This window comes from Micromonospora sp. NBC_01740 (assembly GCF_035920365.1).
Lineage (GTDB): Bacteria > Actinomycetota > Actinomycetes > Mycobacteriales > Micromonosporaceae > Micromonospora > Micromonospora reichwaldensis.
Map to the genome: position 1 here is coordinate 5129423 of NZ_CP109150.1, position 922746 is coordinate 6052168.

The following is a 922746-nucleotide window of genomic DNA, read 5'->3' on the forward strand; positions in this document are numbered from 1 at the left end:
GCACGTACGCCGAGGAGGCGGGCATCACGCTCGCCGACCGGCCCGCCCCGCTCTACCAGCTGCTGGTGCTCGCCACGCTGCTGAGCACCCGGATCCGGGCCCGGGTGGCCGTGGCGGCCGCCCGGGAACTCTTCGCCGCCGGCTACCGGACCCCGCAGGCGATGGAGGCGGCGAGCTGGCAGGACCGGGTCGACGCGCTGGGCCGGGGCCACTACCGCCGCTACGACGAGCGGACCTCGACGATGCTCGGCACCGGCGCCCGGCTGTGCCTGGACCGCTGGCGGGGCGACCTGCGCCGGCTGCACCGCGACGGCGGCGGTGAACCGGCCGGGCTGCGCCGGCTGCTGACCGAGTTCCCCGGCATCGGCCCCACCGGCGCCGACATCTTTTTGCGCGAGGCGCAGGTGGCCTGGGCCGACCTGCGCCCGTACGCCGACCGGCGGGCCCTGGCCGGCGCGAAACGCCTCGGCCTGCCCGGCTCGGCGGACCGGCTGGCCGGGCTGGTCGACCCGGGCGACTTCGGCCGGCTCGCCTCGGCGCTGGTCCGGGTGGCCCTCGGCGAGGAGTCCGCCGGTGAGGTCACCCGCGCCGCCGCCACCTGACCGGGCTACTTGGCCGTCTTGTCGCCCGGCTTCGTCAGGTGCCACACCAGCAGCGCCGCCAGCAGCGCGAGCACGACGAGGCCGCCGGAGACGCCTCGGCCGTCCTCCTCGCTGCGGCCGGTGGTGCCGAAGTAGATCACCGCGAGCCCGGCCAGCACGGTGACGAACGTCCGCATCCCTCGGTCCTTCACGTACCGGACGGTACGTCCTGATCCACGCCATTCGTGGCGGTTCCCGCCGCCGTCACCCGACCGGGTCGGGGCCCGCGGAGAAGCCGCGCAGCCGGACCCGGCGGATCGTGCGGCCGGCCACCTCCACCACCTCGACGGTCAGCCCCGGCAGGTGCACGGTCTCCCCCGGCCCGCTCGGCAGGTGCCCCAGCCCGGCCAGCACCAGCCCGGCCACCGTCGTGTACTCCCGCGACGGCCGGAAATGCAGGCGCACCCCGACGTCGGCCAGGTCGTGCAGCGGGAAGTCGCCGGGCATCAGCAGCGAGCCGTCCGGTTCCCGGGTCACCCCGGTCACGTCCCGGTCGGTCTCGTCGTACAGCTCCCCGACGACCTCCGCCAGCAGGTCCTCCATGGTGATGATGCCGTCGACCCCGCCGTGCTCGTCGACGACGAGGGCGAGCTGCTGGTGGCACAGCCGCAGTTCACGCAGCGCGTCGGAGACCGGCAGGGTGCCGGGCAGCAGCAGCGGCGGACGGGCCCGGTCGGCGACCGTCGCCGCGTCCGCCCCGACGAGTTCGCGGATGTGCACCACGCCCCGCACCGCGTCGAGCCCACCCGGCCCCACGACCGGGGCGCGGGAGCGGCCGGCTGCGGCGAGCCGGCGCAGCCCGTCGGCCGCGGGCATCGTCTCGGGGAGCACCGTCACGTCCAGCCGGGGCACCAGGATGTCCCGCAGCGTCCGGCCGGCGATGTCGAACGCGCCGGTGAGGATCTCCCGCTGCTGTGCCGACAGGCCCCGCTGGCTGACCAGGATCTCCCGCAGCTCGTCCTCGGTCATCTCCGTACGGCTGGCGCGGGGGTCCCCGCCGGCGAGCCGCACCACCACGTCGGTGGCCTTGCTGAGCAGCCAGACCGCCGGCCGCGACAGCCGGGCCAGCAGGTCCAGCGGCCCGGCGCTGACCAGCCCCCAGCGTTCCGCGCGCTGCATCGCCAGCCGCTTGGGGGCCAGTTCGCCGACGACCAGGGTGACGAACGTCAGCAGCACGGTGACCAGGACGACCGCCGCCCCGCGCGCGGCCCCGCCCAGGAAGCCCAGCGGCCCGACCAGTGGCTCGGACAGGGACACCGCGGCGGCGGCGGAGGCGAGGAACCCGGCCAGGGTGATGCCGAGCTGGATGGTCGCCAGGTACCGGTTGGGGTCGCGGACCAGCCGGGCCAGCCGCTCCCCCGACCGGCTGCGCCGGCCCAACTGCCGCACCTGCCCCTCGCGCAGCGTCACCAGCGCCATCTCGCTGCCCGACAGGGCCGCGTTGACCAGCACCAGCACCGCCACCAGCGCGAGCTGACCGAGCTGCGCCCCCATGTCAGTCGACCTCCAGGTCGTCGAGGGAGATCTTGTGCGTCATCAGCCACCGGGCCAGCGCCGACATCCCGAACAGCCACAGCGGCGCGGACTCGGTGGTGCCGTTGGTGGCGAAGATCGCGAAACGCAGGTCCGGCGCCCGGTACGCCTCGATCCGCCACTTGTGCTGCCTGTCCCGCCAGACCGCGGAAGGGTCCATGGCGCCACGCTAGGCGACCGCCGACCTCGCCGGGGCGGCTTCAGGACCGGGCCGTCACCACGACCCGCGCGTCGTCGGGCAGCCGGCGGGTGGCGCCGCGACGGTCCAGCAGCTCCAGCAGCGGCACCGCGACCCGGCGGGTGGTGTCCAGCGCCCGCCGCGCGGCGCTGAGCGTGAACGGCTGGGGCAGCCCGGCCAGCACCCGCACGGCGTCGTCGGCCGCGCCGGGCAGCAGCACCACGTTCTCGGCGAGGCGCAGCAGCGCCCCCGCGCGTACGGCCGCGCCGATCTCCCGGGGACCCAGCCCCAGGTCGGCGAGGTGCTCGACCTCGGGGGCGCGGAACGGGCGGTCGGCGTACTCGGCGCGGACCCGGGCCACGGCCCGGGCCACCGGTTCCGGCAGCGCGTCGACCGCCGACGCGGTGACCCGGCCGGCGCGCAGCCGCAGCGGCGGCCGGACCAGCGCCTCGACCAGCGCCCGCTCGGGCAGGTCCAGGCGCTGGCGCAGCAGCTCGACCGGCGCGCCCGCCTCCAGCGGGTGCTCCCGGGCGTGCCGGGCGACCTCCTCGACCAGCCGGGTGCCGAGGCCCCGCCAGTGCTCCGGGTCGGCCAGCCAGTCGCCGGCGACCGGCCGGCCGGTGGCCTCGACGCCCATGCGGATCAGGTCGGCGGCCCGGGCCAGCCGCCGCCGGCGCAGCTCGCCGGCCAGCTCGGGGCGGCCGTCCACCGTCGCCAGCACCGCCGCGCGGGCGACGGCCGCGCCCCGACGGGTCAGCGGCGGCGGAGCCACGTCCAGCACGGTCACCCCGCCCGCGACGTGGTGCCGGCCCGGGTCGCGCAGCAGCGCCCGGTCCCCGACCAGCAGCGGCAGCGGCCGGGCCAGCCGCAGCCGGGCCGTGTCCGGGCCGAGCGGCCGGACCCGGGCCGGCACCGCCGCCGCGCCGATGTGCAGGGTCAGGGTGGCCGGCAGCTCCCCGGCCGGGTCGCCGGCCAGCCGCACGTCCAGCAGGTCCGTGCGGTGGAACCGGCCGGGGGTGAGCAGCGCGTCGCCGCGCCCCAGGCGGTCCCGGGGCGTGCCGCGCAGGTTCACCGCCACCCGGGCGACCGGGGCGACCTCGGGCCGGGCCACGCCGAGGGAGTGCAGGCCGCGTACCCGCACCGTCTCCGCGCTGCCGGCCAGCTCCAACTCGTCGCCCACCCGGAGCCGACCGGCGCCGAGCGTGCCGGTCACCACCGTGCCGGCGCCGCGGACGGTGAAGGCGCGGTCCACCCACAGCCGCACCGGGGCGTCGGCCCGCGGGGCGGGCAGCCGGGCGGCGAGCCGGTCCAGCGCCGCGCGCAGCTGCGGCAGCCCGGCGCCGGTCACCGCGCTCACCGCCACCGCGTCCACCGCGCCGAGGGAGGTGGCGGCCAGCTCCGCCCGGGCCCGGGTCGTCGCCGGCCCCGGATCCGCCAGGTCCGCGCGGGTCACCACCAGCAGGCCGTACGCCACCCCGAGCGCGTCCAGTGCCGCCAGGTGCTCGGCCGACTGCGGCATCCAGCCCTCGTCGGCGGCGACGACGACCAGCGCGGCGGGCACCGGGCCGACGCCGGCGAGCATGTTCGGCACGAACCGCTCGTGCCCCGGCACGTCGACGAACGCCACCGTCGCGCCCGAGGGCAGGGTGCTCCAGGCGAAGCCGAGGTCGATGGTCATGCCCCGGCGGCGTTCCTCGGCCCACCGGTCGGGTTCCATCCCGGTCAGCGCCCGGACCAGTGTCGACTTGCCGTGGTCGACGTGCCCGGCGGTGGCCACCACGAACACGCCCTCAGCCCTCCCCGGGCACGCGCAGCACGGCGGCGCGCAGCGCCGCGTCGGCGTCGGCGGGCACGCAGCGCAGGTCCAGCAGCAGCCGCCCGCGTACCACCCGGCCCAGCACCGGCGGGTCGCCGAGGCGCAGCGGAGACGCGTACCGCTCGGGCAGGGCGAGCGCCCAGGAGGGCAGCTCGACGCCGGGGGCGCCACCGCCGCCGACGACCGCCCCGGCGGGCACCACCCGTGCTTCGCACCCGTCGGCGGCGAGCGCGGCGCACAGCCGCTCGGTGCGCGCCCGCAACGCGCCCGGGTCGGCGTGCAGCGCGGCCCGGGTGGGGGTCGCCGGATCGGCGAGGGTGGCGGCGAGCGCGGCGAGGGTCAGCTTGTCGACCCGCAACGCCCGGGCGAGGGGGTGCCGGCGCAGCCGTTCGACGAGGTCGGCGGCACCGAGCAGCAGCCCGGCCTGCGGCCCGCCGAGCAGCTTGTCGCCGCTGGCGGTGACCAGCGCCGCCCCGGCCCGCAGGGTGCTGGCGGCGTCCGGCTCGGCGGGCAGCAGCGGATCGGGCGCCAGCAGCCCGGAGCCGATGTCGGCGACCACGGGGACGCCGAGGGTGGCCAGCGCCCGTACGGGCACCGCGGAGGTGAAGCCGGTGACCTGGAAGTTCGACGGGTGCACCTTGAGCACGAAGCCGGTCCGGGGACCGATGGCGGCGGCGTAGTCGTCCAGCGTGCTGCGGTTGGTGGTGCCGACCTCGCGCAGCCGGGCGCCGGTGCTCTCCAGCAGGTCGGGCAGGCGGAACCCGTCGCCGATCTCCACCAGCTCGCCCCGGCTGACGACGATCTCGGCGTCGGCGGCCAGCGCGGTCGCGGCGAGCACCAGCGCGGCGGCGCCGTTGTTGACCACGTGCACCGCGCCCGCGTCGGGCACCGCCGCCGCGAGGGCGTCGAGGGCGTCGCGTCCGCGCCGGGCCCGCCGCCCGGTGCGCAGGTCCAACTCGACGTCGGTGTGCCCGCCGGCGGCGGCGACCGCCGCGACGGCGGCGGGCGACAGCGCGGCGCGACCCAGGTTGGTGTGCAGCACCACGCCGGTGGCGTTGAGCACCGCCCGGGGGGCCGGCGCGGGCAGGGCGGCCAGCGCGGCGTCGCGTACCGCCTCGGGGGTGATCTCGCCCCGGCGGGCGCGCTCCTGGGCGCGGTGGACGGCGGCCTTGACCCGCTCCCGGCCCAGGGTGCCCGCCGCGGCGGCCAGCCGGGGGTCGGCGAGCAGCGCGTCGGTGCGCGGCACCCGCCGGCGCGGATCGGCCGCGACGTCCCCCATGATCCCCACTTCCGCAGCATGGCGGAGACGGACGGGAATCGAACCCGCCTGGCCCGGATCCCGGACCACACCGGTTTTGAAGACCGGGAGGGGCACCAGCCGCCTGAACGCCTCCACGCAGCAGTGAACCACAGGCCCGGCGGGCGTGTGCGGGAGGGCGTCAGCCCTCGGCGGCGCGCCGCCGCTCGAGGCGCTCCCGCTGCGGCACCACCGTGTACTTCGGATCCTTCGCCGAGGCCACGCCGCCCTCGAAGATGCCGAACCGGGTCGCCACCGAGGCGCCCAGCAGCGCGACCCCGGACAGCGCGGAGAGCGTGCGGCTGCGCCGACCCAGCAACGCGCCGGCCACCCCCACGGCGGTCAGGGCCCTCCCCGCGCGCAGCAGGCGACCGGGCCGGCCGGTGCGGTAGGGCTCGCTGAGCAGCCCGAGCCGGGTCTCCACCCGGTGCGCGCCGTACAGCTCCAGGGCCGCGCCCGCCACCGCCATCCGCCGGGCGGGCCCGGCCTGCGCGCAGGGCGCGGCGATCAGCCCGACGCCGGCGCCGCTGGCCAGGGCGCTGCCCGCGAAGATGACCGGCAGTTCCGGGTACGCCTCGTGCCAGGACGGCACGGCCGTGTCGGCCAGCAGCACCCCCGTGTACGTCGCCAGCGCCGGCGCGGTCGCCGCGGCGGCCAGCCCGGCGGCGTGCCCGACCGGCGGCAGCGCCCGGCGGACGAGCCCCGGCAGGCCGCGCCCGGGCAGCCATGCCGCGCCCTCGGCGACCGCCGCGAGCCCGGCGGCCGGGCCGAAGGCGCCGAGGATCCAGGTGCCCACGGACATGGGCGAGGTGGGCTTGGCCACCCGGAGCATGTGGTGGAACCGGGCGGGCCGCCCCAGGTCCTTGATCAGGAAGACGGTGCTGGCCGTGACCGCCGCCAGCGAGGCGACCCGGCCGGCGCGGCGCAACGCGGGCCGGCCGGTGAGCTGCCCGCCCGCCGCGAGCAGCGACGAACCGGCTGCCAGCCCGCCGGTGAACAGGTACGCGGCGATGTCCCACTTCCAGACCGGCGCCTTGAGGATCGGCCGGCCGTAGTAGGAGGTGAACTCGGCCTCCGGGACCCTCAGCTCCTCGCCGCCGCGCCGCCTGCGCCCACCGCGCTCCGGACTCATGAGGAACCTCCCACGAACGCGGCCACAGCCGCCGCCGCCATCGCCAGCGCGGCCAGGCCGGCGCGCTTCCACATCTTCGGCAGGTCCCGGGTGGTGACCACCGGGTCCGGCGGCAGCCCGTACACCTCGGGCTCGTCGAGCAACAGGAAGAACGCGCCGTCACCGCCGACCCCGTCGCCCGGGTCGTGCCCGTAGAGCCGCGCCTCGGGCACGCCCCGCTCGTGCAGCGTCGCCACCCGGGCCGCGGCCCGCTCCCGCAGCTCGTCGAGGGGGCCGTACTGGATGGACTCGGTCGGGCACGCCTGGGCGCAGGCCGGAGTGTTGCCCGCGCCGATCCGGTCATAGCACAGCGTGCACTTCCACGCCCGGCCGTCGCCCTTGCGCTGGTCGATGACGCCGTAGGGGCAGGCGGAGATGCAGTAGCCGCAGCCGTTGCAGATGTCCTCCTGCACCACCACCGTGCCGAACTCGGTGCGGAACAGCGAGCCGGTGGGGCAGACGTCGAGGCAGGCCGCGTGGGTGCAGTGCTTGCAGACGTCGGACATCATCAGCCAGCGGAAGTCGGTGCGCCCCTCCGCGCCCCCCGCGCGCCCCGGCGGCTGCGCCCCGGGCATCCCCAGGAACTCCGGCCCGCCGGCGGGGCCCGTGCTCGTGCCGGTGCTGGTCGCGCCGGCGTCGGTCCCCGGGCCGGCACCGGTGCCGGCGGCCATCCGCGCGGCCGCGTCCGCCGCGCCCGGCGGCACCCCCGGCTCGGTGCCGGTCGGGTTGCCGACGCCGGCGGCCACGGCCGCCGACGAGGCGCTGACCGAGCCGCCCGTCGGCGTGCCGGCGAACGGCGGGCTGCGGTGCCCCGCCGGGCGGGGCTGCTCGACGAACGCGACGTGCCGCCACGAGTTCGCGGTCAGCGCGCCGGTGTTGTCGTACGACATGCCGAGCAGGTCCAGCCCCGAGCCGGGGACGTCGTTCCACTCCTTGCACGCCACCTCGCACGCCTTGCAGCCGATGCAGACGCTCGTGTCGGTGAAGAAGCCCATCCGGGGCGGGGCGTCGGTCCAGCCGGCCTCCGGAGCCGGGTCCAGCGGCCCGGACAGGCTGTGCGGGTCAGGAAGCATCGCGGCCCTCCCCGGCGCCGTCGGCGTCCGGCGGGGCGAGCGCCCCCGGGGTGAGCGTCGGGGCCGGCTGGCCGGGGACGATGCCCGCCCGCCGCTGGTAGTCGGCCACCAGGTCCAGCAGGGCCGGGCCGGTGGGCCGCCGACCGGGCCGTACGTCACAGGTACCGATCTTGCTCTCCTGGATCAGCACGTTCGGGTCCAGGGTGATCCCGAACAGGTCGTTGGCCGAGTCGCCCGTCACCAGGCCCTCGAACCCGAAGTGGTACGGCAGCCACACCTGGTGGATCACCCGGCCGTCCACGCGCAGTGGGCTGAGCCGGTCGGTGACCAGCACCTTCGCCTCGATGACCGCCCGCCCGCTGACCAGGTGCGCCCAGCCCAGGTGCGCCAGGCCCACCTCCGCGGCCAACTCCGGGGACACCTCGACGAACATCTCCGGTTGCAGCTCCGCCAGGGGCCGCACCGTACGGCTCATCCCGCCTGCCGTGTGGTGCTCGGTGAGCCGGCTGACCGTGAACACGTACGGGAAGACCTGGCTGTACTCCTGCGGCGGGCTCGGGTTCACCGAGTTCACCGGGTGCGCGTACACCTTGCGGGTGGGGTTGGCCTGCTGCCGGTAGAACGGGTTGCGCACCGGCGACTCGGCCGGCTCGTAGTGCGTCGGCAGCGGGCCGTCCAGCACGCCGCTGGGCGCGTACAGCCAGCCCTTGCCGTCGCCCTGCATGACGAACGGGTCGTCGCCGGCGATCCCCTCCGGGCCGGACGCGCCCTCCGGCGGCCGGTACGTCGGCGGCTTGGTCCGCTCGAAGTCCGGCACGTCGTAGCCGGTCCACTCCCCGGCGTCCGGGTCCCACCACACGTAGCGCTTGCGCTCGCTCCACGGCCGGCCCTGCGGGTCCGCCGAGGCCCGGTTGTAGAGGGTGCGCCGGTTCGCCGGCCACGCCCAGCCCCACTCGGCGGCCACCCAGTCCTGCTCGTGACGGGACCGGCGCCGCGCCGCCTGGTTGACGCCGTCGGCGTACACCCCGGAGTAGATCCAGCAGCCCACGGCGGTGGAACCGTCGTCGCGGGCCTCGGCGAACGCGGACAGCGGGCGGCCGGTCGCCACCTCGTACCCGTTGATCTCGCGCAGCACCGTCTCGGCGTTCGGCTCGGCGTGCGGACCGTGCGTGGGATAGTCCCAGGCCAGGTCGAGCAGCGCCCGGTCGCGCGGCAGGTCGGAGCCGGCCAGCTTCTCCCGCAGCCGACGCCCGAGGTGGTAGAAGAACCACAGCTCGGAGCGGGCGTCGCCCGGCGGGTCGACGGCCTTCTCCCGCCACTGCAGCAGCCGCTGGGTCTGGGTGAAGGTGCCCTCCTTCTCCACGTGCGAGGCGGCCGGCAGGAAGAACACCTCCGTCTTGCACTGCTCCGGCACGATCTCGCCAGTGGCGACCTCGGGACTGTTGCGCCAGAACGTGGCGCTCTCGATCATGAACAGGTCGCGGACCACCAGCCAGTCCAGGTTCGCCATGCCGAGGCGCTGCGCCCGGCCGTGCGCCGAGCCGACCGCCGGGTTCTGACCGAGCAGGAAGTAGCCCCGCACCTTCCCGTCGATCATGTTCAGCACCTGCTGGTACGTCCCGTGGTCGCCGGTCATCCGGGGCATGTACCCGTAGCAGAAGTCGTTCTCGGGCGTCGCCGCGTCGCCCCAGTACGCCTTGAGCAGGCTCGCCGCGTAGGCGCGGGCGTTGCCCCAGAAGCCCTTCTGGCCCGGATGGCGGATGCTGTCCACCCACTCGTCGAAGGTGGGGTGGTCGGCGTGGTGCGGCATCGGCAGATAGCCGGGGAGCAGGTTGAACAGCGTCGGGATGTCGGTGGAGCCCTGGATGCTGGCGTGCCCGCGCAGGGCCAGGATGCCCCCGCCGGGGCGGCCCATGTTGCCCAGCAACAGCTGGATGATCGCGCCGGTACGGATGTACTGCACGCCGACGCTGTGCTGCGTCCACCCCACCGAGTAGATCAGCACGCCGGTGCGCTCCCGGCCCGAGTTGGCCGTCCACGCCTCGGCCAACTCCAGGAACTTCTCGCGCGGGATGCCGCAGACCCGCTCCACCATCTCCGGGGTGTAGCGGGCGAAGTGCCGCCTGAGGATCTGGTAGACGCAGCGCGGGTGCTGCAACGTCTCGTCCCGCTCCACCTGCCCGCCCACGTCGGCGCCGTGCGACTCGTGGCGCAGCCCGGCGGCGGTGTCCCGCTCCTTCGCGGTGTGCCCGCTGCCGGAGTCGGACTCGTGGCCCGCGTACTGCCAGGAGTCCTGCACGTAGCTGCCCGTCTCCGGATCGAACCCCGAGAAGAAGCCGTCGCCGTCCTCGGTGTCGACGAAGCGCTCGCTGACGATCGTCGCGGCGTTGGTGTAGGCCAGCACGTACTCCCGGAAGTCCAGCCCGTTCTCCAGGATGTGGCGCACCACGCCACCGAGCAGCGCGATGTCGGAGCCCGCGCGGATCGGCAGGTACGTGTCAGCCACCGCGCTGGTGCGGGTGAACCGCGGATCGACGTGGAACACCTTGGCGCCGCGCCGCTTGGCCTCCATCACCCACTGGAAGCCCACCGGATGGGCCTCGGCCATGTTCGAGCCCTGGATGACGATGACGTCAGCGTTGGCGACGTCCTGCTGGAAGTCCGTCGCGCCGCCGCGACCGAAGCTGGCCCCCAGACCGGGGACGGTGGCGGAGTGTCAAATGCGCGCCTGGTTCTCGATCTGGAGCGCCCCCATCGCCGTGAAAAGCTTCTTGATGAGGTAATTTTCCTCGTTGTCCAGCGTCGCCCCACCCAGACTGGAGATGCCCAGCGTGCGGTTGAGCGGCCGGCCCTGCGCGTCGACGTCCTCCCAGGTCTCCGCCCGCGCGGCGAGGATCCGGTCGGCGATCATGTCGAGCGCGACGTCGAGCTCCAGATCCTCCCACTCGGTGGCGTATGGCCGCCGGTAGCGAACCTTCGTCTGCCGCAGGGGGCTGGTGACGAGGCTCTTGCTGGCCGACCCCTTCGGGCACAGCCGCCCCCGGGAGATCGGGCTGTCCGGGTCGCCCTCGATCTGGGTGACCGCTCCGTCGGTGACGAAGACGCGCTGGCCGCAGCCGACCGCGCAGTAGGGGCAGACCGACCGCGCCACGCTGTCGGCGGTCTCGGTGCGGGCGGTCAGCTCCGCCGAGCGGCCCGACTGCGCCGCGGCGCCCCGGCCCAACGGGTCGGTCCCGGTGAGCTGCCGGTACACCGGCCAGCCCTGGATGAAAGTCCGCAGGCCCACGCGCGACACCCCCTCCCGGCCCGTCCGACACAGCCACCATGAACATAGGCCAGGCCGTCCGGGACCGCGACCCGTGCCGCGGGATCACCCCCCGACGGTCACCGCCCGCTTCCCACGGCGTCGCCCATGGCCGTACGCGACCGGTGTCCCGGCGGCGGTCCGCTCGATGTCGGCTGCGGGGCCGGCGAAGACAGCGCCGCCCCCGGGCCCGGAGGCTCGGGGGCGGCGCCGGTGTCGGTGTGCAGGTCGCCTCTCGGCGAGTGGCGCGACGCGGCTCCAGCCGGACGGTATTCCGCGAAGGCAATTTAGGTGAGGCCCGGGGACACTGGACACACCGACACCTCATTCAACCAGCCGACGGGCTGCGATGTTCCACCGGCGGTGGATGTGCCGCTGGCCGGCACCCCGTGTTCGGGTGCCGGCCAGCGATCCCCCTTGTGGTGGAAAGTCTGCGTGTCAGCTGTTCCAGTGCTCGGTGACGAGGTCGGCGGCCTGCTGCTCCCACTGGGCGTAGTGGTCCGGGTACGCCGACACCTGCACCGTCTGCGCGGCCTTGGTCAGGGGCTTGTCCTGCCACCCGTCGACCTGCTTCAGACCCTTCAGGAACGCCGTCGTCGAGTACTCCGGGTCGGTGATCTGCTCGATCGTGCCCCACCCACTGGACGGGCGCTGCTGGAACAGGCCCTGCGAGTCATGGTCGTTGCGGTCACCCAGATGACCCAGGTTCTCCAGCTTCGACTCCTGCAACGCCGTCGCGATCGACACCACCGCGGCGCGCTCGTCCATGCCGGCCTTCTTCGTCGCGGCGATGATCGCCTTCACGTTCGCGACCTGCTCGTCGGACAGGTCGATACGCGACTGCGCGCCCTGCACACCGTGCGGGATCAGCGTGGCCTTGTCGACCGACGGCTTGTCGGCCTGCACGACAACTGCCACCGGCGTCGACTCCACCGACGGGACCGCCTGCGCGGTCGCGGGACCGGCGAACACGCCACCGGCGAACGCGAGACCAGCAACACCAAGAACGCTCTTACGAATGATCGTGTTCATCAGAAACGCTCCATTCGGGGGTTGGCACCCACACACCGAAAGGGGGATCGGCTTCACGCGGGTGCAAGCACCGTCGGCGCTCATACGAACTCAAGAAGGCTCATGCGAACTCAAGGGGGCTCATGCGAACTCAAGGGGGCTCCGGCGAAACCTGGAGGGAATCTCCGACGATCAAGCGATCAAGCCGAAGGAAAGACCAGACGAAAGATCAGATCGGCCGTGCCGGCCGGATGTCCAACCCTGTGCGGGCCGGGGGGCCGGGGGGCCGGGCTGTCGTGCGGGGCCGGGCTGTCGTGCGGGGCGGGGGACGCCCTCACCTCGGCCGGACCATGTGTAACCACCGCCGGCCCGCGATCATTCCGGGGCCCCGGGCCCGCCAACCCATCGGGCGGCGAGACCTCAGCAGCGTGGGTCTTCCTCGGTCGTACGCAGGGTGTAACGACCCCGCCCCCGCCACGATTCCGCCCCCACGATGCCCCCGGTCACACCCACAAACCGCACACCCGCGCACCGTCACGCCACCCCTGACGACTTCACCGGCTCAACCCGCCCCGGACAGCCACCACGAAACCGACACCCGGTCACACCCGGGTCCACGGGTTACCCACTCCCGGCTCACCCGGCTCACTTGGCTCACTCTGGCTCACCCCGGCTCACTCTGGCTCACCAGGCTCACCAGGCTCACCGGGCTCATCCGGCTCATCCGAGTGAACCCGGGTGAGCCGGGTCCTCGGGTCACTTGAGTCACCCGGGTCCCTGAGGTCACCGGGGTCGCCCGGGACACCCGGGTCACGAGGCGCCGGTGGAGATCTTGGTACGAGAGTGCCCCTGGAGGGGCCGTTTCTTGCCAAGATCTCCGGGAGGAGCCCGGCGGACGGACGCGAGAGTAGCCACCGACGGGGTGTGGCCCGCCGTGCCCGGCGCAGGGATCAAGCCTGACCGCCCGGAGCCGGGCACGGCGGGCCACACCCCCACCACGACGCACCGCACCCCACGAAACCATCCGGCGCCGACAGTAACCACCACGCCAAGAATGCAGAACCCAGCCCCGGTGACCCGCGCTCACCGCCGGCCAGGAGCACGAAAAACCATCCCGACCACGCCCCGCCAGCCGCGACACCGGCGAAACCGCGATCCCCAGCGGCCCGACCTGGGGTTACCCTGACAGCATGCAGGCCCTCTCCCCCGCTCCGACCCGCACGGCCCATCTGGCCCGTCCGGGGCGGCCCGCCGTGGTGGCCCGCACCCTCACAGAGCTGACCGGCCCCACCCGTGGCGTGGTGGAGCTGCCGGTGCGGCTGATGTGGAACTCCGACCGCACCTTCGACCTGGGCGATCCGGACGAGTTGCTCTGGATGTACGAGAACGTGCTGCGCGAGACCACCCGCGCGGAGGATCTCCGGCTGCTCATCAACGGGCGCACGCTGCGCCGGGTGTGGCGGCTGCTCAACCTGCCTCGGGGCGTACGCCAGGCGTGGGAGAGCCGGCACCGGGGGCTGCGTACGGCGTGAGCACGCCCCATCCGCACGAGTTCTACCGCGAGGTGGCCCGGGTGGCCCTGTCCGCCGCCGGGCCGTACCGGTTCGTGCTCGGCGGCGGGGTGGCCTGGGCCGCACACGGGCTGGTGACCCGCCCGACGGAGGACGTGGACCTGTTCGCGGACGTGGAGGGGGCCGCCGCCGCGGCGGCGGACGGGGTACGGACGGCACTGGAGCGGGCCGGGTTCGAGGTGACCGACGCCGACCCCGACAGCGAGCTGGCCGAGCTGTTCGACGGCTTCGACCGGGACCTGAGGGACTTCGTGGTGAGCCGGGACGGGCGGCTCATCCGGCTCAGCCTGGCCCGCCTCGACCGGCACCGGAGCCCGGTGGTGATGGACCTCGGCCCGGTGATGGACGTACGGGACCTGATGGCGAACAAGACCGCCGCCCTGGTCAACCGGCGGGAGGTCCGGGACTACATCGACGTCGCGGCGGCCCTGGAGCACCACGACGTGGCGGAGTTGCTGGAACTGGCCCGCCAGCTGGACCCGGCCCTGGACGAGAACGACGTCCGGGCCGCCGGCCGCTACCTGGACCGGCTGCCCGACCGCCGGTTCGCCCGCTACGGCCTGGACCCCGCCGCCGTCGCCCAGGTCCGTACCCGCCTGACCTCCTGGCCCCGCTGACCACCCACCCGCCACCCCCGTCTCTTCGCGCGCCCCGCGCCCCGCACCTCTCGCGCCGATCATGCACTTCTGGTGGGCGGGAAGTACTGATCCTTCCCTTTTGCGGGGCACCACAACTGCATGATCGACGCGGGCCAGCGAGGGGGCGGGGCAGCGAGGGGGCGGGGCAGCGAGGGGCGGGGTTACTTCGTGGGGCGGCCGCCCGTTACGCCGAGGATCTCGCCGGTGACGTAGCTGGATTCCTGGGAGGCGAAGAAGACGTACGCCGGGGCCAGCTCGGCCGGTTGGCCGGGGCGTTCCTCCGGGGTGTCCTGGCCGAACTTCTCGACCTTCTCGTTCGGCATCGTCGCCGGGATCAGCGGCGTCCAGATCGGGCCCGGCGCCACCGCGTTCACCCGGATCCCCCGCTCGGCCAGGTCGGCGGCGAGCGCCTTGGTGAAGTTGGCGATCCCCGCCTTGGTGGTGGCGTAGTCCAGCAGCTGCGGCGAGGGGTCGAACGCCTGGATCGACGAGGTGTTGATGATCGCCGAGCCCTCGGGCATGTGCGGCACGGCCGCCCGGCAGAGCCAGAACATCGCGTACAGGTTGGTCTTCAGCACCCGGTCGAACTGCTCGCCGCTGATGCCGAGGATGCCCTTGTCCTGCGCCATCTGGTAGGCCGCGTTGTTGACCAGGATGTCGATCCCGCCGAGGTCGCGCAGGGCCCGTTCGACCAACTCCTGGCAGTGCCCCTCGTCGGTGATGTCGCCGCGCACCGCGATGCCCTTGCGGCCGGCCTCCTCGACCAGCCGGACGGTCTCCCGGGCGTCGGCGTCCTCCTCCTCGCTGAGGTAGGAGATGAGCACGTCGGCGCCCTCCCGGGCGTACGCGATGGCGATCGCGCGGCCGATGCCGGAGTCGCCACCGGTGATCAACGCCCGCCGGCCGTCGAGCTTGCCGCTGCCGCGGTACGACTCCTCGCCGTGGTCCGGCTTCGGGGTCATCTCCTCCGTCGAGCCGGGCGGCGTCTGCTGCTGCTTCGGTTGTCCCTCCTGCTGGCCGTACTGGCTGGTGGGGTCCTGCTGGGTGTGCTGGTCCTCGCTCACCGACGTCTCCTCGCGCACCGGTCGGGTCTGGGGTCTCCCACGCCCTACCCTGCGGCGGCAAGCGGAAACGGCCGTCGCCGTGTTACATGACCATGCCCCCGCGCGCCGGTGTGATGAAACACCTCGGGCGGCTGTGGCAGGAGTGACCGCCGCTCGTTTATGGTGCGCTCGGCGCTCACCGGGCGTCCCGAACCCCCATGGAAGGGCACCTCATGACCTCTCCCTCCGGCCCGTCGCGTCGGACGGTGCTCGCCGCCGCGGCCGCGGCGGCGAGCGTCCCGCTGATCGCCGCCGCCCCCGCCCAGGCGGCCGGCCCGGCCCGGTCGCGGACCTGGGATCTGACGATCCTCGGCACGTCGGACACCCACGGCAACGTCTACAACTGGGACTACTACTCCGACGCCGAGTACGACGACAGCAAGCACAACGACGTGGGCGTCGCCAAGCTGGCCGCCCTCGTCAAGCAGATCCGCGCCGAGCGGCGCGGCAAGGCGACGCTGGTGCTCGACGCCGGCGACACCATCCAGGGCACCCCGCTGGCCACCTTCTACGCCAAGCAGGAGCCGATCACCACCACCGGTGCGACGCACCCGATGGCCAACGCCATGAACGTGCTCGGCTACGACGCCGTGACGCTGGGCAACCACGAGTTCAACTACGGCCTGCCGCTGCTGGCGAAGTGGATCTCGCAGCTGGGCTTCCCGGCGCTGGCCGCCAACGCCGTCAACGTCGCCACCGGCAAGCCGGCCTTCCTGCCGTACATCATCAAGAAGGTCGACGTCGGCTTCGCCGCACCGCCGCTGCGCGTCGGCATCCTCGGCCTGACCAACCCGGGCAGCGCGATCTGGGACCGGGCCAACGTCGAGGGCAAGCTGCGGTTCGACGACATGATCGCCACCGCCGCGAAGTACGTGCCGATCATGCGGGCGCGCGGCGCCGACATCGTGCTGATCTCCGCCCACGGCGGCGACAGCGGCACCTCCAGCTACGGCCCGGAGCTGCCGATCGAGAACCCGACGGCGCTGATCGCCCAGCAGGTCCCCGGCATCGACGCGATCCTGTTCGGCCACGCCCACGCCGAGGTCGCCGAGAAGTTCGTGGCCAACGAGCGGACCGGCGAGCAGGTGCTGCTCACCGAGCCGTCGAAGTGGGGCCAGCGGCTGAGCCGGATGGACTTCACCCTGGCCCGGGAGCGGGGCCGCTGGAAGATCACCAAGAAGTCCGCCGCCCTGCTGAACACCAACACCGTGGTCGAGGACCCGAAGGTCCTCGCCGCCGTACGGGCGCAGCACCAGAAGACCGTCGCGTACGTCAACCAGGTCGTGGCCCGCTCCACCGTGGAGCTGTCGGCGGCGGAGAGCCGCTACAGGGACACCCCCATCCTGGACTTCATCAACCACGTGCAGACCCAGGTCGTCGGTGAGGCGCTGGCCGGCACGGCGTACGCGGACCTGCCCGTGCTGTCGATCGCGGCACCGTTCAGCCGCACTGCGGTCTTCCCCGCCGGCGACGTGAAGATCCGCGACGTGGCCGGGCTGTACGTCTTCGACAACACCCTCGAGGCGGTCGTGCTCAGCGGCGCCGAGGTGCGCGCCTACCTGGAGTACTCGGCGAAGTACTTCCGGACCCTCGCCCCCGGCGCCCCGGTCGACCCGGCGACGATCAGCGACCCGGCCGTGCCGGACTACAACTACGACGTCTTCTCCGGCCTGGACTACGACATCGACATCTCCAAGCCGGTGGGGCAACGCGTCACCCGCCTGGTGCTGCCCGGCACCGACACGCCGGTGGCGGACAACGCGCAGTTCGTGGTGGCGGTCAACAACTACCGGCGCAGCGGCGGCGGCAACTTCCCCGGCATCGTGAAGACCCAGGTCTACAACGAGCAGCAGGAGATCCGGCAGCTGCTGATCGACTGGGCGCAGGCCAAGGGCACCATCGACCCGGCGGACTTCTACCAGCCGAACTGGCGGCTGGTGCGCGAGGGTGTGCCGGTCTTCTGATCCCCGCATCACCGGGCGGGCCGTGGGCTGATCGCCTGCGGCCCGTCCGGCGCCCGGCGGCACGACCGGCCCGGTGCCACGTACGCGACGTGACACCGGGCCGGGCCGGCGCCGCGAGCCGGGTCAGCGTCGTTCGCGGCCCGTGACGCGACCGCCGAGCTCCAGGCGCGGCCAGTCGGCGAGGTCCCGCAGCAACTGCCGGTCGTGCGTGGCGACCACGACGGCGGCGCTCGTGTCGCGGATCGCCTCGGTCAGCTCGTCGACCAGCGCCGACGACAGGTGGTTGGTCGGCTCGTCGAGCAGGATCAGCCCGGGCCGCCCGGCCAGCGCCAACGCCAGGTCGAGGCGCCGCTGCTGCCCCTGCGACATCCGCCCGACCGGGGTGCGCATCGCGTCGGAGTCCAGCAGCCCGAGCGCCCCGAGCGGGACGGCCTCGGCGTCAGGGAGCGCCCCGCGGGCCACCAGCCGCCCCACGTGGCGGGCGTGGACCTCGCGGGCGGTGAGGCCGGGGTCGTGCGCGGCGGTCTCCTGGTCGATCAGGGCGATCCGTGCCTCCTTCGCCGTCCAGACGCGTCCGTCCGTGGGCTGGAGCGCGCCGGCCAGCACCGCGAGCAGCGTGGACTTCCCGGCGCCGTTCGCCCCGGTGACCAGCAGCCGGTCGCCGCCGTCGAGGGTGAGGTCGACCGGGTCGGCCAGGCGCCCGTCGACGGCGACCCCGTACGCCCGCAACTGTGGCGCACCCCGCCGGACGCTCAGGTCGGCCCACCGCAGGGTCGGCGGCGGCTCCGGCACGTCGATCCGGTGCGCCTGGAGGGCATCCTGCTGCCGGTGCAGAGCCTGCACGACGCCCGGCGCGCGGGACTGACGCTGGTGCTTACCGGTCCCCTTGTCCGGCCGCCAGCCGGTGGAAAGCCGGTCGCGGGCCTTGGACACCGCGTTCTGCAGCCGCTGGTGCTCGGCCTGCTGCTCCTCGTAGTCCTGCTCCCAGGACTCACGTTCGCGGCGCCGGGCGTCCTGCCAGGCGTCGTAGCCGCCGGCGTACAGGCGCGGCGTCCCGTCGCGCGTCGGGTCGAGGTCGAGGAACCGGTCCGCGACGTCGCGCAGCAGCGCCCGGTCGTGGCTGACGACGGCGAGTCCGCCCTCGTGCTCGCGCAGCCTGCGGGTCAGGAAGTCCAGCCCGTCGGCGTCGAGGTGGTTGGTCGGCTCGTCGAGCAGCAGCACGTCGTGCCGCGCGCCGAGCAGGCACGCCAGCCGTACCCGGTAGCGCTGCCCGACGGAGAGCTCCGACAACGCGCGGTCGCGGTCCGTGCACGCACCCAGGGCCTCCAGGGCGACATCGATGCGGCGCTCGGCGTCCCACGCGTCGAGCCCCGTGGCGGCCTCCAGCGCGACGGCATAGCGGTCCCCGGCGCCGGGATCGCCCGCGGCCACGGCGAGCGACGCCTCGTCCAGCGCGGCGAGGGCCGCCAACGACGCGGCCAGCGCCTCGGACGTCAGGGTGCCGACGGTCTCACCGTCACGCGCGGACAGCTCCTGTCGGGCCAGGCCGATCGTGCCCGCCCGGTGCACGGTGCCCTCGTCGGGCGGGATGAGGCCGGCGAGAACGTGCAGCAGCGTCGTCTTGCCGCGGCCGTTCTCGCCGACGACGGCGATCCGGGACCGGGCGGAGACAGTCACCGACACGTCGGCGAGGACCCGTCGGGAGCCGCGGACGACGGCGACGCCGTTGGCGCGGACGTGCGCGGCGCCGCCCGCCGCGACGGGCAGGGACAGGGTTTCGGTGGTCGGGGTGAGGTTCAAGGGTGCTCCGCAGCTCGTGGTGGAGCCGGGCAGCAGCAAGCGGCCGCCCGGCGGGAACCGGGACGGCGAGCGCGGATCAGCAGAGAGCAGGCGCCGCCGTCAGCGGGCGGAGCGGATCTTCTGCGACCAGATACCTCGTGCCATGGCGACCAGGCTAGCAGCGCGGGCGCTCCCGCTCGTCCGGATTTCGCTCCGTCGGGCAGGCCCTACGAAGAACCGGCAGGAACGGTGATCGAGCTGTGCCCCCGTTCCCCGGGCAGGGCGTCAGGCCCCGTGCCGCAGGTCCCACCGGTCGCGCTCGTCGCCCGGATCCGGCTGGTCCCGCCGCGGATCGGTCTCGGTCAGCGCCGTCCGCTCCTCCGGGCGAACCGCGGGCGGCAGCTCGCCGAAGCGCACGTGCCGCAGGAAGCTGTACTCCTCGTCGGTGAACGACGGTCCGGAGTGGTCTTCTGCCATGACTTCTCCCTCGACGTCATCATTGTGTGCGGTGGTGACGTCGGACACCACCGCTAAGGCATCCTAGGATCCTGGGCAAAAGGCGAGGGCCGGCTTGCCGTGTGGCGCGTGTCCGGCGCGCCCGATCGGCGTGCTGGTCAGGCGCGCGCCGACGACGTGCGGCCAGGCCTGCGCGCCAGAAGGTGCGGCCAGGACGTGCGCGGCCAGGACGTGTGGGCCTCCGCGGCCGGGTTCAGCCGCTCGGCGGCCGGTCCAGCAGCGCCAGCGCCGCCCGGACCGGGGCGCGACGCAACGTCTCGTCGAAGCTCGCCCGGCCCTGGCAGAACCGCACGAACATCCGCCAGCCCGGCGGCGTGGCCAACAGCGCGTGGAAGACCCCCGGCCGCCGGGCGAACACGTCGAGCAGCCGGTGCCCGGCGCGCATCGACGGCACCAGGTCCCGGGTGACCCTGCGGTCGTAACCCGCCAGGTCACCGGCGGCGACCGCCGCGCCGGCCAGTTCGCCGGAACGCAGCGCGTAGCTGATCCCCTCCCGGCTCCACGGCTCCAGCAGCCCCGCAGCGTCGCCCGCGACCAGCACCCGGCCCCGACGCAGGGGCGAGTCCTCGGCCCGGCAGCGGGTCAGGTGGCCGGAGTCGTGCGCCGGCTCCACCCCGGACAGACCCAGCCGGTCCACGAACCCGCGCAGGTAGGCCCTGGTCCGCTCCCCCTCGCCCCGGGCGGCGATCACCCCGACCGTCAGCCGGTCGCCCTTAGGAAAGACCCAGGCGTACGAGCCGGGCAGCGGACCCCAGTCCAGCAGGAGGCGGCCCCGCCAGCGGGCCTGCTCCTCCGGCGGCACGGGCAGCTCCAGCTCCAGCCCCAGGTCCACCTGCCGGTGGGTGACCCCCACGTGCCGGGCGGTCACCCCCGAGGAGCCGTCCGCCCCGACCACCGTCCGCGCGTGGACCGTGTCCCCGTCGGCCAGCCTGAGGCGTACGACGTCGGGGTCCTGCTCGACCGCGCGGACCGCGACGCGCTCGCGCACCTCGGCACCGGCGGCGACCGCGGCGGCCCGCAGTCGGTCGTCGAACTCCTCCCGGCGGACCATGCTCACCAGCGGCCCGCCGGGATGGCGGCGGGTGAACCGGCGACGCCCGTCCCGGGTGAACGTCACCCGGTCGACCCGGTCGTGCGCGGGCACCTCGATCCGGTCGGCCACGGCCGCGAGCGAGGTGCCGATCAGACCGCCCCCGCAGGTCTTGTAACGCGGGTGCGCGGCGCGCTCCACCACCAGTGTGCGCACGCCCGCTCGGGCGGCGGCGTGGGCGGCGGAGAGCCCGGCGGGGCCGGCGCCGACGACGGCGAGATCCCAGACGATCACTGGTGCAGCCTAGGGCAAACCGCAGCCCGCGGCGCCGACGGCGCGGCCACCGGCACCGCCCGATCGGGTGGGCATCTTCGCCCGTCCACCGGGTAACCGCAGCGGCGTAACCGCCCGCGCAGGGGCGGGACAGGCGAAGGAGGAAAGGCCATGCGGCAGGTGCAACTGTCGGATGTCGAGGAGCGGGTGTACGACGCGGTCGCGGCGCTGGAGGCCCGGGGACAGGTGCCGTACCCGGACCTGATCGCCGAGGAGGCCGGTCTCACCGAGGAGCAGCTGCGGGCGCCGCTGCACCAGCTCACCGAGAAGAACCTGTTGCACCGGGAGGACTCGCCGATGGCCGGGCTGGACTTCGGTCCCCGGTTCTGCGCCCGCCAGATGGCGTGAGCCCCCGAGCACCTCGCGATGGTTCGCCTCCCGGGGACCGGGGTAGCGCTCGACGATGCCCGATCACTGGTCCACGGGAGGCACGATGAGCCCGGCCGACACGACCGCGCCGCCGGACGACCGGCGCCGCTGGCAGGCCCTCGGGGTCGGGCTGGTCGCCGCGTTCATGACGCTGCTCGACGTGAGCATCGTCAACGTCGCCGTCCCGTCCATCGACCGCGCCCTCGGGGCCTCCCCCAGCGACCTGCAGTGGGTGCTCTCCGGGTACGCCCTGACGTTCGGGCTGGTGCTGGTCTCCGCCGGCCGCTTCGGCGACGCACGCGGCCGGCGAAGCGCGTTCGTCTTCGGGATCGCCCTTTTCACCCTGGCCAGCGCGCTGGCCGGGCTGGCCGCCTCGCCCGGATGGCTGATCGCGGCCCGGCTGATCCAGGGCGCCGCCGCCGGGGTGGTGAACCCGCAGGTCACCGGGCTCATCCAGGAGCTCTTCCAGGGGCCGGAGCGGGGTCGCCCGTTCGGGCTGCTCGGCGCCACCATCGGCATCTCCACGGCCGTCGGCCCGCTGCTCGGCGGCCTGCTGATCGCCGTCGGCGGCGAGGCGCACGGCTGGCGGTGGGTGTTCTTCGTCAACGTGCCCGTCGGCATCCTCGCGGTGGTCCTCGGCTGGCGGCTGCTCCCCGGCCGACCCGCCGGCCCACGCGACCACCGGCGGCTGGACCCCGTCGGGGTGCTGCTGCTCGGCGTGGGAGTGCTGGCCGTGCTGTTGCCGCTGGTGCAGCAGGAATGGCGGAGCCCGGCGAAGTGGCTGCTCGTTCCGGCGGGGCTGCTCGCCCTGGCCGTCTTCGGGGCGTGGGAACGGTGGTACGGCCGCCGCCAGGAACCGCTGTTCGACCTGGGGCTGTTCGGCTTCCGGTCGTACGCCCTGGGATCGCTCATCGCGCTGCTCTACTTCGGCGGGTTCACGGCGATCTTCTTCATCTTCACGCTCTACCTGCAGAACGGCCTCGGCTACAGCGCACTGGTCGCCGGCCTGGCCATCACCCCGTTCGCGCTGGGCTCGGCCGCAGCGTCCGCGCTCGGCGGCCGGATCGTCAACCGCTTCGGGCGTCCCCTGGTCGCGGTCGGGCTGCTCACCGTGGTGGTGGGACTCGTCGCGGTGGTCGTCGTGCTGAACCTGGCCCCGAGGGGCGCCGCCGTGCCGTGGCTGACCGCGGCCCCCCTGCTGGTGGCCGGGCTCGGCAGCGGTCTGGTGATCGCGCCGAACCAGACGCTGACCCTGTCCCAGGTACCGGTGCGGCAGGCGGGCAGCGGGGCCGGCATGCTCCAGACCGGCCAGCGGATCGGGTCCGCCGCCGGGATCGCCGCCGTCGGCTCGGTCTTCTTCTCCTCGCTGGCCGCCAGCGGCGGGGACTTCTCGCTCGCGTTCCGGCACTCGCTGCTGCTGGCCGCCGGGGTGATCGCACTCGCGCTGGTGGCGGCCCTGGTCGACGTCGCCTTCGGCCACCGCCGGTGACTACGGTCTCCAGCAGTTCCAGCCGGGCGTCGAGCCAGGCCTGGGCCAGCCGCCACGACGGCCGACGCCCCCGGCCAGCACCCGCCGGTGGGACGCCAGGTCGCCGCGCTCGCCCTGCTCTGCCACCGGTCATCGTGGCCCGACATGCGTCTGGCCGGCACCCCGGTTGGGGTGCGTCTGGCCGGCACCCCGGTTGGGGTGCCGGCCAGCGGCGATTCGGCTACTGCTGTCAGCTGTTCCAGTGCTCGGCCACGAGGTCGGCGGCCTGCTGCTCCCACTGGGCGTAATGGTCCGGGTACGCCGACACCTGCACCGTCTGGGCGGCCTTCGTCAGGGGCATGTCCTGCCACCCGTCGACCTGCTTCAGACCCTTCAGAAACGCCATCGTCGAGTACTCCGGATCGGTGATCTGCTCGACCGTGCCCCAACCACTGGACGGACGCTGCTGGAACAGGCCCTGCGAGTCATGGTCGTTGCGGTCACCCAGATGACCCAGGTTCTCCAACTTCGACTCCTGCAACGCCGTCGCGATGGAGACCACGGCGGCGCGCTCGTCCATGCCGGCCTTCTTCGTCGCCGCGATGATGGCCTTGACGTTGGCGACCTGCTCGTCGGACAGGTCGACGTGCGACTGGGCGCCCTGCACACCGTGCGGGATCAGCGTGGCCTTGTCGACCGACGGCTTGTCGGCCTGCACGACAACTGCCACCGGCGTCGACTCCACCGACGGGACCGCCTGCGCGGTCGCGGGACCGGCGAACACGCCACCGGCGAACGCGAGACCAGCAACACCAAGAACGCTCTTACGAATGATCGTGTTCATCAGAAACGCTCCATTCGGGGGTCGGCACCCACACACCGAAAGGGGGATCGGCTTCACGCGGATGCAAGCACCGTCGGCGCTCATGCGAACTCAAGGAGGCTCATGCGAACTCAAGGGGGCTCTCCAGCGAAACCTGGAGAGAATCTCCGACGATCAAGCGATCAAGCCGAAGGAAAGACCAGACGAAAGATCAGATCGGCCGTGCCGGCCGGAAGTCCAACCCTGTGCGGGCCGAAGAGCGGGGCCGGGCTGTCGTGCGGGGCGGGGGAAGCCCTCACCTCGGCCGAACCATGTGTAACCACCGCCGGCCCGCCAACATTCCGGGGGCCCCGGGCCCGCCAACCCATCGGGCGGCGTGACCTCGGCGGCGTGGGTCTTGCTCGGTCGTACGCAGGGTGTAACGACCCCGCCCCCGCCACGATTCCGCCCCCACGATGCCCCCCGGTCACACCCCCGAACCGGACATCTCATCACTGGGCGACCCCGACGACCACAGACCGCGGCCGCAGCAAACGTGCCGACGGGCACGCAGCCTGCAACGAAGCCCATCCGGGACGCCGGGGCCTGAACCGGACGCCGCGCACGGACGCCTCATCGGCGGCTCTCCGGCGGGCCGGACGCCACGCACGGGACCCTCATCGGCAAGCTGCGGGGAGACCTTGGCAGATACGGGCCCCTGGCGGGGCCTGTTGCTTCCAAGATCGGCGAGTGGCCGGCCGAGGCGCGGCGGACGTAGCAGGGACGACCGCCACCGGTGGAACACCATGGGTGTCTCCCGGCACCGGTGACACCCGTGGTGTTCCACCGGTGACCTCGGACGGCGGCGCGAGCCAGGGGGCTGGGAGGTGGTCTCGTGAACGGGGCAGCTCGACAGGGCCCGGCTGATCCACCACGACGAGATGCTGCGCCGGCTGCGGCCGGACAGCGGTTCAGATGCGGGCGTCGTCGGCATGGACGCGACCGGCCGGCCCCCGAGGCGGGGGCCGGCCGGTGTCACGCGGGTGTCACCAGAGCTGGGAAACGACGTCCGCCGCCTGCTCCTCCCACTGCGCGTACGCGAAGGGGTAGGCCGAGACCTGCACCGTCTGCGCGGCGGAGGTCAGCGGCAGGTCCTGCCAGCCGCCCACGTTCTTGAGCGCGCTGAAGAACGCCTGCGAGGCGTACTCGGGGTCGGTGATCTGGTCGGGCGAACCCCAACCCGACGACGGACGCTGCTGGAACAGGCCCTGCGAGTCATGGTCGTTGTACGCGCCCAGGTGGCCGAGGTTGTAGAGCTTCGACTCCTGCAGCGAGGTGGCGATCCCGATGACGGCGCCCCGCTCCCCCACGCCGGTCTCCTTGGCCTCCTCGATGATGGCCCGGGCGTTGGCGAGCTGCGCGTCGTCGAGCGGGATGCGCGACTGGGCGCCCTGCACGCCGTGCGGGACCAGCTCCTCGCGGCTGGGCTTGTCGGCGGACGGCTTGGTGGTGGTACCGCCCGTGGTCAGGGCCGACTCGTCGGCCGCGCCCGGCCTGCCCTTGCCGGTGGCCTGCTCGATGGCCGCCACGGCGCCCTCGTGGGGTGCGGTGGTGACCGGGGCGGCCACGGCCGTCGGCCCGAGGGCCAGGCCGCCGAGGGCGGCGACACCCACCACGCTCAGCGCGATCCTGCGGTTCGAGTCCTTCGAGTCCTTCGCGATGGCCGGGAGCCATCGAGTGAAGTCGTACTTCACGATGGTTGCCCTTTCGGTCAGGCGAAGCGCTCCCTGGATGAGCACTCCTTCGGGGGAAACTTCCGCGCCGGACGGGGTTTCGGTTCCGGCGGTACGGGGGACACAACCAGCCCGACCCTGTCGGTCATTCCGGATATGAGCGGGTGCCGGTCGGCTGTGACCCGGGTCACTCGACACTCGTGACAGGCAGGCACGGGCGGTGATGTCCCGGAGGCTCGCGGCGCAACCGGACGGCTGGGACGATCCACCCGGTCGAGGCGGCGGCTCACCCGACGACAGGCGCGCAGGATCTGGGGGCCGGTCGTCCTAGGTGGCGCGGGGGGCGCCGAAGCGCACGAGGACGTGCCAGAGCTGCTTGAGGTGTTGGAGGGTGACCTCCGTCGGCCCGCGGTCGGCCCAGCGGGACGGTTCCGTGACCACCGAGACCGCCGCGCGGCCGATCAGGGCGGCGTCGATGAGTTCGCCCGGGCGAGCGAACTCGGCGTGCACCCGGGCGGCCAGCGGCGGGATGGCCGGTCCCCGGAACTCCGCGTCGATCCGGTCGACGGGCAGCGCGAACCCGGCGTGCCAGCGCAGGGCGAAGCCGTGCCGCCGGGCGAGCGCGGCGAGCGTCGCCCCGGTCTCGGTGCCCCGGAAGGACGGGTCGACGACCATCGCCGCGACGTCCCGGGCGAGGCTCAGCTCGCCGTGGACCTGCGCCTCGATGTAGTCGTCGAGCGCGCGGCCCGCCGCGCCGGGGGCCCACGCGGCGTCCTCGCGCCGGCGCAGCAGCGCCCGGGTCAGGGTCACCACGTCGCCCGGCACGCCGAGGCTGACTCCCGTTCCGTCGGTCGCGGCCAGCAGTGCCGCCAGCACCGGTTCGAAGACGTCCACGGTGCCCAGGTCGCGGGGCCCGAGGTGGCTGTCGCCGAAGCAGAACGTGGCCCGCGCCAGCACCTGCGGACGCAGCCGCAGGTGGCAGGAGCCGAACCGGGGGCACGCGCCGTCCGGATGGTCGAGCAGGTTCAGGCCGCCGTACTTCGGCCGGTCGGCGGGGCGTACGCCGGCCGTCTGGTAGGCGCCGCCGAAGAGCGTCTCCTCCCAGCGGTCCCGGTCGCCGCCGGGGAAGGCCGTCAGGCCGCCGTTGGAGATGCCGGTCTCGAACTGGCTGCGGTAGACGCCCTCGGCGGTGAGGGCGTCGGCGACCGTACGCCCGTCGGCGAGCAGCCGGTCCGGGTGGAAGTTCAGGGTGAGCCGCCCGTTCGCGCCGACCGCCGCGATCAGGTGCTCCGGCCCGTGTGCGACACCCGAGCCGGCGAGCGCCCGGGCGATGGCGGCCAGGGCGGCGGGACGCTCGCGCAGCGCCGTCTCGCGTACGTGCGCGAGGGCGGCGCGTTGGGCGGGGGTGAGTGCCGGCGCCGCATGCGTGGCGGCCGGTTCGGTGGTGGGTCGCACGGCGACGAATCTCCCTTATCAGCGGGCCGGGACGCACCCCGTTTTCGGTTCCGGAGGGCGAGGCGTCGCGGCTGTCGTCCACCCTCCAGGGCCACCCGGAGGTCGCCACCAGACGAGCGATCGTGACCCCTGGTCACGGCCGTGGGCGGGCGGTGCCCGGCCCGTGCCGGGCCGGATGGGCGGCGTCGTTTCACCCGGTGGGCCGGCACCGGGACCGGCGATTACAGTGGGGCCCGAAGCGGAAGGTGACGAATGACTGGTGGTGCGGTGGTCGAGCAGGTGCCCCACCGGATGGTCGCGCGGTGCCGCCACCGGCGGCTGCGCGAGACCGGGTTCGCCACCGCCCTGGGACAGCCGGCGTGACCGGGGCGCGGCACGCGCAGGCGGCGGGCGCCTTCGTACACGAGGGGCTCTTCTACCACGATCGGGACGGTCTGCTCGCGGGCACGGTGCCGTTCATCACCGACGGTCTCGCCGCCGGGGAGCCGGTGCTGGTCGCGATGCCCGGCGCGAACCTGCGGCTGGTCCGCGCCGCCGTCGGCCCCACGGACGCGGTGCGCTGGGCGGACATGTCGGAGGCCGGCCGGAACCCGGGCCGGATCATCCCCTGGGTGTTGCAGGCGTTCATCGAGCAGCACGCCGGCCGCCGCGCACGGATCATCGGCGAGCCGATCTGGGCCGGGCGCAGCGACACGGAGTATCCGGCGTGCGCCCAGCACGAGGCGCTGATCAACATGGCGTTCGCCGGCCGCGAGGCGACCATCCTCTGCCCGTACGACACCGTTGGGCTCGACGCCGACGTGCTGGCCGACGCGTACGCCACGCACCCGATCCTCGTCGACGACGCCGGACGACGGCCGAGTGCCCGGTACGCCCCGGCGGACGTGGTCGCCCGCTACAACAAGCCCCTGCCGAGCCCGACGGAGCCCGTTTCGGCGCTGGTCTACGAGGTCGACACGCTGTCCGCGGTGCGCCGGTTCGTGGCCGGGCACGGCGCGGCCGTGGGGCTGGACGAGGACCGGCTGGCCGATCTCCAGATCGCGGTGACCGAGCTGGCGACGAACAGCGTCGCGCACGCCGGCGGCACCGGCGTGCTGCGCGTATGGCGTACCGCCGAGCACCTGGTCTGCGAGATCCGCGACGACGGCTGGCTGGCCGACCCGCTGGCCGGGCGGCTGACCCCGGCCGCGAACGGCATCGGCGGCCGGGGGCTGGTGATCGTGCAGGCGCTGTGCGACCTGGTCCGCGTGCACACCACCGCCGCCGGGACGACCATCCGGATGTACGTGCGGCACCCGGCGTGACCTTGCGCTCGACGCCGTCACCTCGGACGGCGACCGGGAGAGCGCCGGCGTGACCGCACGCGGCGGCGGCGGACGCGGAGCGGCCCCGGACAGTCGCTGAGCGGCTGCCGGGACCGCTGGTGGCTGGGTGCGGAGTCAGTGCCCGCGGGCCAGCCACTCGTCGAGGTGGGGAGCCTCCGCGCCGACGGTGGTGCTCTCCCCGTGCCCGGTGTGCACGACCGTCTCCGGCGGGAGGGTGAGCAGCCGGTCCCGGATCGAGGCGACGATCGTGCCGAAGTCGCTGTACGAGCGTCCCGTCGCCCCCGGCCCGCCGGCGAAGAGCGTGTCGCCGGTGAACACGACGCCGAGCTGCGGCGCGTGGAAGCTGCACGCGCCGGGGCTGTGGCCGGGCGTGTGCAGCACGGTCAGCGCGGTCCCGGCCACCTCGACGGTCTGCCCGTCGCGCAGCTCCCCGCCCGGCGCCTCGTCGGGGTGCACCATGTCCCACAGCACCCGGTCGGCGGGGTGCAGCAGCACCGGAGCGCCGGTGGCCCGGGCCAGCGCCGGGGCCACCCGGACGTGGTCGTCGTGCGCGTGGGTGGCGAGGATCGCCCGGACCCGTCGGTCGCCGACGGCGGCCAGGATCGCGTCGACGTCGTGCGGGGCGTCGACGACGACGCACTCGGCGTCGTCGCCGGCCACCCACACGTTGTTGTCCACGTCGAAGGTCTGGCCGTCGAGGGAGAACGTTCCGGAGGTGACGGCGTGGTCGACGCGGGCCGCCATCAGAGGACCACCACCGAGCGCAGCACGTCGCCCCGGTGCATCCGGGCGAACGCCTCCTCGACCTGGTCCAGGGCGATCTCCTCGGTGACGAAGGCGTCCAGGTCGAGCCGGCCCTGCAGGTAGAGCTCGGTGAGCATGGGGAAGTCGCGGCTGGGCAGGCAGTCGCCGTACCAGCTCGACTTGAGCGCGCCGCCGCGGCCGAAGACGTCGAGCAGCGGCAGGTCGACGGTCATCTCCGGGGTCGGCACGCCGACCAGTACGACGGTGCCGGCCAGGTCGCGGGCGTAGAAGGCCTGCTTCCAGGTCTCGGGGCGGCCTACCGCGTCGATCACCACGTCGGCGCCGAAGCCGCCGGTGGCGGCGCGGATCGCCTCGACCGGGTCGTCGTCTCGGGCGTTGACGGTGTGCGTGGCCCCGAACTTGCGGGCCCAGTCGAGCTTGCGGGGGTCGGTGTCCACCGCGACGATCGTCGTCGCGCCGGCCAGCACGGCGCCGGCGACCGCCGCGTCGCCGACGCCGCCGCAGCCGATCACGGCCACCGAGTCGCCCCGGGTGACCCCGCCGGTGTTCATGGCGGCACCGAGACCGGCCATCACGCCGCAGCCGAGCAGTCCGACGGCGGCGGGCCGGGCCGCCGGGTCGACCTTGGTGCACTGCCCGGCGTGGACCAGGGTCTTCTCCGCGAAGGCGCCGATGCCCAGCGCGGGCGTGAGCTCGGTGCCGTCGGTGAGGGTCATCTTCTGCGCCGCGTTGTGGGTGGCGAAGCAGTACCACGGGCGGCCCCGGCGGCAGGCGCGGCACACGCCGCAGACGGCCCGCCAGTTGAGCACCACGAAGTCGCCCGGCGCGACGCCGTCGACGCCCTGCCCGACCTGCTCGACGACGCCGGCGGCCTCGTGGCCGAGCAGGAACGGGTAGTCGTCGTTGATGCCGCCCTCCCGGTAGTGCAGGTCGGTGTGGCAGACCCCGCAGGACTGGATCCGTACGATCGCCTCGCCCGGCCCCGGGTCGGGCAGCACGATCGTGGTCACCTCGACCGGCGCGCCCTTGCTGCGGGAGATGACTCCCCTGACCTCCTGGCTCACGCTTCCTCCTGCTCCACGCCGACGCGCCGCGCCGCCGTCCGTCGGTGCCCTGACGCGGCACCCGATCACGTTCCTCGGGCCGAACCTACTCCCGATCGTCGCGGACGACCGGGGCCGTCGGGCGGTTATCGCGGGCGGCGAGGGGTAGGCGGGGGCACGGTTCGACGCTCGGACGGGAGTGCGCCATGAGGATCAGCCATCTGCCGCTGCGGGTCAGCATCGGCGCGTTCGTCCTCAACTCGGGGATGGGCAAGCGGTCGCTGGAGGGGGAGGCCGCGCAGGGCATGCACGGGATGGCCGTCGGCGCCGTCCCGCAGCTCGGCAAGCTCGATCCGGACCGGTTCGCCCGGCTGCTCTCCCGGGCCGAGATCGCCCTGGGCGCCGCGCTGCTCGCGCCGTTCGTACCGTCGGCGCTGGCCGGTCTGGGGCTGGCGGCGTTCGGCGCGGGCCTGGTGCAGCTCTACCTGCGGACGCCGGGGATGCGCGAGGCGGGCAGCCTGCGGCCCACCCAGCAGGGCATCGGCCTGGCCAAGGACGTCTGGCTGCTCGGGGCCGGCCTGACCCTGGTGCTGGACGACCTCACCCACGGCCGCCGACGGCGCTGAGGTCCCGCGCCGGCGGCGCGCGACCATGCCCGCGCCGCGTCACGCGCCGCGCCCCGGGAGGGCGGTGGGCGTGACACGGCCGGTGCGACGGTCAGGTCGGCGTCGCGGCGGGTGTCCGCGCGGCGAGCTCGCGGCGGGCCGCGTTGCGGTAGCGCAGCACCTGGACCGCGCCGAGCGCCCAGAGGACGTACTGCACGGCGAAGGCCCACCGGAAGGCGGTCAGGTCCGGGGTGGCCCGACCGGCCGGGGTGGCCAGGTCCAGCACCACGCCGACGGCCAGCACCAGCACGATCGAGGCGACGAAGCCGCCGACGTTGACGACCCCGGTGGCGCTGCCGATCCGGTTGACCGGGTTGAAGCTGCGCGCGTAGTCGAAGCCGATGAGGGAGGCCGGGCCGTTGACCGCGAGCACCAGCACCAGCGTGACCAGCAGCCAACCCGGCGCGCGTCCCGGCCAGGCGAGCACGACGGCCCAGACCACGGCGGTGGCGCCGGTGATCGCGAAGACCAGCACCGAACGGTGGAACGGGTGCCGGGCGCAGAGGTGCGCCACCACCGGCCCGGTCAGCAGCATGGCGGCGGTCATCAGGGTGAGCAGCGACGCCGCCCTGGTCGGGCTGAGCCCCTGCCCCTGCACCAGGAACGGGTACCCCCAGAGCAGGGCGAACACCGCGCCGGAGAACTGGGTGACGAAGTGCGTCCAGAGCCCCAGCCGGGTGCCCGGCTGGGCCCACGCGGCGGCGAGTTCCCGGCGGACGTCGGTGAGGGTGGGCGCCGCGCCAGCCGGGACCGGCCCGCCCGGGGTGTCCCGGACGGCGACGACGACCATCAGCAGCACGGTCGCCCCGACCGCCCCGGCGGTGAGGAAGGCGGGCGTCCAGCCCGCCGAGTGCAGCAGGGCCACCAGCGGTACGGCGCCGAGGATCGCCCCGAGCTGGCCGAGCGTGCCGGTGAGCTGGGTCATCATCGCGTAGCGCCGCCCCGGGAACCACAGCGCCACGATGCGCAGCACGCTGATGAACGTCATGGCGTCGCCGAGCCCGATCAACACGCGGGCGGCGATCGCCAGGGGCACGTCGGTGGCCAGGGCGAAGCAGAGCTGGCCGGCGACCATCAGCGCGCCGCCGGCGATGAGCAGCCGGCGGGACCCGAACCGGTCGAGCAGCACGCCGACCGGCACCTGCATCGCCGCGTACACGGCGAGCTGGGCGACGGAGAAGGTGGCCAGCGCCGAGGCGTTGACCTCGAAGCGGTGTGCCGCGTCGACGCCGGTGACGCCGAGCGAGCTGCGGTGGAACACGGCGGCCACGTACGCGGACACGGCCACGCCCCAGACGAGGCCGCCCGCCGAGCGGAGCGGGGCGAGCGGCGCGGTCAGCACCCTCACCGCAGGGACCGCAGCACGGCCGCGGCGTTGTCGATGTGCGCGGCGACGGCGGCGAGCCAGCGCCCGGGGTCGTCGGAGTCGAGTGCGGCGAGCTGGTCGGCGTGCTCGGTGAGCGCCGTCTCGGCCCAGCCGGGCGAGAGCCGGAAGCTAGCCTCCCCCATCCGCAGCTGCCGGTCGCGCAGCCGCTGGTACAGCTCGGCGAGGATCTCGTTGCCGGCGGCGTCCACGACGGTGGCGTGGAACGCCCGGTCGGCCTGCATCAACGCGGCCAGGTCACCGGCGGCGTGCGCGTCCCGCATCTCGGCCAGCCGGGCGGCGAGGTCGCCCCGCAGCGCCGCGCGCCGGGGCCAGACCCGCTCGGCGGCGTGCAGCTCGACCAGCCGCCGCGCCTCGATCACGTCGGTGATCTCGCGGGCGGAGACCGGGCGGATCAGGGCGCCCCGCTTGGGGTAGAGGCGGACCAGTCCCTCCGCCTCCAGGCGGAGCAGCGCCTCCCGGACCGGGGTGCGGGAGACCCCGGTGGCCTCGGCGATCTCCCCCTCGCTGACCAGCGACCCGCCCGGGTGGATCTGCTCCAGGATCTCGCGCTTGAGGTGCCGGTAGGCGCGTTCGGCGGCCGAGGGCGCGGCCGTCCGGCCCGACGGGGAGGGATGCGTCATGTATCTATGGTGGGACCCGCCCTCCTCGCCGCGCCCCGCGCCCCCGCCGGGGGTGGCGCGGGCCACCGTCAGCGGGGATGGAGCGTCAGCAGCCCGTCGCCGTCGACGGCGAACCCGCGCGCGAACGGTGGGCCGAAGCCGCCGAGCAGCCCCGCCAGCCAGCCGGCCTCGTCGGGCGCGGCCCGCTCCAGCCGCATCCGGCGCATCCGTACCGGGGCCGCCCGCAGGCGCCGCAGCGCCCCGGTGTCCGCGTCGAGGGTCGGCAGCCAGAGCAGCCGCAGCTCCGGGCGGTACGCCTCCCGCCCGCCGATGCCCTCGTAGTCGTCGACGAGGTCGCCGCAGCCGTAGAGGATGAGCCGGTCGCGGTACACCTCGACGGGGCGGGGATGGTGCGACGAGTGGCCGTGCACCACGTCCACGCCGGCGTCCACCAGCCGGTGGGCGAAGTCGACGTGCGCGGGCGGCACCTCGTACCCCCAGTTGGTGCCCCAGTGCACGGAGACCAGCACCCGGTCCCCCGGCCCGGCCACGGCGGCGATCCGTCCGGCCAACGCGTCCGCCGAGGCGACCGAGACCTCCGGCAGGTACGCCACCCCGGCCGACCCGGCGGTGGCCGCCCAGGGCGGGGGCACCCCGCTGGACGGTACGGCCACCGACCAGACGAGCAGCCGGCCGCCACGGCCGAGCGAAACCCGGGCGGGCCGCCAGGCCGACGCCGCGTCCCGGCCGGCGCCGGCGGTGGCGATGCCGGCGTCGGCCAGCGCGTCGAGGGTGTCGGTGAGCCCGACCGGGCCGAAGTCGAGGCTGTGGTTGTTGGCCAGGGCGCAGACGTCGAGCCGGGCCGCGGCGAGGCAGGACAGGTTTCCCGGGTGCATCCGGTAGTGGATCGCCTTGGCCGGTGCGTGCTCGCCCCGGCCGGTCACCGCGGTCTCCAGGTTGACCACGCGGGCGGCGGGCCGCAGCTCGTCGAGCAGGTGCAGCGCCTCGCCCCACGGCCAGGCCGGCGGCGCCGGGCGCGGGACCGGCCCGTTGGCGTCCCGGGCGAGGTCGACGTAGTCACGGGCGTCGCGTACCGCCGGTTCGCGCAGCTCGGGCGGGCCGGGCGTGGGCAGGATCGCGTCCACGCCCCGGCCGGTCATCACGTCGCCGCCGAGGAAGAGGGTCAGCTCGGGCATCCGGCCCGCTTTCCCCGTCGCGCCGCCGGCTCACCTGCCGGCGGCGTCCGCGCCGGCCTCGGCCCAGAAGTCGACGAGCAGGCGGTGGAACTCCTCGGCGCACTCGATCTGTGGCATGTGCCCGCAGTCGGCGAACAGGTGGGTGCGGGCGCGCGGCAGCCGGGACCGGGCGGCGTCGAGGTGCGCCGCCGGCAGGATCAGGTCCCGGTCGCCCCAGACGATTAGGGTGGGCACGTCGAGCCGTTCCACCTCGGCCAGCAGTTCCTCGCGCCACTGCGGGCTGACGCCCCGGAAGGTGCCGAGGCTGCGCGCGGTCTCCAGCATCACCCGGGCGGCGTACGGCTGGCGGGCGACCGCCAGGGCGTGGGCGACGCGTTCGGCGGTGGCGAGGGCCGGGTCGTGGAAGAGCGACAGCTCGGCGCGGCGGGCGGCCCACCGGGTGGGCCGCAGCAGCAGCCGGCCCAGCGGGCGCAGCGCCAGCAGCCGCAGCGCGATGGTCACCTCCCGGCCGAAGCCGGCGCTGTTGACCAGCGTCAGGCTGGCCACCCGGGCCGGCGCGGACGCCGCGAGGCGCATGGCGACGGCGCCGCCGAGGGAGTTGCCGACCACGTGCGCCGGCTCCTCGACGCCGACGGCGTCGAGGTAGTGGGCGGCGAACTCGCCCAGCGCCGGCAGGGTGCAGGGGCGGGCCATCGGCAGCGAACCGCCGTAGCCGGGCAGGTCGACGCTGTGTACCCGGAACCGCCCGGCGAGCAGCTCGTGGAGCTCGGTGAAGTCGCGCAGGGTGCGGCCGATGCCGTGCAGCAGCAGCACCGGCGGCCCGTCGCCGTCGACGCGGTGGCACACCCGGCGGCCGTCCACGCTCACGTGCCGGCGTCCGGCCGGGGCGCTCACGCCGGCTCCCCGGCCGGGTCGGCCGCCGGGGCCGCCTCGGGCTGCCGCTGCGCCGGGACGGACGACCCGGTGGTGAGCCGGCGCGTGGACTCGCCCCCGACGCGGTCGAGCGCGAAGGCCACGACCCGCTGGTACGACACCGGCGCCACCCGGGCCAGCAGGTCGGGCAGCTTCGCCGACCAGCCGATCAGCACCCGGCCCCGGCGGCGGTGCACGCCGCGCAGGATCACCTCGGCGGCCCTCGCGGGGTCGATGGTCAGCAGCTTCTCGAACTGCCGGCGGCCGGTCTCGAACTCCTCGGCGGGCACGCCGGCGCCCACCCGGGCGTTCTGCGCGATCCGGGTGCGGATGCCCCCCGGGTGCACGCAGGTCACCCCGATCCCCTCGCCGGCCAGCTCCTGGCGCAGCGCCTCGGTGAAGCCGCGGACGGCGAACTTGCTGGCCGCGTAGGCGGTCTGCCCGGCCGGGGCGATGATCCCGAAGAGGCTGGAGACGTTGACCAGGTGCGCGCCCGGCTCGACCCGCAGGGTGGGCAGCAGCGCGTGGGTCAGCTGCGCCACGGCCCGGAAGTTGACGTCGACGACCCAGCTGAACTCGTCCAGGCTCACCTGGTCGAACCGGCCGCCCAGCGCCACCCCCGCGTTGTTGACCAGCAGCCGCAGCGCCGGGTGCCGCCGGCGGATCTCCTCGGCCACCCGCGCGGTGGCGGCGGCGTCGGCCAGGTCGACCACGTAGGCGGTGAGCTGCCGGTCGGGGTGCGCGGCGCGGACCGCCGCGACGACGGCGTCGAGGCGCCCGGCGTCGCGGTCGACCAGCACCAGGTCGCTGCCCCGGCGGGCCAGCCCGTGCACGAGGGCCTCGCCGATCCCGCTGGCGGCGCCGGTCACCACAGCCGTGCCGCCGATGAAGACGAACCTACGCACGGGCGGTCCTCCGTTCCGGTGTGCCGGCGCGGGAGAACCGCACGCCGGGGTCGGTGAGCCGGCCGTGCCGCATCAGCAGGACGTCCCGGGGATAGTTCTGGTGCAGCCGCCACGGCGCCCGGGCGCCCTGCTTGGGCAGGGCGTCGACGCTGCGCAGCACGTAGCCGGCCGTCAAATCGATGATCGGCTCCAGCTCGCCGTCGGGCGGCGGCAGCGGGGTGACGACCTGCTGGCCGGTGCGGTCCAGGTGCCGCAGCAGCCGGCAGACGTAGGTGGCCACCAGGTCGGCCTTCAGCGTCCACGAGGCGTTGGTGTAGCCGAGGGTCATCGCGAAGTTCGGCACCCCGGAGAGCATCATCCCCTTGTAGGCGACGGTGTCGGGCAGCTCCACCTCGGCGCCGTCCACGGTCAGCGTCATGCCGCCGAGGGCGAGCAGGTTGAGCCCGGTGGCGGTGACGACGACGTCCGCGGCCAGCTCCTCGCCGGAGCCGAGCCGGACGCCCCGCTCGGTGAAGGTGTCGACGGTGTCGGTGACCACCGACGCCCTCCCCCGCGCCACCGCGGTGAACAGGTCGCCGTCGGGCACCACGCACAGCCGCTGGTCCCAGGGGTCGTAGCGGGGCGAGAAGTGCCGGTCGACGTCGTAGCCGGCCGGCAGCCGGCCCCGGGCGGCGCGCAGCAGCAGCCGCCGGACCAACGCGGGGGCGCGCCGGCTGAGCTGGAAGTTGGCGGTGGAGAGCAGGACGTTCTTCCAGCGCACCACCGGATACGCGGCCTTCGCCGGCAGCCAGCGCCGCAGCGCGTCGGCCAGCACGTCGCGCGACGGCAGCGCCAGGACGTACGTGGGTGAGCGCTGGAGCATGGTGACGTGGGCGGCCCGCTCGGCCATCGCGGGCACCAGGGTCACTGCGGTGGCGCCGCTGCCGATCACCACCACCCGCTTGCCGGTGTGGTCGAGGTCGGCGGGCCAGTGCTGCGGGTGCACGATCCGCCCCGCGAACCGCTCGGTGCCGGGGAACCTCGGGGCGTACCCGGCGTCGTAGCGGTAGTAGCCGGCGCAGGTGAACAGGAAGGAACAGGTCAGCGCGACCGTCTCGCCGGTGTCGTCGCGCTGGGCGTGCACCGTCCAGCGGGCGCTCGCGCTGTCCCAGTCGGCCCGCAGCACCCGGTGCCGGAAGCGGATGTGGTCGGTGACGCCGTACTCGTCGGCGGTGCGGCGGACGTAGTCGCGGATCGAGTCGCCCTCGGCGATGGCCTTCGGGTCGGTCCACGGCTTGAAGGAGTAGCCGAGGGTGAACATGTCGGAGTCCGACCGGACGCCGGGATAACGGAACAGGTCCCAGGTGCCGCCGATCGCGTCGCGGGACTCCAGCACCGCGTACGTCTTCTCCGGGCAGTTGCGGCGCAGGTGGCAGGCGGCACCCACGCCGGACAGGCCGGCGCCGACGATGAGCACGTCGACGTGTTCGGTGGCCATCTCGTCTCCGTCCGCGGGTGTGACCGGACACTAGCCACGGCTGTCGAGGCTCGTCAACACCCTGTCGAGTCGGATCGACACGGTGTTGATCCGGTGTAGAGTCCCCGGGCATGACACCCGCCCGTACGGCCACCGGCAGCGCGACCGGGCGCGGACGGCGCGCGGCGCGCTCCGTCGGCGACGAGCGGGAGCTGGCCATCCTGGCGACCGCCGAGCGGCTGCTGGGGCAGCGGGCCTTCGCCGACATCTCGATCGACGACCTGGCGCGCGGGGCCGGCATCTCCCGGCCCACCTTCTACTTCTACTTCCCGTCCAAGGACGCGGTGCTGCTGACGCTGCTGGACCGGGTCATCGAGGAGGCCGACGCCGCCGCCGGGAACGTGCTGGAGCGGCTGGCCGAGGACCCACCGGCGCGCTGGCGGGAGCTGATCGACCGGTTCCACGAGACGTTCGGCGCGCACCGCGCGGTGGTGCTGGCCTGCGCCCAGGTGCGCGGCACCAACGCCGAGGTGCGCCGGCTCTGGGCGAGGGTGCTGGAGCGCTGGGTGCACGCGATCGAGACCGCGATCGTGGCCGAACGGCGGCGCGGGGCCGCCCCCGACGGCGTGCCGGCCCGCGACCTCGCCATCGCGCTCAACTCGATGAACGAGCGCGTCTGGTACGCCACCTTCGCCGGCGACGGGCCGGCGGTGGCGGAGCGCGACGTGGTCGACGTGCTGCGCGACGTGTGGCTGGCCGCGATCTACCGCGGCACCGCTCCCCCGCCGGCCTGACCACGCCGGACGGCGGGGTGTGCCGGCACGACCTCGAGGTCGTGCCCCCACCCACGTGCCCGGTTACCGTTGATCTCTCCCGGTCGGCGACCCGCCCCGGCCTTTCGTCCCCCTGGAGGAGACTTGCGCCCGACCAGCACCCCGTTCTCCGCCGAGCTGCGGGCCGCCAGCGCCGAGGCCCACCAGGGCGCGGAGTCCCAGCGGTACGTCTCCGCCCTGGTGGCCGGCGAGCTGGACCGCGCCGGCTACGCCGCGCTGGTGGGGCAGCACCACGTGATCTACGAGGCGCTGGAGGGCGCCGCCGAGGCGATGCGCCACGACCCGCTCGCCGGCCCGTTCGTCGACGACGCGCTGACCCGGCTGCCCGCCCTCGCCGCGGACCTGGAGTTCCTGCTCGGGCCCGACTGGCGCCGACGGATCGACCCGACCCCGGCGACGGTCGCCTACGCCGGGCGCCTCGGCGCGGTCTGCGCCAGCTCACCGGAGCGGTTCGTCGCCCACCACTACACCCGCTACCTCGGCGACCTCTCCGGCGGCCTGCACATCGGACGGTCCCTCGCCCGGCACTACGGGCTGACCGGGGACGCCGGGGCGGCGTTCTACCGGTTCGACCGGATCCCCAGCCCGAAGGCGTACAAGGACGCCTACCGGGCAAGGCTGGACGCCCTCCCGCTCGACGAGGTGGGTCGGGCCGCGCTGCGGGCCGAGGTGCTCGTGGCGTACCGGCACAACACCGAGGTCCTCGCCGCCCTGTCCCACCTCGTGCCGGCCACGGACGCGGAGGTGGCCGCGTGACCGCCCCGTTCGGCGCCGACGTGGTCGCCGCCGTCTGCCGGCACATGAACGACGACCACGCCGGGGACTCGCTGCTCATCTGCCGCACGCTCGGCGGGCAGCCGGCGGCCACCCGGGCCCGGGCCACCGGCCTGGACGCCGAGGGGATGGAGTTCGCCGTGACCGTGGACGACATCGAGGTCCCGGTGCGGGTGCCGTTCGCCCACCGGCTGAGCGAACGCGCCCAGATCCGGCAGGAGGTGGTGCGGATGTACCGGGAGGCGTGCCAGCGGTCCGGCCTCCCACCGCGCCCGGCCGGCTGACCGACCGGCGGTCGCAACGCCACGTCCGATCGCCGCCAGCGCCGGCCGGCCGGCTCCCGGATAGTCGGCTCCGGTGGCGCGACGCACGGTCGCGCACTCGGTGGAAGGTGGACGGATGCACGCGCCTTCCAGGTCGAGGTGCTGCGCGCGTACGTCGAGCAGGACCTCGTCATCCCCGGGACGAGCCACGTCGACCCGCTGCGCTGAGATCCGTTGATCATGAAGTTCTGCGAGTTCTTCGGCGGCGGGCACCACGTGCACCCGTCCCGACTCGCGGAGGGCTGGCAGATGCCCCACCGGCTCGGCGCGGCGTCGCGCTGACCGGTGGGCGGCGCGGCCGGTCCCACGCGGCACTCCACAGGGGACGGTGGCGGGGCGCCGGTCGTCGCCGGATTGTGCGACCCTGGGATCGACTGCCCGGGTCACCGGAGGTGATGGCCACGTTACGACTGTGCGAGCTCGTCGCCGTGCCCGGCGCCGCCGCGGTGACCCTCGACGTCGCCGCCGGTGCCACGGCCGCCCTGGCCGCCGCCCCGCCGATCGGCACCGCCGTCGCCCGGGTGGTGAGCGGGCTGGCCCCGCCGGTCGCCGGCCGGGTCCTGGTCGGCAACCGGGAGGTGACCACCCTGGCACCGCCGCAGCGCCGCATCGCCTACGTGCCGGCCGGCGGCGCGCTGCTGCCCCACCTGAGCGTGCGCCGCAACATCGCCTACGGCCAGCGCCGACGGGAACGGGTGCGGGACATGGCCGACGCGTGGACGGCGACGGTGGTCGACCGGCTGGAGCTGGCTCCGACGCTGGAGCTGCGACCGCACCTGCTGTCGGAGGCGCAGCGGTTCCGGGTGGCGCTCGCCCGGGCGGTGGCCTGCCTGCCCGAGGTGCTGGTGATCGACCTGCCGACCGGACCGGCCGGCGGTGGGCGGCTGACCGACCTGGTCGGCAGGCTCTCCCCGACGAACACCCCGGGGGTGGCGGTGCTGGTGTGCACGGCCGACCCGGGCTCGCTGGCCGACGTGCCGGTCGTCGCCGAGGTGGGCGGGTGACGCCGGTGGGCCGGGCCGCGCCGGCGGCGCGGCTGAGCCGCCGCACCCTGCTGCGGGCCACCGCCGCGCTCACCGCGACGGCCGGCGCGGGCTGTGCCGCCACGCCGCCGGCGGTCCAGGTCGCGGTCGTGTGGAGCGGCGGCGAGCTGGCCCGTTTCCGCGAGGTCGTGGGCAACTACGGCGCCGACGTGCAGGTGATCAGCGCCGGCAACGACATCGACGCGTTCCTGCGCGCCCGCCAACTGGCCGGCACCAGCCCCGACGTGGCGATCCTGCCCCGGTCCGGGCTGGTCGTCGAGTACGCCCGGCGCGGCTGGCTGCGCGAGCTGACCCCCGCCACCAGCTACGCCCTCCCGCCCGGCATGGCCGACCTGCTCTCCGCCGACGGGCGCCGCTACGGCGTCTGGGTCAAGGCGGCCCACAAGTCGCTGTTCTGGTACTTCCCGTCGATGCTCCCCGCGCCGCCGCGCACCTGGGACCAGCTCGTGACGCTCACCCGGCGGCTCGGCGCGCGGGCCCGCTCGGGCGACGGCCCGGCGCCGCTGGCCGTCGGCGCGGCCGACGGGTGGGTGCTCACCGACTGGTTCGAGAACGTGCTCGCCGACGTGGCCCCGCCCGGCCACTACGAGGCGCTGGCGCGCGGCGAGGCCGACTGGCGGAGCCCGTCGGTGCACACGGCGCTGGACCGGCTCGCCGAGCTGTGGGGCGTCGACGGCGCGTTCCCCGGCGGCGGTCGCCGGGCCCTGCTCACCCAGTACGAGGAGTCGGTGATCCAGGTGGTGCACCACCGGCGGGCCACGATGCTCTTCGAGGCCGACTTCGTCGACGACGTCAGCCGCCGGTTCCGCCGGGGCCCGGAGCAGCCGGAGACCTTCCGCTTCCCGGGCGCCCGGGTGGCCGACGGCCCGCTGATCGTCGGCGGTGACGCCGCCGTGGCGTTCGCCGGTTCGGCCCGTGGGGCGGAGCTGGTGCGCTGGCTCAGCGGCGGCTCCGCCTTCCAGCCGTGGCTGCGCGCCGGCGGCTACCTCTCCCCCAACGTGTCCGTGCCGCTGGGCGACTACCGCGATCCCGTCCGCCGCCGCCTCGCCGCCGAGCTACGCACGGCCGAGGCGGTGCGCTTCGACCTGTCCGACCGGCTGCCGGGCCCGTTCACCGGCTCCGACGGGGTGGGCATCTGGCGGATCATGCAGGACTTCTTCGCCGACGTCACCGACGGGGTCCCCGCCGGCAGGGCGACCCGGCGGGCCGTCGGGCAACTGGCGGCGGCGGCCCGGTCGGCGGGCGGCGGCCGATGAGCCGGGTCCTGGGCGAGCTGGCGGTCCTCGACGACGTCGGGCCGCCCCGGCGCGGGCGGGCCTACCCGGCGGCGGGGGCCACCTCGGCGCTGCTGCTGCCCGCCCTGCTGCTGCTCGGCGGGCTGGTGGCGTGGCCGGTGCTACGTACGCTGCACGCCAGCGTCACCACCGACGGCCGGTGGGTGGGCGCGGAGCACTTCCGCACCGCGCTGGCCGCGCCCGGCACCGGCGCCGTGGTGGGACGCACGCTGCTCTGGGCGCTGCTGGTGCCGGCGGTGGTCACCGTCCTGGGCTACCTGCTCGCCGCCGCCTCGCGCCGCTCGCAGGAGGGCGGGCTGGTCCGCCTCATCCTGGTGGTGCCCACCGCGCTGCCGCTGGTGGTCACCGGGGTCACCTTCCGGCTGATGTACGACCCGGACCCGGAACGCGGGCTGGCCACGCTGGTCGCCGCGACGCTGACCGGCCGGTCGGCGGCCGACGCCCCGCAACTGCTCGGCCCCCGCCTGGTCACGGTGGCGCTGATGTCGGCGTTCGTGTGGGCGTGGGTCGGGCTGGCCGTGCTGGTGTTCCGGGCCGCCCTCGACGCGGTGCCGCCCAGCCTCGCCGACGCGGTGCGCGCCTACGGCGGCAACCGCCGCGACGTGCTCTGGGACGCGCAGTGGCGGCCACTGCTGCTGCGCACCGTGGCGGTGGTGTTCACCCTGGCGGCGCTCGGCACCGCCCGGACGTTCGACCTGATCCTGGTGATGACGCCCGGCTCGGTGCGCGACGAGGCGTCGGTGCTCGCCCTGCGGGTCTGGCAGACCTCCAACGGCGCCACCACCGGCGAGGGCGCCGCGCTCGGCGTGGTGTGGCTGGTGGCGGTGGCCGCCGGCATGCTGGTAGCCGCGCTGTTCGTGCGGCAGGCGTGGCCGCCGCCCCGGGACCCGGTGCCCGTCGCGCCCGAACCGGTGGCGCCCGCGCCACGCCGGACGATCCGGCTGCTGGTGGCGGGCGCGGCGGTCGCCTGGCTGGTGCCGCTCGGGGTGCTGCTCGCCACCTCGCTGCACGGGACGGTGGACGCGGCGGCCCGGGGCTGGTGGTGGAGCCCGCCCGGCCTCGACTCCTACCGGGACCTGCTGACCGGCGCGGAGCTGTGGCGCACGCTGGGCTTCACGCTGGTGCTGGCGACCGTGGTCACCGCCCTGGTGCTGGGCGTCGCGCTGCTCGCCGCGTACCCGCTGGCCTGGCTGACCGGGCCACCCGCCCAGGCCACCGGGCTGCTGCTGATGGCCGCCAGCATCGTGCCGGTGCAGGTCATCGCCGGGCCGGTCAACGAGGTGCTCGGCGTGGTGCTCTCCTCCGGCACGGCGCGTGGCCTGGCGCTGGTGCACGTCGCGCTGGGCGTGCCGTTCGCCGTGCTGGTGCTGCGCAACGCGTTCGCGGACCTGCCCGCCGAGCAGGTACGCGCGGCCCGGGTGGGCGGGCGGCACTGGTGGGGCACCCTGCGGCTGCTCGCCCGGCACAACCGCCCGGCCGTGGTGGCGGTCGCGGTGCTGGAGTTCGTCCAGGTGTGGAACGACCTGGTGGTGGGTCTGCTGTTCAGCGGTCCCGGCGCGCTGCCGCTGGGGCTGTTCCTCGCCGGCCAGACCCGGGGCTTCGCGGCCAACAGCGGGGCGCTCGCCGCCGGCTCGGTCATCGCCTCCGTCCTGCCGGTGCTGCTGGTGGTGCTGGCCCGCCGCCAGCTCGTCGCCGGCCTGGTCGCCGGGGGCGTGCGGTGACGGGGCCGGCTCGCCGCTCGCGGCGGCCCCGGCGGCTGAGCCTGCTGCTCGCGATCGGCGGCGTGGTCGGCGGCACGGTCAGCGCGGTCCTCGGCAACGTCACCGGCAACCTGCTCTCCGAGCTGTCCGTAGCCCAGCTCGGCTCGGCGAGCGCCGGGGTGATCGTGCTCGGCCTCGCCGCCGCGATGATCGTGGAATGGCGCCGCCAGCGGCAGCAGGCCGCGACGCCGGACGACACCGAACCGCCGCCCGTCGCCGGCGCGCCCACCCTGCCGTGGCCGGCCGGGTTCACCGGGCGGGCCGGGCACGTCGACGCGATCATCGACCTGTTGGAGAAGGAGCATGCGGTCGCGGTGGTCGGCCGGCGGGCCGTCGGCACGTCGGCCTGCGCCATCCAGGCCGCCAACCTGTGCCGGGACGACTTCCCGGACGGCCAGTACTACCTGGACCTGCGCCGGGGCGGGCGGCGGCACGACGCCCGGCAGGTGCTGACCGCGCTGGCCCGGATCCTCGGCACCCGGCCGCCGGCGTCGGGGCGCGCCGACGACCTCGCCGACGCCGTCGACGAGCTGAGCGGCCAGCTCGACGGCCGGGCGACCCTCGTGGTGCTGGACAACGTGGACGACCCGGCCCAGGTCCGGCCGCTGCTGCCGCCGACCGCGCGGACGTGCCGCCTGCTGCTGGCCGGCACGGGAGCGTTGGCCGCGGTGGACGGGGTGGTGGCGCACGGGATCGCCGAGCCGGACGCCGACGACGCCGTCGAGCTGTTCGCCGCCGCCGGTGCCGCCGCGCCCGTCGCCCGGCCGCACCGCCCGGACCCGCGAACCGACCCGGCGGTACGCGACCTCGTCGAACTCTGCGGGCGGCAGCCCCGCACGGTCGCGGAGCTCGGCCGGCGTACGGCGCAGCACGGGTGGCGGCACACCGACGTGCTCGACGCGCTGCGCCGCGCCGTCGACACGCCCCCGCACCAGCACGTCGCCGCCTCCCCGGCGACCCTGCTGGTGACCGCGCGGGACACCGCGTACCACGCGCTGGGCGGCGAGGCAGGGCGGTTGTGGCGGCTGATGTCGCTCAGCCCGGTGCCGCTGGACCGGCCGACGATCGGGGCGCTGGCCGGCCGCCGCCCGGACCGGGTGGCCGCCCTGCTGCACGAGCTGGCCGCCGGCGGGTTCGTCACCGGCGCGCCCGGGGACCGCTACGAGGTGCGCCCGCTGCTGGCCCCGTACGCCCGGATGCACCTGCGCGACGCGGAGCCGGCGCGGCGGCGGGTCGCCGCGCAGGCCCGGCTCACCCGACACCTGGCCCGGCGGGCCGAGCGGCACGCCGCGAGCCTCGCCGTGGTCGGCTCGCCGCCGGACCGGGAGCCGACGCTGGCGCTGGACGACGACCCGTACGGCTGGTTCGACCTGCACCAGGAGCTGCTGCTGGCCGTGGTCAGGGTGCCGGCGGGCGCGGCGGAGACCCTGCCGCGCCGGGTCCGCCGCTGGTGGTTCCGCCTGGCGGTGGCGCTGTGCGGCTGGCTCGCCCACGCCGAGCGCCTCGACGAGTGGGCGGAGGTGTGCCGCACGGTGCTCGCCACGCCCACCGCCGACGACCGGCCGGAGATCGCCGGCTGGGCGCACAACGAACTGGGGGTGCTGCGCCGCCGCCGGGGCGACCCGCAGGCGGCGGCGACGGCGCTCAGCCTCGCGGTGGCGGAGCGGGGCCGGCGCGGCACCGCGCAGGCGCGGATGAACCTGGGCCTGGTGCTGCTGGACCTGGGGCAGTTCGACGACGCGGTGGAGCACCTGGAGCTGTCGCGGCGGCACCGCTCGGCGGCGGACCGGGCCGGGCACGCGCTGACCGATCTGGGCCTGGGCGCCGCCCGGCTGTCCCGGGGGGAGCTGGAGGTCGCACACCGCCACCTGGTCCGCGCGGCGAACGCCTTCCGCGCGCTCGGCGACGCCCGGGGCTACGCGGCGGCGCTGACCAATCTGGTGCTGGTGCACGCCGGGCTCGGCGAGCACCTCGACGCGGCGCAGTCGTGGCGGGCGGCGCTGCGGGAGTACGAGTCCGTGGCCGATCCGACCAACCGGGCCGCCGCGCTACTCAACGCGGGTGCCGCGCTGTTGTCCACCACGCCGGCCCAGGCCCGGCAGGCGTACGAGCTGCTGGCCGAGAGCCTGCGGCTGCGCGACGGGCGGCCGACGGCCGGCCTGGGGCGGACCCTGCTGCACCTGGGCGACGCGGCGGCGGCCCTCGACGACGCCGACGAGGCCCGGCGGCACTGGGCGGACGCGGCGGGCGTGTGCGAGGAGGCGGGGGACGCCGACGGTCAGGCGGCGGCCGACGCCCGCCTGGTGGGCAGCGACGCGCCGGCCTGAGCGGGGTCGACGGCGGGGGCCCCACGCGGGGCGGTCACTCGGCACGCCAGACGGCCTCGCGGGGCGGCCCGGGCTCGGCCCAGCACAGCCCGCCCTTCGCCACCACGCCGGGCACCCCGTCGACCATCCGGCTGATGTCCACCACGGACGCCAGCGACATCACGACGTCGTTGCGTAGGTCCGCCACCGCCGTGTCGAGGTCGTCCTCCTCCGCCGACCAGTCGATGTCCGCGGCCCGCAGGTCGGCGACCGCGTGGTCGGTGAGCGCCTGCGGGTCGGTCACGGCCACCGTGAGCCGGCAGTACAGGTTGAGGATGAGCGGTTCGGGGGCGTCGACGTCAGTCACCGCACCAGCATGACCCACGCGCCACCGATGAGAAACGCCAGCGGCCGCGCGGCCGGCACCGGGTCGTTTCCGGGGGGCAGGACGCGTTGCTGCGAAAAAGCCGTCGGATGCCTACCGCTCGGCACCGCGAGCTGCTACACCTTGGCTCACTGCCCTCGGCGCCCCTGGCACCGCCGACGCACGGAGGTCACATGACCACGCTGATCCTCAAGGTTCCGGTCGCCGACGGCGGCGACGAGTACGTCGAGGTCGAGGCGGAGCGTCGGGACCTCGGGAACATCGAGTTGGTGGCGACGGGCGACGGAGGCGCCCCGTGGGCCGGCGTCACGCTGACCAACTCGCTGGAGCGGGTGCTGCCCGCCGTGCGCGCCGTGGTCGCCGGGCTGCGGGCGGCGGCGTCCACCCCCGACGAGATCTCCGTCGAGCTGGGGCTGACGGTGGGCGGGGAGACGGGTCTGATCTTCACGAAGGGGACCGCCGAGGCGACCTTCAAGGTCAGCCTGACCTGGCGCCGTCCCGATGCTCCTGCGCCCGCCAGGTCAGCCGCCGCGGAGGCGCCAGCGGTGTGAAGCGGTCGCTGTCGCGCAGTTGCCGGTACTGGCGCACGCCGATCGGGGCCTCGTCACTCGGCATCCGGTCGGCGTCGGTGTAGAGCTTGCCGCCGAGGTGGTCGATCTCGTGGGCCACGCTGCGGGCCAGGGCCCCGGTCAGGACCACGTCCCGGTCGGCTCCCTGCGCGGTGCGGTGCCGCACACGCAGGCCGTAGGGCCGCCGGACCCGGCCCCGCACGTCAAAGAAGCTGAGGCAGCCCTCGAAGTCCAGCACCTCCTCGTCGGTCCGCTCGACGACGCTCGGATTGACCAGCTCAAGGTAGTCGTTCGACCCCGGCTGGCGGACGATCGCGATGGCGTACGCCATGCCGAGCTGCGGCGCCGCTATCCCCATGCTGACCTGCGGCTTGAAGGCGTGGTAGCGGTTGACCCAGCCGGCCACCCGGCGCAGATGAGCAAGGACCCGCACCGCCAACTGCCGGTCGTGGGGCGAGTCGAAGTCGATGAGCCGCGTCCTCGTCGGCAGGTTCGACGACTCGCGCCCACGGGCCGGCTCGCGCAGCTGCCGGATGCCGAACTGCCGCAGCACGCGTGCCGCGTCGTCGCACTCGCTGCTGTCGGGGATGCGGCGCCAGAAGAACCAGTCCAGTCGGACGCGGCGTTCCTCGGCGAGGTTCTCCTCCTCGGCGCTGCGGTCCCAGGAGTAGACGATCCGGTCACCCTCCACCCGTGTCTCGACGTCGGAGAGCGGTTCGAGGTCCGTCTCCGACGGCAGCGAGGTCATGCCCCAGCACTCCGGCTCCAGCTCGGCCGGCAGGTACGCCTCGATGGAGAGCCGGTCGGTGTTGGGCTTGACGTTGCGCTTGTACCACTGCCCCCAGATCTCGTCGCTGACCCGGTATCGGTACTCGATGACCGCCTGCTGGCCGGGCGTCAGCAGCCCCGATCCGGGAAAGCAGAGGTCGAAGTTGATCTCCTCATGGCGCACCTTCGTCGCCTTGACGTCCATCGGCCTGGTCCGGTCGTCGACCGTGCACCAGGCCTGGAGCCCGATGTCCCGGACCGGGTCGCCGACGCTGAGCGGATGCCGGGCGTGGTGGCGCAGGTTGCGGGACGCCTCGTCGTTGAGGAAGCGTGCCACCGACACCTTCATCTCGTACTTGGCGCGGGGACTACCCCCGCCGTGGCGCAGCAGCCGGCGCTGTCGCAGCGCGTAGTGGCTGCCGTCGTAGTGCACCTCACCGTGGTCGTGCAGCAGCGCCAGACCGGGGCGGGCGGTCGCGACCGCCGCCAGTGCCCGTTCCAGCAGCGCGCCGTCGAGCACGAGCACCTCGGCGGAACCGTCCGTGGTGATGGCCTGGAGCATGCCGAACACCAGCGAGGTGGCCGGGTCCCAGACCGGCCCCCCGCTGAACCCGGACTGCACCCGGAAGACCCGGAGCACCGTCTCGTCGACCTGGAGCCGGTGCTTGCCGACCGCGCCGAGCAGGCTGCCCCGCACGTGCCGTCCGAGGTCACGGCCGTGACCCGGCCCCCACATCTGCACGGCGGCGTTGTAGCGGTCGTTCAGGTCAGCCCTGATGCGCAGCGGCTCCGCGCCGCTGCCGCCCAGCCCTTCGCCGAGCCGGAGCACCGCCACGTCCCCGACGTCGAAGCTTTCGCCGGTGGGCAACCACGCCACCACCTCGGCACTGCGCTCGATCCAACTGTTCGGCGGCCCGAGCAGCGCGAAGTGGAGGGAGACGCGGATGTTCCTCGGCACGGGCTCCGCGTGCCGCGCCGGCCGACCGAGGGCCGCGTTGACCACGTGGGCACAGGTGATCATCAAACGCTCCCCGACCAGGAATGCCAGCCCGACGCGCTCGGCATCGCGTCGACCGAGCACGAAAGCGATGGCGCGCTCGACCCGGTACATCACCGGGACCTCCGTTCCGCTGCGGATTACCGATCCTATCGGCAATCACCGTTCCCGCCATGTCCGAATGTTGACCGGGAACGTCGAGGAATGGAGCATGGCAGTGGTGAAGAAGTGGGCCGTACTCTTCGATCTCGACGGCACCCTGGTCGACACGGCACCGCTGTGGCGGGCCGCGTTCACCGCGCTGATCGGTCGACGGCAGGCCGTGCCGGCAGGGGCGCTCGACGGGCTGCGCGGACTCACGGCGCTGGAGGCCGTCCGCACCGTGCATCGCCGCCTGGGCTGGTCGGAGGCGGATCCCACCAACGACACGGCCTGGGTGGAGCGGTTCGTACGACGGCGCCACCTCGACGGCATGGCGCGATGGGACGGTTTCGGGCTCTGCCTCGTCGCGGACCTGCGACGGCACGGCGTGCCGGTCGGGCTCGTCACGTCGAGCAGCCGGGAGATCGTGAACGTGCTGCTGACTCACAATGACGTTCCCCAATTCGACACCATCGTCTGCGGCGACGACGTGATTCGGGCGAAACCCGCGCCCGATCCCTATTTGCTCGGCGCGCACCGGCTGCAATTTCCACCGTCTCGATGCGTTGTCGTGGAAGATTCACCAACGGGAGTCTCCAGCGCGATTGCCGCCGGCTGCCCGGTGGTGATGGTCGGCGACGGATCGCCGGTCGCGCCCGGCCGACGGCTGGCCGACCTCACCGTGGCGCTGCTGTCCGCCGCGGCGCCACCCGGCAGCCCCGACCGGGAACCACGATGACGACCGTCCGGGGCGGCCGACGACTTCGCTTAGGGCTTGACCTAAGTGTTCGGCGCGGGCATACTTAGGTGCATGCCTAAGCAATCGGGCGGCGGAGCCGGAAGCGACGACGGGACCCTGGACGGCGTGTTCCACGCGCTGTCGGACCCGACCCGCCGCCGGGTCGTCGAGCTGCTCGGCCGGGGGCCCGCGACAACCAGCGAGCTCGCTCGTCCGTTTGACATGGCACTGCCGTCGTTCACCCAGCACCTGGGCGTCCTCGAGCGCTCCGGCCTGGTGACGTCGGAGAAGAAGGGGCGCGTGCGGACCTACCGGCTCGCCCCCCAGCCGCTCGAGCACGTCGACACCTGGCTCGCCGGTCAGCGCGCGACATGGTCCCGGCGCCTCGACCAGCTCGACTCGTTTCTCCACGACCTGAAGGAGCAGCAGACATGACCGCCTACCCGAGCGTGAACCCGAATCTCGACCTCGTCCTGGAGCGCACCGTCGACGTCGCGCCCGAGCTGGTCTGGAAGGCCTGGACCACGCCCGAGCTGATCGTGCAGTGGTTCGCCCCGCGGCCCTGGTCGACCTCGTCCTGCGAGATCGACCTCCAGCCCGGCGGCAGGTTCAACACGGTGATGCGCTCGCCCGAGGGCGAGGAGTACCCGAGCACCGGCTGCATCCTGGTCGTCGAGGAGGGCTCGACGCTGATCTTCACCTCGGGGCTGGGCCCCGGCTTCCGCCCCCAGGTGGTCAGCGACGACCTCCCGTTCACCGCGATCATCAAGCTCGAGCCCACCGGCACCGGCACGAAGTACACGGCCACCGCGATCCACGCCGACGCCGCGGCGAAGAAGTCGCACGAGGAGATGGGCTTCGCCGAGGGCTGGAGCGCCGCGCTGGACCAGCTGATCGAGGTCGTCAAGGGCCTCTGACGGACGCGGCGACGGGATGCGGGCCCCGCCGTACGGACCGGCCGCCGAGCCGGGGGCACGACCGGCTGGTCCCGCATCCCGTCGCCCCGCCGGGGCCGGTCGCGCAAGCCGCCAGGCAGCGGCCCACAGCGACGGCGGCCGTCAGATGTTGGCGGAGTCCGCCGGCACGTCGGTCGGCAGGGCGGGTGCGCCGGCCAGCGGGGCCTCCGTGCGGCAGGACGACCCCACGGTGTAGGCGGTCATCGACAGCGACCCGTACGCGTACCCGTCCACCAGCACCTCCGCGCCGTTGCCGGCGGCGCCGGCCAGGCCGGCGAGGTAGAGCAGCGGAATGAAGTGGTCCGGCGTCGGTACGGCCCGGCCGAAGTCACGGTGGGCGTCCAGCGCGGCCGCCTCGGTCGGCTCGCCGAGCATGACGTCCTTCGCCGCCTCGTCGAACCGCCGCGCCCAGTCGAAGCCCTCGTCGACCATGCGCGGGTCCACCCCCCGCAGGTTGTGCACCACGTTGCCGCTGGTCACGACGAGCACCCCGCGCTCGCGCAACGGGGCGAGCCGCGCGCCCAGGTCCAGGTGGTAGTCCAGGCCCTTGAACGCGTTGATGCTCAACTGGACGACCGGGATGTCCGCGTCGGGAAACGCGTGGGTGAGCACCGACCAGGTGCCGTGGTCGATCCCCCACGAGTCGACGTCCGCCCCGACCCAGGTGGGGTGGACCACGTCGGCGATCTCCTCCGCCAGCTCCGGCAGGCCGGGCGCCGGGTAGCGGACGTCGAACAGCTCCGGCGGGAAGCCGTAGAAGTCGTGGATCGTCCGCGGCCGGGGCATCGCGGTGACGGCGGTGGCGCCGATGTACCAGTGGGCCGACACGACGAGGATCGCCCGGGGCCGCGGGACCGCCCGCCCGAAGGCGCGCCACGCCTGCGTGTAGCGGTTGAGTTCCAGCGCGTTCATCGGGCTTCCGTGACCGATGAACGCGGCCGGCATCACCGCCGGGACGGTCTCGCTGCTCATGCTGCTCCCCCAGGCTCACGGTGAGGCGAGCGTAACCGCTGTCGCGGGGAGCCGCCGGTCATCGCCGTCAGTCGGACACCTCGCGCCAGGCGGGGTGGTTGCCGCGCCACGCGCCGGCCAGAATGACCGCCGACGTCCGACCGGGGCACTCCTGCACCCGGGAGCGGCCTGACTCGCCGCCGATCCGTACCTGTACGTCCCATCGCTGCCCGTCGGTACGGATGTACACGTCCCGACGCCCACGCTGCGACGTGTCGCCGTTCCACCAGTGTTCTTCGACCCTCACCCCGCGACCGTATAGCAGTTCGTCCGTGGACGACACGGCCGGTGTCGGTCAAGACCACCCCTGGGTGGGGTCACCGGTCAGGCGGACTCCCCCGGCGCCAGGTGGCGGTAGCCGGGCACGGTCTCGGCGAACCAGCCGTTCACGCTGGTCAGGCCGCGCTCGTTGAGCTGCGCGTCGTGGATCGGGAACACCCGCTCGGCCCCGACGGCGGTGGCGAAGTCGATCGCCTCGGTGAGCTTCAGCCAGGAGGCCTGCGCCGGGACCAGCAGCGTCTCGACCGGCCGGTCCGGCCGGTGCAGCGAGTCGCCCGGGTGGTAGACCGCGTCGCCGACGAGGTAGCCCAGGTTGGCGCAGTCGGGCTGGCCGCCGTGGATGGCGGCGTGCCGACCGCCGAGCGCGGTCACGGTGAGGCCGGCGGCGGTGAACCGCTCGCCGGCGCCGACCCTGGTCACGGACAGCGGCGCCAGGTCGGGCAGGACGGCGCCCTGCGGGGCGAAGACCGGCACGCCGAGACCCGCCAACCGGAGCACGTCGACGTGGTCGGTGTGCTCGTGGGTGACGAGGACGGCGTCCGCGCCGGCCAGGGCCCGCGGCTCGCTCCAGGTGCCGGGGTCGATGACCAGCACGCCGCCGTCGTGCTCCAGCCGGACGCAGGAGTGGGTGAACTTGGTCAGCCGCATCCGGCGACCGTACGCCGGTGGCAGCGCCCCGTGTGCCCGGCGGCGGGCGGCACGGGCCGTGCCGGAGGGTGGCGGCGGCCCGCCTTCCCGGCCGGTTTCGCCGGACGGCCCGGAGACCGTCCCGGGCCACGTGAGAGGCTGCGGGGCGGAAGGGAGTACCGAGATGGGCGACTACGGCCACCCACTGGCCTTCGGGGCGTTCCTGACGCCCGGCAACGCCGAGCCCGGGCGGGTGGTGGGCCTCGCCGTGCTGGCCGAGCAGGTCGGGTTCGACCTGGTCACCTTCCAGGACCACCCGTACCAGCCCGCGTTCCTCGACACGTGGACGCTGATGAGCTTCGTGGCGGCCCGGACCGGCACGGTGCGGCTGGCCGCCAACGTGACGAACCTGCCGCTGCGCCCGCCGGCCGTCCTGGCCCGCAGCGTGGCGAGTCTCGATCTGCTCAGCGGTGGCCGGGTGGAGCTCGGCCTGGGCGCCGGCGCGTTCTGGGAGGCCATCGAGGCGATGGGCGGGCGCCGGCTCTCCCCCGGGCAGGGCGTGCGGGCCCTGACCGAGGCGATCGACGTCATCCGCCAGGTCTGGGACGTCGGGGCGCGCGGCGGCGTCCGGGTCGACGGCGAGTTCCACCGGGTGGTGGGCGCGAAGCGGGGCCCCGCGCCCGCCCACGACGTGGGCATCTGGCTCGGCGCGTACAAGCCGCGGATGCTGGCGTTGACCGGGAGCCGGGCCGACGGGTGGCTGCCGTCGCTGGGCTACCTGCAACCAGGCGACCTGGGCAGGGGCAACACGATCATCGACGACGCCGCGCGGGAGGCCGGCCGCGATCCGGCCGACGTGCGCCGCCTGCTCAACGTCACCGGTCGCTTCGCCCCCGTCGGCCGGGGACCACTGGACGGCCCCGCCGAGCAGTGGGCCGAGGAACTGGCCGACCTCGCGCTCAGCGACGGGATCAGCACCTTCATCCTGGGCAGCGACGACCCGGAGGACCTGCGGCGCTTCGCCGCCGAGGTCGCCCCCGCCGTACGCGAACTCGTGGCCGGCGAGCGCGCGGCCGGCGCCGCTGCCGCCGTGACCCCGGCGACGCCCGAAGCCGGCGGGGCGCGGGCGACACCCGGGAGCGCCGGGGCGCAGCCGCCGCCCGCTCCCCGTCCGCCCGCCGGCGCGGGGTCCTTCGCCGTCGTCCCGACGCCCGACGACGGCGTGCGCCGCAGCGCGATCCGGGTCTGGGACGAGGCCACGCGCCCCACCGGCCCCGCGCCCGACCCGGCACGCACCTACAGCCCGCACGACCAGGCCGGCGCCCAGCACCTGATCGACGTGCACGACGGGCTACGCGCCGAGCTGACCCGGCTGTACGACCTGGTGGAGCAGGTGGGCGCCGGGCTGGTCGACGCGGGCACGGCCCGCTCCCACATCAACACCATGACCATCCGGCAGAACAAGTGGACCCTGGGCACGTACTGCGAGTCGTACTGCCGGGTCGTCACCACCCACCACACGCTGGAGGACCGGGGGATCTTCCCGCACCTGCGCCGGGGCGACGACCGCCTCGGCCCGGTGCTGGACCGGCTGGAGCAGGAGCACCACGCCATCCACGACGTGCTGGAACGCGTCGACCGGGCGCTGGTCGCGTTCGTCTCCGTCGCCGACGGGATGGCCGAGCTGCGCGCGGCGGTCGACCTGCTCAGCGACACGCTGCTGTCCCACCTCGCCTACGAGGAACGCGAGCTCGTCGAGCCGATCGCCCGGCTCGGCCTGAACTGAACCCGCCGCCCCACGGCGTGCCGGCGGATCGGAACCGAGCCCGCCGTCGCGCGGCGTGGCGGAGGATCGGGGCATGCCGCGACCACCCGGGCGGGGGCACCGCCGCCTGCCGCACACCGCCGACGTCCGCATCGAGGCGTGGGCGCCGAGCCGGGAGGAGTGCGTCGCCGAGGCGGTCGCCGCGCTGGTCGGGACGTTCGTCGACCCCGCCGGGGCGCCACCGGGCCCGCAGCGGGAGTTCCGTGCGCCGGCCGGTGACGACGACGCGGACCTGCTGGTGGGCGTACTCGACGAGGTGATCTTCCGGATGGAGACGGCGGGTGAGCTGCCGCTGCGCACCGACGTGGCCGACGACGGCACCGGCGGCCTGGTGGTGCGCTGGCGCACGGCGGACACCGACGCCGTCGAGCTGGTCGGCGCGGTGCCGAAGGCCGTCTCCCTGCACGGGCTGCGCTTCGGCCCCGACGACGAGGGCTGGTGCTGCGCGGTGACGCTGGACGTGTGAGCCGCCGCGCCCCGCCCCGCGCCGCCCCTCAGCCCTTGACCACGCCGAGCGGGACCAGGCGGGCCACCTTGCGGCACAGTCCGGCGCCCTCGGCGGCGGCCACCACCGCCGAGACGTCCTTGTACGCCGCCGGCATCTCCTCGGCCAGGCCGCGCCGGGACGCCCCGCGAACCGCGATGTCCCGCGCCTCCAACTGGGCACGCGGGTCCAGCCCGCGCTCCGACCGCACGGCCTGCTTGCGGCTCTGCACCCGGCCGGCCCCGTGGCAGGTGGACGCGAAGGCCGGCGCCCCCGGCACGCCGGTGAGCACGTACGAGCCGGTGCCCATGGAGCCGGGGATCAGCACCGGCTGGCCCACGTCCCGCAGGTCGTCGGGCAGGTCGTCGTGGCCGGGCGGCAGCGCGCGGGTGGCCCCCTTGCGGTGCACGCACAGCGCGCGGCGCGCGCCGTCGACGCCGTGCGTCTCGATCTTCGCGAGGTTGTGCGAGATGTCGTAGACCAGGTCGAGCCGGCTGCCGGTGACCCGGGCGAAGACCTTCCGGGCGGCGTCGGTCAGCAGTTGCCGGTTCGCCCGGGCGTAGTTGGCGGCGGCGGCCATCGCGCCCAGGTAGGCGCGGCCCTCGGCGGAGGAGACCGGGGCGCAGGCGAGCTGGCGGTCCGGCACCTCGATGCCGTGGCGGGCCATCACCTTCTCCATCTGCCGCACGTAGTCGGTGCAGATCTGGTGACCCAGCCCCCGGGAGCCGCAGTGGATCATCACGCAGACCTGGCCGGGGCGCAGCCCGAAGGCGGTGGCGGCGGTGTCGTCGTACACCTCCTCGACGGCCTGGACCTCCAGGAAGTGGTTGCCGGAGCCGAGGCTGCCGACCTGGCGCGCGCCGCGCTCGATCGCCCGCTCGCTGACCCGCGCCGGATCGGCGTCGCCGACGGCCCCGGCGTCCTCGCAGCGGTGCAGGTCCCGCTCGACGCCGAAGCCGCGCTCCACGGCGTAGCGGGAGCCGCCGCGCAGCACCGCGTCGAGTTCCGCGCGATTCGACAGGTGCCACACCGCGCCCCGGCCCATGCCGCGTGGGGTCGCCTCGCCCAGCCCGTCCATCAGCGCGTCGAGGCGGGGCCGCAGCCCGTCGCGGTCGAGGTCGGCGGCGAGCAGCCGGACGCCACAGGAGATGTCGAAGCCCACCCCGCCGGGCGAGACCACGCCGCCGTTCGCGACGTCGGTGGCGGCCACCCCGCCGATCGGAAACCCGTAGCCCCAGTGCACGTCGGGCATGGCGTACGAGGCGTCGACGATGCCGGGCAGCGTGGCGACGTTCGCGACCTGCTCCAGCGACCTGTCCTCCCCGGCGTCGGGCAGCAGGGACCGGGACGCGAACACCACCCCCGGCACCCGCATCGGGTCGTGCCGGTCGATCCGGAAGCGGTACGGCGACTCCTCGACCAGCTCCATTCCCGGCGGCTACCCGAGCGGACGGCCCTTACACCCGCTCGCCGGCCGCCGGCCGCCGCATCGCCCAGACGTCGGGCCCGCCGGCGGGCACCCGGGCCTGGCCGGTCACCGAGAAGCCCAGCCGCCGGTAGAACCGCACGTTCGGCTCCGACGAGGTCTCCAACACGGCGGGCAGGCCGGCCCGGTCGGCCTCAACCAGGCCGGGCCGCAGCACCCGGGCCCCCAGCCCTCGGCCCTGGGCGGTCCGGCGCACGCCGACGGTGGCGAGCAGGAACGCCGGCTCGGCCGACCGCAGGGAGGCGCAGGCGGCGTCGGCGGCGTGCAGCGCCGGCTGCCGGTCGCCGGCAAGTTCGGCGTTGCGGGCCGCGACGGCGGCCCAGACCTCGTCCGGCACCGGCCGGTCCGGGCGCAGCCAGACCGCCACCGCCGCCAGCCGGCCGTCGGCGTCCATCGCCGCCCAGACGTCGCCATAGGGCAGTCCGACGGCGGCGACGGTGCCGGCGAACATCGCCCCCAGCCGCTCCCGGTGCCGGTCGGCGGCGACCGTCCAGGCCATCCAGGGGTACCCGTCGAAGGCGTCGGCGAGCACGTCGGCCGCCTCGGCTGTCGACTCCGGCCCGATCCGGCGTACGTCGAACTCCATGCCGTCCTCCCGGGGATGCTCGGCGCAGCGCGCGATCATCGCACGGTGCGCCGACTTGCGCGCGGAAATATCGGATCAGTTCCGCTCGACGGCCACGGCCACGGCCACGGCCACGGGCAGGGGCAGGGGCAGGTCTGGGCCGCCGTAGCGCGGGGCCGGTGGGCCCTGCCGCTCATGGCCGGTCCTCGCCATGCCTCCTCCCCGTCCCGTCCTCGCCTGGCCCCTCCGCAGGCGTGGGCTGGCCGGCGGCCGCCTGGTCGGCACGTCGCGAAGGCGGGACCGTCGACCGCCGAGCCCGCCGGATCCGGTGCAGCACCCCGTGCCAGGCCGGCGCCTCGCGGGCGTCGTCGAACGCCCGGGCGACCACGACGTCGGTCGAGGAGTGCGCCAGGATCGAGATGACGATCGTCAGGGCGACCAGGTGGAACACCTCGTCGCCGGCGGCGATACCGGACTCCAGCACCAGCAGCCCGTAGACCACCGAGGCGAAGCCCTTCGGCCCGAACCACATGGCGGCGGCCTGTTCCCGCAGGCCCAGTCCCGAGCCGAGGAACGAGACCCACAACGCGACCGGTCGGGCGACCACGATCGCCAGCACGGCGAACGCCCAGCCGGTCCAGGAGATCTCCCCGAGAAACTCCACCGAGATCAGCGCCCCGAACACCAGCAGTGCGGCCAGCTTCAACAGTTCGGCGACGTTCTCCCCGAAGTGCTCGAACGCCGCCCGCTGCCGCGGCCCGAAGGTGGCCACGGTGATCCCGGCGGCGAACGCGGCCAGGAACAGGTTGCCGTGGGTGGCCTTACCCAGCGCCAGCACCAGCAGGCCGATCGCCATCCCGTTCAACGGGGCGTACGCCGTCGACGCGGCGAACCAGCGCGTCCGTTCCAACGCGATCGCCAGCAGCGGTACCAGCACCCCGATCAGCAGTCCGATCGCCAGCTCACCAACCAACTCCCCCAGGTGCAGGTCGTCCGAGCCGGCCGCCACCGCCAGGAGCACCACCACGAACGGCAGGGCCAGGCCGTCGTTGACGCCGGACTCCACGTTGAGCAGGTGCCGCAACCGCGCCGGCACCTTCTCGTTGCCGACCAGCGCAGCGGCGAACACCGGATCGGTCGGGGCGAGGACGGCCCCGACCAGCAGCGCCTCCGGCCAGTCCAGACCGGCCACGTAGTGGGCCAGCACTGCCGTCACCAACAGGGTCAGCGGCAGGCCCCAGCCCAACGCCCGTCCGGGCAACCGCCACGCCGAGCGCAGGTCGGCCCAGCCCACCCGCATGCCGTCGGTGAACAGCACGGCGAACAGGGCCAGCTCCGCCAGCTCGGCCACGATCGGCGAGTCGGCCCGCAGGTGCAGCACGCCGCCGGTGTCTTCACCCAACAGGAAACCGGCGGCCAGGAACAGCACCGCCGTGGACAGGATGGTGCGGTGGGCCAGCGCCGACACGAGCACGGCAGCCAGCAGGACGGCGGCGAAAGACAGCAGCAGCACGGGGAGGCCTTCCGAGGGCACGGGTCATCACGGTGCCGACCAGACTTCCCGGCGCTCCACAGATCCCGGCGATCATACCGGCGGTCCGCACGCCGACGCACCGGATGTACCCGCGCCTCCCGGGCCGGCCGTCCCCTGCTGCTGATCCTGCTGATGTCGCCGGGCGGATCGGCCCGCTGACGCTGGCGGCGCCGGCGCTGCGGGAACGGACCCACCGTTTCAAAATGCCCGGGGAGAGGACGATCGTTGGCTGAGCCGCAGACCGAACCGGTGGTGGTCATCGGGTTGGGCCGCTTCGGAAGCGCCCTGGCCCTCGAACCGACGAGCCGGACACCGAGGTGCTGGGCATCGGCAGCCGACCCAGGGGACGTCCGGTCCATGTCCGGCCGGCTGTCCCACGTCACCACCGCCGACTCCACGGACATCGAGGCGCTACGGCAGCTCGGCTCGCCGACTCCCACCGCGCGGTCGTGGCCATCGGAACCGACGTCGACAACGTGGATCGCTTCGCCGGCGCCGGATAAACCGCACCGTTCCCACGCGTGACGCGGCGCAGTACGCTGAGGACGGTGCGCCGGGAAGCCTGGTCGGCAGTCGTGACACGTCGTCGACCGGAGGCATCCCATGGCCACACCCGCCGTTCGCACGCAAGACCTGACCAAGCGCTACGGAAAGGTGCTCGCCCTCGACGGGCTGGAGCTGACCGTGCCGGCCGGGGAGGTGTTCGGGTTCCTCGGCCCGAACGGCGCCGGGAAGTCCACCACCATCCGGCTGCTGCTGGGCCTCGCCCGGCCCACCGCCGGTCGGGCTTGGGTCTTCGACGCCGACGCCGGTGACGTCGCCGCCCATCGCCTGCTGGCGTACGTGCCGGCCGACGTGGCGCTGTGGCCGCAGCTCACCGGCGCGGAGACCCTCGAACTGCTCGCCGCCACCGGACCCGGCATCGACCGCGCCTACCGCGACGACCTCGTGGAGAGGTTCGCCCTCGACCTGTCCAAACCGGCCCGCACCTACTCGACCGGCAACCGGCAGAAGATCGCGCTCGTCGCCGCGTTCGCCACCCGTGCGCCGCTGCTGGTCCTCGACGAGCCGACCAGCGGGCTGGACCCGTTGATGGAGCGGGAGTTCCGCCGTGCCGTCTCGGTCGCCCGGGACCGCGGCCAGACCACATTCCTCTGCTCCCACCAACTGGCGGAGGTGGAGGCGGTCTGCGACCGGGTGGCGATCCTGCGCGCCGGCCGCCTCGTCGAGGTCGCTACCGTCGGCGACCTGCGTCGCCTGCACCGCACCGAGGTGACGGCCCGCTTCACCGGCCCCGTACCCGACCTGTCCGGTGTGATGGGAGTCGACATCGTCGCTCAGGACGGCGGGACGCTCAGCTTCTCCCTCACCGGGCCGCCCGCGCCAGCACTACGCGCCCTCGCCGCCGCCGACGTCACCGCCCTCACCGTCCGGGAGCCGAGCCTCGAGGAGATCTTCCTCGACTACTACGGCGAGACCGCCCGATGACCGCCGCCGCCCTGAGAGTGGCCGGCCGCACCGCGGGCACCGCCGCTGGGCGGGCCGTCACCCGCCTGGCCGTACGCCAGGTACGCCGCGGCGCACTGGTCGTGCTCGCCGTGACGGTCGGCATGTCGACGCTGGTCGCCGCGACCTACGCCACGACCGTCGGAGACGGTCTCGACGCGGACGCGCTCGCCGCCCTGGCCCGCAATCCCGCGATCCGCACGCTGTTCGGCGAACCGGTCGCCCTCGACACCGCAGGAGGCTTCACCGTCTGGCGGACCGGCACCGTACTTGCCGTCGTGCTGTCGGTCTGGGGTCTGCTCGCGACCACCCGCGTCACCCGCGGCGAGGAGGCGGCAGGCCGGTGGGACCTCCTGCTCGCCGGTCGGCTGGGGCCGGCGGCGGTGCTCGGCCGGCACCTCGCGGTGCTGGCGGCCGCGACGACCCTGACCGGGGCCACGCTCGCCGTGGCGCTCGTCGCGATCGGCACCCCGGCCCGCGGAGCGGCCCTGCACGCCGCCGGTCTGGCGCTGGCCGCCACGGTGGCCGTCGCGGCGTCGGCCCTCGCCGCGCAGGTCTTCCCCACGCGGGCCGCCGCGAGCGGGGCCACGCTGGTGTTCCTCGGCCTCGGGCTGCTCGCCCGCATGGTCGGTGACGGCGTCGCCCCGCTCGGCTGGCTGCGCTGGCTGCCGCCGTACGGGCCGCTGGCGCTGACCCGCCCCTATCAGGACGATCGGACGTCGCCCCTGATCGTGCTCGCACTCGCCACGGTCGTCCTGTCCGCCGGTGCGCTCACCCTGGCCGGCCGGCGGGACGTCCGCGACGGACTGCTCTCCCCCGCCGCCGGCCGGCCGCCCCGGCTGCGGCTGCTCAGCTCGGTGGAGACCTTCGCCGTCCGGCGGATCCTGCGGACACTCGTCGGCTGGTCGTCCGGCGTCGGCGCGTACTTCCTGCTGATCGGCGTGCTCACGGTCTCCCTGACCGACTTTCTCGCCGACAACCCCCACTTCGCCGACCTTGCCGCGCAGGCGGGCTTCGCCGGCCTCGGCACCGTCCGTGGATGCGCCGCCACCCTGTTCGCACTGCTCGCCGTACCGGTCGGCGCCTTCACCGCCGTCCGGGTCGCCGCGTTCGCCGCCGCGGAGACCGACGGGCGCCTGGCCCTCCTCCACGCCGGGACGGTCCCGCGCGCCCGGCTGCTCACCGCCGAGGTGGGCACCACCGCGGTCGGCGCTGCGGTGCTCGTCACCGTCGCCGGAGTGGCGACGTGGCTCGGCGCGATCCTGGTCGGCGCGGATCTGCCGCTGCGCGCCGCGGTCGCCGGGACCTGGAACGTCCTGCCGGTGGCGCTGCTCAGCCTCGGAGCCGCGGTCCTCGTCCTGGGCCGGGCGCCCCACGGCGTGGCGGTACTGGGCATGGTGCCGGCCGCCGGCGGGTTCCTCCTCAAGGTCATCGCGGACAGCACCGGGGCGGCGGGCTGGGTGAGCTGGCTCTCACCGTACGCCCATCTCGCGGCCGTGCCCCAGGCGACGCCGGACTGGCCCGCCACGGCCGTCATGATCGTGCTCGCTGGTGCGGCCGTGGCGGTCGGCGTGGCGGACTACCGGCGTCGGGACATGGTGGTCTAGCCGGATGGCCGGACGTGGCCCTGCTGACCGACGGCCTGCGGCGGGACGCGCAGCCGCCGAACATCGCGAGGTCATACCCGGTAGAACGCGCGGTAGCGGCGGATCAGCCGCCACTGCACCAGCACCGCCGCCACGGTCAGCAGGATCATCACCAGGGTCGCGGCGGCGGCGTAGCCGTAGCGCAGGTACTCGAAGCCGGTGCGGTAGACGAAGAGCGACAGGTAGGTGGTGGCGTACGGGGGTGGGCCGCCGTCGGTCACCACGAAGGCCGGCACGAAGGAGAAGTGCAGGCTCTGGATGGCGTCGCGCACCGCCAGCAGCCCCAGCACGGGTGCCATCAGCGGCAGCGTGACCCGGCGGAACACGTCCCAGCCGGTGGCGTCCTCGATCGCCGCCATCTCGTAGACGTCGCGGGGCAGCGCGCGGCGGGCGGCCAGCAGCACCACGAAGGTCTCGCCGATGGTGAACAGGCTCATTCCGACGATCGCCGCGCGGGCGTCGGTGGGGTCGGTGAGCCACTGCGGCGGGGTGCGTCCCAGCGCGGTCAGGCCGTTCTCCCCGCCCGTGCGCAGCAGCTGGTTGATCGGCCCGTAGACGGGGTTGAGCAGCCAGAGCCAGAGCAGCCCGTAGGCGATCTCCGGCACCGCGGTCGGCAGCACCGCCGCGGTGCGGGCGCCGCCGACGCCGACCGCGCGGCGGTGCAGCAGCAGCGCCAGGCCGAGGGCGAAGAGCACCCGCAGCGGTACGGCCACCAGCGCGAAGACCAGCGAGTTCGTCAGCGACACCCGGAACACCGGGTCGTCCAGCAGCGCGACGAAGTTGTCCAGTCCCACCCAGCGGGGCGGGCGCAGCAGGTCGTACTCGGTGAAGGCCAGCGCCAGGGTGACCGCGGCGGGCAGCAGCACCAGTCCGACCAGCCCCACCAGGTACGGCGCCAGCATCAGCGCCAACTGCCGGCGCGAGCGGCGGTCCGTCGTCGTCACGGGGCGTACCGGCGGCCGGAGCCGGCGTGGAAGACGTGCACGTCGGCCCAGCGCACGCCGACGCGTACCGGCGCGCCCCTGCCGGGCCGGCGGGCGGCGGGCACCCGGGCGACGACGGGGTGCCCGCCGGCGAGCCTCAGGTACGCGTACGCGTCCTCGCCCACCACCTCGACCCGGTCGACGGTGGCCGGCGCGCCGTCGGTCGCGCCCAGGACGACCGCCTCGGGCCGGAAGCCGAGCTCCATCCCGTCGTGGTCCGCCCCCGGGGCGGGGGCGCCGTCGGGGCGCAGCGGACCGTCGGCCGGGAGCAGGTTCATCGCCGGGGAACCGACGAAGCGGGCGACGAAGGTGGTGGCCGGGGTGCGCCAGATCTCGTCGGGGGTGCCGACCTGCTCGATGCGCCCGTCGCGCAGCACGGCGATCCGGTCGGCGAGCACCAGCGCCTCGGTCTGGTCGTGGGTGACGTGCACCATCGTCGCGCCCAGCCGGTCGTGCAGGGCCCGCAGCTCGGCGCGCATCTGCACCCGCAGCGCCTGGTCGAGGTTGGACAGCGGCTCGTCGAGCAGGAACACGTCCGGCTCGCGCACCAGCGCCCGGGCCAGCGCCACCCGCTGCCGTTCGCCGCCGGAGAGCTGCCCGGGCCGCCGGTCCAGCAGCCCGGCGCAACCGACGGTCTCCGCCGCCGCCCGCGCGCGTTCGCGGGCCGCCGCGCGGGGCGTGTCGCGTACCTCCAGGCCGAAGGCGATGTTCTCCGCGACGCTCAGGTGCGGGAAGAGCGCGTACGACTGGAAGACCATCGACACGTTGCGCCGGCCCGGGCGCTCGGCGGTGACGTCCCGGCCGGCGATGCGGACCCGCCCGGCGGTGACCGGCTCCAGGCCGGCGACGACCCGCAGCACCGTCGACTTACCGGCCCCCGACGGGCCGAGCACCACCAGCAGCTCGCCCCGGGCGGCGGCCAGGTCCACCTCGTGCAGCACGGTCGCCCCCCGGTACGCGGCCGAGACGCCGGCCAGGGCGAGACCCGGATCGCTCACCCGTGCTCCCCGCGGGCGAAGATCGGCCGGGTCTGCCGGTCGAGGTCGCGGATCACGTCGTCGAGCCGGTCGCCCCGGTGCATGGCGTTCTCCAGGATGCCGTAGGTGACGTCCTCGATCTCCGGCCAGGTGGAGACGGTCGGCAACGCCCGGACGGTGGGGATCGCGTCGAGGAAGACCTTGGCGCTGCGCGGCGGCTGGGAGGGGCCGAGGAACGCCGGGGACTGCGACACCCCGATGTGCGACGGGACGGTACGGCCGGTGGCCGCGATGATCCGCTGCCCCTCCTCGGCGATGGCGAACTCCAGGAACCGCCACGCGGCGTCCTTGTGCTTCGCGCCCCGGGTCATGCAGTACGCGTCGGAGTGCAGCACCCCGACCTGCTCCTTGTAGACGGGCAGCGGCGCGACGTCCCACTCGAAGCCGGTGATCGAGCGGAACGTGGTGGTGGAGCGGCGGGAGCTCATCAGCATGGCGAGCCGGCCGTTGGCGAAGCGCGACTCGTCGTCCTCGGCCTCCACCTCCTCGTCGGTGGGCACCACCCCGTACGCCAGCCGCAGGTCCACGAGGTTCTTCAGCGCCTCCCGGGCGGCCGGGGTGTCCAGGGTCAGCCGGGTCGGTTTCGCCGGGTCGTCGACGATCTCGCCGCCGCCGGACCAGACGAACGGGGCGAGCCGGATGATCGACGGCTCGACGCCGAGGCCGTGCACGGCCGGGCGCAGCGCCGCGCCCTCGCTCTCGGTGGCCCTGACCACCACGCCCCGCGAGTCGCGGGTCATCGCGGTCGCGGTGGCGACCAGGTCGTTCCAGGTCCAGCCGACCCTCGGCTCCGGCACGCCGTGCTTCGCGAACAGGGTGCGGTTGTAGTAGACGGCCAGGCTGGAGACGTTCTGCGGCAGGCAGAGCTGCCGGCCCTGCCACCGGAAGGCGTTCCAGGCCACCGGGTAGTAGTCGGCCGGGTCGACGGCTGCGGAGGCAGCCAGCCGGTCGTCCAGCGGCTCGATGACGTCCTTGGCGGCGAACTGGCCGTAGAAGCGGTAGTTCATCAGGAACAGATCGGGCGGGGCGCCGCCGGCCACCGAGGTGGCGAGCCGGGCCAGCAGGTCCTTGCGGTCGCTGGCCTCGACGAGCTGCACGTCGGAGCCGGGGCGTGCCTTCTCGTACGCCTCGACGAGGGTGCGGTAGGCGGCGAGTTCCTCGGGGGCGCCGAAGACCAGCAGCCGCACCGGCCCGTCGGCGGACGACCCGGCGCCGGAGCCGCACCCGGTGGCGGCCAGCACAGCGGTGAGCAGCAGCGCGAGCAGCGCCTTCGGTCGCGTCGTCGGTCGCATCGTCAGTCTTGTCCCGTCGGGTCGTCGTGGTGGAGGAAGCGCCGCTGGGCGAGCACGAAGACGGCCAGTGCCGGCACCGTGGCCAGCACCGCGCCCGCCAGGAACACCGGGAAGTTCGTCGGGTCCAGCACCGACAGGGAGCGCAGCGCCAGCGGCAGGGTGAACAGGTCGCGGTCGTAGACGTAGACCAGCGGGTCGAGGAAGTTCGACCAGGTGAGCACGAAGGTCAGCGCGGTGAGGCCGGCGGTGACCGGGCGCACCAGCGGCAGGGCGACCCGCCACCACGTGCGCAGCGGCGACAGGTCCGCCACCAGGCAGGCGTCGTAGAGATCGGTCGGCAGCGCCCGGAACGCCAGGTGATAGACCAGGACGTAGAGCGGCGAGGTGCCCAGCAGCGCCGGGGCGACCAGCGGCACCAGGGTGTCGGTCAGGCCGAGCATCCGGAAGATCGCGAAGCGGGGCACGAGCAGCGCCGTGGCCGGCACCATCAGCGCCACCAGGGAGGCCGCCACGACGACGCCGGTGACGCGCGGGGCGATCCGGGTCAGCGCGAAGCCCGCCAGGGAGGCGACGAGCACACTCAGCGGCACGGCGACGACCGCGACCAGGACCGAGTTGAGCGAGGCGCGCAGCAGCCCGCCCAGTTCGACGGCCTGCCGGTAGCCGGTGGTGGAGACCGGCTCCGGCACGAACTGCGGGGTGGGCGGCGGCGGCAGGCCCGGCTCGGTGAGCGAACCGGAGACCAGCAGCAGCAACGGTGGGACGAAGACGAGCAGGACGAAGGCCGCGCCGAGGGTCCGCCAGGCACGCCCGGCCGCCCCGGGCAGCGGTGCGGGGCCGCGCACGCGGCCCCGCACCGGGTCGTCGCCGATGGTCTCCTGCCTCAGAGCGTGAGCTGCCAGGCGCCGAGGCCGTGCGAGGCGGCGTAGAGCACCCGCTTGCCCGGCACGACGGTCAGCCCGGCGACCTCCACGTTCGGCATGCCCCGGGCCGCCTTCACCCAGGTCGTGGCGCCCTTGGCCAGCCGCAGCACACCGAAGTCGGTGGCAGCGTAGAGGGTGCCGGTCACGTCGTCGCGGACCAGGTCGGTGATCGGCTGGTCGCCGAAGTCGTACGACCGGTCGGTCCAGGTCGCGCCCGCGCCCGCCAGCCGCACCTCGAACGCGTGCCCGAGGGTGGCCGGGGTGTTCGAGTTGAAGCCGCTGTAGGAGACCCACGCCCGCGCCGGGTCGGCCGGGTCGACGTGGACGCTCGTGACGAAGCGGTTCGGCGTGGCGGCGGTGTCGATGCGCGTCCAGGTGACCGCCGACGCCGGCTCGGCGTCGACGTTGCGGGACACGAACACCCGGCCGGTGCTGGTGGCCGCGTACGCCGTGGACGAGTCGGAGGCGACGCGCTCGACGACCGAGACGGCCCCGCCGGCCCGGTCGCCCCACGCGGCGTCGGTCAGGTTGACCGTGCCCAGCGGCGCGAAGTCGCCGCACTGCGCCTCGAAGGTGCCGGTCCAGGTGTTGCAGATCCGGTCGGCCTCGGCCAGGCTCCGGTCGCCCAGCCCGAACGTCTTCGTCCGGTAGACGGTGCGCGAGGTGCCGGCGAAGATCGTCCCGCTGACCTTCGGGTCGGTGGTCACCGGGGCGTAGAACAGGGTGCCCGGGTGCCCGAAGACCGGGTCGGAGATCGAGATCCAGCTGCCCACGTCACCGTTGTTGAAGTTCACCTCGGGCGAGGCGTCGTAGAAGGTGTGGAAGCGGAACTCCGGCCTGCCGACGTCGAAGCCGGACGCGCCACCGTCACCGATCATCGTGTTGACCCAGCGCCGGCGCTCGCCCTTGTTCTCCCAGGTGCCGTTGTCCTGGGTGCCACCCTGGAGCAGCCGATGGTCGTGCGGGCTGGCCGAGAGGCTGATGAACTGCAACGTGTTCATGCCCTTGTTGATGCCGTCCAGCTTCGACGGGATCTTCGACAGCATCTGCCGGCAGCGGTCCTTCTGCGCCTGCGTGGTCAGGTTGCGGTCCGGGTTGTCGCACCAGGCCGACCGGTCCACGAACTGGCCGCTGGAGCGCATCACGCCGCCGTCGTTGGCCTCTAAGAACTGGTACGGGTTGCGCGGGTTGGTGACCAGGGCGTGCTGGTCGGGGTGCAGGCCGTTGGGGTGCAGCTCGTCGGTGCCGTCGAAGGTCATGTCGGTGCCGCTGACGCCGGCGTCGGTGGAGAGCACCACGGCCCGCTTGTGGGCGACGGTCTCGCCGTAGACGTACGAACCGCCGGTGTAGACGATGTCCGGGTGCCCGGCCGGAGTGTGCACGAACACGTCGTACCAGCACTGGCCGGTGCACTGGTTGTAGGTGGCGTAGCCCGGGTCGGCCGGGTTGGCGCTGCTCAGGTCCGCGAACGCAGGGACGCCGCCGGCCACGTCGTCGCTGCGGAACAGCCGCGAGTACGGGTTGCCGAGGTTGCCCTCGTAGACGTACATGCGGGTCTTTCCGTTCGGCAGGGCGGTCACGTCGATCGCGGCCCGGGTCTGGAAGACCGCCGGGTTGAGCGAGGGCTTGATCTGCGTCCAGGTGGCGCCGGCGTCCGTCGAGCGCCAGACCCCCCGGGCGTACGAGGAGGCGTAGACGGTGTTCGCGTCGCGCGGGTCGAGCTTGACGTAGCGCACGCCGCGCGGCGAGCAGGTGGCGGTGTTGCCGTATTCGGCGGCGCTGCCGGTGCACTGGGTGGCGACGGCCGAGCCGTTGTGGATGAACTTCCAGTTCGCGCCGCCGTCGGTGGACTTGTAGAGGCCCCACTTCGCGGCGTCGGGCACGGGCCGGGTGACGCCCGTGCAGCAGGAGCCTGACATGCCGCGCAGGGCGGTGGTGGTGGCGACGTAGAGCGTCTTCGGGTCGCCGGGCTTGACGGTGATCTCGCCGATGCCCTTGCCGGCGAGAGCGTCCTTGCCCAGCGGGCCCTTCCAGGTGACGCCGCCGTTGGTGGACTTGTAGAGCCCGACGCCGGCGACGCAGCCGGAGGCGCAGGTGTTGGCCTCGCCGGTGCCGACGTAGATGGTCAGCCCCGTCTTGTCGTTGCGGTCAATCTTGACCGAGCCGGCCGCGTTGATGCCGAGCGGCCCGCCCAGGTAGAACCACTTCGGCTCGGCGGCGAGGACGTTCAGGGTGCCCCAGACGCCGCCGCCAGCCGGCGTGACGTACGCCCGGCAGAGCAGGGCGTTGCAGTCCGGGGCGATGTCGATGGAGGTGACCCGGCCGCCCGCGACGTACGCGTTCGGCACGTAGTTGCCGGCGTTGCGGAACTCGGTGAACGGGTAGAGGGCCTCGCTGGGGCCGATGTTCGTCCAGCCTCGGGTGCCGCCGGCGCGCCGCTCGGCGGCGGCGTACGCCGACTTGGAGCGGTCGACCTGGGCGATGCTGATCGTGTCGGTCGGGTACGCGCGCTCCAGGAACTCCTGCTGCGCGGCGTTGCCGGGCCCGTCCGGCGACATGCCGTCGCTGCCCGGCACGGCCTGGCGCAGCCGCTCCATGTGGGCGCCGAGCGCGCCCGGCATCTCCCCGTCGCCGGCGGCCGCGACGGGGGTCGGCACCTCGGCGCCGGCGAAGTGGATTCCGATGAGACCGGTCGACGCCACCAGGGCACCGACCGCCAGTCCTGCGAGCAGATGACGACGTCTGCGCTTCACGAGGTCCCTCCGGCAGATGACGGCGCCACCTCAGCGCGAACCCACGGATAGGCGACCGTCGCTGGCAGCGTCCACGCTGGAGGATGACAGAGCGCATCGACGCAGACAACCCCCGGTAGCGACGGGATCGAGTGCGGGGTTGCATCCGCGCGGAGTGGGTAGTGCGCCGGCATGCCATCGCGTTACGAGAACTACCCGAGGATCGCCATCGTCACCGGCGCGGACTCCGGCATCGGCCGGGCCTGCGCCGTCGCCCTCGCGGAGGCCGGCTTCGACGTCGGCGTCACCTGGCACCGCGACGCCGACGGCGCCGAGCGGACCGCCGCCGAGGTACGCGCCGCCGGCCGGCGCTGCGAGGTCGCCGAGCTGGACCTGACCCGGCTGCCGGGCGCCGACGCGGTCGTCGACGAGCTGGCCGACCGGCTCGGCGGTCTCGGTGTGCTCGTCAACAACGCCGGCACCGGGGCGTCCACGCCCTTCGTCGACACCGGCTGGGAGCAGTGGCGCGAGGTGCTCTCCGTCGACCTCGACGGGCCGTTCCTGTGCGGGCAGCGGGCGGCGCGGCGGATGCGGGCCGCGGGGCTGGGCGGACGGATCGTCAACATCACCAGCGTGCACGAGCACGCGCCCCGGGTCGGCTCGGCCGCGTACTGCGCCGCCAAGGGCGGGCTCGGCCTGCTGACGAAGGTGATGGCGCAGGAGCTCGCGGCGGACGGGATCACCGTCAACGCGGTCGCCCCGGGCGAGATCGCCACCCCGATGACCGGCCAGGAGGACGTCGACCCGTTCACCGAGGAGCGGCCCGGGGTGCCGGTCGGGCGGCCCGGCGACGCGCGGGAGGTGGCCGCCGTGGTCGCGCTGCTCGCCTCGCCCGCCGCCGCGTACGTCACCGGCGCGTCCTGGCCGGTGGACGGCGGCATGCTGATGATGGGCCCGCAGGCCAACTCGTTGGAGTCGCACGACTGGCGCTCGGTGCGGGGGTGAGGCGCCGCCGTGCCGGGACGCCCCGGCACGGCCCCGCCCGCCGGGCGCGCACAGCTCGGCACCCCGGCGCGGCACCGCCCGCCGGGCGCACAGCTCGGCACCCCGGGGCCCGGTGACCGTCGCGGCGGCGGGACAATGGGGGCCTCCGCCCGCGAGGCCGCCGGCGGGATCCCCCGATCGGCAGGAGAACGGTCAGCGTGTCGGAAACTCCCGGGGCGACGTCGCCGGCGGACGGGCTGCGCGGCGACTGCGCCCGGTGCTTCGGGCTCTGCTGCGTCGCGCCGGCCTTCGCCGCGTCCGCCGACTTCGCCATCGACAAGCCCGCCGGGCAGCCCTGCCCCAACCTGCGGGCCGACTCGCGGTGCGGCATCCACGCCGACCTGCGCGACCGGGGTTTCCCCGGCTGCACCGTCTTCGACTGCTTCGGCGCCGGGCAGCGGGTGGCCCAGGTCACCTTCGGCGGGCGGGACTGGCGCGACGCGCCGGAGACCGCAGCGCGCATGTTCGACACGTTCGCGGTGATGCGGCCCCTGCACGAGCTGCTCTGGTACCTGACCGAGGCGCTCGCGACGCGCCCGCCGCAGCCGCTGCGCGACGAGTTGTCCGTCGCGCTCGACGAGACCGGGCGGCTGACCCGGGAGCCCGCCGACACGCTGCTGGGTCTCGACGTGGACGCGTACCGGGGGCGGGTCAACCCGCTGCTGTCCCGCGCCGGGGACGCGGCCCGGGCCCGGGGCGGCCGGCCCGGCGTGGACCGGCGGGGCGCCCACCTGTTCGGCGTCGACCTGCGCCGGACCGACCTGCGCCGGGCGAACCTGCGCGGGGCGCTGCTGATCGGCGCCGACCTGCGCGGCGTCGACCTCGGCCTGGCCGACCTCACCGGCGCCGACCTGCGCGGGGCCGACCTGCGCGGCGCGGACCTCTCCGGCGCCCTGTTCCTGCACCAGTCCCAGCTCGACGCGGCCCGGGGCGACCGGCACACCGCCCTGCCGCCCGCCCGGACGCGCCCCGGGCACTGGTCACCACTGTCGCTCACCCCGCTGCCCCGCGCACCCCGCTCCCCCGCCCGCACCACCCGCCCATCACGCCCCCGCTGACCCCACCCCCGCCTCCCCTCCCACCCCGCTCTTCCCCTGCATCCTCACCCCTCCGGCTCCCTGGTCCGACACCTCCCGCCCGCACTCCCACCCCACCTCTCGCTCTTCGCGATCATGCAGTTGTGATGCTGCGCATACCGGCGGCAACCCGGCCATAACGGGCACCACGACTGCATGATCGCCCCGCCGGGCGGGCAGCGCGGGACGGGGCAGACGAGGCGCGGCGCGGGGGTCGGAGGCGGGCGGGTTTTGGGTGGAGGGCTTCGGGTAGCCGGGGGCGGACACGGCATCGGCGGAACGCGGCGGTGCGACGGCACGGGGAGGCAGTGGTGGGGTATCGGGCGCGCGACGGGGAGCTGCCGGTCGATCCGGCGCACGCCGAGGACGAGGCCGGCCAGGCCCGGCTGGTGCAGGTCGAGGCAGACACCGACGTCCCGGCGCCGGACGACACGACGACGAAGCCCGACATCGTCACCGAGGACGACGGGTCGGGCATGGCGGGCGGCGCGTCGGGCAGTTCCAGCGGCGGCTCCGGCATGCCGGGCCACCCGGACGCGGCTCGCTGAGCACCGGCGCGGGTCACGTTTGCGGGCAGGCCACCCGGACGCGGCTCGCTGAGCGCCGGCGCGGGGCACGTTTGCGGGCAGGCCACGGGGGCAGGAGAGCGGCATGACCGATCAGAACCGTACCGACCGGGCCGCCACCGACGAGCCGGACGGCGCCACCGCCATGCAGGCGTCGCTGCGTCCGCCGGGCGAGTCCCTGCGCAGCACCGACGACACCGGCGACGACTTCGCCGACCTGCCCGCCGAGGACCGGCGGTCGGCCCGGGAGGTCAGCCGCGCCGGCTACGACGTGGACGCCGTCTCCGGCACCACCGACCCGAGCCGCACCGAGTGACCTGAGCGCCGGCCCGCCCGCCGGTCCGATCAGCGGCCGGCGGGCACCGCCGACGCGCGGGCCTCGGTCATGCCCCGGTTGGCCAGCGCGTCGGCGCGCTCGTTCTCCGGGTGGCCGTTGTGCCCCTTCACCCACAGCCAGGTGACCTCGTGCCGGGCGCACGCGGCCTCCAACCGCTGCCACAGGTCGGCGTTCTTGACCGGCTGCTTCGCGGCGGTCCGCCAGCCGTTACGCTTCCACGAGGCCAGCCAGCTGGTGATGCCGTTGCGCACGTACGTGCTGTCGGTGTGCAGCTCGACGGTGACCGACCGGGTCAGGCTCTCCAGGGCCTGGATGGCCGCCATCAGCTCCATCCGGTTGTTGGTGGTCGGGGTCGCCTCGCCGCCGCACAGTTCCCGCTCGTGCGCGCCGTAGCGCAGCACCACGCCCCACCCGCCGGGGCCGGGGTTGCCGCTGCACGCCCCGTCGGTCCAGATCTGCACGACCCTGCCGGCCGTCTCGTCCACCATGCCGGCAACCTACCGAATCCGCACGGCCTCCCCCGCCGTCGGGCGGCGGCGCGGCGTGGACGACCTTCCCGACCTTCCACTGCGCCGCCTGAGGCGGCTCAGCCGTCGGCGTCGGCCCGGTCGCCGACCACCGGTCGCGGGACCGTCCAGGTCGCCGCCCGCCGGGTCGGGTCGACGCGGTCGCGGAGCCGGGCCACGGCGTCCTTGGCGGTGGCGGCGACCATCGGCCGCAGCCGGGTGGTGCCCATCAGCGCCACCTCCTCCGCCGGGGTGGTCGCGCCGTCGAGGAACCGCAGCACCCGCTCGGCGGGATTGCGGTCGAAGAGCCGGCCGAAGAAGTCGGGCCCGCCGACGCCGCCGGCGTCCAGCGCCCGGAGCGCGACCGCGTCCATCCAGCGGTGCCGACGGGGGTACGCGGCAGCGGGCACCGGCGGGCGGCCGGCCGCGAGGGCCCGGGCGACCTGCTCGGCCTGGCGGTGCATGGCGGAGAACGTGAAGCCGGTGGAGGGTCGGGTGGCCCCGCCGGCCGTGCCGAGTCGGACCACCCGGGGCGAGGGCCGGGCCTCGAACGGGCCGTCGGTCATCGGGATCACCCCGTTCTCCACCTCCCGGACCCGCAGCCGGGCCGGGTCGAGGCCGAGCAGGTCCCGGTAGCCGGCCAGCGCCGCGTCGTAACCGGCGTCGGTGAGCAGGTCGGGGCCGAACTCGGTGTACTCCACCAGGGCGTACCGGTCGCTGACCGGCAGGACGTACCCGAACGACACGCCCCGGGCGGGCTGCGGGGTGCGGAAGTCCATCAGGACGGCGCGGGCCGGGTCGAAGACCGGCACGGCGGACTCCAGCCACCAGCCCCGGAAGTGCTGGAGCCAGTTGGTGCGCCCGGGTCGCCGGGGCGGCCGGGGCCGGGAGTCCAGCACCCAGGTCGCGCGGACGGCCGGCCCGTCGCCGCCGCCGGCGCATACCGTGACGTGCTCCCCGTCGTCGTGCAGGGCGTCGACGGGCGCGACGATCCGCCGCACGCCCAGCCGCCGCTCGGCCTCGGCAGCCCGGGCGTAGACCGGGCCGGAGCGCAGCATGGCGTACCGCAGGGGGGCCAGGTCGAGCACGCGGCGGCCGTCGGGCATCGCCACCTCGACCTGGTCCCAGCTCGCGGCCAGCATCGGGTCCAGGTCGCTGCCGGGGCGGTCCCAGAAGGCCCAGGTCCGGTCCTGGCCGCGACGGTGGACGGGGTCGACGACGGCGACCCGGAGGTCCCGCACGCCGTGCCGGTCCAGGGCCGCGAGGACCAGCGACGCGGCGCCGCCGCCGCCGACCAGCGCCAGGTCGACGTCCAGCGGCGCGGAGGTGTTCACGCCGCCCACGCTGCCACACCGGCCCGGACGCCCGGGCACCGACCGGCCCGGGTCGGGGGCATCGGGCGGTCGCCGGGCGGCGGTAGGGTGCCAGCGGTCGCCCCCGGGCGACGGCCACCGTGCAACCGGGAGGACGCCCGCCGATGAGCATCACCGCCGCCAACGCGCTCACCGCCCGTTGGGCGTCCACGGTGGACGCCGGGCAGACGGTCGTCTCCGGCGCCGGCGTCTATCCGCTGCTGGCGCTGCTCGCCCGCTACGCGACCGGTCCGGTCCGCGACGAACTGCTCGCGGTCGCGCCGGAACCGGCCCGGTTCGACCTGGACCGCTCCCCCACCACCCGGCTCGCGCTCGCCGCCTGGGCGCGGCGGGACCTGCCGCTGGCCGACCGGTGGGTGCGGGAGGTGCCGGCGGCCATGCGCGGGGAGCTGACCGGCGATCCGGCGCACGACCAGCAGGCCCTCGACGGGTGGGCCGCGACCCACACCGACGGCCTGGTCCCCCGGATGCCGGTGCGGGTCACCCCGGCGACCGCGATGGTGCTGGCCAGCGCGCTGTCGCTGCGCACCGAGTGGGCCGCGCCGTTCCGCGACGCCTGGTGCCAGCCGTCCGCCGGGCCGTGGCACGGTCGCCGGCTCGCCGGGCTGAGCCGGACGAGCTACGACCTCGACGCGCTGCGGGCCGCCGACACCCCCGCCGGCCCGCTCAGCCTGCTGACCGTGCGGGGCGCCGAGGACGTCGACGTGGTGCTCGCCCTGGGCGCGCCGCAGCACGGGGCGGCGGAGGTGCTGCCGGCCGCCGTCGGCGCGCTCGAGGCGCCGGCCGCGCTGCCGATCGCCGCCGGCCCCGGCGTCGACGAGCAGGTCGTCGACGCCCTCGACGACCGGCCGGAACTGCTCGTCCGCACCGTGGCCTTCACCGCCTCCGCCGACCACGACCTGCTGGAGCGGGCCGCGCTGTTCGGCCTGTCCACCGCGGCCGGCGACGGCGACCACTTCCCCGGCATCTCCCGGCTCCTGGCGGTCTCGCAGGCGCGGCAGAGCGCCACGGCCACCTTCAGCGCGACGGGTTTCCGCGCCGCCGTGGTCACCGCCGTCGCCACGCGGGCGGGTTCCGCCCGCCCGCGGCTCACCGCCCGCAGGCGGCGGGTACGTTTCGACGTCGACCGGCCCTTCGGCTTCCTCGCCGTGCACCGGCCCACCGGGCTGGTGCTGCTCGCCGGCTGGGTGACCGATCCCGACCCTCGCGGCTGAGCACCGGGCGCGCCGCCGATTCCGCCGGCCTCGGCTACCGTTCGGCCATGATCCTCACCGACCCGGAACTGGCCGTCGTCGCGGCGGAGGCGGGCGCGGCTGTCGTCCGGGCCCGGTTCGGCGGGCCGCTGGAACGGTTCGACAAGTCGCCCGGTGACTTCGCCACCGCCGCCGACCTCGAGTCGGAGCGGGCCGTCCTCGACGTGCTGCGCCGCGCCCGGCCGCACGACGCCGTGCTGGGCGAGGAGAGCGGGCACACCGGTTCCCGGTCGGCCGACCGGACCTGGCTGGTCGACCCGCTGTGCGGCACGCTGAACTACGCGGCGCGCACCCCGCTGGTCGCGGTGAACGTGGCGCTGCGTACCGGTCCGGAGGTCACCGCCGCCGCGGTCGCCGACCCGTTCGCCGGGGAGGTGTTCTGGTTCGGGGACGGCAGGGCGGCCCAGATCCGTCGCGACGGCGTCGACGAGCCCCTCGCGCCGTCGGCCAGCTCCCGGCTGGTGGACGTCAACCTCGACCCGCCGTTCCCGAACGCCCCCGCGTTCCGGGCGACCGGGATGCTCGCGGACGCGGAGTTCGCCGCGCGGTTCGGGCCACGGGTGCTCTCCACCACGCTGGCCGTCGCGTGGGTCGCCGCCGGTCGACGGGCCGCGTACGTCACCGACGGGGACCTCCGCGACAGCGTGCACTTCGCCGGCGGTATCGCCCTGTGTCAGGCGGCCGGGTGCGTGGTGACCGGGCTGCGGGGGCAGCCCCCGCACACCGGCGTGGGCGGTCTCATCGTGGCGGCGGACGCGGAGACGCACGCCGCCCTGCTGGCCGTCGTCGACCGGCAGTTCCGGGGGCGCCGGAGCGAACGGCGGCCCGGCCCTGAGCGGCGCCGCCGGCCAGCGACGCGCTGGTGATCAGCGGCCGGCCGACCGGGGCCTGCCGCCCGACGCTGAGCGCTCCCCGGCCCGCTTGCGGTAGACGACCTGCCGGCGCAGCGGACCGGAGTCGACCTCCGGGTCGTCGAAGTCGTCGGCCGGATCGGTGGTCATGCCCAGGCGACGCATCACCGCCTGCGAGCGCAGGTTGGTCGCGGTGGTGATGGCCAGGATCTCCGGCAGCCCGACGGTGTCGAAGCCGTACCGCAGGACGGCCCGGGCCGCCTCGGTGGCGTAGCCGTGACCCCAGGCGGAGCGGGCGAGCCGCCAGCCCGCCTCCACGCCGGTGACCGGCACACCCTCGTCGACCCGGTCCAGGCCGGCGAAGCCGACGAACGCGCCGCCGGCGCGGACCTCGACGGCCCAGAAGCCGTAGCCGAGCCGGTCGAGGTCGGCCTGGAACGAGCGCGCCGAGGCGGCGGCCTGCTCGGCGGTGAGCAGCGGGCCGAGGTGCTCGCGCACCTCCGGATCGGCGTTCATCGCGGCCCACGGCGAGAGGTCGGACTCCCGCCAGTCGCGCAGCAGCAGCCGTTCGGTCCTGATCTCCGTCACCGCGCGACCCTATGCGCCGGGCAGCCGCCGGGGCACGCGGATTCGCGCCGGCCGGTCAGTCCCGGGGGATGGCCCCGATGGTCGCCATGTTCCGTTCGCCCCAGTCGCCGAGTGGCATCAGCGCCTCGTTGAGGGACCGGCCGAAGTCGGTCAGCGAGTATTCCACCTTGGGCGGGACCTGCCGGTAGACCTCACGGTGCACGAGGCCGTACGCCTCCATCTCGCGCAGTTGCTGGATCAGCATCTTCTCGCTGATCCCGGTGATCCCCCGGCGCACCTCGGCGAAGCGGCGGGGGCCCCCGTCCAGCTCCCACAGGATCAGCGCCTTCCACTTGCCGCCCACGACGTCGATCGCGGGGTGCCAGGTACGTCGACGGCGCCATCATGGCCGTTCCGTTCATGATCGGCCAGCCCGGCGCGTTCGTGCTCTACAGCGGCGCGGAGGACGCCTTCCTCGACTGGCGGGACACCCTCGCGGTGTTCGGCGACGTCCACTGGCTCGGCGCCGACCCCGGTCGGGCGGCCGTGCACGACCTGGCCCTGCTCGCCGCCATGTACGGCATGTTCGGTGGATTCCTGCACGCCACGGCGATGATCCGCGCGGCCGGCACGCCGGCGGGCCAGTTCGCGCCGATGGTGACCGGGGTGGCTGACCGCCATGCTCGGGGAGCTGCCCGCCATGGCGGCGGCCGTCGACTCGGGCGAGCACGACGCCGACGGGTCCTCCCTGGGGATGCAGGCCGCCAGCTTCGGCAACCTGCTGGCAGCCTGCCGGGACCTGGGGGTCGACGCCGGGCTGATGCGCCCGGTACGTGACCTGCTGGACGAGGCGGTCGCCCGGGGCCACGGCAAGGAGGGCCTCTCCGCGCTGGTGGGGCTGCTGCACGACGACGCCGGTCGCCCGGCCTGACCGCCCCCGCCGCCCCCTGACGGGTGGATGCGGCGACATGCTGGACATGCAGTCGTCCGGTTGCCTAATCTGACAGGCAGCCGGACGGCTGCGTGTGCGAGGTGGGCAGGGTGGACGACGTGTTCCGGGCGCTGGCCGACGCGAGTCGGCGCCGGCTCCTCGACGACCTCAACCGGCGCGACGGGCAGAGCCTGCGCGAGCTGTGCGCCGGGCTCGACATGACCCGGCAGTCGGTCAGCAAGCACCTGGCGGTGCTTTCGGCGGCCAACCTGGTGACCACCGTGCGACGCGGCCGGGAGAAGCTGCACTACCTCAACCCCGTCCCGATCAACGCCGTCGCCGAACGATGGATCGACCGTTACGACCGCGAGCGGGTGCGCGCACTCGCCGACCTACGGACAGCGCTGGAGCGGGAGCCGATGGACAGTCCCACCTTCGTCTACACCACCTACGTCAACACCACCCCCGAGAGGCTCTGGGCCGCGCTGACCGAGCCGGCGTTCACCCGCCGCTACTGGGGCGGCGTCGCGCTGCGCTCCGACTGGCGGGTCGGCTCCCCCGTGCTGTGGCAGGACGAGCCGGGCGGCGAGTTCCGCGACCTCGGCCAGCGCGTCCTGGTCGCCGAGCCGTTCCGCCGGCTCTCCTACAGCTGGCACGGCTTCCAACCGGAGCACGCCGCGCACTTCGGCTGGTCCGACGAGGAGTTGGCGGCCCGGCTCGGCGAGCGGAGGTCCCGGGTCACCTTCGACATCGCCCCGTACGGCGAGTTCGTCAAGTTGACCGTCACCCACGAGGACTTCTCCCCGGGCAGCGAGATGTACCGGGCCGTCAGCGGTCAACTCGACGGCGGTGGCGGCTGGCCGGAGCTGCTGGCCAGCCTCAAGTCGCTGCTGGAGACCGGGGAGCCGCTGCCCGAGCCGCGCCCCGAGAGCGCCACCGCGCAGGGCTGAGCACCTCGTCGCGGCACGCGGCCGGCACCGGCGGACCCGCTGCCGGGCGACCGGAACGGCGGCGCGTCCTGCCCGGAGCAAACCGGCCAGGACCGGACCACCGCGGCGGGCCGGGCGCGTACGCGCCCGCCGCGGGGCACCGTTCACGAGAGGGGCCGGGACGGCCCAGCCGCGACAGCACGACCCCCGGTGACATCGGCACGGCCAACCCTCGCGGGTGGGCCGTGCCGGCATTTCCGCTGCTCCCTCCGCCTCCCGGGTGGACACGTGACGGCAACGAGGATTTCTCATTTTCACCGGATCGGGGTCCCAACCCTCCTAGGGTTGGTCACACCGGTGCTAGTCACGGAGTTGGCCACCCGAACGACGTCCCACGCAGTCAGCGGACGAAAAGTGAGGGAAGACGCGTATGAAGGCAAAGACAGTTCTCGTATCGGCGGCGCTCGGCGTGGGTCTCGGCACGCTCCTGCTCCCCGGCGCGGCGCTGGCCGACACCGTCGTGTCACCGGCCACCACGCCGGTCGGCGGGACGGTCGTGCTCACCGCGACGACCTGCAACCCGAAGTCCGGCGACGCGATCTTCCGCGTCACCGGCCCCGACCGCGACCAGAACGTCCGGTCCACCACCGCGGCGGCCGGCGGCGGGCTGAGCGCCGAACTCTTCACCGCCGGCTTCACCCTGGGCACCTACACCGTGACCGCGACCTGCGGCGACGGCAGCGCGGCCGGCAGCGCCACGTTCACCGTCACCCCGATCGGCGGGGCCCAGGCCGGCGGGCGCGGCGGCACCGACGGGACCGGCGCGTTGGCGGCCGGCGGCGCCCTGCTCGGCTCCGCCGCGGGCGGTGCCCTGGTCCTGGCCCGCCGCCGGCGCCACATGGCGGCGGCCACGCTCTGACCGACGGCCCCGTGCCGTCCACTTCCTGGAAGTCGTCCATCCCTGCAACGGGTGCCCGCACCGGTGAACCCACCGGAGCGGGCACCCGGGCGCACGCGTACGGAGGTGGGATCGTGTCCTGGCGCAGGCCCGGCTGGGCGGCCACGGTCGTCGTCCTGCTCGCCACGACCGGGCTCGGCCTGGTCGCCGCCGGGCTGGCGACGACCCCGCCCCGCCCGCCCCGGCCGGAGGCCGCCCACGCCCCCGCACCGGCCCGCTCCGCGTCGTCGGTGCCGCCGCTGCACCGGGCCGCGCCGGTCGACGTGCGGATCCCGGCCATCGACGTACGGGCACGGATCGTCCCGGTGGGCGCCGACGCCGACGGGCACCTGGAGGTGCCGCCGCTGGACCGGCCCACCCTGGCCGGCTGGTACCGGCACGGTGTCAGCCCAGGCGAGACCGGCAACGCCGTGCTCGTCGGGCACGTCGACTCCGCCGCCGGCCCCGCCGTCTTCTTCGACCTCGGTCGGCTGCGGCCCGGCGACACCGTGCGGATCACCCGCGCCGACGCCAGCGTCGCCACCTTCGCCGTCGACGGCGTCGGGTCGTACCCGAAGGACCACTTCCCCACCGACCTGGTCTACGGGCCCAGCGACGCGACCGGCCTGCGGCTGATCACCTGCGGCGGCCGGTTCGACCGGGACACCGGCAACTACGTCGACAACGTCATCGTGTTCGCCACCCGGGTGCCGTGACCCCCGGACCCGCCCGGCCCGAGTACGGTGTCCGCGCGGATGCCGGTGCGGCGGAGGGGGACGGGTGGTTCGGCGGGCGAGGGAACGGGTCAGGCTGTCGGCCGTGTTCGACCGGCTGCTCGGCCGACCGCTGCCCGGGCAGCGCGCGCCGGAGCCCCGTCGCTCCAATCCCGACGCCGTGGTCGACTGTGCCGTCTACGTCGGCGGGCGGCGCGAGCCGGGCCGCCTGCACTACGCCGACGCGTACGCCCGCAGCCGTCGCGGCCGCGACGCCTTCGTCTGGCTGGGTCTGCACGAGCCCGATCCGGCGGTGATGGCGGCCGTCGGCCGCACCTTCGGGCTCGACGACCTCACCGTCGAGCAGGCCCTCGCCGACGGCCACCGCCCCACGGTGCGCCGCGAGGGCGACGTCACCCTGCTGGTCCTGCGCACCGCCCGTTACGTCGAGCACGCCGAGCTGACCGACACCTCGGAGGTGGTCGACACCGGCGACGTGATGGTGCTGGTCGGCGACCGCTTCGCCGTCACGGTGCGGCACGGCGCCGCGGGCGCGCTCACCTGCGTACGCGCCGACGTCGAGCAGCGCCCCGCGGTGCTCGCGCAGGGCCCGTGGGCGGTCGCCTACGCGGTCTGCGACCGGATGGTCGACCTCTACCTGGAGGTCGCCGGGCACGTCGAGCGGGACCTGGAACGCGTCGAGGAGGCGGTGTTCGCCCGCGACCGCTCGGCCGACATCCAGCACATCTACCAGCTCAAGCGGGAGGTGGTCGAGTTCAAGCGGGCGGTGCAGCCCCTCCAGGCGCCGCTGCGCTCCCTGCTCGACCAGCGGCCCGACAACCCGCCGCGCAACCTGCACCGATGGTTCGTCGACGTGGACGCCCGGCTGACCCGGGCGGTGGACCGGGTCGCCGCCTACGACGACCTGCTGACCTCGATCGTGCAGTCCCGGTTGGCGCAGCTCGCGGTGGAGCAGAACAACGACATGCGCAAGATCGCCGCGTGGGCCGCCATCGCCGCCACCCAGACCGGCATCGCCGGCATCTACGGCATGAACTTCGCCAACATGCCGGAGCTGCACTGGCGCTACGGCTACCCCACCGCGCTCGGCCTGATGGCGCTGACCGCGTTCGCCCTGCACCGCCTCTTCCGCCGCTCGGGTTGGCTCTGAGCGCCGCTACTCCATCGTGGACGGCTCCGGGATCGCGGGCGCGGGGCTGGTGCGCGGCATCGGGACCTCGGTGGCCCGGACCGCCGGGGCCGACGCCAGCATCCGGTCGAAGACGTTGCGCAACAGGGTCGACATCGCCGGATCGTCCGCCAGGGCGCCGACGAACGAGATCGAGGACGCGCTGAAGACCAGGGCGCCGTTGGGCCGCTCCAGGAAGACCATCGCGGCGCCCTGGCCCCCGGGGTTCTCGCCCCGGGCGATGACCTGCGCCGGGGACGCCTCGCCGGCCAGCCCGCGCAGCCCGTCGGTCTCCCAGCCGCTGGCGGCGCCGTTGTAACCCGTGCGGCCGAACCTGCTGCCGACCACCAGGCCGGTGCCGGCCAGCAGCGGGTGGTCACGCAGCACCTGGTACGGCGCGTACGTGCCGGCGTCGACGTAGTTGGTGCCGAGCAGTTGCGAGGCGGGCAGGCCCAGCTCCGTGTAGATGTCCCGCCTGCCGTCCGACCGGCGGTAGGTGACCACCGTACGACCGGAGTTGACCTGCACCCGCTCGTACAGGCCGTTGCCGCCCGGGTAGATCAGCCGGCCGCCGCCGGCCTGGAAGTTGACCAGCCGCTGCCGCATCGTGTCGGACCAGTACTCGGGATGGCTGCCCAGCACGAGCACCCGGTAGTTGGTGAGCCAGCCGTTGGAGCCGTGCAGGTCGGCGTCCTCGTAGACGTCGAAGGCGAGCCCCTGCCGGGACATCCAGCGGGTCAGCAGGAGATCCGAGTAGAGGGTGTGGTCCCGGATCCCGGGGTCGTCGACGTTCAGCTCCGTCGACGGCCGACGTACGGAGAGGGGCCGGCGGCCCGTCATGTCCGGGCAGTACTGGCTGTGCCCGCCCCAGCTGTTGTAGGCGTTGTAGGTGAAGGTGGGCAGCAGCACCGCGATCCTGTTGGTGGGGCGGGTCGGCCGCACGAGGAACGGCACGTACCGGTGCAGCCCGTTCGGGCCCTCCAGCCGGGCGGCGTAGAGGCCGGGCTGCCAGTCGGCGGGGACCCGGAACTGCAACCGGTCCGACCAGCCGCAGCCGACGCCGAGGAACCCCACCGGCAGCGACTGCACCCCGCCGGTGACGGGCAGCGGCGGCGAGACGACCACGGGGGCGCCGGGGTTGGGTGCCAGCCGGACCATCGACGCGGTGAGCGACGGGAACCCGGTGGACACCGCGAAACGCGCCACCTCGCCCTGCGCCACGCTCGGCGTGTTGGCGTAGCCCTGGAGGGCGGCCTGCGTCTGCACCGTCCAGCCGGAGCCGACCCGCTTGCCGGTGCCGCTGTTCATCCAGGCGGCCCGCCCGTCGGGGCCGGCGGTGGTGTGGTTCGTCAACCGGTACTGCGTGAGCGCGCCGCTCTGCCGGGCGGTGGCCGCGTCCGGCGGGATCGCGTACAGCGCCCCCTGGCCGGTGCACCACACCCCGTCGTTGAGGAAGAAGTTGCGGAAGCCGGAGCCGATCCGCAGGCCCGAGCCCGACGCCCAGGCGCCGCCGCCGAGGTGCCGGTGCCAGCGGATGTCGCCGTAGTGGTAGGCGTAGAGGACCCCGGAGGTGTCCGCCTGCAACACGGCGCCGGTGAAGCCGCCACCGATACGCGCCCCCTGGACCGTCCACGTCTTGCTGACCAGGTCGTACTGGTGCAGGAAGAGGTCGCCCGCGGCGTTCTGTCCGTAGAACGCGCCGTGAAACCCGCACAGCCGGGGATAGCGCTCGAATCCGGCGCCGATCTGCCCGCCGCTGATCCAGGTGCCGGCGCCGGTCGTCGAGTTGGTCAGCCGGTAGCGGTAGTAGTGGACGGTGCCGTCGCCGCGTACGGCGTAGAGCGAGCCGTCGAGCCCGCCGAAGACCGCCCGGAACTGGTGCCAGCCGGAGCCGATCCGGCGGCCCGAACCGCTCGCCCACGTGAACGCGCCGGTCTGCCAGCCCGTGTGCCGGTACCAGTACAGCGCGCCGTCGGCCTGGATCGCGAAGATGACGCCGTACCCGCCGCCTACCAGGCGGATGAACCGTTGCTGCGGGTCGTACTGGGGCACGGCGGCCGACGCGCCGGACGAGCCCGCCAGCAGCAGCGGCGGCACGGAGGCGGCGATGACGGCGCCGTCGCGGAGCAGCCGTCGGCGCGGTACGCCCCCCAGGCCCGGCACGTTTCCCATGGCGACCCCTCTCCGGCGAGGCGGATGTGCTGGGCAACCTACGAAACCGACGGCGCCGGCGTGGCCCCGCCAAGCGCCCTGAGCGGGGAAATCGGATGATCCGCGAACACCTCCGACCGGCCGGCCCGCGCCGATCCCGCCGATCAAGCGATTGACGGAAGGCGATTGACTGTTGTCGATCGAGGCGACGGGCCCGGCGCGGCCCGGCGGCGACCTGATCAGCGTCGGCCGGCTTGACGCGTCGGTCCGGGCACGCCGGGCAGCGCGTTGGTCAGAGCGCGTTGGTCAGAGCGCGCCGGGCGGCGCGGCGGTCAGGGCGTGTCGGGCAGCGCGTCGCCGACCGCGAGGGCGCGCAGGGGGACGGGCTTGACCGGCGCCTGCGCGGTGAACGCCCCGACCTCCTCCGGCCCCCGGCCGGTCAGCGTGCAGATGAACTGGCAGAGGCCCGGCTGGCAGGACCGGCCCTGGCACAGGCCCATCCCGGCGCGGGTCACCAGCTTGACCGCGTTCGCGGTGCCCAGGTGCGGGTTGGCCGCCAGCGCCCGGCGCACGTCACCGGCCCGCACCTCCTCGCAGCGGCAGAGCACGGTGTCGTCGGTGACCAGGCTGCCCAGGGCCGCCCGGTCCGGCGCGAAGCGGTCGAGCACCCGGGTGACGAAACGTCGCCGGCGGCGTAGCTCCCGGCGCACCGGGTCGGCCAGCGCGGCGGCCCGACGCTCATCGAGCAGCCCCAGGTCGCGCAGCACGCCCAGGGCGGCCAGCCGGCCCTCGACCGCCGCCTGCTCGGCACCCGCGACGCCGGTCAGCTCGCCGGCCACCGCGATCCCGGGCACCGAGGTACGCAACCACTCGTCGTGCCCGACCACCCAACCGCCCCCGGGCGAGTCCCAGGTCACCGCACAGCCGGCCTGCCGGGCCAGCTCGACGGAGGGGACGAAGCCGTAGCCCAGCGCCAGCACGTCGCAGGGCACCTCCCGGTCGGTCCCGGGCACCGGCTGCCCCGTGGGGCCGACCTCGGCGAGGGTCACCGCGCTCAGGTCCGGGTCGCCGTCGGCGCGGCGGACGACCGTGGCGAACCGGACCGGCACCCCCGCCCGGCGCAGCACGCGCAGCGCCCCCACGCCCTCGGCGATCTTGCCGCCCGCGCCCGCCACGGCGGCCAGCCCGGCCGGACCGGGCAGCAGGTCGCGGCGGCGTTGGACCAGCGCGACCTCGACCACCCGGGCACCGGCGCGCACCAGTTGGGCGGCCACCACCAGCAGCAGCGGGTGGCCCCCGGCCAGCACGAACCGGCCACCCGGCAGCAGGCCCTGCGCCTTGACGAACGTCTGCACACCGCCCGCCGTGAGCACGCCGGGCAGCGTCCAGCCGGGAAACGGCACCGGCAGGTCGTACGCGCCGGCGGTGAGCAGCACCGCCCGGGGTTCGAGCAGGCGGACCCCGGCCGGGCTGTGCGTGGCGACCCGGTAGCGCCCCGGCGCGGGCTGGTCGCCGGCGTACCCGTCGAGGCCGGCGCGGGTGCCGAGGACGCCCCACACCGTGGTGTCGGCGAGCCACCGGACGCCGGGCGCGGCGGTGGCCTCGGCGAGCAGGGCCCGACCGGCGGAGGACGGCGCGGTCGGCGGGGTGAACCCGGCCGGCGGCCGGCGGTAGATCTGCCCGCCCGGCTGCTCCTGCTCGTCGACGACGGTGACGGCGGCGCCGTGCCGGCCGAGGGTGGCGGCGGCGGCCAGCCCGGCCGGGCCGGCGCCGACCACCACCACGTCGGGCGCGCTCACCGGGGCACCGCCGTGCGGACCCGCATGTCGGCCCGTACCCGGATCAGGCAGGAACGCTGGCAGGGCACGTCGTCCACCGTGACGACGCACTCGAAGCAGATCCCCATGTTGCAGTAGGGCCCCCGGCGGGCGCCGCCGCGCGTGGCGCCGACGGCCCGCTCCCCGGCGGCCAGCAGCGCGGTGGCCAGGGACTCGCCCGGGTGGGCGAGCACCGGCCGCCCGTCCACCTCGATGGTGACCGGCGCGGGCCGGCCCATCGCGGTGCGCCTCGGCGCCTCGGCGGGCTGCGGCGGGCGGTGTTCAGACAAAGTTCAGCGCTCCGAAGCGGGCGGGTGAATAGTCCTCGATCGCACGGTCGGGCTCGCCGGTGACGACCATGGCGGCGAGGAGCCGGGCGTAGGTGAGGCCGAGGGTGAAGGCCGAGCCGCCGGTGGCGACGTACAGCCCCGGCCGGCGCGGCACCGCGCCGAGCAGCGGCAGGTGGTCCGGGGTGAGCGTGGTCATGCCCGTCCACGTCCGGATCACCGGCAGGTCCCACACCGCCGGGACCACCCGGGCGGCGTCGGCGTTGCCGACCAGCGACTCGTAGCGCAGCTCCGGGTTGGTCTCCAGGTCGACCTGTCCGGCGCGGCTGACCAGCTTGGCCGGCCAGCCGCCGCCGATCAGCACGTTGCCGTCCTCAGTCTGCTTCATCGACAGCCGCCGGCCGACGTGCTGGATCAGGTGCGGCAGGAACGGCCGGCTGCGGGCGGTCGCGCTCATCGTCAGCCCGACCGGGAAGACCGGCAGCCGGACGTCGGCCATCGCGGCCAGCTCGGCGGTCCACACGCCGCCGGCGAGCACGACCGTGTCGGCCAGGTGGGTCTCCCCGGCGGTGTCTCCCGGGCCGGCCCCGGTGCGCAGTTCCCAGTGCCGGCCGCGCCGGTGCAGCCCGGTGACCCGGCAGCCGGTGCGCAGCACGGCACCGTGGCGGCCGGCGGCCCGGGCCAGCGCCGGGGTGACCAGCCGCGGGTTGGCCTTGCCCTCGCCGGGCACGTGGCCGGCGGCGAGCACGGTGTCGGCCAGGTACGGCGCGAACCGGCGCAGCTCCGGGCCGGAGAGCACGGCGACGTCGAGGCCGTACTCGCGTTCGAGGGCCGCCTTGCGGTCCAGCACGGCGATCTCCGCCGGGGTCTCGGCGAGCATCAATCCGCCGGTGCGGGACACCCCGCACCGCTCGCCGAGCTCGTCCTCGATGGTCGCCCAGGCCCGCACGGCGTCCAGGTGCAGCGGGAGCGCGCGGGCCGCCGCGCGGGCCGCGTCGTCGCCGTGCTCGACCATCCGGAACTCCAGCTGGAAGTGCAGGCTGCCCGCGTTCTGCCCGGAGGCGTGCCGGTTGACCTGGTCCTTCTCGACGAGCAGGACGCGGTTGCCGGCGCGGGCCAGGTGCCAGGCGGTCGCGCAGCCGAGCAGGCCGCCGCCGATGACCGCCGTGTCGTACGCAGTCATGGGAGCAGGTCGAGCTGGCTCATGGTGGCCCGGACGCGGTCCTGTTCGGCGGGGGTCAGCGGGAGCAGCGGCGCACGGACGTGCCCGGCCGGCACGCCGCGCAGGGTGAGCGCGTACTTCATGATCGCCTGCGCGTTGCCGAACCGGGCGCCGTAGTCGGGCCCGAACCAGTCCTCCATGATCACGCGGTCGCGGGCGCCGAGGACCCGGGCCCGGTCGAGGTCCCCGGCGCGCAGCGCGCGGAAGAAGTCGGGGTGGTCGGCGCCGAGCACGGCGCCGGCGCCCATCAGCCCGTCGCCGCCGATCGTGGTCATCAGCTCGATGCCCACCTCGTTGGTGGGGATGCCGAAGTAGCGCACCCGGTGCCGCAGGGCCACCAGGCTCCGGACGAAGCCGCCGAAGTCGGGGGTGGAGTTCTTGACCGCCACCACGGTGTCCAGCGCGCTCAGCTCCAGCAGCAGGTCGGCGTCCAGGTCGACGCCGGTGCCGCGGGGCCAGTTGTAGACGCAGAGCGGGATGTCGACGGCCTCGGAGACGGCCCGGTAGAACGCCACGACCTCGGCGCGGGTGGGCACCACGTACGGCGGCGGGGTGAGCAGGATGCCGTGCAGGCCGGCGGCCCGGGCGGCCTCGGCGTGCCGGATGGCCTCCGCCGGCGTGTACGCGTTGCAGCCGCCGAGCACGGTGAGCCGGTCGCCGACCCGCTCGGCGGCCGTCCGGAACAGCTCGGCCCGCTCCTGTTCACTGAGACTGAACCACTCGCCCGTGGTGCCGCCGACGATCACCCCGTGCAGCCGCTCGGCGGCGAGCCAGTCCAGTTGCCCGCGCCAGGCGGCGAGGTCCAGCTCGCCCGTGGCGGTGAACGGGGTGGTGACGGCCGGGAGGTAGCCGAACCAGTCGACGCTGTCACGGTCCACTGCGGGTCCTTTCGACGGGCGGCGTCGTACCGCCCACGTGCGCGTACGCGGGCCGGGTGACGTGCCGGGTGGGTCAGGGGGTCGGCGGGGTGACCGCGATGATGAGCCGGGCCCGCTGGTCGCTGGCGTTGCGGTAGAGGTGGGGCAGCCGGGAGTCGAAGGTGATCGCCTCGCCGGTCTTCAGCACGTAGTTCTCGCCGCCGATCTCCGCGACGACCTCACCGGTGACGGCGATCGCGCACTCCGTGGAGGGGTGCGCCCACGGCTCGGTGGAGCTGGCGTCGCCGGGCGCCAGCTCGGCTTCCAGCACCTCCAGGTCGCCCCGCCCCGGCGTGAGCCGGTCGTAGGCGATCTGCCCGGGAGGCGCGGCGAGCCGGGACCGCGAGCCGGGCCGGCTGATGTGCACCAGCGGGGCGTCCGGCTCGGAGAACAGCGCCGCGATGGAGGTGTCGAAGACCTTGGCGAGCTTACGCAGGGTGGCCAGGCTGGGGTCCGTGGCGCCGTTCTCGATCTGGCTGAGCAGGGCGGGCGACACGTCGGCCGCCGCCGCGAGCTGGCGCAGCGTGAGGGAGTGCTGCTGGCGCAGGTCGCGGAGCTGGTCACCGAGCATGCGTCTTTCCTCGTTCCGAAAACAGTGTGGCTAGAAATGTTTGACGTGACTATACGCCGCTGTCTAGGGTGGTCAAACATAAGGTGAACGCGTTTGGCGCTACTAGACAAGCGGCGTTGAGACATGAACCGGACACGAGTCCCGTCCGGGTACATCCAACCCCATGACGGCACAACGGCGCAGACCCGCGAAGCCGCCACGGTTGCACCAACGGCCCCGGCCGCGGCGTCACCGACGTCACCGGGTGTGACAGCCCCCAGAGCCCGTCCCGCGCGGGCCGGCCCATACGAAGGTAGGAACAGCATGTCGGTGTCCCCTCGCCGGCTCCGCGTCGGAGCGATCGCTCTGGCGGCGCTGGCCATAGCCTCCAGCACCGCGTGCAGCGCGGGCGGCAGCGGAGGAAACGGTGACGGCGGTTCGGCCAAGACCCTCACCGTCAACACCTCGTTCGTCCTCAAGACCCTCGATCCCGGCCGGATCTACGAGGCGACCGGCCTCACCGCCGTGCACTCGCTCTACGACACCCTGCTGACCTTCGAGGGCTCGGACGTGAGCAAGCCGGTCCCGGCCCTGGCCGAGTCGTTCGAGGCGTCGCCCGACGCCAAGACCTTCACCTTCAAGCTGCGCGAGGGCGTGAAGTTCTCCGACGGCACCGCGCTGACCGCCGACGACGTGGTCTTCTCCCTCAACCGGCTGAAGAACGTCAAGGCCAGCCCGGCCGTCATGGTCAGCGGCCTCACGTTCGCCAAGACCGACGAGCGGACCGTGGTGGTCACCTCGGCGACCGCCGACCCGAACATCCCGGTGGTGCTCGCGATGCCCTCCACCGGCGTGGTGAACTCCAAGGTCGCCAAGGAGCACGGCGCGACCGACGCCGCCGACGCCGCCAAGAGCGACACCGCGCAGCAGTACCTCGACACGAACTCCGTCGGCAGCGGCCCGTACGTGCTCAAGTCGTACGACCCGTCGGCGCAGGTGGTGCTGGAGACCAACCCCAACTACTGGGGCGACAAGCCCGAGTTCAGCCGCGTCGTGCTGCGCAACATGGACGTGCAGACCCAGAAGCTGACCATGCAGCGGGCCGGCGGCTCCGAGATCGCGCTGGACATCTCCGGCAAGCTGCTGGAGGGGCTGCCGGGCAGCCTGAAGACCTCCGCCATGCAGGACACCGTCTACTTCCTCTTCCTCAACGCCGACCCGGCCGTCTCGCCGGTGAGCTCGAACGCGAAGTTCAACCAGGCGCTGCGGGCCGCCATCGACTACGAGGGCATCGCCGGGCTGTACGGCAAGGGCGCCGCCCCCGGCGCCGGCCTGGTGGCCCCGGCCTACCCGGGCGCGCTGCCCGCCGAGGAGCAGTCGAAGCGTGACGTGGCGAAGGCCAAGGCGTTGCTCACCGAGGCAGGGCTGACCAACCCCACGGTCAAGTTCAACTACCCGGCCATCACCTACAAGGGGGTCGACCTGGGCACGGTCGCGACGAAGGTGCAGGGCGACGCCGCCGAGGCCGGCATCAAGCTGGAGCTCACCCCGCAGCCGCTGACCACCTTCCTCGACGAGATGCGTACGGGCAAGATGGCCCTCGGGTTCACCCCGCAGAGCCTGAACTACCCGGTCGCCGACTCGCTGATCAACAACATGTCTCCCGGCCAGGCCACCGCGCTGCGCTCGGGCTGGACGGTGGAGCGGGCCGACCCGGCCGTCGTGGCCGCCGGCAAGAAGGTCACCGAGACCCTCGACCTGGCCGCCCGGGCCGCCGCCATGCAGGAGTGGCAGCGGGCGATGAACGCCGCCTCGCCGTACGTCGTCCTGGCCAGCAACTCCTCCACCGTGGTGGCGAGCGGCGACCTGACCGGCACGGACTACACCGCCGCCGGTTGGCAGGTCGACCTCGCCGCGGTGGGCCGGGGGTAGTCACTCCATGACGACGACAGTCGACGACGCCGAGCCGGGCGCGGTCACCACGACCGTGTCCCGGCCCCGGCCGCGCCGGGCACTGCTGGTCTTCCTGCTCAAGCGGGTGGCCATCACCGCCGGCCTGCTGCTGGGCGTCACGATCGTGACGTTCGGCCTGGTCACCGTGGTGCCCGGCGACCCGGTCACGGCCAACCTCTCCGACCAGGCGCTCAACGACCCGGCCGCGGTAGCCGCGTTTCAGGAGAAGTGGGGCCTGGACCAGCCGCTGTACGTGCAGTACTTCCAGTACCTGGGCAACCTGCTGACGGGTGACCTCGGCATCTCGCAGCAGACCGGCCGCACGGTGGCCGACGACCTGTTCCAGTACGTGCCGGCGACCATGGAACTGGCCATCCCCACCATGGTGCTGGCGCTGCTCATCGGCACCGGGATCGGCATGCTCGCCGCCGTGCGCAACGGTCGGGTCACCGACCAGCTGATCCGCGTCGGCGCGCTGCTCGGCCTCTCCACCCCGCCGTTCTGGCTGTCGCTCGTCGTGCTCTACGTCTTCTTCTACCAGCTCGGCCTGGCGCCCAGCGGCGGACGGCTCTCGACCGACTTCAGCCCGCCGCCGACGAAGACCGGCATGTACACGGTCGACGCCGCCCTCGCCGGCCAGTGGGACGTCGCCTGGGACGCCGCCCAGCACCTGATCCTGCCGGTGCTCGTGCTGACCAGCCTGACCGTGGCGATGCTCGTCCGGTTCGTCCGCTCGTCCATGCTGGAGGTGCTCCAGCAGGACTACATCCGGGCCGCGTACGCCAAGGGCCTGCCCGCCCGGGTGGTGTTCCGCCGGCACCTGCTGCGGGCCGGCCTGGTCCCGGTGATCACCGTCTCCGGGCTCGCCTTCGCCTCGCTGCTCTCCGGCACGGTGCTGGTGGAGAACATCTTCGGCTGGCCGGGCCTCGGCCAGTACGCGTACCGCAGCGCGACGGCGCTGGACCTGCCCGCGATCCTCGGCGTCAGCCTGTTCGTGGCGCTGGTCTACACGCTGGTCAACCTCACCGTCGACCTGCTGTACGGGCTCATCGACCCGAGGATCCGCCTGTCATGACCGCACTCGCACCCGATCCCGTGGCGCCCGACCCCAAGGCGACCGCCGCGCTGACCCGGCGCCGATTCCTGGGCGGCCGGCTGCGGGGACGTTCGACGGCGCGGCCCATCTGGCGCCAGCCGATCGCCGTGGTGGCCCTGGTCATCCTCGGCGGGTGGCTGCTGGCGGCGCTCCTCGCCCCGCTCGTGGCGCCGTTCGACCCGCTGGCGCAGAGCCCCGACGCCTACGCGCCGCCGTCCGGCACGCACTGGTTCGGCACCGACTCCCTCGGCCGGGACGTGTTCAGCCGGGTGATCCACGGCTCCCGCCTGTCGATCCCCCTCGCGCTCGCCATCGTCTCGCTCGCCCTGCTGATCGGCGGCCTCCTCGGCCTGGTCGCCGGCTACGTGGGCCGGTTCGTCGACGAGGCGCTGATGCGCCTGACGGACCTGGTCTTCGCGTTCCCGCAGATCATCCTGGCGATGGCCGTCACGGCCGCGTTCGGCCCCAGCACCCGCAACGCCGTCCTCGCGCTGGTCATCGTCTCCTGGCCGGTCTACGCCCGGGTCATCCGCAGCGCCGTGCTGACCATGCGCGGCGAGGACTACCTCAGCGCCGCCCGGCTGCTCGGCATCGGGCCGATGCGGGCGCTGCGCCGCGACGTTCTGCCCAACAGCGTGGGGCCGGCGATCGTGCTGGCCACCCTCGAACTGGGCAACGCCGTGCTGCTGCTCTCCGCGCTCTCCTTCCTCGGCCTCGGCCCCCGCCCGCCGGCCGCCGAGTGGGGCTCGATGGTGGCGCTCGGCTCGCAGGACCTCTCCATGTGGTGGGTCAGCGTCTTCCCCGGTCTGGCCATCCTCACCGTGGTGATGGCCTTCAACGTGCTCGGCGACGCGCTGCGCGACCGGATCGACCCCCGCTACGCGAAGGGACGTTGAGAAATGGCACCCCTGCTCGAGGTCGACTCCCTGGCCGTCACCCTGCCCGGTCCCACCGGGCCGCTGCCGATCCTGCACGACGTGTCGTTCACCGTCGACGAGGGCGAGATGGTCGGCATCGCCGGGGAGAGCGGGTGCGGCAAGAGCCTCACCGCGCAGACCCTGCTCGGGCTGCTGCCCGCCGGCGCCAAGGTCACCGGATCGGCCCGGTTCGCCGGCACCGAACTACTCGGCCTGGACACGAAGCGCTGGCAGAAGGTACGCGGTGCCGGCATCGCGATGGTCTTCCAGGACCCCACGGCGGCGCTGCACCCGATGCTCACGATCGGCCGGCAGCTCACCGAACACATGCAGGTCCACCTGGGCCTGGACCGGCGGGCGGCCGACCGGCGGGCGGTGGAACTGCTCGAGCAGGTCCGCATCCCCGACCCGCAGCGGGCGGTGCGGGCGTACCCGCACCAGTTCTCCGGCGGCATGCGGCAGCGGGCGGCCATCGCGATCGCCCTCGCCGCCCGCCCCCGCCTGCTGATCGCCGACGAGCCCACCACCGCGCTCGACGTGACGGTGCAGGCCGGCATCCTGGCGCTGCTGGACCAGTTGCGCGCCGAGACCGGGCTGGCCGTCGCGTTCATCACCCACGACCTCGGGGTGCTCAGCGCGCTCACCACCCGCGGGTACGTCTTCTACGCCGGGCGGGTGGTGGAGACCGGTCCCACCGGGGCGCTGCTCACCGCGCCGCGGCACCCGTACACGGCGGCGCTGCTCGGCGCCCGCCCGCACGGCACCCAGGCCGTCGGCACGCTGCGCCCCATCCCGGGCGGGCCGCCGGCGCCGGGGCAGGCGCCGCCCGGGTGCCCGTTCCAGCCCCGGTGCGGGTACGCCGAGCCGTCCTGCGGCAGCGCGCCGCCCCCGCTCGCCCCCGCCGGCGCCGACCGGTCGGTGGCCTGCGTGGTCCGTCCGCACCTGGAGGTGGCGGCATGAACGAGCCCGTCGGCTCGGGCAACCTGCTCGAGATCAGCGACGTCGAGGTCGAGTACAAGGCGCGCGGCCGGGGGCCGGTGCGGGCCGTGGCCGGGGTGAGCCTCGAGGTGGCGCCCGGCCAGATCGTCGGCCTGGTCGGCGAGTCCGGCTGCGGCAAGTCGTCGCTGGCCCGGGTGGCGGTCGGGCTGGCCGCGCCGAGCGCCGGGGCGATCCGGTTCGCCGGCCGCCCGGTCACCCCGCTCGGCTGGCGGCGCCGGCCGGAGCCGCAGGTCGGGCTCCAGATGGTCTTCCAGAACCCGTACGCGTCGCTGAACCCCCGGCGCACCATCGGCGCCCAGCTCCTCGACGGGGTGCCGGACACGGTGACCGGCGCCGCCCGCCGGGCGAGGGTCGCCGACCTGCTGGACCGGGTCGGCATGCCGGCCGGGGCCGCGGAGCGGTACCCGCACCAGTTCTCCGGCGGCCAGCGGCAGCGGCTCGCCATCGCGCGGGCGCTCGCGCCGGAGCCCCGGATGATCATCGCGGATGAGCCGGTCACCGCGCTGGACGCCTCGTCCCAGGCGCAGGTGGTCAACCTGCTCGTCGGGCTGGTCCGGGACCTGGACATGGGCATGCTGTTCATCTCGCACGACCTGTCCCTGGTGCACGAGATCGCCGACGTCACGGCGGTGATGTACCTGGGCCGGATCGTGGAGACCGCGCCCACCCGTCAGCTGTGGCGCTCGCCCCGGCACCCGTACAGCCAGGCGTTGATCGACGCGGTGCCGCAGATCGGCCCGCACCCGCAGCTGCCCAGGACGCTCGCCGGGGAGGTGCCCGACCCGGCGCACGCGCCGACCGGGTGCCGGTTCCGGCCGCGCTGCCCGCACGCGTTCGCGCCGTGCGGCGAGCAGCCGCCCACGCTCGACCTCGGCGGCCGCAGCGCCGCCTGCTGGCTCAACGACCCGACGGTGGCGCCGACCACCGCGCCCGCCGCGTAGAGGACTCCGCATGCACATCCCCACCGAACAGGTCCTGGTCAACCTCGCGCTCTACGACGGCGTGCGGGACGACCTCCAGCGCGACCAGGGCATCTGGGTCGGCGCCGACGGCACGATCCGCGCGGTCGGTCCGGTCGACGACGTCCTCGCCGAGGCCGGCGGCGCCCGGGTGGTCGACCTGCACGGCGACCACGTCATGCCCGGCCTGACCAACATGCACGTGCACCTCTCGCTCGGCCTGCCCGGCCACTTCGGCGACGAGGTGCACCGCTCGAACCTCGCCGAGCTGGTGCTGCTGATGGCCGACTCGGCGCGGCGGACCCTGCACTCCGGGGTCACCACCGCCCGGCTCGTCGGCGAGAGCCGGTACGCCGACTTCGCCCTGCGCAAGGGCATCGAGCGCGGCGCGGTGGACGGCCCACGGATCTTCACCGCCGGGCACGCCCTCTGCTGCACCGGGGGGCACGGCTGGGAGGCCGACGCCCTGGAGGCCGACGGGGCGGACGGGTTCCGCCGGCTCACCCGGCAGCAGATCCGGGCCGGCGCCGACCTGATCAAGGTGTGCATCTCCGGCGGCATCGCCGGCGAGTTCGAGTCGATCGACACCCCGCAGCTGCTCGACGACGAGCTGGCGGCGGTGATCCGGGTGGCGCACGACTGGGGCCGCAAGGTCACCGCGCACGCCGGCCCCGCCGAGTCGGTGCGCCGCGCCGTGGAACTCGGGCTGGACTGCGTCGAGCACGGCTACGAGCTGACCGACGAGGTGACCCGGCTGATGGCCGACCGGGGTGTCTGGTACGTCCCGACCATCGTGGTCAGCCGCTGCGAGCAGTTCTTCCGCGACGCCGGCGTGCCGGGCTGGCTGATGGACCGCGCCCTGGGCGCCGGGCCCCGGCACTGGGAGAGCCTCCAGCACGCCATCCGCAACGGAGTGCCGATCGCACTGGGCAGCGACATGCCGCCGCACGCCGGCTACGACGAGACGACCGCGACCGTGCGTGAGCTGGAGTTCATGGTGGACGCCGGGATGCCCGTGGCCGACGCGCTGAAGTCCGCCACCATCCGCCCCGCGCAGTGGCTGGGCCAGGCCGACACGCTCGGCAGCGTCGAGGTGGGCAAGCACGCCGACCTGCTGGTCCTGCGCGACGATCCCACCCGGTCGGTGTCCGCGCTGCGCACCCTGCACGCGGTGCTCAAGGGCGGCGTCGGATACCGCGACGACCACGGCCGCCTGGGCGTCGCCCGATGACGACCATCACCGAGGTCGCCGACGGGTACCTCGACGCGCTCGCCGAGCTGGCCCCGGAGGCCGCCGAGGCGGCGGGTCGTACCCCCGGATCGCACTTCGCGGACCTCTCCCCCGACGGCTTCGCGGCCCGCGCGGAGCTGGCGCGCGGCACCGCCACGGCGGCGGCCGGCGCCGACGCCGACGGCACGGCGCAGCGGGCCCTCGCGGGCGCGCTGCGCGACCGGCTGGCCAGCGAGGTCGACCTCTACGACGCGGGCTTCACCACCCGGCTGCTCGCCCCGCTGGCGACGCCGGTGCACCTGGTCCGGCAGGTGTTCGACAACCTGCCGCGCGCCACCGACGAGGACTGGGCGGTCGTCGCCGCGCACCTGCGCCGGGTGCCCACGGCCCTCGGCCAGTACGCCGAGACGCTGCGCTGGTCGGCGAAGCGGGGACACCTGGTGGCCCGCCGGCAGGTGCTGGCGGTTGCCGACCAGTGCACCGCATGGGTCACCGCCGACGACTTCTACGGCCGGCTGGTGGCCGGCCACCCGGGCGGGCCGCTCGCCGGGGAGCTGGCTGCCGGGGCGCGGTCGGCCGCCGCCGCGACGGCGGACTTCGCCGCGTTCCTGCGCACCGAGCTGGCGCCCCGGGCCACCGACGTCGACGGCGTCGGCCGCGACCTGTACGCCGTCACCGCGCGCAGCTTCCTCGGGGCGACCGTCGACCTGGACGAGCTGTACGCGTACGGCTGGGCGGAGCTGGCCCGCACCGCCGCCGAGCAGCGGGCGGTCGCCGCCGAGCTGGGCCACCCCGACGTGGCGTCGGCGCGGGCCGCGCTGGACGCCGACCCCGCCGGCCGGGTGCCGGTCGGGCCCGACCTGGAGCGGTGGCTGCGCGAGCGCACCGAACAGCTCACCGACGCCCTCGACGGACCGCACTTCGACATCCCGGCCGCCACCCGCCACGTGGTGTGCCGGCTCAGCCCCGCCGCCTCCGGCGTCATGTACTACACCCCGCCCGACGCCGGGCTGACGCGGCCGGGCGGAATCTGGTGGTCGACGCCCCCCGGCGAGTCGACGGTGCCGGTGTGGCGGCACGTCGGGACGCTCTGCCACGAGGGGCTGCCCGGGCACCACCTCCAGCACGCGATCACCCTCACCACCGCCGAGCTGCACCCGTGGCAGCGGTCGCTGTGCCAGGTGCACGGGTACGCCGAGGGCTGGGCGCACTACGCCGAACGCCTCGCCGACGAACTGGGCCTCTACGCCGGTCCCGCCGAGCGGCTCGGGATGCTCGACGGGCAGATGTGGCGCGCGGCCCGGGTGGTCATCGACCTCGGCCTGCACCTGGACGTGCCGATCCCGCCCGGGAACGGCGTCACCGACGCGCGCCGGTGGACCCCCGAGCTGGCCGTGGACTTCCTGGTCCGCGTCGCCGGGCTGGACCCGGCGACCGCGCGGTTCGAGGTCGACCGCTACCTGGGCTGGCCGGCGCAGGCGTTGGCCTTCAAGGTCGGGGCGCGGCTCTGGCAGCAGGCCCGCCGGGAGGTCGAACGGCGCGAGGGCGCGGGATTCGACCGCAAGCGGTTCCACCACCGCGCCCTGCGGCTCGGCCCGATGGGGCTGGATCCGCTGCGCGCCCGCCTCGCCGAACTCTCCTGATCCACCGTCACCCCCGTCACCCCCGTCCGCCCCGACCGGAAGCGAGCCCCGATGACCGTTGACGATCTCACCGCCGCCATCACCGACATGTACCGGTCGTTGGGCGACCGGTCGGCGTTCGACGCCCGCCTGCACCCCGAACTGACGATCTGGGAGTCCGACGCGCCCGAGCTGCTGGACGGGCTGGCCGCCCTGGACGACCTGCGGGACCGCCGGGCGGCGGACCGGGGCCCGGCCGCGCCCCCCACCTCGGTCGCGCCCGAGCAGTTCCGGGTCGAGTCGTGGGACGACACCGGCCTGGTCCGCTACGTCCTGCGGGCCCGGTACGCGGGCGGGCAGCCGGACGACTGTTTCCGGGTGACCGACGTGCTGCGCCGCGACGAGCGGGGCTGGCGCATCGTGCACCACCACGCGGAGGCGGTCCGATGAGCGCCGAGGAACCGGTCACCGACCTCTACGACCTGCGGGTCGTGGTGGAGCGGATCGAGGGCCGGTCCGTCTGCGGCCTACGGCCGGGTGACTACATCGACCTGACCGAGTCGAACCGGCTCAGCATCCCGACGGGCAAGCACTTCTGCCTCTACGCCCTCGCCGCGTGCCTGCCGCTGCTGCCGGCCAAGCAGCGGCCGCTGCCGCCGGAGGACTGGCTGGCCCGGGACAGTCACGTGGCCTGCCCGGACCCGGACGAGCGGGTCATCATGCGCATCGAACGGACCGCCCGGCGGCAGATTCCCACTGGAGACCTGACGTGAGCACCGACGACGGACGCCGACTCGTCGGCATCGGACTGCAGTCCGACAAGAGCGCCGACGAGTACGCGGCACTGGCCGAACTCGCCGAACGGCACGGCTTCGACGTGCTGTCGGTCTTCGGCGACCTGATGTACCAGCCGCCGATCTTCCCGCTGCTGGTGGCCGCCCGGCACACCCGGCGGATCCGGCTCGGGTCGGCCTGCCTGAACCCGTTCACCATGCACCCGGTGGAGATCGCCGGGCAGGTCGCTGCCCTGGATCTGGCGTCGAACGGGCGGGCCTACCTCGGGCTGGCCCGGGGCACCTGGCTCGACCAGATCGGGGTGCCGCAGGCCCGGCCGCTGCGCCGGATCACCGAGACGGTCGACGTGGTGCGGCTGCTGCTCTCCCGCGACGAGGGCGGCTTCGCGGGCCGGGAGTTCACCGTGGCGCCCGGCACGGCGCTGCGCTACGCCCCGGTCCGCGCCGACGTGCCCGTCCTGGTGGGGACGTGGGGTCAGCAGACCGCCCGGACGGCTGCCGCCTTCGCCTCGGAGATCAAGGTCGGCGGGTCGGCCAACCCGGCGATGGCCAAGACGATGCGCGCCTGGCTGGACGAGGCCACGCCCGCCGGCCGGGACCAGGTGGGTGTGGTGATCGGTGCGGTCACCGTGGTGGACGAGGACGGCGCCCTGGCCCGCCGGGTGGCCCGCACCGAGGTCGCCATGTACCTCGCCGTGGTCGCCGCCCTCGACCCCAACGTGGACATCGACCCGGAGCTGCTGGCGCGGATCCAGCAGCACGTCGCCCGCCAGGAGCACGATCTCGCCGGCGCGCTGATCGGCGGGGACCTGCTCGACCTGTTCGCCTTCTCCGGCACGCCCGAACATGTCGCGGCGCAGGCCGCGGCGGTGTTCGACGCCGGGGCCACCCGGGTGGAGTTCGGCACCCCGCACGGGCTGACCCCGGCCGGTGGCGTCGACCTGCTCGGCCGCCGGGTGCTGCCGCTGCTCAGGGAGTGACGCCCCGGTGGGGGCGGGCCGGAAGGGGTTCACGACCCGCCCCCATCTGACAAATTTCCACGCCCGGTCGTGTTCTTTCATTCCTGGGTCTCGCTCTTGCATTGTGGAGTCGCCTACTGCACCATGGCCATCGATACCTTTCCGCTACCGGAAGGAAGACGGCCATGGCGGTGTCCCGTCGCAGACTCATCGGATCCCTCGCCGCCGGTTCGGCGCTCGCCGCCGTCTCACCCACCGACCTGGTCTCCGCCCTGCGCGGCACGGCGTACGCGGCCAGCCCGCCGGGCGACGTCGTCGGCAAGGTCTCGGTCGGCTACCAGGGCTGGTTCAGCTGCCCCGGTGACGGCGCGCCCATCGGCGGCTGGTGGCACTGGAGCCGCGACCGGTTCCAGTCGCCCTCCCCGGCCAACACCACGATCGTCTCCTGGCCCGACATGCGGGAGTACACCCGCAGCTACACCACCGCGTACCCGCCGCTCGGCAACGGCCAGCCGGCGCAGCTCTTCTCCTCCTACGACCAGCAGACCGTCGACACCCACTTCCGCTGGATGCAGGAGCACGGCTGCGACACCGCCGCCCTGCAACGGTTCAACCCGTTCGGCGACGAGGGGCCGACCCGCGACGCCATGACGGTCAAGGTCCGTGGCGCGGCGGAACGCCACGGCCGCAAGTTCTACGTCATGTACGACGTCACCGGCTGGACGGCGATGCAGTCCCAGATCAAGCAGGACTGGCTCGACCGGATGTCCGCGCACACCGCCTCACCGGCGTACGCGCGGCAGAACGGCCGGCCGGTGGTCTGCGTCTGGGGCTTCGGTTTCAACGACGACGGCCGCCCGTTCGCGCCGGCCGCCTGCCTCGACGTCGTCAACTGGTTCAAGGCCCAGGGCTGCTACGTCATCGGCGGCGTGCCGACCTACTGGCGGCAGGGCGTCAACGACTCCCGGCCGGGCTTCTCCGAGGTCTACCACGCGTTCCACATGCTCTCGCCGTGGATGGTCGGCCGCACCGGCACCCTCGACGGGCTCGACTGGTTCCATACCAACGTCAACCTCCCCGACCTGGCCGACTGCGCGGCGCACGGCATCGACTACCAGCCCTGCGTGATGCCCGGCGACCTGTCGGCCGGGCACCGCCGCCACGGCGACTTCTACTGGCGGCACCTCTACAACATGACCCGGCTGGGCGCGCATGGCCTCTACGTCTCCATGTTCGACGAGTACAACGAGGGCAACCAGATCGCCAAGACCAGCGAGACGCAGGCGACGACGCCGGCCGGGGCGGGCATCCGGGCGCTGGACGAGGACGGCACCGTTTGCTCCGCCGACTACTACCTGCGGATCACCGCCGACGGCGGCCGGATGTTCAAGGGGCAGCTCGCCCTGACCCCCGTACGACCGACGCCGCCCGTCCTCGGCGGCGGCCCACAGCCCGGGGGCGACCTGGCCGCTGGCCGGCCGGCGTCGGCGAGCAGCCAGAACGGCGCGTTCGCCGCCGGCAACGCCGTCGACGCCGACCCGAACAGCTACTGGGAGTCCGCCAACGGCGCCTTCCCCCAGTGGTGGCGGGTCGACCTGGGCGCGAGCCACCCGGTGGCCCGGGTCGTCCTTGCCGTGCCCGCCGGCTGGGAGGCGCGCACCCAGACGGTGACGGTGCAGGGCAGCACCGACGGCACGAATTTCACGACGCTCACCGGGCCCGTCGGGGTCCGGTTCGACCCGGCGACCGGCAACACCGCGACCCTCACCGTGCCGTCCACCGCCGCCCGCCACGTCCGGGTCACCGTCGCGGGCAACACCGCCTGGCCGGCGGCCCAACTCGCTCAGGTCAAGGTGTACGCGGCGACCGGCACGCCCACCACGCCCACCACGCCGGGCGGCCTCACGGTGACCGGCCGGACCTCGACCAGCGTGTCGCTGGCCTGGACGGCGTCGACCGACCCCGACGGCATCACCGGCTACCAGGTGCGCCGCGACGGGCAGACCGTCGCGTCCGTCCCGGGCACCTCCGCCACCGTCGGCGGGCTGACGCCCCAGACCACGTACACCTTCACGGTCGTCGCAGTGGACGGCGCCAGCACGCTGTCGGCGCCCTCCGCCGCCGTGTCGGCGACCACCGCGCCGGCGCCCGGGGCCGACCTCGCCCGGGGCAGGTCGGTGACGGAGAGCAGCCACGTGCAGGCCTACGGCTGTGCCAACACCGTCGACGGCGACGCGGACACCTACTGGGAGAGCGCCGGCAACGCCTTCCCGCAGTGGGTGCGGGTGGACCTCGGCGCGATCGTCCCCGTCGGACAGGTCGTGCTCCGGCTCCCGCCCGCCGCCGCCTGGCAACGACGCACCCAGACCCTCTCCGTCGAGGTGAGCCCGGACGGCACCGCGTGGAGCACACCCGTCGCCCCGGCCGGCCGGGTCTTCGATCCGGCCACCGGCAACCGGGTGACGATCGCCGTCCCGGCGGCGCCCGGCCGGTACGTGCGGATCCGCGTCACCGGCAACACCGGCTGGCCCGCGGCGCAGCTGTCCCAGCTTGAGGTGTACGCCGCGTAGCGGCGGTCACTGCCGGCCGCGCGGCCGGACCCGTCCCACCACGAGAAGAGTCACGCCATGCCCCTGAGCAGATCTGCGCTGCCCGGACCGTCGTCGCGGCGACGGCCCCGGGCGGCGGTCGCCGCCACCGTCGCGCTCGCGACCGCCCTCGGCGTCCTGGCCGGCGCGCCCGGCCCGGCCACCGCCACCCCGCCCGCCGGCATCGCACCGGTGGTGACCAGGGCCGGCCTCGACCCGCACCTGGTCGCGGGGCGCGGCGCCGACGTCGACTTCGTCGAGCAGGAGGCGGAGAACGCGACCACGGACGGCGAGGTCATCGGCCCCGACCGCACCGCCTACACGCTGCCCGCCGAGGCCTCCGGCCGCCGCGCCGTCCGGCTGACCCCCGGCCGGTACGTCGAGTTCGTCCTGCCCCGCGCGGCCAACGCGATCACCGTGCGCTACAGCATCCCCGACGCCCCGCAGGGCGGCGGCATCACCGCCCCGCTGGACGTGGCGGTCAACGACCGGCGGGTCCGGACGATGACCCTCACCTCGCAGTACGCCTGGCTCTACAACCAGTACCCGTTCTCCAACGACCCGACCGCCGGCCTGCTGCACCCGGACTGGTGGATCACCGAGTGCTCGTGCGTGCCGGCGGCCACCACCCCGTACCCGAGCATCCCCACCCCGTTCCGCCCCAGCCACTTCTACGACGAGCAGCGGCTGCTGCTCGGCCGGACGTACCGGGCGGGCGACCGGATCCGGCTCACCGCCCCGGCCGGCAGCAACGCGGCGTGGACGGTGATCGACCTGCTCGACTCCGAACTCGTCGGCCCGCCGCGCGTCCGGCTGCGCGCCGCGAACGTGCTGGCCTTCGGCGCCGACCCGACCGGCCGCCGCGACTCCGCCGCCGCCCTGGAGCGGGCCATCGCCTTCGCCCGGCGGGCGGACGTACCGGTCTACCTGCCACCCGGCACGTACCAGGTCAACCGGCACATCATCGTCGACGACGTGACGATCGAGGGCGCCGGCAGCTGGTACACGATCATCAAGGGACGCGAGGTCGCCCTGCCCACGCCCGCGCCGGACGGCTCGGTGCACACCGGCGTCGGCTTCTACGGCAGGAGCGCCGCCGACGGCGGCAGCCGCAACGTGCACCTCTCCGGCTTCGCCATCGAGGGCGACGTGCGCGAGCGCATCGACACCGACCAGGTCAACGCGATCGGCGGCGCGATGAGCGACTCCACCATCGACGGGCTGCACCTGCGCCACACGAAGGTGGGCATCTGGTTCGACGGGCCGATGAGCAACGTGCGGGTCACCAACACGATCATCGTCGACCAGATCGCGGACGGGCTCAACTTCCACACCGGCGTCACCGACTCGCTGGTCGCCCACACCTTCGTCCGCAACAGCGGCGACGACGGGCTCGCGATGTGGTCGGAGAAGGTCGGCAACGCCCGCAACCGCTTCGACCACAACACCGTGCAGTCCCCGGTGCTGGCCAACGGCATCGCCCTCTACGGCGGCACCGACCTCACCGTGTCGCACAACCTGGTCGCCGACCCGGTGCGGGAGGGCAGCGCGATCCAGGTCGGCTCCCGCTTCGGCGCGCAGCCCTTCACCGGGCGGCTGCTGATCACCGGCAACACCACCGCCCGCGCCGGCACGTACGAGCTGAACTGGAAGATCGGGCTGGGGGCCATCTGGTTCTACGCGCTGGACCGGGACATCGACGCGCGGATCGAGGTGATCGGGGACAGCTACCTCGACAACACGTACAACGCCATCATGCTGGTCAGCGACTGGCCCGTGAAGGACCTCCACTCCATCACCGGCGTCCGGTTCCAGGACATCCGGGTCGACGGCACGGGCACCTCCGTGCTGAGCGCCCGGGCGGCGGGGTCGGCCTCGTTGCGCAACGTCGACGCCCGCAACGTCGGCGCCGTCGGCGTCAACAACTGCGGGTCGTTCAACTTCCCGGCGACCGGCTCGGAGTTCGCCCTCACCGACCTGGGCGGCAACGACGGCGGTTGGCTGGCCCCGTGGCAGCTGCCGAACACCATCACCTGCGACGACCGGCCGCCGGTCGTGCCGCCACCGCCACCGTCGGCCTGGTGAGCCCCTCGCGGTGGGCGGTGGACTCCGCCGCCCACCGCACCGGCCAGTCCTGTCCGGCGGGTGCCCAGCGCCAGGTCGGAGGGGCGATCGTAGGCTCGGCCGACTCCGCCGCGCCACCGCCAGCCGCCGCCGTACCGGGACACCCCGGCACGGCGGCGGCTTTCTCGTGCCCCGCCCGACGGGAACCGTCGGCCCAACCCCGCACCCACCCGCCGGCCGTGTGACGGGTCAGCCGTTCACCACGATTGACGAATATCGACCAAATGTGCTAACAAACCGCCTTGTGAATGTCGCCGAAAATGGCGGAAACCCTCCCCTTTCCGAAAACGGACACGGTGTGCGACAGGGGCGTGACACATTACCTTTCGTCGTTGCATAATGGCCGCCGCACGCGCTGTCGCACCGTCGGTTTCCGATGCGGCGACGCCGACCGAAGGGGACACAATTCCGTGAAGCGGGACCACTCACCTGTGCTGCCTGGCGACGGCGCCACGGACTATGCGCGCTACATGCGGCTGGACGCGCTGCTCGACCTGCAACGGCGTCCGGAGGAGATGCTCCACCGCGACGAGTTGCTCTTCCAGGTGGTGCACCAGTCCACCGAGTTGTGGCTGAAACTCGCCGCCGCCGAGCTGGCCGAGGCGGTCACCCGGCTGCGCGCCGGCGAGCTGGCGGTGACCGAGTCGCTGCTGGCCCGGGCGACGCTCGGAATCCAGCTGGTCACCGACCAGCTGGAGATGTTCCGGCACCTGTCCCCGGCCGACTTCCAGGCCATGCAACCGGCGCTGGGCAAGGGATCCGGCGCGGAGTCGCCCGGCTGGCGGCAGGTCCAGGCCACGAGCCGACAGCTCGGCCGGGCATTCGCCGAGCAGCTGGAGGCCCAGGGAATCGACCCGGCCACACTGGGCCGGCCGGATCCGGCGAACCCCGTCCAGCGGCTCGCCGAGGCGCTCGTCGAGTGGGACGAGCGGGTGTCGCTGTGGCGGACGCGGCACTACCAGATCGCCCTGCGCGTCGGGGGCCACGCCCCGGACGGCGCCGAGGCGACGATGCTCGCCAAGCTCGTCGGGTACCGGTTCTTCCCCGAACTGTGGCGGGCCCGCCTGAAGCCCACCGGCGAATCCGGTAACGAATCACAGGTCGGTCGTCCCTGACAATCGTCGTCCACCAGAAATTGTCAATCCCTCCCCACCTGTCTGCGTGGCGACCGAAATGTCGAGGTGCGGTTCGTGCGTGAACTGACGAGTTGGCTGTCCGGTGCCGGTGAGCCCGACAGTTTCCCATACTCCGCCGTGCTGGCGGAGTATCACCGGGTCGGCAAACACTTCGTCGAGAAGGAACTGCTGGCCCTGCTCGACCAGGCCCGTGCGCAGTCGACGGTGCCGGCGGCCGCGCGGGATGCCCACGCCCGGTTGCTGGGTGCCTTCCTCGACGCCGCGCTCGACAAGTGGGACGGCCGGTACGACTACCGCAGTTACCTGGCGCTGCGGCTGCTCCGGCTGCCCTGCGGGGACGAGGTCGACGACGGGCCGGCCGCCGACCCGGTCGGTGCCCGGCGGGACCGGGACCGGCTCCTCGTCCGCCTGGTCGCCGACGCGCTGGCCTTCGAGCTGACCGCCGCCTCCGGCGCCACCGACCTGCTGCCCGAGCGGCGCCCGAGCCGGGACGTGGTGGCCAAGCGCTACCGGCTCGGCGTACGGGCCGCGTCCCCCGCTCTCGTCCGGCTGGGCCTGGCCGGCACGGTCCCCCACCGGGAGGCGGTGGCGACCCCGGACGAGCTGCGGGCCCTCGCCGCCGACCCGGATCCCACCGGGGAGCTGGTGCTGCGGCTGAGCATGCTGCCGGTCCACGTGACACACGACGAGTACCTGTTCATCCGGGTGCTCCAGGCGTACGAGTGCCTCTTCGCGGGAATCGCCGACGAGCTGCGCGCCACCGTCGCCGCCCTGACCGCCGGCCACGCAGGACCGGCGGTCGAGCGGCTGGCGTACGCCCGCGAGCAGCTCACCGCCGCCGGACCGCTGTTCTCGCTGCTGGCCACCATGCAGGCGGAGGCGTTCCGGACCTTCCGGGAGTTCACCGAGGGGGCGAGCGCCATCCAGTCGCGCTCCTACAAGCTGGTGGAGTCGCTGTGCCGTACCCCGGAGGGGTCGCGGTTGGACTCGGCCGCCTACCACCAGGTGCCGGAGGTCCGCGACCGGGTGCACGCCGGGCGGCCGTCGGTCGACGACGCGTTCCGGGCCGCCGTACGCGACGGACTGCTCGCCGCGCCCGGCGGCGAGCGGGTCGAGGAGGAGATGCGGTCGTTCGCCGCTGCGGTCGTCCAGTGGCGGCGTACGCACCACCGGCTGGCGACCCGGATGCTCGGCCCCCGCCCCGGCACCGGCTACACGGAGGGCACGCCCTACCTGGCCGCCGTCCGGTCCATCCCGGTCTTCACCTCCGTCGCCGACGACTCCCGATCCCCGTCCCCGACCGCACCGACCGGAGGCAGCCCCGAGTGAGCCCGCCCGAACCGCACCCCGACGCGCACCTGCCCGAGTGCCTCGACGCCACCGCGCACGCCGCCCTGCGCGCCGAGTTCCCCCTGCTCCAGAGCGCCGTCTATCTCAACAACAACTCCACCGGCGCGGTGCCCAGAGGGGCGGAACACGTCCTCACCGGCTACTGGGAGACGCTGCGGAGCTGGCGCGACGAGGTCTGGCAGGGCTGGCACGTCGGCCTCGACCGGTACGCCGACTCGGTCGCCGCCCTCATCGGCGCGCCGGCGGGCAGCGTCGTCACGGACGCGAACCTGAGCACGCTGCTCGCCCGGGTGGCGTCCTGTTTCGACTACCGCCCGCCGCGCGACCGGATCGTCACCACCGACCTCGAGTACCCGACCGTGCCGTTCATCTGGAACGCGTTCCGCCGCTACGGCGCCCGACTCGACGTGGTCGGCTCGGGCGGCCCGCGGTTCGACGAGGACGCCCTCGATGCGCGCGTCGACGAACGCACGCTGCTGGTGTGCGTCCCGCACGCCAGCTTCTCCTCCGGCGCCACCATCGACCTGCACCGGCTGGTGCGGCGCGCCCACGACGTCGGCGCCCTGGTGGTGGTCGACGCCTTCCAGAGCGTCGGGGTGATGCCGCTGGACGTGACGGCGCTCGGCGTCGACGTGGTCCTCGGCGGCGCGCACAAGTGGCTGTGCGGGGTCGGCACCGCCTTCCTCTACGTCCGCCCGGGCCTGGTCCCGAAGCTGGAACCGGCGGCGACCGGCTGGCAGGCCGGCGACCGGGCGTTCACGTTCCAGCCGTCGACCGGCTGGGCCGACGGGGCCCGGCGGTTCGCCGGCGGCACCCCGTTCCCCCTCACCTCGCTGGTCTCCCAGGTCGGCCTGGACCTGCTGGCCGGGGTGGGCATCGACGCGATCCGCCGGCACTCGCTCGCCTGCACCCAACGGGTCCTGGACCGGGCCGCGGCGGCCGGCATCGACGTGGTCAGCCCGACGGACCCGCACCGGCGCGGCGGCGTCGTCTGCCTGGACGTCGCCGACGGCGAGGCCGTCAAGCGGCGGCTGGTCGCGCGCGACATGGTCTGCAGCTGGCGGGGCCACCTGCGGGTCGGCCCGCACGTCTACAACACCCTCGACGAGATCGACACGTTCATGGACGCCCTGGAAGAGGAGCTGAAACGGTGAAGGTCACGCTGTCCCCCCGGGCGCTGATGAGTCTGCTCGCCAACGGGCCCAAGGCCATGGACGTGCTGGAGACCGCGCTCGGCATGGGACTGCTCGACGCGCTGGAGCCCGGGCCGGCGAGCCTCGGCGAGCTGGCCGCCCGGTTCGGCGTACGGCCCCTGCGGCTCTACAAGTTCCTCGACTGCCTGGAGAGCCTCGGCATCGTCGAGCGCAGTGAGCCAGGCGACGACATCACGACGGCCACGTACCGCGCGGTGCCCGGCCTCCGGGACGCCGTCACGGCGGTCGTCGGCCCCGGCGCCGTCGAACGCGACCGGGACCGCTACCCCTGGCGGCGGCTGCACGGACGGCTGGCCGAGAGCCTGCGGGGCGAGGTGAGCATGAGCGACGACGACTTCGCCTGGCCCCCGAAGACCGACGAGCAGACCGCCGACTTCGAGCGCAGCATGGCCGTCGGTCTCGGCCCGGTGATCGAGACGGTGCACCGCAACGCCGACCGGCTGTGGCCGGACCGGCGTCGCCTGCTGGACGTCGGCGGGGGCGACGGCACGCTCGCCGCGCACGTCCTCGACGACGCCCCGGGGCTGCGGGCCGACGTGTACAACCTGCCGGCCGTGGCGCCGCTGGTGGCGGCCACCGCGGCCCGCGGGGGGCATGCCGACCGGCTGGGTTTCGTCGGCGGCGACTTCTTCGCCGAGCCGCTGCCCACGGGCTACGACGCCATGGCGTTCGTCCGGGTGCTGCACGACTGGCCGAACGACGTCGCCCGCCGGCTGGTCGAGAAGGCGTACGCGGCCCTCGAACCGGGCGGGCTGCTGGTGATCTGCGAGGAGTTCCGCACCCCGGACCGGCTGGCGATGCAGTTCTTCTGGAGCTACTTCCTCATCGGGGTCGACAGCTGCGTCAGCCGGCTGCGGGAGGTCGAGTTCTACACCGGCCTGCTCAAGGAGGTCGGCTTCGACCGGGTGGCCGTGCTGCCCGGCGGCTGGGAGCTGGTCTGCGCGTACAAGCCGGTGGCCGGGGTGTGATCCGCCGGGCCGGCGTGGCGGGGCCGCTTCCCCGCCACGCCGGCTCGGCGGCGTTTGACCGCCGGGGCCGGGGGAAGACCGTGCGCCCAGGGCCGATTCCGGAGGAGCGACGATGGCGGACGCAGGACGGGCCAGGAAGGCCACCGGGGCGCGCAAGGCCCCGATGAAGCGGGCGGCGGCGGCGAAGAAGGTGGCGACGGCCACGAAGCGGGCCACCGGGGCGACCGCGGCCAGGTCCCCGGGCGGGAAGCCCACCCCGACGACCGCCCGCGCGGCCCGGAAGAAGGACACCTCGGCCACGGCGGCCCCGGCCCGCGCCCGCAAGGCGCCCGCCACCGCCGCGCCCGCGAAGAAGGCGCCCGCGAAGAAGGCGGCGAAGGCCGCGGCGACCCGCGCCGGCGCGGCCTCGAAGGCCCCGGCCCGCAAGGCGACGACCATGGAGTCGTTCGGCACCCGACGGGCGCCCCGGACGAGCGCCGGCTGAGCCGGCACCACGACGCGCGGCGGGGTCCGGACGCCGGCGGCGCCGGGGCGTCGGCCAGAATGGGCCGGTGGCGAAGCGATCCCGCCGGCGGGCGGCCGACGACCGTGACCGGCCCTGCCCCTGCGGCGCCGGCCAGCCGTACGCCGGATGTTGCGGGCGGCTGCACCGGGGCGAGGCGGACGCGGCGACCGCCGAGGCGCTGATGCGCTCGCGGTACAGCGCCTTCGCCGTCGGCGACACCGCGTACCTGCTGCGCAGCTGGCACTCCTCGACCCGGCCGGGCGCCCTCGACCTCGACCCCGGCCAGCGCTGGACGGGCCTGGAGATCGTCGACACCGACCGGGGCGGGCTGTTCGACGCCACCGGCACCGTCGAGTTCCGGGCCCACCACCGCGCCGGCGGCCAGCCGGGTACGCAGAGCGAGCGCAGCCGGTTCGTCCGCGAGGACGGCCGTTGGGTCTACCTCGACGCGCTGCCCGACTGACGCCCGGTCGCGGCGCCTGGGCACCGCGACCGGGACGCGCTCAGCCGTTGGCGGCGACGCCGTGCGTCAGGCCGAGCCGGTCGACCGCCGCCGAGACGAGTTCGTCAGGCGTCAGCGACAGGTCGAGCACCAGCACCGACTCGTCGGGGTGGTGCTGTTCCAGGGTGGCCAGCTGCGACTCCAGCAGGCTCGGCGGCATGAAGTGCCCGGCACGCCGGGCCATCCGCTCCCGGATCACCTCGGCGGCGCCGTCCAGGTGGACGAACTCGACGCTCGGCGGCCCCTGCCGCAGCGTGTCGCGGTAGGACCGCCGCAGCGCCGAGCAGGCCAGCACCGTCGACACGCCCTCGGCGGCGCGGGCGGCCATCCAGCCCGCCAGCTCGCGCAGCCAGGGCAGTCGGGCGGCGTCGTCCAGCGGCACGCCGGCGCGCATCTGCGCCACGTGCTCCGGCGTGTGGAACTCGTCGGCCTCGGCGAAGACCAGTCCGGTACGGGCGGCGATGCCCCGGGCCACGGTCGTCTTGCCGGCGCCGGACACCCCCATCACGACCACGTGCCGCGTCGGGGACGCGCCCTCACCAGTCATGGACGGTGCCGTCCTGGAGCCGGTTGAACGGCAGGTACGCCGGCACGTACGGGAACTTCGCGGCGGCCTCCTCGTCCAGTTCGACGCCGAGCCCGGGCTGCTCCCCCGGGTGCAGGTAGCCGTCGACGAAGGTGAACGACTGCCGGAACACCTCGTTGGTGAGCGCCCCGTGCCGCATGTACTCCTGGATGCCGAAGTTGTGGATGGCCAGGTCCAGGTGCAGGGCGGCGGCCATGCCGACGGGCGAGATGTCGGTCGGGCCGTGGATGCCGGACTTGATCTGGTACTGGGCGGCGAAGTCGAGCAGCTTGCGCATGGCCGTGATGCCGCCGGTGTGGGTGACGGCGGAGCGGACGTAGTCGATGAGCTGCTCGCGGATGAGCGTCTGGTAGTCCCAGACGGTGTTGAAGACCTCGCCGATCGCCAGCGGCGTGGTGGTGTGCTGGCGGACCAGCCGCAGCGCCTCCTGGTTCTCCGCCGGGGTGCAGTCCTCCAGCCAGAACAGGTCGTACGGCTCGAGGGCCTTGCCCAGCTTGGCGGCCTGGATGGGGGTCATCCGGTGGTGGCCGTCGTGCAGCAGCGGCAGCTCCGGGCCGAACTCGTTGCGGACCGCCTCGAACACGCCGGGCAGGTGGCGCAGGTAGGAGCGGGTGTCCCAGTCCTCCTCGGCCGGCAGCGGGATGCGCTGCGCCGGCTCGTAGTCGTACCGCTTGCCGTCGGCGCTGGGCTGGGCGGCGACCCCGTACACGGCGTTGATGCCCGGCACCGAGGTCTGCACCCGGATCGAGCGGTAGCCCTCGTCGAGGTGCCGGCGGATCGAGTCGAACAGCTCCGGCAGGTCCCGGCCGGAGGCGTGGCCGTAGGCCATGATCCCGGTGCGCGACGCCCCGCCCAGCAGCTGGTACAGCGGCATGCCGGCGGCCTTGGCCTTGATGTCCCACAGGGCCACGTCGACCGCCGCGATGGCGGCCATGGTGACCGGCCCGCGACGCCAGTACGCCGAGCGGTAGAGGAACTGCCAGGCGTCCTCGATGCGGTGCGCGTCCCGGCCGATCAGCAGCGGGACGACGTGGTCGCGCAGGTACGAGGCGACCGAGAGTTCCCGTCCGTTGAGGGTGCCGTCGCCCAGGCCGGTGACGCCGTCCTCCGTGGTGATCTTCAGGGTGACGAAGTTGCGGTCGGGGCTGGAGACGATGACGTCAGCGGCGACGATCTTCACGGGGTGCCTTTCTTCTTCGGGGTGCTCGGTGGTCAGCGGAGGACGTCGCCGGCCTCGTGGCCGTCGAGGAGGGACAGTTCGGCGCGGCGCGGCAGCCCTTCCCAGTCGCCGGGGCTGGAGACCGCGAAGGCGCCGAGGGTGGCCGCGCGGCGCAGCCGACCGGCCAGGTCGAGCCCGTCGAACCAGCCGGACAGGTAGCCTGCGGTGAACGCGTCCCCGGCGCCGACGGCATCGACGGCGGTCACGGTCAGCGCCTCGGCCTGCCGGACCCCGTCGCGGGTGTGCGCGCGGGCGCCGTCGGAGCCCAGCTTGACCAGGACCGTGTCCACGCCGCGGCGCAGCAGGTCCGCTACGACGGTGGACTCGTCGGCCCCGGGGTCGCCGACGAGGTCCAGCTCGTCGGCGGAGGCGACGACGGTCGAGGCATACCCGGCCAGCGGGGTGAGCACCTCGCGGGCGGTGTCGCGCGACCAGAGGCGTTCGCGGTGGTTGACGTCGAGGCAGACCGGGATGCCGGCGGCGACGGCTGCCTCGGCCGCCCACCGGGTGGCCGCGCGGGCGGTGTCGGACAGCGCCGGGGTGATGCCGCTCAGGTGCAGCATCCGCGCGCCGGCGGCCAGCGGCGCCCGCAGGTCGTCGACGCCGAGGGCGGAGCCGGCCGATCCGGCCCGGTGGTACTGCACCCGGGTCAGGTCGGCGGTGCGCCGCTCCAGGAACATCAGGCCGGTCGGCCGGTCCGGGTCGCGGGTCACGCCGTCGACGGCGACGCCCTCGGCGCGCAGCTGGCGCAGCACGTACTCGCCGAACTCGTCGGCGCCGACCCGGCCGACCCACGCGGCCCGGTGGCCCAGCCGGGCCACCGCGACGGCTACGTTGGACTCGGCGCCGGCCAGGTGCATGGTCAGCGGCCCTCCGGCGGCGAGCGGGCCGGCCGAGCGCAGCGACACCAGGGCCTCGCCGACGGTGAGCAGGTCGGGTGCGGTCATGACGGCGTCGACTCCCGCACGGCGGCGAGGTAGCTGCGCGCCCGCGCCCGCAGGGCGTCCAGGTCGCCGCCGGAGGCGGCGTCGCCGACCAGGGGGCCGCCGAGGCCGACCGCGATCGCGCCGGCCCGGAAGTAGCCGGGCACGTCGTCGCGGCCGACGCCGCCGACCGCGACGAACGGGATGTCCGGGAAGGGGTCGCGCACCGCCCTGAGGTACGCCGGGCCGCCGACCGACGCCGGGAAGAGCTTGACCGCCGACGCCCCCATCCGCACCGCGGTGTAGGCCTCGGTCGGGGTGAGCGCCCCGGCGGCCACCGGGAGGCCGCGGCGCGCCGCCTCGGCGATCGACTCGACCACGGCCGGCGTCACCACGAACTGCGCGCCCGCGGCGGCCACGTCGGCGACGTCGGCGGTGGTGAGCACCGTGCCGGCCCCGACCAGCGACCCGGCGGGGGCCGCCGCGCGCAGCGCCTCGATCGCCCCGAGGGCGTCCGGCGTGGTCAGGGCCACCTCGACGACGCGTACGCCCTCCTGGAGCAGCGCGGTGCCGGCGGCGATCGCGGCGGCGGTGTCGGTGCCGCGGATGATCGCGAGGATGCGCGCCGCGGTCAGTTCGGCGGTCAGGTTGACGGTCATGTGATCACCATTCCGCGTAGGAGCCGTCGCGGTGCCGCCACGTGGGGCTGCGCCACGCGTGTCCGCGCTTGTCCGCCGCCCGTACGGCGTGCTCGTCGATCTCGATGCCGAGGCCGGGTGCCGTGAGCCGCTCGACGTACCCGTCGACGAACGTCAGCGGGGTCTTGTCGAGGCAGTAGTCGAGCACCTCGGCGCCGAGGTTGTAGTGGATGCCGATGCTCTGTTCCTGGATCAGGTAGTTCGGCGTGGCGAAGCCGACCTGGAGGCAGGCGGCGAGCGCGATCGGCCCGAGCGGGCAGTGCGGGGCGAGCTGCACGTCGTACACCTCGGCCAGCGCGGCGATCTTGCGCACCTCGGTGATGCCGCCGGCGTGCGAGAGGTCCGGCTGGGCGACCGCGATGCCGGCCTGGAGCACCGGCAGGAACTCCTGCCGGTTGTAGAGCCGCTCCCCCGTCGACACCGGCGTGGTGGTGGAACGGACGAACTCGCCGATGAGGTGCGAGTTCTCCGGCACCACCGGCTCCTCCAGGAAGAACGGCCGGTACGGCTCGAGCAGCGGGGCGACCCGGCGGGCGGTGGCGAGGGTGAACCGGCCGTGGAAGTCGACCGCCACGTCCCGCTCGTCGCCGAGCACCTCGCGGGCGGCGGCCACCCGCTGCACCACGCCGTCGATCTCGGCGACGGACGCCACGCTGCTCATCCGGCCGGAGGCGTTCATCTTCACCGCGGTCAGGCCGGTGGCGACGGCGGCGGCGATCTGGTCGCGTACCTCGCTCGGCTCGTCGCCGCCGACCCAGCCGTAGACCCGGATCCGGTCCCGGACCGGGCCGCCGAGCAGCTGGTGCACCGGCGCGCCGAAGTGCTTGCCGGCGATGTCCCACAGCGCCTGGTCGAGCCCGGCCACGGCGCTGGCCAAAATCGGCCCGCCCCGGTAGAACGAGCCCTTGGTCATGACCTGCCAGTGGTCCTCGATGCGCAGCGCGTCCCGGCCGACCAGCAGCTCGCTGAGCTGCTCGACGGCGGTGCGGACGGTCTCGGACCGGCCCTCGCAGGTCGCCTCGCCCCAGCCGACGATCCCGGAGGACGTCTCGACCCGGACGAACAGCCAGCGCGGCGCGACGAGGAAGGTCTCCACCCGTTCGATCGTGGTCATGGCGTCCTCAGCCCTTCGTGGCGCCGGCGGTGAGGCCGGAGACGACGTACTTCTGCACGAACAGGGCGATCAGCATGATCGGCAGGGTGACCACCGTGGCCGCCGCCATCAGGCCGCCCCAGTCGATGCTGGCGTAGCCGACGAAGTCGAAGATCGCCACCGGGAGCGTCTTGGTGTCGGCCCCGGACAGCACGAGGGCGAACATGAAGTTGTTCCAGGAGAAGATGAACGACAGGATGCCCGCGGTGGCGATGCCGGGCACCGACAGCGGCAGGGTGATCCGCCGGAACGCGCCGATGTGGGTGAGCCCGTCGACGAGCGCCGCCTCCTCGAGCTCGGTCGGCAGGCCGTCGAAGTAGCCCATCATGATGTAGACGATCAGCGGCAGCGACACGAACATGTGGCTGAGGATCAGCACGGTGAACCCGCCGACCATCTGCAGGTTCGAGAAGACGTAGTACCAGGGCACCAGCAGCGAGACGCCGGGGATGACCCGCGCCATGAGCACGACGAGCGCGGACTTCTTCATGTTGAAGCGGCTCATCGAGTACGCGGCGGGCACGCCGAGCAGCAGCGACAGCACGGTGGCCGCGAGCGCCACCCAGAGGCTGTTGCCGATGAACTGGATGTAGTTCGCCTGCTGGAGCACGTTGGAGTAGTTGTCCATCGTCGGGGAGAAGACGAAGGCCTTGTCGGTGTCGTAGATGTCGACGTTCGTCTTCAACGACGCGGCGACCATCCACACCAGCGGCGCGATCAGCGCCAGCACGACGAGGACGAGGGCCACCGTGCGGAAGATCTTGTACGGCCTGCGCAGCTTCATCGGTCCAGCCCCTTCTTGCGGTAGGTCAGGGCCCACATCACCCCGATGATGATCAGGAAGAAGATGATGAGGACGGTCGATGAGACGCCGTAGTCGTTGTAGTCGAAGCTGAGCCCGTAGGCGTACACGTTCAGGGTCTCCACCTCGTGGAACGACCCGCCGCCGCGCCCCTTGGTGGCGTAGAGGATGTCGAAGGTCTTCAGGGCGTCGATGCCGCGCAGCAGGATCGCGACGATCACGGTGGGCATCAGCAGCGGCAGGGTGACGTGCCGGAACCGCTGCCAGGTGCTGGCGCCGTCGATCAGCGCCGCCTCCTGCGGCTCGTCGGACAGCGACGTCAGGCCGGCGAGCAGGATCAGCACGACCATCGGGGTCCACTGCCAGATGTCGATGAACATCGTCGTCGGCAGGGCCGAGTTCTGCCCGGAGAGCCAGGGCTGGGGATCGATGCCGACCCAGCCGAGCACCTGGTTGGCCATGCCGATGTTGGGGTCGAAGATCAGCCGCCACATCATGCCGACCGCGACCGGGGTGGCCACCAGCGGCAGGAGGATCGCGACCCGGACCCACTTCTCACCGCGGAACGGCCGCCACAGCAGCAGGGCGATGGCCATGCCGAGGACGACCTCGAAGAAGAGCACGACGCCGGTGAAGAGGGCGGTGCGCCACACGGCCGGCCAGAACCGGTCGGTGTCGCCGAGCACGTCGAGGTAGTTCTGGAAGCCGATGAACGAGCTCTCGGCACGGACCGAGCCCTCGGCGTCGGTCAGGCTGAGGTACCCGGTCCACGCCACCGGAAAGATGATCAGCACGGCGACGAACAACATGGCGGGTGCCGCGAAGAGCCACTTGCGGTGCGCGTTGGCCCAGCGCGACCAGGCCGAGGTCTCCGGGGACGCCGGACGCGCCTCGGGCGATCTTTTGACTGGTGTGGTGACGGCTGACATGAGGTCTCCGGGTGGGTCAGGGCAGCGGCCCGACGCGGGGTGGCGGAGCCGGTCGGCTCCGCCACCTGCGCTTCGGGCTACTTCGCCTCGTCGTCGAGGAACTTCTGGAACGCCTCGTTGGCCGCGTCCGCCGAGGCGGCCGCGTCCTTGCCGGTGATCGCGTCGACGATCGGCTGGCCGACGATCTCCCGCGCCTGGGCGACCTTCTCGACCAGCGGTCGGTCGTGGCCCACGCCGTTGGCGGTGCTGACCGTGGTGGCCTCGGCGAGGTCCTTCGGGTAGGTCGCCGCGCCCTCCGGGTTCTCCCAGACGGAGGTACGGGCGCTGGGCACGCCGGCCTTCTGCTGCGCCAGCGCCTGCTCCTTGCCGGCCGCCCACTGGATGAACTTCCAGGCGTTGTCCTGGTTCTTGGACGCCTCGTTGACGCCGAGCGCCCAGGACGGGATGTTGTACGGCTTCGAGCCGGCCGGGCCGGCCGGGAAGGCCGCGAACCCGACGGTCTCGGAGACCTTCGACTTGGCCGGGTCGGTGGCGTTCTTGTAGAGCGAGTTGGCCTCGGTGTAGAAGGCCGCCTTGCCCTGGGTGAAGATCGCCATCGCCTCGGACCAGCTCATGTCGGTGCTGATGTTCTCCGGGCCGTGCTCACGCAGCATCCCGCCGTAGTAGGCGTACGCCTGCTTGGCCTGCTCCGTGTTGATCGAGGCCTTGCCGCTGGCGTCGACGAAGTCGCCGCCGAAGCTGTAGAGGAAGCTGGAGAACTGGGTGACGGCGGCGGCCTTGCCGGTGCGGGACACGAAGCCCGCCACGCCCGGGTTGTCCGCCTCGACCTTCGCCGCCTGCGCCTTGAGCTCGTCGAGGGTCTTCGGCGGGGCGGTGAAGCCGGACTTCTCCAGCAGGTCCTTGCGGTAGTAGAGGACCTCCTGCTCGGTGATGATCGGCACGCCGACCACCTTGTCCTCGTACGTGGTGGCCTGCACCGGTCCGGACTGGAAGTCGGCGATCTCGAACGCGCTGTCCGACTTGCTCTTCTCCGTCAGGTCGGCGAGGTACTTGTTCTTGGCGAACAGCTTCCCCTCCTGCAGCGGCCGGTACATCATCACGTCCAGGTCGGTGGACCCGGCGTTCAGCTTGACGTTGTACTGGTCGGAGAGCTGGTCCTCACCGAGCTGGGTGACCTCCACCTTCAGGCCCGACTGCTTCTCGAACTCCGGCAGGGCCTTCTTGATGTTCTCCGTCCAGACGTGGTTCACCAGCGTCACGCGAACGGTGTTCGAGCCGCCGGCGTCGTCCCCGCCGCCACCGCAGGCGGACAGGCCGAGGGCGACGACCATCGCCAGGGAAGTCCCAATAACTGATCGACGTCTCACGTCCATCTCTCCTTATGCCGTGGCCGTGGCCGCCGCCCTGACGGGTGGGCCGCCACCTCGCGGTTTACATCCGCTTAACAACCGGATGCTAGGCCGAAAAAACAGATTTATACAAGGGGTAGGCCCAACTGATATGCTCCATGACGTGAAATCGTCCTCCTCGGGGGCTGTGGCCGCCCAGCTCGCCCCTGTCGAGGCTGGCCTGCACGCACGCGTCCTCGATCGCCTCGGCACGGCCATCTGTGACGGCGAGCTGACACCGGGGTCGGTGCTCAACATCGACGACCTGGTCGACCGCTACGCCGTGTCCCGCTCGGTCGTCCGCGAGGTGCTGCGGGTGCTCGCCTCGATCGGGTTCATCGAGACCCGGCGCCGCGTCGGGGTCATGATCCGCCCGTCGGAGGACTGGAACGTCTTCGATCCGCAGGTGATCCGCTGGCGGCTCGCCTCGGCCGGCCGCATCGTCCAGCTACGCTCGATCACCGAGCTGCGGACCGCCATCGAGCCGCACGCCGCCTGGCTGGCCGCCAACCGGGTCGGCCACGACGAGGCGAGCGACCTGGTCGGGCTCGCGGCGAAGATGTGGGCCGCCGGCAAGGCCGGGGACGAGGAGCGCTTCCTCCAGCTCGACATAGAATTCCACCGCCGGATCCTGGTCGCCTCCGGCAACGAGATGTTCGTCCGGTTGCAGGACCTGATCGCGGAGGTGCTCACCGGCCGGCACCAGCACCACCTGATGCCGCACCACCCGCACGAGCAGGCCCTCCAACTGCACGCCGAGGTGGCCCAGGCGATCCAGCGGCGCGACGGCGAGCGCGCCCGGCGGGCCATGGTGCAGCTCATGGAGCAGGCCTTCGACGAGATGAGCTCGATCTGGGAGCAGACCGGCGAGACCGCCGGCGCCTGAGCGCGACCCGCCGAGCTGGCAGCGTACCGGCGCGGGCGGCTCGGCGCCGGCAGCCCTGCGCGGGCGCGGACTCCGGGACCTCGACGGCCACCGGTGGTCGTTCCAACTGACGGCGGCGGGCCCGGCGGCGGTCGCACGGACCGCCGCCGGGCCGTGGTCAGCCGGGGTGCCCGGCGGTCGTCCGCGCCGGCCCGCGGCGGGCCGAGCGGCCCACGCGGGTCACCAGCAGCAGCGCCACGATCAGGTACGGCACCGCCGCCACCGCGAACGCGACCCCGTTGCCGGCCCCGGTGGCGAGCAGGCCGTAGCCGCCGTAGACCGCGATGACCGTCACGTCGGTGGCCATTCCGGCCAGCGAGGTGACGGTGGCGCGGCTGCCCCCGCTGATCCGGGCCTGCAACCGGGCGTCGGCGAGCACGGTGGCGAGCTGGAAGCCGCAGAACGCGGCCGCGACCAGCGCGAAGCCGGCCGGCCGGGCGGACAGCGCCCCCGCGACCAGGGCCAGGGCCGACAGCGCCAGCAGGCCGGCGTACCCCCGGGCGGTCAGCCGCTCCCCCGCCGGGGCCAGCAGGCCGCCCACGGCCACCCCGAGCCAGGTGAGCAGGAGCAGCAGCGGCACGGTCGCCTCGCCGACGCCGGTGTCCCGGGCCAGCAGCGGGGTGTACTCGTCGAGGGCGCCCCAGACCGCCGCGACGACCGCGACCAGCAGCACCGCCGCGCGCACGGTCCGGTCGGCGCGGACCTCGGCGAGCCCCGCGCGCAGGCTCGCCCACCAGCCGAGGTCCTCGTCGTCGTCCGCCCCGCCGTCGTGCCCGGTCCGCTCCGGCCCCCCGCCGCCCAAGACGAGGGCGGGCGCGGCGTCGACATCGGCGGACTCGGCGTCGGCCCGGACAGGCGCGGCGTCGACATCAGCGGACGCGGCGTCGGCCCTGACGGACTCGGCGTCGACAGCGGCGGTCTCGGGTCGGCGGTGTTCGGGGAAGCGGGTGGCGACGGCGGCGGCGAGCAGGCAGGCGAGCACGCTCGCCACGCCGACGGCCGGGTAGCCTCCGACGGCGAACACGGGGCCGGCCAGCAGGATCGAGGCGAGCACGCCGATCGTCCCGGCCGTCTTCGCCCGGCCGATGACGCGGGCGTAGCGGCCGGCGGCGCCCAGGCGGTCGAGTTCGGTGAAGACCAACGCCTCCAGCGCGCCCGAGGCGAGCGCCCCGCCGGCGCCCCAGAGCACGAACCCGACGGCGAAGGCCGGGTACGAGGGCACGAGCACCCAGAGGGCGAAGCCGGCGGCGGTGACCACCGGCGCGAGGCTGAGCAGCAGCCGCCGGGAGACCGCGTCGGCGAACGCGCCGGAGGGCACCTCCAGCAGGATGCTGGCGGCCGACCAGATCACGAACAGCGACGAGATCTGCCACACCGACAGGCCGGTGTCGCTGAACAGCAGCGCGTACAGCGGATAGAGCAGGACGAGTTCGCTGAGGAACGCGTACCCGTAGAGGGTGGCCGCCAGCCGGCGGACGCGCGCGTCGGACGCGCGCGGAGGGTGGACAGTCATGGGACCTTCCCGTGAGGACGAAGCGGACGCCGGACGTACGGCGACCGCGGCGGCCCACGGCAGTGGCCCCTAGCAGTGCATCAACATCGCCACGTCATGCCGCGATGGTAGCCGCGCCGGCCCGGGCCGTCACGCCCTTCGCCGGACACACGCCGGGGTGGGATCCGATGTGGATCCCACCCCGGTGGTGTGGTCAGCGGCGGCGTTGCTCGCCCTCCAGCGGCGGGATCACCATGGTGGCCTCGCTGTCCTCGCCGGCCGGGCGGGCCGGGACGGTGGTGCCGCCCGAGGTGACCCGGCTGGCGTCCGGGTCGCCCTGTCGCGGCACGGGCACGGTCGGGTCGGTGTCGACGCGGGGACCGGAGACCACCTGCGTGGCGTCCGGGTCCGCCCCGACGCGCGGGGCGGAAACCACCTGGGTGGCCTCCGGGTCGGTGTCGACGCGCGGACCGGAGACCACCTGCGTGGCGTCCGGGTCGCCGCCGTGCGTCGCCGCCGCGGCGAGGTGGGCCTCGCTGTCGCGGCGTCCGGCCTGGTAGGCGCGCGCGTGCGTGGCGATCAGCCGCGACTCCTGCTCGGCCCGGCTCAGCCACGACTCCCAGCGGCTCTGCATGGGACGGACCAGCCCGCCGCCCACCCCGACGACGAGGATGCCACCCACGGTGGCCAGCACCGCGATCAGCACCGGAGTGGTGACCGCAGTGGCCACGCCGATCTGGTTGAGCGCGGCGATGACGCCCAGGCCGAGGATGAACACGGAGGCGATGGTGGCCAGGAGCCGGCCGTACGACAGCCCGCCGAGGGCGCCGCTGATGATGTCCTTCACCGCGTTGGCGATGGCGGCGGCCACCACGACGATGACGATCGCGACGAAGGCGCGGGGCAGCCAGGCGATCACACCCGCGATCAGGTCGGAGATGGGGTTCGGCCCCCAGATGCCGAAGGCCAGCTGGAGGGTCACCAGCAGCACCCCGTAGTAGGCCAGCTTGGCGACGATGTCACTGGCGTCGTACCGGGAGCGGGCCAGGGCCCGGCGGACCCCACCGCGTTCCACGGCCCGGTCGAAGCCCACCCGCTCCAGCACCTTGTCCACGATCTTCAGCACGGCCTTGGCGATCAGCCAACCGGCCACCAGGATCGCCACGAAGGCGACGGCCTTGGGCAGGAACAGCATCACCGACCGGAGGGCGTCCCCCACCGCGTCGCCGAAGTTGTCTCTCATCGGAATTCCTCCACACGGCATCCGGGTTCGTCCGGCCCGACCTACCCCCGGGGGCGACCGGGGAAACGCCCGGTCACCGGCGCCGGCAGCCGTAGGACACCGGGGTCTGGGCCTGCACCGGAGCCGGTGAGGTGATGTTGACCGTGGCCGTCTCGGTCGTGCTGCCCACGCCGCTGAAGGCCCAGCGCAGCGTCAACTCGACGGTGCGCTGGCCGCGCCCGACCCGCTCGGTCAGCAGGCTGCCGGGCGCGCTGCCGGTGCGCAGCCACTGGTAGCGGATCTCCCCCGCCCTGCCGTTTGTCGACACGGTGGCGACCACGTCGACGGTGACGTCGCACCGGTCGCCGGCCGGCTGCGGAACCGCCACCGTCACCCCGGTCACCTCGAGCGGGCTGATCCGCTGCCAGAGGTGGAGGCCCACGGCGGCGAGCAGCGCGACGGTCAGCAGGGTCGACAGCACCGAGGCCACCGTCCGCCACGGCGACCGCCGTCGCGGCGGCGCCGGCCACGCGGGTGCCGGTGGCGGGGTCGTCGGCACGCCCGGCCCGAACCGCACCTCCCCGCCGGGCGGGGCGGCGGGCCCGCCGGGCGGCGTCCCCGGACCGGGCCCGGTGGTACGCCCGGCACCGGCCACGTGCCCGACCTCCGTGGCCGTCGCCCGGGCGGTCCACTCCCCCGGCGCGTGCCGCGCCGCCGGCCACGGCCCGGGCCCCCCGCCCGGTGCGTGCCGCGGCATCGTCGCCTCACCGGGTTCCGGGCGCACGGTCGCCGCACCGTGGGCCAGGGACGCCGTGGGCTCCCCCGCCACCAGGCGCACGGTCGCCTCACCCGAGGCAGGGGATGGTGCCGTCCCCGCCAGGTACATGGTCGCGTCGCGCGAGGGCAGGTGCGTCGTCGGCTCCCCCGCCGCCACGTGCACGGTCGCCTCATCGGAGGCAAGGCGCGCGGTCGGCTGCCCACCGGCCAGGTTCCCGGTCGCGTCGTGGGAAGGCAGGTGCGCGGTGGGCTCCGCCCGTGGCTGCGGCTGGTGGACGCCGAGGCGGGCGGTCGCCGCGCCGTCGTCCGGCTGACGGCGGGCGGGCAGCGCCTCGGTCGGGTCGTTCGGCTGGGTCACGGCGGCCCGCCCTCCGTCGTCGTGGTCGGCATCGAAGTGTCGGGCTTCAGCCCGGCGTGCAGAACGAGCGCAGCGTCACGTACACCGGCGGGCCCTCGGGCGAGGCGTTGCCGGCCTCGTCCACGGCGACGACCCGGACCGGGATCCGGGTGCTGGTCTTCGGTTGGGGCAGCTCGCCCAGGACGCCCCGGAACACCCCGCGCCCGCCCGACGTCATGGGCACCTCGGTGGTGCGGCCGTCCAGCGTGTACCGCAGGCTCACCCTCAGCTCCCCGGTGGCCGTACTGTCGTCGGCGACGACCGCGGAGATCGTGCTGGACGTCGGCCCGTACGGGCAGCCGCGGGGGTCGAGTTCGCCCGGGCTGGCCGCGACCCGGCCGACGGAGGGCGCGACGGTGTCCGCCGGCGCGGCGCTGGCGCTGGCCGACGCGGTCGGCGGGGCGGGGGCCGACGTCGTCGGCGTGCCGGTCCCGGCCGGCTCCGGTGCGGCCGTCGTCGCCGTCGGTGCGACGGAAGGGGTCGGGCTGGGCGTCGTCCCGGCCGTCGGGCTCGGCGCGGGGGCCGACGCGGAGGGCGCACCCGTCGGCTCCGCCGGCGCCTCGGGTGCGGGCGTCCCGGCGGCGGGCAGCGGCTCGTCGCGGCCGGCGTAGCTGAACCCGGCGCCGCCGAGCAGCAGCGCCGCCGCCAGCCCGCCGCCGACCAGCGCCGCGCGGGCCCGGCCGGATCGCAGCCACGTCCACCGGTCCGTCGCCTCGCCGAACGCGGTGCTGGCCAGGCTGGTGGCCCCGCCGGTGCCGTCCGGGAACGGCAGGAGGGCGGCGAGCAGGGCCGCCCGCCGGGCCAGCTCGCGCAGGCCACGCTCCTCCCACCGCCGCCCGTACGACTCGGCCGCCACCCGCTCCAGCACGGCGAGGAAGACCTGGGCGGGTTGCGGCCGCTCGGCCGGTTGCTTGGCCATGCCGTGCCGCAGCAGTTCGTGCACCGGCTCGGGGGCCGGTGCGGTGGGGATCGGCGCGTGGGCGTGCTGCTGACGCAGGGTGAGCAGGTCCCGCCCGTCGAAGGGCGGGCGGCCGGTGAGGCACTCGTAGAAGGTGGCGGTGGCCGCGTAGATGTCGCAGGCCGGGCTCGCCGGGGCGCCCGTCCACTGCTCGGGGGCCATGTAGCGGGGAGTGCCGGTGACGCTGGCCCCGGAGCCCTCACCCACCGGCATGGCGATGCCGAAATCGGCCAGTTTGCTGGCGCCCTCGGCCGTGACCAGGACGTTCTCCGGTTTGTAGTCGCGGTGCACGACGCCCCGGGCGTGCGCCGCGCCGAGCCCCGCCAGCGAGCCCTTGAGGACGCAGAGCGCCGACTCCGGCGTCGTCGCTCCGTGCGCGCGCAGCAGCTGCCGCAGCGACACGCCGTTGACCAGTTCCATGACGATCGCCGCGCCGCCGGGCGACTCGACGTACTCGTAGAGGCGGGAGACGTGCGGGTCGTCGATGCCGGCCAGCAGCCGGGCCTCGGCGCGGAACGCGGTGCGGAACGCCGGGTCGTCACCGATGCCGCCGGTGAGGTACTTGATCGCCACCGGGGTGCCGGTCGCCTCGTGCACGGCGAGGTCCACCCGGCCGGACGCGCCGGCGCCGAGCTGCCGCACCGGGCGGTAGCCGGAGACCTGCCAGCCGGTCACGCGTCCACCTCCCCGCTCCGGGGACGGTGGGGCCGCCCCCCGGTCGCCATTGTGGTCGCGGGAGCCGGCGCGGCCATCGGCGCAACGGCTGCTTCCGGCCCCCGGACGTCCGGGGCGTCCCGGCGGGTGGCGGCATGGTCGGTTACGGACACACGTCACTGGTACCACCCGCCGGCAACCGCACCGCGCCACGGCGCTCCCGGCCGGGCCGGCTGGACTAGGGTGCAGGCCGTGGGCAGCGAGGCGACTCCCGAGGCAGCGACCCGTCGGCCGATGACGACCCGGCGGTGGCTCACTGTCCTGTTGCTGACGATGACCGCCCTGGTCCTGCTCGGCGGGGGCGCCGGCGCCGCCGCGCTGAGGCACACCGCCGCGGTCTCCAACCACCTCGCCGACCAGGTCGCCCCGGCCAGTACGGCGGTCGGCCAGCTCGACAGCGGCCTGCTCGCCCAGGCGGCGGCCGTACGCGGCCACGTCGTCACCGCCGACCCGCGCTTCCTCGACGCGTACCGGCGGGGCGTCGAGAGCGAACGCGCGACCATGTCCCGGCTGCACGAGCTGCTCGCCGGCGAGCCGGAGGCGCTGGCCGACCTGGACCGGGCGCGGCGGCTGGCCGACCGCTGGCGCACCGAGTACGCCGAACGCCTGGTCGCCTCCCGGCAGGCCGGCGGGACGCCGGAGGAGCTGGCGCCGCTGGTGACCGGGGACGCGGAGACCTTCGCGGCGGTACGCGCCGAGCTGACCGGGCTGGTCGGCCGCCTCGACGGGATCCGGGACGCCGGCCGGGACGACCTCGACCGGGCCCGGGCGTTGCGGGACCTGACCTTCGTGGCGATCCTGGCGGCCCTGCTGCTGTGCGGGATCGTCGGATCCGTGCTGGTGCGCACGAGGGTGCTGCGCCCGCTGGACCGGCTGGGCGCCTCGGTGCGGCAGGTGGCCGGCGGCGACTTCCGGCACCGGCTGCGGCCCGACGGCCCCGCCGACATCGCCCGGCTGACCAGTGACGTGGAGACGATGCGCCGCACCGTGGTGGAGGCGTGGGAGCGCAGCCAGCACGACCGGGACGCCCTGGAACAGCAGGCGGACGAGCTGCGCCGCTCCAACGAGGACCTGGAGCAGTTCGCGTACGTGGCGTCGCACGATTTGCAGGAGCCGCTGCGCAAGGTGGCGTCGTTCTGCCAGATGCTGGAGCGCCGCTACACCGACCAGCTCGACGACCGCGCCCGGCAGTACATCGGCTTCGCCGTCGACGGGGCCAGCCGGATGCAGGAGCTGATAAACGACCTGCTGGCGTTCTCCCGGATCGGCCGGGTCTACGGCGAGCTGCGGGAGGTCGACCTGGCCGAGGTGTTCGCGCAGGCCGAGTCGAACCTGTCCCGGGCGGTGGACGAGTCCGGCGCGACGATCACCCGCGACCCGCTGCCCACGGTGCGGGGCGAGCCGACCCTGCTGACCATGCTCTGGCAGAACCTGCTGGGCAACGCGGTCAAGTTCCGCAGCCCCGACCGGGCGCCGCTGATCCGGGTGACGGTGACGGACACCCCGCAGGACTGGTCCTTCGCCGTCGAGGACAACGGCATCGGCATCGACCCCCGGTACGCCGAGAAGATCTTCGTCATCTTCCAGCGCCTGCATCCCCGTGGCACGTACCCGGGCACCGGCATCGGGCTCGCGGTGTGCAAGAAGGTCGTCGAGTTCCACGGCGGCACGCTGAGCCTGGACGAGGCGTACCGCGACGGGACCCGCTTCGTGTTCACGATGCCGCGGCTGCCGACGGCGGTCGTACCCGCGCAGCCCAGCGAGCCGGCCGCGGAGTCGGCGGCCGGAGTCTGAGGGCCTGCCCGCCGCCCCGGGTCAGGCCTGCGGGCGCCGGTGGCCGTCACCGGGCACCGGCGCGGCGGGTTCCGGCCGCCCGGCCGGCGGGCGCTCCGCCGCCGGTGGCTCCGCGCCCCGGGTGAACTTGTCGAAGAAGCGCAGCAGCTCCACCGGGAACGGCATCACCAGCGTGCTGTTCTTCTCGGCTGCCACGTCCACCACCGTCTGCAACAGCCGTAACTGGTAGGCGCCCGGCGTGTTCGCCATCGCCCGGGACGCGTCGGCGAGCCGGCGGGACGCCTGGTACTCGCCGTCGGCGGCGATCACCCGGGCGCGGCGTTCGCGTTCCGCCTCGGCCTGGCGGGACATCGACCGTTTCATCCCCTCGGGCAGCGCGACGTCCTTGACCTCGACCCGCTCGATCAGCAGCCCCCACGGCCCCTCCGTCGGCGCGTCGATGACCGCCTTCAGCTCGGCGTTGACCCGGTCCCGGTCGCCGAGCACGGTGTCCAGGTCGGCCTTGCCGATCACCGAACGCAGGGCGGTCTGTGCCACCTGGAGCACGGCCGAGGGGTAGTCGCGGACGTTGACCAGAGCCTTCACCGGGTCGACGACCCGGTAGTAGACCACCGCGTCGACGGTGAGGGTGACGTTGTCCCGGGTGATCGCCCCCTGCGGAGGCACACCGATGACGGTCGTCTGCATGCTGACCCGGACCATCCGGTCGGCGACCGGGACGATCAGGCGCAGGCCGGGCTCCCGGACCGGCGTCAGCACCCGGCCGAAGCGGAAGACGACGCCGCGCTGGTACTGCTGCACCAGCCGGACGCTCAGCGCGCCGACGAGTGCCAGGAGCGCGGCCACGATCACCACGCCGATCACGACCGCTTCCACGGCACCCCCGATCCGAACGGCTCCCCGGGCCGCCCCTTTCCCGCTGCGCCGGGAAGTAGTCCCGGCGCAACGGGTGGCCGGCCGGCCCGTCGGATCAGCCGGCCGACCTGCCGCTGCCGGACGGGCGGGCGGCCACCAACGCGATCCCGCACGCCGCGACGGCGCTCAGCGGGGCGATCAGGAAGCCGACGGTCACCTCGCCCGCCGCGTCCAGCACCACGCCGGCCACCGCCGCGCCGCCCGCGCTGCCCACCGAGAACGCCGTCGCCGCCCAGGCGAACGCCTCGGCCACCGTGCCGGTGGGCGCCACGTCGTCGATCGCGACGAAGGCGATGGTCAGCAGCGCCGGCAGCGCGAGCCCGCTGACCGCCATCAGCGCCAGCATCGCGGGCGGGGCCGGGGTGAGCAGCAACGGCAGGTAGCCGGCGGCGAAGACGCCGACCACGCGCGGCAGCGTGGCGTGCCGGCGCAGTCCGCCGAAGCGCACGTAGAGCAGGCCGCCGACCAGCGCCCCGGTGGCCTGCGCGGCGAGCAGCCAGCCGGCCCAGGACCGGGCCCCGGCCGCCTCGGCGTATCCGGTCGCGGCGACGGTCACGCTCCCCACCGCCGCCCCGACCAGCAGCAGCGCCCCGAGGATCAGTCGGAGCCGGCCGGCGCGCAGCGGCCCGGCCCAGTGGCGTACCGCCGGCTCGCCCCGCCAGCGCCGGACCGCGTCGGTCGTGGCGAACCACGCGGTGCCGGCGGCCTGGAAGCCCGCGGCGGCGGCGAGGCCGCCGGTCGGGCCGGCCAGGCCCACGGCGGCGAGCGTGACCACCGGGCCGAGGATGAAGATCAGCTCCTGGACGGCGATGTCCAGGGTGTACGCGGTCTGCACCCGGTGTGCGGGGAGCAGGTCGCGCCAGAGCACCCGCAGGCACGACTCGAACGGCGGCGCGCCAGCCCCGGCCAGGGCGGCGGCGAACACGGTGACCGGCAGGTTGACGTGCGCGGCGGTGAGGGCGAAGCCGATCGTCGACGCCGCCACGGAGAGCCACAGCACCGGCGGCTGCCGCCAGCGCTGCGCCATCCGGGCGAGCATCGGCTGGCCCACGGCGGTGCCGGCGGTGAACGCGCCGACCAGCAGGCCGGCGACGGTCAGCGTCATCGTCTCGCGGGCGAAGACGAGCAGGGCCAGCGGTGCCGCGCCGAGCGGGAGCCGGCCGAGCAGGCTGGCCGCCAGGACCCGGGCGGTCTGCGGCGCCCGGAGCACGGCGAGGGCGGAGGTGTCGGCGGGGTCGACGGGCGGGTGGTCGGCGGGCGGTACGAGTTGGCGGTGATCGGATCCGGGCATGACTGAGCGCTCCCAAGCGTGGCGGAGATGGACCGGTGGGCGGCGGAGTGCCGGGCCGGTCAGGGAACGTAGTCGGAGCGATCGTGGCCGTCGCCGTAGAGCGGGAGGTCCGGGGTGATCCAGAGACCGTGCGCGGCGGCGACGGCGTGCGACGGGATCACGCTGGACAGTCTAGACCCGAACGCCGCCACCGGTGGGGGCCAGCCGCGCCGGATTGGCCCTGGCCACCGCGCCGACCGGCCCCCCTACGATGACGGCCCACGACTCGCCGCACCGCCGGGAGGACGTCATGCGGGAGCGCTTCGCCGACCTGTCCACGCCGCTGATCGCCGACGCCTGCGTACGCCTCGGCGTGCCCCCGCGCGCGGCGCCGGCCGGGATCCGGGCGGTCGTGCCCGGTCACCGCCTCGTGGGCCGGGCACTGCCGGTGCGCCACCACGGCAGCGTGGACGTCTTCCTGGAGGCGTACGAGAACGCGATCCCGGGCGACGTGCTCGTGATCGACAACGGCGGCCGGAGCGACGAGGCGTGCGTCGGGGACCTGGCGGTGCTGGAGGGCGTCGCGGCCGGCATCGCCGGGCTCGTCGTCTGGGGCCTGCACCGGGACACGCCCGAGCTGGTGGAGATCGACCTGCCCGTCTTCAGCTACGGCAGCCTCCCGGCGGGCCCGGCCCGCCTCGACGCGCGGGAGCCGGAGACGCTCACCAGCGCCCGGGTCGGGCCGCACGTGGTGACCGCCGACGACCTCGTCGTCGCCGACGACGACGGGGTGCTGTTCGTGCCCGCCGCACGGGCCGCGGAGCTGTTCGCGGCGGCGGAGCGCATCGGGACCGTCGAGCGGGTCCAGGCGCGGCGGATCCGCGCCGGGGAGACGCTGCGGGAGCAGACCGCCTTCGCCGACTACCTGGCCCGCCGCGCCGCCGACCCCGCCCACACCTTCCGGCAGCACCTGCGGCAGGTCGGCGGGGCGATCGAGGAGTGACCACCCGAAGGCGCGCGTGAGGGTGGTCATAGCGGCTGGACGCCCCACCGTGGCGGGCTGCTAGCCTCGTCGGCAGGTCATGAGCGCCAGCGTCAAGCCCCGGCTCGCTGGCCGGCAACCCTCGTCCGCGCAGGGGTGCCCCGGGTGAGGACCAGGCACCGGAGCAGCTCCGGTGCAAGCGCGGCCTGGTTCCCAGGTCGTCCCGACCGAGGAGAGCCATGCCCGTCCGCATCTGCGCCCCACCGGCGGTCCCCGCCGTGGCCCCGGCGTCGCCGGCGCTGATCCGGCGCCGCCACATCGACATGATGCGGGTCTGCGCCACCTCCTGTCGCCCCGGCGACGCGCGCTAGCCGCGCCACCCCTTCTTTCCCGCACCATTCCAGCGGTACGCCCATCGGGCGCACCGTCGGCGACGCGCGCCCCGTGCCCGTCGCCGCAGACACCTCATCGGAGACACCTGTGCGATTCCTTTCCTCCCTCACCCGGGCCGCCGCCCTCGGCGTGGCCGCCGTCCTCGCCGCCACCACCCTGACCGCCTGCGGCGACGACGCGGCCGGCGCGGCCGACAACCCGTACGGCCTGCTCCAGCCGGGCGTGCTGCGCACCGGCACGCTCACCGACGCCCCGCCGAACGTCTACCTCAAGGACGGCAAGTTCACCGGCTTCGACAACGACCTGCTCGTCGCGGTCGCCGGGAAGGTCGGCCTGAAGGTGGAGTTCGTCGGCACCGACTTCTCCGCGCTGCTCTCCCAGGTCAACAACCGCAAGTTCGACGTCGGCAGCTCCTCGATCACGATCACGGAGGCGCGCAGGAAGACCGTCGACTTCGGCAACGGCTACGACTTCGGCCACTTCGGACTCGACGTGCCGGCCGGCTCGTCGATCAGCGGCTTCGACCAGCTCGCCGGCAAGCGGGTCGTGGTCGTGCAGGGCACCGTCCAGGACGACTACGCCACCGGCGAGGGGCTCGACCCGGTCCGGGTGCCCGACTACAACGGCGCGATCAACCAGCTCAAGGCCGGCACGGCCGACGCCTGGATCGCCCCCGCCGAGATCGGCGACAAGTCGGCCGCCGACAGCGCCGGCAAGATCACCGTGGCGGCCAAGCTGCTCAGCCCGGCCCCGACGGCGTACGCGTTCGCCAAGGGCAACGACAAGCTGCGCGAGGCGCTCGACAAGGGCCTCGACGAGGTGATCGCGGACGGCACGTGGAGCCGCCTGCAGGCCCAGTACTACCCGGGCCGCCCGATCCCGGCCGACTTCAAGCCGGGCAGCGGCACGGTCGCGGTGCCGTCGGCGTCGGCCACCTCCTGAGACGTACGGACGACGAGCGAGCGGGGCGGTAGGAGCGACGATGGATCCGTTGAGCACCCTGTGGGAGACCTTCTTCGACTGGGACTCCATGCGCGAGGCGCTGCCCGAGATGCTGACGGTGGGGCTGCCCAACACGCTGATCCTGGCGATCTCCGCCGCCCTACTCGGCTCGGTGCTGGGCATGGCGCTGGCCGTCGCGGGCATCTCGCGTACCCGATGGTTGCGGTGGCCGGCGCGGGTCTACACCGACGTGTTCCGCGGATTACCCGCCGCGGCGACGATCCTGCTCATCGGCGTCGGCCTGGCGCCGCTGGGCATGCAGGTGTGGGGGCCCAACCCGTATCCCCTGGGCATCCTGGCGCTGTCGCTGATCGCGGCGGCCTACATCGGCGAGATCTTCCGCTCCGGCATCCAGTCGGTGGAGGCCGCCCAGTTGGAGGGGGCCCGGGCGCTGGGCCTGTCCTGGGGCGAGGCGATGCGCCTGGTGATCGTGCCGCAGGGGATCCGGCGGGTGCTGCCGGCCTGGGTGAACCAGCTGATCGCGCTCATCAAGGACTCCAGCCTGGTCTACTTCCTCGGCCTGCTGGCCAGCCAGCGGGAGCTGTTCCGGATCGGGCAGGACTACGCGGCTAACACCGGCAACCAGTCGGCGCTGCTGCTGGCCGGGCTGTTCTACCTGACGCTGACGGTTCCGCTGACGCACGCCGTCAACTGGATCGACCGGCGACTGCGGCACGGCCGGCAGGCCACCGCGCCCGCTGACGGCGACGACGACCTCGACCTGGCGCTGCCGGGCGCGGCGGGAGGGAACCAGCGATGAGCATCGACACGACGACCTCGGTGAGCCTGAGCGTCCGCGACGTGCACCTGGCCTTCGGGTCGCACCGGGTGCTGCGCGGGGTGGACCTGGACGTGGCGCGCGGGGCGACAGCCTGCGTGATCGGCCCGTCCGGGTCGGGCAAGTCCACCCTGCTGCGCACGATCAACCGGCTGATCGAGCCCGACCGCGGCGACGTGCTGCTGGACGGGCGCAGCGTGCTGGCCGACGACCCGGACGCCCTGCGGCAGCGGATCGGCATGGTCTTCCAGCAGTTCAACCTCTTCCCGCACATGAGCGTGCTGCGCAACGTCACCCTCGCGCTGCGCCGCATCCGCAAGCTCGGCGAGGACGAGGCGGTGGCCGTCGCCCGCGAGCACCTCGAGCTGGTGGGGCTGGCGGCCAAGGCCGACGCCCGCCCGGCGCACCTGTCGGGCGGGCAGCAGCAGCGGGTCGCGATCGCCCGTGCGCTGGCGTTGCGCCCGCAGGTGATGCTCTTCGACGAGGCGACCTCCGCCCTGGACCCGGAGCTGGTCAAGGGCGTGCTCGGGCTGATGGCCGAACTGTCCGCCGGGGGCATGACGATGGTGGTGGTCACCCACGAGATGGGGTTCGCCCGCGAGGTCGCCGACACCGTGGCGTTCATGGACCGCGGCGTGGTGCTGGAGGCCGGCGAGCCGGCCGCGATCTTCGAGCGGGCCGAGCACCCCCGGCTGCGCCGATTCCTCTCCCAGGTGCTCTAGCGCCGAGCCGGTCACGTCGGTGGACCGACCCGTCCGGTGCCGTGGGTCTCGTCCTCAACGCGTGGGAAGGCTCCGCAGTTCCTCGGTGAGCTGTTCGAGGTACTCGGGCGGCCCGGCCTCGGCGAACCACAGCCAGAGTTCGGCGGCGTGGATCGGCAACCAGGCCCGGACCATGGCCGGGTCAGCTCCGTAGCCCTCGACGAGGACGTCGAACGACCGTGGGTCCTTGCGCGCGGCGCCCCAGGCCGCACGCGACAGTTCTCGGAGCGGGTCGCCGAGGTGGGCCGCCTCCCAGTCGACGACCGCCGTGATGTCGCCGTTCGCGGCGAGGAGGTTTCCGTCGGTCCAGTCGCCGTGACAGAACACCGGGCGACTGGCCGGTGGAACGGCGAACGGCAGCGGGGGGCCGCCGGCTTCGCGGTAGCGACGGACGATCAGCGCATCGTCCGGCGCGGCCGGCAGCCCGTCGGGTGGCGGCAGCTCGTGGAGCCGACGGAGCAGTGCCGCCGAGGCACGCAGCCCGTCGAGTCGCACGTCGGCGTTCTCGCTGTCCAGTCGTTCACCCGGCATGAGCGTCATGAGGATCGAGCCCGGCCCCACCTCGACGAGTTCGGGAACCGGCATGCCCGTGTCGGCGAGCGCCCGCAGGGCGAGCACCTCCGTGTCGTGGCGGGAGGGTTGCGTCATCCGCTTCTCGACCAGCCGGCGCCCCTCGCGCTCCACCAGCCGGACGTGACCGACCGCTCCCTGCCGCATCCCGCCATCCTGCCAGGCGCGGAAGGCTGGCGTACCGCCGAGTCTTGGCAATATCCTCCACTGCACACGCGATGCCTGGAGTTCCTTTTCACGGGGCCGCCCCCGCCCCCACCTCCGGCCGCAGAGGAGAGACGCCATGCACGTCGAGAATTCCGCACTGGACCGCCGAACCCTGCTGCGGGCCGGCCTCGGCGCCGCCACGGTCGCGGTCGTCGGCAGCCAACTCGCCCTCCCCGGCGCCGCGCAGGCGGACCCCGGCACCGGCCTGGACTGGATCTACAGCTGCGACGAGTGGGGCGCGCGCCCGCCGGCGAACCCACTGGCCGTCAGCGCCATCCCCACCAACAAGATCATCGTGCACCACATGGCGTTCCCGAACGTCACCGACTACTCCGAGGCGCAGGCGGTCAAGCTGGCCCGCGACTGCCAGAACCTGCACATGGACGGCAACGGCTGGTCCGACACCGGCCAGCACTTCACGGTCAGCCGCGGCGGGTACGTCATGGAGGGACGCCGGGGCAGCCTGGAGCGGTTGCACGCCGGCGACCGGCAGATGATCTCGGCGCACTGCCCGGGCGAGAACGGCCGGGCCATCGGCATCGAGAACGAGGGCACGTACGTCACCGAGACCCCGCCGGAGGCCCTGCTGGACTCGCTGGTCACGCTCTGCGCGACCATCTGCCGGCAGTACGGGCTGCACGCCCACGACATCTTCGGCCACTGGGACTTCCGCACCACCCTGTGCCCGGGCGCCACCTTCTACCGGCAGTTCCCCGCCCTGCGCCGCCGGGTCTTCGAGGCCCTCGGCACCGACCTCGCCGACGTGCCGGCCCGCCGCTGGCCGGACCTGTGGCGCTTCGTCGGCTCCCCCAGCGTCCGGGTGGTGCAGTACCTGCTGGCCCACCGCGGCTACACCGTGCCGGTCAACAGCGTCTTCGACGCCGCCACCGTCGCCGCGGTGCAGGACTGGCAGCACCGCAACGGCATCGCGGTCGACGTCGACGCCACCCTCACCGCCCCCACCTGGGAGACCCTGGTGCCGGAGCTGGGCGCCCACGCCAGCGGCGCGCCGGTCACCGCCGCGCAGTTCCTGCTCAACTACCGGGGCTACCCCGAGGTTGCCGTCACCGGCGAGTACGACCACGCGACCAGGACGGCCGTCAAGGACGTCCAGCGCCTGCACCGCCTGCCCGCGCACGGCAAGCTCGACCTCGACACCTGGTGCGCGGTCGTCGGCGGCGTCGTACGCCGGTCGTTCCGGGACTGAACACCGTCCGCCGGCCCGTCGGAGCGACCCGCCCCGCGGGCCGGCGAAACGCGGTCGCACCTGACCCGCTCCAGCCTCCTGATCTGCGACGATGAGGCAGTCACGACCGGAGGAGGGTGCTGTGGCGTCTCGACTCAACCCGTACCTCAGCTTCCCGGGCAACGCGCGGGAGGCAATGGAGTTCTACCAGCGCGTGTTCGGCGGTTCCCTGTCGACGAACACGTTCGGTGCGATGGGCACCGACGATCCCGCGCTGGTCGACAAGATCATGCACGCGATGCTGGAGACCGACCGGGGCTTCACCCTGATGGGCTCGGACACCGCGCCGGGAATGGAGCACGACCCCGGCAACAACGTCTCCGTGAGCCTCAGCGGCGACGACGCCGACGACCTGCGCGGCTACTGGGGCAAGCTCACCGAGGGTGGCACGGTGACCGTGCCGCTGGAGAAGCAGATGTGGGGCGACGAGTTCGGCATGTGCGTCGACCGCTACGGCATCGGCTGGATGGTGAACATCGGCCAGCCGCAGGGCTGACGAGGTGTAGCGGCAGCGCGAGCGGGTAGGGACCGCTGTCCGGCGGGCCCGGGCGACACCGCACCGGTGCGCCCCGGCCCGCAGCCGCCGGCCGGAGGGGTGCACCCGATGCTGTCGCCGCCCGCGCACCCGCAGCCCGCTCGCCCCGCCCGGCGCGCCCGCCCCCGCCCGGGCGCGCCCCGGCCGCGATGACCCGGGTCCGGAACCTGCGCGTCCGCCCGGACCTGCTCTACGTGGCGAGCGGCTGGAGCACCCTGGTGACCGACGTCCGCGGCCGGATCACCGGCGCCGACCCGCAGGGCTTCTTCGCCCGCAACACCCGGGTCCTCAGCACCGAACGCCTCAGCGTGGACGGCCACGAGCCGGTCCCGTTCAGCACAGCCAACGTGGCGGGGCACGCCCAGCTCTCGTACGCCGCCCTCGGCGACGGCGACACGCTGCCCTCCCGCGCGGCCTACCTGCTGGTGGAGCGCTTCGTCGGCGCGGGCCTGCGGACCCGGCTGACCGTGGTCAGCTACGCGGCCGTGCCCCTGGACCTGCGGCTGCGGATCCACCTCGCCGCCGACTTCGCCGACACCAGCGAGGCCGAGACCGGCCGCCGGGTGCAGTCCGGCACAGTCGACGCGAGCTGGAACGACCAGGACCGGGAGCTCCGCCTGACCTACCGGTGCGACGGCCTCGACCGGGCGGTGGCGATCGGCGTACGGGCCGACACGCCCGTCCGGTACGCCGACGCCACCCTGACGGTCGACCTCGCGGTGCCGCCCCGGGGGTCCCGCCGGGTGGAACTCCTCGTCGAACCCGTCTTCGACGGGCAGCGCCTCGCCGCACCGCCGCCGACCTTCGCCGAGCCGGACGACGCGGCCGCGCGCGCCCGCGGCACCCTGGCCCGCGAACTCGCCCGGCTCGCCAGCAGCAACTTCGACGTCACCGCCGCCTGGCGGTGCGCGGTCGACGACCTGGCCGTGCTGCCGCTGGGAGAACCGGACGGGCCGACGGCGCCCATGGCCGGCCTGCCCATCTACCAGGAGATCTTCGGCCGCGACACGATGACCGCCTCGTGGCAGTCCCTGCTCGCCGGGCCGACGATGCTGGCGGACAGCCTGCGGCTCAACGCCCACCACCTCGGGCGGCGCATCGACGACTGGCGCGACGAGGAGCCCGGCAAGCCGTTGCACGAGGCCCGGCGGGGCCCGGTGTCCACGCTCGGTATCGACCCGTTCGACAGCTACTACGGCGACTGGTCGACCGCGCCGGACTTCCTGGTCTTCCTCGGCCAGTACCTGGCCTGGACCGGGGACCTCGACACGGTACGGGACCTGCTGCCGACCGCGCGGCGCGTGCTGGGCTGGATCGACCGGTTCGGCGACCTCGACCGGGACGGCTTCCTCGAATACCACCGCCGGTCCCCCGCCGGCCTGAAGAACCAGGGGTGGAAGGACTCGGACACCGCCATCGTCGACGAGCACGGCGAGGTGGTGCCGAACCCGATCGCGACCAGCGAGTTGCAGGCGTACTGGTACGCCGCCCTGCGGCACGCCGGGGTGGTGTTCGCCGCGACCGGTCACCCCGCGTACGGCGCCGGGCTGGTCCGCCGGGCCGCCGCCCTGCGGCGCCGCTTCCACCGGGCCTACTGGATGCCGGACCGGGGCTACCACGCGTTGGCGCTGGGGCCGGACAAGCGGCAGGTGCGCTCGGTCAACTCCAACGACGGCCACCTGCTGGCCACGGGGATCGTGCCCGCCCGCATCGCGCCCCTCGTCGCCGACCGGCTGCTCGCCCCCGACATGTTCAGCGGCTGGGGGGTGCGCACCCTGTCCTCGGCACACCCGGCGTACGACCCGTTCAGCTACCACCGGGGCAGCGTCTGGCCGGTCGAGGCGGGCACGATCGGCCTGGGGCTGGCCCGGTACGGCTGCTGGGAACACCTGCACCGGCTCGCGGAGGGGATGTTCTCCGCGGCGGCGCTCTTCACGGAGCATCGCCTGCCGGAGGTGCTCAGCGGACTGCCCCGCGACGACGCCCATCCGCACCCGGGCGTCTACCCGGACTCCTGCTCCCCGCAGGCCTGGTCCGCCAGCGCGGTCGTCGCGCTGGTCCAGGCGCTGTTGGCGCTGCGCCCGGCCGCGCCGCTGCGGACGATATTCGTCGACCCGCACCTGCCGGAGTGGCTGCCGGACCTCACGCTGGAGGGCGTGCGCGTGGGCGGGCGCACCGTCGACCTGACCGTACGCCGCGGGCGCGGCGGGCGCACGTCGCTGCGCGCCCGGGGCGACCGGATCGCGGTGGTCCGCCGGCCCACGCTCCAGGCCTCGGCGACCCACCGCCGGTCCTGACCGGCCGATGCCCGGACCAGGTCCGTGGAGACGCCGCGCCCGGGCCGGCCGGCACAACGCGGAATCGGCGTCCGCAGCCGTCAGGGCTAGGATCCGGTGGTGGCCGATCAGGGGCTCATCCAGGACGACGAACGGTTGCGCCGCATCGAGGCCGTGACCGACGCGACGCTGTCCCGTCTCGACGCGGCCGACCTCTTCGACGAACTCCTCGACCGCGTCCGGGACCTGCTCGACGTCGACACGGCGGCCATCCTCATGCTGGACACGCACTCCCAGCAGCTCGTGGCCACCGCGGCCAAGGGGCTGGAGGAGGAGGTCCGGCAGGGGTTCCGCGTCTCCGTGGGCCGCGGGTTCGCCGGCCGGATCGCCCTGACCGGACGGCCGGTGATCATCGAGGAGGTCACCCCCGACGTCGTGGTCAACCCGGTCCTGCTGTCGATGGGGCTGCGGTCGCTGCTCGGCGTGCCGATGTTCGCCAGGGGCGAGCTGATCGGCGTGTTGCACGTGGGCACGCTGGGCCACCGCCGGTTCACCACCGACGACGTACGCCTGCTGGAGCTGGTCGCCGACCGGGCCAGCCTGGCCAACCTCGCCCGGTCCCACAACCTCGACCACAACGCCGCCCTCGCCCTGCAACGCAGCCTGCTGCCCGCCCGACTGCCCCGCCTGCCGGGCCTGGACATGGCCGCCCGGTACGTGCCCGGGCACGTCGCCGGAATCGGCGGCGACTGGTACGACGTGTTCGTCCTGCCCTCGGGCTGGCTGGGCCTGGTCATCGGCGACGTGTCGGGCCACGGCCTGCAGTCGGCCGTGGTCATGGGGCGCGTCCGCAGCGCGCTGCGCGCCTACGCGCTGGTCTGCGACGACCCGGCGGAGGCGTTGACGCTCCTCGACCGCAAGGTCAGCCACTTCGAGGCCGGAAACCTCACCACGGCGCTCTACGCCATGGTCTCCCCCGACCGGACCCGCATCCGGCTCTCCGCCGCCGGGCACCTGCGCCCCGTCCTCGCCGTGCCGGGCCAGCGGGGCGCGCCCGTCCCGGTCCACGCCGATCCCCCGCTCGGCACGGGTCGCCGGCCGCCGCCCCGGCAGCAGGCGGAGGTGGACTTCCCGCCGGGCGCGGTGCTCGTCTGCTTCACCGACGGCCTCGTCGAACGCCGCCACGAGGTCATCGACGTCGGTCTCGACCAGCTCGCCCATGTGGTCCGGCCGGCACCGGCCGAGCAGGTGTGCGCCGAGGTCATGGACGCCCTCGGCGCCGAGCAGCCGACCGACGACATCGCCATGCTCGTCGTCCACCGGCTCCTGACCCCGCACTGATCCGTCAGGCCGCCCGCGCCCAGGTGCGCCGTCCGGACGGACGACGCCACCCGCGTGGTCGCCGGCCCGTTTGGCGGGACGCGATCGCGGAAAGAGTGGCGGGCATGAAGTGGGCAAGCCGAGCCGTACCCGCCGCCGTCGCCGCCGTCGCGGCCCTCGCCGCGCGTGACCTGATCCAGCGCGACCACGCGTTGCTGCGTACCTTCCCGGTCCTCGGCCGGGCCCGGTACCTGCTGGAGTCCATCGGGCCGGAGCTGCGCCAGTACATCGTCGCGGGCAACAACGAGGAACGGCCGTTCACCCGCGACCAGCGCCGCTGGGTGTACGCGTCGGCGAAGCAGCAGAACAACTACTTCGGCTTCGGCACCGACAACGACATCGAATTCACGCCCGGATATCCGATCATCAAGCACCGCACCTTCGGCCGGGCCGTCCCGCCGTCGACACCGGGCGCCGGACACGACGTGCGACTGCCGTGCGCCAAGGTGCTCGGCGCCGCGCGGGGCCGCGCCCACGCGTTCCGGCCCGAGTCGGTGGTGAACATCTCCGGGATGAGCTTCGGCTCGTTGTCCGGCAACGCCGTCGAGGCGCTCAACCGGGGCGCCGCCCTGGCCGGCTGTTTCCAGAACACCGGCGAGGGCGGGCTGTCGCCGTACCACCGCAAGGGCGGTGACCTGGTCTTCCAGATCGGCACCGCGTACTTCGGCTGCCGCGACGAACGCGGCCGGTTCAGCCTGGACCGGCTCAGGGACCTGGTCGCCGGCGCGCCGGTGCGGGCGCTGGAGATCAAGCTCAGCCAGGGCGCGAAGCCCAGCCTCGGCGGCCTGCTGCCGGCGGCCAAGGTCTCCGCGGAGATCGCGGCGACCCGGGGCATCCCGCAGGGGCGCGACTGCGTCAGCCCGTCGCGGCACGCCGAGTTCTCCGACTGCGACAGCCTGCTCGACTGGGTGGAGCTGCTCGCCGCCGAGACGGGCCTGCCGGTAGGCATCAAGTCCGCGGTGGGCGACCTCGGCTTCTGGGAGGAGCTGACCACCCTGATGCGCGACACCGGGCGTGGGGTCGACTTCGTCACCATCGACGGCGGCGAGGGCGGCACCGGCGCCGCGCCACTGATCTTCACGGACTCGGTGTCGCTGCCGTTCCAGCAGGGCTTCACCCGGGTCTACAAGGTCTTCGCCGAGCGCGACCTGCACGAGCAGGTGGTGTTCGTCGGCGCCGGCAAGCTCGGCCTGCCCGACAACGCGGTGGTGGCGTTCGCGCTCGGCTGCGACATGGTCAACGTCGGCCGGGAGGCGATGCTGGCGATCGGCTGCATCCAGGCCCAGAAGTGCCACACCGACACCTGCCCCACCGGCGTCGCCACCCAGAACCAGTGGCTCGCCCGGGGCGTGGACCCGGGCTCGAAGTCGGTCCGCGCGGCCAACTACATCCGGACGCTGCGCCGCGACCTGGTCAAGGTCGCCGAGGCGTGCGGCGTCGAGCACCCGGGCCTCATCGACACCGACGCGATCGAGATCCTCGACGGCCGGACCGCCTCGCACCCCCTGCACGAGGTGTACGGCTACCGCCCCGGGTGGGGCCTGCCGTCCGCCGCCGACCGGGCGCAGATCGCCCGGCTGATGACGGCGGAGGCCCCGCAGGGCGGCACCGCCCCGCCGTCGCCGACCGCGATGTCCTGACCCGCCGCGACGCGCCGCACGAGTACGCGCGGAGTTCCTGGCCGCCGCGGGAGGACGCCTAGCATCGCCGGAATGTCGATCACCCCTCGGCGGTGCCGGATCCTGATGCTCGCCGCGGCCGTCCTCTTCGTGCTCGTCGCCCTCGTCGTGCGCGCGGCGGCCGGCGGCGGCCTCGAACAGCACTCCGGCACCGCGCTGTACGCCTGCGTGGTCTGGGCCGGCGTGTTGTTCCTCCGGCCGCGGCTGTCGCCGCCGGTGGCCGGCGCGGTCGCGGTCGCCTTCTGCTGGGCGGTCGAGTTGTCGCAGTTGACCGGGGTACCGGCGGCGCTGTCGGCGCGCAGCCCGCTGGCACGGCTCGCGCTCGGGGCGCAGTTCGACCCGGTCGATCTCGCCTGGTACCCGGTCGGGGTGCTCCCGCTGGTGGCGGTGCACCGGATCGTCGCCGCCCGCGCCCGGCGTCGGCGGACCACGGTGTGAGCGGGCGACGCCGTTAATGGCGCGCGTCGGGTGCACGACCGCACCTATCGTGGCCCGGTGCTGATCAGACGCGAGACCCCCGCCGACGTCGACGCGATCCGGGCGGTGCACCTGGCCGCCTTCGCCGACCCGGAGAAGCCGGACGCCGTACCCGTCGAGGCGGGGTTGGTGGACGCGCTGCGGGCGGACGACGGGTGGCTGCCGGCCCTCTCCCTCGTCGCGGCCGACGACGCCGGGCGGGTGGTCGGGCACGTGGTGTGCACCCGTGGCCGGGTCGCCGGCGAGCCGGTCGCGCTGGGGTTGGGCCCGCTCGGCGTGCTGCCGGACTGGCAGCGGCGCGGGGTCGGCTCCGCGCTGATGCACGCCGTGCTCGGCGCGGCCGACGCGCGCGAGGAGGCCCTGGTGGTGCTGCTCGGACACCCCGACTACTACCCGCGCTTCGGGTTCCGCCCGGCGGTCGACCTCGGCGTCACCCCGCCGCAGCCGTGGGGGCCGCGATACTTCATGGCCCGCCCGCTGAGCGCGTGGCGGTCGTCGATCCGCGGCGGGTTCAGCTACGCCCGCCCGTTCGACGAGCTGTAGGCCGTCGGTCGCGCGGTCACGGGCACACCTCCGAGGACGCTCGCCCGACGCTGTTCGGGCAGGTCAGTACCACCTTCGCGAGTCTGCGTGCGAACATGTGTTCGTGTCGCGAGAGGCCAGGATCCTGCACGCCGACCTGGACGCGTTCTACGCGTCGGTCGAGCAGCGGGACGATCCGCGCCTGCGCGGCCGGCCGGTGATCGTCGGCGGGGGCGTGGTCCTCGCGTGCAGCTACGAGGCGAAGGCCCGCGGCGTCCGCAGCGCGATGGGCGGCCGGCAGGCCCGGCGGCTCTGCCCCGAGGCGATCGTCGTGCCGCCGAGGATGGCGGCCTACACGGCGGCAAGCCGCGCGGTGTTCGAGATCTTCCGGCGGACCACCCCGATCGTCGAGGGGCTCTCCATCGACGAGGCGTTCCTCGACGTGGGCGGGCTGCGCCGGCTGGTCGGCCCGCCCGCCGACATCGCCGCCCGGCTGCGCCGGGACGTACGCGAGGAGGTCCGCCTGCCGATCACGGTGGGCGTGGCCCGCACGAAGTTCCTCGCCAAGGTGGCCAGCGGCGTCGCGAAGCCCGACGGACTGCTGGTCGTCCCGCCGGACGGGGAGCTGGCGTTCCTGCATCCGCTGCCGGTGGAGCGGCTGTGGGGCGTCGGGCCGGTGACCGCGACGAAGCTGCGCGAGCGGCGCATCCGTACGGTCGGGCAGGTCGCCCGCCTCGGCGAGGCGACGCTGGTCTCGCTGCTCGGCGCGGGCGCCGGTCGGCACCTGCACGCCCTGGCGCACAACCGCGACCCCCGGCCGGTGCAGGTCGGCCGCCGGCGCGGGTCGATGGGGGCGCAGCACGCCCTCGCCGCCGTTCCGCACTCCCCCGCCGAGTTGGAGGCGGTCCTCGCCGGCCTGGTCGACCGGGTGACCCGGCGGATGCGGGCGGCGACGCGGGCCGGCCGGACGGTGACGCTGCGCCTGCGGTTCGGCGACTACACCCGCGCGACCCGCTCCCACACGGTGGCCAAGGCGACCGCCCACACGGCCCCGCTGCTCGCCGCGGCGCGGGCGCTGCTGCGGGCCGCACTGCCCGAGATCGAACGGCGGGGCGTGACCCTGCTCGGCGTGTCGGTCGGGAACCTGGACGACTCCCCCGTCCAGCCGCCGCTGCCGTTCGACCGCGATCCGGGGGCGGACCTGGACGCGGCCGTGGACGCGGTCCGCGACCGGTTCGGGTCGGGGGCGCTCACCCGGGCGGTGCTGCTCGGCCGGGACCCCAGCCTGGAGATGCCGCTGCTGCCGGACTGAGCCCGGGGCGGCGAGTCAGGACGGGGGCAACGGCGGCAGGACGCTCTCCTCGTGGTCCAGCTCCCGCTCCAGGATGCGCATGTCGGCGTCGGCGAGGCGACCCGCGTCCCGCCAGGCGAGCAGTTCGTCCCGCTCGGCGGCGATCATCTCCCGGCGGGCCAGCAGGGCCGCCCGGTAGCGGTCGTCCACCGGCAGCACCTGGTCCTCGACGTGGGAGAGCAGTGCGACCCGTTCGGTGTAGCGCTTGTGCCGGCCCTCGGCGGCCCGGCGCAGCGGGGCGGCGACGTCGCGTACGCCCGGGTCGGCCTCGGCCAGGGCGGTCAGCCGGTCGAGGGCGGCCTGCACCGCCGCGGCGCGCGCCTCGTTGCGGGTCAACGCCCGGCTGACGGCGGTGCCCGGCAGCCGCAGCCGGCGCAGCAGCGGCGCGAAGGTCAGGCCCTGACCGACGAGCGTGACCAGCACGACCAGGTACGCGCAGAACAGCAGCAGGTCCCGGGCGGGCGTGCTCGCGGGCAGCGTGAACGCCGCTGCGAGGGTGATGACGCCCCGGGTGCCCGCCCAGCTCAGCGCGAGCAGTTCCCGACCGGACAACGGCGGGTTGTCGGGACGGGGGTCGCCGCCGAGGCGGGCGTGCATCCGGGCGGGCAGGTGCGCGGCGGCCAGCAGCCACAACGGACGCACCAGCAGCACGATGCCGACGGTGACGGCCCCCGCCGCGACGACGGTGCCGAGGTCGTAGGCGGCCAGCCCGCGTACGACGGCGGGCAACTGCTGGCCGATGAGCAGGAACACGTAGCCCTCGAGGAGGTACTCCACCAGGTGCCAGACCGAACGGGTCTGCAACCGCGCGCCGCTGGACTGCAGGGACGCGCTGCGGTGGCCCAGCCAGAGGCCGGCCACGACGACCGCCAGCACGCCGGAGACGTGCAGGCTCTCGGCCGCCACGTAGGCGGCGAACGGGGTGCCCAGGGACAGGGCGTTGTCGGTCAGCGGATCGGAGGCCATCTTCCGCAGGTACGCGATGACCCACGCGACGGCCATGCCGACGGCCAGCCCACCGGCGGCGACGAACAGGAAGTCGCCCACGGCGTGCCCGACGGAGAACCTGCCGCCGATCGCCGTCGCCACGGCGACCTGCAGGATCGTCAGGGCGGTCGCGTCGTTGAGCAGCCCCTCCCCCTCGACCAGCGTGGTCAGTCGGGGCGACATGCCGGCACGTCGGCCGATCGACAGCGCCGCCACCGGGTCCGGCGGGGAGACCGCCGCGCCGACCGCGATGGCGAAGCTCAGCGGGACGGCGGCCACCACCGCGTTGAGCCCGAAACCCACGGCGAGCGCCGTGACCAGGACGAGCGCCACCGACAGGCCGATCACGGTCCGGGCGTTGCGGCGCAGCGCGGTCAGGCTCGACTGCAGGGCGGCGCCGTAGAGCAGCGGGGGGATGACGAGGTAGAGCACGACCTCGGGATCGAGTTCCAGGTTCGGGCCGGGCAGGTAGCCGTAGCCGACCCCGGCGAGCACCAGCAGCACCGACGCCGGCAGGTGGGTGCGGCGCGCCACGGCGTTGGTCAGGACTACCACGACCAGGCCGCCGAGGGCCAACGCCACCAGCTCGCCCATCCCGCCGGTCCCTCCCGCTGTCGGCCTCCGCCCCGGCCATCACCGTAACCGATCATGCGGCGGTCGCCGGCGGGGCGCGCCTCCCCCCGCCCGGGGCGGGACGGCGGGCCCGCCACGCCCCGGGTGGGGGGCGGCAGGCGGCGGGGGTGCACCGGGTGGACCCCGACGCACCCCCCGTCAGTGACCCGGTCGTCAGCGCCTCGGCGGTACGGCGGTGCCCTTGCGGTAGTTGCGGCCGTTGCCGTCGGGGCGGTAGTTGTTCTCGACGTTGCCCGCCGAGTCCACCGAGAACCAGTGGATCCGCGTTCCCGCCGGGACGGTCAGCGTCTCGCCGCCCTCCCGGATGCCGGCCGAGCCGTAGAGCTTCGACGCGTACGTGGGGGCGGCGCGGTCGAGGGTGTAGAAGACGGCGGCCGGCTCGCTGGTGGAGAAGGTCACCTCCACCATGCCCGGCGTCGCGCTGGGCGCCACCGCGAGCGTGCTGCTCGGCCTGGTCCGGTCCCTGGCGAAGTCCCGGGCCACCCGCATCAGCTCGACCAGGCCGTTGGCGAACTCCAGCGCCTCGGCGTGCGCCTCGTCCCACTCGGGCTGGAAGGAGGTGCCGACCTCGAAGTTCCAGGCGTAGATGCCGTATTTGTACCAGAGCATGTCGCCGGAGTTGCCGGCCGCCGAGTAGAGCACGTCGGAGATCGGGCCGGTGCGCGCCGGGGTCACCGCCATGTTGCGGTGCCGCTTGATGGCGGCGAGGATCCGCGACGACGCGCCCCAGAACGCCGACTCCTCGGCGAGCGTCGGGCGGGGCGCCGAGACGCGGTCGGGCAGCGCGTACGCCCCCGGCGACCACATGAAGTAGTTGCCCGAGGAGTGCAGGTTCATCGAGAAGCGGATGTTGGGGCGGGAGGCCAGCCAGTCGAGGTTGCGGTTCTCGGGCTCGGAGAGCTCGCCCGGTCCGGCGTACGTGCCGCTGGTGCAGCTCGTCGACGCCCCCGAGTAGCCGTCGAAGAGGCTGTACTCGGTGTAGTTGCGGTTGTTGTCCACGCCCCAGGAGTTGCGGGCCAGGAAGTCGGCCGCACCGGTCGTCGGGCAGTGGTTGGTCATGTTCTTGCGCTGGGAGTTGAAGTCGTAGAAGGAGTAGTGGCCGCCGTCGGGGTTGATCGAGGGGGCGATCCAGATGTCGAGGCTGTCCAGCAACTGCCGGGTCCGCCCGTCGTGGGCGTAGTTGCGCAGCAGCCGCTCGGCGGTCTCGACGGTGACCAGCGGGGGGACCCACTCGCGGGCGTGTTCCTGCGCGTAGGCGAGCACGCCGAGCTTCGAGCCGTCGCGGTGCTTGCCGATGCGGATGGCGTACACCGGATGCGGGTCGCGGGAGACGCTCGCCGGCGCGCTCAGGCCGTCGCTGAGCGGGGTCCGCGCGGCCGGCGCGACCACGCCGCCGCCCGGGCTGCCCCGATAGGTGTACGCCCGCACGAGCGTCCCGGCCCCGGCGTTGAGCGCCGCGACGACCTGGGTGGCCGTGCTGGTCACCGCGCCCTCGCCGTCGGTGCCGAGCGTGACCCGTACGGCCGCGCCGGCAACGGTCACCGACAGCGGCGTGTCCCCCGCGCCCGGGTCGGCCAGTTCCACGGAGACGTCGTTGCCGCCCTCGTGCCCCCAGGCCAGCGAGTCCACCGCGACCCGGCTGTCGGTGGCGGTGCCCAGTACCGCCTGGGCGTGCCGCCGGTAGCCGTTGGTCCGGTGCGGCAGTTCGACGACCTCGGCCAGCCGGGGGAACTCGGCGGCCAGCTGGTGGATGCGCGCGTACAGCTCGGTCGGCGTCAGGTAGCTGGTGACGAAGTCCTTCTGGTATCCCGGGCCCTCGGGGCCGTCGCCGGAGGTGGGCAGCCACTCCCGGACCTCGGCCACGGCCACGTCGCCGGTCGGGCTGGTGATCCGGATCCGGTCGGGCCGGCTGGTCACGGGCGCGGCGCCACGGTGGTAGAGGTAGACCCCGGCGTCGACGAAGCGGGAGATCGTCTGCGTACCCCCGGAGCCGATCTCGGTGCCCGGGCCGCTGTCCCGCTCGACGGTGAGGGCGTCGGGGGCGGTCTGGCCCTGCGCCCACTTCGCCTCGACGGAGAGGATCTGGCTCGTGCCGGAGGTGTAGTAGTCCGCCCGGATGATCTTGACGTCGGAGGCGGCGGACGCGCTCGGGCCGCCCGTCGCGGCGGCGAACCGACGGTTCTGGGCGACGTGCCCGGCGATGGTCGCCTCGCGTTCGGCCACCCGGGCGCGGGCGTCGGCGGGACGGTGCAGCACCTTGCCGAGGGTGAAACCGGCCCTGGTCAGCGACGCGGCCTCGCTGGCGGTGACGACCGCGTGCGCGACGACCCCGTTCCCGGTGCGGGTGACGTGGTGGTCGAGGTCGACGCCGGTGGCGACGAGGGCGTCCAGTTGGGCGGTGCCGGCGAGCAGCACCTCGACGACGTCCGCCTCCTCGTCGGCGACGCGGACCAGCTCGACGGCGGGTACTGCGGCGGGCACGACGGCCGAGGCGGGGCTGACCAGCAGCACCACCGCCGTGGCGGCGGCGAGCGCGGCCGGGACGGGAAGGCGGCGTCGCCACCGGGGAGCTAGGGGATCACGCATGGGTCCGCCCTTCTGGTGTCGGCAGGGTGACCGGACGGGATGGCCGAGGGGGTCGCCCGGGTGCGCGGCTGCGCCCCGCCGGGCGCGCGCCGCGACTGCGGTGGCGCGACCCGGCGGAGCAGAGATGGCAGTGTCCGGTGGCGACGGACCGACGCCGCCGGACGCGGAAGCGTCGTCAGGCTGGTGGACGAGAGCCGTTCCGGTCGAGGTCGGTGGATTGAGTCATCCTCAGCGCACACAAAGTGATCTGTCAATCCCCGTCGATGTCCCGTCCGCACCGCCGGTCGACCCGCGGGGCCGCCCTGAGTAGGTGTGCTCACGCCCCACCCGGAGGCCACCCACATACTTACCCGAGCTGGTACGACAAGATCGCCGGGAGAAGGCCACAGGCATGACGAAGCAGCACCGACCGACGTCTCCGATCACCGCGCTCATCCTGGTCCTGTGCACCCCGGTGGCCGCCTGGTGGCTCATCGGGGACCTGACCGGCGACGAGGCCCGACGGCTCGCCGCCGAGGGCGTCGAGTTGGACTACGCGATCCGGCCGGTGAGCCTCGGTGCGGTGGGAGACCGGATCGTCGGCGTCCTGGCGTGCGTCGGCGTCGCCCTCGCGCTCGCCTGGTTGATCCGGGCCGCCGCACGCCGCCGGCTCGATCGCGGGTGGTGGTGGGTGCTGGCGCCGCTCGTCGCGGCCGGCGTCCTCCTCGGCCTCGCCTGGCGGGTGCTGACCGCCGGCGGGATCGGCGCCAACATCGGAGCGGGGCTCATGGTCATCGCGGGTGGACCGGCCCTGGCGGTCCTGCTGATCGTCGCCGCAGTCGCGGCGCTGCGGATGCGCCGGAACCGGCCGCCGCGAACCCCGCACCGCGCCGAGTGACGACCGGGCCGCCGGGGAGAACGGCCAAGAGCCTGCACCGGCGATCGGAGACGACCCTGTGACCCTCCCGCCCCCACCGCCGGGTGTCGATCCCCACGTCCGTCCGGAACGTCAGCCCGGGGCGTCACCCGGCCCCATGATCGCCGCAGCTGTCGCCGTGGTGGCCTCGTGCCTGTGCCTGCTGGGCCTGTTCGTCCACACGTACGGCGGCCACGACCGTCCAGGGCTGATCGACAGCCCCGAGGTGGCCGAGGTCGCGGAGCGCGCCTGCACCACCATGCGGGCCGCCGTGGCGGTACGGGCCGCACCACCACAAGCCGCGACGGAGGCCGAGGTACGCGCGATCCGGCAGCAGAACGACGCGGTGGTCGCCATGGTGGCAGAGGTACGACGCCTGGGAAAAGCCAGGCTGCGCGACGACCATCCGACCGCCGACTGGCTGTCGGACTGGGAGACCCTGGTCGACAGCCGGGAGCGCCATGCCGCAGCGCTGTCCGCCGGTCGCGAGCCCCGCTTCGTCGTTCCGGTCGTCGACGGGGTCGCGATCACCGACCGCATGAACTCGACCGGCCTGGTCTGCCAGGTGCCACCGCAACTGTTGGACCTGCCTTAGCCGCCGGCCCGTCTCGGCACGGCTGCTCCGTGATCTGGCTCACCCGGCCCCGGCCTGCGCGCCGTCCGGCGCCCTGTTGCGCAGCCTGGAAGGGGTGCCGAGGTTTCGCCGGCAGGCAAACTGGAGAAGGTGAAGATCGCACCTGCGCTCAAGGGGGATCAACTCGTGTCCGACACCACCGCCCGGTCCGACCGTCAGGCAGACCGTCCCGCCGAGGTGACCGACCCGCTGCTGTGGAAGCTCGCCCTCGACGTGGCCGACGCCCACGAGCCGGACGGGGACGGTGGTTGCCGCAACCTGCTCTGCGCGGGCCAGGCCTGGCCCTGCCCGGCCTGGAACAACGCTCAGCGCGCCCTGCGCATGGCCCGCACCGACTCCGGGCAGCCGTCGCCGCACGCGACACGGCCGGCTGGCGGCCAGGGCCGCTCCGACCTCTCGGTGCCCGGGTTGACGCAGCGCATCCGGCCGAACGACCCGCGGGCGGCGTCGGCAGCCTAGGCAGTGTGTCGTAGTGGTCGTGGTGACGCCGCAGGCCCTGGGGCACCCGCGTCGCGCGTCCCAGGTCGGTCGGTGCGACGGCCGGAGCAGGCAGTCCTGGCGGTGACGCCGGTCAGCCGTCCACGCGGTAACGCGCGAAGATCGTGCCCTGCGAGAAGGTGTGCTGGTCGAGCAGGGTCAGGTTGCGGCGGACGCGGTCGGGGAGGGCGCGCGTGCCACCGCCGACGAGCACCGGGCAGATGATGAGGCAGATCTCGTCGACCAGGCCGGCCCGGTGGGCCTGGGCGGCCAGGTTGGCTCCGCCGATCGCCAGGTCGCGCGTGGCGGACTCCTTGAGCGCGCGGACCGCCTCCGGGTCGAACGTGCGCTCGATGCGGGTGCGGGCGCTGCGCGGCTCCTCCAGCGTGGACGAATACACGATCTTGTCGGCGGAGCGCCAGATCTCGCTGTAGTCGAGGATGTAGTCGGGGTGGCCGGGCTGCTCGTGCGCGGTCTCCCAATAGGACATCACGTCGTAGAGCCGGCGGCCGTACAGGTGGGTGCCGATGCCCCGGTCCAGGTCGTTGAGGAAGCGGTGCACCTCCTCGACCGGCTCGCTCCAGCCGAACTTGCCGTTCTCGTCGTTGACGTAGCCGTCGAGGGACACGATGTCGGTGTTGATCAGCTTGGCCATCTCTCCGCCTAGGTGTCGGGTCGTCTCGTGCGACCGGGGGCAGCCTGGTGGCCAGTATGAGACGAGGGCCCGACAATCCGGCGGCCCGTCCGGGCCACCTGTCGGGCGGCTTCAGTCGTCGCGTCCGGCACCGCGATCGGGCGCGCTCATGTCCCCCGTCGCGGGCGTGCCGTCCGCGAGCCCGTAGCGCAGGTAGACGGTGCCCTTCGGGCCGGCCACCGGCGGTTCGAGCAGGGTGACGTTCGTGGGCACCGCGCCACCGTCGAACACCTTCTTCCCGACGCCGAGCACGATCGGGTGCACCCAGAGGTCGAGACGGTCGAAGAGCTTCTCGCGCAGGAGGGTCTGCACCAGGTCCAGGCTCCCGACGACCTTCACGTGTTCGTGCCGGTCGCGGATCTCGCGTACCGCGGCGGCCAGATCCGGGCCGAGCTGCGTGGACCCGGCCCACGAGAGGTCGGGCCTGCCGCGGGAGGCCACGTACTTCGGGACCCGGTTGAAGAGCGTGGCGATCTCGTCGTCCTCGCCGCCCTCCTGGTGCGGCCAGTAGGCGGCGAAGATGTCGTACGTCCGCCGGCCGAGCAGGAGGGCGTCGGTGCCCTCGTAGGCGGCACCGACCTGCGCCCCGGAGACCGCGTCCAGCAGGGGCGCCTGCCAGCCGCCGAACGGGAACCCCACCGGGTCCTCGTCGGGGCCACCGGGCGCCTGCCCGACGAGGTCGAGGGTCGCGAACAGTTCGATGTGGATCAGGCCCACGTCCCACCCCCGGTGAGTTGGTGTTGGATCCGGCACTCGGCACTCACGATAGGTCACGGACCGGGTCTGGACGGGTGACCGCGCGCCCTGCGGCGTGCCGAGCGAAGATCTCGCGGACGGCGGGCAGCTCGTCGCCCTCGTCGGCGTCGACGTACCAGCCGTGCTCCGTGTCCGCGACGACGGCCTCCGGGGTGAGGAAGTCCCGGCCGAAGCGGTAGACGCCCAGGCAGTAGGCGAACTCGGATCCGATCATCGGGTCGATGCCGGTCTCGTCGCAGTGGTCCAGCAGGCCTTCGGCGACCCGCCACTGCTCGCCGTCGAACCAGAACACGCCGCAGGCCCAGTGGATCGTGCGGCCGGTCGGCACGTCGACGACGGCGCCGAACCGCTTGTTCGCCGGACGGTCGCGCACCAGGCGGACCAGGTCCTCGGGGACGTCGCCGTAGAGCGCCTCCTGCGCGGCGTACTCGTCCCAGCCCACGCTGAGATCCGCCTCGGGGCCGAAAGTCAGCAGCAGCGCGCGCCCGTCCGGGACGAAGTGCCACACGGTCGACTGCCCACCGCCGTCGTCCCAGGCGAACCGTTCCGCCCCGTCGACAGTGGTCGGCGCGTGGAAGGTGAGCTTGCTGACGATCGCCGCGCGCCGGCGCACCTCGTCGATCGGGGTGGCGCACAGCGCGTGCCAGGTCTCGTCCATGGGCAGCCATGGTAGCCACCGCGGGGGCGACGCCCGACCCGCGAGCGGCGACGCGCGGGCCGGTCGGCCGGGTGGCCGGCCCCGTCGGGGCCGGCCACCGGTGGCGTCAGCGCCAGGTGTCGGTGCGGGTGTGGGTGCCGCCCGCCGGGGTGGTGAAGCTCCGGTTGCCGCCGGACTCCCAGGTGACGGAGCCGTCGGCGTTCTTCTTCAGGTACTTGTACTCGACGGCGGTGTTCGGCGGCAGGCTGACGGTGGCCCGCCAGATCGGGTAGTCGGCCGGGGAGAGCGCGACGGCGTTCGCGGGGTTCCAGCCGCCGAGGGCGGGCAGGTTGCCGACGACGTACACGTTCTGGCCGAATGAGGTGGTGGCGGTGGCGTGGAAGGCGGTGGCGACCGGCCCGGCGGTGTCGCCGCGGAAGGTCTCGGTGACGGTGTGGATGCCGCCCGCCGGGGTGGTGAGGCTCCGGTTCGCGCCGGACTCCCAGGTGACGACCCCGGCCGCGGTCTTCTTGATGAACTTGTACTCGACGGTGGCGGACCGGGGCAGGTCGACCACGCCGCGGAACACCCCACCGGCGGCGGGTAGCCGCACCGCGTTCGCCGGCGCCCAGTTGCCCAGCGCCGGGACGCCGCCGACGACGTAGACCTCCTGGCCGGCGGCCACGGTGGCGGTGACGGTGAAGGTCGTGGCGACGGTGTCCCCCACGGGCCCCGGCACGTAGGCGTCGGTCCGGGTCGTCGTACCGCCGGCGGGGGTGGTGAAGGTGCGGCTGGCGGCCTCCTGCTCGACCACCGTGGTTCCGCTCTTGACCAGGTACCGGTAGGAGACGGCGGTGGCCGCCGGCAGGTCGACGGTAGTGGTCCAGGAGCCGGTGGCGGTGCGGGTGAGCGGCACGGAGCTGGCCGGGTTGCCGTTGCCGAGCGCGGGGGTGTCGCCCACGAGGTGCAGCGTGCGGTCGGCGGGCAGCGCGGCGGTGGCGGTGAACGTGGTGGCCACCTTCGCGGCAGGGCCGCCCCGGGCGTTGGCGTGGATGGCGACCGCGCCGTTGGCGGGGATGGTGACGGTGGCCCGGCCGCCGGTCACGGTGACCGTGGCGCCGGTGCACCCGGCGGCGGTGGCGGCGCCGGAGATGACGTCGCAGTACGCGCCGTCGGCGAGGCCGGTGACGAACTGGGCGGTGCTGGCGGCGGCGGAGTCGTTGATGCCGATCCACCCGCGGTCGCCCCGATGGAAGCCGATGACGTTGCTGTTGACGACCGTGAAGTCCGAGATGGTCTTGACGTTGCGGGCGGTGTTGGCCCAGCCGACCATGCCCTTGATCCCGGTGGACCGGGTCAGGCAGGTCCAGGCGCCGCCGCAGACGGTGTCGGTCACGTGGCCGCTGCCGGTGGCCGGCGGCGACTCGTTGCGGTTCGACCAGGTGAAGCTGTCGTAGACCGAGGGCTTGCCGTGCGGGTACGCCAGCGCGAAGTAGTTGGCCAGGGTGTAGTCGCTGCCGTTCTTGTAGGACAGCACCACCCCGTCGCGTTCGAGGTCGTGGTTGGTGACCATGGCGAAGACGTTGGCGCTGGGCGCGTCGAGGTTCCAGTTGGGAACGTTGGCGAGGTTCGCGATGGAGCCCTGGAAGCTGGAGCGCAGGCCCTTGGCGTACCCGAAGTCGAGCACGTCGCCGTTGCCGATGAACGCCCGCGCCTTGAGCGCGTCGTTGGAGGCGCCGTCGAAGATCTCCTGGGCGACGTACGGGCGCTTGTTCTCCGCGACGGTGTTGTTCAGCTTGCCGAGGATGGCCGCGAAGTCGGCCTTCTTGACGTGCTTGACCGCGTCGACGCGGAACCCGTCCACGCCCAGTCCGATGAGGTCGTTGAGGTACGCGGCGATCTTGTTGCGGACCTGTTCCTTCTCGGTGTACAGGTCGGACAGCGAGAGCAGCTCGCAGCTGGTCACCTGGGACTCGTTGTTCCAGTCGGTGATGCCGCCGGAGGTCGGGCAGTTGTCGCCGGGGTGGTGGAAGTCGCCGTGGCCGTACGGCACCGCCGGGTAGTCGTAGCCGGTGAAGGTGGTGCCGGCGTAGCCGACGGTGCCGGCCGCGTTGTTGACGCCGGCCATGTGGTTGACGACCGCGTCGACGTAGACGCGCACGCCGGCGGCGTGGCACGCCGTGACCATGGCGGCGAACTGCTGGCGGTTGCCGAACCGGCTGTCCAGCTTGTAGGACACGGGCTGGTACACCTCGTACCAGGGGTGCGCCCCGTCGGCGCTGTTGGGCAGGCTCACCGACTCCTGGGGCGGCGCGACCTGGACGGCGCCGTAGCCCGCGGGGCCGAGGTGGTCGGTGCAGGCCGCGGCGACCGAGTTCCAGTTCCACTCCCACAGGTTGGCCGTCACCTCGCTGTCGTTGAGGGCGACGGCGGCGTGGGCGGGCGCGGCGGCGGTCGCCACGAGCGGGGTGGCGCCGGACGCGACGACGACGGCGGCGAGGAGCAGGCGGGAGATGCGGGCGCGTAGGGGCGGTGTCGATCGTGCCATGACAGAAGGACCTACTTCCGGGGACGAAGAGGCACTGACGAGAGGACGGCCGTCCGGGTAGCAAAGACAATGCTCGATCGACAGCAGGCCCTGCAATACCTTGCAGCAAACTTCTCGAAATTTCATGGCAACATTGCCGATGGGCCCCGACAGGTCTCGTCCATAGCCCCCAAAAGCCACGGAGCCGACGATCCATGGTGGATCGTCGGCTCCGCGCTCTGCAAGTCCTTGCAAGGGCCGCCGGGCCCGACGGCGGCACCGGCCGGGCCGGTCAGCGGGGGGTCGGCACCGCCTCGCGGGCGAGGATGACCGCGCCGAGCAACGCGGCGTCGTCGGCGAACCGCGACAGCACCACCTCCGGCGGGTACGGAAGGACCGCCGCCATCCGCTCCCCCAGCAGGCCGCGGATCAACGCGTTGCCGGCCACCCCGCCGACCAGCACCACCCGCTGCGGGTCGAGCAGCAGGCAGCAGGTGACCAGGTGCCGGGCCAGCTCGTCGGCGCGGGCGGTCAGCGCGTCCCGGGACGGGCCGGGCCGCTCGGCGGCGGCGGCCAGCCCCCGCGCTCCGCCCGGCACGCCGAGCGACTCGGCGAGCCGGTCCAGCGCCCGGCCGGAGAAGCCCAGCTCCAGCATCGTGCCCGGCCACGGGCCACCGGCCACGGCGTACCCGATCTCGCCGGCCGCCCCGTGGTGGCCGGCCAGCACCGACCCGCGGACCGTGACCGCCGCCGCCACGCCGGTGCCCAGGCCCACCACCAGGCCGGGGTCGGCGTCGCGGAGCGCGCCGAGCCGCAGCTCGGCCAGGGCGGCGGCGTTCAGGTCGTTGTCGACCGCCACCGCCGGCACCGCCAGGCGGTCCCGGACCGCGTCGGCCAGGCGCAGCCCGTCCCAGCCGGGCACGTTCGGCGCCAGGTCGATGCCGTCGGAGCGGACCACGCCGGGCGAGGCGATCCCGGCCGCCGCGACCGGCGCGCCGACCTCCCCCACCAGCTTCGCGGCCAGCGCCAGGGCGCGGTCCAGGGCCTGCGGGGCACCCCGCTCGGCGTACGTCGGCACCCGCTCGCGGGCCAGCAGCCGGCCCTCGCCGTCGGCCACCCCGACCGCCATCTTGGTGCCGCCGAAGTCGATGCCGAGCAGCACGCCCGCGTCGCCGGCCGGCGACGCGGACTGGGCGGCCCGGCCGGCGAGTCGCACGCTCACCGGACCACCTCCACGCCCCCGGCCGCCGCGTCCCGCGCGCTCATCGGGCCGCCCCCTGCGCGGCGACCGCGTCCAGCGCCTCGTCGGCGGCGGCGAGGCGGTCGCGGACGGCGGCCAGCCGGCCGGCGACGGCGTCGAACGTGCCGCGCAGCACCGCCACCTGGGCCCGCACCGCGTCCGCGCCGGGGCCGTCCACCTGGGCGCGGTCGAGCACCAGTTCCGGGCGTACGGCGGCGGCGATCAGGTCGGCGACGGCGTCGTCGTCGAGCCCGTCGGCGATCCCCTCCGCCGCCGCCCGGACGGTCTGCGCGGTCCAGGTGGCCGGGGACCCGCCCCGGACCAGTCGGCCGACGACCGAGTGAGCGGCCCGGAACGGCACCCCGTGCCGGGTCAGCGCGTCGGCCGCGGCGGTGGTGGTGGCGCCGGAGGCGACGATCTCCTCGGCCGACGGCGGCTCCAGCGGCTCGATCTCGGCGAGGAAGCCGCCGAGCAGGGCGAAGAACCGGTCGGTGCGGTCGTTGCTCTCCCAGAGCCGCACCTGCACGTCGGTGGTGGCGTTGTTGGAGTCCTCCCACCAGGCGGCGCCGACGTTGTTGAGCACGCTGGCGGCGTCGGCGGCGGTGGCGCCGGCCATCGAGACGAGGTGCTCCAGCACCACCGGGTTGCGCTTCTGCGGCATGATGCTGCTGCCCTGGGTGAAGTCGCCGGGCGTGCTCACCCAGCGCCAGCTCAGCCAGTCCATGAGGGTGCGGGCCAGCCGGGCGCCGGTCGCGAGGGCCTGGGCGTTGAGGGTGCCGACCCGCACGAGGTGGTCGGCGCCGGCCACCGCCTCGTACGAGTTGGTGACCAGGCCGTCGAAGCCGAGCAGCTCGGCCACCCGGGCGGGGGCGATGTCCAGGTCGGTGCCCGCGAAGGCGCAGGAGCCCAGCGGCGAGACGTTGAGCTGGTCGATCAGCTCGGCGTAGGCGACGGCCTCCCCGGCGAGGGCCTCGGCGTAGCCGGCGAGGGCGTGCCCGATGGTGGTGGGCTGCGCCGGCCGGCGGTGGGTGTAGCCGGTGATCACCACGTCGGCGTACCGGTGCGCGGAGTCCAGTGCGGTCGCGCCGGCGGCGAGCACCCGGTCGAGCACGCCGAGGAGCTGCTCGCGCAGCAGCATCCGGAACACCCCGGCGTCGAGGTCGTTGCGGCTGCGGGCCATCTGCACGTCGAGCTCGGAGGTGGGGATGCCGCACGCCTGCGCCAGCCGCTTCTCCATCAGGTAGTAGGTGTCCTCGAAGGTGCCGTCGAACTCCGGCGCGCCGGAGGTGTCGGCGCGCAGCTCGGCCAGCCCGCGCAGCAGCCGGGCGCCCCGCTCGGCGGGCACCAGCCCCTGCTCGACCAGCATCACCACGTGGGCCTGGCTGGCCCGCACCATCGCCGGGAAGAGGTACCCGACGTGGTGGTCGTAGGTCGGCCGGAGGTGGTGCCGCTGATAGGTGGTCAGCGCGGGTGTGCTCATGACGGTCTCTACTTCCTTCCGTGCCGGGCTCGGCGTCGCGCGCCGCTCCCGGGCGTCAGCCGGTCAGTCGTCCAGGCCGAGCAGGCGCTCGGCGTTCCCGGCGAAGATCGCGCGTAGGTGGTCGTCGGGCAGCCCCAGCTCGCGGCAGATCCGCAGCTGGTCGTCGAGGTAGCGGGTGACGTACCCGCGCGGGAACCACGACGAGTCGCTGCCGAACACGATCCGGTGCGGGCCGATGGTCTCGTAGCAACGCCGGAACAGCTCGTCCAGCGTCAGCTTGTACGGCATCCAGCGCACCCACTGGTTCGACCCCGAGGTGTCGACGTGGATGTTCGGGCAGCCCCACGCGGCGAAGAGCAGGTCCTGCACGTGCTGGACGCCGAAGTGCGGCACCACCACGGCCAGCTCGGGGAAGCGGCGGGCCATCCGGGCCAGCTCGTCCGGGCCCCCGTACCGGCCGTGGGAGAGGCCGCCGGCGCTGCCGTAGTGTCCGATGTGGATCAGCACGGGCACGCCGAGGCGCTGGGCGGCGCCCCAGAGCGGGTCGAGGGACTCGTCGTCGAGCGGGCCGGGCAGCAGCGGGGCGAAGAGCTTCAGCCCGCGCAGGCCGCGCTCGGTGACGGCGCGTTCCAGCTCGGCGGCGGCGCCCGCGCCGTACGGGTCGTGGTGGGCGAAGCCGAGCAGCAGGTCGGGGTGGCGGTCCACCACGTCGGCGACGGTGTCGTTGCCGCCGCCGGTGACGAAGACCGCCCGGCGCACGTTCACCGCGCGCAGCTCCTCGGCCCAGCGGTCCGCCTCGTCCTGCCAGCGCTCGGCGGGCGGCTCCGGGTCGGGGAAGCCCCACGCCTGCCGCCACTGCCGCGCGTACGGGGCGGAAGCGGCGGCGCGGACCGCCCGCTCGTGCTCGCCGCCGGGGTGCATGTCGGCGGCGTGCTCGCAGGCCCGGATCGTCTCGTCGGCGCCGATGCGGAAGTGCAGGTGGAAGTCGACGACGTCCAGTCCACGGTCGACGGTCACGGTGCCTCCTCGGGCTCGGGCCCGCCGGCCGACGGCGCGTCCGCGGCCGGTGCCACTTCGGCGGGCAGCGGGGCGTCGGTGGGCGGGGCGGGCGGCGGGGCGGCCACCCAGGCGGCGACGACCTCGCGCAGCCGCGTCCCGGCGAGTTGCCGGACGCGGCGGCCCGCCTCCTCGCCGGCCAGCGAGATGTGCCCGGACCAGCCCTGCCACGGGTCGGGCCGGGACTCCACCAGCACGTACGGGTGGGTCACCGGCAGCTTCGGCTTCGGCGGCAGGTCGGCGACCGCGTCGAGGCGGACCGCGTCGGGGTCGAAGCCGAGCACCCCGGAGGTCTCGTACGCCCCGCCGTGGCCGCGCGACGGCAGCGGCCCGTACAGCTCGGCGGTCTCGGCCGGGGTGACCAGCTGGAACCAGTTGACCAGCAGCAGGCTCGCCGTGCGCCGCCCGGAGACCCACTCCATGGCGGCGCGGACGGTCGACATGTTCGCGTCGTGTCCGTTGACGATCAGCAGGCGGGGGAAGCCGGCGGCCACGATCCCCTCGATCACGTCGGCGAGGTAGCCGACCGCGATCTCGGGCCGGATCGACACCGTGCCGGGCCACGGCCGGGTCTGGCCGGGGCAGGCGGCGTACGGCACGGCGGGAAAGAGCACCCCGCGCGGGCCCGCCGCCGTGGCCCGATCGCCGGCCGGAGTCGCGCCGCCGTCGCCGGGCGCCGCCGCGCCGTCGCCGCCGGAGATCGCGCTCTCGGCGGCGAAGCCCTCGGCGAGGATCAGGTCGGTGCCGAGCGGCAGGTGCGGGCCGTGCCACTCGACCGCGCCGACCGGGAGCACCGCGAAGTCCGCCGCTTCGGCGACCGCCGCGAGTTCCCCGCCGGGGATCCGGGCGGCGGGGACCAGCCCGCCGCCCGTCGGCCAGGCCGCGCTCACGCCGTCCACTTGGCCGCCTCCCGACTGGAGCGCCGGCCGCCCTCCAGGCGACCGGAGACCACCATCACCACGAAGATCAGGACAACCTGGAGCATGCCGTACGCGGCGGCGGTGCCGACCTCGAACGAGTACATCCGGTTGTTGATCTCGACGGAGATCGGCGCGGTCTCGGAGGTGTAGATCAGCACGGAGGCGACGAACTCGCCGACGCCGTGCACGAAGGCGAGCAGCGCGCCGGCCACCACGCCGGGCAGCATCAGCCGCAGGGTGACCGTGCCGAACGCCCGCCACCAGGACGCGCCCAGGTTGCGCGCGGCCTCCTCCAGCGACGGGTCGATCTGCGCCAGGGTGGCCGAGCTGGACCGGAACACCAGCGGCAGGAACCGCACGAAGTACGCCAGCGGCATGATCCAGAAGGTGCCGATCAGCACCTGTCCGAAGCTGAACGCGTTGCCCGTGCTGAACGCCGAGATCAGGTTGATCGCCACCACCGTGCCGGGCAGCGCCCAGGCCAGCATGACCGCCACGTCCAGCAGTCCCCGGCCGCGGAAGTCCAGCCGGCGCACCGCGTACGCGATGAGCACGCCGACGACGACGCAGGCGACGGTGGCGATGAGGCTCATCTGCAACGAGTTGAGGATCGGCTGGAACGCCGCCGGGTCGGAGAAGATCGTGACGAAGTTCTGTGTGGTGTACGCCGCCGGGATGACCTCGGTGGTCCAGGAGCCGTCCTCGGAGAACGCGACCAGGGCGATGGTCGCCACCGGCGCGAGCAGGACCGCGGTGGCCAGGACCGAGGCGGCCAGGGCGAGCCACTTGCCCAGCGGGTTGGTGATCTCGCGCCGGTGCGCGGCGACGCCCTTGGACTGGGAGCGGTAGCTGCGCCGCCCCTCGTACCAGCGCATGCCGAGCAGGAACAGCACCGAGACCACGCCGAGCACCGAGGCGTACGTGGAGGCCATCGGCAGGTCGCCGTTGGTGCGGTTGATGTAGATCTGCATGGTCATCGTCTGGTCCACCCCGAACAGCAGCGGGGCGGTGTACGACGCCAGCGAGGTCATGAAGACCAGCAGCGAGGCGGAGACCAGCGCCGGGGTAAGCATCGGCAGCAGCACCGTGCGCCACACGCGGACCCGGCCGGCGCCCAGGTTGTACGCCGCCTCCTCCACCGACGGGTCCATGCCCGACAGCGCGGCCGAGGCGGACAGGTAGAAGTACGGGTACATGGTGAACGTGTGCACGACCAGCACGCCCGCGATGCCGCTGAACGGCAGCACCGGGTTCTCGGCGCCGAAGAGCTGCTGGAGGCCGCGCGGCAGGATCCCGGTCTCGCTGTAGAGCAGCTGGAACGAGATCGCCCCGATCAGCGGCGGCAGCGCCGCCGGCACCAGGATGATCGCCTCGATCAGCTTGCGGCCGGGGAACGAGAAGCGCTTGAGCAGGAAGGCCATCGCCACGCCGACGACGCCGCAGAGCAGCACGCTGGCCGCGGAGATGATCAGCGAGGTGACCAGGGAGGACCGGGCGACCCCGCCGCCGGTGACGAAGCTGCCGTAGTTCTCCACGCCGTCCACGCCGACGCTCTCGGCGAAGGTGGCGAACATCGGCTGCACCACGTACCCGAAGAGGATCAGGGCGAGCGGGAAGACCAGGACGTACGGGAACCAGCGCGAGCCGGTGCCCCCGGCGAACCGCTCGGCGAGCCGGCGGCGCGGGCCGCGCGGCGGCGTCGGCTCGCCGGTGATCGGCGCGACGGTCGCCGGGCTGGGGGTGGCGGGGAGGGTGCTCACGGGCGCACCACCCACATCCGCTCCCGGTTCAGCCGCAGCCCGACCTGGTCGCCGGCGGCGATCCCGGCCGGCACGTCGATCGCGGCGACCTGCACGGGCTCGCCGGCCACGTCGACCACGAGGTTGGTCGCCATGCCGGTGAACTCCACCTCCGTGACGCGGCCGGGCAGCGCGCCCGCCTCGGTGGCCGAGGTCAGCCCGATGTGCTCGGGCCGGACGGACACCGACGCGGTGTCGCCCTGGCGCAGGCCGTGGTCGGTCGGGGCGGGCGCGGTGATCTCGCCGCCGGCGGGCAGCCCCACGGTGACGCTCTGCGCGTCGGCGGCGACCACCGGCAGGGTGAGCACGTTGCTGCGGCCGATGAAGCGGGCCACGAAGCTGGTCGCCGGGCGGTGGTAGATCTCCTGCGGGGCGCCGATCTGCTGTACCCGGCCGGACTGCATGACCGCGATCCGGTCCGACATGGCCATCGCCTCGGCCTGGTCGTGGGTGACGTAGATGGAGGTGGTGCCGGCCTCGCGCTGGATGCGGCGGATCTCGACCCGGGTCTCCTCGCGCAGCTTGGCGTCGAGGTTCGACAGCGGCTCGTCGAGCAGCAGGGTGCGGGGCCGGATCACCAGCGCCCGGGCCAGGGCGACGCGCTGCTGCTGGCCGCCGGAGAGTTCGTCGATGCGCCGGTCGCCGTAGCCGGCGAGGTGCACCTGGCCGAGCGCCTCCTCGACCCGCCGCCGCGCCTCGACCCGCCCGACCTTGCGGATCTTCAGGCCGTACGCGACGTTCTGCGCCACGCTCATGTGCGGGAAGAGGGCGTAGTTCTGGAACACCATGCCGGTGTCGCGCTTGTTCGGCGGCCGGCGGGTGACGTCCTCGGTGCCGAACCGGATCCGGCCGGAGGTGGGGAAGTAGAACCCGGCCACCATGCGCAGGGTGGTGGTCTTGCCGCAGCCGCTCGGGCCGAGCAGCGTGAAGAACTCCCCGGCGGCGATGGTGATGTCGACGTCGTCCACGGCCGCGGTGTCGCCGCCGCGCGCGAAGCGCTTGCTCACCGACTCGAGCGTGACATCGATCATGAGGTCCTCTCCTTCGTGCGGTACCGGACCTGGACGGTCGTCAGGATGGGGGGGCGCGGGGGCGGGACGGGCCCGCCCCCGGGACGCCCGGGCGGTCAGCCCTTGTTCTTGATCTGGCCGTTCCAGTGGTTGATCCACTCGGTCTCGTTCTTGCCGATCACGTCCCAGTTGACGTCCAGCGGCTTGAGGCCGAGCTGGGCCAGCCACTCCGGCTTCTCGGCGATGTCCACGGCCGGGATCTGGTAGTAGTCCTTGGCCAGGTCGGCGCGGAGCTTGTCGTCGAAGAGGAACTCCATGAACTTCTGGGCGCCGGTGGTGTTGCCGCCCTTGACCGCGGCGATGCCGTCGACCAGCACCGGGGCGCCGGAGGCGGGCATCACGTAGCCGAACGGCATGTTCGACTGGTTGGCCTGGAGCAGGACGTCCTGGAGGTTCCAGGCGCTGAGCACGCCCTGCTGGCGGGAGAGCTTCAGGTAGAGGTCGGTCGGGTTGGCCGCGTACGCGCCGGTGTTGGCGTCGAGCTTCTTGAGCCAGTCGTAGCCGGGCTGCGGGTTGCTGCCGTCCGGGGACTGCCGCATGATCATGGCGGCGTAGATCGACCGCATCGTGCCGGACGCGGCCACGTCCCGGATGATGATCTTGTCCTTCCACTCCGGCTTCAGCAGGTCGTCCCAGTCCTTCGGGGCCTGCTCCGGGGTGAGCGCCTTGTTGTTGTACATGATGACCTCGGGGAGCAGGATCTCCCCGAACCAGCGGCCCTCGGCGTCCTTGTACTTCGGGTCCATCTTCGCGGCGAACGCCGGCTGCCAGGAGGTCAGCAGGTCCTCGCCGGCGCCGGCGGAGAGCCCCTGCTGGGTGCCGCCCCACCAGACGTCGGCCTGCGGGTTGGCCTTCTCCGCCCGGACCCGCTCCAGGATCTCCTGGGCGCCCAGGTTGAGGATCTCGACCTTGCCCTTGTACTCGGGGTACTTGGCGGTGAACTGGTCCACCACGTAGGTGGAGACCTTCTTGTCGCGGGCCGTGTAGATGGTCAGCTTCTCGGCGCTCGCGCCGCCGGCCGTGTCGTCACCACCGCCGCCGCCGCAGGCGGTGCCGGCGGCGAGCACGGTGGCGAGCGCACCGGCGAGGAGAAGTCGACGTCTCATGGGGTACCTCCGAGGGGTGTGGGGGGAACTGCGGTGTGCGTGGTGTGTGGTCAAGGAGTCGGCAGCAGTGTCGGCATGCCGGCGGCAGCCGCGGAGAGGGCGTAGCTGACCGCCCCGTGCAGCACCGCCCGGTCGCCGAGCACGGCCCGGCGCACCTCGGTGCTGCTCGGCGCGGCGGCGGTGACCAGCGTTTGGAGCCGGTCGACGGCGGCGTCGTCGAGGTGGGCGGCGGCCCCGCTGAGCAGCACCCGCCCGGGGTCGACGACGCAGACGCAGGAGACGATGAGCCGCGACCAGGCCGCGAGCACGTCGTCCAGGTAGGCGGCGGCCCGGTCGTCGATGGCCGCCAGCGCCACCAGGTCGGCCACCGGCGAGTCCGGCCGCCGCCCGGGGGCCAGGGCCACCATCCGCTCGGCGATGGCGTTCTCCGACCAGCGGGCCTCGAACGGACCGATCCCGTCGTGACCCCGGTCGGTCGGGTCCAGTGGCAGGAAGCCGACCTCGCCGGCGGCCCCGCCGGCGCCCCGGCGGACCTGCCCGTCAAGCACCAGGCCGGCGCCGATGCCGTCGGCCACGTGCAGCAGCAGCAGGTCGGCGACGTCGCTGCCCGCGCCGACGGCGTGCTCGCCGGCCGCCATCAGGTTCACGTCGTTGTCCACCACCACCGGCACCCCGAGCCGCCGCTGCACCGACTCCCCCACCGGCCGGCCCTCGACGAGGCCGACCGAGGGGGCGAGGCGCACGGCGCCGCCGGTGGAGATGCCGGGCGCGGCGATGGCCACCCCGCGCAGCGCCGGCAGTCCGTCGCCGGCGAGTTCGGGCACCGAGCGACAGATGGTGTCGACGATGTCGCCGGCGAGCCGGACCGCCCGGTGGGCGATGACGGCGCCGTCGCTGTCGGCGATCTCGCAGCTGATCCGGGACGGCTCCAGGGAGACGGCGGCGACCAGCTCGGCCCGCGGGTTGAACTCCAGCATCGCCCGTGGCCGGCCGGTGCGGGAGGTCCCCGGGCCGCGCTCGATGAGGTACCCCTCGGCGATCAGCTCGCGCACGAGCGGGGTGAGCGTGGCGGGGCTCAGCCCGGTGAGCTCGGTCAGCTCGGCGCGGGAGAGCACCCGCACCTGGCGGGCGGTGGAGATCACGGACAACCGCTTGATCTCCTTCGACCGCTCCCGGCTCACCGGGCTCGTTGGTGGCGTCACCACGTCAGTCACACTTCCTTCCTACGGCGAACGAACTATCGAGTCAAGTAACGAAACCGTCTCGTTACCTTGCGGCCTCCTTCTTGAGCAGCAGAAACGCCCTTCCTTGGGCCTCGGGGAGGCCGCCGGACGGGCGCACTCACCGCCCGCAACACCTCGGATGGCGGGGGGTTAGTTTCTTTCGCAAATAAAGAAAGACCTTGCAAAGCATTGACGGGCCGCCGCGCCGGTCCCTAGCGTCACCGGGCGAAGGCCTTCCAGTGTGTACGGACCCCCGTGCCGCTGCGTACCTGAGGTGACGCCGGCGCTCCCTCGTGCCCCGGCGCCCCTGCCCGCCCTCTCACCGTCCGACCGCGACCCCCACGTCGACGCCCCGCGTCCGACGTCGCCGGCCGCTGCCCGGACCTCGCGTCACGCGAAAGGATCCGCATGCGTCTCAAGGCGTTCCTGCTACCCACGGCGCTCGCCCTGGCCCTGTCCGGGACACCGGCCGTGGCCCTCGCCGCACCCCCCGACGCCCGGCCGACCGACGCCGTCGACCTGGACGTCCTCTTCGTCAGCGCGCACCCCGACGACGAGGCCGGCAGCCTCGCCACCCTCGGCCAGTGGAAGGAGAAGCACGGCGCCAAGGCCGGCGTCGTCACCATCACCCGCGGTGAGGGCGGCGGCAACGCCGTCGGCCTGGAGGAGGGCCCGCCGCTGGGCATCATCCGCGAGCGCGAGGAACGCACCGCGATCGGCCGCGCCGGGGTGGAGAACCTCTACAACCTCGACCGCGTCGACTTCTGGTACACCGCGTCCGCGCCCCTGTCCGAGCAGATCTGGGGGCACGACGACACCCTCGCCCAGATCGTCCGGGTGATCCGGCAGACCCGGCCCGAGATCGTCATGACGATGAACCCGTCGCCCACGCCCGGCAACCACGGCAACCACCAGCAGGCCGCCCGCTTCGCCGCCGAGGCGTTCCACGCCGCCGCCGACCCGAAGGCGTTCCCGGAGCAGGTCACCAAGGAGGGGCTCAAGCCGTTCCGGGCGGCAAAGTTCCTGCGTACGGGCGGCAGCGGCAGCTCGACGACCGGGCCGCAGTGCGCCACCGGCTTCGTGCCGGCCGTCCCGACCGACCAGGTGTTCGGCGTCTGGGAGGGCGCCCGCAGCGCCGGCGGCAAGACCTGGGCCGAGGTCGAGGTCGACGCCCGCCGGGACTACGTGACCCAGGGCTGGGCCAACACCGCCGCCGCCCCCACCGATCCTGCCAAGATCCGCTGCGACTTCTACACCCTGGTCGACAGCCGTGTCCCGTACGACCCGGCGGACACCTCGCCCGAGGCGATCCTGCGCGGCTCGGTCCTGCCCCCGGCCGCCGGCGGGCTGCCCAAGGGCACCGAGCTCTACCTGACCGCCGACCGGTTCGACCTCGCCCCCGGGCAGAGCGTCGAGGTCACCGCGCACGTGCGGGCGCCGGGCAACCGGGCCCTCACCTCGCCCCGGGTCTCCCTGCGGCTGCCGCAGGGCTGGACCGCCAGCGGCTCCGGCGCGGTGCGCGGCGCCGTACCGGCTGGCAAGGAACGGACCGTCACCTTCACCGTGACCGTCCCCGCCGGCGCCGACACCAACGAGCAGCACCTCGTCGGCGCGTCCCTGAGCACCGGGCAGGGCACCGGCCGTACGGACCGCGCGGTCCGGGTGGTCGCCGACGTGCGCGGCACCCTGGAGCCGCTGCCCGAGGTGGGGCTGTTCCGCACCTGGGCCGGCGACAGCGGCTATCCGCAGCTGGACACCCTGATCAAGCCGGTGCTGACCCTCGGCTCCGGGAAGAGCCGGACGGTCCGGGTCGACCTGCGCAACCACGGCGAAACCGCCCAGAGCGGCACCGTCGCCCTCGGCCTGCCGGCCGGCTTCACCGCCGACGCGCCGACCAAGAGCTACGCGGCCCTGGCGCCGGGCGCGACCGGGGCGGTCACCTTCACCGTCACCAACAGCGACGCCAGCCTGCCGACCGCCAACGAGGGCGGCGACGGCGGCGACTACGGGATCACCATCACCACCACCAGCGCCGCCGGCAGCACCGTGGAGACCGGCGCCCTGGAGATCGTGCCGACCAGCGAGGTGCCGCACGCCGGGCACGACCACGCCGTCGACGGGGTGGCCTCCCCCGGCGAGTACCCCGGCGAGGAGCTGGACCTGTCCCGCATCTGGGAGGGACAGGCCACCACGCCACAGGACGCCTCGGCCACCGGCCGGATCGCCTTCACCGAGGACGCGCTCGTCGTGTTCGTACAGGTCACCGACGACGTGCTCGGCAAGAAGGTGGTGCCACAGGACTGCAAGCGGCAGCGGCGCACCGACAGCGTGGAGATCATCGTCGACCCGAAGGGGAACTCGACGGACACCTCCACCGTGTTCAAGGCGGGCATCTTCCCGGTCACCGACGACCCCGCCAACGGCGACCCGCCGTGCTGGCAGCGCGACGCCGACAACCGGCAGGGACCGGGCGCCACGACCGCCCCGGGGATGACCGTCGTCAGCAAGGTCACCGCGCCGTACACCGGCTACACCATCGAGGCGCGCATCCCATTCGCGGTGCTGCCCGACGCCATCGACCCGGCGCGGATGGGCTTCAACGTGCTGGTGTACGACTCGGACACCCAGGACCTCAGCTCCCAGTCCCGGCTGGGCTGGTCCACCTTCACCGGCGTCCGGGCCGACCCGTACCGCTACGGCCTGGTCACCCTGCCCGGTCTCACCCCGGCCCAGCGGCAGCCCAGTGCCCCGGTCTTCCCGGACACGGCGGCCCGTAGCGTGCACAGCCCGCAGACCATCGCGCAGTCGGCGGTGGACGGCGTGGCTCCGGCCGCCGTCACCCGGCTGCCCGAGCGGGCGCTGCGGCTGACCGGCCAGCGGCAGGTGGCCGGCGGCGTGCAGGTGACCGTCCGGGCCGACCGCGCCGGCACGGTGTACCTGCACACCTGGGACGGCGACCGGTCGCTCGGTGAGCGTTCGGTGCAGGTGCCCTCCGGCCGCCCGGTGACCGTCGTGGTCCCGGCGACCGGTGGCACGCCCACCTCGGTCCTGGCGGCCTTCGAGGCCGGCGGCGCCGCGCTCGCCCGCCAGGTCCCGCTGACCTGACCGGTGCGGGAAGGGCCCCTGTCATCCGCGTGGATGGCGGGGGCCCGTCCCGTCGTCTGGGCCGAGTCCCCCTGCGGTCGGTCGGGCACGGCGGCGCGGTCTACAGGACGTTACGCCCCAGCAGGATCAGCCCGAAGACCACTCCGAACGCGACGACCACCGCCCTGAGCGGGCCGCCGGGAAGTCTGCGCAGCAGCCGGGCACCGACGTAGCCGCCGACGACGGTGGCCGGGGCGAGGATCGCCACCCCCGCCCAGTTGACGGTGCCGAAGAGGACGAAGAGCACCACCGCCGTCAACGAGATGACGGCCGACAGCAGGTTCTTGAAGGCGACCGTCCGGGTGAGCGGTTCGCGCTGCAGGAGCGCCAGGCCGGCGATCAGAACGATGCCGAACCCCGCGCCGATGTAGCCGCCGTAGACGCCGCTCAGGGCGACGGACACCTGAAGGGCCGCCGGGTGTTTCCGCCCGTGCCGCAGGATGGAGCGCCGGGCCAGGCCGTCCAGCCGGCCCCGCAGACCGAGGACGGCCGACGCAGCGATCACCAGGAACGGCACGATCGCGTCGAAGACGCGGCTCGGCGTCACCAGCAGCAGCACCGAGCCGACGACGCCACCGACGACCGCTGCGGGCAGGACGCGGCGGACTTCGCCGCGGGGCGGCAGGTCCCGGTACCCTCCGGCGACGCTCGCCACGTTGCCGGGAAAGACGGCGACGGTGCTGGTCAGCTTGGCGGTGAGCGGCGGTATGCCGGCGGCGATCAGCGCCGAGAAGGCGATCAGGGAGCCGCCGCCCGCGACCGCGTTGAAGGCACCCGTGGCGACACCGGCGGCGACGAGCAGCGTCGCCTGGATGGGATCCATCGGGTCTCAGGCTAGTGGCGATGCCGGGCGGCGGGGCGGGTGTCGGCCGGGCCGCCCCACGCGGCCACGGCGGGGCGGTGCGGGGCCGGCGGGCGGCGGGCGCGGCCCGGCGAGGCCGCTTCGGCGAAGTTCACCCTCTCCGGGTGAGGCGGTGGCGGCGTCTGCGGGGAATGGTGGCCGGTGAGGAGGGATCGCGATGGCGGATGCCACCCAGGATTTCTTCCACGGCCTGGCACGCCGTGGGCACGACCGCCGGCTGAGGAGCATCGACGAGGGCAGCGTGCGCTTCGACATCAGCCGCGACGGCCGGACCGCCCACTGGCTGGTCTCCATCGAGAAGGGCGACATCCGGGTCACCGAGGAGGCGACCGGCGGAGACGCGGTCGTCGAGGCGGACCGGGCGGTGTTCGACCGGATCGCCAGCGGGGAGGCGTACTTCCTGACCACCGTGCTGCGCGGTGAGGCGGCCGTGGCAGGCAGCCCCCGGCTCTTCGCGACCGTCCGGAAGCTGTTTCCGCCGCCGCCCACGTCCCGGCCGGCGCGTCACGGCGGAGGCGGCCGTGGGTGACGACCAGGTGGGCATCCTGGACGGCACGACCTTCGTGGTCTGTGACCGGGCGGGCGACATGGTCCCGTCGCCCGACACCCCGCTCGGCCTCTTCGCCCACGACACGCGCCTGCTGTCGAAGTGGGTGCTGACGATCGACGGGGAGCGGTTGAGCACCCTCGCCATCGACGACATCCACTACTTCGAGAACCGGTTCTACCTGGTCCCCGGCCACCAGGACGTCTATGTCAACAGCACGCTCTCCGTGCGGCGGGTACACACGCTCGACGCCGGCCTGCACGAGGAACTCAGCATCACCAACCATGCCGGCCAGCCGGTCGACCTGACCGTCCGGGTCGAGGTGGACGCCGACTTCGCGGACGTCTTCGAGGTCAAGGACGCGACGGCGCGGAAGAAGGGCCGGCACTACCGGCGCGTCGACGACGGGCGCCTCGTCCTCGGCTACGAGCGGGAGCGGTTCAGGCGGGAGACGATCGTCTCCGCGACGACGCCGGTGGAACTGGACGAGGACGGGCTGACGTTCACGGTCCACCTCGAACCGCACGGCAGGTGGCGGACCAGGCTGACCGCGGAGCCGGACCTCCCGATGCCGCGGGGGCTGGAACGGCTCACGATTCCGGGGCGGACGCGCGGCCGGGACAAGGAGCGTCGGCTCAAGGACTGGCTGGCGGAGGCGCCCCGGCTGGAATCCGGATTCGAGCCCCTGCGCGGCGCGTACCGGCGCAGCCTCATCGACCTGGCCGCGCTGCGGTTCAGCCCCTTCCTCGCCGAGGACCGGAGCGTGCCGGCCGCCGGCCTGCCCTGGTTCATGAGCCTGTTCGGCCGGGACAGCATCCTCACCAGCCTGCAGGCGCTGCCGTTCGCGCCCGATCTCGCCGCCACCACCCTCAGGGTGCTCGCGCTCCGGCAGGGCAGCCGGGTCGACGACTTCCGGGAGGAGGAGCCCGGCCGGATCCTGCACGAGATGCGGTACGGGGAGATGAGCGTGTTCGAGGAGACGCCGCACACGCCCTACTTCGGCAGTGCCGACGCCACTCCCCTGTTCCTGGTGCTGCTCGACGAGTACGAACGCTGGACCGGCGACGCCGCGCTCGTCCGCTCGGTCGAACAGGAGGCGCGGGCGGCGATCGACTGGATCGACCACTATGCCGACCTGACGGGCAGCGGCTACATCTCCTACGAGCGGCGCAACACCCGCAACGGCCTGGAGAACCAGTGCTGGAAGGACTCCTGGGACGGCATCTCGTACCAGGACGGGCGGCTGCCCGGCTTCCCCAGGGCGACCTGCGAGTTGCAGGGGTACGCGTACGACGCGAAGATGCGCACCGCCCGGCTCGCCCGGACGATCTGGGACGACCCGGCGTACGCGGACCGGCTGGAACGGGACGCCGCCGAGCTCAGGCAGCGCTTCAACCGCGACTTCTGGGTCGCCGACGGCGAGTACATGGCCCTCGCGCTCGACGGTGACGGCCGTCAGGTGGACGCGCTGTCGTCCAACATCGGCCACCTGCTGTGGAGCGGCATCGTCGACGAGTCGAAGGCCGCCGCCCTGGCGCGACACCTGATGTCGCCCGCGCTGTTCAGCGGCTGGGGGGTGCGCACGCTGGCCGAGAGCGCGGGCCGCTACAACCCGATCGGGTACCACGTCGGGACGATCTGGCCGTTCGACAACTCGTTCATCGCCTGGGGCCTGCGCCGTTACGGGTACGGCGACGAGGCAGCCCGGATCGCCGCCGGGATCCTGGACGCGGCGGTCTTCTACGACGGCCGGCTGCCCGAGGCGTTCGCCGGCTACAGCCGGGCCGAGACCAAGTACCCGGTCAACTATCCCACCGCGTGCAGCCCGCAGGCGTGGTCCGCCGGGGCCACCCTGCTGCTGTTGCGCACGATGCTCGGGCTGCAACCGGTCGGCGAAGACCTCGTGATCAGGCCCGCTCTGCCCGCTAGTCTCGACTTTGTGGCGCTGCTCGACATTCCGGGGCGGTGGGGGCGCCTCGACGCGTACGGCAGAGGGCCGGCCAGCGCGGGCGGCCAGGGCTACCAGCCGGCGCCGCAGCAGCTCTCCGCCCCGTGACGGGAGGGACGATGCGAGAACTCGACCCGATGCGGACCGCCGTCGTCGGCGTCCACTGGCAGCACGAGGTCGTCAGTCCCGACGGGGTGTTCGGTCCGTTCTTCGCCGAGCAGGTCTCCCGGCACCGCGTCGCCTCGTACGCGGCGCAGGTCGCCGCGGCGGTGCGCGCGAGTGGCGGCCTCGTCGTCTACACGCGGGTCGCGTACCGGCCCGGATACCCGGACCTCATCCCCAACACGCCCAGCTTCGCCATGGTCCGGGAGCGGCAGGCCTACCTCGAGGGCGCGCCGAAGGCCCGGATCGTCGATGAACTCGCGCCGGAGGCCGGTGACGTCGTCATCACCCTCGTCCGGCTCACCGGCTTCTTCGGCAGCGAACTCGACACCGTGCTGCGGCGCCGGGGCGTGGACACCGTCCTGTTCACCGGTGTCGCCACCAACCTCTCCGTCACCGGCACCGTGTTCGAGGCGGTCAACCACGGCTACCGGCCGGTGGTGGTCTCCGACGCGTGCACCGCCGCGACCGACGAGGCGCATCGGGCGAGCCTGGAGACACTGGGGCAACTCGGCGAGGTGGTCACCACCGCCGAGGCCGTCGACCGCCTGTCGAGGTGAGCCGTCGGGCCGGGCGGCCCGTCGCCCGGCGGCCGCCCCGGCCGGGCCGTTCCGGCGGGCGGCCGGCCAGCCCCGACAACGGCCCGGACAGCCCCTAGCCCGGCCCGTTTGCATTGACGACGGGCGTGCCGCGCTGGCAGCATCCGGCGCATCATGATCAAGGAAAGCGGTTGGTCAGCGCCCCCCGTCCCCGCCCGGCCGTCCGGCCAGCCCGCCGGGGGCGAGCCACACCACGCGGACCTCGTCCATGAGGCGATCGTCCGGCATCCCGCCGACGCGTTGGCGCTGGGCACGGACGACGCCCTCGTCACCTACGGGGAGTTGCGCGCACGCAGCAACCGGCTGGCCCGGCACCTGCGGGCCACCGGGGTACGCCGAGGTGACCTCGTCGCCGTCCTGCTGCCCCGCGGTGTCGACGGGATCGTCAGCGTACTGGCGGCGCTCACCGCCGGCGCCGCGTACCTGCCCATCGACGCCGGCTACCCTCCGCAGCGGGTCCGGCACATGCTCACCGACTCCCGGGCGCGGGTGCTCGTCACCGTACGGTCGCTGGTCCGGGCCGACCTGGTGGTTCCGGGCACCCCGGTCGTCCTGCTCGACGACGACCGGGCCACGCTCGCCGCGTACCCCGACCGGCCGCCGGCCGTGCCGGTCGGCCCGGGTGACCTCGCGTACGTGATCTACACCTCCGGGTCCACCGGCCTGCCGAAGGGGGTCATGGTCGAGCACGGCTCGCTGCGCGGGCTGGCCCGGTGGCGGGCCGACGCGGAGCGCCTCGGCCCCGACGACCGCTGCCTGCACCTGTTCTCCCCCGGCTTCGACGCCTCGGTGTGGGACATCTGGGCGCCGCTGGTGGCCGGCGCCAGCCTCTGGATGCCCGACGACGCGACCCGGGTCGACCCCGACCGGCTGGTGGACTGGCTCGCCGCGCACGCGATCACCTCGGCGACGCTGCCCACCCCGCTCGCCGAGGCCGTGCTGACCCGGCCGGCGCCGCCCGACGGGGCACTGCGCATCCTCGGCGCGGGGGGCCAGCAGCTGCTGGCCCGCCCCCGCCCCGAGCACGCGTTCACCACCGTCAACCTGTACGGACCCACCGAGGCCACCGTGCTGGCGATGGCCGGGGAGGTGGCGGTCGAGGGCGACGGGCCGCCGTCGCTCGGGCATCCGGCCGCGGGCGCCGCCATCCGGCTGCTCACCGACGACCTGCGTCCGGTGCCCGCCGGCAGCCTGGGCGAGGTGTTCATCGGTGGGCCGGGGGTGGCCCGGGGGTACCACGATCGCCCCGCCCTGACCGCCGAGCGCTTCCCGCCCGACCCGTATGGGCCGCCGGGCAGCCGCCTGTACCGCACCGGCGACCTGGCGCGTCAGCTACCGGACGGCACCTACCACTTCGCCGGCCGGGTCGACGACCAGGTGAAGCTGCACGGCCACCGGATCGAGCTCGGTGAGATCGAGAGCGTGCTGCTGCGTCATCCGGGCGTACGGGCCGCCGCGGTCCGTGTGCACGAGGGCACGGCCGGCCCCCGGCTCGTCGGCTACGTCGTGCCCGAGGTCGGTCCGGACGACGCGACGCTGGCCGAGCACGCGGCCCGGTACCTGCCGGCGACCATGGTTCCCGCCGCGTGGGTCCGTCTCGCCGCCCTGCCGCTCACCCCGCACGGCAAGCTGGACCGGGCCGCGCTGCCCGCGCCGGCGGAGCAGGTCAGCGAGGCGCCCCGCGACGACCTGGAACGGCGGGTGGCGCAGGTGTGGGCGGAGGTGCTCGGCAAGTCACCGGGCCGCGACGACAACTTCTTCTCCCTGGGCGGGCACTCGCTGCGGGCCACGATGGTCGCCGTCCGGTTGCGCGAGCGGTTCGGGCTGCCGATTCCCGCCGCGATCGTGTTCGAGGCGCAGACCGTGGCCGCGATGGCCGACCGCCTACGGGCCGAGGTGACGGCCGACCCGTCGACCGGCGGCGAGGACGATCCGGTCGTGTCCGGCACCGGGCAACCGAGCGAGCCGGATCCGGCCCTCGTCCCGCCGGGCGGCAAGACCTCGTCGCCGGGTCGGGTCCTGTCGTTCGCGCAGCAACGCCTGTGGTTCCTGCACACCCTCGACCCGAAGTCCACCGCCTACAACACCCAGACCGCCTGGCACATCGACGGCGAACTCGACCTCGACCACCTCGACACCGCCATCGACGAGATCATCCGCCGGCACGAAGTCCTACGCACCACCTTCGCCGAGCACGACGGCATCCCCGTCCAGATCGTCCACCCCCCGACCACCCACCACAGCACCCGCCACGACCTCACCCACATCCACCCTGACCACCACGACCACCACGTCCGCGACATCCTGCGCGCCGAACTCGACCAACCATTCGACCTCACCACCGGCCCGTTACTGCGCAGCCACGTCCTCCAACTCGCCCCCACCAGCCACGTGCTCTGCCTCACCTGGCACCACATCGTCCTCGACGGCTGGTCCGTCAGCGTGTTCCACACCGAACTCGACCACCTCTACACCGACCTGGCCCACGGTCGCGCCCCTTCGCTGCCACCCCTCACCACCCAGTACGCCGACATCGCCCAACGCCAGCGTCACCACTGGCAGAGCGCCGACGCCCGACAACAGCTCGAACAATTCGCCGCACGACTACGCGACGCCCCACCCGTCTGCCACCCACCCACCGACCGGCCCCGCCCCGACACCGAACCCGGCCCCACCGCCGTCCACCACAGCCAACTGAACCCCGACACCCTCACCACGCTGACCGCCCTCGCCGCCCAAACGGGCTCCACCCCCTTCGGCGTCCTCCTCGCCGCCTTCCAACTCCTCATCCACCGCTACACCCACCAGAACCCCATCGTCATCGGCACCCCACTCACCGGACGCACCGACCCCGACGCCGAAAAACTCATCGGCTTCTTCGTCAACACCCTCCCCCTCGCCGTCGACATCAACCCCCACCACACCTTCCGCCAACTCCTGCACCACTCCCGCACCGTCCTCATGCACGCCATCACCCACCAGGACATCCCCTTCGACAAACTCGTCGAACACACCCGACCCACCCGCGACCGCCACACCCCACCCCTCATCCAAACCGTCTTCACCACCATGGAAGGCACCGATCCGGCGCCGCTGCACACCGCCACGATGCGGCCACTGCCGATCGACGAGGGGGTCGCGAAGTTCGACCTGACCGTCCAGGTGCAGGTGGAGCCGGACGCCGTCCGGGTGCTCTTCGACTACGCCTGCGACCTGTACGAGCCCGCGACGATGGCCGAGCTGGCCGACAGCTACCGGGCCCTGGTCGCCGCCGTACTGGCCGAGCCGGACCGGCCGCTGTCCACCGTGGTCGCGGTCACGGCCGCCCAGCGGGAGCGGCTCGCCGACGCGTTGATCGCCAGCCCGGTTCCGGTCCCGCCCGGTGATCTGGGATGCGTGCCCCGGCTGGTGGCGGAAACGGCCCGACGCCAACCCGACGCGCTCGCCGTCGTCGACGGGGCAGGCGCGATCACCTACCGCGAACTCGACGAGCGGTCCAACCACCTCGCCCACCAACTCCTGCACCACGGCGCCCGACCCGACCACCCCATCGCCGTCAGCCTCCCACCCGGCACACCCGCCATCACCGCCATGCTCGCCGTCCTCAAAACCGGCGCCGCCTACCTCCCCATCGACCCCACCGCACCCACCACACGCCGACACCACCTCATCACCAACTCCGCCGTCACCATCCTCATCACCGAAGACCCCCACGACACCGACACACCCCCCGGCGTCGTCGCCCTCGCCCCGCAGGCCACGGCCACGGCCACGCCGCCCCCGCTCGACATCCACCCCGAGCAGGTCGCGTACGTCATCCACACCTCCGGCTCGACGGGCACCCCCAAGGGCGTCATGGTCCCCCACCGGGCGCTGACCAACCTGGTCCACTGGCACCTGGACACGCACCCCACCGGCCCCGGCCAACGCCACGGCCAGGTGGCCAGCCTCGGCTTCGACGCCGCGATCTGGGAGATCTGGCCCGCGCTGGTCAGCGGCGCCACCCTGCACATCGCCGACCCCGCCGACCGCCTCGACCCCGCTGCGCTGCACGACTGGCTGGTCCGGGAGGACGTCACGAGGACGTTCCTGCCGACCCCGATCGCGGAGGCCGTCCTCCGGCTGCCCACCCCGTCCACCAGCCGGCTGCGGACGATCTTCACCGGCGGGGACGCCCTCACCACCCGGCCGTCCGCGCACGCGCCGTACACCCTGTTCAACATCTACGGGCCGACCGAGACCACCGTCGCCGTCACCGTCGGGCCCGTCCGCCCGGACGGGGTCCACCGGCCCGACCTCGGCGTCCCGATCGCCGGCGCCCGCATCCACCTGCTGGACGCCGACCTCCAACTGGTCCCGCCCGGGGCACCCGGCGAGGTCTGCGTCGCCGGCGACGTGGTCAGCCGCGGCTACCTGAACAAGCCCGGGCAGACGGCGGAGCGGTTCCTGCCCGACCCGCACGGACCACCCGGCAGCCGCCTCTACCGCACCGGCGACCTCTGCCGCCTCCGCACCGACGGCACCCTCGAATTCCTCGGCCGCACCGACGAACAAATCGCCATCAACGGCTACCGCATCGAACCCGGCGAAATCGAAACCGCCCTACGCGCACAACCCCACATCGAAGCCGCCCTCGTCACCACCCGCACACTCCCCACCGGCCGCCACCTCATCGCCTACGTCACCGGCACCCACATCGACACCCACCAACTCCGCGACACCCTCCACCACACCCTCCCCCGCCACCTCGTACCCCACGCCATCATCGCCCTGCCCCACTTCCCCCTCACCCGCAACGGCAAGATCGACCGCAACGCACTCCCCGCACCGGACCTGTCCGCGCGCGGTGAGCCGCCCCGCGACGACCTGGAGCGGCGGGTGGCGCAGGTGTGGGCCGACGTCATCGGCCGGCTGCCCGGCCGCGACGACAACTTCTTCGCCTTCGGCGGGCACTCCATGCAGGCCACCATGATCGCCGCCCGGCTACGCGAAACCCTCGGCGTGCCGGTCTCGGCGGCGATCGTGTTCGAGGCGCAGACCGTGGCCGCGATGGCCGACCGCCTACGGGCCGAGGTGACGGCCGGTCCGTCGACCGTCGGCGGCGAGGACGATCCGGTGGTGACCGGCGCCGGGCAACCGAGCGAGCCGGAGCCGGTCCTCGTCCCGCCGGGCGGCAAGACCTCGTCGCCGGGTCGGGTCCTGTCGTTCGCGCAGCAACGCCTGTGGTTCCTGCACACCCTCGACCCGAAGTCCACCGCCTACAACACCCAGACCGCCTGGCACATCGACGGCGAACTCGACCTCGACCACCTCGACACCGCCATCGACGAGATCGCCCGCCGGCACGAGATCCTGCGCACCACCTTCGCCGAGCACGACGGCGTCCCCGTCCAGATCGTCCACCCCGAGCCCACGCATCACCGCACCCGCCACGACCTCAGCCACATCCACCCGGACCACCACGACCGCCACGTCCGCGACATCCTGCGCGCCGAACTCGACCAACCATTCGACCTCACCACCGGCCCGCTCCTACGCTGTCGAGCCCTGAGACTCTCCGACACCGCACACGTGCTCTGCCTCACCTGGCACCACATCGTCCTCGACGGCTGGTCCGTCGGCGTGTTCCACACCGAACTCGACCACCTCTACACCGACCTGGCCCACGGTCGCGCGCCCTCGCTGCCACCCCTCACCACCCAGTACGCCGACATCGCCCAACGCCAGCGTCACCACTGGCAGAGCGCCGACGCCCGACAACAGCTCGAACAATTCGCCGCACGACTACGCGACGCCCCACCCGTCTGCCACCCACCCACTGACCGGCCCCGCCCCGACACCGAATCCGGGCCCACGGCCATCCACCACACCCACCTACCCGCCGGCACCCTCACCACCCTCGCCACCCAGACCGGCTCCACCCCCTTCGGCGTCCTCCTCGCCGCCTTCCAACTCCTCATCCACCGCTACACCCACCAGAACCCCATCGTCATCGGCACCCCACTCACCGGACGCACCGACCCCGACGCCGAAAAACTCATCGGCTTCTTCGTCAACACCCTCCCCCTCGCCGTCGACATCAACCCCCACCACACCTTCCGCCAACTCCTGCACCACTCCCGCACCGTCCTCATGCACGCCATCACCCACCAGGACATCCCCTTCGACAAACTCGTCGAACACACCCGACCCACCCGCGACCGCCACACCCCACCCCTCATCCAGACCGTCTTCACCGGCGGGAACGCCACGGGCATCGCCGACGAGCCCATGCCGTTGCACACCGCCACGATGCGGCCGGTGTCGATCGAGCCGGGAACCGCGAAGTTCGACCTCACGGTCCACGCGGAGGTGGGCACCGACACCGTCGACGTGTACTTCAGCTACGCCCGCGACCTGTACGAGCCCGGCACGATGGCCGACCTGGCCGACAGCTACCGCGCCCTCGTCGCCGCCGTGCTGGCCGATCCCGACCGGCGCCTGTCCAGCGTGGAGGTTGTCACCGACGACCAGCGCCGGCGGCTCGCGGCGGTGTCCACGGGGCGGCGGAGCGGGTCGGACCCGGCTCGTGTGACGCGGCCGGTCGGGGCCGACCCCGCTGACGGTACGGACGTCCAGGACACCGGGCCGGGCGGCATGGCCGGATGGTCGGACGGCGCTCCGGGGTGCGTGCCCCGGCTGGTGGCGGAAACGGCCCGACGCCAACCCGACGCGCTCGCCGTCGTCGACGCGGCAGGCCCGATCACCTACCGCGAACTCGACGAGCGGTCCAACCACCTCGCCCACCAACTCCTGCACCACGGCGCCCGACCCGACCACCCCATCGCCGTCAGCCTCCCACCCGGCACACCCGCCATCACCGCCATGCTCGCCGTCCTCAAAACCGGCGCCGCCTACCTCCCCATCGACCCCACCGCACCCACCACACGCCGACACCACCTCATCACCAACTCCGCCGTCACCATCCTCATCACCCAAGACCCCCACGACACCGACACACCCCCCGGCGTCGTCACCCTCGCCCCGCACCGCTCCGCCTCCCCGGCGGCACCCCGGGTCGACATCCACCCCGAGCAGTTGGCGTACGTCATCCACACCTCCGGCTCGACGGGTGTCCCCAAGGGCGTCATGGTCGCCCACCACGCGCTGGCCAACCTCGTCCGGTGGCACCTCGACACCTATCCCAGCGGGCCCGGCGAGCACCACGGGCAGATCGCCAGCCTCGGCTTCGACGCGGCGGTCTGGGAGATCTGGCCCGCGCTGGTCAGCGGCGCCACCCTGCACATCGCCGACCCCGCCGACCGCCTCGACCCCGCCGCGCTGCACGACTGGATGCACCGGCAGGGTCTCACCGAGGCCTTCGTGCCCACCCCGATCGCCGAGGCCGTCCTGCGGCTGCCGACGCCGCCCACCACCACGCTGCGCACGCTGCTCACGGGTGGGGACGCCCTCACCACCCGGCCCTCCGCGCGCACCCCCTACGCCCTGGTCAACCACTACGGGCCCACCGAGGCCGCGGTCGTCGCCACCGCCGGGCCGGTGCGCCCGGACGGGACCCACCGGCCGGACCTCGGCACCCCGATCGACGGCGCCCGCGTCCACCTCCTCGACGCCGAGCTGCGCCTGGTGCCGCCCGGAGCGCCCGGCGAGCTCTGCATCGCCGGCGACGGGCTGGCCCGGGGATACCTCGGCCGCCCGGGGCAGACGGCGGAGCGGTTCCTGCCCGACCCGCACGGACCACCCGGCAGCCGCCTCTACCGCACCGGCGACCTCTGCCGCCTCCGCACCGACGGCACCCTCGAATTCCTCGGCCGCACCGACGAACAAATCGCCATCAACGGCTACCGCATCGAACCCGGCGAAATCGAAACCGCCCTACGCGCACAACCCCACATCGAAGCCGCCCTCGTCACCACCCGCACACTCCCCACCGGCCGCCACCTCATCGCCTACGTCACCAGCACCAGCACCATCGACACCCACCAACTCCGCGACACCCTCCACCACACCCTCCCCCGCCACCTCGTACCCCACGCCATCATCGCCCTGCCCCACTTCCCCCTCACCCGCAACGGCAAGATCGACCGCAACGCACTCCCCGCACCGGATCCCACGACCATCCGCTCCGCGCCGCCCGGCGACGCCGTGCAGCGGCAGCTCGCCGGGATCTGGGCGACGGTGCTGGGCACCCCCGTCGCGGGCATCGGAGTCCGCGACGACTTCTTCGCCGTCGGCGGGCACTCCCTGCTGGCCACCCAGGTCACCGCGCAGGCCGGCGCCGCGTTCGAGGTCGACCTGCCGGTCGCGGCGCTGTTCCGGGACCCGACGATCGCGGGGCTGGCCGACGAGCTGCGCCGCGTCGAGCGCCGGCCCGGCTGGGTGGACACCGTGGCCGGCCTGCGCGAGGCCGTCGCCGCGCTCACCGAGGACCAGGCCCGACGAGCGCTGGCCGCCGCCACCCGGCCCGGCCCGCCGTACGACGAGACAGGAGCGCCCCGATGAGCGGCCCGTCGCCCGACCCGGTCACCGCGCTGCTGCGACCGCCGCCCGGCTGGCCGGCGGAGGAGCACCGGCACCTGTTGGTACGGCTGCTGCGCGAGCGGCTGCCCGCCGCGCCGACCGGTCCCGCCACCGTGGCCCAGCGGCAGCTCTGGTTCCTGCAACAGCTGGAGCCGACGAGCACGGCGTACCACATCCTGACCGTGGTGCGGATGACCGGCGAGCTGGACCTGCCGGCCCTGCGCGGCGCGCTCGCCGCCGTCACGGACCGGCACGACCTGCTCCGGGCCACCTTCGCGATGGTCGACGACGAGGTGCTCGTGCGGATCGGTCCCTGCGCGCCGGTGCCGGTGCCGGTCGTCGACCTCGGCACGACGGACGCCGCGACCCGAGAGCAGCGGGTCCGGCAGGAGCTGGAGAGGGCCCACGACGAGCTGTTCGACCTGGCTGACGGCCCGCTGCTGCGGGCGGTGCTGATCCGTTGCGGGGCCGACGAGCACCTGCTCGCGGTCACCGTGCACCACATCGTCTTCGACGGCGGGTCCCGCCCGGTCTTCTGGAGCCACCTCGCCACGGCCTACGACGCGCTGCGGGCGGGGAAGACGCCGGACCTCGATCCGCCGGTGCCCGACGACGAGGACGACGAGGACGACTTCGCCGACGACCCGGAGGACCCGGACGCGGCACTGGCCTACTGGCGCGAGCGGCTGGCCGGCCTGCCCGACCTGGACCTGCCCGGCGTACGCGACCGGGTGCCCGGGGCGTTGGCCTCCGGCCGGCGGCTGGACGTCCCGCTGGACCGCGGCGTGACGACCGCCCTCACCCGGCTGGGTCGGTCCCGGCGGGCCACCTCGTTCATGACGCTGCTGGCCGCGTACCTGGTGCTGCTGTCCGTACGCACCGGCAGCAGCGACGTCGCCGTGCTGTCGCCGACGACGGGCAGGACGAGCGAGGCGGACGAGAGCCGGATCGGGTACTTCGTCAACACCGTGGTGCTGCGCGGGGACCTGGCGGGCAACCCGACCTTCGCCGAGGTGGTCGACCGGGTCCGGGAGCTGACCCTCGGGGCGTACGCCCACATGGCGGTGCCGTTCGAACGGATCGTGGACGAGGTGCGCCCGGCGCGGGTGCCGGGCCGGATGCCGTTCTCACAGTTCGCGTTCAGCGTGGAGGGCCGGCCCGCGCCCCCGCCCCGGCTCGCCGGCCTGAGCACCGCCTGGGTCGACGTCGACACCGGCACGGCGAAGTTCGACGTGCAGTTGGACGTCCTGACCGACGCCTCGGGCGGGCTCGTGGCGGCCTGGACCTGGCGCGACGGGCTGTTCGACCCGGCGGACATGGCCACCGTCGCCGACGACTTCGTGGCGCTGCTGGACGCGGTCGTCGCCGACCCGCACGCCACCGTCGACGCGCTGCCGGTGCGCCGGCCCGTGCCAGGCGTCCGGGCGGCGACCCCGCCGCCCGCGGCGCGTACCCGGCCGGGCGGGACGGGGTCCGGCACGCTGGTGCACCTCGGCGGGCCGACCGACCGCCCGCCGCTGATCCTGCCGCACCCCGTCAGCGGCACGGTCGGCGCGTACGCCGAACTCGCCCGGCTGCTGCCCGCGTACCACCTGGTCGGCATCGAGTCGGCCGCCGACGCCACCGGCGACTCCATCGACGCGCTCGCCGAGGCGTACCTGGACGACGTCGTCGCCCGCTGGCCGGCCGGCCCGTACCGGCTGTGCGGCTGGTCGATGGGCGGCCTGCTCGCGTACGAGATGTCCCGCCGGCTGGTGCGGGCCGGACGCGCCGTCGACCTGCTGGTGGTGCTGGACACCGCGCCCGGGCAGGCGCGCCCGGCCGGCGAGGGGACCGACGACGCCGCGACGGCGGCCCGGTTCGCCGCGGACCTCGCCGCGTCCCTCGGCCGGGACCACCCGGCGCCGACGGCGGCGACGCTCGCCGCGCTGCCGGTCGAGGAACAGACGATGCTGCTGCGCCGCTGGCTGGTGGACGCCGGGGTGACCCCGGTGGCGCTGCCGGTGCGCGAGGTGCGCCGCCGGGTGGAGACCTTCGCCCGGCACGTCACCGCCGTGGCCGGGTACCGGCCGGAGGGCGCGGAGCTGCCGCTGACCGTCGTGCAGGCCGCCGCGTCGCCGCGCTGGCAGCCGCGCTGGGAGCGCTACGTCGGCGCCCGGACCACCGTCCACGAGTACGAGGGCGACCACTACTCGCTGCTGCGCCGGCCCACGGTGCAACGGATCGCGGGTTGGCTGGCCCGGGCGCTGGACGACCGGTGAGCGACGTCGCCCGGCCCTCGGCGGGAATTCCGGGCGGCCCTGCGGAGGGTGGGCGCCGTCAGGCGGTGGGGGTGCCGGCCGCGAGGGGCTGGTCCGGTGACGCCAGCCCGATCTCCAGGCAACGGCGGGTCTCCGCGAGCAGTTCGTCGGTGCGTCCGGCGCTGTAGGAGGAGGCAGCGGCGTACAGCTTGATGCGTAGCTGCTCCTGGCCGTCGAGCTGGTCGAAGTAGCCGCCCAGACCGGCGGTGTCGTCCAGCGCCGAGGTGCTGTCCAGCTCGATCGCCTCGGCGGTGGCGCCGGGCCAGTCGATCGCCCGCAGCAGGGAGTAGTTGACCGAGACCGGGGCCAGCAGGTGCACCGGCACCCCGCGCCGCTTCAGCTCCACGACGACCCGCTCGAAGGGGACGGCCTGGTGGCCGAGCGACTCGGCGGCCTGGTGGGCGACCCGGCGGCTGAGGTCGGCGAAGCCGATCCCCGGCGGTACGTCGACCCGCAGGACCGCGGCCTGGCTCAGCTGGCCGACGACGCGTTCGCAGTCGAGGAACGACCGCATGTCCACGACGAAGGCCACCCGGAACGACCGGGTGGCGGCGGGCCCGCCCAGCGCGCCCAGCAGGGCCGCGGTGTACGCGGCGAACGGGGAGACCCGCAGGCGGCGCACGGCCGGCACGATCCCGCCGGAGGGGACGTGCGCCTGCGCGAGGTGGCCACCGGGGGCCGGGGGTGGCCCGTCCGGTGCCGCGTCGAACGGGTCGGTCAGGTCGGCCCCGGTCTCCACCGGGCCGAGCCGGCCGAACGTGTCGAGCCACCAGTCGAGGTCCTCCTCCGCCTGTTCCTCGCCCAGCTCGAAGAGCCGGTCGAGGACGTCGTCGATCGGCTCGGCGGCGGGTGGCTGGCCCGTGCCGGCGCCCAGCTCGGCCCCGTAGAGGACGGCCAGGTCGTCGACCAGCAGGTCGAGGGAGTGGTGGTCGAGAAGCGCCATGTGCGCGCACAGCAGCAGGTAGGAACTCCCCGTGCCGGTCCGGGCCAGCGACACCGTCCAGCACGGTCCGGCCCACAGGTCCACCGGCCGCCGCAGGGCGGCCTGGCACCAGTCGAGGGCGGCCCGGTCGTCGGGCACCTCGACGACCTCCAGGTCGGCCCGATCGCGGCCGTCGCGCAGGACCACGTAGCCGTCGTGCTCGGCGAACGCCCGGCGCAGCAACGGATGCGCCTCGGCCAGCCGCCCGACGGCGCGACGCAACGCCTCGACGTCGACGTCGCCGTTCAGGCGGTGGCACACCTGGGTCATCAGGGTCGCGGGACCGACCCGGCCGTCGAGACGGCACAGGTATTCCTGGTGTTCGCTCGTCTCGAAATGGTCCCGCACCCTGAATCCCCCGGAATAATAGATGGCCCCGGCGGACCAAATATCAACTGATCTGCGAACTGACGAGATCGCCTACCGACGTTCCGGAAGACGCATTTCAGAGGGTCGTACCAGAATTGCCTCGGAGACCGTGGTCTCCTGTTTTCCAGCTGTCAGGCGAGCCGGCTCTTGCGGGGCCGAACCACGAGGTCGATGTCCACCAGAGTCGTTGCCGTGTAGCAGTGAGCACGCATCTTGACTCCCATCCGGAACCGCCGGGGTCCACTGTGGATAGACGTTAATATTTCTGTCCCGGCTCCGCAACCCGAAGTTTTTCCTGCGATAAGCGGGACCCGCGCGCGCAATTACCGCCCGTCGCTCTCCACTCGCGGGAAGTAATCGTGGTACGGGCGGGAGGCGGGCCCGACCGGACGACACGCGCCGCGCGGCCGGGACCCTGACGTCTCCTACCCCGCCTCGCCCGCCATCGCCCGGCGCAGGCTCAGCGGGCGCATGTCCGTCCACACCGAGTCGATGTGCTCCAGGCACCGGGCGCGCGGCCCGACGAAGCCCTCCTCCCGCCAGCCCGCCGGGATCTCCCGCCCGTCCGGCCAGATCGAGTACTGCTCCTCGTCGTTGACCACGACCCGGCAGATGTCGGCCGTCTCCGTCTGCTCCACCGTCATCTTCTTCTCCTCACAGCTCGGACACCTCGGTCAGGGCCCGGTCGATCCCGGCGATCCCGGCGGTCAACTCCTCCGCCGTGATGGTCAACGGAGGGAACAGGTGCAGCCGGTTGCCCGCCGCCAGCGGCCAGACGCCGTGGCGCTTGCACGCCGCCAGGACGGCGGCCATCTCGGGCGCCAGCGTCCCCGGGGCCGCGTACGGCGCCAGCGGCTCGCGGGTCGCGCGGTCCCGGACCAGCTCGACCGCCCAGGCCAGGCCGACGCCGCGGACGTCGCCGACGATCGGGTGGCGCTCGGCCAGCTCGGCCAGCGCCGGTCCCACCACGTCGCGGCCGAGTGCGGCCGCCCGGTCGACCAGGTTCTCCTCCCGCAGCACCCGCAGCGCCGCCACGATGGAGGCGCAGGCCAGCGGGTGCCCGGAGTAGGTGAGCCCGCCGGGGTAGCGGCGGTGCGCGAAGTGGGCCGCCACCGCGCGGGACAGCAGCACCCCGCCCACCGGCACGTAGCCGGAGTTGACCCCCTTGGCGAAGGTCATCAGGTCGGGCACCACGTCCCAGAGGTCGCCGGCGAACCACCTGCCGCACCGGCCGAAGCCGGTCATCACCTCGTCGGCGATCAGCAGGATGCCGTGCTCATCGCAGAGCCGGCGGACGCCGGCCAGGTAGCCGTCCGGCGGCACCAGCACGCCGTTGCTGCCGACCACCGGCTCGACGAGGATCGCGGCGATCGTGTCCGGGCCCTCGTACCCGACGAGCCGGCGCAGGTGCTCCAGCGCCCGTTCGCCCTCCTGCGCGGCGTTCTCGGCGTGGAACTCGCTGCGGTACGGGTACGGGCCCGTGAAGTGCACGGCGCCGCCGCTGGCCGTGTCCACCGGCCAGCGGCGGGGGTCACCCGTCAACGCCAGCGCCCCGGCCGTGGCCCCGTGGTAGGACCGGTAGGCGGCGAGCACCTTCGGCCGCCCCGTCACCACCCGCGCCATCCGCACGGCATGCTCCACGGCCTCCGCGCCGCCGGTGGTGAACAGGACCGTCTCCAGGTCCCCCGGTGCCACCTCGACGATCGCCCGGGCCGCCTCGTCGCGGACGTCGACGGCGAACGACGGCGCGATCGTGCACATCCGTCCGGCCTGCTCGCGCAGCGCCGCCACCAGGGCCGGGTGCTGGTGGCCCAGGTGCAGGTTGCCCATCTGGGCGTGCAGGTCGAGCCACCGGTTGCCCTGCTCGTCCCAGAACCAGCTGCCCGCGCCGCCGGCCACGCGGACCGGATCGATCTCCTCCTGCGCGGACCAGGGGTAGAAGACCGGCCCGGTCACGACGCCTGCCGTTCGCGGACCAGGTCGACCTGCTCGGCCAGCGTCGGCGCCGCGAACACGTCCTGCAGGGAGAGCCGGACCTGGTACGCCTTGCGGATCCGGCTGATCAGTCGGATCGCGAAGAGCGAGTCGCCGCCCAGGTCGAAGAAGTCGTCCCCGGGCTCGACGCCGTCGACCTTGAGCAGGGCGGCCCAGATCTGCCCGAGCTGGTCCAGCACCTCGGAGCGGCCGTCGTCGGACGGCACGGCGGTCGGCTGTGCCGGGTCCGGGGCGGCCTCCGGCGGGGCGGTCGGCCGCCCGGGGGCGGCGGGCACCAGTTCCAGCCGTCCCGCCGTGGTCCACCGCACGGTGGCCCCGGTGTCCCGCATCCGCGCGCCCGGCGTGCCGGCGTACGGGTCGTCGACCTCGCCGGCGCCGCTGACCCACAGCCGCCCCGGGGTGTTCACCGGCACGGTCCGCGCGCGGTCGTCGAGGACGTAGCAGCGGGCCACGGCCGGCAGGTCGTCCTGGCCGACCAGCGCGTCCGGCAGCCGCGCCGGGTTCCAGCCGTCGAGCACGGCCCGCAGCTCCCGGCGGGGCATGGCGGAGAGCTCCCCCACCGGCCGCTCCTGGTCGGAGACGAGCTGGTCGAGCACGGTCAGCATCGAGTCGAGGATCCGCTGGACGGTGGCCCGGTCGAACAGGGCGAGCCGGAAGTCGAGGCTGCCCACCATCCGGTCCTCGCCGACCTGGTTCACGGCCAGCGCCAGGTCGTACTTCGCCGAGGTCCACTCCGGCGGTTCCAGCCGCAGCGCCTCGACCGCGCCGAGCCGGAACCGGTCCGGCACCGCCCGGCCGTACCGGACGCAGACCTGCACCAGCGCGGAGACCGCCGGGTCCCGGCGCGGGCGCAGCTCGCCGACCAGCGTGTCGAAGGGCACCCGGCGCAGCTCCAGCGCGGTCAGCACGCTGCCGCGTACGTCGTGCAGGAACTGGGCCACGGTGGCGTCCCGGTCGACCCGGATCCGCAGCGGCAGCAGGTTGACCAGGCAGCCGATCAGGTCGCGGGTCGACTCGTCGTCGCGTTGCAGGCTCGGCGTGCCGATGAGCAGGTCGTCGCCCGCGCCGTACGCGTTCAGGGTGCGGGCGAACGCGGCGGTGAGCAGGGTGAACGGGCTGGTCCGCGCGGCGGCGGCCGCCGCCACCAGCCGGGCGGCGAGGTCGTCGTCGATCGTGAAGCGCACCGACCCGCCCCGGTGGTCCAGGACCGGCGGTCGGGGCCGGTCCGTCGGCAGGGTGATCACCTGCGGAGCGCCGTCCAGGTAGCGCCGCCACCGGGCGAGCTGGTCGGCCGCGCCCGGCCCGGCGAGTTCGGCCTGCTGGCGGCGGGCCACGTCCGCGTACCGGCACGGCACGTCCGGCAGCCGGAGCGGCTCCCCCCGCGCGTACGAGGGGTAGAGCCGGGCCAGCTCCGCGAAGAAGATCTCCGCCGCCGTCGGGTCGGCGGCGACGTGGTGCACCACCAGCAGCAACGCCGTCCGGCCGGCGGGCAGCTGCACGGTCGCGACCCGGATCGGCCACTCCCGGGCGAGGTCCCACCGGCGGTCGCGGAACCCGGTCACCCGCTCGTCGCCCGCCCAGCCGTCGGCCGGCGCGTCGCTGAGGTCGAGGCGGGCGATCGTGAGCGGCGCCGCCGGGTGGATGCGCTGGACCGGTTCCTCGTCGACCTCGACGATGGTGGTCCGCAGCGCCTCGTGCCGGCGGACGATCTCGTCGACCGCCGCGTGCAGCGCGGCGGCGTCCACCGGCCCGGTCAGCTCGACCGCCGCGTCGAGGTGGTACGCCGCTCCGCTCGTGCCGGCCTGCTCGGCCAGCCAGATCGCCCGCTGCGCCACGGAGAGCGGAGCGGTGTCGTCGTCGGCGTCGCGCCGTTCGAGGGTTGCCGCGCGGGGCAGTTCCAGCGTCGGGGCGGCGTCGGCGTCGTGGCGCACCGTCAGCACCGGCGCGACGTCCCGGGGCACGGTCAGCGCGTTGTCCGCGTCCGCCCCGGTGACCGCCAGCCGGATCCGGTCGCCCGCCGCGAACCGGTACGCGATCGGGTGCAGCTCGATCTCCAGGCGGGAGTCGCCGGGAGCGCCGTCGACCTGGCCGCAGCCCTCGGTGACGTACAGGGAGGTGCCGTCGGGGGCGACCGACTCCAGGTAGGCGAAGACGTCCGCCGGGCCGTCGGTGACCCGGGCCGCCAGGCGCAGCACCGGGGCGCCGACCAGCTCGACCGCCTCGGTCAGCGCGTCGGAGGTCCAGCACAGCGCCCGGGTGTCGTTGTCGGTCAGGTCCGGCCGCTGGAAGGGCGAGCCGTAGCCGCTGGCCCACCGGCTGGTCTTGCCGGACGTGGTGGCGTAGTCGACCTCGTACCGCCGGGCCTCGCCGGCCCGGGGTTCCGGTCCCAGCTCGCCGGCCGAGCCAAGGTGCCAGGTGCCGGTCGTCGCCGGCTCCGGCGGCCAGGACCGGGCGGTACGCCACGCGTCGGCGCCCAGCACGTGGTACCGGACGGCCGGGCCGTCCATGATCCCGGTGTCCCGGCCCCGCAGCCAGTGGTCGAACCATCGCACGTGCTCGTCGGCCAGGTTGTAGCCGGCGCCGCCCAGCACCCCGCCGGTGTGCGGCCACGGGCCGATGACGACCCGGTGCGGCACGGTCAGCCGGCGGGCCCACTCGGTCGCGTCGCGCGCCCAGACGTCGTGCCAGCCGCCCAGGTGGTAGACGGCGACCCCGGAGGCGTTGATCGCCTCCAGCAGCGCCGACGGGCTGCGGGTCAGGTACGCCGCCTCGCCGGTGTCGGCCAACCGCGACTCGCGCCCGGGCAGGCCGGCGAACATCGTCCGGACGTCCCGGTTCGCCACGTGCTGCTCGCGGGCGGCGGTCAGCAGGAGGCCGTCGGGGTCGTCGTCGAGGGGCGCGACGGGGCCACGCAGGTCGAGTTCGCGCACGTCCTCGCCCCAGGCGCGGGCGAAGTCGTCCCGGAACACCCCGCCGTCCCAGGCGAAGCGGTGCAGGTCGAACAGCGCCATCTGCGGGAAGATCGCCGCCAGGTGCGGCGGGGCGGTGCTCGCCGCGAGGTACTGCGAGACCCCGAGGTAGGAGCGGCCGAACATGCCCACCCGGCCGTCGCACCAGGGCTGGGCGGCGATCCACTCGGTGACGTCGTACGTGTCGGTCGCCTCGGCCGTGGAGAACGGGCCGTCGCTGGTGCCGAACGACGCGCCGCTGCCCCGGCTGTCCACCACCACCACGACGTAGCCGCGGGCCAGCAGGCGCTGCGCGACCGGGAAGGCCCGCAGCGTCACCTCCCCGGGGGCCACCTCGGCCACGCCGAGGTCGTCGATGTCGGTGAGGTCGACGTCCGCCAGTTCGGCGCGTACCACCGCCAGGAAGTCGTCGCGCCCGGGGCGCGGCGACACCTGGTGGTAGCGGTCGTGGGCCCAGACGGCGGGCGCGGGGTCGCGCTGGCCGACCGGCCGGAAGACGTACGCCGCCAGCCGGGTCCCGTCGCGGGTGGCCACGTACTGCGAACGGCAGGTCCAGGTGCGGCTCATGCCAGGTCGGCCCGTCCGTAGAGTTCCCGCGCCGGCACCCCGACGTCGGCGCAGCGCTGGAAGAACTCCGCCATCTGCTTGAGCTGGTAGGACTCGTCGGTGTAGTTCGTCGCCATGACGAACACCAGCCACGGCTCGCGGCCCATCGCGTACACGTACGCCTGCCGGGCCCGCAGCCGCCGGACGATGCCCATCGCCTCGACGGCGTCGGAGCCGTTGAGCTTGCGGCTGCGGCTCATCTTCTGGTCGATGCGGCGGGAGAAGAGCGGACCGTACATCCAGGACAGCGGGGCGCCGTCGCACTCCATGCCGAGGAACGCCATGTCGACGTCGCCGATCATGTCGTGGATGTGGCCGAACAGGGCCGGGTCGACGCAGCGGTTGTCCGCGCCGAAGTAGAGGTTCTTCCCGCCGGTACGCACCGAGTAGGTGACCTTCGCGGCGATGTCGAGGTCGCAGTGCTCGCCGACGAACGGGCACACCACGATCTGCCCGTCGGGCAGCTCGATGGTCTCGCCCGGCTCCACGTCGACCACGTTGGGGAAGCCGAGCGCCTCCAGGCACAGCCGCAGCGACGGGTCCTGCAACGCCCCGGCGGCGGTCTTCGGCACCACCACCGTGCCGATGCGGTGCCGCAGCTTCAGCAGGGAGGCCAGTTCGAGGTGGTCCTGGTGCCCGTGCGTGATCAGCACGTAGTCGATGACGTCGGGCAGGTCGGCGTAGGCGTACCGGTCGCCGTCGCCGAGGGCGTCGGACAGGAACGGGTCGGTCATCACGGTGACCGGGCCGGACTGCACCACCACGCAGGCGTGCCCGAAGTAGCGCACCCGCAGCCCAGGGCCGTCCAGGTTGCGGTCCGGGCTCCCGCCCGGCTCGGCGGAGAACAACCCGCTGAAGGTCGCCAGGTCGGCGTCGGAGACGTCGAACGCCTCCCGCAGCTCGCCGAAGGGCCGGGCCGTGGTCATGGTGGAGAAGAGCAGGTCGATGCGGGGGTCCCGCAGCGGCATGGTGGCCTGCACGTGCCCGTTGCCGGGGAACCGCGGGGTGGTCATCGCGAACGGCCGCTCGTCGCCGGTGGCCAGCGACAGGTCCACCGAGTGGGCGGTCTCGTCGAAGTGCCGCGACCGGTAGAGCATCCGCTCGGCGAGCCGGATCCGGGCGTGGTCGTTGAGGTCGTAGACCAGCTCGACGTAGCCGCGCAGGGCCGGCGGGATCTCGCCGTAGCGGGGCGTCAGGTCGAACCCGTCGGCGAGCTTCTCCAGGTTGACCGTCAGCTCGTCCATCGCCGCCGACAGCTCCGGCATGGGTCCGTCGGCGAGCCGGGCCGCCAGGTCGGACACCCCGTCGAGCTGGTCGTCCTCGAGGTCGACGAACATGCCGCCGCGCAGCTTCGGGTCCCGGGCGGAGCGGCGGTGCAGCGCGGGCGCGTCGAGGAACGAGCGCAGCAGCGGCACGTGCAGCTTGGCGAAGTTCATCGCCGCCGGCACCGGCGACACCAGGTTCAGCCAGGCGTAGTACCGGTGGATGAGCGGTTCCAGCGCCAGGTTGGGGCGGGCGTGCACCAGGTCGTGGCTGGCGAAGGGCTGGTTCATCGCGCTCCCTCGGTGGAGTCCGTACGCAGTCGGTCCCGGACGGTCCGGACGACCTGTGCGAGGTGGTGGAAGTCTTCGTCGTCGGTGGGGGTGTCCAGCACGAAGGTGCGTACGCCGGCCCGGATCATCGCCAGCAGTCGCTCGACGGCGCCGGCGTGGTCGGCCACCAGGTACGGCCCGTCCGCCTGGCCGGAGCGGAACGGCGCGAGCCGGTACGCCGGGTCGACGGTGACGGCGCCGTGGCCGGCCTCCGCCTCGGCGAAGAGCCGCTGCTTCCAGACGGAGTCGGTGTTGGCCATGGTGACCGCGGTGATCTTCGCGCCGTCCGGATCCTCCGGGAAACGGGCCTCGGCGACCCGCTCGGTCTCCTCCGCCGTCGCCCGGGTCAGCAGCCCGAAGTTCAGCGCGCCCGGTGCCCCGTCGGCGTCGGGCCGGGCCGCCGTGAGCATCTGGATGCTGGTGGCGCCCACCCGCTCGGCCACCTGCCGGGCGGCCGGGGACTGCCCCGCGACGAACAGCCGCGGCAGCAGGTGCGCGGGAAGGCCGGGGGTGAGCTGCAACCGGGACACCTGGTAGAACCGCCCGTCGAAGCTGAACGGACGGCGGCTGCCCAGCACCCCCATCATGATCTCGACGTACTCGGCGAGGCGCGCGTACCGGTCGTCGTGGTCCAGCCGGTCGCCGAGCGCGTCCAGGTCGCTCACGGCGGTGCCGGTGATCAGGTTGAGGTCGATCCGCCGCTGGTAGAGCAGGCCGAGCGAGGCGACCATCCGGGCCGCGGCGAACGGGTGCTGGTAGACGGGGTTCACCGCGACCAGCGGGCTGAGCCGGGTGGTGCCGGCCGCCGCGGCGGTCGCCAGGACCCAGGGGTCGAGCACCGCGCCGCTGCCGGTGAAGATGAGCACCCCGTCGAGGTCCGCCGCGTCGGTGCGGCGGATGACGGACATCGCCGTGTCCGCGTACGCGGTCAGGTCCCGGACCCGGGGCACCACGGTGATGAAGCTGACGTCGGGCACGGCCTCACGCTCCCTCTTCGGAGACCGCGGCGAGCGCGGCCCGGATCTCCTGCGCCTCGCGCAGCTTGCCGTCGATCACCTCGGCGAGCGCGGCGACGGTGGGGGTCTGCAGGAACACGCCGAGTTGCAGGTCGACGTGGAAGGCCTGGGCGAGGTCCCGCAGCGTCCGGGCGGCGCTGAGCGAGTCCGCGCCGAGCATCAGCAGCGAGTCGTGCAACCCGATCCGGTCCACCCCGAGCCGGCGGCGCCACACGGCGGCAACCGCCTCCTCCAGGACCGAGCCGGCGGCCGGCTGGGCGTCGGCGGCGGGCTGGGCGTCGGCGGCGGGCTGGGCGTCGGCGGCCGGGGCCGTCGGCGTCGGGCCGGTCACGGGCGCCACGGCCACCGGGTCGACCCAGTGCCGCGTCCGCTGGAACGGGTACGTCGGCAGGCCGACGCGACGCCGCGACGCGCCCTCGTGCAGGGCGGCCCAGTCCACCTCGACGCCCCGGCGCCACAGCTCGCCGAGCGCGCCCAGCAGCCCACGGAGGCTCCCGGCGTCGTCGGTCAGGGCCAGCGTCGACGCCTCGGCCGGGCCGACGGCCAGCGTCAGGTCGGCCTCGGCCGGCGTCCCGGCCGGCGCCGGCGGGTGGCTGCCGGCGCGCAGGGCGCGCCCGGCCTCCGCCACCGTCCAGCGGCCGTCGACGACGGCGGCCGTCACGGCGCCCGGACCCTCGCCGTGGGCGGCGACCGGGGACACGCCGCAGGCGCCCAGCAGCCGGGCGAGCGCGAGCTGCCCGGTGACGGTGGCCGCGTCGGAGCCCGGCCCGCCGGCAGCCGGGTCGACGCCCAGCTCACCGGCCACCCGGTCGACCTCCGCCCGCAGCCGGGGCAGGGCGTCGCACAGCGCGGCCAGGTCGGGGCAGGTGGCGGGGAACGCGTACGCCACCGTGGCGGTCTCCGGCGACGCCTCGCCCGCGCCGACGGCGGACAGCGCGCGGGCCGCCTCCCCGGCGTCGGTCGCCACCACGAAGGCCCGGTGGCGCAACGCGCGACGGCCGACCTGGCTGGTGTAGGCGACGTCGGCGAGGGCCTGCTCCGGGTGACGCCCGAGGTGCTCGGCGAGCCGGTTGGCGGCGGCGGCCAGCGCCTCGCCGCCGGCCGCGGAGACGGCGAGCAGCACGGCCGGCGGGTTCGGCCCCGGCGGCGCGGGCGGCGGCGCCTGTTCGAGGATGACGTGCGCGTTGGTGCCGCCGACGCCGAACGAGCTGACCGCCGCCCGACGCGGCCCGGTGACCTCGGGCCAGTCCCGCAGCATGTCGTTGACGCGGAACGGCCCTCGGTCGAGCGAGGTCTGCGGGTTGGGCTTGCGGAAGTGGATCGACGGCGGCAGCTCACCGTGGTGGACGGCGAGGACCGCCTTGATCAGCGACGTCACGCCGGAGGCGGTGTCGAGGTTGCCGACGTTCGGCTTGACCGAGCCGATCGCCCAACCGGCGCCCGAAGCGCCGGCGGCGCCGTACGCCTCCTCCAGGGCGGACACCTCGATCGAGTCGCCCATCAGGGTGCCGCTGCCGTTGGCCTCGACGTACTGGATGGAGTCCGCCTCGACGTCGGCGACCCGCAGCGCCCGGCGGATCACCCGCACCTGGCCCGACCGGCCGGGCGCCACGAAGCTGACCTTGCCGGCGCCGTCGTTGTTCACCGCCGAGCCCTTGACCAGGGCGTAGATCCGGTCGCCGGCGTCCTCGGCGTCCTCCCGGCGGCGCAGCACCACCACGCCGGCGCCGTCGCCCAGGTGGTAGCCGGCGGCCTCGGCGTCGAAGGCCCGGCAGCGGCCGTCGGGCGAGTTGATGCCGTCGGCCTCGTGCCGGTAGCCGCGGGGCACCGGGTTCTTGACGCTGACCGCGCCCACGATGGCCATGTCGCACTGGTAGTCGAGCAGGCTGCTGATGGCATGGTGCAGCCCGACCAGGGCCGAGGAGCAGTTGGTCTGCACCGTCATGCTGGGCCCGGTCAGGTCGAGCTTGTACGAGATGCGGGTGGCCAGGTTGTCCTTGTCGCTGGCGACGGCCATGCCCAGCCGGCCGGCGGAGTCGACCAGCTCCTGCTGGGGCAGCAGGTGGTAGAGCAGGTACTGGTTCAGGCCGCAGCCGGCGTACACGGCGATGTCGCCGGGGAAGCGGCGGCTGTCGTAGCCAGCGTCCTCCAGCGCCTCCCAGGCGCACTCCAGCAGGATCCGGTGCTGCGGGTCGATCAGCGTCGCGTCCGTCGGCGAGTAGCCGAAGAACTGGGCGTCGAACCGGTCGGCGCCCTCGATGCCCGACCACACCGGCACGTACGCCGGGTCGGCGCGTTCCTCGGCCGGGACGGCGTCCAGCTCGGCGGCGGTCAGCTCGCGGCCGGCGTCGACGCCGTCGCGGAGCAGCTCCCAGAACTCGGCGACGTTCGTCGCGCCCGGAAACCGTCCGCTCATCCCCACGACGGCGATGTCCATCTCGCTGCTCATCGACTTCCCACTTCCTGAATACGCTGGCGCATCAACCGGCGGCGGTTCGCCACCTGCTCGTTGCGGTCGGGCCCCGGGTCGACGGGCGGGTCCGTCGCCGGGCGCGCGGGCTCGCCGAGGTGCTCGGCGAGCTTGCGCACGGTGGTGTGCTCGTACAGGTCGACAAGCGGGAACTGCCGGCCGAGGAGTTCCTGGATCCGGATGTGCACCTGGACCAGGCTCAGCGAGTTGCCGCCGACGTCGAAGAAGTTGTCGTCGAGCCCGACGGCGCCGACGCCGAGGACGTCCAGCCAGATCTCGGTGACCTGGGCCTGGAGCCCGCCGGCCGCCGGGGCGAGCGGCCGGGCCGTGGCGCCCGCGCCCAGCCGGGCCAGCGCCTCGGTGGCCTCGGCCGCGACGGCGCGCCGGCTCACCTTGCCGGTCGCCGTGGTGGGCAGCTCGTCGACCAGGTGCAGCAGCGGCACCATGAACTCCGGCAGCCGCTGCCGCAGGTGGGTGCGCAGGTCGTGCAGCAGGTCCCGCCGCGCGGTGGCGCCCAGCGGGTCGTTGGCCAGCTCCGGCCAGTCGGCGCGCCGGGCCCGCGGCGGGGTCCAGCCGACCGTGTCGTCCGGTCGGGCGGCGGGCCAGAACCGCAGGTCCATCGTGTACGGGTCGCGCGCGGTCGACGGCACCACGGCGGTCCGTCGGCCCAGCGCCTCGCCGATGCTCCAGCAGTCCTCCGGGTCGACCCCGGGCGGCAGCTCGCCGGTCGGGCGGGTCACCGGGTCGGCGTCGGCGAGACCGGCCAGCCGGCGTACGGGCCCGGCGACCGTGACGAGCCGCGCGTTCGGCACGTCGCGCACCTCCACCGGCCGGTTGCGGTTGCCGCGCAGCAGGCTCCGCAGCCGGGCGACGTCCAGCCCGTCGCGCGTCCAGTCCAGCCGCACCGGCTCGACCGGCTCGGCGGCGTCGCCGTCGGGGGCGGCGCCCACGTGCAGGACGACGTCGTAGCGGAACGCGCTCAGCTCGTTGGCCTGCCGGCCGCGCTTGAGGTGCAGCTCCACCCCGGTCACTCCGGGCAGCCAGTCCGGCGCGGTGAGGAACAGGTCGGGGGCCAGCACCAGCTCGTCGTCGGCGAGCACCCGGGCGGCGACGCGGCGGCGCAGCTCGGCGACGGTCAGGCCGGCTTCCGGCTCGGCGCCCAGCTCCACCGAGGCGTGGAACACCTCCAGCAGGTCGAGGTCGCGTACGTCGCCGAGGTAGATCCGCCCACCGGGTGAGGCCGCGGTGACCGCCGCGCGCAGCACCCCGCGCAGGTAGTCGTGGTGGGGGAAGTACTGGGTCACCGAGTGCAGCACCACGGTGTCGAAGCTGCCGGCCTCGATGCCGGTGACGTCGTCGGCCTCCCGCAGCAGCAGCGTGACCGTGTCCCGGTCCACCCCCTCGGCGTCGAGCCGCTGTTCGAGCACCTTCAGGCCGGCGGCGGAGAAGTCGGTGCCGACGTACGCCTCGCAGTCCGGCGCCAACGCCAGGGTCAGGTTGCCCGTGCCGCAGCCGAGTTCCAGCAGCCGGCGGGGACGCAGCTCCCGGATCCGCCGGACCGCCTGGTCGATCCACTCGCCCATCTCGACGTCGGTGAACGGCGCGCCCGTGTAGCTGCTGGTCCAGATCGCCTGCTGGGCCTCCTCGGCGGGACCGGCCTCGGTGTACATCCGGTCGTAGAGCAGCCGCCAGTCCGACACCCGGGTGGTGGCCGGCGCCCCGCCCGGGTCGGCTCCGGCCGGCGCGGACGACCCGCTGCGCTGCCGGGGCACGACCGCCGCGACGATCCGCTGCTCGCCGCCGCCCGGCGCCTGGGCGAGCGCGGCCACGGCGGCGGCGACCCCGGGGTGGGCCCGCAGCGTCGCCTCGATCTCGCCCAGCTCGATCCGGAAGCCGCGGACCTTCACCTGGTGGTCGGCCCGGCCCAGGAACTCCAGCCGCCCGTCGTGGCTGAACCGGCCCCGGTCACCGGTGCGGAACAGCCGCCCGCCGTCGCCGTACGGGTCGGGAACGAACCGCGTCGCGGTCAACGCCGGTTGGTCGAGGTAGCCACGGGCCAGGCCGGCCCCGCCGACGTAGACCTCACCGGCGAAGCGGGGCGGCACCGGCCGCATGGCCTCGTCCAGGACGTAGATCCGGGTGTTGCCGACGGGCCGCCCGACGCTGCCGACCCGCTCCGGTCCGGTGACCACGTCCAGGGTCACGTCGGCGGAGATCTCCGACGAGCCGTAGAGGTCGACCAGGACGCAGCCGGGCAGGGCCGCCAGCCACCGCGCGGCCAGGTCGGCGGTGAGCGCCTCCCCGCTGGAGTGGCAGTAGCGCAGCGCCGACAGGCGTCCGCCGACGTCGGCGACGCCGTCGAGGATGGCCCGCAGCAACGACGGTACGGCCACCAGGCGGGTGACCCGGTGCCGGGCGAGCAGGTCGACCAGGCGTACCGGGTCGCGTCCGACGTCCTCGGGCACCACGACGACCGGGGCGCCGGCGAAGAGCGGCAGGAACATTTCGCCGCCGGAGTCGAAGAAGCTCAGCGAGGTCTTGTGGCTGCCCACCTCGTCCGGCCCCATCGGGAAGCGGTCCATGATCCACCGTTGCCGGTTGACGATGCCCCGGTGCAGGCCGAGTACGCCCTGCGGGGTGCCGGTGGAGCCGGAGGTGTAGACGACGTAGGCCACGTCGTCGGGGTGGGCCGTCGGCCGCGGATCGCGGTCGTCCTCGGCCGCGAGCGACTCCTCGGCCGGGTCGACCACCTCGACGTCCGGGAGGCCGACGGCCGCGCCGGGGGCGGCGACGAGCAGCCGGGCCCCGGAGTCGGCGAGCATGAACCGCAGCCGCTCCACCGGGTACGACGGGTCGAGCGGCACGTAGGCGGCGCCGGTCTTGAGGATCGCCAGCACGGCGGTGAGGCTGACCGTGGAGCGGGGCACCAGCAGGCCGACCCGGGTGCCCCGGCCGGCGCCCAGCCCGATCAGCCGGTGGGCCAGCCGGTTCGCCGCCGCGTTGAGCTCGGCGTAGGTGAGCCGGGTGGTGCCGTCGATGGCGGCCGGCGCGTCCGGGGTCCGGCGGGCCTGCTCGGCCACGATCTCCGGCGCGCACCGGTCGGTGTCGTAGTCGGCCGTGGTGTCGTTCCACTCCACCAGCACCTGCCGGTGCCGCTCGGCGCCGAGCAGCGGCAGGGCGCCGACGGGGGTCGCCGGCGCCGCGACGGCCGCGGACAGCAGCGCGGTCAGCGCCTCGGCCAGCACGTCCATGGTGTCGGCGTCGAACAGGTCGGTGCTGTAGTCGAAGGTGCCCAGCAGTTCGCCGTCGTGCTCGCCCAGGTAGAGGGAGAGGTCGTAGTAGGTGGCCCGCTGCCGTACCGGCCGGCTGCGCACCCGCAGCCCGGCCCAGTCACCCAGTGCCCCCTCGTGGTTCAGCACCATCGGCGTGAGGCCGAGCCGGTCGGTGCCGCGCCCGTGCTGGTAGGCGAAGGCCGCGCTGAGCAGCGCGCCGCGGCTGGCGTCGGCGGCCTGCCCGAGCCCCTCGACGATCCGCCCGAACGGCACCTCGGCGCGATCGGAGGCGGCCAGCACCGCGTCGTGGGCCGCCCGGGCCAGGGCGCCGAACTCCGGGTCGGCGGACAGGTCCACCGACACCGGCAGCGGGTTGACCAGGTAGGCGACCAGGTCGGCGAAGCGGCCGCGGACCCGGCCGGCGTGCACGAAGCCGAGCGGGAACGTCGCCTGGCCGGCGTAGCGCGACAGCACCGCCGCGTAGCCGGCGAACAGCACGGCGGTGCGGCTGATCCCCTGCGCGGCGGCGAGCGCGTCGATCCCGGCGCACAGGTCGGCGTCGAGCCGGAACGCGTGGGCGGCGCCCCGGAAGGTGCGCACCGACGGGCGGGGCCGGTCGGTCGGCAGGTCCAACGGCACGAGGTCGGCGACCTGGGCCTGGCACGTCGCGGTCAGCTCCCGGCCGGCCGGGCCGTCCAGGAAGGACCGCTGCCAGGCCACGAACTCGGCCGGGTGGGCGGCGGGTGCGGGCGGCGCCGCGTCGTCCCCGGCGGCGCGCCGGCCGTAGCCGGTCGCCAGGTCCTCGACCAGCACCGCCAGCGACCACACGTCCATGACGCTGTGGTGGGTGCAGAGCAGCAGCGTGTGGCGGTCCGCCGCGTGCCGGAACAACACGGCGCGCAGCAGGGGCGGGCCGGCGAAGCCGACCCCGAGTTCCGCCTCGATCTCCTCGTCGAGCCGGCCCGCCGGCCAGCCCGCCGCGTCGCGCACCTCCAGCGTGACCTCGGCGTCGTCGGCCACCCGCTGGGTCACCTCGGCGCCGGCGTCGTCGTAGCGGGTGAGCAGGGCCGGGTGCCGCACGCCGAGGTCGCGCACGGCGCGGGCCAGCGCCGCGGCGTCCAGTTCGCCGTCGACGGTCACCGCGCGGCACAGGTTGAGGTTGGCCGGGTCCTCGGCGAGGGCGCCCTGGAACCAGATCGCCCGCTGGCCGTACGACAGCGGGTAGGGCCCGTCGGCGGCGGCCGGGGTGGCCGGCGGGTCGGCCGGGGCGGGCGCGGACGGCAGCGCGGCGGCCAGTTCGGCCACCGTGCTGTCGCCCAGCAGGTCGGTCAGGGCCGGGCGGACGCCCCACTCCCCCTCGATCAGGTGTTGCAGCTCCACGGCCCGCAGCGAGTCGAACCCGAGCTCCGGCAGGGAACGGTCCGGGTCGATCCGCTCCGGGTCGACGTCGAGCAGCCCGCCGGCCAGGGCGCGCAGTCGCTGCGCCTGCGCCGGCGCGGCGGCCGGGGCGGGGCGCGCCGCCGGGCGCAGGGGGTCGTCCGCGACGATCGTGGCGCTGCCCGCCGCGTACGCCCGCGCGCAGTCGCCGCGACGGGTCTTGCCGCTGGTGGTGACGGGGATGGTGCCGGGCGGTACGGCCAGTACCCGGTGCAGGTCCAGGCCGTGGACGGTCACCACGGCCCGGCGGGCCGCCTCGGCGATGGCCGGTGCCTCGTCCGACGCCCGGTCGGAGCGGGTCTCGTACCACAGGACCACGGCCTCGCCGACGCCGTGGCCGTCGTCGGCGACGTCCACACCGAACGCGGCGATCCGCCCGCCGAGGCGGGGGCAGGCGGCGCGGACGGTCTGCTCGATGTCGTCCGGATAGTGGTTCTGGCCGCGGATGACCACGGTCTCCTTGATCCGGCCGCGGACGTACAGGTGGCCGTCCTGGCGGAAGCCGAGGTCGCCGGTGCGCAGGTAGGGGCCGTCGTCGGGGTCGCCGCCGAGGGTGGCGTGCAGGGTCCGCGCGGACTCCTCCGGCCGGTTCCAGTACCCGTCGACGACGCTGCCGCCCCGGACCCAGATCTCGCCGGCGGTGCCGTCGGGGACGGGGTGGCCGGTCGGGTCGACGATCCGGACCTCCGCCTCGGGCAGGATCTCGCAGCCGACCACCTCCGTGCCGGGGCGGTGGGCGGCGGGTCCGGCGGGGTCGGGGTCGGCCACCGTGGTCACGACGGGCCGCTGCGCCCGCGCCCGCCCGGCGACCAGCAGCGTCGCCTCGGCCAGTCCGTAGCAGGGCAGGAAGGCCCGCTCGTCGAAACCGTGCGGGGCGAACGCCGCGGCGAAGGCGCGCAGGGTCGCCGCGCGTACGGGCTCGGCGCCGTTGAACGCCACCCGCCAGGAGCTGAGGTCCAGGGCGGCACGGTCGGCCTCGGCGACCTTGCGCACGCACAGGTCGTAGGCGAAGTTGGGCCCGCCGCTGATGGTGGCCCGGTACCGGCTGATCGCCTGGAGCCACCGCACCGGGGTGCGGATGAACGTCGCCGGGTCCATCAGCACCGTCGGCACCCCGAGGTAGACGGGGGTGAGCAGGGTGCCGATCAGCCCCATGTCGTGGTGCGGCGGCAGCCAGGAGGCCATCACCGTCGCGTCGTCGAAGGCGAAGGAGCGGCGGATGGCCCGCAGGTTCTCCAGCAGGTTCGCGTGGCTGACCATCACGCCCTTGGGGGTGCTGGTGGTGCCCGAGGTGTACTGGAGGAACGCCAGCCCGCCCTCGGCCACCGCCGGCTGCCAGCCGGCGGGCGCGGCGTCGAGGGACTCCAGCTCCAGCACCGGCAGCCGGCGACCGGGCATGAGCGTGGTCAGGTCCACGGCGCTCGTGACCGCGCGGGCCGCCAGCACCGCGGTGGCCTGCGCGTCGTCGAGGATCCGCCCGACGACCGGGGCGCTGGCCCGGTTGAGCCGGGCGGCCAGCGGCACCGGCACGGTGCCGGCGTAGAGGCAGCCGAAGAAGCCGGCGAGGAAGTCGACACCCGCCCCGACGAGCATCAGCACCCGGTCACCGGGACGGCAGTGCCCGGCCAGGGCCGCGCCGACCCGGCGGGCCCGGGCGTCGAGCGTCGCGTAGTCCACCGTCTCGGTGGAGCCGTCCTCCGCCACCAGGTGCAGGGCGGGGCTGTCGGGCTGGACCCGCGCCTGGTGCGACAGGGCGGCGCCCAGGTTGACGACGTCGGTCGCCTCGTGGATCAGGGCGCCGGTGTGCTCGGTCATCTGGCTCTCCACTCGATGCACAGGGGTCGGACCGGGGGTCACGGCTGCCCGGGGGCGAGCCGGGCGGCCAGCTCCGCGACCGTCGGCGCGTCGAAGATGACCGCCACCTCGACGTCCGCCCCCAGCTTCGCGCTGGCCAGGGCCACGATCCGGGTGGCCGTGAGGGAGTCCCCGCCGAGGTCGAAGAAGTCGTCGTGGATGCCGATGCCCTCGCGTCCGAGCACGTCGCACCAGATCTCCAGGAGCACCCGCTCGCGCTCGTCACGCGGCCCGTCGGCCCCGGCGGCACCGGGCTCGTCCTGCCCCGGCGGTGGCAGCGCCGCGACGTCGAGCTTCCCGTGGTTGGTCAGCGGCAGCCGGGGCAGGCTGACGAAGGCGGCCGGCACCAGGTAGTCCGGCAGCCGCCGGCGCAGGTGGGCGCGCAGGTCCGCGTTGCCCGGCAGGTCGTCGCCGACGACGTAGCCGACCAGCCGGGCGTCCCTGCCGGGCGGGTCCCGGCGTACGACGACGGCGGCCTCGCGCACCGCCGGGTGGCGGCGCAGCGCGGACTCCACCTCGCCCGGCTCGATGCGGTAGCCGCGCAGGTTCAGCTGCCCGTCGCCCCGGCCGAGGAACTCCAGGACGCCGTCCGGCCCGAACCGGGCCAGGTCGCCGGTGCGGTAGACGCGGGCGCCGGGCGCGTCGGCGAACGGGTCGGGCAGGAACCGCTCCGCGGTCAGGGCGGAGTTGTCGAGGTAGCCCCGGGCCAGGCCGGCGCCGCCGACGTACACCTCCCCCGCCACGCCCGGCGGTACGGGCTGCATCGCCTCGTCCAGCACGTACACCCGCACGTTGGCCATCGGCCGGCCGATCGGGACGAAGGGCCGCTCGTCGTCGGGGTCGCACGGCCAGGCGGTGCAGGAGACCGACACCTCGGTCGGGCCGTACAGGTTGAACATGGTGACGTCGAGCCGGTCGAAGACCAGCCGTTGCGTCTCGGGGGTGAGTTCCTCCACGCCCGACACGATCCGCCGCAGCGACTTCAGGTCCGCGGCGTCGGCGGTGAGCAGCACCTCGCGCAGGGCGGTCGGCGCGAAGTCGGCGTCGGTCACCCCGTGCTGGGCGATCACCGCCGCCAGCCGGCGCGGGTCGAAGGTCGCCGTCTCGGGCATCAGCACGCTGGCCGCGCCGTTGAACAGGGCCCGGAACAGCTCGTCCAGGGAGACGTCGAAGGTGCAGGCCGCCTTGCGCAGCACCCGGTCGTGCGGGCCGAGCGGGAAGTTGCGCTGTGCCCACAGCATCCGGTTGGCGAACCCGCGGTGGGTGACCTGCACGCCCTTGGGCTGCCCGGTGGAGCCGGAGGTGAACAGCGTGTAGGCCAGGTTGTCCGGGTGCAGCGGCACGGCGGGGTCGGTGGCGGGACACGTGGCGGTCAGCGACGACTCCCCGTCCAGGTCGATGATCCGCCGGCCGGGGCTCCACACCTCGTCGCACAGGTCGCCGGCGGAGATCGCGACCGCCGGGCGGACCTGCCCGAGCAGCGCGTCCCGGCGGGCCTGCGGGTCGCGCGGGTTGACCGGCAGGTGGTAGCCGCCGGCCTTCAGCACCGCCAGGATCGCCACCACCTCGGCGGCGCAGCGGGGCAGGCACACCGCCACCGGGTCCTCCACGCCGACGCCGAGGTCGCGCAGGTGGTGCGCCAGGCGGTTGGCCCGTTCGTCGAGTTCGCGGTACGTCGTGCGGACGTTGCCCTCGACGACCGCCACCGCGTCCGGCGTACGCCGCGCCTGCGCCTCGACAAGGCGGTGGACGAGCGCCTCGGGGCCGAGGTCGACGGCGGTGTCGTTCCACTCGTGCAGGATCCGGTGGCGCTGCCCGGCGTCGAGCATCGGCAGCCGCCACACGCTCGTGTCGGGCTCCCGCGCCGCCTCGACGAGCAGCAGCTCGAACTGCCGGGCCATGTCGCGTACGGACTCGCCGGTGAAGAGGCTGGTGTCGTACTCGAACTCGCCCACCAGTCCGTCAGCCGTCTCGGTGATCTTCACCGTCAGGTCCATCCGGGACCGGCCGGTCTCCATCTGGTGCACGTCGACCCGCAGCTCGGGCAGGTCCAGCCGGCTGGTGGGCACGTTCTGGAGCACGAAGGCGACCTGCGCGAGCGGCTGGTGGCTGCGGCTGCGCTCCGGCTGCAACGCGGCGACGAGCCGCTCGAACGGCACGTCGCGGTGCCGGAACGCGTTCAGCGAGGCCGCCTTGACCCGGCCCACCAGCTCGGCGAAGGTCGGTTCGCCGGACAGGTCGGCGCGTACCACGATCATGTTCAGGAAGCAGCCGATGAGGTGCTCCAGCTCGTGCTGTTCCCGCGTCGCGATGGGGCTGGCGACGACCATGTCCCGCTGCCCGCTGTGCCGGGCGAGCAGCACGGTGAAGGCGGCGAGCAGGGTCATGTAGGTGGTGGCCCCCTGACGCTGTCCGAGGGCGCGGATCCGGTCCGCGTCGGCGGCGCCGAGCCGGAACCACTCGGACGCGCCGACGAACTGCTGGACCGCCGGCCGCGGGCCCTTGGTGGGCAGGGCGAGCAGGGGCGGCACGCCGGCCAGCTCGTTGACGCGCTCGCGCAGGTGGGCCGCCATCCGCTCCTCGCCGACCGCGGTGCGCTGCCAGGCGGCGTAGTCGGCGTACTGGATCGGCAGCTCGGGCAGGTCCGGCGTCGCGTCGGCGGCGAACGCGGCGTACGTGGCGGCCAGCTCGCGGCAGAAGATGGTGAACGACCACAGGTCGCAGACGAGGTGGTGCACGGTGACCCCGAGCACGTGCACGTCGGGGGCGATCCGGTAGAGCACCGTCCGCATGCTCTGGCCGGCGGCCAGGTCGAGCGGGACCCGCATCTCCCGCTCGACGGCGGCCCGCAGCACGGCGTCGTCGGGGTGCGCGGTGGCGCCGGGCAGGTCGACCACGTCGATGCTCAGCGGGGCGGGCGGCGTGACGGCCTGTACGACCCGCTCGCCGAGCTGGCGGAAGGCGGTACGCAGGATCTCGTGCCGGCGGACGACCTCCTCGATGCTCCGGCGCAGCGCGACCTGGTCGAGCGAGCCGGTCAGGATCAGCAGCGTGGCGTCGTTGTGGTGGACGGCGTCGTCCTCCAGCCGTTCGATGAACCAGAGCCGCTCCTGTGCGAAGGACAGGGGTGCCTCGGCGGCGTCCAGGCGGGGGATGGCGGCGCTGGCGGGTGCCGGATCGGAGCGGCTGGCGCGCAGCCGCTCGTCGAGCAGCGCCCGCGCCGAACTGGACAGCCGCGCCACGCGTTGCGTGACGTCACTCGCGACCGGATGCTCCTGCCGTCCCACTGGTCCTCCGTTGTCCGTCGGTGATCCGGTCCGCGGTCCGGGGCCTCCACCGGATGCGAGCGTCGCACCGATGCGGGTGCCGATCCTCGATCTCTACCAGGCTCACTGAGCGCTTAGTCAGCAGGAGGAACGGTTATAGGGGTTTGACCTCACAATTCACGACATCTGTTCCGAGTCCTAGGGGTTGGGCAACCCGTTTCCCTGCCACATGATGGGCACGCTTGTGACGCCGCCGGCGCGCCAGCACGCAGCCCGTCCGACAGCCCGACCGGAGGTGATGCCAGGTGCGCGACGACCTCCGGATCCTGGCCGACCGGTCGTACCGGATGCTGTTCCTGGCCCGCACGCTGTCGCTGCTGGGCAGCGCCGTGATCCCGGTGGCGCTCGCCTTCGCCGTCCTCGACGCGCCGGGCGGCTCCGCCACCGACCTCGGCCTCGTGCTCGCCGCCCGGTCGCTGGCGCAGGTCGCGCTGCTGCTGTTCGGCGGCGTCCTCGCCGACCGGATGAACCGCTTCCGCCTGATGGTGGGCTCCGACCTGCTGGCCTTCGCCGCGCAGGCGGTCCTGACCGTGGTGTTCGTCAGCGGCCGGCCCTCGCTGCCGGTCGTGATCGCCCTGTCCGCCGTCAACGGCGCCGCCGCCGCGCTCTTCCTGCCGGCCTCCCGCGGCGTCGTGCCGCAGGTGGTGGCCCAGGAGCAGCTCCAGTCGGCCAACGCGCTGCTGCGGCTGTCGCGCAACAGCACCACCATCGGCGGCGCGGCCCTGGCCGGAGTGCTCGTGGCCGCGCTCGGCGCCGGCTGGGCGCTGGCGGTCCCTGCGGCCACCTTCCTCGGCTCCGCACTGCTGCTGGCCGGTGTCCGGGTGTCGCACCCCGCCCGGGCCGCCGCCAGCACCATCCTCGCCGACCTGCGGGAGGGCTGGCGGGAGTTCAGCTCCCGGTCCTGGGTCTGGCTGGTGGTCGTGCAGTTCGCGTTCGTCAACGGCTGCTTCTCGGCGATCTACGTGCTCGGCCCGCTGACCGCGAAGGAGCAGCTGGGCGGCGTCACCGCCTGGTCGGTGATCGTCACCGCGCAGGCCGTGGGCCTGGTCGGCGGCAGCCTCGTGGCGATGCGGATCCGCCCCCGCCGGCCGATGCGGGTGGCGGTACTGGCGACCTTCGGCTTCCTCCCGCCGTTCGCGCTGATCGCGGCCGGCGCGCCGGTGTGGCTGATCGCGGCCTCGATGCTCGTCAACGGCGTCTGCGTCGACATCTTCGAGGTCCTGTGGGACACCGCCCTGCAGAACCACGTGCCCAACGAGGCGCTGTCGCGGATCAGCTCGTACGACGCCATGGGCTCGTTCGTGCTCGGCCCGCTCTGCCTGGCCGTCGTCGGCCCGGTCGCCGAGCGGATCGGCGTCGCCCAGACGCTGCTCATCGCGGGCGGGGTGCTCGGTCTGGTGACCGTCGCGACCTTCTCCGCGCGGTCGGTGCGTCAGCTGCCCGCAAAAGTCCCCGCCGCACAACCCGCCACGGTGTGAATCCGGCGACCTCGCCGGCCACGGATCAGGGTGGAGATCGGAGCAGGATGGAGCACCGGATAAGTCGGCAGATGACCGACGCGACCGACGCGTACGGGCGGCGCTTGGGGGCCTACCTCGAGCAGTCCTCCTACTCGCGGCTGCGCGGCGGCCCGGGCGTGATCGACCTCGCCTTCGGCGATCCGCACGAGTTTCCCGCGCCGGCCCTGGTCGAGGTCCTGCAACGGCACCTGAGCCCGCAGCACACCGACTGGTTCGCCTACACCCGGGACCACCCGCCGGCCCAGGAGTCGGTGGCGGCCACCCTCAGCCGGGAACTCGCCCTGCCGTTCACCGCCGACGACGTCGCCCTGACCAACGGGGCGTTCGCGGGCCTGACCATCTGCCTGCGCAGCGTCTGCGACCCGGGCGACGAGGTGGTCTACCTCGACCCCGCCTGGTTCTACTACGAGCCGATCATCGCCTCGGTCGGCGCGGTCCCCCGGCCGGTGGCGTTGACCCCCGGTTCCTGGCGACTCGACGCGGAACTCGTCGCGGCGGCGATCACGCCCCGGACCAGTGCCGTCATCGTCAACAGCCCGAACAACCCGACCGGCGCCGTCTACACCGACGAGGAGTACGCCGCCCTCGCCGAGGTGCTGCGGGAAGCCTCCGCCCGCAACGGTCGGCCCGTGTACCTGCTGTCCGACGAGGCGTACCGGCGCATCGTGTTCGACGGCCGGTCGTGTCCCAGCCCGGCGACGCACTACCCGTTCACGTTCCTGGTGCACACCTACACCAAGACGCTGCTGCTGCCCGGGGAGCGCGTCGGCTACGTGGCGATCCCGCCGACCATGCCCGACCCGGCGGTGCTCCGCCGGGCCCTGACCGTGGCCCGCCTCACCACCGGCTGGGCGTTCCCCAACAACTCGCTGCTGTTCGCCCTGCCCGAGCTGGAACAGCACGCGCTACAGGTCAAGCCGATCGAGCAGCGCCGCGACCTGCTGGTCGACGCCCTGCGCGAGGCCGGGTACGAGGTCCAGCCGAGCGAGGGAACGTTCTACCTGCTGGCCCGGGTGCCGGACGCGGACGACTGGGCACACGCGGCCGTGCTCGAGGAGCGCGGCCTCCTGGTGCTGCCGGCCTCGGTGATGGGCGCGCCGGGCTACCTGCGGCTCTCCCTCACCGTCACCGACGACATGCTGGAGGAGACCATCGGCCGGCTGCGATCGGCGCGGCCCTCGACCCGGGAGCACGCCAGTGTCCAGCGGTGACCTCCGCGAGGCCGACGCGGCCGTGACGCTCACCGCGGCGCCGGACGCGCCGGCCCCGGGACGCCGGGACGCGACGGTGTCCACCGAGGAGGCCCGGCCCGACGTCGAGGCCACCATGGCCCGCGCCCGCCGGGCCCAGGCGGAGGTCGAGTTCTGGCCGCAGGAGCGCGTCGACGACCTGGTCGCGGCCCTCGGCTGGGCGGCCTACCAGGAGGACACCGCCCGGTCGCTGGCCGACCTCGCCTACCGGGAGACCGGCCTCGGCGACCCCGAGCACCTGTTCACGCTCTACCGGCGCCGGGTCCTCGGCACGCTGCGTGACCTGCACGGCGTCGTCACCAGCGGGATCATCGAGGAGCTGCCGGAGCGTGGCCTGCGCAAGCTGGCCAAGCCCATCGGGGTGATCGCGGTGGCCAGCCCCGCCACCGCGCCCTGCTCCGGGGTGGTCGGCAACGCCCTGCCGATGCTGAAGACCCGCAACGCGGTGGTCATCACCCCCAACCCCCGGGCCCGGCACTCCGCGGCCCGCACCGTCGAGCTGCTGCGTCGGGCCCTGGAGACGGTCGGCGCCCCGCCGGACCTCATCCAGTGCCTGCCGGTCACCGACCGGCAGACCACCGAGGCCCTGATGGCCGCCGCCGACCTGGTGATCGCCGCCGGCGGACCCGGCACGGTACGCCGGGCGTACCGCAGCGGCACCCCGGCGATCAGCGCGGGCGTCGGCAACCCGGCGGTGATCGTGGACGACTCGGCCGACGTGGCCGCCGCGGCGGAGCTGATCGTGCTGGGCGGCAGCTTCAACAACGGCACCTCCTGCTCGTCGGAGAGCAACGTGCTGGTGGACGCCGAGATCGCGGCCGCCTTCCTCGACCAGCTGGCCCGGCAGGGCGCCCACCTGTGCGACCCGGCCGAGACGGCACGGCTGCGTACGCTGCTCTGGCCGGACGGGCGGGTGCTCAACCGCGACGCGGTCGGTCGACCCGCCGCGGCGCTCGCCGCCGCCGCCGGGATCGACCTGGCCGAGCCGACCAAGACCACCGCCCTGGTGGCCCAGCTGCCTCCCCTGGCGCCCGGCGGTGTCCCGGCGCTCGACGACCCGATGCTCGGCGAGAAGCTGGCGCCGGTCTTCACCGTGTCGACGTTCAGCGCCTTCGACGACGCGCTGGCCGCGGTGGAGACGCTGCTGGGCCGGATCGGGCAGGGCCACAGCTGCGGCATCCACACCGACCGGCCCGACCGGGTGGTCAGGTTGGCCGAGCGGGCCCGCGCCGGACGGGTGATGGTCAACCAGTCGACCGCCGTGGGCAACAGCGGCAGCTTCGACAACGGGATGCCGTTCACCCAGGTCATCGCCAGCGGCAGCTGGGGCGGTTGCTCCCGGTCGGAGAACGTGACCTGGCGCGACTTCCTCAACTACACCTACGTCTCACATCCCCTGCCGGTCAGCCTGCCGGACGAGGAGACCCTCTTCGGCGCCCACTGGCGACGCCTTCCCTGACGGAGACCCCGCACATGGACATCAGCCCTCCCGAGGCGCCACCGCGCGACCTGACCCAGGCCGAGATCGACGCGTTCCACACCGACGGCGTGGTCCGGCTCTCCGGCATGATCGACGACAAGTGGCTCGGCCGGATCGCCGAAGGCGTCGAGTATCTGCTCGCCAACCCGACCGTGCTGGCGCAGGCGACCGCGTTGCTGGGTGGCGGCGGGTTCGCCGGGGACGCCTTCATGTGGAAGACCCACGACGGCTTCCGCGACTTCATGTTCTTCTCCCCCGCGGCGCGCATCGCCCAGCAGCTGTTCGGTTCCACCGCGATCACCGCCTTCTACGACCAGATCTTCGCCAAGCCGGCCGGATCGGGTGCCCCGACGCCGTTCCACGAGGACGTCAGCTCCTGGCCGATCGCGGGCGAGCAGGTGTGCGCGATGTGGATCCCCCTCGACCCGTGCACCCCCGACACCGCCGCGCTCCAGGTGGTGCGCGGTTCGCACCGCTGGGGACGGCGCTACGTGCCGATCACCCCGGGGGCCACCCACCTCGGCCGGCGCGAGGAACTCGAGGCGGTGCCGGACGTGTCCGACCACGAGATCCTGAGTTGGGACCTCACGCCCGGCGACATCGTGCTGTTCCACCCGGCCGCGTTGCACGGCGCCACCGGCACCGGCCCCGAGCGGCAGCGTCGGGCGTTCGTCTCCCGGTGGGTGGGCGACGGCGTCACCTTCCAGCCGCAGCACGCCGTCCTGCCGCTGCTGTGGGAACACGGCCTGCGGCCCGGTGATCCCATCGGGGGTCCGCTGTTCCCGAGGGTGCTGCCGACGCCGGTGCCGACGGAGACCGGCGCCCGCTTCGACGGCCCGCAGCAACCCCACGCCGAGCGGGCGGAGGAGTTCCTCACCATCCTGAGGATGCTGTAGGTGTTCGGAGAACTCACCGCCACGACCGCCGCCGGCCAGGAGCTGGTCTCCCTCGCCGAGGGCCACGTCGACACCCTCGCCGAACGGGCCGGCCGGCACGACCGGGACAACACGTTCGTCGCCGACAACTTCGCCGACCTGCGCGACAGCGGGGTGCTCGCCGCGTGCGCCCCGACCCGGCACGGCGGCCTGGGGGTCCGCTCCCTGCACGACATGCTGGTGGCCGTCTCCCGGCTGGCCCGGGGCTGCGGGTCGACGGCCATCTGCGCGAACATGCACATGGCCTCGGTGTGGGGGCAGGTCCGCCGGTGGGAGGGGGCCGAGGCGGACGGCGACCGGGTCCGGGCGGCGCAGCTGGACGCGATCCTGGAGGCGTTGGGCGGCTCCGACCTGATCATGGCCGGGGCCTCCACCGAACCGGGCGCGACGTGGAACGGCGCGCTCACCGAGGCCGTCCGCAAGGACGACGAGTACGTCATCACCGGGCGCAAGACCTTCGTCACCAACTCGGCGGTCGCGGACTCGTTCAACGTCGCGGTCCGGGTCGCCGATCCCGACGGCGGGTGGCGGCACGCCGAGGCCGTCGTCCTGGCCGGCACGCCCGGGCTGACCGTGCTCGGCGACTGGGACGCGTTGGGCATGCGGGGCTCCGGCAGCCACGGGCTCCTGCTGGAGGACTGCGTCGTGCCCGCCGACCGGGTCACGGTCGGGGAGCCGTTCGGCCCGCCGACGCCGGAGGACCTGGCACGTTCCTGCGCGATCAACTTCCCCCTGCTGGGCGCCTCACTGGGGATCGCCGAGGCGGCCTTCCAGATCGCCGTGGAACACGCCACCAGGGTGCCCCGGCAGCCCGGGCGGGCGGCGCCGGCACACCACCCGTCCGTGCAGCGGGAGGTCGCCACCATGGAGCTCGACCTGGCGGCCACCCGGGGGGTGCTGGAGCGCTCCGGACGCCTGGTGGACGCCCTGTTCGCCGCCGACGACCCGGCGCAGCGGTCCGAGGCCGCCGTCCGCGACGTCGTACGGGGGTGGCAGGCCGCGAAGCTGCTGGCGAACCGTACGGCGGTGAGCACGGTCGACCGGGCCATGACGATCTGCGGCGGGGCGTCCTTCAGCAGCCGGCACCCCCTGTCCCGGCTGTACCGCGACGCCCGCGCGGGCGGCTTCATGCAGCCGTTCGGATCGCTCGACGGCTACCCGTACATCGGCCGGGTCGCGCTCGGACTCGACCCGCACGCCGACTGAGGCAGCGGACAGCCGGCCGCCACGCGCGGTGGCGTGCGCCACGGAACCATCCTGCCGACCCGGGGCTGCCGGGTCGGGAGCTACCGTCGCGCGGCGGGCCTGCCGGGTGCCGGCAAGGCGCGCACGTCCAGCTTGCCGCTCGGCGTCCGGGGCAGCTCGTCGAGGCACACCACGGCGCCGGGCAGCAGGTAGTCGGGCAGCGTCTCGCGGAGCTGGTCGCGCAGCTCGCGGGCGGTCGGTCCGGGCGGCTCGCTCGGCACGACGTACGCGACGAGGCGCGGGACGGAGCCGGTCCCGGCGACCGGCACCACCGCCGCCCGGCGCACCCCGGCGCACCGGCGTACCGCCTGCTCCACCTCGCCCAGCTCGACGCGGTGGCCCCGGATCTTGACCTGGCCGTCGCGGCGGCCGTGGAACTCCACCAGTCCGTCGGAGTGGCGGGTCACCAGGTCACCCGTGCGGTAGCACCGGCCTTCGGGATGGTCGGTCGGGAACATCTCGCCGGTCGTTGCGGGGTCGTCGCGGTAGCCGCGGGCGAGCCCCGCGCCGAAGATGAGCAGCTCCCCCTCGACGCCCGCCGCGACCGGGCGCAGGTCGGCGTCGACGACGGCGACCCGCGCGTTGTCGATCGGGCGGCCGATCGGCACGGTGGCGGTGCCCGGGCGCGCCGCCGGGTCGGTCGGCACCTCGAAGGTGAGCGCGCCGACGGTGGTCTCGGTCGGGCCGTAGTGGTTGACCATCCGCACGTCCGACAGCTCGCGGACCTGGTCCACCAGCTCCCACCGGCACACCTCGCCACCGACGATGAGCAGGCGGCGGGGCAGGGCCCGCTCCGCCGCCTCGTCCAGCAGCGCCGCCAGGTGCGACGGGGTGATCTTCAGGACGTCGACGCGGTGCTCGTCCTGGTAGTCGGCGAAGTCGTCGGGGTCCGTCGCGGTCTCGGTGGGCACCAGGTGGACCGTGTCTCCCCCGGTGAGCGCCGGGAAGACCGCGGTGTGCCCGAGGTCCGTCGCGAGGCTGGTCACCGACGCGAAGCGCAGCCGTTCGTCGTCGACCCGTTCCGGGTCGACGAGCCGGGCGACGAAGGCCGCGTAGTTGGCCAGGGCCGCGTGGGGGATCTCGACGACCTTGGGTACGCCGGTGGAGCCGGACGTGAACACGGTGTAGGCGAGCTGGTCCCCCGCGACCGGCGGCGGACCGCCCAGCGCCCCGGCGCGCTCCGCCGCCGCCCCCGCGCCGATCCAGCCGGCCAGGTCGACGGCGAGCACCACCTGCCCGGACACCGGCGGGTCGTCGCGATCCGTCACCACGACGGCCGCCCCGCAGCCGCGCAGCTGGCTCTCGACGCGGGCCCGGGGCTGGTTGGCGTCCACACAGGCGTAGCCGGCCCCGTTGTGCAGCGCGGCCAGGCACGCCACCAGCTGGGCGGCGCCGCGGTGGGCCAGGACGGCCACCGGGGCGGCTGTCGCACCGTGGCGCCGCAACACGTCGGCGAGACCCGCGACGGCGTGGCGCAGCTCGGCGTAGCTCAGTGTCGCGTCCGCGCCGACGACGGCCGTACGGTGGCCGTGCCGTTGCGCGGCCGCCCAGATCAGCGCGGGCACCGCCCGGTCGGGGTGCCACCCGGTCGGCGGTCCGGTCACCTCGGGATCGGCAGGCATGGCAGGTCCCTTCGGTTCGACGGCGGCGGGCCGACAGGTCGCCGGTCGACCGTGGGGTCGCGCGGCACGGGCTTGCGGTGGCAGCGATCGTGACACGGGGGCCGCACCGCGACAACACCTCATTCGTGCCGCGGACCCCCTATCGTCGGGGCCGCTCGGCGGACGACGACGCGTCCGGTGTGGTCAGACGGCCACCATGCAGTTGTCGGAGCCGCTGTCGCGCCCCCGGGCGCTGACGATCCCGGCGGAGCCGTCGCCGTAGTAGCGGCAGAACAGGCCCGCCGCGCGGCCGCCGAACAACAGCGGCCCGATCACCGGGGCGACCTCGACGTCGTGTGGTTCGTCGGCGCCGTCGGCGACGAGCGAGACCCGGCACGTGCGTGGCGCCACGAAGTCCTGCACCACGCTGGTGCCGTCGGCGGCGGCCTCGGCGACGGCGGACTCCCACGTCGCCTGGTCGACCTCGCCGCCGATGACCACCTGCTTGCCGCTCTCCCCCAGGCCCGCCTTGAGCACCAGCAGGTCCCGGTTCGCCAGGACGAACGGGAGCAGTTCGACCTCGCGGCCCGCGCGGCTGGTGCGGCGGTCCGCGAGGATCCGCGTCCACGGCACGTACCTGTCGACGAGGCTCCGGTCGGCCGCGCTCATCCACGGCCGGCCCTCCGAGAGCAGGCCCATGGTCAGCTTGCTGTGCATGAAGGTCGACGTCTGGGTGCCCACGAGCAGGCAGCCGTTGTCGAGCGCGTCCTGCACGTAGCTGGTGTCGAGACCGGCGTCGAGCCAGTCCGGGATGGTGAAGTTGCGCAGCCCGATCGGGTAACGCAGGTGGGGCGGGCAGTCCCACGCCTCCGGCAGCTCCTCGGGCTCGAAGAAGCGGGCGGTGAGGCCGTGGTTGTTGAGGTAGTCGGCCTCCAGCTGGAAGTAGCGGCTCTGCACGCCGTAGACCCGGGCGCTGCCGACGATGGCCACCCTGGGCGCCAGCCCCAGCTCGGCGCAGAGCGAGCGGTACATCTCGGCGCGCACGGCGAACGGGTCCGGAGAGCTGAACGGGGTCCTGCCCGTCGCGTCGGCGTGCAGCCTGCGCCACACCTCGAGGCGGCAGCGCGTCTCCACCACGCCGCCGAGCGCGCCGCTGACGTTGAACTCCAGGAACTGGGGCCCGTCCGGCCCGATGACGACGTCCGGCCGCACGACGCAGTCCGGATAGCGCTCCTCGACGAACGGGTCCCGCACGAACAGCTGGTCCTCGCTCTGCGGCATGCGGTAGGCCGCCAGCCGGCCCTGCGTGGTGGGGGCCGTCTCGAGGGCGGTGCGGCGGAGCAGGTCGACCAGCGCGGCGGCCGCCCGGAAGATCTCGGCGTAGGACGCGCGCGGGATGGCGATCGGTGCCGCGGGCAGCAGCCGCTGGTAGGGCCAGCCCGTGTCCCGCAGCTCGTGGCGGAGCATCGCGCGGATCGTCTCCGCCGGCGCGGCCGGCGCCACGCGGTGGGTGCCGAACCACGGATGCCCGGCCGGCCCCGCACTGCCGACATGCTCGCGCACGGTCATCTGACGCTCCCCGGAATCGCACGTCGGGCCGGCGCCGGTGCGTGCTCGCGCGGGGCCGGTGTCTCCGAAACGATGATCGACATAGACTAACATTCACGTCCGACGGGGACCGCGTCGGTTCGTCCACCTCCGACACGGGAGAACCGCCGATGACCTTGCGTCATGTCCAGGGCAACGAGTACCGCGAAGAGCACGGCGGGGACTACGAGGACTTCGAGCCCGGCATGGTGATCCGGCACTGGCCGGGCCGCACCATCTCCGAGACCGACAACACCTGGCTGACCCTGCTCACCATGAACCAGCACCCGCTGCACTTCGACGAGCACTACGGCGCGGGCAGCGAGTACGGGCGGGTGCTCGTCAACAGCGGGATCACCCTGTGCCTGATCGGCGGCATGACCGTGCAGGCCCTGTCGGCGCGGGCGGTGGCGAACCTCGGCTGGGACAAGGTCCGCCTGCGGGAGCCGGTGTTCGTCGGGGACACGTTGTACGCCACCAGCCGCATCCTCGACAAGCGCCTGAGCCGGTCCCGGCCCGGCCAGGGCATCGTCACGGTGGAGACGACGGGCACGAAGTCCACCGGTGAGACGGTCATCGTCTTCGAGCGTTCCTTCATGGTCCGCTGCCGGGAGAGCGCCGCCTGACCTACGCCACGGACGCCGCCCCCTCGTGCAGCGCCACGGCGGCGGCGGTGTCCTCGATGGCCATCCCGACCGTACGCAGGACGGACGTCCGCCCGCCGACGCGCACCTCGCCGGTGACCAGCCTGCCCAGCTCGTGCAGGTCGTCCACGCCGACCAGGCCGGCGGCCAGGGCGGCGCGCACCTCACCGGCGCCGTCCAGCGCGGCGGTGCGGTCCTCGACGACCGCCACGGCGTCGGCCAGCAGTGCGGGGTCGAGTTCGATCGCGTCCGGGTGGGTGCCGCCGATGACGTTGACGTGCGCCCCGGGCGCCACCCAGTCCGCCTCCACCAGCGGCGTGTTGTCGCTGGTGGAGGTCGCCGTGCAGATGATCGCCGCGTCGGCGACGGCGGCCTTGGCGCTGTCGCAGACGCTCGCGTGCACGGGGTGGGGCACGGCGTCGCGCACCCAGTCGGCGAACTGCTCCGCCCGGTCCCGGGTCCGCGAGAACACCCGTACGCTGCGGATCCGGCGCACCGCCGCGACTGCCCGCACCAGCGACCGCGCCTGCACGCCCGCCCCGATGACCGCGAGGTCCTCGGCGTCCTCGGCGGCGCACCAGCGGGTCGCCAGGGCGGCGACCGCACCGGTGCGCACGGCGGTCAGCTCCGCGCCGTCGAGCAGGGCCGTGATCTGCCCGGTGGTCAGGTCCGTCAGCGCGACGACCCCGTGGATCAGCGGCAGGCCGCGCCCGGGGTTGTCGGGGGTGAGCGTGGTGATCTTGACGCTGCCCACCCCGCGCCGCCCCCAGACCGCGGGGCTGACCAGCAGGACCCGCTGGGGGCCGTGCTCGATGACGGTGCGCGCCGGGGAGTCGGTCCGGCCGGCGACCAGGTCCGCGAACATCTCGCCCAGCGCGTCGATCACCCGCACCAGCTGGGGAGTGCCCGCCATCTGGGCGGCGTCGACCGTCACCGGCCCGGTCATCCGGCAGCTCCGTCGGTGCCGAACCGGGCGGCCCAGGCGTCCTCGCGCGACACGGTGGCGCGGGCCATCCGGGCGAACGGCGGGCCGACCATGTTGCCGTCCAGCACGGCGATCCCGCCGTTGGCCGCCCGTACGGCGTCGGCCACCCTGCGCGCCAGGCGCAGGTCGTCGGCCTGGGGGCGCAGCACCCGGTTGATCTCGTCGAGCTCGCCCGGGTGCACCGTCGCCTTGCCGTGGAAGCCGAGCGCCCGCACCCGGGCGGTCTCCTGCGCCAGGACGGCCGGCTCGGCGAGCCGGAAGTTGGCGGTGTCGATGCAGGCGGTGCCGTGCCGGGCGCAGGCCAGCGCCATCGCCTGCCGGGCGGCGAGCATGGCCTCCCAGGTGATCTCGACCCCGAGCGTGGCGGCCAGATCGGCCGAGCCGAGGACCAGCCCGTCACTCGCCCCGGCGATCGCGTCGATCTCCGTGACCGCCTCCACGGTCTCCACCGTCACGTAGATCTCCGGGTGCGCGTCCGCGCTGGCCAGGATCTGCCGCAGCAGGGCCACCTCGGCCGCCGACGTCACCATCGTCATCATGACGATGCCGGGCCGCACCGAACACTCCGTGAGGGCCACCAGGTCCTGCACCGCCGCGACGCTGCCCAGCTGGTTGATGCGCACCGCGACGTTCTCCGGCCGGGGCGCCTTCTCCAGCGCGGCCCGGCACACGGTGCGCGCGGCCGGCTTCTCGGCCGCCGGTACGGAGTCCTCCAGGTCGATCAGGTGCACGTCCGCGTCGTAGGACCACGCCTTCACGACCCGGTCCAGCGACAGCGCCGGGGTGTAGAGGATGCTGCGCGGGATCGCCCGCGCGGCGCCGGTCATCGGGTCACCGGCTCAGGTCGCGCGTCGGCCGTGCGGGCGCCCGCCTCGACGAGCACGGAGCACAGCCTGGTGATCTGCTCCTCGGTCTGGCCCGCGCGCAGCATGACCCGCAGGCCGGCGGTGCCGCGGGCGACGATCGGGAAGAACACCGGCGAGGTGTAGAACCCGGCCGCGAAGACCCGCTGGGCCGCCTCGACGACGGTCTCGTCGCTCATCGGCACCACCCGGATCGGGTACGTGCTGCCGGACTGCTCGGTGGCCAGCAGCGAGTCGAACAGCGCGATGTTGGCCCGCAGCCGCCCCTGCAACCGGGTCAGCTCCTCGGTGCGGTGGATCTCCGCCGAGGCGAGCGCGGCGCCCACGGCGGCGGCGTTCATCTTCTGCGAGTAGCCCAGGGGCCCCGCGAAGCGTTCGACGATCCGCCGCGTCTCCTTGGGGAAGCCGTCGAGCAGGATCGCCGTGCCGCCCGCCCCGAAGCCCTTGCTCAGGGTCGCGACGGTGATGGTGCGGTCGTCGCGCACCGGGCAGTGCGAGCGGACGTAGCCGATGCCGCGCTCGCCGTACGCCGACAGCGAGTGCGAGTCGTCGTAGAAGACCATCATGTTGTACTTGTCCTGCAGCACGGCCAGTTCCTCGACGGGCGCGTAGCCGCCGAGGCTGTCCGAGCCGTCCACGACGTAGCAGACGCGTTCGTAGGTGCGGCACATGTCCTCGAGGTAGTCGAGGTCGTGGTGGCGGCAGGTGACGACCTCGGTCTCGTCGGCGCAGTTCGGCTTGGCGTTGGCCATCGACACGTGGGCGTTCTTGTCGAAGACCATCAGCGGCCGGGTGCCGTTGCCGAGGTGCCCCGACGCGATCAGCGGCAGCAGGCCGGTGCTGGCCGCCGCCGTGGAGATCGCGCTGATCACCATCGCGTCGAACAGCTCGCCCAGCGACTCCTCCAGCTCCAGCAGCACCGACGTCTGGACGCGGGTGCGCGGGATGCAGTGGTCCAGCACGCCGAAGCGGCGCAGCGCGGCGACGGCCCCGTCGATCACCTTGGGGTGGGTGTCGAGGTCCAGGTAGGAGCAGACGGTGAAGTTGACGAACTCGTGGCCGTCGGCCATCCGGAACACGCCGTCGGAGAGGTCGCCGACGATGCCGGCGACCCCGTGTTCCTCGGACATGTTCCAGAAGGTGTTTCCCACACCGATGAGCTTGTCGTTGTTGCGGTAGCGGTGGGTGGGGGTGATGGACTTGCGCTCGCTCATCAGGAGTTCACCTCGGTGGGCTTGTAGCTGTAGACACCCTTGACCCTCCGGTAGGCGTACGTGTACAGCGCGACGCCGAGCGCGTGCGGCCTGCGGAGGATCTTCTTCGACTTCAGCCAGAAATTGACGTTGATGTTCATCTCGTCCAGCGACTCGGCCTGGTGCCACCAGCCGAGCGGCAGGTAGAGCATGTGGCCCGGTTCGAGGACGAAGTCACGGCGCTGGGCCAGCTTGGGCGCCACCCTCGGGAAGCGCGCCAGGTCGACGTTGTCCAGGTCGAAGACCTGGGACTTGTCCCCGAACCCGCGCAGCACCGAGCGCGGATAATACTCGCGGGAACCGGGCGGGGCGATGATGAACCGCTTGCGGCCCTCCAGCGCGATGTTGAAGTTCTCGAACTCGTCGAAGTGGTTCTTGGTGAACACGCCGCGGTGGCTGATCCACAGGTTCGCCGCGTACAGCGTGTCGCCGTAGCCGAAGAACCTGTCCGCGTCGAAGCCGATGACGGCGTTCACGTCGGCCGGGCTGTTGCGGATGTTCGACACCACCCGGTGCCACGTGCCCGGGGTCGTCAGGTGGCGCTCGTCGGCGAAGAAGTCGCGGAGCTTGATGTCGCGGGTCTCCCAGCGCCCCGGGTGGTTCTTGTCGCCCGGCTCGGTGAACAGGGTGACGGTCATGTCGGCCAGCCGGCTCGCCACGCCGTCGCGGCCGAGCCCCTGCACGTCGGGCGGCAGCGCGATCACCACGGGCACGTCGGCCTTGAAGAGGCCGCCGGGGCCGACGGCCATGAACTCGTCGAAGGTCATGCGGGCCACGGGGACACCCGTCGACCCGTTCGCGTTGGACACTGCGTCCGAAACTCCCATGTCGCCTTTCCTCACTGCTGAGGGCCGCGGTGCGCGGCCGGTCACGCGTTGGCCCTGCGGGCGCTCAACTCCGCCACCACGTCCACGATCAGGTCCTCCTGGCCGGCGATGGCCTGCCGCCTGCCGAGCTCGAAGAACACGTCGCGCGCGTCGACGCCGGCGCGGCCGGACAGCTCGACCACCCGGTGCTTGAACCCGGAGAACACCCCGGCCAGGCCGCTCACGATGGACATCGAGGCGGTGACGGGAGGGGCGGGCATGAGCTCGCGTTCCGCGAGGTCGGCGGCGTCGAGGAGCGCGTACAGGTCGATGCCGGTCGCGAAGCCGCTGCGCTCCAGCACGGGGACGAGCACCTCGAGCTGGGTGTTGCCCGCCCCGGCGCCGAAGCCCCGCGCGCAGCCGTCGATGATCAGGGCGCCGGCCTGCGCCGCGGCCACCGAGTTGGCGACGGCCATGCCGAGGTTGTCGTGGCCGTGGAAGATCACCGGCGTGTCGACCGCCGCGGCGATCGCACCGATCCGCGCGGTGACGTCGTCAGGCAGGAAGTGACCCGCCGAGTCCATGATCCCGACCGCCTGCGCGCCGTACGCGACGGCCTGCGCGGCGTGCTCGGCCAGCTCGGAGGGGGACGCCATGTGGCTCATCATCAGCACGCAGTGTGCCTCGGCGCCGGCCTCGCGCAGGACGTCGAGGTGGCGCTCGGCCAGCGACGTCTCGGTGGCGTGCACACCGATGCGGACGACGTCGGCGCCGTGGCCGATCGCGCGCCGCAGGTCGTCGGAGGTGCCCCAGCCCGGCAGCATGAACACGCCCATCCGGCTGTGCCGCAGCGCCTCCCGGACCGTCGACAGCATCTCGTCGTCGCTGACCGCGGCCTGACCGACCTGTAGGGACGACGCGCCGAGGCCGTTGCCGTGGCCGACCTCGACCACCGGGATCCGCGCCGCGTCCGCCGCCTCCGCGTACCGCCGCAGGGCGACGGCCCCGAGCTGGTGGCGGACCGCGTGCTGGCCGTCGCGCAGCGTCGGGTCGTGGATCACGACGTTCCTCATCGGGCCGCCTCCGTCCGGGCGCTCCGGCCCAGCCGGGCCGCGTGCTGCTCGGCGACCAGGATGGCGGCCGAGTTGATGATGTCGAGGTTGCCGGCGTACCGGGGCAGCACGTCGCTGTGGGCGGTGACCTGGAGGGTGACCGTCACCCGGTCGTCGACCACGGTGCAGGCGGTCACCGCGTAGCCGGGGGCGAACGACCGTACCTGCTCGGCCACCGGGTCGACTGCCGCGCGCACCGCGGCGACGTCGGCGCCCGGGATCCGCGCGTGCACGGCCGTCCGGAACGTCGCCGGCGGCACCGCCGGGCTGATGTTGAGGATGGCCTTGACGTCGCGTACGCCGGAGAACGTCGTGACGGCGTGCCGGGTCGTCGCCACGTACTCGTCGAGGTTCAGCCGGGTGCCACGGCCCGCGACGTCGCTGGCCACCGTCGAGACGACCTCGATGTAGCTCACCGGGAAGCGGGCGGCGAGCGCGTGCGCGACCGGAATGGACGCCTGGCCGCCGCAGCTGATCAGGTTGATGTTGCGCCCGGTCGTCGCCTCCACCCCGGTCACGGTCGGCACCACCATCCGGCCCACCCTGCTGGGCGTCATGTCGACCACCAGCGGGCCGAGCGGCTCCAACAGCGACCAGTGGCGCAGGTGCGACGCCGCGTTGGTGGCGTCGAACACGACGTCGAACGCGTCCCCCGCCGCCAGCACGGCGTCGATCCCTGCGGCGCTGACGGGGTAGCCGAACCGCTCGGCGTGCCGCAGGCCCGCCGAGTCCGGATTGCGCCCGGCCACCAGGCGGCAGTCCAGCAGGGCGGATCGGTGGATCTTGCTGATCAGGTCCTGGCCGATCGCCCCGGTGCCGATGACGGCGACGGTGGCGGTGGCGGGTTCGACGACGCGGACCTCGGCGTCGGTCACGTCCGCGGTGAGACTCAAGGCGTGCCTCCAGGGCGCCGGTGCCGGCCGGTCCACGACCGCCGGGCGAGGGATCGGCGGGTACGGGTCGCGCGGCTCACGGATTCCGGGTCGTAGGTTCTCAAGTACGTCGTCCTCACCATTCGAAGTGCGCGGCGCCCCGGGCGGAACCTCGGGCGACACGACAGGGGTCGGTCGCGCGGGGTCGGCGTGCCGGGCGTCGCCGCCCCGCGGTGCCGCTCCAGGCTGCGGGTGCCCGGACGGCCCGCGCGACGCCCACGGCGGCGCGGCCGCCCTCGGGCGTCGCGGTCGGTGGACAGTCGGGAGACGGGTGCGCCGGGCGGATGTCGGGACACGTCGTGACCGGAAGTCGTTCGGCGGAATCCGTTCGGCCGGAATTGCCGAGTCGAACAACAATCGGACATATACCTTGATCTCAGAAGTCTCGACGTATTAACCGAAGAAGCCCCCGTTTACCTGCACGACAACCAATGCGGCCGTTGCGCTCCGTCAGCCGCAGCGTTCCGTCGGCATCGAAGCTATCAGATGGCCACGCCGAGTGGACCCGGCTGTTACGTCACTCTCGCGACAGTCCAGGCTGGAGTGTGAACCGTCACAGAGCCCGCGAACGGGCGACGTGCGGTGGCAGCCACCCGCCCCGCTCGCGGCGCTTCGGAGGGCCTCCGGGCAGGCCGTACGCCCGAGCTGCCCGCGCGGTCCTCCGGCGGGTCACCGATCCGTCGCGCGGCGCCGACGACACTTCACCCTCGACGCCGCCACGACCATTTGCGACTATCCTCGTCAGCTCCACCGTGCCGGCATTTTCGGACGGTCCGGCCGAATTGTCGAAGGCGGTGTATCGGCAGATCGAAAGGGGGAGGGAATGGAACGTCCGCCCACCCGCCGGCGAAGCCCGACCGGCGCCGGACGACGACCGCCGCCGCACCCCCTACCGGCCCCGCCCGCCCCGAACCGGACGCGCCACCCGCCCCGAGAGGACACACCATGACGACCACCCGGCCGCCCGCAGTGAGCAGGTCGCCACTGGGCCGCGCGTACGCCGAGCACGTCGCCCGGAGCGCGTCGACGGACGACCCGACGGCCGCCGCCCTCGACTCGGTCATCCTCGAGCCGTACCGGGACCGGTTCATGAGCGCCCCCGCCTTCCTGGCGGAGAGCGAGTGCCGGGCCGTCGCCCGGGACCTCCGCACGGTCTACGACCTGCTGCGCGCCCTGCCGGAGCGGGTGTTCGACGGGGACCTCACCGCACTGGCCGAGGCCGTCGGCATGGATCCCCGGCAGACGGCGCTGATCACGCGCGGCGCCCGCGTCGGATCGCTCGTCCCGCTTGGCCGCGCCGACCTCTACCACGACGGCGCGGGGTTCCGGCTGCTCGAGTTCAACCTCACCAGCGCCCTCGGCGGCTTCGAGTCCGCCGACATCAACCGGGCGATGCTCGCGTACCCGCCGCTGCGGGAGTTCGTGGACCGGCACGGGCTCCGGTACCCGGACACGCTGGGCTGCATCGTGCGGATGATGTACGCCGAGTGCGCCGCGATGATCCCCACGGACCGGCCGCCCGTCGTCGCCGTGGTGGACACGACGGAGAACTACCCCATCGTGGGCGGCCGGCTCGAGGTGTTCGCCGAGCTGCTCGCCGGGTACGGGATCGAGGGGATCGGCTGCCACCTCGGCCAGTTCACGTACCCGCAGGGCCGGCCGACCGTGGCGGGCCGCGCCGTCGACGTCGTCGTGCGCTACTTCCTGCCCGAGGACCTGGCCGACCCGGTGGCGGCGGCCCAGGTGGAGCCGCTGCTGGTCGCCGCGGAACAGGAGAAGGTCGGCCTGTTCAGCCGCCTGGACGCCGAGCTCTACGGCAACAAGGGCACCCTGGCCATGCTCTCCGACGACCGGCACCGGGGCCTGTTCGCCGCCGACGAGCTGGCCTGCGTCGACCGGCTCCTGCCGTGGACCCGGCACGTACGCCCGCGCGGCACCGATCCCGAGGGGGCCGAGGTCGACCTGCTCGCCTACGCCCGCGCCCGGCAGGACGAGCTGATCCTGAAGCCGACGCTGCTGCACGGGGGCAACGGCGTACTCGCCGGGTGGACGGTGGGCGGCGACGAGTGGCAGGCCCGGCTCGACTCCGCACTGGACGGCCCGTACGTGCTGCAACGCCGGGTCCGGCCCGCCGCCGAGCCGTTCGCCGACGGCGCGGGCGGCGTGCGGGACCTCTACCTCAACTGGGGGGTCTACCTGGCCGACCGCGACGTCGTCGACGAGGACGGCTACGCCGGCTGCCTCGTCCGTGGCAGCACCGACCCGGGGGTCGGGGTGGTCAGCATGGCCGGCGGCGCGAAGATCGGCTGCACCTTCCACGGCGGCTGAGCGCCCGTCGCCGGCCGGGTCAGGTTGTCGCGCCCGTACCGCCGCCCGCCGGGCACCGGATCACGGTGCCCGGCGGGCTCAGCGGTGTGCGACGGTCGGTGGGGCCGGCACGACCGGGCGCTGAGCGCCCGCACGTGCCGGCCGGTCGGTCGCGGGGCGCTCAGGCACCCGCGCCGGAGCGCACCCGGTCGATCCAGGCCTCGACGTCGTCGGCGGTACGCGGCATGGCCGACGACAGGTTCTCGTGACCGTCCTCGGTGACCAGCACGTTGTCCTCGATCCGGACGCCGATGCCGCGGAACTCCGCCGGCGCCAGCAGGTCGTCGGCCTTGAAGTACAGGCCGGGCTCGACGGTCAGGATCATCCCGGGCTTCAGCTCGCCGTCCATGTACTCCTGGCGCAGCAGCATCTGGCAGTCGTGCACGTCCATGCCGAGGTGGTGGGACGTGCCGTGGACCATCCACCGCCGGTGCCAGCCGCCGCTCTCCCGGTCCAGGGTCTGCTCGAGGGTCACGCCCTCGGGCAGCAGTCCCCACTCGTGCAGCCGGCGGGCGATGACCACGTTCGCGGCGGCGTGGATGTCGCTGAACTTGTTGCCCGGCTTCACCGCCGCCAGGCCGGCCTCCTGCGCCTCCAGGACCGCCTCGTAGATCTTGCGCTGCACGTCTGTGAAGCGACCGGTCACCGGGAGGGTGCGCGTGATGTCGGCGGTGTAGAGGGAGTCGACCTCGACACCGGCGTCCACCAGGATGAGGTCGCCCTCGCGGACCGGACCGGTGTTCTTCGTCCAGTGGATGGTGTTGGCGTGGTCGCCGGACGCGCAGATGGTCTCGTAGCCGATGCCGTTGCCGTCGTGGCGGGCGTACAGGCCGAAGAGACCCTCGACCCACCGCTCGCCGCGCTCCTTGCCGACGGCCTCGGGCAGCCCGGCGATGATGGCATCGAAGCCCCGGTGGGTGGCGGCGATCGCCTTGCGCATCTCGCCCACCTCCCACTCGTCCTTGCACAGTCGCATGCCCGACAGGTGGCGGGCCAGCTCCTCGTCCGCCTCGTGCTGCTGCGTGACCGACGCGGGCGTCTCCGCCTGGGCCCGGGTCTCGTCGACGAGCCGGGCGAGCTCGCCGTCGGCCCCCCGCACCACGCGCACCACGGTCGCGCCGGCGTCCTTGGCCAGGACGTCCGGGAGCGAGTCGATGTGCCGGGTGCCGATGCCCAGCCGCTGCTCGATGTCGCGCATCGTCGGGCGGGGTCCGACCCAGAACTCGCCGAACCGGGAGTCCGCGAAGAACTCCTCGCTGTCGCGCGGCGCGAGCGGCCGGAAGAACAGGATCGCCTCGTGGCCGTCGGGCCTGGGGTCCAGCACCAGGACGCTGTCGGGCTCGGTGTCGAACCCGAGACCGGTCAGCCAGGCGAAGGCCGTGTGCGGGCGGAAGGTGTAGTCGGTGTCGTTGCTGCGCACCTTGAGGCCGCCAGCGGGGATGATGAGGCGCTCGCCCGGGAACCGGCGTGACAAGGCCGCCCGGCGGCGGGCCGCGTGCTCGGCGACCTCCGCGCGCGGGACAGGTGCCGCATCCGTACTGGCCCAGCCGGAGGCGATGAAAGCGCGGAATGCGTCGCTCGTCGGGGTGTTACGGTGGCTGGCTTTCACCTGCTCGTCGCTTGTCATGGCCGATATCCTGCCACGCGCCGCGGAGCCACGGCAAAGCTGCCGCGACCCTCGACTGTGGCTGCTGGAGCGCCCCGGCTGCAGGCGTGGTCGCGGTCGTCACCGCCGGGCGTCCGGCGCGTAAGCGGGTATCGACGTTTGTGTCCACGGCACGGGCCGGAGAGTTTTGCCGAAACGCCACAATCGATCGACGTCTTGACATCCGTTGTAACATTTTCGAAGCCGCTCGATCGGCATCCGTGGCGCGCTTGTGAACGCCGCCGTTTCCGCTTTGTTTGATCCGACCGTCCGATGCGGTCGCCAACTCACGGAAAGCGAAGTGTCCATGCAATTGTCTGCGTTGAGTTCTGCGGTGAAGACAGCTTTCGGCAGTGATTCGCGTCGTCGGGGCAGGCGGATCGCCGTCGCGGCCGCGCTCGGGGTGGCGCTCGTGGGCGGGGCGGGCGCGGGTGCCGCGGCCGTGGCCCCCGCGCCGCCGCCGGAGCCGGCCGCGGCGCCCGTCGGCGGCCACGCCGTACGCCAGGGCAACGTCACGGTCGACGGCGCGACCCTGCGTTACACCACCAGCGGGAGCGGCTCGCCGCTGGTGCTGCTGCACGGCTGGCCGCAGACGTCGTGGGTGTGGCACAAGGTGCTGCCCAGCCTCGCCCAGCAGCACACCGTGATCACGTTCGACCTGCCCGGCCTGGGCGCCTCCACGGCCCCGGCCGGCGGCTACGACAAGGCCACCACGGCGCGCCGGATCCGGCAGGCGGTCAACCAGCTCGGCTTCACCCAGGTGGCCCTGATCGGCCACGACCTCGGCGCCATGGTCGCCTACAACTACGCCCGCGACTTCCCCACCGAGGTCACCCGGATCGGCGTCGTCGAAAGCCCGCTGTCGGGATTCGGACTGGAGAACTTCTACGGGATCAGCTGGCACTTCCTCTTCAACGCCTCACCCGCGCCCATCCCGGAACGCATCATGGACAACGAGGACGTCCCCACCTATCTGGGAATGCTCTTCGACCGCGCGCAACATCCGGCGGCGATCGACCGCAACGTCTACTACCGCGCGTATTCCGACCCGGCGAAGCGGACGGCGGGATACGAGTACTACCGGGCGTTCAAGGCCGACGCCGCCGACAACCAGGCCCACGCGCAGTCGAAGCGCCTGACCATTCCCGTGATGGCCATGGGCGCCCAGTCCGTGTTCGGACCCGCCGTCGCCGCCTCCTACCAGCAGGTGGCCGACGACGTCCGCACCGTCGTGGCCCCCGACACCGGCCACTGGATCGCCGAGGAGAACCCGACCTTCTTCAGCGCCTGCGCGTTGCTCTTCTTCGGACCCTCCACCGGCACCCCGTCCAGCCCTGAACTCACCGGCTGCGCCCCCTGACGGGAGCCCCTCCCGCACGCACCGCGCCACGGCGAGGGCGACCTGCGTCGACCCGGGCCGGCGGTGGCGACGCCACCGCCCCTTCCGGTCGACCCGGCTGCCCTCGCCGTGGCGTCGGCGTACCTCACCGGCCCTGACCCTGGAACTGGTCGCGGACGAGTGGGAGCGGCGGGGTCCGACGCCCCCGGGCACGGTCGGCGGCCCGCGGGCCTAGCTGTCCGCGTAGACGAGGTCCAGCACGTCGGTGCGCCCGGACCAGCGCAGTTCGAGGTGCCAGCAGCCGGCCTGCGGCAGGTCGACGATCGACGGCCCCGGACCGCCGGCGACCTCCCGCGTCACCCGGGTTCCGGTGCCGTCCAGGGTCGCGGTGATCCGCAGGGCGTCCGGGGTGGTCGCGGCGGAGGGCGTCGCGGCGGGACGGGCGACCCAGAGGATCTTGTTGTTCGTCCCGTGCTTCCTGGACCGGCTCAGCGGGTGTCCGAACAGCACCGCGACGATCTCGCCGCGCGCGCCGAGGACGTGCGGCGTCCGGGTGCTCCCGCTGAACCCGGCGTCCGCCCAGTCGGGCAGCGGTCCCGTCTCGACCCGGGAACCGCAGCCGGTGGCGGCGCCCGAAGCCGCGCCCGTCGACGCCGTCACGGCCGGAGAGGCGGCCTGCGGGGCGGGTCGTCCCGCTGTCGTACACCCCGCCAACAGGACCACTGCCCCCAGCAACACCCTGCGCGCTGAACCCATCTCACGCCTCCCGACGACCTGCTCGTGCTTCCTCACTGTCGGGACACCGGCCGGCTCTCCCGGGTTCCCGACCCGGGCCCCGGGGTGGTGGGCCCGGGTCGGCACGACCGCCTAACCCAGCGACCTGGCGATCTCGATCGCCTCGTACCTGGTGAGGTCGCCCTCGATGCGGTAGCTGACGTCGGCCCCCTGCCAGATCAGGGTGGCGGCGGCGAGCCGCGCGGTCTCCACCCGAACGGTGCCGGCGCGATCCACGTAGGAGACCGGGTGCGGGGCGCCGATCCAGACGGCGAAGTCGCCGTCGACCTGGACCCAGCTGGCACCCGCCGCGCTGCTCTGCTTGTGGAAGGCCAGGTCGAGACGGCCGTCGAAGGCGTCGATGCGCAGCGCTCCCCCGCGGTAGAGCAGCGTCGCCACCCGGCAGAAGCCCGCGCCGTCGGGGTCGGCGACCAGCACCTGCTCGGGCGGGCCCAGCTTCGTCGGGGTGCGGACGGGGAAGCGCACCTTCCGCTGCGCCTCGGCCACGGTGGCGGGCCGCTGCGTCGGCAGTGGCGAGGCGACGCCGGTGGGACGCGCCGGGTCGGGCGTCGTGGCGACCGTGATGCCGGCGAAGCGCAGCAGCCCGGCGGCGGCGTCGGCGAGGGCCGCGCGACCCGGCGGCAGCGCCGCCACGACCAGGGCGGCGAGTGCCGCGGCCACGAGGTGGCGCCACCGGCGTCGCCTCGACGGGGGCGCGGCGAGGCGTGCGCGTACCCGGGCGGTCACGTCGGGCGGGTCGGGCGTCTCCAGCGAGGCGGCGAGGTCGCGCAGTTCGCGTTCGAGGTCATCCACGGCGCACCTCCGCGACGTCGAGCAGGCCGCGGAGCTTCGCCAGTGCCCGGGAGGTCCGCGACTTCACCGTGCCGCGCGGCCAGCCCAGCATGGTCACGGTCTCGTCCTCGCTGAGGTCGAGGAAGAACCGGCACACGATCACCTCACGGTCCTTCACCGGCAGCGAGCGCAGGGCCCGCACCAGGGTGGCCCGGCGTTCCCCGGCGAGGACGGCCTCGACGGCGGCGTCCTCGCCGATCTCCGCGGGCGGGTTCGCCACGGCCGCGCGCAGGGCGAGCCCGTCGCGCCGGCCGCGCGACCGGTGCAGGTTGCGGGTCTCGTTGGCCACGATCGCCAGCAGCCACGACCGGAACGACGACTCTCCCCGGTAGCGGGAGATCTTGCGATGTCCCTTCACGAACGCCTCCTGGATGACGTCCTCCGCGTCCGGACCCGCGCCGAGCAGCACCGCCGTCCGGTACGCGGACGCGGTGTGCCGGGCGACCAGGAGTTCGTACGCCTCCAGGTCGCCCGCCCGGACGCGGGTGACCAGGTCTTCGTCGTTCAGGGGTACCTCCGATGGGGACACGTTGATGACACCACCGGCGCCCTGCAGGTTCCGCCGCAGCGCGAAAAGGTGTCCGGTCGCATCCTTCGCCGTCCCGCCGGCCACGCCGGAGTTCGGCCCGGCCTGTAGCAATCCTTCTTGACGATTAATCGATGCGTAGCTAAGTTTCAGCCATCCGGACTGAGAGGTCGTCGTCGATGAAGGCCCGACTCGTTACCGCGACCGTCCTGGTGGTCACCCTGTCGACCACCCTCGCACCGCTGCCCGTCCAGGCCTCCGCCGCGCCCGCACGCCCACCGGGCGGCGAGCACGGCTGGGTCACCTCGACGCTGCGGCACATGAGCCTGGCGCAGAAGGTCGGCCAGCTCTTCGCCACCTACGTCTACGGCGCCGACGCCACCGAACCCTCGGCCGCCGACCGCGCCGCCAACCGCGCGGCGTTCGGCGTCGAGACGCCGGCCGAGGTCGTCGACGAGTTCCACCTCGGCGGCGTCTGCTACTTCTCGTGGTCGCACAACCTGGACAGCCCGCGCCAGATCGCCACCCTCTCCAACGGGTTGCAGCGGGCCGCCGTCGGCGACGGCACGAAGGGGCGGGTGCCCCTGCTCGTCTCCACCGACCAGGAGCAGGGCGTGGTGCTGCGCATGCCCGCCCCCGCGGCGCAGTTCCCCGGGTCGATGGCCCTGGGCGCCGGGCGGTCGCCCGGGGCCGCCCACGAGGCCGCGAAGATCACCGGACGCGAGCTGCGCGCGGTCGGCATCCACCAGCCGTACGCGCCGATCGCCGACGTCAACGTCGACCCCGGCAACCCGGTGATCGGCGTACGGTCCTTCGGCGCCGACCCCCACCTGGTGTCCGAGCTGACCGCCGCCCAGGTCGCCGGGTTCCAGGACGGCGCCGGCGTGACCGCGGTGGCGAAGCACTTCCCCGGCCACGGCGACACGGCCACGGACAGCCACACCGACCTGCCCGTCATCGACCACACCCGACAGGAGTGGGACCGGATCGACGCGCCGCCGTTCCGGCGGGCGATCAGCGCGGGCGTCGAATCGATCATGACGGCGCACATCGTGGTACCCGCGCTCGACCCCTCCGGCGACCCGGCCACGCTGTCGCCGACGATCCTCACCGGCGTGCTGCGCGGCGAGCTCGGTTTCCGGGGCGTCATCGTCACCGACGCGCTGAACATGGCCGCCGTGCGGCGCAAGTACGGCGACGACCGGGTGCCCGTGCTGGCGCTCAAGGCCGGCGCCGACCAGCTCCTGATGCCGCCGGACCTGCGGCTGGCCCGGGACGCGGTGCTGCGGGCCGTCGCCAGCGGCGAGCTGACCGAGCGGCGCGTCGACGAGTCGGTCCGGCGCATCCTCGCCATGAAGTACCGGCAGGGCCTCGCCCGGTCGCCGCTGGTCGACGTCGAGCAGGCCGTACGGACGGTCGGGGCGCCCGAGCACCTCGCCGCCGTGGCTCGGGTCACCGACCCGACCCTCACCGCCGTCCGCAACGACGCGGGGCTGCTGCCGCTGGGCCCCGGGCAGCGCTCGGTGCTGGTCACCGGCTGGAACAGCGCCGCCTTCGCGCCGGTCGAGACCGTCGCCGACGGGTTCACCGCCCGCGGCGCCCGGGCCACCGCCCGGCCCGCGACCCTGCCCTCGGATCAGACGATCACCGCGACGGCCGCGCTGGCGGCCGAGCACGACCTCACCGTCGTGCTGACCAACAAGGCGTGGGACACGACCGTCACCGATCCGCGCGGCACCCAGCGGCGTCTCGTCGCCGCGCTGCTCGGCACGGGGAAGCCCGTGGTGGTGGTGGCGGTCCGGGACCCCTACGACGTCGCGTACCTGCCGGGCGTGACCACCTACCTGGCGACCTACTCGTACACGCGGGCGGCGATGGACGCCCTCGTCCGCGCGCTGCACGGCGAGTTGTCCCCCCGTGGGCGGCTTCCCGTCACGATCCCCACGGCCGAGGGCGCGGGCACCGTGCTCTACCCCTACGGCCACGGCATGAGCTGGTAGGAGGCAACCCACCATGTCGTCGCTCCGCCCACCCGCGCTCCGACCACTCGCGATCGGCCTGACCGTGGCCGTCCTGGGCGCGGCCCTGCCGGCCACGGCGGCCGGGGCCACGCCGCCGCCGGCCGGCTCGGCGTCGCCGGTCGTCACGCCCGCCGACATCCACTTCCGGCACGACACGCTGCGGCCCGGCCACGCCCGCCAGGTCGGTCTGCTCCCCGAGCACGTGGACCGCATGCCCGCCGACCTGGCGGCGTATCTCGAGCCGACGCCGGACCACCCCGGCCATCCCGCGTACGCGGGCGCCGTGGTCCTGGCGGCCAAGGACGGCGTGGTCGTGCAGCACGCCGCGGTGGGCGCCGCGGTGAAGTACGCCGCCGTCGGCCCGCCGCCCGGGCTGGCAGGGGTGGAACTCCCCGCCGACGAGCAGATCCCGATGCGGCCCGACACCATCTTCGACCTGGCGTCGGTGTCGAAGTTGTTCACCACCATCGTGGTCATGCAGCAGGTCGAGCGGGGACGGGTGGACCTCGACGCGCCGGTCGCCCGCTACGTCCCGGAGTTCGCCGCCGGCGGCAAGGCGACGGTCACCGTACGGATGCTGCTCACCCACACCTCGGGCCTGCCCGCCTTCGTCCCCCTGTGGAGCAGGTACCCGACGCCGGCGGAGCGGTTCGCCGCCGCGCTCGCCACGCCGCTCGCGCCCGGTGCGGAGCCCGGTACCCGGTACGTGTACTCCGACCTGGGGCTGATCGCGCTGGGCGTGCTGGTGGAACGGGTGACCGGCCGCCCGCTGGCCGCGCTCGTCGCCGACGGCGTCACCGCCCCGCTGGGCATGACCGACACCGGCTACAACCCGGGGCCGCAGCGGCGGTCGCGGATCGCCGCCACCGAGTACCAGCCGTACGCCGGACGGGGCATGGTCTGGGGTGAGGTGCACGACGAGAACGCGTGGTCGCTCGGCGGCGTCGCCGGGCACGCGGGGGTGTTCTCCACCGCGGCGGACCTGGCCGTGCTCTGCCAGTCCCTGCTCAACGGCGGCGAGTACCGGGGGCGACGCATCCTGCGCGCGGACACGGTGCGCGCGATGCTGGTCAACTACAACGCCCCGCTGGAGCAGGCCTACCCCGAGAGCGATCGCGGGCTGGGCTTCGAGCTCGACAAGCACTGGTACATGATGGGGCTCTCCTCCCCGGTGGCGTTCGGGCACACCGGCTTCACCGGGACGTCGATCGTCGTCGACCCGCTCTCCCACTCGTTCGTCATCCTGCTCAGCAACCGCGTGCACCCCGACCGCGGCTGGGGCAGCAACAACGTCGCCCGGCGCGCCGTCGCGCGCGATCTCGCCGAGGCGATGCCGGTGCGACCCCGGTCCCGCGAGGCGTGGCGGGCCGACCCGCGCGACCTCGCGACGGTCACCCTCACGGCCCCGCTGCGCCGGCCGGCGCGGGGCGGCACGGCGAGCTTCCTGCTCTGGTACGACACCGAGCCCCGCTTCGACAGCGCCCGCTTCGAGGTCTCCACCGACGGTGGAGCGACGTGGGCCCCGGGACGACTGCTGCTGCGCCACGCCGACCGGCGGTGGAGCAGTGACGGCACGGTCACCGGTCACGGCGGCCGGGTCTGGTGGCAGGTCTCGGTCGAGTTGCCCGACCGGGCGACCCACCTGCGCTTCAGCAGCACCACCGACGCCTCCAGCCAGGGTCGGGGCGTCTACGTCGACCGGATCGTGGTGGCGGACCGGGACGGGTTGCTCTTCCAGGGCGAGGGCGCTGACGCCGCCCGGCTCGTTCCCGTCGGCTGGTCGCCTGCCCGCACCTGACCGGACCACGGCGCGCGCCGGCCCGCGTCGCCCGTGCCACCACCGCTCGGCCGGGCGCCGCAGCGTGACAGGAGTTTCGAAAACGCCGGCGGCGCCGGCCGAGGTGTGACGATTCGCCGGACCCGACGCGGGGTTTCCGGTCGCACCTGCCAAGCCATTGTCGGTCGCCGAAACCGTGCGTCCGGAGAACACATCGCGTCGAACAGGGTCAAGCCGCCATGAAGGGCCACGACCCGACTCGGCCCGCCGAATGCAGTCAATTTATCGACGCCTACGCGTCACCGTTTTTAACCGAAGCGAGACGAGCCACCACTAGGGTCAGTGAACCGATTGATCGGCGTCGTGGCTGGATCTGTCCCCGGGGTGGGTGGGGAACCGGAAGGGGTGGGAATGAGGGGGGTGGCTCCGCTGGTCATCGGCATTGCCTCCTCGCCGGCCGAACGCAGGCAGCTCGCGCGTCTGCTCGGTGGGACCGAGGCGCTTCTGATCGTCTCGAGCGTCGACCAGGCGCGCACGTTCCTCGGCGTGCCCGGCACACCGGTGCTTCCGCCCGGGCCCGTCGTGACGGCCCAACGCGTCGTGACGGCCGGACCTGTCGTGACAGCCGAGCCCGTCGTGACAGCCGGACCCGTCGTGGCAGCGGAACCTGTCGTGGCGGCCGAACCTGTCGTGGCAGCCGAACCCGTCGTGGCAGCCGAACCCGTCGTGGCAGCCGAACCTGTCGGGACGGCCGAAACCGTCGCGACGGCCGAAACCGCCGCGACGGCCGAGCCCGGGCAGGGCGTCGGGACACCGCCGCCGCCCGACCTGTGCGTCGACTCCGACCGACGGGTGCTGCGCTGGCTGGACCGCGAGGTCGAGTTGACCCGCCTGGAGCACGACTTCCTGCGGTGCCTGGTCGGCGCGCCCGGGCAGGTCTGGACCTACGAGCGGCTGCACCTCGAGGTCTGGGGCAACGTGCACCTCGGGCGGGGCTCCGACATGCACTCGGTGGTGCGCAGGGTGCGGCACAAGCTCGCCCGGCTGGACGCCTCGGCGTCGATCCATGCGGTCCGCGGGGTCGGCTTCCGTCTCGCGTCGCTCTGACCCGTTCGGCCTCTTCGAGGTCCTCCGACGCGGTCCGGCCCGCCTGGTCGGAACCAGGCGGGCCGGATCTGTCAGCTGACGGTCGGTGTCAGCAGCGGACGGGTGACAACGCGAAGTCCTCCACCGTGGGGGTGGTGGTGTTGATCCTCGTCTGCCGGGTCTGGGGCTTCCAGTTGTCCTTGGCGACGATCATCGTCAACGGGTTGTTCCGACGGTCCAGCCAGTAGGCGTACTTGCCCTCGGCGTCCGTGGCGAACGTCCAGGACATCGCCCACGAGTCGACCTGGACGGTGGCACCGGGGAGCGGCGAGCTGGCACCCTGGCAGCTCGTCCCGGTGACCGTGCCCGTCAGCTTGCCCCAGGTGGTCGGCTGCAGCACGTTCATCGTGACCGCCACCGGCTCCACCGTGTACGGGGTGTTCTCCTTGATGGCGACCGAGGCGGTGTAGGTGCCGGGCTGGTCCACGTTCGCCGTCATGCCGACGTTGACCGTGACGGCCTCGCCCGGCGCCAGGGTGGCCGCCGTCTTGTCGATCGTCATCCAGCTGACGTCGGCGGTGCTGACGGCGCACTCCTCGAACCCGGGCAGCGCCTCGCTGTCCCGCGTCGCGGTGAAGCCGCCGGAAGAGCCACCGACCTTGTAGAAGCCGCACGCCGCGCCGCCGCGGTAGCGCGCCGTGTTGGCGTTCGGCAGGCTCGACCACGAGGAGGTGGCCGGGTCGTACGCGAAGCCCACGTTGGTGATGGCGCCACCCTGCGAGCCGCCGACGACCAGGAACTTCCCGTTGGCCACGGCGAACGAGCTGGCCCAGTTGTCGGCCGGCGCGTCGGCGATGGCCGTCCAGGTGTTGGCGCCCGGGTCGAAGGCGTAGCTCGCCTTCTGCGCCACGGAGCCGTCGTTGCCTCCGGTGCAGTAGACGATGCCGTCGATCCCGCCGCAGGAGAGGAAGGCCACCGACTTCGGGTAGTCCGCCAGGGTCTCCCAGCTGTCGCTGGCCGCGTCGTACCGCACGACGTCGTTCGACATCGGCGTGCAGGACGCCGTGGTGCAGCCACCGATGGCGTACAGCTTGCCGCCTGCGACCGCCTGGCCCGCGGCGGAGCGCGGCGCCGGGTTGTCGGCCTTCTCCGTCCAGGTGTTGGCCGCCGGGTCGTACGACCAGGTGGTGCCGTCCGGGCCGGCCGCCGCCCAGCCGCCGGTCGCGATGATCTTGCCGTCCAGGACGCCCACCGTCATGGCGGTACGCGCGCCGGGCAGATCGGCGATCGCGGTCCAGGTCTGCGCGACCGGGTCGTAGGCGTAGTTCTTCGCCGAGGACGCCGAGCCGGTGCCGCCGGCGATGGAGTACACCTTGCCGCCCAGGTTGACCACCCGGTTGTCCATCACCACGGCCGGGTAGTTGGCGATGTCGGTCCAGGGCGCGGCCTGCGGGCCGGCCTCGGGCGACGCCGCCGCCGTCGACTTGCCGGACGTCTTCGCCGCGAACGAGGTCGGGACCTCGAGCCGCTGCACCGGCGCGCCCTGGGAGCCGAGCACCTCCTGCTTGCTCATCCGGGAACCGTCGGCCCGCAGCAGCTCGAACCCGCCGGCGCGCTCACTGAACTCGACGGAGACCGGGGCCCCACCGGTGTTCGTCACCGTGAACGCCTTGGTGACCTTGCCGCTGGGCATCCTGGCCGTGCCGGTGACCTGGGCCGGCTTGACCGACAGGCGGCCGGCCGCGAGCTGGAAGTTCGCCGCCGTGGCCCAGTCGGCCTGGACGTCGACCTGCTTGCTCTGGCTGACGTAGTTGCCGGCCCGGGCGGTGAACTTGTGGGTGTCCGTCAGCGTCGAGAACAGCCAGTAGAAGCCGTCCGCCAGCCCGGTGTCGTCCGGGGTCGCCACGGTGGTGGCCTTCTCCGCCGGCCGGTCGTCGCTGGTGACGGTGGCGCCGTTGACGTAGCCGTTGTCGTTCTTGTCGCGGACGTGGCCGAGCACCAGGCCGCCGTCGACCGGCGTGCAGGTGAGCTGGCTGCCGATCAGGACGTTGTCGATCGACCACCACCACTCGTACGAGGCGTCGTAGTAGCGGAACCGGACCCGCGCCTGGGCCTGGCCCGCGGCCTGCGGGATGGCGACCTCGGTCACCTTCGGGCCACGGACGTCGGCCGCCTGCCGGAGCACGTTGGTCCAGGTGGTCCCGCCGTCGAGGCTGAGGTCGACGTCGGCGCGGTCGCTGCCCAGCCAGTTGTAGTCCTGGTTGAACCGGATGACCGGTGCGGTGACGCCGGTCAGGTCGACGACCGGGCTGACGAGCGAGGTGTCCTGCTTGCCGCCGGAGCCGTACTCGTCGCTGTCGACGATCGCGAAGTTGCCGGTGCCGCCGGTCAGGTTGCCCCGGGCACCGTCGTCCGTGAACTTCCAGACCTGGCCGCTGGCGGCGTGGTCCACCACGGACCAGCCGGCCGGCACGGCGCTGCCGTCGAAGGTCTCGTACTCGCCGTCGGAGCCGAAGCGGTAGCCGGGTGCGGTCGTGCAGGCGTTGGTCTGCACCGGCACCGCCACGTTGGCCGTGGCGTTACCCGTGCCGACCACGACCTGCTTGGTCACCGTCTGGTAGCCCGGGTACTGCGACTCGACCTTCAGGTCGTAGGTGGCGCCGGCCGGCAGCTTGAGGCTGTAGCGGCCGTTGACGGGGGTGGTGTAGTCGGACACGCCCGACTGACCCTGCACGGTCACCTTCGCGTAGAGCGGCCAGCCGTGCCCGGAGCCGTCGGTGACGGTTCCGCTGACGGTGACGCTCGGCACCGCCGTCAGCGCCACGTCGACGGTCGTGGTCGCGTTGCGGGCGACCGTGGCCGGCGTGGTCTTCGCCTGGTAGCCGAACGCCGCCACGGCGACCTGGTAGTCGCCGGCCGGGAGCAGGGACGAGTACGTCCCGTCGGCCCCGGTGGTCAGCTCGCGGTCCGCCGCGCCGGTCAGGGTCACCGTGGCGCCGGCGATCGGGGCGCCGGTGGTCGCGTCCGTGACCTTGCCGGCCAGGGTGCCGGTGTCGCCGATCGGGGCGGCGCTGAGCAGCGCCAGCGCGTCCAGGCGGCCCTCGCCGAACACGTTGTTGTCGTCGGTGGTGCCACCGCACTGGGTGTCGGCCTTGTCGGTCGCCGAGTTGTCCAGCAGCGCGCGGGTGGCGTTGACGTCGCCGACGAGCGCCGGTGCGGCGGACCACAGCAGCGCGATCGCGCCCGCGAGGTGCGGGGCGGCCATCGAGGTGCCGTTGTAGCTGGCGTACCCGCCGCCCGGAATGCTCGACCGGACGTTCACGCCGGGCGCCGCGATGTTGGGCTTGATCTCGCCGTTCTGGCCGGCGCCGCGGGAGGAGAAGCTGGCGATGTTGTTGTTGACGTCGTAGGCGCCGGCGGAGTAGTTGCTGACCAGGCTGCCCGGTGAGCCGCTGGTCTGGCAGGCCGATCCGCTGTTGCCGTTGGACCAGACGCCGAAGATGCCCGACGCGGTCCAGGCCAGCGTCACGTCCTCCATGAACGGGTCGTTGGAGGGCAGCGTGGTTCCCCACGAGTTGTTGATGATGTTCGGGCGCTTGCTCGCGTCCGGGTTCTGGCCGTTGAGGTCCGTGGGCTCGAGCATCCACTGGCCGGAGGTGACCAGCGCCGCGTCGCTCGGGCAGCAGCCGTTGGCCGCGATCCACTTCACGTCGGGCGCGACGCCGATCTGGTTCGCACCGGCGGAGCCGGCCATCGTGCCCATCGTGTGCGTGCCGTGGCCGTTGGTGTCACAGGGCGCGGCGCAGGAGCCGGTGGCGCGGTACCAGTTGTAGTTGTGGTCGAACGTGCCGTCGCCGTTGTTGCCCCGGTAGGAGTTCACCAGCGCGGGGTGGTCGAACTGGACCCCGGTGTCGATGTTCGCCACCGTGATGCCGGCGCCCTTGGCACCGTACTGGGACCAGACGTCGTCGGCGTTGATGTTCGCGATGCCCCACTCGAGGGCGTTCACCGTCTTCTCGTCGGTGCCCTCGGAGACCTCCGGCACCTTGTAGGCGACCGGGGCGTACAGGCCCTCGACCTCGGCGTGCGCGGCGAAGCTCTGCGCCATCGTCAGGGAGCCGCCGCTGACCTTGATCGCGTTGGTCGCCCAGAAGGTCTCGTACTTCGTGCCCGTGCCGTCGAGCTCGGCCCGGATCTTGGACTGGCTGCCGGCGGCGGTCTTCTTCAGGGCGTCGGCGACGGCGGTACCGCGCTTGGCCCAGTCCTTGATGGCGGCGGCCTGGCTGAGGTCCGCCTTGTCCTTGAAGCGGATCCAGAAGTCGCCCTCCGTCTTGCCCTGGAGTGCCTTCGTGAGCTCCGGCCGGATCTTGTCGGACGGGGAGGCCTGTGCGCCTGACCCTGTCGCGGCCAGGCTTGTCGCGGCGAGGATCATCGCCGCACCGGCGCTGACCAGTGATCTGGCCCAGCGCCTGGTGGGTGGACGTGTGAACATTCGGTGGTGCCTCCTCCAGAACGACCCAGAGTGGAACGAGCCATGGTGGAGGGTGCAGGGGCTCGTCTCCGTTCGGATGAGCGGGATCCGACCCCTCCATGCCCCCCAGGGCACCGCGCGGGTCACGCCGGCTGCCCGTCTGGACACTATGATCGACAAGAATGGGCGATCAAGAACTTGCCGTAAGCAATTTGTCACTAGCCGTTGGCCGGCAAATGGGGAGCTTGCCAATGATTGTCACGGTCATGACGAAGATGGGCAGAGGCTGCCCGTAGTTTCCGGGTGGGTGCTGTGGGGGCACGCGACGAAAGCACTGCGTCGGGCGGACCAGATCCGGCCGACGAACCATTTCCGCTGGTGATCGCGGTGACGCCGTCGGCGGCCGAGCGGATACGACTCGCGGAGCGGCTCGACGGGGTCGCGCCGCTGCTGCTGGTCGCCGACCTCGACGAGCTGCGCCGGCTGATCGCGGCGCCGCCGGGACCCGCCCCGGCGGTGTCCGCGCGCCCGCCGACCGCCGACGACGACGCGCTGCTGATCGACTCGGCCCGGTCGACGGCCCGCAGCCGGGGCCGCGAGATCGGCCTGACGCGCCTCGAGCACGACCTGCTGGCCTGCCTGACCACCGAGCCGATCCGGGTGTGGAGCTACGCCGAGCTGCACCGCTCGGTCTGGCGTGACGAGGGCCGGGAACGCAGGGCGGACGTGCAGTCCCTCGTGAAGCGGCTGCGTCGCAAGCTCCACGAACTCGGCACCGGGGTGGCCATCGACGCGGTGCGCGGCGTCGGGTTCCGGCTGACCGACCATCAGCAGCCGAAGGTCAGCGGTTCAGGATGACTGCCTGACTTGGGCAGCCCGGGTCCGGCCCCGCGCGACCGGCGGGCCGAACCGGACCGGGACGCCGGGGGAATACAGCACGCTCACCGGCGCCCCGGCGGGCGGCGGCAGCCCGGCGGCGGCGACCAGTTCGTCGTCCAGGTGCAACAGCTCCGCCCGGTGCAGCGGCCAGCGGGGATGCCAGTTCGGCAGGTGCAGCGTCCGCCCGTACGCCCGGGTGTGCAGCCCCCAGCGGGCGGTGACGAAGTGCTCCAGCGGGGTCGGGTCAACGACCGGCTCCCCCACCCGCACCACCATGCGGCTCGTCGCGCCCACCGGGCCGGGCCAGCGGCGCCGGCACCGGTAGGTGCGGCGGTCGCCGTCCCGGACGAGCCGCATCGCCGACCACATGTACGGCAGCCCCAGGGTCACCCGGGCGACCAGCACCGGGACCAGCCGCGACGCGTCGAGCGAACGGAACACCACGGCGCGCCGGCCGGCGTCGTCCACCGAGTAGAGCCGGACGTTGGTCTCCCAGAAGCTGCCGAAGTACGGGACCCCCGGCCCTCGGCCGAGGCCCAGCCCCACCATCCGGAAGCCGATCAGACCGACGTGGCTGACCCCGTCGAGGGTGTCGGGGCGGGTTCCCTCGGGCAGCAGCGGCGCGACGAGTTCCGGCGCGACCGCCCAGTGCAGGAACGTCAGGTCTTCCCAGCGCTGCCGCAGGATCCCGCGCCGGAACGCCTGCTCGGGCGCGGCGTCGACCGGCTCGATGTGCACGTACCCCATCCTGCCCCGCCGGGGCGGGCGACGTCACCCCGGCAGCGTCCGGTCTGCCGCCTTGGGCGTCGCCGGCGACGCGCGCCGGCGCGCGGCCGGTCAACGACGAGCGGCGGCCTCCTCGCCCTCGCGCCCCCTGGGGAGGACCGGATCGGGCGTGCTCCAGGACCGCCACAGACGGCTGTACCCGCCCCCGGCCGCCAGCAACTGCTCGTGCGTGCCGTGCTCGACGACGCGCCCGTGCTCCAGGACGACGACGCGGTCCGCGGTGGCCGCCTGGCTGAGGCGGTGGGCGACGATCAGCGTGGTACGGCCCTCGGTGGCCGCCGTGGCGGCGCGGTCGAGGTCGCGCGCGCCCGCGCTGCCGGCCTCCGCGGTGGCCTCGTCGAGGACCGCGACGGCGGGGTCGGCGAGGACGAGGCGAGCGAGGGCGAGCTGCTGGGCCTGGGCGGCGGTGACGTGCCGACCGCCCTCCCCCACGCACGTGTCGAGACCGTCGGGCAGGGTACGGAGCCAGTCGGCGACGCCCACGAGGTCGAGCGCGGCGGTGATCTCGGCGTCGGTGGCGTCCGGGTCGGCGAGGCGCAGGTCGTCGCCGAGTGTCCCGGCGAAGACGTGCACCTCCTGGCTGATCAGCGCGATCTCGCGTCGGACGCGGTGCTCGTCCAGGTGGGTCAGCGGCACGCCGCGCAAGCGGACCGAGCCGCTGGTGGGCGCGATGATTCCGGCGGCGACACCGGCGAGCGTGCTCTTGCCCGCGCCACTCGCGCCGACGAGGGCGACGCGTTCCCCCGGTGCGAGACGGAGGGCGACGTCCCGCAGCACGACGGGTCCGTCGTCGTAGCAGTGCCGGTCGACGACCACCTCCAGCGCCGCGGGTTCGAGCGCGCCCGTCCCGGGCCGTTCCGCACGGGCGGGCCCGGAGCCGTCGGGCGCGGCGGTGTCGGGCAGTGTGGTGACGCCGACGAGCCGGGCGAGGCTCGCCCCGGCCTGGAGCACGGAGTCGGACTGGAGCAGCAGCAGGCCGATCGGGTTGAAGAGGCGGTGGAAGTAGAGGGCGGCGGTGGTCGCCGCCCCCACGGTCGCCAGGTCGTCGCGGACCAGCAGGAAACCGGCGAGCAGTACGGCGGCGAGCCCCACGAACTCGGACCGGTTGATCCGCAGCCCGAACCGGGTGTGCAGGCCGAAGATCTCCAACGACAGGTCGCGGGCCGTGGCGGAGCGATCGGCGATCCGACCGACGTGTGCGTCCTCCATCCGGTACGCGCGCACGGTCGCCGCGCCGCGCAGCGCCCCCGCCATGGCCTGTGCCCGCTCGCCGGTCGCCACCCGCTCGCGCGCGTAGTACGGGACGGACCGCTTCAGGTACCAGTACAGCGCCAACGCGTAGGCGGGGGCGGCGGCCAGCCCGGCGAGGCCGAGCCGCCAGTCGAGGGCGAAGAGCCCCGCCGCGGTCAGCACGATGGACAGCAGCGCGCCGAGGAAGGCGGGTCCGCTGGTGGCGATCACGTTCGTCACCACGGCCACGTCGTCGCCGGCGCGGGCCACCAGGTCCCCGGTGCCGGCGCGCTCCAGCGTGGCCGACGGCAGGTGCAGGGCGCGGTCGAGGACCCGTTCCCGCAGCCGCGCCAGCACGGTCTCGCCGAGGCGTGCGGTGAGCGCGGCGCCGATCGCGGTGAGGAGGCCGGCGAGCACCGCGGCGCCCGCGATCACCCCCGCCCAGGCCACGATGCGGGGCGTGTCGGCACCGGCGATGACGTCGTCGACGAGGCGGCCGAGTACCCAGGGCGCGACCAGCCCGGTCGCCGCCGCGGCGACCAGCAACGTGCCGGCGGCGGCGCTGAGCCCGGGCAGCCGGGCGAACTCGACCCGGAGGGCGGCCCAGGTCTGCCGCGCGGTGGCCGTGGGCAGCAGCCGCCTGGTCCGCAGGCCGGGCGTGCTCGACTCGTCGGTCATCGCAGGACCTCCTCCCGGTAGCGGGCGTCGCTGGCGAGCAGGTGCTCGTGCGGGCCCTCGGCGACGACCCGCCCGCGGTCGAGCACGACGACCCGGTGCGTGCTGCGCAGCAGGACCGGGCTGTTGGTGATCAGCAGCGTGCCGCGGGCCGCCGCCGCGCGGGCCGAGGTCAGCCCCTCGGCGAGCAGCGCCTCGGTCACCGCGTCGACCGCCGTGGTGGGGTTGTGCAGCACCAGCACCGGCGGGTCGGCGACGAGCGCCCTGGCCAGCCCGATCCGCTGCCGTTGCCCGCCGGAGAGGTTGGCGCCCCGCTCGGTGAGCAGCCGGTCGAGGCCGTGCGGGTGGGCGGCGAGCACGTCCTCGGCCGCCGCGGCGCGTACGGCGGCGCGCAGGACCGCCTCGTCGGCGTCGGTGCCGGCGGCGAGGTTGGCGCGCAGCGTCCCCTCGAACAACGCCACGTCGTGCTGCTCGACCAGGAGGATGACGCGTACGGCGTCGACGTGCAGGTCCTCGGCGGGCACGCCGTCGACGTACAGCGTGCCCCGGTAGTCTTCCCGGGGCACCCGGCCGGACAGCAGCGTCACCAGCGCCTCGGCCTCGCTCGGCTCGTGGGCGAGCACACCCAGGACCTCACCGGCGCCGACCCGCAGGCACAGCCCGTCGAGTCCGGCGTACCCGACCGCGTCGAGGGTGAGCCGCGCCGGGTCCGGGGCGGGTGGCCCGGCGGTACCCGGCCGGGTGAGCGGCTCGGCGCCGAGCACCCGGGCGACCCGCCCGGCGCTGGCGCGGGCCATGGCGAACAGCTGCACGGACCAGCCCAGCGTCTGCACGGGTTCGGCGACGAACTGGGCCAGCCCGACGACGGCGACGAGTTCGCCGACGGTGAGCCGGCCCTGGATCGCGAGCCAGCCGGCGACCCCGGCGACCGCCGCGAGGAAGAGGCCGTTGACGGTGGTGGTGAGCCCGAGGTGCAGGCCCTTGGTGGTGGCGGCGCGCAGGGTGACGTCGAGGGCGTGGCGGCTGGCGGCCGCGTAGCGGCGGGCGGCGTGGTCCTGCGCGCCGATGCCGCGCAGCACGCGCAGGCCGGTGACGAGGTCGACGGCGAGCGAGGTCGTGGCGGCGAGGGCCTCCTGCTGTGCGGCGCTGCGCCGGCTGAGCAGCGGCGCCATCCGTTGCAGGGCGACGACCACCAGCGGCACGCCGACGAGCACGCCCAGCCCGAGGGGGACGTCGACGACGAGCAGCGCGACGGCGGAGACCGCGATGGCGGTGAGCGCGGCGGCGCAGAGCCCCGCGACCCGTACGACGAGCGCGGTCAACTCGGCGTCGGAGGCGGTGACGGACAGCAGCTCGCCGTCGCGCATGCCGGAGCGGTTGCCGCGCGGGTCGAGGGCGCTGCGGGCGATCTCGACGCGCAGGAGGTGGGCCTCCTGCTCCAGGGCGGCGTAGCCGAGGCGGGCGCCGGTGCGGTAGGCGAAGGCGAGGACGGTGAACAGGACGGCGAGACCGGCGAGGGAGAGCAGCAGCGCCCGTACGTCCCCGGTGGCGACCGCCCGGTCGATGATCACGCCGATCGCGACCGGGACGAGGGCCTCGGTGGCCTGGTGGGTGCAGAGCAGTGCGGTGCCGGCCACCACGCGGCCGCGCTGGCGGCGCAGGGCGCGGCGCAGGACCGTCCCGCCGCTGATCTTCTCGGCTGCCATGTGCGTCAGGCCCTGACGGGCGCGACGGGGACGCCCGGCCGGCCGGCGGACGGGGCGCCGCAGCCGGCTGGCACGGTGACGTCGGCCCAGGTGGTGACGTCGGCCCAGGTGGGCTTCGGGGTCCGCACCCCGGGGTCGCACGCGACCCGGAGAAACGACGATGTGTGCACGAGCTGCGCCCTCCCAGCGATCGAGGGCCAGGTTAGCCTCACCTAATGGCTCCGATGAACGGGGGCTCGGCGACCCGTCAGCCGCCCACGCGCGCGCCGGGGCCCGGGCTGGTCGTCACGTGGTGGCGGCCGATCGGCAGCATCAGCGGCTTCTGCGACGTCGGATCGACGATCACCTGGCTTTCGAGGCCGAACACCGCGCGGACGCACTCCTGCGTCAGGACCCGCGCCGGCTCCCCCGCGGCGTGCAGCCTGCCGGCGGCCAGCGCGATGAGGTGGTCCGCGTACCGGGCGGCGAGGTTGAGGTCGTGCAGCACCATGACGATGGTCGTGCCGCGCGTCAGGTTGAGGTCCGTGAGCAGGTCGAGTACCTCGACCTGATGGCTTACGTCGAGGAACGTCGTCGGCTCGTCGAGCAGCAACAGGTCCGTCTGCTGGGCCAGGGCCATCGCGATCCAGACCCGTTGCCGCTGGCCGCCGGAGAGCTCGTCGACCGGGCGGTCGGCGAGGTCCGCCGTCTGCGTCGCGTCCAGGGCCGCCGCCACGGCGGCGTCGTCCTCCCGGCTCCAGCGCGAGAACACGCGCTGGTGCGGGTTGCGGCCACGACCGACGAGGTCGGCCACGGTGATCCCCTCGGGCGCCGTCGGCGACTGGGGAAGCAGGCCGAGGGTACGGGCCAGTTGCCTGGCCGGCAGCCGGTGCACCTGCTCACCGTCGAGCAGGACGTGGCCGGCGCGGGGCGCCAGCAGGCGCGACATCGACCGCAGCAGGGTCGACTTGCCGCACGCGTTCGCGCCGACGATCGCCGTGATCTTCCCGGGCGGCACGAGGAGGTCGAGCGAGTCGATGACGACGCGGTCGGCGTAGCCGAGCGTCAGGCTCTCGACCGCGAGCGTGTGGGTGGTGGTCACAGCGTGCCTCCCGCGCGGTTCGTACGGATGAGCAGGTAGATGAGGTAGGGGGCGCCGAGCACGCCGGTGACGACGCCCACGGGGAAGCGTGTGTCGAAGGCGAACTGACCGGCGAAGTCCGCGACGAGCACCAGCAGGGCGCCGACGAGGGCGGAGGGCAGCAGCAGCGAGCCGGCCGCGCCGACGATCCGGGCGGCGATCGGCCCGGAGAGGAAGGCGACGAATGCGATCGGCCCGGTCGCCGCCGTGGCGAAGGCGATGAGACCGACGGCCGCGACGATGACCAGGATCCGGGTGCGCTCCAGGCGTACGCCGAGCGCCGCCGCGGTGTCGTCGCCCAACTGCATCATGGAGAGGTTGCGGGCCTGACCCAGCAGCACCGGTGCCAGGACGGCCACAGCGACCGCCACCGGGACGGTCTCCGCCCAGGTGGCGCCGTTGAGGCTGCCGGTCAGCCAGCGCATCGCCTCCTGCAGGTCCCATTCGGCGGCCTGGGTCAGGACGTACGCGGTGATGCTGTCGAGCATCGCGGCGATGCCGATGCCGATCAGGACGAGGCGGGTTCCCGCGACGCCGTCCCTGAACGACAGCGTGTAGACGACCAGCGCCACCGCCAAGCCGACGACGATCGCGAAGGCGGACACCCCCGCCTCCCCGAGGTGCAGCGTCACGATCGCGAAGGCGGCCGCGGCGCTCGCTCCGGAACTGATGCCGATGATGTCGGGGCTGGCCAGCGGGTTGCGCAGCATCGTCTGGAAGGTGACGCCGCCGAGCCCGAAGCAGGCCCCGGCCAGGATCGCGAGGACCGCCCGGGGCAGGCGGAGCGTGCCCACCGTGAAGGAGGCCCCGGGGACGTCCTCGCCGGCGATCACCGCCAGCACGTCCGCTGGCGGGTAGAAGGTGCGCCCCACCATCAGCGAGACGGCGAACGCGGCGACGACGAGGGCAGCCAGCACGACGAGCACGCCGCGTCGCCGGAGCGTACGGCGAACCCGGCCGTGGGTGACCGCCTCGAGAGTCGTGGTGCTCACAGCTCGCGCACTTTCTGCCGGCGGACGATGTAGATGAAGAAGGGGGCGCCGATCAGCGCCGTCACGATGCCCACGTCGATCTCCGCCGGGCGCGCCACCACCCGGCCGACGACGTCCGCGGCGGTCAGCAACGACGCGCCGAGGAGCGCGGAGTACGGCAGCAGCCACCGGTGGTCGAGCCCGACCAGCAGGCGGCACACGTGCGGGACGACCAGGCCGACGAACCCGATGGGTCCGGCGACCGCCGTGGCGGCGCCGCAGAGCAGCACGGCACCGATCGCCGCGACGGCCCGCACGACGGCCACCCGTTCGCCGAGTCCCGCCGCGAGTTCGTCGCCGAGCGCGAGCGAGTTCAGGGCCCGGGCCGACAGGAGGCAGATCGCGAAACCCACGGCGAGGAACGGCAGTGCCTGCCGGATGCTGTCGTAGGTCGCACCGCCGACCCCGCCGATCTGCCACGAACGGAAGCCGCCGGCCACGTCGTTGCGGGGCAGCACGAAGGCGCTGATCAGCGACGCGAGCGCGGCGGACGTGGCGGCACCGGCGAGGGCGAGCTTGAGTGGCGTCGGGCCACCGCGCCCCAGGGAGCCGACGGCGTACACGAAGACGGCCGCGAGGCCGGCGCCGAGGATCGCCGCCCAGAGGTAGCCGGTCGCCGAGGAGAGGCCGAAGGTGACCATCGCGGTGACCACGGCGAGCGACGCCCCCATGTTCACGCCCAGGATGCCGGGGTCGGCCAGCGGGTTGCGGGTCACGCCCTGCATGACCGCCCCGGACAGGCCGAGGGCCGCGCCGACGACCACGGCGAGCAGGGTCCGCGGGATCCGCTTGGTGACGGCGGCCTGCTCCATGGTGCCGTCCGCGCCCTGCAACGCGGCGAGGATGTCGGACCATCCGACGGTGCGGGAGCCCAGCGCGACCGACGCCACCATGACCGCCAGCAGCACCGCGGCCGCGACGAGGAACCACAGCAGCCGTACCCGGGCCGGACGCCGCACCACGGCGACGTCCGGCAGGGCGCGCGAGTCGAGCGTGGTCATGACACCTTGTCGGCGGCCTTGGCGAGCATCGCGACGTAGTCGTTCAGCACGAACGGGATGGCCAGCGGGGTCGGGTTCGCCGCGGTGCCCAGCGGCGTGCTGCCGGAGAGCATCACGACCGAGCCGCGCTTGATGGCGGGGATCTTCGACAGCAGCGGGTCGGCCTGCGCGGCGGCGAGCAGCTTCTCGTCTCCGTAGGCGACGATGACGTCCACGTCGTCGAAGACCTGGATCTGCTCGGCACTCTGGTCGAGCGTGAACTTGTCGGTGCCGGCGGAGAGCCCGGCGATGCTTGCCGGCGCCTTCATCCCGAGGTCCGCGAAGAACTGGGCCCGGGTGTCGTGCGTCGTGTAGAAGCCGATCTTGCTGAGGTCGGTCGGGTCGACGTGCGTCATGAACATCGCCGACTTCCCTGCCAGTTGCGGGTGCTTCCCGGCGGCGTCGGCCATCTGCTTCTCGATGTCGGCGATCAGCGCGTCGCCCTCCTTGGTCAGGCCGAGGGCCTGGCTCTCCAGCTTGATCGTGTCGCGCCACGCCGTGGCCCAGGGCGCCTTCGGGTACGCGACCACCGGGGCGATCTTGCTCAGGGTGTCGTAGTCCTGCTGGGTCAGACCCGAGTACGCGGCGAGGATGACGTCGGGCTTGGTGTCCGCGACCGCCTCGAAGTTGATGCCGTCGTTCTCGTCGAAGAGCACCGGGGCTGTCCCGCCCAGCGACTTGAGCTTTTCGGCGACCCACGGCAGGACGCCGTCGTTGTCGTCGTCGCCGAAGTTGGCCTTCGCCATTCCCACGGGAACGATGCCGAGGGCCAGCGGAACCTCGTGGTTCGCCCAGGCCACTGTCGCGACCCGCGTCGGCTTCTCCTTGATCGTCGTCGTGCCGAGCGCGTGCGTGATCGTGACGGGGAACGCCGCGGAGCTGCCGTCGGTCGAGGCGTCGTCGGCCTTCGACGAACCGCCGCACGCGGTGAGCGCCAACGTGGCGGCCAGGGCGACGACCCCGGTGAGGAGGCGGTTTGAGCGCATGAAAGTACACCTCAATGCTGGTAAGGGGAGGCTAACCTAACACACGCTCCAAGGCTGTCCTGATCTACGGCGGGGTCGCCATGAAGGGCCCCCGCATGCCGTTCCACCTGCGGTTACGGAGGCGGCACAGTCCGCGCCGCGCCGCGCCGCGCGACCGACCGGGGGCGGGATTTCGGCCAACCCAGGACAGGCTAACCTAACTTCAGAGTCAGGAGATGGCTCGCGATCCACGAAGGAGCGACGTCATGACCGTCGGCACCATTGCGGTCGAAGCCGGGGTGATCAGGCGCCCGATGCTCGCCGAGGTCGTCGCCAACCGGCCGCTCACACCTCACCTGCGGCGCATCACCCTGACCGGCGCCGAGCTCGATCGCTTCGGCTACGACGGGCCCGACCAGCTGGCACGGATCTTCCTCGCCCCCGCACCCGGCGCCGAACTGCACCTGCCGGGCTCGCCGCAGTGGTGGCCCGCCCTGCAGGCCATGCCGGCGGAGCAGCGACCGGTGGTCCGCAACTACACCGTCCGGCGCCTGGACGCCGGGCGGCGCGAGCTGGACATCGACTTCGTGCTGCACGGCGACGGCGGGCCGGCCTCCGCCTGGGCGCGCAGAGCCGCGCCCGGCGACCGGATCGGCGTGCTCAGTGACGGCGCCGCGTACGCCCCGCCCGCCGACACCGACTGGCAGCTGCTCGTCGGCGACGAGACGGCCATGCCGGCGATCACCGCGGCTGTCGAGGCGCTGCCGCCGGACGCGCGGGCGATCGCGCTGATCGAGGTGGGTTCCGCGGAACACGAGATCGGGGTGCGCACGCCGGCCGGGGTCACGCTGACCTGGCTGCACCGGGGCGGCACACCGGCGGGCGGCAGCGACGTGGTGATCCGCACGCTGCGGGACCTGGCGTTCCCGGCCGGCACGCCGTACGCCTTCGTCGCGGGCGAGTCCGCCATGGTCACGACCGTCCGTCGGCACCTGTGCACCGAACGCGGCATCGCCAAGGAGCGCGTCTACTTCGGCGGCTACTGGAAGCTCGCCCCGCACTGAGCGCCCGCCGGCCGGTGTGCCCGCCGGGGCACCCGGAGCCGCCGCGCGCGGGGCAGCCTCCTGCGTACGCGCCCGGGGCCCGCCCCACGGTCAGGGCGGGCCGGGGTCCGCTGGCCGCGACCGGGTTGACGCGTCGGTGCGGTGGTGCTCGCGCCGCGCGGGTCGCAGCAGGCCGCGGGCGACCAGTTCGACGGTGAGGACGACGGCGACGGCCTCGACCGCGAGGAGCCCGACGAGCACGACCAGCTGCGTCACCCCGGCGGCCAGGGGGCTCGCTCCACCGAGCAGCACCCCGACGAACGCGCCCGGCAGGGTCACCAGGCCCACCGTCCGGGTCTGGTCCAGTGCGGGGACCAGCGCCTGCCCGGCCGCCGGGCGGCACACCAGCAACACCGCCTCGCGTGGCAGCAGGCCCAGGGCCAGGGCGGCCTCCACCTCGCCGCGCCGGCCGGTCAGCTCGTCCAGTGCCCGACGGCCGGCCAGCGAGGTGGCGGTCATCGCCCCGCCGATCAGGATCCCCGCCACCGGAACGATCGCGATGCCCCGCAGCGGCACCAGGCCCGACAGCAGCAGCCCCAGCACCACCAGCATGCTTCCCGCGACGATCGGAGCGCCGGCCCACCACCCCCGCCTGCCGCCCGTGACGCGCCGGCCGGAGGTGGCCGCCGCCACGGCGCACATCAGGGCCACGAACGCGGCCGTGGCCCAGAGCGACGCCACGATGGCCGCGATCAGCAACGACACCGCACCCAACTGGACCGCGGCACGGACGGCGGCGACCATCACCTGCCGACCGTGGCCCAACTTCCCCACGGTCACGACGGCCGCCGCCACGAGGGTCAACACCACCAACGCGGCGCCGAGCTTCGGGCCGACCACCAACATCGTCGAGGGCATGCGGTCAGTCTCCCGCCACCCCGACGGCCAGCGCGCACGACGCCGGGCCGCGTGCGCCGACCGCCCAGGGGATCAGTTCCAGAACATGTCCATGGCGCGCTCGACGTTGACGTAGCCGGCCCTGACGAAGGCGTCCGCCATGGGCAGGTCGCCCAGGTCGGTGGCCGCACGGAGGCGCGGGACGGCCTCGTCGGCCGGGATGCGGGTGCCCTCGGTGGCCGTACCGGGGGCGGTCACGCGTCCGCCCGACCGGTGCGGTCGTAGGTCAGGAAGAGCGCGCCGCTGCCGAGGACGACATGGTCCGTCAGCTCCCAGGTGCGCGGCTCGAAGACGGCGCCGCGGCCGAACAGCGGGATGCCGGCGCCGATGGTCAACGGGGCCAGCTTGACCACGAGGCGGTCGATCTCGGGATAGAGGGCGCCGGCCAGGGCGCCGCCGCCGATCACCCAGACATCCCGGCCGTCGTGCCGCTTGAGCTCGCGTACGGTGGCGACCGGGTCCGCGGACAGGACCTCGACGGCCGGGTCCGGGCTCTGCCCCATCGTGCGAGAGAACACCAGGTGGCGCAGGTGCGGGTAGGCGTCGGTGAGGCCGGCCTTCAGCCCCAGCTCGTAGGAGTGACGCCCCTCCAGGACGGTGTCGAACCGGGCGCCCTCGCCGGTGATGCCGAACGCCTCCCGGGCCGGGCCCGGCAGCGTCTCCGGATACTCGGCGACGAGGTGTTGCAGGTAGTCGTCCGGGATCGGCCAGAATCCGCCGGGGCCGGTGGGGTCCGCGCCGTCGGGGCCGGCGATGAAGCCGTCCAGGGTGACGGCGATGTAGTACACGAGCTTGCGCACGGTTGTTTCCTTCTGTTCGGGAAGCTCAGGCGGTGGACGACGGCGTACCGCCCGTGCCGGGTGGGCGGACGGCGCCGTTCTGATGATCACCATCATGCGCAGGCGCGGCCCGGGCTTCAACGCCCGGTTCGGCACGGCTGACAAGCCGGTGACCTAGGCGTTGGCGGGGTCCTCGCCGGCCGCAGGCCGGTAGCAGTCGCTCGCCAGGATCAGGGCGACGCGGTCCCGGCTCGCGGTGGTGGTGAGGCTGATCGTGATTCCGGTGTCGGGGTCACGCATCGACACGGCGCCCCGGGTGCCGTCGGCGAAGGTGCGGTCCTCGGTGATCTCGTAGCCCTGCTGCCGCCACATGTCGCGGATGCGCCCCAGCGTGGCGATCTGGTCGGCGGGCGGGACCGGGAGTCCGGCGAAGCCGCTCAACGTCCACCGTCCGTCGTCGGCGATCTCGCCCCGCTGGCCCTGGCAGGGCGAGGTGTTGGTCCGCCAGGCGTCGAGCGCGACGCCGGCGGTGGTGGCGACGGCCCGGGCGCGAGCCTCGGCCAGGGTGCTCACCTCGGCGGCGGCCTTGGTCTGCAACGAATCGTCCTTTCCTGACGACGAGCCGGGTTCCCCGCCCGCGCAGGCGGTGGCGGGCACCAGCACGGCCGCCACCGCCACGGCGCGCCACCGGGGCGGGCGGTGACGCGAGGTCATGGGGCCTTGCCGTGGTCGAGGGCGGCTGCCTCGTAGTCGCCCACGATGACGGCCGCCTGGGAGCGCAGCATCTGACTGTTCTGCGCCCAGTATCCGCTGTGGCCGGAGGTGTCGACGTGCAGGACGTTGCCGCCGAACTCCGGGTCGTGCGGGGCGGGGCCGTGGATGCCGACGAGACCGTCGACCAACCATTCCCCGACGACGGGTACGCCGTCGAGCCAGCCGATCGTCTCCTCCGGTCGCGCGACGACGGTGTCGTCGGCGGCGGCACCGGCCCACACGTGTCTCGGGTCGATGTTGAACTCGCCGGCGTTCTCGACGCGCATGCCGGGACTGCCGACGGCGATCAGGTCGTCCGCGGCGAGGCCGTCGCCGGTGCTGGCCGCCTCGCCGAGGACGGTCGACCCGTAGCTGTGACCGATGGCGGTGAGGTGGGAGGGACTGTCGTCGTGGGAGGCGCGCAGTCCGTCGACGAAGCCGTCGAGCGCGCGGGCCCCGGCCTCGGACTTGGCCCCGAACACGGCGCTGACGATGTCGAGGTTCACCGACGGGGTGTCGTAGCCGAGCCAGGCCACGACGGAGACGTCGGCGCCGGCGGGGGCAAGCTCGACCGAGGCCTCCCGCAGGTCGTCGGCCCGCCCGATCAGGCCACGGATGTCGTCGAGTTCGGTGCCGACGCCGGGTACGAGGACCGCGGTGTGGGCGGCGGTGTCCGGGTTGCCGATCGCGACCGCCGCCTTCCCGTCGCCCGCCGGATCGAACGAGAGCAGGTAGAGCCGTTCGTGCGGAGCCGCGTTCTCCGCGCCTTCCAGCTTGTCCAGCAGCATGAGCGCGGCGGCGTGCCGCGGGTCGTCCCGGTCGCGGTGCTGGCCCACGTCGTCACCGACGAACGTACGCAGCGCCAGTTGGTTCGCCGCGTCGCGGTCCGTGGCGGGCAGCCCGTCGAGTGCGCCGATCCGCTCCGGGTAGGCGGTGAGGTAGACCTGCCGCTCGTCGTCGGACAGGCCGCTCCACCAGGCGTGCACGTCGGCGGGGCTGCTGCCCGGCGCCGGGATGCTCTCCTCGCTGAGCTGAAGCGCCACGGCGGCGGCGAGGGCGCCGTCGTTGGCCCGGTTGTACTCCCAGGCGAACTGCCCCGGCGCGCCGGCCTTCAGCTGGGTCAGGGCGCGGGCGATCCGGCTGTCGGCCTCGGTGGCCTCGGTGACGATGCGCGTGATGAGCTCGGTGTGGATCGCGGCGTTCTGGACATGCCGACGGTGGATCGTCTCCGCGTCCGGGTCGTGCCTGTCCCCTGCCGCCATCGCCGGCGCGGACACCCGCCCGGCCTCGTCCACGGTCAGTCCGAGGGATCGGGCGGCGCCGACGGCCGACTCCAACCGCCGCTGCAGGTCGCCGAACTCCTCCGCCGCTTCCCGCAACACGCTCGCGGCGGTCCGCGTCTGCAGGCTCGCGACCTCGAACTCGTCGTCGAGCTCGCTGAGCCGGCCCATCGCGGCGCTGGCGGCCGGTCCCTGCCAGCCCGAGGAGCGCAGCGGCCCGGTCAGCTCGGCCCCACACCGCGCCTCCAGCTCCGCGCAGGCCCGCGACAGGTCCGTCCAGGCCTGCGCGACGTCCCGCAGCGGGGCGACGCGCGCCTCGCGCAGGTCCGCGTACGTCACCACCGTGCGGTCACCGCTCGGGGATGTCGAAACGGGCGGCGCTGGCCTCGTCGCTGTAGCGGTAGTCCATCGCGCAGCCCTGCAGAGCGTCGCCGACCTGGGACAGGTAGCGGTCCAACCCGGCCAGGTCGTCCGACCACGACCAGCGCAGCTGCTCCAGCGCCGCCCGGGTCTGCCAGCCGGGCAGCCCGGCGACCGCGGCCCGCGTCTCGTCTCCGACGTCGGACACACCGCGCCGCAGGTCGTCCCGCAGGTCGTCGCACACCCGCGACGCCTTCTCCAGCAACTCCGGCTCGACGTTAAGTTCGATCACTGACTGGCCTCCCGCGAAGATCGATGCGAGCCTACCTACCCGCCCCACGCGCCGCGCGGATCGGTCGACTCAGCCGGTGCCCAGCCCGGCGAGCACGTCGCCGGCGCGCAGCACCGTCCACGGGCGACCGGGCGTGCCGGTCACCGTCACCACCGTCGAGCCCGGCGCGACCGGGGCGGGCGCGGGAACCAGGCGGTCGAGGGCGTCGGGGTCGGCGGCGCCGGCTAGGACCGTGCGGCCGGCCAGGTCGGGCGGTACGCGGATCCCGCCGGTGTCCATCAACGCCGCCGCGCGGACGGCGGACACGTCGGCCGGCACCTCGGTGTAGGTGCGGTCCGCGTGGCCGACCAGGATCCGGTCGGCGCGCCCGACCGCGTGCCACGCCAGCAGGTCGAGGACCGTGGTGTGGTGGCCGCCCAGGAAGTGCTCCCACTGGTCGGCGGCCGCCCGGGCGAGCTGGTCACCGTGGCGGTCGACGCTGTGGCCGTAGCCACGGCCGGTCAGGGTCAGGTCGGTCCAGAGCAACCGCCGGGAACGCAGGTCCACGACCATCGGCAGCAGCATCCGGGCGTTGCCGCGCAGGTCGAACCGCTGCGCGACGCGGGCCCCGTCGAACTGCTCGCCCCTGTTGAGGGGCAGCATGACGCCGGCGAGCGCCTCCGTGAGGGCCTCGAACGGCACGGCGTTGTAACTGAGGACGGTCGGCACCGCGTACTGCACGCCGCGCTCGGCGAGACGGGCCAGGTGGAGGTCGAGGAACTCGGTGGCCCCGAGCGGAGCCGGGGCGGAGGTGAGGTCGCCGGAGTGGATCGCGCCGTCGCCAGCGAAACGCAACCGGGTGAAGTCGCAGTGGCCCACCCGCTGCCAGTCCCGGTCGAAGAACACGCAGGACAGGTCGAGGTCGACCCGCGTGGCGCCCGGGTCCTCCCAGTGCAGGAAGAACCGCAACACCTGCGCGCCGGGCAGGGCCCGCACACTGCCCCGGGGCCACCCCGCCAGCTGCGCCGAGGCGGCCCGCTCCCGCGTCGGCGCGGGCACCTCGGCCAGGGCGGCGTCGAGGACGGCCACGTCGAACCGGCCGAGCCGGGCGGCGCGGGCGGTCAACTCGGCGTCGACCAGTTCGCGTACCGCGGTGATCGCCGGCACCGGCACCGGCGGGCGGCGCTCGGGCTCGGTCCAGGTGGTCACGACGCTGCCGCGGGGATGGAACACCCGCCGGGGCATACCGGGACCGGGACGGCCACCGACGATCCCGGACTCCTCGACGGTGTCGGGCTCCTCGACGGTGCCGCCTCCGGGCGGCGCCTCGGCGGGAGGGGATGCCTCGCCGCCCGGCCGGAGCGCCCCCCGCAGGAAGGCGGGGCCGGCACCGCGCACGCCCCGCGCGACGGCGCGCAGGACGTCGCCCAGGCCGACGGTGAGCACCGGGGCGGCACCCGCCTGCTCGGAGCGGCGGGACCGCGCCCGCGCGGTCGCCGCCAGCTCGACGGCCGTCGCCCGTACCGTCTTGTCGCGGCCGGTCAGTTGAGCCGCCGCCGCGGCGAGCACGCCGGGTGCCACCCGGGCCACGGTCCGGCGCATGGCTGCCTCGACGGCCGCGTACGCCGTCGGATCGTCGCCGGCGACCCGCAGCAGGTGGTCGAGCCGGCGCCACAGCTCGCCCGGACGTTCGGTGAGCAGGCGGGCGGCCTCCGCCGCGTCGTCGCCGGTCAGGGTCTCCTCCACCAGGGACGCGTGGGTCTTGACGCGGACCGTGACCGTGCCGTCGGGGTGCCCGGTCGGCACGAGCCGCCGGGGGTCGCGGGCGCAGGCCGCCACGATGGCCGCGCCGAGGACACCGGCGCGGGCCGCGCGGGTGCCGCGCAACGCGGCGAAGGCGACGGCCGCCGCCGGGTGCGCGGCCACGTTCTCGTACGGGTGCAGCCGCTCGCCCAGGCGCTTCCAGACGGCCGGATGCCGCCGCAGATCCTCCGCCGCGCCCCCGGCGCCGCAGGCGTCGAGATGAGCGAGAGCCGCACGCCGCAGCGGCCGGGGCAGGGCCCGCACCCGGGTGACCGGCACGACGACGGCGGGCTCGTGGACCGGACGCCAGGCCACGCCCGGAGCCGCGGACTCGTCGTCGCGCCGCGGCAGGACCAGCCCCGGGTCCCCACCCGAGTACGCCCACAGGGTTCGCGCCACGTCCGTCGCGGTCGACCACCGCCGCCGGGCCGCGGCGACCACGTCGCGGTAGCCGGGGGTGCCCGTCGCGGCGTGCAGCGCCCGGGCGACGACCAGCGCGAGGGTCTCCCGCGCGGGCACCACCTCGGGCAACCAGTCGAGGCGGCCCGACGCGGTGGCGTCCACCAGCACCCCGAGGTCGGCCCGGTCGGACTCGCTCAGCGCGGCGGGCCGGGCGACCAGCTCGTCCCGGAGCCGGACCGCGGCGCCGACCGGGTCGGTCTCGAGCCCGGCGAGGCGCATCGGCAGCGGCGGCGCGGCCGGGACGGGGTGCTCGCCGGCGTCCCCGGCCGACGCACCGGCTCGTCGCGGCGGGCGGCGCACCGGGGCAGACGGCGCGACGATGGGGAGGTAGGTGTCGCCCGCCGCCAGCCGGCGGCCGCAGATCGGGCACGCGGTGACCTGCTCCGGCGGGAAGCACGCCGGGCAGACGGGATGGCCGCACGGGTCCAGCGGCGCGCCACCGTCCTCGCGGCCGCACAGCACGCAGGGCGCGCCAGGCATGGCGAACAGATGGGTCAGCAGCCGCCGTACGTAGACCGCCTCGACGTCGCGCGGGGTGTCGGGGAACGAACGGTGGAGCGGCAGCATCGGGCGGTCCGCGCCGACCATCTCGTCGATGGTCGCCAGCAGCCAGTCGGCCCACCGGACCCGCACCGCCGCCGGCAGCCGGGTCGCCGCCGTGCGCAGGTCGTCCCGGAGCAGCCAGCCACGACCGGCCAGATCGGCCTCGAGCGCGGCCACCCAGGCGACACCGTCCGCAGGGGCGGCGCCCGTGCCCACCCCCGCGACCCGGCCGGCGCGTCGCAGCAGCACCCCAGCCAGCGGATCCATGCTCGCGCCTCCCCGTGCGAAGCGGTGGGCGGAGAGTCGCGACGCTAGTTGCCAGGACAGGGTGAGAAGGAAGCACCGCGGGGAGCCGCCCACCGCGGGGAGGATCATACGGCGCGGCCACGGCCGACCTCACCCTGATTCCCGGCCGGCACACGCCCGGCTGGCTCGCCAGGGACAACGCTCGCAGGACGGTTCGGATTACCCTCGCCGGTATGAGCCGACGCACCGATCCGGTTCGGCGTCCCCTGTGGCGCGATCGCAACTTCGGCGCCTACTGGGCTGCGCAGTCGCTCTCCGCCGCCGGCGACTCGTTCGCCTACATCGCGGTGCCGCTGCTCGTGCTCCACGCGACCGGGTCGGTCGCCCAGATGGGCCTGCTCACGGCCGCGGCCGGTGCCGCGGCCGTCGGCGCGGGGATCTTCGGCGGCGTCCTGGTCGACCGGTACGACAGGCGCAAACTGATGATCACCGCCGACCTGGTCCGGCTGGTGCTCTACGGCCTCATCCCCCTGGCCTGGCTCGGTGGCCCGCAGGTCTGGCTGCTCTTCGTCGTGCTGCCGATCTGCGAGGCCGCGGGCATGGTGTTCCAGGTCGCCGCGGTGACGGCGGTGCGCAACCTCGTCGACCGGCCCAGGATCACCGAGGCCAACGGTCGCCTTCAGGCGACGTACGCGGCGGCGGCCGTGCTCGGGCCGCTGCTCGCCGGCGTGGTGTCGGCCCGCTTCGGCGCCACGGCGGCCATCGCCATCAACGCGGCCAGCTTCGCCCTGTCGGCCTTCGGCCTCTGGCTGGTGCGGCTGCGGCGGTCCGACGAGGGTGCGACGGCCGGCGGCGCGGCGGGGCGCGAGGGCCGGCTGGCCGAGTTCCTCGCCGGTGCGCGGTTCCTCTGGCGGCAGCCCGTGCTCCGCTCGCTGACCATCCTGCTGTCGGTCTTCATCTTCCTGACGTACGGCTTCACCGACGTCCTCGTCTACCACGTCAAGCACGACCTCGGCGGCTCCGACGGCACGGTCGGCACGGTGCTGGGGTTGGCGGCCCTGGGCACGGTCGTCGGGGCGCTGCTGGTGGCGCCGCTGCGCCGCAGGCGTGGCTTCGGCATCACCTGGATCGGCGCGCACGCGGTGTGCGGCCTCGCCATCGTGGGCATCGGCGTCGTGGGGAGCGTACGGGGTGTCACCGTGCTGACCGCGGTCTACCTGTGCGGCGTCAGCGTGGGCGGGATCTGCTCGATGTCGCTGCGCCAGGAGATCACGCCGGACCACCTGCTCGGGCGGGTCACCTCGGCGTTCTGGAGCACGCACTACGCGCTCGGCCCGGCCGGCGCCGCCGTGCTGACCTGGGCGGCGGGCCGCTACGGCGTCACCGCGGTCACCGTCGTCGCGGGAGCGGGGTGCCTCCTGGTCGCGGTCGGCGGGCTGTTCACCCCGATCCGCCGCGCCGGCTCGGAGCCGATGGCCCGCCCGTCGGCGACCCCGCGGCCCGCGACCAGCCAGGCGTCGTGACCTCGGGACGTACCACCCGCACGCCGGCCTTCCGCGCGGCACCGACGCAGCCGTGCCGCCACCCTCGCCGGGGGTCAACGGTAGCCCTGCCCGGAGCCGCCGAGCCGGCGCGCCGAGGGTGCCGCCGGGCCCACCGGCCGGCCGACGCGGGCCACGTGCAGCAGGCGCTCCGGCGCCACGCCCAGCAGCGAGCCGAGGGCGTCGCGGGTCGCGGCGGTGTCGATCAGCTGGCTCAGCGGGTGCGCCGCCAGCCCGGCCGCGTGCAGGGTCAGCCACACGCGCGCGAGCACCCGACCGAATTCGACATGTGTCGCGTCGTCCGTCCCGGGCGGTCCGATCAGGACGATCACGGCGCCACCGCGTGCGAGCGGGTTGCCGGACGCCGCCGCGAGGAGCCGGGGCAGGCCCAGCGGGCGCAGGAACGGGTACGCCGCCAGCGCCGCCCGCAACGCGGTCGCCTCGCGCCCGGACAGACCCAGGCACCGGTCGGTGAGCCCGTCGGCGTGGTAGTCCGGGTGCGCCGGCGTGAGCCGCAGCCACGACCGCAGCTCGGCGACCACCGCGGGTTCCGCGTACGTCTGCCGGTCGGCGGTCCTCAGCAGGCGGGCCAGCCGGCCGGCGTCCGGTACGGCCCGGACCGTCCCGCCCGACGCCCGCGCGACGGCGTCGGCGGCGGCCAGCACCTCGGCGTCCGGGCCGGCCGAGAACCGGCCCCGGTGGGTGCGGCGGGTGAGCACCTGCGCCGCGTCGAACGGGGTGTCGTAGCGGTGCGGGGACGCCCGCAGCCAGCCTGCCCGACGGTCGGCGGCACAGTGGTCGGCGACGAAGCGCAGCCGGAGCCCGGCGTCGGCCGCGACGACCAGACAGGTCTCGACGAAGGCGCCCAGGGACAGCCGCAGGTCCCGGCCGGACGGATCGGCCGCCGGCAGGGTGTGCGCCGGTTCCCAGCCGACCCGGACCGCATCGGGCTGGTGGTCGAGGCGCCACGGCTGGGTGTTGTGCGCGCTCGGCGCCCGCCAGCAGAGCGGCGCCAGGGCGCGGAACGCCGCGAGGTCCATGTCTACAGCGCCTTCTCGTAGAAGGTGTACCCGTGCAGCGGCCGGCCGCCCGACGCCCGGTACTGCGCGGCCGAGGCCGGGTTGTCGCGGCCGACGTAGGTGCTGCGCAGCGTGGTGTACCCGCCGGCGTGCAGGTTGCGGCGCAGCGCGGCGGAGAGCAGCCGCTGGTATCCGCGCCCCTGGTACTCGGGCAGCACGCCCTTGACGATCAGCACCGCCTCCCGCCGGTACCGGCGGCGGACCGCCAGCAGCCGGAGCTGGTGGAGCAGGTTGAGGTCGCCCCGGACCCGGACGACGAACTCGCTGATGTCCGGCGCGCAGAGCACGAACGCCACGGGCCGCCCGGCCCTGGTCAGGTAGAGCAGCAGCGACTCGTCCAGCAGGTACGCGAGCCCGTCGGTCTGCCGGCGCAGCTGCGCGGCGGAGATCTCGGTGTAGTAGCCGAGCTGGGCGAAGGACGCGTTGAGCATCCCGCGCAGCAGTTCGAGCTGCTCGGCGAGGCGCCGGACGTCGCCCCGGTGCACCCGCAGCTCCGCGCCGTCGGGGTCGGTGCCGGGCTGGTCGGTGCCAGGTTCGTCGGCGCCGGGCTCGTCGTCGCCGGCGGGGACCGGGCAGATCCAGGTGTCCGACTCGAACCGCCGCCGGAACCCGTACGACTCGTAGGCGGTCACGTACCGGGGCGGGTTCCAGGCGCTGTCGATGAAGCCCCGGTCGGCGTACCCGGAGGTGATGACGCCGCCCGCCTGGTTGGGCAGCAACGCCACCGGCCCGAAGAGCGCGTCCCGGTCGCCGGCGGCGCGGGCGGCCGCGACGATCGCCTCGAACAGCGGTCGCGCCGCCGCCTCGGTGAACTCGGTGAGCCCGAAGAGCTGACACCGCCGGCCGAGCTTGGCGTCGAGGGCGGCGTCGGTGTGCAGGGTGGTGCGCCCGACGACCGCACCGGTTCCGCCGTCGCGCAGCACGTACATCGGCACGCCGTCGCGCCACCACCGCCGTACCTGCTGGCGCGAGGGCGGCACGAAGCGCGGCTCACCGGCGTACACCCGGTCGGTGAGCGCCAGGAACTCGCGCAGGCCGCGCCGGTCGACGACCCGCTCCAGGCCGCGCGGGGCGGTCATCGCCGCACCGCCGGCCCCACCGTCTCCGAGCCCAGCGGAGTGAACGTCTCGATGTGCCCCAACTCGGTGGACTCGGCCCGCCACAGGCCGTTGGAGTAGCCGTCGGGTTCGGCGGTGAAGAGCCGGATGAAGCCCGCGGTGGCGTTGCGGTCGCCGTCGGTGAGCCAGACCATCAGCTTGCGGTGGTGGCGGGAGCGGGCGAAGCGCATCAGTGCCTCGCGGTCGGTGAAGAACGCGACGGTGCCGAGGGTGAACGGGAACTCCCAGTACACCCGGTGCCAGCGGTATCCGGACATGCGGCGCATGTCGCGGACCATCCGGCGCCAGGCCGGAAAGAGCCGCAGGATCGCCAGCGGCCCGCGGTAGCGGGTGGCGCCGAAGAACATGGCGCCGGCCTGGGCCCGCGCGGGGGCGCGGGAGAAGTCACGGGTACGCATCGCTCAGCCCTTCAGGTAGACGTTCTTGATCTTCTGCTGTCCGGCGAACGGGCCGGCGTCCGGTTCGTGCAGCTCGATGCGGAGATCACCGGCCGTCGGGTCCTCGGTCAGCGACTGCGCGAAGTCGCGGGAGACGGCCGCCAGGTGTCCGCGTACCCCGCTGCGGCAGGCGGCGGCGAGAGCCTCGCGGTCCGACCCGGACAGTGGGCGGCGCAGTTCCAGGTGGACCACGGGCCGGGTCTCCAGCGCGGCGTCCTCGGCCAGCGACAGGCAGAACCGGCTGATCTCGGCGGCGTACGGGTTGTCGGCGTAGAGGCCGTACTCCACGTCCTGGGGGTAGAGGTTGGCGCCCAGGTACGACACCGTCGAGTCGCGCCGGCCGAACAGCAGCAGCACCGGCAGGGTCATCCGCTCGCTGGCCAGCGCCGCGCGGCACTCGGCCCAGCGCCGCGGGTCGCCGCGGACCAGGTCGAGGATCCGTCGGTACCCGACGAGCAGCGCCTCGTCGCCGACGTTGTACCGCAGCCGTGGTTGCAGGACGTCGGGTCCGGTGATCGTGCAGAGCAGTTCCCGGCGCTCGTTGGTCTCCAGGTAGGTGGCCAGCGGGTTGTACTGGAACGCCATCGGCAACCGCTGCTCGTCGGCGCCGAGCAGTGCCGCCCGCAGCTCGGGGTCGTCACGCAGGCGCCGCCGCAGCCACACGGTGAACCGGGTCTCCGCGCCGATGCCGATGGTCAGGTCCGAAGCGCCGTACGCCGACCGGACCCGCAGGAACCGTTCCTCCAGGTAGGCGCGCAACGCCTCCGTCATCGCCTCTCCCCCGCAGCTGGCGAAGATGCGGTGGCGCGACCAGTCGAAGCCCTCGGCGTCGAGCCGGTCGCGCAGGTGCTTGAGGAACGGCGGGTACGCGGTCACCAGGTAGTCGAAGTCCGGGCCGAACTCGCGAAGCGTGTCGACGATCTTGCCGAGGTCCGGGCCGGTGTTCTTGACCACCGCGATCCGGGCCATCGCGGCGCCGGTCGTCGTCCCGGTCGCCCACGCGCCCATCGAGTAGGCGTTGATGACGAACGGACGACGCATCGGGAAGACCAGGCTGGTGTAGCCGACGATGTCGCGGTGCACCGCGCGCAGCTCGCGCTCGCCCCGGGGCCAGTTGAAGGGCCGGCCCGACGAGCCGGCCGACTCGTCGACCACCACGCCCCGCTCCGGCAGTCGTCCGCCCCGGCAGCGCCGGGCCGCGTCGAAGGGGACGACGTAGCTCACCTTGTCGGTCTCCGGGAAGTCCCGCAGCCGGCGGCGGGCCCCGGCCGGCCGGGCGCGCAGGAAGGCGCGGTACGCCGGGACGTCCAGCGCGGCGAGCGCACAACCGGCGCGCGCGTTCGCCGCCGCGAGCACGTCCAGCGCCCGGTGGTGCCGCCGGGCCGACCACCGCCACGAGGCGGGATGGCTGCCGGCGAGCCGCACCGCCGCCCCGATCAACCGACCGGAGATCGTCAGACGTACCCGGCGCCAGCGCTCGCCGGCCGTCAGACGTGGTGCCGTGAGAAAGGACGGATCAGCGTATCGATGCAGCGTCTCGGCCATGTCAGAATCCTCGGCGCCGCCGACCGAGGATGCCTGAGCTGTCGCACCGGTCGGCGCTGAGTACCCGCACCCAGCTCGATCCGGGTGCCGGCCCCTACCCGAGGTGGGTGCAGTGGGCGACCGTGGCGTCGTCCGGGACCGGCGCATCGGGGCCACCGCGGGCGCGGTCCTCGGCCTGCCGGACGCGGCGGATGATCTCGGCCGGGCCGTGCGCGCCGAGCAGGTCCGCCACGCCGGACCAGTCGGTCAGGCCGTACGGGCTGACGATGCGGCTCGCGCCGTTGCTGAGCAGCGCGACGCCGTTGAGGTCGTCGAGGGGCCGGCTGCCGGTCACCGCCTCCTCCGCCGCGCGCGGATCGTCCTTGGCGATCCAGTAGCCGCCCGGCTGGTTCCGACGCGCCCGCAGCGCCTCCACGCAGGAGTCCCGGATGCGGTCGTACTCCCGGGTTCCCCTGGGGACGCCGTCCAGGGGCGCCGAGCAGACCCGCCTGGCGGTGACCTCGCGCTCGTCGGTGCGGACCTGCGGGCCGCCGCGGACCTGGTCGAGGACGAGGAAGGAGTCCGCGAGCAGGAGGTGGTCCAGGCGACCCCGGTGCGCGCGGACGATCACCACGGTCGCCTGCGGGCTGCCGGGGTTCGTGAGGTCGCAGGTGTCGCGGTGCTCGGCGGCTGTCTCGTCGATCGCGCTGGCGAGGATCGCCGCGAGGTGCCGCCCGTCGTCGCGCGACAGCCGGCCGAGCAGCGCGCCGCCGAGGCGGTGCGTGTACCAGGCGACACCGTGGGAGCAGATCGACTCCGTGCCCGGGATGCCGGCGCCGTCCAGCAGCACGGCGGCGCCGGGGACCGCGCCGACGAAGTCCTCGTTCGGCCTGCCGGCCCTACCGGCGCTGGTCGCCATGCTGACGTGCACTCGCGGGCTCCTCCCGGTCGCGCGGCCCGCCGTCGCGCCGCTGAGCGTCGCCGGTCAGGGACGGGAAAGAGAACCGGTCACCGGGCCAGTCGCTGCGAGATCCAGTCGGCCGCCTGCTCGACCGCCCGCCGGGACTCGTCGGTGTGGTCCAGCATGTCGAACCCGTGCTGCCCGCCCGGTACGTCGATCACCTCCACCCGTACGCCGGCGTCGCCCGCCGCGTCGAGGAACGCCGCGACCGTCTCGGCCATCTCCTCCCCTTCCCGGCCGACCCGGGTGATCAGCAGCGGAGGTACGGGCCCACCCGCCGCGCCGATCGCCGCGCCCGGCGCGAAGCGCGGGTCGACGCCCCAACCCGGCAGCGGCGCGAGGACGGGGTACGTCAGTGCCACCGCTCGCAGCCAGGAAGGCCGGTCCCGCAGCCAGTCCGTGCTCAGCAGTCCCCCGCCGGAGAAGAACCACAGGGCGATCCGCCCGCCGTCGACGCGCGGGTCGGCGCGGACCCGCTCCACGGCCGAGGCGACGTCGAGGGCGGCGGTCGGGCAGTCGGTGACGGGGCCCTGCGGACCGACGACGACGCGCATCCGGTGCTCGACGGTGACGGCCAGGAGACCGAGGTCGGCGAGAAGGCAGCCGTAGCCGCGGAAGACCGGCCAGTCGCGGGGACCCTGGTGCGGGCCGGGTGGCAGCGGTCCACCGTGGACGAGGACCACGGCGGGGTGCGGACCGCCGCCCTCCGGCACGTACCAGTCGAGATTCGCCTCCCGCTCGGGCTGGCGTGCCGTCGGCGTCAGCACGAAGGGGCGAAGGAAGCTCGGCGTCTCGTCCATGATCACAGTCTGGCACGGCTCGGCCACTCTGTGGTGCCCCTGCCGAGCGTCGCACCGTCGACCGCCCGCTGGCACCCACGCGCCGAGGCGGTCCCCGCGAGGCGTACGGCGGCCGTTGCCGTCCGGCTCAGGCCCCGGTGCCGGGCGGCGGCAGCGGCAGCTCGACGGCGTCCACCGTCGCGACCCGCACGGCCGAATGCGCCGGCGGCAGCTTGTCGGCTCGCGGCGAACGACTGTGCACCCGGCCCCGGCCGGTCGGATCCGGCCGCCCGCTCACCTCGCAGGCCACCATCAGGATCGGCGCGGGCGGGGCGGTGAACCGGCCGGCACCCCAGCGCACCCAGAGCGGGATCCGCCCCGCGTCGGCCTCGGCGAGCAACTTCTCCCAGGTGCGGCGGCGCGTACCGTGATCGACCTCGACGACGACCGGCGGTCCGTGCGGGCGGGCACAGGCCACGTCGAGCACCGACTGCTGCGCGGACATCGGCGGCGGCAGCGGCAACACGCTGGACGCCCGCCGGTAGACCCGCCAGCCCTGCTCCCCCGCCCAGCCGACCACCGCGTCGATCAGCCGGGCGGTGACCTGGTCCGTGGTCAGGTCGGTGAAGGTGACCGCGTCGAGCCGCTCGGCCAGCGACGCCGCCAGCCGCTCCCCGTCCTCGCCGACCGCCACCGCCGCAGGGTAACCGGCGCGGCGGGGCGTTCCCGCAACCGGGGCGACCCCTCCGTCGCCTACCGGGTTCTGCCTGCGGCAGATCCGGCCACCGAGGCAGACCCGTGGGCAGCCCTTCCGGCGCGGGTGGTGCTACAAGGGAGCGATGGAGCTGACCAAGTACGGCCACGCCTGCGTCCGACTGGAGAAGGCGGGGCGTGCGCTCGTCATCGACCCCGGCGCGATGACGCCCGAGCCCGAGGCGTTGGCGGACGTGGAGGCGGTGCTCATCACCCACGAACACTTCGATCACTTCGAGCCCGACCGGCTGCACGCGGCCGTCGCGGTCGATCCCGCTCTGGCCGTCTACACCTGTCCGGGTGTCGCCCGGCACCTGACGGGCCTGGAGGATCGGGTCCACGTGGTCCGCGAGGGCGACGTGCTGCACGTGGCGGGCTTCCGGGTACGGGTGGTCGGGGAGAAACACCACCGCAGCCACCCCGACGTCCCGCCCGTGGACAACGTCGGCTTCCTGATCGACGAGGAGGTCTTCCATCCCGGTGACGCGCTGACCGTCGTGGACGTGCCCACGCTGCTCGTGCCCGGCCAGGCGCCGTGGATGACCGTCCCCGACCTGATCGAGCACCTACGCCGGACGGCACCCCGGCGCGCCTACGCCATCCACGACGGCCTCCTCAACGACTGGGGCCTGCGGGTGCTCGACGGCGTTCTGCGGAGCGAGGCCGACCGCCTGGGCGCCGACATCCGCCGCCTGCGACCCGGGGAGCGTGTCCACCTCGTCGGTTGACCGTACGCTCGTCGGCCGAGCCGGGTCGTCCGTCCTCATGCGGTGGCGAAGCGGACGACCTGGGCGACCTCCCGCATCCGCAGCCCTTCGTAGAGCCGGCGTGGCACCGGGTATCCGCCGTCGCCGCGCGGGCCGACCACCGCCTGGGTGGCGCCGAGGTCACGTGCCGCCCGCAGGATCTCGGCGCACACGGCGCGCCCCAGTCCACGCCCGGCGTGGTGCGGCCCGGTCCCGACCGGCTCGAACAAGACCGACCCCGACTCCGCGTCGAGCCATCCCAGACCGAAGGCGGCCAGCGATCCGTCAGCTGCCACGGCGACCATGTCCAGCTCCCCGCGGTAGACCGGAGTGGCCGTCACCGCCAGGTGTCTGTCGATCGAGTAGCTCGAGCTGCCCTCATCGCCGGTCACCGGAAGGCCGAGCATGCGCCTGATGCGTGCCGGGTCCCAGCAGCGACGGTGCACCTCGACCCGAGCCGCCAGCTCGTCGGGACGGACGGCGCGAATCGAGTAGCCGTCGGGGACGGTGTGCGCCTCGAGGTCGGACAGGTCCGCGAGACTGCGCCACAGCTGCGCGAACCACGGCCCACCGGACTCGACGAAACCCCGCGCCGACAGCGCGTCGATGAGCTCGGTCTGCTGTAGGGGCACCTCCAGGCTGACGCGGGGAGCGACCTGTCGTAGCTCGTCGAGCGCGTCCACCAGTTGGCGGGGGGTCATGGTTCGCGGCGACAGGTGGAGCGACGCGTTCGCCGGCTCCTCGGCCGACGCCGGTAGCCAGATGTCGGCGAAACCCAGCAGGGGGCGGCACCAGGCGAGGGTGCGGTCAGGGGCCGCGCTGCCGTCCCCGTGGGCGTGGGACCAGGCGACGTTGCCGACGTGCAGCCGCTGCTGCGGGGTCCAGGTTCGCCGGACGCAGGCCAGGCGCGCGGCGAGATCGGCAGTGTCCACCGGCAAAGTCCGCCAGAGACGCCCCGTCCGGTCAACACGATTACTGCCGGCCACCCCGTCGCGGTCCGTCCGGGCCGGGCGCCGCGGGCGAGCCTGGAAACCCCTCCTACCGCGCCGCGACGGCCACCGGTGCGCTGAGGCGGCCCTCGTTGCCGCTGCGGTCCAGGCCGGAGACGCAGTAGGACAGCGGACGGTCGGCCGGGGCGGTGCGGTCGATCCAGCCGGTGCCCCGGGCGATGCCGACGAGCCGGGCCGTGTCGCCGTCGACGCGGTAGACGGCGAAGCTCGCGGCGCCGTCCCCGCGCCAGGTCAGCGTCACCCCGCCAACGCCCGCACGCCGCGCCCCGGTGACCGTGGGGGCGGCCGGCGGCGTCGCCGGTAGCTGTGCCATCACGGGCACCAGCGCCGGCCCGGCGTAGTGGGCCGCGCGGTACCGGCTGACCGCGCCGAGCTTGTCGGCGCGTACCTGCCTGGCGCTGAAGTGCACGCTTCCGCTCGCGCCGTGCCGGCGGTTGAGGGCGAGTTGACGGTCCAACTCGGCCGGATCGCGCCAGGCGCCGCGCTCGCCCACCCGGTAGTCGGCCTGGCCGATGTAGAGCTGCACCCGGGTGCCCCGCACCGTGGCCGCCCACCACGGCAGCAGCTTGGCGTAGTCGGCCTTGTCGAAACCGATGTGCCAGTACAGCTGCGGCACGACGTAGTCCAGCCACTGCCGCCGTACCCAGAGTCGGGTGTCGGCGTAGATGTCGTCGTAGCTCTGCAACCCCGCGGTCGCCGAGCCGGCCGGGTCGGTGCGCTCGTTGCGCCAGATGCCGAACGGGCTGATACCGAACTTGACCCAGGGCTTGATCGCCTTGATCCGCTCGCTCATCTCGCGGACCAGCGTGTTCACGTTGTCCCGGCGCCAGGCGTGCTTGTCGGCGAACCCCCGGCCGTAACGGGCGAACGTCGCGTCGTCCGGGAAGTCCTGCCCGGCCTCCGGGTACGGGTAGAAGAAGTCGTCGAAGTGCACCCCGTCGACGTCGTACCGCTGGACCGCCTCCAGCATCGAGTCCTCGACGAACGTTCGCGCCTCGGGGATGCCGGGGTTGAAGTAGAGGCGGCTGCCGGGCCGGTCGGCGCTGGGGTAGGTCACCACCCAGTCGCGGTGCCGCCGCAGCGGGTGCGTCGGCGCGAGCCGGTCCAGCCTCGGGCCGGGCCCGCCCACCGTGGCCGGCTGCCCGCCCCGGTACGGGTTGAACCAGGCGTGGAACTCCAGGTTGCGGGCGTGCGCCTCGGCGACCATGAACTCCATCGGGTCCCAGCCCGGGTCGCGGCCGTCGCGGCGCCCGGTCAGCCACTCCGACCACGGCGCGTACGCCGACGGCCAGAGTGCGTCCCCGCTCGGCCGCACGTGCACGAAGACCGCGTTGTGGTGGTGCCGCACCGCCAGGTCCAGCCAGCCCCGGAACTCGGCCCGCGCCGCCTCGGGCGACAGCCCCCGCCGGCTCGGCCAGTCGATGTTGTTGACCGTCGTGATCCACATGCCCCGCAGCTCGCGGGGCGCCTCGGCCGGTCGACCGGCGCAGGCGGGGGTGCGATCCGCCGGGGCGGCCCCGAAGGGGGTCACGGCGCCCCGCTCCGACAGGCCGGGTCCACCGGCGACCCCGTCCCGCAGCGACCAGGCGCCGAGGGCGACCGCCACGGCGAGCGCGGCGACCACCGCGACGAATGCCTGGGTACGACGGCGGCGGGCGGGCGAGTCGGCGGCGCGCATCGCTTCAGTCTGCACAGTCGAACCTCCGGGCGCACCAGGCCGACCGCTACTTAACGGTCGGATAAGGCTGGCCGCCGACCCGGAGGACTGCGACGCGTCCGGCAGCGGGAGCGCTCCCCGGAGAGCGGCCACCAGAGCGGATCTGCCGTGACCGACCCGGTGATCTTCAGGCGTCACGGGACGCGGGACACCTGTGGCTACTGTCGGTCGGTTTTGTCAGCGGTGCTGCGGTCGGTGTCCCGGGAGACGAACGGGGTGCGCATGCGGGTCATCGCGTCCGCGCTCACGTCCACCGCCTGCCCGTGTTCGCGGTCGGTGTCCCGGTCGCTCCCTGAAGCGAAGGGATTCAGGACGGGCGGCGTCATATCTGCCAAAACGGACTCCAAGATGTCACAGGGCAGCGCACAACAGATCAGCTGGCAGCTGCAAGCCGGGAAGAAGGCGGGTGGTTGGGGCGCGTCATCGGCCGCCACATACCCGCCTTCGACAGCCTACCGCTTTCACGCCCTTTGCAGACGGTGAGGTGCGACCGGGGCAATCGCCCATCGCGCCGAACCGGGACCGGCGGTCATGATCTGCGCCGAGCTGACCGCAGAGATCGAGCTGACCGCAGAGATGGGGACGCGGCAGGTTCGCGGAGACCGTCTACGCTGAGCCGGCGCAGGTGTTGCCGTGTCTGGGCGTCGGGGTCAGCCGGCGTCCACCGCCGACCGGCCCGGAGCCGAGGTACTTGGCGCCCGCGTAGAAGTCGACCGTGCCGGACGGTGCGCGGTTGCTGATGGTCACCGGGTCCACCTCGGCGGTCGCGGTGACGTGGGTGCGGTGCGGGTTGCCAGCCGAGGTGGTGTCGACCTCCAGGCTGGTGGTGGTACGGAACGCCACGGCGCGGAGATAGTCGTCGAGCATCTGCCGCCAGACATCCCAGACATGGACACCGTTGATGTTGTGCTCGGTGACGTCGACGCCGGCCGGACGCCAGTTCTCGGTTCGAGCGAGCGAGTTCGGGGCGATGCCGATCAGCCAGTCCTGGAGTCCGGTGCCGACGTGGATGCCACCGGTCACGGTCTTCATCCGGTTGATCTGCTCCTGCGTCGGCGTCACCGCACCGCCGGCCGCGCCCCAGACGACGTGGTAGCCGACCAGGTCGGCGTTGTCGTAGAGGAGCGTGATAGCGCAGGCGCCCTCGGCGGACAGCCCGCCGCGCGTGCCTCAACGAGATGTTCACCGCGCTGACCGGCGTGATCGCCGAGGTGCTCGCCGGACGGACCGAGCATGGCCTGATGCCGAAATGTTCCCAGCCGGTGGCGCTCGACCTGCACGACCGGGTCGCGAACTGCGTTGCGGCCGGCGACGCCCGAGGCGCCGAGGCCGCGATGCGTGAGCTACTCGGTGATGCCCGACACGCGTCCGGGAGCGGATCGAACAGGTGACACCGACGGTGTGGGACGAGCCCACGGCGCACCAGCGCCGTTGCACCACCACTTGGCTCTGCCCGCATAATGCCATGATGACTGGCGAACGCGTCATGTTGGACGGCTCGCGGCCTATCCGGGAACGCGTCCAGCACCTCCACGACGCCTGGGCCCGGGACGGACGAGGTCGCGCCTTCCTGGTCACCGGCACGGCGTTCTTCGCGGTCTACTGCTGGAGCTTGAACTACAAGATCGGCGACTCGACGGCTCCGGCCCACGATGCCGAACTGGCCGAGTTCGTCGCCGCCTCGTACGAACTCAATGGCGGGTCCGTCGGCTGGAACGCCATGCTCAACAGCCGCGAGATCTGTTCCACCTGCCATGACCGGTACCGACTGGAGAACCTCGGGATCTGCACCGGCTGCATGCGATACACCTGCTACGGCTGCGGCGAGCATGAATGCTGCGCCGGCGAGTTGCTTTGATCGCGAGGCTGCCGGTCGAGCGACGCACTCTCACCGGCTGTTCGTCAACTGGCGCTACGACCGCAGGCCGGCCAGATGAGGGCAACGAGACAGCCCTGCCGACACCACGTTGGCTGGCAGCAACACCGCCGCCGATCCACTCCCCCACCTTCGCCCAGGAGCAGTTGCGACCCTCGCCCGATCCCGAGACCGGGCGCAGCCGGTGGTCAACGCCGGCCTGTTGCGATGGCGGGCCGTCGGTGTTGTGCTCGGCGCAACCCGAGCTTGGCACGAACTTCAGTACCAGTAGTAGCTCCAGTTTCCCTGGCAGTCGGACTCGAATGATTCCCGGCTCTCGAGAGCAATATCTACCGGGATGATGCTGGTCGACCCGAACTCGTCCTCTTCGGCGATGAGAGCGCGAAGTTGTCGTTCCCACTCATGCCATCGCGGTGTCTGCTGCAGTTGCGCGATCTGAGCCGCAGTGTGGACGAACACGGAGACGCGGTGAAGATCCGCGTTCACCGCGACGGTCCAGACGCTGTCTCCCCAGTCGTCGCGGGACTGGTCCCACCGCTCCTGCGGTATCGCTGCCATGACGCGTGCCGTGGCCTCCTCATCGAAGTACCCCAGCCCGCCCATGACCGGACCAGTTACGAACTCGACGCCGGCAAGTGCTGCGATACGCCGGGCCCGCGAACTTGGAAGCTTCCCGATCCGCAACGCCCGTGCCGTGAACTGCCGCCACCGCCACGGACCGAGGTCGGCGACGATCTGATCGAGGACCGCGTCCGCCGGCAGGCGGCGATCATGGTCGGGTGCCGCGCCGCGTACCCAGGCGGTGATGGTCGGAACCTCCACACCCGGGACTCCGTGGCCGGCCACAAAGTTCATGGACCCGCAGGTAAGGGCAATGAGGGGCTGACCGAGCCGAGCCTCAAGCGCCTCAAGTGCCGGGCGAAGTTCCGCGTCAACGGTCGCCCGCCCTCGAAGGACATCGGCGACTTCCTCGAACTCGTCGTCTTCCTCCGCGCTCACACCAGCATCCTGCCGCACCGGCAGAGCGGGCCCAGCGCAAGCTCCGGCGCCCCCGCCAGGCCCACGACAGGAGGCGGTGGCGGGATCGGGTGCCGACGAGAGCGAGTGCACCGCAAGACCCCTGAAGACACCGCCTAAGCCCCAACCCGATCCGTTCCAGGCTGCTTCGCCCGGTGCATACACTCGGCGGATGAGCTCACCTGGATACCCCGCCCCGGCCCGACCGCCGGTGGTCCGCCCGCTCTGGTCGCTTGCCGGTCCGGCGTTTGGTGCAATGGTCGCCGCCGGACTGCTCACCGCGCCGATCGGCCCGCTGGGTGGCGCGATCGGGCGTGATCTTGGGCTTTCCACCGCAGCCATGGCAGCGACTGTGGTTGCGCCGGGCGTGGTGGCGACGGCGGCCTTGGTCGTGCCCGGATATCTGCTCGGGCGGCGGTGGCCCACTGCAGCCGGGGTGCCGGCGCTTGTGCTCCTGGTCGTTGGGTGCATGGTGAGTGCGCTCGCGTCGGGGGCGGCGCTGATGACGGTTGGGCGGGTGATTGTCGGGCTGGGTGCCGGAACCGTAGTTGGTGTCGCCCTCGCCCTGTCCGGTCAGCTGGGCCGTTGGCGTTCCCGGGCGCGACTGGTGCTCGGCGTCGCGCTCGGTGCTGCACTCCTGTTCGGACCTGTCGCGAGCGGCGTGGTGGCGCAAGCGCTGAGTTGGCGGCCGGTGTTCCTGTTCGACGTGCTGGTGGTCGTGCTCGCGTTGGCCGGCACCATAGCGGGCGGCATCGCAATGCGGGTCGTGCGTCTGTCCCGGCCGAGCCCGCCGGCCGCGCCTGCCCGGGCGACGCGGCTTCCCGACGAGACCCGGTTCGGCGGCCAGCACGCTGACAATCCGTCAACTTGACCTGAACAACTTAGAGGCGTCTGAATTGCGAATTTCGTGAGTGATGCTGCCTTCAATCGTCTCGCCCGGCTGGGATGGTTTCGTCGGTGACGCGTTTGGTGAAGTTGTCGATCATGGCGATGCGGCTCATGCTGGCGGAGTTGTCGGGTAGGGCTTCGTAGTCGCGGGCCAGGCGTCGGTGGTGCATGATCCAGCCGATGTGCATTCGACGACCCCGGCTCATTTGGGCGTCGGATGCGCTGCGGGGCCACCCACGACCTCAGCGCCGCCCGCGTTCACTGCATCATCGACGCGCTGAGCAGCGCCGACGTGATGACCTTCGTCGACAAGGGCTACCAGGGAGCCGGCGGGAGCCCGCAGGTCCACCTGACGGTCGCCCCGATGTACCCGCGCAAGATGCAGCAGCTCGCCGTTCACTTCGCTGGTCCGTCTGCCGGAGCTGAGGCATGCCTGGTGGCTGGGGTTCGACACTATTGCTCACCGCATCGAGCACACCCACACCTGCGGTTCTCAGGTTGGCCGCGGGGTGCAGTTCGATCGACCTGCACCCCGCCACCCCGGTCAGGCGGTGCCGCGCCGCCACGCATGGAACCCGTCGGCATTGCCGGCCGGCGGCCGGCTCAGAGCCCCGTCAGCGGAGAAAGAGGGTTCCTTGCCATCCTGGGCCGTGTGCTGCCGTCGTCGGGAACATCAATCCGCTAGCGAAGCGGCCTGCATTGATGTTCGTGATGAGCCTGCCCTCACCGTTGATCGAGACCAGGTCGGCGCGACCGTCCCCGCTCAGGTCGGTCGGGTTGGGCAGCATGTTGGCGTTCCAACCCTGACCCACAGAAACTCGGGGTCCCAGGCTGGCACGTCCGTTCGTCATGCCCTGATTGCGGAAGGCGGCAAGCGTCCCGTCCACCAGTACACCGAGCACATCCGCAGGTCCGTCGCCGTCGAGGTCGACGACGTGCACGGCCAGGTAACCGGCCCAGCCCTCACCGATCCGTTGACCGGTGGCGAACATTCCGCCGGTGAAGCTACCGGTGTTCAGGTGGTGCCACAGCGATCCATCGGACTTGATGGACACCAGGTCGGCTCTTCCATCACCCGTGAGATCACCGACGATGGGACGCTCGGCGGTGCTCCACCCCTGGCCGACCTGGACGGCCAGACCCCAGGTGACAGCACCGTTGTTCATGCCGGTGTTACGGAACGCCTTGAGCGTGCCGTCCGGGAACACTCCCAGCAGGTCAGCGCGCCCGTCGTCATCGAGGTCAGTCAGGTGCACCGCCAGCATCCCCTGCCAGCCGCTGCCGACCTGGACACCTGCCGCGAACATGCCACCCGTGAAGGACCCGGTGTTTCTGAACTGCACGAGGGCCCCGGTGCTGGTCACTGTCAGCAGGTCCGCGAGCCGGTCACCGTCGAGATCACCGACGATAGGCAGCTGCGTGGCCGACCAACCCTGCCCGACCGTCTGGGTAGCGCCCAGCTCCGGCCAGTTCATTGTGGTACGCAGGTTCTCGTACGCGTTCAGCGTGCCGTTTGCCCTGACTGCCAGCACATCGGAGCGCCCGTCTCCGCTCAGATCCACGCTGTCGACGCCCCGGCGCAACGCAAAGGTCACCAGCGGGTGGAGCACGCCGTGCGCCACCGACTCGGGATGGGCGGCGATGGCGGGAAGGAGGTTACGAATCTCCTGGCGAAGGTTGTTCGCCACGGTGGTCTGTCCGGCGCGCTCGGCGGTCAGGAGATCCACGGCGCGAGTCGCCACGTCCACGAGGCGCACCGTCTGCTGCAACCATGGTCCCGCCTCGGTCGTCAGGCTGGTGTTCATGGTCTGCAGGGCCGTACTGGCCGTCTTGAGGCCAGAGAGCCTCTGTTTGAGTGCGGCGGCGGCGTTGTCCACCCCGCTTCCGGTACGGAGGGCGTTGCGGAAGTTCCTGATGGCATCGGCCAGCGCCACCGAGTCGGTGTGGTCGATGACGGACGAACGGTTGATCTCGGCGAAGGTTCGCAGCTGGCTGGCCATCGATCCACCCAGGGTGTTGATGGCGCGGGACCAGGAGTCCTCTGGCCGGTAGTGGCCCGGATTCCAGGCGAAGTCGGCGGCAGTGAGCAGGGGCAGCTGGGAGGGGCCCTGCTGGGTCATCTCGTTGAACAGGATTCCCGGAGCAGCGGAAAGCGCAGCCTCGCGCCCGACCAGCGGGCCCATCTGGAGTCGGTCCCAGACCTGGTCGTTGACCGGGAAGTTGTCCCAGATGGCGAGGCGGTGCCTGGGGAACGCCAACTGTGCGTCGTCGAGGTTCTTCCGGGTGATACTCGGCGACAGCACCTCGGGACCGGTCCAGTACACGCCCACGGCGGTGTCGAGCCGAGTGTCGAACTCGGTCCGGTAGCTGCTCACCGCCATCCCGGCGTACTCGCTGCTGACCGTGTACAGCTGGCCCATGTCGGCGTGGGCTCGGACGAACTTCGTCTGGACGAAATTCGTGACGTCGGCCTGTGCCCGGGCCCACGCCGTTTCCCCGGTTCCGTACGTCTGGCCGTCGCTGACGCAGGAGAACGGCCGCGTCGGGAAGACGTCGTCCCAGGCGATGACGAAGTGCCTGACCCCGATCTGGTACATCTGGTCGAGCCGGGAGAGGAGGGTGTTGCGCTCCGTGGCGGAGGAGTGGCAGATGCCGCTAGCCTGGTCCAGCGGCATCTCGGGTGAGATCCGGTAGACGAACGCGACATGCAGGCTGTTGGCCTTGGTGACGACTTCTCGCAGGTCGCCAAGTTCCGCGTTCGTGTACGGGGTGCGCCAGTTGTTGCTTCCGCTACCCCCCGTGCGCGGGTCAGCCGCGGGCCCGTAGAAGAAGCGGTTCATCTTGTTCCGAGCGAGGACCTCCACCTGTTCCAGCCGGTCAGCCTTCGTCCACCGGGCCACCCCTGCGGGTGGGGGGTTGGCCGAGTCCATCCCACCGCGGAATGTGAAGGCTGGCCAGTCCTTGATCGTGACCCGCGCGATCTCCGCGCCAGAAGAGTCCGACGTCAGGAGCTGTTTCAGGGTCTGTGCGGCGTAGAAGGTGCCCACCTTCTGGCCGCCGGAGAGCACGATTCGCTGCCTGCCGGCAGAGTCCGTACCGGTGGCCAGCAGATAGCCCTGATCCGGCAAGGTGCTCGGCGCTGTGACACCGATTGCATTCAGGGCCGCCGCGCTGGCGGGCGTCTCCTGCTCTCCCCCGACGTAGACGGTTGTTCCGGCGCCCGGATCGGTGCCGGTGATGGTGACGCTCGTGTTGTGCGCGGTGAAAGCAGCCACCACGGCGTCAACGGCCGGCTGGTCCGCAGCCGTGCCACGAACAACTGTCAAAGCGGCCGGCAGGTCAAGTGCGGTTCCGGTAACGGACAATTCCCGTGGCTTGGGACTGAGAGATGGGGTGGCTGCAGCGCCACTGGCCGTGGGCGGTGAGCCGATCAGCGTGACCGCAACGAGGAGCGAGGCGAACGCGTAGGCGGCCACTGGGTTTGAAAAGCGCCAGCGTCCCTGACGGTAGCTGCTTCGCATGGGCGTACTCCTGGGCACTTGAGAATCATGACTGGAGCCGATGGCACCTAGCGACTCAAGGAGATACTGGGCTAGACCAGATGGCCTCGTCAATGGATGCGGTCAGCCAAGCAGCCATGATCTTGAATCAGCCTGGATCCGCGGGTCCGCTGGGTGGCGGACCCCGCACGCAGCGGGCGCCCCGGGGCCCTGCGGGTGCCGAAAACCTCGTCCGCGCTGGTCAGATGGCGTCTTGCGTATTCGTGCAGGAGTCCGCCGAGTCGAAGCGTGTCCCTGGCGGCGGGGCCCAAGCCGGTCGCGGCGACCAGGTACAACATCGCCACGGTCCAGAGCAGGAAGGCGGCGCCGGTCGCCCATACCGCCGCGAGAAGCGCGCCGACCGTCGCCCCAACGATCTGTCCACGGCGATCATGATGTCTCATCGATGCACGAAGCCACCGGGCCGAGAGGCAGCGGCACGCTCATCGCCCCACACCGCACGTGCTGTTCGCGGGGACGTGCCGTCCACCACCGCCCGGGCCCAGTGGACCTCGGGTCGCCGGGCGCCGGGGCGGGTCGTACGCGATGATGTCGCCGCCGCCCTGGCCGACGCGGTCCGCTTCCTCGCAAGCGACGCCGGCAGATGCATCACGGGCCAGACCATCGACGCCACCGGCGGAACCCACCTGTGAGTCTCGGCGAAGCGGCTGACGATCTCCGCGAGCCGACGGCACGCGAAGGTGGGTCGGCACTGGGCCGACCGCCGACACCGCGGTCCTCCCCCGACCGGGCTACCGGGCGTCAGGTGTTGACCGGACGCGGGCGACCAGGCGCACGTGGGTGACCAGCCAGTCCAACGGCTCGCCGGCCGGGGTGCTGAGGGCGGCCACCGGGACGAGACGGTTGGTGACGATCCAGTCGTTGCGGGACGTTCCGCTCGCGGGGGGGCGATCTCGAAGCCGACGTCGGTGGGCAACGACTTCCAGTCGGCGTACTCCATGCCGCAAGATCGCGACCTGAATCACCGACTTCTACAACCGGCGCCGCCGGCACTCCGTCTGCGACCGGCGATCACCCATCGACTGAGAACGGTCAGAGACCCGCGCACCGGAGGCCTGGGCCGCATAACGACGCACTCCACGATTCCAGGGGATTGACACCCGTGGGCGAGGCCAGGGAAAGTATTTGCCTAGGCACTGATCACCGCTGTGAGCCCATGCAGTTAGCGAAGCTTGAGTAGGAGGTGCACACAGCTGCCAATTGCGGAATCGCGAACCGATCAGGTGTCGGTAGTTTGCGACTGTTCATGAACAGGACAGGCAATGCGCGCTCCTGGTCGACCCCGGCAAGGGTCCAGGAGGGCGCAGTTCCTGTTACGCCAACACCTAGAGGATGACAAGGAGCAGGTGGTCAGAGTTGTGCGCAGAACAACGAGCAATTCGGAACTGATTTTTGGCTCTAACAGCATCACGTCTCGCCAGGTTATCGAAATGCTCTCGTCGCCGGACATGGCAAGCAGGTGTCGCAAGCTTGGAATCTTCCGATCATATCCGGTCATTGGCGATGAATACTGCGTCATGGCAAGGGAGTTTGTCGCCGCGCATGGCGAGTTGATGACGCGACTCCTCTCTGGCGAAGCCGTCGAGGAGGAGGTGATCCACGTACTCATTCGAAACTATCTCAACTATCCGTCACAAGTGTCGGCCAAGACCTTTTTTGAGATAACGGCCGCCCGCGACCGCGCCCTCAACGCCACTATGATGCGACACCTCTCAGCTCTGCCCCCTCGAGATTCGATCAATATTCTCGGCTATGGAGCTGACTCGTGTGCGGATGAACGCCGGATCGCCGAGAGACTCATCAGGCGGGGGATCTGCAAGGAGGCCACCATTTTTCGCTACAATCCTTTCAGCAGCCTCCAGCATCCCGACATCAATGATCTGCAATCAACCGAGTTGGAAGGGATGGGCGGCACGAAATTCGATGTAATTCTAGCCTTCTGGACACTGCACCACGTCTTTCCTGAATATCGGTGGTCCGAGATAGGCGCTTTCCTGAGACGTGTCGCCCCCGAAGGAACTGTGGTGATACTGGAGGAAGGGGATCTTCAGTCGCCCCCCTCCGCGTCGCCAGCCGAGCGCGCATATCACTTCATGGTCCTTTGCCAAGACATCATCGTCAATCGCGCCCTTCGGCCAGAATGGCTCGGCACTCCAGAGAACTTCTATGCGAAATATTTGAGCAGCCAAGACATGCAGTTGATGGAGGCCTATTTTGCTCGCCCCTTCCAGCGCCATGACCCTTCCATCAACCGTGGAGGCGTCATTGACGAGACGATACTATTCTACGACTGCCCGTAGCCGCGATGGACGTCGATGCCAAGGGCGATAGTACTGTTCTGATGACGCACCTCGGTAGAACGGCTGCCGAGCAGGCGCAGCTTGGCGCTGCGCCACTTCCACCCGTAGGATCTGCGCCCTGCTCGGCGTGCCAATCGCTAACCTGGACCTGTTCGCAGCCACCACTCAGACGCTGGATTCACCACGGCCGAAAATGAGGACATGATGGTGGCCGCTCTGCTGTCGTGCCTCGACCAGTTCATGTAGTACACCAACGTCACTTGATCTTTCGGCTGGCTTGGTGACTGAGTCTGCGCTGGTAGTGGGACCGTCGGACTCGGGCTTGGGATGTTCGATCGTGGGCCGATACCGGGCCCGGACGCGGGTGGTGGACGGTCGGCACCGGCGGCGGGTGCGGCAGGCCCAGCACGAGGCCGCCCGCACCGTCGTCGCCTGGGCCGTACCGCGATGTCGGCGCGGCGGCCAGCATCGCCATCCGTACCTCAGGCGGCAGATCCACAGGTCGTGGATCTTCGTTTCGGTCTGTTCGCGGGCGGAACTACGCCGGCGTGGCATCCCGATCAAGACCGACCAGGCCGCTGGCCCGCTGGCCCGACGTCGCGGCGGACACGGCCGTCACAGCTTCCCGCAGTTGTGGACCGCGACGACCCTCGTCGAGCCGAACCCGGACACCGTGCTGGTACCGCTGGTCGCCGCGTGGCCGGCCGGCCTGGCCGGCACCACGGTCAGATGCAGGCCGCGCTCCGCAGGGCCGGTGCGCTCGTTCCGCTGGCCACCGGCGAGGATCTCCGAAGGTGCGCCTCTGCTCGTCGCTTCGCGCTTGCTAGGTTCCGCACATGATCGACACTGCTGCGGCGGTCGAGTGGGTGATCGCGCACGGCGACGAGCCCGACAGGCACCGACTGGCGACGGTGCTGACAGGGGTGTGGCCGGCGCCGCTGGATGTGGCGGACGCCCTGTTCGCCGACCAGTCTCCCGAGGGTGGTTTCCCGGCGCCCTGGTCACCCGGCGCCCCCTCGGTGGCGGCGACGTGCGAACGGCTTGACCGGATCATCGAGTTGGACCTGCGGTACAGCTCACGGGTGGATCGTTGCGCCGACTGGCTCGCCGCGCTGGTCGCGCCGGACGGCGCGGTGCGCTCCGCCGTGGACACCGGGCACCTGCCGTCGCGGGACCCGCTCTACCTGACCGCCAAGGTCGGCTGGTGCCTGGCGGTCCTGGACCGGCCCGAGGCGGCCAGACCGGCCGCCCGGGCGGTGCGCGACGCCGTCGAGGCCTCAGGGGTCTGGCCGTCGTGCCTCACCACCACCTGGCTCGCCGCCGCCCTGCTGTGGGCGGCGGGGCTGCGCGAGGAGGCAGACCGAGGGCTGGACATCCTGGCGCGACGGCTGCTCGACGCCCCGCCGGCCGACATCGCCCGCGCCGGATGCGCGCTACGGGCGACGTTGCTGCCTCCGGAGCATCCAGTGTTCCGCGTCGTGGTCCGGCGGCTCACCGCCACCCAGCGCCCGGACGGCTCGTGGCCGGTCGACGGCGCCCTTACCGAGCAGGTCGCAGTCGCCATCACCGCGATAGGCGCCGTCGCCGGCCTGGTCTGAAACGCCTCCACCGCAAGGGCGAAAGACCGGGTCAGGAGCAGGGGAGGTCGGCGCAGCCACCCGTGAATCAGCCGCACGGTCGTGGGCACCCCGACCACACGGGGACCACGCAAGCACCGCACGGTGGCCGCGGGGTCAGCGCTGGCGGCGGTTCCAGGGGCCGGTGACGGCGTACGTGATGCCCGGGTTGTAGACGTTGAAGAACATGGTCCGGCCGTCGGCGGAGAACGTCGCGCCGGCCAACTCGCCGAACTCCGGGTCACCGGCGGTGCCGACGTCGACCCGGTTACGTGCGAAGACGAACACCTCCCCGGCGGCAGTCGTACCAAGGATGTGCTGGTCCCCGATCCCGTCCTCGCACATCATGAGGCCCCCGTACGGCGACATACAGATGTTGTCCGGGGCGTCGAACTCCGGGTTCTCCGGTGCCGGGGTGGAGCGGGTGAAGATGGTCTCCAGGCGCAACGTGTTGGCTCGCGGGTCGTACCGCCAGACCTGACCGTCGTGGTCGCGGGCCGAGCCCTGCGCGCGCCGGGCGAACGACGAGACGAAGTAGGCGCAGCCGTCGTTCTCCCCCCACCAGGCGCCCTCGATCTTGTACCCACCGGTGATCGGCTTGCCGTAGTCCTGGGCACGGACCGACTCCGTCGTCGCCAGCGGGTCAGGCACGTCAAGCCACTCGACGCCGGAGAAGGACGTGCCCGCCGTCGTCACCACCGACAGGTCCGGCAGATCCGGGACGTGCAGGGCCTGCAGCACGCCGCCTGCCCGCAGGCTCCCGTGACCGCCGAGCGGCCGGTTCGGCAGGAAACGGTAGAAGCTGCCCAGCGGCGCCACGAACGCGTCCTCGGTCTCGTAGACGATGCCGGTCTGCGGGTCGACCGCGACCGCCTCGTGCTGGAACCGACCCATCGCGGTCAGCGGTGTCGGATCGATGTTGCGAGCATCGTCGTACGGGTCAACCTCGAAGATGAACCCGTGGTCCTTCGCGTACCCGCGGGCACCCGCCTTGTCTTCGGTCTCCTCACAGGTCAGCCACGTGCGCCACGGCGTCCGGCCGCCGGAACAGTTGATGGCCGTGCCGCCAAGGCTGACGTGCTCGGCGACGGCGCGGTTCGACGCGTCGACGGCGAGGGTGCTGGTCCCGCCCCCGGCGGCCGGGTCGTACGTGCGTTCCGGCGGAGCCACAACCGTGATCCTCGCGGTCGGGGAGCACTCATGGTTACGGACCAGGCGGGTGCCGCGCGCCTTGTCGGCGAAGGAACCCATACCGTCGAACCGGCTCGGCACGATGCCACCGTCGGGCCGGACGGTGCCTTCGCGCGACAGCACCGTGTAGCGAAAGCCCACCGGCAGGTCGAGCATGCCGGCCGGGTCAGGCACGAGCGGACCGTACCCGGCCTCCGGGCCGGACACCCCCAGCGCGGGTGCCGCGGTGAACAGGGCGTCGGCCGAACCGGCCACGGCCACGGCGAGACCGACTCCGGCCGAGCGGGACAGGAACTGGCGGCGAGACAAAGACACGGACAAGCCTCCTGGACGTCACGGACCGTCGCGTCCGGCCGACATCGACCCGAATCGCTCGATCCACTACGTCACATCCCGACCCACCCGTCAAGTAGATGACGGTTAGACAGTGGGACCGGGCAGGATGACATCGGCAGTCACCCGAGGCAGTGGCATCGACAGTGGACTCGATCGAGCGCGGCGTGCTGCTCGCGCCGGAGATGCGCACCCGGATGTTCCGGTCGCAGGCCACTGGCGACGGTGACGCTCGCTCGGCCGTCCCCCGGGCTCCACGCCGCGCCCGGTGAGCACGTACAATTGCGAACCTCCGTCGTCGACTACCGTCGTCAACGATGACGCTTGAGCAACCACCACTTCTGGCCAACAAATGGCCACGCTTGGCGGCGGAGCTTGCGACCGCGCTTCACGAGGCGGACGAGGGCGACCTGGTCGACCAGGTCGACAGTCTCCGAGTGCTCCAGGAGCATGTTCGTCGAGGTCCTCGACCGTCCGCCGGTCAACTGACTGGGAGAACTCGGTCCGGTCCGCCCGCCACAGCAGCACCGCGGCGACGGGTTCCCTCCACTTCGGGCCGTACCCATCCTGCGCCAGCACCGTAGCAATGCGGGTCAACGGCCCGATGCTTCGTTGACGCCGTACCGCACCATGACGTGCAAGTCCTCGGCGAGTAGATCCCTTGCGAGGCCACGATCCACGAATGCTGCCAACGATCGGCCGATCTCGTCTCCCGCCACATCAGATAGGTCCTCATCGTGTGCGGCACGCCGCAACGCGTCCAACGCGCGCGGGTCGTCCCAGTTATATCTACCCGGGAAAAACGGCCTACGGCAGCTTTCCTGCGGCCACCGTCACGGTCCCGGAGCAGCCCGGGCCGCCGGGGCTCCCCGCCGGACACGGCGGCACGGTGGCCCCCGCTCATGTGCCCTCTTCGGAGGACCCCGTGGTCCGCCCCGGTCAGGCAACGTCCCTACGTTGGGGCAGGACGATGGCCAGTAGCGCGGCGGCAAGCGCGTAGGCGATCAGCAGCCCGGCCCCGGCCGGCGGGGAGAGGAGCTGCGGTGCGGCCCCGGCCGCGCCCTGGGCCGCCTGGGTGAGCGCGGTGAAATTGGTCAGCGCGGCGGTGGCGCCGCCAGGCAGGAACGGGTAAGCCGTGTTCACCTCGGGAATGAAGAGCAGCAGGTTTTCCCCCATGTAGAGGTACGCGCCCAGGCCGGCCAACGCGATCACCTGGTTGCGGACCAGTGCGCCGATGCCCACGCCCAGTACCGTGTAGGCGGCCATCGCCACGACCAGGCGCAGCAGCAAACCGACGACGACATCGAGTGTTGCGCCGGCGGGGATGTCCCGGACAGCCATCCCGGCGTAGAGCGCGATGCCGGCCGTGGTCGTGGTGATCAGCCCATAGGCCACTCCGGCGACGAGGTAGACGAGGAGTTTCGCGGCCAGCACGCTCCAGCGTCGAGGTGCGAACAGGAACGCGGTCGATATGGTGCGGTGCCGGTACTCGGAGGTGACCGCCGTTGCGCCGAACAGCGCAGGGACGATCACTCCGAGCCCGGCGAGGCCGAGTACCGCCCGGATGCCGGCCTCAGTGTCCATCCCGGGCAGTGGCGGGTTGACGTTCTCCGGGCCGATTACGGTGAGCAGCCCGACCAGGCCGCCTCCGAAGACGACCGCGGCGACCACCGCCCAAATCCAGAGGCGGGTGGCGACCAGCCGACGGAACTCGGCTCGGACGAGGTGGCTCATCTGGTGGTCCTCTTTTCCCCGGTCAACTGCAGAAATGCCTGTTCCAGGTCGGTGCGGTACGGAGTCAGTCCGTACACCCGCAGGCCCGCGCCCGCCGCGGTGTCAGCCACCCGTTCGGCGTTGAGGCCATGGACTCGGAGGGTGCCCGGACCGGTGTTCTCGATCTGGGGCGGGCGACCGTCGGTCGTCCCGACGTCGCCCAATAGCACGGCGAGGAGGTCAGCGTCCGGAGACTGGACCACGACGGCGGGAACGGTTACCGCAGCGAGTTCGTCGAGGGTGCCTTCGGCCATCAGGCGCCCACTGTCGAGCACAACCACGCGATCCACCATCTGCTCCACCTCGCTGAGCACATGACTGGAGACCAGGACGGTGCGCCCCTCGTTGGCGAACTGGCGCAGGAACCGGCGTAGCCAGGCGATCCCCCCGGGATCGAGCCCGTTGGTCGGCTCGTCCAGGAGTAGCACGGGAGCATCGCCGAGCAGGGCCGTGGCGAGGGCGAGCCGCTGGCGCATACCCGTGGAGAACTCGCCGGTCCTCCGGCCCGCGAATCCGGACATGCCCAGGGCCTCGATGACCTCGTCCGCGCGCCGTACCGGCAGCCCGGCCATGTCGCAGTAGATCCGCAGGTGGTCCCGGGCGCTGATTCCTGGGTGACAGCTCGATGCGTCCAGAGCCGCGCCGACGGTACGAGCCGGCTGCGGCAGATCGACGTAGTGTCGGCCACCGATGAGGGCGTCGCCAGAGGTGGGCCGGATCAATCCCAGGATCATCCGCAGGGTGGTCGACTTCCCGGCGCCGTTCGGTCCGAGGAAACCAGTCACCCGCCCAGGCTCCACGGTGAAGCTCAGGTCGGTGACGGCCGGGACGGCACCGAACCGCTTGGTGAGGTTGCGCACCTGCACCCTTACGCCGTCGGACGTCTTCGTGATGCCGGTGAGCGGCTCGTCGTGGTCATCGGGAATCAGTTTCCGGATCGCGGGCATGAGGCATCGCCATTCGTGGTGGGTCGGCAGGGGCCGGTGTGGCCACCGGCCGGGGAAGGACGGACGAACCGGTCAGGACTTCCGGGTGGCCTCTTCGATGAGCCGGACCGTCGCGCGGGGGTCGCTGACCTGGATGACGAGGCGGTTGTAGCGTTCGTCGGTCAGTTCGATGACGACGGCCTGGGCCGGGTCGCGAACGTCCCAGAACACCCGCTCGCCGTCGAGGTGGAAGGTGCCCGCGACGATGACCCCGGGAAGGTGCGCTCCCGGCGCTCGCAGCCCCTTCGACTCCTTGACGATTCCCGGGTCGGCGGTCGCGCCCCTGACGTTGACCAGCGGAATCGTGAGTCGGCTCTTCAATGCCCAGAGCTTGTCGAGGCCTTCGATCTCCACGACGAGGGCCTCGCCGTCGATGTGCACACGTGCCATGTCTCTCTCCTCAGATCTCGTGCCGGCTGAGCTGGTCGGCCACAGCGCCGCCGGCTTCGGTGGTGTGCGTTCCGGACGCGCCGGCCCTGGCTCGCAGGCGCAGACCCAGCACAGCGGCGGTCAGCTCGGTGGCCGGCGCCGCGACGCGAGCGGTCTCGTCAGCGCCCTGATACGTGGCGATCAGAACCCGGCCGAGGGCCTCGTCGAACTCCTGCAAGCAACTGGCGACAATTTCGGCGACCTCGGCGTCGATGGGCGCGCGTTCAACCGCGGCCCTCAGGAGCAGGTCGAAGCCGGGTTGCGCCGCGTCGGCGGCAAGTGCGCGATGCAGGGCCTCGGTGATGTCGTGGGCCGCCGAGACGGCCAGGACGAGTGGTCGCACCTGGTGCTCCACGTGCCAGCGCAGCGCCCTTGTGTAGAGCCCACGCTTGCTGCCGAAAGTCTTGTACAGGCTGTTGCGATGGACGCCGAGTTTGGCCACCAGGTCATCGACGGACGTGCCGTCGTAGCCCTGGTCGGCAAACACCTCCACAGCCGCCTGAACAGCCTGTTCCTCGTCGAACCCGCGTGGTCTTCCCATGTCAACCACGGTAGCGGGTTTAGGAACGACCAGTCAAGAACAGTCGTTCCTAAATTCCGTCGAGAGATGTCCGGTGACTAACCGCAAGCGGTAGGTGACCGTGGGCAACCCGCGCCCGCGTCCCGAACGACCGTCGCCCCAACGATGCGGCTACTCGAAGCAGCCCGGGTCTCCGGCCCCGTAGCGCAGGATCTCGGGCTCAGGTTGCGACAGGTCGACCACGGTGGTCGGTTCCTTTCCACAGTCGCCAGCGTCGATCACCGCGTCGAGGAGATGGTCCAGCCGTTCCTTGATCTCCCACCCCTGGGTCATCGGCTCGTCCTCGCCAGGCAGCATCAGGGTGCTCGACACCAACGGCTCGCCGAGCTCGGCCAGCAGCGCCTGGACGACCGTGTGCCTGGGGACCCGTACGCCCACGGTGCGCTTCCTGGGGTGCAGCAGCCGGCGCGGCACCTCGCGGGTCGCCGGCAGGATAAAGGTGTAGCTGCCCGGGGTGCACGCCTTCACCATCCGGAAAACCGAGTTGCTGACCTGCACGAACTGGCCGAGTTGGGCGAAGTCACGGCACACCAAAGTGAAGTGATGCCGTTCGTCCAGCCGACGGATCTCCCGGATCCGATCCAGACCGGACCGGTTGCCCGGCTGACAACCGAACGCGAAGCACGAGTCCGTCGGGTAGGCGATCAAGCCGCCGCTGCGGATCAGGTCGACGACCTGCCGGAGGACCCGGGGCTGCGGGTTGTCCGGGTGCACGTCGTAGTACCTCGCCATACGCCCGAGACTAGGTGTTGCCCGGACGACGCGCCTCCCCCAGTTCTGGTACGGCCACCTCGACGCGGTCGCCGCAGTTCGCACGGTCAGGGGGTCGACGGCGGCGTCGTGGCGGTCAGCACGGTCGCCGCCGCGGCGAGGCCGAGGAGGCAGGTCAGGGCCGCGACGCCGGCCATCCGGCCCGCCCCCGGGGTGACGACCGTCGGACCCGGTGGCATCGACTTCCCGCGCGCCGTCGTGGCCGGTCGCCGCCCAGTAGGGCGGCGCGGTGGGACGCACCTGGCGAGGGCGAGCGCGCCCACGCACAGCGCCGGTGCCGCCACGGCCGGATAGGCCCAGCCGCCGAGCAGCGGGGTGAGCAGTCGCGCGCCGACGGCACCGGCCACCAGGAACGCCGCCGCCGTGCGCCGCCAGGCCAGCATGGTCCGCTCCAGTTGCAGGCCGGGGTCGCCGTCCAGGCGAGGGGGTGTCCCGGGTGGACCCGCCGACGCCGGGCGGTCCCCGTCGCGGGGTGCGGCGGCACGGCTCACCGGACGAGGCCGACCAGGATCAGTCCGGCCGCCAGGACCAGGCCCAGGCCGAGCGGCATCGCCAGCGCGGGTGGCGGCAGGCTCCGACCGAGGCGCAGCGCCGCCTCCGTACGCAGCCAGCCGATCCACGCCTGCACCGGGGCCGCGGCGCCGAGCACGATCAGCACGACGGCCGCGGCGCGGCGCAGCCCGGGCGCGATGGGCAGGGCCAGCGCCTCCAGGGCGATCCCGGCCGCGAAGAGCGCCAGCGACGTACGGATCCAGGCCAGGAAGGTGCGCTCGTTGGCGAGGCTGAACCGGGGGTCGGGATCGACGCCCCGGTCGAAGACCCGGCCGGGCCACCGGCGTCGCCCCGGCGTCCGCGAGGAGGTCTCGTCGTCCGTTTCGACTACCACAGGGCGGTCACTCCCTTTCCGACGGCGATGACGCTGCCGACCAAGGCCAGCCCGATGACCGATCCTCGGGCCCGCTCCTCCGGCAGCCAGCGGGACAGCACCTGACCTCCGGCGATGCCGACGGTCATCGCCACGCCGCAGGCCAGCAGCAGGGGCCAGGACAGCGCCGGCGTGCCCTTGGCTGCCAGCGACAGCACGTTGGTGACCAGGCCGACGACCTGCACGGTCGGCACGAAGCTGCGCTGGCCCCAGTCGGTGCTCACCGCGTAGACGGCCAGGGGCGGCCCGCCGGTGCCCGCGGTGGTGTTGAAGAACCCCGACGTGAAGCCCGACAACACCGGCCCGGCCCGGCCGCGGAGGAAGCGCAGCGGGTTGCCCCGGGCCACCCAGGCGACGGAGATCGCCGTGATCGAGCCGACGCCGATGAGCAGCAGCGGACCGGGCAGGGACGCCACCACCCAGGCGCCGAGGGGGACGGCGACCACGACGCCGACGATCATCTCCACGGCCAACCTGCGGTGCAGCGCCCGGAAGGTCGAGGCCAGGACGACGAGGTTGATCGCGGCGGAGAGCAGGTTCGCCAGCACGACACCGGTGAACGGGCCGAGGATGATGACCAGGAACGGCGCCGCGACCAGCGCGAAGCCGAGCCCGGTGACCCGCTGCATGGCCGCCCCGAGGGCGACCGCCACCACCGCGAGGGCGGCGCCGAGGAGGGCCACCGTCAGCGGGACACGGCGTCGTCAACCACGTCGCAGAGGCGGCGCAGCCGATCCACGGAGATGGTCCGCAGGTCGTCGGCCATCGTCGGGCTGCCGACGACCGACGCCCAGATCGCCCGGCCCGCCAGGAAGCCCGACGCCCCGGCCTGGCAGGCGAGGCGGACGGCGTCGGGGAAGAGTTCGGCGGGTACACCCGACGACAGCACCACCCAGGGCCCGGCGATGGACTCGCTCAGCCGGGAGCAGCCGGCGACGATCTCCGCCGGGGTGCCCTGCCCGGCGGTGGGGACCTCGGCCTTGTAGAGGTCGGCGCCGAGCGAGCCGAGTTCCCTGGCGGCGGCGAGGATGCCGGCGTCGTGGTCGAAGGCGCCGCCCTGGCGGGGGGCGCGGGACACCGGCTCGATGATGCTGACGAGTCCGTTGTCGCGGCACCGCCGCACGAAGTCCGTCACCAGGGCGATCCGGGGGGCGGGGTCCTCGTCGGGGCGCCAGAGCACGAGCAGCTTGAGCGCCTTGGCGCCCTGGGCGCGTACGGCGGCGGGGTCGACGTCGTCGTCGATGGCGACGTCGGCGACGAACTCGGTGGCGCTGGCGGTGAAGCGGTCGGCGGCGGCGATCAGGGCGCACTCGGCGGCGACGGCCTCCTCGGCGATGACGGCGTCCCAGCCGAACTGCTTGTCGACGAGGATCGCCGAGGCGTGGGGGCTCAGCGCGCGGGCCGCCGCGACCTTGAAGGCGGTGATCTGCTCGTCGGTCACCGGCTGGCTCTGGTGGGCGGCGAACATCGCCCGCAGGGCCTCCCGCTGGTCGACGGCGAGCATGGCGTAGCCGCCGGAGGGGCGGGCCAGAACGGTGGGCGACACGGTGGCGACGGTCATGGGGTACCTCCCGGGATTACCAAAGGACGTTGGCAACGTACCATCGGATGGTAGAAAAATAACATCCCTCGGTTGCTCTAAACTCTCCACCGAGCCCCGTGGGGTGACATCCGGCAGGAGGGCCCGGCGTGAGCGTGCAGACGTCCCGTTACGAGAGCGCCCCCCGGCGCCGCACGCAGATCATGGCCGCGCTGCGGCGGGCGGGCTTCCTCTCCGTGGCGGAGCTCAGCGCCCAGCTCGGCGTCTCGCAGATGACCGTCCGCCGCGACCTGCGCCAGCTCGCCGAGTCCCACGAGGTGACCCTCGTGCACGGCGGTGTCAGCCTGCCGCCCGGCGGTGTGGCCGGCCCCGGCTTCGCCTCCCGGGCGCAGACCCACACGCAGGCCAAACTCGCGATCGGGGCGGCCGCCGCCGCCCTGGTGCAGCCCGGCGACACCATCGGCATCGACAGCGGGACCACGGCCGCCGAGGTGGCCCACGCCCTGCCCGCCGAGTTCGAGGGATGCGTGGTCACCCACTCGGTGCCGGTGCTGGGGCACATGCTGTCGCGTCCGCGCGCCCGCGTCATCGGGATCGGCGGCGAGCTGCTGCACGACAACCAGGCGCTGGTCGGCTTCGCGGCCCTGGACCTGACCCGCCGCCTGCGGATCCGGATGCTCTTCCTCGGCGCCGGCGCCGTCGACGAGCGCGGGGTCTACGTGCGCTCGGAGATCGAGCTCAGCGCCAAGCACGCCCTGATGGAGATCGCCGACGAGATCGTCCTGGTGGTCGACGCGAGCAAGCTGACCGCCACCGCCCCGGTGCAGGTCTGCGGGCTCGACCGGATCGACAGCGTGGTCGTCGACGCGCCCCTGCCCGAGCCGGTCGCGACGACGGTGCGGCGCAACGGCATCCGCGTCATCACCGCCTGACTTTTCCGGCCCACTCCGCCACCGGCCGCCGGTCCGGCGGGCGGCACCGGGTGTCACGACGCCCTGCGGCGGGCCCTGCCGTCCCGGTAGCCCAGCGGCATGCCCGGCCGTCCAGCTAGCCCAGCGGCGGGCCCTGCCGTCCGCGTAGCCCTGCGGCGGGCCCGGCGGTCCGGGTAGCCCACCAGCACCACCGCGGCGACACGTCCCGTTGCGGGGCGCGTCGTCCTTTTTCGCCCGCCACCGCCGGTCACCGGGACGACCCAGTTTGTTTCCAGCCCTTGACGGGCGGATGAACGCCGGCTAGAACTGCATGCAGTTCTTCACAAGTGTGAGAGAGGCCTCATGGGACTCAGCGGAGATCTGCAGCACGCCCCGGACGTGGTCGACCAGGCCGCCCCCGCGGCCGGAAAGGCCGGCCCCTCGGTGGGCGCCGTGCGGCTGCCCGACGTCCCCGTCGCCGACGTGCGGTGCCGGGTGTTCCGCGCCCGGCCCGCCGAGCAGATCGCGATGTCCTTCGCCCCCCTGACCCACCGGGTGATGGTGCTGGTCGAGGTCGAGCTGGCCGACGGTTCGATCGGCGTCGGCGAGAGCTGGGCCAACTACCCGTCCTGGGCCTGGCGCGAGCGCATCGCCACGATCAGGGAGGGCGTGACGCCACTGCTGCTCGGCACGCGGCCGGCCGACCCCGCCGACGCGCAGCGGGCGCTGATGGCGAAGCTGGGTCCGCTGGGCCGCCAGTGGGGTGCGCCCGGCCCGATCCACCAGGCGGTGAGCGCGGTCGACATCGCGCTGTGGGACCTGGCCGCCCGGCACGCGGGGCGGAGCCTGGCGTCGCTGCTCACCACGCACCCCCGCACCGAACTGCCCGTCTACGGCTCCAGCCTCGGCCCCGCCGGGGTCGCCGAGACCGCGGCGCACTGCGGGGCGCTCGGGCTGACCGCCGTGAAGGTCAAGGTCGGCTTCGGCCGGGACCGGGACCTGGACAACGTCCGCACCACGCGGCGCGTCCTCGGCGACGGGGCGCAGATCTTCGCCGACGCCAACCAGGCGTGGTCGTTGCCCGAGGCGCTGCGGATGCTGCCGGCGCTGGCCGACCTGGGTGTCGCCTGGGTCGAGGAGCCGCTCGCCGGCGACCGGCCGGAGGAACTCGACGAACTCGGCACCCGCACCGGCATGCCCCTGGCCACCGGCGAGAACCTCTACGGCGCCGCGGCCTTCACCCCGTACCTGCGGGGCAGCGGGGTCACCATCGTGCAACCGGACCTCACCAAGGTCGGTGGGATCAGCGAGTACCTGACGGTGCTCCGGGCCGCCGAGGCCGCCGGCAAGACCGTCAACCCGCATCTGTACAACGGCGCGATCGCGACCGCCGCGACCGTGCAGGTGGCCGCCAGCAGCCCGGCGACGTCCCTCGTCGAGTGGGACGTCCGGTCCAACCCGCTGCGCCGGGCCGCCGACGAGTTCCTGACCGCCCACGGCACGGTCACCGTGCCCAACCGCCCCGGTCTCGGTATCGACCTCGATCCGGACCAGCTCGAGCCGTACGAGGAGCAGCTGTCGTGACCGATTCCCCGATCGTCGACGAGGTCCTGGCAACCCGGAGCGCGGTGCGCATCGGCGGCCGGGCGCTCCCGGGCGCCGTCACGGGGGCGCCCACCCTGCCCGTCGTCGACCCGTCCACCGGGACGGCCTTCGCCGAGGTCAGCACCGGCGGCTCGGCCGACGCCGCCCGCGCGCTCGCCGCCGCCACCGCCGCGCTGCCGGCCTGGGCGGCCACCCCGGTGGCGGAGCGCGCCGCGGCCCTGCGGGCCATCGCCGACGACATCGAGGCCCTGGCGACCCGCCCGGACTGGGCCGGGCTGATCACCCGGGAGACCGGCAAGCGGCTCGCCGAGTCCACCGCCGAGCTGGGGCTGACCGTGACCTACTTCCGGGTCATGGCCGACCTCGTCGAGCGGCAGGAGGAGCAACGGCTGACGGTGGTGCCGCAGCACGAGCACCGGGTCGCCGCCCGGCCGGTCGGGGTCGCGGCCGTACTCACCCCGTGGAACTTCCCGGTCTCCATCCCCGCCCGGAAGATCGCACCGGCACTCGCCGCGGGCTGCCCGGTGCTGTTCAAGCCCTCGGAGCTGGCTCCGCTGTCGTCGATGGTGCTCGCCGCGGTGTGCGAGCGGCACCTGCCCGACGGGGCGCTCGGCACCGTCCTCGGCACCCCGGCCGACGTCGTCTCCCCGTGGCTCGCGGCGCCGGCGGTGCGGGCGGTCTCGTTCACCGGTTCGACCCGGGTCGGTCGCCTGGTGGCCACCGAGGCGGCGCCGCGGTTCCTGCGTACGGTGATGGAGTTGGGCGGCTGCGCGCCGTTCGTCGTCCTCCCGGACGCCGACCCGCAGGCCGCGGCGCAGACCCTGATGGTCGCCAAGTACCGCAACAACGGCCAGTCCTGCATCGCGGCCAACCAGATCCTGGTCGCCCGGGAGGTGGCCGGGGAGTTCGTCGAGGCGTTCGTCGAGGCCACCCGCGCCCTGCGCGTCGGCGATCCCCGGGACCCCGGCACCGACATCGGCCCGCTCGCCCCGGCGGGCGACCCGGCGCGCATGGCCGCTCTGGTCGACGAGGCCGTCGCCCGGGGCGCCCGTGCCGTCGCGCCGCACGGCGCGGCGCCGTCCGCCGGGCACTACGCCGCCCCGACGGTGCTGCTCGACGCGCCCGTGGACAGCCGCGCCATGACCGGTGAGATCTTCGGACCGGTCGCGCCGGTGCACGTCTACGACGACCTCGACGCGGCGTTGGCGGTGCACCACGCCACGGGCTACGGGCTCGCCGGCTACGTGTGCGGCACCGACCTGGACGCCGCGCGGGCGGTCGCCGACCGGCTGCGCGCCGGCATCGTCGGGATCAACACGGGCACGCCGAACACGCCGTGGGTGCCGTTCGGCGGGCTCGGTGACTCGGGCGTCGGCTACGAGGGCGGCCGGCCGGGCCTGGAGGCGTTCCAGACCCACCTCAGTGTCGCCTCCCGCCCGGTGGGGGCCTGAGCGTCATGCGCCTGCTCATCGGCCAGACCGGCGCGCCGACCGCCGTCGTCAACGCGAGCCTGCGCGGCTTCCTGGAGGGCGCCGAGGGACACGAGGTCCTCGCCCTGCGCGGGGGCCCCGACGGTCTCGTCGACGGCCGGCTCACCCCGGTCACCCTCGCCGACGTCCCGCCAGCCTGGACCCACCGCGGCGGGTCCTGGCTCGGCGCCGGTCGCCGGGCGGTCACCGGCGACGACCTCGACGCGGCGGTCGCGACGCTCGCCGAGCACCGCGTCGAGGGGGTCGCGCTGATCGGCGGCAACGGCACGATGGCGCTGCTGCGGGCCCTCACCGAACGCGCCGAGCAGGCCGGGTTGCCCCTGTGCACCGCGGGCATCCCCAAGACCGTCGACAACGACCTGGTCGGCGTCGACCACTGCCCGGGATTCGGCTCCGCCGCGCGCTACCTGACCCGGGTCGTGCCCGACCTCGCCCGCGACCACGCGGCCATGCGGGCGATCGAGCCGGTACGCATCGTGGAGACCCTGGGCCGGTCGGTGGGCTGGCTGGCGCTGGCCGCGACGTGGCACCGGGAGGACCCGGCACACGCACCGCACCTCGTCCTGCTGCCGGAGGTGCCGTTCGACCGGGCGGACTTCCTGCGCCAGGTCGACGACGCCCTGCACGCGCACGGCCGCGCGTTCGTGGTGACCAGCGAGGGCGCCGCCCGCGAGCTGACCGACGAGCCCTTCGAGGCGGCCAACCACACCAGGATCCTGCTGGGCGGGGTGTCCCGCCGGCTCGCCGCGCTGGTCACCGCCGAACTCGGGGTCGCCGCCCGCGGCGAGGTCCTCGGCATGGTGCAGCGCTCGGCCGGCGCCCTGGCCGGCGACGTCGACCGCCGGGAGGCGACCGAGGCCGGACGGCACGCCGCGCGGCTGCTCGCGGACGGGCGCAGCGGACTCATGGTCGGCCTGCACCGCGTCGGCACCGACCCCTACGCCGCCGGGTACGACCCGGTGCCACTGGCCCAGGTGGCCGGCCACACCCGACCGGTACCCGCGCCGTGGCGCACGACCGACCCCGCCGACCTCGGCGACTTCCACGACTGGCTCACCCCTCTCATCGCCTGAGTGACCCCTCCATCGAAAGGCAGGCACATGCGGCACAGGTACCTGAGCGCGGCGCTCGCCCTGGCCCTGGTCGGCGGACTCACCGCCGGCTGCGGCTCGGACTCCGCCGGCTCCGCCAACGAGATCAACCTGATCATGTCGAACCACCCCTGGCAGCGGGCGATCGAGCCGTTGATCGACGACTTCGAGAAGGAGTCGGGCGTCACGGTGAAGGTCCAGACGTTCGCCGAGCAGCAGATGCGCGACAAGGTGCAGCTCAACCTCCAGTCGCGCAGTGCCTCGATGGACGTGTTCATGACGCTGCCCTCCCGTGAGGGCCCCCAGTTCGCCAAGTCCAACTACTACGAGCCGCTGGACGACCACGTCGGCAAGGCGGGGGCGGACTACGACGTCGACGACTTCCCGGCCGCCGTACGGGCCGGCATGACCGTGGACGACAAGCTGATCGCCGCGCCGATCAACGTCGAGGGCGTGGTGCTGTACTACCGCACCGACCTGTTCGACAAGTACGGCGTCACGCCGCCGAAGACGCTCGACGAGCTGACCACCGCCGCCGAGACGATCAAGCAGAAGTCCGGCGGCAGCGTCACCCCGATCGCGTTGCGCGGGCAGTCCGCGGCGCTGCCGTTCACCTTCGGCCCGTTCCTGCACTCGCAGGGCGTGAGCTGGACCAAGCCCGACGGCACGCCCAACTTCGACGACCCCAAGGCGATCGAGGCGATCGACCGCTACGCCACCCTGGCCCGCGAGTACGGCCCGCCCGGCGTCGTGAACAACACCTTCACCCAGTCCTCGGCCCTGTTCGCCGCCGGCAACGCCGCCATGGAGCTGGAGTCGAGCAACGAGGTCAGCAGCATCGTCGACCCCAAGACCTCCAAGATCGCGGACAAGATCGGCGTCCTCGACTTCCCGGCCGGCGCCGCCGGTTCCAAGACCACCGTGCTGTCCTGGGGCCTGTCGGTCTCCTCGTTCTCGAAGAACAAGGACGCGGCGTGGAAGTTCGTGCAGTGGGCCACCAGCGCGAAGACGCAGCTGGAGCTCACCAAGTCCGGCATCGCCCCGCCGCGCACCTCGGTCAGCCAGGACCCCGCCTACACCGCCACGCTCAACACCGAGACGCTCAAGCAGTGGAACGCGGCGCTGACGAAGGCGCAGACCGACGGTGACACCGAGGTCGGGCCGGTGGGTGTCGCGGCCCCCGAGATGCGCAAGGTCATCGGCGACGCGGTGGGCACCGTGATCCTCGGCCGGGCGAGCGCCGCGGACGCGGCCAAGCAGATCCAGGACGGCCTCACCCCGCTGCTGGCGAAGAACAGCGAGTAGGAGCCTCATGAGCACCGACACGACGACGAAACGCCCGACCGGCCCCCGCCCCGCCAGCACGGCGGGGCGGGGGGCGGGGCGCCGGCCGAGAAGGACGGTGCATCCGACCGCCCGGGGGATCTGGCCCTTCGTGGTGCCGGCCGCCGTGGTCACCGCCCTGCTGGTCCTGCTGCCGATCGCGTACACCGTCTGGTTGTCGGTGACCGACCGGCAGTCCGACGGCACGAACACGGGCTTCCTCGGGTTCGACAACTACGCCCAGATGTTCGCCAACCCGGCGTTCTACAACTCCCTGAAGGTCACGCTCTTCCTCTTCGTGGTGTGCCTCGCCGTGGAGACCGTGCTGGGACTCGCGCTCGGCTACGTGATGAGCCTGGACGTGCCCGGCCGGCGCGTCTTCCAGGGCATGATGCTCATCCCGGCGATCACCGCGTCGGTGGCGGTCGGCCTGCTCTGGCTGCTGATCATGGATCCGTCGCTGGGGGCGGCCAACGAACTGCTGGCCGTCATCGGGATCGACCCCGTGGTCTGGCTCGGTGACCCGTCCATCGCGCCCTGGTCCATCGCGCTCGTGGACATCTGGCAGTGGACGCCGTTCATGGCGCTGATCATCTCCGCCGGCATCCGGTCGTTGCCGGAGGAGCCGTTCGAGGCGGCGGCCATCGACGGGGCGAGCGGCTGGCGTACCGCGTGGAACATCGGTCTGCCCCTGCTGCGGCCGGTGCTGATCGTCGCGATGCTGCTGCGCACCGTCGACCTGGTCCGCTTCTTCGACACCATCTACATCATGACCCAGGGCGGGCCGGTCGACTCGACGAACACCCTCAACGTGTACGGCTACAACGAGGCGTTCATCAACCAGGCGCCCAGCTACGCCGCCGCCCTGCAGATCGCCCTGCTGGTGCTCGTCGTACTGATCGCCACCGTCTTCACCCTGGTCCGAAGGAGGGCCGCGAAATGAGCGCGGGCAAGCGGCTGGTCGGCGTCTACACCGCGTACTTCCTGTTCGCCGTGGTCTTCTTCGGCCCGGTGCTGTTCATGCTCTGGTCGTCGCTGCGGCGCAACGTCGACATCACCGGCTCCCTGTTCGACGTGGCCTCGCCACTGACGCTGGAGAACTTCACCAACCTGTTCGAGCGGTTCGAGTTCGGCCGCTACATCGTCAACAGCTTCATCGTGGCCGGCGGCTCCACCCTGCTCGGCCTGGTGCTTGGCGCACCGGCCGCGTACGTGATCGTCCGGCGGCAACTGAACACGTTGGGCTTCGTGACGTTGCTCGCCCGGATGGCACCCGGCGTGCTGTTCGTGCTGCCGCTGTTCGTGCTCTCCATCCGGATCGACGCCCCGTCGAACACGGGGCTCAACTACGCCCTGCTCATCGTGGCGCATTTGATCGTCACGCTGCCGCTGTGCATCTGGCTGCTGATCCCGTTCTTCGAGGAGATCCCGATCAGCATCGAGGAGTCGACGCTCATCGACGGCGCCTCCACCTGGCAGCGGTTCCGCATGGTGGTGCTGCCGCTCGCCATGCCCGGCGTCTCGGTGGCACTCACGCTCAGCTTCGTCTTCTCCTGGAACTACTTCCTGTTCGCCCTGGCGCTCGCCAACGACCAGACGCTGCCGCTGACGGTCATCGCCTTCAACTTCATCGGCCAGGGATCGAACGACTTCGGCGGTCTGATGGCCGCCAGCACGCTCATCTCAGCGCCGGCCCTACTGCTGACGATCTTCGCGCAGCGGTGGCTGGTGCGTGGAATCACCGGAGGTGCCGTCAAGTGACGACCACCAGTGTCCGTGCCCGCTTCCTGGGCGACGGACGGATCGACTTCGAGCGGGCCACGCTCGGCCCGGTCGCGAACGGGCAGGTACGCGTACGCGTCGACGTCTGCGCCCTCTGCGGCTCGGACAAGCGGCTGCTGCGGTCGGGCTCACCCGTGGTGCCGGGGCACGAGATCGCCGGCACCGTGGTCGACGTCGGCGCGGACGTCACCGTGCCCGTCGGGACCCGCGGCATCGTCTACATCCCGGTCTTCTGCGGTACGTGCCGGCGCTGCGCCGCCGGCCGCACCAACCAGTGCCTGCACCTGCGGGAGCTGATCGGCTGGCAGCGCGACGGCGGGTTCGCCGAGCACGTCGACGTGCCGGCCCGCTGCCTGCTGCCGGTGCCCGACGACGTGCCGCTGGACACGGCGGTGCTGGGTCTGGACACCGTGGGCACCGCCGCGCACGCCCTGCGCCTGTGGCAGCGCACCCAGCCCGACGGCGTCGACCGGGCGCTGGTCATCGGCGCCGGCCCGTTGGGCCTCGGGGTCGTCGCCGTGGCGGGCGCCTTCGGCGTCGGCGAGGTGGACGCCTTCGACCCGCACGAGGGTCGCCTCGCCACGGCCGTCGAGCTGGGCGCCCGGGCCGCCGGCGACCTGGCGGCGGAGAACCAGTACGACCTCGTGGTCGAGGTCAGCGGCGCCGCGGCGGCCCGGGAGACCGCGCAGCGGGTGGTCGCGCCCGGCGGCGCGGTGATCGCCCTCGGCGAGTCCGACGAGCCCTACACGATGCCCGCGACGCCCCGCTGGCGGCGCACCGACTGCTACACGGTGCGTTCCTTCTACTTCCCCACCAGCGAGGTCGAGGCGAACTGGGACCTGCTGCGCGGCCACGGCGCCGCGCTGCGGGACCGGCTGACGGTGCCGGTGACCCTCGCCGAGCTGCCGGACGCCTTCGCCCGCTTCGTCGCCGGCGACTACTTCAAACCCTGCATCGTGTCGGAGGACGCCTCATGAACCAGCCGCAGCACCTGCTCATCCTCGCGGTCGACCAGCGTCCCTGGCTCACCCAGGCGCTCTACGGCCACACCGGCACCGCCACGCGCGGCCAACGCGCGGCGATCGCCGACGGCAAGCACATGGTGGTGGAGGGTCTCCTCGCGGCGCTCGCGGACGAGCCGAGGCTCGCCGCGCACGCCGGCATCCTCGTCGACGCGACGCTCGGCCCCGGTGTGGCCGAGCGGGCCCACGCCAACGGGGTGACCGTGAGCATGCCGCTCGAACGCGGTGGTTGCGAGATCTACGAGACCGAGCCGGCCGACCTCAGGTCCCACCTGGAGCACCACGGACCGGAGCTGCCCAAGGTCCTGGTCCGCTACAACGTCGAGGGCGACGTCGACGGCAACCGCGTCCAACGTGCCCGGCTGGCCGAGGTGTCCACGACGGTCCGCGACACCGGTGGCCGTTTCCTGTTCGAGCTGCTCGTGCCGCCCACGCCCGCGCAGCTCGACGCCGTCGGCGGCGACCCGGGACGGTTCGAGCGGGAACTGCGTCCCGCGCTGGTGCACCGCGCGATGACCGAGCTGCTCGAGGAGGTGCCGGTGGACGTCTGGAAGCTGGAGCACCTCGACCGGCAGGAGCACTACCGCACCGCGGCCCGGATCGCGGCCGAGGCCGGCGGCGAGTGCATCCTGCTCGGCGCCAACGCGCCGGCGGCGCGGGTCGAGGGGTGGCTCGCCGACGCCGCCGCCGCCGGATTCACCGGCTTCGCTATCGGGCGTAGCATCTGGTGGGACGCGCTGCGCGGGCTGCTCGCCGGGGACCTGGCCCGCCCTCAGGCGGTGGCGGCGGTCGCCGCGAACTATCGCGGATTCGCCGCCGCGTTCCTCGCCGCGGTGCCGGTCGGGCCCGAGCCGCACGAGTGAGGACACCAGTGACGCCACCTTCCCCGCCCCGGCCCCCCGCCGCGACGCTGCCGGCGCCCGCCACCGCGCCCGCGCAGGAGGCGGACCCGCACACCGGTGAGCGGGTCGGCGAGCTGCTCTACCGGACGCTGCGCGACCGGATCATCTCCGGCGAGCTGCGGCCCGGCACCCGGCTGAGCGTCCCGGCGTTGGCCGAGGAGTTCCGGGTGAGCCGCAGCCCCGTGCGCGACGCGGTGATCCGCCTGGTGCAGGACGAACTGGCGCGCGAGACCCTCAACCGCGGCGCGGTCGTCGCCCGCATTGAGGGCGAGGAGCTGGTCAGCCTCTACGAGGCCCGCGAGGCTCTGGAGTGGGCGGTGGCCCGGCTGGCGGCGCAGCGGTACAGCCCGGCGCTGCGCCGCCGCCTGCTCGCCCTGATCACCGAGCACCGGCAGGTCGCGGCGGACGGCGACTTCGCCCGCCACATCGAGCTCGACGCCGCGTTCCACCGGGAGATCCGGCAGGCCGCGCAGAGCCCGGTGCTGACCCGGATGCTCGACGGCGTCCAGAGTCGGGTCCTGATCGCGATGCGCTCGACCAGCCTCACCGGCGGCATGGCCCAGGCCGTCGCCGACCACCAGGCCATCTTCGAGGCGCTCTGCTCGGGTGACCCCGACGCCGCGGGTGAGGCCGCCCGGGCGCACATCCGCCGACTCAAGGAGCTGCTTCGTGCCGCTTACTGAAGCCCGCACGATCGCCGCCGTCCGGTGCCACGGTCCGGGCGACGTACGCGTCGAGCAGCTGCCCGAGCGCGCCCCGGGCCCCGGCGAGGTGGCCATCGAGCCCCTGGCCGTCGGGGTCTGCGGCACGGACGGCCACATCGTCGGCGGCAGCTTCCCGGCGGCCCGCCCGGTCGTGCTGGGCCACGAGGTCTGCGGACGGGTGCGGGAGGTCGGCCCCGGGGTCGACCGGCTCGCGCCCGGCGACCTCGTGACCGTCGAGCCCCACGACTACTGCACCGCCTGCGCGTACTGCCGGCTGGGGCAGGAACACCTCTGCGACGCCAAGCGGGGCTACGGCGTACGGCTCGACGGCGGGATGACCGAACGCATGGTCGTGCCGGCACGGATCGCCTACCGGCTGCCCCCGGACACCCCACCGTGGATCGGCGCCCTCACCGAGCCGCTCGCGTGCTGCATCCACGGCATGGACCAGCTCGCGCCCCGCTCCGGCCTGCCCGTGCTCGTCTACGGCGCGGGCCCGGCGGGGGCGATGATGGTGGCGCTGGCCCGCTCCCGGGGGCTCGCCCCCGTCGTCGTCATGGATCCCCGCCCGGACCGCCGCGACCTCGCGCTGCGCATGGGAGCCGACGCCGCCCTCGATCCGACCGACCCGGCCAGCGAGGCGGCGGCCCGGGCCCTGACCGACGGCCTGGGCTTCCCGTACGTCGTCGACGCCGTCGGCTCGGCGCGCCTGCTGGAGTCCGCGATCGGCATGGCCAGCCGCGGCGGCCGGATCCTGGTCTTCGGTGTCGCCCGGCCGGACGAGGAGGCCCGGGTACGCCCCAACGAGGTCTTCGCGCGTGAGCTGACCATCGTGGGGGCGGTCATCAACCCGTACACCCACCACCGCGCCGTGGGCATGCTTCCGACGCTCGGTCTGGACCGGCTGCGGCCGGCGTTCTTCCCGTTGGAGAAGGTCTCGCAGGCGCTCGAGGCCCAGGCCGTCGGACAGGCCGACAAGGTCTTCGTCGCCCCGCACGGCGTCGAGGCCGCCCGCCGGTAGCCAGGCGGAAGCGGGCGGGTCCACCCGTGCGACGCCACCGGGGCCGGGCCCCGGTGGCGTCGCACGGCGTTGCCGACTTTTGACCGTCCGGACGAAAGTTCAGACGATCTCGCACAAACATCTAGACATTTAGATTTAAGAATCATAGTGTTGCCCTCACCAGGCAGCGGCGTGCCAGGCCAACCATCAGGACATGACAACGATGTCCGTTCGATGTCCGGGCCCGCCGCTGAGCCCGAGCGCCGCGCGACGACGTACGTCGTTGTCCCGCTCCCCTGGAGGAGAAGAATGCTCGGATCGTCCCGACGAGCACGCGTACCCCTCGCAAGCGCCTTCACCGTTGTCGTCGCCCTCGCCGGCCTGTGGCTGTCCCCGCCGAGCGCGGGTGCGGCTCCGCCGCCGCAGGAACCCGGTGTCACCCTGCGCGTCTTCGACCTGCAGGTGCCGCTCAACAACCTCTGCACCCTGAAGGCCGGCCAGACACCGAACGTCGACAAGCTCATGCCGACGGTCGACTGGACGAGCGCGGCCGACTTCGGCATCGAGGACCACTTCCTGGTCCACGTCCTCGGCAACGTCAACATCACCCAGGCCGGCAGCTACACCTTCCGGCTCATCAGCGACGACGGCTCCCGCCTGCTGATCGACGACACGCTGATCGTCGACCACGACGGCGCGCACGGCCCGGAACCGAAGGACGGCGCCGTCGACCTGACCACCGGATACCACTCCCTGCGCATCGAGCACTTCGAGCGTACGGGCGGCCAGCAGCTCACGTTGCAGTGGCGTACGCCAGGCTCCAGCACGTTCGTGACCGTCCCCAACTCGGCACTGAGCACCGACGCCGGCGTCGTCCGGGTGACCGCGCCCGGCCGCAAGGAGTGCGAGGCCAGTGGCGACTCCCCCGGCGACGGGCTGCCGCTCACGTCGGTGCACCCGAACTACACCCTGACCGACCTGCGCCCGAGTGGTTTCCAGCCGCAGGTCACCGGGTTCGACTGGTTCCCCGACGGCCGGCTGGCCGTGGCCACCTGGGGCGGTTCCCTAACCACCGTGGGCGAGGTCTGGATCCTCGGCAACGTCACCGGCAGCACCAGCCCCGGCCAGGTGACCCGGCAACGGGTGGCCACAGGGCTCCAGGAGCCGATGGGGCTCAAGATCGTCGACGGGAAGATCTACGTCTCGGAGAAGGCGAAGCTCACCGAACTCAACGACACCAACGGCGACGGGGTGACCGACCAGTACCGCACCGTGGCCACCTGGCCGTTCGGCAGCAACTTCCACGAGTTCGGGTTCGGCCTGCTGTACCGGGACGGCTACTTCTACCTGAACCTCTCGGTCTCCATCAACTACGGCGGCGCCACGACCGACCCGCAGCCGGCCCCGAACCGGGGCACGACCATCAGGGTGAACCGGAGCACCGGCGCGATCGACTACGTGGCCGGCGGCCTGCGCACCCCGCACGGCATCGGCTGGGGCCCGGAGGGCGACATCTTCGTCACCGACAACCAGGGCGGCTGGCTGCCGTCGTCGAAGCTCGTGCACGTCAAGCAGGGCCGCTTCTTCAACCACTACATGAACCCGGCCGGCCCGTTCGACAACAACCCGGTCACCCCGCCGGTCCTCTGGCTGCCGCAGAACGAGATCGGCAACTCGCCGAGCACCCCCGTCATGCTCAACCAGGGCCCGTTCGCCGGGCAGATGCTCATCGGCGACGTCACCTACGGCGGGCTCCAGCGCGCGTACCTGGAGAAGGTCAACGGCGAGTACCAGGGCGCGCTGTTCCGGATGACCCAGGGCCTGGAGGCGGGGGTGTCCGAGGTGTCCGTCGGGCCCGACGGCGCCATCTACACCGGCGGCCTGCACGGCGGCGGCAACTGGGGGCAGGAGGGCAAGCTCAGCTACGGCCTGCAGAAGATCAGCCCCAACGGCGGCAACAACTTCGACATGCGGGCGATGCGGGCCCTGCCCAACGGCTTCGAGATCGAGTACACCCAGCCCCTGTCGGCGACGACCGCCGCCGCGCTGGCCAGCAAGTACCGGGTCAAGCAGTGGCGCTACGTGGCGACGGCCGCGTACGGCGGGCCGAAGATCGACGAGGAGACGCTGTCGGTCTCCTCGGCCACCCTGTCGGCCGACGGGAAGACCGTCACGTTGGCGATCAACGGCCTAAAGGCCGGCCGGGTGGTGCACGTCCGCTCGCCCCGGCCCTTCTCGGCGAGCAACGGCCAGTCGCTCTGGAGCACCGAGGTGTGGTACACGCTCAACGCCATCCCGGGTCAGCAGCCGCCCGTCAACCTCGCGCTCGGCAGGGCGGCGACCGCCGACAGCTCGTGCTCGCCCACCGAGGGCCCGGCCAGGGCCGTCAACGGGACGACCACCAGCGGCAACCTCGACAAGTGGTGTTCGACGGGCGCGACCAAGTGGATGCAGGTCGACCTGGGTGCCAACCAGAGCCTGAACCGCTTCGTCGTACGGCACGCGGGCGCCGGCGGCGAGAACACCGCCTGGAACACCCGCGACTTCACCATCCAGACCAGCACCAACGGCACCTCCTGGACGACCACGACGAACATCACCGCCAACACCGCCAACACCACCACCCACGACATCTCCCCCACCCAGGCCAGATACGTCCGACTCAACGTCACCAAGGCCACCAACACCTCCGACAACGCGGCCCGGATCTACGAGTTCGAGGCCTACGGCGGGCAGACCGCGACCGGGAACCTCGCGCTGGGCAGGGCGGCGACGGCCGACAGTTCCTGCTCGGCCACCGAGGGCCCGGCCAGGGCCGTGAACGGCAGCGTGTCCGGCGGGAACAGTGACAAATGGTGTTCGACGGGCACCACCAAATGGCTGCAGGTCGACCTGGGCACCACCCGCAGCGTGAACCGGTTCGTCGTACGCCACGCCGGCGCCGGCGGCGAGAACACCGCCTGGAACACCCGCGACTTCACCATCCAGACCAGCACCAACGGCACCTCCTGGACGACCACGACGAACATCACCGCCAACACGGCCAACACCACCACCCACGACATCTCCCCCACCCAGGCCAGATACGTCCGACTCAACGTCACCAAGGCCACCAGCACCTCCGACAACGCGGCCCGGATCTACGAGTTCGAGGTCCACGGCCCCGCAGGCGACACCGGCCGCGTCACGCTCCTCGACGGGTCCCACCTCGACAACTTCGAGAGCACCAACGGCACCCCGGCCACGTGGCCGCTGGCCAAGGGCGGCGTGGAGGTCCTCGGCGGCGACATCCGCAGCCGGCGCGCGTTCGGTGACTTCCGGCTGCACGTCGAGTTCTGGCTGCCCAACCTCCCGCCGGACGTCACCGGTCAGGCCCGCGCCAACAGCGGGATCTACCTCCAGGACCGCTACGAGCTCCAGGTCCTGGACTCCTTCGGCGACACCACCCCGGCCAACGACGAGGGCGGCGCCATCTACGGAAAGATCGCGCCATCGGTCAACGCGGCCAGCGCGCCGGAGACGTGGCAGACCTACGACGTCACCTTCCGGGCGGCCCGCTTCGACAGCGCCGGGGTGAAGACGGAGAACGCCCGGGTCACGGTCGTGTGGAACGGCGTCACCGTCCACGACAACGCGGTGATCAACGGGCCCACGGGCAACGGCGCCCCGGAGGGACCCTCGGTGGGGCCGATCCGGCTGCAGGACCACGGCGACCCGGGCCTCAACGTCCACTACCGCAACATCTGGGTCGAGCCGACGAGCTGACCGTACGCCCGGGGCGGGGCGACCGCGCGGGTCGCCCTGCCCCCGGCCCGCATCCCGCGCAGGCCTGAAGAATCCCCGTCCGTCGCACGGGCCCCGCGCCCGCGCCGACCCGTCCACATCGGAGACGGCATGACACGTCGCGCCCGCATCCGCACCCTGCCGCTGGCGGCCGCCCTCACCCTGCTGGCCGCCCTGCTCACGCCGGTGTCCCCGGCCCGGGCGGCGCCCGCGAAGACGCCCCCGCTGACCACGCCGTGGACCAGCCAGGCCCTCACGGGCACGCCCCTGCCGGAGTACCCCCGGCCGCAGATGACCCGGCCCGACTGGCTGAACCTCAACGGCGAGTGGCAACTGCGCCAGTCCGCCACCGACGACGCCCCGCAGTTCGGCACGGACCTCCCCGAGCGGGTGAACGTGCCGTTCCCGGTGGAGAGCGCCCTGTCCGGCGTGCGGCGCGCCGCGAACGACAACCGCCACTACCTGTTCTACCGACGCACCTTCACCGTGCCGGCCGACTGGTCCGGCCGCCGGACCCTGCTGCACTTCGGGGCGGTCGACTGGCAGAGCACCGTGTGGGTCAACGGCGCGCAGGTCGGCGGGCACACCGGGGGCTACGACGCCTTCACGTTCGACGTCACGCCGCATCTCAACGGCGGCACGAACGAGATCGTGGTGAAGGTGTGGGATCCGACGGACAGCCGGCAGAACGGCAGCCTCCCCCCGATCGGCAAGCAGACCAGGACCCCGGGTGGGATCTTCTACACCCCCAGCTCCGGCATCTGGCAGACCGTCTGGTTGGAGCCGGTGCCGACCGCGTCGATCAGCGGCGTCGACGTGTATCCGAACCTGTCCACCAACACGCTACGGGTGCGGGTGTCCACCCGGGGCAACGTCACCGGACACAGCGTGCTGGCCGAGGCGTTGAACGGGAGCACGCTGGTCGGCTCGGCCACCGGTGGCTTCACCGACTTCAGCGTGCCGGTGCCGAACGCCCGCCGGTGGTCCCCGGACGATCCGTTCCTCTACGGCCTACGGGTGACGCTGCGCAACGCGGGCGGCGCCCAGGCGGACCGGACGACGCACTACTTCGGCATGCGGGAGATCACCACCGGGATGGTCGGCGGGGTGCTGCGCCCGAAGCTCAACGGCCAGTTCGTGTTCCAGGCCGGCACCCTCGACCAGGGGTACTGGCCGGACGGGCTCCACACCGCCCCCACCGACGCGGCACTCGCCTTCGACCTGCAAAAACACAAGGACCTCGGGTTCAACATGGTCCGCAAGCACATCAAGGTCGAACCGCAGCGGTGGTTCTACCACGCCGACCGCCTCGGCCTGCTGGTGTGGCAGGACGTCCCGTCCCTCACCGCGCAGGACGTCAACGCCGACAACGCCCAGCAGGCACAGTTCGAGGCCGAGGCGAGGGAGATCGTCGACGAACACCGCAGCTCCCCCTCGGTGGTCGCCTACACGGTCTACAACGAGGGGTGGGGCGAACGCGCGCTCGCCGACACCCGGCGGGTCGGCCAGAACGTGAAGAACCAGGACCCGACCCGGCTGGTGAACGTGCACAGCGGCCACAACTGCTGCCAGTCCCTCGGCGACCCGGGTAACGGGGACATCGACGACTGGCACATGTACCTCGGGCCCGCCTCGCCGAGCCCGTCGGCCACCCGGGTCGCGGTGCTCGGCGAGTTCGGCGGCCTGGGCCTGCGTACGCCGGGGCACGAGTACAGCCCCAACGGCAGTTTCTTCGCCTACGAGTGGCAGCCGAACTCCACCGCCCTCACCGACCGGTACGTCGGGCTGGTGCAGGGCACCCGGAACCTGATGCTCGGCAAGGGCCTCAGCGCCTCGGTCTACACCGAGATCACCGACGTCGAAGGCGAGCTGAACGGCTTCCTCACCTACGACCGCCGGATCGTCAAGATGGTCGAGTCCCGGGTCCGGGCGGCCAACCAGGCGCTCATCGACGCGTCCAGGTCGCTCGGCGACAACCAGCCGGTCGCCCTGCCGCTGAACACGCGACGGTCGTTGCAGGTGACCACGCCCGGACACACGCAGAGGTACCTGCGGCACCAGGACAGCCTCGCCTACACCGAGATCGTCGACCCGGGCAGCACGGCGCTGCTCAAGAACGACGCCACCTACACGATCCGGGCGGGGCTGGCCGACGCCAACTGCTACTCCTTCGAGTCGGTCAACTTCCCGGGGCAGTACCTCCGGCACGCCGCGTCCCGGGTCCGCAACTCGCCGAACGACGGCTCGGCGCTGATGCGCGCCGACGCCACCTGGTGCGCCCGCACCGGGCTGACCGGCGGCGGGGTCTCCCTGGAGTCGTACAACTTCCGGGGCTCGTTCCTGCGCCACTTCAACTCGGAGGTGTGGCTCAGCAACGGCGCCGGCGGCGCCGGCGTACGACACGCCCACCCTCTGGAGCGCGGACAGCACCTGGAACGTCGCCGCGCCCTGGGCACCGTGAGGACCGGACCGCGAGCTGGCGCACCGCCGCCCAGGTCGGTCAGCCGCTCAGTCCCGCCACCGCGGCCCCGACCGCCGTGTCGAGCAGCCGCTCGTCCAAGGGTTCCGCGATGGCGCTGGCGTAGACGGTCACCAGGTTGTGCCCCGCCCGGACGATCACGAAGGCCGACCGCCCGGTGATCCGGGCCCGCCCGCTGCCCGCGCTGAGCCGGTAGTCCACCCGCCAGGACTGCTCGCCCAGCGCGGGTGGCGGCTGCGCGTCGACCGCGAACCGCACCGCCGAGCCGCCCGCACCCCCAAGGGTGAAGCGGGGGCAGGCCCGGCGCGCCGACTCCGCCTCGGCGAGCACCGCGGCGGGCACCGGATCGGCATGCGACCTGACCTCGATCACCAGCTCGGTCGACGCGGTGGCGGTGGGCCCGCGCACCGTGGCGTAGCGGGCCCGCTCCCGGACCCGTTCGACCTCGCCGAGCCGGTCCAGGTAGGAGTCCTCGGCCAGGGGCCGGCAGGCCGGCGGGTCGATCCGGGAGCCGCCGCCCGCAGCCCGGTCGGGCCGGACCTGCCAGCCCCGCGGCAGCACCGCCCGGACCGCGCCCGCCGCCCGGCGGGCCTCCGCGCGGGTGAGCGGCCGACCGGGGTCGCGCCCCGCGACGGACCGCGTGGGCCCCGGGGTGGCGTCGGGCACCGGCGGGACGCCCGCAGGGGGCGACGTCGCCGTGGCGCGGGACGGCTCCGCCACCGGAAGCGGGGCGTACGCCCCGGGGATCCCCGGACCGAGTACCGCCACCGCGAGCAGGGCCGCCAGCGCCGCGACCGCCGCGACGGGCGCCCTGGCACGGGCCGGCCAGGACGGGGTCGGTCCGACCACCGCCGGCCGGGACAGCAGGAACGGCAGGGTGAACGCGACGAGGTAGCCCAGCCACACCAGCGGAGCCAGCAGGTGCGCCTCGACGGTGTCCCACCCGTCCGCCCGTCCGGTCGCCAGGGCGTGCAGGTACTGCAACAGCGCCGCCGCCGTGCCGGCCACCCAACCCGCGGTCAGCGCCCGGCCGACACCGGCACGACGGCCCACCGCGAGCACCACCAGGACCGCCCAGCCGGTGAGCGCGCAGAGCAGCCAGCGCTGTTGTGCCTGCCGGCCCGCCTCGGCCAGGGTGCCCGGCGGGAACAGCTCGGTCCGCCACACGGCGGCTCCCGCACCGATCAGCACGGCGGTCAGGACCGCCGCCACGACCCCCCGGTCCCACCGGCGCGGCGGGCGTGGGTGCCCCTCCCCGGCCCCGCGCAGCAGCAGGCCGACCAGCACCGGGACCAGCAGCGCGAGCAGCGGCCAACCACTACGGGGCAGCGCGAAGACCAGCCAGGCGCGGGCCACGTGGCCGTCGGTCGTCACGGACGCCACCGCCGGCAACGGCCAGAGGACCGCGACACCGGCGGCCGCCGCGACCAGGTACGTGGCCGAACGCCAACCGACCGACCCGGGCCGGCGGGCGACGACCAGTCGCGCCAACAGCACGCAGAGCCCGGCCACCGACGCGGCCAGGAGCCCCGCCAGCGCGGCGACGATCATCGCGACCGGCACCTCCGCCCGGACCGGCACGCCCGAACTGCCCGGAACCGGCAGCACGGTGGCGACGAACGCCGTCGCCGCGAACCCGACGGCCACGCCGACGACGGACCGCCACCAGCCGCCCGCCCCAGCGGCCGCCCGGCGGACCAGCACGGGCAGCAGCCCGAGGTTCAGCAGGACGGCGCCGACACAGACCGCGACGGGCGGGCCGACGGTCGCGTGCGCGGTCAGGAAGAGGTCACGTACGAGGGCGTCGGCGGAGCCCATCGCCAGCATCGCGACCGCGCCGACCGCCAGCCCATGGGTCAGGCCCCCCGGCGGGTCCGCCGGCCGGGCCAGCGCCGCCGCCCGGGCCGCCGGATCCGGATGCCGGGCGAGCAGCCGGCGCCGCCGCGTGGGGCCCACGGCCCCGGCGCGGAGCAACGCGGCCAGGTGCCCGGCGTGGCCGGCGCCGGCGGCGTACCGGTCGGCTTCCCGCTCACGCCGCCGCAACAGCCCGGCCGCCAGCAGCGCGGTCGACACCGCGACGACCGTCGCCCGGCCGAGCGCCGTCAGGTAGGTCGCGTTCAGCCCGAAGAGGGCCACCTCGAGCAGGCCGGCGGCGAGCACCGCGGGCACCGGCAGCCAGATCAGGCCACGGACGGCCGACGCCCAGGCCACGTCCCGGGCGAGGACGTGCGCGAGTTCGTGCGCCACCACGGGGTCGAACCGCGCCGGGTCGGCGTGGGCCACCGCGACGGCCGCCGGGAGCACCACCGTCGGCCGGCCGACCACACCACCGGTGGTGTACGCCTGCCGTACGGGCGGGGCGGCCACGACCAGCCTGGGCCGGTGACGCGCGGCCAGCCCGCTGCGGTCGCAGAGGTCGACGAAGCGCTCCTGCGCGCCCGGCACGGTGAGCCGGCGGCGGAGCCGACGCCGGTCGGCCAGCGGCAGCACCACAACGAGCGCCGCCGCCGCGCCCAGCGCCATCCCCGCCCCGGCGAGCATGACCAGTCCACGTCGGCCGAACTGCCCGGCCAGGCAGCGGTCGCGGGCCGCCGACTGTGCCGCGGCCTCCATCGGATGGGCCCGGGTGCAGATGTCGACGGTGGCCGCCCAGGGTCGGGAGAGCGAGCGGTCGGCGAGGAAGTAGAGGCCGCCGGCGCTGATCCCGACGCTGATCAGGGACGCCAGCACGAGTGCGTAGAGCCAGCCGAGCCGGTCCGGCGGGAGGGGCGGGCCGGCTCCGGGGCCACGGTCGCCGCCGGTCGTGCCGTCCGGAGCCGTACCACCGTCATGGTCGGCCCCGCCGGCACCGGGCCCCGTCATGCGTCCGGCGGATCGACCATCGCGCCGACCGCGGCGTCGGCGAGCAGTTCCGCCCGGCCGGCGTCCAGGCCCAGCGCCACCGCGTGCCGGTGGCACGCCTCACGCAGTCGACGCGCCTGTTCGGGGTCCAGCCCCGGTGGGGCGTCGGGCGGGGCGGGCAGCTCGCGGCGGCGACGCAGCAGGCCGGCCCGGACGGTGGCGGCACCTATCACCAGCACCTCGCCCACGGCGGCGGCCACCACCTGGAGCGCGAGTTCGGTGACCAGGGTGACGTCGATGCCGAAGCCGACCCCGCCCTGCGGGACGGACCAGCTCACGCGGCCCTTCGACAGCTGCCGTCGCCAGTCGGCGGCCACCTCGTCGAAGACCGGTAGTTCCTCGGGGGCGATGCGGCGGACCGCCGCGTGGGCAGCGCCCACGACCAGATCGGCGGCGGCGTTCTGGGGCTCGGTCACGATGCCATCGTGCCGCCACGGCGCCAGCCCGCAGACCCGACAGTAAGGTTTCCGGCACCAGGATCCGTTGACCCGACACGGTGTGCGGGGCCGGGCCGAGGGCGCCGTCGCGTCGGCGGGAGGCAGGATGGGCGGGTGACTGCCCCCACCCGCCCGCCGTCGGCCGTCCTGGACGCGGTGCTCGAACGGTTGACCTACGTCAACGAGGAGACCGGCTACACCGTCGCACGGGTGGCCACCGACCACGGCAGCGACCTGCTCACGGTGGTCGGCGCGCTGCTGGGAGCCCAGCCGGGGGAAAGCCTGCGCCTGTCCGGTCGGTGGTCGTCGCACCCGCAGTACGGCCGGCAGTTCGAGGTGCACTCGTACACCACCGTCCTGCCGGCCACGATCCAGGGCATCCGCCGTTACCTCGGTTCCGGGCTGGTCAAGGGCATCGGGCCGGTGTTCGCCGAGCGGATCGTCGCCCACTTCGGCCTCGACACCCTCCGCGTGATCGAGGAGGAGCCCGCCCGGCTGGTCGAGGTGCCCGGCCTGGGGCCGAAGCGCACCGCGAAGATCACCGCGGCGTGGGAGGAGCAGAAGGCCATCAAGGAGGTGATGGTCTTCCTCCAGGGCGTCGGCGTGTCCACCTCGCTGGCCGTGCGGATCTTCAAGCAGTACGGCGACGCCTCCATCACGGTGGTCAGGAACGAACCGTACCGGCTGGCGGCCGACGTGTGGGGCATCGGCTTCAAGACCGCTGACACCATCGCCCAGGCCGTCGGGATCCCGCACGACAGCCCCCAACGGGTCAAGGCCGGCCTCCAGTACACGCTCTCCGAGGCCACCGACAACGGGCACTGCTACCTGCCCGACGGTCAGTTGGTCGCCGACGCCACCAAGATCCTCAACGTGCCCGCCGACCTCGTCACCACCTGCCTGGACGGGCTCGTCGACGAGGAGGGGGTGGTCCGCGAGACGCTGCCCGGGCCGGACGGCGAGCCGACGGCGGCGGTGTACCTGGTGCCGTTCCACCGTGCCGAGCAGGCCCTAGCCGGATCCCTGCTGCGGCTGCTGCGCGACCGCGTCGACCGGCTGCCCCACTTCGCCGACGTCGACTGGGGCAGGGCGCTGGCCTGGTTGAAGGCCCGCACCGGCACCGACCTCGCCCCCGAGCAGGAACAGGCCGTCCGCCTCGCCCTCACCTCCAGGGTCGCCGTGCTGACCGGTGGCCCCGGCTGCGGCAAGAGCTTCACCGTACGCTCGATCGTCGAACTCGCCGCCGCGAAGCGGGCCAAGGTCACCCTCGTCGCGCCGACGGGCCGCGCCGCGAAGCGGCTGTCGGAGCTGACCGGGCACCCGGCGGCCACCGTGCACCGGCTGTTGCAGCTGCGCCCCGGCGGGGAGGCCAGTCACGACCGGGACAATCCCCTCGACGTCGACCTCCTCGTCGTCGACGAGGCCTCCATGCTCGACCTGATCCTGGCCAACAAGCTCGTCAAGGCCGTCCCGCCCGGCGCGCACCTGCTGCTCGTCGGCGACGTCGACCAGCTCCCCTCCGTCGGCGCCGGCGAGGTCCTGCGGGACCTGCTCGCCGCCCCGGCCGTCCCCCGGGTCCGGCTGACGCAGGTCTTCCGCCAGGCCGCGGAGTCCGGGGTCGTCACCAACGCCCACCGCATCAACGCCGGCAAGCCGCCGCTGCTCCAGGGCCTCAGCGACTTCTTCCTGTTCGCCAGCGACGACACCGACGCCACCGCCGCCCTGACCGTCGACGTCGCCTGCGCCCGGGTCCCCGCCCGCTTCGGCCTCGACCCGCGCCGCGACGTCCAGGTCCTCACCCCCATGCACCGCGGCCCGGCCGGCGCGGCGGCCCTGAACACGCTGCTCCAGCAGCGGCTCACCCCGGCACGCGAGGGGCAACCTGAGCGCCGCCTGGGCGGACGGGTGTTCCGCGTCGGCGACAAGGTCACCCAGATCCGCAACAACTACGACAAGGGCCAGGCCGGCGTCTTCAACGGCACCGTCGGCATCGTCACCGCTCTCAGCACCGACGAGCAGACCCTGACGGTACGCACCGACGAGGACGAGAGCATCGACTACGACTTCGACGAACTCGACGAGCTGGCCCACGCGTACGCCATGACGATCCACCGCTCGCAGGGCTCCGAATATCCCGCCGTGGTCATCCCGCTGACCACCAGCGCCTGGATGATGCTGCAACGCAACCTGCTCTACACCGCCGTCACCCGCGCCAAGAAGCTCGTCGTCCTGGTCGGTTCCCGCCGTGCCCTCGCCGCCGCCGTCCGTACCGTCGGGGCCGGGCGTCGCCACACCGCCCTCGACCACCGCCTCGCCTGAGCGCCTCGCTGCTGCCGCACGCCGGCCCGGGCCGCCGGTCCCCGCCGGGGGCCCTACGCCACCGGACGGGGCGCGGTCGGTGTGGGGCGCAGCGCCGCGAGCTGGATCTGCAACGCCAGCCGCGTGCGCGGCGAGTCGAGATCCACGGCGACGACCTCGGTGAGGCGACGCAACCGGTACCGGAGCGTGTTGGGGTGCACGTGCAGCTGCCGGGCGGCCCGCTGCGGGTCGCCCTGCTGGTCGAGCCAGGCGGCGACGGTGGCGACGTAGTCGGTGCCGTGCTCCCGGTCGTGGGCCACGAGACCGGGCAGGGGGCCACCCAGCAGCAGGTCGACGCTCGGCACGGCGCCGACCACCCGGTGCACGACCAGCTCCGCCCAGTGGTCCTCGAACCGCAGCACCGGGCTCCGCTGCCCGGCCGGGCCGCGCAACGCGAGCAGCTCCGCCGCCTCGGCGCGCGAGCGCGGCAAATCCGCCATGTTCCGGGCGACGCCGCCGGACGCGGCGTACAGACCCGGGTCCTGCACGGCGACGTCGTGGATCAGCTTCTCCATCCACCGCCGCGAACCGGGCGAGGTGCCCTCGTCCACCAGGACGGCGAACAGGACGTCCCCGACGTCCGCGAGCAGCGGCTGGCGCCAGCCGTGCCGGCGGGTGATCGACTCCCACAGCGCGAGGTTGTCGACCATCTCCCCCGTCCCTCCGAGGGCGACGACCCGCCACGGTCCCTCGGGCAGGGCCAGCTCCTCCCGGCCCATCCCGCCGGGGGCCCGCAGGACCGCCCGCAGGCGGTCGGCCGACACCCGGCGCGCGACGTCGGCCTGCACGCGCAGGCGGAGCAGGTGCAGGGCCAGTACGGACGCCGTGCCCTGGAGGTCACGCAGCCGCCCCTCCGGCACCGGGCCCTCGACGACGGCCCAGATCGAGCCGAGCAGCTCGCCGCCGGCGCGGATCGGGACGACGAGGCGGGGCAACGTCCCGTCCGGGCCCTGCGGTACGAAGATCAGCTCGCTGCCCGTCGCGAGCTTGCGGAAGACGCCACGGGAACGGAAGTGGGCGATCACGTTGCCGGGGGCGCGACGGCCGACGATCGTCGACACGCGCGCCGGGTCGGTGCGGTCCTGGCGCGACGAGTAGGCGAGCACCCGGGACTGGGCGTCCTCGATCGTCACCGGCGCGTCGACGACGGCGGCGGTCGCGTCGGCGAGGGCGAACAGCTCGTCGTAGACGCCGGGCTCCCCGGTCTCCGGCGAGCCGGGCGCGACGGCCCGGTCGATCATCCCGCGGAGCAACCAGACGAGCTGGGCCCAGGAGCCGTGACGTTGAAGCTCGACCAGGGTGAGGCGCCGGTCGGCGGCGGCCGACGTCACGTCGGGGTGCGCGGCCAGCGGAGGCTTGAGCACCAGGCCGGCCGCCCCGGTCTCCTGGCAGCGCGCGACGACGGCGAGGGCCTGTGCCGGGGTCGCGACGCCCGCGCCGAGGACGAGGTCACCGCTCTGGCCGGTCGTGGCGTCGTCGGCGAGGGTGACGTCGCGTACCTCCGCCTCGTCGGCGGGGACGACGACCTTGAGCAACGCGGCGCCGGCCGCGTCCACCACGCCAGCCACGGTGAGCATGCCGCGATTGTGCCCCGATCTTGTCCGGCAGGGCCAATGACCTGGGCGATCGTTGGCCGGAACGGACAATGACCTCCCGGCCCGGTGGGGACAGGATTGGCCGCGATCCCTGTCGCGCCCGAAGGAGAAGACGCCATGTCCCCCGTCGAGTCAGTGCCCGCCCCCCAGCACGTCGCCGTCGTCGGCGCGGGGATGGTCGGGCTGGCCACCGCCTGGTTCCTGCAGGAGCGGGGGGTCCGGGTCACCGTGCTCGACCGTACGGGGGTCGCGGCGGGCGCGTCGTGGGGCAACGCGGGCTGGCTCACCCCCGGCATCACCACTCCCCTGCCGGAGCCGGCGGTGCTGCGGTACGGGGTGCGCGCCGTGCTGAGCCCGTCCTCGCCGGTCTACGTGCCGCCGCGCGCGGACGCCCGGTTGCTGCGGTTCCTGGCCGGCTTCGCGCGGCACAGCACGGCGTCGAAGTGGCAGAGCGCGATGCGGGCCCTCATCCCGATGAACCGGCGGGCGCTGGAGGCGTTCGACGCGCTGACCGCCGGTGGGGTCGCGGCGCCGACGCACGAGGCGAAGTCGTTCCTCGCCGCGTACCGGACCGAGGCCGAGCGGTCGGTCCTGCTCGACGAACTGGCGCACATCCACTCCGCGGGCCAGGGGATCGAGTTCGACGTCCTCACCGGGGCCGAGGCACGGGAGGTGGAGCCCTCGCTGTCGGACACGATCGGCGCCGCCATCCGCCTGCACGACCAGCGCTACGTCAACCCGGGCCAGTACGTGCACGCCCTGGCCGACTCGGTCCGCGCGCGGGGCGGAGTGGTCGAGGCCGGCGTGGACGTCCTGGACGTCCGCGACGAGGCGGCCGGTGTCCGGGTGGTGACCTCCGCCGGCACCGACGAGCGCTACGACGCGGTGGTGCTGGCGACCGGCACCTGGCTCGGCCAGTTGGCCCGGCGCTTCGGCGTCCGCACCGTCGTGCAGGCCGGCCGCGGCTACAGCTTCAGCGTCGCCATCGAGCACCTGCCGGCCGGCCCGGTCTACTTCCCCGCGCAGCGCGTGGCCTGCACGCCGCTGGGCGACCGGCTGCGCGTCGCCGGGATGATGGAGTTCCGCAGCGCCGAGGCGCCGCTGGACCGGCGCCGCGTCTCGGCCATCGCCGAGGCCGCCCGCCCGCTGCTGCGGGGCGCCGACCTGGACACCCGCACCGACGAGTGGGTCGGCTCGCGGCCCTGCACCCCGGACGGCCTTCCCCTGATCGGCCGGACCAGGTCACCGCGCGTCTTCGCCGCCGGCGGTCACGGCATGTGGGGCATCACCCTCGGCCCGCTCACCGGCGAGCTGCTCGCCGAGCAGATCACCGGCGGTGGGCAGCCCGTCGAGCTGCGCCCGTTCGACCCGCTGCGCTGACGGGCGCCCGCCCGGGGTCGAGGAGCGGCGGGCTCGGCGTGCGTCGGATGACGCCGATGACGTTTCGTACCCAGCTCCATGACAGTTGTGTGAAGAAGCTGTGGAAGTGACCGGGAGTGGTTTCGCCGCCCTTCCGGCGGGGGCAACACCGCAGCTCGACGACAACTCTCCCGGAAGGACGGCTCCACGTGGAAGTCACCGGTTTCTTCACTGCCATCATCATCGGCCTGATCATCGGGGCGTTGGGCCGCCTGGTCGTCCCGGGCAAGCAGAACATCCCGATCTGGCTCACGCTGCTCATCGGTGTGGTGGCGGCGATCCTCGGCACTCTCGTCGCCGGGGCCCTGGGCGTCGACGACACCAGGGGGATCGACTGGATCGAGCTTGCCCTCCAGGTCGTCTTCGCCGCGATCGGTGTCGCCGTCGCCGCCGGCGCCTACGGTCGCCGACGCATCCGCTGACCTGCACGTCCCACGGCGCCGGCCCACCCTCGCGGCGGGGCCGGCGCCGTCCTGTCCGCCGAGGTGCCGGAACCCGCCGCGCCGCCCGTGTCCTTCGACGGAGCGCCGACGACAGGTGCCGGCCCTACCGGCGGCAGTCGCAACCGTTGCGGCCGCTGTCCGCACGCCGACGGGGCTCCGGCTCGCAGGTGGCGCAGAGCCGGGTCGACGGGCGATGCGCCAGCTCCTCGATCGGGATGTCGCGGTCGCACCCTCCGCAGGTGCCGTAGCGGCCCTGTTCCAGGTAGTGCAGTGCGCGGGCGATGTCACCCAGGGCCCGTCGCGTGGCGGCGGTCAACGCGGCGGCCGCCTCGAGATCGGCGCCGTCGGAGCGCGTCCGTCGGGCCTGCCGGTCCAGCAGCGCCAGCTGGATGCTGTGCCGCTCGTACTGCTCCTCCAGGACGATCCGGAGCACCCCCAGCTCGGCCTGCCTGTTCACGACGTACACGATCGGTCCTTCTCCCTGCTCGGAACGAAAAGAAAGGGCGGAGCGCTGATGCGCTCCGCCCGCCGGTGCCGGTCCTGTGGATCTCGGACGGGTGGCGGCGGGCGGCGCTGACGAGGCGCCCGCCGGGTCGGCGGCGCGACGATCGGCGCGACGGTGCCCCGGCGAACGCGGGCGACCGACGGCACGACGAGGCGACGGGTGATCGCACCCGCGACGAGGTGGGCCTGCGGCCCGGTGGTCGCAGTCGTCCGCGACGGGGCGGGAAACTCCTGGTACGCCGCGGTGCGGGGCTGCCGGGAGGGGCCGGGGGCGGTCACGGCGCCACCATAGACCGAACGCCCGCGTACCGGCCAGCGCCCGGCGCCCCGGGGCCCCGTCGTGGGGTTGCCGGGTCGGTCCGGGCGGCCGTGGCCCGCCGCACAGGCCCCGAAATCGAGGTGCGCGTGACGACCCGGCGCTCTAGGTTTCCGCCGTGACCCTCGACATCGTGCGCCTGGCGGACCGCCCCGACCTCGGCCGTTCGCTCGACGAGGACTTCGACGGGGCGTGGCCGCCGTTCATGCTGTGGGACCCGATGGGCACGGTGTACTACGGCGTCGCCCACGACCTGTATCCCGAGTTCGTGTTCGCCGCGGTCGACCCCGCCGACCCCGCCCGCGCGGTCGCCCGGGCGTACGCGGTGCCGTGGCGCTGGACGGAGTCCGAGCTTCCCGACGGCGGCTGGGACCGGGTGATCCAGCGGGCCACCGTCAACCGCCTGACCGGCGCCGACACGAACATGGTCTCGGCGTTGGAGATCTGCATCCGGCCCGACCGCCGCGGCACCGGGTTGTCCGCCGTGATGCTCGCCGCCATGCGGAAGGCCGTCGCGAAGCTGGGCTACGACACGCTCGTCGCGCCGGTCCGACCGAGCGGCAAGCACACCCGGCCCGAGCTGCCGATGACGCAGTACGCGGCGCAGGTCCGCGAGGACGGCCTGCCGGTCGACCCCTGGCTGCGGGTGCACGTCCGCGCGGGCGGACGCATCGAGCGCGTCGCCACCCGGTCGATGACGATCGCCGGGACCCTCGCCGACTGGCGTCGCTGGACGGGCCTGCCGTTTGACGCCAGCGGGCCGGTCCACGTGCCGGGGGCCCTCGTGCCGGTGCACTGCGACGTGGCGCACGACCACGCCGTCTACGTCGAGCCCAACGTCTGGGTCAGGCACCGACTCTAGGTCGTCGCGCCGGGATCAGGGCGCGGGCCAGTTGTGCAGCAGGGCGTCGAGGGCGTCCAGGACCCGTGACCACGTCTCCTGCGTGTCGGGGGCGCTGTGGCTGAACCCGCCGCCCATCTCCAGGCTGACGTAGCCGTGGAAGACGCTGCCCAGCAGCCGGACCGCGTGCGTCTGGTCCGACTCCGTCAGGTCGTAGCCGCGCAGCAGCGCCCGCGTCATCTGCGCGTGCCTGCCGCCGGCGCTCGCCGCCGCCGTCTTCGGGTCGAGCCTGAGCTGGGCTGCGGCGTAGCGGCCGGGATGTTCCCGGGCGTAGTCGCGGTAGACGTTCGCGAGGGCGGTCAGGGCGTCCTTGCCGGCGCGCCCGGCCAGGGCGTCGGCGGCCCGGTCGGCGAGTTCCTCCAGGGCGAGCAGGGCGATCCTGGTCCTCAGGTCCTGGGAGTTCTTCAGGTGCGAGTACAGGCTCGCGACCTTGACGTCGAACCGCCTGGCGACCGCCGAGACGGTCACCTGGTCGAAGCCGACCTCGTCGGCCAGTTCCGCTCCCGCCAGGGTCAGGCGTTCCGGGGTCAGTCCTGCGCGTGCCATGCTCCTCCGCTCGCTCGGCATAACCCATTATGCATTTGCCTAATACCTTTAGGGAAATTAGCCTGCCGCGTATGAAGCCGCTGACCGAGCAAGAGATCCGCACCGCCTTCGTGAACTGCACCAAGGGCGAGGCGAAGCGTCTGTCCGTCCCGCGCGACCTGGCCGACCGGCCCTGGGACGACCTGGACTACCTCGGCTGGCGAGATCCGCAGGCCCCCCACCGCGCCTACCTCGTCACGGAGCTGGACGGCCGGCCGAGGGCCCTCGCGCTGCGCTGCCCCAACCCCGCCCCCTCGCAGCCACGGCACGGCATGTGCTCGATGTGTCTGACCGCCCCCACAGGCGGCATCTCCCTGATGGTTGCGCCGAAGGCGGGCAAGGCCGGGCAGCAGGGCAACACGGTCGGCACCTACATGTGCAGCGACCTCGCCTGCTCGCTGTACGTGCGGGGCAAGAAGGACCCGGGCGCCGGCGCACGGCTGCAGGAGTCACTCACCCTGGAGGAGAAGATCCAGCGGACCATGGCGAACGTCGCCGCGTTCATCGCCACCGTGACCGCCTGATCTCCAGGCTTCGCAAATTCGCACGTCGGCGATGACGAGCGGGCTCACCTGCCCACCGGAACCCGCCGACGCGATCCGCGCCCTCGAAGGCCACTGCCGGCGCGCCACCTGACCACCCACCGCGAGGAGAGGCCGCGGCGGGGTTCACGGCGAGACGGGAGGCGGCCCGGTGTAGCCGCTGGTCCAGCGGAACCGATTGCTGGGCTGGGCGTACTCCTCGTTGACGTGCGCGATCCAACCCGCCGTCCGGGCGACCGCGAAGATCACCTCGGCGGCGCCCGGCCCCATGCCGGCCGCGTGCGACAGCACGGCGACCGCGAAGTCGACGTTGGGCAGGGCCCCCCGCCGCGCCGCCGTGGCCGTCAGGTCGTCCACCGCCCGCCGCAGATCACCCTCGAACGGCAGGTCCGCGACGAGATCGAGCAGGGTCGTGCCACGCGGGTCGCCCGCCGGATACAGCGGATGCCCGAACCCTGGCAGGTTGCCGGCCCGCAGCCACTCGGCGATCGCGGCCGACGCCCCGTCCCGCCGGGCGGCCTCGATCATGCGGTGGACGCCGCTGCCGACGGCTCCGTGCATTGGCCCGTCCAGCGCCCCGAGGCCCGCCAGCACCGCCGCGTAGGGGTTCGCCCGGGTGGAGGCCGCAACGCGTACCGCGATGGTCGACGCGGCCAGGTCGTGGTCGGCGAGCAGGACGAGGGCGGCGTTGAGCGCCCGGAGACCAGCTGCGGACGGTGGCGTGCCCGTCAGCCGCGGCCACAGGCGGGCAGCGAGGCGCTCATCGGAGGGAGCCTGTCCGGCGAGGGGCAGGGCGTCGACCATGGTGGACAGCAACCCCGGCGCGAGGGCCGTCACGGTCGCGGGCGCCAGGTCGAAGCGCAGCGGGTCCATCGCGGCCGCGACGGCGACGATCACCGGCAACCGGTCGAACAGCCGTGCCCGGGCGGGGAGGTGGCTGCTCGCCAGCCTGGCCCTGTCGAGGGTCTCGGCGGACGCCGCGAAGGTCTCCCCGCGCCGCTCCCCCGTCCACAGCCAGTGCGCGATCTCCTCGAACGCCGACGCCGGCGCGAGCCTGCCGACATCCAGCCCCCGGTAGTGCAGCCGCCCGTACGCGATCAACGTGGTGGCCGTCCGCATCGCCGGGGCGCCGTCGCGGACCGGCCGGGTCGCCTGCGTGCGGGAGGCCAGCCGTTCGACGTCGGCCAGCCGGAACCGGCTGATCCGCTCGCCGGGGACCTTGACCCGGGCAAGCAGTCCGCGACTGACGTACGCGTAGATCGTCTCCGGCTTGACGCGCAGGCGAAGCGCTACCTCGGCAGTCGTCAACAGCTGTTCCCCGGACATGTGGGCATGGTCTCACATTGACTGGATCAACGTTGACTACGCCCGTCCGGGGGCGTGACGCTGCCCGCATGCCTGACACCATCACCGTTCCGCGCGGGCTCGCCGGCGTCGTGGTCACCGACACCACCATCGGCCGCGTCCGCGGCGCCGAGGGCTTCTACCACTACCGGCAGTACTCAGCGATCGACCTGGCCGAGCAGCGCACGTTGGAGGACGTCTGGGCGCTGCTCATCGACGGTTGCCTGCCCACCGATCCCACGGCGCTGCGCCGCGAGATCGCGCCGCTGCGCCACATCCCGCCCGCCGTCGCCGCCGCGCTGCCCGACATCGCCGCGGCGTCGACGTCGCCGGACCCGATGGGCGGACTGCGCGCCGCCCTGGCCGTCGCCGGCCTCGCCGCCGGGGCCCGCCCGTTGTACGACACCCCAGCGGCAGAACGGCGGGCGCAGGCCATGGCACTCTGCGCCCTCACGCCCAGCCTGCTGGCCGCGCTGTTCCGGCTGCGGGCGGGGCTGGAGCCGATCGAGTCGCGCGACGACCTGTCGCACGCGGCGAACCACCTGTACATGATCACCGGCAAGGAGCCGTCCGCTGCGCACGCCCGCGCCATCGAACGCTACCTGATCGCGACTGTCGATCACGGCTTCAACGCGTCCACCTTCACCGCCCGCGTCGTCGCCTCCACCGGCGCAGACATCTACGCCTGCGTCGGCGGCGCCCTCGGCGCGCTCTCCGGCCCGCTGCACGGCGGCGCGCCCAGCCGGGCCCTCGACACCCTCGACGCCATCGGCTCCCCCGACCGGGCCGACGCGTGGCTGCGCGACCGCATCCTCAGCGGCGAGCGGATCATGGGATTCGGGCACCCCGTCTACCGCACCGAGGACCCCCGCTCACGCATGCTCAAGGCGATCGCCCTGTCCCTCGGTGGCGATCTGGTGGACCTCGCCGTGGCCGTCGAGGAGCGGGTCCTGTCGCTGCTGGCGGAACTGAAGCCGGGCCGGGAACTGCACACGAACGTGGAGTACTACGCCGGCGTGGTCATGCACCTGTGCGGGCTGCCCCGCGAGATGTTCACGCCGACGTTCGCCACCAGCCGGGTGATCGGATGGTGCGCGAACGTGCTGGAACAGGCCGAGGACTCGAAGATCATCCGGCCAGACTCGCGCTACGTGGGCCCCAGCGCGCCCCGACCGCTGCCGACCGGGACCGCACCACCCCTGGGCTAGGCGCCATCGCCCACCGCGATCCGTCATCCGCGATGGCGCCTCGCGCGTACGCCGGAGGCCGGTGCCCAAACGTCACCCAGGACGGGGCGGAGCACTGGCACCGGAATCGCCCTGCGGGCAGGCGAGCCACCGCAGTAAGGGAGCCCCCGGCGCGACGGCATCGCCGATCCGCACCACTTCCGGCGCCCTGACCGGCGCGCGTCCGCGTGTCACACCGCCCCTGGTGGCGGCCGCCAGCGCACCGGCCTCCGACGTCGCCGCGCCCGGGTTGCGCGCCGCCGGCTCGCCTCGGGCGGTCGGTGCGGCGCCCTCGACGGGGTTCGGCGTCGCGGCGGCGGAGGCGCCCCGCGCGCTCTCGTCCGCCCGGTACGGCGGGTCGGCCCCCTCCGGCGAGGCCGGGCCTGCGGCGGTCAGCGCCACGAACGCCACCGCGACGATGGCAGCGGCCAGGGCCGCGCGACGCTCGGCACGCAGCCCGGTCGACGGGGCCTGATCCGGGTGGACCGGCAGCGGTGGCACCGGCCGCGCGTGCCGGTGGGCGGCCAGCAGGGCCTCGAGCTGCGCGGTGACGGCGGCCCGTTCGCCAATGGCGGCGGCGAAGGCGAGGGTGAGATAGAAGCGGAAGTTCACGGTCGCGGCGGCCGGCACCCGCAGCCCGGCGAGCCGGCGACCGTCGGTGGCGTGCAGCAGGGTGAACGGCACCTCGGGATGGTGCGCGGGCCCCACCAGGTCCGCGTACCTCCACTCGTGCCGCCACCCGCGCCCCGAGGAGAAGGCGACACGGTGGTTGGTCACGACGGCCATTCCCGTGTCCAGGGCCCGCACGCCCCTCGGCAGCGCGCGGCCGGCGGCGTCGTCCGTGGCGACGGTCAGGCCCGGGGCGGGCAGCCCGGTGCCGTGCCGCGCGTCCGCCTCGACCAGGTCAGCGACCGGCAGCACCCGGTAGACGACCTCGTCGGCGTCGAGGTCCACCGGCAGGCCGGCACGCGGCTGCGTGCACCCGAGGAACCCGGCCGCCTCGATCCGCAGCCGGGCCAGGTGGTCCTGGTGCCGCTGCCAGGCCGCCACCTGCGCGTCGTACGCGCACCGCCGTCGGTCGTTCTCGCGCTCGGCCCACCTGATCCGCCACGCGGGCTGCGCCGACGCCGGGATCGCCATGCGGGAGTGTGAGGCTGCCGTCACGTCTCGTACAACCATCGGCCGCTCGATGAGGAAACTGGCGCAGGTCGATACTTCCCATTGGTGCCGGTAGGGGCGGTTCGGCCTTGCGTCCCGAGCTGCCGGCGTCGACAGATCTAGTCATGCCTGTCGATGTCTGGTAGAAATCCTGCAAGGTCGGCCTTCTCATCGCAGGAATCCCCCCACGCGAACGGGAGAGTCATGTCGTCCACCCGATCCACCCTGCGCCGCCGCCTGCTCACGCTCCTGGTTGCCATCGCCGCCGCGACCGGGGCCACGCTCGGACTCGCCAGCCCGGCCTTCGCCATCAGCCACTCCGACGCCACGTCGCAGCTACGCGCCGCCGGCATCTCCTGGACCTCCAGCGGCAACTGCAGCGACCGCTACGTCTCGACCTGCACCTCGTTCGACGGCGTCCGGCAGGCCACCATCAGCGGAATCATCACCTTCAAGCGCGCCAGCGGCTGCGCCGTGACGATCACCGCCGGCACCGAGGTCGGGCACGCCGGCGGCACCTACAGCCACTGGAACGGCTACAAGCTCGACATCGCCCTGAGCACCTGCATCCAGAACTACATCTCGGCGAACTACACCTACGTCGGCTACATCGCCGGCTTCGGCTACCAGTACCGGGCGGCCTCCGGCAACCTGTACACCAAGGAAGGCAGCCACTGGGACATCCTCTTCTACACCTGCGGCGGCTGCTGACGGGGGAACCGGGTGCCGCCACCGTCAGGTGACGGCACCACCCCGGTCCCCGGCAGGAACATCGGCGCGGCACCCGCGACGAAGGGTGCCCACCCGGCGGTGGACGCCCTTCCCGGTCCGGCGCCCCTGGGCTCAGGCCCCGCCGAGGGTCCGGGCGAACCGGCGGATGTCGTCGACCAGGAGCCCGGGCTGCTCCAGCCCCGGGAAGTGCCCCCCGCGGTCGTGCTCGGTCCACTGCACGATGTTGGGGAAGGCCTGGTCGGCCCAGGCCCGGACGGGTTGCGAGGGGTCGTGCGGGAAGACCGCCACCCCGAGCGGCACCGGCACCGGGGGCTGCTGCCGCGGCGCGGCGCTGACCGGGAGCATGTCCGCCGTCTCGTGGTAGAGCTGGGCGGAGGAGCCCGCGGTACGGGTGAACCAGTAGAGCGACACGTTGGTCAGCAGGCGGTCCCGGTCCACGGCGTCCTCCGGGCTCTTGCCGGAGTCGGTCCACTCCTTGAACTTCTCCACGATCCACGCGAGCTGCCCGACCGGGGAGTCGGTCAGGGCGTACGAGAGCGTCACCGGGCGGGTGGCCTGGATCTTCATGTAGCCGGACTCGTCGTCGACGAAGCGGGCCAGCCGGGCGAGCCGCCGGCCGGTGTCCTCGTCGAGCGCGCCCAGCTCGCGCGGGTCGCCGGGGGGCGGCGTGATGAGGAAGTTGACGTGCGCCCCGATCGCGTGCCCGGCGTCCGCCGCCGCGAGCGCGACCGTCACCCAGGAGCCGAAGTCGGTGCCCTGCGCCAGGTAGCGGCCGTAACCGAGCCGGTCCATCAGTTCGGCCCACGCCCCGGCGATACGCGGCACGCCCCAGCCGGTCCCGGTGAGCGGGCCGGAGAAGCCGTACCCGGGCAGGGACGGGATGACCACGTGGAAGGCGTCCGCCGGGTCACCCCCGTGGGCGCGCGGATCGGTCAGCGGCCCGACGAGGTCGACGTACTCCAGGAAGCTGCCCGGCCAGCCGTGGGTGAGGACGAGCGGCGTCGCGTCCGGCTCCGGGGACCGTACGTGCAGGAAGTGCACCGTGGCGCCGTCGATCTCCGTGACGAACTGGGGGTACTCGTTGAGCCGCGCCTCGGCCGCCCGCCAGTCGTACCCGCTGCCCCAGTAGTCGGCCAGCTCCCGCAGGTAGGACTGCGGCACGCCGCGTTCCCAGCCGTCCGCGCCCGGCTCGTGCGGCCACCGGGTGTCGGCCAGTCGTCGGCGCAGGTCGTCGATGTCGGCCTGCGGTATCTCGATGCGGAACGGCTTCATCCCAGCGCCCTCCAGGGTCACGGCTCGCGCGAGATTCACATCCTTGACGGCGTACGCGGGGGCGCGCACCTTCCGCCGTGCGGTCTGCCGCGCGGGCACCCGGCAGGCTCAGTCGGGGTGGGCCGCAGCGTCGAAGCTCTCCGGGGTCACGCCGGCCCACGCAGTATCGTCGTCCGATGCGTAGGAGGGCGGAGCATGCGGCGAACCCCCACGGAGGAATCCCTCGGACCGTCGGGGAGGAAGACCTCGCCGGCTTCACCGCCGGCCAGTTCCTGGACGTGCTGAAGGCCCTCACGGCGATCCTGACGCTGCCGCCGTCGGCCGCCGACCGCGTCGACGCCCTCGTCGTGGCCACCGGCCAGGGCGAACAGTGGCGGCTCAGCCACGCGATCCGCACCTGGGAGGCGAACCCCGGCCTGCGTCACCTCCTGGTGACGAACGGGAACCCGGCCGAGGAGACCTACGTCGAACTCACGCTCGACCACCTGCGCGGCCTGGGCCTCCGTCGCTGCGAGGGGGTCCGCCTCCAGGCCGGACCCGCCCCCCACACCGGCCGGCAGGCCGCCTGGATCGCCGAGCAGGCGCAGGGCCTCGGCATCGCGAGCCTCGCGCTCGCCGTCTCCCCCTACCATCTGCCCCGCGCCTACCTCACGGTCCTCAAGGCACTGGACAGGAGGAACCTCCGCCTGCCCGTCATCCCCGTCCCTGTGGCCGTCTCCCCCGACACGCCCGTCCCGGAGACCGGGGCCACCGCCTACGACCTCGTGCCGGGAGAAGTGAAACGGATCCTCACCTACATGGACGAGGACCAGGTCGCCACCCTCGGGGAACTCCAGCAGTACCTCCGGTGGCTGTGGGGTCGCCACGAGTCCCTCCTCGTCGGCATCCCGGGCTGACCCCGGCCGCCCACGAGGCAGGGGCCCCGCCAAGATGGCGGGGCCCCTGCGTCGACGCTCGGATCGGATGCCGGTCAGCACCAGCCGTTGATCGGACCGTTCACCCCGCTCGCCAGGTAGGCGTCGGACACCCAGGTGCCGTCGCTCAGCCGGTTCCACAGCGCGGTGGTGCCGTACCGCCCGGCGTGGGAGGTGCCGTTGGCGGAGCAGGAGACGGTGACCGTGGTGCCGTCGCCTACCGATCCCCGCACGGCGTAGCCGGTGCCGGGGCCGGACCGCTTGTTCACCGAGCCACCACCGTTGGCGTCGACCACCGCCTGGTTGAAGCCCAGCGCCCCGTAGTTGTAGAGGCCGGCGCCGGCGCCGGCCCAGACCGAGCCGTGCCGCGCCCCGCCCTGGTAGGCGGCAGCGCCGTTGGCGAACTCCCACTTGCCGATGCTGTGGCCGGCGATGCCGACATAGGCGCTGTTCTGCCGCAGCCCGAAGTGGACGTGCCGGCCGTACGCCGCCCCGCCGCAGGTGACGTCGGTGCCCGTGTAGCCCAGGTACGCGCCCTGGCCGACGGCGGCGCCGTTGACCGAGATGCTGCTCCACAGGTGGTAGTAGTCGGTCGAGTAGCCCCGGTCGTGGATCACCCGGATCCACCCCGTGCACATCGTGTACGCCGTGCCGGCCCGCGCCGCGCGGACCACCTGGTCACCGCCGGCCAGGTCGATCGAGCTGTACGGCGCCTCGTAGCCGCCCCAGCCGTGCGGGCCGCTGGTCAGCGTCCACGTCTGACCCACCGCGAAGGGCAGGGCCATCCCGGTCCGATAGTCGCCGCCCGCCTGCATGGTGCTCGGGGTACGGGCGAAAACCGCCTTCTCCTGCTTGTTGACCAGGGGCGACTCGGCGGCCAGCTCGCTGAACCCGGCCTCGCCGTCGAAGTTCACCCGCCACGTGCCGGCCTCGGCACGGGCGATGAAGATCGCGCCGGTCGGATGGACGTCCTTCTCGTGGGTGGTGACGGCGACGGCGGTGCCGAAGGCCCACGGGCCGTTCCTGCGGGTGACGTTCACCCGGGTCTCGGAGCTCTCCGGGTGCGCCACCGCGGAAGTCTCGGCGTGCTCCGCCTCCGAGGCCTGGACCTGCGCGCGCAGCTTGGCGGTGACGGCGTCCTCGACGCTCACCCGCACCGGCTCCGGCTTGGGCACGGCGGCGTGCGCGGCGGTGCCGCTGACCAGGAGCTCCGTCGCCAGCAGGGCTGTGGCGACGCCGGCCCATCGTCTCATGTGCACCATTGACGACCTCTTTCAAATCGAAGGACATCGCTAAGTGGTGCTGACGATAGACAGAACGAGGAAGATTGTCTACATGTTGACCCGCCGGCAATGAAGGTATGTTTCGGCGCGGGGCCGAAGATCCACCGTCGGCGGCGGAGGTCCCGGCCGGATCGGGGACGCCCCGCCGCGCGAATCTGCTGGTAGACGCCCCGTGGCGCGGGTCGGGTGCGAGACTGGAGCTGTCGCCGAGGGGGATCCCGTATGTCTGCTGGTCGCTATCTCGCGGTCGCCGGTCCGCGCGAACTCCGTGCGGGAGAGGTGTCCGCGACCGAGCCCGGGCCCGGCCGCGTGACCGTCGACATCACGTACACGGGGATCTGCGGCACCGACGTCCACGGCTACACCGACGGGCACATGCTGCCGCCGGCGGTCTTCGGGCACGAGTGGACCGGTTCGGTCTCGGCGGTGGGCGCCGGCGTGGACGGGCTGCGGGTCGGCCAGCGCGTGGTGGGCGCGGTGGGGCCGGCGTGCGGCCGTTGCCGCCAGTGCGTCGCCGGGCACGCCCGCCACTGCGACACCGTGTTCGCCGAGGCTAACGGGGTCGACGCCGACGCACCGCCGCACGGCGCCTTCGCCACCCGGGTGCAGGTGACGGCGCGGCGGGTCATCCCCGTTCCGGAGAGCCTCTCGGCGGTGGAGGCGGCGCTCGTGGAGCCGGCCACGGTCACCTTTCACGCCGTGCGGCGGGTGGCGGCGGAGTACGGCAGCACCACGCTGGTCCAGGGCGCCGGCCCGATCGGGCTGCTCACCGCCCAGCACGCGCGCAACGCCGGGGCGGGGCCGATGATCATCTCGGAGCCTTCCGCGGCGCGCCGTACGCTGGCCGGCAGGCTCGGCTTCGCCCACGTGGTCGAGCCCGCCGACCTGCCGGCCGCGCTGAACGAACTCACCGCGGGCATGGGCGCCGACGTCGTGTACGAGTGCAGCGGTGTTCCGTCGCTGTTCCAGCCGTCGGCGGAGCTGGTGCGCCGGGGCGGGACGCTCGCGTTGCTCGGCTACCCGCTGGAGAACTCGAGCGTCAGCTACGGCGACTGGCAGAGTCGGGAGCTGACGGTGATCGGGTCACTGGCCTACCAGCACGAGGACTTCGTGGGCGCGATGCACGCGATCGCCGCACGTCGCATCGACGTGGCGGCACTGCACACGGGCACCTTCGGGCTGTCGTCGCTGAAGGACGTCCTCGACGAGCTCGACTCGGGCCGCAGCGAGCACACCAAGGTGCTGATCGACCCGAACCAGCCGGACCGGGCCTGAGCCGGCGGGCGGCGCGGCGGCGAGGGGTCAGTGCGGGAAGACCCGGGGCGTGCGCCGCTCGACCTCGTCACGGAAGTCCTCGATCCGGGAGGCCACCTGTCGCATGCCGACGGTGTGCTCCAGCCGGTCGAGATAGAGCGAACGGCGGGCCAGGCCGTCGAGGTCGAAGCTGAAGTAGATCGCCATCAGCGGGTTGACGAACAAGGTGCTGCCCCGGGTGCGGCGGGTCATGTGCACGTCCCCGTCGGCGCCACGGATGGCGGCGGCGATCTGCCCGTGCACGATGCTGGGCCGCAGCGGCGTGGCCGCCTGCCCGTACGCGACCGCGTCCCGGTACAGCCGCGCCTCCCTGCTGCTGCCCGGAATGGACAGCGCCCCGAGGTACGCGCCGTCGCGGTCGAGGGCGGCGATGTTCTCCAGCACCTGGGTGTGGTTGACCCCGTGGTACGCGTCGATGCCGAACCCGAGGCACACCACCAGCTTCACCGGCACGTCCAGGCCGGCCACCGCCGCGAGGCTCGTCATGTCCTCGACGGGGGTGCCGAGGCCGGCCTCGTCGCCGCGCATGAGGATGTCGGTGCCCCCGTCGACCAGCACCACCGCGTCCACCCCTAGCGCGTCGACCAGATGCCGGTACGCGTCGCGCAGCGGCTCCACGCCCACCCGTGGGAAGGCGTACACGGTGCTCGGCTGGTCGTTGGCGGCGAGCCAGCGGGCCAGCGCCCGTTCCGGGAAGTACTCGTCGGGGCCGGCGGTGTCCGGGGTGACGGCGGCGACGTCCTGCGCCGCCCAGGCGTCCAGGTCGAGCAGTTCGAGCCGCGTGAAGGAGAGGTTGGCCAGGTGCACCGTCCGACCGGCGTCGCGTAACGCGACAGCCAGCGGAATCGCGGCGTACACGTCGAAGCCGCCGCCCGCGCCCGCGATCAGCACGGTGCGCGCCGGCTCCAGCGCGGCGAACAACGGCGGTACGGCCAGCGACCGCATCGAGCCTCCTCAGGCGACCGGCACAGGGGTTCCCTGGCAGGCGGGGCGGTTCCGTTCAGAACAGCGTCGACGGCCCGACCGGCTCCGGCTCGGGCAGCGGCTCGACCTCGGGCAGGCGCGCCCGCACCTCGTCGTGGAACCGGCGGGCGAGCTCGGGCGCGTCGGCGTTGTCCGGGGTGTGCACGAAGATCGTCGGCGATCGGCCCTCGCGCAGCCACCCGGTCACCACGTCGAGCCACGGCTGCCAGCCCTCGACCGTACGTGCGGGGTCGTCGCGGCCGAGGTAGCGGACGATCGGCCGGTCGGTCAGCGCGTGGGTGCGCAGCGGGGTGCGCGGCTTCCTGGTCCACGCCTCGCGTTCCGCGTCGCTGGTCGGCGGGGTGCGGAAGAACGCGGTCGTGTCGAAGGGCACCCACTCGGCGCCGACGGTGGCGAGCGCCTCCTCCAGCGTCCGCGCCGCCCGGGGGTCGTCGAAGAACGCGGGGTGCCGGACCTCCACGGCGTACCGGTGGGCGGTGGGCAGCCCGCGCAGGAAACGGGCCAGCGCGGGTACGTCGGCCGGGCCGAACGAGCCCGGCAGCTGGATCCAGAGGGCGTGGGCCCGTGGGCCGAGGGGTTCGACGGCGTGCAGGAAGGCGCGGAGTTCCTCGTCGGCACCGGTGAGCCGACGCTCGTGCGTGACGACCTTCGGCAGCTTGGGCACGAACCGGAAGTCGGGGTCGGTCTGCTCCGCCCAGGAGGCGACCGTCTCCCGGGCCGGGGTGGCGTAGAAGGTGGTGTTCCCCTCGACCGCCGTGCACCAGCCGGCGTACGCGCGCAGCCGCTCGTGGGCCGGCAGCGGATGCGCCAGGAAGCGCCCCTGCCACGACTTGTGCGTCCACATCGCGCACCCCACGTGCAGGCGCATCGGATCCTCCCACCGCTCGACGGCCCGACGCGGGGTGACCCGCGCCGCGGGTACGGTATCCGGCCGCGCCGGCGGCGGCGAGCCCAGGCGCGGGCGCCGGCCGTGCCCGTGCGGCACGGCCGGCGCCCAGCGGTCCCTGCTCCGTCAGTCGCGGCCCTGGTCGTGCGGCACGGTGACCGTCACGGTGCAGCCGACCGGGCGACCGATCTCGTCGTGGCCCGCGTAGGTCAGGGAGTAGACCCTGTCCCCGCCGGCGCCGTCGCGTTCGGCCCGCAGCCGGCCGCTGGTGTCCGGGGTGCCGACGGTGAAGCCGCTGACGTCCGCGGCGTCGCCGCCGGTCACCGCCGTCAGGTTGAGCGCGTACGGGCCGAGCACCCCGTCGCGCAGGTCTGCCGTCACGGTGACGTCGACCATCTGGTGGTTCGGCGGCCACAGCACCGGCCGGTCCACCACGCAGTCCACCTCGCGGGTGGGCACCGGCCGGTCCAGGGTGGCGACGGCATGGCCGATGGTCGCGGTGAGCCGCCCGCCGGCCTCGTAGTACATGTGCGCGGTGCGCCCCTCGAAGTAGAACGTCGGCGCGGCCGAGCGCCCCAGGTCGGGCGCGGCGACCATCGAGTCGTGCACGACGCCGAGGTGGACCTCCCGGTCGAGGTCGTCGCCGACGTCCACGGCGTGCATGTTGCCGTCGGCCGCGTGGAAGATCACCAGGTTGCGGCCGTTCCAGCGCAGGAAGAACGGGCCGGAGGCGTTCGGGCCCTGGATGCCCTGCGGGGTGACGATCGGGTCGGGCTGGATCGTCCAGGTGCGCGCGTCCGGGGAGACCGCCCAGCGGATCCGCCGGGACACCGGCCCGGTCGGCCCGGGCGGCGCGGCGGTCGGGTTGTCCATGAAGAGCATCAGGTACCGGCTGCCCAGCCGCGGCACGGCGTGCTCGAACACCCGGGCGTAGGAGGTCTCCCCGCCGGTGCTGTCGTCGCGGCTGATCGCCGTCCCGCCGTAGTCGAAGTGGATGCCGTCCTCGGAGGTGGCGTACCGGGTGATCGAGTTCTCGCCGTGGAAGTAGAGGAACAGCTTGCGCTCCCCCTCCACCCAGATGGCGTGCGGGGAGGAGATGTGGCTGACCGTGGAGTAGTGGGGCAGCCAGGTGTTGCCGATCAACGGGTTGGCCCGGTACTCGGTCCACGGACCGTTGATCGAGTCCGCGTACGCCAGGGCGATCCCGCCGGGCCGCTCGTGGGGGGCGTAGTACAGGTAGTAGGTGCCCAGCGGGTTGGGGAAGTAGTCGGCGGCCCGGATGACGCTCGGGAAGATGAACTCGTTGGTCGGGTTGTAGGTCAGGGCGCTCTTGTCGAACGCGGTGCCCGCGTAGGTGAAGCGCGGGAAGTCGAGGGCCGGATCGGCGGCGGCCGGAGCCGCACCGGCCAGCGCGGTCACCAACATGCCCGCGCCGGCTGCCGCCACGGCGGCGCGACCGGGCACTCGGACGGGTGCTTTCGTCATCGCTGTTCCTGCTCTGTCGGGGGATGGTGGGGCTCCCCCACCGCCCGGGCGGGCCGTCGGCGTACGGGGCCGTCGACGGAGGAGCCCAGGAGGTGGGGACGGGTACGCCGGTGACGACTGTGGACGCCGCGCAGCACGCCGCGGGGCGGCACGAAGTCACGCTGCGTGAGACGGTCGGCCACCGCGAGGGTGAGCAGGCCGCCCGGGTCAGGTGCTAATACGTATTACCATCAATCCTTCTCGAATGCTGCTCGACCCGGGCGGGTCTTGTCAAGAGGCCGGCCGCCGGCCTCGGCGGGACGGCCCGCCGGCTCCGTCGGGAGCCAGCGAGCCGCGAACGCGGGGTGGACCGCTCGGAGCTAATCCGCATTACTCCAGGGACTTCATCTCCAAGAAATCTCTCCGTCCCCCTCTTGACACAAACCCGGTCGGCCCGCCAGGCTCCTCCCCAACGCCGAGCGCTAATACGCATTAGCCGCACCGGAAGGACCTGTGGTGCCCTCTACACCCCGACGCGTCACGCAGCGTGACATCGCGCGGCTGGCTGGCGTCAGTCAGGCGACCGTGTCGCTGGTGCTCAACAACCGGGCCGACGCCGACGTCCGCATCGCGCCCGAGACCCGCGACCGCGTGCTGCGGACCATCGCCGAGACCGGGTACGCCGCCGACCCCGTGGCCCGCCGGCTCGCCGCACGGTTCAACCGGATCATCGGCGTCTTCACCTACGAGCCCGCCTTCCCCAGCGGCAGCCGCGACTTCTTCCACCCCTTCCTGCTGGGCATCGAGGAGTACGCGGAACGGGCCGGCTGCGACCTGCTGCTGTTCACCAGCGCCCCGGTGGTCGACGGTCGGCGCCGCATCTTCCACCAGGACAACCGGCTCCGCCTCGCCGACGGCTGCATCCTGCTCGGCCGGGAGATCGACGCCGCGGAGCTGCACCGGCTCAACCGCGACGGCTTCCCGTACGTCGCCGTCGGCCGTCGCGACGACGCCGGCGGCCCGGTGCCGTACGTCGGCGCCGACTACGCGACGGCGGTGGGCGAGCTGGTCGCCCTGGCCCTCGCCCGCGGTCACCGGCGCCTGGCCTACCTGAACACGGACCTGACCGCGGAGTCCTCGGCGGACCGGCGGCGCGGGTTCGTCGCGGCCGCGACGGCCGCGGAGAGCGCCCGCCACCTGACGACCGTCGCCCGGGACGCCGAGGTCATCCTCGACGACCTGCTGGCCGACGGGACCACGGTGGCCTTCATCGAGGACTTCGCCACCGCCGTGGCGCTGGAGCTGGCCAGCCGGCGGCGCGGCCTGGGCGTGCCCGGCGACCTGTCGATCCTGACGCTCGGCGACCCGACGGTCCCGGTTCCCACCGACCTCGCGTTCACCGGATTCCGCATCCCCCGCGAGGAGATGGGCCGGCAGTCGGTCGAGGTGCTCGCCAGCGTCATCGACGGCAGCGCCGTCGGCGTCCAGCAGCGGCTCCTGCCCTGCGAACTCGTCGAGGGCGACACCCTCGGCACCCCTGATCGGCGGTCCACCGCAGCTGAGCGGTGACCGTGCAACCCGGAAGGAAGCAAGTGGTACAGATGCGTGCGGACGTCCTCGTCGTCGGGGGCGGGCTGGGCGGGGTGGCGGCGGCGCTCGCCGCGGCCCGGGCCGGCCGGTCGGTCATCCTGACCGAGGAGTTCGACTGGCTCGGCGGGCAGCTCACCAGCCAGGCCGTCCCGCCGGACGAGCACTCCTGGATCGAACAGTTCGGAGCCACCGCGAGCTACCGGGCCCTGCGCACCGGGATCCGTGACTACTACCGCCGGCACTACCCGCTCACCGAGCGGTCGCGGGCCTGGACCGACCTCAACCCGGGAGCCGGCTGGGTGAGCCGGGTCTGCCACGAGCCCCGGGTGGCCGTCGCCGTCATCGAGCAGATGCTGGCGCCGTTCCTCGGCTCCGGCCGGCTGACGGTGCTCCAGCCGTACCGGCCGGTCGCCGCGGAGACCGACGGGGACCGGGTGGTCGGGGTGACCGTCGCGCACCGCGACCGGGACGAGCGGATCGACCTCGTCGCGCCGTACATCCTGGACGCGACGGAGACCGGCGAGCTGCTGCCGCTGACCGGCACCGAGTACGTCACCGGCTTCGAGTCGCAGGCCGACACCGGCGAGCCCAGCGCGCCGGCCGAGGCGCAGCCGATGAACATGCAGGCCGTCTCCGTCTGCTTCGCGCTCGACCACGTCGACGGCGACCACACCATCGAGCGGCCGGCGAACTACGACTTCTGGCGCGACTACAAGCCCGACTTCTGGGGCGACCGGCTGCTGTCCTGGCGGTCGCCGCACCCGCGCACCCTGGAGATCGTCGAGCGCAGCTTCACGCCCAACCCGGACGACGACCCGCTGGCCGTCAACGCCGACCAACGGCTCAACCCCGGCGACGGCAACCTCTGGACGTTCCGGCGCATCGCCGCCCGGCGCAACTTCACCGACGGCGCGTACGACAGCGACATCACGCTGGTGAACTGGCCGATGATCGACTACTTCGAGAGTCCGGTCATCGACGTGCCGAACGCGTCGTGGCACCTGAGCAAGGCCCGCGAGCTGTCGTACTCGGTGCTCTACTGGATGCAGACCGAGGCGCCCCGGCCGGACGGCGGGACCGGCTTCCCCGGCCTGCGCCTGCGCGGCGACGTGACCGGCAGCCGCGACGGCCTGGCGCAGGCGCCCTACATCCGGGAGTCGCGCCGCATCCGGGCCGAGTACACGGTCGTCGAGCAGGACCTGTCGCTGGCCGTACGCGGCGAGCACGGCGCGGTCGCCTACCCGGACTCGATCGGCGTCGGGATGTACCGCATCGACCTGCACCCCTCCACCGGTGGCGACAACTACATCGACGTCGGGTCGTGCCCGTTCGAGATCCCGTTGGGCGCGCTGATCCCGCAGCGGGTCGAGAACCTGCTCCCGGCCGGCAAGAACATCGGCACCACCCACATCACCAACGGCAGCTACCGGCTGCACCCGGTCGAGTGGAACGTCGGCGAGGTCGCCGGCCTGCTCGCCGACTTCTGTCTGGCCCGGGGCGAGTCCCCGCGCGCGGTCCGCGGCACCCCCCGCCTGCTGGCCGACTTCCAGGACCGCCTCTCGGCGGCCGGCGTGGAGATGCGCTGGCCCCAGGTCGCGGGCTACTGAACACCCCCGAAGAGGAGAAGATCATGAGATTGGGAAAGGCTGTGCGCGGTGTCGCGGCGACACTGGCCGGCGTCCTCGCGCTGTCCGCCTGCGGCGGCGGTGACGAAGCTGCGGACAAGGGTCCCGCCAACCTGCGGATGACCGTCTGGTCCGCCAACGAGGCGCACCTCAAGCTGTTCAACGAGATCGCCGACGAGTACCGCAAGAGCCACCCGGACGTCGCGTCCATCAAGTTCGACCCGCTGCCGTTCGAGAACTACACCACGACGCTGACCACCCAGATCGCCGGCGGCAACGCGCCCGATCTGGCCTGGGTGTTCGAGAACTCGGCCCCCGACTTCGTCGCCTCCGGCGCGCTGCTGCCGCTGGACGAGAAGCTCAAGAAGGCCGAGGGCTACCAGTACGACGACATCTCCCCCGCCACCCTCAAGCTCTGGCAGGACGGGGGCAAGCTGTACGCGTACCCGTTCTCCACCTCGCCGTTCGGCGTCTTCGTCAACACCGACATGCTCAAGAAGGCCGGGCAGAAGACCCCGGCCGAGCTGATCGCCGCCGGGCAGTGGAACTGGGACAACGCGCTGGCCGCGGCCGGTGCCACCGCCGCGTCGAGCGGCAAGGCCGGCCTGGTGATCCGCGACTTCGACTACAAGGGCTGGGACAACCTGTCGACCCTCTGGACCGGTTGGGGCGCCCAGGCGTGGAGCGAGGACGGCAAGTCCTGCGGCTTCGCCGCCCCGGAGATGGTCGAGGCGATGACCACCCTGCACAAGGCGATCTTCACCGGCAAGGCGCTGCCCGGCCCGGGTACGACCGCCGACTTCTTCGCCGGTGACGCCGCCATGACGGTCACCCAGATCTCCCGCGCCTCGCTGCTGAAGTCGGACGGCTTCGGCTGGGACCTGGTGCCGCTGCCGGCCGGGCCGAAGGGCAACTACTCGGTGGTCGGCCAGGCCGGCGTCGGCGTGATGAAGAAGAGCAAGAACGCGGACGCGGCGGCGGACTTCCTCGCCTTCCTGACGAACCCCACCAACTCGGCCAAGCTGGCCCAGTTCTTCCCGCCGCCGCGCCAGTCGCAGCTCACCGCGGAGACGCTGGCCAAGACGAACCCGACGCTCAAGCCCGAGCAGTTGCAGAAGGTCGTCATCGACGGCATCACCAACGGCGTGGTCAAGCCCAGTCACGCCGGGCAGGCCGAGCTGAGCCAGCAGGTGCGCGCCGGGCTCGACCCGCTCTGGAAGGCCGACGCGGACGTCAAGGCCGTCCTCGAGGGTGTCTGCACCAAGATCCAGCCGCTGCTGGCGAAGTAGGGCAGCCTGACCATGTCCCAGACGGACACGACGGTGGGCGGGGTCGAGGCCCCGCCCACCCGGGACCGGTCGCGGCCGTACTGGACCAGCCGCCGCCGCGACCAACTCACCGGTTACCTGTTCATCGCTCCCCAACTGCTCGGCAGCCTCGTCTTCGTGATCCTGCCGCTGATCCTGGTGGTCTGGTACAGCCTGCACGAGTGGAACGTGCTGGCCGGCACGTTCGAGTTCGTCGGCACCGAGAACTACGCGAACCTCGCCGACGACACCAACCTCGGCTCGGTGCTGCGGGCCACCGGTCTGTTCTCGGTCGGGCTGGTGGTGTTCAACCTCGGCCTGGCCCTGCTGCTCGCCGTACTGCTCAACCAGAAGCTGCGCGGAACGATCGTGTTCCGCACCCTGTTCTTCTCCCCCGTGGTCGTCTCGCTGGTCGCCTGGACCATCGTGTGGGGGTTCCTGCTGCAGGACAACGGCGGCGTGAACGGCCTGCTCGACACGGTCGGCGTGGACGGGCCGAACTGGCTGCGCGGTGAGGGCACCGCCATGTTCTCGGTCGTCGTGGTGCAGGTGTTCAAGAACGTCGGCCTGAACATGGTGCTCTTCCTGGCCGCCCTCCAGGGCGTGCCGGCCGAGCTGTACGAGGCCGCCGAGGTGGACGGGGCCAGTCGGCTGCGCCAGTTCTGGCGGATCACCGTGCCGATGATCAGCCCGACCATCCTGCTCACGTCGATCATCACGGTGGTCGGCTCGTTGCAGGTCTTCGCGCAGATCGCGGTGCTCACCCAGGGCGGCCCCGGCACCTCGACCACGGTGCTCGTCTACTACCTGTACCAGCAGGCGTTCCAGTTCCACCACTTCGGCTACGGCGCCACGCTGTCGATCGTGCTGTTCGTCATCGTGCTCGCGCTCACCGTGCTGCAGTGGCAGATGCGTAAGAGGTGGGTCCACCATGAATCGTGACCTGTCGCCCCGGACCAAGCTGGTGCTCTACGGGGTGCTGCTGGTCCTGGCGATCCCGTTCGTCTTCCCGACCTGGTGGATGGTCACCTCCTCGCTGAAGCCGATCGCCGACATCTTCAGCTTCCCGCCGCAGCTCCTGCCGACGAGCCCGAAGCTGGACGCCTACCAGCGGGTGTTCGAGTTGCAGCCGTTCGGCCAGCAGTACCTGAACAGCCTCTACATCGCGCTGGTGGTCACCGTCGGCACCCTGGCGGTGGCGGCGCTGTCCGGGTACGCCTTCGCCCGGATCCGCTTCCGTGGCCAGAACGTGCTCTTCCTGGTGATCCTCGCCGGCCTGCTCATCCCGAGCGAGGTGACGATCGTGCCGCTGTTCCAGATGTTCTTCAAGCTGGGCCTGGTCGACACCCACTGGCCGCTGATCCTGGTGCCGATCCTCGGCGCGCCGAGCGTGCTGGCGACCTTCATCATGCGGCAGTTCTTCATCAGCCTCCCCGGCGAGTTGGAGGAGGCGGCCCGGGTGGACGGGCTGGGGCGGTTCGCCACCTTCTCGAAGATCGCCCTGCCGCTGTCCCGGCCCGCGCTGGGCGCGGTCGCCATCTTCACCTTCCTGCACAGCTGGAACCTCTACCTGGAACCGATCGTGTTCCTCTCCTCGCCGGAGAAGTTCACCCTGCCGCAGGCGCTCACCCAGTTCGTCGACGCCTACGGCGGCCCGATGTGGAACGTCCAGCTCGCCGCGGCGTCGATGACCGCGCTGCCGGTCCTGGTGGTCTTCGTCATCGCGCAGAAGCAGTTCGTCGAGGGCCTGGCGCACACCGGGCTCAAGGGATGACGGTGCCGGCGGCCCTGGTGGGCCTCGACATCGGCGGCACCAAGACGGCGGCGGCGCTGGTCGGACCCGACGGGCAGGTGCTCGGGCGTCGCCTGGCGCCCACCCCTGCCGGGTCGGGGCCGGCGGCCGTGCTGGACACCGCCGCGCGGCTCGTCCGGGAGCTGCTCGACGCGGGCGGCGCCGGCCCGGTCGGCGTGGGCACGGCCGGCACGGTCGATCCGGCCACCGGCACCATCCGGTACGCCACCGACAGCCTGCCCGGCTGGGCCGGCACGCCGGTCGCCGACGAGTTGGCCGCGCGGCTGGCCCGGCCGGTCCGGGTCACCAACGACGTGAACGCCGCCGCGCTCGGCGAGAGCTGGGTCGGCGCGGGCCGGGACCGGCGGGACCTGGTGCTGGTCGCGGTCGGCACGGGCCTGGGCGGCGCGATGCTCCAGCACGGTCGGATCTCCACCGGCGCCCGGGGCGGCGCCGGCGAGGTGGGGCACCTCCCGGCTCCCGGCGCCGAGCGGCTGCGCTGCGGGTGCGGCCGGTACGGGCACCTGGAGGGCATCGCCTCGGGCACGGGACTGTCCGGCGCGTACGCCCTCGAGACCGGTGTGCGGATCACCGGGCGGGCCGTGGCCGAGCGGGCGGCGGCCGGTGAACCGGTCGCCCGGGAGGTGGTGGACCGCGCCGCCACGGCCCTCGGCCGGGCGCTCGCGGGGCTGGTCGCCCTGCTCGATCCGCAGGCGGTGGTGCTCGCGGGCGGGGCGGCCGACGCCCTGTTCCCCGGCGCCCGCGCCGCCTTCACCGCCGAACTTCCCGCGGCCTGGGCGGACGTGTCCCTGCTACCGGCGGCGCTCGGCGCGGACGCGGTCGTCGTGGGCGCCGCCCGACTGGCGGGCCTCCCGGGCCCCGGCCGGCAGGCGGCCGGCAGCTCCGCCGTGGTCACCGACGAGAGGACGAGAACGTGAGTGTGTTCGACGAGCTGGCCGGCGGCCTCGTGGTCTCCTGCCAGCCGGTGCTCGACGATCCCGACGACCCGATGCGCGACCCGTACGTGCAGGCCCGGGTGGCCGCGGCGGTGGTACGGGGCGGCGCGGTCGCCGTCCGGGCCAACGGCACCGCCGACGTCCGGGCCATCCGCGCCGCCGTCGACGTGCCGGTCATCGGGCTGCACAAGCAGGGCGTCGAAGGGGTCTTCATCACCCCGACGGCGGCGCACGCGCTCGACGTGGCCGCGGCCGGGGCGCACATCGTCGCCGTCGACGCCACCGACCGTCCCCGTCCGGACGGGCGCAGCTTCGCCGACACGGTCCGGGCGGTCCGGGAGCGGAGCGACGCGCTGGTCCTCGCCGACGTCTCCACCGTCGAGGAGGGCGTGGCCGCCGTGCGGGCCGGTGCGGACGCCGTCGCGACCACCCTCTCCGGCTACACCCCGGCCAGCCCGCCGACCGACGGACCGGACCTGACGCTGGTGGCCCGGCTCGCCGACCTGCTGGCGGTGCCGGTGATCGCCGAGGGCCGCTACCGCAGCGCCGAGCAGATCGGGCAGGCGTTCGCGGCGGGCGCCCACTCGGTGGTGATGGGCAACGCGGTCACCTCGCCGCTGTGGCTCACCCGTCGCCTGGTGCCGGCCACCCCGGCGGGCGCCCGACTCACCTGACGGCGCGGGGGCGGGTGCGCCGCGGCGCCGCGGCGGTGGTCCCGGGCACGACGGCGCAGGGCAGGCTGCGTTGCAGGGCGTCGGCGCCCGGCGCGGGACCGACCAGCTGTTCGAAGAGCAGTCGCACCGCCCCCGCGCCCATCTGCTCGCGGGGGATCCGGAAACCGGTCCAGTCGATGTCGCCGGGACTGCCGTCCTCGGCGTCGCCGAGCTGGGCCAGTGACAGGTCGCCGGGAACGGACATCCCCCGGGCCAGCGCCGCCGCCCGGATCTGCGGGGCCAACCCGGACGGCCAGACGACCGCCGCGGTGAGCCCGTTGTCGTCGAGCAGGTCGAGTGCCTCGCCGCCGGTCAACCTGGCGCCGTCCAGCACGACCGGGCGGCTGCGGGCGGCGCGTACCGCCTGCTGGTAGCCCTGCGCACGGTCGGCCGACGGCTCGTCCCGGCGGAGGTCGCCGAGGAAGCCGACCCGTTCGTGGCCGAGGGCGAACAGCCGCTCGACCACCTCGCGGGTGGCGGTCACGTAGTCGGCGCCGACGTACGGCACGATGCCGGCGTCGGACTCCCGTCGGCCGATGAAGGCGAACGGGAAGTCGCGGCCGAGCAGGTCCGCCAGGTCACGCTTGTCGTCGTGGCGGCCGAGCAGGACGCAGCCGTCGGCGACGCCGAGCCGGCGGGAACCGTCGCCGAGCAGGCGCCGCCCCTGCCGGGACGGGGTGCTGGTGAAGAAGAGCAGGTCGCAGTCGAGCTCCTCGGCCTGCGCCTCGACCCCCACCAGGAACGGGTGGTAGAAGTCCCGGCTGTCGCGCGGGAAGACCGGCTCGTAGGTGAAGACGCCGATGATCCGGGTGCGTCCCCCGGCCAGGCGTTGGGCGGCCGGGTTCGCGACGTACCCGGTCATCCGGATGGCGTCGAGCACGCGTTGACGGGTCTGCTCACCGACGCGTCGGCGACCCGTGTCGCCCTCCTTGAGGATCAGTGACACGGTCGCCTGGCTGACCCCGGCGAGCCGGGCGACGTCGGCCTGGGTGGCCCGGCCGTTGGTGCCTGGCATCGTCGTCACCTCCGTGTCCCGGCCGCTCGCCGGGGGCCCGCTCCCGCGCCGTCGCCCCGGCTGGTCATGCGCATGACCACACGATCGCACACGGCGACGTCTCGGGAGCGGGCTGCCGTGAATGATCAGCCCACCGGTCGCCGTAAGTCAATGTTACGCGGGGGTTTCATATTCTGGCGGCCCGGCTCTTGACAGCTCGGGCCAGCGGAAACATTCTGGTTATGCGCATGACCACATGGTCGCCGACCGGTCCCGACAGGGGCAGGAAAGGCGTCCCGATGATCCAAGCTCCACCCCGGCGGGCAGCCGGCCGCCGACCCCCAGCGGGCCGGGCACGGGTCGGCATGCTGGCCGGTTCCCTCCTCCTGGCCGCCACGGCCGTGGCGCCGGCCGTCGCCGCCCCGCCGGCGGCAGCCCCCACCCCACCGGCCGCCTCGGCCTCCGTCTACCGGAGCATGCCGACCGACCCGACCGCGGTCGTCCTCGGCAGCGCACGGTTCCCGGTGCACGGCGACGGCGTCGGTGACGACACGGCCTCGGTGCAGGCCGCCATCGACGAGGCCTCCCGCCGGGGCGGCGAGAACTGGCTGGGCAACATCGTCGGCGGGGCACGCAACGTCACCGTCGGCGACGGCGGCGGCGTGGTCTTCGTGCCGGAAGGGCGTTACCGCCTCTCCCGGCAGGTGGACCTGCACGCCTCGGTGCGCCTGATCGGGTTCGGCGCCGCGCGGCCCGAGTTCGTCCTCGCCGAGTCCACCCCCGGCTTCCAGGACGGCAACCAGTCCTTCCTCTTCGCCGCGCTGCGCCGGCCCTTCCAGCCCGGCGCGGCCCGCAGCTTCGGCAACAACGACACCTTCGGCACCGGCCTGGTCAACCTGGACATCCGGATCGAGCCCGGCAACCCCGCCGCGGTGGCCGTACGCTTCAGCGGCGCCCAGATGTTCGTCCTCCAGGACCTCGACATCCACGTGGGTACGGGATACGCCGGGATCGACCACAACGCCAACCTGATCCAACGGGTCAACGTCTACGGCGGCACGGTCGGCATGCTGGCCTTCGCCGCCTCGCCCGGCTGGCAGACCACGCTGCTGGACACCACCTTCACCGGTCAACGCGAGGCGGCCGTCAAGCTGCACACGGACAGCAAGCTCAGCCTGATCCGCAACCGCTTCGCCGACTCGCCGGCCGGCATCGTCGCCACCCCGAACCAGACCCAGCGCCTCTACGTGCAGGACTCGGTCTTCGAGAACATCAGCGGGGCGGCGATCACCCTCAACGACAGCGAGTCCGTCGCGGGCGGCGGCGAGCCGGAACTCATCCGCGCCCAGAACCAGCTCAACGTGGTCGACACCGGGGTCACCGGCACCGGTGCGCTGCTGGCCACCGTGCCCAGCGGACGCACCTGGGTCGGCCCCGGCCCGTCGTACCTGGTGCGCGACGCCACGCTCGGACTCCGGGTCGACGACGCGCTGAGCGACACCGAACGGCGTACCGACGGCGTCCTGGTCTCCGCGACACCGGCCGCGCCGCCGAGCTTCGCCCGGCTGCTGCGCACCGACGCGCCCCTGCCACCGGCCACCGGCGGCTGGGTCAACGTGGTCGAGTACGCCGCCGCCAGGGGCGTCACGGTCGGCAGCGGCACCAGCGACGACCACGCCATCTTCCAGCGGGCCCTCGACGAGCACGACACCGTCTACGTGCCGATGGGGCAGTACCTGATCGGGAACACCCTGCGGCTGCGGCCGCAGAACAACCTGATCGGCCTGCATCCCCGCCAGACCTGGCTGAAGCTGCCGGAGCGGGCCGCCGGATTCACCGACCCGCAGCGGCCGAAGGCGATGGTCCAGACCCCGCTCGGCGGGCGGAACCAGGTGACCGGCCTCGGCCTGGACTCCGCGCAGCAGACCGCGGGCTCGGTGCACGTGCACTGGCGCTCCGGTGAGCGCAGCTACCTCGCCGACATCGCCACCCAGTTCGTGAAGTGGCACCCGGAGCAGACCGCGCCCGGCGACCCCGGCGCCGGTGATCCCGGATACCAGTACCGGGGCCGGCACAGGTACAGCTTCTGGGTGCAGGGCGGCGGCGGGACCTTCGCCAACATCTGGAGCGTCGCCGGCTGGGCCGACAACGGGTTCCTCGTCGAGGACACCTCGGTGCGCGGCCGGATGTACGAGGTCTCCGTCGAGCACCACGAGCACCGCGAGGTCGTGCTGCGCCGCGTCCGCAACTGGCAGTTGCACGCGCTGCAGACCGAGGACCACATCTACGGCTGGCGGTCCCAGGCCGTCGAGCTGGACGACGTGCACGACGTCCTGTTCGGCAACACGGTCTTCTTCCGGGTGGCCACCGTGCAGGGCCCGTACCCGTACGCGGTGGGACTGCGCGACAGCAGCGGCATCGTGATCCGGGGCACCCGTGGCTACCGGCCGGACAACGTGGCCAACACCCGGTGGGGCGCCACCGTCGCCGACGTGGCGACCGGCCGGACCGTGCCCGAGATCGAGGTGGCGTACCTGGGGGTCAGGGTGACCGGCAGGAAGGCCGACCCGGCCGGCGCCCACGTCGCGCTGGACACGCCGGAGATCCGGGTGCTGCCCGGTCGGGCCGGGAGCGCCGTGCTGCGGGTACGCAACGACGGCCCCGGCCCGCTCACCGCCCTGACGGTCGGCGTCGACGCGCCGCCCGGCTGGCAGGTGCGGGCGCGGCCGGAGACCACCCGGCTGCCCGCGGGCGCCACCACGCCGGTCGCGGTGAGCGTGCAGGTCCCCGCCGACGCGGTGACCGACGGCACGGTCCGGCTGACCGTCGCGTTCACCCGGGCCAACCACCGGCAGGAGATCACGCAGACCCTGCGGGTGGGCGTGGCCGGGGAGAACCTCGCCCGGGGCGCCGTGGTGCAGGCGAGTTCGGTGCTCTCCGGCAACGTCGCCGCCCACGCGGTGGACGGTGACCGGACGGGTGCCCGCTGGATCTCCGGCTCGGCCGACCCGGCACCCGCGCTCACCCTGGATCTCGGTGGGCCGGCGGAGCTCCAGCGGCTCGACCTCTACAGCGGGGTGGCCGGCTCGGAGAGCCTGCGGGTGCGGGCGTTCCGGGTGGAGGCCCTGGTCGACGGGGCCTGGACGACCATCGGTTCGGCCGGGGCGAACACCGCAAACCCGGCCCGGGTCGACCTCGCCGGCGCGCCGACCGGCATCCGACAGGTCCGGCTCGTGTTCACCGAACCCAGCCCGACCGACGGGCTGGCCCGGGTCTTCGAGGTGGAGATCCACGGCCTCCGCTGACGCTCAGGGAACGGGCCCGGGGCAGCAGACCGTCAGCGCCCCGGGCACCACCCGCACCTTGAGCTTCGTGACCTCCCCCCGGGCGCCGCCGTCCAGCTCGTACGTGCGGGGCGCGGCCAGCCGGACCTTGATCTTGCGGCCCCGGGTGATCCGCACGAACGGCGACTCCTCCGAGCGGCCGGCGGCCATCCGGCCGAGGGTGCGCGCCCAGTCCACCGCGCCGTCGGCGGTCGACACGCCGATCTCCAGGCAGCCGTCGTCGGGGCGGGCGTCGTCGAACGCCGGGATGCCGCCGGTGATCGTGCCGACGTTGCCGAACAGCACGCAGCTCGCGTCGCCGTCGAACCACTCCGTGCCGTCGACGGTGATCCGCGTGCCGACGAGTTCGCCCCGGACGTGCCGCAGCCCCGTCCACATGTAGGCGAGGCGACCGAGCTTGCCCTTCAGCGTGCGGTCCGCCTCGCGGATCAGGTCGCCGTCGAAGCCGGCACCGGCCATCACGGCGAAGTGCTCGCCGTTGAGCCGGCCCAGGTCGAGGGAGCGGCGCCGGCCGTGCAGGCCGATGCGGACGGCCTCGGGGAGGTCCTCCGGTACGCCCAGGTTGGCGGCGAAGAGGTTGGCGGTGCCGGCGGGCAGGATCGCCATCGGGACGCCGGAGCCGGCGAGGGTGTCGGCGCAGCGCTGCACCATGCCGTCGCCGCCCCACACGAAGACCAGCTCGGCGCCCTTCTTCAGCGCCTTGCGGACCTTCTTCGGCGCCTTGCGGCTCTTCGGCACCTCGTACCAGACGAGGTCCTCGACGCCCGCGCCCGCCAGCTCCGCGCGCAGTTCGTCGAGGCCGCCGCCGAGGGTCTTCTTGCGGTGGGCGACGACCGCGACCGTGCCCACCCGGACGGCGGTCGCCGGCTCGTCGCCCACCGTGCTGCTGGTGCCCATGACCGCCGTGGTACCCGGCCGGCGCGGTTTCCACGCCCCGACCGGCGGGGAGGGGCCGACGGTGCGGCGAGCTCCGTTCGACCACCGGCGCGGGTGTGGCCGGTCGGCGCGGCGCCTCGGCGTGCGCCCCGCCGACCGGCCCGCCGGCGCGGCGGCGGTACGGGCGAGGGGAACCGCCTCACCGCCGGGCCGGACGCCGCCCCCGGGTCGACACGAACTGGTACGACATCACGACGAACCCGGGGTCGCGCAGGAGCCGACGGAACGCCTCCAGCTGACCGGGCGACACACCCGCCTCGATCAGCTCCGGCTCCAACTGCCGGGAGTTCGTCGCGTAGAGCGACGCGCCGAGCGAGCCACCGGGCCAGCTCTCGGAGTGGGTGACCGTGTCGACCTCGACCAGTCCCGCCGACGCGAGGTGGGCGTGCACGTCCTGCGCCCAGGCCAGGTCCGCGCCGTGGCTCTGCAGGACGCCGAGCATCGTGTCCGTCACGTGGGTGAAGAGCTTCGCCGCGTCGTCGCTCGGCGCGGTCAGCACGCGCAGCGGGGCCGTGCAGTCGAACTCCTCGACCACCAGCCACCCGCCCGGGGCCAGCGCGCCGGCCAGCGAGGCCAGTACGCGCCGCCGCTCCGGCAGGTGGAGCAGCACCAGCCGGGCGTGGATGAGGTCGAAGGCGTCGCCGGGCGGCGGCTCGCTGCGCACGTCGTGCCGACGGACGTCGAGGTTGGCCGCGGGGGCGAGGTGGGCGACGTCGATGTCGGTCGCCAGCACGCGCCCCGTCGGGCCGACCGCCTCGGCCATGCTCCGGGCGACCGAGCCCCCGCCGGCGCCGATCTCCCAGCACACGCCGCCCGGGGCGAGCACCGGAGCGCCGATCCGGGCCGCCGTGATCGGGTCCAGGAAGGACTCCAGCGCCCGCAGCTGGGGCACCGCCTCCGGTGAACCGTTGTCGAAGGTGTACTCGGTGTCACGGATGTCTGTCGGCATCGTCGCTCGTTCCTGTCGAAGTCGGTCGGGTCAGGTGCGCGGGATCGGCCCGGAACCGGGCACCGGTCGGGTAGCCGGCAGCTCCGCGACGGCGGCGACGCTGAGCATCGCCGCCAGGCGGCCCGGCTCGGCCCGGGCCTCGTCCGCCGGGCGGTCGTAGACCACCCGGCCGTACTCGAGCACCGCGATCCGGTCCGCGATCTCGACGGCGTGCTGGAGCTGCTGCTCGACGAGGAGCACAGCCAGCCCGGTCCTGGCCAGGGTGCCGACGAGGTCGCGTACCCGGGCGGCCAGGCCGGGCGCCAGCCCTTCGCACGGCTCGTCCAGCAGCAGCACCCGGGGCTGGCCGAGCAGCGCCCGGGCGATCGCCAGCATCTGCTGCTCGCCGCCGGAGAGCTGGTCGCCGCGATGGCGCAGCCGGGCCGCCAGCCGGGGCAGCAGCTCCAGGACCCGCGCGACGGTCCACCCCTCGCCCGCCGGCGTCGCGGCACGCCACGGCACCGCCGCCAGGGCGAGGTGCTCGGCCACGGTCAACCGGGAGAAGACCCGCCGGCCCTGCGGGACGAGGCCCACCCCGCACCGGGCGATCCGGTGCGGCTGCCGGCCGGCGACCGGCACGCCGTCGACCTCGATCCGCCCCCCGCAGGGCCGCACCAGCCCGGCGACGGCGTGCACGAGGGTGCTCTTGCCGGCGCCGTTGCGGCCCACCACCGCCTGCACGGCGCCGGCCGCCACGTCGAGGGTGACCTCGTGCAGCACGATCCCGCCGGCGTAGCCGGCGCAGAGCCGCTCCGTCCGCAGCATCACGACACCCCCTCCGCGTAGGCCTGCCGGACCGGACCCGACGCGCGGATCTCGGCCGGCGTCCCGGTGGCGACCGTCCGGCCGTCCCGGAGCACGGTCACCTGGTCGCAGAGCGCGTACACCAGGTCCAGCCGGTGCTCGACCAGCAGCACCGCGACGGCGCGCGGCAGGGCCCGCAGGAACTCCACCAGCCGACCGACCTCGACGACGGACAGGCCGGCGGCCGGCTCGTCGAGCAGCAGCAGCCGCGGGCGACCGGCCAGGGCCATGGCGATCTCGAGTTGCCGCCGCTGCCCGTGGGCGAGCTGACCGGCGGGAGTCGCGCCCACGTCGCGCAGGCCCAGCCGTTCCAGCCACGCACCCGCCGTACGCTCGGCGGCGCACCGCCGCGCGCCGGGCCGCCACCGGCCGGGCCGCACCGCGTGGGGCAGCGCGGCGACCACCACGTTCTCGGCGGCGGTCAGGCTCGACCACACGGCGGGACGCTGGTGGATCCGGCCGATGCCCCGCCGGGCCCGGGCGGCGGGGCCGAGCCGGGTGACGTCGCGGCCGGCGAGCAGCACCCGGCCGCCGCCCGCCGGGGTCGCCCCGCCGAGCACGTCGAGCAGCGTGCTCTTGCCGGCGCCGTTGGGCCCGATCAGGGCGTGCCGCTGGCCGTGGTCGATCCGCAGGTCGACCCCGTCCAGCGCGGCCAGCGAGCCGTAGCGGACCGTGACGCCCCGGGCGGACAGCAGCGGCGTCATGCGCGTGCCCCCGTCGGCGCCGGCCGTTCCTCGGCCGCAGGGCCCGCCGGCAGTCCCGGCAGGAGCCGGCCCCGCACGCCCGTCGGCCGGCGCCCGTCGCCGGGCAGCAGGTGGACGGTGACGACGAACGCCACCCCCAGCACCAGGGGCGCGTGCCCGGGGAGCACACCGAAGAGCCAGTCCCGGCCGGCGATCACGATCGCGGCGCCGACCAGGGCGCCGCCCACGGACGCGACGCCGCCGACCACCACCCCGAGCAGCAGCAGGGCGGAGGTGTCGAAGCCGAAGTCGGCCGGCGAGATGAACTGCTGGGCGACCACCAGCAGGGAGCCCGCGGCGCCCGCGACCGCCCCCGCGGCCACGTGCACGGCCGCCACGTGGGCCGCCACCCGGTGGCCGCTGGCCCGCAGCCGCGCCTCGTCGTCCCGGCCGGCCCGCAGCAGCAGGCCGGCCCGGGTGCGCAGGACCAGCAGCACCGCGCCGACCAGCACGGCGACGACCACCAGGGCGTACAGGTAGCGCGCCCGGTCGGTGGCCAGCACCGGCAGCCCCCACAGGGGACGCACCGGCGGCACCCCGGCGAGCCCGTCGGTGCCGCCGGTCACCGACCGCCAGCGCCCGACGACGGTCACCACGAGCTCGCCGATCGCCAGGGTGATCATCAGGACGATCACGCCGCGCGCGTACACCACGAGCGGGACGGTCGCCGCGGCCAGCGCCGCCCCGGCCGCCGCCGCGACGACCAGGTGCACCACCGCCACGTCGGAGAGCCGGCTGCCGACCACCGCGCTGGCGTACGCGCCCGCCGCGTACGGCGCGGTCTGTCCCAGGGTGGGCAGCCCCGCGACGCCGGTGAGCAGGGCGACGCTCACCCCCACCAGGCCCAGCGCGAGGGTACGGGCCAGCAGCGCCACGGTGTAGTCGTCGACCGCCCACGGCGCCAGCACCAGGCCGGCCAGGACGAGCACGGCGACGCCGCGCCGCAACGCGCGCACCGCCTCGTCCCTCACGATGTCCTCCGGCTCGTGGCCAGGCCCCGCGCCCGCACCGCGAGCACGGCGGCCATGGCGGCGAAGAGCAGGAACGGGGCGGCCGACGGGGCGAGCGCCACCCCGAGGGTCTGGATCTGCCCGACCGCCAGGGCCGCGAGCAGCGTGCCGGTCATCGACCCGAGCCCGCCGAGGACGACGACCACCAGCGACAGCAGCAGCACCGCGTCGGCGGTGTCCGGCCCCGGACCGATGATCGGCGCGCCGAGCACGCCCGCGGCGCCGGCCAGCGCCCCGGCGGCGGCGAGCACGCCGACGCGGATCCACGCCGGGTTCACGCCGAGGACGGCAACCATCTCGGCGTCGTCGACGGCCGCGCGGACCAGCATCCCGGCCCGGGTGCGGCGCACCGCGAGGTGGAGCAGGCCGGCGAGCACGGCCGCGACGACGATGAAGACCAAGCGGTACGCCGCGTAGCGGTGCCCGGCCACGACCACCGACCCGTCCAGCGCCGCCGGCACCCGCACCGGCGGGTCGTCCGGCCCGAACGCCGCCACGAGCAGGCTGCCCCCGGCCAGCGCCACCCCGAAGGTGAGCAGCGCCTGGGTGAGATGGCTGCGCGCGGCGAGCCGGGTGAGCAGGCCGGCGACCAGCGCGCCGGCGGCGGTGGCGGCGACGGTCCCGACGGCCAGCGCCAGCACCAGGCTCGGCCAGCCGCCGTCGAACAGCGCGGCGGCGGTGTACCCGCCGATCGCGTACAGGGTGCCGTGCGCCAGGTTCAGGATGCCGGCGACGCCGAAGCAGAACACCAGTCCCGCCGCGGCGACGAAGACCAGCAGCCCGTAGGCCACCCCGTCCAGGGCCGGGACCAGGTACGGGTCGATCCGGATGTCGACCGCCACGCCGTTCACCCGCCGACGGTGGCGAGGTCACCCACGACGGTGTTGGACAGCGCCCGGCCGTCCTGGCGCACCTGGCGCAGGTACCACTTCTGCACGGGCGCGTGCGTGCTCGGCGAGAACTGCCAGGTGCCGCGCGGGCTGGCGATCTGGCCCAGCTGGCCGATGGCCGCGTTGATGCTCTCCGGGCTCGGGTCGTCCCCGGCCGCCTCGATGGCCCGGTCCAGGACGGCCGCGGCGTCGTAGGAGGCCATGGCGTACGTGGTCGGGGAGCCGTCGTTCTTCGCCTTCCAGGCGGCCACGAAGGCGCGGTTCTCGGCGTTGTCCAGGTCCGGCGAGTAGTTCAGCACGGAGTAGACGTCGCGGGCGGCCTCGCCCTGGGCGTCGAGCACCCCGCCCTCGGTGAGGAACCCGGCGGCGTAGAGCGGCAGGTCGCTGATCTCCGACTGCGCGTACTGCTTGACGAAGTCGACGGCCGCGCTGCCCGCGTAGAACGTGTAGACGGCGTCGGCGCCGGAGGCCTTGATCCGGGCGAAGTACGGGGTGAAGTTGGTCGTCGTCGGGAACGGGGTGAAGGTGGTCTTGCCGTCGGCATTGGCGAGCCTGCCGCCCTCCTTGACGAAGGCGTCGGTGAAGCCGCGCAGCTCGTCCCAGCCGCCCTGGTAGTCCGGGCCGATGGCGTAGACGCTGCCCTCGACGTTGTCGCGCACGTGGCGGGCGATCGCCTCCCCGGGCTCGTCGGAGAGGTACGAGGTGTGCCAGATCCGGGACACGTCCTTCAGCTCCGGGCGACCGTTCGAGCCGACGAACGGCACCTTGGTCTCGTTGAGCAACGGATAGACGGCGGCCACGGAGCCACCGCCGACGATCCCGGTGAGCGCGGCCACCCGGTCCTGCTTGAGCAGTTTCGTCGCGGCGGGCACCGCGGTCGCGGCGCCGTTGCCCTCGTCGGCGACGACGAGTTCCACCTGTCGCCCGCCGAGCCTGCCGTCGTGGGTGGCCAGGTAGAGCTCGAAGCCGGCGCGGATCTCCTTGCCGACCGCCTGGTAGGTGCCGGACAGCGACGCCAGCAGGCCGATCTTGATCGATCCGGCGGCGCCGGTGCCCCGCCCGCCGTCGGCACAGGCGGTCGCGGCGAGCAGGACGAGGGCGAGCAGGGCCGCGGTGCGGGCACGGCTGCGCCGGGGGATGGTCAGCGACATGTCTTCTCCAGGAGGGATGGGGTTTCCGGCGTGAGGTGCCGGGGTGTCAGCGGCTGCGGCTCAGTGCCGCCCGCGCCGCCGGGGTCAACGCGTCGCCGATGCGGTTCGCCAGCTCGGTCATCTCGTAGGAGACCTTGCCGACGTCGCACTGCGGGTCGGCGAGCACGAGCAGGGACGCGCCGTCGTTGAAGGCCATCGAGAACATGAAGCCGCCCTCGAGCTGGGTCACGTTGGAGATCACCGCGCCGGCGTCGAAGAAGGCCGCCGCGCCGCGGAGCAGGCTCACCAGCCCGCTGCCGGTCGCCGCGAGCTGGTCCGCCCGGTCCGGCGGGAGGCCTCTCGTGGCGGCCACCATCAGGCCGTCGCTGGAGATCGCGATCGCATGGCTGACCTCGGTGGCGCGCTCGGCGAAGGCGTCCAGCAGCCAGCCGAGATCCTGTTGGTCGGTCACGTGCTCTCCCTGTCGGGTCAGTTGGTGATCAGGTTGGTCCGGCGGCCCGCGACGCCCCGCGCGTACGCGGCCATCGCGGTGGCCACCTGGGTCGGGTCGCGGTGCGCGGAGCGCTGCTGCGGCACGGTGACGCCGCCCGGGACGAGGTGCTGTCGCGGCTGACGCCGCGGCAGGCCGGACGTGGTGGTGGCGACGACCTCGGGCGCGTCGGCCCGGGCGGCGGTCCGCCAGGCCTCGTCGGCGGGGCTGGCCCACGGCCCCGCGTTCGTGGCGTCGTCGTGGCCGGCCTGGAACCAGTGGTTGACCTCCTCGAAGATGACGAGTTCCTCGGTGGGCTCGTCACCTGCTCCGGCCGGCGCCGGTGCGGGCCGGAACACCGGCGCCACCGGCAGTGCCCGCTCGGGCGTCGGACCGCCCGTCCACGGTTCCGCCGGGCTTCCCGCCCACGGCTGCGGGGCCGTGGCGTACGCCGGCGGCGCGAGGGTGGTCCGCGCCGCGCGCCGCGACGGCCGGCCCGGCGTGAGCAGGAACTCCTCCGGGGGCAGCGGTCGGATGATCGCCCCCGGGAACGCCGCCTCGGCGATGATGCCGCGCCGGGGACCCGGACGGAGCTGGACGGCCGCGCCCAGCCGGGCGGCGAGCTGTCCCACGACGACCAGCCCCATCGCCCGTACGGCCGCGACGTCGATGGCGGGCGGGCGGGCCAGCAGGTCGTTGAGCTGCTGCCGACGCTGCGGGGACAGCCCCACGCCCTCGTCGCTGACCTGGACGATCACCCGGTCGCCGAGGCTGCGGGCGGTCACCCACGCCTCGGTGCCCGGCGCGGAGTAGCCGGTGGCGTTGTCCATCAGCTCGGCCAGCAGGTGCACGACCTCGTCGACGGCGTCGGCCGCGACGGCGACGTCTCCGTCGACCATGCCGAGGCGGATCCTGGCGTAGTGCTCGATCTGGCTCTGCGCGGCCTGGAGCACCTGTTGCAGGGGTACGTCGTGCTGGCGTACCCGCCCGACCCCCACTCCGCCCAGCACCAGCAGGCTGGCGTTGATCCGTCCCATCCGGGTGGCCAGGTTGTCCAACGTGTAGAGCTGGTCCAGCCGTTCGGGGTCGGTCTCGTCCCGTTCGACCTTGTCGACCTGCGCCAGCACCGCGTCGACCAGCCGCTGCTCGCGGCGACTGAGGTGGATGAAGATGTCGGCCGTGTTGGCCCGCATGACCGCCTGCTCGGCCGCGGTACGCACGGCCGCCCGGTGCACGGCCGCGAACGCCTCCCCCAGCTCGCCGATCTCGTCGCCGCGCGACGGCTCCAGGGCCTCCGCGGACTGTTGGCGGGCCAGCTCGTCCGGGTCCACCGACGAGCTGTCCGGTTGCTGGAGCCGGGCCACCACCTGCGGCAGCCGTTCGAAGGCGACGGCGTTCGCGGCGTCCCGCAGCCGGCGCAGGCGCCGCGTGATCTGCCGGGCCACCGCCCAGGTGACCAGCGCGGTGAGCAGCAGGGCCACCGCCACGGCAGCCGCCTCGACGGCCGTGCGCCGCCGCTGGTCGGCGTGGGCGGACCGGATGTCGTCGAGCACCGCCGCGTCGACCCGTTGACGCAGCTCGGCCAGGCGGACGGACCACTGCTGGGTCGCGGCGACCCACGCGCCGGGGTCCAGCCGCAACCGGCTTCCCGCCCGGGTCCTCGACACCTCGTCCTGCAGCCGTTGCAGCAGCAGGGCGTCCCGGCCGCTGCCCGCCTGCTCCCACCAGCCCCGCCAGGCGGGCCGGGCGAGGGCCAGGAAAGACAGGCTCGACTCGGTGAAGCCGGACCGGGCGGCGGTGATGTCCTGCTGCATGGCGGGGGTCAGCTGGTCGGCCGCCACCGCGCGCAGGACGGCGACCTGCTGCTGGCCGGCCGCCTCGGCCGCCTTGGACAGCGCGGCCGAGGCCCGCATGCCGTCCGTGATCCGGGCGTTGACCGCGCCGAGGGTGACGCTCTCCCGAAGGCTGAGCAGGTCGGCGATCACGATCCGGTAGCTGAAGGTCATCGCTGACACCGAGGCGTGCGCCGCCGTACGCACCTGCGCGCGCAGCGGCGGCAGGCCCTCCAGCGCCAGGTCGATCCGCTGGAGCGCGGACTGCCCGGCGGCGGGTCCGGCAGGCACCAGCGCCCGCTGCCGGCGGTAGCGGGCGACGGCGTCGTCGGTGCTCCCGGTGGCGTCCGCGAAGGCTTCCTGCTGCTCGGCCGCGCCCCGGCTGAGCAGGTCGGCGGCGACGACGCGCTCGCGTTGCAGCCGGTGGGCCAGGTCGCCCGCGTCGGCACCGAGGTGCGCCAGGAGTCCGAGATCGCTCGCGCGGGTCGTCTGGCGGACGCTCTCGGTCAGGGCGAGGCCGGCGAATCCCATCACGGCGACCAGCGGGGCCGCCACGATGAGGCGCATCCGGGTGCCGATCTTCCAGCCGCGGCGGCCGGTCGGGTAGGGTCGGGCCGCGTGGGACCTCGTGCTCGACGCCAAGACTGACTCCCGCGACTCATCCAAGACGGCCAATGCGTACCTTGCCGTTTGCACGTCTCATTCCGCCGGAACCAACGCCCACAGAGAAGACCTGACGGTGGTACAAACGGCCCGTACCGGCATCTGTACCCAGCGCCAGCAGCGCCCGTCCCGCCCCGCGGGTCCGACCCCGCGCAGGTCAGGAGCGCCCGGGTCGCCCGCCTGACGGGTGCGGCGGGAGGTCCGCCTCCGGCGGCCCGCCGAGCACCTGGCCGATCAGCTCCCGCAGCTCGTCGATCGCCGCCACGACCGCCTCCGGGTCGCGCGCGTCCCGCCGCGCGGCCGGCGGCACGAGGGCCGGGTCGGGCTCTGCCACCGTTCCGAACCGGGGGCCACGGCGGCCGTCCGCCGCCAACTGCTCCGCCGCGACCTGCGGCCACAGCGCCGCCAGGCAACCGCCGGTGCCGAGCACCTCGTCGCAGCGGACGGCGAACTCGTGACTGCCGTACCGGCGGCCGGACTCGACCGCGGCGACCGTCTCGCGACTGAACCGCACCCGCTCCGCGAGCGCCCGCTGGGTCAACCCCTGACGGGTGCGCCAGGTGCGCAGTTCGGAGCGGAACCGGTGGATGGCACCGGAGCGCTGGGCGCTCGACGGGGGCGTGCGATCCATGTGTTCACCTTCGCGACGCCGACCGGCCGGCATCGGCATCGGCATCAATAGACATTGGGCGATGAATGGGTATTCGCAGGGGACAATTCTTAACCCATCGGTCGACGGGTGTGAAGACGTGACTTCGGAGCGTAGTCACCTGTCAGGGGCCGCGGCGGCCCCCACGGGTCCGCGCGCAGCCGGTCGGGCGCCGCTCGGCACGGTCCGACGGCCCCCGCCCGGAGAACAGGATCGGCGCCACCGCGACGCCGCCGCGAGGCGGCTGGTCACCCGGCGACAGGCGCCGCCGGAGCACCGGACGGCACCGTCGTGCCGAGGACCACCGGCAGGCTCCGGTGCGCGCGGAAGGCGATGTTGACCTTGTACGAGCGGCGATGGCCGGGGGCCAGGCGCAGTCCGGGAACCGCTCGGCAGAGCCGGGTCAACGCCGTCCTCGCCTCCAGCCGGGCCAGCGCCGCGCCGATACAGAAGTGCGGCCCGTGCCCGAACGAGAGGTGCCCGTCCCCGTCGGACCGGTGCGGATCGAATTGTTCCGGCCGGGCGAACTCCGCCGGATCCCGGTTGGCGGCGCCGATCAGCAGCAGGCAGCGCGCGCCCGCCGGAATGGTGACGCCGTCCAGGGTGACGGGTCGGCGGGTCACCCGCAGCCAGCCGTCGATGGCGGGCGCGAAACGCAGCGTCTCGGTCAGGAACGCGGGTATCCGGCGCGGGTCCTCGCCGAGCTCCCGCCACCGGCCCGGGCCCGACAGCGCCTGGTCGAGCGCGTGGGCGAGCAGCCCGGCCGTCGTCTCGTGCCCGGCGACCATGAGGTTGAACACGATGCTCGACACCTCGGCCACCGTGAGCACCTCGTCGTCGCCGTCGCGGTACGCCAGCAGTTGGCTGACGTAGTCCTCGCCGTACCGGGCACCGCCGAGTCGGGCGCCGACCAACCGCTCGCAGTAGCGCCAGAACTCCCACAGGTCCCGGGCCAGCCGGACCTGCTCGGCCGGGTCCGGCTGCCCCCAGAGCAACGCGATCTGGCCGTCCCCCCAGGCCCTGACCCGCCCGACGTCCTCCTCCGGTACGCCGAGGATGTCGAGCAGGACCAGCAGGGGCAGTTCGGTGGTGAACTCGCCGACGAGGTCCGCCCGCCCGTCGGCGCGGTCGACGAGCCGGGACACCAGTTCGTCGACCCGGCGCTCGACGATCGCGCCGTACCGGCGTTCGACGCGTTCGGCGGTGTTGGCGAAGGTCGCCCGCAGGGCCCGGCGGGTCCGGGGGTGCGCCGGGGGGTCCGCGGCGGCGGTGGTGGGCGGCGCGTCGATGCGGGCGATGAACTCCATCGCCTCGGGGCAGACGTCGTAGATCGGGGCGAGGGTGAGGGCGTTGCCGAAGGCCTCCGCGTCACCCAGCGCGCGGCGCACGTCGGCGTGCCGGGTGATCAGCCACAGCCCCAGGTCCGGGTCGTGGCGCACCCCCTCGGGCTCGTCCAGTAGCCGCCGCCACACCTGCGCCGGGTCGGTGAGATACGCCCCCGCGAACGGATCCAATCGCATGACCGCCTCCTCGAACGCCATGGCCACGAACGGAATTGCCGAACGACTCCCGGGGCTCCGGCTACCGCCGCAGGCTTCACGGTGCGCCCATTCCGGGAGCAAGTCAATATCGGCGTTCTTCAATGTGCCGATGCGCAATTTCCACGCCTTCGGCCACACGCGCACCACGTCGTTCTGCAAGTTGCGGGATGTTCCCTGCCCGCTGGTCGCGACATTGCACACGGTAGACGACGCAACGGCCGGCAGCGGGCACCGCGTCGCGCCACGGCCCCGCGTGTCCCGCACGACCGGGCGGAAAGGCGGTGTGACATCGACCGAGGATCAGGCCGTGAAAGGCCGACCGTACGCGCACCGGAAACAGGGCTCACGATGCGTTCAGTGAACGGCCGACCGATTACCCGAAGAAGTTCTCCCGGCAGGAGCGGCGGCAGATTCCGGCGGACGGCTCGGGGTCCCACGCGGGCGGCACGGGTCCGTGCGGGCGGCAGGTGGGGTCGTCGAGCAAGGACGACGCGCAAGGCGACCCACCCCGGCGATCCGGGGGGGGGCGGCCCGGGGTGGGAGTCGACCGGTCACGGGCCGGCCGGCGGCACCCGCCGGCCGGCCCGTGCGTGCGGCTAGAGGGTACGGGCGAGCCGGTCGGCGAGCATGCGGGTGAACCGGGACGGGTCGGCCAGTTCCCCGCCCTCGGCGAGCAGCGCCAGGCCGTAAAGCAGCTCGGCGGTCTCCTTCAGCGACTCCTCCGTGCCGCTCTGCTCGTGCGCCTTGCGCAGGCCGGTGACCAGCGGGTGCCCGGGGTTGAGCTCCAGGATCCGCTTCACCGTCGGCACCTCGTGCCCCATCGCCCGGTACATCTTCTCCAGCGTCGGGGTGATGTCGTGGGCGTCGCCGACGACGCAGGCGGGCGAGGTGGTCAGCCGGGAGGAGAGGCGGACCTCCTTGACGGAGTCGGCGAGGGTGGCGTCCATCCAGGTGAGCAGGTCGGCGAAGTCCTTGCGCTGCTGCTCGCGCTCGGCCTCGGCCTCCTTCTTCTCCTCCTCGGTGTCCAGGTCCACCTGGCCCTTGGCGATGGAGCGCAGCGTCCTGCCGTCGTACTGGCCGACGCGCTCGATCCACACCTCGTCGACCGGGTCGGTGAGCAGCAGCACCTCGTAGCCCTTGGCGCGGAACGCCTCCATGTGCGGCGAGTTCTCGATCATCGTGCGCGAGTCGCCGGTGGCGTAGTAGATGTCGCTCTGCCCGTCCTTCATCCGGCCGACGTAGCCGGCAAGGTCCGTGGGTTCGGCCGGATCGTGGGTGGAGGCGACCGACAGGATCTCCAGGAGCGTGTCCCGGTTCTCCGTGTCGTCGATCAGGCCCTCCTTGACGGCGGCGCCGAACTCGGTCCAGAAGGTCCGGTAACGCTCGGCGTGGTTCGCCTTCATGTCCTTGACGGTGGACAGGATCTTCTTGACCAGCCGGCGGCGGACGACCTGGATCTGCCGGTCCTGCTGGAGGATCTCCCGGGAGATGTTCAGCGACAGGTCGTGCGCGTCCACGACGCCCTTGACGAAGCGCAGGTAGTTCGGCATGAGCGCTTCGCAGTCGTCCATGATGAAGACGCGCTTGACGTAGAGCTGCACGCCGCGGCGGCCCTGCGGGGCGAACAGGTCCAGCGGCGCGTGCGACGGGATGAACAGCAGGGCCTCGTACTCGAAGGTGCCCTCGCCCCGCATGTGCACGATGTCCAGCGGGTCCGCCCAGTCGTGGCTGACGTGCTTGTAGAACTCCTTGTACTCGGCCTCGTCGACCTCGTCGCGGGAGCGGGCCCAGAGCGCCTTCATCGAGTTGAGCGTCTGGGTCTCGGTGCTGGTCTCGTCGCCCTCGCCGGTGCGCTCGACGGTCATCCGGATCGGCCAGGCGATGAAGTCCGAGTAGCGCTTGACGATCTCCCAGATCGTCCACTCGGCGGTGTAGTCGTGCAGGTTGTCCTCGTCGTCGGCCGGCTTGAGGTGCAGGGTCACCGACGTGCCCTGCGGCGCCTCCTCGACCGACTCGACGGAGTACGTGCCCTCACCGGCCGACTCCCACCGGGTGCCGACGCTCTCCCCCGCCCGGCGGGTCACCAGCTCCACCCGGTCGGCGACCATGAACGCCGCGTAGAAGCCCACGCCGAACTGGCCGATCAGCTCCTGCCGCGCCCCGGCGTCGGAGGACTCGCGCAGCTTGCTCAGCAGCTCGGCGGTCCCGGACTTGGCGATCGTGCCGATCACCTGGACCACCTCGTCGCGGGACATGCCGATGCCGTTGTCCCGGACGGTCAGCGTGCGCGCTGCCTTGTCGACCTCGATCTCGATGCGCAGGTCGGAGGTGTCGACCTCCAGCTCCTTGTCGACCATCGACGCCAGGCGCAGCTTGTCCAGCGCGTCCGATGCGTTCGAGATCAGTTCACGCAGGAAGACGTCCTTGTTCGAATAGATCGAGTGGACCATCAGCTGGAGCAGCTGACGCGCCTCGGCCTGGAACTCCAACGTCTCGGCCCGGTTGCTCACACCGTGTCCTTTCATCCTCGAAAGCCCACCGAAGGTTCGCGGAAAGGATACGAGCCGTCGCCGACGGCGAGACGACGGGACCGCGGAACGTCGGCTGGCGTCGCGTTGCCCCCGCGCCCTACCGTCGCAGTTGGCGTCGACGTGGCCGCCGGAGAAGCCGAGGGCTGGTGCGACCGCCGCGGCGGGCGGTCAGTACGGTAGGGATGTGTCTCTATGGATGGCCGCGATGTGGGGACTGGTCGGCAGCGCGGTGGCCGAGGCGCTGAACCTCTCCGGGATGATGCGCCCGACCAGCGAGTCCAAGGGCCGGTGGCAGTGGCCGTGGCGGGACCGGCGGGACGCCCCGATCGTCGTGTTCGCGGTGCTGCTCAGGACCGTGGCCGGCACCGGCCTCGCCGCCGCGGCCGGGGCGGGTGGCCTGGCCACCACGGCCTTCGCCAGCTTCACCTTCGGGGTCGCGGCGCCACTGGTGATCGCCAAGATGTTCGACCAGGTCCGGGTGACGGAACGACCGGCCGACAGCGGCCGGGACGGCACGAGCGGCGAGCACGATGACGCCGCGTGAGAACCTGCTCGGCAGGTTCGTCGCCGCGCTGGCCGCCCGCCCGGCCACCACCGCCACGGCCGTTCCCGTACCGGCCCGGACGCGGCTCGCCGCCGCGCTGGCCGCCCGGCCGGTCGCCGCCCTCAGCGCCGGCCCGCTCCCCCGTCCCGACGCCGAGGACGACGACGGAGGGAAGCTGACCCACCAGGTCCGGGCTGTGCTCGCCGGCCTCCTCGGCGTCACCACGGACCAGTTGCGCGTCGACGCCGACGGCGACGTCGGCATCCGCGCCGGCTCGGCCATGATCTTCGTACGGGCACAGGACGACCCGCCGCTGGTCGACGTGTTCTCTCCGCTGCTCACCGGCGTCGACCCGACCGAGTCCCTGTACCGGCGGCTCTCCGACCTCACCAACGGGCTGGTGGTCGGGCGCGTCTACTGCACCGGCGACACGGTCTGGGCGTCCATCCCCGTCTTCGGGCAGGACTTCGCGCCCACCCATCTGCTGCTGGCCCTGCGGGCCATGATCGCGCTCGCCGACGACCTCGACGACCAGCTCCGGCGGGAGTTCGGCGGCAGCCGCTTCTTCGGCCCGGAGTCCGCCGGGCTGGTGGCGGTGCCCGACCCGACCGGCTACCTGCGCGACCTCGACCGGGCCGGCGCGAACGGGGCGGGCAGCGTCCTGGTCGACCTGCTGGCGGACCGGGGGCGGACGGAGGAACTGCGGATCCGTGCCGAGCACGGCGACTGGCACGCCGCCGCCCGGCTCGCCGCGCTGCTCGCCGGGGAGGGCCGCACCGACGAGGCCGAACGGTACTGGCGGATCGCCGCCGAGCAGGGTGATCCGCGCGCCCGCGACGAACTGGCCGCGCTGCTGGCCGCCCGGGGCCGGCACGACGAGGCGGTCGGCCTGCTGCGGCAGGCGGTCGACGCCGGCGACTGGCGGCACCTGCCGCTGCTGCTGACGCTGCTCACCGAAGGCGGCCTGGTCGACGAGGCGGTCGAGCTGCTGCGCCGCCGGGCGGCCGAGGGCTGACCCCGCCCGCCCCCGCCGACCCGATCTGCCGGGTCGAGGTGTGGAGATGTGCAGGCCTGGGTACAGACACGCGCTGGGGTGCCGGCGGACGTACAGCTGAAGCTGGGTGCCAGGATGTGCGGGTAACACCAGCAAGGGTCGTCGGGGCCCGGAAGTGAGGGCTGCGATGAGGTGCGACCGAGGGTGACACGGCCCACGGGGGACCTGTTCGCCGAGGGCGGTGGGACCGGGCGGCTGATGGCACGCCTCGACTGGGCCGCCACCCCGCTCGGCCCGGTCGACGGCTGGCCGCAGAGCCTGCGCGCCGCCGTCCGGATGGTCCTCTCCTCCCGCTACCCGATGCTGCTGCTCTGGGGGGACCGCTTCACCCAGCTGTACAACGACGCGTACTCGGCCCTGATCGGCGACAAACACCCCGACGCGCTCGGCGGCGACGTGCGGGTCACCCTGGCCGAGGGCTGGGACGTGCTGGGCCCCCTGATCGACGAGGCGATGGCGACCGGGGTCGCCAGCTGGGTGCCGGCCCTGCGACTGCTGCTCGACCGCGCCGGCTACCGCGAGGAGGCGTACTTCAGCGTCTCGCACGCCCCCGCCCGCGACGACGAGGGACGCACGGTGGGGGTGCTCACCGTGTGCAGCGAGGTCACCGAGCAGGTCGTCGGTGAGCGCCGGCTGCGTCTGCTGCGTGACCTGTCCGTCGGCGGCGACGGGCGGACCGTCGACGTGCAGAGCACCTGCGCCCGGCTCGCCGAGGCCATCGGCGGGCACCCGCTGGACGTCCCCTTCGCCGCGATCTACCTGTGCGAGGGCGCGCTGCTGCGCCGCGCCGCCCACGTCGGCGGGGAGCCCGTGGCCGCGGCCCTGCCGGCCACGCTGCCGGCGGGCGAGGAGCACGAGTGGGGGCTGACGGCCGCCGCCGGCGGCACGACGACCGACGTGGCCGGCGTCGAGCGGCGGCTCGCCCTGCCCGCCGGGCCGTGGGGCGACCCGGTCGGCACCGCCCGCGCCCTGCCACTGCCGTCGGCCGAGGCGGGCCAGCCCCTCGGGGTGCTGCTGCTCGGGGTCAGCCCGAGCCGGGGGCTGGACGAGGCGTACCGGTCGTTCCACGCGCTGCTGGCCCAGCAGGTGGCCGTCGCCGTACGCAACGCCCAGGCGTACGAGGAGGAGCGCCGGCGGGCCGAGGCGCTCGCCGAGCTGGACCGGGTCAAGACCGGCTTCTTCACCAACGTCAGCCACGAGTTCCGGACCCCGCTGACGCTGATGCTCGGCCCGCTGGCCGACGCCCTCAACGACAACGAGCACCCCCTGCCGGCGACGCAGCGGGAACGGGTCGACACCGCCTGGCGCAACGCCACCCGGCTGCTCACCCTCGTCAACAGCCTGCTCACCTTCTCCAGCCTGGAGGCCGGGCAGGCACACAGCCAGGCTCGCGAGGTCGACCTGGCCGGGCTCACCACCGAGCTGGCGAGCGTCTTCCGGGCAGCCGTCGAACGCGCCGGGCTGCGCCTGGAGGTCGACTGCCCGCCGCTGCCCCGCGCGGTCTCCGTCGACCCGGTCAACTGGGAACGCATCGTCACCAACCTGCTGTCGAACGCGCTGAAGTACACCTTCGTCGGCCGGATCCGGGTCGGGCTGACCGCCGACGACGACGAGGTACGGCTGACCGTCGCCGACACGGGCATCGGTATCGCCGAGGATGATCTGCCCCGGCTCTTCGAACGCTTCCACCGGGTGCAGGGCACCCGGTCGCGCAGCCACGAGGGCACCGGCATCGGGCTCGCCCTGGTCCGCGAGCTCGCCCGCCTCGAAGGCGGCGACGTGCGGGTGGAGAGCCGGATCGGGACGGGAACGACGTTCACCGTGGCACTGCCCTGGTCCGCCGCGGGGCGGACCCCCGCGTCGGCCGCGGGCGTGGCCGGGGCCGGGGACGCGGCCCGGGCCGCCGTCCAGGAGGCGGTCGGCTGGCTCGCCGACCCGGCGCAGGCGGGGGCGTCCGCGCCGGCCGGGCCGCCGGTGCCGGCGTACGGTGCCGAGGACGCGCTGCGGCACGCGCGGATCCTCGTCGCCGACGACAACGCCGACATGCGCGCGTACCTGGCCCGGTTGCTGGGCGAGCAGGGCTGGCGGGTGGAGACGGTCGGCGACGGCCGGCAGGCCCTGGAGGCGATCCGCCGGGATCAGCCCGACCTGGTGCTCACCGACGTGATGATGCCCGGGATCGACGGCTTCGAGCTGGTCCGTCGGCTGCGCGGGCAGGCCGGCACCCGCACGCTGCCGGTGGTGGTGCTCTCGGCGCGCGCCGGCGGCGACGCCAGCGTGGAGGGGCTCGACCTCGGCGCCGACGACTACGTCGTCAAGCCCTTCGCCGCCGCCGAGCTGATCGCCCGGGTCCGGTCCGCCCTGCACGGCGCCCGCACCCGGCGGCACCACCGGGACGACGGGGGCGACCCCGGCGACACCGCACGCGGGGCGGACGGCCTCGGCACGACGGCCGACGCGGGTGGCCTCGGCGAGGCCCCGACCGGGTCGGCGGCCGGGGCGCGGCCGGCGTCGGCCGGTTCCGAGGGCGACGGCGCCCCGGTCAGGTCACCGGCCTCGGGTGGCGGTCCCGTGGACGCGGGTGGCGGTCCGGTGAGCGGCCCGCCTGCCGCGCCGGGCGTCGATCCGTCGGTCGGCGGGGACGGGGAGCACGCCCACAACGGGGACCGGCGGCCGGCTCCCGAGCAGCCGGCCGCGCTGGACACGGGCTGGACGTACCCCTCACAGCCCACCTCCGCCGCCGCGATGCGCCGGGACGTGCGGGCCTCACTGGAGAACCTGGACGTCGATCCGGACATCGTGGCCGACCTCCTGCTGGCCGCCTCCGAGGCGGTCAACAACGCCGTCGAGCACGCCCAACGCCCCACCCGCGCCGAGGTGCGGGTCCGACTGCGGGTGGCCGATGGCACGGTACGGATCTCGGTGCGCGACTTCGGCACCTGGCGGGACCGTCGTCCGGCCATGGACCGGGGGCGGGGTGCCACGCTGATGAACGCGTACGGCGACGTGCGACTGGTCTCCACCGCCGAAGGCACCACCGTCACCATCGAACGCCGCCTGTCGCCCACCGCCTGACCCCGCCACAGGCGGGGCCTATCGCGCCTGCCGTCACCGAGTCGAACATATATGGCGTATGTCCCGTTTGTGGTGGCGGGGGTCACGGGTCGGGTGGGCATGGGCGGGGGTGCCGGGTCGTTGTAACCAATCACGGCCGCGTGACCGGGCCCGTTCGCCGGCCCGGTGGTCGCACGCCGGCCCGATGGCCGGCGGAATGCGGACCGGACCGGCGTGGTTACATCCCCCGGACCGCCGAGTACCTCCGCCTGATCCCGGGCGTCGGGCCGCCGGAATGACCGGCCGCCCACGGTGGTTACATCCCCGGGACCACCGAGCGGGCGACCGCCGCACCCGGACGGGCCCGCGAGACGGTGGAATGTGCGGCCGGCCCGACCGGTTGCATCCCCCGGGACGAGCCCGGCCGGCCCCGCCGGCCGCAGGCCCCCGAACATCTCGACCTTTCCTCAACCGTGGCACACCCACCCCCCTCTGGTGTGTCGCGTGCCCCCGATCGAAAGGTGCTGCCATCATGCGTACCGACATCCTGCGTAAGACCGCTCTGACCGCTGCCGGGCTCGCCTTCACCGGCGGCGCCATCGCCGGCCCCGTCACCACCGCCCTCGCCGCCCCCACCACGCCCGTGTCGGCCTCGGTCACCCAGGACCGCAAGGGTGGCGAGCGCGAACTCGGCGTGCGCTACGAGGCACAGCCCAACTTCTACTACTGCGGGCCCGCCGCCGCCCGCAACGCCCTCAGCGTGCAGGGCAAGAACATCGACGTCGACGGCATGGCCCAGCGCATGGGCACCACCGAAGCCGGCACCAACTCCATCAACGACATCACCCCCGTCCTGAACAAGGAGAGCGGCAAGGACGCCTACCAGTCGGTGGAGATCCCCGGCGCCAAGGCCGACGACAAGCAGACCGACAAGCTACGCGGCGACATCGTCACCGCCATCGACGAAGGCCACGCCATCGTCGCCAACATCGCCGGCACCGCCACCGACACCGACGGCACCACCCACTCCTTCGAAGGCGGGCACTACATCAGCGTCGTCGGCTACCGCGACAACGGCAACACCGTCACCATCGCCGACTCCGCCAACCCCGACCAGGCCTCCTACCGCATGAGCGTCGACAACCTCGCCGACTGGATCGCCACCCGCGGCTACACCGCCTGACCCCACAGCGACACGAGACCGACAAGGGCCGGCCCCACAACGGGGTCGGCCCTTTCGTCACGCCATGCCGAGGGCTCGCCCGCCCCGGCCCGGTCCCGCCCAGCGTCGTGTCCACCGTCGCCACCCGTACCCGGCTCAGGACCGGCGGTTGCGCTCCTGGCTGAGCCGCTCGTCGAGCCGGCCGAGTTCGTAGATCGCGTTCAGTTCCGTCGGCAGGTGGGTCACGTTGTCGACCACGGGTTCGTCGTCCGGCTCGGGGGCGGGCGTCGGCGGGGTGGCCGGGCCGGTGGCCGCGACGGCGGGCCGGCGCCGTCGGTGCAGGACGAACAGCACGGGCACCGCCAGGACGCCCAGCGCCAGGCCGTAGACCAGCCAGCGGTCCGTTCCCCCCTCGCCCTCGCGTGGCGGGGCCGCGACCGTCGAGGGGGCGTCGGAGTCGGCACCCTGCCCGGGCGGGCCGGGCGCGTCGGCCTCCCGTCCGGCCGGTCGCCCGGCAGGCCGATCGCCGGCGGGTGCGGGCGCGGACGCACCCCCGGGGCTGGACGCGGGCGCGGAGCGGCCCGGCGCCGCCGGGACAGCCGGCGCGGCCGACGGGCCGGCCGGGGACGGGGCAGGGGCCGCCGAGCTGGACGGCACGGGCGTCGGGGAGGTTCCCGGGGTGGCCCGGCCACCCCCCTTGAGCAGGTCGTCGACGACCCGCCCGACGCCGCCGAGCAGGTCACCGACCGGCCCGCCGGAGGCCGTCGGCGTCGGCGCGGGAGCGAGCGCCAGGGTCAGGGCGAGCGCAGCCACGACACGCATGGTTCACCTCGGAAAGGGGTCGATGTGCCAGGCACCGTACCGCACTCCGGGTGGTCGCCGCGTGACGCCCCGGCGGTACGACCGGGGTGACGACGCTACGGGGGACGCCGCACGCGGCGTCCCCCGTAGCGGGGTGGGTCAGGCCGGCAGGCCGCCGACCTGGGTGTTGATCCAGGACCGGATGGACGGCAGGTCCACGTAGATGGACGGGCCGGTGGCGCAGGTGGAGTTGTTGTTGCCGGCCCGGCTGGTGGCGCCGATCAGGGCCCACGCCCCGTTGATCCGGCGCACCTGCGGGCCGCCCGAGTCGCCGTAGCAGGCGCCCGCGTTGCCGTTGGTGTTGTTGGTGCAGATCTCGTACGGGCCGTTGATGCCGAGGCAGCGGCTGTCCGCCACGATCGAGGTGTCCAGCTCGTTCGCGACGGTGGGGGCGCTGCCGCAGCCCCGGGGAGCACAGGTCTGGCCCCAGCCGATGATCCGGGTGGCGGTGCCGACCGCGCCGGAGGTGGTCGGGATCGGCGCCGGGGCGTAGCTGACCGAGCTGGACAGCTGGAGCAGCTTCACGTCGACGCTCGGGTGGTTGACCGCCCGGGTCACCGAGACGACGGTGCCGCCGCTGCTGCGGTTGACGCTGCCGACCCGCACCGAGGAGGGGGTCCCGCAGTGCTTGGCGGTGACCGCCCAGTTGGCCTTGATCAGGGTGCCGGTGCAGCCGGAGACGTACACCATCCACGGGTAGTTCTCACTCGCCGGCCGGCCGTTGACCACCTGCGGCGAGATGTCGTCGGTGTCGTTCCACGTGAACGTCCCGGTGGGCACCTCCGACGCGGCCAGGCCGCCCGCGAAGAGCTGGTTCACCCGGGACGCCTCGGCGGCGCTCGGGTTGGCGTTCGTGCAGGAGACCGGCGCGCTGCTGCCGGACATCAGGTCGGAGCAGAGTCCGGTACGCCGGTCGGGCAGGCCGAGGATGTGGCCGAGCTCGTGGGTGGCGATGCGGGTGCGGTTGTAGCCCTGGTTGACGGCGGTCCAGCCCATCCAGACCCGGCCGGCGCCGAGGCTGGTGACCTGCGCGCGCGGCCAGCCGCTGTCGACGTAGATGGTGACGTTGCCCGGCGTACGGGCGACCAGCTGGACGTTGCTGACCCGGCTGTTCCAGATGGCCGCGGCCTGGTCGAAGTTGGTGCGGAACTCGCCGGCCCGGCTCGCGTCGTAGTAGACGGTCCGGGCGGCGGACGCGCCCGTGTCGGCGGCGGACGCGCTCGCGCCGGTGGCAACCTGCATTCCGGTTGCGGCCAGCACCGCCGCCAGCGCGGCGGTCGCCGCGTGCAGCAGTTGTCGTCGGAACATACACGCACTCCCTGGGGTTGTCCGGCGGCGTGCCACCGCCGGTCATCGATGTACGTGAATGCTAGAGCGAGGGTCGCCGATATGCGGCATAACGGAATCGTCATACCGGCGACGCGGCGGCCCGCTCCGCCGAACGGGCCGCCCGGCGAACGTCGCCGGCCGCCAGCGCGAACAGCGCGAGCGCGCCGGCGAGGGCCGCGTCCACCCCGATCACGAATCCCCGCTCCGACCCGGCCGGCGCCACGGCGACACCGGCGGCAAGCGCCACCGCCGCCGCGAGCGCCATGCCCAGGCGGGCCGACGCCTCCCACCGCACGGCCCACCGGCTCCCCGGCGGCCGTCCCGTCGTGAGGCCCGCGCGCAGCTGCCACGCGGCGGCGGCGATGAGCGACGCACCGAGCGCGCCGGCGGCCCCGATCACCAGCCACGGCACGGCGAACGCCCCCGCCCGCCCGGCGGGCGACGACACGCCGCCCGCCGCGAGCAGCGCGAACCCGACCGAGAGCGCGACATGGACGAGGATCACCCGCGACAGGCGACGTCGCAGCTCACTCAGCTCGGCAACGGGCATCGACACTGCCGCCTCCCCTGCTCGGGCCCACCCCGCATCGTGCCACGTCGGGTGCCACCTGCCCCAGAGGTGACCGGCCTCGACGTTTGACAGCAAATCGACACACTGCTATTTGTAAATACAGTTTCCTGAGGTTCCTGGTGGCCGTCCGGCCATCCCACGGGGCCGCTGGCCCACCGACCGGAGGCGGCGCGCCGCCATCCCACCCGAGGAGCGCCATGCCTCGCAAGCGGACCGTCGCCCAGCTCTCGGGCGCCCTCGCCGTCACCGTCGCCGCGATCGGCTACGGCCTGCCGTCGGCCAGCGCCGCGGCGGCCGGGCCCGTCACCGGCCTCGGCGGGAAGTGCGTCGACGTCGCCGGGGCCAACCCGGCCAACGGCACGCCGATCCAACTCTGGGACTGCAACGGCACCGCGGCCCAGGTCTGGACGGTCGGCAACGCCGACGGATCGGTCCGCGCGCTCGGCAGGTGCCTGGACGTCACCGCCGCGTCGACCGCCAACGGCGCCAAGGTGCAGCTGTACGACTGCAACGGCACCGGCGCGCAGAAGTGGACCGCCAGCAACGGCACGCTGGTCAACACCGGCTCGGGCAAGTGCCTCGACGTCACGGACTGGAGCACGGCCAACGGTGCCCGGTTGCAGATCTGGAGTTGCTCCGGCACCGCCAACCAGCGGTGGACCCTGCCCGGCGGCGGCGCCACGCCCACCCCGTCCGCGCCGGCCGGCGCTCCCCTCGACGACCCGGCCAAGAAGGACGTCGCCATGCAGCTCGTGTCGGCGGCGGAGAACTCCTCGCTCGACTGGCGCGCGCAGTTCTCCTACATCGAGGACATCGGCGACGGGCGGGGCTACACCGCCGGCATCATCGGCTTCTGCTCCGGCACCGGCGACATGCTCGAACTCGTGGAGGCGTACACGCGGACCAAGCCCGGCAACGTGCTGGCCGGCTACCTGCCCGCGCTGCGCGCCGTCGACGGCAGCGACTCGCACGCCGGCCTCGACCCGTACTTCCCCCGCGACTGGCGCACCGCCGCCGCCGACCCCGTGTTCCGGGCCGCGCAGGAGGCCGAGCGGGACCGCGTCTACTTCAACCCCTCGGTCCGCGACGGCAAGACCGACGGCGTACGGGCGCTCGGGCAGTTCGCCTACTACGACGCGGCGGTGATGCACGGCTACGAGGGCATGCGGGCGATCCGCAGTCGCGCCCTGGCCCGGGCGAAGCCCCCGGCCCAGGGCGGCGACGAGCGGACCTGGCTGCACGCCTTCCTCGACGAGCGGGTCGCCGAGATGAGGAAGGAACCCGCCCACTCGGACACCTCCCGCGTGGACACCGCGCAGCGGGTCTTCCTCAACAACGGCAACTTCGACCTGAACACGCCGCTGGTGTTCGCCGTCTACGGCGACCAGTACCGCATCGGCTGACGGCCCCCGGTCACGACTCCGGCGCGACGCCGGCGGGGGCGCCGGTCTCCCGCAGCCGGCCGTCGGCGAGCCGCAGCCAGCGGTCCACGCCGATCGCCGCGAGGAACCGTTCGTCGTGGCTGATCACCACGAACGCACCCTCGTACGCGTCGAGCGCGCTCTCCAGCTGGCCGACGCTGACCAGGTCCAGGTTGTTGGTCGGCTCGTCGAGCAGGAGCAACTGCGGCGCCGGTTCGGCGAACAGCACGCAGGCCAGGGTGGCGCGGAGCCGCTCGCCGCCGGAGAGCGCCCCGACCGGGAGGTGGGCGCGGGAGCCCCGGAACAGGAAGCGGGCGAGCAGGGTCATCCGCTGCGCCTCCGGCATCGCGGGCGCGTACGCGGCCAGGCTCTCCGCGACCGTGCGGTCGAGGTCCAGCAGGTCCAGCCGCTGGGACAGGTAGGCGATCCGGCCGTCGGCCCGCCTGGTCCGGCCGCCCTCCGGCTGCACGTCGCCGCTGACCACACGCAGCAGGGTGGACTTGCCGGCGCCGTTCGGACCGGTGAGCGCGATCCGTTCGGGCCCCCGGATCGTGAGGTCCACGCCGGCACCGGCGAACAGGGCGCGCCCGCCGTAGCGGACCTGCATCCCCTCGCCGTGGAAGACCGTGCGACCGGCCGGAAGGCTGGTGCCGGGCAGTTCCAGCGTGATCCGCTGCTCGTCGCGCAGGGCACGGCCCGCCTCGTCGAGCCGGGCCTTGGCGTCGCCGACCCGCGCGGCGTGCGTCTCGTTCGACCGGCCCGCCGACTCCTGGGCGCCCCGCTTCATGGTGCCGGCGAAGATCTTCGGCAGGCCGGCGCTCTTCAGGTTGCGGGCGGCGTTGCCGGCCCGGCGCTCGGCCCGTTCGCGCGCCTGCTGCATCTCCCGCTTCTCCCGCTTGACCTCCTGCTCGGCGTGGCGGACGTTCTTCTCCGCGACCTCCCGCTCGGCGCGCACCGCCTCCTCGTACGCGGTGAAGTTGCCGCCGTAGGAGCGGACCTCGCTCCGGTCGAGTTCGAGGATGCGGTCCATCCGGTCCAGCAGCGCCCGGTCGTGGCTGACCAGCAGCAGGCAACCGTTCCAGTCCTCCAGCACGGCGTACAGCTTGCGGCGGGCGTCGAGGTCCAGGTTGTTGGTGGGCTCGTCGAGGAGCAGGATGTCGGGCCGCCGCAGCAGTTGCGCCGCCAGGCCCAGGGAGACGACCTGGCCGCCGCTGAGGGTGTGCAGGGGCCGGTCGAGGGACACGTCGTCGAGGCCGAGCCGGTCCAGTTGGGCGCGGGTGCGCTCCTCGATGTCCCAGTCGTTGCCGATCGTGGTGAAGTGCTCCTCGTCGGCGTCCCCGGCCTCGATGGCGTGCAGCGCGCCGAGCACCGGCGCGATCCCCATGACCTCGGCAACGGTCAGGTCGCCGGCCAACGGAAGGCTCTGCGGCAGGTAGCCGAGCACCCCGTCGACGGTCACGGAGCCGCCGGTCGGCTGGTACTCGCCGGCGATCAGCTTGAGCAGCGTGGTCTTGCCGGCGCCGTTCGGCGCGACGAGGCCGGTGCGGCCGGCGCCCACCGTGCAGGACAGCCCCTCGAAGACCGGGGTGTCGTCCGGCCAGGAGAAGGAGAGGCGGGAACAGATGATGAACGCGTCGGACATGCGGAGACCCTCGGGGTGACGTGGGCGCGCCGGGCGCCCTGGGGACGGGATTCGAAGACGACGGACCGCGGCCACGGCGGCGGTCGAACGCCTGCCGCTGGCCGGGCACTTCCGGTGTCACCCGGAGATGTCGTCGTCACCCGCCACGTCTGGTCTCCCTGTCCTGATCACTCGCGCCCATCCTAACAGCGCGGCCCGGCACCACGGGGACGCGCGACGGCGTCAGAGGCCCGCGCAGGGGTCGTCGCCCATCGAGCAGTCCTCGGGCGCCCTGGTGAGCTGGTCGACGTCGCGCACGGCGAACGTGAAGGTTCGCGAGCGGCCGGGCGGCACGGGCGGCCCGGTGAAGGTGACGACCTGCCCGTCGCGCCGGTGCTCCGCCCCGCTGACGTCGGTCAGGGAGCCGCCCTCGGCCAGCGTGACGACCACCGTCCAGCCGTCCACCGCCGCGCTGCCGGGATTGTCGACGACCACCTCGCCGGTGAAGCCGAGCAGCCTCGTCGAGACGGTCCGGTAGCGGGCGGTCATGGCGGGGGCCGACGGCGCGATCGAGGTGGGCGTACGCGAGGGCGTCGCCGAGGGGGTCGCCGACGGCGTCCGGCTCGGGCGGGACGGGGTCGGCGTGGCGCTGCGCGTGGGGCGGGCGGAGGGGGTCGCCCGCGGCGTACGGCTCGGGGTGGCCGTGGCTATCGGCGACGGCGTCGCGACCGGGCCGGCGACCGGGTCCGGCTCGTCGGGCAGGACCGCCCACACCGCCGCCCCGGCGGCCAGCACGACGCCGGCCAACCCCGCGACCAGCAGCGGCCAGCGGCGGCGCCGGGCGGCCGGGGCCGGCTCGTCGCCGACCACCTCGGTCACCGGCATCTCGGTGGTCATCCCGGGCTCGCCCCGGCGCAGGTCGACCTGCTGGAAGGCCAGCCAGTCGAGGATCGCCGGCAGGCGCCCGGTCAACGCCTGCCGGTAGGACTCCTCGCGGCGTTCGCGCTGCTCGTCGTTCCAGCTGCCGTGCTCCAGCACCTCGCGGACCGACAGCCGGCACCCCTCGGCGGTGGGGGCGACGGCACAGGCCAGCCGGCTTCGCCGGCCGCCCTCGAGGCACCGCAGCGCGATCAGCTCCGGCTCCCGCCGGTCGGTCACCTCCGCGTCGACGGCGGCGTCGAACCCGGGCAGGCCGGCGGTGAACAGCAGCAGCCGGCCGCGCGACCCGGCCATCGGCTCGACCTCGGTGAACCAGCGGGCGAGCAGAGCGCGATCCGTCAATGCGTGCCACACCCGGTCCGCCGGGTGGAACAGGTCCACCTGCACGTCGATCTCGATCACGGCGCGACTCTACGGGTATCGATCGCGGCCCGCCCCGGACGGGGGGATCCCCACGGTACGCGGCCGGCGCCGGGCGGGCCGCCGGGGGTGGGGGACCGACGCCCACCCCTCCGGGGCGCCGGTCGGCGGTCATCCCTTCACGCACACCACCTGCTTGAGGTGCGCCACCACCTCGACCAGGTCCTCCTGCTGCGCCATCACCTGGGTGATGTCCTTGTACGCCCCGGGGATCTCGTCGACCACGCCGGCGTCCTTGCGGCACTCCACGCCGGCGGTCTGCGCGACCAGGTCGGCGGTGCTGTACGTGCGCTTCGCCTGCGCCCGCGACATCCGCCGCCCCGCCCCGTGCGAGGCGGAGCAGTACGCGTCCGGGTTCCCCTTGCCCCGCACGACGTACGAGCCGGTGCCCATCGATCCCGGGATGATGCCCAGGTCCCCCCGACCGGCCCGGATCGCCCCCTTGCGGGTGACCAGCACGTCGACGCCGTCGTAGCTCTCCTCCGCCACGTAGTTGTGGTGGCAGCTGATCGGCTCGTCGAAGCCGACGTGCGGGAACTGCTCCCGCACCACCCCGCAGAGCAGGGCGAGCATGACCGCCCGGTTGCGCCGCGCGTACTCCTGCGCCCACCACAGGTCCCGGCGGTAGGCGTCCATCTCCGGCGTGCCGGCGAGGAACACCGCGAGGTCGCGGTCGGGCAGGTCGGTGTTGTGCGGCAGCCGCCGGGCGACCGCGATGTGCCGCTCCGCCAACTCCTTGCCGATGTTGCGCGAGCCGGAGTGCAGCATGAGCCACACCCGTCCCTCGTCGGCGCCGCCCTGCTCCAGGCAGACCTCGATGAAGTGGTTGCCGCCGCCGAGCGTGCCCAGCTGCCGCTGGGCCCGCGTCTCCAGCTGCGCCACCCGCCGGTCGAGGCCCGCGAACCGGCGCCAGAAGTCGTCCCAGCCGGCCTGCTCCAGGCCCCGGACCCGGCGCGGGTCGACCGGCTTCTCCCGCTGGTTGAACCCGACCGGGATCGTGGCCTCGATCGCCGAGCGCAGCCCGGCCAGGTCGTCCGGGAGGTCGGCGGCGGTCAGCGAGGTGCGCACCGCGGACATGCCGCAGCCGATGTCGACGCCGACCGCCGCCGGCGAGACGGCCTGCCGCATCGCGATGACCGAACCGACCGTGGCGCCCTTGCCGAAGTGCACGTCGGGCATGACCGCGACGCCCTCCACCCACGGCAGCGCGCCGATGTTGCGCAGTTGCTGGGCGGCCTGCGGCTCGATGCCGTACGGGTCGGTCCAGACCCGGACCGGCGCGCGGGTGCCCGCGAGCGGGGTGTAGCTCATCGTCGTCTCCTCGTGTCGGGGGCTGGTCGCCGCCGTCACGGCGGGACCGGAAGGGATCGGGTGACGTCGCCGGGGCGCGGCCGGGACGGAGGTGGACGGCGATCCGGGGGGGGGGGGACGAAAAAGCCGCCCGGCCCCGGTGGGGTGGGCGGCTGCGCGTACGCGCCGGCGCTAGACGCGCCGCCACCCCCGTTGCCGCCCCTGTTCGGGACGTCGCCGCCCGCAGGATCGTGTGCCCGTGAGTAGCGGGGCAACACCGCGCGACGTCGGCCACACGGCGTCGGTGCGGGTGCGCTGCGACACGGCGTACTCCCCTGGGTCGTCCGGTTGACCTTGCGCCGATGACGGTAGGCGGGCCGCGACGGTGGCCGCAATGGATATTCGCGTTCCGTCCGACGACCCGCACCGGGCCGCGGGAACGACGTCCGCGTCACGGTCACTTCCTCATCCTTCCCTGTCTGCACTAGGGTAGGGAACGATGAGTGAGGAAATGTACTCGGTGGAGCAGGTGGCCGAGCGGCTGGGCCTGCACGTGCGCACCGTGCGGGGCTACATCCGCGCCGGTCGACTCAGGGCGGTGCGGATCGGCAAGCAGTACCGGATCGCCCGCGCCGACCTCGACGCGCTGACCGGTCGGTCGGCCCCCGCCCGTCCCGCCGTCGGTACGGCGGTGGAGGTGTCGAGCATCCTGCAGATCGACGGCGTCGACCGGGCCGCGGCCGACCGGCTGGCCACGCTCGTCCTGGCCACGGCGAACACCACCCACCACCCCGCGCACCCGCTGCGCATCCAGACCGTCCACGACGAGGAGCGGAACCGCATGAAGATCGTGATCCTGGGCGGAGCCTCGGCCACCGCCGAGGTGCTGCACCTGGTCGACGCCGTGCTCGACGGCGACAACGGCCTGCTCACCAGGGAGGCCGGCGATGCCTGACGTCATCCAGGAGCGGGCCGGGGTGCCGGTGCTGGTGTGCGACCCGGACGGCCCGCCGGTGACCACCGAGCAGGACGCGCTGGACCTGATCGGCTCGGCCTTCCTCGGCGCCCAGGTGGTGGCCGTGCCGGTGCGCCGGCTGGACGCCTCCTTCTTCTCCCTCGGCACCCGCTTCGCCGGCGAGGTCATGCAGAAGTTCGTCAACTACCGGCTGCGCCTGGTCGTCGTGGGCGACATCGGCCCGCACCTCGCGGCCAGTTCGGCCCTGCGCGCCCTCGTGCACGAGTCGAACCGCTCCGGCCACGTGTGGTTCGTCCCCGACCTCGACGCCCTCGACGCCCGCCTGGCGCCGGCGCCGGGACCCGGTGGGGCCGCCCCCGGGCCGGGCAGGGCGCCGGCGCGCGGCTGACCGCCCCGGGGTTGTCGGCGCGCGGGACGGGTAACCGGCGCGGATGAGGCCGGAGGCCGAGCCGGTGGACGTCGACGAGCCGCTGGCCGTCGACGTACCGCCCGCGCCGCACGACGCCAGCGGCGAGCGCGTGCCGACCCGCGACCTGGCCGGGCTGGCGCCACCGGCGCGGCCGGCGCGGCGGTGGCTGCCGCGCCGGGTGGTCGCCACGCCGGCCGCGCTGGACCACCCGCACGGCCGGCGCGTGGCCCGGCGCGTCGAGGCCCTGGGCATCGAGGTCGAGCGGCTGCGCGCCAACCGGCTCACCGGCATCCGCGGGGACACCGAGCGGGAGACGTACGCGCGGGCGAAGGCGACCATGGCGCTCGTGGTCAGCCCGCCGTCGCGCCGGAAGCTGCAACCAATCGCGCCCAGCGCGGACTGGCGCTTCGACCTGGCGGAGGGCTGCCCGGCCCACTGCCAGTACTGCTACCTCGCCGGCTCGCTGTCGGGGCCACCGGTGACGCGGGTGTACGCCGACCTGGACGACATCCTCGCCGGCCTCGCGGACTACGCCGGGCGGGGCACGGTGACCAGCCGCAGCGCCGAGCGGGCCGCCGAGGGCACCACCTTCGAGGCGTCCTGCTACACGGACCCGCTGGCCCTGGAGCACCTCACCGGCAGCTGGCGCCGGGCGGTGGAGCACTTCGCCGGCTGGGACGCCCCGGTGCAGCTGCGCTGGACCACCAAGTACGCCGACGTGGACACGTTCGTGGGGCTGCCGCACGCCGGGCGCACCCGGGTCCGGTTCAGCGTCAACTGCCGCCCGGTCAGCGAGCGGATGGAGGGCGGCACGGCGTCGGTGCCGCACCGGCTGGCGGCGCTGCGCCGGCTCGCCCTCGACGGTTACCCGGTGGGGTTGACCGTCGCGCCGATCATGCCGCTGCCCGGCTGGCGGGAGCACTACGGCGAGCTGCTCGACGCGGTCGCGGGCGCGGTCGCCGGGGTGCCGGGGCTCGACCTGACCGCCGAGCTGATCACCCACCGGTTCACCCCGGGCAGCAAGGAGGTACTGCTCGACTGGTACCCGCGCACGAGGCTGGAGATGGACGAGTCCGCCCGCAGCCGCAGGTACGGCAGGTTCGGCGCCGTGAAGTACGTCTACCCGCGCGACACGATGGCCGAGCTGCGCACCTGGTTCGACCGCGAGCTGGCCGCCCGGCTGCCTGCCTGCCGGGTCCTCTACTGGACGTGAGGATCAGCTACGGTCGACGACCGTGGCCCTGATGCGTGTCGACTTCCACTCCGAGGTGCTCGGTCTCGGCACCTCCATGACCGTGATCCTGCCGCAGCACACCTCCTCGCAGGTCGGCATGTCCGGTAGCGCCCCGCCGGGCGACCCGCCCGTGCTCTACCTGCTGCACGGGTTGTCCGACGACGACACGATCTGGCTGCGCCGCACCTCGATCGAGCGGTACGTGGCGCCGCTCGGCCTGGCCGTGGTGATGCCCCAGGTCGGGCGCAGCTTCTACAGCGACGAGGAGCACGGCAACCGGTACTGGACCTTCCTCACCGACGAGCTGCCCCGGCTGTGCCACGGGTTCTTCCGGCTCTCGACGCGTCGGGAGGACACCTTCGTCGCCGGGCTCTCGATGGGCGGCTACGGGGCGCTGAAGTGGGCGCTGCGCGACCCGGGCCGGTTCGCGGCGGCGGCGAGCCTCTCCGGCGCGCTCGACGTGGCCACCCGCCGCCACCATCCGACCGCGCCCCTCGACCCCGGCGTCTGGCACACCGCCTTCGGCGAGCGCACCGTCGCGGGCAGCGACGACGATGTCCTCGCCCTGCTCGGCAGGACCACGGGCGCCGACCTGCCCGCGCTGCGCGTCGCCTGCGGCACCGAGGACTTCCTGTACGAGGACAACCTGACCTTCGTCACGGCGGCCCGCGAGCGCGGCGTCCCGCTCACCGTGGACTTCTCCCCCGGCGCGCACGACTGGGCGTACTGGGACGCGAAGATCCAGGACGTGCTGGCCTGGTTGCCTCTGCGCACGGGCGGCTGACCCGGCGGCCGGGTGCCGGCTGAGCGGTGCCGGTGGCCGGGCGGCCCGGCGCTCAGGCCCCGACGGTGCCGTCGACGCCCTCGCGCAGGAGGTCGGCGTGGCCGTTGTGGCGGGCGTACTCGTGGATCAGGTGCAGCATCACCAGGCGCAGGGACACGTCCTCGCCGGATCTGGCGTGGTGGCCGGTCACGTCGAGCGACTCGGCCTCGCGCTCGATGCGACGCGAGTGCGCGACCTCCCGCTGCCAGGCGTCGAACGCCTCGGCGCGGGTGGCGCCGCTCGCGTCGTACGCCACCTGGAAGTCGCCCGAGTCCGACCAGACCAGCGGCACGTCCTCGCCGTCGATGGTCCGGCGGAACCAGGCCCGCTCCACCTCCGCCATGTGCCGGACCAGACCGAGCAGCGACAGCGTGGACGGGGGCATCGACTGCCGGCGCAGGTCCTCGTCGGACAGCCCGTCGCACTTCATCGCGAGGGTCGCCCGGTGGTAGTCCAGGAAGGCGCGCAGCATCTCGCGCTCGTCCCCGGTGACGGGCGGCCCGATCCGTTCGGTGGCCACGACCCACTCCCCCCTCGCGTGACGGCACACCTGCCGTCCGACGGTCGCTCGTCTCCGAGCCGGAACGTCCGATCATGCCCGACGTCGCCGGCGCGCGTAGCGTGGGCACGCAGCCGCACGCCCGGGAGGAAACCAACCGTGACCCTGTCCACCCCCGCGACCGCGCTCGCGTACTTCGGCGTCGACGCCCTGATCGACGACGACACCCGAGACCTCCAAACCGCCGTGCGCGGCTTCGTCGACCGACGGGTCCGCCCGGAGATCGCCACCTGGTACGAGCAGGGCCGCCTGCCCGTGCGGGATCTCGCCCGCGAACTCGGTGAACTCGGCGTGCTCGGCATGCACCTGCGGGGCTACGGCTGCGCCGGCACCTCCGCCGTCGCGTACGGGCTGGCCTGCTTCGAGCTGGAGGCGGGCGACTCGGGGCTGCGCTCCCTGGTGTCGGTGCAGGGATCGCTCGCCATGTACGCCATCTGGCGGTTCGGCTCCGAGGAGCAGAAGCAGCAGTGGCTGCCCCGGATGGCGGCCGGCGAGGCCATCGGCTGCTTCGGCCTGACCGAACCGGACTTCGGCTCCGACCCGGCCGGCATGCGGACCCGGGCCCGCCGCGACGGGGACGACTGGGTGCTCGACGGCACCAAGATGTGGATCACCAACGGCTCCGTCGCAGATGTCGCCGTGGTGTGGGCCCGCACCGACGAGGGCGTACGCGGCTTCCTCGTCCCCGCCGGCACCCCCGGCTTCACCGCCCCGGAGATCACCCGCAAGCTCTCCCTGCGCGCCTCGGTGACCTCGGAACTCGTCCTCGACGACGTGCGGCTGCCCGCCGACGCGATGCTGCCGGAGGCCACCGGCCTGTCCGGGCCGCTGACGTGTCTCAACGAGGCCCGCTTCGGCATCGTCTTCGGGGCGCTGGGCGCGGCCCACGACTGCCTGGAGACGACGATCGCGTACGCCCGCAGCCGGCAGATCTTCGACAAGCCGCTCGCCGCGTACCAGGCCACCCAGCTCAAGCTCGCCGACATGGGGCTGGAGCTGGGCAAGGGGATGCTGCTGGCGTTGCAGATCGGCGCGCTGAAGGACGCCGGCACCCTCGACCACCGGCAGATCAGCCTGGGCAAGCTCAACAGCGTGCGGGAGGCCATCGCCATCGCCCGCGAGTGCCGCGCCATCCTGGGCGCGGCCGGGATCACCCTCGACTACCCGGTCATCCGGCACTCGGCCAACCTCGAATCCGTGCTCACCTACGAGGGCACGTCCGAGGTGCATCAGCTGATCATCGGACAGGTGCTGACCGGCCACGCCGCCTTCAAGTGAGCGCGACGCCGGGTCGGGTGCGTCAGCCGGGTCGGGTGCGTCAGCCGGGTCGGGTGCGTCAGCCGGGTCGGGTGCGTCAGCCGCCCACGGGTTCGGCCGAGGAGCGGGCCACCGGCAGGTCGAAGTACGTGTCCGGCCAGGGTTCGTCGCGGTAGCGGTAGTGCCACCACTCGCGGTCGTAGTTGACGAAGCCGCCGTCGGTCATCAGCTGCCGCAGCAGCCGCCGGTTGTCCCGGGCCAGGCCGGTGACCTGGGGTGAGTCGGTGTGCGCGAGCGGGTCGAAGCAGTCGAAGCCGGTGCCCATGTCGACGCCGTTGTCCGGGAACCGCTGCCCCTTCGCAGCGGTGCAGGAGACCAGGGGCCGGCCCGGGGCGTACGGGGGCTGGGTGGGGGTCGGCACGTCGACCAGGGTCAGGTCGAGCGTGCTGCCCCGGCTGTGGGCGGTGGGCGCCCCGACGTACCCCTCGTCGAACAGCTCGGACTTCGCCACCCGGGGATAGAACTCCGCCTTCATCCGCTGCTCGCCGGGCTGCCGGGCCCACTCGACGAAGTCGTCGGCGGCCCGTTGGGGGCGGTAGCAGTCGTACACCTTCAGGCTGCGGGCCCGGGCGAGGGCGGCGTCCTGCACCCGGCGCAGCGCCTCGGCGGCCCGGCGGGTGAGCAGGCAGAGCGGTTCGGGGTAGCCGGCGACCGGCCGACCGACGAAGTTGTGGGCGGTGGCGTACCGGATGTCGGTCCGGATGCGCGGGTCGACGTCGGTGAGGACGACGAGGCCCGGCCCGGGCGACGTCGCGGCGGGGGCGGACGCCGGGAACGACGGTGGCGGCGCGGCCGGTGGTGACGGCGCGGGTCGGGTGCAGGCGGGCGCGAGCGCCACCATCACGACGGCCACGGCCACCGCCCGCCGGCGGGCGGTCGCGGCGCGCGGGGCTCGCCGGCGGATCCGGACTGGCCTGGCCACACCCCTGTCTATCAGGCTACGGGCCGTCGGGCGCCCGGTCCGGCCAGAGGTGTACGCGCAGGAAGCCCACCGCCGCCTCGTCGTCGTCGATCCCGCCGGCCTCGTGACCGTTGTACCGCCAGACCGACAGCTCCGTCGGCCCCCGGCAGGCGTTGACGGCGGCGAAGACCGTCGACGGCGGCACGATCTCGTCCATCAGCGCGACGGAGAAGCGGGCCGGCAGGTGGCACCGGCGGGCGAAGTTCACCCCGTCGACGTACGCCAGGGTGTCGAGCACCCGCTCCTCGGCGTGCCGGTGGACGGCCAGATAGTCGCGGATCTCCCGGTACGGCTGCGCGTCGGTGAGCACGATCGCGCGCGGGATGTCGCACAGGAAGGGCACGCCGGCCACGACGGCCCGCAGGTCGGGCGTCAACGCGGCGACGGCGAGCGCCGCCCCGCCGCCCTGGCTGTGCCCGAGGACCGCGACCCGCGCCGGATCGACCGCCGGCAGGGTGCGGACGGCGTCCACCGCCCGCACCGCGTCGGTGAGGAACCGCCGGTAGTAGTACGTGCGGGGGTCCGTCACGCCACGGGTGGCGACCCCGGGCGCCTCGGGGCCGGCGGCGGCCGGATCCGGGGTGTCCCCCCGGGTCCAGCCCGCCCCCTGCCCCCGGGTGTCCATCTGCAGGTGCGCGAACCCGGCCGAGGCCCACAGCAGGTTCTCCAGCGGGTGGCCCCGGCCGCCGCCGTAGCCGGCGTACTGCACGACGGTGGGCAGGGGCGACTCGGCGCCGCGCGGCAGCCGCAGCCAGGCCCGCACCGGCTGCCCGGCGAAGCCGGGAAAGGTCACGTCGAGCACGTCGATCGTGGCCAGCCCGGTGGGCACCGGCTCGGCGCGCACCGGCCAGCCGCACTCCCGCGACTCGGCGATCGTGTCCGCCCAGAACCGGTCGAAGTCCGCCGGCTCCCGCACCCCGCCGCGGTACGCGCGCAACTGCTCCTCGGGCAGGTCGGTGAGGGCCACCGCTCAGCCGGCCGACGGCGTGACGGCGAAGCGGGGGTGCAGCCGCCGGGTGTGGTCGACGTGCCGGGCGGGACCGCGCAGCGCGACCGCCGCCACCAGCCGGTGGTCGGTGCTGGACGCCGCCAGCCGCAGCTCCAGCTCCCCCGGCTCGACGACGCGCCGCCCGTCGCGCCCCGTGAAGGCGAACAGGTCGGCCGGCACGGCCAGGTCGACCCGGCAGGCCGCGCCCGCCTCCAGCGGCACCCGCAGGTAACCGACCAGCCGCTGCACCGGCTGGACCACCGAGGCCACCGGGTCGTGGGCGTACACCTGCACCACCTCGCTTCCCCACCGGGAGCCGGTGTTGCGCACCGTGAAGTGCAGCCGCAGCTCACCGTCGGTCGCCGCGAGCGGCTCGTCGACGACCAGGCCCGACCAGTCGAACGTGGTGTAGCCCAGGCCGTGCCCGAAGCCGAACGCCGGCGTCGGGTCGACGTTGGAGACGTCGCTGGCCTGGCCCAGCCGGGCCGACAGGTAGGTGGTCGGCTGCGCGCCCGGCCCCCGGGGCACGCTGACCGGCAGCCGCCCCTGCGGTGCGACCCGGCCGCTGAGCACGCCGGCGACGGCCGGGGTGCCCTCCTCGCCGGGGAAGAACGACTGCACGATCGCCGCCGCGTCGGTCACCGCCCGGCCCAGCGCGTAGGGTCGCCCGGCGAGCATCGTCACCACCACGGGCGTACCGGTGTCCAGCAGCGCGTCGAGCAGGTGCTGCTGCGCCCCGGGCAGGGCCAGCGACTCGGCGTCGCAGCCCTCGCCGCTGGTGCCCCGCCCGAACAGTCCCGCCCGGTCGCCGAGCGCGGCGACGACCACGTCCGCGTCCCGCGCCGCCGCGACGGCCGCCGGCACCCCGGAAGTGTCGTCGCCGTCGACGGAGACGCCGGCCACGGTGACCACGACACTGCCGGGGAACTCGGCGCGCAGCGCCGCCGCCAGGGTGGGCAGCGCGATGCCGACGGGCACCTCGGGATGCCGGGAGCCGACGTGGGCGGGGAACGAGTAGCAGCCCAGCACCGCCGTGGGGCTCTCCGCCTGTGGGCCGACCAGCGCGATGCGGGCCGGCCGGTGCAGCGGCAGGGTGCCGTCGTTGGCCAGCAGCACCACGGAGCGCTCGGCCACCTCGCGGGCCAGCGCCCGGTTGGCGGGCGGGTCCAGGTCGACGGTGCCGCGCAGCGCCTCCGGGTCGGACAGGTCGGCGCCGGCCAGCGCGGCCGGCACCGCGCTCCAGTCGGCGTCGAGGAGACCGAGCTGCGCCTTCTGCGTCAGCACCCGACGCACCGCCCGGTCGATCAGTGCCTCCGGCACCGCGCCGGCCGCGAGCGCCTCGCGCAGCGGCTCGCCGAACGTCTTGACCGTCGGCAGCTCGACGTCCACGCCGGCTGCCAGGGCCTCGGCCGCCGCCTCGGCCCAGCTGCCGGCCACGCCGTGCAGGGTGTGCAGGAAGGCGATGCCGAAGTAGTCGGCCACCACGGTGCCCGGGAAGCCCCAGGCGTCGCGGAGCAGGCCGGTCAGCAGCTCCTCGTCGGCCGCCGAGGGCATCCCGTCGGTGTCGGTGTAGGCGTGCATCACCGACCGCGCGCCGCCCTCGCGTACCGCCATCTCGAACGGCGGGAGGATCACGTCCGCGCGCTCGCGGGGGCCCATCGCCACCGGCGCCAGGTTGCGCCCGCCCCGGGAGGCGGAGTAGCCGGCGAAGTGCTTCAGCGTCGCCACCACGCCGGCGGACTCCAGGCCCCGCACGTACGCGGTGGCGATGGTGCCCACCAGGTAGGGGTCCTCGCCGATCGTCTCCTCCACCCGCCCCCAGCGCGCGTCGCGCACCACGTCGAGCACTGGGGCCAGCCCCTGGTGCACCCCGACGCGGCGCAGGTCGGCGCCGATGGCCGCGGCCATCCGCCCGATCAGCTCCGGATCGAAGGTGGCGCCCCAGGACAGCGGCACGGGGTACGCGGTGGCGCCCCAGGCGGCGAAGCCGGCCAGGCACTCCTCGTGCGCCATCGCCGGGATGCCGAACCGGTTGGCGGCGGCGACGCGCTGCTGGGTCCGCAGCAGCGACAGCGCGCCGAGCGCGGGGTCGACCGGGGCGGTGCCGAACGGGCGGGTCAGCTGGCCGAGACCCGTGTCCAGCAGGGCGGCCAGGTCGACCGGTTCCTCCATCTCGTGCTGGTACGGCGCGACCTCTCCCCCGTCGGCGGCGGCGCCGACCCAGACGCCGTAGAGCTGGGCCACCTTCTCCGGCAGGGTCATCACGGCGACCAGGGCGTCCACCCGGGTCGCGAGGTCGAGGGTCGGGTCGGTCCAGATCGCGGTGCCGGGGGCGATGTCGAGGGTCACGTTGTCGGTCACTTTCCTCCGACGCCCATCAGCCCCTGCACCAGGGCCCGCCGGGCGAACAGATAGACGAGCAGGACGGGCACCATCGACAGCACGACCGCGGCGAGCAGGCCGGGAATGTTGATCCCGTACTGCGTCTGGAAGTTGTAGAGGCCGAGGGTGATCACCTTGGTGGAGTCGGACTGGGTGAGGATCAGCGGGAACAGGAAGCCGTTCCACGCCTGGAGGGCGGAGAAGACCGCGATCGTGGCGATCCCGCCGCGCGACAGCGGCAGCACCAACTGGGCGAAGACCCGCGCCGGGCTGGCGCCGTCGATGGCCATCGCCTCGTACAGGTCGGGGGTGATGTCCCGCATGACGCCGCTGAGGATCAGCGCGCACACCGGCAGGGAGAACGCGGCGGTGGGCAGGATGACGCCGACGAGGTTGTCGTAGAGCCCCGCCTTGCTGATCAGGTAGAAGATCGGCACGATGACCGCCTGCGCCGGGATCGCCAGGCCCAACAGGAACAGCCGGAACACGCCGGAGGTGAGCCGACTGCGGCTGCGCACGATGGCGTACGCCAGCGGCGGCACGAGCAGCAGCACGATGGCCACCACGCTCACCGTCACCACGAGAGTGTTGAACAGGTAGCGGCCGAAGCCCTCGTCGAAGGCGCCGGTGTAGTTGTCGAGGGTGAAGGTGTCGGGCGGGGCGAGCGGGCCGTTGCGGCCGTAGCCCTCCCGAGTCTGCACGGTGGTCGCCAGCATGACGTAGATCGGCAGGCCGACCACGAGGAGCCAGGCCAGGGCGCCGATCCCGGCGATCCAGTTTGGGCGGTGCCGCTTCACAGGCCCTCCATCGTGGAGCGCATCTTGTCGTAGCCGGAGACCCGGACCACGATCAGCGAGATGACGGTGGCGACGACGACGAGGAGCAGGGCGATGGCCGCGCCCGCGCCGAAGTCGAAGCTGCGGAACGCCTGCTCGTACATGTGGTAGGCGGTGATGGTGGTGTCGGTGCCCGGCCCGCCCTGGGTGAGGATCAGCACGGTGTCGAACGTGGTCAGCCCGCCGACGACCATGAGGACCACGGAGGTGATCATGGCGTTGCGCAGCTGCGGCAGGGTCACGTGGCGGAACTGCTCCCACCGGCCGGCGCCGTCGACCTCGGCGGCCTGGTAGAGCACCGCCGGCACGGCGCGGGCCGCGCCCTGGTAGATCAGCGCGTGGAACGGGATGAACTGCCAGCTGCCGACGAAGACCAGCACGGCGATCGCGCCCGTCCGGCTGCCGAAGAGGTTGCCGTCGCCGAACAGCCACGGGGCCTGGCCGGGCACGCCGAAGTTCGGGTCGAGCAGCGCCCGCCACAGCACCGACACGGCGGTCGCCGACAGCAGCAGCGGCAGGAAGAAGACGGCGGACAGCACGGCCCGGTTGCGCTGCGGCCCGGAAGCCCACACGCCGATCAGCAGGCTCAGCGGCGTCTGCACCAGCACGCCGAGGGCGGTGAGCAGGACGCTCAGCCACAGACTGTTGATCATCACTGGGTCGCGGGCGAGCCGCTGCCAGTTGTCCAGCCCGACGTACTCGGGCGAGCCGAGGCCCGCCCAGCTGGTGAAGCTGAGCACGACCACGAGGACCAGCGGAACGAGCGCGAAGAGCCCGAAGAACAGGGTGGCGGGGAGGGCCCAGGCGAAGCCCGGGCGGCTGAGGGTGGGGCCGCCCGGGCTTCGTCGGGCCCGTCGCTGCTCCGTCGCGGCGGAGGCGGCGAGGGTGGTGGTGGACATGGTCGCGCTCAGCCCGCCTGGAGGGACTGCATCGCCTTGATGAAGCCGGCGGCGTCCATCCGGCCGTTGCAGTACTGCTGCACGGCCTGGTGGATGGTCGTGGTGGCGGCCGGCGGGTACGCCTGGTCCCAGGAGAGCTGGAAGTTCGGGGCCTCCTTCACCAGGGTGAACTGGTACTTCAGGTAGTCCGGGTTGGTGGCGCCGTCGAGGAACTTCTCGGTGTTGGTGGTGGTCGGCAGGTTGCCGATGGACAGCTGCGCCTGGACGAACTCGTCGGAGTACTGGAGCTTGAGGAACTCGGCCACCGCCTCCGGGTGCCGGGTCTTCTTCAGCACCGAGTAGAAGTTGTTGGTGTTGCCGACCACGTTGCGCGGGTCGCCCTTGCCACCCGGGACGCTCGGGAAGGCGCTCCAGCCGAGGCCCTCGGCGGCGAAGGTCGGGTTGGCGTCGTGGTGGGTCGAGTAGTTCCACGAGCCCATCAGCTCGAAGCCGGCCTTGCCGCTGGACAGCAGGGCGGGCGAGCCGCCGTCGGTGAACTTGACCGAGTCGAAGTTGGTGCCGAACGCACCCGCGTCGGTCAGCTGCCGCAGCAGCTCCAGGGCGCGGCGGCTCTCCGGGCTCTCCCAGGCGCTCTTGTCGCCGCCGAGCGCCTTGGCGAACAGCTCGGGGCCGGCCACCCGGTCGTAGAGGTACTGGTACCACATCTGGGTCGGCCACTGGTCGCCGCCGCCGAGGGCGATCGGCGTGATCCCCTTGCCCTTGAGCGTCCGCACGGCCGCCAGCAGGTCGTCCCACGTCTTCGGCGGGGTGATCCCGGCGTCGGCGAGGACCTTCTTGTTGTGGAACAGCAGCACCGGCTGGGTGCCGCGCATCGGCACCCCGTACGCCTTGCCGTCGACCATGGCGGTGTTGAAGACCGACGGCAGGAAGTTCGCCTTCAGCCCCGGGTCCTTGGCGATCATGTCGTCCAGCGGCAGCAACAGGTCGGCCTTGACGAACGGGGTGATGCTGCCGCCGCCCCAGTTGAAGAAGACGTCCGGCGCCTGCTTGGTGTTGATGATGGTCTGGAGCTTGGTCTGGTAGTCGGCGCCGGGGATGGTGTCCAGCACCGCCTTGACCTTCGACGTCTTGTTGAACGTCTCGACGAGCTGTTTCTCGACCTTGTTGGTGGCGTCGCCGTACACCAGGATGCGGATCTCGTCCGGGCCGGCGGCCGAGTCACCGTCACCGCAGGCGGTCAGTGGCAACGCCAGCGCCAGGGCGGCGCCGAGCGCGACGACCCGGGCGAGCCGCGTGCGTACAGTCATGATCGACCTCTCGTGGTGGGGGTGTGGTGGGGGACGTCGCCGCCGGCGCGACGACCGAAAGGTGTCCGACAAGTTTCCGGAATACTTCCGTAACTCGTCCGAACGCTAGAACCGACCTGCCGTGTCGTCAACCCCCGATCGTGGGGCAAGATGGGCCGGTGGAGCGGCCACGCCGTTCCGGACGTTTTTCGGTGGTCACGGGTACGGTCGGTCTTCCGACCGGTGAAGGAGACGCGGGTGGACGGCGACGACGGGCGCAGGATCACCATCACCGCAATCGCGCGGGAGGCCGGGGTCTCGGTGCCGACCGTGTCGCGGGTGCTCAACGGGCGCTCGGACGTGGCTCCCGGCACCCGCGAGCGGGTGGAGGAGCTGCTGCGCCAGCACGGCTACCAGCGCCGCGGCAGCCGCACGGTCAGCCGCGTCGGCCTGGTCGACCTGGTCTTCAACGACCTGGACAGCCCCTGGGCGGTCGAGATCATCCGGGGGGTCGAGGACGTCGGGCACGGCGCGGGCGTCGGCACGGTGGTCTCCGCGATCCACCGCCAGTCGACCGCCGCCCGGCAGTGGTTGCAGAACCTGCGGGCCCGCGCCACGGACGGCGTCATCTTCGTGACCTCGCACCTGAGCCCGCCGCTGCACGCGCAGCTGCGCCGCCTCAACGTGCCCGTGGTCGTCGTCGACCCGGCCGGCGTGCCCGCCACCGACGTGCCCACCGTCGGCGCCACCAACTGGGCCGGCGGGCTCGCCGCGACCGAGCACCTGCTGTCGCTCGGGCACCGGCGGATCGGCTTCGTCGCCGGGCCGACGCACCTGCTGTGCAGCCGGGCCCGCCTGGACGGCCACCGGGCCGGGCTGGAGGCGGCCGGGGTGCCGGTGGAGGACCGTCTGGTGCACCCCGGCGACTTCTACCACGCCTCGGGTTTCGCCGCCGGGACGGCGCTGCTCGACCTCGACGACCCGCCGACGGCCATCTTCGCGGCCAGCGACCAGATGGCCTTCGGCGTCTACGAGGCCGTCCGCCGCCGCGGGCTGCGGATCCCCGACGACGTCAGCGTCGTGGGCTTCGACGACCTGCCCGAGGCCCGCTGGGCGTCACCGCCGCTGACCACCGTCCGGCAGCCGCTGGTGGAGATGGGTCGCCTGGCCGCCCGGACCGTGCTGCGGCTGGCGCAGGGCGAGGGCATCGACTCCCCCCGGGTGGAACTCGCCACCAACCTGGTCGTCCGGGACAGCACGGCGCCGCCGCGCCGGTCGTGAGCGCCGCCGCGCGGCTCGCCGTCCGGCCGCGGCGCTCCCGACAGCGTTCCGGAAGTTCCGGGGAATCGCCACCGGCCTGACCGCCGGAAGTCACCGCGCACGGGCCGCGGCGCCGTTCCGCAACGGCACGCCGGCCCCCACCGTCCCGGGCCGCCCGGACGTTCCGGAACGGCGCCGCGGCCGGCGGGGACCACCGGGCCTTCGGGTTCAGCGGTGCGGGTGGTGGTGCCGGACCGCGCGCCGGATGTCCACCGGCAGGGCGGGCGCGCCGTCGACCGGCGCGGGGTCCTCGGCGGTGGGGGCGATGCCGCCGGCGGCGATCCGGTCCAGGGTGGCCAGGCCGGCGGCGTCGATCGAGCCGAACACCGTGTAGTTGGGGCGCAGCGCCGAGTCCGACTGGACCAGGAAGAACTGGCTGCCGTTGGTGTCCGGGCCGGCGTTGGCCATGGCGAGGGTGCCCCGGGCGTAGAGCCGGCGCACGCCGGTCGGGTCGGTGGGCGCGGGCGGCAGGTCGGTGGGCAGCTCGTCGGCGTAGCGGTAGCCGGGGCCGCCGGAGCCGGTGCCGGACGGGTCACCGCACTGGAGCACCTTCAGCGTCGGGTACGCGGTGAGCCGGTGGCAGGAGGTCCGGTCGTAGAAGCGGTGGCGCACCAGGTGCAGGAAGCTCTGCACGGTGCAGGGGGCCGCCTCCCGGTCGAGGGTCAGCCCGATCGGCCCCTGGTTGGTGCGCAGCGTGACGCGCACGGTGCCCCGGTCGGGGGTGCGCCTCGGGTCGGGCGGCAGCGGGACCGGCCTGGCGGCGGGGTCCTCGGGCGTCTCCGTGTAGGCGCACGGGCCGGGCGTGACCCGGGAAACGGCGGCGGCGTCGGCCGGGGCTCCGCCGGGCGCGGCGACCGCGGCGGCGCCGCCACCGGTGACCAGCGCGCCCGCGACCAGGGCCACCCCGGCGAGGCGGGACAGCGTACGGGCCGGCCGGTGGGGTGCCTCGATCGACGGCGGGACGGGGTGCGGTCGGGGTTCGCTCGACACGGGGATCCTCCTGGACTCGTGGCGCTGCAAAGACCGGAGTCTATGGATCCCGTCGTCGCTTGTCGATCCGCCCCGCCCCGGCCGAGGTCAGGAAGGAGCCCCGCCGTACCGGCGCCGGGCCGCCCGGCGGCGCCAGAGCAGCGCCGCCCCCAGCAGCGCGACCGCCACCGCCGCGAGCGCGGCCACGGGCCACCGGGCGATCAGCCCGTCCTCGAGCGGGCCGCTGGCCGCGGCCGGGCGCGGATCGACGGTGGCGGCGAGCGCGGGTGGCGAGGGGGTCGCCGAGGCGGTCAGTTCCCCGGGCTCGACCAGCCGGCCGACGGCGGAGCCCCGGGGCAGCGTGAAGCCCCAGTCGAGCAGGGCGGCGCCCTGTTCCCAGCCCCGCGCGGGCTGCGGCTCGGCACCGAGCAACGTGACCACCAGCCGCCGCCCGTTGCGCTGGGCCGCCCCGACGTAGGTGTGCCGGGCCAGGTCGGTGAAGCCGGTCTTGCCGCCGAGCGCGCCCGGGTAGCGGTAGATGAGCTGGTTCTCGTTCTGGATCTCGAAACCCTTGGTGCGCTGCGCCGGCTGGGCGGGGATGCGGTGCGTCTCGGTCAGCGCGTACCGGCGGAACGTCGGCTCGGCGAAGCAGGCCCGGGCGACCAGCGCCAGGTCGTACGCGCTGGTGAACTGGCCTCGTCCGTCGAGACCGGAGGGGGTCACCGCGTGGGTCTGGAGGGCGCCGAGGCGGTGCGCCTCCTCGTTCATCGCCCGCACGCCGCCGGCCATTCCGTCCGGCCCGCCGCCGAGCCGGGCCAGCACGTTGGCCGCCTCGTTGCCGGACTGGAGCAGCAGCCCGAGCCAGACGGTCTCGATCCGGTACCGTCCGCCGGCGACCAGCCCGACGGCCGAGGAGCCGGGTTCGATGTCCATGTCCCCGTCGGTGACGGTGACGACCTGCTGCGGGTCGAGCCGGGGCAGCATGGTGGCCGCCAGCAGCAGCTTCTGCACGCTGGCCGGGGTGCCGTACTCGTGCGGGCCGCAGCCGCCCAGCACCTGGCCGGTGTCCAGGTCGGCGACCAGCCACGAGGTCGCGGTTACCGCTGGCGGGCGCGCGGCCCCCGCCGGGACGATCAGACCGGCGGTGTCGAGCGCCTGGCCGCCCACGGCCCGCTCCCCCGGCACGGCCGGCGGCGGTGACGGACGCGGCGGCCGGGACACCTTGGGCGCGGGCGCCTTCGGGCAGGGCGCGGACCCGACGGCCCCGGGCGCGGACGGCACTACGCCGGGCGGAGACGCGACGACGCCGGGCGCGGAGGTCGCGGGCGCGACGACGCCGGGCGCCGAAGTCACGGGGGCGACGGGGTTGGCCGGGCCGGCCGCCGCGGGGACGGGAGCACCGGTGCCGAGGAGGACGGCGGTCGCCGTGGCCGCCAGCAGCCGAACCTTCATGCACCGCACCCTAGTCGGCGGAGTTCGGGACGCGGGCGGGGTTCTCCAGGCCCGGGGGCCCGGCACGGGTCGGAGGCGTGGCCGGCTCACCTCCCGCTCGACCGCTTCCGCGGCGCGGACTCACCGGTTCCGGGACCATCGGCCCTGCCGCGGGGCCCGGCCGGAACGGAAGCTGGAGACTGAAAGCGGTAGCCGATCTTCCGGTTTACGTGCCGGGCGGCGTCCCCGCCCCGCGGGCCGCCCGACACCGACGAAGGGACGACCATGGAAGCCCTCTCGCTGACCCACCTCGCCGACGAGCAGCTCGCCGCCGCGCGGGAGGCCGACAGCGGACGCAGCGCACGTTCCCTGCACGCTGGCCGGGACCGCCGCCTGCGGCAGACCCTGCTCGCCCTGCGCGGCGGTCGGTCCCTCGACGAGCACGACAGCCCGGGCGAGGCGACGCTACAGGTGCTCGTGGGGCGGGTGCGCCTGGTGGCCGGGGACGAGTCCTGGGAGGGCGACGCCGGCGACCTCGTGGTCATTCCGCCGCTGCGGCACGCGCTGCACGCCGTCACGGACGCCGCCGTCCTGCTCACCGTGACGCCCCGGCCGTGAGCACCGTCCCGGCCCGTCGTCACCGCCCGGCCGGGAGCCTCACCGTGGGCGCCCCCGGCCACGCTCCGGGCCGGGGCCGGTCACCGGGCTGGGTGCCGCCGCAGCACGGCGCGTGGGCGATGCTGCTGCTGCCCTTCCTGGCGGCGCTGACCGTCACCGGCCCGCATCCGCTGCACCTTCCCCTGCTCGGGGCCGCGCTCGCCGGATACCCGCTGTCCTACTTCGGGTTGCAGGCGGTCAAGACCGGGCGGATCCGCCGGGTGCGCCCGCACCTCGTCGGGTACGGGCTCGCCACCGTCGCGCTCGGCACGCCGGTGCTGGTGGCTCGGCCCGCGACGCTCGCCTACGCCCCGATCTTCGTGGCCCTCGCGGCCGTCAACGCCGGCTACGCACGCCGGCGCCGCGACCGGGCGTTCGTCAACGACCTCGCCTTCGTGGCGCAGTGCGGCCTGCTCGGTCTCGTCGTCGCCACGGTCGCCGGGGTGCCGTGGACCAACGTGGCCGGGGTGACGGTCGTGGCACTGGGCTACCTCGTCGGCACCGTCGTGCACGTCAAGACGATGATCCGGGAGCGGGACAGCGTCCGGTACCGGTGGGTGTCGTGGACGTACCACGCCGTCGTCGCGGTCGCCGGGGCGCTCTGGGCGCCGGTGCCGGTCGCCGTGGTCTTCGCGGTGCTGCTGGCCCGGGCGGTGCTGCTCGCCGGGCGTCGGGTCGCGCCGATGCGGGTGGGGCTGGTCGAGACGGCGTGCGCCCTGCTGGTGCTGGCGGCGGTGGCGCTCTGACCCCGGCGGGGGCGGGGCGCTGCCGGGCCACGTCGGCCCGCGTCGACGGGAGGGCTCCCAGAGGGCGGGACGCACCGCGTCGGTTGGCTCACAAGCCGTTGCCTCCGGCAGCGCTCACCGACTAGAACCGGGGAACGTTCGACCGGACCGCCCGGCGACGGTGGCGAGGTGATGGCCGTGGCTCTGATCTCCTACGACGACGCCGACTCAGCGGCCTTCGCCGCGACCCGGGAGCTGCCGCGCAGCGGCCTGGACCGGTGGCGGCACGCGGTGCAGCAACACCTTCGGCCGCGTACCGGCACCACGCTGCTCGACCTCGGGGCCGGCACCGGCGCCTGGGCCGCCGCCTTCACCGAGTGGTTCGGCGCCCGGGTGGTGGGGGTGGAGCCCGCCGGGGCGATGCGCTCCCGCGCCAGCCACCGACCGCTGCTCGCCGGCGACGCGGTCGCGCTGCCGCTGCGCGACTCCGTGGCGGACGGCGCGTGGCTGTCCACGATGGTGCACCACATCCCCGACCTCGACGCGGCGGCGCGGGAGCTGCGCCGGGTGCTCCGCCCGGGCGCGCCCGTGCTGATCCGCTCGCCGTTTCCCGGCCGGCACCAGCGGATCACGCTGTTCCGCTGGTTCCCGGAGGCGGTCCGCGTCCTCGAGACCTATCCGGACCTGGCGCGGGTGCGCTCCGCGTTCGCCACGGCCGGGTTCACCGTCAGCACCGTCGAGCCCGTCGCGCAGATCACGGCGGCGTCGCTGGCCGAGTGCGCCGCAGGCCTCGACCGCCGGGCCCACACCCCGCTCCAGTTGATCACCGACGAGGAGTACGCCGCGGGGCTGGCCCGGCTCCGGGCCGCGGCCGCCACGGCGACGGGCCCGGTCGTCGACCACCTCGACCTGCTGGTGCTGCGCTGAGTCACCCGGGCAGCGCCGGGTCGCGGTGGCGCAGGTAGTCGTAGAGCGCGGCCGAGGCGTGCAGCCGCCGCAGGCTGCGCCGGTGCAGTTCCTGCTCCCGCTTGGCCAGCTCCGCGTGGACCCGCTGGGCACTGCCGGTGGTACGCATCTCGCCGAGCACGGCCGCGACGATGTCGAACGGGTACGCGCCCCGGCGCAGCAGCGCCACGACCTGCGCGGCGCGCAGCTCGGCCGCGTCGTACACCCGGTAACCGGTGCCGCGCTCGCGGACCGGCCGGAGCAGGCCGCGCTGCTCCCACAGCCGTAGCTGCGAGGTGCGGACGCCGACCAGGTCGGCGACCTCGCCGATGCGGGCCCCGCGCCGGGGCGCCGGCAGGACGGCGGCCGGGCTGGTCACCACGGTCTCGAACGCGCCGAGCACCCGCCGGATGTCGGCCCGCTCCCGGTCCAGCTCGGCGTGGCCGGCGTCGAGCGCCGCCAGCGCCGCCGCCAGGTCGCCCCGGTGCACCGCGACCATGACCTCCCGGGTACGCGCCCAGCCGTGCCCCTCGGCCATCCGCCGGACCACCGCCAGCGCCCGCACGTGGTCGACGGTGAAGACGCGGTAGCCGGCGGGGGTGCGCTCGACCGGCGGCAGCACGCCGAGGTCGACGTAGTTGCGCACCTGCTGGACGGAGATGCCCGCGGTCGCCGCGACCTCCGCCCCCCGCCACCGTCCGGCCCGTCGTCCCGCATCCACCACCGGGCCACCCTACCGGTCTACACGTAGTTTGAGACTTCCCCGCCCGCTCCGGGCCGTTGGCGCCGCAGAGGGAGATGAAACCCTCCACGGGAGGTTGAATGAGACGATTGAAGGCGGCCTGGCCCCCGTAGATGTACCCCGGGCGGGACCCCGCCCACGATCTCGCGAAGGGTTCGCATGCAGCAGCCAGCACGGTCCGCCGCCGACAGTCACGACATGATCGAGGTGCGCGGCGCCCGGGAGAACAACCTCGCCTCCGTCTCGGTGGACATCCCCAAGCGCCGGCTGACCGTCTTCACCGGGGTCTCCGGCTCCGGGAAGTCGTCCCTGGTCTTCGGGACCATCGCCGCCGAGTCGCAGCGCCTGATCAACGAGACCTACAGCGCCTTCCTCCAGTCGTTCATGCCGAATGTGAGCCGCCCCGACGTCGACTCGCTGCGCAACCTCAGCGCGGCCATCGTCGTCGACCAGGAGCGGATGGGCGCCAACTCGCGTTCCACCGTCGGCACCGCCACCGACGCGTACGCGATGCTGCGCATCGTCTTCAGCCGGCTCGGCACCCCGCACGTGGGCGGGGCCGGCGCGTTCAGCTTCAACCTCGCCGAGGGCATGTGCCCGGCGTGTGAGGGCCTCGGGCGGGTCTCCGACCTCGACGTCGACGAACTCGTCGACGTGGAGCGCTCGCTCAACGACGGCGCGATCAAGGTGCCCAACTTCGCCGTCGACTCGTGGTACTGGCAGACCATCGTCCACTCCGGGCTGTTCGACCCCGACACGAAGCTCCAGGACTACACGCCGCAGCAGTGGCAGGACTTCCTCCACAAGCCGTCCACGAAGATCAAGGTGGGCAGCAACAACTGGACGTACGAGGGCCTGGCGGTCAAGGTGCGCCGGCTCTACCTGGCCAAGGACCGCGAGTCGATGCAGGCGCACATCCGGGCGTTCGTCGACCGGGCGGTCACCTTCACCACCTGCGCCGACTGCGGCGGGGCCCGGCTCAACAGGGCGGCACTCTCGTCCCGGATCGACGGGCGCAACATCGCCGAGTGCTCGGCGATGCAGATCAGCGACCTGGCCGGGTTCGTCCGCGGCATCGACGACCCGTCGGTCGCCCCGCTGACCGGCAACCTGCGCGACCTGCTCGACTCGCTGGTAGAGATCGGCCTGGGCTACCTCAGCCTGGACCGCGAGTCCGCCACCCTCTCCGGCGGCGAGGCCCAGCGGGTGAAGATGGTCCGGCACCTCGGCTCCAGCCTCTCCGACGTCACGTACGTCTTCGACGAACCGACGGTCGGCCTGCACCCGCACGACATCGCCCGGATGAACGACCTGCTGCTGCGCCTGCGCGACAAGGGCAACACGGTGCTGGTCGTCGAGCACAAGCCCGAGACGATCGCCATCGCCGACCACGTGGTCGACCTCGGGCCCGGGGCCGGCACGGCCGGCGGCCGGATCTGCTTCACCGGCGACGTCGCCGGCCTGCGCCGCTCCGACACCCTCACCGGCCGGCACCTCGACCACCGGGTACGCCTGCGCGAGCACGTACGCCGGCCGTCCGGCCAGCTGTCGATCCGCAACGCCGACCTGCACAACCTGCGCGACGTCGACGTCGACATCCCGCTCGGGGTGCTGACCGTGGTGACCGGGGTGGCCGGCTCCGGCAAGAGCTCACTGATCCACGGCTCGCTGCACCGCCGCGACGGCGTGGTGGTCGTCGACCAGTCGCCGATCCGGGGTTCCCGGCGCAGCAACCCGGCCACCTACACCGGCCTGCTGGACCCGATCCGCGCCGCCTTCGCCAAGGCCAACGGGGTCAAGGCCGCGCTGTTCAGCGCCAACTCCGAAGGCGCCTGCCCCACCTGCAAGGGCATCGGCCTGGTCTACACCGACTTGGCGATGATGGCCGGCGTCGCCTCGGTCTGCGAGCGGTGCGAGGGGCGGCGCTTCACCGACGAGGTGCTCACCTACCGCCTGCGCGGGAAGAACATCAGCGAGGTGCTCGCGATGCCGGCCACGGAGGCCCGCGACTTCTTCCCCGGCGGGCCCGCCCGGGCGATCCTCGACCGGCTGGTCGACGTCGGGCTCGGCTACCTCACCCTCGGCCAGCCGCTCAACACGCTCTCCGGGGGCGAGCGGCAGCGGCTCAAGCTGGCCATCCGCATGGCCGACAGCGGGAGCACGTACGTCCTGGACGAGCCGACCACCGGCCTGCACCTGGCCGACGTGGACCAACTGCTCGCCCTGCTGGACCGGCTGGTCGACGCCGGCAACACCGTCGTCGTCATCGAGCACCATCAGGCGGTCATGGCGCACGCCGACTGGCTGATCGACCTCGGTCCGGGGGCGGGACACGACGGCGGCCGGATCGTCTTCACCGGTACGCCGGCCGACCTGGTCGCCCACGCCGACACGCTGACCGCCCGTCACCTGCGCGAGTACGTGGGCCGCTGAGCCCTTGGCCCGACGAGGGCGACCCTTCTGACGCCGCACCGGGCCGGTCACGCCCGGCCCCGGATCGCATCGCTCTCCGGCCCGGATCGCATCGCCCTCGGCCGCCCGGGTCCGCATCCCCCGGTTGCCTGGCCAGGGGCGGTGCCCGGGGGCGCCCGCCGGGCGGTCAGCGTCCCGACACGGGGACCGCCCGGGCGGACGGCGCCGCCAGCCGGCGCGCCCAACGCCGTAACGGCGACACCGACGCCGCGACCGGAGTGAGCAGCCCGACGATGATCAGCAGGGCGTCGAGGAAGAGTGTGGCGAGTACGACGAGAACGGCCAGCGACGCCACGGTGCGGGCGGTCACCGACGCCGGGCGGGCCGGCGCCCGGTGGGCGCCGTGGTGGCGGACGGGGATGCGGGATGGAGCCATGGTGCCTGGTACCTGCCTCGGAAATCGGGGTGCGGCGCCACTCATACCCCTCGTGAGCTGCACAAACACGTCCGATGACAAGCACCACAGCCCGCCGCGCCCGACTGCCCCGTCGAAGGTAGTCGCCGCTGCGGTGCCCCCGGTGCGGTGCCCGGCTCGGGCGCGGCGCGATGCCGGCCAGGTGCGCGGCTCGACGCAGGGTGCGCGGCTCGGGCGCGGTGCGATGCCGGCCGGGCGCGCGGGTCGGGGCAGGCGCGCGGTGCGTCAGGTGAGGCGGCGCAGCCAGCGACGCTGCCAGGGCGTCTCCACGGCCCGCGGGCGGTAGGTGGCGCGCACCCAGTCCACCGCCTGCTCGGGCGGCAGCCCGTCGAGGATCGCCAGCGCCGCCAGCGCGGTGCCCGTACGCCCGGTGGCGCCCCGGCAGGCCACCTCGACGCGTTCGCCGCCGTGGGCGCGGCGCAGCGCCTCGGTCAGCGCGTCGACCGCGTCCGCCCGGTCGACCGGCACCCAGAAGTCGGGCCACCGGATCCGCCGGTGCGGCCAGGCGGGCACCGGCCCGGGGGCCAGCAGCAGGGCGAAGTCGGCGGGCGACGCCGCGTCGGCGATCCGTCGCCCCCGTACCCGCGTCCCACTCGGCAGTACGACGACCCCCACCTGCTCGCCCCACACCCGTACGTCACTCATCCCCCCATCCTCACGTCCACCCCCCTCCCCCGCCGCCCCGCCTCGCCCCCCATCCCGCTGTTGATCATGAAGTTATCGACCGATTCGATCTCCAAAAGCGGCAACAACTTCATGATCAACGGCGGATGGCGGGAAGAGGGGGCGCGTGGGTGGGTCAGGGTGGGGGTGGGGTTTTTGGGCGGGCGCGGAGGTGGGCGCGTTCGCCCTGCCTGCCGAAGAGGCTGAGGAACTCGACCGGCTCGGCGTCGGCCGACCCGAACCAGTGCGGTACGCGGGTGTCGAACTCCGCCGCCTCCCCCGGCGTGAGCACGAGGTCCTGGTCGCCGAGGACGACCCGCAGCCGACCGTTGAGGACGTAGAGCCACTCGTAGCCCTCGTGGGTCTGCGGATCGGGCTCCGCCCTGCGACCGCCGCCCGGGATCACCAGCTTGTACGCCTGGATGCCGCCGGGCCGGCGGGTCAGGGGCAGCATGGTCATCCCGTGGCGGGTGACCGGGCGCAGGTGGACGCGCGGGTCGCCGGTGGACGGGGCGTCGACGAGTTCGTCGAGTGTGACGCCGTGCGCCCTGGCCAGCGGGAGGAGCAGTTCGAGAGTGGGCCGGCGGGAACCGGACTCCAGCCGGGAGAGCGTGCTCACCGAGATGCCGGTCGCCACCGACAGGTCGGCCAGGGTGGTCTCCCGCTGCCGGCGCAGCGCGCGCAGCCGGGGACCGACCGCGCCGAGCGCCTGGTCCAGGTCGTCGTCCATGCTGCCATCTTGCCATCTTGGCAACAACATTTGCCACCATGGCGGCGGCGATCGCATCGTGGTCGCGGGAGGTGGTCACGGTGACCGATCAGTTGGATGGCAGCTACGACGTGGTGGTGATCGGAGGTGGCGCCGCGGGGTTGAGCGGGGCGCTGACGTTGGCCCGGGTGCGACGGTCGGTGGTGGTGCTCGACTCGGGCGCGCCGCGCAACGCCCCGGCCGAGGGCGTGCACGGGCTGCTGGCCCGGGAGGGGATCCGGCCGGCCGAGCTCCTGGAACGCGGCCGGGCGGAGGTACGCGGCTACGGCGGCCGGGTGGTCACCGGCGAGGTCGCCGCCACGAACCGCGACGACGACGGGTTCACGGTCACGCTGGGCGACGGCCGGACGGTGCGTGCGCGACGGCTGCTGGTGGCCACCGGGCTGGTGGACGAGCTGCCGGACGTCCCGGGGCTGCGGGAGCGCTGGGGCAGGGACGTCCTGCACTGCCCGTACTGCCACGGCTGGGAGGTCCGCGACCGGGCCATCGGCGTGCTGGCCAGCGGGCCGTTCTCGGTGCACCAGGCGCTGCTGTTCCGACAGTTGAGCGCCGACGTCACGTACTTCCAGCACACCATGCCGCCGCTCACCGACGAGCAGGCGGAGCAGCTGGCGGCCCGCGGCATCGGCGTGGTGGGCGGCGAGGTCGCGTCCCTGGAGGCCGTGGAGGACCGCCTCGTGGGCGTACGGCTGGGTGACGGCACTCTCGTGCGCCGGGAGGCCCTGGCCGTCTCGTCGCGGATGGTGGCGCGCGCCGGCTTCCTCGCGGCGCTCGGACTGCGACCTGCGGCACACCCGGCGGGCGTCGGCGAGCACGTCCCCTCCGACGCGACGGGCCGCACCGACGTGCCCGGGGTGTGGGTCGCCGGCAACGTCACCGATCCGGCGGCCCAGGTCGGTGCCGCCGCGGCGGCCGGCGTGGTCGTCGCGGCCCAGATCAACGCCGACCTCGTCGCCGAGGAGACCCGGCGGGCCGTCGCCGCCCACCGCGCCCCGTTCTCCACGAAGTCGGAGGCGGCACTCTGCGAGCAGGTGGTGGGCGACCGTCGCCACGGCCTCTGACGTCCCGACAGGCATCGGTGGGCGGTCCCGCCGGAAGCGCGGCGGCCCTGGCGGTGCACGGCGACCCAGCCGTAAGGCGGCCCGACGCGGGCGCGGCAGCCCAGCCCGGGAAGCGGCCTGAGCGGGCGGCGGCTCAGCCCGGGAAGCGGGCGCGGCGACTCAGGTGGGAGACGGCTCAGGTGGGAGGCGGACCGACGCGGGCGCGGGCCTTCCTGGCGCACGCGTCGAGCACGAGGCGGGAGTCCAGCCCGAGGCTCTCGATGGCGACCAGCGCGGTGAACGCCGCGTCCGCCAGTTCCGCCGCCACGTCCTCGCGACTGTGCGTGACACCCTTGCGCGGGTTCTGACCGAGCAGACCGATCCAGGCGCTCGCCGCCTCCCCCGCCTCCTCGGTCAGCTTGAGGATCCGGCAGGTCATTTCGGTCTGTCCGGTGCCGTTGGCGGCGTCCAACCAGCCGCGCGAGGCCCGGACCGCGTCCCAGATCGACTCGTCCACGCGACCAGTGAACCGGACGGAGGTCACGGTCCGTATCGCGGGACGGTTGGCGGGTAACCGGGTCCGGGTGATAGCAACAGGGACTAGCAGCGCAAGCGAAGGGACGTGTCGTATGCCGGAGACCGTGGAGACGGTGTTCACCAGCGTGGTCGCCCGCAATCCGGGCGAGCCGGAGTTCCACCAAGCGGTACGCGAGGTGCTGGAGAGCATCGGCCCGGCGCTGGCCAGACACCCCGAGTACGCCGAGGCGCGGATCATCGAGCGGATCTGCGAACCGGAGCGGCAGGTCATCTTCCGGGTGCCGTGGGAGGACGACCGCGGTCGGATCCAGGTCAACCGGGGCTTCCGGGTGGAGTTCAACAGCGCCCTCGGCCCGTACAAGGGCGGGCTGCGCTTCCACCCGTCGGTCTACCTCGGGATCGTGAAGTTCCTGGGCTTCGAGCAGATCTTCAAGAACGCGTTGACCGGGCTGTCGATCGGTGGCGGCAAGGGCGGCGCGGACTTCGACCCGAAGGGCCGCTCGGACCGGGAGGTGATGCGGTTCTGTCAGAGCTTCATGACCGAGCTGTACCGGCACATCGGCGCGGACACCGACGTGCCGGCCGGGGACATCGGCGTCGGCGGCCGGGAGATCGGCTACCTGTTCGGCCAGTACAAGCGGATCACCAACCGGTACGAGTCCGGGGTGCTCACCGGCAAGGGCCTGGCGTACGGGGGCGCGCAGGTGCGCCGGGAGGCGACCGGCTACGGGGCGGTCTTCTTCGCCGACGAGATGCTGCGGCAGACCGGCGACAGCCTGGACGGCAAGCGGGTGGTGGTCTCCGGCTCCGGCAACGTGGCGATCTACGCGATCGAGAAGGTGCACCAGCTCGGCGGGCGGGTGGTCGCCTGCTCCGACTCGTCCGGCTACGTCCTCGACGACAAGGGCATCGACCTGGAGCTGCTGCGCGAGCTGAAGGAGCAGCGCCGGGCCCGGCTCGACGACTACGCCCGGCACGTGCCGCACGCGGTGGCGGTCTCCGGCCGTACCGTCTGGGAGGTGCCCTGCGAGCTGGCGCTGCCGTGCGCGACGCAGAACGAGATCGGCGGCGCGGAGGCCGCGGCGCTCGTGGCTGGCGGCTGCGTCGCGGTGGTGGAGGGCGCGAACATGCCCACCACGCCGGAGGCGGTACGCATCCTCGGCCGGGCGGGGGTGCGCTTCGCGCCGGGCAAGGCGGCCAACGCCGGCGGGGTGGCGGTCAGCGCGCTGGAGATGCAGCAGAACGCCAGCCGGGACTCGTGGACGTTCGCCGAGTCGGAGCAGCGGCTGCGCGACATCATGCGCAACATCCACGACCGCTGCTGGAGCACGGCCGAGGAGTACGGGCTGCCCGGCGACTACGTGGCCGGGGCCAACATCGACGGGTTCCGCCGGGTGGCGGAGGCGATGCTGGCCCACGGCCTGATCTGACGGGGCGGCCGGTCAGTCGCGACAGCGCCGGCGCTGCCGACCGGGGGACGACGCGCGTCCCTCGCCCGGCAGCGCCGGCGGCTCAGAAGCTGCTGACCAGCTTCACGAACGCCTCGTCGATCATGGCGGGGTCGGTGGCGTCGAACGCCTTGCCCGACGACGCCTTGGCGATCCGGTCCAGCGTGGCGAAGTCCGAATCCCCGTCGAAGGCGATGCAGAAGACCTTCACCGGGCGCCGCGGGTCCAGGGCGACGTTCGCGAGCAGCCGGTTCAGGTCGTTGTCCCGGGCGTACTCGTTCTTGCCGTCGGTCAGCACGACGACGGCGTTGATCCGGTCCGGGTCGTACCGCTCGAGCACCTGCTCGTGAGCGGCCCGGACCGTCGCGTAGAGCGCCGTGTCTCCCGCGACGTGCAGGCCGGCAATCCGGCTGTTGATCCGTTTCTGGTCGAAGTCGCCGAGCCGGACCTCCTCCCGGTAGGGGCCGTCGGGCCGCTTCGAGGTCTCCGAGGAGAACGACCAGAGCCCGACCCGGTCCTCGGAGTTGAGCAGCGCGAGCCCCTTGGCCGCCGCCGCCGAGGCGACCTGGAAGCGCGTGCTGTTGCCGACCGGGGCCTGCATCGACCCGGAGGTGTCCAGGGCGATCAGGATGTTGGCCTTCTTGCGCAGCGTGCTCCAGCCGTCCAGCATCGCCTCGACCACCTCCGGGTTCGGCGGCGCGAAGTAGTTCAGCCCGCCGGTGGGCTCGGCGCCGACGCTGGCGAGCAGCTCCGCCGAGGCCCGCCGCTCGTGGTCGCGGAAGCCGAGGCGGACGAAGCTCTCCTGCTGGTCGTCCGCGGTCAGGAACTTCAGGAAGTCGTCCGCCGCCGCGCGCTGCCGTTCGTCGGCGGAGGGGAGCACCACGAAGGGGTGGTCCAGGTTGAAGGTGCCCTCCTTCGGGTGTACGGCGACCAGCGGCACCTTCGGCCGGGGGCCCCGCTCCTGGCCCTCCTGCCGCGGGCTCAGCCCGCCCTCGTTGTAGAGGTGGACCAGCTCCTCCTGCATGACGATGGCGCTCATGTCGCCGGCGCCCGTGCCGGCCAGGTCGGCCTCGGCGAGGTCGCGCAACAGCTCCACCGAGTCGTCGCTGTAGTGCGACACGTTGGCCTCGATCTGCCGGACGAAGCGGGTCACCTTCGGATCCGCCAGGTCCGACGTGGTGAGGTCGCTGGAGCGCTGCGCGGCGGCGTAGTAGGTGGCGATGGTCGCCGCCAGACCCGAGGTGGAGAGGTTCGGGTTGTCCTTGCCGAAGGTGAAGCGGCCCCACTCCGGTTTGCCGAAGCCCGCCCAGCCCTGCCGTCCGGAGAGGCCGAGAATCTCCCCCCAGCCCAGCGGCCCGCGCTGGCGTACCAGCTCGCCCTTGGGCTGCGGCATCGCGATGACCAGCGGGCTGTTGGCGATCGACGGGTAAGGGCCCGGGGTCTGCGGCGCCCGCCCGGCGGCCTTGTCGAGCAGCCGCAGCTGGCCCGTCCAGAGGCTCGACGTCGGCAACCAGACCTGCGGCTGCGGCAGGCCGGTGCCGCTCCAGCCGACGGCGAGCGCCTCGGTGGCCTTGCCCGAGTTCAGGGCGCTGACGTGCACCTGGGCGCAGCCGCCGCCGTCGAGCGTCCGGTCGCTGTCGTTGTACCGCGCGGCCAACTCGACCAGCAGCGCCGCCTTCTCGGTCGAGGCGTTGACGTCCAGGCGGACGGCGCAGTCGGCCCGGGACCGGTCGCTGCCCGCGTCCCGCTGCCGCACGAGCACGAACGCCCCGCCGATGACCAGCAGCCCGGCGGTTACGGCTGCGGTGTACGGCAACCACTGTCGTGCACGCGACGGGGCTGGGGCCATGGCGACGTCCTCCTCGGCGGTCAACTGGTGGCAGTCAACCTATCGGTGCGGTGCCACCGGCGGTGTCCGACCCGGCCGTCCGGGACGCTCACCCCCGCCCACCTGCGCACCCTCGGTCAGTGGCGGTCGGAGCGGCCGCCGAGGGCCGTCGCGACCAGCAGCCGCACCGCGTAGACCACGGCGAAGGTGGTCGCCCCGGCGGCCGCGGCCGCGTCCACCGTGCTCGACGCGACGTAGCCGGCCGCGGCGCCGACCGAGCCGAGGAAGATCGCGGTCGAGATGCCCCAGGCGTCGGTCGACTCGCGGCGGAGCCGCCGCCCCCAGCCGCCGCCCGCCTGGTCGGCGGGCGCGGAACCCGTGAACGGGCTCTGCGACGTCTGTTCAAGGCGCGTCGGCGCCGTCGGTTCCGGCCGGTCCGGCAGCGGATCCGACGCGGTACGGGGCAACGGCAGCGGCTGGCCCGGCGTCGGCGCGCCGGCGGTCTCGTTGCCGAGTTGGAGCACGGTCTCCCGGCGCAGCGGGCCCGCGTCCCGGACGTCCTGCCCGAGCAGCCGCATCAGCACCTCTTCGGCCTCCGGCCGCTCCGCCGGGTCCTTGGCCAGGCACTGCCGGATCAGCTCGTCGAGGCCCGGTGGCAGCGCGGGCAGGTCGGGCGGCTCGTTGAGCACCCGGTGCATCACCGCGAAGAGCGAGTCGGTGCCGAACGGTGGCCGGCCCCCGGCGGCGAAGGCGATGGTGGCGGCCCAGGCGAAGACGTCGCACGGTGGCCCGACCGAGTCGTTACGGAACCGCTCCGGGGCCATGTACGCGGTGGTCCCCAGCACCCGGCTGGTCACCGTCTCGGTGACGCCCAGGGCGCGGGCGATGCCGAAGTCGATCACCCGGGGGCCGTCCCGGCCGAGCACCACGTTGTCTGGCTTCAGGTCGCAGTGCACGATGTCGGAGCGGTGGATCGCGGCGAGCGCGGTGGCCGTACCGACGGCGAGCCGGTGCAGCGCGTTGCCGGCGACCGGGCCCTGCTCGCGGACGTGCCGGTAGAGGGTCGGGCCCTCGATGAACTCGCTGACCACGTAGGGGCGTTCGCCGTCGACCTCGGCGAAGAGCACCTGCGCGGTGCAGAACGGCACGACGCGGCGCGCCGCGGCGATCTCCTTCATGAACTGCGACCGCGCCCGCAGGTCACTCAGGTCGATGTTGATCATCTTGACGGCCACCTGGTGGCCCTGGTCGTCCTCGCCGAGGTAGACCACGCCCTGACCGCCCGCGCCCAGCCGACCGACCAGCCGGTACGGACCGGCGGTCACCGGGTCGTGCGTCCACAGTGGCACCAGCCCCGGCACCGGCGCGCCGGCCAGTCCTGTCATCCCGACTCCATCGCTGTCGTGTCCCCTGCCACCCGGCAGCGGAGGACACGGTCATGGTGCCATGCCGCCGCCTGCTGGCCGAGGGGTGCCCGACGGACGGAAGGCCTCCCCGGGGCGGGATCGGGTGGGCCGGCGCGGCGGTACGACCGAGGCGGTACGGGACGAGCTGGCGCCCGTCGGAGGTCTCCGACGGGCGCCAGCCGTTTCGCGGTGTCCGGGCACTGCCCGAAGGGGAGCTTCACCGTCAGCGCGCGGCTCCCATGCCGAAGCGGTGGCGCTTGCGCCAGACCAGCGACAGCAGCAGGAGCACCGCGCCGGCGCCGACGAGGCCGCCGCCGAACTTCATCGGGGTGCTCAGGCTGTCGCCCGTGACGGGCAGCGGCGGCGTGTGCTTCTTGAGCACGGTCAGCGTCGCGGTCGCCACCCGGTGGTACGTCTGGCCCTCGGCCCGGAAGGTGTACGTGCCGTGGTGACGCGGCGTGTAGGTGGTGCGGAAGTAGCCGTCGTCGTCAGCCGTGACCTCCAGGGTCCTGGGGTTCGGCTGGGGCGCCTGCTGGAACGAGACCGGCACCATCGCGACGATCTCGCCGTCGCTGCGGCGCGCCTGGTCGGCGCCCGGCACGGCGGCGGCGAGCGGGGACGTGCTGACGGTGATGATCACCGTCTCGCCCGGCCCCCAGCCCCTGCCGATCAGGGTGGCGGTCTGGCCGACCACGACGGTCGGCGGGGTCACGGCGAGCGTCGGGGTGCCGCCCGGCGGGTAGATCGGTGGTTGTGGCGTTCCGGTGCCCGGCGTCGGCTGCGGCTGCGCCGCCCCCGCTGCGGTCGGCACGGCCAGCACGGCCAGACCGACCGTGAGCGCCATGATGATGCGGGATAGCCGCATGATTGGTTCCCTCCTACTGATCACAGCTTGGTGCGGAAACAACTTGGGTGGTCCATGGGGTGGCGGTGGGGGTCAGCCACAGCTCGGCGGTACCGACGCCGGTGGTCGCCGTCAGGACGGTGACCTCCAACGTGCGGGAGCCCCCCGGGCCGACCTCGACGTTGGCGGTGCTCACCTGGCGGCGCCGTTCGGTGCCGCTGCCCACCGCCGTCTCGACGCCGTCCAGACGGGCGGCGAGCACCGCCCCACCGGCGGGGCTGTGCACCGACACCAACGTGCGGACGGTGTACGGGTCACCGGCCAGACCGAGGCCGAGGACCGACTCGCTGAGACCCGACTTCGGCGCCGACGAGCGCAGGGTGACCCGGAGTCGGAGTTCCCGGCGGCCGTCGGACCGGCAGTCGCCGACCGCCAGGGTCGCCGACGGCCGGAGGTAGTAGCCGAGCTTCGCGCCGCTGCCGTCGTTGAGGAACACGCCGACCGTGGGCACGGTGTCCTTCTCCGGAAGCGCCCCGGCCAACCGGCTGTCGCCGATCCTCCGTTGCTCTTCGTTTCGGGCACTCCAGAACAATATCCGGCGTTCAGTGACAGCACGGTCAAATGAGGACAACAACGCCTTCGGGTCTACATTCTTCGTGACCAGCGCGTCGAACACGGCGGCGGCGGAGGCGGCGAAGAAGGCGTCCTGTTCCTCGTTGTCCATCCGCTGGTAGCTGTCGCTGAGCACCGTCTGCACGACCTTCTCGGCGGCCAGCGGGACACCCCCGGGCACCATCACCGGGCCCGTGGCCTTGAGCAGATACGACAGCACCACCGGGTCGACGGCGAGCACCCCGTCCACGGTGGTGCCCGTACGCCGGCGGAACATCTCCCGGTAGAGGGCGGCGGCGGTCGGGAAGTGCGGGGTGAGGTTGACGTCGGCCGGATAGATCCCGGGCAGGTCGGCCCAGAGGCTGCGCACCTCGGCGGGCACCTTCAGCGGCGGCTGGAACCGGCCCAGCGTGCTGCTGGTGCCCTGCCGCCCCATCCGGACCCGGCCGTCGGCCGCGTGGATGACCGCGTACGCGCCGATCATCCCGCCGGTGGCGCGCAGCTCGGCCGGGTTCTGGGAGACCACCAGGTAGGTGCGGGGGCCGTCGGCGCCCAGCAGCCCCGGCAGCAGCCGGCTGGCCTCGTCCGCGGCGGCGGTCAGGCCGGCCAGCCGGTCGATCTCGCCCCGCAGGTCGCCGAGCGCCTGCCGGACCTGACCGACCAGGCCCTCGGTGGGCACCGTCGCGAGGCTGTCCCGGGCACCCTGCACCGTGGCGTTGACCCTGGCCAGCTCGGCCGACAGGGCCCGCAGCCGACCCACGTCCAGCCGCCCGCCCGCCGGCACCAGGCTGGTCAGGTCGGCGCGCAGCAACGGCGGGAACGCCTGCCGGGCCAGGTCGTCGATGGCCACCGAGATCTGCCGGACGGCCGCCAGGTTGTCCCCCGCGTACGGGGCGTGCCGACCGACCCACCAGCCGGGGTCACCGGTCGCCGCCCGGGCACTGCCGGACTGCTCCTGGAGCGCCGCGAGGGTGCGCTGCGCCCGGGCGGTGTCACCCCCGACCACCTGGGCGCTCAGCTCCCGGGCCAGGCCGGCGGAGTTGAGCAGGTGGGCGCGGGCCTGCCAGCCCCGGAAGCCCACCCAGCCACCGGTCAGCAGCAGCAGCGAACCCACCACGAGGGCGGCGAGCAGGGCCCGGCGCAGCTGCCGCCGTCGGCGGGAACCACCACGCCGTCGACGCGGTCTCGCGCTCTCCGTCACACCACACGTCCTTCCTGGGGAACGGCGGGCGGACCCCGTTCCGCTACCGCTCCACACTGCTAACGATCGTTTTCGCCCAAAGATGACGCGGTTGACCGGTATGCGAGCCCCGCTCGCCGGTCACCGGGCGCCGGGGCGCCCGGCAGCCGCCTCGTACAGCAGCCGTTCGATCCGCTCCACACCCGCCGACATCGACATCTCCCGCAGGTACGCCTCCCGCCCGCGCCGGCCCATGTCGGCCCGGGCGGGTGGCGGGATGGTGGCGGCCAGCCAGAACCGGTCGGCGAGGCTCGCCCAGTCCCCCGGCGGGCAGGAGAGCCCCGCCCGGGCCCGTTCCACCAGGTCCGCGGTGTCGCCGCCGGCGGAGGCCACCACGGGCACGGCGCAGGAGAACGCCGCCTGGAGCTTCGCCGGCAGGGTGCTGCGCAGCTCGGGCAGGTCCCGCAGCATGACGAGCTGGTAGTCGGCGGCGGCGTACAGGTCCGGCATGTCCGGCGGGGACCGCCGCTCGACGAAGCGCACGTTCTCGGCCCGCAGGTCGGCGGCGAGCCCCCGCACCCGCCGCTCGTCCGCGCCCGAGCCCACCAGGACGAGGTCCACGGTGTGGTCCAGCGCCGCCGCCGCCCGTACCGCGGTCTCCAGGCCCTGCCGGGCGCCGATGGTGCCGGCGTGCATCACCACGCACCGCTCGTCCCGCCGGACCAGCCGGTGAGCCGCGCGGCTGGGCCGGGCTGGGTGGAAGATCCGCTCGTCGGTCCAGTTGAGCACCACCCGCACCCGGGCCGGGTCCACGCCCGCCGCGACGACCCGGTCGCGCAGCGACGGCGCGGCGACCGCGATCCCGTCCGCGGCCCGGTAGACCCGCGCCATCGCGGCCGCGATCCGCCCGGCCCACCGCCCGTTCTCGGCCCCGACCGGCTCGTCCTCCGTCCAGACGTCCTGCACGTGCACGACGGTCGGCACCCGGCCCAGCAGGCGGAGCAGGCCCGCCGCCGCGAAGGCGTTCGCCGGCGGCAGGTGGACGTAGAGGGCGTCGACGTCGGCCAGGAACCACCGCCCGGTCACCGTCGCGCTGCCGGCGAACGACAGGTGGCCGGCCATCCGGCCGCGGAGCGACCCGTCCCCGGCGGAGTAGCGCGGGACCCGCCGGACCGTCAGCCGCTCGCTGTGGGTCTCGTACCGCCAGCGCTGCCGCCAGCCCGGGTAGACGTGGCCGCCGGGATAGTCGGGGAAGCCGGTCAGCACCTTCACCTCGTGCCCCCGCACGGCGAGTTCCTCGGCGAGACTGCCCGGGATGAACGCCGGCTCGGGCGGGAAGTGGTAGGACAGGATCCCGATCCTCACCGACCCGCCTCCGTCCGGCCGGGACTCCTCGGCGCGGCACCGTGCCGCGGAGTCGTCCGGCCCGCGTACGATGCCGACATCCCCTCCACGTCCGGCCGGCTCCGACGGCCGGCGGCCGACGCGGCGCCACCGTCCGCGACGGCACCGACGAGAGGGGTCCGCATGGTCGACCGGGTGTTGTTCGTCTGCCACGCCAACCTGTGCCGGTCACCGATGGCCGAGTACGTCGCCCGTCGCCTGCTGGCCGGGCGCGCGGTGACGGTCGCCAGCGCCGGCACGGACGCCGTCGACGACCTGCCGATGCACCCGCACGCGGCGGACCTGGCGGCCGAGACCGGCGGGGATCCCACCGACTTCCGCAGCCGGCGGCTGCGCCCGGAGCACCTGGCCGGGGCGACGCTGGTGCTCACGGCCACGCGCCGCCAGCGCTCGGTGTGCACCGCCCTCGCGCCGGCCGCGCTGCACCGGACGTTCACCCTCCGCCAGTTCGGCCGGCTGGCCTCGGCCGCCGACCCGACGACGGATCCGGCCGACGGTCCCCTGCGGGCGGCGGTCGAGGCGGCCGCCCGCGCCCGGGGGCGGCTGCAACCCGCCACCGGGGACGCGGACGACCTGCGGGACCCGATCGGCGGCACCTCCGCCGACTTCCGACGCTGCGCGGAGGAGATCGAACGGTCGATGCGACCCCTCGCGGCGCTCATCGCGACAGCCGGGTGAGTTCCTGCGTACGGTCGCTGACGACGCCGTCGACCCGCTCCGCGTGCCGGGCGGACGGGGTCGCGTCGGCCGGCACCTCCGGAGTCGCGGCGGCGGCGACCACCCGGTAGGCCTCGTACTGGTACTCCTCCGCCTTGGCCACCTTCGCCATGTTCAGCACGCAGCCGAGCAGCCGGACGGAGACCGAGTTCAGGGCACGGGCGGCCTGCGCCACCTGGCTGCGGGAGGTGCGGCCCTGCTGGGAGACCAGGAGCGCGCCGTCGGCCTGCACGGCCACCACCACGCCGTCCGTCACGGCCAGCAGCGGGGCCGTGTCGATGATGACGATGTCGGCGGACTCCCGCAGGGCGAGCAGCAGGTCCGCCATCGCCTTGGAGCCGAGCAACTCGCTGGGGTTGGGCGGCGCCGAGCCGCTCGGGAGCACGAGCAGGGACTTGTCGCCCCAGCGCTGCACCACGTCGCCGACCTGGACGTCGCCGACCAGCACGTCGGTCAGCCCGATGCCCGCGTCGAGCCCCAGGTAGTCGGCGACCTTCGGGCGGCGCAGGTCGGCGTCGACCAGCAGCACCCGCCAGCCGGCCTCGGCCAGGGCGATCGCCAGGTTGCAGGAGAGCGTGGTCTTGCCCTCGCCCTGCAGGGCGCTGGTGACCGCGATGACGCGGGCAGGCTCGTGCACGTCGACGAAGCGCAGGTTGGTGCGCAGCTTGCGCACCGCCTCGGCCCGGGCGGAGTTGGCCGCCGCGCCGACGATCAACGGCTCCGACTTCGCGGTGCTCTCGAAGGGGATCTCGCCGAGCAGCGGGCTGCCGGTGGTGCGCCGGAGTCCGGCGGCGTCGCGCAGGCGGACGTCGGCGACCCCGCGCAGGATCGCCAGGCCCACGCCGGCGAGCAGGCCGAGCAGCGTACCGACGGCGAAGTTGCGGACCGGCTGCGGCGAGACGGGCGTCGGGGTGACCCGGGGCCCGCTGACGATCTCGATCCTGATCGGGCCGGCCTTGCCGTCCTGGGTCGTCTCCACCTTCTGCACCAGCTGGACGAACTGGGCGGAGAGCACCTCGGTGACCTTCAGGGCCCGGCTCTGGTCCGTGTCGGTCACCGACGCGCGCAGCAGCACGGTGCCGGTCTCGGTAGAGGTGCTGACCCGGCGCTGGACCTGCTCGGCGGTGAGCCCGACCGGAGCCTCGGCGACCACGCTCTGCGCGAGGCGGTCGCTGGTCAGCAGTTCCGCGTAGGACTTGACCCGCTGCTGGAGGAAGAGGCCGCCCTGGTAGGCGTCGGTGACGCCCTGGGTGGGCGTGGTGACGAAGAAGGTCACCGAAGCGACGTAGCGGGGCTGCGCCCGGACGGTGACGAGGGCGGTGACGCCGAGCGCGACCATGACGGTGAGGAGCACGATCCACCAGTGCCGGCGCACGAGGCGGAGTTGGCGGTACAGGTCCATCAGGCGCGCCTCCGTACCAGGCCGGTAACGCCAAAGAACTTCACGAAAACCCCCAAGGTCGACTTAATCTCGTGAAACCATTAAAGCGACTCATACGCCTTATGTCCCGAGTTACGTATTTTCACCCCTTGACATCGGCGCCCGACCCACCACCGGACAAACGGGCGGACGGCGTCCCGGGTGGCGGGGGGAAGGCGACCGGACGTGACGAGGCCGGCAATCGCCCCTCCCGGCTCGCCGGTCGCGGCGCCGCTGGATAGGGTCGACAACGGTGTGCCGGGAAGCCTGGTCGGCGTCGACCCCTGCTGCCCGAGACAAGGTGAATCCCGCGCATGACCAACCGCGCCCCGCACGCCGACCGACCCCGCCCGCCCCGCCGCTTCTTCTCGCGTACGTCCTGGCCGGAGGCCCGGTTCCTGGCCGACGTGCTGCGGACCGAGACCGTCGGCGGCGGCCTCCTGCTGCTCGGCGCGGTGGTCGCGCTGGTCTGGGCCAACTCGCCCTGGGGGTCCTCCTACGCCGCCCTCGGCGCGTGGGTGCCCTGGTCGGACGGGGCGGCCCTGCACCTGGACCTGGACCTCGCCGCCTGGGCCGCCGACGGCCTCCTGGCGATCTTCTTCTTCGTCGTCGGGCTCGAACTCAAGCGCGAGTTCGTCGCGGGCGACCTGCGCGACCCTCGCCGGGCGGCGCTGCCCGTGATCGCGGCGGTCGGCGGCATGGCGGCGCCCGCCCTGATCTACCTCGGGATCAACCTCGCCGCCGGCGGGGACGGGCTGCGGGGGTGGGCCATCCCCACCGCGACGGACATCGCCTTCGCCCTCGCCGTCCTCGCGGTCATCGGCTCGCACCTGCCGCAGGGCCTGCGCGCCTTCCTGCTGACCCTGGCGGTGGTCGACGACCTGCTCGCCATCACCATCATCGCGATCTTCTACACCGCCGACTTCAGCCCGCTGCCGCTGCTCGCCGCCCTGGTCCCCATCGCCCTCTTCGGCCTGCTCGTGCAGCGGCGCAAGACGTGGTGGTGGGCGCTGATCCCGTTGGCGGCCACCGCGTGGGTCCTCATGCACGCCTCCGGGGTACACGCCACCGTGGCGGGCGTCCTGCTGGGCTTCACCGTGCCCGTCCTGCGGGGCAAGGCCGGCGACGCGCACGGGCTCGCCGAGCACCTGGAGCACCGCTGGCGCCCCATCTCGGCCGGTTTCGCCGTGCCGATCTTCGCGTTCTTCGCGGCCGGGGTGTCGCTGCGGGGCGCCGACCTGGGGGCCATCGTCACCGACCCGATCGTGATCGGCGTCGTCGCCGGTCTGGTGCTCGGCAAGGTCATCGGGATCTTCGGCTCGACGTTCCTGCTCGCCCGGTTCACCCGAGCGCAGCTCGACGAGGACATCACCTGGACGGACCTGCTCGGCGTGGCGCTGCTCGCCGGGATCGGGTTCACCGTCTCCCTGCTGATCGGCGAACTCGCGTTCGGCCCCGGCAGCGCCGCCGCCGGCAACGTCAAGGCGGCCGTGCTGACCGGCTCGGTGATCTCCGCGCTGCTCGCCACGGTCGTGTTGATGCGGCGCAACGCCGCCTACCGGCGGATCGCCGAGGCGGAGCGGGTGGACGCCGACCGCGACGGCGTGCCGGACGTCTACCAGCGCGGGCAGGGCTGAACCGGCCGCCGCGCCCCCGGACGAGGCACCGCACCGGGCACGGCTCGCTCAGCGCCGGTCGCCGCGCCGGGCCGGGCCGCCGGGCGGTCGCCGGGCCTGCCGTTACTGCTGGCGGTGCCGGCCCGGCGTCGGCCATTTGGCCGCGTCCGGCGCCGGCGGAGGTCGGAGCCGCCCCGGCGGTCCGGTCGGCCCGCTGGCGGTGAGCGCGGCCCAGAGCAGCCGGCGCAGCAGGACGATCGCCGCCGCCGCGGCCAGGGCCGTCCAGCCCTGGCCGCCGGCCAGCCGCAGCAGCCCGGCGGCGGTCAGCAGGTCCAGCAGCACCCGCATCGCGCACCGCCAGGATCCCGTGCCGAGCAGCACCGCCAGCCCGGCCAGGGTGGCGAGGGCGGTGGTGGCGGTGACCAGGACACGGATCAACGGGCGCGCTCCGACTCCCGGACCTGCTGCTGCTCCTGGCGGATCTCCCGGCCGAGGAAGTAGTTCAGCGCGGTCCGGATCGCCGCGATGGCCGCCAGCTGACCGATCTGGGTGAAGGTCGGCGAGACCGCCGTACGCAGGATGTCCGCCGCGAGCTGGAACTCCAGCCCGAGGGTGAGGAACCGCCCCAGGGAGAGCCGGATCGGGGTGAACACGGCGGCGCTGCGGTGCCGCAGTCCCTCGACCACGAACCGCAGCGCCGCCCACGCCGCCCCGACGAAGATGACCACCGCCCCGGCGACCTCCACCGCCGTGACCAGGCCCTGGTAGCCGTGGCGCAGGATCTCCTCGACGCCCATCCGCTGCCGTTACCCGGCCAGCACGGCGGTAGTCGGCGTCAGGTGAGCTGCGTGACGGCCTCCAGGATCAGCCAGAGCCCGCAGATCGCGAAGAGCACCGCGGCGCCGTACTTGATGGTCTTCTCGGGCAGCCGCTTGCCGAGCATCCGCCCGACGAGGATGGCGAGCGCGTCCGCCGCCACCATGCCGATCGTCGAGCCGAGCCAGGTGCCGAACCAGCCGTACTGGGTGGCGAGGGTGATGGTGGCGAGCATGGTCTTGTCGCCCAGCTCGGCCAGGAAGAACGCGACCGACACCGCGACGATGGCGGACTTGCTGCTCTTCTCGGCCTTGCGCTTCTCCTCCTCGGTGAGCGAGTCACCGCGCAGGGTCCACGCGCCGAAACCGAGGAACGCCAGGCCCGCGACGAGCGAGATCCACTCCGTCGGCAGCGCGGCGCCGAGCCCGTAGCCGATCGCCACCGAGGCCAGGTGCACCACGGCGGTGGCGACGGTGATCCCGATCAGGACCGGCACGGTCTTGAAGCGGGTGGCGAAGGTCAGGGCCATCAGCTGGGACTTGTCCCCCAGCTCGGCGACGAAGATGACGCCGAAGCTGACGACCAGCGCGACGAGGAAACCTTCCATGACATCCTTCCGGATCATGCCGGGAGGAGGTACGGGGGCGCCCTCGACCCGGCTGCAACAGCCTGGGTCGAAGGTCTCGCCCGCCTCGGATGACGAGGCCGCGTGGCCGGATGCGGAACGCACCAGTGTGTCGACCACGACATTGGGGGCTACTCCCCTTCGCGTCGCCCAGCCTAGCCGATCACCGGTCGGGCCGGCTCCGGCGGGTAAAGATGCTCACCCGCCGGCGACCCCGCCGGTCACCTGGCGCGGCCCACCGGTCAATCGGCGCGGGCCAGGGTGACGCCGAAGAGGCCGGCCGGATCGGTCCAGAAGTCGTGGGCGGCGAAGCCGGCCGAGCCCAGTTCGGCGGCGATCCCCTCCGGCCGGAACTTCGCCGACACCTCCGTGCGCAGCTCCTCGCCCTCGGCGAAGGTGACCGCCAGGTCCAGCACCCGTACGCGCATCGGCCGCCGCGCCCGCAGCCGCATCTCGATCCACTCCCGCTCGGCGTCCCAGAGCGCGACGTGGGCGAACCCCGCGGGATCGAAGTCGGCGCCCAACTCCCGGTTGACCACCCGCAGCACGTTGCGGTTGAACTCGGCGGTGACCCCGGCCGAGTCGTCGTACGCCGGCACGACCACCGCCGGGTCCTTGACGAGGTCGGTGCCGATCAGCAGCCAGTCCCCCGGCTCCAGCGCGGCCCGCATCGCGGCGAGGAACCGCGCCCGCTCGACCGGCAGGAGGTTGCCGATCGTGCCGCCCAGGAAGAGCACCAGCCGGCGCCCTCCGGTCGGCAGGCGGTCCAGGTGGCGGGTGAAGTCCCCCACGATGCCGCGCACCCGCAGCCCGGGGTAGTCGGCGGCGATCTCGGCGGTGGACTGCCGCAGCGCGCTGACCGACACGTCCAGCGGCACGAACGTGCCGAGCCCGCCCCGGCGGGTGAACGCGTCCAGCAGCAGCCGGGTCTTCTCCGACGAGCCCGAACCGAGCTCGATCAGCGTCTTCGCCCCGGTCAGCTCGGCGATCGTGGCCGCCCGTTCGGCCAGCACCGCCCGCTCGGCCCGGGTCGGGTAGTACTCCGGCAGGCGGGTGATCTCCTCGAACAGCTCGCTGCCGCGGGCGTCGTAGAACCACTTGGGGGGCAGCCACTTCTCGTCGGCCGTCAGGCCGGTGCGGACGTCCTCCCGCAGGCTGCGGCCCAGGTCCTGCTCCTCCAGGTGGATCTCCAGCGGCTCCGCGCTCATGTCATCCCCTTCGTCGTCGGGTGGAACGTCCCTGTCGGCCGGCGGTCAGACCTCGGCGAGGGCGCGGACGCGTAGCCCCGTCGCCGTGGCCTCCACCAGTTGCCCCTCCGGCACCGCCTGCCAGCCGGGGTCGTCGTCGTGCGGCTCGGACGCCAGCAGCACCGAGGCCGGCGTCGCGCGGATCGACAGCGCGTGCCCGGCCACGCTGGCCACCACCGTGCGCCCGTCGGTGAGCAGCAGGTTGAGCCGGGACCCGGGCGCGGCCCCGGCCACCGCCGTCACGGTCTCGGCGACCGCGCGCGCCGGCTTCACCCCGGCCCGCAGCCGGTGCCGCACCAGCGCCCACACCAGCGCCGAGTCGGTGGCCGCGTCGAGGGTGAGCAGGTCGCGTACGGGCAGGGTGGCGGCGAGCGCGACCATCGAGTCGGGCCAGCCCCGCACCACCCCGTTGTGGCTGAACAGCCAGCGCCCCTCGGCGAACGGGGCGGCGGCCCCGTCGAGGACCGCCATGCCCACCGTGGCGGAGCGGACGGCGGCCAGCACCGCGCCGGCCGAGGTGACCTGCGCGAGCTGGGCGATGGTCGGGTCGCTCCAGATGGGCTGCGACCGCCGGTAGCGCACCGGCTCACCGTCGCCCGGGTACCAGCCGACGCCGAAGCCGTCGGCGTTGATCGTCCCGCCGCCGCGCATGTCGCGGGGCGCCCAGGACTGCCGCACGAGCGAGTACGGCGGGTCGAACAGCAGCTCCCGCAGGGTGACCGGCGGCCCCAGGTAGGCCAGGTGGCGACACATCAGGCGACACCGCCCGGCCCGGCGGGGCGGCCCGGGCGCCGGCCGCCGATGTCGCCCCGCCCCGGGGGCCGGCCCCGGAACGGGGTGCCTGCTCCGGCCCAACCGTCCGGCCGCCCCGTCGTCACGGCTGCGACTCCTCCGGCCGGGCGTCCCGCGCGCAGCGGAAACCACTGAAGATCTGCCGCCGGATCGGGAAGTCCCAGTTGCGGAAGGTGCCCCGGCAGGCGGCCCGGTCGGTGCCGAACGACCCGCCGCGCAGCACCCGGTGGTCGTCGCCGAAGAAGACCTCCGAGTATTCGCGGTAGGGGAACGCGGTGAAGCCCGGGTGCCCCCGGAACGGCGTGGAGGTCCACTCCCACACGTCGCCGATGAGCTGGTGCACGCCCAGCGGCGAGGCGCCGGCCGGGTAGGCGCCCACCGGCGCGGGCCACAGGTGCCGCTGGCCCAGGTTGGCGTGCTCGGCGGTGGGGTCGTCGTCGCCCCACGGGTAGCGGCGGGAGCGGCCGGAGGCGGGGTCCCAGCGGGCCGCCTTCTCCCACTCCGCCTCGGTCGGCAGCCGCTTGCCGGCCCAGGCCGCGTACGCCCGCGCCTCGTGGTAGCAGACGTGCACCACCGGCTCGTCGTCGCGGACCGGCGCCCACCGCCCGAACCGCCGGTAGGCCCAGCCGTCGCCGTCGCGTCGCCAGTGCATCGGCGCGACCAGCTCCGCCTCCCGGCGGTGCCGCCAGCCGGCCGGGCTCCACCAGCGCGGGTCGTCGTAGCCGCCGTCGGCGATGAACTCGCGGTAGCGCCCGTTGGTCACCGGCGCGGCGTCGATGACGTACGCCGGCAGGTGGACCCGGTGGGCGGGTCGCTCGTTGTCCAGCGCCCACGGGTCGGTGTCGGTGCCCATGGTGAACTCGCCGGCCGGCACCAGCACCTCGGCGTCGACCCGGACCGTCGGTTCCGGCGGCGGCGGGGCGTGCAGCACCGCCGGGCCGGCGCGCAACTGGTGGGTGGCGAGCATCGTCTCGTCGTGCTGCTGTTCGTGCTGCACGATCATGCCGAAGGCGAAGCCGTCGGCGACCAGCGGCCGCTCGGTGAACGCGACCCGGTCCAGCAGGTCGAGCACCTTGTCCCGGACGGTGTGCAGGTAGGCGCGGGCCTCCTGCGGGGGCAGCAGCGGCAGCGCCGGGCGGTCCCGGCGGGGCTGCTTGAACGCGTCGTACAGCTCGTCGATGTCCCGCCGGACGGGTTCGCGCCCGCCCACGTCCCGGACCAGCCAGAGTTCCTCCTGGTTGCCCACGTGGGCGAGGTCCCAGACCAGCGGGGACATCAGCGGCGAGTGCTGCCGCGTCAGGTCGGCCTCGTCGACCGCCTCGGTCAGCAGGGCGGTGCGGGCGCGGGTGCGGTCGAGTTCCGCCGCGATCCGGCTGCGCAACTGCTCCGGGCCCGTTGGGCGCGTGGTCGTTCCGGTCACCGGTGACTCCTCCCCGCGGCGTCGCGTCGCCGCCGTACGCCTCGGTCGATGTCGTCGTGCAGGGCCGCCGGCAGGTCGAGCCGGGGCAGGGCCGCGAGGGCCAGGTCGAACAGGTCCGCCGCCGCGGCGGCCAGCGCCGGGTCGCGCAGGCCGTGGCGGGCGGCGGCGTGCCACCGGTGCGCCACCGGCCCGGCGACGGCGCGGGCCGCGCGGACCGTGCCCGGGTCGGCGAGCAGGACGGCCAGCACCGCGAGCGGGAGCACCCAGCCCCGGCCGGGCTGCGTGTCGAGGTAGCGCAATTCCAGGTAGCCCCGGGGCCGCACCGGCGGGAAGAGGGTGCTCACGTGGTAGTCGAGGTCGTCGGTGGTGGGCGGTCGGGGCAGCGCCCCGTCGACCCAGTCGGCGAACGTGATCCCCGGCGGCGGCGTCCAGTCCGGGCCGTCGCCGCGTACGCAGAGCAGTGGCGCGGCGAGGACGTAACTGGTCCAGGCCGTGACCGGGTCGGCGTCGGCCTCCGGCGTCCACACGGGACGGGTGCGGGCCGGGTCGATGCCGTACCAGGCGGCCATCCGGGCGGACGCCCAGCCGGTGCTGTGCCCGGCGTGCCGGTCGGCCGTGGCGAACGCGGCCAGCAGGGGCGGCCCGAGCGCGTGCACCGCCGCCCAGCGCTCCGGCAGGTGTGCCGGCTCCCCGGCGTCCAGGCAGACCTGGAGACCGGCGGTGCTGTACATCATCGTCCGGCCGGCCGGGCCGCGCCGGTCGAAGACGTGGCGCATGGCGCGGTAGCGGGGGCCCTCGACCACCGGGCGGGGCGGCCGGTGCGGGTCTATGCCGCTGCGCCCGAGGACCAGCCCGGCGGCGTCGAGCAGGCCGGTCAGCACGGCGATGTCGCCGTCGGTGGCGTGGATGAGGGTGGCGAGCGAGGTGCGTGGCGCGGTGGAGATCTCCAACTGCCCGCCGGGCTCCACGGTCACGGTGCCACCGTGCGGGAGCGGCTCGGCGGGGCTCGCGCGGTCGAGGGTGCGGGGGCTGTGTCGCCCCAGGGCCGCCCGGAGCCGCCCGCCGTCGACCGGGCGGGCGGGGTCGGCGGCGTCGTGCACGGTCCATTCGAGTTCGACGCCGGTGTGGGTCGGTGGGCCGGTCTTGAAGCAGATGCGCGCGAGGTGGCCCTCGGCGGCGGCGGACTCCCGCAGGACGGTGGTCCGGTCGAGCTCCGGCGATGTCACCACGGCATGGCCCCCTTCCCGGCCGACTTCCGTTCGGTGTCACCGTAACGCCACCCACCGTCATCGGCGCGGGCGTCGGTGGCCCCACCCACTCCTGTCTAGCAGACGAATTCCGCGCGGCCGGCCGGAACGTGCAGCGGAAACGGCGGTCCCGACCCGTCGCGACGGGCCGGGAGAATCAGCGGCCGGGACCGACCGCGAGGGGCGTCAGTCGGTCGCGGTGGGAGACGGGGTCGGGCTCGACCCCTTCTTCGGCGGCTTGTCCGGCGACTCCTTCGCCGCCACCTCGGGCAGCAGTTCCCCGCAGAAGCCTTCGACCTGCTCCCGGCCGCCCGCCGCGGCCACCAGGCGCGCGAACGAGGGGGTGTCCAGGGCCTTCTCCCGCTGCGCCGGCTTCTTGGCCAGGTACGCACGGCAGAGTCCGTGCAGTTGTCCGGTGTGCTGCTGGGGCGATCCCGGCGCGTCGCCGGCGGTGCTGCCGGGGGCGGGTGCGCCCGAGGTCGGGGTGGCGGAGGGGTGGGGCGGGGTCCCGGTGGGACGGCCACCGGTGTCTCCGGTCGATCCGTCCCGATGCGGGCCCGTGGTCGCCGGCGCCGGGGTGGTGGGGCGGGGCGGGGGGGCCGGGTCGTCGGCCCGCTCCAGCGTGACGGCGGCGAAGGCGGCGCCCGCGGTCGCGGTGACCGCGATCCCCGCGCCCCAGGCCATGGCGCCGGCGGTGAACCGGCGCCGGCGTGGCGACGGGACGGTTCCGGCGGCGGGGCCGGCCGCACGCGCCGCCCGGAAGGCCGCCAGGGCGTCCTCCTCCCCGGCCAGTTCGCCGGGGCGGGCGGGGGCGGCGGCGGCGGAGAGCAGCCGGGCGAGCGGCTCGGCGTCCGGCGTACGGGAGGCATCCGCGCGGGCGGCGTCGAGGAGCCGGTCGGACGCGCCGGGGTCGGCGGGCCGCTCGGTCCGGCGAAAGAACATCCTGGATCCCCTCACGTCAACCGTCCGCCGGTTCGGCGTGCGACGTCTGCCGCCGGCCGGTACGCGGTCGGGGCGCCGCGGCGGCCTCGGGGGCGGCCGGCGACCGGCTCGGGTCGTAGCGTTCCATCAGGACGGCGAGCCGGCGCAGCCCCCGGTGGGCGGCGGTACGCACGGCACCGGCCCGGCGACCGAGTACCCGCCCGGCGGTCTCGGCGTCCAGCCCGACGACGGCGCGCAGCAGGACGGCCTCGGCCTCGCGGGGCGGCAGGGTGGCGATCAGCGCGAGCGCCGCCTCGGTGCCGATCGTCTCGCCGGCCCGTTCGGCCGTGTCGGCGTCGCCGGCCAGTTCGGCGAGCGCCTGCACCGGCACGGGCAGCGAGGGACGACGGCGTTGCCGGCGCAGGTGGTCCATGGCCCGGTTGCGGGCGATGGTGACGGTCCAGGCCCGGAACTCGCCGCCGGTGAAGCTGGGCAGGTCGCGGGAGACCTGCAACCAGGTCTCCGAGGCGACGTCCTCGGCGTCCGCGCCGACCAGGGCGGTCAGGTATCGGAGCAGGCCGGGCTGGAGGCTGCGGTAGAGGAAGCGGAAGGCGTCCTCGTCGCCGGCCTGCGCCGCCACGACGGCCTCGTTCAGCTCACCGGCCATGTGGTCGCCGCTTCCGTGCCGTGGACACGCACAGGCGGCGCACGCCCACGTGGGCGTGCGCGAGGCAAGCACGGTCCGGCAGACGGACCTGATCCCGCACCCTCAGCCCCCCGCTGACCTGATCACGCCCGGGACCGCGTCGCCCGGACGGTACGTCTGGACTCCTGCCGTGGCGGCACGGCCGGTGGCGCAGGTGCCGCGGCGACGCCGTGGGGCGGGCCCGAGTCGGGCTAACGCTAGGAGCGCCGGGTCGATCGGGCAAGCCCGCTCCGGTGGGCAGAAGAGTGAGAATTATCTAGCCGTTCGGCCGGTCGGTCGCCGTAACGGCGCGGCGGCCCGGGACGCTGCACCCTGCCGACGGGCGCGGGCGGCGGCGCATTCGACCAGCCCACGACGGGCATGGGGGGAATGTCGTCACACACGGTCCACGGACGCTCACAGCCTATCCGAGGCGGGTACGGTCCCGCCGCCCCCACCGCGCGGTCGGCGCGGGCCGACCCGACGGCACGCGGCGCGCCGATCCCCGCCAGCCTGGGTACGGTAATGCTGTGTTGTCATCGGAGGTCGTACTCAGCGGTCGCTACCGCCTGGACGAGCGTGTCGCCACGGGCGGCATGGGCGACGTCTGGCGGGGCAAGGACCTCGTCCTCGGCCGACAGGTCGCGGTCAAGGTCCTGCTGCCGGCGCTGGTCTCCGACCCCGACTTCATCGCCCGCTTCCGTGCCGAGGCCCGGATCATGGCCGCCCTGCGCCACCCGGGCATCGTCCAGGTCTTCGACAGCGGCGAGGACGACCTGCCCGACGGCGGGCGGGCCGACTACCTGGTCATGGAGTTCGTGACCGGCCAGCCGCTGTCCAAGCGCATCGAGGCCGTCGGGCGTCTCGACGTGGCCGAGACGATGGCGATCGTCGCGCAGGTCGCGCAGGCGCTGCACGCCGCGCACCTCGGCGGGATCGTGCACCGCGACGTCAAGCCGAGCAACCTGCTGGTGCAGGAGGACGGCAGTGTCGTGCTGGTCGACTTCGGCGTCGCCCGGTCGACCAACATCACCAGCATCACCAGCACGAACGCCGTGCCGGGCACCGCGCTCTACATGGCGCCGGAGCAGGCCGCCGGCCGGCCGGTGTCCGGCGCGACCGACATCTACGCCCTCGGCGCGGTGACCTACTGCTGCCTGAGCGGCAGCCCGCCGTTCACCGGCGACAACCCGCTGCAGGTCGCCGTGCGCCACCTCGACGACGAGCCGCCGGAGTTGCCGCACGACGTTCCGGAGGCGGTCCGCGCGCTGGTCTCCCGCGCCCTGGCCAAGGATCCGGCCGACCGGTTCAGCAGCGCGGCGGCGATGGCCGAGGCCGCCCGCGCCGCCGTGTCCGACCCCTCCGCGCCGACCGCCATGGTGCCCGCCGCCGCGGCGGCGGGCGGCGTCGACCCGGGCACCCGCACCGACGTGCCGGTCGCCGCGACCGTGGCCCGCCGGAGGCGACGCGGCACCCTGGTCGGCGCGGCCACGGCGGTGCTGGTGGCGCTGGCCGGCCTCGGCGCGGCGCTCGGCGCGTCGCGCGAGGCCGACGCGCCGGCGGTCAAGGTCCCGCAGGCGACCACTCCGGCCGCGGAGCCGAGCGGCGGCGCCGAGGCGCCGGTGAAGCAGGAGGACGCCCCCGTCGACCCCGGGCGGCCGTTCCGGCCCACCGGCTCCACCGCCAGCCCCTCGCCGTCGGCCACCGCGCCGCCGGTCTCGCCCCAGCCGAGCGGGTCGGCGGCTCCGGAGTCGCCGGATCCCACCAAGACCGACGATCCGCCGGTGGCCACGCCCAGCACCAGCACCGCCCCGACGCAGACCACGCCGCCGACGGAGCCGACCCCGACCCAGACCACCCCGGTCGAGCCGGCCAATCCGCCTGCGGTCTGAGCGCCGGCGCCCGGCCGCGTGATCCCGTGGTGACGCCACGCCGGTCCCACTGGCACCGATAACCCCAAACCGGACGTACGGGCACAGAAATCACTCTAGGCTCCCCAGCAGGCACTTTCCGCCCTCTGCCTCAGGAGCCCGGGTGAGCGTTGAGAAGTTGGTCGTCATCGGCCAGGGATACGTCGGCCTGCCGCTGGCCATGCGAGCCGTCGAGGCCGGCCTGGACGTGGTCGGCCTCGACGTCGACTCCGACCGGGTCAAGCGGCTCGCGTCGGGCGAGTCGTTCGTCGAGGACATCCCCGCCGACCGGCTGGGCAGCGCGCTGGGCAGCGGCCGGTACCGGCCGAGCACGGCGTACACCGACGCGGAGGGCTTCGACATCTGCGTGATCACGGTGCCCACGCCGCTGCGCGACGGCACGCCCGACCTCAGCTTCGTGGAGCAGGCCGGCGTCGGCATCGGCCCGTACGTGCGGCCGGGCTGCACGGTGATCCTGGAGTCCACCACCTATCCCGGCACCACGGAGGAGCTGCTGCGCCCGCTGCTGGAGTCGGCCAGCGGGCTGCTCAGCCCGGGCGACTTCCACCTGGGCTACAGCCCCGAGCGGATCGACCCGGGCAACCCGACCTGGCGCCTGGAGAACACCCCGAAGGTGGTCTCCGGGATGGACGCGGTCGCGCTCGCCCGGGTGGACGGGTTCTACCGCCGGCTCGTGGAACGGACCGTGCCGGTGGACTCCACCCGGGTGGCGGAGCTGACCAAGCTGATCGAGAACACGTTCCGCCAGGTGAACATCGCCCTGATCAACGAGCTGACGATGCTCTCCCACCACCTCGACATCGACGTCTGGCAGGCGATCGAGGCGGCGGAGAGCAAGCCGTTCGGCTTCATGCCGTTCCGGCCCGGCCCGGGGGTCGGCGGGCACTGCCTGCCGATCGACCCGTGCTACCTGTCCTGGCAGGTCAAGCGGCGCCTCGGGCGGCAGTTCCGGTTCATCGAGCTGGCCAACGACGTCAACCACGAGATGCCCGAGCACGTGGCCCGACGGGTCATGAACGGGCTGAACCGGGCCGGTCGTGCCGTCAGCGGGGCCCGGCTGCTGCTGCTCGGGCTGGCGTACAAGAAGAACACCGGTGACATGCGGGACTCCCCCGCCGTCGACGTGGCCCAGCGCCTGCAGGCCCTCGGCGCGGACGTCCGGGCGGTGGAGCCGTACGCGGAGCCGCACCAGATCCCGGGCGGTGTGCTCGTGGTGGAGCTGACCGAGCGGGAGGTCCGGGCGGCGGACGCGGTGGTGGTGGTCACCGACCACGACGACTTCGACTACGACCTGGTGACCCGGCACGCCCGGTACGTCTTCGACACCCGCAACCGGTGTGCCGGCCCGGTGGTGGAACGCCTGTAGACCCGGCACCGCTGGCCGGTCCCGTCACCCGGACGGGCGACGGGACCGGCCGGCGGCTGTCACTGGTCGCCGAGCGCCTCGACCACCGGCCGGGACAGCGCCCGGCGCGCCGGCAGCACCGAGGCGACCAGGGCGGCCACCACCGCGACCCCGAGGATCAGACCCAGCTGCCCCACCGGCAGCACCACGGCGAAGTCGCCGCTGATCCGGGCCAGCAGGGCCATCGCGGCGGCGCTGACGCCGGTGCCCAGGCCGACCCCGAGCAGCGCGCCGACCAGCGCCATCAGCACCGCCTCGACGGCCAGCATGGCGCGCATCCGCCCGCGGGTCAGGCCGACCGCCCGCAGCACGGCGTTCTCCCGGGTCCGTTCCACCACCGACAGGCTCAGCGTGTTGGCGACCCCGACCAGCGCGATCACCACGGCCAGGCCCAGCAGCGCGGTGACGAGGGCGAGCAGCATGTCGACCGTGGCGGTGAGCATCTTCTTGTACGCGCCCTGGTCCATCAGGTTGGCCGTCGGATAGCGGGCGACCACCGCCTCGACGGCGGCCCGGGCCCGGTCGGCGGAGACCCCGTCGGCGGGGTCGATCTCGGCCAGGAAGCCCCGCTCGTCGGGGAAGATGGCGGCGAAGTCGGCGTCCACCACGTCGATCACGTGGCCGTCGGGGACGGGGCTGCCGGCGAGTGCCGGTCCGTCGGCGGTGACGACCGCGGCCACCCGTAACGACCGGCCGCGCACGGTGACGGTGGAGCCGGTCGTCCAGCCCCGGGCCTCGGCCAGCTCCCGGTGCACCAGCACCCATCCGGGGCCCAGCCGGTCGACGTCCCCCGCCACGACGCCCGTCAGCGTCCGGGCCACCAGGGCGGGGTGCGCGGCCTGGATCTGCACGCCGGCAGCGACGGCGCCGCGCTGCTCGTGCACCACCGCCAGCTCGGGCCGGGCGCGCAGCTCGGCCACCAGCGGCGCCGGCAAACTCCCGCCGATCCCGGTGACCAGCCAGTCGACCCCGATCTCGGCGTCCACGCTGCGCTCGATGCCGTCCTTGGTGCTGCGGGCGCCGACCACGAAGGCCGACACCAGACCGATCCCGATCACCAGGGCCGTGGCGGTCGCGGCGATCCGGCGTGGATTGCGTACGGCGTTCGCCACGGCCAGGCCGGCGGTGGCGCCGAACAGCCGGCGGGCCGGCCACCCCAGCACCCGGACCAGCGCCGGCACGAGCACCGGGCCGAAGAGCACGATGCCGAAGAAGGTGAGCACGCCACCGGCGGCCACGAGCACCACCTGGACGGCGTACGCGGCGCCGACCAGCGCGGCGATCCCGGCGGCGAAGACCAGCGCCCCGACGGTCAGCCGGAGCCGGCCGGCGCCCCGGGCGGGTTGGACCGCCGCGTCGGTGAGCGCGGCGACCGGGGCGATCCGGGTGCCCCGCCACGCGGGCAGCAGGGCGGCGCCCATCGTGATCGCCGTGCCGAGGAGCAGGCTGACCAGCACGGTCGATCCGGTGACGGTGAGCCCGCCGGGGGCCGGCGCGTCGAGGCGCGCCATCACCTGGTTCATGCCGCCGGCCAGGGCCACGCCGATCAGCACGCCGACCGCGGAGGCGACCAGCCCGAGCAGCGCGGCCTCCAGCAGCGCGGCGCGGAACAGCTGGCCCCGGGTCGCGCCGACCAGCCGCAGCAGCGCGGTCCGCCGGATCCGCTGCGCCAGCACGATCGCGAAGGTGTTGGCGATGACGAAGCCGGCGACCACGACGGCGACCCCGGCGAAGGTCAGCAGCGCCATGTTGAACTGCTGGAGGTCGCGGACCGCGTCGGTCACGGCGTCGTCGAGGATCCGCTGCCGGGTCTTGACGGTCGCGCCGGCGCCGACGGCCTCGGCGGTCCGCTCGACGAGCGCCTCGTCGGCCGGGCCCGGCCGGGCGGCCACCATGATCCGGTCGTAGCCGCGTTGGCCGGTCACCGCGAGGGCGTCCGCGCCGACCAGGCCGATGAACGGACCGCCGACGTCGCGGGCGGTGCCGGCCACGTCGACCGTGCCGACCAGCGTGTACGGGCGGGCCGCTCCCCCGCTGCCGCCGACGCGTACGGGCGCGCCGAGGGCGAAGCCCTCCTCCGCCGCGGTGGGCGCGTCCAGCACCACCTCGCCGGGGCGGTCGGGCAGCCGGCCGGCCACCACGTCGTACGAGCGCAGCGCCTCGTCGACGGGGATGGCGGCGAGGACGGCGTAGCCGAGCACGGGGCGGCCGTCGGCGCCGACGATGCCGCCGGAGCCGAGCAGCTCCCCCTCGGCGGCGGCGACCCCGTCGAGGGAACGCACCTTCTCGACCAGCGTGGCCGGCAACGGGTCGTCGGTGGTGGAGTGGACGGCGAGGTCGGTGTGCCGGTCGAACGCGCCGGCCCGCTCGTACGCGCCGGTGCGCATCCCGTCGACGAAGATCAGCGTGCCGGCGATGAACGCGACGCCGAGCACGATGGCCAGCGAGGAGAGCATCAGGCGCAGTGCCTCGGCGCGGAGCTGGCGCAGGGTCGTCCTGATCACCGGGTCACCGCCTCGCGGCCGGCGGCCGGTACGCGTGCCGCGTCGAGGCCGGCGAGCGCGTCGAGCACGCGCTCGGCGGTCGGCGCGGTGAGGTCGCGTACCGGCCGGCCGTCGGCGAGGAAGACCACCCGGTCGGCGTGCCCGGCGGCCGACGGGTCGTGGGTCACCATGATCACCGTCTGGCCGAGAGTGTCGACGGCCTCGCGGAGCAGGCGCAGCACCTCGGCGCCGGAGCGGGAGTCCAGGTTGCCGGTCGGCTCGTCGGCGAAGATCACCCACGGCTTGGTGATCAGGGCGCGGGCGACCGCCACCCGCTGCTGCTGGCCGCCGGAGAGCTCGGCGGGACGGTGGCGCAGCCGGTCGGCGAGACCCACCGCCACGACGACCTGGCGCAGCCAGGCCCGCTCCGGCCGCCGGCCGGCGATCGCCAGGGGCAGCACGATGTTCTCCTCGGCGGTCAGCGCCGGCAGCAGGTTGAACTTCTGGAACACGAAGCCGACCCGGTCGCGGCGCAGCAGGGTGAGCCGCTTGTCGTCGAGGCCGGCGAGGTCGGCGTCGCCGATGCGCACGCTGCCGGAGGTGGGCCGGTCCAGGCCGGCGAGGCAGTGCATGAGGGTGGACTTGCCGGAGCCGGAGGGGCCCATGATGGCGGTGAACCGGCCGGCGGCGAAGTCGACGTCGACCCCGTCGAGGGCGACGACGGCGGCCTGGCCGGCGCCGTACCGCTTGGACAGGCCGCGGGCGGTGACCGCCACGCCGGCGGTGGCGTGCGCGGGAGGTGCGACGGACACGTGGAGCTCCCCGTGGAGATCGTGGCTGGGACGTCTCCGACGCTATGGGCGCCGCCGGTCCGGCCGCGTCCACCCGCGCGTGGTGATCCCGCTGCGACCTCGGGAGCCCCTGACGGGGTGGGCCCGTACGACCTGGGTCGTAGACCGGCTCAGCCGCCGGGGGTGACCAGCCCCGTCTCGTACGCCAGCACCACGGCCTGCACCCGGTCGCGGAGCTGGAGCTTGGCGAGGATCCGCCCGACGTGCGTCTTCACGGTGGCCTCGGCGACGTGCACCCGGGCGGCGATCTCCGCGTTGGAGAGGCCCTGCGCCACCAGCAGGAGGATCTCCCGCTCGCGTTCGGTGAGCTGGCCGATCCGGGGGTCCTCGGCGGGCCCGGGGCCGAGCCGGCCGGCGAACCGGTCGAGCAGCCGCCGGGTGATGGGCGGGGCGACCACCGAGTCGCCCCGGGCGACCACCCGGATGGCCGCCAGCAGCTCCTCGGGTGGGACGTTCTTGAGCAGGAAGCCGCTGGCGCCCGCCTGGAGCGCGGCGAAGGCGTCGGCCTCGGTGTCGAAGGTGGTGAGCACCAGCACCCGGGGCGGTCCGGCGGGACGGTCCCGGCAGATCCGGCGGGTCGCCTCCACCCCGTCCATGGTCGGCATCCGGACGTCCATCACCACGACGTCGGCCTCGACGCGGGCCAGCAGCCGCAGGGCGTCGGCCCCGTCGATCGCCTCGCCGACGATCTCCAGGTCCGGCTGGGAGCCCAGCACCATCCGGAACCCGGCGCGGACCAGCGCCTGGTCGTCCACGATCACCACGCGGACCGTCATGCCGCCGTCACCTCCGTCGTCGGGGACGTCGACGGTAGCGGCAGCCGCGCCTCGACCTGCCAGCCCCCGGCGAGCCGCGGGCCCGCGGTGAGGCTGCCGTCGTACACGCCGACCCGCTCGCGCATGCCCACCAGGCCGTGCCCACCGGACGGCGCGGGACTGACCGGCGGCCGGCCACGCCCGTCGTCGACCACCCGGACCATCACGGCGTCGCCGGCGTGCGCGACGGTGACCTCGACGTCGGCGCCGACCCCGGCGTGCTTCAGGGCGTTGGTCAGCCCCTCCTGCACCACCCGGTAGACGGTCAGTTCCAGCCCGGGCGGCATCGACACCGGCTCCCCGGTGACCGCGTGCCGGGCCCGGAGGCCGGCGGCGCGGAACCGGTCGAGCAGGGCGGGCAGCTCCGTCAGCGCCAACCGGCGGTGCGCCGGGTCGGCGGTCGCCCCGGCGTCGCCGGGCGCACCCGCCGCGCCGGGCCCGGCCTGCGCGTCCGGCGCGTCGGGCTCCCGCAGTACGCCGACCAGCCGGCGCATCTCCTCCAGCGCCTGCCGGCCGGTGTCGGCGACCACCTTCACCGCCTGGCGGGCGGTCTCCGGGTCCCGGTCGAGCATGAACCGCGCCCCGTCGGCCTGCACGATCATCACCGCCATGCTGTGCGCCACCACGTCGTGCAGTTCGCGGGCGATGCGGGTGCGTTCCTCGGCGACCGCGGCGCGCGCCTCCGCCTCGCGTTCCCGCTCCAGGGTGGCGGCCCGCTCCTCCAGGCTGAACACGTAGAGCCGGCGGGTACGCACGTTCAGCCCGACCAGCCAGACCGCCCCGGTGACCAGCCCGTAGTAGATCGCCGCCGCCCACCAGGCGATGGCTCCCGAGGTCTGGAGGCCGGCGAGCACCACCCCGACGGCGGCGCCGATCCCGGCGAGGACCCCGTCGCGGAGCCGGTCGGCGTACTTGATGACGCTGTAGAGGGCGATCAGCACCGCGACGTCGAAGGGCAACGGCCCCCACCCGGCGACCACCTGCACCATCGCGAGCGCGGCCACCACGGCGGCGACCGCCGACGGGTGGGCCCGGCGGAACAGCAGCGCCACCGCCATCGCGGCCCCGACCAGGGTGGCCCTCCCACCGCCGGGCTGGTTCGCCATGCCGGCGAGGCCGAGGAGCGCCACCGTGGCGGAGACGAAGGCGTCGAAGGCGACGCCGCGCAGCGGGCGGCCGAGGATCGCGCGGTTCACGGTCACCCAGCGTACGTGCCGCAGGTCAGGGGGTCACTCCGCCCCGAGCCCGGGACCGGGCCGCCCGCCCGGGTCAGGCCAGCAGCTCGCGCATCCGGTCGATCTCGACGGTCTGCTCGGTGGCGACGGAGTTGGCGAACTCCGACAGGGTGAGGTCGGCGCCGACCTTGAGCAGGTCCGTGGCCATCTGGACCGCGCCCTGGTGGTGCTCCGTCATCATCCGCACGAAGAGCCGGTCGAACTCGGCGCCCCGCGCCGCCGCGAGCTGCCGGATGGCCTCGGGCGTCTGCATGCCCCGCATGCCCTCGTGGTCGTGCCCGGCCACCTCGGTGGAGAGCCCGCGCGCCTGCAACCAGCCCCGCATCAGGCCGATCTCGGGGCCCTGGCTGGCCCGGATCCGCTCGGCGAGGGCGCGCAGGGCCGGGTCGCCGGCGCGGTCACCGGCCAACTCCGCCATCTCGAGCGCCTGGGCGTGGTGCGGGATCATCATCCGGACGAACCAGATGTCCATCGAGTTGTGCCGGGCCGTGGTGGCGTCGCGCAGCTCCTCGGCGGGCCGGACCGCGGCGGTCTCGCCGGGCCGACCGGGAACGATCACCGGGGGTCGGCTCGGACCGGCCGGGGCGGACGTCGGGGCGGCGGTCTGTCCCGCCGGCACCGCGGTCGGGTTGTCGGCGGCACGGGACAGGAGGACGACCGCCACCGTCAGCAGACACGCGGCTGTGACGACGGCGAGGGTCCGCGCGCGGCGGTTGGTCATGGGCCACTCCCCCCGGTAGAGGTCATGGCGATGCTATCCATCGACGAACGGGCTTCGATGTGATTCACATCACATCGATGGAACTCTCTGGACGGTAAGGTGTCCACCATCGTCATCCCCTTGCGAAGGACGTCGCCGATGACCAGTTTCCGCACCTTGCGGGCCAGGCGGCTCACCACCGTGAGCCTGGCCGCGGCCGGTCTACTCCTCGCCAGCGTCGCCACCGCCACGCCGGGAAGTGCCGGCGTGGCGGCGCAGTCCGCCCCCTCGGGCACGGCGGACACCACCAACACCATCCCGGGCGTCGACGAGATCGTCAGCAGCCCCAACCTCCGGCAGATCGCCAACCTGCCGAAGCAGGCGCCGCTGGACGCCACCAACAGCGACCTCGCCTTCCAGGGCCGCTACGCCTTCGCCGGCAACTACAACGGCTTCGTCATCTACGACATCTCCCGGCCGACCGCGCCGACGGTGGTGTCGCAGGTGTACTGCCCCGGGTCGCAGAACGACATCTCCGTCCACGGTGACCTGCTGTTCCTCTCCACCGATTCCTCCCGCAGCGACGACTCCTGCAACAGCACCAGCGCGCCGGCGACGGAGAAGGCGTCCTGGGAGGGCATCAAGGTCTTCGACATCAGCGACAAGGCCAACCCCCGCTACGTCAAGGCGGTGGAGACGGCCTGCGGGTCGCACACCCACACCCTCGTGCCGGGCAAGAACCGCAAGACCGTCTACCTGTACGTCTCCTCGTACAGCCCGCGGGCGGAGTTCCCCGACTGCCAGCCCCCGCACGACTCCATCTCCATCGTGAAGGTGCCGGTGAAGTCGCCCACGGACGCGGCGGTGGTGGCCTCCCCGAACCTCTTCCCCGACGGCGGCTACGAGGGCCGGCCCGGCGGTTCGGCGACCACCGGCTGTCACGACATCACGGCGTACCCGGAGAAGAACCTCGCCGCGGGCGCGTGCATGGGTGACGGCGTGCTGATGGACATCTCGAACCGGGAGGCCCCCCGGCTGATCAACCGGGTCCGGGACACCGTCAACTTCGCGTTCTGGCACTCGGCCACGTTCAACAACGCCGGCACCAAGGTGGTCTTCACCGACGAGCTGGGCGGCGGCAGCGCGGCCACCTGCAACGAGGCCGTCGGACCGGAGCGGGGCGCCAACGCCATCTACGACATCACCGGTCGCGGCGACGCCCGGACGATGGTCTTCCGCAGCTACTACAAGATCCCCCGGATGAACGCCGACACCGAGAACTGCGTGGCGCACAACGGCTCGCTGATCCCGGTGCTCGGGCGCGACATCATGGTCCAGGCGTGGTACCAGGGCGGCATCTCCGTCTGGGACTTCACCGACTCGGCCAACCCGCAGGAGATCGCGTTCTGGGAGCGGGGTCCGATCTCGATCGACCGGCTCGTCGGCGGCGGCTCCTGGTCGGCGTACTACTACAACGGCTACATCTACTCCAACGACATGGCCAAGGGCTTCGACGTCCTCAAGCTGACCGACTGGCGGACCTGGACGGCGAACCTCGTCCGCTACCGCGAGCTGAACGTGCAGACCCAGCCCAGCTACCTGAGCTGGTAGTCGCAACGCGCCGACGGGCCCGCCCCCCACCGGGGTCGGGCCCGTCCGTGTCCGTCGTGGACGCGCCGGTCAGCCGGCCGGCGGGTACGGGTCGTCCTGGTAGGTGTACTCCGTCTCGATCTTGCCGTCGGACGTGTGCACGACGAGCTGGCTCGGCTCGTTGCCGTGCGCCGCCCGGCGCCCCGCCTCGACGGCGAGCTGCTTGGTGTCGAACGTGCCGACGACCTGGTTGCCCTGCTCGACCTTCCAGCCGCCGTCGTTCGGTACGACGTGGTACTGGTTGCGCTTCATGTCAGTCACCCGCCTCTCGGTCAGGTCCACCGGGATACCCGGGCCACTGAGGCGGAAAACCCTCCTCCGTGGACAAACCGTCCGCCGCCGGCGTACCGAGGAAGTGACCGTCCGTCACGTGGCCGGGATCCGGTCGAGCTGCGCGCGGATCGCCTCCGGCGTCAGCGCGGGCCGGCCGCCCGGATGGCCGACGGTCGCACCGGCCGCCGCGACCGCGTGCCGGGCGACCCGCTCCCGGGGCTCGCCGCGCAGCACGCCGAGGGTCAGCGCGGCGACGAACGCGTCCCCGGCGCCGGTGTCGTCCACGGTGGGCGTCTCGCTCAACGGCAGGAACAGCTCGCCGTCCGGCCAGACGAACGCGTTGCCCTTCCCGGCCACCTCGACGGCCAGCAGCGACGGGCCGCGACGCAGCAGCCCACGCCCCGCGGCGAGCCCCGCCTCGGCGTCGCGCGGCGCGTGGCCGGTGATCAGCTCCACCTCCTGCGCGTCGGCCCGCAGCACGTCGGCGAGGGCGAGCAGCGCGTCGGCGTCGGCCGCGTCGGTCGGCGCGCCGTCGAGCACGACCAGCCGGCCGGCCTCCCGGGCGATCCGGGCCGCGGCCAGGGCGGCCCGCGCCGGCTGCTGGAGCTGCACCAGCACGGCCCGTGCGGCCCGCAGCGCGGATGCCGCCCCGGCGACGTCGTCGGGGGTGAGCAGGGTGGCCTCGGCAACGTCCTCGAGGTAGCGCCAGTCGGCGTCGGCGTCCACGACGTCGACGATGAGCGCGGTCGGGGTGCCGGGCCGGCGCCGTACCCACTGGACGTCGATGCCGTCGGCCCGCGCCAGCGCCAGCAGCCGCTCCCCCACCTCGTCGTCGCCGACCACCCCGAGCAGACCGACGGCGGCGCCGAGCTGCGCCAGCCCGACGGCCTGGTTGGCCCCCTTGCCGCCGAGCAGCTCGCGCCGCCGCCGTACCGGGGCGGTCCCGCCGGCCTCCGGCACCTCGTCCACCCGCAGCACGAGGTCCCGCGCCACCTGCCCGACCACCATCACGTCCAGTCCCGCCATGCCCGGAGCACTACCCGCGAGCGCCCGGGTTGATCCGCGCCGCGCGGGAGGCGTCGCCGTTGGCGAGGCGCGCCCCGGCCGACGACGCGAGGGGTGCGTGGCGCGCGGTCAACCGGGCAGCGGCGCCTCGTCGCCGCGCGTGCGACGCGGCCCGACCAGCCGGCGCACCATCGGGGCGGCGTTCCACTTCGCCGCGCCCACCAGGTCGCGGGCGTGCTCCAGGACGGTGTAGTCGGGTCGGGCCCTGCCGTCGGCGATGGCCCGGTCCAGGTCGTTGCCGCACCGGGTCAGCACCGTGTCGAAGTCGCGGCGCACCGGTTCGAGCAGGTGGTAGCCGAACGAGCGGTGCAGCCGGGCGAAGAGCGGCTTGTAGAGCCGGGCCCGCTCGTGCAGCCCCGAGGAGTACGACATCGGGTTCTTCGGCCGGCGCCGGACGTAGTCGGGCAGCAGGTCGGCAAAGGCCCGACGGACGATCCACTTCTCCTGCCCGTCGCGCATCTTCAGCCCGATCGGCAGCCGCATCGCCAGCTCGACCAGGCTCAGGTCGAGAAACGGCACGCGGGCCTCCACCCCGTGCCCCATGCTGGCCCGGTCGACGCGCTGCAACTCCGTACGGCAGAGGTTGCGGATCTTGTGCAGGAAGAGCCGGCGGGACGCCTCGGGGCCGACCTCGTGGTACATCGGGTAGCCGCCGAACAGCTCGTCGGAGCCGTCGCCGGTGAGCACCACCTTCACGCCCAGCTCCCGCAGCCGGCGGAACAGCGGCACGGTGACCACCGCGTTGATGATGTCGCCGTACTCGGTCAGCTCGGACATCCGGATGGCCTCCCGGATGTCGGCCAGCCGGATGTCGCGCGGGCGCAGCTCGACCACCTCGTGCGGCACCCCCAGGTCCTTCGCGAGCCGCCGCGCGTACGCGACGTCGGGGCTGTCGGGCACGCCGACCGTGACCGCGACGCAGTCGGAGTGCATCTCGCGCACGTGCAGCAGGGCCAGCGAGCTGTCCAGCCCGCCGGAGAGCACCACCCCGACGGTGAGGTCGGTGTCCACCCGCATCCGGATGCTGTCGGTGAGGGCGGCACGGACGAGCAGGGCGGCCTCGTCCGGGTCGTCCACCACCGGCAGCCCGTCGCCAAGGGTGAGCAGGTCGACGTACGCGCGCAGCCGGACCGGCCCGTCGGGCTCGACCCAGCCGTGGTGCCCGGGCGGCACCTCGACGATCGGCACGCGGTGCCCGACCAGCGCCTTGACCTCGCTGGCGACGTGCAGGCAGCCGGGCGTCCGGGCCCAGTACAACGGCTTGACGCCGAGCGGGTCCCGGACCAGGTAGGCCCGGCCGGTGGCCCGTTCCACGACGGCGAAGGCGTACTCGCCGCGCAGCCGGGTCACCATGCCCTCGCCCCACCGCAGGAACGCGGCGAGCACCACCTCGGTGTCGCCGGTGCCGCGGAAGCGGTGTCCCAGCCGGACCAGTTCCGCGCGCAGCTCGGGGTGGTTGAAGACCTCGCCGTTGTAGCAGAGCAGCCACCGCTCGTCGGCGGAGGCCCACGGCTGCACGGCGCGTTCGCGGTCCACGATCGGCAGCCGACGGGTGCCGGTGAGCAGGCCGTTCTCGTAGCGGGTCTCGGTGACCTCGCCGCGCGGGGCGAGGGTGGCGAGCATCCGCCGGAAGATCGTCGGATCGGCCTCGGGGCCCAGGCTCAACGCGATGCCACACATCGGCTCAGACCCCCATCTCGGCTTCGTACGCCCGACGCAGCCGCCGCCGCGCCGCCGGCGCGAGGCACAGGTGCCACGCCTGCCCCTCGTCGACCACGTTGACCTCGCCGGCCCGCTGCCGTGCCAGCAGCAGCTCGGCCAGGGTGTCCCGCGCGCCGAAGCGGCCGAACCACTCCATCTCGACGTCGACCGCCCAGCCGAGGCAGTGCCCGCTGGGCAACATGGCCGCGTACCCGAGTCGGCGCAGCCGGTGCTGGTGCTCGGCGCTGCGGACCAGGCTGGTCACCCACAGCGGCGGCGTGGCGGGCGGGGTGCTGGCGGCGAACTGCCGGGCGATGTCGTTGAGCAGCGCCACCATCTCGCGGCGGGCCCGCCGGAACCGCAGTCCGGCGGTGCGCGGCGTGGCGTCGGGCCGCAGCCGGCGCCGCACCGCCCGCAGCCCGCGGCGGAGCAGCGTCCGCGGCTGCTCGGTGTAGCGGAAGTTCAGCAGGTCCCGGCGGCGCAGCCACTCCAGGTCGACCAGGTCGGGGCTGGCGTCCACCTGGGCGTCGGTGAGGTAGGTCGGGGTGTCGCGCCACCACATCACGTCGACGCGGGAGAGCAGGTAGATCCGGACCAGCGCGGTGAGGTCGGCGGCGGAGCTGCGCGCGTTGGGCTGGTAGCGGGCCATCTCCAGCAGCAGCGTCTCGCGGGCGCCGATCAGCCCCTGCGGGGTGGCGTCGAGCACGGCGGCGATCGCGGGCTCGCGCAGCCGGTCGTCGATCAGCACCTGGCGGGCGGCGGTGCAGGACGCGCCGGCCAGGGCGCCGACCTCGACCAAAAGCTCGGCCACGGCGGCCCGGTAGGCGTCGAGGTCCGGCGTTGCGGCGGGCCGCGTCGGGGTGGAGAACGCGCGCCGCCGGGCCGGGGCGGCGGGTGTGACGGAGGAGCCGGGCTGCTGTCCCGGGCTACGGCTGGGCACTCGCATGGTCGGGTCCTCTCTCCCGTCACGGCATCACTGTGCATCGCCCTGCACACACCGTAATCAGACCGGACGGGAGAAGTCCGAACAATCCTCCTATCTACTCCTTCGGAACGCACGGCGGTCACTGCCGCGCACGAAGGGTCACGGTCGGGACGCCCCGCTCAACCGCTGCACCTCGGCGTACGAGGGCGGTTCCGCGCGCGGCGCGGCGCCGGACCGGACGGCGTCCAGGGCGTCCAGGGCGGCGCCCAGCGCGGCCCGGAACAGCAGCGAGCCCGTGCTCACCCGGGCCACGCCGAGCGCCCGCAGCTCGTCGAGGGTGGGCCCGCCCGGCCGGTGCAGCACGTTCAGCGGCGCGTCGATCCCCGCCACGAGCGCGGCGACGGTGGCGGCGTCCGGCGCCCCGGGCACGAAGATCCCGTCCGCCCCGGCGGCCAGGTAGGCGCGGGCCCGGCGCAGGGCCTCCGGCAGGGGATCGGGCGTGCCGAGCCACCACGGGTCGGTGCGGGCGTTGACGAACAGGTCGGGCGCCGCGGCCTTGATGGCGGCCACCTTCGCCGCCGCCAGCTCGGGCGGGTCGAGGGTGCCGTCCGCCCGCCCGTCCTCGACGTTCAGCCCCACCACGCCGAGCGCGGCCAGCTCCGCCGCCAGCCCGGCGACGACCGCCGGGTCGTCGGCGTACCCCGCCTCCACGTCAACGGTCACCAGCACCGGCAGCGGGCGCAGCGCCCGGGCCAGGCGGAGGTTCTCCGCCCGGGTGGCGGCCGCCGCGTCCGGCACGCCGGCGGCAGCGGCGACCCCCAGGCTGGTGGTGCCGACCGCCGGGTACCCGCGCGCCGCGAACGCGGCAGCGCTGGCGTGGTCCCAGGCGTTGGGCAGCAGCAGCGGCCGGGCGGCGCGGTGCAGGGCGTGGAAGGCGGCGCAGCGCGCGTTCATCCGGGTTCCACCTCGATCATGGTCGGGCCCCGTGGGGCCGGCGACGGTCGTCTCCCGGCGACGGTAGGGCCGGAACCCTACGGCGCCCGCCGAAACGTCGGCTGCCGGCGTGTGCGCTGCCGGCGCGGAACGGGCCACCGGACCACTGCACGGATCGTCGCTATCGGTCGACGTCAGTCAGGCCGTCACTATGCGTGACATTCAGCGCGGCCGGCCATCATGCCTCCGGCCCCTTTGCTCTGCATCCACATACGCAACAGCTACTGACGGTCAACGAGACTCGCGCCCTCGATCATCGCGCCTCTTCGAATCTCCCCAGTTCAGCCCGGTGGTGCGCCGAGGAATGCAGAGCAAAGGGCGCACAGGGCACCGGGCTGCCGGGACGTCGACAGTTACAACAAGTGACCAACCCGACCGTCACTAACGGTAACGACGGCGGCGACCGGCTCCCTCGCCGTCCGTCTCAAGGAATGAGGTCAGGGCCGTCTCCAGACATCGCCAACTGCATCGAGAAACGAGGTCCGAAGGCGCCGAAAGGAGTCGGACGAGGGCGCGACCCGGTCAGGCGCGGCCCCGTCAGGCGCGCCCGCTGCCGCGGTCGGGCGCGGTCGCGGGCGGCGCGAGGTCGGCCGGGGCCAGACCGAGTGCGGCGGCCAGCGCCGGAGCACCGTCCGGGGTCAGCCGGACCTCCCGTCCGCCGCTGCGGGTCAGCCAGCCCGCCTCGAAGAAGCGGGCGTACAGCGCCGCGCCCAACGCGCCGGCGAGGTGCGGCCGACGCTCGGTCCAGTCCAGGCAGTCGCGCACCAGCGGACGGCGGACGGCCCGCAGCGGCGCGACCGGCACCCCCAGCTCCGCCAACCAGGCCCGCCCGGCCGAGGTGAGCGCCGGCCCGCCGGCGCCGTCAAGCAGCCCGCGCGCGAGCAGCCTGTCACGCAGCAGCACCCCGAGGTGCCCGGCCAGGTGGTCGTAGCAGGTGCGGGCGTACGCCAGGGCGGCGCCGGCACGGGCGGCGCGCAGCGAACGGGCCGGCTCGGACCGCCCGGGCGCGTAGCCAGCCAGATCCTCGACCAACTGGGCCGCCGAGGGACCGGCGAGCTGGACGTAGCGGTGTCGTCCCTGCCGATGCTCGACCAACAGCCCGCCCCGGACGAGCCGGGTGAGGTGATCGCTGGCGGTGGACGGGGCCACCCCGGCGAGCCGGGCCAGCTCCCCCGCCGTCCACGCCCGGCCGTCGAGCAGAGCCAGGCAGATGCGGGCCCGGGTGTCGTCGGCGAGCAGGGCGGCGAGCCGGGCCAGGGCCCGGCCGTCCGGCGCGGGGATGGTCACGGACACCATGCTGGCACGGGCACCCTGCGGCCGGCACCGAAGCTTCGCCACTCCTTTACAACGTTGTATCCAACGTTGTACAAACGGACACGCACCGATCCTGATCGAACTCCCGCACCCGAGGCAGGTCTGATGCGACATCTCCGCCGCGCCGGGGCGCTCGCCGCCGTCGTCGGTCTGGTCCTGGCCGCGACGGCGTCCGCGCCGGCCGCCGCCGCACCCGAGCCCCGCTACCGCAACCCCGTCTCGGCCGGGTTCGCCGACACCTTCGCCGACCCCGTGATCGTCCGCGGTGAGGACGGTTTCTGGTACGCCTACGGCACCACCGACCCACTGCGCGAGGGCGAGGGGACGTTCCACGGGGTCCCGATCGCCCGCTCGGCCGACCTGGTCGGCTGGACGTACGTCGGGGACGCCTTCGGCGCCGGCCAACGCCCGGCGTACGCGGCTCCCGGCGCCGGCTTCTGGGCCCCCGACGTGCGCCGGGTCGGCGATCGCTGGGTCATGTACGTGACCGTCACCGACACGACCGTGTCCCCCGACGGGGGTGACTTCGCCGTCGGGGCGGCCACCGCGCCCACCCCGACCGGCCCGTGGACCTTCGCCGACGAGCCCGTGGTCGCGCCCCGCCCCGGCGGTGGCGGGGGCTGGCTGTGGACCATCGACCCGAGCCAGTTCACCGACGTCGACGGCAGGCACTACCTCTACCACGGCAGCTACTACGGCGGCATCTCGGTGACCGAGCTCTCCGCCGACGGGCTTCGCGCCGTCGGCTCACCCACCCTGGTCGCCGTCGACAACAAGTTCGAGGGCAGCCACGTGGTGCGCCACGACGGCTGGTACTACCTGTTCGCCTCCACGGCAAACTGCTGCGCCGGCCCGGCCACCGGCTACTCCGTGCACGTCGGCCGGTCCCGCGACCCGCGCGGGCCGTTCGTCGACCGCGACGGCGTCGCGCTGACCGCCTCCCGGGCCGGCGGCACGCCGGTGCTCACCCAGAACGGCAACCGGTGGATCGGCACCGGCCACAACGGCTTCCTCACCGACCTCTCCGGCCAGGACTGGATCGTCTACCACGCGATCGACCGCGCCGACCCGTACCTGGACGAGCCGTTCGGCATCAACGAGCGGCCGATGCTGCTGGACCGCCTCGACTGGATCGACGGCTGGCCGACGGTGAACGCCGGTGCCGGCCCCTCCGAGGGCCCCCGGCCCGCGCCGGTCACCACCGGCCGGGTGGACGAGCGCTTCGACGCCGGGCTGGCCGGCTGGCGACTCGGCTCCGGGGACTGGCGGGTCGCCGACGGCCGACTCACCGGCAGCGGCGCGCTGACCAGCCGTACGACCGTGGGCGGGGACCTTCGGGCGGAGGCCGACCTGCGGCTTCCCGCCGCCGGGACGGCTGGTCTCACGCTCGGCGACCGGGTCTCGGTGCGGGTGGACGCCGCCGCCGGCCGGCTGGTCGCCGCCGACGGCGGGCGCACCGCGAGCGCGCCGCTGCCCGCCGGCTTCGACGCCGCGGCCGGGCACCACCTCGCCGTCGAGGTACGCGGCCGGGACCTGGTGGCCGAGCTGAGCCCGGCCCGGCTCGGCGACCAGCTGGCGGCGGTGTCGCTGCGGCTGGCGCGGCCGGTGGCCGGGCGGCTCACGCTCACCGCGACCGGCGGGGCCGCCGGGTTCGACAACGTCAGCGTCGCCCGGCTGCACCGGCCGGTGCGCCACGCCGTCGCCGAACCGCGGGCGGGCCGCCTGCTGCCGGCGTTCTCCGACGAGTTCACCGGGGGGCTGGACCCGGCGTGGCGGTGGGTCCGGCCGGACCCGGCGGCCACCGTGTCCGGCGGGGCGCTGCGCTGGCCGGTGCAGGGCGCCGACCTGACCGGCACCGGCAACACCGCCGGCGTGCTGCTGCGCGACGCGCCGGGCGGCGACTACGTCGTGGAGACGAAGGTGACCCTGGACCTCGGCGAGGAGACCGTCCGCAACTACCAGCAGGCCGGGCTGGTCGCCTACGTCGACGACGACCGCTTCGCCCGGCTGGCGCAGGTCGCGATCTGGAACACCAGGCAGGTGGAGTACGGCTACGAGCTGCCCTTCGCCGGCCAGCCGGTCTACGGCGGCAACATCGTCGGCACCCCGGCGACCACCACCTGGCTGCGGCTGGCGCACCGGGTCGACCCGGCCACCGGCGAGCACGAGTTCCGGGCCGGCTCCAGCCGGGACGGGCGGAACTGGACGTGGGGCGGGGTGTGGACCTTCCCGGCCGACACCACCCCCCGGATCGGGCTGGTCGCGCACGGCGGAGCCGACCCGGCGGTCACCGCGCACTTCGACTACCTGCGCTTCCACCGCTGACCCCCGCACGATCGGGCCCCCGCCGGACGGCGGGGGCCCGATCCCGTTCCCGGCGCCTGGCGGCGGGGCACCCCGGCGGTCACGTACGGCGCCCGGCGGCGGGGCCGGCACGGCACGCCTGGCGGTCACGTGCGGCGGGCCGGCGGCGGGGCCGGGGCGGCTCCCCCGCCGGTCACGTGCGGCGGCCGGCGCCGCCGAGCGGGCTGACCGTCCGGCTCTGCCCGTCGTAGCTGCGCCCGGCGACGAAGGCCCCGTCGGGGCGGTCGACGCCCGCCACCGCGCGGGCCAGCCGGCGATCGGCGTCGCGGAAGCGCAGCGCCAGGCTCAGGTGCGGACGCCAGTGCCCCGGCGCGTGCCAGGGACGCTGCCCCGGGGCCCCGGCGAGGACGTCCCAGACCGACGCGTGCAGGGCGGTCAGCTCCGGCGACGGGTGCACCAGCCACACCAGCGGGGCGCTGCCGTCGAGCACCGCGATCCGGTCCAGCCGCACGGGCAGCGGCAGCCCCGCGTCGAACAGGTCGGCCAGCCGCCGCTGCGCGCCGGGCGGGAACTCGTCGACCGCGGCGAGGGTCAGGTGCGGCCGGTTCGTCGGATGGGCGTTGCGGGCCAGGCTGGGCAGCCCCACCGCGGCCAGCCGCTCCCAGGCGCCGCGCACGGCGGCCTCCAGGTCGGGCGAGCAGACCAGTTCGACCGTACGCACGCCGCCAGGCTAGCCCGCCGGAGCACGGCGACGGGCGCCCGCCGGAGCCGCGCGGGTGCTCGTTGTGCCGGTCGGCGAAACGGCGTCGCGGCGGTGATGAAAAGCTTGACGGCATGAGTTCCGCACCCGTACGGCACGACCCGCCCACCGAGCCCGGCCCCGACGCCCTCGACGACACGAGCCCCTTCGCGGACCTCGGACTACGCGCCGAGCTGCTGGGCGCGCTGACCGCCCTGGGCTACGAGGAGCCCACTCCGATCCAGCGGGAGGCCATCCCACCCCTGCTGGCCGGTCGGGACCTGCTGGGCCAGGCCGCGACGGGTACGGGCAAGACGGCCGCCTTCGCGCTGCCGCTGTTGCAGCGGATGCCCGACGACCGGCCCGGCGGCGCCCCGGTGGCGCTCGTGCTCGTGCCCACCCGCGAGCTCGCGGTGCAGGTCTCCGAGGCGTTCCACCGCTACGGCAAGGACCTGGGCGCGCGGGTGCTGCCGATCTACGGCGGGCAGCCGATCGGCCGGCAGCTGCGCGCCCTGGACCTCGGGGTCGACGTCGTGGTCGCCACCCCGGGCCGCGCGCTGGACCACATCGCCCGGGGCACGCTCGACCTGGGCTCGCTGGCCACGGTGGTGCTCGACGAGGCCGACGAGATGCTCGACATGGGCTTCGCCGAGGACATCGAGGCGATCCTGGAGCACGCGCCGGAGCAGCGCCAGACGGTGCTCTTCTCGGCGACGATGCCGGCGCGCATCGACGGGCTGGCCCGCAAGCACCTGACCGACCCGGTACGCATCCTCATCGCCCGCGAGCAGCCGGTGGCCGGCGAGGCGCCCCGGGTGCGGCAGAGCGCGTACATCGTCGCCCGGGCGCACAAGCCGGCGGCGCTGGGCCGGGTGCTGGACGTCGAGTCCCCCACGGCGGCGATCGTCTTCTGCCGCAGCCGCGAGGAGGTCGACCGGCTCACCGAGACCATGAACGGCCGGGGCTACCGGGCCGAGGCGCTGCACGGCGGGATGAGCCAGGAGCAGCGCGACCGGGTGATGGGCCGGCTGCGCACGGGCACCGCGGACCTGCTGGTGGCCACCGACGTGGCCGCCCGCGGCCTGGACGTCGAGCAGCTCACCCACGTGGTCAACTACGACGTCCCGTCGGCCCCCGAGTCGTACGTGCACCGCATCGGCCGGGTCGGCCGGGCCGGGCGGGAGGGCGTGGCGATCACCCTCGCCGAGCCGCGCGAGCACCGGATGCTCAAGACCATCGAGCGGGTCACCGGCCAGCGCATCGCCATCGACAAGATCCCGACGGTGGCGGACATGCGCACCCGGCGGTTGGAGCTGACCCAGGGCGCCCTGCGGGAGAGCCTGCTGGAGGACGACCTCGACCCGTACCGGGCGATCGTCGAGTCGTTGACCGACGAGTTCGACCTGGTGGAGGTGGCCCTCGCGGCGGTGAAGCTGGCGCACGAGGCGACGTCGCCGGGCTCGGACGACGAGGAGGAGATCCCCCAGGTCCCCGTCCGGGGCCCGCGTGAGGGGCGGCCGGAGGCCGGTGGCCGGGGCGAGCGCCGGGGCGGTGCCCGGCCCCGCACCGGCGGCACCACCCAGGTCTTCATCGGGCTGGGCCGGCGCGCCGGGGTCCGCCCGCAGGACCTGGTGGGCGCGATCACCGGCGAGACGGGGGTCAGCGGCCGGGACATCGGCTCGATCGAGATCGCCGACCGGTTCTCGCTGGTGGAGGTGCCCCAGAGCATCGCCGACGAGGTGATCGCCGGGCTGCGTGGCAGCACCATCAAGGGCCGCAAGGCGACCGTACGCCGGGACCGTGACGGCGACGGCGGCGGCGAGCGCCGCTTCGACGGGGCCGACCGGCGCGAGCGCCGCGACCGGGACTTCGACCGCCGCGACCGCCGCTAGGACGGTGTGGGCAGGGGCCTTCCCCTTCCCGCGCCCTGGACGAAGGAAGGGGCCCCTGCCGCGTGGCGGGGGCCCCTTCCTCGACGCCTCAGGCGGCGGCGAGCGCCGGGTCGGGGCGGGTGTCGGCGTCGGCCGGGCGCAGCGCCAGGGCGAGCACGTCGGCGACGTCGGCCAGGGTGTGCACGGTCAGCGCCTCCCGGACCTCGGCGGGCAGGTCGTCGAGGTCCGGCTCGTTGCGGGCCGGGATGATCACCTCGGTCAGGCCGGCCCGGTGGGCGGCGAGCAGCTTCTGCTTCACCCCGCCGATGGGCAGCACCCGGCCGGAGAGGGTCACCTCGCCGGTCATCCCGAACTCGGGCCGCACGGGCCGGCCGCTGGCCAGCGACGCGAGGGCGGTGACCATGGTGATACCGGCGCTGGGGCCGTCCTTGGGCACCGCGCCCGCCGGCACGTGCAGGTGGATCCGCCGCCCGGCGAGGGCGTTCGGGTCGAGTCCGAGCCGGCGCCCGTTGGAGCGCAGGTACGACAGCGCGATGTGCGCCGACTCCTTCATGACGTCGCCGAGCTGGCCGGTCAGGGTCAGCCCCGGCTCGCCCTCCATGCTGGTGGCCTCGATGAAGAGCACGTCGCCGCCCGCGCCGGTGACGGCCAGGCCGGTGGCCACGCCGGGCACCGCCGTCCGCTCCGCCGATTCCGGGGTGAACTTCGGCCGCCCGAGGTAGGTGGCGAGGTTGTCGGTGTCGACGCGGACCGGCGCCGGGTCGGTCGCCAGGGTCACCGCGACCTTGCGCAGGATCTTCGCGAGCGCCCGTTCGAGCTGCCGTACGCCGGCCTCGCGGGTGTACTCGCCCGCGATCCGGGCGAGGGCGTCGTCGGCGACGCCGACCTCCTCGGCGGTGAGCCCGGCCCGCTCCCGCTGCCGGGGAAGCAGGTGGTCGCGGGCGATGGCGACCTTCTCCTCCTCCGTGTAGCCGTCGAGGGTGACCAGCTCCATCCGGTCCAGCAGCGGCCCGGGGATGGCCTCCACCACGTTGGCGGTGGCCAGGAAGAGCACGTCGGACAGGTCGAGGTCGACCTCGAGGTAGTGGTCGCGGAAGGTGTGGTTCTGCGCCGGGTCGAGCACCTCCAGCAGGGCGGCGGCCGGGTCGCCGGAGTAGCCGGCGGCGAGCTTGTCGACCTCGTCGAGGAGCACGACCGGGTTCATCGAGCCGGCCTCGCGCAGGGCGCGCACGATGCGGCCGGGCAGCGCGCCGACGTAGGTGCGCCGGTGGCCGCGGATCTCGGCCTCGTCGCGGACACCGCCGAGGGACACCCGGACGAAGTTGCGGCCGAGCGCGCGGGCGATCGACTCGCCGAGGCTGGTCTTGCCGACGCCGGGCGGGCCGGCGAGGGCGAGCACCGCGCCGGAGCCCCGGCCGCCGACGACGCCGAGGTTGCGCTCGGCCCGCCGGTTGCGCACGGCGAGGTACTCCAGGACGCGGTCCTTCACGTCGGCCAGGCCGGCGTGGTCGGCGTCGAGCACGGCGCGGGCCGCGGCCAGGTCGGTGTCGTCCTCGGTACGGGTGCCCCACGGCATCTCCAGCACCGTGTCGAGCCAGGTCCGGATCCAGCCGGCCTCCGGGGAGGCGTCGCTGGCGCGTTCCAGCTTGCCGACCTCGCGCAGCGCCGCCTCGCGGACCTTGTCGGGCAGGTCGGCGGTCTCCACGCGGGCCCGGTAGTCGGCGGAGCCGTCCGGCTCGTCCTCGCCGAGTTCCTTGCGGATGGCGGAGAGCTGCTGGCGGAGCAGGAACTCCCGCTGGGACTTCTCCAGCCCTTCGCGGACGTCGGTGCTGATCTGCTCGGCGATCTCCTGCTCGGCCAGGTGGTCCTTCACCCAGCCGACGAGCAGTTCCAGCCGGGCGGTGACGTCCGGCGCGGTGAGCAGCTCGGTCTTCTGGGCGAGGCTGAGCCAGGAGACGTAGCCGGCCGAGTCGGCCAGCTCGGAGAGGTCGGTCATCCGCTCGATGGCGTCGATGACCTGCCAGGCGCCGCGCTGCTGGAGCACGGACGTCATGAGGGCGCGGTACTCGCGGGCGAGTTCGCGGGCGCGGCCGGCGGGGGCGGGTTCGTCGAGTTCGGTCGCCTCGACCCAGAGGGCGGCGCCGGGCCCGGGTACGCCGGAGCCGATCCGGGCGCGGGACAGGCCGCGGATGACGGCGGCCGGTTCGCCGCTGGGCAGCCGGCCGACCTTCTCGATGGTGGCGACCGCGCCGACGGGGCCGTACTCGCCGTCGAGGCGGGGCACGGCGAGCAGCTTGTGGTCACCGGTGGCGCGGGCCGCGTCGACGGCGGCCTGGGTGGTCGGGTCGAGGGTCACCGGGATGACCATGCCGGGCAGGAGCACGGCGTCGGTCAGGGGAAGTACCGGGAGAGTTGCCATCGAACACCTGCTATCGCGTTGAGTTGAGCGTGTCCAACTCAAGTAACAAATCGTTCCCCTTGTTCCGGGCTGTGACCCAGGCCACCTCCGCCCGTGGGACGGCGCTGCGGGCGCAGCAGCTCGCGCGCCAGGCCGCCGCCCCCGGCGACCGCCACGGCGAGCGGAATCGCCAGGCAGGTCAGCGCCAGTGCGGCGACGGTCCAGCCCGGCAGGCCGGCCACCGCGGCGACGCCGGTCAGCACGGCGAAGACGAGGAGCTTGCGACGGGTGCGGGCGATCGGGATCGCGACGGACATCGGGATCTCCCCTCCGTACGGGATCAGAGCAGGACGAGCAGGGCGGCGCCGACGGCTGCCGCCGGCACGGTGGTGACGACGGTGGCGAGCGCCGCCGAGTGCCGGCGCAGCGCGGCGAGCGGGATCAGCGCGTCGCCGTCCTGGCTGATCGCGTTGGCGACCAGGGTGGGCAGCGGCAGGCCGCCGCTGACGTACAGGCCGGTGAAGACGATCTGCACCGCGCACCCGGGGATGAGGCCGATGCCGGCGCCGACCAGCACGCCGACGAGCCCGGTGAGGGCGAGCTGGGAGCCGTCGAAGCCCGTCGTGGTGGTCACCACCTGCCAGCCCAGGTACGCCACGGCCACCCAGACGGTGACGAAGGACGCCTCGTGCGCGCTGTGCCGCAACGTCTCCCGCAACGAGCGGGGCTGCGCGGTCTCCAGGCTGTCGTCGGCCAGCTTCCCCCGCCCTCCGGCGAAGATCAGCGCCGCGGTGAGCGTGCCGAGCACCCCCAGCGCCAGGTACGGGTCGACGCCCCCGAAGGATCGGGTCAGCGCGCCCGGGTCGACCAGTTGGAAGACCACCGGCACCGACACCGCGAACGCCGGCGTGGTCAGCCCCCAGAACGCCGTGGACGCCGGCACGCGGGGCAGCAGCCCGCCGAGCAGCCGCCGCGAGCCGGCCAGGTCCGGCCCGCCCGCGGCGGCCAGGCCGGCCGGCGCGGGCGCGGCGGCGACCCGGTGGTTGACCGCGCGGGCCGGGTCGATGCCGAGCGCGTCGACGACGTACCCGGTCACCAGGCCGACCGCGAAGAGCAGCGCGTGGATCTTGAGGGCGAACACGGGGTTCCAGGCGAGCACCACCCACGACGAGTCCCCCATGGTGGCCGCCAGGGCCGCGACCACGGTGCCGAAGGAGACCTTCCCCCGGGCGTAGAGCGGCATCAGGATGATCGCCCCGCCGCAGCCGGGGCTGACGCCCAGCAGGGCGCCGACCAGCGGACCGAGCCGGGGCCGGCTGGTGAGCCCGTCGGTGACCCGGTCGCCGTGGCGCCAGCGCAGCCAGCCGAAGAGCGCCACCATGACGGCGACGTAGACACCCACCTGCATGAACGCGTCCGCGAGCGGGCGGAGCACGAGTTCGGTCACGGCACACCTCCTCCGGTACGGTGCCGCCGGGCCGTCCGCCGCTCGCGGACGACCCGGCGCGACGGCGTCAGGTGAGCTTGCTCTTGACCTTGTTGACGGCGCCCTTGGCGAGGCCCGGGTTCGTGCCGTAGAGCCGCGGGTCGCCGGGCGGCAGGACCGGCTCGGGCGCGTGCGCGCGCGGGCTGTGGTCGTAGCGGAACTCGCCCTTGCCGTCGGGCGCCGGCCCGGACGCCCAGCGCCCCTCCGACGCGTCGGTGCCCGGCGAGAAGTCCAGGTACGTGTAGCTGAACTGCTCGGTGAACTCCTTGGAGTCCGGGAACGCGTCGGGCACCGGCATCTCCTCCAGGCCGTCCTCCTTGAGCTGCTCGATGGCCGCCATCCACATGTTCTGGTGCATGGTGTCGCGGGCCAGCAGGAAGCGCAGCATGTTCTTGACCCCGGGGTCGTCGGTCATGTTGAACAGCCGGGCCACCTGGAGCCGGCCCTGCGCCTCGGCGGTGACGTTGAGCTGGAAGTCGGCCATCAGGTTGCCGCTGGCGGTGATGAAGGCGCCGTTCCAGGGCACGCCGTTGCTGTCGGTCGGCAGCGCTCCGCCGCCGCCGTGGATGAAGTGCGCCGGGTTCGACCCGCCGTAGATCGCGCCCACCATCGGGTTGTCGGCGGCGGCCTCCTGCAACGACAGCGGTGCGTTCTCCAGCAGCCGGGTGATCATCGTGGCGATCATCTCGACGTGGCCCATCTCCTCGGTGCCGACGTCGAGGAAGAGGTCCTTGTACTTGCCGGGCAGGCGGCAGTTCCAGCCCTGGTAGAGGTACTGGTTGGCGACGGTCATCTCGCCCCACTTGCCGCCCAGGATCTCCTGGAGCCGGCGGGCGAACGCGGCGTCCGGGCCGTCCGGCTTGGCCTCGAACTGCAGATCCTTCATGTGGCTGAACACGTGTCCTCCTCGGTGCCGGTCGGGCTGTCACCGGGGCGGTTCCCACGACGGCCGGCCCTATCGGGCCAACCGGCGGCCCGACGGGGTCAACCTGTCGCGGGGAACGCGGGCAGCACCACCTCGAGGGCCACCCCGCGCGGTCGCAGCCGGTGCAGGCGCAGCCGTCCGCCGTCGGCGGCGAGCAGCCGCCGGACGATCCACAGCCCCAGCCCGGAGGCCCCGGCGGCGGGAGCGGGCCGGCGCAGCGCCTCGACGAGGGTCGGGTCGACCCGACCCTCGTCGGTGACGACGATGCGCAGACCGGAGCGGCCGAGCGCGGCGTGGATGCCGACGCGGCCCTCGGCCGGACCGTGCCGCAGCGCGTTCTCCACCAGGTTGGTCACCACCTGCCGGGTCCGCCGCCGCGGCACCGGGCAGCCCCCGGCCCGCCGCGTCACCCCGGTCAGCCGCCGGTGCGAGGGCACGAGGGCCGCCGCACCGCGCAGGACCTGCGCCAACGGCGCCGCCGGGTCCGCCGCCGGCGCGAGGGCCCCGGTGCCGGCGGCGGCGTCCCGCAGCAGGCCCTGCAGGTGTACGGCCTGCTCGTGGGCCAGTGCCGTGATGGCGCGCCGGTCGTCGCCGGTGAGCGGGAGCCTCTCGTCAGCGAGCGCCCGGGTGAGCGAGGTGAGGGCGCTGACCGGGGTGCGGAACTCGTGGCAGAGCACACGCAGCAGCAGTTCCGGGTCGGTGTCCAGGGCCGCCGGGTCGGCCGGACCGGGTTCGGGCCCTGCCCGCGGGAGCAGCCGCAACGGTCCCCGCCCCCCGCGCCGTCCGCGCATCCGCCCGACCTCCCTCGTTCGGCCGCATGATCGGTACCCGCTCGGGAACGGACCAGGCATGCCCGCTCCCCCCGCCGTCCGGTTGGCCGTCGTGGACGACCATCCGCTGTTCGTCCGCGGGCTGGAACTGCTGCTGCCGGCCACGACCGACGGGCGGGCGGAGGTGGTGGGCTCCACCGGCGACGCGTCGGCCGCCGCCTCGCTGGTCAGCCGCTGCCTGCCCGACCTGGCGCTGGTCGACCTGCACATGCCGCCCCCGGGCGGGATCCGGGCCGTGGCGGCGATCCGGCGCACCACGCCTCGGGTGCGGGTGGTGGCCATGTCGGGCGCGGAGGACCCGGCTCCCGCCCTGGAGGCGCTGCGCGCCGGCGCCGAGGCCTTCCTGCCCAAGACCGCCGAGCCGGAGGAACTGCTGCCCCCGCTACTGGCCGTCCTCGACGGCTGGGCGGTGCTGCCGGGGCACCTGCTCCGTGCGTTGCTGCGTACCGGCCGGGCGACCCCGGTCGATCTGGACGACGAGGAACGGGCGATGCTCAAGGCCATAGCGGCGGGCCGCAGCACCGTCGAGATCGCCGAACGGATGCACGTCTCGGAACGCACCGTGAAGCGGATGACCGCCGCGCTGCTGCGGAAGTTGCGGGTCTCCACCCGCGCCGAGGCGGCGGCGCTCGCCGGTCACGCCGGTCTGCTCGGCGACTGACCCCGGGCTTTGCGCCGAGCCGTTTTCCCGCGATAACGCGACGCGCCGAAATGAGGACGACGCGCATTGTTGCGGATTAGCCGTGGGATAGGTCAAACTTTGACCACACCCCGCCCCACACAGGGAGTAATTGACGATGGCGAGAAAAGTAATCACGGTCCTGACCGACGACCTCGACGGTGGAAAGGCCGACCGGACCGTCGAGTTCAGTCTGGACGGCGTGGCCTACACCATCGACGTATCCGACGAGAACGCGGGCGTGCTGCGCAAGGCCCTCGACCCTTACATCAACGCTGGCCGGCGGATCGGTCGCGGAACCGCCGACACCGGGCGGGCGCCCCGGCGGGCAGGCACGCCGGGCGGCTCGGGAATGGACCGCGAGCAGAACCGGGCCATCCGGGAATGGGCCACCAAGAACGGCTACAAGATTTCCGAGCGCGGCCGCATCCCGGTCGAGGTCGTGGAGGCGTACAAGAACCGCTGACCGGCGCCGGGCTCACGCTCGGGCTGGTGCGGGGTCACGCTGAGGAATCAGCGCGGCCCCGCCGGTCTTTCCCACGGCGATCCATTCGCACGACCCGCGCCCGCCAGCGGGCCCATTCCCGGCCCGCCACGATTGCACTTCGACCATCGCCGGGTCGCCGGGTCGCTTCGGATCGGCCGACAACGGCCCGTTCACCGGCCCGGCGAGCGTGATCATCGCCACGATCGCCCCGGCGCGCAGCCGGGCCGCCACACTTCCCGAGTGTAATGAGCGACAGCTTTGTCGAGCATTACCGGCGCGGATCTCGGGGGTGGCGGATGACGCGATGGTGGAGCCAGACGGCCGGGGGGTTGCCCCGCGTCTTCTGGTACCTATGGTCGGCCACGCTGATCAACCGGCTGGGCAGCTTCGTCGCCATCTACCTCGGCGTCTACCTGGTGTCGGTACGCGGCCTCAGTCCCGCGTACGCCGGGATCGTGATCGGGTTGCACGGAGCCGGCAGCGCGGCCGGTGGCGTGCTCGGCGGGATCGTCGCGGACCGGTGGGGGCGGCGGCCCGCCATGCTGACCGGAAACGTGGCCGCCGCGGCGGCGGCGCTGGCGCTGGGCCTGAGCGGGCACCCCGTGGCGATCGCGGCCCTCACCCTGTTGCTCGGGCTCTGCCTGGGCGTCGCCCGGCCGGCCTTCACGGCGACCGTCATCGACGTGGTGGGCGAACGGGACCGCCTGCGCGCGCTGACACTGAACTACTGGGCGATCAACATCGGGTTCGCCGTCGCCGCGACCGTGGCCGGCCTGCTGGTCCGGGTCGAGCCGCTGCTGCTGTTCGCGATCAACGCGGCGGTACTGCTCGGCACCGCCGCGCTGATCGGCCTGACCGTGCCCGAGTCGCGCCCCGCCCCGGTGACCGTCGCGCAGGTCGCCCGCGTCGACTCCGGCGGGCTCGGCACCGTGCTGCGGGACCGGGTCTTCCTGACCTTCACGGCCCTCACCGGGTTGGCCTGGCTCTGCATCGAGAGCAGCGCGATGCTGCCGGTGGCGTTGCAGGCCGATGGGCTGCCGGCGTCGGCCTTCGGGCCGGTCATCGCGGTCAACGGCCTGATGATCGTGCTGGGGCAGCTCTTCGTGCCCCGCCTGATCGGCCGCTTCGACCGGTCCCGCACCGTCGCCGTGGCCGTCGTGGTGATCGGCGCCGGCTTCGCCCTGACCGCGCTGGCCGACGCCGTCTGGTTCTACGCGCTGACGGTGGGCGTCTGGACGCTCGGCGAGATGCTGATGACCCCGTCGAACTCGGCGCTGACCGCCGACCTGGCGCCGGCCGCCCAGCGCGGCCGCTACCAGGGCGTCTACTCGCTCGGTCACGCCTTCGCCAGCTTCGCCGGGCCGACGCTGGGCGGCCTGGTCGCCGCCCGGTTCTCCACCGACGTCCTCTGGCTGGGGCTGTTCGGGCTGGCCCTGCTGGTGGCCGCCGGCAACCTCCTGGCGGTGCGGCCCCGGGCCCGGCGGATCACCGCCCTGCGGGCCGCCGCGGCGCCCGCCGCCCCGCGCGAGGCCGCGGCGCTGGCGTGAACGCGCCGCCGCGGGGCCGCCAGGGTGCGCCCGGACGGCCCCGCGGCGGTCGTCAGCCGACCTGGATGCGCACCACGTCGAAGGCGGGCGTCTGGTTGGCCCGCTCCATCATCGGCACCCGGTGCGAGCCGTCGCCGGCCCAGACCGCGCACTGGGCGGTGCCGGATCCGGGCAGCCCGGGGATCTGGATGGTCACGTCGTCGGGCTCGGCGCCACCACGGCTGTCCTCGGTGGCGACGAAGAACGCCGGCACCTCCTGCGGCTGCGGCGGCTGCCGGAGGCTGCCCAGCATCCGGCAGGCGGTGTGGAAGTGGCCCCGCACCAGTCCCTGCTCGTTGAGCAGCGAGCTCTCCACGTAGTACCCGCCCTGCCCAGCGGCCAGGAAGCGGTCCCGTACGAGGTTGCGGGTGGAGACCCGGAGGGTGAACGGCTGGTTCGCCCCGACCCGGTCGGGGAACTCGGTGATCAGCAGCGACGGATTGTCGGCCGCGGGACCCACCTCGCCGAACGCGGTGCTGACGCAGCGGTTGCCGTTCTGGAAACCGTCGTGCGGCTGCAACCGGCTGTCCTCGCAGTCGTTCGCGATCACTCCCAGCCCGGCACCGGGCCCACCATTGCCGCCACCGTTGTTACCGCCGCCGTTGTTGCCGCCACCGTTGTTGCCACCGCCGTTGTTGCCACCCGTCGGCGCCACCTGGCACTCGGCGAGCCGGGCCAGGCCCTGCGGCCGGGGGCCCACCCGGTCGATCGCGATGGTGATCCGCTCCAGCGTCGCCCGGCGCTTGCCGGCCAGCGGCTGGAGGATCGAGGTGCGGACGAACTCCTCGCCCCGCCGGCCCTCGGCGGCCAGCCGCCGGTCCGCCTCGGCGATCTGGGTCTGCAGCAGGTTCAGGTTCCGGTCGACCTCGGCGCGGGCGCGGTCGGGCACCCGCGGCAGCCGGCTGGACACGTCCGGGCAGGCCACGGCCGAGCCGCCGTTGTCGGCGCCGCCGCCCCGCGTCTGCTCGCACTCGGCGACCGACTGCTGCCCGTCCCCCCAGTGGTTGCGCACCCACCGGCCGTCCTGCCAGGTCCGGCTGGTGCCCCGCCCGCTCGGCGCGGTCGCGCCCGGGCTGGGCTCCACGCAGGCGGCGGAGGCCGGTCGGGTGCTGGTCGGCCGCCGGTCCTCGGCCGACGAGATCTGGGTCACGGCGACGATCCCGCCGAAGACCGCGAGCGTGCCGACGACGGCCAGCAGTCGCTTGCTCCGCGCGCTACCGGATGACCGGCGCGCCCGTGTGGACCTGCGCATCGAATTGCTCTCCTTCGCGATCCGGTAGTTGATCTGAGACCTCGGCGGACCGACGGAATTGAGGGGCGCACCCGACGGGGACCGTCGGGCGAACCGGTGGCACGTCGATGACCGACGATGCCCTTCCGCACCGTCTTCCGCGCCGCGCGGCGCGGTCGGGGGATCCTGTCCGTTCCCGCAGGAGTACGGGACGACCGCCGCGAAGGTTCAACGCGATTCAGGGAATCCGGACGGGGCCCGGGCGTCGACCGGTGACGTGTGCCGGGCCGGTGAGCGGTGACGTGCGCCGGGCCGGCGACCGGTGGCGCATTGGAGAAGGGCGGGTCAGTCCGCGCAGAGGTGGGCGAACGCGAAGCCGCCCGTCAACTCGTCGTGCCGGGACTCCAGCCCCCGGATCTCGGCGAGCAACTCGTCCCAGGGCGTCAGGACCGCCTCGGCGGCGTCCAGCGCGCGCAGCCGCTCCCCGACGGCCACCGCCGCCAGGTCCTCGGCCAGCCGCCCCGGATCCACCCCGGCGGAGACGCGCTGCGGGTGCACCGTCACCCGCTCCACCAGGCAGGCGTCGGAGCGCACCCGTACCCAGCTCCACCCCTCGGCGGGCCCGCCCGTCCAGCGCACGTGCAGCCCCCGCACGATCGGGTCGGCCAGCCGCCGCGACACGTACGCCTCGACGGCGGCGGCCCGGGCCAGGGCGCCGAGGTCGTTGACGTGCCCGGTCCGCCCGTCGGGCAGCCGACCGAGGATGTCGCGGAAGCCGATCGGGGGCACCCCCGTGTCGTCGGGCTCCCCCGCACCGAGGGCCGCGTACGCGCGCGCGTCGATCACGTACGCCACGATCCGGCGCCCGTGCTCCTCGGCCCGCAGCGTCGGGGACCCGATTCGCAGCACCGCCAGGCCGACCGCCTCGGCGACCGCGTTCTTCAGCCGCTCGGCCCGCTGCGCGGCGGAGCCGGGGGCCGCGACGGGGCCGACCTCGACGGCGAAGACCGGCCGGCCCGTGTCGGCGGCGCAGACGACGAGGTCGTAGCCCTCCCGGCTGGCCGTGCTCCACTGGCTGCCGGTGACGCCCGGCGGACGCCCCTGCACCAGTTCGCCGAGCCGGCGGGGACCGTGCACGAGCTGGCCGCCCCGGGCGAGCAGCGGGCCGCGCCCACCGTCCCCGGCGACCGCGCGCAACCAGGAGCCGCCCCCACCACCGGTGCTCGTCATCCGCCTGATCCGTCCGTCCCGCCGACCGAGGCCGACGCGTCGGCCGGGGCGAGTCTAGGCGGTCGATCATGACCGGCGCGCCGGTGGTGCCCCTCGGGCCGTCGGCCCGCAATTCGCTTGAGATCGCCCGCCCGCGCCGGTGGGATGGGCGGGTGAGCGTCTTCCTGGGCACCGAGCGGCTGGTGCTGCGCGAGTTCACCGCCGACGACGCCGACCTGCTAGTCGAGCTGGACGGCGACCCCGAGGTGATGCGGTACCTCACCGGCGGGCGCCCCACCCCGCCGGAGGCGGTCCGGGAGCGGGTCCTGCCCCGGATCCTCGCCCACTACCGGCGCCCGCCGGGACTCGGGTGGTGGGCGGCGCTGAGCCGGGGCTCGGGCGACTTCCTGGGCTGGTTCGAGTTCCGCCCGACCCGCGACGGCGACGCCCGCGAGGTGGAGCTGGGCTACCGGTTGCGCCGGTCCGCCTGGGGCGTCGGCCTCGCCACCGAGGGCTGCCGGGCGCTGATCGACGAGGGCTTCACCGCGCTCGGCGTGCAGCGGGTCACGGCGAACACGATGTCCGTCAACGCCGCGTCGCGTCGGGTGATGGAGAAGTCCGGGCTACGGCTCGTGCGGACGTACGTCGGGGACTGGCCGGAGCTGATCGACGGCGCGGAGCACGGCGAGGTGGAGTACGCGCTGACCCGGCAGCGGTGGCTGCGCCGCGACGCCGGCTAGGCCCGGCGCGAGCCGACTGTCACTCCGCGCCCATCACCAGGCCCTCGATGGTGTGTTTCTGCCGGATCGGCGTCAGGGCGTCGACCACCGGGCAGGGCAGGTGGGCGCGCACCTGCTCGGGCAGGCCCGCCCAGTACCCCCGGGTGACCGCCATGTCGTGGTGCGCGGCGTTGCCCGCTCCCGGCGCGTCGACGCCGAGCACCAGCACCGGGCGGGACAGGGTGGAGACGTTCGGCGTGCCGCGGTGGACGGTCAGCGCGGACCGGGCGGAGATGTCGCCGCGCCGCGGATACTTGCGGACGGCCCGTTGCGCGTAGCGGGGGTGGCGCTCCTTGGGCGGGAACATCTGGTGGTCGAAGTCGCGTCCGTCGTCCCACTGGGTGCCCGGGGCGATCTCGAACGGACCCATCTCCGCCACGGTGTCCACTGTGGTCAGGTTGAAGGCCAACGAGGTCAGCCGCCGCTGCCGGCGGGTGTCCTCCGGCATCGGGAAGTCCCGGTGCCACGGCTGCATGGCCGCGCCGGGAAACGGGATGTCGAAGCCGAGCTCGACGATCTGGTAGTCGGGCCCGAGCACGGCCCGGCACACCGAGACCACCCACGGGTGGGTCACCAGGTCGACGAAGCCGCGCAGCTGCTCGGGGTGGATCTCCACGTACCACCGCTGCGGGCCGCGGCCGACCGCGCCGTCGGGGCGGGAGCGGGCCTCCCGGAAGGCGGCCTCGACGTCCTCGCCGACCCGGTCCACCCAGTCCACGGCGAAGGCGCCCCGGCAGGCGGTGATGCCGTCCCGGTAGAGGTCGCCGAGCGCCGCCAGGGGAACCTCCTCGTCCTCGACGGGGGCGACGGGCTGGTCGGTGCGCGGCGCGGGCGCGGTGGAGTGGGACCTCATCGAACCTCCTGACGGGACCAGCCGAGTATTACAACGTTGTAGAGACGCCGCAAGGCACGCCCGGGCCGCCACCCCCGCCCCGGGTCGGGGCATGATCGACCGGTACGCCGGTGGTCGGCGCACGGACCGGGGAGGTACGCGGGGTGCGGGTCGTTTCGCTGGTGCCGTCGCTGACCGAGGCCGTCGCCCTGACCCTGCCGGGTCTGCTGGTCGGCGCCACCGACTGGTGCACCCACCCGGCCGGGCTGGACGTGGCGCGGGTCGGCGGGAGCAAGTACCCGGACCTGGACCGGGTGCGCGCGCTGCGCCCCGACCTGGTCCTGCTCAACGTCGAGGAGAACCGCCGGGAGGACGCCGACGCGCTGACCGCCGCCGGCGTGCCGGTGCGGGTGACCTATCCGCGTACCGTCGACGAGGCGCTGACCGAGCTGGCGGACCTGCTCCGCGACCTGGGCGCCCCGGCCGAACCCGAGTGGCTCGCCGGGGCCCGCAGGGCATGGGCCGGGCTGCCCGCCGCCCGGCCGTCCCGCCGGGCGGTGGTGCCGGTCTGGCGGCGACCGTGGGTGGTGCTGGGCGCCGACACCTTCGCCGGTGACGTGCTGCGCCGGCTCGGCGTCACCAACGCGTACGCCGACGACGTCGAGCGCTATCCCCGGCCGAGCCTCGACGCGCTGCGCGCCCGCGCGCCGGAGCTGGTGGTGCTGCCAGACGAGCCGTACCGCTTCACCGCCGACGACGGGCCGGAGGCGTTCCCCGGCATCCCCTGCGCCCTGCTCTCCGGCAGGCACCTGACCTGGTACGGCCCGTCGCTCGCCGAAGCGCCCGCCGTGCTCTCCGCCCAGCTCGCCGCCCCGGTCGTGCACCCGGCCTGACCGTCGCGGCCCCACCGCTCCGGGTCACCCGCCCGCGCGCCGGCGCCGTTCCCGACGGGCGTCGACCATGCTCCACCCGATCGCGACCGACAGCGTCAGCACCACCACCGCGAGGGTCGACCAGACCGGCAGCTTCCCGACCGGCGTCTCGGCCAGGATCAGCTTCGCCCCGGCGAAGGCCAGCAGGAAGGCCAGCCCGTACCGCAGGTAGCCGAAGTGCCGCAGCAGCCCCGCCAGGCAGAAGTAGAGGCTGCGCAGGCCGAGCACGGCGAACGCGGTCGCCGTCCAGACGAGGAACGTGTCGGTGGTGATGGCCAGGATCGCCGCCACCGAGTCGATCGCGAAGACCACGTCGGTGGCCTCGATCGCGACCAACGCCACCAGCAGCAGGGTGGCCCTGCGCCGGCCGTCGACCCGGACGGTGAACCGGCCGCCGTGGTAGCCCGGCTCCGTGGGCACCAGCCGCCGGAACGCCCGCACCACGACGTTGCGGTCGGGGTCGACGTCCGGCTCGCCGCGTACCGCGAGCCGCCACCCCGTCCAGATGAGGAAGGCGCCGAGGACGATGCCGGCCCAGGTAAGCCGCTCCAGCAGCCCGGCGCCGACGAAGATGAAGGCCAGCCGGAACGCGAGCGCACCGACGACCCCCCAGAAGAGCACCTTGTGCTGGTACGCGGCCGGCACCCGGAAGTACCCGAACAGCAGCGCGAAGACGAAGACGTTGTCGACGGAGAGCGCCTTCTCCAGCAGGTAGCCGGAGAAGTACGCCACCGCCGGCTCGCTGCCCCGCCACAGCCAGACGACCAGGCCGAAGGTGAGCCCCGCGGTGATCCAGACGCCGCTCCACAGCAGCGCCTCGCGCAGCTCGATGACGTGGTTGTCGCGGTGGGAGAGCAGGTCCACGGCGAGCATGACGGCGATGACCGCGCCCACCGCCGCCCAGGCCCACAGGGGTGCCGCGAACGTCGCCTCGTCCACCCGGCGTCCTCCGCATCCCCGACGGCGGCTCCGCTCCCGACGCGCGGCCCGGGCCGGCTCGCGCGGTCCCCGACGGCCTGCGGCGCGGGTGCGCCCTCGGCGGCCTGCGGCGCGGGTGCGCCCTCGGCGGCCTGCGGCGCGGGTGCGCCCTCGGCGGCCTGCGGCGCGGGTGCGCCCTCGGCGGCCTGCGGCGCGGGTGCGCCCTCGGCGGCCTGCGGCGCGGGTGCGCCCTCGGCGGCCCGGCGGCGGGCCCGGAGCGCGTCCCGATCCCGAGCCTAGGCGAGCCGCCCACCGGCTGGCGGCGGTCCGGGCAAGTCGATGCCGTCGACGGGACGGTTCGACGCCCCGGCGGGCCGGACAGTTCGCGCCGCCGACAGGTCCGGCCCGTCCGGGCTTCAGGCCCTTCCGGGCTTCAGGCCCGTCCGGGCTTCAGGCGCGCCCGGCCCGCACGGATGTCAGGCGGGCCGGGCGGGCCCGGACGTCAGGCCACCGGGGCGATCCGCGCCGGGTCCAGATCGGCGAGGGTGGTGTCGTCGACGTCGTAGGCGAGGGTGCTGGTCACCCGGACCACGCCGCTGACCTGCCCCGCGAGCCGGCCCGCCAGCTCGACGGCGCTGCGCCGGTCCAACCGGCCGTCGAGCGTCACCTCACCCCCGCGCACCCGGACGGTGACCAGCCCGTCCCGCACCGCGAGCACCCGGCGCAGCACCTCCTGCACCACGTCCTCGCGGATCTCCGCGTCGGTGCGCAGGTGCACCCGCAGCAGGTCACCGCGCGTGACGATGCCGACGAGGCGGCCCAGGTCGTCGAGCACCGGCAGCCGCTTGACCGACTCCCGGTCCATCTGCCGGGCGGCGGCGGAGATCGTCGCCTCCGGCCAGGTCGCCACCGCCGGGGCGGTCATCAGGTCACGCGCCAGCAGCGCCTCGGCCTTCTCCCGGGCGGTGCGGCGTCGTCGCCCCTCGAAGACCCGCCGCTCGTCGGGGTGGCCGGCCCGCTCGACCTTGTGCAGCAGGTCCGACTCGGAGACCACGCCGAGGACCCGACGGAAGCCGTCCACCACGGGCACCCCGCTGATGCCCCGCCGGACCAACGCGTCGACGATCTCCCGGTAGGGGGTCTCCTCCCCCACCGTCGTGACCTCCCGGGTCATCACGTCGCCCACCTGCCACGTCCTCATCACGACCTCCCTGTCGTTCCCCACCGCGACGCTACGACCGCGACGCGCCGCCGGGTCAGGGCCGCCGGACCGGACCGGCACGGCCGTACGGACCGGTCCGGGAGGGGTCAAAGGTCCCGGTCCGGTGGGGCCCGGTCGGCCCTGCCCGCCCGGCGCCGGCGGGCGTCCAATGGAGATGCCACCGGAAAGCGCGGTGCCAGGCACACGAAGGGACGTGGAGACAATGGCCGCGACGATCGAGCGCACCACCGTCGGGACCGACGCTGCGGTGGCGGAGACCCGGCACGTCGGCGAGACCCCCAGGGAACGGGCCGCCCGGTACGTCTTCGCCGGCATCCGGATCGCCCTCGGGTGGACCTTCCTCTGGGCGTTCCTGGACAAGGTCTTCGGTCTGGGGTTCGCCACCGAGGCGAAGAACGCCTGGATCGACGGCGGCAGCCCCACCAAGGGCTTCCTGACCTTCGGCGCGGCCGGCCCGTTCGCGGACTTCTACCAGGGCATCGCCGGGGCCGCCTGGGCGGACGTGCTCTTCATGGCCGGCCTGGCCGCGATCGGCGTCGCGCTGCTGCTCGGCATCGGGATGCGGATCGCCGCCGTCGCGGGAGCGGTGCTCTACGTGATGATGTGGACGGTCGTCCTGCCTCCCGAGAACAATCCCTTCATGGACGAGCACCTGATCAACGCGGCGCTGCTGGTCGGTCTCGCACTGGTCAACGCCGGCGCGACCCTCGGCCTGGGCGCGACGTGGGCGAAGCTCCCGATCGTGCGGCGGTTCCCCTGGCTGCGGTGACCCGGCGCGGCACCTCCCCCCTCGGCGGGCGTCACCACCGGTGACGCCCGCTTCGGCGTGCCCACCGCGTCACGCCGTCGCCCCGAGGGCCGGTCGCGACGCGTGCGCCGGGACCGCCATGCATCGTTCGGATGCCATCGGGCAGGATCTCGGGTGACGGACATCAGGACCGAAACGGTAGGAGACTCCCGAATGAACCAGGCAGCAGGCGCTCGCTCAGGCAAGCCCGAGGTGGGTCCGATCGAGGGCGCGCCGCCCGCCGACCTCGTCATCGAGGACATCACCGTCGGCGAAGGGCCGGAGGCCCAGCCGGGGCAGCTGGCCAGCGTCCACTACGTGGGGGTCGCGCACTCCAACGGTCGCGAGTTCGACTCCTCGTGGAACCGGGGTGAGGCGTTCGAGTTCCAGCTCGGCGCTGGTCACGTCATCTCCGGCTGGGACCGGGGCGTCGTGGGCATGCGGGTCGGCGGCCGGCGCCGCCTGACCATCCCGCCGCACCTGGGTTACGGCGACCGGGGTGCCGCCGGCGCCATCAAGCCGGGCGAGACCCTGGTCTTCGTCGTCGACCTGCTCGGCGTCCGCTGAGCGGAGGATGACCCACCGAGCGGTCGGGCACCGCCGGGCGGGGGATGATCCCTCCGAACGGACGGTGCACCGCTCGAGTGGACGGCGAACCCCTGTTGCGGGCCGGTGCGGACGGTGGACGACCCCGTCGGTACCGGCCCGCACCGGCCGGTGGACTGGCTGGGCGGGCTCCCGGTCGAGGCGCTGCACGCCACCGTGCCCCCTGGGCCTCGGGCGCCGGAGGTCAGCAGGGCACCAGCTCCCGGTCGGCGCACGGGTCCACGATCGGGATGACCCGGTGCAGGCCGGTGGCCCGCAGCACCCGCTCGACCACCGGGTCGGGGCGGACCAGCACCAGCTCACCGCCCTGGGCGCGCACGCGCAGGTGCGCCGCGACCAGCGCCCGCACCCCGGCCGCGGAGAGCAGGCGGACGCCGGAGAGATCCAGCCGGAGAACGGGCCGGGCCGGGGCGGCCCAGAGCGCGGAGCGGAACGCGGCGACCGTGGCGATGTCGACCTCGCCGGTCGCCCGCACCTCCACCTCGTGGTCGGCCACGGTGATGTTCACGTGGAGCCGGTCGTCGCGCTGTCCCATGCGACGAACCTATCCCCCGCCACCGACAATTCCGCCCTGCTGAGGGACCGGATCCGGGTACGCCCAGGGTCATACCCCGAGACTCCCGGATCCCCCTCAGGGATGACGCGACGAGGGCCTGCGGGCTGCACATCGGCGGGCGAGAATGAGCCGATGGTTGCTCCCCGCCGCGCGCCCCGGCTGATCCGCCCCGTCCGCGAGCCCGCCACGGTCCCGCCGCCGCTCGACGGGCCGTGGACGCCCGCCGACCGGCGGCTCGACTCGGTGGAGCTGCTGCCGCTGCCCGACGGGGTCTCCGGCCCGGAGGACGTGGTCGTCGACCCGTCCGGCCGGGTGGTCAGCGGGACGGAGGACGGCCGGCTCTGGTGGTGGCCGGTCGACGCGCCTCCCGGCACCCGACCCCGGTTGCTCGCCGACACCGGGGGCCGGCCGCTGGGCGTGGAGGTCGACCCGCTCGACGGCAGCCTCGTGGTCTGCGACGCGTACCGGGGGCTGCTGCGGGTGACCGGCGACGGTGCGGTGCGCGAGCTGGGCGGCCTCGGGGCGAGAGCGAACCTGGCCGACAACGCCACCGTCGCCCGCGACGGCACGGTCTACTTCACCGACTCGTCCGACCGCTTCCCGCTCTCGCACTGGAAGCGGGACCTGCTGGAACACCGGCCCAACGGGCGGGTGCTGGCGTACGACCCGCGCAGCGGGCGCACCGACGTCGTCCGCGCCGGGTTCTACTTTCCCAACGGGCTCGCGCTCACCCCGGACGAGTCGGCGCTGATGCTGGTCGAGACCGCCGCCCATCGACTGGTGCGGGTCGCGCTGGCCGACGGCGCGGTCACCGTGCTGGCCGACCTGCCGGCGTACCCGGACAACCTGACCCCGGTGGGCGACGGGACGTACTGGATCGCGTTGCCCAGCCCCCGCGTGCCGGTGGTCGAGCGGCTGCTGCCCCACCCCCGGCTGCGGCAGCTGGTGGCGGTGCTGCCGGCGGCGGTGCAGCCGAAGCCGCTGCGCTACGGCCTGGTGGCCCTCGTCGACGGCGAGGGGCGGGTGCTGCGGACCCTGCACGGCCCGCGCGGGACCTACGACATGGTCACCGGCGTGCGCCAGCACGGCGACCACCTGTGGCTGGGCAGCCTCACGGGCCCCGGGGTGGCCCGGGTGCCGCTGGGCTGAGCCCCGACGCCGGACGGGTCGGCGGGAACGCCCCGGTGCGACCGCCACGCCGGGGACCGGCCCGCGTGGCGGGGTCGGCGGGAGACGCCGGTGCGACCGCCACGCCGGGGACCGGCCCGCGTGGCGGCGGACCGGTCCCCCGGGTGTGCGTACGGTCGGATCAGCCGCCGCGGACGGACGGCGCCGGCGCCGGCGAGCCTCCGGCCACCGCACCGGGGTGCGGCACGGCCGACGGGGACGGCCGCAGCCCGGCCGGCACGGGCAGCGCGCTGCCCTTGACGAACTCGTCCCAGCTGACGTTCCAGGCCGTCCAGCCGTTGCCCTCGGTCAGCTCGACCTCGGTGCCCTTGATGGTGACCAGGTCGCCGACCTGCGTGACGCCCATCAGCCAGTCCGCGGCCTCGTTGGAGACGTTGGTGCAGCCGTGCGAGACGTTGGTGTTGCCCTGGTCCCCCACCGACCACGGCGCCGCGTGGATGAACTCGCCGCCCCAGGTGAGCCGTTGGGCGTCCTCGACGTCGACCACGTAGGGGTCGGCCGAGCCCCGGGTGTCGAACGTCGTGAACTCGTGCTTCTCCATGATCACCATCTTGCCGCTGGAGGTCGGCGTGCTCGGCTTGCCCATGCTGACCGGGAGCTTGCGGACCACCTTCCCGTCGCGCAGCACGGACATCTGCTTTGTCGCGTTGTCGATCTCCAGGGCCACCTGCCGGCCGATCTTCGACGTGGCCGTGCGGTCGGAGTCGCCGACCCGGTCCTTGCCGATCGGCAGGCCCTCCAGCCCGGCCCGGACGCTGATGCTGGTCCCCGGGCGCCAGAAATCGGGAGCCCGGTAATAGGCCTGACTGCCGTCGGACACCCACGACCAGGCACCCGGCTGCGGCGGATCCGTCTTCACGAACAATCGGCGCTGCACGTCGTCCCTGGCCTCTTTCGGAATGGGTGGGTCAAACGCCACGGTCACCGGCATCGCGGTGCCGTACGTCCGATCACCGGCGAAGTACAACGTGCTGGTGATTTCCGGCTTCGTCGATTTCGGCATCGTGGTGAAGGTGGTCTTCCGGGTCGTCGTCGTGCCCGAGTCGCCCGTGGCGGTCACCTCCGCCGTGTAGGTGCGCCGCGGCTTCAGGGGCGCCTTCGGCACCCAGCCCGAGCCGTCCTCCCGGGGCTCCGCCGCGACCTGCGCACCCTTGTCGTCGGTGATCCGCACGGCGGTGACCTTCCCGTTCCTGACCGCGGTCCCCACCTCGGCGGTGATCGGCACCTCGCGGGCGCGGTCGGTGGGCGTCACGGTCAACTCCGGCGCCGCCGCCTGCCCCTCGGCCGGCCGGGCACCCGGCTTGCGGTCGGCGGTGCACCCGCCGAGGGCCAACGGCGTGGCCGCGATGGTCACGGCCAGCACCGTCAGTCGCCGCCTCAACTCCATGATGCGTCCCCCCGTTGTCTGGTGTCCTCAGCCACATTCTCTCCACGCTGCGCCGGGTGGACGCGCAATTTCCACGGAATTGCAGAAAGCAATTATGGGAAGCATTTCCCGCACTGCACGGAAAGGGGCCGCACGCGCCGGTTTCCGGGTCCGTCCGGAATCGTCCGGCACGCCCACCGGCGGCCCCCGGAATCCCGCCGCGTCCGGGTTGGGCCACGGCGTCGTCGGTGTCAGCGCACAGCCGTCCCGCACCCGCGATCCGGCGGCGGGGCGACGCCGTGCGGCAGGACGCGACCGGGCGCGCCGCCGCCGACGGGCCGGCCGCCCCGGCCGGTCGTCGTCAGCCGTGGTTGCGTTCCCACCGGCCGCCGACCGGTGGGGTGTCCAGTCGGACGGCGGAGTCCGCGTTGCCGGCGAAGTCGTTGTCCTCGACCCGGCAGTCCACGCAGCTGCCCTGCTCGGTGACCCACAGTCCGTGGTTCTGGGTGCTCGGCTCGCGGTTGTCCCAGATCCGGTTCCCCCGGATGGTGGCCGACTCGACGGCCGCGTTGATCGCGATGCCGGCCCGCACCGGCGGCCCGGCGGGCAGCTCGTACGGGGTGCCCGGTGCCGGAGTACCCCCGCTCCATGCGCTCGGGGAGTCCGGCCGGATCGGCGCGAGGGTGAGCTCGGTGTCGTCGTTGGCCGCCACCACGGCGATGCGCTCGCCGACCCGCACCACCTTGCCCCGGTGGCCGTCGTTCGGCCAGGTCGCCCGCCGGTCCACCACGGATTTCCCGGTGTAGCGCACCGAGTCGCCGTGTGCGCTCGTCGCGGGCGCCCACTGCCGCCCGTTGTTGCGGATCCGGTTGGCGACCAGGAAGACGTCGCGGACCGGACGGTCGATGCGGATGGCGTCGGCGCTGTTGCCGTAGAAGTCGTTGCTCTCGATGACGATCTCCTCGGCGACGTGCTCCTCGGACCCGCCGAGGTTGCGCTGGTGGTAGCCGTACCGGCCGTTGCCGCTGATCCGGTTGCCGCGGATCGTGTACGGACCGGGGGTGTTGCCGATGCTCACCCCGTCGCGCAGGTTGCCGTCGATGACGCAGTCGGTGAGGATGCCGCCCCGCCCGGCGGTGTGCGTGGTGCCCTTCGCCGAGACGTGGAAGCCCGCCTCCAGGTTCCCGGTCATGGTGCAGGAGGAGACGATCAGGCCGTTGGCACCCCAGTCGGAGATGCCGAAGCGGTTGCCCTGGGCGTGGCAGCCGATGATCCGTACTCCCCGTGGGCGCAGGTGGTCCGCCTCCTGCAACTCCAGGAAGATGCCGTTGGTGGCGTTGGCCACCGCGCTGCAGTTGACGATGTTGAACCGCTCGATGCTGCCCCAGCCGCCGATGCCGATGCCGATTCCCGCGCCGCCCATCTCGGTGCCGTTGTCCAGCCGTCCGCACCCGACGACCAGCACCCCCTCGATCAGGCAGTCCTGGAGGAAGTCGCAGCCCAGGCCGGTGGCGGCGGTGTGGTGGATGTACAGGTTGCGGAAGATGCCGCGGACGACGTACTGGAGACCGAGGCCCTTGGCCAGCGGGTTGTAGTCCGCGGACGCCACCTCCGAGCCGTCGATCTCGAAGTCGGCGAAGGTGCAGTCGGACAGGTGCCGGTTGCGGCCGGCGCCGTGCTCGATCGCGGTGTGGAAGGCCAGCGGCGCCGGGTCGGCCCGGTTGCCGGCGTTGCTGAGCACGAAACGGGTCGCGCCCGGCCCCGCGCCCATGAGTGACACCCCGCTGCGCCACACGGTGCCCGAGTCCCGCATCGAGTAGACCCCGGGCGGGCAGTAGATGATCCGGGCCCGGCCGTCGGCGGCGTACGCGTCGCCGAGCCGGTCCACCAGCGCGGCGAGCGCCGGCTGGTCGTTGGCCGTCCCGTCGCCGACCAGGCCGTGCTCCCGGGCGTCGCAGAGCAGCGGGGCGCCGGCCACCGCGTGCCGGCGCACGCCGCCGGCCGAGGGCATGTCCGGATAGGCCACCTCGTCCTCCCCTCGGCGAGACTGCCCGGCCCGCATTCCCGGCCCGCCTGCCGGGAAACGCCTGCCGCGACGGCGACGGCCCCCGCGCCGCCGGGAGGCGGAGCCGGGGCCGTCGCGACCGGGATCAGACGTTGGCGATCAGCACCGCCGGCCGCTCGACGCAGTCGGCGACGTGCCGCAGGAAGCCGCCGGCCACCCCGCCGTCGCAGACCCGGTGGTCGAAGGTCAGGCTGAGCTGCGTCACCTTCCGCACGGCGAGCTGCCCGTCCACCACCCAGGGCTTGTCCACGATCCGTCCCACCCCGAGCAGCGCCGCCTCCGGGTGGTTGATGATCGGGGTGGAGCCGTCGACGCCGAAGACGCCGTAGTTGTTGAGCGTGAACGTGCCGCCGGTCAGCCGGGCCGGGGGCAGCGTGCCGGCCCGGGCAGCTGTGGTGGTCGCGGTCAGCTCGGCGGCCAGCTCGGCGGTGGTCAGCCGCTGCGCGTCCCGCAGCACCGGCACGACCAGCCCCCGGTCGGTCTGGGCGGCGATGCCCAGGTGCACCCCGGCGGACTGGACGATCCGCTGGCCCTCGGTGTCGACCCGGGCGTTGAGCTGCGGGTACCGGCGCAGCCCGGACAGGCAGATCCGGGCCAGCAGGGCCAGGATGCTCACCGGCGCGTCCGGGGTCGCCGCGTTGATCGCCGCCCGGGTCTCCAGCAGCCCGGTGGCGTCCACGTCCACCCAGATGGTCACCTCGGGGATCTCCCGCCGGCTGCGGGAGAGCTTGTCGGCGATCACCTTGCGGATGCCGGTCAGCGGGACGACCAGGTCCTCGGCGCCGGAGACCGCCGACGCGACGGGCTCGTCGGGCACCGCGGCGAGCCGGGCGGCCGGCGTCGCCGCCTCGGCGACGGCGGCCTCCACGTCCGCCCGGCGCACCACGCCGCCGGGGCCGGTGCCGCGCAGGGCCGCCAGGTCGAGCCCGTGCTCGCGGGCCAGCCGGCGCACGATCGGCGAGATGACCAGGGGCGCTGCCGCGCCCTGCGGGTGGTCGGCCGCGCCGGCCGCAGCCGCTGCCGGGGCGGGAGCCGCCGCCGGGGCGGGAGCCGCCGCCGGTGCGGCGTGGGTGGGAGGCGCCGGGGTGGGATCGGGTGCGGCCACGAGACGGGGCCGCCGACGCCGCCGCCCCGCGCCACCGTGGCCGGTACCGTAGCCGATGAGGACGTTGCCGGACCCGGCCCGCTCCTCCTCGCGGTAGGTGGCGTGCGCGGCGGGCTCGTCGCCGGCCCCGCCGTCGCCGTCGAGGGGCGCGATGGTGATCAGCGGCTGGCCGACCGGGCGGGTCTCACCCGCCGCGCCGTGCAGCGCCACGACCCGCCCGGCGTACGGGCAGGGCACGTCGACGACGGCCTTGGCGGTCTCCACCTCCACGACGCTCTGGTCCACCGTGACCACGTCGCCCACGGCGACCCGCCACTCGACGATCTCGGCCTCGCTCAGCCCCTCGCCCAGGTCGGGCAGGAGGAAGACCTGCGCCCCGTCCACGGTGGTCACGCCGCGCTCTCCCGGCTCAGCCAGCGCCCGTCGGGCTGGTCGTCCCACTGGAGCCGGGCCACCGTGTCGAGGATCCGGTCCACCGACGGCAGGTGGGTGTGCTCCAGCATCGGCGCCGGGTACGGAATGTCCAGCCCGGACACCCGCAGCACCGGGGCGTGCAGGGCGTGGAAGCAGCGCTCCTGCACCCGGGCGGCGATCTCGGCGCCCACCCCGGCGAAGCCCTGGGCCTCCTGGATCACCACGCACCGGCCGGTACGCCGGACCGAGGCGGTGACGGTCTCGTCGTCGAACGGCACGATGCTGCGCACGTCCACGACCTCCAGGTCCCAGCCCTCCTCACGGGCGGCCTCGGCGGCCTCCAGCGCGACCGGCACCGCCGGCCCGTACGCGACGAGGGTGGCGTCGCGGCCGGGGCGACGCACGACCGCCCGGCCGATCGGCGCGGCGCTGGCCGGCAGTTCCGCCTCGGCGCTGGAGAAGTAGAGCTTCTTCGGCTCCATGAACACGACCGGGTCGGGATCGTCGATCGCCTGGCGCAGCAGCGAGTACGCGTCCTCGACCGTCGCCGGGGTGACGACCTTCAGGCCGGGGGTGTGCGCGTAGTACGCCTCGCTGGAGTCGCAGTGGTGCTCGACGCCGCCGATGCCGCCGGCGTACGGCACCCGGATGACGATGGGCACGCTGAGCGCGCCCCGGGTGCGGTTGCGCAGCTTCGCCACGTGCGAGGCGATCTGCTCGAACGCCGGGTACGCGAACGCGTCGAACTGCATCTCGACCACCGGGCGCAGCCCGGACATGGCCATGCCGACGGCGAAGCCGACGATGCCGGCCTCGGCGAGCGGCGTGTCGAAGCAGCGCTTGTCGCCGAAGCGGGCCTGGAGGCCGTCGGTGATCCGGAAGACGCCGCCGAGCGCGCCGACGTCCTCGCCGAAGACGACCACCCGGTCGTCGTCGAGCATCGCGTCGGCGAGCGCGGCGTTGAGCGCCTTCGCCATGGTCAGGGCGGCCATCAGCGCTCACCCTCCTCGTCCTGGGCGGCGGCCAGCTCGGCGCGGACCTGCTCGCGCTGCTCGACCAGTTGCGGGGTGGGCTCGGCGTAGACGTGGTCGAAGAGGCTCATCGGGTCGACCGTCGGCTGCGCGTTCATGCGGGTGCGCAGGTCGGCGGCGTACGCCTCGGCCTCCTCGGCGACCGCGGCGACGGCGGCGTCGTCGAGCGCGCCCCGGGCCCGCAGGTACGTCTCCAGCCGGGCCACCGGGTCCCGGTCCCGCCACGCCTCGACCTCGGCGCCGTCGCGGTAGCGGCTCGCGTCGTCGGCGTTGGTGTGCGCCTCCATCCGGTAGGTGTGCGCCTCGACCAGGAACGGGCCCTTGCCGGAACGGGCGTGCTCCACCGCGCGGGTGAGCACCGCGAGCACGGCCACCGGGTCGTTGCCGTCGACCTGTTCGCTGGGCACGCCGTAGCCCACGCCCTTGTACGCCAGCGACGGCGCGGCGGTCTGCCGCGACAGCGGGACGCTGATGGCGTACCGGTTGTTCTGCACGAAGTAGACGACGGGGGCCTTGAACACGGCGGCGAAGTTGACGCCCTCGTGGAAGTCGCCCTCGCTGGTCGCCCCGTCACCGATGAACGCCAGCGCGACGGTGTCGCGCCCCTGGTACGCCTCGCCGTAGGCCAGCCCGGCGGCGTGCACGCACTGGGTCGCCAGCGGGGTGCACTGCGGGGCGGTGTGCCGCTCGGCGGGGTCGTAGCCGCAGTGCCAGTCCCCGCGCAGCAGGGTCAGCACCTCGACCGGATCGATGCCGCGGGAGACCAGGGCCATCGACTCGCGGTAGGTCGGGAAGACCCAGTCCGTGTCGCGCAGGGCGAGGACGGCGCCGACCTGGCAGGCCTCCTGCCCGCGCGAGGACGGGTAGACGGCCAGCCGGCCCTGCTTGGTCAGGGCGGTGGCCTGGACGTCGAAGCGGCGGCCGACGACCATCCGCCGGTGCATCTCGACGAGCGCCTCGACGGGCGGCTCGGGGTAATCGGCGGGGGCGCGCAGTGGCGTGCCGGTGGGGTCGAGCAGGCGGACGGGCTCGGTGGCCGGGAGCAGCGGCTTGGCCGGGTCGGGCGCGGTGGCCTTCCGACGGCTGCGCGGGGATGCCCTGCGGACCGCCTCGGGTGTGGTCGTCACGGCGGGACCTCCTGGACGTGTGGTGGGCCTATGCTCCTGCTGTCGGATGATTGACTCAAGATCCAGGACAAACGCGGGACGGATGGCATGGGACAGGCGGCGAGATGAGCCAGGAGTCCGGGGGCGCAGCGGAGCCGGTGGCCGGAACGGGACGTTCGGCGCGACCGTTGGACGACGTCGACCGGCGGATCCTCGACGAGCTGGTCCGCGACGGCCGCACGTCGGTGCGTACGCTCGCCGAGCGCATCCACATCTCCCGCACCAACGCGTACGCCCGGGTCGAGCGGCTGCTGCGCGACGGGGTGATCACCGGCTTCCGGGCCCAGGTCGCGCCCGAGGCAGCGGGGCTGGGCACCTCGGCGTACATCGCGTTGAAGATCGAGCAGAACACCTGGCGCGAGGTGTCGGCGGAGCTGGCCCGGGTGCGCTACATCGAGCACGCCGCCCTGCTCGGCGGCGACCACGACGTGCTGGCCCTGGTCCGGGCGCCGGACAACGCCACCCTGCGCGACGTGGTGCTGGGCCGGGTGCAGAGCATCTCCGGCGTACTCTCCACCCGCACCTGGCTGGTCTTCGAGGAGTTCGACGGCGAACGCAGCCCGTGGGAGTGAACGGGCGCAGCGGTCTGCCCGCTCAGCGCTCCGGTGGGGCCTCCAGCCCCTCCCGGTCGGCCAACTCCAGCAGCGGTTCCAGGGAGAACCGCCGGTCGTCGAGGCCGGCGTGCGGGTCGCCGCGCTCGGCGAACCGGGCGGGCATCGTGGTCACGGCGAAGTCCTCCGGCCGGGCGTCGTCCAGCTCCGACCAGTCCAGCGGCGCGGAGACCAGCGCCTGCGGGGTGGGACGGATCGAGTACGCCGAGGCCATCGTGTGGTCCCGGGACATCTGGTTGTAGTCGACGAAGACCGGCCGGTCCCGCTGCTCCCGCCACCACGTGGTGGTGACCAGTTCCGGCAGCCGGCGTTGCATCTCCCGGCCCAGCGCCAGCACCGCCCGCCGGCAGTCGCCGAAGCTCCACCGGGGCTCGATGGAGAGGTAGACGTGCAGGCCCCGCCCGCCGGTGGTCTTCGGGTAGCCGGTCAACCCCAGCTCGGTCAGGAACGCGTGCACCTCGTGGGCCACCGGCACCACCTGGTCGAAGCCCACCCCCGGCATCGGGTCCAGGTCGATGCGCAGCTGGTCGGGCCGCTCCACGTCGGCGGCGGAGACCGGCCACGGGTGGAACCGCAGCGTGCCGAGGTTGGCCGCCCAGATCACCACCGCCAGCTCGCTCGGCGCGACCTCGTCGGCCGTACGCCCGCTCGGGAAGGTGATGTGGGCGGTGCGGACCCACTCGGGCGCTCCCGCCGGCAGCCGCTTCTGATAGAAGGCGTCGCCCCGGTTGTCCTGCCGGGTGCCGATCTTCGCCCCCTCGAACACGCCGCGTGGCCACCGCTCAAGCATGGTCGGGCGGTCCCGCAGGGCGCGCAGGACGCCGTCGCCGACGGCGAGGAAGTAGGACACCACGTCCCGCTTGGTCAGCCCGAGTTCCGGGAAGTACGGCTTGTCGGGGCTGGAGACGCGCACCAGCCGCTCCCCCACCTGGATCTCCTCGGCCGGCGTCGCCACGCCTGACACCGTAACCCGCCCGGCCGGCCGGCACGGGCCCGCGCGCCGACACCTCGGCCGGCACATCCCGGCACGGCCCTGCGTGCCGACACCTCGGCCGGCGGCCGGCACGAGATGGCGCGCTCCGGGCGGCCGTCCGCGCGGCGGCCGGGCGGGCAGTCTCCGGCCGCCCGGCCGCCGGCGGTCGAACTCAGCTCATCTCCTCCTGGAGGCGCGCCAGGAGCATCTTCTTGCCCTGTTCGCCCGCCTTGCGGTTGTTCTCCTGGATCTTCCGGAACCAGGTGGCCAGTTCCGTGTCGCCCCGCGCGTCGGCGTCGGCGACGTAGTTCTCCAGCTGCCAGATGTGCTGCAACGACATCTGCAGCGCGTGGATCAGGTCGTAGTTCTGGTCCTTCACCGGGCTCGCCGGCTCCCTGACCATGGTGGCCACGGCGCACCTCCCCGTCTCGGTGATCGGTGGAGGCAGCGCTTACCCGACCCGGCCCCGATCACGCCCCGGGCGCCGGGCGCACCGCCCCCGGCGGGCCGGGTCGGGCCGGAACGGGACGCCAGTGGACGGCTCCGTCGGCCGTCGGCCGTCGGCCGTCGTACCGGTGGGTTACGGTTCGTCGACCATCGGTGACCGGCACGGGGAGAGAGATCGTGGGCGAGCCTGACGGACCACTGACGACGGCGACGTACGTGCTGATTCCCCCCGCGGGCAGCCGGCCCTGGTACTGGCACCTGCTGGCCGAGCAGTTGCGGGACCGGGGGCACGACGTGGTGGCGGTCGACCTGCCGTGCGCCGACGACTCGGCGGGGCTGGCGGAATACACCGACGCCGCCGTCCGGGCCATCGGGGACCGCACGGACCTGGTCGTCGTGGCCCAGTCGTTCGGCGCGTTCACCGGTCCGCTGCTGTGCGACCGGGTCCAGGCGGACCTGCTCGTGCTGCTGACCCCGATGGTGCCCGCCCCCGGCGAGTCGCCGGCCGAGTGGTGGGGCAACACCGGCTACGCGCAGGCCAGGCGGATCCAGGCGGAACGCGAGGGCTGGACGCCGGAGCAGGACGAGGACCCGAACGTCATCTTCTTCCACGAGCTGCCGCCCCGGCTCGTCGAGGAGGCCACGGCGCACGCCCGGGACCAGTCGGGCACGCCGTTCGAGAAGCCCTGGCCGCTCGCCGCCTGGCCGGACGTGCCGACCCGGGCGCTGCTCTGCCGGGGCGACCGCTTCTTCCCGATCGACTTCCTGCGCGGGCTGGTGTCCGAGCGGCTGGGCATCGCCCCAGACGAGATGGACGGTGGGCACCCGGTGGCCCTGAGCCGGCCACGGGAGCTGGCGGACCGGCTGGAGGAGCTCCGGCGGGAGGCCCGCGGGGTCGCCCGACCCGCCCAGCGGGGTTGAACGGCGGGTGGACGACGGAGGGCCCCCGCGGCAACGCGGACCCGGCCGCGGCGGCGCACACGGTCCCGCCCGGCGGGCTGGCGCGGTTACCCCGGGCGGGCTTGCGGGTAGGGGTTGCCGCATGGCGGAACTGGCGACGCTCTGGATCGTCCGGCACGGCGAGAGCACGGCGAACGTGGCGGCCACGGCGGCCGAGGCGTCCGGCGCCGAGCTGATCGACCTGACCCACCGGGACGCGGACGTGCCGCTGAGCCCCACCGGGGAGGAGCAGGCGCGGGCCACCGCGCGGTGGCTGGCCGGGCTGCCCGAGGCCCACCGGCCCGACGTGGCGGTGGTGTCGCCGTACCTGCGGGCGGTGCGGACCGCCGAGCTGGCCCTGGCCGGCACCGGGATCCCGCTCACCCGCGACGAACGGTTGCGCGACCGGGAGCTGGGCATCCTGGACGGCCTGACCGGGCAGGGGGTGCGCCGGCGGCACCCGGAGGAGGCCGCGCGCCGCGACCGGCTCGGCAAGTTCTACTACCGGCCGCCGGGCGGGGAGTCCTGGACCGACGTGGCACTGCGCCTGCGTGCCCTCCTGGGCGACCTGCGCCGCGACCACGAGGACCGGCGCGTGCTGCTGTTCGGCCACGACGCCCTGGTCTTCCTGACCCGTTACCTGGTGGAGGGGCTCACCGAGACGGAGCTGATGGCGTTGACCCGCGAACACGTCATCGCCAACTGCTCGATCACCAGGTGGTCCGCCGGCGCCGACGGCCGGCTGACCCCGGACGTGTTCAACGACGTCGGTCACCTGCACGAGCAGGGCGCCCGGCCGACCAGGGAGGACGAGGTCCATGCCGAACCGGTCTGACACCCGGGTGATCACCCCCGGTCTGCTGCGGGACTGGACGCTGCCCGTGCCGACCGGCGGCAAGGAGGCCCGGGGCACGGTGCTGGTGGTCGGCGGCTCACGCTTCACCCCCGGCGCGGTGCTGCTCGCCGGGGTGGCCGCGCTGCGGGCCGGGGCCGGTGTGCTCCAGCTCGCCGCCGCCGAGTCCACCGCCGCCGCGCTGAGCATCCAGGTGCCCGAGGCGCTGGTGGTGGGGCTGCCGGAGACCACCGACGGGGCGGTCGCGGGGCAGCCCGGCGAGCTGCTGGGCGAACTGGTGGCGGAGGCGGACGTGGTGGCCGTCGGCCCCGGCCTCAAGGACATCGACGAGACCGGCCGCCTGCTGCGTCTGGTGCTCGACGCGGCCGGTCCGGAGACGTCGCTGGTGCTCGACGCGTACGCCCTGGGGGCGCTCAGCCACGCCCCGGACCTGCTGGTCGGGTCCGGGCGGCCGGTGGTGCTCACCCCCAACCTCACCGAGGCCCGGCACCTGCTCGACCGGGAGCCCGGCGACGACCTCGACGCCGAGGCGACGGAGCTGGCCCGCCGGTACGACGCGGTGGTGTCGCTCTACGGCCACATCGCCACCCCCGACGGCCGGAGCTGGCGGGAGGAGAGCGGCGACGCCGGCCTGGGCACCTCCGGCAGCGGGGACGTCCGCGCCGGCCTGCTGGCCGGGCTGCTGTCGCGGGGCGCGCAGCCGGCACAGGCCGCGTGCTGGGCGGCGTTCGCCCACGCGGTCAGCGGTCAGCGGCTGGTCCCCCGGTTCGGCCGGATCGGGTTCCTCGCCCGGGAGCTGCTCGACGAGATTCCCCACACCCTGGCGACCGTCTGACACCTTTCGTCCGGACCCGCGCAGGCGTGTAACGCCAGCTCACGGCGCGACGCTGGTGGTTGCGGAGGCAGGCATCCCGCCCGCCTCCCGCCGGCCGCTCCCCGCCAGGGGGCGTACCCGGCTGGAAACAGCCCCTGGGAGTCTGTGTGAAGAACCTCCGTCGCAAGACACTGGCTGCCGCGTCCGCCGTGACGCTCGGCGTCGGCCTCGCCGTCGCCGGCGGGGTGGCCCCGGCGGCGTCGGCCGCCGGCCCGGACACCACGTTCCTGGTGCTCGCCCCGCAGGGTGACAAGACCGACAAGGCGGCCGCCCGCGTGGCCGCCGCCAACGGCACCGTGGTGGCCAGCTACGACCAGATCGGCGTGCTCGTCGTCCGGTCGACCAACCCCGACTTCGTCACGGACGTGGCGGGCGCGGGCGTCGACTCGGTGGCGTCCACGGCCGGTCTGGGCAGCGCCCTCGACGAGGGCGAGACCCTGGAGGTCTCCGCGGCCGAGGCGGCCAACACGACCGCCGACCCGACCAAGGAGCCCCTCTTCGGTCAGCAGTGGGACATGCCGATGATCGACGTCCCGCAGGCCCACGCCGTCAACGCCGGCCGCGCCGACGTGGTGGTGGGCGTGCTGGACAGCGGCATCTCGTCCAGCCACCCCGATCTGGCCACCCAGATCGCGAAGAACAAGAGCACGTCCTGCATCGGTGGCGTCACCGACACCACCGAGGCCGCCTGGAACCCGACCACCTCCGACCACGGCACCCACGTGGCCGGCACCATCGCCGCCGCCGTCAACGGCGTCGGCGTGACCGGGGTCGCCCCGGGCGTCAAGGTGGCCGCCGTCAAGGTGGTCAACGACGACGGCTACATCTTCCCGGAGGCCGCGGTCTGCGGGTTCATGTGGGCCGCCGAGCAGGGCATGCAGGTGACCAACAACAGCTACTACATCGACCCGTGGCAGCTCAACTGCCGCAACGACGCGCGCCAGCGTCCGGTGTGGAAGGCGGTCCAGCGGGCCCTGCGTTACTCGCAGGGCAAGGGCGTGCTGCACGTGGCGTCCGCAGGTAACAGCAACTGGGACCTCGCCCACAAGATCACTGACACGGGCAGCCCGAACAACGGGACGCCCGAGGAGCGCGCGAACCTCACCAACTCCTGCCTCATCCTGCCGGGCGAGGCGCCGGGCGTGGTGACCGTGTCGGCGGTCGGCCCGACCGGGCAGAAGAGCTACTACTCCTCCTACGGCCAGGGCGTGGTCGAGGTGACGGCGCCGGGTGGCGACACCCGCTTCCGTACCCGGGGGGTCAGCTCGACCTCCTCCGACGGCATCCTGTCCACCACCTACAACACCACCACGAAGACCAACGGCTGGGGTTACAAGCAGGGCACCTCGATGTCCTCGCCGCACGCCGCCGGCGTGGCCGCCCTGGCGGTCTCGGCGCACCCGGGCATGGCGCCCGGTCAGCTGTCGGCCTTCCTGGGCAACACCGCCGAGGCGATCTCGTGCCCCGGCGGCGTCTACAACCCGGTGCCGCTGATCGCGGCCGGCCCGAACGCCTACGACGCGAACTGCTCCGGCGGCAAGCGCAACGGCTTCTACGGCTTCGGCATGGTCAACGCGTACAACGTGGTGCGCTGACACCACGGCACGACAGTGGCAGGGCCCGGCGGTTCACCGCCGGGCCCTGCCCGTTTTGGCTGCTCACCCCGGGGGTACGGGAGAAGTCGTCAGCCGAGCGAGGAGGTCAACGGTGTCCACCGATGCCATCGTCCTGTTGAAAGAGGACCACAAGGAGATGCGCCGCCTGTTCAAGGCGTTCCAGGATGCCGAGGAGGGTCCGGCGGCGCGGCGGCAGAAGCTGGTGAACGAGATCCTGGAAGCCCTCACGGTCCACACCTACCTCGAGAACGAGGTGATGTACCCGGAGGTCCGCAAGCTCCTGCCCGACCTGGAGGACGACATCCTCGAGTCGTACGAGGAGCACCACGTCGCCGACGTGCTCTGCGCCGAGCTGTTCACCATGGACGCCGGCGACGAGCGCTTCAACGCCAAGACCACGGTGCTGATCGAGAACGTCCTGCACCACGTCGAGGAGGAGGAGCAGGAGTGGTTCCCGAAGGTGCGCGAGGCCCTCGGCCGTAAGCAGCTCCAGGAGATCGGCGAGCGGATGATCGCACTGCGCGCGGACGCGCCGCGCAAGCCGACCGACCCGAAGGCGATCAAGAAGTCGCTGGACGCCGTGGCGGCCTGAGCGGACGAACCTCCACGGGCCCCGGTGCGCCGGGGCCCGTCGTCACGCCGGGGGCGCGGGCAGGATCCGCCGCAGCGCCGGGGGCGCGGCCCGGGGCCGCCACTCCCGCGGGTAGCCCACCGAGACCTCCTCGAAGCGCACCCCGTCGTGCCAGGTGGTACGGGGAATGTGCAGGTGGCCGTAGACCACCGCGGCGGCGTCGAAGCGCAGGTGCCAGTCGGCGGTGGACTCGGTGCCGCACCACTGGGCGAAGATCGGGTAGCGCAGCACCCGGGTCGGCTCGCGCAGCAGCGGCCAGTGGTTGACCAGCACCGTCGGCAGCCCCGGTTCCCGTTCGGCGAGCCGACGCGCGGCCTCGGCGACGCGGGCGGCGCACCACGCCGACCGGCTCGGGTACGGGTCGGGGTGCAGCAGGAACTCGTCCGTGCACACGATCCCCGTCCGGTACGCCTCTTCCAGCGCCGCCTCGGGGGTGTCGAACCCGTCCGGGCGCCAGCTGTGGTCGTAGAGCAGGAACAGCGGCGCCACCAGCACCGGGCCGCCCACCCCCCGCCACACCGGGTACGGGTCCTCCGGGGTCAGCACGCCCAGCCGCCGGCAGGCGTCCACCAGGTACGCGTAGCGCGCGGCCCCGCGCAGCGCCACCGGGTCGGCGGGCGGCGTCCACAGCTCGTGGTTGCCCGGCGCCCAGACGACCTTCGCGAAGCGGCGGCTGAGCAGGCCGAGGGCCCACTCCACGTCGGCCACGGTGTCGCCCACGTCCCCGGCGACCAGCAGCCAGTCCTGCGGCGACGCGGGGCGCAGCCCCTCGACCACCTCCCGGTTGCCCCGGTGACCGACGTGCAGGTCGCTGATGGCGAGCAGGCTGCCGCCCTCGCCGTCCTCCCCCGCCATGCCGCTGATCCTAGGCAGCGGCGCGCCCGGCCGCGAGGCCCCCGTCCCGGCGGCGGGCCGCACGACCCGCCGCCGGGACCCGCAAGGGGTCAGCTGCCGGAGCCCGGCTCGGCCATCCTGCGGTGCTGCGCCGCCTTGAGCTTGTCCGGGACGATCTTGCCGGCGGCGGTCTGCACCTTGTTGAGCAGCGAACCCGCAGTCACCGTCTGGTCGCCCCGCAGCATCGCCGCGAAGCCCTGCTCGGCCACGGTGCGCGGGTCGTCCTTGCGTCCCGAGCCGACCCGGGTGTCCGCCATCTCGGCACGGTCGAAGAACTCCGTGTCGGTCGGCCCCGGCATCAGCGAGGTCACCGTCACCCCGGTGTCCTTCAGCTCGTTGCGCAGCGCCTCCGCGAAGGACTGCACGAACGACTTCGAGGCGTTGTAGACGGCCTGGAAGGGTCCCGGCATGGTGGCGGCGATCGACGAGGTGAACAGGACCCGCCCGGCGCCGCGCCGCACCATGGCGGGCAGCAGCAGCTTGGCCAGGTGCACCGTCGAGCGCACGTTCAGGTCGACGACGGCCAGCTCGTCCGCGAGCGTGGTGCCCCCGACGAACTCCCCACCGGCGCCCCGCCCGGCGTTGAGCGCCAGCGCGTCGACCGGGCGGCCGGCCGCGGCCACCGCCGCCGCCAGCTCCTCGACCCCCTCGGCGCGGGTCAGGTCCACCCGGACGGGATCCACCCGCGGCCCCCCGTCGCGCCGCAGCCGCTCCGCCACGGTGCCGATCCCGTCGTCCTCGGCGGCGACAACCAGGTCGTACCCGTGCTCGACGAACTGGACCGCCAGCTCGTACCCGATGCCGCTGGACGCGCCGGTCACCACGGCGAACGGCCGGTCCGTGCCCGATGTGGTCATCTGCTCGTCACTCCCCTCGTCGGCGGGCGGCCCGCGCACCCGAGGCCGTCCCGGATGTGCTGTGCCCCGGTCCGGGCCGCCCAACCCCCACGTCCGCACCCGCCCACCTCGCCGGGGTCCCGCCGCCGGGGCGAGGTGGGCCGGGAACCGCCGAGGTCGACCCGGTAGGATCGGCGCGGGCCGTGACTGGCGCGTAGGGATGGAGAACCATCGGGAAGCGGTCCCGTCATGAGGACGCATGCCGAGCGCCTGGGCCTTCCGCACGTCACTGGAGGTCGCATGTCGTCGCTGAACGCCGAATCCACCGCCTTCCGCAGCGCCCTCGAGGTGATCCGCGCCGTCGAGCCCCGGGTGGCCGACGCCATCGGCGCCGAGCTCGCCGACCAGCGCGAGTCGCTCAAACTCATCGCCAGCGAGAACTACGCCTCCCCCGCGACCCTGCTGACCATGGGCAACTGGTTCAGCGACAAGTACGCCGAGGGCACCGTCGGGCGCCGCTTCTACGCGGGCTGCCAGAACGTCGACACCGTCGAGGCGCTCGCCGCCGAGCACGCCCGGGAGCTGTTCGGCGCCGCCCACGCGTACGTGCAGCCGCACTCCGGCATCGACGCCAACCTGGTGGCGTTCTGGGCGATCCTGGCCGACCGGGTGGAGTCGCCGGCGCTGAAGAAGGCCCAGGTGCGGCAGGTCAACGACCTGACCGAGGCGGACTGGTTCGCGCTGCGCCGGGAGCTGGGCAACCAGCGGATGCTCGGCATGTCGCTGGACGCCGGTGGCCACCTCACCCACGGGTTCCGGCCGAACATCTCCGGCAAGATGTTCGACCAGCGCAGCTACGGCACCGACCCGGTCACCGGCCTCGTGGACTACGACAAGGTCGCCGAGGCGGCCCGCGAGTTCAAGCCGCTGATCCTGGTCGCCGGCTACTCGGCGTACCCGCGGAAGGTCAACTTCCGGATCATGCGGGAGATCGCCGACTCGGTCGGCGCCACCTTCATGGTCGACATGGCGCACTTCGCCGGCCTGGTCGCCGGGAAGGTCTTCACCGGCGACTTCGACCCGGTGCCGCACGCGCACATCGTCACCACCACCACGCACAAGTCGCTGCGCGGCCCGCGCGGCGGCATGGTGCTCTGCCAGCCCGAGCTGGCCGACCAGGTCGACCGGGGCTGCCCGATGGTGCTCGGCGGCCCGCTGCCGCACGTGATGGCCGCCAAGGCCGTCGCCCTCGCCGAGGCCCGCCGCCCCGACTTCGCCGACTACGCGCAGCGGATCGTCGACAACGCGCAGGCGCTCGCCGAGGGGCTGCTGCGTCGCGGCGGCAAGCTGGTCACCGGCGGCACCGACAACCACCTGGTGCTGATCGACGTCTCCGGCTACGGGCTGACCGGCAGGCAGGCCGAGCAGGCGCTGCTCGACTCGGGCATCGTCACCAACCGCAACTCCGTCCCGCAGGACCCGAACGGCGCCTGGTACACCTCCGGTATCCGGATCGGCACCCCGGCGCTGACCAGCCGGGGCCTGGGCACCGCGCAGATGGACGAGACGGCCGAGCTGATCCACACTGTGCTCAGCCAGACCAAGCCGGGCGCCAACCCGGACGGCACCCCGTCCAAGGCCAAGTACGTCCTCGACCCGGCCGTCGCCGACCGGATCAGCAAGCAGGCCAGCGACCTGCTGAGCGGCTTCCCGCTCTACCCGGCCGTCGACCTCGGCTGAGCGCCGCCCACCGCGACGACGCCGCCGGCCACCCTCGGGTTCCGGCGATCGTCGCAGCACCCCACCCCCTGGGGACAGCGATGACGTCGGCATCGACAAGCGCCCGGTGATCGGTGGCGCAACGGCCGGAACCCGGGTGGAAGCAGGATGGGGGCGGCGCCGGCGACCCCGGCACCGCCCCCTGTCCGAGGGGTACGTCGATGAACTCGGTCGCACCGTTCGTCGCATCGGTGATGTCGCCGGGATGCACCACGTCGTCGTGGCGGTAGTTCGTCCAGGACACCTGGCCTGCGCGGCGGTCGTCGGCGGCTACAGCCGCTCGAAGCTCTCCATGCCGGCGAGTTCGAGCACCTCGGTCCGGGTCGCCGGGCATTCCTGCCGGGTCTGGTCGTCGATCTGACGGCCGGTCGGCACGGCGCCCTGCTTCTCGTACCAGGAGTAGAGGTTCACGGTGAGGTTGGCCATCGTGCCCGTCTCGGAGCCGATCCCCCGCAGCGTCGGCAACTGGCCGTCCAGGTAGGCACACACCTCCTTCGCCGACAACGGCGTCGCGCCACCGGCCGGAGCGGATCCGATCGCGCTGGACGCGGCGTCGGCTGCTGCGGGGGTGCCCGCCGTGGCCCCGGAGGGCTCGGGCGCGCCGCCGTCGGCACAAGCCGTCAGGGCGAACACGAGACAGAGGGTCGGCGCGAGCATTCGGATCGATCTCATCGGTTCTCGTCCTGACATGGTTGTCGGTGGTGGGCGACCGGCGGCGGGGCCGGGGCGGACGGCTTGTCAGCCTTGGCGGCGATCGCGGTGACGAGCCAGAGGCCGGCGGGTAGTCGGTAGCCGACGCCAGGTTCACGAAACCGGTCGAGCAGCCGGGCCGCCCCCGCCCGGGCCGAAACCTGCCCAGCCAGCGGAGCCGCCCGGTACGCGGCACCGGCGGGGCCGACCTCGATCAGCCACTCGGCCACCGCATCGGCGTCGTCCGGAGCATTCATGACGACGTCACACGGCGTGATCGTGACGGCGGTCAAACCGGCGACGGTGAGGACGCGGACGAGCCGCGCCGGGTCGGCGAAGGAGAACGGACCGGGCTCGTCACCCACCGGCAGCGGTGGTAACGGCCCGAGGTGCGGTGCTGCGCCGAGCAACGCCGCGGACATCCACGGGTTGACGCTGCCGTCGCGGAAGACGGTCGCGGCGAGGCGCCCTCCCGGGCGCAGGGACCGCCGGATCGTGGTGCAGCCGGCGACCGGATCCGCCAACAGCATCAGGGCCATTCGCGAGTACGCCGCGTCGAACGGTGCCCCCGGCACGACATCGAGGGTCTCGATGTCTGCCGCGTGGAACCGGATACCCGGGTACCGGTCCGCGGGGAACCGTTGCCGGGCGGCGGTCACCATCGCCTCGGCGATGTCGATACCAACCGCCGCGCCGGTCTCGCCGACCGCCGCGGCGAGTTCGGCCGTGGTGCCACCGCAGCCGCAGCCCACATCAAGGATGTGTTCGGCGGGCCGCGCGGCCATTCGCTCCATGGCTGGCGCTCCCAGCGGCCGGCCGATCTCGTCCTGCCGATCGGCGTGCCGAATCCAGCCAGCCGCCGCTCCCGTCCAGAAAGCGGTGTTGTGGGACCGCAAGGTGGCGGCGTCGGCCATCAGAACGGCATCTCGGCACCGTCGACGCTCAGCGATCGGAAGCTGGTCGCCTTCGTCGGGTCGAAGCCGTCCTCCTGCGCCGCCAAGCCTGCGGCCCGGACCAGCCGTTCGGACTGGAACCGACGGAACGCGGCTTCGTCCTGCCAGATGTTGATGATCCGCCAGCCACCCTCGGTCGGACCGGCGACATGGGCGACGAGTCCCGGCGGCCGGTCCGGTCCGAGGTGTCGCTCCACCTGCTGGTACTCCGCCTCGCTGACGCCGGGCATCTCCTGCAACACACCGAACGGCATGGCCTCTCCTTTCGATAGAGTCAGAATCTATCCAATAGAGCACTACACTTGACCAGTGGTTGTCAAGAGACGCTATGACTCTTCCCGGCGGCAGGAGCAATCCCGACAGACCCGGCGGGCGATCCTCGAAGCGGCTGGTCGGTTGTTCGTCGACCCCGGCTACGCGGCCACGCCGCTGACCGTCGTCGCCGCGGAAGCCGGCGTCGCGGTCCAGACGCTCTACGCGGTGTTCGGCAGCAAGCGGCAACTGCTCTCCCATCTGGTTGACGTCACCCTGGCCGGTGACGACGAACCGGTGGCCCTGCCGGACCGGCCCTTCGTCGCCGAGATCCGCGCGCTCGCCGACCCCCGCGCCAAGCTCGCCCGCTACGCCCGCCATCTGGTCGAGGTGAACGCCCGGCAGGCCCAGGTGATGCTCGCGTTGGCCGCAGCGGCCACAGCCGATCCGGACGCCGCCGCGATCTGGCGCAAGAACATCGAGGAGCGCCGCCGCGGCATGGCCATGTTCGCCGCGGAACTCGTCGGCACGGGAGCCCTCCGCCCTGACCTGGACGTCGAACAGGTGGCCGACATCCTCTGGCTGGCCCAGGACGTCCGCAACTTCGACTGGCTCGTCCGGCAACGCGGATGGCCGCTGGAGCAGTACCAGCGGTGGTATGTGGACACCGTCAGCGGCGCCACCATCGCCGGTGCCGAATAGCGGACAGGCTCAGCCACTCGGGGACTCGAACCTCGACCTCTTCGATCCAACCAGGAGAAGGAAGCGCCCCCATGGCGTCCTCGCAGCCAGGACGGGCATGGTCGAACAGCAGCACGACGCAATCCGCTCGAGCCGTGGTCCCACGGCTGACGCGTCACGGTGTCGCCGAGATCAAGGTCCTGTCCTCGCACGGTGGCGGAGGGTGCGGAGGCGGTGCAGGACGTCGGTGCCGCCCCGGCCGAAGTGGTCGTGCAGGGCGCGGTACTCGGCGTACAGGTCGTCGTAGGCCGCCGCCCGGGCCGGGTCGGGGTGCCAGGTCTCGCGCCGGCCGGCGCCCATCGCCGCCGAGGCGGCCGGCACGTCCGGGTACGCCCCGGCGGCGACCGCCGCGTGGATGGCCGCGCCCAGCGCCGCCGGGTGGGCGGAGTCCAGCACGTGCAGCGGCCGGCCGAGTACGTCGGCGTAGATCCGCAGCAGCAACCGGTTGGCGGTCAGCCCGCCGGCCACGGTCAGCTCGTCGACGGCCACCCCGGCGGCGGTGAACGCGTCGACGACGGTCCGGGCGCCGAAGGCGGTGGCCTCCAGCAGCGCCCGCCAGATCTCCTCGGGGCGGGTGGCGAGGGTCAGTCCGACCAGCACGCCGCTCAGCTCGTGGTCCATCAGCACCGAGCGGTTGCCGCTGTGCCAGTCCAGGGCCAGCAGCCCGTGCCCGCCCACCGGCTGGTCGGCGGCCAGGGCGTCCAGCAGTTCGTACGGGCTGAGCCCACGGCGCCGCGCCTCGTCGGCGTAGCCGGCCGGCAGGGCGGTGCGGGCGTACCAGGCGAAGATGTCGCCGACCCCGCTCTGTCCCGCCTCGTAGCCCCAGGCCCCGGTGGTGACGCCCCCGTCGACCACGCCGCAGACGCCGGGCACCTCGCGGTACGCCGCCGCGTTCATGATCAGGCAGGTGGAGGTGCCGAGCACCGCAAGCATCCGGCCGGGCTCGACGGCGCGGGCCGCCGCGGCGGTGACGTGCGCGTCGATGGCGCCCGCCGCGACGGCGGTCCCGACCGGCAGCCCGGTCCACGCGGCGGCCGCGGCGGTGAGCCCGCCGGCCCGGGCGCCCACGGGCACGAGCGGACCGTCGACGCGCGGCAGCAGGCCGTCGAGGCGGGGGTGCAGGGCGCGCAGGAACCCCGCCGACGGGTACCGCCCGTCCTGCCGCAGCCCCTTGTAGCCGGCGGCGGAGACGTTGCGGGTCTCCCGGCCGCAGAGCTGCCAGACCAGCCAGTCCGTGGTCTCGATGAAGCGCTCCGCCCGGTCGAAGACCGTCGGGTCCTCCTCCAGCACCTCCAGCGCCTTGGCGAGCTGCCACTCGGCGGAGACCCGGCCGCCGTAGCGGGGCAGCCAGCGCTCGCCGCGCGCGGCGGCGACGTCGTTGATCCGGGCGGCCTGCCGCTGGGCCGCGTGGTGCTTCCACAGCTTCGGGTACGCGTGCGGCCGGCCGCCCAGGTCGGGCAACTCGCAGAGCGGGGTGCCGTCGGCGAGGGCGGGCAGCATCGTGCAGGAGGTGGCGTCGACGCCGACGCCGCACACGTCCCCGGGCCGGATCCCGGCGGCGCGCAGCGCGGCGGGCACCGCGACGCGCAGCACCTCGCGGTGGTCGTCGGGGTGCTGCAACGCCCAGTCCGGTGGCAGCGGCGTGCCGTCGGGCAACCGCTCGCTGATCACCCCGTGCCGGTACGGGTGGACGGCCTCGCCCCGCACGGCGCCGTCGGCGACGTCGACCACGACCGCCCGGCCGGAGAGGGTGCCGAAGTCGACGCCGACGACGAATCGGGCCGGCCCGGCCCCCGGCCGCGCCGCGCCTTCTCCTGCCGCCACGGCTGCTCCCTCCCGCCGCGCCGCGCCGGCACCCGGGCGGGCGACCGGTCGGCGGCGGCGGGAGGAAACGGTAGCAACACCGCCGCGCCCGCGGCACGTGACCGACAGCCGGCGGCCCGCCCGGGGAGCGGAGGGGTGAACGGACGGAGGTAACGGAGCCGGGGCGGCGGGGAGGGAGGGGCGGATCGGGTCGTCAGGCCACCGGCCGCTTCAGGTGGTAGCGGTGCACCTCGGTGCTGCCCTGGACGTTGTTCACGTCCTCGGCGGCGGAGACCAGTTCCCAGCCCTCCCGGCCGGCCCGGTTGAGGTGCGCGATCGCCGTGTCGCCGTACGCGGTGATGTCCCGGCGCGACCCGTCCGGGCCGTACCAGGTGAAGCTGACGTGAAAGGCGCGGCCCTGCCCCTGATAACGGCGGACCAGCAACGCGTACTCCCAGGCGACCATGGCGTCCATTATGAGTGTCCACCCAGGACGGCGGAACACGGGCAGTCGCGCTTTGCCATGCGGTGAACGCGGTGTGTCATCCCACCTCGGCGTTCGCCGCCCGGCGGGCCGTCTCGTCGGCGACCAGCGCGGCCAGCCGGTCCAGCCCGAGGTCGATCTGCTCCGGGGTCACGGCGCTGACCGACAGCCGCAGCGCGTCGACCGGGGCGCCGTCGTCGTAGAAGTGCGCCATCGGCGTCCAGAGCAGGCCGTACTCGCGGGCGGAACGGTGCAGCAGCGCGTCGTCGACCCCGAACGGCACGGTGACCACGACGAAGAACCCGCCGGCCGGGACGTTCCACCGCACCGGCGAGGTGCCCGCCGGGAAGCGCCGGGCCAGGCCGTCCACCAGGTGGCGCAGGTTGCGTCCGTACGCGGCCCGCTCCCGGACGGTGGCCGCCACGAGGCTGCACCCGTGCTCCAGCAGCGCCCCGCCGACGACCGCCTGGGCGATCGGCGAGGTGTTCACCGTGACCATGCTCTTGATCTTGGCGAGCTGGTCGGCGAGCAGCCCCACCGTGCCGTCGGCGCCGGCGACGCGCTGGTCGGCGACCACGTAGCCCACACGCGCGCCGGGCAGCACCGTCTTGGCGAACGAGCCCAGGTAGACCACCCGCCGCGCGGTGTCCAGCGCCTTCAGCGTCGGCGGCCGACCGGACTGCGTCGGCGGCCGACCCGACTCCGCGGCGGGGAAGAGACCGTACGGGTTGTCCTCCAGCAGCAGCAGGTCCTCCTCGGCGGCCAGGTCGAGCAGCCGCCGCCGGTCGGCCAGGCCGATGCTGGTCCCGGACGGGTTGGCGAAGTCCGGCATCACGTAGCAGGCGCGCGGGCGCAGCCCCGCCGCCCGGGCGAGGCGCACCTGCTCGCGCAGGTCGGCCAGGTCGATCCCGGCGGGGCCGCCCCGCACCGGCCGCACCGGCAGGTCCAGCAGCCGGGCGGCGCCGGTCAGCCCCACGTACGTCGGGGCGACGGCGAGCAGCACGTCGCGCGGGTCGGCCCGCAGCGCCCGCAGCACCAGGAACATCGCCTCCTGGCAGCCGACGGTCACCACGATCGCCTCCGGGTCGACCGTCACCTGCTCGTCGACGGCGAGGTTGCGGGCGACGAGGTGGTGCACGATGCCCTTGGTGCGGCCGTACTGCAACAGCGTCCGGTGCACCTGCGCGGGGCTCTGCCCCAGGTCGTCGGCCAGGTGCCGGCGGAACGTCTCCAGGTGCCGGTGCAGCGCCGCGACGTCGAAGAACTCCTCGTACGGCCGGCCGGCCGCGAGCGACACCGCGTCGGGGTAGTGCTGGGCCACCTCGTTGAGGAAGTTCATCGAGTTCAGCGCCGGGTCGTCGACCGCCGGGTGCAGGTCGGCCACGCGCAGGTCCACCGTCTCCGTCACCGGTCAGCCCTCCCTGATCACGCGCAGCTCGCGGGCCGCCTCCGGGTCGGCGCAGCCGGCCAGCGCGAGGGCGTCGCGGAACTCGCCGGCCAGCAGCGCCAGCGCCGTACGCGCCCCGGCCTCGCCGCCGGCGGCGAGCGCCCACAGCATCGGCCGGCCGACCAGCACCCCCCGCGCGCCGAGGGCGAGGGCGCGCAGCACGTCGACGCCGTCGCGTACGCCGCTGTCCAGCAGCACCTCGCACCGGTCCGCCACCGCCGCCACCACCTCCGGCAGCACGGTCGCGGTGGCCGGCGCCCCGTCGAGCTGCCGGCCGCCGTGGTTGGAGACCACCACGGCGTCCGCGCCGGCGGCCACCGCCAGCTCCGCGTCGCGCGGGTCCAGCACGCCCTTCACCACCAGCGGCAGGGCCGTACGGCCGCGCAGCCACTCCAGGTCGGCCCAGGTCAGCGCGGGCGCGAAGACCTCGCCGGTGTGCGCGGCGATGGCCGAGACCCCCGGGGCGGCGGTGTGCGCGAGGTCGTCCCGGCCGGCCGGCAGGTTGGCCGCCACGACCTGCGGCGGGATGGCGAACGCGTTGCGCACGTCGCGCCGCCGCGGGCCGAGGATCGGCACGTCCACGGTGACCGTCAGCGCCGTGCAGCCCGCCGCGTGCGCCCGCTCCAGCAGGTCGGCGACCAGGCCCCGGTCACGCAGCCAGTAGAGCTGGAACCAGACCGTCGCACCGGTCTCCGCGATCTGCTCGATCGGCACGCTGCTCAGGGTGCTGGCCACGTACGGCACGTCGGCCGCGCGGGCGGCGGCGGCCAGCGCCAGCTCCCCGTCGGGGTGCACGAGCCGCTGGTACGCCATGGGCGCCACGGCCACCGGCATGGCGTACGACGCGCCGAGCAGCCGCGCCCCGGTGCGGGGGGTGTGCACCCCGCGCAGCACCCGGGGCAGCACGGCCACCCGGTCCAGCGCGCGGCGGTTCGCGGCGAGCGTCGTCTCGGCGCCGCTGCCGCCGTCGACGTAGTCCCACACGTCGGGCGGCAGCACCGCCCGGGCCGGCCCCGCGAAGTCGGCCAGGCTGGCCGGCGACGGCTGCGCCACCGGCAGGTCCGACTTCGGCAGTACGCCCTCCACCATCACCGCTCTCCCTTCCCACCGGCGCCGCCCCCACTGACGGTCGCCGCGCTGCCGGCCGTTCCACCGCCCGGCTTGCCGAGCCGGCCGCGCAGGAACGCGGCGGCCTGGTCCTGGGCGCGGCTGCCGTCGTCGAACGCTCCGGGCATCGCGAAGAAGCCGTGGATCATGCCGGCGTACCGGGTGAGGGTGGTGGGCACGCCGGCCTCGCGCAGCCGGTGCGCGTACCGCTCCCCCTCGGCGCGCAGCGGGTCGTGCTCGGCGGTGATCACCAGCGCCGGCGGCAGACCGGTCAGGTCCGCGGCGAGCAGGGGCGACGCCAGCGGGTGCCGCGCGTCGGCCGGGTCGGTGAGGTAGTGGCCCCGGTACCAGGCGACCGAGCGGCGGTTGAACAGCAGCGGGTCCTCGCCGTCGCCGTCGGGTACGGCGCTCTGGTCGGTGTTCGGGTACACCAGCAGTTGCGCGGCGAGGCGGGGCCCGCCGCGCTCCCGGGCCAGCAGGGTGACGGCGGCGGCGAGGTTGCCGCCGGCGCTGTCCCCGCCGACCGCCACGCGCTCCGGGTCGACGCCGAACTCCTCCGGGTGCGTGGCGAGCCACGCGGTGGCCGCGTGGCAGTCGTGCACGGCGGCGGGGAAGGGATGCTCCGGGGCCAGCCGGTAGCCGACGGTGACCACCTGGCAGGGCACCGCGTTGGCGAGGCGCCGACAGATGCCGTCGGCGGTGTCGACGCTGCCCAGCGTCCAGCCGCCGCCGAAGAAGTAGACCAGGGTGGGCAGCGGCCCCTCCCCCGCCGGCCGGTGGATGCGCACCGGCAGGTCGCCGGCCGGGCCGGGCACGTGCGTGTCGCGTACCTCGTGCACCGGCTCGACCGCGCCGCCGCCCGCGCGGATCGCGGCGAGGTCGGCGGCGCGGGCCTCGGCCAGGGTCTGGGTGTACAGCGGCGGGGTGCCGGCCGCCGCGCGGGCGGCCCGGTACGCCGCCACCTGCGGATGGACGCTCACGCGGGCCCTCCTCGGGTAAGGCGGCGCGGGCGGCGGGGGTCGCCCGCCGCCCGCGCCGGTGTCACAGGCCGAGCAGTCGCAGCGGTACGGCGTTCGCCAGCGCCTGGTTGCCGGCGTCGTTCGGGTGGATGTGGTCGCCCGAGTCGTACGCGGGCAGCAGCCGGCCCGGCTGCGCCGGATCGCGCAGCACCCGGTCGAAGTCGAGCAGCCCGTCGAACTCGCTGCTGCCGCGCAGCCACGCGTTCACCGCCTGCCGGGTGGCCTCCTTCTCCGGCGTCCACACCCCCGGGTTGCCGTGCCCCTCGTACGGGGTGAGCGTGGCGACGAGGCTGCGTAGGCCGCGCGCCTTCACCTGCTGGTTGACCTGCCGCAGCGAGGCGATGATCTGCTCGGCGGAGTCGCCCGACATCCAGACGTCGTTGATGCCCAGGTGGGTGATCACGGTCCGGGCGTCGGTCTGTGCGAAGACGTCCTCGTCGAGCCGGGCCAGGGCGTTGGGGCCGAGTTCGTGGTAGCCGGGGAAGCCGCCCGCCCCGGGCTCGGGGCCCTCGTGGTTGAGCCGGTTGCCGGCGAGGCTGAGGTTGAGCACCCCCGGGGTGCGTACGTCCGGGCGGGCGTCGATGAGCCGGTCGGCGAGCAGGTCGGGCCAGCGCTTGTTGGCGTTGACGGTGCTGCCGTTGCCGTCGGCGATGGAGTCGCCGAAGACCACCACCGAGCCGGGGCTGTGCCGGCGCTGCACGTCGATGCCCGACAGGAAGAACCAGCAGCAGTTCGGTCGGATCGTGAACCCGGCCCCGCCGGCGGCGGAGGTCAGATCGCTGGCGCCGATGAAGTTGGTCTGCCGGGACTGGCCGTGGAAGGTCACCGGCCCGGTGGGGGTCGGGAAGTGCACCGTCAGCACGAGGTCCTGCTGGTCGCCGACGGGCAGCGCGACGGGGTCGCTGACCAGCTCGGCGCCCCGGTTCATGGTGGCCGAGGTGGCGCCGCCGAAGGTCAGCGTCCGCAAGGTCGAGGGATCTATGTCGGACAGGTCGTCGGGGGTCGCGGTGTTCGGCTTCGCGACGGTGGCGCGGCCGACCCGGACGGCCTGCTCGCCGTAGGAGTTGCTGAGCCGGACCCGGAACCGCTCTCCGCCGACGGTGGCGTGCACGACCATCCGTACGCTCTGGTCGTTGAGGCCCGTGTTGGTCAGGCCGGTCGCGTTTCCCCTGGTGACCGCAGCGGCCCAGCTGCCCGCCCAGACCGTGCGCCGGTGGGACGCCCCGGTGTCCGCCGGACCGGCGCTGGCCACCATCGCCGGGGCGCCGGCGACGAGCAGGGTGGCCGCGGCCGTGATGACATGCCATCTCTTCGGAGTCGACATTGAACCTCCATCGTTGGCAGCCCAGGGCCGTCCGCTGACGGCACCGCCTGGACGATGGTCCAGAAACCTAGCCGTCCCGTTTCACGACCGTCAATCAACCTGATCGACGCGATCAAATGTCCTCCGGTCCGCCCGGAGCGCCGTTCAGGCTCTGTCCGGTGACAGTCGGTGGTACCTACGCTCACGGACGGCGGCGGTGCGCCCGCCCGGCCGCCGCGCCGTGCCGGGCCGCCCGGCACACGGCCACACTTCTGCGGCGAGGGGGCTGTCGGATGACCGACCGAGCGGAACGACGGGCCGGCTACGTGCACCGGGCGCTGGAGCTCTTCGCGGGCTTCGGCGACCGGGAGGCGCTGATCGGAAACGGACACCGGCTCAGCTACGCCGAGGTCGCCGCGCAGGTGCGTGGGCTGGCCGCGACGCTGCTCGGGCACGGCGTACGGCCGGGGCAGGCGGTGCTGCTCGCGCTCGGCAACCCCGTGGAGGGGCCGCTGGTGCAGCTCGCCCTGCACCTGCTGGGCTGCCGGACGATGTGGGTCGCCCCGGTGACGTCCCGCCGGGAGGTCGACGAGTTCGTCCGGCTGGCCCGTCCCGACGCGTTCGTCTTCGACGCCCGGGACCCGGCCGGGCAGGGCCCGGAGCTGGCCGCCGGGCTGTCCGGCGTACCCGTGCTCTGCCTCGGCCCGGGCGGCGCGGGCCCGGACCTCCTCGCCGCGGCGGAGCGCGCCGGGGCGGTCGAGCTGCCGGCCGACGTGCCGGCGCCGGAGTCGTTCCTGCAGACCAGCGGCACCACCGGCACGCCGAAGCTGGTGCACCACCGGGAGAGCTTCTACGCGCAGATCCTCGCCCTGGCCGCCGACTTCCGCGCCGCCGGGCACCGGCCGCTGCGACACCTGTCGCACTCGCCGATGTGGCTCGCCAGCGGCCAGATCACCACGCTGTTCAACCTCTTCACCGGCGGGGTGCTGTTCCCGCGCGACGGCTGGGACCCGGCGCGGTTCATCGGGACCGTCGACCGGGAGCGGATCAACTCGACCTTCGTCACGCCGCCGATGCTCTACGAGGTGCTCGACCACCCGGCCCTCGACGGCGCGGACTTCTCCGCCATGTCCATGTTCAACGTGGGCGCCGGGCCCGCCGCGCCCGCCCGGCTGCGCCAGGCGATCGCGCGCTTCGGCCCGGTGCTGCGGATCGTGTACGGCCTCAGCGAGGCCGTCGTCGTCACCGCCCTGCCGGGGCTGACCGACGACCCGGCGCGCCCGCAGCGGCTGCGCTCCTGCGGGCGCCCCTACGGCGACGTGCGCGTCGATATCCGCGCCGAGGACGGCACGGTGCTGCCGCCCGGTGAGAACGGCGAGGTGTGGGTGCACACCGGCCTGCGCTTCGCCGGCTACCACGGCCAGCCCGAACTGACCGCCGAGACGCTTGTCGACGGCTGGGTCCGCACCCGCGACGTCGGGCACCTCGACGCCGACGGCTACCTCTACCTCGTCGACCGGTTGCAGGACCGGATCCTCACCCGGCGGCGCAGCTGGCCGATCCACTGCCGCCCGATCGAGGACGTCCTGGCGGGACACCCGCAGGTGCGGGCGGCGGCGGTGATCGGCGTACCGGACGAGGCGGCCGGCGAACTGCCGTATGCCTACGTGGTGCCGGCGCCCGGCGCGACGGTGACCGCCGGGGAGCTGATCGACCTGGTGACCGCCGAACTCAGCGACACCTGGGCGCCGGGCGGGGTGGAGTTCGTCGACCGGCTGCCGCTCAACCGCTCGGCCAAGGTGGACAAGCGCGCGCTGCGGACCCGGTACGCCGCGGGCCACCCGTCGTCGGTCGAGCACCCGGAGGCGTCGATCGGCAGCCTGGCGTGACCCCCCGGCGGGAACTGACCGTCCTGGTCGCCGCCGACCTGATCTCCAACCTGGGCAGCCGGATATCGGTGGTGGCCCTGCCCTGGCTGGTGCTGGAGACCACCGGCAGCCCGGCGAAGATGGGCGCGGTGGCCGCCGCCGAGACGCTGCCCTACCTGCTCTCCAGCGCCCTCGGCACGCCCTGGGCGGACCGGATCGGCCTGCGCCGGACCGCCATCCTGGCCGACGCCGGCAGCGCGGGGCTGATGGTGGCGGTGGCCCTCACCCCGCGGCTCGGCTTCGGCGCGCTGCTCGCGCTGGTCGCCCTGGTGGGCGCGCTGCGCGGCGTCGGCGACCGGGTCAAGCAGGCGATGTTCCGCCCGGTCGCCGAGGCCGCCGGGGTGCGGCTGATCCGGCTGACCTCCGTCTACGACGGGCTGGGCCGGCTGGTCACCCTGCTCGGCGCGGGGCTTGGCGGCCTGCTCGTCTGGTGGTTCGGGGTGACGCAGGCGCTGCTCATCGACGCCGCCAGCTTCGCCGCCTGCGCCCTGCTGGTCGGCCTGCTGGTCCGGCCGCCGGCCGCTGCGACGGGACCGGCGGCGCCGGAGGGCTACCTGCGCGCGCTCGCGGGCGGGTTCCGCCACCTGGGCCGCGACCGGATGCTGCTGACCATGCTGCTGGTGATCTCGGCGCTGAACATGGCGGTCAACGCGAGCATCGCGGTCTACATCCCGCTCTGGGTGGCCGACGTGCTGCGCGGCCCCGCCGGGCTGGGCCTGCTGCTCGGGGCGTTCTCGGCCGGCGCGCTGCTGGGCAACCTGCTGTTCACGGCGTACGCTCCCCGGCTGCCCCGGTACCTGACCTTCGTGGTCGGCGCGGCGCTCGGCGGCGCCCCGCGCCTGCTGGTCCTGGCGCTGAGCGAGGAGCTGGCGGTGGTGCTGGCGGTGACGTTCGCCTCCGGCATCGGCATCGCGGCGGTGAACCCGCTGCTCGGGGTGGCGATCTACGAGCGGGTGCCGGCCGCCTTGCAGACCCGGGTGATCGGGCTGGCCGGGTCGCTGGCGTTCGCGGGCCTGCCGCTGGGCGCGCTGCTGGGCGGCTGGTCGGCCACCGCGCTCGGCCTCGCCCCCGCCCTGCTGGTCATGGCGGCGTTCTCCCTCGTGGTCACCCTGCTGCCGCTGGTGCCCGGCCTGCGGCCACGGTCGACGGCGGCGCCGGCCGAGCGGGCGCCGGGTGTCGTGGGCCGGGCGTAGGGTCGGGCCACGGCCACCTGGGAGGACGTACGCCGGAACGCGTGGGTCTGCCGGAGACGGGCGAGCACCCGGCCTACCAGGGGGCGCCGGCGTGGAGGCGGTCACTCCGCCGGGGAGGCACCGCCGAGGCCCGCTCGGCCTGTCGCCACGTCCGGTGCCGGTGGCCCGCGCCGGCTACGCAAGCCAGGCAGATCGCGGCGGCTGCGACGAGCGTGAGGCGTTCGCCGAAGTGGACGATGGCGGAGCCGAGCGGGATCGCCAGCGCGACGGGGCCGAACATCGCGGTGTTGGCAGTGCCGGACACCCGGCCGAGCATCGCTGTCGGCGTGTGCGTCTGCACCGCGGTCACCGCGGCGACGAGGGCCCAGGGCAGGCCGATGCCGGCGACGACGGAGGCGGTAACCGTGCCGGGCCACCAGGGCAGGCAGCGCACCAGGCAACTCACGGCGAAGAGCGTCGTGCCGGCCACGCCCACGGTGACCGGGCTCGACCGCGCGAGGAGCCGGCCGACGACGAGGCCGCCGACGACGGACCCGGCCCCCTGCGCGCTGAGCAGCACGCCGAGGAACGTCGTCGGTAGGCCCAACCCGGTGGTGACGATCGCGTAGTTGGCAGCGGTGGTGAAGCCGGACATGGCGATCGACACGGCGGCGAGCACGACGGTGACACGCAGCGCCCGATGCGCGAAGAGGACGGCGAGTCCCGCGCGTACGCCGCGAGGCCGGTCGGCCGGCCGGACGGGTGGCAGCCGCTTCAGCCGTACGGCCGCGTACAGGACGGCGACCAGGACCGGCGCCGCCGCGCTGAGCAGGACGACGGCGTGGCCCCCGCGCCACGCGTAGAGGCCCGCGCCGACCAGGGGCGCCACGAGCTTCATGCCCTCCTGGGCGCTCGAACGCCAGCCGTTGACGTTTCCGAGTTCCGTGGGCGACAGCGCGGAGGGCAGCAGCGCCGACTCGCCCGCGTCGATCAGCACATAGCTGAGGCCGTAGGCGCAGGACACCAGGAAGATGAGCCACGTCTGGTCCGGCCCTCGTACCGCGAGGAGACTGAGCAGTACGGCGGACAACGCGAGGTTGACGGCCATGACCAGCGGTCGCCTCGGCGCCCGGTCGAGCAGAGCTCCCAGCCAGGGGCCGCCGAGGACCGGGGCGTACACGCAGAGGCCGGCGAGGGCCGCGAGACTGACGGAGCCTGTGAGGTCCAGGATCCAGATCCCGGCGACCAGTGACATGGCGCTGCTGCCGAAGCCCGACAGCAGCGAGATCGCGATGAACAGCGTGGCGTTGCGGCGCACGGGTCCTCCAAGGTTGAGTCATGTCGGCTCAAATCCTCAACCTTGAGTGAGACCCAGGCAATACTGCCGCAACTCGTCAATATGTCGTTGACAGCAGGTCGTCCAGAGTCGACGCGGCGGCCCGCACCGGTGCCGGCAACCGTCCACCTTCCATGTCGGGCAGGTCGGCCAGGTCGGCCGCGAGGAGCGACGCCAGCGCGTACAGCGAGCCCGGACCGGCGTCCAGGGCCGCCTCGGCGGTCCTCCTCACGAGAGCCGCGCGCCGGAACCGCGCATCCCACCGCCGGTCCGCGTCGATCCAGCGCTGGAGGTCGAAGACCGCGCCCCGGATCGCCGCGATCCGGGCCGAGTATCCGAGATCCCGTTCCTGCCGCCGCGACCGCCGCGCGGCCACCAGGCGCTGCCGGCGCTGCTCCGCGGCCTGCCGACTGCCCAAGCCGAGCGCGGCGGCGATCTGAGCCCACGTCGCACCCAGGTGACGCGCGCGGTCGATCAGCTCCAGCTCCCGCTCGTCCAGCCGCGCGCGGTCGGCCGTGACGGTGGACAGCTCGCTCAGCTCGGGGGTCACATGTCAACGCTACATTGACACGCGGACCGCGCGTCGTCCGTGGCAGCCGGGCACCGGAAGCCGACCGACTGTAGCGTCGCATCAGTCCGCCCGGCCCTTCTCCGGCTCCCGGACGTCGGCTAGCGTGCCGGCATGCCATCGACGTTGGCCGAGGCGACGGATCCGTGGTGCCTGCGCGACGGGGAGAGCGCGGCGCTGCTGCGCGACCACCCGTGGCGGCGCTTCGCGGTGCTGGGCGACAGCGTGGCCGAGGGGCTCTGCGAGCCCGTCGACGGCTATCCCGACGTGCAGTGGGCGGACCGGATCGCCGCCGAGCTGCGCGCCGTCCGGCCGGAGCTGGCGTACCTCAATCTGGGCCTGCGGGGGTTGCGGGCGCACGAGGTGCGCGCCGCCCAGCTCGCCCCGGCGCTGGCGTTCCGCCCCGACCTGGCGCTGGTGGTCTGCGGCGGCAACGACGCCTTCACGCGGGGGTACGACGCCGACGCGGTCGACGCCGAACTGACCGCCATGATCGAGGCGCTACAGGCCGCCGGGGCGGACGTGATCACCGTCGGGATGTTCGACGTCTCGCTCAGCCCCGCCGTGCCCGAGCGGCACCGCGCCGGCCTCGGCGAGCGGATGCGGCGGCTCTCGGCGCACACCGGGGCCCTCGCGGAACGGCACGGCACCCTGCACGTGCGGCTCACCGACCACCCGCTCACCGCCGACCCGACGATGTACAGCAGCGACGGCCGGCACGGCAGCGCCCGCAGCGACGCGGTCGCCGCCGCCGAGACCGTCCGCCGCCTCGGCGCCCACCTCGCGCCCTGACCCGGCGTCGACCAGCCGGTGACGCGGCTCAGCGGTGCTGGACCCACACGTTCGGCTCGATGTAGGTGCCCTGGTCGCGGTCGAGGTCCACGCGCAGCAGGCTGAGACCGTCGGGGATGACGTAGTCCCCGCTGTCGGGGAAGACCAGGCCGGTCCACTGCTGCCACTCGGCGACGGTGCCGGTCATCGTCTGCGACCGGGGCGCCATGGCGATCAGCCCGGCCCCGAGCCGCCAGTGGGTGCGCAGCCAGGGATCGAGCGGGGAGCCGTCCTCCCGGGTCCAGGTGGCGAACCGCTCGATCGGGGTCAGCGGGTAACGCGCCTTGAGGGTGGGCCGCACCGGGGCGATCACCCGCGACCAACCGCGCTGCTCGGCCACCGACCGCAGCGCCGTGAGCAGGTCGCCGGCCAGGCCCTGGCCACGCAGGTCGGAACGCACCTGGGCGGCCATCACCACGAGGGTGTCGGGGGCCTCGTCGCGGTCGTGGCCGGTGACCGCGCGGCGCAGGGAGTCGGTGTAGCCCTCGGGCAGGTGCGCCGGGTCGCCGTCCCAGCGGAGCGGCACCGCCCACCCTGCGGCGACGAGGTCGCCGTCGCCGTCGAGCAGCACGAGTTCCAGGTCGGCGAACACCTCCCGCACCCGGCCGAGGTACCGGCCGACCTGCCGGTCGGCCGTGATGAACGCCGGCCAGCCGCCCGCGAACAGCCGGTCCATCTGGTCACCCGGGCGCGGCCGTGCCCGCAGCGGCTCCACGACGGTACGCATGGACGCCTTCCTACCAGGACGGTCTCCGGTCGCACCACGTCAATAAGTCGGCGCGGCGATCGGCAGCCCGACGCTGCCGGCATCGACGCGGAACCGTCGGCGGGCCATCAGATGTCGGTCTTCCGCGAGCCGACCTGGACGTAGTCGCGGTAGGTGAGGGCGATCAGGTCCGCTTCCAGGTGGTCGCGGTCGGCGTCGTCGAGGATGGCGCCCCACAGGGGTGCGCTGTTGCTGCCGTCGGCGGCGGCGATGACCATGCGGACGATCGTGGGTTCGAGGCCGTCGTCGAGGAGAGCCTCCCGCCACTGTTGCGCGTCCTGCTGTGCGAGCGCATCCAGGCCGGGTTCGAACATGAGATGCGCGGCGAGGGCGATGTGGTCACGTAGCCCGGTGAGGTCGCCGGCGTGGGCGAAGCTCACGCGGATGTACGCCCTCGTGAGCCTGCCCGGCATTCCTTCCTCCTCCTCGGTCGCGGCCTGTTCGACGTCGTGTCGGAACTGGCCCATCAGATGGTTGGCCAGACCGCTGAGGAGTTCTTCCTTGTTCGGGAAGTGGTAGAGCAGACCGCCCTTGGACACGCCGGCTGCCTCGGCGATGTCCGAGACGGGCACCGCGGTGCCATGCCTGCTGATGAGACGCGCGGCAGCGTCCAGGATGAGCCGTCTTGTCTCGGCTGCGCTACGCCCAGCGGTCCGTGCCACGATGACGTCCTTCCTCCCCGGTACGAACCCGGGGTGTCAGTGCTCCGCTGGCGCAGCGTCCCTGTCGTTCGGGATGAGCGTGAAGGCCACGATCGCGGCGATCACCATGACCGCGCTCGCGATCAGGGTAGTTGCCTGCATGGCGGACACGAACGCCTCCTGCGCGGCCTCCAGCGCCGCGCTGCCGGGCTCCAGGACCGTGTCGGCCGCCGCCAACGAGTCCTCGGCCCGGATCGCAACCCCGTCGGCGACACCTGCGGGGAGGGTGAGGTGGAAGCGGTAGAGCACGGTGATGACGGAGCCCAGGATGGCGATGCCGAGGGCGACGCCGAGCTCGTAGGCGGTCTCCGCGACCGACGCCGCCGCGCCGGCCTTGGCCGGGCGGACCGCGGACACCACGGCGTCGACGCTGAGGGTCTCGGCCACGCCGATCCCCAGGCCCAGCGGGACCACGGCGAGCAGCACCCAGCCCAGTTGCTCACTGCCTTCCAGCGCGGCCAGGATCGCCAGTCCGACAGCCCCGGTCAGCAGGGCGACGGCGATGGCTCGTCCCCGCCCGAGCCTGGTGAGAAGGAACCCGACGGCCGCGACCGCAGCCATCGCCGCTACCGCCGCGGGCAGTTGCGCCAGTCCCGCCCGCAGGGGACTGAGTTCGCGGGCGAGTTGGAGGTACTGGGAGAAGAAGAACAGGACGCCGCTGAGGGCGAACACGGAGATGAAGTTCACCAGCACCGCCCCGCTGAACGCCGGATTGCGGAACAGGTCCACCTCGATCATCGGCGAGTCGACCCGCCGCTGACGGCGCAGAAACAGCACCCCGCCGACCACGCTCGCCACGATCGCGACGGCGGCGGTGACGCCGAACGTGCCTCCGGTGAGCTTCTTGACCGTGTACACGAACGGGATGATCGTCAGCATCGACAACCCGCTGGAGATCAGGTCGAACCGGCCGGGGGCAGGGTTGCGGGACTCGGGCAGGAGCCATCCGCCGACGATCAGCACGAGCAGCATCACCGGGAGGTTGATCAGGAACACCGAGCCCCACCAGAAGTGCTCCAGCAGCGCCCCGCCCACCAGCGGGCCGAGCGCGATGCCACTCGCCGCCGCGGCCGACCAGATCGCGATCGCCCGCGTCCGCTCGATCTGATCGGTGAAGATGTTCCGGATCAACGACAGCGTCGAGGGCATGATCGTCGCACCCGCCACGCCCAACAGCAGACGAGCCGCGATCAACGCCTCCGCCGAGGGAGCGAACGCCGCCAGCGCCGAGGCGAGTCCGAAAGCGGCCGCACCGACGAGCAACAACCGCTTCCGCCCGATCCGGTCGGCCAGGTTCCCCATCGTCACCAGCAGACCGGCCAGGGCCAGGGAGTAGATGTCCCCGATCCACAGCACCTGCGTCGCCGTCGGCGACAACTCCGCGGTCAGCGACGGCACCGCCAGGTAGAGCACCGTGGCATCGATCGCCAGCAACGACACGGCGCCAACCAGCACGGCCAGCGACGCCCAGCGACGCGTGGGGCTCAACGCCGCACTCATCCGCATCTCCCTAGAACTAAACCGTCCCGCCGGTACAGTTTTACCAGGGAGGAGACCGGAACGACGAACCGCCCGGCTGGTGCAGGCGTACCGGATCACCGCGTCGGTGCTGGTGAGACTCGCCGAGTCCGACGTGGCGCGGCTGGCCGCCGACCGGGCCGTGGCGGTGACTCCGAGGTGGCGCGCGGCGGCCCGGCGCCGGCCGGCGTGGCGCACCTGGCCGCCCTGGCGGGCCTGACCCGGTGACCGCGCCGACCGGGACCGTCCGACGACGCCGTCCCCCGTTGCGTCGACGTCGTCGACGGGCGGTGCCGCTCGCGACGGCGGATCACTCCCAGCGGAAGTAGCGGGCCGCGAACCCGCCAAGCACCACGGTGAACGCCGCCATCACGGCCAGGTGCAGCAGCGTGGGCCAGGAGCCCGCCCAGGCGTCCTGCACGGCCTGGGACGCGGCGCCCAGCGGGGTGAAGTCGGCGATCTTCCGCACCAGGTCGGGCATCAGCGGCCCCGGCGTCCACACCCCGGCGAAGAACATCATCGGGAAGTAGATCAGCTGGCCGACCCCCGACGAGGCCCGGGCGCTCGGCGTGACCGCCGCCACGAGCAGCGCGACGGCGCACATCGCGCTCGACCCGAGCGTGAACGCCAGCACGAAGCCGACCACGTTGCCGGGCGGGGAGACGTCGAAGACGGTCGCCGCCACCAGCCAGGCCAGGCCGCAGGCGACGAGCAGTGCGGCGACGTTCACGGCCACCTGCGCGACGAGCAACGCCATCGGCGAGACCGGGGTGGTCGACAGCCGGCGCAGGACGCCCCGCTCGCGGTAGCTGGCCACCACGGCCACCAGCGTCACCATCGTCACCGTCGCGATGGCCAACGTCATGGTGATCGGCAGGTAGATCTCCACGGGACGCCGGCCGCCCAGTTCCTCCGACGGGTCGCGGGTCCCCGGCATGGCCAGGCCGAGCACCAGGATCAGCAGGGCCGGGAACGCGATGGCGAAGAACGTACCGACCGGATCCCGGAGGAACAGCTTCGCCTCGACGCGGACGATCTTGGCAAGGGCGGTCATCAGAGGCTCCTGGCAGAGGTGAGGGAGAGGATCGCGTCCTCGAGGGTGGGCCGTTCGACGCCGGGCACCTGGGCACCCGCGATCAGGTTGCGGGGAGTGTCGACGGCGACGACCCGGCCGGCCACGACCACCGCCAACCGGTCACAGAGGCGCTCCGCCTCGTCCATGAAGTGGGTCACCAGCACGACCGTGACGCCACGGTCCCGGACCTGCCGGACCAGCTCCCACGTGTCCCGCCGCGCCTGCGGGTCCAGGCCCGTGGTCAGCTCGTCCAGGATCGCCACCGACGGGTTGCCGACCAGGGCGAGCGCGATCGACAGCCGCTGCTTCTGGCCGCCGGAGAGCTTCGCGAACACCGTGTTCCGTTTGGCGGCCAGGCCCAGCTCGTCCATCAGCTCCCGCCAGTCGGCCGGGTGCGGATAGAACGAGCTGTAGAGGTCGAGCGCCTCCCACACCTTGATCCGGTCCGGCAGCTGGCTCTCCTGGAGTTGGATGCCCAGCTTCCGCCGCACCGCCGCGCGGTCCCGGTACGGGTCCAGCCCCAGCACCCGTACCGTCCCCGAATCCGGGGTCCGGAGCCCCTCGACGCACTCCACGGTGGTGGTCTTACCGGCGCCGTTCGGGCCGACCAGCCCGAAGATCTCACCCTCCTCCACGCTCAACGACACGTCGGCGACGGCCACCTGGTCGCCGTACTGCTTGCGGAGGTTGCGCACCTCGATGACTGACATGCCGGCAACGCTAGGAATCTCCTCGGCCGCGGATAATGGGTCCAGCCGCCCGATGGGGGTGTACCCAGCCCCACCCCTGGTCGGTAGCCTGCCCCGATGCGGTGGCGGTCGGTGCGGCGAAGACTCGACCCGTGACCCGCTTCGTGCTCGCCGTACCGCGCTGCGTCGCCCTGGTCGTCCTGGTCGCGGCCGGGTTCGCCTACGGGTACCTCCTCGTGGTCGCCGCCACCCTGGTGATCCCCTACCCGCTCGTCCTCTCCGGCCAGTTCCGGCTGACCGCGCTGGCCCGCCGGCTCGCCCGCGCCTGGGCCGGAGCGGACCTCCCCGAGCCCGTACGGTCGCCACCACCCGCACCGCACCGGCGCGCGGACGGCTGGTACGTCCACGGGGACACGGTGTTCAGGTCGCCCCGGGTGCCGGCGTTCCTGCTCACGCTGGACCACCACGCGAAGGACCCGACGCTCGGCCGGGAATGGGCGTGGCTGATGCTCACCCCGGTCACCGGCGCGGTCCCGATCCTGGTGCCACCCGCGCTGATCGCGGCCGGCGGGTTCCTGCTCGCGTCGCCCCCCTGGCCGCCCGCGTGGTCGGTGCCGGTGGCCGCCGTGGCCGTCGTGGCCGCGTTCCTGCTCGCGCCGGGCGCGCTGCGGGCGTACGGGCTGTGGGCCGGCGTGCTGCTGGGGAGCGGCGAGCCGCCGCGGACGGCGGTCGGACGCTGGGTCACCCGGGCGTCGGCCGCGACCTGGCGGACGGCCGGCCTGGCCGGGCTGTCCCTCGCCGCGTTCGGCGGCCTGCTGCTCAACCTGCTCACCGCCGCCGTGTCGTGGGGTGGGCTGCTGCCGTACACCCTGCCGGCCACACGGTCGGTGGTGGAGCTCTACCGACGCCACGTCCGCCGGTGGACGGGCGCCGACCTACCCGCGCCGTACCGGCCGTACCCGCCGCCGCCCAGCCCCGGCGAGGACGGCAACTACCGGGTCGGGCGGGTCCTCTACACCGATGTCGTGGCGGCCGTCCAGGGTCAGCGGCCGGGGTGGCTGCTCGGCGACCCGGCCACCTGGCGGGACCAGCTGTGGGCACTGGGCTCGCTCGTCCTGGCCCCGCTCTCGTTCGTTCCGGCGGTCCTGGTCGGCTTCGGGTTCTACGCCCTGTTCTGCCAGCCGCTGACCTGGGCGAGCTGGGCGGTGCCGATCGGCCTGTCCACCGGCTACTGGGTCACCCCGTTCTACCTGTGGTTCGGCTTCGAGCACGTCGGCCTCGTCGGGTCGTGGTTACCGGACTGGGCGAGCATGCCCCTCGGGCTGGCCATGGCGTTGCTCGGGCTCGGCCTGGCCGGGCCGCTGATGAGGCTGCGACTGGCGTGGGACCGGCTCCTGCTCACCCCCACGGCGGCCGCCGTGCTCGCCTCGCGGGTCGCGCACCTCGCCACCACCCGGGCCGACGCCGTCGACGTGCAGGCGGCCGAGCTGCGCCGCATCGAACGCGACCTGCACGACGGCGCCCAGGCTCGGCTCATCGCCGTCGGGCTCGGCCTGGCCGCCGTCGCGCGGCTCATGGAGACCGACCCGGCGCGGGCGCGGCTGGTGCTGGCGCAGGCGCAGGAGACGTCCGCCGCCGCGCTGGCAGAGCTGCGCGACCTGGTACGCGGCATCCATCCGCCGGTGCTGGCCGAACGCGGACTCGGTGACGCGATCCGGGCGATCGCGCTCGACACCCCGCTGCCGGTGGACGTGGACGTCGACCTGCCCGGCCGGCTCGACGCGCCGGTCGAGTCGGCGGCCTACTTCGTCACCTGCGAGGCCCTCACCAACGCGGCCCGCTGCGCGGCCCACATCTCCGTCTCGCTGTCGTACCGCGACGGGGTGCTCCGGGTGGTGGTGGCCGACGACGGTCCCGGCGGGGCCGACCCGGCCGCGGGGACCGGGCTGCGCGGCGTCCGACGGCGGCTCGCTACATTCGACGGAACCCTGACCCTGCACAGTCCGCCCGGCGGACCCACCGTCGTCACCATGGAGATCCCGTGCGCGTCGTCCTCGCCGAAGACCTCCACATCCTGAGAGACGGGCTGGTCCTGCTCCTCGAGAGCCACGGCTTCACCATCGCCGAGGCCGTCGGCGACGGGCCGTCCCTACGCACCGCCCTGGCCCGGCACCGGCCCGACGTGGCCATCGTCGACGTGCGGCTGCCGCCGACCTTCACCGACGAGGGCCTCCAGGCGGCGCTGGCCGCCCGGCGGGACGTCCCCGGCCTGCCGGTGCTGGTGCTGTCCCAGCACGTCGAGCAGCTCTACGCCCGGGAGCTGCTGGCCGACGGGGCCGGCGCGGTCGGCTACCTGCTCAAGGACCGCGTCCTGAACGCCGACCAGTTCATCGACGCCGTGCGCCGCGTCGCGGCGGGCGGCACCGCGATGGACCCCGAGGTGATCGCCAAGCTGCTGGCGGCCAGCGGCACCGCCTCGCCCCTGGCCCGCCTCACGCCGCGCGAGCGGGACGTCCTCGAACTCATGGCCCAGGGGCGTTCCAACGCCGCCATCTCGCAACGGCTGTTCCTCAGCGAGAGCGCCGTGGGCAAGCACACCGCGAGCATCTTCGGCAAGCTGCGCCTCCCCCCGTCGTCCGACGACAACCGCCGCGTCCTCGCCGTCCTCGCGTACCTCAACGACGCCTGACCTCCGCGCTCCCCGGCGTGGAGCCGCCACCGAGACAGTCGCGGCCGGCGCCACCGCACGCCCGCGCGGCCCGCGCCACCGCCGACGCTGGCGGCACGGCTCCGGCGGGCCGACCATGCGGATGGCCCGGCATGACAGGCGTCGATAGGATGCTCTCCGTGACGACGCCGCTACCTCGCCCCGGCACGGCACGGACGGCAGCAGAGTTCGTCGCCCGGCTGCGCGGCGTCAAGGCGTGGTCCCGGCTCTCCTACCGGGCGCTGGAGCGGCGGGCGCGCAGGACCGGGGACCAGCTGCCGGCGAGCACCGTCGCGACCTCGCTCAACCGGGTCTCGCTGCCGTCGGAGGAGGTGGTCGCCGCCCTGGTGCGGGCCTGCGGCGGCGATCCGGCGGCGGTACGGGAGTGGGTGGAAGCCCGCCGCGCGTTGACCCTGCCCGACCACTTCGTGTCGGCCGTGGGCACACCGGGACAGAATCCCGACCCGTCCGCCGAGCCGGGAGCCGCGTCCCCGGCGGCACCCGCCGGGGACGAGCCGGACAGGCACGCCGGCCTCCGCCCGGACGGGCCGGCCGCGCGGCAGGTGGCCCCCTGTCTCCTGCCACCGGACCTGCCGTTGTTCGTCGGTCGGGACAGCGAGCTGTCCGAGACGCGTCGGCTGCTGGACCTGGCCGCCTCCGGGCCGGTGACCATGCTGGTCAGCGGGCCGGCCGGCGTCGGCAAGACCGCCTTCGCGGTACGCCTCGGGCACCTGCTCGCCGCGCAGTTTCCGGACGGCCAGCTCTACATCGACCTGGGCGGGTTCGGCGACGAGCCGCTGGAGCCGAGCACGGTCCTCGGCGCCTTCCTGCGCGCGCTCGGCGTGCGCGGAGGCACGGTGCCGTCGGACCTGATGAGCCGGATCCACCTCTACCGCACCCTGCTTGCACAGCGGCGGATGCTCATCATCCTGGACAACGCGGCGAGCACCCGGCAGGTCACCGACCTGCTGCCGAACGGCGGTCGGTGCGCCGCCATCGTCACCAGCCGCACCACGCTGGCGGACCTCGGCAGCCGCCGGCTGTCCCTGGGCACCCTCGACCAGGCCGCAGGGCTTGCGCTGCTGGGTGAGATGTTGGGTCGCGAGCGGGCCGCCGCGGAGCCCGCCGCGGCCCGGTTCATCGTGCAGACCTGCGGCGGTCTGCCCCTCGCGGTGTGGGTGGCCGGGGCGCGCCTGGCCGCCCGACCGCATTGGCCGCTGACCAGGGTCGCCCAGGCGCTCGCCGACGAGCAGCGCAGGCTCGACGAACTGGCCGTCGGTGACGTCGCCGTACGGGCCAGCCTCGAACTCACCTACCGGGGAATGACCCCGACGGCGCAGCGGGCCCTGCTGATGCTCAGCCTGTCGCCCGGGCCGGACTTCGCCACGTGGACGCTGGCCGCACTGCTCGACACCACCCTCTCCGACGCGGAAGCCGTCCTCGACGACCTGGTGGAGGTGCACCTGGTCGAGATCGGGGCGGTCGGTGCCAGCGGATTCCGCTACCGCCTGCACGACCTCGTGCGCCTGCTCGGCCGGGAACTGCTGGAGCGGGAGGTGCCACGGCAGAGCCGGACGGAGGCGCTCACCCGGCTGCTCAGCGCGAGCCTGCAGCTGACCGACCTGACCGCGGACGCCCTGAAGGCGGACTTCCAGGGCAGTCCACCGGCCCACCTGGTGTCCTGGCGGCTCCCGGCGGCGGACACCGACCAGTTCGTCGCCGATCCGGTGGCCTGGTTCGACGACGAGCGCCGCTTCCTCACCGCCCTGGTCGACCAGGCGCTCGACGACGCCGGGAGCGGACCGGCCGCCGGGCCAACCGCCGGACTCGCCGCCGGGCTGGCCGCCGGGCTGACCACGTTCTTCCAGGTCCGCAGCCACTTCGACGAGTGGGAACGGCTCCAGGGCCGGGCGCTCAAGGTCGCGCTGCACGCCGCGGACCAGCGCAGCGCCGCCGCGCTCCACCGCTGCCTCGGCGAGCTCACCACCGTCCTGGACCGGTACCCGGAGGCGCTGGGCCACTTCGAACAGGCCCTGCTGCTCGCCCACGGTGAGGACCCCGCCTTCCTGGCCAGCGCCACCGCCGGCCTGGCGTACGTGCACCGGCTGCTCGGCCAGTACGACCCGGCGGTGCGTCACTTCGAGGAGGCCGTCGAGCTGGCTCGGGCCACCGGCAACGTGAACTGCCTCGTCTACGCCACCAACGGCATCGGCGTCATCGACCTGGAACAGGGACGGGTCGACGCCGCCCGGCAACGGTTCGAGGAGTGTCTGGGGGTGAGCCGGGCCGCCAGCTACCGGCCCGGTGAGGCCCAGGCGTTGCGGTGCCTGGGGCAGAGCCACCGCGCCCTCGGCGCGTACCCGGTCGCCGCCGACTGCTTCCGACGGGCCGCCGCGATCAGCGAGGACCTCGGCGACCGGCTCTCCGCGACCCACGCCAACTGCTGGCTCGGCGACGTCCTCGCCCGCCAGGGCGAGCACGTCGAGGGACGTCGACTGCTGGCGCGGAGCCTGTGGACCTACCGCGAGTTCGGCAACCTGTGGGGCGAGGCAGCGGCGGCGTACGCGCTGGCGGAGGCGCAGCTCGCCGCCGGCCGCCCGGTGCAGGCCCGCCGGCGAGCGGAGGCCGCCGTGGACCTGTGGCGGCGGGTGGGCTCGCGGAATTGGCTGGCCATCGGCCTCGACACCCTTGCCGAGGCGCACCGCCTGGCGGGGGACCCGGCCGCCTCGGCCCGGATCCGCGCCGAGGCGTCGGCCGTCCGGGCCGCCCGGACGTAGCCGGGACGGCTCGGCCCGGACGGCTCAGACGTAGCCCGGCCGGCTCGGCCCGGACCGGCTCAGACGTAGCCCGGTCGGCTCGGCCCAGGACGGCTCAGGCGAGCTGGTCCAGCGCCCGGGTGGTGTTGTGCGCGACGATGTCGAGCATGCCGGCCCGGTCGGGGAAGTCGCCGTCGAGCAGGCGCAGCGGGCCCGCCACCAACGAGAGGTAGGTCGCGAGCCGGTAGAGGCGCAGCCGGTCCTCGTCGAGACCGGGCACGGCCAGCGCCGGATAGTCGTCGCCGAAGCGCAGCTCGAGGAAGGCGTGCTCCCACTCGACGTCGAAAAACATGGTGCCCTCGATGTCGACGAGCACCGGGCGGTCCCGGTCGTCGACCAGCACGTGGTCCGGGCCCAGTTCGCCGTGGATCAGTCCATGGCGGGAGCGGGGCGCCACGGCGGCGTACCGCTCGGCCAGGGCGTCAGCGAGGCGGTCCCGCACGGCCGCGACCCGCTCGACCCGGGCGGCGGCCTCGGTCAGGTCGCGCAGCGCCCGGTCGAGGACGAGCCGCTCCACCGGCCGCCCCGCCGTCGGAGTGTCGAACCCCGGGCGGCCGTACCGGTCGCGATGCCGGGCGTGCATGTTCCGGACGGCGTCGCCCAGCCGAGCCAGCACCGACCCGGCGCGGCGCGGGTCGCGCCGGCGCAGGTCGTGCAGGGTGCCGCCCCGGACGTGCTCCACCACGGCCACCTCGCCCGGCAGCAGAGTCGCGGTGGGGCGCAGCAGGAGCCGGGGCACCCGCACCCCGGCGGCGGTGAGCTCCCGGTGCGCCGCGGTGAACAGGCCGGCCCCGGTGGCGTGCCCGAACGGGTCGTCGGGTGCCGCTGCCGCCGCCGGCCAGTAGTCCTCCCCCGGGTGCCAGACGTAGGCGACGCCGGTGGACCCGTCGTCTAGGGTCAGCCGGTAGACGCCCTTCTTCGTGCCGCCGGTCAGCCGCCGCACCGAGACCAGCGCCCGCCCCCGCCCGAACGCCGCCCGCGCCACCGGCAGCAGCTCGTCGACCGTCAGCCCCACCCGCGCGCCACCCACCCGGCTATCCTGCCCGGCGGGCTCCCGCGGCGGGAGATCAGGCGGCAGGCGTCCCGCCCCCGCCGCGCACCGCGACCACGCGGCGGCGCCGGGCGAGGAGCAACAAGACTCCGCCGCCCACCACCAGGGCGAGACCGGTTCCCGCGACCAGTCCGACCCGTGGCCCGGTGATCGGCAGGTCGCCCCCGCCGCCGCCATCGCCATCGCCGCCGCCATCGCCGCCGTCGTCGTCCCCGGCACCGCCCTTTGCCGCTACCAGGACCGCGAACCCGTCCCGGTTGTCGCTGTCGTCCACGTCCGCCGCCGGCACGGCGACGGCGTTCGCCGGCAGCTCGGTGCGCGGCAGACCGGAGCGGCCGTCCGTCCACGCCGTCAGGCCCTCGACCTGCACCGTCCCGCCCGCCAACGTGACGGGTGCCTTCGTGGCGGCCGCCACCGTCACCAGATCGTGCAACTCGACGGCGGAGTGACTGCCGTCGGTCGGGTCGGTGTCCTGGCCGGCCGGAATCAGCGCGAGCGTGTCGTAGGTGCAGACGGCGGACCGCCGGTCGCGAGCGACGACGCACTCCTTCGGCGGTCGGGTGAACGTCACCGCCTCGGGCAGGCGCAGCGTGACCTTGATGCCACCGACCGCCTTGCGGCCCTGGTTGACGATGCGGTACCGCACCGCGCCCGTCTCACCCGGCTGCAACGTCCCGGTGGGTTCGAGCCGGCCGCCCGCACCGATGTGTACCGACTGCTTCACGTCCGGCGCCACCACCGACAGATCGGCCTCGGGGTCGTCGACCAACCTGAGCGTGAACCACTTGGGGGCAGCGGTCTGCGTCGGCTCGTCGCCCCAGGCCATGCCGGCCTCGACGGAGAACCTGCCTTCGTAGGGCTGCTGGTTCTCCTGCACGTTGACGTCGAAGGGAAGATCCACCGTCTCGCCGGCTGCCGGCAGCAGCTCCGGAAGCGCGTTCGGACCGATCCGGCAGTACCAACCCGCGGCATCGCCGTCGCACTCGCCGGAGCCACCGCCCTCCGGCCACATCAGTGAGATCCCGTCCGGCCAGTCCTGCTCGCCAGGACGGACGTAGAAGATCGCCTCTCTCGGCGTCCTGTCGGTCAGATTGGTGAGCCTGAGGTGGATCCGCTTCTTCCCGACCCCCGACGGGACCGTCGTACCGGTCACGTCGAACGTGAACTTCGGATCCGCGTTCGCCGCCGCAGCGGGACCGCCGGGGACGGCCAGCCCGGCGAGGACGAGCAGCGTCACCGCCGCCGTGCGCGACAGCCATCGATGACCAAGACCCATGGCGGGCTCCTTCAGACAGGCGGCGATCGTCGTCGACGACCCCCAGTCAAACCGCTCACATCGACTCTTGCAAACGTCTGCGCGGCGCGGCGTGCGGGATCCGCCGGAACTCCGCACCCGGTCACCGGGGCGGGGCGGGGGCGAGCCGCCGCGCCGCGCGGCGTCAGTCGACCACCAGCAGGCCGGAGAGGAGGACGCCTCGGGCCAGGTTGAGCACGCCGTCGCAGCCGGGGAAGCCGGTACGGATGCAGGCGCCGGCGGCCCGGCGGCCGAACAGGTACGGGGCGATGCTGTACGGCACCTCGGCGGCGACCGTCTCGCCGGTCCCGATGTGCACGAAGTCCAGCCCGACGTCGTCGGCCTTCACGTACTCCTGAAGGATGAAGCCGCCCCGGTCGACGGCGCGGGTCAGCCCGTCGCGCCACGCGTCGGCGTCGGTCTCCCGGCCGATCAGCACGTCCATCCCCGCGGAGCCGTCGGCCGGCTTCGCCACCAGGCCGGCCCGGTCGGCGACCGCCCGGTCGAGCAGTTCCGCCGTCAGCGACCAGGTACGCGGCACGTACCGGTGGACGAGGTCCCGGTCGGCGGCCGGCAGCGTGTCGGCGTCCTCCCACAGCCAGGCGAAGGCCCGCTTGTTGGCGACCAGCCACGCCGCCGTCGACACCCACATCGGCACCGTGCCCGCCGCCAGCGCCGCCGCCAGGGCGTCGACCCCGGCGCTCGGGGTGACCCGGTTGGGCACGAAGAGCCGGAACACCCCGTCGACCGGGGCCCCGCCGGCGACGAGCCGTTTCCGGCCGTCCAGTGTGACCTCAGAGACCGGTACGACGACCAGGTCCATGCCGCACGCGGCGGCCCGCTCGACGACCGGCGACAGCAGCCGGATGAACCGCTGCGGGTCGTCGAGCCCCGGGTAGTCGGCGTCGAAGTCGATCAGCATGGCGACCCGGGCGCCCTCGGGCAGGCCGAGGCCGGTGCGGATCGCGGCGAACCGCCGGTCCACGGCCGAGGGTGCCGCCGCGAGGCGGACCCGGTCGGTGAGGCCGCGCCGCCGGTAGACGTCGACGAAGCGGCGCACGGTGGTGTCGGCGTCGAACGCGCCGCCGAGGCTGCTGTCGATGTTGTACTCGACGAACCGGGGCACCCCGTCGCTGAGCAGCACGTCCGGCCGGAACGCGTCGAGCAGCGCCTCGGTCAGCGGCTCGTCGTCGTCGAGCAGCCGGGTCTCGCCGTCGGACACGTTCAGCAGCCGGCGCAGCTCCCCCGCCGTGCCGGCCCGCCGCCGGCACGCCTCGAAGATGAGCTGGGCGAGGCGGTCGGAGACGGCGTTGAGCACACCGAGCGACGTCTCGTCCATCACCGGCGGGCGGGCCAGCCGCCACTGCTCGTTGTACGTGGCCCGGCCGTCGAAGACCTCCCGCCAGGACTCGGCCCCGGCGGCCACCATCTCGGCGCGCACCGGCGCGGGCAGGTCGAGCCACGCCCGCGCGGCGGAGGGCCAGCGGTAGTCGACGTCGTCCACTCATCCCTCCTTCATGACGTGTCCGATGGCGGCCCGGAGCTGCTCACGGCTGGGCTGCACGGCCCGGTCCAGCGCCGGGGCGAACGGCAGCACCGCGCCGTCGGGGCGGGTGACGCGGCGCGGCGGCGCGACCAGCCGCACCCGCTCGACCATCGTCGCGATGATCTCCCCGGCGATGCCGCAGGAGCGGTTGGCGTCGTCCACCACCACCAGCCGCCCGGTGCGCCGCAGCGACTCGGCGAGGGCGTCCCAGTCGAACGGGTACAGCGTGCGCGGGTCGAACACCTCCACTGACACCTGGTCGGTGAGTTCCTCGGCGACCGCGAGGGCGTCGTGCACCAGGTGCCCGACCGCGACCACGGTCACGTCGTCGCCGGGCCGGTGCACCCGGGCGCGGCCCAGCGGCACCGGGGCGAGCGCGGCGAGGTCCACGTCGGCGCGGACGTCCAGCGCCCCGGCGGGGGCGAAGACCACCACCGGGTCGTCGCAGCGCACCGCCGACACCAGCAGCCCGTACGCGTCGGCCGGGGTGGCCGGCACGACGGTGGTCACCCCGACGTGGGCGAAGAGGCTGTACGGGTGGTCGGAGTGCTGACCCGCCCAGCCCGCCCGCGAGCCGGAGCCCGGCACCAGGTACGTGACCGGCACCGCGCACTGCCCGCCGGTCATCAGCGGGAACTTGTGCGCGTGGTTGACGATCTGCTCGAAGACCAGGAACAGCAGCGACGGGATCTGGAACTCCACCACCGGTCGCATCCCGGCCAGGGCCGCCCCGGTGGCGAAGCTGGTGAACGCCTGCTCCGACAGCGGGGTGTCGCGCACCCGGTCCGGGCCGAACCGCTTGGCCAGCCCTGCGGTGACGTTCGAGGCGGCCACCCGGATGTCCTCGCCGAGCAGGAACACCGACTCGTCGCGGGCCAGCTCGTCGGCGAGCGCCCGGGTGAGCGCCCTGCGGTAGGAGAGCCTGGGCATCTAGCCACCTCCGGTGCGCGCGGTAAGGCCGCTGGCGTACAGGTGCGCGAGGGCGTCGGCCGGGTCCGGCTCCGCGCTGGCGAGCGCGAACTCGACGGCCCGCGTCAACACCTCCTCCACCTCGGCGTCCACCCCGGCGCGTGCCTCGACGGGCAGCCGCGCGCCCTGGATGTCCACCGGGTCGCGGGACCGGCCCCGGGTCACCTCGTCGGGCGGGCGGTAGTCGAGGCGTACCGCGTGTTCGAAGGTGTGGTGGGCGTCGAAGCGGTAGGTGCGGGCCTCGATCAGCTCGGGGCCACCGCAGGCGCGCATCCGGTCGATGGCGGCGCTCGCGGCGTCGCGTACCGCCTCGGGGTCCTGGCCGTCGACGACGGCGGCCGGGATGCCGAACGCGGCGGCCCGGCCGGGGATGCTGCCGGCGACCGCGCCCGCGACGGGCATCGTGGTGGCGTAGCCGTTGTTCTCGCAGACGAACAGCACCGGCACCCGCCACAGCGCGGCCAGGTTGAAGGCCTCCAGCAGCATCCCCTCGTTGACCGCGCCGTCGCCGAAGAAGCTCACCCCGACGATGTCGTCGCCCCGGCGGCGGCGCGCCCAGACCGCCCCGGTGACGATCGCCCCGGACGCGCCGACGATCGCGTTGGCGCCGAGCACGCCGACCGCGAAGTCGGCGGCGTGCATCGAGCCGCCCCGGCCGGCGTTGAGGCCGGTGACCCGGCCGCACAGCTCGGCCATCATCCGGGCCGGGTCGGCGCCCTTGGCGAGCACGTGCCCGTGCCCCCGGTGCGTGCCGGCGACCACGTCGTCGGCCCGCAGCGCGGCACACACCCCGGCGGCGATCCCCTCCTGCCCGAGGTACGGGTGGATGCCGCCGACGACGTGCCCGGACCGGACCAGCTCGATCGCCCGTTCCTCGAAGCGGCGGATCAGCCGGACCGCCCGGTAGAGCCGGACCGGGTCGGCGTCGGTCACCGGCCGCGCCCCTGCTTGACGGCGGCGAGGATGTCGTCCCAGAGCCGGGCGCGGGCGGCGAGCGCGGTGTTGACGGTGTCCGCGCACTCCTGCCACCTGGCGTCGTCGTCGCCGCACAGGTCGGCCAGCATCTGCATGGCCATCGGGGTGTGCTGCTCGCCGTCGACCTCGATGTGCCGCTCCAGGTAGTCGACGAACGTGTGCAGCCGCCGGCTGCGCTCGTTGACCGCGACGACCTGGGTGAACATGTCGGGAATCAGGTCCTCCCGGCCGAAGGCGAAGGCGGCGGCCTGGCAGTGCACCGGGGTGCTCTCGATGATCCGCCAGGTGGTCGCGGCGAACGCCGCCGACGGCGCGGGCACCCGGGCCGCCACCAGCGACTCGGCCACCGGTCGGCCGGCCCGCAGCAGGTCGATCAGCGTGTCCACGGCGGTGGTGTCGGCGCCGGCCTCGCGCATGCCCCGCACGTACAGCTCGAAGTGGCTGATGTGGCCCTCGCCCAGCTCGTCGCTCTCCTCCACCATGACGATGTCGTTGATCAGGCGGCGGCTGCCCGTCGGCCCGGTGGGGATCCACGGCACGGTGACGCAGGTGAGCTGCCGCTGCAACGACGTCAGCAGGGACATGAAGTCCCAGACGGCGAAGACGTGGTGCTCCATGAAGGTCACCAGCGCCTCGTGGGTGTCGAGAGCGGCGTAGAGCGGGTGCCGCACGACCGCCTCGCGGCGCTCGCCCACCGCCTTCTCCAGCCGTTCGATCCCCGGGTGCGTCCTACCCCAGTCGTACCGTGACATGTCAGCCTCCCTGCGGGGCGCGGTCGCGCCAGATGACCGGGCAGTACTCGGGGTCCGCGTAGTCCGGCCGCCCGTCGTCAGTGCGGCGGACCAGCACGTCGTGGTTGTACGCGGCGAGGGTGCCGTCGGAGAGCCGATACTCCCGCCAGGCGTTGTCGCCGTCCTGCAGGTGCAGCGAGATCGCCCGGCGCGGGCGGCCGCTGACGTTGGCGCCGCTGCCGTGGTAGGTGCGGCAGTGGTGGAAGCTCATGTGTCCCCTGGGGATCACCATCGGCACCTTGCGGATCTCCACGCCGTTGTGGGCCGCGTTCTCGGCGAGCATCTCCTCCAGCTGACCGCGGTCGCGGTCGGCGAAGTGGCGCACCACCGTGTCGTCGGCGCCGATCTCCGCCCAGCGGTGCGAGCCGTCGACCATGGTGATGGTGCCCATCTCCTCGCCGCAGTCGTGGAACGGGATGAACGCGGTGAGCATGTCCTCCGACGAGGAGGACGCCCAGTAGTGCTTGTCGAAGTGCCAGGGCACGATGTTCGACGGCTCGCCCGAGACCGGCGGCTTCTGGATCAGCGTGGACTGGAAGACCCGGATCTCGGTGGCCCGCGCGAGGCGGGCGGCGACCGCGCCGATCAGCGGCTTGCGCAGGAGCGCCCCGAGCACGTCGTGCTCGTGGTGGACGTAGTCGTTGTGCCGCTGCACCGGGCCCTTCGACGGCTCCCAGTAGGCGAGCCGCGCCGGGCGCACCGGCAGGCGGCGGTCCCGCTCGCCGGCGTAGTAGCGGTCGGCGGCGTACGTGAGGGCGTCCACCTCGTCGTCGGTGAGCAGCTTCTTCGACAGGTACCAGCCGTGCGCGGCGTAAAACGCCACGTCGTCGTCGGAGGGCAGCAGCGCCTCCTCCTCGGCGGTCAGTGCCGGCTCGAACTCGGTCGCGGTCACGTCCGCACCTCCTGCGGTGTCGGGGCCGCGACGGTGGTGCCCGCCGCGGCCAGCTCCCGTTCCTTGGCCTCGTAGAGCGCCTTGATGTTGCCGCTGCCGAAGGTCCGCGCCCCGCGCCGCTCGATCAGTTCCAGGAAGAGCGTGCGGCGTACGTGCATGGACTCGGTGAAGATCTGCAGCAGCTGACCGGCGTGGTCGCGGTCGACGAGCACGCCGAGGTCGCGCAGCCGGTCCAGCGGCGCGTCCACCGGGCCGACCCGCGCCTCCAGCGCGTCGTAGTAGCTGGCCGGGGTGCCGGCGAAGCGCACGCCCCGCTCGGCGAGGGTGGCGACCGCGGTGACGATGTCGTCGGTGCGCAGCCCCAGGTGCTGCACCCCGGCGCCAGCGTGCTGGTCGAGGAAGGCGTCGAGCTGCCCGCGCCGGCGCGAACGGTCGGGTTCCAGCAGCACCAGGGTCACCCGGCCCGACGGGCTCTGCACCACCGTGGAGTTCATCGCCTGCCCGGCGACCTCCACGTGCTCGGCGAAGACCTCCGCGAACCCGAACACGTCCCGGTAGTGCCGGACCGTCTCGCCGAGCTGCCCGGTCGGCACGCAGACCGCCAGGTGGTCGATCTCGACGAGCAGCTTGCCGCCGCCGTCGTCGGGGGGCGTCATCTCGACCGCCCCGGGCAGGAACTCGCCCCGGTCGCCGTGGCGGGACACGAGGCGGTGCAGCACGTCGCCGAAGCCCCCCACCTCGGCGGTCACCACCTCGGCGTCCGCGCCGGTGAAGGTGGTCGGCGGCGTCACCCCCACCGCTCCCCGGCGCACCAGTTCGGCGTACGCGCCCGCGGCGTCGTCGACCTCCAACGCGACCACGGCCACGCCGTCGCCGTGGCGCTGCACGTACCGCGACGCCGGGTGTTCGGCGGTGAGCCCGGTGGTGAGCACCATCCGGACGTCGCCCTGACTCAGCAGCAGCGACCGCTGGTCGGCCAGCCCGGTCTCGGGACCGCCCTGGCCGCGCAGCTGGAAGCCGACCGCCCGGTCGAAGTAGAAGGCCGCCTGCCGGGCGTCCCCCACGAAGAGTTCGATGTGGTCGATTGCTCGGATGTCCAATGTCCTCAGCCCTTTCCACGGTCTCCGCCGTGGTTGCCGTCCGGGCGCGGTCCGCCCGGGATGGTGCGGGGTCAGTCCCTCGGCCGGGCGGCCCGCGCGAGCAGCAGACTCACGTTCTGCCCGCCGAAGCCGAAGGAGTTGGTCAGCGCGTATCCGGTGTCCGTCCTGCGCGGCTCGGCGCGGATGTGGTCCGCCGGGCAGGCCGGGTCCGGGTCGTCGAGGTTGTGCGTGGGCGGCAGCAGGCCCCGGCCGAGCGCCAGCGCGGTGGCCGCCGCCTCCAGCACCCCGGAAGCGCCGAGCAGGTGGCCGGTGAGCGCCTTGGTGGAGCTGACCGGCACCCCGCCGGCACCGAACACGTCGGCCAGCGCGGTGGTCTCGGCGATGTCGCCGAGCTTCGTGCCGGTGCCGTGGGCGTTGACGTAGCCGACCCGCGCGGCGGGCACGCCGCCGCTGGCCAGCGCGCGCCGCATGCACTCCGCCGCCCCCGCGCCGTCGGGCCTCGGGGCGGTCGGGTGGTACGCGTCGGTGGTGGCCCCGTACCCGGCGACCTCGGCGTAGCCGGTGACGCCCCGGGCGGCGGCGTGCTCGGCGCGTTCCAGCACCAGCAGGGCCGCGCCCTCGGCGAGGACGAACCCGTTGCGGCGGGCGTCGAACGGACGGCTCGCCGCCGTCGGGTCGGCCCAGCCCCGGGCGAGCGCCCGGGCGTTGCCGAAGGTGTCGGCGAAGGTCGGGAAGAGGGGCGCCTCACTGGCGCCGCAGAGCACCACGTCGGCCTCTCCGGCCCGGATCAGCCGCAGCGCGTCGGCGATCGACTGGGCGCCGGAGGCGCAGGCGGTGCCGACCGACGAGGTGTAGCCGCGGATGCCGTGGCGGATGGCGATGCGGGCCGACGGCATGTTCGGCAGGATCCCGGTCAGCAGGTACGGGCTGACCGCCGACCGGCCGCGCGCGGCGCGGGCGAGCACCTGCGCCTCCAGCGTGGCCATCCCGCCGACGCCGCCGACGATCACCCCGATCCGGCCCGGGTCCACGTCCCGCCCCACCTCGATGCCGGCGTCGGCGAGCGCGTCGGCGGCGGCGAGCAGGGCGAGCACCACGACCCGGTCCAGGACCCTGGTCTCCGGCCCGGTGGCGACCGTACGCGGGTCGACGTCCGGCAGCACGCCGGCCACCTCCAGCGACCCGGCCGCCGGGTGCCCGGCCGGCGGCCGGCTCAGCCCGGAGCGGCCGGAGCAGAGCGCGTCGAAGGTGGCGTCGACGCCCCGCCCGGCGGGGGTGAACAGCCCCATCCCGGTAATGACGGCCGTCATGACGGCGCCTCGGTGAGGTAGCGCTCCCGCAGGACCACCTTGCGCACCTTGCCGGTGACGGTGACCGGGATGTCGGCGGAGCGGACCGGCACCACCCGGCGCAGCGTCGCGCCGACGTCCGGGCCGAGCGCGGCCCGGACCCGTTCGGTGCGGTCCTCGGCGGGATCGACGCCGGCGGCGAGTTCCAGCAGCACGTCGGTGACCACCCCGTCGGCCCCCGAGGTGATCACCACCGTGCAGTCGGTGACGTCCGGGCAGGCGGCGAGGACGCGCTCCTCGGACAGTGCCGTGTAGAACCACCGCCCGTCCCCCGCGTCGACCGCGTCGACGGCCCGGTCCAGGTGGTGGTAGCGGCCCTCGGCGTCGGCGTACACCAGGTCGCCGGTGAGGTACCAGCCCTGCTGCCGGGACCGGTACGTGGTGGCCGAGTCGTTCCAGTAGCCCCGGAACAGCGACGGCGAGTCGACGCCGAGCCAGCCGACCTCGCCGGCCGGCACCTGGTCGCCCCCGGCGTCGAGCACGGCGACCTTCGCGAACCGGTAGGGCCGGCCGACGCAGCGGCCGTACCGGTCGGTGTCGGCGCGGTGGGTGATGTGGAACATCGAGTGGCCCATCTCGCTGGAGCCGAGCCCGTCGATGAAGACCGAGCCGGGAACCCGGGTGACCCCCTCGCGGGTCAGCACGTCGCGGGAGCCGAGCGCGACGAGTCGACGCACGTGCGGCTCGTGCGAGCAGTCGCCGGTGTTGAACCACAGCGACACCGAGTCCAGGTCGTACGCGGACAGGTCGAAGCGGGCCAGCTCCGCCCACGTCACGGAGAACCCGAACACCCCGTCGGGGCGCCAGCGCTGGATCGCCTCCAGCACCCGCTCCCCGCCCTGGTCGGAGAGCAGGAGCATCTCGGCGCGGTTGCCGAGGGCCTGGTTGACCATGAGCACGGTGGCGGTGTGCGGGGCGGGCAGCGCGTTGAGGATGCGGCCGGTGCCCTGCGCCTGCGGCATGGCGAGCAGGTGCCGGGTGGCGGCGAAGAGGCTGGCGTGCGAGTGCAGCACCGCCTTGGGCACCCCGGTGGTGCCCGAGGTGTGGGTGATGACGACCGGGTCGTCGCCGTGGTGCCGGTAGTGCTGCGGCGCGGCGGCCGGATCGCCGGTGCCCGCCTCGGCCGGGGTGCCGAGCACCGGCACGCCGAGGTCGTGGCCGGCCAGCAGGGCGCGGTGCGCGTCGTCGGCGAGCACCCCGACGCCGCGCAGCCGACGCACGTACTCGGCGGCGATCTCGGGGCGCAGCCCGCCGTTCATCAGCGCCGGGATCGCGCCGAGCCGGGTCAGCGCGAGGAAGCTGAGCACCATGTCGGCAGCGGCGGTGGCCCACACGGCGACCGGGTCGCGGGGCTTGATCCCCCGCTCGTGCAGCCAGGCGGCGCGGGCGGCGACCCGCTCGTCGAGCCGGCCCAGCGTGAGCGCCCGCCCGGCCGGGTGGCCGTCCACGGCGGTGTCGAAGGTGAGGCCCGGCCCGTCCGGGTCGGCGCCGTGCGCCAGCACCCGGGCCAGCACGTTGCCGGCGCCGATCCGCTCGTCGGCGGCCAGCGCCCCGCGCAGTCCCCTCTTCCTCATGGTGCGTCTCCTCCCCCCAGCAGCACCGCGACGGCTCGGGCCTCGGGCTGTCCGCCCGCGTCCCGCGCACCGCCGTCGACGGGTGCCTGTTCGATCAGGACCAGCAACGCCCGGTCGGCGTCGCCGTCGTGCAGCAGCAACTCGGCCTCGGCGGTGCCCTCGGCGCGCGGGTCGCCGGTCGGCGCGAGGCAGAGCACCGGCCCGCCGAGGCCCCACCGGGCGGCCACGTGCCCGGCCACGCTGTTGGGCACCGACTGGAAGAAGAACAGCGGCCCGGGCCGGCCGCCGGCGGCGACCGTGGCGCGCACGTGCGCCGCGCTGGCCCGGTCCCCGGCTGCGCTGACCAGCACGACCGCGGTCCGTTCGCCGTCGGGGGCCGGCCGCCGGCCGTACGCCCGGGTCAGGCAGCGCTCGGCGACGGCCGCGACGAGAGGCGGGAAGCTGGAGTGCACGTACCCGGGCACCGGCGGCGGCGCCCCGTCGCCCGGCTCGGGCCAGGCCGCCTCGGCCAGCACGGTCAGTCGGCCGGCGGGGTGCTGCGCGGTGCCGCTCATGCCGCACCCACAAGCAGCGCCGTGTTGGCGCCACCGAAGGCGGCGTTGAGGCTGAGCGCGTACCCGGTGGCGGCGGGCCGGGGCGCGTCGCGGACGACGTCCAGCGGGCAGGCCGGGTCGGGGCCGAGCCAGCCGGCGTTGACGGGCAGTTTCCCGTGCCGCAGGGCGAGCACGGTAACCACCAGTTCCAGCAGGCCGGAGGCCTCCAGGGCGTGCCCGTGCAGCGCCTTGGTGGAGCTGACCGGGACGCGTGCCGCCGCCGCGCCGAGCGCGGTGCGCAGGGCCGCCGCCTCGGCGGCGTCGCTGTGGCCGGTGCCGGTGGCGTTGGCGTTGACGTACCCGATCGCCTCCGCCGGGAGCCCGGCCCGGCGCAGCGCCGCGGTGACCGCCCGGGCCAGGCCCCGCCCGCCCGGCTCCGGCTGGCACGGGTGGAACGCGTCCCCGGCCCGGCCCCAGCCGAGCAGGTCGGCGACCGCGCCCCGGGCGGCGGCCCGCGACTCCAGCACCACCGCGGCGATGCCGTCACCGAGCAGCAGCCCGGTGCGGCCGGCGCTGAACGGGCGCACCGCGCCGTCGGTGGCGAGGGCGCGACCGGCGTCGAAGAGCGCGTACTGGTCCGGCTCGACCAGGTAGCCGGCGGCCACCACCGCCCGGGTGACGTCGCCCCGGCGGATCAGGGCGGCGGCGTCGGCTACCGCACTGCTGGCCGAGACGCAGGCGGTGGTGTACGCCCGGGCCGGGCCGGTGAGCCCCGTCCGGGCGGCCAGCGCGGTGGTGAGCGCCGGCACGTGCGCGCCGCCGTGCACCGCCAGCAGCAGGGCCGTGCCGGCCCGGCGACCGGCGTCGAGCCCGGCGTCCCGGCAGGCCGCGTCGACCGCCTCGGCGAGCTCGGCGGCCAGGTCACCGGCGTCGGGCAGGACGGCGGCGGCGTCCACCCGGCGGGCTGCGGTGTCGAAGCGGTCCACCGGCCGGAACGCCGGGACGCCGGCCAGCACGCCGGCGAGCTGCGCGTCGGGTCCCCTGCCGAGCGCGCTGGTCGCGTGGACGCCGGTGAGCTGGACGGCCGCCGGTTCAGCCATCGGCGGCGGTGGTCATCGGACCGGGCGGGGTCGCGGCGGCCAGGCACGCCCGGAAGGCCGCCAGGGCGTCGTCGACGGTCCGGATCCCGGCGAGCTGGTCGTCGGTGAGGTCGAGACGCCGGTCGAGGCGCTGCTCGACGAGGTGCACCAGCCAGGCCAGCTCCATGGAGCCGATCCGGTCGCCGACCTCGGCGGCGGGCTTGCCGGCCAGGTCGGCGAGCATGGTCACCAGGTCGGCCCGTTCCAGGTCGGGCTGACCGGCCATCAGGAGTCGTCGCTCGACGCCCCGGCGACCCGGTCGGCGACCATCGTGGTGAACTCGCCGACCGTCATCAGGGCCAGCTTCTCGGACTCGTCGTCGGCGAACTTCAGGCCGTAGCGGTCCTCGACGCGCACGGCGAGGTCGGCGAGGGCCAACGACTCCAGGTCCACCCCGGACGGGCCGAGGGTCGTCTCGTCGTCGAGGCCCTCGACGTCGTAGTTCATGTCCTCGAGCTGCTCGACGACGAAGGCGCGGATCTCGGGTCGCATGGTTAACCTCTTTCCGTGAGCCAGTTACCGGTGCCCGGTCGGGACACCGCGTACGTGTGGATCGGCCGGGGCGTCGGCGGTCGGCCGCTCCCGGCCGGGCGGCTGTTGCGGCGCGCGGGTGCCGCGCTGCTCGGCCGCACGGAGGCGGAGATCGTGGTGGAGCACGGCCGCGACGGGCGTCCGCTGGTCACGGTGCCCGGCGCGGGGGCCCGGGTGGAGCTTCCGGTCAGCGTCAGCCGGGCCGATGGGGTGGTCGCGGTCGCTGCCAGGGCGGCCGGCCCGGTGGGGATCGACGTGGAGTGGTGCCGTCCGCTGCCCGCGCTGGCGCTGGCCGGGCGATGGTTCGCGCCGGCCGAGGCGGCGTGGCTGGCGGGGCGTGACGCCGACGGGCGGGCCCGCGACTTCCTGCGGCTGTGGACGGCGAAGGAGGCCGTGGGCAAGGCGCTCGGGACGGGGCTGCGCGGCGGCGGTCTGCGGCGGCTCATGCCGGTGCCGGATGACCTCGACGGGGCGCTGCGGTCGGCGTCCGGCGGCGGGCGCCTGCGCGTCGGGCATCCCCGCGTGGGTGGGGGCCTGGTCCTGGCGGTCGCGGTGGTCGCCGGCGAGGCGGTGCCGGTCCACGTGGTGTCGGTCGGGGCGGTGCTGGTCCAGGCGGTGCCGGTCGGGGCGGCGCGGGTCGGCACGGTGCCGGTCGGATCGGACGGGGCGGTCGGGGCCGCGCGGTGCAGCGCTCACGTGGCGGCCGCCCGCAGCGCGTCGGTCGAGCGGACCAGCTTGCCGGTGGTGGTACGCGGCAGCTGATCCACCAATCGCAGGGTGCGGGGGCGCTTGTAGCCGGCCAGCCGCTCGGCGATCAGCTTGTCGAGCACCTCCTCCGACAGCGGCCCGTCCGGCTGCACGTAGGCGGTGATGCCGCCGTCGAAGACGACCACGGCGGCGGCGACGCCGGCCAACTCGGCGACGGTCGCCTCCACCTCCGTCAGGTCGACCTTCAGACCGCCGACGGAGACCTGCGAGTCGAGCCGCCCGCGAACGCTGACCAGGCCGGTGTCCGGGTGCACGACGCCGGCGTCGCGGGTGCGCAGCCAGCCGTCGGCCCAGCGGGTGGGGTCGCTCAGCCCGACGTACGGCGACGCGGGGCAGCTCACCCACAGCTCGCCGTCGACCTCGCGGACCTCGACTCCGGGCGCCGGGGCGATGGACGGGCGGTGCCGGCCGTGCAGGTCGGTGCCGATGACGCCGACCTCGGTCATCCCGTACATGTTGCCCAGCGGCACGCCGTGACGGTCGGTGAAGGCGCGGGCCACGGCGGCCGGCACCAGCTCGCCGCCGGTGGTCATCCGCTTGAACTGCGGCAGCGGCCCGGTGGGACGGGTGGAGGCGAGCAGTCCGATGTGGAACGGCACGCCGAGCACCGTGGCCGGCGAGTCGTCGGCCGCGATCGCGGCCAGCACCGCGTCGCCGGCGAGCCGCTCCGGCGGCACCAGCTCGACGCCGGCGTGCAGGCCGTAGAGCAGGCCACCGACGAGGCCGAGCACGTGCACCATCGAGGGCAGCAGGACGATCCGCTCGCCGGGCAGCGCCACGCCGTCGATGCGGGTGTAGCGGCGCACCTCGGCGACCAGGTCGGCGGCGGTACGGCCGATCACCTTGGACGGTCCGGTGGAGCCGGAACTGAGCTGGATCACCGCGTGGCCGCTGACCGCCGGGCGGTCGGCGTACGCGGTGACGCCCTCCGTCACGTCGACGAAGATCCGCAGTCCGCCGCCGCCGGTGCGGACCGGGGCCACCACCACCTGCGGGGTGAGCCGCGCGAGTGCCCGGTCGACCTCGTGGTCGGTGAGCCGGTGGTCGAGCAGGATCGCCTGTGCCCCGCTGCGCCAGGTGGCCAGCAGGTTCACCACGTACGCCAGCGAGGGCGGCATCCGCAGCGCGGCGGCGCCCCCGGGGCGCAGTCCGGCGGCGCCGAGGCGGGCCTGCGCGCCGGTCACCAGCCGCCGCAGGGTGCCCCGGTCGACCGGTTCGGGAAGTCGGAGACAAATGTCGGTCGAACGGCCTTCGAGCAGGATTTCGTCAACCCAGAGCGGGTCTGTCGCCGCAGGATTTCCCGTCGCCACTACCGTTCACCGCCCAGCCTCAATAAGGGCGGAACCGCCCATAAGGTGTGCCTGTCGGGGTGCTGCGGGGAACCTTACGACGCCGTCCGGATGCATAGCTAGATGCAAATGGCTAGATCAGAAAGGGCGGCCGGCCGGATTGCCCACGACCGGTTCGGCGGGCAGGATCGGGCGTGTACGTCGACTGAGGGTATCCGCCGGATGACCCGTCGTATTTACGGCGCGGCACGCCCACCGGACGGCCGATGGTGGTCTTCAGACGCGCCGGTACGGCCACACGAGCGGGCCGGCACGGAACGGCCGCACGGGCCGGAGTGGGACGGCCGACGGGCTGGGGCGGACGGTGCGGCTGCGCGGGCGGTGGGCGGATCGCACGTCCACGGGGCGACACGCCCGCGTGCCACCGCACGAGTGGAACACCAGGGGTGTCACCGGCTGTCGGTGACACCCCTGGTGTTCCACTCGTCCCGTGCGGCCAGCAGGTGAACAGCCCACCGCGTCGCTGCCCCTCACTGGCGGGCGAGACAGCCAGCGAAGGGGCAGTGCAGCCGAGAGACGGTGCGACGGGACCGCGGGCCAGCCCGGATGGCGGGGACAGTCGGGAGGGTAGGACAGCCGAGGCGGTGTGGCGCGGGGCTCGCGCCGGAGACGGGGCTCAGGTGCGGGACGTGGCGGAGGTCTGGGCGTGGATGAGGAAGCGCAGCGACCGGGCGTCGGTGAAGCACTGCCGCATCGGCCGGACCAGGTCCCGGTGCTCCGGGCTGCGTTCCCACGCCTCGAAGTCGGCCAGGCTCGCCCACTCGCTGGTGATCAGCCACTGCTCCGGGTCGGCCGACGACCGGCAGACCTGGTCGACGAGGTGGCCGGCAACGCCCCCGGCCACCAGGTGCCGGACCTCCTCGTACGCGGCCAGGAACGCCTCCGTACGCTCCTGCGGTACCCGTACCAGGAACACCACCCGAGCCCGCTGCCCGTTCGCGTCGGCTGTCCGCTGCGCCCCGACCCGGGACCCGACGGGCGTCGTACCGGTGACCTGCTCGCTCACGGCGTCACTCCTCTCTGCGGCGCGGCCCCACGCAGGACCAGCGCGCTGTTGAAACCGTCGAAGCCGCGGGCGCAGACCAGCGCCAGGCGGCTGCGCGGTCGCCGGTGCTCCCGCAGGAAGTCCAGCTCACAGCCCTCGGCCACCTCGTCGGGCCCGGCGGAGGCCGGCAGCGTATCGTGGCCGAACGCGAGCAGCGCGGTGGCCACGTCCAGTGCCGAGCCGCCCTGGTGCGCGCGGCCGGTCAGCGGCTTCTGGGTGCTGACCGGGGGCGGCCGGTCGCCGAAGACGGCGCGTAGCGCCACGGCCTCGCTGCGGTCGTAGCGGGGGACGCCGAGCGCGTCGGGCAGCACCACGTCGACCGTCTCCGCCCCGACGCCGGCACGGTCCAGGGCCAGCCGCATGGCGCGGGCGTACTGCCCGGGGTCGCCGGCGGTGTCCGGTCCGGTGTGGACGGCGTCGTGGGTGGTGCCCCAGCCGGTCACCTCGCCGTACACGCGGGCGCCCCGGGACAGCGCGTGGCCCAACTCCTCGACCACGAACACCGCGCCGCCCTCGGCGGGCAGGTAGCCGCTGGCGGCGGCGTCGAACGGCCGGTAGGCCCGCTCCGGGTCGGCCACGTCGCTGAGCAGGCCGGAACGCAGCTGGCAGGCCAGGGCGTACGGGCTCAGCGGGCACTCGGTCGCCCCGGCGATCACCACCGGCGTGCCCCGGCGGACGGCCCGCGCGGCGTGCGCCAGGCTGTCCAGCCCGCCGGCGCTCTCGGCGACCAGCACCCCGCACGGCCCCTTGAACTGGTGGTGGATGGAGAGCTGTCCGACGCTGGCCGCGTAGAACCAGGCGATCGACTGGTACGCCCCGACGGTGCGCGACGGCCCGCCCCAGAGCCGTTGCAGCTCCCGCTGCCCGAACAGGTTCCCGCCCGACGAACTGGCCAGCGTCACGGCATAGCCGTACGGGTCGGGGGCCCGCTCGGGCAGGCCGGCGTCGGCCAGTGCCAGCCCGGTGGCGGCGAAGCCGAGGTGCGTCCACCGGTCCGTCTGCACCAGCCGGCGGTTGTCGGCGTACGCGGCGGCGTCGAAGCCGGGCACCTCCCCGCCGTGGCGGGTGGGATAGCCGGCGGGATCGAAGAGGGTGATCGGCCCGGTGCGGCGGGTGCCGGCGAGCACGGTACGCCAGTGCGCGTCCACGCCGATCCCGCTGGGCGCGACGACGCCGATGCCGGTCACCACGGCCCGCGCGGTCACGGCAGCACCCGCCCGGGCAGCCGGCGGAACACCATCGCCGACTGGAAGCCGCCGAACCCGCTGCCCACCGAGAGCGCCACGTCGACCGGCAGCTCCCGCGCCTCGTTCGGGACGTAGTCCAGGTCGCACTCCGGGTCGCGGGTGCTCCAGTTGGCCGTCGGCGGCACCACGCCGTACTCCACGGCCAGCGCGCACGCGGCCATCTCGATCGAGCCGATCGCGCCGAGCGAGTGCCCGACCATCGACTTGATCGAGCTGATCGGCACCCCGTACGCGGCCTGACCCAGCGCCCGCTTGAACGCGGCGGTCTCGTGCCGGTCGTTCTGCCGGGTGCCCGAGCCGTGGGCGCTGATGTAGGAGACCTGCTCGGGGGCGATGCGGCCCTGCTTCAGCGCGGCCGAGATGGCCAGGCCCATCTCCAGCCCGTCGGGCCGCAGCCCCGTCATGTGGTAGCCGTTGCTGCGGCTGGCGTAGCCGGCCACCTCGCAGTAGACGTGCGCGCCGCGGCGCGCGGCGTGTCCGGCCTCCTCCAGCACCAGCACCGCCGCCCCCTCGGCGAGGACGAAGCCGTGCCGGTCGGCGTCGAACGGGCGGGAGGCGTGCGCCGGGTCGTCGTTGTCCGGGCTGGTCGCCTTGATCGCGTCGAACGAGGCGACGGTGACCGGGGAGATCGGCGAGTCGGCGGCCCCGGCCAGCACGACGTCGGCCTCGCCGTCGGCGATGAGCTGGTGGGCGTACCCGATCGCGTCGATGCCGGAGGTGCAGCCGGTGGAGACCACCTGCGCGGGGCCGTGCAGCCCGTGCCGGCACGCCACGTCCGCGGCGAGGCTGCTGGGCACGAGCGCCTGATAGAGGTACGGGCCGCCGCGCCCGGCGTCGACCAGCCACCGGCGGCCGGTGTCGCTGACCGTGACGTACTCCTGCTCCAGGGCGGTGGTGCCGCCGACGGCGGTGCCGAGCACCACGCCGGTGCGGTCCCGCTCGGCGTCGGTGAGCTCCAGGCCGGCGTCGGCGAGGGCTTCGGCGGCGCAGGCGAGGGCGAACTGCACGTACCGGTCGGCGCGCCGCAGCTCTTCTGCGGTGAGGCCAGCGGCGACGGGGTCGAAGTCGCACTCGGCGGCGATCTGGGAGCGGAAGGCCGACGGGTCGAAGAAGGTGATCCGTCGGGTCGCCGTACGCCCCTCGGTGATGGTCTTCCAGAACCGGTCCCGGCTGGCGCCGCCGGGGGCGACCACCCCGACGCCGGTCACCACCGTACGGCGCCCGCTCACGGCGCCACCTCTGTTCGCGACTGCGGGGCTCGCAACCCCGGCTCACTCCTCACGCTCACGGCGCCACCTCTGTTCGCGACTGCGGGGCTCGCAACCCCGGCTCACTCCTCACGCTCACGGCGCCACCTCTGTTCGCGACTGCGGGGCTCGCAACCCCGGCTCACTCCTCACGCTCACGATCCGCCTCGCTGTTCGACCAGCTCGGTGTCCACGTGACCGAGTTCGGGGCGGGGCGCCAGCGGTCCGAGGTGGAAGACCACCTCGGCCGGCTCGTCGCCGGTGTTGCGCAGCCGGTGCCGGACGTTGCGCGGCACGAACAGCGCCTCTCCGGCGGCCAGCGGCACCGGCTCGTCGTCCAGGTCGACGGTGATCGTGCCCCGGGCGACGTAGAGGAACTCCTCGCTGTACGGGTGGTAGTGCTCCGCGATCCGCTCCCCCGGGCGCAGCGTCGCCACCCCCATGAAACCCGACGTGCTGCCGACGGTCTTGGGGCCGAGCAGCACCCGCAGCTCGCCGCCGCGGCGGCCGTCGGGCGCGACGTCGGCGGCGGCGACCAGCCGCAGGGTCCGCTCACTCATCGCCGGCTCCCGTCGCCCGGCCGGCGCCGGCGAGCCGCTCGATCTTCTCCCTGATGACGGCGAGCTGCACCGCGCTGTTGGCGTTGATCCGGTCGGTCATGCCCGCGTCGTCCACCGGCGCAATGGGCTTCATCGCGAAGTCCTGCACCCAGGTCATCCGGGTTCCGCCGGGCTCCTCCGTGTAGCGCCAGTGGATGCGCATGTACTCGAACGGCCCGGTCTCCACCCGCCGGGCGTCGACCTGCCGGGTGACCGGGTCGGCGGTACGTTCGCTGACCCAGCTCCACACCGTGCCGTTCTCGTCGGGGTGCATGGTGAGCCGGAACCGCACCGTGTCGCCGTCGCGGTGCAGGATGTCCGCGCGGGCGTACTCGGTGAACAGCTGCGGCCAGTTGGCGACGTCGTTGGTGACGTCCCACACCAGCGGCAGCGGTGCGGCGATGAACACGCTGTTCTCGGTGTGCCCGGGCTGGTCGGCCTGGCGGGCGACCAGCTCGGCGACGCCCGTGATGCTGAGCTGCCCGGCCTGTTCGGGGATCTGCACCTGCCACCGGTCGGCGACCACGGCGGAGAGTTCGAGCAGCGCCAGGGAGTCCATGCCGAGTTCCTCCAGGGAGGCGGCCGGGGCGCGGGCGGCGGCGTCGGCGTCCAGCCCGCAGTTGGCCACCAGGATGTCGGTGATCTCGGCGGTCAGCGGACGGCCATGGGTGACGGTCATCGGAGCCTCCTGTGGTGTGCGTCGGGCGGGCCGGCGAGCAACTGCTCGACCAGGCCGGTGGAGTAGCGGCCCTTGCGGAACCCGGCGTCGTCGAGCACCCGCCGGACGAACGGGATGGTGGTGCGGACCCCGGGGCCGGCGATGTCGAACTCGTCGAGGGCGCGCTCCAGCCGGTTGAGCGCGAGCTCCCGGTCCGGCGCCCAGACCGCCACCTTGGCCAGCAGGGAGTCGTAGTGCGGGCCGAACAGGTAGCCGGCGTGGCCGTGCGTGTCGACCCGGGTGAACGGGCCGCCGGGCGGGACGAAGCGCTCCAGCCGGCCGGGCGTCGGCGCGAAGCCACGGTCCGGGTCCTCCACGTTGACCCGGCACTCGATGGCCACCCCGTGGAACCGGACGTCCTCCTGCCGCAGGCGCAGCGGCACCCCCGCGGCGATGTGCAGCTGCTCGTGCACCAGGTCGATCCCGGTGATCATCTCGGTGACGGGATGCTCGACCTGGATCCGACAGTTGATCTCCAGGAAGTGGAACCGTTCGTCGGGGTCGACGAGGAACTCCACGGTGCCGGCGCCGGTGAAGCCGGCGTGCAGGGCACCGCGCAGGGCGCACTCCGCGATGGCCTCTCCGATGCCGGCCGACAGTGCCGGGGCGGGCGCCTCCTCGACCAGCTTCTGGTGGCGGCGCTGCACCGAACAGTCCCGGGTGCCCAGGTGCACGCCGTTGCCGTGGGAGTCGCACAACAGTTGCACCTCGACGTGCCGGGCACCGGTCAGGTACCGCTCCACGTACACCCGGTCGTCGCCGAAGGCGGCCTGGGCGGCGGCCCGGGTCCGCGCGTACGCCCGGGGCAGCTCGGCCGGGGTGGCGACCACCGTCATGCCCCGGCCCCCACCGCCGGCCGCCGCCTTGACGATCACTGGGTAGCCCACCTCGGCGGCCACCTCCGCCGCCGCGGCGGCGGTGGGCACCGGCGCGACGCTGCCCGGCGGCAGGGGCAGCCCGGCCCGGCGCATCAGCGCCCGCGCCGAGGACTTGTCGGCCAGCACGGCCATCACCTCCGGCGGCGGGCCGATGAAGACCAGGCCGTTGTCGGCGCAGATCTCCGCGAAGTCGGCGTCCTCCGAGAGGAACCCGTAGCCGGGGTGCACCGCCTGCGCCCCCACCTGCCGGGCCGCCTCCACGATCGCGGCGGCGTTGAGGTAGCTGCGCCGGCTGGCCGCCGGCCCGATCCGCACGGCCTCGTCGGCCAGGCGCACGGCGGCGGAGTCGGCGTCCGCGGTGGAGTAGACCACCGCCGTACGCACGCCCAGCTCGCGGCAGGCGCGCAGGACCCGCAGGGCGATCTCCCCCCGGTTGGCGATCAGGACCTTCTCGAACATCGCGTCCTGCCCCTCACGCCGGGTCCAGCGCGACCAGCGGCTGGTCGTACTCGACCGGCTGGCCGTCGGCGGCGAGGACCTCGACGACCCGGCCACCTCGGTCGGCGGTCACCTCGTTCATCAGCTTCATCGCCTCGACGATGCCGATGACCTGCCCGGGACGGACCAGGTCGCCGACGGCGACGAAGGGCGCGGCGCCCGGCTCCGGCGCGCGGTAGAACGTGCCGACGATGGGCGACCGCACGGCGTACCCCTGCGGTGGCGCGGCGGCCGGCGGGGATGCCGGGCTCGCCGTGGCGGCGGCGGGGGCGGTCCCGGCCGGGACGGCGTGCCACTCCACCTCCAGCACCGTGTCGCCGCCGCACAGCCTGATCCGCCGCAGCGGGCCGGGCAGCTCGGCCACCAGGTGCCGGGCGTGCCGCCGCAGCCCGGCGAGCACTGTGTCCACCCGCTGCCCCGCCTCCGCGCCCGAGGCCGCCTCCACGCCGGAGGCCCGCGCGACGCCGGGCGACGGATGCGGAGGAGGTGCCGGCACCGGGCCGGCGGCCCGCTCGACGTCGGACGGCCGCGCCGCGTCGGACGACCGCGCCGCGTCGGACGACCGCGCCGCGTCGGACGACCGCGCCGCGTCGGACGACCGGCCCGCGTCGGGCGTGGGATGCGGGCCGGGCGTGGGGTACGCCTGCGACGTCAGGTGGGCGTCGGGGGCCGTCCGGGTGCCGGGTGTCGGCACCGTGAAGACCGCTTCCAGGCCGGATGCCGGCGGCACGGCGGCCCGGATCCCGCCGGCGCTCACCGGGCACCCGCCCGGGCGCCGAGGCGGGCGGCGCCGAAACGCCGGAAGCGCTGCCGCCGGCGGCGGACCAGCGTCGCGGGCGGCACGTCGAGCAGCGGCAGCAGGTGCGCCAGCACCGCCTCGCGCAGCGCCCGGGCGGCGGCCTGCGGGTCGTGGTGGGCGGCCGGGGCCGGCTCGGGAACGAGGTCATCGACGATCCCGAGCCGGCACAGGTCGGGGGCGGTGAGCCGCAGCGCGCGGGCCGCCTGCGGCGCGGCGCCCCGGTCCGGCCAGAGGATCGCCGCGCAGCCCTCCGGGCTGATCACGGAGTAGACGGCGTGCTGGAGCATGAGCACCGAGTCGGCCACCGCGAGCGCCAGCGCACCACCGCTGCCGCCCTCGCCGGTGATCACGGCGACGACGGGGGTGGGCAGCACGGTCAGGGCGAGGATGGTCTCCGCGATGGCCGCCGCCTGGCCCTGTTCCTCGGCCCGCACGCCGGGATCCGCCCCGGGGGTGTCGACCAGGGTGACCACCGGCAGGCCGAGGCGGGCGGCGAGACGCATCAGCCGCAGCGCCTTGCGGTGCCCCGCCGGGCTGGCCATGCCGAAGTTGCGCCCGACCAGCTCGGCGGTGGTGTGCCCCTTCTGGTGGCCGATGACCATGACGGGCCGGCCGTCGAGCCGGGCCAGCCCGCCCACCACGGCGGGGCAGTCCGCGCCGAGCCGGTCGCCGTGCAGCTCGACGAAGCCGTCGAACGCCGTCTCCAGGTAGTCCAGCGTGGTCGGACGACCCGGGTGCCGGGCCAGCCGTACCGTCTCCCAGGCGTCGCCGCCCGGGCCCGGCGCCGTCGTCGCGGCGGCGCCGCCGGCCGGCCACGCCACGAGCGGCGACGGCTCCTGCCGGGGTACGCCGGGACGCGCCGCCGGCCGCCGCCCGGCCCGCGCGGCGGCGAGCAGCGCCACCAGCCGGCCCCGCAGGGCGTGCCGGGGCACCACCATGTCGACCTGGCCGTGCCGCAGCAGGAAGTCGGCGGTCTGGAAGCCCTCCGGCAGGTCCCGGCCGGTGACCTGCCGGATCACCCGGGGGCCGGCGAAGCCCATCCGCGCGCCGCTCTCGGCGAGCACCACGTCGGTGTTGGTGGCGAACGAGGCGGCCACGCCCCCGTACGTCGGGTCGGTGAGCACGCTGACGGTGAGCAGGCCGGCCTCCCGCAGCGCGGCGATCGCCTGGCTGACCGTGGCCATCTGCATCAGCGACAGGGCGCCCTCCTGCATCCGCGCCCCACCGGAGGCGGTGACGAGGACCAGCGGGACCCCGTCGGTCAGGGCCCGCTCCGCCGCCAGGGTGATCAGCTCCCCCACGACGCAGCCCAGGCTGCCGCCGAGGAACCGGAAGTCCATCACGGCGAGCACGCACGGCTGCCGCCCGACGGTGGCGGTGCCGCAGACGACCGCCTCGGCCAGCCCGGTGCCGGCCCGCGCCGCGGTGAGCCGGTGCGGGTACGGCAGCAGGTCGACGAAGCCGATCGGGTCGACCTCGGCCGGCCGCTCCGGCAGGGCGGTGAACGACCCCGGGTCGACGAGCTGGAGCAGCCGCTCGGGCGCGTCGACCCGGGCGTGCGCCCCGCACTCGGGGCAGACGTCGAGGTTGCGCCGCAGCCGCTTGCGGTAGAGCAGGGTGGCGCAGCCACCGCAGCGGGACCAGAGCTGCCCCTCGCGGGGCGCGGTGGCGGTCACGACGACCGCCCGACGGGCGCGGCGTCGAAGCGGTAGAAGCAGCGGGCCATCGCGTCGCGAGGCTCCCGCCACGTCGGCAGGTACGGCGACACGTACGGCTGCAGCCGGGCGCTCACCCTGGCGAACTCGGGGTGTCCCCGGGCCGCCTCGACCGCTGTCCCGCCCGGCGACTCCGTCTCCAGCAGGTGCACGTACAGGTCACCGAGTCGGTAGAGCGACCGGTGCCGGACCCCGACCAGGCGCGGCAGTTCGGTCGCGTCGGAGTCGGCGAAGATCTCGGCGACGCGCGCCTCGGCGCTCGGCACCACCTTCGCGACGATCAGCGAACGGTCCATGGACGGGCCTCCCTCCACGGCATCGGGCGTCGGTGACGACGGCGCCTAGCCGGACGACTGGCGACACGATCCGGCCCCGGGCGTCACGACGGCGTCACCAGCGACCGCCGAGCGGCGACGCAGCTTTCGTGACGCTGCGTTGACGCCAGCTGTGCACCCGCTGTGCGGCACCGATCATCCGGTGTGGACTATCCGCAGTTCGGAAGGGTTCTCGTGGACGCCGACAGGCAAGCGCCATCCTGGACAAGACATTGACCGAGAGTGACCACTATTGATAATCTTCGTCACGGTCAGCCCGGCGGCCGCGGTGTGCGACGCCGTGCCGCGGCGGAGCGATCCGACAGTGGGGTCATGGGCAGCCGCGCCGGGGACAGCAGACGAGTCGGGACGAGCGTTCCGCAGGGGGTGCCGCCGTGGCCGCTGATCGATCGACGCCGACCACCGTTTGCCGGGCCGACGCCGAGATCTCCCTGCACCTGCTCGGCGGGTTCCGGCTGCTGCACGGCGACGCCCCGGTCGTGGTGCCGCGCGGCCTGCAACGCGTCATCGCGCTGATCGGGCTGCGCCCCGGCGCCACCCGCAGCAACCTGGCCGGCCTGCTCTGGCCGGACGCGCCCGAGGACCGTGCGCTGTCGTCCCTGCGGACCGCGCTGTGGCGGCTGCGCCAGGACCCCTGCTGCCCGATCACCACCTCCGGTGACACGGTCGCCCTCGCCCCGGCCGTCCGGATCGACGTCGACGCGCTCGTCGGCACGGCCGCGCGGGTACGCGACGGCGACGATCCCTGCGCCGCCGCCGCGCTCGCCGCCGGCCGCCACGACCTGCTCCCCGGCTGGTACGACGACTGGGTGCTGGCCGACCGGGAACGGCTGCGCCAACTGCGCCTGCACATGCTGGAGGAACTGGCCGGCCAGCACCTGTCGGCGGGCCGCCACGGGGCGGCACTGGAAGCCGCGTTGGAGGCGATGGCCGCCGAACCCCTGCGCGAGACGCCGCACCGGCTGGTGGTCCGCATCCACCTCGCCGAGGGCAACGCCTTCGAGGCCGTGCACGCCTTCTACGTCTACCGCGACCTGCTGCTGCGGGAACTGCGGCTGGAGCCCTCGGCGGCGATGACCGCCCTGCTCGACGAGACCCTCGCGCCGATCCGCGAGGCCACCCGTACCGCCCCGGCCGGGCCCCGCCGGCCGCCGGCCAACCGGATCGCGCCCCGCGCGCGCTGAGGCGGCGTCACCGGCGCGGCGGGGCGAGTGACGGACAGGTGACAGTCGCCGGGGCACGGTGGGCCGCACAACAGTCCGTGGTCTGCGACATGGTCGCGGAGCGCCACCGGCGAGAGGGGTCCCATGAGCCGTCTACTGATCGTCAGCAGGATCATCCCGGGCGCGGAGGGTCGGGTGGCGCAGATCTTCGCCGAGTCCGACGCGACCGAACTACCCGCCCTCACCGGGGTCCGTCACCGGTCCCTGTACTGCCTGCACGACCTGTGCGTACACCTGATGGAGACCGCCGACGTGGCCCCGGACGCCTTGGCCGAGGCCCGCAACCACCCGCTCTACCGCCAGGTCAACGAGCGGCTCTCCGCGCACACCACGCCGTACCTGCCGACCTGGCGCTCGCCGCGCGACGCCATCGCGGGCTGCTTCTACCGGTGGGACGCCGCGGACGCGGCGGCGTCGTCGCACCCGGCCGGCTGAACGGGGGCGGTCGCCATGTCGTCCAGACCACCCCACGTCCTGATCATCGGGGCCGGCACGGGCGGGCTGTGCCTGGCGCACGGCCTGCGCCGTGCCGGCATCAGCGTCGCCGTCTACGAGCGGTACCGCACCCGCGGCGAAGGGCTGCTCGGCTACCGGGTCGGCATCGGGCCGACCGGCAGCCGCGCGCTGCGCGAGTGCCTGCCGCCCGCCCTGTTCGACGTCTACCTCGCCACCTGCGCCCGCTCCCCCCGCTACTTCAACGTCATCACCCAGGGCATGCGGCGCACGGCCTCGTTCACGCTCCGGCCGGACACCGACCCGGTGAACACCGAACGGTCCGTCGCCCGGATGACCCTGCGCCAGGTCCTGCTCACGGGCATGGAGGACGTCGTCCACTTCGACAAGGCCTTCACCCGGTACGACCAACGCGACGACGGGACCGTGACCGCGCACTTCGCCGACGGCAGCACCGCCACCGGCGACCTGCTGGTCGCCGCGGACGGCACGCACTCGGCGGTACGCCGCCAGTACCTGCCGCACGCGGTCACCCGCGACGCCGGCACCATCAACATCGCCACCCGCATCCCCCTGACCCCGCACACCCGGGGGCTGCTGCCCGAGCGGATCGAACAGGGCATCTCGCTGATCTTCGGCACCGGCGGGATGATGGGCGTGCTGCACGTGATGGAGTTCAAGTGGGACCGCGACGGCGCGCTCAAGCCCGGCGTCGATCCCGCCGACGCCGAGCTGCTGCGCGGCTGGCCGGGGCTGCGCCACGACAACACCCGCGACAACATCAACCTGGTCGTCTGGAGCACGGCCCGCCGCTTCCCGAGCGACGTCATGCAGCTGCGCGGCGAGGACCTGGTCCTGCTCGCCCTGCGACTCACCCGAAACTGGCACCCCCATCTGCGCGAACTGCTCGCCCGCAGCGACCCGGGCAGCGCCCTGCCCATCAGGGTGTCCACCAGCGAGCCGGTGCCGCCCTGGAAGAGCAGCACCGTCACCCTGCTCGGCGATGCCATCCACACGATGACGCCGGGACGCGGGGTGGGCGCCAACACGGCCCTGCGCGACGCCGCCCTGCTCTGCCGCCAGCTGCGGCTGGCCGCCACCGGAGACAAGACGCTGCTCCAGGCGGTGGCCGACTACGAGGCCGCGATGGTGCCGTACGGGTTCGCCCGGGTCGCCGACTCGCTCAACCGCAGCGGCACCAGCGGGGACGACCGGATGTACAAGCCGGTCGTGGGCCGGCTCGCGCTGCTCGGCGCGCGTGGCTACTTCGGCGTCACCAGCCGGGTACCCCGGCTGGCGCGGCGGTTCGTCGACGATTTCTACAGCTACCGGGGCGAGGAGGACTGACCGTCCGACCGGGACCCCGGCGCCGCCAGCGGGCGCCGGGGTCCCCGCCTGCCCGCCCACGCCCACCGCCCACCGCCCACCGCCCACGGGCGCGGACGCGGACGCCGACGCGGCGACCCTCCGTCGCCCCGGCGAACACCGCCCGTCGCGACCCGTCCCGCCGCCACGGCGGGCACCCGGTCCTGCCTGTCGGCCTCGTCGGGCGTGTGCGAAGCTGCGGCGAGTTTTTCTCGCGGGTTTCCGGACATGAACGATAGGGAGGTTTGCCGTGGCGTGGTCTTTCGGGCACTGGCTGATACTGATCGTGGCTCTGTTGGTGGGTCTGGCGGGCGGCTGGTTCGGGCGCGGCCGGCGGGACGCGGCGGTCGCCACCCACGGCTCGCCCATGGTGGACGGTGACCCGGTCGCCGGCATGACCGCCGTGGTGGTCGACCCCCCGCCCGTCGCCACCCTGGACGAAGCGCGCCCCGAGGTGACCGTGGACCCCGCGCCGGAGGCGGTCGCCGACCGCGTCCCCACCGCGCCCGGGGTCGACGCCCCGACCGACGCCGACCCGGGCAGCACCGACACCCCGAAGGCCACGGTCGTCGCGGCCGACGCGTCCCGGGCCGACGACGTCGACCCGGCCGACATGGCGCTGACCGGCGACCCGGTGCCGGCGCCCGACGCCGAACCCGTCCCGGCCGCCACCACCACCGACGTACGGCCGGGGCACGAGGTCGTGCTGCCGGTGGCCGCCGAGGTGACCGGCCCGGTCGACCGCCGACCGGCGGAGGAGCCCGCCCCGAGCACCGACGCACAGCCCCTCCCGGCCGCCGCGACGGAAGCCCTTCCCGCCGCCGACGCGGAGCCCGTCCCGGCCGCCGCCACCTCGGCGCCGACGAGCGTGACCCCGGCCGAGCCGGAGACCGCACCCGTCCCCACCGCCGTCGGTCCGGCCGAGCCCGCTGCCGAGCCCGCTGTCGTGGCCGCCTCCGCCGTCGAGCCGGAGCCAGCCCACGCACCCACCGAGCCGGAGCCGACCCGCGCCACGCCGATCGAGCCGGCCCCGGTCGCCGCCACCACGGTCGAGCCGGCCACGGCCGCCGCCACCACGGACGAGCCGGAGTCGACGCCGGCCGACGCGCCGGCCGAGCCGGTGGTCGTTCCGGCCGGACCGGTGGTCGTGCCGGCGCCGCGCGGCGAGGTTGACGCCCCGGTCGCGACCGACTCCGACGCCGCCGACGACTTCCGCCGGATCCAGGGCGTGGGCCCGAAGATGGCCGCAGCGTTGCAGGCGGCCGGCATCCGGACGTACCGGCAGCTGGCGGAGCTCGACGAGGCCGCCCTGCGGGAGACGATCCGGGCGGCCGGGCTGCGGGCCGCGCCGAGCCTGGCGACCTGGCCGCAGCAGGCGAAGGTGCTCGCCGGCGCCCCGCAGGAGGCGGCCGCCGCCCTGCCGACCCCGGTGGGCGGCGCGGACGCCTGACCGGCGTCGCCTGCCGCGTTCCCCGTCGGCGCCGGACGGCGGTACCCGAACGGATCGGGCACCGCCGCACGACCGATCCGCCGTCGCCGACATCGCGGCGCCCCGACCACGGGGCGCCGCGATGTCGGCGTTCGGGGCCGAAACACGAGGAGATGACGGCGCAAAGGCCCGCGCCGGCGCCGGCCAGCCGCCCGGCCCCGCACGCACGCCACCACCGCCCCCTGCGGCCCGTCCGCCCACTGTCGGACGTCCGCGCGCCGGTTCCTCGGCGGCGGCACCGTTAGCCGTTCATCGCGATTGGGTACAACGCCCAGCACCTCGATCCACCACACCCTTGCGGAGGCAGCGATGCGCGGCACGTCGATATTCGGAGTCCTGGTCGTCATCTGGCTGATCATCGGCGCGGTCGCCGCCGGACAGCGCGGCTACTACAGCGGCGACGACACGAACTGCGCCGAGGCCGGCACGATCCTGGTGACCATCGTGGCCGGGCCGCTGAACTACATCGGGGCCAACCCGAAGGTCGACTGCGAACTGCCCCAGCCGTCCAAGTAGGACGTACTCCTCCGGCCCGCGCCCACTCCGGGCGCGGGCCGAGCCGTGTCCGGGGTACGCCACGCCGGCTCCCCGACTCCGCTCCTCGTGCCGACGCCGGTCCGGGCCTGCCGGGGCCTCTCGGCCGCCGCCTGTCCCGCTCGTCAGCCCCGAATCTGCCGGGCCGGGGACGGCGATACGGATGGGCTCGCCCAAAGGCCGGGTCCGCCCCGCGCCCCGCTCACCGCGCCCGCCCCGACGCCGGTACGGCCGCCCGGCCGTCGGGGGCCGCCTTTGCCGGCCGGCGGGTGGTTCGCCTTCCACGCCCATCCAGGACGGCGCGCGGTACGCCACACCGCGTAAGGCGTCCTAGGAGGCTGGGTCATCGGGGGTAGCGTCCCGCGCCGCCCGACGTTTGTCGACCCCCGCCACGGGAACCGGCGTTGCGCCACCAGCGCCGCACGGGACGGGAGCACCGGCATGAGGATCGGCTACAAGCTCGCCTCGGAGGGGTACGGACCGCAGGAGATCATCCGCCAGGCCGTCCGGGCCGAGCAGGCTGGTTTCGACTTCGTCGAGATGAGCGACCACTTCCACCCGTGGCTCGACACGCAGGGGCACTCGTCGTTCACCTGGAGCGTGCTCGGCGCGGTCGCGGCGAAGACCGAACGGATCGGCCTCGCGACGGGGGTGACCTGCCCGACCGTCCGGTACCACCCGGCGATCATCGCGCAGGCCGCGGCGACCCTGGCGCTGATCTCCGACGGCCGGTTCACCCTCGGCGTCGGGGCCGGGGAACGGCTCAACGAGCACGTCGTGGGTCAGGGCTTTCCCAGCGTACGGGGCCGGCACGAGCGGCTCCGCGAGGCGCTGGAGATCATCCGGCTGCTCTGGCAGGGCGGCTACCACTCATTCGAGGGCAAGCACCTGCACCTGGAGGACGCCCGGATCTTCGACCTGCCGGAGACCCCACCGGTGATCGCGGTCGCCGCGAGCGGCCGGTCCTCGGCCACGATGGCGGCGGAACTCGGCGACGGCCTGTTCGTCACCGAGCCGAAGGCGTCGATCGTCGAGCACTACCGGCAGGCCGGTGGCGGCGGTCCCCGCTACGCCGAGGTGCCGATGGCCTGGGCCACCGACGACCAGCAGGCCGTGCGGGCGGTGCTGGAGACCAGCCGGTGGATGGTGACCGGCTGGAAGGTGATGAGCGAGTTGCCGAACCCGGTCAACTTCGACGCCGCCAGCGCGTACGTCGAGGAGCGGCACGTCCGGGAACTGTTCTCCGTCGGGCCGGACCCGGAGGCGCACGTGGCGGCCGTCCGCCCGTACGTCGAGGCCGGCTACGACCACGTGGTGCTGCAGAACGCCGGCCCCGACCCGGACGGCTTCCTCGACTTCTTCGCCGGCGACCTCGCCGCCCGGCTGCGCGCCCTCGGCTGAGCCGTGCGCCGCGCGGGGCGCGTCCGGCACCCTCCGCCGCGATCGCGATGATCGCCGGCGATGCCGGACGCGCCCCGGGCGGGGCGGGCCGTCCCGGCCGGGACGGCCCGCGGCGGGTCACCGGAAACAGTTCGCGACCGGCACCCGGCTGCCCTCGCAGTTGGTCGGCTCGTTGTCGATGATGTCGGTCTCGTCGTCGACCTTGACCTGCGCCTTGTCGACGAGGAGGCCGCTCGGCTTCACGGTGGCGACGTTGCCGGCCACCCTGCTGGAGTACAGGGCGAGCCGGCCCTGCGACGCGAAGACGCCGCCGCCCGTGGACTTCGCACCGACGGCGTGGTTGCGGTGGATCTCGCTGTGGCGCAGCAGGACGTTCGACTTCTGGGCGTGGATGCCGCCGCCGGAGCCGCGCGCCGTGTTGCCCGACACGATGCTGTCGTCGAGCGGGAGCAGGCCCTGGACGGTGGAGATGCCGCCGCCGTTGCCCGTGGCGGTGTTGTCGCGTACCTCCAGGCCGCGCAGGAAGATCAGCGCGTCCGAGTTGGCGATGCCGCCGCCGGTCTGGGCGGTGTTGCCCACCACCTTCGTGTCGGCGACCCGGGTACGGGCCGAGAAGCTGGCGACGCCGCCGCCCTGCGCCGCGTTGTTGCGCGCGAAGGTGCTCGAGTGCACCTCTGCCGCGCCCCGGTAGTTGGCGAAGCCGCCGCCGTACGCGACGGCGCTGTTGCCCCGGAACTGCGAGTTCTCCAGGCTCAGCACGCCACCGTTGAGCAGGCCCCCGCCCTTGCCCGCGGTGCCGGCGGCGTGGTTGTCGACGAACGTGCTCCCGGTGACCACCAGGTGCCCGTCGTTGAAGATCCCGCCCCCGCCCCCCTCCGCCGAGAGGGAGGTGCTGTCGACGATCGTGGTGCGCTCGACCACGGCGGACGCGCCGTGCACGACGTGGATGCTGCCACCCTCGGCGGCGGAGAGGCCGTTGCGGAGTACGACGTCGGAGAGCGTCAGTTCCCCGCCGTCGCGGACGGTGAAGAACCGGAACGCCTCGGCGTGCCCGTTCCGGACGATGGTGGCCCCCTCGCCCCGGACGGAGATCGGGTGGTAGATGACGGGCAGCCCGGCCCGGTCGTGCTTCGGGTTGCGCGGGGGCGCCTCGGCGTCGCCGGGGTTCTCGGCGCTGTCGGCGGTCTCCCGGGCGTCGCGGATCCCGCCGTCGTACTCGTCGGGCTGCTGGAAGGCGTGGGTCAGCTCGTACGTGCACTTCGACGCCAGCCGCAGGTCGGCGCCGCCCTCGGCGTTGGCCCGGACCAGCGCCGAGATCAGCTTCGTCGAGTCGCACGGCACCGCGACCTCCGCGCGGTTCCCCTGGCCCGGCCGTCCGGGGCGGTCGTCCCGCTGCCCGCCGCGCCGCTCCTCGCGCGCCTGGTCACGGTCCTCGACGGCGTCGCCGCGGGGCTCACCGGAGTGGTCGCCGGCCCACCGCGACGGCGACGACGACGACGGCGTCGGCGAGGCGGTCGGCATGTCCCGGTCGGCGGCGAAGGCGGCGCCATCCGTGAGCCCGGCCGCCCCCGCCACCAGGCTGCCCGCCACGAGGCCGCCGGCTAAGAACCACCTCGACCGCCGCCTGAGTGGTGCTGCCCGCCGGCCCCCTTGATACGTCGTCATCAGGCTTCCCTGCCTCTCGTGCATGCGTGCCACGGCCGCGTCGAACGGGACGCGGGGCGGCTGACGTCGCGACAGCCACCGGAGGTCACGATACGGACGAGAATCGGGCAGGTCCGTCAAACGTGAATAAGCGGACTATTCACCTCGGCAGGGGCGAGGGAGCGCAGCGCGGTCAGCCGCCGACGTGGATGCCGGGCCGGCGGGCGGGGTCCGGCTCGGACTTGCGGATGATCTCCCGTACGACGGGCGGGGTGTCGCCGCGGCCGAGGATCAGATAGCGCAGCAGGTGCGCGAGCGGGTTCCCCTCCGACCACTCGAAGTGGGCGTGCGGGCGTACGCCGGTGGCGTCGCGCAGCGCCAGCAGGATCGCCGCGATGGCGTTGGGGACGGCCGGGCTGCCGGCCCGCAGCACCCGGAAGCCACCCACCTCCACGCCGCGCACCCGCAGCACCTGGCTGAAGTCCGACGGGTCGACCACGTCGATCTCCAGGAAGAGGATGTCGCCCTCGCCGGGCACGGGATTCATCGACCGCTGCGCCCGTTCCTTGACCGTGTACTCCTTGACCGCGCCGCCCGCCCGCTTGTGCGCGATGAGGTGCAGTCGGCCGTCGTGCGCCACCGACTCGGCGATGAACCGGCGGGCCGGCTCGTCGAACTCGATCCGGTCCGTGCGCAGCTCGGTGGTCCGGGTCACCCGCGAGACCAGCGAGACGGCCACGATGCCGAGGACGAACAGCGCGGAGATGGCGATGCCGTCCGGCTTCGCGACGACGTTCTCGGCGAGGGCGTACAGCAGGACCAGGGTGAGCACGGCGAAGCCGCCGGCCGCGACGCGTTCCCGGCGGCGGGCTGCGGAGATCGTGACCGCCACGGCGGCGGAGACCATCATCGCGAGGATGCCGGTGGCGTACGCCCCGGCCTGGTCGTTGACGTCGGCCCGGAAGATCAGGGTGATGGCGACGCTGACCACGGTGTAGACGATCACGACCGGCCGCACGGCCCGGGCCCACTCCGGCGCCATCCCGTAGGTGGGCAGGTAGCGGGGCACGATGTTGATCAGGCCGGCCATCGCGGAGGCGCCCGCGAACCAGAGGATCAGCGCACTGCTGACGTCGTAGACGGTGCCGAAGGTCTCGCCGAGGCGCTCGTGGGCGAGGTACGCCAGCGCCCGGCCGTTCGCGGCCCCGCCCGGCCCGAACTCCCGGGCGGGGATCAGCACGGTGGTCACGAGGGTGGTCGAGACCAGGTACACCGACATGACCAGTGCGGCGGTGGTGAGCAGCCGACGGGTGTTGCGGATCCGCGCCGCCAGCCGCGCCTCGCGGTCCGCGCCCCCGCCCGCCACCAGCGGCATCATGCTCACCCCCGTCTCGAAGCCGGACAGCCCCAGCACCAGCAGCGGGAACGCCAGCACGGCGGTCACCGCAACCTCCCCCGGGCCACCACCGACCGTCAGCGCGGCGGTCCAGTCCGACAGCAGCCGCGGGTCCGCCGCGATCCCGGCCAGCCCGTCCGCCACGATCAGCGCGTTCAGGGCCAGGAAGACCGCCACCAGCGGGACGGCCACCGTGACCGCCTCCCGGAAGCCGAGCAGGAACACCCCGCCGAGGACGAGCAGCAGTACGACGGTGACGCCGACGGCCACGCCGGTGCCGCCGACGCTCTCGGGCATGTGCGGGTTCTCCAGCAGGTGCACGGTCGCGTCGGCCGAGGAGAGAGTGATCGTGATGATCCAGGAGGTGGCCACGAAGCCGAGCAGGACCAGCACGAAGATCTTGCCGCGCCAGAACGGCAGCAGCCGCTCCAGCATCGCCACCGAGCCCTGCCCGTGCGGGCTCTCCCGGGCCACCCTGCGGTACATGGGCAGCATGCCGAACAGCGTCAGCGCGACGATGAGCAGGGTGGCCAGTGGGGAGAGCGCCCCGGCGGCCACCGCCGCGATCCCGGGCAGGTACGACAGGGTGGAGAAGTAGTCCACCCCGGTCAGGCACATGACCTGCCACCACGCCCGCGAGCGGGCCTGCCCCTCCGCCGCCTCGGGGCCGACCGGCTGCACCTGGTGCGCGAACAGCCACCGGCGCAGCGGGCTCAGCGGCGCGGCGGGCCGGGCGGGGCTGGCCTGCGCCTCGGGGACGGCGACCGGGCGCCCGGCGCGGTCGCCGGGGCGGGTGGGGTCCCGGGCGGCGCGCAGGTCCCGTGGCGGGCCGGCGGGCGGCGGCCGGCGACCACGCGTGCGCCGCGACCTCGGCCCGTGCTCGTCACGCATGCCCCCTCCCCACCCTCGGCCGTCCTGACCCGACCGTAGGCGGTCGCCGGCCGGCCGCCCGCCCGAACGGTGAAGCCGGGACGGCTCAGTCGCCGTCGCGGGCGGCCAGCACCCGGGCCAGGGCGTCGGGATCGGCCACGGTGACCGTCGCCCCCGGGTGCCGCAGCCACCCGCCGGGCAGCAGGGCGGGCACCGGCTCGGCGAAGCGCAGGCAGAGCCCGGCGGCGGTGCTGCTGGCGAAGGTGACGCCGGCGTCGGCCAGCGAGAGGCGCACGCCGATCCCCCGCCACCAGCGGTACGGCCCGGTGGGCGCGACGCCGACGACGTTGTCCCGGGCGGTGCGCAGTTGCCACGGGCCGAACCGGACCACCAGCTCGGCCCGGTCGACGCCGACCCAGGCGGTTGCCGGCCGGACGCCCACCAGCGCGAGCGCCGGCCGGAAGACCGGGTCGAAGCGGAACGCGAACCGGTGCGCCTCGGCGGTCATCGCGCGCCGCCCCGGGTGGTGGGGCGGGCGTCGCCCGGTCGGGCGGGACGGGGCGGGGCGACGGGCCGGGGACGGGGTCGGGCGGCGGGCCGACGGGCCGGGTGACTCATGGCGCGGGCGTACCCCGTGCGGGCCGGCCGACACCCCCCGGGCCGGCCGACCCGCGAACCCCTCGTCCCCGCTCCGGGCCGCGCGGACCCCCCGGGCCGCGCGGACCGTTCCCCGACCCGGGCCCGCCGCCCCCCGACGACGAGCCCTGGTCCGGCGGGGACGTGTCCCCGCGCTCCGCCGGGTGCCGGGTGCGGAGCGCGGGGACCCCCCGTCACGGCTACTGCAGGAACGCCCCGAGGGGCGAGAGCAGCAACCGACCGAGCGCCGCGGCGGTGTCGTCCAGCCGCGCGCGCTCGCACTCGTGGGCGGCCGGGTCGTGCCGGCACCGCCAGATCTTCTGCGCGTTGCGCCAGGCGACGTCGCGGGTGTACTCGACCAGTTCCCCCTGGTACCAGTCGTCGATGTCGCCGTTGAGCATGTCGATGAGCAGCTGCCACCGCTCCAGGTAGCCGCGCCGCAGACCGGGGATCTTGTCCGCGAAGATCTTGTTGATCTCCAGGTAGTCGCGGTGCTGGTCGGTGCCGTCCACCGGCTCCGACTCCAGGCTGTCGAACGTGGTCACCAACGCGAACGGCAGGTCGAAGTTGATGTGCGCGTTCACCCCGGCGGCCGCCGACGGCAGCGGGCGGGCGTCCGGCCCGCGCATCCGCTGGAACAGGCAGGCCCAGGCCTTCGGCGTACCCGGGCTGGAGTCGGTCCACAGCCGCATCGCGTCGAAGTAGCGGGCCGCGAACTCCACGTCGAGCCGGGACAGGAACACCGGGTCGGAGAACCGGTCGTCGTAGAGCCCGTTCAGCACGCTCTCGGTGATCGTCAGGTACAGCCGGTTGAAGTCGGCCAGCGGGCAGCTCGCCTCCAGCGGAGGCAGCCGGACCAGCATGTCCTGGAGCTTGGTGAGGTGGTCGACCACCGCCGGCACGTCGGCCGGATGGTCGGCGAGCAGATCGACGATGTCCCGATGCACGGGCCCCCACACCGGTTCCGTCATCTCTCCTCCACAGTGGTTCCCCCGGCACCCCCGTGCCGTCGGCGACGCAGCACAGCCTGCCAGCCGGCGATGGCCGGCCGGATCAGTAGAACGACGTATCCGCGCCGCGCGTCAGCCGGGCCGGTTGCGTAGGAAGATCGCGCTGGCCTGCACCCGGGTACGGACCTGGAGCTTGTCGAAGATGTGCGAGACGTGCACGCCGATGGTGCGCTCGCTGATGAACAGCCGCTGGCCGATCTCCCGGTTGGTGAGCCCCTCGGCGACGGCGGCGAGGACCTCCCGCTCCCGGGCCGTCAGCGCCGCCAGCTCGTCGCCGTCCGCCCCGGCGGCCGGAGCGCCGGTGGCCGGACGTTCCTCCAGCGACACCCGCGCCCGGCCGGCGAGGGTACGGATCTCCGAGGTCAGCGGCACCGCGCCGAGCCCCTGCGCCACCTCGTACGCCTGGCGCAGCAGCTTGCCCGCGGTGGCGCTGCGGCTGCGCCGGGCCAGCAGCGCCTCCGCCTGCCGCAGCCGCGAGTAGGCCGCCGGGTAGGGGTGGTGACGGCGGTCCCACTGCGCCACCGAGCGGGCCCACAGCTCCGGGTCGCTGCTCTCCAGGCGGCTCACCTCGGCGGCGCACAGCGCCAGGAAGCCGTCCACCACGTCGCGTACCGGGCGGGCGGCGTGCTCGCTCTTGCGGGCGACCCGGTCGGCCACCTCCCGCAGCCGCCGCACCGCCGTCGGGTCGACGGCCACGGCGCGGCCGGCGTGCGCCTCGGCCTCGGCCCGCAGGCCGTGCCACACCAGCGCGGCGAGGATCCCCACGTCGTCGGAGCGGCTCTCGGTCAGGCCGCGCTGCACCGCCTGCCGGGCCAGGTCGTGCCGGCCCTGCCACATGGCCAGCCCCGCCCGCAGGGTGAGCAGCGGGATCACGTGCCGCGCCCCGCCGCCGGCGAGCATCGTGGCCACCGCGTCCAGGTCGCGGTCGGCGGCCTCGACGTCGCCGTAGCCCACCGACAGCCGGCAGCGTGCCAACAGCAGCTCCACCGCGTCCGCGCCGGAGGGGCGGTGCCGCAACGCCGCCGCGACCACCTTCTCCGCCTCGGCCCACTGCCCGACGCGGAACAGCCCGTTGGTGGCGATGGCCAGCAGCCGGGTCTCGTACGTGCGGCCCAGGCCGAGCTCGGCCATCCGCTCGGCGCCCCGGCGGGCCACCACGACGCCCTCCTCCAGGACGTTCAGCGGGCCGGTCAACAGCTCGGCCAGGTGCAGGTACGCGCACGCCACGTCCTCCGGGCGGCCGGAACGCTCGGCGGTCTCCAGCGCGCGGCGCATCACCGCCAGCCCGGCGTCCGGGTCCTCCAGGTACGCCTCCGAGAAGCCGAGCGCGGCGCTGGCCAGCACCACCTCCGACGTGGAGCCCGGCACCTCGGCGGCCAGCTCCAGCGCCTCCCGGGCCCGCCGGCCGGCGTCGGCGTACCGGCCGAGGTGCAGCAGCAGCTCGGCCAGGTGCGCCGCGGCCGTGGCCCGCTCCCGGGGCGTGCAGTCGGCGGCCTCCAGGGCCAGCTGGTACTCCGCCTCGGCCGGCGCCGAGCGGCCGGCGGCGGCCAGGTAGCGGGCCCGGCGGATGCGCAGCGCGCAGGCCGACGGGTCGGCGTCGGCGGCGGCCAGCTCCTCGATCAGCGTCAGCGCCCGGGCGTGCTCGCCGCAGTGATGGGCGGCCTCGGCGGCGTGCCTGAGCAGCGTGACCCGGTCCACCTCCGGCGGTGCGACGCCCGGCGCGGCGGCCAGCTGCAACGCGACCGACCAGTGCCGGTGCGCCTCGGCCCAGCCGTGCAGCCGCTCGGCCTCCCGGGCCGCGGCCATCGCCGCCGGCAATGCCCGCGCCGGCTCGCCGGCCAGCCGCCAGTGGTGCGCCAGGCGCGCCTGGTGCAGCTCCGCCGGGGCCGCGGTGAGCGCCTCGGCGTAGCGGCGGTGCAGGGCGGCCCGCTCGGCCGTCAGCAGCTCGTGCTCCAGCACCTCGGCGACCAGCCGGTGCCGCAGCCGGTAGCCGTCGTCCGCGCTCACCAGCAGCCGGTGGGCGACCGCCGCCCGGGCCGCCTCGATCAGCTCGTCCTCGGGCAGCCGCACCACCCGGGCCAGCAGCCAGTGCCCCACCGGCTCGACGCCGGCCGCCACCGCGTGCACCACGGCGTGCGCGTGCTGCGGCAGCGCGTCCACCCGGGCCAGGAATATCTCGCGCAGCGTGTCGGAGAGCTCGTCCCGCCCGTCGCGCAGGTCGCGGGCCAGCTCCTCCACCACGAACGGGTTGCCGCCGCTACGCCGCCACACCAGCTCCGCCGCCTCCGGAGTGAGCGCCCGGCCGACCACGGCGGTGGCGAGCCGGTCGGTGCCGGCCCGGTCCAGCGGGGCCAGGTCGAGCACCCGCACCGTACGCAGCCGGCGCAGCTCGGTGAGCACCCGGCGCAGCGGGTGCGCGCCCTGCAACGACTCCGCCCGCACCGCCGCGAGCACCGACAACTGGAGGTCGCCCAACCCGGCCAGCAGGTAGAGCAGCAGCTGGCGGGTGCTGCGGTCGACCCACTGGAGGTCGTCCAGGACGAGCACCAGCGGGCGCCCCTCGGCGATCAGGTGCAGCCCCCGCGAGACCCGCTCCAGGAGCGCCCCGGCGCCGTCCGGGCCGGCGGTCTCCTCGGCGAACACCCCGAGGAGGTCACGGACCGCCGAGGAGGTCCGGGCCTGGGCACCGGTCAGTTCGGCGTCGAGGCGGCGCAGCGCCTGGAGCAGCGGGTGCAGGGGCGAGGCGTCGCCGATGTCCAGACAGGAGCCGGTGAGCACCAGGGCCCCGGCGTCGCGCAGCCGGGTGCCCACCTCGCGCAGCAGCCGGGTCTTGCCGACGCCGCTCTCGCCGGTGAGGAAGACGGCGGCGGTGTTCCCCTGCGTGACGTCGTCGAGCAGCACGGATCGTACCGTCGTCACCAGGTCGGCCCGGCCGACGAGTGGTGCGGTGTCCACGTCGCTGGCCATGGCACGCAGCCTAGTCAAGTGCCCCGCACCGTTCTACGGGTCTTTCGCGCCTGTGGTACTCCTCGCGTCGAGATCGCGACCGACGGTTGCGCAGGGTGGACATACGTCGTTCGGCAGATCCCCCGTCGGCCCATCGGTGACAGTGTCCGAGGCGTCGTCAGCACCGTGGGGAAGGCGGGTGCGATGCCCATGGCCACCATCGTCGCCGGTTCGCAGCGGTCCACCTCGGCAGGCTGGCCGGTACCGGAGGAGAAACGCCTCGTCACCGTGCTGTTCGTCGACATCGTCGGGTCGACCGCGCTCGTCGAGCGGCTCGACCCCGAGGACGTGCGGATCCTGCAACGGGCCTACTTCGACACCGTGGGCGGGGTGCTGCGCCGGTGGCACGGGGTGGTCGAGAAGTACGTCGGCGACGCGGTGATGGCCCTGTTCGGGGCCCGCCGGTCCGACGGCTTCGACGCGTACCGGGCGGTGCGGGCGGCGCTGGAGATCCAGGGGGCCCTCGACCGGCGACCGCCGCCCGGCGCGCCGCGCCTCCGGGTCCGGGCCGGGGTGGCCACCGGTGAGGCGCTGGTGGACCTCGCCGCGGCGCGCGACGGCGGGCACGGCGTCGCCAGCGGCGCGGTGATCACCACCGCCGCGCGGTTGCAGGAGTACGCCCCGCCGGGCGGGGTGGCGCTCTGCGCGGCCACCCACCGCGCCACCGTGGGACTGGTCGACCAGCGCCGCGTACCGCCGGTGGCCCTGGCCGGCAAGGCGCTGCCGGTCGACGTGTGGCACGCCACCGGCACCACCCGACAGGCCCCGACCCGGCACGAGGGGCCGCTGGTCGGGCGGCGACGGGAACTGGCCGCCGCCCGGGACCTGATCGTCCGGGCCGTGCGGGGCCGCGACCCGCGCTGGCTGTCGCTGGTCGGTCCCGCCGGCAGCGGGCGCAGCCGGCTGCTGCACGAACTGACCCGGGCGGTACGGACCGTGGACGGGGTGCCGGTGCGCTGGTGCGTCGCGCACTGCCCGCCGTACCCGCAGCCCCTGGCGCCCGTCGCGGACCTGGTGCGCGGGCTCGCCGGCCTCCGCGCCGGTGAGCCGCCCGCGACGGTACGGCGACGACTCACCGCCGCCCTCACGGACCTGGTGCCGCCCGCCGGCCTGACCGAGGCGGTGTACGCGCTGGAGGCGCTGCTGGGCACGCCGGACGGCTCCGGCGACGCGGCGCGGGGCGCCGAGGTGGCGCGGGAGGCGCTGCTGGGGCTCGCGGCCCGGCAGCCGGTGATGGTGGCGGTGGACGACCTCGACCGGGCCACCGCGACGCTGCACCGCTTCCTGCACCGGCTCTTCGCGGCGGCCACCGCGCGGTCGCTGCCGCTGGTGGTGGTGACCCTGCACCGTGCCGAGTGGACGGGCGCGCTGCCCGGCCCGCGGGACCGTCGGCACCGGTTGGCGGTGCCGCCGCTGCGCCCGGTGGAGACCGGACGGCTGCTGCGGCACCTGCTCGGCCGGGCCGACCGGCCGACGGCGGCGGCGATCACCCGGCTCCTGCCGCTGGTCGGCGGCAACCCGGGGCGGGCCGTCGCGTACGTGGCGTCGCCGGACGCGGCGCGGTCCGTGCCGGAGGCGGTGCGCCGGGAGGTCGACGCCCGGCTGGACCGCCTGGACGGGGCGCGGCGGGCCGTGCTGATGGCCGTCGCGACCGTCGGCGCGGGGATCACCGCCGCGACGGTGGCGCGCCTGCTCGACTGGGCTCCCGGGCGGGCCGCCCCGGTGCTGCGCGCCCTGGCCGCGACGGGTCTGCTGGTCACCCGCCCCGACGGCCGGTACGCCGTCGCCGACGCGGTGGTCCGCGAGGTCGCGTACGCCCGGCTGCCGAGGGCGGCGCGGGCCGCGTTCGCCCGCCGGGCCGGGCGGCCGGCGGAGTCGGACGCCCCTTCGGTGCCCGTGGTCGTGCACGCCCCCACCGCCCAGGTGCCGCCGGTGCCGGCGCGCGCCGACGCCGACCGCCCGGCGGCCCGGAACGCTCGCGGGTCGCACCCGGCACCACTGCGGCGGCCCGCCGCCGCGCCCCGTCTCGCTGCCCCGCCCCGGCCCGCCCGCGCGTTCCAGGTCGCCGACGTGCCCCTGGTCGCCGACGTGCCCCGGGTCGCCGACGTGCCCCGGATCGCGGTGCTGCCGGGGGCGCGTTCCGCGCCCGGTCCGCTGGTCGCCGTCCCCGCGGAACGTGTCGGGGGCGGCCGGGTGGTGGAGCTGCACGGCTGGATCGCGGCCCGCGATCGCCGCCCCTCGGCCGGCCCCGCCCCGTCGACCGCGCGCGACCGCGTCGCCATCGACCTGAAGACCGGCAAGTCCACCGCCGGCACGGCCGACGACCTCGCCGAGCACCCGGCCGGCCCCGCTGCGACGGCAGCCCTCGGGGCGGGCGGTTCGGCGCGGCGGCAGGGGCGCGGGCAGCGGCCGAGGTGGGTCCTGCCGCGCGGCAGGCCGGTCGCGGCGTGAGCGGGCGGTGTGTTGGACGCGGGGAGGGGGCGGCCAGGGGATCTCCCCCACGATCCAAACTAACGGGAATTCGATCCGGGCGGTATCGGGCGACCGACCGAGTGCGCGCCTCGGGGTCGGCTGGCTAGGTTCGCCCGATGCCTGTCGAAGAGATCACCGCCTCCGCCGCCGGTACCTGGACGCTCGGCGACCGGACCGTGCACCGGATGGGGTTCGGCTCCATGCGGCTCACCGTCGACCCGGACCGGGCGCGCGCCGTCCGCGTCCTGCGCCGGGCCGTCGAGCTGGGCGTCAACCACATCGACACCGCCGCCTTCTACGTCTCGCCGGGCGGGCCGCTCGGCGTCGGCACCGGCTCGCCCCGGTACGCGACCGACCTGATCCGCGAGGCCCTCGCGCCGTACCCGGACGACCTGGTCGTCACCACCAAGGTCGGGCCGTCCTTCGACGAGGCGACCGGGCACCGGGAACTGGGCCCGGCGGAGCTGCGCCGGGAGGTGGAGGAGAACCTGCGCCGCCTGGGCCGGGACCACCTGGACGTGGTGAACCTGCGGATCGTCCGGCGACCCGGGCGGGACTCGGTGGCGGAGCGGTTCGCCGCCCTGGCCGAGCTGCGCGACGCCGGGCTGATCCGGCATCTCGGCCTGTCCAACGTGCGGGTGGATCACCTGGACGAGGTGCGGGACATCGCGCCGGTGGTGTGCGTGCAGAACGCGTACGCCCTCGACGTGAACCGGTGGGCCGACGAGCTGCTGCGGGTCTGCGGCGAGCGGGGGATCGCCTTCGTGCCGTTCTTCGCGATCGCGGGCGCCGGGCGGGAGTCGGGCGCGGGCGACGACCACGACGAGGCCGTACGGGCGGTGGCGCGCGCGCACGGCGCGACCCCGCACCAGATCCGCCTGGCCTGGACGCTGCACCAGGGGCCGCACGTGCTGGCCATCCCCGGCACCGGCGACCCGGCGCACCTGGCGCAGAACGTGGCGGCCGGGGCGATCCGGCTCACCCCCGAGGACCTGGCCCGCCTCCGCTGACCGCGGGCGCCCCGCCCGCGCGGCATGGTGGCGCGTCAGCGACCGTCGAGGAAGGCGACCGCCCGCTCCCACGTCCGGCTGGCGGCCGCCGGGTCGTGGTCGGGCAGGTCGGGATCGGTGTAGAGGTGACCGACGCCGGGATAGCGGTGGACGCTCAGCTCCGCGCCCGCGCCGGTGATCGCCCGCTGCCACCGGCCGAGCTCGGGCTCCGGGGGGTATTCGTCCGGGTCGGCCATGTGCAGCTGCACCGGCAGGCCCGGACGGACCGCCTCCGGCGCACCGCCGGCGCCGTGCAACAGCAACAGCGCGGCGGCGGCGGGGCGCTCGGCCAGCAGCGCGCCGGCCACTGCGGCCCCCATGGAGAACCCCGCCAGCACCGCCTCGGGCGGCGCCTCGTGCAGCGCCGCCCTGGCCCGGCCCATCACGGCCACCTCGCCGACCTCGCCGAGCAGGGCGAAGCCCGCCTCGATCGTGTCGACGGCCGGCGCGCCGTAGAGGTCGGGGGTGACGACGTGGTGGCCGGCGGCGCGCAGCCGGTCGGCGGCCGTCAACACGGCGGGTCGCAGCCCGTAGGCGGAATGAAACAGCACGACGTGTCCCATCGGGACATTCTGTCTGACGAATGCGACGGGGCCGGGCCGCCGCGCTGACCCGCCGCCGACGCGAGGCCGGGTCAGCCCAGCGATTCCAGTCGCCGCACCAGCTCGCCCGGCGCCGGCATGGCGGCGATCTCGGCGCTGACCTGCCGCGCCGCGTCGCGCAGCGCGGTGTCGGTGACGAGCCGGGTCAGGGTGTCGGCGGTGATGTCGCGGGTGCGGGCGGCGATGCCGGCCCCGCGCGCGGCCACCAGCTCGGCGTTGTGCCGCCGGTCGCCCGCCCCGACGGTGGCCAGCTGCGGCACCCCGGCGATCAGCGCGCTCAGGACGCTGCCCGCGCCGCCGTGGTGGACCAGCGCCGCGCTCGCCGGCAGGGCCGCGGGGACCGGGATCCAGTCGACCGTACGCACGTTGCCGGGCAGCGCCCGGCGGGCCAGCCGCGCCTCCGGGCGGACCAGTACGAACTCGGCGTCGACCCGGTCGGCGACGGCGACGACGGCCGGCATCGGTCCGGCGCTGCCGGGGCCGGCGATGGTGCTGCGGCTGACCAGCACCCGGGGCCGCTCCCCCGGCTCGCGAAGCCAGTCCGGCAGCTCGCCGCCCGCCTCGGTGGCGTAGCGCATCGGCCAGCCGTCCTGACGCAGCACGCTGGGCGGGGCGACGGCGATCGCGGCGGCCGGCGGCGGCAGCTCGGTCAGGCCGTGCCGGCGCAGCGCCGGCCCCAGCCCCGCCAGGGTCGCCCGGGCCAGCTCGCGGCCGTCGAAGAGGGCGTTCTCCTGGCGTACGGCGGGCACGCCGAGCGTCGCGGCGGCGAGGGCGCCGGCCACCGCGAACGGCTCGTGGACCACCAGGTCGGGTCGCCACTGCCCGGCGAGGGCGACCACCCCGTCGGCGAGCTGGTCGTTGACCGCGCCGAAGAGCAGCCCCGCGCCCCGGGTGCCGGCGGTGCCGGCCAGTTCGGCCCGTGCGGTCAGCGGGTGGCGCAGCAGTACGCGGCGGGCGATGCGCCCGAAGTCGAACGCGGGCGCGACGTCGCGCGCCGGCAGTCCGGGGCGCATCGCCCGCAGCCCGTCGGCGGCGGTGGCGACGAGCACCTCGTGGCCGGCGTCGCGCAGTGCGGCGGCCAGCGGCAGCAGCGGAGCGACGTGCCCGATCAACGGCGCGGAGACCACCAGTACTCGCACCGCGCCGATGCTAGCCGCGGCGGAGCCTGTCATGGGGGCACCGGGAGACGCGGCCCGGACGGCGGCGGGTCAGCCGGCGGTCGGGGGCAGGGTGCGGCTGCGGCCCCGGAACTCGGCCACCACCGCGCCGTCGTCCCGGGTCACGGTGACGTCGTAGATGCCGCTGCGGCCGTACCGGGTGCGCTCGGTGGCGTGCGCCGTCAGCAGGTCACCCTCGTGGGCGGGACGGACGAAGCTGATCTCGCCGCCGGCGGCGACGGTGGCCGGGCCGTGGCTGTTGCAGGCCAGCGCGAAGGCGGTGTCGGCGAGCAGGAACACGAACCCGCCGTGGGCGATGGCGTGGCCGTTGACCATCGCGGCGGTCACCCGCATCCGGGCCACCGCCGCGCCGCCGGCGGCCTCCACCAGCTCGATGCCGAGGCCCCGGCTGGCGACGTCGGCGGCGAACATGGCGTACGCGGCGTCGCGCCCGGCCCCCTCAGCCGTCCCGCCGTCGCTCGACGATCGCCCCGTCCCGCCCATCGACCGCTCCACGCCTGTTTCGGGGCGGCCCCCTCGACCGCCGGTCCCGGTACCGTACGCCGGCCCGCGCGCCCGGGACCAACGCACCCGGCAGGGGCCCTCCGGCTCCGGGTCGCGTCGCGCTCTCCTGGTCGCAGTGGTGGGATCTGGCGGGGCGGCCCCGACGCTGCCGTCCTGCGCTGACGCGCCCGGGACGACGCCCCGACGACCGCCGCGACGGACGCTAGGCTGGCGGGCGCGCGCCGAGGTCACGCCCTGTGGCACCGGCGGGGAGGGCGAGGTGACCGGACCGGATCCGCGGGTCGACCCCGACGTCGACCTGCGTGTACCCGCCGACCGGGGCGAGCTGGCCACCCGCCCCGGCGCGGTGCTCGGGTCCGTCGCGGCCGGCGGCGCGCTCGGCGCCCTGGCCAGGGCCGGTCTCCAGCACGCCGTCCCGCACGGCCCGACGGGCTTCCCGTGGGCGACCTTCGCCGTCAACCTGACCGGGTGCCTGCTGATCGGTGTCCTGATGGCGGCGCTGGAGCGCTCCGGTGGCCGCCGACCGCTGCTGCGCCCGTTCCTCGGCGTGGGCGTCCTCGGCGGCTACACCACCTTCGCCACGTACGCCGTGGACGTCCGCCTGGCGCTCGACGCCGGCGCCCCGGAGGTCGCCCTGGGCTACCTGGCCGCCACCTCGCTCGGGGCGCTGGTCGCGGTCTGGCTCGGCGACGCCGTCGCCGGCCGGCTGCTCGACGCCGCGCGCCACGGCCAGCCGCAGCGCGGGACCGGCCGGTGACCGTCCTGCTGATCGCGCTCGGCGCGGCCGTCGGCGCGCCCCTGCGCTACCTCACCGACCGGGCGGTGCAGGCCCGGCTCGGCAGCGCCTACCCGTGGGGCACGCTGACCGTCAACGTCACCGGGTCGCTGTTGCTCGGTCTCCTGGCCGGGCTGCCCGTCGGGCCGACCGCCGGCGCCCTGCTCGGCACCGGCTTCTGCGGCGCGCTGACCACGTACTCCACGTTCGGGTACGAGACGCTGCGGCTGGCGCGCCGGGGCCGGCGGTTCCTCGCGCTGGTCAACGTGCTGTCCAGCGTGGCCGCCGGCCTCGGCGCCGCCACCGTCGGCTTCGCCCTGGCCCGGGCCGTCGCCGGCTGAACGGGCGGTTCCGCAGGGGGTCCAGCAGGCGGTCCAGCGGGCGGTTCAGCGGGCGTGGCGCTCCGGGTGGGCCCGGTTCCACGCCCGCATCCGCTCCGGGTAGCCGGTGCGGGCAGCCTCGTACAGCGGCACCGCGTGCTTGCGGGCGATGGAGCCGGCGGCGCGCGGCGAGCCGGTGCGACGGCGGATCCACTCGCCGTCGTGGGCGATGGCGACCACGGTGGTGTCGGTCGCCGTGGTCTCCGGTTCCAGGTAGAACTCCACGCCCCGGCGGCTGGCCACGAACGCCTCCAGCGCGGCCAGGTCCTCCCGGGTCGCCTCGCGGTCGAGCTTCGTCGGGGTCGCGTCGGCGGCGCGCGGCCGCCGGTTGAACCAGCCCATGCCCGGCTCCTCTCCTCGGCGTCTCCCCAGTGCAGCACCGCCACCTGGCAATCCCCTGCGCCGCACCTGGGAGCCCCCTGCGCGGGCCGGTCGTCGCCGCGCGGGCCGGTCGTCGCCGCGCGGGCCGGTCGTCGCCGCGCGGACCCGCCCCCGGCGGGGCGGCGGACGAGCATGGCCCGGGTAACCGCTCAGCGAGCCGGTGGGCGGGTGGCCGGCACCAGGGCGAGGGTGGGCAGCAGCAACAGTGGCACGACGAGCAGGGCCCGCAGGGTGCCGACCCGGTCGCCGAGCAGGCCGAGCAGCGGGGGGCCGGCGAGGAACGCCGTGTAGCCGATCACGGCGACCACGCTGACCCGGGCCGGCGCCCGCCGCTCGTCGTCGGCCGCCGCGCTCATCCCCACCGGGAAGCCCAGCGACGCGCCGAGCCCCCAGAGCGCGACGCCGGCGATCGCCACCGGCCCGGAGTCGGCGAGCACCGCGACGCCCGCGCCGAGCGTGGCGAGCAGGATCGTGGTGGACAGGACGGGCACCCGGCCCCACCGGTCCAGCGCGACGGTGCCTGCCGTGCGGCCCAGGGTCATGCCGACGACGAAGACGCCGAAGACCGCGGCCCCGGCCGCCTCGCTGAGGCCGTGGCCGTCGATGAAGGCGACCGCCAGCCAGTCGCTGGCGCTGCCCTCGGCGAACGCCGACACCAGCACCAGCAGGCCGACGAGCAGGGTGCGGGGCTCCCGCCAGGCGGCGAGCAGTTCGCGACGACGCTCGGCCGGAGCCGCCGACGCGGAGGCGGTGCCGCTCTCGGCCACCGGCAGGAACGACCGGACGGCCAGCAGCGTGCCGAGCAGCACCACCGCGGCCAGCGCGGCGAGGTGCACGGCGACCGGCACGCCGAGGCGGGCCGCCCCGGCGCCGAGCCCGGCCCCGGCCACGGACCCGAGGCTCCACGCCGCGTGGAAGCGGGGCATGACCGTACGCCCCAGCCGCCGCTCGACCGCCGCGCCCTCGACGTTCATCGCCACGTCGCAGAGGCCGGAGCCGTAGCCGAGGGCACACAGGCCCACCGCGACCCCGGCCAGGGAGCCGGCCACGGCGGCGACCCCGGTCACCGTCAGCCCGGCCGCGAGGAGCGTGGTGGAGAGCGCGACCGTGCGGGCCGCCCCGAGCCGCTGGGCCACCAGGCCGGCGGTGGGCATCGCGAGCAGCGCGCCGACGGACATGGCCAGCAGCAGCAGCCCGAGCCGGCCCGCGCTGAGCCCGAGCGCGTCCCGGGCGGCGGGCACCCGGGAGAACCAGGTGGCCACGGCCAGGCCGTTGAGCGCGAAGACCACGGCCACGCCGGTACGGGCGGCCAGCACCGCCCGGGGCACGGCCGGGCGCGGCACGACGGGCGGGGCGACGGTGCGGCTCACGTGGCGGTCCTCTCGCCTCGGGTGGTCTACCGCCCCGATCCCACACCTGAGAGCGCTCTCAGGACAACCCGGTCCCACCCCTTACCGTGGACGCGCCGGAGGGGGATGATTCGGTCGACCGTCCACGCCGCGACGGCCGACAACGGGGAGGACCGGAATGGCGACGACACACCGACCACCGACCCTGGAGGACGTCGCCCGGGCGGCGGGCGTCTCCCGGGCCACCGCCTCGCGGGTGATCGCCGGCACCGGCTACGCCTCCCCCGCCGCCCGCGAGCGGGTGAACGTCGCCGCCGACCGGCTCGGCTACGCGCCGAACCCGGCCGCCCGCGCGCTCGTCCAGGGCACCGGGTTCCGGCTGGTGGTGGCGGTGACCGGCACCGCCGCGACGGTCCTCGACGACCCGTACGTCCACCGGGTGCTCGGCGCGTGCGCCCGGGTCTGCGCGCCGCACGGACTCGGGGTGGCGCTGCACTGGCTGCCCACCCGGTCGCCGGGCGAGGTGCGCCGGCTGGCCGGGGACCGCAGCGTCGGCGGGGTCGTCCTGATCAACACCACCGAGGGGGTGCTGGACGCGATCCCGGCGAGGCTGCGCGGTCGGGTGGCCTCGATCGGCATCGGCTCCCCCCTCGTCCCGGCCTTCGACGTGGACAACGGCGGCGGCACCGAGGCCGTCGTCCGGCACCTGTACGCCACCGGGCGCCGCCGCATCGCCATGGTGACCGGGCCTCGCTGGCTGTCCTGCGCCGGCCGGTCGGTCGGCGCGTACCGGCGGATCGTGCGCGACGCCGCCCTGCCGGAGCGGCTGGTGCCGGGCGACTTCAGCGCGGACCGCGGCCGGGCGGCGGCCCGGGAGGTGCTGGAGCGCTGGCCGGACACGGACGCGATCGTCGGCAGCAGCGACGCGACCGCGCTCGGGGTGATCGACCGGCTGCGCGGCGACGGCGTCCAGGTGCCCGGGGACGTCGCGGTCACCGGCTTCGACGACATCCCGCTCGCCGCGATGACCACCCCCGCACTGACCACGGCGACGCATCCGGTGACGCAGATCGCCACGGCGGCGGCGACGGCCGTGCTGGGCGGGCGACCGGTGCCGCCGGCGACGATGTTCCCGTCCCGGCTGGTCCGCCGCGTCAGTGGATGAGCCGGCCCCCGGCCGCAACCGCGCCGGCGGGACCCGCCGATGGACGACCGCGCCCCTCGCCGACCGCCCGGTGGCGGGCCGCACCGCTCGCCGAGCACGCCCGCGGCCGGTCGCGCCGCTCGCTGATCACGCCCATGACGGGACGCGCCGGTGGGATTGCGCGTCGGGCTGGCGGGTAACCGCCGGCGCATGCCCGCCCAGGACGAGGAGCGGTGATCCGGTGACCGAGCCCGCGCCCCCGCACCGGCAGCCGGCGGAGAACCCCCGGCACGGCCGGCTCGCCGCACGTCCGGCGCCGCCGACCGCCCTGGCCGCCGCCGGGCTGGCGTCGCTGACCGACCCGCGGGGCGCCGCGCTGGCGATGGTGTACGCCCCCGAGCCGGTCGACGGGCCGCCGTACCGGCTGGTGCTGCTCCTGCACGGGGCCGGCGGCTCGGCCCGGCAGGGGCTGGACCTGCTGCTACCGGAAGCCGACGCGCACCGGCTGCTGCTGGTCGCCCCGCAGGCGGTGGCGAGCAGCTGGGACCTGATCGGCGGCGAGGGCTTCGGCACGGACGTACGGCGCATCGACGGCCTGCTGGCCATGGCCTTCGCCGGCTACCCCGTGGCGCGGGTGGCGTTCGGCGGGTTCTCCGACGGCGCCTCGTACGCCCTCTCCCTGGGCCTGACCAACGGCGACCTGGTCGACGCGGTGCTGGCCTTCTCCCCCGGCTTCGCCGCGCCGCTGGTGACCCACGGCCGGCCCCGGGTCTACGTCTCGCACGGCACGCGGGACCCCGTCCTGCCGGTGGACGTGTGCAGCCGTCGCCTGGTCCCCCGCCTGCGCTCGCTCGGCTACGACGTCACCTACGACGAGTTCCCGGGCCCCCACGAGATCCCCGCCCCCATCCGCACCCGCGCCACGACCTGGCTGACCACCTGACCCCACCCCACCCCGCCCGCCCCCGCCCCCGCCCCCGCTGCCGCTGCCGCTGCCGCTGCCGCTGCCGATCATGCAGTTCTGGTGGGCAATGTGGGGTGTTATGCGGCATTCGCGGGGCACCACGACTGCATGATCGACGATGGGGCGGCGGCGGGGCGACGGGGCGGCGGCGGGCGACGGGGCGACGGGGCGACGGCGGGATCGGGCGTGGAGTCGCTCGGCGGGCCGCCGGTCGGGGTGGGGGTCGGGGTGCGGGTCGGGTCACGTCGATTAACGGTTCGGGCGTGACCGGTTGGGGAAAGTGACTCCGGCGGGACGATGAGGGGCAGGACACGGCGGCTGCTTGCGACCCGGGGACCAGCGCGGGGACAGGGGGCCGGGACGTGGATTCGAAGCAGCGCGTCGGACCGGCGGGCGCCGGGGCGTCCGTCGACGACCTCTTCGCCGGCGACGACCCGACCAGCGTCGCGCACCGGGCCACCGACTGGGCTGCCACCGCGCTGGGTCCCGTGGAGACCTGGCCGTCGGAGCTGTGCGCGGCGGTGCGCACGGTGTTGCCGTCGAAGATCCCGATGCTGCTGTGGTGGGGCACCGAGCTGGTGCAGATCTTCAACCACGCGTACACCCCGGTGCTCGGCGACAAGTACCCGGCCGCGATCGGTCAGCCGGGCGCGCGGTGCTGGGCGGAGGTCTGGGACGAACTGGGCCCGCTCACCGACCACGTGCTCGCCGGCCGCGGCGCCACCTACGCGCAGAACCAACTGCTCCTGCTCAACCGGCACGGCTACCTCGAGGAGACGTACTGGACCTTCTCCTACAGCCCCGTACGCGCCGGGCACGGCCGGGTTCCCGGCGTCTTCGTGGCCACCACGGACGTCACGGCCCGGGTGCTGGGTGACCGGCGGCTGGAGACGCTGCGCGAGCTGGGCTCGATCTCGATCGCGGCGGCGGACACCACCCGCGACGCCGTCCGGGCGGCGGCCCGGGTCCTCACCGGCAGCCCGGCCGACCTGCCCGCCGCGATGATCTACCTACGTCCCGGGGGTGTCACGCCGGACGACGGCAGCCACCTCACCGGCCCCGGGCCGGGTGGCAGCCGGGAGTCCGACGACGAACTGGTCCTGGCCGCCTCGGTCGGCGTGGCCGACGACACCGCCGCGGGGACCGGGTGGCTGCCGCAGATCGACGAGGTGGCGCGCACCGGCCGCCCCGCGCGGGTCCGGGGAGTGGCCCTGCCCGGCGACCCCCGCGCCGGGGCCGGGGAGGTCGTCGGGGTGCCCGTGGACGAGGTCGTGGTGCTGCCCCTGCTGGCCACCGGGCAGACCCACCCGGCCGGCGTGCTGGTCGTCGGCATCAGCCCCTTCCGCGAGCTGGACGAGGCGTACCGCGGCTTCCTCGACCTGGTGGCCAACCGGGTCTCGACGGCGCTGGGCGACGTGCTGGCGTACGAGGCACAGCGGCGTCGCGCCGCCGCGCTGGCCGAGCTGGACGCGGCGAAGACGGAGTTCTTCACCGACGTCAGCCACGAGCTGCGCACCCCGCTGACGCTGATCGCCGGACCGGTCCGGGAGAGCCTCGCCGACCGGCACGAGCCGCTTCCTGCGGGCCAGCGCGAGCGCCTGGAGCTGGTGCACCGCAACACCGGCCGGCTGCGCAAGCTGGTCGACGACATGCTCGACTTCGCCCGCCTGGAGGGCGGCCGGCTGGACCCCGAACGGGTGGAGACCGACCTGCCGGCACTCACCGCCGGGGTCGCCGAGTCGTTCGCGTACGCGATGCGCCAGGCCGAGCTGAGCTACCGCGTCGACGTCGAGGCGCTGCCACGCACCGCGTACGTGGACCGCGACATGTGGGAGAAGGTGGTCGTCAACCTGCTCTCCAACGCCCTGAAGTACACCCTGGCCGGCGCGGTGCGGCTGCGGCTGCGGGGCGACGACGCGCACGTCACGCTGACCGTCGACGACACCGGCGTCGGCGTCCCCGCCGACCAGCAGCCGCTGCTGTTCCACCGCTTCCACCGCGTACGCGGCGCCGGCGGCCGGTCGCACGAGGGCACCGGTATCGGGTTGGCGCTGGTGCAGGAGATGGTCCACCTGCACGGCGGCGAGGTCAGCGTGCGCTCGGTCGAGGGCGAGGGCTCGACGTTCACCGTCCGCCTGCCGTACGGCCGGCCCACCGCCACGGCCACGCGCCGCGAGCGGGCCCACGAGACGTACGTCGCCGAGGCCCTGCACTGGCTGCCGGAGGCCGCGCCCACCCAGGCGGACGCCACCGACGACGACGCCCGGGACGCCGCGACGGTGCTGGTGGTGGACGACAACGCCGACCTGCGCGCGTTCCTCGCGAGCCTGCTCGCACCCCATCACCGGGTGGTCGTCGCGGCCGACGGCCAAGAGGCGCTCGACCGGATCGCCGAGCGGGTGCCCGATCTGGTGCTGACCGACGTGATGATGCCCCGCCTGGACGGCTTCGGGCTGGTCCGGGCGCTGCGCGCCGACCGGCGTACCGCCGGGCTGCCGATCATCGTGCTCTCCGCCCGCGCCGGCGGGGAGGCCGCGGTGGAGGGGTTGCGGACCGGGGCCGACGACTACCTGGCCAAGCCCTTCTCGTCGGAGGAGCTGCTGGCCCGGGTCGGCGCGCACCTGGAGCTGGCCCGGTTGCGCAACGAGGAGGCGACCTGGCGGGCGGCCCTGATCGAGTCGTTGCAGGACGCGTTCGCCGTGGTCGACGCCGACGGCGCGCTGGTCGAGGCGAACGAGGCGTTCTGCCGCCTGGTCGGCACCGCCCAACTGGCGGCGCCGGTCGCGCCGCCGCACCCGTGGTGGCCGGAGGCCGACGCCGCGCCCGCCGACCGGCGCCTGCTGATCGACGTGCTGCGCACCGCGCGGGGCTCCGGCCGGGGCCGGGTCACCCTGCCGCTGCGGCACGCCGACGGGCACCGGATCTGGGCCGAGGCGGTCTACAACTCGCTGCGGGAGCCGCGTACCGGCCGCCGCCTCTGGGTCGCCACCCTGCGCGACGTGACCGCCGACGTCCGCGCCGCCGCCCGGCAGTCCGCCCTGGCCGCGCTCTCCGGCCGGCTCGCCCGCGCCACCGACGTGGCCGAGGTGCTCGACGCCGGCCTGTCCGAGCTGTGCACCCTGCTGGACGGCACCCGCGGCCTGGCGGTCTGCGCCGACGCCGCCGGCACGCCGTTGGTGGTGACCCAGGGCCTGACGTTGACCCCGCAGGTGCAGCGGGCGCTCGACGGGCTGCCCACCGAGGGCGAGCCGCAGCTGGTCGTCGACGACGCGGGCCGGGTGACCGCGCTCGGGGCACGTGTCGAGCCGGGCGGGGCACCCGGCGGGGTGTGGCTGGAGCTGGACCCGCCCCGGTCGGTGCAGACGGTGGACCTGCCGCTCGTACGACAGCTCTGCGCGGCGCTGGCCCAGGCGCTGGTTCGCGCACGGGCCTTCGAGACGCAGCGGACGGTGGCCCTGGCCATGCAGCGGGCGATGCTCGGCCCGGTCGACCTGCCGGCCGGGTTCGCGACCCGCTACCAGCCGGCGGTGGCGCCGCTCGAGGTGGGCGGCGACTGGTACGACGTGGTCCAGCTTCCCGGCGACCTCGTCGGCGTGGTGGTGGGCGACGTGGTGGGGCGGGGCCTGCCCGCCGCCACCGTGATGGGGCAGCTGCGCAGCGCCTCGCGTGCCCTGCTCCTGCAGGCCAAGAGCCCCGCCGAGGTGCTGTCCGCGCTGGACGACTTCGCCCGGATGGTGCCCGGCGGCGCCTGCACCACCGTCTTCTGCGCCATCATCGACCGCTCGCTGGGCGTGCTCCGCTACTCCTCGGCGGGCCACCCGCCGGGCATCCTGGTGCACCCGGACGGCTCCGCCGACCTGCTGACCCGCGCCGGCTCGGTGCCGCTGGCCAGCGTCGCGGTGCCCGGCCGGCCCGAGGCCGGGGCGCAGCTGCGACCCGGTTCGACGCTGCTGCTCTACACGGACGGGCTGATCGAGCGACGGCGGGAACTGATCGACGCCGGCATCTCCCGGGCGGTCGCCGCGCTCACCCAGGGCCGCGAACTGCCCGAGGGCGCGCTGGCCGACCGGATGGTCCGGGACCTGCTGCCCGACACCCGCAACGACGACGTGGCGGTGCTGGTCTACCGGCATCGGGAGCCAGCGGTCTTCGCTGCGGCGCTGACCGCCGACCCGGGGCAGCTCGCGCCGACGCGGGAGGCGCTGCGGGAGTGGCTGACCGGCCTCGGCATCGGCGAGACCGACGTCGACGCGGTGCTGATCGCGGCCGGCGAGGCGTGCGCCAACGCGATCGAGCACGGCTACCGCTTCGCCCCGGACGCGTCCGTCACCGTCCGGGGGCGGCTGCGCGCCGACCGGCTGGAGATGGTGGTCAGCGACACGGGCGGGTGGCGGGACGCGAGCCCCGACGACAGCGAGCGCGGCCGGGGCCGGCTGATCATGACTCGGTTGATGGACGAGGCCACCGTCGCCGGCAGCGCCGACGGCACCACCGTACGCCTGGTCAAGCGCGTCTCCGGCACCTGACGGGCTGCCACCCTGACCGGACGCCGCGGTGGCGTTCGGCCGAGGTTGCCGGCGTCGGGTGGGCGACGGCAGGGACCCCCGGAAGGGTGAAGATCGGCTATAAGTGGCGGATGGAGTTTCCCGCCTACCTGGCCACCATGCCGATGCACGCGATCACCGAGATCCACGGCGAGCCCGGCCTGCTGGCCCGGTTCCGGCTGGAGCTGCGCGCGTTCGACGAGGCCGCCCGGGAACGGCTCACCGAGGCCCTGGACCTGGCCGCCGAGTTGCACCGCGACGACCGGCGGGTACGCGAGCCCTACCTGAACCACCTGCTGCGGGTGGCGATCCGGATGATGCACCACTACCAGGTCCGCGACGTCGACGTGATCGTCGCCGGCCTGCTGCACGACGCGGTGGAGGACCACCCCGACGAGCTGGCCGCCGCGTCCGGAGGCGAACGTGCCGGGGCGCACGACGGCGAGGACGCCACCGCCGCCGCCCTGGCGGTGCTCGCGGAGCGGTTCGGGCCGCGGGTGGCCCGCCTGGTCGGCGCGGTCACCAATCCGGCGTACGACCCGGGGCGGGACAAGCACGTCCAGTACCGGGAGCACGTGGCGGCCAGCCTGGACCGGGAGCCGTGGGCGCGGGTCATCAAGATCTCCGACTTCACGGACAACGGGGTGGGCGTCATCCACACCGTCGGCCCGAAGGTGACCTCGTCGGCCCGCAAGTACCGGCCGCTCGTGCCGGTCTACCGCGACCTCGTCACCCGGCCGGACACTCCCCTGTCGGCGCCGGTGAAGGAGCACATCCTCGGTCAGCTCGACCTGGCCGAGGAACGCTTCAGCGCCATCCTCGACGAACCACCCCACCCGAACTGACGACGTCAGCCTCGTCGACTGACGCTCAACCCCGGCTATGGGTCAGGCCGCCTTGTAGACGGTGTCGAGGTGCCATTCCAGGAACTCCGCGTTCGGTCGGTCGGGCCGGCGATCTGGAACAGCGATCTGCTCGCCCGCCTTGGCATAGAACTGGTCACCGTTGCCGAACTCGCTGCGAAGCCGAGGGCTGACCACGAGTCGATACTTGGGATCCACGCCCAGGTAGCCCTTGTCGAAGAGGATGTGCACGTCCGACTTCAGGAGCAGGCCGTTGTCCAGGCGATGCTCACCACCCCTCGGCAACGGTCGGATGTGCGCGGCCTGCAACACCGGCTGGACCCTGTTGCCGGTGATCGCGCAGCGTCGGCCGTACGCCCCGAGCACCACGGCCTTGAACGACTGCTGGCCCAGCCGCTGTGGCACCAGCCGTGGATCTCCGTAGACCGGGCCGGGCCGATGCCAGGGTTCACTCAGGTCGAGTTCGACAGTCGTGCCGATCAGGCGATGGATCAGCAGTTCGAAGTAGTCGCCCCAGGTGGCGTCCGCAAGGTCGTACGTCTTGCCCTGCACCACATTCGACTTGAACTCCGGCGGCGGGCCGACGGTGGACTCGTCCGGGAAGAAGTTGGCGTCACGCACGAAGATGCAGCCGATGACGGGGTCCTCATCGGGTGCGATCGGCTGCCTGCGGTAGCGGCCGACGCTGCGGCGCATCTCGTCGATGCTCGCCGCGCCGTTGGCCTCCCCGAAAAGCTCCCATGCCTCCGAGATTCGCAGCTGAGTGAAGCCGCTGAAGAAGCCACCACCGATGACGCGGTTGAGAGGATGGTGGGCTTTGAAGAAGAACGGCTCGCCCGCTGTGAGCGCGCGGAAACCGCCACCCGAAGGCCGCCAGAAGTTGACCTCGTTCAGCTCGGGACGGGCGGCCAGGAAGCGGTACCACTTCTCGTCCGTGACCCCCACGAAGGCCTTCACGCCGACAAGCGTGCCGTCACGTCGATCTCCACGCCACCCCCCGAACAGCCGACGCCTCCACAGGTGGCACAGCTCAGCTGTCTCAATCACTGTCGTGATCAGGTGATGGCCAACCGGGGCGTGGGGAGGGATTCCACCGGTTTCCCATCAAACGATCATGGTCGGCATAGCCGTGCCGAGACGGCCGCCCGATGCCCCTCATTCGACTTGAGTTCATCCCAGTCCGGCGTCGGGGCGTGGAGTCCTGCGGCGGTTCGCGAGGATGGCGAGGGTCTCGCGACGCACCTCGTCGGGCTCGTGCAGCAGCCGGCGGTGGCTGAAGCGGACCACGAGAACGCCCCGGGCCGCCAACAGTGCGTCGCGTCGCAGGTCGATCTCCCGTTCCCGCAGGTCGCCATGGGTCGTCGCGCCGTCCAGCTCGATGTCGACCAGCTCGGCCTCGGCGAACAGGTCGAGGTAGACCACCCGTCCGCCCAGCCGCGCCCGCACCTGTCGTCGGAACGCCGGCATTCCCGGCCCGACGAAGACGCGGTCGTGCCCCCAGATCTCCAACGGACTGCGACAGCCGGCGTCGAGCCGGTCCAGCAGAACTCGAAGTGCGGCACGATCCGCCAGCTTCGGCGCGGTCGCCAACGCTGCGGCGATCCGTCGCGGGGTGGTCAGCCGGTCGTTGACCGCCTTGATGATGGCCGCCGGCCGGTCCGCCGGATGCAGCAACGGCCAGGCGTCGACGAGCGCCCGATCCAACCGGGTGACCGGCTCGCCGCCGCGTACCAGCACATGAGGTGGCTCCGGGGCGAAGGACCGCCGATGGTGTACGACCAGGTGCGGTCCGCTGCGCAGCCCGGCACGGGTCGGCACATCCAGGTGTACCGGCTCGCCGGGCATCTGACGGCGCAGCTTCCACACCTCGAGTGCGGTGAGATGACTCAGCGCGCCACGCCCACCCGTGTAGGCCACGGCCGCCCGCCGGGCCAGGACCGGGGTGACCCGGGCCAGCGGAGGCGCGCTCCCCCTACCGTCGGCCAGGGCTGCGTCCACGTAGACCCCTGGCAGGACCCGGAGCAGGCGTCCGGAACGCGACGCGTCCTCCAGCACCCAGCGCGGGAGCACCTGCGAGGTGGCGTGTCGGGTGACGAGCCCGCCGTTGCGGTCGAGCATGGCCCGCAGCACAGGGTTCACGCCGCCGACCGTGCCGGACACGGCCACCGCCCGCCATACGCCCACACGAGCGCTGTGGACAACGGCCCCGCTGTGGACGACCTCCACTCGCGTTCGGTGTTGTGCTAGACCACCGGTGATCGTTTGTCGCTCACCCGGAAGCCACCTATTAATGCGGCCGGCTCCAACTCACACGATCATGAGCCCAAGCACGCCATCCGCCGAGACACCGAAATCCGCCGGTCACCCGGGCCGGTTGACCCCGCACGAAAGTGCGGACCCGCGAGTTCGCGCGCGCTGCGCTAGCCACTGAAGAGCGTGGCGTCGGATCCCGGGGACTTCTCCGAGGCCTCGCATCGTTCGGTGGTTCCGGCCCTCGCCGAGGCCGGGTCATCCGCTACCCCAGCTGGCGCACCCGTCGGACGGCCTGGTCCCACCTCCAGAGATGCAGTCGGCGACGAGCGCTTGACCCTCGAGTGGGTCGAGCCCGCAGCCTGTGCGGCGAGAACCCGACGGCCGGCTGCCCGGCCCCACCGCGAGGAGCACAGTGGACACCGACGACGCCGACGACGTCATGACGCGCATCGGCCGCGCCCTGGACCTGGGTGCGGCGGGCGACCGTACCGCCGCACGCGCGGCCCTCACCGAGGTCTGGGAGCAGGTCGGCGACACCGGGGACGCGTTGCACCGCTGCACCATCGCGCACCACCTGGCCGACCTTCAGGATTCGGTCACGGACGAGGTGGCGTGGGACCGCAGTGCGCTCGCCGCCGTCGCCGACCTCAGCGACGAGCGCGTCCAGCGCGACCACGCGTCGTTGCGGGTCCGCGCCCTGCTGCCGTCGCTGCACCTCAACCTCGCCGACGGGTACCGCCGTGCCGGCGACGTCGCCCGCGCCCGGGACCACCTGACGATCGCGGCGCCCCTCGTTGCCGAGCTGCCGGACGACGGGTACGGCACGATGATCCGCGAGGCGATCGCACGGGTGGGCGCGCTGCTCGACACCGGGTCCCGGGAACCCCTCGCCGCACCGTGACACCCGTCGGCGCGCCCCCCCGTCAGCCCGGGACCTCGCGGCGGCGGCCAGGATCGCCACCGCCAGCCGTTCGGGCGGGGCGCTGCTGAACCTGAGGCCAGCGAGGGCCTCCTCGCTGACGTCAGGCAGGTAGACCGGTCGGCGGCATCGACCAAGGTGGCCCGCACCATGTGCCGGTCGAGATCGGGCCGCAGCCGGATCGAGGCATCGTCGTACCGCTGCGTCGGGTCGGCGATCTCGTCGAGAGGCTCACGACCCGACAGTTGGCCGCGCATGGTCATCCCCAACGCTCGACGGCGGCCAGTCGGTCACGCCCTCGTCTTGCGGCCCCGGTGGCTCTCGGCGGGCACCACGACGTGAGCGCCTCGTCGGTGAGGTGGAGCGGTTGGTGGTCTCGGCGAGGAAGCCGACGTAGATGTCCGCCGGCGAGGCGCCCCACTCGGGGTCGACCCACACGTGCTCCCAGTCGGCGCGCTCGGCCAGCCCGGAGTCCATGCACAACCGCGCGGCCAGGTGCGACACGTGTTCGTCGGCCGCCACCTTGCCGAAATCCTGGCCGGGCGCATACAGGTCGGCGACGGTGAGCACGTCGTCGCGACTCGACTCGTCGGCGAGCTGAGCGACGGCCAGGCGGGCGCGGCTGCCCGATTCGGCCTGTTCCCGCAGGTCGGACGAGAGCAGCTGCCGATCGATCACCGACGACCCTGGCCGTCCCGCCAACGGGACGAGGGTACCCGTCGGGCCTGTTCCCGTCGTCGACCCGCTACCTACGGCTCCCGCATCCAGAGCTTCGGGTCGTTGACGAAGACACCTTTGCCCTGGTGCCGCCAGATCACTCGCAGCGCTTCGAGCCGCACGTAGACCTGCTTGACGGTGGACGGGCTGACCTTGTACGTCGCAGCAAGCTGCGTGATTGAAGGCAGCTTGTCCCCCGGCTTGAGCTTCTTCGCTCTGATATCGGCGACGAGCGCGTCGGCGATCCGGATGTAGTCGGCGATGATCGGCATGGCTCCCCCTGCGTGGCACGCCAATTCGATCACGCAATGACACCTCGCAACAACTCATCGTTTGACTCAGATGACTGGGACAGCTAAGTTGGAGACGCGCCTCTTCCCTTGCGTGGCAACAAGGAGCAGAGGCACCCCCTGGTCGGGGCCGGGTGTCCGTGCCCGTCCCGGCCCCGCCCGGCTGCTCTGCTGTCGTACCGCTGATCGGGCTGCGGCGGCCGAGCGGGCGGGTCGTCCGCGGCCCCCACGCGGACGACCCGCCCTTCCAGACCCACCGCGCGGAGCCTCCGCGCTCCCGCCTGCCCGCAGAGAGGATCGTCGTGGCTCAGGTGTACCGAGGTGCTCAGCCCCACCCCGCCGGCTACCCGGGCCGGTTGACGCCACACGAGGTGCGGACCCGCGAGTTCGCCGCGCGCCGGCGCGGTGTCGACCAGGTGGAGGTACGCGAGTTCCAGGCCCGGATCGCCGACGAGCTCGCCATGCTCAACGAGACGGTACGGCTGCTCACCCAGGAGAACGACCGGATCAGGCGGGCACTGCGCGACTGGCAGACCATGCACGCGCGGGAGTGCCGGCCGCCGGAGGAGCACCACCGCAACTCCGGCCGCTGGTGACCGCGCGCCCCTCCCCCGGTGATCTGCTCGTCGTCGACGGCCGGGCCTCGGTGCAGTTCGCCGGGGACCGCGCCCTGACCTTCCGCGTCGTCTCGGTCTCCGACCAACCGACGTACGCCGGCTGGATCTGGCTGACCGGCTACGTCCTGAACCGGCGCGGTGAGGCGACCGACAAGCGTGAGATATACGTCCAGCTCGACGGCCTGCGCCCCATCGCCGGCCCGCCGACCCCGCAACGCCCTCGTGCCTTGCCGCGCACGAACGACCCGGCAGCTCGGTCGGGCGCACCCGACCGAGCTGCCCCCCGTCCCTTGACGACGGTGCGCGTCGGCGCGCCCCCGTCAGCTCGGAACGTCGCGGCGGCGGAAGCCGGCCGTCCCGGCCACCAGCAGCGCGGCTCCCACCCCTGTCAGCACGACCAGCGGCAGCGCCGCCGCCTCGACCGCCGGGGCCGACGGCACATGCGTGTACGGCGACAGGTTCAGCGCCGCCTGCGGCAGGTCGAGCACCGCGCCGAGCTGCCCGAGCAGCAGGAACACGATCAGTGCCGCCCAGGACAGCGCCACCGACCAGCGGGGCAGCAGGCCGAACAGCGCCGTGACCACCCCGGCGACCACCAGCAGGGCCGGCAGTCGCACCAGCGCCGCTCCGCCCAGCCCGACGGCCCGGCCGAGGGGGTCGCCGGCGACCAGGCCGTAGCCGAGGCCGGTGGTGAGCCCGCCCAGCAGCACCAGGGCGAGCGCGCCGAGCGTCGCCGCGACCACCTGGGTGACGAGCCAGCGGGTACGGCTGACCGCCGTGGCCAGCACGGCCTCCAGCAGCCCGTCGGCCTCGTCGTTGCGTGTGCGTAGCAGCGCCTGCACGACGTACGCCCCGATGGTCAGCGCGAACAGTCCCAGCATCGCCGCCAGGTACGCGTCGATGAGTTTCGCGCCGCCGCCCATCGCGCTGACGGCCTCGGCGGCGGCCGGGTTCTCCTCGATCATGGCGTTGAACTCGTCGCCGGCGATGCCCATCGAGAACCCGAGCACCGCCACCCCGACCGCCCAGCCGAGCAGCGCGCCGCGCTGCAACCGCCAGGCCAGCCCGGCGGGGCTGAGCAGCCCGGGTGCGGCCGTGGCCGGCCCGCGCCGGGGCGCGACGAGCCCGGCGCCGATGTCCCGCCGCTCGGCGAGGGCGTAGGCCGCCGCCACCCCGGCGACCAGCAGCGCCACGGGCAGCGCCAGCGTCCACCAGCGTTCGCCGCCGAAGGCGCGGACCTGGTTGCCCCAGCCGAGCGGCGAGAGCCAGGACGGCCAGGCGCTGACCACCCGCAGCCCGCCGTCGGTCTGCTCGCCCAGCACGTCACCGGCCGCGCGGAGCAGGAAGGAGATCCCGACTGCGGCGGCGGCGAGCGCGTTGGCGCCCCGGGACGTGACGGACAGTTGGGCGGCGACGGCGGCGACACCGGTGAACGCCAGGCCGACGCCGCCGATGGCGGCGGCCGCGGCGACCGACCCGGCGAGCGGCAGGCCGGCGCCGGACAGTGCGGCGGCGAGCAGGACGGTGGCGGCCACGTTCGCGGCGGCGACCACCAGCAGCGCGGCGGTGAGCAGCGCGTACCGGCCGACGACGGAGGCGCCCAGCAGTTCCGCCCGGCCGGTTTCCTCGTTCTGCCGGGTGTGCCGGATGACCGCGAAGGTGCTCAGCAGCGCGGCGAGCAGGGCCAGCGTCACGTACGTCTCGGCGGTCACCACCGCGCCGAGGTCGGTGCCGGCGATCGGCCCGTTGAACGCGCGGGCGACCAGGCTGGACGCCGACGTGGTGGCGTAGCCGACCCGGGACGCCTCGTCCGGGTAGAACTCCTTGACGCTGCCGGCGAGGGCGTAGCCGAGCAGGGGCGTGCCGAGCACCCAGATCGCCAGCCGGAGCCGGTCGCGGCGCAGCACGAGGCGGGCGAGCCGCCCGGTGCCGGTGAACGCGCTCACCGGGCACCCGCCGGCCGGTCGACATCGGGGCGGTCACCGCCGGTCGGGCCCGCCGCCGGGGCGGAGGCGCCAGCGGCGACGGCGGCGCGCTCGTCGCCGTAGTGACGCAGGAACAGCTCCTCCAGGGTGGGCGGGGCGCTGGTCAGCGCGCGTACGCCGAAGCGCACCAGGTGCCCGAGCAACTCGTCGAGGTGGGCGGGCTCGACCTCCAAATGGGTGCGACCGTCGACCTCGCGCACGTCGTGCACGCCGGGCAGGGCCGCCAGGCCGGTCGCCGGCCGCGCGGTCTCGACCGTCACGGCCGTACGGGTGAGGTGGCGCAGCTCGGTGAGGGTGCCGGACTCGACGGTGCGGCCCTCGCGGATGATGCTGACCCGGTCGCAGAGCGCCTCGACCTCGGCCAGCACGTGGCTGGAGAGCAGCACGGTGGCGCCGTCGCGCTTGAGTTGGCGGACCTCGTCCTGGAACACGGCCTCCATGAGTGGGTCGAGCCCGGAGGTCGGCTCGTCGAGCACGTAGAGCTCGACGGCCGAGGCGAAGGCGGCGACGATGGCGACCTTCTGCCGGTTGCCCTTGGAGTAGGTGCGGCACTTGCGCGTCGGGTCGAGGTCGAAGCGCTCCAGCAGCTCGTCGCGGCGGCGCCGGTCGAGGCCGCCGCGCAGCTGGCCGAAGAGGTCGATCGCCTCGCCGCCGGAGAGGTTCGGCCACAGGTTCACGTCGCCGGGCACGTACGCGAGCCGCCGGTGCAGGGCGACCGCGTCGCGCCACGGGTCGGCGTCGAAGACCCGCACGTCGCCCGCGTCGCGGCGCAGCAGGCCGAGCAGGACACGGATGGTGGTGGACTTGCCGGAGCCGTTGGGCCCGAGGAAGCCGTGCACCTCCCCCGCCGCGACCGTCAGGTCGAGCCCGTCGAGCGCGCGGACGCTGCCGAACGTCTTGACCAGGTTGCCGATGGAGATGACGGGCATGGGCCCTCCTGTCGCTGGCGGTGCCGACGACCACACTGTACTAACCGGCGGTCAGTCGAATCAACAGGGTTGCCTGCCATCGGTCAGACGCCGCTAGGCTTGCCGCCATGACCGCCGAGGCGCCCGACGACACGCGTACCCGGATCCTGCGCGCCGCGCTCGACCTGTTCGCCGAGCACGGCTACCAGCGCACCCCGCTGCGCCAGATCGCCGAGCGGCTGCGGCTGACCAAGGCCGCGATCCTCTACCACTTCCCGACCAAGGAGCACCTGCTCACCGCCCTGATCGAGCCGATGGTGGCCGATTTCGAGGCGCTGCTCGACGCAGCCGAGGAGGGGCCGGCCGAGCGGGCCCGGTGGACGGTGCTGGAAGGCTGGGTGGACATCATCCTGGGCCACCGCCGACCACTCGGCATGCTCTTCCACGACATCGCGCTCGTCGGCCGGGGCGACACCTACCACCGCCTGATACGGATCGCGATGCGCGCCAACGACCTGATCGCCGGGCCCGACGCGGGGCGCCGGGAGCGGGTTCGAGCGGTGCAGGCGGTCGCCGCGTGCAGCGATCCGGTCGTCTTCTTCGTCGACGTGCCGGACGCGGTGCTGCGGGCGGACATGCTGGACGGCGTGCGCCGGCTGCTCGGCGACCCGACCGGCTCCGGCTCCGACCAAGCCGGCGGCGCGGGCACGGCGGGCGGCTCCGACCAAGTTGGCGGGGCGGGCACGGCCGGCGGCGCGAGCACCCGCACGGCGGCGACCAGCGGCGGCACAGGCACGGCGGCCGACGGCGGTGGCGGTGCGGGCACCCCGGCGGCCGGCGGCGCGGCGAGGGGCCGGCGCCGGCCCGGCCGACCACGGGCGATGAGCCCGGAGCAGGTCGAGGCGGCCCGGCGGATGCATGCCGGGGGCGACCACTCGGCGGACGAGATCGCCGCCGCGCTCGGGGTCTCGCGGGCCACCGTCTACCGCCACCTCGACCCGGCCGCCGCGAAATAATGAGACTGTTTCTGCGACAGTTTTGAGAACGGGGCCGGCCCGTCAGGTGTCGAAGTCCAAGGTCGTCCGCACGGCTGCTCGACAACGCATGAGCTGATCCACCCGGGCCGCTCCGAACCAGATTTCGGGAGTGCCGTCTTCGGCGGACGAGAAGCGATCAGCAGGAGGCACCCTCATCCGAGGGTGCCTCCACTGCGCTGATCCGGTGCTGGGCGGTACCGGGATCCAGAGACGTCTCTCAGCGGGGAGCGCTGCCGAAGGCGCTGGAGAGGTACGCCCGGGAGTCGGCGATGGCGCCCTCGATGATCCGGGCCGCCTCACGGGCTTCCTCGGGCCGGTGCCCGGCCTGCACCTGAAGCCGGAACCGGGACGAGCCGGTCGGAGTCACCGGGAACTCGACCATGAATGCCAGCACCCCCCGGTCGAAGAGCAGGCGGTTCGCCGTCCGCGCCAGCTTCTCGTTGCCGATCAGTAGCGGCACGATCGGTGACGGCTCACCCATGCAGGTCAGACCCCGGCCGGTCAGCTCGTCGCGCAGGGCGTGGATCGCGGTGAAGAGCCGGGCCCGCAGCACGTCCCCCTCGGCCGACCGGATGATCCTGGTGGCCTCCCGCACCACCGCGGTCTGCACCGGCGACAGCGCGTTGGAGAAGAAGTGCGAGCCACCGAACATCTTGATGTACTGCTTCAACGCCGGCGAGTGGGAAGCCACGAAGCCACCGTTGGAGCAGAACGTCTTGGAAAAGGCGCCCATCACGATGTCGACGCTGCCGAGCAGATCCTGCATCCCCAGCACACCCGTGCCGCCGGGCCCCATCGAGCCGAGGTCGTGCGCCACGTCGACCAGCAGCGTGGCGTCGTGTTCCCGGCAGACGCGTTGCAGGGTGACGAGGTCCGGCCAGTCCGCGTCCACCGAGAAGAGCCCATCGGTGACCACCAGGATGCCGTTGCGGGTGTCCGTGGCCCGAATCTGGGTCAGGTGCCGGCGTACCGCCTCGACGTTGAGGTGCTCGTAGCGGACCACGTTCCGGGTGGCCGCCCGTGCCCCCTGCTGAAGGCAGGAGTGGGCCAGCCGGTCGATCAGGATGTGGTCGGACTGCCGGACCAGACCGACGACCGCGCCGAAGCCGGCCGCCCAGCCGGTCGGAAAGAGCGTCACGTGGTCGAGCCCGACCAGGTCGCCGAGGGCAGCCTCCAGATCGTCGGAGATGCGGGTGTTGCCGAGCACCATCGGCGAGCCGGCGCTGTGCGGCCCGTAGTCGTGCATCGCCTTGGCCGCCGCCTCCCGGATCGCCGGGTGGGTGTTGAACGACAGGTAGTCCTGCGAGTTGAAGTTGATGCCGCGGGCCCGCCGGCCCAGGTCGTTGGTGATCTGGGCGACGCTGTCCGGTGCCGCCTCCAGCACCCGCGAGTACTGCCACGTCTCCGTGCGTCGACGGGCCTGCACCCAGCCGTAGAAGTCCCCGGTGCGGGTCAGCAGGTTGCGGCCGGCGGGCCGGTAGAAGTCGTACGCGTTCTTGTCCAGGGCGTACTCCTCGTCGGGGTCGACGGGGTTGCGCAGGTGGGCCGGCTCCCACATCTCGGTGAGGTCGGCGACCACCTGGGCCAGCTCGTCGTCGGCGCCTTCGAGCGACGCGAGGTCGTCCCACGGGATGTGGGTGGCCCAGTTACGGGTCATCTCGGAGACCTCGGTCGCGGTACGCGCCATGGTCTCGAAGTCCCGGCAGTGTGCCGCCTTGAGGATGATTCCGATCAGTTCGCCGTCTTCACGCTGGTCCAGCTCGGTGGTCACGGTGTCGTCTCCCTGGTGGATCATCAGGCGAAGAGGTTCTGCTGGTAGCTGCGGGAGGTCTCCGCGAAGTCCTCGAAGACCGCGTGGTCTGCGGAGGACTCCTTCGCGGCATCGTTGAGCAGGAAGAGGTTGGAGGCCTGGAAGAACTCCGACACCGGCGCGACGTCGGCGTGGGTGGCGATGAACCGGTCGGTCTCCTGCTGGTTGCCCCGCAACGCGACGAACAGTTGCAACTCGTCGTGCCGGTACGGACGCATCTCGGCGAGGGTGCAGACGTAGTCGTGGTAGGCGGCGGCGTTCTGGCTCCGGCGGCGGTCCCCGTAGGCGGTCATCGCCTCGTCGATCGACGCGTCACCGCGGAGCCACCGGTCGAGGGCGGCGCTGACCAGCTCGGCGTCGCGGAAGGCGTGGGTGATGCCGATGGCGGTGCACTGGTCCTTGGCCGACTCGGCGTCACCGACGAGCACCCACCCGGGCCCGTGCAGTGGCCGGAGAAAGGCCGACTGGTCCAGGGTGCCGTAGATGCGTTCCTCCCTGGTCCCCTTGCTGCGCACCACGTCGCCCAGCTCCGGACTGACGAAGTCCAACGCCTTTTGGTAATTGCCCGGCACGTCACCGCGAAACTCCCGCGACCACTCACTCGGCCCCCAGACCAGGACCATGTTCTGGTCGAAGTTGGTCGGCGCCACCGCGCAGGCCAACCGGCCGCGCCGGTGCAGTTGTGCCGGGCCCAGGTCGAAGCCGGACCAGTAGCTCCAGTAGGCGAACGTGCAGCGGGGCCGCTCGTCGTACTTCGGCAACGCGAGGGTGCGGGCGACGAACGAGTTCCGGCCGTCGGCACCGACCACGATCCGGGCCCGCTCTTCGACCAGCTCTCCGTCGACCGCACGCCCCCGGACACCGACGACCTGCCCGTTCTCGACGATCAGCTCACGAACGGTGAAGTTGGTCCGCACCTCGGCGCCGGCCTTGGCGGCCGCACCGACCAGGATCTCGTCGAGCACCCGGCGCCGCACGGACGCATAGCTCTGCACCACGCCCGAGTCGTCGCCGTGCAGGTCCCGGAAGTACTCGCGCAGCAGTTCGGTCGGCACCGAGCCGGTCAGCGAGATGCCGTCGTTGACCACCTCGACCGTGGTGTGCGCCGGAGTGACCGCCAGGACCTCGTCGAGCAGTCCCCACCGGTTCAGGTAGGACATCCCGTGCGGCCAGAGGAAGTGCGTCGAGATGACGTCGCTGGGAAACGAGGAGCGGTCCACCACGAGCACCCGGTGTCCACGCTGGGCGAGCAACAGGGCGGTGGACGCACCCGAACAGCGGGCGCCGATGACGATCGCGTCGTACAACTGAATCGATCCTTCGTTGATGTGGCGGTGGCGGCGCAGGTAGCGGCGGCGGAAAACCCACCCAAGAGCGGCCCCGGGGTCCGCGGATCGCGCAGGTCACCCGGGTTGCGTGCGGCGTCGGCCACCGTTGCCGGTGGCTGCCTCTGCCACACCCACCGATCGAGTCGGCAGGCCCGGCGGAGAGCGTAGCGTATGTCCACAGTGGATCGAAACCGCTCGGAGTGGGCGTGCGAGGTCACTTCAGTGGACTGGCGCCGCGAACAAATCGAGCGGCTCACGGCGGCTGAGGACGCGCGGCGGGCCGGGCTTGGCCCTCCCAGCCGGGTCGCCTGAAGAGCGGAAACTCCGGTATAACGAGCATGCTGTTCCGCTGGCCGGCATCGCCCCCTCGGAGTGCCCATGACGACGCAGTTGCGTGACCGTCTCGACGACATACTTCGAGCTGGCCAGGTCGGCGGTCTGCACACCGTCGCGGCGGTTCGCGGTGGTCACACCGTGCTGGAGTACTACGGGGCTGGTGAGGACTTCGCCTGGGGCGACTCGCTGGGCGTCGTCGAGTTCGGGCCCGGGGTCCTGCACGACATCCGGTCCGTCACCAAGAGCGTGACCGTCCTGTTGTACGGCATCGCGCTCGGCGAAGGGCTGGTCCCGCCGCCGGCGGAGCCGCTCCTGCACCGGTTCCCGCAGTACCCCGACCTGGCGGCCGACCCCTGGCGCGCCCGGCTCACCGTCGAGCACGCACTGACGATGTCGTTGGGCGTGGAATGGTGCGAAGATCTCCCGTACAACAGCCCGGCCAACGCCGAGATCGCGATGGAGCTGGCGCCGGACCGGTACCGGTACGTCCTGGAGCGGCCGATCCTCGAGCCGCCCGGCACCCGGTGGACCTACTGCGGCGGTGCCACGGCTCTGCTCGGCCGGCTGATCGCCGACGGCACCGGGCAGTCGCTGCCGCAGTACGCGCAGGCCGTGCTGTTCGGGCCGCTGGGCATCGGCAGCTTCGACTGGATGACCGGCGCGGACGCAGTGGCCTCCGCCGCGTCCGGGCTGCGACTCACGCCCCGCGACCTGGCCCGGATCGGCGAGCTGGTGCTGGCCGAGGGAACCTGGGACGGTCAGCGGATCGTCCCCGCCGACTGGATCCACACGATGCTCCAGCCACGCCTGCAGACCAGCTGGGGCGCGCGGTACGGCTACCAGTGGTACATCGATTCCATCGAGGGCCATCGGCTGGTGGCGGGCATGGGCAACGGCGGCCAACGCCTGTTCGTCCTGCCCGACCTGGACCTCGCCGTGGCCATCACCGCCGGCAACTACGACGACCCCGACCAGTGGCGGACCCCGCTCACGGTGCTGGAACGGGTCATCCTTCCCGCACTGGCCTGACGGCGCCGCGCCCGCCGGTCAGCCATCGGCAGGGCACACCTCTGGCGTGCCCAGGAGTCCGGACCCTGACACGTCAGGCGGCCAGGGTGGCGTAGCGGCCGGCGCGCTCCAGCAGACCGTCGTGGCTGCCGGACTCGACGATCCGGCCGTGGTCGAGCACCGCGATCCGGTCCGCGTTGCGCACCGTGGAGAGCCGGTGCGCGATGGTGATGGTGGTACGCCCCCGGGCCACCTCGTCGAACGCCCGCTGCACGGCGCGCTCGGTCTCGGTGTCCAGCGCGCTGGTGGCCTCGTCGAGGATCAGGATGCGCGGGTCGCGCAGCAGCGTACGGGCGATCGCGAGACGCTGCTTCTCGCCGCCGGAGAAGCGGTGTCCCCGCGAGCCGACCATGGTGTCGTAGCCGTCGGGCAGACCGGCGATCAGGTCGTGGATCTGGGCGGCGCGGGCGGCGGCCTCGATCTCGGCGTCGGTGGCGTCCGGGCGGGCGTAGCGCAGGTTCTCCCGCACGGTGGTGTGCAGCAGGTACGTCTCCTGGCTGACCACGCCGACGATCGCGGCCAGATCGGCCAGGCGCAGGTCGCGCAGGTCCACGCCGTCGACGGTGATCCGGCCGCTCGTCGGGTCGTGCAGGCGGCTGATCAGCGCGGCCAGGGTGCTCTTGCCGGAGCCGGTCTCGCCGACCAGCGCCAGGCCGCTGCCGGCCGGCACGTCGAGGGTGATCCCGGCGACGGCGGCGGTGTCGCTGCCCGGGTAGCGGAAGGTGACGTCGCTCAGGCGCAGCTCGCCCCGGATCCGGCGCGGGTCGACGTCGACCGGCTCGGCGGGGTCGTCCACCTCGACCGGCAGGTCCAGGTACTCGAAGATCCGGGCGAACAGCGCCAACGAGGCGGTCACGGAGACGCCGACGTTGAGCAGGCCCATCAGGGGGCGGAACAGCCCGCCCTGCAACGCGGTGAAGGCGACCAGGGTGCCGATGCTGAGCGTGCCGGCGGCGCCGGGCAGCCCGGCGCTGAGGTAGATGACCGCCGGGATGGCGGCGAAGACGACGCTCATGGTGGCCATCCGCCAGCGGCCGGCGAGTTCGGAGCGCAGTTCCAGGTCGACCAGGCGGTCCGACGAGGCGGCGAAGCGGGCGGCCAGGGCGGGGCCGGTGCCCAGCGTCTTGGCCAGGTGCACGCCGCTGACGGACAGCCCCTCCTCGACGGTGACGTTGAGGTCGGCGAGTTCGCGCTGGCGCTGCGCGGTGATCTCGCGGCGCAGGTGGGCGACGCGTCGGGTCAGCCAGATGGCCGGCGGCAGCACGACGAGCGAGACCAGCGAGAGCCGCCAGGAGAGCGCGACCATCGCCGCCGCCGTGGCGACGACGGTGGTCAGGTTGGCCGCGATCGAGGTGGCGGTCGAGGTGACCACGCTCTGCATGCCGCCGATGTCGTTGGTGATGCGGGACTGCACCTCGCCGGTGCGGGTGCGGGTGAAGAACGCCAGGGACTGCCGTTGCAGGTGGGTGAAGACGTCGGTGCGCAGCCGGTGCATGACCTGCTGGCCGACCTGGGTGGAGATCCAGGTCTGGAGCACGCCGAGCACCGAGGTCACGGCGGCGACGGCGACCATGCCGGCCACCAGCCAGACCAGCAGCGGCAGGTCGCGCTCGGGCAGGGCCCGGTCGATCACGGCGCGGAGCAGGAAGGGCGAGGCCATGGCGAGCACCGAGGAGACCACGATGATCGCGGTGACGGTGGCCAGCGCCGCCCGGTGTCGGGCGAACAGGACGCCGATGCGCCGCAGGGACACCTGGCGGGCCTGCGCCTTCTCGGCGGCGCTGACCTTGCGGGGGCCGCGGTCGCGGCCGGAGGGGACGGGTTCCAAGGGATACTTCCTCACGTCGGATATGCTGAGGTTACCTCAACATGAGGGAGCAACAGCTTCCGCTGCTACGGTATTCCCCGTGACGGCAGACACCGACAGCACCGAGGACGGCCTGGCCGAGGCGTTCCGGGCGGTGACCCGGCGGCTGCGCCGCCGCACCGGCGAGGCGCTCGCGCCCTGGGACGTGACGCCCGGCCAGTCCCGGGCCCTCGGCGTGCTGATCCGGCACGGCGCGTTGCGGCTCAGCGCGCTCGCCGAGCACCTGCGCATCGCCCCGCGCTCCGCCACCGAGGTCGTGGACGACCTCGAGACGCGCGGGCTCGTGCGGCGCCGGCCCGATCCGGCGGACCGGCGCGCCACCCTGGTCGCGCCGACCGAGGAGGGCACGCGCGCCGGCGCCGCCATCCACGCCGCCCGCCGGGCCGCCGCCGAGGAGCTGTTCGGCCGCCTCGCACCCGCCGACCGGGTCCAGCTCGCCCGCATCCTGCGTACGCTGCGCGACTGACCGCCCGCCCACCGCCCGGCGCCGTCCCCGCGCCCCTGCCCGGCCTTCCGCCCGCTCACCGCCCGGCGCCCGCCGGGGCGCGCTACCGGGCACCGCCGGGGTTTGCCGCTCCCGGCGGCGGGTAGCCCAGCCACCCGTCCTGCCGACGGGACCGGGTCCCCCGAGCGGGCGGCCCGGCACACCTGCGACGCCGACAGGAGTGATCACGGTGGGTCGGATGCCCGGCAAGCCCGGTGACCGCTGACGATGTGCGGCATCAGTGGCGAGGCGAGGTTCGACGGATCGACGCCGGACGCCGGCGCGGTGACCCGGATGACCGAGGCGATGCGCTCCCGGGGCCCCGACGGGGAGGGCCTCTTCGACGACGGCTGGGTGATCCTCGGGCACCGCCGGCTCACCATCATCGACCTCACCGAGGCCGGCTCCCAGCCGATGGTCCGCGACGACCTGGGGCTGGCGCTGGTCTTCAACGGCTGCGTCTACAACTACCCCCAGCTGCGCGAGGAGCTTCGCGGCGCCGGGCACACGTTCCACTCCACCAGCGACACCGAGGTCGTCCTGGTGGCGTACGCGCAGTGGGGCGAGCAGTTCGTCGACCACCTGGTCGGCATGTTCGCCGTCGTGCTGGTGGACCGCCGGCGGCGCCGGCTCGTGCTGGCCCGCGACCGGCTCGGCATCAAGCCCCTCTACCTCGCCGAGTCACCCGGCCGGCTGCGGTTCGCCTCCACCCTGCCGGCGCTGCTGCGCGCCGGCGACGTGGACACCTCGATCGACCCGGTGGCGCTGCACCACTACCTCTCCTGGCACTCCATCGTCCCGGCGCCCCGCACCGTCCTGCGCGGCATCCGCAAGCTACCCCCGGCCACCGTGCGCGTCGTCGAGGCCGACGGGCGCAGCCGCCAGCACGTCTACTGGCGGCCCGACTACGCCCGGGACCCCGCCCACACCGGCATGGACGCCGGGGACTGGCGGGCCGCCGTCGGGGAGGCGCTGCGCGAAGCGGTACGGCGGCGGCTCGTCGCCGACGTCCCCGTCGGCGTGCTGCTCTCCGGCGGCCTGGACTCCAGCATGATCGTGGCGCTGCTGGCCGAGGCCGGGCAGCAGCATCTGCAGACCTTCAGCATCGGCTTCGACAGCCGCGGCGGCGAGGCCGGCGACGAGTTCCACTACTCCGACCTGGTCGCCCGCACGTTCGGTACCGACCACCACCGCATCCGGCTCGCCGACGGCGACCTGGTCCCGGCGGTACGGCGGACCGTGCACGCGATGACCGAGCCGATGGGCAGCCACGACGTGGTCGCCTTCCACCTGCTCTCCGAACAGGTCGCCCAACACGTCAAGGTGGCCCAGTCCGGCCAGGGCGCCGACGAGGTCTTCGCCGGCTACGGCTACCACCAGCCCCTCACGCGGGTGCTCCGCGACGACGCGGCGGCCACCTTCGCCGACGCGTTCTTCGACCGGGACCACGCTGAGCTGAGCCGGGTGGTGGACCCGGCGTACGCCTGCGACCGCGACGCCAGCCGCGAGCTGCTCGCGGCGGACCTGGCCGCGCCGGGCGCGCAGACGGCGCTGGACGCGGTGCTGCGCCTGGACACCCACCTGATGCTCCCCGACGACCCGGTCAAGCGGGTGGACAGCATGAGCATGGCCTGGGGGCTGGAGGTGCGCACCCCGTTCCTGGACCAGGACCTGGTGGCGCTGGCGGCGGCCTGCCCACCCGAGCACAAGGTGGCCGACGGCGGCAAGGGCGTGCTCAAGGAGGTGGCTCGCCAGGTGCTGCCCGCCGAGGTGGTCGACCGGCCGAAGGGCTACTTCCCGGTGCCGGCGCTGCGCAACGTCGACGGGCCGGTGCGGCAACTCGTCACCGAGGCCCTCGCCGCGCCCGCCGCCCGCGAGCGCGGCCTGTTCCGCCGCGAGTACGTCGCCGAGCTGCTCGCCGAGCCGGACCGGGCGCAGGCCGCCGCCGGCAGCAACAAGCTGTGGCAGCTCGGCCTGCTGGAACTCTGGCTCCAGTCCCACGACGTCCGCTGACCGCCTCCCGTCCGACGCCCGCACCCCGGTCGCCGGGCTGCGGCGACGGCCGTCGAGCCCACGAGTGGAACACCACGGGTCCCTCCACCGCCGGGTGAGACCCGTGGTGTTCCACCGGCCAGCTGCCGCCACCGGCCAGCTGCCGCCACCGGCCCGCGGCTCGCCGCCGGGCGGGACGGGTCAGACGGCGCGCGGGTCAGACGGCGCGCGGGCAGACGGCGCGCGGGTCAGACGGCGCGCGGGTCAGACGGCGCGGGTCTCGGCGGCCAGGTGGTCCAGGACGGCGCGCACGTCGTCGCCGGTGCGGGCCATGACCCGGCGCTGCCGGGTGGCGCCGTTGCCGTCGCGCCGCAGCCGGACCAGCTGGTCGCGTACGTAGTCGAGGTCGCCGTGGCGGGCCAGGGCCGGCGCGACCGTGTCGACGAGCTCGCCGACAAGGTCCCAGGCGGGACGGGCGACGCCGGCGCGCAGGTCGATCAGGTCACCCTCCAGCCCGTCGTGCGCAGCCCGCCAGTGCGCGGCGGAGACCAGGCAGTCCCGGATCCGTCGGGCGGGGACCCCGGCGCGGGCGTCGTCGGCCATCGTCGCGACGAGCGCGCGGACCAGCCCGGCGACCAGCACGGTGTCGTCCACCGCCGGGCAGACGTCGCCCACCCGCACCTCCACCGTGGGGTACGCGGCCGACGGGCGCGCGTACCAGTAGACCATTGCCGCGTCGAGCATGATCCCGGCGTCGATCAGCTCCGCCACCGTCGCGTCGTAGTCGGCGACCGACTCGAAGTGCGGGGTCGGCCCGATGCTGGGCCAGCGTTCCAGCTGCATGGAGCGCCAACTGGCGTGCCCGGTGTCGCGTCCGTCGTGCAGCGGCGAGTTGGCGGTGATCGCCTGTACCACCGGCAGCCAGGGGCGCAGGTGGTTGCAGACCTGGATGGCCAGTTCGCGGTCGGGCATCCCGACGTGCACGTGGCAGCCGCAGACGGCGGGGTCGTGCGCCACCGGCCCGAACCGGCGGGACATGGCGTGGTAGCGCGGTTTGTCCGGCACCGTCCGGTGCGGCTCGTGCACGGGCGTGGCACCGACCGCGACGAGCCGCGCCCCGGCGGCCTCGGCCGCGTCGCCGACGGAGCGGCGCAGCGCCACCAGGTGCGCGCGCAGCTCGGCCAGGTCGGCGGTGACCGGCGTGACCATCTCCACCATGCTGTGCCGGAACTCCTGCCGGCTCTGGTCCCGCGCGCTGCCGGACAGGGCGGTGAGCACCCGGTCGGCGACCGGCAGGCTCTCCCCGGTCTGCGGGTCGAGCAGGAGGTACTCCTCCTCGACCCCGAGCGTCAGCGTGGTCTGGTCGGAAGCGGTGGCAAGTGCCGGACGGTACGTCATGGGCGCTCGCGTCCGTTCGTCGGGCGACGCGCCGGGCGCCGCGCTGCCGGACGACCCGAATTCCCGGCCCACTGCCTGGGCAAACGCCTGGGGCGGGGGCGTCATCCACCCGTCAGCACCGAGGTCGCCCGGCTGTCCAGGAAGGCGCGTTCGGCCGCGTTGTCCGTCCGCTCGGCGGCCGTCCGGTACGCCCGCGCCGCCTCCCCCGCCCGGCCGAGCCGCCGCAGCAGGTCCGCCCGGACGGCGTGGAACACGTGGTACCCGGCCAGGTCGAGCCGCTCGACGGCCGTCAGCCCCGCTGCCGGCCCGGCCACCTCGGCGAGCGCGACGGCCCGGTTCAACGCCACCACCGGCCCCGGGGCGCACGCGGTGAGCTGGTCGTACAGCCGGAGGATCTGCGCCCAGTCGGTGTCGGCGGCGTCGGGCGCGTCGCTGTGCACGGCGGCGATCGCGGCCTGGATCTGGTACGGCCCCGGCCGGTCGCGGCGCAGGCAGCGGCGCACCAGGGCCTGCCCCTCGCCGACGAGCCCGGCGTCCCACCGACGGCGGTCCTGCTCGGGCAGCGGCACCAGCGCGCCGTCGGCCGTGGTGCGGGCGGGGCGGCGCGCCTCGGTGAGCAACATCAGCGCCAGCAGCCCCAGCGCCTCGGGCTCGTCCGGCATGAGCCGCACCAGCAGCCGGCCGAGCCGGATCGCCTCGGCGCACAGGTCGTCGCGGACCAGCCGGTCGCCGGAGCTGGCGGTGTGCCCCTCGGTGAAGATCAGGTAGAGCACGGCCAGCACGGCCGGGAGCCGGTCCGGCAGGTCGGCGTCGCCGGGCACCCGGTACGGGATCCCGGCGTCGCGGATCTTGGCCTTGGCCCGGACGATCCGCTGTGCCATGGTCGCCTCCGGCACCAGGAACGCCCGGGCGATCTCGGCGGTGCCCAGCCCGCCCAGCAGCCGCAGGGTCAGCGCGACCCGGGCGGCGGGGCCGAGCGCCGGATGGCAGCAGGTGAAGATCAGGCGGAGCCGGTCGTCGCGCACGGGTCCCTCCTCGGCCGGTACGTCGCGGACGTGCAGCAGGGCGGCCTGGGCGTGCCGGTCGGCGCGGGAGGCCTCCCGCCGCAGCCGGTCGACGGCCCGGTTCCGGGCGGTGGTGATGATCCAGCCGGCCGGGCTGGGCGGCGGCCCGGTCTCGGGCCACCGCGCCACCGCCACCGTGAACGCCTCCTGCACCGTCTCCTCGGCGAGGTCGATGTCGCCGAGGAGGCGGACCAGGACGGCGACCGCGCGGCCGTACTCCGCGCGGAACACCGCCTCCACGTCGGGCATGGTCAGCTCTCGCCCTGGAAGGGGCGCACCTCGATCGGCAGGGTGGTGGCCAGCGCGTACCGGCGCCCCCACGCCAGCGCGGCGTCGAGGTCGGGCGCCCGGAGGATGGTGATCCCGCCGAGGTGTTCCTTGCCCTCCACGAACGGCCCGTCGGTGACCAGCACCTCGCCGTCGGACGGCCGCAGCACGGTCGCCGTGTCGGGCGCGTGCAGCCCCTGGCCGAACACCCAGCAGCCGGACGCCTCCAGCTCCTCCCGGATGGCCCCCAGCTCGCGCATCACCCCGGCCAGGAACTCCGGGTCCGGCAGCCCGTCACCGTCGGGCTGGTGGATGCTGAGCAGGTACTGCTTCATGGCCCCTCCTCACGTCGGCGGCCGGCGGCGCCGCCGGCCTCTCATCCTCCACACGAACGGAGCGGGCCAGGATCGACAACCCGCCGGAAAATCGGTCCGCCAGCGGTCGGCGCCGGTCAGCGCGGGGTGGCCGCCAGCAGGTCGGCCACGGCGTCGACGGACTCCGGATGCGCTGCCAGCAGCGCGGTCAGGCCGGCGGGAACGGCGGTGGTGGCGGCGTCCACCTCGCGCCAGCCGCCGGCGCAACCGAGCAGCGCGGCGACGGCGTCCACGCTCTGCGGGTTGGCCGCCAGCAGGGCGGCGACCGGCCCGGACACGGCGGCGGGGACCGCCGGCGCCGGCGGCGGTGACGTCGGCCTCGACCACGGCGGCACCCAGGCGTCCAGCGCGGCCAGCGAGCCGGGGAACGTACGCCCCGCCTCCCGCACCAGCAGCGGCACCAGCTCCGCGCCGTGCTCGCGCAGCGTGGTGATCAGGGTGGGCAGCCACGGCAGCAGGACCGGGTCGGGCAACCGGGCGAACGCGGACGACATCACCTCCACGACGAACGGCGCGAGCCCCGGCACCGGCTCCAGGGCCTGCACGAAGCCGCTGAGGTACTGCGGGAAGGCGGGCACCACCAGCGGGTTGGCGAGCAGCGCGGCGCACCGCTCGCGCAACTCGGCCAGGGGCAGCAGGCCCAACTGGTGCCGGGCGGCCCAGAGCAGCGCCACCTTGGCCGGCGTCTCCGGATGGGACTGCGCGACGGCGAGTTCGAGCTGGGACCGGTCGCAGCCCAGGGAGAGCGCCAGACTCTCCATGCCGAACAGGAAGCCCAGCATGGCGCCGACCTGACGCACGCCGCTCTCCTCGTCGAGGAACGCGGTGGGCAGCAGGGTGCAGTAGTGCGCGTACCCGGTGGTCACGAACGCCTCGCACCAGGCCGGCAGCGGCCCGGTGGCGCGGTGGTGGGCCAGCAGCCGCCGGATCCGGCGCAGCACCTCGGGGGCGTCGTCGACGGTGCGTTCGGCGGCGAGCAGCTCCACCGCCCGGTTGCCTAGCTCGTCGACCAGGCGCGGGCTGTCGAGCAGCCGGATGGCGTCCTCCACGGCCTCCAGCGCGACCGAGGCCGTCGCCGCCGGGCCCCGCACGGCGCGGCGCAGGCGCTGCTCCAGCACCTGCTCGACGGTCACCCCCTCGTAGCCCAGCTCGATCAGCGCCCGCTGGCTGCGGCCGAGGGCCAGGTCCCAGCTCTCCTGGATCGAGCGCTGCCCCAGCCGGCGCTCGCCCATGATGGGCCGGACCGCGTCGCGGGGCAGCAGGTGCCGCAGCCGCCACAGCAGATCCGAGCAGGGCACCAGCTCGGGGTTGGCCCGCAGGTCCACCAGGGCCCGCTGGATCGTACGTTTCTCCAGGTCCAGCCCGAGCGGGGCGAGGCGGTCGTGGACGTCGCGGGCGAGCGGCGGAAGGGCCTCGTAGCCCACCTGGCCGACCCGGTCGCCGCCGAACAGGATCTCGCAGAGCCGGCGGACGTCCCGGCGGCCCGGGACGACGTCCTTCTCGATGCAGGTGACCGCCGCGTCGGCGAAGTCGTACGGCGTGGGACGCGCGCGGTTGCGCAGGCCGGCGAGGAGGATCGAGGTCTCGAAGACGGCGATCGCGTCGGCGGTGCTGGCCAGGTAGCCGTTGCGCCGGGCCAGCCGGACGATGTCGACGCACCAGCCGCGCAGCTCCGCCTCGTCCAGGCTCTGCGTCGCCGGCGGCTGCGCCAGGTAGCCGGAGAGCCGGTCGGCGACCCCGGCGGCGGGCACGGGCGCCGGGGTGGCGCGGCGGCGGCCACCGGTGCGGGTCCGGCCGCCCCGCTGCCCCTCCAGCCGGAACGGGCTCAGCTTGGTGCGGGCGACCGCCTTCGTCCAGGTGGCGGAGGCGATCGACACCGAGCCGGGCGCGAGGCCGAACTGCGCCTCGATGGCGGAGTGGCTGGACGGGATGAGCCCGTAGTGCCACCGGGTGCCGGTGCGCGGGCCGATCTCGAAGGGGGCGTCGGCCCGCAGCCCGAACTGCTCCACCCGGCTGGCGGCATGGAACGCGCCGCAGACGTAGAGGCAGTCGGCGGGGTCGGCCCCGGAGGCGGCGAGGTGCTGACGCATCCGGGTCCACATGTAGCGCTCGCGGTCCTCGTCGCGGTCCTGCCGGTCCGCCCCGGCCGGGCGCAGCCGCCGGAACAGGCTGCCGATCAGCACCATCACCTGCCGGTAGGTGTCGTGGTCGGCGTCGGCCAGCGGCTGCTCGACGTACTGGTCCCACCACTCCGACCAGTGCCGGACCTTGCCGTGGTGCAGCAGGTAGGCCTCCAGCTCCGCGAAGCGGGGCCGCAGGTCGCCGATCTCGACCCCGACCGCGTCGCCGTGCAGGGCAGCCTCCTCCCCCGCCGGCGCGGCGGCCTCGACGTCCCCGCCGGCCGGGGCCTCGTCGGCGGCGTCGGCGGGGCGGCGCGGCGACCACTGGAAGACGTGGTCGGTGGAGCGGTCCACCAGCACCAGCTCGACGCCCGGCGTCTCCAGCGCGTACGCGATGGCCTGGTATTCCGCGCTGGCCTCGGTGATCGGCGCGACCACGCTGAGCGGCCCCCAGTCGGCCGGGAAGCCGTCCAGCTCCGAGGCGAAGGCCTGCACGGCCACCGGGAGACTGCAGTTGCGCAGCTCGCCCAGCAGCGGCTGGAGGTCCTCGCAGAGCTCCAGGTAGATCACCTTCGGCTGCTTCGCGCGCAGCCTGCGGACCATGGCCAGCGCGGACGCCGGGGAGTGGTGGCAGACCGGGAAGATCTCCAGTTCCTCGCCGAGGGCGCGGTCGACGTCGTCGACGATGCCGGCGAGGATCTCCGCGACGGCGCCCGAGCTGCCGGCGAATGCGCCGGCGGCGGCCGTGAGCTGCTCGCGCAGCGCGCCGAAGGGCCCGGCGGTGGTGGGGGCGGTCACGACAGGGCGGCGATCGCCTGGCGGCCACCGTCGAGGAAGCCCTCCCAGCCGCCGTCCTGCTTGGCGCGCGGCTCGACCACCCCGTGCAGGTACTTGTTGAGGATCGCCAGGTCCTCGGGGCTGCGCCGGGCCAGCGAGCCGACCAGCGACCCGGCCAGCGTCGCGGCGCGCAGGGTGCGGTCGCCGAAGAACTGGCTGTGCAGGATGGCGTCCTCGAGGACGCCGATCTGTTCGGCAGTGGACAGCGCCGACTCCAGCTTCTCGTCGTCGCTGGTCGCCGAGGTGGCGGCGGCGCGCAGGTCGGCGAAGCTCTGCAACAGGATGTCGAGCAGGGTGGGCGGCACGTCCAGCGTGATCTGGTGGCGGCGCAGCAGTTCCTCGGTGCGGAAGCGGACGATCTCGGCCTCGCTGCGCTTGTTGGTCACCACGGGGATCCGGACGAAGTTGAACCGCCGCTTGAGCGCGGAGGAGAGGTCGTTCACGCCCCGGTCCCGGCTGTTCGCGGTGGCGATGATCGAGAAGCCGGGCTTGGCGAAGACGATGTTGTCGTGGTCCAGCTCCGGGATGGAGACGTACTTCTCCGACAGGATCGAGATCAGCGCGTCCTGCACGTCGCTGGTGGAGCGGGTCAGCTCCTCGAACCGGCCGACGGTGCCCTGCTCCATCGCCGTCATGATGGGCGAGGGGATCATCGACTCCCGGGACTGGCCCCGCGCGATGACCATGGAGACGTTCCACGAGTACTTGATGTGGTCCTCGGTGGTGCCGGCGGTGCCCTGGACCACCAGGGTCGAGTTGCGGCAGACGGCGGCGGACAGCAGCTCGGCCAGCCAGCTCTTGCCGGTGCCCGGGTCGCCGATCAGCAGCAGGCCCCGGTCCGACGCCAGGGTCACGATGCTGCGTTCGACGAACGTGCGGTCGCCGAACCACTTCTGCGCGATCTCCCGGTCGAGCCCGTCGGCCCGTTCCGAACCGAGGATGAACAGGCGGACCATCCGCGGGCTCAGCCGCCACGAGAACGGCTTCGGATCGGTGTCGACCGACTCCAGGAAGTCGAGTTCCTCGGCGTACTTGACCTCGGCGGGGGCACGGAGCATCTCGGACATGAGGGGTTGTTCTCCTAGGTGAGGAAGCTCTTGAGCTCGAAGACGAGTTTGCGGATGTGACCGGAGATGACCGGTGTGCCCAGGTCCTTGAAGCGTTGCCGGAACCAGGGGTTGACGCTCTGCTGGCCCGAGCTGTTGACCGAGCCGACCGGGATGAACCGCACCCCGGAGCGGTGCACCGCCTCGATGCCGTCGAACAGCGGCTGGGAGCGGTTGAACTCGTAGAAGTCCGAGATCCACACCATGACCGTGTTCTTCGGCTCGACGATCTTGGGGCGGGCCAGCGCCATCGCGACCGGGCCGTCGTTGCCGCCGCCCAGCTTGGTGCGCAGCAGCACCTCGAACGGGTCGTGCACCCACGGCGTGAGGTCGAGCGCCCGCGTGTCGTACGCGATCAGGTGCACGTCCACCTTGGGCAGGCCGGCGAAGATCGACGCGAGGATCGTGCAGTTGACCATCGAGTCGACCATCGAGCCCGACTGGTCCACCACCACGATCAGCCGGGCCGGCGTGACCCGGCGGGCCGTCTGCCGGTAGTAGAGCCGGTCGACGTAGAGGCGCTCGTCCTCCGGGCTCCAGTTGGTCAGGTTCTGCCAGATGGTGCGGTCGAGGTCGAGGTTGCGGTAGACCCGCTTCGGCGGCACGGACCGGTCGACGACGCCGACGCTGGTCTGCGCGACCTGGGTACGCAGCACCTCGGCGACCTCGTCGACGAACCGGCGGATGAGCGCCTTGGCGTTGGCCAGGGCCACCCCGGAGAGGTTGGCCTTGTCCCGCAGCAGCTGCTCGATCAGCGACATGCTGGGCGTCAGCCGGCTGGCCAGCACCGGGTCGGCCAACACCTCCCGCAGGTGCATCCGGCGGACGAGGTCGCCCTCGATGCCGGCCAGCACCCCGCCGAGACCGTCGCCGCCGCCCTGTCGGCGCAGCCCGCCGGGCTCCATCCCGAGGGCCTGCTCGAACCAGCCGGCGTCGGACTGCCACCGGGCCAACTGGCCGGCGTCGACCGCCCCGTGGCCGGTGGCGAACACGTTGAGCAGCAGCTTCGACACCAGCGCGGCGCGGCGTACCTCGGCGGCGCCGGGCGCACCCGGCGCACCCGGCGGCCCGTCGCCACCCGCCTCGACGGCAGGCGCGGTGGCAGGGTCGGCGTCCGGCGTGTCGGCCTCGCCGGACGCCGCAGTGCTGGCGACGCCGGGCGCGGGCCCGTCGGGCAGCTCGGGAGCCGACGCGGCGGCCCCGGGAGCCGGCTCGGCGGGCAGGCCGCCAGCCGGCGTGTCGGGAAGGTCGGCGGCCGCAGGGGCGTCGGGCGTCGGGGTGAGCAGGCCGCGCAGCTCGTCGGCGACGGCCGGGAAGCGCTGGACGACGGTGTCCACCGACACCGCCGGATCCAGCAGGGCGGCCGGCAGCCCGAGGTCCTCGACGACCGCCATGCTGGCCGACTCCAGGGTGGGCTGCTCGTCGGGGTCGAAGAGCCGGGCCAGCAGCCGCCAGTAGAGCACCTGGCGCCGGTTGGCGTCGGCGAGGTCCGCGGGGGTCGGGGAGTCGTTCATCGGCGCAGCAACCGTCCCGCGCGCTCGCGCAGCACCGCCACGGCGTCGCCCGCCTTGGCCTCGGCCTTGGCGATCTTCGGGTCGGTGACCCCTCCCGCCCAGTCGCCGGTGTGCGCCTCGACCGGCTGGCGTTTGACGGTGGCTTGCACCGCCAGGGGTTGCAGCGACCACCGCCCGTCGTCCCACCGGATCAGGCCGAGGCACGCGGACGAGGCGGCCACCAGCTCGGGGGTGAGCGGTCCGCAGGACGGCAGCCGGTCGACGGCGACGGCGATCGGCTGGCCGCCGATGTCGAAGGTCGTCGTGCCGTCGTCGTCACCCACGGTGTAGCCCTCCACCAGCACGGGCTCGGCGATCCCGACGGGGTGCCGCTCCAGGGGCGCCGGTGCTGCCGCGACGGCCGTCGGCAACAGGACCCGGGCGGTGGCGAACGGGTCGGCCGGCTCGCCGGGTCGCACCCGGTCGTCGTGCCAGAGCAGGTCCGCCCCGTGCAGCGGCAGACCGGTGACCGTGAGGCTGCGCCGCTCGGCCAGCGCGGCCAGCAGCACGGGATGGGCGTCCAGCAGCCGCCACAGCGCGGGCCCGACGATCGTCTCCACCTTGACCGCGCCGACCGCGCAGCGGACCAGCCGCGGCGGCCCGCCGTCTGCCGGTTCGAGGATCGCGTGCACCTGCGCCTGCACGGCGGTGTCGTGCTCGTGCACGTCGACGCCGAGCACGAGCAGCCGCCCGGAGACCTCCTCGACGGCGGACGGGACGGACGCAGCCGCCGGGTCCTGGGCGAGCAGCACGCCCCGGGCCCAGAGGTCGGCCCAGCGCCGCAGCGGCGGCTGCGCCATCGTGGCGACCGGCACGCAGGCGCGCAGCTCGGCGGCGAGCCCGTCGATCAGCACCGCCAGCCTGCGCAGGCCGGGCTCGGCGAGGGCGGCCTCGACCGGTGCCCCCGCGGCGGCCACCAGCTCGTGGTCGACGCCGCCCCACCCGGTCACCGCCACCTCGTGCAGCCAGGCGCGGGCGCCGACGCGGGCCCCGGACCCGGTGCCCGGGGCCTCGACCGGGCCGGGAGCCCAGGAGGCGCGGGCCCGGCCCAGCGCGGTGTCGAGCTGCCCGAGCAGCGCGTCGTGGGCGGCGCCGAGCAGCGCGCACCGGGCGCCGGCGAGGGCGAGCAGGTGTTCCTCGGCCACCGAGCCGGCGGTCACCTTGGCCACCGCCTCGGCGAGCCGGTCGCCGAGCGGGGTTGCGGTCAGCGCGCCGGCCAGGGCTGCCAGCGCGGCGGCGTCGGCCTCACCCACGCGGGCGAGGCCGCGCAGCAGGGCGTCGTCGAGGCCGGCGACCAGGTCGAGGGCGTCGGTCAGGCCGGTCGGGGCGCCGTCGCGCAGGACGGCGAGCTGCGTGCCGAGCATCAGCGGCCCGCCCCGGTGGCCGGGAACCAGTGCAGCTCGGGCAGCGGGACCGCGCTGCCGGGCAGCTCCAGGTAGGACAGGTGGCGCAGGAAGCGACTGAACACGACGGCGGCGGGGGTCGGCTCGTGCCGCCCGTCGAGGGCGGCCAGCAGCTCCCGGGCCGTGTCCACCCCCGCGCCGACGTCGACCCGCAGGTAGCGGGCGACCCGGTCGGCGCCGTACTGGAGCAGTGCCTCGTCGGCCAGGGCGTGCAGGTGCTTGCACGGCACGCCGCGCAGCCCGCCGCAGGGGCGGTTGTTGTTGGTGCTGCAGTGGTAGGCGTGGGTGCCGGAGGCGATCGACGAGACGTAGACCCGGTCGACGTCCGACCCGCTGGAGACCACGCCCTGCAACCGCCCGTCGGCCAGCTCCAGGTAGGGCACCTTGGCCAGCTTGCGGGGCCGCGCGGGCGGCACCACCCGCACCGTGCTGCGCCGTCGCCACGCGGTCCGTTCCGCGTCAGCCACTGTCCGACCTCCCGTCCGCCGCTCCCGGCGCCGCCCATGACCATCCGCACGCCGGAGGGGTCGCCGGCGTCGCTGTGACGACAAGGATCATGGACCACGGGTACGACAGACCCTGAGTCGGGTTTACGGACGGTGGTCGCTACGGAGGCCGCCGCGCCCCTATGCTTCGGACACCGACGCCGACGGGAGGCGGGATGTCACCGGTCATCGCGGTCCCGGGCAGTGCCGGTGCCACCCGGATTCACCACCTGTCACCGCGCGCCGCCGGACGCGTCCCCGTCGCCGGACACACCGGCGGCCAGTCGGTCGGCCGGGGCCGTCGTGGTGCCGCCGACGCGCGCGCCGGGGCGCGGTGTCGGGCCGTCGGGGCAGGCACCCGATGGTGTAGAAAAGGCGGGGTGAGCGCAGCGATGACGCGCGGCAGGACACACGGTCGCCGGACGGTCCACCGTGGCTGAGACCGAGCTGCCGCCACCGTCGGTGGACGCGGGGGCCGCCCTGGTGCGGCTGGGGGACGTACCGCTGGCCGACCTCCTCGCCGGCGCCGGCGACGGCGTGCTGGCCCACGTGCTGGCCACGCTCGTGGCCGGCGACGAGCCGGGCCGGCAGCTCGACGTGTCGGCGTTCGAGTCGAGCTTCTGACGTGTCCGCCGACGCCCCGACGTCGGCCGCCCCACCCCACCCTGACCACGCCCGTCCGCCGACCGGGCACGACCTTTCGGGCCCGGCGGCGGGGTCCTGCGGGTCCGCCCCGGTGGCCGGCGCGGCGCCGCCGGCCCGGGTCCGGCAGCTCGTGCTCAAGGTGCACAGCCGCTGCAACCTGGCGTGCGACCACTGCTACGTCTACCGCAGCGCCGACCAGCGGTGGCGGGAGCGGCCCCGGGTGATCGCGCCGGGCACCGTGGCCCAGGTCGCGCGGCGCCTCGGCGAGCACCTGGCACGGCACGGCCCCGACCGGGTACGCGTCGTGCTGCACGGCGGCGAGCCGCTGCTGGCCGGTCCGGCGACCCTCGACCGGACCGTACGCACCCTGCGGGCGGCACTGCCCCCCGGCGCGGCGCTCGACGTCGGCGTGCAGACCAACGGCGTGCTGCTGGACGAGGAGTTCCTGGCGCTGTGCCACCGCCACGACATCGACGTCGGGGTGAGCCTCGACGGCGGCCGGGCCGCCAACGACCTGCACCGCCGCTACCCCGACGGACGGGGCAGTTTCGCCGACGTGGCCGCCGCGCTGCGGCTGCTCGGCCGCCCACGGCACCGGTCTCGCTGGGCGGGACTGCTCTGCACGGTCGACCTGGCCAACGACCCGGTGGGCGTCTACGAGTCGCTGCTCGCGTTCGACCCGCCCCGCCTGGACCTGCTGCTGCCGCACGGCAACTGGAGCACTCCCCCGCCCGGGCGCCGGCCGGGCGGCACCGACACCCCGTACGGCGACTGGCTGGTGGCCGTCTTCGACCGCTGGTACGCCACGACGCCCCGCCGCACCGGGATCCGGTTGTTCGAGTCGCTGATCGCGCTGGTGCTCGGCGGCCGCAGCGGCACCCGGGCGGTGGGCTTCGCCGAGCCGGACGTCATGACGATCGAGACCGACGGCACCATCGAGGGCACCGACACCCTGAAGACGACCGACGACGCGTCGATGCGTACCGGCCTCGACGTCTTCCGTCACTCCTTCGACGAGGCGCTGCGGCACCCGTCGCTGGCGGGCCGGCCGACCGGTCCGGCCGCCCTGGCCGCCGTCTGCCGGGCCTGCCCGGTGCTGAGCGCCTGCGGTGGCGGCCTGTACGCGCACCGCTTCCGCGCCGGCGCCGGATTCGCGCACCCGTCGGTCTACTGCCCCGACCTCTACCGCCTGATCGAGCACGTACGACGGGTGGTGGCCGCGGACGTCGACGCCCTGCGCCGCCGCGCCCTGGCCGCTCCGCCCGACGCCGCCCCGGCCCGGCGGCCTGCCCTGGGGCGGTGAGCCGGTGGTGCTCTCCCCCGCCCAGCTCGCCGGCCTCGCCGCGGGGCACGGCGACGACGCCACGCTCGAGGTGCTGCGCGCCGGTCAGCTCGGGCGGCGGCGGCTGCTGACCGTCGCCGCCGCCCGCGCGGGTGGGACCGGTTCGCCGGCCGCGCAGTGCCTCGCCCTGCTCACCCTCGCCGAGCGGGCGGATCCGGCGGCCGTCGCCCACGTCCTGGCCCACCCGCCGGTCACCGGCTGGGCCACGGACGCCCTGCACGGACGCCCCGACGCGGCCTACCTGGCCGGGCTGGCGGGGGCCGCCGCCCTGCGCGCGGGCCTTGCCTTCACGCTCGCCGTGCCCTGCCCGCAGGGTGCGCTGCTGCTGCCCACGGTGGGCGGCGCGGTCGGGCTCGGCGCCGGCACCGCGCTCGTCCGCGGCACGGGACGGCGCTACGACCCCCGGTCGGCCGGCGACGGGCGACCGCCGCCGGGGTTGTTGGTGCGCGGGCCGGTTGGTGCCGTGCACGCCACCGACGGGTCGGGCGACGGGCACGCCCCGGCACGCGGGTGGCTGCCGAGCCGCCGGCTCACCCCGGGCCCCGACGCGCCCCCGACCGAGGTGCTCGTCGACGACCAGGATCCGCACCGGAGCCGCTACCACCGGCCGCCGACGCTCCGCCTGGACGACGCTACGGCGGAGCGGCTCGACCGGCTGACCGGGCAGGCGTGGCACTGGCTGACCGAACGGCTGCCTGCGCACGCCCGGGGGCTGGCCACGCTGCTGCGTACGCTGGTGCCGCTCACGCCGCCGCCGTCCGGGCACCCGGTCAGCGCCACCAGCCGGGCCGCACTGGGTGCGATCGCGCTCTCCGTGCCGGCCGACCCGCAGACGCTCGCGCTGCTGCTGGTGCACGAGTTGCAGCACACCAAGCTGGGCGCGCTGCTGGATCTGCTGCCGCTGCACTCGCCGGGCGGCCCGGCCCGCTACCGGGCGCCGTGGCGGTCAGACCCCCGCCCCGTCGGCGCGCTGTTGCAGGGCGCGTACGCCCACCTCGGGGTGGCCGAGGTGTGGCGCTGCCGACGACACGAGGACGTCCGCTGCGCGTTCGAGTACGCGTACTGGCGGGTGCAGACCGCGCGGGCCGTCGCGCAGCTCGCCGGCAGCGCGGAGCTGACCGACGACGGGCGGGCCTTCGTGGCGGGGATGGCCGGCACCCTGCGCGGCTGGCAGCCCACCGGCGACGCGCGGGTCGAGGCGGCGGCGCGCGACGTCGCGGACGGCGGGGCGGTGCGCTGGGCGCTGGCCAACCTGGTCCCCGACGACGACGGCGTGGCGGAGGTGGCGTACGCGTGGCGGCGGGGTCGGCGCCCGCCGCCGATCGCCGCACCCGCCGTCGTGCCCGGCCCGGCCCGGCCCGCGTCGACCGGCGACACCGGCGCGGAGGCGGCGGTGCGGCGGCGGCTGCTGGCGACGACGGAGCACAGCGGTACGGGCAGCAGCGAGGCGGACGCGACGGGGCGGGTGGACCACGCCGACCGGGCGTACGCGGCGGGGGACGCCGGCGGCGCCCTGGCGGGATACCGCCGCCGGCTCGCCGGGGACCCCGGGGACGCCGACGCGCTGGTCGGCGTCGCGCTGGCCGCCGGGCGGCTGGGGCGTACCGCCGCCGCGCGGGTGCTGACCACCCGCCCCGACCTGGTCCGGGCGCTGTGCCGGCGGCTGCCCGGCGCCGACCCGCTGGCGGTCGCGACCTGGCTGGCCGACGGCCCCGACTAGCGCGCCGCCGGCCGGGCCCGGCGCAGGGCGGGCGCTCGGACCAGCCCGGGCGCTCAGAGCAGGGCGGGCGCTCAGAGCAGGGCGGGCTCGATGTAGCCGTTGAACCGGTCGCGCTGGCGGGCCTGGACCACCCGCGGGTTGTCGCCACCGAACAGCTGCACCAGCTGGCCGAACGCGTCGTCGTAGAGGGCGCGGCCGGCGTCGGCCTCGCTCTCCGTGGCGATCCTGCTGACCGCGAGGTTGAGCGCCGCCGAGACGCTGTCCGGGTGCTCGGCGCCGAGGGCCCGGATCAGCTCGACGTACGCGGTGGTGTCCAGCAGCAGGGCGGCGTCGCGCTCGCCGAGCGCGAACAGGTCGTTGGCGAGGTTGAGCGTGGCGAGCAGGGTGTGCGGGTGCCGCTCGCCGAGGCTGGCGAGAAGCTGGTCGCGGACCCGCTGGGCGAGGTCGAGCGCCTGGGGGTGTTCGCCGCCCTTGCGCAGGAACACGCCGAGGTTGTTGAGGCAGGCCAGGGTGATGGCGTGGTCGGCGCCGAGGACCTCGGTGTACGCGTCGCGCAGCCGCCGCGCCATCCGCAGCGCGGTCGGGTTGTCGCCCACCGCCGACCAGGTGGTCGCCAGCGCCATCTCGCAGGAGAGGGTGTCGGCGTGCTCGCCGCCGAGGGTGCGCTGGTAGCGCACCACCGTGCGCTCCAGCACCCGGTGCGCGTCGGCGAAGCGGCCGAGCTGGCGCAGGGTCAGCGCCAGCTCCTTGGCGGTACGCAGGGTCTCCGGGTGGTCGGGGCCGATGATCTTCTGCTGGTTGGCGGAGGTGCGTTGCAGGACGCTGTGCGAGCGCCACAGCTCCCCGGTGTCGCGCAGCCCCCGGCCGTAGTTGCTGGCGGAGGCGAGGGTGGACGGGTCCTCGTCGCCGAAGCGTTCCCGGCGCCGCTCGTAGATGTGCTGGTCGAGCTGGGCCGCCTCCCGGAAGTGGCCGACGAGCCGCAGCGAGACGGCGAGGTTGTTCTCGGCGGTCAGCGTACGGCCGCTGTCTTCGCCGAAGCTGCGGACGCTCAGCTCCAGGGTGCGCCGGTCGCGCTGCTCGGCGTCGTGGTAGCGGCCCTGGGCGCGCAGGTCGGCCCCGAGGCTGCGGGCCGTCATCAGGGTGTAGAGGTGGTGCTCACCGAAGATCCGCCGCTGCCGCTCGTAGACGTCCTGGTCGATCTCGAAGGCCCGGTCGAAGAGGCTCTGCGCGCGCAGCACGTTGGCCAGGTGGAACCGCATCCGCAGCTTGGTGGGGTCGTCGTCGTCGGTGTCGCGCCAGCGGTCCAACGCGTCCTCGGCCAGCGAGCGCGCAGACTCGTAGTCCCCGCGCCGGTAGAGGTAACGCACCGTGTCGGCGACGAGCTGGCGGGCCTCCTCGGCCGTCGACTCGTGCAGCGCCGAGGGACGTACGTGCGGCCACAGCTCGGCGTAGCGCGGCCAGTTGGCCGGCTTGTCCGGATCGCGGGGGCTGGCGGCGGCGAGCAGCGACTGGGCCTCGCGGCGGGTCTCGGCGGGGTCGTCGAGCTGGTCCTTGATGACGAGCTGCACCAGCCGGTGGATGCGCACGGTGTTGTTCTCCGCGTCGACCTGGGCGAGGCCGTAGCGGCCCAGTTCGGCGGTGACCAGCCCCTGCAGGATCGGGTCGGTGAGGGTGGGGTCGAACGGGGCCATGAAGACGGCGAACCGCTCGCCGGTGAGCATCGCGACCGGGATCGGCTCCGGCGCGTAGTACGAGCACAGCTCCAGCAGGCGCGCGGCGGCGGGCTTCTCCTGCCGCAGCTGGCGCAGGGTCACCAGCCAGGTCGCGGCGAGCGTCTTGGAGTATCCGGCCGACTGCCGGCCCTCCAGGATGCGCAGCAGGCCGGGGGTGTCCAGCGAGGCGAGGTACTGCTGCACCGGCAGCGCCGTGGCCCGCAGGTAGGCCGCGCCCTGTTCCACCGCCAGCGGCAGGTCGCCGAGCTTCTCCGCGACCTGGGTCGCCTCCTCCTCGGTGAGGCCGCGGACGCGGTCGCGCAGCAGCTGGACGCTCTCCAGCCGGTCGAAGACGGTCAGCTCGGTGGCGCCCGCGTACTCGCTCCAGGTCTGGTCGCGCGTGGTGAGCAGGACGTGCCCGGGGCCCTGCGGCAGCAGCGCCCGGGTGGCCCGTGACGGCTCGTCGGCGTTGTCCATGATGATCAGCCAGCGCCGGCCGGGGCCGCCCCGGCGCAGCGCGTCGAGCACCCGCCGGACCGCCTCGCCACCGCCGCCCGCGCCGAGCCCCATCGCCTCGGCGAGGTCGGCCAGCCCGCCCCGGATCCGTTCCTCGCTGTCGGCGGGGATCCACCAGACCACGTCGTAGTCGCGGGCGAAGCGGAGCGCGTACTCGGCGGCGAGCTGGGTCTTGCCGACCCCGCCGAGGCCGTGGACCACCTGCACGCCGGAGGCGGGCGAGGCGGTCAGCCGGTCGCGCAGCGCCTCCAGCTGCGCCGCCCGGCCGACGAAGGTGGTGCCGTGCTGGCGCACGTTCCACACCGCCGGGAACGTGCCGGGGAACCGGCCGACCGCCCGCCCGGTCACCGTGTGCGCGGGTGCGCCCACCTCCTCGAGCAGCAGGGTCCGGGCGGTGCCGGCGTCGACGTCGCTGAGGTCGACCGGGGTGCGGTCGGTGTAGGGCAGGGCGAGGCGGGACTCGTCGACCCGCAGCGGCACCAGCACGCCGGTGCCGGCGACCTGGTCCCGGCTGGCGGCGGCCTTCCACGCCTCTCCCGCCAGCGGCGTGGCCGCGAAGTGCCGGGTCAGCACGACCAGCACCCGGCTGGCGGCGGCGAGCGCCCGGTCGAACTCGGTGCGGCCACCCGCGCGGACCGGCACGTCGGCCGCGCGGCGGTCCACCCGCAGCCCGGCCTCCTCGAGCTGGTCGCTGATCCACTCCGCCCAGAGCCGGTCCATCGAGGCGTAGCCGACCAGCACGGTCTGCTCGGCGGTGAGCCGGGACCGCTCGAACGCGGTCAGCGAGCGGCGCCGTTCCTCCTCCGGCATCGGCTCCAGCCGGGTGACCCGGCCACCGGTCACCACCGAGGCGAGCTGCTCGTACGCCGCCAGCAGGGTGCCCGCCTGCTCCGGACGGTCGCCGAACGCGGCGAGGATCTCCTCGTAGGCGTAGAACGCGCGGTAGGGCACCTCGATGGTGTTCCAGTAGCGGGCCCGCGCGGCGTCGGAGAGGTGGTCGAGGAACGACGCGAACTCGGCCCGGACCAGGTCCCGGCCGGTCTCCAGCTTACGCAGTTCGGCGTCCTCCACCCGGGTCGGCACGGGCACCAGCAGCGGCGGGTCGTCCGGGCGCTGGGCGCGGATCGAGCGGGCCACGGCCGACGCGCCCCGGATGCTCTGCGTCGACATGGTGAAGCAGTTGACGACGGTGTCGGGCAGTTGCACGGTGCAGATGCCGGCGACGTCGCTCAGGCCCGTACGGCTGTCGATCAGCACGATGTCGTACTCGGCGCGCATCTGCGCGCGGACCGCGTCGAAGAAGGCCGCCCCGCCCTGGCGTTCGTAGAAGTTCGACCAGTCGAAGGTGCTCACCAACCGCGAGTACGCCGAGTCCTGCTGGCCGGCCGCCACGAAGTCGATCACGCCGCCGTGCGGGAAGTCCCAGTTCAGCGAGACCGCCCGCCGCTGGATCTTGGCGTGCCCGGCGAGCAGTTCCTGCGGGTCGTCGCCGGGATTGCGCTGCATCGTAGCCATCGAGTAATCCCAGATCATCTCGATGACCCCGGGGGTGGCGCGCAACTCGGAGTCGCGCAGGAACGGATGGAAGTAGCGGTGCAGGCCGGGCGACTCCAGGTCCCAGTCCACCACGAGCACCTGGAGCCCCTGGCTGGCCAGGATCCAGGCCACGTTGGCCAGCGCCATCGTGCGTCCCGTGCCGCCCTTGTACGAGTAGAACGTGACGATCTGCCCGCGTGCCGCGTCGTTCACCACCATCGGCTGCCCGCCTCCATCAGGGACCTTCGAGGATCGGGCGGCGCACCGGGCCGTCCGACGGCGGCTCCTGGTAGACCGTGCCCGTACGGTAGATGCGGCTCTGGGCCACGACCAGCGCGTCCTCCAGCTCGGCGTGGAAGCGGCCGGCGGTGGCGATCTCCGGTCGCCACATCGCGGGATCGTTGCGCACCACGTGGTGCGACAGGACGCGCGCCAGGGTCTCCCACAGCCGCTGGTTGCCGTCGGCCGCCGCGTCGTCGGCGGCCGTCCAGGGCACCAGCACCGGCGTGGTGGTGTCGGGGTCGCGGTCGTAGCCGACGAGGCTCAGCTCGTAGCGCGGCAGGCCGGCCGACCAGACGTCCACGACGAGCACGACGATCTGGTTGTGCGCCCGGGCCCACTCCCGCACCTCGGCGAGGTCGACGGCGTCCTCGACCGTCCAGCCGTAGCTCTTGGTGGTGGCGACCGCCCCGGCGTAGCTGCCGATCGGCGCCTCCAGCTCGGGGCGGTACGGCCGCCAGTCCCGGGCCAGCGCGCCGTAGCGCTCCTCCGCCCCGCTGCGGGTGCCGGCCAGCTCCGCCGCGCTGCCGGCGGCCAGGACGAACCAGACGTGCCGGGCGCTTGTCGAGCGGGGCGACCGGGCGGCGGACGACCCGGGCGCCGGCCGCCGGCGGGTGGTCTCGAAGGCGCTGGTGACCTGGGCGAGCACCGGCCGTCGGGCGGGCCGGAGCAGGCGGTGGTCGCGGTCGGTCTGCACGATGTGCTTGGCCAGCGCGTCGACGAAGTCCTGGTATTCGTCGTGGTGCCGGCGGCGCTGCTTGAGGGTGAGCAGCCCGTCCTGGGCGTACACGGCGCCGGCCGGGAAGTTCTTGTGCTGGAAGCCGGTCAGCGCCTCGGGCACGCGGTCGCAGGGGATCCAGCGGATCGGCAGCACGGCGGGGGGACGGCGACGGAACTCCCGCTCGTGCGCGTCGACCCGGTCGGCGAAGACCCGGAACTCGCGCCCGCAGTAGTCACTGACCACGTAGCGGGGGGAGGTCAGCGCCACCAGGCAGGAACTGGTGGCGAGGGCGTCGGCCAGCTCCTGCGACCAGGTCGCGCCGAGCGGCAGCTGCCCGTCGACGAATCCCGCCTGGTCCCAGCCCACGCCGGCCAGCCGGGCCACCGCCTCGCTGAGATCGCCGAAGAACTCCTGCACCTGGCCGTTGCGGTTGTCCTCATGGGCGTAGCTCAGGAAGAAGAGTGGCACGCCCGCCTCCGCTCACGGGTTCCACGATCGTACGGAAAGTATATGTCCGTCGATGCCAGGGTAGCGTCGTGCGGATCTTCGCACCGACCCGTGGAGAGTCGTATCCCCGACGCTTCCGCGACGGCGTCGGCGACACGCCGACCCATCATGGGTCGCTTAAATAAGGGGTGACTGATATAAAGGGTTCCGTGCACGCCTTCGACGTACTCGGTGACCCGGTGCGGCGCCGCATCCTCGAACTGCTCACCGACGGCGAGACGACCGCCGGCGGGCTGTGCGACGTGATCCGGCGGGAGTTCGGGATCTCCCAGCCGGCCGTCTCCCAGCACCTGAAGGTGCTGCGGGACAACGGCTTCGCCACCGTGCGGGCGGAGGGGACCCGACGTCTCTACGCGGTCGATCCCCGGCCGCTGCGGGAGGTCGACCGCTGGCTCGACAACTTCCGCCGGTTCTGGACGCCGCCCCTGCACGCCCTCGCCACCGAGCTGGCCCGAGGCAAGCGCGAACGGCGGCTGCGCGAGCAGCCGCCCACGACAGACGACACGACCGACCACGGGAGAGACCGATGATCGACGCGACCGAGCAGATCAACGCCGTACGCCGCCAGCTCGGCCGGCGGGTGCTGGAGGCCGGCGAGGCCCGGGTGATGACCATCAGCCAGACGTACGACGCGCCGCTGGAGGACCTCTGGGACGCCTGCACCAACGCGGAACGGATCCCCCGCTGGTTCATGCCGATCTCCGGTGACCTGCGGCTGGACGGCCGCTACCAGCTGGAGGGCAACGCCGGCGGCACGATCGAGCGCTGCGACCCGCCGAAGGCCTTCGCCGCCACCTGGGAGTTCGGCGGCGAGGTGAGCTGGATCGAGGTGCGGCTGACGCCGGTCGGGGACGACCGGACGCGGTTCGAGCTGGAGCACGTCGCGCACGTCGACCAGGAGCGCTGGGACCAGTTCGGCCCGGGCGCGGTCGGCGTCGGCTGGGACCTGGCGCTGCTCGGCCTGGCGTCGTACCTGGCCGCCGACGGCAGCGGGGTCACGCCGGAGGAGGGCGAGGCCTGGTCGGTGTCCGAGCAGGGCCGGCGGTTCGTCACGGCGAGCAGCGAGCGGTGGGGCGAGGCGAGCGTCGCCGACGGCACCGACGCCGAGGCCGCCTGGGGCGCCGCGGAGCGCACCACGGCCTTCTACACCGGGGCGCCGCCGGCCTGACCGCCCCGCCCGGCGCGGCGACCGCCCGTGCACCCGACCGCCCGGCGCGGCGGCACCGCCCGCCCCGCGCACCCGACCGCGCGGCGCGGCGGCACCGACGCCCGCGCCGGCGGCCGGCCGGAAAAGCGCGCGCGTTCCGTCGGACCCCTCGGGCAGACTCGCCGCCATGTCGCCGCGATCCGTCACCGAGCTCGTCGCCGCCGTCAACGCCGGCGAGAAGATCCGCTACCTGCACTTCTGGGGTCACCGACCGCAGCGTGACGGCAGCGTCGGGCCCGGCTGCCTGAGCCAGTGGTGGCCGGCCCCGTTCACCGACGGCGAGCGGACGTACGCCACCGCCGAGCACTGGATGATGTGGCACAAGGCGATGCTGTTCGGCGACGCGGCGGTCGCCGACCGGATCCTGGCGGCCGGGCACCCCCAACGCGCCAAGTCGCTCGGCCGCGAGGTGCGGGGCTTCGACCAGGCGACCTGGGAGGCCCGGCGCTTCGACATCGTGGTGGCGGGCAGCGTCGCCAAGTTCGACCAGCACGACGACCTGCGGGCGTACCTGCTCGGCACCGGCGAACGGGTGCTCGTGGAGGCCAGCCCGCTCGACCGCGTCTGGGGCATCGGCCTGGCCGCCGACAACCCGCGCGCGGACGATCCGGCGCGCTGGCAGGGCGCGAACCTGCTCGGCTTCGCCCTCATGGCGGCCCGGGACGCACTTCGCGCGGGCCGCCCGTGACCGCCGGGAGCCGCCGCCGCACGCCCCGGGCGGCAGGTCGCGGCGGCCACCGGTGCGCCGGGTAACGTGCTGCGGCATGACCGCCGTGGCGTACTCCCACTGCTCCTTCTGCGGCGCCGCCTATCCGCCGGCGGCCGGTTGGCCGCGGGTCTGCGCGGCCTGCGGCGGGACGGTCTGGCGCAACCCGCTGCCCGTCGCGGTGGCGGTGCTGCCGGTCCGCACGGCCCGGGGCCTCGGGGTGGTGGCCGTCCGCCGCGACATCGAGCCCGCCCGCGGCCAGCTCGCGCTGCCGGGTGGCTTCATCGAGTACGGCGAGGAGTGGCAGGAGGCGCTGGTCCGGGAGTTGTGGGAGGAGACCGGCCTGCGTGCCGACGCCGCCGACGCCCGGCTCCTCGCGGTGCACGGCGCCCCGGCCGGCGGCACGATCATGGTCTTCGGCGAGCTGCCCGAGCGGCGGGCCGAGGCGCTGCCGCCGTCGGCGCCGACCGAGGAGGCCACCGAGTGGCTGGTGCTCACCGAGCCGACGGAGCTGGCCTTCTCCACCCACACCCGGGTGCTCGCCGAATTCCTCGCCCGGCGCGCGGGCTGAGCCCCGCTCAGTCGGCCAGGTACCGGGCGGGCACCGCGTCGGTGAGCCAGACGCCGTTGGCGCTGCGATAGAAGGCGTGCCCGTCGCGGGCCATCGCCGCCGCGTCCACGGTCAGCACCACCAGCTCGCCCGGCCGGCGGGCACCGACCCGTCGGGCGGTCGCCAGGTCCGGCGACAGGTGGACGTGGTGCCGGCCGGCCCGGTGCAGGCCGCTGGCCCGGATCGAGTCGAGCGCGACGCGGCTGGTGCCGTGGTAGAGCCGCGCCGGCGGCGGGCTGGGCGCCAGCTCCAGGTCGACCGGGATCGAGTGCCCCTGGTTGGCCCGGATCCGCTCGACGCCGTCGGCACCGCGTTCCACGGCGAAACGCTGCTTGTCGTTGCCGGCCACCACGGCGTCCAGGTCGGCGCGGTCGATCCCGAGCGCGGCGAGCAGGTCGTCGACCGACACCCAGCCGCCCCGGTCGGGCGCGAGGCCGAACCGGGCGGGCTCGTGCCGCAACGCCAGGGACATCCGCTTGCTCAGCCGCACCATCGCCCGATGATCCATTGGCGGAGTCTCCCCCGCCGGGCACCGCCGGCGCCATCGGATTCGGCCGGACCCGGCCACCGCATCGGCGCCGGGCCGGCCAGCCCTGGCCGGCAGCCGATATCCTCGGCCGGGTGAACGCGGCCCGGCAGAACGAGCGCAGGCTGATCGCCTCCAACAAGAAGGCGCGGCACGACTACTCGATCCTCAAGACCTACGAGGCGGGCATCGTGCTGGCCGGCACCGAGGTCAAGTCGCTGCGCGAGGGTCGGGCGTCGCTGGTCGACGCCTTCGCCCAGGAGCGTGACGGCGAGCTGATGCTCTACGGGCTGCACATCGCCGAGTACGGCTTCGGCAGCTGGACCAACCACGCGCCCCGGCGCACCCGCAAGCTGCTGCTGCGCCGGGTGGAGATCGCCCGGATCCTGGAACGGACCCGCGAGGGCGGCCTGACCCTGGTGCCCCTGTCGATGTACTTCTCGGGCGGCTGGGCGAAGGTCGAGCTGGCCCTGGCCAAGGGCAGGAAGTCGTACGACAAGCGGCAGGCGCTCGCCGAACGCGACGCCGAGCGGGAGATCGCCCGGGAACTGGGCCGCCACCTCAAGGGCCGCACCGCGCGACGGGGCTGACCGCTCCCGTCGCCTCCCCCGCACGCCGGCCACGGACCGACCGACGCGTCGGCCGTCTCCGTCACCCGCCGGTGGCGCCGGTCCGGCCCGTCGTCGTTCGCCGCGTGCCACCGCCGTCACGGTGGGTCGACGCGGCACGCCGGACGGTCGTTGACGCGCCGTCCGCATCGTGGTGTGCTCACTCGGCCACGGTAATGAAAACCGTAGTCATTACCAGTGAACCGGAGGAGAAGCATGTCTCTCACCGTCCCGCCCGCCCTGCTCGACGCCGCCGAGCGCGGCCCCGTCGACGACGCCGAGTTCGTCGCCTGCGTCCGCGACTCGCTGCCGTACGCCTGGCAGACCGTCAGCCGGGTGGCCGCCGAACTCGCGTCCACCGGCGCGGACCACGCCGACAACGTCGTCCCGCCGCCCACCGAGGCCGAACGCGGCCAGTTGCTGCGGGCGCTCGCCAGCGACGCCATCCGCGCCGGCCTGGAGCGGCACTTCCACGTCAAGCTCGCCTTCCAGAACTGCCACCGGGTCGCCGCGTTCCGCCCGGTGGCGGTCGACTCCGACGCGTACCGGCGGTTCGTCTCCGCCCGGGGCCAGCTGCTCAACCAGTCCCCCGAGCTGCGCAACTGCTGACCCGACGGATGCGGCCGGCGGGCGGGACGGGGCGTCGAGGGCCCGCCCCGCCCGCCGGCCGTCAGCCGGGGACGGCGGGCGGAGGCGCGGACGACCCGGCAGGCCCGGGCGACGGCGGCGCGGACGGTTCGGCGGGCTCCCCTGCCGGCACCCGGCCCAGGCAGCGCGGGTCCGCCCGCCCCACCGGTTGCCGGGGGATCATCCAGTCCAGCGCCGTCTCCTCCACGTGCCAGCCGTACACGTCCACGCGGGTGACCGGGATCCGCCCCGGGTCGGGGCAGAGAAGCTGCCCGCGTACCTGGTCGTTGGGCAGGAAGCGCACCTCGCCCCGCCCGTCGAGCACGATCGTCATCCGGTCGGTCACCGTGACCGCCTGGCCGCGTACCACCTCCCGCACCGGGCCCGCCTCCGGGCCGACCTCGACGGCGACCGCGGGCAGCAGCGGCACCCGCAGGAAGACCACCCCCGTCACCAGCGGCAGCACCGCCGCCACCGCGTAGGCGAGGCTGTGGGTCAGCGCCGGGGCGACCGGGCGCGGCACCGGGCCGGTGAGCACCACGGCTCCCAGCGGGGGCACGACCAGCAGCAGGGCCGTGGCCAGTTCGCCGTCGCTGATCGCGGCCGGCACGGCGGGCGCCAGCCAGGCGTAGCTCGCGGTCGCCGCCACGACCGGCAGCACCAGGGTGGCGACCAGGAGCAGGCGGGGTCGGTCCGGGTAGCGGAGCCGGGTCCGCAGCGCCAGCAGCCAGAGGGCGAGCATCATCAGCAGCGGCAGGAACCGCAACTGCCAGGTGAGCGCCGCCAGCGCGGTCGCCGCCACCAGCACCCAACCGGGGGTACGCACGGTGCCGTAGGCGAGCAGCGAGCGATCCGGGTCGAACCGGTCAGGCGCGCTGACCTGGAGCAGCCGGCCGAGGACGGTCAGCACCAGCACCACCAGCGGGAACGCCCACACCAGCGCGATCAGCAGGGCGCTGAGCAGCCCGAGCGGGCTGACGTACTGCACCAGCAGCAGCATCGTCGGCATGTCCTGCCGGCTGAGCCGCCAGAGCCGCAGCACCAGCAGCAGCACCGGGAACGCGGGCAGCAGCGTCAGCAGCCACTGCTGCGCCTGTTGCGCCTGCTTGGTGCCCGGGCGACGGTCGGCGCGCCCGATCGCGGCCGACTCGGAGACGGCAGGGCCCATCTCTCCCACGGCCACTGCCGCACCTCCACCTTCTCCTCGGGCTCCGGCTGCCGGCCGACCGCCACCTGCTGCAGGTTGCTGTACTGCTGCTCCGAGGCCAGGTACCGGTCGAACGCCGCCTTCCACCGGTAGCCGTCGGGCCCCTCCGCCGACTGCTGCAGGGAGAGGTTGACCAGGTCCCGCATCGCCGGATTGGGGCCGGTGTTCACGCCCCACTTCTCCGCCGCCTCCTCGCCGATGTCCCAGTGCTGCAACTCCTGGCGCCCTCGCAGCTTCACCGCCGGCGGCAGCTCGCCCGGCGGGCGGGGGCCCACGAAGCCGGCCAGGATCGCCGCGTCGGTGGTGACCGCGTCGACATCACCGTCGTAGAGCGCCTGGATGCACTCGCTGATCCGGTTGCGGCCGATCGGGCTCGCGCCCGCGTCCCGCAGGCGCCGCTCCGAGGTGGACGTGCCCAGCGTGCAGACCTTCGCCCGGTCGAGGTCGCGCAGGCTGGCGACCTTGCGGCTGTCGGACGCGAGCGTCACCACCGACTGCTCCGTCTCCAGGTAGGGGAAGGAGAAGACCACGCCCTGCCCCTGGCGCTGCTCGGTGATGCTGTAGGAGGCGACCACCAAATCGACGGTGACGAAGCTGCCGCTGGCGTCGCGCGCCTGCCGGCGGGCCCGGTCCTCGCTCTCGATCGCCAGCAGCGTCACCTCCGGGGCGTCGAACCCCAGGTCCTCGGCGATCATGTACGCGATCTCGATGTCGAAGCCCTCGAACGCGCCGTTCTCCAGCTTCTGCGCCACGCCCGGTTGGTCGTCCTTGACCCCGATGACCAGCCTGTCCCGGTTGGTCAGCCCCGCCCGCTCGCGCAGCTCGTCCCAGGTGGGCGGGCCGGTCGCCACGATCACCCGTACCGTGGCCGCCACGATCACCACCAGCAGGAGCAGCAGGGCCGCCAGGCGCACCTGCCGGGACCTCGACCGGCGCGCGGTGGCGGCCTCCACGGATTCCGGCGCCGGTGGGTTGCCGCTGCCCTCGTCGTCCTGACCCAACTCGGCCCTCCCGGTCGCCGTCCCCCGCCCGAGCCCTCCATTGTGGTCCATCCCACCAGGTCACGACAGCATCCGGACAGTCGGTCGTGTCGCGGCTGCGCCAGCCGCGGACACGAGGAAAATGGGCTCTTCCGGGCCGCATCCGCGACGAGCTGCCCGCCCTTCTCCTCGCATCTGCCGGCCGCTAGGCTGGGCCGGTGACGACGTTCCGCATCGGGGAGGCCGCCGAACTGCTCGGCGTCAGCGCCGACACCGTGCGCCGGTGGGTCGACGCCGGGCGGCTGGCCGCCGGCCGCGACGAGCACGGGCACCGTGTCATCGACGGGGTCGAGCTGGCCGCGTTCGCCCGGGGGCAGGCCGCCGAGCCGGACGACCGGTCGGACGCCTCCTCGGCCCGCAACCGGCTGCGCGGCATCGTGGTCAACGTCGTCAAGGACACGGTGATGGCGCAGGTCGACATCCAGGCCGGGCCGTTCCGGATCGTCTCGCTGATGAGCCGGGAGGCGGTCGACGAGCTGGACCTGCGCGTCGGCTCGCTGGCCGTCGCGGTGATCAAGTCGACCACGGTGGTGGTGGAACGCGCCTCCCCGTCCGGGGCCTCCCGGGGGAGGCAGGGGTCGTGAGAGCGGCGGGGCGCTCGCGGACGGTCGCGGTGGTGGCGGCGGTGATCACCGCCCTGGTGGCCCTGGCCGGGTGCGGCGCGGGCACCACCGCCGGTGGCGGGTCGACGGACGGCACGGTGACCGTGTTCGCCGCGGCCTCGCTGACCGAGTCGTTCACCCGGATCGGCCGGGACTTCGAGGCGGCCCACCCGGGCACGACCGTGGTCCTCAACTTCGCCGGCAGCGCCGCGCTGGCCGCCCAGATCAACCAGGGCGCCCCGGCCGACGTGTTCGCCTCGGCGGCGACGCGCAACATGACCACCGTCGCCGAGGCCGGCAACGCCGACGGCGATCCGGTGGTCTTCGTCCGCAACCAGCTCGTCGTCGCCGTGCCGAGGGGCAACCCGCAGGGCGTCGCCGGGCTGGCCGACCTGGCCCGGCCGGGCGTGAAGGTGGCGCTCTGCGCGGAGCAGGTGCCCTGTGGGGTGGCGGCGCGGACGGCGCTCGACGCCGCCTCGGTCGCGCTCACCCCGGTCACCCTGGAGCAGGACGTGCGGGGCGCGCTGTCCAAGGTGCGGCTCGGCGAGGTCGACGCGGCCATCGTCTACCGCACGGACGCCCTGGCCGCCACGGCCGACGTGACGGCCGTCGAGTTCCCTGAGTCCGCCCGCGCCGTCAACGACTACCCGATCGTCGCGCTGCGGGACGCGCCCAACCCCGACGGCGCGCGGGCCTTCGTCGCGTACGTCCGCTCGGAGCGGGGGCGCGCGGTGCTCACCGGGGCCGGGTTCCAGGCCCCGTGACGCGTACCCACGGCGGGCGCCTGCGCCGGCGGGGCCCCGGGGTACCCGTCGCGCTGCTGCTGCCGGCCGTGCTGGGCCTGGTCTTCCTCGTCCTGCCGCTGGTCGGGCTGGTGGCCCGTACGCCGTGGGCCGACCTGCCGCAGCGGCTCGCCGCGCCGGGCGTGCTCACCGCGCTGCGGCTGTCCCTGCTGTCCGCCACGCTGGCCACGCTGCTCTGCCTGCTGCTCGGGGTGCCGCTGGCCTGGCTGCTGGCCCGCGTCGAGTTTCCCGGCCGGCGCCTGGTGCGCGCCCTCGTCACCGTGCCGCTGGTGCTGCCACCCGTCGTCGGCGGGGTGGCGCTGCTGCTGGTCTTCGGCCGGCGTGGCCTGCTCGGCGGCTGGCTCGACGCGACCTTCGGGATCACCCTGCCGTTCACCACCGCCGGCGTGGTGCTGGCGGAGGCGTTCGTGGCGATGCCGTTCCTGGTGATCGCCGTGGAGGGGGCGCTGCGCGGCGCCGACGGCCGGTACGAGGAGGCGGCGGCGACCCTCGGGGCGGGCCGCTGGACGACGTTCACCCACGTCACCCTGCCCCTGGTGGCGCCCGGCCTGGCGGCCGGGGCGGTGCTGTGCTGGGCCCGGGCGCTCGGCGAGTTCGGCGCCACCATCACCTTCGCCGGCAACTATCCGGGGCGTACGCAGACCATGCCGCTGGCCGTCTACCTGGCGCTGGAGACGGACGTGCAGGCCGCCGTGGTGCTCAGCCTCGTGCTGCTCACGGTCTCGGTGGCCATCCTCGCCGGGCTGCGCGACCGCTGGATCACCAGCCCGTGAGCGCGCCCCTGCTCGACGCGCACCTCGTGGTGCAGCGGGACGCCTTCCGCCTCGACGTGCCGCTGCGCGTCGCCGCCGGCGAGGTGGTCGCGCTGCTCGGCCCCAACGGGGCGGGCAAGACCACCGCGCTGCGCGCGCTCGCCGGCCTGCTCCCGCTGACCGCCGGGCACCTCACCCTCGACGGCGTCGACCTGGACCGGCCGCAGCGCCGCGCCTGGACGCCGACCGAACGCCGGCCGATCGGCGTGGTCTTCCAGGACTACCTGCTCTTCCCGCACCTGAGCGCGCTGGAGAACGTGGCGTTCGGGCCCCGGCGGCACGGCGCCGACCGGCGTACCGCCCGCCGGACCGCCCACGACTGGCTCGCGCGGGTCGGCCTGGCCGAGCACGCCGACCGCCGTCCCCGGCAGCTCTCCGGCGGGCAGGCGCAGCGGGTCGCGCTGGCCCGCGCGCTCGCCGTCGAGCCGGCGCTGCTGCTGCTGGACGAGCCGCTCGCCGCGCTCGACGCCCGCACCCGGCTGGACACCCGGGCCGAGCTGCACCGGCACCTCGCCGCGCACCCGGGTGCCACCCTGCTGGTCACCCACGATCCGCTGGACGCGTTGGTGCTGGCCGACCGGCTCGTGGTCGTCGAGGAGGGCCGGGTGGTGCAGGAGGGGGACGCCGCCACCGTCACGGCGCGGCCACGCACCGACTACGTGGCCCGGCTCGTCGGGCTGAACCTGCACCGGGGCCACGCCGACGGGCACCGGGTCCGGGTCGCCGACGGGCTGACCCTCACCGTCGCCGACCGGCTCGACGGGGAGGTCTTCGTCGCCTTCCGGCCCTCGGCGGTGGCCCTGCACCCGTCGCGCCCCGAGGGCAGCCCGCGCAACACCTGGGCGGCGACGGTGGCCGGCGTGCAGCGGCACGGCGACGACCTGCGGGTGCAGCTCGACGGGCCGATCGGGGTGTCGGCGGACGTCACGCCGTCCGCCGCCGCGCAGCTGCGGCTGGCCCCCGGCCAGCCGGTCTGGGCCGCGGTGAAGGCGGCGCAGACCCACGCGTACCCCGCCGGCTGACGCCCTGCGGCCCCAGGGCCGGCGGCACGCGCGAGCGCTGCCCTCGGCGGCGTCGGGGCGCGGTCGACGGCGGCACACCGGATCCCGGCCAGGCAACCGCGCGGCACTGAGCCCGGGGGTGGCGCGGAGCCCGGGACGGCGCGGACGCGAGCGACGCCGGACGCGGCGCGGACCCCGGGTGGGTCAGGCGGCGGGGTCGGCGGCCAGTAGGTCGGCGTGGGCGGCCCGGAGCCGGGCGAGACCGGGGTCGCTGCCCGGGGTGACCCGGCGGTCGAGTTCGGCCCAGACCTCGGCGAGGGCGGCGGTGACCGCGCGCAGCTCGGCGGCGTGCCGGTGGGCGCTGCGCCGGTGCGCCTCGTCGAGGCGCCGGGCCCAGCCGGCGGTGACGGCGGCGAGGCGGTCCCCGTCAGCACGCGCCTGGGCGGCGCTGCGGGCGGCGGCCGCCGGGACGATCGCGGCCACCGGGCGGGGATCGCCGTCGCGGGTGACGACGGTGACGGTGTCGGTCAACTCGGCCAGCGCGACGAGCTGGGTGAGCCGGGTGCGCGCCTCGCGAAGCGGCACCGAGCGCGGCTGGTCGGTGTGCGGGGTGAGAGCGGGGACAGCCATGGATGGATGGTCGCGCCCGGGTACGACATTTCCGCACGCCGACGGTCCAGGGTGGACACGCGGACCGGAAACTGGCGCGAGCCGGGGCCCTCGCGGCGGATACGCTGCCGGCCCGATGCCGCACCGCGAACCGGCGCGGCGCACCCCGCCACGTGAAGGAGCTGCCGTGTCCCGCCTCGACGTCCGGACGGTCGACCTGCGGACGATCAACTCGCTGACCAAGTACCCGTCGATCCCCACCTACCACGCCCTGGACAACCGCGACGGCGGGCTGCTGGCGGAGTGCGTGGCGTTCACCGGGCCGGTCACCCTCACCGAGAAGGTCGACGGAACGAACGCCCGGATCGTCGTGCTGCCCGGCGGCGCGTACCTGATCGGCAGCCGCGAGGAACTGCTGTACGCGCGCGGCGACCTGATCGGCAACCCCGCGCTGGGCATCGTGGACGCCCTGCGCGACGTGGCCGAGCGGCTGACGGTCGCGGCGGCGGAGGACCGGATCACGGTCTTCTACCTGGAGGTGTACGGCGGCAAGGTCACCGCCGCCTCCCGGCACTACACGGCCGAGCGCCGGGTCGGACACCGGCTCTTCGACGTGGCCGTGCTGGACGACCCCGCGCCGATGCTCGACTGGCCGACGCAGCGGATCTCGGCCTGGCGCGACGGCGGCGGCCAGCGGTTCCTCGGGGAGGCCGACCTCGTCGGGCGGGCCGAATCGCTGGGCCTGCCGACGGTGCCCCGGCTGGCCACCATCCCCGCCGAGGAGCTGCCCCGCGACATCGACGGGACGCACACGTTCCTGACCGCGTACCTGCCCCGGACCCTGGTGGCCCTGGACGGTCCGGCCGGCCGGTCCGAGGGCCTGGTGCTCCGCGCGGCGGACCGCTCGGCCATCGCCAAGGCGCGGTTCCAGGACTACGAGCGCACCCTGAAGCGTCGCGAGGCCAGGCGCTGACGACGGTTCGGCGGCGCGCCGGTCGGGCGCGCCGGTCGGGCGCGCCCGAACGGGCGGGCGGCGGACGGGCGGGCGGCGGACGGGCGGGCGGCGGACGGGCGGGCGGGCGGCGGGGGCGTCGACGATCAGGCACCGACCCGCCACCCGGCGTCACGGGCGCCGGGACGCGACGGGGAAGTCCGGCCCGAACGCCTGGACAATTACAGTTAACAATCCTAATAATTGTGCATCCGTCGATCCGACGGCCCTCGTACCCGGGAGGTCCGGATGCGTCGCCCTGCCCGAAACCTGCTGCTGGCCGCCGTCGCGGCCCTCGCCACCGTCACCGCCACCACGCTGACCCTCGCCGCGCCGGCCCAGGCCGCCGGCCCGACCGCCACCTTCGTCAAGACCGCCGACTGGGGCACCGGATGGGAGGGCCGCTACACCGTCACCAACGGCGGCCCGGCCACCATCACCGGCTGGCAGGTGGCCTTCACCCTGCCCGCGGGCACCACGCTCGGCTCCTACTGGGACGCCACCGTCAGCAGCGTCGGCCAGCGGCACACCTTCACCAACCGCTCCTGGAACGGCACCGTGGCCCCCGGCGCCTCGGTGTCGTTCGGCTTCCTGGCCACCGGCTCCGGTTCCCCCACCAACTGCACGCTCAACGGCGCACCCTGCTCGGGCGGCACGCCCACCACCCCGCCGACCACGGCACCGCCCACGACCGCTCCGCCGACCACGGCGCCGCCGACCACCCCACCGCCCACCACGCCTCCGCCGACCACACCGCCACCGACCACGCCGCCGCCGACGGGTGGGCTGCCCCGGCACGCGCTGATCGGCTACCTGCACGCCAGCTTCGCCAACGGCTCGGGCTACCTGCGGATGGCCGACGTGCCCGCCGACTGGGACATCATCAACCTCGCCTTCGGCGAACCCACCACGGTCACCTCGGGCGACATCCGGTTCCAGCTCTGCCCGGCGGCCGAGTGCCCGGGCGTCGAGACCGAGGCCGAGTTCATCGCCGCGATCCGCGCCAAGCAGGCACAGGGCAAGAAGGTGCTGCTCTCCATCGGCGGGCAGAACGGCCAGGTCCAGCTCACCACGACCGCCGCCCGGGACACCTTCGTCCGGTCGGTGGCGGCCATCATCGACCGGTACGGCCTCAACGGGCTCGACATCGACTTCGAGGGCCACTCGCTCTACCTGAACACCGGGGACACCGACTTCCGCAACCCGACCACGCCGGTGATCGTCAACCTGATCTCCGCGATCCGCACCCTCAAGCAGCGGTACGGGGCGGGCTTCGTGCTCACGATGGCGCCGGAGACGTTCTTCGTCCAGCTCGGCTACCAGTACTACGGTTCGGGCCCGTGGGGCGGGCAGGACCCGCGCGCCGGGTCGTACCTGCCGGTGATCCACGCGCTGCGCAACGACATCACCGTGCTGCACGTGCAGGACTACAACTCGGGGCCGATCATGGGGCTCGACAACCAGTACCACACCATGGGCAGCGCGGACTTCCACATCGCGATGACCGACATGCTGCTCGCCGGCTTCCCCGTCGCCGGCAACGCCGACCGCGTCTTCCCGCCGCTGCGTGAGGACCAGGTGGCCTTCGGCGCCCCCTCCTCCCCCAGCGCCGGCAACGGCTACCTCGCCCCGGCCGGGGTGCAGGCCGCGGTGACCTGCCTGGTGAAGGGGCAGGGCTGCGGCCCGTACACCCCCCGCAGCGGCACCAACCCCGCCCTCCGGGGCCTGATGACCTGGTCGATCAACTGGGACCGGTTCTACGCCTGGGAGTTCCGCCTGAGCCACGGCCCGTTCCTGCGGTCGCTGCCCTGAGCCGGTGCCGCCGCCCGGGTCACCCGGCCCGGGCGGCGGCACGGCCACCGACTCCGGCGGTTGCCTGCCGCCCCCAATCCGGTTGCGCCGGGGGCCGGCCCGGTCCACGCTGCCCTCGCGGGGCGACGGGCCGCACTGGCCGCCCGACACAGGTCGTCCCCGGTGGTACGTCCCGCACATCGGGGCCGGACCGCCGGGCCGCCCCCCGGGCGGGCGCTGCGGCATCGGGGACGGGGAGGCGGAGTGCGGAGCATCGGTGACCTGGCGCCCGGGACCGACGCGCGGACGGTGGTGCTCGTCGAGGGGCCGAGCGACCGGGTCGCCCTGGAGACCCTCGCCGCGCGCCGCGGCCGGGACCTCGGCGCCGAGGGCGTACGGGTGGTGGCCATGGGCGGCGCGACGAACGTCGGCCACTTCCTCGACCAGCTCGGCCCGGCGGGACGCGGCCTGCGGTTGGCGGGCCTCTACGACGAGGCCGAGGAGGGCTACTTCCGGCGCGGGCTGGAACGCTGCGGCTTCGGCGTCGACCTGTCCCGGGCCGACCTGACGGCCCTCGGGTTCCACGTCTGCGTGGCCGACCTGGAGGACGAACTGATCCGGGCGGTCGGCGTCGCCGGGGTGCGGGCGGTGCTCGCCGCCGAGGGCGAGCTGCGCTCGTTCGACCTGTTCCAGCGGCAGCCGGCGCAGCGGGGTCGGGCCGTCGAGGCGCAGTTGCGCCGGTTCCTCGGCACCCGGTCCGGCCGCAAGAGCGCGTACGCGCGGCTGCTGGTGCAGGCGTTGGAGCCGGACCGGGTGCCCCGCTCACTCGACGCGGTGCTCGCCGGCGTCTGACCGGAAGCCGCGCCACTCGGGCGCCAGCACCGACCACACCTCGATGTCGATCCGCCCGGCCGGCCCTGGATAGACCTGGCGCAGCGTCCCGTCGTGACGCATGCCGAGCCGCCGGGCGGTGGCGATGCTGCGGGTGTTGTCCGGCTTGGTGCGCCACTCGACGCGGTGGATGCCGCGTTCCCGTACCGCCCAGTCGACGAGCCGGCCGACCGCCCGGCTGACCAGCCCGTGTCCCTCGCCGGCGGGCTCCAGCCAGCAGCCCGCCTCGCAGCCGCCCGACGCCACGTCGAACGAGACGAACATGACCCCGCCGACCAGGGTGCCTCGCCGCCAGATGCCCCAGATGCCGCCGGCGTCGCGCGCCCACAGGTCCGCGTAGCGCTGAAGCACGGCCCGGGCACCGGCCAGGTCGTCGACCAGGAACGAGGGCGACACCCAGGGCGCGATGTGCGTACGGGCCCGGTCGAGGTGGGCGAGGAACTCCTCGGCCCGCCAGGGCTCCAGGGGACGCAGTTCCACGTCCTCGGTCAGGGACAGGGCGAACACGGTGACCTCCGATGCAGACGGTTGAGCGGGCAATGTACCGCTATACACTCCGGGTATACGCGGTGTGTATAGTCGCCGGCATGTCGATCGGACAGACCTTCCTGGGCCTCCTCGAGGCCACCCCCCGCCACGGTTACGACATCAAACGCCTCTACGACGAGCGCTTCGGTCACGCCCGCCCGCTCGCGTACGGGCAGGTCTACGCCACCCTGTCCCGGCTGCTGCGCGGCGGCCTCGTCGAGGTGGAGGCGGTGGAGCCCGGCGAGGGCCCGGAACGCAAGCGGTACGCGATCACCGAGGCGGGCGTCACGGACGTGGCGCAGTGGCTGGCCCGGGCCGAGAAACCCGAGCCGTACCTGCAGAGCACCCTCTACACCAAGGTGGTGCTGGCCCTGCTGACCGGCCGCCCCGCCGCCGACGTGCTCGACGTGCAGCGCGCCGAGCACCTGCGGATGATGCGCGAGCTGACCCGCCGCAAGCGCGACGGCGACCTCGCCGAGCAGCTGGTCTGCGACCACGCGCTGTTCCACCTGGAGGCCGACCTGCGCTGGCTGGAGCTGACCGCCGCCCGCCTCGACGAGCTGGCTGCGACGGTGCGGTCGTGAACGCCCCGCTGCTGCTCGCCGAGGACCTGCACCGCTCGTTCGGCCCGACCCGGGCGCTCGCCGGGGCGAGCATGCGCGTCCACCCGGGCGAGGTGCTGGCCGTGATGGGCTCCTCGGGCTCCGGCAAGTCCACGCTGCTGCACTGCCTCGCCGGCATCGCCCGGCCCGACTCCGGCCGGGTCCGCTACGCCGGCCGTGACCTCGCCGCCCTGAGCGACGCCGAGCGCAGCGCGCTGCGCCGCGAGGAGTTCGGCTTCGTCTTCCAGTTCGGCCAGCTCGTACCGGAGCTGACCTGCCTGGAGAACGTCGCGCTGCCACTGCGGCTGGGCCGGGTCGGTCGGCGCGAGGCGGAGCGGCGGGCCGCCGAGTGGCTGGACCGCCTGGAGGTCGCCGAGGTGGCCGGCAAGCGGCCCGGCGAGGTCTCGGGCGGGCAGGGGCAGCGGGTGGCGGTCGCCCGGGCACTGGTCACCCGGCCACGGGTGGTCTTCGCCGACGAGCCGACCGGCGCGCTCGACTCGCTCAACGGCGAGCGGGTCATGCGGCTGCTCACCGCCGCCGCCCGGGACACCGGGGCGGCCGTGGTGCTGGTGACGCACGAGGCGCGGGTCGCCGCGTACTCCGATCGGGAGATCGTGGTCCGCGACGGCCGCACCCGGGACCTGGAGGTCGCGGCGTGACGCGGCTGCGCGACCGCGCGGCCGACCTGAGCATGGGCGCGCGGATGGCGTTCACGGGCGGCCGGGACGGCTGGCTGCGGGCGGTGCTCACGGCGGTCGGCGTCGGGGTGGGGGTGGCGATGCTGCTGCTCGCCGCCGCGGTGCCCGGCGCGCTGGACGCCCGGCAGGCGCGCGGCGACGCCCGCGACGACCTGCGGATGGGCGAGAAGATCCCGGCCGCCGCGAACACCGTGCTGATCCGCCAGACCGACACCGAGTTCCGGGGGCAACCGGTGCGTGGCCGGGTGCTGCGGCCCGAAGGGCCGGCCGCGCCGGCGCCGCCCGGGGTGGCCGCGCTGCCCCGCGCTGGCGAGGTGCTGGTCTCCCCCGCCCTGCGCGACCTGCTCGGCTCCGCCGACGGCGCGCTGTTCGCCCCCCGCCTCGGCGGGGCCACGGTCACCGGCGTCATCGCCGACGAGGGGCTGGCCGGTCCCCGCGAGCTGGCCTACTACCTGGGCAGCGACACCCTCGCCGCCGACGACGCGACCCGGCTGGACGCGTTCGGCGGCGGGCTGCCCGGCGAGGCCTTCGACCCGGTGCTGGTGGTGCTGGTGGTCGTCATCTTCGTGGTCCTCCTGCTACCCATCGCCGTGTTCCTGGGCGCGGCCGTGCGGTTCGGCGGTGAGCGGCGCGACCGGCGGCTGGCCGCGCTGCGGCTGGTCGGCGCCGACGCCGCGATGGTCCGCCGGATCGCCGCCGGGGAGGCCGCCGCCGGCGCCCTGCTCGGCGTCGCGGCCGGCGGCGTGCTCTTCGCGCTCGGCCGGCAGGTGGTGCCGCTGGTCACCCTCATGGACCTCAGCGTGTACGCCGCCGACGTGCGCCCGCCGCTGCCGCTGGTGGCCGCCGTCGCGCTGGCGGTGCCGGCGCTCGCCGTCGTGGTGACGCTGGTGTCGATGCGCGCCGTGCTGGTCGAGCCGCTCGGGGTGACCCGGCGGGCCACGCCGGTGCGCCGGCGGCTGGTGTGGCGGCTGCTGCTGCCGGCCGCCGGGCTCGGGCTGCTGCTGGCCGGCGCGGCCGGGGTCGCGCCGCTGGGCGGCGAGCGGCAGACCGCCGCCGGCGCCGTGCTCCTGCTGGCCGGCGTGGTCACCCTGCTCCCCTGGCTCACCGACCTGCTCGTACGCCGGCTGCGCGGCGGCCCGGTCGCGTGGCAGCTCGCAGTGCGCCGCCTCCAGCTCGACAGCGCCGCCTCCGCGCGGCTGGTCAACGGCATCGCGGTCGCCGTGGCGGGCACCATCGGATTGCAGATGCTCTTCGCCGGTGTCGCCGGCCGGTTCACCTTCGACACCGGCCAGGACACCTCCCGGGCCCAGGTGCAGGTGCAGTTCTTCCCGCGGTCGGACACGGCGGCGGGGCTGGACCGCCTGGCCGACGCGCCCGGGGTCACCGCCAGCCACGCCACCCTGACCACCCAGGTCACTGCGGCTAGTGGGGGGTACGGCACGCTGCGGATCGGCGACTGCGCGGCGCTGGCCGAGTTCGCCCGGCTCGACCGGTGCGCCGACGGCGACGTTTTCCTGGTCCGCGATTCCGAGGGCCAGCCGGCCGGCATCGGGCCGGGCGCGACGGTCGCGGTCGCGGGCGTCGACGGGGTGACCTGGCAGGTCCCCCGCACCACCCGGGAGGCCCCCGTCCGCGCCGACCCGTCCGGCTACCAGCAGGCCGGCCTGCTGGTCACCCCCGGTGCGGTCGACGCCGCCCGGCTGGGCCCGCTGGGCGCGGACGCGTACCTGCGGCTCGCGGCCGACCAGCCGGACGCGGTGGAGCACGTCCGCAACGCCGCCGCCGGCGTCGACCCGTACGCCTCGGTGCTCACGCTGACCGAGAACCGCCAGGCCAGCCAGTTCGTCAACGTCCAACGCGGCCTCTACGTCGGCGCGGTGGTCACCCTGCTGCTGATCGGGGCCAGCATGCTGGTCGGCGTGCTGGAGCAGCTGCGGGAGCGCCGCCGGCTGCTGGCGATGCTGGTCGCGGTGGGCACCCGGCGCTCCACGCTGAGCTGGTCGGTGCTGTGGCAGAGCGCCGTTCCGGTGGTGATCGGGCTCGCCCTGGCGGTGGTGTTCGGCCTCGCCCTCGGCGCGGTGCTGCTGCGCATGGTGCAGACGCCGGTCACGGTCGCCTGGCCGGCGCTGGGCATCTCCACCGGCCTCGGGGCGGCGGTCGTGCTGCTGGTCACCGGGCTCAGCCTGCCGGTGCTGTGGCGGCTCACCCGACCCGACGGCATCCGCACGGAGTGATCCTCCGCCGGGTGCACCGCGGTGCGCCCGGCGGCGGCGCCGGCCGGCCGGCTACGGCGACTCGACGCGGGCGAGCAGCTCGGCGAGGTGCACGGCCCGTACGGCCGACCGGCGCCGGCGCAGCCCCGTGCGCAACTGGCGCAGGCAGCCCGGGTTGACGGCCACCACCAGGTCGACGCCGGCGGCCTCGATCTCGTCGAGCTTCGCGTCCAGGATCCGCCTGGAGTCCTTCGGCCGCAGCAGGGAGTACGTGCCGGCGGCGCCACAGCAGGCGGCCGCCGAGGGCAGCTCGACGTAGTCGGCGACCTGGCGCAGCAGCATCCGGGGCTCGGCGAAGACGCCGAGGCCGTTGCGCAGGTGGCAGGAGTCCTGGAGGGTGACCCGGGCGCGTCGGCCGCCCACCCGCAGTTCCGCCCCGGCGGGCCGGTCGGCGAGCCAGGTGGACAGCTCGCGCACCCGGTCCCGGCCGAGCACGGAGGCGAGGTGCGCGGCGCAGCCGCCGGAGGTGGTGACGATGGTGCCCGGCAGGTCCGCGCCGAGCCGCTCGGCCAGCCGCTCGCCCCCGGCCAGGTCGCCGTTGTGCGCGTGCAGCGCGCCGCAGCAGCCCTGCGCGGTGGGGACGGCCAGCTCGGGGGCGAGCGCGCGCGCCGCCCGGCTGACCGCCGGGTAGAGGCCCCGCTCGACGCAGCCCAGCATGAGCTGCGCGCCCGCCCCGCCTGCGGCGGCGGATCCGGGGGCCGCCGCCGGCGCGGGTGCCGCACCCGAGGCCGGCGCGCTCAGGGCCGACGCGGCCGGGGCCGACGGGGGCGGGGCCGGGGTGACGGCGCGGCCGCGGGCGGCGCGGCGGACGAGGCCGGACAGCCGCAGCAGCCACCGCTGCTCGACCAGCAGCATCAGCGCCCGGGCCACAAGCGGTCGCCGCCAGCCCCGCCACTGGTGCACCCGCCACTGCTCCAGCAGGCTGCCGTACTCCACCCCGGCCGGGCAGACCGGCTCGCAGGCCCGGCAGCCCAGGCAGAACGAGGACTCCTCGGCGAGGGTGCCGTCGTCCGGGGGCAGGGTGCCGTCCTGCAACGCCCGCATCAGCGTGATCCGGCCGCGCGGCGAGGACGCCTCGTCGCCGGTCATCGCGTACGTCGGGCAGGCCGGCAGACAGAACCCGCAGGAGATGCAGCGGGACAGCTGCTCCGGGTCGAACACGTCGCCGGTCATGATCCCAGCTTTCCGGGGTTGAGGATGCCCGCCGGGTCGAAGGCGCTCTTGATCCGGCGCAGCAGGGCGAGCTGGTCCTCGCCGAGGCGGGCGGCGAGGAACGGCAGTTTCGCCGCCCCCACCCCGTGCTCGCCGGTGATCGTGCCGCCGAGGTCGATGGCGGCGGCGAAGACGTCGGCGAAGGCCGCCTCTGCCCGGCGTACCGCGTCGTGGTCCTCGGCCGAGTCGAGCACGCAGGTGGGGTGCAGGTTGCCGTCGCCGGCGTGGCCGAAGGTGGCGATGGCGACGTCGTGCCGGGCGGCGATGGCGTCGATCCGGTCGACCATCTCGGCGATGCGCGGCCGGGGCACGGTCGCGTCCTCCAGGATGGTCACCCCGCCCCGGCGGGACAGCGCCGGCAGCGCGCAGCGCCGGGCGGCCAGCAGCGCCTCGGCCTGGGCGACCTCGCGGGCCGTGGTGACCTCCACCGCGCCGGCCTCGACGCAGGCGGCGCCTATCCGGTCCAGGTGGGCGGCGACGAGGTCGGGCGGGCCGTCGTCGCCGAAGAGCAGCAGGGCGCCGGCGTCGGTACGCAGCCCCAGGTGGGCGAAGTCCTCCACGGCGTCGATGCAGGCCCGATCGAGGAACTCCAGCGTCGCCGGCACCACCCCGGCCCGGATCACCCGGGCGACCGCCTCCCCCGCGTCGGCCAGCGTCGGGAAGTACGCGACCCCGGTGTTCGCCGACGCCGGTGCGGGCAGCAGCGCCACGGTCGCCTCGGTGATCACGGCGAGGGTGCCCTCGGAGCCGGTGAGCAGCCGGGTCAGGTCGTAGCCGGCGACGTCCTTCCACAGCCGGCCGCCGGTGCGGATCACCTCGCCGGTGGGCAGCACCGCCTCCAGGCCCAGCACGTAGTTGCGGGTCACGCCGTACTTCAGGCCGCGCAGCCCGCCCGCGCAGGTGGCGATGGTGCCGCCGACCGTGGCGACGGTCCGGCTGCCGGGGTCGGGCGCCCAGAGCAGGCCCTGTGCGGCGGCGGCGTCGGCGAGGGCGGCGCTGGTCGCGCCCGGTTGCGTCCGGGCGAGCAGCTCGTCCCCGCTGACCTCCAGGATGGCGTTGAGCCGGGTCAGCACCAGCACGATCCCGCCGCGCAGCGGCACGGTGGCGGCGCACAGGTTGGAGCCCGCGCCGCGGGGCACCACGGGCACCCGGTGCCGGGTGGCGAGTGCCAGCACCGCGGCGACCTCGGCGGTGTCGGCCGGGAAGACCACCGCGTCCGGCCGGTGCGAGAACAGCGGCGTCGCGTCCCGCGCGTACGCCACGAGGTCGCCGGCCGCGTCGTGCACGTGCGACGGACCGACGATCCCGCGCAGCTCGGCGAGGACGGTCGCGGACAGCGCCATGCCCACCCTTCCCGGCGCCGGTCGCGCCTGTAGCTTTTTGCCGGCTCGCGACCGGCTGTCTGGCGACAGTTTTCACCGATCATAGAGAGCCGGAGGGGCTGGGTGAAGACGGCGGGCCGCCCGGCCCACGTCCGGGTCACCGCACTCGCCGCCCGCTGCGCACCCGGCGCCGACGGTCCGGATCGAGCCGGCCGGGACCTGGCCGTCAGCGCGGCGGCAGGTGCTCGCGCAGCGCGGCGAACTCGGCCACCGTGAGGAAGGACGGATTGGCCCCCTGCGGCTGCCGGAGCACCTCCGCGCCGGCCAGCCGCGCGTCGCCCCGGAAGGACTCCCGGGGCAACCGGTGCGCCTCGGCGAGGACCGTCAGGTCCAACGGCACCGTCCAGGCCGCGCCCGGCTCCCCCGGCACGGCGGCGGCGGCCACCAACCCCACGCCCCAGACGCCGTACGCGAGCCGGCCGCGGCTGCCACTGGCCCAGAGGACCACCGGCTGACCGGGACGCATCAGCCGGGCCCGGTAGCCGGGGCGTACGCACCAGGCCGTCACCCGCGGATCACGGGCGAAGCGGCCGGCCAGGTCGACCCGGTCCGCGTTGCCCTTGATCAGCCACGCGCCGAGGTCGTCGAGGTGCACCCGTCGGTCGGTCACCCCCTCATCCTCGCCCGGGTCCCGGCCGGCCGCCCGACCGGCCGGGACCCGTCGTCAGGCGACGTGGCGCAGGTAACCCGCGACCGACGCGTCGAGGACCTCCCGGCCGGGCCGGGCCCACACCTCGGCCGAGAAGACCTCCACCTCGACCGGCCCGGTGTAGCCGGCCTCGTCCACGGCCTCCCGCAGCCGGCGCAGCTCGATGCAGCCGTCACCGGGCAGGGCCCGGCCGAGCAGCACCCCCTCGGGCAGCGGGGTGATCCAGTCGCACACCTGGAACGCGGCGATCCGCGCCCCCGCCCGGGCGATCTGCGCGTACACCGTGTCGTCCCACCACACGTGGTACGCGTCGACGACGACCCCGACCACGCCCGGGTCGAACCGCTCGGCGATGTCGAGCGCCTGGCCGAGGGTGGACACCACGCAGCGGTCGGCGCTGAACATCGGGTGCAGCGGCTCGATCGCCAGCGTCACCCCGGCTGCGGCGGCGTGCGGGGCCAGCTCGGCGATGGAGTCGGCGACCTGCCGGCGGGCGCCGTCGATGTCCCGGCTGCCCACCGGCAGCCCGCCGGAGACCAGCACCAGGACCGAGGTGCCGAGGGTGGCGGCCTCCTCGATGGCGCGCAGGTTCTCCTCCCGCCAGCCGTCGGCGGTGAAGAAGCCGCCCCGGCACAGGGACGTGACCTCGAGGCCGGCGTCGCGGACCAGCTTCGCGGCGCGGGCCAACCCGTACTCGGCCACCGGCTCCCGCCAGAGCCCGATCCCCGGCACGCCGGCCGCGACGCAGCCGTCGACCACCTCGGGCAACGGCCAGTGCTGCGACGTGGCCTGGTTGAACGAGAACCGTTCCAGCCCACTCACTGCGTCACCTCCGTTCGCGACTGCGGGGCTCGCAAACCCGGCTCACTCCTCGCGCTCACAGGGCCACCTCCGGTCTGCGACTGCGGGGCTCGCAAACCCGGCTCACTCCTCGCGCTCACTGGTCAACCCCCGCCACTGTGAACAGCGCCCGGGCGCGGGCGGCCGCCAGGTCCGCGTCGGGCAGCAGCCCGGCGGCGTCGGCGAGGGTGAGCAGGGTGGCCAGGTGCTCCGGCGAGCGGCCGGACTGCGCCCCGCCGACCATCGTGAAGTGGTCCTGGTGCCCGGTCAGCCAGGCCAGGAAGACGATGCCCGTCTTGTAGTGCCAGGTGGGGGCCGCGAAGATGTGCCGGGCCAGGGGCACGGTCGGCGCGAAGATCCGGTCGTACGTCGCCAGCTCCCCCCGGTCCAGTGCGGCGAACGCCGCGGCGGCGGCCGGTGCGATCGCGGCGAACACCCCGAGCAGCGCGTCGGAGTAGCCGCTCGCATCGCCCCGGATCAGCTCCGGGTAGTGGAAGTCGTCGCCCGTGTAGAGGCGTACCCCGGCGGGCAGCCGGCGGCGCAACGCCACCTCGCGGTCGGCGTCCAGCAGGGAGACCTTGATCCCGTCCACCCGGGCGTCGTGGGCCTTGATCAGCTCGACCACGGCGTCGGCGGCCTCGTCGAGATCGGCCGACCCCCAGTAGCCCGCGAGCGCCGGATCGAACATCGGGCCGAGCCAGTGCAGCACCACCGGCTCGTCGGCGACGGAGAGCAGCTCGTCGTACACCCGCAGGTAGTCCTCCGGGTTGCGGGCGGCGGCGGCCAGGTGGCGGCTGCACATCAGCACCGGGCGGGCCCCGGCGGCCCGCACGTCGTCGAGCTGCTCGCGGTAGGCGCGGGCGACCTCGGCCAGGGTGGCCGGGCCGGGCGGGAGCTGGTCCGTGCCGACCCCGGCGACGATCCGCCCGCCGACCGCGCGGGCCTCGGCGGCGCTGCGCCGGATCAGCTCGCGGGTGGCCGGATAGTCCAGGCCCATGCCGCGCTGCGCGGTGTCCATCGCCTCGGCCACCCCGAAGCCGTACGACCACAGGTGGTGCCGGAAGGCCAGGGTGCGGTCCCAGTCCAGCACGGCCGGGGCGCCGGGGACGTTCTCGGCCGTCGGATCGGCCACCACGTGCGCGGCGGCGTACGCGATCCGGCTGCTCGGCGGCCCGGCGGGGCGCGGGAAGCCTTCGCCTCCGGTCAGCCGGTACCGCCGCCCGCCGGGCAGCACCACGTCGGCCCCGCTCACAGCGCCACCTCCGTTCGCGACTGCGGGGCTCGCAGACCCGGCTCACTCCTCGCGCTCACAGCGCCACCTCCGTTCGCGACTGCGGGGCTCGCGACCCCGGCTCACTCCTCGCGCTCACAGGTCCAGCTCCGGGATGTCCAGGCGGGCGCCCTCACGCGCCGACCGCAGGCCCAGCTCGGCGAGCTGCACGCCGCGCGCGCCGGCCAGGAAGTCCCACGGGAACGGCTCGTTGGCGACGACGTGCCGCAGGAACGCCTCCCACTGCACCTTGAAGCCGTTGTCGAACTCCTCGTTGTCCGGCACCTCCGTCCACTGCGACCGGAAGGGCTCGGTGACCGGCAGGTCGGGGTTCCACACCGGCTTCGGGGTGACCGCCCGGTGCTGCACCCGGCAGCTGCGCAGCCCGGCCACGGCGCTGCCCTCGGTGCCGTCGACCTGGAACTCGACCAGCTCGTCGCGGTGCACCCGGATGCACCACGAGGAGTTGAGCTGCGCGACCACGCCGCCGTCGAGCTCGAAGATGCCGTACGCGGCGTCGTCGGCGGTAGCCGGGTAGGTGCGGCCCGCCTCGTCGACCCGCTGCGGCACGTGCGTGGCGGTGACGCAGGAAACGGTACGCACCCGGCCGAAGAGCTCCTCCAGCACGTACTGCCAGTGCGGGAACATGTCCACGACGATGCCGCCGCCGTCCTCGCTGCGGTAGTTCCAGGACGGGCGCTGGGCCGGCTGCCAGTCGCCCTCGAACACCCAGTAGCCGAACTCCCCGCGCACCGACAGGATCCGGCCGAAGAAGCCGCCGTCGATGAGCCGCTTGAGCTTGCGCAGCCCGGGCAGGAAGAGCTTGTCCTGCACCACCCCGGTACGCACGCCGGCGGCGCGCGCCGCCCGGGCCAGGTCGAGGGCGCCCTCAGTGTCCTCAGCCAGCGGCTTCTCGGTGTAGATGTGTTTGCCGGCGTCCAGCGCCCGGCGGATCGCCTTCTCCCGCTGCTGGGTGACCTGGGCGTCGAAGTAGATCTCGACGTCGTCGCGGGCCAGCGCCGCGCTCAGGTCGGTGGTCCAGTCGGTCAGCCCGTGCCGCTCGGCGATCTCGCGGAGCTTGGTCTCGCTGCGCCCGACCAGGACGGGCTCGGGCCAGATCGACGTGCCGTCGGCCAGGGGCACGCCGCCCTGCTCGCGGATGGCGAGCAGGGAGCGCACCAGGTGCTGCCGGTAGCCCATCCGGCCGGTGACGCCGTTGACGATGATGCCTATCGACCTGCGGGTCATGGTGTTCCTTCCCTCCGCGGGCGCCTCCGACCGGGACCGGCGGCGGGCGACCTGTTCCACGCCTGCGCCGCCGCCGGGAGGCCCCCGGCGGCGATTCTCAGGCAAGCGCTTTCCTGGGCAGCGTAGGGAACGCCTCCCTCCTCAGGCAAGGGGCTGTCCGACCCGTCTCGCGGCCTGCGCCGCCCGCCGGGCCACGCGGGCGGGCGCCGGGGCGGGGAAGCGCTTTCGCTGCGGTACGGTGACGGATGGCCGGCACCGGGGCGCGGCCGTCGAGAAACGACCGAGGGGGCGGCAGTGGCGACCCTGTCCGACGTGGCCCGGCGGGCGGGGGTCTCGCCCGCGACCGCCTCCCGGGTGATCAACGGCAGCAGCAAGCCCGTCACCGAGGAGCTCCGCGAGCGCGTGCTGCGCGCCGTCGCCGAACTCCAGTACGTGCCGAACGCGCACGCTCAACTGCTGGCCCGCTCGCACCGCGTGGCGGTGGGCGTCATCGTGCACGACGTCTCCGACCCGTACTTCGCCGAGATCACCCGTGGCCTGCAACGGGTCGCCACCGACCAGGGCCGGCTGCTGATGATCTGCAACAGCTACCGCGACCCGGACCGCGAGCTGGAGTACGTCGAGCTGCTGCGCGGCCAGCAGGTCGCCGCGATCATCCTGGCCGGCTCGGGCTACCACGACGCCACCTTCACCCGGCTGCTCAACGAGAAGCTCGCCGCGTACGAGGCGACCGGCGGACGGGTCGCGGTCATCGGCCGGCACGAGCACTCCGGCGACGCGGTGATGCCGGACAACCGCGCCGGCGGCCGGTTGATCGGCGAGGAGCTCTACGAACTCGGCCACCGGGCGATCGGGGTGGTAGCCGGGCCGGCCGTGCTCACCACCACCACCGACCGGCTCACCGGCCTGCGGGAGTCCCTCGCCGCGCACGGGCTGAGCCTGCCCGAGCACCGCGTCCGGCACGCCGAGTTCGACCGCGACGGCGGCGTCGCCGCCACGGCCGCGCTGCTCGACGCCGACCCCGAGCTGACCGCCGTCGTGGCGCTCAACGACTCGATGGCGATCGGCGCGCTGGCGCTGCTGCGCTCCCGGTCGGTGGCGGTGCCCCGGCAGATGTCGGTCATCGGCTTCGACGACATGCCGATCGCCCGGGACGTCACCCCGGCGCTGACCACCGTCCGGCTGCCCCTGGTCGAGATGGGGGCCCGAGCGATGTCGCTGGCACTCGACCCGGGGGCCGCGGCGCCCCGCGTCGAGGTGCTGCCCGCCGAGGTGGTGCGCCGGGACAGCACCGGGCCGGCCCCCGAGGTCACCCCGGTCCGCCCACGGGCGGCGGGATCGGGCGCGTCAGCCGGCTGAGACCCTCCGGTCACCGGGACGGCCGGCCACGTGGACACCGTCGTCGGTGGCCCCGGGCATGGCGCCCGGGGCCACCTGGCGCCAGGTCGCGCGGAGGACGGCCCCCCAGATGCGCGCGGCCGTACCGGCTGCGGTCCCCCCTGCCGGCTGCTTCTCGGCGTGCGGTGCGGTGCGCGCCCTGAGCGGCTTGCGCATCCCCCGTTTCCGTCCCCCCTGTGCCGCGCCTGGCGGTCGTCGGCCGACGCGCCGACGCGGAGTCGACACACGCTGGTGCGGGTGTCCTGGAACACACTATGGTTGTCCGCTACGGTGTCACTGCCACAACAGTGGTCGGCGTGGTCAGTCAAGCACGGTCCGCCACGGCCCGCAACCATTGTGGCGGCGCAGCCCGGCCCAACCACTATGGTGGGCGTCCTCGGGTCGGATCGGGAGGGGTGTCATGGCCGACGGCGGCGAGGCCAGCGGATCGACGTCCTTCGCCGACCGGCTGCGGCACCTGTTCGAGACGCATCGCCGGCCCGGCAGCGACAGGCCCTTCTCGCCAGAGGAGGTCGCCAGGGCCACGGGGCTCTCGACGAGCTACGTCAACTACCTGCTGAGCGGCGAGCGGGACAATCCCACCCGGTCGGCGATCCAGCAGCTCGCCAACTTCTTCCGGGTGCCCCCGGGCTATTTCTTCGACACCGTGGCCGCAGACGGCGAGGGCGACCCCGACCTGGAGACGATCACCGTCCTGGCCCGCCGGATGCCGCCGGGGGCGCCCAGGGCGAGCCTACGCGCCATCGTGGAGCAGGTCGCGGCGCTGGAGGCACGCAACAAGACCTCGGGGCGCGGCCGGACGTGAGCGGGCTCCCGCCTCCGTTCACCGCAGCAGCAGGAACGTGGGGGCGGCGATGAGCGTCCCCACGACGGTGCCGGCGGCCACCTGACCGACGGTGTGGTCGCGCAGGCGTACCCGCGACCAGCCGACCAGCGCCACCACGGGCGCCGAGGCGAGCAGCGCCGGTCCGAACTCGATCACGAGCACGGCCGCCGCGCCGGCCGCCACGGCCGCGTGGATGCTGAGCTTCCACGCCAGGTTGACCACGGTCACGGCGAGGCCGAGGGCGAACATGACGACGACCATCGCCAGGACGGGGCGCGGGGCGCCGAACCCGATCATCACGGCGAGGCCCACCAGCACGGACAGCAGCCCGTACGCCAGTGGCCGCCGGCGCTGTTCCCGTCGCCTGATGTGGTGGTCGGTCAGCCGGCCCCGGCGTACGCCCCACCAGATCAGGCTGTTGGGGATGATCGAGCAGAACAGGGAGCCGACCAGGGCCCAGGCGAGGCCCACCTCGACGGGCGACGCGGCGTGCAGGCCCACGACGACGGGCATCAGCGCGGCCAGCAGCGCCGGGGCGAAGACCTCGGTGGCGGCGCGGGCGAGCAGCCTGCTGATGCGGTCGGGGCGGTCGATGACGTCGTGCACGGTCCACATTCTGCCGACCGCCCCGGGCGGCGGGCGCACCGCGGGCGTGAGCTGTCACGTTCCGCCCCGCTCGGGCGTCACAGTGTCGTCGCGCTTGGCTATGCTGCCCGCACCCGCGCCGTCGCGGCCGGCACGGGCGTGGACCGTCCGGGGTGGACGCGACGGTCGGGTGACACGACACGGGGGTCTCTCGGGCTGGCGGCCCGTCGGGGAGAGTGATGGCGGACGATGTGGCACCGACGGCGTCGGAGACAGCGGTTGTTGCGCCAGCTCGACGTGGACCTGCCGTCGCCCCTGACGGTGCGGGGCCTGGTGTCCGCGCTCGAGACCACGCGCGGTCGGCGCATCCAACTCGCCGCGATGAGCGTCGACGGGCAGGCCGGTCCCTGCGGGCTGTGGGTGGCGACCGCCGGGACCGACTACGTCCTGTTCAGTCGCGACGCGCCGCCCGTGCTGCGCGTCCAGACGATCCTGCACGAGCTGATGCACATCGCCCTGCGGCACACCGCGCGGGCGGTGCCCTCCGGCGGAACGGGTGAGCCGGCGGCGGCGCACGGGGTGCTCGCCCGCTCCCCCGCCACGTTCGACGAGCAGCAGGAGCACGACGCGGAGCTGCTGGCGACGTACCTGGGGGCACGGCTCGACGGCGGCGGCGAGGACGTGGCCTTCGACGAGCTGGGCGGCGTCACGGCCGCCGTCATGCACCGCATCGCCGCGACGTTGACGGACTAGGCGGGAGATCCGGTGCTCGTCACGGTCGGTCATCTGGTCGCCGCCAGCGTCGCCGCGGTGGCGTTCCTGGTGAAGCTCAGGGCGCTGGGTCGGGATCCGGCCAACCCGAGGATCCTGGCGAGCGCGGGGATCTGCCTGGGGATGGGGGTGGCCGTCACCGCCGGGTGGGCGCCGGTGCACAGCCTGCTCGACCGCGTGTCGGGCGTGGCCAATCTCGCCAAGCTGGTGGAGCACGGCTCGGCGCTGCTCGCCGCGGCGGCGATCCAGTTCCTCTTCCTGCACCTGGGCGACCCGGGGCGGGCACGCCGGCTGATGGCGCGGCGGGGCGTGTTCCTCGCCGTCGCGTTCGGCGTGATGGTCGCGGCGTTCTCGCGGGCCGACTTCCCCGAGTCCGAGCCCCTGCACTTCGCCGAGCGGTACGGCGACCTGCCACCGGTCGGCGTCTACATGCTCGCGTTCCTGACCTGCCTCGGGGTGACGGTCGTGGACATCCTGCGGGTGTCCGCCGGCTACGCGCGCTACGCCGGCGCCCGGCTGAGGACCAGCATGCGGCTGCTCAGTGCCGGCGCGGCCTTCGGTGCGGGATTCGTCGCGCACAAGGCCCTGTTCATCTGCCTCAAGCTGGCCGGGGTGGCGCCGCCGTGGCCCGAGCCGGCCGCGACGCAGACGCTGATCACGCTGTCGGTGTCGCTGATCGGGGCCAGCTTCGTGCTGGCGACGGCACGCAAGGCGGTCGACGGCGTCCGCGCCTGGCCGCGCCGGTACGCCACGCACCGCGACCTGCACGCGTTGTGGTACCTGCTGTACCGGGCGATGCCGACCATCGCCCTGCATCCCCCACGCCGGCCGGAGGTCGACCCCCGGTGGGCGTGGCGCCTGGGCGAACAGCTCTACCGCCGCTGCGTCGAGATCAGCGACGGCCTGCGTGCGTTGGGCCCGCTCGACGAGTCCGTGGCGGGCGCCGCCCGGCAGCGGGCGGTGGCGGCCGGCTGGAGCATCGAGCGTGCCGACGCCGCCGGTGAGGCCGCGGCGGTCCTGGTGGCGCTCCGGCGCTTCACCTCGGGGGCGACGGCGACGCGGGAGGTCGATCCGGCCCTGGAGTCGCAGAGCGTGGCGGTCGCGCAGGCCGACGTGCAGGCCGACGCGAGTCGGCTGGCGCTGGTCTCGACGGCGCTCTCCGAGGAGCTGGTGCGCGCGGTCGCCGCCCGTACGCCGGACGCCCCGGCGCGCAGGCGGGAGGCGTAGGCGGGCTCAGATGATGAAGTGGGTCCAGTAGGCGAGCCAGGTGACGAAGAGCGCGCCCTGGAGCAGGGCCAGGGCGGCGGTCAGCCAGGCGTCGGCGCCCGCGTGGCGGGCCCAGCGGGCCAGCACGAGGCCGACCGGGAAGACGGCCAGCAGATAGCGCAGCAGGCTCTTGTACACCGGCGGCCCCATCGACAGCGGCACCAGGACCATGGTCAGCCCGTACACGAGATAGGGCAGCCCGAGTCGGCGGGCGCCCGCGAGCAGGACCGCCAGCACCAGCACGGCGACCCACACCCGCAGGGCGTCGCGGGGCGGGCTGCCGGTCAGGCCGTGCCACAGCACCGCCAGCGGGTTCTGCACCCGGATGCCCCAACCCGTCTCCTGGGCGTGCTTGTAGGCGAACCAGTCGCCGCTCTGCCACCGGCAGAACGCCATGAACGCCAGCCAGCCGGCGGGCACCAGCGCCAGCGGCCAGCCGACGCGCACGTACGCCCACCACGCGCGCGGGCCCAGCCGGTAGCCGTGCTGGCGCAGCAGGACCAGGGCCAGCGGGAGCACGACGAGGAACCCGACCGAGCGGCTCGTCGCCAGGAAGAAGCCGACCACCCCCACGAGCAGCCAGCGCCGCCGCTCGGCGTAGTGGAAGGCGGCGAGCGCGAGGCAGAGAAACAGCGACTCGGTCAGCGCCGCCTGGAACAGGAACCCGGCCGGCAGCAGCACGAGGTAGCGAACGAACCGACGGGCGGAGGCGTCGTCGCCGAGCAGCCGCTCGCCCAGCCGGTGGGCGTAGAAGAGCATCAGCAGGAACGCGACGTTCGCGACGAGCAGCAACGCCAGTGCGGTGTCCCCGCCCAGCAGCGGAGCCAGCGGACGGGCCAGGAACGGGTAGAGCAGGGGAAAGCCGAAGTCGGGCCACGGCTCGTCGAGCGGGAGCTGCGCCAGGCGGTCGTAGAGGAAGGAGTCCCAGGCGAACCAGAGCGCGACCGCGCGGTGCCCCGAGACTGCCCGCTGCTGCTCGCGCATCATCGTCTCGTCCGGCGGCGGGGCCCAGGGCACGTCGTCGAAGGCGCTCAGCGCGAGCACCCCGAGGGCGCTGAGCACGATCTTCGTACCGAGGAAGACGGCGAGGACGAACAGCCACGGCGTCGGCATCCGGCCGGCGGCCCGCGACGCCGCCCGCCGCAGGTCGTGCCCGCGCCCGGCCAGCCGGGCCGGCAGCGTGCGCCACCGCCGGCCCGAGACGGCCCGCCCACTGTCCATCACGCGTCTCCCGGTCCGGCGGCCCGACCGGTGCCACATCCCCGTTCCGGGGCCGTTGACACGTCGGCGCGATCCCGGCGCGGAGCCGGGCGCCAGGCGCGTCGCGGGGCGTCCCGGGCGCTCCGCCCGTCGGGGTGTCCCGGGAGCGGACGGGGATCCGGGGTGAGTTCGGGCCGGTGCCGGGTAAGCGGGCCGCCTCCGGGAGGCGGAAGCAGGGGGCGACGGGCATGGGCGAAGAGCACGGCACGGTGGTCATCGGCGCGGGACCGGCGGGCCTGACCGCGGCGTACGAGTTGCTCCGGCGCGACAGCGCGGTCCGGGTGTTCGAGGCCGACGAGGTGGTGGGCGGGATCAGCCGCACCGTCGAGCGGGACGGGTGGCGCTTCGACATCGGCGGGCACCGGTTCTTCACCAAGGTGGCCCGGGTCGAGGAGTTCTGGCACGAGATCCTGCCCGACGAGGACTTCCTGCTGCGGCCCCGGATGAGCCGGATCTACTACCGGGGCGCCCTGTTCGACTACCCGCTGAGCGCGGCGAACGCCCTGCGCAACCTCGGCGTGCGGGAGGCCGCGCTGTGCATGGGCTCGTACGCGCGGGCCCGGCTGCGCCCGCCGAAGGACCAGTCGCACTTCGAGGGGTGGGTCTCGGCCCGGTTCGGCTGGCGGCTCTACTCGATGTTCTTCAAGACGTACACCGAGAAGGTCTGGGGGATGCCGGCCGACCGGTTGCAGGCCGACTGGGCCGCGCAGCGGATCAAGAACCTGTCGCTGGCCAAGGCGGTCCGCAACGCGGTGCTGCCCAGACGCAACCGCAAGGACGTGACCAGCCTGATCGAGGAGTTCCAGTACCCGAAGCTCGGCCCGGGCATGATGTGGGAACGCTGCGCCGAGGAGGTGCGCCGACGCGGGGGCCGGGTGGACACCGGCACATGGGTGACCGCCGTGCACCGGGACCCGGAGCGCCGCCGGGCCGTCGCCGTGACCGTCAACGGGGCCGGCGGGCAGCGTACCGAGCCGGCGGAGCACGTCGTCTCCTCGATGCCCATCTCCGAGCTGGTCGCCGCGCTGCGCCCGGCGGCCCCGCCGGAGGTGCTGGCCGCCGCGGCCGACCTGCGGTACCGGGACTTCCTGACCGTCGCGCTGGTGGTGCCGGAGGAGTTCTCGTTCCCGGACAACTGGATCTACGTGCACGACCCGGCGGTGAAGGTCGGCCGGATCCAGAACTTCGGCTCCTGGTCGCCGCACCTGGTCAAGGACGGCCGCACCTGCCTCGGCCTGGAGTACTTCGTGTTCGAGGACGACGAGACCTGGCGTACGCCGGACGCCGAGCTGGTCGCCGCCGCGACGGCCGAGCTGGAGCGGCTCGGTCTGGTCCGGCCGGGGGTGGTCGAGGCCGGGTACGTGGTGCGGATGCCGAAGGCGTACCCGGTCTACGACGAGCGCTACCAGCACAACGTCGACGTGATCCGGGACTGGCTGGCGCGCGAGGTGCCCAACGTCCACCCGGTGGGCCGCAACGGCATGCACCGCTACAACAACCAGGACCACTCGATGCTGACGGCGATGCTCACCGCCGAGAACATCGCCTGCGGCACCCGGCACGACGTGTGGTCGGTCAACGTGGAGCAGGACTACCACGAGGAGTCGAGCCACGACGGGGACGGCCACCGGGGCACCGGCCGGGACGCGCCCGTCGTACCCGCCCGGCCCGCCGTTCCGGTCGGCACGACGCTCGACGGCACCGGCAGCGGCACCGGCACCGCCCGGCCCGAACGGCCGGCTCACGTGCGCCTCGGCTGAGCCGCCGGCTGCGCGTTCGGCACCGTCGGCGGATGCTCGGGAGGGTTCGGCACCGTCGGCGCAGGCCCGGGAGGGAACGCCGGTGGCGTACGGCGGCGGACCGGCCCGGGCTCAGTGCGCTTCGAGGACGAAGAAGATGAAGCAGATGAACGTGGTGCGGTCCACGAGATGTGGAGGCAGGATCTCGCGCGGGGTCTCGGGAGACATGGGGGGTTCGCTGACGACCGAGAGGCGGAAGCCCGCGTCGGTGAACGCAGCCGTCATCGCGTGCAGCGGCCGGTGCCAGTAGGTCAGCTCCGCGGTGTGCCCGTCGAAGGTGTACTCCTCCGACCACCGTGCGAGGGCGAAGTAGTCGGCGCCCGGGTTCACCGCCGGGTAGACCATCGGGTGGTTCACGGACAGGATGAGGCGACCCCCTGGCCTCAGGACTCGTCGCAGCTCGGCCAGGGGCGCGGTCCAGTCCTCCAGGTAGTGCAGGACCAGGGACGCGACGACGTCGTCGAACGCGCCGTCGGCGAAGGGAAGCGGCTCGCTGAGGTCGGCCACCAGCAGCGTGGCGTCCCCGCCCAGCCGCCGTCGGGCCAGCTCGACCATCGCCCGGCTGGAGTCGAAGCCGGTCACGACGGCCCCTCGCTCGCGAAGCGCCGCGGACAAGGGACCCGAACCGCAGCCGGCGTCGAGGATCCGCCGGCCGTCCACGTCCCCGGCGAGCCCGACCATCGCGGGCCGCTCGTAGTAGCCGTTGATCAGGTTGGATTCGTTGTCCGCGCTGTAGCGCTCGGCGAAGCTGTCGTAGTGGTCGGCCTTCACCAGGCTGTCTCCTCGGCATCGCGGCGGGGTCGAAAGCGCGATCCTGCCACGGTCGTCGAGCCGCCACTGCCCCTGCCGCGCTCCGGTCGACGCCAGTCAACGGGCTGGCTCCAGGTGGCGGTCAGCCGGCGAGCTGGTCGCGGCGGCGGGTGAGGTAGGCCCGCTCCGCGGGGTTGCCGGCGAGACCGATGGCCCGGTCGTACGCCGTCCGCGACTCGCCGCCGCGCCCGAGTCGCCGCAGCAGGTCGGCGCGCGCGGCGTGGAAGGCGTGGTAGCCGTCGAGGGCGTCGGCGAGTCGGTCGATCTCGGCGAGCCCGACCCCGGGGCCGTCGACCTCGGCGACCGCGACCGCCCGGTTGAGCCGCACGATCGGTGAGGGGTCGAGCAGCGACATGCGCCCGTAGAGCGCGACGATGGTGGACCAGTCGGTGTCCCGGGCGGACGGGGCGTCGGTGTGGACCGCGTTGATCGCGGCCTGCAGTTGGTAGCGCCCGGGTGGGTCGCCGCCGGTCACCATCGCCTCGATCCGCTCGCGGAGAAGGGCGTTGCCCTCGGCGATGAGGGTGCGGTCCCAGGCGCCGCGGTCCTGCTCGGCGAGGGTCACCAGCTCCCCGGTGCGGGACACGCGCGCCGGGCGCCGGGCGTCGGTGAGGAGCATCAGGGCGAGCAGGCCGGCCACCTCGCCGTCGTCCGGGAGGAGGGTCCGGAGCAGGCGGCCGAGGCGGATCGCCTCGTCGGTGAGGTCGACGCGCACCGGGGCGTCCCCCTCGCTGGCGAGATAGCCCTCGTTGAAGACGAGGTAGACGACCGCGAGCACGCCGGCGAGCCGTTCGCGGATGTCGTCGGCCGAGGGCACCCGGTAGGGGATGTGCGCCGCCTTGATCTTCGTCTTGGCGCGGGTGATGCGTTGCGCCATGGTGGTCTCCCGCACCAGGAAGGCGCGGGCGATCTCGGGCACGGTGAGGCCGCCGAGCAGGCGCAGGGTGAGCGCCACCCGGGCCTCCGACGCGAGCGCGGGGTGGCAGCAGGTGAAGATCAGTCTGAGCCGGTCGTCCTCGACCGGGCCGGTCGGCTCAGCAGGGGTGTCGTCGTACATGATCCGGGCCGCCTGGTGTTTGGCGTCGCGCTGTGACTCGCGACGGAGCCGGTCGATCGCCTTGCGGGTCGCGGTGGTGGCGAGCCAACCGCCGGGATTGGACGGTACGCCCTCGCGCGGCCACCGCTCCGCGGCCGCCACGAACGCCTCGGCCGTCGCCTCCTCGGCGACGTCGAGATCGCCGAAACGGCGCGCGAGGCCCGCGACCACCCGCGCCCACTCCTCGTGGTGGACACGGGTGATCGCCTGCTCGACGGTGGGATCGGTCATGGCTCCGGCAGCGCTCGGACGGATGCCCCGGTTCGGAAGGGACGCACCTCGACCGTACCGCGACACGCTCTCGACCCCTCGGCGGCGAGGGCCAGGGCCACGTCGAGGTCGGCCGCCTCGATGACCCAGAAGCCGTCGAGGTGCTCCCTCGTCTCCAGGTAGGGCCCGTCGGTGAGAACGGGCCGCTCGCCCTGCCCGTCGACGGTGGTGGCGGTCGTCGCGGGCGCCAGGCCGCCGGTGAAGACGAGGTGACCGTCCCGCCGGAGCCTCTCGTCGAAGGCGCCGGTGTCGGCGAACGCCTGCGGCACGGCCTCCTGGGAGGGGTGGGTGCCGAGCTCGGTGGGCTCGGCCGGTCCGTGGACGGACAGCAGGTATCTGGGCACCACGCTCACTTCTCCCCGGCGCCGTTACGCCGGGCGCGCCCCGGGGCCTCTGAACCGGTGCACCTCCTGCGGCCAGTCGAGCGCGGTCGCGAGCCTGCCGGCCCAGTGTCGCGCCGCCTCGTCGTCGGGCACGTCCACGACGGCGAAGCCGCCGAGGTGCTCCTTGGTCTCGACGTACGGGCCGTCGGTGAAGACGGGCCTACCGTCGACTGATTCGACGCTGCACACCGCGGTGGACCGGTCGAGCCCCCCGTTGCTGAAGAGCAGGACGCCCTCGGCCTGCATGTCCGCCATCACGGCCCAGCCGGCCCTGCTCTTCTCGCGAAGCTGCTCCGCCGTGTGTTCGGGCACCCACTCGTCGTTGAAGGTGATCAGGTACTCCGTCATGGTTGTCTCCTCTCGGTCCCGGACGAGGGCCCTGCCGGCTCCTCGTGTCCAACGGCCCAGCCGGCCGCCGCACACTGGTTCCACGAACGGCCACGCCCCGATACGACACCATCATCGGAGAATCGAGGTCCAGGATGCGGCACGAGGGGTGAGACGAGGTCACCGTCGTTCGCCGAAACCGTTCGCGTCACCCGGCAGTTGTGGTGGCGCGAACGGGCACAGTCCGGGATAGCCTTGGCGCATATGGCTACCTATCGCAGCGCCTCAGTGCTCCTCTCCTCCGACGGCACCCGGACCCCCGGCACCGCCGCGCTCTTCGCCGAGCCCGCCCGCAAGGGTGGGACCCCGCCGTGGGCGGGCGATTTCCGACCCGCCAACAGCGCCGGCAACGGCCCCAAGAACGCGGTCGGGAAGACCTTCACGTTGGAGTTGCCCGACGGCAGCACCGGCAAGGTCGTGGTCCAGGGCCTCAAGAGCGGGAAGGGAGGCGTCGTGCTGGCGTTGATGGGCGAGGACGCACCCCCCTTCTGATCGGGGAACTGATCGCCCACCGACGCCACCGGCTGGAGACGGCCGGTGAGCGCGGTGTGCCGCAGCGCCGGGGCGGCTCGGGTCCCGGGCTGCCGGACGCTCACGGATCGGACCCTGGTCGGCGACGCGCCGACCAGGGCCACCGGTCAGCGGCGGCCGGCGGCCAGGGCGACGAGGTACTGTCCGCCGCCCGCGTCGACGCTCGCGGTCACCGGCAGTCCGGGCACCAGCCGGGAGAACCGGTCGACCAGCCAGTCCGCCGCCGCCTGGGCGTCCTTCCTGCTCGGACAGCGGGCGACCAGCTCGCGACCGCCCTTGCGTTCGAGTCGCTCGGCGACGGTGATCAGTGGCGCGGGCTCCACCACGTGCAGGTGGTCCGGCCAGGCGATGACCACCTTGACCGCGCCCTTGCGGGTGTTGCAGGCACGGTGCGCGAGTCGCTCGGCGACCTTGGCCTTCCTGTCGGCGGTGCGGCTGTCGACGCTGGGACCACGCGGGTCGTTCACCGACATGCCGGCGTCGACCGGCTCGTCGCACACCCAGCACCGCCAGCCGTCACGCCTCGCGACGTCATCGAGGGAACTCATCCGAGCAAACTAGCCTGTCGACCGCCGGCCGACGACAACCCCGGCCGCGGCGAGCGGGTCCGCGTCATCAACGTCGTCCTGGCGCACCCGTCGGCGGTCACGTCCGCAGACCCGCCGTACCAGCCGCACCATCCGCCCTCGGCCTGGGCCACCTGCCGATGTCCGACACTGCTCCCGGGCGCCGGTCTGGAATGCTTCTCCCATGCCCTCCTACCCGCCCACCTTCGCCGACCAGGTCGTCGCCCAGCCAGCCCGGGCCCAGTTCGAGGCGTTCCTCGACGAGCACCGTCGCGCGCTCAACGGCTGCCTGGACGGGCTGACGGAGGAACAGGCGCGCCGCTCGTTGGTGGCCTCCCGGACCACGCTGCTGGGCCTCGTGAAGCACGTGACCTTCGTCGAGAAGGTCTGGTTCGACGAAGCCGTCACGTGCCGGTCGCGCGCTGAGATCGGCATCCCCGCGACGCCGGACGAGTCGTTCATCCTCGATGACGACGACACGATCGCCACCGTCCAGCACGCACACCGCGAAGCCTGCGAAGCGTCACGCCGCGCGACGTCGTCCCTGGGGCTGGACGACATCCTGCACGGGAACCGGCGGGGCCCGCTTCCGCTGCGGTGGGTGTATCTCCACGTGCTGCGCGAGCTCGCCCAGCACTGCGGGCACGCGGACATCCTCCGGGAGCAGCTCGTCGACGGGTAGTGCGCGGACGTCCGCACCGCCGTCCCGGGCCGCCGGCGCACCCTCCCCGCCGGTAAACGCCTTGCCGCCGCGCCGGGGCCGTCCCTAGCATCCGCCGGATGCGGATCCGCGAGTTCCACGAGTCCGACTGGGCCCAGGTGTGGCCGATCGTCCAGGAGGTGGTCCGGGCGCGGGAGACCTTCCCCTACGACCCGGAGCTGACCGCCGAGCAGGCGTACGACATGTGGGTGGAGGCCGCGCCCGGCCGGACGGTGGTCGCGGTCGACGGCGACGCGGTGCTGGGCACCGCGAAGATGGGCACCAACCGCCCCGGGCCGGGCGCGCATGTCGCCACCGCCAGCTTCATGGTGGCCCGCGCGGCGCGCGGGCGTGGCGTGGGCACCGCGCTGTGCCGGCACGCGGTCGACTGGGCCCGCGAGCGGGGGTACGCCGGCATGCAGTTCAACGCCGTGGTGGCGAGCAACGCCACCGCCGTGGAGCTGTACCGGCGGGAGGGGTTCGACGTGGTGGGCACGGTGCCCGGCGCGTTCCGGCATCCCACCCTCGGCCGGGTGGGCCTGCACGTGATGTACCGGGAGTTCTGAGCGACCGGCCGGACGCCGCGCGCCGCGTCCCATCGGGGCGGGACGCGGCGCGCGGCGGGCATCGTCAGACGGCGGCCTTGGCGACGGCCTCGGCGCGCAGGTTGTCCTCGGAGGCGCCCCGGCGCCAGTAGCCGGAGAAGGTGACGTGGCGGCGGTCCAGGCCGCGCTCCCCGACGAGGTGCCGGCGCACCGAGCGCACCATCGAGGACTCGCCGGCGATCCAGGCGTACGGGGTGCCGGCCGGCAGCCGGGCGGCGCGCACCGCGTCCGCCAGCAGGGTGCTGCCGGGGGCGGTGGCGCCGCGCACGATCCAGCGCACCTCGGCCCGCGCCTCGGTGGGCAGTTCCTGGATGTCCCCCGCGTCGGGGACCTCGATCCAGGCCCGCACCGGGGTGCCGGGCGGCAGCCAGGCCAGGATCCCGGCGGCGGCCGGCAGCCCGGTCTCGTCGGCCACCAGCAGGACCGAGTCCGTGCCGACCGGGGGCCGGAAGCAGACACTGCGGTTGTCGTGCACGGCCGGGCCGAGCAGCACCACCCGGTCGCCCGGCAGGGCGTGCCGGGCCCAGCGGGAGGCGGGGCCGGTGTCGCCGTGGCTGACGAAGTCGATGTCCACCTCGGCCGCCTCGGGGCGCTGCTCCCGGATGGTGTACGAGCGCATCACCGCGCGCACGTCGGGGTCCATGGCCCGGTAGGCGCCGAACCAGTCCTCCCCGGCCCCGACGGGGAGCACCGGCTCGGGCTGACCGGGGTGCGGCAGGAACAGCGAGACGCTCTGGTCCCGGCCGCCACCGGCGAAGTCGGCCAGTTCCGGCCCGCCGAAGGTGACCCGGACCAGGGAGGCGCCGACGCGGCGGGCGCCGACGACCTGCGCGGCGAAGAGGCGGTACTGCACGGCGACGGCGGTGGTCACGACGTGACCTTCTTCGCGCCCTTGATGGCGGCGGCCAGGTTCTCCAGCAGCGGCGCGGCGCCGGCGTACGAGAAGCGGGGCACCGCGTCCCAGGCGGCGACCTGGTTGGCCTTGACCGCCGGCAGCTGCTGCCAGGTCGGCTTCGCGGCCATGTCCTTGGGTTGCAGGGCCGAGGCGCGGTTGTCGAGCAGGAGCAGGTCGGCCGGGAACTTGCCCGCGTTCTCCCAGCTCAGCGCCTCGAAGTAGTCGCCGGCCTCCAGCTTGGTGGGGACGACGATGTCGACGCCCAGCTCGGCGAAGTACATCAGGTCGGTGCTGACCTTGGGGTTGGAGGCGTAGAACAGGTCGGGGCTGCCGGAGCAGGCGAGCACCTTGATGCCCGGGTTGGCCTTGACCGCCTGGCGGACCGACTCGGCGGCGGCCTCGAAGCGGGCCTTGGCGTCGGTGACCTTCTTGGCGGACAGGTCGGCGCCGAGGGACTCGGCGAGCTGCGCGTACCGCTCGATCGGCTTGGTCATCGGCACCCGCGCGGTGGTCACGGTGACGGTGGGGGCGAGCGGGAGGATCTTGCCCTTGCTCTCGTCCGGCACGTACCAGAAGGCGCCCGGGTCGTACATGTGGGTGACGAGCAGTTCGGGCCGCAGGGCGGCGTACTTCTCCAGGTTGAACTCGCCCCAGACGTTGCCGAGGATCTCCACGGACTCGACGTCGAGGTCGCCGGCCTGCGGGTCCTTGCTGCCGTCGGAGCGCTTGGTCTCGCCGAACACCCCGACGATCTGCTTGTCGAGCCCGAAGTCGACAAGCGCGGCGGCGACCCCCGTGAAGGCGACCACCCGGGTCGGCCGGGCGGGGGCGCTCACCTTCTCGTTGCGGTCGTCCGTGAACGACCACGGCCCGCCGGAGTCCTTGGCGGCCGGGGCGGCGGATTCCTCGTCCCCGCCGCAGCCGGCGAGCAGGGCTGCCAGGGTGGCGGCGCCACCGGCGGCGAGCAGGCCCCGGCGGGAGAGGCGGCGGGCGGACACGGGATGCGGCATGGCGGTGTCTTTCGATCAGGGTCGGGCGAATGACCATGGACAGCGGGGTTAGGTTAACCTAACCTAAACGGCTGTCAAGTCCCGTTCGGAATTCCGCACCAATCGGAGCCCACACTGTCCGCCACCCTCTCCCCCCGCGTCGGCGCGCCGCCGGCACCGCCGGCCGTACGCCGGCCCGGCCGGGCCGCCCTGCGGGCCGCCGGGCTCGCGGCGTCGGTGCTGCTGCTCGCGGCCGTCGCGGTGCTCAGCATCGCCGTGGGCGCCAAACAACTTCCCCTCACCGACGTGTGGCAGGGCCTGCTGGACCGCGACGCCGCCGAGTACGCCGTCGTGCACCGCATGCGGCTGCCGCGAACGCTGCTCGGCCTGCTCGCCGGGGCGGCGCTCGGCGTCGCCGGCGCGGTCATGCAGGCGCTGACCCGCAACCCGCTCGCCGACCCCGGCCTGCTCGGCATCAACGCCGGCGCGGCGGCGGCGGTGGCCACCGGGGCGCTGCTGTTCGGCGTCGGTGGCGTCGGCGGGCAGGTGTGGTTCGCGCTGCTCGGCGCGGCCGCCGTCACCGCCGCCGTGTACGCCGTCGGCGGCGGGCGCGGGGCCACCCCCGCCCGGCTGGCGCTGGCCGGCGCGGCGCTCAACGCCACCCTCTACTCGTACGTCAGCGCGGTGATGCTGGTGGACACGGCCTCGCTGGAACGGTTGCGGTTCTGGACGGTCGGCTCGCTGGCCAGCGCCGAGCCGTCGACCGTCCGCACGGTCGCGCCGTTCATGGCGGCGGGCCTGCTGGTCGCCCTGGCCGTCGCCCGCCCGCTCAACGCCCTCGCCCTCGGCGACGACGCGGCGCGCGCGCTCGGCGCCCGCCCGGCCCTGGTCCGGGGCGCGGTCATCCTGGCGATCACGCTGCTCTGCGGCGCCGCCACCGCCGCCTGCGGGCCGATCGTCTTCGTCGGGCTGCTGGTGCCGCACCTGGTGCGTGCGCTCACCGGGCCGGACCTGCGCTGGCTGCTGCCGTACTGCGCGGTGCTGGCACCGGTGCTGCTGCTCGGCGCCGACGTGCTCGGGCGGGTGCTGAGCCGCCCCGGCGAGCTCCAGGTCGGGCTCGTGACCGCCGTGGCGGGCGGGCCGCTCTTCCTCTGGCTGGTGCAGCGCGGACGGGTGGCCCACCCGTGATCACCCTGCGTACCGGCGGCCTGTCCCTGCGGCTGCGTCCCCGCGCCGTCGCCGTCGGCGTCACCTGCGTGCTGCTGGCCCTGGCGCTGGGCGTGCTCGCCATCGGCAGCGGCGACTACCCGATGAGCCCCGCCGACGTGCTGCGCGCCCTCACCGGCCGGGGCACCCCGGCCGAGGAGTTCATCGTCACCGAGCTACGGCTCCCCCGGGTGGTCACCGCCCTCTGCGTCGGCGCCGCGCTGGCGTTGGCCGGCGCGGTCTTCCAGTCCCTCGTACGCAACCCGCTCGGCAGCCCCGACATGCTCGGCTTCACCCAGGGCGCGGCCACCGGGGCGCTCGTCGTGGTGGTGCTCGGCGGCAGCAGCGTGGCGCTGGCCTCGTCGGCGGTGGTCGGCGGGCTGGTCACCGGCGCGCTGGTCTACGCGCTGTCCTGGCGGCGCGGCGTGCACGGGTACCGGCTGATCCTGGTCGGCATCGGCACCATGGCGATCCTCACCGGCGTCAACGGCTGGCTGCTCACCCGGGCCCCCCTGATGGACGCCGCCCGCGCCGTGCTCTGGCTCACCGGCAGCCTCGACGGTCGCGGCTGGTCGAACGCGCTGCCGCTGCTGATCGCGCTGGGCGTGCTGGTGCCCCTCATGCTGGCCGGCTACGGGCCGGCGATGCGGCTGGTCGAGATGGGCGACGACACCGCCGCCGCCCTCGGCGTACGCGTGGAGCGGCTGCGCCTCGTCGTGCTCGCGGCGGCGGTGCTGCTGGTCTCCCTCGCGGCGGCCGCCGCCGGGCCGGTGAACTTCGTGGCCCTCACCGCGCCACACCTCGCGCGGCGGCTGACCCGGGCCCCCGGGCCGAACCTGCTGCCCTCGGCGGCCGTCGGCGCGGTTCTCCTGGTCGCCGCCGACCAGCTCGCGCTGCGGGCCTTCCCCGGGCACCAACTGCCGGTCGGCGTCGTCACCGGCGTGCTCGGCGGCGCCTACCTGGTCTGGCTGCTGGCCACCGAGCGCCGGGCCGGCCGACTGTGACCGGGCGCGGCCGGCGGGCCACCCACGACGAGAACGGAGCACCGAGCATGCAGTCCCGGCTGAGCGGCACCGCGATGACCCTCGCCTACGAGCGGCGGACCATCGCGCAGGACCTGAGCGTCGCCGTGCCCGACCGGTCCTTCACGGTCATCATCGGCCCCAACGCCTGCGGCAAGTCCACCCTGCTGCGGGCCCTGTCCCGGCTGCTGAAGCCGGCCGCCGGGGCGGTCCTGCTCGACGGCGAGGACATCCACCGGCAGCCGGCCCGCAGCGTGGCACGCACCCTCGGCCTGCTGCCGCAGACGTCCATCGCACCGGACGGCATCGGCGTGGCCGAACTCGTCGCCCGCGGCCGGTACCCGCACCAGGGGCTGCTGCGGCAGTGGTCGCGCGAGGACGAACGGGTGGTCACCGAGTCGATGGCCGCCACCGGGGTCGCCGACCTGGCCGACCGGGCCGTCGACGAGCTCTCCGGCGGGCAGCGGCAGCGGGTGTGGATCGCGATGGCGCTGGCCCAGCAGACCCCCCTGCTGCTGCTCGACGAGCCGACCACCTACCTGGACATCGCCCACCAGATCGAGATCCTCGACCTCTGCGCCCGGCTGCACGAGGAGCAGGGCCGCACGCTGGTGGCGGTGCTGCACGACCTCAACCACGCCGCCCGCTACGCGACGCACCTGATCGCGATGCGTGAGGGGGAGGTGGTCGCCGCCGGCGTGCCCCGGGAGGTGGTCACCGCCGAGCTGGTCGAGGAGGTCTTCGGGCTGCCCTGCCGCGTGATCGACGACCCGGAGACCGGTACCCCGCTGGTGGTCCCCGCCGCCCGCCGCCGGGCCGCCGCGAGCGCCCCGGCGGTCACCGCCGGCGGAGGCAAGGTGGGCGGGTGACGGGCGTTCGCACCCCCGGCGCGGCCCGCCTGCCGGCCCGCGCCGCGCCACGGGTCGACCTACTCGCGCATCGACCGGAATCACCGTACGGTGGCACACGATGCGTGATCTCGCCAGCACCTACCGACAGGACGTCGACGGCTTCGGCCGGGTGACGATCCGACCCGTCGACCCCGACACCGACACCGACCTGATCCACGCCTGGGTCAGCCAGGAACGCGCCCGGTTCTGGGGCATGCGCGACGCCGGCCGCGACCGGGTCGAGGAAATCTACCGCTACCTCGACTCGCTGCCCACCCACCACGCCTGGCTGACCCACCGCGACGGCACACCGGTGGCGCTGTTCCAGACCTACGAGCCGGCCGCCGACCCGGTCGGCGAGTGCTACCCGGTCCAGCCCGGCGACCACGGGGCCCACCTGCTGATCGGCCCGCCCGGCGCGGTCGAGCGGGGCTTCACCGGCACCCTGTTGCGCGTGTTCCTCGACTTCGTCTTCGCCGACCCGCGACACCGGCGCGTCGTGATGGAGCCGGACGCGCGCAACGACAAGGCGGTCGAGCGGCTCCGGCGCACCGGCTTCGTCGCCGGCCCGCTGATCGACGTGAACGGCAAGCGGGCCCGGCTGCTCTTCCTCGACCGGGAGACCTTCGAGGCCGGCCGGCCCTGAGACGCGGGACGCTCCCCGGGCGGTCGCCCACCCGGGGAGCGTCGGGGGCTCAGCCGCCCGGCCGCAGCACCCGGCCCGGGCCGGCGACGTTGTCCGCCGCGGCCTGACTGCGCTGGGTGGCGGTGACGCAGACGTCGTCACCGAGGAACGCGTCGCGCCACACGTAGCCGGCGACGCAGGTGTGCGGGCCGTACGGGCCGTTGACCCAGCGGCTCGTGGCGACGGCGTTGTCCGCGAGCACCTGGGAGCGGGTCGTCCCGGTGACGCAGACGTAGTCGGACTGGTCGGCGTCGCGCCAGACGTACCCGCTGACGCAGGTGTTCGGCCCGGCGACCAGGCGCGCCGGGTTGCGGCGGCTCGTCGCGGCGGCGTTGTCCGAGGCCGCCTGGGTGCGCTGGGCGCCGGTCACGCAGACGTCGTCACCGGCGTACGCCTCCCGCCACACGTAGCCGGAGATGCAGGTGTGCGGGCCGTACGCGCCGTTGGTCCAGCGGCTCGGGGCCGCCGCGTTGTCCGCCCACACCTGGCTGCGGGTCGCCCCGGTGACGCAGACCATGTCGCCCGGCCGGGCCTCCCGCCAGACGTACCCCTGCAGGCAGCGGTTCACCACGTCGGTGGTGACGGTGACCGACGCGGAGTTGCCCGAGATCCAGTTCACGCCGATCTGGACCCCGTTGGCGTTGAGCGACTGGGCCGGACCGCCGCCGGGCCCGGTACGCAGCAGCGTGGGCGTGCCGTTGCGGACCTCGTGCAGCAGGACCGTGTCGGCCGGGATGCCGGCGCTCCAGCCGGTCTTACGGCGGAACTCCACGGTGTAGTAGTGGAACGTGTCGGCGGGGTCGAACGGGATCCGGACCAGTTGCGGGCCGCTCGCCGAGGGCACCTCCAGCGGCGCCAACGTGATGCTCCGCGAGCCCACCCCGTCGGCGGCCATGGTGAACACCCGGTTCTTCGGCAGCCAGCCCAGCTCGTCGCGGTGGAACGCGTTGACCCCGACCGCGCTCGTGCCGTAGTTCGCCGTGGCGAAGGCGTGGATGTGCATCGCGCTCATCTCGTCCCACGGGTCGTCGTACTCCCCCGGCTGGGACCACGGCGCGTTCTGGTAGGTGGTGTCGTTGGAGAACGAGTGCCCCAGGTTGTAGCCGTGCAGCATCTCGTGGGCGGCGAAGCCGACGTTCCAGGCGCCCGGGTCGAGCAGCACCCGCCCGCCGGCGGCCCCGGAGTCGACCCAGTCGTTGAGCATGACGGCGGTGCGGTGCCCGGCGGGGACGGTGTAGCCGTTGGCCGCGGCGGTGTCGACGCAGCGCTGGATGCGGGTGCCGCGGTCGATCGACTGGTACTGCGCCAGGGTGTACGGCATCGTGTACCAGCCCCGGACGGCCGAGCCGGCCAGCGAGACCCGGCCACCGGACTGGTCGGCCAGGTAGTCCGCCACCCCGGAGGTGCCGAGGCCTGCGTCGGTGAGGAAGTTGGCGAAGAACGACGGCGCCCGGGGCTCCGCCGGCTTGTCGCTGAACTTGCAGAGCAGCACCGACCAGGGGGTGCTGTTGCGGATCGGGCTGGCCGCCGCCGGCCCCGTCGCCGCCACCACCGTCCCGATGACGGCGCAGCTGAGCGCCACGGTCGCCGTGGCGACGCGGCGCAGCAGGTTGGGTCCCACTCGCACTCTCCGTTTCCGTCGGCCCGCCCGGTGCGGACCAGTGGGAGACATGGGAGCACCCGGCGTCACCACGCGGATGCGGCAAGTCGCATTGGCGACGGGCCGAAATCCGACTCGCCCCCGCCGCCGGGACCGGCGACGGGGGCGGAGCCGCCCGGGCGGAAGGGCGGCAGCGGGCGGATGCCACCCGGCGGTACGCCCTCGGGGCCCGGCGGGAGGCCTCAGCCGTGCAGCCAGCGGTGGATGCACTGCAACAGGTCGGCGGCGTCGACCGGCTTCGTGACGTAGTCGCTGGCGCCGGAGGAGATGCTCTTCTCCCGATCGCCGTGCATGGCCTTCGCGGTCACCGCGATGATCGGCAGGTCGGCGTAGCGGGGCATGGCGCGGATGGCCGCCGTCGCCGCGTAGCCGTCCATCTCCGGCATCATCACGTCCATCAGCACGAGGTCGATGTCGTCGTGACGCATCAGCGTCTCGACGCCCTGCCGGCCGTTCTCCGCGTACACCACGTCGAGCCCGTGCAGCTCCAGGATGTTGGTCAGCGCGAAGACGTTGCGCGCGTCGTCGTCCACCACCAGCACCTTGCGCCCGGCCAGGTCGCCGGGCAGGGCGTCGACGACGGGACGGACGTCGGGCAGCACCGGGGCGAACGGCAGCACCCGCTCCGGCGTCACCGCCGTGAGGTGCAGGGCGATCCGCTCGCGCAGGTCGTCCAGGCTGCGCAGGACCTCCAGCGGCCGCTCGTGGGTCAACGCCTGCAACAGGGCCTGCGAGCCCGACGGCAGCGGGTGTCCGTGGTACGCCAGCACGGGCACCCCGCGCAGCGCCGGATCGTCGTGCAGCGCCTTCAGCAGGTTCGTACCGCCGTCGTCGGGCAGGTCGAGCTGGAGCACCAGGACGTGGTGCCGCCCGGCGGCGAGCGCCTCGACCGCCGAGGCCACGTCCACCGCGGTGGAGATCTCCACCGGCGGGTGGGCGTCGCCCAGGTCCGTTGCGACGCCCTGGGCGAGCAGCGTCAGCAGCCCCTTGTCGTGACGCTCCAACACCAGCATCCGGCGGACCTCGCCGGGCTGGAGGGTCACGGCCGGCGGCAGCGTGGCCGGCGGCGTCCAGGGCAGGGTGGCCGGGGGCGTCCACGGCAGGGTGGCCGGCGACGTCCAGGGCAGCGCGCCGGCACGGCCCGCGGCCGGCAGCGCGCCGGTCGGGCGGTCGTGCGGGACCGCCGCGTCGCCGGTCCCGGCGGGCACCGGCCCGACGGGCAGGTAGAGGGTGAACGTGCTGCCCCGGCCGAGCACGCTGCGCGCCTGGATCCGGCCGCCGAGCAGGTGGGCGATCTCCCGGCTGATGGACAGCCCGAGGCCCGTGCCCCCGTACCGCCGGCTGGTCGTGCCGTCGGCCTGCTGGAAGGCGTCGAAGATCGCGGTCAGGTGCTGCTCGGCGATGCCGATGCCGGTGTCGATCACCCGGAACGCGAGGAAGACGTCCGTCTGGGCGAGCCCCTCGGGCAACTCACCCGGCGCGGCCCGCTCGATGCGCAGCCGTACCCGCCCCTTCTCGGTGAACTTGACCGCGTTGGAGACCAGGTTGCGCAGCACCTGCCGCAGCCGCTGCTCGTCGGTGTGCAGCTCGGTCGGCACGCCCGGCCCGGTGCTGATCTCCAGCTCCAGGCCCCGGGGCGTGGTCAGCGGCCGGAAGGTGGCGTCGACGTAGTCGCGCAGCGCGGCCAGCTCGAACGTCTCCGGGTTGATGTCCATCTTCCCGGCCTCCACCTTGGACAGGTCGAGGATGTCGTTGATCAGCTGGAGCAGGTCCGTGCCGGCCGAGTGGATGACCGTCGCGTACTCCACCTGCTTGGCGGTCAGGTTGCGGTTCGGGTTCTGCGCGAGCAGTTGGGCGAGGATGAGCAGCGAGTTCAGCGGCGTACGCAGCTCGTGGCTCATGTTCGCGAGGAACTCCGACTTGTACTTGGAGGCGAGGGCGAGCTGCTGGGCGCGGGCCTCCAGCTCCTGCCGGGCCTGCTCGATCTCGGAGTTCTTCGTCTCGATGTCGTGGTTTTGCCGGGCCAGCAGGGCCGCCTTGTCCTCCAGCTCGGCGTTGGAGCGCTGGAGCTCCTCGGAGCGGGCCTGCAACTCCTCCGAGCGGGCCTGCAACTCCGCGGCGAGGCGCTGCGACTCGGTGAGCAGCACGTCGGTACGGGCGTTGGCGACGATGGTGTTGACGTTGACGCCGATGGTCTCGGTCAGCTGGTCGAGGAAGTCGCGTTGCACCTCGGTGAAGCGGCTCATGCTGGCCAGCTCGATGACGCCGAGCACCTGGTCCTCGAAGAGGATCGGCAGCACCACCAGGTGCAGCGGGGCGGCGGCGCCGAGGCTGGAGGAGACGGTGACGTAGTCGGCCGGCACGGTGTCCACCACGATGGCCCGCTTGCTCACCGCGGCCTGCCCGACGAGCGAGTCGCCGAGGGCGTACCGGCGGCCGGAGGTGTCGTGCCCGTACCCGCCGACGACCCGCAGGCCGGTCCCGCCGGGGCCGTCGTCCACCAGCAGGAACGTGCCGAGCTGCGCGGAGACCAGCGGGGCCAGCTCGTTCATCACCAGACCGGCGACCACGTCCAGGTCGCGGTGGCCCTGCATCAGGCCGGCGATGCGGGCCAGGTTGGTCTTGAGCCAGTCCTGTTCCTGGTTGGTGCGGGTGGTCTCGCGCAGCGACTCCACCATCGAGTTGATGTTGTCCTTCAGCTCGCCGACCTCGCCGGGGGCGTCCACGGTGATGGAGCGGGTCAGGTCGCCGGTGGCCACGGCGCTGGTCACCTCGGCGATGGCGCGCACCTGGCGGGTGAGGTTCCCGGCCAGCTCGTTGACGTTCTCGGTGAGCCGCTTCCAGGTGCCGGAGACGCCCTCGACCTCGGCCTGGCCGCCGAGGCGGCCCTCGCTGCCGACCTCCCGGGCCACCCGGGTCACCTCCGCCGCGAACGACGACAGCTGGTCCACCATCGTGTTGATGGTGGTCTTCAGCTCCAGGATCTCGCCGCGCGCGTCGACGTCGATCTTCTTGGTCAGGTCGCCCTGGGCCACGGCCGTGGTGACCTGGGCGATGTTGCGGACCTGGCCGGTGAGGTTGTTCGCCATCGAGTTGACGTTGTCGGTGAGGTCCTTCCAGGTGCCGGCCACGTTCGGCACCCGCGCCTGCCCGCCGAGGCGGCCCTCGGTGCCGACCTCCCGGGCCACCCGGGTCACCTCGTCGGCGAAGGCGCCGAGCGTGCCGACCATCGTGTTGATGGTCTGCGCGAGCACGGCCACCTCGCCCTTGGCCTCCACGGTGATCTGCCGGCTCAGGTCGCCCTGGGCGACGGCCGTGGCGACCAGCGCGATCGAGCGCACCTGGTTGGTGAGGTTGTTGGCCATCTCGTTGACGTTGTCGGTGAGGTCCTTCCAGGTGCCGGCCACGTTGGACACCCGGGCCTGGCCGCCGAGGCGGCCCTCGGTGCCCACCTCCCGGGCCACCCGCGTCACCTCGTCGGCGAACGCGGAGAGCTGGTCGACCATCGTGTTGATGGTCTCCTTCAGCGCCAGGATCTCGCCGCGCGCGTCGACCCGGATCTTCTGCGTCAGGTCGCCCTTCGCCACGGCGGTGGTCACCTCGGCGATGCTGCGCACCTGGGCGGTGAGGTTGTCCGCCATGACGTTGACCGACTCGGTGAGGTCCTTCCAGGTGCCGGAGACGCCCTTGACGTCCGCCTGGCCGCCGAGGCGCCCCTCGGTGCCCACCTCCCGGGCGACCCGCGTCACCTCGTCGGCGAACGACGACAGTTGGTCCACCATCGTGTTGATGGTGTTCTTCAGCTCCAGGATCTCGCCGTGCGCGGTGACGGTGATCTTCTGCGACAGGTCGCCCCGGGCCACCGCCGTGGCCACCTGCGCGATGCTGCGCACCTGGTCGGTGAGGTTGACCGCCATCGAGTTCACCGAGTCGGTGAGGTCGCGCCAGGTGCCGGCCACGCCGCTGACCTGGGCCTGACCGCCGAGCCGCCCGTCGGTGCCGACCTCGCGGGCCACCCGGGTCACCTCGTCGGCGAACGACGACAGCTGGTCCACCATCGTGTTGATCGTGCTCTTGAGCTCCAGGATCTCGCCCCGGGCGTCGACGGTGATCTTCTGCGACAGGTCGCCCCGGGCCACGGCCGTGGTGACCTGGGCGATGTTGCGGACCTGGCTGGTCAGGTTGCCGGCCATGAAGTTCACCGAGTCGGTGAGGTCGCGCCAGGTGCCGGCCACGCCGGGCACCTCGGCCTGGCCGCCGAGGCGGCCCTCGCTGCCGACCTCCCGGGCCACCCGCGTCACCTCGTCGGCGAACGACGACAACTGGTCCACCATCGTGTTGATGGTGATCTTCAGCTCCAGGATCTCGCCGCGCACGTCCACGGTGATCTTCTGCGACAGGTCGCCCCGGGCCACCGCCGTGGCCACCTCGGCGATGTCGCGGACCTGGTCGGTGAGGTTGCCCGCCATGGCGTTGACGGAGTCGGTGAGGTCCTTCCAGGTGCCCGACACCCCGGGCACCTCGGCCTGGCCGCCCAGCTGCCCCTCGGTGCCCACCTCCCGGGCCACCCGGGTCACCTCGGAGGTGAACAGCGACAACTGGTCGACCATGCCGTTGAAGACGGTGGCGATCTCCCCGAGCAGGCCGTCGGCGTCCTCCGGCAGCCGGGTGCCGAAGTCACCGTCGCGTACCGCCGTCAGGCCGGCCAGCAGCTGCCGGAGCCCCGGATCGGCCATCGCCGCGGCCCCTCCGGTCGCCGGGTTGCGCCGCGACGCCGTCTTCTCGACCACCACAACCACCTCGCGCAGCAGCCGGGGGCCTGCCCGCCGGCACAACATCGACCGCGCAAGTATGCACAGCCCGGTCGCCGCACGCGCGCCGGCCGGCACCCCGTGACGCCGGCCGTCCGGCGGCTGCGCACCAGCACGGTTACCAGGGGCGCGGCGCGGGTAGAGGCGACGCTCGAACCGGTCCGACCGGAACGGGGGACTCGCCGGGGCGGTCCTCGACGCCGGCCCGGCGGGCGGGTCCGGTGTGGAGCGCGCCCCGCCGGAGAAGGAGTGCCGACGGTGCGACAGTGGTGGCGGGGCGCGCGCGGGCGGATCCGCGCCGACGGCATGACCGTGGTCGAGCTGACCCTCGCCGCGACCGTCGCCTGGATGCTCGCCGCGCGGGTGATCGGCCACCCGGACCCGTTCTTCGCGCCCACGGCCGCGCTGGTCGTCCTCGGCGAGGCACGGGGGCGGCGGGTCCGGCAGACGGTGGAGATCCTGCTCGGGGTCGCGGCTGGGGTGCTCGTCGCCGAGCTGCTGGTGTACGCGCTCGGCCCCGGCACCGGCACCGTCTTCCTGGTGCTGCTGCTGACCACCGGCCTGATGGTGGCGATCGGGGCGCGCACCACCCTCGTGGTGCAGGCGGCGGTCTCCGCGATGTACCTGGTGGCGGTCGCCGCGCCCAGCGGCACGCTGATGCCCTTCCGATTCGTCGACGCGCTGATCGGCGGCGCGGTCGCGCTGGCCGCGAGCCAGCTCCTGGCGGCCCGCGACCCCCTCGCCCCGCTGGTGCGGGAGGCCCGGCAGAGCTTCGCCGACCTCGCCGAGGTGCTCGACGCGCTCGACGACGCGCTCGCCCGCTGCGACGAGACCGCCGCCCGGACCGCGCTGGACCGGGCCCGGGAACTGGACGACTGCGTGGACCGGCTGCGCACGGCGGTCCGGGCCACCGGGGAGACGCTGCGGTTCCGGGTCCGCCGGCGGCGGCACGTCGGGCAGGTACGGGAGGTGGAGGCGACCGCCCGGCAGCTGGACTACGCCGTGCGCAACGTCCGGGTCCTGGCCCGCGCCGGGGTGACGCTGACCCGGCTGTGCACCGACACGCCGCCGGAACTGGGCGACGCGATCCCCGCCCTGGCCGCCGCCGTACGCGCCGCTGGCGAGGCCGTCGCGACGGACCTGACCGGCGAGGACGCCGCCCGGCACGCCGCCCGGGCCGACGAGGCGGCCATGACCGCGGTCCGGGTCGCCGGCCGGCTGCTCGCGTCCGACCCGGCGCTGCCCGTCACGATGATCGTCGGCCAGATCCGGGCGACCGCCATCGACCTGCTGCGCGGGGTCGGCCACGACGACGTCGCCGTGCTGGAGCGGGTGGACGAGGCGCTCGGGGTGGTGCCCGCTCAGGTGGCGTCGCAGCGCTCCGAGAGCGCGTAGCGGACCAGCACGACGTCGCCGATCTGGCGGGTCTCCGCCACCCGCGCCCGGCGACCGGGATGCCAGGGGAAGCTCCCGTCGCCGACGAACCGGGGCGCCCGCCCGTCACCGACGAAGAACGGGGCCAGGACCAGGTGCAGCTCGTCGGCGAGGCCCGCGGTGAGGAACTGCCCGAGCACGCTCGCCCCGCCCTCCACCATCAGCCGGTCCACGCCCCGGCCGGCCAGGTCCGCCAGCAGCCACGCCGGGTCCACCGGCTCGCCCGCGTCCACCACGGCGGCCCGGCCCGCCAGCCGCTCCCCCGTCTTCGCCACGGCCGGGGTGGCACAGTAGACGATCCGGTCGGCGTCGCCGGTGGTGAAGAAGCGGGCCGTCGGGTCCAGGTCGCCGCAGCCGGTCACCGTCACCTTGGTCGGGGAGGCGGGCAGGCCCCGCGCGACCCGTTCGGCGCGCCGTCGCGCGGAACGGACCAGCAGACGCGGGTCGTCGCGGCGGACCGTGCCCGCGCCGACCAGGATCGCGTCGCAGCCCGCCCGGACCGCGTCGACCCGGTCCAGGTCGGCCTCGTTGGACAGCAGCAGCCGCTGCCCGCTCGCGTCGTCGAGGTAGCCGTCCATCGACGTGGCGCAGCTGAGCAGGACGTACGGGCGGTCAGTCACGGACGAAGGGCAGGTCGAGGGCGTGCCCGCCACGCCCGGCCTTCGCCGCCAGGTAGCCGGCGTTCGCCGGGGACAGGTGCACCCCGGTGGGTACGCGCGCGGTGACCGTCACCCCGAGCCGCTGAAGCTGTGCCGCCTTGTCCGGGTTGTTGCTCAACAGGGCGGCCCGGTCCACGCCCAAAGCGGCGAGCATCTGCGCGGCCACGGTGTAGTCCCGCTCGTCGGGCTGGTGGCCCAGCGCCAGGTTCGCCTCGTAGGTGTCCAGCCCGGCGTCCTGCAACGCGTACGCGTCGAGCTTGGCGTACAGGCCGATGCCGCGTCCCTCCTGCCGCAGGTAGAGCAGGTAGCCGCCGGCGTCGGCGATGCGTTCGACCGCCTCGCGCAGTTGGGGGCCGCAGTCGCAGCGCCGGCTGCCGAACACGTCCCCGGTCAGGCACTCGCTGTGCGGGCGGACCAGCGGCGGCGACGGGCGCGCCGTGGCCCTGTCGACGGGGCCGGCCCGGTCACCCAGGCCGAACGCGAGGTGCTCCCGGCCGTCGACGAGACCGTCGAAGGAGAACACCCGGGCGGTGGTGAGGTATCCGTCGGGGAACCGCAGCGGCACGGTGACCTGCGTACGGACCGTGGCGGCGGGCGGGGATTCGGACATCGGGCTCCTCGTCAGACGGTGCCGGCGGGCACGCGGGCACGGCGGACCAGCAGGACGGCGGCGCCGGGCAGGCTGGCGGCGAGCACCAGGACCCCGTACACCGTGGCGGTGGCGACGCCCTCGGCGGCGCTCAGGCCGGCGGCGCCGAACGCCCACGCGGCCACGCCCTCGCGGGGGCCGAAGCCGGCGACGTTCACCGGCACCCCCATGGCCAGCAGCGCCAGCAGGGTCAGCGGCACCAGCAGGGTCAGCGGCGCGGTGGAGCCGGCGGTACGCGCGGCCAGCACGAACGTGGCGAGGTGGCCGGCGACGGCCACGGTGGAGGCCACGAGCACGCCCAGCCAGGCGCGGCGGCCGAGCAGCCCGGCGCGCACGTCGGCCACCGCCGCACGCGCCGCGCGCGCCCACCGCGACGGCCCGGCGGTGGGCAGCGCGCGGGCCAGCAGGACGACGCCCAGCCCGGCGGCGGCCAGCAGCGCCGCCACCACCGGCAGGTGGGGCCGCACCGGCGACGGGAACGCGGCGAGCACGACCACCGCCACGGCGGCCAGCACGACCTGCCCGGCGACGCGTTCCCACACCACCGCGCGCACCCCCCGGCCGACGTCGCCGACGTCGCGGCCGTGCCGCACCGCCCGGTGCACGTCGCCGAGCACACCGCCGGGGAGAGTCGAGTTCAGGAACACCGCCCGGTAGCAGTGCGCGAGCGCCGTCGGCAGCGGCAGCCGCACCCCCAGCCCGTTGGCGACGAGGCTCCACCGCCAGGCGCAGCAGCCTGTGGTCAGCGCTCCGATGGCGACGGCGGCGGCCAGCGCCGGGCCGTCGACCAGGCGGAGCCCGGCGAGGAACGGGCCGGCACCCAGCCAGCCCAGCAGCACGGCCAGCACGCCCCCGCCGCCGAGCGTCCGCACCCATGGCCAGCACCGGCGCGCCACCAGCCGGGCCCGTCCCGGACGCTCGCCTCGCCGGTGGGCGCGCACCGGCGGGGCGCCCGGTTCAGCCACAGCCGGCCAGCAGGTCGAGGTGCTCGACCAGCACGTCGAGCCGGCCGGCGGCGATCTCGGCGCGGCGCCGGCCGGCGTACGCCCGGGTCGGGCCCGTCAGCTCTGGCCGCTGCTCGCAGGCGGCGTCGAGCCAGCCGGTGAACCACTCGCCAACCAGCTCCGCCCGCTGCGGGCCGAGCCGCCACGGGCTGGGCCGCAGGACCACGTCGACGCCGTGCCGGGCGAACGCCGCCGCGCAGGCGTGCACGGCGTCCGGCCCGAGCAGGCGCCCGTCGACCGTGCGTCGCTGGTGGTCGTTGAACGCGTCGGCGATCCGCCCGTCCCACGGATCCGCCGGGGTGAGCCGCACCCGACCGGTCACCGACAGGGCCAGCAGGGCCGGGCGGCCCGCCCCGGCGCAGGCCGCGACGAGCCGCTCGACCTCCTGCGCGGTGAGCATGTCCAGCAGCGCGGACGCGGTGACCAACGACGCGTCGGCGAGGTCGGCGGCCGTCAGCCGGGTGAGGTCGCCGCAGCGCACCTCGACGGTGACCGGGCCGCCGTCGCCCGCGGCGGCGGGCATCCCGGCGGCCGCGCGGGCGAGCAGGTCGGCGTCCCGGTCGTGCAGGATCCAGTGCTGCGGGCCGGGCAGTCGCGGCGCGAGCCACCGGGCCATCGCGCCGGTGCCAGCGCCGAGGTCGTGCACGACGAGCGGTCCGGCGCCGGCCAGCCGGGGGCGGACCAGGTCCACCAGGTCCTCGGCGCGGGCCGCCGCGTCGGCGGGCTCCCGCAGCGCCAGCCAGTGCGCGAAGCGCGGCGGCAGGTGCCCGGTCATGCCGCGGCCGTCCCGGCCAGCACCGCGCCCGCGACGGTCGCGGGAACCGTCCAGTCGTCGAGCGTGCGCCGCCGCCCGCGCGCCGCCCGCCGCAGCGCCCGACGCAGGTCGGGCTCGCCGAGCCAGCGCCGCAGCGCGCCGGCCAGGGCCGCCGGGTCGTCGGGCGGCACGAGCAGTCCCGGCGCCGCGCCGTCGGGCGCGCGGCCCAGGGCCTCGGGCAGCCCGCCGGCCGCCGTGGCGAGCACTGGCACGCCCCGCGCGAGGGCCTCGGTGACCACCATCCCGTACGTCTCCCGGCGCGAGGCCAGCACCAGCAGGTCGGCGGCGGCGTACGCGGCGTGCAGGGCCGCCCCGGTGCGCGGGCCGACCAGGCGCACCCGGTCGGCGAGACCGTGCCCGGTCACCCGCCGCCGCAGGGCCGCCACGAACCCCGGGTCCCGGGTCAGCGGCCCCACGCAGACACAGCCCCAGGGCAGGTCGGCGACCGCCGCCAGTGCCTCCACCAGCACGGCGTGCCCCTTGTGCGGGGCGAGGGCGGCGACGCAGAGCAGGTTTCCGCCGGCCGGTGACCCGGGCGCGGGCGGGGCCGGGTCCACGCCGGGCCGGGCCACGTGCACCCGGTCGGCCGGCAGCGCGTACCGGTCGAGCAGCCGCCGCCGGGTCCACTCGCTGGTGGTGACGACCGCGCCGGCGGCGGCCAGGGCGGCGGCCTCGGCGTCGTGCTCCAGCGGCAGGTGCACGAGGACGACGAGGCGCAGCCGCCGGGCGTGCGTGGCGAGCACCTCCGGCACGCAGGAGGCGACCAGCCCGTCGAGCAGGACCGGCGACCCGTCGGGCAGCGCCGCGAGCACCGTGGCGAGCCCGGCGCGGGCAGCCCGGTCGGGGCGGGGCCAGTCGCCGGGCACGGCGTGTTCGCGGACCGTCCAGCCGGCCGCCGCGAGGCCCCGGCAGAGCCGGCGGTCGTAGCCGTTGCCGCCGCTCGGCTCGGCCGGGTCGTCGATGTCGTTCGGCAGCACGACGTGCACCGTCGCCATTCAGAGCGACCGTTCGTAGCTGGCCCAGGCGACGTGCGACTCGTGCAGCGTGACGGTGATGCCGGCCAGGGCGCGCGCGCCCGCGCCGAGGTCGCCGGCGCGTACCCGCTCGGCGAGACGGTCGGCGACCGCGCGGGCCAGCACCTCGGTGGTCGTGTTCACCCCGGCGAAGGCCGGGTCGTCGTCGAGGTTGCGGTAGGTCAGTTCCCCGAGCACCGCCTTGAGCTGGTCGGTGGCGAGCCCGATGTCGACCACCACGCCGTCGGCGTCGAGGTCGGGGCGGCGGAAGGTGGCGTCCACGACGAAGGTCGCCCCGTGCAGGCGCTGCGCCGGACCGAACACCTCCCCCCGGAAGCTGTGGGCGATCATCATGTGGTCTCGTACGGTCACGCTGAACACGGGTCACTCTCCGTCGTAGGTGATGAGGTGGCACAGTGCGGGGAGACTGCCGGCGGTCAGCCGGGCCAGCACGTCGGGCAGCTCCGCGAAGCGGGACTCGCCGGTGAGCAGCGCGTCGAAGGCGGGATCGGCGAGCAGCTCCAGGGCGAGCCCCAGCCGGTCGGCGAAGCTGCGGCTGCCCCGTCGGGCCGGCGCGACGGCGCCCACCTGGCTGCCGCGCACGCTCAGCCGTCCGGAGTGGAACGCCCCGCCCAGCGCCAGCGCGACGGTGCGGTCGCCGTACCAGCTCAGCTCGACGACGGTGCCCTCCGGCCGGAGCAGCTCCAGCGAGCGTTGCAGGCCGGCGGCGGTGGCGCTGGCGTGCACCACGAGGTCCCGCCCGCCGGCGGCCTCCTTCGGCGGGGCGAAGCCGACGCCGAGTGCGGCGGCGACGGTCGCCCGGGCCGGGTCGGTGTCGACCAGCTCCACCCGCACGCCCGGAAAGCGGGCGAGCAGCGCCGCCACGCAGCAGCCGACCATGCCGCCGCCGACCACGCTCACCCGGTCGCCGACCAGGGGCGCGGCGTCCCAGAGCGCGTTCACCGCCGTCTCCACCGTCCCGGCGAGCACCGCGCGGGCGGGCGGCACCGCGTCCGGCACGGGCACCACCGCGCCGGCCGGGACCACGTACGCGGTCTGGTGCGGGTGCAGGCAGAACACGGTCCGGCCCCGCAGCTCGTCCGGGCCCCGCTCGACCACCCCCACGTTGAGGTAGCCGTACTTCACCGGCGCCGGGAAGTCCCCCTCCTGGAACGGGGCGCGCATCGCCGCGTGCTGGTCGGCGGGGACGCGGCCGGCGAAGACCAGCGTCTCCGTGCCCCGGCTGACGCCGGAGTACCGGCTGCGGACGAGCACCTCGTCCGGGCCGGGGTCGGCGAGCGGTGCCGACCGGATCTCACCCTCGCCGGGCGTACGCAGCCAGAAGGCGCGCGCCTCACCGGTCACCGGCTCCTCCTCACCCGCATCCGGGGCGAACCGAACGGCGGTATTTCCCGTAGTTCCTGTCGGATGTCGTCGACGATAGACACGGAGGCACGGTGCCCACGGTTCGAAAAGACCCGGCGATCGGGCTGATCGTCCAGATTGTCCTGCTGGCGGGGCTGGCCGCGACGGTCGGTCTCGGCCCGGTGGGCTGGCTCGCCGGGGCCGCGTACGGGGCGGCGCTGTGCCTGATCCTCGACCGGGGGCTGCGCCGGTCGGGCTCGCACGCCCTCGGGCCGGCCGACCGGGTGACGCTGGCCCGGGCGCTCCTCGTCGGCGGCGTGACGGCGCTGACCGGGGACGCGCTCGCCCCGACCGCCGTCGACCGGGCCGCGTCGGTCGGGGTGCTGGTCGCCCTCACCGCCGTGGCGCTGGCCCTCGACGCCGTCGACGGGTACGTGGCCCGGCGCACCGGCACCGCCAGCGCGCTGGGGGCCCGCTTCGACATGGAGGTCGACGCGTTCCTCATCCTCGTCCTCGGGGCGGCCGTCGCGCCCGCCGTGGGTGCCTGGGTGCTCGCCCTCGGCGCCATGCGGTACGCGTTCGTCGCCGCCGGGTGGGTGCTGCCCTGGCTGCGCCGGCCGCTGCCCCCGAGGTACTGGCGCAAGGTCGTCGCGGCGGCGCAGGGCGTGCTGCTGCTGGTCGCGGCTGCCGGGGTGCTGCCCGGACCGGGCGACGCGCTGGTGCTGACGGTCGCGCTGGCCCTGCTCGTCGAGTCGTTCGGCCGCGACGTCGGGTGGCTGTGGCGGCGCCGCTCGGTCTGGGCGGTGTCACCGGGCGCCCCGCGCCGCCGGATCCGGCCCGCGGCGGTACGCCCCGACCTCGTCACCGCCCGTGACTGACCGCCCCCCGTCGCCGCCCGGGACCGAGCCGCCCTCGTCCCCGCGCACGAACGGCCGGCCCTCGTCGCCCCCCGCAACCTCGTCGCCGCCCGCGAACGACCGGCCCTCGTCGCCGCCCGGGACCGGCCGGTCGGCTGTCGGGGCGCGCGGCCGTACCTCCGAAGGAGCGGGCGGGAGGCGGCGGGGCGCGGCGCGGGTGACGACCGCGCTGGCCGCCCTGCTCGTGCTGGTCGCCCTGACCGCGCCGCACCAGCCCGCCCGGCTCACACCCGGCGCGTTCGTGCGGGTGCCCCTCGAAGGTCTGCTCGTGGTCGCCGTGCTGCTCGCCCTGCCGGCCCGCGCGCGGCGGCCGGTGGCGGCGCTCGCGGGCGCGCTGCTCGGGTTGCTGGCCCTGCTGAAGGTCGCCGACCTGGGCTTCCTCGCGACCCTCGGCCGCCCCTTCGACCTGGTGCTCGACTGGGCCCTGCTCGACGACGCGCTCGGGTTCCTCACCGATTCGGCCGGGCGGGCGGGCGCCGCCGGGGCGGTCGTCGCGGCCGTGCTGCTGCTCGCCGCCGTGCTCCTCGCGACGACGCGGTCCGTGCTGCGGCTGACCCCCCTGCTGGTGCGGCACCGCGCCGCCACCCGGCGCATGGTCGCCGCACTGGTGGTGGTCTGGCTGGCCTGCGCCACGTTCGGCGTGCGCGTGTCCCCCGGCGTGCCGGTGGCCGACGCCGCCGCGACCGAGCTGGTCGGCGACCACGCCCGCCAGGTACGCGCCCGGCTGCGCGACCGGGAGGTCTTCGCGGCCCAGGTCGGCGTCGACGCGTTCCGGGACGCCCCCGGCGACCGCCTGCTGACCGCGCTGCGCGGCAAGGACGTGGTGGTCGCCTTCGTGGAGAGCTACGGGCGCGACGCGGTGGAGAACCCGGAGTACGCCCCGGGCGTGGGCGCCGTGCTGGCCGACGGGGACCGCCGGCTGCGGGCCGCCGGCTTCGCCTCGCGCAGCGGGTTCCTCACCTCGCCGACCACCGGCGGCGGCAGCTGGCTGGCCCACGCCACGCTGCTGTCCGGCATGTGGGTGGACAACGACCAGCGGCACCGCAGCCTGCTGGCCAGCGACCGGTTGACGCTGGGCGGCGCCTTCCGGCGGGCCGGCTGGCGCACGGTGGGTGTGATGCCGGCCGCCGCCCGACCCTGGCCGGAGGGGGCCTTCTTCGGCTACGAGGCCTTCTACGACGCCCGCAGCCTCGGCTACCGGGGGCCGAAGTTCAGCTACGCCCCGATGCCCGACCAGTACACCCTGGCGACCTTCGAGCGCCTGGAACGCTCCCGGGCGGATCGCGCCCCGGTGATGGCCGAGATCGCGCTCGTGTGCAGCCACTCCCCCTGGACGAAGATCCCGCGCCTCGTCGACTGGTCGCGGGTCGGCGACGGGACCGTCTTCCACGGCGAGACCACCGGCAACCCGTCGGCGCAGCCCCGCGCCGGCTACCGCCGGTCCGTCGAGTACTCCCTGGGCACCCTCGTGTCCTACCTGGAGGCCCACGGCGACGACGACCTGGTGCTGGTCTTCCTCGGCGACCACCAGCCCGCCCCGGTCGTCACCGGCGCCCGGGCGAGCCGGGACGTGCCGGTCACCGTCGTCGCCCGGGACCCGGCCGTGCTCGACCGGATCTCGGGATGGGGCTGGGACGACGGACTCCGGCCCGGGCCACGCGCGCCGGTCTGGCCGATGGACGCCTTCCGCGACCGGTTCCTCACCGCCTTCGGCGGCTGACCCCGCCCGCGCGACACCGTGGGCGGCCCGCCCCCGGGACGCCCGGCGGAGCGCCTTCGGGAGCCGAACGGGCCGGCGCCGGAGCGCGGGCAGGCCGCGTCGGGACACCGCCGGCCCGCCTCCGGGGCACCGGACAAGGCCGCCGTCGGGGCACCGGACGGAGGCCGCCGTCGGGCAGGTCCCGGCGGGGCGTCCGCGGCACGGTCCGGTTCCGTCAGCGGGGTGCCACGAGGCCGGCGTAGTCGTCGGCGGCCAGGGGTCGCCGGGACAGCGACCCGTCGGCGCGCGGCACCCCCAGCGGGGCCCCGCCCCGGAAGAAGGCCACGGTGTCGACGTCGGAACGGGCGGTCAGGGTGCAGACGATCTGCCCGAAGGCGAGGACCTCGTCGCTGCGGCCCGTCTCGTCGCCGGCCCCGCCGAGGTCCACGTCGACCTCGTTGCCCCGCGGCCGGGCAGCGGCGACCGGCACGGCCCCGGGCAGCGCCGTCGTCAGGCCCCGGTCGCGCTCGGCGGTGGTCGGGCCGGCCAGCAGGTGCTGGAGCTGGGCGTCGACGGTGGGCGTGCCGTCGACCCGACGCTCGACGCGGACCAGCCGGTCGTCGCTGACGAAGCAGAGCACCTCCGTCGTCCGCCCCGCCGTCAGGGTGGGGGTCGGTGTCGCCACGATCGCCCCCGGCGAGGGGAACGGCCCGGGCGGGGGTGCCACGGCGCGCGGGGCGCGCTCGGTCGGGACGCCGCAGCCGCCCAGCAGCCCCAGCACGACGAGCGCGCCGCCGACGGCGCGCCACCGGCCCGGGCGGCGCGCGGGTGGGGGGTTCGCGGGCGGGGGGTTCGCGGGCGCGCGGCCGGTCGCGGCGGGCGGAGGGCTCGCGGGGGCACGACCGGTCGCGGCGAGCGGGGAGTTCGCGGGCGGGGAGCCGGGCGCGGCGGGCGACGGCTGCACGGGCGCGCGGCGGGTCACGGCAGCACCCCGGGCAGCTCGACCCGGAAGCGGGCACCCCCGCCGGGGCGGTCGCCCGCGCCGGCCCGCCCCCGGTGCGCGGCGGCGTGCTGCGCGACGATGGCCAGCCCGAGCCCGGTGCCGTCGCCGTCGCCACGCGAGTGCGCGGCCCGGCCACGGACGAAGCGGTCGAAGATGGGGTCACGGTCCTCCGGCGGCACGCCCGGCCCCTCGTCGTCGACCTCGACGATCCCCGTCCCGTTCCGCTGCGACAGCCGCACGGCCACCGGCCCGCCGCCGTGGCGCAGCGCGTTGTCGACCAGGTTGGCCAGGATCTGCTCGACCCGACGCTCGTCGACCAGCCAGGTGGGCGGGACACCCGCGCCGACCCGGACGAGCGTGGCCGGCAGCCCACGGACCTGACAGGCGCGGCGGGCCAGCGCCGCCACGTCCACCGGCGCCCGGTCCACCGGCTGGTCGCTGCGGGCCAGCTGGATGAGGTCGTCGACCAACTGCTGGAACCGGGTGATCTCGTCGGCCACGAGGCCGGCGGCGGTGGCGGTGCGCTCGTCGAGATGGGCCCGGCGACGGGCCAGGACGCTGGCCGCGGCCGAGAGGGTCTGCAACGGCGAGCGCAGCTCGTGGCTGACGTCCGCGGCGAAGCGCCGGTCCCGCTCGATACGCCGGGAGAGCTGGTCGACCATGTGGTTGAAGGACGTGGAGAGCCGGGTGAGGTCGGGGTCGGTGGTCGCGGCGAGCCGGGCGGAGAAGTTGCCCGCCGCGATCTCCTGCGCGGCGTCGGCCACCGCCGTCAGCGGCCGCAAACTGTGTCGGGTGGCGTACCAGCCCAGGGCGGCGCCGGACCCGGCGACCACGATGGCCACGGCGGTCAGTGCCAGCGCCAGGACCCGCAGGGTCTGGTCCAGCTCGCGCAGCGACGTCAGCTCGTAGTAGCTGGTGGACGGGGCCAGCGGCAGGCCGACGAGCAGGGTGGGCTGGCCGTTGACCCGGACCCGCTGCACTGCCGGTTCCCCGGCGTGGACGAGCTGTTGCAGGTCGACCGGGATGGCGGCGGTCAGGCCGGCGTCGGCCGTACGGGCGTACCAGTCGTCGCCGCGGTGCAGCAGCGGCCGGCGGTTGCCGCCGGTGTCGAGGGACCGCAGCACCTCCACCACGTCGAGGGCCTCCGTGTCCAGGCCGGTACGCACCACCGCCGCGTCGAAGTACGCCGCCCGCACGGCGGTGCGCTCCCGCTCGTCCAGCAGGGATCGCCTGGTCAGTTCGTACGAGACCAGCGCCATCGAGGCCGACAGCAGCAGTGCGCCGACCGCGAAACCGGCGGACACCCGGGCCCGCAGTCCGAGGCGCCTCACCGGGTCAGCTTGTAGCCGAGGCCGCGCAGGGTGACCAGGTGCCGGGGGTTGCCCGGATCGTCCTCGATCTTCTGTCGCAGCCGACCCACGTGCACGTCGACGAGCCGCTCGTCACCGGTGTCGTAGCCCCAGACCCGTTGCAGCAGCTGGTGGCGCGACAGCACCCGGCCGGCGTGCTCGGCCAGCTCGCACAGCAGCCGGAACTCGGTGCGGGTGACCGGCACCGGCTGCCCCGCCAGGCGTACCTCCCCGGCGTCCGGGCTGATCTCCAGCTGCCCGAAGGTGAGCACCGGTACGGGGTCGGGCGCCGCCCGGGCCCGGCGCCGTAGGGCGCGCAGCCGCGCCGACAGTTCCTTGATCGCCACCGGCTTGACCACGTAGTCGTCGGCCCCCGCCTCCAGCGCTGCGACGATGTCGTGGGTGTCGTCGCGGGCGCTGACCACCACGATCGGCACGTCGTCGTCGCGGCGCAGCCGCCGGATGCACTCGAAGCCGTCGAGGCCCGGCAGCATCAGGTCGACCAGTACGGTGTCGGCCGGCTCCCGGCGCTGCCGCAGCAGTCCCTCCTCGGCGGTGGCCACGCCCCGGACGCGGTACCCCTCGTCCTCGAGCGCGAGCAGCAACGCCAGACGGATCCGGTCGTCGTCCTCGATCACCAGCACGTCCGTCATACCGGCATCATCCCCAAGGCGGCGACGGGCGCCCAACCGTGTCCGGCGTTCGACGGTTTTGTCACGCAACTGTCATACAACCGCGCGACCCGCGCCACGGGCGGCGCCGAGGGTGGTGGGGAACACCCGTGGGCCGGCTGCCGTCGGCCGACCGGCCCGGCAGGAGGGACCAGATGACCGTCGCCGGTCTCCTCACCGCGCTCGCCGTCGGTCTCCTCGTCGCCGGGGCGGGCTGGTGGGTGACCCCGCGCCGGCGGGAGGTGCCGGCCTGGCTGGCCCTGGTGGCGGGGATCGTCACCGCGCTGCTCGGCGTCATCCTGGCCCGCATCGTCGGCCTCGACACCGACCGGTCGGGCGCGTGGCGCGTCGGCGTGCCGGCCGCCTCGGCCGTCGTCGGCGTCGCCCTCGTGGCGGCCACGGCCGGTCCCCGGCGCGCCGCCGCCCCGCCGCGCGGGACGGGGCCGGACCTCGACACCGCCCAGACGCCGCCGGTCGCGGGCCGGCGCGTGGCACGGCCCGACCTCCCGTGGAGGAAGACACGATGACCGTCGTACCGGACGAGCACCTGATGACGTTGATCTGCGACAGCTGCGGGGACACGACCACGGGCACCGCCTGCGTCCTGCCCGACGCCGAGGTCGTCTGGACCCTGGTGGCCGAACACGGCTGGAGCGGCTCGCCGTTCGCCACGGGCCCGCACCGCTGTCCCCCGTGCAGCCTGCCGGGTCTCGGGGGCGACGCCACGGGTCAGGGCGGGCCGCCGGGCGTGGACCATCTCGACGACGTCGCGGCGGTGACGGCCGCCGGGAACGTCGACGTCGACACCGCCGACGAGCTGCGGGCCGCCCTGCGGCAGGCGGTGGACGTCGGCGGGCACGTGGTGGTCGACCTGACCCGGGTGCGCCTCATCGACGCCGGCGGGCTCGCGCTGCTCGTCCGGGCCCACCGCGACGCCCGGGAGCGTGGCGCCGTGCTCTGCCTGGCCGCTCCGTCCCGTTTCATCCGCACCGTGCTGCACACCATGCGGCTCGACGGGCTGTTCCCGGTCTTCGCGAGCCCGCAGGAGGCGCTCCGGCGGCTCTCCCCGGGCGGGGCAGGTGACACCGCGGGGCTGGCGGCCGTCGCCGCCGGGCCGGGTCCGCGCGGCCGCCGTGCGGCGGCGGCGACCGAGGCGTCGTCCCGCTGACCCGACCGCCGGGCCCGGGCGGCCCGGCCCGCAGACCATCGAGAGGAAGCACGCCATGCTCATCCCCTGGCCGTACCCGGACGAGGGCGGGTTCCGCCCCGAGCCGCCGGGCCCCTCGCCGGACGACGAGGACGGCCGGTTGGCGGCGCTGGTCGCCCAGCGGCTGAGCAGCGACTGGACCACCCGCCGCCAGCAGATCGTGGTGACCGTACAGAACCGCGTCGTCATTCTCGCGGGCATCGTGACCGGGCCGGAGACCCGGCGGGTGGCCGGCGAGATCGCCTGGGACGTCCGGGGCGTCGCCGACGTCTGCAACGCCCTGCGGCTCGCCGCCTCGCGCCGGCCCCGCCACTGAACGCCGGCCCCTTCACCGAACACCCGCCCCTTCACTGAGCGCCCGCTCCCGACGACCGCCGCGGCGTCCGGCCGGGTGGACCGGTCCTCCCGGCCGAGGGCGGTCCCGGCGTCCCGGGGACGGTCAGGCCACGGGCTGGTCGACCGGGCAGGCGTACGCCGTGCGACCGCCCAGCTGCCACGTGCGCACCCGGGCGCCGCAGTGCCGGCAGGTCGGCCGCTTGTAGACCCACCGCTCGTCGGGTGCCGCCGGGTCGCTGACCACCTGGCCGGCGTCGCGACCCAGCGTGAGGTACGCGACGGCGAGCTCCCACAGCCGGCGGGCCGGCGCCGTCCCGACCGCTCGGGCGTCGGGGTCGAGGCCGGCGAGGAAGAGCAGCTCCGCCCGCCAGACGTTGCCGAGGCCCGCCCACACCGCCTGGTCGAGCAGCGCCGCGCCGACCGCGCCCCTGGCGGCGCCGAGCCGGCGTACGGCGTCCTCGCCGTCGGCGTCGGCGCGCAGCGGGTCCGGGCCGAGCGAGGCCCGCAGCGCGCGCTCGCCGTCGTCCGGGAGCGGTTCGCAGCGGATGGGCGCGATCAGGTCGTACGCGACGCCGGCGCGGGCCAGGCGCAGCCGGACGCCCTTGCGGGGCGGGACGGCCGGGTCGTCGTGGCGCAGGAACAGCCCGCGCATGCCGAGGTGCACGTGCAGGGCCGGCGCGTCATCGACGTGGTAGAGCAGGTGCTTGCCGTACGCCTCCACCGCCCGCAACCGCCGCCCGTCGTACGGGCCGGCGTCGAGACGCCCCTGCGGGCTGGACACGGCGAGGACCTGCCCGGCGAGGGCGGCGTGCTGCTCGCGCGCGTACCGATGGACGAGGTGGCCCTCGGGCATGCGGCCCGGGTACCCGAGGCACGGGCGCGAAAACGGCGCGTCCGGGGCGCGGGAACAACGGCGATCGGTCCGCAGTTGTCCCTTTCGTGACCGACGTTGTCCCGCACCCGCGGCTGTTCGACATCCGGCGGATCTACGTAGAGCCGGAGGCCGCCGGGCTGCCCCGCGGGCGGGCCGTGCTGGAGCGCTTTCCCGATGCGGAGCGCGTCGAGGTCGAGAGCCACTCCCGCATCCCGGAGTTGTACGGGGACGAGACGAACGTGGCCCGGTGGGTGCGGATCAAGACGGAGGCCCTGGTGCTGGGGGTCAAGAAGTCCCTGACCGCCCGCCCGAACGGCCGCTCGGCCGACTTCATCGCCCCGTCCACGGCGAACGGCTGCGCGATGGCGTGCGCCTACTGCTACGTGCCGCGCCGCAAGGGCTACAGCAACCCGGTGACGGTCTTCGCCAACATCGACCGGATCGCCGGCTACCTGGGTCGGCACGTGGGCCGGCAGGGCGTCAAAAGTGAGCCGAACCAGTGCGACCCCGCCGCCTGGGTCTACGACATCGGCGAGAACTCCGACTGCTCGGTGGACGCCCGCATCTCCGACAACGTCCGGGACCTGGTGACCCTGTTCCGGGGCCTGCCCACGGCGAAGGCCACGTTCGCCACGAAGCACGTCAACCGTGACCTGCTCGACTGGGATCCCCGGGGCCGGACCCGCGTCCGGTTCTCGCTGATGCCGGCCCGCGACGCCAAGCTGCTCGACATCCGGACCTCCCCGGTCGCGGAGCGGTTGGCCGCCGTCGACGACTTCGTCGCGGCCGGCTACGAGGTGCACGTCAACTTCAGCCCGGTGGTGGTCCGCGACGGGTGGCTGGACGACTGGGCGGAGCTGCTCGACCAGCTCGACGACGCGCTCGGGCCCGCCGCCAAGGCGCAGCTCGCCGCCGAGGTCATCTTCCTGACCCACAACGACCGGCTGCACGAGGTGAACCTCGGCTGGCACCCGAAGGCCGAGGAGATCCTCTGGCGGCCGGATCTCCAGCAGCCGAAGCGGTCGCAGACCGGCGGCTGGAACGTGCGGTACCGCACCGGCAGCAAGGGCGCCTACGTGGTGGCGTTGACGGACCTGATCGCCGCGAAGGCGCCGTACTGCCGGGTCCGCTACGCGTTCTGACGGGCTCCGGTGCACGGAAAGCAGTTCAGGGCCACCCCCGAAGGGGTGACCCTGAACTGAAAGATTGTCCGGCGGTGTCCTACTCTCCCACACCCTCCCGAGTGCAGTACCATCGGCGCTGGAGGGCTTAGCTTCCGGGTTCGGAATGTAACCGGGCGTTTCCCCTCCGCCATGACCGCCGTAACTCTATCGACATATCAAACAACACCAACCACGTGGTCTGTTGTTCGTTTATCGAGAGTTGCACAGTGGACGCGTAGCAGCTTAGTAGTCAAGTCCTCGGCCTATTAGTACCGGTCAACTGAACCCGTTACCGGGCTTACATTTCCGGCCTATCAACCCAGTCGTCTAGCTGGGGGCCTTACCCCACAAAGTGGGTGGGATACCTCATCTTGAAGCGAGCTTCCCGCTTAGATGCTTTCAGCGGTTATCCCTTCCGAACGTAGCTAACCAGCCGTGCCCCTGGCGGGACAACTGGCACACCAGAGGTTCGTCCGTCCCGGTCCTCTCGTACTAGGGACAGCCCTTCTCAAGTATCCTACGCGCACGGCGGATAGGGACCGAACTGTCTCACGACGTTCTAAACCCAGCTCGCGTACCGCTTTAATGGGCGAACAGCCCAACCCTTGGGACCTGCTACAGCCCCAGGATGCGACGAGCCGACATCGAGGTGCCAAACCATCCCGTCGATATGGACTCTTGGGGAAGATCAGCCTGTTATCCCCGGGGTACCTTTTATCCGTTGAGCGACACCGCTTCCACTCGCAAGTGCCGGATCACTAGTCCCGACTTTCGTCCCTGCTCGACCTGTCAGTCTCACAGTCAAGCTCCCTTGTGTACTTGCACTCAACACCTGATTGCCAACCAGGCTGAGGGAACCTTTGGGCGCCTCCGTTACCCTTTAGGAGGCAACCGCCCCAGTTAAACTACCCACCAGACACTGTCCCTGAACCGGATAACGGTCCGAAGTTAGATACCCAAATCAACCAGAGTGGTATTTCAAGATTGCCTCCACCCATACTGGCGTATGGACTTCACCGGCTCCCACCTATCCTACACAAGCTAATTCGGATACCAATGTCAAGCTATAGTAAAGGTCCCGGGGTCTTTCCGTCCTGCCGCGCGTAACGAGCATCTTTACTCGTAATGCAATTTCGCCGGGCCTGTGGTTGAGACAGTGGGGAAGTCGTTACGCCATTCGTGCAGGTCGGAACTTACCCGACAAGGAATTTCGCTACCTTAGGATGGTTATAGTTACCACCGCCGTTTACTGGCGCTTAAGTTCTCCGCTTCGCCCCAAAGAGCTAACAGGTCCCCTTAACGTTCCAGCACCGGGCAGGCGTCAGTCCATATACATCGAATTACTTCTTCGCATGGACCTGTGTTTTTAGTAAACAGTCGCTTCCCCCTGCTCTCTGCGGCCATACAACGCTCCACCCGCGCGGGGCTTCACGTCTCCGGCCCCCCTTCTCCCTAAGTTACGGGGGCAATTTGCCGAGTTCCTTAACCACAGTTCGCCCGATCGCCTCGGTATTCTCTACCTGACCACCTGTGTCGGTTTGGGGTACGGGCCGCTAAGAACTCGCTAGAGGCTTTTCTCGGCAGCATAGGATCACTGACTTCACCTGAATCGGCTCGGCATCACGTCTCAGCCCTAATGGTGTGCGGATTTGCCTACACACCGGCCTACACGCTTACCCCGGCACAACCACCGGCCGGGCTCAGCTACCTTCCTGCGTCACCCCATCGCTTGACTACTACCCGCCAGGTTCCCACGCTCCCCCAGTTCGGTCCGAAGACCTCCCCAGGTTCGGGTGGTTAGCACAACGAGGTTCATCAGGGACGCTCTTTCGCGGGTACGGGAATATCAACCCGTTGTCCATCGACTACGCCTCTCGGCCTCGCCTTAGGTCCCGACTCACCCAGGGCGGATTAGCCTGGCCCTGGAACCCTTGGTCATCCGGCGGAAGGGTTTCTCACCCTTCTTTCGCTACTCATGCCTGCATTCTCACTCGTGCCGCGTCCACAACTGGGTCACCCCGCTGCTTCACCCCCGGCACGACGCTCCCCTACCCATCCACACACCTGCACAAGGAATCAAGTCCAAGCGAGGTAAAAATGTGAATGCCACAGCTTCGGCGGTGTGCTTGAGCCCCGCTACATTGTCGGCGCGGAACCACTTGACCAGTGAGCTATTACGCACTCTTTAAAGGGTGGCTGCTTCTAAGCCAACCTCCTGGTTGTCTATGCGACCCCACATCCTTTTCCACTTAGCACACGCTTAGGGGCCTTAGCTGGTGATCTGGGCTGTTTCCCTCTCGACTACGAAGCTTATCCCCCGCAGTCTCACTGCCGCGCTCTCACTTACCGGCATTCGGAGTTTGGCTGATTTCGGTAAGCTTGTGGGCCCCCTAGACCATCCAGTGCTCTACCTCCGGCAAGAAACACGCGACGCTGCACCTAAATGCATTTCGGGGAGAACCAGCTATCACGGAGTTTGATTGGCCTTTCACCCCTAACCACAGGTCATCCCCCAACTTTTCAACGTTGGTGGGTTCGGCCCTCCACGCGGTCTTACCCGCGCTTCAGCCTGCCCATGGCTAGATCACTCCGCTTCGGGTCTAGGACACGCGACTGAACGCCCTATTCAGACTCGCTTTCGCTACGGCTCCCCCACACGGGTTAACCTCGCCACATGCCACTAACTCGCAGGCTCATTCTTCAAAAGGCACGCCGTCACCCCGCAAGGCTCCGACGGATTGTAGGCGAACGGTTTCAGGTACTATTTCACTCCCCTCCCGGGGTACTTTTCACCATTCCCTCACGGTACTCGTCCGCTATCGGTCACCAGGAAGTATTTAGGCTTACCAGGTGGTCCTGGCAGATTCACGGCAGATTTCAGGGGTCCGCCGCTACTCGGGAACACCCACAGAAGGTCAGCAACTTTCACCTACCGGACTCTCACCGTCTACGGTCAGCCATTCCAGACTGTTCGACTAGCCACTGACTTTGTAACTTCTCGAACAAGTGTCAGCTTGTTCAGCAGGGTCCCACAACCCCGACCACGCAACCCCTGACAGGTATCACACGCAACCGGTTTAGCCTCAATCCGCTTTCGCTCGCCACTACTCACGGAATCACTAAATTGTTTTCTCTTCCTACGGGTACTGAGATGTTTCACTTCCCCGCGTTCCCCCCACACACCCTATGTGTTCAGGTGTGGGTGACTGGACATGACTCCAGCCAGGTTTCCCCATTCGGACACCCTGGGATCACAGCTTGGTTGACAGCTCCCCCAGGCCTATCGCGGCCTCCCACGTCCTTCATCGGCTCCTGGTGCCAAGGCATTCACCGTTCGCCCTTGACAACTTGACCACAAAGATGCTCGCGTCCACTGTGCAATTCTCAACAAACGACCAACCCACAACCCGATCCGTGCGACACCAAACCCGACCACCGCCGGCGGTATGCCACACCAGGCCATGCCTGGCAGCCCGACAAGCTCTCACGCTCGCCTACGGCTCCGAAAAAACAACCAACGGTTGTTCCTTCAGGACCCAACAGGGTGCTATCCGCCCTCTCCCAGCCGCACCAGGACTCCGTTCCCACCACCCGAGGGCAGCTGTACTAGGAAGAACCCGGCCGTTGCCAGGAAAAAACTCGCCAGTGTCTCCGCCATTGAGCACCCCACCACCACATTCGGGCAGTGCGGGCTCCTTACCGACTTTCGTCGGAAGGTGCTCCTTAGAAAGGAGGTGATCCAGCCGCACCTTCCGGTACGGCTACCTTGTTACGACTTCGTCCCAATCGCCAGCCCCACCTTCGACGGCTCCCTCCACAAGGGTTGGGCCACCGGCTTCGGGTGTTGCCGACTTTCGTGACGTGACGGGCGGTGTGTACAAGGCCCGGGAACGTATTCACCGCAGCGTTGCTGATCTGCGATTACTAGCGACTCCGACTTCACGGGGTCGAGTTGCAGACCCCGATCCGAACTGAGACCGGCTTTTTGGGATTCGCTCCACCTCACGGTATCGCAGCCCATTGTACCGGCCATTGTAGCATGCGTGAAGCCCTGGACATAAGGGGCATGATGACTTGACGTCATCCCCACCTTCCTCCGAGTTGACCCCGGCAGTCTTCGATGAGTCCCCGCCATAACGCGCTGGCAACATCGAACGAGGGTTGCGCTCGTTGCGGGACTTAACCCAACATCTCACGACACGAGCTGACGACAGCCATGCACCACCTGTGACCGCCCCCGAAGGACCTCACATCTCTGCGAGTTTTGCGGCCATGTCAAACCCAGGTAAGGTTCTTCGCGTTGCATCGAATTAATCCGCATGCTCCGCCGCTTGTGCGGGCCCCCGTCAATTCCTTTGAGTTTTAGCCTTGCGGCCGTACTCCCCAGGCGGGGCGCTTAATGCGTTAGCTGCGGCACAGGGAACCGGAGAGGCCCCCCACACCTAGCGCCCAACGTTTACAGCGTGGACTACCAGGGTATCTAATCCTGTTCGCTCCCCACGCTTTCGCTCCTCAGCGTCAGTATCGGCCCAGAGACCCGCCTTCGCCACCGGTGTTCCTCCTGATATCTGCGCATTTCACCGCTACACCAGGAATTCCAGTCTCCCCTACCGAACTCTAGCCTGCCCGTATCGACCGCAGGCTTGGAGTTGAGCCCCAAGTTTTCACGGTCGACGCGACAAGCCGCCTACGAGCTCTTTACGCCCAATAAATCCGGACAACGCTCGCACCCTACGTCTTACCGCGGCTGCTGGCACGTAGTTGGCCGGTGCTTCTTCTGCAGGTACCGTCACTTACGCTTCGTCCCTGCTGAAAGAGGTTTACAACCCGAAGGCCGTCATCCCTCACGCGGCGTCGCTGCATCAGGCTTCCGCCCATTGTGCAATATTCCCCACTGCTGCCTCCCGTAGGAGTCTGGGCCGTGTCTCAGTCCCAGTGTGGCCGGTCGCCCTCTCAGGCCGGCTACCCGTCGTCGCCTTGGTAGGCCATCACCCCACCAACAAGCTGATAGGCCGCGAGCCCATCCCAGGCCGAAAAACTTTCCACCACCAACCATGCGACCGGTGGTCCTATTCGGTATTAGCCCCCGTTTCCGAGGGTTATCCCAAAGCCTAGGGCAGGTTGCTCACGTGTTACTCACCCGTTCGCCGCTCGAGTACCCCGAAGGGCCTTTCCGCTCGACTTGCATGTGTTAAGCACGCCGCCAGCGTTCGTCCTGAGCCAGGATCAAACTCTCCAACAAAAACTTGTTGAAAAACTGTCCCGACAACAAAAAGTGTTGCCAAAGGAATCCAAGACCAGCCAAACCGAAGCCTGACCAGTCCGGGGTATAAATCATAATTGGCACTGGCTTATCAAGCACCCTGTTGAGTTCTCAAAGAACAACCACACACCGCCCAGAAACCCCACACCGTGGAGCACCCGACCCGGGGCATTTCGTTCACCGCGTCCGGCGCTCTCGCGCCGGGCACTTTTACTACGTTACCCGATGGTTTCCGCCGTGTCAAACCGCTTCGTAGCGATCCGCACCACTTCAACCCAATTTCCGGGCATCCCGATTACGTCGACTCTCGCCGACGATTTTCGGGAAGTTCGGCAGACCGGCCGCTTCGCGGTTTCCCGCGAGCTCGCCCGGATCCCTGCCGGCCGTGAACCTTACCCGGTCGGTTCCGCCTCGCCAAATCCGCCTCGCGACGGATCCGGGGCACCGCCCGTGCCGGCCCCGGTGGGAGAACCCCACCCGGATCGATGGTCTCACCGCGCTCCGGCCTCGCCAGGGCTTTCACCCTGTTCGTCCGTTCCGCGCTGGCAGAGAGAAAGTTACGCCCGCCCGACAAGATCGTCAAATCCGGGGTGGGAGGGCCGCGTCACACCGTCCCGCCGGCGGCCAACGCGGCGGCCGTCGCCTGGTCGAGCGTGCCGTCGGCGACGACCACGCGGTGCCGCCCGGTGCGACTCGTACCCGCGGTGATCACCCTGGGCCGGTCGAAGGCGAACGCCACGCAGACCCCCGGGTACATCGCGGTGCGGACGAACCAGCGGTCGCCCTCCGCGAGGCCGGCCAGCACGAGCGTGTACGCGGCCCCGTCCGGCCCGGTGCCGGCGAAGGCCAGCCACGGCGCGTCGCTGCCGTTGACCGCGTCCTCCCCCTCGGCGGTGGCGGTGCACACCCGCGCGGGTGTCGCGCTGACCGCCCGCCAGAAGAAGCCGCCGTAGCCGGCGCCACCCGGGCGTCCGTTGGTCGCCGGGCTGCCCAGGGCGACGTCCCGGTCGGCGGGGGCGGTCAGCGTGTACCCGACGTCGAGGGCCCAGGCCCGCTCGCCGACCCGCTGCGCGGCCAGCTCCCGCCGCTCGGTGAGCAGCACCGCCCCGTCCCGGTCCCGCCACTCCAGCTGGTGCGCGAGCCGTTGCGGGTCGCGGGTCTCCCAGCGGGTGTGCGCGATGCGGCCGTGGTCGTCGCGCCACGTGTAGCCGGTGTCGCGGACGTAGGTGCGCCCGCCCCAGAGGTTGGTGCCGTCGACGTCCTGCACGGCCAGGGACGCGCCGAGGTGCCAGACGTGGTCGGCCGGGAACGCGTCGGTGACCACGGTCCCGCCGAGGGTCCGCACGGGGTGCAGGTACGGGCGGGGGCCGTGCCGGGGGTCGATCGCCGGGTCGACGACGTACCGGGCCACCGGCACGTCGTCGACGCTGAGCTGCCGATCGTTCTCGGTCACGCCGGCCCGCCGGTCGCCGCCCGTCACGACTGTCCCACCGGGGCGGGCACGGTCCGCCGCGCGACGGCGTGCAGGGCGGCGACCACGTACCCGGCGAGGATGGGCACCGCGACCGGAATGACCAGGACGGCGAGCAGCGCCGCGACGGCGCTGACCCCGCCGGCGGCGGCCCAGGTGCCCGGGCGGGCGCGGCAGGCGCCGGCGGCGGCACCGGCGGCCTCCCGCCAGCCGCGGCCACCGCGGCGGCCGACCTCCACCACCACAAGCGCGGCGTACCCGGCCAGGGCGGCGGCCAGCACGACGGTGACCAGGAGCAGCGGTGCCCCGCCGGGGACCCGGCCACCGGCCAGCGCGGCGACGTTCACGGCGAGCAGCCCGAAGGCGGCGAGCGTCAGCACGCTCACCCCGGCGCCGGGCAGCAGGGCGCGGCCGTACCGGGTCAGGTTCTCCCGCGCGGAGGGCCAGGAACCGACGGTGTACCGGTCGTGCACCGCCGCGCTCGCGGCGGCGACGGCCGCCGCCGCCGTGAGCACCGGCAGCGCCGCCAGGGTCAGGACGATGCCGAGCACGGCCAGGTCCGTGGCGTCGGTGAGCACGTCCCGCCAGTCGCGGCGGGCCGGCCCGTCCTCGCGGTCCGGCCCGTCGTCCCGGTGCGGCCTCATCCCTTGAGTCCGCTCGTGTTGATGCCCTCCACCAGCATCCGCTGGAAGGCCACGAAGAACAGGAACACCGGCAGCAGCGACAGCACCGACATGGCGAACATCGGGCCGACGGCGCTCTGGCTCGTCGAGTCGATGAACAGGGTCAGCGCCACCGGCACGGTGTAGTCCTCGAGGTCGGAGAGGAAGACGAGCTGCCGGAAGAAGTCGTTCCAGGTCCAGATGAACGAGAAGATCGCCGTGGTGACCAGCGCCGGCCGGCTCAGCGGCAGGATCACGTGCCGGAAGATGCCGAAGGCGTTCGCGCCGTCGATCTTGGCAGCCTCGTCGAGCTCGCGCGGGATGCCCCGCATGAACTGCACCATCAGGAAGACGAAGAACGCCTCGGTGGCCAGGAACTGCGGGATCAGCAGCGGCAGGTACGGCCACTCGCCGCCCACCAGGCCCAGGCTGCGGAACAGGATGTACTGCGGCACGATCAGCACGTGCCCGGGCAGCAGGAGCGTCCCGATCATGACGGCGAACCAGACGCCCCGCAGCCGGAACCGCAGCCGCGCGAAGGCGTACGCGGCGAGCAGGCAGGAGACGCCGTTGCCGACCACGGTCAGCAGGCTGACCATCGCGCTGTTGAGGAAGAACCGGCCGAAGCTGAAGTCGAAGTTGGTCCAGCCGTCGGCGTAGTTGCCGGGGGTGAACTCGTTCGGCAGCAGGCCGATGTTGTTGACGATCTCCTCCTGGCTCTTCAGGGACGTACCGATCATCCAGAAGAGCGGGTAGAGCACGACCGCGACGATCGCGATCAGGATGAGCAGGCGCACGGCCTGCCCGCCGCCGCTGGCCCGGCGCGGGCCGCGCGGGCCGGTCGTCGCCGGGGTTGCCGTCGGGGTTGCCGTCGCGGTCACCGGTCCTCCCCGTCCGAGTAGTGCACCCAGAACCGCCCGGTGCTGAAGAAGATCGCGGTGATGATCGCGATGGCGAGCAGGAAGACCCAGGCCATCGCCGAGGCGTAGCCCATCTCCAGGTTGGTGAAGCCCGTGATGTAGAGGTTCAGCGTGTACATCAGGGTGGAGTCGACGGGGCCGCCGGTGCCGTTGCTGAGCACGAACGCGGCGGTGAAGCCCTGGAAGCCGTTGATGGTCTCCAGCACCAGGTTGAAGAAGATCACCGGCGAGAGCATCGGCAGGGTGACGGCGACGAACTGCCGCCACTTGCCGGCGCCGTCGACGGAGGCCGCCTCGTAGAGCTCGGTGGGCACCTGCTTGAGGCCGGCCAGGAAGATCACCATGGGCGCGCCGAACTGCCAGATGGCGAGCACCATGAGGGTCTCCAGCGCCCAGTCGGGGTCGTTGACCCACGGCTTGCCCTCGATGCCGAAGACGCCCAGCAGCGAGTTGAACGCGCCCTCGCGGTTGAACATGTTCACCCAGACGATGGCCAGCGCGACGCTGCCGCCGAGCAGTGACGGCAGGTAGAACAGGCCGCGGAACAGCCCGACGCCGCGCCAGGCGCGATTGAGCAGCAGGGCCACCCCGAGGGCGGCCGCCAGCTTCAGCGGCACGGCGATCAGGGCGAAGGTGAGCGTCACCCGCACCGAGTGCCAGTACGACGGGTCGGCGGTGAACATCCGCTCGTAGTTGGCGAGCCCGACCCACTCCACCTCGGAGAAGGGGGTGAGGATGTCGTAGTTGGTGAAGCTCAGGTAGAGCGACAGGAGCATGGGTATCGCCGTGACGGCCAGCAGGCCGAGCAGCCAGGGCGACAGGAAGACGTAGCCGGCCAGACCGTCACCGTGCCGGGACCGCCCGACCCCGCGCCTGCCGGCGGGGGTCGGGACGGATCCGGTACGTCGTCGGGTCGGACCGGGCGCCGTGGTCAGGGCCACGAGCCGGTTCCTCTCGGTAGCGTCAGGGTCAGGCGATGGCGGTCTTGCAGGCGGCGATGAACTGCTCCGCCGCCTGGGCGGAGCTGATCCGGCCGTACTGGGCGTTCTCGGCGGCCTTGATCAGCTCGGAGCGGACCTTGCTGTGCCCCTTGAGCGGGACCTGCGGCGCCTCGCCGAACTTCTCCGCCAGGTCGGACTCGACCTGGATCGACTGCTTCATCGCCGGGTCGGTGACGTCGTCGCTGACCACCCGGCGCAGGTCCAGGTTCGACGGCAGGCCACGGTCGGTGCCGAGGATCTTGACCGCCTCGGGGTCGTTGGCCAGGAAGTTGATCACGTCGACCGCGACGTCCTTGTGCTTGCTGCCCTTGAATACCGACCAGTACATGGAGGCGCGGGCCCACTGGGCGCTCGGGTCACCGGGGTAGGCGATGACGCCCAGCTCGTCCTTGGTGTTCTTCTTCAGCTCCGGCATCTGGTTGACCCAGACCCAGCTGGTGCCGGCCTTGCCGGTGACCACGAGCTGCTTGGTGATGTCGGTGGCGTTGCCCTCGTGGATGACGTCGGGGGTCGGGGTGGCGCCCCGGTCCCGGGCTCCCTTCCACAGGTCGAACCACTTCGTCACGTCCTCGGCGGTGAAGCCGAGCTCCTTGCCCTTGTAGAGGTCCTTGCCCTGCTGGCGCAGCCACACCCAGAACGCCTTGTAGTCGGCGCTCGGGTCCTGGGTGCCGGGCACCTTGGTCTTCTTCGCCACCTGCTCGGCCCAGGCGATGTGCTCCTCCCAGCTCATCCCCGTGGTCGGCTCGGGCAGGCCGTTCTTGGTCAGCAGCGTCTTGTTGTAGACCAGGCCCTGGGTGTTCTCCCCCGCGGCCACGCCGGCGAGCTTGCCGTCGACCACGCCGTACTGCCAGAGGCTCTTGGGGAACTTCGACACGTCGAGGTCGCCGGAGTCCTTGTACGACGTCAGGTCGAGGGTGGTGCTGCGCGAGGCGTACTCGGCCAGGTAGTTGTCGTCGATCTGGAAGAGGTCCGGCGGGTTGCCGCCGGCCGTGAGGGTGGCCAGCTTGTCGAAGTAGCCCTGGTTGGCCTGCCAGGTCTTCTCGAACGTGACGTTCGGGTGCTTCTTGGTGTAGAGGGCGAGGGCCTCCTCGGTCAGTTTCGCCCGGGCCTCACCGCCCCACCAGAAGACCGAGAGCTTGACCGGGGCGTTCGGGTCGGTGCTGGCCTCGTCGTCGCCGCCGCAGGCGGCGGCACCGAGGACCAGGGGCAGGGCGACGACCGTGGCGAGCAGGCCGCGGATCAACCGCCGTCGGCGGACGGGGGTACGGTGAACGGGCACGGCCTGCGTGCCAGTGGTGGGGGGCGTTGCGGGGTGCATGTGCGCTCACTCCTTGGCGTTAGGAGGCGACGACGCCACCGGTGGCCGCGGTCGGGCGACCCGGGCCCGCAAGGCGATGCGGGCCCGGGACGACCAACTCGGCGTCGGGGCGGTTCCGACCGTCTGCCGGCGCGGCGGCGGTCGAGTCGCGGATGACCAGTTCGGTCTGGAGCATTACCTGTGCGGTGGTACGACGGTCGTCGCTCGTGACACCCCGACCGCCGCGTGAGCCACGGGCGGCGACGGTGTCGTGTTGCAGGAGCATGTCGACGGCCGTCCGGCCGGCGGCCGCGTTGGGCGTGGCCACCGTCGTCAACTTGGGCCGGGTGAGCCGGCTCAGGGCGATGTCGTCGATGCCGACGACGCTCACGTCCTGTGGGACGCGCATCCCGACGGCGTCGAGCCCTTCGATCAGGCCGATCGCCATCAGGTCGTTGTAGGCGAGGACCGCCGTGGCCTCGCTGCGGCGGACCTGCTCGGCGAGGGCCGCGCCGCCAATCTCGGTGGGCTGGTTGGGCCCGAGGACGGTGAACTCGGCGCCCCCGGCCCGCGCCGCGACGCCGGCCGCCCGGCGGATCTCCCGGCTGGTCCACGAGCCGCGCGGCCCGCTGAGCAGCGCGATCCGCCGGTGGCCGAGGCCGAGCAGGTGCTCGATGGCCGACCGGGCGCCCTGCCCGACGTCCATGGTGACGCACGGCAGGCCGGCGACCTGCCGGTTTATCACCACCAGCGGCACCTCGCGGCTGAGCTGCTCGATCATGCTGTTGCTCATCCGCGGGCTGCACAGCAGCACCCCGTCCACCTGCTTCGCGAGGGCGTGGACCAGCTCCTCCTCGGCGATCGGGTCCTCGTTGGTGTCGGCCACGAACACGTGGTAGTCGCGTTGGCGGGCCTGGCTCTCCGCCGCCTTGATCAGCGGCGGGAAGAACGGGTTGGCGATGTCCGCGATGATCAGACCGACGTTGTGCGTACGGCCGGTGATCAGGGCGCGGGCGGCGCGGTTGGGCCGGTAGCCGAGCTCCTCGGCGCAGGCCAGCACCCGGCCCCGGGTCTCCGGGTTGACCAGGTGCGGGGCCGAGAACGTGCGGGAGACCGTGGAGATGTGCACGCCGGAGGCCCGGGCGACGTCTCGGATGGTGGCTGGCACGGCGGGGCCCTTCGTCCAGTGTGGCTGGGGTCACGTCAGGTGCCGCCAATTAATGCAAACGGTTGTGCCGGTGTCAACGGCCGATGGTTACAGATGCGTTTCGGCCACGCTCCCACCATGTGCTCAAATGCCTATCAAAACGGATCTATGCCGCCGGTTTGGCATCGATCGTTGACGCCGCCGCGCGGCGCGTGGTTATTTCGCTGCAAACCTTTGCAGCAACACGGGAGGCGGTCGACATGTCGTCCAGCACCGGTCAACGGGTCCGACACGCCCTGGTGGGCACCGGGTCCCGGGCCGAGATGTTCGTCCGGGCGCTGGTGCGCGACCACGCCGACACCGCCGAACTCGTCGCGTTCGCCGACGTCAACCAGGCCCGGATGGACGCCCACAACCGGTGGCTCGGCGAGCTGGGCCACCCGCCGGTGCCGACGTACCGGGCCGAGGACCTGGCCGTCATGCTCGCCAAGGAGCGCGTCGACGTGCTGGTGGTGACGAGCGTGGACGACACCCACGCCGCGCACGTCGACACGGCGTTGCGGGCCGGCTGCGACGTCATCACCGAGAAGCCGATGACCGTGGACGCGGCCGGCTGCCGGCAGATCCTCGACGCGGTCGCCGACACCGGGCGGCAGGTGCGGGTGGCGTTCAACTACCGCTACAACCCCCTGCACGAGAAGCTGCGCGAGCTGCTCGCCGACGGCGCGATCGGCGAGGTGGGCTCGGTGCACTTCGAGTGGCTGCTCGACGTGCGGCACGGCGCCGACTACTTCCGCCGCTGGCACCGCGACAAGGCGCACTCCGGCGGGCTGATGGTGCACAAGGCCGGCCACCACTTCGACCTGGTCAACTGGTGGCTGGACGCCACCCCCGTCGAGGTGTACGCCACCGGCCGGCTGTTCTTCTACGGCGAGGCCGGCCACCGGCACGGCTACGCCCGCGACTACGAGCGGGCGCACGGCTCCCCCGCCGCCGACGACGACCCGTTCGCGCTGCGGCTCGACGCGCACCCGAAACTGCGCGAGCTCTACCTCGACGCCGAGGCCGAGGACGGCTACCAGCGCGACCGCAACGTCTTCGCCCCGGGCGTGGACATCGAGGACGACATGGCGGTGCTCGCCCGCTACTCCACCGGCGCGACGATGACCTACCACCTCACCGCGTACGCCCCCTACGAGGGCTACCGGGTGATGGTCAACGGCAGCCGGGGCCGCCTGGAGCTGGAGGTCGTGGAGAGCGACCACGTCAGCCCGGCGTCCGCCGGTGCGCTCAAGGGCGCGGCGCTGCACGGCGACGAGGCCGCCGCCGAGGCCGGCTCCGCCACGCTGACCCTGCGGCCGTTCTGGGCGCCGCCGCAGGTCGTACCCGTGACCGGGCACACCCGCTCCGGGCACGGCGGCGCCGACGCCCGGATGGCCCGGGTCCTGATCGCCGGCGAGCCGGACCCGATGGGGCGGGCGGCGACCGCCCGCGACGGCGCCCTCGCCCTGCTAACCGGGCTGGCCGCGAACCGCTCCTTCACCACCGGCGCCCCGGTCCGGGTCGCCGACCTGCTCGACCTCTCCTGAGCCACGAACACCCTCCGAGGAGCCCCACCCGTGCCCACGACCGACCTGCTCTTCCCCGCCGACCCCGCGCAACGCGCGGTGGCCCGCCGGCTGTACGCGCTGGCCGCGCCCCAGCCGATCATCTCCCCGCACGGGCACGTCGACCCGGCGATCCTGGCCGAGGACCGCCCCTTCCCGGACCCGGCGCGGCTGCTCATCGTGCCCGACCACTACCTCACCCGGATGCTGCTCAGCCAGGGCGTCCCCCCGGCCGACCTGGGCGTGCCCACCGTCGACGGCAGCCCCACGGAGCCCGACGGGCGCACCATCTGGCGACGCTTCGCCGCGCACTGGCACCTGTTCCGGGGCACCCCCTCCCGGCTCTGGCTGGAGCAGACCTTCCGCGACGTGTTCGGGGTGCGCACCCCGCTCTCCCCGGCCACCGCCGACGCCGTCTACGACGAGCTCGCGGCCCGGCTCGCCGAGCCGGAGTTCCGGCCCCGGGCGCTGTTCGAGCGGTTCGGCATCGAGGTGCTCGCCACCACCGAGTCGCCGCTGGACGACCTCGGGCAGCACGCCAAGCTCGCCGCCGACGGCTGGGGCGGGCCGGGCGGCCGGGTGATCACCACGTTCCGGCCGGACAACGTGGCCGACATGGAGTTCGACGGCTGGGCGGACAACGTCGCGCAGCTCGGCGAGATCACCGGCGAGGACACCGGCACGTACGCCGGCTACCTGGCGGCGCTGCGCCGGCGGCGGACGGCCTTCATCGCGGCCGGCGCCACCTGCACCGACCACGGCCACCCCACCGCGCGCACCCTGGCGCTGGGCGCGGACGAGGCCGCGCGCCTCTACGACAAGGGCCTGCGCGGGGTCGCCGACGCGGCCGACGCGGAGACGTTCCGGGCGCACATGCTGCTGGAGTTCGCCCGGATGTCGCTGGACGACGGCCTCGTCATGCAGCTGCACCCCGGCTCGGTGCGCAACCACAACCGCTGGCTGTACGCGCGGCACGGCCGCGACGTCGGCGGCGACCTGCCGCAGGCCACCGAGTACCTGCACGCGCTGACCCCGCTGCTGGACGCGTACGGCAACGACCCGCGGCTGCGGGTGGTGCTCTACACCCTCGACGAGTACACCTTCAGCCGGGAACTCGCCCCCCTGGCGGGCGGGTACGCCGCCCTGTACCTCGGCGCGCCGTGGTGGTTCCTGGACTCGCCCGAGGTGCTGCGCCGGTTCCGCGAGTCGGTCACCGAGTCCGCGGGCTTCTACAACACCGCCGGGTTCGTCGACGACACCCGCGCGTTCTGCTCCATCCCGGTACGCCACGACGTGGCCCGCCGGGTCGACGCCGCCTACCTGGCCCGGCTGGTCACCGAGCACCGCCTCGACGAGGACGAGGCGGCCGAGACCATCGTCGACCTGGCGTACCGGCTGCCGAAGAAGGTCTTCAAGATCGGAGAGAATGTCCTGTGAGTGTCACCGTCACCGCCGTCGACGTGCACGACGTGCGGTTCCCGACCGCCGCCGCGGGCGACGGCTCGGACGCGATCAACCGGGGTGACTACTCGGCCAGCTACGTCGAGCTGCGCACCGACGCCGGCGTCACCGGGGCCGGGTTCACCTTCACCAACGGTCGCGGCAACGAGCTGACCTGCGCGGCGATCGAGGCCCTCGCCCACCACGTGCGGGGCCGGACCGTGGAGGAGATCTTCGCCGACCCGGTGACGTTCTGGCGCTCGCTGAGCGCCGACGTGCAGCTGCGCTGGCTGGGCCCGGAGAAGGGGGTCATCCACATGGCCACCGGCGCCCTGGTCAACGCGGTCTGGGACCTGCGGGCCAAGCTGGCCGGCAAGCCGTTGTGGCAGCTGCTCGCCGAGCTGCCCACCGAGGAGCTGGTGGCCAGCATCGACTTCCATCACATCACCGACGCCCTCACCCCGGACGAGGCGGCGGCCATCCTCGACAAGGGACTGGTCGGGCTGGACGAGCGCCGGGCCGGGCTGGAGCGCGACGGGTTCCCGTCGTACACCACCTCGGTGGGCTGGCTGGGCTACCCCGACGACAAGGTCCGGGCGCTGACCCGGCAGGCGTACGCCGAGGGGTGGCGGGCGATGAAGATGAAGGTCGGCGGGCTGCCGGCCGACGACCTGCGGCGGGCGCGGATCATCCGGGAGGAGATCGGCCCGGACGCGCTGCTGATGATGGACGCCAACCAGGTCTGGGACGTCGACGAGGCGATCACCAACATGACCGCCCTGGCGGAGGTGGACCCGTACTGGATCGAGGAGCCGACGCACGCCGACGACATCCTCGGGCACGCCCGGATCGCGCGGGCGGTCACCGGCCTGACCGACGGCCGGTGCCGGGTCGCCACCGGTGAGGTGGCCGCCAACCGGGTCATCTTCAAGCAGCTGCTTCAGGCCGAGGCGATCGGCGTGATGCAGATCGACGCCTGCCGGGTCGGCGGCGTCAACGAGGTCCTCGCCGAGATCCTGATGGCGGCGAAGTTCGGGGTGCCGATCTGCCCGCACTCCGGCGGCGTGGGTCTGTGCGAGTACGTCCAGCACCTGGCGGTCTTCGACTACCTGCGGGTCGGCACCAGCCTCGACGGCCGGATGGTCGAGTACGTCGACCACCTGCACGAGCACTTCGTCGACCCGGTGCGCACCCGCGAGGGGCGCTACCTGCTGCCGCAGGCGCCCGGCTACAGCTCCACGATGAAGCCGGAGTCGATCGCCGAGTTCCGCTTCCCCGACGGACCGGTGTGGCGATGACCGGCGCCGCCCGGCTCGGTCTCGGGACGCTACGCCGGCTGCCGACCGAGAGCCGCCCGCTGATCCGCCCGGGCAGCGCGCCGGCGGGGATCGTGCACCTCGGGCTGGGCGCGTTCCACCGCGCCCACCAGGCGGTCTACACCGAGGAGGCGATGGCGCACGCCGGGGGCGACTGGGGCATCGTCGGCGTGGCGCCACGCAACCCCGACGTGGCGACGACGCTGGCCGCGCAGGACAACCTGTTCAGCGTCACCACCACCAGCGCCGAGGGGTGCCACACCCGGGTCGTCGGCGCGCTGGCCGGGACCCGGCACGCCGCCGGTGATCCCGCCGCCGTGGTGGCGCTGCTGGCCGACCCGGCGATCCGGGTGGTCACGCTCACCGTGACGGAGAAGGCGTACCAGCTCGACCCGGTGACCGGCCGGCTGCGGCCCGACCCGGAGGTCGCCGCCGACCTGCGCACCGACCGGGCGCCGGTCACCGTCCCGGGCCTGCTGCTGCGCGGGCTGCTCGCCCGCGCCGCCGCGCAGGGCCCGCCGTTGGCCCTGGTCAGCTGCGACAACCTGCCCGCGAACGGCCGCCGGCTGCGCGGCCTGGTCGAGCAGTCGGTGGCGTACGCGGGGGTGCCGGAGCCGCTGGCCGACTGGGTGCGGGAGCACGTCAGCTTCCCCGGCACCATGGTCGACCGGATCGTGCCGGCCAGCACGGCGCAGACCCTCGCCGACGCCGAGCGCGCCCTGGGGGTATCTGACCTGGCGGCGGTGGTCGCCGAGCCGTACCGGCAGTGGGTGATCGAGGACGACTTCCCGGGCGGCCGGCCGGCCTGGGAGCGGGCCGGCGCGGTGCTCACCGCCGACGCGGGATCCTGGGAGCGGTTGAAGCTGCGCGCCCTCAACGGCGTGCACTCGGCCGCCGCCTACCTGGGTGCGCTGGCCGGCCGGGAGACCATCGCCGACGCGCTGGCCCTGCCGCACCTGACCACGGTGCTGCGGCAGCTGGTCGCCGAGGACGTGGCGGCCAGCTTCGACCCGCCCGAGGGCGTCTCGGTCGTCGCGTACGGCGAGGAGGTGCTGACCCGGTTCGCCAACCCGGCGATCCACCACCGCACCCTCCAGGTGGCCCTGGACGGCTCGCAGAAGCTGCCGCAGCGGATCCTGCACACCATCGCCGACCTGCGGGCCGCGGGCCGGTCGGCGCACTGGGCCACGCTGGTGGTGGCCGCCTGGCTGCGCTTCGCGCAGGGCCACGCCGACGACGGCAGCCCCCTGCCGCTGGCCGACCCGCTCGCCGAGGAGATCCGCGCCGCGCTCGCCGCCGGAGCGAAGACCCCGGCGGGGGCCGTCGACGCGGTGTTCGCGCTGCGCGAGGTCTTCCCCGCCGAGGTGGCCGAGGACGACGACGTACGCGCCGAGGTGACCGGGTGGCTGACCGCCCTGCAACGGCACGGGGTGGCCGCGACGCTGGCGGGCGCCCGGTGACGGCCGCCGCCGAGGGGGCGCCACCGGGACGGGCCAGCGCCGTGCCGAGGGTCGCGATCGTCGGGGCCAACGGGCACGGGCGCTGGCACCGACGGGTCGTCGCCCCCCTGCACGCCGCCGGGCGGCTGCGGCTGGTCGCCCTGGTCGACGTACGTCCGATCGAGGACGAGCCGGCGGCACCGGTGCCCGACGGCACCCTGGTCCACGCCGACCACCGGGAGATGCTGCGGGCGGCCCGGCCGGACGTGGTGGTGGTCTGCACCCCACCGCACACCCACCTGCCGATCGCCCTGGACGTGCTCGCCGCGGGCGCCGACCTGCTGCTGGAGAAGCCGCCGGTGCTGTCCACCGCCGAGCACCGGGAGCTGGCCGACGCCCTCGCCGCGACGGGCCGGGCGTGCCAGGTGGGCTTCCAGGCGCTCGGCTCGGCGGCGCTGACGGCACTGACCGACGCGGTCCGGGCCGGGCGGCTCGGTACCGTCACCGGCATCGCGACGGTGGCGTCCTGGCAGCGTTCCGACGCCTACTACGCGCGGGCGCCGTGGGCCGGTCGGCGGACGCTGCACGGCCGGCCGGTGCTGGACGGTGCCCTGGCCAACCCGCTGGCGCACGCGGTCATGCAGTGCCTGGCGGTCGCCGAGGCCGCCGCCGGGAACGGGCCGGTGGTCCCCGCGCGGATCGAGGTGGAGCGCTACCGGGTCCGGCCGATCGAGGTGGACGACACGGCGACCCTGCGGGTGTCGTCCCGTTCGGGACCACCGATCGTCGCGGCGGTGACCCTGGCCGGGGAGGACTTCGTCGCCGGGGAGGTGATCGTGACGGGCACCGCCGGCCGGGCCGTGCTGGAGTACCCGACCGACCGGTTGCTGCTGCCCGGCGACGCCGGCGCACGCGAGGTGCCGGGCCGGCGCGGGCTGCTGGAGAACCTCCTCGCCCACCGCGCCGACCCGGAGGTGCCGCTGATCGCGCCCCTGGGGCGGACCGCCCCGTTCACCGCGGTGCTGGAGGCCGTCACGACCGCGCCCGAGCCGGCGCCGCTGGGCGGCGACCTCGTCACCGCCACGGGCGACGGCCCGCAGCGGGTGCTGACGGTGCGCGGGATCAACCGGCTGCTGCGCCGGGCGGCCGACGAAGGGGCGCTGCTGTCGGAGCTGGGGGTGCCGTGGGCGGTGGCGCCGCACCGCAGGGAGCTAATGGGACAGGAGGAACCGCAACCCACTGCAACTGAGCCGCCCGCCTGAGGTGGGTCCATATCGGATATAGGGGCGTCAACCCGACCGAGGACGGCCGGGGCGATACCGGCCGATTTGATCAGTTGCAACACTTCTGCACACGTTTGTCATTGACTCGTCTAAAACGCGAAACCTACCGTTGCCTGATACCCGACCGGCAACGAACAGGTGGTCCGATAGATGTGGAAGAAGGCAGTGGGCGCGGCGATGGTCGCCGTGACGCTCGCGGCGACACCCGGGAGCGTCACGGCGGCCCCGGCCTCGGACGGCGGGGCCGCTCCGGCGCAGAACGGCGCAGTCGACACGGCCGACGGCGGGATCTCCTGGCTCGCCCGGCACCTGGGCCGGCAGGCGCTGCCGTCCGGGGACGGCTGGGCGGCTGAGGGGACCGGCACGACCGGCGGCGCGGCGGCGACGCCGGAGCAGGTGCACGTGGTCTCCAGCCGGGCCGAGCTGGTCGCGGCCCTCGGCGGCGACAACGCCACCAACCGGGGCAACGCCACCCCGAAGATCATCTACGTCAGGGGCGAGGTCGACGGCTTCGAGGGGCCCGACGGGAGCGTCCTCGACTGCGCCGACCTCGCCGACCCGGAGTACTCGCTCGCGGCCTATCTCACGGCGTACGACCCGGCGGTCTGGGGTCGGGTGGCGCCGAGCGGGCCGCTGGAGGCGGCGCGGGTGCGCTCCGTGACGAACCAGACCCGGCAGACCCAGATCAACGTCGGCCCGAACACCACGATCGTCGGCCTGCGCGGCGCCCGGCTGACCGGCCTGACGCTGATGCTCGACGGCGCGCACAACACCATCGTGCGGAACCTGACGTTCGACGACGCCCGGGACTGCTTCCCCGCCTGGTCCCCCACCGACGGCGACGCCGGCAACTGGAACTCCCAGTACGACCAGATCTCGGTGCGCCGCAGCGAGCACGTCTGGATCGACCACAACACCTTCACCGACGGCGACAACCCCGACAGCCGCCAGCCGGTGCACCTCGGCCGGCCGTACCAGGTGCACGACGGGTCGGTGGACGTCACGCACACCGCGAGCCTGGTGACCGTCTCGTACAACCGGTTCGTCGGGCGGGACAAGGTCATGCTGATCGGCTCGTCCAACACCGTCGGCCCGGACGTCGGGCGGCTGAAGGTGAGCCTGCACCACAACCTCTTCGACGGGGTGCTCCAGCGGCTGCCCCGGGTGCGCTTCGGCCAGGTCGACGTGTGGAACAACCACTACCGGCTGGCCGGCGACGGCTTCGAGTACGCGATCGGCGTCGGAGTGCAGTCCGCCGTGGTCGCCGAGAACAACTTCTTCACTCTCGGCACCGGCGTCACGGCCGACACCCTGCTCTACGACTGGGGCGGCACCGCCGTCACCACCCGGGGCAACTGGGTCCGCGCCGCCGGGGACCGGGCCCGCCCGGTCGACCTGGTGGGCGCGTACAACGCGGCGCACGAGCCGGACCTGGCCCCGGACGCCGGCTGGACGCCGACCCTGCGCCGCGGTCCGGTGCTGCCGGCGCCCGCGGTGCCGGCGGTCGTCGGAGCGCTGGCCGGCGCGGACCGGCTGCTCCTCTAGGACGCCGGCCGCCGCGCCGTGGTGCGCGGCGGCCGGACGGCCGGTGGGCCGCCGCGTCCGGCGCTCAGCGCGGCGGCCCACCGGTGCACACCCCCCCCCACCACCAGGAGGTGCACCATGAACCGGACACCCCGCTCCCGGACGCGCACACCGAGGCTGCTCGGCGCGGCGCTCACCGCCGGCGCCCTGGCCGTCGGCACGGTGCTCGCGACCACCTCGTCGGCGCACGCCGACACCCTGTTCAGCGACACGTTCTCCGACGGCGCGGCCGACGGGTGGTCCCGCTCCGGCGGCAGCTGGTCGGTGGTGACCGACGGCTCGTACGCCTACCGGCAGTCCGGCACCAGCAGCGACGCCCGGGCCCTGGCCGGCGCGGGCACCTGGACCGACTACGGGGTGCAGGCCCGGGTCCGGCCGACGGGCTTCGGCGGGGCGAACCGGCACGCCGGGGTGATCGCCCGGGCGCAGAGCAGCAGCAGCTACTACGCGCTGGTGGTGACCGCGAGCGGTGGCGTGCAGCTGATCCGCCGCTCCGGCGGCGACCCGGTGTCGCTGGGCTCCGCCCCGGCCGGGATCACCGTCGGCAGCTGGGCGACGCTGCGGCTGGAGGCGGTCGGCAGCTCGCTGCGCGGCTACGTCGACGGCACGCTACGGGTGCAGGCCACCGACGGCGCGTTCGCCGCGGGACGGACCGGCCTGGCCACCTCGTACGCGAGCGCCACCTTCGACGACGTCCAGGTGGACACGGCCACCGGCGCCCCGCCCACGGCCACGCCGACCGGCGGGCCCACCCTGCCGCCGACCGGGCCCCCGATCGATCCGGGCGCCCCGCCGATCGGCTTCGCCTCGGTGCACGCGCTCGGCCAGAACGGCACCACCGGCGGGGCCGGCGGCCCGACCGTCACGGTGGACACGGCCGCCGAGCTCCTCGCCGCGATCGGCACGGCCGGCCCGCTGACCGTGCGGGTGGACGGGATGATCGCGCTGCCCGGCCCGATGCACGACGTCACCTCGGACAAGACGATCGTCGGCGTCGGCGCGAACTCCGGCATCACCGGCGGCGGCCTGAACATCGGCCTGCCGGTCAGCGACGCGACCAGCCCGCCGGCGAACGCCGTGCACAACGTGATCGTGCGGAACCTGAACTTCCGCAACACCGTCGACGACGCGATCAACGTGCAGATGTTCTCGCACCACGTGTGGATCGACCACAACGACCTGGCGTACGGCTACGACGGGCTGATCGACGTCAAGCGCGGGTCCAGCTACGTCACCGTGTCCTGGAACCACACCCACCACCACACGAAGAACATGCTGCTCGGCCACGACGACCGCAACGCCGCCCAGGACGTCGGCAACCTGAAGGTCACCTACCACCACAACTGGTTCGACCGCACGCCGCAGCGCAACCCCCGGGTCCGCTACGGCGATCCCGTGCACGTGTTCAACAACTACTTCGTCTACAACACCGACGTCGGGGTGGCCTGCCAGCTCGACTCCGGCTGCGTGGTCGAGGGCAACTACTTCGAGGACGTCGAGGTGCCCTGGTCGATCAGCTACTCCGGGGACCGGGGCCGCATGATCGCCCGCGACAACGTGCTCGCCGGTACCAGCGAGCCCGGCGACGCGGGCGGCACCGTCCAGGAGCCGCGCACGTTCTACCCGTACACCCTGACCGAGCCGGCCACCGTGAAGTCCGTCGTCACGGCCGGCGCCGGCACCGGCAAGCTCCCCTACTGACCGCCCCTCCGCGGACCGCCGGGCGCGGTTCGGCGCCGGGCATCGGCCCGGCGGTCCACGGCGCACCACACCCTCAGGGATCGATGTTCATCGATCATTTGATCACCACCAGGGAGGTCCCGTGCACCACTCCGACACTCGTCGGCGGAGGCACCGCCGAGGGTTCCTCACCGCGATCGGGGCCGCGTTCCTCGCGGTCGCCCTCACCGTCGGCATGGCCGCCACAGCCCACGCCGACACGCTCTTCTCCGACGACTTCTCCGACGGCAACTCGTCCGGCTGGACGGCCTCCGGCGGAAGCTGGTCGGTGACCGGCGGCAGCGCGCGGGCGCTGCGACAGGGCGGCACCAGCAGCGACGCCCGCTCGCTGGCCGGCACCTCGAGCTGGACGGACTACTCCGTCCAGACGACCGTCCGGCCGACGGCGTTCAACGGATCGAACCGGTTCGTCGCGCTGCTCGCCCGGGTGCAGAGCAGCACCAGCTACTACTACCTCGCGCTGCGCAGCAACAACACGGTCGAGCTCAAGCGGCTGAGCGGCGGCTCCGCCACCATGCTGGACACCGCCGCCCTGCCGGTCGGCACCGGGACGACCTACACCGTGCGGCTGGACGTGGCCGGCGGCTCGCTCAAGGGGTACGTGAACGGCGCCCTGCTCGCCGAGGCGACCGACACCTCGTACGCCAGCGGCCGGATCGGCGTCGCGACGTTCTACGCCAGCGCCGACTTCGACGACGTGCGGGTCGACTCGGGCGGCGCCGGCCCCACGCCGACGCCGACCAACCCGACGCCGTCGCCGACCGGCGACCCGGGCAACCCCGGCACCAACGTGGCCGACGGCTGGGCCTCGGTCGACGCGTGGGGCCAGAACGGCACCACCGGCGGCGCGGGCGGTCCGACCGTCACGGTCTCGACCGCCAGCCAGTTCGTCACCGAGGCGGCATCGAGCGGGCCGAAGATCATCCAGGTCAGCGGGATGATCGCGCTGCCCGGCCCGATGCACGAGGTCACCTCGGACAAGACGATCGTCGGCGTCGGCGCCAACTCCGGGTTCACCGGCGGCGGCCTGAACATCGGCCTGCCGATCGACAACGCGGTCACCGCGCCGCCCGCCAACGCCGTGCACAACGTGATCGTCCGGAACCTCAACTTCCGGAACTGGGCGGACGACGCGATCAACGTGCAGATGTTCTCCCACCACGTCTGGATCGACCACAACACCTGGACCACCGGGGCGGACGGCGGCGTCGACATCAAGCGCGGCTCGTCGTACGTGACGGTCTCCTACAACCACGCCGACGGCACCGACAAGAACATGTTGCTCGGTCACGACGACGGCAACGCCGCCCAGGACACCGGCCGGCTGAAGGTCACCTACCACCACAACTTCTTCGACAACACCAACCAGCGCAACCCGCGCGTGCGCTTCGGCGACCAGGTGCACGTCTACAACAACTACTACCTGAACACCGGCAACTACGGCGTCGCGTCCACCGAGAACGCCGGGGTCGTCGTCGAGGGCAACCACTTCGAGAACGTCGACGACCCGTACCACCTGGCGGAGGGCTCCTCCGGCGACGGCCGACTGGTCGCCAGGAACAACTGCCTGGTCAACTCCGGCGCCGGGCAGACCGGCGGCAGCGTGACCAACCCGCCGTACGCGTACACCGTGGGCACGGCCTGCGACATGAAGGCCGTGGTCACGGCGCAGGCCGGGGTCGGCCGGGTCGGCCTGCCCGGCAACCCGACCACCCCGGCGCCGAGCACCCCGGCGCCGACCCCGACGCCGACCTTGCCGCCGGCCGGGGACCTGGTCGGCTGGGCGACCCAGAACGGCGGCACCACCGGCGGGGCCGGCGGCCAGACCGTCACCGTCTCCGACGGCCAGGCGCTCGCCGACGCCCTGGAGTCCTCGTCACCGCTGGTCATCCGGGTCACCGGGTCGCTGACCATGCCCGACAAGATGAACGACGTGCGCAGCAACAAGACCGTGCTCGGCGTGGGCGCCGCGACGCTGGACAACGGGTTGAACATCAGCGGCGCGAGCAACGTCATCGTCCGCAACCTGACCTTCCGGGGCTGGGACGACGACGCGATCAACGTGCAGGGCTCGCGCAACGTCTGGATCGACCACAACACGTTCGACGGCGGCTACGACGGCGCGGTGGACGTCAAACGGGCCTCCGACTTCGTCACCGTCTCGTGGAACCGGGTCACGAACCACACCAAGAGCATGCTGCTCGGCCACGACGACGGGCACACGGCCGACATCGGCCACCTGCGGGTCACCTACCACCACAACTGGTTCGACGGGAGCAAGGAGCGCCACCCGCGCGTCCGGTTCGGTGACCCGGTGCACGTGTTCAACAACTACTACTACGGCGCGGACTACGGCGTGGCGTCCACGATGGGCGCCGGGGTGCTGGTCGAGGGCAACCACTTCGAGAACGTGACCCGCCCCACCGCCGTCGGCTACGCCGAGTCGGACCCGGGTGACCTGGTCCAGCGCAACAACATCTTCACCAACTCCGGCGCGCCGGAGAGCGCCGGGGACGTCGCCCCCATTCCCTACCCGTACCGGCTCGACGACGCGAGCGGGGTCAAGGCGGCCGTGACCGCCGGGGCCGGCGCCGGTCGGATCAACCCCTGAGCCGGACCCGGGGGTGGCGGTCGGGCCGACCGTCACCCCCGGGGCGGTGGCCGGGCGGGCTGCAACAGACCTGCACGTACGGCATCGGCGACGGTGGGCAGGGCGAGAGCCAGGAAGCGATAGCCTCCACCAGGGCGGCGGCGGCCCCGCGGACCATCCGGTCCCGCGGGGCCGTCGCATGTGGTCACCCTTTTCGCGGGGGCGTGCGGCCGCGACGGTAGCGTGGCGCCTCAGCACGGCCCGTGGGGCGGCTCTCCCGCCGGCGCGGCGCTCGCGATCGTACGGAGGAGGATGCATGTCCCACGGCGACGACCCGTTCGCGGCACGCGAGGACGCGGCCTCGCGGCCGAGCTTCGACCTCGCGCTGCGCGGCTACGACAAGCGGCAGGTGGACCGCTACGTCGAGCAGGTCGACGGCGAACGGTCGGCGCGGGCCGCGGAGCGGGAACGGGCCTCGACCCAGCTGCGGGAGCTGACCGTCGAGGTGCACCGGCTGCGGGCGGAGGCGACCGAGCTGCGGGACCGGCCGGCGCAGCCGGACCGGGCGTCCTTCCGCGACCTCGGTCCGATGGTCGACCAGATCCTGGCCCTGGCCGAGAAGCAGGCCGGGGCCATCACCGACGCCGCCGGGCAGCGGGCCGCCGAACTCGAAAGCGAGGCGGAGCGGGTGCTCGCCGAGGCCCGCGAGCAGGCCAGCACGACGCTGCGTGAGCTGACGGAGGAGGCGGCCGCGCGGCGCGACGAGCACGACCGGGAACACGAGGAACGCCGGGCCAACGCCCAGGCCGAGCTGGCCAGGATCCGGGAGGCGGCGGAACGGCTGCGGACGGCGGGCGAGGCGGCCCACGACCACGCGGTGCAGGAGGCGAAGCGGATCGACGAGCAGACCGCCCAGCAGGTCGAGCAGGCCCGCGTCGAGTCCGAGGCGTTCCTGGCCTCGGCCCGCGCCCAGATCCAGCAGGAGGTGCAGGCGGCGCGCGCGAAGACCCAGCAGGAGCTGGGCCAGTGGCAGGCCGGCGTGGAGCGGGAGATCAACGACCGGCGGGCCGCCGCCGAGCAGGAGATCGCCGAGCAGCTCGCGTCCGCCGAGCGGGAGCTCGGCGCCCAGCGTACGGCGGCCGAGCAGGAGATCGCGACGCTGATCGCGGAGGCCCAGCAGTACGCAGCCAAGGTCCGCCAGCACGTGGACGAGCAGGCCGCGACCCACCAGCAGCAACTCGCCGCGACACAGCAGGGCATCCGGGACCGGCGGGAGGCGCTGGCGCGGATGCAGTCCGAGCTGGACGCCGCCCAGCAGCAGCTGGCCCAGGCGCGGCAGGAGAGCGCCGGCGTCGAGCACGAGTTCGCCGAGGTGCAGCAGCGCCTCACCGAGACCCGGCAGGAGCTGACCGACGAGCTGCGCCGCCTCGACGAGGCGCGCCGGGCCGCGGACTCCGCCGAGCAGCACGCCAAGGAGGTCCGCGCCCGGGTCAAGCGGGAGGCGAAGCGGGTCGCCGACCTGGCCGCGGCGGCGGTCATGGCGGCCGCCACGGGCGGCGCGGAGACCGCCGAGTACCCGCAGGTCGCGGCCCGGCCGAGGCCGGACCGGCCGGTGCCGGTGGCGGTGCGCCCCGCCGACGACGCGGCCCCGGAGGGCAGCGAGGACGCGGCGGCGCCCGGCGACGGCGGGCGGGCCCCGGCCGAGGCGCCGGCGCCGCAGCCGGCGAACCAGGTGGTCACGGCCGGCTGACCCGGCGCCGGGTGGTGACCGGCGGCGGCCGACCGCCCCGCGCCGGGCAGCCGGCCGTCGGCCGCCACGGTCCGCAGCGTCAGGGGCGCATCTCGTACGCGCCGCTGAGCGCCGCCACCCGCGCCCACATCCGCGCCGTGCGCCCCGCGTCCGCCACGGGCCGGCGGACGTGCGCCAGCGCCCAGGCGGCCTGCTCCCCGGTGGTCGCCGCCCGGCCGTGCAGGTCGACGGCGTACGCGGAGAAGTCGCGGACCAGGACGTCGAATATCTCGTCGAGCACGTCGCGGTCCAGGCCGGTCAGCTCGGCCTGCTCCAGGATCAGGTGGCCGTAGACGATCAGCGCGAAGAGCTGGCCGAGGGCGAGCAGGAAGTCGAGGTCGCGCTGCTGCTCCTCGCTCGGGGCGTGGGCGGCCAGCAGCGCGCAGAAGCCGTCGGCCTGCTCGCGGAAGCGGGCGACGTTGGGCACCTCGGCGTGGGCGTCGTAGGCGGCGCGCCAGTCGTGGAACCGGATCGTGCCGAGGCCCCGGGCCGGGCCCTGCCGGAAGAGGAACTCGTCGTCGGCGGCGTCGTGCCGGGTCGGCACCGGTGGGTGTTCGGCCGGGTGGAACAGGTAGTTGGCCATGAACTTCATGATCAGTGTGAGGTTGACGTGCACCGTCCCTTCGAGCTTGGGCAGCCCGCGGATGTCCTTGGCGGCCTTGTCGAAGTAGGTGTCCGCCTCGAAGCCCTTGGCGGCGATGACGTCCCAGAGCAGGTCGACGACCCGCTCGCCCTCGGTGGTGACCTTCATCTTGGTCATCGGGTTGAACAGCAGGTAGCGGCGGTCGTCCGGGCCCGCCGAGCGGAAGTAGTCGACGGCGCGGTCGCTGAACAGCTTCATCGCGACCAGGCGCGCGTACGCGTCGGTCAGCTCGCGCCGTACGTGCGGGAAGTCGGTGACCCGCCGGCCGTAGAGGACCCTGTTGTGGGCGTGGGTCACGGCCTCGTACATGGCGTGCTCGCAGATGCCGATCGAGGCGGTGCAGAGGTTGAACTTGCCCACGTTGACGGTGTTGAGCGCGGCGTCGAACGCGGCCCGCCCGGTGTGCAGCACGTCCTCGGGGCGCACCGGGTAGTCCTGGAGGCGGAACTCGCTGACGTACATCTGCGCGTTCACCACGTTGCGGACCAGGTGGTAGGCGGGGTGGCGGCTGTCGGCGGCGAAGAAGACGTAGCCGTCCGGTCCCTCGACGTCGGCGCGGCGGCCGAAGACGGAGACCAGTCCGGCGACGTTGCCGTTGCCGATGTAGTACTTGGCGCCGGTGGCGCGGAACCCGCCGTCGCCGTCGGGGGTGAGGACCATGTCGGTGGAGTAGATGTCCGCGCCGTGGGCGCGCTCGGAGAGGGCGAACGCCATCACGTGGCCGTCGGCGAGCAGCCCGGCGGCGCGGGCCCGCGCGGCGGCGTTGTCGCTCTGCCAGACCGGACCGAGGCCGAGCACCGTGACCTGCCAGGTGTACCAGTAGCCGAGGCCGTAGAAGCCGAGGATCTCGCTGAGCGCGGCGTTGCGTGCCGTGTCCCAGCGCCTCGCCGGGTCCCCTCCCCCGTCGGCGGCCGGCGTGCAGAAGGCGGCGAACAGCCCCTCCTTCGCGGCGAAGTCCAGGAAGTCGGCGTACCACTCGTGCCGGTCGTAGGAGTCGAGCAGCGCCTTCTTGCCCCGCCCCTCGAACCAGTCGACGGTGGCCCGCAGCAGCCGGCGGGAGGTGTCGTCGAGGTGGGTGGGGTCGTAGCTGTGCGGGTCGAGCAGGAGCGAGTCCGCCATGACGGGACTCCCTTCGGTGGGGTGGGTCAGTCGTCCAGGGTGCGCAGGGTGGCCAGCACGTCGTCGAGCCAGGCGAGCACCATCCGCTCGTACGCGATGCCGCCGCGCAGCAAGACGTGCTGGAGCGCCGCTGCGGCGTCGGGCGCGGCGGGGTCGGGGAAGTCCCGCCGCTCGCCGGCCAGGTAGCGGGCGAGCGTCTCCTCGTGGGTGGCGCGGTAGTGCTCGACCTCGGCGACGAGCGCGGCGCGGCCGGCGGCGTCGTCGAAGGCGGCCCCGCGGATCTTGACGGCCAGTTCGTGCCGGACCGCCTCGGGTTGGACGGGCGCGCGCAGCCAGTCCACCAGCGCGGCCCGGCCGGCCGGCGCCACCGAGAAGGACCGCTTGTCGGGGCGGCCCGCCTGGCCGATCTCCTCGGCGGTGACCCAGCCGTCGGCCTCCATCCGCTTCAGCACCCGGTAGATCTGCTGGTGGGTGGCCGTCCAGAAGCGGCCGATGGAGCGCTCGAAACGCCGGGCCAGCTCGTAGCCGGAGCCCGGCCGTTCGAGCAGGGAGACCAGGATCGCGTGTTCGAGCGCCATGCCCGCCATCCTGCTATGCAACTCGTTGCATAGCAAGCGTCGAATCGACTGGTCCAACCAGTTGACGGGTTGATGTGGTCTGCCCCACACTCCACGGCATGGCGTTCGCTCCCGTCCCCCGCTCGTCGGTCTCCGACCACGTCTTCGGCCAGATCCGCGACGCGATCGTCAGCGGCGTCTACCGCCCGGACGAGGCGCTGCCCGGCGAGCGGGAGCTGGCCGCCACCTTCGGGGTCAACCGGCACGCCGTGCGGGAGGCCCTGCGCCGCCTTCAGCAGCTCGGCCTGGTGCGGGTCAGCCAGGGCGACGCCACCCGGGTGCTGGACTGGCGGGTGCACGCCGGGCTCGACCTCGCCCTGTCGCTCACCCGCTTCCACGACACCCTCCCGGTGGACACCCTGGTCCGCGACATGCTGGAGATGCGGGCCTGCATCGGCGTCGACGCGGCCCGGCTCTGCGCCGAGCGCGGCGACCCGGCGGTGCGGGCCGCGATCCTGCGGGCCGTCGAGGAGTACGCGGGCCTCGCGCCGGATCTGACCGGGATGGGCGAGGCCACCATCGTGCTCTGGCGACACATCGTCGCCGGCTCCGGCAACACCGCCTACCTGCTGGCCTTCAACAGCCTCGTGGCCGGCGCGCTCGCCGTCGGCGAGGTGCCCCCGCAGCGGCGCGCCGCGGAGCTGCTCGACGTCGCGGGACACCGCCGGCTCGCCGACGCCGTCGTCACCGGCCGGTCCGCCGACGCCGCCCGCGAGGCACGGGCCCTGCTCACCGCCCCCCTCACCACCCCCGCCGCAGCACCGAGAAGGGAAGCCCGGGCATGATCCCCGCCGTGCTCTACGCCGTACCGGCGTTCCTGCTCCTCATCGTCGTCGAGGCGCTCTCCTACCGGTTCGCCCCCGACGACGGCGAACGCGGGTACGAGCTGCGCGACACCGCCACCAGCCTGACCATGGGTGCCGGCAGCCAGGTCATCGGCGTGCCGTGGAAGCTGGCGACGATCGGCCTCTACGCCGCCGCGTACACCGTCACGCCGATCCAGCTCTCCCCCACCAGCGTCTGGACGTGGGTGCTGCTGTTCTTCGCCGACGACCTCGCCTACTACTGGTTCCACCGCTCCCACCACGAGGTGCGGCTGCTCTGGGCCGGGCACGTGGTGCACCACTCCAGCGTCTTCTTCAACCTCTCCACGGCCCTGCGGCAGAGCTGGACCCCGATGACGTCCGTACCGTTCTGGCTGGGCCTGGCGCTGCTCGGCATCCCGCCCTGGATGATCTTCCTTCAGCAGTCGGTCAGCCTGCTGTACCAGTTCTTCCTGCACACCGAGCGGGTCGGCCGGCTGCCCCGGCCCGTCGAGTGGTTCTTCAACACGCCCTCGCACCACCGGGTCCACCACGGCGCCAACGCCGAGTACCTAGACCGCAACTACGGCGGCATCCTGATCGTCTGGGACCGGCTGTTCGGCACGTTCAAGCCCGAGCGGGCCACCGTCCGCTACGGCCTGACCAAGAACGTCGGCACGTACAACCCGCTGCGGGTGGCGACGCACGAGTACCGGGCGATCTGGGCCGACGCCCGGGCCGCCTCGTCCTGGCGGCACCGTCTCGGCCACGTGTTCGGCCGGCCGGGCTGGCAGCCCACCCCGCAGGCGCAGCCGGCGGTGGCCCGATGAGCATCCTCTGGCTGTTCGGCGTGGTGGCCGCCGTCGAGCTGATCGGCGTGGCGACCGACTCGACCCTCCTGCAGTGGCTGGCCAAGCCCCTGCTCGCGCCGGTGCTGCTGGTCCACCTGCTGCGGGTACGCCGACGCGTCGACCCCGTGGCCGTCGGGCTGGTCTTCGCGACCGGCGGCGACATCGCGCTGCTGGTCTCCGGCGACACGGCGTTCCTCGTCGGCATGGGCTGCTTCCTCGGCACCCAGGTGGCCTTCCTGACCGCCTTCCTGCGCCACCGGCGCCCGCCGGTCGTCGCGGTCGCCGCCTACCTCGCCTGCTGGGTGGCGGCGAACCTGGTGCTGTGGAACTCCCTCGGCCCGCTGCGGCTGCCAGTGCTCGGCTACAGCCTCGCGCTCAGCCTGATGGCCGCCGCCGCGGCCGGCGTCTCCCGGCGCGTGGCCCTGGGCGGTGGGCTGTTCCTGGTCTCCGACCTGTTGATCGGGATGGACGCCGCCGGCTCCCGGATCCCCGGCCACGGCCTGGCCGTGATGACCACCTACATCGCGGCCCTGCTGCTGATCACAACCGGCTGGATGGCGGCCACCGCCGGGCGTGCCCGGCGCACGGCCGGCACCGGCAGCCCCGCGCGCGCCCCGGGGCCGGTGCCCGGCAACGCCCGTTGACCGGGCCGACGGCGCCCCCGGTCCAGCCCGGACCGGGGGCGCCGTCGGTCGTCGCGCCGGTCAGTTGTACGGCATCGTCGGGAACCAGCCCACACCGAAGATCGCGGGCACGCGCAGGTCCCAGTACACGACGGTGAAGACGCCCAGCGCGACCAGCAGCGCGCCGGTCACGGTCGCGGCCCGGCGCGGCGACGCCATCCAGGCGAGGAACCGACCCCGGCTGGCCAGGATCAGGACCGCGAAGAGCGCCGCGACGATCAGCACGTTGCCCAGCGACTGGAGGGCGAAGGCGAGCGCCCCGTACCCCGGGTTGCCGGTGTCGACGGCCCAGTGGAACAGCTTGTTGAACAGCGGGTACGGCCGGCCGACCAGGAACCCCCCGACCAGGGCGCCCATGACGACCACCCGCGCCACCGGCCGGCGCGCGAAGACGTCGGGCAGCAGGCCGAGGGCCGCCAGCCCGAGGTAGGTCAGCGCGAGGCCGATCAGGCCGAAGACCACCGACGACTGGATCAGGCGTACGGGCATCCCGCCCACGGTGTCGGTGGACAGCTGCGGCAGCCGTTCGCCGAGCAGCACCCCGAGCGCGCCGTAGGTCGCCGACACCGCCAGCATGCCGACCGTCAACCAGGCGACGGGCCGCAGCAGCGACCGTACGCCGTGTCGGTGCCCGGCCGCGCCGGCCTGGCTCATCGGGCCGACCGAGGCCGCCATCGCGATGTTGCAGGCGGTGAAGGTACCGGCGAAGCCGGACACGAAGGCGAACAGCAGCCCCGCCGCGGTGCCGGTGATGGCGGTGCCCTTCGCGTCGTGGCCCAACAGGGTGTCGGCGACGGTGTCGCCGATCACCGAGTCCACCAGCTCGAACGACCAGAGCACGGCGAGCAGCACGCCCGCCGCGGCGCTGATCACCGCCGTCCGTCCGGGGCGGGCCACCGGCCGGGGTACGGATTGCGGCGGCACACCTCGCGGTGGGGCCTGCGGGCTGTGGTGCACGCTCATCGCCTCGCTCTCCTCTCTGCCATGCGGGTCGGTCGGAACGAGGTCCGTCGCCGGCGCGCCCACCCAGGGCCGCGCCGGCGACGGACCGCCCGTGCGTCAGGTGACGGCGGGCCGCGCCTCCGGCGTGTTCGCACGCCGGGAGCGGTCACGCAGCCAGATGCCCCACCAGAGCAGGCCCCGGGCGAGACAGACGATCGTCACGGCGAAGAAGAGCGTGTAGACGACGTTGAAGGTGATCAGCACGCCGTACACGCCGGCGACGCTCGCGCCGAACATGAACTGGGCCCGACCCGAGCTGGGCGTCGTGCCCGGGTCGGTGATCATGTAGTTGGTGAAGAGCACGAACGCGACACCGGTGATCGGCAGCAGGGCCGCCCAGAGGGCGACGTCCCAGATGAAGTGCCGCACGAGCGCCTGGATGACGAAGCCGCCCACCCAGCCCACGACCAGCGGGATCTTCTTGGTCAGCACCCCGTTGAGCACCGTGCCGGCCGTCAGGATGACCAGCGGCACGAGGATCCGGATCATGTCCGGGACGTCCTCGGTGAAGTGGTACGGCGGGGCGATGTTGACCCAGGAGAAGGCCACCAGGGTCACCGTGATGCCGAAGTTCGACGGGTTCATGAAGTGCCGCATGCGGCCCTTGATCGGCGCCAGGAAGATCGCCTTCTGGCCGATGGCGACGACCACCGCGAAGGCGATCGGCCAGAAGTTGTCGTTGGCGTAGAGCAGCATGTTCGCGGCGAGCGCGGTGATGTGGGTGGGCAGCAGGAACGTGTACATGCCCCAGGCGCCGTTGCCGGTGAAGGCGGCGGGGCGCTTGTTGGCGCGGGCGGTGACCAGCTCGACCACGATCTCGGTGGCGTAACCGACCGCCAGGGCGAGCAGCGGCCAGGTCCAGGGCTGCTCGAAGCCGAGCACCGTGTAGCCGAGGATGTTGAAGATGCTCATGGAGAGGGCGAAGTTGCGCAGGGCCAGGTAGCGGGGGTCCCGCCGGTCGACCCTCGGGGGAGCTCCGGGCGTGGCCGCCACCGCCGCGTTACGGTCGAAGGTGACGGTCGGCGCCGGGCCGACCGGGGCGTCGGCGACCGCGGTGCCCCCCACCCCCCTCACGTCGGTGTCGGTGCGGGCGCTGTCTCGGACGTCGGTCATTTGGCGTTCATCTCCTGGGCTTTGTCCGTGAGCATGATCGTGTGCCAGCCCGCGGCGAGGTCGAGGGTCTGCTTGTGCACGCCACCGTTCAGGTCGCGCCAGGCGATCTCCGCCGAGACCGGCTTGGCGCCGGCGTCACCGAGACCGAAGAAGACGTCGAAGCTGCGCTTGCCCGAGTGGCCGCTGCCGCCGTCGAGCTGGGCGACGCGGGTACGACCGTCCGCGGTCTTCACCCGGACCTGGGCCCCGTACGCGGGCGTGCCGCGGCCGTCCTCACCGGGGCGGCACAGGCGCAGGCCGAGGAAGTTGCCGTTGCCGGGCTTGTCGTTGCGGTAGTAGGACGGGGCGCCCCACTGGCGGGCCACCGCGAAGTCCTGACCCCCGTCGCCGTTGGTGTCGGCGACGGCCACCCCACGGCTGGGGGTGCTGTCGGTCATGCCGAGCTCGGCGCTGATGTTCGCGTAGCGTCCGTTCTTCTCCCGCACCCAGAACGCGAACGGCTCGGAGCCGGCGATGTCGTCGCCCGGCTCGGCCTTGGGCCACATGGCCGGGTTACGGAGCATGAGGTCGTTGCTCATGGCCAGTTCCTGCAACCAGGACCAACGATTGATCTTGCCCTTGACGAACCCGGCGGTCTGGACCACCGACATCTCGCCGCTGTTGTCGAAGTCCGCGATCTTGGCGTCCCAGCCCCAGCCGACCCAGGCCATGTTGAGTTCGGCGGCCTTGTTGTCGAAGACGGCCTTGCCCTCGCTCAACCGCTTGCGGGCGTCGGCCAGGCTCGACGAGTTGTTGCGCCAGACGAAGTTGCTCTCCTCCAAGCCCCAGGAGGTGGTGATGTTGCTGACGAACATGTCGAACTTGCCGGTGCCGCCGAGGTCACCGAACTCGATGGACATGCCCTTGAACGAGTCGTGGCCGACCACCATGGACTTCGGGGTGAGCGCGCCGCGGCGTCCCTCCGCCATCGCGAAGCGGATCTGCCCCGGCGTGGAGACGTTGTGGAAGAAGCGGTCCCGTCCGAAGTCGTTGGCCAGGTACAGCTCGGGCAGCAGGTCGCCGTCGATGTCGGCGGAACCGGCGCCGAGGGTCCAGCCGGTCGCGTACTGCGGCGGGATGGCGGACTGCTCGACGTACGTCGCGGTCGGGTTGTCGCCGCTGGTGGCGGCGGTCCAGCGCAGCACGTGCGCCCCGCCGGCGTTCTGCGCCCGGGACAGCGAGTGGTTCATCTCGACGTTCGGCTGGCCGGCCGGGTCGAGCACCTGGCTGTCGGGGAAGTAGTTGAAGACGCCGATGTCCGGCCGGCCGTCGCCGTCGAAGTCCGCGACCGCGACCGCGTTGGTGTTCCAGAACTTGCCCTGGTACTCGCCGCCGGAGGAGGACGGCTGGCCGATCAGTTCGGTGGGGTGGTAGGTCCCCAGGGCCAGCGGTCCGGCGGCGGAGGCGCGGTGCAGGAACAGCACCGGCGTACGACCCCAGTAGTAGGCGAGCAGGTCGGTGCGGCCGTCGCCGTTGAAGTCGCCGGGCACGCAGCCCATCGGCGCCATCGACTTGTGGGTGGGCAGTGGCGCGGGGTCCAGCACGAAGGGCGCGTACCGGGCGGGCCCGTCGGGCGACGGCGTGACGATGACGCTGTCGCTGCGGGTGTCGACCAGACAGAGGTCGTTGGCGATCATGTCGCCGTCGAGGTCGTTGGCCGCGACGGCGGCGCCGACTGACGACACCCAGGCGCGGATGTGCTCGTACTCGGGATTGACGGGCCGCACGGAGCGCTCGGGAAGGCCGGGCGGCAGCGCGATCGGCAGCTCGGTGAAGCCGAACCGCGACGCCAGCGTCTGGCGCTCCTCGGCCGACGCGCTGGGCAGCCGGGCGACGGCGAAGAACGCGGCCACGAGGACCAACACGAAGACAGCGGGAATGATTCGGCGGATGGCGCCGACGGGTTGGGATGGCAAGGGGTTCCCCTCCAGATTGGGCCACCACCCGTGCCGTGCAGCGGCTGATCTCGCCGTGCGGCCGGGTCTGGCGACGGGCAGTGTCGCCGACCGAGAAATGGAGTGAATTGTCCCGGCGACAATTTTATCGCTGTCATCCATCGGCAGTTCATTGCCGCAGGAACGGGGCATTCACTCACGCGGAGCGCTACGGCGTACGTAGCCGGCGCTGCCCATTCTCAGCCGATCGAGGCATGGCGTGCGGTCCCTTCACGATGCCTGGTGAACCGGCCGCGAAAGTCGCCGCCGGCCCACTTATGGTCGCGGGAGCACGGCTTGAGTTCTTCTCAAAAGTTGCTCAGTGGCCGAGGGGCGCGCACACGTTACCGGCCGGTTGGATCCGGCATCTCACCCGTTCGAGGACCGCACTCAACCGCATTCAGTGGGAATCGCAGGGCGGCGTGGTGCTCGTGCGCCATGCGGCGCAGGGCGGACAGGGCGACCCCGAACAGGACGCTGCGCACGATCGCGGGACCCTTCTCGGTCCCGCCGTCGCCGGCGAGCAGGTCGAGCTCCGCGACGACGAGCTGCTCGGCGGCGCGGGCGTAGGCGAGGAAGAAGGGGGCGTCGGCCTCACAGCCGAGGCTGCGCAGCCCGGCCAGCACCTGTGCCAGCACCTCGCCGCCGGAGGCACTGGTCTCGCGGGACCAGCCGAGCGAGTCGGCGAACTCGGCCACCTCCGTGCGTGCGCAGTCCACGGCGGCCCTGCCCAGGGTCTCCGACCCGTCGAGGTAGAGGGCGCGGTCCAGCACCTGGTACGCGTCGCGCAGGCTGACCTCGTCGTCGTCGATGGCCGCCAGGATCTCCCGGACCGAGGAGAGGTCGAGCCCGGCGATCCCGCTCAGGGTCCGGATCAGTCGGATCCGGCGCAGGTGCCGCTCGCTGTAGTCCGCCTGGTTGCGACCGGTGGGCAGGCCCGCCGGAAGCAATCCCTCACGCAGATAGAACTTGATCGTCGGGACCGACACGCCACTCTGTCGACTGAGCTCCGAGATACGCACGCGTCCTCCGCCCTGGCGAACGTTTGGGCAATCTTGCCATAGAGATCGATCGCTAGCCATTGATCGATGCTCATCCACGACGGATCGGACACGCCGGCGACGGGGGCGCGGGCCACTTGATCGCCACGCATCGGAACGCGCCGCCGATGTCCGAAAAATTACGCTAAGGATTGATAGAAGGCGGCGCGGATACTGGCGAGTTCCACAATACGAAGCGCAATCCTAGCGATCTTCATCCGGAACGTACAGTGGCACTTGCCAATTCTGGGCAAGAATTGATAAGCCCCCCCTCGTCACTCCGCGCTACTCTCCGAACGCAGAACGTGTTGACCGGCCGTCCGGCCTCGGCTAGCATCGACTGCGGTTAGCGGGGAATAGTGGCGGTCGATGCTCCCAAATGACTCGGCCCAATTCGCCACATCCACACATTGGGATTGTCCGCAATCCGGGGGAGACAAATGCACGACAGCGCAGAGCAGGCAGTGGAACGAGCGATCGACACGATGCGCAGCAATTTATCGGAGCAGTTGACGGTGGACGACATGGCACGCGCAGCCATGTTCAGCAAGTTCCACTTCACGCGGATCTTCCAGCGGGTCACCGGCATCTCGCCCGGTCGGTTCCTGTCCGCGATCCGCCTGCAGGAGGCCAAGCGGCTGCTCACCACGACCAGGCTCAACGTCACGGACATCAGCCTCCGGGTGGGCTACAACAGCGTCGGCACGTTCAGCACCAGGTTCACCAAGAGCGTCGGCCTGCCACCCACCACGTACCGGCGGATGGGCGGCTTCGCCCCGCGCATCCCCACCCAACGCCCGTCGGGCCAGACGCACGGCACCATCACCGGGCGGGTCACCGCCCCCGCCCGCGGGCCGGTGCCCGGGCTCATCTTCATGGGGCTGTTCCAGCACCGCATCCCCGAGGGCCCGCCAGCACGCTGCGCCATCATGGAGTCGCCGGGCGTCTACCGCTTCGTGAACGTGCCCGACGGCACCTGGTACCTGCTGTGCCACTCCGTCTCGGGCGACGTGCTCCGGCTCCAGCAGGACACCATGATGGTGTCCGCGGTGGGTCCGCTGGTCGTCCGCGGCCGGCAGACCCTGACCGCGGACGCCCACCTCAAGGAGGTGTCCAAGATAGACCCACCGGTGCTCCTGGCCCTGCTCGACAGCCGGAAGGCGGCGAGCGAACGCCAGGCCCAGGGGGAGAACCGGGCCGAGGTGTACGCGGCCTGACCCGCCCCCGGCGGAGCACCGCGTACCCCTCGGGCGGCGCTCCCCACCGCCGCGTCACCCGCGGTCGGCCACGAGGTACCCCGGCCGCCGGCGCCAGCAACGGCGTCGACGGCCGGGGTACCGCCATGTCCGCCGACGGACCGCCTCGTGCACGCCGCCCCCGCGTCACGCCCCCTGTGCACGCCGCCGCGTCACGCCCCGTTCACGCCGCTCCCCGGCGTCACGCCCCCGTTCGCGTCACGCCCCGTTCACGCGCTCCCCCGCGTCACGCCGGCGCTCCCGTCACGCCCCGCGTCCACGTCCCCGCGTCACGCCAGCGCGGAGCCGGCGTCCGTCCGGGGCGGTGCGGACGCCCGGGCGGACACGCAGCGGTCCCGCGGACGCCGTGGCGCCCGCGGGACCGCTGCGCGACAATCAGTCGACCTTGTGCACCGTCATCGGCAGCCCGCCGCGCACCCGCAGCGACAGCATCGGCTCGGGCACCACCGGACGGCCCGGCACCCCGGCCAGGCGCACGTCCCGCAGCAGCATGGCCAGGACGAGGGTGGCCTCCATCATGCCCAGGTTGTTGCCCACGCAGAACCGTGGGCCGGCGCCGAACGGGATGTACGCGTACCGGGGGCGCTCCGTGCTGCGCGACGGGTCGAAGCGGTCCGGGTCGAACCGGTCCGGCTCGTCCCAGAACCGGGGATGCCGATGCAGGGTGTACGGGGAGATGAGGATGTCCGCCCCCGCCGGCACGTGGTACCCGCCGATCTCGTCGGCCTGCTGGGCCTTGCGGGGCAGGAGCCAGACCGGCGGATAGAGCCGGATGGCCTCCTCCACCACCATCGCCGTGAAGCGCAGCCGGTGCAGGTCCTCGTACCCGGGCAGCCGGTCGCCCAGCACCGTCACGGCCTCCTCGCGGACCCGCTGCCGGATCTCCGGATGCCGGTCGAGCAGGTGCAGGCTCCAGCCCAGCGTGCTGGCGGTCGTCTCGTGGCCGGCCAGCAGCAGCGTGACCAGCTCGTCGCGCAGCCGCTGCCGGGCCACCCGCGGGTCCTTCTCCAGCCGGGTCGAGATGATCAGGCGGGAGAGCACGTCGTCGCGGCCGTCCACGTTCCGGCCCCGGCCGGCGACGAGCTCGTCGACGACCTGCTGGAGGTGGCGACGGGCCCGCCGGAAGCGCAACTGCCGGGGCAGCGGGATCCACGGCGGCACCGCGCTGAGCGTCTCCAGCTCGAACATCGCCTGGTCCTGCACGGCGGCGAACGACCCGCCGACGCCGTGGAAGCCGCTCAGCTCGGCGTCGAGCAGGGTCCGCCCGAGCACCCCGAGGGTCAGTGTGGTCATCTCCTCCAGCACGTCCACCGGAGGGCCGCCGGCCCGCGCCGCCAGCCGCTCGACCAGCAGCGCGGCCTCCTCGCCGATCACCCCCGCGTACTGGGCGAGCCGTCCCTTCTGGAACGCCGGCTGGATCACCTTGCGCTGCTTGCGCCACAGCTCACCCTCGCTGGTGAGCAGGCCGTCGCCGAGCGCCCGGCGGGCGTGCACCAGGCCGATGCCCTTCTGGTAGTTGGCGCTGTTGTCGGACAGGACGTGCTTGGCGTGGTCGGGGTGGTTGAAGAAGTAGAGCTGCTTGGGGCCGACCGGCAGCCGGGCGGCGTCGCCGTACCGCTCCGCGGCCAGGGTCATCATCCGCAGCCGGTCCCGGCCCATCAGGACCAGCATCTGCAGGCCGGCGGAGCGGGGCGGGCCCGGCGGCGTGCGCCGGGCGGCTCCCTCGATCGTCGTCATGCCGCCTCACTCCGCTCCCGCTCGACCTGACGGAACCGTCCGGAGAGGAAGAGCAGGGCCTCCCCGTCCGACCGGCGCTCCAGGGAGAGCAGCCGGCCGAGGAAGATGGTGTGGTCACCGCCGTCGTAGGAACGCCACACCTCGCACTCGAAGTGGGCGAGGGCGCCGCTGATCAGCGGCGCTCCCGTCGTCGCGCCCGGCCGCCAGTCCACCTGGTCGAACTGCTCGCCGCCGAGCGGTCGCCGCCCGTCGGCGAAGTACCGGGCCACCTTCTCCTGGTCGTCGGTCAGCACCGAGACCCCGAACTCCCGGGTCTCGGAGAGACAGGCGTGCATCACCGCGTTCCGGTCGACGCACACCAGCACCAACGGCGGGTCGAGCGACACCGAGGTGAACGAGTTGGCGGTCATCCCGTGCGGGGTGGCACCGCCGACGGTCACCACCGTGACGCCGGTCGCGAATGCGCCGTACGCCCGCCGCAGTGCCGTCACGTCGGGCGTCCCGACGGTGAGTGTTCGCTGTACGTCCACGACGTCTCCTCCTCGCGCCGTCAGGTGCGCCGCGCCGAGGTGTACGGCGCGAGCGCCGTCACCAGTGCCTCCGGCACCCTCGCCGGCGCGGTGCGGGTGTTCGGGCCGCGCATGCAGGCGATGCGCTGCCGGCCCCGGGCCACCAGCGTCTCGCCGCCGTCCCGGTCGAGCTTGACGTAGTCGAAGCTGAACTCCAGCTGGGTCTGCGCCAGCTCCACCAGGCGCATCCGGATGGACAGCTCGTCGAACGCGGTGATCTCGGCGAAGAACTCGCAGTCGACCCGGAGGGTGAACAGCTTCAGGTCGTCGCGTACGTCCGCCAGCACGTCCGGCGCCCGTTCCTTCAGGAACATCTCCCGGCAGCGCCCCTGCCAGCGCAGATAGTTGACGTAGTACACGTTGCCGACGAGGTTGGTCTCCTCGAAGCCCACCGTGTGCAGGTACTCGAAGTACTTGTCCATCGCCTAGGCCCGTCCTTCCGTGAGGATCGCGAACGCCATCGGCTGGGGCAGGTCCCGCACGGTCGTGACGAGCGTGGCGATCCGCAGGTCGCCGGAGGCGAAGACCAGCCAGCCGGCCCGGTCCGAGGGCACCGCGGCCAGCGGCGCCCGGTGCGAGAGCCCCGCCTTGCGCAGGCACTCGATCGCCGCCCACACCCGCGTGGCCGCCGCGTCCAGGGACTCCCCGCCGTCGGCGGCGCAAAGCCGGGCGAGGTCGACGTGTGCGCCGAGCAGGCCCTGCCAGACCGACTCCTCCCGGGCGCGTACCGCCTCGACGTCGCAGGCCAGCGGCCCGGTCCCCACCACGCACAGCGTCAGGTCCTCGGCGTGCGCGGCGGAGAGGGACCGCCCGTCGGCCAGCTCGGGGCGGCCGTCCGGCCGGTACGCGACCTCGACCGGCCCGCCCGCGGCCCGGCCGGCGGCCACCGCGGTCCGGGCCCGCCGCCGACGGGTCTCGTCCGGCGTGCCCTGCCCGGACGGCTCGCCGCGCCCGCCCTGCTCCGTCGGGGTCGGCTCCACCGCGACGGCGACGTCGCCGCCGACCAGGTCGCCGACCGCCCGCTCCAGGTAGGAGCCGAGCAGCGGCGCGACCCACGGGCCGCGGCCGTCCTTCTTGCGTACCGCCCGCAGCCGCAGGCCCTCCCACCGCTCCACGACCGCACCGTCGGCGGAGCGCAGCGCGATGTCGTAGACGTAGGTGTCGCCGTCGCGGCTGCGCTCCTCGGCGCAGTAGCGGAGCTCCTCCGCCTCGGTCAGGCGGGTCCCCGCCGGGTGCAGCCGCTCGATCCCGGCCGGCAGCAGCGTCGCGTCGGGAACGCAGACCTGGTTGCCGTGCATGAGGGCGTCCCGCACGCCGGGGTCGCCGAGGAGCAGGGCGTCCGGCAGGTAGTCGGCGAACCAGCGCGTCTGCGGAGCCGTGACGACGTCGGCGTCGACGTGCCGGGCGGCCGACCGGTGGTAGCGGCGCAGCCGCTGGAACCGTCCACCCTGGAACAGGATGTCGCCGTACAGGTCGGTGGCGGGCTCCAGCGGCACCGCCGGCAGCCCGGCGGGCACCTGCTCGGGCGGGCCCGCCGGCGGTCGCGTGCCGGTGAAGTGCAGCCGCGCCCGGAAGTGCGCCGCGCTGAACTCCGTCTCCGCGCTGTAGATGACCGCGTCCACGACGTCGTCGTCGACCACGAGGGTGGCGATCCGGATGGTGGTGCTGCCCTCCGGCGGCACCACGATGGGCCGCAGGAACTCAGCCCGCTCGACCACCGGCGTGTCGTCGCGTCCGGTCACCGCCGCGGCGACCTGGGCCATCGCCTCCATGCCGAACACCGCCGGGAACAGCAGGTTGCCGTCCAGCCGGTGGTGGTCCAGGTAGAGGTCGGTGACCGGCTTGAGCTCGGCCTCGGTGACCAGCTCGACGCCGTGGTAGCGCACGAGCGGGCGGTCCACGAACCGCAGCAGCGGCAGCTCCGGACGGTCCATCCGGACCGTGTCGATGCCCTCCGTACGCCCGCTGACCACCACCACCGACGGTGCCTGCGGGTCGGCGAGCAGGCGCCGGAGCATCTGCACGCCCTGGTCGGGGGTGACCGGGGTGATGCCGTCGCGGGTCAGCGCCTCGACCACGGACAGCCGCTCACCCATGCCGACGCCGGACCAGACCGACCACTCCAGGCAGAGGCTGCGGCAGTTCGGGTGACGCCGGCCGAAGTCGACGGTCAACTCGGCCAGCCAGTCGTTGGCCGTGGCGTAGTGCGCCTCGCCGCGCAGGCCCGCCCGGCCGATGATGCTGCCGAACGTCACCAGCAGGCGCAGCCGGTCGGGGTCGACCGCGTCGAGCACGGCGCGCAGGCCGTCGACCTTCGGCGCGAACGTGCGGCGGAACGCGTCCATGGTGAGGCCGGTCAACGCCGCCGGCTCGTTGCGGCCCGCGCCGTGCAGCACCGCCGTGACCGGTCCCAGCTCGGCGACGAGCCCGTCGACGGCCTGCCGCACCTGCTCCGGGTCGGAGACGTCGGCCCGGGCGTAGCGCACCCGTACGCCGGCGTCCGCCATCCGCTTGAGGTTCGCGGCCAGCTCGTCGTCCTGGGCGGGATCGGAGCGGCCCAGCACGGCCAGGCCGGCGCCGCTGTCGACGGCCATGGCCAGGGCGCACTCCGCGGTGATGCCCTTGCCGCCGCCGGTGACCAGCAGCAGGTCCTCGGCGCCCAGCGGCTGCCGCGTCTCGGCGGGCCGCACCGGCAGCCCGCGCAGGGTCGGCACCCGGCGCCGCCCGGCGGCGTCGTAGCGGACCTCGGCGAACCCGTCCGTGGCGCCGACCTCCGCCGTCACCCGGGCCACGGCCTCCGGCACCGGCGGGGTGTGCACGATGGTGGTGCGCAGCTGCGGCGCCTCCAGCCGTAGCGTCTTGGCCAGCCCGGCCCCGCCCGGTCCCTGCTGGACGAGGACGAAGCGGGTGCCGGGGGCGGCGGCCGTCGCCGCCTGCGCGCCGCGCAGGGCCAGTTCGAGATCGGCCTCGGCGCACCGCTCCGGCAGGCACACCAGCACGCCCGCGCCGAGGCCGGCGGTCTGCAGGGCCGCGCGCAGCGGCTCGGCGAGCGGGTGACCGGCGGGGGCGAACAGCTGCCAGGCTCCGTCGGCCCCGGCCCGGGCGGCGACCGGGGCCGGCGCCTCGTCGAGGTCCACCGACCAGGCCCGGCACCAGTCTGCGACGCCGTGCACGATGGCCGGGCCGGCCGCGTCGGTGTCCCGACCGGTCCGGGCGAGCTGCTCCAGTGCCTCGGCGAGCTGCCCGACGGTGGCCGTCGCGAAGTTGGTGGGAGTCTGCGCGGCCGGCACGCCGAGCTGCTGCGCCGCCTGGTTGACCAGCTGGCCGACGGTGATCGAGCTGAGGTGGAGGTCGTCGAGGAGCTGGCTGCCGTCGTGCACCATCTCCAGCGGCAGCTCCGCCCGCTCGGCGGCCAGCCGGCGCAGCAGTTGCAGGCTCGACTCGCCGGCCGGCTGCTCCGACTCCGGCCGCTGCCCGTTCGCCGTCGACGGGACCGCCGCCCGGACGCCGGCGCCCTTGGGCAGGCTCACCACCGGGGCGGACTCGCAGGGGCTGGCGAAGAAGCGGAAGTTCTGGCCCACCTCGAGCGGCCGGACCAGCCGGTCGTGGAAGAGGGTGCCCTCCACGCCGCCGGCGCCGACGACGTACGCGGCCGCCGCGACCCGCAGCAGGCCCGCCAGCGACTCGTCGTCGGTGTTGAGCGCCACCGCCGGCAGGTCGGTGCTGGCCGCCGCGAGGCCGGAGAGCACCTGCCCCGGGCCGACCTCGACGAAGAGGTCGACCTCCTTGGCGGCGAGGGCCACGGCCTGGCTGAACAGCACCGGGTCGGTGATCTGGCGGTGCAGGAGGGCGGAGACGTCGGTGTCGTGGGCGAGCGGTTCGCCGGTGACGGTGGAGACGACCCGCCGGGTGACGGATCCGAACCGCTCCCCCGCCAGCGCGCCGAGGAAGGCGTCCGCGGCCGGCTCGACCAGCGGGGAGTGGAACGCGTGGGACACCGACAGCCGCGTGGTCCGCAGGCCGGCGGAGCGGGCCCGCTCGCAGGCGTCCTCCACCGCGGCCTCCGAGCCGGCGATCACGGTCTGCTCCGGCCCGTTGTACGCGGCGATCACCACGGACAGGCCGGCGATCAGCCCGGCCACCCGCTCGGGCGGGGCGCCGATGTTGGCCATCGTGCCGGAGGCGCTGTGCTCCCCCATCGTCCGGCCGCGCACGCCGGCGACCCGGAGCAGGGCCTCCTCGTCGAGCACGCCGGCCCAGTGCAGGGCGGCGATCTCGCCGAGGCTGTGCCCGACGGCGACCGTCGCGTCGAGGTTGAGCAGCGACAGCGCCCGCAGGCCGGCGAGCGAACCGGTGACGATCCGCGGCTGGGCCACCGCGGTGGCGACCATGTCGCCGCTGCTCGGCAGCGCCGCCCGCTGGTACACCTCCTCCACGTCGGCGAAGCGGCGGCGCAGCGCGCCACCCGAGGTGCCCTTGCCGGACCCCTGCCCGGGGAAGAGGAAGCCGATGCGGCCCGGGCCGCTCACGTGGCCCAGGAAGCAGCGGCCGTCGGAGGAGAACAGACGTACCTCGCCGGCGTCGAGGGCGTCGCAGATCCGGCGCAGCTGCCGCTCGCCGTCCTCCGGCGAGGAGACCACCACGCCCGCCCGGTACGGCAGGTCGCGCAGTTCCCGGTGCAGGGTGGCGGCGAGGTCGCCCAGCTGGGCGTACGACACCGTGGGCACGAACTCGACGAGACGCTGCAACCGCTCGCGCAGCTCCTGCGGGCTGCCCCCGTCGACGAGCAGCAGCTCCACGTCCTGCATCGAGGCGGCGAGGTTGCGGAAGCGGCTGTCCAGCCGGGACGAGCGACGCGGCTGCCCGTTCTCCAGCACGATGTGGGTGTTGATGCCGCCGAAGCCCATCGCCGTGATGCCGGCGCGCACCGGCAGGCCGCGCGGCCACGCCTCGGCCTTGCGCAGGGCCCGCAGCGCGGACTGCTCGGCGGTGAGGATCTCGTGCGGGTCGACGCAGCCGATGGTGGGCGGCAGGACCTCGTGGTGGACGGCCATCGCGGCCTTGATCAGGCCGGCGACGCCGGCCGCCGCCTTGGTGTGCCCGATCATGCCCTTGATCGAGCTGATCGCGGCCTGGGCGGCGTTCTCGTCGGCGGTGCGCCGGGCCAGGGACAGGGCCTGGAGCTCGGTGGCGTCGCCCACCTGCGTGCCGGTGCCGTGGCCCTCGAAGAGCCCGACGGTCTCGATGCCGAAGCCGGCCCGGTCGTACGCCCGGCGCAGGGCGAGCTGGTAGCCGGCGACCTCGGGCCGGGTGATGCCGCCCTTGCCGTCGGAGGAGATGCCCCAGCCCGCGATGGTGGCGTAGATGCGGTGCCCCGCCTGGCGGGCCTCGGCCTCGCGCATCAGGACCACCATGCCGCAGCCCTCGCCGGGCCAGAAGCCGTTCGAGCCGCGGTCGTAGACCCGCATCTCGCCGCGCGCCAGCGCGCCGGTCTTGGCGAAGCCGATGATCTCGAAGGGGTCGATGGAGAGGTCGACCCCGCCGGCGACCGCCACGTCGACCTCGCCGTCGGAGAGGGTCTTGCACGCGGTGGCGACGGAGAGCAGCGACGAGGAGCAGGCGCCGTCGACGGTGTAGCCGCCGCCCTTGAAATCGAAGTGGTTGCAGATGCGCCCGGCGATGGTGTTGGACAGGCCGCCCGCGAGGGTGTCCTCGTCGACCTCCGGGAACGGGCCCTTGAAGGTCGCCTCGAAGTCGTCGAGGAACGTGGTGAGCTGGTCGTCGTCCCAGTCCTGCTCCTTGAGCGCGGCGGCGACCATGCGGCGCACGTAGGGCCAGCGCAGCCGCAGCTGGTTGGCCCGGGAGAACTCGCCGGTCAGCGTGTTGCCGACGACCACGCCGGTGCGCTCGCGGGGCAGTCCCTCCCCCATCGGGAACCCGGCGTCGGCCAGCGCCATGGCCGCCATGTCGAGGGCGAGCCAGTGGGTGAGGTCGGTGGAGCGGTAGGTGCTGCCGGCGATCTTGTAGGCGATGCGGTCGAACTCGTAGCCCTCGATGACCGCCGCGTTGCGGGCGTAGAAGCGGTCGGGCGTGGCCGGGTCCGGATCCCAGTAGTCGTCCAGACTCATCCGCACGTCGGGCAGCCGGCGGAAGGCCCGCCGCCCGGCGAGGGCGTTCTCCCACAGTTCACGGGGCGACGTGGCGTCCGGGTAGCGGCACGCCATCCCCACGACAGCGATCCTTGTCACGAGGTCTCTCCTTCGTTGCGTGCGGTGGTGGACCGCCGGGGCGCGGGACGGGCCGCTGGGTGGGGCGCCACGGTCAGCACCGCCCCTCGAACTCGGCGGCGATGGCCTGGCGCCACCGCTCGTAGGCGGGCGTGTCGCCGTCCTGCCCGCTGGGCAGGGTCACGTCGGTCACCTTCGACGCCTCGGCGGTGGACATGCCGCAGAACACCTGCGTGGCGACCTCGTTGTGCGGGACGACCAGACCGGCGCGTACCCGGGCCCCGGCCGCGAAGGCGCTGCCCTGGGCGAGGTCCACCCGGTAGTCGCCGGCCCGGTCGCGGAACCGGTGCAGGTCCGCCTCGGTGGCTCCCCCGGCGTAGGTGGCGGCGAGGCCCGCCCCGGCGTACAGGTCGGCCCGCCGGTGCGCGGGGAACGCGGCGAAGATCTCCGTCACCCGGTCCACGTCGGTGCCGCCGACGAACCAGGTGGCCCGCCCGATGCCCTGGTCGATGACCCGGTCGGCGTACTCGCGCGGGCCCTCGGCCGGCCACGGGAACCGCGGGTGGCGGTACTGCCCGTACACGTACCGGTCGGTGTGGAAGTACGCCTGGTGGAAGCCGTAGCCGTCGAGCACCAGCCACCGCAGCAGCGGGTCCGGGGCGTACAGCTGGCCCCAGCGGATCCGGGGCAACCGGGCCATCGCCCAGCCCACGCCGACGTACGCCATGTAGACGTGCGCGTCGCCCCGACCGGCGAGCAGACCCGGCACGTGCCGGGGGCGGCCCGGCCGCAGCGCGTCCCGGACGGCGAAGCCCATCGCGGCGCCCTCGTACGCGAAACCACGAAAACGCGTCGGCACCGTTTCCAGGCGGCGTTCGGCCGCCTCGGTCGTCGGCGCCTCGGCGGCGTATCCGTAACCGGCGAGGAATGAGGCGCCGACGGTTTCGAGCAGCGCCTTCGATTCCTCGTTCTTCACGTGGAATCCGCGCACGTCCATTTTCGTCTCGGAGATATTTGGCGTCAGGATTCTGCGCCGCAGATCACGCAGGCTCTGCATGGCACGTTCCCCCAAAGGGTCGGTGTTTCCGTTTACCGGGGATGGACATCCATTTCGATGATGGCAAGCGCGGGAAGGATTGATTTCTTCAACCTTGCGCACTCGTCGCAACTAGGCGGAACATTCACGTGCACCGTCGACACGCGACGGCACGGCGACCGTCCGGGGGACGACGCGGGCGGTTCTCAGCGACCGTGGTTGATGCCGGCCGGCTCGAAGTGCGCGCGGACGTTGCGCCGCCACACCTCGTACGCGGGCACCGGCCCGGCCGGCTCCGCGCGGACCGCCACGTCGTCGGCGAGCGCCGCGGCGGCGGCCACGGACCGGCCGCCGAGCGCGTGCATCGCCGCCTCGCTGTGCGCCGGCACGTGCCCGGCGTGGCTGCGGGCCTTGGCGGCGAAGACCGCGCCCTGGGCCAGGTCCGGCGCGCACGGGCCGGCGTCGGTGCGCAGCGCGGCGAGCGCCTCGGCGTCGGCGCCGCCGGCGAAGGTGGCGGCGAGCCCCACCCCGCTCCACAGGTCGCCGTGCCGGTCGGCGGCGAAGGCCCGCACGGCCCCGGCCACGTCGGCGGTGCGGGCGCCGTGGATGAACCACAGTGCCCGGCCGAGGCCCTGGTCCGTGGCCCGGAGGAAGTAGTCCCCGTGGCCCTGCCACGGGTACGCCGCCAGCCGCTCCTGCCGGGTCACCCAGCGGTCGAGGTGGAAGTAGGCGCGGTCGAACCCGTAGCCGTCCACGGCCAGCCAGGTCATCGTCGGGTGGTACGGGGAGCCGGTGAGGTCCGGCACGACGTGCCGCCAGAGGGGCCGCGGCAGGCGTGCCATCGCGAAGCCGATGCCGATGTAGGCGAGGAAGAGGTGCGGCGCGCCGGGGCCCCGCAGCAGGTCCCGGGTACGGGTGCCGCGCCTTGGCCCCATCACGTCGAGGATGGTGCAGGCCATCGTGGCGCCCTCGTAGGCGAAGCCGAGCAGTTCCCGGTCGACGAGCGCGAGCCGGCGTTCCAGCTCCCACGGGTCGCGGGTGTCGATGCCCCACTCGAATCCGCAGACGACCGACTGCGGAACCGCCTCCAGCCGGCGGGTGACCTCCGTGGCGGGGCCGGGGAAGCCCCGACGCGCGAAGGTCACCTCCGCGAGCGTCGGCGCCATCAGCAGTCGACGCATGGAGCCCAGTACCGTCGGCATGGCAGATCCCCCTGTCGTTACGACGACGCCGGCCCCGGCCGGCGGGTGACTTCATCGTCACGCCGCGCCGGCCGGGGCCGCGTCTTCTGCTGTGCGCTCATCCGCCGCGACGGGCGGGGCCGCGCGGTGGGCGGGTCACGGGCCGGTGACGGGCCCCCTTCCCCGCTGCGGACGGAGGAACATCAGCAGCAGGGCCACCGCGACGAGGCCCAGGTCGAGCAGGAGGAGCACGCCGTTGATGCCGTCGATCCGGGCGTGGTCGTGGCTGGCGTTCGCGGCCTCGTCCCCGATCGGCGCGGCGACGGGCCCGGCCGGAACGGCGCCGGGGGTCACCGTGAAGCCGGCCAGCCCGGCGACCTGTCGGCCGTCGGGCAACAGGGCCCGGTAGGCCACGCGGTACGCGCCCGGCCCGGCGTCGCGTACCCGCACGGCCAGGCGGCCGTCGCGGACGGCCGCCTTCCCGATCGAGACGACCGCCCCGGTCGGTCCGGTGACGGCCAGGTGCACGTTCTCGGCCGACTCGGCGCCGCCGAGCGTGAGCGTCACCTCGGCGGGCGCGACCCCGACGACCGACCCGTCGCCCGGGTTCAGCATGAACCTCCGGCTCTCGGCCGGAGTGCCGAAGGCCAGCAGCGCCACGATCGACAGCACGATGCCGACCGCGACGGCGATGGCCGCCCGCTGCACCGCCCCGACGGACGTGGGCGGTGCCGGCGGACGGGCGCCGTCCACGGTGGTCATGACGGCTGGGCCGCGACCTCGGGCTGCCGGCAGCTGCACGACATCAGCTCCGCCTCCGCCGGGGAGGGCCGCAGGTGCAGGTACATCGCGATCACCATCGGCACGAAGACGACCGTGTTGTAGAACAGGTGCAGCTCGACCCGGGGGATCACGACCTGGAGCAGGCTGGTGGGCACGGGGCTGTCGAACAGGTGCCGGCCGGTCTGCGCCTGCAACAGCAGCAGCAGGTGCTCGATGTGGTGCCAGAACTGGATCGCCAGGGCGGCGGTCCACCAGCTCCGGCTGCGCCCGACGAAGCCGGGGCGCAGCATCCACAGCCCGACGAGCATCACGATGGCGTAGCCGTAGTGCAGCCACTCCGAGCTGACCAGCCACGGGAACGGCATGCCGAGCACCCCGCGGGCCTCGGGCCGCGACCAGCCCAGGCCCCAGATCTGGTACGCCTGCACCAGGTGCTCGGCCCAGTGCGCGAGCACGATCACGAGAAAGGCGTTCAGGGCCGCCCGATGGTGTGCGCCGTTGAGTGTCGCCCAACGCCCGGAAGCTCCGGGCAGGGTCGCCTGGTAGCTGGTCACGTTTCCTCCTTGGAAGGGTCACGGGCGCGAGAGACACCACGCCCCTCACCCAGCGTGTCGGCTCCGACACGCCGTCACGTCTCCAATGTTGCGCAGTTCGGGTCGGGGATCCGTCAGACCGGCTCGGGCGAGCCGGCGGGGGCGTACCAGGTGCCGACCCGGCGGGCCGCCGCGAAGCTGGCCCAGGCCACCGCGTCGACCAGGGCCGCGTCGCCCGGCTGGTGGCGGCGGAACTCCGTGACCACCTCCTCGTCGACCTGGTAGGAGGCGAACACGGTCAGCAGGGCCAGGCGGCCGGCGGCCCGCTGCGCCTCGGGCAGCGGCGCGATCAGCCGCTCGCACCACTGTCGACTGAGGCCGGTCTCCTCACCCCGCCAGTCGTCGAGGCGTTCCGCGACCAGCTCCCGGACCGCCGGCGGAACGGCCCGCTCGCCGGCCGCCTCGAACGCCGCGTAGGCGCGGGCCATCGCCCCGGCCACGTGCGGGCTGCCCGCCGCCCAGGCGGCCTCCGCCGGCAGCGGCGCCGGCGGCAGCAGCTCCACCGAGCGGCCCGGCTCGCGGGCGTCGCGCAGCGTCCCCTGCAACACCCAGCCGATGCCCCGCTTCAGGCGCCGGCGCGCCCGCGGCGTCAGCCCCGGCGGGAGCAGGAAGTTGGAGAGGAACACGTTGACCACGCGGGCGATGTAGTGGAAGCCCACCACCACGCCGACCAGCTCCGGGCGGTCCCGCTCCGGAAACGGCAGGACCGGCCGCGAGGTCTGCGGCTGGTGTGCCGTACGGCCCCACTCCGCCGCCACCCGGATGCGCCGGTCGGCGATCTCGGTGAGCCGGTCGGCCACGATCGCCTCCGCGTCGTGCTCCGTGGAGAGCTCGTAGAGCCCGACGCTGTGCATGTCCACGCAGTACGGGCAGATGTTCGCCACGGACACCGCGGCGGCCACCGCCTCCTTGGTCGCCCGGTCCACGTTCTCCGTCGGCAGCAGCGGCTCCCGCATCACCATCCAGTACGCCGCCAGCACCTCCGGCGACGGGGAGTGCAGCTGCGCCGGCGGCACCACCAGCTGCATCTCCTGCGCGACCTGCCGGTAGACGGCGTCCACCAGGCCCCGCGCGGACCCCTGCGGCACCGGCGTGACGTAGTTGACCTGGCGCTGGACCACCGACGAGGCCACCCGACGAGCGATCATGATCTGCCTCCTGCTCTGCGCCGCCCCGCCAGACGGTCACGACGACGGCTCCCACGACTGCGGCAATGCCAGTATTGGGAGTCCGGGGGCGCAGGCAACGCCATCGACGCCGGTTGAGCACCCTGGGAGAAGGAGGGCCCGGCGGCGCCCGCCCATGATGGGCCACGACCCAGTCCCCCACCCGCGGGAGTCGCGATGCTGGTCCTGGTAACCGGTGGCACCGGATTCATCGGCTCCCACTCGACGGCGGCCCTCCTCGACGCCGGGCACCGGGTCCGGCTGCTCGTGCGCGACCCGGCCCGCGCCCGGCGGGTGCTGGCGGCGCTGGGCGCCGACGCCGGGCGCGTGGAGCTGGTCACCGGTGACGTCACCGACCCCGCCGACGTGACCCGGGCCGCCGACGGCTGTGCCGCCGCGCTGCACGCCGCCGGCGTGTACAGCTTCGACTCGCGGGACCGGGCGCGGATGCGGGCGGTCAACCTCCGCGGCACCGAGGTGGTGCTCGGGGCGGCACGGGCGGCGGGCCTCGACCCGATCGTGCACGTCTCCACCTTCGGCGCGCTGCTGCCGGCCACGGGGTCGCCGCTGACCGTCGACTCCCCGGTGGGCGCGCCCCGGGAGGCGTACCTGAGCAGCAAGGCCGCCGCCGAGCACGTGGCGCGCCGGCACCAGGACGACGGGGCGCCGGTGGTCATCACCTATCCGCTGGCCTCGCTCGGGCCCGACGACCCGCACCTGGGCGACCAGACGACCCGGGTACGCAACGTGCTGCGCGGGTTGATGCCGCTGTGGCCGACCGGCGGCTTCCCCGTCGGGGACGTGCGGGACGTGGCCCGGCTGCACGCGGCGGTGCTCGAACCGGGGCGCGGCCCCCGCCGCTTCCCGGCCCCCGGCCGGTACGTCACGACGCGGGAGTTCGTCGACGCGCTGCGCCGGGTCACCGGGCGGGCCCTGCCCACCCTCCGGCTGCCGGCCCCGGCCCTGCTGCCGATGGGCCACCTGGTCAGCGCGGCGCAGCGGCTCTCGCCCGTGCACCTGCCCGCCGAGCACGGCGCCATCTACCTGTGCGCCACGGCCCGCCCGATGGACGGCACGCCCACCGAGGATCTGCTCGGGTCGGCGAGCCGGTCGCTGGACGAGACCCTGACCGACACCGTGCGCTGGCTGCACCGGACCGGGCGGCTGAGCCGCCGGCAGGCCGGGCGCGCCGCGCTCCCGGCGACCGCCCCGCCGCGCCGCGCCACCGAACCGGCCTGACCCCCGCCCCGACCCGGCCGGACTGCGCTGCGCGGGCCGCCCGCCCGCGCGGACCACGCCGCCGCAACGCGCCGGCCAGGGCACACCGCACCGGCTCCCAGATCGTGCCGCTCGCGAGAACGGGACGCGCCGCGAGGACAGGGCGCGTGGCCGGGCACCGGGCCCGGCCCCACCGTTCGCCGCGGCCGGGCCGCGGTGTCCGCCGCCCGGGACAGCCCGCCGTGTCCGCCGCACGGAGCGGTCGGCGCCGGCCGCGTGGAACGGGGCGCGGAAATTGCGCGCCCGCCGCCGTACGCAATTTCCACGCCAATCGTCCCGGCCGTCGGGACATCGGCCTCAGCAAAACAGAAGATGCGTCCCACCTGCGTCGGTAGCCACGATGATGCAGAACTTCGCGCACCGTCCACGCCGCACGGAAAGCATTTCCGGGCGACCACCAATTCATCCCTTGCATCCGTCGCCCTAGCGGGCGGTGGTCAAGGCTGCCCGAAAACGCCCTGGCGGGACCGGTAACCGACGCGCCCGCCCCAGAAGGAGGTAGCCGCCGTGCAACCGGAAACACCCGAGGAGCAGCAGGCACGCGTGCTGACGCTGGAAGCGTTCGCCGACACCATCATCCCCGGGGCGAAGCGGTCCGCCGACGACCGGGCGATCGCCGGCGTCTCGACCGACGGCGGCGCCGTCGAGTGCGGGGCGCTGGCCCTGATGGAGGACCCGGCCGGCGGGTTGTCGCTGATGCTGGGGACGCTCAGTGAGGCCCTCAACGCGCACGCGACCGGGTACGCCGAGGCGAACGGCCTGGCCCTCGACCCGGCGGTGCCGCCCTTCGTCGCGCTGGCGTTCGACCACCGCACCGCGCTGCTGAGCCACCTGCTCGCCCCGGACAACCCGGAGAAGGAGATGTGGGTGGGGCTCGCCCTGTTCAGCAACATGGCCTACGACAGCGCCGCCCACATGAACACGCTCGACGCGCTCGCCGCCGGGCATCCGGGGCTGCTGGCGATTCGCATCACCCAGCCCGACGACGACGGGCTGTGGCGGTTCCCCGAGTACTCGTACGGACGCCCGCTGTCGCGACTGCACCCACACACCACCCCCACAGGGAGCCCGGCATGACCAGTAGCGCAAGCACCGACGTCGTGGTGATCGGCAGCGGCTTCGGCGGCGCGATCCCGGCCTACCACCTGGCCGCGGGCGGGGCGCGGGTGGTGGTCCTGGAGCGCGGACCGTGGCTGTCCAGCGAGGAGTTCGACCACGACTTCAAGCTCGGCTCGTCGTACACCCGGATCTTCGACTTCACCGTCGGCGACGGGATGAGCGTGCTCGGCGGCAACTGCGTCGGCGGTGGCAGCGTCGTCTACTTCGCCACCATGCCGCGCGCGCCGCAGTTCGTCTTCGAGCGGCAGGGCAGCATCGGCCGCCGGATGTGGCCGGCGGCCATCACCCGCGCCACGCTCGACCCGTGGTACGACCGGGTCTGCGAGTCGCTGCCGGTGACGATGCAGAGCTGGGACAAGGTGCCGTACGCCGGCGGCCTCTTCGCGGCGGCCTGCGCGCACGCCGGACGCACCGCCAACCCGGTGCCCTCCGCCGTGGACGTCGACAAGTGCACCAACTGCAACTGGATGATGGCCGGGTGCCGCTTCGACGCGAAGCGCTCCCTGCTGCTCAACTACCTGCCGGCCGCCCTGGCGCACGGCGCCGAGATCCGGCCGTTGCACGAGGTGCAGCACCTCTCCCGCACCGAGGACGGCGGGTACCGGGTGCACTACCGCATCGTCGACGCGGAGGACTACCGGATCCTGCATGACAGCGGGACGATCGACGCCAAGATCGTCATCGTGGCGGCCGGGGCCGGGGCCACCCCGGTGATCCTGCAACGCTCGGAGCCCACGCTGGGCACGATGCCCCCCGCCGTCGGCCGGTACTTCTCCGGCAACGGCGAGCGGCTCAACACGGCCGTCTTCGACGACGACCGGGTCCGGGAGGTGCTCGGGCTCAGCCGCCCCAACGGAAAGGGCTACGACGCCAACCAGATCGGCCGCGGGCCGACGGTGGCGACCTGGGACCGGCTCGACCCCGACCTGCCCGAGTACGAGCGGTACTCGCTGGAGCAGCTCTTCTTCCCGCTGGGGCTGGGCACGATCCTCGCCCAGGTGCCCGACGCGCAGGGCCCGAGCTGGTTCGGCCTGGAGAAGAAGGAGATGCTGCGCCGCTGGCAGTCGTGGCTGACGCTGTTCACGATGTCGGAGGACGACAACGAGGGCGTCTTCGGGCCGCCGCCAGCGACCGGCAACGCCGACCGCATCTCCCAGCAGATGCTCGGCCGGGGCCCGTTGCGTTACCGGCCCACCGCCAACACGCTGCGGGGCTGGGCCGCCGCCGACGCGGACGCCCGGGACATCCTGGAGCGCGACGGGCTGGCCCGGGTGATGCCGTGGACCAACGACGTGGTCGGCGCGTACACGGTGCACCCGCTGTCGTCCTGCCGGATCGGCGACGACCCGGCGACGTCGGCCCTCGACGACCGGCACGAGCTGCGGCAGCACCCCGGCATCTTCGTCACCGACGGCTCGGCGGTGCCGGGCGCGCTCACCGTCAACCCGGCCCTCACCATCGCCGCGCTGGCCGAACGCGCCGTGCCCGGCATCGTCCGCGCGGCGCAGCAGCGGGGCATCGACGTCACCTACCACGGCTCGCTGCCCGACGGCACGGTCACCGCGGTGCCCCAGGTCGTGCCCAGCTAGGACCACGACGGGCCGGGGGCGCGCCCCGCCCCCGGCCCCGGCCCGCCCGACCAGGAAGGAAACCGATGGGCAGGCGACTGGCTCGGGTGACGAGCCGCACCATGCTGACCCACGTCCGGCACGTGACGCCGGTCGCCCCGGAGGCCGCCGACGGGCCCGTCGCGCGGGTCTACCGGCAGATGGCCGACGACTTCGGCGTCCTCGCGCCCCCGGTGCTGCTGCACTCCCCCGCCCCCGACGTGCTGCGGGCCTGCTGGCTGATGCTGCGCGAGACGCTGCTCGCCGAAGGGCTGGTGGGCCGCGAGGCCAAGGAGGTGGTCGCCGCCGCCGTCTCCGAGAGCAACCGGTGCCCGTACTGCGTGGAGGTGCACGGCGCCACGGCGGCCGGACTGCTGGGCGACCCGGGCGGGTGGCTGGGCGCCGGGGTCGGCGGGATCGGCGACCCCCGGCTGCGGGCCCTGGCCGAGTGGGCCCGGCACAGCGGGGACGCCAGCGCGGCGCGCCGCCGTCCCCCACCGTTCCCCGCCGCGCACGGGCCGGAACTGATCGGCGTGGCGGTGGCCTTCCACTACCTGAACCGGATGGTGAGCGTCTTCCTCCAGGACTCCCCGTTGCCGCCGGCGCCGGCCGGGATCCGCGCCGGGGTCCGGCGGACCGCCGCCCGCATCATGGGGGCGCTGGCGCGCGCCGGACGGCCACCCGGCCGGTCCCTGGAGCTGCTGCCGCCCGCGCCGCCGGAGGCCGACCTGGCCTGGGCCGTCGGCCAGCCGCACGTGGCCGCCGCCTTCGCCCGGGCCGGCCAGGCGGTCCACCACGCCGGTCAGGCCGCCCTGCCGGAGCACGTCCGGCGGCGGATCCTGGCCTGCCTGGCCGGCCCGCCGCCCCCGGAGCCGGGCGGCGGCCGGTGGTTCGACGCCGCCGTCGCCGAACTCGCGCCGGCCGAGCGACCCGTCGCCCGGCTGGCGCTGCTGACCGCGCTCGCGCCGTACCGGGTGACCGACGCCGACGTCGCCGCCTGCCGCGACGGCGGCGCCGACGACGCCGCGCTGGTCACGGTCACGGCCTGGGCGAGCCTCGCCACGGCCCGCCGGATCGGCGCGACCCTGTACGAGGACGGCCTGCGGCCCGCCCCGTTCGGCGTGCCCGACGCCGACGACGAGCAGGAGGCGTCGCGTGCGGAGCAACCGTGACCCGGAGCGGGGCGCCGAGGCGGTGACGACGCCGCGACCGGTCAACCCGTGGGCGGCCCTGCTGGTGCTGTGCCTCGGCAACTTCCTCATCCTGCTCGACACGAGCATCGTCAACACCGCCGTGCCGGACATGATGCGGTCCCTGGACACCGGGATCGACAGCATGCTCTGGGTGCTGAACGGTTACCTGCTGGCGCTGGCGTCGCTGCTGATCGTCGCCGGGCGCCTCGGCGACCTGTTCGGCCCGCGTACCGTCTTCATGGCCGGCATGGCGCTGTTCGCGGTGGCCTCCGTGCTCTGCGGGGCGGCCCAGTCCCCGGGGCAGCTCATCGCCGCGCGGGTGGTGCAGGGCGTGGGCGCCGCGGCGCTGCTGCCGCAGGCGCTGGTCCTCATCTCCGGCATCTTCCCGGCCGCGCGGCGGGGCGCCGCCTTCGGGATCTTCACCGCCGTCGCGGGCGTGGCCGCCGTCAGCGGCCCCACCCTCGGCGGTCTCGTGATCACCCGGCTCGGCTGGGAGTGGATCTTCTACCTGAACGTGCCGCTCAGCGTGGCGGGCGTCGCCCTCGCCTGGTGGCTCGTCCCCGACCTGCGCACCCGCCGGCCGCGCCACCTCGACGTGGTCGGCGTGCTCCTGGCCACCGCCGTGCTGGTGGGCCTCATGTACGCCCTCATCGAGGGCGAACGGCACGACTGGGGCACGGTACGCGGGCCCGTCAGCATCCCGGCGATCCTGGCCGCCGCGGCGCTGTGCGGAGTGGTCTTCGCGCTGCGCGAGCGCCGGCAGCGGGAGCCGCTCGTCCCGCCCGGGCTGTTCCGACTCGGCAACTTCGGCCCGGCGACCCTGATCACGCTCGTCAGCTCCTTCGGGCTGTACGGCTTCCTGCTGGTCTTCGTGATCGAGACGCAGGCGCTGCTCGGCATGAGCCCGCTGGAGTCGGGCCTCGCCGCGCTGCCCTGGACGGTGGTGCTCAGCGCCGTCGCGCCGGTCGCCGGGCGGCTCACCGACCGGCTCGGCGGTCGGCGCCTGCTCGCGGGCGGGCTCACCGTGTACGCGCTCGGCGTGCTCGGCATGGCGCTGCTGGTCACGCCGCACTCCACGGCCGGCACCTTCGTCCTGCCGCTGGTCGCCGTCGGCATCGGCATGGGGGCGTCCATCGCGCCGACCACCACCGAGGCGATGCGCCACGTCCCCGCCCAACTGGCCGGCGCCGCCGCGGGCGTGCTGAACACCGCACGGCAGGTCGGCGGCGCGCTCGGCGCGGCCGTCGTCGGTGCCGTCCTGCAACACCGGCTCGCCGACACCCTGCCCGAGGCCGCCCGCGCGGGGGCGGCGCAGCTGCCTCCCGAGGCCCGGGCGGACTTCCTGCACGGCTTCGGCGGGGCCGCCGGGGAAGGCGTCAAGCTGGGTGCCGGCCAGGCCGGCGGGTTCGTCGTGCCGCCCGGAACCCCGCCGGAGCTCGCCGACCGGTACCGCGACGTGGCCGCCGGCGCGTTCGCCGACGCGTTCCTGCCCGCCGTCCGGCCGGCCCTGGGGGTGGTGGTGGGCGTCCTGCTGCTCGGCGGGCTGTTCGCGCTCCGGCTGCGTGGGCGCCCCCCGACCGGCGACGAGGCGGATCCGTCGGTCGACGGCACCCCGCCGGTCGACGGCGGGCCGGGCCGCGAGGCCCCGGAGACGGTCGGACCGGGACGTGGCCGCCCGTCGCGCTCCGCACAGTGGGAGAAGACACCCACCACGCCACCCGCCGATGATTGATGCGCCGGCACCGACCCGATCGGCCGGCTCCCCCGTCAACCGCCGGCCGTACGGCGCCGGCGACGTGCGCCACCGCACCGGTCGAGGTCACCCCCCGCGACGAAGCCCGGGGCCCGCATCGTCCGTCCGGGTCGGGGCGGCACCGCAGCGAGAGGATGAGCGCGTGGCAGAACAGGACGTGTTCGCCGCCCTGGAGGCCGAGGGCGACGACGTCGACCGCATGGTCGCCGAGCTGGACGACGCCGGGTGGCGGACCCCCACCCCCGCCGAGGGCTGGACGGTCGCGCACCAGATAGCCCACCTGACCGCCACCTTCCGGATGGCCGGCCTGGCCGCCGCCGACCCGGACGGTTTCCAGGCCCTCATGTCGCGCATGAGCGGCAACTTCGACGCGAACGTGAACGCGGCGATGGCTCCGTACCTGGCCGAGGCGCCGGCGGCGCTGCTGGCCCGGTGGCGCGAGGAGCGGACCCTCGCCGAGAAGGCCCTCGCCGCCGTCCCGGCGGGGCAGCCGGTGCCCTGGCTCGTCCGGCCGCTCCCGGCGCCGGTGCTCGCCGCGGCGGGGATGATGGAGCTGTTCGGGCACGGCCAGGACATCGCCGATGCCCTCGGCGTACGCCGCCGCCGCACCGACCGGCTCCGGCCGCTCGTCGAGTTCGCGGTCCGCACCTGGGACTTCGGCTACCTGGCACGGGGGCTGGAGGTGCCGAGCAGCACGTTCCGCTTCGTCATCACCGCCCCGTCGGGCGCGGTCTGGTACTTCGGGCCGCCGGACGCCGAGCAGATCGTCAACGGCACCGCCGAGGACTTCTGCCTCCTGGTGACCCGGCGTCGGCACCGCGACGACCTGTCGCTGAAGGCCGTCGGCGCCGAGGCCCACCACTGGCTGGACATCGCCCAGGCGTACCGGGGCCCGGCCGGCCCGGGGCGGCGGCCGGGACAGTTCGCCACCTCCTGACGTCCCGTGCGCCCCGGCCGGACCGCCGGGGCGCACGGGCCACCCCGCGACCACGGCCGAGCGCCGTGGTCGCTTCCGTGTGCCCGGCCCCGCCATCGCGTACCGCCTGCGGCCGACCGGGGTCGGCACCAGGGCCCGACGCGGCGCGACGGCGGACCAGGACCAGGACCGGGGCCAAGGCCAAGGCCAAGGCGCCGCGAGCACGCGAACCATCGGGCCCGGCGGGCCTCGTCCCGGGAGGCGACGGAGGGCGGCCGGACGGCCGGACGTACGACGAACCGCCGCCGGCGGGCCGACGGCGGACGCGGGGTACGACGCGACCCGGGCCCGGGAGCGGGACGCGGCCGGCCGGAGCCGGTCGTCGCCTCCCGCGCCCGGGCCCGGGTCGACGGGGTGGGCCGGGTCAGCCCTTGACCGGGCTCGACTGGTAGGACAGGACCCGCCAGTCGTCGTCGACGCGGACGGTGACGAAGACGATGCGGCTGCTCCGCTCGGGGGCGACCCCGGTCTCGCCGGCCAGCAGGATGCCGCCCTCGGCGACGACCAGGGCGGAGTCCCGGTGCAGCATGCTGATCTCGACGGGCTCGAAGGTCATCCGGGCCCCCTTGTACGGGCCGGCGAACGCGTCGGTCAGCCAGGCGCGGATCTCGTCCCGGCTCTTCAGCTGGTCGTCGCCCATCAGCATGCTGCCGTTGTCGGTGAACATCTCGGCGATGGCGTCGGCGTCGTTGGCGTCCCAGTTGGCCCGCACGCGCAGCGGCGCGGTGAAGGCGTGGCCCTCCTCCCCGTTGCTGTACGCCCCGTAGTGCTTCGCCCACTGCTTGGACTGCTCGACGAGCGACGCTGCCTTGTTGGTCATGGTGTGCTCCTCTGCCGGGTGTCGGATGTGAGTGGTCGCCGGCGCTCCGGTCGCGTCGGCGCGGGTACCGCTGGTGGTCGCCGCCTCGGGCCACGGCCGGTCGCGTCGCCGGCCGCAGCCCCGCCCGACGCGCTACCGCGCCGGGCCCGCCGCACCGGCGGCCAGCGCGGGTTCGGTGGCCGCGGCCACCCCCTTGATCAGGTCCGCGGCCTTCTCGCCGATGGCGATGGTCGCGGCGTTCGGGTTGCCGCTGACCAGGCGGGGCATCACGGACGCGTCCGCGACCCGCAGCCCGTCGACGCCGAGGACGCGCAGCTCCGCGTCGACCACGGCGCCCATCGCGCAGGTGCCGGCCGGGTGGTAGATGGAGTGCGCGTACTGGCGGACGTAGTCGCGCAGGTCGGCGTCGGACTCCGACGCCGGCGGCCGGAACGGCCGCTCCGTGTACGGCGCGAGGGCCGGCTGCCGGGCGATGTCCAGCCCGATCCGCAGGGCCGCCACCGCGTCGTCCAGGTCGGACTCCTCGGCGAAGTAGTTGTGCACGATCTTCGGCTTCGCGGTGGGGTCGGCCAGGGCGAGCAGCACGCTGCCCCGGCTGCGCGGCGCCAGCATCGACGGACCGTAGGACAGGGCGTGGTCCGTGGGCGTGCCCAGGCCGTTGTCGGCGAACATCACCGGCGCGGAGAGGAACTCCACGTCCGGCGCGGCCAGGCCGTCGGAGGTCCGGACGAACCCGCCGGCCTCCGGGCCGTTGGAGGTCATCGGCCCCCGCCCCTCGGACATGAACTGCTCGAGGTCGTCCGGGGTGCCGGCGGCGATCAGGCTGACCGGGTGCGAGTGGGCGTAGATCAACGGCACCAGGACGTGGTCCTGGAGGTTCTGCCCGACCTGCGGCTGGTCCAGCACGACCGGCACTCCGAGCGCCGTGAGCAGCGCCGCCGGCCCGATGCCGGAGAGCATGAGCAGCTGCGGCGAGTTGTACGCCCCGCCGGACAGCACCACCTCCCGCTCGGCCCGGATCTCGACGTCCTCGCCGAGCCGCTGGCCCACCACGCCCACCGCCCGGCCGTTCTCGATGAGCACCCGGTGCACCTGGAGGTTCACCTCGACGGTCAGGTTGGGCCGGTCGGCCACGGGGTGCAGGAAGGCGGTGGCGGTGCTGGCCCGCCGGCCGTCGCGCTGGGTCAGCTGGAACAGCCCGAAGCCGTCCTGCTCGGCGCCGTTGAAGTCGTCGTTGGCGCCGAAGCCCGCCTCCTGGGCGGCGGCGACGAAGGCGGCGGACATCGGGTTGCGGGACCGGCCGTCGGAGACCCGCAGCGGACCGCCGGCCCCGTGGTAGGCCGACTCGCCCCGCTCGTTGTCCTCCGACCGCTTGAAGTACGGCAGCAGCTCGTCGAAGCTCCACCCGGGCTGGTTCCACCCGTCGAAGTCCGACCGGTGGCCCCGGACGTAGATCATGGTGTTGATCGAGCTGGTGCCGCCCAGCACCCGGCCGCGGGGCAGGTAGATCCGGCGGCGGTCCAGGTGCGGCTCGTCGTGCGTGTCGTAGTCCCAGTCGAGCTGGGTGCGGAACAGCTGGCCGAACGCCACCGGAACGTGCACGTTCTGCGCCGTGTCCGCCGGGCCGGCCTCGACGAGGCAGACCCGGACGTCGGGATCCTCGCTCAGTCGCGCGGCCAGCACGCAGCCCGCCGATCCCGCCCCGACGATTACATAGTCGTACATCCACCCCTCCTCGTCGCGTGCCCGCCCGCAGGCGTGACATCAGCGCAGCTGGTACGGATCCGGGGCGGCACCCGGCGTCGCCGGGTGCCGCCGCCCGGGCCCGGTGTCAGATGTAGAAGCTGTTCGGCTCCTGGCCGCAGAGCACCCGGCCGTAGAGCTCGAAGTTGGTCTGCGGGGTCATCAGGGCGTGCAGGTTGACCGTGTGCACGTCCCGGGCGATCCGCTGGATCGGCACCGAGCTGTAGACCGAGGAACCGCCGCTGGCCAGGGCCAGCACCTCCACCGCCTCGCGGCCCAGCTGGCAGACCGCGCCCACGTCGGCGCGCGAGCGGACCCGCTCCTCGAGCGTCCACGGCTCGCCCGAACGGCCCTTGCTGTCGGTCAGGTCCGCGACCCGGTAGCCGTGGAACTCGGCCTGGTCGGCCTTGAGCGTCGCCTCGGCCACCTGGAGGTGGGTCACCGGCGCCTCGGCCTGGCTGCCGTAGTCGGTGTAGGTGATCTTCCGGCCGGGCAGCCGCTCGAAGAACACCTCCCGGGCGGCCCGGGCCAGCCCGATCACGGTGCCGACCGAGGACGCGGCGGCGACGCCGAGCAGGGGCGCCCGGTACATCGGCGACTCGGCGTTGAGCTTCGAGGCGTACTGGCCCTGAAGCACGGCCGGCAGCGGCAGCACCCGCTCCTGCGGCACGAAGACGTCCCGGGCGACGGTGGTGACGCTGCCCGAGCCCCGCATCCCCGCGGTGTGCCAGTCGTCGACGACCTCCAGGTCCGACATGGGCACCAGCATCATGAGGGGCATCGGGGTGCCGTCCGGCGCCGCCCCCATCGCGATGATCTCCTGCCACTGGCTGTGCAGGGCTCCGCTGATGAAGCCCCACTGGCCGTTGAGCAGCACACCCCCCGGCCGGGGCTGCGCGTTGCCGGTCGGGCTCAGCGTGCCGCAGACCCGCACGTCGGGCGTGCCGAAGACCTCGTCCTGCACCTCGTCGGGGAACATCCCGACCATCCAGCCCGGGATGCACCACACCGAGGCGGTCCAGGCGACGGAGCCGTCACCCCGGGCCAGCTGGGCCGTCACGTCGGTCAGCGTCCGGGTGTCCGACTCGTACCCCCCGTACCGCTTCGGGATCCGCATCCGGAACAGGCCGGCGTCGGCCATCGCCTCGACCACCTCGTCGTGCATGCGGCGGTTCTCCTCGGACCAGCTCGCGTGCTTCTGCAACAGGGGCACCAGCTCCGTCGCGCGACGCACCAGTTCCGTGCCGGGCACCGTCTGGGTGACGTCCACCCTGACCTCCTCGATAATCGTCGGTTCGGCGGTTACACCACCGCCGCGTGACCGCCGGGCGCACGGCACGGGACCGGGCCAGCGGGGGCATCCGCCCCGGTCGCGTCCGGTCCGGCCAGCCGTCACCGGCGGCGGGCGGCGCGGTCGCTCGGGGCGCGCCCCGCCTGGGGTGGCCCTGGCATCGTCTGCTCCCGCCGGAGGTCGACGCATCTCCGCAAGTGCGGTGTCGCGGGATTCGCCGCCGGCCACTCCCGCGCCCCGCCCCGACCGGCCGGCTCGACGGCCTGCCCCGGCCTGCCCGGCAGCGCAATCAGAGAGATGCAGTCGGTGACGGGCCCCGGCAACGATTCGGGGTAGCGATCACGACCGGTACCCGGCGTCGGCGCATCCCGCCGCCCGAACCGACGAAGGAGCACCCCCATGACCACGACCACCCAGGCCAACCGACCCGACCTCGACGCCTACTACGGCCCCTTCACCAGTGAGAAGGAGAAGGAGGCCCTCGGCGTTCCGCTGCGGCTGGTCGCCGCCTGGAGCCGCAACGACGCCGCCGGCGTCGCCGACAGCTTCACCGAGGACGGCATCCTCATCCTCCCCGGCGACGTCTACAAGAAGGGCCGCGACGAGATCTACTCGTTCATGGCCGCCGCGTACGCCGGCCCGTTCAAGGGCACCGGCGTCACCGGCAACCCCGTCGACGTGCGGTTCGTCAACGACGAGGTCGCCCTGCTGCGCACCCATGGCGGCATCCTCGCCCCCGGCGAGACCGAGATCGCCCCGGAGCTCGCCGTCCGCTCCACGTGGATCGTCGTCAAGCGCGACGGCGAGTGGAAGCTCGCCGGCTACCAGAACAGCCCGCGCGGCGCCGGCGCGACGCTGCGCTGGTGACCGTCCATCCCCCCGTGACGATCGGCAAGGAGCACCCATGACCACCAAGGCAGCGTCGCGGTGGGGCGACGCGACGGAGATCCTCGAGGCCGCCCGCGTCGCGGAGGACCACTCCTACTACCGGGAATTCGTCAGCGACGACGAGAAGGCCGTCCTGGCCGTACCGCAGCTGATCCAGGCCGCGTGGAAGGCCAACGACCCGGACTTCTTCGCCGACCTCTTCGCGGAGAACGGCAGCCTGCTCATGGGCGACGAGCAGCTGACCAGCCGCGACGAGATCCGCGCCTTCATGACCAAGGGGTTCGCGGGCCCGTACCGGGGCGCCTACGTCAAGGGCTACCCGGTGTCGGTGAACTTCCTGCACCCGGACGTCGCCATGGTGGTCACCGGCGGCGGCATCATCCTCGCCGGCGAGAGCGAGGTCGCCCCCGAGCGGCACATCCGGGCCACCTGGATCATCGTCCGCCAGGACGACGGCCGCCCGCTGCTGCTCTCGCACCAGAGCAGCCCCGTCACCGGCTGACCCCGGGGGCCGGTCCCGTCGGGGCCGGCCCCCACCCGCACTCCCAACCAGCGACGTACGAGGAGAGACCGATGTCGACAGAACCTGCCCAGTCCGTGGAGCGGCCGTCGCCGGCGCGGATGTACGACTACTTCCTCCACGGCACGAACAACTACCCGGTGGACCGGGCCGCGGCGGAGGCCGTGATCGGGCGGGTCGGACAGACGCTCACCCGCGACGTGGTGTGGGAGAACCGCCGGTTCCTGGGCCGCGCCGTCCGGCACCTCGCCGAGGAGTGCGGGATCCGGCAGTTCATCGACGTCGGGGCGGGCCTGCCGAGCCAGGAGAACACCCACCACGTGGCGCGGCGGGCCGTCTCCCAGCCCCGGGTGATCTACGTGGACAACGACCCGGCGGTCGCCGAGCACGGCAAGCGCCTGCTCACCGAGGACGAGCGGGCCAACACCGGGATCTTCACCGCCGACCTGCGCGACCCCGGCTCGATCCTCGACCACCCCGACACCAAGTCCCTGATCGACTTCTCCCAGCCCGTCGGCGTGCTGTTCATCGCGGTCTTCCACTTCATCCGGGACAGCGAGGACCCGAAGGGCATCATCCGGGCCTTCCGCGACCGGCTGGCGCCCGGCTCGTACCTGGCCCTGTCCCACCTCTGCGTGGAGGGCGGGCCGGACGAGGAGCGCCAGATGATGGAGGACAGCTACCGCAACGCCACCGCGCCGATGGTCTACCGGACCGCCGCGCAGATCGCCGACCTCTTCGAGGGCTTCGAGCTCGTCGCGCCCGGGCTCGTGCCGACCGGCCGCTGGCGGCAGGACGACCCCGACGCCACCTCCACCGACCGGATGTACGCCGGGGTGGCCCGCAAGCTCTGACCCGTACCGCCGACCGCCGCACCGCACCCACCAGGACCGCACAACCGAGGAGAGACATGCGCGTCGTGTTCGCCCTGTGGCCCAACCCGGCCCACCTGTACCCGCTGGTTCCGCTCGCGTGGGCGTTGCAGAGCGCCGGCCACGAGGTCCGCGTCGCGTCCCACCCCGTCCTGGCGGAGAGCACGCTGGCGGTCGGGCTGACCCCGGTCGCGGTCGGCGACCCGGAGATCATGCCGATGGGCCCCGGTCGGCCGCAGCCGCGCAGCGTCAAGCAGCGGCTCGACCGGATCACCGAGGCGCTGGAGCTGACCCCGGCGGACAAGGAGGTCTGGGACGTCTTCTACCAGTTCATGCTGCCGTCCATGTGGGACTTCCACCCGGTCGGATCCACCGCCCGCGACCCGCACCCGGTCCTCGACGACCTGGTCGCCTTCACCCGCGACTGGCAGCCCGACCTGGTGCTCTGGGACCCGTGCTTCCCGGCCGGCGCGGTGGCGGCGCGCGTCGCCGGTGCGGCGCAGGCGCGGCTGCTCTGGGGGCTGGACTACTTCGCCTCGACCATGGACCGCTTCGCCGAGGCCGCCGCCCGACCGGGCCCGGGCCCGGAGGAGAACCCGCTGGTCGAGACCATGCGGCCGGCCGCCGAGCGGTACGGGCTGGAGATCGACGACGAGCTGCTGCTGGGCCAGTGGACCGTCGACCCCACTCCCCCGGGCGTACGCCTGCCCACCAGCGTCCGGACCGTGCCGACGCGCTGGGTGCCCTACTCGGGGCAGACGGTGCTCCCCCGGTGGCTGCACCACCGGCCGGAGCGGCCCCGCGTCGCGCTCTCCCTCGGGCTGTCCCAGCGGATGTACTTCAAGGGCGGCTGGGACCACGTGCCCGGCCTGCTGGAGATGGTCTCCGACCTGGACGTCGAGGTGGTCGCGACGCTCAACGCCGACCAGCTGGCCGGCATGCCCACCCTGCCGAAGAACGTCCGCGCGGTGGACTACCTGCCCCTGACCCAGCTGCTGCCGTCCTGTTCGGCGATGGTGCACCACGGCGGCATGGGCACCTTCGCCAGCGCGGTGGCGCTGCGGGTGCCGCAGCTGATCACCGACTCCGACGACGACAACGGCATGATCACCATCGAGGCCGACGGCCTGGAGTGGTCGATGGCCACGAAGCACATCGAGTCGTCGGTGACCGCCCGCTGCGTCGCCGAACGCGGCGCGGGACTGGTCCTGGACATCAAGAACCTCTCCGTGGACGCGATGCGCAAGCAGCTCGTCCGCGTGCTGGACGAGCCGGCGTTCCGGCAGGGGGCCGACTCCCTCTACGACGACCTGCTCGCCACGCCCAGCCCGACCGAGACCGTCCCGGTGCTGGAGAAGCTCACCCGGCGGTACCGGGCCTGACCCGGCACCGCCGTCGCCGCCGGCGGGCGGGCCCCTGCGCACGCCCGCCGGCACCGTCCGCTCCCGCACCGCCCGCCCGCGGCCCACCCGGGTGGCGCGCCCCGCGCCGCCCCGCTGCCGGCTGCCCGCCGCCGCCCCCGCGTCGCCGCCGGTGCACGGGCGTCCTCGACGACAGGAGAAGCGATGATCAACGTCTTCCAGCCGACCCTCGGCGCCGAGGAGCTCGACGCCGTGCGCGCCGTCTTCGACAGCAGCTGGCTGGGGCACGGGCCGCGTACCAGGGAGTTCGAGCAGGAGTTCGCCGCGCACGCCGGGCTGGTGCCCGAGCGGACCATCTTCATCAACTCGGCCACGGCCGGGCTCTTCCTCGCCGTGGAGCTGTTGGCCCTCGGGCCCGGTGACGAGGTGGTGCTGCCCTCGATCAGCTTCGTCGGCGCCGCCAACGCCATCGCCTCGGCCGGCGCCCGGCCGGTCTTCTGCGATGTCGATCCGCGCACGCTCAACCCCTCCGTCGCCGACGTGGAACGGGCCCTGACCCCCACCACGAAGGCGGTGATCCTGCTGCACTACGGCGGCGTGCCCGGCGAGGTGGCCGAGATCGCCGAGCTGTGCCGCCGGCGCGGGGTCGCCCTGGTGGAGGACGCGGCGTGCGCCGTCGCGTCGACCGTCGACGGGCGTCCCTGCGGCAGCTTCGGCGACATCGCCATGTGGAGCTTCGACGCGATGAAGATCCTGGTCACCGGCGACGGCGGGATGCTGCACGTACGCGACGCGGAACTGGCCCGGCGGGCCCACCGCCTGGCGTACCACGGCCTGGAGCACGCCAGCGGCTTCTCCGCCGCCGGCAAGGGGGTGCCGCACCGCTGGTGGGAGCTGGACGTGCGGGAGTTCGGCCGCCGGGTGGTCGGCAACGACCTCACCGCGGCGATCGGCCTGGTCCAGCTCCGCCGCCTGCCCGGGTTCGTCGCGCGCCGGCGGGAGATCGCCGCGGAGTACGACCGCCTACTCGCCGACGTCGAGGGCGTCCGGCTCCCCCCGCCGTTGCCCGCCGGGCAGCGCAGCTCGCACTACTTCTACTGGGTGCAACTCGACCCGGAGATCCGCGACCAGGTGGCCGCCGACCTGCTCGACATCGGCATCTACACCACGTTCCGCTACGCGCCGCTGCACAAGGTGCCCGCGTACGGCGCCGGTTGGCACCTGCCCGGCGCCGACGAGGCGGCACGGACCACCCTCCTCCTACCGCTCCACCAGGGACTGGACGATGCAGACGTACGAACGGTCGTCGACGGCTTGCGCAAGTCCGTCGAGCAGCGGCAGGGCGGCACCCGTGACTGACCCGACGGCGCGGCCGGCCGCCGGCCCACCCGGGCGGCGGGGCGCCGGGGGTACGCGATGAAGGCCCTGGTGCTCTCCGGCGGCGCCGGCACCCGGCTGCGCCCGCTGAGCCACTCGATGCCCAAGCAGCTCGTCCCGGTGGCGAACAAGCCGGTCCTGGAGCACGTGCTGGAGAACGTCCGCGACGCCGGGGTGACCGAGATCGGCGTGATCGTGGGCGCCTGGGCCGACCAGATCAGCGAGGTCCTCTCCGACGGCTCCCGCCTCGGGGTGCGGCTGACCTACCTGCGTCAGGACCGGCCCCGCGGGCTGGCCGACTGCGTCCGGCTGGCCCGGCCGTTCCTCGGCGACGACGACTTCGTCATGTACCTCGGCGACGTCATGCTGCCCGACGGCGTGGCCCGGTACGCCGACCGGTTCCGCCGCCACCGGCCCGCGGCCCAGGTGCTCGTGCACAAGGTGGACGATCCGCGCGCCTTCGGCATCGTCGAACTCGACCCCGACGGTACGGTACGCCGCCTGGTGGAGAAGCCCCGGCAGCCGCGCGGGGACCTCGCCCTGGTCGGCGTCTACTTCTTCACCCCGGCCATCCACGCCGGCGTCGACGCCATCACGCCCAGTGCGCGCGGCGAGCTGGAGATCACCGACGCGGTGCAGTGGCTGGTCACCAACGGCGCCGAGGTGCGCGCCAGCGAGTACGACGGGTACTGGCGCGACACCGGCCAGGTGGCGGACCTGCTGGCCTGCAACCGGCACCTGCTCGACGCCCAGCCGCGCGCGGTCGCCGGCAGCGTCGATCCGGCCAGCGAGCTGACCGGCGCCGTGGTCGTGGAGCCGGGCGCCCGCATCGTCGCCAGCCGCGTCGAGGGGCCGGTGGTCATCGGCGCGGGCGCCGTGGTCGAGGGCTCCCGGATCGGCCCGCACACCGCGATCGGGCCCGGCTGCCGGCTCGTCGACGCCGAGGTGGCCGACTCGATCGTGCTGGCGGACGCCTCGATCACCGCCGTCCGTGGACTGCGCGGCTGCCTGATCGGCCGCTCCGCCACGGTCAGCCTCAGCCCGGCGGCCGGAAGCCGGCTGGTGGTCGGCGACCACAGCCGGATCGAGTTCGCCGCATGACGCCCGTACGGCCGCCGACCGACGCCCGCTGCCGGGCACGATCCGAGAGGAAGATGGGATGAGCGACCCCAAGGCACTGCTGCTGGACAGCGTCCGCAAGTACCACCAGGAGGTCCAGGAGGAGCGGCCGTTCGTCCCGGGCGAGACCGAGATCTGGCCCTCGGGCGCGGTGCTGGGCGCCGAGGAGCGGGTGGCGCTGGTCGAGGCCGCGCTGGACCTGCGCATCGCGTCCGGGCAGAACGCCCGCCGGTTCGAGTCGGCCTTCGCCCGCAAGCTGCGGGTCCGCAAGGCGCACCTGTGCAACTCCGGCTCCTCGGCCAACCTGCTGGCGGTCTCGGCGCTCACCTCCGCCCAGCTCGGCGACCGGCGGCTGCGCCGCGGCGACGAGGTGATCACGGTGGCGGCCGGGTTCCCCACCACGGTCAACCCGATCCTGCAGAACGGGCTGGTGCCGGTCTTCGTCGACATCGAGCTGGGCACCTACAACGCCACCGTCGAGCGGGTGGCCGCCGCGATCGGCCCGAAGACCAGGGCCATCATCCTGGCCCACGCGGTGGGCAACCCGTTCGCGGTCGCCGAGATGGCGCAGCTCGCCAAGGAGCACGACCTGTTCCTCATCGAGGACAACTGCGACGCGGTCGGTTCCTTCTACGACGGCCGGCCCACCGGCAGCTTCGGCGACCTGGCCTCGGCGAGCTTCTATCCCGCGCACCACATGACGATGGGCGAGGGCGGGTGCGTGGTCACCAACAACCTGGCCCTGGCCCGGATCGTGGAGTCGCTGCGCGACTGGGGCCGGGACTGCTGGTGCGACCCGGGCAAGAGCAACACCTGCATGAAGCGGTTCGAGCACCAGCTGGGCACCCTCCCGGAGGGCTACGACCACAAGTACATCTACTCGCACGTCGGGTACAACCTGAAGACCACCGACCTGCAGGCCGCCCTGGGGTTGGCCCAGCTGGCCCGGGTCGACGAGTTCTGCGCCGCCCGGCGGCACAACTGGCGGCGCCTGCGCGAGGGCCTGGACGGGGTGCCGCACCTGCTGCTGCCCCACGCCACGCCGCGCAGCGACCCGAGCTGGTACGGCTTCGTGATCACCGTGGAGCCGGGGGCGCCGTTCGACGTGCCCGAGCTGGTGGGCTTCCTGGAGGACCGCAAGATCGGCACGCGGCGGCTGTTCGCGGGCAACCTGACCCGCCACCCCGCGTACGCCGACCAGCAGTACCGGGTGGTCGGCGAGCTGACCAACAGCGACATCGTGACCAGCCAGACCTTCCACGTCGGGGTCTTCCCCGGGCTCACCGACGAGATGATCGACTACGTCGTCTCGTCCATCCGGGAGTTCGTCAAGACCTACGGCTGACCGGCGGGATCCCGCCCTGGGACCCGGCAGCTTCCCTGATTGGAGCACAGATGGGCGTTCTGTCCGACCGACGAGATCCTCGGGTGGCGGTCGTCGGGCTCGGCTACGTCGGGTCCTGCATCGCCGCGGTCCTGGCCGAACGGGGCCTGGACGTGGTGGGCGTGGACGTCGACCCACACCTGGTCGACGAGTTGCGCGCCGGGCACTGCCGGTTCGAGGAGCCCGGCCTGCCGGAGCTGGTCCGCGCCGGCATCGAGGGCGGCCGGCTGCGGGTGTCCACCGACTACGCGGCGCTGGCGGAGACCGACGTCGTCCTCGTCACCGTCGGCACGCCGGTGCGCCGCGACGGCTCGCTCGCCGACGAGCAGCTCCGCGGCGCCTGCGTCGAGCTGGCCCGCCACCTGCGACCCGGCCAACTGGTCGTGATCAAGAGCACGGTCCCGCCGGGCACCACCCGGGACTTCGTCCTGCCGCTGCTGGAGCGCGGCGGGCTGAGCGGCGGGAAGGACTTCGGGATCGCCTTCACCCCGGAGCGGCTCGCCGAGGGCACCGCACTGCGGGAGTTGCGGACCTTTCCCATCGTCGCCGGCGGCCTGGACGCCGACAGCACCCGGGCGGCCGGCGGGTTCTGGCAGCGGGCGCTGGGGGTGGACGTGATCCCGGTGGACTCGCTGGAGGCGGCGGAGATCGTCAAGCTCGCCGACAACTGGTGGATCGACCTCAACATCGCGCTCGCCAACGAGCTGGCCAAGTTCAGCGCGCTGTTCGACGTCGACGTCCTGGACGTGATCGCCGCCGCCAACAGCATCCCGAAGGGCAAGAGCAACATCAACATCCTGCTGCCCAGCGTCGGGGTGGGCGGCTCCTGCCTGACCAAGGACCCCTGGATGGTCTGGCACTCGGCCCGGGAGCGGGGCCTGGAGATCCTCACCGCGCCGGCCGGCCGGCAGGTGAACGCGGGGATGCCGGGTTACACGGCGCGCCTGGTGCTGGACGAGCTGGCCGCGCTCGGCAGGTCGGCGGAGACGGCGACGGTGACCGTGCTGGGGTTGGCGTTCAAGAACGACACCGGCGACCTGCGGGCCACCCCGACGCTGCCGGCCGTCGCGGCCCTGCGCGAGGCCGGCTGCGAGGTCCGCCTGCACGATCCCCTGGTCGACCCGGACGAGGCGGAGAAGCTCTTCGGGCTGCGGCCGGTCGCCGACCTCGACGAGGCGGTGCGGGGCGCGGACTGCCTGGCCGTCCTGGCCCACCACCGGCGGTTCGCCGAGATCGACTACGCCGCGCTGCCGGTGGCCCGGCCGTGCCTGGTGCTCGACGGGCGCGCGTACTTCCCGAAGGACAGGATCGCCGGGCTGCGGGCCGCCGGGTACCACTACCGGGGGATCGGCCGGTGAGCGCGCGGGTGGTGGTGACCGGCGGGCACGGCTTCATCGGCGGTCACCTGGTGGACCGGTTGCTGGAGCGCGGCGACGACGTCACCGTCTTCGACGGCCCGGCGCCGCCGGTGGGGCGCTCGCCGGCCGCGGCGCACGCCCGGCTGGTGGAGGGCGACGTGCGCGACCCGGGCCGGCTGGCCGAGGCGATCACCTCCGGGGTCGACGTCGTCTACCACCTGGCCGCCGTGGTGGGCGTCGACCAGTACCTGTCCCGCCCGCTGGACGTCGTCGACATCAACTTCACCGGTACCCGCAACGTGCTGGACCTGGCCTGCCGGGCCGGCGCCCGCGTCGTGCTGGCCAGCACCAGCGAGGTCTTCGGCAAGAACCCGGCGGTGCCGTGGGCGGAGGAGGACGACCGGGTGCTCGGCGCGACGTCCGCCGACCGCTGGACGTACTCGTCGAGCAAGGCCCTCACCGAGCACCTCACGTACGCCTTCGCCCGGCAGCACGGGCTGGCGGCCACCATCGTCCGCTACTTCAACGTCTACGGTCCCCGGCAGCGCCCGGCGTACCTGGTCAGCCGTTCCGTGCACCGGGCGTTGAACGGGCGTCCGGTGGTGGTCTACGACCAGGGGCGGCAGACCCGCTGCTTCACCTTCGTCGACGACGCCGTCGCCGGTACGCTCGCCGCCGCCACCAGCCCGGCGGCGCTCGGCGAGTCGTTCAACATCGGCAGCATGGTGGAGAACACCATCGGCGAGGTGGCGGAGATGATCGGCACGCTCACCGGCACCGCCGCGGTGACCGACGTGGACACCAGCCGGGCGCTGGGCAGTGCCTACGAGGACCTGGCCCGGCGGATCCCGGACACCACGAAGGCGCGCACGGTGCTGGGCTGGAAGTGCGAGGTGCCGTTGCGTACCGGCCTGGAGCGGACGGTGCACTGGGCCCGGGAGAACCCGTGGTGGTTGGCCCTGCCCGACACCGGCGCGAACTGACGTCCCGACACCGAGGCGCCGCCCGACCCGCCGGGGTCGGGCGGCGCCGTCGTGCGTGCACCCGGTCCGCCGGCACCGCCGACGGGGGACGCGGGTCCCGCCAGGCGACCCGCGACAGCTCCGGGTGCCGCTCGGACGTACGCGAACGGCGTGCGGCCGGGGTGGACTGCTCCACCCCGGCCGCACGGTCGCGCCGCGACCGACCCGTCAGCGCCGGGCCGACGCGGGCGTCTCGTCGGTGCCGCCGGCCGGGACCGCCGGGGCATCGACGACCGGTTCCTCGGCCGCCGGGCGTACTCGGCGCAGCAGCAGCGCCGAGGCCACGGCCGCGATCACCGCGATCACCGCGCTGACCAACCCGGCCACGTTGAACCCGCTGGTGAACGCCGCCCTGGCGGCCTCGAGCAGGGCGCTCCCGGTCTGCTCGGAGAGCTGCCCGGTCACCGCGCTCGCGCCGGCCAGCGAGTCGCCGGCCGCCTCCCTGACCTGCGCGGGCAGGTCGGCGGGGAGGGCCGGGGCGATCTCGCTGCGGTAGACGGCGGTGCCGACGCTGCCCAGCACCGCGACGCCGAGCGCCACCCCCAGCTCGGTGCTCGTCTCCGACATCGACGACGCCGAGCCGGCACGTTCGGGCGGCGCCGCCCCGATGATCAGGTCCGTGCCCAGCACGGCACCGGGACCGAAGCCGAGATAGACGATCACCAGACCGGTCACCGCGAGGCCGAGCCCACCGGCGGTGCCCACCTGGCTCAGCAGCGCGAAGCCGACCGCGGCGATCGCCATGCCGCCGGCGACCACGTAGCCCGGGGCGAACTTCTGCGCGATCATCGGCGCCAGCATCGAACCGACCAGCATGGACACCGCGTACGGCAGCATCCAGAGCCCGGCCCGCAGCGGGGAGAGGCCCTCGACCAGCTGGGCGTACTGGGCGAAGAGCAGCGCGATGCCACCGATGGTCGACCCGCCGAGCAGCATGATGCCCAGGGCCGCGCTGAAGGTCCGGTTGGCGAACAGCCGCACCTCGAGCAGCGGGTTGGTGAGGCGGCGCTGCCGCGCCACGAAGATCACGCCCACCACCACACCGACGACCATGGCCAGGATGGGCCGGACGCCGAAGCCGTCCTTCGCCAGCTCCTTGAGGCCGTAGACGAAAGGCAGGATGGTGGCCAGCGACAGCACCACGCTGAACAGGTCGAGCCGCCCTGCCTCCGGGTTGCGGTACTCGGGCAGCAGCAGCGGCGCGGCCACCAGCAGCACGACCATCACCGGTACGCCCAGCAGGAAGACCCCGCCCCACCAGAACGACTCGAGCAGCACGCCGCCGACCAGCGGTCCGATGATCGCGCCGATCATGAAGCAGCTCATCCAGAGGCCGATGGCCATGGTGCGCTGCTGCGCGTTGCGGAACATGTTGCTGATCAGCGACAGCGTGGAGGGCATCAGGGTCGCCCCGGCCACGCCCAGCAGCGCCCGGGTGGCGATCAACATCTCGGCGCTGCTCGAGTAGGCGGCGATCACCGACGCCACGCCGAAGGCCGCCGCGCCGATCATGAGCAGCCGGCGGCGGCCGATCCGGTCACCGAGGGTCCCCATGGTCACCAGGAATCCGGCGATCATGAAGCCGTAGATGTCCATGATCCAGAGCAGCTGGGCGGCGTCCGGCGCCAGGTCGGCGCTCAGCTGCGGTAGCGCCAGGTAGAGCACGTTGAGATCCAGCGACAGCAGCAGGGTGGGCAGCGTGAGCACGGCCAGGCCGATCCACTCGCGCCGGCCCGCTCTCGGTTCCGCCTCGCTCGCGTTCACATCCATCGTGGTCCTTCCTCCGTATCGGTGCGGCGCCTAGTTGTCGTACTCGTCGTGCAGCCGCCACCAGCCGTACGGCTCCTCCTGCGGGCGTCCGTCCGGGGTGTCCTCCCAGGTCTCCTGGCGGCCGAGCGGGGTGAGGTCGAGCAGCGTCCAGTTGCTGCCGAGCGCCTCGACGCCCCGCTCCGAGGTGAAGTAGGTGCGGTACACCTCGTCGCCGTCGCGCAGGAAGACGCTCAGCCCGAACGCCTCCCCCGCCTTCGTGGTGAGCCCGAGGTCGGTGTTGAAGTCGGTGCCGTGGGACGAGTACCAGGGCAGCGTCCAGCCCATCCGCTCCTTGAGCGGGGTGATCTCCGCCAGCGGCGCCCGGGAGATCAGCGCCAGGGTGGTGTCCCGGGCGTTCAGGTGGGCGGGGTGGCCGAGGTTGTCGACGAACATCGAGCACCCCTCGCAGTAGTGCGACTCGCCCGGCCTGAGCATGAAGTGGTAGACGATCAGCTGACGCCGACCGTCGAAGATGTCGGCGAGGTTGGCCTTGCCGCCCGGGCCCTCGAAGACGTATTCCTTGTGGATCCGTGTCATGGGCTGCCTGCGGCGCTCCGCGGCCAGCGCGTCCCGGGCCCGGGTCGCCTCCTTCTCCTTGGCGAGCAGCCGCTCCCGGGCGGTGTCCCATTCCGACTGCGACACGATCGTCGGCAGGTTCATGCTGTCTCTCCATTCGTGGTCACGGACGCCCCCTGCCGGGAGCGGTGGCGACGGGCGCGGGCGCTCCGGCGTACCGGAGGGGGCGCGGGCCGTCGCACGGCACGGACGCCGACCGACGCCCTGGGCACGCTCCCGCGCCGGTGTCGCCCGCCCTCCGGCCGGCTCGTTGGCGGTCGACCTGGATCTGCCGGCCCGGGACGCGCACGCGGTCGCACCATGACATCCGGTGGGCCTCCCTCGCCTCGCCGGGCCGGATCCGTCGCCGGTCCCACTCTGCCGCCCACCGCTCCCGGTCCACTCCCGGTCTTCTCCCGGTGCGCTCCCGGTCGCCGCGCCGCCGCGCCGCGCCGTGACCGCGCGTCGTCGGTGCGCTGCGCTACGGTGACGCCATGCGTTTCGGGCTCCTCGGTCCGTTGGCGGTCTGGACGACGGACGGCGCACCGGTCACCGTGCCCGATCTGAAGGTTCGTGTCCTGCTCGCCGACCTGCTGGCGCACCAGGGCCGCCCCGTCCCCGTCGACCGGCTGGTCGAGGACCTGTGGGGCGAGCGCCGGCCGGCCAATCCCAGCGGGGCGCTACAGACCAAGGTCTGGCAGCTGCGGCGGGCGTTGAACGACGCGGAGGCCGGCGGCAGGGACGCGGTGGTGTCCCGACCGCCCGGATATCTGCTGCGCACCGCACCCGGGCAGACCGACGCAGACCGGTTCGGCGCGCTGGTCGAGCGGGCCACCGGCACGGCCGCCCCACCCGCCCGGGTCGCGCTGTTGGACGAGGCCCTGGCCCTGTGGCGTGGCCCGGTGCTGGCCGACTTCGCCGACGAGCCGTTCACCCGCCCGCTGGCCACCCGGCTGGAGGAGCAGCGCCTGGTGGCCGTCGAGGAGCGGGCCGAGGCCCGGCTGGTCCTCGGCGAGCACCAGCTGCTGGTCGGGGAGCTCGCCGACCTGGTGGCGCGGCACCCGTTCCGGGAACGGGCCCGCGCCCTGCAACTGCGCGCCCTCTACCGGGCCGGGCGACAGGGCGAGGCGCTGGAGAGCTACGCCCGCTTCCGCCGGCAGCTCGCCGAGGAGCTGGGCCTGGACCCGGGCCCGGAGCTGGTGGCGCTGCACCGGGCGATCCTGGCGCACGACCCGGCGCTGCTCGCCGACCAGCTTGGCTCGGGCGACCGGAGCGGCCCGAGCGGTGCAAGCGACCAGGGCGACCAGGGCGATACAAGCGGCCAGGGCGGCGGGAGCGGCCCGAGGGATCCGCGCGGCGCCGAGCCGAGCGGCGCGGACGATCCGCTGGCCGCGCCACGCCCGGCAGGTGCGGGACGGGTGATGCCGAGGACCAACCTGCCCGCCCCGCTGACCCCGCTGGTCGGGCGCGCGGAGGCCGTGCGGCACGTCCACGACCTGCTGCGCGTCGAACGGCTGCTCACCCTCGTCGGTCCGGGCGGAGTGGGCAAGACCCGGCTGGCGGTCGAGGCGGCGCACCAGCTCGTCGAGGCGTACCCGGACGGGGTGTGGCTGGTCGAGCTGGCCTCGCTGCGCCCGGACGACCCCGCCGCGCTGGCCGGGTCGCTGCTGGCGGTGCTCGGCATCCGCGAGGCCACCGGGGCCGACCGTGGGCCGACGGGCGCCCCGGCCACCCCCGCCGACCGTCTCGTCGACGTGCTGGGCGGCCGGTCCCTGCTGCTGGTCCTGGACAACTGCGAGCACGTCGTGGAGCCGGTCGCCGAGCTGGCCCAGCGGATGCTGCCGCACGCCCCGGGCGTACGCCTGCTGGCCACCAGCCAGGATCCGCTCGGCGTGGCGGGTGAGCGGGTCTGGCCGGTCCCCCCGTTGGAGCTGCCCGACCCGGAGGTCACCGAGCCCGAGGTGCTCGCCCGTTCCAGCGCGGTGCAGCTCTTCGTCGCCCGGGCCACCGCCGCCGCCCCCGGATTCGCCCTGGACGCGACCAACGCCCGTGACGTCGCCGAGCTGTGCCGCCGCCTCGACGCGGTGCCGCTCGCGCTGGAGCTGGCCGCGACCCGGGTACGCGCGCTGGGCGTGCACGGGCTGGTCACCCGGCTGGACGACCGGTTCCGGCTGCTCTCCGGCGGCCACCGGGGCGCCCCGCCGCGCCAGCAGACCCTGCGCGCGATGATCGACTGGAGCTGGGAGCTGCTTTCCGACCCGGAGCGGGTGGTGCTGCGGCGCCTCGCCGCGCACGCCGACGGCTGCACCCTGGAGGCCGCGGAGGCGGTCTGCGCCGACCCGGACCTGCCCGCCGACGAGGTGCTCGGGCTGCTCGTCCGGCTGGTCGACCGCTCGCTGGTGGTGATGACCGAGGGCGCCGGTGAACCGCGCTACCGGCTGCTCGAGTCGGTCGCCGAGTACTGCCTGGCGCGGCTGCGCGCGGCCGACGAGGTGGCGGTGGTGCGCCGCCGCCACCGGCGCCACTACCTCGAGCTGGCGCGGCGGGCCGACGACGAACTGCGCGGGGCGGCGCAGCGGCGCTGGCTCGCGCGGCTGGACCAGGAGACGGCCAACCTGCGCCGCGCGCTCGACGGCGCGCTGGCCGACGACGACGCGGCCGGTGCGCTGGAGCTGGCGACCGCGCTGGCCTGGTACCGGTACCTGCGCGGCCGGCTGCGCGAGGCGCGCCGGTCGATCGAGGCGGCGCTCGCCGTGCCCGGTGCCGTGCCGACCTCGCTAAGGGCGGCGGCCACCTGCTGGCGGGCCGGGCTCGCCCTGCTGGAGGCCGGTGGCGACCACGCCCCGCTGGTGGCCCCGGCGTTGGCGGGCTGGCCGCCGGACGAGGACCCGGCGGGGCGGGCCCGGGCCACCTGCTTCCTCGGCCTCGCGCTGCTCAACACGGGGGACGTAACGACCAGCCAGGAGCTGGTCGACGACGCGCTGGCGCAGTTCGAGATGCTCGGCGACCGGTGGGGGGTGGCGACGGCGCTGAGCCTGCGGGCCGGGCACGCGCAGTCCCGGGGCGACCTGGAGGCGGCCAGCCGGGACAGCGCGCGCAGCGTGGCGCTCTTTCGCGAGTTGGGCGACCGGTGGGGCCAGCTCCAGGCGTCCTTCGCGCTGACCACGCGGGCGGAGGCGACCGGCGACTACCCGGAGGCGGCCAGGCTGCACCGGGAGGGCCTGCGGATGGCCGAGGAACTCGGGCTGTGGCTGGAGGCCTCCGACCGGCTCTCCGGCCTGGGCCGCATCGCGCTGCTCAGCGGCGACTACGACCGGGCCCGGGAGTTCCACGAGCGGGCGCTGCGGCTGGCCGCCGAACAGAACTTCAAGCCCGGGGAGCTGTACGCGCAGATCGGCCTCGGGCTCGGGGCCCGCCGCGAGGGCCGGCTGGACGCCGCCGAGGAGCTGCTGCGCGGCGTCCTGGCGTGGACCCGCCAGCCGGGCCTGGACGCCGACGTGGTGCGGGCACTGCTCCTGGCCGAGCTGGGCTTCGTCGCGGAGCAGCGCGGCACCGCCCGCGACGCGCACGAGTTGCACGCCGAGGCGTTCGAGGTCGCCACCGCCATCGGCGATCCCCGGGCGCAGGCGCTCGCGCTGGAGGGGCTCGCCGGCACGGCGACGCTCGACGGCCGGCACGGCGACGCCGCCCGGCTGCTCGGCGCGGCGGCCATGGCGCGGGCCTCGGTGGGCGCGCCGCTGCCGGCCGGCGAACGGGGCGACGTCGACCGGATCACTCAGGCCGCGCGCGACGCGCTCAGCCCGACCGCGTTCACGGAGGAGTTCGACCGGGGCACCGCGCTGACCCCCGCCGAGGCCTACCGCTCGCTGGTGGCCGGCCTCCCCCGCCCCGCCTGAGCGGGCGGGGCTCAGCCCGGGCGGCGGTCACCCGGACGCACCGACGCACCCCGCACCGCCCGTGGGCGGTGCGGGGTGCAGTCGGACGTCGGGCGACCCGCCGTTGCGTACGCGTCGTCAGCGTTTGGCCGTGCCCTTGGAGTTCTGGTAGGCGGCGATGCTCCACCCCCCGTCCACCCGGACCACCGTGGAGGTGGCGAGGAAGGCGCGCTCGGCGACGAACTCGGTCTCCCCCTCCAGGAGCACGCTGCCCTGGGTCACCAGCAGCGCGATGTCGTCGGTCAGGAAGCGGACGTCGAGCGGCTCGACGAGGACGTGGGTCCCCCCGTACGGCCCGGCGAACCCGGCGGCCATGTAGGAGCGGATCTCCTCCCGGCCCTTCATGTAGGCGTCACCGATGAGCGTGCCGTCCTCGACGAAGATCGCCGCGAACGCGTCGGCGTCGTTGGCCGCCCAGGCCGTCACGATGCGCCGCGCGACGTCCCGTACGGCCGTCTCGTCGCTCACGACAGCGGCATTGCCTGCGGACATGTCGTTCCTCCTCCTCGTGTCACCGGTACGCCGCGGGCGTCCGGACGTGCGGGCCGCGTGGGCGGGTCAGCAGGTGATGCGGACCTCGGGAGAGGTCAGGTAGGCCATCATGTTCGGATCCCAGACGACGGACCGGTAGATCCGGGTGCCGCTGGCCCGGCACGGGAATTCGAGCCGGGTCGTCGACCCGGGGTCCATGTAGCGATCCAGCACCGTCCGCCAGCCGGTGTCGGTGGTTTCGTAGCGCATCAGCCAGATGACCGCGAGGACGACGCAGTCGTTGGTCGCCACGCTACGGACCATCAGGCCGGCGGGGCTCTTCTCCGGGGTGCTCGGCGCGCTTATGCAGCTCCGCGGTTCCGCAGCCGCCGCCGCGGCGGCGGTCGGGCCCGAGCCGACCGCCCCGACGGCGAGGACGACGGCCAGCGTCAGCGACAGCCATCTCGATACCGTTGCCATGCTTCCTCCTGTCCGGCCGGCCGGCCGGCTTCCGCACCTGGGCGCGAAAGCGGCGGCCGGCCTGCCCGTGTCGTACCGGATCACTTCACGAACCGGTACGCGTTGACGATGGTCTGGTCCAGCCGGTTGCCGTGCGAGTCGACCAGGGTGGCGCGCAGCGACACCGTCCGGGTTCCCTTCGGCGCGTGCACCACCGCGCGGTAGCCGCCGTCGCCCGCCGGCACCACCGGGGCCTTGCGCCAGGTGCGGCCCCCGTCGACGGAGACCCGCACGGCCAGCTGCCGGACCCGACCCACGCGGGCCTCCGGCTGGGACATCACCGACACCGGCAGCAGGGTCACCGGCGCCCAGCGGGCGACGTTGTGGTCGTCGACCGTCGGCGCGTACCGGACGACCCACAGCGGGAAGGACTCGCCGGCCTCGCCGGCGGTGTCCGACCGGAACGTCCACGTCGCGTCCACCCGCGTCGACAGGGGGGAGTACGACGGTCGGCTGGTCCGCTTCTCCACGCGGAACGTCGCGGGCCCCGGCGGCACCTCGGCCTCCAGGTTCCCGGCGCCGGACGCGGCCACCAGGCGGCCGTCGCGGTACATCCGGGTCGTCGCCGCGTCGGTGAGGGAACCGGCCCGATGCCCGTCCTGGTCGGAGTACATGGGGATGCCGAACCAGACGGTGTCGCCGCGCCGGCCGGCGTGACCGGCGAAGTCGAACATCGGCCCGAGCACCGACGCGTTCCACCGGTCGGTATACCGCTGCCCGGCCTGGTACGACTGGTTCGCCTGGCCGAAAGCCGTGATCTCGACCGGTAGCCCGTCCCCGCCCGGGACGTTCTCGCCGAAGGCGGCGCTCCACAGGGTGGCGCCGCCCTCCAGCAGGTGCGTCGTGCGCGCCGGCAGCCTGAACGGCAGCAGCGGAGTCAGCGTGCCGATGACGCCGGGCGCGTTGGGGAACAGGGCCTTGGTCGCCGCGCGGCCGGTCACCTGGGCGACCAGCCGGCTGTCCACCGTCGCCAGGTCCCGATCGGCCACCTTCCGGTCGAAGCCGGTGAAGAAGCCGCCCGGGCGGGTGTCGAGCAGCCCGTAGGTGTAGGGGGTGTCGCGGAAGTCGCCAGCCGGGCCGGGCACCGCCCAGGTGGAGTGGAGGTAACCGGTCATCCGCTCGGCGGGCAGGTCGGGGCCGAGCTGCCCGGAGCGCAGACCCTCGAAGCCGTCGAGGGCCAGGGCGAGGCCGAACCCGGTGCCGTCCTCGGCGCGCCGGTTGAAGCCGAGGTCGACCATGGCGGTCCGCGCGTCCGGGCGGGGCACGGTGGTGCGTACCGGGGCGGTCCGTCGGGCGTCCATGGTCACCGTGGCGTCGGCGTCGAGGGCCAACTTCGGCTGGACCAGGCGGTGCCAGGTCGAATCGGTGTCGCCGAAGTCGACCACGTCGCCGACGAGGACGTAGCTGCCCTTCGGCAGCCGGGTGGTGGCGGTGCCGTCCTCGCCGTACAGCAACGCCCTCAGCTCGCCGGTGAGGTCCAGCACCATCGTCTCGGCCCGGCCGGTGGGCCGCCCGTCCGGCCCGAGGTGCCGGACGGTGAGCGTGTGGCTCTCGACCTCCTTCTCCACCTCGACGCGCGAGCGCACGGCCAGGTCGGGCGCGCCCGCCGGGGTGGCGGTGACGGTGCCCGTGTAGCGGCCGTCGGGCCCGTCGTGGCGGGTGTCGGCGGTGACGGTGACGCCGGCCGACCCGCCCGCCGGCACGGTCACCGTGGTCGCGTCGAGCCACAGCGCCCCGGCGGGGGCGGGCGTGCCGTCGGGGCCGGTCAGCGCGACGTCGAGCCGCAGCTCGACGGGCCGGTCGCCGTGGTTGTGCCAGGTGAGCGTCCGCTGTTGCGGGCGGTCGTCGGCGTGCGGCCACTGCTGCACCCCGAAGGCGAGCGAGGCCGTGGCCGGGAGCACGTTCCGCCGGGCCAGCGCCGGCGCGTCGAGCGCACCGTCCACCGCGGAGGCGGCGAGGGCGGCGCGGAGCCGGTCCACGGACCAGTCCGGGTGACGCTGGGCGAGCAGTGCCGCGCCCGTCACCGTGCCGGCCGGCAGCCCGGCCGCACGCCCGTCGGGCCTGTCGTGGGTGGCGATCGCTCCGGCAGCCCCGTCCGCAGCGGGGGCCAGCACGAGGGCCCCGGTGCGGTCGCCGATCCGTTCGATCGCCCGGCCGAGCGGGCCGGTGCCGAGCTGCTCCGCGCCACCGACGCCGAGGTCGACGACGTCGGCCCGGCCGGCGGCCCACTCCAGGCCGGCCAGGATCGCCGACTCCGGGCACCGGCCGTCGTCGTCACATACCTTGCCGTCGAGCAGCGTCGCGCCGGGCACGGCGGCGGCGGTGCGGGTGCCGTGTCCGTGCCGGTCACCGGTGCTCGCGCCGGCGAAGACCTGCCGGCGCGCCACCCGGGCGGCCGGCCTGGCCCGCTCGGCGTCGACGCCGGTGCTCAGCACGGCCACGGTCGGCGCGGCGCCACCCGCCGACAGAGCCGGGGGCGGGTCGGTGGGCGGCGCCGGCACGGGCGCCGGGGTCAACGGCCTGTCCAGCCAGATCCTCTCGATGCCTGCCCGCTGCTCGCGAATCGCCGACCAGGCCGAGGCGGCGTCCGTCTTGACCATGGTCACCGCGCTCATCCCGGCTACGGCGAACCGGCCGGTCGTGCGCAGCCCCGGCCCGGTCAGACCGGCCGCGGGATCGGCGCCGCGTCGCGACACGATCAGCGGCAGCCCGGGGCTGCGGGCGTCGTCGTAGCCGGCCCGGACCAGCGCCGTGACGTCGAACAGGCGCCGGTCCAGCAGCCCGGCGGCGACCAGCGGGCGGGCGTCCTCCGGGAGGACGGTGCGGTGCCCGCCGGCACGGTGGCTGGTGAAACGGGTGCCGGCGCGGCCCGGGGCGGCGGTCACGGTGACCCGCGCGCCGTCCGGGGAGACGGTGACCCGGTCGCCGGTGATCAGGGTGACCCGATGGTCGGACTGGCTGGCGGGCGCCGGCGCGGGGTCCGCGTCTCCGCCCGCGACGGCGGGGGTCTGCTGCCCGGTGATCACCAGTACTGCCGCCAGGGCCGCCACGCCCCCGACCGCGATGGCCCTTCGGCCGCGCCCTCCGCTACCGGTTGCCGCACGTTTCTCGCCCACCCTGTGTCCCCTCCGCCGCTTCGGTCCGCCGCACGTGCGGCGGTCATCGCTGGTGTCTGGTCATCAGGGATCGTCGTCCGGCCCCTCTGGGCCCCGCATCTCCCGTCGTGCGCTCATCCCGTCGCCGGGCACGGGGTTGCGCACGGTGGAAGGTGCGCCGGGTCCGGCCGAGCAGCACGATCCGACAGTGGAGCGGACGGACGCGCCGGGGCGCCCGGTTCTGCCGAGGCAAGGCTCAACAGATCCTTTTCGGACAGTGCGGGTGCGTGAGGAGCGGACGATGACATCAGTGCGAGGGGACGCGCCGGGGGCGACATCCGCCACCGGCGAGCGGGCCCGACCGAGGATCTTCTTCCCCGAGCTGGAGGGCATGCGCGGGGTCGCCGCCGTGATGGTCATGCTGACCCACATCGCGCTGACCACGGGCATGATCGCCTCCGACATGTACGGCGCGGCCGGCAACCCGGTCGCCGGACCGATCTTCAACACCATGGACGTCAGCCTGCCGATCTTCTTCGTCCTCTCCGGGCTGGTGCTCTACCGGCCGTTCGCGCTGGCCACCCTCACCGACCGGCCGCCGATGGCGCTGAAGCCGTACTTCTGGCGGCGGGCCCTGCGGATCCTGCCGGCGTACTGGTTGCTGGCCGTGACGGCGCTGCTCGTGCTCAATGCCGACGCCGTCACCGGGCTGTGGCACGTGCTGCGCCCGCTGCTCGTGCTGCACGTCTACCAGCCGAACGCGATGCCCACGGGCATGGAGCAGACGTGGAGCCTCGCGACCGAGGTCGCGTTCTACGTCACCCTGCCGCTGCTGGCCTGGGCGTTGCGCCGCTGGGCGGTACGCGCCGCCGACCCGGGGACCCGCGCGAGGCGGCTGCTGGTGCCACTGGGCGCCCTGGTGCTGACCGGCGCCGGCTTCGCCGCGTACCACCACCTGCCCTCGATGGGCCCCTTCCCGATGCAGCACCTCTGGCCGACCGAGTACATGGGCTACCTGGCGGTCGGCATGATCCTGGCGACCCTCTCCGCCGTCGCCGAGGTGGCGCCCGAGCGGACGCCGGCCCCGTACCGGTTCCTCATCCGGCACCCGGGCGCAGCGTGGATCGGCGCGGCGCTGGCGTACGCGACGGCCTGCTCCCCCCTGGGCGGCCCGAACGACATGAACTACCCGCCGCTGGGCTCGGCGATGGTCGACCACGCCCTCTACCTGGCCATCTCCCTGCTGCTGGTGGCGCCGCTGACCCTGCCGGCGGGCCGTCCCGGCTACATGCGGGCGGCCCTGTCCAACCCCGTGCTGCGCTTCCTCGGCCGGATCTCCTACGGGGTCTTCCTCTGGCACGTCTTCTACCTGTGGGTCTACTACGGAACGACAGGCACGCCGCTGGGCACCGGCAACTTCTGGCTCGTCACCGCGGCGGTGGCCGGTGCCAGCGTGGTGACGGCGACGCTGAGCTTCTACCTGTTGGAGCGCCCGGCGATGGGGCTGCGGCCGTGGTTGGGCCGGGCGCCCGTGGACCCGGGGGCCCAGGCGCCGAGCACGGTCCGCGAGCAACTCCCGACCGGCCGCGAGGCGGCGCAGTGGGAGTCGCGCAGCACCGAGCCGGCCGCCCCCGCAGTAGCGGCCGAGTGAGAGCGACCGCAGACCGGCACCCCCTGTACCGGGCGGGAGGTCCGCCCGGCGGCGAACCGAGAGGAACCACACGATGAGCGACACCGCGAGAGGCCGGGCCGTCGTCCTCGGCGCGAGCATGGCCGGGCTGTTCGCCGCCAAGGTGCTCGCCGAGGCGTACCGGGAGGTGGTCCTGGTGGACCGGGACCGGCTCGCCGACGCGACCGAGGTGCGCCGCGGCGCACCGCAGGGGCGGCACCTGCACGGCCTGCTCGCCCGAGGTCAGCAGGCCATCGAGGAGCTGCTGCCCGGCTTCACCGACGAGGCGACCGCGGCCGGACTGCGCTCGGGCGACCTCGGCACCCGGATCCGCTGGTACTTCAACGGCCACCGGCTGAAGCCGGCGGAGACCGGCCTGCTGGTCGTCGGGGGCTACCGGCCGGGCATAGAGGCGCTGGTGCGGCGCAGGGTACTGGCCCTGTCGGGGGTGCGGCTCGTCGAGGACGCCGACGTCGTCGCCCCGGTCGCCACCGCCGACGGCAACCGGATCACCGGCGTACGGATCCACCACCGCGGCGCCGACGTCGCCGAGGTCATCGACGCCGACCTGGTGGTGGACGCCACCGGCCGCGGCTCCCGGACCCCCGCCTGGCTGACCGAGCTCGGCCACGGCCCGGTGCCGGAGGAGCGGATCAAGATCGGGCTCACCTACACCAGCGCGCGGTTCCGCTTCTCCCACGACCCGTTCCACGGCGACGTCTCGATCAACCCGGTGGCCACCCCCGCCCATCCGCGCGGCGCGTTCCTTGCCACGCTGGGCGGCGACACCGGGCTGCTCTCGCTCACCGGCATCCTCGGCGACGAGCCGCCGACCGACCGCGAGGGCTTCCTGGCGTACGCGGCCTCGCTGCCCGTGCCCGACATCATCGACGCCATCCGGGACGCCGAGTTCCTCGACGAGCCGGCCTCGTTCCGGTTCCCGGCCAGCGTCCGGCGCCGCTACGAGCGGGTGTCCCGGCTGCCGGAGGGGCTGCTCGTGGTCGGCGACGCGGTCTGCACGTTCAACCCGGTGTACGGCCAGGGCATGACCGTCGCCGCCCTGGAGGCGCTGATCCTGCGCCGGCACCTCGCCAGCGGTGGGGCGCCCCGGCCGCGGGCCTTCTTCGCCGACATCTCCCGGCAGCTCGACGCCCCGTGGGAGGTCGCCGCCGGCGGTGACCTGGCCCACCCGCGGGTGGAGGGTCCGCGCCCGTTCAAGGTGCGGATGGCCAACGCCTACATCGCCCGGGTGCACGCCGCCGCCACCCGGGACAGCCGGGTCACGGACGCCTTCCTGCGGGTGGCCGGGCTGATCGACCCGCCGCAGGCGATCATGCGCCCCTCGGTGATGCTGCGCGTGCTGCGGGCGGGCGGGCAGCCGGCCGGCTCCGTCGCCACCCCGTCCGGCCCGGTGGCCCGTCCCCCGGCACGCGACCGCGGCTGAGGCGGGTCCACACCCGCGGAGGCCACTACCCCACACGAGCTACGGCCCGTCGTGCCGCGCACGACGGGCCGTACCGGTGGACGGAGGTGGGGACGCCGCCGGCGGCGCACCTGACGGGGATGCGGCCGGCGCGCGCACGTGCCTAGAAGCGCGAGAGCAGGGCCCGGCGCGGGCACGCGCACATGGCCGCGAGCGGGCGCAGGCCTGGTGGCGGGCAGCGTCACGCGGTGACCACGACGCATCGACGTCGTGGCCACCTCGTGCGCGCACCGGCGGGTGGCGACCCGGGGCGGGTCAGCGGGACGACGCCGACCTCGCCGCGGCGACCGCCTCCTCGTAGCGCGGGTGCTCGCCGACCTCGCGCACGTACTCGACGTGCACGACGCGGTCCTCGGCGTCGACCACGAAGACCGCCCGGGCGAGCAGCCGGAACTCCGCGATCACCACGCCGTAGGCGAGCCCGAAGGACAGGTCGCGGTGGTCCGAGGCCGTCCGGACCCCCTCGATGCCGGCGTTGCCGCACCACCTGGCCTGCGCGAAGGGCAGGTCCACGGAGATGGTCAGCACGCTCACCCCCGGCAGGGCGGCGGCCTCCTCGTTGAACCGCCGCGTCTGCTGGTCGCAGACGCCGGTGTCGAGCGACGGCACCACGGACAGGATCCGCACCGTACCGGCCGACGAGGCCAGGTCGACCGGCGAGAAGTCGTTGGCCAGCGCGGTGAAGGCCGGCGCGGGATCGCCCACACGCACCTCCGGCCCGAGCAGCGTGACCGGGCGGCCCCGGAACGTCGTGACGCCGGCACGTTCCAACGCGACTGTCATCAGGTTCTCCTAGCGTCCAGCGGGAGTGGGCGGGTCGGCCGGCGCCGGCGGGACCCACCGGGCACCGGCGGCCCCAGGGAGGCGCGGCCGGTACCGGGCGGTACGCCGGCCCGCGCCGCACCCAGCATCGTCCGCCGCGCCCGACGGCCGCACCTTCGCACGTGCCGCCTCGCGCCGGGTCAGCGCACCGCGTCGGCGTGCTCGGGGGCGGTGGCCGACTCCTCGGCCGGCGGCCGGCGGCGCAGCATCGGCACCGGGATCAGCGAGACGACCCCGGCCGCGACCGACAGCACCACGTAGTTGGTGGTCGCCAGCACCACCCCGGCCACCACGCTGGCCACGGCCGAGGCGGCCCACACGAGGGCGTCCACCCGGCCCTGCACCGCCCGCCGCGCGGCCGGGGTCAGTGCCTGGGTGAGCAGGGCGCTACCGCCGACGAAGGTGAGGTTCCAGCCCCAGCCGAGCAGGAAGAGCGAGACCACCAGGCGGGTGAGGCCGCTGCCGTGGGCCGCCGGCCACGACGCCACCACGACGGAGGTGACCAGCAGGCCGATGCCCATCAGGATCGCGGCCCGACCGCCGAAACGGTCCGACAGGTAGCCGGAGAGCGGCGCCAGCGCGAACATGCCGATCATGTGGCCGCTGAGCACCACGCCCACCGCCGTGAGGCCGTGGTGGTTGCTGCTCATGTGCAGCGGCGTCATGGTCATCAGGGCGACCATGGCCAGCTGCCCGGCGATCATGGACACCAGCGCGACGGACACCACCGGGTGTCGCCACACCTGCGCCGGGGTCGGATCGTTGGCGCCCCGCCGGGCCGCCGTCCGCGACCGGGGCATGGCGGCGGAGGCAAGCACGCAGATGCCGGCCGCCAGCAGCGCCACGAGGAACGGCCCGGCCAGGTCCGGCAGACCCAGCCGGCTGGCCGCGGTGGCGCTCGGTTCCATCAGGTTGGGCCCGAAGACCGCCCCGACGGTGCCCGCCCAGACGATGACCCCGACGGCCAGCCCCTGCCGGCGGGGCGGGTACAGGTCCGCCGCGCAGTACCGCGACAGCTGCGCCCCGCCGTTGCCCACCCCGAGCAGCACCATGCCGAAGATCAGCAGCAACACCTGCCCGGAGGCCACCGCCGCGCCGGCCACCGCCGCGCCCACGATCGCGACCAGGTAGCCCAGCGACAGCGCGGAACGGGTGCCCCGACGCGCCATCAGCGCGGCCAGCCAGAGCGTGCCGGCGGCGGTACCCAGCACGCCGGCCGCGTTCGGCACGCCGCTCCAGAGCTCGGTCAGTTCCTCCGCGCCGATCAGCGTGGACGCCGTGCTGGCCCCCACCATGGAGGTGTTGGTGGCGGCCACCCCACCGAGCAGGGCCGCCATCGACCGTCGCCGGCCGGTGGTTTCCACGTCGACGCTCATGATCCTCTTTTCTTGACGAGCAGTGCCACCGGCAGGCGGCCGAACAGGTCCTCGACGCGGGGCGCCGACGAACGGACCGGCGCGCCGGTGAACACGTCCACCCAGCCGTCGGCGTCACCGGGCAGGGGCACCACGGTGTCGGCCCAGCCGCCCCGTTCGGCGAGCCCCACCGGCAGCCGGGTGGCCAGCGCCACGACGCCGTCGTCACCGCCGCGCGAGAAGCCGATGAGGTGCTCCGCCGCGCCGCCCTCCGCACGGACCGGGCGGTAACCGCGGAACAGCCGCGGACTGTCCCGGCGCAGCCGCAGCACCCGGGAGGTGACCAGCAGCTTGGCCGCCCCCGTGTCGTCGACCCGCGGCGTCCGTCCCGCGTCGATCTCCGCCAGCAGTCGCCGGCGGGCCGCGAAGTCGACCGGGCGGCGGTTGTCCGGATCGACAAGCGAGTAGTCCCACAGCTCGGTGCCCTGGTAGACGTCGGGCACCCCGGGACCGGCGAGCTGCAGCAGCTTCTGGCCCAACGAGTTCGACCAGCCGGGCGCGGCGATCCGGTCGACGAAGGCACGGACCTCCGCCGTGAGGGACCCGTCGGCGAGCACCCGGGCGGGCCAGCTCGTGACGCCGTCCTCGTAGTCGAGGTCGGGATCGTGCCAGTTCGTGCGCACCCGCGTCTCGCGGGCGACCTTGAGCAGGTAGGCGGAGAGCCGCTCGGGGCCGATCGGCCAGGCGCCGAGCAGGGTCTGCCACGCCAGCGGTTCGAGCAGGGGATCGCCCAACGGCTGCCGGGCGGACCAACGGCGGAAGCGCTCGGCGTACGCCTCCGGCAGCTCGCTGAGCACCGCCAGGCGGGCCCGTACGTCCTCCGAGCGCTTGGTGTCGTGGGTGGACAGCGTGGTCATGGTGGCGGGCCAGCCGGCCTCCCGGGCCGCGTTCGCCGCGTGCAGCTCACCCGGCGACACCCCGAACCGGCCCGGGTCGACGCCCACCTCGTTGACCGCGACCAGGCTGTTGTGCCGGTAGATCGCCGTGTCCTCGACGCCCTTGGCCATCACCGGGCCGGTCGCCTGCTGCACCCGCACCGCGAGCGGGCCGGTCGGCCGGGCGACCATCTCGTCCCGGACGGCGGTGAGGATCCCCCGCAGCGCCGGCCGACGCCGGGCGGCCCGCTCGACCGCCTCGTCCAGCGCCCAGCGGTGCTGCGGGAGATAGGACCGGTAGACGGGAAACTCCACCAGCAGGGCCCGGACGGCGTCCGCGCGCTCGGCCGCCGGGCAGCGGGGCAGCAGCGCCGCGACGAGCGCCTCCACCCGTCGCGCCTCGGCGACCAGCATCGTCGCGACGACCTGCTCGCGCGCCTCGCGCACGACGTCGGCCAGCGCGGTGTCGGTCAGGCCGGCCGCCTCGGTCAGCCGCTGCCGGCCCGCCGGGGCCACGAAGACGCCCGAGATCTCGGCCAGCGCGTCGTAGCCCGTGGTGCCGTCCACCGGCCAGCCCGCCGGCAGCTCCTCGCCGACGCCCAGCACCTTCTCCACGACGATCCACGCTGCGGGCGCCGCGGCCCGCAGCCGTCGCAGGTATCCCGAGGGGTCCGCCAGGCCGTCCGGATGGTCGACGCGCAGCCCGGTGACCTGCCCCTCCCGGACCCAGCGCAGCGTCTCGGCGTGCAGCGCCCCGAACACCTCCGGGTCCTCCGTGCGCAGGCAGGCCAGCGTGTCGATGTTGAAGAACCGGCGGTACGTCAGGTCGGCCGCCCCCCGGCGCCAGGACACCAGCCGGTAGTGCTGCCGGCCGTGCACCTGCGCCACCGTGCCGTGCCCGGTGCCGGGCGCCAGCGGGAACCGGTGCTCGTGGTAGACCAGCGAGTCGTCGGCGAGCTTCAGCTCCCCCTCGGCCGCCGCGCCGCCGTCGCCGTCGTCGCCCAGCACCGGCAGCAACAGCGGCCCCGCCGACCAGTCGACGTCGAAGAACCGGGCGTAGCGGGACTCCGGCCCGTGCCGCAGCACGTCGGACCACCACGGGTTGGCCGCCGCGTCGGCGACGCCCATGTGGTTGCAGACCACGTCGACCACGAAGCCGAGCCCGGCCTCGGCGAGCCGGCGGGCGAGCGCGAGGCGCGCCCGCTCGCCGCCCCGGCCCGGGTCGGCGCGCGTGGGGTCGACCAGGTCGTAGCCGTGCGTCGAGCCCGGCGCCGCGGCGAGCAGCGGGGAGGCGTAGAGCGCGCCGACACCGAGGTCGACCAGGTAGTCGGTCAGCACGACGGCGTCGGGGAGACCGAGGTGGGGGCCGAACTGGAGACGGTACGTGGAGGTCGGTGCCGCCATCAGCCGGTGAACCCCCTGGCCCGTCGGGTGGACGCCCGCCGGTCCCGGCCGTACGTCTCGGTCAGCCGGCGCAGCCGGAACTCCAGGCCCGGGGTCAGCGCCTCCGCCCGGAACCGCCACCGCCAGCTCCCCTCGGCCTGCCCCGGGACGTTCATCCGGGCCGCCGGGCCCAGCTCCAGCACGTCCTGCAACGGCAGGACGGCGAGCTCGGCCACCGACGCGAAGACCGCCCGCGCCATCGACCGGCAGATGCCGTCCGGTACGCCCCCGAGGTAGCGCTCCACCCGCAGCCGCTGGTCGGCGCTCGACTCCTCCCACCAGCCCAGTGTGGTGTCGTTGTCGTGGGTTCCCGTGTAGGCCACGCAGTCGGTCGGGTAGTGGTGCGGCAGATGCTGGTTCTCGTCGCCGGCGAAGGCGAACTGGAGCAGCCGCATGCCGGGAATGCCGGCGTCGATGCGCAGCTGCTGCACCTCCGCCGAGGCGGGCCCCAGGTCCTCGGCCAGCATCACCACCTCGCCGAGTTCCTTGCGGACGGCCTGGAACAGCGACGGGCCCGGCCCGTCGCGCCAGCGCCCCGCACTCGCCGGCCGGCCCACCGGCACGGCCCAGTAGCGCAGGAAGCCCCGGAAGTGGTCGAGCCGGATCATGTCGTACAGCTGGGTCATCCGGCGGATCCGGTCGACCCACCAGGCGTACTGGTCCTCCGCCATCAGCTCCCAGCGGTAGAGCGCGTTGCCCCAGACCTGGCCGTCGGCGCTGAACTCGTCGGGCGGGAACCCGGCCACGGCGGTCGGACGGCCCGCCGCGTCCAGCTGGAACAGCTCCGGCGCCGCCCACGTCTCGCAGCTGTCCGTGCCGGCGAACATGGCCACGTCGCCGATAAGCTCGATGCCGAGCCGGCGGGCATGGTCGCGGACGGCGGTGAAGTGCGAGGCGAACAGGTACTGCTCGAAACGGTAGTAGTCGAGGCGGTCCCGCTCGGTGTCGTCGAGCCGGGCCAGCGCGTCCGGGTCCCGCCGGGCCAGCGGCGCCGGCCAGCTCGTCCACGGCCCGCCGTACCGCTCCCGCAGGGTCATGTAGCGGGCGTAGTCGTCCAGCCACCACGCCTGTTCCCGGGCGAACGCCTCGCTCTCGGCGGTCGGCGTGAAGGCGGCGTACGCCCGGGCCAGCAGGTCGGCCTTGACGGCGCCCGCCGCCGGGTAGTCCACGGTGTCCGGCGGCAGCGCCGGCACGTCCGCCAGGTCGGCGGCGGTGAGCAGACCCTCGTCGCGCAGCCGCTCGACGCTGACGTAGAGCGGGCTGCCGGCCAGCGTGGAGCTGGCCTGGTACGGGCAGCCGTCCGCGCCGACGGGGTTGAGCGGCAGCATCTGCCACACGCTCTGCTCGGCGGCCGCGAGGAAGTCCAGCCACTCGATCGCGGCCGGCCCGAACTCACCCACCCCGAACCGGCCCGGTAGTGAACTGGGATGCAGCAGGATCCCGCTACGTCGGTTGACCGGCACCCGAGTCGTCCTCCCGTCCTGTCCCGTGCGCCGGCGCGCGCACGTACAACTGCTCGTACCGCTCGGCGGCCTCGTCCCACGAGAACCGGGCCCGCATGCCGCGCTCCCGCAACCGCGCCCACGCCTGCCGGTCGGCCCAGCGCGCGACCACCTGCGCGATCAGGTCGACCAGGTCCGGCGCGCGGTAGCCGTCGAACGAGAAGCCGAGCCCCGTCGCGGCGACCGTCTCCGCCATGCCGCCGACCCGCCGCACCACGGGCACCGACCCGTAGCGCAGCGCGATCAGCGGCGCCAGCCCGCACGGCTCGAACCGGGAGGGCGCCAGGAAGGCGTCCGAGCCGGCGTACGCCAGCCGGGCGATCGCCTCCCCGCTGTCCGGGTGGTAGGCGACGTGCGGGTAGTAGCGGGCGGCGCGGCGGAACGACCGCTCGTACTCGGCCCCGACGCCGACGACGACGAGTTGCAGGCCGAGGGCGGCGATCTCGTCGATGCCCTCCAGCAGCAGGTCGACGCCCTTCTGGTCGACCAACCGGCCGACGAAGGCGAACAGCGGCACCTCCGCATCCGTCGCCAGGCCGCTGCGCTGCTGGAGCGCGCGCTTCGCCACCGCCTTGCCCGCGAGGTCGTGCACGTCGAAGCGGGCCGGCAGGTGCGGGTCCGTGGCGGGGTCGAAGTCGTCGTAGTCGACCCCGTTGCGGATCCCGTGGTAGTCCTCGCCCCGGGCCCGCAGCAACCCTTGCAGCCCGACCCCGTGCGCGGGGGCGAGGGTCTCGTCCCGGTAGCGGGCGCTGACGGTGGTGACCGCGTCGGCATACCGGATGCCCTGGGCCAGCAGGTTGCCGGTGCCGTAGCGGGTCAGGTCCAGCTCGTCGGCCTTGTCGTGCGGGAACAACCCCTGGTAGGCGAGGTTGTGGATGGTCATCACGGTCCGCGGCGACGCGTCGAGGGCGCGCAGGTACGCCGGGACGTGCCCGACGTGCCAGTCGTTGCAGTGCACCGCGTCGGGCGGGCTCGCCGACCGCGCGGCCAACTCGGCGACCGCCCGGGAGAACAGCACGAAGGACGACAGGTGCTTCTCCACGTACCCCTCGGGCCGCTGCCAGTCGGGATGCTGCGGCGTCCGCAGGGTGAGGTACCGGACGCCGTCGTGGTCGCCCAGGTCGTCGACGGTGAACTCGGCGCGCGCCGAGCCCGCCGCGACCGCCACCGTGCCGACCCGGCGGCCGTCCGGCAGCCCCGCGTAGCCGGGCAGGAACAGCCGTACGTCGTGCCCCCGGCCGGCCAGCGCCCGGGGCAGGGCCCGGGCGACATCCCCGAGACCGCCCACCTTGACCAGGGGCGCCACCTCGGAGGTGGCGAAGAAGACCCGCAGCGGGCGGCCGGCGCTCACGCCCGCGTCCCCGACAGCGTGGCCGGCCCCGCGACCGTGGACAGGCCCGCGATCGGGGCGCCGGCCAGGCGCAGCTCGACCGCGCCGGCGGCGCGGGCGACGCTCAGCGCGGCGAGGTCCGGCGCGGTCCAGGTCGCCCCGGCGGCCCGCAGGGCCGGCGCGTCGCCGACGCCGACCGTCACCGCCCCGGCGGACGAGGCCGCGCGGACGCCGCTGGGGGCGTCCTCGACGACCAGGCAGCCCGCCGGGGCCAGCCCGAGCCGGCGCGCCGCGAGCAGGTAGCAGTCCGGCGCCGGCTTGCCGCGCGCCGTCTCGCCCCAGGTGACCATGGCGTCGAAGGCCGCGGCGACGCCCAGGTGCGCCACCACCCGCCGGGCCCGGCGCGCGGAGGCGCCGGTGACCAGCGCCAGCCGGACACCGGCGCCGCCGAGCGTCGCCAGGATCTCCCGGGCACCCGGCACCTCGACGAACGCGAGGTCGGTCTCGGCGACCCGCACCCGGCGCAGGATCTCCTCCCGCGTGTCGGCGTCGAGGTCGCCGAAGAGCGCCGAGACCGAGTGTTCCGGGGAGCAGCCGAGCACGTCGTCGCGGATCGCCGACGCGGACAGCGCCCGATCGTGCTCGGCGGCCAGGCCCCGCCAGAGCGACAGGATGGCCTCGGTCGAGTCGATCAGGACGCCGTCCAGGTCGAACAGCACACCGGCGAAGACAGGGACCGGTCCGGACGCCATCAGCCCCCCGCCACGGCGGGCAGGATGGTCAGCGAGTCGCCGTCGCGCAGGCGGGAGTCGAGCATCCCGCTGGTGCGCACGTCGACGTCGTTGATGTAGAGGTTGACGAAGCGGCGCAGCTGCCCGTCCTCCCCCATCACGCGGCTGCCCAGCCCCGGGTGCCGGGCCTCGAGGTCGGCCAGCACCTCGGCGACGGTCGAGCCGTCCGCGGTCACGTACTTGCTGCCACTGGTGTAGTTGCGGAACACGGTCGGGATGCACACCTCGACGGCCATGGTCGGCTCCTCGGTCAGTAGGGGATCTCGTCGCCGGGCATGGCGCCGGCCAGGTACGACAGCCGACCGGCCTCCACGGCGTGCTTCATCGCCTGCGCCATCAGCATCGGCTCCCGGGCCTTCACCAGGGCGGTGTTGACCAGTACCGCCGCCGCCCCGAGCTCCATCGCCAGGGTGGCGTGCCGGGCGCTGCCCAGCCCGCCCTCGACGACCACCGGAATGTCGACCGTGTCGATGATCTGGCGGATCGGGCCGGGGTCGGGGATGCCGTGGCCGGAGGCCACGGGGGCGCTCATCACGCGCAGCGCCGAGCAGCCGAGCGCCGCCAACTCCTTGGCGGTCGCGAGGTCGGGCAGGATGAACGGCATGACCTCCCAGCCCTGCTCGCGCAGCTGGGCGGCGACCTCGACGGTGGCCCGGTTGTCCGGCTCGTTGGTCCGGCCGCGGACGTCCAGCTTGAACACGGTGATGCCGTAGGCGTCGTGCAGGATGTTGACGGTCTTCCACGCGCTCTCGGCCGACCGGGCGAACGAGGTGGTGCCGATCCACAGGTACTGCTCGATGGGAATCTCGTCGGCCAGATCGGACAGCAGGAGACTCGAACGGTTGTTGTCGGGGTCCACGGTGGTGATGAAGACCTGCGAACCGGTCGCCTCGAGCACCTGGCGGATCACCGACGGCGACGTGTACTGCTCGATACCGACGAGCAGGCGCGAGGTCAGCTCCGTGTCGCCGAGCCTGACCCATGCGTCCCGGAGGCCAGCGACCTCCATCGAATCCACGGACATGTACACCCTTTCTGGTCGAGCCGGGCACGACCGGCGGCGGGAGCGTCAGCCCGGGCCAGGGTGGGGCGGGGGCGGGGCCCCCGAAGCCCGCCAAGACCCGGACGCACCGCCGGCCGGCGAATCACCGATCGGTCCGTCACAGGAGTTGCGAAAAGAATCTTGGTTGCCACGGCGCAGCGCGGCATCTTCCAACGTGCGGCACTTCATTACGCGCGGATCATTGATTGTTTACGAGAACGGTGATATTCGGCCGGCCCGCGTCGGCGCGGGGAAGGGGCCGTCACCGCCGGATCAGGACCTCCGGCAGCGGCTTGCGGACCAGGTCCGGCACCGTCGCGTCCGGCGCCGGATAGCCGACCGGCATGACCAGGTACGGGCGCTCCTCCGGCGGGCGTTCGCACACCTCGTTGAGGAAGCGCATCGGGCTCGGCGTGTGCGTCAGGGTGGCCAGGCCGGCGTGGTGCAGCGCCGTGATCAGCACGCCGACCGCGATGCCCACGGACTCCTTGACGTAGTAGGGCTTCGGGGACCGGGGACCCTGGTGCACCTCGAACACCACGATCACGACCGGCGCCACCTCCAGGAAGGGCTTGTGCCAGTCCGTACCGATCGGGGCGATCGCCTCCAGCCACTGCGCCGACGCGCGCCGGGCGTAGAACTCGCGCTCCTCGGCCTCGGCGGCCTCCCGGAGCCGGCGCTTGCGGGCCGCGTCGGTGATTACGACGAACCGCCACGGTTGCAGGTTCGCGCCGCTCGGCGCGGTCGCCGCCGCGCGGATCGCCTCATCGATGACCTCCATCGGCACCGGCTGCGGCGAGAAGTGCCGGATGGAGCGTCTGGCGGCCATCCGGTCGGCGAAGGTACGCGCGTTGTGCACCATGTCCCCCGCCGCCGCCAGCGGCGAGTCGGGTCCGGGGTCACCGGTCATTCCAGCCATGAACGCCTCCCGCGTGATCGACGGATCCAGCATCGCCCAACGGCGCCGGGCGCGTTTACGCAACCGTGCGGAACTTCGACCGCCGGCCGCCGCCCGGGGCGGGTGGGCGGCTCACCCGTCCGTCGACGAGCCCTGCCCGGCGGGTACCGCGCCGAGCGGCCGGTGCTCCTCGGCGGCTTCGGTCGGGCCGGGCGTGGCGAGGAGGCGGGCCGTCAGGGCGGCCAGCAGCGCGGTGCGCTCCGGCATCCGCGCGACGTCGACGTACTCGCCACGCGCGTGCGGCAGGCCCCCCACCCCACCCAGACCGTCCAGGGTCGGTACGCCGAGGGCGCCGGTGAAGTTGGCGTCGGAGGCGCCCGGGGCGGCGACGCCGCGTACGGCCGGCAGCCCGAGGTCCACCGCCACCGACTGCGCGACCCGCAGCAGCGGCGTCGACACCGAGGCCGGCAGCGGGTACCGGTTGATCCCGCCGCTGACGGCCAACCGCGCGTCGGGCAGCCGGGGGGTCAGCTCGCGGACCAGCCGGTCCACCCGGTGCAGCTCCTCGCGGGTCCAGGCGCGTACGTCGACGCAGAGGACCGCGGACTCCGGCACCACGTTCGTCATCGTGCCGGCGGTGAGGGCCGTCGGGGTCACGCTCGTCTCCCCCGCGGCGAAGGCCTGCACCGCGAGGACGTGGTGCGCGAGTTCGACCCCGGCGTTGACGCCCCGGTGCGGTTCGACACCGGCGTGCGCCGCCCGGCCCCGCACCGTGATCCGGTAGACGGAGCCGCCCTTGCGCGCGACCTTCAGATCGCCGCCCTCGGTGCTCGGCTCGCCGACCAGCACCGCCCCGGAGCGCCGGGCCTGCTCCTCGATCAGCGGCCGGGAGGTGGCCGACCCGCTCTCCTCGTCGCAGGTGAGCAGCAGCCCCACCCGCGAGGTGTCCGGCAGCAGTTCCAGCGCGGTGAGCATCTGCACGATCCCGGCCTTCATGTCGCAGACCCCGGGCCCCGTCGCGGTGCTTCCGGTGATCGTGAACGGCCAGTCCCGGATGGTGCCCGCCGGCCAGACCGTGTCGTAGTGGCCCAGCAGCAGCACGCGTTGGTCGGGGGCCGCCCAGAGCAGGTGCGGCAGTCCGTCGAGGACGACACGACGCCCCCGCCGGCCCAGCGCGGCGTCGCCCCACGCCTCGAGCAGGTCGGCGCAGGTCGCCAGTTCCCGGCCCCGCCCCGGCGGCGACTCGCAGGTCACCAACCGGCGCAACCGCGCCGTCATCACCGCTGCCCGGGCCTGCGCCCCACGCCGAAATACATCGACATCCACCATGGTCTGATGGTGGCATCGCCACCCCCGGCGACCACAGGGCGCGTCGCCGACACCGCACGGATGCGGTGGGTGCGGCGCCCAACACGGCAACCTGGAAGACAGGGCCACGAGGCGGACCGGCCACCCATACGGAAACGGACTCGTCCGCCCCGCCGGGCACGGCGGGGCGGACGAGGACGGTACGTCGAGGCGGGTGTCGGACGGCTACGTGGCCGCCCGCCGCGGGGGTGTCGTCAGCGGCTGCCCTCGAGCTGGCCGCGCAGCTTGCCCAACGCGCGGGCGAGCAGGCGGGAGACGTGCATCTGGGAGACGCCGACCTGCGTGGCGATCTCGCTCTGGGTCAGGTTGCCGTAGAAGCGGAGGGTGAGGATCTTCTGCTCCCGCTCGTCGAGGGTGGCGAGCGCCGGGCCGAGGGCGACCCGCAGCTCGGCCAGCTCGAACTCGCTGTCCTCTGCGCCCAGGGTGTCGCCCAGCTCGGTGGCGCTGTCGCCGTCGCCGATGGGGGTGGACAGGGAGACCGCGTTGTAGGCGCGGGCGCCTTCGAGCCCCTCCAGGACCTCTTCCTCGGTGACGCCGAGGTGGACGGCGATGTCGGCGACCGTCGGCGCGCGGTTGAGCGTCTGGGTGAGGGTGCCGTTGGCCTCGGAGATGCGCAGCCGCAGCTCCTGCAGGCGGCGCGGCACGCGGATGTTCCAGGTGCGGTCGCGGAAGTGACGCTTGATCTCACCGAGGATCGTCGGGATGGCGAAGCCGGCGAAGTCCACGCCACGGGAGGCGTCGAACCGGTCCACGGCCTTGATCAGCCCGAGGGCGGCGGTCTGGGCCAGGTCCCCGTTGGGCTCGCCGCGCCCGCTGTAGCGGAAGGCGAGGTGGTGGGCCAGCGGCAGCCACGCCTCGATCACCCGCGCCCGCAGCGCCGGCCGGTCGGGGTGCCCCTCCGGCAGGGCGGCGAGGGCGGCGGTCAGCTCACTCGCGCGGGTCTCGTCACCGGGGGCCGTGGTGGTGGCGTCGGTGGTGGTGGTCGGCGCGGTCGTCGTGGTGATCATGCTGCCCTTCCTGTCCTACAGATGCGGCGACGCCGGGTACCGGCGACCGCAGTGCCACCACCCTAGACCAACGGCCGTCGCCATATCAACCGAACGGCCGATGGATAAAAGCGACAGAAACTCCCGAACAAGGCGCTAACCATGTGGTCCCCGCCACGCGCGGCTGGTGCCGCCCGTGGTTCAGGAGGCCGCCGGTCCCACGTGGAGCCGGCTCACCGTCTCGGCGACGCAGACCGGCTTGCCGCCGGCGTCGCACTCCACGGTCGCGGCGGTGACCAGTTGCACCCCGCCGGCCACCGGCGACACCTCGGCGATGGTGGCGACGGCCCGGACCGCTGTGCCGACCCGCAGCGGGGCGGGGAACCGCACCCGGTTCAACCCGTAGTTGACCCCCATCCGCACACCCCGTACCCGGTAGAGCCGCCCCACCAGCGCCGGCAGCAGCGACAGGGTGAGGAAGCCGTGCGCGATAGTGCCCCCGTACGGGCCGGCGGCGGCCCGCTCCGGGTCGAGGTGGATCCACTGGTGGTCGTCGGTGGCGTCGGCGAACAGGTCGACGCGCCCCTGCTCGATGCGCTGCCACGGCCCCGGGCCCAGGGTCTCCCCGACCGCGGCGGCCAGCTCGTCGACGGAGTCGAAGGTCCTCATGCCAGGTGCCCTCCCAGTCGGGTGTAGCCGCGCAGCAGGTCCCGCGCGATGATGAGCCGCTGCATCTCGTCGGTGCCCTCGAAGATCCGGTAGAGCCGGACCTGCCGGTACCACCGCTCGACGGGCAGCTCCCGGGTGTAGCCCATGCCGCCGTGGATCTGCAGCACGCGGTCCACCACCCGGTTGACCATGCCGGCGCCGTAGAGCTTCGCCATCGAGGAGGCGTGCCGCGGGTCCATGCCCTGGTCCACGGTCCAGGCCGCCCGCAGGATGAGCCAGCGGGCCGCCTCCAGCTCGGTCTCGGAGTCGGCGATCATCCACTGGATCGCCTGGTTGTCGCCGATGGGCCGGCCGAACGTCTGCCGGGTGGTGGCGTGGTCGATCGCCATCCGCAGCGCCCGCTCGGCGATGCCGACCGCGTGCGAGGGGATGGTGTAACGGCCCTTGCCTATCCACTCCATCGCGAGCGCGAAGCCCTGGCCGGGCTCGCCGAGGATGTTCCGCTCCGGCACCCGTACGTCGTCGAAGACCAGCGCGGCCGGCCCGCCCTCGCCCATGGTCTGGATGAACTCCGAGCGCCAGCCCATGGACCGGTCCACCAGGAAGGCCGTGGCGCCGCCGTTGCGGGGGCCCTTCTCCCGGTCGGTGACCGCGATGACGATGGCGAAGTCGGCCTCGTTGCCGCCGGTGATGAAGGTCTTCTCGCCGTTGAGCACCCAGTCGCCGCCGTCGCGGCGGGCGCTGAGCCGGATGTTGGCGGCGTCGGAACCGGCGCCCGGCTCGGTGATCGCGAAGCAGCTACGCCGCTCCCCCTCGATCGTCGGGACCAGGAACTCCCGCTGCTGCTCCTCGTTGGCCCGGAACAGGATGTTGTCGGCCTCGCCGCCGAAGCGGAACGGCACGTACGAGCGGCCGATCTCGGTCCAGATCAGCGACTGGGTGACGGCCGGCAGGTCCATGCCGCCGTACGCCTCGGGGGTGGCCAGCCCCCAGAAGCCGAACGCCCGCGCCTTGAGCTGCAACTCGCGCAGCTCGTCCGGCTCCAGCCCGGGCCGGTGGGCGCGTTCGCGCCGCAGCAGCTCCGGCTCCAGCGGCATGACCTCCCTGGCGATGAAGTCGCGGGCCGTGTCGCGGATGGCCCGTTCGGTGTCCGAGAGCGCGAAGTCCATGTCCCCTCCGGGGTCGGTGCGGTGCTACGCGCGGCTCAGCGCGCGCCGCCGTTGACGTACAGGGTCTGGCCGCTGACGTACGAGGCGTCGTCGCTGGCCAGGAAGGCGATCACCGAGGCGATCTCGGCGGGCTGGGCGACCCGGCGCAGCGGGGTGTGCTCGGCGACCGCCCGCTGGTGCTCCTCGGGGCTGCTGCCCACCCGCTCGGCGGTGGCCGCGGTCATCGCGGTCGCCACGTAGCCGGGCGCGACCGCGTTCACGGTCACGTTGAACGGGCCCAGCTCGGCGGCCAACGTGGCGGTGAGGCCCTGCACGCCGGCCTTGGCCGCCGCGTAGTTGACCTGGCCCCGGTTGCCCAGCGCGGAGCGGCTGCTGAGGTTGACGATCCGGCCGTAGCGGGCCGCCACCATGTGCTGCTGCGCCGCCTGGCAGCAGAGGAACATGCTCGTCAGGTTGGTGGTCAGCACCGCCTCCCACTCGGGCAGCGGCATCCTGAACAGCAGGTTGTCGCGGGTGATCCCGGCGTTGTTGACGAGCACGTGCAGCCCCCCGTACGCCTGGACCACCTGGTCGGTCATGGCGGCGACGGCTTCGGCGTCGGTCACGTCGCAGCCGATGCCGACGGCCCGGCCACCAGCGGCGGCGATCTCGTCGGCGACGGCCCGGGCGCGCACGGCGTCGAGGTCCACCACCGCGACGGCCGCGCCCTCGGCGGCGAGTCGGTGCGCGGTGGCCGCGCCGATGCCCTGCGCGGCGCCGGTGACGACGGCGACCCGGTCGGCGAATCTGGTCACGGTTCCTCCTGGCTCTAGAAGGCGTTGACGCCGGTGAGCGCGCGTCCGATGAGCAGCTGCTGGATCTGGCTGGTGCCCTCGTAGAGGGTGGCGACGCGGGCGTCGCGCAGGTACTTGCCGACGGGGTACTCGTCGATGTAGCCGTAGCCGCCGAAGACCTGGACCGCGTTGTTGGCGGCGCGCACGGCGGCCTCGCTCGCGAAGAGCTTGGCCATCGACGCCTCGGTGGCGAACGGCTCGCCCCGGTCGATCAGGTCGGCCACCCGCCACACCAGCAGCCGCGCGGCGTCGGTGTCGACGGCGATGGCGGCGAGCAGTTGCTGCACGAGCTGGTGGCCGGCGATGGGCTTGCCGAACTGGGTGCGCTGCCCGGCGTAGCCGACGGCCGCGTCCAGGCAGCCCTGGGCGATGCCGACGCAGCCGGCAGCCACGGACATCCGGCCCTTGGCCAGGGTGGCGAGGGCGAGCCGGAAGCCGGCGCCCTCCTCGCCGAGGAGCGCGGATTCCGGCACCCGTACGCCGTCGAAGCGCAGCTCCCCGGTGGCCTGCCCGCGCAGGCCCAGCTTGCCGTGGATCTCCCGCCGGGTCAGGCCCGGCGCGTCGGTGGGCACCAGGAACGCGCTGATGCCCCGGTGTCCCGGGCCGCCGGTGCGGACGAAGACCAGCGCGACGTCGGCCGTGGTGCCGTTGGTGATGAACATCTTCGCGCCGGTGATCAGCCAGTCGGTGCCGTCGCGGACCGCCCGGGTGGTCAGCGCGGCGGCGTCGGAGCCGCTGTCCGGCTCGGTCAGCGCGAAGCAGCCGAGCGCCGCGCCGGAGCAGAGCCGGGGCAGCCACTGCTCCCGCTGCTCGGCGGAGCCGTGCGCGGCGATCGACTTGGCGACCAGGCCGAGGGAGACCGAGACGATGCCCCGCACGGCGGAGTCGCCCCGGCCGAGCTCCTCCAGTACGAGGCAGTAGGAGAGGTGGTCGCCGCCCGAACCGCCGTCGTCCTCGCCGATGGTGAGCCCCAGGAAGCCCAGGTCGCCGAGCTTGCCGACGATGTCCGGATCCACGGACTCGCGGCGGTCCCAGGTGGCCGCGTGCGGCACCACTTCACGGTCGACGAAGTCCGCGGCGAGCCGGCGGACCGCCGCCTGCTCGGCGGAGAGTTCCAGATCCATGAGGCTTAAACTAGCGGTGCAAGTTTAATTCCGTCCAGACCCGGCTGTGGCAGAGTCTGCGACGGACCACCCTGAGCGAAGGAGGACCGGATGCCCCGGCCGCGGCAGGCGCTGCTCAGCCGGCAGCGGATCGTCGAGACCGCCGCCGCGCTGATCGACGCCGAAGGGCTGGAGGGCTTCTCCACCCGCCGGCTCGCCGCCGAACTCGGGGTACGCGGACCCTCGCTCTACAACCACTTCGCCACCAAGGACGAGATCCTCGACGCGGTGGCCGACAGCGTCACCGGCCAGGTGGACGTGTCGTTCTTCGGCAGCGTCGACTGGCGCGAGGCGCTGCGCAGGTGGGGACACTCCTACCGGGCGGCGCTGGCCGCGCACCCGAACATCGTGCCGTACCTGGCCCGGGGGCCGGGGCGCCGACCGGCGGCGCTGGCCATGGCCGACGCCGTCTACGGCGGGCTGGTCGCCGCCGGGTGGCCGCCAGCCCGGGCGACCCACGTCGGCGCGCTCATGCGCTACTTCGTGGCCGGCTCGGCGCTGGGCTCGTTCGCGCGGGGCTTCGTCGAGGACCCCGGGCTGTACGCGGAGCAGTACCCGCACCTGACCCAGGCCCACCGGCTGGCCGAGCACCAGCAGCGGGTGGACGAGGGCGCCTTCGCGCTGGGCCTCGACGCGCTGATCCACGGACTGTCGCGCACCTACGAGGAGCACATCGGGCCGCTGCCGCCCCTCCCGCCGGCCGACGACGCGTACTAGAGTCAAAACTTGCGCTGCTAGTTTCGGCCGACGTACGTGAGGGGCACGATGGATCTCGCACGGACCGACTTCTACCTGGACGGAGAGTGGGTCGCCGCCGGCGCCGGGGAGACCGTCGCGGTGCGGAACCCGGCGACCGAGGAGGTCGTCGCCGCCGTCCCGGCCGGCACGCCCGCCGACGTCGACCGCGCCGTCGCGGCGGCCCGGGCCGCCTTCCCCGGCTGGGCCGACGCCGCGCCCGTCGAGCGGGCCGCCCGCCTGGACCGGCTGCACGCCGCGCTCTCCGCCCGGGCCGACGAGATCGCCCGCACCGTCGCCCTGGAACTCGGCACCCCGCTGAAGGTCGCCACCCGGGTCCAGACCGGCCTGCCGCTGACGGTCCTGCACAGCTACGTCGAGCTGGCCGCCCGCCCCCCGGCCGACGAGACGGTCGGCAACTCGCTGGTGGTCCGGGAACCGGTCGGCGTGGTCGGGGCGATCACCCCGTGGAACTACCCGCTGCACCAGGTCGTCGCGAAACTGGCCCCCGCCCTGGCCGCCGGCTGCACCGTGGTGCTCAAGCCGAGCGAGCTGACCCCGCTGACGGCGTACCTGCTCTTCGACGCCGTCCACGAGGCCGGCTTCCCGCCCGGGGTGGTCAACCTGGTCACCGGCACCGGCCCGGTCGTCGGCGAGGCCATCGCCGCGCACCCGGACGTCGACATGGTCTCCTTCACCGGCTCGACGGCCACCGGGCGGCGGATCTCCCACCTCGCCGCCGACCGGATCGCCCGGGTCGCCCTGGAACTCGGCGGCAAGTCGGCCAGCATCGTCCTCGACGACGCCGACCTGGCCACGGCCGTCAAGGTGGGGGTCGGCAACGCCTTCCTCAACTCCGGCCAGACCTGCGCCGCCTGGACCCGCCTGCTCGTGCACCGCGACCGCTACGACGAGGCCCTCGACCTGGCCGCCAAAGCCGCGGCGGGCTACCGGCTCGGCGACCCGTTCGACCCGGCCACCCGGCTCGGCCCGCTGGTCTCCGCCGCGCAGCGGGAACGGGTCCGCGAGCACGTCGCCCGGGGGCTGGCCGACGGGGGCCGGCTCGTCGCCGGCGGGCCCGACGCCCCGCTGCCCGAGCGGGGCTACTTCGTCGCCCCGACGGTGATCGCCGACGTCGACCCCGACAGCGCCCTGGCCCAGGAGGAGGTCTTCGGCCCGGTGCTCGCCGTCATGCCGTTCGACGACGATGACGAGGCGGTGGCAATCGCCAACAACTCCCGCTACGGGCTGGCCGGCGCGGTCTGGTCGGGCGACGAGGAGCGGGCGCTGCGGGTGGCCCGGCGGCTGCGTACCGGCGCCGTCGACGTCAACGGCGCCCCGTTCAACCCGCTCGCCCCGTTCGGCGGCTACAAGCAGTCCGGCCTCGGCCGGGAGCTGGGCCGGCACGGGCTCGAGGAATTCCTCCAGGTCAAGGCCATCCAGCGATGAGGGCGCTGGTCGTCCGGGCCGTCGACGCCCCGCTGCGGGTGGAGGAGATCGAACTGCCGGCCCCCGGCCCGGACGAGGTACGGGTGAGCGTCCGCGCCGCTGGCGTCTGCCACTCCGACCTGTCCATGGTCGACGGCACGCTGGCACCCCCGTACCCGCTGGTGCTGGGGCACGAGGCGGCCGGGGTGGTGCTCGCGGTCGGCGACGCCGTCACGCGGGTCGCGCCCGGCGCGCACGTGGTGCTGAACTGGGCCCCGCCGTGCCGCAGCTGCTGGTACTGCGGGCGGGACGAGCCGTGGCTGTGCGAGCGCACGGGGTCGCCCTCGGCCCCCCGGGGACGCACGCCGGCCGGCGAAGCGCTGCACGTCACGCTCGGCCTCGGCGCCCTCGCCGAGGAGGTGGTGGTGCCCCAGGCCGCCGTCATCCCGGTTCCCGCGGAGCTGCCCTTCGAGGCGGCGGCGCTGCTGGGCTGCGCCGTGCTCACCGGCGTCGGCGCGGTCCGCCGCACGGCGAGGGTGGCCCCCGGCGAGTCGGTGGCCGTGATCGGCCTCGGCGGGGTGGGGCTGTCGGTGGTCGCCGCCGCGCGGGCCGCCGGCGCCGACCAGGTGCTCGCCGTCGACGTCTCCCCGACCAAGAAGGCGCTGGCCGTCGCGGCCGGCGCCACCGACTTCCTGCTCGCCGACGAGACGCTCAGCCGGGCGGTCCGGGAGCGGACGGCAGGTCGGGGCGTCGACCACGCGCTGGAGTGCGTCGGGCGGTCGGCCACGATCCGCACCGCCTGGCGCGCCACCCGCCGGGGCGGTCAGGTGACAGTCGTCGGCATGGGCGCCAAGGACGACATCGTCGGGCTGGGCGCGCTGGACATCTTCCACTCGGCCCGGACCCTGCGCTCCTCGGTCTACGGCTCCTCCGACCCGGACCGGGACGTGCCCGAGCTCGCCCGGGCCGTACTCGACGGCACCCTCGACCTCGGCTATCTGATCACCGACCGGACCACCCTCGACGGCGCCCCCGAGGCCTTCGCCCGCATGTCCCGCGGCGAGGGCGCCCGCACCGTGATCCTCCCCTGACCCCCGGGCTCCCCCTCCCCGCCCCGCCCCGCCCCCCCCACCGGCGTCGATCATGCAGTTGTGGTGGGCGGTCGATGCCACTTCGCGGCTTTCGCGGGGCACCACAACTGCATGATCGACGCCGGTCAGGGCCGGAGGCAGAAGAGGGTCAGGAGAGGGCGCGGGCGAGTTCCGTGCGGGAGCGGATGTTGAGGCGGTGGAAGATGTTGCGGAGGTGATGGTCGACCGTACGGGTGGAGAGGAACATCCGGGCGGCGATCTCCCGGTTGGTGGCTCCCTCGGCGACCAGCCGCGCGATCCGGAGCTGCTGGCCGGTCAGCAGTCGCGCCGCCGACTCCTCCGGCGGGCCGACCGACTCCCCGGCCGCCCGCAGCTCCGTGGTGGCCTGTTCCGCCCAGGTGGCCGCCCCGAGCAGGGTGAACGCCTCCCGGGCGGCGTGCAGGTGCTCGCGCGCCGCGCGCGGTCGGCGGCTGCGGCGCAGTTCCCGGCCCAGGAGCAGCTCGGTGCGGGCGCGCTCGAACGCGCCGGCGTCCGTCGGGTGCAGCCGCAGGGCGGTGCGGAACTCGTGCTCCGCCTCGGCGCTGCCCCGGGGCGCGAGCAGCCCGTGGCAGCGCGCGGAGAGGGCCCGGCGCGACGGGCTCGCCGTACTGCTGGCCCACCTGTCGAAGACGGCGAGGGCGGCGCCGGCCGCCGGCCGGTCCGCGACGGCGGCGGCCGCCTCCACCAGGTACGGGGTGGCCATCACCAGGACCAGCACCTGCCCCCGGCCCGTGCCGGGGCAGGCCAGCGCGGCCAGTCGCGCGGCGGCGGCGGCCGGCCGGTTGTCGACCAGGTCGAGCACCGCCAGGGCCCACTGCGCGAGGGCGCGGGGCCGACTGTGCGCGCCCGGGTCCTCGCCGATCTCCCGGATCCGGCGCAGGGCGGTGTCGCGGTCGGCCCGGATGGCGGCCAGCACCGCCAGCATGCCCAGGTGCACACCGGCCCAGTTCTCCTGGCCGGTGTCCCGGGCGATCCGCAGCCCCTCCCGGGAGCTGTCCGTCGCGGCCTCGTGCCGGCCCAGCCAGTACTCGGCGGCCGCCCGTAACTCCAGGGCGCGGGGCAGGGCGGACAGCTCCCCGCGCTCGCGGGCAAGCTCGACGGCGCGCTCGGCGAGCCGGTGCGCCGCGCCGTCCACGGCCACCAGCAGCCCGGCCGCCGCCGCGCAGGTCAGTGCCCCGGGGGTCAGCGCCGGCCCGGTCAGCTGCCCACCGAGGACGACCGCCCGACGCAGGGCGGGCCCGGCCTGCTCGTGATCGCCGCGCAGGGTCGCCGCGGTCCCGGCGACGTAGGCGCTCAGCAGCTCGGTCGCGGGCGGGTCGTCGGGGCGGCGCAACAGCTGCGCCCGCCGGGCGACGTCGGCGTAGCGGTACTGGTCGCCGGTGAAGCAGGCGGCCTCGCCCGCCCGCACCAGCGCGCCGAGGGCCAGCGCGCGATCGGTGCCGGCCAGCGCGGCCGCCGCGGCCAGCAGCGTGGCGGGCGCGGACCGGGGCCGGCCGGCGCGCAGCTCCAGCTCGCCGCGCAGCAGCCCGGCCCGGCCCGCCTCGGTGGCGTCCACGGCGGCGGGCAGGCTCCCCAGCAGCAGTCGGGCCCGGTGCGTCCGGCCGGCCGACCAGGCGTACCGGGCGGCAGCCACCAGCCGGGCGGCGGCGCGTGCCGGGTCGTCGGTGAGTTCGGCGGCCCGTTGCAGCGCGGCCGAGGCCGCCGTTCCCGCGCCCTCGCACTCGGTCGCGGCCTGCTCCAGCTCGGCGGCCAGGGCCGGGTCGGGCCCCTGGGCGGCGGCGGCGAGGTGCCCCGCCCGGCGCAGCCGGTGCCCGGCCCCGTCGAGCACGCCGGCGAGCAGCAGGTGCGCCGCGCGCCGCTCGGCCAGCGGCGCGACGGCCCGGACCACGGTCCGGACGAGGGGCTGCGGGAAGGTCACCCACCGCGGCTCGACGCGGACCAGGCCGGCGAGTTCGGCCGGCGCGAGCGCCTCGACCGCCGTGCCGGCGACCCGGGCGGCCCGGACCAGGGTGGCCGGCTCCCCGTCCTCGTCGAGCGCGGCGAGCAGCAGGACGCGGCGGGTGTCGGCCGGCAGCCGGTCCAGGCGGGCCCGGTAGGCGCGGCCCAGCCTGCCGTCGGGCGGGGGCGTCTCGGGCACCGGTTCCTCCCCGCGGCACTGGCCGGGGGTGAGCACCTCGGCCAGGTCGACGAGCGCCTGCGGGTTGCCCCCGGCCGCCGCGGCGAGCGCGGCGGCCACGGGCGGTGCGGGCGGCCGGCCGGCCAGCCGGTCGGCGAGCAGTGCGGCGCTGTCCCGGTCGTCGAGCGGGCGGAGCCGGTGCCGGGCTATCCCGCCGAGGGGGACGTCCGCGGCCGTGGTGAGCAGGACGGCCACCGACGACCGGCGCAGCCGGCGGGCGACGAACGCCAGCGTGTCCGCGGTGGGCTGGTCGCCCCGGTCCACGTCGTCCATCGTGCACAGCAACGGACGGTCCCGCGCGGCGGCGGCGAGCAGGCCGAGCACGGCCAGGGAGAGCGCCAGGCGCCGGTGGGCGGGGCAGCCCGCGCCGGCCAGCGCCCGCAGCAGCACCCGCCGCTGCTGTTCGGGGAGCGCGCCGGCCCGGTCGAGCACCGGGTCCAGCAACCGTTGCAGCCCCGCGTACGGCAGGGCCGCCTCCTCGGGCAGCCCGGTGCCGGCCAGGACGGTGCAGCCCTCGGCGTGCCGGTGGGCGTAGTCGACGAGTGCGCTCCGGCCGGAGCCGGGCTCGCCCTGGACCAGCAGCGCTCCCCCGCCGGTGGGCAGGTCACCCAGCAGGCGCCGGATCGCGGCGCACTCGTCGGCCCGGCCGCGCAACACGGCTAATTGCACTGACGATGCAGTAACCATGCAATCGAGTGTTACCTATCGGTAGCCCGATGGAAAGACCGGCGGCGCCGCCTTCCCACGTCGCGCGTCAGCGCGGGCCGACGTCGGCCAGCAGGGCGGCGACCGTCCGGGTCATCACCGCGCGGGCCTGGTCCACGCCCAGTCCCAGCCCGTCGCGCAGCATCGACCAGGCCGGCCACATGCTCGCGGCCACCAGGGCGTGCACCACCTGGTCCCGGTCCGGGCCGGCCTGCTCCAGCTCGGCGGCGAAGAGTTGCTCGACCTCGTCGCGCACCCGCGCGATGTGCTTGAGGCGGTTGCGGCGCAGCTGCCCGGAGACCGGCTCGCGCATCTGGGCGGCGCGGGCCGACGGGGCGATGAGCTGGAGCAGCCGGGCCCGCTGCCGGCAGTACGCGTCGACCCGCCGGGCCAGCGGCAGCGCCGGCGAGATCGGCCGGTGGGCGGCGTCCTGCTGCCGGAGCAGCTCCGCGCCGCTGGCCTCGAACAGCGTCTCCATGTCCTTGAAGTTGGTCCAGAGCGTCCGCAGCGAGATCCCGGCCCGCTCGGCGATGCGCTCGCCGGTCGGCCGCAGGTCCCCCTCGGAGATGAGCGCCAGGTGCGCCTCGACGATCGCCGCCCGGGTGCGTTCGGCCCGGGCGGTCCGGCCGTCGACCCGGACCGGCGCCTCGGCACCGCCCATCCGCGCCCGCCTCCTCATCGCCGTCACGTCGCCCGTACCGCCGCGCCGAGTCTAGCCGCGGGCCACCCGGCGACCGTCCGGCCCCGGCCCGGGCCCGGCGCGGTCATCCGGCGGGCCGGCCGGCGAGGCTGACCCCGCCGTCGAGGACGAGGGTCTGCCCGGTGATCCAGGCCGCGTCGTCGGAGGCGAGGAAGGCGACCGCGCCGGCCACGTCCCGCGGCAGCCCGAGGCGCCCCAGCGGGTACGCCCGGGCGACCTCCTCCTCCCGGCCCTCGTGCAGCGCCGCCGCGAAGCGGGTCTTCACCACGGCGGGCGCGACCGCGTTGACCCGGACCTTCGGGGCGAGTTCGACGGCCAGGCACGCGGTGAGGTGGTCGACGGCGGCCTTGCTCACCCCGTAGAAGGCGATGCCGGGCGACGGGGTGCGGCCGGCGATCGAGGAGACGTTGACGACGCAGCCGCCGCGCTCGCCCATCCCCGCGGCGACCTGCTGCACCCAGCCGAGCGTGCCGACCAGGTTGACGTCGAGGATCTTGCGGGCCGCCGCCAGGTCCAGCTCGACCAGCGGCCCGTACGCCGGGTTGATGCCGACGTTGTTGACCAGCACGTCGACCGGCCCGAACGCCTCGGTCACGGCGTCGACCGCCGCCCGTCGGTGCCCCGCGTCGTCGGCCCGGCCGGCGACGGCCACGGCGTGGGTGGGCCCGCCCAGGGCCGCGACCGCCTCGGCCAGGGCCTCCGGGTGTCGCGCGGTCAGTCCGACGCGGGCGCCCTCGGCCACGAGCCGGCGGGCGACGGCCAGGCCGATGCCGCGACTGGCGCCCGTGACGAGCGCGACCCGGCCCGCGAGTCGCCTCGAATCTGCATTCACGATGCAGATAGTAGGAGGGCGGCCGGCGCTCGTCAACGACGGAACGTCGATGGACAGGTCACATTCCATTGACAGCACCTCGGCATAACAGCACTGTCGATGCAGATAGTTCGCCCTCCGGAGAGGACGCTCCCATGCCCGAAGCCGTCATCGTCGCCGCCGCCAGGTCACCGATCGGGCGCGCGCGCAAGGGCTCCCTGCGCGACCTGCGCGCCGACGACCTGGCCGCCACCATCGTGCGCGCCGCCCTCGACCAGGTGCCGGCGCTCGACCCGCGCGAGATCGACGACCTGATGCTCGGCTGCGGGCAGCCGGCGGGCGAGCAGGGCCACAACCTCGCCCGGGTGGTCGGCACCCTGCTCGGGCTGGACCACCTGCCCGGCACGACCGTCAACCGGTACTGCTCGTCGTCGTTGCAGACCACCCGGATGGCCCTGCACGCCATCCGCGCGGGCGAGGGCCACGCCTTCCTCTCGGTCGGGGTGGAGTGCGTCTCCCGCTACGACCGGGGTCGCGCCGACGGGCACCCCGGCACCACCAATCCCGCCTTCGCCGGGGCCCTGGAGCGCACCGCGACCAGGGCGGCCGGCGACCTGTCGGGCTGGCACGACCCGCGCGAGGACGGCGAGCTGCCGGACGTCTACGTCGCGATGGGACAGACCGCCGAGAACGTGGCGCACCTGCGCGGGGTGTCCCGGCTCAGCCAGGACGAGTTCGCCGTACGGTCGCAGCTGCTGGCCGAGAAGGCGATCGCCGACGGCTTCTGGGCCCGCGAGATCACCCCGGTCACCGTCCCCGGCGGGGCGGTGGTGGCCGCCGACGACGGGCCGCGCGCCGGGGTGACCCTGGAGGCGGTGGCGGCGCTGCCGCCGGTGTTCCGGCCTGACGGCACGGTGACCGCCGGCAACTGCTGCCCGCTCAACGACGGCGCCGCCGCGCTCGTCGTGATGTCGGACGTACGGGCGCGGGAGCTGGGCGTCACCCCGCTGGCCCGGATCGTCTCCACCGGCCTGAGCGCCCTCTCCCCCGAGATCATGGGGCTCGGGCCGGTGGCGGCGTCGCGGCAGGCGCTGCGCCGGGCCGGCATGTCCGTCGACGACGTCGACCTCGTCGAGATCAACGAGGCGTTCGCCGCGCAGGTGCTGCCCAGCGCCCGGGAGCTGGGGGTCGACTGGGACCGGCTCAACGTCAACGGTGGCGCGATCGCGGTGGGCCACCCGTTCGGCATGACCGGCGCCCGGATCACCACCACGCTGATCAACTCGCTGCGCTGGCACGACCAGGAGATCGGGCTGGCGACCATGTGCGTCGGCGGCGGCCAGGGCATGGCGATGGTCGTCGAGCGGCTGAGCTGACGCCGACCGGGCGTGGCGGGCCGGGAGACCGACGCGCCACGCCCGGCCGGTGCCGGGTGCGACCGGTCAGGAGGCCGTCGGCACCCCGTTGGCCGGCGGCGCCACCGGCGGGGCGGTGTGCTCGCGTACCGGCCCGTCGCCCTCGTCCGTCTCGTACGTCGGCCCGAAGTAGGCCTGCGTCCCGCCGCTCACCCGGGTCAGCCGCTGCCCGCCGTAGCCGGAGTGGTCGGTGTCGGAGTAGCGCAGCGGGGCCAGGCCGGGCCCCTGGTAGCCGCCCTTGCGGACGGCCTCGGTGACCGCCTCGCGGGTGAGGTCCTTGCCGGCGGCGAGGAGTACCTGCACGAAGAGGTAACCGACCGCCATGCCGTAGACGGTGTTGCCGTCGAACGGCGCGTCCCCGTTGTACTCCTTGTTGACCTTGGTGAAGAGCTGGATCCACGGGTCGGCGGCGTCGTTCTGCATCGGCAGGTAGTTGGCGCCGACCATGCCCTCGAGCAGGCCCGCCGCGGCGCCGAGCTGCTTGGCCAGCGTCGGGTGGTCGGCGCCGACGTTGGAGACCAGCCACTGCGGCTTGAAGTTCAGCCGGGCGGCGGTGCCGACCGCCAGGGCGGTGAAGCCGGGCACGGTGGCGAGGATGACCACCTGGCAGCCGGCCGCCTTGAACGCGCCGATCTGGGGTGCCACGTTGGTGTTGCTGGTGACGTACGTCTGCTTCGCCGCCACCGCGCCGGCGCCGAGCACCTTCTCCACCCCGACCAGGCTGTCCCGGCCGAAGTCGTCGTCCTGGCCGAGGAAGCAGACCTTGCGCCCCGGCAGGCTGGTCTTCACGTGCTGGGCCAGGATCTTGCCCTCCACCGTGTAGTCGGGGTTGAAGCCGAACGTGCCCGGATACCGGTCGGGCTGGTCCCAGCTGCGGCTTCCGGAGGCGACGAAGAGGTCAGGTACCCGGTTGCTCTTGAGGAAGTCGAGCACGCCGGTGTGGGTCGGCGTGCCGAGCCCGTTGAGGATGGCGAAGACCTTGTCCTGCAGGACGAGCTGGCGGACCACCTGCTGGGTGTTCGCCGGGTTGTAGCCGTCGTCCATGATCTTGTAGGTGATCTTCCGGCCGTGCACGCCCCCGTTGGCGTTGACGTGGTCGAAGTACGCCTTCGTGGCGGGCGCGATCTTGGAATAGCCGGCGGACGCCGGACCGGTGAGCGGCATGTGCGTGCCGACCACGATCTCGGTGTCGGTGACGCCGGGGACCGTGCCCCCGCCGCCGCCACCGTCGTCCCCGGTGCAGGCGGCGGAGGCGACCAGCAGGGTGATGGCGGTGGCGAGCGCGAGGCCGCGCCGTGCCGTTCGTGTCATGTCAGACACCGACCTTTCCTCGGTCCGGGTGGTGGTGGTCGTGGTGCGGGTGGTGGGTGGTGTGGTGCGGACGGCCGGCGGGGCGGCTCAGGACCGCCGCCGGCCCGCCCGGCGCGCGGAGACCGCCCGGGTCAGCCGGGACAGCAGGCCCTGCACGCCGCCGGGAGCGGCGATCATGACGACGACCAGGGTGAGCCCGAAGATCGCCAGCGGCAGGTTGCCCTCGACCCGCTGCGCGACCGCCGGCGACAGGGTGAGCTGCTCGGTGAGGGCGTGCGTCAGGTCGGGCAGGGCGACCAGCAGGACGGCGCCCCAGGCCGCGCCGGCGAGGCTGCCCAGCCCGCCGATGACGACCGCCATCAGCAGGAACAGCGACAGCGTCAGCGAGAAGGCCCCGGGCGACACGCTCTGCGCGAGGACCGCGAGCAGGGCGCCGCCGAGCCCGGCGCCGGCCGCGCTGACCACGAAGGCGAGGACCTGGGTGCGGGCGACGTGGATGCCGGCGAGGCGGGCGGCGACCTCGTCGTCGCGGACCGCCCGGAAGGTGCGGCCGTACCGGCTGCGGACCAGGTTGGCCAGCAGCAGCAGGGCCAGCAGGGTGGCCGCGGCGGTCACCCAGAGCTGCCAGCGCTCGTAGGGGAAGTACGCGCCGAGGGCCACCGGCGGGGGCTCGACCGGCACCGCCAGCCCCTGCTCGCCGTTGAACACGCCGTCGAAGGTGACGGTCAGCGCCGGCACCACGACCGCCACGGCCAGGGTGACGCCGGCCAGGTACGGGCCGCGCAGCCGGGCGGCGGCCACCCCGACCACGGCGCCCACCACGAGGGCGGCCAGGACGGCGGCGCCCAGCGACACCGGGAGCAGCCAGCCGCCGGTCATCCCGGCGTCGGCGAACGCGTTCTGGCACAGGGCCACGGTGTACGCGCCGGTCGCCATCAGCGCGCCGTGCCCGAGCGAGAGCTGACCGTTGAGCCCGGTGAGGACGGTCAGCCCGGCGGTGGCGCACAGGTAGGCGGCCACGGTCGCGAGCTGGAAGTTGCGGAACGGCTCCAGCCCGTAGCTGGCGGCCACCAGCAGCAGCGCGGCGACGACCGCGAGGCCGAGGTGACGCAGCAGGGTCGAACCGAGGCGGGGCTCGGCGGGGCCGGTGCGGCCGACCCGCGCCTTCGTGTCCGGCGGGGTCACCGCCCGGGTGGCGCTCACACCCGCCTCGCCGCGACCGGGGCGAACAGCCCGCCGGGACGCACCAGCAGCACCGCCAGCAGCAGCACCAGCACCGCGAGCGGGGTGACGTCGCTGCCGGCGTAGCCGCTGACGTAGGAGAGCAGCAGGCCGACCGCGAGGCCGCCGACCACCGCCCCCGGTGGACTGTCCAGCCCGCCCACCACGGCGGCGGTGAACGCCGAGACGAAGACCAGGTCCATCGCGTGCGGGTGCAGGCCCAGCTCGGTGGGGATGACCAGCATGCCGGCCAGGGCGCCGACCCCGGAGGCCAGCGCCCACCCGAGGGTGAGCATGCCGCCGACGTTCACCCCGAGCAGCCGGGACACCTCGGGGGCGAACGCCGCCGCGCGCATCCGCAGACCCACCGCCGTGCGGGTGAAGGTCCAGGCGAGCCCCACGACCACCACCGCGACCGCCGCGAAGACGAACAGGTCGTACGGCGACAGGACGGCGACGCCGCCCACGGTCAGCGGGTTGCGGGAGAAGGGCGTCGCGGCGGGCAGGAACTCGCTGCCGTACGCCATGCCGAGGACGGCCTGGATCAGCAGCACCAGCCCCAGCGCGACGATCACCGGGTTGAGCGGCGAGGTGTGGTCGACGAAGCGCATGACGACCAGGTCCACCGCCGCGCCGAGGAGCAGCCCGGCGCCGAGCGCGGCCAGGAAGCCCAGCCAGTACGAGCCGGTCGCGGCGGAGACGCTGTAGGCCACGTACGCGGTGGCGACGGCCATCGCGCCCTGCGCGAAGTTGACGATCCGGGCCGCCCGCCAGATGAGCACCAGGGCCAGTGCGAACGCGGCGAGGACCGCGCCCCTGGACAAGCCGTCGAGGGTGAGGAAGACGAAGCGGTCCAACGGTCCTCCCTTGCGGGGACGAGGGTTCAGAAGCCGAGGTAGGCGTGGCGCAGGTTGGCGTCGTCGCGCAGCCGGGCGGCCGGGGCGGTGGTGACGACCCGGCCCAGGGACATCACCACGCCCTGGTCGGCGACGGACAGCGCGCTGCGCACGTTCTGTTCGACGAGCAGGACGGTCAGCCCGGTGTCGTCGCGCAGCCGGCGCAGCAGGGCCATGGTCTGGGCGACGACCCGCGGCGCCAGGCCGAGCGACGGCTCGTCGAGCAGCAGCAGGCGGGGCCGACCGACGAGGGCCCGGCCGAGGGCGAGCATCTGCCGCTCGCCGCCGGAGAGCTGGTGCCCGAGGTGTCGCCGCCGCCGGGCCAGCGGTTCGAAGAGCTGGTAGACCTCGTCGAGGGCGCGGGCCGCGTCGGCCCGGTCGCGCCGCCACAGCCCGCCGAGGCGCAGGTTCTCGTCGACCGTCAGCTCGCCGACCACCCCGCGCCCCTCCGGCACGTGGGCCATGCCGCGACGCACGAGCTGCTCCACCGCGACGCCGCGCAGGTCCTCCCCGGCCAGCACGACGCGACCGGCTGCCGGGCGGAGCATGCCGGACAGGGCGCGCAGCAGGGTGGTCTTGCCGGCGCCGTTGGCGCCGACCACCGCCGCGATGGCGCCCCGCGCCACGGTCAGGTCGATCCCGTGCAGCACCGGCGCGCCGCCGTAGCCGGCCGCCAGGCCGCGCACCTCGAGCAGGGCCTCGCCGGTCATGCCGCGGCCTCGTCGACCGCCGCGCCGAGGTAGGCGTCGGCGACGGCCGGGTCGTCGCGCACCTCGTCGGGGGTGCCGGCGGCGATCACCCGCCCGAAGTCGAGCACCACGATCTCGTCGCAGACGGACATCACCAGGTCCATGTGGTGCTCCACCAGCAGCACCGCGCAGGGGTCGGTGTCGCGTCGGGGCAGCCCCCGGATCAGCTCGGCCAGCTCGGCGATGTCGTCGGCGCCCAGGCCCCCGGCGGGTTCGTCGAGCAGGAGCAGCCGGGGCCGCGCGGCCAGCGCGCGGGCCAGGGCGACCCGCTGGCGTACGGCGAAGGGCAGCGTGCCCGGCGCGGCGTCGGCGTGCCCGGCGATCCCCAGGGTGTCGAGGACGTCGAGGGCGTGCCGGCGCAGCCGGCGCTCGTCGCGGTCGCTGCGGGGCAGGCCGAGCAGGGCGGCGAGGAAGCCGGCGCGGGCCGTGTGGGTGGCCCCGGTCATCACGTTCTCCAGCACGGTGAGCCCGGCGAAGAGCCCGGTGCCCTGCAGGGTGCGGGCGACGCCCAGCCGGGTGAGCCGGTGCGGGCGCGGGCGCAGCGGCCGGCCGTCGAGGGTCAGGGAGCCCTCGTCCGGCGGGACGAAGCCGCAGACGACGTTGAACAGCGTGGTCTTGCCGGCCCCGTTGGGACCGATCACGCCGACCACCCGGCCGGGCGGCACCCGCAGCGAGACGTCGTCGAGGGCGGTGAGGCCGCCGAAGCGGACCCCGATGTGGTGCAGTGCGAGCCCTTGCTCCATCACCCGTCCCCCCGGCAGCCGCCAGTATTTACACTGGGAGTGTACGTTTCTGACGGGGGCCGTCAATACCTCCGACGCTCGCGGGCACGCTCGTCGGCCGCCGCCCGGACCTGGGCGGCGGCCGACGGTTTCTGCACCGACCGGGCAGCCATGCGCCGTGGGGCGGCCGGGGGTGACGGCCGCCCCGGGGAGCGTCAGGCGCTCGGGCAGGTGTTGCGGTACTCCTGGATCGCGGAGCCGCTCGGGCCGGGGCAGAGGAACTGCTCGTAGCGGGTGTCGTCGTCGACGAACCGCTTCAACCAGGCGACCGCCTGCCGGGCGGTGGGCGTGTTGACGGTCTGCGGGAAGAAGTGGCTGGCCCCGTTGAGCTCCAGGTACGCCTTCTCGGACGAGGCCGGGATGCTGGTGTAGAACGGCTCCGAGTGCGACGAGACCGGCGCGACACTGTCGCTCTCCCCGCCGATGATCAGGGTCGGCACCCGGACGTCGGACCAGGACTTGTCCAGGTTCCACGGCGCGAGCGGCACCGCGGCCTGCAACGACGGCCGGGAGACCGCGGCCTCCAGGCTGCCGCCGCCACCCATCGAGTGGCCGGAGACGGCGAGCCGGCTGGCGTCGATCCGGCTGCGTACGGAGCTGCGCTGCGTCAGGTAGTCGAGCGCGGCGAGCAGTTGCCGACCGCGGCTGTCCGGCTGGTCGAGGCGCGTGTTGGTCTCGATGCCGATCACCACGAAGCCGTGCGAGGCGATCCGCGGCCCGAGCCAGTCGATGCTGGACCAGGCGGCCGTGTAGCCGGGCGAGATGGCGACGGCGCCGAAGGTGCCCTCGGCGGTGCTGGTCGGGTAGTAGATGACGCCCCCGCCGAAGCCGGTGACGCTGAGCGAGGAGACGTTCTGCGACGAAGTGGCGAACGGGCCGCGGCTGGCCTCCAGCAGGGCGACGCTCGGGGCGGGGCCGCGCTCGTACGGGTTGGCGGCGGCCTGGGCGGCCGGCGGGGCGGCCAGCGCGCCCGCCGTGGCCAGGACGGCGGCCAGGGCCAGGCCGGCGAGGCGGGCGACGGGACGGGTACGGGCGGTGGTGGTTGGTGATGACACGTCGGGCACTCCCTACGGGACGGGGCATATCGACATGCATCAGTCTTCGGCGGTGTCGACGGCGGCGCATCGGTGAAATCACCAGTCCGGCCCGGGAAAATCGGGCCGGCCGTTTTCGCCCGGACTGTCGGGGTAGGGCATTTGGCACCCCGGCCGAAGAAGGAGACGCCGTGTTCAACCCGTTGGAGCACAAAGGAATCCCGCTGGAGAGCCAGATCCGCAACTGGCGCGAACTCAACGTGGAGCCGATCGACCCGGAGGCGGTCGATCCGTACACCCGCTGCCGCATCATCACCATGAACGGCATCGAGGTCGAGGCGATCAACTTCCAGCACCAGTTCGCCCGCAACTGCCCCGACCAGGAGGTCCGCCGGCAGCTGGCGTACGTGCGCTACCTGGAGAGCCAGCAGCAGCGGGTGGTGAACTGGCTGCTGCCCGGCGCCGCGAGCGTGCTGGAGACGACGCTCGGCTACGAGCAGGTGGCCGTCGACCTGACCGCGTGGGTGGCCCGGCACGAGCCCGACCCGTACCTGAAGCAGAGCTACGAGTTCGGCGTGCTGGAGGACTTCGACCACCTCTACCGCTACGCCAACCTCTACGAGATGGTGGAGCGCCGCAAGGCCGACAAGATCGTGCAGGGCCTGACCGAGGTCATGCCCGGCCGGCCCACCGTCGCCGAGCACCGGCACCCGTTCGACGAGGTGCGCACCCCGTACGACCGCAACAGCGTCGACCCCCGCTCCAAGCTGCACGCGCTGACCATCCTGTCGGCGGAGCAGCAGGTCATGTTCTATTACATGAACGTCGGTCCGCAGTACATGGAGCCGATCGCGCGACAGCTCTACCAGGAGATCAGCCTCATCGAGCAGGAGCACGTCACGCACTACGAGTCGCTGCTCGACCCGGGCGAGAACTGGTGGGAGCGGCTGCTCACCCACGAGTACAACGAGTGCTGGCTCTACTACTCCTTCATGCAGCAGGAGAGCGACCCCCGCATCAAGGCGGTGTGGGAGCTGCACCTGCAGATGGAACTGGCGCACCTGCAACAGGCCGCCGACCTGCTGCGCCGCCACGACGGCCGGGAGCCGGAGGAGATCGTGGGCGGCGCCGGCCTGCCCGAGCCGCTGACCTTCGAGCCGAACAAGGAGTACCTGCGCCACCTGCTCGCCACCCAGGTCGACCTGAACAAGCTCGGCGAGGGGTACGTGCGGGAGGCGCACGAGCGCTTCGAGTCGATGCAGCAGCAGCTGCACGACGGGCAGAAGCCGCCGAGCGAGCAGGTGATCGACATGCACCGGGAGCGCTTCGGCGACGAGTACCGCGTCGAGACCGAGGGGCCCCACCCGGTGGAGTCGCTGCGCGCGCGGGGAGGCAGCCATGCCTGACACCGGCGCCCCGGCCACGCGCGGCCCCGAAGACGACGTCGTCGACCTGCTGCTGGCCCAGCACGCGCGGATCGAGGAGCTGTTCCTGCTGGTCATCGGCAGCACCGGGGAGACCCGCCGGGACGCCTTCGACGACCTGGTGAAGCTCCTCGCCGCGCACGAGACCGCCGAGGAGGAGGTCGTCCACCCGCTGGCCCGGACGCTGCCGGGCGGGGGCGGCGACGCCATGGTCGACGAACGCCTCGCCGAGGAGCGTCAGGCCAAGGAGACCCTGAAGACCCTGATCGCCGGCGGTGTCGACGCCGAGGGCTTCGACACCGGCATCATCCTGCTGCGCGACGCGGTGCTCACGCACGCCCGCTACGAGGAACGCCAGGAGTTCCCGCTGCTGCGCCAGCACGTGCCCGCCGACCGGCTGCGCACGATGGCCGGCGCCGTTCGGATGGCGGAGGCGACCGCGCCGACGCGCCCGCACCCGAGCGCCCAGTCCGCGAAGGGCAACCTCGCGGCCGGACCGGCGCTGGCGGTCATCGACCGCGTCCGCGACGCGATCCGCAGGCCGTCGTCCAGCGGCTGAGCACCCGCCGACACCAGCACACCGCGCCCACCCGACCGATTCCGGCGGGTGGGCGCGGCGCGTCTGCCGCCGTGCCCGCGCCGGGGCGGGTGCCGCCCTCGCGTAGGGTCGGCACCGCCCCGGTCCGGCCACGCCGGACGCCCCCTGCCCGCGGAGACGCCCATGACCGAGATAGGCGGCGCCACGAGGGTGTACGCGCTGCTCGGCGACCCGATCGCCCAGGTGCGCGCCCCCGGGCTGCTCAACCCGGTGCTGGCTCGGCGCGGCACCGACGCGGTGCTCGTCCCGGTCCACGCGGCGCCGGCCGACCTCACCCAGGTGGTGCGGGGGCTGCAACGGGTGGCGAACCTGGACGGGATGCTGGTCACCGTGCCGCACAAGGCCGCCGTGCTGGAGCTCGCCGACCGGGCCAGCGACCGCGCCCGCCTGGCCGGCAGCGCCAACGCGCTGCGGCGCGAGCCCGACGGGACGTGGACCGCGGACACCTTCGACGGCGACGGGTTCGTCCGCGGGCTTTCCGGGGCCGGACACCATCCCCGGGGCCGCCGGGCGTGCGTGGTGGGCGCGGGCGGGGCGGGCAGCGCGATCGCGGTGGCGCTGCTCGACGCCGGCGTGGCGGAACTGCGGCTGAGCGACACCGACCCGGACCGGCTGGAGACGCTGCGGCGGCGACTGTCCGCCGCGTACCCCGGCCGGGTCGGCGCGACCGCGCGACCGCGACTGGCGGACGCCGACCTCGCGGTCAACGCCACGCCCCTGGGGCTGGGCCCCGACGACCCGCCGCCGTTCGCGGTGGCGGACCTGCCGGCGCACGCGGTGGTCGCCGACATCATCATGACGCCGGCCGAGACGCTCCTGCTGGCCCAGGCACGGGCCCGGGGACTGCGGGCGCACCCGGGAGAGCCGATGCTCGCCCACCAGATCGACGCCTACCTCGACTTCTTCGGGCTCTGACCGACCGGCGGTCGGCGCCGGGAGCCCCGGCGGCTCCCGGCGACCGCCGACCGGCCCCCGTCGCCCGCCGGCCGGCGCACTGATCATCCTGTCGGGCGGACCTGTTACCGTCGCGCCGCCGCTGCACCAGTCGGACCGGAGGTAGGCGTGATCAGCTCGCACGTGTCGTCGTTCGTCGGATTACCGACAGTGCCCTTCACCCCGGGGATGACACTCCCCGACGATCCGTCGGCGGTCGCCTGGCGGCTGGAGGTCGAGGACTTCGACGCGGATCCCGAGGAGTTCCTCGGTCTCGTCCGGGCGCTGCGGGAGCAGGTGCCGGCCGACGCGGTGCGCGCCCTGGTGATCGGCGAGTGGGGCGAGGCGTACGAGCGGCCCCTGCCGATCGAGGCGCTGGTCGAGGCCGCCGGGGAGTGGACCGGCCTGCGGGCGCTCTTCCTCGCCGACCTGACCTACGAGCAGTGCGAGATCTCCTGGCTCATGCACGGCGACATCACGCCGCTGCTCGCGGCGTACCCGTCGCTGGAGGTGCTCTGGGTGCGCGGGGCGCAGGGCCTGCGGCTGGAGCCGGTCCGGCACACCGGGCTGCGCGAGCTGCGCTTCGAGTCCGGCGGGCTGCCGGCCGGGGTGGTCCGGGCCGTCGGCGCGTGCGAGCTGCCGGCCCTGCACCGCCTGGACCTGTGGCTCGGCAGGAAGGACTACGGCGGCGACGCGAGCGCCGAGGACCTGGCCGGGGTGCTCGCCGGCGCCGGCCTGCCGGCCCTGCGTCACCTCGCGGCGTGCAACGCCGAGATCGCCGACGCGGTCGCGGCGGCGGTCGCCAGCGCGCCGGTCGTCCCCCGGCTGGAGGCGCTCGACCTGTCGATGGGCACCCTGACCGACGAGGGCGCGAAGGCGCTGCTGGCCGGGCAGCCGCTGACCCACCTGAGGCACCTCGACCTGCACCATCACTACCTCTCCGAGGAGGCGGCCGCCGCGGTGGTCGCCGCGCTGCCGGGGGCGCGGGTCGACCTGTCCGACCCACAGGTCGCCGAGGACTACGACGGCACCGTCTACCGCTACACCGCGGTCGGGGAGTGAGCGAGATGGCCTTCGGTTCCCACGCGCGCCACTTCGCCGGCCGTCCCGTGGTGGACGTCCCCGCCGACGGGCCGCTGCCCACGGTGGACGGCCCGGTCTCGTGGCGGATCGCCCACTGGCACTTCGACGACGAGACCACGGAGAACTCGCTCTCGGCGGAGTTCCGCGACGCGTTCGACCGGTTCGTCGCGCAGGCCGGTCCGTCCGTGGAGTCCCTGGTCGTCGGCTCCTGGGGCTACGCGGCGTTCCATCCCGCCCCGATCGCGCAACTCTGCGCGGCGGCGGCGCGCCTGCCCGCCCTGCGCGCGCTCTTCCTCGGTGACATCACCTCCGAGGAGTGCGAGGTCTCCTGGATGAGGGTGGGCGACGTCAGCGCGCTGCTGACGGCATACCCGGCGCTGGAGGTGCTGCGGGTGCGCGGCGGCGAGAACTTCGCGTTCTCCCCCGTGCGGCACGCGCGGCTGCGGGAGCTGGCGGTGGAGAGCGGCGGGCTGTCCCGGGCGTTCGTCGGCGCGGTGCTCGACTCCGACCTGCCCGCGCTGACCGACCTGGAGCTGTGGCTCGGCACCTCCGACTACGGCGGCGACACGCAGGTCGTCGACCTCGCCCCGCTGCTGGCCGGGGAACGGTTCCCGCAGCTGCGCCGGCTCGGCCTGTGCAACTCGGAGATCGCCGACGACCTCGCCCGGGCGCTGGCGTCCGCGCCGGTGGTGTCCCGGCTGCGACGGCTGGACCTGTCGATGGGCACGCTCGGCGACGAGGGCGCGGCGGCCCTGCTGGCCGGTCAGCCGCTGACCCACCTGGCGGAGCTGGACCTGTCCCACCACTACCTGACGGAGGAGACCGCCGCGTCGCTGGTCGCCGCGCTGCCGGGCGTCGCGGTGGACGACTCCGACCCGCAGGAGCCCGAGGAGTACGACGGCGAGAGCTACCGCTACACGGCGGTGTCGGAGTGACATGCGCCTGACCGTCGTCGGCAACCCCGGCAACCGTCGGGTCGGCCTGTTCACCCGGGCGGTCCTCGCCGCCGGCCTGCCCCGGCCGCAGGTGCTGCCCTGGGTCGACGTGCTGGCCGGCGCGGCGCCGCCCGGGGCCGGCGCGCTGGTACGGGTCGACTCGCCCGGCGAGGACGCCGAGGTGGACCGGCTGCTGCGCCGGTCCACCTCGCCGGCGCGGCACGGCGAGCTGATCGGCCTGGCCGACACGTACGCCGGGCTGCTGCGGGGCCTGGACCGGGTCGCCGCCGGCGGCGCGGAGCTGCTCAACGACCCGGCGGACGTCGCGGTGCTGTGCGACAAGCGGCGCTGCCACGCCCGGCTGTCAGCCGCCGGGGTGCCGGTGCCGGCCGCGCTGCCCCCGGTGCACGGGTGGCAGGAGCTGCGGGCGGCGATGGCGGCGGCCCGCTGGAGCCGCGTGTTCGTCAAGCCCGCACACGGCTCGTCGGCCGCCGGGGTCGTCGCGCTGGCCGTGGCCCGGGGGCGGGTGCAGGCGGTCACCACGATCGAGGCGGCCCCGGACGGGCTGTTCAACTCGCTGCGCCCCCGCCGCTACACCGACGAGGCCGAGGTCGCCGCCATGGTCGACCGGATCGCCGCCGACGGCCTGCACGTGGAGCGGTGGCTGCCCAAGGCGGGGCTCGGCGACCGGGTGGTCGACCTGCGGGTGGTGACGATCGCGGGCCGGCCCACCCACGCCGTGGTGCGCGCCGCCCGGGGGCCGCTGACCAACCTGCACCTGGGCAACGCGCGCGGGGACCTCGCCGAGCTGCGCGCGGCGGCCGGGCCGGCGGCGTGGGCGGCGGCCATGGAGACGTGCGAGCGGGCGGCCGCGTGTTTCCCCCGCAGCCTCCAGGTCGGCATCGACCTGATGTTCCTGCTCGGCTGGCGGCGCCACGCGGTGGCCGAGGTCAACGCCTTCGGCGACCTGCTGCCGGGGGTCCTCACCGACGGCCGGGACACCTACGCCGAGCAGGTGCGCGCCCTGACCGACGGCCGGTGGGACCGCTGGCGGTCGGCTGCCGGCCGGACACCGCCGGGCGACGACGCGGCACGGCCCGCCGGCGCGGTCGGGCGGGAGGTGCTCGCGTGCGCAGTCTGATCGGCAGCCACGACCTGCTCCTGCTCACCCTCGACACGCTGCGCCACGACGTCGCCGCCGACCTGGCCGCGCGGGGGCGCACGCCGCACCTGGCGCGCGCCCTGCCCGGCGGGCGGTGGGAGCAACGGCACTCCCCCGCCAGCTTCACCTACGCCGCGCACCACGCGTTCTTCGCCGGCTTCCTGCCCACCCCGGTCACCCCCGGCCGGCACGAGCGGCTGTACGCGGCGGCGTTCCCCGGCAGCGAGACGTCCGGCGCCGACACCTGGGTGTTCGACGCGCCCGACCTGCCCACGGCGCTCGCCGACGTCGGCTACCACACGCTCTGCCTGGGCGGGGTCGGCTTCTTCAACCGGCGCAGCCCGCTCGGGGCGGTGCTGCCGGGCCTGTTCGCCGAGGCGCACTGGGAGCCGGAGTTCGGGGTCACCTCCCCCACCTGCCTCGACGCGCAGCTCGACCGGTTGGCCGAGGTGCTGCCGCGGGTGCCGGCGCGGCAGCCGCTGTTCACGTTCCTCAACGTCGCCGCCCTGCACCAGCCCAACCGGCACCACCTGCCCGGGGCGCAGGTCGACGACCTGGCCAGCCACGCCGCCGCCCTGGAGTACGTCGACGGCCGGATCGACCGGCTGTTCGCCCTGCTCACCGGCCGGGGTCGGCCGGTGTTCGCGATCGTCTGCTCCGACCACGGCACCGCCTACGGGGAGGACGGCCACACCGGCCACCGGATCGGCCACGACGTGGTGTGGACGGTCCCGTACGCCCACTTCGTCCTGCGACCGGGGGAATGGTGACCAGCACCGACACGGGCCTCGACGGCTCGCCGTACCAGCAGTACCTCTACGCGTACCCGCACAAGACCTCCTACCGGCCGCTGCGACCGCGCCCGCTGCTGGCGGACGTGTGGCGGGCCGAGGCGCGTGAGGCGCTCTTCCTCTACGTGCACCTGCCGTTCTGCGAGATGCGCTGCGGCTTCTGCAACCTGTTCACCCGCGCCAACGCGCCCGCCGAGCAGGTGACCGACTACCTTCGGCAGCTGCGCCGGCAGGCGGGACGGGTCGCCGACGCGCTGGGCGACGACGCCGGCTACGCCCGTGTGGCGTTCGGCGGCGGCACCCCCACCTACCTGACCTCCGACGAGCTGACCGAGCTGTTCGGCATCGCCACCGCGATGGGCGCCCGGCTGCCCGGCGTACCGCTGTCGGTGGAGACCTCGCCGGCGACCGCGACGCCGGACCGGCTCGCGGTGCTCGCCGCGCACGGCGCCACCCGGGTGAGCATCGGCGTGCAGAGCTTCCTCGACGCCGAGGCCCGCGCCGCCGGCCGGCCGCAGCGCCGCACGGAGGTGGAGGCGGCCCTGGCCGCGATCCGCGACGCCCGGATCCCGGTGCTCAACATCGACCTGATCTACGGCATCGACGGGCAGACCGCCGACACCTGGCGGGAGAGCCTCGACGCGGCCCTGGCGTGGCGGCCCGAGGAGCTGTACCTCTACCCGCTGTACGTGCGGCCGCTGACGGGGCTCGGGCGGCGGGCGCACGGCCGCGCGGACTGGGACGCCCAGCGGCTCGCCCTCTACGAGCAGGCGGTGGCGACGCTGGGTGCGGCCGGCTACCGGCAGGAGTCGATGCGGCAGTTCCGCCGCGCCGACGCGCCCACCCCGGACGGGCCGGACTACTGCTGCCAGGACGACGGCATGGTGGGTCTGGGCTGCGGCGCCCGCTCCTACACCACGTCCCTGCACTACTCGTTCGACTACGCGGTCGGCGTGTCGCAGGTGCGCGCGGTGCTCGACGACTACCTGGCCCGCCCGGCCGACGACTTCCGCTTCGCCGAGTTCGGGTTCGCCCTCGACGGCGCCGAGCAGCGCCGCCGGTGGCTGCTCAAGTCGCTGCTGCGCGCCGAGGGGGTCGACGCGGCGGCCTACCGGGCCCGCTTCGGCGCGCTTCCGGGCGACGACTTCCCGGAGCTGGGCACGCTGACCGAGCGGGGGTGGGCCGGCGACGGCGGGCTGCGGCTGACGCCGGCCGGGCTGGCCCGCTCCGACGCGATCGGCCCGTGGCTGACCTCGGCCCGGGTACGCGACGCGATGACCGGGTACGTGCCGAGGTGAACCTCGCGATCCTCTACCGGGGTCCCCTGGCGAGCTGCAACTACGACTGCCCGTACTGCCCGTTCGCCAAGCGGCGGGACCCGCCGGAGCTGCTGCGCGCCGACCGGGCGGCGCTGGACCGGTTCGCCGGCTGGGTGGCGGCCACCTCCGACGTGCGGCTGTCGGTGCTGTTCACCCCGTGGGGCGAGGGGCTGACCCGCCGCTGGTACCGCGACGCGATGGTGTCGCTGTCGCACCTGCCGCACGTCGACCGGGTGGTCATCCAGACCAACCTGGCCGCCCGGGTGGACTGGCTGGCCGACGCCGACCCGCGCGCCGCCGCCCTCTGGGCCACCTACCACCCCGGCCAGGTGGACCGGGACCGCTTCCTGGGCCGCTGCGCCCGGCTGACCGAGCTGGGCGTCCGGTACTCGGTCGGGGTGGTCGGCCTGCCGGAGCACCTCGCCGAGGCGCGGGCGCTGCGCGCCGCCCTGCCCGCCGAGGTCTACCTGTGGGTGAACGCCGCCGAGGGCCGGCGCTACGACGCGGCCGAGGAGGCGACCTGGACGGAGCTGGATCCGCTGTTCGGCTACAGCGTCCGCCCGCACGTGTCGCTCGATCGTCCGTGCCACGCGGGCGAGACGGCGATCTCGGTGCGCGGCGACGGCACCGTGCGCCGCTGTCACTTCATCGACGAGCCGATCGGCAACCTCTACGACGGGTCGTGGCGCTCGGCCCTGCGACCGCGCCCGTGCGGCAACGCGGTCTGCGACTGCCACATCGGGTACGTCCACCTCAAGCCGCTCGGCCTGCGGGACGTCTTCGCCGGCGGGGTCCTGGAACGCATCCCGGCCGCCTGGCCGCCCGTACGCCGGCCGGTGCCGCTGGCCGCGCCGGTGCACGCGACGGTGGCCGCCCCCGCGCCGCCTCCGCCGGCGTAGCGCGGAGCGGGCCGGCGAACCGGCGCACGCACGCCGCCGGACGTGGAGCAGGGGCGGCCCGGCACAGGCCGGACCGCCCCTGCACGGGTGGCTCAGTGCACGCCGGGCAGGACGGCAGCCGCCTCCTCCTTGGCCCGCCGCTCCTCACCGCTGAGGGTGTGCAGCGGCTTCTCCCGGATGAACAGCACCACCACCAGGGCGAGCACCGCGAACGGGGCGGCCACCAGGAACAGCTCGCCGGTCGCGGTGCCGTACACGTCCTGGATGATCCTCAGCACCGGCTCGGGCAGTGCGGACAGGTCGGGCACCTCGGTGGAGCCCTCCCCGCCCGGGGCGCCGCCGGCCAGCGGGCCGAGCTTCTCCGCGCTCAGCGAGGCGACCCGGTTGGCCAGCACCGCGCCGAGCGCGCTGACGCCGATCGTGCCGCCCATGCTGCGGAAGAAGGTCAGCACGGAGGTGGCCGCGCCCAGCTCGTGCGCCGGCACGTCGTTCTGCGCCGCGAGCACGAGGTTCTGCATGAGCATGCCGACGCCGATGCCGAGCACCGCCATGTAGACGCTGAGCAGCAGGATGCTGGTCTCGGCGTCGATGGTGGCCAGCAGCAGCATGCCGACGACCATCACGGCGGCGCCGGCCACCAGGTAACGCTTCCAGCGGCCGTACTTGGTGATCAGCTGGCCGGCAACCGTCGACGAGACCAGCAGGCCCAGGATCATCGGCAGGCTCATCAGTCCCGCCACGGTCGGCGACTTGCCGAGCGAGAGCTGGAAGTACTGGGACAGGAACACGGTGCCGCCGAACATCGCCACGCCGACCAGGATGCTGGCGATGGTGGTCAGCGAGACCGTCCGGTTGCGGAAGATGTCCAGCGGCACGATCGGCTCGTCCGCGCGGGACTCCACCCAGATCGCCAGCGCCAGCAGGGCGAGACCGCCGCCGACCATCAGCGCCGTCCAGCCCGAGGCCCAGGCGAACTTGTTGCCGGCCAGCGACGACCAGACCAGCACGGTGGAGACCCCGGAGGTGATGAGCAGCGCGCCCAGCCAGTCGATCTTCACCTTGCGGCGGCGGGTCACCGGCAGGTGCAGGGTGCGCTGGAGCAGGAAGATGGAGAGCAGGGTGAACGGGACGCCGATCAGGAAGCACCAGCGCCAGCCGAGCCAGGAGGTGTCCACCAGCACGCCGCCGATCAACGGCCCGGCGATGGTGCCGACGCCGAAGACCGCGCCGAAGATGCCGGCGTAGCGGCCCAGCTCGCGGGGCGGGATCATGGCCGCCATCACGATGGTGGCCAGGGCGGTCATGCCGCCGGCGCCGATGCCCTGCACGACCCGGCTGACCAGGAGCACCTCGACGTTCGGGGTGAGCCCGGCGATCAGCGAGCCGATCACGAAGAGGCCGAGGGAGAGCTGGATCAGCAGCTTCTTGTTGTAGAGGTCGGCCATCTTGCCCCAGAGCGGCACGGTCGCCGTCATGGCCAGCAGCTCGGTGGTGACGATCCACGTGTAGACGGTCTGGGTGCCGTTCAGGTCGGCGATGATGCGCGGCAGCGCGTTCGCCACGACCGTGGAGGCGAGGATCGACACGAACATGCCGACCATCAGGCCGGAGAGTGCCTGGAGCACCTCGCGGCGGGACATGCGGCCGGCGCCGACCTTCAGGGGCTCGGCGGGCACGGTGGCGGTCATGGACCTTCCTTACCGGGTACGGGTTTCACGGCCTCCCGGGCACCTTTCCCGGAAGGGGCTTGCGGGTCAGGGCCGGTCGGGCTGCGGCAGCCCCGCGGCGAGGGCGGCGAACGCCTCGTCGACGAGGTCGGCCAGGTCCGGCCGGTCGGGGTGGGCGGCCCACCGGGTCATGGCGTGGCGCAGCGCAGCGCCCGTCACGGCGGTGACCAGCGCCGGGTAGCCGTGGTCGGGTTCGACGCCCACCCGCGCCGCGACGACCTCGACGATGGCGCGTTCCGTCTCGGCGTTGCCGGCCAGCAGGCGGGGCAGCAGCGCGGGATTGCGCGCCACCACGTCCATCCGCAGGCACCACAGCTCGCGCTCGGCGCGTACCTCGTCGATCACCTCGTCGAGGGCCGTCCGCAGCGCGGTCAGCACCGGCGCCTCGGGCGGCACGGCGGCCAGCCGGGCCACCAGGCGCGCCGCGTCGCCCGCCTGGTCGCCGACCAGGGCGTCGTCCTTGCAGGCGAAGTAGTTGAAGAAGGTGCGCGGGGAGACGTCGGCCGCCTCGCTGATCTCCTCCACCGTCACCTGGGCCAGGCCGCGCTCGGCGACCAGGCGCAGGGCCGCCTCGGTCAGCGCGGCCCGGGTCTGGCGCTTCTTGCGGTCGCGCCGCCCGGGAGCGGGTTCGGTGCCGGCGGGATTCACGCGCCGGACACTACTAGCGATCTTGCAGGTACTGCAATGTTTTATTGTGTGAAGTGACGCCGGCCATCTCGCGGGGCCGTTCCGGGGTCGCCGGGCGGCACCGGAAGCGGCGGCGGGCCCGGCCGGGACGCTCCGGCCGGGCCCGCCGCCGTACGGGTCACGGATAGTTCGTCAGGTACACCTGCTGGTTGCCCGCGTTGGCGGTGCCGCCGGTGCCGTTGACCACCCGGTTGATCGTGCCCACGCCACCGAGGGAGACGGTGACCATGTTGGTGAACCGGACGTTCGGGCTGGTCGGCGCCTCGATGGCCCGATCGGCGACGACCGCGGGGTTGACGTTGAAGTAGCAGTAGCTGCCCATCCCCCACGCCTGGTGGCTGCTCACCCCGTCCGCCACCTTGTACGCCGCGTAGCCACGGGTGGCCCCGTTCATCCAGGCGGCCTGGTTCGGCGGGTCGTACGGCATCTCGTTCTGGTAGAAGTACGTCCGCCCGCCGTTGCCGTTCCAGACGGTCTGGTACCGCTGGTAGTGCTCGACGAAGAGGCCGTACATGGTCACGTCGTCGCCGTTGACCGTCAGGCCGGTGTCGGCGGTGTTCACCGCCCAGCCGACCCCGTCGCCGTGGTCGGCGCGCCAGAGCCACATGTGGTCGCCGATCACCTGGTCGCTGTTGACGGTCAACGTGTTGGTCGCCCGGCCGACGCCCGGCCCGCCGATGCGGAAGAAGACGTCGTGCAGCGAGGTCGGGTTGGCCGCGTGGCTGGCCGCCGAGCCGGGCGGCCCGACCTCCATCAGCACCGGCGAGTTCACCTGGCCGGCCTCGAACATGATGCCCGCCACCTTCACGCCGTCCACGTCGGCGACCCGCATCGCGACGGTGCCGTTGTCGGCCTGGATGGTCGCCAGGCCGAGGCCGAGGACCACCGTGTCGGGGCGGTCCACCCGGATCGGCTCGGTGACGTGGTGCACGCCCGGGGTGAACAGCAGGTGCCGGCCCTGGGCGAGCGCGGCGTTGATGGTGGCCGCGCCGGTACCCGGCCGCACGACGTAGAACTGGCTGAGCGAGATGGAGGAGCCGGCCGGGGTCCTGCCGTACCAGCTGGTGCCGGTGGAGTTGGTGCGCAGCGCCGGCACGAAGACCCGGTACTCGCCGGTGCCGTCGACGTAGAGGAACGGCTTCTCGCGTACCTGGGGGGTCTGCGGGATGACGGTGTGCGAGGGGTTGGGGAAGTGCGGCGGCGGGGCGCCGGTGACGCCCTGGAAGACCATGTTCCACACCGAACCGGTCCAGCCGTTGCCGAACTCGCTGTTGCGCGAGTACCACTGCTGCTGCGAGCCGGAGACGACCAGGCCGTCGATCCTGGTGTCGGCCATCAGGCCGCCGCTGGACCAGCCGTCGCCGCCGTTCCAGAGCTGGATCTGGTTCTGCGCGCCGCGCAGGTGCATCCGCCGGTACGGCGCGGCCTGCGAGACCGCCCAGCGCTCCACGCTCACCCCGGCCGGCAGGGTCACCGAGAGGTTCTCGGCGGCCCGCCAGAAGTTCTGCGTGGCGTTGCCGCCCATCCAGAACGCCTCGACCCGGACGTGCCCGTTGAGGTTCACGTCGTCGGGGCTCATGCCGAGCCCGGCGACCTGGGTGAAGAAGCCGAGGTTGACGTCGGCGGTGTAGCTGCCGGGCTTGAACAGCACCGCGTAGCGCTCGGGGCCGAACTGGTTGCGCTCCTGCTGGGTGAAGAGCGTGTTCAGCCGGTTCTGGATGGTGGCGGTCGGGGTGGACGGGTCGAAGACGAAGGTGTTCGGCCCGAGGTTCGGGTTGCGGGGGTCGGTGGGCTCCACGGGCGGGGCGTCGCCGCCGGTCACGTTCACCGCCAGCTCCCAGAGCGAGTAGCCGTACGCGGTGGCGCGCGTCGTGCCGTACACCCGCAGGTAGCGACCGCTGCCGGTGACGGCGAGCGACTGGCTGCCGCCGGCGCCGGTGGTGGTGCCGTACACGGTGGTCCAGGCGTTGCCGTCGGCCGAGGTCTGGAGCTGGAACGCCCGCGCGTACGCGGCCTCCCAGGTCAGCACCACGCGACAGATCGACCGGACGGTCCCCAGGTCCACCCGCAGCCACTGGGGGTCGGCGGCGGCGCTGGCCCAGCGGGTGCCGGGGTTGCCGTCGACCGCGGCGGACGCCGGGGTGCCGGCGTTCTCCACCGACGACGCGGTGGCCGGCCGGCCCTGGGCGACGTTGGCGCTGCCGCAGGTGGGCGCGGTGCCGCCGGCCTCCCCGTAGACCTGGAACTCCCAGAGGGAGTAGCCGTAGCCGGTGCCGCGCGCGGTGCCGTGCATCCGGACGTACCGGCCGGCGCCCGTCACGTTCACCGTCTGGGTGCCGCCGGTGCCGGCGGTGGTGCTGTGCACGGTGGTCCAGGCCGCGCCGTCGTCGGAGGTCTGGATCGTGAAGGCCCGGCCGTAGGCGCCCTCCCAGGACAGGACCACCTGGCTGAGGGTGGCCCGGGTGCCGAGGTCGACCTGGATCCACTGGGGGTCGCTGAAGGCGCTGGCCCAGCGGGTGCCGGCGTCGCCGTCGACCGCGGCGGAGGCCGGGGTGCCGGCGTTCTCCGTCGACGAGGCGGTCGCGGGCCGCCCCTGGGACAGCAGGCCCGGGGCGGCCTGCGCCGGGGGCGTCGCGGCGGTGGGGGTGAGCGCCGCGACGAGGAGCAGCGCGAGGCCGATGAGCAACCGCCGGGCGAGTCGCCCTGGCGGCGGCGTCGGGCGTACGGATGTAGCGCGAGATGTCATGACTTCGCCTGTCGATAGAGGGTGGCGGACCTCGGGCGTGACGGGATGACGAAGGGGGCCGCGGCACTGCGGGGCGGCGACGCCGGACGGTGCCGGGACGGGAGAGAGCGCTCTCGTCCGAGTGTTGCGGCGTCGTCGCGCAGCCGTCAAGACATCGATAAATAACGCTGTTATTTATCCGTGAAGTTCGATTTGCTCGGTAACCCGCCGATTCGCCGACCGCACCCCGCCGGCCGTGAGCAGCCGGGCGATCGGGAGCGTCGCCGCACCGAGCGCCACCGCGTCGACGCCCAGCAGACCCAGCTCGATCGAGGCCTGTTCGTACGGCTGGCGCAGCGCCTGGCGGCCGGCGGCCTCCCGCACGGCCGGCAGCAGGCCGCCCAGCGCCATGCCGGCCCAGCCCCCGAGCACGACCCGCTCCGGGTTGAACAGGTTGATCAGGTTGGCCACCCCGGCGCCCAGGTACTCGGCCGTCTCGTCCAGCACCCGCCGCGCGGCGGCCGAGGTGCCGGCCGCGTCGATCAGGGTCGCCAGCTGGGACTCCTCGTCGTCGCCCGGGACCGGGTGGCCGCCCCGGGCCTCGCGGTAGCGGTCGATGACGGCCTCCGCGCCGACGTACGCCTCCAGGCAGCCACGGGCTCCGCAGCGGCAGGGCCGCCCGCCGTAGACCAGGGTGGTGTGCCCCCACTCCCCCGCGCTGCTGGAGGCGCCCCGGTAGGTCACCCCGTTGGTCACCACCGCGGTGCCGACCCCCGAACCGACAAGCGCGAAGACGGCGTGCCGGGCCCCCCGGCCCGCGCCGAACCACATCTCCGCCTGGCCGAGCGTCTTCGCGCCGTTGTCGACGTGCAGCGGCAGGTCGGTGCCCGCCGCGATCAGCCGCTCCAACGGCACCCGGTCCCAGCCGAGCGACTGGGCGTGCACCACGGCCTCCCGGCCCTGCTCGACCACCCCGGAGACGCCGATGCCGACGCCGAGCACCTCGTCGACGCCCACCCCGGCCCGGGCGGTGACCGCGTCGATGCCGGCCAGCACGTGCCCGGCCACCTCCGCCGGCTCCGTCCGCCGCGGATCGAGCGGGTACGCGACGCTGGCCAGCTGGGCCATCGCGAAGTCGAACAGCTCCACCCGGACCCGGGTCTCCCCGACGTCCACCCCGATGACGAACGCGAAGCGCGGCGCGACCCGCAGCATCATGCTGGGCCGGCCGCCGTCGGACTCGGCGGCGCCCGCCTCGGCGATCAGCCCCTCGTCGATCAGGTCGGCGACCACGTTGCTGACCGCCGGCTGGCTCAACCCCGTGCTGCGGACCAGAGCCTGCCGGGTGAGCGGGCCGTCCAGGAAGACCTTCGACAGCAGGGCGGACCGGTTCCGCAGCCGGACGCCCCGGTTGGTCGCGCGCGCCAACTCCACCTGCCACCTCGATCCCCTCGGCCCTCGGGAGCGACTGTACGACCCCGTGCTTGACGGCCCCTCGGCCAACCACTTTAATGACCACATTCATTAAGTCGTGATGGAACTGTCGAGCCGTCGGCCCCCGCCGGCGCGCCCCGCCCACCGTCCGCCGGCGCCCTCACCCCGTTTCCCGACGCGACGCCGGCGACCCCCACCACGTGCAACGGAAGGGCCGAACGTGTCGAGACGACACCTCGCGATACTGACGGCGGCCGTGCTGGCCGCCACCACCCTCACCGCCTGCGGCGACTCCGGGGACTCCTCCGGCGCGGCCGGCAAGACCCTCACCTACTGGGCCAGCAACCAGGGCGCCAGCCTGGAGGCCGACAAGCAGACCCTCCAGCCGGAACTGGACAAGTTCGAGCAGCAGACCGGCATCAAGGTCAACGTCGAGGTGGTGCCCTGGTCGGACCTGCTCAACCGGCTGCTCACCGCCGCCACCTCCGGCCAGGGCCCGGACGTGGTCAACATCGGCAACACCTGGTCGGCGTCGTTGCAGGCCACCGGAGCGCTTGTCGAGTTCGACGACGCCACCCTCGCCAAGGTCGGCGGGAAGGACCGGTTCGTGCCCGCCGCGCTGGCCGCCGCGGGCGCGCCCGGCAAGCCGCCGGCCGCGGTGCCGCTCTACAGCCTCGCCTACGCCCTCTACTACAACAAGAAGGCGTTCGCCGACGCCGGCGTCACCAGCCCGCCCACCACCTGGGAGCAGGTGGCCGAGGTCGGCCGCAAGCTGACCGGCGGTGACCGCTGGGGCCTCGCCGTCGAGGGCGCCAACCCGTCGGAGAACGCCCACCACGCCTTCACCTTCAGCCAGCAGTACGGCGGCGAGTGGTTCGACTCCGCCGGCAAGCCCACCTTCGACACCCCGCAGAACGTCACCGCCGTCAAGCGGTACGTCGACCTGATGGCCGTCGACAGGATCGTCAACCCGAGCAACGCCGAGTACGCGCAGAACCAGTCGGTCTCCGACTTCGCCAACGGCAAGGCCGCCATGCTGCTCTGGCAGGCCGCCGGGTCCAACCTGAAGTCGCAGAACATGGCCCCCGACGCGTACGGGATCGCCCCGGTGCCGTTCCCGGCCGCCCCGCCGGCCGGCGGCAAGAAGGTCAACAGCATGGTCGCGGGGATCAACATGGCGGTGTTCAAGCACACCAAGAACACCGACGCCGCGCTGGAGTTCGTCAAGTTCATGACCAGCGACGCCGAGCAGGTGGCGCTGAACAGGACGTACGGCTCGCTGCCCGCCGTCGCCACCGTCGCCGGCGACCCGGCGTTCGCCGCGCCGGAGCAGAAGGTGCTCCAGCAGACCCTCGCCACCACGGCGGCGCCGCTGCCGCAGGTGCCCGACGAGAGCACCTTCGAGACCCTCGTCGGCACCGCCATCAAGGAACTCTTCGCCGACGCCGCCAGCGGCAGACCGGTCACCGAGGAGAGCGTCCGGCAGAAGCTGACCCGGGCCCAGCAGCAGATGCGCTGACCCGCCGGACCGGTGGCCGTGGGAGGGACGCCGACCCTCCCACGGCCACCCAGCGAGAGGACCACGATGGCCACCACCACGTCCGCCCGGGACGTCGCCGCACCGGAGCGGCCCGCCCGCCGCGCGGCCCCGGTGCGACGCCGGTCGCCCGGGCGCCGCCGGTCGCTGCTGCCGTACCTGCTGCTCGCCCCGGCCGTCGTGCTGGAGCTGGCGGTCCACGTCGTGCCGATGCTCGTCGGGGCGTGGATGAGCCTGCGGGAGCTGACCCAGTTCCACATCCGCGACTGGTCCACCGCGCCCTTCGTGGGCTGGGACAACTACCGCGTGGTGCTCGACGTCGACTCGGCGGTCGGGGCCCAGCTGCTGCACTCGTTCGGGGTGACCGTCGGCTACACGGTGGCCTCGGTCGGGCTCTCCTGGGTGCTCGGCACCACCGCCGCCGTACTGCTGCAACGCCCCTTCCGCGGCCGGGCCGTGCTGCGCGCGCTCTTCCTCACCCCGTACGCGCTGCCCGTCTACACGGCCGTGATCACCTGGAGCTTCCTCTTCCAGCGGGACACCGGCCTGGTCAACCACGTGCTGGTCGACCAGCTCCACCTCCTCGACGACCGGCCGTTCTGGCTGATCGGGGAGAACAGCTTCGTCGCGCTGCTGACCGTCTCGGTCTGGCGGTCCTGGCCGTTCGCCTTCCTCTGCGTCATGGCCGGCCTGCAGAACATCCCCGGCGAGCTGTACGAGGCCGCCGCCATGGACGGGGCCGGATTCTGGCGGCGGCTGCGCTCGGTGACGCTGCCCATGCTGCGCCCGGTCAACCTGGTGCTGGTGCTGGTGCTCTTCCTCTGGACCTTCAACGACTTCAACACCCCGTACGTGCTCTTCGGCGGCTCCGCGCCGGAGCAGGCGAACCTCATCTCCCTGCACATCTACCGCAGCTCCTTCAAGACCTGGGACTTCGGGGCCGGATCGGCGATGTCGGTGCTGCTGCTGCTGTTCCTGCTGCTGGTCACCGCCGGGTACCTGCTGCTGACCAACCGTCGGAGGAACGATGCGTGAGACCGCCGCCGAGCGCTGGGCCCGCCGGATCGTGCTGACCCTGCTCGCGCTCTTCGTGCTCGTCCCGCTCTACGTCATGCTCAGCTCGGCGCTCAAGCCGTTGCAGGACGTGCAGGGCGCCTTCACCTGGTGGCCCCGGCGCCCGACCGCGCAGGCCTTCGTCGACATGTGGTCGACCGTGCCGCTGGGCCGCTACCTGGTCAACAGCCTGGTCGTCTCGACCGTGGCGGCGGTCTTCTCGGTCACCGTGGCGATCTTCGCGGCGTACGCCGTCAGCCGGTACCGCTTCCGCGGCCGGGGGCTGTTCTCGGTGACCGTGCTCTCCACCCAGATGTTCCCCGGGATCCTCTTCCTGCTGCCGCTCTTCCTGATCTACGTCAACCTCGGCACCGCCACCGGCATCCAGCTGTACGCCAGCCGCACCGGCCTGATCATCACCTACCTGACGTTCTCCCTGCCGTTCTCGATCTGGATGCTGGTCGGCTACTTCGACTCGATCCCCCGCGGCCTCGACGAGGCGGCCCAGGTCGACGGCGCCGGCCCGCTCCGCACGCTGTTCCGGGTCATCCTGCCGACGGCGGTGCCGGGCGTCGTCGCCGTCGCCGTCTACGCCTTCATGACCGCCTGGGGCGAGGTGCTCTTCGCCTCGGTGATGACCGACGAGGGCAGCCGCACCCTCGCCGTCGGCCTCCAGGGCTACTCCACCCAGTTCAACGTCTACTGGAACCAGGTGATGGCCGCGTCGCTGGTGGTCAGCGTCCCGGTGGTGGCCGGTTTCCTGGCGTTGCAGCGCTACTTCGTCGCCGGCCTCACCGCCGGCGCGGTCAGGTGAGGCCGTGACGGCCGCACACGAGGCCATGACGGCCGCACACCCGAAGGAGAGCCCACCCGTGCCGGACCTGTCCACGCTGCCGCCCGACTTCCTCTGGGGGGTCGCCACCGCCGCGTACCAGATCGAGGGGGCCGTCCGCGCCGACGGCCGCGCGCCGTCCATCTGGGACACCTTCTGCGACGTGCCGGGCGCCGTCGACAACGGCGACACCGGCGCGGTGGCCTGCGACCACTACCACCGGTGGCCGCAGGACGTGGCGCTCATGCGGCGGCTCGGGGTGGACGCGTACCGGTTCTCGGTGGCCTGGCCCCGGGTGCGGCCCGACGGCGTCGGCCGGGTCAACCCGAAGGGCCTGGACTTCTACGACCGGCTGGTCGACGCCCTGCTGGCGGCGGGGATCCGCCCGTTCGTGACGCTCTACCACTGGGACCTGCCGCAGGCGTTGCAGGACCGGGGCGGCTGGCCGGAGCGGGCCACCGCCGAGGCGTTCGCCGACTACGCCGCCGTCGTGGCCGCCCGCCTCGGCGACCGGGTCGCCGACTGGACCACCGTCAACGAGCCGCTCTGCGTGTCCTGGATCGGGCACCTGGAGGGCCGGATGGCGCCCGGCGAGCGGGACCTGGCCAGGGCGGTGCGCGCCTCGCACCACGTCCTGCTCGGGCACGGGCTGGCCACCCGGGCGATCCGGGCCGCCGCGGCCCGGCCCGCCTCCGTCGGGATCGTGCTCAATCCCAGCCCCTGCGAGCCGGCGAGCGACCGGCCCGAGGACGTGGCCGCCGCCCGGCGGATGGACGGCCACGTCAACCGGTGGTGGCTCGATCCGCTGCACGGACGCGGCTACCCGGCCGACATGGTCGCCACCTACGGCGTCGAGCCGCCGGTGCGGGGCGACGACCTGACGGTGATCGCCACCCCCACCGACTACCTCGGCCTGAACTACTACTTCCGTCAGGTGGTGGCCGACGACCCGGCGGGGCCGGCGCCGTACGCCCGGCAGGTGCCGGTGCCGGGCGCGGTGCACACCGCGATGGGCTGGGAGGCGTACCCGGCCGGGCTGGAGCAGCTGCTGGTCGCGGTGACCGAGGAGTACGCCCCGGCGCGGGTGCTCGTCACCGAGAGCGGATCGGCGTGGCGGGACGAGGTCACCGCCGACGGCACCGTCGAGGACCGGGAGCGCACCGACCACCTGGAGCGGCACCTGGCGGCGTGCGCGGCGGCGGTCGACCGGGGCGTGCCGCTGGCCGGCTACTTCGTCTGGTCGCTGCTCGACAACTTCGAGTGGTCGTACGGGTACGACAAGCGCTTCGGGCTGGTGCACGTGGACTACCCCACCCAGCGCCGGACGCTCAAGGCGAGCGGCCTGCGCTACGCCGACCTGATCCGCGCCCACCGGCGGCGTACCGGACGGCTGACGCCCTCCCGGTGAGCCGGGGACGATCCGCCGGGCCGCACGGAGCCCCGGGCACCACCCGGGGCTCCGTGCGTCACCCGCCGGGCGGGGTCAGCAGAACCAGCCGTCCTGCACCCAGCCGCGCCGGTTGACGTGCCCGTAGGCGAATCCGTAGACGTAGCCGCCGCTGCGCGGCCCCTCGACGAGGAACGTCTGGCCGCGGTAGAGGGTGCCCATCCACGCGCCGACCGGGGCGGTGCGGACGAAGAGGTCCTCGGCGCACACCGTCTCCCGTTGCCCGATCGTCCCGTTCGCGGCGTGCCCGGCCGACGGCGTGAGCGCCAGTACGGCGCATACGGTCGCCAGCAACGCGCCGAGCCGACGCGACACTCCCCCGCTCACCACGAGTCGTAGCCCCCGATGCACTCGCTGCGCACGTAGCCCCAGTCGTTGGGCCCGAAGTCGAAGGTGGCGGCCCAGCCGTTGTAGACGGGGTGCGCGCCGGGCGTGTGACCGATCTTGTTGCCGTACGCCAGCGTGCGCTTGAGCCCGTGCGGGCCGCTCGCCGAGTCGTAGTTGGCGTAGAAGCTGGCGCTCTGGCAGACGATCACGGCGTGCCGCGGCACGACCGGGTCGGCCTGCGCGCCGCTGGCGCCCAGCGTCGCCAGGACCCCGCCCGCCGCCAGGACGCCGACCGCGCGGATCACCTGTGTTCGCATCGACACCTCCGGGGTGGAAACCTTCCTTCCCGCCACCCTACCGAATACGTCGAAGACCTTCTATGCCTGCGATCCCCCGCGTCCTCGTGCCGGCGTCCCGGATGCCGATAGGGTCGGGGCCCATGCGGACGAAGCAGGAACTGGGCGCGGCCATCCGGCGGGACCGGCGGGCCGTCCTCGTCGTCAACGCCCACTCCCGCCGGGGCCGCCAACTGCACGCGCGGGCCCGGGCCCGGCTGACGGCGGCCGGCTTCCATCTGCTGGGCGACCACCCCGTCGAGCAGCCCGGCCAGCTCGAACGCGTCCTCGCCGCAGCCGTCGACCTCGGGCCGGACCTGCTGGTGGCCGGCGGCGGGGACGGCACCCTGAGCACCGCCGCGCGGCTGCTCGCCCACCGCGACATGGCGCTCGGGCTGCTGCCGCTGGGCACCACCAACAACTTCGCCCGCACCGTCGGCGTCCCGCTCGACCTCGACCGGGCCGTCGACGTGCTGACCGACGGCACGGTGATCGACGTCGACCTCGGCCTCGCCGGCGACATGCGGTTCACCAACCACGTCGGCGTCGGCCTCTCCGCCGACATCATGCTGCGCACGCCGCCGCGCCTGAAGCGGGTCACCGGCCGGCTGGCGTACCCGCTCACCGCCCTGGCCCTGCTGGCCCGGCACCGCCCGCTGCGGGTCACCGTCCGCGCCGGGGGCGCCCGGCACGAGTTCCGGACCCACCAGGTGTACGTGGCCAACGGCGGCTTCCACGCCGGGCGCCCGATCGCCGCCGACGCCGACGCCGACGACCGGCTGCTGGTCGCGTACCCGGTCGGCGGCGCGAACCGCCGTGGACTGCTGCGCGACACGGCCCGCAACGCGGCGACCGGGCACCGGCGCTCCGTCGGCGACGAGCCGTTCCTCGCCGTCGGGGAGCTGTGGCTGGAGACCGACCGGCCGGCGCGCGTCGAGGTCGACGGCGAGCTGTGCGGCCGTACGCCGATCCGGATCGGCCTGGACGCCAACGCGCTGCGCGTGATGGCGCCGGCCGGCAGCCCGGACCGCTGACCCGCGCGGCCGGCCTGGGCGCTACTCCGCCCGGTCCGCCGCGTCGAGGGCCGCCAGGAAGTCGGCGACGAGGTCCTCGGTGTCCTCGATGCCGGTGGAGACCCGGACGAGGCCCTCGCCGATGCCGGTGGCGGCCAACTGCTCGGCGTCGACGATCCCGGCCCACATCGAGCGCGGGTGCACCACGAGGGTGCTGACGCTGCCCAGGCTGGCCGCCCGCTTGGCCAGGCGCAGGCCGTCGAGCAGCCCGGCCGCCGCCCGCCCGTCGCGCAGTTCGACGCTGAGCACCCCGCCGAAGCCGGTCATCTGCCGGCCGGCCAGTTCGTGCTGGGGATGCGTCGGCAGCCCCGGGTAGCGGACCCGCCGCACCGCCGGGTGGCCCTCGACCGCCCGGGCCAGGGCCAGGGCGTTGGCGTTGTGCCGGTCCACCCGCAGCGACAGGGTGCGGATGCCGCGCAGCAGCAGCCAGGCGTCGATGGGGCCGAGGGTGCTGCCGGTGACGATGGCGGTCTGCCACACCCGGTCGACGAGGTCGGCGGAGCCGACGACCACCCCGGCCGAGACGTCGGAGTGCCCGCCGAGGTACTTCGTCCCGCTGTGCCACACCAGGTCGGCGCCGAACTCCGTCGGCCGCTGGTTGACCGGGGTGGCGAAGGTGTTGTCGACCGCGACCAGCGCGTCGTTGGCGTGCGCCAGCTCGACGACGGCGGCCAGGTCGGTCAGTTCGAGCAGGGGGTTGCTCGGGGTCTCCACCAGGACCAGCCGGGTCTGCGGGCGCAGCGCCCGGACGAAGGCCTCGGTGTCGGTCTGGTCCACCTGGGTGAAGGCCACCCCGAACCGGGCCAGCAGGCCGGTGACCAGGGACGTCGTGCCGCCGTACGTGCTGCGCTGCACGACGACGTGGTCCCCGGCGGAGAGCAGGGCCAGGGCGATGGTGCTGATCGCGCCCATCCCGGAGGCGGTGACCAGGCCCGCCTCGGCGCCCTCCAGCTGGGCGACCACGGCGGCGACCTGCGCGTGGTTCGGGTTGCCGTAGCGCGTGTAGAAGGCGTTGCCCCGGGTCTCGGTGGCGACGGCGGCGAACTGCTCGTCGGACTCGGCGCTGAAGGTGGCGCTCTGCACGATCGGCGGCGACACCGCCCCGCCCGGGCTCAACCCGTCGTCGCCGTGGACAGCGATCGTGCCGGTGCCGGTCACAGGTTCTCCTCACGTGGTGGGCTGCCCGCCGGGACGGCGGGTCGGACAGGTGCGGGCGTCACCCGGGCGGCGGGCGCCCGACGACGGCTCGTCCGCGTGGACGCTCCCGACGGACGGGCGGTCACCCGGCCGGGACGGGCACGGCCGCCGGGGGCGGCGCGGGCGCGGCCCGGTCGGTGAGCATCCGCAACGCGTCGCGGTGCCGGCGCAGCACGGCGTCGTCCAGGTCGGCGACGGCGAGCCCGGGCCCCGTGCCGGCGTCGGCGAGGACCCGACCGTCGGGAGCGTACACGGCGCTGCGACCGGCGAACTCCCAGTCGCCGTGCGATCCCGCGAAGTTGGCGAACAGCACGTAGCAGGTGTTCTCCAGGGCGCGGGCCGGGAAGTACACGCCGCGCCGGTGGTCGGAGTCGCCCGTCGTGAACGCGCTCGGGCACAGGTAGGCGTCGGCGCCGGCGAGGGCCAGCGCGCGAGCGTGTTCGGGGAAGCTCGCGTCGTAGCAGACCCCCAGGCCGAGCCGCCAGCCGCGCACCTCGACCAGGCAGTCGGCCCGGCCGGGCACGAACAGCTCGCGCTCGTCGCGGTCCAGGTGGCGCTTGTCGTACGCGGCGGCGGGCCGGCCGTCCGCGCCGATCACCAGGGCGCCGATCGCCCAGCCGTCGGCGCGTCGCCGGCAGCCGCCGACCACCGCCACCACCCGGTGGGTGCGGCAGGCCTCGGCGACGGCGTCGAGCGGGTCGCCGCCCGCCTCGACGGCGCACCGCGCGATGTCGTCGCGCAGCAGGCCGACGTCGTAGCCGCAGAGCGACAGCTCGGGGAAGACGACGAGGTGGACGCCGCGGGCCGCCGCCTCGGCGATGCTCCGCGCCGCGGTCCGCGCGTTGCCGGCCAGGTCGCCGGGGACGGCGGTGACCTGGGCCGCCGCGACCCGCAGCGGGGCGCGCCCGGCGGGGTGGGCGGCCGTCACGCGGCCCCCAGCCACCAGCGCAGGCCGAAGAAGACCACCAGGCCCACCGTCCAGACGATCATGAAACGCTCGACGAAGAGGCCGGTCACCAGCGTGACCAGGCCCGCCACCAGGTACGGCACGGTGACGACGGTGATCTCGATCCGGTTGTCCACCGGGGCGATCACCGACGGGACGGCGATGGCCGCCAGCAGCGCCGGCGGGAGGTAGCCGAGGAAGACCTTGACGTCGTCGGGGAGCACCCGGTCGCGGAAGACCAGCAGCGGCAGGTACCGGGGTGCGAAGGTGGCGAGCCCCATCCCGAGGATGAGCAGCAGCATGGACATTCCGGTCACCTTCCGTCCGTGTCACGGGCCGTCTCGGCGACCCGGCGTTCCCCGGCCGCCGCCCCGGCGGTCCGCGGTTGCGGCGTTCTCGACTCCGACTCCGGCCCCGGCCCGCCCGGCTCGCCCGGTTCGGCCGGTTCCTCCCCCGGCTGGCCCGGCTCCGCCGGCTTCGGCGGGAACCAGCGCCGTTCCACCAGCTCGCAGGCCATGCCGACGAACGCGCCGCCGAACGCCGCCACGATCAGGCCGAGGTTGTAGGGCAGCCCGAGCAGGAGCAGGGCCAGCGCCCCGGCGGAGACCGCCGCCGTCCAGACCTTCCAGCCGACCAGCGCCGAGGCGAGCACGACCAGGAAGACCGCGGTCATCGGGAAGTCCAGGCCGGAGCGCAGCCGCTCCGGCAGCAGGTGCCCCGCGATCATGCCGACCACGGTGGCGATCGCCCAGTTGACGTACATGACCGCGGAGGCGCCGAAGTAGAACATGCTCTTGCGCCGGGCCGGCTCGTCGCCCTTGATCCGGTCGAAGGCCACGAAGAACACCGCGTCGATCAGGCCGAAGCCCAGCAGTAGCCGCCACCGCTGCGGCAGCTCGCGCACGTGCGGCGCGAGCAGCGTGGAGTAGATGAGCATCCGCAGGCTGAGGATCAGCGTCGTCAGGACGATGACCGGCCAGGCCGCCCCCTCCGAGATCAGCTTGAAGCCGATGAACTGGGCGGTCCCGGAGTTGACCACCATGGCCAGGCCGAACGTCTCCAGGTAGGACAGGCCGGCGGCCAGGCCGAGGGTGCCGCCGATCACGCCCAGCGGAAAGGCGGAGAGCAGGAACGGCACCATCGAGCGGGCTCCGGCGACGAACTCGCCCCGCGCGGTCGGCGTACGGTCAGACATGGTTCTCCCCAGGACGGCGGGCGGACGGTACGGCGGCGGCCGCCGGCGGCGCGCCCGGACCCGTCGCGCCGACGATAGCGGCCACCTCGGCCGCGCGGGTGCGGCAGAAGTAGTGTCCGCCCCCGTCGATCTCCCTCAGCTCCACGTCGGCGGCGACCCGCCGCCACGCGTCGTGCGCCGCGCCCGGCCCGGCCGTCAACGGGTCGTCGGCGGCCACGACCACCGTGACCGGCACCGGCAGCGGCTCCCCCACCCGGTCCCGCAGGTAGCGGTGCGAGCCGACGGCGTCGTGCCGGAAGGCGGCGACCAGGGCGTCGACGTGCTCCGCGTCCAGTCCGTCCAGCTCGGTGAAGCCGGTCTGGTCCACCAGCCAGCCCACCACGTCCGCCGGCGCCATCCCGGTGACCTCCGCGATGCTGGCGTCGATCTCCTCCGGCCCGCGCAGCAGCTTGCCGCCGAGGAAGAGCCGCTCGGGTGGCCGGCCGGCGGCGGCGAGCAGCCGGGTGACCTCGATCGCCGCCGCCGCGCCGACGCAGTGCCCCCAGACCAGCACCGGCCGGCCGCCCAGCTCCCCGATCTCGGCGGCCACCCGGCGGGTCAGCTCCGGCAGGTCCAGCAGCGGCTCGGGCCGGCTGACGTCGTGCCCCGGCAGCGCCACGGCGTGCACCGCGATCCGGTGCGGGGCCAGCGCCTCGGCCAGCGGCCGGAAGGCGAGCGGGCTGCCCGCCGCGTACGGGAAGCAGACCAGGACCCGGTCGTGGGCGGCGTCCGGCGGGGACAGCGGTTGCAGCAGCCGGTCCTCCGGCGCGGCGTCCGCCTCGACGGCGCGGGCCAGCGGCCCGAGCGTGGAGGTGGTCATCAGCTGCCGCAGGGTGACCAGGGGTCGTAGCGCGGCGATCACCCGCATCGCGGCGAGCGAGTTGCCGCCCAGGTCGAAGAAGTTGTCCTCCTCGGCGATCCCGGCCAGCGGCACGTCGAGCGCGCGCGCCCACGCCTCGGCGATCCGCCGGGCGACGGGCGTGCCCGGCGCGGTCCGCCTCGCCGGCTCCGCCGGCCGGCGCGTCGCCGGGGCGGCCCGGTCGAAGCGGCGCCGGGTCGGGGTGACCCGGGGCTCGGGCAGTCCGGGCCGCAGCCCGGCGTGGGCGCGCTCCGGGTCGGTCGCCAGCTCCGCCAGCACCCGCCGGTACACCTCGCCGATGCCCGCCGCCTGCTCCGGCGTGAAGGCCGCCGAATGGTAGTGCAGGCTCAGCCGGACCCGGTCGGTGAAGAAGTCCCGCATGAACTCGGCACGCAGCGCGAACTCCGTCTCCGTGCTCACCTGCACGTCGAGCAGGTCGAAGCCGGGCAGCTCGCGCAACTGCTTGAGCAGGTAGAAGTGGGTGTAGTTGAAGACGGTCTCGAAGAGCAGGTCGGTGGTGCCGGCGTCCGCCTTCATCTGCGCCATCGGGTAGCGCCGGTGGGGCAGCAGGTCCGCCTCCGCGCGGTACACCGCCCGGACCAAGTCGGCCCAGGAACCGTCACCGAGGTCCACCCGCATCGGCACGGTGTTGAGGAACAACCCCAGCGCCCCGGTGGCGCCCTCCGCCTCCGGCCGGCCGCTCTGCTCGTACCCGGTGACGACCTCGGTGTCCCCGGCGAGCGCGCCGACCACCTTGACGTGCGCGGCCAGCAGCACGGTCTTCAGCGGCACCGCCAACCGGTCGGCCGCGCGCAGCAGCCGCTCGGAGAGCGCGTCGTCGATCTCCACCTCGTGGAAGACGACGGTCCGCTCCGCCGGCGCCTCCGGCGGCTGCCACCGGGGCAGCTCGGTGACCCCGCCCGCGGCGAGGACGCCACGCCAGAAGTCGCGGTCCGCCGCCGACTCCAGCGCCCGGCGTTCCAGCCCGATGTAGTCGCGGAAGTGGTTCTCGGCCGGCCCCTCGTCCGGTCGGTCCCCGGCCAGCAGCCGGTAGTAGGTGTCGAAGAGCTGGGTGTGCAGCAGGGTGATGCTCCAGCCGTCCAGCGCCGAGTTGTGCTGGCTGACGCTGTAGCGGTAGAGCTCGTCGCCGAGGACGTGCACGTGGATGCGGACCAGGCCCGGCTCCTGCCAGCGGAACCGGTACGACTGCTCGCGCGCGTGCCAGTCGGCGTGCCAGCGCTCCTGCTCGGCCGGGTCGCGGTCGCGCAGGTCCACCACCCACAGCGGGCTCGGCGCGTCGGCGTGCACGAGTTGCAGGTACTCGCCGAAGCCGGTCAGGTGGTAGCTGGTCCGGAAGATCGGGTGCCGCGCGACGAGGATCCGCACCGCCTCGGTGAACGTCGCCTCGTCGAACGGCGCGTTGATCAGGAAGCTGATGATGTCGTGGTACTGGGCGGCGCCCCGGGACAGCTCGTTCTCGTAGATCAGCCCCGCCTGGAGCTGCCCGAGCGGGTACGCGTCGACCACCCCGTCCGGCAGCAGGGCCCGGTCCGCCGCGTCGAGCAGGGCGAACGGCGGGTGCGTCACCGCCCGTTCCGCGCCCGGCGGGCCGGCCGCGAGCAGCGCCGCGATCGTCGGGTGGCGGAACAACTGCTGGAACGTGAGGTCCACCCCGGCGGCGTGCGCCCGGGCCAGCACGGTGACGAAGTGGATCGAGTTGCCGCCGATGGCGAAGAAGTTGTCCTCCACGCCGACCCGGTCGAGACCCAGCACCTCGGCCCAGATGTCGGCGAGGATCCGCTCGGGCCCGGTGCGCGGCGCCACGTACGGCCGCTCGGGCGCGGCCGGCTCGGGCAGCGCCCGCCGGTCCAGCTTGCCGCTGCCCGACAGCGGGAACTCCGCCAGCTCGACCACCCGGGCGGGGACCAGGTAGCCCGGCAGCAGGGTGCCCAGGTGGGCGGTGAGCGTCGCCTCGCCCACCGGCTCGTCGGCGACCACGTAGCCGATCAGGTTGCCGTCGCGGGCCACCACCACCGCGTCCTTGACGGCCGGGTGCCCGCGCAGCGCCTCCTCCACCTCGCCCAGCTCGACGCGGTAGCCGCGCACCTTCACCTGGTGGTCGAGGCGGCCGAGGTAGTCGAGCGTGCCGTCGGGCAGCAGCCGGGCCAGGTCGCCCGTGCGGTACACCCGCTCCTCGCCCACCTCCGGCGCGGCGACGAAGCGGTCCCGGGTCAGCTCCGGGCGGTTGAGGTAGCCCCGCGCGAGCTGCACCCCGGCGACGCACAGCTCCCCCGGCACCCCCACCGGCTGGGGGCGGAGCCGCTCGTCGAGCACGTACAGGCGCGTGTTGTCCACGGGCCGGCCGATCGGCACCCGCTCCCGGCCGGGCCGGCAGCGGTGGTGGGTGACGTCGACGGTGGCCTCGGTGGGCCCGTACAGGTTGACCAGCGTCGCGCCGGGCAGCAGCTCCGCGAGCCGGTCCACCTGCCGGGGACCGAGCGCCTCGCCGCTGGCGAAGACCTGCCGCAGGCTCGCCAGCCGGCCGGTGTCGGCGGTGCCGAGGTAGTCGAGGAACGCGCCCAGCATCGACGGCACGAAGTGCGCGGTGGTGACGCCGTGCGCCTCGACCGCCCCGATGATGGCCTCCGGGTCGCGCTCCGCGCCGGCGGGAAGCAGGCAGACGGAGGCGCCCTCGCGGGCCCACCAGAACAGCTCCCACACCGACACGTCGAAGGTGGTGGGGGTCTTGTGCAGGATCACGTCGGCGGGGCCGATCGGGTACAGCCGCTGCATCCAGGCCAGCCGGTTGGCCAGCGAGCGGTGCTCGATCATCGCGCCCTTCGGGGCGCCGGTCGAGCCGGAGGTGTAGATGACGTACGCGAGGTCCCGCCCGTGGCGCGGCGCGTCGGGGCCGGGCGACCCGACGGCGGCGGGCACCGGGCCGGCCGTCGGCAGCGGGAGCACCGGCACGCCGTGCGGGACCCGCGCCGGGTCGGCGGCGAGCACCACGGCGGCCCCGCTGTCGTCGAGCAGGTAGGCGACGCGCGCCGCCGGGTAACCGGGGTCGACCGGCAGATAGGCGCCGCCGGCCCGCAGGGTGGCCAGGATCGCCACCAACTGCTCGCGGGAGCGCTCGGCGAGCACGCCGACGATCGACTCCGCGCCCACCCCGGCGCCGCGCAGCCGCTCGGCGTACGCGGCCACCCGGGCCTCCAGTTCCGCGTACGTCCAACTGCCGGCCGCGGTGCGGACGGCGACGGCGTCCGGGCGGGCGCCGGCCCACCGGGCGACCCACTCGTCCGGCCGGCCGGCCGGGTCCTGGCCGACGCCGGTGTCGTTGACCTCCCGGAGCACGTCCCGGTCGCAGTCGGTCAGCAGGCTCAGGTCCGTCACCGGCGCGTCCGGCTCCGCCAGGGCCCGACCCAGCAACAGCGCCAGGTGGGCGCCGATCCGCTCGGCCGTGGCGCCGTCGTAGCGGCGGGCGTCGTGGTGGACCGTCACCTCGGCGGCGCCGAGGGCGAAGAACACCCCGACCCCGGCGCCGTCCGGGGCGCCGCCCCCCACCGCCACGTCGACGAGCGGGTGCGGGCCGGGACCGGCGTCCGCCGCCAGTTCCTCGGCGAGCAACTCGACCGGGTAGTCGGCATGGCGCGCCGCCTCGGGCACCGCCGTTCGCAACTGCCCGACCAGGTCGCGGTAGCTGCTCTCCGCCGCGCAGCGCACCCGCAACGGCAGCATCCCGGCCAACTGCCCCGGCTCGCCCGGACGGCCGACGAGCATGTCGTCGGTGCCGGTGTAGCGGCGCAGCAGGGCGGCCACCGCGGCCGTCACCAGGACCTGGCGGGCGTCCTCGCCGCCCCGGCCGGCCCGGGCGAGCCGGTCGATGACCGCCTCGTCGAGCGGCACGGTGACGGCCGCCGGCTCGGGCGGGGCGCCGGGCGCCGGGGTGCGGTCGGCGGGGAAGCCGACCGGGTCGGCGCCGGAGCCGAGCACGGCACGCCAGTGGCGGGCGTGCTCCGGGCGGCGCGCCGCGGCGATCTTGAGCTGGCCCCGCGTCATCAGCGACTGCATGATCTCTCCGGCTCACAACTCGATGTCGATGGTGGAGGGTGCCCCGGCGGCGACCCGGCGGGCCCCGGTCAGCTCGCCGACCGGCACCCCGGGGTCGGTCAGGACGGTGTCGGCGATCTCCAGCCAGAGGTCGGCGAAGGCCCGCACCGTCCCGGGCAGGAACAGCCCGGCGTCGTACGCCCAGTGCACGCGCAGCGAGTCCGCGCGCTCGTAGACCTGCATGTCCAGGTCGAACATGGCCTGGCCGGTGGGCGCGACGGCCAACTCGACCCGCCGCCCCAGGAAGTCGGCGGCGGCCACCTCGGCGTGCTGCATCGCGAACAGCGTGTCGAAGAGCGGATGCCGGTCCTGGTCGCGGACCGGCAGCACCTCGGCGACCAGCGTGTCGAACGGGTAGTCCTGGTGGGCGAACGCGTCGACCACGTCGTGCGCCACCTCGGTCAGCGACTCCCGGAAGGTGACCTCCGGCCGCACCCGGTGCCGCAGGCAGACCGTGTTGACCAGCATCCCCATGGTCGCGTCCAGGCCCGGGGCGCCGCGACCGGCCACCGGGGTGCCGACCGTGACGTCGGTCCCGCCGGTCGCCGCGGCGAGGAAGGTCGCGTAGCAGGCGAGCAGCACCTGGAACAGGGTCACGCCCTCGCGCCGGGCCAGCGCCCGCAGGGCGGCGGTCCGCTCCGCCCCGACGTCGAACTCGACCGTGCCGGCGCGCGCCGTCGCCGGGCGGCCGGTCAGCCGCGCCGCGTCGGTGGGCAGCCGCAGGGGCGCCGGCGGCTCGGCGAAGCGCCGCCGCCAGTAGTCGCCCCCGGGCGGTTCCCCGGCGGTGGCCCACACCGCGTAGTCGGCGTACTGGGCGGGGACCGGCGGTGGTTCGCCGCCGGCGTAGACGGTGTCGACCTCGCGCAGCAGCAACGCCAGGGAGAGGCCGTCGGTGACGATGTGGTGCAGGTCCAGCGCCAGCACCGGGCCGTCGCCGGTACGCCGCAGGGCGGCCCGCAGCAGCGGCGGGGCGGCCAGGTCGAACGGCTCGACCGGCAGCGTCCCCGTGCCCTCGATCTCCGGCAGGTCGAACGGGACGGCCGGCAGCACCCGCTGCACCGGCCGGCCCGCCTCGGTGCCGAAGGAGGTGCGGAGGATGTCGTGCCGGGCGATGACGGCGCGGAACGCGTCCGCCAGCCGGGCGCGGTCGACGTCCGCCGGCAGCGGCACCAGCAGCGGCAGGTTGTAGGTCACCGACGCGGGGTCGCGGGACTGGGCGAGGAAGACGCGGCGCTGTTGCGGGGAGAGCGGGTAGGCGTCCGCCGCCTCGGCGCGGGGCAGCGGCACGGCCGCCCGGGCCCGGCCGATCTCCTCGGCGAGACCGGCCACCGTCGGGTGGCGCAGCACCGCCGCGAGGGAGACGCCCACCCCGAGGGCCCGCTGCGCCTCGACGGCCAGTCCCGTCGCGGCGAGCGAGTCGCCACCGGCGGCGTAGAAGTCGTCGAGCACGCCCAGCTTCGGCATGCCGAGCAGGCGTTCCGCGATGCGCACCAGGACGCGCTCGGTGTCGTCGCGCGGCGGCAGGTACGCCCCGAACCGGTCGTCCGGCTCCACCAGGTCGGCGGGGTCGAGGGAGTCGACCTGCACGATGTGCCGGGGCAGGTCGGCGTCGGGCAGTTCCCGGGCGAGCAGGCCGCGCAGGTGCAGCGGGTCGAGGTAGTCCTCGGCCACCACGTACGCGCAGCCGCCCTTGACGGCCACCTCGCGTACCTGGGGCCAGAGGCGGGTCAGCGTGTCGACGTCGGCCATCACCGCTCCGTACCGGTCGCGCCGACCAGGGCGCGCACCGTGGGGTGCACGTACAGGTGGCGGGGGGTGAACTCGCCGAGGCCCTGCGCGCGCAGTTCACGCAGCAGCCGCAACGCGAGCAGGGAGTTGCCGCCGAGGTCGAAGAAGTTGTCCTCCGGCCCCACCTCGGCGCCGAGCACCCGCTCCCAGACCGCCCGGATCCGCTCGGCGCGGCCGGGCCCCGCCCCGGGGTCGGCCGGTTCCCGGGGGGCGGGCAGGGGCCGGGCGGCCGGCGCGGGCAGCCGGGCGGCGTCGAGCTTGCCGTTGGCGGTGAGCGGCAGCGCCGGCAGCGGCGTCACCGTGGCCGGCACCATGTACTCGGGCAGGATCCGGGCCACCCGGCGGCGCAGCTCGGCGGGCGGGTCGGCCCCCTCGGCGAACACCACGTACGCGTGCAGCCGGGCGTCGGCGGTGTCCACCGTGACCGCCACGGCCAGCACATCCGGGTCGTCGAGCAGCACCTGGCGGATCTCGTCCAGCTCGATCCGGTAGCCACGGATCTTGACCTGGTCGTCGAGCCGGCCCAGGTGCTCCAGCCGCCCGTCCGGGAGCAGCCGGCCCCGGTCGCCGCTGCGGTACATCCGCCCGCCCCGCCAGGGGTCGGGCAGGAAGCGCTGGGCGGTCAGCTCGTCGCGGTGCAGGTAGCCGTCGGCCACCCCGGCGCCGCCGACGTGGATCTCCCCGGCGGCGCCCGGCGGCAGCAGCCGCCCCGCCGGGTCGAGCACGTGCACGTACCAGCCGGGCAGCGGGCGCCCCACGGAGCGGGTGGCGGCCAGGGCCAGGCCCCGGTCGATGGTCTGCGCGGTGACGTGCACGGTGGTCTCGGTGATGCCGAACATGTTGACCATCCGGCAGTCGCGCTCCGGGTACCGGTCGAACCAGCCGGTCAGCATGCCGGCGTCCAGCGGCTCGCCGCCGAACACCACAAGGCGCAGCCCCAGCCGGTGCGCGGCCCGCCGGTCGGCGTCGACGAGCTGCGCGAACGCCGACGGGGTCTGGTTGAGCACGGTGACCCGCTCCACGCGCAGCAGGGCGTGGAACTCGGCCGGGTCGCGTACCACCAGGTGCGGAACGACGACCAGGTGCCCGCCGGTGAGCAGGCAGCCCCAGATCTCCCAGACCGAGAAGTCGAACGCGCTGGAGTGGAACATCGTCCAGGTGTCCGCCGGGCCGAGCCCGAACTCGTCCCGGGTCGCGGCGACCAGGGCCAGCACGTTGCGGTGCGGGACCTGGACCCCCTTCGGCCGGCCCGTGGAGCCGGAGGTGTAGATGACGTACGCGGGGTCGTCCGGGCCGGCCGTCGCCGCCCCGGTGCCCGCCGGGTCGTCGGGGTCGTCGGCGAGCAGCTCGTCGACCTCCACGCCGTCGGCGCCGACGAGCAGGGTCACGCGGGAGTCCTCGACGGTGTAGCGGATGCGCTCGGCCGGGTAGGTGGGGTCGATCGGCACGTAGGCGGCGCCGGCCCTGAGCACGCCGAGCAGCGCCGCCACCAGGTCCACCGAGCGTTCCAGGCAGACGCCGACCCGGGTGCCCGGCCCGCAGCCCCGCGCCCGCAGCGCCGCCGCGATCCGCCCGGCGCGGGCGTCGAGCTGGGCGTACGTGAGCCGGTCGTCGCCGTAGGACACCGCCGGGGCGTCCGGGGTGGCCCGCGCCCACCCGGCCACCCGCTCGTGGATGCCGCCGGTCGGCTCGGGCAGGTCGACGGCCGCCCCGCCGAGGGCCGCGACCCGGTCCCGCTCGGCGTCGTCGAACAGGTCGCAGTCGGCCAGCGCCCGGTCGCCGTCGGCGAGGAGCTGGCCGAGGACGCGGGTGACGTAGCCCGCCACCGTGGCGACCACGTCGGCGGACCACACGCCGGTGCGGAAGTCGCAGGTGACGGTGCTGCCGCGCAGGGTCAGGGTGAGCGGCCACGGCGGCGTCAGGCTGGGCAGGTAGGTGTCGGCCGGACTGTCGGCGGTCAGCACGCCGACCGCGGCCTCCGGCGGCCCGGCGTCGGGCGTCCGCCCGGCAACGAGCCACGGGGCCGGCTCGGCGGGCCGGGCCGCGAGGGCGCGCAAAGTGCCGTCCACCGCCACGGGCACGACCGCCGGCCCCTCGTCGCGCAGCGTGCCGACCCGCACCCGGCGCACGCCGCCGAAGCGGGCCAGCACCGCGCCGACCGCGCCGGTCAGCGCCAGCAGGTCGGTCCCGGCGGGCACGGCGAAGGCGTACGACGCGGTCCGGTCGGCGCGCGGGTTCCCGCCCCGCCAGGCGGTGTCCCCCTCGTGTTCCCCGTCGTCCGCGGCCCCGGTCCCGGCCGTCTCCCCGGCGGCGGTCCCCGGCGACTCCGCCTGCCCGGCCGACTGAGACTGCCCGGCCGGGTCCGGCGCGACACCCTCGGGGCGGTCCCCGGGCTCCGGGCCGGCGGTCGGCTCCGCCCCGGCCGGCGACGCGATACCGGCCGCCTCGACGGCCAGCTCGCCCAGCGCGCGGCCGGTGAGCGGGCCACGCCGGGCGACGAGCACCAGGTCGGCGCCGGCGTCGTGGCGCAGCAGCACCGCCCGCACCGGCGGACCGTCGGCGGGCAGCGGCCGCGCCAGTTCCACGGCGCGGCGCGCGGCGGCCGCCGACGCGGGCATCCGGTCCACCCAGAGCCGAGCGGCGTCGAGGCCCCGACGCGCCAGCGCGGCGGCGAACCGGGCGGCGACCTCGTCGGGGTCGCCGGCGACGGCCACCGCCGCCGCGTGGCAGGAGCGGCCCGGGTCGGAGTGCTGTCGGGTGGGCTGTGGACGGCTGCTCATCGGGTGGTGAATCCTCCGTCGACGGTGATGACCGAGCCGGTGACCTGCGACGACTCGTCGGAGGCCAGCCACAGTGCGGCCTGGGCCACCGAGTCGGGCTCGATCAGCGCGTTCATCGGCTGGGCCTGGACGAACGTCTCCTCGTGCTCGGCGACCGGCACCTCCAGCGACCGGGCGATCTCGGCCAGCATCCGACCCTCGACGTACGGGTCGTCGCGCACCGAGCCGGGGCACAGGGCGTTGACCCGCACCTTCAGCGGCGCGTAGTCCAGCGCCGCGGCCCGGGTCAGGCCGACCAGGCCGTGCTTGGCGGCGACGTACCCGGCGAAGTGCCGGTAGCCGACCAGGCCGGCGGTCGACGCCACGTTGACGATGCTCCCGGCGCGCTGCCGGCACATCACCGCGCCGACCGCGCTGACCATCCGCCACGGGCCGGAGAGGTCGACGTCGAGCATGAGCTGCCACTCGGCCTCGCTGATCTCGTGCACCGGCTTGCCGGAGGGCGCCGCGATGCCGGCGTTGTTCACCAGGACGTCGATCCGGCCGAACCGGTCCAGGCAGAGCGCGACGGCGGCCCGGACCGCGTCGAGGTCCCGCACGTCGGCCTCGACCGGGTACGCGGCCACCCCCAGCTCCGCGCAGAGCTTGGCGGTGTGCGTGAGCTGGCTGGCCGAGCCGAGCGGGTACGGCACGGCGGGCAGGTCGTGGGCCACGTCCACCAGGACCAGGTCGGCGCCCTGCGCCGCGAAGGCGGTCGCGCAGGCCCGGCCGAGTCCCCGCGCGGCGCCCGTGATGATCGCGGTCCGGCCGGCCAGCCGGCCCGGCGTCGGCTCAGGCACCGGCCAGCCTCCGTCGCACCAGCGCCAGCAGCTCGGCCGGATCGTCGGCGAGGTACATGTGTCCACCGGCGACGGTGAGGGAGGCGAACCCGGCGGAGGTGACCCGGTCCCAGCCGGCCAGCGCGGAGGCGGCCACCAGGGTGTCGTCGGCGCCGCGCAGCGCGGTCACCGGCACGTCGAGCCGCTTGTCGCCGCCCGGCCGGTAGCCCTCGTGCAGCTCCACGTCGGCGCGCAGGGTCGGCAGCAGCAGCTCCCGCATGTCGGGGTCGGCCAGCGCCGGATGCGTGTAGCCGGCGAACTCCTCCACCCGCGCCACGAACTCGTCGTCGGGCAGGTCGGCGGCCGTGTGGTCGCGGCCCGACCACGGGTCGGGCGAGCCGCTGACGAACAGGTGCGCCAGCCGTACCCCGGCGGCCTGGGCCAGCCGGCCGGCCATCTCGTACGCGAGCACCGCGCCCATGCTGTGGCCGAACAGCGCCACCCGGTCGCGGCCGGCGACCAGTTCGAGCACCTCGTCGAGGAGCCCGTCGACGGCCTGGTCCATCCGGCGGTACGGCTCCTCGACGAAGCGCTTCTCCCGGCCCGGCAACTGCACCGGGAGGATCTCCAGGTCGGGCGGTGCGACCCGCTGCCACGGTTGGTACACCGAGGCGCCCGCGCCGGCGTACGGGAAGCAGAGCAGTGACGTGACGGTCAAGACGGCTCCTTGCCGAGGAGGGCGGACCGGACGGCGCCGAGCAGTCCGGGGTCGGCCCGGGCGAGCAGGTCGTGCCCGCCCGGGACGGTGACGGTGGTGCAGCCGGCGGTGGTGAGGTCGGCCCACGCCGCCGTCCCGACGTCGTCGACGTGCGGGTCGGCGTCGCCGCGGATCGCGGTGACCGGCACGCCGATCGGGCCGGCGTCGCGGTAGCGGTAGCTGCGGCCGAGTTCGAAGTCGGCGCGGGCCGCCGGCAGCGCGGCGGCGGCCAGCTCCGGGTGCGCGGCGACGGCCGCCGGCATCGTGCCCAGCGCGACCAGTTCGGCGAGGAACGTGGCGTCGTCGGCGCCGGAGTGGTCCGGTTCGACCTCGGCGCGGTGCGGGGCGACGGCCGAGGAGACCACCAGCAGATCGGCCGGCCGGTGCCCGCGTCGCTCCAGCCGGCGGACCAGCTCGAACGCGACGTACGCGCCGAGGCAGTCGCCGTAGACCGCGTACGGCCGGTCCAGGTGCGGGGCCAGGGCCGCCTCGAGGGCCTGCACCAGCGGCGTCATCCGCCGTGGCGCGGGATCGGCGACCCGCTCGCGGCGGCCCGGGTACTGCACCGCGTTCACCTCGACGGCGCGCGGCAGCCCCGCCCGCCAGGTCTCGAAGGCCCCGGCGTTGCCGCCCGCGTAGGGCAGGCAGAACAGGCGCAGGGCGGGCCGGGCGACGGGCGCCCGGACCACCAGCCACGGGTTCTCAGCCATCGCGGCTCACCCGCTCGACGACGGCGCCGTAGCTGCCCAGCGCGACGAACTCCGGCAGGGTGATGCTGCTGCCGTGGCGCTGCCGCAGCGCGGTGACCAGGCGCAGTGCGCGCAGCGAGTCGCCGCCCGCGGCGAGGAACTCCGCCCGCTCGCCGCGCGGCGCCACGCCGACGACCTCCTGCCAGACCGACGCCACCCGGGCCGCCCAGCGGTCCCGGGCGTCCCCGTCGCGCGGGGCGGGGACGACGGGACCCGCCGGTCCGACGGTGGGCAGCGGCACCGTCGGGTCGGTCGCCAGCAGCCGGCGGTACGCCTCGGCCAGCCGGTCGGCCCGCGCCTCGTCGACGTGCCGGGCGTCGTACTGGAGGGTCAGGGCGAGCTGGCCGGTGGCCGGGTCCACCTCCACGTCGACGGCGAGGCTGAACGCCACGTCGACAGTGATGCCCCGGCTGTCGACGATGCGGCTGCCACGGCCCCCGCCGCCCTCGCCCTCGTCGGCGCCGCCGTGGAAGTGGGTCCAGTTGAAGAAGTGGTCGAACCGGGGCCCGGCCCCGCCCGCCCGGACGATCTCGGCGAGCGGGAACCGGTGGTGGCCCATCAGCGACCGCTCCGCCTGCCAGGCGGCGGCGGCCAGCTCGGCCAGCGACCGGGTGCCCAGCACGGCGCTCACCGGCAGGGTGTTGAGGAACAGCCCGAGCGTGGCGTCGCTCCCCTCGGCCTCGGGCCGGGCGCCGACGACCAGCCCGGTGACCACCTCGTCCCGGCCGGCGACCTCCCCGATCACCCGCAGGTGGACCGCGAGCAGCCAGGACTTGGCCGGTACGCCGGCGGCCCGGGCGGCCGCGGTGACGGCGCCGGTGGTGGACGCCGCCAGCGGCACCCGCCGGGTGGTGGTGATCCGTGGCTCCGCCCCGCCGAGCAGCAGCGGCGGCACGCCGCCGGCACCCTCGAGCCAGAACCGGCGTGACCCGGCGTCCGCCACGGCCTCCCGTTCCGCCGCCACGTACGCGCGGAAGGGCAACGTCGGGCGGTGCGGCACGGACAGCCCGGCGCGGCGCCGGTCGTACGCGGCCAGCAACTCGCCGAGGAGGAGGTGCAGGCTCCAGCCGTCGAGGATCGCGTGGCACTCCGCCACGATCAGGGTGAAGGTGTCGGTGTCGTCGCGCACGGCGTGCAGCCGCAGCAGCGGCGGCCGGTCCCAGTCGAAGGGCCGCACCCGCTCGGCCGCCACCAGCTCGTCGACGCGGGCCCGGCGGGTGGCCTCGTCGGCGTCGGTCAGCTCCGTCACCGGCACCTCGACCGGCACCTCGGCGTGCACCAGTTGCAGCGGCTCGGTGTGGGTGCCGAGGGAGAAGCCGGTCCGCAGCACCGGGTGCCGCGCGACCAGGTCGGCCAGCGCGGCGCGCAGCGCCTCCGCCTCCAGCGGCGCGTCGACGCGGTGCGCGGTGACGTTGTGGTACATCGCCGGGTCGCCGGTCAGCTCGCAGTGGTAGACCATGCCCTGTTGCAGCGCGGTCATCGGGTAGGCGTCGGCCAGCCCGGCGGGCAGGCGGTCCCGGTCGGCGGCGGCGACCAGGGCGAACGGTTCCGCCGCCCCGGAGGCGTCGGTGGCGTCGGCGCCGGGCCCGGTGAGGGTGATCTCGCCGTGCGCGACCAGTTCCCGGATCGACTGGTGCACGAAGATGTCGCCGAGCCGGAACGACAGGCCGCGCCGGTTCGCCGCGACCTGCATCTGGATGCTGCGGATCGAGTCGCCGCCGAGGGCGAAGAAGCTGTCGGTCACCCCGACCGACTGCGTGCCCAGGACCTCCCGCCACGCCTCGACGAGGATCTCCTCGGCCCGGTTGGCCGGCGCCACGGCCGGCTCCCGCCGGGCCCGGTCGAGCTCCGGCGCGGGCAGCGCGGCCCGGTCGAGCTTGCCGTTGCGGGTCAGCGGCAGGTCGTCGAGGAGCACCACGGCCGCGGGGACCAGGTGGGCGGGCAGCCGCTGGGCGAGCCAGTCGGTCAACCGGGCCTCCAGCGGGCCGGCGGCCGGGCCGTCCGGGACCGCCACCGCGGGCCGCGGGTCGGCGGCGTACTCGGGGCGCACGGCGTGCAGGGTGTGCCGGTCGGTGCCGGTGAGCAGGTCGTCCTGGCGGGTGACCACGTCGAACCCGCGGTCCTCGAAGAGGGCGATCAGCTCGTCCAGGCGCCCCTCGGTGTCGGTGCCGACGGCGTCGTGCACCTCCATGGCGACCTGCGCGATGAGCAGCCAGTGCCGCTCCTCGATGCCGGCGAGCACGTCGGCCTCGGCCCGCTGCACGTCGATCTTCAGCAGGTCGATGCGCTCCGGCCCGACCTCGTCGATGACCTCCGACAGCGGGCGCACGTCGACTGTCACCTCGGAGCCGTCGAAGCGCTCCGCCAACAGCTCGTCGACCCGCTCCAGCAGGGTCTCCCGGTCGGACTCGCCCCGGTCGCGCTCGTTGGCGAGGAACCGCTTGATCACGGCGACCTCGGCCGCCGGGTCGGCGTACGCGGCCTGGCCGGACATCATCGAGTAGCCCGGGTAGTAGGTGAAGGAGACCTGCCCCGGCGCGGTGGACAGGCCCACCGGGTGCACGGTGGCCGGCACGCCGAACTCCTCGACGTTGCGCCGCAGGGCCGCCACCACCGACGGCACCGGCTCGAAGGCGTGGATGGTCGCGTCCGGGCAGGCCGCGTGGACGAACAGCGAGAACATGCCGATGTTGGCGCCGACGTCGAAGACCGTCGCGCCCCGGCGCAGCACGATGCCGTCGCGCAGGTAGACCCGCTGCGTGAAGATCTCGTCGTACAGGTAGCGGGTCTCGTGCGGGTTGATCCCGGCGACCCGGTCCAGGTCGACGTCGACGGCCGGCGCGGCCGGGCGGACGTAGCCGACGAGGCGGTCGCCGTGCCCGTCGTCGTCGCGGGCCACGACCGCCGCGTCGGCGACCTCCGGGTGCGCCCGCAGCGTCGCGGCCACCTCGCCCGGCTCCACCCGGAAGCCGTGGATCTTCACCTGGTCGTCCAGCCGGCCCAGGTAGCGCAGGCGCCCCTCGGCGTCGAAGCGCACCCGGTCGCCGGTGCGGTAGACCCGCTCCGTCCGGCCGTCGGGCAGGGCGGCCCGGACGAACCGGCGGCCCGTCGTCTCCGGGTCGCCCAGGTAGCCGTCGGCCAGCTGCGGCCCGCTGACGCAGAGTTCGCCGGCCACGCCGGGCGGCACCGGCCGCAGCCGCTCGTCGAGGACCCACACGCCGACGCCCGGCAGCGGACGGCCGATGGTCGGCGCCGTCGCGGGGCGGATCTCGGCAGCGGTGCTGTCCACGGTGCACTCGGTCGGCCCGTACAGGTTGACCGCCCGGACGCCGGGCAGCGCGGCGAGGGTGTCCCAGAGGTCCGGCGGGATCGCCTCGCCGCCCACCAGCAGCAGCTCCGGCAGCCGGGCGTCGCCGGCCCCGGCGAGCAGGATGCGCAGCTGGGAGGGGGTCAGGTCGAGCACGTCGACCCGGTTGTCGGCGAGGGCCACGGCCAGCTCGGCACCGTCGCGCCGGACGTCCTCGGGCACCAGGTACAGGCTGCGGCCGTGGGCCAGCTGCACGAGCTGCTTGACCGAGGCGTCGAAGGTGAGCGGGGCGTTCACCGCCACCCGCAGCCCGGCCCGGCTGCCCGCGTACACGGTCTCCTCGAGCGCGTACGCCAGGTGGGCCGCGGCGCCGTGCGGGACCTGGACCGGTCGCGGCGTGCCCGTGGAGCCGGAGGTGAAGATGACGTAGGCGGGATCGATGGGCGCCGCCGGGGGCACGGCCGCCGTCGCGGTGCCGGCGGCCAACTCGGCGACGGTCGCGCCGGCGAGCCCCGCCGGGCCGCCCGCGCCGACGACGAGCCCGGCGTCGACCGCGCGGACCTGCGCGGCGAGCCGCTCCGCCGGCGCCGCCGGGTCCAGCGGTACGTACACCGCGCCGGCCCGCAGCACGCCGAGGAACGCGGCGACGGTGTCCCGGGAACGGGTGGCGAGCACGCCCACCCGCGCGCGGTGCAGCCCCCGCTCGACCAGGCCCGCGGCGACCCGGGCCGCGACGTCGCGCAGCTCGCCGACGGTGTACGTGCCGTCGGCGGCGACCACCGCCGGGCTGTCCTGGTCGGCGCCGGCCAGCCCGTCGTCGAGCAGCTCGACGAGGGTGCGCACCGCGGCGCGGGACGGCTCGCCGGCCGCCTCGGCGAGCCAGCGGGCCTCCCCCTCGCCGGTCAGCACCAGCGGCGTGCCGTCGGCCAGCGCCCGGGGCAGCGACCCCAGGATCGCCAGCAGGCCCTCCAGCAACCAGCGGCCCCCGACGACCCGCAGGGTCACCTCGTCGTCGCCGACCACGGCGGTCAGCTGCGGGCCGGCCGTCGCGGGCGGCGCGGAGACCTCGACGGCGGTGGCGCCCAGGCCACCCAGGGCCGCCGGGTCCCCGGCCGGTACGACGGCGAAACCGGCGACCGCGTCGGAGTGTTCGCCGACCGGATCGACCAGGTGGAACGCCTCCTCGGCGGCGGACTCGGCGGCGCGTACCTCGTCGAGCAGCGCCTTGGGCGCGGCCGGCAGGGGCAGGCCCAGCCGGATCGGCGCGTGGCCGCCCAGCGGGCCGACGACACCGGCCGTCCCGGTGGCCTGCCGCCCGTCGCTCCACCGGGCCAGCACCAGGTCCGCGTCGTCGACCCCGGCGGGCGGCTCGGCCCGGCGGGACAGCGCGAGCGCCCAGGCGGCGAAGAGCAGGTTCGCGACGCCGACGCCGGCCTCCCGCGCGGCGGCGGTCAGCGCCGCGGCGGGCAGGGTCGCGGTGCCGACCTCGGCCGGGTCGTCGCCGTGCGGGGTGACCAGCCGCGCGGCCGGCGCGGCGGGTGCGCCGAACGGGTCGTCCTCCTGCCGCTGCGACAGCTGCCACTCGGTGACGTCGAGGAACTGCAGGGCGTCGGGGTCGTCGGCCAGCCGGCCGTCGGCGTACGCGCGGGCCAGGTCGGCGAGGACGAGCCGCAGGCTCGCCGGGTCGGCGATCAACGGCGTGGCGGCCAGCTCCAGGGCGTCGTCGGTGACGGTCACCGACAGCTCGCCCTGGGCGCCGACGACGACGCTGCGGCCGTCGTCGACGTCCTGCAACGGCACCCGCAGCCCGGGGTGGTGCACCAGGGTCAGGCGCAGCGCCTCGTGCCGGGCGACCACCGCGTCCAGGGCGGTCTGCAACCGGGCCCGGTCCAGCGGGCGGTCGAGCAGCACCCGGGCGCGGACCAGGTCCTGCGCCCCGGACCAGGCCAGCCGCTGGATCGGGGACAGACGGTAGCCGTTCACACCACGCTCCGGTTGAGGTAGAGGTCGGACATGGCGACCAGGATCTGCCGGTCGCCGCTGAAGGGTTCGCGACCGTGGGTCGTGAGGAAGTTGTCCACCACCAGCACGTCGCCGCGCTGCCAGGGAACCGACACCGCGTGTTCCCGATACAGGTCCCGGATGCCGGCCACCACCTCGTCGGGGATCGGCTCGCCGTCGCCGTAGTAGGCGTTGCGGGGCAGCCCCTCGGGCCCGTACTCGCGCAGCAGTGCGGCCGACACCTCGGCGGGCATGTTGGAGACGTGGAACAGGTGCGCGTGGTTGAACCAGACCGTCTCGCCGGTGCGCGGGTGGGTCGCCACCGCCTGCCGGCGGGCCCGCGTCCGCAGCCCGTCGCCGTCGAGCCAGGTGTACTCGGTGGCCGAATCGGCGCAGTACTTCTCCACCTCGGCGCGGTCGGTCGTCTGGAACGCCTCCTGCCAGGGCATGTCCAGGTGCGGACCGTAGTTGCGCACGTAGCTGACCCCGTGCCGGAGGAACCGCTGCCGTACCTCGGCGGGAATGCGCGGGCTCACCACCCGCTCGCTGGCCAGCGGGGTCGCGCCGCCGCTGCCGGTGGCCGGCTGGGCGCACCAGAAGTAGAGGTGGGTGGGCCAGTTGTGCGAGTACGACATCTCGTGGTGCAGCGGGATCCACTGCTCGGCGTTGAACTCGGTGGAGGTGAAGACCTTCTCCGCGACCTCGTGCCGGGGCGCGGCGCGTTCCAGGTAGCCGAGCAGGTCCGGGCTGACCGCGCGGGCGGCCCGGCTGAAGTCGTCGGCCGTGGCCACCTCGAAGCCCCGGAAGAAGACCGCCCCGTGGGCGTCGAGGTCGCGCAGCAGCTCGTCGCGGCGCCCCGCCAGCCAGCCGGCCAGGTCGAGATCCGGCACGGCGGCCTCCACCAGCAGCACGAACGTGCCGTCGACCAGCACCCGGCGGGACACCGGCGAGGTGACCGCCACGCTGCCCCGTCGGCGCGGCGCCGGCCCGGTCACGACCGCACCCCCGTGGAGGTCACGGTGGCGGCGGTCAGCTCGGGCGCGGCGACCGGGTCGGACATCGCGGTCAGGATGCGCCGGGGCGGCGTGAACGGCTCCCGGGCGTGCGCGGCCAGCATGTTCTCCACCAGCAGCACGTCGCCGCGCCGCCAGGCGAAGGAGCGGGTCTCGGCCGCGTACGCGGCGCGCAGCTCGGCCAGCACGTCGTCGCCGATGGGCGTGCCGTCGCCGTACGCGGTCTGGTAGGGCAGGTCCTCCTCGGCGAGCGACGCGCGCAGCCCGGCGCTGACCTCCGCCGGCAGCGAGGTGACGTGGAAGAACAGGGCGTGGTTGAACCAGGTCCGCTCCCCCGTCACCGGGTGCTCCCGCACGGCGGGGCGGACCTGCCGGGTGCGCAGCTGCTGCTCGCCGACCCACTCGACGTCGATCAGCGCACGGGCGCAGTACGCCTCCACGTCGGCCCGGTCGTCGGTCTGGAAGGCCGTCTGCCACGGCAGGCTGATCCCCGGCAGGTAGTTGCGCCGGTAGAGCACGCCCCGGCGCTCGAATCCGGCGACCGTCTCCGGCCGCAGCCGCTCGAGCACCCGGCGGCTGTCGGCCAGCGGGGTGCGCCCACCGGCGGCAGGCTCGGTCTCGCAGTGGAAGACGATGCGCAGCGGCCAGTTCACCGTGTACGACTGCTCGTTGTGCAGCACGATCGGCTGGTCGGCCGGGTGCTCGGTGGAGGTGTAGACGCCCTCGGTCACCTCGCTGCGCGGCGACGAGCGCTCGCCGTAGCTGAGCACGTCGTCGGAGAGGGCGGCCATGACGGTGCGGAAGTCGGCCGCGCCGTCCACCGCGAAGCCACGGAACAGCACGGCGCCGGCGCGGCGCGCCAGCTCGTCCACGGTGGACCGGTTGCCGGCCAGCCAGGCGGCCAGGTCCACGTCGGGCACGTTGGCCCGGACGAGGGCCGGCAGGGGCCCGCCGGGCCAGTCGGGGCGTACGTCGACCAGGGACCGTTCGCGGCCGCGGCGCGGGATCACCGGCGCGACCGGGGTCTGCTCACTCATCTCTCGTTCCCCCCAGGGTGTGGGCACATCGGGCGAGGCTGCGCCGGGGATCGGCGGCCGCGCCGCGTAGGAGTGCGGTGAAGCGGCGGTGCCACGTGTCGACCAGTTCGCCGTCGAAGCGGTCGGTGCGGTAGGTCCAGAGCGCCGCCAGCCCGTCGCGGCGCTCGTCGAGCCAGAGGGTCAGGTCGAGCCGGGCGGTGTCGGGGGTCAGCTCCACCCCGAGGAACTCGCCGCCGGAGGCGTCGACGTGCCGGGCCGCCGGGGCGTTCTGCACGCCGAACGCGACCTGGACCAGCGGGTTGCGGCCCGGCTGCCGGGCCGGGCGGAGCCGCTCGACGACGACGTCGAACGGCACGTCCTGGTGGGCGGCGGCGAAGAGGGTCATCTGGCGCGCCTCGTCCACCAGGTCGGCGAAGGACCGGTCCGGGCCGGGCCGCAGGCGCAGGGGCATGGTGTTGACGAAGCAGCCGACGCTCTGTTCGGCGGCGACGCTGGTCCGGCCGGCGAAGGCGACACCGATGAGCACGTCGGTGCGGCCGGTCTCCGCGGCGACCAGCGCGGCGAAGGCGGCCAGCCCGACCATGTGCAGGCTGGCGCGGCTGGCGCGGGCGAGGTCGCGGACCACGGCGGCGGTGTCGTCGTCGATGCGGGTCCGCAGGGCGGCCCCGGCCGGGGACCGGTCCGCGCGGGGCGACGTGCCGGCGGCGCGCGCCGGTGCGGCGGCGGGCAGGTCCAGGACCGTCGGCGCGCCGCGCAGCGCGGCGACCACGGCGGCCACGGCCTCCCGTCCGGCCGGGGCGGCCAGCCAGTCCCGCTGGGCCACGGCGAGTTCCGCCGGGCCGGTCGCCGGACCGGCCGGCCACGGCGGGCCCGCCCCGGCGCCCGCCGACTCGGCCTCGCAGGCGCGGCCCAGGTCCCGCACGATGACGCTGAACGACCAGTCGTCGCAGACGATGTGGTGGGCGACCAGGAGCAGCGCCGCCCGCCCGTCGTCGGCGGCGACCAGTCGGGCGCGCAGCAGCGGGCCGGTGGCGAGGTCCATGGGGGTACGCGCGTCGGCGGCGGCGAGCTGGTCGAGCTGCTCGTCCAGCGGCACCCCGGCACGGGGCGGGGCGACGACCAGCGGGACGTCGAGGTCGTCGCGGACCCGCTGCACCGGGCCGTCCGGGGTCGACGGGAAGACGGTGCGCAGCGCCGGATGCCGGGCCACCACGCGGCGCAGTGCCCGGCCGAGCGCTCCCGGGTCGGTCCCCGGCGGCAGCCGGACCGCGAACGACACCAGGTAGGAGGTGTCGGCCGGGTCCAGCTGGTGCAGGAACCACAGCCGGGTCTGCGCGGCCGAGAGCGGGGCCGTGTCCCCGGGCGCCGCGGGTGGCGTACCGCCGGCCGACGGGTGCCCCGGCCCGGGTGCGGCTCCGGCGGTCGCGGTCCCGGCGGGCGCGGCGGTGCCGGCGGGCGCGGCGGCGGGTCCGGCGGCTCGGCGCAGGTCGTCGAGGTGGTCGGCGAGCGCCTCCACCGTGGCGTGCGCGAACAGCGCCGCCGGGGCGACCGGCAGGCCCGTCGCGGCGGCGAGCCGGGTGGCGCAGCGTACGGCCAGGAGAGAGTCGCCCCCGAGGGCGAGGAAGTCCGCCTCCGCCCGGTCCACCGGCCGGCCGAGCACGTCCCGCCAGACGGCGGCGACCGTGGCGGCGGAGCCGGCCAGCGGCGTGCCGTCGCCGTCGATCGCGGGGCCGGCGGCCTCCGGGGCGGGCAGCGCCGCCCGGTCGACCTTGCCGTTGGGGGTGGTCGGCAGGCGGTCCAGCCAGACGACGGCGGACGGCACGAGCGGGGCGGGGACCGTCTCCCGCAGCAGGTCCCGCACGTCGTCGCGGCGCTCGCCGACGAGGTAGCCGACGAGCAGCGGGTCGCCGCTCGGCCCGGTCCGCACCGCGGCGGTCGCCTCGCGTACGCCGGGCAGGGCGGCCAGCCGCGCGGCCACCTCGCCCAGCTCGATGCGGTAGCCGCGCAGCTTCACCTGGTCGTCCATCCGGCCGAGGAACTGCAACTGCCCGTCGGGGCGCAGCCGGACCCGGTCGCCGGTGCGGTACATCCGCTCCCCCGGGCGGAACGGATCGGCCAGGAAACGCGCCCGGGTCTCGTCCGGCCGGTTGAGGTAGCCCCGGGCCAGCCCGGCACCGGCCAGGTACAGCTCTCCCGGCTCTCCGGGCGGCACCGGCCGGCCGTCCGCGTCGAACAGGTAGACGCGGGTGCCCGGCAACGGACGGCCGATCGGCGGGTCTCCCCCGTCGGCCGGCACCTCCGCCCAGGTCGAGTAGGTGGTGTCCTCGGACGGCCCGTAGAGGTTGCAGAGCCGGCGTACGTGCGGCCGGGCGAGCACCCGGGCGGCGAGCGCCGCGGTCAACGGCTCGCCGGCGAGGCAGACGGTGCGGACGCTGCCCGGCAGCGCGCCGGCCGCGAGCAGCTCGGTCATCGCCGACGGCACGGTGTTGACCAAAGCGACGGGCAGCCGGTCGGCGTCCGGCGCGGCCAGCGCCAGCGCGTCGCGGACGAGCACCACCCGACCGCCCCAGCAGAGCGGGCCGAAGAGCTCGAAGACGGACAGGTCGAAGCAGACGGACGTGGCGGCGAGCACGCCGCCCAGTTCGACGTCGGTGAAGGTCTCCCGGGTCCAGTGCATGAGCACGGAGGCCGAGCGGTGCTCGACGGCGACGCCCTTGGGCCGGCCGGTGGAGCCGGAGGTGTAGATGACGTACGCCAGGTCGGACGGGTCGCCGGGCAGGCCGGGGCGGGCCGCCGGGCGGGCGTCGAGGTCGAGGTCGTCGAGACGGAGCGCGGCGTCGGCGAACCGGTCGGCGAGGTCGGCCACCGTCAGCACCAGTCGGGCCCCGGAGTCCTCGGTCATGAAGGCGACCCGGGCGGCCGGGTAGGCCGGGTCCAGCGGCACGTAGCAGGCACCGGCCTTGAGCACGCCCAGCAGCGCGACCACGAGCCGGGGACTGCGGGGCAGGCAGACGCCGACGCGGTCACCCTGGCGCACCCCCCGGTCGACGAGGAGCGCGGCCAACCGGTTGGCCGCCGCGTCCAGCTCGCCGTAGGTGAGAACCTGCCCGTCGCACCACACGGCGTCGGCGTCCGGGGTCCGGTCGACCTGGGCCTCGACCATCCGGTGCAGGGTGTCGACGGCGGGCGGTCGGACGTCGGGGCGACGGGACTGGGTGGGCCGACGGACCGGCCCGGCGGGGCGCGCTGGTGCGCTCACCGCGAACCGCAAGCTGGCATGGCGCGTCCCACCGAGCATTCCCCCCACTACCGACGGTGATCGGTCGCGCGCCCGCTGCCAGGCCGACGACCGGAGACGATGACGCATCGTGACCATGAGCCACCGGGCCATCGCTCTCCGCAGAGAGAGTCCACGACCGCCGATTCCACTGCCAAGATGTCTCCCAGAATCCGGGACACGAGTGGCGCCCGCATGGAATCCCAGATTCGGCCGTTCCCGCGGGTGATCAGGCGCCCCGACGGGCCCCACCACGGCAGACTTCCCACCGCGCGATCAACGGGTCCGATGTGGCCACCGAACGACTGTCAGGTATCGGGCAGCTCCCCCGACCGCCGGCCGCCGACCGCGCCGACGGCGTTCGCGCCGGCGCGGGAAAGCGCTTACCATCTTCTATGCATCGACGGGATTGGATCGCTGGCGGCCTCGACGGGGTGGTCGCGCGCCCCTCCCGCCGCCCCGCGCCAGCCGAAGGAGCCACATGACGTCCCCCGACCCGCACAGACATCCCACCCGTCGACGCCTCGGCCTGGTGGCCGCGGCCGCGCTGGCGCTCGTCGGCGCCGCCGTGGCCGTCGGTCCGCAGCCCGCCGCGGCGGCCACGGTCGACCCCGGCGCCACCTACGTCCTCGTCAACCGGCACAGCGGCAAGGCCATGGACCTGTGGGGCTGGTCCACCGCCGACGGCGCGCCGGTCAACCAGTTCACCCGCAACGACCTGGCCGTGCAGCAGTGGCGGTTCGTCGACGTGGGCGGCGGATACCACCAGATCCGCTCGGCGCACAGCGGCAAGGTGCTGGAACTGCCGAGCGCCGAGGACGGGGTCCAACTCGTCCAGAACACCGCCGCCAGCGGCAACACCCGGCAGCACTTCCGGCTCGCCGACGCCGACGGCGGCCACGTCCGCCTCGTCAACCGGCACTCCAACAAGGCGCTGGACGTGTGGCAGTGGTCGACCGCCGACGGCGCGATGATCTCCCAGTACCAGGACCTCGGCGGCGCCAACCAGCAGTGGCAGTTGGTCAATCTCGGCTCCGGCGGCACCGCCTGCGGCAGCGGCGCGTTCCAGGCCGAGGCGGTGCTCAGCGGCGGCACCTGGACCGCCCGCAACGGCGCCAGCACGGTCTACACCGGAAGCGACATGCGCGCCGCCGTCCAGGCCGCCGTGAACAGCCTCAGCGCCGGGCGGACCAGCAAGCAGCGCGTCGTCGTACGAGGCTCCGGCTCGATGAGCGCCGGTTCACGGATCTCCCTGCCCAGCTACACCGCGATCGACGTCTGCGGCACCATCGACGTCACCGGCTCGGGCAGCGGCGACCAGGCGCCCATCTACTCCCGCGGCACCACCAACATCGAGGTCGGGCACCTCACCGTCACCGGCGCCCCGCTCTACGGGATCTTCCTGCGCAACGTCACGGACGTCGTCCTCGGCCGCATCGACATGCGGCTCCGCAGCGGGCTCGGGATCCGCATCGACAACCGCGGGGACACCAGCCAGTGGACCCGCAACGTCCGGATCGACAGCGCGTACGTCTCCGGCGCCAGCTCCCACGCGGTCGAGACGTACGGCGTGGACGGGCTGACCATCGGCACCGTCACGGCGCGCGACGTGGGCGAGTCTGGCCTGCTGCTCAACCAGACGATCAACGCCACGGTCACCACCGTCGACGCCGAGAACGCCGGCGCCGGCACCGGGTACGCCGCCTTCCGGATGGCCAACCGCAACGGGCGCGTGGGCTCCGGCTACCCGACCAACGTCCGGGTGGGCACCGTCCGGGCACGCGGCGGCGGCCGGGGGATCTTCTGCGTCTCCGAGTCCGGGGGCGCCACGGTCGACCGGGTGGACATCGCCAACACCGGCAACAACGCGGTCCTGATCGAGAACTGCCAGAACGTGAACATCGCCGCCGGCGGCGGCACGATCAGCGGCGGCGGCGAGATCCGGCTGGCCGAGCGCACCGAGTTCCCCGGCAACCGGGACATCACGCTGCGCAACTTCACGCTGGTGAACAACCGGATCGTCGAGAACCCCTGCGCGGACAACCTGACCATCAGCAACGTCGGGCTGAGCAACTCCACGATCGTCCGGTGCTGACCGGGCGGCCCCGGCACGCTCGCCGGGGTCGCTCCGGCCGTCCGGCGTCGGCAATCGACCGGGACGCCGGATGGTCGGACGGGCACGGACGCCGCGCGGGCGACCGTGCCCGTCCGCCCGCCCTGGACGCTCCCGGCCCCGAGGGGGGCGGGACCGGGAGCGCCCGGACGGAGAGCGCGTCGGTCAGCCCGCGACGGAGCGGAAGACCGGGTAGTAACCGCCGGACTGGCCGGCCGCGGTCGGGTGGTACGAGATGCCGAGGTTGGCGAAGTTGAGGGCGTGCAGCCACTTCGTGCCGGAGCTGCACAGCTGGTGCCCGACGAACTGCGACCGCACGTCGGCGAACTTGAAGCCGGCGGCGACGGCGGCGGTGCGGGTGAGGTCGTCGACCAGGTTGATACCCTCGTTGATCTTCGCCCGGGAGGTGGCGCTCAGCCCGATGCAGGTGGTGCCGAGCTGGTAGAAGACCGGGTATCCGACGACCACCACCCGGGCCGAGGGCGCCCGGGTCTTGATGCCGTTGTAGACGTTGCGCAGCAGGCCGGGCAGCTGGGCCCGGGCCTTGTCCTGGGCGGCCTGCACGGCGGCCACGCACTGGGTGGTGCCCTGGAGCACGCAGGTGGACATGATGTTGCCGAAGCCGACGTCGTTGCCGCCGATCGTGACGCTGACCAGGGTGGTGGTGGAGCTCAGCGCCGACAGCTGCGTGTTGATCAGGCTGGTGGTGGTGGCACCGGAGCAGGCGACCGAGCGGTACGACGCGGGCTTGATGTTCGCGGCGTACAGGGCCGGGTAGGCGTTGGTGCTGCGCTGGCAGGAACCGCTCTCGCTGGTGTAGCTGCCGGCACCCACGCCCGAGGCGTACGAGTCGCCGAGCGCCACGTAGCGGTCGGCGGGCGCAGCCTGGGCGGGCGCGGACAGGGTGAGGCTGACGCCGAGAGCCGTGGCCAGGCTCAGGGCGAGGGAAACGAGACGGGTTCTCCGCACGTCGCACTCCGGGGGTAGAGGAATCGAGTGCGAGATTGATATCACCGAATATTCGTCCACGAAAGATCTTGCCGGAACATTTAGGGGTGCCGGTAAAGACCTACCGGGTTCCCGTACCGGTACGTGCGCCGGCAGGGGTCGCGCGCGCCCGGACCGGGGTCCCGACCGCACGGTGCCGCGAGTCGCGCGGCCCGGCGGACGCGACCCCGGTCGGGGCGTACGCGGACGGGGTGGAACCTCAGCGGGACGAGCCGCCCCCACCGGTGGCCGTCGCCACGAACATGGTCTGCACCTGCTCGGCGGCGTCGAGCCCGGGCACGGCGTGCGCCCGCACGTCGACGAAGCCGGCCCGGCCCAGGGCGGCGCGCCAGCCCGCCACGTCCAGCAGCGGGGACGCCGGCACCCGCGGCTCGTCCTCCGCGTGCCGCCACCAGCCCTCGGCCAGGCCGAAGGTCAGCGTGTTGTAGTCGAGGCGGCTGGTCATCTCGTTGATCACCAAAATGCCGCCCGGCTTGAGCAGCGCGTGGCAGTGCCGCAGCGCGGCGGAGATCCGCAGGGTGGCGTGCAGGACGTTGCTGGCCAGGACGACGTCCATCGAACCGGGTTCGAAGCCCTGGTCCTCGGGCGCGCCCTCCACGTTGTAGCGGGCGAAGTCGAGGTGCGGCCGGTCGACGCCGAAGCGCTGCCGTCCCAGCCGCAGGAACGCCGGCCCCACGTCGGTGTAGAAGTACCGCAGCCGCTCCGTCCGGTCCGTCAGGGCGTCGAGCACCGGGCCGCTGGTGCCACCGGTCCCCGCGCCCACCTCCATGACGTGGACGTAGGACCGCGGGTAGCGCCGCAGGAACTGCCGGACGTGCTCCCGCACCCGCGCCGCGCAGAGCCGGTTGTAGAAGTCCAGCTGGACGTTGTCCCGGTAGATCGCGGAGACCAGGTCGGCGGAGCCGCCCGGGAAGAGCACCTCGTTCGCCGGCCGGTCGCCCCGCACCACCTCGACGAGCTGCGTCTGGCAGGCGACCAGCAGCGGCACGTATCCGGCGACCTCCGGGTGCTCCCGGCGCAGCGTCGCCGCCGCCGCGTCGACCGCGTCGTCCCCGGCGAACCCGGCCGACTCGGCGACCCGTCCGGTCACGGCGAGCCCGTCGCCCTGCCGACGCAGCAGGCCGGCGTCCGCCAGGAGATCGAGCAGGGCGTCGCCGAGCCGCTGGTAGCCGGGAGCCACCGCGAGCCGGGCCAGGATCTCCTCCCGGCTGGCGACGGCACCGGGGGCGGGCAGGACACCCGCGGCGGCCAACCGGGCCGCCAGCAACCGCCGCCCGAAGTCCGTCACCGCCTCGAAGGAGGTACGGAACCGCGCGTGGCGTTCCTGGTCCACGTCCACGAGCGGCTGCGGCGTCGCCTCGACGTCCGGTGCGGTCACGATGCGCCCTCCAGGTGCGAGTCCGGCGGTGCCGGTCAGATCAGGTGCGCGGCCACGGATGCCGCGGCACGGGGTACGGTCGGCCGGCCGGCGAGCTGCGCGGTCAGGTCCGCGAGCAACTCCGCCCGCGCCGGCACGAGATAGAAGTGGTCGCCGGGGAACGCCCGCAGCCGGAAGCCGCCGGTGGTCAGCTCCGCCCAGGCGGAGACCGACTCCCGGTCGCAGGCCGGATCCCCCGTGCCGAGGTACGCCGTGATCGGCGCGGACACGGTCCGCGGCGCGCGCGGCAGGTAGCCGTGGATCAGCCGCAGGTCGGCCCGGAGCGCCGGTACGACCAGTTCCCGCAGCTTCCGGGAGCGGAAGACCACCGGATCCACCTCGCCGAGCGCGGCGATCCGGACGAGGAACTCCTCGTCGTCGAGGTGGTCGGGATGCTGGTCGATCCGGGTGACGTGCGGCGCCCCGTGCCCCGAGACGAACAGGAACTCCGGCACGACGCCGAACCGCTCCTCCAGCCGGACGGCCACCTCGTAGGCGACCGAGGCGCCCATGCTGTGGCCGAACAGGGCGAGGGGACGGTCCAGGTAACCGGTGAGCGCCTCGGTGACCCGGTCGGCGAGCACGTCCATCCGGTCGACGCACGGCTCGGAGAGCCGGTCCTGCCGGCCCGGGTAGCGGACGGCGAGCACGTCGACGGAGTCCGGCAGCCGCGCCGCCCAGGTCTGGAAGAACCCGGCCGAGCCGCCGGCGTGCGGCAGGCAGACCAACCGCAGATCCGCGTGCGCGCCGCCCCGGAACACCCGCAGCCAGGGATCGCCGCCGCTCGGGCGGGGCAGGGACATCTGGGGCACTTCCCGGTCGCGCCGCTCAGTCCGACATCGCCACCAGCACCCGGCGGTCACCCGTGTACGGGCGCCGGCCGTGCGCGGTGAGCACGTTGTCGATCAGCAGCAGGTCGCCGACCCGCCAGTCGACGTCGACCGCCGCCTCCAGGCCCCGGTCGCGGATCTGGGTGACGTACTCGTCGGGGATCGGGGAGCCGTCGGCGAAGGTCACCGACTGGGGCAGCTCGTCCGGGCCCATCACCTGGGTCATCACCCTGGCGATGTCGTCGTCCAAGCCGGCCGGGTGCCACTGGTCCGCCTGGTTGAACCACACCTCGGCCCCGGTGACCGGGTGCCGCAGCGTGGCCGGCCGGAGCTGGACCACGCGCAGTCCGTCGGCGGTCCACTCCCAGGTGGCGCCGGCGCCGGCAAGGAACTCCTCGACCTCGTCGCGGCTGTCGGTCTCGAACGTCTCCCGCCAGCTCTTGCCCAGCCCCATGCCGTCGTGCAGGTTCTGCTGGTAGCGCAGCCCACCGGCGAAGTCGGCGCGCAGCTGCGGGTCCAGGGAGTCGAGCCACAGCTCGGCGTCGACGACGGGGGTGGCGCCGCCGGTCTCGGCGGCGATCTGGCAGAAGAAGAGCAGCCGGGCCGGCCACTGCGCCGCGTACGACAGCTCGTTGTGCATGGAGATGGTGTACCGGGACGGGTATTCGGTGGACGTGTAGACGTTGCGGCCCACCTTGGTGCGGGGCGAGTTGCCGTGCACGTACGCCAGTCGCCTCGGCAGCAGCAGGTCCATCACCGGGTCCAGGGTCTCCGGCCGCACCCCGAAGCCACGGAAGACGAGCGCCTTCTCGGCCGTGAGCACCTCCGCCAGGTCCAGCTCGCGCAGGTGGTCGACCAGTCCCTCGGCGCTCGGCGCGCAGCCAGCGCTCTCCGGGGTGATCTCCAACGGCTTCCAGCTCGCGTGCTCGTTCATTCCGGGGCTCCTCACCGTCCCAAGCTGTGCGATCCCTCCCAGGCTCTGCCGCTCCGCTATATTCCGTCCATATCGCCACCATCCGGGGTTGCGCGGCCCGCCCGCTCGGCGGCCTCCGCCCGTTCCGCCTCGGCCCGGGCGCGACCGCCGAAGCCGAGCACCGCGAGCACCGCGATCACCCCCATCGCCCCGCCCACGATCAGCATGGCCCTGGTGAAGCTCGTCGAGTCGAGCAGGAAGCCCGCGAACAGCGCCCCCAGCGAGTTGGCTCCCGAGCTGAGCAGCATGACGATCGAGCCGGCCCGCCCGCGCAGGTGGTCAGGTGCGCTCTGGAGCACGTACAACATCCCGGCCACGTTGCTGATGCCGGCGCCGTAGTGGATCAACGCGAAGATCGCGCCGAGGACGACGAGTCCCGGTGCCAGCGCGAGTCCCGGTGCCAGCGCGAGCAGCGGCATCAGCACCGCCCAGGCGATGTTGACCCCCATGATGATCCGGCGGATCCCCCAGCGACTCAGGTAGAAGTTGCTGGTCATCGCGCCGGCCATGCCGAAGACGCTGTTCACCATCAGCAGCATCCCGACCGTGGCTGACGAGCCGCCCAGGTTCTTGACGATCACCACGAGGCCCAGGCCCAGCACCTGGAACAGGATGTTGCTCGCCGCGAAGAGGCCGAGGGCGCGGCGCAGGTAGAGCTGGCCCCAGACGAAGACGAAGCCCTCCCGCACCCGGGTCAGCAGGCCACCGGGCTCGTCCGCGCGCGCCTTCGGCGCCTGCAGGTCCCGCCGCACGAACAGCAGGGTGACCAGCGAGATCACGTGCATCAGCACGGCGAAGCCGAACGGCGCCCAGCGGGTCAGCGCGTACAGCCCGGCGCCGGCCGGCTGGCCGAGGATGCTGGCCGCGTTGGCCCGCGACTCGTTCGCCGCCGTCGCCGCGCCGTACCTGTCGGCCGGGACCACGTTGAACACCGCGGCGCGTTCGGCCAGGGCGTAGCAGATGCCCAGGCTGGCCTCCACGAACGCGACAGCCATCAGGTGCGGCAGCCACACCGAGTCCCGGGCCACCGCGACCGCGACACTGCCGATCGCGACGATCCGCCCGACGTTGCAGAGCACCATCGTGCGGCGCCGGTCCCAGCGGTCGACCAACGCCCCCGCCGGCAACTGGGTCACCAGGTTGGGCAGCAGCGCGGCGAAGGTCACCAGGCTGGCCGCCGTGGCCGAACCGGTCGACCAGAAGACCAGCAGGGTGTAGCTGATCGAGGTGGCCCGGGAACCCAGCGCGGAGACCCCGGAGCCGACCCAGAGCAGCAGGAAGTCGCGGTTGCCGGTCAGGCGCCCCGGCTGCCGGGACGTGGCCGCCGGGTGCCCGACCGCGCTCACGACGCGGACCCGGCGGGGGTGGCCCGGCACCAGTCGAGCACGGCCATCGCGCTGTAGAGCTTGTTCTCCGCCTGCTGGAAGGCGATGCTGGCCGGCCCGTCGAGCACCTCGGAGGTGACCTCCTCCCCCCGGTGCGCCGGGAGGTCGTGCATGAAGACCGCGTGCGGGCTGCGCCGCCACAGCTCCCGGTCCACCTGGAACGGGGCGAAGCGCAGCCGCCAGTCCGGGTCGGGCTTGCTGGTGCCGGTGGTCTGCCACCGGGTGGTGTAGATGGCGTCCAGGTCACCCGGCAGGTCGTCCATGTGGTGCCGTTCGACGAGGTGGGCGCCGCAGCGCTGGGCCTGCTCCCGCGCGACCGCCGCGATCTCCGCCGGCAGCCCGTACCCCGCCGGGGTGCGCAGCTCCAGCTCGACGCCGGGAAAGCGGGTCAGCGCCAGGGCCAGTGCGGTCGCGGTGTTGTTCGCCTCGCCCAGGTAGAGCAGCCGCAGGTGTTCGATACGGCCGAAGCGCCGCAGCAGGGTGGTCAGGTCGGCCAGCGCCTGCGTCGGGTGCTCCTCGGCGCTCATCGCGTTGATCACGGCCATCCGGTGCTGGCGCGACCAGTCGCGCATCTCCTCCGGGTCGGCGGCGGTCCGCGCCACCAGCACGTCGAGCATGCCCGACAGCACCCGGCCGGTGTCCTCACTGGACTCCCCGGTGTTGACCTGGAGGTCGTTCGGCCCGTACTGGATGGTCTTCGCGCCGAGCCGCAGCGCGGCCACGGTGAACGCGGTCCGGGTCCGGGTCGACGTCTTCACGAAGTAGGTGCCGACCACCCGGTCGGCCAGCGGGCTGGCGGATTCGCCCGCGGCGAACCTCGCCCCCCGCGCCACGATCGAGTAGAGGTCGTCGTCGGTCAGGTCGCGGATCGACACCAGGTGCCGCACCTGCCGGGTCGGTGGGTCGGTGACCGTGGCAAGGATGCTCGGTACGGTCGTCATCACATTTCCTCCGTCAGTGCGATGTCGGACGCCAACCGCGACACGACCTCGTGGCCCTGGTCGCCGTTGGTCAGCACCACCATCCCGGAGCCGTCGGGCACCCGGCCGGCGGTGAGCGCCTGGTAGCCGGGGATGCGGCCCCGGTGGGTGAACTCCACCCGTGTCCCGGCGGGCCCGTCGATGCGGTCCACCATGCAGCCGAGTCCGAAGACGCCGCCCGTTCCGGTGGTCAGTTGCGCCACCGCCAGCTCCCGGCTCAGCAGGGCCGGGTCGCCCCGGTACGCGAGGTGGATCTCCCTGACGAGCTGGGCCAGGTCGGTGGCGGTGGTCCAGAGGCCGGCCGCCGCCAGGTCCGTACGCACCTGCCAGCCGCCCGGGAGCGGCTCGCCCCGCTCGTCGTGCCCGACGGCCACCGGCCGGCCGGACGTCTCCGGGAAGCTCTGGTCGAAGCTGCTGCCGGTCATCCCCGCCGGTCCGAAGACCAGCTCGGCCATCAGGTCGGCGAAGGGCGTCGCGGTGACGTCCTCCATGAGCTGCTGCACCACCACGAAGTGGCTGTTGCGCTCCACCGCCACCGCGTCGGGCGCGTCGAGCGCCCGGACCGGACCGGTGGGCACGCCCCGGCCGTGCAGCACGTCCGACAGGCTCGGCACGGGGCCGCCACGCGGGTGCCCGGTGCTGCCCGTCGGGGTCAGCCCGGCGACGTGGGAGAGCAGCTGCCGCAGGCTCACCGGTCGATCGGCCGGCAGCTGCCAGCCCTTCAGGTACGCGTTGACGTCCGTGTCGAGCTGGAGTTGCCCCCGCCCGAGAAGGACCAGCGCGCCCACCGCGGTGACCAGCTTGCTGACCGAGCCGACCTGGAAGATGGTCGCCGGGGTCACCGGGGCGTCGCCGCCGGCCGCGCGGTGCCCGGCGGCGCGGACCTCCACCACCTCGCCGTCGGCGAGCAGGGCCAGCGAGGCGCCGGGCACCCGGTGGGCGGCGAGCAGCGGCTCGACGGCCGGCAGCACCGGCACGGCCCGCGCCACCCCGGCGCGTACCGCCGGATCCGCCGCTTCGACGGACGCCGCCCCGGTCGGGGCGAGCGAGGCGGCCAGCTCGGCCAGGGTCCGGTCGAGCATCGCCGCCCGCAGCGTCAGCGGAACTCCGGCCTGCCGGGCCGCCGTGACCACCGGTACGACCAGCAGCGAGTGCCCGCCCAGGGCGAAGAAGCGGTCGTGCCGGCCCACCCGGTCGATCTGGAGGACCCCGGCCCAGATGTCGGCGATCAGCTTTTCCAGCCCGGGGCGGGGCGGGGTGTGGTCGGCCGCCCCGGCCAGGTCCACCGGGGGCAGCGCCCGACGGTCGACCTTGCCGTTGGCGTTGAGCGGGATGGCCGGCACCGGGACGAAGACGCTCGGGACCAGTTGGCTGGGCAGCCACCGGGCACAGTGCGCGGCCAGGTCCGGCGCGTCGCCGACGTGGTAGGCCACCAGGCGGGGTCCGCCGGCGCCCGTCGACTCGACGGTCACCACCGCGTCCCGCACGCCCGGATGCGCCACCAGCACCGCCCTTACCTCGCCGGGCTCCACCCGGTGCCCTCGGATCTTCACCTGGTCGTCGACCCGGCCGAGCAGGTCGAGCTGCCCGTCCGGCAGCCAGCGGCCCAGGTCGCCGGTCCGGTACAGCCGCCCGCCGTCCGCGGCGAACGGATCGGGCACGAACCGGTCGGCGGTCAGGTCCGGCCGGCCGGCGTAGCCCCGGGCGAGGCCGGGGCCGCCGAGGTGGACGTGCCCGACCACGCCCACCGGCACCGGTTGCAGGTCGGCGTCGAGGACGTACGTGCGCATCCCGGCCATCGGCCGGCCGATCGGCGCGACGTCGCCCCGCAGCGGCCCGGTGACCGGGTACCGGCTGACGGCCACCGTCGCCTCCGTCGGCCCGTACTCGTTGAGCAGCACGCTGCCCGGCGCGAGCGCGTGCCAGCGGTCGCAGACCTGCCGGGTCAGCGCCTCGCCGCCCAGGACCAGCAGCGGGGTCAGGGCCGCCGCCTGCTCCGCGCCGAGCTGGCGGGTCAGCAGGTCGAGGTGGCCGGGGGTCAGCTTGACGAAGCTGAACGGGCCGGCGTCGGCCAGCCTCGGGCCCAGCTCGTCCAGCCCGGCTTCGGGCGGCAGCAGCCACAGCCGCTGCCCGGTGACCAGCGGCGCCCAGATGCTGGTCACCACCATGTCGTACGCGACCGACGAGAAGAGCGCGGCGCCGCCGGTGCGGTCCCCGATCAGCTCCTCGGCCGCCCAGCCGAGGTAGTTGGCGAGGCTGCCGTGGCTGATCTGCACGCCGTTCGGCCGGCCGGTCGAGCCGGAGGTGAAGATGACGTACGCGAGGTGGTCCGGGTCGGGACGGCCGGGCGGCGGGTCGGCGGGCAGCGCGGCGATCCGCTCGGCGTCGCGGTCGAGCAGCACCAGCTCGACGCCGGTGAGCCGGTCGGCGTGGCCGGTCGAGGTCACCACCACCGTCGCCCCGGCGTCGGCGAGCATCGCGGCGACCCGCTCGGCCGGGTGCCCCGGGTCGATCGGCAGGTACGCGCCGCCGGCCCGCCACACCCCGAGCAGGGCGGCGACGAGGTCGGCGCCCCGGTCCAGCAGCACCCCGACGACCCGCTCCGGGCCGATCCCCGCCCCGCGCAGGTGGTGGCCGATGCGGTTGGCCGCCGTGTCCAGCTCGGCGTAGGTCGTACCGTCGACGGCCTCCGCGTCGGGGGTGGCGGCGGCCCGCGCCGCGACCCGGTCCGGGACGAGGTCGACGCATCCGGGCGCGGCCGAGGCGTTCCAGCCCACCAGCACGTCGTCGCGTTCCCCGGCGGGCAGGTACGCCGCCCGGGGGTCGCCGTCGGGGTCGGCCACCATGGCCTCCAGCACCAGCCGGTACATGCCGCCCAGCCGCGCGGCGTCGGCCCGGCCCATGGCGTGGCTGTCGGTGCTCAGTTCGAGCCGGCCGGCGCCCGCGGCGACGGCGAGCGCGAACTCGGAGGTGCTCGCGCCGATCCGCTCCACGGGCGCGGTGCGCCCGCCGTCGACCTCGGTGAAGTCGAGGTAGCTGAAGTAGACGTCGGTGAGGCCGGCGCCCCGGCCGGGGGTGCGGATGGCCGGCGCCGGGTAGCGGCGGTGCGGCCACAGGTCGGCCTCGCGGGCGTGCACCCGCTGGACGAGTTCCCGCCAACTGCCCGCCGTCCGGTCGTGCGGGAACGGCAGGGTGTTCAGCGACATGGCGTAGACCCGCTCGCTGCCCACCACGTCGGGACGCGTGTTGCAGACCAGCCCGCTGTAGAAGGCCGGCTCGTCGGTGAGCTGGCTGAGCACCTTCAGGTGCGCGGCGTGCAGCACCGCCTTGAGCGAGACCCGGGCCGCCGAGGCCAGGGCCCGCATCCGCGGCTCCAGGTCCGCGTAGGACACCACCTCGGTGTACGGCTCCCGGGTGGCCGGCGCGGGCGGCGCCCACGCGGCGGGGAGCAGGAACCTCGGGTGCCGCTCGACCACGTCCTGCCAGTACCGCTGGTCGGCCGCCGAGTCCAGGGCGCGCAGCTCGCCGGCGACGAAGTCGGCGAAGCGCACCCCGGGCGGGGCGGTGACGTCGGGTTCCGCGCCCGCCCGCCGCGCGTGGTACCGGTCCAGGATCTCCATCACCAGGGCGTGCAGGCTCCAGCCCTCGATGATGACGTGGCAGATGGTGAGCACCAGCCGCCAGCTCCGGTCGGTCTCCAGGCACACGGTGAACCGCAGCAGCGGCGCCCGCTCGACGTCGAACAGCTCGGCGTACTCCTCGCCGACGAGCCGGCGCACCAGGGCCGTCCGGTCCGCCTCGGCGACCCCGCGCAGGTCGCGGGTGTGGACCGGCACGTCCACCGCGCGGTGCACGAGCTGCATCGGCACCGAGTAGCCGCTCGTGTCCACCGAGGTACGCAGCACGTCGTGCCGGGCCACCACCTCGGCGACGGCGGTCCGCAGCGTCGCCAGGTCGAACGGCTCGTCGTCGGGGATCAGGAACGAGACGACGTTGTGGTAGTGGTTCTGGCCGTTGTCGGCCAGCATCTCCAGCAGCATCCCCAGCTGCACCCGCGACAGCGGGTACGCGTCGTCCAGCCCGGCCGGCAGCAGCGGCAGGTCGGCGGGGGCGACCAGCTCGAAGGGCTCGACGGGGCGGTCGGTCGGCGCCGGCGCGTCCCGGCTCGCCAGCACCTCGCCGAGCGCCCGGACGCTCGGGTGCCGGAAGATGTCCGCGACCGTCACGTCCAGCCCGGCCGCGCGCATCGTCCCGGCCAGCACCAGCGCCGTGATGGAGTGCCCGCCGAGGTCGAAGAAGCCGTCGGTGACGCCGACCGCCGGCAGGCCCAGCACCTCGGCCCAGACGGCGGCCACGCGCTCCTCCAGCGGACCGGCCGGGGCGACGAAGTCCCGGCCCGCCAGCGTCGCGCCGGTGGGGGCGGGCAGCGCCCGCCGGTCCAGCTTGCCGCTGTTGTTGCGCGGCAACTGCTCCAGCAGCACGAACGCCGACGGGACCATGTACTCCGGCAGGCTGCGCCCCAGCCGCTCGCGCAGCGCGGCGACCTGCGGCGGCTCCCCGTCGCCGGCCACCAGGTACGCGGTCAGCCGGGGGTCGGCCGGGTCGTCCGCGCGCAGCACGACGACCGCCTCCGCGACACCGGGCAGCGCGGTCAGCGCCGCCTCGATCTCGCCCGGCTCGATCCGGTAACCCCGCAGCTTCACCTGGTCGTCGAGGCGGCCGAGGAACTCCACGCTGCCGTCGGGCAGCCGGGTGGCCAGGTCGCCGGTGCGGTACATCCGGCTGCCGGCCGGGCCGTACGGGTCGGGCAGGAACCGCCGGGCGGTCAGGTCGGGCTGGTTGAGGTAGCCGCGGGCCACCCCGTGCCCGGCCAGGTACACCTCGCCGGGCACGCCGATGGGCGCCGGGTGGCCGTACTGGTCGAGCACGTACATCCGCACGCCGGACAGCGGCCGGCCGATGCGGCTGCCCACGCCGGGCGCCAGGTCGGCCCGGGTGATCCGGTGGTAGGTGGAGTAGACGGTGGTCTCGGTGATCCCGTACATGTTGACCAGCGCGGTGCGGGCCAGCCCGAGGCGGGACGCCCACGGGGCGAGGTCGGCGAAGTCGAGCTTCTCCCCCGCGATGACCACCGCCCGCAGCGACAGCTCCCGGATTCCGGGGGCGTCCTCGGCGGCGAGCCGGACCAGCCCGCGCAGCGCCGTCGGGGTCTGCGCCAGCATGGTGACCCGCTGCGTCACCAGCAGGTCCAGCAGGTCCTGCGGCACGCGGGCCACCTCGCGGGGCACCACCACCAGCCGGCTGCCGTGCAGCAGCGCCCCCCACAGCTCCCAGACGGAGACGTCGAAGGCGTACGAGTGGAACAGCGCCCACACGTCGGTCTCGTCCACCGCGTAGTGCTCCTGCGCGGCGTCGAGCAGGCGCAGCACGTTGGCGTCGCTCACGCAGACGCCCTTGGGCCGACCGGTCGAGCCGGAGGTGTAGATGACGTAGACGAGGTCGTCGGGGTCGCGGGCGATCCCCGGATCGGTCTCCGGGTGCCCGGCCAGGTCGCCGGAGTCCAGCAGCACCCGCCGCCCGTCGAAGCCGGCGAGCACCTCCGCCTGCGCGGAGGTCGTCACCACGGTCCGTGCCCCGGCGTCGGCCAGCATGTAGCCGATCCGCTCGGCGGGCTGGGCCGGGTCCAGCGGCAGGTACGCCGCGCCGGCCTTGAGCACGCCGAGCAGCGCGGGCACCAGGTCCGCGTCCCGGTCGAGGCAGACCCCGACGACGGTCTCCCGGCCGGAGCCGGCCGCGCGCAGGTGGTGCGCCAGCCGGTTGGCGGCGGCGTCGACCTGGGCGTACGTCAGCTCGACGGCGCCGGCCACCACGGCCACCGCCTGCGGATCGCGGGCCAGCTGGGCCTGGAACAGCTCGACCATGGTGCCCGTGACCGGCTCGTCGGCGCCGGTGTCGGTGACGCCGAGCAGCCGGTCGCGTTCACCCCCGGGCACGCAGACGGCCTGGCAGTCGCCGTGGGGGTCGGCGACCATCGCCTCCAGCACCGCCCGGTACATGCCGGCGATCCGGTCCAGGTTGGCCTGGCTGACCAGCCCCGCCCGCGCGGAGAGCGCGTAGCGGCCCCGTTGGGCGAAGCAGGAGAGGTCGAACTCGGTGGCGCCCTCGCCGGCGGCGCCGGTGACCACCGGGCCGGATCCGTCGCCGCCCTGCGTCGCGCGGGTGAAGTCCTGGTAGTTGAACAGGACGTGCAGCAGCCGGTGGCCGGCCTCGCGCTGCATCTCGGCCAGCGGGAACCGCCGGTGCGGCCAGAGCGCGACCTCCCGGTCGAACACCGCGGCGACGAGGTCGCGCCAGGTGCGGGCGGACCGGTCGTACGGGAACGGCACGGTGTTGAGGTACATGCCGTGCACCTCGTCGGCGCCGAGCACCTCGGGCCGGGCGTCGCAGACGAGGCCGGCGTGGAAGCCCGGCTCGCCGGTGAGCTGGCTGAGCACCTTCAGGTGCGCGGCGTGCAGCACCGCCTTCACCGACACGTCGGTGTCGCGGGCCAGGGCGCGCAGCGCCTCGTCCAGGTCGGCGAAGTCGACCGTGGCGTCCACCGTGGCGTCCGGCGCGTCCGGCTCGCCCCAGCCGGCGGGCAGGGTGAACGGGGCACGCCCGTCCCACACCGACCGCCAGTGCTCCCGGTCGGCGGTCGACTCCAGCGCGGCGATCTCGGCGGCGATGAAGTCGGCGTAGCGCACGGTCGGCACGTCGGCCGACGCCGGGGTGCGGCCGTCGGCCAGCTCGGCGTAGCGGTCGAGCACCTCGGTGACCAGCCGCGCGCTGCTCCAGCCCTCGGTGACGGTGTGGGAGATGGTGAAGGTGAACCACCAGCTCTCGTCGCTGTCCACGTGCGCGGTGACCCGCAGCAGCGGCGCGGTGGCGACGTCGAACGGGCGGCCCCGCTCGGCGGCGATGAACTCCGCGAAGAGCGCGGCGTGCCGCTCGGCCGGGACGCCCCGGCCGTCCTCGACGCGCACGTCGGGTTCGGCGTGGGCGTGCACGAGCTGCATCGGCACCGAGTAGCCGACCAGGTCGAACGACGTGCGCAGGATCTCGTGCCGGGCCACCACGGCGCGGACCGCGCCGCGCAGCGCCCCGGCGTCGAACGGCCGCCCGTCGCGGACCTGGTGGGCCAGGACGCTGTGGTAGACCGCGCGGTCGCCGCTGACGGCCGACTCCACCAGCATGCCGAGCTGGGTGCGCGACGCCGGGTAGGCGTCGACCAGGCCGCCGGGCAGCCTGGCCCGGTCGGCGGCGCCGATCAGCGCGTACGGGGCGACCGGGCGGAACTCGTCGGTGTCGGCGTCGGTCAGCGCGGCGGCCAGCCGGCGGACGGTCCGGTGCGCGAAGACGTCCCGCACGCTGGTGGGGTGCCCGGCGGCGCGCAGCGTGCCGACGAGGGTGACCGCGAGCATCGAGTCGCCGCCGAGGTCGAAGAAGCTGTCGGTGACGCCGACGCGGGCCACGCCGAGCACCCGCGCCCAGATCCCGGCGATCTCCTCCTCCACGTCGCCGGTCGGGGCCTGGTAGTCCCCGGTCGCGTACGCGCCGGCCTCGGGGGCCGGGAGCTGGCGCCGGTCGACCTTGCCGTTCGGGTCCTTGGGGATGGCGTCGAGGGTGACGTAGGCGGCCGGCACCATCGCCTCGGGCAGCGCGGCGAGCAGCCGCTCCCGCAGCCCGGACGGGGTCGGTGCGTCGCCGGGGGTCGGCAGCACGTACCCGACGAGGGTGCGGCGGCCGTCGTGCTCGCGTACGGCGGCGACGGCGTCGGCCACGCCGGGGCAGCCGCGCAGGGCCGTCTCGATCTCCCCCAGTTCGATGCGTACGCCGTGCAGCTTCACCTGCGAGTCGAGCCGACCCAGGAAGTCGACGGTGCCGTCGGGCCGCCACGCCGCCGCGTCCCCGGTGCGGTACAGCCGCGCCCCGGGCGGGCCGTACGGGTCCGGCACGAACCTCTCGGCGGTCAGCCCCGGCCGGCCCAGGTAGCCCCGGGCCAGCCCCGTCCCGCCGATGCACAGCTCGCCGGGCACGCCCAGCGGCACGGGGTCCAGCCGCTCGTCGAGGACGTACAGCCGCAGGTTCGGGTGCGGGGTGCCGAGCGGCACCCGGGACAGCCCGGCCAGGGCGTCGGTGGTGCACTGCCAGCTGCTCACGTCGACGGTGGCCTCGGCCGGGCCGTACGTGTTGTGCAGCTCGCAGCCGGGCAGCGCGGCCAGGAACGCCCGCGCCACGTCGACGCCGATCTCCTCGCCGCCCACCGCCACCGACCGCAGCGACCGGCAGCCGGCCAGCCCCTCGGCCAGCAGCGCCGGCAGCATCGACGGCACGAAGTGGACGGTGGTGACGCCCTCGCGGGCCATCAGCTCGCACAGGTACGCGGGGTCGCGGTGCCCGCCGGGGCGGGCCACCACGATCCGGGCGCCCGCCGACAGGGCCGCGTAGACCTCGCCCGGGGAGACGTCGAAGCCGATCTCGGTCTTCTGGAGCACGACGGCGTCGCCGTCCAGCCGGTAGACCTGCGCGCCGACGTGCCCGGTCCTGTTGACCAGGGCCCGGTGCGACAGCAGCGAGCCCTTGGGGCGGCCGGTGGAACCGGAGGTGTAGATGACGACGCTGCCGTTGTCGGGGTCGGTGAGCGGCTCCGGGTCGGTCGGCGGGCGGTCGGCCCAGGCGTCCGGCTCGTCGAGCAGCACCACCGTGGCGTCGACCGGCGGCAGTTGCGCCCGCAGCTCGGCGGTGGTGAGCAGCACCGGGGCCGCCGCGTCGGCCAGCATGAACGCCAACCGCTCCGCCGGGTACGACGGGTCCAGGGGCAGGTACACCCCACCCGCCTTGTGTACCGCCAGCATCCCCACGACCTGCTCCACCGACCGGTGCGCACACACCCCGACCAGCGCCTCCGGCCCCACCCCCAGCTCCCGCAGGTGGTGCGCCAACCGGTTCGCCCGGCCGTTGAGCTGCCCGTACGAGAACGACACGCCCTCGGCCGTGATCGCCACCGCGTCCGGCCGCCGCGCCGCCTGCGCCTCGAACGCCGCCGGCACGTACCCGCCGACCTCGACGGTCCGGCCCGGGGCGAACCGGGCGATCTCCTCGCGCTCCCCGGCCGGCAGGCGCGGCGCCGCCGCGTCCCCGTCCGGGTCGGTCACCATCGCCGTCAGCACCTCGCGGAACATCGCCCCGATCCGCACCAGGGCGGCCGGGTCGGCGGTCCGGCTGTCGCTGACCAGGCGGACGGTGCCGCCGCCCGCCCCGACCGACAGGCCGAACTCGGTGGCCCCGGGCCCGCCGACCTCGACGAGGTCCGTGCCGGCGCCCGGCGCCCCGGCCGCCGCGCCGCCGTCCTGCCGGGTCTCCACGTAGCCGAAGACGACGTCGATCGGCCGGGACCCGGCGTCGGCCAGCCGCGCCACGGCCGGCAGCGGGTAGCGCCGGTGCGGCCACAGCTCCACCTCGCGGTCGAAGACCGACCGCACCAGCTCCCGCCACGTCCCCGCCGAGCGGGCGTGCGGGAACGGCAGCACGTTGATGTACATCCCGTGCACCCGCTCCGCGCCCCGCACCTCCGGCCGCGCGTCGCACACCAGGCCCGTGTAGAAGGCGGACCCGCTGGTGAGCTGGCTCATCACCTTCAGGTGCGCGGCGTGCAGCACCGCCTTGACCGAGGTGTTGGTGTCGCTGGCGAGGCGTCGGAGCGCCGCGTCCAGGTCGTTGACGTCCACCGTGTACCGGCAGACCGCCGCCGCGCCGGACCGGTCGCCGAAGGCGTCCGGGAGGGTCAGCTTCGGCCGCCCGGTCACCACCGCCCGCCAGTGCTCGGCGGTCTCCGGCGAGCGCAGCGCCGCCAGCTCCCCGGCGACGTGGTCGGCGTACCGGACGGCGGGGGGCTCGTCCTGTTTCGGCGCCCCGCCGCGGCTGCGCCGGGCGTACTCGCCGAGCAGCTCGGCGAGCAGGGCGTTGAGGTCCCAGCCGCCGGTCACCAGGTGACTCACGGCGAGGGTCAGCCACCAGGCGCCGGCGTCGTCGGCGTGCGCGGCGACCCGCAGCAGCGCGGCGGCCGAGTCCAGGTCGAAGGGGGTACGCCGCTCGGCGGCCAGGTGCTCCTCGTGATCAGCGGCCGGGTGCACGGCGACCGGCACGGCGACGCTCGCGCGCACCAGCTGCATCGGCACCGAGTAGCCCGTCAGGTCGACCGAGGTGCGCAGCGTCTCGTGCCGGGCGACCAGCGCGTCGACCGTCGCCTGGAGCGCGCGGGCGTCGAACGGCCGCCCGTCGTCGACCCGGATCGACTGCACGATGTGGTACAGCGACCTCTCGGGGTCCTTCTGGATCTCCACGGCCATGCCGACCTGCGCCTGCGTCGCCGGGTACGCGTCGACCAGGCCGCCGGGCAGCCTGGCCCGGTCGGCGGCGTCGATCAGCGCGTACGGCTCGACGGGGCGAAAGGCCCCCTCCTTGGGGGTGTCGGCCTCGGCGAGCGCGGTGACCAGACGGCGGATCGTGCGGTGCGCGAAGATGTCCCGCACGGTGACGTCGTGGCCGGCCGCGCGCAGCGACCCGACCAGGGTCACCGCCGTCATCGAGTCACCGCCCAGGTCGAAGAAGCTCTCGGTCACGCTGACCCGGTCGAGGTCGAGCACCCAGGACCAGACGCCGGCCATCGCCGACTCCACCGGGCCGTTGGGCCGCTCGTAGCGGCCCCGGGCGTAGGACCGCGCGTCCGGCGCCGGCAGTTGCCGCCGGTCGACCTTGCCGTGCGGGTCCACGGGAACGGCGTCGATCGTGACGTACGCGGCCGGCACCGTCGCCTCGGGCAGCTCGGCCAGCAGCCGTTCGCGCAGCTCACCGGGGGTGGGCGCGGGCCCGCCGTCGGTGACGAGGTAGCCGACCAGGGTGCGCCGGCCGTCCTGCTCCCGGACCGCGGCGACCGCGTCGGTCACCCCGGGGCAGCCGCGCAGGGCCGTCTCGATCTCCCCCAGCTCGATGCGTACGCCGTGCAGCTTCACCTGCGAGTCGATGCGCCCCAGGAAGTCGACGGTCCCGTCGGGCCGCCACGCCGCCGCGTCCCCGGTGCGGTACAGCCGCGACCCGGGCGCGCCGTACGGGTCCGGCACGAACCGCTGCGCGGTCGTTCCCGGCGCCCCGAGGTAGCCCCGGGCCAGCGCAATCCCGCCGATGCACAGCTCGCCGCGCACCCCGACCGGCACCGGTTGCAGGTGCTCGTCGAGCACCCGGACGGTGAGGTTGGTGAACGGGGTGCCGAGCGGCACCCGGGACAGTCCGGCCAGGGCGTCGGTGGTGCAGAGCCAGCTCGTGACGTCGACCGTGGTCTCAGCCGGGCCGTACGTGTTGTGCAGCTCGCAGCCGGGCAGCGCGGCCAGGAACGCCCGCGCCACGTCGACGGCGATCTCCTCGCCGCCGACGGCCACCGACCGCAGCGACCGGCAGCCGCCGATCCCCTCGGCCAGCAGCGCGGACAGCATGCTCGGCACCAGCTCGACGGCGGTGACGCCCTCGCGGACGATCAGCTCCCGCAGGTACGCGGGGTCGCGGTGCCCACCGGGGCGGGCCACCACGATCCGGGCGCCCGCCGACAGGGCCGCGTAGACCTCGGCCGGGGAGACGTCGAAGCCGATCTCGGTCTTCTGGAGCAGCACCGCTTCTTCGTCGAGGCGGTTGATCCGCCGGCCGGCGTACGCGGAGCGGTTGACCAGCGCCCGGTGCGGCACGAGGACGCCCTTGGGCTGGCCGGTCGAGCCGGAGGTGTAGATGACGTAGCAGCCACTGTCGGCGTGGGTGACCGGCTCGGGGTCGGTGGCCGGCTGGCCCGCCCAGGCGTCCGGCTCGTCGAGCAGCACGGTGGCCGCCTCGGCCGCCGGGAGCTGACCGCGCAGCTCGGCGGTGGTGAGCAGCACCGGGGCCGCCGCGTCAGCCAGCATGAACGCCAGCCGCTCCGCCGGGTACGACGGATCCAACGGCAGGTACACCCCACCCGCCTTGTGCACCGCCAGCATCCCCACGACCTGCTCCACCGACCGGTGGGCGCACACCCCGACGAGGACCTCCGGCCCCACCCCCAGCTCCCGCAGGTGGTGCGCCAACCGGTTCGCCCGGGCGTTCAGGTCCCGGTAGCTGACGCGGGTGCCGTCGCAGGTGATCGCCACCGCGTCCGGCCGCCGCGCCGCCTGCGCCTCGAACGCCGCCGGGGCGTACCCGCCGACCTCGGCGGTGCCGCCGGACGACCAGCCCTCGACCTCGTCGCGTTCGGCCGCCGGAAGGCGGACGGCGACCGCGTCGCCCTCGGGGTCGGCCACCATCGCCGCCAGCACCTCGCGGAACATCGCCCCCACCCGGGCCAGCGCGGCGGGACCGAAGGCGTGGCTGTCGCCGACCAGGTCGAGGAAGCCGCCGGCGGCGGTCACCTGGAGGGCGAACTCGGTGCCGCCCTCCCCGGCGATGGCCTCGAAGTCGACGGACTCGTCGGCGACCGCCCCGGCCCGGCGGAATTCGGTGTAGTCGAAGACGACGTCGATCGGGCGGGACCCGGCGCCGGCCATCCGCTGCACCGCCGGCAGGGGGTACCGCCGGTGCGGCCACAGCTCCACCTCGCGGTCGAAGACCGACCGCACCAGCTCGCGCCACGTGCCGGCACCCCGGGCGTGCGCGAACGGCAGCACGTTGATGTACATGCCGTGCACCCGCTCGGCGCCCCGCACCTCGGGCCGCGCGTCGCACACCAGGCCCGTGTAGAACCGCCCCTGGTCGGTGAGCTGGCTCATCACCTTCAGGTGCGCGGCGTGCAGCACCGACTTGGGCGACACGTCGAGGGTCGACGCCAGCGCGCGCAGCTTCGGCTCCAGGTCCTGGTAGCTGACCCGGGTCCGCAGGCTCTCGCGCGGGCCGTCGGTGCGGCCCCAGCCGTCCGGCGTGGTGAAGCCGGCGTAGGTGTCGACGATGCCCCGCCAGTACGCCTCGTCCTCGCCGCCCTTGAGCGCGGCCAGTTCGGCGGCGACGAAGTCGGCGTACCGGACGGCGGTCGGCTCGGGCGACTCGGGCACCATGCCGGCGCTGCGCCGCTCGTAGCAGCCGATCAGCTCGACCAGGAGGGTGTTCAGGTCCCAGCCGCCGGTGACCAGGTGGCTGACGGCGACGGTGAGCCACCAGCCCCGCTCGTCGGTGCGGTGGGCGGCGACCCGCAGCAGCGGCGCCGGCTGGTCCAGCGCGAAGGGCCGGGCCCGTTCCGCGTCGACGTACGCCCGCAGCCGCGCCTCGACGTCGTCGCCGGTCAGCTCCGTCACCCGTACGTCGACGGGCGCCTCGGCGTGCACGAGCTGCAGCGGCACCGAGTAGCCGGTGAGGTCGAACGAGGTACGCAGCGTCTCGTGCCGGCCGACCACGTCCCGCACGGCGGCCCGCAGCGCGTCGACCGAGAACGGCCGGCCACTGTGCACCCGGAAGCAGCGCACGATGTGGTACAGCGACTTGCCGGGGTCCTTCTGGATCTCCACGGCCATGCCGACCTGCGCCTGCACGGCCGGGTAGGCGTCCACGAGGCCGGCGGGCAGCGCGGCCCGGTCGGCGGCGGTCAACAGGGAGAAGGGCGCGACGGCCTGGAAGGCCGGGGCCGCCGGGGCGGCGTCCTTGGCGGAGAGGTGCCCGGCCAGGGCGGCGACCGTGCGGTGCACGAAGACGTCCCGGACGGCCACCCCGAAGCCGGCCGCCCGCAGCGCGCCGACCAGGGCGACCGCGCGCAGCGAGTCGCCGCCGAGGTCGAAGAAGCTCTCCCGGGTGCTGACCTGTTCGAGGTTGAGCACCTGGCCCCAGATCCCGGCGAGCCGGCTCTCCAGCTCGGTCTCCGGTGCGACGTGTGCCCGCTCGACGGGCACCGCCGCCTCCCAGAGGGCGGCGCGGTCGACCTTGCCGTTGGCGTTGAGCGGGATCGCCTCCACGGCGACGAACTCGGCCGGGATCATGTACTCCGGCAGGTGCTCCGCGCACCGCTGCCGGATCCGGTCCAGCAGGCCCGGCGTCGCCGGCGCGGCCGGGCGGTAGAACGCCACCAGCCGGGCGTCGCCCTCGGCGGCCGATCCGGAGACCAGGGCGACCGCGTCGGCCACGCCGTCGGTGCCCTCCAGGACCGTCTCGATCTCGCCGAGTTCGATCCGGTAGCCGCGGATCTTCACCTGGTGGTCGACCCGCCCGACGAACTCCACCGCCCCGTCGGGCAACCGCCGCACCAGGTCCCCGGTGCGGTACATCCGCGCCCCGGCCATGGTTCCAACGGCGGCCGCGGTTCCGGCTCCGGCGGCTGCTGCGGTTCCAGCTGCGGCTGCGGCTGCGGTTCCGGATGCAGCGGCGAACGGGTCGGGCAGGAACCGCTCGGCCGTGAGTGCCGGCTGACCCGCATAACCACGGGCCACGCCCACGCCACCCACGTACAGCTCACCGACCACACCCACCGGCGACAACTGCAGGTCCCCGTTGAGCACGTACATCGTCATGCCCGGCAGAGCACGGCCGATCGGCACCACCGGACCCGCCTGCTCCACGTCCACCGGGAAGATGCACGTGCCGACACTCGCCTCGGTCGGCCCGTACTCGTTGACCAGACCGCCCGCACCCAACAACCCCAACCACCGGTTCGCCAACGCCGCAGGCAACGCCTCACCCGCGACCACCACCACCGGCGCCAACGACGCCAACGCCTCATCCGACAACTGCCGACCAAGAATCTCCAGATGACCCGGCGTCAACTTCAAGAAACTGAACGGCCCCGACGACGCCAACACCGCACCCAACTCGGCCAGATCCACATCCTGACCCACCATCACCACACGCTGACCCGCCACCAACGGCGCCCACAAATTCGGCACCTGCAAGTCGAACGCCACCGACGAGAACACCGCACAACCACCCGCACCACGCGACGCCAACTCACCCGCCGCCCACCGCACATGATTCGCCAACCCCCGGTGCGACACCTGCACACCCTTCGGCCGACCCGTCGACCCCGACGTGAAAATCACATACGCCAACTCGTCGAGGTCGATCGGCCCGGGCAGGGCCGCCCGCAGGTCACCGTCGGCCGTGGCCTCCTCGGCGCCGTCGTCCACGATCTCGTCCACCCGGAGCACGTCGACCCCGGCACCGGCGAACCGGTCCGCGTACCGCTGCGAGGTGATCGCGACCCGCGCACCCGCGTCGGCGAGCATCGCGGCGATGCGGCCCGGCGGGTACGACGGATCCACCGGCACGAACGCCGCACCCGCCTTCCACACCCCCAGCATCGACGCCACCAACTCCACACCCCGGTCCAGCAGCACACCCACCACCGCACCGGCACCCACACCCCGGCCGACCAGGCGCCGCCCGATCACGGCGGCGCGGGCGTCCAGGCCCGCGAAGTCGACCGACCGACCGTCCGGCTCGGACACGGCCTCCGCCGACGGCGCTTCGGCCGCCCGCGCCTCGAACTCGGCGAGGACCGAATGCGACACCGGCGCCACCGCCGACGCCCCGTCGGCCAGCACCACTGACGCCTCACCCGGAGGCAGGCACACCACCGACGCGTCACCGTCCACGTCGGCGACCATGGCCTCCAGCACCGCCCGGTACATGCCACCGAGCCGCAGGACGTTGGGGTAGCTGACCTGGTGCGGCCGGGCCAGGATGTTGAGCACGCCGCCGAGGGTGGAGACGTGCAGGCCGAACTCGCCGCTGGCCTCGTAGATGGCGTCCTCGAAGTCGACCCGCTCGGTGTCGACCTGCTCGAAGTCGAGGTAGTTGAAGAGGATCTCGATCGGCCGACGCCCGTCGCCCAGGCGCTGCACGGCCGGCAGCGGGTAGCGGCGGTGCGGCCACAGCTCCAGTTCCCCGGCGAAGGTGTTGCGGATCAGCTCCCGCCAGGTACGCGCGCCCGCGTCGTGCACGAACGGCAGCGTGTTCAGGTGCATCCCGTAGACCCGGTCGGCGCCGGTCACCTCGGGCCGGCCGTGGCTGACCAGTCCGCTGGTGAACACGGGCTCGGCGGTGAGCTGGCTCATCACCTTCAGGTGCGCGGCCAGCAGCACGCTCTTCAGCGACGTGTCGGTACGGCTGGCCAGCTCGCGCAGGTCGTCCATCAGGTCGTGCAGGGGGACGCGGGTGCCGCACTCGTACTCCGGGACCGACTCGTCCTCGCCCCAGCCGGCGGGCAGCTCGAAGACCGGGCGGGCGACGACGTCCTGCCAGTAGTCGCGGTCCTCGGCCGACGCCAGCGCCTCGATCTCGCCGGCGACGAAGTCGGCGTATCGGACCGGGGGTGCCTCGAACGCCGCCGGTGCGCCGGTGTCGCGCAGGCTGCGGTAGTTGTCGAGGATCTCCATGAGCAGCGAGTGGTGGCTCCAGCCCTCGAGGATGCCGTGCGACATGGTCAGCACGAACCACCACGTGTCGTTGCGGCCGGCCGCCCCGGCGATGCGCATCTGCGGGACCTGGTCGGGGGTGAACGGCCGGGACCGCTCGGCGGCCAGGTACGCCCGCAGCCGGCTCTCGGCCTCCTCGTCGGTGCCGTCGCGCAGGTCGAGCAGCGTGACGTCGACGGGCACCTCGGCGTGCACGAGCTGCATCGGCACCGAGAAGCCGGTCAGGTCGAACGACGTACGCAGGATCTCGTGCCGGTCCACGACGGTCCGCACGGCCCGGCGCAGCGCGTCGCCGTCGAAGGCGTGCTCGTCGCGGATCGGGAACGCCGACACGTTGTGGTAGGTGCGCCGCTCCGAGTCGGAGAGGGTCACCACCAGCATGGCGAGCTGCACCTGCGCGCACGGGTACGCGTCGGCGAGCCCGGCGGGCAGCGTGGCCCGGTCGGCGTCGTCGAGCAGGCTGAACGGGGTGACGGCCCGGAAGGCGGGCGCCGCCTCCTGGTCGTCCCCGCCGGCGAGGTGCGCGGCCAGGGCGGCGACGGTGCGGTGCACGAAGACGTCGCGCACCGAGACCGGGTGCCCGGCGCCGCGCAGCGCGCCCACGAGCGCGATGGCGCTGATGGAGTGCCCGCCGAGGTCGAAGAAGCTGTCCCGGGTGCTGACCTGTTCCAACTGGAGCACCTGGCCCCAGATCTCCGCCAGCCGCTCCTCCAGCTCGGTCGCCGGGGCGACGTGCTGCCGCTGCGCGGGCACCGCGGTGTCCCACAGGGCGGCCCGGTCGACCTTGCCGTTGGCGTTGAGCGGGATCGCCTCCACGGCGACGAACTCGGCCGGGACCATGTACTCCGGCAGGTGCTCCGCGCACCGCTGCCGGATCCGGTCCGCCAGCTCCGTGGCCGGCGCGGCCGGCCGGTAGAACACCACGAGCCGGTCCGACTCGCCGACCAGGGCGACCGCGTCGCCGACGCCGTCGGTGCCCTCGACGACCGCTTCGATCTCGCCGAGTTCGATCCGGTAGCCGCGGATCTTCACCTGGTGGTCGACCCGCCCGACGAACTCCACCGCCCCGTCGGGCAACCGCCGCACCAGGTCCCCGGTGCGGTACATCCGCGCCCCGGCCGCGGTTCCGGGCTCGTTGCCGGCTCCGGCTGCGGCGAACGGGTCGGGCACGAACCGCTCGGCCGTCAGCGCCGGCTGACCCGCGTAGCCCCGGGCCACACCCACACCGCCCACGTACAGCTCGCCGACCACACCCACCGGGGCAAGGTGCAGGTCCCGGTTGAGCACGTACATCGTCATGCCCGGCAGAGCACGGCCGATCGGCACCACCGGACCCGCCTGCTCCACGTCCACCGGGAAGATGCACGTGCCCACACTCGCCTCGGTCGGCCCGTACTCGTTGACCAGACCGCCCGCACCCAACAACCCCAACCACCGGTTCGCCAACGCCGCAGGCAACGCCTCACCCGCGACCACCACCACCGCCGCCAACGACGCCAACGCCTCATCCGACAACTGCCGACCAAGAATCTCCAGATGACCCGGCGTCAACTTCAAGAAACTGAACGGCCCCGACGACGCCAACACCGCACCCAACTCGGCCAGATCCACATCCTGACCCACCATCACCACACGCTGACCCGCCACCAACGGCGCCCACAAATTCGGCACCTGCAAGTCGAACGCCACCGACGAGAACACCGCACAACCACCCGCACCACGCGACGCCAACTCACCCGCCGCCCACCGCACATGATTCGCCAACCCCCGGTGCGACACCTGCACACCCTTCGGCCGACCCGTCGACCCCGACGTGAAAATCACATACGCCAACTCGTCGAGACCCGTGGCGCGCACCGGCAGGGGAACGTCCGTCTCCCCGATGTCCTCGACGCGCACGACCTCCACGTCGACCGGGGCGAACCGGTCGGCGTACCGCTGCGAGGTGATCGCGACCCGGGCGCCCGCGTCGGCGAGCATGGCCGCGATGCGGCCCGGCGGGTACGACGGATCCACCGGCACGAACGCCGCACCCGCCTTCCACACCCCCAGCATCGACGCCACCAACTCGACGCCCCGGTCCAGCAGCACACCCACCACCGCACCGGCACCCACACCCCGGGCGGCCAACCAGCGGGCGACCTGCCCGGCCCGGGCGTCCAGCCCCGCGAAGTCGATCCCCGCGCCGCCCGGCACCGACACCGCCTCCGCCGACGGCGTCTCCGCCGCCCGCGCCTCGAACTCGGCCAGCACCGAACGCGACAACGGCGCCACCGCCGACGCCCCGTCGGCCAGCACCACCGACACCTCACCCGGAGGCAGGCACACCACCGACGCGTCACCGTCCACGTCGGCCACCATGGCCTCCAGCACCGCCCGGTACATGCCACCGAGGCGGGCGACCTGCGGCACGCCGAGGTGGCGCAGGTTGGCCTCCAGCGTGAGGAAGCCGAGCCGGCTGATCACGCCGAGCGGGAACTCGTTGGGGCTGTCGTCGATCGAGTCGGCGTAGTCGATCTCGTCGGTGTCGATCTGGTGGAAGTCGTGGAAGCTGAACCGGACGTCCAGCATCCGGCCGCCGTCGCCGACCTCCCGCTGGAGCACCGGCAGCGGGTACCGGCGGTGCGGCCACAGCTCCAGCTCCCCGGCGAACGTCCGCCCGATCAGCTCCCGCCAGGTCCGCGCGCCCGCGTCGTGCACGAACGGCACCGTGTTCAGGTGCATGCCGTAGACGCGGTCGGCGCCGGCGACCTCGGGGCGGATGTTGGACACCAGCCCGGTGAAGAACGACCCCGACCCGGTGAGCTGGCTCATCACCTTCAGGTGCGCGGCCAGCATCACCGACTTGAACGGCACGCCGGTCTGGCGGGCCAGCGCCCGCAGGCCCGGCTCCAGGTCGTGCAGCGGCACCCAGTGGTCGTACTGGGCGCCGTCGGCGGCGGTCGGGTCGCCCCAGCCCTCGGGCAGCACGAACCGGTCCCGGCCGGCGACCCGGTCGTGCCAGAAGGCGCGGTCCGTCCCCTCGCCGGTGGAGCGCAGCTCGGCGGCGACGGCGTCGGCGAAGCGCACCGGCGGCGCCGGGCGCGGTTCGACCGGCAGCCCGTCGCGGATCCGGTGGTACGCGCCGACCAGCTCCATCATCAGCGAGTGGTAGCTCCAGCCGTCCATGATCGGGTGGCACTCGGTGAGGGTGAGCCACCAGCTCCCGTCGGCGCAGACGCGCGCGTGCAGCCGGAACAGCGCCGGCTCGCCGAGGTCGAACATGTCGGCCCGCTCGGCGGCGATGAAGTCGCGCAGCTCCCGCTCCAGGCCGGCCCGGTCGGCGGCCTGCGCCCGGTCCATGCCGACCCGCATCTCGGCGGTGGCGTGCACGAGCTGCATCGGCACCGAGTAGCCGGTCAGGTCGAACGAGGTGCGCAGCACCTCGTGCCGCCGCACCAGCAGCGCGGCGGCCTCCCGGAACGCGTCGAGCGAGAACTCGCCGGCGTCGGGGATGCGGTAGGTGGTGGCGTTGAGGTAGTGGTTGTGCTCGTCGGCGAGCATCTCGGCGAGCATGCCGAGCTGCACCTGCGTGCAGGGGTACGCGTCGACGACGCCGTCGGGCAGCGCGGCCCGGTCGGCCTCGGAGATCAGCGCGAACGGCTCGGCGGCCGGCTCCGGCGCGGCCGGCGCGGGGCGTCCGGTGAGGAACTCCGCCAGCTCGGCGATGCTGCGGCGCTCGAAGAGGTCGCGCACCTGCACGTCGAAGCCGGCGGCCCGGATGGCGGCGGCGAGCGCCACGGCGCGGATCGAGTCGCCGCCGACGTCGAAGAAGCCGTCCTCGACGCCGACCCGCTCCAGGCCGAGCAGTTCGGCCCAGATCGCGGCGAGCCGCGCCTCCACCTCCGTACGCGGCGCCAGGTAGGGCCGGTCGGTGGCGGTGACGGCCCGGTCGGGTGCGGGCAGCGCCCGCTTGTCGAGCTTGCCGTTGACGGTCAGCGGCAGCCGGGCCAGCGGGACGAACGCCGACGGGATCATGTACTCGGGCAGGGTGCGGGCCAGCGCCGCGCGCACCTGCCCCGGCCGGGGCAGCTCCGCCTGCTCGTCGACGACCGAGTACGCCACCAGCCGCCGGTCGCCGGGGGTGTCCTCGCGGACGACGACCACGGCCTCGCGCACCCCGGGCAGGGCCGAGATGGCGGCCTCGATCTCGCCCAGCTCGACCCGGTAGCCCCGGATCTTCACCTGGTCGTCGATGCGGCCGACGAACTCCAGGCTGCCGTCGGCGCGCCGGCGGGCCAGGTCGCCGCTGCGGTAGAGGCGGGCGCCGGGCGGGCCGAACGGGTCGGGCACGAACCGCTGGGCGGTCAGCTCGGGCCGGTTCAGGTAGCCCCGGGCCACGCCGGGCCCGCCGACGTGGATCTCGCCGGTGACGCCGACCGGGACCGGGTTGCCGTACGGATCGAGCAGGTGGATGCTCAGGTCGGCCAGCGGGACGCCGACCGGGTTGGCGGTGCCGGTCAGGTCGTCGGGGCGCACCTCGTAGTAGGTGGCGTGCACGGTGATCTCGGTGATCCCGTAGAGGTTCAGCAGCCGGGGCGCGGCCAGCCCGCGCCGGGCCACCCAGGGGCCGAGGTCGCCGTACTCCAGCTTCTCCCCGGCGAAGATGACCGCGCGCAGCGCGAGCCGGTCGACGCGGGGGTCGCCGTCGCGGGCCAGCCCCACCAGGCCGCGGAAGGCCGTCGGGGTCTGGTTGAGCACGGTGACCTGCTCCTCGACCAGCAGGTCGAGCAGGTCGCCGGGGGAACGGGTGACCTCGCGGGGCACGACCACCAGCCGGCCGCCGTGCAGCAGCGCGCCCCACAGCTCCCACACCGACACGTCGAAGGCGTACGAGTGGAACAGCGGCCACACGTCGGCGGGGCCGAAGTTCAGGTCGTCCTGCGCCACGGTCGTCAGGCGCAGCACGTTGGCGTGGGTCAGGTACACGCCCTTGGGGCGGCCGGTCGACCCGGAGGTGTAGATGACGTAGATCAGGTTTTCGGGGTCGACGGCGACGCCCGGGTCGGTGCCGGGGCGCCCGGCGATCTCCCCGGCGTGCCCGGGGTCGTCCAGCACCACCACGATGCCGTCGAAGTCGGCGAACCGCGCCCGGTGGGCCTCGGTGGTCACCACGATCCGCGCCGCGGCATCGGTCAGCATGAAGTCGAGCCGGTCGGCGGGGACGCCGGGCTCCACCGGCAGGTACGCCGACCCGGACTTCAGCACGCCCAGCAGGGTGGAGACCAGCTCCGCGCGGCGGTCCAGGCAGACCGCCACCAGCCGCTCCGGGCCGGCGCCGAGGGCCCGCAGGTGGTGCGCCAGCCGGTTCGCGGTGGCGTCCAGTTCGGCGTACGTCCAGCGTCGCGCGCCGTCCACGACGGCGGTCGCGTCGGCGTGGGCGGCGGCGGTGGCGGCGAAGACGCCGTGCACCGTGCCGGTCACCGGCGCGGCGGGGCGGGCCGGGGCGGGGGTCGCCGCCGCGAGCTCGGCGTCGTCGAGGATGCGCAGCTCGGAGATCCGGGCGTGCGGGTCGGCCCCGACGTGCTCCAGCAGCCGGCCGAGGTGGTCGGCCATCCGCCGCACGGTGGCGCCGTCGAACAGCGCGGTCGCGTACTCCAGGTGCCCGCGCAGGCGGCCGTCGGCGCCCTCGACGACGTGCAGTTGCAGGTCGACCTTGGCGACCCGGGTGGGTAGCCAGAGCGTCTCGGCGGCGAGGCCCGCCGGCCAGGCGCCGCCGGGAGCGTCGTCGCCCAGGGTGAAGGCGACCTGGTAGAGCGGGGTGCGGGACAGGTCCCGTTCCGGTTCGAACTCGTCGACCAGCAGCGCGAACGGCACGTCGGCGTGGGCGAAGGCGTCGCGCACCGTGGCGCGGGTGCCGCGCAGCAGGTCGGCGAAGGTGGGGTCCCCCGTCCAACTGCCCCGCAGGACGAGGTTGTCGATCCCGTACCCGACCAGGTTGCGCAGCTCGGCGCGGTCGCGCACGGACGTCACGCTGCCCACGGGGATGTCGGTCCGGCCGGTGTGGCGCGACAGCAGCGCCTGGAAGGCGGTGAGCAGGGTGACGAAGAGGGTGGTCTCCGCGCCGCGGGCGATCTCGCGCAGCGCGGCGGAGAGGTCGGCGGAGAGCGCGAACGGGACCGACGCGCCCCGCCAGTCGCGCACGCGGGGCCGGGGCCGGTCGGCGGGCAGCTCCAGCGGGGCGATGCCGGCGAGGCGGTCGCGCCAGTGCTCCAGGTGCCGCTCCAGCGGCTCGCCGCGCAGCCGGTCGCGCTGCCACGCGGCGAAGTCGGCGAACTGCACGGCCGGCGGCGTCAGCGGCGAGGACTCGCCCCGGACGTACGCGCCGTACAGCTCGGCCAGGTCGCCGAGGAGCACCGCCGTGGAGGGCGCGTCGCAGGCGATGTGGTGGAGCACCAGCACCAGCAGGTGCTCGGCCTCGTCCAGGCGCAGCAGCGTCGCCCGTACCGGCCACTCGGTGGCCAGGTCGAAGCCGGTGGCGGTCAGCTCGGCCGTCGCCTCGGCGACCCGGTCGTCGCGCTCGCACCCGGCCACCCCGGAGAGGTCGACCAGCGGCAGCTCCTGCGGGCGGGGCTCGTCGACGACCTGCACCGGCGTCAGGTCGGCCATCGCGTACCGGGTGCGCAGGATCTCGTGCCGGGCGATCAGGGCGTCCCACGCCCGGGCCAGCGCGGCCCGGTCCAGCGGGCCGCGCAGCCGCAGCGCCGAGGAGACCAGGTACTCCGGGCTGGTGGGGTCCAGCCGGTTGAGGAACCACATCTGCTGCTGGCCGAAGGAGAGCGGGAGGTCGCCCGAGCGGTCGACGGTCGGGATCCCGGCGCGCCGACCGGCGGCCCGGCCCGCCAGCCGGCGTTGGACGAGCGACTCGCGCAGGTTGGGCTGGTTCGCGGTCGAGGTCATGCCTGGTGCTCCTTGGTCTGCCGCAGGTCTTCGGTCAGGTCGGCGTCGGACAGCGCGTCCACCTCGGCCCGGATGAGGTCCTCCACCGCGCCCGCCATCGCCTCGACGGTCGGGTGCTCGAAGACGAGCCGGAGCGACACGTCGAGGTCGAACTCCTCCTGGAGGCCGGCGACCAGCCGGCCCGCCAGCACGGAGTGCCCGCCCATGGCGAAGAAGTTGTGCCGTACGCCGACGGGCACGCCCAGCAGGTCGCTCCAGATCGCGCAGAGGCGTTCCTCGACGACCGTGCGCGGCGCGACGAGGCCGTCCTCGGTGCCGGCGGCGCCGGTCGACACGGCGTCGGAGAGCAGGTTGAGCAGGGCGGCGCGGTCCACCTTGCCGTTGGCGTTGAGCGGGATCTCGGCCACCGGCACGAGCAGGCTCGGCGTCATGTAGTCGGGCAGCAGCCGGGCGCAGTGCGCGGCCAGGTCGGGCGCCTCGCCCCGGTGGAAGGCGACCAGCCGCTCCTCGTGGACGACGACCGCGCACCGGGTCACCCCGGGGTGTTCCTCGACGACGGCGCGGATCTCGCCGAGTTCGATGCGGTAGCCGCGCACCTTCACCTGGTCGTCGGCCCGGCCGACGAAGTCCATCACCCCGTCGGGGCGCATCCGGACCAGGTCCCCGCTGCGGTACAGCCGGCTGCCCGGCGGCCCGTACGGGTCGGGCACGAACCTCTCCGCGGTGAGGTCCGGCCGGCCGGCGTACCCGGTGGCCAGGCACTCCCCGCCGATGTACAGCTCGCCGACGACCCCGAGCGGCAGCAGCCGCAGCGCGTCGTCGAGCACCCGGACGGTGGTGTTCGCCATCGCCCGGCCGATCGGCACGATGTCGGTGGTCTGCGGCGTCTCGACCGGGTGGGCCGTCATGATGACGGTGGTCTCGGTCGGCCCGTAGCTGTTGGTGAGGCCACCCGGCCCGAGCCGGTCCAGCCACCGGTTGGCGGTCTCCTTGCGCAGCGCCGCGCCGGCCGTCCAGATCAGGCCGGAGAGCTGACCCGCCTGCTCGTCGTCGAGCTGCTCGGTGAGCAGTTCCAGGTGCGGCGGGGTCATGATGAACCGGTCGAACGGGCCGGCCTTGACGAGCAGGGCGCCCAGTTCGGCGATGTCGAGGGCGGCGGGCAGCAGGGTCACCGCCTGACCCGAGACCAGCGGGCTGAACAGGTTGGGAATGGACAGGTCGAAGGCGATGGTGGTGAACAGCGGCGCGCCGTCGCCCCGTCCCCCGCGCGCGCCCCGGTCGCCCAGGGCCTCGGTCTCGACGGCGCAGGCGAGGAAGTTGGACACCGCCCGGTGCGGCAGCGCCACGCCCTTGGGGCGGCCGGTCGAGCCGGAGGTGAACAGCACGTAGGCCGTCTCCTCCGGGTCGGTGTCCCGGCCCGGCCGGTGGGTGGGGCCGGCGCAGACCATCAGCCGGTGGGTGTCCACGTGCAGGGTCGGCACGGTGAACCTGGGCGCGTACGCCGCCTGGGTGACGCCCAGCTCCACGCCGGCGGTGGCGAGCATGTGCCCGATCCGCTCGGCGGGGTACGACGGGTCGAGCGGGAGCACGGCCGCGCCCGCCTTCCAGGCGCCGAGGATCGCCGCGACCAGGTCGACGCCCCGGTCCAGCAGCACCGCCACCACCGCGCCCCGGGCGACGCCCGAGCGCCGCAGGTGGTGGGCGAACTGGTTGGCCCGGTCGTCCAACGTCGCGTAGGTGGTGGTGAGGTCGCCGTGCCGCAGCGCCACCGCGTCCGGCGTCCGGCGTCGCTGGGCCTCGAAGAGGTCGCAGACGGTCGCGGCGGAGCGGGACACGGTGGGCCCGTGCACCTCGTGCAGGAGCAGGTGGCGCTCGCCCGGCGAGAGCAGGTCGAGGTCGTCGAGCGGGGTGCCCGGCTCGGCCACCGCCGCGGCGAGCAGCCGGACGAAGTGCTCGGCCATCCGCCGCACGGTCGACTCGTCGAACAGGGCGGTGGCGTACTCCAGGCTGCCGGCCAGGGTGCCGTCGGGGCGGGGCCAGACGTGCATCGTGAGGTCGGTCTTGGCGATCCGGGCCGCCCGGCGCAGGGCGTCCAGCAGGGCCTCGTCGTCGGTCGACTGGCCGGTGATGCCGCCCTCCTGGGCGTTGAGCATCACCTGGTAGAGCGGGGTGCGGGAGAGGTCGCGGACGTCGACGAGGTCGTCGACCACCCGCTCGAAGGGCAGGTCCTGGTGGGCGAGGGCGGCCAGGGTCCGGGACCGCACGGCCCGCAGGGCCGCCTCGAACGGGGCTGCCGGGTCCAGGGTGCAGCGCACCACCACGGGGTTGAGGAAGACCCCGGCGATCTGTTCCGCCTCGGCGGGGCGTCGACCGGAGGTGGGCGCGCCGACGGCGACGTCCCACTGCCCGCTGTAGCGGGCCAGCAGCGTGGCGAAGCCCGCCAGCATGGTCATGAACGGGGTCGCCGAGCAGCGCCGGCCCAGCGCGGTCAGCTTCTCCGCGAGCTGCGCCGGCACCTCGAACTCGACGTGCGCCCCGCGCGGGTCGCGCTCGGCCGGCCGGGGCCGGTCCAGCGGGAGGGTCAGCTCGGGCACCCCCGCCAGGTGTTCGCGCCAGAAGCCGAGCTCCCGCTCGACCCGGTCGTCGGTGAGGTACCCGCGCTGCCAGGCCGCGTAGTCGGCGTAGTGCACCGTCAGCTCCGGCAGGTCGGGCTCCCGGCCGGCGGCGCCGGCCGCGCAGAGTTCCCGCAGGTCCCGCTCCAGGACCCCGGCGGTGGTCGCGTCGGAGGCGATGTGGTGCAGCGCCACCAGCAGCAGGTGGTCCGCCCCGGCCGAGGTGACCAGGGTGGCCCGCCACAGCGGCCCGGTGCGCAGGTCGAAGCCCCGGCCGAGCTGCGCGTCGACGAGGTCGACGAGCGGGACCTCGGCGGCGTCACGGATCGTGAGGTCGACGGGGCCGGGCGGGTCGATCCGCTGGTGCGGCTCGCCGTCGTGGGTCAGGTAGCGGGTGCGCAGCGCCTCGTGCCGGGCCTCGAGCGCGGTCAGCGCCGCCCGTACGGTGTCGGGGGTCAGCGAGCCGGGCAGGCGCAGGTAGAGCGGCACCACCCACTCGGGGCTGCCCGGGTGCAGCTGGTCCAGCAGCCACAGCCGCCGCTGGGCCGGGGAGAGCGGCAGCGCGCCGGTGCGGGGCACCGGGACCACCGCCGGCGTCGCGGGGTCGCCGTCGGTCAGCAGGGCGGCCTGCGCCTCGACGGTGCTCGCGGCGAGCAGCTCCCGCAGCTCGATGCGCACGCCGGACTCGGCGGCGAGGCGGCTGGCGAGGCGGACGGTCACCAGCGACGACCCGCCGAGCTGGAAGAGGTCGTCGTGCACCCCCACCCGGTCGACGTCGAGCAGCTCCTGCCAGAGCCGGGCGACCAGGCGCTCGGCGTCGGTGCGCGGGGCCAGGTAGGCCGTGCGGTCGGTGGTCTCGACGGGCGGCAGCGCGGCCCGGTCGACCTTCCCGCCGGTGGTCAGCGGGAACTCCGCCACCGGGACGAACACGGCCGGCACCAGGGCGTCGGGCAGCCGGTCGGTCAGGAAGGCCCGCAGCTCCGGGCTGCTCAGGGGGCGCCGGCTGGCGACGTACGCGGCCAGCCGGGGGCTGCCGCCGGGCTCGGCGAAGCCGACAACGACCGCCCGCCGGACGTCGGGGTGGGCGGCCAGCGCGGCCTCCACCTCGCCCGGCTCGATGCGTACCCCATTGATCTTGAGCTGGTCGTCGGCGCGGCCGACGAACTCCAGGCTCCGGTCCGAGCGCCACCGGACCTGGTCGCCGGTGCGGTAGAGCCGCGCGCCGGGCGGCCCGTACTCGTCCGGAACGAACCGCTCCGCGGTCAGGTCGGGCCGGTTGAGGTACCCGCGGCCGAGCCCGGCCCCGCCCACGTAGAGGTCGCCGACCACGCCGATCGGCACCGGCCGCCGGTTGGCGTCCAGCACCTGGAGGCGGAGGTTGTCCAGCGGCCGGCCGATCGGCACCGGCCCGGTGCGCTGGGCGAGGTCGACCTGCTGGGCGGTCACGTCGATGGCGCACTCGGTCGGGCCGTAGGTGTTCCAGACCCGGGTCCCGGGCGCCACCGCCAGCCGCTGGCACAGCTCGGCGTGCAGCGGCTCGCCGGCGGAGAAGACCAGCCGCAGCGTGGTGCACCTCGGCCAGTCCGGCTCCTCCGTCACCAGTTGCAGCACCGAGGGCACGCCCTGGAGCACGGTCGCCCCGGACCGGACGACCGCCGCCACCAGCGCCGCCGGGTCGCGTTCGGCGCCGTCCGGCGCGAGCGCCACCGTCGCCCCGCAGATCAGCGGGGCGAAGAACTCCCAGCCGGCCGCGTCGAAGCTCACCGCGGTCTTCTGCAACACCCGGTCCGCCGGCGACAGGCCGTGCTGCCGGACCGTCCAGGCCACCCGGTTGCCGATGGCCCCGTGGGTGACGACCACGCCCTTGGGACGGCCGGTCGACCCGGAGGTGTAGATGACGTACGCCGCGTTGTCGGGGTCGATGCGGATTGCCGGCGCGGTGTCCGGTCCGGCCGCGATCCGCGCCCGGTCGGCGTCCAGGCAGACCACGTGGGACGGCCCGGCCAGGGCGCCGTCGCGCAGGTCGGTCTGGGTGAGCACGACGTCCACCCCGGTGTCGGCGACGATCCACCGTCGCCGGTCCACCGGGTGCGCCGGGTCCAGCGGCAGGTACGCGCCGCCGGCCCGCCACACCCCGAGCAGGGCGACCACGAGGTCGACTCCCCGGCGCAGGTACACGCCGACCGTCGACTCCGGACCGACGCCCAGCCCGACCAGGTGCTGGGCGAGCTGGTTGGCGCGCCGGTCGAGTTCGGCGTAGCCGACCCGTACGTCGCCGGCGAGCACCGCGGTCGCGTCGGGCGTCGCCGCGGCCTGGCGGGCGATCAGGTCCGGCAGGACGACGGGGTCGACCGTGCCCGCTCCGGCGGCCGGCAGGGTGGACAGAGGGGTGCTCATCGGGGTGCTCCTCCGGGGTGGGGGGTCGATCGCGGACGGCCGGGGGTCACGCCTGCCGTGGGCCTGTCAGACGGACGCGCCGTCCATGCGCAGGCGCAGGCTCTTCGGCCGCATGTCGGTCCAGAGCTCGTTGATCCGGCTGAGGCACTCGTCCCGGGTGCCCTCGGTGCCCTCGGCCCGCCAGCCGGCCGGCAGCGCCCGGTCGCTCCACCAGATCGAGTACTGCTCCTCGTCGTTGAGCACCACCAGGTAGCTGCGGTCGTCGTCGCTCATGTTCTCTCCCTCGTGGGTCGCGCGGTCGCCACGGCGGCGGCCGGTACGGGTGTGAAGTCCTCGATCCGCACGCCGAGGCCCCGCTGGGCCGCCGTGCGGCGGACGTGTTCGGCCAGCGCGATGTCCAGCACGCCCAACCCGAACGGCGAGACCACCACCGGTCCGTCGCCCGGGGGCAGCGCCGCACCGCCGGCCAGCCGGCCGATGGTGGTGTGGATGAAGTCCCGGCCCCCGGTGAGCTGCTCGGCCAGGTGCAGCGAGGTCCGCTCGCGGCACACGTGGTCGGGGTCGTCGACGACGTTGCGGGCCGACAGGATCGCCTCGGGGTGCAGGTCCCGCAGCGACAGGTGCAGGACCACGCTCCCCGGCTGGCAGGCGGTCAGCTCCAGGTGCGGTTCGCTGGCGGTGGTGGCGATCGAGACCAGCCGGTGGGCGGCCAGGGCCTGCTCGGCGCTCGCCGCCACGCTGATCGTCGTGGCCGGCAGCAGGGCCGCCGCGCGGGCGGCGAACGCCTCGGCCCGGCGCGGGTCGGTGTCGTGCAGCACCAGCGAGGCCGGCGGGGTCAGGGCCACCGTCAGGAAGCGCAGCACCTGCTCGTTGATCAGCCCGCAGCCGATCAGCGCCAGGCCGTCCGGGCGGCGCTCGGCGGTCAGCAGTTGCGCGGCGAGGGCCGCGCCGGCCGCGGTGCGCCGGGCGGAGACGACCGATCCCTCGATCACCGCCTCGGGCTGGCCGGTCTCCAGCGAGTTCAGCACGATGGCGGCGCTGGCGCGGTCCAGGCCCCGCTCGATGTTGGCCGGGAACGAGGAGATCCACTTCATGCCGGCGGCCGGCGGATCGGAGCCCAGGTACGCGGGCAGGCCGATGATGCGGTTGCGGGCGGCGTCGGGGAAGCGCAGGAAGACCGAGTGCGGCACGCTGGTGCGGCCCTGCTCGTGCAGGAGGTACGCCTGCCGGACGAGGTCGATGACCCGGGCCTCGTCGCCGTCGAGCACGTCCCGGACCACGGCATGGCCGATGATCAGCATTTTTCGCCCTTCCACAGGTGGCTGACCTCGCCGAACTGTTCGGTCACCCAGCGATCGGAGTAGATGGTGTCGAGGTAGCGGTCGCCGTTGTCCGGGAAGATCAGGACGCTGGTGCTCCCGGCGGGCAGGTCGGCCATGCGGCGCCGCAGCGCGGCCACCGTCGCCCCGGAGGATCCGCCGGCGAGGATGGCCTCCCGGACCGCCAGCAACCGGCAGCCGACCACGCAGTCGAGGTCGGAGACGTGCAGCACCTCGTCCGGCCGGGCGTTGGCGGCCAGCGGCGGCACCACCGAGGCGCCGTGCCCGGGGATCAGCCGGGGCGCGGGCGGGTGGCCGAAGATCGCGCTGCCGACGGCGTCGACCGCGACGATCCGGGTGCGGTGGCCGTTCTCGCGCAGGTAGTCGGCGCAGCCGACCAGGGTGCCGCAGGTGCCGGTGGAGCAGAACAGGTAGTCGACCCGGCCGTCCAGCTCGGTCATGATCTCGGCCATGGTCTGCCGCTGGGCCCGGGCGTTGAGCGGGTTGGTGTACTGGTCCGGGCGGTAGGCGCCGGGCACGGTCTCCACCAGCTCGCGCACGCGGCGGCGCCGGACCGCGAGATACTCGCCGGTCACCGGGTCGGGGTGCTCGATCATGTCGATCTCGGCCTGGTACGCGGCCAGCACCGCCAGGTTCTGCCGGGTGGTCTTCGGGTCCACCACGCAGATGAACCGGATCCCGAAGTACGCGCAGATCTGGGCCAGGCCGATGGCGAGGTTGCCGGAGCTGGACTCCACCACCACGGACCGTCCCGGCACCAGTTCGCCGGATTCGATCTTTCCGCGCAGCATGTTCAGCGCGGCCCGGTCCTTGATGCTCCCGCCCGGATTGAACTGTTCGAGTTTCGCGTACGCCCGGGCGGGAAATTCGGGAAACAACCGGTCCAGGCGCACCAGGGGCGTGTTGCCGACCGTGGAGAGAATTCCCTGATCCATTTCAACCCCCTCTCCGGGCTGACGGAAGGTCGCCCGCATCCGCCGTGCGGGCGCTGTGCGGCACCCGTCGACGACGGGCGCCGGATGACCGGGGTGCTCAGCTCATGCCGAGTTCGAGCAGCATCCGCTCGTCGACGTCGCCGGCCAGGCGGGCGTCGGCCACCGTCGCGGCCGGGTCGGCGCAGGCCGCGCCGAGCAGGGCCAGGTACTGGTCGAAGAGCCGCTCGACGGTGGCGCGGTCGAGCAGGTCCCGGTCGTAGTTGAACTCGGTACGCAGGGCCAGGTCGGGCAGCTGGTGCACCGTCACGGCGAGGTCGAACTGCCCTTCGTCGTACGGCACCACCAGCTGGCGGACCCGGTGCCCGACGAATCCGTTGCTCGTGTCGGACAGGGTGTCGCCGTGCTGCCGGGTGAGCAGCGTGATGGTGACCCGCACCAGCGGGTCCCGGTCCCGGCGGGCCGCCTGGACCAGGGGGAACGGGTAGGCGGCGCGTGCCACGCCCTCCGAGAGCTGGCGTCCCGCGGCGGCGATCGCCGTCGCGAAGGTGGTGCCCGGGGTGAACGACGACCGCAGCACGACCGGGTTCACCAGCATCCCGACGACCTCCCGCAGCGCCCGCCCCCGCCGCAGCGAGACCGGGCAGCCGATGGTGAACTCGCCCTGCCCCGTGCACCGGTGCAGCAGCGCCTCGAAGACGCCGAGCAGGACCGTGAACGGGGTCACCGCCAGGGTGGCGGCCGTGGCGCGTACCTGCCGGGCGACGTCGTCCGGCAGCATCCGGGCCACGGACGCGCCCCGGTACGAGCGGGTGGCGGAGCGGGGCCGGTCGGTGGGCAGGGTGGCGGCGGTGGCGCCGGCGCAGGTGCGGGCCCAGTGCTCGGCCAGCTCGGCGCGCCGCGGCCCGGCCAGCATGGCCTGCTCGCGGGCGACGAACTCGTCGTAGCTGGGCCGCGTCGGCCAGTCCACCGTGTCCCCGCCCCGACCCGCCCGGTACGCGTCGCCGAGGTCCCGCCAGATCAGGTACTGGGAGAGCCCGTCGGTGGCGATGTGGTGGATGACCAGCACCAGCGCGCAGTCCGTGGGCCGGCGCAGCAGCACCGCCCGCAGCGGGCCGTCCTGTTCGAGCCGGAGCGGCTGCTCGCCGACGGCGTGGATGAGCGTACGCAGGGTCTCGTCGTCCACGTCGCCGACGTCGCGGACCTCGATCGCGCCCGAGCCGGCGGGGTCGACGAGCCGCACCGGCCCCGCTCCGGTCTCGGCGAACCGGGACCGGAGCAGGTCGTGCCGAGCCTGGACGGCGACGAGGGCGGCCCGCAGCACGTCGGTGTCGAGGACCGGCTCGGCGAGCACGGCCGTCACCACGTTGCTGGTCGAGCTCTCGGGCGCGAGTCGGTACAGCGCCCACTGCGCGGCCTGACCGACGGACAGCTCCCGGGTGTCCCCGTCGCCGGCGTTCACTTGGCGCCGAGCACGAAGTCGGTGAGGTCCCGGACGCGGACGAAGTTGCCGACCTCCTCGTCCGGCACCTCGATGTCGAAGTGCATCTCGGCGGCGCCGAGCAGGTCGACCAGCTTGAGCGAGTCGAGGCCGAGGTCCACGAAGGTGTCGTCGGCGGAGATCGGCCGGTCCTGCTCCTCGGTCATCAGCTTGCGGGTCAGCTGCTCGACGTCGGCGGCCACCTGGTCAACGGTCATGTCAGTGTCCTTTCGGGAGGGTGTTCAGGGCATCCGGACGATCTGGCCGGCGTAGGCGAGGCCGGCGCCGAAGCCGAGCAGCAGCGCCTTGTCGCCGGGCTTGGTACGGCCGCTCTCGTGCAGCCGGCTCAGCGCGAGCGGCACCGAGGCCGCCGAGGTGTTCCCCGTGTCGATCACGTCCCGGGCGACCTTCTCCTCGGGGATCTCCAGGATCTCGGCGAGCTGCTCGATGATCCGCAGGTTCGCCTGGTGCGGCACGAACCAGTCGATCTCCGACAGGTCGATTCCGGCGCGGGCGCAGGCCTCCCGGGCGACCGGGGGGATGTTCTTGGTGGACCACCGGTAGACCAGCGGCCCGTTCATCGAGGCGTACTCCTTGCCGTCCTTGGCCCACTTCGTGCCTAGGATCGGGGCCCGCCGGCCGTCGCTGCCCCACACCACCGGGCCGATGCCCTCGGTCCCGGAGCGGGAGATGACCGCGGCGCCCGCGCCGTCGCCGAAGATGACGTACGTCGCCGGGTCCTCGGGGTCGATGAACTCGGTGAGGTGCTCGGCGCCGACGACCAGCACGTTGCGCGCCTCGCCGAGCCGGACCGCGTTCGACGCGACCGACACCGAGTAGGCGAAGCCCGCGCAGGCGGCGTTCAGGTCGAACGCGCCGGTGGCGGGGATGCCGATCCGGTGTGCGACCTCCGGCGCGCCGCCCGGGATCCGGTCCCGCTTGGTGGCGGTGGCCAGGATGAGCAGGTCGACCTCGGAGGGGTCGACGTTCGCCATCGCCAGCGCCTTCGCGCCGGCCTCGGCCGACATCACCGGCACGGTCTCCCCGGGACCGGCGGCGTGCCGGGTCTTGATGCCCGTGCGCTCCTCGATCCACTCCGTGGTCACGTCCGTACGCAGTGCGATGTCCGGGTTGGTGACCACGCGGGTGGGCCGATAGGCGCCGAGCCCGGTGATCGCCGAACCGAAGATGCTCGACATCGTTCTCCCTTCGTCAACCCGGCCGGCAGCCGTGTCGAGGACTGCCGGGAGAAAGGCTCGGGCAGCCGCCTCATAGCTTCTCTACATATCGACGCGGCATAGGAATGCCATAGCCGGCGGCGGAAGTCTGCGCCGGGCACGGACCGCCGAGGCCCGAAGGCCGATCGAGAAGGTCCAGGATGAGAGACTTCACTGACAGGGTGGCGGTGGTCACCGGCGCCGGCTCGGGCATCGGCCGCGCGCTCGCCGTCGAGCTGGCCGCCCGGGGCGCCCTGCTCGCCGTCTCCGACGTGGACGACGAGGGGCTGCGGGAGACCGTACGGCGCTGCGCGGGCCGCGACGGCCAGGTGCGCGGATACCGGCTGGACGTGTCGGACCGGGCCGCGGTGCTGGCACACGCCGAGCGGGTCGAGGGCGACTTCGGCCGCGCCGACCTGGTCGTCAACAACGCCGGGGTGACCCTGCTCGCCTCGGTCTCCGACGGGGCCTGGGAAGACCTCGAATGGGTCATGAACGTCGACTTCTGGGGAGTCGTGCACGGCACCCGGGCGTTCCTGCCGCTGTTGACGGCGTCGCGGGGTCACCTGGTCAACGTCTCCAGCGTGCTGGGGCTGGCCGGTGCGCCGATGCAGAGCGGGTACAACGCCGCCAAGTTCGCCGTCCGGGGCTTCACGGAGGCGGTGGCGCAGGAACTGCGGGCCGACGGGGTGCCGGTCGGGGTGAGCTGCGTACATCCCGGCCGGATCAGGACGAACATCATGCGCAACGCCCGCAACGACGGGTTGCGCGACTACCAGGCGGTCCGGGAGCACTTCGAGCGTTCGGTGGACGTCACGGCGGAGCACGCCGCCCGCGTCATCCTGCGCGGGGTGGCCCGCAACCGGGCCCGGATCCTGGTCGGGGCGGACGCCTACCGCACCGAGATCCTGACCCGGCTGCTCGGACCGTGGTACCCGAGGCCGGCCGCCGGCCGTGGCCGGCGGCCGGTCACATCGACAGGCCGCCGTCCACGGTGACCACCTGACCGGTCAGGTACGACGCCCGGGAGGAGAGCAGGAACGCCACCACGTCGGCGATCTCCTCGCTACGCCCGAGCCGGCCCAGGGCCACCCGGTCCCGGGCGATCGCGCCCAGCTCGTCGGAGAGGGCGGCGATCATGTCCGTGTCGACGTAGCCGGGCGCCACCACGTTCGCCCGGATGTCGTACCGGCCGACCTCCTTGGCGAGCGCCTTGGTGAAGCCGATGATCCCGGCCTTGGAGGCGGAGTAGTTCGTCTGCATCGCGTTGCCGGCCACCCCGGACACCGAGGAGACCGTGACGATCGACCCCCTGCGCCGGCGCATCATCCGGCGGACCACCGCGCGGCAGACGTGGTAGGTGCCGTCGAGGTTCACCTCCATCACGGAGCGCCAGTCGGCGTCGGCCATCAGGGCCAGCGGCCGGTCCCGGATGATCCCCGCGACGGTGACCACCGCCTCGGGGTCGCCCAACTCCCGCTCGGTGGTCGACACGAAGTTCCGCACCGCGGCGGGGTCGGCGACGTCGACCGCCAGCGCCAGCACGCGCCCGCCGTCTCCGGCCGCCTCCGCGACGACCTCGTCGGCGGCGTCCTTGCTGGACTGGTAGCACATGGCCACGTCGTAGCCGTCCCGGACCAGCCGCAGCACCACCGCCCGGCCGATCCCCCGGGAGCCGCCGGTGACCAGGGCGACGGGCCGCCCACCGGCGCTCACCGCGCCGCCCCGGACGCCACCGGGGCCGGCTCGGCCGGCTGCGCGGGGACCGCCGGGTGGGACTCCCGGGTCGCCGCGTCGAGGGACGCGCGCAGGGACTCCACCGACCGCATCGCACCGACCAGGCGGCCCACCCGCAGCACCACGGTGGACCCGACGACGCTCTCGCCGGTGACGAAGGCGGTGTCGGCGACCAGCCGGGTCATGGTGACGTGGTGCTCCACCGTCTCCCCCGGCAGCACCGGCCGGCCGAACCGGATGCGCTCGAAGACCCCGGCCACCGGCACGCCGTCGGTCAGCACGTCCGGCATCGGCCGGTCGTGCCGGATGAGCACGAGCGCCGCCTGCCCCCAGGACTCCAGCAGCAGCGACATCGGCAGCGGCCGGTCACCGGTGACGGTCAGCGAGCCCACCAGCCGCCGGCGGGGCACCAGCTCGGTGACCCGGTCGACCAGCAGCATCGGCGGCCGGTGCGGAATGATCCGCCTGATCTCCTCGATCCCCATCATGGTGCGCACTCCTCGCTCGCGTAGCGCAGCAGCACCTCGGCGACCGGCACTGCGGCGGCGGCGACCTCGCCCCGCCACAGGTCGCCGCTGCGGCGGATGGTCACGACGAGTTCGTCGTCGCCCCGGAAGGGCAGCAGGAACCGGCAGCTGACGATCTCGGCCAGCGTCAGCTCGGGGGCCGCGGCGCGGACCGCCCGGTGCACGAACTCGAAGATGTGGACCCCGGGCAGCAGCGGAAATCCGGGGTAGTGGCCGGCGAAGACCGGATCGTTGAGGTCGGGGCGGATTCGGGCCACGATCGTGTCGGGGGCGACGTGCTCCACGTCGACGGGGACGGCCGTCGCGCAGTCGGCCGTAGTCAGGGCGTTCACCCGGCCACCATGCGACGACCTGCTATATCTTCTCTACAACGCGGCGGGTCGCCTCAGGCCGGGCACCCGTGTGGACGAGTGGGCGCAGGCACCGCTGAACCGCGGGTCACACGACGCAGAACTCGTTGCCCTCGGGATCGGCCATCACGACGTGGCTGGGGACGCCGCCCACCACGTCCTGACTGACCACCGTGGCGCCTGCCCCGCTCAGCCGCCGCACGGTCTCGGTGACGCGGGGCCACCGAACCTCCTGCGGATTGTCCCGACCGCCCGCCTTGATGTCGATGTGCAACCGGTTCTTGGCCACCTTCGGCTCGGGCACCTTGAGGAACGAGACACTCGGCCCCACCCCCCGCGGGTCGACCAGGTAGGCGCCGTCGTTCCACTCCTCCGGCGGCACCTCCCAGCGGATCAGCCACTCCTGCCAGCTCGCGAAGCCCTCCGGCACGGGGGCTTCCACGTAGCCGAGGGCCTCGCGCCAGAACGCGGCCAGGCGCGCCGGATCGGCGCAGTCGACAGTGATGCCCCAGACGACGGTCATGCACCATCTATACCGGAGCCCCGGGTGCCGCCGGTCGCCGGGTCAGTTCCCCACCGCGCTCAGCGCCCCGGCGCCCGCCACCAGCACCCGGTCGGCCTGGTCGGCCTTCTCCCGGGCGAAGACGCGCACGAGGTCGTGGAAGCGGAACCGCTGCCGCCGGCCGCCGTCGGACTCGACGATCTCCAGCAGCCGGGCGTCGACCAGGTTCTCCCCCACCTCCTCGCCGGCGTGCCGGGACACGCCCAGCACCTCGGCGGTGCACCAGCTGGGGAAGGCCGGCGTACGCAGCAGCGCCAGCCGGCGCAGGGCGAGCTGCCCCAGGTCGGCCAACTGGTGGTAGCTGCTGTCCAGCCGTTCCCGGACGTCCATCGAGCCCAGCCGGAGCTCGTCCAGCCGGTACCGCTCGTCGGCGAGCCGGTCCGCCAGGTAACCGAGCGACCAGTGCGGGCGCGCCAGCAGCCGGGATCCGGCGACCCGGACGCCGAGCGAGAGCCGACCGCACAGCTCGACGATCCGGCCGGCGGCGTCGGCCTCCTCGGCGACCCGCTGCGCCCCGATGATCCGGCCGAGCAGCGCGAGCGCCTGCCCCCGGTCGAGGGTGCCGACCTCGATCGACGTGGCGCCGGCCAGCTCGGGCATGCGGAGCCGGCTGGTGACGATGACCTGACAGCCGGGGTCGCCGGGCAGCAGCGGGCTCACCTGCTCGTAGCCCGCGGTGCCGTCGAGCATGACCAGCAGCCGCCGGCCGGCGAGCTGGCTGCGGTAGAGCCGGACCCGCTCGTCGAGCCCCTTCGGGATCGCCGACTCGGCGTGGCCGAGGCTGCGCAGGAACCAGCCGAGCACGTCGTACGGCTCGACGGCGTTGCCCCGCGCGCGGCCGAGGTCGGCGTAGAGCTGGCCGTCGGGGAAGGCGGTCCGGGTGAGGTGGGCCGCGTGCAGGGCGAGCGTGCTCTTGCCGACGCCGGCCATCCCGGTGACCACGGCGACCGGCGGGCAGGCCCTCGGCTCGGCGGTCAGCACCCGGAGCAGCCCGTTGAGCTCCTCCTCCCGGCCGGCGAAGTCACCGACGCCGGGCGGGAGCATCGCGGGCCGCACGCCGTGCCAGCTCGGCTCCGCGACGACCGCCGGGGCCGGCGGGCCGGCGAGGATCGACCGGTACGCCTCGGTGAGCAGCGGCCCCGGGTCGACGCCCAGTTCGTCGGCGAGCACCCGGCGGCCCTCGTGGTAGGCGGCCAGCGCGTCGGCCTGCCGGTCGCAGTGCAGCAGGGCGGTCATCAGGTGGCCCCGCAGCCCCTCGTGCAGCGGGTGCTCGGCGACGAGCTGGGTGATCTCGGAGACCAGCCGGACGTGGCGTCCCAGCCGCAGGTCGGCTTCGATCCGGCTCTCCAGGACCGCCATCCGCAGCTCCGCCATCCGGTGCGACTCGGCCGTCACGAGGTGCTCGGTCACGTTGGACAGCGCGGGGCCGCGCCACAGCGACATGGCGGCGTGCAGCCGCTCGGCGGCCTCGGCGTACCGCCCGTCGCGCAGTGCCTCCCGACCGGCCTCGGCCAGGCGCTCGAACTCGTCGAGGTCGAGCCGGGCGGCACCGGTGCGGATCTGGTACCCCGACCACTGCCGGACGATGTCCACCTCGGCGCCGAGGTACTTGCGCAGCCGCGAGACGTAGTTGTAGAGCTGGGCGGCGAAGGTGGCCGGCGGGCGCTCCCCCCAGAGCAGCTCGCACAGCCGGGTGTCCGGCACGGTACGCCCCGCGGCGAGCAGCAACGCCGCGAGCACGGTGCGCTGCTTCGCACCGTCCAGCGCCACCTCCGATTCACCCTTCCAGGCCCCCACCGGCCCGAGTACCCGAAACTCCATCCTGGCTCCGTTCATCACGCCGCCCCGGGTAGAACAGTCGCCCGAAGACTCATCGGCGCCGGCAGCGTCCACATGCGTGGGCGGCACTCAATTTCCCGGCGACGTCACGCTGGCCGTTCAATTGATCACCGATCGTGACTAGGATGGGGCGGGTCGCACGTGGGGCGAGGAGCCGCCGCCGGCCCGGCCGGTCCCGCCGCCCGCGGACCCGGGCGGGTTCGCGCGCACCGGCGTGGCCAGCAATGGGGCATGAATGTGAGTAGTTTCCACTCATGAACTCCGCGCCCCGCTCTGGCACCGTGCAACGGTGACCTCGACTCCCCTGGCCGGCGCCACCGATCACGCCTGCTCCGGCGTACGGCTGGCCCCGCACTGGTGGGCCTCGGGGCTCGCGCTGCACGAACGCGCGCCGGGCGCGCCCGGCCGACGCTCCGCCGACGCACCGCACGACGCGGACGACGCCGGCCGGCGGCTGGACCGGTGGCGGGACGGGCACGGGCCGGGCCTCGGGGCGCGGCTCGCCGAGGTCGGCCTGGACGAGGCGGGGCTGCGCGACCTGCTGGCCGAGGACCGGGCCGCGCTCGCCGCCAGGACGACCCGCCCGGCGTGGGCGGAGACCGTCGAGGCGGCCCTGGCCGCCGCGGCGGCGTCGCGGCGGTCGGCCGAGGAGGCGGACTGGCGGTCGGCCGAGGAGGCGGACTGGCGGTCGGCCGAGGAGGCGGACTGGCGGGGGGCCCTCACCGCGCCCCTGCAACCGTTCGTGGCAATCGCCGCCGACCGGTTTTTCGTCGGGGCCCGTCGGATCGCGACGGAGAGGACGGTCGACCTGGCCGCCCTCACCGACCGGTTCGCCGCCGCACTGGGTCGCCGCCTGCTCGCCGTCGCGGCCCGCACGCTGGTCTCGGAGCTGCACCGACGCCGGGCCGCCGGCCGGCTCGCCGGCGCCGACGGCCGGGCCCGCTTCGCCGACTTCGTGGCCCAGCTCTGCGACCCCGCCGGGTTGGCCGAGCTGGTCGACCGCTATCCCGTGCTGGCCCGCCTGCTGGCGCAGGCCGCCACGGCGGCCGCCCGGTCCGGGCTCGAACTCCTGACCCGGTTCGTCGCCGACCGCGAGGACCTGGTGGGCACCCTGCTCGGCGGCGACGACCCCGGCCCGCTGGTCGCGGTCGACAGCAACCTGGGCGACGCCCACACCGGTGGCCGCACGACCAGCGTGCTGCGCTTCGCGGACGGCCGGCGCGTCGTCTACAAGCCGCGCGACCTGGCCTCCCAGGTCAGCTTCACCGGGTTCGTCGACTGGCTGGAGCAGCGGGCGCCGGGGCTGGGGCTGCGCGGGGTCGCCGCCCTGACCCGACCGGGCTACGGCTGGTCGGCGTACGTCGACGCGACGGCGCTGCGCCACCCGGGGCAGGCGGACGGGTTCTACCGCCGGCAGGGCGCCCTGGTCGCGCTGCTGCACGCCCTGCACGCCACGGACATGCACTACGAGAACCTGATCGCCGCCGGCGACACGCCGGTCGTGGTGGACACCGAGACGCTCTTCCACCCCGCGCTGGGCGAGCCGGTGGGCACCGGCGACCCGGCCGCGGACCTGCTGACCGCCTCGGTGCACCGGACCGGCCTGATACCGGTGATCGTCGTGGGCGACCAGGGAGCGATGGACCTGTCCGGCGTCGGCGGCGACCGGGGCGGGACCGCACCCGTCAGCGCGCTCGACTGGGCCGACCCGGGCACCGACCGGATGCGGTTGACCCGGCGGGCCGTCGACTTCGCCGGCGGCCGCAACCGACCCCGCGTCGGCGACGCCCTGGTCGATCCCGGTGCCCACGAGCCGGCGCTGCGGGCGGGGTTCCGGCAGGCGTACGAGACGATCCGGGCGCACCGTCGGGAGTTCACCGAACTCGTCGCGTCGTGCGCCGACGTCCCGGTACGGCTGGTCGCCCGGCCCACGTCGGCGTACCACACCCTGCTCACCGAGACCACCCACCCGGACGTGCTCGGCGACGCGCTGGAGCGGGACCGCGCGTTCGGCGTCCTCTGGTCCAGCGTGGCCGGGCACCCCTTCCTCGCCCAGTTCCCGCGGCACGAGGTCGCCGCGCTGTGGGCCGGCGACGTCCCGCTGTTCGAGGGCACTCCGGGCAGCCGGACCGTCCGGGTCGCCGGGGACGGCGAGCCGCTGCCCGTGCCGCTGGCCCGCTGCGGGCTCGACGCCGCGCTGGGCAAGATCGCCGCGCTGGGCGAGGCCGACCGGCGGCACCAGGAGTGGATCGTCGCGGCGACGCTGGCGACCCGTCGCCCGGTCGACGGCCGGCACGCCGCCGCACCGACGTCCCGGTCGGTCGCGGACGCCGCCGCGTCGCCGGAGCGGCTGCTCGCCACGGCGTGCGCGCTCGCCGACGAGATCCAGACCCGGAGCGTGACCGGCGCGGACCGGGTGAACTGGCTCGGCCTGGAGCTGGTCGACGACCGGCAGTGGCTCGTCCTGCCGATGGGGGCCGGGCTGGCGAACGGGCACCTCGGGGTCGCCCTCTTCCTCGGCCAGCTCGCCGCGGTGACCGGCACCGCCCGCTACGCCGAGCTGGCCCACCGGGCCGTCGCCGGGGTGCCGGGGCTGTTCCAGCTGCTCGACGCGCGCCCGGACCTGGTCGCCGCGATCGGCCCCGGCGGGCTGTACGGCCTCGGCGGCATCGCGTACGGGCTCGCCCGGCTGTCCACCCTGCTCGCCGATCCCGAGCTCGCCGGGCAGGCCCGCGCGGCGGTCGACCTGGCCACCGCCGCCAGCGCGGGCTCGGCGGCCGTGGCCTGGGCCGACGGGGGCGCGGGCTGCCTCGCCGCCATGGACGCGGTGCACGCCGAGCTGGGCCACGCGCCGGCGGCGTCACTCGCCCGGGGCTGGGCCGACCGGCTCGTGGACGCGATCGAGCGGGACGAACTGCCGACGGGGGTGGGCTTCGCCGACGGGGTGGCCGGCATCGGCTGGGCGCTGGGCCGCCACGCCCGCACCGGTGGCGCCCGGTACGCGCGGGCGGGCCGGCGCGCGCTGCGACGGGCCGGCACCCCCGGCGGCGACGGGGCAACGGGGTACGGCTGGTGTCGCGGTGCCGCCGGCCTGACGCTCGCCCACCACGCCCTCGCCCCCGACGAGGCGGTACGCCTGCTCACCGACCGTCCGCTGCTCGACGACCTCAGCCTCTGCCACGGCGAGCTGGGCGTCGCCGAGGCGACGGGTGTCCTCGACGGTGGCGCGGCCCGGCGACGTGCCGGCCGGATCCTGGACGCCGTCGACCGGTACGGGGCGTCCTGCGGGACCCCGGGCAACGTGCCCACCCCCGGCCTTCTCACCGGCCTCGCCGGCATCGGGTACGGGCTGCTCCGGCTCTCCGGGGCCGGGCCGGTGCCGTCGGTGCTGCTGCTGGAACCGACCCCTGAACCGCGCACCTCGGGTTGAGGTCCGCCGGGCGACCGACGACGATCTCCAGAGGAGCCGCCAGCTCCGGAAACGACCCACGAAGTCACCAACAGGAGGAATGACAGTTGTCCGAGAACCAGCTCCCCCCGTGCCGTGTCGACGAGACCGACTCCGCGGCGCCCGTCGACGACCCGGCCGGGGCGATGTGGCTGCAGCCCGTCGTGACCTTCGGGATCCGCGCGGCGGCCCTCGCCAGCCTGGTCGTGCCCGTGGGCATGGTGATCGGCGGCCTCGTCGGTGACGCCGGCGCGGCGGCGGACGCCGCGCCGCTGACGACCTGCTGCCCCGAGAAGCCGATGTGACGACGGAGCAGTAGCCGTTCGGGGGACCGGCGTCGACAGCACCGCGTTGGGCGAGGCCTGCCTCCTCGGATAGCGTGCGCAGTGTGTACCGCTCCTCGAAGTTCATCGGCAGGGACGCCGAACTGCGCGCGGTGCTGAACAGCCTCGAATCGGCGCGGGCGGGGCGGGGCGGCGCGGTCTTCGTGGTGGGCGAGAGCGGCGTCGGCAAGTCCCGCCTCGCGTCGAGGGTCGCGGAGCTGGCCACCGCGGCGGGCATGCGGGTGATGCGGGGCCGGGGCAGCACGATCGGCACCGCGGTGCCGCTGCGACCCCTCACCGAGGCGCTGCTGTCGCTGCTGCGGTCCGGGCCGGTCGACCCCACCGTGCTCGGGCCGTACGGCCCGATCCTCGGCCGGCTCGTCCCCGACTGGGGCCGGCCGCCCGCCGACCAGGAGAACGCGTCCCTGGTGATCCTCGCCGAGGCCGTCCTCCGGCTGACCGGCGTGGCCGGCGCGGGGCGGGGTTGCCTGATGCTGCTGGACGACCTCCAGGACGCCGACACGGAGACGTTGACCGTGCTGGAGTACCTGATCGACAACCTCGCCCTGCAACCGACCCTGCTGCTGGGGGCGATCAGGGCGGAGCCCTGCGCGGCGTCGACGATCGCCCGCTCGGCCGCCCAACGCGGTCAGTGCACTCTCATCGAGCTGGGCCGGCTCGACGACGACGCGCTGCGGCAGATGGTCGGCGCCTGCCTCGACGCCGACCCGGAGCAGGTGCCGGCGGCAGCGCACGCCCTCGTCTCGACGGGCAGTGCCGGCAACCCCTTCCTGATCGAGGAACTCGTCGCCGGCATGGTCGACGGCGCGCTGCTGATCGGCGGCCCGGAGGGCTGGCGGCTGTCCGAGGAACTGCCCGCCGCCCTGCCGGGCACCCTGGCGCGGGGCATGGCGCAGGGGGTCGAGCAGCTCGGCCCCCAGGCCCGGGAGCTGCTCTCGATGGGCGCGCTGCTGGGCCAGCGGTTCCCGCTGGCCGTGGTGCAGGCGGCCACCGGGCTGAGCGACCACGACGTGCTCGACCACCTGTGCGGCGACGTCGCCGGGCGGCTGGTCACGGTGGACGACCAGCTCACCGACTGGTACGCCTTCCGGCACCGGCTGACCCGGGAGGCGCTGCTCAGTCTCCTCGGCCCCGCCGACCGCGCCCGGCTCGCCCAGCGGATGGCCGACGCGGTGGCGGCGGTCTTCCCCGGCCTGCCGGGCGAATGGTGCCAGGTGTCGGCCACGCTGCACCTGGAGGCCGACAACCCGGAGGCGGCCGGCCGACTGTTCACCGAGGCGGGCCGGCGGGCGATCGCGCAGGGCGGCGCCACCACCGCGGTCGCCCTGCTCGACCGCGCGATCGGCCTGCTCGGCGAGAACCCGGTGGCCCGGGCGGCCGCCCTCGAAGCCCTGCTGCACGCCCTGGCGGAGGCAGGACTGGTCGAGCGGGCGCTCGCCTCGGTCAGCACCCTCGACCAGATCGGTGGCGTCGATCCGCGCCGGCGGGCGCAGCTGCACACCCGGCTGGCCTGGGCCGCGACGGTCGCCGGCCGCTCGGCCGAGGGGTTGGCACAGGTGGAGCAGGCGCGCGCCCTGCTCGGCCCGGACGCCGCCGCGGAGGACACCGCGCCGGTCGACGTGGTCGCCGCCCACCTGGTGCTGGACACCGCCGGGCAGGACCAGCTCGCCACCGCCGAGGCGCTGGCCCGCCGGGCCGCCACCGTCGCCGAGACCGTCCCCCTGCCGGTGGTGGCCTGCCAGGCCTGGCAGTTGCTCGGCGCGTTGATCCGGCACCGGGACCCGGCGGAGGCGACACGGTGCCTGGAACGGGCCCTGGCGATCGCCGCGCAGCACCGGCTGCCGATCTGGGAGATCCACGCACTGATCCGGCTCGGCAACGACGACGCGCTGCGCGACGCGCGGCTGGACCGGCTCGAACAGGCCCGGGAGCGGGCCTCCCAGGCCGGCGCGGTGACCGCGCGCCACCAGGCGGAGGCCAGCCTCGCCCTGCACGCGGTGCTGCGGGGCGACTTCGACACCGCGGGTGCCCTCGTCCAGCAGGTGCTGGCCGCGACCACCCGGCTGAAGCTGCTGGAGACCACCCAGTACGTGCTGCTGGTCAGCGCCGTGCTCGCGGCGCACCAGGGGCGGCGCCGGGAGATGGAGCACGCGCTGGCCGAGTTCCGCCGGTGGAGCGGCGATCAGGCCCTGCACGCCTCCCGCGTACACGGGCTGGCCAGGGCCTTCTGCGCGCTGCTGGAGGAGGACCGGCCCCGCGCCCTCGACGAACTGGCCCGCGCGTTCCACGCCGAGGCGCAGAGCCCGACGGTCTTCCACCTCTCCGGCCGGCACGGCCTGCACCTGCTGCTCCAGGTCACGTCCGGCGAGGCCGGCTGGCCGGCGTACGAGGCGGTGCAGGGCGACTCGGCGAGCAGGCTGCGCTGGGACCTGCAGTTCGCCCTCTTCGCGAAGGCGGTGCTGCTCGGCCGGTCCGGTCGGCCGGAGGAGGCGGCGGAGGCGGCGGCGGAGGCGATGCGGGCCGGGGCGCCGTACGCGATGGGCCGGCACCTCGCGTTGCGGCTGGTGTGCGAGTCGGCCCTCGCCGACGGGTGGGGCACGCCGGTGCAGTGGCTGCGCGCCGCCGAGGAGCACTTCCACCGCAGCGACGTGCCGGCCGTGGCCAGCGCCTGCCGGGCCCTGCTGCGCCAGGCGGGCGTACGCATGACGCAGCGCCGCTCCGGTGCGGGCGACATCCCCTCCGGCCTGCGGTCGGTGGGCGTGACGGTGCGGGAGTTCGAGGTGCTGCGGCTGCTGGTCGGGCGGCTGAGCAACCGGGAGATCGCCGGCCGGCTGCACCTGTCCCCGCGCACCGTGGAACGGCACGTGTCCAGCCTGCTCGGCAAGACGGGCCTGCCGAACCGGATCGCGCTGAGCGAGTACGCCGCCGAGGTGGAGAGCGGCTGAGAGGCGCCGCCGGGCGGCGCCCGGGTGCAACATTCCTGCAATCGACGAACGTTGACGTCGATGTCCGGGCGGCCCTAGCGTCACGGGAGGGAAAGCCCTTTCCCGCGTGGTCCGGCGCCCCGCCGGTCGGCGGCACCGCCGCCGCCGGCCGACCGCGACCGCTCCCGTACCGCACCAGGAGGACCCCCGTGCGTGACAGGCGCATCAGACGTACCCGCGGCGCGGTCGCCGCGGTCGGCGTGTCGGCGACCGCGCTCGCCCTGGCCGCGACCATGGTCTCGACGGCCCACGCCGCCACCCTCTTCTCCGACGACTTCGGCGACGGCGACAGCGGCGGCTGGTCGAAGTCGGGCGGAACCTGGTCGGTGACCACCGACGGTTCGCCGGTACTCCGCCAGTCGAACACCGGCAGCGAGCTGGCCCGGATGTTCGCCGGGCAGACGAGCTGGACCGACTACGAGGTACGGGCCCGGGTCAAGCCGGCCTCGTACGGCAGCGGCGGTCTCGTCGCCATCGCCGCCCGGGCCAGCAGCTCCACGAAGATGTACCGGCTGTCGCTGCTGGCCGACGGTCGCGCGGAACTCCAGGCCGTCAACGGCAGTGCGATCACCGTGCTCGGCTCGGCGGCCGGCGTCGGCTCCACCGGCGCGTGGCACACGCTGCGGATCGAGGCCGCCGGCAGCACCGTGCGCGGATTCGTCGACGGCGTACGGGTCGGCGACGCGAACGCCACGCTGACCGGCGCCGGGCGGATCGCGCTGGTCACCGCCCACGCCGGCGCGAGCTTCGACGACGTGGTGGTCAGCTCCGGCGGCACCGGCCCGACCACCCCGCCGACCACCCCTGCCCCGACCACCGCTCCCCCGACGACACCGCCGCCACCGACCACACCGCCACCGACGACACCGCCACCGGCCGCCGGCACCCTGGTCGTCGCCACGAACGGCGACGACGCCGCCCCGGGCACCCTCGCCGAGCCCCTGCGGAGCATCCAGCGCGCCCACGACCTGGTCCAGCCCGGCGGGACCATCGTCGTGCGCGGAGGCACCTACGCCCCGACCAGCACCATCAAGATCCTCAAGGACGGCAGCCAGTCCCAGCCGATCACCCTCACCGCCCACCAGGGCGAGCGCGTGGTCATCGACGGCGAGAACATGCCGTACACGCCCGGGGCCGTGGGATCCTCGATCCCCCGGGCCGACCGGGGCGCCCTGCACGTCGAGGGCGACTGGTGGCGGTTCGTCGGCCTGGAGATCGTCAACGGCCCGTACGGCATCTTCGGGGTGGACACCAACAACGGCCGCTACGAGCGCCTGGTCACCCGGGACAACTACGAGACCGGCCTGCACCTGCAGGGCGCCTCGTCGGGCAACCACATCATCGACCTGGACAGCTACGGCAACCGCGACCCGCGCAAGAACGGCGAGAGCGCGGACGGCCTGGCGATCAAGGAGGGCTCCGGGACGGGCAACGTCGTCCGGGGCGCCCGGCTGTGGCGCAACGCCGACGACGGCTTCGACGCCTGGCTGTTCCTGTCGCCGGTGCTCGTCGAGGGCAGCGTCGCCTACGACAACGGCTACAACTACTGGGGCCTGCCCGACTACACCGGGGACGGCAACGGCTTCAAGAACGGCGGCGGCACGGATCCGCGTCCGGCGGTCGCCCACGTCACCCGCAACAGCATGGCCTGGGGCAACTCGGCCGGCGGCTTCATCGACAACGGCAACCCCGGCTCGCTGGTCTTCGAACGCAACACCGCCTGGGACAACGGCAGGGACGGCTTCAACGTCTCGCGCTCCACCTCGGTGCTCACCCGCAACCTCGCGGTCGGCAACACCACCGACGTGTCGCTCGGCGGCTCCACCGGCTCCGGCAACTCGTGGAACCTCGGCGGGACGTGGGCGCTCGCCAGCACGGACCCGGCCACGATCACCGGTCCCCGTACGCCCGACGGCGCCATCCCCACCTCCTCCTTCCTGCGCCCGGCCAACGGCGCGGACGTCGGCGCCCGCATCTGAGCCGGACCGTCCGGGGTGGCCGGCGGCGGCTCCGCCGGCCACCCCGGCCGCCCGGCGGTCCCCGCACCGACCCGCGACCGCTTGCGGGGCCACCGCCCGGCGCTCCGCGCTGGCAGGATGGCCGGATGGACCTCGACACCGGCGCCGGGCTGCTGCACCGGCTGACGTCCTACGAGCCGAGCCGCGAGTGGGACGTGCCCGTGGACGATCCGCGCGTCCGCCACGACCTCGTCCCGAACGACCCCGAGACCCTGCCGCCGCCCATGAAGGGCTACCCGGACGGCTTGGCCGTCCTCGCCCTGCCGCGCGACCTGCCCGACCCCGGCGTCCCCGCGACCGCCGTGCTGGCCGGCGTCGCGTCCCCCGCGCAGCCCCTCGACGCGGCGCAGCTGGGCCGCGTGCTCTTCCTGGGCGCCGGCGTCGTGCGCACCGCCGAGCGCAACGGCCGCCCCTTCCTCTACCGCGCCGCCGGCTCGGCCGGGGCGCGCTTTCCGCTGGAGGTCTACGCGAGCACCCGGGGCGTCGCGGGGGTGCCGGACGGCGTGCACTGGTACGACGCGCGGCGGCACGCGCTCGTCCAGGTGGCTCCCGCCGCGACCGGGGCGGTCACGACGCTGGTGGTCACGGGCGTGCCGTGGCGCACGGGGTGGCGCTACGCCGAGCGCGGCTGGCGACACCTCTACTGGGACGCCGGCACGCTGCTGGCCCAACTGTCGGCGGCCGCCGACAGCGCCGGCCTGTCGCCGCGGCTGCGGTCGCTCTTCCCGGACGCCACCGTGCGCACGCTCGTCGGCGCGGACGGGGTGCACGAGTACCCGCTGGCCCTGCTGTCGTTCGGCGACGGCGATCCGGCGATCGGGCCCACCGGGCCGGCGCTCCCCGGTGAGCTGCCCCCGGTCGAGCTGCCGCTGTGCACCGCCGCCCAGCGCGCGGGCGAGCGGGACGTGCTCGGCGCGCCCTGGCCGTCGGCGGAGCCGCTGCCGGCGTACCCGCCGTCCGACCCGCTCGACGAGGTCGTCCGCCGGCGCGGCTCGCAGCGGCGGATGGACAGGTCCCGGACGCTGCCGCGCATCCTGCTGGAATGGCCCCTGGCCGCGGCCCTGCGCGGCGTGCCGGTGCCGCACTGGGTCGCCGTGCACGGGGTCGACGGGGTGCCGCCCGGCCTCTACCGGTGGCCCGACCTCTCGACGCCGCTGCGCGCCGGTGACCTGCGCGACGAGCTGCTCCGGGTCTGCCTGGACCAGGCGCTCGCCGGCGACGCCGCCTACGTCGTCGTCGCCGCCGCGCCGCTGTCGGCCCTCGACGACCGCGCCTACCGCGACGCCCAGCTCGCCGCCGGGCTCGTCGAGGGCCGGCTGCACCTCGCGACGTACGCCCTGGGCGCGGGCGCCTCGGGCATGACCTTCCTCGACTCGGACGTCCCGGGGCTGCTGGGCGAGCCGGACGACCTCGCGGCGCTGCTCTTCACCTGCGTGGGCGTCCCCGAGTACCGCTCGCGCGCGGGCGGGCGGCCGGGCGCCCCGGTCGAGGTCCGCCCGGTCATGCCCCGCCTCGGCGGTTCGTGACGCCGCCCCGGCGTGCGTGCCTACCCGATGACCACCACCCGCGCCCATTCGGGTGGCGCGTCCGGCACGTAGTCGGGATCGTCCTCGTTCCACGATCCGGAGTACGTGTGCCGGCGGGGAAACAGCCCGACCACCGTGCGGCAGGGCGGCTGCGCGGCCGGCCAGGGCGTCTGCCCGTCGGTCAGGACCACGACGACGTCCGGGCGGGGCCGGGTCCGCAACGCCCGGGCGAAGCCCGTACGCAGGTCCGTCCCGCCCCCGCCCACCAAGGGGATCTCCTCGGCGCGGCACAGCGGGTGCACGGTCCGGGCCGCCGCGTCGCAGGACAGCACGGTGACCAGGTCACGCCGGCCGCCCACGGCGCGGGAGATCGCCGCGACCTCGAGCAGCGCGCTGCCCAGTTCGGCGTCGCTGACGGACCCGGAGGTGTCGACGACCACGCAGACCCGAGGGGGCCTGCGCCGCAGGCTGGGCAGGACGACGCCGGGAACCCCGGCGGACCGCCGCGCCGGCCGGCCGTACGTGTAGTCCTCGCCCGCGCCCGCGCCGGAGGCCGCCGAGCGGATCGCCGCCCCCAGCAGGTCCCGCCACGGCTGGGGCGGGTGGAACGCCTCCTCCGCCCACCTCCGCCAGCCCTGCGGGACGTCCCCGGGACGCCCGGAGATGCCCTCCGCCACCCGGAACCGCACCGCGTCGCGTTCCTGCGCGCTGAGGCCCTGCGCGCCGTCCGGCCCCAGGTCCCACTCCCGCTCCGCCCCGTCGGCGCCGCTGCCGCAGTCCAGCCAGACCAGCCCCTGCGTACGCGGCCCGAGCCGGAACTGTCGCAGGTAGTCCTCCATCAGCTCCCCCTCGGGCAGCCCCAGCGTCGCCGGGTCCACGACGCCGTCGGGCCGGGTCAACCCGTCGCCGAACACGTCGTCGTTGATCTCGCAGTCGGCGGCGATGTTCATCCGTAGCCGCTCCCCCGGCCCGGTCAGTCCCCGTTCCCGCGCGACCCGGTCACTGCGCCCGTGGTGGTCGCGGAGCAGGTGCGAGACCTCGTGCACCCACACCCCGGCGAGCTCCTCGACCGGGGTCCGGTCCACGAACACCGGGGAGACGTAGCACCGCCATTGCCGGTCCACCGCCATCGTCGGCACCCGGCGGGACTCCACCAGGTGCAGGGCGAACAGCGCCGACGCCAGGTAGGGCCGGACCCGGACGGCGTGCAGCCGGGCGGCGAAGAGCTTCTCACGGTCCAGCGTCCCCGGACCCGGGCTCACCGGCCGCTCCCCGCGGCGGCGAGCCGGGCCTGGTCGGCTCGCCGGGACACCGACACCGCCCCGGCGAGCCGTTCGATCGCCGCCGGCACGTCCCAGTCCTCGCGGCGCAGGGCGGCGAGCGTGCTCGCGGGAACGACCACCAGGTCCGGCGGGCCGGTTTCCAGCGCCCGGACCAGCAGCGCCCACGCGGCGTCCCAGCGCCCCCTCTCCGGGCGCCCGCGGACGGCCTCCACCACGCCGTCCAGCACGGTCTGCCGCAGGTCGCCCCGCTCGGGCAGTACCGCAGCCGCCGGGTCGGCCAACAACGTCTCGGGGTCGGGGAGGTCCATCCGGTCCATGCTGGCGAGCAGTTCCAGCCCCGGGCCGTCGCCCACCGTGCCCCGCACCAGCATCGAGAGCACCTCCCGGGAGGTGCCCGCCGCGGTCGCGAAGGCGATCAGGCGCAGGGTCATCTCCCAGCTACGGGGCGAGGGCCACGGGCCGCCCCGGCGGGTCTCGTTGCCGGGCAGCCGGTGCACGAGCGCGGGGCGGGCCGACAGCAGCCCGCACACCGCGCGCCGGGCGAAGGTGACGGCCTCCGGCAACCTGTCGGGGCACAGCCGGGGCAGCGCGGTCCGGGGCCAGGTCCCGCCCAGGCCGCGCACCACGACCTCGTGGTCGTGGACCCACTGGAGATGGACGAAGCGGTTGGCCAGGGGTGGGCTCAGCTCCCAGCCGTCGGCCGCCGAGGAGCGGGGGTTCGCGGCGGCCACGATCCGGATCCCGGGCGGCAGCCGCAGCGCGCCCACCCGTCGCTCGAGCACGAGGCGGAGCAGGGCGGCCTGGACGGCCGGCGGGGCGGTGGACAGCTCGTCCAGGAACAGCAGCCCGCGGCCGGCGCGGACGAGGCGTACGGCCCAGTCCGGCGGCGCCATCGGGACGCCCTGCGTCGCCGGGTCGTCGCCGACGATCGGCAACCCCGAGAAGTCGGACGGCTCGTGGACGCTGGCGACGACGGTCGTCAGCGGCAGGTCCAGCGCCTCGGCGAGCTGTGTCAGGGCAGCGGTCTTGCCGATCCCCGGTTCACCCCACAACAGCACGGGCAGGTCGGCGGCCACGGCCAGGGTCAGTGCCTCCAGCTGCGTGTCGGATCGGGGTTCGGTGGTGGTGTCGCGCAACAGGGAGAGCAGCTCGGCGGCGACGGCGAGCTGCGGGTCGGGGGTCCGGTCGACGGCAAGGGGCATGGTGATCACCTGTGGTTTCTCGTGGCGGGTGGAAGAGCGAGGTGGTGCGGGGCCAAGGCCCTCGGTCAGCGGGCGATTCCGTGGCGCGGACGCGAGCGGCGGTCGCGGGTACGGCGACGCTCGGCGGCGGCGGGGCCGGGGCCGGTCCCGGCCAGTCCCGCCCGGAACAGCCCGTACGTGACCCGCCGCAGTGCGGCCGTCTCGAGTTCGTTGCGCAGCGCCCCGTCGCGCACCCGCGCGTCGGGTCCGAGCAGGGCCTCGACGACGGCGAGCGCGCCGGCGGTGTCGCCGTGGTCCAGGCGGGCCCGGACCTCGGGGAGGCACTCCGGGTGGCGGTGCGCCTCGTCGATCGCCTGGAGGCAGGGCAGCGGGGTGCCGGTCAACGCGGCCAGGAGTTCCTCCCGGCGCACCTCGGCCGGGTCGTGGTCCAGCGCGACGAGCGTCCCGTCGGCCAGGCCGATCCGGTGCCAGGCTCCCCGGCACCGCACCCGGCCCGGCTGTCCCGCCCGGTCCGTCGTCCGGGGCGCGGTCCCCGCCGGGTGGCCGGGTGCCAGGGCCGACGCGACCAGCGGATGCAGCCGGCCGGCGTCGATCGACCCGGTGCGGAGCAGTTCCAGGTCCGGCGACACCCAGGTCGCGGCGTCGGGCAACACCGGCGTGGACCCGCGCGTCCCGACGCGGCTTAGCGAGGGCGACGATACGGTCCGCACCTCGGGCGGGCCGGGACCGTCTCCGGCCGCCGCCACCTCCAGCAGCAGGTGGCGGCGCGCCCCGACCCGTACGACGACCGGGCCAGCGGCCCGCCCCTCGGCGCGCAGCAGGATGGCTGCCTCGGCGGACCACCGCTGCACCGCCCAGCCCCGCCGTCGCCCGGCCGTCGCCAGCGGTTCCGGTAGGACGGCGCAGGGGCCGTCCTCGGGCGGCCGGTCCGCCCCCGACCGGACGCGCAGCTCACCGGCCCGCCGCGCGTCCCACAGGTGGCGGTGCAGGTCGAGGCGGAACCGGCGGTCGGGGTGCGGGTGCGGATGGCGACACGGCCCGGAGCCGGAGCGGGACCCGTCCCACAGCGCCAGGCTGAACCGCTGACCGGCGTCGGCCCAGGCCGGTGGCGTCCGGATGACGAGGTGCACCGCGTCGGCGGGGCGTCCGCCCCGGTCGTAGCGGGCCAGCGCAATGGTCAGGCCGGGGCGCAGCAGCCCGTCGGGCGCGATCCTCGGTAGATGCCAGCGCAGCAGGTCGGGAGCCAGGTGGCGAAGGTCGGCGCGGAGCCGGTCGGCGAGTTCCCGACCGTGGGTACGGGCCACGGAGCGCAGGTCGACGTCGGCGTCGACGCGGGCGGCGGCGCACGCCCCGGCCCAGTCCCCGACGGCCCGACGGGCGGTGGCAACCTCGATCATGGACGGCGGCACGGCGAACTCGCGCACGTGCGGCCAGAAGGACGGACGAAGGTCCGGACTCGCGGCTCGGGAGTGCATCAGCACTCACCTTGCGAGAACCGGGCCTCCGATCTGGTGAGAGAGGAAGTCGTCATCGGCGGGGAGCATACCGGTGCGGGCACCGGACCCGCCAGGCCCTACCCCGCCCCGGTCGGGGCCGACTGCTTCCCGCCCGTCCACCCGGCGCCGCAGTTCCACCGGAGGCGCCCGGCCTACCCGGATTGAAGGTTTCCGCCACCCCGCCGCACCGCCACGGAAGGCATTTACATCGCCGTCCGTCGCGGTGTACGTTACCGCCACCCGCCGATCCTCATCGACATTGGCGAATATTGTGAGGGGTGCAGATGACTGCTCGACTCGCCGCGCGACGCAGGCGTGGGCTGCTCAGCGCCATGCTGGCCGCGACCCTGATCCTGACTGCCGAATCAGCCCTGGCCGCCGCGCCGGTGTCGGCCGCCCCGGAGGGGGCCCCACCGGCGGCTGCCCGGCTGGCCACCGCCTTCGACACCGCCGCCGGCCGGTACGACGTCCCCCGCGACCTGCTCGTCGCCCTCGGCTACGCCGAGACCCGCCTGGACGGGCACGGCGGCGCACCCAGCGCGGCGGGCGGCTACGGCATGATGCACCTGGCCAGCAACCCCAAGCTGCGCACCCTGGACGAGGCGGCCACGCTGACCGGGCTCAGCCGTGCCGCGCTGCGCGCCGACGCCGCCGCGAACATCGCCGGCGCGGCCGCCGTTCTGCGCTCCTACGCGGACCAGGCCGGCCTGACCGCGGCCGAGCGCGACGACGTCGACGAGTGGTACGCCGCGGTCGCCCGCTACGGCGGCGCGGCCAGCCCGGCGCTCGCCCGCCTCTACGCGGACGCCGTCTACGACCTGCTCGGCGCCGGCTTCGACACCGGCCACGCCGGGGTGGCGAAGGTCCCCGGCCGCCAGGTGGCCCCGGAGCGTGACCTGCCCGGTGACGCGTCGGACGGGGTCGGGATCCTCAGCACCGACTACGGGCCGGCCGCGTGGGCGCCGGCGAGCACCAGCAACTACACGGTGGCCAGCCGACCCACCAGCCACTCCGTCAGGTACATCGTCATCCACGTGACGCAGGGCAGCTACGCCGGCTCGATCAGCTGGTTCCAGAACCCGGCCGCCCAGGCCAGCGCGCACTACACGTTCCGCTCCTCAGACGGGGCGGTCACCCAGTCGGTGCGGGAGAAGGACATCGCCTGGCACGCCGGCAACTGGACCTACAACACCCAGTCCATCGGCATCGAGCACGAGGGGTACGTCGACAACGCGGCCTGGTTCACCGACGCGATGTACCGGGCTTCCGCGACGCTCACCCGCAGCCTCGCCAACAAGTACGGCATCCCCAAGACCCGGGCGCACATCATCGGCCACCACGAGGTCCCCGGGGCCACCCACACCGACCCGGGCCCGAACTGGAACTGGTCGTACTACATGCAGCTGGTGAACCAGCAGACCGGCGTCGGCTCCGGCACGGTGAACACCGAGGGGGTGAGCCTCAACGTGCGCTCCGGGCCCGGCACCGGCTACGCCGTCGTGGGTTCCGTCGCCGACGGCGCGAACGTCAGCATCTACTGCCAGGCCGTCGGCACCACGGTGACCGGCCCCTACGGCACGAGCAACGTCTGGGACCGGATCGGCACCAACCGGTACGTCTCCGACGCGTACGTCCTGACCGGCCACGACGGCTTCATTCCCGGCGTGCCACGCTGCTGACCACCACGGCCGGTGCCGTCCGCCCGCCGGGTGGACGGCACCGGCGCGTCAGCACCGCGCGACGACGAGCTCGTGGATCGCGGTGAGCAGTTCCTCGTCGCGCTCCGCGTGCGCGGTCACCGTGACGGCGGCCCGGCGCGCGGGGCTGACCACCACGTACTGGCCGTAGCGGCCGTCCAACCGGTACGTGTCGGCCCGGTCGAGCCACACGCCCAACCCGTATCCGTGGGTGTACGGCTCGCCGTACGTGACGGCGTTCGTGTCGACCCGCTCCCCCGTCATCCGACCCGGGCGATCACCCGGCCGAGGGCGTACGGACCCGAACCCGTGTACGCGAAGCGGGTCCCCGGCGCGGCGGCGAGCGGCGCGGCGACGATCTCGTGGAGCAGGTCGGCGGCGATGATCCGCTCGTCGGCGAACCAGCGGTGGCTGGTGCCGCTGGTCATCGTCAGCAACTGCCGGAGCGTGACGGCACCGAGCCCGTCGGCGGCGATCGGCCGCAGCTCGGGCAGGTGGTCCAGGAGGCGGTCGTCGAGGCTCAGCCGCCCCTCCGCCTCGGCCAGCCCCACGGCCACGGACGTGAACGTCTTGGCGACGGAGTACAGGTTCACCCGGTCGTCGGACCGGAAGCGGTGCTCCACGGGCGGGTGGCCCTCGCGGTGGACGTGGATGCCGTACGTGCCCAGGGCACGGTCGCGGTCCGCCCGCACGAAGTCGTCGATTAGTTCGGCGCTCACGGGCGGACGATACGCGAGCCGGCGGGCCGCCGGCGCGTCCCCGTTTCCGCCGCCCGCCTCGGGGTACGGGCCAGGACGCCTGCTCAACACCGTTTTCGTGGAGGAACTCGCCAGATGGATGCCAGCAAGCCCGCCAAGGCGGTCAAGGACGTGGTGGAGGCCGCAGCCGGGAAGGTGGCCGACGCGCTGACCTCGGACGTGCCCGGCGCGCCGGGCAGCGCCCCGCCAACCGTCGAGGAGCCGACGACGCCACACGATCCGCTGCCGCCCAAGAAGGAACAGGGCGCCCCGGAGACCCGTACGCCGACCGGCGCGGCGACCGGCGCGCCGACGACGGCGAACGGTCAGCAGGGCGCCTTCCTCACGACGTCGCAGGGGGCGCGGCTGCGCGACACGGACCACTCGCTGAAGGCCGGGCCGCGCGGTCCGGTCCTGCTGCAGGACCACCACCTGCGCGAGAAGATCACCCACTTCGACCACGAGCGCATTCCCGAGCGCGTCGTGCACGCGCGTGGGGCCGGCGCGCACGGCGTCTTCGAGGCCTACGGCAAGGCCGAGGGCGTGACGAAGGCCGGCTTCCTGGCGAAGGGCAGGACGACCAACGTCTTCGTACGGTTCTCCACCGTCCTCGGTTCGCGCGGCTCGGCCGACACGGTCCGCGACACCCGCGGCTTCGCGACGAAGTTCTACACCGACGAGGGCACCTTCGACCTGGTCGCCAACAACATGCCGGTCTTCTTCATCCAGGACGCCATCAAGTTCCCCGACATCATTCACGCCGGCAAGCCGCACCCCGACCGGGAGATCCCGCAGGCGCAGAGCGCGCACGACACCTTCTGGGACTTCGTCTCCCTGCACACCGAGGCGCAGCACCACACCATGTGGAACATGTCCGACCGGGGCATCCCGCGCTCGTACCGGATGATGGAGGGCTTCGGCGTCCACACGTTCCGGCTCGTCAACGCCGCCGGCGAGACGGCGCTGGCGAAGTTCCACTGGAAGCCCAAGCTGGGCGTGCACTCCCTGACCTGGGAGGAGGCGCAGTTGCTCGGCGGCGTGGACCCGGACTTCCACCGCCGGGACCTCTACGACGCCATCGAGGCCGGCGCCTTCCCGGAGTGGGAGCTGGGCCTCCAGGTGTTCCCCGACACCCCCGAGGAGACCTTCGCCGGGATCGACCTGCTCGACCCGACGAAGATCGTGCCGGAGGAGCTGGCACCGGTGCAGCCGGTCGGGAAGCTGACGCTCAACCGGACGCCGACGAACTTCTTCGCCGAGACCGAACAGGTCGCCTTCCATGTCGGCCACCTGCCGCCGGGCATCGACGTCACGAACGACCCGCTGTTGCAGGGCCGGCTGTTCTCGTACGTCGACACGCAGCTCACCCGGCTGGGCGGGCCGAACTTCTCGCAGGTCCCGATCAACCGCCCGCACGCCCCGGTCAACGACATGCTGCGCGACGGCTTCCACCAGCAGGCCGTCCACGCCGGGGTCGCACCGTACCGGCCGAACTCGCTCGACGGCGGCAACCCCTTCCCGGCCGGGGACACCGACGGCGCGTTCGTCGACGTGCCGGTGACGGTGACGGAGGCGCCCAAGGTACGCGCCAACCCGGCCTCGTTCGACGACCACTACAGCCAGGTCCGCCTGTTCTGGCTGAGCATGTCGCCGGTCGAGAAGGAGCACATCGTCCGCGCCTACACCTTCGAGCTGGGCAAGTGCTTCCACCAGGCGATCCGGGAACGCCAGCTCCAGTGCCTCGCCAACATCGACCCGGTGCTGTGCGCGGAGGTCGCCACCGGGCTGGGTCTGCCCGCGCCGGAGCCGACCGTGCCGCTCGTCGACCCCGCGCCCAGCCCCGCGCTGTCGCAGGTGGGCAGGCAGTGGCCGGCCGACGGCCGCACCATGGGCATCGTCGTCGACCCCACCGCCGGGCTCGACGATGTCGACGAGGTACGCCGGGCGGTCTTCGCGGCCGGCATGGTGCCGCTCCTCGTCGCCCCGCACGGCGGCCTGGTGGGCGGCCTGCCCGTGCAGCGGACCTTCGCCACCGGCCGCTCGGTCGAGTTCGACGTGCTCCTGCTGGCCGGGGCGCCGGCGCCCGCGCCGGACGCGTCGCCGGCGCGCGACGCCAAGGCCGGCGCGGCGGGCTCCGCCGCCGTGGATCCGCGGGTGCTGCTGCTGGTCGACGAGTGCTGGCGGCACGCCAAGGCGATCGGCGCGTGGGGCGCCGGCGTCGAAGTGCTGCGGCAGGCGGGGGTCGCCGGCACGCCCGGCGTCGTCACGGGCGGCTCCGGCGCCGAGGTCCTCACCGCCGTGCAGCAGCTGCTGGCCGCCCACCGGGTGTGGGAGAGGTTCCCCGCCTCGGTCACCTGACGCGCTCGTCCGCCGACGAGGGCCGTCCCCCGCAACACCGGGGGACGGCCCTCGTCGCGTCCGGCCCGCGCCGCGCCGCCGCCCGTGCGGCGGGTGCGGCGGGGCTGTCGCGGTCAGTCCCACCTGTCCTGGTTGAGGAAGCGGGCGAAGCCGCGCCACGAGTTGGGCCCCATGACCCCGTCGATCGGGCCGGTGTAGCCGTGGCCGGACGCGAGACGCTGCACGGCGCGCCAGGTGTTCGGGCCGGGCTGTCCGTCGATCGGTCCGGTGTAGCCGTAGGCCCGCATGGCCCGCTGGAGGGCGGCGTAGGTGCCCGGCCCGGGCGCGCCGTCGATGGGGCCGGTGTATCCCGCGGTGAGCCGCAGCCAGTTCTGCATGCGCTGGTAGAAGATGGTGCCGGGGATGCCGTCCTGCTCGGTGGAGGTCTTGGGCAGTCGCCCGGGTGCGGGGTTCTGCCCGATGTAGGCCAGCGGGTTGATGCGTACGCCGGCCGGATTGATCATGTGCCAGTGGACGTGCGGCCCGGTCGACGAGCCCGAGCCCGGCGCGCCGGCCGCGCCGCCGGAGAGGCCGACGACGGTGCCGCTGGACACGGCCGCGCCGTTGCCGAGCAGGAACTGCGACAGGTGCATGTACTGGCTGCGGTACCCGTCCGCGTGCTGGATGGTGACCGTGTGCCCCCCCGTGCCGTTGTACGGGATGTTCTGGATGGTGCCCGCGCCGCAGGCGGGCAGGCGGGTGCCGACCGGCATGCCGAAGTCGACGCCGCCGAGCGAACCCCGGTTCAGGTGCTCCTGCCAGGTGCCGGTGACGGGATACCCGGAGAAGGGGTTGTAGATGGCGGGCGCGGCGTACGCGCGGCCGGGAACGGCCAGCCCGGCCAGGGCGCCCGCGCCGAGGGCGGCGCCGAGCAGCACCGCGCGGCGGTCGATACCGGCGACCGCCGGGCCGTCGCCGCAGCATCCGGGTTGGTCGAGATGGTCCATCGCGTGCTCCCTGCTGGATCGGTACGCCGGTCGGGCCAGTGACAATACATAGCCACGAATAAATCTGTCGACCGTCCGCTCCGCCACGGCGCCGGGCCACGGGCGACGGTCCGCAATCGCACCACCGGGTCGCTCAGCCGCCCGGGCAGCGGCTGTCACCGCCGCTGTGCTCCTGGCAGGTCGTCGGCGCCGGGAGCGGCGCGGCCGGCGGCCGGAGGGTGCGCGCGGCATCCGCGACCGCCGGCGCCAGCGCCGCCGCGGCCACGACGGCGAGGAGCAGGTAGACCAGCCCGGTGCGGCGGTACCGGCAGCCGAACGCCACCAGCGCGATGACGGCCGGCCCGCCCGCTGCCGTCGCCGCCAGCAACAGCAGCGCCCGGGCCGAGCGGCGCCCGAATTCCGCCGAGCGCCCGCCACCGTTCGAGTGGTGGTCGGCCCAGCCCTCCATGCCGATCGTGAACAACCACCACAGCAGCGCCAGGCACGCCACCACCCAGACCACCGTCAGGAGCACGAGGGCGTACCGGGACCGGGCGGCGGGTGTCGACGAGGTCATGCCGTACAGCGTCGCGGAGCCGGGGCCGCGGGACGTGAGCCCGGGTACTCACCGCGCGGGATCTCCCGCACCCGGGCGTACGCGCGGGGGCCGGGTCGGCGCTGGCCGCGCGTCAGGCCGCGGCGCTTCCGGGGGGAGGGGCCGCCGCCGGCAAGGACGGCGGCCCGCCGGTGCGGTCGCCGTCGCGACCGCACCGGCGGGCCTGGCCACGTCACCGACGGGCCGGGTGGGACGGTCCGCTCACCACCCGCGGCACTGGCCGGACGTCGGGCCGCCGACCGTGTTGGCCACCCCGTTGTCCACCGGTGGCGGCTGGTTGCCGACGCACCGCAGCGGCCCGTCGATCCGGTTGCCCGACACCACGACCGGCGTGCCGCCGGTGCGGCTGTCGACCACGCTGACCGGACCGGTCACCCGCGTCCCGCTGATCAGCACCGAACCGGTGACGCCGGTGACCGACAGCGGGCCGTTGACCGTGCTGCCCGTCAACTCCACCACCGTGGACCCGGTGGCGGTCACCGGGCCGCTGACGCTGGCGCCGAGCGCGATCAGGCCCGCGCCCTTCGCGACGTTGACCGGCCCGAACACCGTGGCACCCGGCGCGAGGCAGGTCACCCCGCCGTTGACCGGCAGCGGACCCCGACGCTCACCGCTGACGACCTGGCCGCAGGTCTGGTCGGTGACCTCGAGCGTCACGGGCAGCGTCGAGAGCCGGTTCGACGGATCGTCGCTGGTGACGCAGAGCTGGGCCCGGTACGTACCGGCGGCCAGGCCGGTGCTGTCCATCGAGAGCGTCACCTCGGTGAACTTGCCGGCGCCGGTGCCGGCCGACGTCCGCGACGCCGTCAGCCACGGCACCTCGTCGGGCGTCACGCACGGCTGCAGGTCGGGCAGCCGGACGTGGGTGATGAACCGGGCCGCGCCCTTGTCGTTCTCGACCTCGACCAGGCGGCCGGAGCGGTCGATCTCGTGGACCCCCTTGGAGCTGGTGGTCAGGATGTTGCCGTTACCGAGCGGGTGGACACCCTGGTAACCGCTGCCGCCGGGCGGCGTGTAGACGCCGATCAGCTTGCCGTCGCGGTCCATCTCCCAGACCCCGGGGGCGGAGCCGCTGCCCCAGCTCGCCGCGAGCACGTTGCCGTTCGGCATCTCCGCGAGCTGGCCGGGCCAGCTCAGCCCCTCGAAGAAGCGGGCGTTGGCGGCGGAGCCGTCCTTCTTGAAACTGTGGATGGCGTCGCTGTCGCTGCCCGAGACGAGCATGTCGTCGCCGCGGAACAGGATGCCCCACGGTCCCTTCAGCCCATCGGTCCCCGGCGCGACGAACGTGCCCAGGTACTTGCCGTCGGCGTCGAACTCGACCACCGAGTTGGCGTTGCTCTGGGACGCGACCGTCACCAGCACGGTGCCGCGCGGCGAGAGCGCGATACCCCGGGTGTTGGTCATGATCTTCGGGTCGTCCACGCCGCCGGCGGGCGCGAAGATCCGCCGGAAGCTGCCGTCCAGGGCGTGTTCGGTGATCACCGAGTTCAGCTGGTCGGACATGAGGAAGCCGCTGCCGTCCGGCTTGGCGATGACCTGGAACGGTGTGTAGAGGTTGCTGGTCGGGTCGAACTTGAAGTGCGGGATGAACTGCGGGTCGATCTGCTTTCCGGTCTGCGGATCGAACGCCATCACCCCACGGGTGGCGCTTGCCGAGTTCGGGATCAGCAGGACACCGTTACGCAGGAGCCGGATCCGCTCGTCGTCCGGCCCGGCGTCCGGGTCGTCCAGCCGCCAGTCCAGCACGCCGTGCCCGGCGTTGCGTACCGCGAACTTCTGGCTGGTGACCAGCCCGGCCGGCTGCCGCGCGGAGATCGACTTGGGCGCCACCTCGATCTTCGGTACCGGCACCACCGTCAGTTCCAGCGCGATCGTCGTCGTCGGCTGGTCCTGGTCGTTGCTGGCCAGGCACAGGTTCGCCTTGAACACGCCGCCGTCGTCCAGGCCGGTCGAGTCGAGGGTGATCTGGATGTCCTGGCTCTTGAACGCACCCAGTGTGCCCTGCGCCGGGGTCACCTTGACCCAGGTCGGCCAGTCGCAGTCGTCGCTGTCGCCGGTCGCCCGCCAGGTGAGTTCGGCACCGCCGGCGTTGCCCACCTTGACCGTGTGGGTCTCGTTCTGCGCGACGTCCATGCTGGAGCTGAGCGCGGTCTTGTCCACGGTCAGGTCCGGGGCCGCGGGAAGGACGGCGACCGGGAAGTGCGCCTGGGCGATCGGCTGCCCGTCCGGCGCGTGCCGGGCGTCGGTGGTCAGGTCGATCGCACCGAAGAGCCAGTTCTTGCGGGGGGTCCCGGTGACGTCCAGGGTGATGGTCAGCTCCTGGCTGGCGCCGGGCGCCAGGGTGAACTGCGTCGGCGCGACCGTGATCCGCGCGCCGGCCGGGGCCTGCGGCGTCGCCTGGTAGGTCGCGGCCACCCTGGCCACGCTGGACACCGTCCGGGTGAAGGTGCAGACCTTGAGGCAGTGGTGCTCGACCACGGCCGGCAGGTTCAGCGTCTGCGGGTCGCCACCGGCGTCGGGGTTGGCCGCGACGAAGTTCGCGGCGGTCTCGTCGAGCACGATGCCGGTCCGGGCGGCCTGGGCCAGGTTGATCCGGCCGGAGCCCATGTCGAACGCGTCGGCCGACGTGCGGCCGTCCTCCTTGACGACGCCGTCGCGGTCCGCGGTGACCGCCAGCGCGGAGCGGATCCGCGTCGGCGACCAGTCGGGGTGCAGCGCCGCCAGCAGCGCGCCGGCACCGGCGACGTGCGGCGACGACATGGACGTGCCCTGCATGAAGGCGTACGGGGCCGGGTTGTCCTTCGTCGCCATGGTGGCGGCGAGGATGTTGCGGCCCGGGGCGGCCACGGTGGGCGCGAGCATGTCGAACTTGCTGGGTCCGCGCGAGCTGAAGTCGGCCACGACGTCGGTCCAGTCGCCGTCGCGCAGCACCTCGCTGCCGGGGTCGACGCGCACGGTGACGGGGCCGTCGGTGGCCGCCGCGTGGTCGCGCAGCCGCTGCCCGTCGGCGAGGGAGACCATCACGGCCGGGATGGTGGTCCCGGCGAGCGCGCCCATCGTGATCGGCGGACCGCTGTACTGGTTGTGCACGACCACTCCGGTCGCGCCGGCGGCGGTGGCGTTCTTGACCTTCACGGAGAAGTCGCAGCCGCCCCGGGGCAGCAGGGCGACCCTGCCGCTGAACGCCGCTGCCGGGAACGGAAGGCAGGCCTGCACGTTGTCCGCGTCGACGGCGCCGGAGTACCGGATCGCACCCTCGATGGGCGGGTTCGGCGAGCCTTCCCCGATCACGGCGGCGATGCCGGTGAGCGCGGCCGGGACGGGCGTCGGGCCCGTCACGTCGAGCCGGTGGGCGATGACCCGCTCGTGGCTGACCGCGGCGACGGACATGTTCCACGGCGCGGTCTTCGCGACGGTGCTGGCGCCCGGGCCGCTGTTGCCGGCGGAGGCGGCGACGAAGATGCCGGCCGAGTACGCCTCCAGGAACGCCTGGTCGACGAGGTCCTTCCAGGGGTCGTCGCGACCCGAGATCGAGTAGTTGAGGACGTCCACGCCGTCGGCGATCGCCTGGTCCACCGCCGCGATCGTCGCCGAGGAGAGGCAGCCGATGGCCATGCAGACCTTGTAGGAGATGACGTTGGCCCGCGGCGCGACCCCGGAGACGGTGAGCTTGTGCGTGCTGGTGCCGACGGTCATGGTCGCCTCGTGCCGGTTGCCGGCGGCGGTCGAGGCGGTGTGGCTGCCGTGGCCGTTGTCGTCCCGGGCGTCGGTGCCGACCATCGACCAGGCGCCGATCAGCTTGTCGTTGCAGATCGCCTTGTGCTGGGGGTGGCTCGGGGCGCAGACGCCGACGTACCTGCCCGCGCCGTACGGGTTGGTGTGCCGGTAGCCGTCACCGTCCACGGCCGCGAACGACGGGTGGTCGGGGTTGATGCCGGAGTCCAGGATCCCGACGATGGCGCCCTCGCCACGGGTCCCGACGTTCTCCGCCGTCCGGCCCTCCCACACCGCGGGCGACTGGATCAGCGCGTTGCTGGTGTCGGTCGTCAGTTCCAGGATCTCGTCGGGTACGACCGCCCTGACCCCCGGCAGGCCGGACAGCTGCGCCGCCTCGTCCGCGCTGAGCGCCACCGCCAGTCCGTTGACCACGTTCCGGTAGGTGTGGGCGACCCGCACGGAGCGCCCCAGGACGGCCTCCATCTCGTCCACCACGGTGTCCTGCCGCTGCGCCAGTTCCCTGGCGTAGGGGGTGCTGGCCGCGGACCGGGCGTCGGTCCTGCCGGCGCGCGCCCCGGTGCCCCGGGTGGCGGCCATCAACGACGGCTTGTCCAACTGCACCAGCCAGAGCCCGCTCTTGGGTTGCGGCAGGCCGGACGCCGGGCGGGGCGGCGCCTCGGGCGCCTGCCGGGTGGCCGGCAGCGGCGCGCTGGAGGGCGCCGCGGCAGCGGACACGGGGGCCGCGGCGAGCAGCATGGTGCTCGCCGCCACCGCCGCGACCAGACGGGCCGGTGTTCGCCGACGGGAGGGGAACGTTCTTCGGGAGGGATGCTGTGCCACAGGTGAGCTCCTAAGTCACTGAGCGGCGCGATCGGTGCTGTCTCGCTGCCTGGCCAGAGCCGGGGAGTGCTCGGTGCGGCTGGGTGCGATCGTGTGAAACCTAGGTGATCACCGTGACCGAGGCAATGGCGTCCGTCCATCCGTACGCCGCACCGGGCCAGCGGCGCCGACGCCAGGTCAGCCGGAGTCCCCCCGGTTCCGACGGTCGTGCCGGGCTTGCCGGACTTGCCGGAGCGGGTCCTCATCGTCAGGTGAGTTCGGACAGCCAGCGCTCCAGCTCCGCCGGGGAGCGGAACAGCAGCACCGGTGGCCCGGCCGGATCGGCCTGCCAGGCGCGCATCCGCCGCCGGGCCCGGCCGAACGCGGTGACGTGCCACACCAGGATCGACTCCCGGGACAGCACGCTACGCAGCGACTCGCGGTTGCCGTTGCAGATCTCCTCGCCGCTGACCAGCCGGTGGGCGGTACGCCGCAGCAGCCGCCAGAAGGAGAGCCAGCGCGGATAGTCCAGGCCGACGACCAGGTCGGCGCGCGCCAGCACCACGTCGCGCCACCCGTGGTACGCCCCGTCGAGGATCCAGCGGTCGCGGCGACAGACCGCCTCGATCCGGCTGCGCTGCTCCGCGACCGGCACCTCCACCCAGCCCGGCTGCCACAGCAGGTCGTCGACCGGGTGCCACGGTGACCCGAGCCGCTCGGCCAGCCGCTCCGCCAAGGTGGACTTGCCGGCGCCGTACACCCCGTAGACGAGGATGCGGGCCGGTGCGGTCATCGCGGCAGCGTACGCCGCCGGTGCCGGGCGGATCCCGCCCCCATCCGGGCGGGTGCGGGCGGACGGCGGCGCCATCGGCTCCGGTCGCGGCGGCGGGCCGGGTCGCCGGCACGGCGGGCCGTGACCGGGGCCGCGCCCCCGGGTCATACACTCATCCCCTGGTCACGCGCCCGGACGCCGCTCACGTGGAGCCGGCCACGCACCGGAGCCGGACGGACGACAGCCGGTCATGGCGCCCGGCGGGGCGCCCGGGCCGGCAGGGGTGGACCGCCGTTCGCGAACCGCGCCGGTCCGCCGCTGGACGGGGCGGACCGGCACTGAAGGGAATGCGGGTGAGGCGACGAGGCAACGGGCCCCGGAGGCTGCGGGGCGCGGCGGGGACGGTCGTCGTCCTCGCCGTCGCGACGGCTCCAGGTGTGGCCGTGGCCGACCCGACACCCGCTGCGGCCCCCGGGACGCCGGTGTGCGAGGTGCGTGGCGGCCGGCTGAGCGAGATCTCCGGCATGGCCGCGACGGACGGCGGCTTCGTCATGATCAACGACGGCGCGGACGACGAGGCCCGCCGCCGCATCTTCTTCCTGGACGACCGGTGCGCCGTCGTGCGGACCGTGTCCTATCCGTCCCGGCCGCGCGACACCGAGGACCTCGCCGTCGGTGCCGACGGCACAGTCTGGGTGGCCGACATCGGGGACAACGACCGGTCCCGGCAGACGATCGCGGTGTGGAAGCTCCCGCCGGGGGCCGACCGGCCGGTCCTGTACCGCATGGCCTATCCGGACGGCCCGCACGACGCGGAGGCCCTGCTCGTGACCGGCGACGACCGGCCGGTGGTCGTCTCCAAGTACTCGGCCAACCTGTACGCCCCGGGCGCCGCCCCGCGCCCGGGTGCGACGACACCGCTGGTGAAGGTGGGACAGGTCCGGCTGCCGGCCTCCACGACGAGCAACCCGTTCGGGGCGCTCGGTCGCACGGCGGTCACCGGCGCCGCCACCGCACCGGACGGGCGTCGGATCGTCCTGCGCACCTACGCGGACGCGTACGAGTTCGACGTGACCGACGGCGACGTGGTCACCGCGTTGACCGGCGGGACGCCACGGATCGTCGCGCTGCCGGACGAACCGCAGGGCGAGTCGGTCACCTACAGCCGCGACGGGCGCTCCCTGCTCACCGCGTCCGAGACCGCCGACCAGCCGCCGGGGACGATGCCCGTGGTCCGGCGCTACCCGCTGCCGGCGGCCGTCGGGTCCCCCGCGCCGCCCAGCACGCCCGGGCCGACGGCCCACGCCGCCGGCGACGGGACCGGCCGCGCCGGCGCCGTGCGGACCTACCTCCTGGCGGCCGGAGCGCTCGGGCTGGCGCTGATCGCCGTGGGCCTGGTCGCGCTGGTCCGCGCGCGGCGGGCCGGGTCGCACTGACCTGCGCGGCGGTACGCCGGGCCGCACTGACCGTCGCACGGCGGCACGGGCCGGGCCAGCCGTCACGGCTGCCGGGGGCGCGCGCCCGGGTCAGGCGCCGTCTCCACGGGACGCGGCCGAGGTGTGGAGGCCGGTGAACAGCGCTGCCAGCAGGTCGCTGCGCGCGTCGATGCCGGCCGCCGAGACCCACTCCTGCCGGGCGTGTGCGCCGCCCCCGGGCGGGGCGAGCCCGTCGACGGTGGGGCGGCCGAGCGCACCCGTCGTGTTGGTGTCGGCGGCACCGTCCGCCGGTCGACCGGCGAGGCGTTGACCGAGGCCGGCGGCGACGCCCACGATCCGGTCGAGCAGGTGCTGCCCCGCCTCGTTTGGCCGCCAGGTGGGCCGGTGCGAGAGCAGTCGGGCGTCGAGCCGGGCGCGGTCGCGTACCGGACGCAGCGACCGCAGGCCGGCGAGGACGGCGTCCTCGTCGTCCGGGTCGGTGAAGCGCAGTCCCAGCTCGACGTGGGCCGCGCCGGCCACCACGTTGGTCCGCCCCCCGCCGGCGATGGTGCCGGTGTTGAGCAGGACCGGCCGGCCCTGCACGAGTGCGCGGACCCGCACGAGTTGGTCGACGAGTTCGTCGATGGCGTTGACGCCGGCGTCCGGGTCGAGCGCGGCGTGCGCCTCGATCCCGGTGACCTCGATGCGGACCCGGGTGCTGCCGCGCCGGCCGGTCTTGAGGTCGCCACCGGGGTGCGGCGGTTCCAGGCCGAGCACCGCGCGGGCCCGGGCCGCCTCGGCCCGGACCAGCCCGGTGGCGGTGGGCGAGCCGATCTCCTCGTCGGCGACGACGAGGACCCGGATCTCGGGGTGCTGGGTGCCCTGCCGCTCGACGCGTGCCGCCGCCGCGAGCAGTGCGACGATCCCGGCCTTGGTGTCGTAGACGCCCGGGCCGCGGACGACGTCCCCCTCGACGGACCACGGCATGCCGGACAGCGTGCCGACCGGCCAGACGGTGTCGTAGTGGGTCAGCAGCAGCACCGGGTCGCCCGGGACCCCTCGCGCCGGGAGGGTCCAGACCAGATGGTCGCCGCTCGGGTGCGGCACCCGGGCGGTGTCGAAGCCGGCGCGGGCGGCGTCGGCGTCGAGCACGTCGGCCAGCGCGGCCAGCGCCCGCCGGTCACCGGTCGGCGACTCGTGCAGCGTGTAGCGGTGCAGCGCATCGAGCGCGGCGCTGGATCCTGAGGACGACATATGCGGACCATATGTTTCACTCGAACGCCTTGTCAACGGGCGCGATCAACGGCAGCATGGGCAACATACGATCGCTATCATCGCAAGGGAGTGGCCGATGACCGCTGACACGCAGGGGATCGTGGCGCGTGACCTCGCCGGGCTCGCCGAGTGGACGGCGGCATCGGCGCTCTACCGGAGCGTCTTCGGTTACGAGGGCCCCGAGCACGCCGTCAGCCCCCGCCTCCTGGCCGCGCTGGGCGAGAACGCAGGGACCGCGGTCGGTGCGTTCGACGAGGACGGCTCCCTCGTCGGTTTCTGTTACGGCTTCACCGGCGTCGAACACGGCGAGCTCTACCACTACTCGCAGGCGGCCGTCGTCGACGCGCGGGCGCAGGGGCGCGGCGTCGGCCGCCTGCTCAAGCACGCCCAGGCCGAGGCCGCACGGCGCGTGGGCGTGCACACGATGCGGTGGACCTTCGACCCGTACGCGCTGCGCAACGTCCACTTCAACCTGAACGTGCTGGGCGCCGTCGGGATCCGCTTCCTGCCCGACTTCTACGACGACGGCGACAGCGACCGGGTCCTGGTCCGGTGGGACCTCGACCGTCCCGGGGGCAGCACCTGGGCGCCGGGGCACGGGCACGCGGCCGTCGACTCGCCCGCCGACGACCGTACCGCCGCACGGGGGCCCGACGACCGGGCGCGGCTGCGCCTGGAGCTGGCCGGCCGGTTCGCGGCGGGCGGGCGGCTCGTCGGCGTCGCGCGGCGGGCGGACACCCCCGGCCGCGTCAGCTACCTGTTCGCACAGGATTGAGGCATGACCACGAAGAGATCGACCCCCTCGGAGCGCTTCGACCGCAACGTGCAGCGCAGGTCCGCGCAGGTGCTCAAGCAGCGGGTCCTGGAGCAGCAGCGCACCGAGTTCGCCAAGGCGCTGGCGTGGGCCGCCGAGCAGGACGCCATCGAGCGGGCCGCGGCGCTCATCGTGTCGGCCCGCCGGCGGTACCTGCTCGGCCACGGCAAGTCGCTCGGCTTCGCGTCCCTGCTCGCCGCCGACCTCAGCGCCGGGCTCTCCGGCGTCCACCTCGTCGACGGCGCGGCACTGCGGCCCCTCGACATGCTCAGCGACATCCGCCAGGGCGACCTGCTCGTAGCCGTCTGCATGGCGCGCTACCGGCGCGAGACCATCGACGTCGCCTCCGCCTACGTCCGCCACGGCGGCCAACTGGTCCTCGTCACCGACGCCGAGGACGCGCCGCTGGCCGAGACCGCCGCCGTCCGCATCGTCATCGGCACCGACAGCGCCTCCTACGCGAACTCCCCCACCTCCGTGGTGCTCGCGCTGCACCTGCTCGCCACCCTGACCATCGCCAGCTCGAAGGGGGCCGGCCGCCGCCTGCGCGAGCGCGACGCCCTCGCCGCCGAACTCGATCTCTACCAGGAGGAAACGTGACCGACCGCAGGCGAGGCGGAGGGGCCGCCCACGAGCCGGCCGGGTACCGGCGGCACGGCGAGGTGACGGTGTGAGGCGGATCGAGGCGGTGGAGCTACGCCGGGTACGGCTGCCGCTCGTGCACCGGTTCCAGACCAGCTCCCACGCCAAACGGGAGCTGGAGCACATCCTGGTCGCGCTCACCGACACCGACGGCGCCGTCGGGTGGGGCGAGATCGCGTCGCCGAGCGGCCCGTTCTACTGCGCCGAGACCGTCGAGAGCTGCTGGGCGGTCGCCCGCGACCACCTCGCGCCGCTGGTCCTGCGTACCGACTGGGAGCACCCGGCGGACCTGGCCGCGACGCTCGGCCGGGTCCGGGGCAACCACTTCGCCCGCGCCGGCTTCGACATCGCCGCCTGGGCCCTGTGGTCGGCCGCCGAGGGCAGCTCCCTCGCGCACGCGCTGGGCGGCACGCGCGGCAGCGTCGAGGCGGGGGTGTCGCTGGGGATCGAACCCACCGTCGACGACCTCCTCGCGCAGGTGCGGCTGCGCGTCGACGAGGGCTACCGCAGGATCAAGCTCAAGATCGCGCCCGGCTGGGACGTCGACCCGGTGCGGGCCGTACGCGCGGCACATCCGAGCGTGCCGCTGCACGTCGACGCCAACGGCGCCTACGAGGACACCCCGGAACACCGGGCCGTCCTGGCCGAACTCGACGGCCTGGGCCTGCTGATGATCGAGCAGCCGTTCGCGCCGCGCGCACTCGTCGCGCACGCCGCCCTGCAGGAACGCATCGACACGCCCGTCTGTCTCGACGAGTCCGTCGAGGAGCTGGACGACCTCGTCACCGCGCTGCGCCTGGGCGCCGTACGCGTGCTCAACGTCAAGGTCTCGCGGATGGGTGGCCTGACCCACGCCGTACGGGCGCACGACCTCGCGCGCGAGCACGGCGTCCCGGTGTGGTGCGGCGGCATGCACGAGTTCGGGATCGGCCGGGCCGCCAACGTCGCGCTGAGCGCGCTCGCCGGCTTCACGCTCCCCTCGGACGTCTCCGGCTCCGACAAGTACTACGCCCGTGACGTCACCACCCGCCCGATCGTGAGCGCCGACGGACTCGTCGAGGTGCCCGCCGCGCCCGGCCTCGGGTGGGACGCCGACCTGACGTACATCGGGGAGAGGACCACCGACCGGCTCGTGCTGCGCGCGGACGGCGCGGCGTGACGGGTCCGTCGCGGCTGACCGGTCGACGGCAGCGCGCTCGGTACCCGGCCCCCGGTGGACGGCCATGGCGACGGCCAGCGTCACCGGCGGGTCGGGCCCGCAAGGTGCTCCCGGTAGTGCACCACCGGCCGGTGAGCTGACCGACGTGCCGAGATGGTGGGACGCCGTCCCGTGACGGATCACCGTCGTCGCCGGTCCGGCTCGCGGGACGCGTACGGCTGCCGGTGTCCTGCGGACGACGTCCCACCAGTCAGGTCACGAGGTGGGGCTGTTGGCCACGACTCCGATGTCGACCGTGGTGGTCTCTCCCGCCACCACGGACAGGACCGCCGTCTCACCGTTGCTGGTGTAGGTGGTTTCGGAGACCTGCACCACGTCCGAGTCGACGGTGTCGTCGACGCCGACGTTCGGCGTGGTGAACCGCCAACTGCTCTTGTACGGCTGGACTCGGCCGACGTAGTGCTTCGCCGGGACGTCGAAGCGGTAGGTGCCATTGTAGGAGTTGGAGAAGCCGTACTGGTCGTCGTCGTCGACGCTCCAGAAGCTCAGCCCCACGTTGGTGACCAGTGGCTCGCCCGCCTCCCGGATGCCGTCGGCGTCCAGATCGTTCCAGATCACGCCGCGGAGCGTGCCCTTGCCGACAATCTGGAACTGCTTGGTGTCCGTGTTGTTGCCGACGGCCTGCTCGGACGTCGTGGTGGACACCGTGGCGACGGCCTCGACCGGCACGCCGGTCGGCGCGCCGTAGAGGTATCCGGTGAGGTTGACGGCGGGCGCCGACGCCCCGGGGGCCAAGTCATCCACCAGGTCACAAGTGACGGTGGGTGTGGCGAAGCCGCAGGTCCATGCGCTGGTCGTGGCAATCTGCCCGACCTGGAAGGGCTCGGGCAGGGTGAAGACCAGCCGGACCCCCGCCGCGGCCTTGGTGCCGGCGTTGCGCGCCACCGCATCCACCGAGGTCCAGCCGTCGCTGGGCAGGATGAAGCGCTCGCTGGTCACGTCCACGGTCACGTCCGGCACCTTGGGTGCGGCGACCGCCGGGACCACCGAGAACACGACCGAGCCGAGGCCGGCCGCCACGGCGGCGGCCATCTTTACAGACATCATTGATCTCCCCGTGTCGATGAGCATCCACCATAGGTGACACTGCCGTCTCGGTCAGCTACGGGGCAGGCGGCTATGGGCGCCCGGGTAGCCTGACCGGCACCATGGACGGTCACCGATTCGCCGTGTCCCGGCTCCTGCCGCCGCCCGGGCTGCCCCGGGCGATCGCGTACCAGTCCGCCATGGTCGCCGTGGGCAGCGGCACGTTCCTCACCGGCAGCATCGTGTTCTTCACCGAGGTCCTCGGGCTCAGCCCGGTGCAGATCGGGATCGGCTTCTCGATCGCGGGCCTCGCCGGGGTGGCCACCTCGCTGCCGCTGGGCGCGCTCGCCGACCGGATCGGCGGGCAGCGGTCCTGGGCCCTCGGCGCGCTCGGCTCGGCGCTGACGTTCGCCGCCTACCCGCTCGTGACGTCCTTCGCGGGCTTCGTGGTGCTGATGGTGGTGGCCGCCGTCACCGACTCGTTCGCCAACGCCGGGCGCACCATCTACACCGCCGCCGCCATGCCGGCCGGGGACCGGGTGCGGACGATGGCGTACGCCCGCTCGTACCTCAACGCCGGGTTCACCGTCGGCACCGGTCTCGGCGCGGTGGCGCTGGCGTTCGACTCCGCCGCCGCGCTCGTCGCCATGGTGCTGCTCAACTCCGCGTTGTCACTGCTCAACGCCGGCCTCGTGACCCGGCTCCCGGCCGCGCCGATCGTGCGGCACGAGCGGACGGCCACCGCCTCGCGGTGGGCGGTGCTGAAGGACCTGCCCTACGCGACGAGCGCCGTGCTCCTCGCCGTCATGATGTTCCACTCGGTGATCCTCGTCGAGATCCTGCCGCTCTGGGCGATCACCCACACCGACGCCCCCAAGCCGCTGCTCGGCGCGATGCTGGCCCTCAACACGGTGCTGGTGATCACGTTGCAGGTGCCGGCGGCGCGCGGCGCCGACTCGCTTCCCGGCGCGGCCCGCCTGATCCGCCGGGGCGCCCTGGTCACCGCGCTCGCCTGCCCGCTGGCCGCGTTCGCGGGTCGGACCGGCGGCGGGTGGACCGTCGTCGCGCTCCTCGGCGTCGTGGTGCTGGTGACCACCACCGAGTTGTGGTTCTCGGCGGCGCTCTGGTTCTTCCAGACCAACGTGCCGCCGGCCGCGTCGCGCGGGGTGTATCTCGGCACGGCGCAGACGATCAGCTCGGCGGCGGACATCTTCGCGCCGGTCGGCCTGACCCTCCTCGCGATCCAGACCGGCGGCTGGGGCTGGTGGGTCGTCGCGGCGATCTTCGTGGGCTGCGCGCTGGCCGCCGGCCCGGCCGTCGGCTGGGTCGCCCGGACGCCGCGGACCGGCGCCGGCGCCGACGCGCCGCCACCGCCGTCCACAGAGGATTCCGAGCCGGCCGTACGGCCCACCTCCGCGTGACGTCGGAAGATCGACCGATCCTTGACACGGAATCGACGTGGCTGAAATCCTTCCCGGCGAAGGGGGTCCGATGAGCGCTGAGGACGACGACACCCGGACGTACGCCGTGGTCGTGAACGACGAGGAACAGTTCTCGATCTGGTGGGACGACCGGGAGGTGCCCGCCGGCTGGCGGCGCGAGGGCACCACCGGGACACGCGCCGAGTGCCTCGCCCACATCGACGAGGTGTGGACGGACATGCGGCCCGCATCGTTGCGGCGTTGGATGGACGAGCACGCCGCGACCGGCTGACGCCGCACCGGACGAGGGCGCATGAGCGACAGTTGCCAGCGGTATCCGGCCCTCGCCGTGCAACGCGGGATGGTGCTGCAGACGCTCCGGCAGCCCGCCGGCGGGGTGGACGTCCAGCAGGTCACGATCAGGTGGGACGGCCCGCCGGACCGGGACGCGTTCAGCGCCGCCTGGCAGGCCGCGACCCGGCGGCACGCGGTGCTGCGTACGGCCTTCGAGGTCGACGGTGACCACGGCGTGGCGCAGGTCGTCCGGTCCACCGTGGCGCCGGACCTGCGGTGGCGGGAGACGACGCTCGACGACTTCCTCCCCACCGACCGGTACGAGCCCTTCGACGTCGGCCGGGCGCCCCTGCTCCGGGTCACCGCGCTGAGCGACCAGCACGTCGTCGTCACGTTCCACCACGCGATCCTCGACGGCCGCTCCACCCGGATGCTGCTCGACGAGGTCCTCGCCGACTACGCCGCGCGCCGGGCCGGCCGGGTGCCGGACCCGCCGCGCCGGCCGCCGTTCGCGGACTTCGTGCACTGGTGGGGCACGCGCGACCCGAGCACCGGCGACGCGTTCTGGAAGGGGTACCTCGCGGGCGCCCCGATGCCGCGGGCGCTCCCGGGCCGCCTCGACGCGGATCCCGGCGCGCGGGGCGTGCCCGCCTCGCACGAGGTCGTCGTCACCCGGCCGGACTCCGACCGGCTCCGTGCTGCCGCCGCCGGAGCGGGCGTCGGCGTCAGCGCCGTGGTCCACGCGGCCTGGGCGCTGCTGCGCGGCGGCTACGGCGGGGTCGACGACGTCACCTTCGCGGTCACGAGATCCTGCCGGTACGACAGCGTCCCGGACGCCGACCGGATCCTCGGACTGCTGCTCAACACGGTGCCGCTACGGATCCGGCTCGATCCGGGGTGGACGGTGCGGCGGTTCCTCGCCGACGTGGCGGGCCGGATCCGGCGGATCCGCGAGCACCAGCTCACGCCGCTGCACAGCATCCTCGACCAGGCGGGCCTGACACCCGACACGCCGCTGCTGGACAGCCTGATGGTGTTCGAGCGGCAGCGGCTGTCCACCGCCCTGGCCGAGGGCGGGCCGGAGGGGGCCCGGCGCTCGGCCCGCGTACACCGGATGCCCGGCTATCCGCTGACGGTGCATGCCTTCGACGAGCCGGAGCTGCGCCTGGGCGTGACGTGGGACGGCACCAGGCTGCTGGACGCCTCGGCGCGGCGGATTCTCGCGCAGTTGCACCGCACCGTGCTCGAGTTGGCGGAGCGGCCGGACGCCCGCCTGGCCGACCTGGACCTCGGCGCCGCCGGGGAGGCCCCGTTGCGCGCCGCCTGGAACGCCACCCGGCGGCCCTACCCTCGCGACGCCTCCGTCCCCGAGGTCTTCGCGGCCCGCGTGGCCGACGACCCGGCCGCCGCCGCGCTGGTGGTCGGCGACCGCACCGTCTCCTACGCCGAACTGGACCGGGCGGCGGACCGGCTGGCCTGGACGCTGCGCCGGCACGGGGTCGCCGGGGAGACCCCCGTCGCCGTGCTGCTCCCCCGGGGCGAACCGCTGATCCGGGCCCTGCTGGGCGTGCTCAAGGCCGGCGGGTCCTACCTTCCCGTGGACGCGTCCGCCCCACCCGCCCGGATCGCGAATCTCCTCGCGGCCAGCGGCACCCGCCTGCTGCTGACCACCGCCGCGACCGCCGCCGACCTGCCGGACCTGGGCCCGGTCCGGGTGCTGGACGTCGACGCGCCCGCCGGGAAGCCGGCGCCGGCCGGCCCGCCGCCGGGGCGGATCCACCCGTCGCAGCTCGCCCCCGTCCTGCACACCTCCGGCTCGACCGGCGCGCCCAAGCGGGTCGGGATCACCCACCGGGGCGTGGTGCGGCTGGTGACCGGCCCCGACTTCGCCACCCTCGGGCCCGGCGAGCGGGTGCTCCAGTTCGCCCCGACCGCGTTCGACGCGTCCACCTGGGAGATCTGGGGCGCGCTGCTCACCGGCGCCACGGCGGTGGTCGCGCCCCCGGACCCGGTGGACCTCACCCGGCTGACCGCGCTGATCCGCGACGGTGGGGTCACCGTCGCCTTTCTCACCGCCGGGCTGTTCCGGCAGCTCGCCGAGGAGGACGTCACGTCGCTCGCGGGGGTCCGGCAGCTGCTCACCGGCGGCGACGTGGCCGACCCGGGCGCGGTCCGCGCCGTGCTCGCCGCGCGCGGCGGGCTTCCGCTGGTCAACGCGTACGGGCCGACGGAGAACACGACGCTGACCAGTTGCCACCTGATGAGCGGCGCCGGGCCGGTGGGCGACCCGGTGCCGGTCGGCCGTCCCGTGCCGCAGACCACCGTCCACGTGCTCGACGGCAGCGGGCGGCCGGTGCCGGTCGGGGTCGCGGGCGAGCTGTACACCGGCGGCGACGGGCTGGCCCGCGGCTACCTCGGCGATCCCGCGGCCACCGCCCGGGCGTTCGTGCCGGACCCGCAGGCGCCCGGCGAGCGCCTCTACCGCACCGGTGACGTCGTGCGCTGGCGCGCGGACGGGGTGCTGGAGTTCCTCGGCCGCCGCGACGACCAGGTGAAGATCCGGGGGTTCCGGGTCGAGCCGGGCGAGGTGGAGGCGGCGCTCCGGGCGCACCCGCAGGTCGCCTCGGCGGCGGTGGGCGTACGGGGCGACGGGCCGGAACGGCACCTGGTCGGCTACGTCACGCCGGCCGGCCCGGCGGCGCCGACCCCGGCGAGCCTGCGCGAGCACGTCGCCGCCCGGCTGCCGGCCCACCTGGTGCCGGCCGGGTTCGCCGTCCTCGACCGGCTGCCGCTGACCGCGTACGGGAAGGTCGACCGGGCGGCGCTGCCGGCACCCGGGCCCGCCCAGGAGGATCCCGACGTCGCCGGACCCGCCTCGCCGACCGAGCACCGGCTCGCCGAACTCTGGTCCCGGCTGCTGCCCGGCGAACGTCCGCCCGCGCGCATCGGGCGGGAGAGCAGCTTCTTCGCCCTCGGCGGCAACTCGCTGACCGCCACCCGGCTGATGTTCCGCATCCGCGAGGCGTTCGGCGTGGAACTGGGCGTGGGCCCGTTCTACCGGGCGCCGACCCTGGCCGCGACGGCGGCGGCGATCGACGCGGCGACCGGATCGGCGCCCGGCCACCGGGGACAGGCGGGGCCGACGCTGCGCCGCCGGGACCGGGTGCCGCACCGCAGCGGTCGGGACCTGCCGGCGCACCTGGCCCGGCTGACCGACGGATGGGCCCTGTGGCGCACCGTCTGCCTGCGGGGGGCGGGCCTCCCGGTCGACCTGCTGGCCCCGCTCGGCGACGCGGAACTCGCCGCCGCCGCCGACCGGGTGGTGGCGGCCCGGGCCGACGGGGACCCAGCCGGCATCGCCGCCACCGAGGCGGCTTACGCGGCGGCGTACCCGGAGGCGGTTCGCCGGCTCGCGGTCGCGCTGCACACGGTGGCGGCCCACCCCCGCTTCCGCGAGGCGGTGGCCTGGCAGAACCCGCACGCGCTGCGCACCGGCGTCGACGCGCTGCTGCGCCGGGGCCCGGGCAGCCCGACCCGCAACACCAAGCACCGCCAGCACGAGGCGCTGGTCACCAGCTACCTCCAGCGCTACTGCGCCAAGAACGACACCATCGGGTTCTTCGGGCCGGTCGGCTGGGCGCGGATCGAGCCGGGCGGCGGAGTGCGGGTCGCCCCCGCGGACCCACCGGCGCTGCTGGCCGAGCGGACCGTCTACCTGGAGGGGTGGGCGGTCGCCGCGGTGCTGGCCCCGTACGCGCAACGGTTGCGCCCGTGGCTCGTACCCCGGCTCATGCCCTTCCTGGAGCTGGCCGGGACGACGCTGCGGGTGCCGCTCGCCCCGCCGGTGGCGCTGACCGACGCCGAGGCAGCGGTGCTGCGCGCCTGCGACGGGGTCCGCGACGCGCACGAGGTCGCCGGGGCCGTGCTGGCCGAGCCGGGTTCGGGACTGCGGTCGACGCGGGAGGTGCACGAGGTGCTGGAGACGTTGGCCGGGGCCCACCGGATCGCCTGGCAGCCGGAGGTGGCGCCGCACGACACCCGGCCGGAGCGGACCATGCGGGCCCGGCTGGCCCGGGTCACCGACGAGGCCGTGCGCGCACCCGCGCTCGCCGCCCTGGACGAGCTGGTCGCCGCCCGGGACGCGCTCACCTCGGCGGCCGGCGACCCGAACCGGTTGACCGGTGCGATGGCCGGCCTGGAGACCACCTTCACCCGGCTGGCCGGCGTCCCGGCCACCCGGCGCGCCGGCACGATGTACGCCGGTCGCACCCCCGTCTACGAGGAGTGCCTGCGGGCCGGCACGGTCGGCGTCGGCGAGGCGAGCCTCGACGGGATCCGCGACGCGCTCGGCCTGGTGCTGGAGAGCGCACGCTGGTTCACCGCCGCCGGCGCGACGCTCTACCGCCGTCTCTGCGCGGAGATCTACCGCCGCCGGGCCACCGAGCTGGGCACCGACGTGGTGCCACTGGCCGACTTCTGGCTGCTGGCCGGCGAGGCGCTGTTCCATCCGCCGCGACGGCTGACCGACCTGCTGACCGCCGCGCTGCACCGGCGCTGGGCCGACGTGCTGGCGCTGCCGCCGGACCGGCGGCGGATCCGGCTCACGGCGGCGGAGCTGGCGCCGGCGGTGGCCGCCGCCTTCCCGCCGGGGCGGCCCGGCTGGCCGACCGCGCGGCAGCACAGCCCGGACCTGATGCGGGCCGGCGACGAGTGGGTCCTGGGCGAGCTGCACCCGGGCGTCAACACCCTGCGGTACGCCACCTGGGTGGCCTACCACCCGGAGTCGGACGCGCTGCGCGCCGCGCTGGCGCGGGACGTGGGCGCCGGGGCGGTCTATCCCGCCGAGACCGGCCAGGAGGGTGGCGTGCCGACCAGGCAGAGCAACGCGCTGGCCGGGCCCGACGACGTCCGGTTGGTGTTCGCGCACGACTCGTTCGGGCACGACCCGCGCCGCAGCCTGCGCGTCGGCGAGTGCGACCTGGTCGAGGTGGCCGGCGGGCTGCGGGTACGGTCGCGCGACGGGCGGTTCGACGTGGACCTGATGCACGTCCTCGGCGACGTGGTCGGCGCCGGGCTGTCCCAGCTCTTCCGCGTCCTGCCCCCGGCGGCGCACCAGCCCCGGATCACCATCGACTCCCTCGTGGTCAGCCGCGAGTCGTGGACGTTCGCCGCCGCCGACCTCGCCTTCGCCGACACCCGCGACGAGGCGCTGCGGTTCCGCCAGGCGCGGGCCTGGGCCGGCGCCCACGGCCTGCCCCGTCACGTGTTCCTGCGCTGCGCGGGCGAGCGGAAACCGGTGCATGCCGACCTGACCAGCCTCGCCTCGGTCGACCTGGTGTCCCGGTCGGTCCGCCGGGCCCGCCGGCACGGCGGCGACGACGCCACGGTCGGCGTGGTGGAGATGCTGCCGGCGCCGGACCAGCTCTGGCTGACCGGGCCCGACGGCCGGTACACCGCCGAACTGCGGGTCGTCGCGGTCGACGGGCAGGTGGGCTGAGATGGCCGTGTTCGAGTTCCCGGCGTCGGCCGCGCAACGCCGGATGTGGCTGCTCGACCAGCTCGACCCGGGCCAGCCGACCTACCACGTCGGCTGGGCGGTGTGGCTCGACGGCCAGTTGGACACCGCCGCGCTCGACGGGGCCTGGGCGGCGGCGGTCGCCCGGCACGAGATCCTGCGCACCCACTTCCGGGCCAACGGCGGGCGGCCGATCCAGGTGATCGACGACGACGCCCCCGCGACCGCCATCGAGGTCGTGGCCCTGGACGAGCTGCCCGAGGCGGACCGGGAGGCCGCGGCCCGGGCCGCGCTGCGGGAGCACGCCCGCACCCCGGTGCCGCTGGAGCGTGGCCCGCTGACCCGGGTCAGGCTGCTGCGGCTCGCCCCGCAGCGGCACGTCCTGGCGCTGGTGGCGCACCACGCGATCGTCGACGGCTGGTCGGTGCGGCTGCTCCTCGACGAGCTTTCCGCCGACTACGAGGCGCTGCGCGCCGGCCGGCCGCCCGGCTCCGTCGAGCCGCCCCTGCAGTACGCGGACTTCGCCCTCTGGGAGCGGGAGCACGACGACGCGGGCGGCCACGCCGAGGCGGAACGCTTCTGGCCAGCCGAGCTGGCCGGTGCGCCGCCGGAGGTGCCGCTCCCGGTCGACCACCCGTACCCCGACCGGCTGTCGCCGGCCGCCGCCGAGGTCGCGGTGCCGGTCGACGGGGAGCTGGCCGGGGCGCTGCGCCGTCTGGCCGGGGCGCGGGGCAGCACCCTGTTCACCGTCCTGCTGACCGCGTACGCGGCCCTGCTGTCCCGGTTCAGCGGCGCGGACGACGTGCTCGTCGGCGTGCCCGTGGCCGGGCGCACCCGGATCGAGACCGAGCCGATGCTGGGCCTCTTCGCCAACACCGTCGCGATCCGGGCGACGCTGCACGGCGACCCGACGCTCGCCGAACTGCTCGACCGGCTGCACGCCGCCACCGCCCGCGCCCAGGCCCACCAGGACCTGCCGTTCACGCGGGTGGTCGAGCTGTGCCGGCCGCAGCGGCAGCCGACGCGGGCGCCGCTGGTGCAGGTGATGTGCACGGTCGAGGAGGCCCTGCCGACGCTGGAGCGGGGGGCGCTGCGCTGGCGGCCGGAGCTGGTGCCCACCGGCACCGGCAAGTTCGAGCTGGAGCTGGCCGCCGTCGCCGGCCCGGACGAGCTGACGGTGCGCCTGCGCTACCTGACCGACCTCTTCACCCCGGACGGCGCGGGCCGGTTGGCCGACGCCCTGGGCGCGATCCTGACCGCGCTGGCGACCGCCCCGCAGACCCGCGTCTGCGACGTGGACCTGCTCTCCCCCGCGACGGCGGACCTCGTCACCCGGGTGTGGCCGGCGGCCCGCTCCGGGTCCCTCCCGCCGCCGGAGTGCACCGCGGCGGCGCTCGTGGCCGACGTCGATGCCGGCGACCGGGTGGTGATCGAGGGCGACGACGCGACCCTGACCGGCGCCGCGGTGCGCGGGCTCGCGGGCCGGATCGCCACCGGGCTGCGCGGGCTCGGCGTACGGGTCCAGGAGACCGTGGGCATCGTCCTGCCCCGGGGAGCGCGTCCGCTCCCGGCGCTGCTGGGCGTCTGGTGGGTCGGGGCGGCGTACCTGCCGCTCGACCCGACCCATCCGCCGGGGCGGCTGCGCGGGATGCTCGCCGACGCCGGGGTGCGGGTGGTCGTCACGGACAGCGGCGGCGTACCCGCGCCGCTGCTGGCCGAGCTGGCCGCGTCGGTGACCCTGCTGGACCTGGCCGGACCGGAGCCGACCGGCGCGGAGGCGCAGCCGGCGGTACCGGCCGGCGCGGAGGCACAGCCGGTTCTGCCGCCGCCGTGCGCGGTGCCGGCGACGGCGGCGGCGTACGTGCTGTTCACCTCGGGGTCGACCGGCCGGCCGAAGGCGGTCACCGTCACCCAGAGCGCGGTGGCGCACCTGCTGCACGCGTTCCGCGAGATGGTCCCGCTGGGGCCGGCCGACCGGGTCCTCTCGGTGAGCCCGTTCGCGTTCGACATCGCCCTGCTCGACCTGCTCCTGCCGCTGCTGTGCGGTGCGCCGGTGGTGGTCGCCGGCGACGACGACGTGATCGACGGCAACCGGCTGCGGCGGCTGCTCGCCACGACCGGGGCCACGATGCTCCAGGCGACGCCGACGACGTGGCGGATGCTGGTGGCGGCCGGCGGGGTGCCGGCGGGGGTGCGGCTGCGCCTCAGCGGCGGGGAGGCGCTGCCCCGGGCCCTCGCCGACGCCCTCGCGGAACCGGGCACGCGCCTGTGGAACCTCTACGGTCCGACCGAGACGACCGTCTACTCCACCGGGGCCGAGGTCGAGCCGGGGTCCGCGCCGCCGGACCTGGGCCCGGCCGTCACCGGCAGCCGGGTCTACGTGCTGGACCGGTGGCTGCGGCCGGTGCCGCCGGGCGTGGTCGGCGAGGTCTGCATCGGCGGCGCGGGGGTCGGCCGGGGCTACGCCGACGCGCCCGGATGGACCGCCGAACGGTTCGTGCCCGACCCGTTCACCCCCGGCGGCCGGCTCTACCGCAGCGGGGACCTGGGCCGCTGGCTGCCGAGCGGGCGGATCGAGCCGCTGGGCCGGGCCGACCGGCAGGTGAAGGTGCGGGGGTTCCGGGTCGAGACGGCGGAGGTCGAGGCGGTGCTGCGCGGCCACCCGCAGGTCCGCGACGCGGTCGTGACGGCCGTGTCCGACGTGGCGCACGACGGCGTACGGCTGGTCGGGTACGTGGTCACCGACCCGCCCGCGACCGACCCGCCGGCGGACCTGCCCGAGTACGCGCGCCGGTTCCTGCCCGCGCACATGGTGCCGGCGGTCCTCGTGGCGCTGCCCGAGGTGCCCCGCACCTCCCGCGGCAAGCTGGACCTGGGCGCCCTGCCACCGCCGGGCAGGGGTGCCGGCTCCGGCGAGCCGCCCGTCGCCCCGCGCAGCCCGCTGGAGCGGGAGCTGGCGGGACTGGTGGCCGACCTGCTGGGCCTGCCCGGCCCGGTCGGGGTCGCCGACAACTTCTTCGTCCTGGGCGGGCACTCCGTGAAGGCCACCCAGCTGATGGCCCGGGTCTGGACGACGTACGGGATCGACCTCCCGGTCCGGACGCTCTTCGACGATCCCACCGTGGCCGGGCTGGCCGCCGCGGTCACCGCCGCCGGGGCGGGAACAGGCGCGACACCCGCCGGCGCCGCACCGGCGGGGACCGGCGCACCGGCCGGGCCCGACGGCGCGGGATACCTCGACACGCTGACCGACGACGACGTCGACGACCTCCTCGCCGGCATGGACGGGCCGTCGAGGTGGAACGGATGAGCGGCCCGCCGGAGCCACCGGCCTGGCTGGCGGCGGTGCTCGCCGCGCTCGCCGAGGGCCACGACCCGGCCACCCCGCCGGACTGGCGGCGGCGGGTCGACGTGGAACTCGACCGGCTCGCCGGCCGGGTGCCGTTCCCGGTGGTGCACGACTGGCAGGCGCGCGTGCTCGCCTCGACGCCCGGCGGCGACGCCGGCCGGCTGGTGGGCGACCTGCACCGGCGGGCGCTGGCCGGCGACCGGGTCGGGGCCGACGAGTGGCGCGACGCCCTCCGGCCCGCCCTGCGCAAGCTGTACCGGGCCGCCTACCCGTACGCCGAGGCCCGGGCGGTCGCGTACGCCAACGCCGAGGTCTACGCGACCGCCAACGGCTACGGCCCCGACGAGGTCGTCGAGTTCGCCGCGCACTACGCCGACCTCAGCACCGGAGCCAACGCCGAGGCGTTCGCCGACGCCAACGCCATCGCGAACGCCGACGCGCTGGCGGGCGCCCTGGCGCTGGCCGACGCGTCGGCGTACGCCGAGACGCACCCGGCCGCCCTGGCGCGCGCGTACGCCCTGGCGGCGGCCAACCGGGCCGGCGCGACGGATGCGCCGCACGTGCTGCGGGCGGCGTACGGACGGCTCGCCGACGCGCTGGCCGAAAGTCTGAGTCGCGTGTCGGATTGAGGTCCCCGGACCGGCCCGTCGGTCCCTGGTCCCAACCTGTCGAGTCGTCTACTGTGGATCCACTTCGGCCGATGTCAGGTGGCGCATTCAGGTGGCGCGACGGGCCGTCGGGCAATCGAGGGGGCGCACTTGCCGGACGACAAACCGACCCGTGTTCCGGCCCCCGGTCGCGTCCCCCCGGCACGGACACCCGCCGAGGTCGAGCGCCTGCCGGACCGCTCCGGCCTCCTGCCGCTCTCCTTCGCGCAGCGGCGGTTGTGGTTCCTGGAACACCTCGGCAGGGTCGGTCACGCCTACCACATGCCCCTCGCCCTCCAGCTCGACGGCCGGCTCGACCACGACGCGCTGCGGGCGGCCCTGGACGCCCTGGTCGCCCGGCACGAGGTCCTGCGTACCCGCATCGTGCCCGACGGCGCCGAGGCGGCCCAACGCATCGACCCGCCCGGGGCCGCGTTCCCGCTCCGGCTCGACGACCTGACCGGGCACGCCGACGCTGCCGCCGCCCTGGCCCGGCTCCAGCAGGAGGAGAGCACCGCCCCGTTCGACCTGGCGGCCGGCCCGCTGTTCCGGGGCCGCCTCGTCGCCCTCGCCCCGGACCGGCACGTGCTCCTGCTGACGATGCACCACATCGTCTCCGACGGGTGGTCGCTGGGGGTCCTGACCCGTGAGCTGGGGGTGCTCTACACCGCGCACCACCACGGCCAACCCGACCCCCTGCCGCCCCTGCCGGTGCAGTACGCCGACTACGCCGCCTGGCAACGCCAATGGCTCACCGACGGCACCCTGCAACGCCAGGAAACCCACTGGCGCCAGACCCTCGCCGACGCACCCACCCTGCTGCACCTACCCACCGACCGACCCCGACCCACCGAACAGAACCACCACGGCGCCCACCTCCCCATCACCATCGACACCCACCTCACCACCGCCCTCAAAAACCTCACCACCACCCACGGCACCACCCTCTACATGACCCTGCTCACCGCCTGGGCCATCGTCCTGTCCCGCCTCACCGGCCAACACGACCTCATCATCGGCACCCCCACCGCCAACCGACGCCGCGCCGAACTCGAAAACCTCATCGGCTTCTTCGTCAACACCCTCGCCCTACGCATCGACCTCACCAACCACCCCACCACCACCCAACTCCTCCACCGCATCCGCGACCTCACCCTCACCACCCTCGACCACCAGGACCTCCCCTTCGAACAAGTCGTCGAAGCCGTCAACCCCACCCGCAACCTCGCCCACACCCCCCTCTTCCAGGTCATGTTCGCCTGGCAGAACAACGAGGACGTGGACCTGGACCTGCCGGGTGTCGAGGTGACCGCGCTGCGCAGCCCGTGGACCAGCGCAAAGTTCGACCTCACCCTCTCCCTGGCCGAGCACGACGGCCGCATCACGGGCAGCCTCGAGTACGCCACCGCCCTGTTCGACACCGCCACCGCCCAGCGGCACATCCGCTACCTGCGCCACGTCCTCACCCAACTCGTCGCCCACCCCGACCAACCCATCGACCGGCTGACGCTGCTCGACCCGACGGAGCGCCGCGAACTCCTCGCCGCCTGGGACGACGCGACCACGTACCCGGCCGGGCGGACGATCCCCGGGCTGTTCGCGGAGCGGGTCGCCGCGGCACCCGACGCGGTGGCCGTGACGTGCGAGGGCAAATCGCTGACCTACCGCGACCTCGACGCGCGCGCCAACCGGCTCGCCCACCACCTGCGCGCGCACGGCGTCGGCCCCGGCGCCCTCGTCGCGGTCTGCCTGGAGCGCTCACCCGAGCTGGTCGTCGCCCTGCTGGCCGTGCTCAAGGCCGGCGGCGCGTACGTGCCGCTCGACCCCGCCCATCCGGCGGAGCGCCTCGGCGAACTGCTCGGCGACAGCGCCCCGGTCGCCGTCCTCGCCCACGCCGCGACCCGCACCACCGTCGACGGCCTGACCAACGCGCCCCTCGTCGACCTCGACGCCAACGCACACCGCTGGGCCGAGCACCCCACCACCGACCCCGACCCCGGCACCCGGCCCGACCACCTCGCCTACGTCATCTACACCTCCGGCTCCACCGGCCGCCCGAAGGGCGTCATGGTCGAGCACGCCAACGTGGTGCGGCTCTTCTCCGCCACGGCCGGGTGGTTCGGCTTCGGTCCGACGGACGTGTGGAGCCTCTTCCACTCCTTCGCGTTCGACTTCTCCGTCTGGGAGATCTGGGGGGCGCTGCTGCACGGCGGCCGGCTGGTGGTCGTCCCCCGGCTGGTCAGCCGCTCCCCCGCCGACTTCCACCGGCTCCTCTGCGACGAGGGCGTCACCGTCCTCAACCAGACCCCCAGCGCGTTCCGCAGCCTGATCGCCGCGCAGGCCGACAGCGCGCGGGCGCACCGGCTGCGTACGGTGGTCTTCGGGGGCGAGGCGCTGGACCCGACGATGCTGCGGCCGTGGTACGCGGACGCGCGCAACGGGCGCACCGAACTGGTCAACATGTACGGCATCACCGAGACCACCGTGCACGTGACCCACCGGCCGTTGACCCCGGCCGACACCGAGCGACCCGGCGTCAGCCCGATCGGGCGACCCATCGGGGACCTGCGGCTCTACGTGCTCGACGGGCGAGGGGAACCGGTGCCGCCCGGGGTCGTCGGCGAGCTCCACGTCGGTGGCGCGGGGGTCGCACGCGGCTACCTCAACCGTCCCGCGCTGACCGCGGAACGCTTCCGGCCCAGCCCGTTCGTCGCGGGGGACCGGCTCTACGCCACCGGTGACCTCGTGCGCCACCGCCCCGACGGCGGTCTCGAATACCTGGGCCGCAACGACTCCCAGGTGCAGATCCGTGGCTACCGCGTCGAGCTGGGCGAGATCGAGGCCCGGCTGGCCGCCTGCCCCGGCGTACGCGACGCGGTGGTGACGGTCACGACCGACGCCACGGGCGAGCCGCGCCTGGTCGGCTACTACACCGCATCGGTGCGCCGGCTGACGGCCGAGGCGCTGCGGACCCGGCTGGCCGGTGTCCTGCCGGAGCACATGGTCCCGGCCGCGTACGTGCGGGTCGCCGAGTGGCCGCTCACGCCCAACGGCAAGCTCGACCACCGGGCGCTGCCCGCACCCGACGGGTCCGCCTTCGCCGCCCGGCACTACACCGAGCCGGTCGGTCCGACGGAGACCGCCCTCGCCGCCATCTGGGCCGAGGTACTCGGCGTCGAGCGGGTCGGCCGGCACGACAACTTCTTCGCGTTGGGCGGGCACTCGCTGCTGGCCCTGCGGGTGCTGGAACGGATGCGCCGCCAGGGCATGCCCGCCGACGTACGCGCGCTCTTCGCCTCGCCGGTCCTGGCCGACCTGGCCGCCGCCGTGGGCGCGGGCGGGGACCGGGCCGAGGCGACGCCGGAGCCGATCCCGGCCGGCTGCGACCGGATCACCCCGGACCTGCTGCCGCTGGTGGAGCTGAGCCAGCCGGAGATCGACGCGGTCGTCGCCACCGTGTCCGGCGGGGCGCCGAACGTGCAGGACGTCTACCCGCTGGCCCCGGTGCAGGAGGGGATGCTCTTCCACCACCTGATGGCCCACGACCGCGACCCCTACCTGGTGACCACGGTCCTGCGCTTCGCCGACCGGGACCGGCTGGACCGCTACGCCGCCGCGCTGGAGGCGGTCGTCGCCCGGCACGACGTGCTGCGCACCGGGGTGGTGTGGCACGGGATCAACGAGCCGGTGCAGGTGGTGTGGCGCCGGGCGCCCCTGCCGGTGGAGGAGGTCACGCTCGATCCCGCGGGCGACGACCCGCTCCGGCAGCTCCGCGAGCACGTCGACCGGCGGTACGCCCGCCTCCCCCTCGACCAGGCCCCGCTGCTACGGCTGCTGGTGGCGCGGGACCCGCGCGACGGCGCGTGGCTGGCCGTGGAGCTGATCCACCACATCGTCGACGACAACACCTCGCTGAAGCAGCTGCGGGCCGAGGTCCGCGCGTACCTGGCCGGCGAGGGCGACCGGCTGCCGCCGCCGCTGCCGTTCCGCGACTTCGTGGCGCGGATCCGGCGCGGCGTCGACCGGGCCGAGCAGGAGACCTTCTTCCGCCGGATGCTCTCCGACGTGGACAGCCCGACCGTGCCCTTCGGCCTGCGCGACATCCACGGCGACGGGCACACCATGCGCGACGCCCGGGTGTGGCTCGGGCCGGAGCTGACGCGGCGGCTGCGGCAGCGGGCCCAGGACCTCCAGGTCGGGGTGACGAGCCTGTTCCACGTCGCCTGGGGGCAGGTGCTGGCCCGGGCCGCCGGCCGCCGGGACGTCGTCTTCGGCACCGTGCTCTCCGGGCGGATGGACGCTGGCGCAGGCAGCGACCGCGTCCTCGGGCCCTTCCTCAACACGCTCCCCCTGCGGGTCGCCGTCGACGCCACCGGCGCCACGGAGTGCGTGCTGCGCACCCACGAGGCGCTGACCGGGCTGATCCGGCACGAGCACGCGTCGCTGGCGCTGGCCCAGTCGTGCAGCGGCGTCGCGCCACCGGCGCCACTCTTCACCGCCCTGCTGAACTACCGGCGCGCCGAGGTGCTGGCCGAGTCGGACGCCCCCGCGCCGGAACCCGACGCGGACGACCTGACCTACCTGGCCGCCCAGGAGCGCGGCAACTACCCGCTCGCGCTGGACGTCGACGACCTGCGCGACAACGTCGCGCTGACCGTCGCCGCCGCGGCCGGGGTGGCGCCCGACCGGGTCTGCGCGATGGTCGAACGGGCCCTGGAGACGCTGGCCGACGCGCTGGAGCGGGCGCCGGACGCGCCGGTGGGCGGGCTCGACGTGCTGCCCCCCGCCGAGCGCCGCCGGCTCGTCGAGGAGGGCAACGACGCCACGGTGGCGTACCCGCCGGGCCGCCTGGTGCACCACCTCGTCGAGGACCGGGCGGCCCGCGACCCGGAGGCGGTGGCCCTCGTCCTCGGCGACGAGCGCCTCACCTACGGCGAGTTGAACACGCGGGCCAACCGGGTGGCCCACCACCTGCGCGCCCGCGGCGTCGGTCCCGACCGGCTGGTCGCGATCTGCGTCGAGCGGTCGCTGGACACCGTGGTGGGCCTGCTGGCGGTCCTCAAGGCGGGTGGCGCCTACCTCCCGCTCGACCCGGCCTACCCGGCCGACCGGCTCGCCGCCATGCTGCGCGACAGCGCCCCGGTGACGGCGCTGACCCACGGCCCGGCCCGCGAGCGGCTGCACGCCGCGCTGGCCGGGCTCGACACCCCGGTGGTCGACCTGGACCTCGACGCGGCGGCCTGGGCGGAGCTGCCGGTGACCGACCCGGCCGTCGACGGGTTGGGCGCGCACCATCTGGCGTACGTCATCTACACGTCCGGCACCTCCGGCACCGCCAACGGGGTGCTGGTGGAGCACCGGCAGCTGGTGGCCGTGGCCGCCGCCTGGGAGCGCCTGTTCGACCTGCGTCCCGGCCTGGTGCACCTGCAGATGGCGAGCTTCTCCTTCGACGTCTTCACCGCCGACGTGGTGCGGGCGCTCGGCTTCGGCGGGCGGCTGGTGCTCTGCCCGCGTCCGCTGCTGCTGGACAGCGCGGGCCTGTACGCCCTGCTGCGCCGCCACGACGTGGACTTCGCCGACTTCGTGCCGGCCGTGCTCAACCCGTTGCTGGCGCACCTGGAGTCGACCGGCGGGAGCCTCGCCGGGTTGGAGACGGTGGTCTGCGGCTCGGACGCCTGGACCGCCGCGAACGCCGCCCAGCTCCGCGCCCTGTGCGGCCCGCGGGTGCGGATCGTCAACGCGTACGGCGTGACCGAGGCGGCCGTCGACAGCACCTGCCACCTGCTCCCCGCCGACGGCCTCGCCGGGGCGACCTGCCTGCCGATCGGCCGGCCGCTGCCGAACGTGCGCGTCTACCTGCTCGACGGCGAGGGCGAGCCGGTCCCGGACGGGGTGGTCGGCGAGATCCACATCGGCGGCGCGGGCGTGGCGCGCGGCTACCTGAACCGGCCCGAGCTGACCGCCCGGCGCTTCCGCGCCAACCCGTTCGTGCCGGGCGAGCGGCTCTACCGCACCGGTGACCTGGGTCGCCGCCTGCCGGGCGGGGAACTGGAGTTCCTGGGCCGCGACGACTTCCAGGTGAAGATCCGGGGCTTCCGCGTCGAGCTGGGCGAGATCGAGTCGCGGCTGGCGGCGACCGAGGGCGTCCGGGAGGCGGTGGTCGTGGCGCGCCCGGACGCCGGCGGCCACCAGCGGCTCGTCGCGTACGTGCTGGGCGCAGAGGCGCCGGACGCCGCGCGGCTGCGGGACCGGCTCGCCGCCCAACTGCCGGAGCACATGGTGCCGTCGGCGTACGTCCGGCTGGCCGCGTGGCCGCTGACGCCCAACGGCAAGCTCGACCGGGCGGCGCTGCCGGCACCGGACGGGGAGGCCTTCGGCCAGCGCGGGCACGTCGAGCCGGTCGGCCTGCTGGAGACCATGGTCGCCGGCGTCTGGGCCGAGGTGCTGGGAGTCGAGCGGGTCGGCCGGCACGACGACTTCTTCGCCCTGGGCGGCCACTCGCTGCTCGCCATGCGGCTGGTCTCCAGGATCCGGCAGGTGCTGGGGCGGGAGGTCTCCCCGGCGGCGCTCTTCGCGGCGCCGGTCCTCGCCGCCTTCGTCGCCCGGCTGACGCCGGACGGCCGCGACGTGCTGCCCCCGATCCGCCCGGTCGACCGGGCCGGCGCGCTGGAGCCCTCCTTCGCGCAGCGGCGGTTGTGGTTCCTGGAACGCCTCGGCGGTCTCGGCCACGCCTACCACATGCCCCTCGCCCTGGAGTTGGCCGGCTGGCTCGACCACGACGCGCTACGGGCGGCCCTGGACGCCCTGGTCGCCCGGCACGAGGCCCTGCGCACCCGGCTCGTGCCCGCCGGCTCCGACGTCCACCAGGAGGTCGACCCGCCCGGCACCGGCTTCACCCTGCACACGCACGACCTCACCGGGGCGCCCGACGCCGCCGCCCGGCTGGCCCGGCTCCAGGACGAGGAGTTCACGGCCCCGTTCGACCTGACCGCCGGCCCCCTGATCCGGGGCCGCCTGGTCACCCTCGCCCCGGACCGGCACGTCCTGCTCGTCACCATGCACCACGTCGTCTCCGACGGCTGGTCCATCGGCGTCCTGACCCGTGAGCTGGGGGTGCTGTACGCCGCCTTCCACGACGGTCGGCCGGATCCGTTGCCGCCGCTGCCCGTGCAGTACGCCGACTACGCCGCCTGGCAACGCCAATGGCTCACCGACGGCACCCTGCAACGCCAGGAAACCCACTGGCGCCAGACCCTCGCCGACGCACCCACCCTGCTGCACCTACCCACCGACCGACCCCGACCCACCGAACAGAACCACCACGGCGCCCACCTCCCCATCACCATCGACACCCACCTCACCACCGCCCTCAAAAACCTCACCACCACCCACGGCACCACCCTCTACATGACCCTGCTCACCGCCTGGGCCATCGTCCTGTCCCGCCTCACCGGCCAACACGACCTCATCATCGGCACCCCCACCGCCAACCGACGCCGCGCCGAACTCGAAAACCTCATCGGCTTCTTCGTCAACACCCTCGCCCTGCGCATCGACCTCACCAACCACCCCACCACCACCCAACTCCTCCACCGCATCCGCGACCTCACCCTCACCACCCTCGACCACCAGGACCTCCCCTTCGAACAAGTCGTCGAAGCCGTCAACCCCACCCGCAACCTCGCCCACACCCCCCTCTTCCAAGTCATGTTCGCCTGGCAGAACACCGACGACGGCGAGCTGACCCTCCCGGGCCTGCGGGTCACCGCCCTGCCGCCGCCCCACAGCACAGCCAAGTTCGACCTCACCCTCGCCCTCACCGAGCACGACGGCCGCATCACCGGCAGCCTCGAGTACGCCACCGCGCTCTTCGACACCGCCACCGCCCAGCGGCACATCCGCTACCTGCGCCACGTCCTCACCCAACTCGTCGCCCACCCCGACCAGCCCATCGACCGGCTGACCCTGCTCGACGAGCGGGAACGGGAGCAGGCGCTGCGCCAGGCCGAGCCGTCCCCGGTGGACAAGGGCGTCGTCGCCCGCCTCGCGCAGCGGGTCGCCGCGGGTCCCGACGCGGTGGCGGTGACGTTCGAGGGCACCTCGCTCACCTACCGCGACCTCGACGCGCGCGCCAACCGGCTCGCCCACCACCTGCGCGCGCACGGCGTCGGCCCCGACGCCCTCGTCGCGGTCTGCCTGCGCAGGTCGCCGGAGCTCATCGTCGCCCTCCTGGCCGTCGCCCGGGCCGGTGGCGCGTACCTGCCGCTGGACCCGGCCCACCCCGCCGAACGCCTGCGGCACCTGCTGGCCGACGGCGCCCCGGTCGCCGTCCTCACCCACGCCGCGACCCGCGCCACCCTCGACGGCCTGACCGACGCGCCCCTCGTCGACCTCGGCACCGACGCCCACCGCTGGGCCGACCGGCCCACCGTCAGCCCCGACCCCGGCACCCGGCCCGACCACCTCGCCTACGTCATCCACACCTCCGGCTCCACCGGCCGGCCCAAGGGCGTGGCGCAGACCTGGCGGTGCCTGGACAACCTGATCGACTGGCAGCTCCGCTACGCCGCGCCGGGCAGTCCCGCGCCGCAACGGGTGCTCCAGTTCGCCTCGATCGGCTTCGACGTCTCCGCGCAGGAGATCTGGAGCACCCTCTGCCAGGGCGGCACGCTGGTGCTGATCGGCGAGGAGGACGGCCGGGACCTGGGCCGGCTGCGCCACGTCCTGGCCGAACAGGGCGTACGGCGGGCGTTCCTGCCGGCGGCCGTGCTGCACCAGCTGGCCGGTCTCACCGGGGCCGTGGCCCCGCTCGCGCCCGGCTGCGAGATCGTCACCGCCGGCGAGGCGCTGCGGGTCAACGACGACGTACGCGCCCTGGCGGTCGGACTCGGCGGCCGGTACCTCTACAACCAGTACGGCCCGACCGAGACCCACGTGGTCAGCCAGTTCGCGCTGGCCACCGAGGCGGCGGCCGACTGGCCAGCGCTGCCGCCGATCGGCCGGCCGATCGCCAACGCGCGGCTCTACGTGCTCGACGAGCGGTGCGAGCCGGTGCCGGCGGGCGTGCTCGGCGAGCTCTACATCGGCGGGTCCGGCCTGGCGCGCGGCTACCTCAACCGGCCGGCGGCGACCGCGGAACGGTTCCTGCCGGATCCGTTCGCCGGGCCGGGCGAGCGGATGTACCGCAGCGGCGACCTGGTCCGCCGCCGGGCCGACGGGACCATCGAGTTCGTCGGGCGCGCCGACGACCAGGTCAAGGTGCGCGGCTTCCGGGTCGAGCCGGGCGAGGTGGAGGCCGCCCTGCGGCGCGTTCCGGGCGTCCGCGAGGCGGCCGTGCTGCTGCGCGAGGACACCCCCGGCGACCCGCACCTGGTCGGCTACCTGGTGGGCGACGTCCCCGTCGAGGCGGCCCGCGAGCAGTTGCGGCGCCGGCTGCCCGAGCACCTGGTGCCGACCCGCTGGGTGGTGCTGGAGCGGCTGCCGCTGACGGCCAACGGCAAGCTGGACCGGCGGGCCCTGCGCGCGCCGGAGCAGGCCGACGTCGCCACCGCCTACGTCGCGCCGCGCGACGACCGGGAGGCCCGGATGGCCGCCATCTGGGCCGAGGTGCTGCGCCGCGACCGGGTCGGCGCGCACGACGACTTCTTCGCGCTGGGCGGCCACTCGCTGCTGGCGACCCGGCTCGTGCACGCGATCAACGAGCGGATG

The 922746-nt window shown here is 74.1% G+C and carries 730 protein-coding genes, 1 tRNA gene, 3 rRNA genes, 10 pseudogenes and 2 riboswitches (2 of these 746 only partly in view); of the genes and pseudogenes, 304 read left to right on the forward strand and 440 right to left on the reverse strand.

The genetic code is table 11. The annotated features are described in order from the left end of the window. Window positions 1-602 carry the 3' portion of a hypothetical protein gene (locus tag OG989_RS22800; RefSeq protein ID WP_327028375.1) on the forward strand. It extends 49 nt beyond the left edge of the window, so the window shows 602 of its 651 coding nt (coding positions 50-651); its start codon lies off the left edge, out of view; its stop codon occupies window positions 600-602. A 5-nt stretch (window positions 603-607) separates the two neighbouring features. Here the strand turns inward: OG989_RS22800 and OG989_RS22805 are convergent, their stop codons facing one another. From OG989_RS22805 to OG989_RS22850, 10 genes are all read right to left on the reverse strand, one after another. Further along, window positions 608-793, reverse strand: a complete 186-nt coding sequence (locus OG989_RS22805) for a hypothetical protein (RefSeq protein WP_148710079.1) — start codon at window positions 791-793, stop codon at window positions 608-610. 52 nt (window positions 794-845) lie between these two features. Then, entirely contained in the window at window positions 846-2135 is a 1290-nt protein-coding gene (locus OG989_RS22810; protein ID WP_327028376.1) for a hemolysin family protein, read from the reverse strand. A 1-nt stretch (window position 2136) separates the two neighbouring features. Beyond that, window positions 2137-2334, reverse strand: a complete 198-nt coding sequence (locus OG989_RS22815; RefSeq protein WP_089000292.1) for a hypothetical protein — start codon at window positions 2332-2334, stop codon at window positions 2137-2139. Window positions 2335-2374: 40 nt separating this feature from the next. Then, the gene (selB, locus tag OG989_RS22820) at window positions 2375-4138 is read right to left on the reverse strand and encodes a selenocysteine-specific translation elongation factor (RefSeq protein WP_327028377.1); all 1764 of its coding nucleotides are present in this window, start codon (window positions 4136-4138) and stop codon (window positions 2375-2377) included. 4 nt (window positions 4139-4142) lie between these two features. Then, a complete protein-coding gene (selA, locus tag OG989_RS22825; RefSeq protein ID WP_327028378.1) occupies window positions 4143-5447 on the reverse strand; it encodes an L-seryl-tRNA(Sec) selenium transferase in 1305 nt (434 codons plus the stop codon). Between the two features lie 19 nt (window positions 5448-5466). After that, window positions 5467-5562: transfer RNA gene (locus OG989_RS22830), tRNA-Sec, on the reverse strand. Window positions 5563-5607: 45 nt separating this feature from the next. Further along, window positions 5608-6597 carry an NrfD/PsrC family molybdoenzyme membrane anchor subunit gene (gene nrfD, locus OG989_RS22835; protein ID WP_327028379.1) on the reverse strand — a complete coding sequence of 330 codons (990 nt, stop codon included), beginning with the start codon at window positions 6595-6597 and terminating at the stop codon, window positions 5608-5610. Further along, on the reverse strand, window positions 6594-7709 hold the full coding sequence (locus tag OG989_RS22840) for a 4Fe-4S dicluster domain-containing protein (protein WP_327028380.1): 1116 nt from the start codon (window positions 7707-7709) through the stop codon (window positions 6594-6596). Before OG989_RS22840 ends, nrfD begins: the two co-directional genes overlap by 4 nt. Beyond that, entirely contained in the window at window positions 7699-10995 is a 3297-nt protein-coding gene (gene fdh, locus OG989_RS22845; protein WP_327028381.1) for a formate dehydrogenase, read from the reverse strand. Before fdh ends, OG989_RS22840 begins: the two co-directional genes overlap by 11 nt. 456 nt (window positions 10996-11451) lie before the next feature. Then, window positions 11452-12045, reverse strand: coding sequence for a hypothetical protein (locus OG989_RS22850; protein WP_327028382.1), 594 nt, complete (start codon window positions 12043-12045; stop codon window positions 11452-11454). A gap of 1169 nt (window positions 12046-13214) precedes the next feature. Here OG989_RS22850 and OG989_RS22855 point away from each other — a divergent pair. Together OG989_RS22855 and OG989_RS22860 are read left to right on the forward strand one after the other, a co-directional pair. Next, complete coding sequence (locus OG989_RS22855; RefSeq protein ID WP_327028383.1) at window positions 13215-13556, forward strand: hypothetical protein; 342 nt, start codon at window positions 13215-13217, stop codon at window positions 13554-13556. After that, a complete protein-coding gene (locus OG989_RS22860; RefSeq protein ID WP_327028384.1) occupies window positions 13553-14212 on the forward strand; it encodes a nucleotidyl transferase AbiEii/AbiGii toxin family protein in 660 nt (219 codons plus the stop codon). The genes OG989_RS22855 and OG989_RS22860 overlap by 4 nt, the downstream gene beginning before the upstream one ends. A 182-nt stretch (window positions 14213-14394) precedes the next feature. Here the strand turns inward: OG989_RS22860 and OG989_RS22865 are convergent, their stop codons facing one another. Further along, on the reverse strand, window positions 14395-15297 hold the full coding sequence (locus tag OG989_RS22865; RefSeq protein ID WP_327028385.1) for an SDR family oxidoreductase: 903 nt from the start codon (window positions 15295-15297) through the stop codon (window positions 14395-14397). Window positions 15298-15509: 212 nt separating this feature from the next. Here OG989_RS22865 and OG989_RS22870 point away from each other — a divergent pair, with 212 nt between their 5' ends. After that, window positions 15510-17300, forward strand: a complete 1791-nt coding sequence (locus OG989_RS22870; RefSeq protein WP_327028386.1) for a bifunctional metallophosphatase/5'-nucleotidase — start codon at window positions 15510-15512, stop codon at window positions 17298-17300. A gap of 123 nt (window positions 17301-17423) precedes the next feature. Here OG989_RS22870 and OG989_RS22875 read toward each other — a convergent pair whose 3' ends face one another. From OG989_RS22875 to OG989_RS22885, 3 genes are all read right to left on the reverse strand, one after another. Then, a complete protein-coding gene (locus OG989_RS22875; protein WP_327028387.1) occupies window positions 17424-19100 on the reverse strand; it encodes an ABC-F family ATP-binding cassette domain-containing protein in 1677 nt (558 codons plus the stop codon). A gap of 264 nt (window positions 19101-19364) precedes the next feature. Then, complete coding sequence (locus OG989_RS22880; protein WP_151456837.1) at window positions 19365-19556, reverse strand: hypothetical protein; 192 nt, start codon at window positions 19554-19556, stop codon at window positions 19365-19367. Between the two features lie 232 nt (window positions 19557-19788). Further along, window positions 19789-20919, reverse strand: a complete 1131-nt coding sequence (locus OG989_RS22885) for a geranylgeranyl reductase family protein (RefSeq protein WP_151456838.1) — start codon at window positions 20917-20919, stop codon at window positions 19789-19791. Between the two features lie 150 nt (window positions 20920-21069). Here OG989_RS22885 and OG989_RS22890 point away from each other — a divergent pair, with 150 nt between their 5' ends. Together OG989_RS22890 and OG989_RS22895 are read left to right on the forward strand one after the other, a co-directional pair. Then, window positions 21070-21306 carry a hypothetical protein gene (locus OG989_RS22890; protein WP_132239717.1) on the forward strand — a complete coding sequence of 79 codons (237 nt, stop codon included), beginning with the start codon at window positions 21070-21072 and terminating at the stop codon, window positions 21304-21306. Window positions 21307-21391: 85 nt separating this feature from the next. Further along, entirely contained in the window at window positions 21392-22816 is a 1425-nt protein-coding gene (locus OG989_RS22895) for an MFS transporter (protein ID WP_151456839.1), read from the forward strand. 229 nt (window positions 22817-23045) lie between these two features. On the opposite strand, the gene OG989_RS22900 is transcribed toward OG989_RS22895, so the two are convergent. From OG989_RS22900 to OG989_RS22910, 3 genes are all read right to left on the reverse strand, one after another. Continuing rightward, entirely contained in the window at window positions 23046-23639 is a 594-nt protein-coding gene (locus OG989_RS22900; protein ID WP_327028388.1) for a hypothetical protein, read from the reverse strand. A 1004-nt stretch (window positions 23640-24643) separates the two neighbouring features. Continuing rightward, window positions 24644-25351 carry a hypothetical protein gene (locus tag OG989_RS22905; protein ID WP_327028389.1) on the reverse strand — a complete coding sequence of 236 codons (708 nt, stop codon included), beginning with the start codon at window positions 25349-25351 and terminating at the stop codon, window positions 24644-24646. A 306-nt stretch (window positions 25352-25657) separates the two neighbouring features. Continuing rightward, window positions 25658-26785: a DUF3626 domain-containing protein gene (locus tag OG989_RS22910; protein ID WP_151453686.1), complete on the reverse strand. Its 1128-nt coding sequence runs from the start codon at window positions 26783-26785 to the stop codon at window positions 25658-25660. 359 nt (window positions 26786-27144) lie between these two features. Here OG989_RS22910 and OG989_RS22915 point away from each other — a divergent pair, with 359 nt between their 5' ends. Next, window positions 27145-28089 (forward strand): sensor histidine kinase, encoded by a 945-nt coding sequence (locus tag OG989_RS22915; RefSeq protein WP_151453685.1) that lies wholly within the window; start codon window positions 27145-27147, stop codon window positions 28087-28089. Window positions 28090-28224: 135 nt separating this feature from the next. On the opposite strand, the gene OG989_RS22920 is transcribed toward OG989_RS22915, so the two are convergent. Continuing rightward, window positions 28225-28854 (reverse strand): MBL fold metallo-hydrolase, encoded by a 630-nt coding sequence (locus OG989_RS22920; RefSeq protein WP_327028390.1) that lies wholly within the window; start codon window positions 28852-28854, stop codon window positions 28225-28227. Further along, window positions 28854-29939 (reverse strand): S-(hydroxymethyl)mycothiol dehydrogenase, encoded by a 1086-nt coding sequence (locus tag OG989_RS22925; RefSeq protein ID WP_327028391.1) that lies wholly within the window; start codon window positions 29937-29939, stop codon window positions 28854-28856. Before OG989_RS22925 ends, OG989_RS22920 begins: the two co-directional genes overlap by 1 nt. Window positions 29940-30124: 185 nt before the next feature. Between OG989_RS22925 and OG989_RS22930 the strand changes: the two genes are divergently transcribed. Then, complete coding sequence (locus tag OG989_RS22930; protein ID WP_151453683.1) at window positions 30125-30544, forward strand: hypothetical protein; 420 nt, start codon at window positions 30125-30127, stop codon at window positions 30542-30544. Between the two features lie 91 nt (window positions 30545-30635). Here OG989_RS22930 and OG989_RS22935 read toward each other — a convergent pair whose 3' ends face one another. The 6 genes from OG989_RS22935 to OG989_RS22960 form a co-directional block, all read right to left on the reverse strand. Further along, window positions 30636-31931 (reverse strand): MFS transporter, encoded by a 1296-nt coding sequence (locus OG989_RS22935; RefSeq protein WP_225852058.1) that lies wholly within the window; start codon window positions 31929-31931, stop codon window positions 30636-30638. Further along, entirely contained in the window at window positions 31928-32590 is a 663-nt protein-coding gene (locus OG989_RS22940; protein WP_327028392.1) for a GntR family transcriptional regulator, read from the reverse strand. The genes OG989_RS22935 and OG989_RS22940 overlap by 4 nt, the downstream gene beginning before the upstream one ends. Before the next feature lie 68 nt (window positions 32591-32658). Then, on the reverse strand, window positions 32659-33765 hold the full coding sequence (locus OG989_RS22945) for a CapA family protein (RefSeq protein ID WP_327028393.1): 1107 nt from the start codon (window positions 33763-33765) through the stop codon (window positions 32659-32661). A gap of 30 nt (window positions 33766-33795) precedes the next feature. Continuing rightward, window positions 33796-34659, reverse strand: coding sequence for an alpha/beta fold hydrolase (locus OG989_RS22950; RefSeq protein WP_327028394.1), 864 nt, complete (start codon window positions 34657-34659; stop codon window positions 33796-33798). After that, the gene (locus OG989_RS22955; RefSeq protein ID WP_327028395.1) at window positions 34656-35582 is read right to left on the reverse strand and encodes an SDR family NAD(P)-dependent oxidoreductase; all 927 of its coding nucleotides are present in this window, start codon (window positions 35580-35582) and stop codon (window positions 34656-34658) included. The genes OG989_RS22950 and OG989_RS22955 overlap by 4 nt, the downstream gene beginning before the upstream one ends. Then, on the reverse strand, window positions 35575-37059 hold the full coding sequence (locus OG989_RS22960) for a flavin-containing monooxygenase (protein ID WP_327028396.1): 1485 nt from the start codon (window positions 37057-37059) through the stop codon (window positions 35575-35577). Before OG989_RS22960 ends, OG989_RS22955 begins: the two co-directional genes overlap by 8 nt. A gap of 110 nt (window positions 37060-37169) precedes the next feature. Between OG989_RS22960 and OG989_RS22965 the strand changes: the two genes are divergently transcribed. The 8 genes and pseudogenes from OG989_RS22965 (at window position 37170) to OG989_RS23000 (ending at window position 45393) form a co-directional block, all read left to right on the forward strand. Further along, on the forward strand, window positions 37170-37832 hold the full coding sequence (locus OG989_RS22965; RefSeq protein WP_151453678.1) for a TetR/AcrR family transcriptional regulator: 663 nt from the start codon (window positions 37170-37172) through the stop codon (window positions 37830-37832). A 123-nt stretch (window positions 37833-37955) separates the two neighbouring features. Continuing rightward, entirely contained in the window at window positions 37956-38627 is a 672-nt protein-coding gene (locus tag OG989_RS22970; protein WP_327028397.1) for a biliverdin-producing heme oxygenase, read from the forward strand. Next, the gene (locus OG989_RS22975) at window positions 38624-38929 is read left to right on the forward strand and encodes a DUF2470 domain-containing protein (protein WP_132239689.1); all 306 of its coding nucleotides are present in this window, start codon (window positions 38624-38626) and stop codon (window positions 38927-38929) included. The genes OG989_RS22970 and OG989_RS22975 overlap by 4 nt, the downstream gene beginning before the upstream one ends. Before the next feature lie 117 nt (window positions 38930-39046). After that, window positions 39047-39250: pseudogene (locus OG989_RS22980) on the forward strand (flavin reductase family protein); the annotation flags it as partial. A gap of 113 nt (window positions 39251-39363) precedes the next feature. Continuing rightward, window positions 39364-39972: an ATP-binding cassette domain-containing protein gene (locus tag OG989_RS22985; protein WP_327028398.1), complete on the forward strand. Its 609-nt coding sequence runs from the start codon at window positions 39364-39366 to the stop codon at window positions 39970-39972. Continuing rightward, window positions 39969-41267, forward strand: coding sequence for an extracellular solute-binding protein (locus OG989_RS22990; protein ID WP_192581324.1), 1299 nt, complete (start codon window positions 39969-39971; stop codon window positions 41265-41267). Before OG989_RS22985 ends, OG989_RS22990 begins: the two co-directional genes overlap by 4 nt. After that, on the forward strand, window positions 41264-43027 hold the full coding sequence (locus OG989_RS22995; protein ID WP_327028399.1) for an ABC transporter permease: 1764 nt from the start codon (window positions 41264-41266) through the stop codon (window positions 43025-43027). Before OG989_RS22990 ends, OG989_RS22995 begins: the two co-directional genes overlap by 4 nt. Beyond that, window positions 43024-45393 (forward strand): tetratricopeptide repeat protein, encoded by a 2370-nt coding sequence (locus tag OG989_RS23000; RefSeq protein WP_327028400.1) that lies wholly within the window; start codon window positions 43024-43026, stop codon window positions 45391-45393. Before OG989_RS22995 ends, OG989_RS23000 begins: the two co-directional genes overlap by 4 nt. Window positions 45394-45427: 34 nt before the next feature. Here the strand turns inward: OG989_RS23000 and OG989_RS23005 are convergent, their stop codons facing one another. Beyond that, complete coding sequence (locus OG989_RS23005; RefSeq protein WP_327028401.1) at window positions 45428-45739, reverse strand: hypothetical protein; 312 nt, start codon at window positions 45737-45739, stop codon at window positions 45428-45430. 191 nt (window positions 45740-45930) lie between these two features. Here OG989_RS23005 and OG989_RS23010 point away from each other — a divergent pair, with 191 nt between their 5' ends. Further along, entirely contained in the window at window positions 45931-46308 is a 378-nt protein-coding gene (locus tag OG989_RS23010) for a CU044_2847 family protein (protein ID WP_327028402.1), read from the forward strand. Here the strand turns inward: OG989_RS23010 and OG989_RS23015 are convergent. Beyond that, complete coding sequence (locus OG989_RS23015) at window positions 46235-48115, reverse strand: peptide deformylase (RefSeq protein WP_327028403.1); 1881 nt, start codon at window positions 48113-48115, stop codon at window positions 46235-46237. The genes OG989_RS23010 and OG989_RS23015 overlap by 74 nt on opposite strands. Here OG989_RS23015 and OG989_RS23020 point away from each other — a divergent pair. From OG989_RS23020 to OG989_RS23030, 3 genes are all read left to right on the forward strand, one after another. Beyond that, window positions 48108-48971, forward strand: coding sequence for an HAD family hydrolase (locus OG989_RS23020; RefSeq protein WP_327028404.1), 864 nt, complete (start codon window positions 48108-48110; stop codon window positions 48969-48971). The two genes, OG989_RS23015 and OG989_RS23020, sit on opposite strands and share 8 nt — an antisense overlap. 126 nt (window positions 48972-49097) lie before the next feature. Beyond that, a complete protein-coding gene (locus tag OG989_RS23025; protein WP_199729471.1) occupies window positions 49098-49406 on the forward strand; it encodes an ArsR/SmtB family transcription factor in 309 nt (102 codons plus the stop codon). After that, entirely contained in the window at window positions 49403-49888 is a 486-nt protein-coding gene (locus OG989_RS23030; RefSeq protein ID WP_151453669.1) for an SRPBCC family protein, read from the forward strand. The genes OG989_RS23025 and OG989_RS23030 overlap by 4 nt, the downstream gene beginning before the upstream one ends. Before the next feature lie 141 nt (window positions 49889-50029). On the opposite strand, the gene ygiD is transcribed toward OG989_RS23030, so the two are convergent. The 3 genes from ygiD to OG989_RS23045 form a co-directional block, all read right to left on the reverse strand. Beyond that, entirely contained in the window at window positions 50030-50899 is an 870-nt protein-coding gene (gene ygiD, locus OG989_RS23035; protein WP_327028405.1) for a 4,5-DOPA dioxygenase extradiol, read from the reverse strand. 67 nt (window positions 50900-50966) lie between these two features. Beyond that, a complete protein-coding gene (locus OG989_RS23040) occupies window positions 50967-51185 on the reverse strand; it encodes a hypothetical protein (protein WP_089000245.1) in 219 nt (72 codons plus the stop codon). A gap of 77 nt (window positions 51186-51262) precedes the next feature. Continuing rightward, on the reverse strand, window positions 51263-51865 hold the full coding sequence (locus tag OG989_RS23045; protein ID WP_151453668.1) for an MBL fold metallo-hydrolase: 603 nt from the start codon (window positions 51863-51865) through the stop codon (window positions 51263-51265). Window positions 51866-52028: 163 nt separating this feature from the next. On the opposite strand from OG989_RS23045, the gene OG989_RS23050 reads away from it, so the two are divergent. Continuing rightward, window positions 52029-53630 carry an LLM class flavin-dependent oxidoreductase gene (locus OG989_RS23050; protein WP_327028406.1) on the forward strand — a complete coding sequence of 534 codons (1602 nt, stop codon included), beginning with the start codon at window positions 52029-52031 and terminating at the stop codon, window positions 53628-53630. Between the two features lie 73 nt (window positions 53631-53703). Beyond that, window positions 53704-54135, forward strand: coding sequence for an archease (locus OG989_RS23055; protein ID WP_327028407.1), 432 nt, complete (start codon window positions 53704-53706; stop codon window positions 54133-54135). A 28-nt stretch (window positions 54136-54163) separates the two neighbouring features. On the opposite strand, the gene OG989_RS23060 is transcribed toward OG989_RS23055, so the two are convergent. The 3 genes from OG989_RS23060 to OG989_RS23070 form a co-directional block, all read right to left on the reverse strand. Continuing rightward, window positions 54164-55582 carry an RtcB family protein gene (locus OG989_RS23060; protein WP_327028408.1) on the reverse strand — a complete coding sequence of 473 codons (1419 nt, stop codon included), beginning with the start codon at window positions 55580-55582 and terminating at the stop codon, window positions 54164-54166. Between the two features lie 28 nt (window positions 55583-55610). After that, window positions 55611-56264, reverse strand: coding sequence for a GNAT family N-acetyltransferase (locus tag OG989_RS23065; RefSeq protein WP_327028409.1), 654 nt, complete (start codon window positions 56262-56264; stop codon window positions 55611-55613). A 133-nt stretch (window positions 56265-56397) separates the two neighbouring features. Next, the gene (locus OG989_RS23070; protein ID WP_327028410.1) at window positions 56398-57717 is read right to left on the reverse strand and encodes a cation:proton antiporter; all 1320 of its coding nucleotides are present in this window, start codon (window positions 57715-57717) and stop codon (window positions 56398-56400) included. A gap of 273 nt (window positions 57718-57990) precedes the next feature. Here OG989_RS23070 and OG989_RS31965 point away from each other — a divergent pair, with 273 nt between their 5' ends. The 3 genes from OG989_RS31965 to OG989_RS23080 all read left to right on the forward strand — a co-directional run bounded on the left by OG989_RS31965 (window position 57991) and on the right by OG989_RS23080 (window position 60851). Next, window positions 57991-58263 (forward strand): hypothetical protein, encoded by a 273-nt coding sequence (locus OG989_RS31965; RefSeq protein ID WP_442791962.1) that lies wholly within the window; start codon window positions 57991-57993, stop codon window positions 58261-58263. Between the two features lie 78 nt (window positions 58264-58341). After that, window positions 58342-59226 (forward strand): ABC transporter ATP-binding protein, encoded by an 885-nt coding sequence (locus OG989_RS23075; protein WP_327028411.1) that lies wholly within the window; start codon window positions 58342-58344, stop codon window positions 59224-59226. Then, the gene (locus OG989_RS23080; protein WP_327028412.1) at window positions 59223-60851 is read left to right on the forward strand and encodes a hypothetical protein; all 1629 of its coding nucleotides are present in this window, start codon (window positions 59223-59225) and stop codon (window positions 60849-60851) included. The genes OG989_RS23075 and OG989_RS23080 overlap by 4 nt, the downstream gene beginning before the upstream one ends. 71 nt (window positions 60852-60922) lie before the next feature. Here OG989_RS23080 and OG989_RS23085 read toward each other — a convergent pair whose 3' ends face one another. From OG989_RS23085 to OG989_RS23105, 5 genes are read right to left on the reverse strand one after another with little or no spacing between them, the layout of a single operon-like run. Beyond that, window positions 60923-61792 (reverse strand): carbohydrate ABC transporter permease, encoded by an 870-nt coding sequence (locus tag OG989_RS23085; protein ID WP_327031222.1) that lies wholly within the window; start codon window positions 61790-61792, stop codon window positions 60923-60925. Between the two features lie 38 nt (window positions 61793-61830). Further along, entirely contained in the window at window positions 61831-62871 is a 1041-nt protein-coding gene (locus OG989_RS23090) for an ABC transporter ATP-binding protein (protein WP_327028413.1), read from the reverse strand. Then, on the reverse strand, window positions 62868-64202 hold the full coding sequence (locus OG989_RS23095) for an ABC transporter substrate-binding protein (RefSeq protein WP_327028414.1): 1335 nt from the start codon (window positions 64200-64202) through the stop codon (window positions 62868-62870). The genes OG989_RS23090 and OG989_RS23095 overlap by 4 nt, the downstream gene beginning before the upstream one ends. A 2-nt stretch (window positions 64203-64204) precedes the next feature. Next, on the reverse strand, window positions 64205-65059 hold the full coding sequence (locus tag OG989_RS23100; protein WP_327028415.1) for a carbohydrate ABC transporter permease: 855 nt from the start codon (window positions 65057-65059) through the stop codon (window positions 64205-64207). A gap of 26 nt (window positions 65060-65085) precedes the next feature. Beyond that, window positions 65086-67878 carry a sialidase family protein gene (locus OG989_RS23105; protein WP_327028416.1) on the reverse strand — a complete coding sequence of 931 codons (2793 nt, stop codon included), beginning with the start codon at window positions 67876-67878 and terminating at the stop codon, window positions 65086-65088. A gap of 171 nt (window positions 67879-68049) precedes the next feature. Here OG989_RS23105 and OG989_RS23110 point away from each other — a divergent pair, with 171 nt between their 5' ends. The 4 genes from OG989_RS23110 (at window position 68050) to OG989_RS23125 (ending at window position 70859) form a co-directional block, all read left to right on the forward strand. Then, the gene (locus OG989_RS23110; protein ID WP_327028417.1) at window positions 68050-68862 is read left to right on the forward strand and encodes an SDR family oxidoreductase; all 813 of its coding nucleotides are present in this window, start codon (window positions 68050-68052) and stop codon (window positions 68860-68862) included. 197 nt (window positions 68863-69059) lie between these two features. Further along, window positions 69060-69959 carry a pentapeptide repeat-containing protein gene (locus tag OG989_RS23115; RefSeq protein WP_327028418.1) on the forward strand — a complete coding sequence of 300 codons (900 nt, stop codon included), beginning with the start codon at window positions 69060-69062 and terminating at the stop codon, window positions 69957-69959. A gap of 329 nt (window positions 69960-70288) precedes the next feature. Then, entirely contained in the window at window positions 70289-70525 is a 237-nt protein-coding gene (locus OG989_RS23120) for a preprotein translocase YidC (RefSeq protein ID WP_151457037.1), read from the forward strand. A 103-nt stretch (window positions 70526-70628) separates the two neighbouring features. After that, window positions 70629-70859 (forward strand): hypothetical protein, encoded by a 231-nt coding sequence (locus OG989_RS23125; RefSeq protein ID WP_121398427.1) that lies wholly within the window; start codon window positions 70629-70631, stop codon window positions 70857-70859. A gap of 29 nt (window positions 70860-70888) precedes the next feature. On the opposite strand, the gene rnhA is transcribed toward OG989_RS23125, so the two are convergent. Together rnhA and OG989_RS23135 are read right to left on the reverse strand one after the other, a co-directional pair. Next, window positions 70889-71368, reverse strand: coding sequence for a ribonuclease HI (rnhA, locus tag OG989_RS23130; RefSeq protein WP_132239639.1), 480 nt, complete (start codon window positions 71366-71368; stop codon window positions 70889-70891). A 98-nt stretch (window positions 71369-71466) separates the two neighbouring features. Next, window positions 71467-72720: a lycopene cyclase family protein gene (locus tag OG989_RS23135; RefSeq protein ID WP_327028419.1), complete on the reverse strand. Its 1254-nt coding sequence runs from the start codon at window positions 72718-72720 to the stop codon at window positions 71467-71469. A 143-nt stretch (window positions 72721-72863) separates the two neighbouring features. Between OG989_RS23135 and OG989_RS23140 the strand changes: the two genes are divergently transcribed. Both OG989_RS23140 and OG989_RS23145 read left to right on the forward strand, forming a co-directional pair. Continuing rightward, window positions 72864-73973 (forward strand): serpin family protein, encoded by a 1110-nt coding sequence (locus OG989_RS23140; protein ID WP_327028420.1) that lies wholly within the window; start codon window positions 72864-72866, stop codon window positions 73971-73973. 47 nt (window positions 73974-74020) lie between these two features. Next, window positions 74021-74878: an inositol monophosphatase family protein gene (locus OG989_RS23145; RefSeq protein WP_327028421.1), complete on the forward strand. Its 858-nt coding sequence runs from the start codon at window positions 74021-74023 to the stop codon at window positions 74876-74878. Here the strand turns inward: OG989_RS23145 and OG989_RS23150 are convergent, their stop codons facing one another. Further along, entirely contained in the window at window positions 74879-75451 is a 573-nt protein-coding gene (locus OG989_RS23150) for a GNAT family N-acetyltransferase (protein ID WP_327028422.1), read from the reverse strand. A 55-nt stretch (window positions 75452-75506) separates the two neighbouring features. After that, entirely contained in the window at window positions 75507-75794 is a 288-nt protein-coding gene (locus OG989_RS23155; RefSeq protein WP_327028423.1) for a winged helix-turn-helix transcriptional regulator, read from the reverse strand. 56 nt (window positions 75795-75850) lie between these two features. Here OG989_RS23155 and OG989_RS31970 point away from each other — a divergent pair. From OG989_RS31970 to OG989_RS23180, 6 genes and pseudogenes are all read left to right on the forward strand, one after another. Then, window positions 75851-76084, forward strand: a pseudogene (locus OG989_RS31970) (NAD(P)-dependent oxidoreductase); the annotation flags it as partial. 25 nt (window positions 76085-76109) lie between these two features. Next, a complete protein-coding gene (locus OG989_RS23160) occupies window positions 76110-76361 on the forward strand; it encodes an imine reductase family protein (RefSeq protein ID WP_327028424.1) in 252 nt (83 codons plus the stop codon). 110 nt (window positions 76362-76471) lie between these two features. Further along, entirely contained in the window at window positions 76472-77311 is an 840-nt protein-coding gene (locus OG989_RS23165; RefSeq protein WP_327028425.1) for an ArsR/SmtB family transcription factor, read from the forward strand. 409 nt (window positions 77312-77720) lie between these two features. Next, entirely contained in the window at window positions 77721-78209 is a 489-nt protein-coding gene (locus OG989_RS23170; RefSeq protein ID WP_132239627.1) for a hypothetical protein, read from the forward strand. A gap of 113 nt (window positions 78210-78322) precedes the next feature. Then, entirely contained in the window at window positions 78323-78943 is a 621-nt protein-coding gene (locus OG989_RS23175; protein WP_327028426.1) for a class F sortase, read from the forward strand. Window positions 78944-79007: 64 nt separating this feature from the next. Continuing rightward, the gene (locus OG989_RS23180; RefSeq protein ID WP_442791881.1) at window positions 79008-80111 is read left to right on the forward strand and encodes a magnesium and cobalt transport protein CorA; all 1104 of its coding nucleotides are present in this window, start codon (window positions 79008-79010) and stop codon (window positions 80109-80111) included. Window positions 80112-80117: 6 nt separating this feature from the next. On the opposite strand, the gene OG989_RS23185 is transcribed toward OG989_RS23180, so the two are convergent. The 6 genes from OG989_RS23185 to OG989_RS23210 all read right to left on the reverse strand — a co-directional run bounded on the left by OG989_RS23185 (window position 80118) and on the right by OG989_RS23210 (window position 87094). Further along, complete coding sequence (locus OG989_RS23185) at window positions 80118-82301, reverse strand: N,N-dimethylformamidase beta subunit family domain-containing protein (protein WP_327028428.1); 2184 nt, start codon at window positions 82299-82301, stop codon at window positions 80118-80120. A gap of 311 nt (window positions 82302-82612) precedes the next feature. Continuing rightward, window positions 82613-84079: an FAD/NAD(P)-dependent oxidoreductase gene (locus OG989_RS23190; RefSeq protein WP_327028429.1), complete on the reverse strand. Its 1467-nt coding sequence runs from the start codon at window positions 84077-84079 to the stop codon at window positions 82613-82615. Beyond that, complete coding sequence (locus tag OG989_RS23195; RefSeq protein ID WP_225852460.1) at window positions 84076-84387, reverse strand: (2Fe-2S)-binding protein; 312 nt, start codon at window positions 84385-84387, stop codon at window positions 84076-84078. The genes OG989_RS23190 and OG989_RS23195 overlap by 4 nt, the downstream gene beginning before the upstream one ends. Further along, window positions 84380-85567, reverse strand: coding sequence for an NAD(P)/FAD-dependent oxidoreductase (locus tag OG989_RS23200; protein ID WP_151457003.1), 1188 nt, complete (start codon window positions 85565-85567; stop codon window positions 84380-84382). The genes OG989_RS23195 and OG989_RS23200 overlap by 8 nt, the downstream gene beginning before the upstream one ends. Further along, window positions 85564-86484 (reverse strand): dihydrodipicolinate synthase family protein, encoded by a 921-nt coding sequence (locus OG989_RS23205; RefSeq protein ID WP_327028430.1) that lies wholly within the window; start codon window positions 86482-86484, stop codon window positions 85564-85566. The genes OG989_RS23200 and OG989_RS23205 overlap by 4 nt, the downstream gene beginning before the upstream one ends. 73 nt (window positions 86485-86557) lie before the next feature. After that, window positions 86558-87094, reverse strand: a complete 537-nt coding sequence (locus OG989_RS23210; RefSeq protein WP_327028431.1) for a helix-turn-helix domain-containing protein — start codon at window positions 87092-87094, stop codon at window positions 86558-86560. 303 nt (window positions 87095-87397) lie between these two features. Between OG989_RS23210 and OG989_RS23215 the strand changes: the two genes are divergently transcribed. The 18 genes from OG989_RS23215 to OG989_RS23300 all read left to right on the forward strand — a co-directional run bounded on the left by OG989_RS23215 (window position 87398) and on the right by OG989_RS23300 (window position 107951). Beyond that, window positions 87398-89005 carry an ABC transporter substrate-binding protein gene (locus OG989_RS23215; RefSeq protein WP_327028432.1) on the forward strand — a complete coding sequence of 536 codons (1608 nt, stop codon included), beginning with the start codon at window positions 87398-87400 and terminating at the stop codon, window positions 89003-89005. 7 nt (window positions 89006-89012) lie between these two features. Then, the gene (locus tag OG989_RS23220) at window positions 89013-90101 is read left to right on the forward strand and encodes an ABC transporter permease (RefSeq protein WP_327028433.1); all 1089 of its coding nucleotides are present in this window, start codon (window positions 89013-89015) and stop codon (window positions 90099-90101) included. After that, window positions 90098-91018 carry an ABC transporter permease gene (locus OG989_RS23225; protein ID WP_151456999.1) on the forward strand — a complete coding sequence of 307 codons (921 nt, stop codon included), beginning with the start codon at window positions 90098-90100 and terminating at the stop codon, window positions 91016-91018. Before OG989_RS23220 ends, OG989_RS23225 begins: the two co-directional genes overlap by 4 nt. 3 nt (window positions 91019-91021) lie before the next feature. Then, window positions 91022-91999, forward strand: coding sequence for an ABC transporter ATP-binding protein (locus OG989_RS23230; protein WP_327028434.1), 978 nt, complete (start codon window positions 91022-91024; stop codon window positions 91997-91999). Beyond that, complete coding sequence (locus OG989_RS23235) at window positions 91996-92979, forward strand: ABC transporter ATP-binding protein (RefSeq protein WP_151453654.1); 984 nt, start codon at window positions 91996-91998, stop codon at window positions 92977-92979. The genes OG989_RS23230 and OG989_RS23235 overlap by 4 nt, the downstream gene beginning before the upstream one ends. Before the next feature lie 10 nt (window positions 92980-92989). Beyond that, on the forward strand, window positions 92990-94228 hold the full coding sequence (locus OG989_RS23240; protein WP_327028435.1) for an amidohydrolase family protein: 1239 nt from the start codon (window positions 92990-92992) through the stop codon (window positions 94226-94228). Next, window positions 94225-95871, forward strand: coding sequence for a DUF885 domain-containing protein (locus OG989_RS23245; RefSeq protein WP_327028436.1), 1647 nt, complete (start codon window positions 94225-94227; stop codon window positions 95869-95871). Before OG989_RS23240 ends, OG989_RS23245 begins: the two co-directional genes overlap by 4 nt. Before the next feature lie 51 nt (window positions 95872-95922). Beyond that, window positions 95923-96300, forward strand: coding sequence for a nuclear transport factor 2 family protein (locus tag OG989_RS23250; RefSeq protein ID WP_151453651.1), 378 nt, complete (start codon window positions 95923-95925; stop codon window positions 96298-96300). Next, window positions 96297-96623, forward strand: coding sequence for a TIGR04076 family protein (locus OG989_RS23255; RefSeq protein ID WP_151453650.1), 327 nt, complete (start codon window positions 96297-96299; stop codon window positions 96621-96623). Before OG989_RS23250 ends, OG989_RS23255 begins: the two co-directional genes overlap by 4 nt. Continuing rightward, window positions 96620-97624: an LLM class flavin-dependent oxidoreductase gene (locus OG989_RS23260; protein WP_151453649.1), complete on the forward strand. Its 1005-nt coding sequence runs from the start codon at window positions 96620-96622 to the stop codon at window positions 97622-97624. Before OG989_RS23255 ends, OG989_RS23260 begins: the two co-directional genes overlap by 4 nt. Before the next feature lie 164 nt (window positions 97625-97788). Next, window positions 97789-100173 carry a discoidin domain-containing protein gene (locus tag OG989_RS23265; RefSeq protein ID WP_327028437.1) on the forward strand — a complete coding sequence of 795 codons (2385 nt, stop codon included), beginning with the start codon at window positions 97789-97791 and terminating at the stop codon, window positions 100171-100173. Window positions 100174-100230: 57 nt separating this feature from the next. Further along, the gene (locus tag OG989_RS23270; protein ID WP_327028438.1) at window positions 100231-102276 is read left to right on the forward strand and encodes a glycosyl hydrolase family 28-related protein; all 2046 of its coding nucleotides are present in this window, start codon (window positions 100231-100233) and stop codon (window positions 102274-102276) included. A gap of 449 nt (window positions 102277-102725) precedes the next feature. Continuing rightward, complete coding sequence (locus tag OG989_RS23275) at window positions 102726-103430, forward strand: tryptophan 2,3-dioxygenase family protein (protein ID WP_327028439.1); 705 nt, start codon at window positions 102726-102728, stop codon at window positions 103428-103430. Window positions 103431-103496: 66 nt separating this feature from the next. Next, window positions 103497-104780 (forward strand): tryptophan 2,3-dioxygenase family protein, encoded by a 1284-nt coding sequence (locus OG989_RS23280; RefSeq protein WP_327028440.1) that lies wholly within the window; start codon window positions 103497-103499, stop codon window positions 104778-104780. Further along, on the forward strand, window positions 104777-105955 hold the full coding sequence (locus OG989_RS23285; protein ID WP_327028441.1) for an aminotransferase class V-fold PLP-dependent enzyme: 1179 nt from the start codon (window positions 104777-104779) through the stop codon (window positions 105953-105955). The genes OG989_RS23280 and OG989_RS23285 overlap by 4 nt, the downstream gene beginning before the upstream one ends. After that, window positions 105952-106983 (forward strand): methyltransferase, encoded by a 1032-nt coding sequence (locus OG989_RS23290; protein WP_327028442.1) that lies wholly within the window; start codon window positions 105952-105954, stop codon window positions 106981-106983. The genes OG989_RS23285 and OG989_RS23290 overlap by 4 nt, the downstream gene beginning before the upstream one ends. A gap of 112 nt (window positions 106984-107095) precedes the next feature. After that, window positions 107096-107467 carry a hypothetical protein gene (locus OG989_RS23295; RefSeq protein ID WP_327028443.1) on the forward strand — a complete coding sequence of 124 codons (372 nt, stop codon included), beginning with the start codon at window positions 107096-107098 and terminating at the stop codon, window positions 107465-107467. A gap of 67 nt (window positions 107468-107534) precedes the next feature. Continuing rightward, window positions 107535-107951, forward strand: a complete 417-nt coding sequence (locus OG989_RS23300; RefSeq protein WP_327028444.1) for a YchJ family protein — start codon at window positions 107535-107537, stop codon at window positions 107949-107951. A gap of 40 nt (window positions 107952-107991) precedes the next feature. On the opposite strand, the gene OG989_RS23305 is transcribed toward OG989_RS23300, so the two are convergent. The 8 genes from OG989_RS23305 to OG989_RS23340 form a co-directional block, all read right to left on the reverse strand. Continuing rightward, complete coding sequence (locus OG989_RS23305) at window positions 107992-108537, reverse strand: gluconokinase (RefSeq protein ID WP_151453640.1); 546 nt, start codon at window positions 108535-108537, stop codon at window positions 107992-107994. Further along, window positions 108527-109792, reverse strand: coding sequence for a D-mannonate dehydratase ManD (manD, locus tag OG989_RS23310; protein WP_327031223.1), 1266 nt, complete (start codon window positions 109790-109792; stop codon window positions 108527-108529). The genes OG989_RS23305 and manD overlap by 11 nt, the downstream gene beginning before the upstream one ends. Then, window positions 109789-110742, reverse strand: a complete 954-nt coding sequence (locus OG989_RS23315) for a sugar kinase (protein ID WP_151453639.1) — start codon at window positions 110740-110742, stop codon at window positions 109789-109791. Before OG989_RS23315 ends, manD begins: the two co-directional genes overlap by 4 nt. Beyond that, complete coding sequence (locus OG989_RS23320) at window positions 110739-111377, reverse strand: bifunctional 4-hydroxy-2-oxoglutarate aldolase/2-dehydro-3-deoxy-phosphogluconate aldolase (RefSeq protein WP_327028445.1); 639 nt, start codon at window positions 111375-111377, stop codon at window positions 110739-110741. Before OG989_RS23320 ends, OG989_RS23315 begins: the two co-directional genes overlap by 4 nt. Window positions 111378-111381: 4 nt before the next feature. After that, a complete protein-coding gene (dgoD, locus tag OG989_RS23325; RefSeq protein WP_327028446.1) occupies window positions 111382-112530 on the reverse strand; it encodes a galactonate dehydratase in 1149 nt (382 codons plus the stop codon). Window positions 112531-112537: 7 nt separating this feature from the next. Beyond that, window positions 112538-113353, reverse strand: coding sequence for a carbohydrate ABC transporter permease (locus OG989_RS23330; RefSeq protein WP_327028447.1), 816 nt, complete (start codon window positions 113351-113353; stop codon window positions 112538-112540). Then, window positions 113350-114300, reverse strand: coding sequence for a carbohydrate ABC transporter permease (locus tag OG989_RS23335; protein WP_207914545.1), 951 nt, complete (start codon window positions 114298-114300; stop codon window positions 113350-113352). Before OG989_RS23335 ends, OG989_RS23330 begins: the two co-directional genes overlap by 4 nt. A gap of 77 nt (window positions 114301-114377) precedes the next feature. After that, complete coding sequence (locus OG989_RS23340; protein ID WP_225852055.1) at window positions 114378-115667, reverse strand: ABC transporter substrate-binding protein; 1290 nt, start codon at window positions 115665-115667, stop codon at window positions 114378-114380. Between the two features lie 145 nt (window positions 115668-115812). On the opposite strand from OG989_RS23340, the gene OG989_RS23345 reads away from it, so the two are divergent. Continuing rightward, window positions 115813-116574, forward strand: coding sequence for a FadR/GntR family transcriptional regulator (locus OG989_RS23345; RefSeq protein ID WP_225852054.1), 762 nt, complete (start codon window positions 115813-115815; stop codon window positions 116572-116574). Window positions 116575-116731: 157 nt separating this feature from the next. Here the strand turns inward: OG989_RS23345 and OG989_RS23350 are convergent, their stop codons facing one another. From OG989_RS23350 to OG989_RS23365, 4 genes are all read right to left on the reverse strand, one after another. Beyond that, on the reverse strand, window positions 116732-118126 hold the full coding sequence (locus OG989_RS23350; protein WP_327028448.1) for an MFS transporter: 1395 nt from the start codon (window positions 118124-118126) through the stop codon (window positions 116732-116734). A 193-nt stretch (window positions 118127-118319) separates the two neighbouring features. Further along, a complete protein-coding gene (locus OG989_RS23355) occupies window positions 118320-119369 on the reverse strand; it encodes a mechanosensitive ion channel family protein (RefSeq protein WP_327028449.1) in 1050 nt (349 codons plus the stop codon). A gap of 52 nt (window positions 119370-119421) precedes the next feature. Continuing rightward, on the reverse strand, window positions 119422-120462 hold the full coding sequence (locus OG989_RS23360) for a hypothetical protein (protein ID WP_327028450.1): 1041 nt from the start codon (window positions 120460-120462) through the stop codon (window positions 119422-119424). A gap of 46 nt (window positions 120463-120508) precedes the next feature. Further along, window positions 120509-122134, reverse strand: a complete 1626-nt coding sequence (locus OG989_RS23365; protein WP_327028451.1) for a serine/threonine-protein kinase — start codon at window positions 122132-122134, stop codon at window positions 120509-120511. A gap of 273 nt (window positions 122135-122407) precedes the next feature. On the opposite strand from OG989_RS23365, the gene OG989_RS23370 reads away from it, so the two are divergent. Next, window positions 122408-123967 carry a sensor histidine kinase gene (locus tag OG989_RS23370; RefSeq protein ID WP_327028452.1) on the forward strand — a complete coding sequence of 520 codons (1560 nt, stop codon included), beginning with the start codon at window positions 122408-122410 and terminating at the stop codon, window positions 123965-123967. A 21-nt stretch (window positions 123968-123988) separates the two neighbouring features. Here OG989_RS23370 and OG989_RS23375 read toward each other — a convergent pair whose 3' ends face one another. Further along, entirely contained in the window at window positions 123989-124843 is an 855-nt protein-coding gene (locus tag OG989_RS23375; protein ID WP_151453629.1) for an SPFH domain-containing protein, read from the reverse strand. 94 nt (window positions 124844-124937) lie between these two features. Next, entirely contained in the window at window positions 124938-126173 is a 1236-nt protein-coding gene (locus OG989_RS23380) for an MFS transporter (protein ID WP_327028453.1), read from the reverse strand. Between the two features lie 289 nt (window positions 126174-126462). Between OG989_RS23380 and OG989_RS23385 the strand changes: the two genes are divergently transcribed. From OG989_RS23385 to OG989_RS23405, 5 genes are all read left to right on the forward strand, one after another. Further along, the gene (locus tag OG989_RS23385) at window positions 126463-127155 is read left to right on the forward strand and encodes an RraA family protein (protein WP_327028454.1); all 693 of its coding nucleotides are present in this window, start codon (window positions 126463-126465) and stop codon (window positions 127153-127155) included. A 75-nt stretch (window positions 127156-127230) separates the two neighbouring features. Then, window positions 127231-127342, forward strand: a riboswitch (SAM riboswitch). A gap of 31 nt (window positions 127343-127373) precedes the next feature. Continuing rightward, on the forward strand, window positions 127374-127505 hold the full coding sequence (locus OG989_RS23390; protein WP_327028455.1) for a hypothetical protein: 132 nt from the start codon (window positions 127374-127376) through the stop codon (window positions 127503-127505). Window positions 127506-127614: 109 nt separating this feature from the next. Further along, the gene (locus OG989_RS23395; RefSeq protein ID WP_327028456.1) at window positions 127615-128469 is read left to right on the forward strand and encodes an ABC transporter substrate-binding protein; all 855 of its coding nucleotides are present in this window, start codon (window positions 127615-127617) and stop codon (window positions 128467-128469) included. A 40-nt stretch (window positions 128470-128509) separates the two neighbouring features. Then, a complete protein-coding gene (locus OG989_RS23400; protein WP_151453625.1) occupies window positions 128510-129289 on the forward strand; it encodes an amino acid ABC transporter permease in 780 nt (259 codons plus the stop codon). A gap of 2 nt (window positions 129290-129291) precedes the next feature. Then, window positions 129292-130029, forward strand: coding sequence for an amino acid ABC transporter ATP-binding protein (locus tag OG989_RS23405; protein WP_151453656.1), 738 nt, complete (start codon window positions 129292-129294; stop codon window positions 130027-130029). A 54-nt stretch (window positions 130030-130083) separates the two neighbouring features. On the opposite strand, the gene OG989_RS23410 is transcribed toward OG989_RS23405, so the two are convergent. Then, window positions 130084-130785 carry a phosphotransferase family protein gene (locus tag OG989_RS23410; RefSeq protein WP_327028457.1) on the reverse strand — a complete coding sequence of 234 codons (702 nt, stop codon included), beginning with the start codon at window positions 130783-130785 and terminating at the stop codon, window positions 130084-130086. A 136-nt stretch (window positions 130786-130921) separates the two neighbouring features. Between OG989_RS23410 and OG989_RS23415 the strand changes: the two genes are divergently transcribed. The 8 genes from OG989_RS23415 to dinB all read left to right on the forward strand — a co-directional run bounded on the left by OG989_RS23415 (window position 130922) and on the right by dinB (window position 140272). Next, window positions 130922-132052: a peptidoglycan recognition protein family protein gene (locus tag OG989_RS23415; RefSeq protein ID WP_327028458.1), complete on the forward strand. Its 1131-nt coding sequence runs from the start codon at window positions 130922-130924 to the stop codon at window positions 132050-132052. 121 nt (window positions 132053-132173) lie between these two features. Beyond that, window positions 132174-132587: a VOC family protein gene (locus OG989_RS23420; RefSeq protein WP_151457810.1), complete on the forward strand. Its 414-nt coding sequence runs from the start codon at window positions 132174-132176 to the stop codon at window positions 132585-132587. 188 nt (window positions 132588-132775) lie between these two features. Further along, a complete protein-coding gene (locus tag OG989_RS23425) occupies window positions 132776-134923 on the forward strand; it encodes an amylo-alpha-1,6-glucosidase (protein ID WP_327028459.1) in 2148 nt (715 codons plus the stop codon). Between the two features lie 99 nt (window positions 134924-135022). Then, window positions 135023-136243, forward strand: coding sequence for a PP2C family protein-serine/threonine phosphatase (locus tag OG989_RS23430; protein ID WP_151456290.1), 1221 nt, complete (start codon window positions 135023-135025; stop codon window positions 136241-136243). A gap of 104 nt (window positions 136244-136347) precedes the next feature. Continuing rightward, entirely contained in the window at window positions 136348-137922 is a 1575-nt protein-coding gene (locus OG989_RS23435) for an FMN-binding glutamate synthase family protein (RefSeq protein ID WP_151456289.1), read from the forward strand. A gap of 72 nt (window positions 137923-137994) precedes the next feature. Continuing rightward, a complete protein-coding gene (locus tag OG989_RS23440) occupies window positions 137995-138399 on the forward strand; it encodes a ribosomal maturation YjgA family protein (protein ID WP_327028460.1) in 405 nt (134 codons plus the stop codon). 57 nt (window positions 138400-138456) lie between these two features. Continuing rightward, window positions 138457-138981: a GNAT family N-acetyltransferase gene (locus OG989_RS23445; protein WP_327028461.1), complete on the forward strand. Its 525-nt coding sequence runs from the start codon at window positions 138457-138459 to the stop codon at window positions 138979-138981. A gap of 103 nt (window positions 138982-139084) precedes the next feature. Next, on the forward strand, window positions 139085-140272 hold the full coding sequence (dinB, locus tag OG989_RS23450; protein ID WP_327028462.1) for a DNA polymerase IV: 1188 nt from the start codon (window positions 139085-139087) through the stop codon (window positions 140270-140272). Window positions 140273-140287: 15 nt separating this feature from the next. Here the strand turns inward: dinB and OG989_RS23455 are convergent, their stop codons facing one another. Then, window positions 140288-141892, reverse strand: a complete 1605-nt coding sequence (locus tag OG989_RS23455; RefSeq protein ID WP_151456285.1) for a Na+/H+ antiporter — start codon at window positions 141890-141892, stop codon at window positions 140288-140290. A 192-nt stretch (window positions 141893-142084) separates the two neighbouring features. Next, window positions 142085-144517 carry a M14 family metallopeptidase gene (locus tag OG989_RS23460; RefSeq protein WP_327028463.1) on the reverse strand — a complete coding sequence of 811 codons (2433 nt, stop codon included), beginning with the start codon at window positions 144515-144517 and terminating at the stop codon, window positions 142085-142087. Window positions 144518-144908: 391 nt separating this feature from the next. Between OG989_RS23460 and OG989_RS23465 the strand changes: the two genes are divergently transcribed. From OG989_RS23465 to OG989_RS23475, 3 genes are all read left to right on the forward strand, one after another. Beyond that, window positions 144909-145394: a hypothetical protein gene (locus tag OG989_RS23465; protein ID WP_327028464.1), complete on the forward strand. Its 486-nt coding sequence runs from the start codon at window positions 144909-144911 to the stop codon at window positions 145392-145394. 136 nt (window positions 145395-145530) lie between these two features. Next, window positions 145531-146007: a hypothetical protein gene (locus OG989_RS23470; RefSeq protein WP_327028465.1), complete on the forward strand. Its 477-nt coding sequence runs from the start codon at window positions 145531-145533 to the stop codon at window positions 146005-146007. Between the two features lie 129 nt (window positions 146008-146136). Further along, complete coding sequence (locus OG989_RS23475) at window positions 146137-146505, forward strand: hypothetical protein (protein WP_370518954.1); 369 nt, start codon at window positions 146137-146139, stop codon at window positions 146503-146505. A 112-nt stretch (window positions 146506-146617) separates the two neighbouring features. Here the strand turns inward: OG989_RS23475 and OG989_RS23480 are convergent, their stop codons facing one another. The 12 genes from OG989_RS23480 to OG989_RS23535 all read right to left on the reverse strand — a co-directional run bounded on the left by OG989_RS23480 (window position 146618) and on the right by OG989_RS23535 (window position 161022). Then, a complete protein-coding gene (locus tag OG989_RS23480; protein WP_151454954.1) occupies window positions 146618-147178 on the reverse strand; it encodes a dihydrofolate reductase family protein in 561 nt (186 codons plus the stop codon). 111 nt (window positions 147179-147289) lie between these two features. Beyond that, on the reverse strand, window positions 147290-147934 hold the full coding sequence (locus tag OG989_RS23485) for a dihydrofolate reductase family protein (RefSeq protein ID WP_151454955.1): 645 nt from the start codon (window positions 147932-147934) through the stop codon (window positions 147290-147292). Between the two features lie 43 nt (window positions 147935-147977). Next, window positions 147978-148631, reverse strand: a complete 654-nt coding sequence (locus OG989_RS23490; protein ID WP_151454956.1) for a hypothetical protein — start codon at window positions 148629-148631, stop codon at window positions 147978-147980. A 106-nt stretch (window positions 148632-148737) separates the two neighbouring features. Then, window positions 148738-151158 (reverse strand): carbohydrate-binding module family 20 domain-containing protein, encoded by a 2421-nt coding sequence (locus OG989_RS23495; RefSeq protein ID WP_327028466.1) that lies wholly within the window; start codon window positions 151156-151158, stop codon window positions 148738-148740. Between the two features lie 271 nt (window positions 151159-151429). After that, window positions 151430-152359 carry an ROK family protein gene (locus tag OG989_RS23500; RefSeq protein ID WP_225852232.1) on the reverse strand — a complete coding sequence of 310 codons (930 nt, stop codon included), beginning with the start codon at window positions 152357-152359 and terminating at the stop codon, window positions 151430-151432. 40 nt (window positions 152360-152399) lie between these two features. Then, complete coding sequence (locus OG989_RS23505) at window positions 152400-153857, reverse strand: argininosuccinate lyase (protein ID WP_327028467.1); 1458 nt, start codon at window positions 153855-153857, stop codon at window positions 152400-152402. A 63-nt stretch (window positions 153858-153920) separates the two neighbouring features. After that, window positions 153921-154874: an amidohydrolase family protein gene (locus tag OG989_RS23510; RefSeq protein WP_327028468.1), complete on the reverse strand. Its 954-nt coding sequence runs from the start codon at window positions 154872-154874 to the stop codon at window positions 153921-153923. Further along, window positions 154871-155803, reverse strand: coding sequence for a creatininase family protein (locus tag OG989_RS23515; RefSeq protein WP_327028469.1), 933 nt, complete (start codon window positions 155801-155803; stop codon window positions 154871-154873). Before OG989_RS23515 ends, OG989_RS23510 begins: the two co-directional genes overlap by 4 nt. Continuing rightward, window positions 155800-157593 carry an ABC transporter permease gene (locus tag OG989_RS23520; RefSeq protein ID WP_327028470.1) on the reverse strand — a complete coding sequence of 598 codons (1794 nt, stop codon included), beginning with the start codon at window positions 157591-157593 and terminating at the stop codon, window positions 155800-155802. Before OG989_RS23520 ends, OG989_RS23515 begins: the two co-directional genes overlap by 4 nt. Next, window positions 157590-158663, reverse strand: coding sequence for an ABC transporter ATP-binding protein (locus tag OG989_RS23525; protein ID WP_151454960.1), 1074 nt, complete (start codon window positions 158661-158663; stop codon window positions 157590-157592). Before OG989_RS23525 ends, OG989_RS23520 begins: the two co-directional genes overlap by 4 nt. A 95-nt stretch (window positions 158664-158758) precedes the next feature. Then, window positions 158759-159808 (reverse strand): extracellular solute-binding protein, encoded by a 1050-nt coding sequence (locus OG989_RS23530; RefSeq protein WP_151454961.1) that lies wholly within the window; start codon window positions 159806-159808, stop codon window positions 158759-158761. A gap of 50 nt (window positions 159809-159858) precedes the next feature. Continuing rightward, window positions 159859-161022, reverse strand: coding sequence for an ROK family protein (locus tag OG989_RS23535; protein WP_151454962.1), 1164 nt, complete (start codon window positions 161020-161022; stop codon window positions 159859-159861). A 417-nt stretch (window positions 161023-161439) separates the two neighbouring features. Between OG989_RS23535 and OG989_RS23540 the strand changes: the two genes are divergently transcribed. Then, a complete protein-coding gene (locus OG989_RS23540; protein WP_327028471.1) occupies window positions 161440-164136 on the forward strand; it encodes a sugar-binding protein in 2697 nt (898 codons plus the stop codon). 100 nt (window positions 164137-164236) lie between these two features. Here the strand turns inward: OG989_RS23540 and OG989_RS23545 are convergent, their stop codons facing one another. After that, window positions 164237-164998, reverse strand: a complete 762-nt coding sequence (locus OG989_RS23545) for a sulfite exporter TauE/SafE family protein (protein WP_327028472.1) — start codon at window positions 164996-164998, stop codon at window positions 164237-164239. A gap of 196 nt (window positions 164999-165194) precedes the next feature. On the opposite strand from OG989_RS23545, the gene OG989_RS23550 reads away from it, so the two are divergent. The 5 genes from OG989_RS23550 (at window position 165195) to OG989_RS23570 (ending at window position 179074) form a co-directional block, all read left to right on the forward strand. Further along, entirely contained in the window at window positions 165195-165566 is a 372-nt protein-coding gene (locus tag OG989_RS23550) for a sterol-binding protein (protein ID WP_327028473.1), read from the forward strand. Further along, entirely contained in the window at window positions 165559-167640 is a 2082-nt protein-coding gene (locus tag OG989_RS23555; RefSeq protein WP_327028474.1) for an amylo-alpha-1,6-glucosidase, read from the forward strand. Before OG989_RS23550 ends, OG989_RS23555 begins: the two co-directional genes overlap by 8 nt. 11 nt (window positions 167641-167651) lie before the next feature. Beyond that, window positions 167652-168254 carry a cysteine hydrolase gene (locus OG989_RS23560; RefSeq protein ID WP_327028475.1) on the forward strand — a complete coding sequence of 201 codons (603 nt, stop codon included), beginning with the start codon at window positions 167652-167654 and terminating at the stop codon, window positions 168252-168254. A 153-nt stretch (window positions 168255-168407) separates the two neighbouring features. Beyond that, window positions 168408-176795 (forward strand): non-ribosomal peptide synthetase, encoded by an 8388-nt coding sequence (locus OG989_RS23565; RefSeq protein ID WP_327028476.1) that lies wholly within the window; start codon window positions 168408-168410, stop codon window positions 176793-176795. Continuing rightward, window positions 176792-179074: a condensation domain-containing protein gene (locus OG989_RS23570; protein WP_327028477.1), complete on the forward strand. Its 2283-nt coding sequence runs from the start codon at window positions 176792-176794 to the stop codon at window positions 179072-179074. The genes OG989_RS23565 and OG989_RS23570 overlap by 4 nt, the downstream gene beginning before the upstream one ends. Before the next feature lie 58 nt (window positions 179075-179132). Here OG989_RS23570 and OG989_RS23575 read toward each other — a convergent pair whose 3' ends face one another. From OG989_RS23575 to OG989_RS23615, 9 genes are all read right to left on the reverse strand, one after another. Further along, window positions 179133-180443 carry a condensation domain-containing protein gene (locus OG989_RS23575; RefSeq protein WP_327028478.1) on the reverse strand — a complete coding sequence of 437 codons (1311 nt, stop codon included), beginning with the start codon at window positions 180441-180443 and terminating at the stop codon, window positions 179133-179135. A gap of 446 nt (window positions 180444-180889) precedes the next feature. Beyond that, window positions 180890-181102: an MbtH family protein gene (locus OG989_RS23580; protein ID WP_370519008.1), complete on the reverse strand. Its 213-nt coding sequence runs from the start codon at window positions 181100-181102 to the stop codon at window positions 180890-180892. A 16-nt stretch (window positions 181103-181118) separates the two neighbouring features. After that, window positions 181119-182420: an aspartate aminotransferase family protein gene (locus tag OG989_RS23585; RefSeq protein WP_151457308.1), complete on the reverse strand. Its 1302-nt coding sequence runs from the start codon at window positions 182418-182420 to the stop codon at window positions 181119-181121. Then, on the reverse strand, window positions 182417-185995 hold the full coding sequence (locus OG989_RS23590) for a CocE/NonD family hydrolase (RefSeq protein ID WP_327028479.1): 3579 nt from the start codon (window positions 185993-185995) through the stop codon (window positions 182417-182419). The genes OG989_RS23585 and OG989_RS23590 overlap by 4 nt, the downstream gene beginning before the upstream one ends. After that, window positions 185992-187587, reverse strand: coding sequence for an MBL fold metallo-hydrolase (locus OG989_RS23595; protein ID WP_132239868.1), 1596 nt, complete (start codon window positions 187585-187587; stop codon window positions 185992-185994). The genes OG989_RS23590 and OG989_RS23595 overlap by 4 nt, the downstream gene beginning before the upstream one ends. Continuing rightward, window positions 187584-188603, reverse strand: coding sequence for an LLM class flavin-dependent oxidoreductase (locus OG989_RS23600; RefSeq protein ID WP_151454072.1), 1020 nt, complete (start codon window positions 188601-188603; stop codon window positions 187584-187586). Before OG989_RS23600 ends, OG989_RS23595 begins: the two co-directional genes overlap by 4 nt. Before the next feature lie 4 nt (window positions 188604-188607). Beyond that, window positions 188608-191091 (reverse strand): beta-ketoacyl synthase N-terminal-like domain-containing protein, encoded by a 2484-nt coding sequence (locus OG989_RS23605; protein ID WP_327028480.1) that lies wholly within the window; start codon window positions 191089-191091, stop codon window positions 188608-188610. Then, a complete protein-coding gene (locus OG989_RS23610) occupies window positions 191088-197636 on the reverse strand; it encodes a non-ribosomal peptide synthetase (RefSeq protein ID WP_327028481.1) in 6549 nt (2182 codons plus the stop codon). Before OG989_RS23610 ends, OG989_RS23605 begins: the two co-directional genes overlap by 4 nt. Window positions 197637-197674: 38 nt before the next feature. Continuing rightward, entirely contained in the window at window positions 197675-200962 is a 3288-nt protein-coding gene (locus OG989_RS23615; RefSeq protein WP_327028482.1) for a non-ribosomal peptide synthetase, read from the reverse strand. A gap of 284 nt (window positions 200963-201246) precedes the next feature. Here OG989_RS23615 and OG989_RS23620 point away from each other — a divergent pair, with 284 nt between their 5' ends. The 5 genes from OG989_RS23620 to OG989_RS23640 all read left to right on the forward strand — a co-directional run bounded on the left by OG989_RS23620 (window position 201247) and on the right by OG989_RS23640 (window position 207392). Next, window positions 201247-202479 (forward strand): MFS transporter, encoded by a 1233-nt coding sequence (locus OG989_RS23620; protein WP_327028483.1) that lies wholly within the window; start codon window positions 201247-201249, stop codon window positions 202477-202479. Between the two features lie 71 nt (window positions 202480-202550). Beyond that, a complete protein-coding gene (locus tag OG989_RS23625) occupies window positions 202551-203732 on the forward strand; it encodes an aminotransferase class I/II-fold pyridoxal phosphate-dependent enzyme (protein WP_192581361.1) in 1182 nt (393 codons plus the stop codon). After that, window positions 203719-205230 (forward strand): aldehyde dehydrogenase family protein, encoded by a 1512-nt coding sequence (locus OG989_RS23630; RefSeq protein ID WP_327028484.1) that lies wholly within the window; start codon window positions 203719-203721, stop codon window positions 205228-205230. The genes OG989_RS23625 and OG989_RS23630 overlap by 14 nt, the downstream gene beginning before the upstream one ends. A gap of 14 nt (window positions 205231-205244) precedes the next feature. Next, window positions 205245-206147 carry a phytanoyl-CoA dioxygenase family protein gene (locus OG989_RS23635; RefSeq protein ID WP_151454066.1) on the forward strand — a complete coding sequence of 301 codons (903 nt, stop codon included), beginning with the start codon at window positions 205245-205247 and terminating at the stop codon, window positions 206145-206147. Beyond that, window positions 206148-207392 carry an acyl-CoA dehydrogenase family protein gene (locus OG989_RS23640; protein ID WP_327028485.1) on the forward strand — a complete coding sequence of 415 codons (1245 nt, stop codon included), beginning with the start codon at window positions 206148-206150 and terminating at the stop codon, window positions 207390-207392. A gap of 80 nt (window positions 207393-207472) precedes the next feature. On the opposite strand, the gene OG989_RS23645 is transcribed toward OG989_RS23640, so the two are convergent. Together OG989_RS23645 and OG989_RS23650 are read right to left on the reverse strand one after the other, a co-directional pair. Beyond that, window positions 207473-209053, reverse strand: a complete 1581-nt coding sequence (locus OG989_RS23645) for an amino acid adenylation domain-containing protein (protein ID WP_327028486.1) — start codon at window positions 209051-209053, stop codon at window positions 207473-207475. 183 nt (window positions 209054-209236) lie between these two features. Continuing rightward, window positions 209237-210601: a hypothetical protein gene (locus OG989_RS23650; protein WP_327028487.1), complete on the reverse strand. Its 1365-nt coding sequence runs from the start codon at window positions 210599-210601 to the stop codon at window positions 209237-209239. A 149-nt stretch (window positions 210602-210750) separates the two neighbouring features. Between OG989_RS23650 and OG989_RS23655 the strand changes: the two genes are divergently transcribed. Then, on the forward strand, window positions 210751-211245 hold the full coding sequence (locus tag OG989_RS23655; protein WP_151454062.1) for a MaoC family dehydratase: 495 nt from the start codon (window positions 210751-210753) through the stop codon (window positions 211243-211245). A gap of 1 nt (window position 211246) precedes the next feature. Here OG989_RS23655 and OG989_RS23660 read toward each other — a convergent pair whose 3' ends face one another. The 6 genes from OG989_RS23660 to OG989_RS23685 all read right to left on the reverse strand — a co-directional run bounded on the left by OG989_RS23660 (window position 211247) and on the right by OG989_RS23685 (window position 217175). Further along, window positions 211247-212209: an ornithine cyclodeaminase family protein gene (locus OG989_RS23660; RefSeq protein ID WP_327028488.1), complete on the reverse strand. Its 963-nt coding sequence runs from the start codon at window positions 212207-212209 to the stop codon at window positions 211247-211249. Then, window positions 212206-213075 (reverse strand): HpcH/HpaI aldolase/citrate lyase family protein, encoded by an 870-nt coding sequence (locus OG989_RS23665; RefSeq protein WP_151454060.1) that lies wholly within the window; start codon window positions 213073-213075, stop codon window positions 212206-212208. The genes OG989_RS23660 and OG989_RS23665 overlap by 4 nt, the downstream gene beginning before the upstream one ends. Next, window positions 213072-214325, reverse strand: coding sequence for an 8-amino-7-oxononanoate synthase family protein (locus OG989_RS23670; RefSeq protein WP_151454059.1), 1254 nt, complete (start codon window positions 214323-214325; stop codon window positions 213072-213074). Before OG989_RS23670 ends, OG989_RS23665 begins: the two co-directional genes overlap by 4 nt. Beyond that, window positions 214325-215131, reverse strand: coding sequence for a cupin-like domain-containing protein (locus OG989_RS23675; RefSeq protein ID WP_151454074.1), 807 nt, complete (start codon window positions 215129-215131; stop codon window positions 214325-214327). Before OG989_RS23675 ends, OG989_RS23670 begins: the two co-directional genes overlap by 1 nt. Window positions 215132-215232: 101 nt before the next feature. Further along, a complete protein-coding gene (dmpG, locus tag OG989_RS23680; protein ID WP_327028489.1) occupies window positions 215233-216243 on the reverse strand; it encodes a 4-hydroxy-2-oxovalerate aldolase in 1011 nt (336 codons plus the stop codon). Next, window positions 216240-217175, reverse strand: coding sequence for an acetaldehyde dehydrogenase (acetylating) (locus OG989_RS23685; RefSeq protein ID WP_327028490.1), 936 nt, complete (start codon window positions 217173-217175; stop codon window positions 216240-216242). The genes dmpG and OG989_RS23685 overlap by 4 nt, the downstream gene beginning before the upstream one ends. Before the next feature lie 984 nt (window positions 217176-218159). On the opposite strand from OG989_RS23685, the gene OG989_RS23690 reads away from it, so the two are divergent. Then, window positions 218160-219542 carry a hypothetical protein gene (locus tag OG989_RS23690; RefSeq protein ID WP_327028491.1) on the forward strand — a complete coding sequence of 461 codons (1383 nt, stop codon included), beginning with the start codon at window positions 218160-218162 and terminating at the stop codon, window positions 219540-219542. Between the two features lie 160 nt (window positions 219543-219702). On the opposite strand, the gene OG989_RS23695 is transcribed toward OG989_RS23690, so the two are convergent. Beyond that, window positions 219703-221208, reverse strand: a complete 1506-nt coding sequence (locus tag OG989_RS23695; protein ID WP_151457514.1) for an aminopeptidase P family protein — start codon at window positions 221206-221208, stop codon at window positions 219703-219705. A gap of 352 nt (window positions 221209-221560) precedes the next feature. Between OG989_RS23695 and OG989_RS23700 the strand changes: the two genes are divergently transcribed. After that, window positions 221561-222586: an alpha/beta fold hydrolase gene (locus OG989_RS23700; protein WP_327028492.1), complete on the forward strand. Its 1026-nt coding sequence runs from the start codon at window positions 221561-221563 to the stop codon at window positions 222584-222586. Between the two features lie 210 nt (window positions 222587-222796). Here the strand turns inward: OG989_RS23700 and OG989_RS23705 are convergent, their stop codons facing one another. The 3 genes from OG989_RS23705 to OG989_RS23715 all read right to left on the reverse strand — a co-directional run bounded on the left by OG989_RS23705 (window position 222797) and on the right by OG989_RS23715 (window position 224720). Then, the gene (locus tag OG989_RS23705; protein ID WP_327028493.1) at window positions 222797-223225 is read right to left on the reverse strand and encodes a hypothetical protein; all 429 of its coding nucleotides are present in this window, start codon (window positions 223223-223225) and stop codon (window positions 222797-222799) included. Between the two features lie 207 nt (window positions 223226-223432). Beyond that, the gene (locus tag OG989_RS23710; protein ID WP_327028494.1) at window positions 223433-224152 is read right to left on the reverse strand and encodes a hypothetical protein; all 720 of its coding nucleotides are present in this window, start codon (window positions 224150-224152) and stop codon (window positions 223433-223435) included. After that, a complete protein-coding gene (locus OG989_RS23715) occupies window positions 224145-224720 on the reverse strand; it encodes an RNA polymerase sigma factor (protein ID WP_327028495.1) in 576 nt (191 codons plus the stop codon). Before OG989_RS23715 ends, OG989_RS23710 begins: the two co-directional genes overlap by 8 nt. A 176-nt stretch (window positions 224721-224896) precedes the next feature. On the opposite strand from OG989_RS23715, the gene OG989_RS23720 reads away from it, so the two are divergent. The 3 genes from OG989_RS23720 to OG989_RS23730 all read left to right on the forward strand — a co-directional run bounded on the left by OG989_RS23720 (window position 224897) and on the right by OG989_RS23730 (window position 229622). Beyond that, entirely contained in the window at window positions 224897-226717 is a 1821-nt protein-coding gene (locus OG989_RS23720) for a glycoside hydrolase family 3 protein (protein ID WP_327028496.1), read from the forward strand. A 13-nt stretch (window positions 226718-226730) separates the two neighbouring features. Next, entirely contained in the window at window positions 226731-228536 is a 1806-nt protein-coding gene (locus OG989_RS23725) for a serine hydrolase (protein WP_327028497.1), read from the forward strand. 399 nt (window positions 228537-228935) lie between these two features. Continuing rightward, entirely contained in the window at window positions 228936-229622 is a 687-nt protein-coding gene (locus OG989_RS23730) for a winged helix-turn-helix domain-containing protein (RefSeq protein ID WP_327028498.1), read from the forward strand. An 88-nt stretch (window positions 229623-229710) separates the two neighbouring features. On the opposite strand, the gene OG989_RS23735 is transcribed toward OG989_RS23730, so the two are convergent. After that, window positions 229711-234093, reverse strand: coding sequence for a S8 family serine peptidase (locus OG989_RS23735; RefSeq protein WP_327028499.1), 4383 nt, complete (start codon window positions 234091-234093; stop codon window positions 229711-229713). A gap of 357 nt (window positions 234094-234450) precedes the next feature. Here OG989_RS23735 and OG989_RS23740 point away from each other — a divergent pair, with 357 nt between their 5' ends. After that, on the forward strand, window positions 234451-234930 hold the full coding sequence (locus OG989_RS23740) for a winged helix-turn-helix domain-containing protein (RefSeq protein WP_225852328.1): 480 nt from the start codon (window positions 234451-234453) through the stop codon (window positions 234928-234930). On the opposite strand, the gene OG989_RS23745 is transcribed toward OG989_RS23740, so the two are convergent. The 7 genes from OG989_RS23745 to OG989_RS23775 all read right to left on the reverse strand — a co-directional run bounded on the left by OG989_RS23745 (window position 234922) and on the right by OG989_RS23775 (window position 243525). Further along, the gene (locus tag OG989_RS23745) at window positions 234922-235689 is read right to left on the reverse strand and encodes a YqjF family protein (protein ID WP_327028500.1); all 768 of its coding nucleotides are present in this window, start codon (window positions 235687-235689) and stop codon (window positions 234922-234924) included. The genes OG989_RS23740 and OG989_RS23745 overlap by 9 nt on opposite strands. A gap of 99 nt (window positions 235690-235788) precedes the next feature. Continuing rightward, window positions 235789-237645, reverse strand: a complete 1857-nt coding sequence (locus OG989_RS23750; protein WP_327028501.1) for an ABC transporter ATP-binding protein — start codon at window positions 237643-237645, stop codon at window positions 235789-235791. Next, window positions 237642-239348 (reverse strand): ABC transporter ATP-binding protein, encoded by a 1707-nt coding sequence (locus OG989_RS23755; protein ID WP_327028502.1) that lies wholly within the window; start codon window positions 239346-239348, stop codon window positions 237642-237644. Before OG989_RS23755 ends, OG989_RS23750 begins: the two co-directional genes overlap by 4 nt. A 247-nt stretch (window positions 239349-239595) precedes the next feature. Further along, a complete protein-coding gene (locus OG989_RS23760; RefSeq protein ID WP_327028503.1) occupies window positions 239596-240429 on the reverse strand; it encodes an ABC transporter ATP-binding protein in 834 nt (277 codons plus the stop codon). Next, on the reverse strand, window positions 240426-241460 hold the full coding sequence (locus tag OG989_RS23765) for a FecCD family ABC transporter permease (RefSeq protein WP_327028504.1): 1035 nt from the start codon (window positions 241458-241460) through the stop codon (window positions 240426-240428). Before OG989_RS23765 ends, OG989_RS23760 begins: the two co-directional genes overlap by 4 nt. Continuing rightward, on the reverse strand, window positions 241457-242500 hold the full coding sequence (locus OG989_RS23770; RefSeq protein ID WP_151455830.1) for a FecCD family ABC transporter permease: 1044 nt from the start codon (window positions 242498-242500) through the stop codon (window positions 241457-241459). Before OG989_RS23770 ends, OG989_RS23765 begins: the two co-directional genes overlap by 4 nt. Next, on the reverse strand, window positions 242497-243525 hold the full coding sequence (locus tag OG989_RS23775; RefSeq protein ID WP_327028505.1) for an iron-siderophore ABC transporter substrate-binding protein: 1029 nt from the start codon (window positions 243523-243525) through the stop codon (window positions 242497-242499). The genes OG989_RS23770 and OG989_RS23775 overlap by 4 nt, the downstream gene beginning before the upstream one ends. A 245-nt stretch (window positions 243526-243770) precedes the next feature. Between OG989_RS23775 and OG989_RS23780 the strand changes: the two genes are divergently transcribed. After that, window positions 243771-244568 (forward strand): siderophore-interacting protein, encoded by a 798-nt coding sequence (locus tag OG989_RS23780; RefSeq protein WP_327028506.1) that lies wholly within the window; start codon window positions 243771-243773, stop codon window positions 244566-244568. A 90-nt stretch (window positions 244569-244658) separates the two neighbouring features. On the opposite strand, the gene OG989_RS23785 is transcribed toward OG989_RS23780, so the two are convergent. From OG989_RS23785 to OG989_RS23815, 7 genes are all read right to left on the reverse strand, one after another. Further along, entirely contained in the window at window positions 244659-245465 is an 807-nt protein-coding gene (locus tag OG989_RS23785; RefSeq protein ID WP_327028507.1) for an ABC transporter permease, read from the reverse strand. Window positions 245466-245537: 72 nt separating this feature from the next. Continuing rightward, the gene (locus OG989_RS23790; protein ID WP_192581235.1) at window positions 245538-245702 is read right to left on the reverse strand and encodes a hypothetical protein; all 165 of its coding nucleotides are present in this window, start codon (window positions 245700-245702) and stop codon (window positions 245538-245540) included. Further along, complete coding sequence (locus OG989_RS23795; RefSeq protein WP_151452615.1) at window positions 245699-246304, reverse strand: dihydrofolate reductase family protein; 606 nt, start codon at window positions 246302-246304, stop codon at window positions 245699-245701. The genes OG989_RS23790 and OG989_RS23795 overlap by 4 nt, the downstream gene beginning before the upstream one ends. A gap of 153 nt (window positions 246305-246457) precedes the next feature. Then, a complete protein-coding gene (locus tag OG989_RS23800; protein WP_151452616.1) occupies window positions 246458-246997 on the reverse strand; it encodes a hypothetical protein in 540 nt (179 codons plus the stop codon). Further along, a complete protein-coding gene (locus tag OG989_RS23805; RefSeq protein WP_327028508.1) occupies window positions 246994-248658 on the reverse strand; it encodes an alpha/beta hydrolase in 1665 nt (554 codons plus the stop codon). The genes OG989_RS23800 and OG989_RS23805 overlap by 4 nt, the downstream gene beginning before the upstream one ends. A gap of 7 nt (window positions 248659-248665) precedes the next feature. After that, window positions 248666-248968: a WXG100 family type VII secretion target gene (locus OG989_RS23810; protein ID WP_327028509.1), complete on the reverse strand. Its 303-nt coding sequence runs from the start codon at window positions 248966-248968 to the stop codon at window positions 248666-248668. 69 nt (window positions 248969-249037) lie between these two features. After that, complete coding sequence (locus OG989_RS23815; protein WP_327028510.1) at window positions 249038-252022, reverse strand: MXAN_6230/SCO0854 family RING domain-containing protein; 2985 nt, start codon at window positions 252020-252022, stop codon at window positions 249038-249040. Between the two features lie 212 nt (window positions 252023-252234). On the opposite strand from OG989_RS23815, the gene OG989_RS23820 reads away from it, so the two are divergent. Next, the gene (locus tag OG989_RS23820) at window positions 252235-253524 is read left to right on the forward strand and encodes an MFS transporter (RefSeq protein WP_327028511.1); all 1290 of its coding nucleotides are present in this window, start codon (window positions 252235-252237) and stop codon (window positions 253522-253524) included. A gap of 74 nt (window positions 253525-253598) precedes the next feature. On the opposite strand, the gene OG989_RS23825 is transcribed toward OG989_RS23820, so the two are convergent. The 7 genes from OG989_RS23825 to OG989_RS23855 form a co-directional block, all read right to left on the reverse strand. Beyond that, the gene (locus OG989_RS23825) at window positions 253599-254582 is read right to left on the reverse strand and encodes a nitroreductase (RefSeq protein WP_327028512.1); all 984 of its coding nucleotides are present in this window, start codon (window positions 254580-254582) and stop codon (window positions 253599-253601) included. 2 nt (window positions 254583-254584) lie between these two features. Beyond that, window positions 254585-255700 carry a hypothetical protein gene (locus OG989_RS23830; RefSeq protein ID WP_327028513.1) on the reverse strand — a complete coding sequence of 372 codons (1116 nt, stop codon included), beginning with the start codon at window positions 255698-255700 and terminating at the stop codon, window positions 254585-254587. Beyond that, window positions 255697-256137: a DUF4188 domain-containing protein gene (locus OG989_RS23835; protein WP_132239827.1), complete on the reverse strand. Its 441-nt coding sequence runs from the start codon at window positions 256135-256137 to the stop codon at window positions 255697-255699. The genes OG989_RS23830 and OG989_RS23835 overlap by 4 nt, the downstream gene beginning before the upstream one ends. 3 nt (window positions 256138-256140) lie before the next feature. Further along, window positions 256141-257721 (reverse strand): phenylacetate--CoA ligase family protein, encoded by a 1581-nt coding sequence (locus OG989_RS23840; protein ID WP_327028514.1) that lies wholly within the window; start codon window positions 257719-257721, stop codon window positions 256141-256143. A 94-nt stretch (window positions 257722-257815) separates the two neighbouring features. Beyond that, window positions 257816-258631, reverse strand: a complete 816-nt coding sequence (locus OG989_RS23845; protein WP_192581236.1) for a hypothetical protein — start codon at window positions 258629-258631, stop codon at window positions 257816-257818. A gap of 77 nt (window positions 258632-258708) precedes the next feature. Then, window positions 258709-259461 (reverse strand): alpha/beta hydrolase, encoded by a 753-nt coding sequence (locus OG989_RS23850; RefSeq protein WP_327028515.1) that lies wholly within the window; start codon window positions 259459-259461, stop codon window positions 258709-258711. A 127-nt stretch (window positions 259462-259588) separates the two neighbouring features. Beyond that, window positions 259589-260134: a hypothetical protein gene (locus OG989_RS23855; protein ID WP_327028516.1), complete on the reverse strand. Its 546-nt coding sequence runs from the start codon at window positions 260132-260134 to the stop codon at window positions 259589-259591. Window positions 260135-260279: 145 nt separating this feature from the next. Between OG989_RS23855 and OG989_RS23860 the strand changes: the two genes are divergently transcribed. Then, window positions 260280-260921 (forward strand): MBL fold metallo-hydrolase, encoded by a 642-nt coding sequence (locus OG989_RS23860; RefSeq protein ID WP_327028517.1) that lies wholly within the window; start codon window positions 260280-260282, stop codon window positions 260919-260921. Window positions 260922-260956: 35 nt separating this feature from the next. Here OG989_RS23860 and OG989_RS23865 read toward each other — a convergent pair whose 3' ends face one another. The 3 genes from OG989_RS23865 to OG989_RS23875 all read right to left on the reverse strand — a co-directional run bounded on the left by OG989_RS23865 (window position 260957) and on the right by OG989_RS23875 (window position 264728). After that, on the reverse strand, window positions 260957-261871 hold the full coding sequence (locus tag OG989_RS23865; RefSeq protein ID WP_151452627.1) for a GNAT family N-acetyltransferase: 915 nt from the start codon (window positions 261869-261871) through the stop codon (window positions 260957-260959). Between the two features lie 106 nt (window positions 261872-261977). Further along, window positions 261978-263642 (reverse strand): glycoside hydrolase family 10 protein, encoded by a 1665-nt coding sequence (locus OG989_RS23870; RefSeq protein WP_442791882.1) that lies wholly within the window; start codon window positions 263640-263642, stop codon window positions 261978-261980. A 630-nt stretch (window positions 263643-264272) separates the two neighbouring features. Then, window positions 264273-264728: a hypothetical protein gene (locus tag OG989_RS23875; protein WP_151452628.1), complete on the reverse strand. Its 456-nt coding sequence runs from the start codon at window positions 264726-264728 to the stop codon at window positions 264273-264275. Window positions 264729-264844: 116 nt separating this feature from the next. Here OG989_RS23875 and OG989_RS23880 point away from each other — a divergent pair, with 116 nt between their 5' ends. Beyond that, a complete protein-coding gene (locus OG989_RS23880; RefSeq protein WP_151452629.1) occupies window positions 264845-265057 on the forward strand; it encodes a hypothetical protein in 213 nt (70 codons plus the stop codon). Between the two features lie 77 nt (window positions 265058-265134). Further along, entirely contained in the window at window positions 265135-265524 is a 390-nt protein-coding gene (locus tag OG989_RS23885; protein WP_151452630.1) for a hypothetical protein, read from the forward strand. Window positions 265525-265800: 276 nt separating this feature from the next. Here the strand turns inward: OG989_RS23885 and OG989_RS23890 are convergent, their stop codons facing one another. After that, window positions 265801-266541: a hypothetical protein gene (locus OG989_RS23890; protein WP_327028518.1), complete on the reverse strand. Its 741-nt coding sequence runs from the start codon at window positions 266539-266541 to the stop codon at window positions 265801-265803. Between the two features lie 190 nt (window positions 266542-266731). Between OG989_RS23890 and OG989_RS23895 the strand changes: the two genes are divergently transcribed. Then, window positions 266732-267430: an MFS transporter gene (locus OG989_RS23895; RefSeq protein ID WP_151452632.1), complete on the forward strand. Its 699-nt coding sequence runs from the start codon at window positions 266732-266734 to the stop codon at window positions 267428-267430. Between the two features lie 52 nt (window positions 267431-267482). On the opposite strand, the pseudogene OG989_RS23900 reads toward OG989_RS23895, so the two are convergent. Further along, window positions 267483-267629, reverse strand: a pseudogene (locus OG989_RS23900) (IS5 family transposase); the annotation flags it as partial. A 16-nt stretch (window positions 267630-267645) separates the two neighbouring features. On the opposite strand from OG989_RS23900, the pseudogene OG989_RS23905 reads away from it, so the two are divergent. Further along, window positions 267646-267784: pseudogene (locus OG989_RS23905) on the forward strand (IS5/IS1182 family transposase); the annotation flags it as partial. Window positions 267785-268061: 277 nt separating this feature from the next. Here OG989_RS23905 and OG989_RS23910 read toward each other — a convergent pair. After that, complete coding sequence (locus tag OG989_RS23910) at window positions 268062-270968, reverse strand: beta-N-acetylglucosaminidase domain-containing protein (protein WP_327028519.1); 2907 nt, start codon at window positions 270966-270968, stop codon at window positions 268062-268064. Between the two features lie 497 nt (window positions 270969-271465). On the opposite strand from OG989_RS23910, the gene OG989_RS23915 reads away from it, so the two are divergent. The 3 genes from OG989_RS23915 to OG989_RS23925 all read left to right on the forward strand — a co-directional run bounded on the left by OG989_RS23915 (window position 271466) and on the right by OG989_RS23925 (window position 274905). Next, the gene (locus OG989_RS23915; protein ID WP_327028520.1) at window positions 271466-271639 is read left to right on the forward strand and encodes a hypothetical protein; all 174 of its coding nucleotides are present in this window, start codon (window positions 271466-271468) and stop codon (window positions 271637-271639) included. A 714-nt stretch (window positions 271640-272353) separates the two neighbouring features. Next, a complete protein-coding gene (locus OG989_RS23920) occupies window positions 272354-273307 on the forward strand; it encodes a hypothetical protein (RefSeq protein WP_327028521.1) in 954 nt (317 codons plus the stop codon). Between the two features lie 836 nt (window positions 273308-274143). Further along, window positions 274144-274905 (forward strand): hypothetical protein, encoded by a 762-nt coding sequence (locus OG989_RS23925; RefSeq protein ID WP_327031287.1) that lies wholly within the window; start codon window positions 274144-274146, stop codon window positions 274903-274905. A 135-nt stretch (window positions 274906-275040) separates the two neighbouring features. Here OG989_RS23925 and OG989_RS23930 read toward each other — a convergent pair whose 3' ends face one another. The 10 genes from OG989_RS23930 to OG989_RS23975 form a co-directional block, all read right to left on the reverse strand. Further along, a complete protein-coding gene (locus tag OG989_RS23930) occupies window positions 275041-276429 on the reverse strand; it encodes an alkaline phosphatase PhoX (RefSeq protein ID WP_151452636.1) in 1389 nt (462 codons plus the stop codon). Between the two features lie 957 nt (window positions 276430-277386). Continuing rightward, window positions 277387-278181, reverse strand: a complete 795-nt coding sequence (locus OG989_RS23935; protein WP_327028522.1) for an ABC transporter permease — start codon at window positions 278179-278181, stop codon at window positions 277387-277389. Beyond that, the gene (locus OG989_RS23940) at window positions 278178-279167 is read right to left on the reverse strand and encodes an ABC transporter ATP-binding protein (protein ID WP_327028523.1); all 990 of its coding nucleotides are present in this window, start codon (window positions 279165-279167) and stop codon (window positions 278178-278180) included. The genes OG989_RS23935 and OG989_RS23940 overlap by 4 nt, the downstream gene beginning before the upstream one ends. Before the next feature lie 72 nt (window positions 279168-279239). After that, complete coding sequence (locus OG989_RS23945) at window positions 279240-279596, reverse strand: hypothetical protein (RefSeq protein ID WP_327028524.1); 357 nt, start codon at window positions 279594-279596, stop codon at window positions 279240-279242. Window positions 279597-279606: 10 nt separating this feature from the next. Next, window positions 279607-280176, reverse strand: a complete 570-nt coding sequence (locus tag OG989_RS23950) for a TetR/AcrR family transcriptional regulator (protein WP_327028525.1) — start codon at window positions 280174-280176, stop codon at window positions 279607-279609. Between the two features lie 150 nt (window positions 280177-280326). Continuing rightward, window positions 280327-280947, reverse strand: a complete 621-nt coding sequence (locus OG989_RS23955; RefSeq protein WP_151452641.1) for an L-threonylcarbamoyladenylate synthase — start codon at window positions 280945-280947, stop codon at window positions 280327-280329. Window positions 280948-281033: 86 nt separating this feature from the next. Next, a complete protein-coding gene (locus OG989_RS23960) occupies window positions 281034-281477 on the reverse strand; it encodes a DUF202 domain-containing protein (RefSeq protein ID WP_151452642.1) in 444 nt (147 codons plus the stop codon). Further along, entirely contained in the window at window positions 281474-281872 is a 399-nt protein-coding gene (locus tag OG989_RS23965) for a YidH family protein (RefSeq protein ID WP_327028526.1), read from the reverse strand. Before OG989_RS23965 ends, OG989_RS23960 begins: the two co-directional genes overlap by 4 nt. Further along, the gene (locus OG989_RS23970) at window positions 281866-282594 is read right to left on the reverse strand and encodes a sulfite exporter TauE/SafE family protein (protein ID WP_327028527.1); all 729 of its coding nucleotides are present in this window, start codon (window positions 282592-282594) and stop codon (window positions 281866-281868) included. Before OG989_RS23970 ends, OG989_RS23965 begins: the two co-directional genes overlap by 7 nt. Before the next feature lie 2 nt (window positions 282595-282596). Next, the gene (locus tag OG989_RS23975) at window positions 282597-283472 is read right to left on the reverse strand and encodes an aldolase (protein ID WP_151452645.1); all 876 of its coding nucleotides are present in this window, start codon (window positions 283470-283472) and stop codon (window positions 282597-282599) included. A 128-nt stretch (window positions 283473-283600) separates the two neighbouring features. Here OG989_RS23975 and OG989_RS23980 point away from each other — a divergent pair, with 128 nt between their 5' ends. The 13 genes from OG989_RS23980 (at window position 283601) to OG989_RS24040 (ending at window position 301704) form a co-directional block, all read left to right on the forward strand. Further along, window positions 283601-284383 carry a DeoR/GlpR family DNA-binding transcription regulator gene (locus OG989_RS23980; protein WP_151452646.1) on the forward strand — a complete coding sequence of 261 codons (783 nt, stop codon included), beginning with the start codon at window positions 283601-283603 and terminating at the stop codon, window positions 284381-284383. Window positions 284384-284725: 342 nt separating this feature from the next. Continuing rightward, the gene (locus tag OG989_RS23985; RefSeq protein ID WP_327028528.1) at window positions 284726-285946 is read left to right on the forward strand and encodes a mandelate racemase/muconate lactonizing enzyme family protein; all 1221 of its coding nucleotides are present in this window, start codon (window positions 284726-284728) and stop codon (window positions 285944-285946) included. Continuing rightward, window positions 285943-287418, forward strand: a complete 1476-nt coding sequence (locus tag OG989_RS23990) for an aldehyde dehydrogenase family protein (RefSeq protein ID WP_327028529.1) — start codon at window positions 285943-285945, stop codon at window positions 287416-287418. Before OG989_RS23985 ends, OG989_RS23990 begins: the two co-directional genes overlap by 4 nt. 5 nt (window positions 287419-287423) lie before the next feature. After that, a complete protein-coding gene (locus OG989_RS23995) occupies window positions 287424-288530 on the forward strand; it encodes a diphosphate--fructose-6-phosphate 1-phosphotransferase (RefSeq protein WP_151452649.1) in 1107 nt (368 codons plus the stop codon). Window positions 288531-288557: 27 nt separating this feature from the next. After that, the gene (locus OG989_RS24000; protein ID WP_327028530.1) at window positions 288558-289853 is read left to right on the forward strand and encodes an ABC transporter substrate-binding protein; all 1296 of its coding nucleotides are present in this window, start codon (window positions 288558-288560) and stop codon (window positions 289851-289853) included. A gap of 97 nt (window positions 289854-289950) precedes the next feature. Next, entirely contained in the window at window positions 289951-290814 is an 864-nt protein-coding gene (locus OG989_RS24005) for a carbohydrate ABC transporter permease (protein WP_192581238.1), read from the forward strand. Next, the gene (locus OG989_RS24010) at window positions 290811-291632 is read left to right on the forward strand and encodes a carbohydrate ABC transporter permease (protein WP_151452652.1); all 822 of its coding nucleotides are present in this window, start codon (window positions 290811-290813) and stop codon (window positions 291630-291632) included. Before OG989_RS24005 ends, OG989_RS24010 begins: the two co-directional genes overlap by 4 nt. Continuing rightward, complete coding sequence (locus tag OG989_RS24015) at window positions 291629-292630, forward strand: alcohol dehydrogenase catalytic domain-containing protein (RefSeq protein WP_192581239.1); 1002 nt, start codon at window positions 291629-291631, stop codon at window positions 292628-292630. Before OG989_RS24010 ends, OG989_RS24015 begins: the two co-directional genes overlap by 4 nt. Next, a complete protein-coding gene (locus OG989_RS24020; RefSeq protein WP_327028531.1) occupies window positions 292627-293538 on the forward strand; it encodes a 2-deoxy-5-keto-D-gluconate 6-phosphate aldolase domain-containing protein in 912 nt (303 codons plus the stop codon). Before OG989_RS24015 ends, OG989_RS24020 begins: the two co-directional genes overlap by 4 nt. Before the next feature lie 8 nt (window positions 293539-293546). Next, window positions 293547-294260 (forward strand): GntR family transcriptional regulator, encoded by a 714-nt coding sequence (locus tag OG989_RS24025; protein ID WP_327028532.1) that lies wholly within the window; start codon window positions 293547-293549, stop codon window positions 294258-294260. Further along, a complete protein-coding gene (locus OG989_RS24030) occupies window positions 294247-295302 on the forward strand; it encodes an alcohol dehydrogenase catalytic domain-containing protein (protein ID WP_327028533.1) in 1056 nt (351 codons plus the stop codon). The genes OG989_RS24025 and OG989_RS24030 overlap by 14 nt, the downstream gene beginning before the upstream one ends. Window positions 295303-295590: 288 nt before the next feature. Then, a complete protein-coding gene (locus tag OG989_RS24035) occupies window positions 295591-299046 on the forward strand; it encodes a discoidin domain-containing protein (RefSeq protein ID WP_327028534.1) in 3456 nt (1151 codons plus the stop codon). Between the two features lie 129 nt (window positions 299047-299175). Continuing rightward, a complete protein-coding gene (locus OG989_RS24040) occupies window positions 299176-301704 on the forward strand; it encodes an AbfB domain-containing protein (RefSeq protein ID WP_327028535.1) in 2529 nt (842 codons plus the stop codon). A 1732-nt stretch (window positions 301705-303436) separates the two neighbouring features. Here OG989_RS24040 and OG989_RS24045 read toward each other — a convergent pair. Both OG989_RS24045 and OG989_RS24050 read right to left on the reverse strand, forming a co-directional pair. Beyond that, window positions 303437-304405, reverse strand: a pseudogene (locus OG989_RS24045) (M48 family metalloprotease); the annotation flags it as partial. Then, window positions 304402-304860, reverse strand: coding sequence for a hypothetical protein (locus tag OG989_RS24050; protein ID WP_327028536.1), 459 nt, complete (start codon window positions 304858-304860; stop codon window positions 304402-304404). The gene OG989_RS24050 and the pseudogene OG989_RS24045, both read right to left, overlap by 4 nt. A 135-nt stretch (window positions 304861-304995) precedes the next feature. Between OG989_RS24050 and recD2 the strand changes: the two genes are divergently transcribed. Further along, complete coding sequence (gene recD2, locus OG989_RS24055) at window positions 304996-307200, forward strand: SF1B family DNA helicase RecD2 (protein ID WP_327028537.1); 2205 nt, start codon at window positions 304996-304998, stop codon at window positions 307198-307200. Window positions 307201-307253: 53 nt separating this feature from the next. On the opposite strand, the gene OG989_RS24060 is transcribed toward recD2, so the two are convergent. After that, window positions 307254-308816, reverse strand: a complete 1563-nt coding sequence (locus OG989_RS24060) for a helix-turn-helix domain-containing protein (RefSeq protein WP_327028538.1) — start codon at window positions 308814-308816, stop codon at window positions 307254-307256. 135 nt (window positions 308817-308951) lie between these two features. On the opposite strand from OG989_RS24060, the gene OG989_RS24065 reads away from it, so the two are divergent. Together OG989_RS24065 and OG989_RS24070 are read left to right on the forward strand one after the other, a co-directional pair. Next, window positions 308952-310214 (forward strand): NAD(P)/FAD-dependent oxidoreductase, encoded by a 1263-nt coding sequence (locus tag OG989_RS24065; protein WP_327028539.1) that lies wholly within the window; start codon window positions 308952-308954, stop codon window positions 310212-310214. A 188-nt stretch (window positions 310215-310402) separates the two neighbouring features. Continuing rightward, window positions 310403-310675 carry a GlsB/YeaQ/YmgE family stress response membrane protein gene (locus OG989_RS24070; protein ID WP_132239801.1) on the forward strand — a complete coding sequence of 91 codons (273 nt, stop codon included), beginning with the start codon at window positions 310403-310405 and terminating at the stop codon, window positions 310673-310675. A gap of 124 nt (window positions 310676-310799) precedes the next feature. On the opposite strand, the gene OG989_RS24075 is transcribed toward OG989_RS24070, so the two are convergent. Further along, a complete protein-coding gene (locus tag OG989_RS24075) occupies window positions 310800-311162 on the reverse strand; it encodes a hypothetical protein (protein WP_327028540.1) in 363 nt (120 codons plus the stop codon). Window positions 311163-311634: 472 nt separating this feature from the next. Here OG989_RS24075 and OG989_RS24080 point away from each other — a divergent pair, with 472 nt between their 5' ends. Then, window positions 311635-312378: an N-acetyltransferase gene (locus tag OG989_RS24080; RefSeq protein WP_327028541.1), complete on the forward strand. Its 744-nt coding sequence runs from the start codon at window positions 311635-311637 to the stop codon at window positions 312376-312378. A 15-nt stretch (window positions 312379-312393) separates the two neighbouring features. Here the strand turns inward: OG989_RS24080 and OG989_RS24085 are convergent, their stop codons facing one another. Further along, window positions 312394-312963 (reverse strand): TetR/AcrR family transcriptional regulator, encoded by a 570-nt coding sequence (locus tag OG989_RS24085; RefSeq protein WP_327028542.1) that lies wholly within the window; start codon window positions 312961-312963, stop codon window positions 312394-312396. A gap of 71 nt (window positions 312964-313034) precedes the next feature. Here OG989_RS24085 and OG989_RS24090 point away from each other — a divergent pair, with 71 nt between their 5' ends. Further along, window positions 313035-313526: an FBP domain-containing protein gene (locus tag OG989_RS24090; RefSeq protein ID WP_327028543.1), complete on the forward strand. Its 492-nt coding sequence runs from the start codon at window positions 313035-313037 to the stop codon at window positions 313524-313526. A gap of 144 nt (window positions 313527-313670) precedes the next feature. On the opposite strand, the gene OG989_RS24095 is transcribed toward OG989_RS24090, so the two are convergent. After that, window positions 313671-314870 (reverse strand): citrate synthase, encoded by a 1200-nt coding sequence (locus OG989_RS24095; protein WP_327028544.1) that lies wholly within the window; start codon window positions 314868-314870, stop codon window positions 313671-313673. A gap of 68 nt (window positions 314871-314938) precedes the next feature. Between OG989_RS24095 and OG989_RS24100 the strand changes: the two genes are divergently transcribed. After that, on the forward strand, window positions 314939-316096 hold the full coding sequence (locus tag OG989_RS24100; RefSeq protein WP_327028545.1) for a citrate/2-methylcitrate synthase: 1158 nt from the start codon (window positions 314939-314941) through the stop codon (window positions 316094-316096). A gap of 72 nt (window positions 316097-316168) precedes the next feature. Here the strand turns inward: OG989_RS24100 and OG989_RS24105 are convergent, their stop codons facing one another. After that, the gene (locus tag OG989_RS24105; protein WP_327028546.1) at window positions 316169-317254 is read right to left on the reverse strand and encodes a hypothetical protein; all 1086 of its coding nucleotides are present in this window, start codon (window positions 317252-317254) and stop codon (window positions 316169-316171) included. 222 nt (window positions 317255-317476) lie between these two features. On the opposite strand from OG989_RS24105, the gene OG989_RS24110 reads away from it, so the two are divergent. Beyond that, window positions 317477-317983: a hypothetical protein gene (locus tag OG989_RS24110; protein WP_151455483.1), complete on the forward strand. Its 507-nt coding sequence runs from the start codon at window positions 317477-317479 to the stop codon at window positions 317981-317983. A 132-nt stretch (window positions 317984-318115) separates the two neighbouring features. On the opposite strand, the gene OG989_RS24115 is transcribed toward OG989_RS24110, so the two are convergent. After that, window positions 318116-319276, reverse strand: coding sequence for an epoxide hydrolase family protein (locus tag OG989_RS24115; protein WP_327028547.1), 1161 nt, complete (start codon window positions 319274-319276; stop codon window positions 318116-318118). Between the two features lie 176 nt (window positions 319277-319452). Between OG989_RS24115 and OG989_RS24120 the strand changes: the two genes are divergently transcribed. Continuing rightward, window positions 319453-320172: an ElyC/SanA/YdcF family protein gene (locus OG989_RS24120; protein ID WP_327028548.1), complete on the forward strand. Its 720-nt coding sequence runs from the start codon at window positions 319453-319455 to the stop codon at window positions 320170-320172. 74 nt (window positions 320173-320246) lie between these two features. Here OG989_RS24120 and OG989_RS24125 read toward each other — a convergent pair whose 3' ends face one another. Then, window positions 320247-321452 carry a peptidoglycan DD-metalloendopeptidase family protein gene (locus OG989_RS24125; protein ID WP_327028549.1) on the reverse strand — a complete coding sequence of 402 codons (1206 nt, stop codon included), beginning with the start codon at window positions 321450-321452 and terminating at the stop codon, window positions 320247-320249. A gap of 243 nt (window positions 321453-321695) precedes the next feature. On the opposite strand from OG989_RS24125, the gene OG989_RS24130 reads away from it, so the two are divergent. Beyond that, entirely contained in the window at window positions 321696-322748 is a 1053-nt protein-coding gene (locus OG989_RS24130) for a zinc-dependent alcohol dehydrogenase (protein ID WP_327028550.1), read from the forward strand. A gap of 27 nt (window positions 322749-322775) precedes the next feature. On the opposite strand, the gene OG989_RS24135 is transcribed toward OG989_RS24130, so the two are convergent. The 3 genes from OG989_RS24135 to OG989_RS24145 form a co-directional block, all read right to left on the reverse strand. Next, window positions 322776-323732, reverse strand: a complete 957-nt coding sequence (locus tag OG989_RS24135) for a DUF1152 domain-containing protein (protein ID WP_327028551.1) — start codon at window positions 323730-323732, stop codon at window positions 322776-322778. A 55-nt stretch (window positions 323733-323787) separates the two neighbouring features. Further along, window positions 323788-324615: a DUF72 domain-containing protein gene (locus OG989_RS24140; protein WP_327031225.1), complete on the reverse strand. Its 828-nt coding sequence runs from the start codon at window positions 324613-324615 to the stop codon at window positions 323788-323790. A gap of 168 nt (window positions 324616-324783) precedes the next feature. Next, complete coding sequence (locus OG989_RS24145) at window positions 324784-326142, reverse strand: hypothetical protein (RefSeq protein WP_151455490.1); 1359 nt, start codon at window positions 326140-326142, stop codon at window positions 324784-324786. Between the two features lie 495 nt (window positions 326143-326637). On the opposite strand from OG989_RS24145, the gene OG989_RS24150 reads away from it, so the two are divergent. Genes OG989_RS24150 through OG989_RS24180 form a run of 7 tightly spaced genes read left to right on the forward strand, consistent with a single transcriptional unit; the run spans window position 326638 to window position 334065 of the window. Further along, a complete protein-coding gene (locus OG989_RS24150; protein WP_327028552.1) occupies window positions 326638-327690 on the forward strand; it encodes a LacI family DNA-binding transcriptional regulator in 1053 nt (350 codons plus the stop codon). Window positions 327691-327722: 32 nt separating this feature from the next. Beyond that, on the forward strand, window positions 327723-329318 hold the full coding sequence (locus tag OG989_RS24155) for an FAD-dependent oxidoreductase (RefSeq protein ID WP_327028553.1): 1596 nt from the start codon (window positions 327723-327725) through the stop codon (window positions 329316-329318). A 23-nt stretch (window positions 329319-329341) separates the two neighbouring features. Continuing rightward, window positions 329342-330625, forward strand: coding sequence for an ABC transporter substrate-binding protein (locus tag OG989_RS24160; protein ID WP_327028554.1), 1284 nt, complete (start codon window positions 329342-329344; stop codon window positions 330623-330625). 12 nt (window positions 330626-330637) lie between these two features. Continuing rightward, window positions 330638-331585 carry a carbohydrate ABC transporter permease gene (locus OG989_RS24165; protein ID WP_151455080.1) on the forward strand — a complete coding sequence of 316 codons (948 nt, stop codon included), beginning with the start codon at window positions 330638-330640 and terminating at the stop codon, window positions 331583-331585. After that, window positions 331575-332417, forward strand: coding sequence for a carbohydrate ABC transporter permease (locus tag OG989_RS24170; protein ID WP_327028555.1), 843 nt, complete (start codon window positions 331575-331577; stop codon window positions 332415-332417). Before OG989_RS24165 ends, OG989_RS24170 begins: the two co-directional genes overlap by 11 nt. Next, window positions 332414-333373 carry an ROK family protein gene (locus tag OG989_RS24175; protein WP_327028556.1) on the forward strand — a complete coding sequence of 320 codons (960 nt, stop codon included), beginning with the start codon at window positions 332414-332416 and terminating at the stop codon, window positions 333371-333373. The genes OG989_RS24170 and OG989_RS24175 overlap by 4 nt, the downstream gene beginning before the upstream one ends. Then, complete coding sequence (locus OG989_RS24180) at window positions 333370-334065, forward strand: N-acetylmannosamine-6-phosphate 2-epimerase (RefSeq protein ID WP_311411097.1); 696 nt, start codon at window positions 333370-333372, stop codon at window positions 334063-334065. Before OG989_RS24175 ends, OG989_RS24180 begins: the two co-directional genes overlap by 4 nt. Here OG989_RS24180 and OG989_RS24185 read toward each other — a convergent pair. Continuing rightward, window positions 334058-335119 carry a LacI family DNA-binding transcriptional regulator gene (locus tag OG989_RS24185; protein WP_327028557.1) on the reverse strand — a complete coding sequence of 354 codons (1062 nt, stop codon included), beginning with the start codon at window positions 335117-335119 and terminating at the stop codon, window positions 334058-334060. The genes OG989_RS24180 and OG989_RS24185 overlap by 8 nt on opposite strands. 344 nt (window positions 335120-335463) lie before the next feature. Between OG989_RS24185 and OG989_RS24190 the strand changes: the two genes are divergently transcribed. Further along, a complete protein-coding gene (locus OG989_RS24190) occupies window positions 335464-338403 on the forward strand; it encodes a glycosyl hydrolase family 28-related protein (RefSeq protein ID WP_327028558.1) in 2940 nt (979 codons plus the stop codon). Between the two features lie 3 nt (window positions 338404-338406). Here OG989_RS24190 and OG989_RS24195 read toward each other — a convergent pair whose 3' ends face one another. The 12 genes from OG989_RS24195 to htpG all read right to left on the reverse strand — a co-directional run bounded on the left by OG989_RS24195 (window position 338407) and on the right by htpG (window position 352628). Further along, window positions 338407-339339 carry a diacylglycerol/lipid kinase family protein gene (locus OG989_RS24195; RefSeq protein WP_327028559.1) on the reverse strand — a complete coding sequence of 311 codons (933 nt, stop codon included), beginning with the start codon at window positions 339337-339339 and terminating at the stop codon, window positions 338407-338409. Between the two features lie 178 nt (window positions 339340-339517). Continuing rightward, on the reverse strand, window positions 339518-340327 hold the full coding sequence (locus OG989_RS24200) for a methyltransferase domain-containing protein (RefSeq protein WP_327028560.1): 810 nt from the start codon (window positions 340325-340327) through the stop codon (window positions 339518-339520). A gap of 30 nt (window positions 340328-340357) precedes the next feature. Continuing rightward, window positions 340358-341131, reverse strand: coding sequence for an ABC transporter ATP-binding protein (locus OG989_RS24205; RefSeq protein ID WP_327031226.1), 774 nt, complete (start codon window positions 341129-341131; stop codon window positions 340358-340360). Further along, entirely contained in the window at window positions 341131-341874 is a 744-nt protein-coding gene (locus tag OG989_RS24210; protein ID WP_151455088.1) for an ABC transporter ATP-binding protein, read from the reverse strand. Before OG989_RS24210 ends, OG989_RS24205 begins: the two co-directional genes overlap by 1 nt. Beyond that, window positions 341871-342884 carry a branched-chain amino acid ABC transporter permease gene (locus OG989_RS24215; RefSeq protein WP_327028561.1) on the reverse strand — a complete coding sequence of 338 codons (1014 nt, stop codon included), beginning with the start codon at window positions 342882-342884 and terminating at the stop codon, window positions 341871-341873. The genes OG989_RS24210 and OG989_RS24215 overlap by 4 nt, the downstream gene beginning before the upstream one ends. Next, window positions 342881-343774 carry a branched-chain amino acid ABC transporter permease gene (locus OG989_RS24220; RefSeq protein ID WP_151455090.1) on the reverse strand — a complete coding sequence of 298 codons (894 nt, stop codon included), beginning with the start codon at window positions 343772-343774 and terminating at the stop codon, window positions 342881-342883. Before OG989_RS24220 ends, OG989_RS24215 begins: the two co-directional genes overlap by 4 nt. After that, on the reverse strand, window positions 343771-344964 hold the full coding sequence (locus OG989_RS24225) for an ABC transporter substrate-binding protein (RefSeq protein ID WP_327028562.1): 1194 nt from the start codon (window positions 344962-344964) through the stop codon (window positions 343771-343773). The genes OG989_RS24220 and OG989_RS24225 overlap by 4 nt, the downstream gene beginning before the upstream one ends. Window positions 344965-345010: 46 nt before the next feature. Next, the gene (locus OG989_RS24230) at window positions 345011-345415 is read right to left on the reverse strand and encodes a roadblock/LC7 domain-containing protein (RefSeq protein WP_091094994.1); all 405 of its coding nucleotides are present in this window, start codon (window positions 345413-345415) and stop codon (window positions 345011-345013) included. 17 nt (window positions 345416-345432) lie between these two features. After that, complete coding sequence (locus tag OG989_RS24235; RefSeq protein ID WP_327028563.1) at window positions 345433-347832, reverse strand: nitrate- and nitrite sensing domain-containing protein; 2400 nt, start codon at window positions 347830-347832, stop codon at window positions 345433-345435. A gap of 253 nt (window positions 347833-348085) precedes the next feature. Next, on the reverse strand, window positions 348086-348559 hold the full coding sequence (locus OG989_RS24240) for a helix-turn-helix transcriptional regulator (RefSeq protein ID WP_327028564.1): 474 nt from the start codon (window positions 348557-348559) through the stop codon (window positions 348086-348088). A 266-nt stretch (window positions 348560-348825) separates the two neighbouring features. Next, window positions 348826-350097, reverse strand: a complete 1272-nt coding sequence (locus tag OG989_RS24245; RefSeq protein ID WP_327028565.1) for a cytochrome P450 — start codon at window positions 350095-350097, stop codon at window positions 348826-348828. A 617-nt stretch (window positions 350098-350714) separates the two neighbouring features. Next, a complete protein-coding gene (gene htpG / locus OG989_RS24250) occupies window positions 350715-352628 on the reverse strand; it encodes a molecular chaperone HtpG (protein WP_327028566.1) in 1914 nt (637 codons plus the stop codon). Window positions 352629-352833: 205 nt separating this feature from the next. Here htpG and OG989_RS24255 point away from each other — a divergent pair, with 205 nt between their 5' ends. From OG989_RS24255 to OG989_RS24270, 4 genes are all read left to right on the forward strand, one after another. Beyond that, a complete protein-coding gene (locus OG989_RS24255) occupies window positions 352834-353193 on the forward strand; it encodes a hypothetical protein (protein ID WP_151457104.1) in 360 nt (119 codons plus the stop codon). Then, a complete protein-coding gene (locus OG989_RS31975; RefSeq protein ID WP_442791883.1) occupies window positions 353180-354208 on the forward strand; it encodes a T3SS (YopN, CesT) and YbjN peptide-binding chaperone 1 in 1029 nt (342 codons plus the stop codon). Before OG989_RS24255 ends, OG989_RS31975 begins: the two co-directional genes overlap by 14 nt. Window positions 354209-354391: 183 nt before the next feature. Continuing rightward, entirely contained in the window at window positions 354392-357322 is a 2931-nt protein-coding gene (locus OG989_RS24265) for an ATP-binding protein (RefSeq protein WP_327028567.1), read from the forward strand. A 511-nt stretch (window positions 357323-357833) separates the two neighbouring features. Further along, window positions 357834-358484, forward strand: coding sequence for a C39 family peptidase (locus OG989_RS24270; RefSeq protein WP_327028568.1), 651 nt, complete (start codon window positions 357834-357836; stop codon window positions 358482-358484). A 135-nt stretch (window positions 358485-358619) separates the two neighbouring features. Here OG989_RS24270 and OG989_RS24275 read toward each other — a convergent pair whose 3' ends face one another. The 4 genes and pseudogenes from OG989_RS24275 to OG989_RS24285 all read right to left on the reverse strand — a co-directional run bounded on the left by OG989_RS24275 (window position 358620) and on the right by OG989_RS24285 (window position 361209). Beyond that, window positions 358620-359285, reverse strand: coding sequence for a hypothetical protein (locus OG989_RS24275; RefSeq protein ID WP_327028569.1), 666 nt, complete (start codon window positions 359283-359285; stop codon window positions 358620-358622). 138 nt (window positions 359286-359423) lie between these two features. After that, window positions 359424-360119 (reverse strand): S1 family peptidase, encoded by a 696-nt coding sequence (locus OG989_RS31980; protein ID WP_370519009.1) that lies wholly within the window; start codon window positions 360117-360119, stop codon window positions 359424-359426. Window positions 360120-360131: 12 nt separating this feature from the next. Next, window positions 360132-360632, reverse strand: a pseudogene (locus OG989_RS31985) (snapalysin family zinc-dependent metalloprotease); the annotation flags it as partial. A gap of 100 nt (window positions 360633-360732) precedes the next feature. Continuing rightward, complete coding sequence (locus OG989_RS24285) at window positions 360733-361209, reverse strand: hypothetical protein (RefSeq protein WP_327028570.1); 477 nt, start codon at window positions 361207-361209, stop codon at window positions 360733-360735. Window positions 361210-361421: 212 nt separating this feature from the next. Here OG989_RS24285 and OG989_RS24290 point away from each other — a divergent pair, with 212 nt between their 5' ends. Beyond that, window positions 361422-362627 (forward strand): chitosanase, encoded by a 1206-nt coding sequence (locus tag OG989_RS24290; RefSeq protein WP_327028571.1) that lies wholly within the window; start codon window positions 361422-361424, stop codon window positions 362625-362627. 10 nt (window positions 362628-362637) lie between these two features. Here the strand turns inward: OG989_RS24290 and abc-f are convergent, their stop codons facing one another. The 3 genes from abc-f to OG989_RS24305 form a co-directional block, all read right to left on the reverse strand. After that, window positions 362638-364287: a ribosomal protection-like ABC-F family protein gene (gene abc-f / locus OG989_RS24295; RefSeq protein ID WP_327028572.1), complete on the reverse strand. Its 1650-nt coding sequence runs from the start codon at window positions 364285-364287 to the stop codon at window positions 362638-362640. A gap of 222 nt (window positions 364288-364509) precedes the next feature. Further along, a complete protein-coding gene (locus tag OG989_RS24300; protein WP_327028573.1) occupies window positions 364510-365607 on the reverse strand; it encodes an SRPBCC family protein in 1098 nt (365 codons plus the stop codon). Window positions 365608-365736: 129 nt separating this feature from the next. After that, entirely contained in the window at window positions 365737-366936 is a 1200-nt protein-coding gene (locus OG989_RS24305) for an RtcB family protein (RefSeq protein WP_151457217.1), read from the reverse strand. Between the two features lie 478 nt (window positions 366937-367414). Between OG989_RS24305 and OG989_RS24310 the strand changes: the two genes are divergently transcribed. The 4 genes from OG989_RS24310 to OG989_RS24325 are packed head-to-tail and all read left to right on the forward strand — an operon-like array spanning window position 367415 to window position 370318. Next, a complete protein-coding gene (locus OG989_RS24310; RefSeq protein ID WP_225852487.1) occupies window positions 367415-367870 on the forward strand; it encodes a helix-turn-helix domain-containing protein in 456 nt (151 codons plus the stop codon). Then, window positions 367863-368279 carry a DUF4180 domain-containing protein gene (locus OG989_RS24315; protein ID WP_327028574.1) on the forward strand — a complete coding sequence of 139 codons (417 nt, stop codon included), beginning with the start codon at window positions 367863-367865 and terminating at the stop codon, window positions 368277-368279. Before OG989_RS24310 ends, OG989_RS24315 begins: the two co-directional genes overlap by 8 nt. 43 nt (window positions 368280-368322) lie before the next feature. Next, entirely contained in the window at window positions 368323-369513 is a 1191-nt protein-coding gene (locus tag OG989_RS24320; RefSeq protein WP_327028575.1) for a spore photoproduct lyase family protein, read from the forward strand. A gap of 22 nt (window positions 369514-369535) precedes the next feature. Next, window positions 369536-370318: an alpha/beta hydrolase gene (locus tag OG989_RS24325; RefSeq protein ID WP_151457219.1), complete on the forward strand. Its 783-nt coding sequence runs from the start codon at window positions 369536-369538 to the stop codon at window positions 370316-370318. Window positions 370319-370370: 52 nt separating this feature from the next. On the opposite strand, the gene OG989_RS24330 is transcribed toward OG989_RS24325, so the two are convergent. Next, entirely contained in the window at window positions 370371-370877 is a 507-nt protein-coding gene (locus OG989_RS24330) for a DinB family protein (protein ID WP_151457220.1), read from the reverse strand. A gap of 189 nt (window positions 370878-371066) precedes the next feature. On the opposite strand from OG989_RS24330, the gene OG989_RS24335 reads away from it, so the two are divergent. Continuing rightward, window positions 371067-372194: an acyl-CoA dehydrogenase family protein gene (locus tag OG989_RS24335; RefSeq protein WP_442791963.1), complete on the forward strand. Its 1128-nt coding sequence runs from the start codon at window positions 371067-371069 to the stop codon at window positions 372192-372194. 76 nt (window positions 372195-372270) lie between these two features. On the opposite strand, the gene OG989_RS24340 is transcribed toward OG989_RS24335, so the two are convergent. Genes OG989_RS24340 through OG989_RS24365 form a run of 6 tightly spaced genes read right to left on the reverse strand, consistent with a single transcriptional unit; the run spans window position 372271 to window position 379606 of the window. After that, window positions 372271-373155, reverse strand: coding sequence for a M15 family metallopeptidase (locus OG989_RS24340; RefSeq protein WP_327028577.1), 885 nt, complete (start codon window positions 373153-373155; stop codon window positions 372271-372273). Between the two features lie 16 nt (window positions 373156-373171). Then, entirely contained in the window at window positions 373172-374161 is a 990-nt protein-coding gene (locus OG989_RS24345; protein WP_327028578.1) for an acetylxylan esterase, read from the reverse strand. 3 nt (window positions 374162-374164) lie between these two features. Beyond that, a complete protein-coding gene (locus tag OG989_RS24350) occupies window positions 374165-376543 on the reverse strand; it encodes a beta-glucosidase family protein (RefSeq protein ID WP_225852322.1) in 2379 nt (792 codons plus the stop codon). Then, window positions 376540-377361, reverse strand: coding sequence for a carbohydrate ABC transporter permease (locus OG989_RS24355; protein WP_225852323.1), 822 nt, complete (start codon window positions 377359-377361; stop codon window positions 376540-376542). Before OG989_RS24355 ends, OG989_RS24350 begins: the two co-directional genes overlap by 4 nt. After that, window positions 377358-378299 carry a carbohydrate ABC transporter permease gene (locus tag OG989_RS24360; RefSeq protein ID WP_327028579.1) on the reverse strand — a complete coding sequence of 314 codons (942 nt, stop codon included), beginning with the start codon at window positions 378297-378299 and terminating at the stop codon, window positions 377358-377360. The genes OG989_RS24355 and OG989_RS24360 overlap by 4 nt, the downstream gene beginning before the upstream one ends. Window positions 378300-378307: 8 nt before the next feature. Then, window positions 378308-379606: an ABC transporter substrate-binding protein gene (locus tag OG989_RS24365; RefSeq protein WP_151455815.1), complete on the reverse strand. Its 1299-nt coding sequence runs from the start codon at window positions 379604-379606 to the stop codon at window positions 378308-378310. Window positions 379607-379843: 237 nt separating this feature from the next. Here OG989_RS24365 and OG989_RS24370 point away from each other — a divergent pair, with 237 nt between their 5' ends. After that, window positions 379844-380866, forward strand: a complete 1023-nt coding sequence (locus OG989_RS24370; RefSeq protein WP_132234512.1) for a LacI family DNA-binding transcriptional regulator — start codon at window positions 379844-379846, stop codon at window positions 380864-380866. Between the two features lie 207 nt (window positions 380867-381073). Here the strand turns inward: OG989_RS24370 and OG989_RS24375 are convergent, their stop codons facing one another. After that, window positions 381074-381895 (reverse strand): peptidylprolyl isomerase, encoded by an 822-nt coding sequence (locus OG989_RS24375; RefSeq protein WP_425855626.1) that lies wholly within the window; start codon window positions 381893-381895, stop codon window positions 381074-381076. A gap of 87 nt (window positions 381896-381982) precedes the next feature. Continuing rightward, the gene (locus tag OG989_RS24380; RefSeq protein WP_327028580.1) at window positions 381983-383326 is read right to left on the reverse strand and encodes a D-alanyl-D-alanine carboxypeptidase family protein; all 1344 of its coding nucleotides are present in this window, start codon (window positions 383324-383326) and stop codon (window positions 381983-381985) included. A 264-nt stretch (window positions 383327-383590) separates the two neighbouring features. Between OG989_RS24380 and OG989_RS24385 the strand changes: the two genes are divergently transcribed. From OG989_RS24385 to OG989_RS24395, 3 genes are all read left to right on the forward strand, one after another. After that, window positions 383591-383923: a cupin domain-containing protein gene (locus OG989_RS24385; RefSeq protein WP_151455816.1), complete on the forward strand. Its 333-nt coding sequence runs from the start codon at window positions 383591-383593 to the stop codon at window positions 383921-383923. Between the two features lie 44 nt (window positions 383924-383967). Beyond that, a complete protein-coding gene (locus OG989_RS24390) occupies window positions 383968-384708 on the forward strand; it encodes a YwiC-like family protein (protein ID WP_225852325.1) in 741 nt (246 codons plus the stop codon). 177 nt (window positions 384709-384885) lie between these two features. Continuing rightward, window positions 384886-385614 carry a class I SAM-dependent methyltransferase gene (locus OG989_RS24395; protein ID WP_151455817.1) on the forward strand — a complete coding sequence of 243 codons (729 nt, stop codon included), beginning with the start codon at window positions 384886-384888 and terminating at the stop codon, window positions 385612-385614. 1 nt (window position 385615) lies between these two features. Here the strand turns inward: OG989_RS24395 and OG989_RS24400 are convergent, their stop codons facing one another. Then, window positions 385616-386356 (reverse strand): MerR family transcriptional regulator, encoded by a 741-nt coding sequence (locus OG989_RS24400; RefSeq protein WP_225852326.1) that lies wholly within the window; start codon window positions 386354-386356, stop codon window positions 385616-385618. A 177-nt stretch (window positions 386357-386533) separates the two neighbouring features. Between OG989_RS24400 and OG989_RS24405 the strand changes: the two genes are divergently transcribed. After that, window positions 386534-388807, forward strand: a complete 2274-nt coding sequence (locus OG989_RS24405) for an excinuclease ABC subunit UvrA (RefSeq protein ID WP_327028581.1) — start codon at window positions 386534-386536, stop codon at window positions 388805-388807. Between the two features lie 166 nt (window positions 388808-388973). Here OG989_RS24405 and OG989_RS24410 read toward each other — a convergent pair whose 3' ends face one another. From OG989_RS24410 to OG989_RS24420, 3 genes are all read right to left on the reverse strand, one after another. After that, window positions 388974-389222, reverse strand: a complete 249-nt coding sequence (locus OG989_RS24410; RefSeq protein WP_151455819.1) for a hypothetical protein — start codon at window positions 389220-389222, stop codon at window positions 388974-388976. Between the two features lie 264 nt (window positions 389223-389486). After that, window positions 389487-389906, reverse strand: coding sequence for a protein-tyrosine phosphatase family protein (locus OG989_RS24415; RefSeq protein ID WP_327028582.1), 420 nt, complete (start codon window positions 389904-389906; stop codon window positions 389487-389489). Window positions 389907-390060: 154 nt separating this feature from the next. Next, the gene (locus tag OG989_RS24420) at window positions 390061-390654 is read right to left on the reverse strand and encodes a helix-turn-helix domain-containing protein (protein ID WP_327028583.1); all 594 of its coding nucleotides are present in this window, start codon (window positions 390652-390654) and stop codon (window positions 390061-390063) included. Window positions 390655-390734: 80 nt separating this feature from the next. On the opposite strand from OG989_RS24420, the gene OG989_RS24425 reads away from it, so the two are divergent. Further along, entirely contained in the window at window positions 390735-391754 is a 1020-nt protein-coding gene (locus OG989_RS24425) for an NAD(P)/FAD-dependent oxidoreductase (RefSeq protein ID WP_327028584.1), read from the forward strand. Window positions 391755-391929: 175 nt separating this feature from the next. On the opposite strand, the gene OG989_RS24430 is transcribed toward OG989_RS24425, so the two are convergent. After that, window positions 391930-392250: a MazG-like family protein gene (locus tag OG989_RS24430; RefSeq protein ID WP_151455153.1), complete on the reverse strand. Its 321-nt coding sequence runs from the start codon at window positions 392248-392250 to the stop codon at window positions 391930-391932. 112 nt (window positions 392251-392362) lie between these two features. On the opposite strand from OG989_RS24430, the gene gdhA reads away from it, so the two are divergent. Then, window positions 392363-393700: an NADP-specific glutamate dehydrogenase gene (gene gdhA / locus OG989_RS24435; protein WP_132234528.1), complete on the forward strand. Its 1338-nt coding sequence runs from the start codon at window positions 392363-392365 to the stop codon at window positions 393698-393700. Between the two features lie 82 nt (window positions 393701-393782). On the opposite strand, the gene OG989_RS24440 is transcribed toward gdhA, so the two are convergent. From OG989_RS24440 to OG989_RS24460, 5 genes are all read right to left on the reverse strand, one after another. Next, window positions 393783-395534: a substrate-binding and vWA domain-containing protein gene (locus OG989_RS24440; protein WP_327028585.1), complete on the reverse strand. Its 1752-nt coding sequence runs from the start codon at window positions 395532-395534 to the stop codon at window positions 393783-393785. 149 nt (window positions 395535-395683) lie between these two features. Further along, on the reverse strand, window positions 395684-396931 hold the full coding sequence (locus tag OG989_RS24445; protein WP_151455150.1) for a serine/threonine-protein kinase: 1248 nt from the start codon (window positions 396929-396931) through the stop codon (window positions 395684-395686). Between the two features lie 244 nt (window positions 396932-397175). Beyond that, window positions 397176-397817 (reverse strand): hypothetical protein, encoded by a 642-nt coding sequence (locus tag OG989_RS24450; protein ID WP_151455149.1) that lies wholly within the window; start codon window positions 397815-397817, stop codon window positions 397176-397178. Window positions 397818-397830: 13 nt separating this feature from the next. After that, window positions 397831-399609, reverse strand: coding sequence for a DUF4012 domain-containing protein (locus OG989_RS24455; RefSeq protein WP_327028586.1), 1779 nt, complete (start codon window positions 399607-399609; stop codon window positions 397831-397833). A gap of 120 nt (window positions 399610-399729) precedes the next feature. Then, window positions 399730-400953: a glycosyltransferase family 4 protein gene (locus tag OG989_RS24460; RefSeq protein WP_327028587.1), complete on the reverse strand. Its 1224-nt coding sequence runs from the start codon at window positions 400951-400953 to the stop codon at window positions 399730-399732. Window positions 400954-401115: 162 nt separating this feature from the next. On the opposite strand from OG989_RS24460, the gene OG989_RS24465 reads away from it, so the two are divergent. Beyond that, complete coding sequence (locus tag OG989_RS24465) at window positions 401116-401670, forward strand: arsenate reductase/protein-tyrosine-phosphatase family protein (RefSeq protein WP_327028588.1); 555 nt, start codon at window positions 401116-401118, stop codon at window positions 401668-401670. Here OG989_RS24465 and OG989_RS24470 read toward each other — a convergent pair. Further along, complete coding sequence (locus OG989_RS24470) at window positions 401651-403111, reverse strand: polysaccharide biosynthesis tyrosine autokinase (protein ID WP_327028589.1); 1461 nt, start codon at window positions 403109-403111, stop codon at window positions 401651-401653. The genes OG989_RS24465 and OG989_RS24470 overlap by 20 nt on opposite strands. 332 nt (window positions 403112-403443) lie before the next feature. Between OG989_RS24470 and nhaA the strand changes: the two genes are divergently transcribed. Next, the gene (gene nhaA, locus OG989_RS24475) at window positions 403444-404766 is read left to right on the forward strand and encodes a Na+/H+ antiporter NhaA (RefSeq protein WP_151455144.1); all 1323 of its coding nucleotides are present in this window, start codon (window positions 403444-403446) and stop codon (window positions 404764-404766) included. Between the two features lie 102 nt (window positions 404767-404868). Here the strand turns inward: nhaA and OG989_RS24480 are convergent, their stop codons facing one another. The 9 genes from OG989_RS24480 to OG989_RS24520 form a co-directional block, all read right to left on the reverse strand. Beyond that, window positions 404869-405183, reverse strand: a complete 315-nt coding sequence (locus OG989_RS24480; protein ID WP_192581429.1) for a hypothetical protein — start codon at window positions 405181-405183, stop codon at window positions 404869-404871. Next, the gene (locus tag OG989_RS24485; RefSeq protein ID WP_151455143.1) at window positions 405180-405542 is read right to left on the reverse strand and encodes a DUF1622 domain-containing protein; all 363 of its coding nucleotides are present in this window, start codon (window positions 405540-405542) and stop codon (window positions 405180-405182) included. The genes OG989_RS24480 and OG989_RS24485 overlap by 4 nt, the downstream gene beginning before the upstream one ends. A gap of 38 nt (window positions 405543-405580) precedes the next feature. Beyond that, window positions 405581-406168 carry a TMEM165/GDT1 family protein gene (locus tag OG989_RS24490; protein ID WP_132235035.1) on the reverse strand — a complete coding sequence of 196 codons (588 nt, stop codon included), beginning with the start codon at window positions 406166-406168 and terminating at the stop codon, window positions 405581-405583. A gap of 260 nt (window positions 406169-406428) precedes the next feature. Continuing rightward, complete coding sequence (gene egtD, locus OG989_RS24495; RefSeq protein ID WP_327028590.1) at window positions 406429-407394, reverse strand: L-histidine N(alpha)-methyltransferase; 966 nt, start codon at window positions 407392-407394, stop codon at window positions 406429-406431. A 45-nt stretch (window positions 407395-407439) separates the two neighbouring features. Beyond that, window positions 407440-408186: an ergothioneine biosynthesis protein EgtC gene (gene egtC / locus OG989_RS24500; RefSeq protein ID WP_327028591.1), complete on the reverse strand. Its 747-nt coding sequence runs from the start codon at window positions 408184-408186 to the stop codon at window positions 407440-407442. Window positions 408187-408307: 121 nt separating this feature from the next. Then, window positions 408308-409645, reverse strand: a complete 1338-nt coding sequence (gene egtB / locus OG989_RS24505) for an ergothioneine biosynthesis protein EgtB (protein ID WP_327028592.1) — start codon at window positions 409643-409645, stop codon at window positions 408308-408310. Next, window positions 409642-410874, reverse strand: a complete 1233-nt coding sequence (gene egtA / locus OG989_RS24510; protein ID WP_327028593.1) for an ergothioneine biosynthesis glutamate--cysteine ligase EgtA — start codon at window positions 410872-410874, stop codon at window positions 409642-409644. Before egtA ends, egtB begins: the two co-directional genes overlap by 4 nt. A gap of 204 nt (window positions 410875-411078) precedes the next feature. After that, on the reverse strand, window positions 411079-411834 hold the full coding sequence (locus tag OG989_RS24515) for a hypothetical protein (RefSeq protein ID WP_327028594.1): 756 nt from the start codon (window positions 411832-411834) through the stop codon (window positions 411079-411081). A 16-nt stretch (window positions 411835-411850) separates the two neighbouring features. Continuing rightward, on the reverse strand, window positions 411851-412480 hold the full coding sequence (locus tag OG989_RS24520; RefSeq protein ID WP_151455280.1) for an RNA polymerase sigma factor: 630 nt from the start codon (window positions 412478-412480) through the stop codon (window positions 411851-411853). A 548-nt stretch (window positions 412481-413028) separates the two neighbouring features. Between OG989_RS24520 and OG989_RS24525 the strand changes: the two genes are divergently transcribed. After that, a complete protein-coding gene (locus OG989_RS24525; protein WP_151455279.1) occupies window positions 413029-414390 on the forward strand; it encodes a serine/threonine-protein kinase in 1362 nt (453 codons plus the stop codon). A gap of 142 nt (window positions 414391-414532) precedes the next feature. Beyond that, on the forward strand, window positions 414533-415795 hold the full coding sequence (locus tag OG989_RS24530) for a nucleotide sugar dehydrogenase (protein WP_327028595.1): 1263 nt from the start codon (window positions 414533-414535) through the stop codon (window positions 415793-415795). 59 nt (window positions 415796-415854) lie between these two features. On the opposite strand, the gene OG989_RS24535 is transcribed toward OG989_RS24530, so the two are convergent. The 5 genes from OG989_RS24535 to OG989_RS24555 all read right to left on the reverse strand — a co-directional run bounded on the left by OG989_RS24535 (window position 415855) and on the right by OG989_RS24555 (window position 421939). Further along, complete coding sequence (locus tag OG989_RS24535) at window positions 415855-418338, reverse strand: ABC transporter permease (protein ID WP_327028596.1); 2484 nt, start codon at window positions 418336-418338, stop codon at window positions 415855-415857. Further along, window positions 418335-419129, reverse strand: coding sequence for an ABC transporter ATP-binding protein (locus tag OG989_RS24540; protein ID WP_327028597.1), 795 nt, complete (start codon window positions 419127-419129; stop codon window positions 418335-418337). The genes OG989_RS24535 and OG989_RS24540 overlap by 4 nt, the downstream gene beginning before the upstream one ends. Window positions 419130-419278: 149 nt before the next feature. Next, window positions 419279-419944 carry a response regulator gene (locus tag OG989_RS24545; RefSeq protein WP_151455275.1) on the reverse strand — a complete coding sequence of 222 codons (666 nt, stop codon included), beginning with the start codon at window positions 419942-419944 and terminating at the stop codon, window positions 419279-419281. Beyond that, complete coding sequence (locus tag OG989_RS24550; RefSeq protein ID WP_327028598.1) at window positions 419941-421185, reverse strand: sensor histidine kinase; 1245 nt, start codon at window positions 421183-421185, stop codon at window positions 419941-419943. The genes OG989_RS24545 and OG989_RS24550 overlap by 4 nt, the downstream gene beginning before the upstream one ends. 67 nt (window positions 421186-421252) lie before the next feature. After that, window positions 421253-421939 (reverse strand): DUF305 domain-containing protein, encoded by a 687-nt coding sequence (locus OG989_RS24555; protein ID WP_327028599.1) that lies wholly within the window; start codon window positions 421937-421939, stop codon window positions 421253-421255. Between the two features lie 138 nt (window positions 421940-422077). On the opposite strand from OG989_RS24555, the gene OG989_RS24560 reads away from it, so the two are divergent. Then, window positions 422078-423529, forward strand: coding sequence for an LVIVD repeat-containing protein (locus tag OG989_RS24560; protein WP_327028600.1), 1452 nt, complete (start codon window positions 422078-422080; stop codon window positions 423527-423529). A 69-nt stretch (window positions 423530-423598) separates the two neighbouring features. On the opposite strand, the gene OG989_RS24565 is transcribed toward OG989_RS24560, so the two are convergent. The 6 genes from OG989_RS24565 to OG989_RS24590 form a co-directional block, all read right to left on the reverse strand. Further along, on the reverse strand, window positions 423599-423820 hold the full coding sequence (locus OG989_RS24565) for a DUF2188 domain-containing protein (RefSeq protein ID WP_225852266.1): 222 nt from the start codon (window positions 423818-423820) through the stop codon (window positions 423599-423601). A gap of 114 nt (window positions 423821-423934) precedes the next feature. Beyond that, on the reverse strand, window positions 423935-424867 hold the full coding sequence (locus OG989_RS24570) for a PfkB family carbohydrate kinase (protein WP_327028601.1): 933 nt from the start codon (window positions 424865-424867) through the stop codon (window positions 423935-423937). A 108-nt stretch (window positions 424868-424975) separates the two neighbouring features. Further along, window positions 424976-426586 (reverse strand): asparagine synthetase B family protein, encoded by a 1611-nt coding sequence (locus OG989_RS24575; RefSeq protein ID WP_327028602.1) that lies wholly within the window; start codon window positions 426584-426586, stop codon window positions 424976-424978. A 4-nt stretch (window positions 426587-426590) separates the two neighbouring features. Next, complete coding sequence (locus tag OG989_RS24580; protein ID WP_327028603.1) at window positions 426591-427553, reverse strand: DUF5715 family protein; 963 nt, start codon at window positions 427551-427553, stop codon at window positions 426591-426593. 138 nt (window positions 427554-427691) lie between these two features. Then, entirely contained in the window at window positions 427692-428486 is a 795-nt protein-coding gene (locus tag OG989_RS24585; RefSeq protein WP_327028604.1) for an isocitrate lyase/PEP mutase family protein, read from the reverse strand. A 576-nt stretch (window positions 428487-429062) separates the two neighbouring features. Continuing rightward, on the reverse strand, window positions 429063-429806 hold the full coding sequence (locus OG989_RS24590) for an ArsR/SmtB family transcription factor (RefSeq protein WP_370518957.1): 744 nt from the start codon (window positions 429804-429806) through the stop codon (window positions 429063-429065). A 138-nt stretch (window positions 429807-429944) separates the two neighbouring features. On the opposite strand from OG989_RS24590, the gene OG989_RS24595 reads away from it, so the two are divergent. Continuing rightward, window positions 429945-432164 carry a family 43 glycosylhydrolase gene (locus OG989_RS24595; RefSeq protein ID WP_327028605.1) on the forward strand — a complete coding sequence of 740 codons (2220 nt, stop codon included), beginning with the start codon at window positions 429945-429947 and terminating at the stop codon, window positions 432162-432164. A gap of 172 nt (window positions 432165-432336) precedes the next feature. Here the strand turns inward: OG989_RS24595 and OG989_RS24600 are convergent, their stop codons facing one another. Beyond that, complete coding sequence (locus tag OG989_RS24600) at window positions 432337-432864, reverse strand: 2'-5' RNA ligase family protein (RefSeq protein ID WP_151453519.1); 528 nt, start codon at window positions 432862-432864, stop codon at window positions 432337-432339. Window positions 432865-432977: 113 nt separating this feature from the next. Between OG989_RS24600 and OG989_RS24605 the strand changes: the two genes are divergently transcribed. Beyond that, a complete protein-coding gene (locus OG989_RS24605; RefSeq protein ID WP_151453520.1) occupies window positions 432978-434774 on the forward strand; it encodes a DEAD/DEAH box helicase in 1797 nt (598 codons plus the stop codon). 88 nt (window positions 434775-434862) lie between these two features. On the opposite strand, the gene lon is transcribed toward OG989_RS24605, so the two are convergent. The 5 genes from lon to OG989_RS24630 form a co-directional block, all read right to left on the reverse strand. Then, window positions 434863-437193: an endopeptidase La gene (gene lon, locus OG989_RS24610; RefSeq protein WP_327028606.1), complete on the reverse strand. Its 2331-nt coding sequence runs from the start codon at window positions 437191-437193 to the stop codon at window positions 434863-434865. 38 nt (window positions 437194-437231) lie between these two features. Beyond that, window positions 437232-437489 (reverse strand): hypothetical protein, encoded by a 258-nt coding sequence (locus OG989_RS24615; protein WP_327028607.1) that lies wholly within the window; start codon window positions 437487-437489, stop codon window positions 437232-437234. Between the two features lie 23 nt (window positions 437490-437512). After that, a complete protein-coding gene (locus OG989_RS24620) occupies window positions 437513-438619 on the reverse strand; it encodes a putative manganese transporter (protein WP_151453523.1) in 1107 nt (368 codons plus the stop codon). A gap of 67 nt (window positions 438620-438686) precedes the next feature. Continuing rightward, window positions 438687-439556 (reverse strand): manganese catalase family protein, encoded by an 870-nt coding sequence (locus OG989_RS24625; RefSeq protein WP_151453524.1) that lies wholly within the window; start codon window positions 439554-439556, stop codon window positions 438687-438689. A gap of 86 nt (window positions 439557-439642) precedes the next feature. Then, on the reverse strand, window positions 439643-440374 hold the full coding sequence (locus OG989_RS24630; protein WP_327028608.1) for a sensor histidine kinase: 732 nt from the start codon (window positions 440372-440374) through the stop codon (window positions 439643-439645). Between the two features lie 58 nt (window positions 440375-440432). Here OG989_RS24630 and OG989_RS24635 point away from each other — a divergent pair, with 58 nt between their 5' ends. Further along, entirely contained in the window at window positions 440433-441074 is a 642-nt protein-coding gene (locus OG989_RS24635; protein ID WP_151453526.1) for a response regulator transcription factor, read from the forward strand. 136 nt (window positions 441075-441210) lie between these two features. Next, the gene (locus OG989_RS24640) at window positions 441211-441558 is read left to right on the forward strand and encodes a histone-like nucleoid-structuring protein Lsr2 (protein ID WP_132234604.1); all 348 of its coding nucleotides are present in this window, start codon (window positions 441211-441213) and stop codon (window positions 441556-441558) included. 12 nt (window positions 441559-441570) lie between these two features. On the opposite strand, the gene OG989_RS24645 is transcribed toward OG989_RS24640, so the two are convergent. Beyond that, window positions 441571-441810 carry a hypothetical protein gene (locus tag OG989_RS24645; protein ID WP_327028609.1) on the reverse strand — a complete coding sequence of 80 codons (240 nt, stop codon included), beginning with the start codon at window positions 441808-441810 and terminating at the stop codon, window positions 441571-441573. Between the two features lie 65 nt (window positions 441811-441875). Here OG989_RS24645 and OG989_RS24650 point away from each other — a divergent pair, with 65 nt between their 5' ends. Next, window positions 441876-443126 (forward strand): MFS transporter, encoded by a 1251-nt coding sequence (locus tag OG989_RS24650; protein WP_192581310.1) that lies wholly within the window; start codon window positions 441876-441878, stop codon window positions 443124-443126. Window positions 443127-443178: 52 nt separating this feature from the next. Here the strand turns inward: OG989_RS24650 and OG989_RS24655 are convergent, their stop codons facing one another. Both OG989_RS24655 and OG989_RS24660 read right to left on the reverse strand, forming a co-directional pair. Beyond that, window positions 443179-444417 (reverse strand): hypothetical protein, encoded by a 1239-nt coding sequence (locus OG989_RS24655; protein ID WP_327028610.1) that lies wholly within the window; start codon window positions 444415-444417, stop codon window positions 443179-443181. A gap of 324 nt (window positions 444418-444741) precedes the next feature. Beyond that, window positions 444742-445626 carry a hypothetical protein gene (locus OG989_RS24660; RefSeq protein WP_327028611.1) on the reverse strand — a complete coding sequence of 295 codons (885 nt, stop codon included), beginning with the start codon at window positions 445624-445626 and terminating at the stop codon, window positions 444742-444744. A gap of 152 nt (window positions 445627-445778) precedes the next feature. Here OG989_RS24660 and OG989_RS24665 point away from each other — a divergent pair, with 152 nt between their 5' ends. Continuing rightward, the gene (locus OG989_RS24665; protein ID WP_327028612.1) at window positions 445779-446345 is read left to right on the forward strand and encodes a GNAT family N-acetyltransferase; all 567 of its coding nucleotides are present in this window, start codon (window positions 445779-445781) and stop codon (window positions 446343-446345) included. Window positions 446346-446364: 19 nt separating this feature from the next. On the opposite strand, the gene OG989_RS24670 is transcribed toward OG989_RS24665, so the two are convergent. Continuing rightward, on the reverse strand, window positions 446365-447237 hold the full coding sequence (locus tag OG989_RS24670) for a phytanoyl-CoA dioxygenase family protein (RefSeq protein WP_327028613.1): 873 nt from the start codon (window positions 447235-447237) through the stop codon (window positions 446365-446367). Window positions 447238-447380: 143 nt separating this feature from the next. Between OG989_RS24670 and OG989_RS24675 the strand changes: the two genes are divergently transcribed. Then, window positions 447381-448109: a helical backbone metal receptor gene (locus tag OG989_RS24675; protein ID WP_327028614.1), complete on the forward strand. Its 729-nt coding sequence runs from the start codon at window positions 447381-447383 to the stop codon at window positions 448107-448109. A 24-nt stretch (window positions 448110-448133) separates the two neighbouring features. On the opposite strand, the gene OG989_RS24680 is transcribed toward OG989_RS24675, so the two are convergent. Both OG989_RS24680 and OG989_RS24685 read right to left on the reverse strand, forming a co-directional pair. Beyond that, window positions 448134-449021 carry a TerC family protein gene (locus tag OG989_RS24680; RefSeq protein ID WP_425855921.1) on the reverse strand — a complete coding sequence of 296 codons (888 nt, stop codon included), beginning with the start codon at window positions 449019-449021 and terminating at the stop codon, window positions 448134-448136. A 547-nt stretch (window positions 449022-449568) separates the two neighbouring features. Then, complete coding sequence (locus tag OG989_RS24685) at window positions 449569-450267, reverse strand: CBS domain-containing protein (RefSeq protein WP_151453534.1); 699 nt, start codon at window positions 450265-450267, stop codon at window positions 449569-449571. Between the two features lie 214 nt (window positions 450268-450481). On the opposite strand from OG989_RS24685, the gene OG989_RS24690 reads away from it, so the two are divergent. Together OG989_RS24690 and OG989_RS24695 are read left to right on the forward strand one after the other, a co-directional pair. Then, a complete protein-coding gene (locus OG989_RS24690; protein ID WP_225852041.1) occupies window positions 450482-451057 on the forward strand; it encodes a DoxX family membrane protein in 576 nt (191 codons plus the stop codon). 192 nt (window positions 451058-451249) lie between these two features. After that, window positions 451250-451642 (forward strand): FKBP-type peptidyl-prolyl cis-trans isomerase, encoded by a 393-nt coding sequence (locus OG989_RS24695; RefSeq protein ID WP_151453536.1) that lies wholly within the window; start codon window positions 451250-451252, stop codon window positions 451640-451642. 223 nt (window positions 451643-451865) lie between these two features. Here OG989_RS24695 and OG989_RS24700 read toward each other — a convergent pair whose 3' ends face one another. Then, the gene (locus OG989_RS24700; RefSeq protein WP_327028616.1) at window positions 451866-452216 is read right to left on the reverse strand and encodes an STAS domain-containing protein; all 351 of its coding nucleotides are present in this window, start codon (window positions 452214-452216) and stop codon (window positions 451866-451868) included. A gap of 153 nt (window positions 452217-452369) precedes the next feature. Here OG989_RS24700 and OG989_RS24705 point away from each other — a divergent pair, with 153 nt between their 5' ends. Then, on the forward strand, window positions 452370-453386 hold the full coding sequence (locus tag OG989_RS24705) for an SMP-30/gluconolactonase/LRE family protein (protein ID WP_327028617.1): 1017 nt from the start codon (window positions 452370-452372) through the stop codon (window positions 453384-453386). Window positions 453387-453546: 160 nt separating this feature from the next. Here the strand turns inward: OG989_RS24705 and OG989_RS24710 are convergent, their stop codons facing one another. From OG989_RS24710 to pdhA, 5 genes are all read right to left on the reverse strand, one after another. Continuing rightward, entirely contained in the window at window positions 453547-454812 is a 1266-nt protein-coding gene (locus tag OG989_RS24710; protein ID WP_151453539.1) for a L,D-transpeptidase, read from the reverse strand. A 340-nt stretch (window positions 454813-455152) separates the two neighbouring features. After that, window positions 455153-456802 (reverse strand): right-handed parallel beta-helix repeat-containing protein, encoded by a 1650-nt coding sequence (locus tag OG989_RS24715; RefSeq protein ID WP_151453555.1) that lies wholly within the window; start codon window positions 456800-456802, stop codon window positions 455153-455155. 139 nt (window positions 456803-456941) lie between these two features. Next, a complete protein-coding gene (locus tag OG989_RS24720) occupies window positions 456942-458354 on the reverse strand; it encodes a dihydrolipoamide acetyltransferase family protein (RefSeq protein ID WP_327028618.1) in 1413 nt (470 codons plus the stop codon). Beyond that, the gene (locus OG989_RS24725; RefSeq protein WP_151453541.1) at window positions 458351-459367 is read right to left on the reverse strand and encodes an alpha-ketoacid dehydrogenase subunit beta; all 1017 of its coding nucleotides are present in this window, start codon (window positions 459365-459367) and stop codon (window positions 458351-458353) included. Before OG989_RS24725 ends, OG989_RS24720 begins: the two co-directional genes overlap by 4 nt. Next, window positions 459367-460533: a pyruvate dehydrogenase (acetyl-transferring) E1 component subunit alpha gene (gene pdhA, locus OG989_RS24730; RefSeq protein WP_327028619.1), complete on the reverse strand. Its 1167-nt coding sequence runs from the start codon at window positions 460531-460533 to the stop codon at window positions 459367-459369. The genes OG989_RS24725 and pdhA overlap by 1 nt, the downstream gene beginning before the upstream one ends. A gap of 104 nt (window positions 460534-460637) precedes the next feature. On the opposite strand from pdhA, the gene OG989_RS24735 reads away from it, so the two are divergent. Then, on the forward strand, window positions 460638-461144 hold the full coding sequence (locus OG989_RS24735) for an Lrp/AsnC family transcriptional regulator (RefSeq protein ID WP_327028620.1): 507 nt from the start codon (window positions 460638-460640) through the stop codon (window positions 461142-461144). Between the two features lie 22 nt (window positions 461145-461166). Here OG989_RS24735 and OG989_RS24740 read toward each other — a convergent pair whose 3' ends face one another. Together OG989_RS24740 and OG989_RS24745 are read right to left on the reverse strand one after the other, a co-directional pair. Beyond that, window positions 461167-462138 carry a DNA polymerase domain-containing protein gene (locus tag OG989_RS24740; RefSeq protein ID WP_327028621.1) on the reverse strand — a complete coding sequence of 324 codons (972 nt, stop codon included), beginning with the start codon at window positions 462136-462138 and terminating at the stop codon, window positions 461167-461169. A gap of 190 nt (window positions 462139-462328) precedes the next feature. Beyond that, a complete protein-coding gene (locus tag OG989_RS24745; RefSeq protein ID WP_151453556.1) occupies window positions 462329-462559 on the reverse strand; it encodes a hypothetical protein in 231 nt (76 codons plus the stop codon). Between the two features lie 221 nt (window positions 462560-462780). Here OG989_RS24745 and OG989_RS24750 point away from each other — a divergent pair, with 221 nt between their 5' ends. The 5 genes from OG989_RS24750 to OG989_RS24770 all read left to right on the forward strand — a co-directional run bounded on the left by OG989_RS24750 (window position 462781) and on the right by OG989_RS24770 (window position 467477). Next, the gene (locus OG989_RS24750) at window positions 462781-463524 is read left to right on the forward strand and encodes an alpha/beta hydrolase (protein ID WP_327028622.1); all 744 of its coding nucleotides are present in this window, start codon (window positions 462781-462783) and stop codon (window positions 463522-463524) included. Window positions 463525-463645: 121 nt separating this feature from the next. Next, the gene (locus OG989_RS24755) at window positions 463646-464377 is read left to right on the forward strand and encodes a histidine phosphatase family protein (RefSeq protein WP_327028623.1); all 732 of its coding nucleotides are present in this window, start codon (window positions 463646-463648) and stop codon (window positions 464375-464377) included. Continuing rightward, window positions 464361-465230, forward strand: coding sequence for an NAD(P)H-hydrate dehydratase (locus tag OG989_RS24760; protein ID WP_151453546.1), 870 nt, complete (start codon window positions 464361-464363; stop codon window positions 465228-465230). The genes OG989_RS24755 and OG989_RS24760 overlap by 17 nt, the downstream gene beginning before the upstream one ends. Window positions 465231-465376: 146 nt before the next feature. Continuing rightward, on the forward strand, window positions 465377-466864 hold the full coding sequence (locus OG989_RS24765; protein ID WP_151453547.1) for a S8 family peptidase: 1488 nt from the start codon (window positions 465377-465379) through the stop codon (window positions 466862-466864). Between the two features lie 112 nt (window positions 466865-466976). Beyond that, the gene (locus tag OG989_RS24770) at window positions 466977-467477 is read left to right on the forward strand and encodes a hemerythrin domain-containing protein (RefSeq protein ID WP_327028624.1); all 501 of its coding nucleotides are present in this window, start codon (window positions 466977-466979) and stop codon (window positions 467475-467477) included. Between the two features lie 42 nt (window positions 467478-467519). Here OG989_RS24770 and OG989_RS24775 read toward each other — a convergent pair whose 3' ends face one another. Next, window positions 467520-468371, reverse strand: coding sequence for a metallophosphoesterase family protein (locus OG989_RS24775; RefSeq protein ID WP_327028625.1), 852 nt, complete (start codon window positions 468369-468371; stop codon window positions 467520-467522). An 89-nt stretch (window positions 468372-468460) separates the two neighbouring features. Next, window positions 468461-469267 carry an SDR family NAD(P)-dependent oxidoreductase gene (locus OG989_RS24780; protein WP_151453549.1) on the reverse strand — a complete coding sequence of 269 codons (807 nt, stop codon included), beginning with the start codon at window positions 469265-469267 and terminating at the stop codon, window positions 468461-468463. 172 nt (window positions 469268-469439) lie between these two features. Then, a riboswitch (ZMP/ZTP riboswitch) is annotated at window positions 469440-469529 on the forward strand. Between the two features lie 17 nt (window positions 469530-469546). Here OG989_RS24780 and OG989_RS24785 point away from each other — a divergent pair. Continuing rightward, on the forward strand, window positions 469547-470986 hold the full coding sequence (locus OG989_RS24785; protein WP_327028626.1) for a glycine hydroxymethyltransferase: 1440 nt from the start codon (window positions 469547-469549) through the stop codon (window positions 470984-470986). Window positions 470987-471295: 309 nt separating this feature from the next. Here the strand turns inward: OG989_RS24785 and OG989_RS24790 are convergent, their stop codons facing one another. The 3 genes from OG989_RS24790 to OG989_RS24800 all read right to left on the reverse strand — a co-directional run bounded on the left by OG989_RS24790 (window position 471296) and on the right by OG989_RS24800 (window position 472922). After that, window positions 471296-471697, reverse strand: a complete 402-nt coding sequence (locus tag OG989_RS24790) for a hypothetical protein (RefSeq protein ID WP_327028627.1) — start codon at window positions 471695-471697, stop codon at window positions 471296-471298. Then, window positions 471694-472509, reverse strand: coding sequence for a class I SAM-dependent methyltransferase (locus tag OG989_RS24795; protein WP_327028628.1), 816 nt, complete (start codon window positions 472507-472509; stop codon window positions 471694-471696). The genes OG989_RS24790 and OG989_RS24795 overlap by 4 nt, the downstream gene beginning before the upstream one ends. Window positions 472510-472628: 119 nt before the next feature. Then, window positions 472629-472922: a hypothetical protein gene (locus OG989_RS24800; protein ID WP_327028629.1), complete on the reverse strand. Its 294-nt coding sequence runs from the start codon at window positions 472920-472922 to the stop codon at window positions 472629-472631. A 55-nt stretch (window positions 472923-472977) separates the two neighbouring features. On the opposite strand from OG989_RS24800, the gene OG989_RS24805 reads away from it, so the two are divergent. Beyond that, the gene (locus OG989_RS24805; protein WP_225852043.1) at window positions 472978-473622 is read left to right on the forward strand and encodes a TetR/AcrR family transcriptional regulator; all 645 of its coding nucleotides are present in this window, start codon (window positions 472978-472980) and stop codon (window positions 473620-473622) included. 171 nt (window positions 473623-473793) lie between these two features. Here the strand turns inward: OG989_RS24805 and OG989_RS24810 are convergent, their stop codons facing one another. From OG989_RS24810 to OG989_RS24835, 6 genes are all read right to left on the reverse strand, one after another. After that, window positions 473794-475485, reverse strand: a complete 1692-nt coding sequence (locus OG989_RS24810; protein WP_327028630.1) for a ribulokinase — start codon at window positions 475483-475485, stop codon at window positions 473794-473796. 193 nt (window positions 475486-475678) lie between these two features. Beyond that, on the reverse strand, window positions 475679-475939 hold the full coding sequence (locus OG989_RS24815; RefSeq protein WP_132234668.1) for a hypothetical protein: 261 nt from the start codon (window positions 475937-475939) through the stop codon (window positions 475679-475681). Between the two features lie 67 nt (window positions 475940-476006). Then, the gene (locus tag OG989_RS24820) at window positions 476007-477287 is read right to left on the reverse strand and encodes an aminotransferase-like domain-containing protein (RefSeq protein WP_442791964.1); all 1281 of its coding nucleotides are present in this window, start codon (window positions 477285-477287) and stop codon (window positions 476007-476009) included. Between the two features lie 72 nt (window positions 477288-477359). Beyond that, window positions 477360-478484 carry an alpha-hydroxy acid oxidase gene (locus OG989_RS24825; RefSeq protein WP_327028632.1) on the reverse strand — a complete coding sequence of 375 codons (1125 nt, stop codon included), beginning with the start codon at window positions 478482-478484 and terminating at the stop codon, window positions 477360-477362. After that, on the reverse strand, window positions 478484-479482 hold the full coding sequence (locus OG989_RS24830; protein WP_327028633.1) for an alpha/beta hydrolase: 999 nt from the start codon (window positions 479480-479482) through the stop codon (window positions 478484-478486). Before OG989_RS24830 ends, OG989_RS24825 begins: the two co-directional genes overlap by 1 nt. A 61-nt stretch (window positions 479483-479543) precedes the next feature. After that, the gene (locus OG989_RS24835; protein WP_327031228.1) at window positions 479544-480818 is read right to left on the reverse strand and encodes an SGNH/GDSL hydrolase family protein; all 1275 of its coding nucleotides are present in this window, start codon (window positions 480816-480818) and stop codon (window positions 479544-479546) included. Between the two features lie 299 nt (window positions 480819-481117). Between OG989_RS24835 and OG989_RS24840 the strand changes: the two genes are divergently transcribed. Continuing rightward, the gene (locus tag OG989_RS24840) at window positions 481118-482713 is read left to right on the forward strand and encodes an AMP-binding protein (RefSeq protein ID WP_327028634.1); all 1596 of its coding nucleotides are present in this window, start codon (window positions 481118-481120) and stop codon (window positions 482711-482713) included. Beyond that, window positions 482710-483945: an MFS transporter gene (locus OG989_RS24845; RefSeq protein WP_327028635.1), complete on the forward strand. Its 1236-nt coding sequence runs from the start codon at window positions 482710-482712 to the stop codon at window positions 483943-483945. The genes OG989_RS24840 and OG989_RS24845 overlap by 4 nt, the downstream gene beginning before the upstream one ends. Window positions 483946-484018: 73 nt before the next feature. Here the strand turns inward: OG989_RS24845 and OG989_RS24850 are convergent, their stop codons facing one another. Together OG989_RS24850 and OG989_RS24855 are read right to left on the reverse strand one after the other, a co-directional pair. Beyond that, a complete protein-coding gene (locus OG989_RS24850; protein ID WP_327028636.1) occupies window positions 484019-485242 on the reverse strand; it encodes an MFS transporter in 1224 nt (407 codons plus the stop codon). 76 nt (window positions 485243-485318) lie between these two features. Next, window positions 485319-485810, reverse strand: coding sequence for a hypothetical protein (locus OG989_RS24855; RefSeq protein WP_327028637.1), 492 nt, complete (start codon window positions 485808-485810; stop codon window positions 485319-485321). A 132-nt stretch (window positions 485811-485942) separates the two neighbouring features. On the opposite strand from OG989_RS24855, the gene OG989_RS24860 reads away from it, so the two are divergent. Continuing rightward, window positions 485943-486620 (forward strand): SGNH/GDSL hydrolase family protein, encoded by a 678-nt coding sequence (locus OG989_RS24860; protein ID WP_151455049.1) that lies wholly within the window; start codon window positions 485943-485945, stop codon window positions 486618-486620. A 28-nt stretch (window positions 486621-486648) separates the two neighbouring features. On the opposite strand, the gene OG989_RS24865 is transcribed toward OG989_RS24860, so the two are convergent. The 3 genes from OG989_RS24865 to OG989_RS24875 form a co-directional block, all read right to left on the reverse strand. Then, window positions 486649-487386, reverse strand: a complete 738-nt coding sequence (locus tag OG989_RS24865; protein ID WP_327028638.1) for a hypothetical protein — start codon at window positions 487384-487386, stop codon at window positions 486649-486651. A gap of 107 nt (window positions 487387-487493) precedes the next feature. Next, on the reverse strand, window positions 487494-488087 hold the full coding sequence (locus OG989_RS24870; protein WP_327028639.1) for a TetR/AcrR family transcriptional regulator: 594 nt from the start codon (window positions 488085-488087) through the stop codon (window positions 487494-487496). A gap of 36 nt (window positions 488088-488123) precedes the next feature. Next, on the reverse strand, window positions 488124-489626 hold the full coding sequence (locus OG989_RS24875; RefSeq protein ID WP_327028640.1) for an MFS transporter: 1503 nt from the start codon (window positions 489624-489626) through the stop codon (window positions 488124-488126). 79 nt (window positions 489627-489705) lie between these two features. On the opposite strand from OG989_RS24875, the gene OG989_RS24880 reads away from it, so the two are divergent. Further along, window positions 489706-489864 carry a hypothetical protein gene (locus OG989_RS24880; protein ID WP_327028641.1) on the forward strand — a complete coding sequence of 53 codons (159 nt, stop codon included), beginning with the start codon at window positions 489706-489708 and terminating at the stop codon, window positions 489862-489864. Window positions 489865-489954: 90 nt separating this feature from the next. Here the strand turns inward: OG989_RS24880 and OG989_RS24885 are convergent, their stop codons facing one another. Beyond that, window positions 489955-490698, reverse strand: coding sequence for an ABC transporter permease (locus OG989_RS24885; RefSeq protein WP_151455052.1), 744 nt, complete (start codon window positions 490696-490698; stop codon window positions 489955-489957). A gap of 29 nt (window positions 490699-490727) precedes the next feature. After that, window positions 490728-491429: pseudogene (locus OG989_RS24890) on the reverse strand (ABC transporter ATP-binding protein); the annotation flags it as partial. A gap of 131 nt (window positions 491430-491560) precedes the next feature. Here OG989_RS24890 and OG989_RS24895 point away from each other — a divergent pair. The 3 genes from OG989_RS24895 (at window position 491561) to OG989_RS24905 (ending at window position 496892) form a co-directional block, all read left to right on the forward strand. Beyond that, the gene (locus OG989_RS24895) at window positions 491561-493486 is read left to right on the forward strand and encodes a sensor histidine kinase (protein ID WP_327028642.1); all 1926 of its coding nucleotides are present in this window, start codon (window positions 491561-491563) and stop codon (window positions 493484-493486) included. Further along, window positions 493450-494097 carry a response regulator transcription factor gene (locus OG989_RS24900; RefSeq protein WP_151455055.1) on the forward strand — a complete coding sequence of 216 codons (648 nt, stop codon included), beginning with the start codon at window positions 493450-493452 and terminating at the stop codon, window positions 494095-494097. Before OG989_RS24895 ends, OG989_RS24900 begins: the two co-directional genes overlap by 37 nt. 158 nt (window positions 494098-494255) lie before the next feature. Next, window positions 494256-496892 (forward strand): ATP-binding protein, encoded by a 2637-nt coding sequence (locus tag OG989_RS24905; protein WP_327028643.1) that lies wholly within the window; start codon window positions 494256-494258, stop codon window positions 496890-496892. 94 nt (window positions 496893-496986) lie between these two features. Here OG989_RS24905 and OG989_RS24910 read toward each other — a convergent pair whose 3' ends face one another. The 14 genes from OG989_RS24910 to OG989_RS24975 all read right to left on the reverse strand — a co-directional run bounded on the left by OG989_RS24910 (window position 496987) and on the right by OG989_RS24975 (window position 510636). Continuing rightward, window positions 496987-497961 carry a phosphotransferase gene (locus OG989_RS24910; RefSeq protein WP_327028644.1) on the reverse strand — a complete coding sequence of 325 codons (975 nt, stop codon included), beginning with the start codon at window positions 497959-497961 and terminating at the stop codon, window positions 496987-496989. 37 nt (window positions 497962-497998) lie between these two features. Further along, window positions 497999-499375: a hypothetical protein gene (locus OG989_RS24915; RefSeq protein ID WP_327028645.1), complete on the reverse strand. Its 1377-nt coding sequence runs from the start codon at window positions 499373-499375 to the stop codon at window positions 497999-498001. Window positions 499376-499421: 46 nt separating this feature from the next. Further along, the gene (locus OG989_RS24920; RefSeq protein WP_327028646.1) at window positions 499422-500780 is read right to left on the reverse strand and encodes a hypothetical protein; all 1359 of its coding nucleotides are present in this window, start codon (window positions 500778-500780) and stop codon (window positions 499422-499424) included. After that, on the reverse strand, window positions 500781-501752 hold the full coding sequence (locus OG989_RS24925; protein ID WP_327028647.1) for an alpha-ketoacid dehydrogenase subunit beta: 972 nt from the start codon (window positions 501750-501752) through the stop codon (window positions 500781-500783). Then, window positions 501753-502724: a thiamine pyrophosphate-dependent dehydrogenase E1 component subunit alpha gene (locus OG989_RS24930; RefSeq protein WP_327028648.1), complete on the reverse strand. Its 972-nt coding sequence runs from the start codon at window positions 502722-502724 to the stop codon at window positions 501753-501755. Next, window positions 502721-503518, reverse strand: coding sequence for a DUF3050 domain-containing protein (locus tag OG989_RS24935; RefSeq protein ID WP_327028649.1), 798 nt, complete (start codon window positions 503516-503518; stop codon window positions 502721-502723). Before OG989_RS24935 ends, OG989_RS24930 begins: the two co-directional genes overlap by 4 nt. Before the next feature lies 1 nt (window position 503519). Next, window positions 503520-504449, reverse strand: a complete 930-nt coding sequence (locus OG989_RS24940) for a phytanoyl-CoA dioxygenase family protein (RefSeq protein ID WP_327028650.1) — start codon at window positions 504447-504449, stop codon at window positions 503520-503522. Further along, window positions 504446-505549, reverse strand: coding sequence for a 4-hydroxyphenylpyruvate dioxygenase (gene hppD / locus OG989_RS24945; RefSeq protein ID WP_327028651.1), 1104 nt, complete (start codon window positions 505547-505549; stop codon window positions 504446-504448). Before hppD ends, OG989_RS24940 begins: the two co-directional genes overlap by 4 nt. A 71-nt stretch (window positions 505550-505620) precedes the next feature. Beyond that, window positions 505621-506859, reverse strand: coding sequence for a beta-ketoacyl-[acyl-carrier-protein] synthase family protein (locus tag OG989_RS24950; RefSeq protein WP_327028652.1), 1239 nt, complete (start codon window positions 506857-506859; stop codon window positions 505621-505623). Next, window positions 506856-508472: a class I adenylate-forming enzyme family protein gene (locus tag OG989_RS24955; RefSeq protein WP_327028653.1), complete on the reverse strand. Its 1617-nt coding sequence runs from the start codon at window positions 508470-508472 to the stop codon at window positions 506856-506858. Before OG989_RS24955 ends, OG989_RS24950 begins: the two co-directional genes overlap by 4 nt. After that, window positions 508469-509026, reverse strand: coding sequence for a beta-ketoacyl synthase chain length factor (locus OG989_RS24960; RefSeq protein WP_327028654.1), 558 nt, complete (start codon window positions 509024-509026; stop codon window positions 508469-508471). Before OG989_RS24960 ends, OG989_RS24955 begins: the two co-directional genes overlap by 4 nt. Further along, complete coding sequence (locus tag OG989_RS24965) at window positions 509023-510105, reverse strand: beta-ketoacyl-[acyl-carrier-protein] synthase family protein (RefSeq protein ID WP_327028655.1); 1083 nt, start codon at window positions 510103-510105, stop codon at window positions 509023-509025. The genes OG989_RS24960 and OG989_RS24965 overlap by 4 nt, the downstream gene beginning before the upstream one ends. After that, window positions 510098-510370, reverse strand: coding sequence for an acyl carrier protein (locus OG989_RS24970; protein WP_327028656.1), 273 nt, complete (start codon window positions 510368-510370; stop codon window positions 510098-510100). The genes OG989_RS24965 and OG989_RS24970 overlap by 8 nt, the downstream gene beginning before the upstream one ends. Continuing rightward, window positions 510370-510636 (reverse strand): acyl carrier protein, encoded by a 267-nt coding sequence (locus tag OG989_RS24975; protein WP_327028657.1) that lies wholly within the window; start codon window positions 510634-510636, stop codon window positions 510370-510372. The genes OG989_RS24970 and OG989_RS24975 overlap by 1 nt, the downstream gene beginning before the upstream one ends. A 15-nt stretch (window positions 510637-510651) precedes the next feature. Here OG989_RS24975 and OG989_RS24980 point away from each other — a divergent pair, with 15 nt between their 5' ends. Continuing rightward, window positions 510652-511437 carry a 4'-phosphopantetheinyl transferase family protein gene (locus OG989_RS24980; protein WP_327028658.1) on the forward strand — a complete coding sequence of 262 codons (786 nt, stop codon included), beginning with the start codon at window positions 510652-510654 and terminating at the stop codon, window positions 511435-511437. Here the strand turns inward: OG989_RS24980 and OG989_RS24985 are convergent. From OG989_RS24985 to OG989_RS25030, 10 genes are all read right to left on the reverse strand, one after another. Continuing rightward, window positions 511368-512753, reverse strand: coding sequence for a class I adenylate-forming enzyme family protein (locus tag OG989_RS24985; protein ID WP_327028659.1), 1386 nt, complete (start codon window positions 512751-512753; stop codon window positions 511368-511370). The two genes, OG989_RS24980 and OG989_RS24985, sit on opposite strands and share 70 nt — an antisense overlap. Before the next feature lie 655 nt (window positions 512754-513408). Next, window positions 513409-513711, reverse strand: a complete 303-nt coding sequence (locus OG989_RS24990; RefSeq protein ID WP_151456463.1) for an antibiotic biosynthesis monooxygenase family protein — start codon at window positions 513709-513711, stop codon at window positions 513409-513411. An 83-nt stretch (window positions 513712-513794) separates the two neighbouring features. Next, window positions 513795-515042 carry a beta-ketoacyl synthase N-terminal-like domain-containing protein gene (locus OG989_RS24995; protein WP_327028660.1) on the reverse strand — a complete coding sequence of 416 codons (1248 nt, stop codon included), beginning with the start codon at window positions 515040-515042 and terminating at the stop codon, window positions 513795-513797. Then, window positions 515039-516313: a beta-ketoacyl-[acyl-carrier-protein] synthase family protein gene (locus OG989_RS25000; RefSeq protein ID WP_327028661.1), complete on the reverse strand. Its 1275-nt coding sequence runs from the start codon at window positions 516311-516313 to the stop codon at window positions 515039-515041. Before OG989_RS25000 ends, OG989_RS24995 begins: the two co-directional genes overlap by 4 nt. Window positions 516314-516486: 173 nt before the next feature. Beyond that, window positions 516487-516891 carry a cupin domain-containing protein gene (locus OG989_RS25005; RefSeq protein WP_151456459.1) on the reverse strand — a complete coding sequence of 135 codons (405 nt, stop codon included), beginning with the start codon at window positions 516889-516891 and terminating at the stop codon, window positions 516487-516489. After that, entirely contained in the window at window positions 516884-517609 is a 726-nt protein-coding gene (locus OG989_RS25010; protein ID WP_327028662.1) for an SRPBCC family protein, read from the reverse strand. Before OG989_RS25010 ends, OG989_RS25005 begins: the two co-directional genes overlap by 8 nt. Then, window positions 517606-518985 (reverse strand): acetyl-CoA carboxylase biotin carboxylase subunit, encoded by a 1380-nt coding sequence (locus OG989_RS25015; RefSeq protein ID WP_327028663.1) that lies wholly within the window; start codon window positions 518983-518985, stop codon window positions 517606-517608. The genes OG989_RS25010 and OG989_RS25015 overlap by 4 nt, the downstream gene beginning before the upstream one ends. Before the next feature lie 13 nt (window positions 518986-518998). Then, window positions 518999-519520: an acetyl-CoA carboxylase biotin carboxyl carrier protein gene (gene accB / locus OG989_RS25020; RefSeq protein ID WP_442791965.1), complete on the reverse strand. Its 522-nt coding sequence runs from the start codon at window positions 519518-519520 to the stop codon at window positions 518999-519001. A gap of 257 nt (window positions 519521-519777) precedes the next feature. After that, on the reverse strand, window positions 519778-521499 hold the full coding sequence (locus tag OG989_RS25025) for an acetyl-CoA carboxylase carboxyltransferase subunit alpha (protein WP_327028664.1): 1722 nt from the start codon (window positions 521497-521499) through the stop codon (window positions 519778-519780). Continuing rightward, window positions 521496-521834, reverse strand: coding sequence for a TcmI family type II polyketide cyclase (locus OG989_RS25030; protein WP_151456455.1), 339 nt, complete (start codon window positions 521832-521834; stop codon window positions 521496-521498). The genes OG989_RS25025 and OG989_RS25030 overlap by 4 nt, the downstream gene beginning before the upstream one ends. 413 nt (window positions 521835-522247) lie before the next feature. Between OG989_RS25030 and OG989_RS25035 the strand changes: the two genes are divergently transcribed. From OG989_RS25035 to OG989_RS25060, 6 genes are all read left to right on the forward strand, one after another. Continuing rightward, window positions 522248-523057, forward strand: a complete 810-nt coding sequence (locus OG989_RS25035; RefSeq protein ID WP_151456454.1) for an AfsR/SARP family transcriptional regulator — start codon at window positions 522248-522250, stop codon at window positions 523055-523057. 123 nt (window positions 523058-523180) lie between these two features. Next, the gene (locus tag OG989_RS25040) at window positions 523181-523531 is read left to right on the forward strand and encodes a TcmI family type II polyketide cyclase (protein ID WP_151456453.1); all 351 of its coding nucleotides are present in this window, start codon (window positions 523181-523183) and stop codon (window positions 523529-523531) included. Window positions 523532-523546: 15 nt separating this feature from the next. After that, a complete protein-coding gene (locus OG989_RS25045; protein ID WP_327028665.1) occupies window positions 523547-524896 on the forward strand; it encodes an FAD-dependent oxidoreductase in 1350 nt (449 codons plus the stop codon). A 268-nt stretch (window positions 524897-525164) separates the two neighbouring features. Further along, window positions 525165-526364 carry a helix-hairpin-helix domain-containing protein gene (locus OG989_RS25050; RefSeq protein ID WP_327028666.1) on the forward strand — a complete coding sequence of 400 codons (1200 nt, stop codon included), beginning with the start codon at window positions 525165-525167 and terminating at the stop codon, window positions 526362-526364. A gap of 348 nt (window positions 526365-526712) precedes the next feature. After that, complete coding sequence (locus tag OG989_RS25055) at window positions 526713-526919, forward strand: hypothetical protein (protein WP_091630565.1); 207 nt, start codon at window positions 526713-526715, stop codon at window positions 526917-526919. A 459-nt stretch (window positions 526920-527378) separates the two neighbouring features. Continuing rightward, the gene (locus tag OG989_RS25060; RefSeq protein ID WP_151457428.1) at window positions 527379-528338 is read left to right on the forward strand and encodes a TIGR03557 family F420-dependent LLM class oxidoreductase; all 960 of its coding nucleotides are present in this window, start codon (window positions 527379-527381) and stop codon (window positions 528336-528338) included. Window positions 528339-528455: 117 nt separating this feature from the next. Here OG989_RS25060 and OG989_RS25065 read toward each other — a convergent pair whose 3' ends face one another. From OG989_RS25065 to OG989_RS25085, 5 genes are all read right to left on the reverse strand, one after another. Continuing rightward, a complete protein-coding gene (locus OG989_RS25065) occupies window positions 528456-530003 on the reverse strand; it encodes a hypothetical protein (RefSeq protein ID WP_327028667.1) in 1548 nt (515 codons plus the stop codon). A 172-nt stretch (window positions 530004-530175) separates the two neighbouring features. Beyond that, window positions 530176-532269, reverse strand: a complete 2094-nt coding sequence (locus tag OG989_RS25070; RefSeq protein ID WP_327028668.1) for an amino acid transporter — start codon at window positions 532267-532269, stop codon at window positions 530176-530178. Window positions 532270-532354: 85 nt separating this feature from the next. Continuing rightward, window positions 532355-532756 (reverse strand): hypothetical protein, encoded by a 402-nt coding sequence (locus tag OG989_RS25075; protein ID WP_151457883.1) that lies wholly within the window; start codon window positions 532754-532756, stop codon window positions 532355-532357. A gap of 328 nt (window positions 532757-533084) precedes the next feature. Continuing rightward, complete coding sequence (locus OG989_RS25080) at window positions 533085-533855, reverse strand: DUF5995 family protein (RefSeq protein WP_132234756.1); 771 nt, start codon at window positions 533853-533855, stop codon at window positions 533085-533087. Between the two features lie 111 nt (window positions 533856-533966). Beyond that, the gene (locus tag OG989_RS25085) at window positions 533967-536861 is read right to left on the reverse strand and encodes a helix-turn-helix transcriptional regulator (RefSeq protein ID WP_327028669.1); all 2895 of its coding nucleotides are present in this window, start codon (window positions 536859-536861) and stop codon (window positions 533967-533969) included. A 183-nt stretch (window positions 536862-537044) separates the two neighbouring features. On the opposite strand from OG989_RS25085, the gene OG989_RS25090 reads away from it, so the two are divergent. Both OG989_RS25090 and OG989_RS25095 read left to right on the forward strand, forming a co-directional pair. Continuing rightward, entirely contained in the window at window positions 537045-539351 is a 2307-nt protein-coding gene (locus OG989_RS25090; protein ID WP_327028671.1) for an AAA family ATPase, read from the forward strand. A 137-nt stretch (window positions 539352-539488) separates the two neighbouring features. After that, window positions 539489-540382 (forward strand): aldo/keto reductase, encoded by an 894-nt coding sequence (locus OG989_RS25095; RefSeq protein ID WP_327028672.1) that lies wholly within the window; start codon window positions 539489-539491, stop codon window positions 540380-540382. Between the two features lie 35 nt (window positions 540383-540417). Here OG989_RS25095 and OG989_RS25100 read toward each other — a convergent pair whose 3' ends face one another. The 3 genes from OG989_RS25100 to paaI all read right to left on the reverse strand — a co-directional run bounded on the left by OG989_RS25100 (window position 540418) and on the right by paaI (window position 542684). Then, window positions 540418-540984, reverse strand: coding sequence for a dienelactone hydrolase family protein (locus tag OG989_RS25100; protein WP_151457123.1), 567 nt, complete (start codon window positions 540982-540984; stop codon window positions 540418-540420). A gap of 71 nt (window positions 540985-541055) precedes the next feature. Next, the gene (locus OG989_RS25105; protein WP_327028673.1) at window positions 541056-542162 is read right to left on the reverse strand and encodes a nucleotide disphospho-sugar-binding domain-containing protein; all 1107 of its coding nucleotides are present in this window, start codon (window positions 542160-542162) and stop codon (window positions 541056-541058) included. Window positions 542163-542231: 69 nt separating this feature from the next. Further along, window positions 542232-542684, reverse strand: coding sequence for a hydroxyphenylacetyl-CoA thioesterase PaaI (gene paaI, locus OG989_RS25110; protein WP_327028674.1), 453 nt, complete (start codon window positions 542682-542684; stop codon window positions 542232-542234). Window positions 542685-542964: 280 nt separating this feature from the next. On the opposite strand from paaI, the gene OG989_RS25115 reads away from it, so the two are divergent. Together OG989_RS25115 and crcB are read left to right on the forward strand one after the other, a co-directional pair. Further along, window positions 542965-543462, forward strand: coding sequence for a fluoride efflux transporter FluC (locus tag OG989_RS25115; protein ID WP_327028675.1), 498 nt, complete (start codon window positions 542965-542967; stop codon window positions 543460-543462). Next, on the forward strand, window positions 543459-543821 hold the full coding sequence (gene crcB, locus OG989_RS25120) for a fluoride efflux transporter CrcB (RefSeq protein WP_132234770.1): 363 nt from the start codon (window positions 543459-543461) through the stop codon (window positions 543819-543821). The genes OG989_RS25115 and crcB overlap by 4 nt, the downstream gene beginning before the upstream one ends. Before the next feature lie 45 nt (window positions 543822-543866). Here crcB and OG989_RS25125 read toward each other — a convergent pair whose 3' ends face one another. Continuing rightward, window positions 543867-544202, reverse strand: a complete 336-nt coding sequence (locus tag OG989_RS25125; RefSeq protein ID WP_132234772.1) for a hypothetical protein — start codon at window positions 544200-544202, stop codon at window positions 543867-543869. A gap of 188 nt (window positions 544203-544390) precedes the next feature. Then, window positions 544391-545611 (reverse strand): MFS transporter, encoded by a 1221-nt coding sequence (locus OG989_RS25130; protein ID WP_327028676.1) that lies wholly within the window; start codon window positions 545609-545611, stop codon window positions 544391-544393. Between the two features lie 157 nt (window positions 545612-545768). Between OG989_RS25130 and OG989_RS25135 the strand changes: the two genes are divergently transcribed. From OG989_RS25135 to OG989_RS25150, 4 genes are all read left to right on the forward strand, one after another. Further along, a complete protein-coding gene (locus tag OG989_RS25135; protein ID WP_327028677.1) occupies window positions 545769-546755 on the forward strand; it encodes a LacI family DNA-binding transcriptional regulator in 987 nt (328 codons plus the stop codon). Between the two features lie 220 nt (window positions 546756-546975). Next, on the forward strand, window positions 546976-547677 hold the full coding sequence (locus tag OG989_RS25140) for an alpha/beta hydrolase (protein ID WP_327028678.1): 702 nt from the start codon (window positions 546976-546978) through the stop codon (window positions 547675-547677). 383 nt (window positions 547678-548060) lie between these two features. Further along, on the forward strand, window positions 548061-552224 hold the full coding sequence (locus OG989_RS25145; protein ID WP_327028679.1) for a SpoIIE family protein phosphatase: 4164 nt from the start codon (window positions 548061-548063) through the stop codon (window positions 552222-552224). Between the two features lie 110 nt (window positions 552225-552334). Continuing rightward, window positions 552335-553087, forward strand: a complete 753-nt coding sequence (locus OG989_RS25150; RefSeq protein ID WP_151452915.1) for an HD domain-containing protein — start codon at window positions 552335-552337, stop codon at window positions 553085-553087. A 42-nt stretch (window positions 553088-553129) separates the two neighbouring features. On the opposite strand, the gene OG989_RS25155 is transcribed toward OG989_RS25150, so the two are convergent. Beyond that, on the reverse strand, window positions 553130-554062 hold the full coding sequence (locus OG989_RS25155) for an HNH endonuclease (protein ID WP_327028680.1): 933 nt from the start codon (window positions 554060-554062) through the stop codon (window positions 553130-553132). 213 nt (window positions 554063-554275) lie between these two features. Then, the gene (locus tag OG989_RS25160; RefSeq protein WP_327028681.1) at window positions 554276-555244 is read right to left on the reverse strand and encodes a DUF559 domain-containing protein; all 969 of its coding nucleotides are present in this window, start codon (window positions 555242-555244) and stop codon (window positions 554276-554278) included. 553 nt (window positions 555245-555797) lie between these two features. Here OG989_RS25160 and OG989_RS25165 point away from each other — a divergent pair. Next, window positions 555798-556259: a hypothetical protein gene (locus OG989_RS25165; RefSeq protein ID WP_327031229.1), complete on the forward strand. Its 462-nt coding sequence runs from the start codon at window positions 555798-555800 to the stop codon at window positions 556257-556259. Between the two features lie 249 nt (window positions 556260-556508). Here OG989_RS25165 and OG989_RS25170 read toward each other — a convergent pair whose 3' ends face one another. Both OG989_RS25170 and OG989_RS25175 read right to left on the reverse strand, forming a co-directional pair. After that, complete coding sequence (locus tag OG989_RS25170; protein WP_327028682.1) at window positions 556509-556955, reverse strand: hypothetical protein; 447 nt, start codon at window positions 556953-556955, stop codon at window positions 556509-556511. Window positions 556956-557026: 71 nt separating this feature from the next. Next, the gene (locus OG989_RS25175) at window positions 557027-557266 is read right to left on the reverse strand and encodes a winged helix-turn-helix domain-containing protein (protein ID WP_327031231.1); all 240 of its coding nucleotides are present in this window, start codon (window positions 557264-557266) and stop codon (window positions 557027-557029) included. A gap of 374 nt (window positions 557267-557640) precedes the next feature. Here OG989_RS25175 and OG989_RS25180 point away from each other — a divergent pair, with 374 nt between their 5' ends. Beyond that, on the forward strand, window positions 557641-557880 hold the full coding sequence (locus tag OG989_RS25180; RefSeq protein ID WP_225851952.1) for a DivIVA domain-containing protein: 240 nt from the start codon (window positions 557641-557643) through the stop codon (window positions 557878-557880). Between the two features lie 341 nt (window positions 557881-558221). Here OG989_RS25180 and OG989_RS25185 read toward each other — a convergent pair whose 3' ends face one another. Together OG989_RS25185 and OG989_RS25190 are read right to left on the reverse strand one after the other, a co-directional pair. After that, window positions 558222-559847 carry an ABC transporter permease gene (locus tag OG989_RS25185; protein ID WP_327028683.1) on the reverse strand — a complete coding sequence of 542 codons (1626 nt, stop codon included), beginning with the start codon at window positions 559845-559847 and terminating at the stop codon, window positions 558222-558224. After that, the gene (locus OG989_RS25190) at window positions 559844-560815 is read right to left on the reverse strand and encodes an ABC transporter ATP-binding protein (RefSeq protein ID WP_327028684.1); all 972 of its coding nucleotides are present in this window, start codon (window positions 560813-560815) and stop codon (window positions 559844-559846) included. Before OG989_RS25190 ends, OG989_RS25185 begins: the two co-directional genes overlap by 4 nt. Window positions 560816-560922: 107 nt before the next feature. Here OG989_RS25190 and OG989_RS25195 point away from each other — a divergent pair, with 107 nt between their 5' ends. Next, window positions 560923-561810, forward strand: a complete 888-nt coding sequence (locus tag OG989_RS25195; protein WP_327028685.1) for a TetR family transcriptional regulator — start codon at window positions 560923-560925, stop codon at window positions 561808-561810. A 238-nt stretch (window positions 561811-562048) separates the two neighbouring features. Here the strand turns inward: OG989_RS25195 and OG989_RS25200 are convergent, their stop codons facing one another. Continuing rightward, complete coding sequence (locus tag OG989_RS25200) at window positions 562049-563602, reverse strand: aminotransferase class I/II-fold pyridoxal phosphate-dependent enzyme (protein WP_327028686.1); 1554 nt, start codon at window positions 563600-563602, stop codon at window positions 562049-562051. Window positions 563603-563625: 23 nt separating this feature from the next. Next, window positions 563626-564954: an NAD(P)/FAD-dependent oxidoreductase gene (locus tag OG989_RS25205; protein WP_151452923.1), complete on the reverse strand. Its 1329-nt coding sequence runs from the start codon at window positions 564952-564954 to the stop codon at window positions 563626-563628. 393 nt (window positions 564955-565347) lie between these two features. On the opposite strand from OG989_RS25205, the gene OG989_RS25210 reads away from it, so the two are divergent. Continuing rightward, the gene (locus OG989_RS25210; protein ID WP_151452924.1) at window positions 565348-566334 is read left to right on the forward strand and encodes a serine hydrolase domain-containing protein; all 987 of its coding nucleotides are present in this window, start codon (window positions 565348-565350) and stop codon (window positions 566332-566334) included. Between the two features lie 73 nt (window positions 566335-566407). Here the strand turns inward: OG989_RS25210 and OG989_RS25215 are convergent, their stop codons facing one another. Further along, window positions 566408-568201 carry an ABC transporter ATP-binding protein gene (locus OG989_RS25215; RefSeq protein ID WP_327031232.1) on the reverse strand — a complete coding sequence of 598 codons (1794 nt, stop codon included), beginning with the start codon at window positions 568199-568201 and terminating at the stop codon, window positions 566408-566410. A gap of 79 nt (window positions 568202-568280) precedes the next feature. Here OG989_RS25215 and OG989_RS25220 point away from each other — a divergent pair, with 79 nt between their 5' ends. Beyond that, window positions 568281-568706, forward strand: a complete 426-nt coding sequence (locus OG989_RS25220) for a MarR family winged helix-turn-helix transcriptional regulator (RefSeq protein WP_327028687.1) — start codon at window positions 568281-568283, stop codon at window positions 568704-568706. A 246-nt stretch (window positions 568707-568952) separates the two neighbouring features. Then, window positions 568953-570737, forward strand: coding sequence for an N-acetylglutaminylglutamine amidotransferase (locus OG989_RS25225; RefSeq protein ID WP_327028688.1), 1785 nt, complete (start codon window positions 568953-568955; stop codon window positions 570735-570737). 243 nt (window positions 570738-570980) lie between these two features. On the opposite strand, the gene OG989_RS25230 is transcribed toward OG989_RS25225, so the two are convergent. The 9 genes and pseudogenes from OG989_RS25230 to OG989_RS25270 all read right to left on the reverse strand — a co-directional run bounded on the left by OG989_RS25230 (window position 570981) and on the right by OG989_RS25270 (window position 581305). Next, on the reverse strand, window positions 570981-572114 hold the full coding sequence (locus OG989_RS25230) for a carboxylate-amine ligase (protein ID WP_327028689.1): 1134 nt from the start codon (window positions 572112-572114) through the stop codon (window positions 570981-570983). Window positions 572115-572215: 101 nt separating this feature from the next. Further along, window positions 572216-573427: an RNA polymerase sigma factor gene (locus tag OG989_RS25235; RefSeq protein ID WP_151452928.1), complete on the reverse strand. Its 1212-nt coding sequence runs from the start codon at window positions 573425-573427 to the stop codon at window positions 572216-572218. 2 nt (window positions 573428-573429) lie between these two features. Beyond that, the gene (locus OG989_RS25240; protein ID WP_151452929.1) at window positions 573430-573780 is read right to left on the reverse strand and encodes a YciI family protein; all 351 of its coding nucleotides are present in this window, start codon (window positions 573778-573780) and stop codon (window positions 573430-573432) included. Window positions 573781-573896: 116 nt separating this feature from the next. After that, entirely contained in the window at window positions 573897-576737 is a 2841-nt protein-coding gene (locus OG989_RS25245) for a hypothetical protein (RefSeq protein ID WP_327028690.1), read from the reverse strand. Next, window positions 576734-577843, reverse strand: coding sequence for an ATP-binding protein (locus OG989_RS25250; RefSeq protein WP_151452931.1), 1110 nt, complete (start codon window positions 577841-577843; stop codon window positions 576734-576736). Before OG989_RS25250 ends, OG989_RS25245 begins: the two co-directional genes overlap by 4 nt. A gap of 14 nt (window positions 577844-577857) precedes the next feature. Then, a pseudogene (locus OG989_RS25255) lies at window positions 577858-578928 on the reverse strand (vWA domain-containing protein); the annotation flags it as partial. A gap of 132 nt (window positions 578929-579060) precedes the next feature. Continuing rightward, window positions 579061-579396: pseudogene (locus tag OG989_RS25260) on the reverse strand (hypothetical protein); the annotation flags it as partial. Further along, window positions 579393-580799, reverse strand: coding sequence for a hypothetical protein (locus tag OG989_RS25265; RefSeq protein ID WP_327028691.1), 1407 nt, complete (start codon window positions 580797-580799; stop codon window positions 579393-579395). The gene OG989_RS25265 and the pseudogene OG989_RS25260, both read right to left, overlap by 4 nt. Continuing rightward, window positions 580799-581305, reverse strand: a complete 507-nt coding sequence (locus tag OG989_RS25270) for a hypothetical protein (RefSeq protein ID WP_327028692.1) — start codon at window positions 581303-581305, stop codon at window positions 580799-580801. The genes OG989_RS25265 and OG989_RS25270 overlap by 1 nt, the downstream gene beginning before the upstream one ends. A 450-nt stretch (window positions 581306-581755) precedes the next feature. Here OG989_RS25270 and fxsA point away from each other — a divergent pair, with 450 nt between their 5' ends. From fxsA to OG989_RS25285, 3 genes are all read left to right on the forward strand, one after another. Beyond that, a complete protein-coding gene (gene fxsA, locus OG989_RS25275; protein WP_132234860.1) occupies window positions 581756-581947 on the forward strand; it encodes an FxSxx-COOH cyclophane-containing RiPP peptide in 192 nt (63 codons plus the stop codon). 112 nt (window positions 581948-582059) lie between these two features. Further along, a complete protein-coding gene (locus tag OG989_RS25280; RefSeq protein ID WP_327028693.1) occupies window positions 582060-583271 on the forward strand; it encodes an FxsB family cyclophane-forming radical SAM/SPASM peptide maturase in 1212 nt (403 codons plus the stop codon). Window positions 583272-583275: 4 nt separating this feature from the next. Next, window positions 583276-585030, forward strand: a complete 1755-nt coding sequence (locus tag OG989_RS25285; RefSeq protein ID WP_327028694.1) for an aKG-HExxH-type peptide beta-hydroxylase — start codon at window positions 583276-583278, stop codon at window positions 585028-585030. A 71-nt stretch (window positions 585031-585101) separates the two neighbouring features. On the opposite strand, the gene fxsT is transcribed toward OG989_RS25285, so the two are convergent. Together fxsT and OG989_RS25295 are read right to left on the reverse strand one after the other, a co-directional pair. Then, a complete protein-coding gene (fxsT, locus tag OG989_RS25290; RefSeq protein ID WP_327028695.1) occupies window positions 585102-589013 on the reverse strand; it encodes an FxSxx-COOH system tetratricopeptide repeat protein in 3912 nt (1303 codons plus the stop codon). Window positions 589014-589029: 16 nt separating this feature from the next. Beyond that, window positions 589030-590262, reverse strand: coding sequence for a TIR-like protein FxsC (locus OG989_RS25295; protein WP_327028696.1), 1233 nt, complete (start codon window positions 590260-590262; stop codon window positions 589030-589032). 188 nt (window positions 590263-590450) lie between these two features. Between OG989_RS25295 and OG989_RS25300 the strand changes: the two genes are divergently transcribed. The 4 genes from OG989_RS25300 to OG989_RS25315 all read left to right on the forward strand — a co-directional run bounded on the left by OG989_RS25300 (window position 590451) and on the right by OG989_RS25315 (window position 592785). After that, on the forward strand, window positions 590451-590831 hold the full coding sequence (locus tag OG989_RS25300) for an ArsR/SmtB family transcription factor (RefSeq protein WP_132234872.1): 381 nt from the start codon (window positions 590451-590453) through the stop codon (window positions 590829-590831). Further along, complete coding sequence (locus OG989_RS25305) at window positions 590828-591469, forward strand: SRPBCC family protein (RefSeq protein ID WP_327028697.1); 642 nt, start codon at window positions 590828-590830, stop codon at window positions 591467-591469. The genes OG989_RS25300 and OG989_RS25305 overlap by 4 nt, the downstream gene beginning before the upstream one ends. A 166-nt stretch (window positions 591470-591635) precedes the next feature. Beyond that, the gene (locus tag OG989_RS25310) at window positions 591636-592196 is read left to right on the forward strand and encodes an NADAR family protein (RefSeq protein WP_327028698.1); all 561 of its coding nucleotides are present in this window, start codon (window positions 591636-591638) and stop codon (window positions 592194-592196) included. A gap of 76 nt (window positions 592197-592272) precedes the next feature. Beyond that, entirely contained in the window at window positions 592273-592785 is a 513-nt protein-coding gene (locus tag OG989_RS25315; protein WP_151452941.1) for an NUDIX domain-containing protein, read from the forward strand. A gap of 7 nt (window positions 592786-592792) precedes the next feature. Here OG989_RS25315 and OG989_RS25320 read toward each other — a convergent pair whose 3' ends face one another. After that, on the reverse strand, window positions 592793-593332 hold the full coding sequence (locus OG989_RS25320; RefSeq protein WP_151452942.1) for an RNA 2'-phosphotransferase: 540 nt from the start codon (window positions 593330-593332) through the stop codon (window positions 592793-592795). A 113-nt stretch (window positions 593333-593445) separates the two neighbouring features. On the opposite strand from OG989_RS25320, the gene smpB reads away from it, so the two are divergent. After that, the gene (gene smpB, locus OG989_RS25325) at window positions 593446-593940 is read left to right on the forward strand and encodes an SsrA-binding protein SmpB (protein ID WP_132234882.1); all 495 of its coding nucleotides are present in this window, start codon (window positions 593446-593448) and stop codon (window positions 593938-593940) included. Window positions 593941-594174: 234 nt separating this feature from the next. Then, window positions 594175-594567, forward strand: coding sequence for an SCO5389 family protein (locus tag OG989_RS25330; protein ID WP_327028699.1), 393 nt, complete (start codon window positions 594175-594177; stop codon window positions 594565-594567). 61 nt (window positions 594568-594628) lie between these two features. Here OG989_RS25330 and OG989_RS25335 read toward each other — a convergent pair whose 3' ends face one another. Together OG989_RS25335 and OG989_RS25340 are read right to left on the reverse strand one after the other, a co-directional pair. Then, window positions 594629-595768 (reverse strand): hypothetical protein, encoded by a 1140-nt coding sequence (locus OG989_RS25335; RefSeq protein ID WP_327028700.1) that lies wholly within the window; start codon window positions 595766-595768, stop codon window positions 594629-594631. After that, the gene (locus OG989_RS25340) at window positions 595660-596793 is read right to left on the reverse strand and encodes a transporter substrate-binding domain-containing protein (RefSeq protein WP_327028701.1); all 1134 of its coding nucleotides are present in this window, start codon (window positions 596791-596793) and stop codon (window positions 595660-595662) included. The genes OG989_RS25335 and OG989_RS25340 overlap by 109 nt, the downstream gene beginning before the upstream one ends. A 197-nt stretch (window positions 596794-596990) precedes the next feature. Here OG989_RS25340 and OG989_RS25345 point away from each other — a divergent pair, with 197 nt between their 5' ends. Genes OG989_RS25345 through OG989_RS25360 form a run of 4 tightly spaced genes read left to right on the forward strand, consistent with a single transcriptional unit; the run spans window position 596991 to window position 600071 of the window. After that, complete coding sequence (locus OG989_RS25345) at window positions 596991-597416, forward strand: TOBE domain-containing protein (RefSeq protein ID WP_132234886.1); 426 nt, start codon at window positions 596991-596993, stop codon at window positions 597414-597416. Next, entirely contained in the window at window positions 597413-598198 is a 786-nt protein-coding gene (gene modA / locus OG989_RS25350) for a molybdate ABC transporter substrate-binding protein (RefSeq protein WP_327028702.1), read from the forward strand. Before OG989_RS25345 ends, modA begins: the two co-directional genes overlap by 4 nt. Continuing rightward, complete coding sequence (locus OG989_RS25355) at window positions 598195-599010, forward strand: ABC transporter permease (RefSeq protein ID WP_151452947.1); 816 nt, start codon at window positions 598195-598197, stop codon at window positions 599008-599010. Before modA ends, OG989_RS25355 begins: the two co-directional genes overlap by 4 nt. Next, window positions 599007-600071 carry an ABC transporter ATP-binding protein gene (locus tag OG989_RS25360; RefSeq protein ID WP_327028703.1) on the forward strand — a complete coding sequence of 355 codons (1065 nt, stop codon included), beginning with the start codon at window positions 599007-599009 and terminating at the stop codon, window positions 600069-600071. Before OG989_RS25355 ends, OG989_RS25360 begins: the two co-directional genes overlap by 4 nt. A 183-nt stretch (window positions 600072-600254) precedes the next feature. Here OG989_RS25360 and OG989_RS25365 read toward each other — a convergent pair whose 3' ends face one another. Beyond that, the gene (locus OG989_RS25365; RefSeq protein ID WP_151452949.1) at window positions 600255-600680 is read right to left on the reverse strand and encodes a type II toxin-antitoxin system Phd/YefM family antitoxin; all 426 of its coding nucleotides are present in this window, start codon (window positions 600678-600680) and stop codon (window positions 600255-600257) included. A gap of 166 nt (window positions 600681-600846) precedes the next feature. On the opposite strand from OG989_RS25365, the gene OG989_RS25370 reads away from it, so the two are divergent. The 3 genes from OG989_RS25370 to OG989_RS25380 all read left to right on the forward strand — a co-directional run bounded on the left by OG989_RS25370 (window position 600847) and on the right by OG989_RS25380 (window position 604293). Next, window positions 600847-601632, forward strand: a complete 786-nt coding sequence (locus tag OG989_RS25370) for an RNA ligase family protein (RefSeq protein WP_327028704.1) — start codon at window positions 600847-600849, stop codon at window positions 601630-601632. A gap of 288 nt (window positions 601633-601920) precedes the next feature. After that, window positions 601921-603462, forward strand: coding sequence for a chitinase (locus OG989_RS25375; RefSeq protein ID WP_425855907.1), 1542 nt, complete (start codon window positions 601921-601923; stop codon window positions 603460-603462). A 243-nt stretch (window positions 603463-603705) separates the two neighbouring features. After that, window positions 603706-604293 carry a TOPRIM nucleotidyl transferase/hydrolase domain-containing protein gene (locus tag OG989_RS25380; protein ID WP_151453155.1) on the forward strand — a complete coding sequence of 196 codons (588 nt, stop codon included), beginning with the start codon at window positions 603706-603708 and terminating at the stop codon, window positions 604291-604293. Here the strand turns inward: OG989_RS25380 and OG989_RS25385 are convergent. Beyond that, the gene (locus OG989_RS25385; RefSeq protein WP_327028706.1) at window positions 604264-604839 is read right to left on the reverse strand and encodes a GNAT family N-acetyltransferase; all 576 of its coding nucleotides are present in this window, start codon (window positions 604837-604839) and stop codon (window positions 604264-604266) included. The two genes, OG989_RS25380 and OG989_RS25385, sit on opposite strands and share 30 nt — an antisense overlap. An 80-nt stretch (window positions 604840-604919) precedes the next feature. Here OG989_RS25385 and OG989_RS25390 point away from each other — a divergent pair, with 80 nt between their 5' ends. The 3 genes from OG989_RS25390 to OG989_RS25400 are packed head-to-tail and all read left to right on the forward strand — an operon-like array spanning window position 604920 to window position 608394. Next, a complete protein-coding gene (locus OG989_RS25390) occupies window positions 604920-605444 on the forward strand; it encodes a PadR family transcriptional regulator (RefSeq protein WP_151453153.1) in 525 nt (174 codons plus the stop codon). Beyond that, complete coding sequence (locus OG989_RS25395) at window positions 605441-606121, forward strand: ABC transporter ATP-binding protein (protein ID WP_327028707.1); 681 nt, start codon at window positions 605441-605443, stop codon at window positions 606119-606121. Before OG989_RS25390 ends, OG989_RS25395 begins: the two co-directional genes overlap by 4 nt. After that, entirely contained in the window at window positions 606118-608394 is a 2277-nt protein-coding gene (locus OG989_RS25400; RefSeq protein ID WP_327028708.1) for an ABC transporter permease, read from the forward strand. The genes OG989_RS25395 and OG989_RS25400 overlap by 4 nt, the downstream gene beginning before the upstream one ends. A 51-nt stretch (window positions 608395-608445) precedes the next feature. Here the strand turns inward: OG989_RS25400 and OG989_RS25405 are convergent, their stop codons facing one another. The 6 genes from OG989_RS25405 to OG989_RS25430 form a co-directional block, all read right to left on the reverse strand. Then, window positions 608446-609606, reverse strand: coding sequence for a (Fe-S)-binding protein (locus OG989_RS25405; protein ID WP_327028709.1), 1161 nt, complete (start codon window positions 609604-609606; stop codon window positions 608446-608448). Further along, entirely contained in the window at window positions 609603-610988 is a 1386-nt protein-coding gene (locus OG989_RS25410; RefSeq protein WP_151453151.1) for an FAD-binding oxidoreductase, read from the reverse strand. The genes OG989_RS25405 and OG989_RS25410 overlap by 4 nt, the downstream gene beginning before the upstream one ends. Before the next feature lie 205 nt (window positions 610989-611193). Then, the gene (locus OG989_RS25415; RefSeq protein ID WP_327028710.1) at window positions 611194-611637 is read right to left on the reverse strand and encodes a hypothetical protein; all 444 of its coding nucleotides are present in this window, start codon (window positions 611635-611637) and stop codon (window positions 611194-611196) included. Window positions 611638-611691: 54 nt separating this feature from the next. Next, entirely contained in the window at window positions 611692-612489 is a 798-nt protein-coding gene (locus OG989_RS25420) for a sugar phosphate isomerase/epimerase family protein (protein WP_327031233.1), read from the reverse strand. Between the two features lie 124 nt (window positions 612490-612613). Further along, window positions 612614-613768, reverse strand: a complete 1155-nt coding sequence (locus OG989_RS25425; protein WP_151453149.1) for a dihydrodipicolinate synthase family protein — start codon at window positions 613766-613768, stop codon at window positions 612614-612616. A 114-nt stretch (window positions 613769-613882) separates the two neighbouring features. Then, window positions 613883-615034 carry a Gfo/Idh/MocA family protein gene (locus tag OG989_RS25430; protein ID WP_327028711.1) on the reverse strand — a complete coding sequence of 384 codons (1152 nt, stop codon included), beginning with the start codon at window positions 615032-615034 and terminating at the stop codon, window positions 613883-613885. A 294-nt stretch (window positions 615035-615328) separates the two neighbouring features. Here OG989_RS25430 and OG989_RS25435 point away from each other — a divergent pair, with 294 nt between their 5' ends. After that, the gene (locus OG989_RS25435) at window positions 615329-616393 is read left to right on the forward strand and encodes a LacI family DNA-binding transcriptional regulator (RefSeq protein ID WP_151453147.1); all 1065 of its coding nucleotides are present in this window, start codon (window positions 615329-615331) and stop codon (window positions 616391-616393) included. A gap of 439 nt (window positions 616394-616832) precedes the next feature. After that, on the forward strand, window positions 616833-617237 hold the full coding sequence (locus tag OG989_RS25440; RefSeq protein ID WP_327028712.1) for a helix-turn-helix domain-containing protein: 405 nt from the start codon (window positions 616833-616835) through the stop codon (window positions 617235-617237). An 18-nt stretch (window positions 617238-617255) separates the two neighbouring features. Here the strand turns inward: OG989_RS25440 and OG989_RS25445 are convergent, their stop codons facing one another. After that, the gene (locus OG989_RS25445; protein WP_151453145.1) at window positions 617256-617864 is read right to left on the reverse strand and encodes a phosphoesterase PA-phosphatase; all 609 of its coding nucleotides are present in this window, start codon (window positions 617862-617864) and stop codon (window positions 617256-617258) included. 258 nt (window positions 617865-618122) lie between these two features. On the opposite strand from OG989_RS25445, the gene OG989_RS25450 reads away from it, so the two are divergent. Then, window positions 618123-618596 (forward strand): hypothetical protein, encoded by a 474-nt coding sequence (locus tag OG989_RS25450; protein ID WP_151453144.1) that lies wholly within the window; start codon window positions 618123-618125, stop codon window positions 618594-618596. A 12-nt stretch (window positions 618597-618608) separates the two neighbouring features. Further along, complete coding sequence (locus tag OG989_RS25455; protein WP_327028713.1) at window positions 618609-619841, forward strand: MAB_1171c family putative transporter; 1233 nt, start codon at window positions 618609-618611, stop codon at window positions 619839-619841. A gap of 6 nt (window positions 619842-619847) precedes the next feature. Here the strand turns inward: OG989_RS25455 and OG989_RS25460 are convergent, their stop codons facing one another. Next, window positions 619848-621101, reverse strand: a complete 1254-nt coding sequence (locus OG989_RS25460) for a hypothetical protein (RefSeq protein WP_327028714.1) — start codon at window positions 621099-621101, stop codon at window positions 619848-619850. Window positions 621102-621328: 227 nt separating this feature from the next. Between OG989_RS25460 and OG989_RS25465 the strand changes: the two genes are divergently transcribed. Then, the gene (locus OG989_RS25465) at window positions 621329-622900 is read left to right on the forward strand and encodes an NAD(P)/FAD-dependent oxidoreductase (protein WP_327028715.1); all 1572 of its coding nucleotides are present in this window, start codon (window positions 621329-621331) and stop codon (window positions 622898-622900) included. A gap of 111 nt (window positions 622901-623011) precedes the next feature. Here OG989_RS25465 and OG989_RS25470 read toward each other — a convergent pair whose 3' ends face one another. From OG989_RS25470 to OG989_RS25485, 4 genes are all read right to left on the reverse strand, one after another. Beyond that, window positions 623012-623710: a class I SAM-dependent methyltransferase gene (locus tag OG989_RS25470; RefSeq protein ID WP_151453140.1), complete on the reverse strand. Its 699-nt coding sequence runs from the start codon at window positions 623708-623710 to the stop codon at window positions 623012-623014. Window positions 623711-623831: 121 nt separating this feature from the next. Continuing rightward, complete coding sequence (locus OG989_RS25475; protein WP_151453139.1) at window positions 623832-625076, reverse strand: RNA polymerase sigma factor; 1245 nt, start codon at window positions 625074-625076, stop codon at window positions 623832-623834. Continuing rightward, window positions 625073-625462 carry a YciI family protein gene (locus OG989_RS25480; protein WP_225851989.1) on the reverse strand — a complete coding sequence of 130 codons (390 nt, stop codon included), beginning with the start codon at window positions 625460-625462 and terminating at the stop codon, window positions 625073-625075. The genes OG989_RS25475 and OG989_RS25480 overlap by 4 nt, the downstream gene beginning before the upstream one ends. 21 nt (window positions 625463-625483) lie before the next feature. After that, complete coding sequence (locus tag OG989_RS25485) at window positions 625484-625846, reverse strand: YciI family protein (RefSeq protein WP_151453137.1); 363 nt, start codon at window positions 625844-625846, stop codon at window positions 625484-625486. A gap of 243 nt (window positions 625847-626089) precedes the next feature. On the opposite strand from OG989_RS25485, the gene OG989_RS25490 reads away from it, so the two are divergent. Then, entirely contained in the window at window positions 626090-626377 is a 288-nt protein-coding gene (locus OG989_RS25490) for a hypothetical protein (protein WP_225851988.1), read from the forward strand. Between the two features lie 146 nt (window positions 626378-626523). Here the strand turns inward: OG989_RS25490 and OG989_RS25495 are convergent, their stop codons facing one another. After that, the gene (locus OG989_RS25495) at window positions 626524-626964 is read right to left on the reverse strand and encodes a hypothetical protein (protein WP_151453136.1); all 441 of its coding nucleotides are present in this window, start codon (window positions 626962-626964) and stop codon (window positions 626524-626526) included. Window positions 626965-627166: 202 nt separating this feature from the next. Between OG989_RS25495 and OG989_RS25500 the strand changes: the two genes are divergently transcribed. Both OG989_RS25500 and OG989_RS25505 read left to right on the forward strand, forming a co-directional pair. Next, window positions 627167-627664, forward strand: coding sequence for a DinB family protein (locus tag OG989_RS25500; RefSeq protein ID WP_327028716.1), 498 nt, complete (start codon window positions 627167-627169; stop codon window positions 627662-627664). A 98-nt stretch (window positions 627665-627762) separates the two neighbouring features. Next, a complete protein-coding gene (locus OG989_RS25505) occupies window positions 627763-628248 on the forward strand; it encodes a GNAT family N-acetyltransferase (RefSeq protein ID WP_327028717.1) in 486 nt (161 codons plus the stop codon). 64 nt (window positions 628249-628312) lie between these two features. On the opposite strand, the gene OG989_RS25510 is transcribed toward OG989_RS25505, so the two are convergent. Both OG989_RS25510 and OG989_RS25515 read right to left on the reverse strand, forming a co-directional pair. After that, window positions 628313-629158 carry a siderophore-interacting protein gene (locus tag OG989_RS25510; RefSeq protein ID WP_327028718.1) on the reverse strand — a complete coding sequence of 282 codons (846 nt, stop codon included), beginning with the start codon at window positions 629156-629158 and terminating at the stop codon, window positions 628313-628315. After that, on the reverse strand, window positions 629155-630192 hold the full coding sequence (locus OG989_RS25515; RefSeq protein WP_327028719.1) for an ABC transporter substrate-binding protein: 1038 nt from the start codon (window positions 630190-630192) through the stop codon (window positions 629155-629157). Before OG989_RS25515 ends, OG989_RS25510 begins: the two co-directional genes overlap by 4 nt. A gap of 90 nt (window positions 630193-630282) precedes the next feature. On the opposite strand from OG989_RS25515, the gene OG989_RS25520 reads away from it, so the two are divergent. The 4 genes from OG989_RS25520 to OG989_RS25535 all read left to right on the forward strand — a co-directional run bounded on the left by OG989_RS25520 (window position 630283) and on the right by OG989_RS25535 (window position 633935). Next, complete coding sequence (locus OG989_RS25520) at window positions 630283-631359, forward strand: FecCD family ABC transporter permease (RefSeq protein WP_442791966.1); 1077 nt, start codon at window positions 630283-630285, stop codon at window positions 631357-631359. Beyond that, on the forward strand, window positions 631356-632381 hold the full coding sequence (locus OG989_RS25525) for a FecCD family ABC transporter permease (RefSeq protein ID WP_327028720.1): 1026 nt from the start codon (window positions 631356-631358) through the stop codon (window positions 632379-632381). Before OG989_RS25520 ends, OG989_RS25525 begins: the two co-directional genes overlap by 4 nt. A gap of 47 nt (window positions 632382-632428) precedes the next feature. Next, complete coding sequence (locus tag OG989_RS25530; protein ID WP_327028721.1) at window positions 632429-633268, forward strand: ABC transporter ATP-binding protein; 840 nt, start codon at window positions 632429-632431, stop codon at window positions 633266-633268. Between the two features lie 100 nt (window positions 633269-633368). Then, on the forward strand, window positions 633369-633935 hold the full coding sequence (locus OG989_RS25535; RefSeq protein ID WP_327028722.1) for a GNAT family N-acetyltransferase: 567 nt from the start codon (window positions 633369-633371) through the stop codon (window positions 633933-633935). A 49-nt stretch (window positions 633936-633984) separates the two neighbouring features. On the opposite strand, the gene OG989_RS25540 is transcribed toward OG989_RS25535, so the two are convergent. Beyond that, the gene (locus OG989_RS25540) at window positions 633985-635595 is read right to left on the reverse strand and encodes a hypothetical protein (protein ID WP_327028723.1); all 1611 of its coding nucleotides are present in this window, start codon (window positions 635593-635595) and stop codon (window positions 633985-633987) included. Window positions 635596-635816: 221 nt separating this feature from the next. Then, window positions 635817-640370 (reverse strand): HAMP domain-containing protein, encoded by a 4554-nt coding sequence (locus OG989_RS25545; RefSeq protein ID WP_327031235.1) that lies wholly within the window; start codon window positions 640368-640370, stop codon window positions 635817-635819. 333 nt (window positions 640371-640703) lie between these two features. Between OG989_RS25545 and OG989_RS25550 the strand changes: the two genes are divergently transcribed. Further along, entirely contained in the window at window positions 640704-641840 is a 1137-nt protein-coding gene (locus tag OG989_RS25550; protein ID WP_327028724.1) for an FUSC family protein, read from the forward strand. On the opposite strand, the gene OG989_RS25555 is transcribed toward OG989_RS25550, so the two are convergent. From OG989_RS25555 to OG989_RS25585, 7 genes are read right to left on the reverse strand one after another with little or no spacing between them, the layout of a single operon-like run. Beyond that, the gene (locus tag OG989_RS25555; RefSeq protein WP_327028725.1) at window positions 641807-642499 is read right to left on the reverse strand and encodes a RibD family protein; all 693 of its coding nucleotides are present in this window, start codon (window positions 642497-642499) and stop codon (window positions 641807-641809) included. The two genes, OG989_RS25550 and OG989_RS25555, sit on opposite strands and share 34 nt — an antisense overlap. After that, a complete protein-coding gene (locus tag OG989_RS25560; RefSeq protein WP_327028726.1) occupies window positions 642492-643148 on the reverse strand; it encodes a GTP cyclohydrolase II in 657 nt (218 codons plus the stop codon). The genes OG989_RS25555 and OG989_RS25560 overlap by 8 nt, the downstream gene beginning before the upstream one ends. Window positions 643149-643159: 11 nt before the next feature. Then, window positions 643160-644086 (reverse strand): lysylphosphatidylglycerol synthase transmembrane domain-containing protein, encoded by a 927-nt coding sequence (locus OG989_RS25565; protein ID WP_151453157.1) that lies wholly within the window; start codon window positions 644084-644086, stop codon window positions 643160-643162. A 58-nt stretch (window positions 644087-644144) separates the two neighbouring features. Further along, entirely contained in the window at window positions 644145-644966 is an 822-nt protein-coding gene (locus OG989_RS25570; protein ID WP_327028727.1) for a methyltransferase domain-containing protein, read from the reverse strand. Then, window positions 644963-646000, reverse strand: a complete 1038-nt coding sequence (locus OG989_RS25575) for a glycosyltransferase family 4 protein (protein WP_327028728.1) — start codon at window positions 645998-646000, stop codon at window positions 644963-644965. The genes OG989_RS25570 and OG989_RS25575 overlap by 4 nt, the downstream gene beginning before the upstream one ends. Then, on the reverse strand, window positions 646001-646399 hold the full coding sequence (locus OG989_RS25580) for a 6-pyruvoyl trahydropterin synthase family protein (protein WP_151453121.1): 399 nt from the start codon (window positions 646397-646399) through the stop codon (window positions 646001-646003). Window positions 646400-646402: 3 nt separating this feature from the next. Further along, the gene (locus tag OG989_RS25585; protein WP_327028729.1) at window positions 646403-647383 is read right to left on the reverse strand and encodes a zinc-dependent alcohol dehydrogenase; all 981 of its coding nucleotides are present in this window, start codon (window positions 647381-647383) and stop codon (window positions 646403-646405) included. Between the two features lie 92 nt (window positions 647384-647475). Here OG989_RS25585 and OG989_RS31990 point away from each other — a divergent pair. After that, window positions 647476-650020, forward strand: a pseudogene (locus OG989_RS31990) (CDP-alcohol phosphatidyltransferase family protein). Between the two features lie 214 nt (window positions 650021-650234). Here the strand turns inward: OG989_RS31990 and OG989_RS25600 are convergent. From OG989_RS25600 to OG989_RS25610, 3 genes are all read right to left on the reverse strand, one after another. Beyond that, window positions 650235-650780 carry a GerMN domain-containing protein gene (locus tag OG989_RS25600; RefSeq protein WP_327031236.1) on the reverse strand — a complete coding sequence of 182 codons (546 nt, stop codon included), beginning with the start codon at window positions 650778-650780 and terminating at the stop codon, window positions 650235-650237. 197 nt (window positions 650781-650977) lie between these two features. Continuing rightward, the gene (locus OG989_RS25605; protein WP_327028730.1) at window positions 650978-652333 is read right to left on the reverse strand and encodes a sensor histidine kinase; all 1356 of its coding nucleotides are present in this window, start codon (window positions 652331-652333) and stop codon (window positions 650978-650980) included. Then, the gene (locus tag OG989_RS25610; protein ID WP_151457378.1) at window positions 652330-653004 is read right to left on the reverse strand and encodes a response regulator transcription factor; all 675 of its coding nucleotides are present in this window, start codon (window positions 653002-653004) and stop codon (window positions 652330-652332) included. The genes OG989_RS25605 and OG989_RS25610 overlap by 4 nt, the downstream gene beginning before the upstream one ends. Window positions 653005-653177: 173 nt before the next feature. Here OG989_RS25610 and OG989_RS25615 point away from each other — a divergent pair, with 173 nt between their 5' ends. The 3 genes from OG989_RS25615 to OG989_RS25625 are packed head-to-tail and all read left to right on the forward strand — an operon-like array spanning window position 653178 to window position 654545. Beyond that, window positions 653178-653549: a GlsB/YeaQ/YmgE family stress response membrane protein gene (locus OG989_RS25615; RefSeq protein WP_192581595.1), complete on the forward strand. Its 372-nt coding sequence runs from the start codon at window positions 653178-653180 to the stop codon at window positions 653547-653549. Further along, the gene (locus tag OG989_RS25620; protein WP_327028731.1) at window positions 653546-654190 is read left to right on the forward strand and encodes an STAS domain-containing protein; all 645 of its coding nucleotides are present in this window, start codon (window positions 653546-653548) and stop codon (window positions 654188-654190) included. The genes OG989_RS25615 and OG989_RS25620 overlap by 4 nt, the downstream gene beginning before the upstream one ends. Window positions 654191-654245: 55 nt before the next feature. Further along, entirely contained in the window at window positions 654246-654545 is a 300-nt protein-coding gene (locus OG989_RS25625) for a BON domain-containing protein (protein ID WP_327028732.1), read from the forward strand. A 123-nt stretch (window positions 654546-654668) separates the two neighbouring features. Here OG989_RS25625 and OG989_RS25630 read toward each other — a convergent pair whose 3' ends face one another. Beyond that, window positions 654669-655418, reverse strand: coding sequence for a DNA-formamidopyrimidine glycosylase family protein (locus OG989_RS25630; RefSeq protein ID WP_327028733.1), 750 nt, complete (start codon window positions 655416-655418; stop codon window positions 654669-654671). 86 nt (window positions 655419-655504) lie between these two features. Between OG989_RS25630 and OG989_RS25635 the strand changes: the two genes are divergently transcribed. Then, complete coding sequence (locus OG989_RS25635; protein ID WP_327028734.1) at window positions 655505-656581, forward strand: spore photoproduct lyase family protein; 1077 nt, start codon at window positions 655505-655507, stop codon at window positions 656579-656581. Between the two features lie 66 nt (window positions 656582-656647). On the opposite strand, the gene rrf is transcribed toward OG989_RS25635, so the two are convergent. The 9 genes from rrf to OG989_RS25680 all read right to left on the reverse strand — a co-directional run bounded on the left by rrf (window position 656648) and on the right by OG989_RS25680 (window position 668384). After that, window positions 656648-656764, reverse strand: a 5S ribosomal RNA gene (gene rrf, locus OG989_RS25640). Between the two features lie 84 nt (window positions 656765-656848). Then, window positions 656849-659956: ribosomal RNA gene (locus tag OG989_RS25645) — 23S ribosomal RNA — on the reverse strand. A 373-nt stretch (window positions 659957-660329) separates the two neighbouring features. Next, window positions 660330-661844: ribosomal RNA gene (locus tag OG989_RS25650) — 16S ribosomal RNA — on the reverse strand. Together the 16S, 23S and 5S rRNA genes form the textbook arrangement of a ribosomal RNA operon. A gap of 625 nt (window positions 661845-662469) precedes the next feature. After that, window positions 662470-663318 carry a PmoA family protein gene (locus OG989_RS25655; protein WP_151453248.1) on the reverse strand — a complete coding sequence of 283 codons (849 nt, stop codon included), beginning with the start codon at window positions 663316-663318 and terminating at the stop codon, window positions 662470-662472. 23 nt (window positions 663319-663341) lie between these two features. Then, window positions 663342-663980, reverse strand: coding sequence for a hypothetical protein (locus OG989_RS25660; protein ID WP_151453249.1), 639 nt, complete (start codon window positions 663978-663980; stop codon window positions 663342-663344). After that, entirely contained in the window at window positions 663977-664738 is a 762-nt protein-coding gene (locus OG989_RS25665; protein ID WP_132238380.1) for a carbohydrate ABC transporter permease, read from the reverse strand. The genes OG989_RS25660 and OG989_RS25665 overlap by 4 nt, the downstream gene beginning before the upstream one ends. Before the next feature lie 137 nt (window positions 664739-664875). Further along, window positions 664876-665859, reverse strand: coding sequence for a carbohydrate ABC transporter permease (locus OG989_RS25670; protein ID WP_151453250.1), 984 nt, complete (start codon window positions 665857-665859; stop codon window positions 664876-664878). Between the two features lie 28 nt (window positions 665860-665887). Further along, complete coding sequence (locus OG989_RS25675) at window positions 665888-667237, reverse strand: ABC transporter substrate-binding protein (RefSeq protein WP_151453251.1); 1350 nt, start codon at window positions 667235-667237, stop codon at window positions 665888-665890. Between the two features lie 19 nt (window positions 667238-667256). Next, complete coding sequence (locus OG989_RS25680; RefSeq protein WP_151453252.1) at window positions 667257-668384, reverse strand: LacI family DNA-binding transcriptional regulator; 1128 nt, start codon at window positions 668382-668384, stop codon at window positions 667257-667259. A gap of 239 nt (window positions 668385-668623) precedes the next feature. Between OG989_RS25680 and OG989_RS25685 the strand changes: the two genes are divergently transcribed. The 9 genes from OG989_RS25685 (at window position 668624) to OG989_RS25725 (ending at window position 683112) form a co-directional block, all read left to right on the forward strand. Continuing rightward, window positions 668624-669952: a Gfo/Idh/MocA family protein gene (locus OG989_RS25685; RefSeq protein ID WP_327028735.1), complete on the forward strand. Its 1329-nt coding sequence runs from the start codon at window positions 668624-668626 to the stop codon at window positions 669950-669952. 30 nt (window positions 669953-669982) lie between these two features. Next, window positions 669983-671407 (forward strand): glucuronate isomerase, encoded by a 1425-nt coding sequence (uxaC, locus tag OG989_RS25690; protein ID WP_151453254.1) that lies wholly within the window; start codon window positions 669983-669985, stop codon window positions 671405-671407. Beyond that, complete coding sequence (locus tag OG989_RS25695; RefSeq protein ID WP_327028736.1) at window positions 671404-672708, forward strand: enolase C-terminal domain-like protein; 1305 nt, start codon at window positions 671404-671406, stop codon at window positions 672706-672708. Before uxaC ends, OG989_RS25695 begins: the two co-directional genes overlap by 4 nt. Continuing rightward, on the forward strand, window positions 672705-674186 hold the full coding sequence (locus OG989_RS25700) for a mannitol dehydrogenase family protein (protein WP_442791884.1): 1482 nt from the start codon (window positions 672705-672707) through the stop codon (window positions 674184-674186). Before OG989_RS25695 ends, OG989_RS25700 begins: the two co-directional genes overlap by 4 nt. A 41-nt stretch (window positions 674187-674227) precedes the next feature. Continuing rightward, window positions 674228-675427 carry a Gfo/Idh/MocA family protein gene (locus OG989_RS25705; protein ID WP_327028738.1) on the forward strand — a complete coding sequence of 400 codons (1200 nt, stop codon included), beginning with the start codon at window positions 674228-674230 and terminating at the stop codon, window positions 675425-675427. Between the two features lie 171 nt (window positions 675428-675598). Beyond that, a complete protein-coding gene (locus OG989_RS25710; RefSeq protein ID WP_327028739.1) occupies window positions 675599-676993 on the forward strand; it encodes a pectate lyase family protein in 1395 nt (464 codons plus the stop codon). Window positions 676994-677110: 117 nt separating this feature from the next. Continuing rightward, entirely contained in the window at window positions 677111-678733 is a 1623-nt protein-coding gene (locus OG989_RS25715) for a pectate lyase family protein (protein WP_327028740.1), read from the forward strand. A gap of 121 nt (window positions 678734-678854) precedes the next feature. Beyond that, window positions 678855-681383 (forward strand): pectate lyase family protein, encoded by a 2529-nt coding sequence (locus OG989_RS25720; RefSeq protein WP_327028741.1) that lies wholly within the window; start codon window positions 678855-678857, stop codon window positions 681381-681383. A 295-nt stretch (window positions 681384-681678) separates the two neighbouring features. Beyond that, a complete protein-coding gene (locus tag OG989_RS25725) occupies window positions 681679-683112 on the forward strand; it encodes a hypothetical protein (protein ID WP_327028742.1) in 1434 nt (477 codons plus the stop codon). A gap of 79 nt (window positions 683113-683191) precedes the next feature. Here the strand turns inward: OG989_RS25725 and OG989_RS25730 are convergent, their stop codons facing one another. Both OG989_RS25730 and OG989_RS25735 read right to left on the reverse strand, forming a co-directional pair. After that, window positions 683192-684913 carry an acyl-CoA dehydrogenase family protein gene (locus OG989_RS25730; RefSeq protein WP_327028743.1) on the reverse strand — a complete coding sequence of 574 codons (1722 nt, stop codon included), beginning with the start codon at window positions 684911-684913 and terminating at the stop codon, window positions 683192-683194. A 26-nt stretch (window positions 684914-684939) separates the two neighbouring features. Further along, the gene (locus OG989_RS25735) at window positions 684940-685491 is read right to left on the reverse strand and encodes a PadR family transcriptional regulator (protein ID WP_327028744.1); all 552 of its coding nucleotides are present in this window, start codon (window positions 685489-685491) and stop codon (window positions 684940-684942) included. Window positions 685492-685589: 98 nt separating this feature from the next. On the opposite strand from OG989_RS25735, the gene OG989_RS25740 reads away from it, so the two are divergent. The 3 genes from OG989_RS25740 to OG989_RS25750 are packed head-to-tail and all read left to right on the forward strand — an operon-like array spanning window position 685590 to window position 687828. Then, complete coding sequence (locus OG989_RS25740) at window positions 685590-686315, forward strand: FadR/GntR family transcriptional regulator (RefSeq protein ID WP_151453262.1); 726 nt, start codon at window positions 685590-685592, stop codon at window positions 686313-686315. Next, window positions 686312-687163 carry a sterol desaturase family protein gene (locus OG989_RS25745; RefSeq protein WP_327028745.1) on the forward strand — a complete coding sequence of 284 codons (852 nt, stop codon included), beginning with the start codon at window positions 686312-686314 and terminating at the stop codon, window positions 687161-687163. The genes OG989_RS25740 and OG989_RS25745 overlap by 4 nt, the downstream gene beginning before the upstream one ends. Continuing rightward, window positions 687160-687828, forward strand: coding sequence for a lysoplasmalogenase (locus OG989_RS25750; RefSeq protein WP_151453264.1), 669 nt, complete (start codon window positions 687160-687162; stop codon window positions 687826-687828). Before OG989_RS25745 ends, OG989_RS25750 begins: the two co-directional genes overlap by 4 nt. Before the next feature lie 60 nt (window positions 687829-687888). On the opposite strand, the gene OG989_RS25755 is transcribed toward OG989_RS25750, so the two are convergent. The 4 genes from OG989_RS25755 to OG989_RS25770 all read right to left on the reverse strand — a co-directional run bounded on the left by OG989_RS25755 (window position 687889) and on the right by OG989_RS25770 (window position 692977). After that, window positions 687889-688830: a hypothetical protein gene (locus OG989_RS25755; RefSeq protein ID WP_327028746.1), complete on the reverse strand. Its 942-nt coding sequence runs from the start codon at window positions 688828-688830 to the stop codon at window positions 687889-687891. A 96-nt stretch (window positions 688831-688926) separates the two neighbouring features. Beyond that, entirely contained in the window at window positions 688927-689982 is a 1056-nt protein-coding gene (locus tag OG989_RS25760; RefSeq protein WP_151453265.1) for an enediyne biosynthesis protein, read from the reverse strand. Continuing rightward, window positions 689979-691886: a CRTAC1 family protein gene (locus OG989_RS25765; RefSeq protein WP_327028747.1), complete on the reverse strand. Its 1908-nt coding sequence runs from the start codon at window positions 691884-691886 to the stop codon at window positions 689979-689981. The genes OG989_RS25760 and OG989_RS25765 overlap by 4 nt, the downstream gene beginning before the upstream one ends. Before the next feature lie 413 nt (window positions 691887-692299). After that, complete coding sequence (locus tag OG989_RS25770) at window positions 692300-692977, reverse strand: MerR family transcriptional regulator (protein ID WP_151453267.1); 678 nt, start codon at window positions 692975-692977, stop codon at window positions 692300-692302. 458 nt (window positions 692978-693435) lie between these two features. Between OG989_RS25770 and OG989_RS25775 the strand changes: the two genes are divergently transcribed. After that, the gene (locus tag OG989_RS25775; RefSeq protein ID WP_151453268.1) at window positions 693436-694212 is read left to right on the forward strand and encodes a helix-turn-helix domain-containing protein; all 777 of its coding nucleotides are present in this window, start codon (window positions 693436-693438) and stop codon (window positions 694210-694212) included. A 414-nt stretch (window positions 694213-694626) separates the two neighbouring features. Here OG989_RS25775 and OG989_RS25780 read toward each other — a convergent pair whose 3' ends face one another. From OG989_RS25780 to OG989_RS25820, 9 genes are all read right to left on the reverse strand, one after another. After that, on the reverse strand, window positions 694627-695988 hold the full coding sequence (locus OG989_RS25780) for a cytochrome P450 (RefSeq protein ID WP_151453269.1): 1362 nt from the start codon (window positions 695986-695988) through the stop codon (window positions 694627-694629). Then, entirely contained in the window at window positions 695985-696518 is a 534-nt protein-coding gene (locus tag OG989_RS25785) for a flavin reductase family protein (RefSeq protein WP_151453270.1), read from the reverse strand. The genes OG989_RS25780 and OG989_RS25785 overlap by 4 nt, the downstream gene beginning before the upstream one ends. Window positions 696519-696538: 20 nt before the next feature. After that, window positions 696539-696979 carry an acyl-CoA thioesterase gene (locus tag OG989_RS25790; protein ID WP_132238187.1) on the reverse strand — a complete coding sequence of 147 codons (441 nt, stop codon included), beginning with the start codon at window positions 696977-696979 and terminating at the stop codon, window positions 696539-696541. A 3-nt stretch (window positions 696980-696982) separates the two neighbouring features. Beyond that, complete coding sequence (locus tag OG989_RS25795; protein ID WP_327028748.1) at window positions 696983-702805, reverse strand: type I polyketide synthase; 5823 nt, start codon at window positions 702803-702805, stop codon at window positions 696983-696985. A gap of 73 nt (window positions 702806-702878) precedes the next feature. Further along, window positions 702879-703841 carry a DUF1702 family protein gene (locus OG989_RS25800; protein ID WP_327028749.1) on the reverse strand — a complete coding sequence of 321 codons (963 nt, stop codon included), beginning with the start codon at window positions 703839-703841 and terminating at the stop codon, window positions 702879-702881. Between the two features lie 185 nt (window positions 703842-704026). Next, on the reverse strand, window positions 704027-705022 hold the full coding sequence (locus OG989_RS25805) for a DUF1702 family protein (RefSeq protein WP_151453273.1): 996 nt from the start codon (window positions 705020-705022) through the stop codon (window positions 704027-704029). A 135-nt stretch (window positions 705023-705157) separates the two neighbouring features. Further along, window positions 705158-705763, reverse strand: a complete 606-nt coding sequence (locus OG989_RS25810) for a copper resistance CopC family protein (protein WP_151453274.1) — start codon at window positions 705761-705763, stop codon at window positions 705158-705160. Then, a complete protein-coding gene (locus tag OG989_RS25815; RefSeq protein WP_225852009.1) occupies window positions 705760-706338 on the reverse strand; it encodes a hypothetical protein in 579 nt (192 codons plus the stop codon). The genes OG989_RS25810 and OG989_RS25815 overlap by 4 nt, the downstream gene beginning before the upstream one ends. Before the next feature lie 113 nt (window positions 706339-706451). Further along, the gene (locus OG989_RS25820) at window positions 706452-707525 is read right to left on the reverse strand and encodes a carboxymuconolactone decarboxylase family protein (protein ID WP_151453275.1); all 1074 of its coding nucleotides are present in this window, start codon (window positions 707523-707525) and stop codon (window positions 706452-706454) included. A gap of 195 nt (window positions 707526-707720) precedes the next feature. Here OG989_RS25820 and OG989_RS25825 point away from each other — a divergent pair, with 195 nt between their 5' ends. From OG989_RS25825 to OG989_RS25850, 6 genes are all read left to right on the forward strand, one after another. Continuing rightward, the gene (locus OG989_RS25825; RefSeq protein WP_327028750.1) at window positions 707721-708782 is read left to right on the forward strand and encodes an SDR family NAD(P)-dependent oxidoreductase; all 1062 of its coding nucleotides are present in this window, start codon (window positions 707721-707723) and stop codon (window positions 708780-708782) included. A 546-nt stretch (window positions 708783-709328) separates the two neighbouring features. After that, window positions 709329-709898, forward strand: a complete 570-nt coding sequence (locus tag OG989_RS25830) for a DUF5987 family protein (protein WP_151456143.1) — start codon at window positions 709329-709331, stop codon at window positions 709896-709898. Further along, window positions 709895-711529, forward strand: a complete 1635-nt coding sequence (locus tag OG989_RS25835; protein WP_132238204.1) for an FAD-dependent oxidoreductase — start codon at window positions 709895-709897, stop codon at window positions 711527-711529. The genes OG989_RS25830 and OG989_RS25835 overlap by 4 nt, the downstream gene beginning before the upstream one ends. A 101-nt stretch (window positions 711530-711630) precedes the next feature. Next, on the forward strand, window positions 711631-712719 hold the full coding sequence (locus OG989_RS25840; RefSeq protein WP_327031237.1) for a hypothetical protein: 1089 nt from the start codon (window positions 711631-711633) through the stop codon (window positions 712717-712719). Beyond that, entirely contained in the window at window positions 712703-714472 is a 1770-nt protein-coding gene (locus tag OG989_RS25845) for an MFS transporter (protein ID WP_327028751.1), read from the forward strand. Before OG989_RS25840 ends, OG989_RS25845 begins: the two co-directional genes overlap by 17 nt. A 163-nt stretch (window positions 714473-714635) precedes the next feature. Next, window positions 714636-715430, forward strand: a complete 795-nt coding sequence (locus tag OG989_RS25850) for a TIGR03084 family metal-binding protein (protein WP_327028752.1) — start codon at window positions 714636-714638, stop codon at window positions 715428-715430. 403 nt (window positions 715431-715833) lie between these two features. Here OG989_RS25850 and OG989_RS25855 read toward each other — a convergent pair whose 3' ends face one another. The 3 genes from OG989_RS25855 to OG989_RS25865 form a co-directional block, all read right to left on the reverse strand. Further along, window positions 715834-716289 carry an SgcJ/EcaC family oxidoreductase gene (locus OG989_RS25855; protein ID WP_327028753.1) on the reverse strand — a complete coding sequence of 152 codons (456 nt, stop codon included), beginning with the start codon at window positions 716287-716289 and terminating at the stop codon, window positions 715834-715836. Between the two features lie 132 nt (window positions 716290-716421). Next, the gene (locus tag OG989_RS25860) at window positions 716422-718014 is read right to left on the reverse strand and encodes a GMC family oxidoreductase (RefSeq protein ID WP_327028754.1); all 1593 of its coding nucleotides are present in this window, start codon (window positions 718012-718014) and stop codon (window positions 716422-716424) included. 106 nt (window positions 718015-718120) lie between these two features. Beyond that, complete coding sequence (locus tag OG989_RS25865; RefSeq protein ID WP_327028755.1) at window positions 718121-719302, reverse strand: acyl-CoA dehydrogenase family protein; 1182 nt, start codon at window positions 719300-719302, stop codon at window positions 718121-718123. A gap of 420 nt (window positions 719303-719722) precedes the next feature. Here OG989_RS25865 and OG989_RS25870 point away from each other — a divergent pair, with 420 nt between their 5' ends. The 9 genes from OG989_RS25870 to OG989_RS25910 all read left to right on the forward strand — a co-directional run bounded on the left by OG989_RS25870 (window position 719723) and on the right by OG989_RS25910 (window position 729185). Then, a complete protein-coding gene (locus tag OG989_RS25870; RefSeq protein ID WP_132238216.1) occupies window positions 719723-720190 on the forward strand; it encodes an SgcJ/EcaC family oxidoreductase in 468 nt (155 codons plus the stop codon). Between the two features lie 37 nt (window positions 720191-720227). Next, window positions 720228-720713: an SgcJ/EcaC family oxidoreductase gene (locus OG989_RS25875; RefSeq protein WP_327028756.1), complete on the forward strand. Its 486-nt coding sequence runs from the start codon at window positions 720228-720230 to the stop codon at window positions 720711-720713. 71 nt (window positions 720714-720784) lie between these two features. After that, on the forward strand, window positions 720785-721585 hold the full coding sequence (locus OG989_RS25880) for an SAM-dependent methyltransferase (protein ID WP_151456137.1): 801 nt from the start codon (window positions 720785-720787) through the stop codon (window positions 721583-721585). A gap of 56 nt (window positions 721586-721641) precedes the next feature. Continuing rightward, entirely contained in the window at window positions 721642-722985 is a 1344-nt protein-coding gene (locus OG989_RS25885) for a nucleotide disphospho-sugar-binding domain-containing protein (protein ID WP_327028757.1), read from the forward strand. Window positions 722986-723168: 183 nt separating this feature from the next. Beyond that, complete coding sequence (locus tag OG989_RS25890; RefSeq protein ID WP_151454574.1) at window positions 723169-724323, forward strand: DegT/DnrJ/EryC1/StrS family aminotransferase; 1155 nt, start codon at window positions 723169-723171, stop codon at window positions 724321-724323. 57 nt (window positions 724324-724380) lie between these two features. Next, entirely contained in the window at window positions 724381-725442 is a 1062-nt protein-coding gene (locus tag OG989_RS25895; protein WP_327028758.1) for a glucose-1-phosphate thymidylyltransferase, read from the forward strand. Between the two features lie 58 nt (window positions 725443-725500). Further along, complete coding sequence (gene rfbH, locus OG989_RS25900) at window positions 725501-726805, forward strand: lipopolysaccharide biosynthesis protein RfbH (RefSeq protein WP_151454572.1); 1305 nt, start codon at window positions 725501-725503, stop codon at window positions 726803-726805. 50 nt (window positions 726806-726855) lie between these two features. Beyond that, a complete protein-coding gene (locus OG989_RS25905) occupies window positions 726856-728202 on the forward strand; it encodes a nucleotide sugar dehydrogenase (protein WP_151454571.1) in 1347 nt (448 codons plus the stop codon). Next, a complete protein-coding gene (locus OG989_RS25910; protein WP_151454570.1) occupies window positions 728199-729185 on the forward strand; it encodes an NAD-dependent epimerase/dehydratase family protein in 987 nt (328 codons plus the stop codon). Before OG989_RS25905 ends, OG989_RS25910 begins: the two co-directional genes overlap by 4 nt. 207 nt (window positions 729186-729392) lie before the next feature. Here the strand turns inward: OG989_RS25910 and OG989_RS25915 are convergent, their stop codons facing one another. Together OG989_RS25915 and OG989_RS25920 are read right to left on the reverse strand one after the other, a co-directional pair. Beyond that, the gene (locus tag OG989_RS25915; protein ID WP_151454569.1) at window positions 729393-730994 is read right to left on the reverse strand and encodes an MFS transporter; all 1602 of its coding nucleotides are present in this window, start codon (window positions 730992-730994) and stop codon (window positions 729393-729395) included. 30 nt (window positions 730995-731024) lie between these two features. Next, the gene (locus OG989_RS25920; protein ID WP_151454568.1) at window positions 731025-731693 is read right to left on the reverse strand and encodes a DUF899 domain-containing protein; all 669 of its coding nucleotides are present in this window, start codon (window positions 731691-731693) and stop codon (window positions 731025-731027) included. A gap of 389 nt (window positions 731694-732082) precedes the next feature. Here OG989_RS25920 and OG989_RS25925 point away from each other — a divergent pair, with 389 nt between their 5' ends. Further along, window positions 732083-735484, forward strand: a complete 3402-nt coding sequence (locus OG989_RS25925; RefSeq protein WP_327028759.1) for an AfsR/SARP family transcriptional regulator — start codon at window positions 732083-732085, stop codon at window positions 735482-735484. Between the two features lie 117 nt (window positions 735485-735601). Here OG989_RS25925 and OG989_RS25930 read toward each other — a convergent pair whose 3' ends face one another. From OG989_RS25930 to OG989_RS25940, 3 genes are all read right to left on the reverse strand, one after another. Further along, complete coding sequence (locus tag OG989_RS25930; RefSeq protein WP_327028760.1) at window positions 735602-736015, reverse strand: SgcJ/EcaC family oxidoreductase; 414 nt, start codon at window positions 736013-736015, stop codon at window positions 735602-735604. Window positions 736016-736081: 66 nt separating this feature from the next. Next, a complete protein-coding gene (locus OG989_RS25935; RefSeq protein ID WP_151454566.1) occupies window positions 736082-736474 on the reverse strand; it encodes a hypothetical protein in 393 nt (130 codons plus the stop codon). Between the two features lie 80 nt (window positions 736475-736554). Next, complete coding sequence (locus OG989_RS25940) at window positions 736555-739563, reverse strand: hypothetical protein (RefSeq protein WP_327028761.1); 3009 nt, start codon at window positions 739561-739563, stop codon at window positions 736555-736557. Window positions 739564-739909: 346 nt separating this feature from the next. Here OG989_RS25940 and OG989_RS25945 point away from each other — a divergent pair, with 346 nt between their 5' ends. After that, entirely contained in the window at window positions 739910-741259 is a 1350-nt protein-coding gene (locus tag OG989_RS25945; protein WP_327028762.1) for an acyltransferase family protein, read from the forward strand. A gap of 73 nt (window positions 741260-741332) precedes the next feature. Next, window positions 741333-742721 carry an FAD-dependent oxidoreductase gene (locus tag OG989_RS25950; RefSeq protein WP_151454563.1) on the forward strand — a complete coding sequence of 463 codons (1389 nt, stop codon included), beginning with the start codon at window positions 741333-741335 and terminating at the stop codon, window positions 742719-742721. A gap of 294 nt (window positions 742722-743015) precedes the next feature. Here OG989_RS25950 and tpx read toward each other — a convergent pair whose 3' ends face one another. The 15 genes from tpx to OG989_RS26025 all read right to left on the reverse strand — a co-directional run bounded on the left by tpx (window position 743016) and on the right by OG989_RS26025 (window position 759027). Beyond that, window positions 743016-743543 carry a thiol peroxidase gene (gene tpx / locus OG989_RS25955; protein WP_327028763.1) on the reverse strand — a complete coding sequence of 176 codons (528 nt, stop codon included), beginning with the start codon at window positions 743541-743543 and terminating at the stop codon, window positions 743016-743018. A gap of 179 nt (window positions 743544-743722) precedes the next feature. Then, window positions 743723-744958 (reverse strand): MFS transporter, encoded by a 1236-nt coding sequence (locus tag OG989_RS25960; RefSeq protein WP_327028764.1) that lies wholly within the window; start codon window positions 744956-744958, stop codon window positions 743723-743725. Beyond that, entirely contained in the window at window positions 744955-747276 is a 2322-nt protein-coding gene (gene treY, locus OG989_RS25965) for a malto-oligosyltrehalose synthase (RefSeq protein ID WP_327028765.1), read from the reverse strand. The genes OG989_RS25960 and treY overlap by 4 nt, the downstream gene beginning before the upstream one ends. Then, window positions 747276-748778: a 4-alpha-glucanotransferase gene (gene malQ, locus OG989_RS25970; protein ID WP_151454559.1), complete on the reverse strand. Its 1503-nt coding sequence runs from the start codon at window positions 748776-748778 to the stop codon at window positions 747276-747278. The genes treY and malQ overlap by 1 nt, the downstream gene beginning before the upstream one ends. Beyond that, on the reverse strand, window positions 748759-750168 hold the full coding sequence (locus OG989_RS25975) for a glycogen synthase (protein WP_151454558.1): 1410 nt from the start codon (window positions 750166-750168) through the stop codon (window positions 748759-748761). Before OG989_RS25975 ends, malQ begins: the two co-directional genes overlap by 20 nt. Then, entirely contained in the window at window positions 750165-750899 is a 735-nt protein-coding gene (locus OG989_RS25980) for an HAD family hydrolase (protein WP_327028766.1), read from the reverse strand. The genes OG989_RS25975 and OG989_RS25980 overlap by 4 nt, the downstream gene beginning before the upstream one ends. Beyond that, window positions 750899-751174, reverse strand: coding sequence for a MoaD/ThiS family protein (locus OG989_RS25985; RefSeq protein ID WP_132238266.1), 276 nt, complete (start codon window positions 751172-751174; stop codon window positions 750899-750901). The genes OG989_RS25980 and OG989_RS25985 overlap by 1 nt, the downstream gene beginning before the upstream one ends. 14 nt (window positions 751175-751188) lie before the next feature. Beyond that, entirely contained in the window at window positions 751189-751962 is a 774-nt protein-coding gene (locus tag OG989_RS25990; protein ID WP_225852181.1) for a thiamine biosynthesis protein ThiG, read from the reverse strand. A gap of 280 nt (window positions 751963-752242) precedes the next feature. After that, entirely contained in the window at window positions 752243-752842 is a 600-nt protein-coding gene (locus OG989_RS25995) for a nitroreductase family protein (RefSeq protein WP_327031238.1), read from the reverse strand. A gap of 168 nt (window positions 752843-753010) precedes the next feature. After that, entirely contained in the window at window positions 753011-754156 is a 1146-nt protein-coding gene (locus tag OG989_RS26000) for a M20/M25/M40 family metallo-hydrolase (protein WP_327028767.1), read from the reverse strand. Between the two features lie 284 nt (window positions 754157-754440). After that, a complete protein-coding gene (locus OG989_RS26005) occupies window positions 754441-755253 on the reverse strand; it encodes a SigB/SigF/SigG family RNA polymerase sigma factor (RefSeq protein ID WP_151456677.1) in 813 nt (270 codons plus the stop codon). Between the two features lie 180 nt (window positions 755254-755433). Continuing rightward, window positions 755434-755901: a MaoC family dehydratase gene (locus OG989_RS26010; RefSeq protein ID WP_151456678.1), complete on the reverse strand. Its 468-nt coding sequence runs from the start codon at window positions 755899-755901 to the stop codon at window positions 755434-755436. After that, window positions 755898-757070, reverse strand: a complete 1173-nt coding sequence (locus OG989_RS26015; protein ID WP_151456679.1) for an acyl-CoA dehydrogenase family protein — start codon at window positions 757068-757070, stop codon at window positions 755898-755900. Before OG989_RS26015 ends, OG989_RS26010 begins: the two co-directional genes overlap by 4 nt. A 35-nt stretch (window positions 757071-757105) precedes the next feature. Beyond that, the gene (gene fabG / locus OG989_RS26020; protein ID WP_327028768.1) at window positions 757106-757864 is read right to left on the reverse strand and encodes a 3-oxoacyl-ACP reductase FabG; all 759 of its coding nucleotides are present in this window, start codon (window positions 757862-757864) and stop codon (window positions 757106-757108) included. 14 nt (window positions 757865-757878) lie between these two features. Next, window positions 757879-759027 (reverse strand): acyl-CoA dehydrogenase family protein, encoded by a 1149-nt coding sequence (locus tag OG989_RS26025; protein ID WP_327028769.1) that lies wholly within the window; start codon window positions 759025-759027, stop codon window positions 757879-757881. Window positions 759028-759117: 90 nt separating this feature from the next. On the opposite strand from OG989_RS26025, the gene OG989_RS26030 reads away from it, so the two are divergent. The 3 genes from OG989_RS26030 to OG989_RS26040 are packed head-to-tail and all read left to right on the forward strand — an operon-like array spanning window position 759118 to window position 762320. Then, window positions 759118-759783 carry a TetR/AcrR family transcriptional regulator gene (locus OG989_RS26030; RefSeq protein ID WP_327028770.1) on the forward strand — a complete coding sequence of 222 codons (666 nt, stop codon included), beginning with the start codon at window positions 759118-759120 and terminating at the stop codon, window positions 759781-759783. A 48-nt stretch (window positions 759784-759831) separates the two neighbouring features. Beyond that, the gene (locus tag OG989_RS26035; RefSeq protein WP_327028771.1) at window positions 759832-761250 is read left to right on the forward strand and encodes an aldehyde dehydrogenase family protein; all 1419 of its coding nucleotides are present in this window, start codon (window positions 759832-759834) and stop codon (window positions 761248-761250) included. Then, a complete protein-coding gene (locus tag OG989_RS26040) occupies window positions 761247-762320 on the forward strand; it encodes a Zn-dependent alcohol dehydrogenase (protein ID WP_327028772.1) in 1074 nt (357 codons plus the stop codon). The genes OG989_RS26035 and OG989_RS26040 overlap by 4 nt, the downstream gene beginning before the upstream one ends. Before the next feature lie 148 nt (window positions 762321-762468). Here OG989_RS26040 and OG989_RS26045 read toward each other — a convergent pair whose 3' ends face one another. From OG989_RS26045 to OG989_RS26055, 3 genes are all read right to left on the reverse strand, one after another. After that, complete coding sequence (locus OG989_RS26045; RefSeq protein ID WP_327028773.1) at window positions 762469-765192, reverse strand: helix-turn-helix transcriptional regulator; 2724 nt, start codon at window positions 765190-765192, stop codon at window positions 762469-762471. 97 nt (window positions 765193-765289) lie between these two features. Further along, window positions 765290-765901, reverse strand: coding sequence for a TetR/AcrR family transcriptional regulator (locus OG989_RS26050; RefSeq protein ID WP_121401380.1), 612 nt, complete (start codon window positions 765899-765901; stop codon window positions 765290-765292). Window positions 765902-766004: 103 nt separating this feature from the next. Then, window positions 766005-766772 (reverse strand): SDR family oxidoreductase, encoded by a 768-nt coding sequence (locus OG989_RS26055; protein WP_311410439.1) that lies wholly within the window; start codon window positions 766770-766772, stop codon window positions 766005-766007. A 134-nt stretch (window positions 766773-766906) separates the two neighbouring features. Here OG989_RS26055 and OG989_RS26060 point away from each other — a divergent pair, with 134 nt between their 5' ends. Continuing rightward, window positions 766907-768127, forward strand: a complete 1221-nt coding sequence (locus OG989_RS26060; RefSeq protein WP_327028774.1) for an acetyl-CoA C-acetyltransferase — start codon at window positions 766907-766909, stop codon at window positions 768125-768127. Window positions 768128-768193: 66 nt separating this feature from the next. Here the strand turns inward: OG989_RS26060 and OG989_RS26065 are convergent, their stop codons facing one another. The 6 genes from OG989_RS26065 to OG989_RS26090 all read right to left on the reverse strand — a co-directional run bounded on the left by OG989_RS26065 (window position 768194) and on the right by OG989_RS26090 (window position 774180). Continuing rightward, window positions 768194-769477 carry an ABC transporter substrate-binding protein gene (locus OG989_RS26065; RefSeq protein WP_327028775.1) on the reverse strand — a complete coding sequence of 428 codons (1284 nt, stop codon included), beginning with the start codon at window positions 769475-769477 and terminating at the stop codon, window positions 768194-768196. An 87-nt stretch (window positions 769478-769564) separates the two neighbouring features. Continuing rightward, complete coding sequence (locus OG989_RS26070) at window positions 769565-770680, reverse strand: branched-chain amino acid ABC transporter permease (protein WP_327028776.1); 1116 nt, start codon at window positions 770678-770680, stop codon at window positions 769565-769567. After that, window positions 770677-771555, reverse strand: coding sequence for a branched-chain amino acid ABC transporter permease (locus OG989_RS26075; RefSeq protein ID WP_151453904.1), 879 nt, complete (start codon window positions 771553-771555; stop codon window positions 770677-770679). The genes OG989_RS26070 and OG989_RS26075 overlap by 4 nt, the downstream gene beginning before the upstream one ends. A 26-nt stretch (window positions 771556-771581) precedes the next feature. Next, entirely contained in the window at window positions 771582-772304 is a 723-nt protein-coding gene (locus OG989_RS26080; protein ID WP_151453905.1) for an ABC transporter ATP-binding protein, read from the reverse strand. Further along, complete coding sequence (locus tag OG989_RS26085; RefSeq protein ID WP_151453906.1) at window positions 772301-773086, reverse strand: ABC transporter ATP-binding protein; 786 nt, start codon at window positions 773084-773086, stop codon at window positions 772301-772303. The genes OG989_RS26080 and OG989_RS26085 overlap by 4 nt, the downstream gene beginning before the upstream one ends. 194 nt (window positions 773087-773280) lie before the next feature. Continuing rightward, the gene (locus OG989_RS26090) at window positions 773281-774180 is read right to left on the reverse strand and encodes an alpha/beta hydrolase family protein (RefSeq protein WP_151453907.1); all 900 of its coding nucleotides are present in this window, start codon (window positions 774178-774180) and stop codon (window positions 773281-773283) included. Between the two features lie 170 nt (window positions 774181-774350). Between OG989_RS26090 and OG989_RS26095 the strand changes: the two genes are divergently transcribed. The 9 genes from OG989_RS26095 (at window position 774351) to OG989_RS26135 (ending at window position 783303) form a co-directional block, all read left to right on the forward strand. Continuing rightward, entirely contained in the window at window positions 774351-775565 is a 1215-nt protein-coding gene (locus OG989_RS26095; RefSeq protein WP_151453908.1) for a hypothetical protein, read from the forward strand. Next, entirely contained in the window at window positions 775558-776142 is a 585-nt protein-coding gene (locus OG989_RS26100) for a hemerythrin domain-containing protein (protein WP_151453909.1), read from the forward strand. The genes OG989_RS26095 and OG989_RS26100 overlap by 8 nt, the downstream gene beginning before the upstream one ends. A gap of 162 nt (window positions 776143-776304) precedes the next feature. Continuing rightward, entirely contained in the window at window positions 776305-777096 is a 792-nt protein-coding gene (locus OG989_RS26105; protein ID WP_327028777.1) for a shikimate dehydrogenase family protein, read from the forward strand. Window positions 777097-777243: 147 nt separating this feature from the next. Beyond that, window positions 777244-778176, forward strand: coding sequence for an STM4015 family protein (locus tag OG989_RS26110; protein WP_151453911.1), 933 nt, complete (start codon window positions 777244-777246; stop codon window positions 778174-778176). Window positions 778177-778181: 5 nt separating this feature from the next. After that, window positions 778182-779132, forward strand: coding sequence for an STM4015 family protein (locus OG989_RS26115; RefSeq protein WP_327028778.1), 951 nt, complete (start codon window positions 778182-778184; stop codon window positions 779130-779132). 1 nt (window position 779133) lies between these two features. After that, window positions 779134-780273 carry an STM4014 family protein gene (locus OG989_RS26120; protein WP_192581343.1) on the forward strand — a complete coding sequence of 380 codons (1140 nt, stop codon included), beginning with the start codon at window positions 779134-779136 and terminating at the stop codon, window positions 780271-780273. Further along, window positions 780261-781064: an STM4013/SEN3800 family hydrolase gene (locus OG989_RS26125; RefSeq protein ID WP_327028779.1), complete on the forward strand. Its 804-nt coding sequence runs from the start codon at window positions 780261-780263 to the stop codon at window positions 781062-781064. Before OG989_RS26120 ends, OG989_RS26125 begins: the two co-directional genes overlap by 13 nt. Further along, a complete protein-coding gene (locus tag OG989_RS26130) occupies window positions 781061-782383 on the forward strand; it encodes an STM4012 family radical SAM protein (protein WP_327028780.1) in 1323 nt (440 codons plus the stop codon). The genes OG989_RS26125 and OG989_RS26130 overlap by 4 nt, the downstream gene beginning before the upstream one ends. Then, window positions 782380-783303 (forward strand): STM4011 family radical SAM protein, encoded by a 924-nt coding sequence (locus OG989_RS26135; protein ID WP_151453915.1) that lies wholly within the window; start codon window positions 782380-782382, stop codon window positions 783301-783303. The genes OG989_RS26130 and OG989_RS26135 overlap by 4 nt, the downstream gene beginning before the upstream one ends. A 92-nt stretch (window positions 783304-783395) precedes the next feature. Here OG989_RS26135 and OG989_RS26140 read toward each other — a convergent pair whose 3' ends face one another. The 4 genes from OG989_RS26140 to OG989_RS26155 form a co-directional block, all read right to left on the reverse strand. Continuing rightward, complete coding sequence (locus OG989_RS26140; protein WP_151453916.1) at window positions 783396-784991, reverse strand: MDR family MFS transporter; 1596 nt, start codon at window positions 784989-784991, stop codon at window positions 783396-783398. Between the two features lie 66 nt (window positions 784992-785057). Further along, on the reverse strand, window positions 785058-785678 hold the full coding sequence (locus OG989_RS26145) for an acyl-CoA-like ligand-binding transcription factor (RefSeq protein WP_327028781.1): 621 nt from the start codon (window positions 785676-785678) through the stop codon (window positions 785058-785060). 157 nt (window positions 785679-785835) lie between these two features. Next, window positions 785836-788463 (reverse strand): discoidin domain-containing protein, encoded by a 2628-nt coding sequence (locus OG989_RS26150; protein WP_327028782.1) that lies wholly within the window; start codon window positions 788461-788463, stop codon window positions 785836-785838. A 174-nt stretch (window positions 788464-788637) separates the two neighbouring features. Further along, entirely contained in the window at window positions 788638-789876 is a 1239-nt protein-coding gene (locus tag OG989_RS26155) for an ROK family transcriptional regulator (protein ID WP_327028783.1), read from the reverse strand. A gap of 220 nt (window positions 789877-790096) precedes the next feature. Here OG989_RS26155 and OG989_RS26160 point away from each other — a divergent pair, with 220 nt between their 5' ends. The 4 genes from OG989_RS26160 (at window position 790097) to OG989_RS26175 (ending at window position 794706) form a co-directional block, all read left to right on the forward strand. Then, complete coding sequence (locus OG989_RS26160; RefSeq protein WP_151453920.1) at window positions 790097-791395, forward strand: ABC transporter substrate-binding protein; 1299 nt, start codon at window positions 790097-790099, stop codon at window positions 791393-791395. Between the two features lie 66 nt (window positions 791396-791461). After that, complete coding sequence (locus OG989_RS26165; protein WP_327028784.1) at window positions 791462-792448, forward strand: carbohydrate ABC transporter permease; 987 nt, start codon at window positions 791462-791464, stop codon at window positions 792446-792448. After that, window positions 792441-793280, forward strand: a complete 840-nt coding sequence (locus OG989_RS26170; RefSeq protein WP_132238333.1) for a carbohydrate ABC transporter permease — start codon at window positions 792441-792443, stop codon at window positions 793278-793280. The genes OG989_RS26165 and OG989_RS26170 overlap by 8 nt, the downstream gene beginning before the upstream one ends. A 25-nt stretch (window positions 793281-793305) precedes the next feature. Next, a complete protein-coding gene (locus OG989_RS26175) occupies window positions 793306-794706 on the forward strand; it encodes a GH1 family beta-glucosidase (RefSeq protein ID WP_327031239.1) in 1401 nt (466 codons plus the stop codon). Window positions 794707-794781: 75 nt separating this feature from the next. Here the strand turns inward: OG989_RS26175 and OG989_RS26180 are convergent, their stop codons facing one another. Further along, window positions 794782-795039, reverse strand: coding sequence for a hypothetical protein (locus OG989_RS26180; protein WP_327028785.1), 258 nt, complete (start codon window positions 795037-795039; stop codon window positions 794782-794784). Between the two features lie 29 nt (window positions 795040-795068). Next, window positions 795069-795389: a hypothetical protein gene (locus OG989_RS26185; protein WP_327028786.1), complete on the reverse strand. Its 321-nt coding sequence runs from the start codon at window positions 795387-795389 to the stop codon at window positions 795069-795071. 122 nt (window positions 795390-795511) lie between these two features. Here OG989_RS26185 and OG989_RS26190 point away from each other — a divergent pair, with 122 nt between their 5' ends. Beyond that, on the forward strand, window positions 795512-796441 hold the full coding sequence (locus tag OG989_RS26190) for a diacylglycerol/lipid kinase family protein (RefSeq protein ID WP_327028787.1): 930 nt from the start codon (window positions 795512-795514) through the stop codon (window positions 796439-796441). Between the two features lie 21 nt (window positions 796442-796462). Here OG989_RS26190 and OG989_RS26195 read toward each other — a convergent pair whose 3' ends face one another. The 14 genes from OG989_RS26195 to OG989_RS26260 form a co-directional block, all read right to left on the reverse strand. Then, the gene (locus OG989_RS26195) at window positions 796463-797638 is read right to left on the reverse strand and encodes a trans-sulfuration enzyme family protein (RefSeq protein WP_327028788.1); all 1176 of its coding nucleotides are present in this window, start codon (window positions 797636-797638) and stop codon (window positions 796463-796465) included. A 121-nt stretch (window positions 797639-797759) separates the two neighbouring features. Further along, window positions 797760-798620, reverse strand: coding sequence for a carbon-nitrogen hydrolase family protein (locus OG989_RS26200; RefSeq protein ID WP_327028789.1), 861 nt, complete (start codon window positions 798618-798620; stop codon window positions 797760-797762). Continuing rightward, a complete protein-coding gene (locus tag OG989_RS26205; protein WP_132238343.1) occupies window positions 798602-798931 on the reverse strand; it encodes an AzlD domain-containing protein in 330 nt (109 codons plus the stop codon). The genes OG989_RS26200 and OG989_RS26205 overlap by 19 nt, the downstream gene beginning before the upstream one ends. A gap of 5 nt (window positions 798932-798936) precedes the next feature. Beyond that, window positions 798937-799818, reverse strand: a complete 882-nt coding sequence (locus OG989_RS26210) for an AzlC family ABC transporter permease (RefSeq protein ID WP_327028790.1) — start codon at window positions 799816-799818, stop codon at window positions 798937-798939. After that, window positions 799811-804787, reverse strand: coding sequence for a non-ribosomal peptide synthetase (locus tag OG989_RS26215; RefSeq protein WP_327028791.1), 4977 nt, complete (start codon window positions 804785-804787; stop codon window positions 799811-799813). The genes OG989_RS26210 and OG989_RS26215 overlap by 8 nt, the downstream gene beginning before the upstream one ends. A 12-nt stretch (window positions 804788-804799) precedes the next feature. After that, window positions 804800-806575 carry a condensation domain-containing protein gene (locus OG989_RS26220; protein WP_327028792.1) on the reverse strand — a complete coding sequence of 592 codons (1776 nt, stop codon included), beginning with the start codon at window positions 806573-806575 and terminating at the stop codon, window positions 804800-804802. Beyond that, window positions 806575-809394, reverse strand: a complete 2820-nt coding sequence (locus OG989_RS26225) for an amino acid adenylation domain-containing protein (RefSeq protein WP_327028793.1) — start codon at window positions 809392-809394, stop codon at window positions 806575-806577. Before OG989_RS26225 ends, OG989_RS26220 begins: the two co-directional genes overlap by 1 nt. Next, window positions 809391-810233, reverse strand: a complete 843-nt coding sequence (locus OG989_RS26230; protein WP_327028794.1) for an SDR family oxidoreductase — start codon at window positions 810231-810233, stop codon at window positions 809391-809393. The genes OG989_RS26225 and OG989_RS26230 overlap by 4 nt, the downstream gene beginning before the upstream one ends. Then, window positions 810226-810930, reverse strand: coding sequence for a thioesterase II family protein (locus tag OG989_RS26235; protein WP_132238353.1), 705 nt, complete (start codon window positions 810928-810930; stop codon window positions 810226-810228). The genes OG989_RS26230 and OG989_RS26235 overlap by 8 nt, the downstream gene beginning before the upstream one ends. After that, window positions 810927-811679, reverse strand: a complete 753-nt coding sequence (locus tag OG989_RS26240; protein WP_151457456.1) for a thioesterase II family protein — start codon at window positions 811677-811679, stop codon at window positions 810927-810929. Before OG989_RS26240 ends, OG989_RS26235 begins: the two co-directional genes overlap by 4 nt. Then, window positions 811672-817008, reverse strand: coding sequence for a non-ribosomal peptide synthetase (locus OG989_RS26245; RefSeq protein ID WP_327028795.1), 5337 nt, complete (start codon window positions 817006-817008; stop codon window positions 811672-811674). The genes OG989_RS26240 and OG989_RS26245 overlap by 8 nt, the downstream gene beginning before the upstream one ends. After that, a complete protein-coding gene (locus OG989_RS26250) occupies window positions 817005-818021 on the reverse strand; it encodes a TauD/TfdA family dioxygenase (protein ID WP_327028796.1) in 1017 nt (338 codons plus the stop codon). Before OG989_RS26250 ends, OG989_RS26245 begins: the two co-directional genes overlap by 4 nt. Further along, window positions 818018-819076: a TauD/TfdA family dioxygenase gene (locus OG989_RS26255; protein WP_327028797.1), complete on the reverse strand. Its 1059-nt coding sequence runs from the start codon at window positions 819074-819076 to the stop codon at window positions 818018-818020. The genes OG989_RS26250 and OG989_RS26255 overlap by 4 nt, the downstream gene beginning before the upstream one ends. Next, the gene (locus OG989_RS26260) at window positions 819069-822335 is read right to left on the reverse strand and encodes an amino acid adenylation domain-containing protein (protein ID WP_327028798.1); all 3267 of its coding nucleotides are present in this window, start codon (window positions 822333-822335) and stop codon (window positions 819069-819071) included. Before OG989_RS26260 ends, OG989_RS26255 begins: the two co-directional genes overlap by 8 nt. 499 nt (window positions 822336-822834) lie before the next feature. On the opposite strand from OG989_RS26260, the gene OG989_RS26265 reads away from it, so the two are divergent. Further along, entirely contained in the window at window positions 822835-824448 is a 1614-nt protein-coding gene (locus OG989_RS26265; protein WP_327028799.1) for an RICIN domain-containing protein, read from the forward strand. A 183-nt stretch (window positions 824449-824631) separates the two neighbouring features. Here OG989_RS26265 and OG989_RS26270 read toward each other — a convergent pair whose 3' ends face one another. The 14 genes from OG989_RS26270 to OG989_RS26335 all read right to left on the reverse strand — a co-directional run bounded on the left by OG989_RS26270 (window position 824632) and on the right by OG989_RS26335 (window position 864406). Then, entirely contained in the window at window positions 824632-825435 is an 804-nt protein-coding gene (locus tag OG989_RS26270; RefSeq protein WP_151454649.1) for an SGNH/GDSL hydrolase family protein, read from the reverse strand. Window positions 825436-825673: 238 nt separating this feature from the next. Beyond that, complete coding sequence (locus tag OG989_RS26275) at window positions 825674-826852, reverse strand: class I SAM-dependent methyltransferase (RefSeq protein WP_327028800.1); 1179 nt, start codon at window positions 826850-826852, stop codon at window positions 825674-825676. A gap of 35 nt (window positions 826853-826887) precedes the next feature. After that, on the reverse strand, window positions 826888-827694 hold the full coding sequence (locus OG989_RS26280; RefSeq protein WP_327028801.1) for a thioesterase II family protein: 807 nt from the start codon (window positions 827692-827694) through the stop codon (window positions 826888-826890). A 25-nt stretch (window positions 827695-827719) separates the two neighbouring features. Continuing rightward, window positions 827720-828655, reverse strand: coding sequence for a TauD/TfdA family dioxygenase (locus tag OG989_RS26285; protein ID WP_327028802.1), 936 nt, complete (start codon window positions 828653-828655; stop codon window positions 827720-827722). Between the two features lie 56 nt (window positions 828656-828711). After that, window positions 828712-830040 carry an MFS transporter gene (locus OG989_RS26290; RefSeq protein WP_151454652.1) on the reverse strand — a complete coding sequence of 443 codons (1329 nt, stop codon included), beginning with the start codon at window positions 830038-830040 and terminating at the stop codon, window positions 828712-828714. Continuing rightward, on the reverse strand, window positions 830037-831020 hold the full coding sequence (locus OG989_RS26295) for an ornithine carbamoyltransferase (RefSeq protein ID WP_327028803.1): 984 nt from the start codon (window positions 831018-831020) through the stop codon (window positions 830037-830039). The genes OG989_RS26290 and OG989_RS26295 overlap by 4 nt, the downstream gene beginning before the upstream one ends. Further along, the gene (locus OG989_RS26300) at window positions 831020-854446 is read right to left on the reverse strand and encodes a non-ribosomal peptide synthase/polyketide synthase (protein WP_327028804.1); all 23427 of its coding nucleotides are present in this window, start codon (window positions 854444-854446) and stop codon (window positions 831020-831022) included. Before OG989_RS26300 ends, OG989_RS26295 begins: the two co-directional genes overlap by 1 nt. Continuing rightward, a complete protein-coding gene (locus OG989_RS26305) occupies window positions 854443-859455 on the reverse strand; it encodes a non-ribosomal peptide synthetase (RefSeq protein ID WP_327028805.1) in 5013 nt (1670 codons plus the stop codon). The genes OG989_RS26300 and OG989_RS26305 overlap by 4 nt, the downstream gene beginning before the upstream one ends. A 66-nt stretch (window positions 859456-859521) precedes the next feature. Next, window positions 859522-859728 (reverse strand): MbtH family protein, encoded by a 207-nt coding sequence (locus tag OG989_RS26310; RefSeq protein WP_121401347.1) that lies wholly within the window; start codon window positions 859726-859728, stop codon window positions 859522-859524. Next, window positions 859725-860756, reverse strand: a complete 1032-nt coding sequence (gene sbnB / locus OG989_RS26315; protein WP_327028806.1) for a 2,3-diaminopropionate biosynthesis protein SbnB — start codon at window positions 860754-860756, stop codon at window positions 859725-859727. Before sbnB ends, OG989_RS26310 begins: the two co-directional genes overlap by 4 nt. After that, window positions 860750-861730, reverse strand: coding sequence for a 2,3-diaminopropionate biosynthesis protein SbnA (sbnA, locus tag OG989_RS26320; protein WP_132240746.1), 981 nt, complete (start codon window positions 861728-861730; stop codon window positions 860750-860752). The genes sbnB and sbnA overlap by 7 nt, the downstream gene beginning before the upstream one ends. Window positions 861731-861827: 97 nt before the next feature. Continuing rightward, window positions 861828-863189 carry a condensation domain-containing protein gene (locus OG989_RS26325; protein ID WP_327028807.1) on the reverse strand — a complete coding sequence of 454 codons (1362 nt, stop codon included), beginning with the start codon at window positions 863187-863189 and terminating at the stop codon, window positions 861828-861830. After that, the gene (locus OG989_RS26330) at window positions 863186-863425 is read right to left on the reverse strand and encodes an acyl carrier protein (protein ID WP_151456123.1); all 240 of its coding nucleotides are present in this window, start codon (window positions 863423-863425) and stop codon (window positions 863186-863188) included. Before OG989_RS26330 ends, OG989_RS26325 begins: the two co-directional genes overlap by 4 nt. Window positions 863426-863449: 24 nt before the next feature. Then, window positions 863450-864406: a beta-ketoacyl-ACP synthase III gene (locus OG989_RS26335; protein ID WP_151456122.1), complete on the reverse strand. Its 957-nt coding sequence runs from the start codon at window positions 864404-864406 to the stop codon at window positions 863450-863452. 179 nt (window positions 864407-864585) lie between these two features. Between OG989_RS26335 and OG989_RS26340 the strand changes: the two genes are divergently transcribed. Then, window positions 864586-865422 carry an SDR family NAD(P)-dependent oxidoreductase gene (locus tag OG989_RS26340; RefSeq protein ID WP_151456121.1) on the forward strand — a complete coding sequence of 279 codons (837 nt, stop codon included), beginning with the start codon at window positions 864586-864588 and terminating at the stop codon, window positions 865420-865422. Here OG989_RS26340 and OG989_RS26345 read toward each other — a convergent pair. From OG989_RS26345 to OG989_RS26365, 5 genes are all read right to left on the reverse strand, one after another. After that, window positions 865394-866140: an SDR family oxidoreductase gene (locus tag OG989_RS26345; RefSeq protein WP_132240741.1), complete on the reverse strand. Its 747-nt coding sequence runs from the start codon at window positions 866138-866140 to the stop codon at window positions 865394-865396. The genes OG989_RS26340 and OG989_RS26345 overlap by 29 nt on opposite strands. Next, window positions 866137-866649, reverse strand: a complete 513-nt coding sequence (locus tag OG989_RS26350) for a 3-hydroxyacyl-ACP dehydratase FabZ family protein (RefSeq protein WP_151456120.1) — start codon at window positions 866647-866649, stop codon at window positions 866137-866139. The genes OG989_RS26345 and OG989_RS26350 overlap by 4 nt, the downstream gene beginning before the upstream one ends. Then, window positions 866646-867020, reverse strand: coding sequence for a hypothetical protein (locus OG989_RS26355; protein WP_151456119.1), 375 nt, complete (start codon window positions 867018-867020; stop codon window positions 866646-866648). The genes OG989_RS26350 and OG989_RS26355 overlap by 4 nt, the downstream gene beginning before the upstream one ends. 106 nt (window positions 867021-867126) lie before the next feature. Continuing rightward, window positions 867127-867561 (reverse strand): VOC family protein, encoded by a 435-nt coding sequence (locus OG989_RS26360; protein ID WP_151456118.1) that lies wholly within the window; start codon window positions 867559-867561, stop codon window positions 867127-867129. Window positions 867562-867603: 42 nt separating this feature from the next. Next, complete coding sequence (locus tag OG989_RS26365; RefSeq protein ID WP_327028808.1) at window positions 867604-869421, reverse strand: AfsR/SARP family transcriptional regulator; 1818 nt, start codon at window positions 869419-869421, stop codon at window positions 867604-867606. 307 nt (window positions 869422-869728) lie between these two features. Here OG989_RS26365 and OG989_RS26370 point away from each other — a divergent pair, with 307 nt between their 5' ends. The 5 genes from OG989_RS26370 to OG989_RS26390 all read left to right on the forward strand — a co-directional run bounded on the left by OG989_RS26370 (window position 869729) and on the right by OG989_RS26390 (window position 879759). After that, entirely contained in the window at window positions 869729-872869 is a 3141-nt protein-coding gene (locus OG989_RS26370) for a type 2 lanthipeptide synthetase LanM family protein (RefSeq protein WP_327028809.1), read from the forward strand. An 86-nt stretch (window positions 872870-872955) separates the two neighbouring features. Further along, window positions 872956-873192 (forward strand): hypothetical protein, encoded by a 237-nt coding sequence (locus OG989_RS26375; RefSeq protein ID WP_132240737.1) that lies wholly within the window; start codon window positions 872956-872958, stop codon window positions 873190-873192. Between the two features lie 83 nt (window positions 873193-873275). Further along, window positions 873276-876176 (forward strand): ATP-binding protein, encoded by a 2901-nt coding sequence (locus tag OG989_RS26380; protein WP_225852359.1) that lies wholly within the window; start codon window positions 873276-873278, stop codon window positions 876174-876176. Between the two features lie 188 nt (window positions 876177-876364). Beyond that, a complete protein-coding gene (locus tag OG989_RS26385; protein ID WP_327028810.1) occupies window positions 876365-878194 on the forward strand; it encodes a right-handed parallel beta-helix repeat-containing protein in 1830 nt (609 codons plus the stop codon). A gap of 125 nt (window positions 878195-878319) precedes the next feature. Then, window positions 878320-879759: a hypothetical protein gene (locus OG989_RS26390; RefSeq protein WP_327028811.1), complete on the forward strand. Its 1440-nt coding sequence runs from the start codon at window positions 878320-878322 to the stop codon at window positions 879757-879759. Window positions 879760-879779: 20 nt separating this feature from the next. Here OG989_RS26390 and OG989_RS26395 read toward each other — a convergent pair whose 3' ends face one another. From OG989_RS26395 to OG989_RS26405, 3 genes are all read right to left on the reverse strand, one after another. After that, complete coding sequence (locus OG989_RS26395) at window positions 879780-881021, reverse strand: vWA domain-containing protein (protein WP_327028812.1); 1242 nt, start codon at window positions 881019-881021, stop codon at window positions 879780-879782. Continuing rightward, the gene (locus OG989_RS26400; protein WP_442791885.1) at window positions 881018-882244 is read right to left on the reverse strand and encodes an AAA family ATPase; all 1227 of its coding nucleotides are present in this window, start codon (window positions 882242-882244) and stop codon (window positions 881018-881020) included. The genes OG989_RS26395 and OG989_RS26400 overlap by 4 nt, the downstream gene beginning before the upstream one ends. Before the next feature lie 65 nt (window positions 882245-882309). Next, window positions 882310-883719 carry a hypothetical protein gene (locus tag OG989_RS26405; protein ID WP_327028814.1) on the reverse strand — a complete coding sequence of 470 codons (1410 nt, stop codon included), beginning with the start codon at window positions 883717-883719 and terminating at the stop codon, window positions 882310-882312. A 305-nt stretch (window positions 883720-884024) separates the two neighbouring features. On the opposite strand from OG989_RS26405, the gene OG989_RS26410 reads away from it, so the two are divergent. Continuing rightward, the gene (locus OG989_RS26410) at window positions 884025-885419 is read left to right on the forward strand and encodes an N-acetylmuramoyl-L-alanine amidase (protein ID WP_225852099.1); all 1395 of its coding nucleotides are present in this window, start codon (window positions 884025-884027) and stop codon (window positions 885417-885419) included. A gap of 48 nt (window positions 885420-885467) precedes the next feature. Here OG989_RS26410 and OG989_RS26415 read toward each other — a convergent pair whose 3' ends face one another. Together OG989_RS26415 and OG989_RS26420 are read right to left on the reverse strand one after the other, a co-directional pair. Continuing rightward, window positions 885468-885701, reverse strand: coding sequence for a hypothetical protein (locus OG989_RS26415; RefSeq protein WP_225852098.1), 234 nt, complete (start codon window positions 885699-885701; stop codon window positions 885468-885470). Next, window positions 885698-886156: a serine hydrolase domain-containing protein gene (locus tag OG989_RS26420; protein ID WP_327028815.1), complete on the reverse strand. Its 459-nt coding sequence runs from the start codon at window positions 886154-886156 to the stop codon at window positions 885698-885700. Before OG989_RS26420 ends, OG989_RS26415 begins: the two co-directional genes overlap by 4 nt. 114 nt (window positions 886157-886270) lie before the next feature. Between OG989_RS26420 and OG989_RS26425 the strand changes: the two genes are divergently transcribed. After that, window positions 886271-888532: a catalase gene (locus OG989_RS26425; protein WP_327028816.1), complete on the forward strand. Its 2262-nt coding sequence runs from the start codon at window positions 886271-886273 to the stop codon at window positions 888530-888532. 113 nt (window positions 888533-888645) lie between these two features. Here the strand turns inward: OG989_RS26425 and OG989_RS26430 are convergent, their stop codons facing one another. The 4 genes from OG989_RS26430 to OG989_RS26445 all read right to left on the reverse strand — a co-directional run bounded on the left by OG989_RS26430 (window position 888646) and on the right by OG989_RS26445 (window position 895442). After that, entirely contained in the window at window positions 888646-889518 is an 873-nt protein-coding gene (locus OG989_RS26430; RefSeq protein WP_151453847.1) for a peptidoglycan DD-metalloendopeptidase family protein, read from the reverse strand. A gap of 133 nt (window positions 889519-889651) precedes the next feature. Further along, complete coding sequence (locus tag OG989_RS26435) at window positions 889652-890074, reverse strand: DUF6234 family protein (RefSeq protein WP_151453846.1); 423 nt, start codon at window positions 890072-890074, stop codon at window positions 889652-889654. A 240-nt stretch (window positions 890075-890314) separates the two neighbouring features. After that, complete coding sequence (locus OG989_RS26440) at window positions 890315-894601, reverse strand: S8 family serine peptidase (RefSeq protein WP_327028817.1); 4287 nt, start codon at window positions 894599-894601, stop codon at window positions 890315-890317. A gap of 316 nt (window positions 894602-894917) precedes the next feature. Next, complete coding sequence (locus tag OG989_RS26445) at window positions 894918-895442, reverse strand: adenylate kinase (RefSeq protein WP_151453844.1); 525 nt, start codon at window positions 895440-895442, stop codon at window positions 894918-894920. Window positions 895443-895864: 422 nt separating this feature from the next. Between OG989_RS26445 and OG989_RS26450 the strand changes: the two genes are divergently transcribed. Further along, complete coding sequence (locus OG989_RS26450) at window positions 895865-896857, forward strand: hypothetical protein (RefSeq protein WP_327028818.1); 993 nt, start codon at window positions 895865-895867, stop codon at window positions 896855-896857. Window positions 896858-896947: 90 nt separating this feature from the next. Here OG989_RS26450 and OG989_RS26455 read toward each other — a convergent pair whose 3' ends face one another. Continuing rightward, complete coding sequence (locus OG989_RS26455; RefSeq protein WP_151453843.1) at window positions 896948-898090, reverse strand: M20/M25/M40 family metallo-hydrolase; 1143 nt, start codon at window positions 898088-898090, stop codon at window positions 896948-896950. A 97-nt stretch (window positions 898091-898187) separates the two neighbouring features. On the opposite strand from OG989_RS26455, the gene OG989_RS26460 reads away from it, so the two are divergent. From OG989_RS26460 to menC, 3 genes are all read left to right on the forward strand, one after another. Continuing rightward, window positions 898188-898886 carry a GNAT family N-acetyltransferase gene (locus OG989_RS26460; RefSeq protein ID WP_151453842.1) on the forward strand — a complete coding sequence of 233 codons (699 nt, stop codon included), beginning with the start codon at window positions 898188-898190 and terminating at the stop codon, window positions 898884-898886. Window positions 898887-898889: 3 nt separating this feature from the next. Continuing rightward, window positions 898890-899525, forward strand: coding sequence for a MurR/RpiR family transcriptional regulator (locus OG989_RS26465; RefSeq protein ID WP_151453841.1), 636 nt, complete (start codon window positions 898890-898892; stop codon window positions 899523-899525). 70 nt (window positions 899526-899595) lie between these two features. Then, complete coding sequence (gene menC, locus OG989_RS26470) at window positions 899596-900726, forward strand: o-succinylbenzoate synthase (protein ID WP_151453840.1); 1131 nt, start codon at window positions 899596-899598, stop codon at window positions 900724-900726. Window positions 900727-900981: 255 nt separating this feature from the next. Here the strand turns inward: menC and OG989_RS26475 are convergent, their stop codons facing one another. Next, complete coding sequence (locus tag OG989_RS26475) at window positions 900982-901857, reverse strand: SdrD B-like domain-containing protein (RefSeq protein WP_327028819.1); 876 nt, start codon at window positions 901855-901857, stop codon at window positions 900982-900984. Between the two features lie 77 nt (window positions 901858-901934). Here OG989_RS26475 and OG989_RS26480 point away from each other — a divergent pair, with 77 nt between their 5' ends. The 6 genes from OG989_RS26480 to OG989_RS26505 all read left to right on the forward strand — a co-directional run. After that, on the forward strand, window positions 901935-903233 hold the full coding sequence (locus OG989_RS26480) for an MFS transporter (RefSeq protein WP_327028821.1): 1299 nt from the start codon (window positions 901935-901937) through the stop codon (window positions 903231-903233). 70 nt (window positions 903234-903303) lie between these two features. Further along, window positions 903304-903525 (forward strand): MbtH family protein, encoded by a 222-nt coding sequence (locus OG989_RS26485; RefSeq protein ID WP_132240715.1) that lies wholly within the window; start codon window positions 903304-903306, stop codon window positions 903523-903525. A gap of 21 nt (window positions 903526-903546) precedes the next feature. Then, window positions 903547-909024 carry a non-ribosomal peptide synthetase gene (locus OG989_RS26490; protein WP_327028822.1) on the forward strand — a complete coding sequence of 1826 codons (5478 nt, stop codon included), beginning with the start codon at window positions 903547-903549 and terminating at the stop codon, window positions 909022-909024. Between the two features lies 1 nt (window position 909025). After that, entirely contained in the window at window positions 909026-912352 is a 3327-nt protein-coding gene (locus tag OG989_RS26495) for a non-ribosomal peptide synthetase (RefSeq protein WP_327028823.1), read from the forward strand. After that, window positions 912349-913020, forward strand: coding sequence for a hypothetical protein (locus tag OG989_RS26500; protein WP_327028824.1), 672 nt, complete (start codon window positions 912349-912351; stop codon window positions 913018-913020). The genes OG989_RS26495 and OG989_RS26500 overlap by 4 nt, the downstream gene beginning before the upstream one ends. 129 nt (window positions 913021-913149) lie before the next feature. Further along, window positions 913150-922746: the 5' portion of a non-ribosomal peptide synthetase gene (locus OG989_RS26505; RefSeq protein ID WP_327028825.1), read on the forward strand. The gene runs 3996 nt beyond the window's last position; the window shows 9597 of its 13593 coding nt (coding positions 1-9597); the start codon lies at window positions 913150-913152; the stop codon falls past the right edge of the window.

What these genes read in the sequence shown, in the direction of transcription:
- OG989_RS22960 (WP_327028396.1), bottom strand. Translation starts at nt 37,059, where the DNA reads ATGGCCACCGAACACGTCGACGTGCTCATCGTCGGCGCCGGCCTGTCC.
- OG989_RS24225 (WP_327028562.1), bottom strand. Translation starts at nt 344,964, where the DNA reads ATGTCGCTGACCATCCCCCGGCGCAGCCGTGCCCGCACCGCGGCCCTG.
- OG989_RS24275 (WP_327028569.1), bottom strand. Translation starts at nt 359,285, where the DNA reads ATGCGTGTCGTGGCTGCGCTCGCCCTGACCCTGGCGCTCGCTCCCGCG.
- OG989_RS24465 (WP_327028588.1), top strand. Translation starts at nt 401,116, where the DNA reads ATGGTCGACCGGGTGTTGTTCGTCTGCCACGCCAACCTGTGCCGGTCA.
- OG989_RS25505 (WP_327028717.1), top strand. Translation starts at nt 627,763, where the DNA reads ATGCGGATCCGCGAGTTCCACGAGTCCGACTGGGCCCAGGTGTGGCCG.
- OG989_RS25165 (WP_327031229.1), top strand. Translation starts at nt 555,798, where the DNA reads ATGACGCGCATCGGCCGCGCCCTGGACCTGGGTGCGGCGGGCGACCGT.
- OG989_RS26360 (WP_151456118.1), bottom strand. Translation starts at nt 867,561, where the DNA reads ATGACCGTCGTCTGGGGCATCACTGTCGACTGCGCCGATCCGGCGCGC.
- OG989_RS22940 (WP_327028392.1), bottom strand. Translation starts at nt 32,590, where the DNA reads ATGACGCATCCCTCCCCGTCGGGCCGGACGGCCGCGCCCTCGGCCGCC.
- fxsT (WP_327028695.1), bottom strand. Translation starts at nt 589,013, where the DNA reads ATGGTGGTGAACGACGCGGCACGCGGGCAGATCGTCACGTTCTACTCG.
- OG989_RS25460 (WP_327028714.1), bottom strand. Translation starts at nt 621,101, where the DNA reads ATGGACAGTGGGCGGGCCGTCTCGGGCCGGCGGTGGCGCACGCTGCCG.
- OG989_RS24705 (WP_327028617.1), top strand. Translation starts at nt 452,370, where the DNA reads ATGGTTGCTCCCCGCCGCGCGCCCCGGCTGATCCGCCCCGTCCGCGAG.
- OG989_RS23010 (WP_327028402.1), top strand. Translation starts at nt 45,931, where the DNA reads ATGACCACGCTGATCCTCAAGGTTCCGGTCGCCGACGGCGGCGACGAG.
- OG989_RS25710 (WP_327028739.1), top strand. Translation starts at nt 675,599, where the DNA reads ATGTGGAAGAAGGCAGTGGGCGCGGCGATGGTCGCCGTGACGCTCGCG.
- OG989_RS24745 (WP_151453556.1), bottom strand. Translation starts at nt 462,559, where the DNA reads ATGGTCAGGGAGCCGGCGAGCCCGGTGAAGGACCAGAACTACGACCTG.
- OG989_RS24160 (WP_327028554.1), top strand. Translation starts at nt 329,342, where the DNA reads ATGAGATTGGGAAAGGCTGTGCGCGGTGTCGCGGCGACACTGGCCGGC.
- OG989_RS23045 (WP_151453668.1), bottom strand. Translation starts at nt 51,865, where the DNA reads ATGCGGCTGACCAAGTTCACCCACTCCTGCGTCCGGCTGGAGCACGAC.
- OG989_RS26490 (WP_327028822.1), top strand. Translation starts at nt 903,547, where the DNA reads ATGAGCGACAGTTGCCAGCGGTATCCGGCCCTCGCCGTGCAACGCGGG.
- rfbH (WP_151454572.1), top strand. Translation starts at nt 725,501, where the DNA reads ATGAGCGACCCCAAGGCACTGCTGCTGGACAGCGTCCGCAAGTACCAC.
- OG989_RS25995 (WP_327031238.1), bottom strand. Translation starts at nt 752,842, where the DNA reads ATGGTGCACAACGCGCGTACCTTCGCCGACCGGATGGCCGCCAGACGC.
- OG989_RS24365 (WP_151455815.1), bottom strand. Translation starts at nt 379,606, where the DNA reads ATGACTGTACGCACGCGGCTCGCCCGGGTCGTCGCGCTCGGCGCCGCC.
- OG989_RS23675 (WP_151454074.1), bottom strand. Translation starts at nt 215,131, where the DNA reads ATGACCTTCGACGAGTTCATGGCCGTCGGCCCCGGCGGCCTCTTCAAG.
- OG989_RS24520 (WP_151455280.1), bottom strand. Translation starts at nt 412,480, where the DNA reads ATGGCCGGTGAGCTGAACGAGGCCGTCGTGGCGGCGCAGGCCGGCGAC.
- OG989_RS25930 (WP_327028760.1), bottom strand. Translation starts at nt 736,015, where the DNA reads ATGTCCGCAGGCAATGCCGCTGTCGTGAGCGACGAGACGGCCGTACGG.
- OG989_RS25265 (WP_327028691.1), bottom strand. Translation starts at nt 580,799, where the DNA reads ATGCTCGGCACGCAGCTCGCCGTCCTGCGCGACGGCGCCCCGACCGGC.
- OG989_RS23645 (WP_327028486.1), bottom strand. Translation starts at nt 209,053, where the DNA reads ATGCCTGCCGATCCCGAGGTGACCGGACCGCCGACCGGGTGGCACCCC.
- OG989_RS25225 (WP_327028688.1), top strand. Translation starts at nt 568,953, where the DNA reads ATGTGCGGCATCAGTGGCGAGGCGAGGTTCGACGGATCGACGCCGGAC.
- OG989_RS26500 (WP_327028824.1), top strand. Translation starts at nt 912,349, where the DNA reads ATGAGCGGCCCGCCGGAGCCACCGGCCTGGCTGGCGGCGGTGCTCGCC.
- OG989_RS23825 (WP_327028512.1), bottom strand. Translation starts at nt 254,582, where the DNA reads ATGGACCTCGCGGCGTTCCGCGCCCTGGCGCCGCTCTGCTGGCGGGCG.
- OG989_RS23530 (WP_151454961.1), bottom strand. Translation starts at nt 159,808, where the DNA reads ATGAGACGTCGACTTCTCCTCGCCGGTGCGCTCGCCACCGTGCTCGCC.
- OG989_RS23200 (WP_151457003.1), bottom strand. Translation starts at nt 85,567, where the DNA reads ATGACTGCGTACGACACGGCGGTCATCGGCGGCGGCCTGCTCGGCTGC.
- OG989_RS25085 (WP_327028669.1), bottom strand. Translation starts at nt 536,861, where the DNA reads ATGGCCAGCGACGTGGACACCGCACCACTCGTCGGCCGGGCCGACCTG.
- OG989_RS26295 (WP_327028803.1), bottom strand. Translation starts at nt 831,020, where the DNA reads ATGACGACCGTACCGAGCATCCTTGCCACGGTCACCGACCCACCGACC.
- OG989_RS23230 (WP_327028434.1), top strand. Translation starts at nt 91,022, where the DNA reads ATGGCACCCCTGCTCGAGGTCGACTCCCTGGCCGTCACCCTGCCCGGT.
- OG989_RS26465 (WP_151453841.1), top strand. Translation starts at nt 898,890, where the DNA reads ATGACCACGAAGAGATCGACCCCCTCGGAGCGCTTCGACCGCAACGTG.
- OG989_RS23570 (WP_327028477.1), top strand. Translation starts at nt 176,792, where the DNA reads ATGAGCGGCCCGTCGCCCGACCCGGTCACCGCGCTGCTGCGACCGCCG.
- OG989_RS23770 (WP_151455830.1), bottom strand. Translation starts at nt 242,500, where the DNA reads ATGACCACGCTCGACTCGCGCGCCCTGCCGGACGTCGCCGTGGTGCGG.
- OG989_RS24115 (WP_327028547.1), bottom strand. Translation starts at nt 319,276, where the DNA reads ATGAAGCCGTTCCGCATCGAGATACCGCAGGCCGACATCGACGACCTG.
- OG989_RS26115 (WP_327028778.1), top strand. Translation starts at nt 778,182, where the DNA reads ATGGCCTTCGGTTCCCACGCGCGCCACTTCGCCGGCCGTCCCGTGGTG.
- OG989_RS25870 (WP_132238216.1), top strand. Translation starts at nt 719,723, where the DNA reads ATGACCACGACCACCCAGGCCAACCGACCCGACCTCGACGCCTACTAC.
- OG989_RS23850 (WP_327028515.1), bottom strand. Translation starts at nt 259,461, where the DNA reads ATGGACGAGACGCCGAGCTTCCTTCGCCCCTTCGTGCTGACGCCGACG.
- OG989_RS23435 (WP_151456289.1), top strand. Translation starts at nt 136,348, where the DNA reads ATGAAGTGGGCAAGCCGAGCCGTACCCGCCGCCGTCGCCGCCGTCGCG.
- OG989_RS25040 (WP_151456453.1), top strand. Translation starts at nt 523,181, where the DNA reads ATGAGCCGTCTACTGATCGTCAGCAGGATCATCCCGGGCGCGGAGGGT.
- OG989_RS26285 (WP_327028802.1), bottom strand. Translation starts at nt 828,655, where the DNA reads ATGAACGAGCACGCGAGCTGGAAGCCGTTGGAGATCACCCCGGAGAGC.
- OG989_RS23590 (WP_327028479.1), bottom strand. Translation starts at nt 185,995, where the DNA reads ATGAGCCGCACCTGGACCTGCCGTTCGCAGTACGTGGCCACCCGCGAC.
- OG989_RS23660 (WP_327028488.1), bottom strand. Translation starts at nt 212,209, where the DNA reads ATGACCGGGCCGGTGACGGTCGACGCCGCCCAGATGGCGGGCACTCCC.
- OG989_RS25030 (WP_151456455.1), bottom strand. Translation starts at nt 521,834, where the DNA reads ATGGACCGTTCGCTGATCGTCGCGAAGGTGGTGCCGAGCGCCGAGGCG.
- OG989_RS23225 (WP_151456999.1), top strand. Translation starts at nt 90,098, where the DNA reads ATGACCGCACTCGCACCCGATCCCGTGGCGCCCGACCCCAAGGCGACC.
- OG989_RS23750 (WP_327028501.1), bottom strand. Translation starts at nt 237,645, where the DNA reads ATGACCGACGAGTCGAGCACGCCCGGCCTGCGGACCAGGCGGCTGCTG.
- OG989_RS24875 (WP_327028640.1), bottom strand. Translation starts at nt 489,626, where the DNA reads ATGAGTGCGGCGTTGAGCCCCACGCGTCGCTGGGCGTCGCTGGCCGTG.
- OG989_RS26165 (WP_327028784.1), top strand. Translation starts at nt 791,462, where the DNA reads ATGGCCACCACCACGTCCGCCCGGGACGTCGCCGCACCGGAGCGGCCC.
- OG989_RS26050 (WP_121401380.1), bottom strand. Translation starts at nt 765,901, where the DNA reads ATGGGCGGTGCCGAGGCGCCGGTCCGGGTCGACGGCCGGACCGCCCGG.
- OG989_RS24975 (WP_327028657.1), bottom strand. Translation starts at nt 510,636, where the DNA reads ATGCGACCCGAGATCCGCGCCTTCGTCGTCGAGCAGCTCGAGGACATG.
- OG989_RS25775 (WP_151453268.1), top strand. Translation starts at nt 693,436, where the DNA reads ATGCACGACAGCGCAGAGCAGGCAGTGGAACGAGCGATCGACACGATG.
- OG989_RS25365 (WP_151452949.1), bottom strand. Translation starts at nt 600,680, where the DNA reads ATGGCTGTCCCCGCTCTCACCCCGCACACCGACCAGCCGCGCTCGGTG.
- OG989_RS25175 (WP_327031231.1), bottom strand. Translation starts at nt 557,266, where the DNA reads ATGCCGATCATCGCCGACTACATCCGGATCGCCGACGCGCTCGTCGCC.
- OG989_RS24135 (WP_327028551.1), bottom strand. Translation starts at nt 323,732, where the DNA reads ATGCGGTCGCTGGCCGTACCGCCGTTGTTCGCCGCGCTGGAGCCGGCG.
- OG989_RS23550 (WP_327028473.1), top strand. Translation starts at nt 165,195, where the DNA reads ATGGCGGATGCCACCCAGGATTTCTTCCACGGCCTGGCACGCCGTGGG.
- OG989_RS23235 (WP_151453654.1), top strand. Translation starts at nt 91,996, where the DNA reads ATGAACGAGCCCGTCGGCTCGGGCAACCTGCTCGAGATCAGCGACGTC.
- OG989_RS25925 (WP_327028759.1), top strand. Translation starts at nt 732,083, where the DNA reads ATGCGTTTCGGGCTCCTCGGTCCGTTGGCGGTCTGGACGACGGACGGC.
- OG989_RS24445 (WP_151455150.1), bottom strand. Translation starts at nt 396,931, where the DNA reads ATGACAGGACTGGCCGGCGCGCCGGTGCCGGGGCTGGTGCCACTGTGG.
- OG989_RS26255 (WP_327028797.1), bottom strand. Translation starts at nt 819,076, where the DNA reads ATGAGTGAGCAGACCCCGGTCGCGCCGGTGATCCCGCGCCGCGGCCGC.
- OG989_RS23385 (WP_327028454.1), top strand. Translation starts at nt 126,463, where the DNA reads ATGCGGGAGCGCTTCGCCGACCTGTCCACGCCGCTGATCGCCGACGCC.
- OG989_RS25250 (WP_151452931.1), bottom strand. Translation starts at nt 577,843, where the DNA reads ATGTCCGAGATGCTCCGTGCCCCCGCCGAGGTCAAGTACGCCGAGGAA.
- OG989_RS26400 (WP_442791885.1), bottom strand. Translation starts at nt 882,244, where the DNA reads ATGCCCCTTGCCGTCGACCGGACCCCCGACCCGCAGCTCGCCGTCGCC.
- selA (WP_327028378.1), bottom strand. Translation starts at nt 5,447, where the DNA reads ATGGGGGACGTCGCGGCCGATCCGCGCCGGCGGGTGCCGCGCACCGAC.
- OG989_RS25080 (WP_132234756.1), bottom strand. Translation starts at nt 533,855, where the DNA reads ATGACGGAACCGGTGTGGGGGCCCGTGCATCGGGACATCGTCGATCTG.
- OG989_RS24700 (WP_327028616.1), bottom strand. Translation starts at nt 452,216, where the DNA reads ATGGGACAGCGCGACGACCGGCTCCACGTGAACATCACCGTGGCCGAC.
- OG989_RS23755 (WP_327028502.1), bottom strand. Translation starts at nt 239,348, where the DNA reads ATGGCAGCCGAGAAGATCAGCGGCGGGACGGTCCTGCGCCGCGCCCTG.
- OG989_RS23240 (WP_327028435.1), top strand. Translation starts at nt 92,990, where the DNA reads ATGCACATCCCCACCGAACAGGTCCTGGTCAACCTCGCGCTCTACGAC.
- OG989_RS25495 (WP_151453136.1), bottom strand. Translation starts at nt 626,964, where the DNA reads ATGAGTTCCCTCGATGACGTCGCGAGGCGTGACGGCTGGCGGTGCTGG.
- OG989_RS23355 (WP_327028449.1), bottom strand. Translation starts at nt 119,369, where the DNA reads ATGCCGTGTGGAGGAATTCCGATGAGAGACAACTTCGGCGACGCGGTG.
- OG989_RS25135 (WP_327028677.1), top strand. Translation starts at nt 545,769, where the DNA reads ATGGCGACGACACACCGACCACCGACCCTGGAGGACGTCGCCCGGGCG.
- OG989_RS25320 (WP_151452942.1), bottom strand. Translation starts at nt 593,332, where the DNA reads ATGGATCATCGGGCGATGGTGCGGCTGAGCAAGCGGATGTCCCTGGCG.
- OG989_RS22850 (WP_327028382.1), bottom strand. Translation starts at nt 12,045, where the DNA reads ATGAACACGATCATTCGTAAGAGCGTTCTTGGTGTTGCTGGTCTCGCG.
- OG989_RS26340 (WP_151456121.1), top strand. Translation starts at nt 864,586, where the DNA reads ATGAGAGACTTCACTGACAGGGTGGCGGTGGTCACCGGCGCCGGCTCG.
- OG989_RS24170 (WP_327028555.1), top strand. Translation starts at nt 331,575, where the DNA reads ATGAATCGTGACCTGTCGCCCCGGACCAAGCTGGTGCTCTACGGGGTG.
- OG989_RS25230 (WP_327028689.1), bottom strand. Translation starts at nt 572,114, where the DNA reads ATGACGTACCGTCCGGCACTTGCCACCGCTTCCGACCAGACCACGCTG.
- OG989_RS25805 (WP_151453273.1), bottom strand. Translation starts at nt 705,022, where the DNA reads ATGCCGACGGTACTGGGCTCCATGCGTCGACTGCTGATGGCGCCGACG.
- OG989_RS24965 (WP_327028655.1), bottom strand. Translation starts at nt 510,105, where the DNA reads ATGGCTGAACCGGCGGCCGTCCAGCTCACCGGCGTCCACGCGACCAGC.
- OG989_RS25715 (WP_327028740.1), top strand. Translation starts at nt 677,111, where the DNA reads ATGAACCGGACACCCCGCTCCCGGACGCGCACACCGAGGCTGCTCGGC.
- OG989_RS24190 (WP_327028558.1), top strand. Translation starts at nt 335,464, where the DNA reads ATGCTGGCCGGTTCCCTCCTCCTGGCCGCCACGGCCGTGGCGCCGGCC.
- OG989_RS23860 (WP_327028517.1), top strand. Translation starts at nt 260,280, where the DNA reads ATGGAGCTGACCAAGTACGGCCACGCCTGCGTCCGACTGGAGAAGGCG.
- OG989_RS24380 (WP_327028580.1), bottom strand. Translation starts at nt 383,326, where the DNA reads ATGAAGGTTCGGCTGCTGGCGGCCACGGCGACCGCCGTCCTCCTCGGC.
- OG989_RS23525 (WP_151454960.1), bottom strand. Translation starts at nt 158,663, where the DNA reads ATGATCGATGTCACGCTCGAGTCGGTGAGCAAGCGCTTCGCGCGCGGC.
- OG989_RS24670 (WP_327028613.1), bottom strand. Translation starts at nt 447,237, where the DNA reads ATGAGGTCCCACTCCACCGCGCCCGCGCCGCGCACCGACCAGCCCGTC.
- OG989_RS24125 (WP_327028549.1), bottom strand. Translation starts at nt 321,452, where the DNA reads ATGGTGCACATGAGACGATGGGCCGGCGTCGCCACAGCCCTGCTGGCG.
- OG989_RS24010 (WP_151452652.1), top strand. Translation starts at nt 290,811, where the DNA reads ATGAGCGCGGGCAAGCGGCTGGTCGGCGTCTACACCGCGTACTTCCTG.
- OG989_RS23060 (WP_327028408.1), bottom strand. Translation starts at nt 55,582, where the DNA reads ATGGAGCTGGTCGAGGAGTCGCCGTACCGCTTCCGGATCGACCGGCAC.
- OG989_RS24955 (WP_327028653.1), bottom strand. Translation starts at nt 508,472, where the DNA reads ATGAGGAAGAGGGGACTGCGCGGGGCGCTGGCCGCCGACGAGCGGATC.
- OG989_RS24560 (WP_327028600.1), top strand. Translation starts at nt 422,078, where the DNA reads ATGACCAGTTTCCGCACCTTGCGGGCCAGGCGGCTCACCACCGTGAGC.
- OG989_RS26265 (WP_327028799.1), top strand. Translation starts at nt 822,835, where the DNA reads ATGACGTCCCCCGACCCGCACAGACATCCCACCCGTCGACGCCTCGGC.
- OG989_RS23380 (WP_327028453.1), bottom strand. Translation starts at nt 126,173, where the DNA reads ATGCCCGGATCCGATCACCGCCAACTCGTACCGCCCGCCGACCACCCG.
- OG989_RS24815 (WP_132234668.1), bottom strand. Translation starts at nt 475,939, where the DNA reads ATGGACGCCATGGTCGCCTGGGAGTACGCGTTGCTGGTCCGCCGTTAT.
- OG989_RS24825 (WP_327028632.1), bottom strand. Translation starts at nt 478,484, where the DNA reads ATGGTGGAGGGCGTACTGCCGAAGTCGGACCTGCCGGTGGCGCAGCCG.
- OG989_RS25410 (WP_151453151.1), bottom strand. Translation starts at nt 610,988, where the DNA reads ATGGCGCTGTCCGCGACCGTCCTCGCCGAGCTGCGCGGGATCGTCGGT.
- OG989_RS26330 (WP_151456123.1), bottom strand. Translation starts at nt 863,425, where the DNA reads ATGACCGTTGACCAGGTGGCCGCCGACGTCGAGCAGCTGACCCGCAAG.
- OG989_RS23440 (WP_327028460.1), top strand. Translation starts at nt 137,995, where the DNA reads ATGTCGATCACCCCTCGGCGGTGCCGGATCCTGATGCTCGCCGCGGCC.
- OG989_RS23220 (WP_327028433.1), top strand. Translation starts at nt 89,013, where the DNA reads ATGACGACGACAGTCGACGACGCCGAGCCGGGCGCGGTCACCACGACC.
- OG989_RS26410 (WP_225852099.1), top strand. Translation starts at nt 884,025, where the DNA reads ATGACTGCTCGACTCGCCGCGCGACGCAGGCGTGGGCTGCTCAGCGCC.
- egtC (WP_327028591.1), bottom strand. Translation starts at nt 408,186, where the DNA reads ATGTGTCGCCACCTGGCCTACCTGGGGCCGCCGGTCACCCTGCGGGAG.
- OG989_RS23465 (WP_327028464.1), top strand. Translation starts at nt 144,909, where the DNA reads ATGACGAAGCAGCACCGACCGACGTCTCCGATCACCGCGCTCATCCTG.
- OG989_RS23560 (WP_327028475.1), top strand. Translation starts at nt 167,652, where the DNA reads ATGCGAGAACTCGACCCGATGCGGACCGCCGTCGTCGGCGTCCACTGG.
- OG989_RS26460 (WP_151453842.1), top strand. Translation starts at nt 898,188, where the DNA reads ATGACCGCTGACACGCAGGGGATCGTGGCGCGTGACCTCGCCGGGCTC.
- OG989_RS23050 (WP_327028406.1), top strand. Translation starts at nt 52,029, where the DNA reads ATGGGCGACTACGGCCACCCACTGGCCTTCGGGGCGTTCCTGACGCCC.
- OG989_RS24235 (WP_327028563.1), bottom strand. Translation starts at nt 347,832, where the DNA reads ATGCGCCTCATCGTGGCGGCCCCGCTGGTCGCCGTGATGGGATTCGCC.
- OG989_RS23410 (WP_327028457.1), bottom strand. Translation starts at nt 130,785, where the DNA reads ATGCGGCAGGGAGCGGTCGGTCACGTCCGGCTGGTGGAGCGCGAGGGG.
- OG989_RS23830 (WP_327028513.1), bottom strand. Translation starts at nt 255,700, where the DNA reads ATGACCGCCCCGCGCGGCCTGGAGCGGGTCGTCGACCGGCGCGGCCTG.
- OG989_RS24775 (WP_327028625.1), bottom strand. Translation starts at nt 468,371, where the DNA reads ATGGCGGGGGAGGACGGCGAGGGCGGCAGCCTGCTCGCCATCAGCGAC.
- OG989_RS23605 (WP_327028480.1), bottom strand. Translation starts at nt 191,091, where the DNA reads ATGAGCAGCGAGATGGACATCGCCGTCGTGGGGATGAGCGGACGGTTT.
- OG989_RS26365 (WP_327028808.1), bottom strand. Translation starts at nt 869,421, where the DNA reads ATGGAGTTTCGGGTACTCGGGCCGGTGGGGGCCTGGAAGGGTGAATCG.
- OG989_RS24100 (WP_327028545.1), top strand. Translation starts at nt 314,939, where the DNA reads ATGCCTGACACCATCACCGTTCCGCGCGGGCTCGCCGGCGTCGTGGTC.
- abc-f (WP_327028572.1), bottom strand. Translation starts at nt 364,287, where the DNA reads ATGTCCGACGCGTTCATCATCTGTTCCCGCCTCTCCTTCTCCTGGCCG.
- OG989_RS25960 (WP_327028764.1), bottom strand. Translation starts at nt 744,958, where the DNA reads ATGAGCGTCGACGTGGAAACCACCGGCCGGCGACGGTCGATGGCGGCC.
- OG989_RS24155 (WP_327028553.1), top strand. Translation starts at nt 327,723, where the DNA reads ATGCGTGCGGACGTCCTCGTCGTCGGGGGCGGGCTGGGCGGGGTGGCG.
- OG989_RS24165 (WP_151455080.1), top strand. Translation starts at nt 330,638, where the DNA reads ATGTCCCAGACGGACACGACGGTGGGCGGGGTCGAGGCCCCGCCCACC.
- OG989_RS24315 (WP_327028574.1), top strand. Translation starts at nt 367,863, where the DNA reads ATGCCTGACGTCATCCAGGAGCGGGCCGGGGTGCCGGTGCTGGTGTGC.
- OG989_RS25780 (WP_151453269.1), bottom strand. Translation starts at nt 695,988, where the DNA reads ATGACGACGATCGAGGGAGCCGCCCGGCGCACGCCGCCGGGCCCGCCC.
- OG989_RS23455 (WP_151456285.1), bottom strand. Translation starts at nt 141,892, where the DNA reads ATGGGCGAGCTGGTGGCGTTGGCCCTCGGCGGCCTGGTCGTGGTAGTC.
- OG989_RS25075 (WP_151457883.1), bottom strand. Translation starts at nt 532,756, where the DNA reads ATGACCGCCGAGGCGCACCGGTTCGCGTTCCGCTTCGACCCGGTCTTC.
- OG989_RS23800 (WP_151452616.1), bottom strand. Translation starts at nt 246,997, where the DNA reads ATGACCTCGCGTCACCGCCCGCCCCGGTGGCGCGCCGTGGCGGTGGCG.
- OG989_RS23940 (WP_327028523.1), bottom strand. Translation starts at nt 279,167, where the DNA reads ATGCCCGCGATCCGGAAACTGATTCCCGATGACCACGACGAGCCGCTC.
- OG989_RS25615 (WP_192581595.1), top strand. Translation starts at nt 653,178, where the DNA reads ATGACCGTCGCCGGTCTCCTCACCGCGCTCGCCGTCGGTCTCCTCGTC.
- OG989_RS22880 (WP_151456837.1), bottom strand. Translation starts at nt 19,556, where the DNA reads ATGGCAGAAGACCACTCCGGACCGTCGTTCACCGACGAGGAGTACAGC.
- OG989_RS24565 (WP_225852266.1), bottom strand. Translation starts at nt 423,820, where the DNA reads ATGAAGCGCAACCAGTACCACGTCGTACCGAACGACGGCGGCTGGAAG.
- OG989_RS25985 (WP_132238266.1), bottom strand. Translation starts at nt 751,174, where the DNA reads ATGGCCGTCGAGGTGTGCATCCCGACCGTGTTCCGCAACTACACCAGT.
- OG989_RS26455 (WP_151453843.1), bottom strand. Translation starts at nt 898,090, where the DNA reads ATGTCGTCCTCAGGATCCAGCGCCGCGCTCGATGCGCTGCACCGCTAC.
- OG989_RS25305 (WP_327028697.1), top strand. Translation starts at nt 590,828, where the DNA reads ATGATCGACGCGACCGAGCAGATCAACGCCGTACGCCGCCAGCTCGGC.
- OG989_RS25045 (WP_327028665.1), top strand. Translation starts at nt 523,547, where the DNA reads ATGTCGTCCAGACCACCCCACGTCCTGATCATCGGGGCCGGCACGGGC.
- OG989_RS25835 (WP_132238204.1), top strand. Translation starts at nt 709,895, where the DNA reads ATGACCAGTAGCGCAAGCACCGACGTCGTGGTGATCGGCAGCGGCTTC.
- OG989_RS23925 (WP_327031287.1), top strand. Translation starts at nt 274,144, where the DNA reads ATGATCGACACTGCTGCGGCGGTCGAGTGGGTGATCGCGCACGGCGAC.
- OG989_RS25730 (WP_327028743.1), bottom strand. Translation starts at nt 684,913, where the DNA reads ATGGCGGACTCGCTCCTGCTCGACCCGCACAGCTACGACCCCACCCAC.
- OG989_RS25915 (WP_151454569.1), bottom strand. Translation starts at nt 730,994, where the DNA reads ATGGATGTGAACGCGAGCGAGGCGGAACCGAGAGCGGGCCGGCGCGAG.
- OG989_RS25570 (WP_327028727.1), bottom strand. Translation starts at nt 644,966, where the DNA reads ATGACCGGGCACCTGCCGCCGCGCTTCGCGCACTGGCTGGCGCTGCGG.
- OG989_RS22870 (WP_327028386.1), top strand. Translation starts at nt 15,510, where the DNA reads ATGACCTCTCCCTCCGGCCCGTCGCGTCGGACGGTGCTCGCCGCCGCG.
- OG989_RS22895 (WP_151456839.1), top strand. Translation starts at nt 21,392, where the DNA reads ATGAGCCCGGCCGACACGACCGCGCCGCCGGACGACCGGCGCCGCTGG.
- dgoD (WP_327028446.1), bottom strand. Translation starts at nt 112,530, where the DNA reads ATGACCACGATCGAACGGGTGGAGACCTTCCTCGTCGCGCCGCGCTGG.
- OG989_RS24095 (WP_327028544.1), bottom strand. Translation starts at nt 314,870, where the DNA reads ATGTCCGGGGAACAGCTGTTGACGACTGCCGAGGTAGCGCTTCGCCTG.
- OG989_RS24000 (WP_327028530.1), top strand. Translation starts at nt 288,558, where the DNA reads ATGCGGCACAGGTACCTGAGCGCGGCGCTCGCCCTGGCCCTGGTCGGC.
- OG989_RS24450 (WP_151455149.1), bottom strand. Translation starts at nt 397,817, where the DNA reads ATGCGGCTATCCCGCATCATCATGGCGCTCACGGTCGGTCTGGCCGTG.
- OG989_RS25015 (WP_327028663.1), bottom strand. Translation starts at nt 518,985, where the DNA reads ATGTTCGAGAAGGTCCTGATCGCCAACCGGGGGGAGATCGCCCTGCGG.
- OG989_RS26175 (WP_327031239.1), top strand. Translation starts at nt 793,306, where the DNA reads ATGACGGCCGCACACCCGAAGGAGAGCCCACCCGTGCCGGACCTGTCC.
- OG989_RS25990 (WP_225852181.1), bottom strand. Translation starts at nt 751,962, where the DNA reads ATGTCCGTGGATTCGATGGAGGTCGCTGGCCTCCGGGACGCATGGGTC.
- OG989_RS26475 (WP_327028819.1), bottom strand. Translation starts at nt 901,857, where the DNA reads ATGCTCATCGACACGGGGAGATCAATGATGTCTGTAAAGATGGCCGCC.
- OG989_RS26405 (WP_327028814.1), bottom strand. Translation starts at nt 883,719, where the DNA reads ATGCACTCCCGAGCCGCGAGTCCGGACCTTCGTCCGTCCTTCTGGCCG.
- ygiD (WP_327028405.1), bottom strand. Translation starts at nt 50,899, where the DNA reads ATGAGCAGCGAGACCGTCCCGGCGGTGATGCCGGCCGCGTTCATCGGT.
- OG989_RS26205 (WP_132238343.1), bottom strand. Translation starts at nt 798,931, where the DNA reads ATGTCCATGCTGCTGCTCATCCTCGGGATGGGGCTCGCCACCTTCGCA.
- OG989_RS25485 (WP_151453137.1), bottom strand. Translation starts at nt 625,846, where the DNA reads ATGACGGAGTACCTGATCACCTTCAACGACGAGTGGGTGCCCGAACAC.
- OG989_RS24185 (WP_327028557.1), bottom strand. Translation starts at nt 335,119, where the DNA reads ATGCCAGGCACCAACGGCCGGGCCACCCAGGCCGACGTCGCCCGGCTC.
- OG989_RS23945 (WP_327028524.1), bottom strand. Translation starts at nt 279,596, where the DNA reads ATGGCACGTGTGCACATCGACGGCGAGGCCCTCGTCGTGGAGATCGAA.
- OG989_RS23265 (WP_327028437.1), top strand. Translation starts at nt 97,789, where the DNA reads ATGGCGGTGTCCCGTCGCAGACTCATCGGATCCCTCGCCGCCGGTTCG.
- OG989_RS26225 (WP_327028793.1), bottom strand. Translation starts at nt 809,394, where the DNA reads ATGAGCAGCCGTCCACAGCCCACCCGACAGCACTCCGACCCGGGCCGC.
- OG989_RS23840 (WP_327028514.1), bottom strand. Translation starts at nt 257,721, where the DNA reads ATGGCCGAGACGCTGCATCGATACGCTGATCCGTCCTTTCTCACGGCA.
- OG989_RS23985 (WP_327028528.1), top strand. Translation starts at nt 284,726, where the DNA reads ATGGGACTCAGCGGAGATCTGCAGCACGCCCCGGACGTGGTCGACCAG.
- OG989_RS24840 (WP_327028634.1), top strand. Translation starts at nt 481,118, where the DNA reads ATGACCGACCGAGCGGAACGACGGGCCGGCTACGTGCACCGGGCGCTG.
- OG989_RS23735 (WP_327028499.1), bottom strand. Translation starts at nt 234,093, where the DNA reads ATGTTCACACGTCCACCCACCAGGCGCTGGGCCAGATCACTGGTCAGC.
- OG989_RS23695 (WP_151457514.1), bottom strand. Translation starts at nt 221,208, where the DNA reads ATGACAAGCGACGAGCAGGTGAAAGCCAGCCACCGTAACACCCCGACG.
- OG989_RS24290 (WP_327028571.1), top strand. Translation starts at nt 361,422, where the DNA reads ATGCCTCGCAAGCGGACCGTCGCCCAGCTCTCGGGCGCCCTCGCCGTC.
- OG989_RS24935 (WP_327028649.1), bottom strand. Translation starts at nt 503,518, where the DNA reads ATGTCACGGTACGACTGGGGTAGGACGCACCCGGGGATCGAACGGCTG.
- OG989_RS22890 (WP_132239717.1), top strand. Translation starts at nt 21,070, where the DNA reads ATGCGGCAGGTGCAACTGTCGGATGTCGAGGAGCGGGTGTACGACGCG.
- OG989_RS23955 (WP_151452641.1), bottom strand. Translation starts at nt 280,947, where the DNA reads ATGGCGAGGTACTACGACGTGCACCCGGACAACCCGCAGCCCCGGGTC.
- OG989_RS23315 (WP_151453639.1), bottom strand. Translation starts at nt 110,742, where the DNA reads ATGACCGCACCCGACCTGCTCACCGTCGGCGAGGCCCTGGTGTCGCTG.
- OG989_RS22840 (WP_327028380.1), bottom strand. Translation starts at nt 7,709, where the DNA reads ATGCTTCCTGACCCGCACAGCCTGTCCGGGCCGCTGGACCCGGCTCCG.
- OG989_RS23350 (WP_327028448.1), bottom strand. Translation starts at nt 118,126, where the DNA reads ATGACTGTCCACCCTCCGCGCGCGTCCGACGCGCGCGTCCGCCGGCTG.
- OG989_RS22930 (WP_151453683.1), top strand. Translation starts at nt 30,125, where the DNA reads ATGAGGATCAGCCATCTGCCGCTGCGGGTCAGCATCGGCGCGTTCGTC.
- OG989_RS23670 (WP_151454059.1), bottom strand. Translation starts at nt 214,325, where the DNA reads ATGAGCGAGCGCAAGTCCATCACCCCCACCCACCGCTACCGCAACAAC.
- OG989_RS24680 (WP_425855921.1), bottom strand. Translation starts at nt 449,021, where the DNA reads ATGCTCGCCGTGGACCTGCTCTCCCACCGCGACAACCACGTCATCGAG.
- OG989_RS23495 (WP_327028466.1), bottom strand. Translation starts at nt 151,158, where the DNA reads ATGGCACGATCGACACCGCCCCTACGCGCCCGCATCTCCCGCCTGCTC.
- OG989_RS26390 (WP_327028811.1), top strand. Translation starts at nt 878,320, where the DNA reads ATGGACCTCGACACCGGCGCCGGGCTGCTGCACCGGCTGACGTCCTAC.
- OG989_RS23400 (WP_151453625.1), top strand. Translation starts at nt 128,510, where the DNA reads ATGGATCCGTTGAGCACCCTGTGGGAGACCTTCTTCGACTGGGACTCC.
- OG989_RS24305 (WP_151457217.1), bottom strand. Translation starts at nt 366,936, where the DNA reads ATGAGCTACACCCCGCTCGCGGGCACCCGCGCGCCGGTCCGGGTCTGG.
- OG989_RS24195 (WP_327028559.1), bottom strand. Translation starts at nt 339,339, where the DNA reads ATGGGCACCAGCAGCACGGTGGGCGACGAGCCGGCGACCGCCGTCCGG.
- OG989_RS23935 (WP_327028522.1), bottom strand. Translation starts at nt 278,181, where the DNA reads ATGAGCCACCTCGTCCGAGCCGAGTTCCGTCGGCTGGTCGCCACCCGC.
- OG989_RS26025 (WP_327028769.1), bottom strand. Translation starts at nt 759,027, where the DNA reads ATGGATCTGGAACTCTCCGCCGAGCAGGCGGCGGTCCGCCGGCTCGCC.
- OG989_RS25685 (WP_327028735.1), top strand. Translation starts at nt 668,624, where the DNA reads ATGTCGTCCAGCACCGGTCAACGGGTCCGACACGCCCTGGTGGGCACC.
- OG989_RS22965 (WP_151453678.1), top strand. Translation starts at nt 37,170, where the DNA reads ATGACACCCGCCCGTACGGCCACCGGCAGCGCGACCGGGCGCGGACGG.
- OG989_RS25055 (WP_091630565.1), top strand. Translation starts at nt 526,713, where the DNA reads ATGCGCGGCACGTCGATATTCGGAGTCCTGGTCGTCATCTGGCTGATC.
- OG989_RS24385 (WP_151455816.1), top strand. Translation starts at nt 383,591, where the DNA reads ATGGAAGCCCTCTCGCTGACCCACCTCGCCGACGAGCAGCTCGCCGCC.
- OG989_RS24470 (WP_327028589.1), bottom strand. Translation starts at nt 403,111, where the DNA reads ATGGACCTGTACCGCCAACTCCGCCTCGTGCGCCGGCACTGGTGGATC.
- OG989_RS25890 (WP_151454574.1), top strand. Translation starts at nt 723,169, where the DNA reads ATGATCAACGTCTTCCAGCCGACCCTCGGCGCCGAGGAGCTCGACGCC.
- OG989_RS25100 (WP_151457123.1), bottom strand. Translation starts at nt 540,984, where the DNA reads ATGGGACACGTCGTGCTGTTTCATTCCGCCTACGGGCTGCGACCCGCC.
- OG989_RS22920 (WP_327028390.1), bottom strand. Translation starts at nt 28,854, where the DNA reads ATGGCGGCCCGCGTCGACCACGCCGTCACCTCCGGAACGTTCTCCCTC.
- OG989_RS24820 (WP_442791964.1), bottom strand. Translation starts at nt 477,287, where the DNA reads ATGAACTTCCTCAACGAGGTGGCCCAGCACTACCCCGACGCGGTGTCG.
- OG989_RS24310 (WP_225852487.1), top strand. Translation starts at nt 367,415, where the DNA reads ATGAGTGAGGAAATGTACTCGGTGGAGCAGGTGGCCGAGCGGCTGGGC.
- OG989_RS23950 (WP_327028525.1), bottom strand. Translation starts at nt 280,176, where the DNA reads ATGGGAAGACCACGCGGGTTCGACGAGGAACAGGCTGTTCAGGCGGCT.
- OG989_RS26435 (WP_151453846.1), bottom strand. Translation starts at nt 890,074, where the DNA reads ATGACCTCGTCGACACCCGCCGCCCGGTCCCGGTACGCCCTCGTGCTC.
- OG989_RS24200 (WP_327028560.1), bottom strand. Translation starts at nt 340,327, where the DNA reads ATGCCGACAGACATCCGTGACACCGAGTACACCTTCGACAACGGTTCA.
- nrfD (WP_327028379.1), bottom strand. Translation starts at nt 6,597, where the DNA reads ATGAGTCCGGAGCGCGGTGGGCGCAGGCGGCGCGGCGGCGAGGAGCTG.
- OG989_RS25625 (WP_327028732.1), top strand. Translation starts at nt 654,246, where the DNA reads ATGCTCATCCCCTGGCCGTACCCGGACGAGGGCGGGTTCCGCCCCGAG.
- OG989_RS25405 (WP_327028709.1), bottom strand. Translation starts at nt 609,606, where the DNA reads ATGACCGGCGACGTGTTCGACCCGGAGCAGCTGTCCCGCTGCATCTCC.
- OG989_RS25125 (WP_132234772.1), bottom strand. Translation starts at nt 544,202, where the DNA reads ATGGGCTGGTTCAACCGGCGGCCGCGCGCCGCCGACGCGACCCCGACG.
- OG989_RS24140 (WP_327031225.1), bottom strand. Translation starts at nt 324,615, where the DNA reads ATGTGGACGCACAAGTCGTGGCAGGGGCGCTTCCTGGCGCATCCGCTG.
- OG989_RS25950 (WP_151454563.1), top strand. Translation starts at nt 741,333, where the DNA reads ATGAGCGACACCGCGAGAGGCCGGGCCGTCGTCCTCGGCGCGAGCATG.
- OG989_RS26220 (WP_327028792.1), bottom strand. Translation starts at nt 806,575, where the DNA reads ATGGCCGACGTCGACACGCTGACCCGCCTCTGGCCCCAGGTACGCGAG.
- OG989_RS25240 (WP_151452929.1), bottom strand. Translation starts at nt 573,780, where the DNA reads ATGAAGCAGTACCTGCTCAGCATCCACCAGCCCGACGGTGACGGGCTG.
- OG989_RS23470 (WP_327028465.1), top strand. Translation starts at nt 145,531, where the DNA reads ATGATCGCCGCAGCTGTCGCCGTGGTGGCCTCGTGCCTGTGCCTGCTG.
- OG989_RS23415 (WP_327028458.1), top strand. Translation starts at nt 130,922, where the DNA reads ATGCACGTCGAGAATTCCGCACTGGACCGCCGAACCCTGCTGCGGGCC.
- OG989_RS25190 (WP_327028684.1), bottom strand. Translation starts at nt 560,815, where the DNA reads ATGCCCGTCATCTCCATCGGCAACCTGGTCAAGACGTTCGGCAGCGTC.
- OG989_RS23490 (WP_151454956.1), bottom strand. Translation starts at nt 148,631, where the DNA reads ATGGACGAGACCTGGCACGCGCTGTGCGCCACCCCGATCGACGAGGTG.
- OG989_RS26150 (WP_327028782.1), bottom strand. Translation starts at nt 788,463, where the DNA reads ATGACATCTCGCGCTACATCCGTACGCCCGACGCCGCCGCCAGGGCGA.
- OG989_RS23250 (WP_151453651.1), top strand. Translation starts at nt 95,923, where the DNA reads ATGACCGTTGACGATCTCACCGCCGCCATCACCGACATGTACCGGTCG.
- OG989_RS23540 (WP_327028471.1), top strand. Translation starts at nt 161,440, where the DNA reads ATGCGTCTCAAGGCGTTCCTGCTACCCACGGCGCTCGCCCTGGCCCTG.
- OG989_RS24865 (WP_327028638.1), bottom strand. Translation starts at nt 487,386, where the DNA reads ATGCGTACCGTCGTGGAGCCGCTGCGGGCACGGCCGCGCCCGGGTGAC.
- OG989_RS23815 (WP_327028510.1), bottom strand. Translation starts at nt 252,022, where the DNA reads ATGGATCCGCTGGCTGGGGTGCTGCTGCGACGCGCCGGCCGGGTCGCG.
- OG989_RS23665 (WP_151454060.1), bottom strand. Translation starts at nt 213,075, where the DNA reads ATGACCGGCGCCGCGCGGGCGATCCCGCGCAGCATCCTCTACACCCCG.
- OG989_RS23895 (WP_151452632.1), top strand. Translation starts at nt 266,732, where the DNA reads ATGAGCTCACCTGGATACCCCGCCCCGGCCCGACCGCCGGTGGTCCGC.
- OG989_RS24130 (WP_327028550.1), top strand. Translation starts at nt 321,696, where the DNA reads ATGTCTGCTGGTCGCTATCTCGCGGTCGCCGGTCCGCGCGAACTCCGT.
- OG989_RS23910 (WP_327028519.1), bottom strand. Translation starts at nt 270,968, where the DNA reads ATGCGAAGCAGCTACCGTCAGGGACGCTGGCGCTTTTCAAACCCAGTG.
- OG989_RS24240 (WP_327028564.1), bottom strand. Translation starts at nt 348,559, where the DNA reads ATGGATCGCACGCCCCCGTCGAGCGCCCAGCGCTCCGGTGCCATCCAC.
- OG989_RS25005 (WP_151456459.1), bottom strand. Translation starts at nt 516,891, where the DNA reads ATGAGTGAGCGGACCCTGCGGCTGGTCGCCGCCGCCGACGTCGCGCCC.
- sbnA (WP_132240746.1), bottom strand. Translation starts at nt 861,730, where the DNA reads ATGGATCAGGGAATTCTCTCCACGGTCGGCAACACGCCCCTGGTGCGC.
- OG989_RS23725 (WP_327028497.1), top strand. Translation starts at nt 226,731, where the DNA reads ATGTCGTCGCTCCGCCCACCCGCGCTCCGACCACTCGCGATCGGCCTG.
- OG989_RS24725 (WP_151453541.1), bottom strand. Translation starts at nt 459,367, where the DNA reads ATGGCCGCCCTGACCATGGCGAAGGCGCTCAACGCCGCGCTCGCCGAC.
- OG989_RS24685 (WP_151453534.1), bottom strand. Translation starts at nt 450,267, where the DNA reads ATGAGGACGTGGCAGGTGGGCGACGTGATGACCCGGGAGGTCACGACG.
- OG989_RS25860 (WP_327028754.1), bottom strand. Translation starts at nt 718,014, where the DNA reads ATGTACGACTATGTAATCGTCGGGGCGGGATCGGCGGGCTGCGTGCTG.
- OG989_RS24490 (WP_132235035.1), bottom strand. Translation starts at nt 406,168, where the DNA reads ATGGAAGGTTTCCTCGTCGCGCTGGTCGTCAGCTTCGGCGTCATCTTC.
- OG989_RS23655 (WP_151454062.1), top strand. Translation starts at nt 210,751, where the DNA reads ATGACCTTGCGTCATGTCCAGGGCAACGAGTACCGCGAAGAGCACGGC.
- OG989_RS26310 (WP_121401347.1), bottom strand. Translation starts at nt 859,728, where the DNA reads ATGAGCGACGACGACCGCAGCTACCTGGTGGTGCTCAACGACGAGGAG.
- OG989_RS23185 (WP_327028428.1), bottom strand. Translation starts at nt 82,301, where the DNA reads ATGGGAAACGTGCCGGGCCTGGGGGGCGTACCGCGCCGACGGCTGCTC.
- OG989_RS23075 (WP_327028411.1), top strand. Translation starts at nt 58,342, where the DNA reads ATGGCCACACCCGCCGTTCGCACGCAAGACCTGACCAAGCGCTACGGA.
- OG989_RS23065 (WP_327028409.1), bottom strand. Translation starts at nt 56,264, where the DNA reads ATGATCGCGCGCTGCGCCGAGCATCCCCGGGAGGACGGCATGGAGTTC.
- OG989_RS25745 (WP_327028745.1), top strand. Translation starts at nt 686,312, where the DNA reads ATGATCCCCGCCGTGCTCTACGCCGTACCGGCGTTCCTGCTCCTCATC.
- OG989_RS24780 (WP_151453549.1), bottom strand. Translation starts at nt 469,267, where the DNA reads ATGACCACATCGGGCACGGACCGGCCGTTCGCCGTGGTGACCGGCGCG.
- OG989_RS24105 (WP_327028546.1), bottom strand. Translation starts at nt 317,254, where the DNA reads ATGGCGATCCCGGCGTCGGCGCAGCCCGCGTGGCGGATCAGGTGGGCC.
- OG989_RS24650 (WP_192581310.1), top strand. Translation starts at nt 441,876, where the DNA reads ATGACGCGATGGTGGAGCCAGACGGCCGGGGGGTTGCCCCGCGTCTTC.
- OG989_RS23305 (WP_151453640.1), bottom strand. Translation starts at nt 108,537, where the DNA reads ATGACTGGTGAGGGCGCGTCCCCGACGCGGCACGTGGTCGTGATGGGG.
- OG989_RS25760 (WP_151453265.1), bottom strand. Translation starts at nt 689,982, where the DNA reads ATGACCGACGTCCGAGACAGCGCCCGCACCGACACCGACGTGAGGGGG.
- OG989_RS24270 (WP_327028568.1), top strand. Translation starts at nt 357,834, where the DNA reads ATGCGTACCGACATCCTGCGTAAGACCGCTCTGACCGCTGCCGGGCTC.
- OG989_RS23335 (WP_207914545.1), bottom strand. Translation starts at nt 114,300, where the DNA reads ATGTCAGCCGTCACCACACCAGTCAAAAGATCGCCCGAGGCGCGTCCG.
- gdhA (WP_132234528.1), top strand. Translation starts at nt 392,363, where the DNA reads ATGCCGGAGACCGTGGAGACGGTGTTCACCAGCGTGGTCGCCCGCAAT.
- OG989_RS24575 (WP_327028602.1), bottom strand. Translation starts at nt 426,586, where the DNA reads ATGTGTGGCATCGCGTTGAGCCTGGGCCCCGAGGCCGATCCGACGATC.
- OG989_RS25905 (WP_151454571.1), top strand. Translation starts at nt 726,856, where the DNA reads ATGGGCGTTCTGTCCGACCGACGAGATCCTCGGGTGGCGGTCGTCGGG.
- OG989_RS25560 (WP_327028726.1), bottom strand. Translation starts at nt 643,148, where the DNA reads ATGTCCGAATCCCCGCCCGCCGCCACGGTCCGTACGCAGGTCACCGTG.
- OG989_RS25875 (WP_327028756.1), top strand. Translation starts at nt 720,228, where the DNA reads ATGACCACCAAGGCAGCGTCGCGGTGGGGCGACGCGACGGAGATCCTC.
- OG989_RS26240 (WP_151457456.1), bottom strand. Translation starts at nt 811,679, where the DNA reads ATGGCTGAGAACCCGTGGCTGGTGGTCCGGGCGCCCGTCGCCCGGCCC.
- OG989_RS25440 (WP_327028712.1), top strand. Translation starts at nt 616,833, where the DNA reads ATGGCCGACGGCGGCGAGGCCAGCGGATCGACGTCCTTCGCCGACCGG.
- OG989_RS24755 (WP_327028623.1), top strand. Translation starts at nt 463,646, where the DNA reads ATGGCGGAACTGGCGACGCTCTGGATCGTCCGGCACGGCGAGAGCACG.
- OG989_RS24085 (WP_327028542.1), bottom strand. Translation starts at nt 312,963, where the DNA reads ATGGCACGCGCAGGACTGACCCCGGAACGCCTGACCCTGGCGGGAGCG.
- OG989_RS24020 (WP_327028531.1), top strand. Translation starts at nt 292,627, where the DNA reads ATGAACCAGCCGCAGCACCTGCTCATCCTCGCGGTCGACCAGCGTCCC.
- OG989_RS24515 (WP_327028594.1), bottom strand. Translation starts at nt 411,834, where the DNA reads ATGTTCTTTCGCCGGACCGAGCGGCCCGCCGACCCCGGCGCGTCCGAC.
- OG989_RS25885 (WP_327028757.1), top strand. Translation starts at nt 721,642, where the DNA reads ATGCGCGTCGTGTTCGCCCTGTGGCCCAACCCGGCCCACCTGTACCCG.
- OG989_RS24545 (WP_151455275.1), bottom strand. Translation starts at nt 419,944, where the DNA reads ATGACGGTCCGCGTGGTGATCGTGGACGACCAGGCGCTGGTCCGCGCC.
- OG989_RS25825 (WP_327028750.1), top strand. Translation starts at nt 707,721, where the DNA reads ATGCTGGTCCTGGTAACCGGTGGCACCGGATTCATCGGCTCCCACTCG.
- OG989_RS25095 (WP_327028672.1), top strand. Translation starts at nt 539,489, where the DNA reads ATGCCTGTCGAAGAGATCACCGCCTCCGCCGCCGGTACCTGGACGCTC.
- OG989_RS26040 (WP_327028772.1), top strand. Translation starts at nt 761,247, where the DNA reads ATGAGGGCGCTGGTCGTCCGGGCCGTCGACGCCCCGCTGCGGGTGGAG.
- OG989_RS26080 (WP_151453905.1), bottom strand. Translation starts at nt 772,304, where the DNA reads ATGACCGGCGAGGCCCTGCTCGAGGTGCGCGGCCTGGCGGCCGGCTAC.
- OG989_RS24485 (WP_151455143.1), bottom strand. Translation starts at nt 405,542, where the DNA reads ATGGGCGTCGAGGAGATCCTGCGCCACGGCTACCAGGGCCTGGTCACG.
- OG989_RS24795 (WP_327028628.1), bottom strand. Translation starts at nt 472,509, where the DNA reads ATGGAGCGAATGGCCGCGCGGCCCGCCGAACACATCCTTGATGTGGGC.
- OG989_RS26425 (WP_327028816.1), top strand. Translation starts at nt 886,271, where the DNA reads ATGGATGCCAGCAAGCCCGCCAAGGCGGTCAAGGACGTGGTGGAGGCC.
- OG989_RS25800 (WP_327028749.1), bottom strand. Translation starts at nt 703,841, where the DNA reads ATGCAGAGCCTGCGTGATCTGCGGCGCAGAATCCTGACGCCAAATATC.
- OG989_RS24860 (WP_151455049.1), top strand. Translation starts at nt 485,943, where the DNA reads ATGCCATCGACGTTGGCCGAGGCGACGGATCCGTGGTGCCTGCGCGAC.
- OG989_RS24960 (WP_327028654.1), bottom strand. Translation starts at nt 509,026, where the DNA reads ATGAGCGGCACCGCGCAGCACCCCGCCGGCCGACTGACCGTGCTGGCC.
- OG989_RS23565 (WP_327028476.1), top strand. Translation starts at nt 168,408, where the DNA reads ATGATCAAGGAAAGCGGTTGGTCAGCGCCCCCCGTCCCCGCCCGGCCG.
- OG989_RS25515 (WP_327028719.1), bottom strand. Translation starts at nt 630,192, where the DNA reads ATGCCGCATCCCGTGTCCGCCCGCCGCCTCTCCCGCCGGGGCCTGCTC.
- OG989_RS26015 (WP_151456679.1), bottom strand. Translation starts at nt 757,070, where the DNA reads ATGGACTTCGCGCTCTCGGACACCGAACGGGCCATCCGCGACACGGCC.
- OG989_RS25810 (WP_151453274.1), bottom strand. Translation starts at nt 705,763, where the DNA reads ATGACCACCGTGGACGGCGCCCGTCCGCCGGCACCGCCCACGTCCGTC.
- OG989_RS23975 (WP_151452645.1), bottom strand. Translation starts at nt 283,472, where the DNA reads ATGACCGTCGCCACCGTGTCGCCCACCGTTCTGGCCCGCCCCTCCGGC.
- OG989_RS24630 (WP_327028608.1), bottom strand. Translation starts at nt 440,374, where the DNA reads ATGCGCGGACGGCGCGGGGGGCGGGGACCGTTGCGGCTGCTCCCGCGG.
- OG989_RS25700 (WP_442791884.1), top strand. Translation starts at nt 672,705, where the DNA reads ATGACCGGCGCCGCCCGGCTCGGTCTCGGGACGCTACGCCGGCTGCCG.
- OG989_RS23095 (WP_327028414.1), bottom strand. Translation starts at nt 64,202, where the DNA reads ATGCGACCGACGACGCGACCGAAGGCGCTGCTCGCGCTGCTGCTCACC.
- OG989_RS24145 (WP_151455490.1), bottom strand. Translation starts at nt 326,142, where the DNA reads ATGACGAAAGCACCCGTCCGAGTGCCCGGTCGCGCCGCCGTGGCGGCA.
- OG989_RS23425 (WP_327028459.1), top strand. Translation starts at nt 132,776, where the DNA reads ATGACCCGGGTCCGGAACCTGCGCGTCCGCCCGGACCTGCTCTACGTG.
- OG989_RS22810 (WP_327028376.1), bottom strand. Translation starts at nt 2,135, where the DNA reads ATGGGGGCGCAGCTCGGTCAGCTCGCGCTGGTGGCGGTGCTGGTGCTG.
- OG989_RS24205 (WP_327031226.1), bottom strand. Translation starts at nt 341,131, where the DNA reads ATGCTGCGGACGGAGCGGCTCTGCGCCGGCTACGCCGGCGGGATCGTG.
- OG989_RS25920 (WP_151454568.1), bottom strand. Translation starts at nt 731,693, where the DNA reads ATGAACCTGCCGACGATCGTGTCGCAGTCGGAATGGGACACCGCCCGG.
- OG989_RS24415 (WP_327028582.1), bottom strand. Translation starts at nt 389,906, where the DNA reads ATGAGTGACGTACGGGTGTGGGGCGAGCAGGTGGGGGTCGTCGTACTG.
- OG989_RS26485 (WP_132240715.1), top strand. Translation starts at nt 903,304, where the DNA reads ATGAGCGCTGAGGACGACGACACCCGGACGTACGCCGTGGTCGTGAAC.
- OG989_RS26005 (WP_151456677.1), bottom strand. Translation starts at nt 755,253, where the DNA reads ATGATCACCACGACGACCGCGCCGACCACCACCACCGACGCCACCACC.
- OG989_RS26100 (WP_151453909.1), top strand. Translation starts at nt 775,558, where the DNA reads ATGCCTGACACCGGCGCCCCGGCCACGCGCGGCCCCGAAGACGACGTC.
- OG989_RS24595 (WP_327028605.1), top strand. Translation starts at nt 429,945, where the DNA reads ATGCGACATCTCCGCCGCGCCGGGGCGCTCGCCGCCGTCGTCGGTCTG.
- OG989_RS23370 (WP_327028452.1), top strand. Translation starts at nt 122,408, where the DNA reads ATGACGACCCGGCGGTGGCTCACTGTCCTGTTGCTGACGATGACCGCC.
- OG989_RS26415 (WP_225852098.1), bottom strand. Translation starts at nt 885,701, where the DNA reads ATGACGGGGGAGCGGGTCGACACGAACGCCGTCACGTACGGCGAGCCG.
- OG989_RS24695 (WP_151453536.1), top strand. Translation starts at nt 451,250, where the DNA reads ATGAACCAGGCAGCAGGCGCTCGCTCAGGCAAGCCCGAGGTGGGTCCG.
- OG989_RS24585 (WP_327028604.1), bottom strand. Translation starts at nt 428,486, where the DNA reads ATGAACGCGCGCTGCGCCGCCTTCCACGCCCTGCACCGCGCCGCCCGG.
- OG989_RS24790 (WP_327028627.1), bottom strand. Translation starts at nt 471,697, where the DNA reads ATGAGATCGATCCGAATGCTCGCGCCGACCCTCTGTCTCGTGTTCGCC.
- OG989_RS25060 (WP_151457428.1), top strand. Translation starts at nt 527,379, where the DNA reads ATGAGGATCGGCTACAAGCTCGCCTCGGAGGGGTACGGACCGCAGGAG.
- OG989_RS23775 (WP_327028505.1), bottom strand. Translation starts at nt 243,525, where the DNA reads ATGCGCTCAAACCGCCTCCTCACCGGGGTCGTCGCCCTGGCCGCCACG.
- OG989_RS23330 (WP_327028447.1), bottom strand. Translation starts at nt 113,353, where the DNA reads ATGAAGCTGCGCAGGCCGTACAAGATCTTCCGCACGGTGGCCCTCGTC.
- OG989_RS23390 (WP_327028455.1), top strand. Translation starts at nt 127,374, where the DNA reads ATGCCCGTCCGCATCTGCGCCCCACCGGCGGTCCCCGCCGTGGCCCCG.
- OG989_RS23210 (WP_327028431.1), bottom strand. Translation starts at nt 87,094, where the DNA reads ATGCTCGGTGACCAGCTCCGCGACCTGCGCCAGCAGCACTCCCTCACG.
- OG989_RS25065 (WP_327028667.1), bottom strand. Translation starts at nt 530,003, where the DNA reads ATGACGACGTATCAAGGGGGCCGGCGGGCAGCACCACTCAGGCGGCGG.
- dmpG (WP_327028489.1), bottom strand. Translation starts at nt 216,243, where the DNA reads ATGAGGAACGTCGTGATCCACGACCCGACGCTGCGCGACGGCCAGCAC.
- OG989_RS25235 (WP_151452928.1), bottom strand. Translation starts at nt 573,427, where the DNA reads ATGCCCGACGTGGAGGCGGTGTTCCGCGCGGAGTACGGCCGCGCGGTC.
- OG989_RS24635 (WP_151453526.1), top strand. Translation starts at nt 440,433, where the DNA reads ATGCCCGCTCCCCCCGCCGTCCGGTTGGCCGTCGTGGACGACCATCCG.
- treY (WP_327028765.1), bottom strand. Translation starts at nt 747,276, where the DNA reads ATGGCGGCACCGACCTCCACGTACCGTCTCCAGTTCGGCCCCCACCTC.
- OG989_RS25545 (WP_327031235.1), bottom strand. Translation starts at nt 640,370, where the DNA reads ATGGCCGATCCGGGGCTCCGGCAGCTGCTGGCCGGCCTGACGGCGGTA.
- OG989_RS25840 (WP_327031237.1), top strand. Translation starts at nt 711,631, where the DNA reads ATGCTGACCCACGTCCGGCACGTGACGCCGGTCGCCCCGGAGGCCGCC.
- OG989_RS24570 (WP_327028601.1), bottom strand. Translation starts at nt 424,867, where the DNA reads ATGGCGGGACTGGACGTGATGGTGGTCGGGCAGGTGGCGCGGGACCTC.
- OG989_RS24320 (WP_327028575.1), top strand. Translation starts at nt 368,323, where the DNA reads ATGAGGCCGGAGGCCGAGCCGGTGGACGTCGACGAGCCGCTGGCCGTC.
- OG989_RS23030 (WP_151453669.1), top strand. Translation starts at nt 49,403, where the DNA reads ATGACCGCCTACCCGAGCGTGAACCCGAATCTCGACCTCGTCCTGGAG.
- OG989_RS23885 (WP_151452630.1), top strand. Translation starts at nt 265,135, where the DNA reads ATGACTGGCGAACGCGTCATGTTGGACGGCTCGCGGCCTATCCGGGAA.
- OG989_RS23650 (WP_327028487.1), bottom strand. Translation starts at nt 210,601, where the DNA reads ATGACCGTGCGCGAGCATGTCGGCAGTGCGGGGCCGGCCGGGCATCCG.
- OG989_RS22985 (WP_327028398.1), top strand. Translation starts at nt 39,364, where the DNA reads ATGGCCACGTTACGACTGTGCGAGCTCGTCGCCGTGCCCGGCGCCGCC.
- OG989_RS26430 (WP_151453847.1), bottom strand. Translation starts at nt 889,518, where the DNA reads ATGGACCATCTCGACCAACCCGGATGCTGCGGCGACGGCCCGGCGGTC.
- OG989_RS24120 (WP_327028548.1), top strand. Translation starts at nt 319,453, where the DNA reads ATGCGTAGGAGGGCGGAGCATGCGGCGAACCCCCACGGAGGAATCCCT.
- OG989_RS25855 (WP_327028753.1), bottom strand. Translation starts at nt 716,289, where the DNA reads ATGACCAACAAGGCAGCGTCGCTCGTCGAGCAGTCCAAGCAGTGGGCG.
- lon (WP_327028606.1), bottom strand. Translation starts at nt 437,193, where the DNA reads ATGGCAACTCTCCCGGTACTTCCCCTGACCGACGCCGTGCTCCTGCCC.
- OG989_RS25660 (WP_151453249.1), bottom strand. Translation starts at nt 663,980, where the DNA reads ATGAGGCCGCACCGGGACGACGGGCCGGACCGCGAGGACGGGCCGGCC.
- OG989_RS22855 (WP_327028383.1), top strand. Translation starts at nt 13,215, where the DNA reads ATGCAGGCCCTCTCCCCCGCTCCGACCCGCACGGCCCATCTGGCCCGT.
- OG989_RS25980 (WP_327028766.1), bottom strand. Translation starts at nt 750,899, where the DNA reads ATGGCGTCCGGACCGGTCCCTGTCTTCGCCGGTGTGCTGTTCGACCTG.
- OG989_RS26120 (WP_192581343.1), top strand. Translation starts at nt 779,134, where the DNA reads ATGCGCCTGACCGTCGTCGGCAACCCCGGCAACCGTCGGGTCGGCCTG.
- OG989_RS25500 (WP_327028716.1), top strand. Translation starts at nt 627,167, where the DNA reads ATGCCCTCCTACCCGCCCACCTTCGCCGACCAGGTCGTCGCCCAGCCA.
- OG989_RS25630 (WP_327028733.1), bottom strand. Translation starts at nt 655,418, where the DNA reads ATGCCCGAGGGCCACCTCGTCCATCGGTACGCGCGCGAGCAGCACGCC.
- OG989_RS25820 (WP_151453275.1), bottom strand. Translation starts at nt 707,525, where the DNA reads ATGATCGCTCGTCGGGTGGCCTCGTCGGTGGTCCAGCGCCAGGTCAAC.
- OG989_RS23595 (WP_132239868.1), bottom strand. Translation starts at nt 187,587, where the DNA reads ATGAACCAGCCCTTCGCCAGCCACGACCTGGTGCACGCCCGCCCCAAC.
- egtD (WP_327028590.1), bottom strand. Translation starts at nt 407,394, where the DNA reads ATGAGCGCGGAGCCGCTGGAGATCCACCTGGAGGAGCAGGACCTGGGC.
- OG989_RS23160 (WP_327028424.1), top strand. Translation starts at nt 76,110, where the DNA reads ATGCTCGGGGAGCTGCCCGCCATGGCGGCGGCCGTCGACTCGGGCGAG.
- OG989_RS24360 (WP_327028579.1), bottom strand. Translation starts at nt 378,299, where the DNA reads ATGTCCACCACCACCCTCGCCGCCTCCGCCGCGACGGAGCAGCGACGG.
- OG989_RS24040 (WP_327028535.1), top strand. Translation starts at nt 299,176, where the DNA reads ATGACACGTCGCGCCCGCATCCGCACCCTGCCGCTGGCGGCCGCCCTC.
- OG989_RS24950 (WP_327028652.1), bottom strand. Translation starts at nt 506,859, where the DNA reads ATGACGGCCGTCATTACCGGGATGGGGCTGTTCACCCCCGCCGGGCGG.
- OG989_RS25740 (WP_151453262.1), top strand. Translation starts at nt 685,590, where the DNA reads ATGGCGTTCGCTCCCGTCCCCCGCTCGTCGGTCTCCGACCACGTCTTC.
- OG989_RS23505 (WP_327028467.1), bottom strand. Translation starts at nt 153,857, where the DNA reads ATGAGCACACCCGCGCTGACCACCTATCAGCGGCACCACCTCCGGCCG.
- OG989_RS22995 (WP_327028399.1), top strand. Translation starts at nt 41,264, where the DNA reads ATGAGCCGGGTCCTGGGCGAGCTGGCGGTCCTCGACGACGTCGGGCCG.
- OG989_RS26185 (WP_327028786.1), bottom strand. Translation starts at nt 795,389, where the DNA reads ATGCGAACACAGGTGATCCGCGCGGTCGGCGTCCTGGCGGCGGGCGGG.
- OG989_RS23720 (WP_327028496.1), top strand. Translation starts at nt 224,897, where the DNA reads ATGAAGGCCCGACTCGTTACCGCGACCGTCCTGGTGGTCACCCTGTCG.
- OG989_RS24420 (WP_327028583.1), bottom strand. Translation starts at nt 390,654, where the DNA reads ATGGACGACGACCTGGACCAGGCGCTCGGCGCGGTCGGTCCCCGGCTG.
- OG989_RS25465 (WP_327028715.1), top strand. Translation starts at nt 621,329, where the DNA reads ATGGGCGAAGAGCACGGCACGGTGGTCATCGGCGCGGGACCGGCGGGC.
- OG989_RS25150 (WP_151452915.1), top strand. Translation starts at nt 552,335, where the DNA reads ATGGAGTTTCCCGCCTACCTGGCCACCATGCCGATGCACGCGATCACC.
- OG989_RS26445 (WP_151453844.1), bottom strand. Translation starts at nt 895,442, where the DNA reads ATGACCGCACCGGCCCGCATCCTCGTCTACGGGGTGTACGGCGCCGGC.
- OG989_RS23635 (WP_151454066.1), top strand. Translation starts at nt 205,245, where the DNA reads ATGGACATCAGCCCTCCCGAGGCGCCACCGCGCGACCTGACCCAGGCC.
- OG989_RS26065 (WP_327028775.1), bottom strand. Translation starts at nt 769,477, where the DNA reads ATGACACGAACGGCACGGCGCGGCCTCGCGCTCGCCACCGCCATCACC.
- OG989_RS24760 (WP_151453546.1), top strand. Translation starts at nt 464,361, where the DNA reads ATGCCGAACCGGTCTGACACCCGGGTGATCACCCCCGGTCTGCTGCGG.
- OG989_RS25090 (WP_327028671.1), top strand. Translation starts at nt 537,045, where the DNA reads ATGCCCATGGCCACCATCGTCGCCGGTTCGCAGCGGTCCACCTCGGCA.
- OG989_RS23780 (WP_327028506.1), top strand. Translation starts at nt 243,771, where the DNA reads ATGACCGTCGGCACCATTGCGGTCGAAGCCGGGGTGATCAGGCGCCCG.
- OG989_RS24785 (WP_327028626.1), top strand. Translation starts at nt 469,547, where the DNA reads ATGTCGTCGCTGAACGCCGAATCCACCGCCTTCCGCAGCGCCCTCGAG.
- OG989_RS23245 (WP_327028436.1), top strand. Translation starts at nt 94,225, where the DNA reads ATGACGACCATCACCGAGGTCGCCGACGGGTACCTCGACGCGCTCGCC.
- OG989_RS23880 (WP_151452629.1), top strand. Translation starts at nt 264,845, where the DNA reads ATGTTCACCGCGCTGACCGGCGTGATCGCCGAGGTGCTCGCCGGACGG.
- OG989_RS25725 (WP_327028742.1), top strand. Translation starts at nt 681,679, where the DNA reads ATGTCCCACGGCGACGACCCGTTCGCGGCACGCGAGGACGCGGCCTCG.
- OG989_RS23085 (WP_327031222.1), bottom strand. Translation starts at nt 61,792, where the DNA reads ATGCTGGCGCCGTACCTGGTGGGGCTGGTCGGACTGGTGCTGCTGCCC.
- OG989_RS25675 (WP_151453251.1), bottom strand. Translation starts at nt 667,237, where the DNA reads ATGCACCCCGCAACGCCCCCCACCACTGGCACGCAGGCCGTGCCCGTT.
- OG989_RS25935 (WP_151454566.1), bottom strand. Translation starts at nt 736,474, where the DNA reads ATGGCAACGGTATCGAGATGGCTGTCGCTGACGCTGGCCGTCGTCCTC.
- nhaA (WP_151455144.1), top strand. Translation starts at nt 403,444, where the DNA reads ATGACCAACCGCGCCCCGCACGCCGACCGACCCCGCCCGCCCCGCCGC.
- OG989_RS25945 (WP_327028762.1), top strand. Translation starts at nt 739,910, where the DNA reads ATGACATCAGTGCGAGGGGACGCGCCGGGGGCGACATCCGCCACCGGC.
- OG989_RS26335 (WP_151456122.1), bottom strand. Translation starts at nt 864,406, where the DNA reads ATGTCGAGCATCTTCGGTTCGGCGATCACCGGGCTCGGCGCCTATCGG.
- OG989_RS24035 (WP_327028534.1), top strand. Translation starts at nt 295,591, where the DNA reads ATGCTCGGATCGTCCCGACGAGCACGCGTACCCCTCGCAAGCGCCTTC.
- OG989_RS31975 (WP_442791883.1), top strand. Translation starts at nt 353,180, where the DNA reads ATGACGCCGCGTGAGAACCTGCTCGGCAGGTTCGTCGCCGCGCTGGCC.
- sbnB (WP_327028806.1), bottom strand. Translation starts at nt 860,756, where the DNA reads ATGCTGATCATCGGCCATGCCGTGGTCCGGGACGTGCTCGACGGCGAC.
- OG989_RS23295 (WP_327028443.1), top strand. Translation starts at nt 107,096, where the DNA reads ATGGCGGACGCAGGACGGGCCAGGAAGGCCACCGGGGCGCGCAAGGCC.
- OG989_RS25315 (WP_151452941.1), top strand. Translation starts at nt 592,273, where the DNA reads ATGACCGCCGTGGCGTACTCCCACTGCTCCTTCTGCGGCGCCGCCTAT.
- OG989_RS25790 (WP_132238187.1), bottom strand. Translation starts at nt 696,979, where the DNA reads ATGGACAAGTACTTCGAGTACCTGCACACGGTGGGCTTCGAGGAGACC.
- OG989_RS25750 (WP_151453264.1), top strand. Translation starts at nt 687,160, where the DNA reads ATGAGCATCCTCTGGCTGTTCGGCGTGGTGGCCGCCGTCGAGCTGATC.
- OG989_RS23055 (WP_327028407.1), top strand. Translation starts at nt 53,704, where the DNA reads ATGCCGCGACCACCCGGGCGGGGGCACCGCCGCCTGCCGCACACCGCC.
- OG989_RS25895 (WP_327028758.1), top strand. Translation starts at nt 724,381, where the DNA reads ATGAAGGCCCTGGTGCTCTCCGGCGGCGCCGGCACCCGGCTGCGCCCG.
- OG989_RS22815 (WP_089000292.1), bottom strand. Translation starts at nt 2,334, where the DNA reads ATGGACCCTTCCGCGGTCTGGCGGGACAGGCAGCACAAGTGGCGGATC.
- OG989_RS25330 (WP_327028699.1), top strand. Translation starts at nt 594,175, where the DNA reads ATGTCTCTCACCGTCCCGCCCGCCCTGCTCGACGCCGCCGAGCGCGGC.
- OG989_RS23460 (WP_327028463.1), bottom strand. Translation starts at nt 144,517, where the DNA reads ATGCGTGATCCCCTAGCTCCCCGGTGGCGACGCCGCCTTCCCGTCCCG.
- OG989_RS24800 (WP_327028629.1), bottom strand. Translation starts at nt 472,922, where the DNA reads ATGCCGTTCGGTGTGTTGCAGGAGATGCCCGGCGTCAGCGAGGCGGAG.
- OG989_RS24640 (WP_132234604.1), top strand. Translation starts at nt 441,211, where the DNA reads ATGGCGAGAAAAGTAATCACGGTCCTGACCGACGACCTCGACGGTGGA.
- OG989_RS26495 (WP_327028823.1), top strand. Translation starts at nt 909,026, where the DNA reads ATGGCCGTGTTCGAGTTCCCGGCGTCGGCCGCGCAACGCCGGATGTGG.
- OG989_RS24615 (WP_327028607.1), bottom strand. Translation starts at nt 437,489, where the DNA reads ATGTCCGTCGCGATCCCGATCGCCCGCACCCGTCGCAAGCTCCTCGTC.
- OG989_RS24715 (WP_151453555.1), bottom strand. Translation starts at nt 456,802, where the DNA reads ATGCCCTCGGCCGGCGGCGTGCGCCGGCACGCGGTGGCCGGCGCCCCG.
- OG989_RS25210 (WP_151452924.1), top strand. Translation starts at nt 565,348, where the DNA reads ATGACGACGCAGTTGCGTGACCGTCTCGACGACATACTTCGAGCTGGC.
- OG989_RS26035 (WP_327028771.1), top strand. Translation starts at nt 759,832, where the DNA reads ATGGATCTCGCACGGACCGACTTCTACCTGGACGGAGAGTGGGTCGCC.
- OG989_RS26280 (WP_327028801.1), bottom strand. Translation starts at nt 827,694, where the DNA reads ATGTCCCTGCCCCGCCCGAGCGGCGGCGATCCCTGGCTGCGGGTGTTC.
- OG989_RS24580 (WP_327028603.1), bottom strand. Translation starts at nt 427,553, where the DNA reads ATGCGAGTGCCCAGCCGTAGCCCGGGACAGCAGCCCGGCTCCTCCGTC.
- OG989_RS26215 (WP_327028791.1), bottom strand. Translation starts at nt 804,787, where the DNA reads ATGCAGTCGCTGATGACGCGGGGCCAGCTCAAGATCGCCGCGGCGCGC.
- OG989_RS25530 (WP_327028721.1), top strand. Translation starts at nt 632,429, where the DNA reads ATGCAGTCCCGGCTGAGCGGCACCGCGATGACCCTCGCCTACGAGCGG.
- OG989_RS24710 (WP_151453539.1), bottom strand. Translation starts at nt 454,812, where the DNA reads ATGGAGTTGAGGCGGCGACTGACGGTGCTGGCCGTGACCATCGCGGCC.
- OG989_RS26190 (WP_327028787.1), top strand. Translation starts at nt 795,512, where the DNA reads ATGCGGACGAAGCAGGAACTGGGCGCGGCCATCCGGCGGGACCGGCGG.
- OG989_RS23835 (WP_132239827.1), bottom strand. Translation starts at nt 256,137, where the DNA reads ATGCGTACCCGTGACTTCTCCCGCGCCCCCGCGCGGGCCCAGGCCGGC.
- OG989_RS23785 (WP_327028507.1), bottom strand. Translation starts at nt 245,465, where the DNA reads ATGCCCTCGACGATGTTGGTGGTCGGCCCGAAGCTCGGCGCCGCGTTG.
- OG989_RS23080 (WP_327028412.1), top strand. Translation starts at nt 59,223, where the DNA reads ATGACCGCCGCCGCCCTGAGAGTGGCCGGCCGCACCGCGGGCACCGCC.
- OG989_RS24090 (WP_327028543.1), top strand. Translation starts at nt 313,035, where the DNA reads ATGAAGCCGCTGACCGAGCAAGAGATCCGCACCGCCTTCGTGAACTGC.
- OG989_RS25010 (WP_327028662.1), bottom strand. Translation starts at nt 517,609, where the DNA reads ATGACCGTCACCCATGGCCGTCCGCTGACCGCCGAGATCACCGACATC.
- paaI (WP_327028674.1), bottom strand. Translation starts at nt 542,684, where the DNA reads ATGGGCGGGACGGGGCGATCGTCGAGCGACGGCGGGACGGCTGAGGGG.
- OG989_RS25310 (WP_327028698.1), top strand. Translation starts at nt 591,636, where the DNA reads ATGTCGCCGCGATCCGTCACCGAGCTCGTCGCCGCCGTCAACGCCGGC.
- OG989_RS24065 (WP_327028539.1), top strand. Translation starts at nt 308,952, where the DNA reads ATGTCCCCCGTCGAGTCAGTGCCCGCCCCCCAGCACGTCGCCGTCGTC.
- OG989_RS25070 (WP_327028668.1), bottom strand. Translation starts at nt 532,269, where the DNA reads ATGCGTGACGAGCACGGGCCGAGGTCGCGGCGCACGCGTGGTCGCCGG.
- OG989_RS25610 (WP_151457378.1), bottom strand. Translation starts at nt 653,004, where the DNA reads ATGACGGACGTGCTGGTGATCGAGGACGACGACCGGATCCGTCTGGCG.
- OG989_RS26000 (WP_327028767.1), bottom strand. Translation starts at nt 754,156, where the DNA reads ATGACGGCGCGGTTGCGCCGGTTGGTGACCTGCGAGTCGCCGCCGGGG.
- OG989_RS24925 (WP_327028647.1), bottom strand. Translation starts at nt 501,752, where the DNA reads ATGCCCAGGCTCTCCTACCGCAGGGCGCTCACCCGGGCGCTCGCCGAC.
- OG989_RS23545 (WP_327028472.1), bottom strand. Translation starts at nt 164,998, where the DNA reads ATGGATCCCATCCAGGCGACGCTGCTCGTCGCCGCCGGTGTCGCCACG.
- OG989_RS25475 (WP_151453139.1), bottom strand. Translation starts at nt 625,076, where the DNA reads ATGACCGATCCCACCGTCGAGCAGGCGATCACCCGTGTCCACCACGAG.
- OG989_RS23215 (WP_327028432.1), top strand. Translation starts at nt 87,398, where the DNA reads ATGTCGGTGTCCCCTCGCCGGCTCCGCGTCGGAGCGATCGCTCTGGCG.
- OG989_RS24210 (WP_151455088.1), bottom strand. Translation starts at nt 341,874, where the DNA reads ATGACGCCGCTGCTGTCCGCCCGGGGCGTCACGGTCCGCTACGGCTCG.
- tpx (WP_327028763.1), bottom strand. Translation starts at nt 743,543, where the DNA reads ATGACAGTCGCGTTGGAACGTGCCGGCGTCACGACGTTCCGGGGCCGC.
- OG989_RS23255 (WP_151453650.1), top strand. Translation starts at nt 96,297, where the DNA reads ATGAGCGCCGAGGAACCGGTCACCGACCTCTACGACCTGCGGGTCGTG.
- OG989_RS25390 (WP_151453153.1), top strand. Translation starts at nt 604,920, where the DNA reads ATGTCGATCGGACAGACCTTCCTGGGCCTCCTCGAGGCCACCCCCCGC.
- OG989_RS24245 (WP_327028565.1), bottom strand. Translation starts at nt 350,097, where the DNA reads ATGCGATTGGATCCGTTCGCGGGGGCGTATCTCACCGACCCGGCGCAG.
- OG989_RS26170 (WP_132238333.1), top strand. Translation starts at nt 792,441, where the DNA reads ATGCGTGAGACCGCCGCCGAGCGCTGGGCCCGCCGGATCGTGCTGACC.
- OG989_RS23625 (WP_192581361.1), top strand. Translation starts at nt 202,551, where the DNA reads ATGACCGACGCGACCGACGCGTACGGGCGGCGCTTGGGGGCCTACCTC.
- OG989_RS26300 (WP_327028804.1), bottom strand. Translation starts at nt 854,446, where the DNA reads ATGACCTCGACCGCGAACCAGCCCAACCTGCGCGAGTCGCTCGTCCAA.
- rnhA (WP_132239639.1), bottom strand. Translation starts at nt 71,368, where the DNA reads ATGGTGGACGAGACGGCCGGCAGGGTCGTGCAGATCTGGACCGACGGG.
- OG989_RS24660 (WP_327028611.1), bottom strand. Translation starts at nt 445,626, where the DNA reads ATGACGAGCACCGGTGGTGGGGGCGGCTCCTGGTTGCGCGCGGTCGCC.
- OG989_RS26010 (WP_151456678.1), bottom strand. Translation starts at nt 755,901, where the DNA reads ATGAGGACCTTCGACTCCGTCGACGAGCTGGCCGCCGCGGTCGGGGAG.
- OG989_RS25575 (WP_327028728.1), bottom strand. Translation starts at nt 646,000, where the DNA reads ATGGCGACGGTGCACGTCGTGCTGCCGAACGACATCGACGACCCGGCC.
- OG989_RS25880 (WP_151456137.1), top strand. Translation starts at nt 720,785, where the DNA reads ATGTCGACAGAACCTGCCCAGTCCGTGGAGCGGCCGTCGCCGGCGCGG.
- OG989_RS24605 (WP_151453520.1), top strand. Translation starts at nt 432,978, where the DNA reads ATGAGTTCCGCACCCGTACGGCACGACCCGCCCACCGAGCCCGGCCCC.
- OG989_RS24175 (WP_327028556.1), top strand. Translation starts at nt 332,414, where the DNA reads ATGACGGTGCCGGCGGCCCTGGTGGGCCTCGACATCGGCGGCACCAAG.
- OG989_RS25620 (WP_327028731.1), top strand. Translation starts at nt 653,546, where the DNA reads ATGACCGTCGTACCGGACGAGCACCTGATGACGTTGATCTGCGACAGC.
- OG989_RS26350 (WP_151456120.1), bottom strand. Translation starts at nt 866,649, where the DNA reads ATGATGGGGATCGAGGAGATCAGGCGGATCATTCCGCACCGGCCGCCG.
- OG989_RS26030 (WP_327028770.1), top strand. Translation starts at nt 759,118, where the DNA reads ATGCCCCGGCCGCGGCAGGCGCTGCTCAGCCGGCAGCGGATCGTCGAG.
- OG989_RS23110 (WP_327028417.1), top strand. Translation starts at nt 68,050, where the DNA reads ATGCCATCGCGTTACGAGAACTACCCGAGGATCGCCATCGTCACCGGC.
- OG989_RS25490 (WP_225851988.1), top strand. Translation starts at nt 626,090, where the DNA reads ATGGCTACCTATCGCAGCGCCTCAGTGCTCCTCTCCTCCGACGGCACC.
- OG989_RS25535 (WP_327028722.1), top strand. Translation starts at nt 633,369, where the DNA reads ATGCGTGATCTCGCCAGCACCTACCGACAGGACGTCGACGGCTTCGGC.
- OG989_RS25755 (WP_327028746.1), bottom strand. Translation starts at nt 688,830, where the DNA reads ATGAGCGTGCACCACAGCCCGCAGGCCCCACCGCGAGGTGTGCCGCCG.
- OG989_RS23610 (WP_327028481.1), bottom strand. Translation starts at nt 197,636, where the DNA reads ATGACCGAGCACACCGGCGCCCTGATCCACGAGGCGACCGACGTCGTC.
- OG989_RS24555 (WP_327028599.1), bottom strand. Translation starts at nt 421,939, where the DNA reads ATGACCAACCGCCGCGCGCGGACCCTCGCCGTCGTCACAGCCGCGTGT.
- OG989_RS25195 (WP_327028685.1), top strand. Translation starts at nt 560,923, where the DNA reads ATGACCGCCGAGGCGCCCGACGACACGCGTACCCGGATCCTGCGCGCC.
- OG989_RS25430 (WP_327028711.1), bottom strand. Translation starts at nt 615,034, where the DNA reads ATGACCCGCAGGTCGATAGGCATCATCGTCAACGGCGTCACCGGCCGG.
- OG989_RS24110 (WP_151455483.1), top strand. Translation starts at nt 317,477, where the DNA reads ATGTCGTCCACCCGATCCACCCTGCGCCGCCGCCTGCTCACGCTCCTG.
- OG989_RS23820 (WP_327028511.1), top strand. Translation starts at nt 252,235, where the DNA reads ATGAGCCGACGCACCGATCCGGTTCGGCGTCCCCTGTGGCGCGATCGC.
- OG989_RS23270 (WP_327028438.1), top strand. Translation starts at nt 100,231, where the DNA reads ATGCCCCTGAGCAGATCTGCGCTGCCCGGACCGTCGTCGCGGCGACGG.
- OG989_RS23015 (WP_327028403.1), bottom strand. Translation starts at nt 48,115, where the DNA reads ATGATCACCTGTGCCCACGTGGTCAACGCGGCCCTCGGTCGGCCGGCG.
- OG989_RS23140 (WP_327028420.1), top strand. Translation starts at nt 72,864, where the DNA reads ATGAGCATCACCGCCGCCAACGCGCTCACCGCCCGTTGGGCGTCCACG.
- OG989_RS26480 (WP_327028821.1), top strand. Translation starts at nt 901,935, where the DNA reads ATGGACGGTCACCGATTCGCCGTGTCCCGGCTCCTGCCGCCGCCCGGG.
- OG989_RS26060 (WP_327028774.1), top strand. Translation starts at nt 766,907, where the DNA reads ATGCCCGAAGCCGTCATCGTCGCCGCCGCCAGGTCACCGATCGGGCGC.
- OG989_RS22945 (WP_327028393.1), bottom strand. Translation starts at nt 33,765, where the DNA reads ATGCCCGAGCTGACCCTCTTCCTCGGCGGCGACGTGATGACCGGCCGG.
- OG989_RS23145 (WP_327028421.1), top strand. Translation starts at nt 74,021, where the DNA reads ATGATCCTCACCGACCCGGAACTGGCCGTCGTCGCGGCGGAGGCGGGC.
- OG989_RS25665 (WP_132238380.1), bottom strand. Translation starts at nt 664,738, where the DNA reads ATGATCGGTACGTCCCTGAAGAGCCAGGAGGAGATCGTCAACAACATC.
- OG989_RS24655 (WP_327028610.1), bottom strand. Translation starts at nt 444,417, where the DNA reads ATGCGCAGGTCCACACGGGCGCGCCGGTCATCCGGTAGCGCGCGGAGC.
- OG989_RS26105 (WP_327028777.1), top strand. Translation starts at nt 776,305, where the DNA reads ATGACCGAGATAGGCGGCGCCACGAGGGTGTACGCGCTGCTCGGCGAC.
- OG989_RS24970 (WP_327028656.1), bottom strand. Translation starts at nt 510,370, where the DNA reads ATGGCCGGTCAGCCCGACCTGGAACGGGCCGACCTGGTGACCATGCTC.
- OG989_RS26210 (WP_327028790.1), bottom strand. Translation starts at nt 799,818, where the DNA reads ATGTCTGACCGTACGCCGACCGCGCGGGGCGAGTTCGTCGCCGGAGCC.
- OG989_RS24405 (WP_327028581.1), top strand. Translation starts at nt 386,534, where the DNA reads ATGCAGCAGCCAGCACGGTCCGCCGCCGACAGTCACGACATGATCGAG.
- OG989_RS23320 (WP_327028445.1), bottom strand. Translation starts at nt 111,377, where the DNA reads ATGACCGTCAACCTGACCGCCGAACTGACCGCGGCGCGCATCCTCGCG.
- OG989_RS26085 (WP_151453906.1), bottom strand. Translation starts at nt 773,086, where the DNA reads ATGGAGCAAGGGCTCGCACTGCACCACATCGGGGTCCGCTTCGGCGGC.
- OG989_RS23170 (WP_132239627.1), top strand. Translation starts at nt 77,721, where the DNA reads ATGAAGGCAAAGACAGTTCTCGTATCGGCGGCGCTCGGCGTGGGTCTC.
- OG989_RS23480 (WP_151454954.1), bottom strand. Translation starts at nt 147,178, where the DNA reads ATGGCCAAGCTGATCAACACCGACATCGTGTCCCTCGACGGCTACGTC.
- OG989_RS24060 (WP_327028538.1), bottom strand. Translation starts at nt 308,816, where the DNA reads ATGCTCACCGTGGCTGGCGTGGTGGACGCGGCCGGCGCCGCGTTGCTC.
- OG989_RS22900 (WP_327028388.1), bottom strand. Translation starts at nt 23,639, where the DNA reads ATGAACACGATCATTCGTAAGAGCGTTCTTGGTGTTGCTGGTCTCGCG.
- OG989_RS26305 (WP_327028805.1), bottom strand. Translation starts at nt 859,455, where the DNA reads ATGAGCACCCCTCTGTCCACCCTGCCGGCCGCCGGAGCGGGCACGGTC.
- OG989_RS24885 (WP_151455052.1), bottom strand. Translation starts at nt 490,698, where the DNA reads ATGACCGCCCTTGCCAAGATCGTCCGCGTCGAGGCGAAGCTGTTCCTC.
- OG989_RS23995 (WP_151452649.1), top strand. Translation starts at nt 287,424, where the DNA reads ATGCGCCTGCTCATCGGCCAGACCGGCGCGCCGACCGCCGTCGTCAAC.
- OG989_RS23125 (WP_121398427.1), top strand. Translation starts at nt 70,629, where the DNA reads ATGACCGATCAGAACCGTACCGACCGGGCCGCCACCGACGAGCCGGAC.
- OG989_RS26140 (WP_151453916.1), bottom strand. Translation starts at nt 784,991, where the DNA reads ATGACCGCCACCGTGCCCGCCGAGCCCCTGAAGGTCGGCGCCGGCCGC.
- OG989_RS25735 (WP_327028744.1), bottom strand. Translation starts at nt 685,491, where the DNA reads ATGGCGCTCGAACACGCGATCCTGGTCTCCCTGCTCGAACGGCCGGGC.
- OG989_RS24735 (WP_327028620.1), top strand. Translation starts at nt 460,638, where the DNA reads ATGAGCCAGGAGTCCGGGGGCGCAGCGGAGCCGGTGGCCGGAACGGGA.
- OG989_RS23690 (WP_327028491.1), top strand. Translation starts at nt 218,160, where the DNA reads ATGACGACCACCCGGCCGCCCGCAGTGAGCAGGTCGCCACTGGGCCGC.
- OG989_RS24410 (WP_151455819.1), bottom strand. Translation starts at nt 389,222, where the DNA reads ATGGCTCCATCCCGCATCCCCGTCCGCCACCACGGCGCCCACCGGGCG.